The sequence below is a fragment of the Maribacter confluentis genome (assembly GCF_030505015.1).
GTDB classification, from domain to species: Bacteria; Bacteroidota; Bacteroidia; order Flavobacteriales; family Flavobacteriaceae; genus Maribacter; species Maribacter sedimenticola.
In genome coordinates, this window is the sequence record NZ_JAUKUC010000001.1 from 2,595,218 (window position 1) to 3,517,963 (window position 922,746).

At 37.3% G+C, this 922,746-nt stretch carries 799 protein-coding genes, 10 tRNA genes, 1 other RNA gene, 5 pseudogenes and 1 CRISPR repeat array (2 of these 816 only partly in view); of the genes and pseudogenes, 464 read left to right on the plus strand and 351 right to left on the minus strand.

From position 1 onward, the window contains the following. From Q2T41_RS11320 to serS, 18 genes are all read right to left on the minus strand, one after another. Positions 1 to 433, minus strand: the 5' portion of a protein-coding gene (locus tag Q2T41_RS11320; RefSeq protein WP_089258921.1) for a DUF6428 family protein. Its footprint begins 56 nt before the window's first position; only the first 433 of its 489 coding nucleotides appear in the window; it begins with the start codon at positions 431 to 433; the stop codon falls past the left edge of the window. A gap of 15 nt (positions 434 to 448) precedes the next feature. Continuing rightward, the gene (locus Q2T41_RS11325; protein ID WP_304436182.1) at positions 449 to 772 is read right to left on the minus strand and encodes an ArsR/SmtB family transcription factor; all 324 of its coding nucleotides are present in this window, start codon (positions 770 to 772) and stop codon (positions 449 to 451) included. 80 nt (positions 773 to 852) lie between these two features. Next, positions 853 to 1,299 carry an NINE protein gene (locus tag Q2T41_RS11330; protein WP_089258925.1) on the minus strand — a complete coding sequence of 149 codons (447 nt, stop codon included), beginning with the start codon at positions 1,297 to 1,299 and terminating at the stop codon, positions 853 to 855. 50 nt (positions 1,300 to 1,349) lie between these two features. Beyond that, entirely contained in the window at positions 1,350 to 1,736 is a 387-nt protein-coding gene (locus Q2T41_RS11335; protein ID WP_304436183.1) for a VOC family protein, read from the minus strand. Positions 1,737 to 1,748: 12 nt separating this feature from the next. Next, positions 1,749 to 2,213, minus strand: coding sequence for a DUF1801 domain-containing protein (locus Q2T41_RS11340; protein ID WP_304436184.1), 465 nt, complete (start codon positions 2,211 to 2,213; stop codon positions 1,749 to 1,751). Between the two features lie 72 nt (positions 2,214 to 2,285). Then, positions 2,286 to 3,227: a 2-hydroxyacid dehydrogenase gene (locus tag Q2T41_RS11345; protein WP_304436185.1), complete on the minus strand. Its 942-nt coding sequence runs from the start codon at positions 3,225 to 3,227 to the stop codon at positions 2,286 to 2,288. A gap of 12 nt (positions 3,228 to 3,239) precedes the next feature. Beyond that, positions 3,240 to 3,605 (minus strand): cupin domain-containing protein, encoded by a 366-nt coding sequence (locus Q2T41_RS11350; protein WP_304436186.1) that lies wholly within the window; start codon positions 3,603 to 3,605, stop codon positions 3,240 to 3,242. A gap of 58 nt (positions 3,606 to 3,663) precedes the next feature. Then, positions 3,664 to 5,016, minus strand: coding sequence for a magnesium transporter (mgtE, locus tag Q2T41_RS11355; RefSeq protein ID WP_304436187.1), 1,353 nt, complete (start codon positions 5,014 to 5,016; stop codon positions 3,664 to 3,666). Continuing rightward, positions 5,003 to 5,869 (minus strand): 16S rRNA (adenine(1518)-N(6)/adenine(1519)-N(6))-dimethyltransferase RsmA, encoded by an 867-nt coding sequence (rsmA, locus tag Q2T41_RS11360; protein WP_304436188.1) that lies wholly within the window; start codon positions 5,867 to 5,869, stop codon positions 5,003 to 5,005. Before rsmA ends, mgtE begins: the two co-directional genes overlap by 14 nt. 20 nt (positions 5,870 to 5,889) lie before the next feature. Beyond that, complete coding sequence (locus tag Q2T41_RS20790; RefSeq protein ID WP_367186859.1) at positions 5,890 to 6,558, minus strand: DUF4286 family protein; 669 nt, start codon at positions 6,556 to 6,558, stop codon at positions 5,890 to 5,892. Between the two features lie 51 nt (positions 6,559 to 6,609). Further along, positions 6,610 to 8,394: a tetratricopeptide repeat protein gene (locus tag Q2T41_RS11375; protein ID WP_304436189.1), complete on the minus strand. Its 1,785-nt coding sequence runs from the start codon at positions 8,392 to 8,394 to the stop codon at positions 6,610 to 6,612. A 70-nt stretch (positions 8,395 to 8,464) separates the two neighbouring features. Continuing rightward, positions 8,465 to 9,100: a DUF1801 domain-containing protein gene (locus tag Q2T41_RS11380; RefSeq protein WP_304436190.1), complete on the minus strand. Its 636-nt coding sequence runs from the start codon at positions 9,098 to 9,100 to the stop codon at positions 8,465 to 8,467. 20 nt (positions 9,101 to 9,120) lie between these two features. Beyond that, positions 9,121 to 9,666 carry a pyridoxamine 5'-phosphate oxidase family protein gene (locus tag Q2T41_RS11385; protein WP_089258945.1) on the minus strand — a complete coding sequence of 182 codons (546 nt, stop codon included), beginning with the start codon at positions 9,664 to 9,666 and terminating at the stop codon, positions 9,121 to 9,123. A gap of 107 nt (positions 9,667 to 9,773) precedes the next feature. Then, positions 9,774 to 10,349 (minus strand): DUF6515 family protein, encoded by a 576-nt coding sequence (locus tag Q2T41_RS11390; protein WP_304436191.1) that lies wholly within the window; start codon positions 10,347 to 10,349, stop codon positions 9,774 to 9,776. 164 nt (positions 10,350 to 10,513) lie between these two features. After that, entirely contained in the window at positions 10,514 to 11,401 is an 888-nt protein-coding gene (locus Q2T41_RS11395; protein ID WP_304436192.1) for a VOC family protein, read from the minus strand. A 100-nt stretch (positions 11,402 to 11,501) separates the two neighbouring features. Beyond that, positions 11,502 to 11,921: a DoxX family protein gene (locus Q2T41_RS11400; RefSeq protein WP_304436193.1), complete on the minus strand. Its 420-nt coding sequence runs from the start codon at positions 11,919 to 11,921 to the stop codon at positions 11,502 to 11,504. A gap of 89 nt (positions 11,922 to 12,010) precedes the next feature. Next, complete coding sequence (locus tag Q2T41_RS11405; protein WP_179213121.1) at positions 12,011 to 12,529, minus strand: Crp/Fnr family transcriptional regulator; 519 nt, start codon at positions 12,527 to 12,529, stop codon at positions 12,011 to 12,013. 169 nt (positions 12,530 to 12,698) lie between these two features. Then, on the minus strand, positions 12,699 to 13,970 hold the full coding sequence (serS, locus tag Q2T41_RS11410; protein ID WP_304436194.1) for a serine--tRNA ligase: 1,272 nt from the start codon (positions 13,968 to 13,970) through the stop codon (positions 12,699 to 12,701). Positions 13,971 to 14,049: 79 nt separating this feature from the next. On the opposite strand from serS, the gene Q2T41_RS11415 reads away from it, so the two are divergent. After that, positions 14,050 to 14,433, plus strand: coding sequence for a VOC family protein (locus Q2T41_RS11415; RefSeq protein WP_089258957.1), 384 nt, complete (start codon positions 14,050 to 14,052; stop codon positions 14,431 to 14,433). A gap of 10 nt (positions 14,434 to 14,443) precedes the next feature. Here the strand turns inward: Q2T41_RS11415 and Q2T41_RS11420 are convergent, their stop codons facing one another. Then, positions 14,444 to 15,823 carry an HTTM domain-containing protein gene (locus Q2T41_RS11420; protein ID WP_367186860.1) on the minus strand — a complete coding sequence of 460 codons (1,380 nt, stop codon included), beginning with the start codon at positions 15,821 to 15,823 and terminating at the stop codon, positions 14,444 to 14,446. Beyond that, positions 15,762 to 16,688 carry a bifunctional riboflavin kinase/FAD synthetase gene (locus Q2T41_RS11425; RefSeq protein ID WP_304436195.1) on the minus strand — a complete coding sequence of 309 codons (927 nt, stop codon included), beginning with the start codon at positions 16,686 to 16,688 and terminating at the stop codon, positions 15,762 to 15,764. The genes Q2T41_RS11420 and Q2T41_RS11425 overlap by 62 nt, the downstream gene beginning before the upstream one ends. A 53-nt stretch (positions 16,689 to 16,741) precedes the next feature. Between Q2T41_RS11425 and Q2T41_RS11430 the strand changes: the two genes are divergently transcribed. Both Q2T41_RS11430 and Q2T41_RS11435 read left to right on the plus strand, forming a co-directional pair. Next, entirely contained in the window at positions 16,742 to 20,509 is a 3,768-nt protein-coding gene (locus tag Q2T41_RS11430; protein ID WP_304436196.1) for a reprolysin-like metallopeptidase, read from the plus strand. Further along, entirely contained in the window at positions 20,506 to 21,192 is a 687-nt protein-coding gene (locus tag Q2T41_RS11435; protein WP_304436197.1) for a fibronectin type III domain-containing protein, read from the plus strand. The genes Q2T41_RS11430 and Q2T41_RS11435 overlap by 4 nt, the downstream gene beginning before the upstream one ends. Here the strand turns inward: Q2T41_RS11435 and pth are convergent, their stop codons facing one another. The 3 genes from pth to Q2T41_RS11450 all read right to left on the minus strand — a co-directional run bounded on the left by pth (position 21,193) and on the right by Q2T41_RS11450 (position 23,556). After that, complete coding sequence (gene pth / locus Q2T41_RS11440; protein ID WP_304436198.1) at positions 21,193 to 21,822, minus strand: aminoacyl-tRNA hydrolase; 630 nt, start codon at positions 21,820 to 21,822, stop codon at positions 21,193 to 21,195. Between the two features lie 84 nt (positions 21,823 to 21,906). Then, on the minus strand, positions 21,907 to 22,539 hold the full coding sequence (locus Q2T41_RS11445; RefSeq protein WP_089258969.1) for a 50S ribosomal protein L25/general stress protein Ctc: 633 nt from the start codon (positions 22,537 to 22,539) through the stop codon (positions 21,907 to 21,909). A gap of 75 nt (positions 22,540 to 22,614) precedes the next feature. Then, complete coding sequence (locus Q2T41_RS11450) at positions 22,615 to 23,556, minus strand: ribose-phosphate pyrophosphokinase (protein ID WP_089258971.1); 942 nt, start codon at positions 23,554 to 23,556, stop codon at positions 22,615 to 22,617. A gap of 189 nt (positions 23,557 to 23,745) precedes the next feature. Here Q2T41_RS11450 and Q2T41_RS11455 point away from each other — a divergent pair. The 6 genes from Q2T41_RS11455 (at position 23,746) to Q2T41_RS11480 (ending at position 33,116) form a co-directional block, all read left to right on the plus strand. Beyond that, positions 23,746 to 23,825, plus strand: a tRNA-Leu gene (locus Q2T41_RS11455). Between the two features lie 348 nt (positions 23,826 to 24,173). Then, entirely contained in the window at positions 24,174 to 28,433 is a 4,260-nt protein-coding gene (gene cas9, locus Q2T41_RS11460) for a type II CRISPR RNA-guided endonuclease Cas9 (RefSeq protein ID WP_304436199.1), read from the plus strand. A 3-nt stretch (positions 28,434 to 28,436) separates the two neighbouring features. Beyond that, positions 28,437 to 29,330, plus strand: coding sequence for a type II CRISPR-associated endonuclease Cas1 (gene cas1 / locus Q2T41_RS11465; protein ID WP_304436200.1), 894 nt, complete (start codon positions 28,437 to 28,439; stop codon positions 29,328 to 29,330). A gap of 38 nt (positions 29,331 to 29,368) precedes the next feature. After that, entirely contained in the window at positions 29,369 to 29,716 is a 348-nt protein-coding gene (gene cas2 / locus Q2T41_RS11470) for a CRISPR-associated endonuclease Cas2 (RefSeq protein WP_304437436.1), read from the plus strand. Positions 29,717 to 29,825: 109 nt separating this feature from the next. Then, a CRISPR array of direct repeats spans positions 29,826 to 31,921; the repeat unit is 46 nt; unit sequence ACTGTGAATCCTCAATAAAATTAAAGAACTGAAAGCAATTCACAAC. Positions 31,922 to 31,994: 73 nt separating this feature from the next. Next, on the plus strand, positions 31,995 to 32,135 hold the full coding sequence (locus tag Q2T41_RS11475; protein ID WP_304436201.1) for a hypothetical protein: 141 nt from the start codon (positions 31,995 to 31,997) through the stop codon (positions 32,133 to 32,135). Positions 32,136 to 32,747: 612 nt separating this feature from the next. After that, the gene (locus Q2T41_RS11480) at positions 32,748 to 33,116 is read left to right on the plus strand and encodes a bacteriocin immunity protein (protein WP_304436202.1); all 369 of its coding nucleotides are present in this window, start codon (positions 32,748 to 32,750) and stop codon (positions 33,114 to 33,116) included. A gap of 231 nt (positions 33,117 to 33,347) precedes the next feature. On the opposite strand, the gene Q2T41_RS11485 is transcribed toward Q2T41_RS11480, so the two are convergent. From Q2T41_RS11485 to Q2T41_RS11515, 7 genes are all read right to left on the minus strand, one after another. Next, positions 33,348 to 34,640, minus strand: a complete 1,293-nt coding sequence (locus tag Q2T41_RS11485; RefSeq protein ID WP_304436203.1) for a DUF3987 domain-containing protein — start codon at positions 34,638 to 34,640, stop codon at positions 33,348 to 33,350. After that, positions 34,622 to 35,032: a hypothetical protein gene (locus Q2T41_RS11490; RefSeq protein WP_304436204.1), complete on the minus strand. Its 411-nt coding sequence runs from the start codon at positions 35,030 to 35,032 to the stop codon at positions 34,622 to 34,624. The genes Q2T41_RS11485 and Q2T41_RS11490 overlap by 19 nt, the downstream gene beginning before the upstream one ends. 162 nt (positions 35,033 to 35,194) lie before the next feature. Continuing rightward, a complete protein-coding gene (locus tag Q2T41_RS11495) occupies positions 35,195 to 35,476 on the minus strand; it encodes a helix-turn-helix domain-containing protein (protein ID WP_304436205.1) in 282 nt (93 codons plus the stop codon). 79 nt (positions 35,477 to 35,555) lie between these two features. Further along, positions 35,556 to 36,665, minus strand: a complete 1,110-nt coding sequence (locus Q2T41_RS11500; RefSeq protein WP_304436206.1) for a hypothetical protein — start codon at positions 36,663 to 36,665, stop codon at positions 35,556 to 35,558. A gap of 13 nt (positions 36,666 to 36,678) precedes the next feature. After that, positions 36,679 to 37,947, minus strand: a complete 1,269-nt coding sequence (locus Q2T41_RS11505; protein WP_304436207.1) for a site-specific integrase — start codon at positions 37,945 to 37,947, stop codon at positions 36,679 to 36,681. Between the two features lie 427 nt (positions 37,948 to 38,374). Continuing rightward, the gene (locus Q2T41_RS11510; protein ID WP_367186861.1) at positions 38,375 to 39,472 is read right to left on the minus strand and encodes a sialidase family protein; all 1,098 of its coding nucleotides are present in this window, start codon (positions 39,470 to 39,472) and stop codon (positions 38,375 to 38,377) included. Between the two features lie 11 nt (positions 39,473 to 39,483). Next, positions 39,484 to 40,902, minus strand: coding sequence for an alpha-L-fucosidase (locus tag Q2T41_RS11515; protein WP_304436209.1), 1,419 nt, complete (start codon positions 40,900 to 40,902; stop codon positions 39,484 to 39,486). 450 nt (positions 40,903 to 41,352) lie between these two features. Between Q2T41_RS11515 and Q2T41_RS11520 the strand changes: the two genes are divergently transcribed. The 4 genes from Q2T41_RS11520 to Q2T41_RS11535 all read left to right on the plus strand — a co-directional run bounded on the left by Q2T41_RS11520 (position 41,353) and on the right by Q2T41_RS11535 (position 45,527). Beyond that, positions 41,353 to 42,711: a Gfo/Idh/MocA family protein gene (locus Q2T41_RS11520; protein ID WP_304436210.1), complete on the plus strand. Its 1,359-nt coding sequence runs from the start codon at positions 41,353 to 41,355 to the stop codon at positions 42,709 to 42,711. Positions 42,712 to 42,723: 12 nt separating this feature from the next. After that, positions 42,724 to 43,800, plus strand: a complete 1,077-nt coding sequence (locus tag Q2T41_RS11525) for a DUF6807 domain-containing protein (protein WP_304436211.1) — start codon at positions 42,724 to 42,726, stop codon at positions 43,798 to 43,800. Between the two features lie 5 nt (positions 43,801 to 43,805). Next, on the plus strand, positions 43,806 to 44,411 hold the full coding sequence (locus tag Q2T41_RS11530; RefSeq protein WP_304436212.1) for a 3-keto-disaccharide hydrolase: 606 nt from the start codon (positions 43,806 to 43,808) through the stop codon (positions 44,409 to 44,411). 78 nt (positions 44,412 to 44,489) lie between these two features. After that, positions 44,490 to 45,527 carry a substrate-binding domain-containing protein gene (locus tag Q2T41_RS11535; protein WP_304436213.1) on the plus strand — a complete coding sequence of 346 codons (1,038 nt, stop codon included), beginning with the start codon at positions 44,490 to 44,492 and terminating at the stop codon, positions 45,525 to 45,527. A gap of 78 nt (positions 45,528 to 45,605) precedes the next feature. Here the strand turns inward: Q2T41_RS11535 and Q2T41_RS11540 are convergent, their stop codons facing one another. The 5 genes from Q2T41_RS11540 to Q2T41_RS11560 all read right to left on the minus strand — a co-directional run bounded on the left by Q2T41_RS11540 (position 45,606) and on the right by Q2T41_RS11560 (position 54,467). Next, on the minus strand, positions 45,606 to 47,264 hold the full coding sequence (locus Q2T41_RS11540; protein ID WP_304436214.1) for a RagB/SusD family nutrient uptake outer membrane protein: 1,659 nt from the start codon (positions 47,262 to 47,264) through the stop codon (positions 45,606 to 45,608). A 42-nt stretch (positions 47,265 to 47,306) separates the two neighbouring features. Continuing rightward, on the minus strand, positions 47,307 to 50,381 hold the full coding sequence (locus tag Q2T41_RS11545; RefSeq protein ID WP_304436215.1) for a SusC/RagA family TonB-linked outer membrane protein: 3,075 nt from the start codon (positions 50,379 to 50,381) through the stop codon (positions 47,307 to 47,309). 384 nt (positions 50,382 to 50,765) lie between these two features. Then, entirely contained in the window at positions 50,766 to 51,659 is an 894-nt protein-coding gene (locus tag Q2T41_RS11550; protein WP_304436216.1) for a hypothetical protein, read from the minus strand. 185 nt (positions 51,660 to 51,844) lie between these two features. Continuing rightward, positions 51,845 to 52,480 (minus strand): response regulator, encoded by a 636-nt coding sequence (locus Q2T41_RS11555; RefSeq protein ID WP_304436217.1) that lies wholly within the window; start codon positions 52,478 to 52,480, stop codon positions 51,845 to 51,847. Continuing rightward, on the minus strand, positions 52,470 to 54,467 hold the full coding sequence (locus tag Q2T41_RS11560; RefSeq protein WP_304436218.1) for a sensor histidine kinase: 1,998 nt from the start codon (positions 54,465 to 54,467) through the stop codon (positions 52,470 to 52,472). Before Q2T41_RS11560 ends, Q2T41_RS11555 begins: the two co-directional genes overlap by 11 nt. A 181-nt stretch (positions 54,468 to 54,648) precedes the next feature. On the opposite strand from Q2T41_RS11560, the gene Q2T41_RS11565 reads away from it, so the two are divergent. The 6 genes from Q2T41_RS11565 (at position 54,649) to Q2T41_RS11590 (ending at position 65,691) form a co-directional block, all read left to right on the plus strand. Further along, complete coding sequence (locus Q2T41_RS11565) at positions 54,649 to 55,071, plus strand: hypothetical protein (RefSeq protein WP_304436219.1); 423 nt, start codon at positions 54,649 to 54,651, stop codon at positions 55,069 to 55,071. A 6-nt stretch (positions 55,072 to 55,077) separates the two neighbouring features. Beyond that, positions 55,078 to 59,016: a M4 family metallopeptidase gene (locus Q2T41_RS11570; protein ID WP_304436220.1), complete on the plus strand. Its 3,939-nt coding sequence runs from the start codon at positions 55,078 to 55,080 to the stop codon at positions 59,014 to 59,016. Continuing rightward, complete coding sequence (locus Q2T41_RS11575) at positions 59,013 to 59,723, plus strand: hypothetical protein (protein ID WP_304436221.1); 711 nt, start codon at positions 59,013 to 59,015, stop codon at positions 59,721 to 59,723. Before Q2T41_RS11570 ends, Q2T41_RS11575 begins: the two co-directional genes overlap by 4 nt. A 166-nt stretch (positions 59,724 to 59,889) precedes the next feature. Continuing rightward, positions 59,890 to 61,023 (plus strand): PQQ-binding-like beta-propeller repeat protein, encoded by a 1,134-nt coding sequence (locus Q2T41_RS11580; RefSeq protein WP_304436222.1) that lies wholly within the window; start codon positions 59,890 to 59,892, stop codon positions 61,021 to 61,023. Between the two features lie 171 nt (positions 61,024 to 61,194). After that, entirely contained in the window at positions 61,195 to 62,409 is a 1,215-nt protein-coding gene (gene dinB / locus Q2T41_RS11585) for a DNA polymerase IV (protein ID WP_304436223.1), read from the plus strand. A gap of 246 nt (positions 62,410 to 62,655) precedes the next feature. Then, positions 62,656 to 65,691 (plus strand): DNA polymerase III subunit alpha, encoded by a 3,036-nt coding sequence (locus Q2T41_RS11590; protein WP_304436224.1) that lies wholly within the window; start codon positions 62,656 to 62,658, stop codon positions 65,689 to 65,691. Positions 65,692 to 65,758: 67 nt separating this feature from the next. Here Q2T41_RS11590 and Q2T41_RS11595 read toward each other — a convergent pair whose 3' ends face one another. The 7 genes from Q2T41_RS11595 to Q2T41_RS11625 all read right to left on the minus strand — a co-directional run bounded on the left by Q2T41_RS11595 (position 65,759) and on the right by Q2T41_RS11625 (position 75,244). Continuing rightward, complete coding sequence (locus Q2T41_RS11595; protein WP_027065147.1) at positions 65,759 to 65,896, minus strand: hypothetical protein; 138 nt, start codon at positions 65,894 to 65,896, stop codon at positions 65,759 to 65,761. A 124-nt stretch (positions 65,897 to 66,020) separates the two neighbouring features. Next, positions 66,021 to 67,652: a carboxylesterase/lipase family protein gene (locus tag Q2T41_RS11600; RefSeq protein WP_304436225.1), complete on the minus strand. Its 1,632-nt coding sequence runs from the start codon at positions 67,650 to 67,652 to the stop codon at positions 66,021 to 66,023. A gap of 177 nt (positions 67,653 to 67,829) precedes the next feature. Then, positions 67,830 to 69,248 (minus strand): purine-cytosine permease family protein, encoded by a 1,419-nt coding sequence (locus Q2T41_RS11605; protein WP_304436226.1) that lies wholly within the window; start codon positions 69,246 to 69,248, stop codon positions 67,830 to 67,832. Between the two features lie 14 nt (positions 69,249 to 69,262). Beyond that, entirely contained in the window at positions 69,263 to 70,414 is a 1,152-nt protein-coding gene (locus Q2T41_RS11610) for an alpha-hydroxy acid oxidase (RefSeq protein ID WP_304436227.1), read from the minus strand. Between the two features lie 9 nt (positions 70,415 to 70,423). Further along, positions 70,424 to 71,794 carry an FGGY-family carbohydrate kinase gene (locus Q2T41_RS11615; RefSeq protein ID WP_304436228.1) on the minus strand — a complete coding sequence of 457 codons (1,371 nt, stop codon included), beginning with the start codon at positions 71,792 to 71,794 and terminating at the stop codon, positions 70,424 to 70,426. 3 nt (positions 71,795 to 71,797) lie between these two features. Then, the gene (locus tag Q2T41_RS11620; RefSeq protein ID WP_304436229.1) at positions 71,798 to 73,078 is read right to left on the minus strand and encodes a sugar isomerase; all 1,281 of its coding nucleotides are present in this window, start codon (positions 73,076 to 73,078) and stop codon (positions 71,798 to 71,800) included. Between the two features lie 69 nt (positions 73,079 to 73,147). Continuing rightward, positions 73,148 to 75,244 (minus strand): bifunctional aldolase/short-chain dehydrogenase, encoded by a 2,097-nt coding sequence (locus Q2T41_RS11625; protein WP_304436230.1) that lies wholly within the window; start codon positions 75,242 to 75,244, stop codon positions 73,148 to 73,150. A gap of 199 nt (positions 75,245 to 75,443) precedes the next feature. On the opposite strand from Q2T41_RS11625, the gene Q2T41_RS11630 reads away from it, so the two are divergent. The 4 genes from Q2T41_RS11630 (at position 75,444) to Q2T41_RS11645 (ending at position 82,278) form a co-directional block, all read left to right on the plus strand. Beyond that, positions 75,444 to 76,490: a GntR family transcriptional regulator gene (locus tag Q2T41_RS11630; RefSeq protein WP_089259035.1), complete on the plus strand. Its 1,047-nt coding sequence runs from the start codon at positions 75,444 to 75,446 to the stop codon at positions 76,488 to 76,490. Positions 76,491 to 76,573: 83 nt separating this feature from the next. Further along, positions 76,574 to 77,896 (plus strand): rhamnogalacturonan acetylesterase, encoded by a 1,323-nt coding sequence (locus Q2T41_RS11635; RefSeq protein ID WP_304436231.1) that lies wholly within the window; start codon positions 76,574 to 76,576, stop codon positions 77,894 to 77,896. A 12-nt stretch (positions 77,897 to 77,908) separates the two neighbouring features. After that, positions 77,909 to 80,764 carry a glycoside hydrolase family 2 TIM barrel-domain containing protein gene (locus Q2T41_RS11640; protein WP_304436232.1) on the plus strand — a complete coding sequence of 952 codons (2,856 nt, stop codon included), beginning with the start codon at positions 77,909 to 77,911 and terminating at the stop codon, positions 80,762 to 80,764. 2 nt (positions 80,765 to 80,766) lie between these two features. Next, complete coding sequence (locus Q2T41_RS11645; protein ID WP_304436233.1) at positions 80,767 to 82,278, plus strand: rhamnogalacturonan acetylesterase; 1,512 nt, start codon at positions 80,767 to 80,769, stop codon at positions 82,276 to 82,278. A 4-nt stretch (positions 82,279 to 82,282) separates the two neighbouring features. Here Q2T41_RS11645 and Q2T41_RS11650 read toward each other — a convergent pair whose 3' ends face one another. The 14 genes from Q2T41_RS11650 to Q2T41_RS11715 all read right to left on the minus strand — a co-directional run bounded on the left by Q2T41_RS11650 (position 82,283) and on the right by Q2T41_RS11715 (position 108,178). Beyond that, entirely contained in the window at positions 82,283 to 84,724 is a 2,442-nt protein-coding gene (locus tag Q2T41_RS11650) for a glycosyl hydrolase 115 family protein (protein WP_304436234.1), read from the minus strand. Positions 84,725 to 84,731: 7 nt separating this feature from the next. Then, positions 84,732 to 86,876 carry a hypothetical protein gene (locus Q2T41_RS11655; protein ID WP_304436235.1) on the minus strand — a complete coding sequence of 715 codons (2,145 nt, stop codon included), beginning with the start codon at positions 86,874 to 86,876 and terminating at the stop codon, positions 84,732 to 84,734. A 21-nt stretch (positions 86,877 to 86,897) separates the two neighbouring features. Beyond that, positions 86,898 to 88,379 (minus strand): glycoside hydrolase family 28 protein, encoded by a 1,482-nt coding sequence (locus tag Q2T41_RS11660; RefSeq protein WP_304436236.1) that lies wholly within the window; start codon positions 88,377 to 88,379, stop codon positions 86,898 to 86,900. Between the two features lie 37 nt (positions 88,380 to 88,416). Continuing rightward, positions 88,417 to 88,731, minus strand: coding sequence for an L-rhamnose mutarotase (gene rhaM, locus Q2T41_RS11665; protein WP_304436237.1), 315 nt, complete (start codon positions 88,729 to 88,731; stop codon positions 88,417 to 88,419). Positions 88,732 to 88,735: 4 nt separating this feature from the next. Continuing rightward, positions 88,736 to 90,091 carry a sulfatase-like hydrolase/transferase gene (locus Q2T41_RS11670; protein WP_304436238.1) on the minus strand — a complete coding sequence of 452 codons (1,356 nt, stop codon included), beginning with the start codon at positions 90,089 to 90,091 and terminating at the stop codon, positions 88,736 to 88,738. Positions 90,092 to 90,094: 3 nt separating this feature from the next. Beyond that, positions 90,095 to 91,450, minus strand: coding sequence for a glycoside hydrolase family 88/105 protein (locus tag Q2T41_RS11675; protein WP_304436239.1), 1,356 nt, complete (start codon positions 91,448 to 91,450; stop codon positions 90,095 to 90,097). A gap of 19 nt (positions 91,451 to 91,469) precedes the next feature. Beyond that, positions 91,470 to 92,747: a DUF4861 domain-containing protein gene (locus tag Q2T41_RS11680; protein WP_304436240.1), complete on the minus strand. Its 1,278-nt coding sequence runs from the start codon at positions 92,745 to 92,747 to the stop codon at positions 91,470 to 91,472. A 12-nt stretch (positions 92,748 to 92,759) separates the two neighbouring features. Then, a complete protein-coding gene (locus Q2T41_RS11685) occupies positions 92,760 to 94,019 on the minus strand; it encodes a TolB family protein (protein WP_304437437.1) in 1,260 nt (419 codons plus the stop codon). Between the two features lie 95 nt (positions 94,020 to 94,114). Then, complete coding sequence (locus Q2T41_RS11690; RefSeq protein ID WP_304436241.1) at positions 94,115 to 95,692, minus strand: RagB/SusD family nutrient uptake outer membrane protein; 1,578 nt, start codon at positions 95,690 to 95,692, stop codon at positions 94,115 to 94,117. A gap of 32 nt (positions 95,693 to 95,724) precedes the next feature. Beyond that, complete coding sequence (locus tag Q2T41_RS11695; protein WP_304436242.1) at positions 95,725 to 98,709, minus strand: SusC/RagA family TonB-linked outer membrane protein; 2,985 nt, start codon at positions 98,707 to 98,709, stop codon at positions 95,725 to 95,727. Positions 98,710 to 98,953: 244 nt separating this feature from the next. Beyond that, positions 98,954 to 100,897: a RagB/SusD family nutrient uptake outer membrane protein gene (locus tag Q2T41_RS11700; RefSeq protein ID WP_304436243.1), complete on the minus strand. Its 1,944-nt coding sequence runs from the start codon at positions 100,895 to 100,897 to the stop codon at positions 98,954 to 98,956. A gap of 34 nt (positions 100,898 to 100,931) precedes the next feature. Next, positions 100,932 to 104,045: a SusC/RagA family TonB-linked outer membrane protein gene (locus tag Q2T41_RS11705; RefSeq protein ID WP_304436244.1), complete on the minus strand. Its 3,114-nt coding sequence runs from the start codon at positions 104,043 to 104,045 to the stop codon at positions 100,932 to 100,934. Positions 104,046 to 104,295: 250 nt separating this feature from the next. Continuing rightward, positions 104,296 to 106,722: a glycoside hydrolase family 31 protein gene (locus Q2T41_RS11710; RefSeq protein WP_304436245.1), complete on the minus strand. Its 2,427-nt coding sequence runs from the start codon at positions 106,720 to 106,722 to the stop codon at positions 104,296 to 104,298. 82 nt (positions 106,723 to 106,804) lie between these two features. Beyond that, the gene (locus Q2T41_RS11715) at positions 106,805 to 108,178 is read right to left on the minus strand and encodes a glycoside hydrolase family 28 protein (protein ID WP_304436246.1); all 1,374 of its coding nucleotides are present in this window, start codon (positions 108,176 to 108,178) and stop codon (positions 106,805 to 106,807) included. 172 nt (positions 108,179 to 108,350) lie between these two features. On the opposite strand from Q2T41_RS11715, the gene Q2T41_RS11720 reads away from it, so the two are divergent. The 5 genes from Q2T41_RS11720 (at position 108,351) to Q2T41_RS11740 (ending at position 118,903) form a co-directional block, all read left to right on the plus strand. Continuing rightward, positions 108,351 to 111,173 (plus strand): glycosyl hydrolase, encoded by a 2,823-nt coding sequence (locus Q2T41_RS11720; protein WP_304436247.1) that lies wholly within the window; start codon positions 108,351 to 108,353, stop codon positions 111,171 to 111,173. A 10-nt stretch (positions 111,174 to 111,183) separates the two neighbouring features. After that, complete coding sequence (locus tag Q2T41_RS11725) at positions 111,184 to 112,308, plus strand: glycoside hydrolase family 88/105 protein (protein WP_304436248.1); 1,125 nt, start codon at positions 111,184 to 111,186, stop codon at positions 112,306 to 112,308. A 24-nt stretch (positions 112,309 to 112,332) separates the two neighbouring features. Next, positions 112,333 to 114,114, plus strand: coding sequence for a prolyl oligopeptidase family serine peptidase (locus Q2T41_RS11730; protein ID WP_304436249.1), 1,782 nt, complete (start codon positions 112,333 to 112,335; stop codon positions 114,112 to 114,114). Positions 114,115 to 114,182: 68 nt separating this feature from the next. Continuing rightward, entirely contained in the window at positions 114,183 to 117,821 is a 3,639-nt protein-coding gene (locus tag Q2T41_RS11735; RefSeq protein ID WP_304436250.1) for a family 78 glycoside hydrolase catalytic domain, read from the plus strand. 50 nt (positions 117,822 to 117,871) lie between these two features. Further along, positions 117,872 to 118,903 carry a nucleoside hydrolase gene (locus Q2T41_RS11740; RefSeq protein WP_304436251.1) on the plus strand — a complete coding sequence of 344 codons (1,032 nt, stop codon included), beginning with the start codon at positions 117,872 to 117,874 and terminating at the stop codon, positions 118,901 to 118,903. On the opposite strand, the gene Q2T41_RS11745 is transcribed toward Q2T41_RS11740, so the two are convergent. Continuing rightward, positions 118,900 to 119,880 (minus strand): Gfo/Idh/MocA family protein, encoded by a 981-nt coding sequence (locus Q2T41_RS11745; RefSeq protein ID WP_304436252.1) that lies wholly within the window; start codon positions 119,878 to 119,880, stop codon positions 118,900 to 118,902. The genes Q2T41_RS11740 and Q2T41_RS11745 overlap by 4 nt on opposite strands. Before the next feature lie 115 nt (positions 119,881 to 119,995). Here Q2T41_RS11745 and Q2T41_RS11750 point away from each other — a divergent pair, with 115 nt between their 5' ends. Continuing rightward, the gene (locus Q2T41_RS11750; RefSeq protein ID WP_304436253.1) at positions 119,996 to 120,865 is read left to right on the plus strand and encodes a DUF808 domain-containing protein; all 870 of its coding nucleotides are present in this window, start codon (positions 119,996 to 119,998) and stop codon (positions 120,863 to 120,865) included. A 59-nt stretch (positions 120,866 to 120,924) separates the two neighbouring features. Here the strand turns inward: Q2T41_RS11750 and Q2T41_RS11755 are convergent, their stop codons facing one another. Then, positions 120,925 to 121,653, minus strand: a complete 729-nt coding sequence (locus Q2T41_RS11755) for a hypothetical protein (protein WP_304436254.1) — start codon at positions 121,651 to 121,653, stop codon at positions 120,925 to 120,927. A gap of 376 nt (positions 121,654 to 122,029) precedes the next feature. Here Q2T41_RS11755 and Q2T41_RS11760 point away from each other — a divergent pair, with 376 nt between their 5' ends. The 3 genes from Q2T41_RS11760 (at position 122,030) to Q2T41_RS11770 (ending at position 124,882) form a co-directional block, all read left to right on the plus strand. Then, on the plus strand, positions 122,030 to 122,206 hold the full coding sequence (locus Q2T41_RS11760) for a hypothetical protein (RefSeq protein WP_304436255.1): 177 nt from the start codon (positions 122,030 to 122,032) through the stop codon (positions 122,204 to 122,206). Between the two features lie 68 nt (positions 122,207 to 122,274). Continuing rightward, entirely contained in the window at positions 122,275 to 124,203 is a 1,929-nt protein-coding gene (locus Q2T41_RS11765; protein WP_304436256.1) for a tetratricopeptide repeat-containing sensor histidine kinase, read from the plus strand. Then, positions 124,151 to 124,882, plus strand: a complete 732-nt coding sequence (locus tag Q2T41_RS11770; RefSeq protein WP_304436257.1) for a DNA-binding response regulator — start codon at positions 124,151 to 124,153, stop codon at positions 124,880 to 124,882. The genes Q2T41_RS11765 and Q2T41_RS11770 overlap by 53 nt, the downstream gene beginning before the upstream one ends. A 28-nt stretch (positions 124,883 to 124,910) precedes the next feature. Here Q2T41_RS11770 and Q2T41_RS11775 read toward each other — a convergent pair whose 3' ends face one another. The 6 genes from Q2T41_RS11775 to Q2T41_RS11800 form a co-directional block, all read right to left on the minus strand. Then, entirely contained in the window at positions 124,911 to 125,726 is an 816-nt protein-coding gene (locus Q2T41_RS11775; RefSeq protein WP_304436258.1) for an endonuclease/exonuclease/phosphatase family protein, read from the minus strand. Positions 125,727 to 125,883: 157 nt separating this feature from the next. Then, positions 125,884 to 125,957: transfer RNA gene (locus tag Q2T41_RS11780), tRNA-Asp, on the minus strand. Between the two features lie 72 nt (positions 125,958 to 126,029). Next, the gene (locus Q2T41_RS11785) at positions 126,030 to 126,959 is read right to left on the minus strand and encodes a DUF58 domain-containing protein (protein WP_304436259.1); all 930 of its coding nucleotides are present in this window, start codon (positions 126,957 to 126,959) and stop codon (positions 126,030 to 126,032) included. A gap of 123 nt (positions 126,960 to 127,082) precedes the next feature. After that, positions 127,083 to 127,400: a thioredoxin gene (trxA, locus tag Q2T41_RS11790; protein ID WP_089259085.1), complete on the minus strand. Its 318-nt coding sequence runs from the start codon at positions 127,398 to 127,400 to the stop codon at positions 127,083 to 127,085. 179 nt (positions 127,401 to 127,579) lie between these two features. Next, positions 127,580 to 132,016: a DNA polymerase III subunit alpha gene (gene dnaE / locus Q2T41_RS11795; RefSeq protein ID WP_304436260.1), complete on the minus strand. Its 4,437-nt coding sequence runs from the start codon at positions 132,014 to 132,016 to the stop codon at positions 127,580 to 127,582. Positions 132,017 to 132,155: 139 nt separating this feature from the next. After that, positions 132,156 to 132,287: a hypothetical protein gene (locus Q2T41_RS11800; RefSeq protein ID WP_304436261.1), complete on the minus strand. Its 132-nt coding sequence runs from the start codon at positions 132,285 to 132,287 to the stop codon at positions 132,156 to 132,158. 68 nt (positions 132,288 to 132,355) lie between these two features. Here Q2T41_RS11800 and Q2T41_RS11805 point away from each other — a divergent pair, with 68 nt between their 5' ends. From Q2T41_RS11805 to Q2T41_RS11825, 5 genes are all read left to right on the plus strand, one after another. Next, positions 132,356 to 132,931, plus strand: a complete 576-nt coding sequence (locus tag Q2T41_RS11805) for a 30S ribosomal protein S16 (RefSeq protein ID WP_304436262.1) — start codon at positions 132,356 to 132,358, stop codon at positions 132,929 to 132,931. A 13-nt stretch (positions 132,932 to 132,944) separates the two neighbouring features. Continuing rightward, complete coding sequence (gene rimM / locus Q2T41_RS11810) at positions 132,945 to 133,472, plus strand: ribosome maturation factor RimM (protein ID WP_304436263.1); 528 nt, start codon at positions 132,945 to 132,947, stop codon at positions 133,470 to 133,472. A 115-nt stretch (positions 133,473 to 133,587) separates the two neighbouring features. Beyond that, positions 133,588 to 135,018, plus strand: coding sequence for a sulfatase family protein (locus tag Q2T41_RS11815; protein ID WP_304436264.1), 1,431 nt, complete (start codon positions 133,588 to 133,590; stop codon positions 135,016 to 135,018). Further along, positions 135,015 to 135,728 carry a tRNA1(Val) (adenine(37)-N6)-methyltransferase gene (locus Q2T41_RS11820; RefSeq protein WP_304436265.1) on the plus strand — a complete coding sequence of 238 codons (714 nt, stop codon included), beginning with the start codon at positions 135,015 to 135,017 and terminating at the stop codon, positions 135,726 to 135,728. Before Q2T41_RS11815 ends, Q2T41_RS11820 begins: the two co-directional genes overlap by 4 nt. A gap of 55 nt (positions 135,729 to 135,783) precedes the next feature. Beyond that, positions 135,784 to 136,962, plus strand: a complete 1,179-nt coding sequence (locus tag Q2T41_RS11825) for an acyl-CoA dehydrogenase family protein (protein WP_304436266.1) — start codon at positions 135,784 to 135,786, stop codon at positions 136,960 to 136,962. A gap of 139 nt (positions 136,963 to 137,101) precedes the next feature. Here the strand turns inward: Q2T41_RS11825 and Q2T41_RS11830 are convergent, their stop codons facing one another. The 7 genes from Q2T41_RS11830 to Q2T41_RS11860 form a co-directional block, all read right to left on the minus strand. Beyond that, the gene (locus Q2T41_RS11830) at positions 137,102 to 138,448 is read right to left on the minus strand and encodes a GH1 family beta-glucosidase (protein ID WP_304436267.1); all 1,347 of its coding nucleotides are present in this window, start codon (positions 138,446 to 138,448) and stop codon (positions 137,102 to 137,104) included. Between the two features lie 23 nt (positions 138,449 to 138,471). After that, positions 138,472 to 139,470, minus strand: a complete 999-nt coding sequence (locus tag Q2T41_RS11835) for a glycosyltransferase family protein (protein ID WP_304436268.1) — start codon at positions 139,468 to 139,470, stop codon at positions 138,472 to 138,474. Next, the gene (locus tag Q2T41_RS11840) at positions 139,467 to 140,330 is read right to left on the minus strand and encodes a UDP-2,3-diacylglucosamine diphosphatase (protein WP_304436269.1); all 864 of its coding nucleotides are present in this window, start codon (positions 140,328 to 140,330) and stop codon (positions 139,467 to 139,469) included. Before Q2T41_RS11840 ends, Q2T41_RS11835 begins: the two co-directional genes overlap by 4 nt. Next, positions 140,327 to 140,452, minus strand: coding sequence for a hypothetical protein (locus Q2T41_RS11845; protein ID WP_304436270.1), 126 nt, complete (start codon positions 140,450 to 140,452; stop codon positions 140,327 to 140,329). The genes Q2T41_RS11840 and Q2T41_RS11845 overlap by 4 nt, the downstream gene beginning before the upstream one ends. A 117-nt stretch (positions 140,453 to 140,569) precedes the next feature. Next, positions 140,570 to 142,867 (minus strand): FdhF/YdeP family oxidoreductase, encoded by a 2,298-nt coding sequence (locus tag Q2T41_RS11850; RefSeq protein WP_304436271.1) that lies wholly within the window; start codon positions 142,865 to 142,867, stop codon positions 140,570 to 140,572. Positions 142,868 to 142,957: 90 nt separating this feature from the next. Next, positions 142,958 to 143,323: a DUF7009 family protein gene (locus Q2T41_RS11855; RefSeq protein WP_304436272.1), complete on the minus strand. Its 366-nt coding sequence runs from the start codon at positions 143,321 to 143,323 to the stop codon at positions 142,958 to 142,960. Positions 143,324 to 143,591: 268 nt separating this feature from the next. Continuing rightward, complete coding sequence (locus Q2T41_RS11860; RefSeq protein ID WP_304436273.1) at positions 143,592 to 144,470, minus strand: nucleotidyltransferase family protein; 879 nt, start codon at positions 144,468 to 144,470, stop codon at positions 143,592 to 143,594. Positions 144,471 to 144,614: 144 nt separating this feature from the next. Here Q2T41_RS11860 and Q2T41_RS11865 point away from each other — a divergent pair, with 144 nt between their 5' ends. After that, positions 144,615 to 145,967, plus strand: coding sequence for a Gfo/Idh/MocA family protein (locus Q2T41_RS11865; RefSeq protein ID WP_304436274.1), 1,353 nt, complete (start codon positions 144,615 to 144,617; stop codon positions 145,965 to 145,967). A gap of 6 nt (positions 145,968 to 145,973) precedes the next feature. Here Q2T41_RS11865 and Q2T41_RS11870 read toward each other — a convergent pair whose 3' ends face one another. The 4 genes from Q2T41_RS11870 to Q2T41_RS11885 all read right to left on the minus strand — a co-directional run bounded on the left by Q2T41_RS11870 (position 145,974) and on the right by Q2T41_RS11885 (position 151,989). Next, entirely contained in the window at positions 145,974 to 147,167 is a 1,194-nt protein-coding gene (locus Q2T41_RS11870) for an AEC family transporter (RefSeq protein ID WP_143815160.1), read from the minus strand. 126 nt (positions 147,168 to 147,293) lie between these two features. After that, a complete protein-coding gene (locus tag Q2T41_RS11875; protein ID WP_304436275.1) occupies positions 147,294 to 148,484 on the minus strand; it encodes a pyridoxal phosphate-dependent aminotransferase in 1,191 nt (396 codons plus the stop codon). 28 nt (positions 148,485 to 148,512) lie between these two features. After that, entirely contained in the window at positions 148,513 to 149,010 is a 498-nt protein-coding gene (locus tag Q2T41_RS11880; protein ID WP_143815161.1) for a hypothetical protein, read from the minus strand. A gap of 33 nt (positions 149,011 to 149,043) precedes the next feature. Beyond that, positions 149,044 to 151,989: a TonB-dependent receptor gene (locus Q2T41_RS11885; protein WP_304436276.1), complete on the minus strand. Its 2,946-nt coding sequence runs from the start codon at positions 151,987 to 151,989 to the stop codon at positions 149,044 to 149,046. A gap of 507 nt (positions 151,990 to 152,496) precedes the next feature. Between Q2T41_RS11885 and Q2T41_RS11890 the strand changes: the two genes are divergently transcribed. After that, a complete protein-coding gene (locus Q2T41_RS11890) occupies positions 152,497 to 152,967 on the plus strand; it encodes an Lrp/AsnC family transcriptional regulator (RefSeq protein WP_089259127.1) in 471 nt (156 codons plus the stop codon). Here Q2T41_RS11890 and Q2T41_RS11895 read toward each other — a convergent pair. Next, on the minus strand, positions 152,964 to 154,352 hold the full coding sequence (locus tag Q2T41_RS11895; RefSeq protein ID WP_304436277.1) for a Gfo/Idh/MocA family protein: 1,389 nt from the start codon (positions 154,350 to 154,352) through the stop codon (positions 152,964 to 152,966). The two genes, Q2T41_RS11890 and Q2T41_RS11895, sit on opposite strands and share 4 nt — an antisense overlap. Before the next feature lie 212 nt (positions 154,353 to 154,564). Here Q2T41_RS11895 and Q2T41_RS11900 point away from each other — a divergent pair, with 212 nt between their 5' ends. Continuing rightward, complete coding sequence (locus tag Q2T41_RS11900; RefSeq protein WP_089259133.1) at positions 154,565 to 155,023, plus strand: COG2426 family protein; 459 nt, start codon at positions 154,565 to 154,567, stop codon at positions 155,021 to 155,023. Positions 155,024 to 155,125: 102 nt separating this feature from the next. Beyond that, on the plus strand, positions 155,126 to 155,479 hold the full coding sequence (locus tag Q2T41_RS11905) for a pyruvate kinase (RefSeq protein WP_304436278.1): 354 nt from the start codon (positions 155,126 to 155,128) through the stop codon (positions 155,477 to 155,479). A 177-nt stretch (positions 155,480 to 155,656) separates the two neighbouring features. On the opposite strand, the gene hutG is transcribed toward Q2T41_RS11905, so the two are convergent. From hutG to hutH, 4 genes are all read right to left on the minus strand, one after another. Further along, the gene (gene hutG, locus Q2T41_RS11910; RefSeq protein ID WP_304436279.1) at positions 155,657 to 156,616 is read right to left on the minus strand and encodes a formimidoylglutamase; all 960 of its coding nucleotides are present in this window, start codon (positions 156,614 to 156,616) and stop codon (positions 155,657 to 155,659) included. Positions 156,617 to 156,816: 200 nt separating this feature from the next. Next, the gene (gene hutU, locus Q2T41_RS11915) at positions 156,817 to 158,817 is read right to left on the minus strand and encodes a urocanate hydratase (protein ID WP_304436280.1); all 2,001 of its coding nucleotides are present in this window, start codon (positions 158,815 to 158,817) and stop codon (positions 156,817 to 156,819) included. Positions 158,818 to 158,904: 87 nt separating this feature from the next. Continuing rightward, on the minus strand, positions 158,905 to 160,176 hold the full coding sequence (gene hutI / locus Q2T41_RS11920) for an imidazolonepropionase (protein ID WP_304436281.1): 1,272 nt from the start codon (positions 160,174 to 160,176) through the stop codon (positions 158,905 to 158,907). Then, positions 160,157 to 161,731, minus strand: a complete 1,575-nt coding sequence (gene hutH / locus Q2T41_RS11925; protein ID WP_304436282.1) for a histidine ammonia-lyase — start codon at positions 161,729 to 161,731, stop codon at positions 160,157 to 160,159. The genes hutI and hutH overlap by 20 nt, the downstream gene beginning before the upstream one ends. A gap of 84 nt (positions 161,732 to 161,815) precedes the next feature. Here hutH and Q2T41_RS11930 point away from each other — a divergent pair, with 84 nt between their 5' ends. Together Q2T41_RS11930 and Q2T41_RS11935 are read left to right on the plus strand one after the other, a co-directional pair. Then, the gene (locus tag Q2T41_RS11930; RefSeq protein WP_304436283.1) at positions 161,816 to 162,703 is read left to right on the plus strand and encodes a LysR family transcriptional regulator; all 888 of its coding nucleotides are present in this window, start codon (positions 161,816 to 161,818) and stop codon (positions 162,701 to 162,703) included. Positions 162,704 to 162,792: 89 nt separating this feature from the next. After that, complete coding sequence (locus tag Q2T41_RS11935) at positions 162,793 to 163,350, plus strand: nitroreductase family protein (RefSeq protein ID WP_304436284.1); 558 nt, start codon at positions 162,793 to 162,795, stop codon at positions 163,348 to 163,350. 2 nt (positions 163,351 to 163,352) lie between these two features. Here the strand turns inward: Q2T41_RS11935 and Q2T41_RS11940 are convergent, their stop codons facing one another. Continuing rightward, the gene (locus Q2T41_RS11940) at positions 163,353 to 163,868 is read right to left on the minus strand and encodes a DUF456 domain-containing protein (RefSeq protein WP_304436285.1); all 516 of its coding nucleotides are present in this window, start codon (positions 163,866 to 163,868) and stop codon (positions 163,353 to 163,355) included. Between the two features lie 147 nt (positions 163,869 to 164,015). Between Q2T41_RS11940 and Q2T41_RS11945 the strand changes: the two genes are divergently transcribed. Genes Q2T41_RS11945 through hemW form a run of 7 tightly spaced genes read left to right on the plus strand, consistent with a single transcriptional unit; the run spans position 164,016 to position 170,032 of the window. After that, the gene (locus tag Q2T41_RS11945) at positions 164,016 to 164,399 is read left to right on the plus strand and encodes a BlaI/MecI/CopY family transcriptional regulator (RefSeq protein ID WP_304436286.1); all 384 of its coding nucleotides are present in this window, start codon (positions 164,016 to 164,018) and stop codon (positions 164,397 to 164,399) included. A 19-nt stretch (positions 164,400 to 164,418) separates the two neighbouring features. After that, the gene (locus Q2T41_RS11950; RefSeq protein ID WP_304436287.1) at positions 164,419 to 166,251 is read left to right on the plus strand and encodes a TonB family protein; all 1,833 of its coding nucleotides are present in this window, start codon (positions 164,419 to 164,421) and stop codon (positions 166,249 to 166,251) included. Then, positions 166,252 to 167,391 carry a tetratricopeptide repeat protein gene (locus Q2T41_RS11955; protein WP_304436288.1) on the plus strand — a complete coding sequence of 380 codons (1,140 nt, stop codon included), beginning with the start codon at positions 166,252 to 166,254 and terminating at the stop codon, positions 167,389 to 167,391. A 41-nt stretch (positions 167,392 to 167,432) separates the two neighbouring features. Further along, on the plus strand, positions 167,433 to 167,909 hold the full coding sequence (locus Q2T41_RS11960; protein WP_304436289.1) for a hypothetical protein: 477 nt from the start codon (positions 167,433 to 167,435) through the stop codon (positions 167,907 to 167,909). A gap of 5 nt (positions 167,910 to 167,914) precedes the next feature. Further along, positions 167,915 to 168,472, plus strand: coding sequence for a crossover junction endodeoxyribonuclease RuvC (ruvC, locus tag Q2T41_RS11965; protein WP_089259158.1), 558 nt, complete (start codon positions 167,915 to 167,917; stop codon positions 168,470 to 168,472). A 30-nt stretch (positions 168,473 to 168,502) separates the two neighbouring features. Then, entirely contained in the window at positions 168,503 to 168,862 is a 360-nt protein-coding gene (locus Q2T41_RS11970) for a four helix bundle protein (protein ID WP_089259160.1), read from the plus strand. A gap of 36 nt (positions 168,863 to 168,898) precedes the next feature. After that, complete coding sequence (hemW, locus tag Q2T41_RS11975; RefSeq protein WP_304436290.1) at positions 168,899 to 170,032, plus strand: radical SAM family heme chaperone HemW; 1,134 nt, start codon at positions 168,899 to 168,901, stop codon at positions 170,030 to 170,032. Between the two features lie 12 nt (positions 170,033 to 170,044). On the opposite strand, the gene Q2T41_RS11980 is transcribed toward hemW, so the two are convergent. Next, complete coding sequence (locus tag Q2T41_RS11980) at positions 170,045 to 170,233, minus strand: hypothetical protein (RefSeq protein WP_304436291.1); 189 nt, start codon at positions 170,231 to 170,233, stop codon at positions 170,045 to 170,047. Here Q2T41_RS11980 and Q2T41_RS11985 point away from each other — a divergent pair. The 10 genes from Q2T41_RS11985 to Q2T41_RS12030 all read left to right on the plus strand — a co-directional run bounded on the left by Q2T41_RS11985 (position 170,224) and on the right by Q2T41_RS12030 (position 177,637). After that, complete coding sequence (locus Q2T41_RS11985; RefSeq protein ID WP_304436292.1) at positions 170,224 to 170,970, plus strand: cyclase family protein; 747 nt, start codon at positions 170,224 to 170,226, stop codon at positions 170,968 to 170,970. The genes Q2T41_RS11980 and Q2T41_RS11985 overlap by 10 nt on opposite strands. Before the next feature lie 2 nt (positions 170,971 to 170,972). Continuing rightward, positions 170,973 to 171,332: a DUF4260 domain-containing protein gene (locus Q2T41_RS11990; RefSeq protein ID WP_089259168.1), complete on the plus strand. Its 360-nt coding sequence runs from the start codon at positions 170,973 to 170,975 to the stop codon at positions 171,330 to 171,332. Further along, complete coding sequence (locus Q2T41_RS11995) at positions 171,325 to 171,945, plus strand: DUF4230 domain-containing protein (protein WP_144804405.1); 621 nt, start codon at positions 171,325 to 171,327, stop codon at positions 171,943 to 171,945. The genes Q2T41_RS11990 and Q2T41_RS11995 overlap by 8 nt, the downstream gene beginning before the upstream one ends. A 23-nt stretch (positions 171,946 to 171,968) precedes the next feature. Continuing rightward, positions 171,969 to 172,364 (plus strand): Dabb family protein, encoded by a 396-nt coding sequence (locus Q2T41_RS12000; protein WP_089259172.1) that lies wholly within the window; start codon positions 171,969 to 171,971, stop codon positions 172,362 to 172,364. A gap of 12 nt (positions 172,365 to 172,376) precedes the next feature. Next, on the plus strand, positions 172,377 to 172,925 hold the full coding sequence (locus Q2T41_RS12005; protein WP_304436293.1) for a GNAT family N-acetyltransferase: 549 nt from the start codon (positions 172,377 to 172,379) through the stop codon (positions 172,923 to 172,925). A gap of 160 nt (positions 172,926 to 173,085) precedes the next feature. After that, positions 173,086 to 173,439, plus strand: a complete 354-nt coding sequence (locus tag Q2T41_RS12010) for an MmcQ/YjbR family DNA-binding protein (protein WP_144804409.1) — start codon at positions 173,086 to 173,088, stop codon at positions 173,437 to 173,439. Positions 173,440 to 173,561: 122 nt separating this feature from the next. Further along, on the plus strand, positions 173,562 to 174,176 hold the full coding sequence (locus Q2T41_RS12015; RefSeq protein WP_304436294.1) for an ExbD/TolR family protein: 615 nt from the start codon (positions 173,562 to 173,564) through the stop codon (positions 174,174 to 174,176). Positions 174,177 to 174,180: 4 nt separating this feature from the next. Next, a complete protein-coding gene (locus Q2T41_RS12020; protein WP_304436295.1) occupies positions 174,181 to 174,681 on the plus strand; it encodes an ExbD/TolR family protein in 501 nt (166 codons plus the stop codon). 127 nt (positions 174,682 to 174,808) lie between these two features. Next, positions 174,809 to 176,581, plus strand: a complete 1,773-nt coding sequence (locus tag Q2T41_RS12025; RefSeq protein ID WP_304436296.1) for a MutS-related protein — start codon at positions 174,809 to 174,811, stop codon at positions 176,579 to 176,581. Between the two features lie 54 nt (positions 176,582 to 176,635). After that, positions 176,636 to 177,637 carry a metal-dependent hydrolase gene (locus Q2T41_RS12030; protein WP_304436297.1) on the plus strand — a complete coding sequence of 334 codons (1,002 nt, stop codon included), beginning with the start codon at positions 176,636 to 176,638 and terminating at the stop codon, positions 177,635 to 177,637. A gap of 4 nt (positions 177,638 to 177,641) precedes the next feature. Here the strand turns inward: Q2T41_RS12030 and tamL are convergent, their stop codons facing one another. The 5 genes from tamL to Q2T41_RS12055 all read right to left on the minus strand — a co-directional run bounded on the left by tamL (position 177,642) and on the right by Q2T41_RS12055 (position 189,704). Continuing rightward, positions 177,642 to 179,960 (minus strand): translocation and assembly module lipoprotein TamL, encoded by a 2,319-nt coding sequence (gene tamL, locus Q2T41_RS12035; RefSeq protein WP_367186863.1) that lies wholly within the window; start codon positions 179,958 to 179,960, stop codon positions 177,642 to 177,644. 9 nt (positions 179,961 to 179,969) lie between these two features. Continuing rightward, positions 179,970 to 184,955 (minus strand): translocation/assembly module TamB domain-containing protein, encoded by a 4,986-nt coding sequence (locus Q2T41_RS12040; protein WP_304436298.1) that lies wholly within the window; start codon positions 184,953 to 184,955, stop codon positions 179,970 to 179,972. Positions 184,956 to 185,533: 578 nt separating this feature from the next. Continuing rightward, positions 185,534 to 186,637, minus strand: coding sequence for a DUF4407 domain-containing protein (locus tag Q2T41_RS12045; RefSeq protein WP_304436299.1), 1,104 nt, complete (start codon positions 186,635 to 186,637; stop codon positions 185,534 to 185,536). Positions 186,638 to 186,837: 200 nt separating this feature from the next. Further along, the gene (locus Q2T41_RS12050) at positions 186,838 to 189,336 is read right to left on the minus strand and encodes a M56 family metallopeptidase (protein ID WP_304436300.1); all 2,499 of its coding nucleotides are present in this window, start codon (positions 189,334 to 189,336) and stop codon (positions 186,838 to 186,840) included. Between the two features lie 2 nt (positions 189,337 to 189,338). After that, positions 189,339 to 189,704 carry a BlaI/MecI/CopY family transcriptional regulator gene (locus tag Q2T41_RS12055; protein WP_089259194.1) on the minus strand — a complete coding sequence of 122 codons (366 nt, stop codon included), beginning with the start codon at positions 189,702 to 189,704 and terminating at the stop codon, positions 189,339 to 189,341. Between the two features lie 215 nt (positions 189,705 to 189,919). Between Q2T41_RS12055 and Q2T41_RS12060 the strand changes: the two genes are divergently transcribed. Further along, a complete protein-coding gene (locus tag Q2T41_RS12060) occupies positions 189,920 to 190,498 on the plus strand; it encodes a PhnA domain-containing protein (RefSeq protein ID WP_089259196.1) in 579 nt (192 codons plus the stop codon). A gap of 145 nt (positions 190,499 to 190,643) precedes the next feature. Here Q2T41_RS12060 and Q2T41_RS12065 read toward each other — a convergent pair whose 3' ends face one another. After that, positions 190,644 to 192,032, minus strand: coding sequence for a dipeptidase (locus Q2T41_RS12065; protein WP_304436301.1), 1,389 nt, complete (start codon positions 192,030 to 192,032; stop codon positions 190,644 to 190,646). A 116-nt stretch (positions 192,033 to 192,148) separates the two neighbouring features. On the opposite strand from Q2T41_RS12065, the gene Q2T41_RS12070 reads away from it, so the two are divergent. Further along, a tRNA-Leu gene (locus tag Q2T41_RS12070) sits at positions 192,149 to 192,230 on the plus strand. A 321-nt stretch (positions 192,231 to 192,551) separates the two neighbouring features. Here Q2T41_RS12070 and Q2T41_RS12075 read toward each other — a convergent pair. The 11 genes from Q2T41_RS12075 to Q2T41_RS12125 form a co-directional block, all read right to left on the minus strand. After that, the gene (locus Q2T41_RS12075) at positions 192,552 to 193,664 is read right to left on the minus strand and encodes an adenylate/guanylate cyclase domain-containing protein (protein WP_304436302.1); all 1,113 of its coding nucleotides are present in this window, start codon (positions 193,662 to 193,664) and stop codon (positions 192,552 to 192,554) included. Positions 193,665 to 193,764: 100 nt separating this feature from the next. Continuing rightward, positions 193,765 to 194,532, minus strand: coding sequence for a DUF6090 family protein (locus Q2T41_RS12080; protein ID WP_304436303.1), 768 nt, complete (start codon positions 194,530 to 194,532; stop codon positions 193,765 to 193,767). A 202-nt stretch (positions 194,533 to 194,734) separates the two neighbouring features. Then, on the minus strand, positions 194,735 to 195,595 hold the full coding sequence (locus tag Q2T41_RS12085) for a universal stress protein (RefSeq protein WP_304436304.1): 861 nt from the start codon (positions 195,593 to 195,595) through the stop codon (positions 194,735 to 194,737). Between the two features lie 94 nt (positions 195,596 to 195,689). Continuing rightward, entirely contained in the window at positions 195,690 to 196,109 is a 420-nt protein-coding gene (locus Q2T41_RS12090) for a GreA/GreB family elongation factor (RefSeq protein ID WP_089259205.1), read from the minus strand. 161 nt (positions 196,110 to 196,270) lie between these two features. Then, on the minus strand, positions 196,271 to 197,563 hold the full coding sequence (locus Q2T41_RS12095) for a Glu/Leu/Phe/Val family dehydrogenase (RefSeq protein WP_304436305.1): 1,293 nt from the start codon (positions 197,561 to 197,563) through the stop codon (positions 196,271 to 196,273). A gap of 34 nt (positions 197,564 to 197,597) precedes the next feature. Continuing rightward, positions 197,598 to 197,762 carry a hypothetical protein gene (locus Q2T41_RS12100; protein ID WP_304436306.1) on the minus strand — a complete coding sequence of 55 codons (165 nt, stop codon included), beginning with the start codon at positions 197,760 to 197,762 and terminating at the stop codon, positions 197,598 to 197,600. A 101-nt stretch (positions 197,763 to 197,863) separates the two neighbouring features. Next, entirely contained in the window at positions 197,864 to 198,226 is a 363-nt protein-coding gene (locus Q2T41_RS12105; protein WP_304436307.1) for a hypothetical protein, read from the minus strand. Further along, on the minus strand, positions 198,223 to 198,705 hold the full coding sequence (locus Q2T41_RS12110) for a GreA/GreB family elongation factor (protein ID WP_304436308.1): 483 nt from the start codon (positions 198,703 to 198,705) through the stop codon (positions 198,223 to 198,225). The genes Q2T41_RS12105 and Q2T41_RS12110 overlap by 4 nt, the downstream gene beginning before the upstream one ends. Before the next feature lie 172 nt (positions 198,706 to 198,877). Then, positions 198,878 to 200,203: a sigma-54-dependent transcriptional regulator gene (locus Q2T41_RS12115; RefSeq protein WP_304436309.1), complete on the minus strand. Its 1,326-nt coding sequence runs from the start codon at positions 200,201 to 200,203 to the stop codon at positions 198,878 to 198,880. Further along, a complete protein-coding gene (locus Q2T41_RS12120; RefSeq protein ID WP_089259215.1) occupies positions 200,203 to 201,294 on the minus strand; it encodes a sensor histidine kinase in 1,092 nt (363 codons plus the stop codon). The genes Q2T41_RS12115 and Q2T41_RS12120 overlap by 1 nt, the downstream gene beginning before the upstream one ends. A gap of 114 nt (positions 201,295 to 201,408) precedes the next feature. Continuing rightward, a complete protein-coding gene (locus tag Q2T41_RS12125) occupies positions 201,409 to 203,787 on the minus strand; it encodes a TonB-dependent receptor domain-containing protein (RefSeq protein WP_304436310.1) in 2,379 nt (792 codons plus the stop codon). A gap of 198 nt (positions 203,788 to 203,985) precedes the next feature. On the opposite strand from Q2T41_RS12125, the gene Q2T41_RS12130 reads away from it, so the two are divergent. Together Q2T41_RS12130 and Q2T41_RS12135 are read left to right on the plus strand one after the other, a co-directional pair. After that, on the plus strand, positions 203,986 to 204,993 hold the full coding sequence (locus Q2T41_RS12130; RefSeq protein WP_304436311.1) for a sensor histidine kinase: 1,008 nt from the start codon (positions 203,986 to 203,988) through the stop codon (positions 204,991 to 204,993). After that, complete coding sequence (locus Q2T41_RS12135; protein WP_304436312.1) at positions 204,990 to 205,697, plus strand: LytR/AlgR family response regulator transcription factor; 708 nt, start codon at positions 204,990 to 204,992, stop codon at positions 205,695 to 205,697. The genes Q2T41_RS12130 and Q2T41_RS12135 overlap by 4 nt, the downstream gene beginning before the upstream one ends. A 12-nt stretch (positions 205,698 to 205,709) precedes the next feature. Here the strand turns inward: Q2T41_RS12135 and Q2T41_RS12140 are convergent, their stop codons facing one another. Then, complete coding sequence (locus Q2T41_RS12140) at positions 205,710 to 207,134, minus strand: DUF1593 domain-containing protein (RefSeq protein ID WP_304436313.1); 1,425 nt, start codon at positions 207,132 to 207,134, stop codon at positions 205,710 to 205,712. A gap of 298 nt (positions 207,135 to 207,432) precedes the next feature. Between Q2T41_RS12140 and Q2T41_RS12145 the strand changes: the two genes are divergently transcribed. The 7 genes and pseudogenes from Q2T41_RS12145 to Q2T41_RS12180 all read left to right on the plus strand — a co-directional run bounded on the left by Q2T41_RS12145 (position 207,433) and on the right by Q2T41_RS12180 (position 215,738). After that, complete coding sequence (locus tag Q2T41_RS12145) at positions 207,433 to 210,198, plus strand: helix-turn-helix and ligand-binding sensor domain-containing protein (RefSeq protein ID WP_304436314.1); 2,766 nt, start codon at positions 207,433 to 207,435, stop codon at positions 210,196 to 210,198. A 296-nt stretch (positions 210,199 to 210,494) separates the two neighbouring features. Beyond that, on the plus strand, positions 210,495 to 212,588 hold the full coding sequence (locus Q2T41_RS12150) for a family 16 glycosylhydrolase (RefSeq protein WP_304436315.1): 2,094 nt from the start codon (positions 210,495 to 210,497) through the stop codon (positions 212,586 to 212,588). A 416-nt stretch (positions 212,589 to 213,004) separates the two neighbouring features. Beyond that, positions 213,005 to 214,035 (plus strand): annotated as a pseudogene (locus tag Q2T41_RS20795) (DUF1593 domain-containing protein). Positions 214,036 to 214,098: 63 nt separating this feature from the next. Beyond that, positions 214,099 to 214,296, plus strand: a pseudogene (locus Q2T41_RS20800) (hypothetical protein); the annotation flags it as partial. Positions 214,297 to 214,394: 98 nt separating this feature from the next. Further along, positions 214,395 to 215,162, plus strand: a complete 768-nt coding sequence (locus tag Q2T41_RS12170; protein WP_304436319.1) for a DeoR/GlpR family DNA-binding transcription regulator — start codon at positions 214,395 to 214,397, stop codon at positions 215,160 to 215,162. A gap of 26 nt (positions 215,163 to 215,188) precedes the next feature. Continuing rightward, a complete protein-coding gene (locus tag Q2T41_RS12175; protein ID WP_304436320.1) occupies positions 215,189 to 215,641 on the plus strand; it encodes a hypothetical protein in 453 nt (150 codons plus the stop codon). Then, positions 215,610 to 215,738, plus strand: a complete 129-nt coding sequence (locus tag Q2T41_RS12180) for a hypothetical protein (protein WP_304436321.1) — start codon at positions 215,610 to 215,612, stop codon at positions 215,736 to 215,738. The genes Q2T41_RS12175 and Q2T41_RS12180 overlap by 32 nt, the downstream gene beginning before the upstream one ends. Before the next feature lie 505 nt (positions 215,739 to 216,243). On the opposite strand, the gene Q2T41_RS12185 is transcribed toward Q2T41_RS12180, so the two are convergent. The 3 genes from Q2T41_RS12185 to Q2T41_RS12195 all read right to left on the minus strand — a co-directional run bounded on the left by Q2T41_RS12185 (position 216,244) and on the right by Q2T41_RS12195 (position 218,149). Then, positions 216,244 to 216,417 carry a hypothetical protein gene (locus Q2T41_RS12185; RefSeq protein ID WP_304436322.1) on the minus strand — a complete coding sequence of 58 codons (174 nt, stop codon included), beginning with the start codon at positions 216,415 to 216,417 and terminating at the stop codon, positions 216,244 to 216,246. Positions 216,418 to 216,591: 174 nt separating this feature from the next. After that, a complete protein-coding gene (locus Q2T41_RS12190; RefSeq protein ID WP_261375075.1) occupies positions 216,592 to 216,720 on the minus strand; it encodes a hypothetical protein in 129 nt (42 codons plus the stop codon). A 166-nt stretch (positions 216,721 to 216,886) separates the two neighbouring features. Beyond that, positions 216,887 to 218,149 (minus strand): 3-deoxy-D-manno-octulosonic acid transferase, encoded by a 1,263-nt coding sequence (locus tag Q2T41_RS12195; protein WP_304436323.1) that lies wholly within the window; start codon positions 218,147 to 218,149, stop codon positions 216,887 to 216,889. 90 nt (positions 218,150 to 218,239) lie between these two features. On the opposite strand from Q2T41_RS12195, the gene Q2T41_RS12200 reads away from it, so the two are divergent. The 4 genes from Q2T41_RS12200 to Q2T41_RS12215 all read left to right on the plus strand — a co-directional run bounded on the left by Q2T41_RS12200 (position 218,240) and on the right by Q2T41_RS12215 (position 222,180). Then, the gene (locus Q2T41_RS12200) at positions 218,240 to 219,394 is read left to right on the plus strand and encodes a DegT/DnrJ/EryC1/StrS family aminotransferase (RefSeq protein WP_304436324.1); all 1,155 of its coding nucleotides are present in this window, start codon (positions 218,240 to 218,242) and stop codon (positions 219,392 to 219,394) included. Positions 219,395 to 219,437: 43 nt separating this feature from the next. Then, the gene (gene galE, locus Q2T41_RS12205) at positions 219,438 to 220,454 is read left to right on the plus strand and encodes a UDP-glucose 4-epimerase GalE (protein WP_304436325.1); all 1,017 of its coding nucleotides are present in this window, start codon (positions 219,438 to 219,440) and stop codon (positions 220,452 to 220,454) included. A gap of 76 nt (positions 220,455 to 220,530) precedes the next feature. Next, on the plus strand, positions 220,531 to 221,802 hold the full coding sequence (locus tag Q2T41_RS12210) for a metal-dependent hydrolase family protein (protein WP_304436326.1): 1,272 nt from the start codon (positions 220,531 to 220,533) through the stop codon (positions 221,800 to 221,802). A gap of 24 nt (positions 221,803 to 221,826) precedes the next feature. Next, positions 221,827 to 222,180: a hypothetical protein gene (locus tag Q2T41_RS12215; protein WP_304436327.1), complete on the plus strand. Its 354-nt coding sequence runs from the start codon at positions 221,827 to 221,829 to the stop codon at positions 222,178 to 222,180. A gap of 31 nt (positions 222,181 to 222,211) precedes the next feature. On the opposite strand, the gene Q2T41_RS12220 is transcribed toward Q2T41_RS12215, so the two are convergent. After that, positions 222,212 to 223,315, minus strand: coding sequence for an acyltransferase family protein (locus Q2T41_RS12220; RefSeq protein WP_304436328.1), 1,104 nt, complete (start codon positions 223,313 to 223,315; stop codon positions 222,212 to 222,214). 46 nt (positions 223,316 to 223,361) lie between these two features. Continuing rightward, complete coding sequence (locus Q2T41_RS12225) at positions 223,362 to 223,877, minus strand: alpha-ketoglutarate decarboxylase (RefSeq protein ID WP_304436329.1); 516 nt, start codon at positions 223,875 to 223,877, stop codon at positions 223,362 to 223,364. A 116-nt stretch (positions 223,878 to 223,993) separates the two neighbouring features. Between Q2T41_RS12225 and Q2T41_RS12230 the strand changes: the two genes are divergently transcribed. Both Q2T41_RS12230 and odhB read left to right on the plus strand, forming a co-directional pair. Further along, positions 223,994 to 226,789 (plus strand): 2-oxoglutarate dehydrogenase E1 component, encoded by a 2,796-nt coding sequence (locus Q2T41_RS12230; RefSeq protein ID WP_304436330.1) that lies wholly within the window; start codon positions 223,994 to 223,996, stop codon positions 226,787 to 226,789. A gap of 27 nt (positions 226,790 to 226,816) precedes the next feature. After that, positions 226,817 to 228,042 (plus strand): annotated as a pseudogene (gene odhB / locus Q2T41_RS12235) (2-oxoglutarate dehydrogenase complex dihydrolipoyllysine-residue succinyltransferase). Positions 228,043 to 228,088: 46 nt separating this feature from the next. Here odhB and Q2T41_RS12240 read toward each other — a convergent pair. Further along, positions 228,089 to 228,538: a retropepsin-like aspartic protease family protein gene (locus Q2T41_RS12240; protein ID WP_304436331.1), complete on the minus strand. Its 450-nt coding sequence runs from the start codon at positions 228,536 to 228,538 to the stop codon at positions 228,089 to 228,091. Between the two features lie 38 nt (positions 228,539 to 228,576). Between Q2T41_RS12240 and Q2T41_RS12245 the strand changes: the two genes are divergently transcribed. The 8 genes from Q2T41_RS12245 (at position 228,577) to Q2T41_RS12280 (ending at position 233,722) form a co-directional block, all read left to right on the plus strand. After that, a complete protein-coding gene (locus Q2T41_RS12245) occupies positions 228,577 to 229,344 on the plus strand; it encodes a TatD family hydrolase (RefSeq protein ID WP_304436332.1) in 768 nt (255 codons plus the stop codon). An 18-nt stretch (positions 229,345 to 229,362) separates the two neighbouring features. After that, positions 229,363 to 230,394 (plus strand): asparaginase, encoded by a 1,032-nt coding sequence (locus tag Q2T41_RS12250; RefSeq protein WP_304436333.1) that lies wholly within the window; start codon positions 229,363 to 229,365, stop codon positions 230,392 to 230,394. 71 nt (positions 230,395 to 230,465) lie between these two features. Further along, positions 230,466 to 230,553: transfer RNA gene (locus tag Q2T41_RS12255), tRNA-Ser, on the plus strand. Between the two features lie 77 nt (positions 230,554 to 230,630). Next, on the plus strand, positions 230,631 to 231,377 hold the full coding sequence (locus Q2T41_RS12260; protein WP_089259264.1) for a MotA/TolQ/ExbB proton channel family protein: 747 nt from the start codon (positions 230,631 to 230,633) through the stop codon (positions 231,375 to 231,377). A gap of 25 nt (positions 231,378 to 231,402) precedes the next feature. Next, on the plus strand, positions 231,403 to 231,834 hold the full coding sequence (locus tag Q2T41_RS12265) for a hypothetical protein (protein ID WP_089259266.1): 432 nt from the start codon (positions 231,403 to 231,405) through the stop codon (positions 231,832 to 231,834). An 11-nt stretch (positions 231,835 to 231,845) separates the two neighbouring features. Then, positions 231,846 to 232,469 carry an ExbD/TolR family protein gene (locus tag Q2T41_RS12270; protein WP_089259268.1) on the plus strand — a complete coding sequence of 208 codons (624 nt, stop codon included), beginning with the start codon at positions 231,846 to 231,848 and terminating at the stop codon, positions 232,467 to 232,469. A gap of 21 nt (positions 232,470 to 232,490) precedes the next feature. Then, positions 232,491 to 232,973, plus strand: a complete 483-nt coding sequence (locus Q2T41_RS12275; RefSeq protein ID WP_089259270.1) for an ExbD/TolR family protein — start codon at positions 232,491 to 232,493, stop codon at positions 232,971 to 232,973. A 74-nt stretch (positions 232,974 to 233,047) separates the two neighbouring features. After that, complete coding sequence (locus Q2T41_RS12280; protein ID WP_304436334.1) at positions 233,048 to 233,722, plus strand: porin family protein; 675 nt, start codon at positions 233,048 to 233,050, stop codon at positions 233,720 to 233,722. On the opposite strand, the gene Q2T41_RS12285 is transcribed toward Q2T41_RS12280, so the two are convergent. From Q2T41_RS12285 to pyrH, 6 genes are all read right to left on the minus strand, one after another. Beyond that, positions 233,717 to 234,322, minus strand: a complete 606-nt coding sequence (locus tag Q2T41_RS12285) for a hypothetical protein (RefSeq protein ID WP_304436335.1) — start codon at positions 234,320 to 234,322, stop codon at positions 233,717 to 233,719. The two genes, Q2T41_RS12280 and Q2T41_RS12285, sit on opposite strands and share 6 nt — an antisense overlap. Then, a complete protein-coding gene (gene rpoN, locus Q2T41_RS12290) occupies positions 234,322 to 235,779 on the minus strand; it encodes an RNA polymerase factor sigma-54 (RefSeq protein ID WP_304436336.1) in 1,458 nt (485 codons plus the stop codon). Before rpoN ends, Q2T41_RS12285 begins: the two co-directional genes overlap by 1 nt. Positions 235,780 to 235,816: 37 nt before the next feature. Continuing rightward, entirely contained in the window at positions 235,817 to 237,250 is a 1,434-nt protein-coding gene (asnS, locus tag Q2T41_RS12295) for an asparagine--tRNA ligase (RefSeq protein ID WP_304436337.1), read from the minus strand. 103 nt (positions 237,251 to 237,353) lie between these two features. Further along, positions 237,354 to 239,735 (minus strand): efflux RND transporter permease subunit, encoded by a 2,382-nt coding sequence (locus Q2T41_RS12300; protein ID WP_144804489.1) that lies wholly within the window; start codon positions 239,733 to 239,735, stop codon positions 237,354 to 237,356. 130 nt (positions 239,736 to 239,865) lie between these two features. Continuing rightward, a complete protein-coding gene (gene frr, locus Q2T41_RS12305; protein WP_089259282.1) occupies positions 239,866 to 240,420 on the minus strand; it encodes a ribosome recycling factor in 555 nt (184 codons plus the stop codon). Positions 240,421 to 240,464: 44 nt separating this feature from the next. Further along, positions 240,465 to 241,172, minus strand: a complete 708-nt coding sequence (gene pyrH, locus Q2T41_RS12310) for a UMP kinase (RefSeq protein WP_304436338.1) — start codon at positions 241,170 to 241,172, stop codon at positions 240,465 to 240,467. A gap of 156 nt (positions 241,173 to 241,328) precedes the next feature. Between pyrH and Q2T41_RS12315 the strand changes: the two genes are divergently transcribed. Continuing rightward, a complete protein-coding gene (locus tag Q2T41_RS12315; RefSeq protein WP_304436339.1) occupies positions 241,329 to 243,209 on the plus strand; it encodes a M61 family metallopeptidase in 1,881 nt (626 codons plus the stop codon). A gap of 93 nt (positions 243,210 to 243,302) precedes the next feature. On the opposite strand, the gene tsf is transcribed toward Q2T41_RS12315, so the two are convergent. From tsf to rplM, 4 genes are all read right to left on the minus strand, one after another. Then, positions 243,303 to 244,127 carry a translation elongation factor Ts gene (gene tsf / locus Q2T41_RS12320; protein WP_304436340.1) on the minus strand — a complete coding sequence of 275 codons (825 nt, stop codon included), beginning with the start codon at positions 244,125 to 244,127 and terminating at the stop codon, positions 243,303 to 243,305. Between the two features lie 69 nt (positions 244,128 to 244,196). Beyond that, positions 244,197 to 245,336 (minus strand): 30S ribosomal protein S2, encoded by a 1,140-nt coding sequence (gene rpsB, locus Q2T41_RS12325; protein ID WP_304436341.1) that lies wholly within the window; start codon positions 245,334 to 245,336, stop codon positions 244,197 to 244,199. Positions 245,337 to 245,575: 239 nt separating this feature from the next. Next, positions 245,576 to 245,962, minus strand: coding sequence for a 30S ribosomal protein S9 (gene rpsI, locus Q2T41_RS12330; RefSeq protein WP_089259292.1), 387 nt, complete (start codon positions 245,960 to 245,962; stop codon positions 245,576 to 245,578). Position 245,963: 1 nt separating this feature from the next. Then, positions 245,964 to 246,419 carry a 50S ribosomal protein L13 gene (gene rplM, locus Q2T41_RS12335; RefSeq protein ID WP_089259294.1) on the minus strand — a complete coding sequence of 152 codons (456 nt, stop codon included), beginning with the start codon at positions 246,417 to 246,419 and terminating at the stop codon, positions 245,964 to 245,966. Positions 246,420 to 246,646: 227 nt separating this feature from the next. On the opposite strand from rplM, the gene Q2T41_RS12340 reads away from it, so the two are divergent. The 4 genes from Q2T41_RS12340 to Q2T41_RS12355 all read left to right on the plus strand — a co-directional run bounded on the left by Q2T41_RS12340 (position 246,647) and on the right by Q2T41_RS12355 (position 253,553). Next, on the plus strand, positions 246,647 to 249,277 hold the full coding sequence (locus Q2T41_RS12340; RefSeq protein WP_304436342.1) for a DUF5916 domain-containing protein: 2,631 nt from the start codon (positions 246,647 to 246,649) through the stop codon (positions 249,275 to 249,277). Between the two features lie 86 nt (positions 249,278 to 249,363). Next, a complete protein-coding gene (locus Q2T41_RS12345; protein WP_304436343.1) occupies positions 249,364 to 249,870 on the plus strand; it encodes a lipocalin family protein in 507 nt (168 codons plus the stop codon). A gap of 159 nt (positions 249,871 to 250,029) precedes the next feature. Next, positions 250,030 to 251,118: a DUF4249 domain-containing protein gene (locus Q2T41_RS12350; protein ID WP_304436344.1), complete on the plus strand. Its 1,089-nt coding sequence runs from the start codon at positions 250,030 to 250,032 to the stop codon at positions 251,116 to 251,118. Beyond that, entirely contained in the window at positions 251,106 to 253,553 is a 2,448-nt protein-coding gene (locus Q2T41_RS12355) for a TonB-dependent receptor (protein WP_304436345.1), read from the plus strand. Before Q2T41_RS12350 ends, Q2T41_RS12355 begins: the two co-directional genes overlap by 13 nt. A 7-nt stretch (positions 253,554 to 253,560) precedes the next feature. On the opposite strand, the gene Q2T41_RS12360 is transcribed toward Q2T41_RS12355, so the two are convergent. The 5 genes from Q2T41_RS12360 to Q2T41_RS12380 all read right to left on the minus strand — a co-directional run bounded on the left by Q2T41_RS12360 (position 253,561) and on the right by Q2T41_RS12380 (position 262,673). Then, entirely contained in the window at positions 253,561 to 253,872 is a 312-nt protein-coding gene (locus tag Q2T41_RS12360) for a T9SS type A sorting domain-containing protein (protein ID WP_089259304.1), read from the minus strand. Between the two features lie 93 nt (positions 253,873 to 253,965). Further along, on the minus strand, positions 253,966 to 254,643 hold the full coding sequence (locus Q2T41_RS12365) for a hypothetical protein (RefSeq protein ID WP_304436346.1): 678 nt from the start codon (positions 254,641 to 254,643) through the stop codon (positions 253,966 to 253,968). Next, positions 254,640 to 258,665, minus strand: a complete 4,026-nt coding sequence (locus Q2T41_RS12370; protein WP_304436347.1) for a leucine-rich repeat domain-containing protein — start codon at positions 258,663 to 258,665, stop codon at positions 254,640 to 254,642. The genes Q2T41_RS12365 and Q2T41_RS12370 overlap by 4 nt, the downstream gene beginning before the upstream one ends. 125 nt (positions 258,666 to 258,790) lie before the next feature. After that, positions 258,791 to 261,625, minus strand: a complete 2,835-nt coding sequence (polA, locus tag Q2T41_RS12375) for a DNA polymerase I (RefSeq protein ID WP_304436348.1) — start codon at positions 261,623 to 261,625, stop codon at positions 258,791 to 258,793. Positions 261,626 to 261,686: 61 nt separating this feature from the next. Beyond that, entirely contained in the window at positions 261,687 to 262,673 is a 987-nt protein-coding gene (locus Q2T41_RS12380) for an isoaspartyl peptidase/L-asparaginase family protein (RefSeq protein WP_089259312.1), read from the minus strand. 41 nt (positions 262,674 to 262,714) lie between these two features. On the opposite strand from Q2T41_RS12380, the gene Q2T41_RS12385 reads away from it, so the two are divergent. The 3 genes from Q2T41_RS12385 (at position 262,715) to Q2T41_RS12395 (ending at position 265,114) form a co-directional block, all read left to right on the plus strand. Continuing rightward, complete coding sequence (locus Q2T41_RS12385) at positions 262,715 to 263,437, plus strand: copper homeostasis protein CutC (RefSeq protein ID WP_304436349.1); 723 nt, start codon at positions 262,715 to 262,717, stop codon at positions 263,435 to 263,437. Between the two features lie 58 nt (positions 263,438 to 263,495). Next, positions 263,496 to 264,725 (plus strand): metallophosphoesterase, encoded by a 1,230-nt coding sequence (locus Q2T41_RS12390; protein ID WP_304436350.1) that lies wholly within the window; start codon positions 263,496 to 263,498, stop codon positions 264,723 to 264,725. Positions 264,726 to 264,817: 92 nt separating this feature from the next. Further along, the gene (locus Q2T41_RS12395; protein ID WP_089259318.1) at positions 264,818 to 265,114 is read left to right on the plus strand and encodes a thioredoxin family protein; all 297 of its coding nucleotides are present in this window, start codon (positions 264,818 to 264,820) and stop codon (positions 265,112 to 265,114) included. Between the two features lie 58 nt (positions 265,115 to 265,172). On the opposite strand, the gene Q2T41_RS12400 is transcribed toward Q2T41_RS12395, so the two are convergent. Beyond that, the gene (locus Q2T41_RS12400; RefSeq protein ID WP_304436351.1) at positions 265,173 to 268,523 is read right to left on the minus strand and encodes a glycosyltransferase family 117 protein; all 3,351 of its coding nucleotides are present in this window, start codon (positions 268,521 to 268,523) and stop codon (positions 265,173 to 265,175) included. Between the two features lie 168 nt (positions 268,524 to 268,691). On the opposite strand from Q2T41_RS12400, the gene Q2T41_RS12405 reads away from it, so the two are divergent. Together Q2T41_RS12405 and Q2T41_RS12410 are read left to right on the plus strand one after the other, a co-directional pair. After that, positions 268,692 to 268,762 (plus strand) — tRNA-Gln (locus Q2T41_RS12405). Positions 268,763 to 268,960: 198 nt separating this feature from the next. Continuing rightward, entirely contained in the window at positions 268,961 to 269,293 is a 333-nt protein-coding gene (locus Q2T41_RS12410; RefSeq protein WP_304436352.1) for a hypothetical protein, read from the plus strand. 15 nt (positions 269,294 to 269,308) lie between these two features. Here Q2T41_RS12410 and Q2T41_RS12415 read toward each other — a convergent pair whose 3' ends face one another. Further along, positions 269,309 to 270,670: a cation:proton antiporter domain-containing protein gene (locus tag Q2T41_RS12415; RefSeq protein WP_304436353.1), complete on the minus strand. Its 1,362-nt coding sequence runs from the start codon at positions 270,668 to 270,670 to the stop codon at positions 269,309 to 269,311. Between the two features lie 85 nt (positions 270,671 to 270,755). Here Q2T41_RS12415 and Q2T41_RS12420 point away from each other — a divergent pair, with 85 nt between their 5' ends. The 5 genes from Q2T41_RS12420 (at position 270,756) to infB (ending at position 275,737) form a co-directional block, all read left to right on the plus strand. Next, positions 270,756 to 270,884 carry a hypothetical protein gene (locus Q2T41_RS12420; protein WP_304436354.1) on the plus strand — a complete coding sequence of 43 codons (129 nt, stop codon included), beginning with the start codon at positions 270,756 to 270,758 and terminating at the stop codon, positions 270,882 to 270,884. A gap of 17 nt (positions 270,885 to 270,901) precedes the next feature. Continuing rightward, complete coding sequence (locus Q2T41_RS12425; protein WP_304436355.1) at positions 270,902 to 271,066, plus strand: hypothetical protein; 165 nt, start codon at positions 270,902 to 270,904, stop codon at positions 271,064 to 271,066. A 114-nt stretch (positions 271,067 to 271,180) separates the two neighbouring features. Further along, positions 271,181 to 271,642, plus strand: a complete 462-nt coding sequence (rimP, locus tag Q2T41_RS12430) for a ribosome assembly cofactor RimP (protein WP_304437439.1) — start codon at positions 271,181 to 271,183, stop codon at positions 271,640 to 271,642. Positions 271,643 to 271,654: 12 nt separating this feature from the next. Next, positions 271,655 to 272,887, plus strand: coding sequence for a transcription termination factor NusA (gene nusA, locus Q2T41_RS12435; RefSeq protein WP_089259328.1), 1,233 nt, complete (start codon positions 271,655 to 271,657; stop codon positions 272,885 to 272,887). Between the two features lie 42 nt (positions 272,888 to 272,929). Then, entirely contained in the window at positions 272,930 to 275,737 is a 2,808-nt protein-coding gene (infB, locus tag Q2T41_RS12440) for a translation initiation factor IF-2 (RefSeq protein ID WP_304436356.1), read from the plus strand. Between the two features lie 45 nt (positions 275,738 to 275,782). On the opposite strand, the gene Q2T41_RS12445 is transcribed toward infB, so the two are convergent. Further along, the gene (locus Q2T41_RS12445; protein WP_304436357.1) at positions 275,783 to 276,154 is read right to left on the minus strand and encodes an SPOR domain-containing protein; all 372 of its coding nucleotides are present in this window, start codon (positions 276,152 to 276,154) and stop codon (positions 275,783 to 275,785) included. Between the two features lie 232 nt (positions 276,155 to 276,386). On the opposite strand from Q2T41_RS12445, the gene Q2T41_RS12450 reads away from it, so the two are divergent. The 9 genes and pseudogenes from Q2T41_RS12450 (at position 276,387) to Q2T41_RS12490 (ending at position 289,099) form a co-directional block, all read left to right on the plus strand. Continuing rightward, positions 276,387 to 277,748, plus strand: coding sequence for a c-type cytochrome (locus Q2T41_RS12450; protein ID WP_304436358.1), 1,362 nt, complete (start codon positions 276,387 to 276,389; stop codon positions 277,746 to 277,748). Between the two features lie 35 nt (positions 277,749 to 277,783). Then, positions 277,784 to 280,900: a TAT-variant-translocated molybdopterin oxidoreductase gene (locus tag Q2T41_RS12455; protein ID WP_304436359.1), complete on the plus strand. Its 3,117-nt coding sequence runs from the start codon at positions 277,784 to 277,786 to the stop codon at positions 280,898 to 280,900. A 34-nt stretch (positions 280,901 to 280,934) separates the two neighbouring features. After that, positions 280,935 to 282,680, plus strand: coding sequence for a helix-hairpin-helix domain-containing protein (locus Q2T41_RS12460; protein ID WP_089259333.1), 1,746 nt, complete (start codon positions 280,935 to 280,937; stop codon positions 282,678 to 282,680). Positions 282,681 to 282,682: 2 nt separating this feature from the next. Beyond that, positions 282,683 to 283,213 carry a DUF3341 domain-containing protein gene (locus Q2T41_RS12465; protein WP_089259334.1) on the plus strand — a complete coding sequence of 177 codons (531 nt, stop codon included), beginning with the start codon at positions 282,683 to 282,685 and terminating at the stop codon, positions 283,211 to 283,213. Between the two features lie 2 nt (positions 283,214 to 283,215). After that, positions 283,216 to 283,776 carry a c-type cytochrome gene (locus Q2T41_RS12470; protein WP_304436360.1) on the plus strand — a complete coding sequence of 187 codons (561 nt, stop codon included), beginning with the start codon at positions 283,216 to 283,218 and terminating at the stop codon, positions 283,774 to 283,776. A 15-nt stretch (positions 283,777 to 283,791) separates the two neighbouring features. Next, positions 283,792 to 285,126, plus strand: coding sequence for a quinol:cytochrome C oxidoreductase (locus Q2T41_RS12475; RefSeq protein WP_304436361.1), 1,335 nt, complete (start codon positions 283,792 to 283,794; stop codon positions 285,124 to 285,126). Positions 285,127 to 285,158: 32 nt separating this feature from the next. Beyond that, positions 285,159 to 286,258, plus strand: a pseudogene (locus Q2T41_RS12480) (cytochrome c oxidase subunit II). A 66-nt stretch (positions 286,259 to 286,324) separates the two neighbouring features. After that, positions 286,325 to 288,148 carry a cytochrome c oxidase subunit I gene (locus tag Q2T41_RS12485; protein ID WP_304436362.1) on the plus strand — a complete coding sequence of 608 codons (1,824 nt, stop codon included), beginning with the start codon at positions 286,325 to 286,327 and terminating at the stop codon, positions 288,146 to 288,148. 126 nt (positions 288,149 to 288,274) lie between these two features. After that, positions 288,275 to 289,099: a GIN domain-containing protein gene (locus Q2T41_RS12490; protein ID WP_304436363.1), complete on the plus strand. Its 825-nt coding sequence runs from the start codon at positions 288,275 to 288,277 to the stop codon at positions 289,097 to 289,099. A 41-nt stretch (positions 289,100 to 289,140) separates the two neighbouring features. Here Q2T41_RS12490 and Q2T41_RS12495 read toward each other — a convergent pair whose 3' ends face one another. The 5 genes from Q2T41_RS12495 to Q2T41_RS12515 form a co-directional block, all read right to left on the minus strand. After that, positions 289,141 to 291,804 (minus strand): TonB-dependent receptor, encoded by a 2,664-nt coding sequence (locus tag Q2T41_RS12495; protein ID WP_304436364.1) that lies wholly within the window; start codon positions 291,802 to 291,804, stop codon positions 289,141 to 289,143. Positions 291,805 to 291,839: 35 nt separating this feature from the next. Beyond that, the gene (locus tag Q2T41_RS12500; RefSeq protein WP_304436365.1) at positions 291,840 to 292,535 is read right to left on the minus strand and encodes a GLPGLI family protein; all 696 of its coding nucleotides are present in this window, start codon (positions 292,533 to 292,535) and stop codon (positions 291,840 to 291,842) included. Between the two features lie 177 nt (positions 292,536 to 292,712). Then, positions 292,713 to 293,459: a GLPGLI family protein gene (locus tag Q2T41_RS12505; protein ID WP_304436366.1), complete on the minus strand. Its 747-nt coding sequence runs from the start codon at positions 293,457 to 293,459 to the stop codon at positions 292,713 to 292,715. A gap of 102 nt (positions 293,460 to 293,561) precedes the next feature. After that, positions 293,562 to 294,875, minus strand: coding sequence for an acyl-CoA dehydrogenase family protein (locus tag Q2T41_RS12510; protein ID WP_304436367.1), 1,314 nt, complete (start codon positions 294,873 to 294,875; stop codon positions 293,562 to 293,564). Next, positions 294,851 to 295,825 carry an acyl-CoA dehydrogenase family protein gene (locus Q2T41_RS12515; protein WP_304436368.1) on the minus strand — a complete coding sequence of 325 codons (975 nt, stop codon included), beginning with the start codon at positions 295,823 to 295,825 and terminating at the stop codon, positions 294,851 to 294,853. Before Q2T41_RS12515 ends, Q2T41_RS12510 begins: the two co-directional genes overlap by 25 nt. A 131-nt stretch (positions 295,826 to 295,956) precedes the next feature. Here Q2T41_RS12515 and ruvB point away from each other — a divergent pair, with 131 nt between their 5' ends. The 27 genes from ruvB to tsaB all read left to right on the plus strand — a co-directional run bounded on the left by ruvB (position 295,957) and on the right by tsaB (position 328,874). Further along, on the plus strand, positions 295,957 to 296,979 hold the full coding sequence (gene ruvB / locus Q2T41_RS12520) for a Holliday junction branch migration DNA helicase RuvB (protein WP_089259340.1): 1,023 nt from the start codon (positions 295,957 to 295,959) through the stop codon (positions 296,977 to 296,979). Positions 296,980 to 296,981: 2 nt separating this feature from the next. Next, a complete protein-coding gene (gene queG / locus Q2T41_RS12525; RefSeq protein WP_304437440.1) occupies positions 296,982 to 297,911 on the plus strand; it encodes a tRNA epoxyqueuosine(34) reductase QueG in 930 nt (309 codons plus the stop codon). A gap of 224 nt (positions 297,912 to 298,135) precedes the next feature. Then, entirely contained in the window at positions 298,136 to 299,590 is a 1,455-nt protein-coding gene (gtfA, locus tag Q2T41_RS12530; protein ID WP_304436369.1) for a sucrose phosphorylase, read from the plus strand. A gap of 133 nt (positions 299,591 to 299,723) precedes the next feature. Then, positions 299,724 to 301,043 (plus strand): MFS transporter, encoded by a 1,320-nt coding sequence (locus tag Q2T41_RS12535; RefSeq protein ID WP_089259342.1) that lies wholly within the window; start codon positions 299,724 to 299,726, stop codon positions 301,041 to 301,043. Positions 301,044 to 301,160: 117 nt separating this feature from the next. Continuing rightward, the gene (locus Q2T41_RS12540) at positions 301,161 to 303,455 is read left to right on the plus strand and encodes an NADP-dependent malic enzyme (RefSeq protein ID WP_304436370.1); all 2,295 of its coding nucleotides are present in this window, start codon (positions 301,161 to 301,163) and stop codon (positions 303,453 to 303,455) included. 59 nt (positions 303,456 to 303,514) lie between these two features. Beyond that, positions 303,515 to 304,096: a Holliday junction branch migration protein RuvA gene (ruvA, locus tag Q2T41_RS12545; protein WP_089259343.1), complete on the plus strand. Its 582-nt coding sequence runs from the start codon at positions 303,515 to 303,517 to the stop codon at positions 304,094 to 304,096. A 51-nt stretch (positions 304,097 to 304,147) separates the two neighbouring features. After that, complete coding sequence (sov, locus tag Q2T41_RS12550) at positions 304,148 to 311,278, plus strand: T9SS outer membrane translocon Sov/SprA (protein ID WP_304437441.1); 7,131 nt, start codon at positions 304,148 to 304,150, stop codon at positions 311,276 to 311,278. 126 nt (positions 311,279 to 311,404) lie between these two features. Further along, a complete protein-coding gene (gcvH, locus tag Q2T41_RS12555; RefSeq protein WP_304436371.1) occupies positions 311,405 to 311,785 on the plus strand; it encodes a glycine cleavage system protein GcvH in 381 nt (126 codons plus the stop codon). Beyond that, positions 311,751 to 312,170, plus strand: coding sequence for a VanZ family protein (locus Q2T41_RS12560; RefSeq protein ID WP_304436372.1), 420 nt, complete (start codon positions 311,751 to 311,753; stop codon positions 312,168 to 312,170). The genes gcvH and Q2T41_RS12560 overlap by 35 nt, the downstream gene beginning before the upstream one ends. Positions 312,171 to 312,232: 62 nt before the next feature. Beyond that, complete coding sequence (locus tag Q2T41_RS12565; protein ID WP_304436373.1) at positions 312,233 to 312,937, plus strand: energy transducer TonB; 705 nt, start codon at positions 312,233 to 312,235, stop codon at positions 312,935 to 312,937. Positions 312,938 to 313,193: 256 nt separating this feature from the next. Further along, positions 313,194 to 314,096, plus strand: coding sequence for a heme o synthase (cyoE, locus tag Q2T41_RS12570; RefSeq protein WP_304437442.1), 903 nt, complete (start codon positions 313,194 to 313,196; stop codon positions 314,094 to 314,096). A 1-nt stretch (position 314,097) separates the two neighbouring features. Next, the gene (locus Q2T41_RS12575) at positions 314,098 to 314,679 is read left to right on the plus strand and encodes a cytochrome c oxidase subunit 3 (RefSeq protein WP_089259348.1); all 582 of its coding nucleotides are present in this window, start codon (positions 314,098 to 314,100) and stop codon (positions 314,677 to 314,679) included. 95 nt (positions 314,680 to 314,774) lie between these two features. After that, positions 314,775 to 315,749: a cytochrome c oxidase subunit 3 gene (locus Q2T41_RS12580; protein WP_144804553.1), complete on the plus strand. Its 975-nt coding sequence runs from the start codon at positions 314,775 to 314,777 to the stop codon at positions 315,747 to 315,749. A 53-nt stretch (positions 315,750 to 315,802) separates the two neighbouring features. Then, on the plus strand, positions 315,803 to 316,186 hold the full coding sequence (locus Q2T41_RS12585) for a cytochrome C oxidase subunit IV family protein (RefSeq protein ID WP_089259350.1): 384 nt from the start codon (positions 315,803 to 315,805) through the stop codon (positions 316,184 to 316,186). 123 nt (positions 316,187 to 316,309) lie between these two features. Beyond that, a complete protein-coding gene (locus tag Q2T41_RS12590) occupies positions 316,310 to 316,942 on the plus strand; it encodes a hypothetical protein (protein WP_089259351.1) in 633 nt (210 codons plus the stop codon). Next, entirely contained in the window at positions 316,942 to 317,673 is a 732-nt protein-coding gene (locus Q2T41_RS12595) for an SCO family protein (protein ID WP_304436374.1), read from the plus strand. The genes Q2T41_RS12590 and Q2T41_RS12595 overlap by 1 nt, the downstream gene beginning before the upstream one ends. Positions 317,674 to 317,683: 10 nt before the next feature. Further along, positions 317,684 to 318,217 carry a DUF420 domain-containing protein gene (locus Q2T41_RS12600; RefSeq protein WP_304436375.1) on the plus strand — a complete coding sequence of 178 codons (534 nt, stop codon included), beginning with the start codon at positions 317,684 to 317,686 and terminating at the stop codon, positions 318,215 to 318,217. Continuing rightward, positions 318,207 to 318,428 carry a hypothetical protein gene (locus Q2T41_RS12605; protein WP_144804559.1) on the plus strand — a complete coding sequence of 74 codons (222 nt, stop codon included), beginning with the start codon at positions 318,207 to 318,209 and terminating at the stop codon, positions 318,426 to 318,428. The genes Q2T41_RS12600 and Q2T41_RS12605 overlap by 11 nt, the downstream gene beginning before the upstream one ends. A 108-nt stretch (positions 318,429 to 318,536) precedes the next feature. Beyond that, complete coding sequence (locus Q2T41_RS12610) at positions 318,537 to 319,784, plus strand: ABC transporter permease (protein ID WP_304436376.1); 1,248 nt, start codon at positions 318,537 to 318,539, stop codon at positions 319,782 to 319,784. 56 nt (positions 319,785 to 319,840) lie between these two features. Beyond that, positions 319,841 to 321,097 carry an ABC transporter permease gene (locus Q2T41_RS12615; protein WP_304437443.1) on the plus strand — a complete coding sequence of 419 codons (1,257 nt, stop codon included), beginning with the start codon at positions 319,841 to 319,843 and terminating at the stop codon, positions 321,095 to 321,097. 31 nt (positions 321,098 to 321,128) lie between these two features. After that, a complete protein-coding gene (locus Q2T41_RS12620; RefSeq protein WP_144804564.1) occupies positions 321,129 to 322,247 on the plus strand; it encodes an efflux RND transporter periplasmic adaptor subunit in 1,119 nt (372 codons plus the stop codon). 93 nt (positions 322,248 to 322,340) lie between these two features. Next, positions 322,341 to 323,042, plus strand: a complete 702-nt coding sequence (locus tag Q2T41_RS12625) for an ABC transporter ATP-binding protein (protein WP_089259358.1) — start codon at positions 322,341 to 322,343, stop codon at positions 323,040 to 323,042. Next, positions 323,035 to 324,264, plus strand: a complete 1,230-nt coding sequence (locus Q2T41_RS12630) for an ABC transporter permease (RefSeq protein WP_089259359.1) — start codon at positions 323,035 to 323,037, stop codon at positions 324,262 to 324,264. The genes Q2T41_RS12625 and Q2T41_RS12630 overlap by 8 nt, the downstream gene beginning before the upstream one ends. Before the next feature lies 1 nt (position 324,265). Beyond that, positions 324,266 to 325,522 carry an ABC transporter permease gene (locus Q2T41_RS12635; protein ID WP_304436377.1) on the plus strand — a complete coding sequence of 419 codons (1,257 nt, stop codon included), beginning with the start codon at positions 324,266 to 324,268 and terminating at the stop codon, positions 325,520 to 325,522. Positions 325,523 to 325,565: 43 nt separating this feature from the next. Continuing rightward, positions 325,566 to 326,687 carry an efflux RND transporter periplasmic adaptor subunit gene (locus tag Q2T41_RS12640; RefSeq protein WP_304436378.1) on the plus strand — a complete coding sequence of 374 codons (1,122 nt, stop codon included), beginning with the start codon at positions 325,566 to 325,568 and terminating at the stop codon, positions 326,685 to 326,687. Between the two features lie 70 nt (positions 326,688 to 326,757). Beyond that, positions 326,758 to 328,107: a TolC family protein gene (locus tag Q2T41_RS12645; protein WP_304436379.1), complete on the plus strand. Its 1,350-nt coding sequence runs from the start codon at positions 326,758 to 326,760 to the stop codon at positions 328,105 to 328,107. An 80-nt stretch (positions 328,108 to 328,187) separates the two neighbouring features. Beyond that, a complete protein-coding gene (gene tsaB, locus Q2T41_RS12650; RefSeq protein WP_304436380.1) occupies positions 328,188 to 328,874 on the plus strand; it encodes a tRNA (adenosine(37)-N6)-threonylcarbamoyltransferase complex dimerization subunit type 1 TsaB in 687 nt (228 codons plus the stop codon). Between the two features lie 9 nt (positions 328,875 to 328,883). On the opposite strand, the gene Q2T41_RS12655 is transcribed toward tsaB, so the two are convergent. From Q2T41_RS12655 to Q2T41_RS12675, 5 genes are all read right to left on the minus strand, one after another. Beyond that, positions 328,884 to 329,573 carry a hypothetical protein gene (locus Q2T41_RS12655; RefSeq protein WP_304436381.1) on the minus strand — a complete coding sequence of 230 codons (690 nt, stop codon included), beginning with the start codon at positions 329,571 to 329,573 and terminating at the stop codon, positions 328,884 to 328,886. Positions 329,574 to 329,668: 95 nt separating this feature from the next. Beyond that, positions 329,669 to 330,493 carry a mechanosensitive ion channel family protein gene (locus Q2T41_RS12660; protein ID WP_304436382.1) on the minus strand — a complete coding sequence of 275 codons (825 nt, stop codon included), beginning with the start codon at positions 330,491 to 330,493 and terminating at the stop codon, positions 329,669 to 329,671. Between the two features lie 86 nt (positions 330,494 to 330,579). Further along, the gene (locus Q2T41_RS12665; protein WP_304436383.1) at positions 330,580 to 332,616 is read right to left on the minus strand and encodes a thioredoxin domain-containing protein; all 2,037 of its coding nucleotides are present in this window, start codon (positions 332,614 to 332,616) and stop codon (positions 330,580 to 330,582) included. 74 nt (positions 332,617 to 332,690) lie between these two features. Beyond that, positions 332,691 to 332,891, minus strand: coding sequence for a dodecin family protein (locus tag Q2T41_RS12670; RefSeq protein ID WP_089259367.1), 201 nt, complete (start codon positions 332,889 to 332,891; stop codon positions 332,691 to 332,693). Positions 332,892 to 332,963: 72 nt separating this feature from the next. Next, entirely contained in the window at positions 332,964 to 333,872 is a 909-nt protein-coding gene (locus Q2T41_RS12675; RefSeq protein WP_304436384.1) for a NifU family protein, read from the minus strand. Positions 333,873 to 333,995: 123 nt separating this feature from the next. On the opposite strand from Q2T41_RS12675, the gene Q2T41_RS12680 reads away from it, so the two are divergent. Beyond that, positions 333,996 to 335,018, plus strand: a complete 1,023-nt coding sequence (locus Q2T41_RS12680; RefSeq protein ID WP_089259369.1) for a PorP/SprF family type IX secretion system membrane protein — start codon at positions 333,996 to 333,998, stop codon at positions 335,016 to 335,018. A 41-nt stretch (positions 335,019 to 335,059) separates the two neighbouring features. Here Q2T41_RS12680 and Q2T41_RS12685 read toward each other — a convergent pair whose 3' ends face one another. Beyond that, entirely contained in the window at positions 335,060 to 336,235 is a 1,176-nt protein-coding gene (locus Q2T41_RS12685) for a vWA domain-containing protein (protein WP_304436385.1), read from the minus strand. Positions 336,236 to 336,439: 204 nt separating this feature from the next. Here Q2T41_RS12685 and Q2T41_RS12690 point away from each other — a divergent pair, with 204 nt between their 5' ends. The 7 genes from Q2T41_RS12690 (at position 336,440) to Q2T41_RS12720 (ending at position 349,043) form a co-directional block, all read left to right on the plus strand. Further along, a complete protein-coding gene (locus Q2T41_RS12690; RefSeq protein WP_304436386.1) occupies positions 336,440 to 338,626 on the plus strand; it encodes a histidine kinase in 2,187 nt (728 codons plus the stop codon). Then, positions 338,626 to 339,357, plus strand: coding sequence for a LytR/AlgR family response regulator transcription factor (locus Q2T41_RS12695; protein WP_304436387.1), 732 nt, complete (start codon positions 338,626 to 338,628; stop codon positions 339,355 to 339,357). The genes Q2T41_RS12690 and Q2T41_RS12695 overlap by 1 nt, the downstream gene beginning before the upstream one ends. Before the next feature lie 15 nt (positions 339,358 to 339,372). Further along, on the plus strand, positions 339,373 to 339,882 hold the full coding sequence (locus Q2T41_RS12700; protein WP_304436388.1) for a gamma carbonic anhydrase family protein: 510 nt from the start codon (positions 339,373 to 339,375) through the stop codon (positions 339,880 to 339,882). A 75-nt stretch (positions 339,883 to 339,957) separates the two neighbouring features. Then, complete coding sequence (gene fabD, locus Q2T41_RS12705; protein WP_304436389.1) at positions 339,958 to 340,851, plus strand: ACP S-malonyltransferase; 894 nt, start codon at positions 339,958 to 339,960, stop codon at positions 340,849 to 340,851. Positions 340,852 to 341,005: 154 nt separating this feature from the next. Then, positions 341,006 to 346,123, plus strand: a complete 5,118-nt coding sequence (locus Q2T41_RS12710; RefSeq protein WP_304436390.1) for a Calx-beta domain-containing protein — start codon at positions 341,006 to 341,008, stop codon at positions 346,121 to 346,123. An 8-nt stretch (positions 346,124 to 346,131) separates the two neighbouring features. Continuing rightward, a complete protein-coding gene (locus Q2T41_RS12715) occupies positions 346,132 to 347,112 on the plus strand; it encodes a PorP/SprF family type IX secretion system membrane protein (RefSeq protein ID WP_304436391.1) in 981 nt (326 codons plus the stop codon). Between the two features lie 11 nt (positions 347,113 to 347,123). Continuing rightward, positions 347,124 to 349,043, plus strand: coding sequence for an OmpA family protein (locus tag Q2T41_RS12720; protein ID WP_304436392.1), 1,920 nt, complete (start codon positions 347,124 to 347,126; stop codon positions 349,041 to 349,043). 12 nt (positions 349,044 to 349,055) lie between these two features. Here the strand turns inward: Q2T41_RS12720 and Q2T41_RS12725 are convergent, their stop codons facing one another. Beyond that, positions 349,056 to 350,312 carry an NRAMP family divalent metal transporter gene (locus Q2T41_RS12725; protein WP_304436393.1) on the minus strand — a complete coding sequence of 419 codons (1,257 nt, stop codon included), beginning with the start codon at positions 350,310 to 350,312 and terminating at the stop codon, positions 349,056 to 349,058. Positions 350,313 to 350,371: 59 nt separating this feature from the next. Continuing rightward, positions 350,372 to 351,007, minus strand: a complete 636-nt coding sequence (locus Q2T41_RS12730) for a SanA/YdcF family protein (protein WP_304436394.1) — start codon at positions 351,005 to 351,007, stop codon at positions 350,372 to 350,374. A gap of 137 nt (positions 351,008 to 351,144) precedes the next feature. Between Q2T41_RS12730 and Q2T41_RS12735 the strand changes: the two genes are divergently transcribed. The 4 genes from Q2T41_RS12735 to Q2T41_RS12750 all read left to right on the plus strand — a co-directional run bounded on the left by Q2T41_RS12735 (position 351,145) and on the right by Q2T41_RS12750 (position 352,926). Further along, positions 351,145 to 351,384: a hypothetical protein gene (locus tag Q2T41_RS12735; protein WP_304436395.1), complete on the plus strand. Its 240-nt coding sequence runs from the start codon at positions 351,145 to 351,147 to the stop codon at positions 351,382 to 351,384. 222 nt (positions 351,385 to 351,606) lie between these two features. Next, positions 351,607 to 352,023: a hypothetical protein gene (locus tag Q2T41_RS12740; RefSeq protein ID WP_304436396.1), complete on the plus strand. Its 417-nt coding sequence runs from the start codon at positions 351,607 to 351,609 to the stop codon at positions 352,021 to 352,023. A gap of 13 nt (positions 352,024 to 352,036) precedes the next feature. Beyond that, positions 352,037 to 352,453: a helix-turn-helix domain-containing protein gene (locus tag Q2T41_RS12745; protein WP_304436397.1), complete on the plus strand. Its 417-nt coding sequence runs from the start codon at positions 352,037 to 352,039 to the stop codon at positions 352,451 to 352,453. Then, the gene (locus Q2T41_RS12750; RefSeq protein ID WP_304436398.1) at positions 352,450 to 352,926 is read left to right on the plus strand and encodes a hypothetical protein; all 477 of its coding nucleotides are present in this window, start codon (positions 352,450 to 352,452) and stop codon (positions 352,924 to 352,926) included. The genes Q2T41_RS12745 and Q2T41_RS12750 overlap by 4 nt, the downstream gene beginning before the upstream one ends. 203 nt (positions 352,927 to 353,129) lie before the next feature. Here the strand turns inward: Q2T41_RS12750 and Q2T41_RS12755 are convergent. The 3 genes from Q2T41_RS12755 to mutS form a co-directional block, all read right to left on the minus strand. After that, a tRNA-Leu gene (locus Q2T41_RS12755) sits at positions 353,130 to 353,213 on the minus strand. A 44-nt stretch (positions 353,214 to 353,257) separates the two neighbouring features. Further along, positions 353,258 to 353,329 (minus strand) — tRNA-Gly (locus Q2T41_RS12760). A 97-nt stretch (positions 353,330 to 353,426) separates the two neighbouring features. Further along, positions 353,427 to 356,009, minus strand: a complete 2,583-nt coding sequence (gene mutS / locus Q2T41_RS12765) for a DNA mismatch repair protein MutS (RefSeq protein ID WP_304437444.1) — start codon at positions 356,007 to 356,009, stop codon at positions 353,427 to 353,429. A 161-nt stretch (positions 356,010 to 356,170) separates the two neighbouring features. Here mutS and Q2T41_RS12770 point away from each other — a divergent pair, with 161 nt between their 5' ends. Next, the gene (locus tag Q2T41_RS12770; RefSeq protein ID WP_304436399.1) at positions 356,171 to 356,701 is read left to right on the plus strand and encodes an RNA methyltransferase; all 531 of its coding nucleotides are present in this window, start codon (positions 356,171 to 356,173) and stop codon (positions 356,699 to 356,701) included. A gap of 117 nt (positions 356,702 to 356,818) precedes the next feature. Here Q2T41_RS12770 and folK read toward each other — a convergent pair whose 3' ends face one another. After that, the gene (gene folK, locus Q2T41_RS12775) at positions 356,819 to 357,991 is read right to left on the minus strand and encodes a 2-amino-4-hydroxy-6-hydroxymethyldihydropteridine diphosphokinase (RefSeq protein WP_304436400.1); all 1,173 of its coding nucleotides are present in this window, start codon (positions 357,989 to 357,991) and stop codon (positions 356,819 to 356,821) included. 45 nt (positions 357,992 to 358,036) lie between these two features. On the opposite strand from folK, the gene sppA reads away from it, so the two are divergent. From sppA to Q2T41_RS12790, 3 genes are read left to right on the plus strand one after another with little or no spacing between them, the layout of a single operon-like run. After that, the gene (sppA, locus tag Q2T41_RS12780; RefSeq protein ID WP_304436401.1) at positions 358,037 to 359,797 is read left to right on the plus strand and encodes a signal peptide peptidase SppA; all 1,761 of its coding nucleotides are present in this window, start codon (positions 358,037 to 358,039) and stop codon (positions 359,795 to 359,797) included. A gap of 3 nt (positions 359,798 to 359,800) precedes the next feature. After that, positions 359,801 to 360,511, plus strand: coding sequence for a queuosine precursor transporter (locus tag Q2T41_RS12785; RefSeq protein ID WP_144804596.1), 711 nt, complete (start codon positions 359,801 to 359,803; stop codon positions 360,509 to 360,511). 37 nt (positions 360,512 to 360,548) lie between these two features. Beyond that, a complete protein-coding gene (locus Q2T41_RS12790) occupies positions 360,549 to 363,284 on the plus strand; it encodes an AsmA-like C-terminal region-containing protein (protein WP_304436402.1) in 2,736 nt (911 codons plus the stop codon). Here Q2T41_RS12790 and Q2T41_RS12795 read toward each other — a convergent pair. After that, on the minus strand, positions 363,277 to 364,071 hold the full coding sequence (locus tag Q2T41_RS12795) for a DUF2797 domain-containing protein (protein WP_304436403.1): 795 nt from the start codon (positions 364,069 to 364,071) through the stop codon (positions 363,277 to 363,279). The two genes, Q2T41_RS12790 and Q2T41_RS12795, sit on opposite strands and share 8 nt — an antisense overlap. A gap of 78 nt (positions 364,072 to 364,149) precedes the next feature. Between Q2T41_RS12795 and Q2T41_RS12800 the strand changes: the two genes are divergently transcribed. Continuing rightward, entirely contained in the window at positions 364,150 to 365,664 is a 1,515-nt protein-coding gene (locus Q2T41_RS12800; protein WP_304436404.1) for a GH3 auxin-responsive promoter family protein, read from the plus strand. 187 nt (positions 365,665 to 365,851) lie between these two features. Beyond that, on the plus strand, positions 365,852 to 366,469 hold the full coding sequence (locus Q2T41_RS12805) for a dienelactone hydrolase family protein (RefSeq protein WP_367186867.1): 618 nt from the start codon (positions 365,852 to 365,854) through the stop codon (positions 366,467 to 366,469). Between the two features lie 70 nt (positions 366,470 to 366,539). On the opposite strand, the gene clpX is transcribed toward Q2T41_RS12805, so the two are convergent. The 6 genes from clpX to Q2T41_RS12835 all read right to left on the minus strand — a co-directional run bounded on the left by clpX (position 366,540) and on the right by Q2T41_RS12835 (position 371,953). Continuing rightward, entirely contained in the window at positions 366,540 to 367,775 is a 1,236-nt protein-coding gene (clpX, locus tag Q2T41_RS12810) for an ATP-dependent Clp protease ATP-binding subunit ClpX (protein WP_304436405.1), read from the minus strand. An 88-nt stretch (positions 367,776 to 367,863) separates the two neighbouring features. Beyond that, positions 367,864 to 368,544 carry an ATP-dependent Clp endopeptidase proteolytic subunit ClpP gene (clpP, locus tag Q2T41_RS12815; RefSeq protein ID WP_089259387.1) on the minus strand — a complete coding sequence of 227 codons (681 nt, stop codon included), beginning with the start codon at positions 368,542 to 368,544 and terminating at the stop codon, positions 367,864 to 367,866. An 87-nt stretch (positions 368,545 to 368,631) separates the two neighbouring features. Beyond that, positions 368,632 to 369,954 (minus strand): trigger factor, encoded by a 1,323-nt coding sequence (gene tig, locus Q2T41_RS12820; RefSeq protein ID WP_304436406.1) that lies wholly within the window; start codon positions 369,952 to 369,954, stop codon positions 368,632 to 368,634. Between the two features lie 100 nt (positions 369,955 to 370,054). Further along, positions 370,055 to 370,402: a phage holin family protein gene (locus tag Q2T41_RS12825; RefSeq protein ID WP_089259389.1), complete on the minus strand. Its 348-nt coding sequence runs from the start codon at positions 370,400 to 370,402 to the stop codon at positions 370,055 to 370,057. A 64-nt stretch (positions 370,403 to 370,466) separates the two neighbouring features. Next, positions 370,467 to 371,243 (minus strand): alpha/beta fold hydrolase, encoded by a 777-nt coding sequence (locus tag Q2T41_RS12830; RefSeq protein WP_304436407.1) that lies wholly within the window; start codon positions 371,241 to 371,243, stop codon positions 370,467 to 370,469. Continuing rightward, the gene (locus Q2T41_RS12835; protein WP_089259391.1) at positions 371,240 to 371,953 is read right to left on the minus strand and encodes a pyridoxine 5'-phosphate synthase; all 714 of its coding nucleotides are present in this window, start codon (positions 371,951 to 371,953) and stop codon (positions 371,240 to 371,242) included. The genes Q2T41_RS12830 and Q2T41_RS12835 overlap by 4 nt, the downstream gene beginning before the upstream one ends. 92 nt (positions 371,954 to 372,045) lie before the next feature. Between Q2T41_RS12835 and Q2T41_RS12840 the strand changes: the two genes are divergently transcribed. The 7 genes from Q2T41_RS12840 to Q2T41_RS12870 all read left to right on the plus strand — a co-directional run bounded on the left by Q2T41_RS12840 (position 372,046) and on the right by Q2T41_RS12870 (position 379,254). After that, positions 372,046 to 372,702, plus strand: a complete 657-nt coding sequence (locus Q2T41_RS12840) for a CBS domain-containing protein (protein ID WP_304436408.1) — start codon at positions 372,046 to 372,048, stop codon at positions 372,700 to 372,702. 1 nt (position 372,703) lies between these two features. Beyond that, a complete protein-coding gene (locus tag Q2T41_RS12845; RefSeq protein WP_304436409.1) occupies positions 372,704 to 373,585 on the plus strand; it encodes an NAD kinase in 882 nt (293 codons plus the stop codon). A 112-nt stretch (positions 373,586 to 373,697) separates the two neighbouring features. Further along, the gene (gene porG, locus Q2T41_RS12850; protein WP_304436410.1) at positions 373,698 to 374,384 is read left to right on the plus strand and encodes a type IX secretion system protein PorG; all 687 of its coding nucleotides are present in this window, start codon (positions 373,698 to 373,700) and stop codon (positions 374,382 to 374,384) included. Between the two features lie 6 nt (positions 374,385 to 374,390). Continuing rightward, positions 374,391 to 375,131 carry an undecaprenyl pyrophosphate synthase gene (gene uppS / locus Q2T41_RS12855; protein WP_089259761.1) on the plus strand — a complete coding sequence of 247 codons (741 nt, stop codon included), beginning with the start codon at positions 374,391 to 374,393 and terminating at the stop codon, positions 375,129 to 375,131. Between the two features lie 4 nt (positions 375,132 to 375,135). After that, a complete protein-coding gene (locus Q2T41_RS12860) occupies positions 375,136 to 377,754 on the plus strand; it encodes a BamA/OMP85 family outer membrane protein (RefSeq protein ID WP_304437446.1) in 2,619 nt (872 codons plus the stop codon). A gap of 103 nt (positions 377,755 to 377,857) precedes the next feature. Further along, a complete protein-coding gene (locus Q2T41_RS12865; protein ID WP_304436411.1) occupies positions 377,858 to 378,691 on the plus strand; it encodes an OmpH/Skp family outer membrane protein in 834 nt (277 codons plus the stop codon). Between the two features lie 53 nt (positions 378,692 to 378,744). Beyond that, positions 378,745 to 379,254, plus strand: a complete 510-nt coding sequence (locus tag Q2T41_RS12870) for an OmpH/Skp family outer membrane protein (protein ID WP_089259397.1) — start codon at positions 378,745 to 378,747, stop codon at positions 379,252 to 379,254. 50 nt (positions 379,255 to 379,304) lie between these two features. On the opposite strand, the gene Q2T41_RS12875 is transcribed toward Q2T41_RS12870, so the two are convergent. The 4 genes from Q2T41_RS12875 to gcvP form a co-directional block, all read right to left on the minus strand. Then, positions 379,305 to 380,159, minus strand: coding sequence for a glycosyltransferase family 2 protein (locus tag Q2T41_RS12875; RefSeq protein WP_304436412.1), 855 nt, complete (start codon positions 380,157 to 380,159; stop codon positions 379,305 to 379,307). An 11-nt stretch (positions 380,160 to 380,170) separates the two neighbouring features. Next, entirely contained in the window at positions 380,171 to 380,695 is a 525-nt protein-coding gene (locus Q2T41_RS12880) for a class I SAM-dependent methyltransferase (RefSeq protein ID WP_304436413.1), read from the minus strand. A 1-nt stretch (position 380,696) separates the two neighbouring features. Further along, the gene (locus Q2T41_RS12885; protein WP_089259399.1) at positions 380,697 to 381,755 is read right to left on the minus strand and encodes a 3-oxoacyl-ACP synthase III family protein; all 1,059 of its coding nucleotides are present in this window, start codon (positions 381,753 to 381,755) and stop codon (positions 380,697 to 380,699) included. A gap of 163 nt (positions 381,756 to 381,918) precedes the next feature. Next, positions 381,919 to 384,771, minus strand: a complete 2,853-nt coding sequence (gene gcvP / locus Q2T41_RS12890; RefSeq protein WP_304436414.1) for an aminomethyl-transferring glycine dehydrogenase — start codon at positions 384,769 to 384,771, stop codon at positions 381,919 to 381,921. 129 nt (positions 384,772 to 384,900) lie between these two features. Between gcvP and Q2T41_RS12895 the strand changes: the two genes are divergently transcribed. Beyond that, the gene (locus Q2T41_RS12895; protein WP_304436415.1) at positions 384,901 to 385,734 is read left to right on the plus strand and encodes a UbiA prenyltransferase family protein; all 834 of its coding nucleotides are present in this window, start codon (positions 384,901 to 384,903) and stop codon (positions 385,732 to 385,734) included. Here the strand turns inward: Q2T41_RS12895 and Q2T41_RS12900 are convergent. Both Q2T41_RS12900 and Q2T41_RS12905 read right to left on the minus strand, forming a co-directional pair. After that, positions 385,721 to 385,951 (minus strand): hypothetical protein, encoded by a 231-nt coding sequence (locus tag Q2T41_RS12900; RefSeq protein ID WP_367186869.1) that lies wholly within the window; start codon positions 385,949 to 385,951, stop codon positions 385,721 to 385,723. The two genes, Q2T41_RS12895 and Q2T41_RS12900, sit on opposite strands and share 14 nt — an antisense overlap. Positions 385,952 to 385,953: 2 nt before the next feature. Further along, positions 385,954 to 386,508, minus strand: a complete 555-nt coding sequence (locus Q2T41_RS12905) for a sigma-70 family RNA polymerase sigma factor (protein ID WP_089259402.1) — start codon at positions 386,506 to 386,508, stop codon at positions 385,954 to 385,956. Between the two features lie 72 nt (positions 386,509 to 386,580). Between Q2T41_RS12905 and Q2T41_RS12910 the strand changes: the two genes are divergently transcribed. Next, positions 386,581 to 386,937 (plus strand): rhodanese-like domain-containing protein, encoded by a 357-nt coding sequence (locus Q2T41_RS12910; RefSeq protein WP_304436416.1) that lies wholly within the window; start codon positions 386,581 to 386,583, stop codon positions 386,935 to 386,937. Positions 386,938 to 387,045: 108 nt separating this feature from the next. Here Q2T41_RS12910 and Q2T41_RS12915 read toward each other — a convergent pair whose 3' ends face one another. The 5 genes from Q2T41_RS12915 to Q2T41_RS12935 all read right to left on the minus strand — a co-directional run bounded on the left by Q2T41_RS12915 (position 387,046) and on the right by Q2T41_RS12935 (position 394,735). Continuing rightward, positions 387,046 to 387,462, minus strand: a complete 417-nt coding sequence (locus tag Q2T41_RS12915) for a response regulator (protein ID WP_304436417.1) — start codon at positions 387,460 to 387,462, stop codon at positions 387,046 to 387,048. A 10-nt stretch (positions 387,463 to 387,472) separates the two neighbouring features. Further along, the gene (locus Q2T41_RS12920; protein ID WP_304436418.1) at positions 387,473 to 390,856 is read right to left on the minus strand and encodes a PAS domain-containing protein; all 3,384 of its coding nucleotides are present in this window, start codon (positions 390,854 to 390,856) and stop codon (positions 387,473 to 387,475) included. Between the two features lie 159 nt (positions 390,857 to 391,015). After that, positions 391,016 to 393,037, minus strand: coding sequence for a M3 family metallopeptidase (locus Q2T41_RS12925; RefSeq protein ID WP_304436419.1), 2,022 nt, complete (start codon positions 393,035 to 393,037; stop codon positions 391,016 to 391,018). 49 nt (positions 393,038 to 393,086) lie between these two features. Further along, entirely contained in the window at positions 393,087 to 393,575 is a 489-nt protein-coding gene (gene purE, locus Q2T41_RS12930) for a 5-(carboxyamino)imidazole ribonucleotide mutase (RefSeq protein WP_304436420.1), read from the minus strand. A gap of 5 nt (positions 393,576 to 393,580) precedes the next feature. Continuing rightward, the gene (locus Q2T41_RS12935; protein WP_304436421.1) at positions 393,581 to 394,735 is read right to left on the minus strand and encodes a 5-(carboxyamino)imidazole ribonucleotide synthase; all 1,155 of its coding nucleotides are present in this window, start codon (positions 394,733 to 394,735) and stop codon (positions 393,581 to 393,583) included. 135 nt (positions 394,736 to 394,870) lie between these two features. On the opposite strand from Q2T41_RS12935, the gene Q2T41_RS12940 reads away from it, so the two are divergent. From Q2T41_RS12940 to Q2T41_RS12955, 4 genes are all read left to right on the plus strand, one after another. Continuing rightward, entirely contained in the window at positions 394,871 to 395,980 is a 1,110-nt protein-coding gene (locus Q2T41_RS12940) for an adenylate kinase (RefSeq protein ID WP_089259411.1), read from the plus strand. A gap of 57 nt (positions 395,981 to 396,037) precedes the next feature. Then, entirely contained in the window at positions 396,038 to 397,039 is a 1,002-nt protein-coding gene (gene obgE / locus Q2T41_RS12945; protein WP_089259412.1) for a GTPase ObgE, read from the plus strand. 11 nt (positions 397,040 to 397,050) lie between these two features. Continuing rightward, positions 397,051 to 397,761: an ion transporter gene (locus Q2T41_RS12950; protein WP_304436422.1), complete on the plus strand. Its 711-nt coding sequence runs from the start codon at positions 397,051 to 397,053 to the stop codon at positions 397,759 to 397,761. 118 nt (positions 397,762 to 397,879) lie between these two features. Beyond that, complete coding sequence (locus Q2T41_RS12955; RefSeq protein ID WP_304436423.1) at positions 397,880 to 398,398, plus strand: DUF4136 domain-containing protein; 519 nt, start codon at positions 397,880 to 397,882, stop codon at positions 398,396 to 398,398. A gap of 609 nt (positions 398,399 to 399,007) precedes the next feature. Here the strand turns inward: Q2T41_RS12955 and Q2T41_RS12960 are convergent. From Q2T41_RS12960 to Q2T41_RS13000, 9 genes are all read right to left on the minus strand, one after another. Further along, positions 399,008 to 405,061, minus strand: a complete 6,054-nt coding sequence (locus Q2T41_RS12960; RefSeq protein ID WP_304436424.1) for an alpha-2-macroglobulin family protein — start codon at positions 405,059 to 405,061, stop codon at positions 399,008 to 399,010. A gap of 150 nt (positions 405,062 to 405,211) precedes the next feature. Then, the gene (locus tag Q2T41_RS12965) at positions 405,212 to 406,249 is read right to left on the minus strand and encodes an adenosine deaminase (protein WP_304436425.1); all 1,038 of its coding nucleotides are present in this window, start codon (positions 406,247 to 406,249) and stop codon (positions 405,212 to 405,214) included. 190 nt (positions 406,250 to 406,439) lie between these two features. Next, entirely contained in the window at positions 406,440 to 407,390 is a 951-nt protein-coding gene (locus Q2T41_RS12970) for an NAD(P)-dependent alcohol dehydrogenase (RefSeq protein WP_304436426.1), read from the minus strand. 96 nt (positions 407,391 to 407,486) lie between these two features. Continuing rightward, on the minus strand, positions 407,487 to 407,723 hold the full coding sequence (locus tag Q2T41_RS12975; RefSeq protein WP_304436427.1) for a hypothetical protein: 237 nt from the start codon (positions 407,721 to 407,723) through the stop codon (positions 407,487 to 407,489). A 237-nt stretch (positions 407,724 to 407,960) separates the two neighbouring features. Next, entirely contained in the window at positions 407,961 to 408,746 is a 786-nt protein-coding gene (locus Q2T41_RS12980; protein ID WP_304436428.1) for an SDR family oxidoreductase, read from the minus strand. A gap of 72 nt (positions 408,747 to 408,818) precedes the next feature. Beyond that, the gene (locus Q2T41_RS12985) at positions 408,819 to 409,136 is read right to left on the minus strand and encodes a cupin domain-containing protein (RefSeq protein ID WP_304436429.1); all 318 of its coding nucleotides are present in this window, start codon (positions 409,134 to 409,136) and stop codon (positions 408,819 to 408,821) included. 98 nt (positions 409,137 to 409,234) lie between these two features. Continuing rightward, positions 409,235 to 411,445: an OmpA family protein gene (locus Q2T41_RS12990; RefSeq protein ID WP_304436430.1), complete on the minus strand. Its 2,211-nt coding sequence runs from the start codon at positions 411,443 to 411,445 to the stop codon at positions 409,235 to 409,237. After that, positions 411,420 to 412,370 (minus strand): PorP/SprF family type IX secretion system membrane protein, encoded by a 951-nt coding sequence (locus Q2T41_RS12995; RefSeq protein ID WP_304436431.1) that lies wholly within the window; start codon positions 412,368 to 412,370, stop codon positions 411,420 to 411,422. The genes Q2T41_RS12990 and Q2T41_RS12995 overlap by 26 nt, the downstream gene beginning before the upstream one ends. Before the next feature lie 3 nt (positions 412,371 to 412,373). Then, positions 412,374 to 415,229 (minus strand): gliding motility-associated C-terminal domain-containing protein, encoded by a 2,856-nt coding sequence (locus tag Q2T41_RS13000; RefSeq protein ID WP_304436432.1) that lies wholly within the window; start codon positions 415,227 to 415,229, stop codon positions 412,374 to 412,376. 253 nt (positions 415,230 to 415,482) lie between these two features. Here Q2T41_RS13000 and Q2T41_RS13005 point away from each other — a divergent pair, with 253 nt between their 5' ends. Continuing rightward, positions 415,483 to 416,838 (plus strand): UDP-N-acetylmuramate--L-alanine ligase, encoded by a 1,356-nt coding sequence (locus tag Q2T41_RS13005; protein ID WP_304436433.1) that lies wholly within the window; start codon positions 415,483 to 415,485, stop codon positions 416,836 to 416,838. A 136-nt stretch (positions 416,839 to 416,974) separates the two neighbouring features. Here the strand turns inward: Q2T41_RS13005 and Q2T41_RS13010 are convergent, their stop codons facing one another. Continuing rightward, positions 416,975 to 417,418: a DUF1569 domain-containing protein gene (locus tag Q2T41_RS13010; protein WP_304436434.1), complete on the minus strand. Its 444-nt coding sequence runs from the start codon at positions 417,416 to 417,418 to the stop codon at positions 416,975 to 416,977. A gap of 62 nt (positions 417,419 to 417,480) precedes the next feature. Here Q2T41_RS13010 and radC point away from each other — a divergent pair, with 62 nt between their 5' ends. The 6 genes from radC (at position 417,481) to Q2T41_RS13040 (ending at position 423,183) form a co-directional block, all read left to right on the plus strand. Beyond that, the gene (gene radC, locus Q2T41_RS13015) at positions 417,481 to 418,179 is read left to right on the plus strand and encodes a RadC family protein (protein WP_144804669.1); all 699 of its coding nucleotides are present in this window, start codon (positions 417,481 to 417,483) and stop codon (positions 418,177 to 418,179) included. Next, on the plus strand, positions 418,180 to 419,481 hold the full coding sequence (locus Q2T41_RS13020) for a polysaccharide deacetylase family protein (RefSeq protein ID WP_304436435.1): 1,302 nt from the start codon (positions 418,180 to 418,182) through the stop codon (positions 419,479 to 419,481). Beyond that, the gene (locus Q2T41_RS13025) at positions 419,468 to 420,157 is read left to right on the plus strand and encodes a YjjG family noncanonical pyrimidine nucleotidase (RefSeq protein WP_304436436.1); all 690 of its coding nucleotides are present in this window, start codon (positions 419,468 to 419,470) and stop codon (positions 420,155 to 420,157) included. The genes Q2T41_RS13020 and Q2T41_RS13025 overlap by 14 nt, the downstream gene beginning before the upstream one ends. Before the next feature lie 50 nt (positions 420,158 to 420,207). Next, on the plus strand, positions 420,208 to 420,753 hold the full coding sequence (locus tag Q2T41_RS13030; RefSeq protein ID WP_304436437.1) for a hypothetical protein: 546 nt from the start codon (positions 420,208 to 420,210) through the stop codon (positions 420,751 to 420,753). Beyond that, positions 420,750 to 422,195, plus strand: a complete 1,446-nt coding sequence (locus tag Q2T41_RS13035; RefSeq protein ID WP_304436438.1) for a DUF5723 family protein — start codon at positions 420,750 to 420,752, stop codon at positions 422,193 to 422,195. Before Q2T41_RS13030 ends, Q2T41_RS13035 begins: the two co-directional genes overlap by 4 nt. A 76-nt stretch (positions 422,196 to 422,271) precedes the next feature. After that, complete coding sequence (locus tag Q2T41_RS13040; RefSeq protein WP_304436439.1) at positions 422,272 to 423,183, plus strand: hypothetical protein; 912 nt, start codon at positions 422,272 to 422,274, stop codon at positions 423,181 to 423,183. Here Q2T41_RS13040 and Q2T41_RS13045 read toward each other — a convergent pair. Beyond that, complete coding sequence (locus tag Q2T41_RS13045) at positions 423,180 to 424,457, minus strand: replication-associated recombination protein A (RefSeq protein WP_304436440.1); 1,278 nt, start codon at positions 424,455 to 424,457, stop codon at positions 423,180 to 423,182. The genes Q2T41_RS13040 and Q2T41_RS13045 overlap by 4 nt on opposite strands. Before the next feature lie 134 nt (positions 424,458 to 424,591). On the opposite strand from Q2T41_RS13045, the gene Q2T41_RS13050 reads away from it, so the two are divergent. Beyond that, entirely contained in the window at positions 424,592 to 425,326 is a 735-nt protein-coding gene (locus tag Q2T41_RS13050) for a rhomboid family intramembrane serine protease (protein ID WP_304436441.1), read from the plus strand. 22 nt (positions 425,327 to 425,348) lie between these two features. Here Q2T41_RS13050 and rlmB read toward each other — a convergent pair whose 3' ends face one another. The 7 genes from rlmB to Q2T41_RS13085 all read right to left on the minus strand — a co-directional run bounded on the left by rlmB (position 425,349) and on the right by Q2T41_RS13085 (position 437,786). Beyond that, complete coding sequence (rlmB, locus tag Q2T41_RS13055) at positions 425,349 to 426,083, minus strand: 23S rRNA (guanosine(2251)-2'-O)-methyltransferase RlmB (protein ID WP_089259436.1); 735 nt, start codon at positions 426,081 to 426,083, stop codon at positions 425,349 to 425,351. A 68-nt stretch (positions 426,084 to 426,151) separates the two neighbouring features. Further along, complete coding sequence (locus tag Q2T41_RS13060; protein ID WP_304436442.1) at positions 426,152 to 426,892, minus strand: hypothetical protein; 741 nt, start codon at positions 426,890 to 426,892, stop codon at positions 426,152 to 426,154. A 57-nt stretch (positions 426,893 to 426,949) separates the two neighbouring features. Further along, positions 426,950 to 430,285: a VCBS repeat-containing protein gene (locus tag Q2T41_RS13065; RefSeq protein ID WP_304436443.1), complete on the minus strand. Its 3,336-nt coding sequence runs from the start codon at positions 430,283 to 430,285 to the stop codon at positions 426,950 to 426,952. 75 nt (positions 430,286 to 430,360) lie between these two features. Then, positions 430,361 to 431,644, minus strand: a complete 1,284-nt coding sequence (locus Q2T41_RS13070) for an aryl-sulfate sulfotransferase (RefSeq protein ID WP_304436444.1) — start codon at positions 431,642 to 431,644, stop codon at positions 430,361 to 430,363. Between the two features lie 286 nt (positions 431,645 to 431,930). After that, a complete protein-coding gene (locus Q2T41_RS13075) occupies positions 431,931 to 432,872 on the minus strand; it encodes a hypothetical protein (protein WP_304436445.1) in 942 nt (313 codons plus the stop codon). Between the two features lie 18 nt (positions 432,873 to 432,890). Then, positions 432,891 to 434,537: a SusD/RagB family nutrient-binding outer membrane lipoprotein gene (locus tag Q2T41_RS13080; RefSeq protein WP_304436446.1), complete on the minus strand. Its 1,647-nt coding sequence runs from the start codon at positions 434,535 to 434,537 to the stop codon at positions 432,891 to 432,893. A gap of 24 nt (positions 434,538 to 434,561) precedes the next feature. Next, the gene (locus Q2T41_RS13085) at positions 434,562 to 437,786 is read right to left on the minus strand and encodes a SusC/RagA family TonB-linked outer membrane protein (RefSeq protein WP_304436447.1); all 3,225 of its coding nucleotides are present in this window, start codon (positions 437,784 to 437,786) and stop codon (positions 434,562 to 434,564) included. A gap of 402 nt (positions 437,787 to 438,188) precedes the next feature. Between Q2T41_RS13085 and rpsL the strand changes: the two genes are divergently transcribed. From rpsL to Q2T41_RS13290, 41 genes are all read left to right on the plus strand, one after another. Further along, complete coding sequence (rpsL, locus tag Q2T41_RS13090) at positions 438,189 to 438,563, plus strand: 30S ribosomal protein S12 (RefSeq protein ID WP_036152127.1); 375 nt, start codon at positions 438,189 to 438,191, stop codon at positions 438,561 to 438,563. A 23-nt stretch (positions 438,564 to 438,586) separates the two neighbouring features. Beyond that, a complete protein-coding gene (gene rpsG, locus Q2T41_RS13095) occupies positions 438,587 to 439,063 on the plus strand; it encodes a 30S ribosomal protein S7 (protein WP_089259442.1) in 477 nt (158 codons plus the stop codon). A gap of 6 nt (positions 439,064 to 439,069) precedes the next feature. Then, positions 439,070 to 441,202 carry an elongation factor G gene (fusA, locus tag Q2T41_RS13100; protein WP_089259443.1) on the plus strand — a complete coding sequence of 711 codons (2,133 nt, stop codon included), beginning with the start codon at positions 439,070 to 439,072 and terminating at the stop codon, positions 441,200 to 441,202. Between the two features lie 9 nt (positions 441,203 to 441,211). After that, positions 441,212 to 441,517 carry a 30S ribosomal protein S10 gene (gene rpsJ / locus Q2T41_RS13105; protein ID WP_007094989.1) on the plus strand — a complete coding sequence of 102 codons (306 nt, stop codon included), beginning with the start codon at positions 441,212 to 441,214 and terminating at the stop codon, positions 441,515 to 441,517. 142 nt (positions 441,518 to 441,659) lie between these two features. Further along, positions 441,660 to 442,277 (plus strand): 50S ribosomal protein L3, encoded by a 618-nt coding sequence (gene rplC, locus Q2T41_RS13110; protein ID WP_089259444.1) that lies wholly within the window; start codon positions 441,660 to 441,662, stop codon positions 442,275 to 442,277. Between the two features lie 5 nt (positions 442,278 to 442,282). Next, a complete protein-coding gene (rplD, locus tag Q2T41_RS13115) occupies positions 442,283 to 442,915 on the plus strand; it encodes a 50S ribosomal protein L4 (protein ID WP_089259445.1) in 633 nt (210 codons plus the stop codon). A gap of 4 nt (positions 442,916 to 442,919) precedes the next feature. Beyond that, a complete protein-coding gene (gene rplW / locus Q2T41_RS13120; RefSeq protein WP_089259446.1) occupies positions 442,920 to 443,210 on the plus strand; it encodes a 50S ribosomal protein L23 in 291 nt (96 codons plus the stop codon). A gap of 9 nt (positions 443,211 to 443,219) precedes the next feature. Beyond that, a complete protein-coding gene (gene rplB, locus Q2T41_RS13125; protein ID WP_144804694.1) occupies positions 443,220 to 444,044 on the plus strand; it encodes a 50S ribosomal protein L2 in 825 nt (274 codons plus the stop codon). A gap of 14 nt (positions 444,045 to 444,058) precedes the next feature. Further along, positions 444,059 to 444,337, plus strand: coding sequence for a 30S ribosomal protein S19 (rpsS, locus tag Q2T41_RS13130; RefSeq protein WP_089259448.1), 279 nt, complete (start codon positions 444,059 to 444,061; stop codon positions 444,335 to 444,337). A gap of 3 nt (positions 444,338 to 444,340) precedes the next feature. Beyond that, positions 444,341 to 444,748 (plus strand): 50S ribosomal protein L22, encoded by a 408-nt coding sequence (gene rplV / locus Q2T41_RS13135; protein ID WP_089259449.1) that lies wholly within the window; start codon positions 444,341 to 444,343, stop codon positions 444,746 to 444,748. A 1-nt stretch (position 444,749) separates the two neighbouring features. Beyond that, positions 444,750 to 445,469: a 30S ribosomal protein S3 gene (rpsC, locus tag Q2T41_RS13140; RefSeq protein ID WP_089259450.1), complete on the plus strand. Its 720-nt coding sequence runs from the start codon at positions 444,750 to 444,752 to the stop codon at positions 445,467 to 445,469. Between the two features lie 20 nt (positions 445,470 to 445,489). Next, positions 445,490 to 445,918, plus strand: coding sequence for a 50S ribosomal protein L16 (rplP, locus tag Q2T41_RS13145; RefSeq protein ID WP_089259451.1), 429 nt, complete (start codon positions 445,490 to 445,492; stop codon positions 445,916 to 445,918). A 12-nt stretch (positions 445,919 to 445,930) separates the two neighbouring features. Next, a complete protein-coding gene (gene rpmC, locus Q2T41_RS13150) occupies positions 445,931 to 446,122 on the plus strand; it encodes a 50S ribosomal protein L29 (RefSeq protein ID WP_089259452.1) in 192 nt (63 codons plus the stop codon). Positions 446,123 to 446,135: 13 nt separating this feature from the next. Then, positions 446,136 to 446,393 carry a 30S ribosomal protein S17 gene (gene rpsQ / locus Q2T41_RS13155; protein WP_058104316.1) on the plus strand — a complete coding sequence of 86 codons (258 nt, stop codon included), beginning with the start codon at positions 446,136 to 446,138 and terminating at the stop codon, positions 446,391 to 446,393. Positions 446,394 to 446,396: 3 nt separating this feature from the next. Then, positions 446,397 to 446,765, plus strand: coding sequence for a 50S ribosomal protein L14 (rplN, locus tag Q2T41_RS13160; protein ID WP_027064819.1), 369 nt, complete (start codon positions 446,397 to 446,399; stop codon positions 446,763 to 446,765). Positions 446,766 to 446,778: 13 nt separating this feature from the next. Next, entirely contained in the window at positions 446,779 to 447,093 is a 315-nt protein-coding gene (gene rplX / locus Q2T41_RS13165) for a 50S ribosomal protein L24 (RefSeq protein WP_089259453.1), read from the plus strand. Positions 447,094 to 447,095: 2 nt separating this feature from the next. Beyond that, positions 447,096 to 447,647 carry a 50S ribosomal protein L5 gene (rplE, locus tag Q2T41_RS13170; protein ID WP_089259454.1) on the plus strand — a complete coding sequence of 184 codons (552 nt, stop codon included), beginning with the start codon at positions 447,096 to 447,098 and terminating at the stop codon, positions 447,645 to 447,647. Between the two features lies 1 nt (position 447,648). Continuing rightward, positions 447,649 to 447,918, plus strand: coding sequence for a 30S ribosomal protein S14 (rpsN, locus tag Q2T41_RS13175; protein ID WP_089259455.1), 270 nt, complete (start codon positions 447,649 to 447,651; stop codon positions 447,916 to 447,918). 65 nt (positions 447,919 to 447,983) lie between these two features. Further along, the gene (gene rpsH, locus Q2T41_RS13180) at positions 447,984 to 448,382 is read left to right on the plus strand and encodes a 30S ribosomal protein S8 (RefSeq protein ID WP_089259456.1); all 399 of its coding nucleotides are present in this window, start codon (positions 447,984 to 447,986) and stop codon (positions 448,380 to 448,382) included. 19 nt (positions 448,383 to 448,401) lie between these two features. Continuing rightward, entirely contained in the window at positions 448,402 to 448,944 is a 543-nt protein-coding gene (gene rplF / locus Q2T41_RS13185; RefSeq protein ID WP_089259457.1) for a 50S ribosomal protein L6, read from the plus strand. Positions 448,945 to 448,956: 12 nt separating this feature from the next. Further along, complete coding sequence (rplR, locus tag Q2T41_RS13190) at positions 448,957 to 449,313, plus strand: 50S ribosomal protein L18 (RefSeq protein WP_089259458.1); 357 nt, start codon at positions 448,957 to 448,959, stop codon at positions 449,311 to 449,313. Positions 449,314 to 449,322: 9 nt separating this feature from the next. Next, complete coding sequence (rpsE, locus tag Q2T41_RS13195) at positions 449,323 to 449,847, plus strand: 30S ribosomal protein S5 (protein ID WP_089259459.1); 525 nt, start codon at positions 449,323 to 449,325, stop codon at positions 449,845 to 449,847. 10 nt (positions 449,848 to 449,857) lie between these two features. Continuing rightward, a complete protein-coding gene (gene rpmD, locus Q2T41_RS13200; protein WP_089259460.1) occupies positions 449,858 to 450,037 on the plus strand; it encodes a 50S ribosomal protein L30 in 180 nt (59 codons plus the stop codon). A gap of 12 nt (positions 450,038 to 450,049) precedes the next feature. After that, positions 450,050 to 450,502, plus strand: coding sequence for a 50S ribosomal protein L15 (rplO, locus tag Q2T41_RS13205; protein ID WP_089259461.1), 453 nt, complete (start codon positions 450,050 to 450,052; stop codon positions 450,500 to 450,502). A gap of 14 nt (positions 450,503 to 450,516) precedes the next feature. Continuing rightward, positions 450,517 to 451,860 carry a preprotein translocase subunit SecY gene (gene secY, locus Q2T41_RS13210; protein WP_089259462.1) on the plus strand — a complete coding sequence of 448 codons (1,344 nt, stop codon included), beginning with the start codon at positions 450,517 to 450,519 and terminating at the stop codon, positions 451,858 to 451,860. A 3-nt stretch (positions 451,861 to 451,863) separates the two neighbouring features. Continuing rightward, on the plus strand, positions 451,864 to 452,079 hold the full coding sequence (gene infA, locus Q2T41_RS13215; RefSeq protein WP_013305172.1) for a translation initiation factor IF-1: 216 nt from the start codon (positions 451,864 to 451,866) through the stop codon (positions 452,077 to 452,079). Between the two features lie 8 nt (positions 452,080 to 452,087). After that, on the plus strand, positions 452,088 to 452,204 hold the full coding sequence (gene ykgO, locus Q2T41_RS13220; RefSeq protein WP_013305171.1) for a type B 50S ribosomal protein L36: 117 nt from the start codon (positions 452,088 to 452,090) through the stop codon (positions 452,202 to 452,204). A gap of 2 nt (positions 452,205 to 452,206) precedes the next feature. Continuing rightward, positions 452,207 to 452,581 (plus strand): 30S ribosomal protein S13, encoded by a 375-nt coding sequence (gene rpsM / locus Q2T41_RS13225; RefSeq protein ID WP_089259463.1) that lies wholly within the window; start codon positions 452,207 to 452,209, stop codon positions 452,579 to 452,581. 9 nt (positions 452,582 to 452,590) lie between these two features. After that, a complete protein-coding gene (rpsK, locus tag Q2T41_RS13230; RefSeq protein ID WP_036152169.1) occupies positions 452,591 to 452,983 on the plus strand; it encodes a 30S ribosomal protein S11 in 393 nt (130 codons plus the stop codon). An 85-nt stretch (positions 452,984 to 453,068) separates the two neighbouring features. Then, positions 453,069 to 453,674, plus strand: coding sequence for a 30S ribosomal protein S4 (rpsD, locus tag Q2T41_RS13235; protein WP_089259464.1), 606 nt, complete (start codon positions 453,069 to 453,071; stop codon positions 453,672 to 453,674). A 17-nt stretch (positions 453,675 to 453,691) separates the two neighbouring features. Then, positions 453,692 to 454,684: a DNA-directed RNA polymerase subunit alpha gene (locus Q2T41_RS13240; RefSeq protein ID WP_089259465.1), complete on the plus strand. Its 993-nt coding sequence runs from the start codon at positions 453,692 to 453,694 to the stop codon at positions 454,682 to 454,684. Between the two features lie 59 nt (positions 454,685 to 454,743). Next, positions 454,744 to 455,298: a 50S ribosomal protein L17 gene (gene rplQ, locus Q2T41_RS13245; RefSeq protein ID WP_304436448.1), complete on the plus strand. Its 555-nt coding sequence runs from the start codon at positions 454,744 to 454,746 to the stop codon at positions 455,296 to 455,298. A 92-nt stretch (positions 455,299 to 455,390) separates the two neighbouring features. Beyond that, the gene (gene carA / locus Q2T41_RS13250) at positions 455,391 to 456,518 is read left to right on the plus strand and encodes a glutamine-hydrolyzing carbamoyl-phosphate synthase small subunit (RefSeq protein ID WP_304436449.1); all 1,128 of its coding nucleotides are present in this window, start codon (positions 455,391 to 455,393) and stop codon (positions 456,516 to 456,518) included. 104 nt (positions 456,519 to 456,622) lie between these two features. Further along, on the plus strand, positions 456,623 to 457,915 hold the full coding sequence (eno, locus tag Q2T41_RS13255) for a phosphopyruvate hydratase (protein WP_144804697.1): 1,293 nt from the start codon (positions 456,623 to 456,625) through the stop codon (positions 457,913 to 457,915). A gap of 120 nt (positions 457,916 to 458,035) precedes the next feature. Further along, the gene (locus Q2T41_RS13260) at positions 458,036 to 459,571 is read left to right on the plus strand and encodes a glycogen synthase (RefSeq protein WP_304436450.1); all 1,536 of its coding nucleotides are present in this window, start codon (positions 458,036 to 458,038) and stop codon (positions 459,569 to 459,571) included. Between the two features lie 115 nt (positions 459,572 to 459,686). Then, complete coding sequence (locus tag Q2T41_RS13265) at positions 459,687 to 460,973, plus strand: citrate synthase (RefSeq protein ID WP_304436451.1); 1,287 nt, start codon at positions 459,687 to 459,689, stop codon at positions 460,971 to 460,973. 94 nt (positions 460,974 to 461,067) lie between these two features. Next, complete coding sequence (locus Q2T41_RS13270) at positions 461,068 to 461,982, plus strand: dimethylarginine dimethylaminohydrolase family protein (protein ID WP_304436452.1); 915 nt, start codon at positions 461,068 to 461,070, stop codon at positions 461,980 to 461,982. Between the two features lie 38 nt (positions 461,983 to 462,020). Continuing rightward, entirely contained in the window at positions 462,021 to 462,956 is a 936-nt protein-coding gene (ctlX, locus tag Q2T41_RS13275; protein WP_304436453.1) for a citrulline utilization hydrolase CtlX, read from the plus strand. A 95-nt stretch (positions 462,957 to 463,051) separates the two neighbouring features. Next, a complete protein-coding gene (locus Q2T41_RS13280) occupies positions 463,052 to 463,663 on the plus strand; it encodes a hypothetical protein (RefSeq protein WP_304436454.1) in 612 nt (203 codons plus the stop codon). Positions 463,664 to 463,671: 8 nt separating this feature from the next. Next, positions 463,672 to 464,166 (plus strand): (2Fe-2S)-binding protein, encoded by a 495-nt coding sequence (locus tag Q2T41_RS13285; protein ID WP_304436455.1) that lies wholly within the window; start codon positions 463,672 to 463,674, stop codon positions 464,164 to 464,166. Then, positions 464,166 to 466,340 carry a xanthine dehydrogenase family protein molybdopterin-binding subunit gene (locus Q2T41_RS13290; protein ID WP_304436456.1) on the plus strand — a complete coding sequence of 725 codons (2,175 nt, stop codon included), beginning with the start codon at positions 464,166 to 464,168 and terminating at the stop codon, positions 466,338 to 466,340. The genes Q2T41_RS13285 and Q2T41_RS13290 overlap by 1 nt, the downstream gene beginning before the upstream one ends. 19 nt (positions 466,341 to 466,359) lie before the next feature. Here the strand turns inward: Q2T41_RS13290 and Q2T41_RS13295 are convergent, their stop codons facing one another. The 3 genes from Q2T41_RS13295 to Q2T41_RS13305 are packed head-to-tail and all read right to left on the minus strand — an operon-like array spanning position 466,360 to position 468,723. Then, positions 466,360 to 467,784 carry an SDR family oxidoreductase gene (locus tag Q2T41_RS13295; protein ID WP_304436457.1) on the minus strand — a complete coding sequence of 475 codons (1,425 nt, stop codon included), beginning with the start codon at positions 467,782 to 467,784 and terminating at the stop codon, positions 466,360 to 466,362. After that, positions 467,781 to 468,296, minus strand: coding sequence for a DUF1648 domain-containing protein (locus Q2T41_RS13300; RefSeq protein WP_304436458.1), 516 nt, complete (start codon positions 468,294 to 468,296; stop codon positions 467,781 to 467,783). Before Q2T41_RS13300 ends, Q2T41_RS13295 begins: the two co-directional genes overlap by 4 nt. A 1-nt stretch (position 468,297) precedes the next feature. Further along, the gene (locus Q2T41_RS13305; RefSeq protein ID WP_089259478.1) at positions 468,298 to 468,723 is read right to left on the minus strand and encodes a hypothetical protein; all 426 of its coding nucleotides are present in this window, start codon (positions 468,721 to 468,723) and stop codon (positions 468,298 to 468,300) included. A gap of 116 nt (positions 468,724 to 468,839) precedes the next feature. On the opposite strand from Q2T41_RS13305, the gene argS reads away from it, so the two are divergent. After that, positions 468,840 to 470,621, plus strand: a complete 1,782-nt coding sequence (gene argS, locus Q2T41_RS13310; RefSeq protein WP_304436459.1) for an arginine--tRNA ligase — start codon at positions 468,840 to 468,842, stop codon at positions 470,619 to 470,621. A 2-nt stretch (positions 470,622 to 470,623) separates the two neighbouring features. Here the strand turns inward: argS and Q2T41_RS13315 are convergent, their stop codons facing one another. The 3 genes from Q2T41_RS13315 to Q2T41_RS13325 all read right to left on the minus strand — a co-directional run bounded on the left by Q2T41_RS13315 (position 470,624) and on the right by Q2T41_RS13325 (position 474,697). Further along, a complete protein-coding gene (locus Q2T41_RS13315; protein WP_304436460.1) occupies positions 470,624 to 473,161 on the minus strand; it encodes a TonB-dependent receptor in 2,538 nt (845 codons plus the stop codon). Continuing rightward, positions 473,121 to 474,032 (minus strand): FecR family protein, encoded by a 912-nt coding sequence (locus Q2T41_RS13320; RefSeq protein ID WP_304436461.1) that lies wholly within the window; start codon positions 474,030 to 474,032, stop codon positions 473,121 to 473,123. Before Q2T41_RS13320 ends, Q2T41_RS13315 begins: the two co-directional genes overlap by 41 nt. 152 nt (positions 474,033 to 474,184) lie before the next feature. Continuing rightward, positions 474,185 to 474,697 carry an RNA polymerase sigma factor gene (locus Q2T41_RS13325; RefSeq protein WP_089259482.1) on the minus strand — a complete coding sequence of 171 codons (513 nt, stop codon included), beginning with the start codon at positions 474,695 to 474,697 and terminating at the stop codon, positions 474,185 to 474,187. Between the two features lie 106 nt (positions 474,698 to 474,803). Here Q2T41_RS13325 and Q2T41_RS13330 point away from each other — a divergent pair, with 106 nt between their 5' ends. The 3 genes from Q2T41_RS13330 to Q2T41_RS13340 all read left to right on the plus strand — a co-directional run bounded on the left by Q2T41_RS13330 (position 474,804) and on the right by Q2T41_RS13340 (position 479,063). Beyond that, positions 474,804 to 476,576, plus strand: coding sequence for a hypothetical protein (locus tag Q2T41_RS13330; RefSeq protein WP_304436462.1), 1,773 nt, complete (start codon positions 474,804 to 474,806; stop codon positions 476,574 to 476,576). A gap of 233 nt (positions 476,577 to 476,809) precedes the next feature. Further along, entirely contained in the window at positions 476,810 to 478,147 is a 1,338-nt protein-coding gene (gene ffh, locus Q2T41_RS13335) for a signal recognition particle protein (RefSeq protein ID WP_089259483.1), read from the plus strand. 31 nt (positions 478,148 to 478,178) lie between these two features. Then, on the plus strand, positions 478,179 to 479,063 hold the full coding sequence (locus Q2T41_RS13340; protein ID WP_089259484.1) for a bifunctional 5,10-methylenetetrahydrofolate dehydrogenase/5,10-methenyltetrahydrofolate cyclohydrolase: 885 nt from the start codon (positions 478,179 to 478,181) through the stop codon (positions 479,061 to 479,063). Between the two features lie 88 nt (positions 479,064 to 479,151). Here Q2T41_RS13340 and Q2T41_RS13345 read toward each other — a convergent pair whose 3' ends face one another. Further along, positions 479,152 to 479,298, minus strand: a complete 147-nt coding sequence (locus Q2T41_RS13345; RefSeq protein ID WP_304436463.1) for a hypothetical protein — start codon at positions 479,296 to 479,298, stop codon at positions 479,152 to 479,154. 291 nt (positions 479,299 to 479,589) lie between these two features. On the opposite strand from Q2T41_RS13345, the gene Q2T41_RS13350 reads away from it, so the two are divergent. Beyond that, a complete protein-coding gene (locus Q2T41_RS13350) occupies positions 479,590 to 481,320 on the plus strand; it encodes an alpha/beta hydrolase (protein ID WP_304436464.1) in 1,731 nt (576 codons plus the stop codon). A 39-nt stretch (positions 481,321 to 481,359) separates the two neighbouring features. Then, positions 481,360 to 482,331 (plus strand): aldo/keto reductase, encoded by a 972-nt coding sequence (locus tag Q2T41_RS13355; RefSeq protein WP_304436465.1) that lies wholly within the window; start codon positions 481,360 to 481,362, stop codon positions 482,329 to 482,331. A gap of 80 nt (positions 482,332 to 482,411) precedes the next feature. Here Q2T41_RS13355 and Q2T41_RS13360 read toward each other — a convergent pair whose 3' ends face one another. From Q2T41_RS13360 to Q2T41_RS13380, 5 genes are all read right to left on the minus strand, one after another. Continuing rightward, positions 482,412 to 482,837: a VOC family protein gene (locus Q2T41_RS13360; protein WP_304436466.1), complete on the minus strand. Its 426-nt coding sequence runs from the start codon at positions 482,835 to 482,837 to the stop codon at positions 482,412 to 482,414. Between the two features lie 2 nt (positions 482,838 to 482,839). After that, a complete protein-coding gene (locus Q2T41_RS13365) occupies positions 482,840 to 483,091 on the minus strand; it encodes a DUF7218 family protein (RefSeq protein WP_304436467.1) in 252 nt (83 codons plus the stop codon). A 58-nt stretch (positions 483,092 to 483,149) separates the two neighbouring features. Next, the gene (locus Q2T41_RS13370) at positions 483,150 to 483,989 is read right to left on the minus strand and encodes an alpha/beta fold hydrolase (protein WP_304436468.1); all 840 of its coding nucleotides are present in this window, start codon (positions 483,987 to 483,989) and stop codon (positions 483,150 to 483,152) included. A 67-nt stretch (positions 483,990 to 484,056) separates the two neighbouring features. Continuing rightward, the gene (locus tag Q2T41_RS13375) at positions 484,057 to 484,611 is read right to left on the minus strand and encodes a hypothetical protein (RefSeq protein ID WP_304436469.1); all 555 of its coding nucleotides are present in this window, start codon (positions 484,609 to 484,611) and stop codon (positions 484,057 to 484,059) included. A 5-nt stretch (positions 484,612 to 484,616) separates the two neighbouring features. Further along, positions 484,617 to 486,122, minus strand: coding sequence for a helicase HerA-like domain-containing protein (locus tag Q2T41_RS13380; protein WP_304436470.1), 1,506 nt, complete (start codon positions 486,120 to 486,122; stop codon positions 484,617 to 484,619). A 171-nt stretch (positions 486,123 to 486,293) separates the two neighbouring features. On the opposite strand from Q2T41_RS13380, the gene Q2T41_RS13385 reads away from it, so the two are divergent. Then, positions 486,294 to 486,926 carry a 7-carboxy-7-deazaguanine synthase QueE gene (locus Q2T41_RS13385; RefSeq protein ID WP_089259493.1) on the plus strand — a complete coding sequence of 211 codons (633 nt, stop codon included), beginning with the start codon at positions 486,294 to 486,296 and terminating at the stop codon, positions 486,924 to 486,926. Between the two features lie 43 nt (positions 486,927 to 486,969). Here Q2T41_RS13385 and Q2T41_RS13390 read toward each other — a convergent pair whose 3' ends face one another. Together Q2T41_RS13390 and Q2T41_RS13395 are read right to left on the minus strand one after the other, a co-directional pair. Then, entirely contained in the window at positions 486,970 to 487,884 is a 915-nt protein-coding gene (locus Q2T41_RS13390; RefSeq protein WP_304436471.1) for a hypothetical protein, read from the minus strand. A 42-nt stretch (positions 487,885 to 487,926) separates the two neighbouring features. Further along, positions 487,927 to 488,682, minus strand: a complete 756-nt coding sequence (locus tag Q2T41_RS13395; protein ID WP_304436472.1) for a class I SAM-dependent methyltransferase — start codon at positions 488,680 to 488,682, stop codon at positions 487,927 to 487,929. 33 nt (positions 488,683 to 488,715) lie between these two features. Between Q2T41_RS13395 and Q2T41_RS13400 the strand changes: the two genes are divergently transcribed. Further along, positions 488,716 to 489,207, plus strand: a complete 492-nt coding sequence (locus tag Q2T41_RS13400; RefSeq protein ID WP_304436473.1) for a YkgJ family cysteine cluster protein — start codon at positions 488,716 to 488,718, stop codon at positions 489,205 to 489,207. Positions 489,208 to 489,367: 160 nt separating this feature from the next. Next, a complete protein-coding gene (locus tag Q2T41_RS13405; protein ID WP_089259497.1) occupies positions 489,368 to 490,240 on the plus strand; it encodes a sterol desaturase family protein in 873 nt (290 codons plus the stop codon). On the opposite strand, the gene Q2T41_RS13410 is transcribed toward Q2T41_RS13405, so the two are convergent. Then, complete coding sequence (locus Q2T41_RS13410; protein ID WP_304437448.1) at positions 490,229 to 491,464, minus strand: exo-beta-N-acetylmuramidase NamZ family protein; 1,236 nt, start codon at positions 491,462 to 491,464, stop codon at positions 490,229 to 490,231. The two genes, Q2T41_RS13405 and Q2T41_RS13410, sit on opposite strands and share 12 nt — an antisense overlap. 3 nt (positions 491,465 to 491,467) lie before the next feature. On the opposite strand from Q2T41_RS13410, the gene Q2T41_RS13415 reads away from it, so the two are divergent. From Q2T41_RS13415 to Q2T41_RS13450, 8 genes are all read left to right on the plus strand, one after another. Next, the gene (locus Q2T41_RS13415; protein ID WP_089259498.1) at positions 491,468 to 492,709 is read left to right on the plus strand and encodes an ABC transporter permease; all 1,242 of its coding nucleotides are present in this window, start codon (positions 491,468 to 491,470) and stop codon (positions 492,707 to 492,709) included. A gap of 75 nt (positions 492,710 to 492,784) precedes the next feature. After that, positions 492,785 to 494,083 (plus strand): M20/M25/M40 family metallo-hydrolase, encoded by a 1,299-nt coding sequence (locus tag Q2T41_RS13420; protein WP_304436474.1) that lies wholly within the window; start codon positions 492,785 to 492,787, stop codon positions 494,081 to 494,083. Next, positions 494,073 to 494,858: an aldose epimerase family protein gene (locus tag Q2T41_RS13425; protein ID WP_304436475.1), complete on the plus strand. Its 786-nt coding sequence runs from the start codon at positions 494,073 to 494,075 to the stop codon at positions 494,856 to 494,858. Before Q2T41_RS13420 ends, Q2T41_RS13425 begins: the two co-directional genes overlap by 11 nt. Before the next feature lie 28 nt (positions 494,859 to 494,886). After that, on the plus strand, positions 494,887 to 495,660 hold the full coding sequence (locus Q2T41_RS13430; protein ID WP_304436476.1) for an SOS response-associated peptidase: 774 nt from the start codon (positions 494,887 to 494,889) through the stop codon (positions 495,658 to 495,660). 2 nt (positions 495,661 to 495,662) lie between these two features. Further along, positions 495,663 to 496,010 carry a TfoX/Sxy family protein gene (locus Q2T41_RS13435; RefSeq protein ID WP_304436477.1) on the plus strand — a complete coding sequence of 116 codons (348 nt, stop codon included), beginning with the start codon at positions 495,663 to 495,665 and terminating at the stop codon, positions 496,008 to 496,010. Positions 496,011 to 496,053: 43 nt separating this feature from the next. Next, positions 496,054 to 497,796, plus strand: coding sequence for a SulP family inorganic anion transporter (locus Q2T41_RS13440; protein WP_304436478.1), 1,743 nt, complete (start codon positions 496,054 to 496,056; stop codon positions 497,794 to 497,796). Between the two features lie 53 nt (positions 497,797 to 497,849). Continuing rightward, positions 497,850 to 499,256, plus strand: a complete 1,407-nt coding sequence (locus Q2T41_RS13445) for an MBL fold metallo-hydrolase (protein ID WP_304436479.1) — start codon at positions 497,850 to 497,852, stop codon at positions 499,254 to 499,256. A 125-nt stretch (positions 499,257 to 499,381) separates the two neighbouring features. Continuing rightward, positions 499,382 to 499,531, plus strand: a complete 150-nt coding sequence (locus tag Q2T41_RS13450) for a hypothetical protein (protein WP_304436480.1) — start codon at positions 499,382 to 499,384, stop codon at positions 499,529 to 499,531. A gap of 118 nt (positions 499,532 to 499,649) precedes the next feature. Here Q2T41_RS13450 and Q2T41_RS13455 read toward each other — a convergent pair whose 3' ends face one another. Beyond that, a complete protein-coding gene (locus Q2T41_RS13455; RefSeq protein ID WP_304436481.1) occupies positions 499,650 to 501,017 on the minus strand; it encodes an exonuclease domain-containing protein in 1,368 nt (455 codons plus the stop codon). A gap of 538 nt (positions 501,018 to 501,555) precedes the next feature. Between Q2T41_RS13455 and Q2T41_RS13460 the strand changes: the two genes are divergently transcribed. From Q2T41_RS13460 to Q2T41_RS13515, 12 genes are all read left to right on the plus strand, one after another. Then, a complete protein-coding gene (locus tag Q2T41_RS13460) occupies positions 501,556 to 502,683 on the plus strand; it encodes an MraY family glycosyltransferase (protein ID WP_304436482.1) in 1,128 nt (375 codons plus the stop codon). 59 nt (positions 502,684 to 502,742) lie between these two features. Next, complete coding sequence (locus tag Q2T41_RS13465) at positions 502,743 to 502,937, plus strand: hypothetical protein (protein WP_304436483.1); 195 nt, start codon at positions 502,743 to 502,745, stop codon at positions 502,935 to 502,937. A 151-nt stretch (positions 502,938 to 503,088) separates the two neighbouring features. Next, entirely contained in the window at positions 503,089 to 504,534 is a 1,446-nt protein-coding gene (locus Q2T41_RS13470) for an O-antigen translocase (RefSeq protein WP_304436484.1), read from the plus strand. Between the two features lie 61 nt (positions 504,535 to 504,595). After that, the gene (locus Q2T41_RS13475; protein WP_304436485.1) at positions 504,596 to 505,792 is read left to right on the plus strand and encodes an O-antigen ligase family protein; all 1,197 of its coding nucleotides are present in this window, start codon (positions 504,596 to 504,598) and stop codon (positions 505,790 to 505,792) included. Further along, positions 505,785 to 506,846: a glycosyltransferase family 4 protein gene (locus tag Q2T41_RS13480; RefSeq protein ID WP_304436486.1), complete on the plus strand. Its 1,062-nt coding sequence runs from the start codon at positions 505,785 to 505,787 to the stop codon at positions 506,844 to 506,846. Before Q2T41_RS13475 ends, Q2T41_RS13480 begins: the two co-directional genes overlap by 8 nt. A 304-nt stretch (positions 506,847 to 507,150) precedes the next feature. Then, on the plus strand, positions 507,151 to 508,335 hold the full coding sequence (locus tag Q2T41_RS13485) for a delta-aminolevulinic acid dehydratase (RefSeq protein WP_304436487.1): 1,185 nt from the start codon (positions 507,151 to 507,153) through the stop codon (positions 508,333 to 508,335). Beyond that, positions 508,336 to 509,037: a WecB/TagA/CpsF family glycosyltransferase gene (locus tag Q2T41_RS13490; RefSeq protein ID WP_304436488.1), complete on the plus strand. Its 702-nt coding sequence runs from the start codon at positions 508,336 to 508,338 to the stop codon at positions 509,035 to 509,037. 67 nt (positions 509,038 to 509,104) lie between these two features. Next, positions 509,105 to 510,082: a GNAT family N-acetyltransferase gene (locus tag Q2T41_RS13495; protein WP_304436489.1), complete on the plus strand. Its 978-nt coding sequence runs from the start codon at positions 509,105 to 509,107 to the stop codon at positions 510,080 to 510,082. 14 nt (positions 510,083 to 510,096) lie between these two features. Then, a complete protein-coding gene (locus Q2T41_RS13500) occupies positions 510,097 to 510,948 on the plus strand; it encodes a polysaccharide deacetylase family protein (protein ID WP_304436490.1) in 852 nt (283 codons plus the stop codon). A gap of 6 nt (positions 510,949 to 510,954) precedes the next feature. Next, complete coding sequence (gene wecB, locus Q2T41_RS13505) at positions 510,955 to 512,052, plus strand: non-hydrolyzing UDP-N-acetylglucosamine 2-epimerase (protein WP_304436491.1); 1,098 nt, start codon at positions 510,955 to 510,957, stop codon at positions 512,050 to 512,052. 134 nt (positions 512,053 to 512,186) lie between these two features. Then, positions 512,187 to 514,559 carry a GumC family protein gene (locus Q2T41_RS13510; protein WP_304436492.1) on the plus strand — a complete coding sequence of 791 codons (2,373 nt, stop codon included), beginning with the start codon at positions 512,187 to 512,189 and terminating at the stop codon, positions 514,557 to 514,559. Positions 514,560 to 514,607: 48 nt separating this feature from the next. Beyond that, positions 514,608 to 516,212, plus strand: coding sequence for a glucosamine inositolphosphorylceramide transferase family protein (locus Q2T41_RS13515; RefSeq protein ID WP_304436493.1), 1,605 nt, complete (start codon positions 514,608 to 514,610; stop codon positions 516,210 to 516,212). Between the two features lie 42 nt (positions 516,213 to 516,254). Here Q2T41_RS13515 and Q2T41_RS13520 read toward each other — a convergent pair whose 3' ends face one another. The 4 genes from Q2T41_RS13520 to Q2T41_RS13535 all read right to left on the minus strand — a co-directional run bounded on the left by Q2T41_RS13520 (position 516,255) and on the right by Q2T41_RS13535 (position 518,835). Beyond that, positions 516,255 to 517,223, minus strand: coding sequence for a polysaccharide lyase family protein (locus Q2T41_RS13520; protein WP_304436494.1), 969 nt, complete (start codon positions 517,221 to 517,223; stop codon positions 516,255 to 516,257). Between the two features lie 91 nt (positions 517,224 to 517,314). Further along, on the minus strand, positions 517,315 to 517,971 hold the full coding sequence (locus Q2T41_RS13525; RefSeq protein WP_304436495.1) for a polysaccharide lyase family protein: 657 nt from the start codon (positions 517,969 to 517,971) through the stop codon (positions 517,315 to 517,317). Positions 517,972 to 518,174: 203 nt separating this feature from the next. After that, the gene (locus Q2T41_RS13530; protein ID WP_304436496.1) at positions 518,175 to 518,336 is read right to left on the minus strand and encodes a hypothetical protein; all 162 of its coding nucleotides are present in this window, start codon (positions 518,334 to 518,336) and stop codon (positions 518,175 to 518,177) included. A gap of 322 nt (positions 518,337 to 518,658) precedes the next feature. Further along, the gene (locus Q2T41_RS13535; RefSeq protein ID WP_179213130.1) at positions 518,659 to 518,835 is read right to left on the minus strand and encodes a hypothetical protein; all 177 of its coding nucleotides are present in this window, start codon (positions 518,833 to 518,835) and stop codon (positions 518,659 to 518,661) included. Positions 518,836 to 519,096: 261 nt separating this feature from the next. Between Q2T41_RS13535 and Q2T41_RS13540 the strand changes: the two genes are divergently transcribed. Genes Q2T41_RS13540 through Q2T41_RS13555 form a run of 4 tightly spaced genes read left to right on the plus strand, consistent with a single transcriptional unit; the run spans position 519,097 to position 523,108 of the window. Next, a complete protein-coding gene (locus tag Q2T41_RS13540; protein WP_304436497.1) occupies positions 519,097 to 519,831 on the plus strand; it encodes a hypothetical protein in 735 nt (244 codons plus the stop codon). Continuing rightward, a complete protein-coding gene (locus tag Q2T41_RS13545; protein ID WP_304436498.1) occupies positions 519,831 to 521,684 on the plus strand; it encodes a sensor histidine kinase in 1,854 nt (617 codons plus the stop codon). The genes Q2T41_RS13540 and Q2T41_RS13545 overlap by 1 nt, the downstream gene beginning before the upstream one ends. Then, positions 521,681 to 522,304, plus strand: a complete 624-nt coding sequence (locus Q2T41_RS13550) for a response regulator (RefSeq protein WP_144804783.1) — start codon at positions 521,681 to 521,683, stop codon at positions 522,302 to 522,304. The genes Q2T41_RS13545 and Q2T41_RS13550 overlap by 4 nt, the downstream gene beginning before the upstream one ends. Positions 522,305 to 522,313: 9 nt before the next feature. After that, the gene (locus tag Q2T41_RS13555; RefSeq protein ID WP_304436499.1) at positions 522,314 to 523,108 is read left to right on the plus strand and encodes a hypothetical protein; all 795 of its coding nucleotides are present in this window, start codon (positions 522,314 to 522,316) and stop codon (positions 523,106 to 523,108) included. A 259-nt stretch (positions 523,109 to 523,367) separates the two neighbouring features. Here Q2T41_RS13555 and Q2T41_RS13560 read toward each other — a convergent pair whose 3' ends face one another. Beyond that, on the minus strand, positions 523,368 to 523,598 hold the full coding sequence (locus Q2T41_RS13560) for a hypothetical protein (protein WP_089259522.1): 231 nt from the start codon (positions 523,596 to 523,598) through the stop codon (positions 523,368 to 523,370). A gap of 244 nt (positions 523,599 to 523,842) precedes the next feature. Here Q2T41_RS13560 and Q2T41_RS13565 point away from each other — a divergent pair, with 244 nt between their 5' ends. The 19 genes from Q2T41_RS13565 (at position 523,843) to Q2T41_RS13655 (ending at position 551,147) form a co-directional block, all read left to right on the plus strand. After that, on the plus strand, positions 523,843 to 525,624 hold the full coding sequence (locus tag Q2T41_RS13565; RefSeq protein ID WP_304436500.1) for an alkaline phosphatase: 1,782 nt from the start codon (positions 523,843 to 523,845) through the stop codon (positions 525,622 to 525,624). 290 nt (positions 525,625 to 525,914) lie between these two features. After that, positions 525,915 to 528,887, plus strand: a complete 2,973-nt coding sequence (locus Q2T41_RS13570) for a SusC/RagA family TonB-linked outer membrane protein (RefSeq protein ID WP_304436501.1) — start codon at positions 525,915 to 525,917, stop codon at positions 528,885 to 528,887. Between the two features lie 12 nt (positions 528,888 to 528,899). Continuing rightward, positions 528,900 to 530,657 (plus strand): RagB/SusD family nutrient uptake outer membrane protein, encoded by a 1,758-nt coding sequence (locus Q2T41_RS13575; protein WP_304436502.1) that lies wholly within the window; start codon positions 528,900 to 528,902, stop codon positions 530,655 to 530,657. A 72-nt stretch (positions 530,658 to 530,729) separates the two neighbouring features. Continuing rightward, positions 530,730 to 531,860 (plus strand): alkaline phosphatase, encoded by a 1,131-nt coding sequence (locus Q2T41_RS13580; protein ID WP_304436503.1) that lies wholly within the window; start codon positions 530,730 to 530,732, stop codon positions 531,858 to 531,860. A gap of 63 nt (positions 531,861 to 531,923) precedes the next feature. Continuing rightward, positions 531,924 to 533,753, plus strand: coding sequence for a metallophosphoesterase (locus Q2T41_RS13585; RefSeq protein WP_304436504.1), 1,830 nt, complete (start codon positions 531,924 to 531,926; stop codon positions 533,751 to 533,753). 422 nt (positions 533,754 to 534,175) lie between these two features. Beyond that, a complete protein-coding gene (locus tag Q2T41_RS13590) occupies positions 534,176 to 535,219 on the plus strand; it encodes an MraY family glycosyltransferase (RefSeq protein ID WP_304436505.1) in 1,044 nt (347 codons plus the stop codon). A gap of 90 nt (positions 535,220 to 535,309) precedes the next feature. After that, positions 535,310 to 536,557, plus strand: a complete 1,248-nt coding sequence (locus Q2T41_RS13595; protein WP_304436506.1) for a lipopolysaccharide biosynthesis protein — start codon at positions 535,310 to 535,312, stop codon at positions 536,555 to 536,557. 88 nt (positions 536,558 to 536,645) lie between these two features. Continuing rightward, entirely contained in the window at positions 536,646 to 537,806 is a 1,161-nt protein-coding gene (locus Q2T41_RS13600; protein ID WP_304436507.1) for an O-antigen ligase family protein, read from the plus strand. Positions 537,807 to 537,814: 8 nt separating this feature from the next. Beyond that, positions 537,815 to 538,723 carry a glycosyltransferase gene (locus Q2T41_RS13605; RefSeq protein ID WP_304436508.1) on the plus strand — a complete coding sequence of 303 codons (909 nt, stop codon included), beginning with the start codon at positions 537,815 to 537,817 and terminating at the stop codon, positions 538,721 to 538,723. Continuing rightward, the gene (locus tag Q2T41_RS13610; RefSeq protein WP_304436509.1) at positions 538,720 to 539,826 is read left to right on the plus strand and encodes a glycosyltransferase; all 1,107 of its coding nucleotides are present in this window, start codon (positions 538,720 to 538,722) and stop codon (positions 539,824 to 539,826) included. The genes Q2T41_RS13605 and Q2T41_RS13610 overlap by 4 nt, the downstream gene beginning before the upstream one ends. 32 nt (positions 539,827 to 539,858) lie before the next feature. Continuing rightward, positions 539,859 to 540,980, plus strand: coding sequence for a glycosyltransferase (locus tag Q2T41_RS13615; protein WP_304436510.1), 1,122 nt, complete (start codon positions 539,859 to 539,861; stop codon positions 540,978 to 540,980). 91 nt (positions 540,981 to 541,071) lie between these two features. After that, complete coding sequence (locus Q2T41_RS13620; protein WP_304436511.1) at positions 541,072 to 541,839, plus strand: WecB/TagA/CpsF family glycosyltransferase; 768 nt, start codon at positions 541,072 to 541,074, stop codon at positions 541,837 to 541,839. Between the two features lie 2 nt (positions 541,840 to 541,841). Further along, complete coding sequence (locus tag Q2T41_RS13625; protein WP_304436512.1) at positions 541,842 to 542,861, plus strand: Gfo/Idh/MocA family protein; 1,020 nt, start codon at positions 541,842 to 541,844, stop codon at positions 542,859 to 542,861. Continuing rightward, on the plus strand, positions 542,858 to 543,715 hold the full coding sequence (locus Q2T41_RS13630; RefSeq protein ID WP_304436513.1) for a hypothetical protein: 858 nt from the start codon (positions 542,858 to 542,860) through the stop codon (positions 543,713 to 543,715). Before Q2T41_RS13625 ends, Q2T41_RS13630 begins: the two co-directional genes overlap by 4 nt. Before the next feature lie 81 nt (positions 543,716 to 543,796). Beyond that, positions 543,797 to 546,112, plus strand: a complete 2,316-nt coding sequence (locus Q2T41_RS13635) for a GumC family protein (RefSeq protein ID WP_304436514.1) — start codon at positions 543,797 to 543,799, stop codon at positions 546,110 to 546,112. Positions 546,113 to 546,166: 54 nt separating this feature from the next. Then, complete coding sequence (locus Q2T41_RS13640; RefSeq protein WP_304436515.1) at positions 546,167 to 547,732, plus strand: phage tail-like protein; 1,566 nt, start codon at positions 546,167 to 546,169, stop codon at positions 547,730 to 547,732. Between the two features lie 287 nt (positions 547,733 to 548,019). Next, positions 548,020 to 549,318 carry a DUF5690 family protein gene (locus Q2T41_RS13645; RefSeq protein ID WP_304436516.1) on the plus strand — a complete coding sequence of 433 codons (1,299 nt, stop codon included), beginning with the start codon at positions 548,020 to 548,022 and terminating at the stop codon, positions 549,316 to 549,318. Then, the gene (locus Q2T41_RS13650; RefSeq protein WP_304436517.1) at positions 549,305 to 550,462 is read left to right on the plus strand and encodes a TIGR03364 family FAD-dependent oxidoreductase; all 1,158 of its coding nucleotides are present in this window, start codon (positions 549,305 to 549,307) and stop codon (positions 550,460 to 550,462) included. Before Q2T41_RS13645 ends, Q2T41_RS13650 begins: the two co-directional genes overlap by 14 nt. Before the next feature lies 1 nt (position 550,463). Further along, positions 550,464 to 551,147, plus strand: coding sequence for a phosphonatase-like hydrolase (locus tag Q2T41_RS13655; protein ID WP_304436518.1), 684 nt, complete (start codon positions 550,464 to 550,466; stop codon positions 551,145 to 551,147). Between the two features lie 65 nt (positions 551,148 to 551,212). On the opposite strand, the gene Q2T41_RS13660 is transcribed toward Q2T41_RS13655, so the two are convergent. Next, positions 551,213 to 551,779, minus strand: a complete 567-nt coding sequence (locus Q2T41_RS13660) for a helix-turn-helix domain-containing protein (protein ID WP_304437449.1) — start codon at positions 551,777 to 551,779, stop codon at positions 551,213 to 551,215. Between the two features lie 258 nt (positions 551,780 to 552,037). Between Q2T41_RS13660 and Q2T41_RS13665 the strand changes: the two genes are divergently transcribed. The 7 genes from Q2T41_RS13665 to Q2T41_RS13695 are packed head-to-tail and all read left to right on the plus strand — an operon-like array spanning position 552,038 to position 563,759. Continuing rightward, positions 552,038 to 555,217 carry a SusC/RagA family TonB-linked outer membrane protein gene (locus Q2T41_RS13665; protein WP_304436519.1) on the plus strand — a complete coding sequence of 1,060 codons (3,180 nt, stop codon included), beginning with the start codon at positions 552,038 to 552,040 and terminating at the stop codon, positions 555,215 to 555,217. A gap of 30 nt (positions 555,218 to 555,247) precedes the next feature. Beyond that, entirely contained in the window at positions 555,248 to 556,801 is a 1,554-nt protein-coding gene (locus Q2T41_RS13670) for a SusD/RagB family nutrient-binding outer membrane lipoprotein (protein ID WP_304436520.1), read from the plus strand. Further along, a complete protein-coding gene (locus Q2T41_RS13675; RefSeq protein WP_304436521.1) occupies positions 556,791 to 558,455 on the plus strand; it encodes an alkaline phosphatase family protein in 1,665 nt (554 codons plus the stop codon). Before Q2T41_RS13670 ends, Q2T41_RS13675 begins: the two co-directional genes overlap by 11 nt. 1 nt (position 558,456) lies before the next feature. Next, the gene (locus tag Q2T41_RS13680) at positions 558,457 to 559,734 is read left to right on the plus strand and encodes a ComEC/Rec2 family competence protein (RefSeq protein ID WP_304436522.1); all 1,278 of its coding nucleotides are present in this window, start codon (positions 558,457 to 558,459) and stop codon (positions 559,732 to 559,734) included. Continuing rightward, on the plus strand, positions 559,721 to 561,073 hold the full coding sequence (gene pbfA, locus Q2T41_RS13685; protein WP_304436523.1) for a (R)-1-hydroxy-2-aminoethylphosphonate ammonia-lyase: 1,353 nt from the start codon (positions 559,721 to 559,723) through the stop codon (positions 561,071 to 561,073). Before Q2T41_RS13680 ends, pbfA begins: the two co-directional genes overlap by 14 nt. Before the next feature lie 6 nt (positions 561,074 to 561,079). Then, a complete protein-coding gene (locus Q2T41_RS13690) occupies positions 561,080 to 562,666 on the plus strand; it encodes a fibronectin type III domain-containing protein (protein ID WP_304436524.1) in 1,587 nt (528 codons plus the stop codon). Positions 562,667 to 562,670: 4 nt separating this feature from the next. Next, entirely contained in the window at positions 562,671 to 563,759 is a 1,089-nt protein-coding gene (locus Q2T41_RS13695) for an alkaline phosphatase family protein (protein ID WP_304436525.1), read from the plus strand. Between the two features lie 77 nt (positions 563,760 to 563,836). Here the strand turns inward: Q2T41_RS13695 and Q2T41_RS13700 are convergent, their stop codons facing one another. Genes Q2T41_RS13700 through Q2T41_RS13715 form a run of 4 tightly spaced genes read right to left on the minus strand, consistent with a single transcriptional unit; the run spans position 563,837 to position 570,413 of the window. Further along, on the minus strand, positions 563,837 to 565,231 hold the full coding sequence (locus tag Q2T41_RS13700) for a c-type cytochrome domain-containing protein (protein ID WP_304436526.1): 1,395 nt from the start codon (positions 565,229 to 565,231) through the stop codon (positions 563,837 to 563,839). 12 nt (positions 565,232 to 565,243) lie between these two features. Next, on the minus strand, positions 565,244 to 566,128 hold the full coding sequence (locus tag Q2T41_RS13705; RefSeq protein ID WP_304436527.1) for a sugar phosphate isomerase/epimerase family protein: 885 nt from the start codon (positions 566,126 to 566,128) through the stop codon (positions 565,244 to 565,246). Positions 566,129 to 566,142: 14 nt separating this feature from the next. After that, positions 566,143 to 567,660 carry a DUF1501 domain-containing protein gene (locus Q2T41_RS13710; RefSeq protein ID WP_304436528.1) on the minus strand — a complete coding sequence of 506 codons (1,518 nt, stop codon included), beginning with the start codon at positions 567,658 to 567,660 and terminating at the stop codon, positions 566,143 to 566,145. 23 nt (positions 567,661 to 567,683) lie between these two features. Next, positions 567,684 to 570,413 (minus strand): PSD1 and planctomycete cytochrome C domain-containing protein, encoded by a 2,730-nt coding sequence (locus Q2T41_RS13715; RefSeq protein ID WP_304436529.1) that lies wholly within the window; start codon positions 570,411 to 570,413, stop codon positions 567,684 to 567,686. A gap of 436 nt (positions 570,414 to 570,849) precedes the next feature. Here Q2T41_RS13715 and Q2T41_RS13720 point away from each other — a divergent pair, with 436 nt between their 5' ends. Continuing rightward, positions 570,850 to 571,266, plus strand: coding sequence for a response regulator (locus Q2T41_RS13720; RefSeq protein WP_304436530.1), 417 nt, complete (start codon positions 570,850 to 570,852; stop codon positions 571,264 to 571,266). Positions 571,267 to 572,186: 920 nt separating this feature from the next. On the opposite strand, the gene Q2T41_RS13725 is transcribed toward Q2T41_RS13720, so the two are convergent. Continuing rightward, positions 572,187 to 572,549, minus strand: coding sequence for a winged helix-turn-helix transcriptional regulator (locus Q2T41_RS13725; RefSeq protein ID WP_304436531.1), 363 nt, complete (start codon positions 572,547 to 572,549; stop codon positions 572,187 to 572,189). Between the two features lie 133 nt (positions 572,550 to 572,682). Between Q2T41_RS13725 and Q2T41_RS13730 the strand changes: the two genes are divergently transcribed. From Q2T41_RS13730 to Q2T41_RS13770, 9 genes are all read left to right on the plus strand, one after another. Next, the gene (locus tag Q2T41_RS13730; protein ID WP_304436532.1) at positions 572,683 to 573,576 is read left to right on the plus strand and encodes an SDR family oxidoreductase; all 894 of its coding nucleotides are present in this window, start codon (positions 572,683 to 572,685) and stop codon (positions 573,574 to 573,576) included. 31 nt (positions 573,577 to 573,607) lie between these two features. After that, on the plus strand, positions 573,608 to 574,237 hold the full coding sequence (locus tag Q2T41_RS13735; protein WP_304436533.1) for a DUF2911 domain-containing protein: 630 nt from the start codon (positions 573,608 to 573,610) through the stop codon (positions 574,235 to 574,237). Positions 574,238 to 574,338: 101 nt separating this feature from the next. After that, the gene (locus Q2T41_RS13740; protein ID WP_304436534.1) at positions 574,339 to 575,535 is read left to right on the plus strand and encodes a DUF3500 domain-containing protein; all 1,197 of its coding nucleotides are present in this window, start codon (positions 574,339 to 574,341) and stop codon (positions 575,533 to 575,535) included. A gap of 405 nt (positions 575,536 to 575,940) precedes the next feature. Then, on the plus strand, positions 575,941 to 576,084 hold the full coding sequence (locus Q2T41_RS13745) for a hypothetical protein (RefSeq protein WP_304436535.1): 144 nt from the start codon (positions 575,941 to 575,943) through the stop codon (positions 576,082 to 576,084). A 133-nt stretch (positions 576,085 to 576,217) separates the two neighbouring features. After that, the gene (locus tag Q2T41_RS13750; protein ID WP_304436536.1) at positions 576,218 to 576,907 is read left to right on the plus strand and encodes a dioxygenase family protein; all 690 of its coding nucleotides are present in this window, start codon (positions 576,218 to 576,220) and stop codon (positions 576,905 to 576,907) included. Positions 576,908 to 577,449: 542 nt separating this feature from the next. After that, positions 577,450 to 577,914: a (2Fe-2S)-binding protein gene (locus tag Q2T41_RS13755; RefSeq protein WP_304436537.1), complete on the plus strand. Its 465-nt coding sequence runs from the start codon at positions 577,450 to 577,452 to the stop codon at positions 577,912 to 577,914. A gap of 47 nt (positions 577,915 to 577,961) precedes the next feature. Beyond that, entirely contained in the window at positions 577,962 to 580,196 is a 2,235-nt protein-coding gene (locus Q2T41_RS13760) for a xanthine dehydrogenase family protein molybdopterin-binding subunit (RefSeq protein ID WP_304436538.1), read from the plus strand. A 55-nt stretch (positions 580,197 to 580,251) separates the two neighbouring features. Further along, positions 580,252 to 580,461, plus strand: coding sequence for a hypothetical protein (locus tag Q2T41_RS13765; RefSeq protein WP_304436539.1), 210 nt, complete (start codon positions 580,252 to 580,254; stop codon positions 580,459 to 580,461). Positions 580,462 to 580,473: 12 nt separating this feature from the next. Continuing rightward, the gene (locus tag Q2T41_RS13770; RefSeq protein WP_304436540.1) at positions 580,474 to 582,630 is read left to right on the plus strand and encodes a pyrroloquinoline quinone-dependent dehydrogenase; all 2,157 of its coding nucleotides are present in this window, start codon (positions 580,474 to 580,476) and stop codon (positions 582,628 to 582,630) included. A 34-nt stretch (positions 582,631 to 582,664) separates the two neighbouring features. Here Q2T41_RS13770 and Q2T41_RS13775 read toward each other — a convergent pair whose 3' ends face one another. The 3 genes from Q2T41_RS13775 to ssrA form a co-directional block, all read right to left on the minus strand. After that, entirely contained in the window at positions 582,665 to 583,375 is a 711-nt protein-coding gene (locus Q2T41_RS13775) for a LytR/AlgR family response regulator transcription factor (RefSeq protein WP_304436541.1), read from the minus strand. Between the two features lie 2 nt (positions 583,376 to 583,377). Beyond that, positions 583,378 to 584,415 carry a sensor histidine kinase gene (locus tag Q2T41_RS13780; RefSeq protein WP_304437450.1) on the minus strand — a complete coding sequence of 346 codons (1,038 nt, stop codon included), beginning with the start codon at positions 584,413 to 584,415 and terminating at the stop codon, positions 583,378 to 583,380. A 1,344-nt stretch (positions 584,416 to 585,759) separates the two neighbouring features. Beyond that, positions 585,760 to 586,159, minus strand: a transfer-messenger RNA (tmRNA) gene (gene ssrA / locus Q2T41_RS13785). A gap of 282 nt (positions 586,160 to 586,441) precedes the next feature. Here ssrA and Q2T41_RS13790 point away from each other — a divergent pair. Beyond that, positions 586,442 to 587,647 carry an NAD(P)-dependent oxidoreductase gene (locus Q2T41_RS13790; protein WP_304436542.1) on the plus strand — a complete coding sequence of 402 codons (1,206 nt, stop codon included), beginning with the start codon at positions 586,442 to 586,444 and terminating at the stop codon, positions 587,645 to 587,647. A gap of 9 nt (positions 587,648 to 587,656) precedes the next feature. On the opposite strand, the gene Q2T41_RS13795 is transcribed toward Q2T41_RS13790, so the two are convergent. The 6 genes from Q2T41_RS13795 to Q2T41_RS13820 form a co-directional block, all read right to left on the minus strand. After that, positions 587,657 to 588,772: an Sb-PDE family phosphodiesterase gene (locus Q2T41_RS13795; protein ID WP_304436543.1), complete on the minus strand. Its 1,116-nt coding sequence runs from the start codon at positions 588,770 to 588,772 to the stop codon at positions 587,657 to 587,659. A gap of 79 nt (positions 588,773 to 588,851) precedes the next feature. Further along, a complete protein-coding gene (locus Q2T41_RS13800; RefSeq protein WP_304436544.1) occupies positions 588,852 to 590,411 on the minus strand; it encodes a PepSY-associated TM helix domain-containing protein in 1,560 nt (519 codons plus the stop codon). Continuing rightward, positions 590,411 to 590,710, minus strand: a complete 300-nt coding sequence (locus tag Q2T41_RS13805) for a hypothetical protein (protein WP_058103723.1) — start codon at positions 590,708 to 590,710, stop codon at positions 590,411 to 590,413. Before Q2T41_RS13805 ends, Q2T41_RS13800 begins: the two co-directional genes overlap by 1 nt. A gap of 1 nt (position 590,711) precedes the next feature. Next, on the minus strand, positions 590,712 to 591,044 hold the full coding sequence (locus Q2T41_RS13810) for a hypothetical protein (RefSeq protein WP_071341448.1): 333 nt from the start codon (positions 591,042 to 591,044) through the stop codon (positions 590,712 to 590,714). Between the two features lie 9 nt (positions 591,045 to 591,053). Beyond that, entirely contained in the window at positions 591,054 to 591,773 is a 720-nt protein-coding gene (locus Q2T41_RS13815) for a DUF4198 domain-containing protein (protein WP_304436545.1), read from the minus strand. Positions 591,774 to 591,858: 85 nt separating this feature from the next. After that, complete coding sequence (locus Q2T41_RS13820; protein ID WP_304436546.1) at positions 591,859 to 594,192, minus strand: TonB-dependent siderophore receptor; 2,334 nt, start codon at positions 594,190 to 594,192, stop codon at positions 591,859 to 591,861. A gap of 80 nt (positions 594,193 to 594,272) precedes the next feature. Here Q2T41_RS13820 and Q2T41_RS13825 point away from each other — a divergent pair, with 80 nt between their 5' ends. Then, a complete protein-coding gene (locus Q2T41_RS13825; RefSeq protein ID WP_304436547.1) occupies positions 594,273 to 595,262 on the plus strand; it encodes a helix-turn-helix domain-containing protein in 990 nt (329 codons plus the stop codon). Positions 595,263 to 595,288: 26 nt separating this feature from the next. Here Q2T41_RS13825 and Q2T41_RS13830 read toward each other — a convergent pair whose 3' ends face one another. Further along, complete coding sequence (locus Q2T41_RS13830) at positions 595,289 to 596,194, minus strand: phospholipase A (protein ID WP_304436548.1); 906 nt, start codon at positions 596,192 to 596,194, stop codon at positions 595,289 to 595,291. Positions 596,195 to 596,281: 87 nt separating this feature from the next. Between Q2T41_RS13830 and Q2T41_RS13835 the strand changes: the two genes are divergently transcribed. Then, on the plus strand, positions 596,282 to 596,662 hold the full coding sequence (locus Q2T41_RS13835) for a DUF1801 domain-containing protein (protein ID WP_304436549.1): 381 nt from the start codon (positions 596,282 to 596,284) through the stop codon (positions 596,660 to 596,662). Here Q2T41_RS13835 and kdsA read toward each other — a convergent pair. Continuing rightward, a complete protein-coding gene (kdsA, locus tag Q2T41_RS13840) occupies positions 596,659 to 597,477 on the minus strand; it encodes a 3-deoxy-8-phosphooctulonate synthase (RefSeq protein WP_304436550.1) in 819 nt (272 codons plus the stop codon). The genes Q2T41_RS13835 and kdsA overlap by 4 nt on opposite strands. A 76-nt stretch (positions 597,478 to 597,553) precedes the next feature. Between kdsA and Q2T41_RS13845 the strand changes: the two genes are divergently transcribed. The 5 genes from Q2T41_RS13845 to Q2T41_RS13865 all read left to right on the plus strand — a co-directional run bounded on the left by Q2T41_RS13845 (position 597,554) and on the right by Q2T41_RS13865 (position 602,639). Next, the gene (locus Q2T41_RS13845; RefSeq protein WP_304436551.1) at positions 597,554 to 598,135 is read left to right on the plus strand and encodes a hypothetical protein; all 582 of its coding nucleotides are present in this window, start codon (positions 597,554 to 597,556) and stop codon (positions 598,133 to 598,135) included. A gap of 49 nt (positions 598,136 to 598,184) precedes the next feature. Continuing rightward, complete coding sequence (locus tag Q2T41_RS13850; RefSeq protein WP_144804883.1) at positions 598,185 to 598,727, plus strand: hypothetical protein; 543 nt, start codon at positions 598,185 to 598,187, stop codon at positions 598,725 to 598,727. A 108-nt stretch (positions 598,728 to 598,835) separates the two neighbouring features. Then, entirely contained in the window at positions 598,836 to 600,635 is a 1,800-nt protein-coding gene (gene typA / locus Q2T41_RS13855; RefSeq protein ID WP_304437451.1) for a translational GTPase TypA, read from the plus strand. Between the two features lie 281 nt (positions 600,636 to 600,916). Next, complete coding sequence (locus Q2T41_RS13860; protein WP_304436552.1) at positions 600,917 to 601,705, plus strand: SDR family NAD(P)-dependent oxidoreductase; 789 nt, start codon at positions 600,917 to 600,919, stop codon at positions 601,703 to 601,705. A gap of 34 nt (positions 601,706 to 601,739) precedes the next feature. Continuing rightward, positions 601,740 to 602,639, plus strand: coding sequence for a DUF6503 family protein (locus Q2T41_RS13865; protein WP_304436553.1), 900 nt, complete (start codon positions 601,740 to 601,742; stop codon positions 602,637 to 602,639). 64 nt (positions 602,640 to 602,703) lie between these two features. On the opposite strand, the gene ppgK is transcribed toward Q2T41_RS13865, so the two are convergent. Both ppgK and Q2T41_RS13875 read right to left on the minus strand, forming a co-directional pair. Next, positions 602,704 to 603,444, minus strand: coding sequence for a polyphosphate--glucose phosphotransferase (gene ppgK / locus Q2T41_RS13870; protein WP_089259542.1), 741 nt, complete (start codon positions 603,442 to 603,444; stop codon positions 602,704 to 602,706). 134 nt (positions 603,445 to 603,578) lie between these two features. Next, positions 603,579 to 603,887 carry a hypothetical protein gene (locus Q2T41_RS13875; RefSeq protein WP_304436554.1) on the minus strand — a complete coding sequence of 103 codons (309 nt, stop codon included), beginning with the start codon at positions 603,885 to 603,887 and terminating at the stop codon, positions 603,579 to 603,581. A 254-nt stretch (positions 603,888 to 604,141) separates the two neighbouring features. On the opposite strand from Q2T41_RS13875, the gene Q2T41_RS13880 reads away from it, so the two are divergent. Beyond that, positions 604,142 to 607,069, plus strand: a complete 2,928-nt coding sequence (locus Q2T41_RS13880; RefSeq protein WP_304436555.1) for a PEP/pyruvate-binding domain-containing protein — start codon at positions 604,142 to 604,144, stop codon at positions 607,067 to 607,069. Then, complete coding sequence (locus Q2T41_RS13885; protein ID WP_304436556.1) at positions 607,069 to 608,331, plus strand: serine hydrolase; 1,263 nt, start codon at positions 607,069 to 607,071, stop codon at positions 608,329 to 608,331. Before Q2T41_RS13880 ends, Q2T41_RS13885 begins: the two co-directional genes overlap by 1 nt. A 122-nt stretch (positions 608,332 to 608,453) precedes the next feature. Here the strand turns inward: Q2T41_RS13885 and Q2T41_RS13890 are convergent, their stop codons facing one another. Further along, positions 608,454 to 609,800, minus strand: coding sequence for a Gfo/Idh/MocA family protein (locus Q2T41_RS13890; RefSeq protein ID WP_304436557.1), 1,347 nt, complete (start codon positions 609,798 to 609,800; stop codon positions 608,454 to 608,456). Positions 609,801 to 609,829: 29 nt separating this feature from the next. Next, positions 609,830 to 610,804, minus strand: coding sequence for a formylglycine-generating enzyme family protein (locus tag Q2T41_RS13895; protein WP_304436558.1), 975 nt, complete (start codon positions 610,802 to 610,804; stop codon positions 609,830 to 609,832). Positions 610,805 to 611,168: 364 nt separating this feature from the next. Between Q2T41_RS13895 and Q2T41_RS13900 the strand changes: the two genes are divergently transcribed. The 3 genes from Q2T41_RS13900 to Q2T41_RS13910 all read left to right on the plus strand — a co-directional run bounded on the left by Q2T41_RS13900 (position 611,169) and on the right by Q2T41_RS13910 (position 615,307). After that, positions 611,169 to 613,796, plus strand: a complete 2,628-nt coding sequence (locus Q2T41_RS13900) for an MGH1-like glycoside hydrolase domain-containing protein (RefSeq protein ID WP_304436559.1) — start codon at positions 611,169 to 611,171, stop codon at positions 613,794 to 613,796. Between the two features lie 78 nt (positions 613,797 to 613,874). Beyond that, complete coding sequence (locus Q2T41_RS13905; protein ID WP_304436560.1) at positions 613,875 to 614,687, plus strand: helix-turn-helix domain-containing protein; 813 nt, start codon at positions 613,875 to 613,877, stop codon at positions 614,685 to 614,687. 74 nt (positions 614,688 to 614,761) lie between these two features. Beyond that, a complete protein-coding gene (locus Q2T41_RS13910; RefSeq protein ID WP_304436561.1) occupies positions 614,762 to 615,307 on the plus strand; it encodes a cupin domain-containing protein in 546 nt (181 codons plus the stop codon). A 15-nt stretch (positions 615,308 to 615,322) separates the two neighbouring features. Here the strand turns inward: Q2T41_RS13910 and Q2T41_RS13915 are convergent, their stop codons facing one another. Both Q2T41_RS13915 and Q2T41_RS13920 read right to left on the minus strand, forming a co-directional pair. Further along, on the minus strand, positions 615,323 to 618,139 hold the full coding sequence (locus Q2T41_RS13915) for an Npt1/Npt2 family nucleotide transporter (RefSeq protein ID WP_304436562.1): 2,817 nt from the start codon (positions 618,137 to 618,139) through the stop codon (positions 615,323 to 615,325). A gap of 28 nt (positions 618,140 to 618,167) precedes the next feature. Further along, entirely contained in the window at positions 618,168 to 619,073 is a 906-nt protein-coding gene (locus tag Q2T41_RS13920; protein ID WP_304436563.1) for a serine hydrolase, read from the minus strand. A 267-nt stretch (positions 619,074 to 619,340) separates the two neighbouring features. On the opposite strand from Q2T41_RS13920, the gene Q2T41_RS13925 reads away from it, so the two are divergent. Genes Q2T41_RS13925 through Q2T41_RS13935 form a run of 3 tightly spaced genes read left to right on the plus strand, consistent with a single transcriptional unit; the run spans position 619,341 to position 622,548 of the window. Beyond that, positions 619,341 to 620,402: a pyridoxal-phosphate dependent enzyme gene (locus Q2T41_RS13925; protein ID WP_144804907.1), complete on the plus strand. Its 1,062-nt coding sequence runs from the start codon at positions 619,341 to 619,343 to the stop codon at positions 620,400 to 620,402. An 8-nt stretch (positions 620,403 to 620,410) separates the two neighbouring features. Beyond that, the gene (locus Q2T41_RS13930; RefSeq protein ID WP_304436564.1) at positions 620,411 to 621,484 is read left to right on the plus strand and encodes an N-acetyltransferase DgcN family protein; all 1,074 of its coding nucleotides are present in this window, start codon (positions 620,411 to 620,413) and stop codon (positions 621,482 to 621,484) included. After that, the gene (locus tag Q2T41_RS13935; protein WP_304436565.1) at positions 621,481 to 622,548 is read left to right on the plus strand and encodes a mandelate racemase/muconate lactonizing enzyme family protein; all 1,068 of its coding nucleotides are present in this window, start codon (positions 621,481 to 621,483) and stop codon (positions 622,546 to 622,548) included. Before Q2T41_RS13930 ends, Q2T41_RS13935 begins: the two co-directional genes overlap by 4 nt. A gap of 41 nt (positions 622,549 to 622,589) precedes the next feature. Here the strand turns inward: Q2T41_RS13935 and Q2T41_RS13940 are convergent, their stop codons facing one another. From Q2T41_RS13940 to Q2T41_RS13950, 4 genes are all read right to left on the minus strand, one after another. Continuing rightward, complete coding sequence (locus tag Q2T41_RS13940; protein ID WP_304436566.1) at positions 622,590 to 623,399, minus strand: amidohydrolase family protein; 810 nt, start codon at positions 623,397 to 623,399, stop codon at positions 622,590 to 622,592. 33 nt (positions 623,400 to 623,432) lie between these two features. Next, positions 623,433 to 624,017 carry a HEPN domain-containing protein gene (locus tag Q2T41_RS20805; protein ID WP_367186876.1) on the minus strand — a complete coding sequence of 195 codons (585 nt, stop codon included), beginning with the start codon at positions 624,015 to 624,017 and terminating at the stop codon, positions 623,433 to 623,435. A gap of 384 nt (positions 624,018 to 624,401) precedes the next feature. After that, positions 624,402 to 624,743, minus strand: a complete 342-nt coding sequence (locus tag Q2T41_RS20810; protein ID WP_367186877.1) for an ApeA N-terminal domain 1-containing protein — start codon at positions 624,741 to 624,743, stop codon at positions 624,402 to 624,404. A gap of 40 nt (positions 624,744 to 624,783) precedes the next feature. Continuing rightward, on the minus strand, positions 624,784 to 625,467 hold the full coding sequence (locus Q2T41_RS13950) for a cell division ATP-binding protein FtsE (protein ID WP_089259555.1): 684 nt from the start codon (positions 625,465 to 625,467) through the stop codon (positions 624,784 to 624,786). A 156-nt stretch (positions 625,468 to 625,623) separates the two neighbouring features. Between Q2T41_RS13950 and Q2T41_RS13955 the strand changes: the two genes are divergently transcribed. The 4 genes from Q2T41_RS13955 to Q2T41_RS13970 all read left to right on the plus strand — a co-directional run bounded on the left by Q2T41_RS13955 (position 625,624) and on the right by Q2T41_RS13970 (position 633,806). After that, positions 625,624 to 628,641 (plus strand): tetratricopeptide repeat protein, encoded by a 3,018-nt coding sequence (locus Q2T41_RS13955; protein WP_304436567.1) that lies wholly within the window; start codon positions 625,624 to 625,626, stop codon positions 628,639 to 628,641. 5 nt (positions 628,642 to 628,646) lie between these two features. Beyond that, positions 628,647 to 630,428, plus strand: a complete 1,782-nt coding sequence (locus Q2T41_RS13960; RefSeq protein ID WP_304436568.1) for a TonB-dependent receptor — start codon at positions 628,647 to 628,649, stop codon at positions 630,426 to 630,428. 159 nt (positions 630,429 to 630,587) lie between these two features. Then, complete coding sequence (locus Q2T41_RS13965) at positions 630,588 to 632,594, plus strand: NHL repeat-containing protein (RefSeq protein WP_304436569.1); 2,007 nt, start codon at positions 630,588 to 630,590, stop codon at positions 632,592 to 632,594. A gap of 135 nt (positions 632,595 to 632,729) precedes the next feature. Further along, positions 632,730 to 633,806 (plus strand): OmpA family protein, encoded by a 1,077-nt coding sequence (locus tag Q2T41_RS13970; RefSeq protein WP_304436570.1) that lies wholly within the window; start codon positions 632,730 to 632,732, stop codon positions 633,804 to 633,806. Here Q2T41_RS13970 and Q2T41_RS13975 read toward each other — a convergent pair whose 3' ends face one another. Beyond that, positions 633,807 to 634,589, minus strand: a complete 783-nt coding sequence (locus Q2T41_RS13975; RefSeq protein ID WP_304436571.1) for an NIPSNAP family protein — start codon at positions 634,587 to 634,589, stop codon at positions 633,807 to 633,809. A gap of 161 nt (positions 634,590 to 634,750) precedes the next feature. Here Q2T41_RS13975 and Q2T41_RS13980 point away from each other — a divergent pair, with 161 nt between their 5' ends. The 7 genes from Q2T41_RS13980 (at position 634,751) to Q2T41_RS14010 (ending at position 641,837) form a co-directional block, all read left to right on the plus strand. Next, positions 634,751 to 636,058 (plus strand): MFS transporter, encoded by a 1,308-nt coding sequence (locus tag Q2T41_RS13980; RefSeq protein ID WP_304436572.1) that lies wholly within the window; start codon positions 634,751 to 634,753, stop codon positions 636,056 to 636,058. Between the two features lie 188 nt (positions 636,059 to 636,246). Continuing rightward, positions 636,247 to 636,726: a hypothetical protein gene (locus Q2T41_RS13985; RefSeq protein WP_304436573.1), complete on the plus strand. Its 480-nt coding sequence runs from the start codon at positions 636,247 to 636,249 to the stop codon at positions 636,724 to 636,726. A gap of 9 nt (positions 636,727 to 636,735) precedes the next feature. Continuing rightward, on the plus strand, positions 636,736 to 638,235 hold the full coding sequence (locus Q2T41_RS13990; RefSeq protein ID WP_304436574.1) for a sensor histidine kinase: 1,500 nt from the start codon (positions 636,736 to 636,738) through the stop codon (positions 638,233 to 638,235). Between the two features lie 5 nt (positions 638,236 to 638,240). Next, positions 638,241 to 638,666 carry a response regulator gene (locus Q2T41_RS13995; RefSeq protein ID WP_304436575.1) on the plus strand — a complete coding sequence of 142 codons (426 nt, stop codon included), beginning with the start codon at positions 638,241 to 638,243 and terminating at the stop codon, positions 638,664 to 638,666. Between the two features lie 140 nt (positions 638,667 to 638,806). Then, positions 638,807 to 639,568: an NYN domain-containing protein gene (locus Q2T41_RS14000; protein WP_304436576.1), complete on the plus strand. Its 762-nt coding sequence runs from the start codon at positions 638,807 to 638,809 to the stop codon at positions 639,566 to 639,568. An 86-nt stretch (positions 639,569 to 639,654) separates the two neighbouring features. Beyond that, positions 639,655 to 640,107: a hypothetical protein gene (locus tag Q2T41_RS14005; RefSeq protein ID WP_304436577.1), complete on the plus strand. Its 453-nt coding sequence runs from the start codon at positions 639,655 to 639,657 to the stop codon at positions 640,105 to 640,107. A 98-nt stretch (positions 640,108 to 640,205) separates the two neighbouring features. Next, on the plus strand, positions 640,206 to 641,837 hold the full coding sequence (locus tag Q2T41_RS14010; protein WP_304436578.1) for an amidohydrolase: 1,632 nt from the start codon (positions 640,206 to 640,208) through the stop codon (positions 641,835 to 641,837). A gap of 61 nt (positions 641,838 to 641,898) precedes the next feature. On the opposite strand, the gene Q2T41_RS14015 is transcribed toward Q2T41_RS14010, so the two are convergent. Next, entirely contained in the window at positions 641,899 to 642,438 is a 540-nt protein-coding gene (locus Q2T41_RS14015) for a DUF2911 domain-containing protein (RefSeq protein ID WP_304436579.1), read from the minus strand. Between the two features lie 241 nt (positions 642,439 to 642,679). Here Q2T41_RS14015 and asnB point away from each other — a divergent pair, with 241 nt between their 5' ends. After that, entirely contained in the window at positions 642,680 to 644,344 is a 1,665-nt protein-coding gene (asnB, locus tag Q2T41_RS14020) for an asparagine synthase B (protein WP_089259566.1), read from the plus strand. Between the two features lie 73 nt (positions 644,345 to 644,417). On the opposite strand, the gene Q2T41_RS14025 is transcribed toward asnB, so the two are convergent. Next, positions 644,418 to 644,603 (minus strand): CsbD family protein, encoded by a 186-nt coding sequence (locus tag Q2T41_RS14025; RefSeq protein WP_089259567.1) that lies wholly within the window; start codon positions 644,601 to 644,603, stop codon positions 644,418 to 644,420. A 408-nt stretch (positions 644,604 to 645,011) separates the two neighbouring features. On the opposite strand from Q2T41_RS14025, the gene gyrB reads away from it, so the two are divergent. Together gyrB and Q2T41_RS14035 are read left to right on the plus strand one after the other, a co-directional pair. After that, positions 645,012 to 646,952, plus strand: a complete 1,941-nt coding sequence (gene gyrB / locus Q2T41_RS14030; RefSeq protein ID WP_089259568.1) for a DNA topoisomerase (ATP-hydrolyzing) subunit B — start codon at positions 645,012 to 645,014, stop codon at positions 646,950 to 646,952. Between the two features lie 71 nt (positions 646,953 to 647,023). Next, a complete protein-coding gene (locus Q2T41_RS14035; protein WP_304436580.1) occupies positions 647,024 to 648,040 on the plus strand; it encodes a DUF6588 family protein in 1,017 nt (338 codons plus the stop codon). A gap of 198 nt (positions 648,041 to 648,238) precedes the next feature. Here Q2T41_RS14035 and Q2T41_RS14040 read toward each other — a convergent pair whose 3' ends face one another. Then, positions 648,239 to 648,619, minus strand: a complete 381-nt coding sequence (locus tag Q2T41_RS14040) for a hypothetical protein (protein WP_304436581.1) — start codon at positions 648,617 to 648,619, stop codon at positions 648,239 to 648,241. Positions 648,620 to 648,911: 292 nt separating this feature from the next. On the opposite strand from Q2T41_RS14040, the gene mdh reads away from it, so the two are divergent. The 3 genes from mdh (at position 648,912) to secDF (ending at position 653,677) form a co-directional block, all read left to right on the plus strand. After that, positions 648,912 to 649,838: a malate dehydrogenase gene (mdh, locus tag Q2T41_RS14045; protein WP_089259571.1), complete on the plus strand. Its 927-nt coding sequence runs from the start codon at positions 648,912 to 648,914 to the stop codon at positions 649,836 to 649,838. Between the two features lie 133 nt (positions 649,839 to 649,971). Continuing rightward, positions 649,972 to 650,589: a hypothetical protein gene (locus tag Q2T41_RS14050; RefSeq protein WP_304436582.1), complete on the plus strand. Its 618-nt coding sequence runs from the start codon at positions 649,972 to 649,974 to the stop codon at positions 650,587 to 650,589. Between the two features lie 109 nt (positions 650,590 to 650,698). Beyond that, the gene (secDF, locus tag Q2T41_RS14055) at positions 650,699 to 653,677 is read left to right on the plus strand and encodes a protein translocase subunit SecDF (protein WP_304436583.1); all 2,979 of its coding nucleotides are present in this window, start codon (positions 650,699 to 650,701) and stop codon (positions 653,675 to 653,677) included. A 52-nt stretch (positions 653,678 to 653,729) separates the two neighbouring features. On the opposite strand, the gene Q2T41_RS14060 is transcribed toward secDF, so the two are convergent. The 7 genes from Q2T41_RS14060 to exaC all read right to left on the minus strand — a co-directional run bounded on the left by Q2T41_RS14060 (position 653,730) and on the right by exaC (position 659,306). After that, a complete protein-coding gene (locus Q2T41_RS14060; protein ID WP_304436584.1) occupies positions 653,730 to 654,962 on the minus strand; it encodes an ATP-binding cassette domain-containing protein in 1,233 nt (410 codons plus the stop codon). A 1-nt stretch (position 654,963) separates the two neighbouring features. After that, complete coding sequence (locus Q2T41_RS14065) at positions 654,964 to 655,548, minus strand: GNAT family N-acetyltransferase (RefSeq protein WP_367186878.1); 585 nt, start codon at positions 655,546 to 655,548, stop codon at positions 654,964 to 654,966. Then, on the minus strand, positions 655,517 to 656,011 hold the full coding sequence (locus tag Q2T41_RS14070) for a DUF192 domain-containing protein (protein WP_089259575.1): 495 nt from the start codon (positions 656,009 to 656,011) through the stop codon (positions 655,517 to 655,519). The genes Q2T41_RS14065 and Q2T41_RS14070 overlap by 32 nt, the downstream gene beginning before the upstream one ends. After that, entirely contained in the window at positions 656,012 to 656,974 is a 963-nt protein-coding gene (lgt, locus tag Q2T41_RS14075) for a prolipoprotein diacylglyceryl transferase (protein WP_304436585.1), read from the minus strand. It lies immediately after the preceding gene. A gap of 88 nt (positions 656,975 to 657,062) precedes the next feature. Beyond that, positions 657,063 to 657,290 carry a membrane protein insertion efficiency factor YidD gene (gene yidD, locus Q2T41_RS14080; RefSeq protein ID WP_089259774.1) on the minus strand — a complete coding sequence of 76 codons (228 nt, stop codon included), beginning with the start codon at positions 657,288 to 657,290 and terminating at the stop codon, positions 657,063 to 657,065. Positions 657,291 to 657,396: 106 nt separating this feature from the next. Next, positions 657,397 to 657,771 (minus strand): DUF779 domain-containing protein, encoded by a 375-nt coding sequence (locus Q2T41_RS14085; RefSeq protein WP_304436586.1) that lies wholly within the window; start codon positions 657,769 to 657,771, stop codon positions 657,397 to 657,399. Positions 657,772 to 657,782: 11 nt separating this feature from the next. Beyond that, a complete protein-coding gene (exaC, locus tag Q2T41_RS14090) occupies positions 657,783 to 659,306 on the minus strand; it encodes an acetaldehyde dehydrogenase ExaC (RefSeq protein ID WP_089259578.1) in 1,524 nt (507 codons plus the stop codon). 189 nt (positions 659,307 to 659,495) lie between these two features. On the opposite strand from exaC, the gene Q2T41_RS14095 reads away from it, so the two are divergent. Further along, positions 659,496 to 660,419, plus strand: a complete 924-nt coding sequence (locus Q2T41_RS14095) for an AraC family transcriptional regulator (protein WP_304436587.1) — start codon at positions 659,496 to 659,498, stop codon at positions 660,417 to 660,419. Here Q2T41_RS14095 and cysS read toward each other — a convergent pair whose 3' ends face one another. Further along, positions 660,420 to 661,898 carry a cysteine--tRNA ligase gene (gene cysS, locus Q2T41_RS14100; RefSeq protein WP_304436588.1) on the minus strand — a complete coding sequence of 493 codons (1,479 nt, stop codon included), beginning with the start codon at positions 661,896 to 661,898 and terminating at the stop codon, positions 660,420 to 660,422. It lies immediately after the preceding gene. A gap of 424 nt (positions 661,899 to 662,322) precedes the next feature. Here cysS and Q2T41_RS14105 point away from each other — a divergent pair, with 424 nt between their 5' ends. Together Q2T41_RS14105 and Q2T41_RS14110 are read left to right on the plus strand one after the other, a co-directional pair. Beyond that, positions 662,323 to 664,080: a T9SS type B sorting domain-containing protein gene (locus Q2T41_RS14105; protein ID WP_304436589.1), complete on the plus strand. Its 1,758-nt coding sequence runs from the start codon at positions 662,323 to 662,325 to the stop codon at positions 664,078 to 664,080. 124 nt (positions 664,081 to 664,204) lie between these two features. Then, positions 664,205 to 665,650 carry a T9SS type B sorting domain-containing protein gene (locus Q2T41_RS14110; RefSeq protein ID WP_089259581.1) on the plus strand — a complete coding sequence of 482 codons (1,446 nt, stop codon included), beginning with the start codon at positions 664,205 to 664,207 and terminating at the stop codon, positions 665,648 to 665,650. Positions 665,651 to 665,709: 59 nt separating this feature from the next. On the opposite strand, the gene Q2T41_RS14115 is transcribed toward Q2T41_RS14110, so the two are convergent. Together Q2T41_RS14115 and Q2T41_RS14120 are read right to left on the minus strand one after the other, a co-directional pair. Then, positions 665,710 to 667,215 (minus strand): OmpP1/FadL family transporter, encoded by a 1,506-nt coding sequence (locus Q2T41_RS14115; RefSeq protein ID WP_304436590.1) that lies wholly within the window; start codon positions 667,213 to 667,215, stop codon positions 665,710 to 665,712. Positions 667,216 to 667,246: 31 nt separating this feature from the next. After that, a complete protein-coding gene (locus Q2T41_RS14120; RefSeq protein ID WP_304436591.1) occupies positions 667,247 to 668,491 on the minus strand; it encodes a hypothetical protein in 1,245 nt (414 codons plus the stop codon). Between the two features lie 96 nt (positions 668,492 to 668,587). Here Q2T41_RS14120 and proS point away from each other — a divergent pair, with 96 nt between their 5' ends. The 4 genes from proS to rpsT all read left to right on the plus strand — a co-directional run bounded on the left by proS (position 668,588) and on the right by rpsT (position 670,651). Next, positions 668,588 to 670,063: a proline--tRNA ligase gene (gene proS, locus Q2T41_RS14125; protein WP_089259584.1), complete on the plus strand. Its 1,476-nt coding sequence runs from the start codon at positions 668,588 to 668,590 to the stop codon at positions 670,061 to 670,063. A gap of 78 nt (positions 670,064 to 670,141) precedes the next feature. Then, positions 670,142 to 670,213 (plus strand) — tRNA-Glu (locus tag Q2T41_RS14130). 59 nt (positions 670,214 to 670,272) lie between these two features. After that, a tRNA-Glu gene (locus Q2T41_RS14135) sits at positions 670,273 to 670,344 on the plus strand. 55 nt (positions 670,345 to 670,399) lie between these two features. Further along, positions 670,400 to 670,651 carry a 30S ribosomal protein S20 gene (gene rpsT, locus Q2T41_RS14140; protein WP_089259585.1) on the plus strand — a complete coding sequence of 84 codons (252 nt, stop codon included), beginning with the start codon at positions 670,400 to 670,402 and terminating at the stop codon, positions 670,649 to 670,651. A 109-nt stretch (positions 670,652 to 670,760) separates the two neighbouring features. Here rpsT and Q2T41_RS14145 read toward each other — a convergent pair whose 3' ends face one another. From Q2T41_RS14145 to rho, 4 genes are all read right to left on the minus strand, one after another. Then, a complete protein-coding gene (locus Q2T41_RS14145) occupies positions 670,761 to 671,444 on the minus strand; it encodes a hypothetical protein (RefSeq protein ID WP_304436592.1) in 684 nt (227 codons plus the stop codon). 41 nt (positions 671,445 to 671,485) lie between these two features. Next, positions 671,486 to 672,160 (minus strand): hypothetical protein, encoded by a 675-nt coding sequence (locus Q2T41_RS14150; protein ID WP_089259587.1) that lies wholly within the window; start codon positions 672,158 to 672,160, stop codon positions 671,486 to 671,488. A 21-nt stretch (positions 672,161 to 672,181) separates the two neighbouring features. After that, positions 672,182 to 672,847, minus strand: coding sequence for a hypothetical protein (locus Q2T41_RS14155; protein ID WP_304436593.1), 666 nt, complete (start codon positions 672,845 to 672,847; stop codon positions 672,182 to 672,184). Between the two features lie 187 nt (positions 672,848 to 673,034). Then, positions 673,035 to 674,675 carry a transcription termination factor Rho gene (gene rho, locus Q2T41_RS14160; RefSeq protein ID WP_089259589.1) on the minus strand — a complete coding sequence of 547 codons (1,641 nt, stop codon included), beginning with the start codon at positions 674,673 to 674,675 and terminating at the stop codon, positions 673,035 to 673,037. Between the two features lie 194 nt (positions 674,676 to 674,869). On the opposite strand from rho, the gene Q2T41_RS14165 reads away from it, so the two are divergent. After that, positions 674,870 to 675,280 (plus strand): DUF4293 domain-containing protein, encoded by a 411-nt coding sequence (locus tag Q2T41_RS14165; protein ID WP_144804973.1) that lies wholly within the window; start codon positions 674,870 to 674,872, stop codon positions 675,278 to 675,280. A 113-nt stretch (positions 675,281 to 675,393) separates the two neighbouring features. Here the strand turns inward: Q2T41_RS14165 and Q2T41_RS14170 are convergent, their stop codons facing one another. Then, positions 675,394 to 675,888, minus strand: a complete 495-nt coding sequence (locus Q2T41_RS14170) for a metallophosphoesterase family protein (protein WP_089259776.1) — start codon at positions 675,886 to 675,888, stop codon at positions 675,394 to 675,396. A gap of 125 nt (positions 675,889 to 676,013) precedes the next feature. Here Q2T41_RS14170 and truA point away from each other — a divergent pair, with 125 nt between their 5' ends. Both truA and Q2T41_RS14180 read left to right on the plus strand, forming a co-directional pair. Then, positions 676,014 to 676,763: a tRNA pseudouridine(38-40) synthase TruA gene (gene truA, locus Q2T41_RS14175; protein WP_304436594.1), complete on the plus strand. Its 750-nt coding sequence runs from the start codon at positions 676,014 to 676,016 to the stop codon at positions 676,761 to 676,763. Beyond that, a complete protein-coding gene (locus Q2T41_RS14180; RefSeq protein ID WP_089259592.1) occupies positions 676,756 to 678,522 on the plus strand; it encodes an ABC transporter ATP-binding protein in 1,767 nt (588 codons plus the stop codon). Before truA ends, Q2T41_RS14180 begins: the two co-directional genes overlap by 8 nt. A gap of 36 nt (positions 678,523 to 678,558) precedes the next feature. Here the strand turns inward: Q2T41_RS14180 and Q2T41_RS14185 are convergent, their stop codons facing one another. Both Q2T41_RS14185 and folP read right to left on the minus strand, forming a co-directional pair. Beyond that, on the minus strand, positions 678,559 to 679,344 hold the full coding sequence (locus tag Q2T41_RS14185; RefSeq protein WP_089259777.1) for a diadenylate cyclase: 786 nt from the start codon (positions 679,342 to 679,344) through the stop codon (positions 678,559 to 678,561). 54 nt (positions 679,345 to 679,398) lie between these two features. After that, positions 679,399 to 680,223, minus strand: coding sequence for a dihydropteroate synthase (gene folP / locus Q2T41_RS14190; RefSeq protein ID WP_304436595.1), 825 nt, complete (start codon positions 680,221 to 680,223; stop codon positions 679,399 to 679,401). A gap of 102 nt (positions 680,224 to 680,325) precedes the next feature. Between folP and Q2T41_RS14195 the strand changes: the two genes are divergently transcribed. From Q2T41_RS14195 to Q2T41_RS14215, 5 genes are read left to right on the plus strand one after another with little or no spacing between them, the layout of a single operon-like run. Continuing rightward, complete coding sequence (locus tag Q2T41_RS14195; RefSeq protein WP_304436596.1) at positions 680,326 to 680,868, plus strand: DUF1599 domain-containing protein; 543 nt, start codon at positions 680,326 to 680,328, stop codon at positions 680,866 to 680,868. Positions 680,869 to 680,878: 10 nt separating this feature from the next. Then, positions 680,879 to 681,976: a BT_3928 family protein gene (locus Q2T41_RS14200; protein WP_304436597.1), complete on the plus strand. Its 1,098-nt coding sequence runs from the start codon at positions 680,879 to 680,881 to the stop codon at positions 681,974 to 681,976. A gap of 38 nt (positions 681,977 to 682,014) precedes the next feature. Further along, the gene (tpiA, locus tag Q2T41_RS14205; RefSeq protein WP_089259596.1) at positions 682,015 to 682,764 is read left to right on the plus strand and encodes a triose-phosphate isomerase; all 750 of its coding nucleotides are present in this window, start codon (positions 682,015 to 682,017) and stop codon (positions 682,762 to 682,764) included. A gap of 24 nt (positions 682,765 to 682,788) precedes the next feature. Beyond that, a complete protein-coding gene (prmA, locus tag Q2T41_RS14210; protein WP_304437453.1) occupies positions 682,789 to 683,631 on the plus strand; it encodes a 50S ribosomal protein L11 methyltransferase in 843 nt (280 codons plus the stop codon). Positions 683,632 to 683,651: 20 nt separating this feature from the next. After that, complete coding sequence (locus Q2T41_RS14215) at positions 683,652 to 683,927, plus strand: ATP-dependent Clp protease adaptor ClpS (protein ID WP_089259598.1); 276 nt, start codon at positions 683,652 to 683,654, stop codon at positions 683,925 to 683,927. A gap of 118 nt (positions 683,928 to 684,045) precedes the next feature. On the opposite strand, the gene Q2T41_RS14220 is transcribed toward Q2T41_RS14215, so the two are convergent. Next, entirely contained in the window at positions 684,046 to 684,267 is a 222-nt protein-coding gene (locus tag Q2T41_RS14220; RefSeq protein WP_089259778.1) for a hypothetical protein, read from the minus strand. A 355-nt stretch (positions 684,268 to 684,622) separates the two neighbouring features. Between Q2T41_RS14220 and kduI the strand changes: the two genes are divergently transcribed. The 10 genes from kduI (at position 684,623) to Q2T41_RS14270 (ending at position 695,304) form a co-directional block, all read left to right on the plus strand. After that, positions 684,623 to 685,459, plus strand: coding sequence for a 5-dehydro-4-deoxy-D-glucuronate isomerase (kduI, locus tag Q2T41_RS14225; protein ID WP_089259599.1), 837 nt, complete (start codon positions 684,623 to 684,625; stop codon positions 685,457 to 685,459). Between the two features lie 2 nt (positions 685,460 to 685,461). Continuing rightward, positions 685,462 to 686,247: a gluconate 5-dehydrogenase gene (locus tag Q2T41_RS14230; RefSeq protein ID WP_304436598.1), complete on the plus strand. Its 786-nt coding sequence runs from the start codon at positions 685,462 to 685,464 to the stop codon at positions 686,245 to 686,247. Beyond that, entirely contained in the window at positions 686,247 to 687,665 is a 1,419-nt protein-coding gene (gene uxaC, locus Q2T41_RS14235) for a glucuronate isomerase (RefSeq protein WP_304436599.1), read from the plus strand. Before Q2T41_RS14230 ends, uxaC (Q2T41_RS14235) begins: the two co-directional genes overlap by 1 nt. Positions 687,666 to 687,688: 23 nt before the next feature. Further along, on the plus strand, positions 687,689 to 688,729 hold the full coding sequence (locus tag Q2T41_RS14240; protein WP_304436600.1) for a PfkB family carbohydrate kinase: 1,041 nt from the start codon (positions 687,689 to 687,691) through the stop codon (positions 688,727 to 688,729). 71 nt (positions 688,730 to 688,800) lie between these two features. Beyond that, positions 688,801 to 689,472: a bifunctional 4-hydroxy-2-oxoglutarate aldolase/2-dehydro-3-deoxy-phosphogluconate aldolase gene (locus tag Q2T41_RS14245; protein WP_304436601.1), complete on the plus strand. Its 672-nt coding sequence runs from the start codon at positions 688,801 to 688,803 to the stop codon at positions 689,470 to 689,472. A gap of 1 nt (position 689,473) precedes the next feature. Then, positions 689,474 to 690,454, plus strand: a complete 981-nt coding sequence (locus Q2T41_RS14250) for a TRAP transporter substrate-binding protein (protein ID WP_304436602.1) — start codon at positions 689,474 to 689,476, stop codon at positions 690,452 to 690,454. A 4-nt stretch (positions 690,455 to 690,458) separates the two neighbouring features. Continuing rightward, positions 690,459 to 690,917 (plus strand): TRAP transporter small permease, encoded by a 459-nt coding sequence (locus Q2T41_RS14255; RefSeq protein ID WP_304436603.1) that lies wholly within the window; start codon positions 690,459 to 690,461, stop codon positions 690,915 to 690,917. After that, positions 690,917 to 692,212 (plus strand): TRAP transporter large permease, encoded by a 1,296-nt coding sequence (locus Q2T41_RS14260; protein WP_089259780.1) that lies wholly within the window; start codon positions 690,917 to 690,919, stop codon positions 692,210 to 692,212. The genes Q2T41_RS14255 and Q2T41_RS14260 overlap by 1 nt, the downstream gene beginning before the upstream one ends. A gap of 24 nt (positions 692,213 to 692,236) precedes the next feature. Continuing rightward, positions 692,237 to 693,667 carry a tagaturonate reductase gene (locus Q2T41_RS14265; protein WP_304436604.1) on the plus strand — a complete coding sequence of 477 codons (1,431 nt, stop codon included), beginning with the start codon at positions 692,237 to 692,239 and terminating at the stop codon, positions 693,665 to 693,667. A gap of 20 nt (positions 693,668 to 693,687) precedes the next feature. Continuing rightward, positions 693,688 to 695,304: a UxaA family hydrolase gene (locus tag Q2T41_RS14270; protein WP_304436605.1), complete on the plus strand. Its 1,617-nt coding sequence runs from the start codon at positions 693,688 to 693,690 to the stop codon at positions 695,302 to 695,304. Positions 695,305 to 695,319: 15 nt separating this feature from the next. Here Q2T41_RS14270 and Q2T41_RS14275 read toward each other — a convergent pair whose 3' ends face one another. Next, positions 695,320 to 696,342 (minus strand): LacI family DNA-binding transcriptional regulator, encoded by a 1,023-nt coding sequence (locus Q2T41_RS14275; protein WP_304436606.1) that lies wholly within the window; start codon positions 696,340 to 696,342, stop codon positions 695,320 to 695,322. Between the two features lie 667 nt (positions 696,343 to 697,009). Between Q2T41_RS14275 and Q2T41_RS14280 the strand changes: the two genes are divergently transcribed. Next, complete coding sequence (locus tag Q2T41_RS14280; protein WP_304436607.1) at positions 697,010 to 697,219, plus strand: hypothetical protein; 210 nt, start codon at positions 697,010 to 697,012, stop codon at positions 697,217 to 697,219. Positions 697,220 to 697,622: 403 nt separating this feature from the next. Here Q2T41_RS14280 and Q2T41_RS20815 read toward each other — a convergent pair whose 3' ends face one another. The 3 genes from Q2T41_RS20815 to Q2T41_RS14295 form a co-directional block, all read right to left on the minus strand. After that, on the minus strand, positions 697,623 to 697,748 hold the full coding sequence (locus Q2T41_RS20815; RefSeq protein WP_367186882.1) for a hypothetical protein: 126 nt from the start codon (positions 697,746 to 697,748) through the stop codon (positions 697,623 to 697,625). A 215-nt stretch (positions 697,749 to 697,963) separates the two neighbouring features. Continuing rightward, the gene (locus Q2T41_RS14290; protein WP_367186883.1) at positions 697,964 to 699,385 is read right to left on the minus strand and encodes a glycoside hydrolase family 28 protein; all 1,422 of its coding nucleotides are present in this window, start codon (positions 699,383 to 699,385) and stop codon (positions 697,964 to 697,966) included. Between the two features lie 18 nt (positions 699,386 to 699,403). Beyond that, positions 699,404 to 700,864 (minus strand): pectinesterase family protein, encoded by a 1,461-nt coding sequence (locus tag Q2T41_RS14295; protein ID WP_304436608.1) that lies wholly within the window; start codon positions 700,862 to 700,864, stop codon positions 699,404 to 699,406. Between the two features lie 1,377 nt (positions 700,865 to 702,241). Here Q2T41_RS14295 and Q2T41_RS14300 point away from each other — a divergent pair. From Q2T41_RS14300 to Q2T41_RS14320, 5 genes are all read left to right on the plus strand, one after another. Further along, positions 702,242 to 705,361, plus strand: coding sequence for a SusC/RagA family TonB-linked outer membrane protein (locus Q2T41_RS14300; protein ID WP_304436609.1), 3,120 nt, complete (start codon positions 702,242 to 702,244; stop codon positions 705,359 to 705,361). 11 nt (positions 705,362 to 705,372) lie between these two features. After that, positions 705,373 to 707,028 carry a RagB/SusD family nutrient uptake outer membrane protein gene (locus tag Q2T41_RS14305; protein WP_304436610.1) on the plus strand — a complete coding sequence of 552 codons (1,656 nt, stop codon included), beginning with the start codon at positions 705,373 to 705,375 and terminating at the stop codon, positions 707,026 to 707,028. 147 nt (positions 707,029 to 707,175) lie between these two features. Further along, the gene (locus Q2T41_RS14310; RefSeq protein WP_304436611.1) at positions 707,176 to 708,165 is read left to right on the plus strand and encodes a DUF4861 family protein; all 990 of its coding nucleotides are present in this window, start codon (positions 707,176 to 707,178) and stop codon (positions 708,163 to 708,165) included. A gap of 194 nt (positions 708,166 to 708,359) precedes the next feature. Then, positions 708,360 to 709,592 (plus strand): glycoside hydrolase family 88/105 protein, encoded by a 1,233-nt coding sequence (locus tag Q2T41_RS14315; RefSeq protein ID WP_304436612.1) that lies wholly within the window; start codon positions 708,360 to 708,362, stop codon positions 709,590 to 709,592. Positions 709,593 to 709,613: 21 nt separating this feature from the next. Then, positions 709,614 to 710,858 (plus strand): glycoside hydrolase family 88/105 protein, encoded by a 1,245-nt coding sequence (locus Q2T41_RS14320; protein WP_304436613.1) that lies wholly within the window; start codon positions 709,614 to 709,616, stop codon positions 710,856 to 710,858. Positions 710,859 to 710,876: 18 nt separating this feature from the next. Here the strand turns inward: Q2T41_RS14320 and Q2T41_RS14325 are convergent, their stop codons facing one another. Then, positions 710,877 to 711,017, minus strand: a complete 141-nt coding sequence (locus tag Q2T41_RS14325; RefSeq protein ID WP_304436614.1) for a hypothetical protein — start codon at positions 711,015 to 711,017, stop codon at positions 710,877 to 710,879. Positions 711,018 to 711,045: 28 nt separating this feature from the next. On the opposite strand from Q2T41_RS14325, the gene Q2T41_RS14330 reads away from it, so the two are divergent. From Q2T41_RS14330 to Q2T41_RS14350, 5 genes are all read left to right on the plus strand, one after another. Next, positions 711,046 to 712,089, plus strand: a complete 1,044-nt coding sequence (locus Q2T41_RS14330) for a Gfo/Idh/MocA family oxidoreductase (protein ID WP_304436615.1) — start codon at positions 711,046 to 711,048, stop codon at positions 712,087 to 712,089. A gap of 55 nt (positions 712,090 to 712,144) precedes the next feature. After that, the gene (pelA, locus tag Q2T41_RS14335) at positions 712,145 to 714,136 is read left to right on the plus strand and encodes a pectate lyase (RefSeq protein WP_304436616.1); all 1,992 of its coding nucleotides are present in this window, start codon (positions 712,145 to 712,147) and stop codon (positions 714,134 to 714,136) included. 56 nt (positions 714,137 to 714,192) lie between these two features. Further along, positions 714,193 to 714,987 carry a cupin domain-containing protein gene (locus Q2T41_RS14340; protein WP_304436617.1) on the plus strand — a complete coding sequence of 265 codons (795 nt, stop codon included), beginning with the start codon at positions 714,193 to 714,195 and terminating at the stop codon, positions 714,985 to 714,987. A 21-nt stretch (positions 714,988 to 715,008) separates the two neighbouring features. Next, on the plus strand, positions 715,009 to 715,746 hold the full coding sequence (locus Q2T41_RS14345) for a rhamnogalacturonan acetylesterase (protein ID WP_304436618.1): 738 nt from the start codon (positions 715,009 to 715,011) through the stop codon (positions 715,744 to 715,746). Between the two features lie 104 nt (positions 715,747 to 715,850). Then, the gene (locus Q2T41_RS14350) at positions 715,851 to 716,837 is read left to right on the plus strand and encodes an alpha/beta hydrolase fold domain-containing protein (protein WP_304436619.1); all 987 of its coding nucleotides are present in this window, start codon (positions 715,851 to 715,853) and stop codon (positions 716,835 to 716,837) included. Here the strand turns inward: Q2T41_RS14350 and Q2T41_RS14355 are convergent. Next, a complete protein-coding gene (locus tag Q2T41_RS14355) occupies positions 716,834 to 717,526 on the minus strand; it encodes an NUDIX hydrolase (RefSeq protein WP_304436620.1) in 693 nt (230 codons plus the stop codon). The two genes, Q2T41_RS14350 and Q2T41_RS14355, sit on opposite strands and share 4 nt — an antisense overlap. Positions 717,527 to 717,731: 205 nt before the next feature. Between Q2T41_RS14355 and Q2T41_RS14360 the strand changes: the two genes are divergently transcribed. From Q2T41_RS14360 to Q2T41_RS14390, 7 genes are all read left to right on the plus strand, one after another. Beyond that, positions 717,732 to 719,903 carry a glycoside hydrolase family 43 protein gene (locus Q2T41_RS14360; protein WP_495660025.1) on the plus strand — a complete coding sequence of 724 codons (2,172 nt, stop codon included), beginning with the start codon at positions 717,732 to 717,734 and terminating at the stop codon, positions 719,901 to 719,903. Between the two features lie 183 nt (positions 719,904 to 720,086). Then, positions 720,087 to 721,760: a ribulokinase gene (locus tag Q2T41_RS14365; RefSeq protein ID WP_304436622.1), complete on the plus strand. Its 1,674-nt coding sequence runs from the start codon at positions 720,087 to 720,089 to the stop codon at positions 721,758 to 721,760. 4 nt (positions 721,761 to 721,764) lie between these two features. After that, on the plus strand, positions 721,765 to 722,466 hold the full coding sequence (locus Q2T41_RS14370; protein ID WP_304436623.1) for an L-ribulose-5-phosphate 4-epimerase: 702 nt from the start codon (positions 721,765 to 721,767) through the stop codon (positions 722,464 to 722,466). Positions 722,467 to 722,490: 24 nt separating this feature from the next. Beyond that, entirely contained in the window at positions 722,491 to 723,990 is a 1,500-nt protein-coding gene (gene araA, locus Q2T41_RS14375) for an L-arabinose isomerase (protein ID WP_304436624.1), read from the plus strand. 13 nt (positions 723,991 to 724,003) lie between these two features. Continuing rightward, positions 724,004 to 725,191, plus strand: a complete 1,188-nt coding sequence (locus tag Q2T41_RS14380; RefSeq protein WP_304436625.1) for an aldose epimerase family protein — start codon at positions 724,004 to 724,006, stop codon at positions 725,189 to 725,191. 8 nt (positions 725,192 to 725,199) lie between these two features. Next, complete coding sequence (locus Q2T41_RS14385) at positions 725,200 to 726,819, plus strand: sodium:solute symporter (protein ID WP_304436626.1); 1,620 nt, start codon at positions 725,200 to 725,202, stop codon at positions 726,817 to 726,819. A 155-nt stretch (positions 726,820 to 726,974) separates the two neighbouring features. Further along, positions 726,975 to 727,793 carry an SDR family oxidoreductase gene (locus Q2T41_RS14390; protein ID WP_304436627.1) on the plus strand — a complete coding sequence of 273 codons (819 nt, stop codon included), beginning with the start codon at positions 726,975 to 726,977 and terminating at the stop codon, positions 727,791 to 727,793. A 53-nt stretch (positions 727,794 to 727,846) separates the two neighbouring features. On the opposite strand, the gene Q2T41_RS14395 is transcribed toward Q2T41_RS14390, so the two are convergent. Beyond that, positions 727,847 to 728,383: a lipid-binding SYLF domain-containing protein gene (locus Q2T41_RS14395; protein WP_304436628.1), complete on the minus strand. Its 537-nt coding sequence runs from the start codon at positions 728,381 to 728,383 to the stop codon at positions 727,847 to 727,849. Between the two features lie 267 nt (positions 728,384 to 728,650). Between Q2T41_RS14395 and Q2T41_RS14400 the strand changes: the two genes are divergently transcribed. Continuing rightward, positions 728,651 to 728,839 (plus strand): hypothetical protein, encoded by a 189-nt coding sequence (locus Q2T41_RS14400; protein ID WP_304436629.1) that lies wholly within the window; start codon positions 728,651 to 728,653, stop codon positions 728,837 to 728,839. A 64-nt stretch (positions 728,840 to 728,903) separates the two neighbouring features. Here Q2T41_RS14400 and Q2T41_RS14405 read toward each other — a convergent pair whose 3' ends face one another. The 8 genes from Q2T41_RS14405 to Q2T41_RS14440 all read right to left on the minus strand — a co-directional run bounded on the left by Q2T41_RS14405 (position 728,904) and on the right by Q2T41_RS14440 (position 735,075). Continuing rightward, entirely contained in the window at positions 728,904 to 729,737 is an 834-nt protein-coding gene (locus tag Q2T41_RS14405) for a DMT family transporter (RefSeq protein ID WP_304436630.1), read from the minus strand. 133 nt (positions 729,738 to 729,870) lie between these two features. Further along, a complete protein-coding gene (locus Q2T41_RS14410) occupies positions 729,871 to 730,131 on the minus strand; it encodes an ATP-binding protein (RefSeq protein ID WP_304437455.1) in 261 nt (86 codons plus the stop codon). A gap of 225 nt (positions 730,132 to 730,356) precedes the next feature. Next, a complete protein-coding gene (locus Q2T41_RS14415) occupies positions 730,357 to 730,491 on the minus strand; it encodes a hypothetical protein (RefSeq protein WP_304436631.1) in 135 nt (44 codons plus the stop codon). A gap of 68 nt (positions 730,492 to 730,559) precedes the next feature. Then, positions 730,560 to 730,754 (minus strand): hypothetical protein, encoded by a 195-nt coding sequence (locus tag Q2T41_RS14420; RefSeq protein ID WP_304436632.1) that lies wholly within the window; start codon positions 730,752 to 730,754, stop codon positions 730,560 to 730,562. A 228-nt stretch (positions 730,755 to 730,982) separates the two neighbouring features. Next, positions 730,983 to 731,204, minus strand: a complete 222-nt coding sequence (locus Q2T41_RS14425; protein WP_304436633.1) for a tetratricopeptide repeat protein — start codon at positions 731,202 to 731,204, stop codon at positions 730,983 to 730,985. 454 nt (positions 731,205 to 731,658) lie between these two features. Next, on the minus strand, positions 731,659 to 733,056 hold the full coding sequence (gene uxaC / locus Q2T41_RS14430; RefSeq protein WP_304436634.1) for a glucuronate isomerase: 1,398 nt from the start codon (positions 733,054 to 733,056) through the stop codon (positions 731,659 to 731,661). Between the two features lie 63 nt (positions 733,057 to 733,119). Next, on the minus strand, positions 733,120 to 734,049 hold the full coding sequence (locus Q2T41_RS14435) for a ThuA domain-containing protein (protein ID WP_304436635.1): 930 nt from the start codon (positions 734,047 to 734,049) through the stop codon (positions 733,120 to 733,122). Between the two features lie 9 nt (positions 734,050 to 734,058). Then, positions 734,059 to 735,075, minus strand: coding sequence for a LacI family DNA-binding transcriptional regulator (locus Q2T41_RS14440; RefSeq protein WP_304436636.1), 1,017 nt, complete (start codon positions 735,073 to 735,075; stop codon positions 734,059 to 734,061). A 178-nt stretch (positions 735,076 to 735,253) separates the two neighbouring features. Here Q2T41_RS14440 and Q2T41_RS14445 point away from each other — a divergent pair, with 178 nt between their 5' ends. The 10 genes from Q2T41_RS14445 to Q2T41_RS14490 all read left to right on the plus strand — a co-directional run bounded on the left by Q2T41_RS14445 (position 735,254) and on the right by Q2T41_RS14490 (position 746,880). Beyond that, positions 735,254 to 735,427 carry a hypothetical protein gene (locus tag Q2T41_RS14445; RefSeq protein ID WP_304436637.1) on the plus strand — a complete coding sequence of 58 codons (174 nt, stop codon included), beginning with the start codon at positions 735,254 to 735,256 and terminating at the stop codon, positions 735,425 to 735,427. A gap of 134 nt (positions 735,428 to 735,561) precedes the next feature. Continuing rightward, on the plus strand, positions 735,562 to 736,779 hold the full coding sequence (locus Q2T41_RS14450) for a DUF6807 domain-containing protein (RefSeq protein ID WP_304436638.1): 1,218 nt from the start codon (positions 735,562 to 735,564) through the stop codon (positions 736,777 to 736,779). A gap of 14 nt (positions 736,780 to 736,793) precedes the next feature. Next, a complete protein-coding gene (locus Q2T41_RS14455; RefSeq protein ID WP_304436639.1) occupies positions 736,794 to 738,170 on the plus strand; it encodes a Gfo/Idh/MocA family oxidoreductase in 1,377 nt (458 codons plus the stop codon). A 136-nt stretch (positions 738,171 to 738,306) separates the two neighbouring features. Continuing rightward, complete coding sequence (locus Q2T41_RS14460) at positions 738,307 to 739,698, plus strand: putative oxidoreductase C-terminal domain-containing protein (protein ID WP_304436640.1); 1,392 nt, start codon at positions 738,307 to 738,309, stop codon at positions 739,696 to 739,698. Next, complete coding sequence (locus tag Q2T41_RS14465; RefSeq protein WP_304436641.1) at positions 739,699 to 740,517, plus strand: SDR family oxidoreductase; 819 nt, start codon at positions 739,699 to 739,701, stop codon at positions 740,515 to 740,517. It begins immediately after the preceding gene. A 67-nt stretch (positions 740,518 to 740,584) separates the two neighbouring features. After that, on the plus strand, positions 740,585 to 741,799 hold the full coding sequence (gene uxuA / locus Q2T41_RS14470) for a mannonate dehydratase (RefSeq protein ID WP_304436642.1): 1,215 nt from the start codon (positions 740,585 to 740,587) through the stop codon (positions 741,797 to 741,799). A gap of 9 nt (positions 741,800 to 741,808) precedes the next feature. Further along, a complete protein-coding gene (locus tag Q2T41_RS14475; RefSeq protein ID WP_304436643.1) occupies positions 741,809 to 742,819 on the plus strand; it encodes a TRAP transporter substrate-binding protein in 1,011 nt (336 codons plus the stop codon). Then, positions 742,819 to 743,292 carry a TRAP transporter small permease gene (locus Q2T41_RS14480; RefSeq protein WP_304436644.1) on the plus strand — a complete coding sequence of 158 codons (474 nt, stop codon included), beginning with the start codon at positions 742,819 to 742,821 and terminating at the stop codon, positions 743,290 to 743,292. The genes Q2T41_RS14475 and Q2T41_RS14480 overlap by 1 nt, the downstream gene beginning before the upstream one ends. Continuing rightward, the gene (locus Q2T41_RS14485) at positions 743,293 to 744,603 is read left to right on the plus strand and encodes a TRAP transporter large permease (RefSeq protein ID WP_304436645.1); all 1,311 of its coding nucleotides are present in this window, start codon (positions 743,293 to 743,295) and stop codon (positions 744,601 to 744,603) included. It begins immediately after the preceding gene. 81 nt (positions 744,604 to 744,684) lie between these two features. Next, positions 744,685 to 746,880, plus strand: a complete 2,196-nt coding sequence (locus Q2T41_RS14490) for a DUF7133 domain-containing protein (RefSeq protein ID WP_304437456.1) — start codon at positions 744,685 to 744,687, stop codon at positions 746,878 to 746,880. Between the two features lie 329 nt (positions 746,881 to 747,209). Here Q2T41_RS14490 and Q2T41_RS14495 read toward each other — a convergent pair whose 3' ends face one another. The 10 genes from Q2T41_RS14495 to Q2T41_RS14540 all read right to left on the minus strand — a co-directional run bounded on the left by Q2T41_RS14495 (position 747,210) and on the right by Q2T41_RS14540 (position 756,692). Further along, positions 747,210 to 748,217: a 2-hydroxyacid dehydrogenase gene (locus tag Q2T41_RS14495; protein ID WP_304436646.1), complete on the minus strand. Its 1,008-nt coding sequence runs from the start codon at positions 748,215 to 748,217 to the stop codon at positions 747,210 to 747,212. Between the two features lie 137 nt (positions 748,218 to 748,354). Continuing rightward, positions 748,355 to 748,798 carry a hypothetical protein gene (locus Q2T41_RS14500; protein WP_304436647.1) on the minus strand — a complete coding sequence of 148 codons (444 nt, stop codon included), beginning with the start codon at positions 748,796 to 748,798 and terminating at the stop codon, positions 748,355 to 748,357. An 88-nt stretch (positions 748,799 to 748,886) separates the two neighbouring features. Continuing rightward, positions 748,887 to 749,306: a hypothetical protein gene (locus Q2T41_RS14505; RefSeq protein WP_304436648.1), complete on the minus strand. Its 420-nt coding sequence runs from the start codon at positions 749,304 to 749,306 to the stop codon at positions 748,887 to 748,889. 108 nt (positions 749,307 to 749,414) lie between these two features. Next, the gene (locus Q2T41_RS14510) at positions 749,415 to 750,263 is read right to left on the minus strand and encodes a restriction endonuclease (RefSeq protein ID WP_304436649.1); all 849 of its coding nucleotides are present in this window, start codon (positions 750,261 to 750,263) and stop codon (positions 749,415 to 749,417) included. A 156-nt stretch (positions 750,264 to 750,419) separates the two neighbouring features. Then, entirely contained in the window at positions 750,420 to 751,259 is an 840-nt protein-coding gene (locus Q2T41_RS14515) for a universal stress protein (protein WP_304436650.1), read from the minus strand. Between the two features lie 62 nt (positions 751,260 to 751,321). Continuing rightward, positions 751,322 to 752,170: a universal stress protein gene (locus Q2T41_RS14520; RefSeq protein WP_304436651.1), complete on the minus strand. Its 849-nt coding sequence runs from the start codon at positions 752,168 to 752,170 to the stop codon at positions 751,322 to 751,324. 10 nt (positions 752,171 to 752,180) lie between these two features. Then, complete coding sequence (locus Q2T41_RS14525; RefSeq protein WP_304436652.1) at positions 752,181 to 753,017, minus strand: universal stress protein; 837 nt, start codon at positions 753,015 to 753,017, stop codon at positions 752,181 to 752,183. Positions 753,018 to 753,656: 639 nt separating this feature from the next. Next, positions 753,657 to 754,628 carry an ROK family protein gene (locus Q2T41_RS14530; protein ID WP_304436653.1) on the minus strand — a complete coding sequence of 324 codons (972 nt, stop codon included), beginning with the start codon at positions 754,626 to 754,628 and terminating at the stop codon, positions 753,657 to 753,659. Between the two features lie 85 nt (positions 754,629 to 754,713). Further along, the gene (locus Q2T41_RS14535; RefSeq protein WP_304436654.1) at positions 754,714 to 755,604 is read right to left on the minus strand and encodes a universal stress protein; all 891 of its coding nucleotides are present in this window, start codon (positions 755,602 to 755,604) and stop codon (positions 754,714 to 754,716) included. 236 nt (positions 755,605 to 755,840) lie between these two features. Next, positions 755,841 to 756,692, minus strand: a complete 852-nt coding sequence (locus tag Q2T41_RS14540; protein ID WP_304436655.1) for a universal stress protein — start codon at positions 756,690 to 756,692, stop codon at positions 755,841 to 755,843. 127 nt (positions 756,693 to 756,819) lie between these two features. On the opposite strand from Q2T41_RS14540, the gene Q2T41_RS14545 reads away from it, so the two are divergent. Next, positions 756,820 to 757,221: a hypothetical protein gene (locus tag Q2T41_RS14545; RefSeq protein ID WP_304436656.1), complete on the plus strand. Its 402-nt coding sequence runs from the start codon at positions 756,820 to 756,822 to the stop codon at positions 757,219 to 757,221. Between the two features lie 42 nt (positions 757,222 to 757,263). Here Q2T41_RS14545 and Q2T41_RS14550 read toward each other — a convergent pair whose 3' ends face one another. Beyond that, positions 757,264 to 758,097: a universal stress protein gene (locus Q2T41_RS14550; RefSeq protein ID WP_304436657.1), complete on the minus strand. Its 834-nt coding sequence runs from the start codon at positions 758,095 to 758,097 to the stop codon at positions 757,264 to 757,266. 1 nt (position 758,098) lies between these two features. Continuing rightward, complete coding sequence (locus Q2T41_RS14555) at positions 758,099 to 758,410, minus strand: HPF/RaiA family ribosome-associated protein (protein WP_304436658.1); 312 nt, start codon at positions 758,408 to 758,410, stop codon at positions 758,099 to 758,101. Between the two features lie 121 nt (positions 758,411 to 758,531). On the opposite strand from Q2T41_RS14555, the gene Q2T41_RS14560 reads away from it, so the two are divergent. Beyond that, positions 758,532 to 758,984, plus strand: a complete 453-nt coding sequence (locus Q2T41_RS14560) for a DUF2267 domain-containing protein (RefSeq protein WP_304436659.1) — start codon at positions 758,532 to 758,534, stop codon at positions 758,982 to 758,984. Between the two features lie 171 nt (positions 758,985 to 759,155). Here Q2T41_RS14560 and Q2T41_RS14565 read toward each other — a convergent pair whose 3' ends face one another. Beyond that, complete coding sequence (locus tag Q2T41_RS14565) at positions 759,156 to 759,746, minus strand: hypothetical protein (protein WP_304436660.1); 591 nt, start codon at positions 759,744 to 759,746, stop codon at positions 759,156 to 759,158. A gap of 218 nt (positions 759,747 to 759,964) precedes the next feature. Here Q2T41_RS14565 and Q2T41_RS14570 point away from each other — a divergent pair, with 218 nt between their 5' ends. Further along, positions 759,965 to 760,603, plus strand: a complete 639-nt coding sequence (locus tag Q2T41_RS14570) for a WG repeat-containing protein (protein WP_304436661.1) — start codon at positions 759,965 to 759,967, stop codon at positions 760,601 to 760,603. A 112-nt stretch (positions 760,604 to 760,715) separates the two neighbouring features. Next, positions 760,716 to 761,387 carry an FMN-binding protein gene (locus tag Q2T41_RS14575; protein WP_304436662.1) on the plus strand — a complete coding sequence of 224 codons (672 nt, stop codon included), beginning with the start codon at positions 760,716 to 760,718 and terminating at the stop codon, positions 761,385 to 761,387. Positions 761,388 to 761,496: 109 nt separating this feature from the next. Here the strand turns inward: Q2T41_RS14575 and Q2T41_RS14580 are convergent, their stop codons facing one another. The 6 genes from Q2T41_RS14580 to Q2T41_RS14605 all read right to left on the minus strand — a co-directional run bounded on the left by Q2T41_RS14580 (position 761,497) and on the right by Q2T41_RS14605 (position 765,843). After that, entirely contained in the window at positions 761,497 to 761,775 is a 279-nt protein-coding gene (locus tag Q2T41_RS14580; protein WP_304436663.1) for a zinc ribbon domain-containing protein, read from the minus strand. 82 nt (positions 761,776 to 761,857) lie between these two features. Then, the gene (locus Q2T41_RS14585) at positions 761,858 to 762,502 is read right to left on the minus strand and encodes a hypothetical protein (RefSeq protein ID WP_304436664.1); all 645 of its coding nucleotides are present in this window, start codon (positions 762,500 to 762,502) and stop codon (positions 761,858 to 761,860) included. Then, complete coding sequence (locus Q2T41_RS14590; protein WP_304436665.1) at positions 762,493 to 764,205, minus strand: adenosylcobalamin-dependent ribonucleoside-diphosphate reductase; 1,713 nt, start codon at positions 764,203 to 764,205, stop codon at positions 762,493 to 762,495. The genes Q2T41_RS14585 and Q2T41_RS14590 overlap by 10 nt, the downstream gene beginning before the upstream one ends. Further along, positions 764,202 to 764,597 carry a DUF302 domain-containing protein gene (locus Q2T41_RS14595; RefSeq protein ID WP_304437457.1) on the minus strand — a complete coding sequence of 132 codons (396 nt, stop codon included), beginning with the start codon at positions 764,595 to 764,597 and terminating at the stop codon, positions 764,202 to 764,204. The genes Q2T41_RS14590 and Q2T41_RS14595 overlap by 4 nt, the downstream gene beginning before the upstream one ends. Positions 764,598 to 764,623: 26 nt before the next feature. After that, positions 764,624 to 765,589, minus strand: a complete 966-nt coding sequence (locus tag Q2T41_RS14600; RefSeq protein WP_304436666.1) for a 1-phosphofructokinase family hexose kinase — start codon at positions 765,587 to 765,589, stop codon at positions 764,624 to 764,626. 104 nt (positions 765,590 to 765,693) lie between these two features. Beyond that, positions 765,694 to 765,843, minus strand: coding sequence for a hypothetical protein (locus tag Q2T41_RS14605; RefSeq protein WP_304436667.1), 150 nt, complete (start codon positions 765,841 to 765,843; stop codon positions 765,694 to 765,696). A gap of 229 nt (positions 765,844 to 766,072) precedes the next feature. On the opposite strand from Q2T41_RS14605, the gene Q2T41_RS14610 reads away from it, so the two are divergent. From Q2T41_RS14610 to Q2T41_RS14630, 5 genes are all read left to right on the plus strand, one after another. Continuing rightward, complete coding sequence (locus Q2T41_RS14610; protein ID WP_304436668.1) at positions 766,073 to 766,468, plus strand: CBS domain-containing protein; 396 nt, start codon at positions 766,073 to 766,075, stop codon at positions 766,466 to 766,468. 314 nt (positions 766,469 to 766,782) lie between these two features. Further along, entirely contained in the window at positions 766,783 to 768,204 is a 1,422-nt protein-coding gene (locus Q2T41_RS14615) for an MBL fold metallo-hydrolase (protein WP_304436669.1), read from the plus strand. A 15-nt stretch (positions 768,205 to 768,219) separates the two neighbouring features. After that, positions 768,220 to 769,467, plus strand: a complete 1,248-nt coding sequence (locus Q2T41_RS14620; protein ID WP_304436670.1) for an NAD(P)/FAD-dependent oxidoreductase — start codon at positions 768,220 to 768,222, stop codon at positions 769,465 to 769,467. Positions 769,468 to 769,686: 219 nt separating this feature from the next. Beyond that, positions 769,687 to 770,322 carry a DUF6799 domain-containing protein gene (locus tag Q2T41_RS14625; protein WP_304436671.1) on the plus strand — a complete coding sequence of 212 codons (636 nt, stop codon included), beginning with the start codon at positions 769,687 to 769,689 and terminating at the stop codon, positions 770,320 to 770,322. A 31-nt stretch (positions 770,323 to 770,353) separates the two neighbouring features. After that, positions 770,354 to 771,256, plus strand: a complete 903-nt coding sequence (locus Q2T41_RS14630) for a hypothetical protein (protein ID WP_304436672.1) — start codon at positions 770,354 to 770,356, stop codon at positions 771,254 to 771,256. A gap of 159 nt (positions 771,257 to 771,415) precedes the next feature. On the opposite strand, the gene Q2T41_RS14635 is transcribed toward Q2T41_RS14630, so the two are convergent. Together Q2T41_RS14635 and Q2T41_RS14640 are read right to left on the minus strand one after the other, a co-directional pair. Next, positions 771,416 to 772,633 (minus strand): metallophosphoesterase, encoded by a 1,218-nt coding sequence (locus Q2T41_RS14635; protein WP_304436673.1) that lies wholly within the window; start codon positions 772,631 to 772,633, stop codon positions 771,416 to 771,418. 11 nt (positions 772,634 to 772,644) lie between these two features. Then, a complete protein-coding gene (locus tag Q2T41_RS14640) occupies positions 772,645 to 773,244 on the minus strand; it encodes a CDP-alcohol phosphatidyltransferase family protein (RefSeq protein WP_304436674.1) in 600 nt (199 codons plus the stop codon). A gap of 332 nt (positions 773,245 to 773,576) precedes the next feature. Between Q2T41_RS14640 and Q2T41_RS14645 the strand changes: the two genes are divergently transcribed. The 6 genes from Q2T41_RS14645 to Q2T41_RS14670 all read left to right on the plus strand — a co-directional run bounded on the left by Q2T41_RS14645 (position 773,577) and on the right by Q2T41_RS14670 (position 782,567). Then, positions 773,577 to 774,041 (plus strand): Hsp20/alpha crystallin family protein, encoded by a 465-nt coding sequence (locus tag Q2T41_RS14645; protein WP_304436675.1) that lies wholly within the window; start codon positions 773,577 to 773,579, stop codon positions 774,039 to 774,041. Between the two features lie 136 nt (positions 774,042 to 774,177). After that, a complete protein-coding gene (locus Q2T41_RS14650; RefSeq protein WP_304436676.1) occupies positions 774,178 to 776,820 on the plus strand; it encodes a cation-translocating P-type ATPase in 2,643 nt (880 codons plus the stop codon). 541 nt (positions 776,821 to 777,361) lie between these two features. After that, positions 777,362 to 780,514: a PAS domain S-box protein gene (locus Q2T41_RS14655; RefSeq protein ID WP_304436677.1), complete on the plus strand. Its 3,153-nt coding sequence runs from the start codon at positions 777,362 to 777,364 to the stop codon at positions 780,512 to 780,514. Continuing rightward, complete coding sequence (locus Q2T41_RS14660) at positions 780,486 to 781,553, plus strand: response regulator (protein WP_304436678.1); 1,068 nt, start codon at positions 780,486 to 780,488, stop codon at positions 781,551 to 781,553. Before Q2T41_RS14655 ends, Q2T41_RS14660 begins: the two co-directional genes overlap by 29 nt. Before the next feature lie 121 nt (positions 781,554 to 781,674). Continuing rightward, entirely contained in the window at positions 781,675 to 782,169 is a 495-nt protein-coding gene (locus tag Q2T41_RS14665; protein ID WP_304436679.1) for a hypothetical protein, read from the plus strand. A 254-nt stretch (positions 782,170 to 782,423) separates the two neighbouring features. After that, the gene (locus Q2T41_RS14670) at positions 782,424 to 782,567 is read left to right on the plus strand and encodes a hypothetical protein (RefSeq protein ID WP_304436681.1); all 144 of its coding nucleotides are present in this window, start codon (positions 782,424 to 782,426) and stop codon (positions 782,565 to 782,567) included. Between the two features lie 112 nt (positions 782,568 to 782,679). Here the strand turns inward: Q2T41_RS14670 and Q2T41_RS14675 are convergent, their stop codons facing one another. Beyond that, positions 782,680 to 783,348: a BON domain-containing protein gene (locus tag Q2T41_RS14675; protein ID WP_304436682.1), complete on the minus strand. Its 669-nt coding sequence runs from the start codon at positions 783,346 to 783,348 to the stop codon at positions 782,680 to 782,682. Between the two features lie 175 nt (positions 783,349 to 783,523). Here Q2T41_RS14675 and Q2T41_RS14680 point away from each other — a divergent pair, with 175 nt between their 5' ends. Continuing rightward, positions 783,524 to 783,925: a hypothetical protein gene (locus Q2T41_RS14680; RefSeq protein WP_304436683.1), complete on the plus strand. Its 402-nt coding sequence runs from the start codon at positions 783,524 to 783,526 to the stop codon at positions 783,923 to 783,925. An 18-nt stretch (positions 783,926 to 783,943) separates the two neighbouring features. Continuing rightward, a complete protein-coding gene (locus Q2T41_RS14685; RefSeq protein ID WP_304436684.1) occupies positions 783,944 to 784,300 on the plus strand; it encodes a hypothetical protein in 357 nt (118 codons plus the stop codon). A gap of 427 nt (positions 784,301 to 784,727) precedes the next feature. Here the strand turns inward: Q2T41_RS14685 and Q2T41_RS14690 are convergent, their stop codons facing one another. From Q2T41_RS14690 to ppsA, 3 genes are all read right to left on the minus strand, one after another. Next, positions 784,728 to 785,396, minus strand: coding sequence for a BON domain-containing protein (locus Q2T41_RS14690; protein WP_304436685.1), 669 nt, complete (start codon positions 785,394 to 785,396; stop codon positions 784,728 to 784,730). Positions 785,397 to 785,839: 443 nt separating this feature from the next. Then, positions 785,840 to 786,868, minus strand: coding sequence for a 1-phosphofructokinase family hexose kinase (locus Q2T41_RS14695; protein ID WP_304436686.1), 1,029 nt, complete (start codon positions 786,866 to 786,868; stop codon positions 785,840 to 785,842). Beyond that, on the minus strand, positions 786,804 to 789,200 hold the full coding sequence (gene ppsA, locus Q2T41_RS14700; protein WP_304436687.1) for a phosphoenolpyruvate synthase: 2,397 nt from the start codon (positions 789,198 to 789,200) through the stop codon (positions 786,804 to 786,806). Before ppsA ends, Q2T41_RS14695 begins: the two co-directional genes overlap by 65 nt. A gap of 422 nt (positions 789,201 to 789,622) precedes the next feature. Here ppsA and Q2T41_RS14705 point away from each other — a divergent pair, with 422 nt between their 5' ends. The 3 genes from Q2T41_RS14705 to Q2T41_RS14715 all read left to right on the plus strand — a co-directional run bounded on the left by Q2T41_RS14705 (position 789,623) and on the right by Q2T41_RS14715 (position 790,968). Next, positions 789,623 to 790,132: a nicotinate-nucleotide adenylyltransferase gene (locus Q2T41_RS14705; protein ID WP_304436688.1), complete on the plus strand. Its 510-nt coding sequence runs from the start codon at positions 789,623 to 789,625 to the stop codon at positions 790,130 to 790,132. A 34-nt stretch (positions 790,133 to 790,166) separates the two neighbouring features. After that, the gene (locus tag Q2T41_RS14710) at positions 790,167 to 790,382 is read left to right on the plus strand and encodes a dodecin family protein (RefSeq protein WP_304436689.1); all 216 of its coding nucleotides are present in this window, start codon (positions 790,167 to 790,169) and stop codon (positions 790,380 to 790,382) included. A gap of 106 nt (positions 790,383 to 790,488) precedes the next feature. Then, positions 790,489 to 790,968 carry an archease gene (locus tag Q2T41_RS14715; RefSeq protein ID WP_304436690.1) on the plus strand — a complete coding sequence of 160 codons (480 nt, stop codon included), beginning with the start codon at positions 790,489 to 790,491 and terminating at the stop codon, positions 790,966 to 790,968. A gap of 297 nt (positions 790,969 to 791,265) precedes the next feature. Here Q2T41_RS14715 and Q2T41_RS14720 read toward each other — a convergent pair whose 3' ends face one another. The 4 genes from Q2T41_RS14720 to Q2T41_RS14735 form a co-directional block, all read right to left on the minus strand. Further along, positions 791,266 to 792,444 carry a bactofilin family protein gene (locus tag Q2T41_RS14720; protein ID WP_304436691.1) on the minus strand — a complete coding sequence of 393 codons (1,179 nt, stop codon included), beginning with the start codon at positions 792,442 to 792,444 and terminating at the stop codon, positions 791,266 to 791,268. Between the two features lie 263 nt (positions 792,445 to 792,707). After that, a complete protein-coding gene (locus Q2T41_RS14725; RefSeq protein ID WP_304436692.1) occupies positions 792,708 to 792,953 on the minus strand; it encodes a hypothetical protein in 246 nt (81 codons plus the stop codon). Between the two features lie 41 nt (positions 792,954 to 792,994). Beyond that, complete coding sequence (locus Q2T41_RS14730; protein ID WP_304436693.1) at positions 792,995 to 793,135, minus strand: hypothetical protein; 141 nt, start codon at positions 793,133 to 793,135, stop codon at positions 792,995 to 792,997. A gap of 43 nt (positions 793,136 to 793,178) precedes the next feature. Beyond that, on the minus strand, positions 793,179 to 793,568 hold the full coding sequence (locus Q2T41_RS14735) for a hypothetical protein (RefSeq protein ID WP_304436694.1): 390 nt from the start codon (positions 793,566 to 793,568) through the stop codon (positions 793,179 to 793,181). 20 nt (positions 793,569 to 793,588) lie between these two features. Here Q2T41_RS14735 and Q2T41_RS14740 point away from each other — a divergent pair, with 20 nt between their 5' ends. After that, positions 793,589 to 793,735 carry a hypothetical protein gene (locus Q2T41_RS14740; protein WP_304436695.1) on the plus strand — a complete coding sequence of 49 codons (147 nt, stop codon included), beginning with the start codon at positions 793,589 to 793,591 and terminating at the stop codon, positions 793,733 to 793,735. A 631-nt stretch (positions 793,736 to 794,366) separates the two neighbouring features. Here Q2T41_RS14740 and Q2T41_RS14745 read toward each other — a convergent pair. Continuing rightward, the gene (locus Q2T41_RS14745) at positions 794,367 to 794,576 is read right to left on the minus strand and encodes a hypothetical protein (protein ID WP_304436696.1); all 210 of its coding nucleotides are present in this window, start codon (positions 794,574 to 794,576) and stop codon (positions 794,367 to 794,369) included. Between the two features lie 124 nt (positions 794,577 to 794,700). On the opposite strand from Q2T41_RS14745, the gene Q2T41_RS14750 reads away from it, so the two are divergent. The 3 genes from Q2T41_RS14750 (at position 794,701) to Q2T41_RS14760 (ending at position 796,729) form a co-directional block, all read left to right on the plus strand. Beyond that, the gene (locus tag Q2T41_RS14750) at positions 794,701 to 795,564 is read left to right on the plus strand and encodes a universal stress protein (protein WP_304436697.1); all 864 of its coding nucleotides are present in this window, start codon (positions 794,701 to 794,703) and stop codon (positions 795,562 to 795,564) included. Positions 795,565 to 795,587: 23 nt separating this feature from the next. Beyond that, entirely contained in the window at positions 795,588 to 795,881 is a 294-nt protein-coding gene (locus Q2T41_RS14755) for a hypothetical protein (protein WP_304436698.1), read from the plus strand. Positions 795,882 to 796,048: 167 nt separating this feature from the next. After that, a complete protein-coding gene (locus tag Q2T41_RS14760) occupies positions 796,049 to 796,729 on the plus strand; it encodes a BRO-N domain-containing protein (RefSeq protein WP_304436699.1) in 681 nt (226 codons plus the stop codon). Between the two features lie 334 nt (positions 796,730 to 797,063). Here the strand turns inward: Q2T41_RS14760 and Q2T41_RS14765 are convergent, their stop codons facing one another. Then, positions 797,064 to 797,909 (minus strand): universal stress protein, encoded by an 846-nt coding sequence (locus Q2T41_RS14765; RefSeq protein ID WP_304436700.1) that lies wholly within the window; start codon positions 797,907 to 797,909, stop codon positions 797,064 to 797,066. A 156-nt stretch (positions 797,910 to 798,065) separates the two neighbouring features. On the opposite strand from Q2T41_RS14765, the gene Q2T41_RS14770 reads away from it, so the two are divergent. From Q2T41_RS14770 to Q2T41_RS14785, 4 genes are all read left to right on the plus strand, one after another. After that, positions 798,066 to 798,515, plus strand: coding sequence for a hypothetical protein (locus Q2T41_RS14770; RefSeq protein ID WP_304436701.1), 450 nt, complete (start codon positions 798,066 to 798,068; stop codon positions 798,513 to 798,515). 200 nt (positions 798,516 to 798,715) lie between these two features. Then, positions 798,716 to 799,222 carry a hypothetical protein gene (locus tag Q2T41_RS14775; RefSeq protein ID WP_304436702.1) on the plus strand — a complete coding sequence of 169 codons (507 nt, stop codon included), beginning with the start codon at positions 798,716 to 798,718 and terminating at the stop codon, positions 799,220 to 799,222. 32 nt (positions 799,223 to 799,254) lie between these two features. Continuing rightward, on the plus strand, positions 799,255 to 799,380 hold the full coding sequence (locus tag Q2T41_RS14780; protein WP_304436703.1) for a hypothetical protein: 126 nt from the start codon (positions 799,255 to 799,257) through the stop codon (positions 799,378 to 799,380). Between the two features lie 92 nt (positions 799,381 to 799,472). Continuing rightward, a complete protein-coding gene (locus Q2T41_RS14785; protein ID WP_304436704.1) occupies positions 799,473 to 800,168 on the plus strand; it encodes a hypothetical protein in 696 nt (231 codons plus the stop codon). A gap of 254 nt (positions 800,169 to 800,422) precedes the next feature. Here the strand turns inward: Q2T41_RS14785 and Q2T41_RS14790 are convergent, their stop codons facing one another. The 3 genes from Q2T41_RS14790 to ftsH all read right to left on the minus strand — a co-directional run bounded on the left by Q2T41_RS14790 (position 800,423) and on the right by ftsH (position 803,126). Next, complete coding sequence (locus Q2T41_RS14790; protein ID WP_304436705.1) at positions 800,423 to 800,569, minus strand: hypothetical protein; 147 nt, start codon at positions 800,567 to 800,569, stop codon at positions 800,423 to 800,425. 139 nt (positions 800,570 to 800,708) lie between these two features. Beyond that, entirely contained in the window at positions 800,709 to 801,101 is a 393-nt protein-coding gene (locus tag Q2T41_RS14795) for a hypothetical protein (protein ID WP_304436706.1), read from the minus strand. Between the two features lie 51 nt (positions 801,102 to 801,152). After that, entirely contained in the window at positions 801,153 to 803,126 is a 1,974-nt protein-coding gene (gene ftsH, locus Q2T41_RS14800) for an ATP-dependent zinc metalloprotease FtsH (RefSeq protein WP_304436707.1), read from the minus strand. A gap of 130 nt (positions 803,127 to 803,256) precedes the next feature. On the opposite strand from ftsH, the gene Q2T41_RS14805 reads away from it, so the two are divergent. Together Q2T41_RS14805 and Q2T41_RS14810 are read left to right on the plus strand one after the other, a co-directional pair. Then, positions 803,257 to 803,664 carry a hypothetical protein gene (locus Q2T41_RS14805; protein ID WP_304436708.1) on the plus strand — a complete coding sequence of 136 codons (408 nt, stop codon included), beginning with the start codon at positions 803,257 to 803,259 and terminating at the stop codon, positions 803,662 to 803,664. Between the two features lie 11 nt (positions 803,665 to 803,675). Continuing rightward, the gene (locus Q2T41_RS14810; RefSeq protein ID WP_304436709.1) at positions 803,676 to 804,158 is read left to right on the plus strand and encodes a hypothetical protein; all 483 of its coding nucleotides are present in this window, start codon (positions 803,676 to 803,678) and stop codon (positions 804,156 to 804,158) included. 39 nt (positions 804,159 to 804,197) lie between these two features. Here Q2T41_RS14810 and Q2T41_RS14815 read toward each other — a convergent pair whose 3' ends face one another. Beyond that, entirely contained in the window at positions 804,198 to 805,004 is an 807-nt protein-coding gene (locus Q2T41_RS14815; protein WP_304436710.1) for a universal stress protein, read from the minus strand. A gap of 187 nt (positions 805,005 to 805,191) precedes the next feature. Between Q2T41_RS14815 and Q2T41_RS14820 the strand changes: the two genes are divergently transcribed. The 3 genes and pseudogenes from Q2T41_RS14820 to Q2T41_RS14830 all read left to right on the plus strand — a co-directional run. Beyond that, positions 805,192 to 805,557 carry a VOC family protein gene (locus tag Q2T41_RS14820; protein ID WP_304436711.1) on the plus strand — a complete coding sequence of 122 codons (366 nt, stop codon included), beginning with the start codon at positions 805,192 to 805,194 and terminating at the stop codon, positions 805,555 to 805,557. A gap of 157 nt (positions 805,558 to 805,714) precedes the next feature. Beyond that, on the plus strand, positions 805,715 to 806,410 hold the full coding sequence (locus Q2T41_RS14825; RefSeq protein WP_304436712.1) for a hypothetical protein: 696 nt from the start codon (positions 805,715 to 805,717) through the stop codon (positions 806,408 to 806,410). Between the two features lie 146 nt (positions 806,411 to 806,556). Next, positions 806,557 to 807,561: pseudogene (locus tag Q2T41_RS14830) on the plus strand (AI-2E family transporter); the annotation flags it as partial. 21 nt (positions 807,562 to 807,582) lie between these two features. On the opposite strand, the gene Q2T41_RS14835 reads toward Q2T41_RS14830, so the two are convergent. Together Q2T41_RS14835 and Q2T41_RS14840 are read right to left on the minus strand one after the other, a co-directional pair. Next, entirely contained in the window at positions 807,583 to 808,248 is a 666-nt protein-coding gene (locus tag Q2T41_RS14835) for a hypothetical protein (protein ID WP_304436713.1), read from the minus strand. A gap of 851 nt (positions 808,249 to 809,099) precedes the next feature. Next, positions 809,100 to 810,146: a S1C family serine protease gene (locus Q2T41_RS14840; RefSeq protein WP_304436714.1), complete on the minus strand. Its 1,047-nt coding sequence runs from the start codon at positions 810,144 to 810,146 to the stop codon at positions 809,100 to 809,102. A gap of 310 nt (positions 810,147 to 810,456) precedes the next feature. Here Q2T41_RS14840 and Q2T41_RS14845 point away from each other — a divergent pair, with 310 nt between their 5' ends. The 4 genes from Q2T41_RS14845 (at position 810,457) to Q2T41_RS14860 (ending at position 813,784) form a co-directional block, all read left to right on the plus strand. Beyond that, positions 810,457 to 810,861, plus strand: coding sequence for a response regulator (locus Q2T41_RS14845; RefSeq protein ID WP_304436715.1), 405 nt, complete (start codon positions 810,457 to 810,459; stop codon positions 810,859 to 810,861). Positions 810,862 to 810,978: 117 nt separating this feature from the next. Further along, positions 810,979 to 812,151, plus strand: coding sequence for a baeRF7 domain-containing protein (locus Q2T41_RS14850; RefSeq protein ID WP_304436716.1), 1,173 nt, complete (start codon positions 810,979 to 810,981; stop codon positions 812,149 to 812,151). A gap of 116 nt (positions 812,152 to 812,267) precedes the next feature. After that, positions 812,268 to 812,960: a LytR/AlgR family response regulator transcription factor gene (locus Q2T41_RS14855; RefSeq protein ID WP_304436717.1), complete on the plus strand. Its 693-nt coding sequence runs from the start codon at positions 812,268 to 812,270 to the stop codon at positions 812,958 to 812,960. A 185-nt stretch (positions 812,961 to 813,145) separates the two neighbouring features. After that, complete coding sequence (locus Q2T41_RS14860) at positions 813,146 to 813,784, plus strand: class I SAM-dependent methyltransferase (protein WP_304436718.1); 639 nt, start codon at positions 813,146 to 813,148, stop codon at positions 813,782 to 813,784. Between the two features lie 51 nt (positions 813,785 to 813,835). On the opposite strand, the gene Q2T41_RS14865 is transcribed toward Q2T41_RS14860, so the two are convergent. From Q2T41_RS14865 to Q2T41_RS14890, 6 genes are all read right to left on the minus strand, one after another. Next, positions 813,836 to 814,477: a phosphoribosyltransferase gene (locus tag Q2T41_RS14865; RefSeq protein WP_304436719.1), complete on the minus strand. Its 642-nt coding sequence runs from the start codon at positions 814,475 to 814,477 to the stop codon at positions 813,836 to 813,838. 17 nt (positions 814,478 to 814,494) lie between these two features. Further along, positions 814,495 to 815,136 (minus strand): dienelactone hydrolase family protein, encoded by a 642-nt coding sequence (locus Q2T41_RS14870; RefSeq protein WP_304436720.1) that lies wholly within the window; start codon positions 815,134 to 815,136, stop codon positions 814,495 to 814,497. Positions 815,137 to 815,440: 304 nt separating this feature from the next. Then, positions 815,441 to 816,409, minus strand: a complete 969-nt coding sequence (locus Q2T41_RS14875) for an MlaD family protein (protein WP_304436721.1) — start codon at positions 816,407 to 816,409, stop codon at positions 815,441 to 815,443. Between the two features lie 4 nt (positions 816,410 to 816,413). Continuing rightward, positions 816,414 to 817,211, minus strand: coding sequence for an ABC transporter ATP-binding protein (locus tag Q2T41_RS14880; RefSeq protein ID WP_304436722.1), 798 nt, complete (start codon positions 817,209 to 817,211; stop codon positions 816,414 to 816,416). A gap of 1 nt (position 817,212) precedes the next feature. Further along, complete coding sequence (locus tag Q2T41_RS14885) at positions 817,213 to 818,016, minus strand: MlaE family ABC transporter permease (RefSeq protein ID WP_304437458.1); 804 nt, start codon at positions 818,014 to 818,016, stop codon at positions 817,213 to 817,215. A 182-nt stretch (positions 818,017 to 818,198) separates the two neighbouring features. Continuing rightward, positions 818,199 to 818,272, minus strand: a tRNA-Arg gene (locus Q2T41_RS14890). Between the two features lie 75 nt (positions 818,273 to 818,347). On the opposite strand from Q2T41_RS14890, the gene Q2T41_RS14895 reads away from it, so the two are divergent. Next, on the plus strand, positions 818,348 to 818,860 hold the full coding sequence (locus Q2T41_RS14895; protein ID WP_304436723.1) for an adenine phosphoribosyltransferase: 513 nt from the start codon (positions 818,348 to 818,350) through the stop codon (positions 818,858 to 818,860). Here Q2T41_RS14895 and Q2T41_RS14900 read toward each other — a convergent pair. The 3 genes from Q2T41_RS14900 to Q2T41_RS14910 all read right to left on the minus strand — a co-directional run bounded on the left by Q2T41_RS14900 (position 818,857) and on the right by Q2T41_RS14910 (position 821,345). Then, positions 818,857 to 819,009, minus strand: coding sequence for an SsrA-binding protein (locus Q2T41_RS14900; protein WP_304436724.1), 153 nt, complete (start codon positions 819,007 to 819,009; stop codon positions 818,857 to 818,859). The genes Q2T41_RS14895 and Q2T41_RS14900 overlap by 4 nt on opposite strands. A 506-nt stretch (positions 819,010 to 819,515) precedes the next feature. Next, a complete protein-coding gene (locus Q2T41_RS14905; protein ID WP_304436725.1) occupies positions 819,516 to 820,985 on the minus strand; it encodes a M56 family metallopeptidase in 1,470 nt (489 codons plus the stop codon). Next, complete coding sequence (locus Q2T41_RS14910) at positions 820,986 to 821,345, minus strand: BlaI/MecI/CopY family transcriptional regulator (RefSeq protein WP_304436726.1); 360 nt, start codon at positions 821,343 to 821,345, stop codon at positions 820,986 to 820,988. It lies immediately after the preceding gene. A gap of 150 nt (positions 821,346 to 821,495) precedes the next feature. Here Q2T41_RS14910 and Q2T41_RS14915 point away from each other — a divergent pair, with 150 nt between their 5' ends. Beyond that, positions 821,496 to 822,434, plus strand: a complete 939-nt coding sequence (locus tag Q2T41_RS14915) for a calcium/sodium antiporter (protein WP_304436727.1) — start codon at positions 821,496 to 821,498, stop codon at positions 822,432 to 822,434. Between the two features lie 75 nt (positions 822,435 to 822,509). Here the strand turns inward: Q2T41_RS14915 and Q2T41_RS14920 are convergent, their stop codons facing one another. Beyond that, positions 822,510 to 823,526, minus strand: a complete 1,017-nt coding sequence (locus tag Q2T41_RS14920; RefSeq protein WP_089259656.1) for a glutamine synthetase beta-grasp domain-containing protein — start codon at positions 823,524 to 823,526, stop codon at positions 822,510 to 822,512. 192 nt (positions 823,527 to 823,718) lie between these two features. Here Q2T41_RS14920 and Q2T41_RS14925 point away from each other — a divergent pair, with 192 nt between their 5' ends. The 6 genes from Q2T41_RS14925 (at position 823,719) to pyrF (ending at position 830,759) form a co-directional block, all read left to right on the plus strand. Next, entirely contained in the window at positions 823,719 to 825,905 is a 2,187-nt protein-coding gene (locus Q2T41_RS14925) for a glutamine synthetase III family protein (protein ID WP_304436728.1), read from the plus strand. A gap of 89 nt (positions 825,906 to 825,994) precedes the next feature. Beyond that, positions 825,995 to 827,173, plus strand: a complete 1,179-nt coding sequence (locus Q2T41_RS14930; protein ID WP_304437459.1) for an AIR synthase related protein — start codon at positions 825,995 to 825,997, stop codon at positions 827,171 to 827,173. Between the two features lie 51 nt (positions 827,174 to 827,224). Beyond that, positions 827,225 to 827,668 carry a Rieske 2Fe-2S domain-containing protein gene (locus Q2T41_RS14935; protein WP_089259657.1) on the plus strand — a complete coding sequence of 148 codons (444 nt, stop codon included), beginning with the start codon at positions 827,225 to 827,227 and terminating at the stop codon, positions 827,666 to 827,668. A gap of 84 nt (positions 827,669 to 827,752) precedes the next feature. Then, the gene (locus Q2T41_RS14940; RefSeq protein ID WP_304436729.1) at positions 827,753 to 828,739 is read left to right on the plus strand and encodes an FAD:protein FMN transferase; all 987 of its coding nucleotides are present in this window, start codon (positions 827,753 to 827,755) and stop codon (positions 828,737 to 828,739) included. A gap of 109 nt (positions 828,740 to 828,848) precedes the next feature. Further along, the gene (gene prfA / locus Q2T41_RS14945) at positions 828,849 to 829,925 is read left to right on the plus strand and encodes a peptide chain release factor 1 (RefSeq protein ID WP_304436730.1); all 1,077 of its coding nucleotides are present in this window, start codon (positions 828,849 to 828,851) and stop codon (positions 829,923 to 829,925) included. A gap of 3 nt (positions 829,926 to 829,928) precedes the next feature. Next, positions 829,929 to 830,759: an orotidine-5'-phosphate decarboxylase gene (gene pyrF / locus Q2T41_RS14950; protein ID WP_304436731.1), complete on the plus strand. Its 831-nt coding sequence runs from the start codon at positions 829,929 to 829,931 to the stop codon at positions 830,757 to 830,759. On the opposite strand, the gene Q2T41_RS14955 is transcribed toward pyrF, so the two are convergent. Next, positions 830,742 to 830,933: a hypothetical protein gene (locus Q2T41_RS14955; RefSeq protein ID WP_304436732.1), complete on the minus strand. Its 192-nt coding sequence runs from the start codon at positions 830,931 to 830,933 to the stop codon at positions 830,742 to 830,744. The two genes, pyrF and Q2T41_RS14955, sit on opposite strands and share 18 nt — an antisense overlap. 223 nt (positions 830,934 to 831,156) lie before the next feature. On the opposite strand from Q2T41_RS14955, the gene Q2T41_RS14960 reads away from it, so the two are divergent. Then, a complete protein-coding gene (locus Q2T41_RS14960; RefSeq protein ID WP_304436733.1) occupies positions 831,157 to 831,933 on the plus strand; it encodes an alpha/beta fold hydrolase in 777 nt (258 codons plus the stop codon). Between the two features lie 89 nt (positions 831,934 to 832,022). On the opposite strand, the gene Q2T41_RS14965 is transcribed toward Q2T41_RS14960, so the two are convergent. The 6 genes from Q2T41_RS14965 to Q2T41_RS14990 form a co-directional block, all read right to left on the minus strand. Beyond that, positions 832,023 to 833,453, minus strand: a complete 1,431-nt coding sequence (locus Q2T41_RS14965) for a SusD/RagB family nutrient-binding outer membrane lipoprotein (protein WP_304436734.1) — start codon at positions 833,451 to 833,453, stop codon at positions 832,023 to 832,025. Positions 833,454 to 833,464: 11 nt separating this feature from the next. Next, complete coding sequence (locus Q2T41_RS14970; protein WP_304436735.1) at positions 833,465 to 836,659, minus strand: SusC/RagA family TonB-linked outer membrane protein; 3,195 nt, start codon at positions 836,657 to 836,659, stop codon at positions 833,465 to 833,467. 346 nt (positions 836,660 to 837,005) lie between these two features. Then, the gene (locus tag Q2T41_RS14975) at positions 837,006 to 838,484 is read right to left on the minus strand and encodes a helix-turn-helix domain-containing protein (RefSeq protein ID WP_304436736.1); all 1,479 of its coding nucleotides are present in this window, start codon (positions 838,482 to 838,484) and stop codon (positions 837,006 to 837,008) included. Between the two features lie 266 nt (positions 838,485 to 838,750). Continuing rightward, a complete protein-coding gene (locus tag Q2T41_RS14980; protein ID WP_379920844.1) occupies positions 838,751 to 839,461 on the minus strand; it encodes a DUF4197 domain-containing protein in 711 nt (236 codons plus the stop codon). 27 nt (positions 839,462 to 839,488) lie between these two features. After that, entirely contained in the window at positions 839,489 to 840,340 is an 852-nt protein-coding gene (gene purU / locus Q2T41_RS14985) for a formyltetrahydrofolate deformylase (protein ID WP_304436737.1), read from the minus strand. A gap of 86 nt (positions 840,341 to 840,426) precedes the next feature. Beyond that, entirely contained in the window at positions 840,427 to 840,912 is a 486-nt protein-coding gene (locus Q2T41_RS14990) for a hypothetical protein (protein ID WP_304436738.1), read from the minus strand. Between the two features lie 21 nt (positions 840,913 to 840,933). On the opposite strand from Q2T41_RS14990, the gene Q2T41_RS14995 reads away from it, so the two are divergent. Together Q2T41_RS14995 and Q2T41_RS15000 are read left to right on the plus strand one after the other, a co-directional pair. Next, on the plus strand, positions 840,934 to 841,383 hold the full coding sequence (locus Q2T41_RS14995) for an Lrp/AsnC family transcriptional regulator (RefSeq protein WP_144805094.1): 450 nt from the start codon (positions 840,934 to 840,936) through the stop codon (positions 841,381 to 841,383). 106 nt (positions 841,384 to 841,489) lie between these two features. Then, entirely contained in the window at positions 841,490 to 842,902 is a 1,413-nt protein-coding gene (locus Q2T41_RS15000) for an alpha/beta hydrolase (protein ID WP_304436739.1), read from the plus strand. Here Q2T41_RS15000 and Q2T41_RS15005 read toward each other — a convergent pair. Further along, positions 842,889 to 843,629, minus strand: a complete 741-nt coding sequence (locus Q2T41_RS15005; RefSeq protein ID WP_304436740.1) for a DJ-1/PfpI family protein — start codon at positions 843,627 to 843,629, stop codon at positions 842,889 to 842,891. The genes Q2T41_RS15000 and Q2T41_RS15005 overlap by 14 nt on opposite strands. An 87-nt stretch (positions 843,630 to 843,716) precedes the next feature. Here Q2T41_RS15005 and Q2T41_RS15010 point away from each other — a divergent pair, with 87 nt between their 5' ends. After that, entirely contained in the window at positions 843,717 to 844,361 is a 645-nt protein-coding gene (locus tag Q2T41_RS15010) for a DUF1684 domain-containing protein (protein ID WP_304436741.1), read from the plus strand. 83 nt (positions 844,362 to 844,444) lie between these two features. Here the strand turns inward: Q2T41_RS15010 and Q2T41_RS15015 are convergent, their stop codons facing one another. From Q2T41_RS15015 to Q2T41_RS15035, 5 genes are all read right to left on the minus strand, one after another. Continuing rightward, on the minus strand, positions 844,445 to 845,518 hold the full coding sequence (locus tag Q2T41_RS15015) for an outer membrane beta-barrel protein (RefSeq protein WP_304436742.1): 1,074 nt from the start codon (positions 845,516 to 845,518) through the stop codon (positions 844,445 to 844,447). A 103-nt stretch (positions 845,519 to 845,621) separates the two neighbouring features. Further along, on the minus strand, positions 845,622 to 846,866 hold the full coding sequence (locus Q2T41_RS15020; RefSeq protein ID WP_304436743.1) for an ammonium transporter: 1,245 nt from the start codon (positions 846,864 to 846,866) through the stop codon (positions 845,622 to 845,624). Between the two features lie 30 nt (positions 846,867 to 846,896). Beyond that, on the minus strand, positions 846,897 to 847,235 hold the full coding sequence (locus Q2T41_RS15025; protein WP_089259673.1) for a P-II family nitrogen regulator: 339 nt from the start codon (positions 847,233 to 847,235) through the stop codon (positions 846,897 to 846,899). A gap of 292 nt (positions 847,236 to 847,527) precedes the next feature. Next, complete coding sequence (gene crcB, locus Q2T41_RS15030) at positions 847,528 to 847,899, minus strand: fluoride efflux transporter CrcB (RefSeq protein WP_304436744.1); 372 nt, start codon at positions 847,897 to 847,899, stop codon at positions 847,528 to 847,530. 19 nt (positions 847,900 to 847,918) lie between these two features. Next, entirely contained in the window at positions 847,919 to 848,098 is a 180-nt protein-coding gene (locus tag Q2T41_RS15035; protein WP_089259675.1) for a hypothetical protein, read from the minus strand. 351 nt (positions 848,099 to 848,449) lie between these two features. Here Q2T41_RS15035 and Q2T41_RS15045 point away from each other — a divergent pair, with 351 nt between their 5' ends. After that, the gene (locus tag Q2T41_RS15045; RefSeq protein ID WP_304436745.1) at positions 848,450 to 848,836 is read left to right on the plus strand and encodes a nucleoside triphosphate pyrophosphohydrolase family protein; all 387 of its coding nucleotides are present in this window, start codon (positions 848,450 to 848,452) and stop codon (positions 848,834 to 848,836) included. A gap of 23 nt (positions 848,837 to 848,859) precedes the next feature. Here Q2T41_RS15045 and Q2T41_RS15050 read toward each other — a convergent pair whose 3' ends face one another. Continuing rightward, positions 848,860 to 849,930: a branched-chain amino acid aminotransferase gene (locus Q2T41_RS15050; protein ID WP_304436746.1), complete on the minus strand. Its 1,071-nt coding sequence runs from the start codon at positions 849,928 to 849,930 to the stop codon at positions 848,860 to 848,862. A gap of 108 nt (positions 849,931 to 850,038) precedes the next feature. On the opposite strand from Q2T41_RS15050, the gene Q2T41_RS15055 reads away from it, so the two are divergent. From Q2T41_RS15055 to Q2T41_RS15100, 10 genes are all read left to right on the plus strand, one after another. Next, positions 850,039 to 850,536, plus strand: coding sequence for a DUF4920 domain-containing protein (locus tag Q2T41_RS15055; RefSeq protein WP_304436747.1), 498 nt, complete (start codon positions 850,039 to 850,041; stop codon positions 850,534 to 850,536). A 1-nt stretch (position 850,537) separates the two neighbouring features. Continuing rightward, on the plus strand, positions 850,538 to 851,200 hold the full coding sequence (mnmC2, locus tag Q2T41_RS15060; RefSeq protein ID WP_304436748.1) for a tRNA (5-methylaminomethyl-2-thiouridine)(34)-methyltransferase MnmC2: 663 nt from the start codon (positions 850,538 to 850,540) through the stop codon (positions 851,198 to 851,200). A 122-nt stretch (positions 851,201 to 851,322) separates the two neighbouring features. Next, on the plus strand, positions 851,323 to 852,285 hold the full coding sequence (locus tag Q2T41_RS15065) for a TIGR01777 family oxidoreductase (RefSeq protein ID WP_304436749.1): 963 nt from the start codon (positions 851,323 to 851,325) through the stop codon (positions 852,283 to 852,285). A gap of 142 nt (positions 852,286 to 852,427) precedes the next feature. Beyond that, the gene (locus Q2T41_RS15070; RefSeq protein WP_304436750.1) at positions 852,428 to 852,991 is read left to right on the plus strand and encodes a nucleotide exchange factor GrpE; all 564 of its coding nucleotides are present in this window, start codon (positions 852,428 to 852,430) and stop codon (positions 852,989 to 852,991) included. Positions 852,992 to 853,000: 9 nt separating this feature from the next. Continuing rightward, the gene (gene dnaJ / locus Q2T41_RS15075; RefSeq protein WP_089259683.1) at positions 853,001 to 854,113 is read left to right on the plus strand and encodes a molecular chaperone DnaJ; all 1,113 of its coding nucleotides are present in this window, start codon (positions 853,001 to 853,003) and stop codon (positions 854,111 to 854,113) included. Between the two features lie 234 nt (positions 854,114 to 854,347). Then, positions 854,348 to 855,286: an ABC transporter ATP-binding protein gene (locus Q2T41_RS15080; protein ID WP_144805122.1), complete on the plus strand. Its 939-nt coding sequence runs from the start codon at positions 854,348 to 854,350 to the stop codon at positions 855,284 to 855,286. Beyond that, the gene (locus Q2T41_RS15085) at positions 855,279 to 856,619 is read left to right on the plus strand and encodes an ABC transporter permease (RefSeq protein WP_304436751.1); all 1,341 of its coding nucleotides are present in this window, start codon (positions 855,279 to 855,281) and stop codon (positions 856,617 to 856,619) included. Before Q2T41_RS15080 ends, Q2T41_RS15085 begins: the two co-directional genes overlap by 8 nt. Further along, complete coding sequence (locus Q2T41_RS15090) at positions 856,601 to 857,521, plus strand: mechanosensitive ion channel family protein (protein WP_304436752.1); 921 nt, start codon at positions 856,601 to 856,603, stop codon at positions 857,519 to 857,521. The genes Q2T41_RS15085 and Q2T41_RS15090 overlap by 19 nt, the downstream gene beginning before the upstream one ends. Then, positions 857,481 to 858,413, plus strand: coding sequence for a DUF6268 family outer membrane beta-barrel protein (locus tag Q2T41_RS15095; protein ID WP_304436753.1), 933 nt, complete (start codon positions 857,481 to 857,483; stop codon positions 858,411 to 858,413). The genes Q2T41_RS15090 and Q2T41_RS15095 overlap by 41 nt, the downstream gene beginning before the upstream one ends. A gap of 12 nt (positions 858,414 to 858,425) precedes the next feature. Then, complete coding sequence (locus Q2T41_RS15100) at positions 858,426 to 859,589, plus strand: sigma-54-dependent transcriptional regulator (protein ID WP_089259687.1); 1,164 nt, start codon at positions 858,426 to 858,428, stop codon at positions 859,587 to 859,589. 2 nt (positions 859,590 to 859,591) lie between these two features. On the opposite strand, the gene Q2T41_RS15105 is transcribed toward Q2T41_RS15100, so the two are convergent. Further along, the gene (locus tag Q2T41_RS15105) at positions 859,592 to 860,299 is read right to left on the minus strand and encodes a hypothetical protein (RefSeq protein WP_304436754.1); all 708 of its coding nucleotides are present in this window, start codon (positions 860,297 to 860,299) and stop codon (positions 859,592 to 859,594) included. 176 nt (positions 860,300 to 860,475) lie between these two features. On the opposite strand from Q2T41_RS15105, the gene Q2T41_RS15110 reads away from it, so the two are divergent. Beyond that, the gene (locus tag Q2T41_RS15110) at positions 860,476 to 861,357 is read left to right on the plus strand and encodes a PPK2 family polyphosphate kinase (protein ID WP_089259689.1); all 882 of its coding nucleotides are present in this window, start codon (positions 860,476 to 860,478) and stop codon (positions 861,355 to 861,357) included. After that, positions 861,329 to 862,735 carry a M28 family peptidase gene (locus Q2T41_RS15115; RefSeq protein ID WP_304436755.1) on the plus strand — a complete coding sequence of 469 codons (1,407 nt, stop codon included), beginning with the start codon at positions 861,329 to 861,331 and terminating at the stop codon, positions 862,733 to 862,735. The genes Q2T41_RS15110 and Q2T41_RS15115 overlap by 29 nt, the downstream gene beginning before the upstream one ends. A 48-nt stretch (positions 862,736 to 862,783) precedes the next feature. Here the strand turns inward: Q2T41_RS15115 and Q2T41_RS15120 are convergent, their stop codons facing one another. Further along, the gene (locus Q2T41_RS15120; protein ID WP_304436756.1) at positions 862,784 to 863,926 is read right to left on the minus strand and encodes an acyltransferase family protein; all 1,143 of its coding nucleotides are present in this window, start codon (positions 863,924 to 863,926) and stop codon (positions 862,784 to 862,786) included. A gap of 192 nt (positions 863,927 to 864,118) precedes the next feature. On the opposite strand from Q2T41_RS15120, the gene Q2T41_RS15125 reads away from it, so the two are divergent. Next, entirely contained in the window at positions 864,119 to 865,051 is a 933-nt protein-coding gene (locus Q2T41_RS15125) for a peptidylprolyl isomerase (RefSeq protein ID WP_304436757.1), read from the plus strand. Between the two features lie 337 nt (positions 865,052 to 865,388). On the opposite strand, the gene Q2T41_RS15130 is transcribed toward Q2T41_RS15125, so the two are convergent. Beyond that, positions 865,389 to 865,583 carry a cold-shock protein gene (locus Q2T41_RS15130; RefSeq protein ID WP_027064347.1) on the minus strand — a complete coding sequence of 65 codons (195 nt, stop codon included), beginning with the start codon at positions 865,581 to 865,583 and terminating at the stop codon, positions 865,389 to 865,391. 129 nt (positions 865,584 to 865,712) lie between these two features. Then, on the minus strand, positions 865,713 to 866,351 hold the full coding sequence (locus tag Q2T41_RS15135) for a peroxiredoxin (protein ID WP_304436758.1): 639 nt from the start codon (positions 866,349 to 866,351) through the stop codon (positions 865,713 to 865,715). Positions 866,352 to 866,457: 106 nt separating this feature from the next. Here Q2T41_RS15135 and Q2T41_RS15140 point away from each other — a divergent pair, with 106 nt between their 5' ends. Continuing rightward, positions 866,458 to 867,000 (plus strand): YfiT family bacillithiol transferase, encoded by a 543-nt coding sequence (locus tag Q2T41_RS15140; RefSeq protein WP_304436759.1) that lies wholly within the window; start codon positions 866,458 to 866,460, stop codon positions 866,998 to 867,000. On the opposite strand, the gene Q2T41_RS15145 is transcribed toward Q2T41_RS15140, so the two are convergent. Both Q2T41_RS15145 and Q2T41_RS15150 read right to left on the minus strand, forming a co-directional pair. Beyond that, a complete protein-coding gene (locus Q2T41_RS15145) occupies positions 866,997 to 867,521 on the minus strand; it encodes a GNAT family N-acetyltransferase (protein ID WP_304436760.1) in 525 nt (174 codons plus the stop codon). The genes Q2T41_RS15140 and Q2T41_RS15145 overlap by 4 nt on opposite strands. 14 nt (positions 867,522 to 867,535) lie before the next feature. After that, a complete protein-coding gene (locus tag Q2T41_RS15150) occupies positions 867,536 to 868,099 on the minus strand; it encodes a thioredoxin family protein (RefSeq protein ID WP_304436761.1) in 564 nt (187 codons plus the stop codon). 89 nt (positions 868,100 to 868,188) lie between these two features. Between Q2T41_RS15150 and Q2T41_RS15155 the strand changes: the two genes are divergently transcribed. From Q2T41_RS15155 to Q2T41_RS15170, 4 genes are read left to right on the plus strand one after another with little or no spacing between them, the layout of a single operon-like run. Beyond that, the gene (locus tag Q2T41_RS15155) at positions 868,189 to 868,491 is read left to right on the plus strand and encodes a phosphoribosylpyrophosphate synthetase (protein WP_089259697.1); all 303 of its coding nucleotides are present in this window, start codon (positions 868,189 to 868,191) and stop codon (positions 868,489 to 868,491) included. Continuing rightward, positions 868,491 to 868,829 (plus strand): tRNA-binding protein, encoded by a 339-nt coding sequence (locus tag Q2T41_RS15160; protein WP_304436762.1) that lies wholly within the window; start codon positions 868,491 to 868,493, stop codon positions 868,827 to 868,829. Before Q2T41_RS15155 ends, Q2T41_RS15160 begins: the two co-directional genes overlap by 1 nt. 3 nt (positions 868,830 to 868,832) lie before the next feature. Continuing rightward, positions 868,833 to 869,753: a bile acid:sodium symporter family protein gene (locus Q2T41_RS15165; protein ID WP_304436763.1), complete on the plus strand. Its 921-nt coding sequence runs from the start codon at positions 868,833 to 868,835 to the stop codon at positions 869,751 to 869,753. After that, entirely contained in the window at positions 869,750 to 870,805 is a 1,056-nt protein-coding gene (locus Q2T41_RS15170; protein ID WP_304436764.1) for a lysophospholipid acyltransferase family protein, read from the plus strand. Before Q2T41_RS15165 ends, Q2T41_RS15170 begins: the two co-directional genes overlap by 4 nt. A 70-nt stretch (positions 870,806 to 870,875) precedes the next feature. Here Q2T41_RS15170 and Q2T41_RS15175 read toward each other — a convergent pair whose 3' ends face one another. Next, a complete protein-coding gene (locus tag Q2T41_RS15175) occupies positions 870,876 to 871,259 on the minus strand; it encodes a PUR family DNA/RNA-binding protein (protein WP_089259701.1) in 384 nt (127 codons plus the stop codon). 65 nt (positions 871,260 to 871,324) lie between these two features. Further along, complete coding sequence (locus Q2T41_RS15180) at positions 871,325 to 873,076, minus strand: ABC transporter ATP-binding protein (protein ID WP_304436765.1); 1,752 nt, start codon at positions 873,074 to 873,076, stop codon at positions 871,325 to 871,327. Positions 873,077 to 873,244: 168 nt separating this feature from the next. Here Q2T41_RS15180 and nusB point away from each other — a divergent pair, with 168 nt between their 5' ends. From nusB to Q2T41_RS15200, 4 genes are all read left to right on the plus strand, one after another. Next, complete coding sequence (gene nusB, locus Q2T41_RS15185; protein WP_089259703.1) at positions 873,245 to 874,189, plus strand: transcription antitermination factor NusB; 945 nt, start codon at positions 873,245 to 873,247, stop codon at positions 874,187 to 874,189. 43 nt (positions 874,190 to 874,232) lie between these two features. Further along, positions 874,233 to 874,703 carry a DUF1573 domain-containing protein gene (locus Q2T41_RS15190; RefSeq protein WP_304436766.1) on the plus strand — a complete coding sequence of 157 codons (471 nt, stop codon included), beginning with the start codon at positions 874,233 to 874,235 and terminating at the stop codon, positions 874,701 to 874,703. A gap of 24 nt (positions 874,704 to 874,727) precedes the next feature. Then, a complete protein-coding gene (yajC, locus tag Q2T41_RS15195) occupies positions 874,728 to 875,012 on the plus strand; it encodes a preprotein translocase subunit YajC (RefSeq protein WP_304436767.1) in 285 nt (94 codons plus the stop codon). Between the two features lie 94 nt (positions 875,013 to 875,106). After that, on the plus strand, positions 875,107 to 876,456 hold the full coding sequence (locus tag Q2T41_RS15200; protein WP_304436768.1) for a Gfo/Idh/MocA family protein: 1,350 nt from the start codon (positions 875,107 to 875,109) through the stop codon (positions 876,454 to 876,456). 14 nt (positions 876,457 to 876,470) lie between these two features. Here Q2T41_RS15200 and Q2T41_RS15205 read toward each other — a convergent pair whose 3' ends face one another. Together Q2T41_RS15205 and pepT are read right to left on the minus strand one after the other, a co-directional pair. After that, entirely contained in the window at positions 876,471 to 877,067 is a 597-nt protein-coding gene (locus Q2T41_RS15205; protein ID WP_304436769.1) for a YdeI/OmpD-associated family protein, read from the minus strand. 2 nt (positions 877,068 to 877,069) lie between these two features. Further along, positions 877,070 to 878,293 (minus strand): peptidase T, encoded by a 1,224-nt coding sequence (pepT, locus tag Q2T41_RS15210; RefSeq protein WP_304436770.1) that lies wholly within the window; start codon positions 878,291 to 878,293, stop codon positions 877,070 to 877,072. 72 nt (positions 878,294 to 878,365) lie between these two features. On the opposite strand from pepT, the gene Q2T41_RS15215 reads away from it, so the two are divergent. Both Q2T41_RS15215 and Q2T41_RS15220 read left to right on the plus strand, forming a co-directional pair. Beyond that, positions 878,366 to 878,812: a hypothetical protein gene (locus Q2T41_RS15215; RefSeq protein WP_304436771.1), complete on the plus strand. Its 447-nt coding sequence runs from the start codon at positions 878,366 to 878,368 to the stop codon at positions 878,810 to 878,812. A gap of 62 nt (positions 878,813 to 878,874) precedes the next feature. Next, positions 878,875 to 879,912 (plus strand): quinone-dependent dihydroorotate dehydrogenase, encoded by a 1,038-nt coding sequence (locus Q2T41_RS15220; RefSeq protein ID WP_304436772.1) that lies wholly within the window; start codon positions 878,875 to 878,877, stop codon positions 879,910 to 879,912. Between the two features lie 82 nt (positions 879,913 to 879,994). On the opposite strand, the gene Q2T41_RS15225 is transcribed toward Q2T41_RS15220, so the two are convergent. Next, a complete protein-coding gene (locus Q2T41_RS15225) occupies positions 879,995 to 880,312 on the minus strand; it encodes a Dabb family protein (protein WP_304437460.1) in 318 nt (105 codons plus the stop codon). A 176-nt stretch (positions 880,313 to 880,488) separates the two neighbouring features. Here Q2T41_RS15225 and Q2T41_RS15230 point away from each other — a divergent pair, with 176 nt between their 5' ends. The 7 genes from Q2T41_RS15230 (at position 880,489) to guaB (ending at position 890,078) form a co-directional block, all read left to right on the plus strand. Further along, on the plus strand, positions 880,489 to 881,109 hold the full coding sequence (locus Q2T41_RS15230; RefSeq protein ID WP_304436773.1) for a LysE family translocator: 621 nt from the start codon (positions 880,489 to 880,491) through the stop codon (positions 881,107 to 881,109). 52 nt (positions 881,110 to 881,161) lie between these two features. Then, entirely contained in the window at positions 881,162 to 882,031 is an 870-nt protein-coding gene (locus Q2T41_RS15235; protein ID WP_304436774.1) for a hydroxymethylglutaryl-CoA lyase, read from the plus strand. Between the two features lie 134 nt (positions 882,032 to 882,165). Beyond that, positions 882,166 to 883,416 carry a DUF4856 domain-containing protein gene (locus tag Q2T41_RS15240; protein ID WP_304436775.1) on the plus strand — a complete coding sequence of 417 codons (1,251 nt, stop codon included), beginning with the start codon at positions 882,166 to 882,168 and terminating at the stop codon, positions 883,414 to 883,416. Positions 883,417 to 883,512: 96 nt separating this feature from the next. Beyond that, positions 883,513 to 884,643: an imelysin family protein gene (locus tag Q2T41_RS15245; RefSeq protein ID WP_304436776.1), complete on the plus strand. Its 1,131-nt coding sequence runs from the start codon at positions 883,513 to 883,515 to the stop codon at positions 884,641 to 884,643. Beyond that, positions 884,643 to 886,010 (plus strand): HTTM domain-containing protein, encoded by a 1,368-nt coding sequence (locus Q2T41_RS15250; protein WP_304436777.1) that lies wholly within the window; start codon positions 884,643 to 884,645, stop codon positions 886,008 to 886,010. Before Q2T41_RS15245 ends, Q2T41_RS15250 begins: the two co-directional genes overlap by 1 nt. After that, entirely contained in the window at positions 885,991 to 888,462 is a 2,472-nt protein-coding gene (locus Q2T41_RS15255) for a TonB-dependent receptor domain-containing protein (protein WP_304436778.1), read from the plus strand. Before Q2T41_RS15250 ends, Q2T41_RS15255 begins: the two co-directional genes overlap by 20 nt. 143 nt (positions 888,463 to 888,605) lie before the next feature. Continuing rightward, entirely contained in the window at positions 888,606 to 890,078 is a 1,473-nt protein-coding gene (guaB, locus tag Q2T41_RS15260; protein ID WP_304436779.1) for an IMP dehydrogenase, read from the plus strand. A 71-nt stretch (positions 890,079 to 890,149) separates the two neighbouring features. On the opposite strand, the gene Q2T41_RS15265 is transcribed toward guaB, so the two are convergent. Together Q2T41_RS15265 and lysA are read right to left on the minus strand one after the other, a co-directional pair. Further along, the gene (locus Q2T41_RS15265; RefSeq protein WP_304436780.1) at positions 890,150 to 890,686 is read right to left on the minus strand and encodes a thioredoxin family protein; all 537 of its coding nucleotides are present in this window, start codon (positions 890,684 to 890,686) and stop codon (positions 890,150 to 890,152) included. A 56-nt stretch (positions 890,687 to 890,742) separates the two neighbouring features. Next, entirely contained in the window at positions 890,743 to 891,981 is a 1,239-nt protein-coding gene (gene lysA, locus Q2T41_RS15270) for a diaminopimelate decarboxylase (RefSeq protein ID WP_089259716.1), read from the minus strand. Between the two features lie 98 nt (positions 891,982 to 892,079). On the opposite strand from lysA, the gene Q2T41_RS15275 reads away from it, so the two are divergent. From Q2T41_RS15275 to Q2T41_RS15285, 3 genes are all read left to right on the plus strand, one after another. Next, entirely contained in the window at positions 892,080 to 892,769 is a 690-nt protein-coding gene (locus Q2T41_RS15275) for an LON peptidase substrate-binding domain-containing protein (RefSeq protein WP_304436781.1), read from the plus strand. A gap of 150 nt (positions 892,770 to 892,919) precedes the next feature. After that, on the plus strand, positions 892,920 to 894,116 hold the full coding sequence (sucC, locus tag Q2T41_RS15280) for an ADP-forming succinate--CoA ligase subunit beta (protein WP_304436782.1): 1,197 nt from the start codon (positions 892,920 to 892,922) through the stop codon (positions 894,114 to 894,116). 378 nt (positions 894,117 to 894,494) lie between these two features. Continuing rightward, positions 894,495 to 894,830, plus strand: a complete 336-nt coding sequence (locus tag Q2T41_RS15285; protein ID WP_089259719.1) for a hypothetical protein — start codon at positions 894,495 to 894,497, stop codon at positions 894,828 to 894,830. Positions 894,831 to 894,873: 43 nt separating this feature from the next. On the opposite strand, the gene Q2T41_RS15290 is transcribed toward Q2T41_RS15285, so the two are convergent. Further along, on the minus strand, positions 894,874 to 895,251 hold the full coding sequence (locus Q2T41_RS15290) for a DUF1456 family protein (protein ID WP_089259720.1): 378 nt from the start codon (positions 895,249 to 895,251) through the stop codon (positions 894,874 to 894,876). A gap of 323 nt (positions 895,252 to 895,574) precedes the next feature. Here Q2T41_RS15290 and Q2T41_RS15295 point away from each other — a divergent pair, with 323 nt between their 5' ends. The 6 genes from Q2T41_RS15295 to Q2T41_RS15320 all read left to right on the plus strand — a co-directional run bounded on the left by Q2T41_RS15295 (position 895,575) and on the right by Q2T41_RS15320 (position 904,338). Next, positions 895,575 to 896,054, plus strand: a complete 480-nt coding sequence (locus Q2T41_RS15295; protein WP_304436783.1) for a CAP domain-containing protein — start codon at positions 895,575 to 895,577, stop codon at positions 896,052 to 896,054. Between the two features lie 341 nt (positions 896,055 to 896,395). After that, positions 896,396 to 896,875 (plus strand): CAP domain-containing protein, encoded by a 480-nt coding sequence (locus Q2T41_RS15300; RefSeq protein WP_304436784.1) that lies wholly within the window; start codon positions 896,396 to 896,398, stop codon positions 896,873 to 896,875. Between the two features lie 260 nt (positions 896,876 to 897,135). Continuing rightward, positions 897,136 to 900,807, plus strand: a complete 3,672-nt coding sequence (locus tag Q2T41_RS15305) for an Ig-like domain-containing protein (protein WP_304436785.1) — start codon at positions 897,136 to 897,138, stop codon at positions 900,805 to 900,807. Positions 900,808 to 900,852: 45 nt separating this feature from the next. Further along, a complete protein-coding gene (locus Q2T41_RS15310; protein ID WP_304436786.1) occupies positions 900,853 to 901,776 on the plus strand; it encodes a PorP/SprF family type IX secretion system membrane protein in 924 nt (307 codons plus the stop codon). 10 nt (positions 901,777 to 901,786) lie between these two features. Continuing rightward, positions 901,787 to 903,730 (plus strand): OmpA family protein, encoded by a 1,944-nt coding sequence (locus Q2T41_RS15315; RefSeq protein WP_304436787.1) that lies wholly within the window; start codon positions 901,787 to 901,789, stop codon positions 903,728 to 903,730. 206 nt (positions 903,731 to 903,936) lie between these two features. Further along, positions 903,937 to 904,338, plus strand: a complete 402-nt coding sequence (locus Q2T41_RS15320; RefSeq protein ID WP_304436788.1) for a TerB family tellurite resistance protein — start codon at positions 903,937 to 903,939, stop codon at positions 904,336 to 904,338. Here the strand turns inward: Q2T41_RS15320 and Q2T41_RS15325 are convergent. Continuing rightward, complete coding sequence (locus tag Q2T41_RS15325; protein ID WP_304436789.1) at positions 904,335 to 905,603, minus strand: DUF2254 domain-containing protein; 1,269 nt, start codon at positions 905,601 to 905,603, stop codon at positions 904,335 to 904,337. The two genes, Q2T41_RS15320 and Q2T41_RS15325, sit on opposite strands and share 4 nt — an antisense overlap. Before the next feature lie 209 nt (positions 905,604 to 905,812). On the opposite strand from Q2T41_RS15325, the gene Q2T41_RS15330 reads away from it, so the two are divergent. Beyond that, positions 905,813 to 906,238: an Hsp20/alpha crystallin family protein gene (locus tag Q2T41_RS15330; protein ID WP_144805179.1), complete on the plus strand. Its 426-nt coding sequence runs from the start codon at positions 905,813 to 905,815 to the stop codon at positions 906,236 to 906,238. Positions 906,239 to 906,307: 69 nt separating this feature from the next. Here Q2T41_RS15330 and Q2T41_RS15335 read toward each other — a convergent pair whose 3' ends face one another. From Q2T41_RS15335 to Q2T41_RS15365, 7 genes are all read right to left on the minus strand, one after another. Then, a complete protein-coding gene (locus Q2T41_RS15335; protein ID WP_304436790.1) occupies positions 906,308 to 907,834 on the minus strand; it encodes a M20/M25/M40 family metallo-hydrolase in 1,527 nt (508 codons plus the stop codon). A gap of 133 nt (positions 907,835 to 907,967) precedes the next feature. Next, on the minus strand, positions 907,968 to 909,959 hold the full coding sequence (gene uvrB, locus Q2T41_RS15340; protein ID WP_089262192.1) for an excinuclease ABC subunit UvrB: 1,992 nt from the start codon (positions 909,957 to 909,959) through the stop codon (positions 907,968 to 907,970). 159 nt (positions 909,960 to 910,118) lie between these two features. Next, a complete protein-coding gene (locus Q2T41_RS15345) occupies positions 910,119 to 911,588 on the minus strand; it encodes a T9SS type B sorting domain-containing protein (RefSeq protein WP_304436791.1) in 1,470 nt (489 codons plus the stop codon). Between the two features lie 15 nt (positions 911,589 to 911,603). Then, complete coding sequence (locus Q2T41_RS15350) at positions 911,604 to 913,037, minus strand: T9SS type B sorting domain-containing protein (RefSeq protein ID WP_304436792.1); 1,434 nt, start codon at positions 913,035 to 913,037, stop codon at positions 911,604 to 911,606. Positions 913,038 to 913,041: 4 nt separating this feature from the next. Next, a complete protein-coding gene (locus Q2T41_RS15355) occupies positions 913,042 to 914,808 on the minus strand; it encodes a T9SS type B sorting domain-containing protein (protein WP_304436793.1) in 1,767 nt (588 codons plus the stop codon). A 95-nt stretch (positions 914,809 to 914,903) separates the two neighbouring features. Further along, positions 914,904 to 915,737: an ABC transporter permease gene (locus Q2T41_RS15360; RefSeq protein ID WP_304436794.1), complete on the minus strand. Its 834-nt coding sequence runs from the start codon at positions 915,735 to 915,737 to the stop codon at positions 914,904 to 914,906. A 10-nt stretch (positions 915,738 to 915,747) separates the two neighbouring features. Continuing rightward, positions 915,748 to 916,650: an ABC transporter ATP-binding protein gene (locus Q2T41_RS15365; protein WP_304436795.1), complete on the minus strand. Its 903-nt coding sequence runs from the start codon at positions 916,648 to 916,650 to the stop codon at positions 915,748 to 915,750. Between the two features lie 91 nt (positions 916,651 to 916,741). Between Q2T41_RS15365 and Q2T41_RS15370 the strand changes: the two genes are divergently transcribed. Then, a complete protein-coding gene (locus tag Q2T41_RS15370; protein WP_089262182.1) occupies positions 916,742 to 917,824 on the plus strand; it encodes a hypothetical protein in 1,083 nt (360 codons plus the stop codon). 80 nt (positions 917,825 to 917,904) lie between these two features. Here Q2T41_RS15370 and Q2T41_RS15375 read toward each other — a convergent pair whose 3' ends face one another. The 6 genes in view from Q2T41_RS15375 to Q2T41_RS15400 are tightly spaced (at most 60 nt apart) and all read right to left on the minus strand, a layout consistent with a single transcriptional unit that may run on beyond the window. Continuing rightward, positions 917,905 to 918,963 (minus strand): nucleoid-associated protein, encoded by a 1,059-nt coding sequence (locus tag Q2T41_RS15375; RefSeq protein ID WP_304436796.1) that lies wholly within the window; start codon positions 918,961 to 918,963, stop codon positions 917,905 to 917,907. A 60-nt stretch (positions 918,964 to 919,023) separates the two neighbouring features. Then, on the minus strand, positions 919,024 to 919,521 hold the full coding sequence (locus tag Q2T41_RS15380; protein ID WP_304436797.1) for an IS1096 element passenger TnpR family protein: 498 nt from the start codon (positions 919,519 to 919,521) through the stop codon (positions 919,024 to 919,026). Further along, a complete protein-coding gene (locus tag Q2T41_RS15385) occupies positions 919,511 to 920,581 on the minus strand; it encodes a COX15/CtaA family protein (protein ID WP_304436798.1) in 1,071 nt (356 codons plus the stop codon). Before Q2T41_RS15385 ends, Q2T41_RS15380 begins: the two co-directional genes overlap by 11 nt. Before the next feature lies 1 nt (position 920,582). Beyond that, on the minus strand, positions 920,583 to 922,007 hold the full coding sequence (locus Q2T41_RS15390; RefSeq protein ID WP_304436799.1) for a CCA tRNA nucleotidyltransferase: 1,425 nt from the start codon (positions 922,005 to 922,007) through the stop codon (positions 920,583 to 920,585). Positions 922,008 to 922,011: 4 nt separating this feature from the next. Then, on the minus strand, positions 922,012 to 922,572 hold the full coding sequence (locus tag Q2T41_RS15395; protein WP_304436800.1) for an L-threonylcarbamoyladenylate synthase: 561 nt from the start codon (positions 922,570 to 922,572) through the stop codon (positions 922,012 to 922,014). A gap of 13 nt (positions 922,573 to 922,585) precedes the next feature. Next, positions 922,586 to 922,746: the end of a hypothetical protein gene (locus Q2T41_RS15400; protein WP_304436801.1), read on the minus strand. The gene runs 670 nt beyond the window's last position; 161 of the gene's 831 nt are visible here — the last part of the coding sequence; its start codon lies off the right edge, out of view; its stop codon occupies positions 922,586 to 922,588.

Sequence of the window (922,746 nt, forward strand, 5' to 3'; positions counted from 1 at the left end):
CTGGAACTCCACAAGTTTCTTTTGCCTTACAGTCTGTCTTTTCTACACCCAAATGTACAATTAAACTGTCTTCCTTGATTTGGTGTGACAATACATATAATTGGGCCGTATGAAAAGTAGCATTGCTATATTCAAATTTGACCTCTACCTCTTTTTCCATAGGCTTTATTTTATCAACCTTGTTCAAAATACCCAAGGCTTTGTATGCGGACATATATTCTCTTTTTCCTAGTTCTGATGGACTTTCCCATAATTGAATTATGGTTTCTTTCCATGCATCTGTACCCGCACCACAATCCACAGATTCAATACTGATATTTTTGACCTCAGTAATGTGATAATTTGTTCCTACCAAAGCGCCTGGTTTATATTCAAAAACTAAGGCTTTATTTGAATTTTGCTTTAAAAGATTTAAAAATTCCGATGTTTTCATGTTAAATGATTTTTATTAGCAACAATTGTTTTTAGTGGTATTAAAAAAGGAATTGACCAAAGATTGGATTTCTGCCCAACGTGCTAGATCAATACAGTAGCATACTTTTTTACCCTCAATTTCCCCTTTGATCAGATCAATGCTTTTTAATTCTTTAAGGTGTTGGGATATTGTTGGTTGGGCCAAGCCGATTTCATCTACAATATCATTGCAGATGCAAGACTCTTGTTGGCTTATATATTGTAATATGGCAATTCTAGCGGGATTGGATAGAACCTTGAAAACTATAGCCAGTTCGTTCTGTTTTGTATTGAAAATTTGCGTTTTGGTTACTCCCATTGTAATATTTATATATTGCAATATTACGATAATAAATGGTATAAAAAAAGCCGAGCTGTATTTTACTCGGCTTTATATGGTTAGAACCAAGGTTTTCTACCAACTTGGTAGGTGTTATAAAACTCTTCGTCTGATTTTGTCAAGTAGATAATTCCTTCAATTAGGCCAATTACCGATGGTATCCATATAAATAATAGTCCAATTGCTAGACAGGATAATACCCATGCAGCAATAGAAACACCTAATAAGATGAAACCTTCTTTTTGATATCCTAATATAAATTTATGGACCCCTAACGAACCTAGTAGTATTGCTAGGATTCCTGCTAAAACCTTCTTGTTTTCGCCCCCGGCACCGCTAAAGGCTTCTTTGGCACCTGCCGTAAATTCATCAGCGGTTCTTTTTGCATTTTCACTAAACTCGTTTGCCGTTTCTTTGGCTTCATTTGAAAAATCCTTTGCAGATTCTTTGGCGTTGTCAAAAGCATCCTCTGCTTTATCTCCGAAGTCTTTATTGTTTTCTGACATGGTTATAATTGTTGGTTATTACTGTTATAAATGTAAAGAAATATTAATGATTACAAAAATGCTGTATCAATTGGTTCCCAGAGCTCTAATTTATTACCGTCCGGGTCTAATATCCAACCAAATTTACCATACTCATATTCCTCAATTTTACCCACAACAGTAACCCCTTCAGACTTTAATACCTCAAGTAATTCCACTAAATTTTCTACCCTAAAGTTCATCATAAAGCTAGATTTACTGGGTGAAAAATAGGTAGTATCCTTTGGCATAGGGCTCCACTGTGTGGAACAATCGTTTCCTTCCTTGTCCTTCCACCAGAACGTGCAACCAAATTGGTCCGTATTTAATCCTAAATGAGTGTTATACCAGTCCTTGATTTTATTTGGGTCATTGGTCTTATAAAAAAAGCCACCTAAGCCGGTTACTCTATTCTTCATAGTATGTACTTTTTAGTTATTGTTATTTTTTATATGCTGTTCATATATCTCAATCCATGATTTGGCACTCATTTTTGTACATAACTCCCCTATAAGTTGGTAAGGAATGTCGTCTATTTTTTTAAAGCGGATGCAACTCTTACCCATATCCAGTTTTTGAGCCGTGTGCTTTGGGTATTCTTGGACGAACCAAGACATTAAACCATTGTCCGCATATATACCGGAGTGATATAGGGCTATATAATTCTTCTGTGACGCCAAATTAATAAAAGATAAGGGTAATGCTGGATTAACATGATAACCTGATGGGTAGACAGCGTGGGGAACCACATAACCTAACATGCCGTAACTAAGCTGTTCTTCAAAAGTAGTGGGTAAATTTTTACGTATGGTAGCCCGCAGTTGTTCAATTACCTTTTTGCGTTCCACTGGAAGTTGATTTATATAATCTTCTGGTGTACTTGCGGAAAATTTCATGGTTAGTGCATTTAAATCAAAAGTAATATTTGCTAGCCATAGTAAGTTATGAAAATTAATTGATGGATATGCTTAGCAAAATTTATTTTTAATTTTATCCACGACAGTCTGTGCAAGTTTTATTTTGCTTTCAACGGTCCAACCTGCTACGTGGGGAGATAATATTACATTATCGGCTTTGATCAGATATTCAAATGCATCTGGTAATTGGTCATCCGTAAACATATGTTCAAAAGATGCTTTTTCGTATTCCAGAACATCTAGACCGGCGCCTAATATTTTTCCGGACTTTAAAGCCGCTACCAAGTCTTGGGTATCAATGCATTTTCCCCTAGCGGTATTAATGATCCAAAAGGATTTTTTAAATTTCTCTATAAATTCTGTACGGAACATGCCAATGGTATCTTCGGTTTGTGGTACATGAAGACTAATGACATCTACACGATCTTGGAATTCCATTATGCCTACTTGCCTTGCATGTTCATCTTCTACGCCACCCTTTATATCATAACATATGACTTCCTCAACATCAAAACCTTTTAGTTTTTTAGCAAAGGCCTTGCCCATATTGCCATAGCCGATAATACCTACAACTTTTCCTTCCAATTCTAACCCTCTATTACCTTCCCGGTCCCATTTTCCGCTTCTTACTTCATGGTCCGCTTTGTTCAGTTTATTGAAAAGTGATAGTAACATACCTAGCGCATGTTCCCCCACTGCATTTCTATTGCCTTCTGGTGCAGCGGCCAAAAAAACGCCCAAGGATTTTGCAAACTGTGTGTCTATATTCTCTAGTCCTGCCCCAAGTCTACCAATAAATTTTAGATTTTTGGCCTTATCCAAAAAATCCGCGTCAATGGAAAACCTGCTTCTAATTATAATTCCGTCGTAATGGGATACCCTTTTTGCTATCTCTTCTTTCGTGGAAGTATAATCCTCATGGTTCTCAAAGCCAAGTTCAGAAAATTGTTCTATAATTAATGGGTGGTTTATATCTACGTGCAATACTTTCATGTTCTCTGGGAATTATATTTTGGGGTAGTTCGTTTTGGATATTTCATTTGTTGTTGCGCCTGTATGCTGCGTGCTTATTTTTTCAAATAAGAGCACATGTACAATTTCGCCGTTTTTGGTCATTGGGCAATGTTCCGTTCCTTTTGGCACAATAATGACCTCACCTTCCTCTACAACTTCTGTACGGTCGCGAAACTGCATGTACAAAGTTCCTTTTTGTACATGAAAGAGTTCATCCTCGTATTCATGGGCATGCCAGACAAATTCTCCTTTTACTTTTGCCAATAATACGTGCATATCATCAACAATACCTATTTGGTGGGGATGCCAAAATGAATCTACATGTTTAAACTTATCGTTAAGATTAATTTTTTTCATTTGTCAACCAATATTGTATTTCTACGACTTACATCCTTCTAAGCCTCTTTGTCAAATACTAAATTCCAAGAATAAGTTTGGCAATGGAGAAGTAGATTAAAATACCGAATATATCATTGCTCGTAGTAATAAAAGGCCCCGTAGCAATTGCAGGGTCTATGCCACGTTTGTCCAAAAACAACGGAACAAAGGTTCCTATAAAGCCCGCAACGACAATTACCGCAATCAGGGAAATAGAAATGGCCAATGATGTGGGGAAATCCCCTTTCCATATCCAGGTAAAAATCAATAATAAACACGAAAGAATAAAACCGTTCAATAAAGCCAATAACATTTCTTTGATCAACCGATCACTTATACTGCCCTTAATGTCATCGTTGGCCAAGCCCTGTACGATAATTGCGCTAGACTGTACACCTACATTACCGGCCATTGCCGCTATGAGCGGGGTAAATAAAAACAAGACGGTGTATTCACGAAACATTTCCTCAAAACCACCCATAATGACAGCTGCCGCAGCACCCCCAAACAAACCTAAAATTAACCATGGCAATCGTGCCCTGGTAAGTTCCCAAATACTTGCATCTGCCTCTACACCTTGAGATATACCGGCGGCCAATTGATAATCTCGCTCAGCCTCTTCCTTTATTACGTCTACAATATCATCAATGGTAATACGGCCTACTAATCTTCCTATCTCATCTACTACCGGTATGGCTTCAAGGTCATATTTGCTCATAATACGAGCTACTTCCTCTGGGTCTTCGTTTACGTTTACAGAATCTACATTTTTGATGAACACATCCTTGATATGTGTCTTTGTGGAAGTGGTCAACAAATCCTTTAAGGATAATCTACCCTTTAACTTATCTTCATCATCAACCACATAAATGGAATGTACACGGGTAACATTTTCTGCTTGGGCCCTCATCTCCTTAACGCAAGTAAGCACATTCCAATTCTCATTTACTTTTACGAGCTCTTTTGCCATGAGTCCGCCTGCAGAATTTTCAGCATATCGCAAAAGGTCTACAATATCCTTGGCATGTTCCCGGTCTTCTATTTTAGAGATTACTTCCTGGACCTGTTCTTTTGGAAGTTCACCAATAATATCTGCAGCATCATCTGTGTCAAGTTCACCAAGTTCACTGGCAATTTCCTTAGAAGATAGGTTTCGTAGAATAGCTTCTCGGACATCTTCATCCAGCTCGGTAAGAATATCGGAAGTTTTATCACTATCCAATAACTTGATCAAATAGGTAGCCTCATCATCATCCAATTCATTAATGATTTCGGCAATATCAGCATAATGAACGTCTATAAATAGCGTATTTAATTCAGCATCATTTCTGTTTTCAATGAGCTGTTCTATATTATGTACAAGTTCTTCTGTTAGTTTAAAGGGTGTCATCTGCTATCTTCTTCGTCAAGGCTATAAAATCTACGACCGATAGTTGTTCTGGTCGTTGGTCAAATATAGTATCTTCTTTGAGATTATCTGAAAGTGTAAAGGTTTTTAAACTATTGCGCAAGGTCTTTCTACGCTGGTTAAAAGCGGTTTTGACTACTCTTTTGAATAATTGTTCGTCGCAAGGAAGTTGGTAATTGGTTTTTCTTACCATACGTAAAACTCCGGACTGCACTTTTGGAGGGGGGTCAAACACCTCTGGTGGTACCGTAAAAAGATATTCCGTATCATAATATGCTTGTGCCAATACAGAGAGTATGCCATAAGTTTTGCTGCCTTCCTGTGCGCAAATACGTTCTGCCACTTCTTTTTGGAACATTCCTGAAAATTCAGGGACCAGGTCACGATGTTCCAACATTTTAAAAACTATTTGGGTAGATATATTGTAAGGGAAGTTTCCTGTAATTCCAAAAGGTTGGTTGTTGAACAGTTCGTTAAGGTCATAATTTAAGAAATCTGCCTCTATTACTTTAAAGGAACCCTTGCCCTGCAATACGGCAAAATGTTCCATTGGAAACGTTTCATTTAGATATCTGATAGATTCCGCATCCAAATCCATGGCAACAAGATCAATATCCCTGTCCAATAGATATTTGGTCAAAACCCCTGTACCCGGACCAATTTCAATTACGTTTCTGTACTCCTTTTGTAAAAGGGTGTCTGCAATTGACTTTGCAATTGCCTCATCTATTAAAAAATGTTGGCCTAAATGTTTTTTTGCTTTTACGGGACCTTTATCGTGGTGCTTTTTTGGAGCATACCTGTCATTCTTGTTTTTTTTTCTTTTTGTCCCCATATTATGCGTTTAAATGCTCCTTATTTGGAAATATATACCCATGCATTTCTGCCAGAGCCAAGTTCTATCTGTATGCGCTTGTACGCCTCACCCTCATATTCGTCAGCTTTTTGTAATTCTTGGTGGGTCAATGTATATACTTGTCCTTTGATATTATCTTTGACATTACCGGTATGTTGCAGGGTTGGATATAGTCCGGCTACTTTTTTTTCAGAAACTACATATTGTGCAAGTTCATCCTCAAAACCTGTTAACGCCCTTGAGAAAACGCCTAGTTGTATATCCTGTTCCTGTAGCGTACCATAGGTGAACAATAAATGAGTGGCCGTGGCCCGTTGCACAAAATATTCATCTACGACTTCCAATTCTGTTTTGAAAGAAACCAGTTTCCCCGCAAACTTCTTTTCTATTTGTGCTATCAAGCGCGGAGCATCTTCATTATAATACCTTTCTAAGGTGGCTTTATCCTTAACGGAATATTGAATGGAGTAGGTTTCTCCGCCCATATCTTCCTCTACCAAAACTTTGGTGAACTTTGCACTTAGAAATTTTCCTGTGGACAATACTTCCGGTATATGAACCTGCTTCATCCATTGCAACCATTCTGTATGGTAAGCTTCTTCTATATTGGTAGTAATATTATAAATAAACATGTTGGCGTACAGGTTGAGATTTAACAATTTTGACAACTGCAAAGTTAAATTAAGTAGTTGCCATTTTTAGACTAATTCTGTAAACTTTTAGTTAATGGCGTCTCCCCTGAGAATTCTAAAATTCTTTCTGGCTTGAGGAAAGTAGTAACTATCTTGGTAGTTGTAGATGATTTGCTCATAATGTTCCCTGGCCTTTATATTGTCCTTGAACTCTTTTCTATAAAGTTCGGCCAAGGCAAAATGCGCATCGTCAGCCAATATTCCCTTATTATAGAAGGTGATAATTTTTTGATAGTTGAACTGCGCCTCCTCATATTTTTTTTGCGTTTCCAGTAACTGAGCTTGTTTAAACAAAGCATCGTCCTCAATTTTTTCACCTTTGTGGTTTTCAAGGATGTCATTCAAGGCCGTAATAGCTTCCGTTGTTTTGTTTTGATAGGCAAGAAAATCTGCCCGCGCATATTTTTTCAAGGCGGTCTGGGTAGAGTCTTCCAAGGAATTGTCGGAAATTAACAGACTTAACTGCATGGCATCATTGGCAATTAACTGGGATGTTGAGCCGCGTAGTACTTTTAATTGGGTAAGGGCCCAGTCAAAATCTCCTTTATAGAAGCTGGTTTGAGCTACTTTATATCTGGCATCCTGCCCTAAAACATCATTTTTTAATTTTTGTTGAATTTGGGAAAAATAGATCAGTGCTTCATTAAATTTTTTATCGAATACCAATATGTCTCCCAATGCTAATTTTATATAGGCGGTACCCCTGGTGTTCAAAGGAAGGTCTAAACTATTTTTCAATAGGGTTTCCGCTGGTTTGGGGTCGTTTTTTTTAAAGGTCAGAAATTTTGCATAGGCTACCTGAAGTTGCAGTGTCTGCGGTCTGTAGCCATATTTATCTATTAGGGTTTCGTATGTATTTTGAACATTGTCAAGATTGACCTTAGAATCATTCAACGCTATGTCTATAAGATGTAATTCTGCGTTCAGTTGTGTAACCTCGTCATTGGTATTGTCAATGATAAACTCAAAGATATCTTTTGCTACATCAAAACCCTGTTCTTCCAAAGCCTGTTCTCCCAAACCTTCCATTCTCATGGTTGAATTACCATCAATACGTTTGTAAATTGCTTTTTCCTGTCTAAACGCACTACCAAACTGTTTTTGTTGAACAAATAACCAACTCAGCAACTCGTTCCAAAGAATATTCGGATTTTTTTGAGCCCTTTCCAAGAGTACTTTTTTAAAGGAAATATTGTTGGGGTCCTCTGCATTCTCAGATATAAAATCATCAATACTTCTAAGGATATTTGATTTGGATGTTTTGCCTTCACTTACCAAATTCAAATAGGCATTGTACATATTCTCTATTTTGCCCTGTTCACCATAAATACGTGCCAATTGATAATTGTAATCCAAACCCGGGTTTAATTGCATGGCTTTTTTAAAAGCCTCTATGGCCAAGTCCAATAAGCTGTAGTTTTGAAACCGCAATCCTATGGCGTAACCATAATTAGGATTCTTTTGTATAATATTAAGTGCCTTGTCATAGTAAATGGTTGCCTCTTTCCCTAATTCTTGCAAGGCATAGTTGTAGCCCAGATCAACTAAAAGCGTGGGATAGGGATTTCTCTCATTCAACCTATTCCTTAGGAAATCACCGGCATCTATATAACGCTCTAATTGTTGGTAGCAAGAAACCAGATCCTGTGCGTACTCTGTTCTACGTGGATTTTTCTCTACCAATTTTTCATAGAATACGACCGCCTTTTCAAAATCACCATCGGCAAAATATTGTTTTGCCAAAAAATCATCTTGGGACCATGCCATGCCCATCATGGCGAAAAAGGCTATGAAAAAAAATATTTTTCGCATATTCAAAGATACATAGAATGTACAAAGTTCAATTTATAAGGCTGATGACAACTAAACAAACCTATTAATTTTAAAGTTGTTTGTGGGAACCATCACAATTTGGCATTCGTTTGGAAAGACCGCAGGTACAATCGTTTAATCCTTTTCCATTTAGTATTCGCTGTGTGTTTTTGGAAATTCTATTGCTGCGGGTATTGGATTGTTTAGGTTGTGAAAAATGTAATAAATAACCTTTTTGGCGCCCAGGGGTAAGGCTGTTGAACGCAGTTTCCAAATTGGGGTCTTCGGAAAATTTTTGGGTAAGTTCCTTGGGAACGGGATAGTCCGTCACTTTCTTCACCTGAACCTTTTTTCCAGATTCCTCATTTTGTGCGGCTTCCAGGATATAATCCTTGATCGTTTGCCGTAACGTTTGTATTTCTCCAACATCTGTAAATCTGATTTGGCGACCAGATTGTGTATGTTGGGTTTGTTGAATCAAGAGATTGTAAGGATCTTTAAGAAGTGCCCCTTTATAAAACAAGATGGCACAATATTCTTTAAATCCATGCAGTAGTACAATGTTCTTGTTTTTATAAGTATAACAAGGATGTTTCCATTTAAACGCTTCCGTTAGGCCACACTCAAGAATTATTGCTCTTAGCTCCCTGAGCTCTGATTGCCACTTATTTATACCATCTAGATAATCATCTACCTCTTTAATCATGTGTTTAGGGGGGTATTACATTAATCGGACATTATATTAGTTTCAAAACCGTCAATACTTTGGGTGTTTTTATTTTTCCAATACGCTTCAATATTTTTGCTTCCTTGTTTGCTTGCCCAATCATTTAATGTAGTTCGTTCTTCTTTATAATCCATGTAGGGTACAGCAAATCCGCATGAAGTCTGTACAAGTTCTACATGCATTTCAATTATTTGCCTGGCCCCAATGTTTTTTGGAAAGAGTTTTTCGTATTTCATAAACTGATTATCCCGTTTATGATAAATCTCTGCTTTTCCATAAAGGCGTAGTATCATAGGTTTTCCTTCAAAAGCGCAGAACATGATGGTCATTCTTTTATTCTTAAGTAAATGGGCGGCAGTTTCATTTCCACTACCGGTCAAGTTTAGCCATACAATGGTATTGGCATCTATAACCCTAAATGAATCTGTTCCTTTTGGAGATACATTTACGCTACCTGTAGCGGCAGCCGTACCTACAAAGAATATTTTTTGTTGCTCAATGAACTGTTGTAGTTGAGGCGTAATACTGTCCAGTTGCTTGCCCATAGGTATTGTTAATTTCTAAGAAGTTACATGAAGTAAATAACCAAGGTAATAAAAACGGCTTTAATCCAAAATGAACTAAAGCCGTTATTAACTGAATGAATGTAGGTTTATTGATCCACAAAACCAACCACCTCATAGGCCCTAGTTCCATTTATTTGGATAGCTTCATAAAGTACATTTGAAAATTCATAATATGTATACCCATCTATTTCCACACGTTCGTAGCCATCTGGCAACTCTTGGATTACCGTTCCTATTTCTGGATCAACAACTTCATATTGATCATTAATTGGGGCATAAAAAACACCATTGGCCCAATAATAGGTTCTAGACGGTCTATTTATTCTAATAAAGCCAGCTGGCAACGTTTGTATTCTAAAGCCAACTTTTGGGGCTATTACAATATATCTTCCAGCAGAATAGGTGTAAAATCTATTTCCCGAATAGTAATAATTGTTGCCCCTGTGTACAATTGTTGTTCTTTTGGGTAACGTTCTAACCGCTACAATCTTTTTTTTAGGTTTTTTATATACTACACGGCTACTTGGTATACGTGGATTATCTTTTTTGATAATTACGGTCTTACCGGTTCGTCTTGAATTTTGCGCATATGTCTTTTCTGAAAACGAAACCAGCATAATGAGCGCTAAAATAATTGGAATACTATTTAATGTTGTTTTCATAATACATGGTTTTATAATGCTTGTATGACCATGTTTTTTCTAGATGGTTTAATTTTTAAGTAAACTTTAATAGGTTTGGCAAGATTCTATAAGTAATGTCTAGCAGGTTAAAATCACCATGCTTTATAGATGTCATAATTCTTCCGGAACAATTACCCCGTACATTAATTAATACCAATACATATTTTGTTGCCGGTAGGATCAACGACCCAATAGCCGTTGATGGTTTTTTCATACCAGTTTATACTGTGTAATGCTTGCTCTAATTTTTCTTTAGCTGTATAATATAGTTGAAAATGGTTTAAGCCGGCATTTTCACTGGGAGCCAATGGTCTGTTGCTCCCGTGCCAAGAATTTAGGGCTATCCTATGTTGGTAATCTGCACCATCCCCTAAATCCGCAAACATGTATTGGGGTAAATTGTTGGCTTCGGTATAGCCTAATTTTTTGTAAAACCCATTGGATTTTTGAACATTGTTGGCATATAAATGAATATGTCCAATATAGGTGTCAGAAGCAATAAATCTATGAAGGTCATTGACTTGCAATGCGGACATTACTTCATCTAGATTTAATCTTTCCGATGCTGATCGTATTACGCCATCTGTACCCTCCATCCAAATTCCACCTTCGCTGATCACTCCTTTTAAGCGTTCTGGGGTTTCTAAGGTAAATTCTATGATAATTCCATCCGGGTCTTCTAGATAGATGGATTTAGATGCGGTATGGTCGGTAGGGGAGTACGGATATTTTTTAATGTTCAGTCTATGTACCATACTTGCAAATTCAGCTTCATTGGGTGCATGAACCGCAAAATGATATAAACCGCTGTACCCTTTTTGAAATGGAAATTTGGCCTTTTCATGAACTACGACCAATGTTCTTTTCTCCGTACCAAATTCAGCAATATTCTTGTTGGTCCCCCTAAGTTGCATACCTACTATTTCTGTCCAAAAATAGGTAGACCTTTCAAGGTCAATATTGTTGATATGTACCGGGCTAAAAGTAGCAAGTTTATTTTTTGGGTTGCCTCCGCCGTTAGTTCTCTGCATTGAATTGGTCAATTAAAATTTACATCCATATATTAAAATCAATGCACCGAAAATTTTTATAAGTCCATTTCCGATGCATCATTTACAATATTCAATGATATTATTGTTGGTGTGCCTTAGGCAAAATGAGTGCTTTTTTACTTCTGCCCCAAGCAATAAAAAGTGCAATGCCCATAATGATTATATTCATGCCAATTGCTGAAAATTCTCCTCTTGAAGCATGAAAAATTGCGGCCAAGATTATAACCGCGGCAAGACCTAGTGCCGCCCATACGGTCAAGTAAGGTTTAAAACGAAAAATGGATGGAATTAATAAACCCAATCCGCCCAACAATTCGCTAATACCTATAAAGCGCACCAGCGCTTGCGGTGTTGAGGTTACCCATGGTAATGATTCCGCAAGTGCCTCAATAGGTTGTGAAGCTTTCATAAGTCCTGCCATAATAAACATTACGGCCAATAATCCTTGTGCAATCCATAATATTATATGCATTGCTTTGTTCTTTTTTTGGTCTGTCATTTCTTTACGTATTTATAAAATTACTATGTAGCAAAGTTGTACTACTATGCGCAAATGAAAAATAAGATACCTTAAGAAATTACTATAGGTTATTTATGTGCAATCTTACGACGAATATCACTCAGATATTCCGGTGTAACACCTATATATGAGGCAATTAATTTTAGCGGTAGGCGCTGAACTAAAGTGGGGTAGGTTTCGGTAAAATCAATATATCGCTGTTCAGCAGTTGCGCTTAATAAACCTATGATACGTTTGTTCGATGCTATTAAATTATTCCTGAACTTAATTGCCATTTCGGTGATATCTTCCTCGTCAAAATTTGTAATGTCCGAATATTCCGATCTGGATAGCACAAAAATCTCTGATTCTTCTATGGCCTCTATTCCTACTTGGGAGGGAACTTGATTGGTAAAACTATCCAAATCCGTAATTAGCCAATCTTCTGGCGCAAATTGCATGATATGTTCTTTGCCGGAACTATCAATGGCATAACTTTTAAGACATCCACTTTTAACAAAATAGCCATATTTGGCAATTTCTCCTTGCTTTAAAAGGATTTGTCCTTTTTCAACGGTTTCAAGGTTATTTAAATCTATACTCTTCACGCTGTGTATTTAGGATACCAAATTGACCGTAATAAATACATTAACATATGGGTTAAAAGTGAAAACCATATCTCACTGAATATAACAAGAATGGAAAAAATATTCCAGCATCACCTAATAAATGCTTTCTAAAGATACTAAATGATATATGGTATGAACGGTAGTTACCCTAGTCTATCATGTCAAAACCGCAATACGGTACCAAAACTTCTGGAATTTTAATTCCTTCTGGAGTCTGATAATTTTCTAGGATACCTGCCAATACGCGTGGTAGGGCCAAAGAACTACCGTTTAAAGTATGGGCCAGCTGACTTTTTCCGTTTTCATCCTTAAATCTTAACTTGAGCCTATTGGCTTGGTACGTTTCAAAATTGGATACAGAACTTATTTCCAACCAACGGTCCTGCGCGGTGGAGAACACTTCAAAATCAAAGGTCAATGCAGAGGTGAAACCAAGGTCCCCTCCACATAGGCGAAGAATTCTATACGGTAGTTTCAACGCTCTCAGTATACCCTTTACGTGTTCAACCATACCATCCAAAGCCTTATATGAATTGGTGGGATGTTCTACACGTACAATTTCAACCTTATCAAATTGATGTAGTCTGTTCAGGCCCCTAACATGTGCCCCATAACTACCTGCTTCTCTTCTAAAACAAGGGGTATAGCCCGTGTAAGTGATTGGGAAATCATCTTGGTTTAAGATGACGTCCCTAAAAATATTGGTAACGGGCACCTCTGCCGTAGGAATCAAATATAGGTCATCTGCCGTTACATGGTACATTTGACCTTCCTTGTCCGGTAACTGTCCTGTACCATAACCGGAAAGCTCGTTCACTAAATGTGGTACCTGTATTTCTGTATAACCGGCTTCAGTATTCTTGTCCAAAAAATAGGCGATCAAAGCACGTTGCAATCGTGCGCCTTTTCCTTTGTATACCGGAAAACCCGCTCCTGCTATTTTTACCCCTAGTTCAAAATCAATAATGTCATATTTCTTTGCCAATTCCCAATGTGGCAAGGCAGTGGTATCCAATACGGGAATGTCTCCTTCTTTAAATACTTCTTCATTGTCCTCTTCACTTGACCCCTTGCGCACAGATGTATGCGGGGTATTAGGAATTTGATATAATAAACTTTGTAATTCATCTGCCGCTAGGCTCAATTCTTCTCCCAATTGTTTGGACTCTTCCTTTAATTTACCCGTACGCTCCTTTAATGCATTTGCTTCTTGAGCCTTACCGGTCTTGTACAGAACACCTATTTCTTTGGAAATTTTGTTGGATTCTGCCAATACATTATCCAATTTCGTTTGTGCCGTACGTCTTTTTTCATCAAGTTGAAGCAGATTGTCCAACATTGGTCTGGCGTCAATATTCCTCTTTTCCAAGGCAAGGATAATTTCATCTTTATTATCCCTTATGGTCTGTAATTGTAACATTTTAGGCTGTATTTGAGTGCAAATTTACGTTAATCTTCTATTTAAATTGGATACTTTTAATCTCTAAACTTTCATTACTATGATTTTTGAACACTTCGCAATAAATGTAAAGGATATTAACGGGGTTGTTGATTGGTATTGCAGCCATTTGGGACTGACAATAGATAATCAGCAAAAGGAAGCTCCGTTTATGACGTTCCTGGCAGATAGTACCGGTAGGGTAGTGGTTGAGTTCTACACTCGGGAAGATGAATTGGCAGAGGATTTTAGCAATAGGCATCCCTTGACATTTCACGTGGCTTTTGTTTCCGGGAACGCAGAGGAAGATAAACAACGTTTGCTGCTTGCCGGAGCAAGCTTTTTTGAAGAGGTCTTTAAGGATGACGGTAGCCATTTGGTCATGTTGCGCGATCCTTGGGGTTTGCCGCTTCAGCTTTGTCAGCGTACGGTCAAGTTTCCTTGATCTGGTTTAATTATGGGTTGGATGGAAGAATCCAAGTGTGATGCTTAAAGGGTTTCCAGCGCTCCTTGGCCAAATTGGTCTTGGGGTCTATAAATGGTTTATAGGGCTTACCGTTTATACGTATTTCCGAATTTTTTAAAAATACGGCAACGTCTTTATTATCCTTCTTGAAATCGTTTTTGATATACTGGGCAAATTGCCAAGCAAAATCCGGATATGAATAAACCTTGCGCTGTTGTGCCTTGGTCAGGTAATTTTTTGGGTCAATGTGGTATACCTCATTGGTGTGCTCGTCTATGGCCATAAAATTGCCTTTTCCAGTGCGGCTCCTCAGCATCATCCTCCAGCTCATACGATGTCCTTCTTCCGTCCACAATACATCATCCTCAATAATATAATGTCTTACCGGTAACAGTACTTGGAACAGAAAATATAGGCCCGCGACTATTAATAGGCCGTTTCTGTAATTTGGAGAGGATAAAACGGTTGGTACGTAGGGTGTTTTGGATTTAAAAAATATAGACCTTATGGTTTCTGGGTCAAAAAAGAATACACTGAACGCCAAGGCCAAGTAAGGAAAAATACCTATCTGGAAAACAATAGAATTAAATAAGTGAAAAAAGATGGATAATATAAAGGCTATTTTTCTAGTTTTTTTATAAAGTAAGGCGGGGATGATCAGAAGGTCAAATACAATTCCTGCTATGCCTATAATTTTGTGCACCCACAATTGTTGTAGCAATTCACCAACTAATAGATAATCTTTCCTTGGCTGCATCAATACCTTGATCATACTAAAATCTAGCCAGTCGCCATACATTTTTGCAACGGAAGCATAGGTGTATACAATAAGCAACTGTAAAGCAATAAACCATTTAACATAAGCGAACATTGAATTGGCTTCAAGAGTTGGATTCAATTTTACATCCACGGATTTACTTCTATGCGCTGGAAAAAAACACATGAGTAAAGAAATAAGGATAAGCAAATAATAATGGTTGTTGTAAGCTGTTTTTTGCATTAGATAAGTGGCAGACCACATAAAGGTAAAAGCAATCATGCTTATCCTGTATTTTAGCCCTAGAGCAATACAAATGCCCAAAAAGCCCATAATGGTAAAATAATAGTACATGCCATTTCCCGGTATGGGGTGTAACCATTCAAAATCTATAAAGGGAAAAAAATGGGTGGGGTCTATTAAATTTCTTTTTACCCATCCAGTAGCAATGGCCCCAAAACTTTCCAATGAAATAAGGATTCCAAAAAAAATACGGAAGATGATCAAGGGGCTATTATCCATACGTTGAAACAATACCCTGTTCAGCATATTATTTCCTAATAAGTTGTATGGAACGTTCTTTGTCCTTTGCCAATTGTAACTTAAGGGCATTTACAGATTCAAACTTATGTTCGTCCCTTAAACGGGCCAAAATATCCACTTGAATTATTTTATCGTAGAGATCGGCATTGAAATCGAAAAAATTAATTTCTATGGACTTTGATGTGCCATTTACGGTAGGGTTGTATCCAATGTTCATCATGCCATAGACCGTTTTTCCCATTAAGGTGCTCTTAACGGTATATGCTCCGTTTTTTGGTATAAGTTTATAATTTTCCGCAATCGTAAGATTTGCTGTGGGAAAACCCAATTGTCTTCCAATACCTTTTCCCTTGGAGATCGTGCCGGTCAGCATATACTCATATCCTAAGTAATTGTTGGCCGTGGTAATATCGCCTTCTTCCAACGCTTTACGTATTTTGGTAGAGCTCACGGAAACATCATCTATTTCTTGCGCAGGTATTTCATCTACCGTAAAATCCAGAGCATTGCCAAATGCTATCAAATCGGTAATGTTGGCCGTTCTGTTTCTGCCAAATCTGTGGTCATAACCAATAATGACTCTCTTTGTGTTCAAGATATTTACCAATATATCCCGTACAAATTCCGTAGCGGTAAGTCTAGAGAAATCCTTGGTAAACGGATGAATGATCAACACATCAAGACCCAAACGCTCCAAGATCATTATTTTTTCATCTATGGTGTTCAAAAGTTTGATATCCGCATCTTTTTGTAAAACCATTCTTGGATGTGGGAAAAAAGTGAGTACGGACGATTTTAATTCCGTAGTCTTGGCATGGTTTATGATTTTATCCAGTATTTTACGATGACCAATATGTACCCCGTCAAATGTACCAATGGTAATGACCGTGGGATGTTTTTCATGATATGTGGAAATGTTGCGAACTGTAATCACCTATGATAGAAAATAAAAAGACTTATATTTGATTCTGAGATAAAAGCCCCCTGATGGTTGCAAAATTACGCCTAGTTTTTTCAATTACCATAGTATTTCTTTCCTTTTCCGGGGTAGCTCAAAGTACATACTGGGAAAAAACCGAATTATCTACGGCCAACAAACAGATTTCCAAGCAACGACTGCAGGTGGAAAAAGGTAAGGCATTTGTCTTGAACAAAACACTGTTCACCCAAGCCTTAATGTCCAATAAAAAGTCCAATGTCATCTATTTTCCAGATGAACAGGGCAATCAAATTCCCTTTCGTGTAGAAGAGATACCCTTGTTCTCAAAGACCTTGGCCCAAAAATATCCATCCATTAAATCTTATAAGGGTACTGCTATAGACCGTGCCGGCTTGCAGGTACGTTTTAGCGTGTCACCAAAAGGTGTTCAGAGCATGTTCAATAAAGTAGGCGAAGAGGAATCCCTGTTTATGCAGCAGACCAAGGACGATACGTATATTTTGTACCGAAGGACGGAGCAGAGCAAAAGTGATCTACAGTTTATTTGTAAAACAATGCCTACGGTTATGGATTATGCCCAGAATTTGACGGCTAAATTGGTAGATGACCAAACATTGACTACATTTAGGGTCGCTATTTCCGCGTCTGGGGAATACACTCAATTTCATGGGGGTACCAAAGCAGATGCATTGGCCGCAATCAATGCTACCCTTACCAGGGTCAATGGTGTTTTTGAGCGTGATCTGGCCATATCCTTACAATTGATAGACAATACGGATGATGTAATCTATACCGACCCTGAAAATGATCCTTATACCGGTAGTTTAAGTTCCCAGGTACAAAGTACGTTGACCAATGTTATAGGAGATTTAAATTATGACATTGGACATTTGTTCAATCAACAGGAAAACACTTTGGACGGTAATTCCGGTTTTATTGGAGCTGTATGTAAGAACGGGAGAAAGGGTAGTGCGTACTCTACACTGTCATCACCGACCGGTGATGCCTTCGATATTGATTTGGTCGCTCATGAAATGGGCCATCAATTTGGGGCAAACCATTCGTTCTCTCATATTTCGGAAGGTACAAATGTACAGGTAGAACCGGCAAGTGGTACAACTATTATGGGCTATGCGGGTATTACGGGAAATAACAATGTAGCCAGTAATAGCAATGATTATTTTCATTATGTCAGTATAACGCAAATTAGGGATTATTTGCGAACGGTTTCCTGTGGGCAAACCCAGTCTATTGCCAATGTGCCCCCTTCTTTATCTCCCTTACAGGATTACAACATACCAAAGGGTACGGCCTTTGTTTTGAATGGGGAGGCAACTGACCCGGATACTTTGGATGTGTTGAGTTATACTTGGGAGCAAATAGACAATGGGGTTGTTACCCAAGCTACTTTTGGACCTAATAATCCAGCAGGGGCCAATTTTAGGTCATTGCCGCCTAGTATTTTGCCGAGACGGTATTTTCCAAACCTTAACCGAGTACTGAGCGGCCAGCTTACACAGGTCTTGCCCAGTAGGGGAGATGCCTGGGAGACGGTATCCAATATTGGTAGGTCCTTAAATTTTTCCTTGACCGTGCGTGACAATGCTTTAAATGGTGGGCAGAGTGTTTCTGATGAAATGAGTATAACGGTAATTAATGATGCCGGCCCTTTTGCGGTCACTTCGCTAAATACAGAAGAATCTTTGGTGGCAGGATCTATACAGGTCATTACGTGGGATGTCGCCGATACCAATATTGCACCTGTAGCGGCAGAGACCGTTTCTATCTATTTGTCCACCAATGGCGGACTTACCTACCCGACCATATTGGCCGAAAATGTACTGAACGATGGTAGTCAAAGGATCATAGTACCTAGTATAGATACGGATAGCGGTAGAATTATGGTCAAAGCGGACGGAAATGTTTTTTTTGCTGTTAATGGTACCGATTTTTCCATAACCCCTTCCGAAATTGTGTTGGATTTTAACGAGGTTGAATTTGATGTCTGTAAGCCACAGGATCTCAACGTACCTTTTACCTATGAAACCTATTTGGGATTTAACGAGGAAAGCACGTTTAGTACGCCCTCCCTGCCAGATGGCCTAAACGCAACTTTTACACCCGCTACAGCAACTGATACTGATACTTCTGTATTATTGGATTTTGAGGGTATTTCAACGCTGGCCGAAGGTATTTATCCTATAGAAATTGTTGCAAGTTCGGCAACGGTCACAAAAAATATTACCTTGTTGTTAAGGGTTTATGACGATACTTTTGAATTGGTAAATTTAGTTGCACCCGTAGACGGTTTGGAAAATGCGTCCATAGATACGGAATTGCAGTGGGAGAATCAAGTAGGCAGCACCTTGTACGATATCGAAATTTCAACCAATACCAATTTTACCGCTATTGTTGAAACGGCAACCGTAGCCTCTAATTCCTATAAACCGGTATTATTGGACAATAACAGTCAATATTTTTGGCGTGTTAGACCCAAAAATGATTGCGGGGAAGGAGTTTTTAGTGCGCCGTTCAGTTTTACGACCATACAATTTAACTGTACCACTAAAGAAGCCACTGCGGGCTTGCCCATTGCTATTTCCAGTAGCGGAACTCCCGTAATAAGCTCTAAAATAATTTTTTATGAAGATTTGCCTATTGCGGATATCAATGTCATTCTTGATATTGAACATACTTTTTTGGCAGATTTGGTAATTACCCTTACCTCACCTGAAGGTACCGAGGTTACGTTGGTTTCCAGTTCATGTGGTGAGGCGCGGAATATTATAGCCACTTTTGATGATGATGCGCCCAGTTTTGTCTGTAGTCCGGAGCCAGGTATTAGCGGTACCGTAAGCCCATTGGGGAGTTTAAGCTCCTTTAATGGCGAGTCCCTTTTAGGGGAATGGATCTTGGAGGTTCGCGATAACGCTCCTTCTGATGGTGGTAAATTGAATATCTTTTTACTTGAAGTCTGTGTGGAAGGTGATTTTAGGCCGGATAATGATCAGGACGGCGTCTTTGACGATGGAGACGATTTATGTTTGGATACACCATTGGGCCAAGAGGTAAATGCATCGGGTTGTCCAGTATATCGTTTTCCTAGTGAAAACTTTACGGTTAGGATAGATAGCGAAACGTGCAGTGACAATAATGATGGCTCAATTACCATTATTCCCAAGTTATCCTTGGATTATCAAGCAACTGTTTCCGGAAATGGTGTAGAACTTGTTCAAAATTTTTCCAACACCTTTAACTTGGCCAATTTGGCATCCGGCACGTACTCGGTATGTGTTGTAGGTACGGATGGGATTATTACTTATGAGGAATATTGCGTAGAGGTTCAAATTACGGAGCCTGCGCCGCTCAATGTAACATCTAAACTGGCTTTGGATGGCAGTCAGATCACTTTTTCCTTGCTGGGTTCATCCTTATATACCATTACGCATAACAATGAAATTTTAATGACCAATGAACCTACCGTAACATTAAGTTTAAAAAAAGGTCTCAATACTTTTAAGGTGACTACCAATTTGGCCTGTCAAGGTACTTATGAGGAAGAATTGGTTTTCAGTGAGCAGGCAATTGTCTTTCCAAACCCTGTGATCGATAGCATTAATATTTATTTTGGGGCCGAACAGGAACAAGTTTTTCTACAGGTTTTTAGTGCGGATGGTAGGTTGATATCAAGTGATACCTTTGTTCCACAATTAAACAGGATAGAATTTGACTGTAGTGCGTTTTCCATAGGAATCTATTATATAAAATATGTAGGGGCTACCGCCAAAGGAACCTTAAAAATAATTAAGCAATGAAGCGCGCCATATTCATAATTCTATGTTTGATGCTCTCCTTTACCGGATGCAAGAAAAAACGAAGTCCACAACCACCTGAAGCGGTGTTGTTATTATTTCCGGAGCAAAATTCCGAATGTACGACCGGGGTAAGTTTAGGAGAGGAAAAAAGTCAGGTGGAATTTAATTGGAGCGCTGCAGATAATACGGAAACCTATGAGCTAAGGGTCACCAATACAGAGACCGGTACGGTACAGACCATAATATCCGCAAATACATCCGCCACGCTGCCCCTGGAAAAAGGTAAACAGTATTCATGGTTGGTCCGTTCAAAGAATAGTCAAGTAGAACAGACCGTATCTAGTGAAATCTGGCATTTTTATAATGCAGGTTCCAATACTACATTTGCTCCTTTTCCAGCTACGATAGTTAGTCCGGCTTCATCTGAAAATGTATTTAAGGACCTTAACAATGAAGTGGTCCTCTCATGGTCGGCATCCGATCTGGATAACGATATCGTAAACTATGAGGTGTATTTTTCCGTGGAAACTCCGCCAACGGATTTAATTCGTTCCTTACAACCTTCCGTAAACAGTATAAAAGTTTCTGTAGCTTCGGACACGGTCTACTATTGGAGTGTGGTCGTTATTGATGCTGAAGGAAACAAGTCCAATTCCGGTATATATAATTTTAAGGTGCTGTAATCAAGTATTGTTGTATTGGTTCATGGTACGGGCAATACCGCTAAGGACAAATGCACTGACTACCTCTGCAGATCTGGAGAGGCGTTCCGAAATTAGATCACGTTCTTCTTCGTTCCATTGTCCCAAAACATAATCTACCTGTCTACCCTTGCCAAAATTGGCACCGACCCCAAACCTGAACCGGTTGTAGCCATGGGTCTGTAAATGTTGTTGAATATCTTTTAATCCGTTATGGCCGCCATCACTGCCCTTGGTCTTTATACGTATGGTTCCAAAAGGCAAGTTAATGTCATCGGTTATGACCAATAGGTTGCTCTGGGGAATATTTTCCTTGTCCATCCAATATTTTAATGCCTTTCCACTACGGTTCATATAGGTAGAGGGTTTTAGACATATAACCGTTCTTCCTTTGATCTTGAACGTACCTATATCTCCAAGTTTGGCGGTTTCAAAAGTAAATTCCTGGGCCTTTGCCAGTTCATCTAATATCTTAAAACCGATATTATGTCGGGTTTCGGCATATTCATCTCCAATATTGCCAAGACCTACAATCAAAAATTTTTTCATTGGGTCCTCTTCTTTATATACACTTGAGCGCTTGTTAAAAAGTCCTTTTAAAAAATGGAACATTTAAACTTTATTTTAGGGTCAAAAATACAAAAGCATCTCAATACGGATATCGAGATGCCTTTTTGTAATTTTTGAAATAAGAAGTTATTCTTGGGTAGCTTCTTCAGTTGCCGCTTCGGCGCCTTCAGCTCCTTCTTCTCCTTCTTCATCTTCATCATCCGTAACAATTGCGGTACGTGCAGTTTTAACTTGTACAACAACTTGGTTATCTGGATGTAAGATCGTGAAATCATCATTCAATAATGATGATACAGATATATTTTGACCGATTTTTAATTTTGAAATATCGATATCAAAGAAATCCGGTAATTTGTCCGGTAGGGCCTTAATGGCAAGTTTACGTTTTCTGAACAATAAACGTCCACCGTTACGTACACCTGGAGAGTTACCTACTAAACGTACAGGAATATCCATAGTAACCACTTTATCATCAAATAATTGATAAAAATCAATGTGTATGATCTTATCGGTTACAGGATGAAACTGTATATCCTGCATTACAGCTTTTAGAGAAGCTCCACCATCCAATTCAATTGCAACTGTGTGTGCATTTGGAGTGTAAACCAAGTCTCTGAACGCTAGTTCATCCGCTGAAAAATGTAATGGTTTATCCCCTCCGTATACCACGCAAGGAACCTTTCCAGCATTACGTAGGGCCTTCGTTGCCTTTTTGCCCACGCTTTCTCTTTCTGATCCTTTAATTGTAATTGACTTCATTATATGTATTAAAAATTAATATTAATAGTTTGACCTCTAATTTCATGTTAGCACCATTGCCATAATGGTTGGTTGCTACATTAAAAATTTTGAGGATATAGAATTATTGTTGTGCACCTTGTCCATAACATCCGCAAATAGTTCGGCACAGGATAATACCCTAACTTTATTACTTTTTATTTCTATTGGTATGGAATCTGTTATGATCAATTCCGTTAATTGCGATTTTTCAATTTTTTCATAGGCGTTGCCGGATAACAAACCATGTGTGGTAATGGCCCTAACACTTACTGCACCACGTTCCATCATTAGGTCTGCGGCCTTGGTCAACGTACCGGCGGTATCAACCATATCATCTACAAGTACCACATTTTTACCCTGAACATCCCCAATAAGTTCCATATGTGAAATTACATTGGCTTTGGCCCGTTGCTTATAACAGACAACAACGTCACTATCCAATGCTTTGGAATAGGCATAGGCCCTTTTTGAACCTCCCATATCCGGAGAGGCCAAAGTTAAATTGTCCAATCCTAGATTTCTTAAATAAGGTAAGAAAAGGGTAGACGCAAAAAGATGGTCAACAGGTTTTTCAAAAAAGCCCTGTATCTGATCTGCATGGAGGTCCATGGTAATAATTCTTGTAGCCCCTGCGGTCTCTAACATTTTAGCCACCAATTTAGCGGCAATAGGTACTCTGGGTTTGTCCTTTCTATCCTGTCTTGCCCAACCAAAATAAGGCATAACTGCTGTAATATGACGTGCAGAAGCCCGTTTGGCGGCATCTATCATTAGCAACATCTCCATTAAATTTTCCGGACCCGGGTGTGTGGAGCCTATAATGAAAATACGCGTACCTCGTATAGATTCCTCAAAAGAAGGCTGAAATTCACCATCGCTGTAGCGTGAAAAAGAGACTTTGCCCAATGTGGTGCCATAAGCTTTGGCTATCTTTTCACCTAGTGCCGTACTTTGCGTACAAGCAAATATTTTTGGTTCCGGAACTTGATATGGCATATCTTTTCTTCTTATTTACCTCAGCAGCAGATTCAATCCTACGGAAGACCCTGTTTTTTAAGGAGGTGCAAATTTAAAAATTAAAATTGGTTGCAGCTGTATAAATGTTTGAAATTTTTAGTGGTAGAAAGAAAAAAATTTTTTAATTTCGCAGTCCTATTTAAAAATATCGTTTATTACGGTGTTTATGCTCGAGTGGCGGAACTGGTAGACGCGCTGGATTCAAAATCCAGTTCTTCGGAGTGTGGGTTCGATTCCCACCTCGAGTACGGAATAAATCCCTAATGATTTGTAAATCAAATTGTTAGGGATTTTTATTTGTGTTAAATGCCGATATTTTGCCGAAAAAATATTGATTTTTTTCTTGTATCACCTTGATTTTGAAATTGTATCTAGATTAATGCTAAAAAAAATGCCCCGAATTGGAAGTCGAGGTTGTTTTAGCGTACCATAAGGTTCTTTCTTTACGGGAATCTGTAATACTTCTTAATATTAATAGTTTATTTTCATAACATAAAAGAAAAATCCCACGGAGTACGCAGGATTTAAGATTTTTCTTCGGCTTATAGCCTTATTGTGAATAGCTTTCAGATTATAAAGATAAATAAAAAATATAAATGAGCAACTTAACTTTAGGAATTGACCTTGGTACTAACTCTATTGGATGGGCGATAAGAGATATTACAGCTAATGACAATCAAATAATTAATAAAGGAGTTTTAATTTTTGATAAGGGTGTTGGAGAAGAAAAGGGAATTGAATTTCCTAAAGTAAAAAAGCGAACTGAAAGTAGGGGTAAGCGTAGAAACTACCAAGCTGAAAAATATAGAAAATGGGAGTTGCTAGAGTTTTTAATAGAACAACAAATGTGTCCCTTAACTATTAATGAATTAAATAGCTGGAGAAAATACACAAAAAAAGAAGGACGAAAATATCCGCAAACCGAAGCATTTATCAATTGGTTGCGTTTTGATTTTAATGGCGATGGAAAACCCGATTTTCATTTGTTTGGCGGTGACAAGCATGAAAGTTATTATTTGTTTCGAGCAAAAGCGGTTAGTGAAGAAGAAAAGGATAGCAAGGTCTTTAATAATAATCCAGAAATTCTAGGGCGTGTATTTTATCAACTTGTGCAAAGACGTGGCTTTAAAGGTAGAGACGAAGAAGAAGCTAAAACTATGCTCAAAGGCTCAAAAGATGGTACAACCAAAGGGAGGGATGCTATTGCAGATTATATTGAGCAATACAAAAGTTTAGGAGCAGCTTTATTTCATTATCAAAAAGAAAAATCCACCCATTCAGAAAAAATTAGAATTCGGCAACGTTATAACCTGCGCAAAGATTATGAAAACGAGCTTAAATTAATTTGTAAAACTCAAAATCTCAACAACGACTTTTACTCAAAATTACATAAAGCCATTATTTGGCAGCGACCACTACGCACACAAAAAGGTTTGGTAGGTCTCTGTACGTATGAGAAAAACAAACGAAGAGCACCTGTAAGTCACCCGTTGTATGAAGAATATCGCACTTGGGTTTTTATCAATAATTTAAAAATACAAGCACCTGAAGGTTGGGAACAGAGTACATATTTAAATGAAATAATCTACCCTATATTTTACAACTCGGGTAGCGATTTTAGCTTAAGTACCATCTTAAAACAACTGAATAAAGACGGGGCAATTATTAATTCTGGTTATTCTAATCGAGACAAAACAAAAGTGCTTTCCGCCAAATTGCTTAAAAATTTTGAAGACCTTTTTGGTGATAACTGGAAAAACGAGCTGGGTTGGGAGGATGCCTTTGTAAGGGAGAAACAACCCAAAAAGAAAACAGTAACCAACTACAATTTTGAAGATGTTTGGCATATACTAAACACCTTTGATAGTGAAGAAAAGCTAAAGGATTTTGCATTAGAAAAATTAAAGCTCAATGAAGAAAAAGCTATTAAATTTTCTAAAATTAAACTACAGCAAGGTTATGCCACATTAAGTCTTTCTGCCATAAAAAAGATACTTCCTTACCTTAAAAAAGGGTTTATATATTCAAAAGCTGTTTATATGGCAAATATTCAAAAAGTATTAGGAACACACGAAGTTTCTACTGGATTTATAAACCATTTTGCTAATGAGATTGATAACATATACCAAGAAATATCAACTAAAAGAAAACTCAATAATGTTTTAAATGGAATATTCAAATACGAACTAGTATCGGAGGGAGATTATCATTTAGGCGAAAATGAAGATTTAGATGCCTCGGACCATAGTTTAATAAAACAAAAATTGATTGATGAACTCGGCGAAAAGACTTGGGAAGAAACAAACACAGAGGAACAAGCAAGCTATTTAGATTATATAACAAAAGAATATAAGTCTTTCTTGCAGAAACCTTTTCAGGCTAAAAAAGGCGCATTTATTGAGCAGCCCCGTATTCATCAGCATATTTTTAATTACATACAAGAGCACTATCAAGTACCTAATGAAAAAATAAAATTTTTATGGCATCCATCTGAACAAGAAAAATATCCCAATGCATCAATTTACGAGAAGGTAGAACTAAAAAACAAAACGGTTTATATCAATGAAAATGAAGTGGAAACCTTTTTGAAAAAGAACCCAAGTGCAGAGCTTGAAGGAATTTCACTCAAATTGTTAGAAAGCCCAGAACCCATAAGCAAAGGTTTCAAAAACCCAATGGCTTTAAAAACGCTTCATAAGTTAAAGCATTTATTAAATTATTTATTACAAACCAATCAAATAGATGCGCATACAAGAATAGTGGTTGAAATAGCAAGGGAACTAAACAACGCAAATTATCGAATTGCACTAGAAAGGTGGCAAAACCAACGAGAACGCGAGAATAATACCTATAAAAAAACCATTGAAGAAATAAATAAAGAATCTGGCACTACTTACAACCCCGAAGATAAAAACTTAATAAGAAAAATACGTCTATGGCAAGAACAGGGTAAAAAGTGCTTGTATACTGGCGATACTATTAATAAAAGTGACCTGCTCAATGGAGAACATTTTGATATTGAGCACACCATTCCTGCAAGTATAAGTTTTGATAATGAGCTAAAAAACCTAACCCTAGCAAACAAAGATTATAACGCTAATGTAAAAGGCAAAAAATACCCTACACAGTTAGATAATTACACTACAGATGGTGTATTTAGCGGTAGAACAATACAACCCATTATTAAAAATATTGAAGCCATTTTTGGCAAACGAACACTTGAAAAGAAAACCGTAAAAAAACGTGGCAAAAAGGAAGAAGTTACCGTAGTTAAGTGGAGTAAGATTACAGAATTAGAAAAGCAAATAGATGAATACGTTAAAAAAACAAGCTACGCCAGTACCAAAGAAATAAAGGACGCATTTATTCAAAAACGTCATCAATTAAAGTTTGACCTAGACTATTTAAAACAAAAATTACAAACCTTTACAGTCGAAGAGTATAAGGCCAAGTGGCGCAATAGTCAATTACGAGATACGCAAATTATGACTAAGTATGCCGTTCCTTACCTCAAAACGGTGTTCAATAAAGTTGAAGTTCAAAAAGGAAATGTTGTAAATATCTTCAAAGAAGTATATCGTGTAAAAGTAGTAAGCAATAGAAAAGACCGTTCTAAGCACAGTCATCACGCAATAGACGGTGCTATCCTTACCTTAATACCAAAACCAGCATATCGCGATGAAATCATTAAAAAATATCAATTAGAAAAAGATAACCGTACAGGGAAAACCTATCACGAACAACCGCAAAATTGGGAAGATTTTTCACCAAGCTTTATAATAAATATTGAAAAAGAAACCCTTATCAACAATTTAAAAGACTACAGAGCGCTCACACCAACTTTTAAAAAGGTTAGAAAACGCGGTAAAATAGATTATGATGATAATGGAAATGTAAAATGGGCAAAAGGCGATGCCATACGAGGTCAGTTACACGGCGAATCTCTTTATGGAGCTATAAAGCAACCCAAGCGCGATGATTCGGGTAAAATCATTTTCGATGAGAATAAAAAAATGCAACTTGAAGACGAGGTAAGACTTGTAATAAGAAAACCACTTTTGTATGCCAAAGATGCGGCTAGCCCAGGGTTTAAAAAGCTAGATGACATAGAAAAAGTTATTGTAGACCAAGCACTTTTTCAGATAATAAAAAAACAGGTAGAGGATGTTGGCAGTTTAAAGGATGCTTTAGAAAAAGGCATATATATGCTTAACAAAAAAGGAGGAAAAGTAAATAGAATAAGGCATATTAGATGTTTTGATAGATTAAAACACGCAACGGCGGTTCAGCCTCATCAACATACTTTTGTTTCAGATAAAGAATACAAACAAACAACCTACGCACAAAACGGTGAAAATGTTTACTGCTTGTTTTACAAAGGAAATGTAAAGGGGAAAGAAGAACGGGCTATAAGCATAATAGGAATTTTTGACTTAGCAAAACTTGACATTCAAAATGAAAGGGAGTTTTTTGAAATTCCACATTTTAATTCGGTTGTTAAGAAAAGGGTACAGCTACCCTTATATGCAGTTTTAAAAGCTGGACAAAAAGCAATTTTTTATAAAGAAAGTTTAGAAGAACTTACTGAGTTGACCAGAGAGGAATTATCACAGAGAATGTATAAAATGTACCAGTTTGAAGCCGATTCAAATAAGATAAAATTCAAAAATCACTTGATTTCTGGTTCAAATACTGATATAGTGAAATCTTTACCAAAAGGCTATAAAGAGGCTGCATTGTATGGCACATATGAAAATCAACCTCTAATGAGATTAACATCGGGCAACTGGAATTTTGCTATTGAAGGTAAAGACTTTGAAATGAAACTGGATGGAACCATAATATGGAAGTTTTAAGTTATGATTAAACGAACCTTGTTTTTCGGAAATCCCGCCTATTTGAGCACTAAAAACGAACAATTGGCAATCAATTTTCCTGAAGAGAATAAGGGTGAGGTAACTATCCCTATTGAAGATTTGGGCTATGTGGTGCTAGAAAACCAGCAGATTACCGTTACCAATGGCTTGTTAATGAAACTGGTGCAGAACAAAACGGCGGTCATTACCTGTGACCAACAGCATTTGCCCAATGGATTTTTACAACCCTTGGTGGGGCATACGGAACAAACGGAGCGCATGCGCCATCAACTGAATGCCAGTGTGCCCTTAAAAAAGCAGTTATGGCAGCAAACGGTCATGGCAAAAATAGAGAACCAGGGCAATCATTTGCTGCAACGGGGCAAAAATGCCCTAAAATTAAGACGGTGGGCAAAAGACGTTAAAAGTGGTGATGGGGAAAACCATGAGGCCTATGCCGCGGCATACTATTTTCAGCACCTTTTTGATATAGAAAATTTTAGCCGCAACCAAAAGGGTATTGCGCCCAATAACTTGCTCAACTATGGCTACGCCATACTTAGGGCGGTTACCGCTAGGGCATTGTGTAGTAGTGGGCTATTACCCGCTGTGGGCATTTTTCATAGAAACAAGTACAATGCCTTTTGTTTGGCAGATGATATTATGGAGCCTTATCGCCCTTATGTGGATCTTTTGGTCTATGATATTGTAGAGACCGGTTGTCCCATTGAGGAACTTACTACGCATTTAAAAAAGGAATTATTGGGCATACCTGCCATTGATGTCATTATAGACCGTAAGCAAAGCCCTTTAATGAACGCCATGAGCCGTACCACCAATAGTTTGTACGAGTGTTTTGAGGGCAGTAGTAGAAAATTGTTGTTCCCTCAGTTGTAGTTGTTACAGCGGTGGTTTACAGCAAAAGGTAGAGTATGATGAACCAAAATAGATTTGAACGGCTTAACCAATACAGGTGTATGTGGGTACTAGTATTTTTTGATCTGCCAACGGAAACCATAATGGAACGCAAACATGCCGCTAGGTTCAGAAAAGATTTATTGAACGACGGGTTTACCATGTTTCAGTTTAGTATCTATATGCGGTTTTGTCCTAGCCGAGAAAATGCCTATGTGCATATAAAACGTACAAAAAATGCATTGCCCAAAAAAGGCAAGGTGGGTATCATGCAAATAACCGATAAGCAATTTGGTATGATCGAGCTGTTTCATGGCAGAAAGGAACAACCGCCCGACACCCCAAGCCAACAACTGGAACTATTCTGAATTAAAAAAAAGGATTATCAACCAGTATTCGGTATACATTTAAGGTGCTTATTTTATAATCCTAAAAAAGGGGTTAAATAACAGTATACCAACTTTTTACAGCTGGTATACTGTGAATCCTCAATAAAATTAAAGAACTGAAAGCAATTCACAACGTATGACTCGTTTTTATATATGTCCGATAAACTGTGAATCCTCAATAAAATTAAAGAACTGAAAGCAATTCACAACGGTGTACAGTCACTTTGTAGGCGATATGCAACTGTGAATCCTCAATAAAATTAAAGAACTGAAAGCAATTCACAACCTTTGGATACGGTAGACAAACATCTTTATGACTGTGAATCCTCAATAAAATTAAAGAACTGAAAGCAATTCACAACATGGAGATTACGTTAAACAATAGAAAATGAACTGTGAATCCTCAATAAAATTAAAGAACTGAAAGCAATTCACAACCTTTGAATTGGTTGCGCTTGCAGGTGGCGGACTGTGAATCCTCAATAAAATTAAAGAACTGAAAGCAATTCACAACTACAAAAGGTTGGTTAGTTAGGTTTGGTTTACTGTGAATCCTCAATAAAATTAAAGAACTGAAAGCAATTCACAACTGGTAGTTCTTTGTTATACGCAATGGATAGACTGTGAATCCTCAATAAAATTAAAGAACTGAAAGCAATTCACAACCCGCATATAAGGCTACATCATCCGTATCATACTGTGAATCCTCAATAAAATTAAAGAACTGAAAGCAATTCACAACTGGGTAGGTTTTTGGACAACATACAAAAATACTGTGAATCCTCAATAAAATTAAAGAACTGAAAGCAATTCACAACTACTATGGAGTATGTGATTATAATTCTTAACTGTGAATCCTCAATAAAATTAAAGAACTGAAAGCAATTCACAACTGGTAAGGTTGGATATGGTAGCATCTACCTACTGTGAATCCTCAATAAAATTAAAGAACTGAAAGCAATTCACAACTAGAAAAGGTAAGCGAGATTAAAAGCGATAACTGTGAATCCTCAATAAAATTAAAGAACTGAAAGCAATTCACAACTACAACTTTCCAACTATGTTAAACCCGTGGACTGTGAATCCTCAATAAAATTAAAGAACTGAAAGCAATTCACAACTGTAGGTCTAGTGCCTTTAAATGGTGATAGACTGTGAATCCTCAATAAAATTAAAGAACTGAAAGCAATTCACAACTATACCGGTTCGCGGTCTTGGTAATCTGGAACTGTGAATCCTCAATAAAATTAAAGAACTGAAAGCAATTCACAACTGTTGGGTGCCGCACTTATTCCAAATAAAAACTGTGAATCCTCAATAAAATTAAAGAACTGAAAGCAATTCACAACGAACCCGCAATCTCTTCCGTGACAGGGAAGACTGTGAATCCTCAATAAAATTAAAGAACTGAAAGCAATTCACAACTGAGTACCAGGAGCGTGTGTTCACAAACCAACTGTGAATCCTCAATAAAATTAAAGAACTGCAAGCAATTCACAACCTGTTAAAGGGCAGCGTTTTTTTGTAGTTGACTGTGAATCCTCAATAAAATTAAAGAACTGAAAGCAATTCACAACTAGCTTATTACCAAAATGGAACAACACCTGACTGTGAATCCTCAATAAAATTAAAGAACTGAAAGCAATTCACAACGATGCGTTAAGTGTTACCCTCACAAACGCCACTGTGAATCCTCAATAAAATTAAAGAACTGAAAGCAATTCACAACCAGGAAAGTGGCTGTGTTTTTTTAGCTTGGACTGTGAATCCTCAATAAAATTAAAGAACTGAAAGCAATTCACAACAGTGGTGGATCAGATGTTTGGGTAGATGCAACTGTGAATCCTCAATAAAATTAAAGAACTGAAAGCAATTCACAACCAGTAATACCAATAGATTCGATATTGCAACACTGTGAATCCTCAATAAAATTAAAGAACTGAAAGCAATTCACAACTTTGATTTGGTTGGTTCAACAAATGCCCCTACTGTGAATCCTCAATAAAATTAAAGAACTGAAAGCAATTCACAACGGCTCCATGTAGTTGGTACTCCCTAATGTACTGTGAATCCTCAATAAAATTAAAGAACTGAATGCAATTCACAACTATCCTGCCATTTGTATATGTTTATTTTAAACTGTGAATCCTCAATAAAATTAAAGAACTGATAGCAATTACCCTCAACAAATTCGAATTACCCGATTGCCTACCCGAAACGGCCATAGTGTTACCCTGAACAAATTCGACTTGCCCGATTGCTTACCCTAAGCGGCCATGGTGTTACCCTGAACAATATTGGACCTGGCCGATTGCTTACCCTAAACGGCCATGGTGTTACCCTGAAGAAATTTGACTTACCCGATTGCCTACCCGAAACGGCCATAGTGTTACCCTGAACAATTTTCGACTTACCCGATTGCCTACCATAAAGGGCCATGGTGTTACCCTGAACAAAATTTAACCTACCCGATCGGCTACCCTAATCGGCCATCGTATTACCCTGAGCAATATTCGACTTACCCGATTACCTACCCGAAACGGCCATAGTGTTACCCTGAACAAATTTGACTAACCCGATTGCCTACCCTAAACGGCCATAGTGTTGCCCTGAACAAATTTGACTTACCCGATTGCCTACCCTAAAGAGCCATGGTGTTACCCTAAACAATATTAGCCGTGTTACCCTGAATAATATTCGATTTACCCGATTGCTTACCCTAAGAGCCATAGTGTTACCCTGAGCAATATTCGACTTACCCGATTACCTACCCGAAACGGCAATAGTGTTACCCTAAACAAATTTGACTTACCCGATTGCCTAACCTAAACGGCCATAGTGTTACCCTGAAAAATATTTAACCTACCCGAAACGACCAATGAATTATCCAATTATTAATAATATATAATTGAGTTATATTAAAGCCGCATAGATTAGAGTAATTCTATTTTTTTGAAAAAGACTGTTAACTTCTAGACTTGGACTTTTATAATCTTTTTAAAATGCAAAAATGCAGCCATTTAACCTCTATAAGACAAATGCTAAAAGAAATATTATTATTTTGTTTTTGAAAAAATTAAGATACCCAAAAATTTTATTGACTTTATGTATTCCTACGGTTATGGCTAATAATCAAAAAAAATTAAGTAGAAAGGAACTAATTGAATTAGGAAATAAAATAATCAATTGTGAAGGTACAGAGGACGAACTTGATGAAATGATTGATTTATTTAATAGTAATGTACCCCATCCAAATGGTGCAAATTTATTTTATTATCCAGAAAAATATAACTCAAAAAAAAATGATATTTCTAAATACAACCCTACTGTTGAAGAAGTAGTTGACAAAGCATTAAGTTATAAACCAATAAAGTTTTAAAGCTCAAGGAATGATGGAAGCTAGTAAAAAATTAGATATGAATCTTTGGCAAATCTTTAGTTGAATTTTTTTCTTCTTTTTTTTGTGAAAATGAGTAACCTTGGATATCAATTTCTAATATTAAGGAAATGTTGGTATTTGCAAAGGATAATTCAATTAAGGAAACCGGAAACTAGAAACTTATATAGGATTTAGCATTAAGTATAGTAAATAAAAGGAATGCGGTGATTTTTAGAGTTGGTTTCCAGTTTCCAGTTTCTTTTCCATGTCCGTTAAATATTTATTCCAAATTTTGGAAACTTGTCCTTTTGAGAGACCCGTAATAGCAATAATATCTTTTTGTGATGCACCGTTATTAATAGCTTGTTTAAATAGCTCATTTCTAAACGTTTTTTCATCAATAGCGTTTACGCTTGAAGAGGTAATCATTTTGAAATTCGAAAAATAAAATTCATTGGCACAAATTGCTAAATCTATTGTTTCAATGGTTATAGGATTTTGGAAGCCACTTTCAGAAGAGTGTACCATAAGGTGTAATACCACTACTAATTTATAAATATTGATTTGCATTTTAGAGTTGTATTCTTTTAGAACATATGGTAAGTTTTGTTGCTTTATTATTAAATTTTGTACATATTCATGCAGCATTTCTTCAGCACCATCGTTTAATATCAACGATAGGGATGTTTTATCATCCTCAATCGCTTTACGGTAGTGTAGTAGGTTCTCAAGGCTGTTCCGATAGTTAGCTAGGGTTTCACTTGACAATTTTGACTTAGATAGCTTATTATTTGTAGTAAGTCTTAGCGTAAATAGTATTCTATCAATAAAACCACTTTCCAAATTTCCATGAGCAAAAAGCTTAGGAAGCAACTGCGTTTGTATTGAGCCCAGTATCGTTGGAAACGATTCTTTCATTCTATAACTGTCAGTCGTTTTTCTCGAAATATCAATATGTTGATTGGTAAAACCTTGTAGTAAAAAGGTGTTCCATTGTGAACCTTCGCTGTTGCTTTTATTGGATATTTTATCAATTAAAGAAACAAGTTCATCTACAAATACCCCTAATGAATATGGGTTTTTAAAATGCGCAAACATTGCCGCTTCTATAGTGGAATTTTGTACTAATAACTGTTTCCTGTCAACATTGTCTTCTTCTGTAGTTAGCGGTGATTGATTTTCTTTCTTTTGGTTTTCAAATGCCTCATAAGCTTTATGGTCACTTGAGTTTAAAGCCTCTGTGGCTAAGCTCATCGCCGGTGATTTGCTATCTCCTCGACTGCCTATTAAGGCTAAATATAAATTGCCATAATTTGTGTAGCCACCCGACTTTAAGTTAAACGCAAGCCCTGCAGCGTTGCTAAAGGCAAATAGCATGGAGCTTAACAAGTATTCTTTTGGTATTCTTTTATAAATAAATGCCTGCTCTATAAATTCCGTATGTTCTTTTGGCAACTTGTCAATAACTCTATGTAGTTGTTTAAGAGCGGTTTCCTTTTCCTTTTTTAGTTTATTCTGCTGCATTCTAATATTTCTTTGATGGATAATTTTAATCCGTGTTCAACTTCACTAATGCTCCATGGGTTGCCCATGAAGATTTCGTGATTACCGCTTAGTCTGAGTGACTTTTCTAATTTCAAGAGGATTTTATCTCTTTCTAACTTACTAAGCATTTGAGGGTGCTTATTATTTGGGTATCCAACTGAATCTAATAAGTCAGCTCTCAACCTGTCATTCATACTAGCTGTCAATTGCTCTACCCCAACTTGAAAAGGTTGGCTAATTATATGATGAAGCTCTCTGTGCGGTATAGCATTATCGATATTGACATTGTATTTATTCAAAAGTTTTTCTAAAGTATAGGTATATAGATTTGCAAGAGGAAGATTGTTATTTATAACTTGGTCTAATTGCATGATGATTGGGTTTTAGCATTAATAGATTTTAACAGTAATCTTTTGAACTCTATATTTTTTATTAGGTAGTTTAAGCCAACGCAAAGTTTAATAGGGTAGGAGTGCCTATTTTCTGGCGGTGAGTAGTTGTACTCAAGGGTTAGTGGTTTCATGAGGATTTGCTTAAAATTGATTCATCTTTTTCAGAGCCAATAAAACCTCACTTTTTTTGTACCTAACTTTTGTTCCAATACGATACGCTGGTATTATATTGTCCTTGGTATACTTCCATAAGGTGACAAGGGAAATAGAGAGCATTTCTGCAGTTTCTTCTCTTGTAAGTAAAGTTTCATTTGTATGTAAACTATCACTATGTTTTAAAAAAATGTTTTCAACTTTGTCGACAACTCTATCGATTAAGATATTTGATTCAATATTTTCTATTGAAAGGATTTGTTTGGTCATGACCTTAAAATTTATACGTTTATAAGGCCGAAATTAATTTGGAGAGGTTGTTTTGAAATTGTTGAGTATGCTCAGAGTACTACTCAATGGATTTAATTAGAGTCATTATTTGAGACTGTTTTTTTAAAATTTTATTTCGAATTTCTTGAGTTTTGTTGTTGTATTCAATTTCTTTATGGGAAAGTAGTAGGTTGTTCTTGTCATTGGTTTTTTTTATAAACCTCCGGTTATACTCGCTTATTTTTTTTCTTAAATTGGTTAAATGAGTTCCAGAAATTGAATGTAAGAGTCTAGCCCATTCAGAATGATTATTTTCTAATTCTGAATAATCATCAACATTCATATTTATAATTTTTTCTAAAGCATCAATTTGTTCTAATTCATTTTGATTTTGACCAGCTGTAATTAGGTTTAAGAATTGAAGCTTCTTTTTAAGATTGAAGGAATCAAAATCATGAAATAAATTTCTTAAACACTCAATGTAAATTACTTGCTCTAATGGCGGCATTTTTGAAATTATTTTTCCTTTATTAGGCTCTTTTAGGTGTTTTAATATTTCTTTTAAAAGCGGAATGAATCTATATGCTTTTTCAAAATCTATCCATTGTTGAATGTCTATTCCCAAAAAAGGATATTCGGAAAAGTGAATAATGGGGTTTTCTATATTATCTAGTGATGGGGCGAGTGTGGGGTTGATTAACTTATTGAGTCTATGGCGATTTCTTTCATTATAAAACCAAATTACTTCAAAACGATGATTGAACCTGTTAGCGCCATAGCTCAAATTATAATACTCTCTACCGAAATCTTCTTTTTTTAAGTTATGGCAGAAAATAATATTATCTTCTACTAATTCTATGACCCTATCAATGTTTCCAGTGTCATTTGTATCAACTATTTGCTTGAATAATTCTTTAGCATTGCCCTCGACTAGAGGTTTGACCTCTGTATGAAATATATAATTTGATGCTTCTGTCCTATATTCTTTACTTCTAATTTTAATATTATACTTGGATTCAAATTCTTTACGGGTATAGTTCTGCGTATAATCCGGATCATAATTCGATATTGCCCATTTTAACTTATCTAGGGAATAATTTTCTTTTCCTCGATTAATTTCTAATTGTAAATTATTTAATAATTCAGATAGCTTAGAATTTAATTGAGTTTTAGGTGAAATTTTAGACATGCTAGATATATGATTAATTAAGTTTGGAACTTTCGGTTTTCCAATGGTCACTTATCATTTTGATATGCTCATCTTGGCTAGCCTTGATATACGAATTGAACTGCTTTATGCTCCTATGCCCAGTAGCTTTCATTATGATAGATGGGGTAAATCCTGCTAGATAAAGATTGGTGGCTAACGACCTTCTGCATACATGAGATTTTATAAGTTCGTGCTTAGGGAATAGCCCCTCTTCTTTTCTGTTACCACCCTCCTTAATTTTAGAACCGAAGGTGAGTTCATCAATTTTCACTTTTTCACAAACCTCTTTTATGTAGAGGTTGAATTTTTGGTCTGATATTTTTGACGGTAATTCGCCGTTCCTTTTGTCAAGAATAGCTTCAAACTGTGGGTGTATTGGTATGGTTAGGTTTTGATTAGTTTTTGTTGTAGTTATATTGATTACGTTTCCAATTATATTTTCCTTGCTAATTCGAAGAAAGTCAGAAATTCTTAGCCCGGTTCTCAAACCAATAATAAACAAATCACGAGCATTGTCCAGTCTTGGTGATTTACTAAAATCGTGATTGAATATTCTATCGATTTCAGATTCATTTAGGTAAACTTCATGCGTTTCATTTTTCGGTGCAATGAAATTAGGACTTTTATACTGCGGGTTAACAGAGTAGCCTTCAAATTCAATTTCTCTGCAAAATGTTTTTATACGTGAAATTAATGCGCCTATAGAATTATTGTTTAAATTTTCAATATCCCTACAATAAGTGATGAACTTCTTATGAAATTTTAAATCAATATCTTCAAAACGATATTTATAATTTTGATGCTCTTCGAATGCTTTAAGCTTTTTTAACGCTGATTTGTAATTGGTAATTGATCTTGGTTTGATTTGCTTCCCTCTGTAGAGTCTAGTACTGGCATTGTCAACAAATCTTTGAGCCCACGGTACTAAATAGGCTTTATACTCCTCGTTTTCGTTTACTCTACCAAAATAGGTAGCTACATTTTCTTTCAACCAAGTTTTTGAAATGTGATTTTTACCGTTGTAGTCTTTGTTATAGCTGTCAAAAATATAAGTTTCTAACTTTGTAAGTTCAGAGTTAATGAAATCAATATTTGTAGTTGTTGCTTTGAGCTTTAATCTTTGTTTGCTGCTAGACCAATCTGATTTTAACGTACTGAATCCAGTTCGTGTTTTTTGGTCAATTCTATTGCTATCCCAAAACCTAACATAAATACTTAGATATTTCTTTTTTCCGTCTACTATGAAATATTTTAAATTCAAGCGCTAATTTTTTTGCCGATATTTTGCCGAAAAATACTTAATTATTATTAATTCGCTTTAATTTTCCTGAATTTTATTATTTATCGAATAATGGATGACACCCTAATTTTATTGGTGTTAACGCAGTATTGCTAGGTTAAGTTTGGCATGTGGATTAACTACGGTTATTACCGCCTCGAGTACAGATTAAAACCTCAACTATCTATTTCTTAGATTTTTGAGGTTTTTTTAATAATACCTATAAGAATAAATGAAGGTATCGCATTCTGCAACGTCATTAGCCATATTGTAGGTCAATTTTTCTAATTTTTATAGTGTATACTACACTTTTTTATCCCAAATCATTCCATAACTGAGCATCCAATAATGATTATAATGGTTTTATAAAGTGAACATCCTAATTATACTTTTAGGCCATTGCGTGTGTTTAATTTTCAAGTTTCAATTTCAAATATTTTATTCTTTCTCTATTGTAAGTATATGTAATATGAACAAAGCCATTTTTATCTTGTATGATTGCCGGGTAGCTAAATTCACCTTCTTTTTCATTTTCTAATTGTAAAACATCTTTCCAATGTACTCCGTCGATACTGTAGGCTAAATTCAATTTTTGTCTACCGTCAGACCAATCTTTTCCACTTAAAGTGGGGTTATAGACTAAAAGGAAATTACCATTATTTAGGGTTATGGCGTCTATACCACTATTAGGATTTTTGACTTCACTAGCAATTGCCTTAGACCAACTTTTACCAAAATCAGAACTAATACTTTCCATAATAACGTTTTTATTGCTTCTTAATAAAACCTTCAAAATATTATTTGGTAGTTGTATTACAGAAGGTTGAATTAATTTAACATCAGAATCAGAAGGTATTTCTGAACGTTTCCAGGTGTAGCCATCATCTTTAGATATTTCTATATGGGCTTTCCAAACTTCTCCATTGTCAGTTTCCATACTAGATGGCGATATAATTATTTCATCATTTATTTGAATAGGCTTGTTTTTGATTGGTCCTAAAATAGAATCTGGTAATCTTTGTGCATTAGACCAGTGAATTCCATTATCTGTTGAGGTTTTATACATTCCCCACCAAGTAGAAGGCGATGGGCGCATTTTGTAATATACGAAAAGTACACCTTTGTTATTTTCAAATAAAACGGGGTTCCATGTTGGGTAACTGAGGCTGTCATTTTGAAAACCATCTGCTATTTTTACGGGCGTTGACCAGGTATTATTTTTTAGGTAACTCGTATAAATACTTACATCAGGATGTCTCTCGTGTGTACCCGCAAACCATGATGCCATTAATTTGCCATTTTTTAAAGCTACAATTGTGGGGGCATGACATTGTAAAAATGGTGCTTTCTCAAATATAAATTCATCTGTTAATAATTGAATTTGAGGAAGTTCAGGTAGTTGGGAATTTTGCTGTGCGTATACTATTGAGGAGAATAATCCCAATAGTAAACAAAGGATTGAAAAGTATTTCTGTGTTAAATTAGACGTATTTACAGATTTAGTCAAAGTTTTAGTTTTTACTTGTTAAATGAAAATGCTAGCGCAGGTATGGTTTTTGATCTTAAGCTTTTTGGGAGCGAAACTTGAACCATACCATTTTTAAGCCTCCAATCTAATTTTTCTCCTGTTTCTAATAAGGTGATTTTAGACCCTTGTTTAGGAATATTTTTACCCCATGAAATTTGATTGGGTAATGCTTTGCCCTCTTTTAAAGGAATAAGTGCGAAATGTGTGTTTTCTTTTGTGGTGAAAAAGTTTTTGCCATCAGTATAGCTATCGGTTGTTTTAGTGCCATAAATAGCATCACCATTTTTAGAAAGCCATTCACCAATCGCTTCTAGTTTATTTACTGCTTCTAATGGGAGTAATCCGTCAGATTGCGGGCCTACACCAAGTAGCATATTGCCGCCTTTTGCGACAATTTCGATAAGAGAATGAATAACTTTAGTTGCAGACTTATAGTTGTCATTGGGTACGTAGCCCCATGCATTCCCTAAAGTAATACAACTTTCCCATGGGTTGTCTAATTTTGTTTCTGGAATTGAACGCTCAGGAGTTTGATAATTTTCATAAGGACCGTGTACGGTTCTGTCCGCAAAAATGATCCCGGGTTGTGCTTTACGGGCCATTTCCGCAATTTTTGGCATATTAATGTGTTGGTCCCATTCTGGTATTGGAGCGCCCCAGGCACGTACTTCATCGTTAACGGTTTCTCGTGGTCTTACCCACCCGCCATCTAGCCAAAGAATATCAATTTCACCATAATCGGTAACCAATTCATTTATTTGATTGTATGCAAAATCTTGAAAACGTTCCCATCGTTCTGGGTACTTTCTAATATCGTAATTTGGGTTGCGGTCTGGTGTAGCATATTTATCCCACCAGAAATCTTGTGAGTGCCAATCTGGTTTAGAGTAATAGGCGCCAATCATAAAATCTTTATTTCTGAAAGCATCGAACACATGTTTGGCGACATTTGCTTTTGGATGATTTTTAAATGGACCATTGGTGATTTTGTAATCTGTTTGTTGTGTGTCAAACATATTAAACCCGTCATGATGTTTGGTTGTAAAAACCACATATTTCATCCCTGCACTATCAGCGGCATCTGCCCAACTATCTGGATCAAAATTCACAGGATTAAAAACAGAACTCAAGTTCCAATACCATTTCTTATAATCGTTATAGGACATGCCTTCCGGTCTTTCCAGCCAAGCTTCTGAACATAACTGCCAGGACTCAATTATCCCCGGAACCGAGTAAACGCCCCAATGAATCAGCATACCAAATTTTTGATTTCCCCATTCCTTTAATTTCTGTTGTACCAAAGGGTCTGTTGGCGCTTCATAAATTGTTGATTTGCCATGAATATTGTCCACTTGGGAAAATGAAACCTGAACGAGTAGAAAAAGTAGGGGGAAAAAGATGCGCTTCATTGAATTATTTGTTTGGAATGTTGATTTGTAAAGATAGCTTATCAGCCAAAAACAAAGAAGCCTACATTAATATTGACCGGTAAAAATGGAGGGCATTGAATTTAAGTGGCGGGTTATTAGTAGCATAGCTTGATCACTATAATTGTAAAAATATATTGCATATCAATTTGCAGACCAATAACATTTAACAGCATTCGTTGCATAAAATATTATAATCAATGTAAATAATAATTATATTCGTAACCGTTAACGTTAACGTAAATAGTAAATCATATTTTTATATTGTCCAAAATATGAATTTATTAATTATATGATAATTGTGTGTATTGAGATATCATTGCCTTGGAACAATTGCACACCTGTTATTTCCAAGCAAAAAAGTTAATGCTAACCAATGAATAGATTTCAACCAAAACGTAATAATCAACAGAACATGTAAACTTTAATACAATGGAAAATAAAAGAAGGAATTTTATAAAGAAAACAGCCCTTGCATCCAGTGGTGTTTTTTTAGGTGCCAATGCAATGAGTGCTAGTAGTTATAGAAAGATTATTGGATCAAATGATAGGGTTAGAATAGGAATTGTTGGATTCTCAAATAGGGCTAAAAATGCCTTGATACCTGCTTTTAATGGCCATAGTAAAGCACAAAATTTTGAAATCGTTGGGGTGTCCGATATTTGGAACAGACGTAGGGACGAAGGAGTGGCCTATATCAATGAAATTACGGGTAATAAAATAAAGCAATGGCGCAATAATGAGGAAATGTATGCGGAGAATAAAATTGATGCAACCATCATTTCAACGGCAGACTTTCAACATGCCTTGCATACGGTACAGGCCGCCAATGCCAAAAAAGATGTGTATTGTGAAAAGCCCTTTGCGGAAACCATGGCCGATGCCAGAATTGGTATGAAAGCGGTAAAGGATTCAGGTATCGTTTTCCAAATAGGAAGTCAGCGAAGAAGTGGGGCCAATTACCATGCGGCCAATGACTTTATAAAGTCAGGAAAATTTGGCGATATCGTCATGGTAGAAATGACATGGAACGTTAACCAACCAGGCCGTTGGAGGTTGCCAAAACTTACAAGGGAGATACGACAATCTGATACCGATTGGAAAAGATATCAAATGAATAGACCTGAAGCGGCTTGGGACCCGAGAAAATATTTGGAGTATAGATTATTTTGGCCGTATTCATCCGGTATACCCGGTCAATGGATGTCGCATCAAATAGATACCGTACATTGGTTTTCTGGTTTAGACCACCCTAGAAGTGTTGCGGCTAACGGTGGTATCTACCTTTGGAAAGATGGTCGTAAAAATTTTGATACCATGTCCGCGGTTTTTGATTATGGACCTACAGATGATCTAGAATCCGGTTTTCAAGTCACTTATTCCTCCAGGTTTACAAATTCTGCCGGGGGTACAAAGGAAATCTACTATTCTAACGCTGGAGAATTGAACCTAGATACCAATAAAGTCAGCGACAATGGAGGTTTGGAAGAAAAATATGCCAGTGCCATGAATATGGAACCAAATAAACTAGAAGGTTTTAACCTCAGTGACAATGCCCCAAAGGTGGTAACCTCTGCAAATACCGGGGCGGACAACATGACCTCTATGCACATGTTAAATTGGATGGAATGTGTGAGAAGTCGTAAAGCTACCAACGAGCCAATTGAGGCAGGTTATAATCATTCCATTGCCAATATCATGACCACGGCAGCTTTAAGGACTGGATTAAAGGCAACTTTTGACGAGAAAACCCAAAATGTATTGGCTGGCGGAGAAATATTTCAATATTAAAAATTACCCTATATGTATAGAATAAAATATAGTGTTCTTTTATTCACCCTTGTTGTATTGTCCTCTTGCAAGGAGCAACAAAATAAAGGAACTTCTGAAAATATTAGCGACAAAGTAAATGTGCAAGACCCAGTAGTGACTTTTGAACATGACAAGGCGGCCAAAAAAGTAAAGGTAAGTTTAGACGGTACTCTTTTTACAAACTATATCTATGACGGTAAAACCCCTAAGCCCATATTATATCCTGTATTGACCCTAAGCGGAAAAACGTTGACCAGAGGTTTTCCTTTTGAACCAAGACCTGGTGAGCGTATTGACCATCCCCATCATGCGGGTTTATGGTTTAATTATGGAGATGTAAACGGTTTGGATTTTTGGAACAATTCCTATGCCATTCCAGATGCTGAAAAAGATAAATATGGCGGCATTGTCCATGATGAATTTTTGGAGATGGATGAAGACAAAGGGGTACTCAAGGTCAAGGCCTTTTGGCAAACTTCTACGAATGAAAATCTTTTGGAGGAAACCACCCAATTGACCTTTGCTCAAGTTGGTAATACAAGAATAATTGATCGTAACACCACTTTAAAGGCTTTAAAGGATATTGCTTTCAATGACAATAAGGAAGGAATGATAGGTATTAGGGTGGCCAGGGAAATGGAAATGCCAACGGATAAACCTGCTGAGTTTACAGATGCTGATGGCAATATAACCAAGGTTAAGGTTTTAAATAATGACGGAGTAGAGGGCAATTACATATCAAGTTCAGGTCTAACGGGGAATAAGGTTTGGGGTACCCGAAACGAGTGGGTGAAATTGGAAAGTAAACTAGAAAATGAACAGGTTTCCATAACCATAATTGATCATGAAGATAATGTAGGGTTTCCTACGTATTGGCATGCCCGCGATTATGGGTTGTTTGCTGCAAACCCGTTAGGTCAAGCCGTTTTTTCAGATGGTAAGGAATCCTTGAACTTTAAATTGAAAGAAGGGGAAAGTACTACTTTTAAGTACCGTATCCTTATACATAATGGATCAGCGTTAACGCCAGAAGAAATAACCAAATTGTTTACGGATTTTAATCAATAAAGGTCATGAAAGTTATTGTGCAAATTTTACTCCTTGTTCTTTTCGTACTTCCTGTGAACGGACAAACAGGGGATAATGCTTGGAAACCTATTTTTGATGGTAATGACCTTGAACAATGGCGCGTTCCAAAAAAGAATATTTGGTGGTCTATAGATAATAGAACCTTATGGGCCAAGAGCGATCCAGATAAAATTGGCTCTATTTTGTGGACCAAAAAATCATATACCGATTTTATGGTTCAAATGGATTTTAAATTTGGTGAGGGTGTAGTGGATACCGGTATATATATGAGAGGTGATAACCCTAGAAACGTGCAGGTGCAAATTGGTATATCTGGATCTTTGAAAAAGGATATGACAGCGTCGCCTTACGTGCCCACTTTAGGTTATCCGGTAGAAGCCTCTGGTGTTGATGCCCTGTTAGACCACAAGGGATGGAATACCATTAGGGCAATGACCATTGGCAATACCTATATTGTTTGGCTAAATGGGGTAGAGGTCATGAACTATGAGCTGGAAAAAGCCAATTTAAAAGGACCTATAGGATTACAGCTGCATCCGGGCAACGAAATGACCGTGCAGTTCAGGAATATTATGGTAAATGAACTTTAACCCATACAATTTGTGGAATAAATTTTCACGAAACCATATTGGGTAGTACCTTATCGCAGATAATTTAAAGGTTGAAATTTGAGTATAGGTATTAAGCAGATAGCGGAATTGGCCAATGTTTCAATTGGCACGGTTGACCGTGTGCTGCATAAACGAGGTGGGGTGTCCAAAGAAACAGAACTTAGGATACTAAAGATTATTGAGGAAAACGGCTATCAGAAAAATACAGTAGCAAGTAGGTTAAAGCTCGCTTCTGTAAACAAGATAAAATTTGCTATATTATTACCAGAATCAACATCGACCTCAAATTATTGGGAACTGCCAAAATTGGGCATTGCAAATGCCTTGGATGAACTAAAGGAATTTGGCGTGCGTGGCGATCATTATCAATTTGCAGGTTCATCATCATCTTCATTTAGAAAAGGATGTAGTCAAATTGTATTAAAGAACTATGATGCGGTCATAACGGTACCTTTTTTTGAAAAAGAATGTAACATGTTTTTGGAAGCCTCTAAAAAAAGAAAATTGAAAGTCGTTTTTTTAGATACCGAAATACCATTAAAATATCCTTCTAATTTCATAAGACAAAATTCCCATAAGGCAGGTATGGTAGCCGGCAGATTGCTACATGGGCTGGTAGGGGATAAAGGAAAATATTTCATTGTAAATACGTATAACGATGTGGGTATACAGGTTAACAATAAACAACGTGAGGACGGTTTTAGGTCCTTTTTTAAATCGTTGAAAAAGGATGTTATGATCAAGACAGTAAACCATCCTTTGAACGAAGCATTGGAAATTACGGAAGAAATGCTTTCTTGGTTTAAAGGAGATAGCCCAAAAGGAATTTTCGTTACCAATTCAAGGGCACATTTAATTCCTGAAATTTTATCGGAGTATAGCGTTAGCAATACCTCATTATTGGGTTTTGATCTAAACGATAAAAATTTGAAGTACCTAAAAAATGGAAAAATTGATTTTTTGATCAATCAACAGCCTAAATACCAAGGTTATGCGGCCATAAAGAATTTATTCAATTCCTTGACCAAGCAAGATAGTGCAGACCTTGATCTTGATATTCCCGTAGAGATATTTGTAAGGGAGCATTTTATGTAATAGTTGCTCATAAAAAAATCCTCCTAAAACTATTTGGTTAAAGGAGGATTAAACTAAAACTAACTCAAACTAACAATATTATTGTGGATAGCCCGGGTTTTGCGGGTAGCCACCCAACGCCCTATCTATTTGATTTTGGGGTATTGGTCTTACTGTGTGGTAATCTTGTATGTTGGGAGATGCTTGCGGGTTGTACAACCTTGTTCGTTCTACCAATTTGCCCGTTCTGGTCAAATCTGGCCAACGATGGCCTTCGCCTACTAATTCTCTAGCCCTTTCATCAAGTAAAAAATCCAAATCCACATCTGCCGGGGCAATCTGTGAGGCCGCTTCTTGGCCTGGAACCGCCGCCCTTAATCTAATTACATTGATGTCGTCCGCCGCACCTGAAGGATTGTTTTGCTGTAGCTTGGCTTCAGCTCGCAACAAATAGGCATCTGCCAATCTCATTAAGATAAAATCTCGTTGGCCGTTTACTTTTTGCCTATCTGGTCTAGTTGGATCTATCCATTTGTTCATGGATGGAAAAAGACGTTCGTTATATTCATCATTGCTATAGACCAAGTAAGGTACTTCATTCTGTCTTGATTGTGGCCAATCTACATCTTTGCCGGGTCCTGGAATATAAATGGCCGTATCGCCAATTGCCAAGGCCGCCCTTGCAGGTTCTTCTCCTACGGCATCCGTAGCGGGTTCTTCTTTGTTGGCATACCATACATGCTTAAATGAAGCGTCATATCTTGTATCTACGGACCTGTCCCAAAGGGTCAGCATAAAATCCGTAGGCCGGTGACGTTTCCATGGCCTACCGTTTGCAATATCCCTTGTCATTCCTCTTCTTACATCATATTCATGTAGAAAATAAAGGTGCCATCTATGTCCAAATGGGTCGACATCACTATCTACTTGAGATTTTGAATTTGGAACTACAAAAACCATTTCGCTGTTTTCTTGATTATCTATATCCCATAAATCCGCAAAGTTGGGAAGTAGGGAAAAGTTGTAATTGTTAATAACATTGCTGAACAAGGTTTCTGCCCTTGACGCGTCAGAAGTTTCCGCAAATCCTTGATAGCTTCTCGTTAATAGTGCCTTACCCAATAAAAATTCTGCTGCAGGCTTAGTGGCCCTACCATAATCAGATTGCTCATCGGGTAAATTGGCTATGGCATATTCTAGATCGGGTATAATTGCTTGCGCATAAATTTCTGATTGTGAGGTTTTGTTGGCCTCTACTTCTACGCCTTCCGTTTCCTCTAAGCTAAGGTGGGCGTCACCAAATGTGGTCACGATATTAAAATAAAAATAGGCCCTTAAAAAACGTACTTCTGCCAATCTCAACGTTTTTTTGGCTTCATCCATTTCAACATCCGCGGCACGGTTAACAATTGCATTTGCTTGGTTGATTCCTTTATACCAGTTGTCCCATGAATCGGTAATATAACTTTCCGCACCATTAAGTCCGCCATCGTAAAAATTAAAGACTTTATGTCCACCATCCGCCCCATTGGTCCAAATATCTGTTCCAAAGGTTAACATGGCCGCACTAATTTCCTGTCCATAAAAGGGTTTAAAAGTGGAATAGGTTGCTCTAACACCATCTTCTAGGCCACTTTCGGTAGTATAATAAGAGGCAGCTGAAACGTCGGTTACCAGCTCCTCTTCAATAAATTTATCACATGACTTTGTTGTAAAAGCCAGTGCTAAAACTAAGAGTATATAAATTTTTCTGTTCATAATATTTAAATTATTCTATTTAAACTAACAATTTTTTTATGGTTAAAAGGTTGCCTTTAAGGATAATGACCATTGTTTTGTACTAGGTACAACACCACTGTTCAAATCTGTAGAATCTTCTGAAATTTCAGGATCATAGGTATCGTAATCACTTGCAAACCAAAGATTCTGTCCAGATACTGACAAACGTAATTTTTCCATACTCAGTTTTTCAACTATTGAATCTGGTAAATTATAGCCTAACGATATATTCCTTAGCTTAATGAAACTACCATCAAAATAGCGTAACGTTGAACCGTTCCTTGGACTTTCTTGATTTTCATTAGGTCTTGGATAGGCGTTAGTAGGATTGTCAATAGTCCAATAATCTACATCTAGGTTGTTGTATCTACCAAACAAGGCGTTGTTGCTTCCATGAAAATTAGATTGCACAGTGTGGCCTTGTCTAAAGACAAAGAAAATTCCCAAATCAAATCCTTTGTAGGAAAATTTGTTGTTAAAGCCACCATACCAATCTGGTACACCATTACCAATTATTTTTCTGTCATCTGGCGTAATAACTCCATCACCATTTAAATCGTTCAGTTTAATCTCACCCGGGACCTTATTGTCAGCAGCCAAAGCGGCAGCCTCTTCATTGGCTTGCCAAATACCTATTTTTTCATAATCATAGAATACTCTTATGGGCTGACCTATAAACCATCCGTTACCTACATCATCCAGTGGATTTCCATCCGCATCCGTTAAGGCAAGTTCCGTTATTTCTTCATTATAGGTAGATAGATTTAAATCTACGTCCCAATTAAACCCATCATCTGGGTTATCAATGATACCACCGCTAATAGAGAATTCAAATCCTGTAGTTCTTGTACTTCCTACATTCTGTAAAACATTCTCGTAACCAGAGGTAGATGGCAGACTTCTTTCCAATAATAGGTCTACGGTATTGGTTCTAAACCAATCAAAAGAACCTACCAAACGATTATTGAAGAACCCATAATCCAAACCAATATCCAACGTTTTTGAAACCTCCCAGGTCAAATCCTCGTTGGGGATTTCGTTTAGGCCAAATCCTAACGCGGGTGATTCTCCAAAGGCATATACTGAACTTGCCAACCTACCTGCAGTTTGGTATGGCAGTACGGAAGTGTTGCCTACTTCACCATAAGATGCCCTTAACTTCATTTCCGAAACCTGTGTCTCCATTAAAAAATCTTCTTGGTCTAAACGCCATCCTGCAGATACACCCGGAAAGTATTTCCATTGGTTGCCAGGGGCCAATCTAGACGAGCCATCCGCACGTAAGGATGCTTGAAACAAATATTTGCTGTCAAAATCATAATTGATCCTTCCCATAAAAGAAGCTAGGGCCCATTCCGTCAATCCGGATTCTAATACCCCACCTTGGGTTGCAGAACCTAGGTTATAAAATGATTGTGATTCATAGGGTATACCAGTTACATTACCGTCATTATATTCAACCCTAGATTTCTGTATACTCTGTAAAAGGGTAACCTTTAAATTTTGTCTATCCGTTAACGCCGTATTATAGGTCAATAAATTTTCTAGGGTATAACCAAGGTCGTTAACATTCAATATACGTGCTCTACCAGGTCCTCCACGGTTGGTGTTGGTTAAACTTCCTGCAAATGTTCCTCTTCTTCCTATTCTAATATCAGGACCAAAAGTAGTGGTCCATTTAATACCTTCAGCAATATTGATATCCAAATAAATGGGAGCAAATATTCTTGTTTGCTGCCTTTCATCTATAAAAGCTCCTTCTACTAGTTCATTTAAAGGATTTGTACGGATACCATCATTAGTGGGAAGAAATTTTAAATCACCATTTTCATCATATGGAACCCCTAAGGGGTTATTGGCCAAGGCTTCACCTAAAGTTGCATTAGAACCCCAATTTTGTTCCGTTCTGGCGACAAGGAACGATGCACCGATCTTAAATGTATCGTTGATCTTATGGTCCACGTTCAAACGCCCGGAAAAGCGTTCAAAATCTTGGTTGGATATAATTCCCTGCTCTTTAAAATAACCTATTGATGTACTGAACGTGGTATTTTCCGAACCTCCGCTTACACCTATTTGATGATTGGTCTGATACCCATTACCGGTAACCAAATCCTGGTAATCCGTTGAGCGACCTTGTGCCAATGATTCTAATTCAATTGGGTCTAAAAATACTTCAGTATCCGCAGGTATGGCTCCGTTCCAGCCAATACGTCTGGACTCTCTTTTTAAATCTGCAAACTCCGCACCGTTCATCATATCCACTAATCTTGTGGCAGAGGTTGTACCGTATCTACTGCTATAGGTAATTTTGGTTTTTCCAACCTTACCACGGTTGGTAGAAACCAATATAACACCATTTGCACCCCTGGAACCGTAAACGGCCGTTGCTGCAGCATCTTTAAGTACTTGCATGGAGGCAATATCATCTGGATTGATATCCGCCATAGAATTTGGTCCGTCAATTAAAGGAATACCGTCAACTACATACAACGGATCGTTAGATGCGCTTATCGAACGTCTACCACGAATCCTAACCGTTGGGTTCTGTCCGGGTCTTCCACCTGTGGACTGTACATCAACACCGGCTATTTGCCCTTTGATGGCATCTATACTACTGGATACCTGTACAATACTTAATTGTTCGGCACTTACGGTCTCAATAGCACCGGTTACCTCACCTTTCTTTTGGGTACCGTATCCTACCAAAACCACTTCATCCAACAAAGAAGCGTCCGGTTCCAGAGTTACATTAATAGTAGTTCTGCCGTTGACCGCAACTTCGTTTTTACCATAGCCTACATAGCTGAATACCAATGTACTGTTAGATGGGGCACTTATACTGTAATTCCCGTCAAAATCCGCTACAGATCCCATAGTAGTGCCTTTGACAACGACACTTGCACCTGCTAGAGGTATGCCGTTTTCATCCAGTATCTGACCCGTAACGGTTGTTTGGACATCTTCGACTATTATTGATTTAGATGAATGATCTGAATTTCCCAAAATTGGGCCTACTGCTAAAATGCCAAGTACGGCAGATAACAGTAAACTCTTTGTTTTCCGACTTAATTTTTTAATGTGTTTTTTTTTCATTTGTTAAGTGTAATTAGGTAGTTAATTAAAGTTGATTTTTGAGCTATAATTATAAATTAAATAGGAGGTGTTCTTAATTAATCTTTTTAGTACATGGAACCAGTAATATTGTAAGTTTTTAATTTATTGAATATTCGTTAACGTACACGGATTGTTAAAAAATGTTAATTAAATGTAATAAAATTATTTATATAAAAAATAAAATATGTAATAATAGTGCCAAAATATTGCTATTTCATTAAATAATAAACATTAAATTATGGTATTGTTAAAGTAAATATTAAAAAATTAAAGAAATAGAGGTAAGTTTAAAAAGTGTTTGCAATCTTAAAAATACCTTTTAATATTAAGTAAAAGTAGCAATGACTATAAGAGGAATTTATACTATTTTACACTGATCAAAACCGCTTCACAGCTTTGTAGGTCTGAGTTTAGAATTATGTTTTCAGCCTTTTTTCCGTCTGAAATTTCTAATGAAACCGTATTAGGTGGAGAACTACCTAAATTATGGGCATAGAGAAATAAATCGTTAGGTTTGTCTGGGTTCAGTTTTATATTGAACGCTTGTTTAAAATAGGTGAGATAATATTTTGAAACAACAGATACACCATTGAGATAAATGGATACAATATCCCCGTCTTGCCTACCATGATCCCAAATTTTGACAATAATATTTTCAGAATCGAATTCAAATTTTTTGGTATACGAAATTTTTCTACCTTCAAAACTTTCTCGTAAAATCGGTTCTTTTTTAATTTGTGGTGCAGGTTCCGGGGTAATATTCACTAAGGTTTCCGTATTGCTGCTATTTTTTTTGTTTTTTACTTTCTTTACGGGAACAGGGTTGGCGTTTGCCAATTGTTGTTTTTTCTTTCTTTCATCAGATGCCGCATTGGTAATGGTGAAGAACGGTGTAACCTTTTTTGCAATTTTGAATTTATTATCAGGAAAGAGTTCTATGGCTACTACTTGATATCTATTGCCTGAACCAATATTCTTTGCCAATTCTATTCCTTCTTCAAACCCATCATTTTTAAAGGTTCCCAATTCTTGTACGACCATTTCATTGCGTACCAGAAAAAAACGAATTGTTTTACTCGTATCAATATGTACTGTGTTCCATTCTAAAGCAACTTTATTTGGTATGTTCCATACTGTATTGGAATTGGGTTGGGTAAGATTTATTACAGCTGTAGCATTATCTATATTGTCTTGCCCATATGAAATTGCTGTTAACAGGCTTAAAAGATATAAAAATAAAAAATGGGTTTGACGCATATATAAAGTCTTATTTCAAAGATAATATTTAACTTTAACATGAAATTTATCAGAATTATTTACCAGTTTTTGAATTATAGCTATAAGAATAGGAATTGCATAATTTAACTTTCAACGAAAACTAATTAATAAGTGTGGGTTGAAATAGGTGCTCTTGATTTATGGCCGTAGCCCTATTTAAATATCTAAATTAATTTTTTTTCAATGGCAACTTTAATTAAAGATGCAGCATTAGAGACTTTTAATTTTTGCATTAGATTACGCCTATGAGTCTCGACGGTTAATGGACTTATAAATAATTCTTCGGCAATTGTGTTAGTCGTTTTACCTTCTGAAATCAAAGCAAGAACGTGTTTTTCTCTACGCGTTAATTTTGGAGCGGCTTTCGTGTCTTGGGCAACAGAGTCTGCAAGTATTTTTTGAATTTCACTACCAAAATAAAACCGTCCTTGATGTACTTGGTTAATAGCTTCAACTAATTCATTGCTTGTAGCATTTTTTAAAAGGTAACCTTTTACTCCATTTTTAATCATTTGGTTAATGATGCTCGGTTCTGAATAGGTGCTTAATCCTAAAATTCCAATATTTGCCCTTTTATTCAGAATCATACCAACCATTTCAACGCCATTAATGTCGGGTAGGTTTACATCTAACAATATAATATCGCACGTGTCATTTTCTAAGAATGCGAGGGTATCATTTCCGTTGGTAAAATAATTTTTAATATGAATAGTAGTTTCGCCTGCTAAGAGAGTTTTTAAACCTTCTATAACCATTGGGTGATCATCTACAATTAGTACGTTGATAGCTTTAGGCTGCATCTATATTGATATGTACGTTAACGGTTGTGCCTTCATTTAATTCTGAATTGAAGTCTAAATTACCCTTTAGATAGGCTACTCTTGTCCTTAAATTTAATAATCCCATACCTGTCGTTGCTTCATCTGATATTTCTTTTATAAAGCCAATACCATTGTCCTCTACTGTAATATCTACATTATTTCCTTCACGCATATATTGTACCAACACTTCAGATGCCTTGGCATGCTTAACAGCATTGTTGATTAGTTCTTGAATAACCCTATACATTGTAACCTGTTGATTTAAATCAATTCCTATTTCATTGCCATAAAACTGTAATAATACTTTGGTTTCATTACCTGTCATGCTACTACAATAATCTTTTAAAGCAGCTTCTAGGCCAAATTTCACTAAAGTTTCTGGCATCATATTTCTGGCAATAGACCGTAGTTCGGTTAATGAATCGCTTAAATCTTTCATAACCTTCTGCAATTCTTGCTTTGGATATTTTATAGGTTCATCCTTATCTAATTTAGATAGGTTTAAACTTATTCCAGAAAGTCTGCCTCCAAGTCCGTCATGTAAATCGATTGCCAATCTTTTACGTTCTTTTTCTTGCCCTTCGATCATGGCCGAAAAGATTTTATTTTGCTGCTCTTGTTTTAGTAAGTTCATTTCCGATTCATGTAAATGTTCTTTTTTTCTTGCTTTTCTAAGACGTTGATTATAGATATAGTATCCACCAAATAGTAAAAATGCCAGGGCAGAAGCCAAACCTATTAACAGATATGTTTGTGATTTTTTCTTTTCATTTATAATGGTCAGTGCAAGAATCTTTTTTTCATTTTCAGCGGCATCATATTTTAGTTCAAGTTCTTTTATATTCTTAAGTGTTTCTGCAGTGCCTAAGCTATCATAAATATCAATGGCCATAACATAATCGGTATAGGCATTTTTATAATTTTCTTGGGCAGCTTCGTACTGTGAACGTTTATATAGGCCTTGAAAAATACTCGTTGGCTTTTTCTTTTCTTTTGCCATATTTATATATTCTGTCATATAGGTAACCGCGGCAGGGTAATCGTTATTTTTCTCACTTACCAAGGCATAGCGTTGCAAAAGTGTATAGAATTCTTGATGCATTTGCTGGTTCATAACAATCTCTTTGGCTTTGTCTAGAGAAGAAATTGCTTGGTCATAATTATCTAAACCTGAATGGTAAAGACCTTCTAAAGTGTAGTAAAGATGCCAATCTAATGCATTTGAATCAACATCCAGTAAAGTTTTAGCTTCATTTAAAAACGGACTCATTTGCTGAATAGAATCCATTGAATATAGTAGTTGAGATAACATAAGATCTGTGAAAATGGTCCTTTTTGGTGACGCTAATGTTTTATTGATTTGATTGCTTTTTGCAAAACTATTGTAGGCATCTGTGTTTTGCCCTAAATTCATATTAAGTATGCCAATATTTGTATACACATTAGTTAGAAAATCCATGTCGTTCAATTTTTGTGCAATAGGAATAACCTTATCGGTCATTTCCACCTCTTTTTGCACATCTCCTTTGTAACTATAATTTACAGCTTTAAAATAGTGACCACGTAACCATAATTTCAGATTGGTTCTGGAAGAATCTTTTTGTACAATTTGCTCAATAATAGACAGACCTTTATCTAGGTATTCATCTGCTTTTTTAAGGTCAAAATAGTCCATATATGCACCTCCAATAGAGAATAATGCGGCGGCCTCTCCTCTTTGGTATTTTATTTTTTGGCTTAACGATAAGGCTTCAAATGCTGTTTGGAAAGTTCCTACAGAATCAATTTTACTTAAAACCAACGAAAGTTCAGATAGTATGTTGACTTTGGATGTGTCTGTTTTTACTAGAATCAACTCATTACGTAAACTATCAATTTTTGAAGTATTCCCAAATTGAGAAGTCGCAACAAGTGGTAGTATAAAAAGTAATAATAAAATGCTATAATGAAACGAATTTGTACTCATAAGATAATCTTGAAACTACCAATATACATTTCTTTCAAATAGTATAAATACTTCAAAATCAATATACCTGAAAACCACTAGATAAAAATACGGTTAAGGTGGTATTTCCTATAATAATTAGTGGGTTTAACTTGTGACTATAAATAATACGCCAACCAAACAATATTTTTAAGTGATTGCTATGAAGCTAAAACAAACCATGATTATATTTCTTTTTATCACTCTTATTTCGTGTAAACCACAACATTTTACATTAGATAACCTTCCTGAAAAACAATTGATCTTTGGTAAAGGTGGCGGCATTACCGGTGCTACAGATACATATATTCTATTAGAAAATGGACAATTGTTCCACATGAATTCAATGACTGGAAAATCGGTGGAATTGGAGTCGATTCCTGAAAATAAATCTGAAGCGTTTTTTAATCAATTAAAAGGGTTGCAATTGGCCGAAATTGATTTCAATCATCCTGGTAATGTTTATTATTTTATTGAAGAAGTGGAATTGGATGACTCGTCAAAAATCGTTTGGGGAAGTTTTGAACATGGTGTAAATCCGTTATACAAAGATTTGTATGACAACTTAATGAACCTGTTGAATTAATCGAACATGAGAAGAACACTACGCGTATTTATAGTTTTAAGTTTTCTTTCTACAGCCAGGGTCATAGCCCAAGGTTCTTTTAATGAGAAAAGGCATGAGGATAAAGGAACGACTTCAAAGTCCATTCAACCAAAACCTTTTAATCTTCAACCATTAAAGTCAAATTTGAAAAAAGTACCAATAATCATAGGGAATAGAAATTTTCAAATGCCTTCTATATTTAATCCTGTGAAAACTGAACTCAAATTTAAACACTCTTCTATTAGAAGAAATAAAAATGCGTCATCAATATTCATAAAAAGCAAACCAACTGAAGATGCTAAGCATAGTATGATTCGTTCATCAGAGGTATCGATTGCCGCAACATACCTTTCTGAAATTGCACCTTTATTAAAAATTAACGATGGTCTTAATGAATTTCAACTAACTTCTGAAGTGACTGATGTTCTAGGACGAACACACTTTAAAATGCAACAGGTTTATAAGGGTGTTAAGGTATATGGCGCAGAGGTTATTGTGCATATGAATTCTAATAAGAATCATTTTGCGTTGAACGGCAGCCCAATAGCTACACCATTAGGGGCTAATGTAACACCAAAAATAGATAAAGACGTTGCACTTGTTCAGATAGAGTCAGATTTAGGGGTCTCTCTACGAAAGACCATCACTTCAAAAAAAGAGATGATTTCAGTTCCTAATCCGATTAGTGAGCTTGTGTTTTATCGTTCCAATGAAGAAATAGTTTTAACTCATCATATCACTGTTCATCCAAACTTAAAAGACCGATGGGAGTATTTTATTAATGCACAAACAGGAGCTATACTTCATAAATATTATAATACCTGTACTTTGCTACATGAGTTAAATACATACGAGCTTAATGAAAATAAAGCGATATTTCCGCCAACTACAGGTACTGGTTTGGATCTCAACGATGCATTTAGAGAAGTAAATACCTTCAATAACGATGGAGTAAATTATTTAATAGACATAACCAGACCTATGTATAGCCCAGGGCAGTCGCAAATGCCCGATAACCCGGTTGGTGGAATAATGACACTTGATTTAAGAAATGAAATTGTTGACGAGAATACCAATATATACCATGTGACCAATACAACCAATGCATGGAATAATCCAATTGCTATTTCGGCCCATTACAATGCAGGTATTGCGTATGATTATTTTAGAAACACCTTTAATAGAAATTCTATAAACGGTCAAGGTGGTACTATTTTCTCTTTAATAAATGTAGTTGATGATGATGGCGGGGGGTTAGACAATGCTTATTGGAACGGCACCTATATGTTTTATGGTAATGGAAGGGATGCATTTTCTCCTTTAGCCGGTAGTTTGGATGTGGGCGGTCATGAAATGTCACATGGTGTTATACAGAACACAGCCAATTTAGTTTACGAATATCAGTCGGGCGCCATAAACGAATCTTTTGCCGATATTTTCGGTACAATGATTGACCGTGAAGACTGGCAGTTAGGAGAAGATGTGGTGAGTACCCAATATTTTTCATCTGGCGCTTTGCGCGATATGTCGAACCCTAATAATGGAGGCAGTCAACTTGGTGATAGGGGGTGGCAACCTAAAGATATGACCGAGTATTATACGGGTAGTCAAGATAATGGTGGGGTACATATAAATAGTGGTATCGTAAATAAGGCATATTATTTATATGCCACTGAAATTGGAAAAGATAAGGCAGAACAAGTATATTACAGAACGCTGACAACTTATCTCACGGCAAACTCTCAATTTATAGATCTTAGATTAGGGGTAATTGAATCAGCCATTGATTTATATGGTGCCGATTCTCCAGAAATGCAAGCAGCAATAAATGCTTTTAATGACGTAGGTATTGAAGATGGTACTGCAACCGATACTGAAAATGAAATTCCGAAGGTGACTGGTTCAGAATTTATATTAAGTGTTGATATTAGAGAGGAAGACCCGAACACACTTTATATTTCAGATACCAATGGCGAAAACTATGTGCCGTTGACCACTACCAAAATATCAAAGAAGCCTAGTGTTGCAGATAATGGAAGTTTCGCTATTTATGTTACTGAAGATAATACTATAAACGCAGTATCCTTAGATCAGAACAATATAGAAGAATTTGTAATTTCAGATGAAGAAATATGGGCATCTGTTTCTTTGTCTAAAGATGGGACTAGACTTGCGGCGGTACGAAATGATATAGATGGTGTCATTTTTGTTTCTGATATCATTACTTCAGAAGCTAAGATTTTTGAACTATACAATCCAACAACTGCAGATGGTGTTACTACTGGAGAAATTTTGTATGCCGATGCATTAGAGTGGGATTACTCTGGTCAATATTTAATTTATGATGCCTTAAATAAATTGAATAACGCAAATGGATCCTCAATAGAATATTGGGACGTTGGTTCACTCAGGGCATGGAACAATCAGACAAATACTTTTGGGGATGGAAATATTCAGAAAATATTCACCAACTTACCAGAAGGCATAAGCATAGGCAACCCTTCTTTTGCAAAAACATCGGGAAATATATTGGCTTTTGATTTATTGAATCAGAATAATGATACCTACGAGGTCATAACCGCAAATATCGAAACTGGAGAAGTTAAAACAGTATATCAGAATAATAAAATAGGATATCCTAACTATTCAAAAAATGATGACAAACTTTTGTTTGATACCTATAATGATTCAGATGAGGATATTGCTATAATTAGTTTAGCTGCAGATAAGTTGACACCCCAGGGTTCGCCAAACGTATTGATACCTAATGGTATATGGGGAGTTTGGTATACAGTAGGTGAGCGCGAAACCGCGAGTAGTGAAAAAGAAATAACCGATTTTAGGTTTAATGTAACCAATCCTGCATCTGTAGGGATAATAAGCGGTGAAAATATTAATATATCGATACCTACTAATATTAATTCTCAGAGTCTTATAGCAACATTTGCTCATTCTCAAAAATCCCAAGTTTACATTGGTGAAGTACTACAACAAAGCGGTGTTAATACAAACGATTTTACAAATTCTATTGATTATATGGTGGTAGCGGAAGATGGTAGTACAAAAATATTTACAGTAACCTTAGGGGAAGATGTTTCTTCAAATTCTAATGATGAAGATAGTGACGGGGTTTTGAATAATGAGGACCAGTGCCCGAATACACCACCGAATACTGCTGTAAATACATCTGGCTGTGCAATTTTTTCTTTGCCTACAGATAATTTTAGAATTTTGTCTAAAGGAGAATCTTGTATAGATAGTAATAATGGTAGTATTACCATTAATGCCAATATGGATAATAGCTATATAGCTACAATAAGTGGTAATGGCGCAAATTCATCAATAAATTTTACTACTACAACTTCATTTAGCAATTTAGTTGGGGGAATATATACTATCTGTATAACGATACAGGGCGAGACAGGTTTTGAAAACTGTTTTGATGTTGTCGTTGATCAACCAGATAGATTATCCGTTTCCTCTAAAACCAATCTTACCACTAAATCGGCAACCTTTAATTTATCGGGTGGCTCTTTTTATACCATTAAAATAAATGATGAGGTTTTTAAAACTTCTGAACCTGAAATAACGGTATACTTAAAAAGTGAAGAAAATTATGTCACAATCAAAACGGATAAAGATTGCCAAGGGGTATTTGAAGAAGTTATTGATTTGTCCATAAAAAATAATATTTATCCTAATCCAGTGAGTACAGGTATGATTACGGTACAGCTACGAGAGCCATCTAAAACGGTAATGACCATGCAACTAAATACTTTAGATGGTCGAACTATATTGCTAAAAAAAGTAGAGCCTGGTACTACAATGGTTACGCTAGATGCAGAGATACTTCAAAATGGCATTTATGTACTATCTATAAGTGATCAGCAAAAAATAGAAACATTCAAAATTATTAAGCAATGAGAAACGTACTAAAAATAATCATGGTAATAATTTGCCTAGTTACAAATACGGCTTGCTCTGGTGGAAACGATAATCCTGATGATGAAAACCCAAATGAAAAGGGTGGTCTTGGGGGCGTTACTTTGATTTTTCCCGACAACAATTCTGAGTGTACCGAAGGTGTATCATTAAACGATGCTGAAAGTACAATAACCTTTATGTGGGAAGAAGGTACTAATGTAGATACTTATGAGGTTACTGTTCGTAATCTTATTACAAACAACATAAACACCGTTAACGCGAGTACCAATGAGAAGGCCATCAGTCTTACGAAAAATACCCCTTATGAGTGGTATGTAGTTTCTAAGGCTGCTGGTTCTAATCAATCTCCAAGTAGCGCTAAATGGCAATTTTATAATGCGGGTACAGGGGTAGAAAATTATGCTCCATTTCCTGCTGTTGCGGTGAGTCCTACAAGAGGCCAAACAATAAGTGTTTCGGGTACCATTACGTTAGAATGGGATGCTACTGATGTCGATAATGACCTTAATGATTTTGAAATATTTTTTGGTACATCTAATAACCCTACCGTAAGTATTGCCAATACAACTCAAAGAAGTACAACTACAAATACTAGCTCAGGACAAACATATTATTGGCGTGTAATTACAAAAGATCTAGCGGGTAATTCTTCTAGATCAGAGGTATTCGATTTTAAAGTACAATAAAACTATAGTGATGAAAAAATATATGAATTATGGCAGTATTTTTCTTTTGTTTATTATTACCATCTTTTTTGGAGGATGCACAAAAGATGACGCTGTAGAGCTTGATGAAAAGGGCGAGGTAATTAATCCAGAAGAGGGGCGGCAAATTGTTTCTGGCGACCCATCTTTGAATTCATTTCTAATAACATCAAAAGATGAGACAGTTTATACTGTTGACGCTGAAACGGGTGAATGGACTTCTATATATTCTTTTCCTGATTACACAGATCTAGAACTTGTAGCAGATTATAAGGATGATACTATTTATGTCACGACCGATGATAATTCGATAAATGCACTTAGCGTAACCAATAAAAGATTTCTCTGGGATACGCCCATGCTTGAATATGACTTTAGTAGCAATGGTGTTACACCCCCTATATGTATTGATGGGGTGTGTTATGCTTCTGGTGGTTCAGGTGTAGTGGTTGCGGTCAATCAAAATGACGGATTATTAAAATGGTATTATACAACTGATCCCGATGGTGAGTTAGATTATGTTTTAAATGAAAATGCCATACCTCTTGTATATGGTGATAAAGTTTTTGTTTTTTCAGAAGAAGGATTTGTAATTGATTTACCTGCATATATGCATGTGCTCGATAAAGAAACAGGTACTCTTTTGCGTAAAATAGAATTACCTTATGAAGTGACAGGTACACCATATTTTAAAGACAATGTATTATACCTGCCCGCTAAAAATCTTTATGCGTTAGATGCAGAAACTTTAGATGTTATTTGGACGTTTGAAGCAAATGGGGTGGGCACTCCCGCTGTTTCAAATGGGAAGTTGGTTGTAAATGCCATTCCTACTGGAGAACTTATTTCATCAGTGTTATATTGTATAGACCTTGCTTCAAATAGTGTTATTTGGCAGATAGATACTGGTACAGATACGTTGTGGAGTCCTTTAATTGTACAGAATGTTGTTTTTAGTAATTATGACAATGGATCAAGTTTTGCTTTCACTACAAGTGCTAGGCTTTTTGCATTAAACTTAGCGACAGGAGAACAATTGTGGTACAATAATGATGTCGTAATCGACCATAGTCCTGTGTTCGCTAATGGACGTTTATTTTTCCGTGGACATAATTTAGCAGGAGAAGGGGGTACTGATGAAAATGTGGGTTTATTAAGTATGGATGCAAATACAGGGAGGGTATTATGGTTAAATACCTTTTTTAGATATGGGTCAGCTCTAGTTCCTTTGGTCGTAGCTGAAAATGGAGTTTTTGGTCCTTCATATTATAGGGGTAATTAAAATCAAATTAGTTTGTTCAAAACCAAGTCATTTATATTACAAAAACAGGATTTTTTAGCTTTATTATTTTATAATGAATGTAAAATATTAAGATGTTAAATATTGGAAATAATCCTAATAATTGGAAATAATCCATAATTTAGCTATCCCGATTTTTTTAGAGGGATAGTTATGAGCAAGACCATACTTCACATAGATTTAGATACATTTTATGTGTCTGTAGAGCGACTCAATAACCGTGAGTTACAGAACAAACCTTTGCTGGTAGGTGGTACGGGAGACCGTGGTGTGGTTGCGGCATGTAGTTATGAAACCCGTGGTTATGGGGTGCATTCTGGTATGCCCATGAAAATGGCACGAGAACTTTGTCCGGAAGCTTTTGTGATTCGTGGTAACGCGGGCGAGTATAGCAAGCACTCAGATGTAGTGACGGAAATAATTAAAGAGTACGTGCCCGTATTCGAAAAATCGAGTATCGATGAGTTTTATGCAGACCTCTCCGGTATGGACCGTTTTTTTGGTTGCTACCAGTATGCTTCAGAAATGCGTAAGAAAATCATCAGGGAAACAGGGCTTCCTATTTCCTTTGGTCTATCGGCAAACAAGGTTGTTTCTAAAGTAGCAACAAATGAAGCTAAACCCAATAATCAGCTCAAAATTGATGAAGGGTTGGAGAAACCTTTTTTAGCGCCACTTTCTATAAAGAAAATTCCCATGGTAGGTGATAAAACCTATCAGACCTTGCGAAATTTGGGGTTACGACAAGTGCGAACAGTGCAGGAAATGCCTATGGAAGTCATGCAGCGTGTATTGGGAGCCAATGGCGGAGTCATTTGGAAAAGAGCCAACGGTATTGATAATACGCCCGTAATCCCGTTCTGCGAGCGTAAATCTATCTCAACCGAACGTACGTTTGACAAAGATACGATCGATGTCAATAGATTAAGGGGAATCCTCATCGCCATGACCGAAAATCTAGCCTACCAATTACGACGAGGCGAAAAGTTGACGGCCTGTATTTCGGTTAAAATTAGGTATTCAGATTTTAACACCTATTCGAAACAACTGCGCATTCCCTATACCAGTGCAGACCATATTTTGATTCCCAAGATTTTAGATCTGTTCAAGAATTTATATAACCGTAGGTTATTGGTAAGGCTGATAGGTATACGTTTTAGTCATTTGGTTACGGGTAATTACCAAATCAACCTGTTCGATGATACAGAAGAAATTTTAAGCCTTTACAACGCTATGGATGAAATTCGAAAACGCTATGGAGATAAGAGTGTGCTACGAGCATCGGGCATGGGAGCTAAGACGATTGGGAGAATGCATAATCCTTTTAATGGCCTGCCACCAGTGGTTTTGGCGCACCGGAAGTTTTAGTTATTGGTTGACGGTCGTCAGTTGTCTGTTGTTGGAGTTATTTGTCCGGTCAATCGTAGTCGAGGCCAGTTCACTGAGCGTAGCCGAAGTGAAATTTAATGGGAGAAATTAGATGTTGGAAAAGAGAATATAGAATATAGAATATAGAAAATAGAAAAGGGAAAAGGGAAAATAGAGAAGAGAAATAGTTAAGGGCGCTCTTGAGCTCAGCGCAAAAAACGAAAAACGAAAAACGAATAACGAATTTTGTATCTAAACTGCCATACATATTATAGCCTACGCTACGGGACTTTTTCGGAACTGGAGCTTTTGCAATTGGCAAAGGAGCATGGGGTTACACAATTGGCATTAACGGATATCAACAATACATCAGCTTGTTTAAATTTTGTACGTAAGGCCCCGGAGTATGATATACGGCCTATTTTAGGAATTGATTTTAGAAACGGAGTAGAGCCTTGTTTTGTTGGTATAGCTAAAAATAATGAGGGATTTCTGGAGCTCAACGACTTTTTATCGGAACACATTCATCAAGAAAAGAAAATTCCGGAAATAGCTCCGAAGTTTGAACATGTGTATGTTATTTATCCGTTTGAGAAAGTCCTTCAGAACGAAAAGAAAAGCTTTGATGAACATGAGTTTATAGGGGTTTCGGTAAATGAGTTGAAACGATTACGATTTTCTAAATTATTGCAACAACGGGAAAAGATTATTCTACTACAGCCCGTAACCTTTAGGAACAAGCGCGATTTTAATGCGCACCGTCTCTTGAGAGCCATTGCTAAAAATACCTTACTCAGTAAATTATCTGTAACCGAACAGGCGGATGAAGATGAAAAGATGTACGCAATTCCCAATTTGGCGGCACACTTTTCTGAACACAATTTTATTTTGGAGAATACACAAAAGTTAATGAATGCCTGTTCGATTCATTTTGATTTTTCCGCCGGTAGAAAGCCACAAAATTTAAGTACATACTTGGGCAGCAAAAAAGAGGATGAGGTCTTTCTTGAAAAATTATGTCAAGAAGGCCTGCCCTACAGGTATCCTGAGGTTGACAAAGCTGTACTAAACCGTTTGGAAAAGGAACTTTACTTAATTAAAAAAATGGGCTTTGTATCCTACTTTCTTATCAATTGGGATATTATTTCTTACGCCAGAAAACAAAAATTCTTTTATGTGGGAAGAGGAAGTGGTGCCAACAGTATTGTAGCCTACCTTCTTTTTATTACCGATGTAGATCCTATGGAGCTCGACCTCTATTTTGAACGATTTATTAATCTATATCGGGTGAATCCACCAGATTTTGATATTGATTTTTCACATAGAGATAGGCCCGTAATGACCGAGTATATTTTTAATCGATTCAAAAATGTAGCATTGTTGGGTACCTATGTTACTTTTCAGTCCCGCGGTGTTATACGTGAACTGGGCAAAGTGTTCGGTCTACCTAAAGATGAAATCGATTTGCTTTGCGATGGTGCTATTCAAGCGGGTCGTCTAGATAATATTTCGGCTTTAGTGCTTAAATACACGCAGTTGCTACACGGTATGCCCAATTACTTGAGCATACATGCGGGCGGAATTTTAATTACCGAGAAACCCATTCATTGGTTCTCGGCTACCAATATGCCTCCAAAAGGCTTCCCCACCACACAATTTGATATGGTGATTGCAGAAGATGTCGGACTCTATAAATTCGATATTCTCGCACAACGAGGACTCTCAAAAATAAAAGAGACCCTGGATATTTTGGAGCGCGACCGCCCTAAAGAATTCGCCAAATTCGATATTCATGATATAAAGGCGTTTAAAAAAGACCCTAAAATCAATAACATGGTTAAAATGGCGCAATGCATGGGCTGTTTTTACGTGGAATCTCCCGCTATGCGTATGTTATTGAAGAAGCTAGAAGTAGACACTTACTTGGGTCTGGTGGCGGCAAGTTCTATTATTCGCCCGGGTGTTTCTAAAAGCGGAATGATGCGAGAATATATTCTACGGCATCGTAACAAGGGCAGGGCAGAGGAGTTAGCGCACCCAGTAATGTTAGAAATTATGCCAGAAACTTATGGGGTTATGGTATACCAAGAAGATGTGATAAAAGTAGCCCATCATTTTGCAGATTTAGATTTGGGCGAAGCCGATGTTTTACGGCGGGGAATGAGTGGTAAGTTCCGATCACGAGAGGAGTTCCAAAAGGTACAGGACAAGTTTATGGACAACTGCCGTAAAAAAGGCTATGACGAAAAGCTCATTAATGAAGTGTGGGACCAAGTGGCAAGTTTTGCCGGTTATGCTTTTGCCAAGGGGCATTCGGCATCGTACGCGGTAGAAAGTTATCAGAGTTTATTTTTGCGTGCCTATTACCCGTTAGAATACATGGTAGCGGTGCTCAATAATGGTGGTGGATTTTACAAACCCGAATTCTATGTACATGAAGCCCGTATGTTGGGCGCTACCATTCATCCACCTTGTATCAATAATAGCAATGCGGATAACAAGATTTATGGTAAGCACCTGTATTTAGGCTTGGGTTATTTACGGGAATTGGAGCAGCGGGTAATGGAACGTATTCTAAAGGAGCGTACTCTAAATGGTTATTTTATGTCGTTAGAAGATTTTTTGGATAGGTTGATTATTTCCATTGAACAAATAAGTATTTTAATACGGATTGATGCCTTTAGGTTTACCGAAACCAATAAACATGAACTCCTTTGGAAAGCACATTTATTCTTGAATAAAACCAAGAAAATAGACCATCCAAAATTGTTTACGCCACGGCACCAACATTTTGAAATTCCATCATTGTATAGTACTAATTTAGAAGTAGCTTTTACGCAATTGGAGTTGTTGGGGTTTAGTTTGTGTAGCCCGTTTGAACTTTTGGCAACTCCACCTCTTCATACCACCGGTAGTAAGGACCTGGAATTATATCTAAATAAAAATATTGATATTTATGGATATTTGATTACGGTAAAACGCACGCGGACGCATACGGGTAAGGCAATGTTCTTTGCTACACTATTAGACCAGCAGGGTCAGGTTTTTGATACGGTCCTGTTTCCGCCAGAGGCCGCTAGATATATGTTTAGGGGAAGGGGTGTATACCGTTTTTATGGAAAGGTGGTAAGTGAATTCGGGTTTTTAAGTATTGAGGTCATTAAACTTCAAAAACAAGATTTTGTGCAAGACCCCAGGTATGCGGACATGAAAACCAGCGCCAAAGTTTTTGACCAAAAGAAGCTGAATAATCAAGAAGGGAAAATAGAAGTTAGAGAATAGAAAAGAGAGAAAGCTCTATTGCAACGCGCTAAGCACCCTGTAAAAAACCATCAACCAACAACTAATCTTAAAAAGCTTCTAATACATAACCGAATATCCAGTATAAAATTAGAAATACAAAAACGGTTCCTATGCACCCGCATTTTCCACCACCTATTTTCTTTGCGCCATACCACGCACCAATAATTTGAATCAGTTTTTTCATAAAGCCAATTTACGGGTTTTGATGGTTACTTTTAAAACAAAATGTAACTCAAAAAAAATTGGTTTTGGGATTATTATGGTTTACAATTCCCAAAACCAATGATTAAAATTCTAAAAAGTTTTTTTTATTTGTTTTTATAGGTATTGTCCAAAAATTCATAACGGGAATCGTTTTTGGCTTCTGTCAATTTACTTTCTGTATCAATTACCATAACAGGAGGGTTCTTGTCATTTGATTTTGCCGCTTCCCAGTTTGGTAATCCTTCACCATTAGGATTTCCGGTTTTAATGAAATTGGCAAAATAGGCCATCATTTCTTTAGAAACTTTAAAGTCATCTGCCGTCCAGGCATAATCATTCACCAAATGCAAGTTGCCCATACAATATTCAATTTCACAGGCATGTGGGGCACCAACAGCTTTTGGTGCGGGGGGAGTGTCAGCTTCTTTTTCCACTGTTCCACCGGCCAAGCCAGAAGCTAATGTTTTATCAACTAAGGGCGGCCTTAGTTTACTGTATAGATAACGATATACTGGCTGATTACTGTTCTTTCTATGAAGATCAAACCATTTCCACGTACTGTACGATATAAACCTATCAGAAGCTAATGCAGTTGCTGATAATTCTATTTCTTTTTCCGAACCATGAGGGTATAACTCCAGTACTTGCTTATATTTTTTTGGGTAAGCGACTTTTACTTTGCTTACATAATTCTCTTCTGTGTAAGGACCTTGTGTAAATGCCATTCCTGGAATTTCGGCTGAGTTCCAACCTAATAATAAAGGAACCATAGCTTGTTCTTTACTTTCAAAAATTTCGGGTAATGTTTTTGGTAAAAAATATCCATCTAAAACGGCAGGAAAGCCAAATCTTTTTGACTCATTGTATAATTCATATACTTCTCTAGTACTCAATTTTCGTAATTCAGCAAGAGAAGGGTACCCCGCATTTTTAGCAAACTCCATTCCAATATTTTCAGCATCTTTTAGGCTAACTGGTGCCATTGTAGGGTTGATTCCTGCGCCGCTTTCACCAATTGCACCTGCAATTAAGTTTTTAGAAAGTGGAGAAGCCATTTGCTGACTAGCACCAATTGATCCAGCAGATTCACCTGCAATAGTTACTTTACTTGGATCACCACCAAAAGCATTTATATTTTTATTTACCCATTTTAGTGCCGCATTTTGATCTAATAGACCATAATTGCCAGAAGCTTTATAAGAGGCTTCGGCACTTAACTCCGGATGAGCTAAAAAGCCGAATATATTTAGTCTATAGTTTGTGGTTACGACTACAATACCCTCTTTTGCCATACTTTCACCATCATAGCGAGGTTCAGATGCATCACCTGCTACATTGCCTCCACCAAAGAAGTATACCAACACAGGTAAATCTTTGGTATTGCGACCAGCAGGTGTCCATACATTTAGATATAGACAATCTTCACTAACTCCATTGGATCTAGATTTCATATCTCCAAAAACCATAGTTTGCATTGGGCGAGGACCGAAGGCTTTAGTCTCTTTAACTCCGCTCCAATTATCTAAAGGTTGCGGGGCTTTCCACCTCAGTTCACCTACAGGTGGTTTTGCAAATGGAATTCCGAAATAGCGTTGAATACCATTGTGGGTGTCATAATTACCTTCGATAATTCCGTTTTCAATTTTTACTTGAACAGGAAAGGAGTTGGTCTCTTGTGCTGAAGAATAACTGCTAGATAGAATCAGAGTGAATATTAAAATTTGAAAATTTTTCATTTGAATTGGTTTTCTATTGTCTCAATTTGTAACAATAATACATTTATTATTTTAAATATTTGATCATCTGTTAATTAAAATCATCAAAATAACTCAAATTCTTAATTCTTGTAAACGAAAAAGTGAATGATAACGCACGAGCTACCATTCACTTTTTAGCTAAGAAAAATTCTTAATTTAAGCCATCTTCTTCTGAGAATATTTACTGAGGATCAAGAATAAAACACCGCATAACAACCATGCAGGTAGAGTAACAAAAGATAGAAAAACATCGAACTGAACCGATATAAAATAGAATAGTCCGAAACTGATACCCCAAGCTAATAAAACCGATTTATTGAATTTCATATTTGCCAGTTCTGCATAGTTCTGAGCGATACCCGCTTGCTTATGGAAAAAATGTTCAAATACGATAACAGCACCAACAGGGGCCAATATAAATCCGTAGAGTGCAACAAAATCTAATAATTTCATTGCAAATGCAGGGAATAGCCCTGCAATAGTCGCAATAGAACCAGCTAAAATGGTTACCCAGAACGTAGATGCTTTTGGCATGATCGCTTGAAATGCGAGTCCGGCTCTATAAATGGTCGGGTTCGCGGTTGTCCATCCTGCCAACACAACGGCAATAATTCCGAAAACACCAATAGCATTATAGGCCAAAGGGCCTGGCGCTACATTGGGCGCTTGACCTTGTGCCAATAGGGCTTGTGCCTCTGGAGATTGAACATAGACCGCATATAATAATGCAGCAGCAATCCATGCCATATAATGACCTACATACATACCTGCAGCTGTTGTCCACCCAGAACTCGCTTTTTTTGCAAAACGAAAAACAGAAAGATCGGACATACCTATATGCATTGCAGCATTAGCAAACCAAGACCAAAAGAAAACATGCCAAAAGGTGTATTTAATCTGCCCAGGGAAGGGTTCTCCACCTTCTCCCCAAATATTCCAAAAATCTTTAAAACTTCCTACTCCCAATTGTTGTAATGCAATTACTCCACAGGCTACGAAAGCCAAAACAATTACGGGAGACATCCAATTTGCAGCTTTAGAAACCGTATCATAACCTTTAGAGGCTATTAATGAAATTATAGCGCCAATGCCAATTACAATAATAACCCACGTAGCACCATTAGGCATAGTATCCGTTAGCTTTGGCATTTCCATATCAAAAGGAATACCTACTGCAGTGGCAGAAACGGTAATCATGGCCCCGGCCAAAAAACAGAATAAGATTCCGTTGGCAAGGTTATACCCAACAACTAATTTTTTTCCACAGATTTTTTCCAATTGATAATATAAGGTCAACCTTCTTTTAACGGCTATTTCGGAAGTCAAAAATCGCCAGCTGATTACCGCCATGAGGTTTCCTAAAAGTAGACCGATTATTAAGTCAAAAGCACTTACCCCGGTGGTAAGGAACAACGGACCTATAACAAACTCGGTTCCAGCAGCATGCTCTCCTGCATACATGCCCAAAAAACTTTTCCAGCTTTTAAGGTTGGATTGGGGTACGGGTTCTCTTTCAAATTCGCCACCGGCCAATTTTTCAATTACTTCTTCTTCTTCTTGGTGATTTTGGCTCATGGTGGTGGTTGGTTTTAAGTGGTTATTAAATGTTTTGGTAAATCTTCTACGCGTTCACAGCATAATTGGTCCATTACCTGTTTAAACTGTGTTTTTAGCATGCTAATCGTGTGGTCTCCCCCTTTATTTCCTAAGGCTCCGGTTCCATAAACAAAAGAGCGGCCCATAAAAGTGAATTTTGCGCCACATGCCATGGCACGTGCGATGTCCGGACCGGAGCGTAATCCGCTGTCCATCATTATTTCTATTTGGTCACTATATTTAGCTGTGATTTCCTGTAATGAATTAATGGTAGATTGCGCAGCATCTAACTGTCTGCCACCATGGTTTGAAACGATAATTCCGTCAAATCCCATACGAATAGCATCTTGTGTGTCTTGTTCAGAGGCTACGCCTTTCAGAACTAATTTGCCTTTCCATCTATCACGTATCGGTTTTATTTTTTCTTCGTTCAATCTGCCGGAAAAAGTCTTGTCCATAAAAGCACCTAGTTGTTTTAGATTTAGACCTTCAGGGGTATAAGGTTTTAAGGTTTCAAAAGTGGGTTGGCCATATTTTAAGGTGTTGTATGCCCAATTTGGTTTTCCTAAAATTTGAAGAATATTCGAAACGGTCATTTTTGGGGGTAGTGCCAAGCCGTTTCTAAAATCTCGAGGACGATAACCAAAAGTGGGTACATCGCAAAGTAATACCAATACAGGGCAACCAGCTGCTTCAGCCCTGTCAATGATGCTATCTCTAATTGCGTCATCAACCGGGTTGTACAATTGAAACCAAGCATTACCTTCCGTAAGCTCACTTGCTTTTTCAATATCCATCGTAGTAACCGTACTAAGTATGAATGGGATATTATGGTTGTAGGCCGATTTTGCTAGAATTGCAGGTGTATTTGGCCACATTAAGCCTTGCAAACCTACGGGAGCTATGCCAAAAGGCGCATCGAACTCCATACCCAACACCTTTGTCTTTGTGGAGCTGGCACCTTGATTTCTTAAATAGCGTGGTTGTAATTGTACTTTACGTATTTCTGAGGTGTTTCTGGCAAGGCTAACATCTTCATTACAACCTCCATCTAAATATTCAAAAGCAAATTTTGGTATTCTACTTTTCGCTTTTATTCTTAAATCATCTACTGATGGATAATCCGAATTGAAACTATTCGCCATAACTCTTTCTTATTTTATAATGAACGGTACATGTTTTTTTAAACTGTAATTTTTCTTCAAGAACTTGGAATTCAACTTACTATCAGAAATAGCGATCGCTGCGCCCAATGCAGAGCCCAACGATGAATCTGTAGTGCGTAGTTCCATGTTTCTTAAATAATGGGATAGCAATTTAATGTAAACATCATTATCACTAAAACCGCCGTCAATATAAAGTTTTTCTATGGGTTCGTCACCTGCTGCAATCTTAATACTTTCAACTTGTAGCAAGACCAATTCTGTCATTAAGTGATGATAGGCATGTTCAAAATTATCATAGGGTATATTGGTTTTTTTTGGCATTTGTCTGGTTGTGAACCCTTTCCATTTAAAGATGGGGTCCATATCCTTTACAATTTCGAAATAGGTATCGTTATTAAATTTGACCGACTTGTGGTAATCTTCGCTAACACCAAAAAATTCAGCCATTTCTTTTACTTGTAACGTATACTCATTTCCTAAAAACAAGCGTGCAGATTTTACAGGTTTGCCATTGATCCGCATATAATTAATACAGTTTTTATCAATGTCTTCCTTAGTCAATAATTTTTCTGAAAACGGATTTAAAGCAATACTCCATGTACCTGTAGATACTAAAATAAATTTCTTTCTAATGCTTCTTACATACGGTAATAGTGCTGCAGAACTGTCGTGAATGCCTACACCAATTTTTATTCGTTTACCGTTGTAATTAAGATTGATACTCGTTTCTGTTGAAACGATAGGAGGTAAGATTTTGTGAAATTCTTCCGCATATACCCAATCGTGATAATCTTTCTTGGAAAAATCCCACAACGATGTATGGCAACCGATACTGGTGTATTCACTAATGGGGATACCCGTAAAAATATAGCTAATGTATTGTGGTAAGTGTAAGGAGTATTTAATCTTTTTAAAAACAGCAGGTTTGTTGTGTTTTAACCAATATAGCTGCATGCCAGAATTAAGCATACCATCATTAGACGAACCTGTTGTAACTGCTATTTTATCTGCAGGGCCATATTTTTCAAAAAAGGAATCTATCACTTTCTTATCTAAAGGCTTGGTGTAATTATATAAGGGAGTCACAACTTCTCCCTGTTCATCCAAATGAACCAAACTGGCCCCATAGGTAGAGAAGTTAATGGCCGTTATATTGTATTTTTCCGATTTTAATATCCTGTCAAACACATTTTTTAACCAATTTTGAAGCGATTTTAGATCTTCTGTAGGGTGACCGTCTTCATCAACAATAGTATCAAAAGTGGTATATTCCCTATACACTTCTTGATAATCGGCATCAAAAAGAAAGAACTTCTTATTGGTTTTACCTATATCGAATATGGCGGTTACTTTTTTCATGAACTATAAGCCTGTAGCTACAGAATTCATACCTCTTTCTTTTATCAAACCTTCTCTAATTCTTAAAGAACGATACGATTTTAATGGGTCTATGGCACCACCACTTAAAGCTCTTGCCTGGGCCACTAATGGGCGCACATCTGTTCTATAGGCATTTTGTAATATTTCTTGACAAAGCGTTACATCATTTCTTGATTGTGCCGCCTGTAATTCTTCTTGGTCTACCAAAAGTGCTTTTGCATATGCTTCTTGAATAGCTTCTAACGATTGTAATAAGTCTTCAAGTGGGTCTTTAATATTATGGCTGGCATCAATCATCCAAGCTAAATCAGGATTCTGAGGATTATTTTCCATACCATATACCAATTCATTAAAAATTAAGAACAAGGCATAAGGTTTTACACTACCTACCGTACTATCGTCATCCCCATATTTACTGTCGTTAAAATGAAAACCGCCTAGTTTTCCTTTTAGCATTAAGGTTGACACTATTTGTTCAATATTTGTATTGGGTAGGTGATGGCCTAAATCTACCAACGTATATGCCTTTTCACCGCACGCATTTGCCAGCATAAAAGAGGTGCCCCAATCTTGTATTACGGTACTATAAAAATTAGGCTCGTAAGGCTTGTATTCAATAAATATTTTCCAATCCTCTGGTAATGCCGAATATATACTTTTTAAACTGTTTTCAGTATGTGTTAAGGCCGATTGAAAATTGCGTTGACCAGCAAAATTGGCGCCATCTGCCAACCAGACCGTTAAGCTTTTTGATCCTAGTTTTTCACCTATTTTAATGACATCTATATTATGTTGAACGGCCTGTTCACGTACCGATGCATTTAAATTGGAGAGCGATCCGAACCTATAACTTTCCTTTGTATTTTTTTGATCTTGAAAGGTATTGGAGTTTACGGCATCGAAAACTAGATCATTGGCGTTTGCCAATTCTTTAATGGCATTATAGTCTTGAGGAATATCCCAAGGAATGTGAAGGGAAATTGCCCCTGCAGTTTTGGTAAGGGCATGTAGAACACCTACATCTTCAATTTTTTGTTCCAATGAAGCGGGCTCCCCAAAAAAACCGAACCTACCAAAACGGGTTCCACCGGCACCCAATGCCCAACTTGGAATAGCTACCTGAAAATTGGCCAACTTTCTAAGGATTGTATGTACATCCTTATCTTGTTTATCCAATTGTCCGGACAAAAAATTAAATTGATCGGTATGGTGCTGTTCTACCTTTTTGTTTTCCGTTAGAATTTGGTCTTTATTTAGTTGCATACAAAGTTGATTTAAAATAGACCTGTTGGCTTACTACACCAACAGGTCTGCACTCACTCACTCAATTTACTATCGTACAAATGCATTGGCCATACCGCCATCTACATTAATGATGTTTCCTGTGGACTTATCCAAAATGCCTACCAGTGCAAAAACACCATTGGCAATATCCGCAGGATATATGATTTCGTTCAATAAATTTCTTTTTGCATAATGTGCCGGTAGTTCCTCTACGGAGATACCATAGGCCTTTGCACGGCCTTCCGCCCAGTCTCCTTCCCAAATTTTACTGCCCACGATGACGCCGTCTGGGTTGACTACATTTACCCTGATCTTATCTGCTGCCAATTCTGCCGCTAATAAGCGCGACATATGTTGCTGGGCTGCCTTTGCTGTTCCGTAACCTACGTTATTTGGACCGGATACCAGTCCGTTTTTACTGGCAATATTTATAATGTCACCTCCCAAACCTTGTTTGCGTAAAATTGTGACTCCTTGTTTGGCTAATTCAAATTGTCCTTTAACCAATACATTTTGTAAAATATCCCAATCTGCATCGGTAGTTTCTGTCAACGGTTTTGAAATTGCCAAACCGGCACTATGTACTATAATATCAATACCACCGAATTCTAAACATGCTTTTTTATAAGCTTCGGTAATCGATTCGTTTTTTGTGACATCACATACCGCATAACTGGCTACATCACGTGCATAGGTGTCCACGGCTTCCTGTAATCTATCTTCCGCGATATCACTTAATACTACATTGGCGCCTTCCTCTGCCAATTTATCCGCAATGGCCTTCCCTATGCCACCACCTGCGCCTGTAATAAAGGCTACTCGCCTGGATAATGGTTTTTCTTTGGGCATTCGTTGTAGCTTGGCTTCTTCCAACAACCAATATTCTATATCAAAAGCTTCTTGCCTTGGCAATGATGTATATGCCGATATAGCTTCCGCACCACGCATTACATTAATCGCATTTATATAGAATTCATTGGCTACACGTGTAGTTTGCTTATTTTTTGCAAAACTGAACATACCCACACCAGGATAAATAATGATTACCGGATTGGCATCACGTATGGCTGGACTATTGGATTTTTTACACGTGTCGTAATAATCTTTGTATTCTTGTCTATATTTTTGGAACGATGGTTGCAGTTTTTTTAGAATAGCATCCGTATCGCTTAAATCTTCATCTGTTTTTAAATCCAATACCAATGGTTGTATCTTGGTACGTAGGAAATGGTCGGGACAAGAGGTGCCCATTGGTGCCAAACGTTCCAAATCATTGCTGTTAATGAATTCAAGCACAATGTCATTGTCGTTGAAATGACCGATCATTCTGGCTTCGGAAGAACATAAACCTCTAAGCATTGGCATAAGTTGTGATGCTTTTTCCAATCGTTCTTCTTTGGGTAGGCTTTGTAATTTTTGTCCACCGAAAACACTTCCTTTTTCCTTTATTTTTTTCTCGATATATTCCGAAGCCATTTCAATGACCTCTAAACTGTTTATGTAGGACTCATAAGAGGTGTCGCCCCATGTAAAAAGTCCATGGCTCCCTAAAACAATACCTCTAATACCCGGGTTGTCGTTTAAACATTTTTCCAATTGAAGCCCCAGGTCAAAACCAGGTCGTTGCCATGGTACCCAGCCCATGGTGTCTCCCCAAATTTCTTTGGTCACCTGTTCACTATCCTTGGCCGCGGCTACAGCAATCAAAGCATCTGGGTGTAAATGGTCTATATGCTTAAAAGGTAGTAACCCGTGTAAGGGCGTATCTATTGAAGGTGCTTTACTATTTAAATCATAAATACAATGGTTGAACAGGCCTACCATACGATCTTCGTCTTCTAGACCACCATATACGTTTTTTAAGTCGCGTAAACGCTCGGTATACAATCCTGCAATACCTGCCTTGGTCAAAGTGCCTATATCGCCACCAGAACCCTTGATCCACATTACCTCAACGTCTTCATTTGTCAAGGGGTCTTTTTCTATGGTTTTACAACTGGTGTTACCGCCACCGTAGTTGGTAATTCTTAAATCTGCCCCCAATATATTGGAGCGGTACAAAAACAGGGCAACTTGGTCATCACCAAATTGAGCGGCTTTTTTTTCATCCCAAAGGTAATTAACGTGTTTAAAGTTTTTTTGCATCTTGGATTGCTTAGTGTTATTATGATAATTTCAAAGATAGGAGAACAAGAATTTTTAGCTGTCCTGTAGTGTTATGGTAGTTTATACTAATTGATTACTATTTTTATGCTTTATTTAATAAAGCGTTAATAATGCCCTATTAGGTTTTTACCTAAATTATCCTACATCTTTTAATCTATTAATTTCCATAAACAATAGAATGGCCGAGCACTTGAATATAGTAATAAATGAATCTTCTAGAGTACCTAAATACAAGCAAATTGTAGAATCTATTATTGCGGATATTTCAAAAGGCAAATTAAAGATCGGTCATAAAATACCATCTATTAATGAATTGAGCGAGTATTGCGACCTTTCTAGGGATACCGTAGAAAAGGCTTACAGGGAATTAAAAAATAGAAAGGTCATTGTATCGGTCAAGGGTAAAGGGTTCTATACTGCCAAAACGGACCTGATTTCCAAAATCAATGTTTTCTTTTTAATCAATAAACCTAGCTCCTATAAAATGCGTATTTACAACTCGTTCGTTGATGGTATTGGGGTAGATGGACATGTAACCTTATCTATTTACCATTGTGATGAAACCCTGTTTGCATTGGAAATTCAAAAGAATTTAGGATCGTTTGACTATTATGTGATCATGACCCATTTTAAGAATGAGCGGTTAGAGCATGTTAGTTATACGGATAATACTTTAAAGGAATTGGAACGTATTCCAAAGGATAAATTAATTATACTGGATAATGATAAGCCCGAAATAAAGGGAAATTACGGCGCTATTTACCAAGATTTTCAACAGGATATTTATAGTGCCTTAAAAGAAGGTATAGAAAAGCTTAAGAAGTATGATAAGCTTATTCTGGTCTATCCTCAAAAATCTGTTTTTCCATATCCTAGAAGAATTTTAAGAGGGTTTGTCCAATTCTGTGGCGAGTACAATTTTGACCATGAAATTCTGGATGAAATCTATGAGGACATGGAGTTGAGCAGTAGGGATGTTTATATTACCATAGAGGAAATGGACCTTGTTAAATTGGTACAGCAAGTAAACGCAAAAGAATTGACCCTGGGCAAGGATATTGGTATTATTTCCTATAATGATACCCCGTTAAAAAGTTTGCTGGGCATTACAGTAATCAGTACGGATTTTAAGACCATGGGAGAGACTGCTGCCTATATGGTGCTAAAGAATAAAAAAGAAAAGGTAAAGAATGTATTTAAATATATTGAGCGGAATTCTGTATAGTGTTTAAGGTGGTATAAGCCTAAGCCGTATAGTACAGGATGGTATATCAATTAATCACTATTATTTTTAGAAAAAATAGACGATTGATTAGTTTACCTATAAATTCAATAAAACATATAGTAGCTTTCATAACCGTAGTAGTTTCATTTGTTGCGAATGGACAAACTAAAGATATCCCTACAAATTTTGTTTTTGGTACTCCTGTTTCAAATACAAAATATACCGTAGTGGATTCAAGCCAGCCCTATACAGAACAATTAGGTTATGGGTTTGATTTTTACACGTCCAAAAATGTGCAGTTTCATCATAACGGTTTCAGTATAGACAAGGCCCCGGTTTATTTTTCTGTCATGAAGCCGGAAGGAAATTATAAGGTCAAAATTGAATTTGAAGGGGCGGAGTCTGCAACTACTGTCATCTTAAAAGCAGAATCCAGAAGGTTAATGTTAGATACTATAATTGGCCCAAACACCACGTTTGCCAAATCTGTATTGATCAACGTAAGAACGCCAAAAATAATCGGTGGAGGTGAGATTACTCTAAAGGATAGGGAGTTGACCTATTTAAATTGGGACCTTAAATTAACCTTGGAATTTTTAGGAACTGCCAAGGTAAGAGCAATTCAGGTTACGCCAATACCAAAAATCACCAGTATTTTTTTAGCCGGTGACTCTACCGTTACCGACCAAGATTTAGAACCTTGGGCCTCTTGGGGGCAATTTATTACCCGCTATTTAACAGATAGCGTTGTAGTTTCTAACTATGCCTATTCCGGCGCTTCATTAAGCTCTTTTAAAGGGAGTCGTCGATTGGAAAAAATAGGCTCCTTGTTGAAGAAAGGTGATTATCTTTTGATAGAATTTGGACATAATGACCAGAAGCAGAAAGGGGAAAATGAAGGGCCATGGCTCAACTACACAAAGTTGTTAATGGAATTCGTTAATACAGCGCGGGCAAAAAGAGCAATCCCTGTTTTATTGACTCCTGTTCAACGCCGGTTTTTTGATAAGAACGGAAAGCTGAAATCAACACACGGCGAATACCCAGATGCAGTACGTTCAGTTGCCAAAAAGATGAACGTTCCTTTAATAGACCTTACAAAAATTACCACTACGCTTTATGAAAGTTGGGGTGATGATCGTTCTAGAAAAGCGTTTGTACAATATCCGGCAAATACATTTCCTGGGCAGAACACAGCCTTGGAAGACAATACCCATTTCAATGCATTTGGCGCTGATGAAATTGCGTTGTGCGTCATTCAAGAAATTAAAAGACAAGGCATACCATTAGAAGTGTTTTTAAAAAATACTATCCCTGCTTATAATCCTGCATTTCCAAATGATATTTCTCAATGGACCTTGCCACTTAGCAATCGATTTGAACCTACAAAACCAGACGGAAATTAATAGAAGTCAATAATGAAGAACAATTTTTTCCTATTCCTAAGTGCTCTTTTGAGCTTAATACTAGTGAACGCTCAAGAAACCGAAAAAATATATCTTTCTGGTGTTGATTTTGAACATCCTGTACAGTGGGACTTTATGGTTAACGGTGGTAGGAACAGTAATCAGTGGTCTACCATAAATGTGCCTTCGCATTGGGAATTTGAGGGTTTTGGAGAATACACCTACGGTAGATGGTACAAAGAATTAGACCAGGACGAACCCAGTAAGGAAGAAGGTTTTTACAAACATACGTTCATGGTGCCATCTTCCATGGAAGGAAAAAAGGTGACAATAGTTTTTGGTGGAGCCATGACCGATACCGAAGTAAAAATCAATGGTAAAAGTGCAGGGGAAATACACCAAGGTGGCTTCTATGAGTTTTCGTACGATATCACCCCTTTATTGAATTACGGGGAGGATAATCTGTTAGAAGTGCATGTGTCCAAACATTCTGCAAATGCTTCAGTAAATGCTGCCGAACGAAAGGCAGATTGGTGGTTGTTCGGAGGAATTTATCGCCCTGTGTGGTTATCGGTGACGCCAAAAACGCATATTGCCCATGTAGCCATTGATGCAAAAATGGATGGTACGGTCACATCAGAATTGACTGTAGAGAATTTTTCTCAAATGGGCAGTATGGAGGTCTTTTTGACCAAAGTAAACAGTACTGAAAAAATTGGGAGCGAAGTGTTTATCCTCAATCCAAAAAAATCATCTTTTAATCTCAAAACTACATTCAGCGATATTGCTCTATGGTCTCCTGAAACACCTAATTTATATGACCTTCATTTCAGTTTACAACAAAATGGAAAGACCGTTCATAATGTTACCAAAAGAATAGGGTTTAGAACCCTGGAATTCATTAAAAAAGACGGCATTTATGTAAATGGAAAAAAAATAATTATGAAGGGTATCAACAGGCATACCATTTGGCCAGAATCCGGTAGAAGTACCAGTAAACGTATTAGCATAATGGACGCTAACCTGTTGAAAGATATGAATATGAATGCGGTGCGTAATCACTATCCTCCAGACACCCATTTTTTAGAAGCCTGTGATTCTTTGGGGCTTTTTGTGTTAGATGAATTGGCAGGATGGCAAAACAGTTATGATACTGAAGTAGGTACAAAATTGGTTACCGAAATGGTGCAGAGAGACGTTAATCATCCATCGGTGCTTATTTGGGACCATGGCAATGAAGGCGGGTGGAATTATGAATTAGACCCATTATTTAAAGAATTAGACCCCCAAGATAGGATTGTAATACACCCGTGGTCAGATTTTGATGGTTGGGATACGCACCATTATCCCGCTTACCAAACTGGGGTACATCGATTTGTAAATGGGGAGAATGTATTTTTTCCCACTGAGTTCATGCACGGTACGTATGATAACGGACATGGCGCCGGACTAGAGGATTTTTGGAACCATTTTAAGGAGAGTCCACTTTTTGCTGGTGGATTCATGTGGGCTTTTAGCGATGCCGCTGTGTTGAGAAGCGATTGGAAAGGACAAGAGCACGTGTATGACTCGAAAGGTTCATTGGCACCCGACGGAATTTTAGGTCCGCATCGTGAAAAGGAGGGTAGTTTTTTTACGGTTAAAGAAGTTTGGGCTCCCATTCAATTTGCTCCTGTAAAAATCACCAAAAAGTTCAACGGTACTTTCTATGTCACCAACGATTATATGTATTTAAATTTAAACTCAACTTCATTAAAATACCGCGTTGTACAAGCAGCGAAAAATGTTTTTTACTCAAAAAGTTTGACTAATATTATTGAGAGCGGTACACTTAAGGCTCCAGATTTAGAGCCTAAAGAAACCGGTAAGTTAATGATGCCTATTTCTAATAGTTTTTTTGAAGGTGATTGGCTTGAGATTACGGCGCACGACCAGTATAATAGAGAAATTTATACATGGTCATGGCCTATACATGATGCTCCTTACTATGCCCAAAAATTCTTGTCCGCTACAAATGAAAAGGCTGTGGCGAAGGTCATGAAATCTGGAAATGAAATAATATTAACAGGTGGCGGCGTAACCATGAAATTGGATACAGAAAGCGGAAAAATTAAAAGTGTATCGAATAAGAAAGAAAAAATACCTTTTAATAACGGTCCAGAGCCTATAGGGATGAAAGCAGGTGTAAAAAGTGTAGATACGTATACCGATGGGCAAAATGCCGTTTGTTTAGTGAATTATACCGGAGGCATCCACTCCGTAAAATGGACCATGTACCCAGATGGTCGCTTGCATATGGAGATGATAGCGCTCAAAAACGCAGGAAGAAACAGTGGTTTTGATGGTGCCTTTGTAGACGATAATATTAGCGCATTTGGTATTTCGTTCAATTTTCCGGAAGATGGAGTAGAGGGCATTAAATGGTTGGGAAGAGGACCTTACCGTGTATGGAAAAATAGGATAAAGGGAACCACTTATGGACTTTGGGAAAAGGAATATAACAATACCATTACAGGTGAAAGTTTTGAAAATATGATCTATCCGGAATTTAAAGGCTATCATGCCAATTTGTACTCCGCTGCTTTAAAGGCTAATAACCATGGTTTTAAGGTGTTCAGTGAATCTGAAAAGGTTTTTCTTCGTTTATTCACACCAGTTGAACCTAAAAATGGGTTTAAGGGCAGTCACCCGCAACCGGAATTTCCTTCTGGCGATATTTCCTTTTTATATGAAATACCGGCCATGCGCTCTTTTAAACCTTTAGAACATCATGGGCCACATAGTCAGCCGGTCAGTATCCGCATTAAAAGTGGCGATGAAGGCATACCCATGAACCTATGGTTCGATTTTAGACCTCAAACCAATTAATTATGCAAACGATTAAATCAGTTCTATTAGTTGTTTTTTATAGTCTACTATTAGTGCATTGTACCTCTTCAAGTAATGAGAAACCTACCGTTTATATGGTAGGAGATTCTACGGTTAAGAACGGACAAGGAGATGGTGCTGGCGGACTATGGGGGTGGGGAGATTTTATTGGCCAGTTTTTAGATAGTACAAAGGTGAATGTCGAAAACCATGCATTGGGGGGCACTAGCAGTAGAACGTTTCAAGATTTAGGACTTTGGGATTCGGTACACCGTAAACTGAACAAAGGAGATTATGTGTTGATTCAATTTGGGCATAATGATGATGGGCCAATAAATGATGATTTTAGGGCGCGTGGTACTATAAAAGGGATTGGTAATGAATCGGAAGAGATTGATAATATACTCACCGGCAAACATGAAATTGTACATTCCTATGGATGGTATATACAAAAAGTGGTAACAGAAGCGAAAGAGAAAGGTGCCATCCCTGTTGTATTGTCGCCTATTCCAAGAAATAAATGGAACGAAGGTAAAGTGCCTTTAAATAATGCCTCTTATGGTCTGTGGGCGAAACAGATAGCACAAGAAGAACAAGTGACCTTCATCGATTTGAATACGAAGATGGCCCAGAAAATGGATTCCATAGGTGAAACAGATATCACGGGAACTTATTTCTACGAACACGACCATACGCATACCAGTGCAAAAGGAGCGGTCATGGCAGCAGAAGTCATTATTGAAGCATTGAAGCAATCATCCAATTCTTTAGCTGATTTTATATTGGGAAAGCCTTTGGTCAAGTTGCCTAAAAAACGGAATTTATTTTTGGTGGGCGATTCTACTATGGCAGATAACGGTGATGAAAATGCCGTAGGCTGGGGTGTTCCTTTTCCTATTCATTTTGATACGACACGTATACATATAATCAATAAAGCAAGGGGAGGTAGCAGCTCAAGAACATTTATGTATGAAGGATTATGGGACAGTGTATTAAAACAAATGCAACCAAAGGATTTTGTATTGCTTCAATTTGGACATAATGATGCCGGAAATATTGCAAAGGCAAAATACAGAGGTTCCTTAAAGGGAATTGGAGATGAATTACAAGAAGTAGTTCGGCCTGATAGTACGTTGGAAACCGTTCATACTTTTGGCTGGTATATGAAAAAATATATACGGGATGCCAAAGCGAAAGGGGCTGTGCCTATTGTACTAAGTTTAACGGTGCGTAATGAATGGCCGAGTGGTATTGTTGAGCAACGGACGGATTCATATATAAAATGGGCACGGGAAGCTGCCAAGGTGGAAAACGCCATTTTCTTGGATATTAGTGATAGTTTAGCCGTTAAATATGGTGAATTGGGTAAAGAAAAAGTTAATGCATTTTTTCCAAAAGACCACACGCATACCGGGGCTAAGGGGGCGGCATTCAATGCAAGAATCATTGCCCAAAGCTTACGAAACTGTTCCACTTGTGGATTAAGGGAATTTATTTTGCCAATTAAGGATTAATCCCTTAATCCATAATAGGCAACTCATAAAAATGAGGGCTATCTGCAGGATATAGCGCTACCTGATCCAATACTATGCCTGTTTGATTTACGTAAACCTTAAGAGCTACCTTACCGGTCTTCCCTACTTGTACGGGTACCTTTACCACAGTACTGTTCCGCAATACATTTTCTTTCCATTGATCGCTTCTGCCTTTTGTGTTCAATGTTATGGGTGCTAGCCGTTCACCATCTATCTCTATACGTATTTCATGGTCAAACGTGTTGGAATGGGTTGGGAGGCATCTAAGTTCAAACAAATATGCACCAGCTTGTTCCACATCAAATTCATACTCAACCCATGGTTGTTCATTTTTAAAGAGGATGTTTGACAAAGGGAATAGGGTTATTGCTTGGGTACTGTACCCTAATCCCTCTATAGTTTTCCAATTGCCTTTAGAAGTCTTGAACCCGGATGCTTTTTTAGCTTCACCTTTAAAAGTGATATTAAAATTCCTTTTTGTATCTATGTTGGGCTTATGAGATTCTGGTGCAGCAAACACCGGTAAGTTCCTTGGTGCCATGGACATCATATGGTTCCATTTTCCACCTATTAGCTCTTTGTTATAATAAGCGGTAAGTTCTTCTATGGTGTTAAAAGCCTCTTCACTTTTTTTGATATAAGCTGCCTTGTCGGCCTCATTCTTCTCGGTCAATGCCAATTGTTGATAAAGAAACTTACGGTTCATTAATGCCGCTCCTTTTACCGGATATGCTACCAATTGAAACCAAGCCGCCAATTTCTCTTGTGGCAAAAGAGATTGTAGACTATCGGTTTTTTTATAGAGCATATCATATGCTGCTATTCTATCTTTTGAACGTTGGTTAGAAAAGTCGGTTATCCCGGTAGGGGTGGTAGGTTCGGTTTGGCTCCAACCCATATATTCTGGTTTGCGCAAAAATGCCAATCGGTAATATTCCTCCATGACCATGGCAATCTCATTTGCAATCTCAGTACCAAATTCACGATCGGACCATTGTATTAAATGTTCATGAATTGTAGATTCGTCAATTGAATTGATATCCCAGGCCAAGTCCAGAAAAAATTCCATTCCGTATTCTCCAGGTTTGATATCCCCAACATTGGCGATCCATATTTTTCTTGCACCGTTAGCATAGGCCCTACTCATTTCATACCAGATAAGTCCGGGTTGGGTTGTGCTCAGCCAAAGATAATCGTGGGGTCTGCCCCAATAGCTTAAATGGTAGTATACACCGCTTCCGCCAATTCGTTTTTGCTCTTTTTCATTGCTCAATCTGCGTATATATCCATAATTATCATCGGTCCACATTAACGTAATATCCTCCGGCACCTCTAGTCCTTCGTTATAGATATCCAGGACTTCTTTATAGGGGATGAAAACTTGAGGAATCTGGGTTATTGGTTTTTCCAAAGTGTTGGATAGCATTGTGCGCTGCGTAGTCATAATGGTATCCACAAAAGCCATTCCCTCGGCCAGACTTGATATGCCTTCCATACCGCTGTCATGAATACCGCGCATACCCAAGGTCATAATGGTATTGACGTTTTTCTCTTTTATTTCAGCAATTCGATATTGCCAGTATTCGTTGATGCGTTTTTTGTTGGTACTGTAATCGTACTTGCCGAAATCATGGTCCCATTCAGAAACATTATTACGCATCATAGGTTCTGCATGAGAGGTGCCAATGACCATATGGTATTTTTCGGCCATGCCCGCATTACCTTCGACCGTAAAAAATCCTTGCGTGCAAGGGTGCATGGCAGGCCAAATTGTATTTGCTTTTAGGCGCAATAGCAATTGAAAAATCTTTTCATAAGTTTTTGGACCAATATCACCGGTCTCGGTATCAAAGGTTTTGGCCGCCCAAGGTTGTAAGCCCCAATCTTCATCGTTTAAAAATATACCCCGGTATTGAACGGAGGGCGATTGAACAATACCTTTTTCAGGTAGTTCTAGTTGTAATTTTTCTTTTTTTAGTGGGACAACATCTGCCCACCATTGCCAAGGTGAAACCCCAAGTTGTTCTGCCAATTCAAAAATGCCATATACGGTTCCGCGAACATCACTACCTGTAATGACGATATTTTGTTGGGTATTCTGGATGCTAAAAGCCTCCGATTTTCCTAGTAAGGAATTATTGGATGTAGTAAGGGTTGTTAACAGCCCGTCTTTGGCTTCACCTATATAAATACCGGTTTCCTTTTGGGTCTTCGTTTTAATAACATTGGGCTTAGCGCCAGTAATACGTTCTATGTCTTTTGAAAGTTCTTCCGCAGCCCAGAATATTAGCGGGTCGCAATTAGAATCCACATAAATGGATGTTGCTTGGGTTTCATCGGCAATTAAAAAACCTTTTGTAACTATTTGTTTTGTACAGGATACAAATTGAATCGATAGTATTAGTATGAGAAAACGCTGTGTCATATGTTTATTAGGGCATTTTTTTCAATCCTTCCCATTTCACGTTCCAAGTGCCATCTTTTGGAAAACCAGGGTTGTTAATTGTGTTTCCGTCAAAACCGGCACACATCATGGCCACAGCTGCAAGATAACCTCCATTGCCGGGTAAGTAAAGTGTTAATCTAGGAGTTTGGTAATTATGGCCGCTAGGCAAATAGGTATTTGTAATCTCATCCCTAAAAAGTGCTTTTATTGCATCATCTGGCCTGTTTAATCTGGTGGCGGTCATGGCTTCAAGTGGAAAATCCCACCCCCAGGTATGGTCCCAATTCCAAACCTTGTCCACGATATCGAAAGTACGGTTCATTGTGGGGATATCCACATAATCGTTCTGTGGAAGAAAACTCATGGCCCCTAAAGCGGCCGGGTGGTCAATGGTATGTTTGCTTGTTGGGGAGTATGAATTAGGGACACTCTCCGCTGCTAAATAAACACCGTCTTGTTGTGCCATTGGCGATATTTTATCGATGACTTTTTGCCATTTTGGATTTGTGTCCATTCCCAATCTTTTTTTCCATTCCTGTGCCCGTTCCAAGGCCCATTTCCAATATGAAAGTTCTAATGGGGGATTGTAAGTTTCCATTTTGTCAAAACATTCTTGTGCGGGTATGACTCCTTTACCCAAAATGTACCTGTCGTTTTCAGGATCATAATTAGCATAGGATGACATGAAATCTGCAGTCTCAAAAATGAGCTTTTGATATTTTTTTAAATTTTCTTCCGTAGGATTGTCCCTATAGATGAGTTCGGAAAGGTAAATGACATGTGGCTGTTGCCATATAAGGAAGGATCCCACATTTGATGATGTTTCGCCACCTTCATTATCGGTCATTTTTTGCCATCGTACTCCTTCATACCCTTGGCGTTGTGCCAATTTTTTTGCGCCTTCAAAAGCTGTAAAATACCAGCCGATACTTTGTTCCAAATAACCGGTACGCCCCCAAAGCGGATAATGGGCGGTATGCCACCAATACATTTCCATATGAGGTTTTCCAAACCAGCTATTATAGGTTAGTCCGGTTTCCTGAATTGGATAGTTACCGGCACATTGCGACCGCGTTAAGTATTGGGAAAGTACCACCCTGCGCTCAAGTTCAAATGCTCGCTCATCGGTACATTCGGAAAAATCTACCGCACCACCGGACAACCAAAAATCTTTCCACATGTTGCTGCTGTTAGCCCTTACCGTAGTGAAATTATAAATTTGCTGTTTTGGCTTATTTTCACTGAACGTAACGGTAGCTTCAAAAGATGTTGAGGTTGATGGTGAAATACTGTAATAGTGGTCTTCTATTTTAGTAATATTGCTTTTGTTGGATAGTTTTGCCGAAACGAAATACCGGTCATTATCCAACGTACGGGAAAAAAGAAATTCGTTGCCCGGTTTGTTTTCAACTGTGGTAGTATGTTTTTTATGCGTTGTATAATTAGTGCCCTTATCTGAAAACTCACCTGTAGGGTAGGGGAATCTGAATTTTAAGCGGATTCTTTGTTGTGCTAGGAGGGGAGATTCAATTTTTACCGAAATAGCATCCGTTTCAGCATCTGCATAGGTAAGCACTTTTATGGGTGAACCTTCAACCTCAAAATTACTTTCTATTTGGCCGGTCCAAAGATTGAGCGTTTGGTCAATCTTTTTTAAATCGGTAGGGAGCGCCTCTGAACCATCTTTCTTTATAATGATCAACCCTACATTTCCTAATTGTAGACGATGCGGATTGGACCTGAAATAATCCGATGCGGTATTGTTTCGTTCATTTTCACGGTCTTGAATGGCATATAGGGCATTTGGGTTGCCATTAAAATCATAGGCCTTTAATGCTTCTTCAAATTTAAAACCACCTTCATTGGGCGAGATATGCCAGCCCCATTCCGATTGGGTTCCTAAGGGAACTCCATTTTGATAATGTTCGGGAAAACTTTGAAGTCCGGTAGCGTCTACGGTAAAAGAAAACTTTCCGTTACCTACGTTTAACGAACCTAAGGTATCTATGGATTGTATGTTCACATTATGTCTTGTCACCAATGCATGTCGGTCTATTTTATCTTGACATAAACTCTTTTGAGGCCATTGTAATGTGAAAATCAGTAATGCTATAAAAAGGAAATTTTTCATTTTCTACAGTTTTTAATGCGATTATTTATTGGAAGAATACGTAGATGCGGGGAAAATAACCCCGGGTGAATTCTCTATGGTTAAAGGCAAGCCGTCCTCGGCATTTAGACTTACATTGGTCAAGCTCCAGTTTTTACTATATTGGATATCACCAGCCGTTTCTGCCTCTATGTGCACATTGTCCAATGTTATTTGTTCAACCGTTGAACTTTCCAAACCTTTTACGTTAATTGCTTTTTTAGCTCCTTTAACTTGAATGTTTCTTAGGGTAATATTTTTAAAGTGTGGAATGCCTTTTGATTCCGGTTCAACTTTATTGAGCATCTTTTTCCAATGAACGGGAATTTCTTCGGGGTCAAATTCTTCCGGTAATTTGGAATAACTGTAGGTTGGATTCCAATTCATGGAAACTTCCATAAATGTACGTACACTATCCATCTGTATATTTTCAAGATAAATATCTTCTACCGTTCCACCACGGGTAGTGGCCGATTTTATATTGAGTCCGTTTTTGGTTCCCAAACCCTTTATGTTCGATGCATAAACATGTCGAATACTCCCCGATGTTTCACTGCCCAAAGTCACCAATCCTGAACCTGCCCTGGCAATACAATCACGAATTACCACATATTCCGTAGGTCTGTTTACCCTTAAACCGTCCCAATCACGACCTGCTTTTAGGCAAAAATTATCATCGTTACAATCAATATCACAATTCTGCACCAAGATATATCTAGAGGAATCTATGTCAATACCATCTGTACTTGGCCCATGGCCACCAATATTGTTTCGTATGGTTAGGCCATCTACGGTAATATGTTCTGAATACAATACCTGAACGGTCCAAAAACCTGCTTTTTGAATGTTGAGGTCTTTTAGGAATACGTTTTTAGCATTGGATATTAAAAAAGTTCGTGGTCTTTTGGCATCATAATCTACGATCCAGCGCAAACCTCTAGGCTCATAGTCGTTTTTTCGAAGGTCCCAATAATAGTCCCAGAAGACTTTACCTGCGCCATTTACCAAGCCATCACCATCTATCAATACATTATTTTCATTACTAACATTTATTAATGCTGCTGGCCATTTCATTTCTACACCTGCAATACGGGTATCTATTTCCTTGTAATCGGCAATGTTTTGACTACCTCTGATTTCTACTCCTTTATCTATTCTAAAATGAACGCCTTCCTTAATAAAAATAGACCCGCTTAAATAAATACCTGGTTCAAAAACTACTGTTCCGCCACCATTTTTTACGCATTCCTCAATTGCTTTTTGAATGGCCTCGGTGGTCAACGCACTGCCATCATTTACCGCACCATATGCGTTTACGGAATATATTTTTGAATTAAATGTTAAAGGTGAAGCACCAACTTTAGAGACCCATGATGATGCTGAATTTTGGGAATTTTGGCTATCCTTTACTTCAGTATTCTTTTCTTTGCAAGAGAATGTGAGCCCCAATAGAGTTATATATAGTAGAATTGAATGTATTTTCATGACTTTGTTTTGGCTATCGGTAATTAATTGACTGGTCTTAATCCATATAAAAAACTTCGGTTAAATTTTTTGATAGTGGGGAGTTATCGACATTGGTCTCCATAATATCCGCCATGTACGCCCACCATTTTTTGACAATGGGATGCTTGGGAAGCAAAGCTTCGTCAAAATCGTCACTTAACTTTTGAAATGCGAATAGGGTAGAGGTTGCCTCATCTAAAAAAATTGAGTACTCCGAAATTCCCGTCTGTGAAAGAAGTTTTGAAAGCTCAGGCCAAATTTCATCATGTCTTTTTTTATATTCTTGCTCATTGCCTTTTATGAGTTTCATGGTGAATGCATTTCTTTTCATGGCATTATTGAATATCTAGGTTAACATTTTGGTCGTCTAATTGAAACTGGTCCTCTAGGCTTACTTTTAAACTGGAAAATAGGGATTCCTGTTCCTTTACTACATTATTGGTTTCTTCTGGATCCAACTCAATATTGTATAGCTCGTATTCGGTATCGGAAGTTAAATGTCTTGTTCTGATCAGCTTCCAAGGTTTTACTATAATACTTTCCTGTAGATGACCACGCACATAAATAGATGAGTTTAAAGTGTCTTTGCCTGTAAGTGTGGGCCAAATATTTCTTCCTTCTACTAAAGCCGGTATTTCATCAATACCTGCCAAGTCTAGTATAGTTGGCATCATATCTATGGCAGAAATATAGTTATTGGAAATGCCGGGCTTTAATTTGCCTTTCCAATATAGTACTGCGGGTACCCTAATAGCTCCTTCATAATTGGAAGTCTTCCAATCTTTTAAGGGTGTATTGCTGCCTAAAACGTCATTTGCGGCATGTCTACCCTTATATTGATTGCTTGGAAACCAACTTTCCATTGCCCCATTATCGCTCATAAATAGAATAATGGTATTTTCCGTTAGTCCTAAATCATCAAGTTTGTTCAGGACTTTGCCAATATTATTATCCATATGGGACATGGCCGCGGCAAAATCCCTTCTTGATGAATTTTTGATAGTATGAACATAAGGTTTTTTCCATGCTTCGGTTTCTTGTAGTGGAAAATGTGGAGCACTATAGGCCAATTGTACAAAAAAACTTTTGGTCGTATCTCTGTGTTTTGTAAGCCAATTGATGACTTCTGCCCCAATTAAGTCCGTGGCATGGCCTTCTTCAAAAATAAAAGTTCCGTTTTTATGCCAACTGGGATCTCCGTTTTTATATTCATGGGAATACTGGTCTATTTGCCCATGTAGAAATCCGTAGGAATAATCAAAACCATATTTTTTTGGTCCACTAGAGGGTTTTAATCCTAAATGCCATTTTCCTAATAATGCGGTTTGGTATTGATACTTTTTTAGTTGTTGGGGTAGGGTAACAATGCTGTCCGGTAGGCTTTTTTCGCTTCTATTGCTTATGGGCGCTACAATACCTATTCGACTGGCTGGGCGACCCGTTAAAAAACTTGCCCTAGATGGTGAACAGGTAGGGTTCACGTAAAAACGATTTAATTGAATTCCTTCTTTTGCAAGTACATCGATATTTGGCGTAAATATTTCTGCGCCATTATATCCAACATCATTCCAACCTGCGTCATCTGCTATAATGACCAAAATGTTGGGAGTAGTAGCTTTAACTACTTCCTTTTTTTCGTCATTACAACTCAGAAAGAGGGTTAGGGTTAGCAACAGGATATATCGACACATCTATTACTCTACTTTTAGCTGTAAGGAACTATCGTTAATTTCAAATGTATTTGTTTTTATAAGCTTGATAACTTCTGAACCAGCAAGCAATACCGGTCCGTAACCATGGGCGGCGAATACATTGATCGGTCTATGATAATAAAACGCAGGGTCAAAGCCCATACCGGTTCCCACGCAAGTACCTTCTACCTGACCTTTTTCATTGACCTTAGTGGCAACCGCATTCCATCCTAAGATTACCACTGGTGAAAAGGCCATTTTATCTATATAGCCGTTATTGATTGCCTTGGCTATTGAATATGTATATATGGCCGTTGCCGAGGTTTCTAAATAGCTATCGTTACGGTCAATTAATTGATGCCAGAAACCGGTGCCATCTTGGTACTGAACCAACCCTTTAATATGCGCCTGTAATTGCTTTAAGACATCTTGATAGCCTTCATGATCCTTAGGTAATACATCTAATAATTCTACCAGTGTCATTACGGCCCAACCATTGGCTCGTGCCCATCTATATTCAGGATGAACGTCCATAGTCTCTACCCAACCATGCATATACAATCCTTTTTCCTCATTGAACATTCTTTTGGAAAATTGGCGAACCTGTTTTACGGCATCATCATAATATTTGTTATCCCCTGTCAATTTTCCCATCTGTGCCAAAGCTGGTACGCTCATGAACAGATCGTCCAACCATAAGGTATTTGCCTGGGGTCTGTTCCTTGCCAAAGTACCATCTGGAAAACGAAATTGTTTGTTACTGATATAGTCAATGAAATTATCTATTAATGGTTGTAATTCTGCATTTAGACCTGCTCTCTTAGCCTTTATCATAGCGGCACAAATGGCACCCGCATCATCTAATGCATGAGGCTGCAATGATTGTATTATTGGCGAAGGATAATCTTTATCCTTCTTATATTTTTCCAAGTAAAACGGGGCTATATCAGCAATTAATTTCAGTCTTTTATTGGTGTAGTCGGCATATTTAGGGTCTCCCGTTGCTTCCGTAATTTGAGTCATACCTGCATAGGTAACGCCCCATTCATAACTGGTCAACCTAAAGGCCCCTGGTTCAAAAATGCTATTCTGATTTAATTTTTTAAAATCGGTTATTTCCTTTTTGGTCGTTGCATCAATTAATTTAGCAGCAGTCGCAGTTTCAAGATAATTATATACACGATCCAGTGTTACCACAATTTCATCAATGGATTTTACGCCATATGGTGTAGGATAATCTGGTTGTAGTAGATGCAACGGTGTCGTTACATCATTGGCTGGTTCTTGTGCTAAAATCATATTCAAGAATAGGAAACTAAATATGAGGGTAATTTTAAAGGGTGAACGAGTATTTTTCATGTTGATCAAGTTGTTTTGGTTAAAGTGTGATTTTAATGTTGACAGAAAGTTGGTCTGTCATATCTAGAACATAGTTGATGAACTCATTTCTATCTACAAATTTTTCATCACTTAGCTCCCAACCGGCTATAGCAAAGTATTTTACCGGTTCATTGTCCTTAATATCCAATATGGCCAAATAAGAGTTCGATAAATTACCGGTTTTTGGAGCCTCCATATAGCCCAAATACTTTTCTTTAGGAAGTATTATGGCCATACCTAGCCACCATTCCTTATCGTAAGATTGCTTATCATGGGTCAATAGGATGACATATTTGTTATTATTCTTTATAACTTCCAAAGGCATATCATTATGAATATTTACCAAACCAACAACTAAATTTTCATCACCTGTAAGACCGTTTATCGTTACCGTGTTTTGATAGCCATACATACCTGGCCAAATAGAAGTGGTTTCCTTAACATCATAATTGCCGTTGGCAGTATTCCAATTTGTATACTTATACTGTAATGTGGTATTTACCGGACCTTCATGTAGAATTTTGAATTTGGTTTCTTCAATATTGTTCACCGTGTCGTTTACGGTAACCCCTAATCTCATTAAGGTGCTATCTTTTATAAGGCCAAATCCGCCAAGGCCCAATGAATTGCCTACGGCCAAAATATCCCTGCCCCAGTCTTCCATGGTATGGTAATTGTCTTCAACTGCACCGTCTGTAGAGATGCCAACATTTTCCGGGGAAATTGCAGTGGTCTTTTTACCAAAAAGGTCTTTCGCGTTTCTTCCATCCAAATAATGCCTAAAGCCTACTTTGTCATTTTCCCATGATGGTCCGTCCGTTTGATACTGTTGGTAACCAATGCTCAATGGTAATTCATTGGCCAACATGGTTTCACGCGTTTTAGGTTTTACAGGAGCATCTTTGGATGCACGCTTGCCAAACCTGGCACTTGTGCGTTGGGGATATTTTGGCACTTGTTTGGACCATGCAATTGTAATGGTCTTTGTTTCTTCTGGGGCAAAGTCCATCACAAAAAATAACTCGTCCCATGCTGCATCGTTATCCGTAGCATTGACTTGAGAAGCAATGGTGTCTGTTCCGGATATGACAATAGGATGTATTGCCGTACTATCAATTACCGTTAACTGTGTTCTTTTAATGGAGATAGGTTTATCTACCAATTTAATTTTAGAGCTGTTGGTAAGTTGTATTTCTTGGTTTTTTACTTGGGGACTTGTACAAGAAGAGCCAAATAGAAAACTGGACAAGACTAGACTGTAAATTGTTTTTTTCATAAATAAATGGTTTTACTTAGGATGTACAGGCACGATCATAATATCGTTTTTGGTCAATAGACTTGAATTGAAAAGTATCCATTTTCCATCAGGACTTATAGATTGATGCATATGAGCCTCGCTAGAAAATGGACTTTTGCTTAATAAACGATGACCCGTGGTCAACAAGGTCGTATCTTTTGGGTTATCTGCATTAATTCGATATAGTTTACCATCAAACGTATCACCAGCAATCCATTTTCCATCTGGTGTGGCATTACAATGCCAATAACCACCATCACCGGTTTGCCCATGAAATTTCAATTCGTTTGTTCTTAAGTTCCATGAATAGATGCCCGTTTGGTTTTCTTGTAACCGGTCTAAATGTCCCATTAAATGAAAAAGTACTTTATCCGGACCCATAAAAACCTCGTGGGTGACCCAGTCATTTTTACGTTCCTCATAAAGCGGTCTGTTCGTTACCTTACCATTTTTATCTATAGAAAGATACCACATTCGTTGTGGAGAATCACCTCTGGTTTCCCAGCAATACATAAGTTCTCCCTCAACAAAGGGATTGGCTTGTAAGTGCCCCACCCAAAAAGGAACCTCTTTTAACTTTACCGTTTTTCCAGTTATGAAATCTACTTTATATATGGCGTATAACGATTCATTGATTTTGGAGGAAAAGTAAGCTGCTTTTTCACTGGCGTCAAGACCTAAGCCAGAAGGTTTAATGTTTTTTGGTACGGTCGCCAAAAGTGTTTCATAATCTTCTGAACTCTTGACATTACCGGTTTCACTATCATTCAATAGTTGTTCAATATCTATTTCAATTAGATTGTTTCCTTTAAATTGATAGGCAACATTTTTGTGCCATCCTAGATGAAAGTCCCTACCGTTTTTACCCGTGGTAATCTGTGTAATGGTAAAATCATTGGTAGAGATAGCATAATATTGACTGTCGTAGTTATCTTTTTTTGAAGTTCTATTAGAAGTGAAAACAATATACTTTCCATCTGCAGTCCATTGCGGATGCGTTTGGTACATTTTTGAATTACCATGTCTTGAAGTAGTAAGTGCATTTACGGTAACTCCTGTAACCTTGTCTTTAAAGGTATAGTTTTCAGAAAGGAAACGTTGCCCGAATATATCATCACCTGCTATATCAAATGTATTGTATACGTTGGCAAGGTGGGTATAATCTTTACCATCAATATTCTGTGCTTGGACATTTTGAAAAAATATAAGGCTCAAAATAAGGATCAGAATTTGGTCAACGGTCTTTTTCATACTATTCAAGATAAAATTTTAAATTGAAAAAAAGACCCTGCAACTGTAAAACAGGGCCTTTTAAAACTAACTGCAACAAAGTCATTAGTTGCTCTTTAATAACCAGGGTTTTGCCCTAGTTTATTGTTCGATTCCAATGCGGTTTTTGGAATAGGATAAATGGTTCTAAACGGCTCTGATACTTCTTTAAATTCCCACGCATCTCCAAATTTTCCAAATCTGATCAAATCCCTTCTTCTGGACATTTCAAATGCAAGCTCCCTACCTCTTTCATCCAATATGTCGTCTAGGGTAACCGCATCTAAAGGTTCAGCATTACTACGCTCACGAATTTCGTTTACGAGTGGTAAGGCGGCGGCAAAATCATTGCTTCTTGCCAATGCCTCCGCTTTGATCAATAATATATCGGCATATCTTATAAAGGCAATATCATTGCCTGCATTACCTCCATTAGTATTTGGGTCCAAGCCCCATTTTATCCACTTAATTCCTGCGTTCATAGGTTGTAATCTAATTCCGGTTGCAGGTATAATGTTGTAAGGAACAGGTCCCTCAGAAGATTTACCTGGAACGTATAATGTAGAATTGTTATCAGGAACCACACGCTCAACCATTACTATCTCTCCTGTGGTAGGGTCTACCAAATCACCATAACCGATAAACATGTCTTTTCTAACATCTCCGTCTTCATAAAGAGCGAGTACCGATGGTCTAGTGCCAAACCCATTTTGCGGTGTATACGGTAAGCCGAACAGCCCACCTTGAATACCAGGTAATACTTTTTGTACCAAAGGATGACCAATTCCACCGGCAATGTCCGGAGAATATACAGCACCGAAAATAAATTCATCGTTATTACTATTATCAAACTTAAAATTGTCAAAATATTCTGGTAACAATCTGTAAGCGTTTGAGTTGATCACCAAATCTGCATATTCGATAGCTTTATCATTTTGGGCAGTTCCTGTATATACCTCTGCATTTAAATAAATTGTCGCCAGCATAGCTTGGGCAGCTTCTTTGGTAAATCGTCCAAAATAAGCATCACCTGCTTCTGCTTTTGCAGGTAAGTCCTCAGCGGCCGCTATAAACTCTGAGGTTACAAAATCAAAAACTTCTGCCCTTCTGTTTTGCTCGGGCAAGTTCAATGCATCAACTTTTGGTAAGGTAAAGATGGGAACATTACCAAATAAATCCATCAAGAAGAAATAGGCATAGGCCCTTAAAGCTCTAAGTTCAGCAATGGGACCCGCAATTTCTTCAGGAGACAAAGCAGAACCTTCCAAGGATGCTATTAAGGCATTTGTTTGGCCTACGGTCTTAAAATAGGAATCCCAAGTACCCCCTACATATGCGTGGTCTTCTTGCCATTTATGTTCCATTAATTCGCTAAAATTAGCACCGCCCCACCAGCCTTGTATTTTTTCATGTACGACTACTTGATCAGCAGGTAATTCCAGACATCTATATTCTACGCCCATACCTGTTGTGGCGGCAAAGTTTCTATATACACCCGAAAGCGATGAAAGAACTTGAGATTCGTTCGAATAAAATGTTTCTGGGGTATAAATGGAATATACATCTTCTTCTAGACTACAACCTGATGTTCCTATGATGAGCATACCCATAACTGTCAGTTGTATGAATCGATAAAAGTTTGTTGATTTTTTCATGATTTTTTTATTAATGTTTTTATAGACCATCCTTAAAAAGTTATACTCGTTCCAATCTGAAATATTCTTGGTCTTGGGTATACCAAATAATCTATACCAATAGATCTTGTTCTTACTTCTGGGTCAAAACCTGTATAACCGGTGATGACAAATAAGTTACGTCCGGATAAATAAATCTTTGCCTTTTTAATAAAGCCTACGTTATCTGTATTAAAATTGTAACCTACCGTTAAATTATCTAAGCGTAAATAACTACCATCTTCTATCCATTGAGATGAATATTGGGCGGTCTGTGCCCTGCTAGAACCTGTGTCCAATGCTGAACGCAAAACGTTTACACCTGGGGTTTGACTTACATAAGAGAATTCAGCTGCCGTATTGTTATAAATATCATTACCAACAACACCCCTAAAATTAATGGAGACATCAATGTTTTTATATTTGAACGTATTGTTGAATCCATAGGTCCAATCTGGGTTTGCATCCCCAATTACGACTTCGTCTGCGCCATCTTCCCCATCTACATCTAAATAGGTTTCTAGACCATCTGCATCATACCCCGTAAATTGCCTTCCGTAAAACGTATTTAACGGTAGGCCGGGTTTAATTATTTGTGTAAGTGCATTGTTACCAACAACCCCGGATCCACTTGAAGTTCTTATTTCATCTCTTTGAAAATTATCATTGGACAAACTTAGAACCTCATTCTTGTTGGTTGAAAAATTGACGTTGGATGTCCAGCTAAAGTTATCGTTGGTTATGATATCTCCGGTAACATTAATTTCCAACCCTTTGTTCTCAACTTCACCTACGTTGGCCCATTGTGTATTGACCACGGAAGGCGCGGCAGTTGAAAATTGCAATAGTAAATCGTCGGTGTTTTTGATGTAATAATCAACAGAACCATACAGACGTTGGTCAAAAAAACCAAAGTCCGCCCCAAAATTCATTTGGCTGGTCTGTTCCCATTTTAAATCCTGGTTTTGAAAATTAGTGGGCAAAACACTAGGTATGGCCTGACCGCCAAAAACATATATGGCAGACCCTGCTATTGATAATTGTTCCCTATAAAGGTTATTCGGTATTTCTTGGTTACCCGTTATACCATAACCTACCCTAAGTTTTAAATTGCTGAACTTGGAATTTTGCATGAAATCCTCATCGGTAACATTCCAAGCAAGAGCACCTGAAGGAAATGTTCCCCATTTGTTATTATCACCAAATCTACTAGACCCATCACGCCTTAACGTAAAGGTTAACAGATACCTATCCTTTAATTTATAATTAAGCCTACCGTAATAAGATGATAAACGGTTGGCATCTTTGAACGATGTGTTAGATTGAATGGTTCCCGACTGAATTAAGTTCCATTCAGTAGCATCGGACACAAAATTATTGGCGGATGTAAATGTATTTTGGGTTTCGAATCTTTGAAAGGAATACCCTGCCAACAAACTTAAATAACTGTCATCGGATATTTGCTTGTCAAACGTAAGATTGGTCTCGGCCAAAATATTTCGATTGGTGTATTTGCTTATCGATGCCGTACCTCCTTGGCCTTCACCTGCGGGATGTGTAGAAGGAATATTCGTAAACCTACTTACATCTTCATTTGAGTATCCTAAATTGGTTGAAATTTTAAATCCTTCAAGAATTGTGAATGCCGCATTCATGTTACCTAAGAGTAATGAACTGTCACTTTCATCACTTACTTGAGTCCATGAAACCGGATTAATACGTAGCGCTCCTATTTGATAGAAACTACCATCTTCGTTATATACCGGTAGTGTTGGTGCCCAACGTAGTGCATCTTTAAGTAAGTTGCCACCTTCATCTGCTATATTGGAGTTTACTGCGGCCCTGGTTTCGTCTAATTTGGCATAGGTTAAATTTACCCCAATATTAAGTCTGTCATCTAGCGTAGTATGGTTACCGTTAATACGTGCCGTGTATTTTTTAAGGCCGGAAGAAAGTAGTGTTCCTTCTTGATTATTATAACCTAATGAAGCTGTAAAATTGGTAGTCCTTGACCCACCGGCAAAGGATAAATTGTGATTTTGTGTAACTGCAGATCTAAATACTTCTTTTTGCCAATTTGTATTTACGCCTTCATCTGAAAAGGGTAGGTCATTACTATTTGCGTAAGCTCTATACTCATCTGCATTTAAAAATGGCAATAATTCAGGTACATAGGCTATTCCCGTATAAGAATCGTACTGTAAAAATTCTCCGTATTGCCCCTTGTTTTTAGTAGTAATAACGATAACACCATTGGCACCACGCGAACCGTAAATGGCTGTTGCAGAGGCATCCTTTAATACATCTATACTGGCAATGTCCGCCGGGTTGATCAAGCTTAATGGATTTATAGCTTCTTCGGATAGCGGAGAAGATCCTGAGGTTACAGTCCTAACGCTATTATTGGCGCTTCCAAATTGTAGCGGTACCCCATCAATAACATATAAAGGTTCATTACCTGCGGATATTGAACTTGTACCACGTATTCTTACCGTAGACGAAGCGCCTGGCTGTCCACTGCTCTGTACAATGTTAACACCTGCAATCTTTCCTTGTAATAATTGTTCTGGTGCAACTGGCAGGGCCTGAACAAAGCTTTCTGCTTTTAACGAAGCTACGGCACCGGTAACATCCTTTCTTTTTTGGCTTCCGTATCCTATGACTACGATTTCATCTAATTGTTGGGTGTCTTCGCTAATAACTACATCAATATTATTTCTGCCATCTACCTGTTCCTCCAAGGTTTGAAATCCTATATAGGAAAATACCAAAACCGCATTCTCCGTAGTTGTGGTTATTGAATATTTCCCATCAAAATCTGTACTGGTACCATTTGAGGTTCCTTTTTCCACCACATTTACACCTGGGACTGTTTGGCCGTTGGTATCGGTAACTGTGCCGCTCAATAGTTGTTCTTGGGCAGAAACCGTTACCGTCAATACCATAAAGGCGAATAGTAATAGTTTTTTAAAAAGTTGAGTGTTCTCTTTTTGTTTCATAATTAAAGGTTGATTTTGTAATCGATTGCATTTCTGGTGTTCTAAATTATTGATTACAATTAGGGTTGGCATCCTGTACTTGCCTGAGAATTTACCAGTTTGCCCATTTTATTTAAATTATATTCTGAAAATCATACATCTTGCTAGTAATTATTAGTAAATGTTTAAAAAAAATCACAAAAAAAGCACTGTTATATGAACAGTGCTTCCTTACTAAAACTAACTCAAACAACTCAAATTTTTTCTAATAACCCGGATTTTGCATGGCTTGTTTTTCATCTGCTGTCAAGGTTCTGCCTTCGGTATATATACCGTCCAAGAATGTTTGGGGTATAGGTCTTAATATATGATGGTCCTTAATATTTGGAGCAGCTTCAGGGTTAAACGCAATAGTTCTTTCAACCAAGGTCAATGTTCTGCTCAAATCTTCCCATCGGTGCCATTCCCCACAAAGTTCCCTTGTACGTTCATTTAATACTAGGTTCAACATACGGTCATATTCACCACTAATACCTAATTTGTTGAAAATTGCTTCATCTTCCGCTGGTAAATTATTGATATCCGTAATGGTAAGGTCAGTGGCATCCGTAGTTACAGGAATATTATTGGATTCATAGTATGAATTTTCCTTTATGTATGAATTATCCTCTACCGGTTGGCTGAATTCGGATGTTGGGTATGCCTCGGCACCATCGGTATAAAATGCCCTGTCCTCACCATTTTTATAAGCGCCCCTATTTCTTACGGTATTGATATAATCTAGACCTTCACCATAAGCGCCCATTCTTATTTTTGCCTCTGCGGCCATTAGATAGGTTTCTGCCGATCTGGCTAAGATCTCATCACGTAAGCCCCTATTATCATTTATGGAACTTCTTGATGAATCAAAATGCTTGGATAAAGAAGGAAATCTAGGGTTAGGCAATAAACCAACACCATCTTCCGCATAGGCAACATATACATGGGGTATGGTCTTGCCATTGTATAGTATGTCTGGATTATTATTGTTTATCGTAAGGTCAAAACGGTCATCATCTGGTGTATTCATAATATACATTATTCCCAAGTCCTCTCCTGCGGTATACTCCACGCCATCAAAAACACCACCTCTGTTTACCCTGTGTTTGGTTCTAAAGGTTTTCCAGAACCGCGAATCGTTAACATGATCAAAAACATCATACGTAAAATAGGTGGCGGCCAGTCGACTATAGGGCCTCATACCTGTTAAATCTCTTTTCATCATGGGTAGATCATCATACCTTGCGGTAAACGGAACGGTGCTAAAATTAGAAGTTGCCAATGACCTATCCCTACTAAATTGTGCGGAAAGTATTAGTTCAGGTAAAAACTCATTGGGACCGTCCGGTTCCGTATAGTCCCATAATTCTTGATAATTGGCAGCTAACGGATGGTTGGCGATTACTTCATCGGACAATCTTACAACAGCCTGTAGATCCGCCGTTTTTGTTTCTCCGTTCCAAGAATCATTGATTTCGCTTGCTCTGGTTAAATAAGCCTTTGCCAAATAATGTGCTGCGGCATCTTTACTGATCTGTGCCGGAAAAACGACGGCATTGTCCAGTAGTTCATAAGCCTTGGTGAAATCCTCTATTACCTGTGCAAGTACTTCTTCTGCAGATGCCCTTGTAAATTCAAGTTCCACTGTGGTACTTACGGTTAACTTTAGTGGTACCCCGCCATACTGTCTTACTAATTTTAAATAATTATAGGCCCTTAGGAAATGAGCCTCGCCCAATGCCGTTTTCTTGACTGCTGGGTTATCTGAGTCTATGGCGTTTATAGACTCGATCAATTGGTTGGTCATGGCTATACCAGCATAAAAGTTATCCCATGGCTCCTCAGCTTGTGTACGTGTGGTGATGACTACAGAGTTGAACCTGCTGTCATAATTGTTCCACGGACTATTGGTGTCATCCCCGCCAACATGAAACTCGTCGGTTCCATAATTGGTGGTGGCAAATTGCTGTTCTGAAGGAAATGTCGATGCCAAAACCTTATAGGTTGCCCCTGTTGCCAAGGAAAGAATACCTTCTTCCGTTTCAAAAAATTCGTTGCTTCTCTGTGTGGTCAGTTCTTCTTCCAAAAAATCGTCACTACAAGAACTAAGGTACCCTACTAGCAGTAATGCGGTACATATGTTAACAATGTGTTTTTTATAATTTTTCATGTGTTGTTTATTTTTTATTAGTCAAGCTGAATTTTTAAAATTCTATATTCATCCCTACGGTGAAACCTCTATTGGATGCAGAGTTACCCAATGAATAACCTGCAGCATTATTGTCCGGTCTTGTAACATCTAGATCGATCCAATCAACTTTTGAGAAAATAAAACCTGGATTTTGGGCCTGTACATAAAAACGTAGTTTGGATAGTCCAATATCACTCGTAATTTTTTGTGGTAAATTATATCCTAAGGATACGTTTCTTACTTTAATAAAAGAACCGCTTCTATAACCTAACGTGCCAAAATAAGTGTCCCCAAAACCTGCTGAATAGATTGGTTTCTGATATTCAGAATCTGTATTGTTAGGTGTGTAATAATCTACTTTTCTAGAATTATATCTACCTACCAAACCTTCACCACCAGTATTATAGGTATAACCAAAACGTCCAAATAGGAAGAACGAAAGCTCTAGGTCTTTATATTTAAAGGTATTTGTAAGGCCTAATATATATTTTGGAATAGTATTGCCTATGATTACCCTATCATTGTTTGCATCAATTACATAATCGCCATTTTGATCTACCGGACGGGCATTACCAGGTGAAAAGGTATGTCCGTTTGCATTGAACAATGCAATTTCCGCAGCATCTGATTCTTGCCAGATCCCATTAGATGCATAACCATAGATTACGCCCAATGATTCTCCAATAAACCAATTATTATTGATGTCGTCTTCCTTGCCGTTGGCCAGTTCAACAATTTCATTTTCCTGCCAAGATGCACTGATATCCGTAGACCATTGAAAATCCTCTGTTCTAACATTTACCGTGTTCAGGGTCAAATCTATACCGTTGCTTTTTGTTTCCCCAACATTGGCAAATGTATTGATATACCCAGTAATTGATGGAATTGATTTTCTAAGCAATAGGTCCGTAGTATTGGAGGTATAGTAATCCATGCTTCCAGATACTCTGCCTGTAAAAAAGGAAAAGTCCAATCCATAATTGTATTGTGTGGTTTTTTCCCAGCCTAATTCTTGATTGGCAAGTGTTTCATCTAATTGTACGCCAGAAACAGCTGTTGATCCTACAGGATAGAATAGGGGAAGTAGTCCTCCTTTTGTGGAGTATGCGTCTATAGCGGCATTACCCGTAACACCTACACCTGCCCTAAGTTTTAGCTGATCGATCCAGTTAGAGTCGGCAAGAAATTTTTCCTGATCTATACTCCAACCTAAGGCAGCACTTGGGAAGAAAGCACCTTTGTTTCCTTCGGCCAACTGAGAAGCACCGTCATACCTTCCAGATACGGTCAGTAAATATTTATTATCGAAACCATAGTTTAAACGGGCCATATATGACAGCAATTGCCTTTCGGTTAAATCAGAATCATAACTTGAGAGTGCAACGTTATCGGCACTAAGAGCGTTCCATTTTTGACTCGCAAAAGGGATATTGTCCGCTGCCATAAAATTGGACTCTTCAATGAATTGGGTCTGACTTTGTAAAAGTGTTGCACCAAGGTCATGTTTTCCAAATGTCCTGTTATAGAGCAAAAGGTTGTCCAAGGTATAGGATAATCGTTGTCTCTTACGTAAAGCGGCATAACTGGACCCTGTTCTTATGACCGATTGACCATCTAGATAGCTGCCATTTCTATACGTTTCTATGTCCGGACCAAAGTTTGTCCTGAATTTAAGTCCTTCCCAGGCAGAACCAAATGCTCCAAAATCCAATTGGGCATAAAAGCTTGCAAAGGCCCTTAAGGTTACCCGTTGATCCTGTGAATAATCTACCTCATTAATAATGGTCTTTACCGCAATGTCCCCACCTGGGAATTCAATTCTATTGCCTTCACTATCATAAGGGAGCGTATATTGAAAAATAGACCTTGCACTTTGGTAAAGCCCGCTCTGGGCCGATACACCTACGTTACCTGAAGTAGATTGTCCATATTCCTGCGTACTGTAGGAGGTATTTATATTTCCTCCAAATGTAAACCAATCCGTAGGTGTCAACTCAACGCTAACATTGGCATTGTAACGCTCGTAACTTTGGCCCACTACACTACCGGTGTTATTGATATACCCAAACGAACCGTATGCCTTCATTTTTTCAGAACCGCCACTGGCACTTAGGGTATGTTGATTTGTAAACCCTGTTCGGGTTACAAAATCGGTAAAATCTGTCGTGATTAATTTAGTACCGTCCCAGGTGCCACCTTCCCAGCCTCTTAAAATATTGTTGAATGCCGTATCATCCCCAGAAAAAATGGCCTCGTCATTTGCAATAGTGGGTTGGTCCCCTCTAGGGAAAGTGTCAGGGTTTTCATAATATTTGGCCCATCTTCTATATTCCACAAATTCACCAGCGTTAAACTGTGTTGCTGCTTCGTTTAGGGTCTGGGTTGTTATTGCCGTATTATAGCTCAAGGTAAACCGGCCTGATTTTCCTCTTTTAGTAGTTACGATTACAACACCGTTTGCACCACGTGAACCATAAATGGCCGTTGCGGATGCATCTTTTAAAATATCTATAGATTCAATATCCGTAGGATTTATATTATCTATTCCACCGGATATAAGCGGAATACCGTCCAATACATAAAGAGGAGCGTTAGATGCGGAAAGCGATCGTTGTCCCCTAATGGTAATACTTCCTATACTACCTGGTCGTTCATTGGATGAAATATCAACACCTGCGGCCTTTCCCTGCATAGCCTCTATGGCATTGTTTACAGGCCTTGAATTAATATCTTCAGAGGATACACTAACTATTGATCCCGTAACATCTGATTTTTTAGTGGTTCCATACCCTACAACGACAACCTCGTCCAGAAGGGCACTATCTTCTTCCATAGAAATGTTATAAGTAGAATTTGTACCTATTAAAAGTTCCATGGGCTTATATCCAATAGAGCTGAACACCAATGTTTGGCCTGCCGATGCGTCAATGGAATATTCTCCGTCAAAATTTGCACTGGTACCTGTATTGGTCCCTTTTATAACAATATTTACACCTGGTAGTGGAATACCGGAATTATCGGTAATTACGCCCGATATTGTTTTTTCTTGGGCACTTATACCCAACGAGATTAAGAAAAAACATAAGAATAATGTTTTTTTGAATTTGAGTCGATTTAAGTTTTTCATAGGTTGTTAGATTATTTTGTGTAATCGATTGTACAATATAAGATCATGAAGTTATATATTAAAATAATGTGTACTGTCCTGTACTTACCTGAAAAAATTGTAAAAATGAAAATTAAAACAATTACGTATTGTCATATTCGTAAAAGGGCTCTGAAATCTTCTTTCTAAAGCGACCTTTTAGATCAACACATAAAAATTCAGGTATTTGACCTATTTATGACTATAAAAGTAATTGCATAAAAAAAGGATGCTATTTTACAATTTTAACATCTTGAACTGTATGGGCGGAAACCGCTATCTGTAATACACCATTGGTATAATTCAATTGAGAAATATCAATGCTTTTATTGTTTATGGCGATACTTGATGGTTTTTTGGGTAAATGCACTACTAAAGTATAGGTGATAATACTAGAAAGATAGTAACCTTTTGGTTGTTGAATTTTAATATGTACAGATTCTTCAGATTCTTCAGTCTCTATAATTGTAGTCGCAAAGTCGCCACTTGTATAATTTAATGATTTACCATCATCTGCATATAATGTAAAAGAACTTTTTCCTTTAGGGTATAGGTGTAGGTCTATGTTGGTAATCTCTTTTTCACCTATATAGTTTTGGGATTCTTGCATGGGTATAATGGCTCCTCCTTTTATAAAAATCGGAATTTGGTCCAACGGGCAAAGAACACTTATATGTTGTTTTCCTTGAAACACTTCTTTGGTCCAATAATTTATCCATTCGCCTTCTGGTAGATAAACAACTCTGGTTTTTGCGCCTTTATCAACTACAGGGCATACCAACATACTTTCACCCAATAGATACTGGTCTGTGATTTCATACGTATTGGCGTCATCTTGATTGTCTATAACCAAAGCTCGCATTAATGGTTTTCCTGTATTGTAGTTTTGGTATGCCGTGCAGTATAAGTACGGAATTAATTGGTAACGAAATTCATCATAGAATTTGAATATTCGAGTAGCTTCTTCGCCGTAATTCCAAGGCTCTTTATAATTTGGATGCTCCATGCCAAATAAATGCGCAATCGGACTCAATAATCCAAATTGGGTCCAGCGAATGTATAGCTCGGGGTCGGCAACATGTTCAAATCCTCCCATGCAATGTGCCCAATTACCTACGCCAGATAATCCTATGTTTAATCCTGCTTTGATTACAGGCTCAAAATATTGCCATTCGCTTGGCCAATCTCCCGCAAAAATAAAGGGATAGCGTTGTATACCGGCATACCCTTCTCGTGTGTGGTTCATTCCACGAATATTATTATACTCTTGAAATTTCTCAAAAGGTGCTTTAGCATATGCCAACGGAAAAAGGTTATGTAATGACTTGATCTCTTCTCCTTGCGGACCAACTTTGTCACTTTCATTCGCTTTATGTCCAAAGGCACTGCCTTCATCTGTTTTTAAGAACATGGCACCTTGGTCGGCCACATTTTTCACCCCTTCTTTCCACCACCAATCCACTGATTTTTTATCAAAGAAATTGACAAATTCACCTTCTCCATTTTCTTCGGGATATACATATCCACCTTTTTGTGCCTTATCCAGCAATCTATAGGTTTTACCATTGTCAAAACGTGGGCGTAAATGAAGTCCTACGGCATTTAAGTTCAACGCATATAAACTATCGAACATGGCCTTAGGGTTTTTAAAGGTTTCTCTCCATTCAAAAGTAGTAGCGCCCTTGCCACCATTTTCGCCAAAGAACCTCCAAGTGGAATCTAAGTGCAGCACATCTAAAGGAATACCTAATGACCTGAATTTTTTGGCAAGATCAATTACGTATTGTGTTGAGGTTTCCGCTTCATGTCCCCATGTGCCTCCGCTATAGGTGCCAACATGTAGACCTAGGGCGAATTTTGGTAATAGAGGAGATTTTCCGGTAATGTTGGTATAGGTGTCAAGCAAGGTTGAAAAATCAGGACCATACATTACATAGTAATCCAATTCACCCCCTTCGGCATTGAAAGAAAAGGTATCATTTGAGCTATGCCCCATATCCCAATTGGTTGGGTGGGCGTTATGCAAGAATACCCCATAGCCTGCAGTACTCATGAAAAAAGGTACTGGTGAGTAGTTTGCTTCAAGCGGATTGTATGCCCCAATAATGTGCGGAAGCCCTTGACCTCTGCCTACATTCAAACGTAGTTTTTTACCGCGTCGGTCAAGAAAATCCATGCGTTCCCCAAAACCAAAAAAGTGCTCATCAGGTTGTAGGTTGAAAGTTGTACCAATTTCTTTATTAGATTCATAAGTGCTACCTGTTTTAGTAGTATTTTTTTCCTGTAAAAGCGCATTTCCATTGTAGTCATATATTGCTATTGAAAAGGGGTTCTTATTAATTTTCAATTGAATTTTATCTGTTGAAAAACGAATCTCATTTACAGTTTCCTTTTTGCTATAGGCAACGTTTGGCCAGGTGTATTTGGTAACCATCCAGGGTTCGTTTTCCTCAAATTTACCGTTCCAGCTTGTTCTCAATCGTATGATTGACGGAGTACAAAGCTCTATTTGTAGTAGAGATGATGTCGACTTTATTTGAATTATATTCTCTTTTTCTATAACTACCATTTCATAATTCCCCATGGTTTTGATTTCTTGTCCGTAAAGCTGAAGTGAAGAAATAAGAATAAATAGAATGATGTATTTATATGTTTTCATGGTTCATTTTTTTAATGGGAGTGTTCGTTATAATAGTTGTGGAACCTTATTCGAATTCTTAAAATATTTAAGTTTTCATAAATTATTTGCTCAACTCTTTAAAATTCAACACATTTTCATGAATATGCTTTTGCTCTAAAATTGAATCAACAACTACGTTATCTAGATTAACATTTTTAATAGGTAATTCTGTTTGCCCTATGATTTTTGATAAGTACCTTGCTTTTGAAGTCGTAATTTTGGTCAAATAGATATTTTCTATAGGTGTTAGTTTACGTTCAATAGTAGGTACTAAATCTCGCCATTGGTATAAAACGTCGGTTTCAATGCCTAATACCCCTTTCTCTATAGTTTTTGAGGTAATATTTTCCACATAAATATTTTTTACATAACCACCTCTTCGCTCATTAGTCTTTATAAAAACTAGATGAAACATTTTTGCGTTGGCCTCTACTGTGCAGTTTTCAACCCACACATTTTCAATACCACCAGATAGCTCACTGCCAATTGCTAATAATTGGTGACCATTTATCATGGTGCAGTTACGCATTACGATGTTTTTTGAAGGTGTATTTAGTTTCCAGGCATCTTGGTTTCTGCCCGATTTTACTGCAATTGCATCATCACCTTGGTCAAAAACACAATTTTCAATTAAAATATTTTGACTCATTTCGGGGTCTACGCCATCATTATTATGTCCCTTGGCAAATACGTTAACATTTCTAATGACCACATCTTTTGATAGGTAAGGATGTATGGTCCAAAATGGACTATTTTCTATCGATACACCTTCTAGTAAAATATGCTCGCTACGGTTAAACTGAATAAATTGCGGGCGAAAGTGTGCCGAATCATTTACCATTTGACGTTCTTCAACCGGTTTGTTGTATGATGCCATTGTATAGAGTCTTTTTAAACTCTCCATATGTGGCTTTGGCCTAGCAAACCATTTTTTCCAAATTTCCATTTTGGCTTTTAGCTTGCCTTCTCCGGTGATAGCAATATTTTTACATTTATAGGCATAAATTAGCGGGGAATAATTATAACACTCCATTCCTTCCCAAGTAGTATGTACTGCTGGTAGATAGTCCTCAGGATTCTCTGAAAATAATAGAATTGCGCCTTTTTTTAGATGTAGGTTTACATTGCTTTTAAAATGTATCTTTTTGGTTACCCATTCACCTTCAGGTATTATAACCGTGCCGCCACCAATTTTATTAGCTTCATGTATAGCTTTTTCTATAGCAATTGAATTTTTCTCTTTGTCATCAGTAATAGCACCAAAATCTGTAATGATAAATGTAGGGGCCAATTTAAAATCAGGAATTATTATCGGAGGCATTTTAAACGGTGCATCTACTTGTATTTTCTCGTTTAAGAGCGTATACTTTTCCTTTTTGCATGAAATATTTACAATGGTTAAAAAGGTTAAAAGAAAAAAGATAGGGTGTTTCATGAGTGCCAATATATAGAAGATCACAACAAAGAATTAATAAATTAAAATTGGGTAATGTTGTGGTGTGTCGATAAATATAATTGTTGTTTTTTCAATGACTACCCTGTACTATGCTGTTCAGCCTCATGTAATATTCATAAAAACACTATTGACAGCATAGCACAGGATGGTCATGTTTGTGAATGATGTTATTTTAGGGGCTATGGAATTTTCGCTTATAAGAATTAAGAAAATTGTTAGTAATTGTTGCTGTTTGTTGTTGTGTGCAACTGCAGTTTTACATGGGCAAAATCAGCATAAAAATGGTCCTAGTAATGCAAAGGAAAGTCGTGTGTTTACTGAAAACATTGACAGTAAAATACCTACAAATACTACAAAACCTTGGACCCGCTGGTGGTGGATGGGTAGTGCAGTTGATGAACAGAATATTAAAGCCTCATTGATCTCGTTTTCCAAAGTAGGCTTGGGTGGTGTAGAAATTACGCCAATTTATGGGGTAGAAGGGGAAGATGCTAATAATGTTCCCTTTTTATCTGAACAGTGGTTGGCGCTGTTGGATTACACCATTAAAACAGCTGATAGTTTAGGCCTGCAGGTAGATATGAATCTGGGAACGGGTTGGCCCTACGGCGGACCGCAAATAGATTTGGAGCATGCAGCAACACGATTGGTTGTAGATAGTGTTCAACTAAAGAAAGGGCAACGCTTTACAGGTAATCTAACTCCGCAAAATGTAAAGGATACCCTTGGTGCCAAAATAGCCGTAGTTATGGCTTTTGGCAAAGATGGTAGTGTTGTTGATTTAACATCCAACCTACAGAACAATAGTTTAAAATGGAAAGCCAAAAAAACCGATTATACGTTGTATACCGTCTTTACCGGTAAAACAGGGCAAAAGGTAAAACGTGCTGCGCCAGGCGGAGAAGGGTATACGGTAGACCATTATTCCAACAAGGCATTTGAACAATATGTAACCCGATTTAATGCGGCGCTTAAAAGCAATGGTAAAGGGTTAAGGGCTATTTTTAATGATAGTTATGAGGTTTACGGAACAGATTTCACCCCTGATTTTTTTGAACAATTTGAGCGGCTTAGAGGATATGATTTAAAACCGCATTTGCAAGAATTATTCGCTACCTCTGATACTGAAATGGCGAATAGAATTAAGAGTGACTACCGTGAAACCTTATCAGATTTGTTATTGACCGAGTTTGATGAACCTTGGACGGAATGGGCAAACCAACATGGGTATACATCTAGATTACAGGCGCATGGGTCACCGGGTAATCTAATTGATTATTATGCTTCGGCAGATATACCTGAATGTGAGACTTTTGGTTCTATGCCCTATGATATAAAAGGTTTTAGGAGGGAGAAAGAAGATATTAGGGAAGGTGATGCAGATCCGGTAATGCTGAAATTTTCTTCTTCTGCCGCCCACATTGCAGGTAAACCTTTGGTGTCATCAGAGACATTTACATGGTTGCGAGATCATTTTAAAACAGCGCTTTCGCAAACAAAACCAGAGGCAGAAGATTTGTTGCTGAATGGTGTTAACCATATCTTTTTACATGGTTCAACCTACTCGCCCAAAAGGGCGGTTTGGCCAGGTTGGAAGTTTTATGCGTCGGTAAATTTTAATGAAAACAATACCATTTGGGAAGATGCCCCGGCATTGTTCTCCTATATTGAGAATTGCCAGAAATTGTTGCAATCGGGCAAGCCGGACAATGAAATATTACTCTATTGGCCTATTCATGATGTATGGGACGATTATTTAAAGGGTCAACGCTTTTTTCAGTTTAAAATCCACTCGTTGGATGAATGGCTGCACGGCACCAAATTTTACGGTCTTGCAACAGATTTGGCACAACAAGGGTATGCGACCGACTTTATATCCGACCGATTCATTGAAGACCTATCCTATGAAAATGGTTCATTGCAAACCCAAGGGGTGGCCTATAAAAGTTTGGTGGTGCCAGATGCCGATAAAATGCCATTGGCTACATTCAAGAAGCTGGTAGAACTTAAAAAACAGGGAGCTCAAATAATTTTTCAAGGGCTACCGGAGTCCGTGCCTGGCTTTGCTGAATACATGGAAAAGAATAACGCCTTGTCACAGTTAAAGACTGAGAATACATTAGTGCTGCAACCGCAAAATTCAATTGGTAAGGCCTTACGGGATAAGGGCCTGTATCCAGAAACGATTGTTGAAACCGGACTCAAATTTATCCGCAGAGACCTCAATGGGGAAAAAATCTACTATTTGGTGAACCATACGGCAAATGCTATAAGCGGAACATTTACTATACAAACAGAAGCTGAAAAAGTAATTCTTTATGACCCATTGTCTCAAAAGGAAGGCGTGGGAATAAGCGAAATTCAAAATGGTACAACCTTAGTGAAGTTACATATTCCTTCTGGCGGTTCACTCTTTTTAAAAACCGCCCAATCATCTAGCAAGGAATCTTGGGAGTATTTAAAAGAATCAGAAACATCGCATGTATTAAATGCTGAATGGAAGATTGATTTTATAAAAGGCGGTCCGTCATTACCTGAATCAGCAACTTTAAATGAGCTGAACTCATGGACGGAATTAGGGGAGGATGCTTCTTATTTTTCAGGAACGGCACGATATGAAACCACATTTGAAAATCCTGATGCTACTATAGAAAATTGGAAGCTACGCTTTAACGAAGTTCGAGAAAGTGCTAAAATTTGGTTAAACGACATGTATGTAGGTACGCTTTGGGCAAATCCTTTTGAGTTGGAGTTATCAAATTTAAAATCGGGCAAAAACACATTGCGAGTAGAAGTTACCAACTTGCCCGCAAACAGAATCCGAGCTAAGGAACTACGGGGAGAAGAATGGAAGATTTTCAAGGAAATTAATATGGTGAATAAAGATTATCAAAAATTTGATGCTACAATTTGGAGCCCTACACCATCAGGATTACTAGGAGAGGTTTCCATTATACCATTAATCAAAAACTAACACAAAATATATGAAGTGCAATAAATTGATACTTATTTTGGGAGTATACCTTTTTCAGGGTATGCTGAACGCCCAAGAAATAAACAGGGATTCCGTCTTAAAGAACATGCAACTTGCCAATAATTATTTTATGGAGAAATGGCAAGATGTGGGTAAAACCATAATCACCAATAAGGAACGGCCCAGTAATATTTGGACCCGTGGGGTGTATTACGAGGGGTTAATGGCCTTGCATGAAATTTATCCTAAAGAGGAGTATTACAACTATGCCTATGACTGGGCGGAGTTTCATAAGTGGAGTTTTAGATATGGTACCGCAAACAGAAACGCAGATGATTACTGCGCTGCCCAAACTTATATAGACCTTTACAATTTGGAGCCTGACCCAAAGAAATTAAAGAATACAAAGGCAACGATAAATATGTTGCTGAACACGCCACAATTAGATGATTGGTCATGGATAGATGCCATACAAATGGGAATGCCCGTTTTTGCTAAATTAGGCGTGTTGCAGAATGATGACCGATACTTTGAAAAAATGTATGAGATGTACATGTTTACCAGAAATAGTCATGGTGATAATGGGTTGTATAATCCTAAAGACGGACTCTGGTGGCGCGATGCTGATTTTGACCCACCCTATACCGAACCTAATGGAGAAGATTGCTATTGGAGCCGTGGTAACGGTTGGGTAATTGGGGCATTGGCCAAAGTGTTAACGATTATTCCAGAAGATGCACCGCACCGCCAGCAATATGTAGATGACCTTGTAGCCATGTCAGAAGCACTGGTTCCCATTCAACGTAAAGATGGTTTTTGGAACGTTAGTCTGCACGACCCAAAACATTATGGTGGTAAGGAATTATCCGGTACGGCATTATTTGTTTACGCAATGGCCTACGGTGTAAATAATGGCATTTTAAGTAGAGAAAAATATAGACCCGTAATTGAAAAGGGATGGAATGCCATGGTAAAGGATGGTCTGCATGATAACGGATTTTTAGGTTTCGTGCAATCTACGGGTAAAGAACCAAAAGACGGACAACCACTTTCCTATACCAAAATACCTGATTTTGAAGATTACGGATTAGGATGTTTTCTGCTAGCAGGCAGTGAAGTCTACAAAATGAAGTAAATTCAGATTCAAATCCGACCAAACATGAATTTTAAAAGTTTTTTACTAGTAGTTTGCTTTACCACTTTAGGCTTTTCACAGCAAAAGGAAATTACCTTATGGCCAGACGGGGTTCCTGGAAGTATTCAAAGTGATACCTATGAAGAATCAGCAACTTATGATGAATTAGAAGTTGTGCGGGGCGTATCTAAAGTATCACAACCGACCCTTACACCGTTTTTGGCCGATGCTTCTATTGCCAATGGTAGCGCGGTAATAATTTGCCCGGGTGGTGGGTATACGCATTTGGCGATAAACAAAGAAGGGTATAAAGTTGCAAAATGGTTAAATACGCTCGGTATTTCTGCCTTTGTGCTAAAATATAGAATGCCTACGGATGAAACCATGACCGACAAAACTGTAGGTCCGCTACAAGATGCACAAGAAGCAATGCGCATGGTCCGTAAAAATGCAAAACGCTATAATATTGATGCCAGTAAAATTGGAATTTTAGGTTTTTCTGCTGGCGGACATTTAGCAAGTACACTATCCACCCATTTTAATGATAAGGTTTATGAGCACGATGCATCAATCAGTGCACGACCAGATTTTTCTGTATTGGTTTATCCGGTAATATCAATGAAAGAAGGTGTTACCCATGAAGGTTCTAAAAGAAGTTTATTAGGTAATAATCCATCCGAAGAACTACTTAAAAAATATTCAAATGCACTTCAAGTAACATCTAATACACCGCCTACTTTTTTGGTGCATGCAAGCGATGACACTGCTGTACCGGTAGAGAATAGCTTAGAATATTACGATTCGCTTAAAAAGCATAAGGTATCTGCCGAATTACATATGTATGAAAATGGCGGACATGGTTTTGGACTAGGGGTTTCAGGCACCAATGCAAACTGGCCAAACGATTTAAAACAGTGGTTTTTAGCGCATGATTTGGTAAAGAAAGATGAGGTATACATCTTTTCTTATTTTGTAGGCAATGGAGAAGACGGTTTACATTTTGCCTATAGTGAAGATGGGTACTCATGGGAAAGTCTTCGCAACGGAGCATCTTATTTGACACCTAGTGTTGGTAAAGATAAGCTAATGCGCGACCCTTGTATCATTAAAGGTGGCGATGGTAAATATCATATGGTCTGGACCGTTAGTTGGACGGATAAAGGCATTGGTTATGCCACGTCTAATGATTTGGTGAATTGGTCAACTCAGCAGTTTATTCCTGTAATGGGAAAAATGGCAGGTACCCGAAATACTTGGGCGCCAGAGATTACGTATGATGATGCAAGAGGCGTATATATGATTTATTGGGCGAGTACTATTGAAGGTAAATATCCTGAAACCAAGAGCAAAAAAGAGAATGGGTATAACCACCGGATGTATTATACCACTACCAAAGATTTTAAAACCTTTACCGATACAAAAGTGTTATATGAGCCAGGCTTCAATGTCATTGATTCATCTATTTATAAATGGGACGATAAATTTATCATGTTCCTAAAAGATGAAACCGTTGAGCCAGAGCAAAAAAATATTAAAATGGCGTTTAGCGATAATCTGGAAGGACCTTATTCGCAAGCAAGCAACCCTATTAGTGGAGACTATTGGGCAGAAGGGCCAACGGCCATTCGTATAGATGGTAAATGGATCGTTTATTTCGATAAATATAAGAATCATGCCTATGGGGCAGTTGCTTCTAGCGATTTAAAAAACTGGGAAGATATTTCTGACCAGGTTTCATTTCCTGTAGGATTACGGCATGGTACTGTATTTAAAGCACCAAGATCACTATTGCCAGGATTGAAATAATGAAATAGTAGACCCAATTGTGGTTAAAGTTGAATGCCGTATAAATTTAAACAAAACAAAGTATAGTTATGAAAAGTGAAAGTATAGACCAGGTAAAAGTTATCACCTTATTGGTTTTATTACTAGCATGTAATTTGGGTCTATCACAAACACCGGTGACTGCACTTACCGTAGAATATTTGGAGACTCCTTTAGGAATAGATGTTGTGGCCCCTCGTTTCGGTTGGCAAATGGAAAGCGATGCAAACAAAAAAGGACAGGCGCAAACCGCTTATCAACTTACCGTATTTGATGAAGCCAATACACTTGTTTGGAATTCTGGTAAAGTCGAAAATGGAAATTCTTTAAACGTTGTGTATGATGGAGAGAATTTAAATCCTAAAACACGTTATAGTTGGGAAGTGAAAGTTTGGGACGAGGAAAGAAAACTTAGCGCAAAAAAATCGTGGTTTGAAACTGGCTTAATGGATGCCGACCCAAATTCTAAGCAATGGAACGGAGCTCAATGGATCGGTGGTACAGATGATGATTTAGTGCTATACTCCCAATATTTATCGGTGTTCAATTTAGCATATTCACTTCAGTTAGATAAAGTATCGAAAAGTACGAAAGCATCTTTTGTGTTTGGGGCCAATGATACGCGGTTAATGAATAGCGATAAGAATATACAAGGCGTAAAGAACGCAAAAGATGAAAGTTATATACGGTTTGAGTTGGATATCTCAGATGTTGATGGCACTGTCAATGGTTTAGGTAAATTCAATGTGTATAGGGTTGGGTATGCTGTTGACGATACTGATCAAAAACCTTTTCGTTCTTATGAAATTCCTTCAAGTCAAATCAACAATACTAATAAGTATGATCCACATACATTTTTGGCCAAATGTAATTTTGGACTGTTCGAGATTTTTATGAACGGAACATCAGCAGAGCATAAAATTTCAGGAAACGACGATGCTATGCCGCCGCCAAGAGGTAAGGTTGGTTTTAATTTAAACCCTGTGGGTAAAGGAAATGATTATATCAGTTTTCCAATGGTAGCAGATATTGGTTTTTATGCAGCGGCTGGTCAAAAGGCAACTTTTTCAAATGTACAGGTCAAAAATTTTCGAGAACCATCTAATGTGCTTTTTAATGAAGAATTAGATGCTGAATCTTATGATGGAATTTTTGCTAAAAAGGGCTTAGCAAGCCAAAGTTTAAAGGTTTCCGATAGTGGTTATGAAATTAAGGCTACCGACCAACCTGTTCTCATTGTTGCAGATCCAAGCCAAAATGCTTCACCCATGTTACGTACTGCATTCATATCTGATGACAAACAAATTGCTAAAGCCAGAATTTATGCCTCTGCACGCGGTATTTATGAATTGTATATAAATGGCAAGCGGGTAGGAGATGATTATTTTAACCCTGGACTAACACAGTACAACAAAACTCAAATGTACCAGACCTACGATGTAACCCATTTACTAACCGCTGGTCAACATAATGTTTTTGGGGCATTATTGGGCGAAGGTTGGTGGAGTGGAAATATTACCTATAGTGGTGAGAATTGGAATTATTTCGGTGATCGTCAATCATTATTGGCGCAACTTGTAATTACGTATAATGATGGTACTGAGCAGGTGATAAAAACAAAAGATACGGATTGGAAATTATTTACCGAGGGCCCAATTCGTTACGGTAGTTTCTTTCAAGGTGAAGTGTATGATGCCACCAAAGAAGAAGAAATTGAAGGTTGGTCGACTGCTGATTTTGATGATGAAAATTGGAAATCGGCTGTAGAAGTTCCATTAACGGGTAATACCTATCAATCTGCTGATTTTGATTATAAAGAATTGAAACTGATTGCTCAGATAGGGGAGAATGCCAGTATCGTAAAAGAGCTGACCCCAGTAAATGTGCAAGAGGTAAGACCTGGAGTTTTTGTATATGACATGAATCAGAATATGGTAGGGTTCCCTAAAATACAGCTACCGCCAGGACAAGCAGGTGATACCATTACCCTTAGGTATGCAGAGGTTAAATACCCCGATTTATCAGAATACCAGAAAAATACCGGAATGGTCATGTTAGAAAACATTAGAGCAGCACTTACACAGGACATTTATATAAGAAAAGGTGGTGAAGAAACCATTCAACCTCGGTTTACTTTTCATGGGTATAGATATTTAGAAATTACAGGAATTGAGAAGGCACTTCCGTTGAACGATGTGAAAGGTTTAGTGGTTAGTTCTATTAAGGAAATTGCTTCAAAGTATGCATCTTCGAACAAATTGGTGAATAAGTTATGGGAAAATATAACTTGGTCATTAAGGGGTAATTTTCTTTCCATACCAACCGATACACCGGCTAGAAATGAGCGAATGGGTTGGAGTGGCGATATCAATGTTTTTTCAGAGGCCTCGACCTATTTGGCCAATGTAGCCCCATTTTTGGATCGCCACATGTTGGCAATGCGCGATGTACAGCGAGAAGACGGACGTTTTACCGATGTTGCTCCGGTAGGTGGCGGATTTGGAGGAACGCTCTGGGGAAGTGCTGGTATTATAGTCGCTTGGGAAGTATACCTACAATATGGAGATTTGGTATTACTTGATCAACATTATGATGCTATGAAACGGTATGTAGAATTTTTGAATTCAAAAATAGATAGCAAAACAGGTGTAATAAACGAAGGGCCATTAGGCGATTGGTTGAGCCCAGAAGGATATAAAAATGAAGACACCATGTTTTGGACGGTCTATCATTTACGCGATTTGGAAATAATGGTCGAAGTCGCACACCTATTGAACAAACCTACCGATGTTGAAATTTTTAAAAATCAGTATGAGGAAAGAAAGAAATTCTTAAATGCTACTTATTTTGATGAAACTACCGGAAAAACAGTGCATTTAGGAAATCAATCTATGCGTTTTGGTCCCCCATTACCACCCGAGATGACGAAAAAAGAAGGAGATTTGGTAGATACCCAAGCTTCCTATGCGATTCCGTTAAATTTTAATGTGCTAAATAATAAGAATAAAGAAATGGCCATCACCAATTTAGTGACTACTATTCAACGTACTAATAAAGATGAACTTGGTGCCGAGCGACCTCAATATTCTTTAATGACCGGTTTTATAGGAACAGCATCCCTTAACCATGCCCTTTCTGAAAATGGGGAACATGAGGTGGCCTATAAATTATTGCAACAGACTTCGTACCCTTCATGGTTGTATTCCGTAAAAAATGGGGCAACAACTATTTGGGAGCGATTGAATTCGTATACCGTTGAAAATGGATTTGGAGGTAATAATAGTATGAATTCTTTTAATCATTACTCTTTTGGCGCCGTTGCAGCATGGATGTATAATTATTCTTTAGGTATTCAACGTGATCCCAACCATCCTGCATTTAAACATTTTGTGCTACAACCTATACCAGACCCTACTAAAGAAATGAAATTTGCAAAAGGGCATTACGATAGTATGTATGGTCGAATTACAAGTGAATGGCAATGGGGCGATAAAGAATGGATTTATAAAGTTGTTATTCCTGCAAATACTTCGGCAACGTTAAAACTAGGGGCAAAGGCAGTAAATCAAATTACTATAGATGGTAAGAAAATTAAAAAGGCCAAAGGGGTTACATTAGTAAATGAAGATGGCCAAGACTTAATTTTAGAATTGGTGTCGGGCAATTATAAAATTCATATTTCAGAATAATTCAGACCGGAAATTAGGGGTCAATTGTGTTAATTTATTAAATTGTGTTTATGAGATGTTCAAAATTTTTAATGCTTTTCGTTTTTATAAATATAGCCTTTGGTAATTGTTGGGCTCAAGAGGAACTTTCAGAATTAAATTCGATGGTTAAACCGCGTATGCGGGTAATTATCGATAATGATTTGGGTGGTGACCCAGATGGGCTTTTTCAGTTGGCCCATCATTTATTATCCCCATCGGTAGAAATACGAGGTATTGTTGCTTCCCATTTATATGAACGAGGTTTTGGTGGGCCGGGCACTTCTGAGTATGCGAAAGAGAAGGCGTTAGAAATTCTAAAGATTTTAAAGCTGAATAACTCAATACCGGTCTACACTGATAAAAGTAAAAGCATGACAGATGTTAATACACCGATAGACAGTGATGCCGTACAGGCAATTATTAAAGAGGCTATGCGAACAGATACCGATTTGCCCCTTTATGTAGTGTGTGGTGGTGGATTAACCAATATTGCAAGCGCTTATTTGTTAGCGCCGAAAATTGCCGATAAAATTACCCTAGTTTGGATCGGTGGTCCTGAATATACGGATATTGCCATACCACCACCAGGTTATACCACATTAGAATACAATTTGGGAATTGATATTAAAGCAGCTCAGGTCATTTTCAATACTTCTAACATAGAGCTATGGCAAGTGCCTAGAAATGTGTATAGACAGCCTATTATGTCATATTCAGAATTAATAACCAAAGTAAAAAGCGAGGGAGAATTGGGCGATTATCTGTACAATACGATGCGAACCGTATTTACTACATTAAAAGAATATAAAGTAAATATTGGAGAAACATATATAATGGGTGATAACCCGCTAGTGCTTTTAACGGCCCTGCAATCCTCTTTTGAGCCAGATCCCTCATCTAGCAGCTATATTGTAAAACAAGCCCCTATAATTAATGAATCTGGGGTTTACGAAACGAATCTAAAGGGGCGAAACATAAGGGTCTATAATACTATAGATAATCGACTTTTATTTCAAGATTTTTATGCCAAGTTAGCGTTGTTCGCTGTGGATAAAAATTAAATGCAGCGTCCACTTAACTTCTCCAAAATATACATAACCAATAAACCATCTTCAGCAGGGCAGGGGTTTTCTCCTTTGTTAAGAAAATAGTCTACCGCAGCCTTTATCATAGGTTCTTGCACATGTTTTGGGTTATCAAAAGTGAAGGTTTTAATTCCATTTTCAGTAGTAAGGAATACGCTGTTTCCAAAAAAGGAAAATTTGATAGTTCCTTCTGTGCCATAAATGATGCATTCGTCCTTTTTGCTTTTTTCGGCTACATTAAAATTCCATACACCTCTAAATTGAACCCCACTTTCAAAAGATAGGATTCCATTTACAACTTCTTCAACTTTAGAAGTGTTTTTTGGGTGTTTAGTAAACCCGGTAGCCGCTGCAATAGGTCCGAAATAATGAATCATTAAATCGATTTGATGTGGAGCCAGATCATAGAAATATCCACCTCCGGAAACCTCGGGATTTAATCGCCAGTTTTCTTGTGAGGCTGCAACCAGATCAGCTACTTTTGGTTGTAATATTTGGATGTCTACATGGGTGATGTTTCCAATGACTTTTTTGTCTAAAAGTTCCTTTACCTTTAAAAATGCAGGCAATTTTCTACGATAGTGCGCAACGGTAAGTTTGCCGCTACTTTTGGTAACAGCATCGCAAATTTGTTTTGCCTCAACACCATCTAGAGCCATCGGTTTTTCCAGGTATACTAGTTTGCCGGCATCTAACGCTTTTAGGGCATATTCCAAATGGGTGGAGGGCGGTGTGGCAATGTACACGGCATCAATTTTTTCATTGTTCAGAATATCATCGGCATCATTGCTAAAGTTGGGAACATTATGCCTTTGGGCAAAATCTTTAGCTTTTGCTTCATCTCGTCGCATTACCACAACTAAATTTGAATGTTCAATGCGCTGAAAAGCCGGACCACTTTTTATTTCTGCAACATCTCCACATCCAATAATCCCCCAATTAATAGATTTCATAATGAGTTTATTATAACTTTCTTAAAACTACAAAATAACCTTGAGTTACTATTTGTGCCAATAGGATTCTTCTAATTGGACCCATTAAATTAATTTTGATCAAAATTTAAGAATAATGGCTTCAGGTTTTTTTGCAATTTTAGATGATGTAGCGGCACTGCTAGACGATGTTGCGACAATGAGTAAAGTCGCTACCAAAAAAACGGCGGGCATCTTAGGGGATGACCTGGCCGTAAATGCTGAAAAGGCATCCGGTTTCGTGTCCAGTAGGGAAATCCCGGTTCTTTGGGCCATTACCAAAGGCTCGCTATTGAATAAAATTATTATTCTGCCCATTGCGTTTTTGTTAAGTGCATTTTTACCATGGGCCGTTACCGTAATTTTAATTCTTGGTGGCGTGTATTTGGCCTATGAAGGCGCGGAAAAAATATATGAGTTTTTCGTTCCCCATGAACATGCCACCAACTCAATGGAGACAAAGACCATGACCAAGGCGGAAATTTTGGAAATGGAAAAGACAAAAATAAAATCTGCTATAGTTACTGATTTTATTCTGTCCATAGAAATTGTAATTATTGCATTGGGAGCCGTTATCCAAGAACCGCTGGTTACCCAAATAGCGGTAGTTTCTTTTGTGGCCCTATTGGCTACCGTTGGTGTTTATGGAATAGTGGCGTTAATCGTAAGAATGGATGAGTTTGGAATACGATTGATGAATATAAACAAGGAAGATAATAGTACATCAGATAAGATAGGTCGTTTCTTTGTCAATGCATTGCCCAAAGTTATTAAGGCCTTGTCCGTAATTGGTACGATAGCACTATTATTGGTGTCTGGAGGTATTTTTGTACACAATATAGATTTCTTCCATCACTTATTGCCCAATATACCCGGTATAATAGTGGAGTTTGGTGTTGGTTTATTAATAGGGTTTTTGGCACTTCTTATTTTTAATGGGGTAAAGGCTTTATTTGTCAAAAAATAGTTGGGTATGTCTATCGGATTTTCTTTCGTGGCGGTCCTAGGGATTGTCCCGTCATAAGTTTATGGAACAAATGAGCTTGCCTTATCTACGTGAAGGGGTACGTAGGTCTGTATGATATAGGGGGTAATTTTACGCAACGTTTCTCCCGTTACGGGGTGCAGGCCTGGTGAGGTAAAATATTCTATCTCGCCATTTTTTCTTTTTGAGTACCAGATTAAGGGCATATCGTTTTCATTAAAGAAATTGTAAGATTGGGAAACCTTTACTTTTTTAAAGCTGGTCAGCTTTACCTTATCTAATGGGATAATAGGTGTACCATAGTTAGATAATTGACCATGCTCACAGGTTACGGCTACGTAGACTGAGTCTGCCCATGTCATGCATGAGGGACTTACAGACTTTATATGTCGTTGGTTCACTATCCAATTTTGATATCCAAACATTAAAAGAACCATGCCAAATGCAATACTTATGGTAATGATAAATCGCCTTTTATTACGTACGGTAACCGGAAGTTCCTTTGCTAGTGGAGGTACAATTTGTACATAGTCCTTAAAATTTTCATATCCTAGGTATTTGCAAAAGAGATCAATGCTATCTGCATTTGGTTTTCCATACTTTGTCTTTTTGTTCAAGTACCTATCATATGCTCTTTCCAGTGTTCTGGAACTTAAGTCTGTCTCATTGCTTATATGGTTCGATAAAGCAAATTTTGAATGTTTTGGATGCTCATTTTTGGCTTTTTTGAACACCTCGTATACAATTTCCCCAATAATTTTTTCATTCATTGCTCCAATAATAAAGAATTTAAATAGAAATTTTTAAAAAGACACCTTATAAACCCTTGTTTCTAATGGTGTCGATAATATGTCGAAAACAAGTCGGTGCCTTGTCTGTAGCCGTAAGTTCTTCATCCCCTTACTTTGTTCCCAAGAATGATAGCCGCTATGCATTGCTAACATAGCATTTCTAGAACGTCATTCTTACGGAAATCCGTAATACGGTCATAATTCGGTCAAATTGGAAAGTAGCCGGGTCCTATCGTATTTGATTTCCACTTTCCACAAAATACACGGAGTACTCCTATACCCTTAGGATTGGTATCAATGAATTTGGGATAACCCCAAACGGCCATTCCTATGTCAAATTTTAATGTAAATAATTATGAAAAAAATTAGCATAGCCTTAATGGCCATAGTATGTAGTTTTTTGCTTTACTCGTGTACTACAGATTCGGTTGCGGAAATAGAAGGTTTGTACAATACCCAATCTACGGAAGGGGATGATGGTGATCCACCGCCACCGCCACCACCGCCACCGCCAGGTGCAAATGATGAGTAATCGTTATTAATTCATTAAATTGGGCCTTACATTGGTATGGCCCAATTTTTAGTTAAAATACACTGCATTTGAAAAGAATTTTACTTTTGATACTACTAGGTATTTGGTCCTGTTCACCTACTGTAGAAGAAGGTTTTTCCAATAATTGGCAAAGTGAGGTAAATAGGTTATACAAGGCTTCCCTGAACAAAGAACTTTCGTTGACCGAACAAATGCAACAGATCAATAAGGCGTTTTCTTTGGTTGATATTGATAAGGCTGAATCCTACTCCAAAATTCTCTATCAAAAGAATAGGCTGCACTTAATGTCACAAGAAATAGATAGCCTTAAGTATTACCACGAACTTCTGTTGACACATGCCTTACAGCAAGAAGATTTTGCAATCCTGGGATCCCAATACTATGTAATGGCCTATTATTATGACCAAATTGCCCATCTTACAGATAGTGCCTTTGTCAATTATAACCGTTCTAAAAGTTACTATCAAAAGGTAAATGATAGTGCTTGGGTGGCTAAGAACCTATTGCATATGGGAATCATTCAAAAAAATAAAAATGATTTTTTTGGCAGTAAGGAAAGCTTGACGGAAGCCATTGAATACATAAACCCTACAATGGATAGCAATACACTTGCCAGCTGTTATAACCTATTGGCCACCAACCACAGAAAATTGCTCAATTATAACGATGCTATTGATTATTATGAAAAGGCCATTTCAGTAAGTAACGTGACAATAGACCAGCTAATTTTTACAAATAACAAGGCCGTAGTATACACAGATGCTGACCAGAACGAAAAGGCGGTTTCATTGTTGAACTCCTTGGTCAAAGATAGTATCCTTGCACAGCATAAAGAAGTGTACGCACGGGTACTTGATAATTTGGCATATGCAAAGTGGCGTATGGGAAGTAAGGTAAACGAGCAACATTTTTTAGAACCATTGCGTATTAGGTCCCAAATTAAAGATAATAGGGGCAAAATGGCCAGCTTTACCCATTTGGGAGAATTTTATAGTGGCATTGATAAAAATAGGGCAAGGGCCTTGTTTGATTCCGTAATACAATTATCCAAAAAACTAAAGACGCCAAGGGCGGAAAAAGAAGCATTGGCCAATATAATGGATTTGGCCCCAAACAATTTGGAGGTACGTAACCGGTATGTGTTTTTGCAGGACAGTTTATATGAGCAGGAACTTAAGGTTAAAACCCAATTTGCAAAATTTAAGTATGATGATAGGGTTACCCAGGCAAGCAATCTAAGATTGGAAAAGGAGAATGCAGAACAACGTCTGCGTGCCGCACAACAGGAAAAACAAAAAATAGTAGTACTCTCTATTGGTGGTGTAATTTTATTATTGGCCCTTTTTGGTATCTATTATTATGGGCAGCGCTCCAGAAAACTGGTACAGGAAAACAAAACTGCCAAATTGGAGGCTACCTATGCAACGGAGGCCGAGCTGTCCAAAAAGCTGCATGATGAGTTTGGTGGAAAGCTTAATCATGCCATGCTGTTATTACAGGATACCGATAATCATAATGAAGTAATGGATATTGTAGATGCCCTGTACAACCAGAGCAGGGATATTTCTAGGGAAATAAACGATGTGGATACCGGTATTCATTTTAAGGAAGTTTTATTTGGAATGATGGGCAATTACTGTAAGAATACCAAATTGATCATTACTGGGAGCAATGAGGTAGATTGGTCCAAAATTTCAACGCTTTCCAAAAAAACGCTGTATAAAGTGTTACAGGAACTTATGATCAATATGCACAAGCATAGCAAGGCTACATTGGTTTCCGTTTCATTTGAAAAAATGGGCAAAAAATTACAAATAGACTATGCGGACAATGGCGTAGGAGCCCCAAAAGAGGCCTTTCATGTAAAAAATGGACTATGGAATACGGAAAAGCGTATTCATGCCATTGATGGAACTATTATTTTTGATTCTGAAGAAGGGCGTGGCTTTGAAGCGCGACTGGTATTACCGAATTAAAAACAATGTAATGATGTTCAATAAAATACTGATTGCCGAAGATTTTCAAGATACCAATAAAGGGATTGTCAATGCACTGCAATCTAGATTGGAAATTGAAAATATTCAAGAGGAATTATATTGCGATAAGGCTTTTAACAGGTTTAAATTGGCTTATGATGGTGGTATACCCTTTAAATTGCTGATAACCGACTTGACCTTTAAGGAAAGCCATGTGGAACGTAGATTAACATCTGGCATGGAATTAATTGCGGCGGTACGGGCCGTGGACGAAAGTATAAAGGTAATCGTGAATTCCATGATAGATAATCCAGCGGAAATAAATAGGTTGTTCAAAGACCTTAAAATAAATGGTTATGTCTGCAAAGGGCGTAATAGTTTAAATGAATTGGTCTATGCCATACAGGAAGTTTATCAAAATAGAACCTATGTTTCTCCTCAACTAAACCTCAATACGGCCAGCAGTGTTTTTGAGATGGATAGGTATGACCTTATTATACTCAAGGATTTGGCAAATGGCTATACCAAAAGGGAAATTTCAGCCAGATTGAAACAGCAACAAATATCACCCAATAGCGAAAGTACGATAGACAAAAAAGTAAGTAAACTTTTTGATGAATTTGGTGCCAAGAACACGCACCATCTTATCGCAAAATTAATCAAGCAAGGGAAACTGTAGCATATCGATTAAATCATATTTGAATATTTTATTGAGCAATTTTAAACTTCAAGTACACAGGCAGATGGTCAGAAAGTTTACGTGCGCGCTCCAAATTTTCACATGTACGAACAAAATCAATGACCCCACTTTCTGTTTTAACAAGACTCGTGGAATGGAAAATATTATCTATAGGATGATTGCGGTATTCAAACTCATTACAAACTCTTTTCAAAGTTGTCTTTTCATTGGTTACGGCAGGGTTAAAACCTAAGGATTTTAAATCAGTGAAAATTTTGTGTGATTCGTTTACGTTGAAATCTCCAGCAATGATCATGTTAAAAGCTGTATTGATGGATAAATATTGGGTCATTGCCATAATCTCGGCTTCAGGGTTTTTATGATGTGGCCTGGAGTGAAAGTTTAAAAGGGTTAGTTTTTGGCCAACTACATAAAAGTCCAATAAAAAAGGTTCCCTGTCCACCGTCGTTTCCAATTCTTTGATAAGTTTTCCTCGGTTCTTGATTTTAATATGTTTGGTTTTCCAGATAAAGGCATAGCGCTCAGTAGTATTTTTAGGAATTTTAGTGGGGTTACTAATGACATAGTCCCACTGCGCCCCTTTACGGTTCAACAGGTCCGCCAACTTTGCTACCGCTTGGGCACCGCCATAACCAGAAACCACTTCTTGTAAGGCTACGATATCGGCATCTCTAACCAGTTCCGCAATTTGCTCCAACTCCTCACTATTTTTTGTGTTTCCAAAATCCTGAATGTTCCATGATATTAAGTGAATTTCCTTTTGTTGAGAAAAGGTAAATAATGTAAAAAGTAAGTAAAGGGATAAAAATAATGTTTTACGCACAGCATTGGTTTTGGTTGAGTGCAAAGCTATGTAAAGTGATGTAATTGAAATTACGTATTTCTGTATTTAAAGTACGGTTTGGTCCTTTAGTTTAAGTGCAGATGGTAAGCAACTACCCATAAACGAAAAAAGCTCTCAATTTCTTGAGAGCTTTTTGCGGTCTGGACGGGACTCGAACCCGCGACCCCCTGCGTGACAGGCAGGTATTCTAACCAACTGAACTACCAGACCGTGGCGTTTAGCGAGTGCAAATATATGTTGTTTATTGTATTGCGCAAACATTTTATGAAAATATTTTTCATGCTATAGAAATTTATTTCGCTCTACCAAGAAGGTGTTCAGTACGGTAGAGAAATCACTTTGTACATCCACATCCACATATTTTATTTTGTATTGTGCGCATTTGGTCTTAATATCAGTGATATAGCTGTTGATTTTTTTATGGTATGCATCCTTTATATTGTCCGCATAGAGGTCCAAATGTTCTCCGGTCTCAACATCTATAAAGCGCTTTGGGGTGTTTTCAAAATCAAAAAATATTTCATGTTTTTTATCCATAGGATGAAAAAGGACTACATCATGCTTGTTGTACTTTAAATGCCTTAGTGCTTCAAACAGGGCATCATCATCTTTTTCCGTTTGGAACATATCCGTAAACAAAAAAATGAGGCTTCTTCGTTTTATATTCTCTGCTATTTGATGCAGGTAGGTATAGGTTTTCGTTTCCTTTGGGGCTGCTGTGGCATTGCCTATAGTGTTCAGTTGGGCCAGCAACATTTGAAAATGGCGCTCACTACCCTTTTCCGGAGCATAGTAGCTATAGGTGTCCGCATAAACACTTAGGCCTACGGCATCTCGCTGTCTTTTTAATACGTTCATAAGCGCTGCAATGGCCACAACACTAAACCCAATCTTATTAAGCGACCCAAGCTGTAAACGATCAACTTTAGGATAGTACATTGAGGCAGAACTGTCCAGGATCATATGACACCTAAGATTGGTCTCCTCCTCATAGCGCTTGGTATAAAGCTTATCTGTTTTTGCAAAAAGTTTCCAATCTATATGTTTGGTGCTCTCCCCATTATTATAGATTTTATGCTCGGCAAACTCTGCCGAAAACCCATGGAACGGACTTCTGTGTATACCACTTATAAAGCCTTCTACCACTTGGTTGGCCAATAGTTCCAGATTGGGGAACAAGGAAGACTTGTTTAATTCTGATTGTACGTTCACGGGAATAAAGATACTAAAGACGGTACAACTTCACGTTTTCCTTTATGCCGAAAATTGAATAAAATAAAAAAGAGCCTACAATTGTGGGCTCTTTTTTATTTTTTGATCTATAAGGTTTAAAGACTACAAAAGTGCATCAATTGCATCTGTATATACTTTTTTTGGAGATACGCCTACTTGTCTACTAACGATCTCACCGCCTTTAAATACCAATACCGTTGGTATGTTACGTACACCGTACTTTGCGGCAAACTCTTGGTTGGCATCTACATCTACCTTACCTACAACAGCTTTTCCTTCATATTCACTACTAACTTCGTCAATAATAGGACCTACCATTCTACAAGGACCACACCATGCTGCCCAAAAATCCACTACTACCGGTTTATCGCTTTTTAAAACTACCTCGTCAAAAGTAGCATCTGTTATTTCTAATGCCATGTTATATGCTTTTATTGATTATGCAAATTTAGTCAATTATTTAACTGATTCCTTACGGATGAACAATTCGTTTTACCTATTAAGGTATCAAGCTAATTTATTTGGCTTTTACGTTATTTTGGCCTTTAATTTTTCTTGTTTTTTACATTTAAAGAACATTGAGCCCTTTATTTATGATTTTAATTTAATTTATAATGCACCCCGCTACTGTCCAAGCTATGCAGAAGCTCACTTGAAATCTGCACTTTTTGTTTTCGGCTAATTAAATTTACCTTGATTTTTTCTTCCATTTCATACACGACAAAATTAATAGGATGCTCCCCTTTATGGTTGACCAAGGTATCTTTAAGCTCCAAGACCTTTTCCTCTTGCAATTCTGCAATATTCAATTTAATGGTAAGTTTGCGGGCATAGGTCTCCATGACCTCCTGTAACATCATAAAACTGTTGAATTGCATTCTGGGATCGCCCTTTTTACCGGTTTCCTTGTTGGTCCATCCTTCTCTCACAAATAATTTGACGTAGGCAAAAGAATTGATCATTAGAAAATGCCTGAATTTAAGGTACTCTTCGCCAAAAATCCTGAATTCAAAAGAATCCATATAATCTTCCATTGTAAACGCCGCCCATCCTTTACCGTTTTTGGATACCCTGTGCTGTACATCCGTAATTACCCCTGCAAAAGTAAGTTCTCTATTCACATAGGAGGGCAGGTCACTGGCACATGCAATATTGGCATTGCAGAATGCCTTTATTTCAGTCTTGAAATCATCTAGCGGGTGACCGGATATATAAATGCCCACTACCTCTTTTTCCCTCCGTAATTTTTCCATAGTGCCCCATTCCTCGCATGGTGGCACAGTAGGTTCTGGTATTTGTACTTCACTAGCATCGCCAAATAAACTTACTTGCGCGGAATTTTCGTTTTCCTGAAATTTTGCACCGTATTTAATGACCTTTTCCAAGAAGGTAATACCGTCACCATCATCATGAAAATATTGCGCCCTATGGGTGGTTCCAAAAGAATCGAACCCCCCTGCGACCGCTAAATTTTCAAATGCTTTTTTGTTTGCGGCGCGGAGGTCTATACGCTTGGTAAGGTCAAATACGGACTTGTACGGCCCATCCTTTTCTCGGTTCTTGACAATGGTCTCTACCGCGCCACGCCCAACTCCTTTTACGGCACCCATACCAAAACGAACTGCACCGGCATCGTTCACCGCAAATTTGTAATAGGATTCATTGACATCCGGTCCAAGAACGTCCAAGCCCATACGTTTACATTCTTCCATAAAGAACGTTACCTGCTTAATGTCGTTCATGTTGTTGCTCAATACCGCGGCCATATATTCGGCAGGGTAGTGGGCCTTGCAGTAGGCAGTCTGGTAGGCAATCCATGCATAACAGGTGGAATGCGATTTGTTGAAGGCATAGGCGGCAAATGCTTCCCAGTCTTTCCAAATTTTCTCCAGTTTGTCCACCGCATGTCCTTTAGCGGAAGCCTGTTCAATGAACTTGGGCTTCATCTTATCTAGTACGTGCTTTTGCTTTTTACCCATAGCCTTACGCAGAACATCGGCCTCACCTTTGGTGAAGTCGGCCAATTTTTGCGAAAGGAGCATTACTTGCTCTTGGTAGACCGTAATTCCATAGGTCTCCGCAAGATATTCCTCACAGGCGTCCAAATCGTAGACAATTTCTTCGGTACCGTGTTTACGGGCAATGAAACTGGGTATATATTCCATTGGGCCCGGGCGGTACAGGGCGTTCATGGCAATTAGATCGGCAAAGACCGTAGGCTTTAACGAACGCATGTGCTTTTGCATTCCGGGGGATTCATATTGGAAAACCCCAACCGTTTCCCCACGTTGAAAGAGCTCGTACGTTTTTTCGTCGTCCAACGGAAAATTCTCGGGGTCTAGCTCAATACCATGTTTCGCCTTTACGATTTTAACGGTATCCTTGATCAAGGTCAAGGTCTTTAATCCCAGGAAATCCATCTTTAATAATCCTGCGCTCTCAACAACTGAGTTATCGAACTGGGTACAGTACATGTCAGAATCCTTGGCAAGTGCCACAGGTACGAACTTGGTAATGTCATCTGGCGTAATAATCACCCCACATGCATGAATACCGGTATTGCGTACGGAACCTTCTAGAATATAGGCTTGGTTTAGGGTTTCGGATTCTAATCCGTCCCCATCGGAAATGTTAAGAAGTTCATTTATCTTTTCAAGTTCTTCACTGTTGAACTTGCTCCGTAACACTTTTTCATCGACCCCAATGATCTTTTTTAATTTGGACATGTTGGGAATCAACTTTGCCATACGGTCCGCATCCCCTAAAGGTAAATCCAATGCCCTGGCCGTATCCCTTATAGAGGATTTGGCGGCCATGGTACCATAGGTGATAATCTGTGCCACCTGGTTGGAGCCATATTTGTCAATAACATAGTCCATAACGCGGCTACGGCCCTCATCATCAAAGTCTATATCAATATCGGGCATACTTACACGATCCGGATTCAGGAAACGCTCAAAAAGTAGGTCGTACTTGATAGGGTCTAAATTCGTAATCCATAAACAATATGCAACGGCGGAACCTGCTGCCGATCCACGACCCGGACCAACAGATACGTCCATACTACGTGCGGCCCTAATGAAATCCTCAACGATCAAAAAGTAACCCGGGTACCCCGTTTTTTCAATTACCTTAAGCTCAAAATCAAGTCTTTCGTCAATCTCTGGGGTAATTTCGCCATACCTTTTTTTGGCCCCTTCATAAGTAATGTGGCGCAGGTATTTGTTTTCGCCACGTTTACCGCCATCCAGTTTATCCTCCTCGAACTGAAATTCCTCTGGGATATCAAAAGCTGGCAACAATACATCCCGCGCCAAGGTAAAGGTCTCTACCTTGTCCACAATTTCTTGGATATTGATGATAGCCTCAGGAATATCCTTGAACAGCTCTTTCATTTCATCCGAAGACTTGAAATAATATTCTTGATTGGCCAAGCCATACCTGTAGCCACGTCCACGGCCTATTGGGGTAGTCTGTTTTTCACCATCCTTTACACATAATAGAATATCATGTGCATGCGCATTTTCCTTTGCGGCATAGTAGGTGTTGTTCGTAGCAACCAATTTTACATTGTGCTTCTTGGAAAATTGGATCAGCACTTGATTAACCCGATCTTCATCTTCCTGACCGTGGCGCATGATCTCTATATAAAGGTCATCGCCAAATGTTTCTTTCCACCATAGTAAGGCTTCTTCCGCTTGGTTTTCACCAACGTTCAAAATTTTACTGGGAACCTCACCGTATAGGTTGCCGGTCAATACAATTACATCTTCCTTATATTGTTCTACTATTTTCTTGTCGATTCGTGGCACGTAATATTTACCGTCCACAAAGGCAATGGAAGACATTTTTGCCAAATTAAGATATCCCTTCTTGCTCTTGGCAAGCATGACGATCTGGTAGCCATTGTCTTTTTGCGATTTGTTGGTATGGTCTTCGCACACCTGAAACTCACAACCTATGATCGGGGTAATTTCCAGTTCCGGTTCCGGTAATTCGTTCAAGGGTTCCTGACCTTCTACCAGTGTTCCGTTTTGGGTAGCTTCATATCTTTTTAGATTAGCCTCGTTTCTCGTTACCACCCCTTTATTATGGTTGATCACACCGTTCACAAAATGGAAGGCCCCCATCATATTGGCATGATCGGTCATGGCCACTGCAGGCATTTTTGCTTTTGCCGTATTTGCGATCAAATCTGGGATACTGGTGGTAGATTGTAATATTGAAAATTGGGTGTGGTTGTGCAAGTGTGCAAAATTGGCCGACTCTAATGTTGCCAGATTTTCCTTGATTTCTTCTTGGGAAACCCCACCTGTATCCTTTTCCCAAAGTGCATCGGCTATTTTTTTTGATGCTTTTTTTAGGTTGATGTGCTTAAGGCCTATAAGTTGTATTTCTTGTGGATTGGCCTCGTTGAAATTCTTGAAATAGTCTGGCTGAACATCTAGTTGCTCGGTAGTATATTGATGCTTTCGGATAAGTTCCAAAAAGCAACGTGTAGTCGCTTCAACATCGGCGGTAGCATTATGCGCTTCGCCAAATGGTTCGCCAAATAAATTCTGGTGCAGTTCCGTAAGCGTTGGTAGTTTGAATTTACCACCACGACCGCCGGGAATCTGACAAAGCTGTGCAGTATGCTCCGTACAGGTGTCCAAAACCGGAAGCTCCTGTAAAGGGTTTTCAACCCCCATACGGTGAAACTCCGCTCCCATAATATTTACATCAAAGCCAACATTTTGTCCAACGATAAACTTTGTTTTGGACATGGCAATATTGAACTTCTCCAACACTTCTGCCAAGGAGACACCTTGCTGTTCCGCCAGCTCGGTAGAAATACCGTGTATTTGCTCCGCATCATAGGGAATATTGAAACCGTCCGGGCGTACCAAATAATCTTGATGTTCAATGCAATTTCCCATTTCGTCATGCAACTGCCAAGCTATCTGTATACAACGCGGCCAATTGTCAGTATCGGTAATAGGGGCATTCCAGTTTTTGGGAAGACCGGTGGTTTCAGTGTCAAAAATAAGGTACATAGCTAATTTTATGTGTGTTCAATAGGTCGGTCAGCAGACCTAAAAAGAGCCCATAAAATTACAAAAAAGGAGGTGTTGGTAAAAGTTGAGTTACTAGTAGTTATTAACGGTTGCAATTTTATGTGAAGGGCAACGCTTTTTAAGATTGATGGTTATGTACTGCAGTATTTAAGGAGTTTTGTGTCAAGATGATTAAATTACCTGCATATACTGTTGCCAATTCCGTAAATTCAATTATATTTGCACCCGCTTTTAGATGGGCACTGCTCATTGAGGGCGAACGAGTTAAAAAACTAGAATTAATAATCAAGGGTCGGGCACCCTACAAATTAATGTGATATGCCAGTAAAAATTAGATTACAGAGACACGGTAAAAAAGGTAAACCATTCTATTGGGTAGTTGCTGCAGATGCAAGAGCTAAAAGAGATGGTAAATTTTTGGAAAAATTAGGAATCTATAATCCTAACACTAATCCTGCAACTATTGAGCTTAATGTTGATAATTCTGTTAAGTGGTTGCAAAACGGTGCACAACCTACAGATACGGCTAGGGCCATCCTTTCTTATAAAGGTGTACTTTTAAAGAACCATTTGTTGGGCGGTGTTCGTAAAGGGGCATTGACCGAAGAGCAGGCAGAAGAAAAATTCAATGCTTGGGTTACTGAAAAGGAGCAAGCAATTGCCGATAAAGTTGGTGGTTTGGACAAAGCTAAGCAAGAAGAACGTGCTAAGGCATTGGCTGCTGAGAAGGAAGTAAACGAGAAGCGTGCTGCAGAAGCTGCCGCTGCCGCTTTGCCAGAAACACCAGAAGGTGAGAATGCAGAGGAAGAAGTAGAAGCTTTAGAAGCTGCAGGCGAGCCAGAGCAAGCTGTTGAAACTCCAGAAGCTCCTGCAGAGGAAGAGGATAAAGCATAAATTTTAAGAAACGATGCGCAAGGAAGATTGTTTCTACCTAGGTAATATCGTTTCAAAATATAGTTTCAAAGGGGAGGTGCTGGTAAAACTGGACACTGACGATCCCGAGATTTACGAAAATATGGAATCAGTATTCGTTTCTTTAGGAAACAATCTGGTTCCATTTTTTATTAAAAAATGTCGGCTTCATAAATCAAACTTGCTCCGTATTGATTTTGAAGAAGTAAAATCAGAATCAGATGCGGACCGTATCATGAAATGCGGCCTTTATCTACCGTTGACCCAATTGCCAAAGCTTACCGGCAATAAATTTTACTACCATGAGGTCATAGGGTTTACCGTAATGGATAAGGCTCATGGGGATATAGGTATTATCCAAAGTGTAAACGATACTACGGCACAGGCATTGTTTGAAGTGCTCAAGGATGGTAAGCAGTTATTGATTCCTGTTAACGATGACATTATTATCAACGTAGACCGTGAGCATAAAACTATAGAAGTAACTACACCGGAAGGTTTGGTAGAGCTGTACCTATCCTAAACTTTAATTTTAATCCCACTTAGGTTTTTATTGAATTTTATACAGTTTTTTAAGAAAATTATAATTTTTAGAAGTTATACTTGCTATATTTTAATATTATTTATCAATTTAGAAAATGAAGATAATTTTAAAATATACAGTGTTATTAATGCTATGCATTGTACAGAACATTTATGGGCAAAAAGTTGCACAGCAACGTAACGTACCCAATGTCATCCTAATTTTTACGGATGACCAAGGTTATAACGACGTAGGTATATTTGGTGCTACGGACATTGCAACTCCCCATTTGGACCAAATGGCTAGGGATGGTGCCAGGCTTAAAAGTTTTTATGCAGCGCAGGCCGTATGTTCTGCTTCAAGAGCCGCAATTTTAACGGGTTGTTACCCTAATAGAATAGGAATTCACAATGCCTTTATGCCCAATAGTAAAAAGGGACTGAACACCCAGGAAACTACCTTGGCGGAAATGTTCAAGGCCAAAGGATATGCAACCGCTATTTTTGGAAAATGGCATTTGGGAGACCAACAACAATTTATGCCCAATAACCACGGGTTTGATGAATATTTTGGTATACCCTATTCTAACGATATGTGGCCTTTACACCCGCAACAGGGCCCTATTTTTGACTTTGGGCCCTTACCGCTATATGAAAATACCACCGTATTAAAAACATTGACGGATCAGACCGATTTAACTACCCAGATTACGGAGCGCAGTGTAGATTTTATTCACCGTAATGCGGACAATCCGTTTTTCCTTTACGTGCCGCACCCACAGCCTCATGTTCCACTCTTTGTCTCGGATAAGTTTAAAGGAAAATCGGGTAGGGGATTATATGGTGATGTAATAATGGAAATTGACTGGTCCGTAGGTGAAATTCTAAAGGCCGTGGAAGAAAATGGACTTACTAAAAATACCCTAATTATTTTTACATCGGATAACGGTCCTTGGTTGGCTTATGGAAATCATTCAGGAAGCGCATTTCCTTTTAGGGAAGGTAAGGGTACCGCATGGGAAGGTGGGCAAAGGGAACCGTTCATCATTAAATATCCTGGATACATTAAAGCCGGTACAACCATTGACGCTCCGGTCATGGCCATTGATATATTGCCCACACTAGCGGAAATTTGTCAAGCAGATTTGCCCAATACCGTTATTGATGGTCGCAGTGCTTGGCCTTTGCTAACAGGTATAACCAATGAGAGTCCGCAGAAAGCGTATTTCTTTTATTATCGGGTCAATGAATTGTTCGGTGTCAGATATGGAAAATGGAAATTATATTTTCCGCATACCTATAGGACAATGAATGGTCAAAAAGCGGGTAAGGATGGTTTGCCCGGTGAGTACAAAATGGTAGATTTGAAGGAAATTGAACTGTATGATCTGGAGTCCGATGCGTCTGAACTAAAAAATGTAGCCTCGGAATATCCCAAAGTAGTGACCAAAATAAAGGAATTGGCAGATCATATGCGTTCAAGGCTAGGAGATTCTCTTTTGGGTATGGAAGGCACCGAAACAAGGAAAGCAAGAGAAGTAAAATGAACAAACCATTTAAGTTTAAACAGTTTACGGTACATCAAGACCGTTGCGCCATGAAAATAGGAACCGACGGGGTCTTACTTGGGGCTTGGACCAAAGTTGAACATCAACATGAATCTATTCTTGATATTGGCGCAGGTACCGGAATTATAGCATTGATGTTGGCCCAACGTAGCAATGCAGAGGTTATAGATGCCATAGAAATAGATCCAGAAGCGTATGAACAATGTGTTGATAATTTTGAACGGTCACCTTGGGGCGATCGTCTTTATTGTTACCATGCGGGGTTAGACGAGTTCATTGATGAAATTGATGATGAATATGAAATTATCGTCTGCAATCCTCCTTTTTATATTGAAAATGTTACCTCTGGAAACCTTCAAAGAGACCAAGCTAGGCAAAATGGATATCTTCCTTTTGATATTTTGTTGGCAGGGGTACAGTCACTTTTGGCCAATAATGGTACGTTTACCACTATTATTCCCATTAAGGAAGAAGAAGCGTTTGTACGTTTAGCGGCTACTTTTGGATTACATCCCAAACAATGCCTACATGTAAAAGGAAATGCCAATGCACCGATCAAACGTAGCTTGTTGGCATTTGTCAAACAGAAACACCAATGTACCGTTCAAGAACTCATTATTGAGACGGAGCGGCATCGATATACGGAAGACTACATAGCGCTCACTCAAGCATTTTATTTAAAAATGTAACTTTATACTTGTGTAATGTTATATTTTTTGATTTACCTTTATTAAAAGATTTGTTATGAGACCCGATTTGTTTGAAGCGCCCGATTATTACAATTTGGACGACCTTTTTTCCCAAGAACATTTATTAGTACGTGATGCCGCCCGCCAATGGGTCAAAAGGGATGTTTCTCCAATTATTGAAGAATATGCTCAAAAAGCGGAATTTCCTAAACAGATAATTAGTGGCTTGGCAGAAATTGGGGCATTTGGACCTTATATTCCTGAAGAGTATGGTGGGGCCGGTTTGGATCAGATCAGTTACGGACTTATTATGCAGGAAATTGAAAGGGGAGATAGTGGGGTGCGCTCCACGGCTTCCGTGCAGTCGTCTTTGGTCATGTACCCTATTTATACGTATGGAACAGAGGCGCAACGCAAAAAATACCTACCTAAATTGGCCGCCGGTGAATGGATGGGGTCTTTTGGGTTAACGGAGCCAAACCATGGTTCCAATCCAAGTGGTATGGAAACCAAGTTTAAGGATATGGGTGACCACTACCTTCTTAACGGTGCCAAACTGTGGATTTCCAATTCTCCTTTTTGTGATATAGCTGTCGTCTGGGCAAAAAATGAGGAGGGTAGGATCCATGGCTTGATCGTGGAACGTGGCATGGAAGGTTTTACCACCCCGGAAACACATAACAAATGGTCATTAAGGGCATCGGCGACCGGGGAGCTGATATTTGATAACGTTAAAGTACCCAAAGAAAACTTATTGCCCAATAAAACAGGGTTAGGCGCACCTTTAGGTTGTTTGGATTCCGCCAGATTCGGTATTGCATGGGGAGCCATTGGTGCTGCAATGGATTGTTATGATACCGCTTTGCATTATGCCAAAGAGCGTATTCAATTTGGAAAACCAATAGCGGCAACCCAATTGCAACAAAAGAAATTGGCCGAAATGATTACTGAAATTACGAAAGCACAATTATTGGCGTTCCGTTTAGGACAACTTAAAAATGAGGGTAGGGCAACTACCGCACAAATTTCAATGGCCAAAAGGAACAATGTGGAAATGGCAATAAAAATTGCCCGCGAGGCAAGACAGGTCCTTGGAGGCATGGGTATTACAGGGGAATATAGTATTATGCGACACATGATGAACTTGGAAAGTGTCATTACCTATGAAGGTACCCATGATATTCATTTATTGATTACGGGTGCAGATATTACCGGTATGCCCGCTTTTAAATAATATAACTTTATGGTTTCATTGTCATAACTTATTTTTTTAATGGCATTTATACCTTGCATGAACACAGGTTAAGATGTGTTCATGTTAATGAAATAGTTAAGGGTCAATGGAAACATTGGCCCTTTTGTTTACAAGTATGTTATTGTTCTAAAAATTGTGCAAACCACTTGCCGGATGCTTTAATTGTTCTTCTTAAACTTTTAAAATCAATATGAACCAGGCCAAATCTTGCATGATACCCTTCTGCCCATTCAAAATTATCGGTCAAGGTCCAAATAAAATAACCATGCACGTTCAAGCCGTTATGTTGGGCTTTATGCACTTGCAGGATATGGTCCTGTAAAAATTGCAGTCGTTGTTGGTCGTCCACATTTCCGTTCTTTACAACATCCTTAAACGCTGCGCCATTTTCTGTAATAAAGATTTTTTTTATTTGGGAATACGCACTGAATTTTTCTATGATATGGAAAATACTTGGCGGGTACACCTCCCAATCCATTAATGTAGTTTTTACGTTCCGTTTGCTGGCCTTTACGATTTTGGCATGTAGATAAGGAACAAAAAAACTATGTTTTACCTTTTCCCGGGTATAGTTCTGTAGCCCTATAAAGTCAAAATTGAACTTGCAATCGTCCATGTCGTTAGGTTGTATGAAGGGGCGTAAACGATTTAATACCGGGGCATCACTTATTGGATAGCCCAATCCCAATGCGGGTTCTATGAATAATCGGTTCAATAATGCATCGGCCTTGACTGCGGCATGCCGGTCTCTTTTAGTATTTCTGTAAGCTGATATTTGTGAACAGGAAAAAGTGGTGCCTATTAGGGCATTGGGCACTAACCTTTTTAAAATTTTTGCACCTATTGCTTGGCAGAGTACGGCATGGTGCACTGCAGGAAGAAAATTTTTCAATCCTTTTTTTCCAGGAGCATGTACGCCCAAAAAATATCCCGCACCGGTAAAGACCATTGGTTCGTTCAATACCATCCAATGTTTTACCTGATCGCCAAAGGCCATTGCACATACTGTCGTAAATTCCGTAAACCAATCTATTATTTTCCTATTGGTCCATCCGCCCTTATCCTCAAGTGCTTGGGGTAAATCCCAATGATATAGGGTTACCCAAGGTTCTATACCATGTTCTAAGCAACATGCTATCACCTTTTTATAGAATACAAGCCCTTGTTCGTTTACCGTGCCAATTCCATTAGGTAAGATACGTGTCCATGAAATTGAGAACCTAAAATTTTTGATGTTCATAGATTTCATCAAAAGGATATCTTCTTCATACCGGTGATAAAAATCACAGGCAATATCTGCTTGGTCACCATTACGTATAGTATTTTCTTTTTTGGTAAAGATGTCCCAAATAGAGGGTCCTTTTCCATGGCCCAAACTTTCTCCCTCGATTTGAAATGCGGCAGTGGACACCCCCCAAACAAAGTCTTTACCAAAATGGGAAGCGCTCAATGTTGACTTTGCCATGTGCTATAAACTTGTACCTGAATTTAATGTGATCTGTAGGATGCTTCCAATATTTGCGTAATCATCTGGTCAGTAATATCAGGATAGTTAACGGAAACGATATCATCGGTATCCAACCAATTTTGCAACTTAATTAGATGCTTGTTCTTTAAGGATTTTATGACGGATACTCCCATTTTTGCAAGGGCGGCGGCATTACATTGTTGTTCATATTGTCCTTTCATTGGTATGACCAATAGTTTTTTTTGCATAAACAAACTTTCTGCGGGAGTCTCAAAGCCTGCACCACATACAATTCCTTTACTGGAGGCCATGCTCGCTACAAAATCAGTGTTGGTAATGGGTCTAATATGTATATGGTCGTTGATATGTTCTTTTTTGTTATGCTTGGAAAAAACCTGCCATTTTACACCTTTGAATTTTGATAGGAACTGCAGTAGCTTTTCATCGCTATAAGATGGTAGATATACGGTATAGTGTTCTTTTTTGCTTATAGTGGCCTGTCTCACACCTTGTCTTATAATTGGGGTGTATATATTTGGTTCGTATGATTGAAAATGTAACCCATATTGGCGGGTTGTAGGGGCGTAATTTTGTAGAATCCATTTTCCAAATGGGTCTTTTTTCTTTGGTTTTGGTGCCTTGGTACATAGTACTGCTGCTTGATGGCTAAAGCTGTAACACGGTAATTGTTTTATCTTGCACGCCCATGCCGTTACCGGTTCAAAATCGTTTATGACCAAATCATAGTCTTCAACCGGTATACTTTTTATTTCTTTTTGTAATCGTAGTGAATTGGCCCTGTAATAGGTTTTCCACATATCTACACCACCTTTTTTGCCAAAAATAAAGCTTAGCCCCTTTAATTGATAAGAAATAGGATAAGGTAAGGGAACATCTGCTTGAATGCCACTGACCAATATATCTAAGGTAAGCCCATGTTTTAGTAGTGCGGGTATGACATCTCGGGCCCTGCTTAAATGTCCGTTTCCTGTTCCTTGTATTGCGTATAATACTTTCATTTTATGGACTGTGCCAACCCATTTATCTTAAATTCTGTTAGTAATTGCTCAAAAAGCTCCCCTTTTTCCAAAAGATGGTTTTCATCTAATGGTTCATCTTTTTGATTGTCCATAGTTATATCCTCCAGATAGGAATATAGGCTCCAAACTCCTTTGTGATATTCCAGGGCGGTTAAATTCTCTATCCAATCGCCAGAATTTAAATAAGTTACCTTACCCTTTTCCGTTTTAATTTTTTTTATTTCCGGTTGGTGTATATGCCCGCAAACCACATAATCATATCCATTTTCAATGGCAATATCTGCTGCAATACGTTCAAAGTCATTAATGAATTTCACGGCAGACTTTACCCCGTTCTTAATTTTTTTGGACATGGAAATAGGGCCTTTACCTATTTTTTTTCCAATAAAATTTATGGCCCTGTTCAACAGAATTAGAAAATCATACCCTTTGGCGCCCAATTTTGCCAACCACTTGCTATGTTGCATGGTTACGTCAAAGACATCTCCATGAAAGATCCAGGCCTTTTTACCGTGTAAGGGTAGTACTAGTTTATTGCTAATGCTTAAGGAACCTAAATGGCTACCGGCAAATTTGCGTAATAGTTCATCATGGTTGCCGGTTACGTAATGAACTGGTATTCCCTTGGCAATCCATTCCATAATTACCTTAATGACCTTCATATGTGATTTTGGCCAATAGCGTTTGCTAAATTGCCAGATATCTATGATATCGCCATTGAGTATAACTTCTTTGGGCTTAATGGATTTTAAATATTTTAATAGTTCCTTGGCGTGACATCCATAGGTTCCTAAATGAATATCCGATAGGACCACTATATCTACAGGTCTTTTTTTCATAGATGTAATGCAGCTTCCCTTTTCTTGAAAAACCTGTTCTTTATGTGTAATGAAGAGCCTTTTAGCACTAGGTGCATAATTAGCAAGGCAATGGAAAACAATACTAGTTTAATAGATTTCATATACTGAAATTTATAAATGTAAAGTTTCAATATTTGATTCAATACAGCCGTTACCCGTAACTTATATTTTAGTTACCGCAGTGTTAAACAAAGTCTTGTTTAAGATAGATTGATTAACTATTTCTTTACCAACCGTACTTTTATGGATTTGCTAATAGGCGTTTTGCTTCGTAATGCAAAATGATTAAATGGCACTAAAACGTTGGTCTCCGGAAAATAGGAAGCTAAATTGCCAGAAGGAATAGTATAAGGTATAACTTTAAACTTGTGTGCCGTTCGCACGGTTTGGTCATAGGTACTTGTAATATCCACTACGTCCAATTTTTTAAGGCCAACCGCCTTCATGTCTTCCGGATTCATGAAAATGACCCTACGTGCATTGTATACACCACGGTAACGATCGTTCAATCCATAAATGGTGGTATTGAACTGGTCATGTGAACGTATGGTCATAAGCATGTATTCATCTTTCTGCAAAGTATGTTCCGGTAAGCTGTTGATCGTTATTTGTGCCTTGCCGTTGGGCAACATGCTAAAATCCAGATTTCGAACATTATTGGGTAAGTAATAACCTGCACCCTGGGAGCGCTCCTCGGTATTTTCAAACCCCTTTGCAACCTGATCGATCTGCGAACGTATCAATTCATAATCCGCACCCAAGGCTTTCCAGTCCATAGGGTGGTTATCCCCAAAATACGCCCTACCTATATTGGCTATAATCTCTGGTTCGCTCATCACTTTATCAGAGGCCGGTTTTAAAATTCCCTTACTCTGTTTAACCCTTCCCATGCTGTTTTCCACAGTAAAATGGCGAGGTTTACCATCTTTCATATCTTTTTCTGACCGGCCAATGGTGGGGAGGATCAAGGCGGTTTTGCCCGTTACCAAATGGGTCCTGTTCAATTTGGTGCTAATTTGTACGGTAAGGTCACAGTTTTGAATACCTTTTGCCGTGTATTCCGTATCCGATGCGGCCATCAGAAAATTACCGCCCAGGCACATAAAAATTTTGGCCTTACCATCATACATGGCTTTCATTGAGCCAACGACATCTACGCCTTCATGGTCCGGTGGAGTAAAGCCCAAATAATTCTTAATACGCTCGTTGAGCCCTTTATCTACAAAATGTTGGATACCCACACTACGGTCCCCTTGAACATTGCTATGCCCGCGTACGGGACAGGTACCCGTATTAGGTTTGCCAATGGCGCCCTTGAGCAACAATAAGTTTACGAACTCCCGTATATTTTCCACACCGTTTTTATGTTGTGTTAGACCCATAGCCCAACAGACAATTATTTTGGATTTATTGGCCAATAAAGCTACGGTCTTATCTATACTGTCTTCAGAAACACCGGTCTGTTCAAGGAGCTCTTTGTCTTTGTATCGTGCCAAATCTTTAAGTAAGGCATCATACCCTTGGGTATAGGTTGTTATAAATTCATGGTCGAATACATTGCCCGATATTTGGTCCAAAGCAATTAATTTTTTTAAAATAAGCTTGACCAAGGGGATGTCCTGGTTGATGTTGACGGGCAAATGAATATCTGCCATATCCTCACCGCCGCCTATCCAACCATTAATATTCTGTGGGTTCTTAAAATTCACCAAACCCGATTCCTCAAGCGGATTTATACTGATTACCTTTCCTCCATTCTGTTTGCATTTTTCAAGGGCGGAAAGCATTCTGGGGTGGTTGGTACCTGGATTTTGTCCGGCTATTAAAATTACTTCCGCTTCATATAGATCTTCCAATGTCGTAGAACCTTTACCAATACCCAAAGTTTCCCCCAATGCTACTCCGCTGCTCTCGTGACACATATTGGAACAATCCGGTAAATTATTTGTGCCTAAGGCCCTTGCAAACATACCATAAAGAAAAGCGGCCTCATTACTGGAACGTCCAGAGGTGTAAAATATGGCCTCGTCAGGATGGTCCAATTTTTTAAGCTCCGAGGCAATTAACTGAAATGCGTCGTTCCAAGTAATGGGCTCATAATGTACACTGCCCGGTTTTAAAACCAAAGGTTCTACCAGGCGCCCACATTTATTGAGCTCATAATCCGATAACAACGATAATTCTTCTACGGAATTTTTTTTGAAAAAATTGGCGTCTACATGATTGGTAGTAGCTTCATCACCAAGTGCTTTAGCCCCATTTTCACAATATTCGGCAATCGGTGAAGGATGCTCGGGATCAGGCCATGCACAACTTGGACAATCAAAACCATCTTTTTGGTTCATACGTAACAAAGATCTCATGGAACGTAACACTCCCATTTCCTTGAACGTATGTTTAAGTGCTTCACGAACCCCCAAATAGCCTGCGGCATGGTCAACAGGTTCTTTTAATTCTATATCCAAAAAATCTTCTGACCCTCTAAAAGATACATTTCTTTGCGCTTTTGACTCCATGGTATAAACTTATCAATTGTATGGCTAATCTATAGGCTCATTTCTGTTAAATAGTACGTTTATCCATTTAATGCCATCGTCAAAAATGTCCTATGTAAGTTTAGGATTTGGATAATTATCCGATTGGTCCTCTATAGTGTTGTCCAAGCAGGTAAAGTCCTTTTCCAGTAAAAGATATAGGGATTGACCTTTTGTAGTTTCTATTGTATGGTCATAAGTTATAATATCATTGCTATACCATTCTTTTCCTATGGAACTTGGCATCTTTAGCACAATACAGTTATTGTTAAAACTGGTATGTAGGTTATGTATCTTATTATCTAGCACCACACCGTACTTAAACTCTGTTTCCCCAAAATTGGTACTATCGTATATTTCACCATGTTCGGATAATGTCCTGACTTCAGTTTGGGTCAACCTAAACCTAACGGAATTGCCTTTAATACGAATCTTCATAGCTGCTATTTGAGTTCACAACAAAAATAGGCCATCTGACAACAAATACTAAGGGGCATACATCAATTTGTTTCTAATTCTTACGATATCCGGTAAGTTTACTATGTAATTAAAAACGAAATAAATTTTTTTCATTTTCATATAGTGTTCTCGTAAAAGAGTCCGATCCTTTAGGGTTGGACTCTTTTTAGTTACCACTTGTTTCAAAAAAAAAATCCCCGGGACTAATCTATATTAGCTCCGGGGATTTTTAATTTAATAGGTAACCTTAGTTCCAGATAGGGGCAGGGTATTTGCCCAAATCGGATTTTTCCTTTAAACTGTACATTGCTTTTTCTTTGTCACTGGCATAGGTTACGCCAAACCAATCTCCACCAGAAGGAATACATTTTACCTCAATTTCATTGGCTTGAAGCATTTCTTGAATCATTAACGGTATGTACAGCTCGCTGTTGGCTATACGGTCCTCATCTTTTAAGAACAATCTAAATTCTGACTCGATCTTATCAAAAATAGAAGGCCTGCAAACCCAAAAGTTCATACTTGCCTGTTCATCACCGGTAAATTCCAATTGGGTGTCCTCATCTATTACTTTATCCTCTTTTTGCACCAATTTCAATCGTTCCTGTACCGATTTCAAATTATCGCCGTCAACTTCACATACACCTCTTGAAACGGACCCATGTTCTGATAAGGTGTCCTTAAGGGTGTAACCTAAAAGTGCATAGGCATCTGTATTGGAACTCATGAATTCCGCAGCTTTCCTATAGGCTGCCTGACCATAAAAATCATCGGCATTGATGACTACAAAAGGTCCATTGATGACATTTCTTGCCGTCCATACTGCATGGGCAGTTCCCCATGGTTTTTTACGTTCTCCCGTAAAGGTTACTCCGTCCGGTAAATCTGTAAGTTCCTGTGCCAGCACATTAAGTTGTATTTTTTTTGGCAACCTTGCAGAAAGGTGCTCTTCCAAGAAGGATACATTTTCTTTTTTGGTGATGACCACAATTTGATCAAAGTTATTTTGAATGGCATCAAATATGGCGAACTCCATTAAAAATTCACCATTTGGGCCTAAATCATCAAATTGTTTAAGTTTTCCATATCTACTACCGCTACCGGCAGCCATTAAAAGTAATGTCATGATTTTCTGTGTTTATAGGTCAAAAATAGGAAATGCCTTTAAATTGAAGGGATGAATTTAGATGTATCACCGTTAAATTTGATGATTCGTTAATGTGGGTCCGCAAGTTTTCCTAATTTAAGTGCTCCAAAATGGAATTTTATAATGGCATCAAGAAGAACGTTTATCAAGAATACATCTATGGTCAGTATAGGGTTAATGGCCGTACCCGGATTTGCACGACAAAGGTTTAGTGCTGCAGATAAATTAAATGTAGGTTTAATCGGAGTCGGACTTCGGGGAACCAATCATTTAGAAAATTTATTATTACGTAAAGATGTTAATGTTACAGCAATTTGTGATGTTGATAATGCTAGAATTTCTATAGCCAAAAAACTTATTTCAGAAGCTGGCGGTAAATCACCAAAAGTATTTGGGGCCAACGATAATGATTATAAAAATCTTTTGGCACTTGATGACATAGATGCCGTAATCATTGCCACACCTTGGTTGTGGCATACGCGTATGACCGTAGATGCCATGGAAGCCGGTAAATATGCCGGGGTTGAGGTGTCCGCTTCCAATACGTTGGAGGAATGTTGGGATTTGGTCAATACCCATGAACGTACGGGCACACATATGATGATCTTGGAAAATGTTAACTATAGAAGGGATATTCTTGCTGTTCTACAAATGGTAAAGCAAAATGTTTTTGGGGAATTGGTCCATTTTAGATGTGGATACCAACATGATCTACGCCATGTAAAATTCAATGACGGTAAAACGGCCTATGGTAAAGGTGTGGAATTTGGAGATAAAGGTATTTCAGAATCTAAATGGCGTACCGCACATTCCGTTAAGAGAAATGCAGATGTATACCCAACCCATGGTCTTGGTCCAATTGCGGTTATGGCAGATATAAACAGGGGTAACAGGTTTGTATCCATGACGTCGCACGCAACCAAAGGCATAGGGTTGCATAATTATATTGTTGAGCATGGCGGGGAACAACACCCCAACGCAAAAATTAAATTTAAACAAGGAGACGTAATTACATCTACTATTAACACCGCCAATGGCGAAACCATCATCATTACGCATGATTGTAACCTGCCAAGACCATATTCCTTGGGGTTTAGGGTACAGGGTGCAAACGGATTGTGGGAGGTAGACGGTAGCAGAATGTATATTAATGGAAAATCCGAACCCCATTCATGGGACGATGCCAAGCCATGGCTTGAAAAATATGACCATCCATTATGGAAGAAATATGGGGGTTATGCCCTAGATGCCGGCCATGGGGGTATGGATTTCTTTGTAATCAATGCTTTTATTGAATCCGCCAAACAACAAATAGCACCTCCTTTAGACGCGTATGATGCCGCGGCCTGGAGTGCGGTTACCCCATTATCTGAAGTTTCCATAGCCAATAATGGCGAACCACAGGATTTTCCCGATTTTACAAGGGGACTATGGATGAACAGGGAACCGTATGAATGGATGAAAGAAACTTATTAAAGGCTTTTAGCTTGCGGCAGCCTCATTGATTCTTTCTTCCTTAGGTATTGTATGTTCTTCTTTAGCTATGGTCAGCGTTGTGCGTTTTTTTTTAAGTCTAGGTGTTAGTTTACGTTCCCGCTCCATCATAAAACTCTTAGATTTAAATATGTCCGGTGCATACGTGATAGCCAAAATGGCGGACCCTAAACCGAGCAATATCATAGGGTTGATGAAGAATTCGTTAAAGGAGAATATTCCAATGATCAATAACGTAGAAAAAGGTAGTGAGCACGCAAGGATGTTCAAACCAAAATTGACATCAAAGGTAGGTTCCGTTTGCTTGTCCTTTTCCTCTAAGGATTGTATGGCGTTCATGTGGGCAAAAGGCCAAAAACTACATGAACTTTGAGGGAAGACCACCAATAGCAATATCATGGCCGGTGTTAGTGACGGGATGGCGTAGGCAAACAAACCGCTTAAAAAGAAGGCCAGTCCTGCCCTGCGCAATAACATGGAGAGTATAAGTTTAAATTCACCGGAATTGATCCTCACCGCCATACCAATAAACAATAGGACCAATGGGGTCATTAAGTCCTTAATGCTTAGTACGGTGTTCTGTAGAAATCCGGGCAACGCCGTTAAATTTAGTCCAAACCCCAATAATATAAGTCCAATGACCATAACCATGTTTATAGGTTCATTGATCAATGAAATCATTAGGCCCTTTAATTTACTCTTGGAGGATTCCTGTTTATTGTTTATTGCCCTTTTTCTATACCAATGCATAGCGAGCATATATAACAGGATAAGTACAAATATTTTATTTCCTACATCTGCAAGTGCCGCTAAAGCCAATGTATCATCCCCTAAATAGGCCACTATAAAAGGAAAACAGGATAAACCAGGTGCCGTTGACGGTAAAAGCATCATTAAGGTTCTTTTTTTGCTATGTTCCTTCTTGTGTAAGGAAACGGTCAGAAAATACTTAGAGGCCAGTAACATCAATAGGTTAAATGTTAGGGCCATTAAAGGAAAGACCAACAAGGTACCCTTTAATTCTATTTTTAAAAGTGCTACAAAGATAGTGGCCGGTAATGCCACACTAAGGATAAGTACTTTTATTCCTTTTAAATCTTGCTTAGCCACTTTCTTTTGCAAGAATACACCCAGGGAAATTATTAAAAGGAGCTCAAGTGTTTTTTGTAATGCAAAATTCATGATGATATAACGTTATATTGTATGGTGGTTTGGTTGGCTATGGTTTAGAATAGTCCGTAGGAGTTGGATTAAAGATTGTTGTATCAAGGCAATATCCGTTCACCCAACTCCTGGACTAATTCAAACTTAAACTAGCACCTTTTCAAGGGCAGCGGTGAACAACTTCATTTCATCCATAGTACCCATGCTTACCCTGCACCAGTTTTTACCATAGATTTCAAAAGCTCTTACGCCAACACCTTCTGCAGTCATTTTTTCCAAGAACGGCTTTCCGTCCATTTCAATGGGAAAAATGATAAAGCTTGTAGAGGAGGGAACATATTCAAACCCAAGACGGTCAAGATTTTCATATACATATGCTCTGCATTCCTTGTTTAATTTTCGTGATTTCTCCTTAAAGGCAACATCATCCATACTTGCCATAGCGGCGTAGACAGATGGTAAGGATATTCCCATTCCACCACGTGTTATCTTTTGGATGATTCCTAATGTTTCGGGTTGGGCAACCACGTAGCCAACCCTTAGTCCTGCCATTCCCTGAATTTTGGAAAAGGTGCGCGCTATAATTACGTTTTTGCCTTCATTTATAAGTGATACCATACTTTTTTTGGCACTATCGTCCAAAAAGCCCAAATAGGCCTCATCTACGAAAATGGGTGTTTTCTCCGATACTCTTGAGCAAAAGTCAACCAGTTCCGCATGGTCTGTCATACTGCCGGTAGGGTTGTTGGGGTTGCATATGTAAACCAATTTGGTTTCATCATCTACCGCCGCCTCCATGGCCGCTAAGTCATGGGACCAATCCTTTTTTAATGGAATGGGTTTCCATGTGGCGCCTGTGGCCTGAGCAACCTTTATGAGCGACATATATGCCGGGTCTGCGGAAACAATATTGCCGCCATTCTGAAAGAAAACCATGGCAGTCTTTTCCAAAAGATCAGATGATCCAGGGCCCATCATAATATTTTCTTGCTTAACGCCTTCTTCCGCAGCGATCTTATCCATTAATTGGTATAGTTCCTTCCATGCATACCTGTTACCTTTTGGGGCATATTCCTGCATGGCTTTGACAGCCATTGGGGAAGGTCCGTAAGGATTTTCATTCGCATTTAATTTTGCCGCCAATTCAACGGGTTGTGTAGGGGCATAAGGCAAATACTCCTTAAAGAACGGGGTGTACGGTAGGTTACCTTTTGCATCCAAAGCAATAGGTTCAGCGGGGAAGGCCCCATAGGTCAAATAGGGTGCAGCCATTGCTCCGGCCGCAGTTAGAATGCCTTTTTTAAGCCATTCTCGTCTGTCTACGTTTGTTTTCATTGTGTGCTATATTTAAGTTTAATATTCTTTAATTAGATTCTACGGGGTCAGCATTAATGCCTAAGTTTCCGCTTGCGACAACAGTATCGTCAGTTGTACTTAAATAAATATTGATATGACTGTCCATTGCTGTTATGTTATCGTAAAATGTGGTATCCGTAATCACATAGAATTTACTGGTATCCAGCTCTCCGGTATTACCGGACACATTGTCCAAGGCAAGCATTGTAGCAGCGCCAGATCCGGCCGCACCATTCATGATCAGTGCAGGGTGTAATAATCCGGGAACGGTATTGTAAAGGGATACTTGCACCAGGGTTTGGTCCAATGTATTTTTCCAAAATACGATTCTACCGTAAACATTGGAGCCTGCAGGGTCTGCTGCATCAATGGTATAGGCCGTGTAGGTCGTTAGTTTACCTCCGCCTTCTGCAGTGGTTAGGATAGGGTCTAATCTTTCTTGTTCGCAAGAGCATAGGCTCACTGCCCATACCAGGATTAATATATGTCTTATATATGTTTTCATAATTGTCTTCTTCTTAAACGGGTTAGCCATGTATTATAAAGTGAACGTTAATCTACCAAAGTAATAGGCGCCAGATGAGCCTTGTTGATAGTTGGAATACAAGTTGAAAGTTCTTAGTTCATATCTTATGATTTCAGGATATTCATTAAAGATGTTATTACCACCAACGGTTAAACTGAATTTATCCGAAATCTTATATGTCACCCCTAGGTCTACAGTAAATTCTGGAGTAAAAAATTGGTCTGCATACCCTGTAGTGCCATCTAATAGGGTTCTGGTTCTACTATCCCTGGTCTGTACGGATCCGTAACGGGTTCCCCTAACCATGGTGGAAAATTTACCAATGGAATAATTTAAGGTCCCAATTAATTTACTACTGGGTGTGCCGGTTTCAAATTGTCCAATAAGCCCTCTGTTTACATAATTATCCGCCAATTCCTCATCGGTCAAATTCGTATTTAAATCAGGAAGGTTAATCTTTTCAAATTTATTCTCCCTAAATGTTCCGGAAAGTATAACCCCTAACTGGCCATCCCCGATCCTGGTATTGTAATTAACTACGGCTTCAACACCTTTTGTGCTAATATCACCACCATTAATTCTAAAACTTGCCAAGCCGCTACCAATAATGGGTTCCAAAACCGGTGTGGTACCTGAATTAAATTCCCCCGTCTCAAATATCCTGTCGAAAATATCTATTTTGTAGGCATCCAGCGTAAAATCAAGTTTGCCAATTTTGGTCGTAAACCCTAAGCTAAAGTTTCTTGAACGTTCTTGCTGTAATTGTCCAATACCCAAGGCATTTGCGGCAGAACTGCTGTTTTGATATAATGTTCCGTCAAAAGGTACCAGGTTTACGAAAAACGTATAACTGTGCGAATAGTTTAATTCCTGTAACGATGGCGCCCTAAAACCACTACTATATGATCCCCTTATCGCAAAATTTTCTCCAATGGAATATCTACCGGCAATTTTGCTAGTGACTACATTTCCAAAATCAGAATAATTTTCTAACCGTAATGCTCCAGAAATAAGGAAATCATCCGTTACATCCAATTCAAGATCGGCATATGCCGCCATTACGGACCTAAAGCTATTACTTTCGTTTTCTGGCGCAAAACCTCTAAAACACTGACAGTTTAACGCATAATTCTTTACCAGTTCCTGGCTTACCCCTGCGTAGGGGAGAACCACCGGTGCTCCCGTTCCATCTACGATCGGCGCTCCGTTTAAATCCTCCAACGGAAAACCATCTGGACCGATCAATGCCTGATTGTCCTCTGTTGCGGTTATAACGCCTGCACTGCCGGCTGTCCAGCTTTCTTCCTGCCCGGCCTCAATGGAATAATTTTCAACTCGCAATTCACCCCCAAAGGCAACGTTCAAGCCAGAAAGAATATCTTCATAGTAATTGGTAAAATCCAAGTTAAGGGAGTTTTGAAGGAAACTATGTGTTCCCAAATTCATTTCTGTTGGGGAACTTTCGCCAATACTGGCGTTCCAAGTATTGAACATGCCATATTTGGCGGAGTTAGTTCCAAAGGTGTTGCTTAGGTCAAATTCATAATCTCCCAACTCACCTGTAATACCGGTAGCCAATGACAAATTATATTGATCGGTATAGATTTGAGGTCTAAATCCGTTTGGAAAAAGTGCAAAACTGGTCCTGTCCGCTTGTGCGGCCCTTCTGTAAAAACAACTGTAGGCATCTGAATATTGATAACCGAAATCACCAAAAGCATAAAAATCAGTACTATCCGTCAATGGGGTTTCCAAATTAAATCCAAAACCCATCAACGTTTTTGCAGGTAACCCGGAGTAAGTGGATACATCTACCTGTTCTATGCCCCTGGCGGCCATTAAGCCTTCTACGGTCGTCAAGGAACTTATTAAACCTGCATCACCACTACCTTGTGCAGCGATCAATTCTGGGTTGGTGATGATAGGATTTCCGTTTACATCGGTTGTACCATTGGTCAGGTAAAGATCACTGTACAAGGGTGCCCTGTCAATTTCCAATACCGTAGGCCTGATCGTTCTTTCGGACTGACTTAATAATACCGAAGCGTTGAAGTATCCGCCATTTTCAAATCCAACGCCATAGTTGCCATCAAATTGAAAATTGTAACCGTCCCAATCCCCAGACGATCTGTTCAATGCTTTTTCGGCATCGGTCAGGTCAGAATCCCCAAAGTCTGGAGTGGCATTAGGGTAAGCGCCACCTGTAAGGGTGCCCGTAAATTCCCCGGTCCCTTTTTTGAGTACCACGTTGACCACACCTGCAATGGCGTCAGAACCATATTGTGCAGATGCACCATCGCGCAATATCTCTATTCTATCTATTCCTATAGAAGGTATAAATTTCATGTCCACAGCATTAGAAGGTGTTCCCGTTTGCGATGCAGCAAGAATTGCGGAGGTGTGTCTTCTTTTACCATTTACCAACACCAACATCTGGTTTGGGGCCAACCCTCTTAAACTTGGAGGGCTAACAAATGAGGATAGGTCGCCTCCCCCACTGGTATATGCGGTAAAGGAGGGTGCCGAGGCAGCTAGCATTTGTGACAGATCCTGTTGAGGCATATTTATGGCATCTTTTTTAATATTTATTACGTCTACTGGAACGGGTGTATTCAGTTTGGTCCTGGCGGCACCCCTGGTACCCAGTATTATTGTTTCCGTTAGTTGCTCCGCAGCTTCTTTGAGTGTTACGTTCATTGTTGTTTTTCCATTAACGGGCACTTCAAGTTTTGCATAGCCTATAAAGGAATAAAGCAAGGTTGCATTTGCAGTGGCCGTAATGGTGTATTGCCCATCAAAATCAGTAATGACACCGGTGGTTGTGCCTTTTACCATTACGTTTACCCCGGGCAAGGGTCCTTGCGCATCTGATACGCTACCAGATATTGATAATTCCTGCCCATGGGCTACATGCATTACATGTAGCATAAAAAAGGAAAGTATTAGAATTTTCTTCATAATCGAACGAGTTTAGTGGTTTCTCAATAGTTGCCATAAACACCAATGAGTCATCATAAGTATATGAATGCCTTGAGGGAATATGGTATTCGTAAAATGAAAAGTTCCGGATACTTTTTCTTTGCAATATGCCCTGGTTAAATTGACAGATTGACTTAGACAATATTATAGATTGTTGAAGAATAATAAAAATGGACTACTTCTATAAGGTGTTGTTTATTAGTTATTTACTTAATGTAAGGTTGATTAAAATTCAGTTTTTTAAAAATTATCTGTCTATTTTTTAGCTTTTAATCATTTTACATTGTCGTTTTAGAAGAATATGGATAAATGCTTAAAAGGCTGCTTTTTATGAGATCGATAATTTGATTAATTCATTATTAATAAAACGCTATTAATCAACCTTTTTATTATCATATTATCACATAAATTTCCATTACTATAAATTAAATTTGTTAAAAAAGGATAAAAGCTTACAATAGTTTAATTATTTTTTAAATGAAATAGATGAGAAATAAGTTAGATCAGGTAGATTTTAATATTTTAAATATACTGGCGGATAATGCACAGACAGCTTATACTGATGTTGCCAAACAATTAACTATTTCTCCAGGAACTGTACATATGCGCATGAGGAAAATGCGTGATATGGGACTTATTACCGGTGCCACCCTTACTTTGGATTATGCCAAAATGGGATGGAAAATGACTATTTTTTTAGGAATCTTTTTAAGTGAGATAAGTCTATTTAAAAGTGTTATGAAAAAATTGAACGATATTGAAGAGGTCGTTAAAATACATCATGTAACCGGCAAATATGATATTTTTATTAAAATGCACGCGCGAGACAGTAACCACTATAAGCAAGTATACCAAGATGAAATTTTAAGTGTAGCCGGTATACGTGGAATAGAATCCTTTATTTCCATCGAGGAAAAGGTGGAACGCCATATACAGTTCATTGAACTGCCTTCTTAAATAAGCTTCATGTTTTCCGGATCCCAGTTTACCGGTTGTCTTTTATAATAACTTTCGTTTGCCAATAATGCGGCACCTGCGGCCCTAAGGCCAAATTTTGGGTCTTGTATTGTTTTGCCGCCCGTTCTTATACTGGTAAAAAAATTATTAAAATGGTCATAGTGGGCCCCTTTGTAATCATTGGGTGCTTGCCATGTTGTTTTTCCGGTCGTTAATTGTGACTTTCGGTCGTTTTCCTGTGCAGCGTATTCTTTTTGTATGTTTTTTTGCATTTCTTCCGTAAAGGATATCATGGAATACCCACTGGGAACCAAATTTAGTTTAGATCTATTCACGGTAACGGAATTCTGTCCTATTTCCATTTCACCTTCGGTCCCTATTAATTTGAATCCGCCACCGCCGCCACTACCAGCAATAAAATTTATACGAAATGCTGCATTAAAGGGAGAATGGGTGTTGGTTTTGGGGTAATCATATAAAGTAATCGATACATCTGGTACGTTTCTGCCATCTTTCCAATATCTGAGTCCGCCCGTGGCCAAGGCCCTACTGGGTCCATTTGAGCTAATGACGTAATTAAGTGTAGAAAATGCATGAACGAACAAATCTCCAGCAACTCCCGTACCGTATTCTTTGTAATTTCTCCACCTAAAAAAACGAGTAGGTTCAAATGGTACTTTGGGGGCTTTGCCTAAAAAAGTATCAAAGTCTATAGTTTTAGGGTCTGCATCTGTAGGAATGGGGTATTGCCATGCGCCTTCCGCAGAGTACCTATCATTGTACATGTCCAACATTACGATATCCCCAATGGCACCATCTTCATAAAGTTCCTTTGCTTTTTCATTTCCTAATGATGACATTCCCTGACTACCGATCTGGCATATTTTACCAGATAGCTTTTGCGCCTTTATTATTTCCTGGCCTTCATTAAAATTTTGAACCATTGGTTTTTCACAATATACATGTTTGCCTGCTTTCAGGGCAGCTACGGCAATGGTTTGGTGCCAATGGTCCGGTGTTGCTATAAGTACGGCATCAATATCTTTTAATTCCAAAAGCTCCCTGTAATCCCTAGTAACAAAAAGGTGGTCGCCCCAAAGTTCCTTTGCTCGCTCCAATCTGCCGGTATATAGATCACATACGGCAACAAGTTTAACCCCATCAACTTTTAGTGCAGATTGGGTGTCGTATATTCCTTGTATTCCAGACCCGATCAGTGCAATGTTTATATGGTCATTTGCACTATATACCGTATTGCCATAGCTTCTTTTCAGTGCAATTATTTCGTTATTGGATGCAGTTAAAATATACGGGGAAGTGCCCAATACAGCTGAAGTTAGCGTGGCACGTTTTATAAAGGATCTTCTAGAATTTTTTTTAGTCATAGTTGAAATTGATATTCATTAAGCCATTGATTAAAAATAGGGTTTTTATGGATAGGAACAGTAGCTAGCGGTGATAGCCTTACCGGTAAAGCACTGCTTTTACGTACAGCAATCTTTTTGACTTTTGAACCATTTAGTTTAATTATTTGTGATTTAAATAAGACATTCTTAGTGTAGAACAACGTAATTTTGCAGTCGCTTAAAATAGAACAATGTTTAAGGATTTAATCATAGCGGCACTCTGGAGCATTTCACCATTAGGGGAGGCCAAGGTAGGTATACCTTACGGTCTGCTTAATGGAGTGAACATATATTTAGTATTGGTCGTATGTTTTTTGGCCAACGTAATGGTATTTCCGATCATGATGTATTTTCTAAATACCATCAATAAATCATTGCTGAGATGGCATTTTTATAAAAAAAACGCACTTTTTGTAGCTAGAAGGGCCAAAACCGGTTCTGGAGATCAAATTAAGAAATATGGCTTTTATGGTTTAATATTTTTTGTAATGTTGCCTATACCCGGCACCGGTGTCTATGCCGGTAGTATTGCGAGCTACTTATTTAAAATAGAACGGAAAAAGGCCTTTTTGGCCAACACCATTGGTATTTTTCTATCCTCTGTAATTGTTTGGGTTACTACCTTGTTGACGATGAAAGGAATGGCTTAATATTTTTTATAAGGATTTAGCCATCTAATTTGTGGATAACTAAAGACGGTTTTCATTTCATTTGGCAATTTCCCCTTTTATTTTTGCCCCTTTTTAAATGCTATGGATATCCTGAAAATTGGTGATAAACTTTATAATGTAGAGCAAAATGGTTTTGACGATTTTGCCAGATATTCCTTTTCAGAAGTAGTTAGTCTAACCGAGACTCTGGCCGTTCTAAAAAATGGTGTTCGCCTGATCAATAGACCTAAACAGTCCTATATTATGGAAGATGTGGGCTACTCCGTGTCGCGTAAAAAAGGTACGCACTGGCATATTGTTTCCTTAAAGGCCATTAGAAATGCACAAATTGAAAATGAGAAAATTAAAATTTTTGATTGGTTTGCTGCCAAACAATTTACGTTAGAGGAAAAACGAAAAATCTATGAGATGTTCCATGCTAAAAAAAGTAAGTAGGGTTACCTTTTTAAAATGAAGAGGTAAGAATTTAAATGGGCATACAATTATTGAAAAACCTTTATTATCTTTACAGCGTTGTGTTGTGCCTCAGACAACAATTGAGGCAATTGTGTTTATCGGTTTTGACCGGTATTACCCAATGAAAGGCTTTCCATAATGGGAGGCTTTTTTTGTTTAGGCCAGTTTATGAATAGCATAATGAATCAATGATGCGGCCAATTTAGCGGTTTGATCATCTATATCATAATTAGGGTTAAGCTCTACCACATCCAGGGCCATTAATTTTTCCGACTCTATAATTAATTTTAAACTTTTAAGTACAATGTCAGGTGAAAACCCCATGGGAGATGCTGCACTTACCCCAGGGGCATAAGCAGACGAAAAACCATCCAGATCAATGGTAGTATACAGGTAGTCCACATCTTCTATAAACTGTATCAAACGGAGTTCCACATGTTCTGCATGTGTCATACAAAAATATTTGCGCTGAAGGTAAAAGGCCTGGTTTGCTTCGGCAAAATCATAGAGATCTTTTGTATTGGCATCTTTTCTTACCCCTAGGGCCAGATATTTAAATGGTGTGCCCTGTACCCTATGCTCCATGGCCAGTTGGTAAAATGGAGTGCCTGAATTGTTACCATCCGTATTGGGTCTTAAATCAAAATGTGCATCAAAATTGATAATGCCAATGGTCTTGTTTTTTGGAAGATGCTGCAACAAGCCGTGATAGTGGCCATAGGCAAGATCATGACTACCGCCTAGTATAATCGGAATAGTATTCTTGTCCAAGAACATCTTTACGGTATTGGATAACTGTTTTTGTAAGTTTTCCAATTCCTGACCATTACATTCTAGGTTGCCAAAATCCAACAATTTGGTTTCTTGAGTTAGGTGATTGGGCATTTTACCCAATTGTTTTCTAATAGAATCCGGACCAAATTTGGCACCAACCCTACCTTGGTTTCTGCGTACGCCTTCATCACTACTATAGCCTAATAAAGCAAAGGTCTTATGAGAGTTGAATGGAAATTTGGATGTAATGTTGGAGAGTTCCACTTTTTCATTCAAGTATAATTGATGGCCAGACGACCTGCCTATCCAGTTTTCTTTTTTTGGAAGTTTATAGTTTGACATATTTTCCTGAATAATTTAAATCAGTTTTACGAACTATAAAATCTCGACTGTGCCAAAGTTTTTGGCACAGGGGGGAACGAGAAGATTTTAATCATATACTACTATAACGTAAATGTAGTAAAAATCTTACATTTTTAAGATTGTTTGTTATTTATGTATTTGTAATTATTTGTTTTTTAGAGCATTAATAAACCTAAAATTTAAAATAAATTTTCTAAAAGTTCCTTATGTACCAAGTTAGGCAAAGTTATTTTAAGCGTAGGGGTTCTTGCCATTTCTCGTTGTATGGCAAAAATAGCCTCATCGTTTCTGGCCCAACTGCGCCTTGATATACCATTGTTGACATCAAAGAACAACATATTGTTTAGTTTACGTTCCGCATCGACCGATCCGTCAAGCACCAATCCAAAACCACCGTTCATAACTTCTCCCCAGCCAACGCCACCTCCATTGTGAATAGAGACCCATGTAGCACCTCTAAAACTATCTCCTATTACGTTGTGGATAGACATGTCCGCGGTAAACCTACTACCATCATAAATATTACTGGTTTCCCTATACGGCGAATCAGTACCGCTTACATCATGATGATCCCTTCCTAAAATTACGGGTGCGGACAACTCCCCATTGGCAATGGCAGTATTAAATGCCAATGCAATTTTGGCCCTTCCTTCGGCATCAGCATAAAGTATACGTGCTTGGGAACCAACTACTAGTTGATTTTGTTCCGCTTCCTGTATCCATTTAATATTGTCCTGTAGTTGTTGTTGAATTTCCTTTGGAGCCGTTTCCTTAATTTCTTGCATAACACTTAACGCAATGGCATCGGTCTTTTGAAGATCGTGCAAATTTCCAGAGGCACAGACCCACCGGAACGGACCAAAACCATAATCAAAGCACATAGGGCCAAGAATATCCTGAACGTATGATGGATATTTGAAATCAATCTTGTTTTCGGCCATTACATTGGCACCTGCGCGTGATGCTTCCAATAGAAAAGCATTGCCGTAATCAAAGAAATATGTGCCCTTTGCTGCATGAAGGTTTATAGCGTCCGCATGTCTGCGCAAGGATTGCCGTACTTTTTCCTTGAATAATTGGGGGTTTGTGCCCATCATGTCGTTTGCTTCCGTAAACGTTAGTCCAACGGGGTAATAGCCGCCTGCCCAAGGATTGTGTAGCGATGTTTGATCAGATCCTAGATGAACGTACATGTTTTCCGAGTAAAAGCGTTCCCATACCTCTACTACATTCCCAATATATGCCAAGGATACCACTTCCATTTGCTGGACCGCCTTATGAGTGCGGTTTACAAGAATGTCCAAATCATCAATTAGCTCATCTACCCAACCTTGTTCATATCTTTTGGTGGCTGCTACCGGATTCACTTCTGCGCAAATGGTAATGCATCCGGCTATGTTGCCCGCTTTTGGTTGTGCACCGCTCATACCCCCTAATCCAGCGGTAAGAAATATTTTTCCTTTTGGAGATTCATCGGCCTTTAATACTTTTCTAAATGCATTCATGACCGTAATTGCCGTGCCATGGACAATTCCCTGCGGACCAATATACATAAAGGAACCCGCTGTCATTTGTCCGTATTGTGTTACGCCCAATGCATTGAACTTTTCCCAATCATCTGGTTGGGAATAATTGGGAACCATCATACCATTTGTAACTACTACCCTTGGTGCATCCTTGGATGAAGGAAATAGGCCCATTGGGTGACCGGAATACATGTGCAAGGTTTGTTCATTGGTCATTTCTGACAGGTATTGCATGGTCAGTAGGTATTGCGCCCAATTTTGAAAAACGGCTCCATTGCCCCCGTAGGTAATCAGTTCTTGGGGATGTTGTGCCACGGCGGGGTCCAGATTATTCTGTATCATCAACATTATGGCCGCTGCTTTTGATGTTTTAGCGGGATACTCTTCTATAGAACGCGCATACATCTTATAGTCAGGTTGAAAACGGTACATATAAATACGGCCATACGTTTTAAGTTCTTTGGCAAATTCCGGCGCCAAAGTAGAATGCCATTTGGATGGAAAATAACGGAGTGCATTTCTGATTGCCAATCGTTTTTCTTCAACCGTTAAAATATCCTTTCGTTTGGGCGGATGGCTGAGATGCAATGAACGGTCCTTTTTTGCAGGGAGATCATTAGGTATGCCCATTTGTATGTGTTCTCTAAAATCCATTCCTTATATTTTTTCCACGTATGTATTAAAACGTGCAGTATTAAATGATAAAATTGCTAATATGTACTAGTTTATAATAGCTGTAGGCTAATTATGTTTGTCATAAACCAGCGAGCCGTTTTTCCAAACCATGCAGGGTTTAAAATTGCCTTGGTTATATAAAATGTCTTGATAATTGCTTGTATGGAATACAGCTAAATCTGCCAAACCACCTTCTTTTAATATACCTCTATCGGTAAGGTTTAAAGCTGCTGCGGCTCTAAAAGTAATACCGGCAAGAACTTCTGTATTGGTCAGTTTTTCAAAAGTTCCTAAAATACTGGCCTGGGTAAGTAAATCGCCCATGGGGGCAGAACCAGGATTATGGTCGCTTGCAATGGCCAAAGCACCACCGGCATCAAGAATTTTTCGTGCAGGGGCAAAAGCGCACCCTAAACCTATTGAAGCTCCTGGTAATGCGGTAGCTATAGTAGTACTGTTGGCAAGATGGTGCACTTCTTTATCCGTACTTGCTTCTAAGTGGTCTGCACTTATTGCATGGAAATCTATGGCGACCTTGCTTCCGCTTGTGGTAAACTGGTCCGCATGTACGGTAATATCAAAACCCATCTGCTTTGCAGTTTCAAAATAGGGTTGTACCTGTACTGGGCTAAAGGCACTTTGCTCTATAAAGGCATCAATACGATTGGCGAGTTGTTCTTTTAGAAGTACTGGAAAAAGTTTCTTGCTCATCTCATTAAGATATTCTACTTCCGTACCTTTATAATCCTTGGGTAACATATGCGCTGCTAAGCATGTAGGTACCAAATCTGCCAATGCATCATTATTAGCGATTTTTATAGCCCTTAACATTTTTAATTCTTCATTTACCGTTAGACCATAACCACTTTTAACTTCAATGGTAGTCGTACCATTTTTTAAATGACGGTTGGCCAATTTTAAGGTACTCTTTACCAATTGTTCTTGGGTGGATTTTCTTGTTTGGGTCACAGTGTCCCAAATACCCCCGCCAGATTTTGCAATCTCTAGATATGAACTGCCTGCATTGCGCATAGCATAGTCATTGGCGCGCGAACCCCCAAAACAAATGTGGGTATGGCAATCTATAAAACCTGGTACACATACATGGTTACCTTTTAAATGGTGAATATGGGCATGGATATATTTTGCCTTAAGCGATTCAAAAGTTCCGATCGCTATAATACGTTCGTTTTTTAATACAATGCCACCATCTGCAATGATGGACAATTGACTATCGTTCAATGCACCTTTCAACGGTAGTCCCGTCATTGGTATAATTTGTTTAAAAGGACCTATCAGTGTTATTTTTTCCATAGCATCAATATACTTCGAATTCATTTGAATATTTTGTCGTTAATGAAATGCCATGTTCTTTTTGAACACGTTCCACTACTTTTAATATGGTTTTGTTACGGATCATTTGAATGCCTTTTTCAATGTCATTGGCAAAAACACGGTCCTTACAGGCAAATGGCACTTGATCACGTACAGCATTGTGCACTTCGTCCAGAAATATTCCAGATTTTAAAGGTTTTCTAAATTCAAAGGCTTGTGCCGCGGTGAGTAATTCAATGGCGAGAATTTTCTCTACATTACCAAGTACCTGTAATGCCTTTCTACCGCCTATGGAACCCATGCTCACATGATCTTCTTGGCCCAATGAAGTGGGTATACTGTCCGCACTGGATGGAAAGCACAATCCTTTATTCTCACTTGCTAATGCTGCTGTGGTATACTGCAAAATCATGTAACCGGAATTTATACCCGTATCTTTCATTAGTAATTTAGGTACTCCAGGGTTGTTACCTTCCAAAGCTAAATAAATGCGCCTATCTGAAATATTGCCAATTTCAGATGCAGCTAGGCAGGCATAGTCCAAGGCCATTGCCAAGGGCTGGCCGTGAAAATTACCTCCGCTTATGGTCAGTTCCTTATTTATAATGACCGGGTTGTCCGTAACGGAATTCAATTCAACTTCTACCAGTTCCTTTAAGTGCAGCCATGTGTTACGTGATGCACCATGTACTTGGGGAATACACCTAATGGAGTAGGGGTCCTGTACTTTTTCACAATCAATATGATCTTCCATGATTTCAGAACCTTTCAATAATTTTTTTACCCTTTTGGCAACATGGATATTTCCTTTAAACGGACGAAGGGCATGAAGCTCGTTGTAAAAAGGTTTAACCGAACCTTGGAGTCCTTCTATCATCATGGCTCCAATTATATCGGCCTGCGCGAGCAAGGCATGAAATTTTGCCACAACCTTAACGGCGTGCGCCGCTATAAATTGGGTACCGTTAATCAACGCCAATCCTTCTTTTGGGCCTAGGGCAATAGGTTTTAACCCGGTTTTTTTGAACAAGATTTCAGAGGTAATGATTTCATTGTTATAGGAAACTTTACCTAACCCAATTAAAGGTAGAAACAAATGGGACAAAGGCGCTAAATCTCCCGATGCACCCACAGAACCTTGGGACGGTACAACCGGTATGGCATTGTTTTCTATATGCCAAATAATTCGCTCCAAGGTGTTCAATGCTATACCGGAATATCCTTTGGCCAACGACTGTGCTTTTAAGATGAGCATAAGTTTTGCGATGTCTTTCTCAATAGGCTTGCCTACCCCAACACTATGGCTTTGAAGAATGTTGGATTGTAATACACTGGTTTCAGATTTGGATATTTTAGTGGTACACAATGGTCCAAAACCGGTATTGATGCCATAGACTGGATGTCCTTTGTCTACAATTTGCTGGACGATGTCCCAGCTTTCGCTGATTTTTTTGACAGCTTCATCCGTAATGATCAATGAGGTGTTTCCTTTGGCAATGGATAAAGCCTTTCCTACGGTCAACCAATCTTCTCCCAATTTAAATATCTGTTCGCTCATAGTTTTGACGTCTCAAGATTTAATTTAAAATTAATACCTATTTTTAATAATCGGTAATATCAATTTTATCATCAATTCATTACTATGGGTAATCAAATAGAGCTACGTCATCTCACATATTTTCTGGCGGTGGCACAAGAGTTACATTTTAGAAAAGCGGCGGAAAAATTGTTTATTTCCCAGCCGGGATTAAGTAGGCAGATCAAGCAAATGGAGGAAATATTAGAGACCCAACTCTTTGAGCGTAACAAGAAAAAAGTTTCCTTGACCCCTGCCGGGCATTACTTAAAGAAGGAGGTTATCTTTATATTTAATTATTTGGAAAAAGTTGAACGTCAATTAAAATTAGTTGGCGATGGCAATAGTGGCGAGCTGCGAATAGGTTTTTTAGGTTCTGCCATGCAAGAGGTCATACCCAAACTATTACTAAAGATCAAAGAGGTCTATCCAAATGTAAAATCATCATTGGAAGAGCTGACCAATACGGCACAAGTGGATGCCGTGCTCAACGATCGGCTTGATATGGGATTTGTGCGCCTATCTCGTGTACCGAATACCTTGAGGATGGAAACGGTGTTCAAGGATACTTTTTCTTTGGTATTGCCTGAACGTTATCCAATGATTACAAGGGAATTTGAAGGTATGCACCAATTTAGCAATGATGAGTTTATACTTTTTAGTCAAGCGTATAGCCCTTTATATTATGACACCATCATGAGTATTTGTCAAGATGCAGGTTTTGTACCTAAAGTTTCGCATAAATCCGTTCATGCGCATACCATTTTTAAGTTGGTAGAGAATCATATGGGAATTGCCATTGTACCTACTGCGCTACAAAACGGTTTTCAAATGCGGGTAAAGTTCATTGAGTTAAAGAATATACCCCAACGTGCAGAGTTGTCCGTTATCTGGAAAAAGGAACATACAAATCCTGTTTTAAAAAATTGTATGGAATTATTGATCGGTAAATAGGCGTTGTGAGCGTCAAGGCTGCTCATTTTAATATTTGTCTAACAGTTGGTTTATTGCCTATGCCTTAATTTTACCTATAAATTATAACAATGATATTTGATCTAATAAAAAAAAGACGCTCTATTTTTCCAGTACAATATAATGATACACCAATTGCAAAGGCAGATATTGAAAAGGTGTTGGAGTCCGCCAATTGGGCCCCTAACCATAAGTGTACGGAACCATGGCGATTTAAGGTCATTCAGGGAGAGGCAAAAGCACGTTTGGGGACATTTATGTCAAAGAAATACCAAGAATTGGACCCCAAGCCAAAAGCAATTAAAATAAGAAAGTTGCAGGAAAATCCACAACGTGCCAGTGCCATAATCGCCATTTGTATGCAAAGGGACCTAAAAGAGTCCTTGCCGGAATGGGAGGAGGTTGCTGCAGTAGCCATGGCCGTACAGAATATGTGGTTACTATGTACAGAAATGGGTATAGGCTCTTATTGGTCTTCACCGGGACTCATAAAATACATGGATGAGTTTTTTACCTTGAACGAAGGCGAAAAATGTTTAGGCTTTTTTTATATGGGCAATTTTGATGGAGAATTACCAGAAGGAAAACGTAATTCCATTACCTTAAAAACCAAGTGGATCGATCATTGATATTAATTGAAATACGGAAACAAAGCCTCTTTATGCTCCCAAGCCCGTGATATAAATAGGCCCAAGTAGACTATGGCGACCAGAAATTTTATAAAGGTACCGGTCAAAAAACCTAAAAATGAACCAAAGGCCGCTTTCGTAGCGGTTTTTTTATCCGCCTTGTTCAATAATTCGCCTACTAGTGCCCCAATAAATGGCCATATAATAATACCAAAGGGTCCCAGTATTGGAAATATGAGGGCTACCACCAGGCCTATAGTGGTGCCGATTACCCCCGCTTTAGTACCTCCAAATTTTTTGGTGCCCATGGCAGGGATGATATAATCCAGCGCAAAAACAATTAATGCAATGGCCAAGGTTATACCTAAGAATGTCCAGTTCATGGAAATTGCTTTGGTCATATAAAGCAGTAACAAACCAATCCAACTAATTGGTGGACCCGGTAAAACGGGTAAAAAACTGCCAAGGATACCTATAAGCATAAAGATAAACCCCAGAACTAATAAAACTATATCCATTTAAATTCTATTCATTGTTATCCATAAGACTAAGATAAGTCTCAATTGTTACATGGAGTTTCTACTATCTTCAATTTTTTTAACTAAAAAATTAGTTTAAACTAAAACTTTAGTTATATTTGAAGAACAAACTAAAAATTTAGTTGAATGAAACAGTTGACAAAAGCAGAAGAAGAGGTCATGCAAATCTTATGGCAATTGGGAAAAGGTAACGTAGCTTCCATTATAGAAAAATTACCGGAACCCAAGCCCGCTTATAATACAATTTCTACCATTGTGCGTATTTTGGAAAGCAAGGGTTTTGTAGACCATGAACAAGCAGGTAGGGGGCATATCTATTTTCCCTTGGTCAAGAAAACGGACTATAGCAACCAATCTATTACCCAATTGGTAGATAACTATTTTCAAGGTTCCTTTAAGAGTATGGTATCTTTCTTTATGAAGAAGAATGATATGAGCCTAACAGAACTGGAAGCTGTTATGAAAGAGATTCAAAAAACGGAAGATCCCATTAACAAAAAGTCCAAATAATTTCTAACACAACCATCATATGTTACAATTTGTTCTAGAATGTATTGCTTTTCAATTGCTGTTTTTGGTGATTTATGACTTCTTTCTAAAGCGGGAAACCTTTTTTCAATGGAACCGGGTATACCTTTTGGCAACATTTATACTTTCCTTGGTATTACCGTGGGTGAAAATAGAAGCATTTAAGCAACAGGTGCCACAAAACCTTGTAATGTATCCAGAACTATGGTGGAACTTTCAAAAACTGGAAATAACGGCTACCGCTATAGACGAGCCATTTTTTAATATTACCTGGCAAGAGGGCCTTTTATATGGAGGAATGTTGGTAGCTTTTGTGTTGTTTCTGCTGAAATTAGGGCAACTGCATCTCTTGAAAAAGCATGGTAAAAAGATAAAATATCCGGAATTCACTCAAATTATCATTAGTAATAGTACCATGGCTTTTTCATTTTTTAAATCCATTTTTTTGGGCGATAAGGTAGTGGCTAAAAAACATGATACCATTATTGCACATGAATTGGTCCATATAAGACAAGGCCATACGTGGGATCTTTTATTTTTTGAACTCATGCGAATCATTGCATGGTTTAATCCTTTGGTTTACGTATACCAAAACAGAACGGCAGAGCTTCACGAATTTATTGCCGATGCCCAAGTTAGTAAAGAGCAACAGCCCGCTCATTATCAACAGTTGCTGGCTCAGGTATTTGAAACGGAACATATATCATTCATCAATCAATTTTTTACAAAATCATTAATCAAAAAACGAATAGTCATGTTACAAAAATCAAAATCAAAAGATGTATTTAAGTTGAAGTATTTATTATTGATTCCTTTAGTATTGGGTATGTTAATTTATACCAGTTGTGAAAGTGAATCTACGACAAGCGAGGTGAAAAATCAAGAACTATCCTTAAATGACGAAGCACTGATTGAAGATATTAAATCTGAAATTAAGCAAGCAAAAATCCAATATGGTGAAAATTGGTTTATTGAAATGCCTAATATATTTGGAGACAACCAACATAAAGATTTTTACATTCAAACCAAAAAAGAATATTTTAGAAGTAGTTTGAGTTTCATTTATTACATGTCTGATTTGATGCAGAAGTATCCTGGTAAATTGAAAATTGATCCAGCATCTATGGTTTATCCATCAGAAGAGGAATATACCAATTATGTAAAAAGAGAAAAGGCATTTCAAATTCTTGATGAAAATCTTAGAATATCTGTAAGCGATAAAGATATGTCCATTCATCTAATAGAAAAAGACGATAAAAATTTAGGGCCGGGTGATTGGATTACGGTAGAAGATGTAAAGGATTTGACCGGAACTGAAATAAAAAAGGTCAATAAAGCTCTTGATTTGATTAAGGGTACACCTAGAAATGTCGTAATTAAAGATGAGCAGTATTCATTTTTAATATTAAATAAAATACGCCAACCACTGGATTTAAATTTTTTAGAAGAATCTAGTAAGAATTCTACCGGTAAAAGTGAGCAAACCGAAACTATTTCTTTTGCTTCGATAGATCAAGTCCCAATTTTTCCAGGATGTGAAAATGCTTCGGATAAGCGAGGCTGTTTTAATGATAAAATTCAACTTCATATCAGCAAAAATTTCAGGTATCCAATTGAAGCTCAAGAGGCAGGTTTACAGGGCAGGGTAAGTGTTATGTTCATGATTACTAAAGAGGGGGCAATAGAAAATATTCGTTTAAGGGGGCCTGATAAATTATTGGAAGATGAGGTAGAGCGTATTATAAAACGATTACCTAATATGACCCCCGGTAAGCATCAAGGAAATACGGTAAATGTTCCTTTTTCTATTCCTGTAACCTTTAAATTAAAATAGGTGAAAGCCGTAGCATTATTATTTGTTGGTATACATATGGTAGTTTACGGTGCCCAAACGCCGGTAAATGCCACTGCAGATAGTCTGTATATGTTAGGTGATTACACCAAAGCCATTAACGAATATGCCAAGATAGAAGGCGGTGTTGCGGGGCTTCAAATTGCAAGAAGCTACAATGCCATTGGTAATTATGAAAAAGCTATTATTCAATATGAAAGTCTTACTTCAGCAAATTCAACCAACCAGTTGGCCCTGTTTGAACTTGGTAAGCTTCTTCTAAAAACAAATGAACATACCAAAGCTACAAAGGTCTTTATGCAACTTGTTGGCCTTAATGCTGTAAATCCAGAATATCAATATTACCTAGGTGAAGCTAAAAGAAAGGATGATAATGTAGCTGCGAGTATTAAGCATTATAAAAAAGCAATTGCTATCGATGAAACTCATTTAAGAAGTCTGTTTCAACTTGCAAAATATTATACCATCAAGCAAGAGCGGGACAAAGCGCTTGATTACATTGAAAGGGGTTTGGATCTTTATGCAAATGATGTTTCTTTGATTAATCTTAAAGCTTTGGTATTATATAATGACTATCAGTATAAAAACGCTATACCTTGGTTTAAGAACGTTTTGGAGCTGGGGGAAACCAAGGATTATGTGTATGAAAAGTTGGCCGATAGTTATTATCATAATTGGGAATTTATAAAGGCCAAAGACACCTATAAAATTTTATTAGGTCGCGATGATAAAAATTCCCAAACCTATTTTGGATTGGCAAAGGTCTATGAAAAGGAGAAAAAACTAGACAGTGCAAAGTTGTTCATTAATAAAGCAATGGATGTTCAAAAACCAATTTTTGCACAAGGATATAGTGCATTAGCTGAAATTGCAAGACAACAAGATGATATTAATGTAGCCTTTTCCTATTATAAAATGGCTTATAAAGAAAATTATCAAGATGCACGTATTTTCTATAACGTATGTACTACATACGATAATTCTGGAGCAGAACCTGAAAAGAAATTGGCCTACTATGAAAAATTCTTAAAGGAGTTTCCAAACGAACACCCCTTTTATTATGAAACTGTAAAAAAACGAATCAAGGAACTAAAGGAACAAATCCATTTTTCCAAAGATTAAACTCCCTAAAAAATCGTAATTTTCCCTTTAGAATAGGAGTGATGAAACGATATTTGCCCTTCTTGATAATTACTTTTTTAGGTTCTTGCACCTTCTTTGAATCCAAAGAAAAGAGAACCCAAGAGCTTATTAATGAAGAATTGGGACAAATAGACTGGAACACGGTAGATTCCTATCCTTTTTTCTATACCTGTGACGAATCTGCTTCTAAAGCAGAACAAAAAATATGCTTTGAGGAAACATTGATTTCCCATTTTCAGGAAACCTTAAATGATTTTGAATTTACCTTGACCGACGCGGAAAGTGAAACGGTAAATGTAATTTTCGTGATAGATACCTTGGGTGAAATTAAAGTTGTTGATATTGAAAAAGATGCATCTGTACTGGATCAAATGCCAGAATTTGATGGTATTATTACGCAAAGCTTAAAGAATCTTCCTAAACTTGCACCCGCTTTAAAACAAGCAAAACCGGTAAATTCCAAATACCGTATTCCGGTAAAATTAAATACAAATTAAGCATTTTGGCTAACGAAAAAATAATATTGGGAATTGACCCGGGAACAACGATTATGGGTTTTGGACTCATAAAAGTCGTAAATAAAAAAATGGAGTTTCTTCAAATGAACGAACTGCTGCTTCAAAAGTACAATGACCCCTACACCAAACTTAAGCTTATTTTTGAACGTACCATTGAACTTATAGACACTTATCATCCAGATGAAATTGCTATAGAGGCGCCCTTCTTTGGCAAGAACGTACAATCTATGCTGAAATTGGGCCGTGCACAAGGTGTAGCCATGGCTGCAGGCCTTTCACGTCAAATACCTATTACGGAATACCTTCCTAAAAAGATTAAAATGGCCATTACCGGTAACGGAAACGCCAGTAAGGAACAGGTCGCTAAAATGTTACAAAGCATGTTAAACCTGAAATCTCTTCCCAAAAACCTGGATAGTACAGATGGACTGGCCGCCGCAGTATGCCATTTTTATAATGAAGGCCGGGTCGAGATCGGTAAAAGTTATACCGGTTGGGATGCTTTTGTAAAGCAGAATGAGAAAAGGGTGAAAAGAAATTGACAATTAGCAATAAACACTAATTAATTAGCAATGAATAATGAAAACCCTCTTTTAAGTAAATCTTATGATTTCGCTTTACAAATTATTAAACTAAATCAGAAGCTAGTGAATAATAAGGAATATGTTTTATCTAAACAACTTTTAAGAGCTGGAACATCCATAGGTGCAAATATTGCTGAGGCTAATGGAGCAATTTCAAAAAAAGATTTTTCTGCGAAAATTTCAATTGCCTATAAAGAAAGTTTAGAAACCAAATATTGGCTAAATCTTTTAAGAGATTCGGAATATATTGAATTAACAATCGCGAACAGATTACTTGAAAGGGCAGATGAACTTTCCAAAATAATGTTTGCAATACTTAAATCAACAAGGATTAAAAAACCAGAGTAATTGTTAACTGTTTATTGCTAATTGCTAATTGATCATATGAGCGGAATCTACATTCACATCCCATTTTGTAAGCAAGCGTGTCATTATTGTGATTTTCATTTTTCTACCTCAATGGGAAAAAAGGAGGCTATGGTAAAAGCATTAGCAAAGGAAGTGGAAATGCGAAAAAATGAGTTCTTGGCTGAAACGGTAGAGACTATTTATTTTGGAGGAGGTACCCCATCCGTTCTACAGACCGATGAAATAGAGCACATATTGAATGCGGTGCGTACGAATTATAATGTTATAGATAATCCTGAAATTACTTTAGAAGCCAATCCCGATGATTTATCCGAAGAAAAAATTCTACAATTGGCAGAAAGTTCAATAAACCGGTTAAGTATAGGGATTCAATCGTTTTTCGAGGAAGATTTAAAATTGATGAATAGGGCACATAGTGCCAATGAGGCGGAGAAATGTCTAAAATTAGCAACCGAGTATTTCGATAATATTTCAATCGATTTAATTTACGGTATGCCCAATATGAACGTTGTACGTTGGAAAGAAAATATAGATAAAGCCCTTCAATATGATATTCCGCATATATCTAGTTACGCGTTGACGGTAGAACATAAAACTGCACTTGCCAAATTTGTTGACCAAGGCATGGTAACACCCGCAAGTGATGAAGAAACGCAAGAACATTTTAACCTTTTGAGCGAAACGCTTGTAGAGGCTGGCTATGACTGCTATGAAATTTCCAATTTTGGTAAACCAGGGTATTACTCAAAGAATAATTCCGCCTATTGGCAGCAGAAAAAATATATTGGCATTGGTCCGTCCGCACATTCATTTGATGGTGTACGCAGGGGGTGGAACATCAATAACAACCCTAAGTATATTAAAGCGATCAACACCGGTATTTTGCCTATAGAAATAGAAGTCCTTTCTACTACTGATAAATACAATGAGTATATCATGACCGGACTACGAACCATTTGGGGGGTATCGCTACATAGAATTGCAACTGAATTTGGAGAAAAATATAAAGAATATGCGTTGTTGCAAGCGGAGAAATATATAGCAGAGCACTTGCTGTTTTTTGACGGAGAAGTCTTAAAAACAACTAAAAAGGGTATGTTTTTGGCAGACGGTATTGCATCGCACCTGTTTATGGTCAATTTAAAATAGGTTGTTCTTACCCTAAATTCCATTATATAGATAAAAACCGATTAGAAAATCTTCCCATAAACCATTTGGGGAATAGAAGATTTTCAAATTAGGGCCATCTTCAGCCTTTGTTATCGGAAACAGGTTAAAATGTTGTAATTTTCTGCATTGAATCAACCAGCTATAATCAACGATCACCGGTCCATTTGAAAATGAAAGCAATAATTCATCATAACCATAAGGAATACCAAATTGACCTTTCTGAACCGTTAGATATCTCCATTGCAATTTCCGGCAATGATAAGAACGTAAATGCCTGGTATGTAGGACCTCCAAAAATAGCACCACATGTAGATGGCAACTTTGTAGGGGCCATAGTAAGTGGGTCTTCTACTAATTTTTTTGACATTAGTTTTAATCCGCATGCCCATGGTACCCATACGGAATGTATTGGTCATATTTCCAAGGAACACCAGTCTATAAATCAGCATGTACATCAATTCTTTCATTTTGCAGAATTGATTACAATTACACCGCAAGAAAAAAATGGGGATTTGGTCATCACTAGACAACAAGTAGTAGAGTCCATGAATGCCAACCGGCCCCAAGCGTTGATCATACGTACATTGCCCAATAGTAGTGACAAGCTATACCGAAAATACTCACATACCAATCCACCTTATATCTTAGAGAATGCCATGGAATATATACGGGATTCAGGAGTGGAACATCTATTAATAGACCTACCTTCTGTAGATAAGGAAAAAGATGATGGAAATCTTTTGGCACACAAAGCTTTTTGGAATTATAACGGGAAAATACGAATGGGGGCAACCATAACGGAGTTTGTCTATGTAGAAGATGCCATTAAGGATGGTCCCTACTTTTTAAACCTTCAAATAGCCCCTTTTGAAAATGACGCAAGTCCCAGTAGACCGGTAATGTATAAAATTTTATAATTATGAAAAACCTATTAAAGCTTGAAGAAGTAACACTTATGGTACTGGGCATATTTATGTTTGGTCTGTTAGGGTATTCATGGTGGTGGCTGCCGGCCTTGATTTTGGTTCCGGATGTTTCTATGGTTGGTTATCTCTTTGGTTCCAAAGTAGGAGCGGTATGCTATAATATTGCGCACCATAGGGGCGTAGCGGTACTTTTATATTTTGTAGGTATCTATTTTATGTTGCCCATTGTGCAATTAATAGGAACAATTCTTTTCATCCATACGGCCATGGATCGTATCTTTGGGTACGGACTTAAATATGAAAAAGGATTTAAGTTTACCCACTTGGGTGAAATAGGAAACACAAATGGATAATATATTCGATACATTTTTAGGTTTAATATTAGGAGCCATTGGTACGTATTGGGTCTTTACCTTTTTTAGGGGAAAGAAATCCAAGGAGATTACAACGCATCAATCTACGGTATTGTTGGAAAAAATGAAAAGTGTATGTAAGCTCATTTCCATTGAAGGTGATTTTGCGGAAATCTATAAGTATGAAAATGTAAAGGATTTCATGAGCTTGGTCAGTAGTAAGAAAAAGGCCTTGGTCGTCATTAAGGCTAAGGCACATATAGGGTATGACCTGAATAAATTAATGATGCACGCAGACGAAGAAAGAAAGTTGATCGTTTTGGATAATTTTCCGCAACCAGAAGTGTTGAGCATAGAGCCTGAACTGGAATTTTATGATATTAAGAGCGGGTTTTTCAATTTTTTTGTACCGGAAGATTTGACGAGGTTGAACGCTGAAGCCAAAACCCATATCCGTGAGAAAATTCCAGAAAGTGGACTTATGGAAAGTGCACGTAAAGAGGCACTGCAAACAGTACTGATCATGGAAAAAATTGTTGAGACCATAGGGTGGAAATTAGATTATACCGCACTAAAGATTCCACAACGGCAAATAGAAAAGTTAGAACAGTAACCATAACCTAATATTATTTAAAAATGAAAAACATAATTTGTATTCTTGCAATAACCTTAATGACCAATTTTAGTTTTGGTCAAAATGAAAATGAAATGACAACTTTTGACTCCAATTTTACGCACACGGTATTTTTCTGGCTGAAAAATCCGGACAATGCCGCTGACCGCACTGCATTTGAAACTTCTTTAAAGAAATTTTTGGACAACTCCGGTTATGCCAAGACCAAATTTATTGGTACTCCTCCAAAAGCAAGTAGAGATGTTGTAGATGGTTCCTTTACCTATTCCTTAATTGTAACTTTTGAATCAGATGAGGCTCAGCAAGCTTACCAGGATGAAGCACCTCATAAATTGTTCATAGAGGAATCTAGCGACCTGTGGTCCAAGGTAATCGTCTACGATTCTAAGGGTATTTAAAATTAATTTGTGGTGGTTTATAGAAATGCCGTTAATACAGATGCAAGGGCTATCGCAAATTTACATGCCTTAAGTTGGCAAAAACATTATAGGCAATCTTTTAGTGCGCATTTTTTAGATGTTGAGGTTTTTGACGAACGAATAAGGGTTTGGCAGAAAAGATTTCAAAATCCTAAAAATACACAGCATATTCTTTTGGCAGAAGAAAAGGACCGTCTATTGGGGTTTATTTGTTCCTATTTTGATGAACACCCGGTGTACGGCACGTACTTGGATAATTTGCATGTAGACAGTCAGGAAAAAGGTAAGGGCATTGGCACACAATTAATGTGCAAACTAGCAGAAGAAATCCTAATCGGAAAATATAGTCATGGATTTTACCTTTGGGTATTGACCACGAACAAACCGGCAATTTCATTTTATGAACGATTAGGAGGTAAGGCAATGGATACCGTCAAGTCAGATGATATAGGAGATACTATCTTTTACAAGACAAGATATGTTTGGAGCAATATGCAGGATTTCTTGAATTTAGCAAGGTCAAAAACAACGACTAACTAGACATTATTGATCCATTTTTTGTTTAATGAAATAAAAGTTAGGATTATATAAAAGGTTTAAGGAAAGAAGTACAACGTACATGGTACAATGTATCTTTCACTAAGCACAATGAACATTCTTTACTGGGCACTAAATACTAACCTTTATATACTAAATTGCAATGAACATTGAAGAATTTAGGGAGTACTGCTTAGCTAAAAAAGGAGTAACAGAGGGCTTTCCGTTTGATGAAAAAACTTTGGTATTTAAAGTAATGGGCAAAATGTTCGCGGTATGTGGTCTTGAGCGCATACCCTCACAGGTTAATCTCAAGTGCGACCCAGATAGGGCCATTGAACTTCGTGAGACACATGACGGTATTATTGAAGCTTGGCACATGAGTAAAAAACATTGGAACACTGTGTATCTAGAAAGCTTGCCGCCAAATTTTATCAAGGAACTTATTGATGATTCCTATCACTTGGTAGTCGCCAAGTTTACCAAGAAGTTAAAGGCTGCTTTGGATGCACTTTAAACAATCTTGAATATTTCATTTGTAAAGCCCATTTACTCACTCAAATGGGGTGTTCGCTCATTGTTGTTTTCATTCGCTATTTAAATTATAGTACTTAATAGTGCAAGTAAAATGCACTATTTATGAATAACCATAGATTACCTCAAGAAGTTAACGCTGGCTCAATGGCGGATATCGCATTTTTATTGTTGATATTTTTTTTGGTCACCACTACCATAGAAAATGATGAAGGCTTAAATCGATTAATGCCTCCGGAAAATAAGGATATCATAGATATTAAGCAGCGGAACATTTTTAAAATCGTCATTAATGACAGTAATCAAATATTGGCAGAAGATGATATAATTGACCTTGAAGATCTTAAAGGCCAAGTAATCTCTTTTATTGATAATGGAGGGCTATCTGCAGATCATGATGAATTTTGTACGTATTGTAAAGGAGACCGCTTGGAGGATTCTTCAGAAAACCCTTCAAAGGCAATTATATCAATCAAGTCATCAAGAAATACTAGTTATCCTGTTTATGTAGCCGTCCAAAATGAGGTTGTTGCGGCATACAACCATTTAAGAAATAGGGAAAGTTTAAGAATGTTCGGCATTTCTTTCGAAGCAATACATAGAGAATATTTCAGCGAGGAAATAAAAAACGATAAGAAAGAAATACTAAAGGACCGTCTTGAAATCATTAGGGAACTCTTTCCCCAAAAAATTCTAGAACCAGAATCCATAAATAATTAAGATTATGATCAAATTTAAAAAGAACATAAACAGAACGCTTCCGCCCGTGTCCACGGCATCCTTACCTGATATTGTTTTTATTCTGCTATTTTTCTTTATGACGGTAACCGTAATGAAAAACCAAAACCTTTTGGTAGCCAATACATTGCCAAAAGCCACCGAATCTGAAAAGTTACATAAGAAGGATCGTGTCATAGAAATATATGTAGGTAAGCCTACCAATGATGGGAACAATAGTTTAGGGAGTGAACCAAGGATTCAAATGGAGGACAGATTTATTTCCTTAGATGAGGTTGAGGATTATGCCCTACAGGCATTGGTAAAAATGCCAGAACATTTAAGGGGTGTGGCAACAGTTTCCCTTAAGGCCGATGTGGGTGTTAAAATGGGTATTATAGAGGATATAAAGAAAAAACTAAGGTCTATAAATCTGCTTAAAATAAATTATACGACTTATCAAGGAAATGTTTTTGATAATTTGGATCATCGTCAATTAACCAATTGACACTATATTTTTACATTGAATATTTTATTTGTTTCAAATTCCTATTATAGCTTTATATGCGTTGTAAAAGAGCTACTGCTATCAATTTCTAAGAGTATCTTTGCATACTTAAAACGTTAGTGGCACAATGAAGAATTTATTGGAGTTATATACCCAGAGAGTAGCGGATTTTGAAAAACAGGTGGCAGTATACAACCAAAAACTACAGGGTTTAAGTACATTGCGGTTGTTGGTTTTTCTTTTTACCGCAGTAGCTGTTTATTTTGCCTCTGTAAACGCTAAATATGTCATTGGAACATTATTGATTGGCATTCCCTTGTTTTTGTACCTCGTTACCAAACATGCCAATGTTAAAAGCATGAAAGCAAAGGCCCAGGAGCTCGTTGACATTAACCTTCTGGAACTTCAGGTCTTAGAAGGTAATTATACCAAACTTTCTACAGGTGCAGAGTTTAAACAAAGTGCACATTTTTATAGCCAAGATATTGACCTTTTTGGAGAAGGTTCATTTTACCAGATCAGCAATAGAACCAACCTTTTGGAAGGGAGCAAAAAGCTTGCGGACATTTATATGGAAAATGCTATTGAGGGTATTGAAGAAAAGCAAGAGGCCATAAAAGAAATAGGGCATATGATAGATTGGCGCCAAGAATTCTCGGCCATGGCATCACTAACCAAAACAGAGACTTCTACACAGACCATAGTCCAATGGCTGGCAAATTATGTTCCTTTTGTGCCTAAGGCAATGCTATATATACCATTGGTGTTTTCCGTGTTGTCCATTACCGTTTTCTTGGCCTACTTTTTTGATTTTATAAAAGAATCGCTTTTAATCTTGTGGTGGGCTTTGGGGATGATCATTGTAGGGTTGTTTACAAAAAAGGTTATGAAATTGGGCCAAGATGCCACTAAATTGAAATCTACGTTTGATCAGTACAATCAATTGTTGGCCATGATTGAACGCACCACTTTTACATCAACCTTATTGAAGGATAGGCAAGCTAAAATTATTAGTAAGGGTGAAAAAAACTCTAAAGTGCTTAAAAAGTTTGCTACACTCTTAGGTAATTTGGATCGTAACAATAATCTCTTGTATATTCTAATTGCAAACGGATTATTTCTGCGCTCCTTGGTAGATTGCCTAGCTATTGAGAAATGGATTGCTGCACACGGCCAGGAAGTTCATAATTGGTTTGAGACCATAACCTTTTTTGATGCTTATAGCAGTTTAGGGAACTATGCGTTTAATCATACTTCGTTTACCTACCCTACTATTACAAATTCTAAGGAAGTGTTACGTTCCAAACAGGCAGGACATCCATTATTAGATCCAACTAAAAGTGTGTTGAACGATATTTCCATTGATAGGGGAGAATTTTTTATCATCACTGGGGCGAACATGGCCGGGAAAAGTACCTTTTTAAGAACGGTTTCCCTACAAATTATGATGGCAAATGTGGGACTTCCGGTCTGTGCGGGAGCAGTGAACTATTCCCCTATAAAATTAATTACGAGTATGCGTACCACAGATTCCCTGACCGATGACGAGTCCTATTTTTTTTCAGAATTAAAACGCCTGCGCTATATTGTTGATGAAATACAAACAGACCGTTATTTTATTGTTTTGGACGAGATATTAAAAGGTACCAATAGTACCGATAAAGCCTTGGGTTCAAGAAAATTCGTAGAGCGTTTGGTTAAGAGTAAATCTACGGGTATAATTGCTACACATGATTTGAGCCTTTGTGAAGTGGCCATAGCATATCCTACCGTGAAAAATCATTATTTTGATGCCGAAATCATCAATAACGAACTTCACTTTGATTATACCTTTAAAGATGGTATCTGCCAAAATATGAACGCCTCCTTTCTTTTAAAGAAATTGGGTATTGTAGAATGATAATTACACGGTTTATTTTCTTTACGAACAGATTATGACAATTTTAATGGTACTATGGATTCGTTAACGCAAATTGTTCTAGGAGCGGCCGTAGGCGAAGCTGTGTTAGGGAAAAAGGTAGGAAATAAGGCCATGTTATACGGGGCCATTGCAGGGACTATTCCAGATTTGGATGTTGTGGCCCGTTATATTTTTGATACCGTTACTGCCACGGAAATTCACAGGGGGTTTACCCACTCCATATTCTTTTCAGTTCTGTTTGCACCTATATTGGGATGGTTGGTATGGAGGTTGAATAGGAAGGAAGAGGCTACATGGAAAGACTGGTCATGGTTGATGTTCTGGGGTTTGTTTACCCATCCTATCTTAGACGCCTTTACCACATGGGGTACCCAATTGTTCTGGCCCTTATCTACGCGTCTTGCCTTTCAAAGTATTTTTGTAATTGACCCTTTATATACAGTACCGTTTTTAATATGTTTGGTATTGATAGTTTTTAAAAAAAGGACATCGGCAAAACGTAAGAGATTGGTTCGCCTAGGGTTGATCATTAGTAGTTCATATTTGGCACTAACCTTACTTTTAAAAGGATTTGCATATCAGAAATTTGAGGAGGCGTTAACCTTAAATGGTATAGCATATACAGCAATGAATACTAGACCGGCACCATTTAATACCTTACTTTGGATGGCAAATATTGAAACCGAAGATGCTTATTTAATGGCGGATTATTCTTTTTTTGATAGGCAATCCATATCATTTAAAGCGTATCCTAAAAATCATAATTTATTGGGTAATTTGGTTACAGATGATAAGGTTAAACGGTTAATAGCAATAACGGAAGGGTGGTATACAGTAACGAAAAAGGAAGGAAAATTATATATTAACGATCTACGGTTTGGATTAATCAGTATGGATACGACCGAAGATCAATTTGCCTTCAGTTATCAACTTAATGAGACCACAGATGGACTTACCGTAAAGGAGATGCCAAAAAATAGGAAGGATGCTACACGTTTAATGGCTTTCTTGTGGCAACGAATTATGGGAAACTGATTGTTTAAAAAGGGTAACCTATGGCAAAATTCAATGTCATATTGTTATCCAGATCGCTAAAAAATGGTGTATTCCAGCGGTTGTCCTTAGGCAAGTAAGGAACGCGCAAGGGCGAGGCCAAATCTAACCTGATCACAAAATTTTGAATGTCCAAACGCATGCCAAAACCAACCCCTACGGCAACTTCTGTCAACCAGTCTTTTTCAAATTTTCCATCGGTAAACAGGGTTTGTGAGAATGTACTGTTCTGTTGGTCATCCTCAAGCTCAGAATAATCTCCCGTTAACCACACATTTCCCGCATCAATGAAAAATGCGCCTTTTAAGTAGGAGAGTAGGGGAAATCTATATTCCACATTGGCTTCCAGTTTTAAATTCCCGGAGCGATCAAAATAGTCCGTGGAGGAATTTTCTGTTTCAGCATTGAAATTTCCTGGACCTAACGAGCGTATATTGAATGCACGCACACTATAGGGGCCGCCGGAAAAAAACTGTTTTACAAACGGCATGGTTTCACTATTGCCGTAAGGAACGCCCCAACCGGCATACAGTCGTGATACCAGGGTGCGTTCTTTTTGCCATCTCATATAAAAACGTAGATCTGTATCTACTTTAGCGTACTGCGCAAATTCCGCCCCAAAAATTGTATTTGAACTACTGATCAAACTAAAAAGATTTCCTGCCAGATCTATATTGGTAGAAAAATACAAGGGATATTCCTTTCCAATATCAGATACTTCATCATAGGTAAACCCGTACATGAGTCCGGCAATAAAGCGTTGGTCAAAACTTCTTCTTAAGAACGGATTATCATCCAGAATGGTCTGAAATTCATCAGTGACATTTGAGAGTCTTGAGTAATTTATGCTTACCGGGTCCAATTGATGAAAGACATATTGATTTTCTTTCCAGGTATAACCAAAAGATGAATTGACGGAGCTTAGCGTAAACAGTTGACTACGTTGTAGGAAGTCCAGCCCCAATGAGATCTTAGTTTTGGGTACCGCATATTTAAATCGTTTTGGGGAGAAAGGAATGGATCTTGGGATGATCAGATCTGCCTTTATGCCCGCAGCAATACTACTAAGACTGGAATTGTCTCCGCTGGACAATTGGGCCTCATACGATAAATTTGTGGACAGGCTTAAAGTTTCCCCACCGTTGAAAAGATTTCTGTTATGATAGGTCAATACCAGCCCAGGTCCTGTAAATCCGTTAGATTTTGATACTGCTTGTAACTCTGCCCGTATGGACCGTTTTGTCAATGGTGCCAAATATATGTCCGCGGCCAAGGAACCCCCATCACCATCGGTAGCGGTAGTGTCCATTTCCGTGTATTGAATATTTACAAATTTGTAGCTGCCCAGGGCAGAAAGTCGGTTACTTGTAAGTTTGGAACTATTGGCATCATATAAATCACCTTCATTGAACAGAATATAGGATTCCAATAAGTCGGGTTTAAAATATAGCTCGCTTTGTACAAAGTCAATACCGGCTACCTGAGTGGTATTTTGGGCCGATAATGGTAACGTATCCCCTTCAATGGAATAATTAGGATATACCGTAATAGAATCAATGGTATATGGAATGGCCGCCCTTGAGGGTACGTCTTTTTTAAGCCTGAGAAACAGGTCAAATTTTCTGTTCTTATATTGATTGGTATCGGCTTCAAATATCAATAAATCTTCTTGGCTATTGTAATATCCTTTTTGTTTAAGGCCATTGTTAAGACGTGCCCTTTCTGCCTTTAACAAGTTAAGGTCAAAACGGTCTCCTTTAGATAGGACCGTTTCCGGCAACATTTGTTCTATTTCCTTATAAATGGGTAATGAATCTGTTTCTAACGTATAGTTTTCCAAGACATAGGGGTCTGGCAATACAGCGGAATAATCGACCGAGGCAAATTTACCCTCTATATGTGTTTCAGAATCGGTACGGCTATAAAAAAAGCCATTGTTATCCAATCTGTTTAGAATCAATTCTTCTACACGTTCTGGATATACACTTGAAAAATAAACAGGTTCTTCCCCAAAGGATTTGTTCAGAAATCTATATATAAACCCTGGTTTTTTACGTTGAGCCTTATAATGAAAGAACAATGCCGGTTTCATTCCTAAAAATGTGGTATTGGGATTGGGTTCTATAAGATTGTACAGTTCGGTTCTTACTTCCTTGAGGTCTTTTATATTGCCGCCGGTCTCCAGATCTAATTGTGCGCCGGTGTATAACTGTTCCCCTTCCGGAATAAATTTTTCTATGCCACAGGAAGCTAAGAGCAATATTGCTAAAGCATTTAGTAATTTATATGTGGGTAATTTTTTCAATATGATACCTTAATTTTTAACATTTTTATTCGTTGTATCCTTTTTTGACTTATCATCTTTTTTTAAAGGGCTGAACAATTGACTGAACTTGTTAAACTCACGGTCAAAAATAAACGCAACCCCCGTTACAATGAGCTGTCCGTCAATAATATTTTGATATTCTTGCCTTCTAAAGCCCTTAAGTCTATAGGTTCCTTCTTCGCTTAACAGATATTCCAATGTAACGTTACCAATAATAGGTGTGGCCGTATCAGAAGAAGCCGCGCTACCTTCTACATCTACGGCACTACCGGCGGTTACAATTAACCTATCGTCAAATAATTTTTTGCTGGCATTGATATTGAGTTGAGTACGGTTTTGTGCACTACCTGTCTCATAATCTTGGAAACTGTCAAGATCAAACCCAAGTTCAAATCCTGTATTGCCCAATAATTTATTGGAAATACTATTAAGCTCACTGGAAAGCACCTTGTTTACATTGTTTCTGGCAATGGTTATTGCACCGCCATTGCTACCATCACTACCTGTTGTAGGGTAAAAACGATTTAGGGCCAAAAGTGAAAAAACTTGCTTGTTCAGTTCCGATTCTTGCTCGTTCAATTGCTGAATACGACCATACACTGCACCTCCAAAATTGCCCTGCGCCTTTTCTGGCATATCCAGACCAAAGGAAAGTTCGGGTTCTATAAGTTGTCCATCAATATTCAAGTAGACCAGAAATGGTGCAGATTGTTGGTATTTGCTTGATACTCCTGTATCCTGACCATAACTTATGGCCGACATTAACGGTGCTGCGGAGGTTTCAATTTCATATATTGCCGTAACGTCCATTTTGGCATCATATGGGTCACCGCTCCATACGATGCTGCTGCCTTGTTGTAATTGAAATTCCCTGCTTACCAAGTTATACAGGCTGGTGCGGTAGAAACCGGAATTTAATTCCAACCTGCCCGATAATCGTATATCTTGGTTTGGGTCAATATTTAATTTAAGGGTGGCATCACCGGACGCCTGTAGTTTATCTTGGGTTTTTTCATCCAAAACTATAGTAAAGGTAGCTTCATTGCCTATTTCCAATGTGGTGCTTATATCCATTCCGGCAAAAAAGGAACTTGCCGCTTCACCATCATTTCTTGTTAAAATTGCATCGGGATTTTCCCTGTTTACAAATATGACCACCCCGTCACGTTCTTGAATATCCAATTGGTTCTGTGGAACTACGTAGGTAAGGTCCGTAATATCCCTTATACGTACCTTGCCGTTAATGACCGGCATTTCTAGATTTCCGGTAACATTTACATCGGCCTTAATGCTTGCAATGCCATATACAAGTTCGTTATCTCCTTTTTTGGAGTCAAGTATCCTAAATCTTTCGGTTTTGAGGTTCAAGTCAAAACCGGGATTAAGCAGGTTTTTGGTGAGCACCTTACCGTTTAGGGACAGTGCGCCTTCATTGGCATCTGTTAAAGTAAAATTATTAAAGCTAATATTGTCCTGATCTAGGTTCAAGGACTGGTCGTTAATCTGTAATGCGGTATTGTATGCGGCCAAGTTTAATCCAAATTCGTGAAAATTTAATGAACCGGAATATTTTGGTTCTGATAGCGTACCCCCAACAAGCATGTTACCACTAAGGTAGCCTTTGGGGTTTGAAAGAAATTCCTTTGAAAAGCCTTGTATAACATCGGATTCCAATCTTTTAATATCCAATTTAAGATTTAGGTCGGCCGTTTGTTCCCTTGCCGTATAGTCACCCGTTAATTTTAGTTCTGCGCCACCATCCGTTAAGGCCATATTAAAGTCATATTGCGACAAGGATTTGGAAGACGCATCCAGCGTTAAAGTACCTAGCGGATTTTGCAGCACCTGAAAATCCATTATATTGATATCCGCAACAAGACCAGAAGCGGCATAAGGGTTCATGATCATAAAATCACCCTCTATCTTGCCTTTTGCCAATGCTTCATCTGGATTAAAGAGACTCAAAAAAGTCTGTAACTGGAAATTTTGGAACAAAATCCCAATATGTTCCTTTTCTACGTTAGGAATAGCGTTGGTAACCTCTAGTTTTTGGCCATTTCTATTCAATATTATATTTTGAAATTGGGTATGGTTCTCCGCAAGCATTATCCTATTGTCTTCAGGAATCTCCCATGGTTTTTTGTTCAGGACCAAGTCGGTAGGGTCAATACGTAACGTTAAGGTATCTTTTTTAAATATCACGGCAGAAGCAATATGCATTACCAGAACCGAATCATTTTTGGACACAAAGTCCAATAACAGTTCCTTGTTTTTTAAGCTTCCTTCAACATAGGTCTGTTTTAAATGTATGGGTTCATACAATAAATCTGCAATGCCGGCAGAAAATTTAAGGTTTAGGGAATCTCCTTTTACATAGGCGTTTAAACTATCTAAGGAACTACCCGCATAGGACAAGTGCGGAATGTTGGCCTGTGCCGAAATAAGTTGTTTTCTGGAATTAAAACCGGCATCTATGTTCAAGGAGTCCAATTCTTGTATTCCGTTTAAAAACACTTTGGACAAAATTGGGGTGGGTATTACCGCCAGGTTTAGTTTTGCCTCGATAGAATCTTCTGCAGTATAGGCCGTTGAATCCTGTGAGAAATAATGTTCCAACTGCTTTTTCAGTGCTGTTGTAATACGATTGGGAGATGCATTGGAGGAAAGTGCTCCGTTTATAAATCCACTTTTAACGGAGACATCGGTAATAGTATCCTCTATATGCCCCTGCAGGTAAATGGTCGCTACTTGATATTGTTCATTGTCCGCAATGGCTATACCGTTATCTATGGTCGTATTGAAATTGAAGTTAGCAGGTATGCCGCTATAGTCCCCATTAATATTGGCTGCAATTTTAATATTGTTCCTTGTAAGCCCCAATTCCTGTAGGTCCGCGCCAATAATTGTTGAAGAAAAGGAAACTTGTTGCCGTTCCGTTGCCAACTTTAAAACAGATGTAATGTCCATATTTAAGTTTGGGTCTTTTATTTTGGCGGAAAGGGTACCATTGCCATTTTTCATGTCGCCATTTATTCCGATATTTTCATATGAATAGCCGCTAAATTGAAATTGGGAAACCGTACCCTTAACTTCGGCATTTATATTGGATAGTTCCGAACCCGAACCTTTTGCACTTAGGGTCACTGATAGTTTGCCCAATTGTTCGTTCTTTAATAGTTGATTGAGTTGTAAACTATCTATTGCTACATTACCGTTAAAACGTAGCATATTGCCAAAATTAATTTTAGCGCTTACATGTGCCGACCCTTCCGGAATAGTGAGGTCCAAATTGGGATTTATCCAATTTATACCACCGGACAAGCTTCCTGTAACAAGTAAAGTATGGGGAATTGAAATACCTGTTTCTTTGGACGATATAAATTTATTTAAATCCTTGTCAGTACTCTTTATGGTAATTTCGTTCAAATTGTAATGTAATGAATCTGGTACTGTCAGGTTGCTCACGGAACCAGATGCCATAAGGTTGGTGTGTGGTCCCCAGCGTAGGTCCGTCATAAAAGAATCTACCTTTTTTAAATTGCCTTGGGCAGTGAACGAACCTATAATGGGTTGCGCGGACAATGAATCTATGTATGGATTTTGAGCAAGTGCGGGTGCAAAGTGTTTTACATCATCCAGTTCTAAAATAAGGTCGGATATTGTGGCGGAGAGCACACTGTTCCGCGGATTTTTAAAAACTTTTGCCAAGGACTCAAATTGAACGTTCATTGTGGCATTTGCCGAACTCTGGTTCAATTGTAGGTTCATGTTACTTAACTCGGCAATTGTGTCCGTCAACCCGGCTTTAAATGCCAACTGGTCTAAACGTATACCACTTGGTTCATATAATGAGAATTGTTCAACCTCTAAATTAAATTGCTCTTTTTTATATTTAAAATCCGAGCCCTTAAAATTTAGACGTTGAATTTCAAATGCATTTGGGTCAAAACTGTTAGTGCGCCTTGGTGTATTGTTTAAATTATAGGAGAAGGTATTTTGTTTAAGGTCAATGCTCTGCACGCCTAAAATAATGGCAGGCCATTGAAAACCGTCCTCAATACTCTCTAATGATTGATTATTTTGTGCTGTAGTGATATCTAGTTGTACTTGAGATTCATAAAGTACTACATTGTTGCTTTCATATTGGCTGTTGGCAACATTTGCCAGCATATCCGTAAGGGTAAGTGTTCCTAAAGCAATTTGTGCTTTAAGGCCATCGGGGATGGACGAATAGTTTATGTTTACATTCTTTACATTGAAATCATTGGCCTTAATATGGGGTAGGGTTGTGCTTGTTGTATCGTTCGTTTCTGGAAAGGGTTGTGATTGTAAATAGGTGACCTGGGTGTTATCCAACGAAAAATCATCCAACGAAAAAATCATTTCCTCTAAATTAAATTCGGAAATATCAACAAATAACCTACCCAATGCCAATTTAATTTCCGTACCTAAATACACGTCGTTATAAGTTAGGTTCCAATTGGTTAGGATTGCATCTCCTATGGAAATTTCCATAGGGGTAGAGGTTGTGGTTTTAGTACTATCTATAGGAGTTGCAAAGGCATCTATTAAAAATGAAAAGTTGTATGCCTCTGTATTTTTTTCTCTTTTTATACGGGCAACCACTCCGCTGGAAAGTATATTATCTATAGAAAGTTGGTTGTTGAACAGGATTGGGGAAATAGGTACATTGGCCTCCAAGGAAGAGGAATATAATAAAGTATCTCCCTTGATGTCTTCCAAGTAAATGCCTTCTGCCTGTACATTTCCGGAAAAGGTAAGGTATAGCTTATCAACTTTAACCTTAGTGTTCGTTTTCCCAGATACGTAATCGGTAATTTTTGAAACGATTAGATTTTGTGCCCAAGGTGTTCTTATGACCAATACCAGAATAAAAAATAAAACCAATAGGCCGAGTAAAATTTTCCCGAAGCGTTTTAAATAGGTAAGGATTTTATTTTTTGATTTGGTCATATGGGAAACGATTAAACGCTAATCTTCTATTGTTGGCCTTCATGGACCGTTATCCTAGCTGTACCATAAAACCGGTTGTTATAATCAATAACAGAATTATGATGATGATAAGGTTGTAAAAACGTCGCTTCTTTTTCTTCTCTTCTTTAAGTGATGACATAAGGTTGACAAAGTTAAGACACACGCCATATAAATTTAACTTATTTGAATTTAAGATTGTCTACATGGCTAATTGAATCGTTTTTTTGCTATCGTACAATACGGTCCACAAATTCGTCGACACTTATTGACAATTTATCTATAGTAATTTTGGTTTCGGCTTGCAATGGGATTTTGGTCTGAGAAAGCAGATTACTTTTGGAGTGTAATTTGAAACTAACACATAACTAGGATACATAATTAAAGCAACGAATATGAAAAGAAGTTTAGGATATTTTGAAACAACGGCTCAAGAAAATGTATATGAAATTTCTAATATTCAGGTGACCAACACCGAATTAATTTTAGAAACGATTATTAGTTAATTAAGGTAGTTCCCCCAAATCCTTAAAAGGGCCAATAGCAATATTGGTCTTTTTTCATTTTAAACCTTTTACTTGGGTGTCGTGAAAACTATTGGCCTGTAAGCGGAGCAATTCTTCCGCCTTTTTCTTTTTGTAGCCGTAAAGTTCTTCTTCTCCCTTTAAGTCCTCATAAATTTTTTGATTGATTTCCCCATCTGTAGCAAGAATTAATTTTCGTTGTTCCAATTTTTGGGTCACCCAGGTAGCAAGTATACTTTCCTGTTCCTCCAGTTTTATATCATATTCACCCTTAGGGGCCAATAGTTTGGCAATGATCGGGGAAGTTTCAATGGCCAGGAATAGTAAGAAAATAAAGAAGGATGGCAACCAGGGTAGCTCGTTCAAAGCTGTAATCCTTGCCATTAATCCGTCAAAACCATCAATGATGGGTTGGCTGTCTAGAACGACTTCCGCATACTCCGTGTCCAAAGCGGTAATCTGTGTTTCTAAACCGGTTATTTTCTCTGCGTTTGTTTCTTTAAGAGCATTTAATTCGGCCAAGGCGGCATCATGTTTTTCGCGCTTTTCCGCATATACAGGTCCTTTTCCCAAAAGCTTGGTGCCGGCCGTACCTTCTGCTTCGTTGATGTAAATGTCGTAAAGTGCATTTGTTTGGGCCTCTTTGGTAGCTATTTCTGTTTTTAATGCAGAAATTTCTTGATTTAGTCCTTCAATTTTAGGGGTGTATTGTAATGCCAATTGTTCTTTGTTGGCCAAGGTCATTTCATTTTTTTGTTCCAATAACACCTGATTGATTTCCTTTTCAAAAATTTTCATCTCCAATGGCTTTGAAATAACTACAGCAATGATAATGGCAAGGATAATACGTGGTACGGCCTGTAAAAATTCTTGGCTAAACGTATTTCTCTTCTTTATTGTGCTTACAATATAACGGTCTAGGTTAAAAATCAGAAGCCCCCAAATTAGACCAAAGAATATGGCGGTGTACACATTGTCAAATACCGTATAAAGGGCGTAGCTACTGGCAATGAATGCCATTACTGCGGTAAAGAATACGGTTGCGCCAATACCGGCGTATTTATTTTGTTCGCCTTTGGAACAGGTTTGTAAAAGTTCGGCATCTGCCCCGGAACAAAGGATGAAAAATTGCTGTATCATGATGATTGATTTGTTTTTGATTGATGAACGTCTATAATGGGTGAACGTAACTATTTTGTTTTTGGTACGCAAAAAGCCCTCGTAAAGAGGGCTTTAACATATGTTTGACGTTATAACTATTCTATTGTTACAAGTTTCAATTAGTTTTAACTTATGGTAACTTGTTTTTTTACACAGGAAATAAGGTGACTTGAACTTTTTTAAACTTTTTTTACAACCTTCCCATCTTCCAGTTTGTACATTTTGGCACTAGGTGGGGGAGGTAATATTTTTGGAACAGATTGTTTTTCATTTTCAGATAAATCCATATAAGCTTGAAACATGGCCTGTTGAATTTTATTAAATTCTGTTTGTTCAAGTTTGGACAATGCTAAATAACCTACTGGGTAATCTATGTTATTTACTTTAATGTAGTTCAATAATTTATTTCTTTCCTTAATATAAGTGTTGACATTTTTATTAGTTGAAGCTTCTTGACCGATACTAATTAGAATAGGGTCTTTGGTTATTTTAATAACCTGCTCACCATTTTTGGTACGCGAATCTATATTCAATTCTTTGTTGTTCTTCATAAGATCTATGGCTTTGTCCGAGGAGATATTGTCTCCTTCATACATAAACGTGGCGCCCTTTTTAGCCATTTCAACCACAAAATCCAAAGGAGATTTAGGAGCTGGTGGGGGCGGTGGAAGCGGGATATTACCTTTTTCCTCTTTTAAAACTTTTGGGGCCTTAGGTTCTTCTGGAGCCTCAGGTGCTGGTGGTGGCTCTGGAAAATCTGGAAAAGGCTGTGCTGACTCTTTTTGTTTGTCAGACATGATGCCATAGATATAGGTCATTTGGTCTACATCTGATTTTAGAATTCTAACGTTGCCATTTTTCCCTAACATTTTATTGTATTTTTTTGCCAATGCATTGTATTGGGATACTTGTTTGGTAGAGGCATTTTTTTGCTGGTTAAAGCTTGAGGGGTCGTTATTTCCTAAGATGTCAATAGTTGCAACGCCATAATCCGATAGGATTTCTTCAACTTTTTTTATAATACCCTTTGGTGATTTTGGGGTAATTACGATATACGAGCTTATGGTCTTTTTTCTTTCCTCTATAGCAATATTAGTGTTGTACCGTGCTAGAAAGTTAGATAGATTCTTAAGTTCAACATTATAGCCGTTAACCAATAATGCCCCTTTTTCATTGATATTTATCGTAATTTCCTTAGTGGACTTTTCCTGTCCATGCTTTGGTAAGCATTCTGGAAAAGGTAGGGCCTGTGCTTTCTGCTCCGCACTTAGACTGCGGTATATGGTTTCTAGTACCTTCAAGTCTTTTAAAGGAATAATTCTTTTTTCAATTGGTATGGCATTATATTTTTTGGCTAAGGTGTTGTAATGGGCAATCTCATTTGTTTGCAAGACAATATTATCCGCTTGGAGTATTATAGTCTCTGGCGTAATGTCTATATGTTCTTTATAATCTTCCTCATTCATTTTATATTCTGAGGTGCAAAATTTTATATGCTTAATATTCGCTTTTTTAATTTCCATGATTATGGAAAGCATAAATTCAGATTCTAATGTATCTTCCGTTAATCCTTCAACCCTTACATTTTCAAGTGTAATATTAGGTTGAATTTCTTTTTCTATTGCTACCGCCAAATCTTCTAAAAGAACGGGATTGTTATGGATTAAAATTTCTGCATTCTTTTTAATATATAGCGCAATGATGTGTTCTTTTTCCTTGGTATAATTAAGTTTTAAGGCATTCACATTTTCTGGCTCTTTTTTAATGCCACCTAATAGTGTTTGTTGTTCTTTAGGAGAACCCTCTTTTTGAATTTCAAGTATTTCTTTCTCACTAAAGCCTAGAAGCAAAATGGCTGCTATTGGAAGAATAAGAAAGCTTTTAACTAGGGACACTTTTCTTGATGTTTCTTTTTTCATGACTGTAAATCGTTTTTTGATTGATGAATAATTGATGGCATTTGCCAATTGTGGTTCAGCGGCATTTGATGAGAATGCCAATAATATTTTTTGATAATCGCTTTTTTCTAGTCCGTTGTTCAATACGGCACTATCCGCTAAAAATTCGTGGTTTAATTTTATTGATTTTTTAAATAGATAGATAAGTGGGTTAAACCAGCATATTATTTGCAGTATTTCCAATACCAAAATATCAATGCTGTGTTTTTGTTTTGCATGTGTTTCTTCATGTAATAAAACTGCGGGCGGTATTTCATTTGCTTCAAATTTCTGTTTGTTCAAAAAGATATAATTGAAAAAGGTATGGGGTACAATTTGTAGGGATAATAGAACTTTTATAATGCTATTTGTCTGCTGCTTGGGATTGTTCTGTATTGTTTTTTTAATCTGATAGAGATTCTTGAAAAATTTAAGGCTAAAGAATAACGCGCCTAGAACATATATAATAAGTAGGGACCAATAGGTATAGTCTATAGATGCTGTACTAGGTGCGTGGTAAGTTTCTAAACTATAATCCTCTGTTGGTGTAAAGGAATTGGAAATGGGTTCTATGTAGATTACCTCAGTAAAAACAATGGCCGGTATTACAAAGCTACAGGCTATTGCGGCCAATAGGAAATAGCGTTTAAAGAAATGCATGCTTTCCTTTTCCAAAAATAGTTTGTAAAAGGCCAGAAATATGGCCATGCAGGCAGCGGATTTTATTAAGAAGGCTATCATGGCTACTTTTTTAGAATTTCACTATCTATTAATTTTTTCAATTCTTCCAATTCTTCTTTGCTTAAATTGGTTTCTTGGGTAAAAAACGACGCAAACTGACTAGCGCTATCGTTAAAAAAATTTTTGATCAGGCCGTTGACATGCTTAGAAAAGTAATCTTTTTTCTTTACCAAAGGAAAATATTCCCTGCTTCTGCCATGCGTGGTATAATCAATAAATTTTTTATCCGCCATTCTTTTTAAAAGGGTGGCTATGGTCGTTGTTGCCGGTTTGGGCTCTGGGTATGCATCCAGCAAATCTTTCATAAATGCTTTTTTCTGTTTCCAGAGGATATTCATCAATTCTTCTTCTGATTTTGACAACTGCATTTTCTACAAGTTTAGAATGTGTTCTACAAACATAGAATAAATATTTTAATTCTACAAATGTAGAGTCATTTTTTTTGCCTTAGGGATAGCAGTGGAAAGCCCGTATTTGCCATTAGGCAAAGCGTACTTGCAACGTATAGCCCGGCCCCAATTCTTTGGGGAAAGGTCCTAACACCCCATGAAAAAGATGTAAGTTTGCTATAAAACAATCAATAATGAGTGTATTATCTGATCTAGAGGCGCGTAGCGGTACAACATGTGAACTTTGCACGGGTACGCAAAATTTAGAAATTTTTGAAGTGGAACCGGTTTCTATAAGTGGTGTTGATTCCAGTATCCTGGCATGTGAGACATGCCGTACCCAAATTGAAGATCCGGAGCAAATGGACCCTAACCACTGGCGTTGTCTAAATGATAGTATGTGGAGCCAATATGATTCTGTAAAGGTGGTTGCATGGCGTATGCTGTCTAGATTAAAATCTGAAGGATGGCCAAAGGACCTTTTGGATATGATGTATTTGGAACCTGAGGTTTTGGAATGGGCAAAGGCCACGGGAGAAGGTATTGCAGAGGCCGATAAAATTATTCATAGGGACGTAAACGGGGTTGTATTACAAAACGGCGATAGTGTTGTTTTGATTAAAGACCTTAAAATTAAAGGTTCTAGCCAAGTTGCCAAACAAGGAACCGCAGTACGAAGAATTTCGTTGGACCGTGAAAATGCGGAATATATAGAAGGTAAGGTTGGGCCTACATTGACCGTTATCATTACCAAGTATGTAAAGAAAATTTAATAGCTGGTAAGTTAGGACTCCTATCTTATAATTACTACAAATTTTATATAACGCCTATGTGCGTAAAAAAAGCAATCTGTAAATTAGATTCACTAAGCTTACAGATTGCTTTGTCGTTAAAAACCGTATTGCAAAGATGTTTTTATTACTTGCTCATCTCCGTAAAGTACTGATAGAAATATGGTATGGTCTCTATACCCTTAAAATAGTTCCATACCCCAAAATGTTCGTTAGGGGAATGGATGGCATCACTGTCTAGGCCAAAGCCCATAAGGATTGTTTTGCTGCCAAGTTCTTTCTCGAACAGGGAAACTATAGGAATACTGCCGCCACTTCGTTGGGGTATAGGGGTTTTTCCAAATGTTGTTTCATACGCCTTTGATGCGGCTTGGTATGCAATGGTGTCTATTGGGGTTACATATCCTTGTCCGCCATGATGAGGTTTAACCTTTACGGTAACTCCCTTTGGTGCAATGGCCTCAAAATGTGTTTTGAACAACTCAGTGATTTCTTTCCAATCTTGGTTGGGAACCAAGCGCATGGATATTTTGGCATAAGCCTTACTTGCAATTACAGTTTTAGCTCCTTCACCAATATAGCCTCCCCAGATACCATTGACATCCAATGTGGGTCGTATAGCATTGCGTTCGTTTGTAGTATATCCTTTTTCGCCATAAACACTATCAATGTCCAGCGCATTTTTATAGGAATCCAAATTAAAGGGAGCCTTGGCCATTGCGGCCCTTTCATCAAAGGATAGTTCTTCTACCTTATCATAAAAACCGGGTATGGTTATATGATTGTTATCATCATGCAAACTGGCTATCATTTTAGCAAGTATATTGATGGGGTTGGCCACCGCACCGCCATAAAGACCGGAATGTAAATCTCTGTTTGGACCGGTAACTTCTACCTCAACATAGCTTAAGCCCCTTAGTCCGGTAGTTATGGAAGGAATGTCGTTAGCAATCATACCCGTATCAGAAATCAAGATGACATCGTTGGACAATTTCTCTTTATTTTCAGCTACATAAATACCAAGGTTGTTACTGCCCACTTCTTCCTCGCCTTCGATCATAAATTTGACATTGCAGGGCAATTGACCGGTCTTTACCATTAGTTCCAATGCTTTTACGTGCATGTACATTTGCCCTTTATCATCACAGGCTCCCCTTGCATAAATGGCACCTTCTGGGTGGGTATCGGTTTTTTTGATTACAGGCTCAAACGGTGGGGAATGCCATAAATCTATAGGGTCTGCCGGTTGTACATCGTAATGCCCGTATACCAAGACTGTCGGTAAATCTGGGTTTATGATTTTTTCACCGTATACAATAGGGTAACCGGCGGTTTCATGTATTTCCACTACATCACAGCCCGCTTCCTGTAAACTTAATTTTACGGATTCTGCAGTATCGATGACATCTTGGGAAAAGGCGGGATCCGCACTAACCGACGGAATTTTAAGTAGTTCTATAAGCTCATTTAAAAATCGGTCCTTGTTTTCCGATAGATAATTCTTTACGTTTTGCATGTTCTGTTTTATATGACTTTTTATAAATGTACAAAAAGCGCAATTTTTAAATGGTAAAATTTAGAGAATTGAATTTTTGGCTTATATTTGCAGCCCGATAATAATCGGATAATGATGCAGGCGTGGTGGAATTGGTAGACACGCTAGACTTAGGATCTAGTGCCGCAAGGTGTGAGAGTTCGAGTCTCTCCGCCTGTACAACGAGAAAGCCTTTCAGAAATGAAAGGTTTTTTTTATGGAATAAAATGAAGTTTTGTTTATTATTAGGAGAGGCGAGAAGCCTGTCCTGAGAGGAGCCGAAGGGAGTCTCTCCGCCTGTACAACGAGAAAGCCTTTCAGAAATGAAAGGCTTTTTTTATGGAATATCCTTAGGCTTTATGGAAACAGCTATGTATAAAAGGCATGATGTAACGGTAAATTTTGATGGAAGTAACGAGGTGAAAAGCTAATTAAAGAAGTTATAATTACATGCAAGTACAGATTAATTTCTAAACTTTTTTTGTGTAAATGCCATAAAATCTATTGCACACGTTCATATTCTAATTGTTTGATCGTAAATAGTGGTTTACTTTCTTCCTTGCCCTTTAATACGACCGTACCCATAGGTTCAATTACATACTTATTTTTTGATAATGTTGGGGTTACAATATCCTGGGATACCAATAGGTCTACGTTCATTTCGTTACAGAGGCCTTGTATTCGTGAAGTAGTATTGAGCACATCTCCCGTAAAAATGATTTCTTTCCTTAAGGCACCTATTTCTCCCGTGGTTACCGTTCCTGCATGTAGCCCAGCTTTGAATGTAGGTACAATGCCAAAATTAGATTGGTACCACTTTGTTTTTTTTAGTAAGTCTTTTTTCATGGTAAAAAAACAAGCTATGGCATTGGTGAGCTGTTCCTCGTTGTCATATTTCCAGGAAATTACAATTTCGTCTCCTATGTATTGATAGATTTCTCCCGAAAAACGAACGATAGCATCTGAGAAGTCATTGTAATATGCCTTTAGAAGTTCAAAATATTTAATGTGTCCCATCTGCTCCGCAATGGTCGTGGAGGATTTCATATCAGTAAACATAAAGATGCGTTTTTCCTCAATTGGGCGGTGATATTTTCCCGTAAAGAAATTCATTAAGACGCCATGGCCAATATTTTCACTAATCTCAAAATAAAGCAGGCTGACAAATAAACTAAAGGAAATGGACACCATGGTGCTGGCAAATTCAATGCTTGAAATAAAGTTGACAAATTTGGTCCAAATTACTGCGCTAAAAAGAGAGGTTTCAGATTCTATTGCCGCAGCAATTGGAAAAGTGATTAAAATGACCAACAGTAAGAACAAGGTGTAGAACACTAATTTATAAATGATTTTTTTTGAGAAGTTCTTTTTATTGAACAACTTGTCCAACCACAGCACTTCTATTGCCCCCACCAGAAGACTAACAACAATAAGCGCAAAATTTGCAAATATGAATACTTCTGTGGTAATGCTTATAGCACTGGAAGGATTTAAGTTTGTATTTAGGGTAACCGCTTCTTGAGTAAAAAGATTTATCCACCCTAAGATCAACCATATAATTGCAAATGGTATAATTCTTTGAATATTCCTTTTGGTTTTTGGGGCTATTGGCATGGATGCATTTTTAAATAAGGATTATAATGTTTTAAACAATAACAAAATTTTGTTTTAATCGCGATTATAGGCAAGCTCTACCAACCTGAAGGCATGGGCCCTATTGCAGTTCTTGGTCCAAAAGTTTTAAAATTTCATCAATTTCATTTACAAGGGGAACATAATGGGAGGTTTCAGTACTTATACCGGTCAAAATAAATGAAAGTGCATTATTTTCAAATTCTTTTGATTTTAGGAGTTCAAGATTACTATATCTTTTGTTGGACAGCGGTAAGCCAATTGTTTCAACAGTAATATTGGCATGGTCAAGAATGGTACGCAAACTGGCCTGGTCGCTTCTTAGCATATCACGAACGTTTTCCCTTTGCTTGCGCAGGTCAGCCTCCTGTATCTTTATATTATCTATCATTGAATTCCAAGAGGTGAGGTATAACCTGAGTGCAGTACTGGAAATATCCTTTAAGCTACCGGAATTCATCATTTCGTTCAACAATGAATTATTGGGATTGTAAGCTATTTCAAAAGCAAAGGCTTCAAACAAAAGTTGTGAAAGTTCCTGTTCATTTGGTTGGTCATTTTCATTGTCCAACATATTTAAAATGGCCTTGGCACTTTCATAATTACGTTTATTAACCTCAATAAGGGTATGTAATTTATTTTTGTTGGCCATGAACTCATTTTTTAGGCCCACAAGGTATACATGTTCTTTTTCCCTTAAAATATGCTCTTGGTTTGCATTATCAATACTTAAGGCTATTAAAATTCCAATAACCACTAATATTATTTCACCTAGGGCATATAAGAGGTAATTGCCCAATTTTTTTTCGACAATAAGGGAATGTCTAATTTTTCGAAAGAATTTAAGCATTATGAAAATTTATAGGTCCGTATAAATTTATCAGCTTTTTTTAATTCGTACTATTTTTTAGTGCATAGATGTATGTTTTTCAGTGAATTGGGGTTACATAAATAACCGTTAATTGCTAAAGATGTACTAGAAGGAATAAAATAATCTTTATAATAGATAAGAAAGCCCTATTCATAGTGATAAGAATAATGCAGAATAGCACTTATTTTTTAAGTACACCCCCGTGCAATGCCAATACCGGCACATCATTAAAATACCCTAATTTGGTTAATGTTCGCTTTCCAAACCCTAAGCGTTCCCAAAAGGAAGGTTTTTTGTCTATATAACTGATCATATTGGTGTGCTTGATCTCTACAAAACAACTTAATGCCGTGGACATGGCTACATTGTGAACGACATTGGCGCAGTAATTGACCCCTTTTAAATGTTTATAAAGTCGTTTCTGGTTTCTTCTTTGCCACAATGTCATATCACTTTGATCAGTAAGGCTAAGAATTTGGATATGGGCATTGTGCAATTGAGCCATTTCTACCAAATATTTTATTTCCTTGGACTTGAAATTTGTTTTAAAGTTTGTGGTCAGGACAATTTCCTTGGGCATTTTGAAACGTACATTTTCGGGAACTACCAAAACCGGACATTGGCGAATATGTTCAATGACAGATAATGTATTTTTACCATAGGCCCGTGTATTTTCATTGTTACACCCTTTTGCACCCATGACGACCATATGAATTTTCATTTGTGCTACGATATCCTTTATGGCATTTAGAAATAACGCCGAACGCGATAGCATATGAAACCTATGCTTTCTATTATTGTTCTCAAAGGTCAATTTTGCCATAATATCGCCCAACCCTTGGTTGGAACGTAATTCTGAATATTTATTGAAAGCTTCATCCGGATCCAGTAAAGTGATATTATCAAGTCCATGGGCCTCTTTTGCGTACGTGTTCAGAATATAAAAATCACATTCTTGATTTTTATACAATTGAATAGCATATTGTATGGCATTCCATGAATTTTTAGAAAAATCTGTAGGCAATAATAGCTTCTTTACCATGGTGCTGAATTAAGGTGTTAATTGTACAATGCCAATTGGTTTACTGTTATCCATTGGTTTCAAAATTTATGGTTATTACTCTATTCATTAAATGTTATAAAACACTATCAATGTTGACATGTCTTTGTTTTTGTTCTACCTTTTGTATGGTCAATTTTTGCTCTCCAGAAGGAAATTCCCATGTAATGGTATCGCCTTCTGCGTAGCCGATGACCGCGGAACCCATAGGCGTTAAAAAGGATATTTTATTGTTCTTAACATCACTTTCATTTGGGGTCACCAATGTAAATGTGGTTTGCCAGCCATTTTCGGAGTCTATGGTAATCTTGGTGTTGAACCTAATTACGTCCGTAGGCATTTTAAAATCATCTACAATTTGCGCATGTTCCAACTCGCCCATTAATTTTTTCATGGAATAGGCAAGGGTCCTGTCCTTGTAAAACTCAGATAGGTTCATGAACCGTTTTAAGAGCATGTATTCTTTCTTTTCAATGATGAGGTTATTGTATTTCATTACTTAAATTTTTAATCAGTACGATTTGCATGGCCGGTATGAACTAAAAAGGGGCGGTACAACCCAAATGTTTGAATGACCACCCCCGTTCAGCCCTTCCTCAGAGGAAGGTATAACCACCAAAGTTATATCTTAGTTTCTTCATCTGGTGTAGCACTCCTTTATGGAAAAATGCCCCTTTGCGTATAGGCTTCTTCAAGACGTTCTATGGCAATTATAAAAGCGGCCGTACGCATGTCCACATCTCTTTCTATAGATGTCAGCATTACTTTTGTGAACGATTCCTTTAATTTTTTTTCAAGTTTTTGCATTACTTCATCCAACTGCCATATTTCTCCGTTCCTGTTTTGTAACCACTCAAAATAACTACCTATGACTCCGCCAGAATTGCAAAGAATGTCCGGTATGATCTCAATACCCTTTTTCAATAGTATTTTTTCGGCTTCTACATCCGTAGGACCGTTTGCACCTTCCGCAATGAGCCTAGCCTTAATATAAGGTGCATTTTTGGCCGTGATTTGGTTACCTAGTGCCGCGGGAATAATAATATCACAATCTAGTCCAAAGAATTCCGTATTATCTATCTTTTCGGCACCGTTATAGCCTAAAATGCTTCCTTTGTTTGCCTTGGAATAAGCTAAGAGCGATTCTACTGAAATTCCGTTTTCGTTGATAATACTACCATAGGCATCCTGAACCGCAATCAGTTTTGCTCCTTCCTCTTCCAAGAAGTGAGCTGTCCAATAGCCTACATTTCCAAAACCTTGAACAATGTATTTTTTATTTTTTAAGTCAATATTTTTACTTTCCGCCCAGAATTTAATGGTCAGGAACACGCCAAATCCTGTTGCACGGTCCCTACCTTCGGAACCTCCGGCACCTACCGGTTTGCCTGTTACCACATGCATGTTCTTTGAACGCTCATTAGGTGATTTGGTAGACATGTATGTATCCAAGATCCAGGCCATGGTCTGTGAACTTGTATTGACATCTGGCGCGGGTATGTCCAATTCGGGCCCAATATTGTCACCAAGTGCATATGTAAACCTTCTTGTAATGCGTTCCAATTCTGCTATGGAATATTTGTTGGGATCTAACTGTATGCCTCCTTTGGCACCACCATATGGTAAGCCTGCCAAGGATGTTTTCCAGGTCATCCACATGGCCAACGCCCTTGCGGCATCAATATCTACCGTAGGGTGGTAACGTAGTCCACCTTTATAGGGTCCCAATGAATTGTTATGCTGTACCCTATATCCTGTAAACACCTCTACCTCCCCATTATCCATTCTAACCGGAAAATGCACAACTAGTTCATTATTGGTTACTTCCAATATTTTTCTAATATTGGGATTTAGACCTATAATGTCCGCAGCATTATCAAACTGGCGCATGACATTATCAAGCATGCCCTGTTTCAATACCTTTTTATTTTTATGTGTTTTTGTAATCATGTATCTCTATTAACTCTTGTTCACTTGTTAAACTTTACATGGTGTATTTATCACCATCCATATTTTTATCGCTCAACAATTTGTCAAAACGATATAGGTAATCGCAACAACAGTGAATGTTGTTTTTATTTTTGGTTAAACAGCAGAACGTTACATGACTGCATGTAAGGCAAATGCTTCTCTTTAATATTTCTTTCATGACCTGATTTACATATTGGAAATAAAAATCTGCCCGACTTACATTTTTTGAACAAAACTGATTTTTGCAAGCCAGGCAGATAGGTCAACTAGCTAAATGTATTATTTGGATACAAGCTCTCCAGAGGCCAATGCTTCTGAATAATTTGCCGTAACCGTTGGATGGGTACGGAAAAAACGTGTACCGTCTGTACGCTTCATCTTTATTTGGATATTACCGTCTTTTGTCTCTTTGACCTCGGTTACCACTACTGTATTTCCTTCCACAGTTTTGTAATTGGCAATACCGCCTTTTTTAATAATAAAATTTGCCCTTGGAAAATCTATATGTTGATATTTATGGGCTTTGGGCGTGCCAATTTCGTAGACATCACCAACCTTTACTGAATTTTGAACATTATCATTGTTCGTCTGTGCCGTTAACATACTTGCTGAAAACAGCGCTGTTATTACATATTTAATCATAGCTCTGAATTTTGGGTTAATAAATTGATTTTATGTTTTGCTAATGCTTCGTTGATTGTTCTCTCCGTTATAATTACCTTAAAATGTTGGTTACATTGTGTTACCTTCTTAATTGTCAAAGTTTTTACATTACTTGGAAGTCCGTATGTTATAATATCCCCTTCCGATAAACCAATGATAGAAGCCCCTAAAGTGCTTTGTACGGAAATCTTGTCATTTTCCAAGTTATTTTCATAAGGTGGTACCAATTGAAATGTTTGGTTCCAGCCAGATTCATAACTCAAATTGACATAGGAATACATTCTTATGATATCTTCCGGCATATCCTCTAAATCATATATCAATGCCGTTGCCATACGTTCCTTTAAATTGTCCAATGCATCTTTATGGGCGTAATCTTCTACATATGGGGTCAGTTGCTGATACCGTTGTATCATCACGAAATCTTTTTTTTCCAATACTAAACTTCCGTATTTCATAACCCCTTTTATTGATTTATCTAAAAGAGGCAATAGCTATGCCTTGGAATATTAAAGATGTGTTAACGTTTGTAACTAACTAAAAAACAGGTGTTTAATAATTTTTTAATTATGAAGTGAATTGGAGAAGTGGGGAATATTTACCCGGTCGGGGAAATATGCACCATTACTATTATTTTAATTTTTCACGGAGGGTCTTGCGATCTATCTGTAAAATTTCGGCAGCTTTTGTTTTATTGCCATCAACGTGGGCCAGTACTTTTTTGGCATACTCTTTTTCCATTTCCTTAAGGGGAAGAAATTCGGTATCGGGAAAATCTATTTGAAATTTTAAATGGTCAGGTAGGTCTTTTGCCTTTATTATACCATCGCTCATAATTACGGCCCGCTGAATTAAGTTTTCCAGCTCCCTTATATTTCCGGGCCAATGATATCGTTGTAATATCTGTAAGGCATCAGGAGATATGCCCATTAACCTATCCTTGTATTCAATTCCATATTTTTGGACGAATTTTTCTACCAATAACGGTATGTCCTGCTTACGGTCCCTTAAGGGCGGTACTTTTATTTCCACAACGGTTAACCGATAATAGAGGTCTTCCCTAAATTCATTTTGGGCTATGGCCTCTTGAAGGTTACTGTTGGTTGCCGCTATGATTCGTATATCTACTTTTTCTACTTTACGAGAACCTATTTTTGTAATTTCTTTTTCTTGAATGGCCCTTAATAGTTTGGTCTGTACGGAGAGTGGTGCCGTACCAATTTCATCCAGAAAAAGTGTACCCCCTTCTGCTGCCTGAAAAAATCCATTTCGGTTTTCATTGGCTCCGGTGAAAGCTCCTTTTATATAACCAAAAAGCTCCGCTTCCAATAAATTTTCCGGTATGGCCCCGCAATTGACCGGTATAAATGATGCCCTGGAAAATGTTCCTGAATAATGAATGGCCCTAGCAACCAGCTCTTTACCGGTGCCGCTTTCTCCATTTATCAAAACGGTTGCCTTGTTATCTTTTACCCGGTCAATGATATCCGTTATTTTTTGAAAGGCGGGGGAAGAGCCTATCATTTCTGCATACCCCTTGCCCTTATGTGGAATGGTCAATGCTTTAGGGGCATCTTTTCTAATTTTGCCCTTTAATGATTTGTCTACGGCCTGTTTTAGTTCATCCTTGGTAAAAGGCTTGGTAAGATAATCCGTAGCACCGGATTTAAAAACTTCTAGGGCGCCGTTTACGGATGGGTAGCCGGTAATGACCAATTTTGGAATATCTGGATAATGCTCGTCTGCAAACCGTACCAATTGTAAACCGTCAACTTCTGGCATCTGGATATCGGTTATCAAAAGGTCTATAAATGTATCTTTTAAGATATAGAGCGCCTGTTTAACGGATACCGCCTTAAATATGTGATAGTCCATAGACTGTAAATGCCGTTGTAACAACTCTAGAATATCTAAGTCATCATCTACAAGCAATATATTTTCTTTGCGCAGTGCCATTATGGTAATTTAGGAAAAGATATGGTAAATATAGTGCCTTGGGGATGGTTCTTGCCATGCGTTATGGTACCCTTATGACTACTAATGATGCCATGTACGACACTTAGTCCCAATCCTGAACCCTCACCAAGGGGCTTTGTGGTAAAAAATGGTTCAAAAACCTTGTCCTCGTTTTCCAAAGCAATTCCCGAACCTTCATCGGTAATACGGAGGGTTATATACTTTGTTCCTTTTTTTAGGTTAATTTCAATTTTACCTCCTTTTGGTGAGAAATAAATTGCGTTCATGATCAAATTAAACAGTACTTGGGTCAACTGTACATTATCTGCACGTAATGCAATGTCCTGATGACTGAAGGATTTGACCAATTGAATGTTTTTTGTCCGTATAGAGGGGCCCAATAAGTTCAATACATCCTCTATTAAAGGAATAACTTGTATTACGTTCATTTGCTGTGGCATTTCACAAGCAAAAAACATTAATTTTTTGACCACTTCACGGCTAAAAATAGCATTGTCCACAATTTTATTAAGATCGCGCAAAGCGTCGGTATCGGTAATACGTTCCTTTAAAAGTTCCGTAAACCCTAGAATATTGGCCAACGGCGTATTGATCTCATGGGCTATACCAGCGGTGATCTCCCCTAAAATATGTAGTCTATCCGCCCTTTCAACCTGTCTTTTTATAGCGGCCTCACTATCATGTACTTGTTTTCGTTCCAATAGATTGCCTACGGCCAAAGCTACATTCTCAAGCAGTTTTTCCTCTTCCACCAAAAAATCGGTCTGTTTATATTTTTTCTTTGGATACCCCACTTTAATAAAACCGGAGACTTCGTTGAATACCCTAATATTAGATTTAAGGTATACCATTTCATTATGGTATCCATCTGTCTTAATATCATAATCGCCACTTTGCAACAACACTTCGGTATCATCTTCAAACTGCCATGCCTTTTTCAAACAAAATGTAATCGCCTCTAACGAAGTGTGCAACTGACTGTAGTCTGAATTTACTATGATGGAAGTTACTTCGTATAGGCAAGTAAGTTCCTTAATACGCTCCTTAAGTTTTGCTTCTGTGCTTACCATTTCAATCCTAATAGAAGTAGTGAAGTTCCTAAATATTTCTATAGAATTAAAATTTTAAGTCAAAATTGGCACTTACCTAGGAATATAATTACAACCTATGATTATAAGCATTCTTTAAAAATGTTTCTGACCGGAAAATTCCATTGCCTCACCTTTGCCAAAGCCAAAACTAACACCAAAGGTTATAAAACGACCTTGCTGGCTAAAATCCCTCAAATAAAAGCCAGGTTGGTTGGTAATGCTTTCTCTTATACGGGAAGCAAATACATCTCTAACGCTAAGGCTCAAAATGGCCTTTCCCTTAAAAATCTTTTTGCGCGCCCCAAAATCCATAAATAGATTGTCCGCAATTTCCTGTTGCAACGTTCTATAGCCAGATTGGTACTGGCCTATAAATTCCAAATCAAAGTCTGCCGGTAACTTTACTTTATTGGTCAATCTGGTAGACCATTGGTCGCCTTTAAAATCAAACGAATTGCCTTCAAAGTCACCATCTCTTTTAAAACTACTGTAATTAAAGTCATTGGTAAAGGAAAGCCAGTTGGTAGGTATGTATTTTGCATTGAACTCAATTCCTGTTGTATTGTTAATACCAATATTCTCCGGCCTGGAAATACTTACATTGTCCTCAAACGCTACAATACGTTCTACAACATCTTCCGTATGCCTATAAAAGACACCAAAGTTCATAGAAACCTTACCAATTTTATAAATACTTGTAATCTCATAACTATCGGTAAATTCTGGCTGTAAATTAGGATTTCCGGTGCGTATGCTAAAATTGTTGCGAATATTGAAAAACGGATTCAAATCCCACATTCTAGGTCTAAATATCCGCTTTGAATACCCTGCCTGTAATGATAGGTTGTCACTGAATTTATAGGAGGTATGGCCACTGGGAAATAAATTATTATAGTTCTGGTCATTGCTTTCGTTGGTATTCCTTAATAGGGTAGCAAGGTCGGTATCCTCAAATCTAAGCCCTAATTTAAGCCCCCAAGCATCACTTTCATAAGCCGTAGTGGCATATATGCCCAATACTTTTTGTGTCCATTCAAAAACATTGGTCAAATCTGGATTTTCAATAAATCCTGTACCGTCAAAATCACTAATGGCAAAATCATTTTCAACATCGTTTATTTGGTACTGTGCCCCAGTTTCAAGGGTGTATTTTTCTGCCCAAGGGTGTGTGTAGTCTGCCTTAAACGTATAATCCGCTTGACTAAAATCCGTACGGGATCGTTGTTGCATATCATCACCGGCACCAAAAACAATGGTATTGATGAAATCTGATGACTGGTCTTTGGCAAAAAGGTTTCCTGTGGCACTCAAAAGTAATGATTGCTCCTCATTGCCCTCAAAGTCTTTTTTGTATTGGAGCTCATAGGAGTATTTTGGGTTGGTGGCCGTTGTAAGTTCGTTACGGTTAAATGCATCCGTGCGCTCATTAGAGGTGTCAAAAGTACTGAACAAGGCATCTGAAGTTTCTTTTTCCCATTCATAAGCAAAATTTCCGGATAACGTAATTACGTTCAAATCATTGATATGATAGTCGGTGCCTAGGATGAGATTGAAAAAGGTTTCATTTTTATCGCTTTCCCCATTACTGGTAATATATGTGTTGTCCGATAAATTGCGGTTTTCTGTTTCATTATCGCTTGGGAAGGTTCTTCGGCCAAATCCCATTTGGCTAAATAGGTTAAATTTTTCTGTGCGCCTATTTAAACTTAAACCTATACTGTGATTATTGGGAACTCCCGTATTTAAAGTAACTGCGCCGTTTAAACCTTTTTTTTCCTCTTTTTTCAATACTATGTTTATAATGCCCGAAGTACCTTCCGCATCATATTTCGCGGACGGATTCGTAATCACCTCTATGCGCTCTATCATATCTGCTGTCAATGTCCCCAAGGCGTTGCCCTGTTCATTGGCAATTACCGAAGGTTTGCCGTTGATCAGCATTTGTACTCCTTGACTGCCCCGTAAACTAATTTGTCCTTCAATGTTCACATTAACGGAGGGGACATTGTTCAATACTTCTAACGCGCTTGCGCCAGTACTGCTCAAATCTGCTCCTACATTGAAAATTCTTTTGTCTAACTTAAATGTGGTCTGTGATACCTCTCCTTCTACGACGACTTCATCTAATTGTTGTGAATCTTCTGCCAAGGTCACCGTTCCCAAATCTATTTTTGCATTATTTATTTGTGGATTGTCATATTGCTTTGTGGTAAAACCAATAAAACTTACTTCAATGTAAAAATTTTGAGCATCGGTTTCCAGAATAAAGCTCCCATCCTCTAAAGTGGTGGTTCCTACTATTGGTTTCTGATCTTTGGGATTACCTACTAGCACCGTTGCGAATTCAATTGGTCCGCCACCATTTTCCTCAATGACCTTACCCGTTATGGTCGTTGTAACTTCCTGTGCAAAGGTGAGCGGACTTCCAATAATGAAACCTAGAATTATAATTATTAAAACTTGTTTACGCATAATTTGAGTTGATTTTAATCAAAGTTGGTGTAAAGATTACATTAATGAAATTAATTTTCTGCAAACGACCTAGGTTATAGTGCAAACGACATTTTTAATTATTGGTGTTTACCTTGCTAATACTGTCGATGGCGGTTTTATTAACGGTTATTTTACGTAATTGGGTATTTTTAATACATGGGGCCAAAATTTTCATTTTTGAACAGTATTTCAAAGGAAGTTATATTTCAATTGGTACTACATATCGTATTGTTCTTATTTTTTTCTTTTGATAAGAACCAACCGGAAATACCCGCATTTAACATCTTTGCCTTTTTAAATTATGCATTGGGCGCTTTACTTATCAATTATATATTGTTGCCCCGTTTTTTTTATACTAAAAAATATCTTTTGTTCTTTATATTGGTAATGCTTGTCATAGCTGTTATAATAATGGTGGAGGAGTTGGTGTTGGAGCGTATTTTTTATCCATTTTCAAGAGGTCAACATTTTCCCGGTATCGTTTATAGTTTGCTAGACGTTATGCCCGTTATCCTTATTCTGGCAGGTTTTAAGTTTGCCTGGGATGCCTCTAAAAAACAATTGGAGGTTGAAGAACTGCGAACATCCGTTGTTCAAAGTGAACTCCTGTTTTTAAAGTCCCAGATCAACCCACATTTTTTGTTCAATAATTTAAACAATCTTTATTCGTACGCCATTGAACAGTCCCCAAAAACTCCTTCTATTATTTTGGAGCTTTCATCTGTATTGCGTTATATGCTGTATGATTGCAAAGAGAATTACGTAGGCCTTCAAAAGGAAATAGCCCACCTTAAAAATTTTACAAAGCTTAATGAAATGCAGATAGAGGAAAGGGGTAAGGTTTCCTTTAGCATGCACGGCAATACAACAGAGTATGTCATTGCGCCTTTAATACTATCGGTCTTTATAGAAAATGCCTTTAAACATAGTACCGCTAGTCAATCTGACAATATTTTTATCGACATTAACATAGATATTAATGAAAATGGCATGTTGAATTTTGAATGTAGAAATTCCTTTTTGTCACTGGCGAATACGGAAAATCTATCTAGCGGAATAGGATTGAAAAATGTAAAAAAACGGTTAGAGTTGCTTTATTCCAATGCGCACGATCTACATATCCAAAATGAGCAGGATGTTTATTACGTACATTTGAAGTTACAGCTAACAAGGGCAAAATTATGATCAATTGTATTATTATTGAAGATCAACCACCGGCACAGCGTGTGCTAAAAAAGTACATTGCCGATTTTGGAAACATGGAGTTAAAAGGCACATTTGCAGATGGGCTGCAGGCATTGGAATTTTTAAAGCGTACAGCTATTGATTTAATTTTTTTGGACATACACTTGCCTAAAATTTCTGGAATTGAATTTCTAAAGGTGCTTAAGCATAGACCCAATATTATCTTGACTACCGCATTTGCGGACTATGCCCTTGAAAGTTATGAATATGATGTAGTAGATTATCTTTTAAAACCATTTTCCTTTGAACGATTTGTGCAAGCAGTTTCCAAAGTGCCTACAAAGAATAATACCCAAATGGCAAATTCTTTAAAAGATAAGGAAGAACACGCTTTGGAACATATATTTATCAAATCCGGTTATGAACATATAAAGGTTGATGTGTATGACATTGAATATATTCAGTCCGATGCCGATTATACCGAAATAATTACCAAAACACGCAAATATTTATCCCAAGAACCCTTACGGTATTGGGAAGAGTTTTTGGGCGCGAATAGATTTGTACGTATCCACAAATCCTATATCATCAATATGGCCAAAATTCACAAGATCAATGGCAACCAAGTTTTTCTAAAGGGCGGCGTTCATTTACCTCTTGGGCGGGCGTATAAGGAGGGTTTTATGGCACTTGTCCTGCAGTAATTGTATTTCCGACTATTTGGGTAGTACAGTAACCTTTACACGCTTATATCTGCTTAGAGATGGCGAACCCTTGTCAGAAACCTTAACGATAAAATGCAGGGTTTCTTTTTTTGACACTTCTGGCGCGGTCAAGTTTACTAAATGTACATTATTGGCCCCCATGTTTATCACCTTTTTATAGGAGCTAATCTCAGGATACTGGAACCATAAAAAGCTTAAATTATCACCATCTGGATCGGTAGAATCAAAAGCATCCAACATAAAGCCCTCGCCGGATTTTACGGTTAGCTCGTCAGGATGGGTCAATATTACGGTCGGTGGATGGTTGGCTTCTTCAAAGCTCATTATGGACCAATCCATACGGGCTGCAAAGTCATTTTGAAAATCATCCCTCCAGCGCCATAAAGTTTCCTTATAACCTGTAAATGTTATTGTGTCCGGTCGTACCGATCTACCGTAATCCTTGGGGACATGCGGCGTGTAGCTATCAATGGCATTGGTCCAAATTGGTCTGGTTTCTGGCGCTATGGTTACAATTGATCCTCCTTCTTTGGTCTTTGAAAAATCTGGCTTGTACAATTCATAGCGACCTCCCCAGCCACCAAGTTCCGGATGTTCGGCAATATTAAGTCCATTGGGTATCAAGGAAAGGAATGCCGGGGTGTCTCCTTCAACGCCCCAGGCAACATCAGGATAAATGGTGCCCAACGGTCCATGGTTTTGTTGAATGTTATCGGCAAGCCATTTGTTGCTAATTGTGGTGTTATCAATACCTTTTATATAGGCATTAATTCCTGTCCAGGTTGCTTGGCTATATTCATCACCCGGACTAACGATATAGAATAAATCCGGAAAATTGTTCCGAATCCAAATACCGCTGTCATCTTGATCGGATATCGTATACACCCTTAATTTTGAAATAAGCCGCTTTGCCTCTTTGGCACTTTTAGTGTTCTTGATTTTGTGTAAGGATTGGGCTAAGGTGTTAACGCCTCCCCAAACGGAAATCCATAATGGACGGTCATCTTTTTCCTCCAGAATTTTAATGATCCAATCAGAACCTTCAGAGTCCATACCCGGTCCTACGCCGGTCATACCATATTTTGGTAAGCCATTTTTTACTAGAGCGTTCAAGGTGGATGCGGTTGGATAATTTTTATCATGGTTTAGTAGGTTTAGGTGTACTTCATCATACGCTTTAATAATTTTCCTTAAAGATTCCGGATTTATTTTATGCTGTAGCCAACAAGATGTAGTCGCTACCATACCCTTAATATCAATTTCATTGGTATATAGGAACAGACGAACAAAAGACTGTGTGTCATCTGGATCTGCCTCAATATCCGAAAGGATAATTACACGTTCCTTTGGAAGCGACTGACCAATGCCAAAGTTTGTAAAATTAATAATGGCAAAAAATAGGAGTATCTGTTTCATAAGTTGATTCTAAAGGTGACGCCTTTATTGGTTGTGGGTAATGTGTCTTACCGTAATCCTCAAATATAGTAAAACAAAGTAAATGAAAATAATCGTAAATAATAACAACTCATTGGTTTCTATTTATCCGGTTAGTTTATTGTATCCAATTTAAAATCAAGTCTGTAATTCCCGTCATTATTTTGACTAAAAATCATTAAAGGTTGGTCTGGTTATAAAAATCTTATATTTAAGTCTCACTAAACAATGTAGTCCCCTACAAATGGTATTAAAACCTATATTTTGGTTTCTCCTATATATGGCAATATGGGGCGTTAAGTCGCAAGACCTGCCGCCAATTCAAAACTATGCACCTTTAACCTATGCAGCAGGTAATCAAAATTGGGGCGTATCACAGGGCCAGGATAAGAGTATTTATATTGCGAACAATAGCGGGCTGTTAATGTATAATGGAACGAAATGGGTATTATATCCATCCCCAAACGGCACCCCTTTAAAATCCGTAAGGGTTATTGGTGACCGTATTTATACGGGTTGTTATATGGAATTTGGATATTGGACAAGAGATGCATTAGGTCAACTGGAGTATGTTTCCATTTCTTCAAAATTGACCCAGCCTATAGAAGAGGATGAGCATTTCTGGACCATTACACAATTTAATGATTGGGTACTGTTCCGTTCCTTGGACCGCATCTATAGTTATCACATTAAAAATGGTACTATTGATATTATAAATGCCAAAACGACTAGGGCAACATTATTTGAAGTCGATAGAAGAATTTATTTTCAAAGCATTGGAAAAGGACTATTTACCGTGGAAAATGGCAGGTCTGTTTTGGTGTCCGATGATGATATTTTAAAAAATGATATTGTAATTGGTGCATTTTCGTTTCAACAAGCAATTTTATTGATTACGGAGCAACATGGGTGTTATTTGCTCAGGGGCAATAAGTTGGAAAAATGGGCAACGGCCAATGATTCTTTATTACCTAACATAAAAGTTTATAGTACTTTAAAATTGCACGATGGTTCTATTGTTTTGGGTACCATTTCAAAAGGACTATTTATTATCGATAAGCGGGGTATAGTTACCGCGCATATAGACCAGGAACAAGGTATTCATAACAATACTGTTTTGTCCATGTACCAAGATATGGACAAAAATTTATGGTTAGGACTGGACAATGGACTTAGTGTAATTAATCTTGAAACGCCATTTAGGGAATATGTAGACCATGTGGGCGAGTTGGGTGTGGTTTATACGGCAATTTTATATAAGGATGTTCTTTACTTGGGCACTAACCAGGGGTTGTTTTACAGGTCCAATACGGATAAATTTAAACGTATTGAAGGTACACAGGGCCAAGTTTGGTTGTTGAAGAATATTGACGGCACCTTGTTTTGTGGGCATCATACCGGAACGTTCGTTGTGAGGGAGAATACGGTTGAGAAAATTTCCGATTACCCTGGTACATGGGATATTCATCCTATGCCCGGTACTGAGAATTTATTGTTGCAGGGAAATTATGAAGGTTTAAGTGTTTTGAAAAAAGTAGGCAATGATTGGACTTTTGAAAATGTAATTGATGGATTTGAAAGTTCAAGTAGGTTTTTTGAATTCGTAGATGACCATCAAGTATTGGTAAACCATGATTACAAAGGTATTTTTGATGTTAGGTTGAATTCAGATTACACTAAGGTTTTGTCCGTAAAGCAAAAAGATTCTAAAGGTACGGGGTCTAGTTTGGTAGCCTATCATGATGATTTAATTTATACTACTGTCAATGGGGTTTTTAAGTACGACAAGAACGGCAATGAATTTCTTAGGGATACAGTTTTGAACAGCAAATTTTTTGAAAATGACGATGCTATTATTGGCGTACTTAAACCAACGGATAATAACGAAAGGTTATGGGGTTTTTCCAATGATAATATCATTAATGTATCTCCCGGTATAATGAACGGCAGTCCGGAACAGGTTAAAATACCCATTCCAAAATTTTTCAGAAACGGTATGGGAGTTGTGGGTTTTGAATCTATTGTGGGTCTAGGTGACCAAACCTATTTAATAGGTACTTCAAATGGTTATGTTACCCTTAATTTGGATAAAGTTTTGCCAAAATCATATTCAGTCTCAGTAACTTCGATTTCCAAGGAATTTTATGATGCGCCTAGTATTCATATACCTATAAAGGATAATACGCTATTTGATTATACCGAGAACAACCTGAAATTTCAATACAATGTTCCTGAATACGACAAATTTACCGAGGTTTATTACCAATATAAATTAGATGGATTATATACGGATTGGAGTAGCTGGTCAACGGTACCGGAAGTCTCTTTTAAAAATTTACCATTTGGGAACTACACCTTACAGATAAGGGCTAAAGTTGGTAATGCACTTGTAGATAATGTCGCTACGTATAATTTTAAAATTGAAAGACCTTGGTATCTTTCAATTTATGTAATAATTATATATGTATTATTGGGTCTACTCCTTTTAATAGTGGTTCATAAGCTATATAAAAGCTTTTACAAAAAACAACAAGAACAAATTTTAAAAGCGAACAAAAAACGGTTAAAGAGAAAAAAGTTAAAGGCGCAAAAGAAAATTATTCAAATTAAAAACGAACAGCTGCAAGATTTGATAGAAAGCAAAAATAGGGAGTTGGCTATTTCTACTATGAGTATTATCAAGAAAAATGAATTTCTAAATGCAATTAAGGATAAATTAAAGGATGGTCCGGTAAATGCACAGATTAAATCGGTAATAAAAACAATAGACCGGAATATAAACAATGAGGATGATTGGAAATTCTTTGAAAATGCATTTAATAATGCGGATAAGGATTTTCTAAAAAAAATTAAAAGCCTTCATCCTGAACTGTCCTCAAATGACTTACGTCTTTGTGCCTATTTGCGTTTAAATTTATCTTCTAAGGAAATTGCTCCGTTATTAAATATATCGCTTAGAAGTGTAGAGGTAAAAAGATATCGTCTTCGCAAAAAAATGAATTTGTTACATGAAGAAGGACTCACCGATTATATAATGAGTTTATAATTCCACATCAAAAGCAAAATTCACCACAACATTACCACAACAACTGTTTTAAAACTTCTCATAATTTATATGGCAATATTCCTTGTTTTGTGTATTTTATTGATGATTTTATTTATTTGACCGTTATATTTTGAGATGTATGTTTTTTGTAGGGGTAAATTTTTAGGATTTCATAAATATGACTATTAATTTGCAGTTGAAACTATTATAAATATGACCTATACCGGAAATGTTTTCATTATTGGTCTAATGGTAGTTTAAATAGTACTTATTAACTCCAAAAAACAAATTAGATTATGAAAAACTTAATGTACATGTTTGTGGCATTACTTATGGTGTTCGTCAGTTGTGAGGACGACGATAGCTTTGATCCTGGACCGCTTTCTAACCTTGCGGTAACATCTCAAGTAAGTGATGATGGCTCAGGAATTGTCACTTTTAAACCAACCGCTACCGGTGCTAAATCATATACCTATGATTTTGGTGATGGTACCACTGGAGAGTCCTTAACTGGATATATCTCTAAAACATATTCTACTACTGGTGAAAATACCTATACCGTAACTGTTACGGTTATTGGATTTGATGGTTCTACCCTAACGGAAACCTTACAGGTTACGGTGGATGTACCTGCTATGAATTCAGATTTGGTCAATTTAATAACAGACGGAAGTTCCAAAACTTGGTTTCTTGCTGCTGCGCAGCCCGGCCATTTGGGCTTGGGTCCGGCTAGGGAAGGAATTGATGGTGATTGGTGGTATCCTAAATGGTATTCTGCCCAAGCATTTGAGAAGTGTGGAAGTGAAATATCAGATTGTTTTTGTGATGACGAATTGACGTTTACCGTTAATAGTAGTGGTGAGGTAACTTATGTTTTGGATAATAAAGGTCAAACATTCTTCAATGTTGGTCATAAAGCTGTTGTTGGTGGAACCGCAGATGAGGATTACTGTTATGATTTTGATACTAGTGGGGAAAAAGAAGTGACTTTTTCTGCGGTTGAGGGCAATGTGCCAGAGGCCGAAACAACTGGAATGCAAATGGAATTTTCCGATGGTGGTTTTATGAGTTATTATGTAGGTTCTTCAACGTATGAAATTTTATCGCTCAGCGAAGATTTGCTTTATGTTAGAACATATGATTCTATGAATCCTGACCTTGCATGGTATATTCGTTTTACGGCTGCTCCTTCAACAGGTGGGGAAGAAGAGAGCTTAGAGACTATATATACCAATTTGGTCTGGTCAGACGAATTTGATACGGATGGAGCTCCGGATCCGGCTAATTGGACGTTCGACCTCGGTGCAGGTGGCTGGGGAAATGGCGAGGCACAGGAATATACGGATAGTCCTGAAAATGTAATTGTCGAAGATGGTGTGTTAAAGATTACCGCACGTGGCACCGGTAGTGGTGGTGGTGTTCAATATTATTATGATGATGTTACCTTGGTCGCGGCCGGTGGGTCTACTTCAGTGGTGCAGGATTTTGAAGGTGCAGCGCCAGTCTTCACGGATTTTGGTGGGGCGGCAACAGCTGTCATAGAAAACCCTGATGCCTCTGGCGAAAATACATCTGTAACGGTAGCTGAATCCACAAAGAATAATGGAGCCGAAGTATGGGCAGGTTCGTTTTTTGATGTGGATGCTGCTTTAGATCTTAGTACATATACAAATATGGAAATAAAGACTTGGTCTCCGGCAGTTGGGGCAGTGGTTAGATTAAAACTGGAAAACCAGGCCAATGCCCAAGAATTTTATGAGGTAGATGCAACAACATCTGTAGTAGAAAGTTGGGAGACACTGTCTTTTGATCTAAGTGCTGCTCCGGCCTTTACATATGATAGGGTGGTATTGTTTTTTGATTTTGGTGAAAGTCCAACTGGTAATGCTGCGTACACCTCTGCAAGGATTAAATCTGAAAACTTGTTTGAGTTTACGTATGGTAGGGTTGAAATTAGGGCAAAACTGCCTTCTGCCGGCGGTACGTGGCCAGCTTTATGGGCTCTAGGAGCTAATTTTGATGAAGTAGGTTGGCCAGCATGTGGTGAAATTGATATTATGGAACACGTAGGTAATAATAGCAATACCATTAGTAGTGCTTTGCATTATCCTGGAAACTTTGGAGGTACTGCCGTAGTGGGGGCTACTTCTGTTCCTACTGCTACTACGGAATTTCATAATTATACCGTAGAATGGACGCCAGATAGTATAAAGTTTGTTGTAGACGGGGAAATGGTTCATAATAGCCTGGTGAATTCTGATACTACACCGTTTAATAGCGATTTCTTTTTAATTATGAACATTGCTGTGGGCGGCACACTTGGTGGGGCAATAGACCCTGCTTTTACAGAAGATACTATGGAAGTGGATTATGTTAGGGTCTACCAATAGTTAGCACTAATTTTAATAATTAAGCCATTGAATTTAATTCAATGGCTTTTTTTGTATTTGATATCGATTGAACTGTGTAATGCCATCTTATCAATTTAATTTAAATATTGGTATTAAACACTTTTGTAGAATAGATTAATAAAATCAAGGAATAAAAATAAAAAGAAAAAAAACGAAAAAAATAGTAAACAATATTGGTATTTTTTAATATTTTCGTTTGTCCGTCATCACTATTAAGACAGTAATTAGATTGTCAAAGATGATTTAACGTAATTATTATGAGACATCTTCGCTTTGGTTTCTTTGTTTGTTTAAGCATGCTGTCACCGTTTGTAACGGTTATGAAAGCCCAGTCCGGTACAGATAGGCAAAGGGTGTTGGTGCTTACCGATATTGAGAATGAACCGGATGATGCCATGTCTTTGGTAAGGTTTTTAACGTATGCCAATCAATGGGATGTTGAGGGATTAGTGGCAACAACCTCCGTACATCAAAAAAATGAAATTGCAACATGGCGTATTTATGAAATCTTGGATGCGTATGCAAAGGTTAGGAAAAATCTATTGCTACATGAACCTGACTATCCAGAAGTAGATTATTTGAGGTCGGTCGTAAAGGAAGGTCGTGCGGATTATGGAATGAATGCCGTAGGTGAAGGGATGGATTCTGAAGGTTCAGAATGGATTATTAATGTGGTGGATAAGGATGATGAGCGCCCTGTGTGGATCCAGGTATGGGGAGGGTCCAATTGTTTGGCTCAGGCATTATGGAAGGTAAAGCATACACGTACGGAAGCGGAACTAAATAAATTTGTTTCTAAAATCAGGGTCTACACCATATCCGATCAAGATGATAGTGGGCCATGGCTTCGAAAAACATTTCCAGATTTATTCTATATCGCTAGTCCTGGTTTTCATGCTTATGGGGGGTATCACCATGCTACATGGACCGGTATAAGTGGAGATAAATTTCATGGGCGGTTTGCCGGTGCGGATTTTGAAATCGTAGATAATCCTTGGCTGGACCGGCATGTACGAAGTAAAGGTCCCCTAGGGGCGGAATATCCCCATATGGATTATCTAATGGAGGGCGATCCCCCAGTTTTATGTATTTGATAAACAATGGTCTTGGAAATCCCGATCACCCAAATTGGGGAAGTTGGGGTGGTCGGTACGAGTTGTATCGCCCTAGAACAGAAAAATGGTTTTTGGAACCAGAAACCAGGCCTTTATGGAACAATGCGCAGGATGAGGTTGAAGGTAACGACGGTAGTTGGCATACCAATAATAAAGCGACTATTTGGCGTTGGAGAGAAGCTTATCAAAATGATTTTGTTGCCAGAATGGATTGGACCATAAAACCTTATGAACAGGCAAATCATCCCCCAGTGGTAAAAGTGAGCAATAAAAAAATGATTACCGCTAAGGTGGGGGACCGTATAGATTGAAATGCGGAAAACTCTACTGATCCAGATGGTGATACATTATCGTTCAAGTGGTTCTATTATGGTGAGCCTGGCACTTTTACCAAATCTTCTGGAAGAACGGCTATACCGGTTAACATAGAAAATGACCATAGCGCCAAAGCTTATTTGGTCGTTCCAAAAGGTGCCCGGTTGGGAACAATGCATGTCATTTTAGAAGTTACGGATCAAGGAAGTCCTGCCCTTACAAGATATGAGCGTGTAATTATTAATGTAGAATCATAATCGTCAAAGTTAAAAAGTAAAAATAATCCTATTGCAAAATGCGGAATCTAAGCAGGTAAGTTTGTTTATATTTATGAAAATTTACTATTTATAAAAATATGGCATACTTACCGAATAAAAGAAGGGAGAAGATTATTGAGTTCTTAAATGAAGATGGTTCCGCAAAAGTAGTGGACCTCGCTAAATTGTTTAAAGTGACCGAGGTGACCATCCGCCAAGATCTGGAAAAGTTAGAGGCTCAGGGTTTGATTATTAGAGAGCATGGTGGTGCTTTTTTAAAGAATATGGGGGACCAGGTTCGCAATTTCTCCTTGGTCAACCAAGAGAACATGGAATTGAAAGAGATCATTGCGCAAAAGTGTTTGGAATTCATTGAGCCTGGTGATACCATTATTTTGGATTCCGGTAGTACTACAACGGAAATAGCAAAAAAACTTGTAGGCTATAAAAACCTAACAGTCATTACAAATGCATTAAATATAGCAATGATGTTGGGAACGGAGCCGGATATTGAAGTAATTATGACCGGAGGGGAATTTAAGCCGCCAACGTTGTCCTTAACAGGCCAGAAAGCGGCAGATTTTTTCAAGGGATTAAATGTGCAGAAGCTGTTTTTGGCCACGGCAGGAATTTCATTGAAAGCAGGGCTGACCTACCCGAACATCAGTGATTTAGTTGTAAAAAAGGCCATGATAGATGCCGCGGATATAACGTATTTGGTTGCAGATAGCACTAAAATAGGTAAAAGTGCCCTTGCTAGTTTAGGTGCACTATCCTTGATAGACTTTATTATTACCGACTCGGGAATGGAGGATAAGGGCAAGGAAGTGTTTAAGGATAATGAAATTGAAGTGATTTTGGCCTAATTGCCTTGGTTATAAACAAATTATAAATGAATAGTAAATCATCAATGTTAAGTATTGGCATAATTATCGGTAATCGTGATTTCTTCCCGGATAGTTTAGTGGAAAAAGCACGTGTGGAAATCATAGAGGTATTTTCAAAATTAAATTTAAAACCTATTTTATTGGATAGTACCGACACCAAACTTGGCGGTGTAGAAACATTCAAGCAAGCTCAAAAATGTACTGAGCTTTTTAAAAAACATGCCAATGAGATTGTTGGGGTATTAGTACTGCTGCCAATTTTTACAGATGAAAAAGGTGTTGCAGATACGCTTAAACTATCAAATTTGAATGTTCCTGTTCTAATACAGGCATACCCAGATGAACTTACTAAAATGAATGTTGTTAACACTAAGAGAACTTCGGGTAGATGGAGGTATTACGGCCAATGGTTTTTTAATGCAATTTTTGGCAAATGTACTGCAAAGACCGGTTACTAATATTGTAATTTCCGATGTTTCTGCAAGGGGTGCGGCCCTGATCGCCGGTATGGGTGCGGAATACTGGAAAGAAATTAGTGATCTACCTAAAGCTTAATTTTAATGCTTTAAAAAATACGAGCCTACAATATTGAACAAAGACATGGTGTCTGCGTATAAAACTTGGCAAAGATTATTAATTAACAAGAAAGAATAGTGGTCATATCTTGCTATTTCATAGTGACTATAGTTTGTTCAAATAAATGCTTTTAATCTTATTAAAAAGTGAAATTATTTCTTAATTTCATGTTAATTGGTGTATTTTTGGGTAAAATAGCACATAAACTGGATAAATATATTGATTTATAAAAAATATATGTTTTAAACCTTTGTCATGTATAATTGCTAAGAATTTAAAACATGAAAAATATAAAATTTTATCCAACGGTTTGGCAAACAATTCCTTTCTCCTTAGATATGTTAGATATTTGGAAGAAAAAAACCAAGAAGAAAGCAAAAGTAAAGAATTAGGTCAATGACCATAAAATAACAAAATGAAAAAGCCCCTGTTAAGGGGCTTTTTTAATGTAATTTTTTTAACAATATGGGCTATGTGTTAAAAGTTAAACAATCCCTATAAGGGCTAAAAAAGATCCTACCGCAACTACCGCCAAAAATGCGTTCATTGCAATAATGAGAATGGATAGATAAGTATCTACCCCCGTTTTAAATGATAAATCGTTCATAACATTACCTACTTTAAAGTTATATATCTTAAAGTTAGCCGATATTTCCAAATTTAATCGTGTAAATGTTGTAAAGTCCTACAAATTAGATGTAAAGCCTTACTTTATTGTGGTGAGATGAAATCTATATGGTACATAAACGGAGATACGTAGCATTATATCGAACTTTTGACCGAAGCTCTTAAATTTTAGCTGGGTAGATTATCGTAATAATGGCTAAATTTTTTAAATCCATCCAAACCAGTCTGCCAATCCTGCAAGGGGTATTGCAATTAAAATACCTATCAGGCAGGCAATCATCAATTTTAAAAATCCATTTAGCATTTTAACTCCTGCTGTAATTTCTTTTTCCATGATCATAATTCTATATTTCTGTACTCAAGATATGAATTATGGGCTAAGTTGCTGTGGAATAAGTGGATAAATCGACCAAAGTTGAAAATTATCTTTGTAAAGTAGTATTATGCAAAAAGCATCCATAGGTTGATCTATATATTTTTCATCGACCTATTTTTAAAGATTATCCTTCCGTTTTAAAAACATTATTTAGAAGTAAGGGATGTATTGTTGCCATAATTTTATCGGTAGCTCCGCTTTCCTGATGAATGAATTTTTTATTAATTGATCCTGTATTCTTGCGTAGGTCAATATCTTCAAAAAAACGATCTACGTTGAATTTAAAATCTTTAAAAGTGTGTACGGGGAGAACTCCTTTAGCCGCAACTAAATTTTCAGCTTCAATAAATCCTTTATAATGAGGCCCAATGAGGACCGGTATGCCAAAAACCGCAGGTTCCAATGTATTGTGTAATCCTGTGGCGAAGCCTCCGCCCACATATGCAATGTCCGCATAACTGTATATTTTGGTAAGTAATCCTATGGTATCTATAATAAGGACATCATAGTCTTGTATTTGCGCGTCTTTAAGTTCTGAATAACAAATTGTAGGTTTCAGTATGGCCCTTTTAATTGAATCTATATGGGAAGCTTTAACGGTATGTGGGGCAATAATGAATTTTATGGGCAATTTACTTTGGTTGATATAGGCGGTGACGAGTTCTTCATCTTCTGGCCACGTACTGCCACCTACGAAACAAAATTTGCCCTTTGTAAAGGTATCCATGAAAGTCAAATTATTGTTGCGTTTTAGTATTTTCATAACCCTGTCAAATCTTGTGTCTCCAGTTATACTAACATTGTTATGGCCAATTGAATACAATAAGGTTTTTGAATCTGTGTTCTGAACAAAGAAATGCGTAAAATTAGCAAGTGCTTTTCGCATAAACGATCCGTACTTTTTAAAATAGATCTGCTCTTTTTTAAACAGTGCGGAAACTAAAATGGTAGGTATATTCTGTTTGTTCAACATCCTTAGATAATTGGGCCAAATTTCATATTTGATAAAAATGGCCAACTCCGGATTCACCGCTTTAATAAATTCTGAGGCGTTATGTTTGGTATCTATTGGTAAATAGCAAATGACGTCAGCAACGTTACTGTTTTTTTTGACTTCATAACCAGAAGGGGAAAAAAAACTAAGAACCAATTTATGTAAAGGAAAATCCTTTTTTAATTGCTCTATGATTGGTAACCCTTGTTCAAATTCTCCCAATGATGCCGCATGTATCCAAATAGTACGATCGTTCTTGGCGATGTTATTTCTTAGTAGCGTTATACTTTTTTTACGACCGTTTACAAAAAGTGCAAGTTTGGCACTAAAGGGTGCTGCCAGTGCCAATAGACCGGTAGCGATAATGCCGATAAGATTGTAGAGAAAGGACAAACTGTTACTTTTGCGCTAAATTACGTTTCTTTCGATAAAATTAGTGTCGGCCGTTTCGTATTTTTGTAAGACTTCACGTAATTCCATAGAATGAAAAAGATACAAATGGTAGACCTTAACGGGCAATACCAAGAAATTAAGGAGCAGGTAAATACAGCCATTGCTGAAATTTTGGAAACCTCTGCATTTATCAACGGCCCAGAAGTTCATGCGTTTCAAAAAGAACTTGAAGATTATTTAAATGTAAAACATGTCATTCCATGTGCCAATGGTACGGATGCTCTTCAGATTGCTATGATGGGTCTGGGATTAAAGCCCGGTGACGAGGTCATTACAGCAGATTTTACATTTGCCGCCACTGTAGAGGTCATTGCACTTTTGCAGTTAACGCCTGTTTTGGTTGATGTTTATCCAGATACTTTTAATATTAATGTTGAGGCTATTGAGAAGGCCATAACTCCTAAAACAAAGGCAATTGTACCTGTTCATTTATTTGGTCAATGTGCCAATATGGATGCTATAATGGCTTTAGCCAAAAAGCATAATTTATATGTAATTGAAGATAATGCACAAGCAATAGGGGCAAAGTACTATGCCAGTGACGGCACTAAATATATGGCTGGTGGCATAGGGCACGTAGGCGCCACCTCTTTTTTTCCTTCCAAAAACTTGGGTTGTTACGGGGATGGTGGTGCTATTTTCACTAATGATGATGATTTGGCACACATAATTAGGGGTGTTGTAAATCATGGTATGTATGAAAGATATCATCATGATGTGGTAGGGGTCAATTCTAGGTTAGATGCTATCCAAGCTGCTGTATTACGCGCAAAATTACCCAGGTTAAATGGTTATTGCGAATCAAGAAGAAATGCGGCACGTGCCTATTCAAAGGCATTTGAAGGTCAAAAACATATTATTACGCCAAAAACGGTTACCCATTGTGAAGGTATTTGTGACATCTGTGAATGTCATGTATTCCATCAATATACCTTACGTATTACGAATGGTAGGCGAGATGCTCTGGTTCAATATTTAAACAAGAACAATATACCTTGTGGTGTCTATTACCCTATTCCCCTACACAGACAAAAGGCATATGCAGATGAGCGTTATAAGGAAGAGGATTTTCCGGTAACCAATCAATTGGTTACGGAAGTCATTTCCTTACCAATGCACACAGAATTGGATAGTGAGCAGATTAACCATATTACGGATATGGTTATCGGGTTTGTTAACGAATAGCAATCAGGTTTCTTACTTTTGAACAACGCAGAAATAGAATTAAATGAAAATATTAGTTACAGGTGGATTAGGTTTTATTGGTTCTCATACCGTTGTTGAGCTTCAGGAAAAAGGGTTTGAGGTGGTCATTATCGATGATTGCTCCAATTCTGATGAACAAGTTTTAAACGGCATTACGACCATTACAGGTAAGAGGCCGGAATTTGAAAAGATTGACCTAAAGGAGAAGGATAAAGTAGAGGATTTCTTTAAAAGACATCAAGATGTAGCAGGTGTTATACATTTTGCGGCGTCCAAAGCGGTTGGTGAAAGTGTTGAAAAACCGCTATTATATTATGAGAACAACATAGGTACGTTGGTCTATATTTTAAAGGAACTGTGCAAGAAGAACAAGGCTAGCTTTATCTTTAGTTCATCCTGCACGGTTTATGGACAGGCCGATAAAATGCCAATTACGGAAGACGCACCGGTAAAGGTCGCAGAATCCCCATACGGCAATACCAAGCAAATGGGCGAGGAAATTATAGCGGACACCTGTAAGGTAACCCCTGGACTAAATGCCATTGCCCTAAGATATTTTAATCCTATGGGTGCACACCCTAGTGCTGAAATTGGAGAATTGCCAAAAGGTGTTCCACAAAATTTGGTGCCCTTTATCACGCAAACAGGTATTGGACTAAGGGACCAACTCGCTGTTTTTGGTGATGATTACCCTACCAAGGACGGTACATGTATAAGAGATTATATTTATGTGGTCGACCTGGCAAAAGCGCATGTGGTAGCCCTGGAGCGTTTATTGGATGGAAAAAATGCTGATAATTACGAAGTGTTCAACGTGGGCACGGGTACAGGGAGTTCAGTCTTAGAGGCTATACAAAGTTTTGAGCGTGTATCCGGAAAAAAATTAAATTATAAAGTAGTTGATAGGCGACCTGGCGATATTACCACTGCATATGCGGATACTACAAAGGCAAATGAGATTTTAGGTTGGAAATCTGAATATACTTTGGATGAGGCCATGAAATCTGCATGGGTATGGGAACAGAAGATAAGAGACTGAATTTAATGGATTTTGCACTAAAAATAAGGGGAAATATAGCTATATTTCCCCTTATTTAATTTATATCTCGCTGCATATGAAAACTATTTTTACATTTTTATCATTATTGACTTTTGCATTGATCAATGCCCAGGATACCTATTTACAATGTGGAAAAATCGTGGATATTGAATCTGGCAAGGTACTGTCGGAAAAGACAATTATTGTATCGGGAAACAAAATTAAGGGAATAGAAAATGGATTTGTTACGGGGTCATCCTCAGATGAACTTATTGACTTAAAGGATAAAACCATATTACCAGGTTTTATTGATATGCATGTACATATTGAGAGCGAGTCCAGCCCTTCGCGCTATTTGGAAAGATTTACCAAGAACGAGGCAGATGTTGCTTTTCAATCTACTGTCTATGCAAAAAGAACTTTAATGGCCGGATTTACTACCGTTAGGGATTTAGGTGGATCAGGGGTAAATATCTCATTAAGGGATGCCATAAATAAAGGAATAGTCGTAGGACCAAGAATATTTACTGCCGGCAAGTCCTTGGCAACTACAGGGGGTCATGCAGATCCTACCAATGGTACGCGTAAGGATTTAATGGGTGATCCAGGGCCAAACGAGGGGGTCGTTAATTCTCCCGAAGATGGAAGGAAAGCGGTTAGACAGCGCTATAAGGATGGTGCGGATGTAATTAAAATCACTGCAACTGGCGGGGTATTAAGTGTGGCAAAAAATGGACAGAATCCACAATTTACCCTTGAGGAAATTAAGGCGATTACAGAAACTGCAAAGGACTATGGTATGCTTACCGCTGCTCACGCCCATGGAGATGAAGGTATGCAAAGGGCAATAAAAGGAGGTATAAAAACCATTGAGCACGGCACCTTAATGTCTGAGGAGACCATGGGCTTAATGGTGGAATATGATGCTTATATGGTACCAACATTATCCGCTGGAAAGGAGGCTGCTAGATTGGCTGAAATTCCAAACTATCTGCCGCCCGTAGTAGCCAAGAAAGCTTTGGAAATAGGTCCTAAATTAGAAGCGACATTTGCCAAAGCTTATAAGAAGGGGGTTAATATTGCTTTTGGTACGGATTCCGGAGTATCGCCACATGGAGAAAACGCAAAGGAATTTATATATATGGTCAAAGCAGGTATGCCAATTATAGAATCGTTAAGGTCTGCAACCATCACCAACGCCAAACTGTTAGGAGAAAGTAAATTAGGTTTGATAAAGGAAGGTTTTATTGCGGATATTATAGCGGTCAATGCTAATCCAATAGAAAATGTGGAAACCTTGACCAATGTAATATTTGTTATGAAAGAGGGTGTAATCTATAAACAATAGCCGCCAAGCTATAGATTGTTTTTAATGAGAATTAATGTAAATAATAGCACAGAATTATTGCAATTGACCAAAGAGCAAAAATTGCAAGGGCAATTACAAAAACAAATTAAAAAGGATTTTATCTTGGCCAATGTTCCTTTACAAATATCATCTGATGTTGAATTAAAGGCGTATGTTTCCATTATAATGGAAAAAGTATACGTTTTGTTAATGGAGCGTTTTCCAGATTATCTTAATTTGTTGTATGTCATAGACGTTCCGGAACGCGATTTTAAGCATATAAAAATTACAGATCCGGTTGAGGTTGCCGCCCAAGTCACCTTTTTGATTCTAAAACGGGAATACCAAAAGGTTTGGTATAAGAATACTTATCAATAGATTATACCTTAATATATAGTATTTAAGCTTCCTAAACTTTAATGTAAATTCCTTTTTTGTCCATTATATATCCTATCAACCAACAGGTCAACATAATCCATAAAGCAAATAATAACGAGCCAAAATAATTGCCGGCAATTGAGATAAAGATATTATCGGCTATCCAATTATAGGCCGTAGTACCAGTAGTTTTTATTTCTGCCAAAGAAATTATAAAGAGTTCGGACAAAAGATAGATGAACAGCGTATTTCTTCCAAACACTTCAAAAAAGTAGGTCCATTTGCCCGGTTTTGACATATCCAATAAATACATTAGGATAGCGATAATGACAAGGTCTATACCACATGTTAGCAATACAAAGGAGCTTGACCAAAGTTTTTTGTTGAATGGTATTATTTGGTGCCAAGAAAATCCTGCTACAATCAACAGTGCCGCTATCATAAGAAGTTTGGCTACCGTTTCAAAATGCTGTCCTTTATTTTGAATGAATTTCCCTGTTAGGTATCCTGCAATAACGTTTACAACGGCAGGCAAGGTGCTTAACAATCCTTCAGGGTCAAAAGCCACCCCTCCGTTGCCGTGATACATATGGCTAGGGCCAATAAGCAATTTGTCCAGTTTTAATACGGCATTGCCCGTCAATGTCAAATCGCCAAATACCACCAGTATTACATTATATATTATGAGCGAGGCGAAGCTGAAGATAACTACCGTTCTTGTCTTGAAATAATGTATTAGCACGGCAGCAATTAAATAACATAAAGCAATACGTTGTAACACTCCAAAAATTCTGGTTTCGGATATTGGTTTTAAATGTCCGTCTTCAAAAAAAGGAAACCAATACATTAGAAAGCCTAAAAGAAATATAATAGCAAAGCGTTTAAAAATTTTCTTTAGAAATGCCGCATTTCCCATGGTTTGGTATTTTTTCATGCTAAAGCTCATAGCATTTCCCACAACGAATAAAAAGGTTGGGAAAACTAGGTCGGTAAGGGTAAATCCGTTCCATACGGCATGTTTTAAAATCCCAAAACTGGTATCCCCATTTCCGGGGGAGTTTACTATGATCATTAGGGCTACATCCATACCCCTAAATACGTCTAGGGAAAGATACCTATTTTTTAATGTGTTCATTTTGGTTGGTTTGGTTGGTTTGGTTGGTGTTGAAAGGTAAATAAAATTAAAAGTATACTCGAACAAATGGCATCAATGCGTTTGCATATATACTTTTTTGTTCGTTGAACAAAAGGTCATAACGTAGGCCAACAGTAATATTACGTGTACTGTAACCGGCGCCTATGAAAAATGCGGGAAGCCAATAATTATCGGATATACTGTTTGTAGAAGTGGCAATGGTACGGTTTATGCGTAATTGTTCGTATTCAGTGGACAATTGTAATTGAGGAATTGGGTTGTAAAGAGATAGCATGCTACCCCCATAAGCCAAGAACTTGTTGTCGTTGAATTTGGAATAGTTGAAATTTAAACTTGTACCAGCGGCCAATTGGTCGGTGAACTGGTAAATTGCACTTGGGGAAATTGATCCATTAAAGCCATTGTTAGTGAAACCTAGTCCTATTCCGCCTCCAAACCTTACATGGTTCCAAAAATCGGAGTTTTTAACGGAATTTTGGCTGTTACAAAAGTTGTAAAAAAGAAGAATTATTCCCGTAAACATTAATTTTGACACCCTCATTAACAGATTTTGTTTTAAAGTTCAACTTTTTTCAATAATACATAACATTCTTCCGTTAGATATCGTAAATGTTGTATTTTTGTTCAAATTTATTCTAAATATACAGAAAGTAATTCATGGATAAATATTCCTTTTTGAATACCGCCCATACCTCTTTTTTTTCAGAGTTATATGATAAGTATTTAGTGAATCCAGATAGTGTTGAGCCAAGTTGGAGGGCCTTTTTTCAAGGTTTTGATTTTGGAATGGAAACCTCTTTGGATGAACTAAGTTTTGATGAAAATCGAACCACTGTTATGGTCAATGGGGCCAAGAGTGAAATGCCGCAATCCTTGCAGAAAGAATTCCAGGTCATTCGTTTGATCGATGGGTACAGGGGTAGAGGGCACCTCTTTACCAAAACAAATCCGGTGAGGGAAAGAAGGCATTACGAGCCTTCTTTGGACATAAAGAATTTTGGTCTGGAAAGCTCTGATTTGGAAACTGTATTTAATGCAGGTGACATTATCGGGATAGGGCCAAGTCCTTTAAAGGAAATCATAAGGCATTTGCAAAGCATCTATTGTGATGCCATTGGGGTGGAGTATATGTTCATTAGAAACCCTGAAAGGGTCAAGTGGATACAGGATTGGATAAATGTTAATGATAACCATCCGGATTTTGGTCCTGAAAGAAAAAAACACATCCTAAAGAAATTAAACCAGGCCATATCATTTGAAACCTTTTTACACACCAAGTATGTAGGGCAAAAACGATTTTCCCTAGAAGGGAACGAATCATTGATTCCTGGCTTGGACGTAATTGTGGAACGTGCTGCGGAAATGGGAGTGGAACAGTTTGTTATGGGTATGGCACACCGTGGTAGGTTAAATGTACTTACCAATATTTTCGGTAAATCCGCTAAGGATATCTTTAGTGAATTTGACGGTAAGGATTATGAGCAAGAAATTTTTGATGGGGATGTAAAATACCATTTAGGGTGGACATCTGACCGAAAATCTGATAACGGAAATAAGATAAAAATGAATATTGCGCCAAACCCATCCCATTTGGAAACGGTTGGTGCGGTCGTTGAAGGTATAGCAAGGGCAAAGCAAGATGCGGACTATAAGGACAACTTTTCAAAGGTATTGCCTATTGTCGTTCATGGTGATGCCGCTATTGCTGGACAAGGTCTAATTTATGAATTGGTGCAAATGGCAGGCCTGGATGGGTATAAGACCGGTGGTACAATTCATATTGTTGTAAACAACCAGATCGGATTTACCACTAACTATTTGGATGCAAGAACATCTACCTATTGTACGGATGTAGCTAAAGTTACCCTAAGTCCCGTACTTCATGTAAATTCTGATGATGCAGAGGCTGTGGTACATGCATCACTTTTTGCATTGGAATATAGAATGCGTTTTGCAAGTGATGTATTTATAGATTTGTTAGGGTATAGAAAATATGGACATAATGAAGGGGACGAACCCAGATTTACCCAGCCAAAATTATATAAGGCCATTGCAAAGCATAAGAATCCTAGGGATATCTATGCGGAACGCTTGATCAAAGAAGGTATTATTGATGATACCTATGTGGCGCAGTTAGAGAAACAGTATAAGGATTCTTTGGAGGAAAAACTTGAAGACTCCAGAAAAGAGGATAAAACTGTGATCACTCCTTTTATGGCAGACGAGTGGAAAGGATTTGAAAGCGTACGTGAGTGGGAAATGATGGATGCGGTAGATACAACCTTCAATAAAGAAAAGCTTACAAAGATTGCCAAAGTAATTACCGAACTGCCCAAGGGCAAGAAGTTCTTGCGCAAAGTGGAGAAATTGGTCAAGTATAGATACAATATGTATTTTAAAAACGATAATCTTGATTGGGCCATGGGAGAGCTTTTAGCTTATGGCACTTTATTAGAGGAAGGTTTTGGGGTACGTATTTCCGGACAGGATGTTGAGCGTGGTACGTTTTCCCATCGTCATGCGGTAATGAAGGTAGAGGAAAGCGAAGAAGAGGTTATTCTGTTGAACCATTTATCTGAACAACAAGCAAGGTTCCAAATTTACAATTCGCTATTATCGGAATATGGAGTTGTAGGTTTTGATTATGGCTATGCTATGGCAAGTCCTAATACGCTAACGATTTGGGAAGCCCAGTTTGGTGATTTTAGTAATGGTGCCCAAATCATGATCGATCAATATATTTCTGCTGCGGAAGATAAATGGAAACTTCAAAACGGATTGGTAATGTTGTTGCCCCATGGTTATGAAGGTCAAGGAGCAGAACATTCATCCGCAAGGATGGAACGGTACCTGCAATTATGTGCCAAGGATAATATGTATATCGCAGATGTGACAACACCGGCACAAATGTTCCATATACTCCGCAGACAAATGAAGGCCAATTTTAGAAAACCGTTGATTATTTTTACGCCAAAAAGTTTGCTTAGGCATCCTAAGGCAGTTTCTAAAATTTCAGATTTGACCGATGGGGGATTCAAAGAAGTTATAGACGATGATGCTGTTGAGGTCAAAAAAGTCAAAAGTCTTGTGTTCTGTACTGGTAAATTTTATTACGATCTTCTTGCGGAAAAGGAGAAGTTGGAGCGTGCAGATGTTGCTTTGGTCAGGGTTGAACAATTGTTTCCGTTGCCAGACGAACAAATGAAAGAAATAATAGCCAAATACAAGCATGTGGATGATTTGGTTTGGGCTCAGGAAGAACCTAGGAACATGGGCGCTTGGAGCCATTTACTAATGCATTTTAGTGATGTGCAGAAATTTAGGGTTGCATCTAGGCGTTTTTATGCGGCGCCTGCTGCAGGTAGTGCTGTAAGGTCTAAAATGCGCCATCAACAAGTAATAGATTATGTTTTTGACAAGTCAAAAAATAATATGTTCAAACCAAAAAAATAAAATATAACATATCAAATTATAGAAAGAATGATTCTAGAAATGAAGGTCCCTTCCCCGGAGAGTCTATCACAGAGGTAGAAATAGCGGAATGGTTAGTTGAAGATGGGGATTACGTAGAAAAAGATCAGGCAATCGCTGAAGTAGATTCGGACAAAGCTACTTTGGAATTACCAGCGGAAGCCAGTGGGGTGATTACCTTAAAAGCAGAAGTTGGCGATGCTGTTGAAGTAGGCGCTATTGTTTGTTTGATCGATACGGGGGCGGAAAAACCAGAAGGCTCGGATGAAAAGTCCAATGAAGCCACTGAAAAAGAAACAGCTCCAGTTCAAAAAGAGGCTGAAAAAGCCCCGCAGCCAGTACAGGCTAAAGAAACATATGCTTCTGGAGTAGCTTCCCCCGCGGCCAAAAAAATATTGGACGAAAAAGGAGTGGATAGCGCAACGGTAAAAGGAAGTGGTCGTGATGGTAGGATCACCAAGGAGGATGCGGTAAACGCCGTTCCTTCAATGGGTACACCAACCGGTGGAAATAGGGGGGAGACTCGTTCCAAGTTATCTATGCTACGAAGAAAGGTAGCAGAAAGACTGGTATCCGCAAAGAACGAAACGGCTATGTTGACCACATTCAATGAAGTGGATATGAGCGCCATTTTTGAACTTCGTGATCAGTATAAAGTAGATTTTAAAAACAAGCATGGGGTTGGTTTAGGATTTATGTCATTCTTTACCAAGGCAGTTGTAAGGGCACTAGAAATGTATCCTGCGGTAAATTCCATGATAGATGGCAAAGAAATGATTTCTTATGATTTCTGTGATATCAGTATAGCGGTATCCGGTCCAAAAGGACTTATGGTTCCCGTTATCAGAAATGCTGAAAATTTGACGTTCAGGGGAATAGAGTCAGAGGTTAAACGTTTGGCAATTAGAGCCCGTGAAGGGGAGATAACCGTAGATGAAATGACTGGTGGAACTTTTACCATTACCAATGGTGGGGTATTTGGTTCTATGCTATCTACGCCTATCATAAATCCTCCACAAAGTGCCATATTGGGTATGCACAATATTGTGGAGCGTCCTATAGCAAGGGAGGGGGCTATTGCAATAGCTCCAATTATGTACGTAGCATTGTCCTATGACCATAGAATTATTGACGGCAAGGAGTCTGTAGGATTCTTGGTAGCGGTTAAGGAGGCATTGGAAAATCCTACGGAGCTGCTTATGGACAACAATGTAAAAAAAGCCTTGGAAATGTAAATTTTCAAAAATTATAGATACATATGTAAAAAGCGTTGGGCAGGTCTCAACGCTTTTTTGCATTTAAGTACAAACGTTTTTTACCATAATCAATAATTGCATTGGATTTTTTGAGGATGTCCGCACCTATAATTCCGTTTACAGGTTCGGCATTATGAGCAGTCAGTGCTTCATTGACATGTTTAAGGTCAAATAGGACAATTTTAAGTTTTTTATATTCCCAGGATCCTATGTGGACCGTATTTTTTTTGGAAACCAAGGTGTCCATATTGGTGGCTCCCGCACCGGCCGCCTTAATTTTTGATTCTTTTGAAATTAATCCAAAATCATCTATTTGATCTATGCCGATACATGTGTTCGATGCCCCGGTATCTAAAATAAATCTACCCGTAATATCATTGATTTTGGCATTTAACTCAAAATGGTTGGTGGCCGTAAGGGTTAACGGTATGCAAACGTATTTTTTTTTATTAAGAAAGTCCTTGAGACTGCTCATATATAATTTTTTGTCAAAGATAATTCTATTTTTGCGCTATGATAATAACTGATACGCATACCCATTTATATAGCGAGGCTTTTGACGATGATAGAGAAGAGGTTATAAGAAATGCTATTGATCAGGGGGTAAAACGTTTTTTTATCCCTGCAATTGATTCTACTTATACTGAACGTATGTTGTCCTTGAAAGAGTTGTTTCCGGACCATATTTATCTCATGACAGGCTTACATCCTACACATGTTAAAGAGAATTACATGGACGAACTTTTACACGTAAAAGAATTATTGTCCCGGCATCAATATTATGCCATTGGTGAAATTGGAATTGATCTGTATTGGGAAAAAAAATATTTAAAAGAGCAGCAAGAGGCTTTTAAGTATCAAATTAAATTGGCAAAAGAACATCAATTACCAATTGTAATACATTGTCGTGATGCTTTTGATGAAGTGTTTGAACTTTTGGAAGAGGAAAAAGGAAACGATCTAAGGGGTATTTTTCATTGTTTTACCGGTACTTTTGATCAGGCGGAAAAGGCAATTTCATATAATATGAAATTAGGTATTGGCGGGGTGGTAACTTTTAAGAATGGCAAAATAGACCAATTTTTGGATAAAATTGATTTAAAACATCTTGTCTTGGAGACCGATGCACCTTATCTGGCACCTACACCTTATCGTGGTAAGCGCAATGAAAGTGCTTATATTGTCAACGTTTTGGATAAGTTGGCCGATCTGCATAACATATCGGGTGAAGAACTGGCAATGATAACAACTAATAATTCCAAAGCGGTATTTGGTATTTAAAACTAAACGAAGGTTAATTTGAGTTCAAAAAAAAGTAGAATTTTATTGATCTATACCGGTGGAACCATTGGTATGATGAAAGATTATGTCTCTGGGGCACTTAAGGCGTTCGATTTTTCCCAATTGCTGAAAAGTATACCTGAATTAAATCAATTGGATTGTACCATAGCCAGCCTTTCCTTTGAATATCCTATAGATTCATCTAACATGAATCCGGACCACTGGGTAGCAATTGCAGAAATTATTGGTTCAAATTATGGGGAGTATGATGGTTTTGTAGTCCTGCATGGCAGTGATACCATGAGTTATACGGCATCTGCACTTAGTTTTTTATTGGAAAATTTGTCAAAACCGGTGATTTTGACCGGATCGCAGTTGCCCATTGGTGACTTAAGGACAGATGCAAAGGAGAACTTGATTACTGCCATTCAAATAGCAGCTTTACAGGAAAAAGGTAAATCCGTAATACAAGAAGTAGGACTATATTTTGAATACAAATTATATAGGGGCAATAGAACTACAAAAATAAATGCTGAACATTTTCAGGCATTTGCATCGTTAAACTATCCGCATCTTATAGAAAGTGGTGTGCATTTATCCATTTTTCATGAATACTTATTGCCTAAGAAAAAAAATGCGGTATTAAAAGTGCATAATGCCATGGATGATAACGTCGCCATTTTAAAACTTTTCCCGGGAATCAACAAAAATATTGTAGAAGCAGTGTTGGGAGCAAAAGATTTAAAGGCCCTGATATTGGAAACTTATGGTTCTGGGAACGCCCCTATGGAAGATTGGTTTCTTGAAAAGTTAAAATTTGCAATAAAAAATGGTATCCATATCATAAATGTAACACAGTGTTCAGGGGGTGCGGTATTGATGGGTCATTATGAGACAAGTTCAAAGTTAAAGAAAATGCAAGTTATTAATGGTAAGGATATTACAACAGAAGCAGCAATTGCAAAAGCAATGTATCTTTTAGGTTCTGGGGTATCCAATGAATTGTTTAAAACAGTTTTTGAAACTTCGTTGCGTGGAGAAATGCTTTAAAATTAACATAGCTTTAATTTCTTAAACTAATAATTTTTTTGTTATTTGCCCACCCTTAAAAAAGGTATCATAGAGAGGTGGCCGAGTGGTCGAAGGCGCACGCCTGGAAAGTGTGTATACCCCAAAAGGGTATCGAGGGTTCGAATCCCTTCCTCTCTGCTAGTAAGTTTTACTTTTTTTATATTGTTTTTTTTTTATCTTTAACCCTATTAACTAACTAATTTAAGTTTGAAAAAATGAAAAAATTATTTCCAAGCCTGGCAGTTGCTGGGGCATTTGTATCAGGTACAAATATTGTAAGTGCAAAAGTAGCAGCGGTAGCATTGCTAGTTCAAGAAGGAGCAGAGGCTGAAAAAGGATTTACTCAGGTTTTGAAAGAAATGTTCATAACAGGTGGTGCCGGTTTTATGGGTATCGTTCTTTTGTGTTTGATCCTTGGCTTGGCTGTTGCAATCGAGAGAATCATTTACTTGAACATGGCAAGTACCAATTCTACAAAACTAAAACAACAAGTTGAGGATGCATTGGCATCAGGTGGTGTTGAAGCTGCAAAGGAAGTTTGTAGAAATACAAAAGGACCAGTTGCTTCTATCTACTATCAAGGTTTGGACAGAGCTGGTGAAAGCGTAGAGTCAGCTGAAAAAGCTGTAGTTGCTTACGGTGGTGTGCAAATGGGTCAGTTAGAGAAAAACGTTTCTTGGTTGTCCTTGTTCATCGCTATTGCTCCAATGCTTGGTTTCATGGGTACGGTAATCGGTATGATTCAAGCCTTCCAGAAGATTGCGGCTGTAGGTAACTTAAGTGCATCTCTTATTGCAGGTGATATCCAAGTGGCGTTATTAACAACAGTATTCGGTCTTATTACGGCTATTATACTTCAGATTTTCTATAACTATATTATCGCTAAAATAGACAGCATCGTAAATGATATGGAAGACTCTTCGATTACATTGATCGATATGTTGGTAGATCACAAAAAATAAGTAACACTTTTAATACCTAAAAATTATGCAAAAAATTATTAAAATAGCATTAATTGCTATAGGTGTATTAAGTGCTGTGCTGTGGTATTTACTACCAAGTTCGGATATGCCGGCAGCTGAAGCTGCTCAGAGCGGTGCAATGAACACAATGTTTATCATTACTTATTTATTACTTGGTATTGCCGTAGTAGTGAGTTTGGTATTTACATTGAAAAATTTATTTTCCAATCCTCAAGGTCTTAAAAAGACATTGTTCGTAGTAGGAGGCTTTCTATTAGTAGTAGGGGTATCCTATGTATTGGCAAGCGGTACTGACGTTGATCCGGAGTATTTGGAAATGTCGGACGAAAGTACGGTTAAGAAAATAGGAATGGGTCTAAATGTATTTTTCATCTTGACTATAATCGCTATACTTTCTTTGGTTATACCGGCGATCAAAAATATGTTTAGTAAATAAAAATAATAACTATGGCTAGAAGAGCAGGAGCACCAGAGGTTAGTGCAGGTTCAATGGCGGATATAGCGTTCCTTTTATTAATCTTCTTCTTGGTTACAACGACCATTGAGACAGATGCAGGATTGGATCGTATGCTTCCACCAATGGAGCCGCCGACAGAAGAACCACCAATTATTAAGCAAAAAAATATCTTTACGGTAAACATTAACCGTAACGGGCAGTTGTTGGTTGAGGATGAAATTCTTTCCATTAACGATTTGCGAGCGAAGGCAATAGAGTTTTTAGATAATGGTGGGGCACCTTCGGGAAGTCCAGATTATTGTAGCTATTGTAAGGGTAAACGTAATCCTGAATCTTCGGATAACCCTACTAAGGCGATCATATCGTTGAAGAACGATCGTGAAACTAAGTACAGTACCTATATCACCGTTCAAAATGAATTGGTTGGGGCTTACAATGACCTTAGGAATAGAGAGGCCAAAAGGTTGTACGGTACGGATTATGTAGCCATGGAGGCAGAATATCTAAATCCGGAAACTACTGATGACAAAAAAGAGGAGTTAAAGGAAAAAGTGACCCGTATTCAAGGGCTGTTCCCTCAAAAATTGTCAGAAGCCGAAACTTCAACAGAATAATTAATATTTAAAAGTAACACTATGTCAAAATTTGCAAAGAAAAAAGATGGAGAGGTACCTGCGGTATCAACAGCTTCCTTACCTGACATTGTATTTATGCTTTTATTCTTCTTTATGACGGTAACCGTTATGAAGGATAGTTCTTTGAAAGTTGAAAACGTACTTCCTAATGCAAGTGAAGTAAAGAAATTGGAGAAAAAAGATCGTGTTATTTATATTTATGTTGGGAAACCGACTAAAGAATACGAAAAAACATTTGGTACGGAACCAAAGATTCAATTGAACGACAAGTTTTCAAGTCCTTCTGAAGTTGGAGATTATATTTTGATGGAAAGAGCTAAAAAGCCTCAAGAACTTCAAAATGTATTGACAACGGCTTTAAAGGTTGATAAGAACGCCAATATGGGAATCATTTCCGATATTAAACAGGAATTAAGAAAAGTAAATGCTTTGAAGGTAAATTATACAACTTACGAAGGCGATGCTTTTAATAATCTACAATAGTTAGTTAGTAATATACAAATTGTCAAAACGCTTCAAAGTTATTTGAAGCGTTTTTTATTTGATTAACTTTACATATGCGATATATAGTACTATTGGCCATATTGCTGACCACGGGTATTGTCAAAGCACAACTGACCGAGGACAATGCAAATAAAACACGTTATTTTGAGGATCAGTTCTATCTGGGTCTTTCCTATAATTTTCTCGTAAACCATCCGGAAGGGTCTAATCAACGAAATCTTTCCTATGGCTTACAGGGCGGTATTATAAAAGATATACCATTAAATGGCTCGGGAACCAAGGCTATTGGTGTTGGTGTAGGTCTTGCGCTTAATAGTTATTATTCTAATTTGGTAGCTGAGGAGATTCAAGATGAAATCGTATATCGGCTCGATGATGATATTACTAGGAGTAAGCTGGAAACCCATTTAGTTGAATTCCCCTTAGAGTTTAGATGGAGAAATTCTACAGCAGACGATTATAAGTTTTGGAGAATTTATACCGGTATTAAAGCTGCCTATTTAATTGGGGCCCGTTCAAAATTTGTGGACGACGATATCAAAGAAGGTTTCTACAATACGGATCTTGAAAGATTTCAATATGGTCTTACCTTAAGTTTTGGTTACAATACCTTTAATTTCCATGCCTATTATGCCTTGTCAGACCTTTTTAATGGCACTGCTACGGTTAATGGAGAGGTGCTTAAATATACCCCTTTAAGGGTTGGACTTATATTTTATATTCTATAGCCAGTAACGTACTGTTAGTAGTTGGGATAGAATTCCGATAAAAAGTGCGGTAACGACTTCTAGTCTGGTGTGAGCTCCTAAATAAAGGCGGGCGGTAATCACGCTTCCTGTGAGCAGTACAAAAATGCTTATGGCGATGATGAGATTAATCTCAAAATGGATACTTAAATTAATTAGATACATAAGTAATCCACTTACCCCAATGACATGAAGACTTGTTTTAATCTTAAAAAATAACATTAACAGGCTTGCCATTGCCGCACCTAATAACCCCGTAAAGTAAAAATAGAGTTCCGTAATATAATTATTTGGAATTACCTTATATAATATTAGTAGGAGTATGGAAATGTGAATGTACAAGGGGTATTTTCGTTCTGCTATATTTTCTAAAAACAAGGTATTAACCACGCCAAGATTCTTCAAAATTAGAAAGGTGACAATCGGGATTATGACCGTTAAGATGAAAATGGGTAAAATACTGGCACTTTGTACTTCAACAGGGGTGTATTTTGGTGTAATTAGGAAATAGGCTATTGTACCGCCTATGGGTATGAATAATGGATGTAAAATATAGGAAATAAGGTTGGAGAAAACTTTCATTAAATTTCCTTTCTCATTCGCGCCACTGGTATATTAAGCTGTTCCCTATATTTTGCTACCGTTCTCCTAGCTATAGGGTAACCTTTCTCTTTTAGGATGGCCGCTAATTTATCATCTGTCAATGGTTTTTTCTTAGTCTCGTTCTGTATAACCATTTCCAGTATTTTTTTGATTTCCTTGGTAGATACATCTTCACCTTGTTCGTTTTTCATTGATTCGGAAAAATATTCCTTGATCAATTTAGTGCCATAAGGCGTATCTACATATTTACTATTGGCAACCCTGGAAACCGTTGAAACATCCATTCCTATTTCATCTGCAATATCTTTTAAGATCATAGGGCGCAAATTGCGTTCGTCCCCGGTCAAAAAATATTCGCTTTGGTAGTGCATAATTGCGTTCATGGTAATGAACAAAGTTTGTTGGCGTTGACGTATAGCATCTATAAACCACTTGGCAGCATCTAATTTTTGCTTAATGAACATTACCGTATCTTTTTGTGATTTGGATTTATCCTTTGCCTCCTTGTACCCTTTAAGCATATTACTATACTCTTTGGATACATGCAATTCTGGTGCATTGCGTCCATTTAAGGTCAGTTCTAGCTCACCATCTACTATTCTAATGGCAAAATCTGGAACTACATGTTCTATGATTCTATTGTTGCCCGAATAGGAGCCACCTGGTTTTGGATTTAGGCGTTCAATTTCACTTATGGCTTCCTTGAGCTCATCTTCGCTAATGTTGTGTTTTTGAATTAATTTTTGATAATGTTTTTTTGTAAAATGTTCAAAAGACCTTTTTAAAATTGCCGTTGCAAGTTCAATGCTGGGGGTAACCTCTTTACGCTCTAATTGAATGATCAAACATTCTTCCAAAGAACGGGCTCCTACACCAGGTGGATCTAACTCTTGAACTATGCCCAAAATCCGAGTTATGGTCTCCTCGTCCGTATATACGTTTTGTGTAAAGGCCAGGTCATCCATTATGTCCGCAATAGGTCTTCTTATATAACCGCTTTCATCTACACTTCCAATAAGAAATTCTGCGATGGTCCATTCTTCATCATTAAGATAAACCGTGTTCAGTTGGTTCAATAAATGTTGATTGAAGGATGTACCCGCGGCATAGGGAACGCTTTTTTCCTCATCATCAGAACTATAATTATTTGCTTTGGTACGATAATCCGGTATTTCATCATCACTCAGGTAATCATCTATATTGATGTCTTCCGTGTTAATGGTTTCGCTATCGGAATCTTGGTCGTAATTATCCTCAAACTCATCGTTAAGCGGATCTGATTCTTCTTTGCCTGTTTCTAACGCCGGGTTTTCCTCAATTTCTTGCATCAAACGTTGTTCAAATGCCTGTGTAGGTAATTGAATAAGCTTCATCAGCTGTATCTGCTGAGGCGATAGCTTTTGTGATAATTTAAACTGTAGGTGTTGTTTTAGCATTACTTTTTTCTAGACATGTAAAAGTAACGAAATCAACTTAGAATTCTGCATTCTGGGGTGTTCTTGGGAACGGAATTACATCTCTGATATTTCCCATACCTGTTGCAAAAAGTACTAAGCGCTCAAAACCAAGACCAAAACCACTATGCTCCGCGGTTCCAAATTTTCTCAGGTCCAAATACCACCAAAGTTCTTTTTCATCAATACCCAAATCCTTGATTTTTTGTTTAAGGATATCTAACCGCTCTTCTCGTTGTGATCCACCTACTATTTCCCCAATACCGGGAAAAAGAATATCCATGGCCCTAACAGTCTTGCCATCTTCGTTCAAGCGCATATAAAAGGCTTTTATTTTAGCAGGGTAATCAAATAGGATTACAGGGCATTTAAAATGCTTTTCCACTAAAAACCTTTCATGTTCACTTTGGAGATCGGTACCCCATTCTTTAATTGGGTATTTAAACTGTTTCTTTTTATTGGGCTTGCAATTTTTTAAAATTTCAATTGCTTCTGTATAACTTACGCGCTTAAAGTTATTATCAACTACAAATTTCAATTTTTCAATAAGTGGCATGTCACTGCGCTGCGCTTGGGGCTTGGATTTTTCCTCGTCAAACAATCGTTTTTCAAGAAACTCCAAATCCTCTTGGCAATGCGTAAGGGTGTAGGTAATTACATTTTTAATAAAATCTTCAGCTAGGTCCATATTGGCATCCAAATCAAAAAAGGCCATTTCTGGTTCTATCATCCAAAATTCTGCCAAATGTCTGGAAGTATTAGAATTTTCCGCCCTGAACGTTGGTCCAAAAGTATATACCTTGCCTAGGGCCATGGCATAAGCTTCTGCTTCCAATTGTCCTGAAACGGTCAAGTTGGTCTCTTTTCCAAAAAAGTCTTCCTTATAATTTACGGAGCCATCCTCGTTCAAAGGAGGATTTTTTTCATCTAATGTGGTCACCCTGAACATTTCGCCGGCACCTTCTGCATCGGAACCTGTAATAATAGGGGCATGAAAGTAGTTGAAACCGTTTTCCCTAAAATAGTTATGTATAGCAAAAGATAGGGTAGACCTTACCCTCATAATGGCTGCAAATGTATTGGTCCTTATCCTTAAGTGGGCTTTTTCCCTTAAAAATTCCAAGGAGTGCTTTTTTGGTTGAATGGGATATTCTTCTGGGTCAGCTATACCCAACACTTCTAAATTACTTACTTGTATCTCAACACTCTGGCCCCTACCTTGACTTTCTACCAAGGTACCGGTAATTTTTAAAGCCGCTCCCGTATTTACTTTTTTCAATACGTCTTCATCGAACTTTTCAAAATCTACCACACATTGAATGGTGTTTAATGTAGACCCATCGTTTAGAGCAATGAACCTATTACTTCTAAAGGTTCTTACCCATCCTTTTATGGTGATTTCCTGTAATAAATCCTTACTGGACAAAAGTTCTTTTATTGTTGCTGAACGCATGCTGAATGAATTGGTTATTAAAACGTCAAAGATATGATTTTGTAAAAAAATAAATTGTCATGAGCCCATTTAAAAGGAGGTATTATCTTGATCTATCCGCAGATTATTTTTCCTCTTTGGGCAAAATGTCTATTTGGGGTTTTTTAAGGGTCTGTTTGTTCGCAATACTTTTTTCCAAGGATAACAATAATGAAGGCAATAATATTAAATTGGCCAACATTGCCAATAGTAAGGTTGCGGAGACCAATGATCCCAATGCTACCGTACCCCCAAAATTAGAAATTACAAATACCGAAAAGCCAAAGAACAATACAATTGAGGTGTAGAACATACTTACACCTGTTTCCCTCAGGGCATTGTAGACAGATTTTTCAATTCGCCACTTGTTGGCGGTCAGTTCTTGTCTGTACTTGGCCAGAAAATGTATGGTGTCATCTACAGAAATACCAAAAGCTATGCTAAAAACCAATATGGTAGAGGGTTTAATGGGAACGCCTACAAACCCCATGATTCCTGCAGTAATGACCAAAGGCAATAAATTTGGTATCAATGAAATAATGATCATTCTAAATGAGCGAAACAAATAGGCCATAAAAAGTGCAATTAGTCCAATAGCGAGCGCAAGGGACATAATTAAATTTTTTACCAAATACTTGGTTCCTTTTAAAAACAATAGAGCGCTACCGGTCATGTATACATTATACCGCTCTGATGGAAAGATTTTGGTGATGTTCTCTAACAGTCTTTCTTCTATCTGTTCCATTCTGCTTGTAGTAACATCGCGCATAAAAGTCGTAATCCTTGCGGTCTGTCCGGTACTATCCACAAAAGTGTCCAAAAGGTCGCTATTGTCCGTTGACTTTCGGGCTACATCCATTATAAAGGTATTTTCCTGACTTGTGGGAAGTTGGTAATATTTTGGTATGCCGTTATAAAATGCTTGTTTGGAGTATTTTACCAAATTAACGACTGAAACCGGTGATGAGAGTTCTGGAATTTCATCGATGACCTCACTTAATTGATTCATGCGCTTAAGTGTTACCGGTTTTAAGACGCCCTTTGGAGTTTTTGTGTCCACTACTATTTCTACCGGCATTATACCTTTAAACTCTTTTTCAAAAAAACGGATATCATGAAAGAATTCGGCATTTTTTGGCATGTCTTCAATAGGACTTCCAGAAATTTTAATTTGATATATTCCAATAATGCTAAGTACTAAAAGGGCTATGGAAACAATATAGACGGTTATTCTTCTGTGTCTTACTATACGCTCCATCCAGCTTACAAATGCATCTATCCACTTTTTGTTCAAATGCTTAAGATGTTTTGTCTTGGGAAGGGACATAAAACTGTATACAATTGGAATAATCAATAAGGATAGTATAAAAATTCCGATAATATTGATCGATGCTACAATGCCAAATTCTTTTAGAAGCTTGCTATCCGTAATAATAAATGTAGCAAAACCGGATGCAGTGGTAATGTTCGTCATTAACGTTGCATTGCCAATTTTGGATATAACCCTTTGTAATGACAATGCCTGATTACCGTGTTTCTTTACTTCTTGTTGATATTTGTTGATTAAAAATATACAGTTTGGAATTCCTATGACAATAATCAATGGAGGAATAAGTGCTGTTAAAACGGTAATTTCATACTGTAAAAGGCCTAAAAGTCCAAATGCCCACATTACCCCAATAATCACCACGCACATAGAGATGAACGTAGCTCTAATACTTCTAAAAAAGAAGAAAAATATCAGTGAGGTTACCCCAAGGGCGGCTAAAATAAATTTTCCAATTTCATCAATGATGTTTTGTGAGTTCATAGTACGTACATACGGCATTCCCGATATATGAACATCCAAGCCGGTCTCTTTTTCAAAATTTTTGACGACCGTATTCAAGTCTTGTAAAATGAAATCCTTCCTCACCGTGGTATTGACGATATCTTTGTCTAGATATACAATGGTGCGTAATGTGCGACTTTCCTTATTGAAAATTAGATTTTCGTAAAATGGTAGATTTTGAAAAAGATGATCGGTAATACTGTCTATCTGTTTTTGCGAAGTCAACTCTCCAGAAATTAATGGCCGCATTTTAAACTCCTGTTTCTCATTGTCCTTAATGAGTTCTTGGAGATTGTCCGTAGATACCACGAATTCAACCTCCGGAAACGCACCCAATTGTTTGCTCAGTTTGTTCCATCTATTGAAATTTTCCACAGAAAAAAGGGCGCTATCACGTATGGCAAAAACCACCGCATTGCCTTCTTCCCCAAATTTCTTTAAAAATTCTTGGTATTGTTGATTTACAGGATGGTCATCTGGTAAAAGATTGGTCTGCGAACTGGAGAATCGCATATGTTGCCATTGCATGGCCATGAAAATTGTAAATCCGGTAATTAGCAATAAGATTAAAATCCTATTACGAAGAATAATGTTTGCCGTTTTTGGCCAAAATCCTTTAGTAAGTTTAGCTACCATAACTGTTTTTGCAGGTGCCAAAGGTAACCAATAGGTACATTTGTTCCTAAACAGAAAAGTTTAAAATTATTACAAAACAAGAAAGCTACCTTAAGAAGGTAGCTTTGGTAATCTTATTGTGATAAGAATTTTAAACTTTCATGATCTCTGCTTCTTTTTTAAGTAAGAAATCATCTATCTTTTTTGTAAAAGCATCGGTTAGGTCTTGAACGTCTGCTGTGGCATTTTTCTGAAAATCTTCTGAAATATCCAAATCCTTTATCTCCTTATTGGCATCTTGTCTTGCACTACGCACCCCCACTTTAGCATGTTCCGCTTCTGCTTTGGCTTGTTTTGTTAATTGAATTCTGCGTTCTTCCGTTAATGGCGGTACATTAATTATGATCATATCGCCATTGTTCATAGGATTAAACCCTAAATTGGAATTCATGATTGCTTTTTCAATTTCTTGTAGCATTCCCTTCTCCCATGGTTGGACTGATATTGTACGGCCATCCGGTGTATTGATATTGGCAACCTGGGCCAAAGGTGTCTGTGATCCATAGTAATCCACCAAAACGGAGGATAACATTGCCGGACTGGCCTTACCTGCACGAATTTTTAAAAATTCACGTTCAAGATGCGCTATAGCGGCAGCCATACTTTCTTTTGTTGCGTCTAAAACAAATTGTACTTCTTCGTTCATAAAATAAAAATATTACTTTCGCTAAACATAAACTATACCAAAAATTAAATGTTTACGGTAGTGCCAATGGTCTGTCCGTCAACTATTTTTAATAAGTTTCCTTTTTTGTTCATATCAAATACTACAATAGGCAGTTCATTTTCTTGGCTTAAGGTAAAGGCAGTGGTGTCCATTACCTTTAACCCCTTGGTCAAGACATCTTGAAAGGAAATAGAATCGAATTTTGTTGCATTCTTATCTTTTTCAGGATCTGCGGTATAGATACCATCTACGCGAGTCCCCTTAAGAATCACATCGGCCTCTATTTCAATGGCCCTTAATACTGCAGCGGAATCTGTAGTAAAGTACGGGTTTCCGGTTCCACCACCAAATATAACAACCCTGCCTTTTTCCAAATGTCTCATTGCCCTTCTTCTAATAAAAGGCTCGGCAACCTCATTAATTTTTATGGCAGACTGTAACCTAGTCTGTACACCACACATTTCCAATGCACTTTGTAGGGCAAGTCCGTTAATAACTGTAGCCAGCATTCCCATATGGTCTCCCTGTACACGGTCCATTCCGGTAGCTGCCCCGGTAAGGCCCCTAAAAATATTACCGCCACCAATCACAATGGCTACCTCAATACCTTTGTCTACCACTTGTTTGATTTCTTCCGCATATTCGTTAAGACGGTTAGCGTCTATGCCATATTGTTTTTCACCCATTAAGGCTTCGCCGCTTAACTTTAGAAGAATTCTTTTGTAGTGCATTTTAAATTTTTATTTGACATCAAAAATAATGAAAATATTTATTGGGTGCGGTCAATAATTTATACAACAAGGTCAATAATTAGTGATGTTGGGTGTTCACCATTATTTCTATCTTTAGCGTCGTTTAAATAAAAGCTTATCTAACAATAGATTACTATGAAAAAAATAATTTTAATTGGGCTTATGGCCCTGTTGCTTAATGCATGTGGTGCTGGTAAGGGAGCGGTATCTAACAACCCCAATTCAATAATTACGGCCATAGACTTGGTCAATGTAGTAGATGACCGAGTTAAAGTGATTTTGGATCCGGATAAATTTACACTGCCGGATGTTGTTTTTAAAATGCCCAAAACTGTTCCCGGAACATATAGTACGGATAATTATGGTCAGTATATTACGGATTTGGAAGCCTTGGATTATGATGGGAAAACATTGGTTGTAGAGCAACTAGATGACAATTCATGGGGTATTGCCAATGGAACTAGGTTAGATAAAATACAGTATTGGGTAAATGACACGTATGATTCTGAAAATGATGTGGAAGATGCTGTATTTTCCCCTGCAGGTACCAATATAGCAGTGGGTAAAAATTATGTTCTAAATCTACATGGTTTTGTTGGTTATTTTGATGGTTTTAAAGAGAAACCATATCATATTTTAATCCAAAAGCCTACCGGTTTGTCTGCTACAACATCATTGCCAATAGCTCTGGATAATAAATCTGATATGTCTTTGGATACATTTATAGCTAGTAGGTATTTTGAGGTGATAGACAATCCGATTATGTACGCTAAGCCTAACACCGAAAGTTTTGAAATAAATGGTATTAAGGTAACTTTAAGCCTATACTCGCCTAATGGAGTATATAAAGCAGCAGATTTAAGGGATAGAATGGTTGCCATGATGGGGGCACAAAAGAAATTTTTAGGTGATGTGGATGCAACCAAGGAGTATAATATTCTGTTGTATTTGTCCGATATCAATGTACCGGATGCCCATGGTTTTGGAGCATTGGAACATCATACTTCTACAGTTGTGGTCTTGCCTGAAGCTATGCCAAAAGATAGGTTGGAGCAAGCTATGGTAGATGTTGTCTCCCATGAATTTTTTCATATTGTAACTCCATTGAGCGTACATTCTAAAGAGATTCAATTCTTTGATTTTAATGCACCTAAAATGTCACAGCATTTATGGATGTATGAGGGAACAACCGAATATTTTGCCAATCTATTTCAAATTCAGCAAGGATTGATAAATGAAGATGAGTTTTATGATAGAATGTTAGCTAAAATAGACAATTCCAAGTTTTATGATGATGAAATGTCCTTTACGGTCATGAGTAGGAATATATTAAACGAACCCTACGAGGCTAACTATGCCAATGTATATGAGAAAGGTGCCTTGATCAATATGTGCCTAGACCTATTGTTACGTGAAAAAAGTAAGGGTGAAAAAGGTGTATTATGGTTAATGAAGGAACTTTCTAAGAAATATGGGGTTGACAAGCCTTTTAATGATGATGATTTGTTCAGGGAAATTATTGCAATGACCTATCCTGAGGTTGGTGTGTTTTTAAATACCCATGTCATTGGTTCTACCCCTATAGATTATACTGAATTTTTAAACAAGGTAGGTCTTGACATTATGGACGAGCAACAGCAAACAAGTTATTTTTTTGACGGTCAGGTCCCATATATAGATGTGGATGTACAAAATGATAGTGTGGTATTTATAAGGGAGGGCATTCAACTTAATTCTTTTTTTAACGACTTGAAATTACAAGGTGGCGATATTTTAAAGACAATAGATGACCAGGAAGTATCCGTAGAAGCATTGCGTCCAATTATACAGGACAGTTTTAGTTGGTCTGCCGAACGTCCTATAAGAATAGTTGTGGATAGGGAAGGTGAGATGGTCCCTGTAGAGGGTATGGTAGGTACTCCCTATAAAATGGTTAAGAAAGTAGTTTCTCAAGATAATGCCGGACCAGAAAAAATTGCACTAAGAAATGCTTGGCTAAAGGGAATAAATGAATAAGACGTAGGTAGTAAACATTCTAATGATAGTGCATAAAAAAACCGTCTACTTTTTAAAGTAAGACGGTTTTTTATTGAGTTAGTTAAATTGTAGTTATCCCAATGCAACTCTTTTAAATCCTACCACCTCTAAATTGGCGTCAACAGATTTAACGTATTGGGCAACGCTTTGCTTGCTGTCTTTAATAAAATCTTGGTTTACCAAGGTGTTGTCCTTAAAGAACCTTTTTATTTTTCCTTTGGCAATGTTATCAAGCATTGCTTCTGGCTTTCCTTCTTGACGTAATTGATCTTTTGCAATTTCAATTTCCTTGTCAATAACCGTTTGGTCAACACCATTTTCGTTTAATGCTACAGGGTTCATTGCTGCTGCTTGCATAGAAACATCCTTTGCAACTTCTTCAGCACCTGTAACGGCTGCAGATAGACCTGTTAAAACTGCAATTTTATTTCCTGCATGTATATAAGAACCAACAAAAGGAGCGCTTAAGGTTTCAAAACCACCTATCTCTATTTTTTCACCAATAACACCAGTTTGCTCAGTTAGTTTTTCTTGAACGGTCATGCCTTTGTAATCAGCGGCCAAGAACGCTTCTTTAGAATCAAAGTTGATTGCCAATTCTGCCAATTCAGTAGCCAATGTTACAAAAGTTTCGTTTTTAGCAACGAAATCGGTCTCACAGTTAAGGGAAATAATAACACCACTTGTGTTATCATCGTTCACTTTAGCGATCGCTGCACCTTCAGAAGAATCCCTGTCAGCTCTTTTAGCTGCTACTTTTTGACCTTTTTTACGAAGAATTTCAATTGCACTTTCAAAATCGCCATCGGCTTCAACCAATGCCTTTTTGCAATCCATCATTCCTGCACCAGTAGTTTTTCTTAATCTATTAACTTCTGCAGCTGTAATCTTTGCCATTTTTTTAACTTTTAGTGTACCCGTTTTAATGGGCTATTCTTAAATTTATTTATATCAAAAAAGAAAATGTTATTCTACACCACCTTTGGTGTTGTCCTGCCACTCCTTAAGCTCGTCCCATTTCCCTTCGGCAGCCATTTTAGCTTGCTTTGGCCATGATGTAGGATCTAAATGAGCCATTCTAGAGCTAGCCTCGGTCAAGATTTCCTTAATCTTATCGGCATTACCTTTAGAAAGGTCGGCAAAGGTGGCTATACCTGCAGCAACTAGGGCTTCTGCAGCTTTAGGGCCAATTCCTTCAACCTTGGTTAAGTCATCAGCTTCAGTTTTTGCATCTTTGGCAACTGCTTCTTGGGTAGCTTCTACGTCTACCTCAACATTAGGTACCTTAGCTACAACAGGAGCTGGTTTTGTATCAACTTTTGCAGGAGTAGGTTCAGGAGTATCTACAGCTTCTTTCTTCTTAGGTGCTTTCTCTTTTTTGCTTTCTGATTTTCCTTCGGCGGCTTCTGCTTTTTCGGACTTACGTGCTGCAAGACCTTCTGCAATAGCGTTGGTAACCTCTGTCATGATGATGTCAATAGATTTTGAAGCATCGTCATTGGAAGGGATCAAATAATCAACATCTCTAGGGTCACAGTTGGTATCTACCATGGCGAAGATAGGAATGTTCAATTTTTGCGCTTCCTTAACGGCAATATGCTCTCTCATGGTATCAACAATGAAAAGTGCACCAGGTAAACGCGTCATTTCTGATATGGAACCTAAGTTCTTTTCCAATTTAGCGCGTAAACGATCTACCTGTAATCTTTCCTTTTTGGATAGTGTAAGGAACGTACCATCTTTTTTCATTCTATCGATAGAAGCCATTTTTTTAACGGCTTTACGAATAGTAACAAAATTGGTCAACATACCACCTGGCCATCTTTCAGTAATGTATGGCATGTTTACGTTGGCCGCTTTTTCTGCAACAATATCCTTTGCTTGTTTTTTGGTAGCTACAAAAAGAATTTTTCTTCCAGATGCTGCAATTTTGCTAAGAGCCTCATTGGTCTCATCTAATTTTGCAACTGTTTTGTAAAGATTGATTACGTGAATACCGTTACGCTCCATGTAGATGTAAGGAGCCATGTTTGGATTCCACTTTCTGGTTAGGTGGCCAAAATGCACACCCGCTTCTAATAATTGTTTTACTTCGACTCTCGCCATTTTTAAATTTAGTTTACGTTCTTATGAATTAGCAATGGTAAAGTGGTATCCGCAAATTGCAAAAGCCTTCACCATTTAGATGCTAAACTAATTTACCTTTAACCACAAATTGGGCTAGAGGATTTTTAATTGTCCTAAACGGACTTTCAATGAACTTGTTAATATTCTGGAATATCCAGTATGAAATAAAATATAAAATAGGCACCCAAAAAGGGTGCCCTGTACTCTTGAGTCTCGAATTAACGTTTCGAGAATTGGAATTTCTTACGTGCTTTCTTCTGACCGAATTTCTTACGTTCAACCATTCTTGGGTCTCTCGTCAACAAACCTTCCGGCTTCAAAATGCTTCTGTTTTCGGCATCTATTTCACACATTGCTCTTGAAAGTGCTAGACGGATAGCTTCTGCCTGACCAGTAATACCACCACCGTAAACATTGACCTTAACATCGTAAGTATCCAAACTTTCTGTTAATGTAAATGGTTGCTTTACCTTGTACTGTAATGTAGCAGTTGGGAAGTATACACTTAAATCTTTATTGTTAATGGTAATGTCGCCATTTCCATCAGAAAGATAAACTCTCGCTACAGCGGTCTTTCTACGACCAATTTTATGAATTACTTCCATCTTATTTAATATCTTTTAAATTAACAACAGTAGGCTTTTGAGCTTCTTGACCATGCTCCGTACCTGCATAAACCTTTAGGTTTCTAAAAAGGTCGGCACCTAATCTGTTCTTGGGCAACATACCTTTTATAGCTTTTTCAAGAATACCTTCTGGATTTTTTTCCAAAAGTTGTTTAACCGATGTGGTACGTTGACCACCTGGGTAACCTGTATATCTTAAGTAAACCTTGCTGGACCACTTGTTTCCTGAAAGAGCAATTTTCTCTGCATTGATAATTACAACATTATCACCACAATCTACGTGCGGAGTAAAACTTGGCTTATGCTTTCCTCTCAACAAATAGGCAACTTTAGAAGCAACACGCCCTAATGTTTCTCCTTCGGCATCTACCAATAACCACTCTTTGTTTACAGTTGTTCTGTTGGCCGAAACGGTCTTATAACTTAATGTATCCACTACTGCTATTTTTAACTATTATTATAATCAATCCCGTCAAACGGGCTGCAAATCTACAACTATTAACTTGAATTGCAAATACTTGTTTCTATATTTTTTCTTTTTTATTTCATTTTCAACTTCTTTCAGGATACATACTGTTAAACTTGGTCAATTTTAATGATCTACTGTAACAGTATTTCAATTTTATCGTCACTTATATACATCAATCAAAGACCAACCATTTAATGAATTTCAAAGTTCTTGCTAATTTTGTATTTTTGTGCATCTTTTCAATTGCATTTAGTCAAAAGGATAGTGTTAGGGTGATAAGGGAGTATACTACGGCCCCATTACCGATCAATGAACATATTGCCATAGATGGTGTTTTATCGGATACAGGTTGGGAACATGTTCCGTGGGACGGCAATTTTACGGTATATGAGCCCAACAACGGCCAACGGCCACGTCAACTTACACAATTTAAGATTACCTACGATGCAAAATATTTGTATGTAGCCTTTAAATGTTTAGACAGTGTGCCATCAAATATTGAAAAGCGACTTGCCAGAAGGGATAATTTCTCCGGAGATTGGATAGAGATAAACATTGATAGTTACCATGATAAGCGAACCGGCTTTTCGTTCAATGTTTCTGCGGCTGGTGTAAAGGGTGATGAGTTCATATCACAGAACGGGGATAATTGGGATGCTAGCTGGAACCCTATTTGGTATACCGCGACCCAGATAGGTGAAATTGGCTGGACCGCAGAAATGAAAATTCCCTTTAGTCAATTAAAATTTGGTACTGCAAAAGAACAGGTTTGGGGATTGCAATTACATAGAAGATTGTTCCGGGACGAGGAGCGTTCAATTTGGCAATCCATACCATTGGAGTCTCCTGGATGGGTCAGCGAATTTGGGATCCTAAAAGGGTTAAAAAACATACAACCACAAAAACAACTAGAAATTCAGCCCTTTTTGGTAAATCAATATGATAGCTATCCCAAACAAGAGGGCAATCCGTTTAAAGATGGGCATGATTATGTTTTAAATGCAGGTTTGGATGCCAAAATTGGTATTACCAATGACCTTACGTTAGATTTAACCGTAAATCCGGATTTTGGCCAAGTAGATGCCGACCCAGGTGCAATTGCATTGGATGGGTTTCAGATATTCTTTGAAGAACGGCGTCCTTTTTTCATAGAGAATAAAAATATATTCGATTATGAATTTGCCGATGGTAATGACAACGTGTTCTATAGTAGACGAATAGGTAGAAGTCCTCAGAAATCTGTGAACGCTGTAGCCGGCGAGTATGTTGACCTGCCCATTAATTCCACTATTCTGGGCGCAGCCAAGTTTTCCGGTAAAACAAAAGATGGTTGGTCCTTGGGATTAATGGAAAGTGTTACCGGTAAAATGTTTGCGGAGGTCGGTAGTTTTGACGGGGAAATACGCTCAGAACTAGTAGAGCCATTGACCAACTATTTGGTGGCTAGGGTGCAAAAGGATTTTAATGAAAGAAACTCTTTTGTGGGAGGCATATTTACCGCTACAAATAGAAACCTGACCTCTGAACTGGAATTTTTGCGCAAGGCTGCGTACACTGGTGGGTTGGATTTTAGGCATAGCTGGAAAAATAGAAATTATTATTTGGAAGGTAATTTTGTTGGGAGTCATGTAGTGGGCAGTGAAACCGCAATTGCGAATACTCAACGTAGCATTACACATTTATTTCAGCGTGTTGATGCAAGCCATGTAAATGTTGATTCCAACAGGACGTCTTTAACGGGGACGGGGGGTAAACTGGAAATTGGCAAAACCGGGGGAGGAAGTTGGCGTTATAATGGTGGTTTGGTATGGCGATCGCCAGAATTGGAACTGAATGATATAGGTTTTTTAAGACAGGCAGATGAAATTAAACAAACGGCCCAAATTAGAAAGTTGTTCCTTAAGCCCACCAATTTTTATAGAAGGGCGCAAATAGGTCTTGAGCAATATACCACTTATGATTTTGAGGGTAATTACAATAGAATTCAATATGAGATGCAAGGGTTCATCAATTATAAGAACAATTGGTGGACAGAAATAGGGGCGGCCCATAAACCTAGAATTTTTTCCAACACCGTTTTAAGGGGCGGCCCAAGGTGGAGATGGTCAGAAGAGAATTTTGCCTATTTGTTCTTTGGTTCGGATAACAGAAAAAAGTTCAATTTTACGTTGGGTTATGTCAACAGTCAAGCTGCACAAAATAATTTTTCTCTAGAACGGTATGTGCTTCGTTTTTACTATCAACCTTTTGATGCCTTTAGCCTCTCCGTATCTTCGGAGTATGAGGAAAATCCAAACAGGACCCAATATGTAACGGAGACCAGTATCAATGGTCTGCCCAGATATATTACTGGAAATATTGACCAGCGAACATTTAGTACCTCCATCCGGTTTAATTATAGTATTAACCCAAACTTATCAATTCAGTATTACGGACAACCCTTTATATCCAGAGGTATATATACAGATTTCAATTATGTAGCCAATTCATTGGCAAAAAATATTAATGAACGGGTCACCTTATTTAATCAAGACCAACTTACTAGTACAGAAACGGGTAATTCTTATAGTATAGATGAAAATTTGGACGGAACGGTAGATTATGAAATTGCGAATCCAGATTTTTCTTTTGTACAATTTAGGTCCAATCTGGTGGTTAGATGGGAATATGTACCTGGTAGCGAAATTTTTCTGGTCTGGTCCCAAGGTGTTGCAGGTTTGGCAAACCCTTATGATACTTTAGGAAGTAATTTGGATGGTCAAATTTTTGGAGAAAAAAAGGACAACACTTTTTTGATAAAAGCTACTTACCGTTTCATCCTTTAAATTTTAATTAGGTTCAGTTAATTTTTGTGATGAAATAATAAGTCTATAATTTCGTTCTAAGAGACTGTTAACCAAACCTAATAATTATGTACAGGAATTTTTTAATGCTACTAGGATGTGCCTTGGTGTTCATCTCATGCAGCTCAGATAAAAACGATAAAGCTGTAGAAGAGGAATTATCGCTTAATACTTTAGTAGGAACTTGGAACGCAACGGAACTTAGGATAGACAATAATACCGCAAGTGATGATGCTAAATTGGCAAAAGGTATTTTGGACCTTTTAACAGATAAGGAGTGTTATGTAGTGACATTAAAATTCAATGAAGATTTAACGGCATCTGCAAGAAACGCAGCCAGTTATGTGGAGTTAGACTTTACATCATCTAGTTTTGATGTACCCTGTCCTACGCAATATGATGAGGAATCTACAACCTATTCTTTTGAAAACGGAGTTGTAACTACTACGGATAGTAATGGAGAAGTTTTAATGATAGATGTTTCAATTAGTGGTGATGTCATGACCGTAGATGCTACAGATCTTGATATCCCTAATTTTACAGATAGTGGTGAGCTAATTTTTGTACGACAGTAATTACTATTTTTTTGTCAGAAAATACAGGTCTTTGCATTAATTTGTGAAGGCCTTTCTTTTTTGTAACAAGTTGTTATTATTCGGTTTATCTTTAAGCGTATTCATTACACTTATGATAATTTGAATAAAGTCATGGCCAAAAAAATCTTTCTACTCGTTTTGTCAGTATTACTGTTCAATTGTATTGACCCGGTTGAACCTGAATTTGAGTTTAAAGAAGGACTGGTGTTTATAGAAGGTATTGCCACCACGGTTAAAGGGGGCTCTTTTGTGATAATCAATAAATCTACCATTGAATTTGGAATAAATAAGACGAAGTTTGAAAAAGGTGCTAGCGTTTCATTCATAAATTCCGTTTCTGGCGAAGTGGTCAATTTGACCGAAGTGGAAGGGGCCTATGTGCCATCTGTAGAATTTAAGGCCAATATTGGTGAGCAATGGCAATTACAGGTAACTTTGTTGGACGGTACCCAATACCATTCCCAACCGGAGCGTATACTACAACCCGTGCCCATTACTAATATAAAGGCTACTTATGACCCTGAACTACAATTTAATGATGGTACAAATTCTTTTGAGCCCGGCCATACAATTTCATTGACGTTCAACGATCCAATTGAAAATGAGAATTATTACTATTGGACATTTAAATCTTTTGAAAAACTGGTGGTTTGCCAAACTTGTTTTGACGGTATTTACAGAAATGAAACCTGTCAGCAAACCGATGTTGCCACCCCAGATTATTTTAACTATTTGTGTGATCAAGAATGTTGGCTTATACGTCTGCCGGAGAGCATTTCTATTTTTGACGATAAATTTTCCAATGGTAAAACGACCACAGATTTGGAGGTTGCAAAAATTCCCTTATATACAAAAAACAATATTTTAGTAGAAATCCAGCAGTTGTCGTTGACCCCAGATGCCTATGAGTATTATAAGGTATTAAAGGATTTGGTCGATAATAATAGTGGTTTTAATGCACCGCCACCGGCAGCTCTGATCGGTAATATGTACAACCCCAATGATACGGATGATTTTGTGTTTGGAAGGTTTACCGCTGCGGCAACGACATCAGCAGATATTTTTATTGAACGTGGAGATATTCCTGAAAAGGAGTTAGATCCTCAGAGAACCTTGAGTATTGAGCCCACATTTCAATCTCCATATCCTCCACCGGCGACTACACAGGCTGCTTGTAACGAAGAACGATTTAGAACCGCAATAAAACCTGCAGCATGGACAAATTAAATCACAAAACGGTATATGGTAAGCATACCCATATCATTATGTTTTTAGCATTTATTATGACCGTATTTTTTTCTGGTACACTTTCCGCCCAAGAATTTTTGTTAGGGGTAGAGGTTTATGAAAAGTCCACTAACCAGCCTTTAGAAAGTGCGGAGATAACCATACAACCCTGCGCTTGTGGTGGTATTACCAATAATAATGGTCTTTTTACCATACGGCTTAAAGCCAATACCTATGAGCTTACCGTAAACTACATTGGTTTTAAAAGTAGACGTACCATTGTTGACCTAAATTCCAATAATACGATAAAGCTGTATCTTGAAGAGGAAGAGGAACAACTGTCCGAGGTAATTGTGCGTGCAAAAAGAATCAATGATAACTTGGAACTTCCACAAATGGGAGCCCTGCAATTGCAAACACAGGAGCTTAAAAAAATGCCTTCTGGTCTGGGCGAGGCAGATGTACTCAGAAGTATGACCCTTTTGGCCGGGGTAAACAACGCAGGGGAAATAAGTAATGGACTGTCCGTTAGGGGAGGAGCCTTGGACCAAAATCTGTTATTGTATGATAATGCCCCTGTTTTTAATCCAACTCATTTATTTGGACTTTTTTCTGTTTTTACACCAGATGTAATTTCTAGTGTAGATTTATATAGGGCCAATATTCCTGCGCGCTATGGTGGTAGAATAACATCTGTATTGGATATAAAAGTAAAGAATCCGTATGTGGATAAATTTAAATTAAGCGGGGGTATAGGTATTGTTTCAAGCAGGTTAAATATAGAAACTCCATTAATAAAGGATAAACTCATGATTGCCATTGGGGGTAGGGCCGGACTTACGGATTTTCTACTGCCCCTCTTTTCTGAACGTTTAAAAAATACCAAGGCAAATTTCTATGACAGTACCTTAAAATTATTATATCTACCAACCAATAATGACCAGATTACATTTACAGGTTTTTATAGCAAAGATTATTATCAGTTGGATTTGATCACTAAAATTCAAAATATCAACGCCAAGAACAATCAATATGATTTTAGGACATTGAACGGCACATTGAACTGGAGGCATTCCTTTAATGAAAAAAGTAATCTTAGAACCTATTTGGTCATGAGCAATTATGCGCCCAAAACCATTTTTCCGGAAGTTGATAATCCCAACAACATCGAGTTCTCTTCTCAGATTGTGTATCAAAGTTTGGCTTCTGAATTTTCAAAGGAAATCAACCAAGATGCTTCGTACTATTTAGGTATCCAAGCCAATAAATATGAAATTAGTCCGGGGGAACTAAGTCCCGGTAACGGTAATAGTGTAGACCCGGTTATATTGGCCAAGGAAAACAGTTATGAGTTTGCAACCTATGCCAATATGAACTATAATCCTACAGATGCCGTAGCAATCTCTGCCGGGTTGCGTTTTAGTCATTATGTGTTGGTAGGTCCTTACAGACAGGCTGTTCTGGATGATAATACGGGATTGTTGCTTGCGGTCAACGAGTTTGAAAAAGGTGCTGGCGTAAAGACGTACAACGGTTTGGAACCAAGATTGGGTGCCAATATAAAATTGAACCAATCAACATCTATCAAGGCTAGTTATGCACGCTCCAAGCAATATCTTCAAAATGTGTACAATAGTACAACGCCTTTACCTACTTCTAGATGGAAAACCTCCGACCCTAATATTCTACCGCAATTGAGTGATACCTATGGTCTTGGTATTTATAAGAACATCTCAAATAATGAAATAGAACTTGGTTTAGAAGGCTATTACCGGTCATCTGAAAATAATTTGACCTTTAAACCTGGAGCGGATTTCTTTTTAGAAGAATTTCTTGAACGTGATATTATACAGGGAGAAGGAAAAGCGTATGGGGTAGAGTTCAGTATTAAAAAATCTACAGGAAAGGTTAACGGTTGGTTTAATTATACGTGGTCAAAAAGTTTATTAAGGTCCAATAATGAAAAACTTGGAGATAGGATCAACAATAATAATTGGTTCGTTTCGGATTTTGATAGGCCCCATGTCATCAATTCAACGGTTAACTTTGAGGGGGATAGATACAACACTTGGAGTTTTAATTTTACCGGACAGACCGGAAGGCCCTATACCGTTGCCAACAGTGTTTTTAAATTGGAAAATTTGGATGTACCCATTTTTATTGAACGCAACAATGCACGTCTAAGACCTTACCATAGATTGGATTTTTCTTGGAATGTTAAATATAGTAAAAAGTTGAACAAAAGATGGGTTGGCGATTGGACGTTTACCATTTACAACGTGTATAGCAGAAGAAATCCGTTCAATAACTACTATGCGCAACGACAAGATGGTGTAGATACGGATGTGTTTCTTGGTAGTCCTTTAGGTTCCTATGAACTTTCCATTTTAAATAGCCCATTATTTTCATTGACCTATAATTTCGTGTTTCAGTAAGGCTACATTATTGTTTGTAAAATTTACGCTGAATGGTTTGTTGATCCGATCGGATAATGATTAGGTAAATTCCATTTTCAAGATTGAATATGGGTATGTTCAATGCATTGTTTTTAACTCTCCATTGGTGAGAAATAACTTGATTTCCATAAACATCTGTTATACTAATATGTGCAGTAGGGGTATTTACAAGCCCTATGACATTGACCACATTGGTAGCCGGATTCGGGAAAATCTTCACATCATCCCTACTATTTTGTGCCTGCGTATTAAGGCAGAATAGAACGGTTAAGTATATGAAGATGATATAGTGTTTCATTAAAATAGCGCACCCAATTTGACGGGTACGCTATATTTTAACGTTTTTAAAAGTTGGTTTCGTCTAGTATTGAGAAATATTTAACATTGCTTATTAAAAGCTAAATGTCAATTCATTGGTTGACGTATTACCGTTACTATCTTTTGAGATAACTTTTGCAATATAAACTTCGCCGTTTGTATAGGTGAAATTCGTTGTTGTCAATGTTGTATCCTCTAGCAGGACTTCTTGGTTTTGTGTTGTTCCTATAGATACGTCATAACTGGTAAGGTCATCATCTAGATCTTCGGCAATCCAAGAAATGGCCACTGTTGAATTTCCTTGGTCCTCTACCTCTATGACTGCCGGAAATGGAGCGTAGCTTTCGGTCACCGTACCTTGTGAATAAAAGTTCCAAGAATCGCTTTTTAAGGTTTTTGAATTTAATTTGGCAGTTATCTGCCAAGTAAATTGGGTGCCTTTAGGTAAACTTATTACTACTGATGTTCCGTTTACCGTTCTAGTATCCGTAGTATTCGTTTCTTGGTTTATTAATTCTAGGTCATAAGAGGTTGCGTTGGCAGATGCGGTCCAAAGGAACTCAATATCTATGCCTCCTTCTGCATTTTCCTCACCTTCCGTACAGATAAGATTATTGTCTGGGAAGGTTAATGCAAAAGCACCTAATTCTTTTTCCGCTTCTTCTTTTGGTGGGGTAGGACTGTTAGAATCCTTGCCACCACAAGAAACCAATATGGCCATTGCTAGAATTAATTGTATAGCTATTTTCATTTTTTTACAAATTTTAAGTTGATTTCTTTTTCATTCTCTAAAATGGTCAACATATAAACACCTGGGTCAAGGTTAGATATATCCATTGAAAATATTCCATTGCTTATAACGCTAGTTGTATGCACGGCGGTTACTCCGTTTAGATTGGCAATTAAAACTTGAGCGTTGTTCATCGTGTCAAGACCTTCTACTCTTAATGTTTCTGCAACAGGATTAGGGGATAGTATTGCCTTGTTTATGATGAGGTGCTCACTAAACGTACCTTGGCAAATTTTATCGGTTTCTATTGAAATGTGGTTAATTCCCTTATCCAACGGAAATGAAAGCTCTTGGTTGGATAAGTCGTTAAATTGGTAGGTATACAATTTATTATTGACCAAAACTTCATAATTTTTGCTCCCTGATACGATAATCCTTGCTTTCTGTGCATGATAATCTATCACGGTTTTTCCTGTTGTAAAATCTTCCGGCACACCTACGGTCACCGAAAAACATTGTTCAAAAGCTGGATATTCCGGTATACTTACGCATACTGAATATATGCCGGCCGTTAGGTCTGACTGTATTAAATCTTCACTGCTGTCAAAGTTAGTGTATGTCGTGTTCAACGAATCTCCAATGAACTTTACGGTATAATTATAGTCCTGACTAAAGTTAACCGTTATTTCTCCATTAGCGGTATTGGGACAACTTGTACTGGTAACCTTTATTTGTATACCATTATTGGGAATATTGGGTAATGAACTTTCACTTGACGTGCACCCAACTGAATTTACAGTGGCGTTCATTGGTGTATTGGGGCATTGATCAACAGCGTTGTTTACACCATCGTTATCATCGTCCAATTGGCTCTGTGCACATCCGTTACTATTGACCGTTTCTCCTGCAGGTGTATTTGGGCATACATCATCCGCATCAAATACCCCGTCTTCATCTTCATCTGTATCTGTTTGCGTTACTGGGCAACCGTTATTATCTACAAAAGAACCCTGTGGGGTGTTTGGACAAGTATCATTATCGTTAAATACGCCATCGTTGTCATCATCCAATTGACTTTGTGAACACCCGTTGGAATTAACGGTTTCCCCGGCTGGTGTATTTGGACATTGGTCAATTGTATTCTCAACGCCATCATTGTCATCATCGGTACTGGCAATGTTTGCTCTAAGTACCATATTATCCAATAAGATGTGATCTTGTGGTTGATCGGATACCGCCCTAATATTTAAATCTACGATTTCATTTGATTCTGCGGTATAATATACTTTGAATGTTCGCCATCCGTCATCAAAAGGATCTGTGGTTACTTTATGCACACTTTCGGCAAATATGCCTCGGGATAATTCAAATTGTAATATATTGAAGCTGCCCTGTATTACTTTATAATCAATTGATATTTCATATTCTACACCTTTGTATAATTGAATATCGTTTTGGAAAATTGAAGAAGCGTTAGATCCGTTATCGCCCGTCGTCAATTCTAGACTATATTCTAAATTATCACTTATATCTTCATTTTTGTTCCATGAACTTGCAGGTATCAAATTAATTCCCCATTTAGCCAAATTACTACCTCCGCCAATTGACCAATCTTCAAAGCTGGGGTCTTCTATTATATTGGAATTGTCTATTGCAACTTCGCAGCCATTATCATCTACGGCCAATGCGTTGGGAGATGTGTTTGGACATTGGTCAATGGCATCTGTAACCCCATCATTATCTTCGTCTGGTGGAGTTTCACCAAGTACGCGCATATAGTCTACTACAATTATACTTTGTGGGGCAGATGTGGCTCTGAATTCTAATTCAAAAACATAGTCCTCATCTTCGGTATCCGTAGTAAAGTCGTACAAATAGGTATGCCATTCTCCATCTGTATTTAATGAGAGCGATTCTGAAATATATTGTGTTGCATAATTTCCGTTATCCTTTAATATCCAAAGTGTGGCCGTTATAGATTCACCTGTACCTACATAAACTTTATAATCAAAAGCGAACGTATGTGCCTTGTTTTTCTGTAATGAGACCTTGCTTACATTTCTAGTGCTTAACTCGGTTCTTTCAGATATACTTGTGCTTAGATCTAGTCGTAATGCATAACGACCTTCCGTTGCATGATAGAAATTGGCTTGGGAAAAAGATGTAGCATTCACTATTGACCAATTGTCAGGAGCATTTGGAGTTCCCGACCAGTTTTCAAAACTAAAATTTTGCAGATAGTTGGTTTGGTTAGGAGGAATAATTATACATCCTTTTTCATCAACTGGTTCACCTACCGGAGTATTTCTACATACATCAAGATTATTGGTCACGCCATCATTATCATCATCTAACTGACTGGAAGAACAACCTGTAAAATTCACTGATTCTCCAGGGGGCGTATTAGGACATTCGTCGTTGCTATCTGCAATACCATCATTGTCGGTATCTATAATGCTGGCTCCGTCTACCGTTAGTAGAATAGGGTTTTTATTTAATATTAGTTCCGGTAAAGCGGAATTTGAAATTAAACAATCATAAGATCCTATGTCTGCAGAGGAAACGCTTGTTATGGTAAATGTGGAACTGGTAGCACCATCAATATCTTCTCCATCTTTACGCCATTGGTAATTATTATTGGAATCTGTTGTGGCGGTAACCGAAATGGTAAAGACATCCCCTGTTTCCGTGTCAATGGTTGCAGGTTCATCTATATTTAGTTGAGGATAGTAAATTGCATTGGCCTGATTGCCCAGCGTATTGAACAAATCTTCAAATATGAAATTGTTGTTCGTAAATGATAAAACTTGAATATTGTCCTTAGAAAAAATAGGGATATTACCATTAAGTTTATTTGAGCTAAAGCTGAGTGAAGTCAAATTGTTTAACTGGGACAGACTTACAGGAATAGTACCCTCTAAAAGGTTTTTGTATAAGTTTAGGTCAGCCATGTTGGTAAGATTGCCTAATACTTCTGGAATATTACCTGATAATTGATTATCATGTAAATGTAGCTTGGTCAAATTGCTTAAATTACCTAATTGTACAGGAATTGTTCCTGTGAGATTATTACCACTTAAGAGAATTTCTACCAAATTTGTCAACTGTCCTATTTCTGAAGGTATACCACTTTCCAAGTTGTTGGTTCTAAGATTAAGTCTGGTCAAGTTACTTAGTTGTCCTAGACTATTTGGTATTGTGCCGGTAAGACTATTTTGACCCATTTCTAGGCTTTCTAGTAATGATAAATTGCCTAAAGTTGAAGGTATAGGACCTGACAGCTTATTAATGGATAAATACAAAATTTTTAGATTTACCAATTGACCAAAAGTATCGGGTATATTTCCTGTTAAATCGTTCCAACCTAAGTTTAGCTCCGTAAGGTTGGTTAACAGACCTAAATCAGAAGGGATGTTACCTGTAAAGTCATTGTTTATTAGGTTTAATCTTTTTAAATTACTTAACTGTCCTAATTGTGCTGGAATGTTACCGGTTAATTTGTTACTGTCCATTAACAACAGCTCTAGATTTGAAAGGTTGCCAAGCGTTGTTGGTAGTTCTCCTGTGAGTTCATTACTGGATAACCATAGTTCCTTAAGAGCGGTCATTTGCCCAATCTCATTTGGAATAGTCCCGCTGATACCTGTAGCAAAAAGGTTTAAAATTTCAAGTTTTTTAAGATTCTGAAATGTACTGGGGATTGAACCGTTAAGAATATTTGGTATATAGCCGATATAAAAGTTTCTGTGTAGTTCTAAACTCTGTAATTCAGATAAATTCCCTAGTTCATCCGGTAAGGTGCCTACCAAACCATTGGACTGAATAAGAATGTTCGTGACTCTTCCGTTTGCGTCTGTTGTGACACCATACCAAGAATCGGTAGGGGCACTTAAATCCCAAGAGATAGTCCAATTATCTCCATCTGTTGAATTGTAAAAGGCTATTAACGCCTCTCGGTCAGAAGCAGCTGTGCCTTGGGATGAAAGTTGAAAGCTAAACAGGATAAATACTGCAAAAAGCAGTTTAGTGTAGTTTTTAGACATAGGTTTTGTTGTAGGTTATCTAACCGTAATATAACTATCATAATTATATTATAGTATTAATAATCGATATACTACAACATTTCATTCTTACAAATTTTAAGTCGATATTTTAGTTTTTAAGCTAACTAGTGCGCAACCAGCCAGTTATCACCAACACCTACTTCTACATCCAGCGGAACGGCAATTTTATAGGCATTTTCCATTTCAGCCTTGATCAGGTGCTTTAATTCATCCAATTCGGTTTTATAAACATCAAATACCAATTCATCATGTACTTGCAAAAGCATTTTAGTCTTGAACTTCTTTTCCTCCAGCTTTTTATGAATGTTGATCATAGCAATTTTAATTATGTCGGCAGCACTACCTTGAATAGGGGCATTTACCGCGTTTCTTTCCGCTGCGCCCCTTACCATGGCATTGCTGCCATTTATATCCTTTAGGTATCTCCTTCTGCCCAAAATGGTTTGCACGTAGCCATTTTCACGGGCAAAATCAACTTGCTCGCTCATATAGTTCCGTAGTTTTGGATATGTTTTATAATAGGTGTCTATAAGTTCTTTTGCCTCTGATCTGGATAAGTTGGTCTGGTTACTTAATCCAAAGGCCGATACACCATATATAATACCAAAATTAACCGTTTTGGCATTGCTTCTTTGTTCCCTGGTCACCTCTTCCAAGGGAACCCCAAATACCTTTGAAGCAGTAGAGGCGTGAATGTCCTCGCCATTTTTAAAGGCTTCGATCATTGTGGTTTCTTCGCTAAGTGCCGCAATGATCCGTAGTTCTATTTGTGAGTAATCTGCTGCTAATAATGTATAGTTCTCGTCTCTTGGAACAAAAGCTTTTCGTACTTGACGTCCCCGCTCCGTTCTAATAGGAATGTTCTGTAAATTGGGATTGTTACTGCTTAAACGTCCTGTAGCTGCCACGGTTTGCATGTAATCTGTATGTACACGACCCGTAGAGGGTTCTACCTGTTCGGGCAATGCATCTACATAGGTACTTTTAAGTTTTGCAAGCCCCCTATAGTCCAATACATTTTGTATGATCTCATGGTCTTTTGCCAAATAGGACAATACATCTTCTGCAGTTGAATATTGACCTGTCTTGGTTTTTTTAGGTTTGTCAACCAATTTCAGTTTGTCAAAAAGAATTTCGCCCAATTGTTTGGGTGATCCAATATTGAACTCTTCACCGGCCACTTCATATATTTTTGCCTCAAGTGTGGCAATATCGTCGTTTAAATCTTGGGAAAGTGAGTTTAAAAACTCCTTGTCCAAATTAATGCCTTCAAGTTCCATATCCGCTAATACGCGTAATAAAGGTATTTCTATATCATTGAACAGTTTTTCCGTATTGGCCTCTTTTAATTCTGGTCTAAATTGTTGTGCTAGTTGATAGGTGATGTCCGCATCCTCTACGGCATATTCCGTTTGTTTCTCTAACGGTACATCTCGCATATTCAACTGATTCTTACCTTTTTTTCCAATTAGTTCCGTTATGGAGATGGGAGTGTAATTAAGATAAGTTTCAGATAATACATCCATATTATGACGCATATCCGGATTAATGAGGTAATGGGCCAGCATCGTATCAAATAGCGGTCCTTTCACGTCAATATTATATTTGTCCAATACCTTAATGTCATATTTAAGGTTTTGGCCAATTTTCTCAATAGTTTCAGATTCAAAGAACGGGCGTAATTCCTCTAGCAGTTTCTGGGTTTCGTCCTTATTATCGGGAAATGGGATATAAAACCCTTTGGTTGCCTCCCACGAAAAAGCAATACCTACCAATTCTGCCGTGATAGGGTTAAGGCCCGTAGTTTCGGTATCAAAGCATACCGAGGGTTGTTTCATTAAATTTTGTAAAAATAATTTCATCGCCATACCCGGTAGTACACTTTGGTAGGCATGGGCCACATCCGCTATAGTTTTTCTACTGGAATAATCCTTGACAGTGGCTCCTGCATCTGCAGCATTGCCAAACAAGGAAAACTGACCGGAACCCGCATCTTGCAGTTCTTTCTTGGCCGTAGGTGTGCTAGAAACCTGTGTAACCTGCTCTTGGGTGTCCGTTGCAAATATTTTCAAAAACTGATCTTTAAGTCTTCTAAATTCTAGTTGTTCAAAAATTTCCTGCACCTTTTCAAAATCCGGCACGGAAAGCTCATAGTCAGATGCGTTGAAAGTAACATCACAATCTATACAAATGGTTGCCAGTTTTTTGGATAAAATACCTAATTCCTTATTGGCCTCAATCTTCTCTTTCATCTTTCCCTTTAGCTGATCGGTATTGGCCAAAAGATTCTCAATACTGCCAAATTGGGCAATGAATTTTTTTGCAGTCTTATCGCCAACACCTGGCAAGCCCGGGATATTGTCACTGGCATCGCCCATCATGCCCAAATAATCTATAACCTGTTCCGGACGCTCTACACCAAAACGTTTTTGAACTTCAGGAATTCCCCAGATTTCAATACCGTTACCCATACGTGCCGGGCGATACATAAAAATGTTTTCTGAGACCAATTGTCCAAAATCCTTATCAGGAGTAACCATAAAAACCTTATAGTCCTCTTTTTCCGCCTGTTTTGACAATGTGCCAATGATATCATCTGCTTCCCAGCCTTCCAATACTACACTAGGTATGTGCATTGCCTTTAAAATATCTTGAATATAAGGTATGGCCAAACGAATGGCGTCCGGTGTTTCGTCCCTATTTGCTTTATATGCTTCAAACATTTCCGTACGTTCCACACTACCGCCTTTGTCAAAGCATACGGCCAAATGGTCTGGCTTTTCCCTTCTGATCACATCAAACAAAGAATTCATAAAACCCATGATTGCGGAGGTGTCCATACCTTGAGAATTTATTCTTGGATTCTTTATAAGGGCGTAGTAACCACGAAATATCAATGCATATGCATCCAGTAAAAACAGTCTTTTTTGATCGGCCATGTGAGTATATTGTTTGTGTAGGGATTAAAAGTACAAATTGAAATGGAATTCATTTTAAGTCTTACCCGTTAAGGTAACTCTGTGAGGGATTGTTGACATGACCGTCTTTGGTGTATGTTCTGTACGTGAACCCCGGGTGAATACAATATGCACCTGTTTCTCCTTGCTTGTTTATGGCTATAAACCCAATTTGAAAATCTTGTTTGTCCTTGTTTTTGGCAATGATGCGTTTAACACCTTCCTCACAAGCCTCTTGAGGGGTTTTTCCCTGCCGCATGAGTTCAACGATAAGAAAGCTGCCTACGGTCCTGACCACTTCTTCACCTACCCCAGTCGCAGTTGCCCCGCCAACCTCATTGTCAATGAACAGTCCCGCTCCAATGATAGGGGAGTCACCAACCCTACCGGCCATTTTATAGGCCATACCGCTCGTAGTACATGCGCCAGCAATATCACCTTTAGCATCAATTGCCAGCATACCTATGGTATCGTGGTTTTCAATGTTGATAATTGGTTTATATTCAGAAGTTTTCTTCCATTCAAGCCAGTCTTGTCTTGCTTTCTCAGTAAGTAGATTGGTCTTTTCAAAACCTTGCTCGTATGCAAATTGTTCCGCTCCTTTGCCGGCCAACATAACATGTGGGGTTTCTTCCATTACCTTTCTTGCCACGGAAATGGGATTGGCAATATTTTGCATGGCCAATACGGCACCGCAATTCCCGTCCTTGTCCATAATACATGCATCTAAAGTAACCCTTCCGTCACGATCGGGACGACCGCCATTACCTACGGTATTGTTGTTGAGGTCATTCTCCTCTACCATAACGCCTTGGTGAACAGCATCTAACGAACTGCCGCCTTCCTGTAATACCTCCCAAGCCTTGGCCGTTGCATTTCCAAAATCCCAGGTACATATGGCTATAGGAACAGTTGGGGCCTTACTTGGTAGGTTAACGGCCGTTTCCTCCTTGCAAGAGGCTAAAATTGGTGCAGATATGATACCTGCCGCTATTGTGCTGGAATTTCTTATGAACTTTCTTCTTTTCATGGTTTGGGTTCTTTACTTTTAGAGGCCTTAAATATAAGAATATGCTAGTAGAAGTTTGTGCAAATTCCTTGGAATCTGCCTTGATTGCGGAACGTGCTGGGGCAGACCGAATTGAACTTTGTTCAGAGCTTGCTGTAGGCGGATTGACACCTTCCTATGGATTGTTGAAAATGGTCAAGGAGCGGGTTTCCATTCCCGTTCATGTGTTGATACGTCCAAGAAGTGGCAATTTTTCATATACAGATGATGAACTCAATATTATGGTGACCGATATTAACTTGTGTGTTGAACTGGGGTTTTCTGGAATTGTCTCAGGGGTATTGCATCAAAATTTTAAGGTAGATGTTGAACGAACAAAAATATTGAAACAGGCTGCCGGTCATTTGAAATTTACCTTTCATAGAGCTTTTGACTGGGTGGAAAACCCTATAGAGGCAATTAGGCAATTGGAAGAATTGGAAATGGATTACGTGTTGACTTCAGGGCAGCAAAATTCTGCACCTAAAGGTCTACAGTTGTTATGCGATTTACAAAAACATAGTTCATATATTGATATTATGCCCGGTTCAGGTGTCAATGCAGGTAATGTAAGCTTGTTCAAGGACCTAGGTTTTAAAGCCGTACACTTATCCGGAACCGCAATGGAAAAAAAACTGGATAAAATTGCCCCTATAACCATGAATTCCAAATCTTTTTTAAGTGATGACCATGTGGCCGTGACCCAATTTAAAAATGTTCATGAAGTGGTGACCAAGGTTAAATAAAATTGAAATGAGCACGTATACCACTGTGATACGGATATCTTTGTAAAAAATAGAATTTATGGCACGATGGGTTATTTTTACCATATTATATGTAGCACTTAGCTTTTATGTACTGCAGGCCTTAAAAACAGTAACTAAGCAATCATGGTGGTCCTACCTGTATATTGCCATTTCTTTGGTGGTCATGGCCAATTTTATTTATCAATTTACGGTTGGTGAGGAAACAGGACGTGTCTTAAGTATTTCCAAGAGTTATGCATTTGGTTTGTTATTGACAGTGTTGACCTTCAATATTATTACCATATTATTTTTGTTTTCTGAGGATCTTTTCAGAATCTCTACCGGAATATATCAACGATTTTTTGGTGCAGGAAAGGAATTTGGACTTCCGGCACGCAGACGTTTCTTGAGCTTATTGGCTTTGGGCGTAGCCTCTATTCCCTTTGGAGCATTATTATATGGTATGTATAAGGGTAAATATAATTTTAAGGTATTGCGGTACACGTTGGAGTTTGATGATCTGCCGGAAAGTTTTGATGGCTATCAAATTACCCAAATATCTGATATTCATAGTGGTAGTTTTGATAATAGAAAGATGATCGAGTATGGTGTTGATCTCATCAATAAACAGAAAAGTGATGTGCTTTTGTTTACGGGGGATATGGTCAATAATATGACTTCTGAAATGTTGCCCTGGGCTGATCTCTTTGGTACATTAAAAGCAAAAGATGGTAAGTTTTCTGTATTGGGCAACCATGATTACGGGGATTACATTCCATGGGAAACGGAGGAGCTCAAAAGCAAAAATTTGGAAGATCTTAAAGAATTGCAGCGAAACATGGGTTTTGACCTTTTGTTAAACGAGCATCGTTATTTGCAAAAAGGGGAAGATAAAATTGCGTTGATAGGTGTAGAAAATTGGGGAAAGGGCGGTTTTAAGAAAGCAGGGGACCTTAAAAAGGCTTCTGCAGCAATAGATAAGGATGATTTTAAAATATTGATGAGTCATGATCCTTCGCATTGGGAGATGGAAGTCATCAATGACCCTTATCATTATCATCTTACCCTTAGCGGACATACCCATGGAATGCAATTTGGTATAGAAATACCAGGATGGGTAAAATGGAGCCCAGTAAAATGGCGTTACCCATATTGGGCAGGAATTTATAAGGAATTGGGTCAGTTCATAAACGTAAATAGGGGATTTGGATTCTTGGGCTACCCAGGAAGGGTTGGTATTTGGCCAGAAATTACCGTTATAACTTTACGAAAAAAGGCATTAACATGATTTTAACCCTTTTAAAGTCATACAAATAAGAAGTCAAGGATAATTTTTTAACAATTTTTATTACATTTGGCTAACATAGAAAAGCAATTTATATGTCCAAATTTGGAGAGCTTATAGATTTAAAAATACCGGTACTACTCGATTTTTATGCCGAGTGGAACGAGCAGTCTACATCTATGCACCCTGTGCTTAGAGATGTAGCGGCAGCTTTAGGGGATAAAGGCAAGGTGATCAAGATCGATGTGGATAAAAATAAGGAACTTTCCCAAGCCTTGCGCGTTAAAGGATTGCCTACATTAATGATCTATAAAAAAGGGGAAATGGTCTGGCGCCAAAGCGGTGAACAAGATGCCAATACCCTTATAGGTATTCTTAAGGAATACGTTTAGGAAGTTACTTACCAGTGTTAAAATGATACGATAAAGCTTTGGACCATGCCCAAAGCTTTTATTGTTGTATGCTTAGATTGACCGTGTCCTCCAACATATCTGTTTTGGTGTTATCCGGAACTATGGTGTCCGATATGGGAAGAGTGTCCGTCATATCAGGATCTCCTTGAATACTTTCCTCCAAAAGTTCCATACTATCCTCGTCCTTGTAGAAATGCTGAAACTTATCAATGTATTCGTTAAAGATCAAGGTTTCTTTTTCAGCTAAGTCTTCCGTATCGTTCTGTATGATAATATCTATGTTTCTTCTGTAGGCTTCCATATCCGCGATAATATCATCAATGTTGCTATATTGTTCATCTACATTGGTATAGGCATAATATTCTAGCCTTTCTTGATATTTTTTCTTTAAGACCTCAAAGAGTTCATACCCTTTTTTGCTTTCGCCCACCTTATAATAACCATCTATAAATGGTTCTATTAATGTATAGTAGCCAAACTTGTCCACAGGCATATTCTGTAAGGAGATTTCAATGATTTCCTTAGCCTTGTCCATTTTGTTTTCCTTTATCAATGCTTCCATTAATCGTGCTAAATTGCCTCTAAATGAAACACTCTGAATACGGGTTTGTGTATCATGATAAATATCTCCTCCGGCATTGCCCCATTCCCATTTCTTGACAATGTCGTACATAAGATCAGTATCTATCCGTCCCAGTTCAAAAGCATTTGGACGTTCTGTGCGGATTGGAACTAATTTATAGGCAAGACCATCTAGTTGTAGGTAGTCCTTCATCCAAAGGTATTCTGCATCATCAAAACTACCCCCGGAAAAATAGAGCGGGCGTTTCCAATCATTGTTCGCAAGAATATCGAGCATCATCATGCTTTTTTTGGTAATGGCGCCAGGAAGGTCAATATCTATATAGTCTACGATTAAATCTGCATCTTTTTCCTTGACAAGACCTGAGTTCAACACATTCTGTTTGTTCACTGGAACCCTTATTTTATTGGTAGGATAGTAAACCATATTTTGGGTATCTTCAGAATATTGACTTAAATCAGCACCATTTTGTTCAAACAAATACTTAAGTTTTGTACGTGGCTTATCACTATCGATCCAATTAATAAAGTCTTTGATCGGCCACCTGTTTTCCGTAATACCTTGATGATATAGGACATCTCTTGAGCCTGTTCTATATTTCTCGTGTGAAATCTGAGTAGGGATTGGGTCACTTTCATAGGCTTTTTTCTTCATTTGGTCCACATACCAATCCGTTTCAAATAAACTGGTGCACACTATGCGTACATCTGTCCTATAATTTTCAATTTCCTGGGCGTACCAAATAGGAAAAGTATCATTGTCCCCTATGGTGAAAAGAATGGCCCCAACATCTTCCTGACACGAATCTAGATAGGCTTTAGCGGTACTGTTGGCGGTAAATCTATTAGATCGGTCATGATCGTCCCAATTTTGGACGGCCATTACGGTTGGTACGGCAAGTAGGCTTACAATAACTATGGCAGGTGCTAGTATTTTTGGGGTTACCCAATCTTTGAAACCATCATACAGACCGTAAACCCCGATCCCGATCCACAACGCAAAAACATAAAATGAACCTACCAACGAATAATCTCTTTCCCTAGGTTGAAATATTCCTGGATTGGTATAGAACTGAATAGCCAACCCGGTAAAAAGAAAGAAGATCATAAGGACCCAAAATTGTTTTTTATCCTTGGAAACTTGGAAGACAATACCAATGATTCCTAAAAGCAATGGTAGAAAAAAATAGGTGTTTCTGCCAGGATTATTTTTAATATCACTAGGTAAATTATCTTGACTTCCCAGTCTTAGACTGTCTATAAAATTAATACCGCTTAACCAATTTCCGTTTTCATTATAACGACCTTGAACATCATTTTGTTTACCAACAAAGTTCCACATAAAGTAACGTAGATACATGTAATTGAACTGAAATTCTATCATGTATTCAATATTCTCCCATAGTGTTGGGGGCTGTACCTCAATGTATTCGTCAAATCTTTTAAGAAAACTAATGTATTGATCTGCTCCAATTTCCCCATTGGCAAATCCGGTCTTAACCTGTTCTGCCGCTTGCCGTAATTCTTGACTGGACTGGGTTACCCTAAAATCCAAAGCGCCAAAGTAACGCATATAGTTCTCCGCATTCTGAGGGCTCCACATTCTGGGCAACAACCCTTGGTGGTCAGGATTTGGGCCCTGAACAGCGTTCTTGTATTTGTTTACTATAATATATTTGCCCAGCGCATAATCCTTTTCATACTTGGGTTTGCCATCTTGGTCTTCCCCTGGTGGGGCAAACATATCTGAATAGTATGATCCGTAAACGGGACTATCTACCCCAGGATACTGTTCCCTATTATAATAGGCTAATAATGCCCTGGCATCTTCCGGATTGTTTTCGTTGATCACCACGTTGGCATTTGCACGGATAGGCAACATTAGCCAAGATGAAAACCCAAGAAATAAGAACATAAGGCACAATACAATGGTATTAGCCGTTCTATAATTGTTCTTTCTGGTATAATTCAACCCAAAATAAAAGGCGGCAATGAACAATAAACCTATTATAATCGATCCCGAATTAAAGGGCAATCCAATACTGTTGATAAAGAATACTTCTCCCCAACCAAATAGTTTCAAGACATAGGTCAGCGAAAATTTATAAACAAGCATTAAAATGGCAATGACTACAATATTGGCGATCAAAAAATTCTTAACAGTCGTTTTTTTGTATGTTTTAAAGTAATATAGCAAGCCAATGGAGGGAATGGCCAAAAAGCCCATAAACTGAATTCCAAATGTTAGGCCAACAACAAATGATATTAAAACAATCCATCTATTGCCGCGAGAATCATCCAGATTATCCGTCCATTTTAAACCAAGCCATAATAACAAGGCCATAATGAAACTTGCCATGGCATATACTTCCGTCTCTACGGCATTGAACCAAAAACTATCTGAAAAGGTAAAGGCCAAAGAACCAACTATGGCACTCCCAAACACGGCAATAGCCTTACTGTTGGTAAAAGGGCCATCCTTATCGATCAACTTTCTGGTAATATTAGTTATAGTCCAGAACATGAACAAAATGGTAAAGGCACTGGAAACACCGGAAACCAAATTTACCATCATGGCCACTTTGCTAGGTTCAATGGCAAACATTGCAAAAAATGCGCCGATCATTTGTAATAAAGGTGCTCCTGGTGGATGTCCTACTTGAAGTTTTGCCGCTGTGGCAATATATTCCCCGGCATCCCAAAAACTATTGGTGGGCTCAACAGTAATATAATATGTAATTAGGGCAATGAAAAACACGGACCATCCTAATATGATGTCCCACTTATGATAGTTCTTTGAAAACATGAAACTTGGGTTAAACCTAAGTGGCGAATTTACTAATTAATATAGACAACTATAAACAATTTTTATAAACCTTTAACAGGGGTGTAATCAGATGTTTTTAATTTTTACCATAAAAAATGTTTGGTGAAACGAAACTTTGTTTTAAATTTGCAGCCTCTTAGAAGGTATTGGCCCATGGTGTAATGGTAACACTCCGGTTTTTGGTACCGTCATTCAAGGTTCGAGTCCTTGTGGGCCAACTAAGAAGTGTTTAAACCCGTTATCCAAATTGGATTACGGGTTTTTCTTTATGGTGCGGTAATTAATAAAATTTAGGAAGCTGTTTAAATATGTAAGTATTTTTGTACATTTAAACTGATAAGGTTACAAATTCATCGGAAAAGAAACTATTTCAATCACCGTATTTGTTAACTTAGCACCCTAAATTACTTGACCTTATGAACCTTTCCCCAAAAGTTTTAAAAATTATAATCGTTGTAATTATTGCTAGTTTTGGTATTGGAATTTACCTTCAAGATCTAAAGCATGAAGAGAGTACCACACATGCCTGGAAGGCCAACAGGTATAATTTGGATCGGTTCAACAAAATAATGGAGTATAATAGTAAGATGAACGCTACCAATTGGAAAGTGTTTAGGGACAGTATTGATCAACAGTTAGATACCCTTATGATTTTACGATTTAGAAAGGAAGTGGATAGTTTAGGGGAAGCAGAACTACAGGCGCTTAATGAAAGACAGGAAGTTCAGGCTTCTTATTTGTCTGAATAATACTTTTGATAGGTATTATTCTAGCTTCCCGCTTTTATTTCCCATATCTTTTCTTGTAGTGGAATCTATGATTTGTTCACCAGGTCCTTTTTCGGAAATTTCCTTTTTATTTTCCATTTGATTTTCGCGGATAATATCCTCGGTAAGATTGCGGTCTACTATTTCTTCATCAATTTCATCTAATAAAGTCCCAATTTTTTGTTTGTCCTTTATCATGGCCCATGTCATAATCAAACTTGTGGCAATAATCACAAAGAGTAGTATGCCAGATTCAAAACCATCTACTTGTGCTTCTGAGGGTATGGCATAGAACAATAGAACGGTAATTAATCCCCTGGGTGCTATAAATAATTGAGGCAGGATGTCTTTTCTTATAAACACAAATAACAACAGATATCTAATTCCATAAATAGAAATTATGATCAATAAACTTACAAAAGCAACGTTTAAACTTAATAGGGAAGAAAGTACAATGGTGACTCCAAAGATGACAAAAAAGAATGTGCGGATCACAAAAGCGGTCTCTAAGGTTATAATATGCAGTTCGTGATATATCTGCTTCATTCGCTCAGATTCGAGAAAAATTTTGGTTTTGCCAGGGAAAAATAATTTCACGTTTTTAACGATAAGTCCAAAGACCAAAATGATGATCAAAGAGGACAAATGCATTTTTTTGCCAATAGCATACAAGAGAAGCAAAACAGCTATAAGTAAAAAAAGTTTGGCCTGACTTTGAATTCGCTGAAATATTAGGATAATAGCATAACTGGCAACTAAAGCAATAACAATGGTCAGTGCTAAATTCCATGCAAAACCAACGGCCCCTTGATCTTCGGTAGGATTCAGTTTGCCGGTTAAAAAGTAAAACATCATTATTCCTATAATATCGGAAAAAGTACTTTCGTAGATATGAAACTCTTTTTTCTTTTCATTAAGCCCGCCTACACTAGGGATAATGATTGCACTGGAAAGAATAGATAAAGGAGTTGCATAAAGCCAGGCAGATTGCATGGTCATATTAGGGATAAATTGATGTAAAATCAAAGCGGCAACATAGGCAGAAGCTATAAGGCCTAATACCGCAATGACCATTGATTTGAGAATGGGCCAGAATTTCTCCCGTTTGAGTTCTAGTTCCAATGCCGCCTCCAGGACGATCATGATCAATCCTATTGTTCCCAATATCTTTAAACTGCCAATAAAATCCGGGACCGAGCCAAACAAAAATTGTAGGCTTAGGTTTAAAATTATCCCAAGAAGAATTAGCAGTAATACGGAAGGTATATTTGTTTTCTTGCTGATTATATTAAACCAAAAAGATGCAATGACTATGATGGATGCTGTAATAATAAAATCGTAAGTGGTTAGTGTTTCCATAGGTAATAATGTAGGTTAAAGGTAAAGATTTAAGGGGAATGTTAAATTTTGACTTATTGAAAATAAACATGTAGCGGGTTTGCAAATGAGCGCCCTTGGTAATTCATTGGCAATGGCAACACAAATGAAAGGGTCTGGGGATTTAAGCGAGTTACAGTTAAAAGAGGCCGCGGACGCCATGATGATTTTATATAATGATTATAAAGTAGATTAGGAAGAAAGGAATTTAAGATGGGTGAGGTGTTGTATTGGGCGCCCAATGTAGCGGTAAAGAATAATTCCTTAATAGAAATAGATACAAAAGAGGCAATTGGGGGGTATTCTATAGTTCTGCAAGGATTAGATCAAAATGGTAATCCTTTGCGGTTAGAGAAAACGATTGAAATTATTGAATGATTGTGATTGAAAATTAGGACATTAATCCTAAAAAATATTATATTTGCAGTGCTGAAAGGATATAAAGGTATTCATGAGGGGACAATTAGTCCCCTCTTTTATTACTTATTATTTATGCTAAAGGAAAAAGTAAAGGAGTTATTGGAACTAGGTCTAAAGGAAGACCCTTCATTGTTTTTAATAGATTTTACAATGGGGGCCGATAATAGTATACATGTGGTTATTGATGGGGATCATGGTGTTACGGTAAGTGATTGTATAAAGATCAGCCGCGCCATTGAGCATAACCTAGATCGTGACGAGCATGATTTTTCCCTAGAGGTGGCATCGGCAGGAGCGGCTTCGCCATTGGTGATGCCTCGCCAATATTTAAAAAATATTGGAAGAAAACTTGAAGTAAGAACCAATGATGATAAATTTGAGGCTAATTTAACTGCCGTTAATGAAAATTCTATAGTTTTAGAGTGGAAGGCTAGAGAACCTAAGCCAATAGGAAAAGGAAAGGTTACCGTTCAAAAAAAAGAAGAAGTAAATTTTTCAGATATTATTAAAGCAAAAGTTGTATTAAAATTTTAATTGTAATTACCAATGGAAAATATTGCGTTAATTGAATCTTTCTCAGAGTTTAAGGACGATAAGTTCATAGACAGGGTAACACTAATGGCCATTTTGGAAGATGTTTTTAGAAATGCGCTAAAAAAGAAATTTGGTTCAGATGATAACTTTGATATCATTATTAACCCAGATAAAGGAGATTTGGAAATTTGGCGTAACCGTGTTGTGGTAAACGATGGTGAGGTTGAAGAGCCCAATGAGGAAATTTCCTTGTCAGAAGCTCGTAAGATAGAGCCGGATTTTGAAGTTGGTGAGGATGTTTCAGAAGAGGTTAAATTAATTGACTTGGGAAGAAGGGCTATTTTGGCATTAAGGCAAAACCTAATTTCTAAGATTCATGAGCATGACAATACTACCATATATAAGCACTTTAAAGATTTGGAAGGTGAAATATATACGGCAGAAGTACATCATATTCGCCATAAGGCTATAATTTTGTTGGATGACGAAGGCAATGAAATCGTTCTTCCAAAAGATAGGCAGATACCATCGGATTTTTTCCGTAAAGGTGATAATGTTAGGGGTATTATTGAAAGTGTTGAACTTAAAGGCGCAAAGCCTACCATTATCATGTCAAGAAGTTCTCCCAAATTCTTGGAGCAGTTGTTTTTCCAAGAGATACCCGAAGTATTTGACGGTTTGATCACGGTTAAAAAGGCGGTTCGTATACCAGGGGAAAAAGCTAAGGTGGCAGTAGATTCCTATGATGACCGTATTGACCCTGTTGGTGCTTGTGTAGGAATGAAAGGATCTAGGATTCATGGTATTGTCCGTGAACTGGGGAACGAAAATATAGATGTAATCAACTGGACGGCAAACCCACAATTGTTGGTTACCAGGGCTTTGAGCCCAGCTAGAGTGTCTTCTGTAAAGTTGAACGAGGAAAAAAAGACCGCTCAGGTTTACCTTAAACCAGAAGAAGTTTCCAAAGCTATTGGTAGGGGAGGACATAATATTAGATTGGCAGGTCAGTTGACAGGTTATGAGATAGATGTTTTCCGTGAAGGAGTTGAGGAAGATGTGGAATTGACCGAGTTTTCAGATGAAATCGATGCTTGGATCATAGAGGAATTCAAGAAGATAGGTATGGATACCGCACGTAGCGTTTTAGAACAAGATGTTAGTGATTTGGTAAAGCGTACTGATCTTGAGGAGGAAACAATTGTTGAAGTTGTTCGCATCCTAAAAGAAGAATTAGAAGATTAGCTATATATTAGCACTTAAATAAAAGAACGGGAATCAGTATTTATGGCAGACAATGCGAAAATAAGGCTTAATAAAGTTCTTCGTGAACTTAATATTTCCTTGGATAGGGCAGTGGACTTTCTAAACGGAAAAGGACATGATGTGGAAGCTAGGCCTACCACTAAAATTTCTGATGATGTTTATCAAGTTTTGCTTGACGAGTTCCAGACGGACAAGAGTAAAAAAGTTGCATCTAAGGAAGTAGGAGAGGAAAAGCGGAAAGAGAAAGAGGCAATTAGGGTACAACTGGAAAAGGAACAAGATGATCGTCGCTTGGCCCGTGAGCGTAGAAATGCCGAATCAGAAGAGTCGACCTTGGTAGGAAAAGTTGAACTTGCCGGGCCAAAGATGGTCGGTAAGATTGATCTGAATCCTAAAAAGAAGAAAGAAGAGCCTGCTAAGGATGTTCCAAAAACCGAAGCAAAGGCCGAAGTTAAGCCTGAAGCAAAAGAAGAGGTTCAAAAAACTGAAAAGGTTGAGGTAGAAAAGCCAATAGAAGCTCCTGTAGCCAAAAAAGAAGAGGTCAAAAAAGACGAACCGAAGGCAGAAACGCCTAAGGTAAGTGAATCCAAGAAGGAAGAAAAAGCTGAAACTGCAAGTGAAGCTAAGGATAAGGGAACGGCAGAGCCGGAAGCTCCCGTTACCATAGAGACCCAATATCAAAAATTATCAGGTCCTAAAATTGCTGGCGCTAAAATCGATTTAAGTAAATTCGAAAAGCCCAAAAAGAAACCAGCGGATAAGAAACCTGCAGATAAATCTACCGATCGTAAGAAGAGGCGTAGAAGAATCGTTACAAAAAATACATCTGGACCGGGTGGAGGTCAATCAAGACCCTCCAATACTACTGGGGATCGTAAAGGTAGAGGTAGATTTGCCCCAACCGCCAAAGTGGAGCCTACGGAAGAAGATGTTCAAAAGCAAGTACGTGAAACCTTGGAGAAGCTGCAAGGCAAGTCCAAAAAAGGTAAAGGTGCTAAATATAGAAGAAGTAAAAGAGATCAGCACCGTGAGCAAACGGAAAAGGATCTTGAAAAACAAGAATTAGAGAATAAGGTACTTAAGGTTACCGAGTTTGTTACGGCTACGGAAGTTGCTACAATGATGGGGGTTTCTACAACAGAAATTATTTCTGCCTGTATGTCCTTAGGTATTATGGTGACCATGAACCAGCGTTTAGATGCGGAAACGTTATCTATCGTAGCAGAGGAATTTGGATATGAAGTAGATTTTGTAACCGCAGATATAGAAGAAAGTATTGTTGAGGAGCCAGATGCTCCTGAGGATTTGAAGCCTAGGGCTCCGATCGTGACCGTAATGGGGCACGTGGATCACGGAAAAACCTCTCTTCTGGATTATATTAGAAAGGAAAACGTAATTGCGGGTGAAAGTGGAGGTATTACCCAGCACATTGGTGCATACGGGGTTACTTTGGAAAATAGGGAGCGTATTGCATTCTTGGATACACCTGGTCACGAGGCGTTTACCGCAATGCGTGCAAGGGGAGCACAAGTAACGGATATCGCTATAATCGTAATTGCAGCTGATGACGATATAATGCCGCAGACTAAGGAGGCCATAAGCCATGCGCAAGCAGCTGGCGTACCTATTGTTTTTGCAATTAATAAAATCGATAGACCAACCGCAAACCCTGATAAGATCAAGGAAGGCTTGGCACAAATGAATTTATTGGTAGAAGATTGGGGCGGTAAAATTCAATCGCATGATATTTCTGCCAAGACAGGTCTAGGGGTCAAGGAATTATTGGAAAAAGTATTGTTGGAGGCTGAAATATTGGAGCTGAAGGCAAATCCTGATAAACTGGCCAGTGGAACAGTCGTTGAGGCTTACCTGGATAAAGGTAAGGGGTATGTATCAACGGTCTTGGTACAGGCAGGAACCCTTAAAATAGGGGATTATGTACTAGCCGGTACCACCAGTGGTAAAATTAAGGCCATGCAAGATGAGCGTGGTAATGCGGTAACGGAAGTTGGTCCTTCTAGGCCAATATCCATTCTTGGTCTAGATGGAGCATCGCAGGCCGGTGATAAGTTCTATGTACTGGAAGATGAACGTGAAGCAAAACAAATTGCATCTCGTAGATCACAGTTACAAAGGGAGCAATCCGTTAGAACGCAACGTCATATAACACTAGATGAAATTGGTAGAAGAATTGCATTAGGTGAATTTAAGGAACTTAATATTATCCTTAAAGGTGATGTGGACGGTTCGGTTGAAGCACTTACAGATTCGTTCCAAAAGTTATCTACGGATGAAATCCAAGTTAATATCATTCATAAGGCGGTAGGGCCAATTACGGAATCTGATGTACTTCTTGCATCTGCATCAGACGCGGTCATAATAGGATTTAATGTAAGGCCAATGGGTAATGCCAAGGCCATTGCAGAGAAAGAGGAAATAGATATCCGTATGTATTCCATTATTTATGCGGCAATCAATGACCTTAAGGATGCAATGGAAGGCATGTTGTCCCCGGAAATGAAAGAAGAGATAACCGGTACGGCAGAAATTAGGGAAACATTCAAGATTTCCAAAATTGGAACCATTGCAGGTTGTATGGTAACCAGTGGTAAGATATTTAGAAATTCCAATATTCGTTTAATACGTGATGGCGTGGTAATTTATACCGGAACATTAGCATCGTTGAAAAGATTCAAGGATGATGTTAGGGAAGTTTCCAAAGGCTATGACTGTGGACTTCAGATCAAGAACTACAATGATATAGTAGAAGGAGATATAGTAGAAGCGTTCCAAGAGGTAGCTGTTAAAAAGAAACTGAAATCAAAATAAGTAAAACTACATGTTTATGTGTAGTTTGGATAAAAAAAAATCGACCTATTTGGTCGATTTTTTTGGTTTTAAAAGCATGGCGTCCGGATACTTTATCCGTACTTCATTAAATTTTCGTTCCGCATCCAATTTAGATGTAAATCGGCCTACCCGTACTCTATAAGTTGGTGAGTCAAAATCTATTTTAGAAACTAATTCTGGAAAATCTTCCTCTACATTTGCCTTTATTTTTTGGGCCTTTGCATAATCCCCAAAACCCACTTGAATTCTATAATATTCGTTATGGCTCAACGAAGATTTGTAAATTTCCAACAATTGGTCAATTTTCTCGTCTTGTTGAATGTTTACCTTGGCACCTTGTGAATAGCCAAATTGAGCTAAACCTGCCAAAAGTACTATAGTATAAAGTGTTTTCATAACCTATTAAATCATTTTATTTTGAATAGACACAAAAGTAATTTATTAAGGATCAAACAAATAAATCAAAGGTTATTTAGAATATTTCTAAATTGTAAATTATAAATACATTAACATTTTGCAAATAAAGTCTATGTCGTATTTTTGTCACCGATTTAGGCATTTGATGGATGTTAACAGGTTTCATCTATGACCAAAATCATGCCAAGATTCCGATAGAAATATTCGATATATGAAAAAGGTTCCATACCGAAATCAGTTTTCTAAAATTTTAGGACTTACCCTAATAGCTTTTTTGTTTTATACTGTTCCTGCTACCGCGCAAGATGATGCTTCTGGTGAAGTTGCCGCGGCAGATGCTGGAGATGCTAAAAAAGGCAAGGCGTTGTTCAACCAGAATTGTGCCGCTTGCCATGCATTAAACCGTAAAATGACTGGTCCTGCCTTGGCCAATGTAGAGGCAAGGCTGAGTGAAGAAGAAGGGCTGGATAAAGAGTGGTTGTACTCTTGGATAAAAAATAGTCCGGGAATGATAAAATCCGGAGACCCTTATGCCAATAAGGTCTATGCGGAATTTAACCAAGCGGCAATGACTGCTTTTCCTACGTTGACCAATGAGGATATTGATAATATACTGGCCTATACTGCCGCACCTCCTCCTTCAGCACCTGCCGCCGCGGCTGGGGCAAGTGATGGGGCTTCTGGTACAGCTACTCAGGCTGGAGGAGTGTCCAATGAAATTATATTGGGTGCATTAGTACTGGTTTTCGGGTTATTGGTTGTGATGTTATTGTTGGTGAACAAGACCTTGCAAAGAATTGCCCAAGCCAATGGGGTAATCGTTGAAAAGGAAAAAGCGGAGAAAGGTTTGCCATTATGGAAGGCTTTTGCCAAAAACCAATTTTTGGTATTGGTGACCGCAATATTATTGTTGTTGGGGAGTGCATATTTTGCTTATGGTTGGATGATGCAAGTTGGTGTTGATCAGGGGTATGCTCCAATTCAACCTATACATTACTCGCATAAAATACATGCAGGTGACAATAAAATAGAGTGTAAATATTGCCACTCTTCCGCTAGGGTGTCAAAACATTCCGGTATTCCTTCCTTGAATGTATGTATGAATTGTCATAAATCTATTTATGAATATACGGGCAATCCAGAAGGACCTTCGCAAGAAGATTTGGAAAACGGCTACACGAACGAGTTTTATACCGGGGAAATAAAGAAATTGTATAAGGCTGTTGGTTGGGATGAAACTAACCAAAAATACACTGGTGAGAGCCAGCCTGTAGAGTGGGTGCGCATACACAACTTGCCAGATTTTGCATACTTCAACCACTCTCAACATGTTTCTGTTGCCGGGGTAGAATGTCAAACTTGTCACGGACCGGTTGAGGAAATGGAAATTATGTATCAATATTCTTCGTTGACAATGGGTTGGTGTATTGATTGTCATAGAGAGACCAATGTAAAGGTCGAAGGAAACGAATACTATGAGAAAATCCATGCTGAACTTTCCAAGAAATATGGGGTTGATAATTTAACGGCTGCACAGTTGGGCGGTCTGGAATGTGGAAAGTGTCACTATTAATAATAATTTAAAGAAGCTAATTACAGATAATACGTATGGCATCAAACAAAAAATATTGGAAAAACGAAGCGGAGTTAAATCCTGATGATTCCATTGTTGAGGCGCTTAAACAGAACGAGTTTGTAGAGCAGATTCCGGTTGATGAATTCTTGGGCGATAAGGAAACTTTAGCTACAACGAATACAAACCGTAGGGATTTCTTGAAATATGTCGGTTTTAGTACAGCTGCAGCTTCATTGGCTGCATGTGAGGGTCCGGTTACGAAATCAATACCTTACGTTGTTCTTCCGGAGAACATTGTTCCTGGTGTGGCAAATTATTATGCTACCACTATTGCCAATGGTTTTGACTTTGCAAGTATTTTGATAAAAACTCGTGAAGGTAGACCCATTAAGGTGGAGAATAATACCTTGGCCAAGGTTGGTGGTGCTGCAAATGCAAGAATACAGGCATCTGTACTTTCTTTATATGACAGTACAAGATTGCAAGGGCCAATGGCAAATGGGGAAGCTGTAGAATGGAATGTGCTAACGGCAACATTAAAATCCAAATTGGGAGCTTTAAATGGTTCTTCAAAGAAGATTGCTTTGCTGACGCAAACATATGCTAGTCCTTCAACTGATCGACTTATTGCTGAGTTACAGGCTTCTAATGGGAATATTGAGCATATAGTATATGATGCAATATCTGAAGATGCTGCATTGACCGCTTTTGAGGCTAGATACGGAGAACGTGCTTTGGCTGATTATGACTTTGAAAAAGCGGAATTGATTGTTTCTTTTGGTGCTGATTTCATTGCGGATTGGCAAGGTGGAGGATATGATGCAGGTTATTCTAGAGGGCGTGTACCCAAAAAGGGTAAAATGTCTCGTCACGTGCAATTAGAGGCCAATATGTCCTTGACGGGTGCAAATGCGGATAAGCGTATTCCTTTGAAACCAAGTGCTCAAAAAATTGTTCTTGCCAAATTGTATGGTAAGTTGAACGGTACCAATGTTGGAGGCAATACATCTGAATATGATGCTGCCGTAGATAGTCTGGCTACGGAAATTAAAAAAGCGGGTTCCAATGCTGTTGTGGTTACAGGTTTGGATGATGTTAATGCCCAGGCTGTAGTACTGGCAATAAATGAAATGTTGAGTAGTAAAGCTTTTGATGCTACTGCTCCAAAATACATAAGGCAAGGTAGTGTTAAGGCCTTGAATTCTTTGATTTCCGATATGAAATCCGGTAGGGTCGGAGCATTGATTATGGATGGTATAAATCCATTATATTCACTGCCTAATGCTGCGGATTTTAAAGAAGGTTTAGAGAAAGTTGATCTTTCCGTTATGTTTACTTCCAATTGGAACGAAACCGCGGAGGCCGTACAATATGTTGCTGCATCTAACCATTACTTGGAGTCTTGGGGTGATATAGAAATTAAAAAAGGTCATTTTAGTTTAATGCAACCTACTATTAAGGAATTGTTTGATACCAAGCAATTTCAATCGGTTCTATTAGAGCTATTAGGTAGTGAGCAAACCTATTACGAGTATATTAAGGAAACATGGTCCTTGTCTATTTTAAATGGTGCTAACTGGAACCAAGCGTTACAAGATGGTATTTTCATTGGAAATGGTGAGGTTACCGACAATGATGAGTCTCAATCTAATACATTGATCGGTGGTAATGCCGTTGTTTCCAATACATCTTCAATTTCTACCGCCGTACGTAGTCTTGCAAATACTACCGGTGACGGTATGGAGCTTACATTGTATTCAAAAGTAGGTATGGGTGATGGCCAGCAGGCAAGTAATCCTTGGTTGCAAGAGTTTCCTGATCCAATTACAAGGGTGTCTTGGGATAATTATGTTACAATTTCAAAAGCTGATGCCGTTGAGTTGGGCGTAGAAAATGTAAATGTTGCTAATGGCGGAATGGATGGTAACTATGTTAAGCTTACCGTTAATGGCGTTAGTTTGGATAAGGTCCCTGTGGTCGTTCAGCCAGGGCAGGCTAAGGGTACGGTAGGTCTTTCTTTTGGTTATGGTAAAACTGTAGGTTTAAAAGAGGAAATGAAGACCGGTGTCAACGCCTTTGCGCTATATGACGGCTTTAATGCACATCAAACCGTTAGTGTGGAGAAAGTAGCCGGTAATCATGAGTTTGCCTGTATTCAATTGCATAAAACCCTTATGGGTAGAGGGGATATTATAAAGGAAACTACCTTAGAAATATTCAATACCAAAGATCATGCGGAATGGAACGAAGTTCCTGTGGTTTCTTTAGACCACCAAGAGGTTCCTGCAACGTCAGTAGATCTTTGGGACAGCTTTGACCGTACTATTGGCCACCATTTTAATATGTCAATAGATTTGAATGCATGTACCGGTTGTGGATCTTGTGTTATTGCATGTCATGCAGAGAATAATGTACCTGTTGTTGGTAAAGCTGAAGTAAGAAAGTCAAGGGATATGCACTGGTTGCGTATTGATAGGTATTATTCCTCTGAAGAAACATTTGAGCAGGATAATATCAAAAAGGACGAATTTGATGGCTTAAGTGGTGAAAAAGGTTCGTTGGGTGGTTTTGGTGAATTGGAAGATCCTTCCGCTAATCCTCAGGTTGCTTTTCAACCTGTAATGTGTCAACATTGTAACCATGCTCCATGTGAGACAGTATGTCCCGTGGCGGCAACATCACACGGTAGACAAGGTCAGAATCAAATGGCATATAACAGATGTGTGGGTACAAGATATTGTGCAAACAACTGTCCTTATAAAGTGCGAAGGTTCAACTGGTTCCTTTACAATAACAATGATGAGTTCGACTTCCATATGAACAATGATTTGGGTAAAATGGTATTGAACCCAGATGTAAACGTTCGATCTAGAGGTGTTATCGAGAAATGTTCAATGTGTATTCAGAAAACACAAAAAACAATTTTGGATGCCAAGAGAGATGGTCGTGTAATCAAGGATGGAGAATTTCAAACAGCCTGTTCTTCCGCATGTAGTAATGGTGCTATAGTATTCGGTGACATTAACGACAAGGAAAGTAAAGTGGCGGAATTGAAAGAAAGTGACCGTATGTACCACTTACTGGAGCATATAGGTACCCAGCCAAACGTTTTCTATCATGTTAAGGTTAGAAATACCAACGAAGCATAAAAAAAATACTAGAAAGTAATTATAACAAAAGTCTATGGCGTCGCATTACGAAGCTCCTATACGAAAACCCCTAGTAATTGGAAACAAAGGCTACCACGATGTAACAGTGGATATTGCTGCTCCCGTAGAGGGAAGAGCAAATAAGCATTGGTGGATAGTATTCTCTATTGCCCTAGTGGCATTTTTGTGGGGAGTAGGTTGTATAATTTATACGGTCTCTACCGGTATCGGTACATGGGGACTTAACAAAACGGTAAACTGGGCTTGGGATATCACCAACTTCGTATGGTGGGTTGGTATTGGTCATGCCGGAACCCTAATTTCTGCGGTACTGTTGTTGTTCCGTCAAAAATGGAGAATGGCCATTAACCGTTCTGCAGAGGCAATGACGATTTTCTCGGTAGTACAAGCAGGTTTGTTCCCAATTATTCACATGGGTCGCCCTTGGTTGGCTTACTGGGTACTTCCAATTCCAAACCAATTTGGATCTCTTTGGGTAAACTTTAACTCCCCTTTACTTTGGGACGTTTTTGCGATCTCGACTTATTTATCCGTGTCATTGGTTTTCTGGTGGACAGGTTTACTTCCAGATTTTGCAATGATACGTGATAGGGCTGTTTTGCCTTTTCAGAAGAAAATATATAGTCTATTAAGTTTTGGATGGAGCGGTCGTGCAAAAGATTGGCAACGATTTGAAGAGGTTTCATTGGTCTTGGCCGGTCTAGCAACTCCTCTGGTATTATCCGTACATACTATTGTATCATTTGACTTTGCTACATCTGTAATACCTGGTTGGCATACCACGATTTTCCCGCCTTACTTTGTTGCGGGTGCGATTTTCTCTGGGTTTGCAATGGTAAATACCTTGTTGATTATAATGAGGAAAGTATGTCATTTGGAAAATTACATAACTATTCAGCATATAGAATTAATGAATATCGTAATCATGTTAACCGGTTCTATTGTAGGTTGTGCCTATATTACCGAGTTGTTCATGGCGTGGTATTCTGGTGTGGAATATGAGCAATATGCATTCTTGAACAGGGCAACAGGACCTTATTGGTGGGCGTATTGGTCAATGATGACTTGTAACGTATTCTCTCCGCAGTTCATGTGGTTTAAAAAATTAAGAACCAGTATTATGTTCTCATTCTTCATATCTATTGTAGTTAACATAGGTATGTGGTTCGAAAGGTTCGTAATAATTGTAACATCATTACATAGGGATTATTTGCCATCTTCATGGACAATGTTCTCTCCAACGTTTGTGGATATCGGTATATTCATTGGTACCATAGGGTTCTTCTTTGTATTGTTCTTGTTATATTCTAGAACCTTCCCTGTAATTGCACAGGCAGAAGTAAAGTCTATCCTGAAATCGTCTGGGGAAAAGTATAAAACCTTAAGGGATGCGGGGAAACCGTTATATACGATTACACCTATGAAGAGAGAGATAGAAGAGCCAATTACGGATAATGTTCTTATGGGCGAGGTGGTACCGGCTGTTGGGGATAAGGTCGGGGTTTCTGATCTATTAAGTGCGGTAGGTACGTTTGATGCAACCAGGGAGCAGCCAGATGATCTTAAAAAAGTGAAAGGTATTGGTCCGCAAATGGAAGCCACTTTAAACGAAATAGGAATATATACGTTTGCTCAAGTAGCTAGAATGACCGAACGTGAGTACGATCTATTGGACTCTATTACAGGATCTTTCCCAGGAAGGGCACAACGTGATGATTGGGCAGGACAAGCAGCAATTTTATTAAATAACAAAAGATAAATATGGCATCTAAAGTTATACATGCTTTTTACGACGATGATGATGTTTTAATGCATGCCGTTAAGAAGGTTAAGGCAGCCAAACATCATATTGAAGAGGTATATTGTCCTTTTCCGGTACACGGACTGGATAAAGCAATGGGCTTGGCGCCTACAAGAATAGCTATCACTTCCTTTTTATACGGATGTGTAGGTTTAACGGTTGCCGTTCTTATGATGAATTATATCATGATAGAAGACTGGCCTCAAGATATTGGAGGTAAACCTAGTTTTAGCTATATAGAGAACATGCCGGCTTTTGTGCCTATTATGTTTGAATTAACGGTGTTTTTTGCAGCACACTTAATGGTAATCACGTTTTATCTAAGAAGTAGATTGTGGCCTTTTAAGGAAGCGGAAAACCCAGATGTTAGAACTACGGATGATCACTTTCTAATGGAAATTGAAATCCATGATAATGAGCAAGAACTAAAAGATTTATTGATGCAGACCGGTGCTGTTGAAATCAATATATCAGAAAAAAACAGTCATTAAATATGAACAGTTTTAAGAGTGTAATATTAGTATTGGCGTTGGTCATATTGGCAACTTCTTGTCATGATAAAAGTGTTAGGAATTACCAGTATATGCCCAATATGTATGAATCTGTAGGATATGAAACCTATGGAGAGGCAGATTTTTTACCAAATCAAGCGGAAGCTTTGGTGCCACCTGCAAACACGGTAAACCGTGGATGGTTGCCATATGAGATTGAGAATTCACCAGAGGGTAAGGAGTTGGCTAGATTACAGTCCAGCCCATTAGATTCCTTAAATACGGATGAAAACCTGGCTAAAGGTGATCAATTATATACCATTTATTGTGCTATCTGTCATGGAGATAAGGGTGACGGACAAGGTACTTTGGTAAAAAGAGAGAAAATATTGGGTGTTCCTAGTTATGCAGATCCAGTAAGAAACGTTACCGTTGGTACTACCTATTATACAATTCATTATGGATTGAACTCAATGGGGTCATATGCTTCTCAAATGAATACTGAGGAAATGTGGCAAGTATCTGAATATGTAATGCAATTGAAACAAGATTTAACCAAATAATAGGTAAACAATACTATGTATACGTTTTCAAATAGACTTAAAATAGCTTCCATTATTCTAATGATCGTTGGTGCGTTAGGAATTGTTGGGGGATTCGTAATGGCTCCCGGAAGTATCGAAGAGGCGAAAGAAATGGTAGCAAGTCATGATGACGGTCATGGGGACTCCCATGCTGTGGAAGCTTCCCATGGCGGTACAACTAATGAACATGCTGTTGCAGAAGGTCATGGTGAAGAACATGATGCTTCACATGACCAGCATTTATTGGATCAATTAAAAAATAGACCTTGGGCGGCGTTATATGTTGCTGCATTCTTTTTCATGATGATATCATTAGGTGTATTGGCATTTTATGCTATACAGCGTGCAGCTCAAGCAGGTTGGTCTCCATTGTTATTTAGAGTAATGGAAGGTATTACCGCATACTTGGTTCCTGGTGGAATTATTGTATTCGTAATTTTATTATTATCTGTTCTTCATATGAATCATCTATTCATATGGATGGACGCTGATATAGTTGCACACGATGCGTTATTACAAGGTAAATCTGGATATTTAAATCCTACTTTCTTTTTGATTAGAGCAGCTATATTTTTAGCGGGTTGGATTGGTTATAGAGAATATTCTAGAAAATTATCGTTAGCTCAAGATCAATCTGATGACAATTCCAATTTCAAGTTAAATTTTAGAATATCTGCCGCTTTCTTGGTGTTTTATTTGATTTCCGAATCAATTATGTCCTGGGATTGGATAATGAGCGTTGAGCCACATTGGTTCAGTACATTGTTTGGGTGGTATATATTTGCAAGTATGTTCGTATCAGGTATTACGGTCATTGCCATGGTTACCATCTATTTAAAGTCCAAAGGTCTTTTGCCAGATGTAAATGACAGCCATATCCATGATTTGGCAAAATTTATGTTCGGTATCAGTGTATTTTGGACGTATTTATGGTTTTCACAATTTATGTTGATTTGGTATTCCAATATTCCAGAAGAGGTAACTTACTACGTAACCCGTATTTCGGATTATAAATTGCCATTTTTTGGTATGATCGCTATGAACTTTTTGTTTCCTGTTCTATTATTGATGAACAGTGATTATAAAAGAATAAGTTGGTTCGTAGTTCTAACTGGTATTGTAATTTTGGGTGGACATTATATGGATATTTTTAATGCCATTATGCCTTCAACCGTTGGTGATCAATGGTTTATTGGAATTCCAGAAATTGGATCTGTTCTGTTCTTTGCCGGATTGTTTATTTTTTGGGTGTTCAGGGCTTTGGCCACTGCGCCTTTACAACCAAAACGAAACCCTTTTATTGAGGAAAGTAAGCACTTTCATTATTAATAGATAAGTAAAGTATAATATTTATATACACAATGACGACATTATTGACTTTAGCTGTTCTTGTACTTGTAGCGATTGCCATTTGGCAGTTGACTAAGATATTTGAATTATCACAGCTCAAAACTGCACAAACTCAAATTGCTACGGATAGCGACAATAAGAATAATGGCTACATGTTATTCGGCTTTTTGATTTTCATTTATGGAATAACAATATTTAGCTTCTGGAAGTATAGTAAGTTTTTATTGCCAGAGGCGGCTTCTGCTCATGGTGAAGAGTATGATTATTTAATGCTTGTATCCTTCATTATTATTTTTATCGTACAGACCATTACCCAAGCCCTATTACACTATTTTGGCTATAAGTACAGAGGGCGAGAAGGTCAAAAGGCTTTGTTTTATGCGGATAACGATCGGTTAGAGTTTATTTGGACTATTATTCCGGTAATTGTTTTGGCAGGTTTAATTCTTTGGGGATTATATACTTGGACATCAATTATGGATGTCAATGATGAGGATGACCCTCTGATCGTTGAGCTTTACGCCCAACAATTTAATTGGACGGCTAGATATGGTGGGGCCGACAATGTTCTTGGTGGTGCCAACGTAAGGATGATCGATATTGATAAGGCTAACGTTTTAGGATTGGACGAAAGTGATACCTACGCACATGACGATGTTATCGTTAAGGAACTTCATTTACCAGTTGGTAGAAAGGTTAACTTTAAAATGCGTTCACAAGATGTATTGCATTCAGCTTATATGCCACATTTTAGAGCTCAAATGAACTGTGTGCCGGTATGATTACCGAGTTCTCATTTACACCTATCTATACAACGGAAGAAATGAGGGTTAATCCTGAGGTAATGTCCAAGGTGAAGAGAACCAACAAGATTAGGGCAGAAAAGTCTGCCGGTGGCGAGGAAACTTTAGACCCATGGCAATTTGATTATGTATTGCTTTGTAATAAGATTTGTGGTAAATCCCATTACAATATGCAAATGAAGATTATTGTAGAGACGGAAGAGGAATATAATGCATGGATGGAGAGTCAGTCCACTTTTGCCGAAACGGTAATGAAAGACGATACCAATCCTGCATTTAATGTAGTAGAAACGGCATCGGTAGATTAAAGGTTATCCCTTTGTCTATAATAATTAAGCTATAATAAGAAAATTAATAAAACTAAGATTACGATTATGTCAGCAACAGCACATGTAGATGGTCACGTACACGAAGATCACGGACATCATCATAAAGAAACTTTTGTAACAAAGTACATCTTTAGTATGGATCACAAGATGATCGCAAAACAGTACCTTATTACTGGGGTCCTTATCATGGGCTTTATTGGTATTGCCATGTCCTTGATGTTTAGAATGCAATTGGCTTGGCCTGGTGAGTCATTTCCAATTTTTGAGGCACTTTTAGGTAAGTGGGCTCCAGAAGGAGTTATGGATGCAGATGTTTATTTGGCTTTGGTGACAATGCATGGTACCATAATGGTATTCTTTGTACTTACCGCTGGTTTAAGTGGTACGTTCAGTAATTTGTTGATACCCTTACAGATTGGAGCTAGGGATATGGCTTCAGGGTTCTTGAACATGGTATCGTTCTGGCTGTTCTTCGTTTCATGTGTAATCATGGTAATATCTTTATTCGTTGAAGCAGGACCTGCAGCTGCAGGGTGGACAATTTATCCGCCTTTAAGTGCCTTGCCGTCCGCACAGGCCGGTTCTGGGTTAGGTATGACACTTTGGTTGTCCTCAATGGCCATATTTATTGCATCTTCATTATTGGGGTCATTAAATTATATCGTTACGGTTATTAATTTGAGGACTAAAGGAATGTCAATGACCAGACTTCCATTGACCATTTGGGCATTTTTTGTAACAGCAATAATTGGTGTAATTTCTTTCCCAGTGTTATTGTCAGCAGCTTTATTGCTGATTATGGATAGAGGTTTTGGAACTTCATTTTTCCTTTCGGATATATTTATACAAGGAGAAGTATTACATTATCAAGGTGGATCACCGGTTTTGTTTGAGCATTTATTCTGGTTCCTGGGTCACCCAGAGGTATACATCGTTTTATTACCTGCCTTGGGTATCACCTCAGAAGTAATGTCCACAAATGCGCGTAAGCCTATTTTTGGGTATCGTGCCATGGTTGCTTCTATACTTGCTATTGCATTCCTTTCGACCATCGTATGGGGTCACCACATGTTTATTTCAGGTATGAATCCGTTTTTAGGTTCTGTATTTACCTTTACGACATTGTTGATTGCGATACCATCTGCAGTAAAGTCGTTTAATTATATCACTACGTTATGGAAAGGTAACCTTCAAATGAACCCTGCCATGTTATTTTCCATTGGCTTGGTGTCAACTTTTATTACCGGAGGTCTTACAGGAATTATACTTGGAGACAGTACTTTGGATATCAACGTACATGATACGTACTTTGTAGTGGCTCACTTCCATTTGGTGATGGGTATTTCTGCGCTATACGGTTTGTTTGCGGGTGTTTACCATTGGTTCCCTAAAATGTTTGAAGGTAGGTTAATGAACAAGAACTTGGGTTATGTTCACTTTTGGGTAACCGCTATTTGTGCGTACGGTGTATTTTTTCCAATGCACTTTGTAGGTATGGCAGGTGTGCCAAGAAGGTACTACGAGAATACAGCTTTCCCAATGTTTGATGAATTGGCCGATATACAAGTATTAATGACCGTGTTTGCTATTACGGCGGGTGCAGCGCAACTTGTCTTCGTAGGTAATTTTATCTACAGTATGTTCTATGGTAAAATTGGACCTAAGAACCCATGGAAATCCAATACATTGGAGTGGACAGCGGAACAGAAGCATGTACATGGTAACTGGGATGGACCAATTCCTGAAGTACACAGATGGGCCTATGATTATAGTAAGGTAGATGAAAATGGTGAATATATTTTGCCTGGGCAAGATTACGTTCCTCAGCATATACCTCTTCAACAAGATGAGGAAGAATTAAATCATTAAAAAAACATGATTGAATAAAAAGCCCAACTAATCTTAGTTGGGCTTTTTTCTATTTAAGATTTTGCCAAGTAATTTTTTGGTTACATAAAATTCAATATCTTCCCTTATAAATAAACACAATTGATTATGAAAAAGGTAGTGGTTTTGTTGGTACTCCTAGTTGGGGTACAAATTTTTGCACAAAGAAAACCCAAAATAAAAGGAAATAAGAACGTCATTGAATTACGTGAGGACTTACCATCTTACACAGCAATAGAGTTGGTAGATGATTTGGATATTGTACTCCAAAAATCATCACAAGAAGGATATTCCTTGGAAATTGATGATAATTTAGTGGACGTTTTAAAGTTTGATGTTGATAATGGGGTGTTGAAAATCTCTTCTTTCTATAATATTACTTCCAAAAAGAAATTGGAGATCACAGTATTTTTTAGTGAGTTATCCGCTGTGAAAATGCTAAATGGAAAAATAAGTATGAAAGACGTAATATCAACAGATGAGCTTCATGTCCTTACTTCGGGTACATCTAGGTTAGAATTAAATGCAACGGCAGATGTGGTAGATATTACAATGGAGGAAATTAGTTCCGGTGATTTTAATATAGCGAGTGATTCCTTGAACCTTACCTTAAAAGACCGTATTGATGTTAAATTGTACACCACAGGTGTAAATAATGCCCTATACATGTATAAAAATGCTTCTGCCAAGATAGAGGGAACGGCAGACGTGTTAAATGCAAAACTATACGGAAATAGTTCATTGAAGGCCTCTGATTTACAAGCAGGTGAAGTTCACTTATCAACCGAAGATTCTCCAGATGCACAAATACGTGCATTGAACACTTTTAAACTGAGTGCAAAAGGTTCCTCTAAAACCAAACTTTACGGTGATGCCAAAATTGATATTATAGATTTTTTAGATACTTCTAAATTGGAAAAGGAAAGAAACTAATTTGTGTATCAATCAAATAAATTATAATGCGGGAGATAGTCTTAATATTTAAAATTTATCGTTAATAATATAAGTCTATCAAATAATGATTCAGCTATTATTGTTGTAGAAAAGTCATTATTACTCACATTGCCTATAAAACTTTGATTGAGTAAATTTCTGCCCTCTAAAGTATATGAAATTGTTTTTTTCTTATTTTCCAGTAATATAGAACTATTTAGTGTTAAGGTATTGTTACTTCCATTATCTAGATTTGGAACCGTGTAGTTTAAATTATTTACAATCCTTAGATTAGATTTGGGAACATAGGTTACATTAAATTTATTAATGATTCCTTGGTTACTAAATCCTTCATCAACAAAGTTTGAAAAATCTGTTTTTGTATAGGTTAGGTTATTTCCAAATAGAAATTTTCCAATAAAGGAGGTACCAATAGCTAAATGTGTATTGAGGGATTCCATGGTATTAAAACGCAATTCCGAATCATTTACAATATTCACATAATTAGAATTATTGTAACTGGAGTTAAAGCGAATAGTGGAGCGTAATGGATTTATATACTTACTAAAATTAAAACTCCAAATTCTATCTACTGAACTATTGTTGAACCCAATGTTCGTAATAACATTTACATAGCTATTGATAGTATTTGTTATGAGATAGGTATTGTTGTTTTTATTGTATCTAAACCCTAAACTAAGATTGGTATCTTTTATTAAATTATTATAGTTGTAATATATACTGGCCGAACTTGAACGAAGGTTTTCAAAGTTGAGTTCATTCGTTACTAGTCTTCTATTTGAACGTAAAATGAAATTGGTATAGAGGTTTTCTTCATTAGGAATCTCGTTCAAATATTCCAAACGGGTTGAAATACTATTTCTTTTATCGAAATGGTAATTAAATCTCACGTAGGCGTCCATCAGTCCTTTTGAATTATTATGATTTCTTGATAATGTGGCATCGTTATAATTGTAGGTAAATAACTTTAATTTTATACTTGGTCTAAAACTAAAATTTGAAAGTTTTAAAAAATATTCAGCGGAAATTTCCGGAACCAACACCTCATAATCTATATCGTTTTCAAATGCGGTATTTCCTTCCGTATTGGATAACGTGCTCCTCAAGGTATTTTTAAAATAGGTAGTTTTAAGTTTTAAATTGAACTTGTCATTTTCGCTAATTTTTTGGTAATAATTACTGATCAATCGCACTTGCTGTTTTCTAGAGAATGAGCTTTGATTATTACTTTCTCCCAAAATGGGAGAGTAGGTGTTAAAATCTATTCCAGAAAAAAGGGTTAGATATTCTGGTTTTTCACTGTATGCCATAAGACCTTCTAATTTTAATGCTTTTGTGTCGTCAATTCTTAGCGTATATGTAGAATTATTGGAAACGAACACATCATTGAAAATAGTGTTTTCGCCTTGTTGCTGTTCATTACGTATACCTAATAATTGTCTTTCATTCCTAAGTTTGGAAAATTTAATAGTAGTGGTCCAAGATTTTGATGAAGAAGCAAATTTTTGAAAATAAATACTTGAATTAAAGTAGTTAGGTTTAATTAAATTACTATTTCTTTCCTCTATCCGTATGGTGTCATTCTCACCATTTCCAATTAAAGTGAGTTGACTCCTTTGTTCAAGAGATCGATCAGCAAGGGCATCAATATTAAGGCGTAGGGTTTCGGTGTCCGATATTTTTGGTAATAGGTTTATACTACCAAAATATTCATTGTTTGAAATACTATTGTTTTCTGGGAATAAATTAGAATTGTCCCCTACGTAGCTAGGGGCATCCAACCCATTGGAGTGTTGCTCCCGTAGTTTATCTATAAATTCGGTAGCGTCAAAATTTGAATTTTCCAAATCATTACCGATGGAATTAAACGAAGCAATGCCAAATGCTTTCAACGGTTTGGAAACAGTAATGACAGTTGTATTTAGAGAAAATCTATTTCCATTGGCATAAGAAGCTTCTGCATCTCCAGAAAGTGATACGCCTTTTCCAAACTTTAAATTTAATGCGACGATATCATTTTCGCTTAAACCTTGCAACAAGGAATTCTCTTCAAAATTTTCAATGGCTTCAATACCTTTAATATGGCTTGCATTGATTCTTTTTGTGCCTACCGTATAGTTGCCATTGAATAAATTGTCTCCATCAAGAAGTACATTGCTAACATTTTTACCCTTAAATTGTAATCTGCCTCTACTATCAATGACTACTCCAGGTAGCTTTTGTAGAATTTCTTCTACCACACGTTCCGTACCATCCGTTAATTTTTCCAAATTAAAGATAGTAGTATCATTTTTTACGATGACTCTAGGTGCCGCCCTAATTTCAACTTCTTCAAGTTCCTCAACCCTATTTTTCAGTTTAAAATTTTCAATAATTTTAAGAGCGTTTTTATCAATGACAATCTTTTTGGTCAAGGTTTCATGAACTAAGGATGAAGTTACTAGAAGAAGACTTTTTCTATTGGTTTGATGTATTATTTTAAATCTCCCAAAATCATCTGTAATGGCGAATGCAACAATCAGACTTAAGCTATCATTTGTTTTTAATAAGACATCTATATTGGGTATTGGCTCATTAAGGTCATTTGTAACCGTACCTGATACCATAATTTCCTTTTGTCCTAAGGCAATACTTAAAAACAATGAAAAAAATGTGATGGTAAGATAATTCCTTAATTTCACCATATTTGTAAAACCAAATTATTGGAGGGTCATTGACCTTAATTTCCTTCAACGATAACTTCCATTCTTAGGTCGGGACTTACCTTTGGTATCCCCATGGTCATAGAACTGGAGCTTCCTATGGATTGTATTTGACTACCAACTTTATTCTTATGCTTTTCCCAGGATTGTTTATATTTTTCAACAAAAGTTTCCCAAGTAATTGTTTCGTTACCTTCTGTAAAAGGATAGGCAATAGGCCCGTTAAAATTTTTAATGGCTATACTTTTGGCTTCTATAGCTATTTTATTATCATCTGTGTATAGGGCCAGTACTACACCGGGCAAGCCATTAAATTTTAAGGGGGCGGCCCTAAAAGGAATTTTAGAATTAAAATAAGCAATATAATTACGCCCCCTAAAGGAAGTAGTAGCCTCTTGACATAATTGATCTAATATGGTTTTTGTTTGGCCCGTTAGGTGCCAATTAAACTTAGGGAGTGATTCCTTTACAAGGTGTTCTAATGCGTCTAATTTTTCTTGGGAAGTAATAGAATCCTTGGTTTTATAATAGGAGTGATAAAAGGATTTAGGACTTGCCTCAATTTCACCATACTTCTTGAGCATTATTGTTCTTGTGATAGTTGATAAGGACTCGTTATTGTTGCTGACTAATTCTAAAAGTCTTATTTCAGGATAGTAATCTTTAAAAAAATAATCATATTCGATATGAAGGACCTTGTTTTGTCCTAACAAAGAAAGGGTTTGAAAGCTAATAAAAAAAATTAAAAATATATGTTTCATAATTTAAAAATAATATAACAAACCCTTCATTCTATTAAAAAACCCAAAACAATGAAAAAAATGTGATGGTAATATAATTTCTTAATTTCACCATATTTGTAAAACCAAATTATTGGAGGGTCATTGACCTTAATTTCCTTCAACGATAATTTCCATTCTTAGGCCGGGACTTACCTTTGGTATCCCCATGGTCATAGTACTGGAGCTTCCTATGGATTGTATTTGACTACCAACTTTGTTCTTGTGCTTTTCCCAGGATTGTTTATATTTTTCTACAAAAATTTCCCAAGTAATTGTTTCGCTACCTTCTGTAAAAGGATAGGCAATAGGCCCGTTAAAATTTTTAATGGCTATACTTTTGGCGTCTATGGCTATTTTATTATCATCTGTGTATAGGGCCAGTACTACACCGGGAAGGCCATCAAATTTTAAGGGGGCGGCCCTAAAAGGAATTTTAGAGCTGAAATAGGCAATATAGTTGCGCCCCCTAAAGGAAGTAGTGGCCTCTTGACATAATTGATCTAATATGGTTTTTGTTCGGCCCGTTAGTTGCCAATTAAATTGTGGAGATGGCTCTTTTATAAAATACTCTTTGGCCTGTACTTCTATATCTTTGGAAATTATTGAATCACGTGTTTTGAAAATAGATTCATATGTAGTTTTAGGACTTGCTTCAATTGCCCCATACGCCCTGTACATTATTGTTTTTGTGATAGTTGATAAGGACTCTTTGTTGTTGCTGGCTAAATCTAAGTGCCTAATTTCGGGGAAGTAATCTTTAAAAAAATAATCATATTCAATGTGTAATATTTTATTTTGAGCATGATGGAATATTGGCATTAATAAAACTAGTAGGGTTATTACAGGATATTTCATAAAGAGTGTTGGAAAATAAAGGAATAAAACATTACAATTATTTTTAATGCCTTAGTTAATTTATTTAAACTTTTGTATAAAATCGAGTTAGTACTTGTATAGCTAATTAGCTATAGGCGCCGTTAAACAATGCTCAGGTATACCAAAACCATCTACCAGTTCATTTAAGTGGGGTCTCAATTCCGTACATAGCCTTTCTACCCGTTGTCTAATGGCTTTACTTTTGTTGCTTCCTAAATACCCCTGTTCCAGATACCAAGAGGCATCGTTTCGTATTTCGTTTAAGGCATACAACGTTCCTAACTTTTCAAATAGGGGCTTATAAGCTGAATCCTCAAGATGGGTATTATGTGCTATAAATGATTTATAGGCCAATTCTACACTATATGCTTTTCCAAGCTTCATTAAATGGGTCTGTACTTTTAGAAAGGCTTGATATGAAGGCATGCCTTTTTTTATATAACTGCGAATTCTCATGGCCAAAGTGTAGGTTAGTCTTCGTGTCCTATGCTCAAAAGCATGGACATGAAATTTAGGATTATATAAATGATCCTTGTCTACCTTATTGGTGTATAACGGATTTATAGTGGCAAGTTTATCGCTTAACTGACTACTTAAAATTTTAAGGACGGATGAAAAGCCTGCACTGTTAAATTCTGCTTTAAAGTCGGACAATACGCCCTTGGCCGCTAATTGCAGCAATACATTGTTGTCGCCTTCAAAAGTGGTAAATATGTCCACATCGCCTTTTAAGTCGGCAATTCTATTTTCCAAAAGATACCCCTTTCCTCCACAAGCTTCCCTGCATTCCTGGATGGTATCATTGGCATACCATGTTATAATGGATTTTAACCCTGCCACTTGTGTTTCAACTTGTCTTTTATCCTCTTGGCTATCGTCACAATAAAGCGCCATCATATGGTCAAGGGTTACATGGTATACGTAGGCACTTGCCACAAGAGGGGTCAATCGTAATTGATGTGATGGGTAATCCATTAATAGATCTTCCTGTACTTTGACGCTATCGTTAAACTGTCTACGTTTTAACGCATGTTTTATGGCCACGGTCAGCGCAAATTTTGCACCGCCCAAGCCAGCTCTAGCAACGCAAATTCGGCCACCGACCAAGGTGCCCAACATGGTAAAAAAGCGTTTGTTGGGATTTTTAATTTCGGAGTAATAGCTGCCATTGGCCAGTATGGTACCATATTTATTTAAAAGGTTGACCTTTGGTACGGAGACTTGGTTAAACCAAATCTTACCATTGTCAACCCCGTTTAGACCTAACTTATAACCATTGTCCTCTACACGAATGCCTGGTAAAAGTTCATGTTTTTCATTTCTTAATGGAACCAAAATGGCATGGACGCCTTCATTTTTTCCATCTACGATCAATTGGGCAAAAACCGATGCCATTTTTGAGTGGAGTGCATTACCAATATATTCCTTATTATCATTTTTTCCCGGGTATGTATGATGAAGGTTTCGGTAGCTTTGTCATAGGTAGCTGTAGTTTTAATGCCCCGCACATTTGATCCATGTCCTGTTTCTGTCATGGCAAAGCAGCCTAATAGTTCCGCTTTTCCGGTTTTGGTTAAATACTTGTCATGGTGTTTTTTGGTTCCCAACTTTTGTATGCTCCCCCCAAATAATCCAAATTGTACACCGAACTTAATGGTTAAACTTCCGTCCACATACATCATGTTTTCAAATATCGTTGCGTAGCCCTCCATATTATCCGTACCACCATAGGCTTTGGGGTAGGCCATTGCACCATATCCTTTATCTGCTAAAAACTGTACTTGGTTCAATACATGATCTCTAAAAGTTTCTTTGTCCCGATGTATTTCCCAATCAAATAAAGGGTCCTTTAAAACCGATCTAAACTGATCAATGACTTCGGCATGTTTTCCTTTTAATATCCGGTCTATTTTGGTAGCATCATATTGGGAAAGATTTTTACTGACATCGATCTGTACCTCAAATAGATGGTTGTAATGGTTGGGCTGTATTCCCAGGTTGATTTCTATATGCTTAATTTGTTCGTTGAAATCAATATCCTTAAAATAATGCGCCGTTATTTTTTGACTTAATACGGTTAATGGATATGTTTCATGTTCCACTAATTTAATACCGCTTTTGGTTATAAGTTGTTTCCATGATTTAAACAAGGAATCTTTTGGTGGGTTGGTTACATCTAACCATTTATATAATTGCTTTTTATCGGCTGAATTCAAAGAATCATCATTGGCTATTGCCTTTTCTACCACGTTGATTTCTGAGGCGGACAAAAGGTCATCTGACCAAATAATATAAAAAACCGGGATGTATTGTAAAATTTCTGCAGTGTATTGTTTTGTAGTCATAAGTTGAATTTACAAATTTTATGTACATTTTCTGATAGTTTTTTCGGCTTCCTTTATGGATTCTTAAAAAGCTGATGATGGGGACAACTATCTTATCAAGTTAAAGGCTGTTTGTCTATCTTTGTTAGGTTATGAATGAGCATTTAGACCCGTCTTCGGAAAATTTCTCCAATGAAGAGTTGGACATAGAAAGAGCGTTAAGGCCCGTAAATTTTGATGACTTTACAGGTCAGGAACAGGTTCTTGAAAATTTAAAAGTTTTTGTGGAAGCGGCAAATAGAAGGGGAGAGGCCTTGGACCATACTCTTTTTCACGGTCCACCAGGTCTTGGTAAGACAACCTTGGCCAATATTTTGGCCAATGAATTAGGTGTTGGGATTAAAATTACCTCTGGGCCTGTTTTGGACAAACCTGGGGACTTGGCCGGACTTTTGACCAATTTAGATGAGAGAGATGTATTGTTTATTGATGAAATACATCGTCTAAGTCCTATCGTAGAAGAATATTTGTATTCCGCCATGGAGGATTTTAGGATTGATATCATGATAGAGACCGGGCCAAATGCACGTTCGGTACAAATTAATTTAAATCCTTTTACCTTAATCGGTGCAACCACACGATCAGGACTGCTGACCGCACCAATGCGTGCCAGGTTCGGTATACAAAGCAGGTTACAATATTATTCCACGGAACTGCTCTCAACAATAGTTGAACGTAGCGCGGAAATATTACGCGTACCAATATCCCATGAAGCTGCTATTGAAATAGCGGGTAGAAGTAGGGGAACGCCTAGAATATGTAATGCGTTGTTAAGAAGGGTAAGGGATTTTGCGGAGATAAAAGGCAATGGTACTATAGATATGGAGATTTCCAAATTTGGCCTTAAAGCTTTAAACGTAGACGCCCATGGGTTAGACGAAATGGATAATAAGATACTGCTTACCATTATAGATAAGTTTAAAGGTGGGCCCGTAGGGATAACCACATTGGCCACGGCAGTTTCTGAAAGTGCGGAAACCATAGAAGAGGTGTATGAGCCTTTTCTAATACAACAAGGATTTATTATGCGTACCCCACGCGGACGTGAAGTTACTGAATTGGCCTATAGGCACCTTGGAAGAATAAAAGGAGGTATACAACCAGGTTTATTTTGAGCATAGATAAAGTAAGCAAATGGACAAAAAGTATTAAAACCGAAGCCAAACGCCTCGGTTTTTTATCATGTGGTATATCGAAGGCTGGTTTTTTGGAAGAAGAAGCGCCAAGACTTGAGAAGTGGTTGAAAAAAAATATGCACGGACAAATGTCATACATGGAAAACCATTTTGACAAGCGGTTGGACCCCACATTATTGGTAGAAGGTTCAAAAAGTGTCATCTCTTTATTGCTCAATTATTATCCAGAGGAAACCCAAACTAATGACACCTATAAAATATCCAAATACGCATATGGTCAAGATTATCATCATGTAATCAAAACAAAACTAAGAGCGTTGCAACAATTTATTACCAATGAAATTGGCGAGGTTCATGGTAGGGCCTTTGTAGACTCTGCTCCGGTTTTGGATAAAGCTTGGGCAGCTAAAAGCGGTTTGGGCTGGATCGGAAAGAACGGTAACCTACTTACACAGCAGGTTGGCTCCTTTTATTTCATAGCAGAACTAATCGTTGACTTGGAGCTGGAGTATGACCAGGCCGTTACCGATCATTGTGGTACTTGTACCGCTTGTTTGGATGCTTGCCCTACACAGGCAATTGTAGCCCCTTATGTTGTGGACGGCAGCAAATGTATTTCCTATTTCACCATTGAACTGAAAAATGAACTACCCAAAGAGGTAAAGGGTTCTTTTGACGATTGGGCTTTTGGTTGTGATGTATGCCAAGATGTTTGTCCGTGGAATCGGTTTTCCAAACCCCATAATGAGCCATTGTTCAACCCTCATCCAGATCTATTGGCTATGACAAAAAATGACTGGGAAGAAATTACCGAGGATGTCTTCAAAAAAGTGTTTAAAAAATCGGCTGTCAAGCGAACTAAATTTAATGGACTTCAGCGTAATATTGACTTTCTAAAAAGTTCAGAATAATCTTTTTTTTGCAAAAGGTTTTATGGGTGAAATTTAATCTTCTGCATAGTGGAATTCTAAAGTTTTTATTTTTTTATCCAACGCAAACGTTTGAAATTTGTTTACTGGTCCGTATTGGTAAAACCGGCTTATTTTTTAAGGTTTTAAGTACTATATTGGGTTTTGATTAGTGAAAAACACCCTGTTTAAAAGCACTAATTCAATATCAATTATAATCATTCCCAATGAATAATAAAGTACAATTAATTACCTATGTGGATAGGCTAGGATGTGAGAATATTAATGGCTTAGATCTGTTGTTGCAAAATCAGTTAAAAGGATTGTTTGGAGGTGTACATTTGCTTCCATTTTATTATCCAATTGATGGGGAAGATGCGGGTTTTGACCCTATTGATCACAAGCAAATAGATGAGCGTTTAGGGAATTGGAACAACCTTAAGGAACTTAGTGGATCGGTAGATGTAATGGCTGACCTGATCGTAAACCATATGTCCGCAAAGTCATCTGAATTTCAAGATTTTTTAAAACATGGGGAGGATTCCGAATACGCTGAGCTTTTTTTAACCTTCGACAAGGTTTTTCCTAAAGGAGCTACAGAGCAAGACCTTTTGGCAATTTATAGACCTAGGCCGGGTTACCCATTTTCCAAAATGAAAATGGCCAATGGAGAGGAACGTATAATTTGGACAACGTTTACCACCAATCAAATAGATATTGATGTGTATTCTTCAAAAGGGATGGCCTATTTGGATGGGATTTTAAACGAGTTTCAAAAAGCTGGGGTTAATATGATCAGGCTAGATGCTGCCGGTTATGCCATAAAGAAAGCTGGTACTAGTTCGTTTATGATCGATGAGACCTTTACATTTATTGATGAGCTTACCGTAAAAGCCAAAAACCTGGGAATAGCCGTTCTTGTTGAAATTCATTCTTTTTACAAAACCCAAATTGAAATAGCCAAAAAAGTAGATTTTGTATATGATTTTGCATTGCCGGTCCTAGTTTTGGATACCCTGTTTAATGCCAATGCCCAAAATTTAAAAAATTGGTTGGAGATAAGTCCAAGAAACGCAATAACGGTACTTGATACACATGACGGTATTGGTATTATAGATGTGGCATCGGAAAATGGGGAAAAAGGATTGATAGATGACAATACCTTAGACGATATTGTAGAGCGTATGCACACCAATAGTGGAAATACCAGTAGAAAGGCTACAGGCGCTGCGGCTTCCAATCTAGACTTATACCAAGTAAATTGTACTTACTTTGAAGCGCTGGGCAAAGACCAAAGAGCTTATTTTGCGGCTAGAGCCATTCAGTTTTTTGTGCCTGGGATACCTCAAGTGTATTATGTAGGACTTTTTTCTGGAGAAAATGATATGGAACTCTTGACCAAAACTAATGTAGGTAGAGATATTAATAGGCACTATTATGATATTCAAGAAATAGATGCCCATATAAAAACTCCTTTCTTTAAAAAATTCGAAAAATTAATGCGTTTAAGAAATAGTCATGTAGCTTTTAACGGTACTTTTAATATACTGCCAACGGAGCCTACTATTTTGAATATAAGGTGGGAAAAGGATAATGATTGGGTTGCACTGTACATAAACCTGACAACGCTAGATCTAAAGATTACCTATACAGAAGGTCAAAAAGAGGTTGAACTTTTATAAAAGCAATCAAGGGGTATAAACTATAACGTTATCGTTGTAATATCTTTGAAATTCTTGTGTACATATATCGTTGCTGTTTATTTAAAATGCTATATTGTTTGACCTTAGTGGATAGGAATAATATTGAAGTATTATGAATTTTAGTAAACCGAGTTTAAGTTTTTGGCAGATATTTAATATGAATGTTGGGTTTTTAGGAATCCAATACAGTTTTGGTCTTCAGCAGACGGCAATAAACCCTATATTCTTATACTTAGGTGCACCAGAGGAAATGTTACCTATTTTGAACATTGCCGGCCCGGTTACAGGTTTGGTAATTCAACCAATAATTGGCGCTATGTCAGACAAAACTTGGTCTGAACGTTGGGGGCGCCGTAAACCATATTTTCTAATTGGGGCCATTTTAGGTAGTTTGTGCCTATTTGCATTTCCTACCAGTCCGGTTTTATGGTTTGCCGTAGGACTCTTGTGGATTTTGGATGTAGGTAATAATATGGCCATGGAACCATATAGGGCTTTTGTAGGTGATAAATTGCCAGAAAAACAATTAAGTCTAGGGTATCAAATGCAAAGCCTGTTCGTTGGTGCGGGTATTTTATTGGCAAATGGATCTATTGTACTTTTTCAATACCTATTCGGTGGGGATTCTGTTGAAGCGGCAGGGACCATCCCCACATGGTTGTATTACTCGTTCTATATTGGAGCCATCTTATCCATCACCACTATCCTTTGGTCGGTACTAAAAACTCCGGAAATTCCACCAACCACAGAAGAGCTTGCGGAAATAAACGAAGCCAAGGGCAAATCAATTTTGGAAAGAATTGCTTTGCCGTTCAAGGAAATTTCCCAATCTATAAAGAAAATGCCAAAATTCATGTGGAAATTGGGTGCGGTTTACCTTTTTCAATGGTATGCTCTTTTTATCTATTGGCAGTATACTACTCCGTTGTTTAAATTGACCATGGGGTACAGCACTGGAGAAGCGGCATCGCAGTCTGCACAGATGAGTTTAACTTATAATATAGTAACTATGGTCGTAGCCTTGGCCTTGGTACCTTTAACCTTAAAATATGGTGGTAAAAAAGTTTATGCGCTCAGTTTGGTAGGTACGGCCATTGCATTATTTTCAATTCCGTTTATTCAAGATCCAACTTTGGTGCTGGTCCCCATGGTCTTATTTGGTATAGGTTGGGCGGCCATGATGGGAATTCCTTATACTATGGTATCTAAAGTGGTGCCCCAAGAAAGGCGTGGGGTGTATATGGGAATTTTAAATATGATGATCGTTATTCCTATGGGAATTGAAACTTTGACCTTTGGCCCCATTTATAAATATTTGTTGGGTAACAATGCAATTAATGCCATGTTGTTTGCTGGTGCTTTCTTTGTTCTTGCTGCAATTTTTGCTATGCGGTTAAATGTGAAAAACAAAAAAGAAGCCGTGGATATTTAAATATTCCACTCTTTTATACTCCCTTTGATATCGTAGCTTTATTCTTAATATAAAACTGCGTTCTTTTCTCGCTCTTTTAAAGAATACCTTTAAATTTGACGAATAAAATTATAGAACATGAGCAAGGAAAAGCAAAGAAGGGAAGCGCTTATTTACCATGCAAAGCCACAGCCTGGTAAAATCAAAATAGTTCCAACAAAACCATACAGTACTCAAAGAGACCTTGCTTTGGCCTATTCGCCAGGTGTGGCTGAACCTTGCTTGGAAATCGCAAAGGATAAGGAAAATGTATATAAATATACTTCTAAAGGAAATCTGGTAGCTATTATTTCTAATGGCACTGCCGTATTGGGATTGGGTAATATTGGTCCTGAGGCATCCAAACCTGTAATGGAAGGTAAAGGATTGCTGTTTAAAATCTTTGCCGATATAGACGGTATAGATATTGAAGTGGATACCGAGGATGTAGATAAATTTATAGAAACGGTTAAAATGATCGCACCAACGTTTGGTGGTATCAATTTAGAGGATATAAAGGCGCCTGAAGCTTTTGAGATCGAGCGTCGTTTAAAAGAGGAATTGGATATCCCCGTTATGCATGACGATCAACATGGTACTGCAATTATTTCGGCAGCAGCGTTGTTGAATGCATTGGAGCTTGCCCATAAGAAAATGGAGGATGTACGTATAGTAATCAGTGGTGCCGGCGCCGCAGCGGTATCGTGTACAAAATTATACAAGGCTTTTGGTGCAAGGGCTGAGAATATTGTAATGCTAGATAGTAAGGGGGTCATTCGTAAGGATGCAGAAAACTTGGCTGAAAGTAAAAAGGAATTTGCTACGGATAGAAAAATAGATACTCTAGAAGAAGCAATGGTAAATGCAGATGTGTTCGTAGGATTGTCCATCGCAAATATCGTATCCCCGGAAATGTTAAATAGCATGGCGGATAATCCAATTGTATTCGCAATGGCCAACCCTGATCCGGAAATTGACTATAATCTCGCCATTGATACCCGCAAGGATATCATAATGGCCACAGGTAGGTCGGATCATCCTAACCAAGTCAACAATGTATTAGGTTTCCCTTTCATATTTAGGGGAGCGTTAGATGTAAGGGCAACTGCTATAAACGAAGCTATGAAAATGGCAGCCGTTAAAGCCTTGGCAGACCTTACCAAACAGCCGGTGCCGGAACAGGTCAATATTGCCTACGGGGAAACCAGGTTGGCGTTTGGAAAGGAATATATAATTCCAAAACCGTTTGATCAACGATTAATATATGAGATACCTCCTGCCGTTGCAAAGGCAGCTATGGAAAGTGGTGTAGCCAAAGCACCTATACAGGACTGGGACAAGTACCGTGAAGAGTTAATGTTGCGTTCAGGTAATGACAATAAGGTCGTGCGGTTACTTCATGGTAGGGCACGAACCAACGCTAAGAAAATCGTTTTTGCGGAAGCCGATCACTTAGATGTATTGAAGGCGGCCCAAATTGTACATGAAGAAGGTATAGCAACACCTATTCTATTGGGTAGAAAGGAAATTATCCTTGAATTGAAAAAAGAATTGGAGTTCGATGCCGATCTAGATATCATTGACCCAATGTCAGAGGAGTTTGATGAGCGCCATATTAGATATGCTACCAAATATTGGGAAAGCCGTAAACGTAGTGGTGTAACTTTTTACAGTGCCAAAATAAAAATGCGTGAACGCAACTATTTTGGGGCAATGATGGTCTTGGAAGGAGATGCGGACGGTATGATATCTGGTTATTCAAGGGCCTATCCAACGGTAGTAAAACCAATTTTAGAAGTTATAGGTAGGGCAACAGGGGTCAAAAAAGTGGCTACCGTAAATATTATGATTACGGAAAGGGGTCCATTGTTCTTGGCGGATACATCCATCAATATTGAGCCTAATGCTGAAGAACTTGCGGATATTGCCCAAATGACGGCTAATGTAGCGACAACCTTTGGTTTTGACCCGGTATTGGCCATGTTAAGTTATGCCAACTTTGGTTCATCTGTTCACCCTAATGCAAGAAAGGTGAAGGAAGCTGTGCATATTTTACATGAAACATGCCCTAATTTGGTAGTGGACGGTGAAATTCAAACAGATTTTGCATTGAACAAGGAACTACATGAAAGTAAATTCCCATTTTCAAAATTGGCCGGTAGAAAGGTGAATACGTTAATTTTCCCGAATTTGGACTCCGCTAACATTACGTATAAGTTACTTAAGGAACTTAATGGTGCAGACTCCATTGGTCCAATTATGGTTGGCTTGCGCAAAGCGGTCCATATCATGCAACTTGGGGCAAGTGTAGATGAAATAGTAAATATGGCCGCTGTTGCCGTAATAGACGCCCAAGAAAGGGTAAAACGTAAAAAGGCAAAGGAAGCCAAATAAGAAAACCATACTATAGGGAAATGATTACGGTTTCATTTCCCTAATTAATATTAAGTTGTATGATACATCATTTAAAAGGTAGGTTAATTGAAAAGAACCCAACACATGTTATTGTGGAGTGTGGTGGCGTTGGTTATTTTGTGAATATTTCATTGAATACCTTTTCAAAATTACCTGAAGATGAAAGTATTTCAATTTTTACCCACCTTCAAGTAAAGGAAGATTCCCACACCCTTTATGGTTTTGTAGAAAAATCCGAACGTGAAATTTTTAGGTTGTTGATTTCGGTTTCCGGCATTGGATCAAGCATCGCAAGAACTATGTTGTCATCGCTTTCACCACTGCAAATTAGGGATGCCATTGCCAATGGCGATGTAGCCACAATTCAATCCATAAAAGGAATCGGTGCCAAAACCGCACAGCGTGTAATTTTGGATCTTAGGGACAAGGTATTAAAAGTCTATGATATTGACGAAGTTTCGCTCAATGCAAACAATACAAATAAAGATGAAGCGTTATCTGCTTTAGAAGTTCTAGGCTTCGCACGTAAACAGGCAGAAAGGGTTGTCGATAAAGTGCTTGGTCAAGATGCTTCTAAAAGCGTAGAGGAAATTATTAAGCTCGCGCTCAAAAATTTGTAATTAGTTTAAAAATAAGGGGCGATTAAAAATCTTAAAACTTCTTTTAAGTATATCTTTTTATTCTTTGCGTTTTTTGGAAGCATAACCATTGCTTTTGGTCAAGAAACGGAAGAGCAGGAGATAGATTCTGTAAAAACAGGATTTGATCTAGGTCGGATCTTAATTGAGAATCCAGATAGTATTGTATCCAAATATATTTATGATCCTAAACTTGATCGTTATATTTATAATGAAAGTGTTGGCGATTTTAATATTGGCTACCCTATTATTCTGACACCGGAACAATATTTTGCCCTTATTGAAAAAGAAGGTATTAAATCTTACTTCAAGGAAAAGTCAGATGCCTATTCCGGTAAAAAAGCAGGAAGTGAAGAGGCACGTAAAAACTTGTTGCCCAATTTTTATGTAAACAATAATTTCTTTACGTCCATCTTTGGAGGTAATACCATAGAAATTATTCCGCAGGGTTCCGTTGCAATGGATCTTGGGGTCATTTGGCAGAAAAACGATAATCCTTCTTTATCCCCACGAAATAGAACCAACCTATCGTTTGATTTTGACCAGCGTATTAGCCTTAGTATGTTGGGTAAAATTGGTGAACGGCTACAGGTTAATGCCAACTATGATACGGAAGCTACGTTTGATTTCCAGAACATCGTAAAATTGGATTATACGCCAACAGAAGATGATATTATCCAATCCATTGAGGTCGGTAATGTAAATATGCCTTTAAACAGTTCGTTAATACAGGGAGCGCAAAGTCTATTTGGTGTAAAAACAAAATTACAGTTCGGTAAAACTTCGGTTACCGCCGTGTTTTCAGAGCAACGTTCACAAAACAATACCGTAGTTGCCCAAGGGGGCGGTACATTGAACGAGTTTTCATTAACGGCGCTGGACTATGATGAGAACAGGCACTTTTTCCTGGCTCATTATTTTAGGGACAATTACGATCGTGCACTGGAAACATATCCGTACATACAAAGTCAAGTACAGATTACACGTATAGAAGTTTGGGTCACGAATAGAAGCCAACAAACGCTTAATGTACGTAATGTCGTTGCCATTCAGGATTTAGGTGAGGCGGAAGCTGGGAATACCAGAATTGCACAGAATGGCGGTGGTGGCGGTTTTTTTGACGGTAGTTTAAATGTTAGGCCGCGAAACAGTGCTAATGATTATGATCCGGCACTGATCAGTAGTGGTGGCGGTGCATTGAATGAAAATATTAGGGAGATTGCAACCGTGGAGAGTGGTTTTGATATTCCCGGATATTCCGTTAACCAAGGTTTTGACTATGCCATTTTAGAGAACGCTAGAAAGTTGGAACAGGGTAGGGATTTTGAATTTAATTCACAATTGGGATATATTTCATTGAACCAACGTCTAAGTAACGATGAAGTTTTAGGAGTTGCCTTTCAATATACCTATCAGGGAGAAGTCTACCAAGTAGGGGAATTTGCCAATGGCGGACTAGAAGCCACTACCATATCTCAAGGTGCTAATCCTATTATCGAAAATAATACCTTGATCTTAAAGTTGCTAAAAAGTAATATTACCAATATCAGCGATCCTATTTGGGATTTAATGATGAAGAATATTTATGCTACGGGCGCTTTTCGTTTAAGTGAGGAAGATTTTAAATTGAATATTCTTTATTCCGACCCAACACCAAGGAATTACATAACTCCAGTAGAAGAAGGGCCAGGGTCAGGTTGGCCAGAGGGTCTTGAGGAACGTATTTTGTTAAGTGTATTTAATTTGGATAGGTTAAATGTCTATAACGATATACAGCCTGGAGGGGACGGTTTTTTTGATTTTGTACCGGGACAGACCATAGATATTCAAGGTGGCCGTATCATATTTACCAAAGTAGAGCCGTTTGGTGAATTTTTATTCCAAGAATTGGAAAACGGAAACAGTGCTAGTTATGGGGATGAAACTTCTTATAATGCCAACCAAGGGAAATACGTATTCAAGGATATGTATGAATTGACCAAGGCGGCGGCACTTCAGGATCCGGAAAAGAATAAATTTTTATTAAAAGGTAAATACAAATCAGAAGGTAGTAACGGTATTCCTATAGGGGCATTTAATGTGCCTAGGGGTTCTGTTCGTGTTACCGCAGGTGGTAGACAATTGCAGGAAGGTATTGATTATACCGTTAACTATCAGGCGGGTACGGTACAAATATTAGATCCTAGTTTAGAGGCTTCCAATGTTCCAATTAATATTTCCGTAGAAAACAATGCTGTTTTTGGTCAACAGACTAGGCGTTTTACCGGGGTAAATGTGGAACATCAATTTACGGACAAGTTTGTATTGGGGGCAACGCTGTTGAACTTGAACGAGAGACCTTTGACCCAAAAGTCCAATTTTGGTGTTGAGCCTGTAAACAATACGATCTTTGGTCTAAACGGAAACTTTTCTACCGAAGTACCCTGGTTGACCCGTATGGTGAATAAACTCCCCAATATAGATACTGATGTGCCTTCTAACGTGTCTATTCGTGCAGAAATGGCCATGTTGAAGCCTAATTCTCCAAAGAATGCAAATTTTGAAGGGGAGACCACCACATATTTGGATGATTTTGAAGGGGCGCAAGCTTTAATAGATATACGTGCCTCCTTAGGTTGGACAATTTCCAGTACACCGTTGGAGTTTGGCAACGGCGGTCAGCTTTATGGCACTTCTCCTGAAGACGCAGATAATTTACTGAACGGATACGGCAGGGCCAAATTGGCTTGGTACACCATTGATCCTATTTTCTATACCAATCAAAGACCATCAGGGATCAGTGATGACGATATTTCCATTAACCCAACACGTAGGGTATTTATAGATGAGGTTTTTCCACAAACCGATGTAGCCCAAGGACAAACACAGGTACAGGGAACATTGGATATGGTTTATTATCCAGCTACCAAGGGACCCTATAACAACAACCCAAGTTTTGAATCTGAATTACCTACCGATAAATGGGGGGGTATGATGCGTGCATTGAGCAGTACGGATTTTGAACAAAGTAATGTGGAATTTGTCCAATTCTGGGTAATGGACCCATATGTTGATGGTATCTCTACCGGTTCTGGTGAATTGGTCATCAACCTTGGTAATATTTCTGAGGATATATTACGGGATGGTAAAAAACAATACGAAAACGGTTTGCCCGGTGTAGATAGCAATGATTTTGTTGCACCTACTGCATGGGGAGAAGTACCGGCAACACAATCTTTGGTCTATGCCTTTGATGCCAGTGAACAAAACCGAAATTTACAGGATATTGGTTATGACGGATTGAACGATATTAATGAAGCCGACATCTTTACCAACAATGGGGGCGATGATCCTGCTTTGGACAATTATCGGTATTATTTAAACAGGGAAGGAAGTATTTTGGAACGTTATGTAGATTTCAACAGTCCGGATGGTAACTCACCTGTAGAGGTAACCAATACCAATAGGGGGTCTACCACCTTACCGGATGTTGAGGACATTGATCGTGACCTTACCATGAATACGGTTAATAGTTATTATGAATACCGTATTCCTATAAAACCCAATACCACGATCAATGATAAATATGTTACCGACATAAGGGAAGGAACAGCTTCTGGAAATAGAATACCTAATGGCGATGAGGTAAGTTATCGTTGGATTCAATATAAAATTCCGTTAAGTGATTTTACGGATGCCGTTGGCGGAATTACGGATTTTAGATCCATTAGTTTTATGAGGATGTATATGACCGGGTTTAATTCTCCAACCGTATTACGTTTTGCGACATTGGACCTGGTGAGGGGAGACTGGCGTACTTACACTAAAACATTACAAGATCCGGATATTGACAACAATCCTGCAGATGATGGAACTTCATTAGATGTAAATACGGTAAACATAGAAGAAAATAGCAATAGAAGCCCTATTCCTTATGTTCTGCCACCGGGCGTTGTCAGGGAGCAATTGAATAATAATAACACGATCATTCGTCAAAATGAGCAATCTCTCTCTTTACTTGTTGAAAATCTAGAGGCACAGGATGCCCGTGGTGTATTTAAGAATCTAAATATAGATATACGCCAGTATGAGCAATTGAAAATGTTCATGCATGCTGAAAAAATTGTGGATAGTGATTATGCGGATACCAGTACCCCATTGGTAGGGTTTCTCCGCATTGGTACGGATTTCTCACAGAACTATTACCAAATGGAGCTTCCGTTACAGTTTACTCCTTTTGGTTCAGTTTCCGATACGGAGATTTGGCCGGAAATCAATGAACTGACCGTTGCGCTTAGTGATTTGAACAAGGTAAAATCTTTATGGATTACAGGCGGAGAATTAAATGAAATGCGATTTTTTGAAATCGAAAACGGGGAAGTTGTTCCCGTTGATGAATTTGATGTGCGTACACCGGGTAAGGTACGTATTGGAATTAAAGGTAACCCTTCCCTAGGTAGTATAAGGAGTATTATGGTGGGGGTTAAAAATCAGGATATTTTACCGGCCAGGGGTGAGGTTTGGTTCAATGAATTACGTCTTGCAGGACTGGACAATAATGGCGGTTGGGCAGCTGTGGCTTCCGTAGATGCCAATATAGCGGATTTTGCCAATATCAGTGCAACGGGCAGTACCAGTACATCCGGTTTTGGTAGTATAGACCAAATGCCCAATGAACGTGCTCGGGAAGATGCTATATCGTATGATGTTGTCACCAATGTTAATGTAGGGCAATTGCTTCCAAAAAAATGGGGCATACAAATTCCATTCAATTACGGCATTTCAGAACAGGTAATTACACCGGAGTTTGATCCCGTTTATGATGATTTAAAGCTTGATGATCTAATAGATGCGGCACCAGATCAAGAAACCGCAGATGAAATACGGGAACAAGCAGAGGATTATACAAAAAGAACAAGTATTAATGTTATAGGTCTAAGAAAAGATCGGGGGGATGAGGCAGATGCCAATTTTTACGACATAGAAAACTTTACATTCAACTATAGCTATAATGAAACCGATCATCGCGATTTTGAGATTGCGCAGTTGCGTGACCAGAGCGTCAATACCGGTTTTGTTTATAACCATAGTTTTGAACCTGTGGAGGTCGCGCCTTTTGCCAAAAAGGATTCATTGTTTACAGGTAAGTACTTACAATGGTTAAAAGATTTGAACCTTAACTTATTGCCATCTACTATCGGCGTCAACTCAAATATTAACAGGCAGTTCAATGCGCAACGTTTTAGGGATGTTAGGGAAGAAGGTGTGGATAGGTTGGAACTTCCAGAATTACAACAACGTAATTACTTATTTAATTGGCAATATGCCATAAATTATAATTTGACCAAATCGTTAAGATTGAATTTAACGGGATCTAATAATAATATCATTAGAAATTACTTTAATGAAAATGAACCGGAAGATTCGTTCAATAGAATAGACAATACCCTAGGTCTTTGGGATGGTTTCTTTGATGTAGGGGAGCCCAACAGGCATTCTCAGCAGATGCAACTAAATTATGAGGTGCCATTTGCCAAGATTCCGGCTTTGGACTTCATAAATACCCAATATACCTATACCAGTAATTTTGATTGGCAGCGAGGCGGGGATGCGGTCAGGCAGGTAGTAGGTTCGGATATCAACACCGTCCAAAATGCTAATACACACACCATAACTTCTTCGCTAACATTGCAGAAGTTTTATGATATGATCGGGTTAAAGAAACGTTCTGCGCCAAAAGCCGCTGCTGCCGGACCAATTAGAAGGGACAAAGCGGGTGTGCCTGCTGAAGATCAAGAAAAAATTAAAGGTAAAACCAGTGATTTTTTCAATACCGTAGTAGATGTCGTTACCATGGTAAAGCGATTAAACTTGAACTATAGTGAAAACAATGGTACAGTGCTACCTGGCTATACCCAATCTGTGGGGTTCATAGGTACCGCAAGGCCTAGTGTAGGGTTTATTTTTGGTAGTCAGGCAGACGTTAGGTTTGAAGCGGCTAGAAATGGCTGGTTAACTGCGTTTCCTGAGTTTAACGAACAATTTGTACAGCGAACGAACAAGCAATTGAATATTACGGCTACCGCCCAGCCCACTAGGGATATTACAATAGATCTTGTGGCAGATAGACAGTATTCCAATAGCTATCAGGAGAATTTCAATGTAGAAGATCAAGAGTATAAGGTTCAATTGGGCAATACCTATGGCAGTTTTAGTATTTCTACTATGATGATAGGTACGGCCTTTGGAAGGAGCGATGAATTTGATTCTGCTAATTTTGAGCAGTTCAAGGAAAATAGGCTTACCATAGCCAATAGGTTGGCATTGGAGAATAATATACCCTTAAATACCAATGGCGAATTTCCTGAAGGCTATGGAAAAACACAGCAAAATGTTCTGTTGCCCGCATTTTTTGCGGCCTACACGGGTCAAGATGCCGGTCGTGTTAATTTAGATACGTTTAGGGATATACCAATTCCAAATTGGAGCATTAAGTATACCGGATTAATGAAGAACAAATGGTTTAAGAAGAAGTTCAAACGATTTTCATTGAGCCATGGGTATCGCTCCGCATATAGCATTAATTCTTTTCAAACCAATTTGGAGAAGGAGCAACTACGCAAAAATAGAATTGCCGATCCTAGTATAGCACTTACAGATCCAGAGACCGGAAACATATTGCCAGATTTAATATTGAACAATGTATTCCTTACGGATCAGTTTAACCCATTGGCACGTGTAGATTTTGAAATGAAGAATTCTATTAGCGTATTGGCTGAGGTTAGAACGGATAGGGCCATGTCGCTAAGTTTTGATAACAATTTAATGACAGAGATAAACGGTAAGGAATATACCGTAGGTTTAGGTTACCGCTTTAAGGATGTAAAATTGGTGACCAATATTGGAGGCACTAAAACTAGGTTAAAAGGAGACCTAAACCTAAAGGCAGATGTTACGCTTAGGGATAATATTACCATCATAAGAAATTTGGATATCGACAATAATCAGATTACTTCAGGACAAAATTTAATGTCGTTAAAGTTTACCGCAGACTATGCCCTTAGCAAACAATTGAATGCCTTGTTCTTTTATGACCATTCATTTTCACAGTTTGCGGTTTCAACAGCATTCCCGCAAACGACAATAAATACAGGGTTTACCATACGTTACAATTTTGGTAATTAGTAATTTGGGGACTAAATTATAGGGGTGGGTAATGCTAATTTTTCTAAGAGATATTAGCTTAATTTATTTTTTGATAACCTTGGCATAAAACTTTACATTTGCCGAAGTAAAAAATTAAATCATATAATGAACATACCAGCTGAATTAAAATATACAAAGGATCATGAGTGGGTAAAAATCGATGGTGATATTGCTACTGTTGGCATTACCGATTTTGCGCAAGGGGAACTAGGAGATATTGTATACGTGGAAGTAGATACATTAGATGAGACCTTAGATCGCGAAGCTATCTTTGGAACCGTAGAGGCCGTCAAAACCGTATCTGATCTCTTTTCGCCATTATCTGGAGAAATCGTAGAGTTTAACGAGTCTTTGGAAGACGAGCCGGAGCAAGTAAATACCGATCCTTATGGTGCAGGATGGATGGTGAAAATCAAACTTTCCGATTCAAGTGAGATTGACGATTTATTAAGTGCAGAAGCCTATAAAGAAATTATTGGTGCCTAAAGCCTTTGTTTATAAATTTTTGTTCATAAGCTGGATGATGTTCGTAACATTTTTCAGCTTATTTTCTTTTTCGGATGTAGATACCTCAACGTTCAATATTCCACATTTGGATAAAGCCATCCATTTTACATTTTATTCGGTAATGGTCATCATTTCATTCTTGGCCAAAACCAATGGTGGTGTTGTTAAGTTAGCTTCCTTTAAAGGGGTGATATACATTATGTTATTTGCAATATTGTACGGCATAGTTATTGAGGTATTTCAGCATATGGCAACAACGGATAGACATGGCGATATACTGGATGCATTGGCTAATTCATGCGGGGCCATCGTAGGAATGTTCTTCATACGGACGCGGTTTTTTACAAAGCCATCGTTAAAATGAAAATATTAGTTGCATTTTTATGGAATAATTAGTTAAATTAGCAATCACTAAATTGAATATATATGGAACCTAAAAAGAATCCTAAAGCGGATTTAACGAAGAACAGCAGCCTATACTTTGTTATTGGATTGTTCGCGGTAATGCTATTTACTTATGTAGCGTTTGAGTGGAAAACCTATGATGAGGTCAATGACTATGATATTTCTATGAACGTAGATGATTTATTGGATGAAGAGGTTCCAATGACAGAACAAATCAAAACTCCACCACCGCCACCACCACCGGCAGCGCCTGAAATTATAGAGGTTGTCGAAGATGAGGAAGAAGTTGAGGAAACGGTAATTGAATCTACTGAAACTAGTCAAGAGGAAGAGATTGTTGAGGTTGAAGACGTTGTCGTCGATGAAATCGAAGAAGACGTAGATGTTCCTTTCGCGGTTATTGAAGATGTACCTGTATTTCCTGGTTGTGAAAATGAAAGTGACAAAAGAGCTTGTTTCAATACCATGATTCAAAAGCATATCGGTAAAAACTTCCGATATCCTGAAATTGCCCAAGAAATGGGTGTACAAGGTAGGGTTAGTGTAATGTTCGTTATCCAAAAAGATGGAACTATCGGTAACGTTAGAATGCGTGGACCGGACAAAAACTTGGAACAGGAAGCTGCTAGAATTATCAACAAGCTTCCAAGAATGACACCTGGTAAGCAAAGGGGTAGAGCTGTACGTGTACCTTTTAGTATTCCGATAAATTTTAAATTACAATAGTAGAAGTTACTATTCCTAATGATATAAAAATCCCGAGTGTAGTACTCGGGATTTTTTTTTGTGCTAAGCATATATGTTTTTTCTGCTCCTATCTTTATTGTCATTTGATAAATTTGGCCTTGATGTCGTAATTTCTATTCATGTTGTTTAACTGTGAATAACTATACTTTGTTTTAAGCCGTATAGTATTAAAAAAGGGGTTATGGTTGCAGAAATATCTCTTGGGGGTTATCTTTGTAGATCTATTAATCAAATTATGAAAACGGCTGTGGGTTCGGCGAAAAATAATGTGCTAGCATTAATGTTTGCCGATTTTAAGGAAATTACCAAAGCTAGGTTAGCTATAAGTGTCGTTTTCTCTTCTATTGCAGGATATTTTTTAGGTGCGTACGAAATTCAATGGGTTCAATTATTGTTATTGGCCTTTGGTGGCTATTGTATGGTCGGGGCAAGTAATGCCTATAACCAGGTTATTGAAAAAGATTTGGATGTATTGATGAAACGCACTAGGAACAGACCTGTTCCTGCCGGTAGAATGTCGGCGAATACAGCATTGGCCATTGCAGTAGTCCTGACATTGTTAGGAGTGGTGACCCTCTATTTATTAAACCCCAAAACAGCTATGTTCGGGGCAATTTCAATCTTTCTATATACTAGTGTCTATACTCCTTTAAAGACCATTACCCCACTTGCGGTATTTGTAGGTGCCATACCTGGGGCCATACCCTTTATGTTGGGTTGGGTAGCGGCAACCAATGAATTTGGTATAGAGCCGGGAACACTTTTCATGATACAGTTTTTTTGGCAGTTTCCTCACTTTTGGGCTTTAGGATGGATGTTGGATGAGGATTATAAAAGTGGAGGATTTAAAATGCTGCCAACAGGAAAAAAGGATGCGGCTACGGTATTACAGATTATTATGTATACCATATGGATGATGGTCATTTCTGTTATTCCTGTTTTTGGTATTACGGGTAGATTGCACCTGTCTATTGCGGCGGCGGTTTTAGTATTTGTCATGGGTGCGGTAATGCTAGGGTTTGCATTTAAATTGTATAGACAAAGGGATAATGCCTCCGCAAGAAAATTAATGTTGGCAAGCGTTAGTTATATAACGTTAATGCAAATTGTATATGTAATCGATAAATTTTCAGCTTAATATGGATTTAACACAGGGTACACCGGAAGATAAAAATGCAAGGGCAAAAAAGATGATGCTTTGGTTTGGGATCGTAAGTATGATCATGAGTTTTGCTGGATGGACAAGTGCCTATATCGTAAGTAGGTCTAGGGATGATTGGGCCAGTGATGTTGATTTGCCCCAAGCATTTTTCTATAGTACCATCGTAATAATTTTAAGTAGTATCTCCTATTTTCTTGCAAAAAAATCTGTAAAGGAGGGTCAAGGAGATAGATCTAAGCTATGGTTGTGGATTACATTAGGGCTGGGCATAGTTTTTATAGTATTGCAATTTCAAGGCTTTTCGCAATTAGTGGCTAACGGGTACTATTTTACAGGTCCTACTAGTAGTATTAAAATGTCATTTGTTTTTTTAATTGCCATGGTTCATATCCTGCATTTAGTTGCCGGTATCATATCCTTATTGGTAGTTATATACAATCATAGTAAGGGCAGGTATACTTCAACTAATTATTTAGGGTTGTCATTAGGCGCAACTTTTTGGCATTTTCTAGATTTCCTATGGCTCTATTTAGTGCTATTTATGACCTTTGTAAAATAAAAAGTGGTTCAATTTAAGTTTTGGGCAAATTGCTCTTTTATATAGTTCAAAAAAATGTAAATTTGCTAAAGTTTTATTAAAACGATAATTAGTATATGAATTCTACGGTGACAACGGCAGAGGAAACAAACGTTTGGGGTGGTGGTAACCAGCCATTGGGAGCAAGCTACGGTAAATTAATGATGTGGTTTTTCCTGGTATCGGATGCTTTAACATTTTCAGGCTTTTTGGCGGCCTATGGTTTTTCAAGATTTAAATTTATTGAAACATGGCCCATTGCGGACGAGGTATTTACCCACGTTCCTTTTTTTCATGGTAACTATCCTATGATATATGTTGCCTTTATGACCTTTATTTTGATTATGTCGTCCGTTACTATGGTGTTGGCTGTGGATGCTGGTCATAAAATGAAAAAGAATGCCGTAATCTGGTATATGTTCGCTACAATTATTGGTGGTGCTATTTTCGTTGGTTCGCAAGCATGGGAATGGGGAACGTTTATAAAGGGTGATCACGGCGCGTTAGAGACCAAAGGCGGTAGAATTTTACAGTTCGTAAAGGCTGATAGTGGCGAACGTGCTGCATTAAGGGATTTTGCAGTGACTATTCCTGGTGAAAGGGTGGCACATGAAAGAAAGAACGGTATTTGGTTTTTTGATGAAGGCGAACTTCCAACCTACTCCTTAAACGAGGTGATAGAAGGTTTTAAAGCTGATCCAAATATTTTGATAAGAACTGAGTTGATCAATGAGGAAGGGGAAAAAACCCTTTTGGACAGAGAGGCGTCATTAGCCAAATTGGCAGATGCTACTATGGTCGTAGAAGGAGCCAACCTTATAAGAAATGAATATGGTAGCAGACTTTTTGCGGATTTCTTCTTCTTTATAACTGGTTTTCACGGTTTTCACGTATTTTCTGGTGTGGTGATCAATATCATTATATTCTTTAATGTTATTTTGGGTACCTACGAGAGAAGGGGGCACTATGAAATGGTTGAAAAAATTGGTCTATACTGGCACTTTGTAGATTTGGTATGGGTATTTGTATTTACCTTTTTCTACTTGGTTTAATTTAAGACAGGGCAATAGTTCTACGATAGATATATTTAAAAGATTGTATTAAAATGGCACACGGGCATAAATTGGAAATTTTTAGGGGACTTGTTAAGTTTAAGTCCAATACACAAAAGATTTGGGGAGTTTTAGCGTTTCTAACGTTAATAACTGCAGTAGAGGTTGTTTTAGGTATTATAAAGCCAGTATCCTTAACAGATACCTACTTTTTGGGAATGAAGTTAATTAACTGGATATTTATTATTCTAACCTTGGTAAAGGCTTACTATATTGCATGGGATTTTATGCACCTAAGAGATGAAAAAGCATCGCTTAGAAGAGCAATTGTCTGGACTCCTATTTTCTTGATTATTTATCTGGTCTTTATATTGCTGGTAGAAGCGGATTATATTTATAATGTTTATAAAGACGGCTTTGTTAGTTGGAATTTCTAAGGTATTATTAACAGAATTAAAAGACGGTCTTAATGCCGTCTTTTTTATTTTTGTATAGTTTCTTTTTTAAGCTGATTTTGGCAGGTACGGCAATGGATTTTATGCTAAATGCATTTATTTAATATGAAGAAGACCTTTATACTTGTTGTTTTATTTGTGCTTCCTATAGTAGCATACCTATTTTTTGCCAGTGGTGTAAATAATTTTGGCAGATTGCCTGTGCTTACTGAAAATATCAGGGAATTGAATGTTGTGGACAGTGAGGTCAAATTTAAGGACCATATCACCATATTAGGTTTTTTGGGTTCCAGTGTAGATAATAGAAAAGGAAATGCCTTCAACTTAAATCAGAAAATATATAAACGCTTTCACGAGTTTAAGGATTTTCAATTTGTAATGATGCTACCATATGGTGCGGAAGAAAAATCCAAAGAACTTAAAGAAGAACTTGCAACTTTGGCAGATGTAGAAAAATGGCATTTTGTATTTGACAGTCCCGAAAAAATCAAAGCGGTTTTTGAAAGTCTACAAACGGATATTTCATTAGGTGAAGATTTGGGTTCCCCTTATGTATTTGTCATAGATAAGGACTTGGCACTTCGTGGGCGTACGGATGATGAGGATGATGGTACCAAGTACGGTTTTAATTCTAGCTTGGTGTCGGATCTGAACAATAAAATGGTAGATGATGTCAAAATTGTATTGGCAGAATATAGACTGGCACTGAAAAAGAATAACGCAGAAAGAACCAAGTAATGAATAAGAAATATACATATGTATGGGTGTCATTGATTGTTCTTATTTTTGGAATTATCGTCATACCTCGTATTGTAGATAGAATGTCTACCGGCACTGTTGTTCAGAATGATAGGCTAAACGGTGTTATTTCAAAACAAACGGATGATTTAGGTTATATCTTGCTAAATGGAAAGAAACGTAAAGTACCTTCTTTTTCTTTTGTAAACCAAGATAGTGTTGTTGTTACGGATAGGGATTATTTGGGCAAGGTGTACGTTGTGGATTTTTTCTTTACAAGATGTCCAAGTATATGTCCTGTAATGACCACAAACCTTGTTAGTTTAGAGAACACCTTCAAAGAAAACAATGAGTTTGGTATTGCATCATTTTCTATTACACCAAAGTTTGATACCCCATCGGTTTTGAGGCAATATGCCCAAAAATATAACATTAATACCGAGGTCTGGAATTTGCTGACTGGGGATAAAGAAGCCATTTATGATTTGGCCAATGGTGGGTTCAATATTTTTGCGGCGGAAATGCCTGAGGTTCCTGGCGGGTTTGAGCATTCCGGTCTGTTTGCATTGGTTGACAAAGAGGGATATCTTCGTTCTAGGAAGGATGAATTTGGTAATCCTATTGTCTATTACAGAGGGGCAATCCTGGAACAGGAAAAAACCAATGATCATGGCGAGACAGAGGAAATAGGTATTTTAAGGACCGATATTAAAAAATTGTTACAAGAATAAACAAAAATGTATGCAAGGGAAAGTTTCAGATGAACGGAATTTTAATAGGATGATTACGGTAGTTTCCATAGTAATTCCTGTTGTGGTAGCCTTACTTTTTGGAATTAAAATACCTAATGTGGCCCCATTATCTTTTTTGCCACCTATTTATGCAGCTATAAATGGTTTAACGGCCGTTTTATTATTGGTTGCGGTATGGGCCATAAAAAATGGTAATCAAAAATTACATCAAAATTTAATGACCGTCAATATTGTGTTATCGTTACTTTTTTTGGTGATGTATATTGCATACCATATGACTTCAGATTCCACTCCATTTGGTGGTGATGGCTTAATTTCATATGTATATTACTTTATTCTCATAACCCATATCATACTTTCCATAGCATTGATTCCTTTAGTGTTGAGAACTTATGCAAAAGCTTATCTTAAAAAGTTTGAGGAACATAGGTCCTTGGCCAGATATACGTTTCCTGTTTGGTTGTATGTTGCAGTAACAGGGGTCGTAGTTTATTTAATGATATCTCCTTATTATGCGTACTAAAAAAATTATACTACTTATAATCATAGCCTTTGTATGTTTTCCTATAGATATGGATGCGCAATGTGCAATGTGTAGGGCGGTTTTGGAAAGCGAGTCTACTGGTAAGGCTGCGGAAGGTATCAATAACGGCATTGTTTATTTAATGGCGGTACCCTATGTATTGGTCGGTGGTCTGTTCTATTTCATCTATCGAAAAATGCGTACAACCTAATATGCAAATATTTTTTACCATTTAAGTGTAACAAACTTTAAATTGATTAGTCTTATAGTTGTGCAATAGCAATATTGCGCACATCAATCAATCAAACTAATCAATCATATGTTCGATCTAGAACGTTGGCAGGAAATTTTCGATACTATTCGCAAGAATAAACTGCGCACTTTCCTAACGGGTCTTTCCGTAGCTTCCGGAATCTTTATTTTGGTCATCTTATTGGGGTTTGGGCAAGGTATGCAAAATGGTATCGCCAAGGAGTTTGAACAAGATGCGGCTACCAGTGTTTGGGTGTGGCCGGGAGTTACTACAAAGGAATATAAGGGTATGAATCCTGGTAGGCGAATACAATTGCGCAATGAAAACTATGATTTTGCGGCTGTATTGCTGGCTGACAAAATTGAACATAAATCACCTCGACTATTTGTTAGAAATTCCTTTGTCAACTACGGTAAGGAATCATTGGCGTACAATGTACAAGGGGTAAGTGCCCAATTTCAGTTCATTGAGAATGAGTTTATGTCACAAGGTCGGTTTCTTAACCAGCAAGATGTAGACTTAAAATCAAAGGTTGCCATTATCAGCAATAAAATAAAGCGGGAGGTTTTTAAGGACATTGAAAGCCCTATTGGTGAAATCCTTGATGTATCCGGTATTTCTTTTAAGATTGTTGGGGTTTATGGAGATATTGGAGGAGAGCGGGAAGAGGACCGCATCTATATTCCTATAAGCACGGCACAGCAAGTTTTCAATGGGGCGGACTATATTAATAACTTGGCCTATACATTACCTCCAGCCAAGGATTTTGAGACTGCCGTGGTACAATCCATTCAATTTAAAAATGCAATAAAATCTTATCTACAACAGGCGCATACCGTTGCTCCGGATGATACCAGTGCAATACAGGTCTATAATCCTATGGAAGAGGCAAAACGTTTTTATTCCCTTATGGGGGGCATTAAGTTTTTCTTTTGGTTTGTAGGTGTCTGTACCATTATTGCGGGTATTGTGGGGGTGAGCAATATTATGCTTATAGTAGTTAAGGAAAGAACTAGGGAAATAGGCATACGAAAGGCATTGGGGGCCAAACCATGGTCCATAGTCGGTATGATATTGCATGAGGCTATTTTTATAACGGCAATAGCTGGTTTCTCTGGTCTTATTCTTAGTATGGGGCTATTGGAACTTGTAGGTCCCCATATAGAAGTTGACTATATACTCAATCCTTCCGTAGATTTTAATGTTGCATTGACTACGGTAATCGTATTGGTTGTGGCAGGTGCCATTGCAGGTTTTTTTCCTGCTTGGCGAGCGGCCAGAATCCATGTGATTGAAGCATTGCGTGATGAGTAGTATGTTAAACGCCACTGTTTGTGGTTGGATTAGTATTGGAATTAAATAAAGTAAACATGTTTAACCGAGACCGTTGGAAGGAAATTATGGAAGTCTTGTCAGGCAACGTCTTTAGAACGCTGGCAACCTCTTTTGGTGTGGGTTGGGGTGTATTTATCCTAATTATTTTATTGGCGGCCGGTAAAGGGTTGGAGAACGGTATACGGGCAGATTTTGGGGATATTGCCACCAATACGATGTTTATGTGGTCACGAAGTACCACAATGCCCTATAAAGGGTTGCCTAAAGGAAGACAATTTCAGTTTAAGGTAGAAGATGTTCAAGCTATTAGGGATAATGTGCCAAACTTACGTTTTATTTCCCCTCGTAATCAGTTAGGAGGTTTTGGTGGCGGAAATAATGTGGTAAGGGGACTTAAAATAGGGGCCTTTAATATCTATGGGGACTATCCGGAAATTATTCGCCAAGAACCCATGACCATCACATCGGGCAGATTTATTAACCAGAACGATATTGAGGACAAAAGAAAAATAGCGGTAATAGGGGACGGCGTACAAAACGAGCTTTACGATAAAGGTGAACAGGTTCTGGGAACCTATATTAAAATTCAGGGGGTCAACTTTATGGTCGTAGGTACTTATCAAAAAAAGAGCGAGGGTGGAGGTGAAGAAGGGCAAAAGGAAATTTTTGTACCGTTTACGGCTTTTTCCCAAGCCTTTAATATGGGGAATAATGTGGGTTGGATGGCCATAACAGCTCAAGATGGTAGCTCTATTAGTGATTTAAAGGAGAAAATTGTGAGTGTAGTCAAAGAAAAAAGGCGGGTACATCCAGATGATAAACGTGCTGTAGGCTATTTTGATCTCTATGAACAATTTAATAGGGTTGAGAGCCTTTTTGGGGCACTGCGGTGGGTGGCTTATTTTGTTGGAGTACTAGTCCTATTATCCGGAATTATAGGGGTGAGCAACATCATGTTGATCGTAATCAAAGAACGCACCAAGGAAATTGGTATCCGTAGGGCATTGGGAGAAGCACCTTGGTCTATTAAAAAACAGATATTGATGGAATCTATTTTCTTGACCATTATTTCCGGTATGATAGGTATTGTATTTGGCGCATCATTTATATATGGCGTGAATGCACTTTTAGATTCGGTCGGTCCCGTAGATATGTTCATAAATCCGAGTGTAAGCCTTGGGGTGGTGCTAAGTGCATTGATCATCTTGGTCTTTTCAGGATTGCTTGCAGGCTTTATACCTGCCCAAAGCGCTATAAAAATTAGGCCTATAGAGGCATTAAGAACAGAATAATTACATTGATAAAATTATAACCGATCAAAAAATGAAAAAATCAGCAACTATTGTCATTCTTTTAATTATTGTTTTGGCCTTTGGTGGGTCTATGTATTATTTGTATCAAAAAAATGCTGAGGACCCGGTTGTTTATCAGACAGAAGAACCGTCCAAGCAGACGATTATAAGAAAAACAATGGCTACCGGTAGTATTTTACCTCTAGAGGAAGTATTGATCAAACCTAATATTTCTGGGGTGATAGATGAAATATTTGTAGAGGGCGGGGATTATGTACAGTCCGGTGATTTGTTATGTACCATAAAGGTAGTGCCCAATTTAAGTGCATTGAACGATGCAAGAAACAATATTGATGAAGCCAAGATAAATTTGGATGATCAAGCAAGAAATTTGGCCCGGCAAAAAAGCCTGTTTGAGAAAGGTGTAATATCAAAGGTGGATTTAGAGAGAGCAGAAGTAACCTATAATCAGGCAAAGCAATCGTTCGCTGCCGCAAATAAGCGCTTTGATATTGTTAAGACCGGTACAACTGCCGGGTACGGTAATGCCGCAAATACGCAAATAAGGGCCACGGTAAGTGGTATGGTACTGGAAGTACCTGTGGAAGTGGGCAACCAGGTTATAGAAAGCAACAATTTTAACGAGGGCACTACTATTGCGGCTATTGCGGATGTGGACAAAATGATATTTGAAGGAAAGGTCGATGAATCCGAAGTAGGCAAGATTAAGGAAAATCTACCTTTGGAAATTACGGTTGGTGCCATTGAGGACAAAGTTTTTGATGCGGTTCTTGATTATATAGCCCCAAAGGGCAATGAAGAGAACGGCGCCATACAATTTGAAATTAAAGGGACCCTTAAAAAGCAGGATAGTGTATTCATTAGGGCCGGACTTAGCGCTAATGCCTCTATTATCCTTGCACGAGCGGACAGTGTTTTGGCCGTAAAGGAGGCATTGGTCCAATTTGACGACAAAACCAAAAAACCATTTGTGGAAATTGCTACCGGTGACCAGAAATTTGAGCGTAAGGATATTGAACTGGGCATAAGCGACGGTATTTACGTGCAAATAAATTCAGGTATCAAAGAAGGTGATAAAATTAAGGTTTGGAACGAGGTCAAGCCAGATGAATTTGCCCAAAATCAATAAATTAAAAAAAATCCAAGAATTGATGTAACAATCTTAATCTCACATAGTCTAACCTAAAGACAATGCTTAGGATTGTTCAAAACCATAACCAACATGATTCAAATTAAAGATCTTCACAAGTCCTATAAAATGGGCAAAAACTCGCTTCACGTTTTAAAAGGTATAAATTTTAACGTTGAGGAAGGTGAATTGGTAGCTATAATGGGTTCCTCCGGTTCCGGGAAATCTACGTTACTCAATATACTGGGTATGTTGGATAGTTCAGATACCGGGGAATATATTTTGGATAATGTACCTATTAAAAACTTGAATGAAACCAAGGCAGCACGCTATAGGAACAAGTTTTTAGGTTTTGTTTTTCAGTCCTTTAATTTAATTAATTATAAAAGTGCGGCGGAGAATGTAGCGCTGCCCCTGTACTACCAAAAGGTACCAAGAAAGGAACGCCAAGAAAAAGCATTGAAATATTTGGAACAAGTTGGACTAAAGGAATGGGCCTCACATTTACCCAGTGAGCTTTCCGGAGGACAAAAACAACGTGTTGCCATTGCTAGGGCATTGGCTGCAGAACCAAAGGTATTGCTTGCGGATGAGCCTACAGGAGCTTTGGATAGTAAGACCTCCTATGAGGTAATGGACCTTATCCAGAAAATTAACGATCAGGGAAATACTATTTTAATAGTTACGCATGAACCGGATATTGCAGATATGTGTAAACGTATAGTGCATTTAAAGGATGGTGTGATTATAGAGGATAAAAAAATTGAACAGGTAAGGGCAGAACAATATGTTTGATCGCGATATTTGGCAGGAAATTTATCATAGTATCAGCAATAATAAGCTACGTACATTTTTAACGGGATTTTCCGTAGGATGGGGTATTTTTATTTTAGTGATGCTGCTTGCTAGCGTTAATGGAATGCAGAACGGTTTTACCATGCAGTTCAGTGATGATGCCACTAATTCAATTTTTGTACGTACCGGTACTACATCTATGGCATATGGTGGTTTTGAGGCCGGTAGAAGAATACAGCTTACAAATGACGATATAGAATATATTAAACGCAGTTTTCCAAACGACATTGAATATATTAGCCCAAGGGTATATCAAAGTACTTCTGCTCGTTATAGAAGTGAAACCGGTAGCTATAATATACAGGCAGTTTATCCAGATCATCAAGCTATAGAGAAAACGATCGTAAATAAGGGAAGGTACATCAATACCAATGATTTGCTCAATGCCTCTAAAGTAGCGGTTATTGGAAGAAAGGTAGAGGAAGACCTATTTAAGGGAGAAGATGCTATAGGTAAATTTGTTGAGTTTAATGGCTTGCCGTTTAGGGTCATAGGTACTTTTACTGATGATGGCGACGATAATGCGGAGCGTGGAATATATGCTCCAACAAGTACTTTTCAAAAAATGTATGGGCAGACAGATCATATAGACCAGATTTCCTTAACCTATAACCCTACTTATGACCTAACCAAAGCATTGGAATTTTCTGAACGATTGGAAAGTGTATTTAAGCGCAGATTTAAGATTGCACCACAAGATCAGGCCGGATTGCGAATTTTTAATTATGCCGAAGTTTTTGAGGATATCAGCAATTTTACCGGAGGTCTTGATATTGCCGTAATTATTGTAGGTCTATTGATTTTGCTTTCGGGTATTGTGGGTATAGGCAATATAATGGTATTCATCATTAAGGAACGTACCAAGGAAATTGGAGTAAGGAAAGCCTTGGGTGCAGAACCTTGGTCTATTATAAAATTAGTGTTGTTTGAGTCTGTCTTTATAACCGCTTTGTCCGGTTTTATTGGGTTGGGAATTGCTACCGCATTACTGGCCGCAGTGGGCCCCAATATTCAATCTGGTGCATTTGCAAACCCGTCGGTAAGTATGTCCATTGTAGTCACGGCAACAATAATATTAGTGGTAGCAGGTGTCTTGGCGGGACTTATACCGGCTATGAAAGCAGCAAAGGTTAAACCAATTGTAGCGTTAAGCGATAAATAATATGTGGATTCTAGATAAAGATTTATGGTCGGAAATTTTTGCCACTTTGGGCAAGAATCTTTTTCGCACTTTTTTAACCATGCTGGGTGTAATTATCGCCATGATTATTTTGGTTTTGCTTTTAGGAGGGGCAAATGGTATGAGCAACGGATTCCAGAAAATATTTGCCGGTACGGCTTCCAACAGTCTTTTTATATGGAGCCAAAGTACTTCTGAACCTTATAAAGGTTTTGAAAGAGGTCGTAGAATTCAATTTAAATTAGAGGATGCAACCATACTCAAGGAGCAGATAGAGGAAATAGAAGTGTTGGCTCCAAGAATTGAATTAGGAAGCCACAGGGGTATAGTAACCGTGTATAGAAATGGGTTGACCAGTGGTTCATCCGTGTATGGTGATTATCCCAATATTGATGATATCATGAAGAAGAAACTTGTGGAAGGCAGGTTTTTGAACGAAAATGATATGGAAGATTTTAAAAAGGTGTGCGTTATAGGTGAGGAAACCTATAAACTTCTTTTTGATAAAGGGGAAAATGCTATTGGTGAGGATGTCAGGATAAACGGGGTGTTCTTTAATATCGTTGGTATTTACAAGCCCAACCAGAATATCAATATTGATGGTGAAAATTCGGTATATATTCCTTTTTCCACATTTCAAAAAGCATTTGGATCAGGAGATAGAATGGGTTGGATGGCAATTTCGGTAAAACCAGATGTAAAGGTACCTGTAGTAGAAAGTCAGATCAAACGATTGTTAAAAAACAAGTATGATATCAATCCAATAGATGAAAGGGCAATTGGAAGCTTTGACCTGTCTGAGGTCTTTAATAACGTAACATCGTTTACAACGGTATTGCAGGGAGTGTCATTCTTTGTAGGTATACTAACACTTCTTGCCGGGGTTATTGCGATCAGTAATATTCTTTTGATTACGGTAAAGGAACGTACAAAGGAAATTGGCATACGCCGCGCCTTGGGGGCGACCCCTAGAGTCGTAAAAAGACAGATTGTTTTGGAGTCTATAGTAATAACCGTGTTTGCAGGATTTGTAGGCTTTGCCATAGCTGTTGGGTTTTTAGCGATAGCCAATAATATGATAGGGGAAAATAGTGATATGCCCTTTTATAATCTTATAATCAGTATACCGCAGTTTATAGTATCATTCGTCTTAATGGTAGGTCTAAGTGTTTTAATAGGATTGATTCCGGCCAATAGGGCAATTAGAATAAAACCGATAGATGCATTGCGGGAAGAATAACAAACCAGAGAATAGAAAATAAATAACAATCAAATAGTTGAGCATGAACAAGTATGTAAAGTACGGATTACTAGGAGTGGCGGTAATAGGGATATTGGCTGCAGTGGTCTATTTTTTAAAGAAAAATAGTACTCCTCTAAAGACATATGAAACGGAGCAAGTTGCAAAAAGGGATATTGTAAACAAGGTTGTGGTTACCGGTAAGGTTATTCCAGAAGATGAAATAGAGATCAAGCCCCAAATTTCCGGAATTATTGAAAAAGTATACTTGGAAGAAGGAGCTCAGGTAAAAGCGGGAGATTTGATCGCTACCATTAAGGTGGTGCCCAATGAACAATCCTTAAACCAAGCAAAAGGACGTGTAAACAATGCCAAAATTGCACTGGGGAATACCAAGGTTGAATATGAAAGAAACAAAACTTTGTTTGATAAGGGTGTTATCTCCAGCCAAGATTTCAATGCACTTAAATTAACCTATGATCAAGCGGTGCAGGAACTGGAAAATGCACAGGCAGACTACCAGATAATCCGGGTGGGATCCGCAGGAGGCTCATCCAGCGCCAATACGAATATTAGGGCTACGGTAACGGGTACATTATTGGAAATTCCTGTTGAAGTAGGTGATCAGGTCATTGAAAGTAACAATTTTAACGATGGTACTACTATAGCCACCATTGCGGATATGTCCAAAATGATATTTGAAGGAGAAGTAGACGAGGCAGAAGTAGGAAAGTTAAAAGTTGGTATGCCGTTGGAAATTAGTATGGGGGCGTTACAGGATGAAACGTTCAAGGCAAAATTAAAGTTTATTGCTCCTAAGGGGGTAGAGGAAGAAGGTGCCGTACAGTTTAAGATAGAAGGAGATTTGGTGGTTACGGACAGTACCAATGTTAGGGCGGGCTATAGCGCTAATGCAGCTATAGTTCTGGAAGAAAAGAAAGATGTGCTTTCTATTAAAGAAGCATTGCTGCAGTTTGATAAGGAAACCAATACACCTTACGTGGAAGTTGAAACCGGCGAAAATGAATTTGAAAAGAGAGAATTGGTGTTAGGGGTCAGTGATGGTATCGATGTAGAGATCATTTCCGGTATTGATGAGAATGCCAAGATTAAAATTTGGAACAAGTTAGATGCCAAGAGTGTTGACAATGGTGCTAACCAATAAGTAAATAATCAATCAAATCAAAAAACGAAACCTGTAGCCAAACTTAGGTTCGGTTCAAAAAAGAAAACAAATGAAAGTAAAAATAACAGGACTACTATTATTGTTTTCTGTTGTGGTAGTTACGGCCCAACAGAAAAAATGGACCTTGGAAGAATGTATTTTGTATGCAGAAGAGAATAATATAAGTATTGCGCAATCTGAACTTGATTTTGAAGAAGCAAAGATCGGTGAGTCTGATGCCTTTGGGAATTTTTTGCCCAACGCAAATGCCAGTGTTACAACTTCTGCCAATACCGGTCTGTCTTTTGATCCTACTACGCAAGAACCGGTAACTACAACAATATTAACGGCCAACGGTGGTTTAAGTTCTAATGTGAATTTATTTAATGGGTTAAGAAATATCAATAGGTTAAGAAGAGCAAAAATGAATTCCTTGGCCAATCAATATCGTTTGGATGACCTCAAGGACGATATACGTTTAAATGTCGCTTTTGCGTATTTAAATATTATTTCTGCAAAAGAAACCTTGGTTACCCAAAAAGCACAATATGCCGTTACTGAACAAGATTTAAAAAGAACTTCCGAACTTGTGGATGCAGGTGTTCTGCCCAAAGGAGATTTGTTGGAAATTGAAGCAACGGCAGCAGGTCAAGAACAGCAAATCGTTCTTACGGAGAACCAAGTAATTATCGCAAAAATAAGTTTAGCCCAATTATTGCAAATTACAGATTATGATAATTTTGATATAGCGGAAATCGATATAGATGTTCCACAATCAGAAATTCTTATACAAACCCCTAAGGAGATTTTTGCAAAAGCTTTATCTTTTAGAAATGATATAAAATTTTCAGAAAGTAATGTGGCTCTTGCTGAACAAGATTTAAAAATATCCAAAGGCGCTTTATTGCCAACACTTGTAGGTTTCTTTAATTATAACACTAGGTATTCCGATCAAGAACGTTTTAATAATATTACTGGGCTTTTAGAGAGAGAAAGCTTCTCAAACCAGTTGTGGCAGAATGATGGTATTTCTTATGGAGTACAGCTAAATGTTCCAATTTTTAATCGTTTTGAAAATAAAAACAATATTAAGCGTGCAGAAATAAATATTTTACGCTCTCAATTACAATTAGAGGAGAATAAATTGCAATTGGAGACCGATGTCAACCAAGCCTATGTTGATGTAAAAAGTTTTGCCAAAGCTTACGAAGCAGCTGAAAAAACGTTAGAGGCTAGGAGATTGGCCTATGACTACTCAAAGGAAAGGTATGATGTTGGACTAATGAACGCATTTGTTTTTAGCCAAGCACAATCTAGAGTGGATAATGCAGAAGCAGATGTAATAAGAACCAAATACGATTATATTTTTAGAATAAAAGTTCTTGAGTTCTATTTTGGGATACCACTTTCCTTAAACTAATATAATCACATAATTTAAAGGCCTGTAACATTTACGTGTTACAGGCTTTTTCATTTTATAGGATGTAATACCTTTGCAATATGGGCTTAATATTAAATTTAGAGACATCTTCTACCAATTGTTCCGTTTGTGTCGCTAAAGACGGAATAATCCTTGCGATTAGAGAATTAAATTCAGCTAACTATTCGCACGCGGAGAAATTGCATGTATTTATTGAGGAAGTAATTGAGGAAGCCACTATTAAAATGGATGATATTGAGGCTATAGCGGTCAGTAAGGGCCCAGGTTCTTATACGGGACTTCGAATAGGAGTTTCGGCGGCAAAAGGGCTGTGTTATGCTCTAGGTATACCTTTGATTTCTATTTCTACATTGAAAAGCATGGCATCACAAATAGTGGATATTGAAAATAATGCGGTTGTAGTTCCGGTATTGGATGCTAGGCGGATGGAAGTATATTCCGCAGTTTTTGATCACCAAATGAACCAAGTACGAGATACAAAAGCTGAAATAATCGATGAACATTCTTTTCAAGGATTTTTAGGAGACGCAACAGTTCATTTCGTAGGTAGTGGAGCGGAAAAAATAAGAGGTGTTTTGAATACAGGTACAGTTATTTTCCACACACATATAGTTCCTTCTTCCAAAGAAATGGCCTTACTTTCCTTTGATAAGTTCAAAGAACAGAAATTTGAGGATGTAGCTTATTTTGAACCTTATTATTTAAAGGATTTTGTGTTGCAGACTAAAAAAGTATCGAAAACCTAGTTATTTGGACTAAAGCATTGTATTACCATTGTCCAAAGTGTTATAATAGTTCAATAACCTGATGATATCTTCCTGTATCCTTAGGTTTAGATCGTTCTGTTTAATGTATTTTTTTAAATTATCGCTATTGCCGTCCAACAATTTTAAAACAGATTTTTTGTTCAATTTTATTTCTATTGCTGGATAATCACCTTGCTGTATATAATATAAGGAGACGTCCATATACTTTGCAGGTTTATATACATCATATCCATTCTCAGGGTTTTCAGCTTGTAAGAATATTTTCTTTGGTTTTAATAATAGCCGCGTATAACCTTCATTTAAGGGATTAAAATACCCTGCTTTTATTTGACCCATGCTCTTGTAATTCCTCACCATATACATGGTACCATCAATATTGGCTATTATATTTTCCCTTCTTAACAATCTACGTACGGAACCATTTTCGTTTTTTATTTCTATGGCATCTTGGTATGCGTTGTACCTCATTAACCCATCATTTTTATAGTTTCCGTTAATAATGGTGGTTCCTTTCTTGAACAGCTCGTTTACATAGGGAGTACCTTCTATGGGCACTTCATAATAGGACATGCCCATTTGTGCCGTGGTCATTAGTCCACTAGATGTTCCAATAGGTTGTACACTTTGCGAAAGAACAATCTGTGTCATCAAAAACAGGAAAGAAAATAATTTGTACATGGCGTCTAATTTTATTAAATATACAAATTAAAGCATTGATTTACAATAGTATACAAAAAAAACCTCCAAAAGGAGGTTCTTAAATGTTTTTAGAATTAACTCTTTAGTCGAGTCACCACACGTTGTGGGAACGGTATTTCAATTCCTGCAGCATCAAATCTATATTTTATTTCTTCCAGTACATAAAAGTGTGCCGCCCAAAAATCTGGGTTGTTTGCCCAAAAACGTAAGGTTAGGTTTACCGAGCTATCAGCTAGTTCACCAACGTAAACTTCTGGGGCTGGTTCTTTAAGGATGGTATCGCGTTCATTAACTATAGCCAGCAGAATTTCCTTTGCCTGTTTTATATTTGAACCATAACCTATACCAACATCAATTTTATCTCTTCTGGTGTCTAATGCATTATAATTGATAATCGTATTATTTGATAATTGACCATTTGGTATCACAGCAATTTGATTACCAAAGGTGCTCACTTTAGTCGTAAAAATTGAAATTTCCCTTACTGTTCCATCTACACCTTGAGCAGAAATAAAATCACCTATTCTAAATGGTTTAAACAATAATATAAGAACGCCTCCGGCAAAGTTGGCCAAAGAACCCTGTAGGGCCAAACCAATTGCCAGTCCGGCAGAGGCAAGAATGGCTACCAAAGACGTGGTCTGTACACCTAGTTGGGTAATTACCAAAACAAACAGAATTATTTTAAGGGCTATACTGATAAAACTCTGTAAAAAAGTTTCCAAGGCAAGGTCATAATCCTTTCTAAGAAAAAACTTGCGTACCATTTTATTGATGAACCTAATAATATACGTTCCTAAAACCAATAAAATAATGGCGATTATAACATTAGGCAATACGGCCCACATCCATTCTAGTGCTTTGTCCGCATGCTCTTGAAGATTCATGATCTTGTCCATAACTACATTTAAAATTTTAATTTTTATAAAAGTTTACCAGGGAATTCAAGTTTATCTATATGGAAAGTAGACCAATTTCAGGGAAATTATGTAAGTAGGTTCAATGCATCCTCTACACGTTCTACCGGTAAATGACAGGTGCCGTTGTGGCACACATATATCATTGTTTTATCTTCAACATATCGATTTTTAAACAGTGGAAATTCACTGGTTTTTACATCTGAAGCAGCAAAGATAGTATTTGGTAAATAGCTCTTTTGCATTTTTTTGCAAATGCGTTCATAATTTTCACCTATAACGACCACTTCATAGAATTTTTCGTTCATCAATGAGGAAACATGAAGCCAATTGGCATGATTTTGTGGATTTTCCAATATAGTCGTATGCATGGTACCCATCATTTGTTCCAGTCGATTTTGGTAACTTTCTTCTGGGTAGTACTTGGACAACTTTAACAGATTTAGGGCCATAATGGAATTGGAGGACGGAATAACGTTATCTGCAACTTCAATGGTATTTCTGATTAATGATTCCCCATTTATTGCCGTAAAATAAAATAATCCTGTTTTTGGATCTGTAAAATTTTCGATCACAATTTTGGTGAGCTCCACACTTTTATCCATCCAGAATAAATTAAAAGTGGCCTCATAAAGTCCTAAAAATCCTTCTATTACGGCGGCATAATCTTCTAGGAAGCCAGAAATTGTACTTTTACCATTTTTATGGTTGCGATATAATATACCGTTGGGCTTGAGCATTTGGTTTACAATAAAATTACCGTTGTTGACGGCAAGGTCCAAGATATCGGAATTTCCTAAATAGTTATAGGCATCCGTTAAACCCTTTAAAGCCAAGCCGTTCCAGCTGGTCAGTATTTTATCATCCAATCTGGGTTTGGCCCTTAGTTGGCGTTGGGTCTTTAACAGCGTTAAATTTTTTGATATTTTTTCAACTACTTCATTTGTATTAAGATTATGTTTTTCTGCAATTGATGCTTCCTCATCATCCCGGATCAATACATAATTGTCATCTTCCCAATAGCCATAGGAATTGATATTGAAATAATCACTAAAAAGAGTGAAGTCCTCCTGAAGCAACTTTTTTAATTCCGCTTCTGTCCAAACATAATAAGCTCCTTCTTCCAATGTACCTTTGGGGTTAAGGCTGTCAGCATCCAAAGAGGAATAAAACCCATGGTTTTCGTCAAGTAGTTCTTCCTTGAGGAAATTAATACATTGAAGGGCTACATTTTTAAAAAGTGCATTAGAATCCGCGGCAAAAGCTTTTGAATATAAACTGATCAATAATCCATTGTCATAGAGCATTTTTTCAAAATGGGGTACATGCCACTTGGTATCTACTGCATACCTGGAGAAACCACCTCCTACATGGTCAAAAATACCGCCCCAGGCCATTCTGGTCAATGTGGTCGCAACATATTCCTTTACCATTTGGTCCTGTTGGGTTTGACCATAGTGCAAGAGGAAATTGATATTTACGGGCATCATAAATTTTGGAGCACGTTTATACCCTCCTAAATAAGTATCAAAATAGGCGGACCAAGTAGTAACAACTTCTGCTAAGGTTGTAGCTGAAATATTTTGCACGGAGCTTTCTGCAGAGATCGAATTAATTTCCTTAAGGCCCTCGTGCATATTGGTGGCATACCCTATTATTTTATTTGGCTCATTTTCATATAGTTGTTGTAATTGGTTCAATACCTGGATCCATTGGTCTTTCTTTACGAAGGTGGCTCCCCAAAAAGGTCTTCCGTCCGGCAAGGCCAAAATATTAAGTGGCCAACCACCACTACCGGTCATCATTTGCAATGCATCCATGTATATATGGTCTATGTCGGGTCTTTCTTCCCTGTCTACCTTTATATTGATGAAATTTTTATTCATGGTCATTGCCACATCCTCATCTTCAAAACATTCATGTTCCATAACATGGCACCAATGACATGCGGCATAACCAATACTGATCAAGATCAATTTATTTTCATTCTTGGCCTTGAGCAATGCTTTTTGGCTCCAGGCTACCCAATTTACTGGGTTATGCGCATGTTGCAATAAATATGGGCTGCTTTCATGAATGAGATCGTTGGTATATGTTGCTTGCATAATTACTATGTTTAGGGTACAGTTTTGAACAAAAAAAAGCGCCTTTTGGCGCTTTTCTATACAATCTGTTAATATTACTTGACTTCAAAAGTTATTTTAACATTTACCCGGTAGTTTTTGATTTTACCATCTTCTACCGTGGCGCTTTGCTCGTTAATATAAACGGATTTAATATTTTTTACTGATTTTGCTGCTTCTTCTACAGCTTTTTTTGCTGCATCTTCCCAGCCATTATCAGAATTTGCCAATATTTCAATTACTTTTAAAACTGCCATGTTATTCTATTTTTAGGTTCATTACAAGTTACAAAAAAAGCTTGTTACAAATTAATTCTATGCGCTGAATCTTTAACCGTTTAGCGCAACTACCTCATTGACCTTGTCGCCCATCATATTCTTGAGCATGGTCTCTATACCATTTTTTAAAGTAAATGTAGATGAAGGACAACCGCTACATGCGCCCTGTAGAATAACATTTACCGTTTTGGTTTCCGTGTCATAGGACTTGAACATAATATTTCCACCGTCACTAGCTACAGCAGGCTTGACATATTCTTCTAGAATATCTACAATTTCCTGTGATGTTTCATCCAGGTCCATGGTTGGTTGGGTAGTTACCGTTTCTGAAACCTGGGTAGGATTGTTAGATTTTGCAGTGTCCTCCACAATCTCCTTGCCGTCGGCTATAAAGTTTCTTATTAATTCTCTAAGTTCTATGGTAATATCATCCCATTCCGCAACTTCAAATTTAGAAACAGATACATAATTTTCGTCAATGAAGACTTGCTTGACAAATGGAAATTGGAACAAGGCCGTTGCCAATTTAGAATCTCTTGCCTCATCTATATTCTTAAATTCAAAAGCGGCACCTACGATTTTTTTGCTGGCCACAAACTTCATAGTGGAAGGATTTGGCGTTACCTCGGCATATACCGTAACAGGAATAGGCTTGTCCATATCTTCTTCTATAACGATGGGTTCACCCGCGTTTAGGTATTCTACCAATTGCTGTGCAACCTCATCCTTGACATCTTCCCATTGAACAATGTCAAACCTTTCCAACCCAATAAAATCCCCAGAAATATATACCGTCTTTATAAAGGGCAGATAAAATAATTGCTGTGCCAGTGGTGAATTTTTGGCTTCGTCAATATTTTTATATTCGTAGTTTTTTCGGTGTACTAATAAATGATTAGTTTCGAATTTTAATATGTTAGGGTTATTTGTTTTGACAACCGTAATTGAATACTCTTTCATTGCTGATTTAATTTATGCAAAAATACGAAGGAAATCTTAGTTTAAGTACACATAATAATGTTATGGTTAACCCGTTATACACTTTATAATATTAGAACTAATTTTTAGTTTCAACGCCCCAAGATGAGATACAACTTAGTATTGTTTTTATTGTTGCTTTTAGTAGGTTCCCAATCCAAAGCTCAAGAAGGTATACCCGTATATTTTGATTATTTATCTGATAATTACTATTTGGTTTTTCCGTCCATGGCGGGAATTACACAAGGTGGTAAAATTAGGGCTACCGCAAGAAAACAATGGTTTGATGTAGAAGATGCCCCAAGTTTACAAACTATAAATGGCCATTTTAGACTGGGGGATTCGCCAAGTGGAATAGGGGCTATTATTTTTAACGATGCCAATGGCTATCATTCACAAACGGGATTAAAATTGACCTATGCCCATCATTTAAGAATGGGCGGTAGTGATATGCGAGTATTGAACCAATTGTCATTTGGTTTAAGCGCTACCATTTTACAAAGTAGTTTGGATGAAACGGAATTTAGGTCTGCCCAGCCCGATCCAGCCGTAGCAGGAATTAAATTAAGTGCCTCTTATTCTAATGTGGATATTGGTATTTCATACAACTTTCAGGAATTTTATACGCATTTTGCAGTGACCAACGCCCTTACGGGTAGTAAGAGAAATGTGTATTATAGGGATAGGCAGGACAATCCCGATCAATTGGTTATTGATAATATTAGAAGGTATCTAATTTCAACTGGCTACGTGTTCGGTAAAAATGAATGGCAAGTAGAACCTTCCATACTTTTTCAATTGACTGAATTTACCAAGGAAAAAAATATTGATATTAATGCCAAGGTATATAGGGATGTAGATTTTGGCCGTATCTGGGGAGGACTATCCTACAGAAGAAGTTTTGATGGTGCACAATTTCAAGATAGCGGTTCTTTTGGAGAACAACGATTGCAATTGGTAACGCCTATTGTAGGAGCCAATATCAAGAATTTTATGGTGTCCTATAATTACTCCTATCAAATGGGTAGCATCCGTTTTGACAATGGTGGTTTTCACCAGATTACCTTAGGGTACGACTTTGGGCAAACCGAACGTAAATATGACTGTTATTGTCCCGCTGCAAATTAAAAGAGCCCATTAGTTGGTATATGGGCCCTTTGATATAATGTTTAATCCCAACTATAGTTTTTTGATGCAGCTTGTTTTTTAAGTGCCTGGATCATTACATTTTCCAATTCCCCCGTATTGTTCTCTGTCTGATGTTTAGCGATATAAGCTGTGCGTTTGGTATTGTAATCCAAAATTTGTTCTTGAATTTTTTCGCGTTCCTCTTTTTTGGCCATTACATACGCTTTAATTTCCGTCTTGCTTTTTTGTTGCAGTTCCTTTGGAAGGTCTTTTGTTTCTAAGTCCTCTATATTAAATGCATCATCATCATAGGCATCTACCAAATCCCAGTTTTTATTATTGTAAAGCCTGGAGCTTTTGCTCACGGCCCTTTTCACGGCTACGGCTTCTTCCATTTCATAGGCATTGTAGTCCTGTTCCTTTTGTGAGGACATTTTTTGTTGCCCTAAAGCACCATACGAAATATAGGTAGTGTTTAGCTTGGAATTTAGTTCTATAATTATTTCGTCATACGGAGTATCTATATGTACTACTTCCTTATTATGGTCAATGGCCATATATTCCCCGCCGGTCATTGTAGCTCCATTTTTCCAAAAGGTATGAATACCTTGTTCATAGTTTCCACAAAAAATGGTGTTTACGACAACATCTTTTTCCTTGGCATTGCCCAAAGCCGTTCTATAGTCATATCTTCCTTGGTCAAAAGGTTCGTTACCGGCAATAAAGATCAAGCGCAAATGGTCTGGATTATTTTTCCAAGGTAATTGTTGCAATGAAGTTTGTATGACTTTGCCGCAATATTCTTCTCCACCGTTGGTGGTCAATGAAAATAGTTTTTCGGAAATTTCATCGAGGTCACTGCTAAAATCCAATACTTGTTGCACGTAACCTTCACTTGCGGAAAGGTTGTCATTGCCATATTGGTAAAGCGCAATTTGTAAATTGGGTCTTGTGCCATTTCCGCATTTAGCCGAGCTGAACTCGTTTACAATATCCCATAATTGTGATTTTGCCTGGTTTATGAGTCCGTCCATACTATTGCTGGTATCTAACAATAGTGCAATTTGTACCGTATTGTCCCTAGATGGCTCTGTAGCTTGTAGGCTATGGGACAATAAGGTAACTGTGTTGCCTTGTTTTTTTTCATTGCAGGCAAACGCTGTTGTTAGTGTTAAAAATAAAAATGCCGTAGTTGAAATTTTATTAAATTTTTTCATGATCGATGTATTATAAATTCTGGACCAAACTAAAGCGAAACTTTTTTTTAAAATAACCTTAATGAGGCAACGTAACCTTTGGCTTAGTCAACGGTACGGTCTGGTTTTTTAATGGGTAAAAAGGTAGTGTTTACTAAGTGGAGCGTGCATTATGCTATTTTTTAGTACCATAAAAATCAGCTAAGTTTACAGCAATCATTGGACATGAAAAAAATTGTTGTTTTCATATTGTTAATTATTGTGGCATCAGGTACGGCATTCTGCCAAGCTCAACAAACGCCCAAAACTTTTACACTCAACGGTAAGGTCGAGGTAAAGGAAACCGGTAAGCCTATACCGGGAGTGTCTGTTTCCACAAATTTGGGCGATTACGTACTTACCAACGGTTTAGGGGAATTTAAGATCAAGGTGCGCATAGGGGATGAACTTGTGGTAGAGGCCGTAGATATGGAAACGGTGCGATATAGAATTAAGGGTGACGATGATGTGTTGGTACAAGTAGAGGACTATACCTTGTCAAGGTCTGCCAATACCAAAAGTGTAACGCAAAGACATGAAACCTTATTGGATTCTGCAGAACGTTACAAGGATAAGGATATTGAGAAAAGTATCGATTTTGTTGCCCAATCCATTTCTATCCTTGGCAAACGGGGTCAAAAGAAAGAATTGGCTAGATCGTTATCTAAACTGGGCGAAATTTATCAGTACCATAAACAAATAGATTTGGCCATTGATAATTACGAAGATGCACTGGAGGCCAACAAAACGATCAAGACTTCGCTTTTATTGGCCAAGGTTTATAATATGTCCTCTAGATTCAATGAGTCCATAATATTGTTAGACCCTTTAATGGCACTAAAAACTATGGTGCCCTATCAACGGGTAACCTTATATGAATTAATGGGGGATGCCAAAAAAGGGAACGGTGAAGTACTCCAGGCCATTGAATTTTATAAGGAAGGTTTGCTTATTGCCGAAAAGAACCAGATTACCCCAAAGTTAATTGACTTAAACTCCAAGATAGCAGAGGCATATTCACGTGAAAACAAAATTATAGAGGCAGAAGCCTACTTTGACAATTCGCTGCAGTTGGCAGAGGCATCTGCGCCATTAAGGGCACTGCAGGAGAATGAAAAGGTGGCCGATTTTTATAACGAAAAAAGCAGGTTCAACGAGGAAATAAATATGCGGAAGAGAAGCTTGCAGGATATTAAAAAACTGAATACGCCCAAATTGGGTATTTCAAAATTGGACCAAGCGGATACCATTACTTCACAGCGTATTAATTATAAGATTGCCAATGCATACATAGCACAGGATAGGTATAACGAAGCCATTCCGTTCCTGAAAAAAAGTATTATTGAGGCAGATACGGAAGATGATCTCGTAGTCCAGAAAGATGCGACTAGAAAACTTTCTGAAGTTTATAAGGAAAAAGGGGACTACACCAAGGCCTTGGATACCTACCAGTCCTATGTGGCATTGGTAGATACGCTTTATATCAGAAAGGAACAGGAAATATCCAGGGCCAACCGTATTAACAGGGATATTGCCAATGCCCAAAGTAGGTTGGTAGGACTTGAAAACGAAAGGGAGCTTTCCCAGAGCAAGTATGACCTGGCGCTTACCGAACAGCAATTGGTGGAAGAAAGTTACAAAAGACAGCAATGGGTCATTTATTCCTTGATTTTTGGCTTGTTGTTGACCGTGCTGGCAGCTTTCTTTTTTTATAGAAGCAATCAGCAACAAAAATTAACGAACAACTTATTGGCCTTAAAATCACTAAGGTCTCAAATGAACCCACATTTTATTTTCAATGCACTCAACTCGGTCAATAATTTTATCTCCAAAAGCGATGAGCGCAGTGCCAATAGATACTTAAGTGAGTTTTCTACCCTCATGCGTTCCGTCCTTGAAAACTCTGAAGAGGACTTTATACCCTTGGCCAAGGAATTGGAACAGTTAGAATTGTATATAAAGCTTGAACATTCACGGTTTAAGGATAAATTTGATTATGAGATTGTGGTGGACGATGAGGTCCCTGTAAATAACTATCAAATACCGCCTATGTTATTGCAGCCCTATATTGAGAATGCCATTTGGCACGGTTTAAGGTACAGGGAAACCAAAGGGCTACTTTATGTATCGGTCAAGGTAGAAAACATTAATTCTGTGGCCATTTGCATTACCGATAATGGAATAGGCCGTAAAAAATCGGCATCCATAAAAACACAAAATCAAAAGAAACAAAAATCCAAGGGCATGGGGATTATACAGAAACGTGTTGCCATTTTGAACGATATGTACTCGGACAAGGTGTCTATCAATATTTCTGATTTAGAGACCGATGGATCGGGAACCAAGGTGTTGTTCATATTAAAAAAAGAATAATGGAATTAAGAGCGATCATAGTAGAGGACGAAGCCAATAGTAGGGAAATTATAAGAAACTATATTTCCAAATATTGCACAAATGTTGTGTTGGTCGGCGAAGCGGCCTCCATTAAAGAGGCTATGGTGCTCATTGAGAACCATATGCTGGATTTGGTGTTTTTAGATGTGGAAATGCCGTTTGGCAATGCGTTTGATCTCTTGGACCAATTGCCCGATGGAACATTTGAAACCGTATTTGTCACCGCCTATGATCAATATGCCAAAGATGCCTTGAACCATCATGCGGCGTATTACTTGACCAAACCTATAAATATTGATGAGTTGATCAATGCTGTTGATTATGTAGCAACGGTACGTGCCAAGGAACTTGCCTTGGAAGGTGAGGTCCTTAGTTCCAAATCTAAAGGCGTTACCGGTAAGTTAACGCTGCCCCAGCAAGATGGTTTTCAGATTTTGAATATTCCGGAAATACTATATTGTAAGGCAGACGACAATTATACCGAGATTTATTTGGTGAACACCAAGATATTGGTAAGCAAAACATTAAAATATTTTGAAGATGCATTGGCGGATTTTCCTTTTGCCAGGGTACATAAATCTTACTTGGTCAATGTAAATGAAGTGGTAAAATATAGAAAAGGAAAAGGTGGTAGTGTGGTTATGTCCAATGGCAAGGAATTGTTGGTCTCGGCATCCAAAAAGAAGGATTTTTTAGCGTTTTTTAATTAAATAGATTCAATTTACATGATCAAGGAAGTAAGAGGGAAAAGTCCATCAATAGGAGCGGATTGTTTTATAGCGGAAAATGCTACCATTGTAGGTGAAGTTACTATGGGCAACCAATGCAGCGTATGGTTCAATGCCGTTTTAAGGGGCGATGTCCATTTTATTAAAATGGGTAACAAGGTCAATGTTCAGGATGGTGCGGTAATACATTGTACCTATCAAAAATCACCTACTACCATAGGTAACAACGTATCTATTGGCCATAATGCCATAGTGCACGGTTGTACGATTCACGATAATGTGTTGGTGGGTATGGGTAGCATTATTATGGACGATTGTGTCGTGGAAAGTAATAGTATAATTGCTGCAGGCGCCGTTTTGACCAAAGGTACCCACGTGCCTTCCGGAACCGTTTTTGCGGGTATGCCGGCAAAAAAGATTAAGGATATCAGTCCAGAATTGAGCCAGGGTGAAATCAATAGAATTGCAGAGGCATATATCATGTATTCCGGATGGTTTAAGGAATAGGGTTATAAGCTCGTTCAATTACGATATTGGGGTCTGTCTAAAATCCGTATTTTTGCCGCACCTAAACTAAAAGTTATGAACGCATATGTTTTTCCTGGGCAAGGTGCCCAATTTGTTGGAATGGGATTGGATCTCTATGAAAAATACCCAATTGCCAAAGAACTCTTTTTACAGGCAAATGAAATATTGGGCTTTGACATTACAGATGTAATGTTCAATGGTACGGCAGAAGGTTTAAAGGAAACCAAGGTTACCCAACCTGCCATATTTCTACATTCGGTAATATTGAGCAAGGTTATGGGAAATGCGTTTAAACCAGATATGGTCGCAGGCCATTCATTGGGTGAATTTTCGGCATTGGTGGCCAATAATACGTTAAGTTTTGAAGACGGATTAAAACTGGTATCGCAACGTGCTTTGGCCATGCAAAAGGCTTGTGAGCTTAAACCTTCCACTATGGCGGCCGTATTGGGTCTGGATGATAATGTCGTTGAAAAAATTTGTGAGGAAACCACTGGGGTAGTGGTAGCTGCAAATTATAACTGCCCGGGACAATTGGTTATTTCAGGAGAGGTAGCTGCCGTTGAACTGGCTTGCGAAAAATTAAAGGAAGCAGGTGCAAGACGCGCCTTGATGTTACCTGTTGGCGGAGCTTTTCACTCGCCTTTAATGGAGCCGGCACGGGAAGAATTGGCAGCAGCCATTGAAAATACTCAGTTTGCAGTGCCTAGTTGTCCTATTTATCAAAATGTACCTACTACAGCGGTAAATGATGCCACGGAAATCAAGAAAAATTTAATGTTGCAGCTTACCGCCCCGGTAAAATGGACGCAAAGTGTACAGCAAATGGTCAAGGATGGCGCTAGCTTGTTTACGGAAATAGGTCCGGGCAAGGTGTTACAGGGGCTGATCAGAAAAATTGAGCCCAGTGCACAAACGCAGTCCCCATCCCTGGATATGGAAGCTTAAAAGCGGCTATAATACCGTTCAACCCAAAAATCCTTTTTTCAACTGTTTGTGAGGGGTTTACCTTGATTTTTTTGTAATATTGAGGCCCTTATTTTTTGGCGAAGATCTAGAACAATCTTCGTGAATCTATGGGATATTAATAAACGCTATGAAAATGAATAAGCTTAATTGGCATAGGTATAAAAGCATAATCACTAAACTTTTTTGTTTTGGAATGTTGTTGGGATCATCTTTGATGTATGGTCAAAGAGCAACCATTAGTGTGGACAGAAACGGAAGTGAAACCGCGGGCCCAACTAGTACCGGCCGATTTTTAGTTCAGCTAAACAGTCTCTTTCCACCGGCTAATATTGAACGAACTATTAATTACGATGTAGATGAATTATTGACTACGGCAACAGAAGGAGGTGTGGACAGAAATGACCTTTCTGGTGAATTAGTATTGCCTGCAGGTGAAATTTCAGGATATATTATTGTTGATGGGATTAACGATGATGCTTTGGTTGAAGGTGAGGAAACATTAAGCGTGTTTTTGTTGCCAGGTGATGATTATACCATAAATGCTGGTGCAGCGAGTAATTCCGCCACCATGATTATAGAGGATAATGACTTTGCCACGGTCACTGTTAGTAATACAAGTGCTGAGGAAGGTACTAATTTAGTGTTTAATCTCGTGGCCGATACCAGGGTCGAAGTTGATTATACGGTAACCGTTAATTTTTCTGGTGGAACCGCTACTCCCGGTTCAGGAACGCTTCAAGACCCTGAAGATTACAGTGCCGGTGAACGAACGGTTACATTTGCCGTTGGTCAAGTTTCAAAACAATTGGCGGTAACCACTTTAAACGACAGCAATATTGAGGCGGATGAAACTTTTGAAATTACATTGACAAGTGTTGACAATAGTAATATCATTCTAGGACCAAACGCAGAAGGTACTATTTTAAACGATGATTTTATAGAGGTGTCAGTTGATCCTGTACGGCCTACAGTAAATGAAGATGAATCAGGTCAAGATGGTCGGTTTAGGATAAATCTTAGTGAAGAAAACAATACGGGAGATGACCTTACGGTAAGTTACACTATTTCAGGTAATGCAACCCCAGATGATGATTACGTAGCCCTAAGTGGTACCCTTATAATTGAGGATGGAAGGTCTTTTAGGGATATAGATGTTGAAGCTATTGACGACGTATTGGTAGAAGGGAACGAAACCGTAATATTGACCATTACGGGTATAGATGCAGGACCAAGTACTACGGCTTTTGAAATTGGTGCGGTCGATTCTGGTATTGTGACTATTATAGATGATGATATTCCTGGGGTTAACGTTAGCCCGATCAGTGGAGATACCAGTGAAGATTTGGATACGGCAAGTTTTATCGTAACCTTGAATACCCAGCCTAGCGCACCTGTAACCATAGCGTTATCCAGTTCGGATGCTACGGAAGGTACGGTTCCGGCTACTGTCACTGTTCCTGTAGCTAGTTGGGATACAGGGGTTCCTGTAACGGTGACCGGAGTAGATGATGATGTGGCAGATGGTGATATTACCTATACCATCAACACGGGGAATGTTACATCTACGGATTCCAACTATAATGGTCTAACAGGTGCAGATGTAGCCAATGTTACGGTTGTAAACAATGATAATGATACTATTGGGATTAATATAGGTGCCATTAGTGGTAACACCTCTGAGGATGGTGCAACGGCTACTTTTTTGGTCACCTTGGATTCCCAACCTACGGCTCCCGTTACTATTGCTTTGAGCAGTAGTGATGAAACAGAAGGTACGGTTCAGGCCAATGTTGTAATGAACGCTACCAATTGGCAAACCGGGGCAACGGTTACCATTACCGGTGTTGACGATTCTGCCGTAGACGGTGATGTGGAATATACGATTGTTACGGGGAATGTTACATCAACGGATCTTAGTTATAATGGGTTGGATGGTGATGACGTTGACGATGTTACGGTAATCAACGATGATGATGATGCTTTTGAGGCCAGTGTACAGTCCACAACGGCTTCTGCCAATGAAAATCCGGTTTCCAATGGTGTTTTTACTATAGACCTGGGTGCGGTTAACCAAACAGGTAGCCCCATTACGGTTAATTATACCATGACCGGTACCGCTACACAAGGTTTAGATTATAGTAATTTAAGTGGTTCGGTATCCATCGCCAATAATCAACGTACGGCAACGGTAACCATTACACCTATCAATGATAGTGCTATTGAAAATAACGAGACGGTAATTCTAACATTGGCAGCAGGTACAGGATATACTATTGCAGCCCAAAACAGTGCTACTGTCATTATTATCAGTGATGATGCCAACATAGCTCGCATCACGGCTTCCGATGCTACGGCCGCGGAAAGTAACGGTGCTCTGGCCACGGGAGAATTTACCATCAACCTTAACTCGCCCAACAATACAGGAAGTGCCATAACGGTAAATTATACCATAAGCGGTACTGCTACAAATGGTGTGGATTATTCTGAAATAAATACGAATGCGGTGGTGATTCCTAATGGACAGCAATCCGCCGTACTTACCATTACCCCGATCAATGATCAGTTGCAGGAAGGCTCTGAAAATGTGGTCATTACCCTTGCCACTGGCACAGGTTATGTGTTGGGGGCAGCCGCAACTCGTTCCGCTACCGTAGTCATAGAGGATAACGACCAAGCTTCTTTGTCCATATCCAATGCAACGGTAAATGAAGATGTTGCTTCTGGTGAATTATTGTTCAATGTAGTACTTAATCTTGCCGTCGTGGGCGGAACTACGGTTACCTATTCTTTTGAGGATGATACGGCTATTGGCGGGGGTACCGATTATGACGGTGTCAATGGAAGCTTGACATTTACCGGTACGGCAAACGAAACGTTGCAAATTGTAGTCCCGATCATCAATGACGAACTTTTGGAAGAAACGGAAACGTTTACCGTGCAATTGGGAGTACCAACCAATAATGTGCAAAGAACCAATGGTGGCACGGCCATAGGTACGATCAATGATGATGATAATTGTGTGGCCGCACCAATTTTGGATCCTTCGGTATCTATGATCTATTGTGTGGAAGATGGAAGTGACGATGGCTTTATTGCCAATTTATATGACTATACACAATCTGAGGCTCCTGCAGGAACGGTATTAACATGGAGTAGGGTATCGGACCCCTTGAATACAGATTCCCATTTATCGCCAACAGAGGCGCAAAACATAGATACACAAGCATCATACTATGGTTTCTTTTATGATGCGACAAACAATTGTGCAAGTGGTACCATAGAGGTACAGATTGTAGAAAATACCATTCCACAATTTGTCAATGTTGCAGGTAACGAGCGTTGTGGTCCCGGTACGCTTTTGTTAAGTGCGGAACCTAGTGAGGGAGCATCCGTAAATTGGTATGATGCCATTGATGCCGATACGCCTATTGCATTTGGTCAAACGTTTACCACACCAAGGTTAAGCGCTACAAGGTCATATTATGTAGAGGCAACCGAAAATGGTTGTACCACGGCTCGGCAAGAAGTAGTTGCCCGTGTAGGGGTACAGGCTACTACGGGAACGGCACAAAATGCTTCTATCTGTAGTTTGGCCACAAACGGTCTTACAACGTTAGATCTGGATAGTACATTAACGGATGCAGATGCCGGTGTATGGGTTTTCCTTTCGGGACCTGAGGATAATGTAGTGATCAACTCTACCAATGTGGTCAATTTTGAAGGATTGACTTCCGGAGACTATATCTTTAGATTTACGACAACAAATTCAACGGCACCATGTACAAATCCTTCCGTAGATGTGACCATCAACGTTAGTGATTGTGAGAGCGATAATGATAATGACGGACTTTTAGGCGGTGAAGAGGTTGGTCTGGGTACGGATTCCAATAATCCGGATACGGATGGGGACGGTATCAATGATGGTGAAGAAGTAGGGCCGGATATCAATAATCCCTTAGATGAAGATAATGATGGTATAATCGATGCATTGGATTCCAATATTTTGGATACGGACAATGACGGGGTTAACGACCAACAGGATCCGGCAAACAATAATCCATGTATTCCCAATAGATTTAATGGTAGTTGTGATACGGACGGTGATGGTATTTCCGATTTGGACGAACAGACCAACGGTTCTGATCCGGACGATCCTTGTGATCCGGTCGAATCTCCCGACTGCGATGACCCCATTGATTTAGAAGTATTGAAGACGGTTGACAACCCAGATGCCTTGGTAGGTGATACCATAACCTTTACAATTTTGGTGACCAATTTATCCAATAGGACCGCAAGGGCCATAGTTGTCGGTGATCTTTTAGAACTTGGTTTTGATTTTGTTTCCTCCACTTCTGCCGATTATGATGAAATAACGGGGAATTGGAATATTGCTGAGTTAGAGGCAGGCCTCTCTGTTGAGCTGTCCATTACCGTTGTTGTTGCGGAGCAGGGACCTTATACAAATACGGCTACCTTGCTGGAATCCATACCAACGGACAATAATCCGGCCAATGATGAGGCAACCGTAATCTTGAATACGGAGGCTCCTGAAGGTGTGGATTTAAAAATTGAGAAAGAAGCGCGCCCGGATAAGGCACTGGTAGGCGATGTGGTAGAGTTTATTATCAGGGTAACCAATATTTCCGAATCGGATGTGGTTACGAATATTGTGGTCAACGATTTGATTTTGGCTGAAAACGGATTTGAATTCGTATCGGCAGAATCTGATTTTAATGGTGTCTATGATGAAACAACAGGTAATTGGAGTATTCCGTCATTGAACAGGGAAGAAACCGCACGCTTGATTATTAGCGCCAGAGTTCCTCAAATAGGTATTTTCACCAATACGGCCAATATTGTCTCATCGTTTCCAAGAGATGGCAATACGTTGAACAATGAAGCTACGGTTGAGGTAGAGGTCATCAATAAGACGGAAGCAGAGCCTGGCTTCCTATTTAACCAGTTCTCGCCCAATGGTAATAATCAAAATGAGATATTACGTATTAATCGTACGTTGACAGACCCGGAAACAGGTGTGCAAACAGAAGTAAATCTGCAGTACAAAATCAAGATTTATGACCGCTATGGAAACTTGGTATTTGAAACTGAAAAAATAAATGATTTGGATGTTTGGGACGGTACCTATAAGGGTAAGGAAGTACCAAAAGGAACCTATTTTTATATTATGAATTATAGCATTAACAATGAACCCGCAGTTATTGACAAGGGTTGGATACAGCTTATCAGATAAAATACATTATGGATTATAACTTAAATACACAGGGTTATACAATTGCACTGGTTCTATTTTGTCTTTTAGGCTTTAATGCATATTCACAAAAAGAACCGCAGTATACGCAGTATATGTATAATATTGGCAGTTTTAACCCGGCTTACGTGGGTACTGTTGAATCTCCGGAATTATCCGCACTATATAGGGCACAATGGATAGATATACCCGGTGCGCCCAGAACGTTTCGTTTTGGGGCCAATTTGCCTTTTCAGAATGAGAAGGTAGGATTGGGGTTGAACGTAGTAAGTGACCAATTGGGACCAATGTCCCAGACCTATGCGGATATTTCATACTCATACCAGATTATGGTCAGTGATGAAACCAAGCTTTCTTTTGGTATAGACGCGGGTGGAAGTTTCTTAAATGTAGATTTTTCCAAAGGTACTTTTGAAAATCCAGGAGAGAATTTAAACGAGGAAATGCTCAACAAATTCTACCCCACAGTAGGTGCGGGTGCATTTTTATATTCAGATGATTGGTACTTGGGCGCATCTGTGCCCAACTTTTTAACGGAAGGTGTGTATAATGATGATGTTGCCGCAATTGTTGAGGATAAGATTCAGTTTAATTTTATAGGAGGATATGTGTTCAATATTTCGGATAACCTAAAATTTAAACCAGCCTTTTTGGTAAACTCTATACAAGGATCTCCGGTAAACGTAAATTTATCCACGAATTTTTTAATTTCCGATGTAGTTACGGCGGGTGCTTCTTACCGCCTGGATAACGCCTTTAGTGGCCTTGCAGGGTTTCAGGTTTCCAATTCATTGTTCGTAGGATATTCATATGATTATAATACCAATTTATTAGGGGAATTCAATAATGGCTCTCATGAGGTAATCCTGAAATTTTACATTGGTAGAAGCGGTCCTGCCAAAAATAGTGGTGACAAGGATAAAAATGCAAAGGGCAAACCTAAACAAATTGATTCACCTCGATTCTTTTAAAGCGAACGAAAATGAACTATAAACTATATCTTACTATTTTATTTTTCCTTCCATTTTCGCTATTGGGACAGCAAAAAAAATCCAAAGCGGATGATTTGTTCTATGCCTATCAATATGAAAAAGCAATTGCGGAATATAAGAGTGAAATGGCCAAAAGGTCGCTAAGCAATGTGCAATTGTTGAACTTGGCAGATGCATATTTTCAAACAGGTAAGTTTGACGATGCTTCCAAACTATACCTGGATGTCAATAAGAATGACACCATAATGACTGTCAATCAATTTAATAAATTATTACAGAGCCTAAGTAAAAATTCTGAACGGGAACGGGTTAAAACTTTTTTAAGGTCAAAAGCGGATAAGTTATCTCCGGAACTTCTTGAAAATGCAGAATTTAATTACAGCCTTTTGGAAATTGCCACTGACAATAGCAATACGGTAATTGAAGGCATAGGTGCCAATAGTGCCCAAGGAGATTTTTCACCAACATTCTATAAAGATGGGTTGTTGTTCTCCAGTAGTAGGCTTCAAAAATCAAAGAGTGTTTATGAACCCTCTGGAGAATCCTATTTAGATATCTATTATGGCAAGTTAAGTACTGATGGGGAATTAGTGGATGTTAGGGTTTTCGATAAAATTCCAGATTCCAGATTTCATAAATCAACGCCATATTATTCGGAAAAATATGCATCGTTCTATTACATTCTTTCCAATACTGAAAACGATGAGCTTGCTTATGATGAAAATGGAAAAAATGCATTGGCCATAGGTATTTTAACGGACAGTGGAAAATTCAGGTTTTTATTGAAAGACCTTAGTACATCTTTTTATTATCCGTTTTTGGACGATACAACTGGTCGTCTTTATTTTGCTGCTAATTTTGATGATAGTTACGGTGGTACGGATTTGTATTATGTGTATACCAACAATGGCCAAATTGTTTCTGCACCTAAAAATCTTGGCCCCCGTATCAATTCTCCGGGTAATGAGATATCGCCCTATATCCATAACGGAAGCCTTTATTTTTCATCGGATATTTTTTATGGCTATGGTGGTATGGATATCTATAAATCCAATATGTTGGAAGGTGATGCATTTACGATACCTGTCAACCTAGGAAACGGAATAAATACGGTAGCGGATGATTTTGGTTTTATCATTAAAGAAGGTGCCGATAATAATTCATTGACTGGTTATTTTTCATCAAATAGGAATGAGGGAAAAGGTGGTGATGATCTTTATAGGTTTAGTTTAAAAAATACCCCTGGGCTTAAAACCTTCACCCTTAAAGGTAAGGTAGTGAACCTTACCAACAAGGTAGGATTGGACAAGGTGAGTATAAAATTGTTAGACCGTGAGGGTGAAGTCCTAAAGGAAACGTTTTCAACGGTAGATGGGGATTATAGAATTGAGGTGCCATGGTCAAGTCAGATTACGGTACAGACTTCCAAGGACGGCTATTCTCAATTGTCTACGACCTACTCGGAAGATGGTATGGAAGATCTTCAAAACAAATCTTTTAATATGGGACTAGTAAAACTAGAGGATTTGCTGACCAATAAAGAGGATAAAACCATATTAAAATTGGATAAATTCTATTTTGATGAAGGGAAATCTACCATGAACGCTCAAGTAGAAACCGAGCTTAACAAAGTGGTGGATGCCGTTATGCATTTTCCAAGTTTAAGAATGGTAATTGAAAACCACACGGACAGTAGGGGAAGTAGCGCTTACAATAAAAAACTATCTACGGATAGGGCTAATACCATTAAAAATTATTTGCTTCAAAAAGGTGTAAGTCCAAATAATATTGTAGATGTAGTTGGTTTTGGAGAGGAAAAAATAAAGAACAACTGTACCAATGGAGCATATTGTCTAGATTTTCTTCACAAGCAAAATGAACGTACTTTAATCGTTGTGGTAGATAAATAAGGGTATGTTGTCCTAAAAGATTACAATGTAAAAGTAGTACAAGGAGAAGCAGGACAAAAAGACGATGCCCATATAGGTCAAAAGCCTTAGATTTTTGTTCGGTCTTAAGTTTGGAGCTACCTCACTACTGGTCACGTTCTTTAAATTCATATAGCCTATGATAGGGGCGACTACAAATGAAACAAAAGTAGCCAAGGCTACAAGGTTCCCCATGTTGGCACTAAAGGCAGTAATGACCACAAAATTGATTACTGCCAATAAGATGACGCCAATAGAGAAATATAACTTGTTATTCTTGTCCTTGACCGTACTTTTTTCTTTTAATAAGGTAATAATGTCCAAACTTACCCTAGAAATGGCATCGTGTGCCGTCATGCATGTACTGAACATGGTCGCAAATGCAGATATTGCAATGAATATATAGGCCCAGGAACCTATATGTTCAGTAAATAAAAGTACTATTTGATCAGCAAAACTAACAGCATTGTCACTCAATTGCGTATTAGTGCCATATAAGGTAAACCAACCTATAATCATAAAAAATAGGGCTAGGATAGCCGTAATTCCATAACCAACATTAAATTCCTGTAATGATTCCTTTAAACTTGGCTTTGGTTGATTCTTCCATTTTTCAATACTCCAAAGACTTACCCAACTAGAAGCTTCTACCGTGGTAGGCATCCAACCCATTAATCCTATTAAAAACAAAACACCTACCTCATTGAATATAGGTGTAGGCTTAAAATTGGATACATGGGGCACAGGCCCCTGCAACAGCACTAATATTGTGGTAATGACCAGGGCTACGAATAGAATACTGACCACAAATTTTAAACTAATTTCCAAAAATTTATATTTACCGAAAATGAGCAACGCACTGATAATAATAAAAAGCCAAAGTGCTACTGTAGCTACAGAGCTTTGACCTATATCAAAGAGATTAATGAACAATCCTGCGGTAACCGTATACAGTGCTGCTAAGATTGTAAAAGTGGTCAGCAAGGTTATCCCTGCATAAAACCATAAATATCCCTTACCCCTGTTTAAATACCCCTCAATCAATGTTTTATTGGTAACACTGGTATAACGGACACCAAATTCAAAAAAAGGATACTTTAGAATATTGGCCAGGATAATAGGAATGGCCATCAACCAACCATATTGCGCACCTGCCTTTGTGGATAATACCAGATGTGAGGTGCCAATGGCCATACTGGCAAATAATAACCCTGGACCTAGATTTCTAAGCAGTTTTCCTGTTCTGGACACGAGATGTAGTTTTGGTTGGTGTCCATAAATGTAAACTTTTTAATTGAAGCTGTAAAGACCTATTTTATTTCTATGGGCTCGCCATAAAATTTGGGCTGTGTATTTAAAAGCGCATCTATGAACACCTTTACCCTAGCTAAATATTCCCTAACCTGCACTTTGATTCCTTGTGATGTAGAAAGGTCTTTTGCGTTAAAACCAATTGCATCCAAACCTTTTTGTTGGGCAATATATATGGCACGTTCGTTATGAAATTGCTGGGATATTACCGTTACCTTTTCCAATCCGAAAATAAATTTTGCGCGAACCATGGAATCCAATGTTCTGAAACCGGCATAATCCAGAAAAATCACCTTTTCGGGTATGCCTGCTTTGATCAGGTCTTTTTTAATAGTGTCCGGTTCATTATAATAAATAGTTCCATTATCCCCGCTAACCAATACAAATTTAATTTTATTGGCCTGGTATAGGGCAACCGTGGCATTTATTCTATGTGTGTAATAGGGATTTGGAGAACCATCCGTTAATCTGCTGGATGTACCAAGAATTAAACCTACCCTATTGGTAGGAATTTGTTGGATATCAAAGAATGTTTTGTCTTCGGTAGTGCTGGTAATAATGGCATTGCAACAAATTATCACGAGTAATAACGCAATTAACAATGCTCCGGAAATCTTTAAAATTGTTTTTAGCATCTACTCCTATTCTTGATTAAAGATAATATTACCTATTAACTTTAGGAGCTCAATCTTTAATATAAAATGATACTAAATAAAAAACCCTTGAAAATCAAAAGATAAACAAGGGTTTTTGTACTCGAGGCGGGACTTGAATGAGTGGCATATACGACTTCAACATATTATCAAACCATGACAAATACGATACCGTTTTTACCAAAGGTCAATTCGTTGATAGCGTTAAAGAGGGTAGAATAACCTATGTTCTTTATTCATTATCATATTTTTGGGTCGAGGTAATGTATGACACACCAACTAATAAAATTTTGGAAATAGGTAGTTTTGTGAGTAGTAAGACCTTAGATAGATATAATAATGTCCCAGATAGAATCTAATTATTTTTTCAATCAATTATTCAAAATTTGATTTAAGATCACTTGACATTTTATTCTATGATTATAATAAATAATAGTTAACCTCGTTTTAAGCTATAGGTTAATTAATGATTATAATTTTCTTAAATAGTATATTTTTTTAACTAGATTTGCTTAGATTTGGACAAAGTACAATAATTTAGGGCTTTGGAAAATTAAGTATTATTAACCTAAAGCTCAATTTTGGATAGAAAAATTGAAAAAATTAATACCGATAAGCTAAAGGAGAGTATTCCTGAACTAAGAAATTCTAGTGTTGAAATTTATATTGATGCAGAAAATTCAAAGGATAAAAGGGAGATAGAAAAGCAATTAGGTTTTGCTGGTAGAAGTCGAATAAACACAATATTTGGTTGTATTTTAAGATGTGATTATATTAATTCGATTTATAAGAGAGAAGCGAAAGGTGTAGCTGCAATAAAAATCAAAGGAGGCAAATCAAAAAATCAAAATATTAGAATTTACTGTAAAGAAATTTTCGCCAATGGCAAAAAGGTCGTGTTGATTACGTCTTTTGTAAAAAAAGTCCAAAAAAATGTTGATAGTCAGCAAATACAGAATATTATAAGTAAAATACAGTCATTAGAATATAAATTCTAAAATTAACTAAACCATGATTGAAAAAGGTCACGAATCTCCAATAAGTGATTTATTAGGTTTTGAAGACGAACATGAAAAATTCGAATTTCAAAAGGAAGTCCTTTCTTTGAAATTTGTCAAAGTAATGGAACAATTTCTAGACCAAACAGATTTAAGTAGAAAAGAATTGGCAAGTCAAATGCAATGTTCGCAAAGTTATATTTCACAGGTTTTTAATGCTACAAAATTCGTTAATATGGATTTTCTTGTGAAATTTCAAAACGCAATTGGGTTACCTTTTAGTGTCAAACTTGGAGATTATAATGATAACCAAATGGATATTATTTATAATAAAAGATATGATGAACTAGCAAACAAGAAGGATTACCGTTCATTTTATCCGTCGGCTACAATTAAAAGTAATGATAAAGAAGAGCTTTTAGAGGGATGAAAATAAAAAATTCGGAACTACAAATTAAAAAATTCAATTTACTTGGAATTAATATACTGTCATATTCAGGTGACAATGAAAACATACAAGATTTTAATCCAACCAATAGTAATTTTGAGTTAGACTTTGACTTCTTTTTAAATAGTGACAATGATAATTTGTTTAAAATTATGGTCAGACTTGATAATTTGCATAATCAAGAAAATGAAGGTAGGGGATATGGTATTGAGTTACTAGGAGAATTCAAATTTGCTTTTGATGAAAATATAGATATTTCATCTGAAAAAAAAGATAAATTAATGAGTCAATCGGCATTGCCAATGGCATTAAGTCATTTAAGAAGCATTATTGCGACAACAACAAGTAATTTTCATTATGGGCCTTATTATCTTCCTTCAATTGATTTAAATGACCTCTATAGAAAGAAGCAAAAAGAGATTGAAGTTGAATTATCAAAAGAAGTTGATCGATAGTTCTAATAGACGGTTACGAAAGTTTTAAATTCATAAAAAAAAAGGCAATCATTTTGGTTGTCTTTTTTTATTTAAGTGTACTTGAACCTATGTTTAACAAATAAAAATACCCATAATTCGTCCCATGCGTACAGATAAGCATACAAAAAATATATTTCCAATCAAAAAACCCTTGAAAATCAAAAGATTAACAAGGGTTTTTGTACTCGAGGCGGGACTTGAACCCGCACGCCCCAAAGAGCACAGGATTTTAAGTCCGGCGTGTCTACCAATTCCACCACTCGAGCCAATCTGGTAGTAATTAAAAAATGCCGTGAAACGGCATCTTTTGAGCGAAAAACGGGATTCGAACCCGCGACCTCCACCTTGGCAAGGTGATGCTCTACCCCTGAGCTACTTTCGCAATTTTAATGAACGTACATCTCCTAAAAGATGCGGGTGCAAATTTAATACAATTCTGCAAAAACCAAAGTAATTTTAAGCAAAAGAAATAAAAAATATTACGAAGTGGCTTTCTTGTTCTTTGTGAGCAATCGTTTAATCTCGTTCAATTTCATTAATGCCTCTACAGGAGTAAGCGTATCTATGTCTAAATGAGTGATTTCCTCTTTGATTTCTTCCAACAAGGGGTCATCAAGGTTAAAAAAGCTGAGCTGCATTTCATCAGAAGTATTTTTTAATTGCTCGCCCATTTCGCCATTTGCATGTGAACTTTCCAACTTCTTTAAAATTTTATTGGCCTTTTGAATAACTTGTTGTGGCATTCCGGCCATTTTTGCTACGTGTATACCAAAACTGTGTTCACTGCCTCCCGGCACCAATTTTCTAAGGAACAATACAGTATCCTTTAATTCTTTAATGGCTACATTAAAGTTTTTAATACGAGGAAAAGTGTTGGTCATTTCATTGAGTTCGTGATAATGTGTAGCAAACATGGTCTTTGCCCTTGCAGGATGTTCATGAAGGTATTCTGAAATGGCCCAGGCTATGGAAATACCGTCATATGTACTTGTTCCCCTACCTATTTCATCCAGTAGGACCAAGCTTCGTTCGGAGAGGTTGTTCAGGATAGATGCCGTTTCGTTCATTTCTACCATAAAAGTAGATTCTCCCATAGAAATATTGTCACTTGCCCCAACACGTGTAAATATTTTATCTACCACACCAATTTGCGCATTTTCCGCAGGTACAAAGCTCCCCATCTGTGCCAAAAGTACAATGAGCGCCGTTTGTCTTAATAAAGCGGATTTACCACTCATATTAGGGCCTGTAATCATAATAAATTGCTGGTTGGAACGGTCTAAAAACAAATCGTTTGCTATATATTGTTCGCCTAAAGGAAGTTGTTTTTCAATTACCGGATGGCGGCCATTGGTAATTTTTAAATCCATTGAATCGTTAAGTTCAGGACAATTATAGGCATTTTCCTTTGCTAACTGGGCAAAGCCGCAAAGGCAATCTAAATGTGCTATGAGTTGGGCATTGTTTTGTACGGGTGTAATGTATTCTTGCATCCAGACCACCAATTGGGAAAACAGCTGTTGTTCCAAGCTTAATATGCGGTCTTCAGCACCTAAGATTTTTGCTTCATATTCCTTTAATTCCTCTGTAATATAACGTTCTGCATTGACTAAGGTCTGCTTACGGGTCCAAGTCTCCGGTACTTTGTCCTTGTGTGTATTTCTTACCTCAATGTAATATCCAAAAACATTATTAGACGCGATTTTTAAAGATGTAATACCTGTGGCGGCAGTTTCCCGTTCAAGCATACTTTTTAAATAATTTTTACCTGAGGTAGCCAAATTCCTGAGTTCATCCAATTCTTCGGAAAACCCAGGTGCTATGGTGCTGCCTTTTAATAGATTGGCCGGAGCATCTTCGCTGAGCATTTCCTTAATCTTTGCCCTTAATAGATCACAGGATTGAATTTTATCTCCGGTAAGTGCCAATGCTTCGTTTTTGGATGCCGTGGCCAACTGTTTTATGGGTATTAATGCCTCAAGGGAATTTTTTAATTGTACCACCTCCTTTGGACATACCTTTCCCGTAGCAACTTTTGATATGAGACGCTCAAGGTCTCCCATCTGTTTTATGTGGTGTTGAAACCTTTCTAAAGTGGTTTCATCATTATGCAAATAAGAAACAATTTGCTGCCTTCTTTTAATTTTGTCCAGATTTTTTAAGGGTAGGGCCAACCATCTTTTGATCATACGCCCACCCATTGGGGAAATTGTTTTGTCTATTACATCCAAAAGCGTAACAGCATTGATGTTGGAGGAATGGTACAATTCTAGATTTTTGATCGTAAACCTGTCCATCCAAATATAATCGTCCTCTGCTATACGTTGTAATTTGGTTATGTGCTGTAATTGACGGTGTTGCGTTTCTCCCAAATAGTGCAGAATGACCCCGGCGGCAATAGTACCACATACCAAATGGTCTACACCAAAACCTTTTAACGTCTTGGTCTTAAAATGGGCAGTCAGATTTTCAAGGGCATAATCTTCTTGAAAAACCCAATCTTCCAAATAGAACAAATGGTGATTCTGGCCAAAGACTTCTGTAAATTCTTTTTTATGGGCCTTGGAAATCAGGATTTCGTTAGGTGAAAAATTTTGGAGTAGTTTATCTATCTGTTCTTCACCGCCTTCTGCCGTTAAAAATTCACCTGTAGAGATATCTAAAAAAGAAATACCAATTTTTTTTCTTCCAAAGTGTACGGCACAAAGAAAATTATTTGTTTTAGCGTGTAGAATATCATCATTCATGGCCACCCCCGGTGTTACCAATTCCGTTACACCTCTTTTTACAATGGTTTTGGTCTGCTTTGGGTCTTCCAGCTGGTCACAAATTGCTACGCGTTGGCCAGCTTTAACCAATTTGGGTAAATAGGTGTTAAGGGAGTGGTGCGGAAACCCGGCTAGCTCTGTACGTTCACTGCCATTGTTTCTATTGGTAAGGATAATGCCCAGTATTTGTGAGGCCTTTACGGCATCCTCGCCAAAAGTCTCATAAAAATCACCTACCCGAAATAGTAAAAGCGCATCAGGATATTTAGTCTTGATGGTGTTATACTGCTTCATTAAAGGGGTTACCTTTTTTGTCTGTTTTTTATCCGCCACGTTATCTTTATCTCTTAATTTTGCACCTTCACGAAAGTATGATTTTATCAATGGATTTTAAATGATTGTTGATATTTGAGGATAAGTTTATCCCAACAGATCACTTAATTTATACAAGGAAAATGCGAAAACTTAGAAATGACGAGTTGGAAAGAAAAAATGTGGAAGATTTTAAGCTTGCCGGCAAAACACCTATTATCATTGTCCTGGATAATATTAGGAGCCTTAACAATATAGGCTCCGTATTTAGGACAGCAGATGCCTTTCTTATTGAAAAGATTTATTTATGCGGAATTACCGCTCAACCTCCCCATAAGGATATTCACAAAACGGCCTTGGGGGCTACAGATAGTGTTGAATGGGAGTATGTTGAGGATACAAAGGAATTAGTCAGAAAATTAAAAATGGAGAACTGTCATGTAATTGCCGTTGAACAAGCTGAAAACAGCACCTTATTACAAACTTTTCTCCCTTCTACTGATAAAAAACAAGTGTTGATTTTTGGTAATGAGGTAAAAGGAGTGGCCCAGGAAGTGGTATCCTTAAGTGATGAGGTATTGGAAATTCCTCAGTTTGGTACCAAACATTCCTTAAACGTGGCTGTAAGTGTAGGTGTTGTCGTGTGGGACTGTTGGAGTAAATTAAATGCATAAAAAAACCTGGTCAATGACCAGGTTTTTTGAGTATAGTTTGAGTTAGTTAGTTGCTCTTATGCTCATGCAATAAAGCAAATCCTTTTCATTTACGCAAGAAATTGACCAATAAATATCTTAACGTACCGTAGAAAGGGCAAAGTTTTCTATTTGCATCAAGATGTTTTCGTAATCTTCTTTTCTGCTTACAAAATCCAATTCGCTAACATCTATAACTAGTTGATTTTCTTTGGGATAGGTCTTTAAAAAATCAAAATACCCCCTATTGATGCGCTCCAGATAGGACATCTCAATATTTTGCTCATAATCCCTACCCCTCTGTTTGATCTGTTTCATTAAACGTGCGGTGGTCTGGTATAGATAAACGTAAATCCTGGGTTTTTTTACCTCTTTGTACATAAAGTTGAATACTTTTCTATAAAGTTCAAATTCGTTTTGCTGTAGGGTCACTTTTGCAAAAATTAAGGATTTGTATATGTCATAGTCACTGACCATAAAGCTTTTAAAAAGGTCTAACTGGTTGGTGTCTTCCGTAAATTGTTGGTAGCGATCGGCCAAAAAAGACATTTCCAGCGGAAAGGCGTACCGTGCTTGATCCTCATAAAAATTAGGCAAAAACGGATTTTCAGCAAATCGTTCTAAAATTAACTTTGCATTGAAATCTTCTGAAATATTTGTGGCCAGGGTAGTTTTACCTGCGCCTATGTTCCCTTCTATGGCAATATATTCCAAACTGGAAAAGAAGGTGTGCCGGTTGGTAAATGGTTTTTTATGGAATTTAACAATTGGGTTTTTGTCCTTGCATTCCATTAAAAGATTTCTGGTATCCTTGTTGAGCAATGGGTGGTAAAACTGTGGGGTAATATCGGCCAAAGGTTTTAGAATAAATCTTCGCTCCTGCATTTTAGGATGTGGTACGGTAAGTTGGGCCGTTTGTATGACCTCTTTTTCGTAATAGATGATGTCAATATCCAATGTTCTACTTTGGTAGCCGTCCCCTTCTTTTCTTAAACGGCCAAAGTAATTTTCAATATTTAAAAGAACCTGTAATAGATCAGTTGGGGATAGGGTGGTCTGTATCTCTACGCATGCATTTAAAAAATCCTCTCCTTCAAAGCCCCATGCCGGAGTCTCGTACAAGGAAGAAACCTGTCTAATTTCACCTGCCTGTCTACCAATTTCAAAAATAGCCTTTTGTATCAGGATATCTCGCTGTCCTAAATTACTTCCTAATGATAAAAATGCAGATTTATATACTCCCATAATGTCAGGACAAAATAAAGAAAACATATTCACATTAGTTATCTTTGAAGTGGATTTAAAATTAAGATTTGCATGAATTTTTTGAGAAATTTTTTGGCTTCCATTCTAGGCTCATTGTTTGCTTTTGGAATTTTGTTCGTAATGTTCCTGATTTTCATTAGTCTGGTAGGTGCAAGTGAGGATGAGGCGTCTGTAAAGAAAAATTCTGTTTTGGAACTTCAGTTACAACGTCCAATTTCAGATTATACAGGAATTAATGAGGTAGATCCATTTGCGGGTATTTTTGAACAGTCCCAAGGTTTGGATGAAATCATTCATGCTATAGAGGTTGCTAAGAACGATGAACGTATTAAGGGGATCAGCATCAATAACAATTTTATTATAGCTGGCCTGGCCCAGACACAGGCCATACGTAAATCACTTGAAGATTTTAAATCTGCCGGTAAATTTATTTATGCCTATGCCGACTTTTATATGCAGCGAGATTATTATTTGGCTAGTGTTGCAGATTCGGTTTTTATTAATCCGGTAGGGGTATTGGATTTTAAGGGACTATCTACGGAAGTTCTTTATTATAAGGATTTGCAGGAAAAATCCGGAATAAAAATGGAGGTTATAAGACACGGAAAATATAAAAGTGCGGTTGAGCCTTATTTGGAAAATTCCATGAGTGAGGATAATAGGACCCAATTGTCAGAATTGTTGCATTCCTTGTGGAATTCTATGGTAACCGATATATCTAGAAATCGGTCTATAACGGAAAGTGACCTGAATATAATTGCGGATACCTTGGGGGGTAGAACTCCGGAATATGCAATAAAATCTGGCTTGATAGATGATATTCTTTTCTATGATGAATATGAAGGTAAATTATCAAATGCACTGGGGTTAACTACCAATAAGGATATTAATTACAGTACTTTGGACGAATATGTCAAATATTCGAACAAAAAAATACTAAAGAAAGGTGACGATAAGATTGCAATAGTATTTGCTCAAGGAGAAATATTTTATGATGAAGGCGGTCCGGATATCATTGGGCAAGGCATTATAAACGAGGCAATCATAAAAGCGCGTGAGGACAAAAAGGTAAAGGCAGTCGTCCTTAGGGTAAATTCACCGGGAGGCAGTGCCTTGACATCAGATATTATTTGGAGGGAAGTAGCCCTTACCAAAGAGGTAAAGCCCGTGGTGGTTTCCATGGGTAACGTAGCGGCTTCTGGCGGTTATTATATTGCTGCGGGAGCTGACAGGATTTTTGCCGAGCCTACCACCATTACCGGGTCTATAGGTGTTTTTGGGACCATTCCCAATTTGACGGAATTGGCTGGGGATATCGGTATAAACGCAGAACAGGTAGGTACCAATGCCAATGCTATAGACTACTCACTTTTTGAGCCAATGAAGGAAAGTTTTAAAAATCGGGTTCAGGAGAGTATTGAAGATACGTACCAAACATTTCTTGAACGGGTGTCCCAAGGAAGAAACCTGACCATGGCACAAGTAGATAGCGTGGCGCAGGGCAGGGTGTGGAGTGGAACCGAAGCCGTGGAAGTAGGCTTGGTAGATGAGCTGGGTAATTTGGACGATGCCATTAAAGCCGCTGCGGAAATTGCAGGATTGGAAAGTTATGGTATTAGAAAATTCCCTAAGTATAAAAGTGGCTTTGAGCGTTTTATGGAAGACTTGGAAGGGGCTAGCGTTCAATTTAAGGAGACATTGATCAAAAAAGAAATAGGGGATGAGGCATTTATGATTTTAAAGGAGTTGCAATCTTTTAAAGAACGAAAGGGAATACAGGCAAGAATGCCTTTTGCATTAGATATCAAGTAAACGATGACAATTAGGGATAAGAGACTGGCACAACGTATATACTTGTATCTTGGGGCATTGTTCATCACTTCTTTAGTGGTCTCCAACCTCATATTTCAAAAGTTTTTTTATTGGAACCCTTTTGGTAACCTGACGGTTTTTGGAGTTTCCTTATTTGAAGTATCCGTTGGTATATTGCCATACCCCATTACTTTTTTGATAACCGATCTCATATCCGAAATTTATGGCCGTAAAATGGCAAACCAAATTGTGACCGCCGGTATCTTTGCTTCTTTTTTTTCAATGGGGATTATAATTGTTGCCGATATTGCACCTGCAATACCTTCGTCCCCAATTGACGACCAAACGTTTACAAAGGTATTTGCCCTGTCGCCAATAGCTGTCTTGGCATCTATGATCGCTTATTTATTGGCCCAATATGTAGATGTGGCGATATATCATTTTTGGAAGAAACTTACTCAAGGAAAATATTTATGGTTAAGAAATAATTTCTCGACCTTTTTATCGCAATTTCTAGATACGTTTACCGTTGTTGGTTTATTATGTGTCTTTAAGGTGTTACCGTGGGATTTATTCTTTGGTTTGGTGGTCAGTGGATTCATTTTTAAGATTTTTATAGCATTTATTGACACCCCTTTTCTTTATTTCTTCGTATATATAATGAGGAAACGTTTTAATCTAAAACCAAATGAGGAATTAGACTTGGATTTTTAAAAGACCTTTGGTCATTATAAAAAGAAGTATACAAATTATGGGTAGGAAAATAGTAAAGATTGTTGGTGTCATAGTAGTATTGATTATTGCGGTTTTAATTGCCGCTCCGTTTTTTTTGGAGGCTAAAATTGGTGATATTGTCAAGAATAATGTCAATAAGAACGTGAATGCCACATTAAACTTTGCCGATGCGGATTTAAGCTTGATCAGTAGCTTTCCAAATGCAGAAGTAAGCTTTAAGGATGTGGTATTGATCAATAAGGCACCCTTTGAAGGAGACACCTTGTTTACGGCAAAAGATCTTGGTTTGACCATGGGCATTATGCAATTGTTCAAAAGTACAGGTGAGCCAATTGCCATTAATAATTTTAATGTAGATGGCGCATATTTAAATATTGTGGTTGATAAGGATGAGAATGCCAATTATGATATTGCAATGCCATCTGAGAGTACGACAGTTGAGGAATCTGGCGCTACTGAAGGTTTTTCTTTTGATCTTCAGGCCTATGATATTACAAACTCACGCATATATTATACCGATCAAGCTGCTGGTATAGCTTTTAAAATGGATGATGTGCAGCATAATGGAACTGGAGATTTGTCCTTGGCTACTTCAGAATTGGATACGCATACCAACGCTTTGGTTTCCCTTGAAATGGATAGCGTAAATTATTTGAACAGAAATAAGGTTCAGCTGGATGCCCTTATTGGTATAGACCTGAATGAGAATACCTATACTTTTTTGAAAAATGAAGCTTTGGTCAATCAACTTCCCTTGGTGTTCAATGGTTTTATAAAGGTTAATGAAACCAATCAAGAAGTAGACTTGACTTTTAAGACGCCTTCGTCAGATTTTAAAAACTTTTTAGGAGTCATACCGGAAACCTATTCCAAGAATATAGAGACTGTAACCACCACTGGTGAATTTGAGGTGAACGGTAATTTTAAAGGAATAGTGGATGAGGAACATATTCCAAAATTCAATATTGTTATAAAATCGGATAATGCCTCTTTTAAATATCCAGATTTGCCCAAGGCCGTTCGTAATGTATTTCTGGATGTGAAATTGAACAATACAACAGGTATAGCGGAAGATACGTATGTAGAAATCAATAAGGCCTCTTTTATGATAGATGAGGATAGGTTTAACCTAACTTCCACAATCAGTGAACTTATGGGGAATACCAAGGTCAAGGCGCACGTAGACGGGTCAATGAATTTGGCAAATATTTCTCAAGCTTATCCTGTTCCTGCAACCTATGATCTAAAAGGTTATTTAAAGGCCGATATTACTACGGCTTTTGATATGGCATCCGTTGAGAACAAACAATATGATAAAACCAATACTAATGGTAATTTAAGTGTCGATAATTTTGAATACAACTCAGATGAACTTGCAAATGCCGTTAAGTTCAGTACGGCACGGTTAACGTTTAACCCAAAAACCGTTACGCTAAATAGTTTAAACGGTACCACCGGCAAAACTGATTTTGATATTACGGGAACCATAAATAATCTTCTGGGATTTATGTTCAACGATGAAAATGTGGAAGGGAATTTTAATTTAAAGTCCAACACCTTTGCCTTGAATGATTTCATGGTTTCTGATGAAGAATCGTCAAGTTCAACGACCCAAAACAATTCCACAGAAGGACAAAATGCTACGGCGGACAAAATCAAGATTCCATCATTTTTGGATGCAACGATCAATGCCAGTGCCAAGCAGGTACTATATGATGATATTGTCTTGAACAATGTAAACGGCGTCCTGGTCATAAAGGATGAAACGGCAAAACTGAACAATATGTCTTCTGGTCTTTTTGGGGGTAAAATGGCTTTTAACGGGGAGGTCTCCACAAAACAGGAAGTTCCAACATTTGCCATGAAGTTAGACTTGGAGCAGTTGGGTATTCAAGAAGCGTTTAGCTCATTGGACCTATTTAAATCCTTGGCGCCAATAGCACAAATTTTAAAAGGAAAATTAAGTTCGGATATTTCATTGTCCGGTAATTTAACAGATGATCTATTGCCAAATTTACTGTCTTTGACAGGAGAGCTTTTTGCAGACATCGCTACTGATGAAATTGATACGGAATCTGCACCTTTGCTCACCGCTTTGGTGGGTAAGTTGAATTTTATTGATTTGGACCAACTAAATTTAAAGGACTTAAAGACATCCTTAAGTTTTAAGGATGGTGTTGTAAACGTTAAACCTTTTACGGTAAATTATAAGGATGTTGCCATAAATGTAGACGGTAACCATACATTTGACAAGAAGTTAAATTATAAGGCTACTTTGCAGGTGCCTGCCAAATATTTAGGTGCGGAAGTTACTAAGATGATCGCAAAAATAAACGATCCTTCCCTACAGGATGTTACTATTCCTGTTACCGCTAATATCGGTGGGGTGTATAACAGTCCACAGGTTTCTACCGATTTAACTTCAGGGGTGAAGCAATTAACATCCAAATTAATTGAAATAGAAAAGCAAAGGTTGATTAATAAAGGTACGGATAAAGCAAAAGATTTAATAGGTGGTATATTAAACGGGAATCAACAAAAAACAGATTCAGTAAGTAAGGATACGGTTTCTAGCGAGCAAAAGGCTAAGGATATCATTGGTGGCATACTGACTTCGCAAAAGCCAAAAGATTCCACTGCGGTTAAGAAAGACTCAATATCTACAAAAAGTGGTAATGAGGCTATAAAGGAAAAGGCAAAAGATGTATTGGGCGGCTTGTTTGGAAAAAAGAAGAAGGATACCGTTAATTAACGGTGATACCTACATAAAACCCTTCGCTGCCCCTAACATTGAATACCGTATTATCCTCGAACATTAGGTATTGTCCCTTAATCCCTTTTAATGTTCCGGTATAAGATGGTGTTTTAGCTAAATTTAAGCTCTTAACCTTAGTAGGGTATTGTAACACCGGAAACTCCAATTGGGTTTCTTCACGACCTGCCAAATAATAGGGCAAAGCCTCTTGGGGAATGTGTGGTCTTAATTTCTCGCGCCATTCCACCAGGTTCTCGTCTACAACAAGATTGGTCAACATAGTGCGCCAATTAGTCTTGTCCCCAACGTAATCCTTTAAGGCCACTTCGGTAATACCTGCTAAATATCTGTTGGGCACTTCTACAATTTCAATGGCTTCGTGTGCACCTTGATCTATCCATCTCGTAGGTATTTGTCCTTTTCTAGTAACACCTACTTTAACGTTGCTACTGTTGGCCAAATAAACAATGTGTGGCTGTAATTGAATTCTTTTTTCATATTCAAGGTCCCGATCTTCCTTATCAAGGTGAGCGGTACTGAGTTCTGGTCTCATTATCCAATCTCCTGCTGAGGGTATCTCAAAAAAACAAGTCCTACAAAAACCTTGTCTGTAAATGGGCCTGTCATTTCCGCAATTTAAGCATTGGTGCTTTATGAAGGTTATGGTCAACTGTTTATCAAGTACTTGGTTTACATTTAGAAAATCGGTTTCAAACACCATATAATATTGAATGGGATGTCCAATTTCTGTTTGCATTTTTTTTAGTACTCCTTCGTATTGCATGTTTATTTGCTTAATGTATGGTCAATTTGAAAATGATGCTTTTATACGCTACTTTTAGCAATACAAAGATACCTATAAATGCCAATAACTTTATTTAATTCCATTGCCTCTTGGCTATTGAAGAAGCGCTATCACCAAATAGAACTTTTTTTAAAATATCCGGAAGAAGTCCAGGAAGAAGTTCTGTTACAGCTGCTTGAATTTGCCGAGGATACTGAAATAGGGAGAACTTATGATTTTGAATCTATTACATCATACGGTACGTTCAAGGAAAGGGTGCCCATTGTTTCCTATGAAGAAATTGAGCCTATTATAGAACGCACAAGAAAAGGGGAGCAAAACCTATTTTGGCCTACTAAAGTAAAGCTATTTGCAAAAAGTAGCGGTACTACCAATGCCAAAAGTAAATTTATACCCGTTAGTGGCGAGGCGCTTGAGGATTGCCATTACAAATCTAGTAAGGACTTGTTATGTCTCTACCTGAACAACAATGAAAATTCCCAATTGTTTACAGGTAAAAGTTTGCGCCTTGGAGGAAGTAAGGAGTTGTACGAGGACAATGGGTCGTTCTTTGGTGACCTTTCCGCTATTTTAATAGACAATATGCCCTTATGGGCAGAATACAGCAGTACGCCAAGCAATAAAGTGTCTTTAATGAGTGAGTGGGAAAGTAAGCTTTTGGCCATTATTCATGAAAGCGTACAGGAAAATGTAACTAGTTTGGCAGGGGTTCCTTCTTGGATGCTTGTTTTGTTGAATAAAGTATTACAGGAAACCGGTAAGGAAAACCTTTTTCAGGTTTGGGAACATCTAGAAGTTTATTTTCATGGAGGGGTCAATTTTAGTCCTTATAAGGAACAGTATAAAAACATACTACCAAAAAGTGACTTTAATTATTATGAGATATATAATGCCTCTGAAGGATTTTTTGCCATTCAGGATAGAAACAATGCGGATGATCTTTTGTTGATGTTGGATTATGGTATCTTCTATGAGTTCATATCTATGCAAACCTATGGTTCGTCACAAGAAGATGTGGTTCCAATATGGGAAGTTGAATTAGGTGTAAATTATGCTATTGTCATTACTACTAATTCAGGTCTATGGCGTTATAAAATAGGGGATACGGTTAGATTTACCTCTAAAAGTCCATACCGTATAAAAGTTACCGGTAGAACCAAACATCATATTAATGTCTTTGGGGAAGAGCTTATCATTGAAAATGCAGAGGAAGCACTTAAACTTGTTTGCCAAAAAACAAGAGCTGAAATTAAGGACTATACAGCTGGACCGGTATTTATGGTCAATAAGGAAAAAGGTACCCATGAATGGATCATTGAATTCAGAACCATGCCCAATGATATGGACATATTCATTAGAGTTTTAGATGAGTCCTTAAAGTCATTGAACTCTGATTATGAAGCAAAGAGATATAACAACATTACTTTAAACATGCCTATTGTTCACGTGGCGCGAAAAAATCTCTTTTATGATTGGCTTAAGGCCAATGATAAATTAGGTGGTCAGCATAAGATTCCACGTTTATCCAATAAGCGGGATTATATTGAGGAACTTTTGCAATTAAACCTCTAATTTGCTCTATACATACCAATTATTAACCTATTTGCAACATTCTTGTAAATTGGAAATAAAGTTGAATTAACTTTGTATTGGATATGTAAAAGAGTTCAAATAGTTTAACTACAGCTTTTTCATTTTTCCCGTCCTAAACAGGAACTACACCGATAATTTTAGCGGGTAAACAATTAAATGATCAAATGTGAAGTTAATTACACAACTTGCTGTAGGAAAACTTAACCAAACAATAAATACTATTATTATGGCAGAAAAATTAGTGATCGTTTCAGACATGTGGGGTTCTAAAAAAGGACTGTGGATTACTTCATACCTTGGCTATCTCCAACAATATTTTGATATTACTTTTTATGACAGCCAGCAATTGGCTAATATAGATTTGGTAGTTCAGTCAGAAGAGAATATACATAATGCATTCGTTAACGGAGGTATAGATACCGCTGTTTCCCACTTATTAAAAAAGGAGAAAGAACCTTGTTATTATTTGGCATTCAGTACAGGTGGAACCATTGTATGGGAAGCTGCAAAAAGAGGTTTACCGGTTAAATCACTATACAACGTTTCTGCAACAAGAATTCGCTTAAAGAATGAACGACCAGATGTGCCGTTTCATTTACTCTATGGCAATAATGATGAATTTAAGCCTAGTGAAGATTGGGCCAATAGGCTGGGTATTGATATGGAAATACTGCCTAACTACGGTCATACGTTATATACTGATGAAAAGATTATACAAAAAGTATGTCTGGACCTCTTACAGGAAGTAACTCAAATTACTCCACAGGTAAAAAAAGTGGTTTGAAATATTTAAAGTAAATCAACAAAAAAAGCGAGGACCATTGTCCTCGCTTTTTTATATAATTTATCTGGGTTTAAGATACCGCTTTTAATTTTTTAACGGTGTCATAGGATAATTTCTCTTCTGCGTAAGGTTTGGTAACCTTAAATTTTTTCTCCTCTGTACTGGGCATTTCAAACATGGCATCCGTGAAAATGGCTTCACATAAAGAACGTAGTCCCCTTGCGCCTAATTTATATTCAATAGCCTTGTCCACAATATAATCCAATGCTTGGTCTGTAATGGTAAACGTTATATCATCCATTGCAAAAAGCTTTTCATATTGCTTTATGATAGCGTTCTTTGGTTCTGTCAAAATTGCTCTCAATGTTTTTTTATCCAAAGGATTCATATGGGTAAGTACCGGTAGTCTACCAATAATTTCAGGAATTAGTCCAAACTCTTTAAGGTCCTTTGGTATAATGTATTGAAGCATATTGGTGGTGTCCAAAAAGTTATCTGCTTTTGAGGCACTATAACCTACTGCTTGCATATTAAGCCTTTTGGTTATGGCACGCTCAATTCCATCAAATGCACCACCGGCAATAAATAGAATATTCTCCGTATTTACTTCAATGAACTTTTGGTCAGGATGCTTTCTACCTCCTTTAGGGGGAACGTTAACTGTTGTTCCTTCCAATAATTTTAATAGACCTTGTTGTACGCCTTCCCCGGAAACATCCCTGGTGATGGAAGGGTTATCGCCTTTACGGGCTATCTTATCAATTTCGTCAATAAAAACAATGCCTCTTTCCGCTTTTTCAAGATTATAATCCGCAGCTTGCAGAAGTCTTGTCAGAATACTTTCTACATCTTCTCCTACATAACCAGCTTCCGTTAATACGGTAGCATCTACAATGGCTAAAGGTACATTAAGCAATTTGGAAATGGTTTTGGCCATTAAAGTCTTACCTGTTCCGGTTTGCCCGACCATGATAATATTACTTTTCTGGATTTCAATATCATCCTTTTTGGATGGGGGTTGTAACAGCCTCTTGTAATGATTGTAAACGGCAACAGACATTACTTTTTTTGTGCGCTCCTGACCTATAATGAACGTATCAAGAAACTCTTTGATTTCTTGTGGTTTTTTCAACACCAGTTCAGAAGAAAGATCATTGCTTTTGGTCTGCTTTGATTCTTCGGCAACTATACCATGTGCCTGCTCAATGCATCGGTCACAAATATGTGCATCCAGACCGGCGATCAATAAATTTGTTTCTGGCTTTTTTCTGCCGCAAAACGAACATTCTAAATTTTCCTTTGCCATTATCTATCTTCTCTTTGCTATACCTTTAAACGAACCAAATTCGCTTTTGGTTTAAAATCAATTACTTATTTCAATACTTTCGTCGGATTTACTCCTTATCCCTTACTAAAATTTCATCGATCATACCATATTTTAAGGCTTCATCTGCCTTCATCCAATAATCACGATCACTATCCTCACGGACTTTTTCAATGTCCTTGCCAGAATGCTCGGAAATAATTTGGTACAATTCATCCTTGAGCTTCAATATTTCCCTTGCGGTAATTTCAATATCACTGGCTTGGCCTTGCGCGCCACCCATTGGCTGGTGTATCATGACCCTAGAATGTTTTAGACCGCTACGTTTTCCCTTTTCGCCTGCACATAAAAGTACGGCGCCCATAGATGCGGCCATACCGGTACAGATAGTGGCTACGTCTGGACTAATGAATTGCATGGTATCATAGATGCCCAAACCTGCATATACACTTCCTCCAGGCGAGTTGATGTAAATCTGAATATCTTTTTTTGCGTCAACACTGGCCAAAAACAGTAGTTGGGCCTGTACAATATTTGCTACTTGGTCATTAATACCGGTTCCAAGGAATATGATGCGGTCCATCATTAAACGTGAATAAACGTCCATTGCAATAACGTTCATTGATCTTTCCTCAATAATGTTGGGCGTCATGTTCGTAGGATACATGCTACTCATTATGGCATCATAATAAGTACTGCTTATCCCTTGGTCCTTTATAGCGAAATTCTTGAATTCTTTTCCGTAATCCATAAATGATATATCTGTTTTTTAGAGTAAAAAAAGGTGCCGAAAATTTCATTTCCGGCACCGTAAAGATACTTAATTTATTGTTTGAATTTATCCGTAAACTTCTTTCACAAAGTTTTCGTAAGTAACCTCTTTAACTTTAAGGTTTGCTTTTTCCTTATATAAATTCAATAATTTTTGACTCATTAATTGTTCAGAGAGTCTTTTGACTTCTTCCTGATTTCCAAGAACACGCGCAGCTATACTGTCCAATTCTTCCTCTTTAGGGTCCAATTGACCAAACTGAGCCATTTGCTGACGTATAAATCCTTTAGAAAACTCCTTTAATTCATCGAATTGGACTTGCAAATCGTAATCACGGATAATTTTACCTTCTATCAATTGGTAACGCAATCCTTTTTCAGATTTTTCATATTCCTCGGTAGCTTGCTCCTCCGTTAACGGCTCTTCACCGGTCATTTGTATCCACTTGGTCAAGAAACCTGTAGGTAGTTCAAATTTGGTATTCTCAATGAAATATTCCGTTACGTCGTTCAATAATTTTTGATCAGCTTGTTGTTCAAATTGTTTTTCTGAATCTTCTTTGATTCGTTCTTTCAATTCTTTTTCTGATTTTACCTTATCTGGACCAAAAAGTTTATCGAACAATTCTTGGTTCAACTCTGCAGCTTCACGTTCGTTGATTTCCGTAATCTTGAAAGTTACTTCAATATCTAGCTTTTCAGCTCTTTGCTTATCAATACCTAATACACTTGCTAAGGTGTGATCTTCCTTGAACAACCCTTTTGTCTTTAAAGTCACCTCATCTCCAACTTTTTTTCCAACCAAAGCATCAACTGCTTTTTTACTTTTAAGCTGATCTACCTCTAGCATAGCAGTAGTATTGATCTCTTCTTCTTCATTGGTTACGGAACCGCTTACCTCATCTTTTTTGCTGACCACATCTTTGCTTACAAGTTTGCCATACTGCTTTTGTATACGCTCAACTTGTTCGTCGATCATTTTTTTGTCGGCAACAATTTTATATTGGGTTATCGCTTTTTTGGTCTTTAAAGGAACTTCAAAGCTGGGTGCAAGTCCTAGTTCAAATTCAAAGGCCAATTCTTCTTGGTCCCAATCAAAATTATCCTGTTGTTTTGGAAGCGGATTACCAAGAACATCCAATTTTTCCTCGGTAAGGTATTTATTAAGGTTGTCTTGCAACAATTTATTCACTTCATCAACCAAAACGGCTTTGCCATATTGTTTTTTAATTAGGCCCATAGGTACTTGGCCTTTTCTAAAACCTGGTATATTGGCCTGCTTTTTATAGTCCTTTAATATGGTATCTACCTTGTCTTGGTAATCATCTTTTGTGATAGCAACTTTAACTACTGCGTTTAAATCGTCTATCTGCTCTTTAGTAATATTCATTCCTTAATATCTATTTGCATGTGTAAAATGGGATGCAAAAATACTACATTTTGTAAACTCAACCAATTTTTTAAAGTATTGAATTTCAAAAGAAAAGCAACTATGCGTTGTCTTCTTTGAGCAGTGTAAAAAAGATAGATTGTAAAAAGGAAAGTAAAAGGCTAAAAATCAAAGCCCACCATATATTACCTACGGCAAAACCGTCTATTAATTTATCTGCCAGTAAAATAATAATTGCGTTTATGATGAGTAGGAACAACCCTAGGGTAAGTATGGTTACGGGCAAGGTCAAAACCACTAGTATAGGTTTAACCAAAATATTCAATAAACTTAAGACGACCGCTACTATAACGGCAGTCATAAAAGTATCTACGGATACATTTGGTAGAACATGGGCTAAAATAAGTACTGCCAAAGCGCTTAAAAGTATTCTTAATATTAATTTCATAATGTTCTTGATTGTATGGGTAAAACTTCTATCCGTAATATAATAAAACTAATGTCAATACCTGTTACTCTTTATTAAAAAACACCAATGACTTGTTTAGGAATTGTGTTGGGTTTTCCGCATGTAGCCAATGACCTGCATTTTCTATGGTGTCTATTGTAGCCATAGGAAAATGCTGTTGAATTATTTCCGTGTCGGTATTGGTTACGTACTCAGACCGATCACCTCTCAAGAAAAGAGTTGGACCGTTGAAACTATCGGTGCTATTGATGTTGTCTCCAATTTCCTCCATTTTTTCACTTAGTACGGCCAAATTAAATTTAAAGCACAATTTTTTAGTATCATCCCTATCCAAGTTTTTTAGTAGGAATTGCCTAATACCTGGATTGGAAATATGTTTTTTTAATTGGTCATCTGCATCTCTTCTGGATTTTAAATTTGTGGTGTCTATGGCATTTAATGCATTAATAATATCTTGATGATGTGGCGGGTAAAATTTTGGCGCAATATCTGCCACTATTAATTTTTCCATGCGTTCTGGGTGAGAGCATGCAAATTGCATAGCTGTTTTACCACCCATGGAGTGACCAATTATATTGGTTTTATCAATGTTGTGGTGGTTGAGGTAATTTAGTAGGTCGTTAGATAGGATATCATAGTTGAAATCTGGTGAATGAAAACTTTTGCCATGGTTCCGCTGGTCTATTAAATGAACATGGAATCCATTTTCCGCAAAAGAATTTCCCAGTGTTTTCCAATTGTCAAGCATTCCTAAAAATCCATGAAGGATACATAACGGACTGCCTTCACCTAAAATCACCGAGTTTAAAAGTTGTGTCATTTAAGTCTATGTAAATACATGTTAACTACATTTTCCAATCCAAGATATAACGCTTCGCAAATAAGGGCATGTCCTATGGAAACTTCTTTAAGGTTTGGAATATTTTTGGCAAAATATTCAATATTGTCAAGGCTTAGGTCATGGCCCGCGTTAATTTCAACTCCCAATTCATTGGCTCGTTTAGCGGCAATGATAAAGGGTTCAATTGCTTTCTCCTTATTTTTTACAAATAAATCAGCATAACTTTCGGTGTAAAGCTCAATACGGTCCGTACCTGTAATTTTAGCTCCTTCAACCATTTTTGGGTCCGGGTCAACAAAGATAGATGTACGTATACCTGCCTTTTTAAAAGTACTGATGACGTCCGTTAAAAAATCTTTATACTTTATAGTGTTCCAACCTGCATTTGAGGTTATTGCGTCCACAGAGTCTGGTACCAAGGTTACCTGTTCTGGCTTTATGTCCAGCACAAGGTCAATAAATTTTGTGATAGGGTTGCCTTCTATATTGAATTCTGTTGTGACCAATTGTTTTAAGTCCCTTGCGTCCTGATACTTGATGTGGCGTTCATCCGGTCTTGGATGTATGGTAATGCCTTGGGCACCAAAATCCTCCAAGTCTCTTGCAACCTTTAGTAAATCAGGAACATTGCCTCCCCGTGCATTCCTGAGCGTTGCTATCTTGTTCACATTAACGCTAAGTTTTGTCATTATATCGTATTTAACTTTTAGGAGCCTCAAAAATACGAATAAGGCACGCCTTTTGATATTATTAATTGTTATTTTGCGTTATATATAAGCCTATGCATATTCAAGAACATATTATTACCAACATTCCCGTATTCGAGATAAAGGACACTTTTGAAAAGGTGCTGGAGTTTTTTCAGGACACTACCTATTCACATGTTGCTATTGTAGAAGACGGTAGGTTTTTAGGTGTATTTTCTGAAAACGATACTGCGGCATTGCTCCCTAGTACAAAAATAGAACAGTTCAGGTATGAATTGGAAGGGTTTTTTGTACGTAGGGACACCAATTGGTTAGACGTGTTGGAAAGTTTTGCAAGAAATGAAGCTAACCTTTTACCTATTTTAAGCGAGAAGGAAGAAGTGTTGGGATATTATGATCTAAGCGATATAGTTACCGTTTTTATTGATACCCCATTTTTTACAGACCCGGGTAGTATATTAGTGGTGGCAACAGGGATCAATGATTATTCGTTTAGTGAGATAGCGCAAATCGTAGAAAGTAACAATGCCAAGTTGATCGGCGGTTTTATAACCGATACCCAGAACGATGTTATTCAGGTAACGTTAAAGATTACTACCAATAACTACAACAAAGTAGTACAAACATTTAGAAGATATAATTACCATATATTATTTGGAAATAGTGACGACCAGTTTTTGGAAGATCTTAAAGATCGATCGGACTATTTGGATAAATATTTAAATGTCTAGTATGAAAGTAGCCATTTATGGTCAAACCTATCAAGATAATGCAATAGAATATCTAATTGAATTATTGGATGAACTAGAGCAAGTAGGTGCCGTTGTCGCTATAGAAGAAGACTTTTATGAATTATATAAAGATCGTGGGGCCTCAAAAGGGTATTCCACTTTTACCATAGATCATGGCCTAGACGCAACTTTTGATATGTTCGTAAGTTTTGGTGGTGATGGTACCATCCTTAGGGCTACGACATTTGTTCGTGATTTAGGCATTCCTATAGTAGGTGTAAATACAGGGAGGTTGGGATTTTTATCCACCTTTAAGAAGGAAGATGTCAGGAAAGTGGTCCAAGAGTTTAAGCAAGGTGCCTATACCGTTGTAGAACGTAGTTTGGTGCAATTGAATACCCAAAAATTGGATCAGGAATTTGGAAACCTTAATTTTGCGCTCAACGAAATTACAGTTAGTAGAAAAGATACTACCTCTATGATTACCGTAGAGACTTTTTTAAATAATGAATATCTAACATCTTATTGGGCAGATGGACTAATTATCTCGACTCCAACAGGTTCAACAGGGTACTCATTAAGTTGTGGCGGGCCGGTCATAGTGCCTACTGCAAAATCCTTGGTGCTCACCCCAATTGCACCGCATAACCTAAATGCCAGACCATTGGTGATTTCAGATGATACGGTTATACGACTTAAGGTTTCTGGCAGGGAGGAAAACCATTTGGTGTCTTTGGATTCCAGAATTGCCTCTTTGGAGAACGGTGAGGAAATCACTATTACCAAGGCTTCCTTTACAATTAAAATGATAGAATATACTTCAGAAAGTTTTTTGAAAACACTTAGGAACAAGTTGCTTTGGGGTGAGGATAGAAGAAATTGAACTTGGTTTAAAACAATAAATGACCTCAAACGCTGTTTATCCATTGAGAACAATTTTTTGTTCAGGAATCTAGGTAAAACAGGTTCCGGGCATCAACTGCAAATATTATTTTATGCGTTATATAGCGTTATTAATGCTACTATTTTCAATGAGTGGCCTGCATTCCCAAACTTATGAAGTGGGTGTTTTTGCTGGTGGCGCAAATACGATTGGAGATGTTGGAAGAACCAACTATATATTGCCATCCGATATTGCCCTTGGAGGGGTTTTTAAATGGAACAAAAGTAAACGTTATGCATGGCGGGCCAGTTTAATGTACGGCCAGTTCACCGCAGACGATAACAAATCTAGTTCTACGGCCAGACAACAACGTGGCTATGTAGTGGACAACCATATTTTGGAGGGTTCCGTTGGTTTGGAATTCAATTTTGTAGATTACAACCTTCATAAATTGGGTCCGGCATTTACTCCCTATCTATACACAGGGGTAACCTATTTCAGGTATGACTATGAGTATTTTAATGGAGGTGTTTTACAGGAAATTAACCAAAAAGATGGTAGTTTTGCCGTGCCAGTTACGGCGGGTATTAAGTATCGTATCAATCAGTTTCTTATTTTTGGGGCAGAAATAGGTGCTAGGTATACCTTTACGGACAACTTGGATGCCAGTAATCCACAAGGTTCCAATTATGAGGAATTTCAATTTGGAAACATTTTTAGTGATGACTGGTATGTTTTTTCTGGATTGACATTGACCTATACTTTTGGCAGAAAGCCTTGTATGGATTGTTTTGAGTAAATGAACATGAGCAATATAAACGAGATTGATAAATTAAACGTTCCTAAACATTTGGCCATAATCATGGATGGTAATGGCAGGTGGGCCAAGGAGCGTGGAAAGCTCAGGGTTTTTGGTCATGAACATGGCGTAAAGACCGTAAGGATAGTTGTCGAGGAATGCGCCCAATTGGGTATAGATTTTTTAACCCTATATACTTTTTCAACAGAGAATTGGAATCGACCAAAGGTTGAAGTGCAGACACTTATGCGCTTATTGGTGTCATCCTTAAAGAAAGAACTTAAGTCTTTTAACAAAAATAATATCCGTTTAAATACAATTGGGAATATAGAGGCCCTGCCGGTAAAAGCCTATAAGGAATTGATCGAAGTAATGGATCAAACTAAGCAAAATACAGGCATGACCCTTACCTTGGCACTTAGCTATGGTGCTCGGGAAGAGCTACAGTCTGCGGTTAAAGCCATCAGTACCAAAGTTAAAAATAATATAATTTCAATTGAAAATATTGACGAAACCATTATAAATAACCATCTTTACACGCACAATTTACCAGACGTAGACTTGCTTATCCGTACTAGTGGAGAACATCGGATCAGCAATTTTTTATTATGGCAAATTGCATATGCCGAGTTATACTTTATTGATGTATTTTGGCCAGATTTTAGAGAACACCATTTGGTGGAGGCTATTAAAAATTACCAGAACAGAGAACGAAGATTTGGAAAAACTAGCGAACAACTCACTTAAAGATATGACCAGGTTCATATCCTTGAACCACATTTTATCCACCCTTTTATTTTTAATTTCCTTAACTACCTTAGCCCAGGAGACTTCTTATGAAGACGGCAAAAGTTATATACTAGGGGGATTGGAAGTTACCGGGCTGGAAAGTTATAACGAGCAGACGGTAAAGACTTATACCGGACTTAGGGTAGGGCAACCCATTACCTTGCCCGGGGAACAGATTAGTGAGGTCATTAAAAAATTATGGGGACTGGAGCTGTTCAGTGAAATTGAGTTTTATATTACAAATATAGAGGACAACAATGTTTTTTTGGAGCTTAATATCATTGAGCGCCCTACACTTACCAATGTTACGTTTTATGGGGTCAAAAAAGGGAAGGTAGAAGGGTTGATCAAGGATACCGATCTTAAGAAAGGTAAAAAGATAACGGAAAGTCTTATTTCCAATTCCAAAAACTATATCACCAATAAATATAAAAAACAAGGGTATTTAAATGCGCAGGTTAATATAGCGACAGCCAAGGATACTTCTGAGACCAACGCCCAGAGCATGGTTGTTAACGTAAAAAAGGGGGATAAGGTTAAAATACGGGAAATTGTATTTGAAGGTAACGATGAGCTAAAGGATAAAAAATTACGAAAGGCTTTAAAAAATACCAAAGAGAAAAAATTTGGTCGGTTTTGGAAAAAATCAAAATACATTCAAGAAGACTATAAGGAAGATTTGGGATTATTGGTCGATAAATTTGCCGAAAACGGTTTCCGTGATGCCAGGGTAATATCGGATAGTGTGGTCAAGATAGATGAAAATAACATTGACTTGCATATAAAGGTTGAAGAAGGGGATAAGTACTATTTTGGTGATATTGATTTTGTTGGGAATACCGTTTATACCGATCGCCAATTAAATCAGGTTTTAGGAATTAAAAAGGGTGATACCTATAATGGGGTATTACTTAGGGAGCGTATAGCGGACAATTCCAAACCAGATCCATCAGATGTTACCAGTTTGTATCAAAATAACGGTTATCTTTTTTCTACTATCAATCCGGTAGAAATTTCAGCGGCCAATGATACCATTGATTTTGAAATTAGGATTATAGAAGGTAAGGAGACGTTTCTTAACCACGTAACGGTAAGCGGTAACGATAAGACCAACGACCATGTTATATATAGGGAATTGCGTACCCGTCCAGGACAAAAATATAATAAGTCGGACATTATTAGAAGTATCAGGGAGCTGGGTCAACTTGGATTTTTTGATGCAGAACAAATTACACCAGATGTATTGAACGCCAACCCTAATGACGGTACCGTAGACCTTGCTTGGAGCTTGGTAGAGTCTGGGTCCAGTCAGATAGAACTGCAAGGTGGTTATGGCGGCGGTGGCTTTATAGGTACATTGGGACTATCTTTTAGTAATTTCTCTATCCAAAATTTGTTTAAGGGAGAAAAGTATAAACCTGTACCAATGGGTGATGGGCAAACGTTTGCCCTAAGATTACAGGCAAGTAGAACGTTTAGGGTCTATAGTCTTAATTTTTCTGAGCCTTGGTTGGGAGGTAAAAAACCAGTACGTTTTAATTTAAGTGTGTCCAGAACGCAACAATTTGCTGCATCTTATGGCGGTACCAATGGTATTACAGTGAATAAAGATCAGCAATTTTCCATTACAGGGGTTACGGCCGGTTTGGCAAAACGTGTTCAATGGCCAGATGATTTCTTTACTATTTCCCATTCTTTGGGATACCAGCTTTATGATTTTAGAAATTATAATATAGGCCTCTTCAATTTTGGTAATGGTAAAGCAAATTCCTTGGCATATACATTCGGAATTTCTAGAAATTCACAAGGACCTAGCCGTATTTTTCCGACCTCAGGATCTACATTTGAGCTAACAGGTAAATTTACCCCTCCCTATTCATTGTTCAGTGATAAGGATTTTAAAGCGCTAAAGGAACGCTCTGAAGAGTTAACCGAATTGAAGGCGGAAAGAAGAAGCCTTGGGCAGACGTTAACTGCTAGTGAAGTCAAAGAATTGGAAAATTCCGATCAAGAACGTTTTAGGCTTTTGGAATATTATAAGATAAAGTTTAAGGGAGATTGGTACACGACCTTGGTAGATAAGTTGGTTCTAAGATCAAATGCCGAGTTCGGATTTTTAGGAAGTTACAACAGCGATATTGGCGATGTTCCTTTTGAGCGTTTCTTTGTTGGTGGTGATGGTCTAGGTAACTTTACTTTAGATGGTAGGGACGTAGTACAACTAAGAGGATATGATAACCAAGCCCTAACCCCGGTAGATCCAATTACGGGTGAGCAGGATGGAGGTTTGATCTACAATAAATTTTCATTGGAATTACGTTATCCATTAACTTTAAAACCATCGGCGTCTATCTACGGACTTGCATTTTTAGAGGGAGGTAACTCTTTCAACAATTTTCAGGAGTTTAATCCGTTTCAATTAAAACGATCGGCCGGCGTGGGGCTGCGGATCTTTATGCCGGCATTTGGTTTGCTGGGTATAGATTTTGGTTACGGATTTGATGAGGATCTTAGGCCACAATCGGCAGGACAAGGGCCTAGCGGTTGGCAAACTCACTTCATAATTGGTCAACAGTTTTAATTTTTACGACAATATTAAATATCTTGCGCAGGCTAATCCTTTCATTTTAAAAGATTTAGTAGTTTTGGCACGATATTTTCTATAAGATTAAACGATATCAATGATGAGTACAAGAACAAACATCTTTTTTCTGGTAACGGTCATGTTCATGACCACAGTAGGATTGGCACAACGTGGCGTTAGGATAGCCTATGTGGATATGGAATATATCCTTGAAAACGTAGAGGAATACCGTGATGCTACAGAGCAGTTAGAGACTAAGGTACAACGCTGGAAGGTAGATGTTGAACAGAAGCAAAGCGTTGTTGAGCAAATGAAAAAAGATTTAATGGCGGAGAAGGTATTGCTAACTCCTGAGTTGATCGCTGAACGAGAGGAAGAGATTCAGATTTTGGAAAGGGAAATGATCGAGTACCAACAAGATCGTTTTGGGCCGCAAGGAGATTTGGTTTTACAAAAACGTAGGTTAATACAACCTATACAGGACCAAGTGTTCAATGAGGTACAAAAAATTGGGGCAAATAAAAAGTATGATTTTATTTTTGATAAATCTGCGGATGTCGTAATGTTGTATTCTGAAAAAAGACATGATATTAGCGATATTGTCTTGAGGGGAATAGCACGGACCAGAAAAGTAAGTGCTCCCGCCAAAAAAGCGAACGATCGGTTAGACGCTTTTGAAGATGAGGATGTAGTAGGGGAAGAAGAAATTAGCGAAGCGTTGCAAGAACGTTTGGACAAAGCTAACGAGGCTGCTGAGGTAAGGGAAAAGACTGCGGCAGATACAAGGGCAGAGCAGTTGAAATTACGTGAGGAGCGTAAGAAAGCATATGAGGAGCGAAGAAAAAAATTACTGGAAGAGCGTGAAGCTAAAAAACAGGAAAAACTGAAAGAAAGAAATAGAGATACCGAAAAAGATGATAACGGTACTATTTAAATAGGTTTATTAACCATAAAATTAACACTCAAATTAGATTTAAATTAGAACTCATGAAACAAGTAAAACAAATAGTAGTAGCCTTATTGTTGTTCGTAGCAACGACAAGTTTCGTAAATGCACAAAGTAAAGTTGCGCATATTGATGTTACTCAATTATTATCGGCAATGCCAGAAATGAAAGCTGCCGAAGCAGAATTAAAAAAATTACAGGAAACCTATAATGCAGATATTCAAGCCTCAATGACAGAATTGCGTAATAAATTTACACAATACCAAAATGAAGCGGCCTCTAAGTCAAAAGAGGAAAATGACAAGAGAGCTATAGAATTGCAAGGTTTTGAAAAAAATATTGGTGAAGCCCAACAAGCTGCACAACAGGAATTTCAAAAGAAACAAGCAGAATTGTTCGCTCCTATTTCAGAAAAGGCAAAAGCGGCAATAGAGCAAGTAGCGGCTGCCCAAGGTTTTGATTATGTAATCGATGCGCAAGCCGGTGGTGGTTTGATCGTGGCAAAAGGGAAAGATCTTCTTCCAGATGTTAAAAAACAATTAGGTTTCTAAATAGAAACCATGATAATAAGGAAAAAGCCATCTAAATTAGATGGCTTTTTTTATACTCCTATTTTTCTTTTGATATTTGTCCAGCGTAAGTTTCTGATAAACTTACCTTCTTCTTCTGTGACCATATAATTATTGTTGTTTCTACTGGCATTTATGTAGCCGGCCATATTATTCCAGAATGATTTAATGGAATTGTTTTTTATGGCCATTTTCAAAGAAGCAATAGTTGTGATTATAAATCCATAACGCATGCTGTACATTGCTTTTCCCTGTAACCTTTTGGCTCTGGCGTTATATGCCTTTCCTGTAGGTCTTAAATGCTTTACCTTAAGTTCATCATCGGTATGCATTTTAAAGCCGTTATATTGCGCTAATAATTCGTCTACGGTATCCCAGCCCATGGCATTTTTTAAGCCTCCTATTGCCTTGAAACACTCTTTGGAATATGCTTTTATGGCACCTCTAACGTGGTCTTTGTTCATAGGATGGTTAAGTACCCATTCTCCAGAACCTTGCTTTTCGTAAATAAAGCCACCGCATATTCCTATTTGGGAGTCGTTTTTAAAATGATTGCTGATGTTTTCAAAATAATTTGTGGGTAAAATGATATCCGCATCCAATTTAACGATGAACTCATAAGCGTCATCCAAAATGGCCAGACCTTTTTTAAACGCATTGATCACTTTACTTCCGGGCATATGCTCCGAAGAAGAAACAATATTCAATTTATAGAAAAATGAATGCTCTTGTACAAAACGATCAATTACAGTTTCCGAATTATCTGTAGAATTGTCATTGACCAGTATAACTTTTTTAGGAGATAATGTTTGGAGGGCTACAGCGGTCAGCGTCTGCTCTAAATAGGCATCTTCATTGTGAATGGGTATTACGATATAGTAGTCCATTTGAAAAAAATCTAGTGTTTACGGGTAGCGTAAACAATATAATATCTGGGGGTAAAATACCGCAGTAATGGCCTTATTCCAAGTTTTTTAACCGGATTGGTCCATTTTTGGGAATCTTGAATTTCCCATCCAGCTTTTTCTAACAACCAATCAAACTGCCAATCTTCAAATTCATGGTAGTGCCTGTCCCATTTATCCGTTTTGCTTCTATAAGCGGGCGCAAACCATAGCTTTAATGGAATACTGGCAACAAGTTTATTTGCTTTTATGTGAGATAATACCGGTAATGGTGATAATAGGTGTTCAAAAATTTCAAAAGCGGTAATTACATTAACTTCAGGGTTGAGTACAGCGGAGTAGTCAACATCCAAATCCTCACCTTTAGTATTATTCACGGTATAGCCATTATCTTGCATAATTTGTGAAAACGGATTTACCACGCCTAAATCCAATATTGTTTCACTTGTGTCAATGTGTTTTTGTAAAAATTGCAGCGTATGTCTAAATCGTTTATTGGGAAAGCTTTTTTCGTACATTTTAAATTCTGTATACCATTGCATTGACGTTCATGCCTGCGCCAACACTTGCAAAGATAACAACATCTCCTTTGGTAATACCGTGATTTTCCAATTTACCGTTTTTAACCATATCAAATAATGTAGGTATGGTGGCTACGGAACTGTTTCCGAGCTTTGATATGCTCATGGGCATAATATCTTCCGGCATTTGCTTACCGTATATTTTATAAAAACGTTTTAAGATGGCTTCGTCCATTTTTTCGTTTGCTTGATGAATGAATACTTTTTTTACCTCATCTATTGATATATTGCTTTTATCCAAGCATTCTGCCATGGCTTTAGGAACATGGGTCACGGCAAATTCATAAATTTTTCTACCGTACATTTTTATATAGTTGGCAGAATCATTGATTTCTTTGTTATATGTAGTGCCAAAAAATAAATAGTTGGCCTCATCAATGGCAAAAGTGGCAGATTCATGAGCCAATATTTCTCCACTGTTTTCTTTTCTTTCTATAATGGCCGCACCTGCACCATCTGAATAGATCATACTATCACGATCATAATCATCAACTACCCTTGATAAGGTTTCTGCGCCGATTACCAAACACTTATTGGCTATTCCACTTTTAATAAACGCATTTGCTTGAATCATCCCTTCTAACCAGCCTGGGCAACCAAACAAAAGGTCATAGGCAACACATTTTGGATTATTGATTTCCAACTGATGCTTTACCCGTGTAGCCAAACTTGGTAATGTATCGCCTTGTTTCTGACCATATGCAATGTCGCCAAAATTGTGGGCCACAATTATGTAATCTAGGGTTTCCTTATCAATTTGGGCGTCTTCAATAGCCTTTTCTGCCGCAAAATAGGCAAGATTAGAAGCAGTATATTTTTTATCCGCATACTTTCTTTCCTCAATCCCTGTTATGGCCTTAAATTTTTCAATAATGACCGTATTTTCATGATTAAACGTTGTACCGTCCAAATTTAAAAATTGGTGATCGCTGAAATCTGAATTTTTAATGGTTTGGGATGGTATATAACTACCTGTACCGGTTATTGCTATGCTCATTGTGCTCTATTGGTTTATTAAGAAATTTAATCATCTGGATTTAATTATTTTATGCATGCATAATAAATATTACGATGTCCATTTGCCAATTTTCTAGTATACATACAAGAAAAAAGCCTCTTCAATTTTTTGAAAAGGCTTTGTAAAGTACTGAAAACATTACTTATTCTATATCTGCATAGGCCTCGATCGGGGCGCAAGTACAGATTAAATTACGATCTCCATAGGCATCATCAACTCTTCTAACTGCTGGCCAAAATTTATTTTCCTTTATATATGGCAAAGGAAAAGCGGCTTTTTGTCGTGAGTATGGAAAAGGCCATTCATCCCCAGTGGTCATATCTAAAGTATGCGGGGCGTTCTTTAGCACATTGTCAGGTTGCTCTTGGGAACTTTCGTCAATCTCTGCCCTTATCAATATCATGGCATCGCAAAATCTATCCAGTTCTTCAAGATTTTCACTTTCGGTAGGCTCTATCATTACGGTACCGGCAACGGGGAAAGAAACTGTTGGAGCGTGGAAGCCATAATCCATTAGTCTTTTGGCAATATCGGTAACTTCTATGCCGTTTTGTTTAAAGGGTCTGCAATCAATGATCATTTCATGGGCGGCCCTGCCTTTTTCCCCGGTATATAGCACATCGAACTTTCCACTTAGACGTTGTTTGATATAGTTTGCGTTTAAGATAGCAATCTTTGTAGAATGTGTCAACCCTTCTTCGCCCAGCATTTTAATATAGGCATATGATATTAGGCAAGCCAGAGAACTGCCCCAAGGTGCAGCAGATATGGCAGTAATGGCATTTTCGCCACCGGTGGCTATTACGGGATTTCCTGGTAAGAACGGTACCAATTGTGGGGCAACGCATATTGGACCTACTCCTGGACCACCTCCACCGTGTGGTATGGCAAAGGTTTTGTGTAAATTTAAGTGACATACATCTGCACCGATCATACCCGGATTGGTCAATCCTACCTGTGCATTCATATTGGCACCGTCCATATAAACTTGACCTCCATAATCATGTATTAATTTGGTAATTTGCTTTATGGAGGATTCAAAAACACCATGGGTAGATGGATAAGTTACCATCAATGCGGCCAATTTGTCTGAATGTAGCTTGGCTTTTTCTTCTAGGTCCGCCACATCAATATTCCCTTTTTCATCGGTTTTGGTGACAATTACCTTCATTCCTGCCATGACCGCAGAAGCAGGATTAGTTCCATGGGCAGAGGAGGGTATAAGACAAATGTTTCGATCGGAGTCTCCTCTAGATTCATGATATGCCCTTATGGCCATTAAACCTGCATACTCTCCCTGAGCTCCGGAATTGGGTTGTAGGGAAGTGTCCGCAAACCCTGTTATTATAGAGAGGTCCTTTGCTAATTCCTTCAATACAATTTGGTATCCTTCAGCTTGTTCAACAGGTACAAACGGATGAATATTTCCCCAATGCGTCATGCTTAACGGTAGCATTTCCGTGGCTGCGTTCAACTTCATGGTGCAGCTTCCCAAAGAAATCATACTATGATTCAAAGCAAGGTCCTTACGTTCCAATTTCTTTATGTAGCGCATTAATTCCGTTTCTGAATGGTACGAATTAAAAACCTTATTTTCCATGAAACTACTGGTACGCTGTAAATGATTGGGAATATTGGTTTCCGTTTTCAATTGTATAACCTCAATTTTATTTTTTCCCAATGCTTCCGAGAAAATGGAAAGAATTTGATTAATATCCTTTATGGAAGTTGCCTCATTTACAGCTATTGAAATGGTTTCGTTGTCCACATATAAGAAATTGACCTCATGTTTCTCAGCAATGGGACGCACTAAATTGGAGTTGATCTTTACGGTTATGGTATCAAAAAACGCCGTGTTCATTTGATAGAGGCCTAACCTTTCCAAGGCGTCTGTCAAGGTTACTGCTGTGGCATGTACTTTATTCGCAATATACTTTAATCCTTTAGGACCATGATATACCCCGTACATACCAGCCATTACGGCCAAAAGTACTTGTGCGGTACATATATTGGATGTAGCCTTGTCTCTCTTAATATGCTGTTCCCTTGTTTGTAGGGCCATGCGCAGTGCAGGTTTGCCATCCGTGTCCTTGGTAACTCCAATAATACGTCCTGGTATACTTCTCTTATAGGCTTCCTTGGTTGCAAAATAGGCTGCATGTGGACCTCCATACCCTAATGGAATACCAAACCGTTGGGTAGTGCCGACAACAACATCTACGCCAAATTCACCCGGAGGAGTAAGCGCTACTAGGCTCAGAATATCTGCAGCCACGGCTACCTTAATATCATTGGCTTTGGCCTTGGAAACAAAATCCGAATAATCATAGACCTGACCATATTTGCCGGGATATTGCAATAAGGCACCATAATAGTCACTATCAAAACTGAACTCCTCATGATTACCGACCACCAATTCAATTCCTAAAGGTGTAGAACGCGTTTTTAATAAAGAAAGGGTCTGGGGCAAGATTTCTTCAGAAACAAAGAATTTTAGGACTTCGTTCTTTTTTTGTTCCCTACTACGTACATCATATAGCATGGTCATTGCTTCCGCGGCAGCAGTACTTTCATCCAAAAGTGATGCGTTTGCCAGTTCCATCCCCGTTAAATCCGTAACAATGGTTTGGAAATTTAACAATGCTTCTAATCTGCCTTGGGCAATCTCTGCCTGATAAGGGGTATATGCCGTATACCAACCTGGGTTTTCAAGAATATTTCTTTTGATGACGGACGGTGTAAGACTTTCATGGTAGCCCAAACCAATATAGGTGCGAAAAACCTTGTTCTTTTTGGATAAGGCCTCTATATGCGCCAAATATCTATGCTCGCTTAACGGTTCATCTAAAATTAAGGGTTTTTTAAGACTGATATCCTCGGGTATCGTTTCATAAATTAGCTGTTCCAAATTATCGACACCTACGGTGTCAAGCATGTGTTTTAAATTTTCTTCCCTTATGCCGATATGGCGCAGTGCAAACACGTCAGTCTTCATAGATAGTTTTGTTATATATGATACAAAATTACCAAATAAATATGGGTAATTTGACTGCTATGGAGTGCTATACAAGTAAAGTTTTTAACCAAAACTTAAGGTTATAAACACTTTAGCTACTTTTGTTCAATGGCTTGGTTCAAGAGAGTTTTTGATTTTTATCTAGATGCTAGTATTCATGTGGCATTTGCGGTATTGAGCCTTATGTATATTACGGCCCTAACGGTAAACATAAACGTTGACTTTCACCTATATTGTTTTGTATTTTTTGGGACTATTGGTTGTTATAATTTTGTGAAATATGGAGTTGAGGCCCATAAATATATCCTTGTAGCAAACAGATACCACAAGAACATCCAATTTTTTAGCATTATCTGTACGCTTATTGCAATTTACCATTCCCTTTTTTTATCGAAACAGGTTTTTATGGGGTTGCTTGTTTTGGGCGGGATTACGGCTCTTTACGCCTTGCCCGTTTTGCCCAGGCATAGAAACTTCAGAAGTCTAAGTGGATTTAAGATCTTAATAGTTGCTTTGGTGTGGGCCGGTACCACCGTCATATTGCCTGTTTATTCCGAAACTTCACAAATAGATTATGATATTCAACTTGAAACCGTACAGCGTTTTTTGTTGGTGTTGGTACTTTTGGTACCCTTTGAGATTAGGGATTTAAAATATGATCATTCAGATTTGAAAACGCTGCCACAACGTTTAGGTGTAGTAGGTGCAAGAAGAATTGGTTATGTATGGGTTTTACTTTTTTATACAATTACATTTCTTAAGTCCAATGTTGAGCCAACTTTGATTATTTCCAATACGGTTTTTGGGCTATTGTTGCTATTGGCTTTATATAGGAGCAAAAAAAATCAGTCCAAATATTATGCATCATTTTGGGTAGAGGCCTTGCCCATAATTTGGTGGACTATAGTAGTACTTTTAAATAAGACCACTAATTCTTTGTAGGTAACGATTCTTTCATTTTACGTTTATCCTCTTCGGACAAAGCTACTAAATTGGCTTTATTGCAAAGCGTGGTCAACTTTTTGTTTTGCTTACTATGCTTAGTACAGGCCTTGCACATTAGAATATGAAACCTTAACGTAATGGTTTCCCAAAATGAAGCCTCTTTATATTGAGCCTTATTGCAAATGCACGCTGCCTTTTCACATGAAATCATCATAATTAAAACCAATTTTGATTTAAACAACCCATCAAACCAGTTCTGGCCCTATGTATCATTACCCATAAGTTAGACGCATTTATACCCAATGCATTACATATATCTTCCGTTTCCATACCTTCTATTGTTTTCATGGTAAAAACTTGTGCTTGTTTTTTAGGTAGTTTGGCTATACATTTTTGAATGGCCAGTCCTAATTCCTCGTTTTCCAGCGCATCGTTTTCAAAATTGCTATTGGGGTCGGCTATGCGCTCTTCAAGCCAATCTCCTTCGGCATCGGTCTGTGCGCTGTAGTTCATTCTCACCTCGGCCTTACCTTTTTTGGAATTTATCTTACGGTAATGGTCTATGACCTTACGTTTTAAAATGGCAATGAGCCAGGTGCGTTCTGCCGCATCACCCTTAAAATTCTTAGCGGACTTTAAACCCGCTATAAAGGTTTCCTGTACCAAATCTTTGGCAATTTCAGCATCATTTACCCTAGCAACGGCGTAATTGTATAAATAATCCGCGTAAAGATCTACCCAAGTGTCCGGATGAAGTTGATGTGTTTCCATTTTTTCTATTGCCTATCAAAAATAGAGTAATTTTAGGGATTATGATTATTTTTGAACTCAATCCTATCTCTTATGAAGAAAATTGTATTTGTATTGTTATTGGTCATAGGTCAAGTAAGTTATGGTCAAATAACTTCCCAGCCAATAGCTGATTTTACCTTTTCCAATGCGGAAAATGTACTTTTGCTGGACGTAAGAACCCCTCAGGAATATAAGGATGGTCATATTAACGGGGCAATCAATATTGATTGGTTTTCAAAAGATTTTAATGAAAAGGTCAAAAACATTGATAAGAATAAAACCATTTATGTGTATTGTAAAAAAGGGGGTAGGAGCCTAAAGTCTCAAGAACGTTTGGCTTCCTTAGGTTTTACAAATGTAATCAACCTTGAAGGCGGCTTTGATGATTGGCATAATCACCAACGTTGAATAATAAAATTTTGTTTAATTCCGGCCCTTAACATTAAAATTGGTCAAGGAAATTCCATGGCCATCTCAGAGCAATATATCAATTAAAAAAGATGGTAGTTTAATTGATTATAATTTACCGTCTTCCTCCAATTGCGCAAGGATATTCTTTAATTGGGTCTCCCTAATAGGCTTTATGATATAATCTGAAATCTGACTTATTTTCTTTGCGCGCTCAATATCAACTTCATCTACAGAGGAGGAAACCATATAGATAATTATCTTTTTTCCTACTTTAGGATGGATTTTCACATATTCTTCCATAAACTGGAAACCGTCCATCACGGGCATATTTATATCAAGAAAGATGATATCTGGCAATTCTTTCTCGTTGCTGAGATTGTCCAACATAAAATCCATAGCTTCTAAACCATCTTTAAAAGCTATTATTTTTTTAACCGAATTAAATGCCTTTAATGTAGCTGCCATTGTAAATTGGTATATTTCATCATCATCTACTATACAAATGTTAATGTTTTCATTCATGAGTTGTGAGTTAGTTTAATGTTACGGTAAAAGTTGAACCTACATTTACTTCACTTTGTGCGGAAATGCTTCCGCCCATAGCTTCAACCTGTGCCTTCGTTAAAAACAGACCAATTCCTTTGGCATCTGGATGTCTGTGGAATACTTTGTTCAAACCGAACAATTTATCTCCATGTTGCTTTAAGTCTATACCTATTCCGTTGTCCTTAAACGATAGGTATACGCTGCCGTTAATCTCCTTGGACTCTATCTCAATTTCAGGCACACGGTCTTTGGATTTATATTTCATGGCATTCCCTATCAAGTTAAGAAAAATACTTTCTAAATATATCTGATTGTACATTATTTTAGGAACATCGTTAAAATCAGATTTAATTACCGCTTTGGTCTGCATAATCTCTGCAGCCAAAATTTCCTTAGTTTTCTTCAGCGTTTCCTCAAAACTTAATTTTTGTATGGCGCTGGTGGCTTCATGCTTAACTTTTAAAGATTCAACCAAGGTATCTAGTGTTGAGGTAAGATGGTCTATTACAATTTCAAATTTCTGAAAAAGTTCTTCCTTTAAATTTTTATAAAAAGGGTCTTTATAAAGTCCTAAAAGGGCATTTAAGTTACTAACAGGTGACCTTAAATTGTGAGAGGTTATGTGATTGAACTCTGCTAGTTGTTTGTTTGTAGCTGTTAATTCTATGGTAGAATTCTTAAGCTTTTTGTTTGCTTCTAAAATTTTTTGTTCCGCTTTCTTTTGTTCGGTTATATCTTGGCAAGAGCCTATCAGTTCTATTACTTCACCAAAAGAATTTGTTTTAACCTCTCCTATAACTTCTAAACTTCTAATGGCTCCATCATTGCGTTTTATACGGTGTGTAAACTTTTTAAATACTTTGGTATTAACAATATTATTAATGGTTTTATTAATATATTCAACATCTTCTGGGTGAATATGTGTTACATAGTGGTCAAAATTAACTTTGAACCCAATTTTATAGCCAAAAATTCTGTATAAATTGGCTGACCAATTTAATTCACCATTAATAATATTCCATTTCCAAGACCCTATGTTAGATAATTCTTCTGCTAATTGTAACATTCTATTTTTTTCTAAAATAACTTGGTCATTTCGCAATCTAGCAGTTACATCTTGTATGGTACCCATAAAGTAATTAACGTTTCCACTATTATCTAAAATAGCTTCTCCTATAGTTTCTAAATGTTTAATGGTACCATCATCTAAAATAATTCTATTTACGAATTTGGAAATAGATTTATTTTTTAAGAATTCTAAGGATAATTCATAAACCCGTTCCTTGTCTTCAGGGTGTATGCGTTTCTCACGTAGCTCTCTAGTTATTTCTATGCCTACTTCAAAACCATAAATTCTATATAAATTATCCGACCATTTAAATTCGTCGGTCTTTGGGTTCCACTGCCACGAACCAATCATTGACATGCGCTCTGCATTATTTAATTGCCTGTTTCTTTCCAGTGTTTCTTTTTCTTTTTTTCTATTTATGGTAATATCTTGGCTAGTGCCCATCATACCTATAATATCACCACCATTGTTAAAAAGTAATTTTCCTGTTATTTCTACAATCTTAATTTCACCTTTCCTAGTTTTTATTCGGTAAGAATGTTTTTTAAAGATTTTTGTTTGTATAATCTCATTTCTTATCTTTTCTACATATGCTCTGTCTTCTTCGTGTACTAACTCTAGCGCTGTTGTAAAATCTACGTTTTCATCTTCGTCTACATCAAATATTCGATATAAATTTGTAGACCATTCTATTTGATTGGTAATAAAACTTAATTTCCAATGTCCAAGATTTGCTATTTCTTCAGCAAAATTTAACATTTGGTTTTTTTGCTCTATCTCTTGTTCTCTTTTTTGACTTTCAGTAACATCTTGGCATGTTCCTAGGATTTCAACAATGTCTCCATTAGAATTGGTGACAACTTTACCTACACAATTAATAGTTTTTATTGTACCGTCTTTTAATTGTATTCTGTAGGTAGAATCATGGAATTTTTTATCTCTTATAATTAATTCAGTATTCTTAGAAATGTAGTTTTTATCTGCTTCATGAACATAACTTGAAAAAGTTTCTGGGCCTAGAGGTACAGATTTTTCATGACCATACATGGTATATAAATTATCTGACCATATTATTTCGTTAGTAACACAATTCCATTGCCAGTAACCAATCTTTGCTAATTTTTCAGCAAAATTCAATTGCTGATTTTTTTTCAACAATGTTTGTTCTCTTTCTTTGTTTTCTGTGATATCTAAACAAGTGCCTAATAACTCTAAATTGTTGCCATAGGTATCAGCGCTTACTTCGCCAATTATTTGAATAGTTTTTATTTCTCCTTTATGGGTTATTATTCTGTGGGTAAAATTGTAAAAGTTTAAATCTGAAATAGATGCATCCACCTTTTCTTTTACATAGTTTTGGTCTTCTGGATGTATAAAATTAAAATAGGTTTCAAAACTTAATTCCTCGTCTTTTGGTTGCCCAAACATTGTGTAAAGATTATCGGACCAGTAAACAGCATTTGTTTTTGGTTTCCATCTCCAGTAACCAATAGAGGTAAGTTGTTCTGCACATTGTAATAATTGGTTCCTGTCTTTTAATTTCTGTTCTATTGATAATTGACTCGTAATATCCTGGCATGTACCAATAATCTCTATAACCTCTCCTTTACGATTACAGATAACCTCACCAATTAACTGTACCGTTTTAACGGTGTTACTTTTTAATAATATGCGATGAGAAAACTCTAGTAATTTTTTAGTTGAAAAAGCAGATTCTATATGGTTGGTAACATATGATTTATCATCAGGATGTACATAATCCATGTAGGTGTCAAAGGTTATTTTTTCACCTTTTTTGTGTTCAAAAATTTCATATAGATTATCGGACCAAGTATCTATATTGTTTAGAATGTCTCTACGCCAATAACCAATTTTAACGACATGTTCGGAAAGGTTTAAATGAAGATCTTTATGCCTTAATTCTGTTTCAAATTCCTTACGCTGTGTAATGTCCTTTATTGATCCGTATATTTTTACACATTTACCATCTTTAAAAACAGGCTTGCCAAAAACCCATAAATGTCGTTTGTTTCCTTTAGATGTTACTATTTCATGTTCTAGAGTAAAAGATTCTCCTTTTTCTAATGCATTAATATGTGCGGCTTTAATATATTCTTTTTTTTCTTCTTCTTTAATGAACGAAAAAACATTTTCTAGCGTTGGTTCAAACTCGTCAGAAACTTCGTGTAATTGTTTAATGACATCATTCCAATAGATTTTTTGTTTATCAACATCAAACTGAAAAACACCAATATTAGCCATTCTATTGGAATGTTCAAGTAATTCTATGGTTTGAGCCATACCTAATTCATTTTTAGTCATACACATTTTGGCCTTTTATTAATGAATAAGGAAAAACTAAAAGATAAGCTAATAGAAAGAAAAAAGGTATTCATCCTGTGCGTATTATGCTACAAGATATAAATTAAATTTTTGATATGGAATAGGTTGTGATTTTCTTTATTTTAGCAGCCCAGCCCTTTCCAGCAAAGCCTCGACCTTTGGTTCTGCTCCCCTAAATCTTTTGTAAAGTACCATGGGATTTTCGGTTCCTCCTTGAGAAAGAACGTGGTCCTTGAATTTGGTAGCTACTACTTTATTGAAAATACCTTTTTCCTTAAAATATGCAAACGCATCTGCATCTAACACTTCTGCCCATTTATAACTATAGTACCCTGATGAATAACCACCTTGAAATATATGTGAGAACGCCGTGCTCATACAGGTTTCCTGAGTTTCAGGGTATAAGTTGGTATTTTTGAACGCCTCATCCTCATGCTTTTTAACATTGGAAATTTGGGTAGGGTCCCCACCGTGCCAAGACATGTCCAATAAACCAAAACTTAATTGACGTAGAGTCTGCATTCCTTCTTGAAACATGGCGGATTCCTTTATTTTTTCAACCAGTTCCATAGGTATGGTTTCCCCAGTTTCATAGTGCTTTGCGAACAATTCCAGCGCTTCTTTTTCATAGCACCAGTTTTCTAAAACTTGGCTAGGCAATTCTACAAAATCCCAAAATACCGAGGTGCCGGAAAGGCTTGGGTAGGTAGTGTTCGCCAACATACCATGAAGCCCATGGCCAAACTCATGAAATAAAGTGGTAACCTCGTTGAAGGTTAGTAATGATGGTTTGCTCTTTGTAGAAGGGGTAAAGTTACAGACATTGGAGATGTGCGGCCTTACATTTTCTCCATTGCGTTTCCATTGTGATTTAAACGAGGTCATCCAAGCTCCCCCTCTTTTGCCTGCCCTGGGATGAAAATCCGCATAGAACAAGGAAATAAAGTTATTGTTTGCATCAAAGACCTTATACGTTTTTACTTCATTATGGTATCTGTCTACATCTTCTACTTCCTTAAACTGCAGGTCAAATAATTTTTCGGCAACTTTGAAAACACCGTTTATGACATTTTCCAGTTTAAAGTAGGGTTTTAATTTTTCATCGTCTAAATTGAACAACTCCTGCTTTAATTTTTCCGAATAATAACTGCCATCCCATTTTTCCAGGCGGTCAATAGCATCCATTTTTTTGGCAAACTCTTGTAATTGCATGAATTCGCGCTCTGCCGCAGGTTTCGCTTTGTCCAAGAGTTCGTTTAAAAATTCATGTACCTTTTCAGGCGTTTCTGCCATACGCTCCTCCAAAACAAAATGAGCGTGTGTTTTATACCCTAGCAGGTTGGCCCTTTCAAAACGTAATTTTGCTATTTCAAGGACATTTTCTTGATTGTCCAATTCATCGTTATGAAATCCTTTACTGCCAAAAGCCAATGAAAGCTTTTTGCGTAATTCCCGGTTTTTGGCATATTTCATAAACGGTATATAGCTAGGGTAATCCAAAGTGATCATCCAACCATCTTTTTTTCCTTTTGAAATTGCCAATTGTGCAGCTGCTTCTTTTTCGCCTTCGGGTAATCCTTCTACATCAGCTTCATTCGTTAGATGTAACTGATATTTGTTGGTCTCCGCTAAAACGTTTTCACCAAAAGTCAATTTTAACTTCGCCAATTTTGCATCTATTTCTCTTAAACGTTTCTTTTTGTCTTCAGATAAATTGGCTCCGTTTCTGCTAAAACTTTTATATTTTTTATCTAAAAGTGTATGTTGTTCTACAGTTAGGTCCAAATTTTCTTTTTGGTCATAGACCGCCTTAACCCTTTTGAACAAAGCTTTGTTCAAAGTAATGTCATTGCCAAATTCAGATAATAACGGGGAGATTTCTTGAGCTATTTTCTGGATTTCCTCATTGGTTTCCGCGGAATTAAGATTGAAGAAAACACTAGAAATACGGTCTAATTGCTGACCGGCAAACTCAAGGGCCTCTATCGTATTTTCAAAAGTAGGGGTATCCGTATTTTCGGTAATAGCATCTATTTCCGCTCTTGTATCTTCAATAGATTGTAGAAAGGCAGGCTTAAAATGTTCATTTTTAATCTGAGAAAACGGGGCGGTATCAAATGGAGATAATAATGGATTCATTTACTAAAATTGAAAATTGGTTTTGAGTTTTGGAATTTCTTATTGAGTGTTATTTACCGTTAACTTCCTTAGCACCGTCAATAACTTTTTGCTTTAGTCCTTTCTTGTACAATATAATCTTGTCCAATACACATTTATCTGCACTACCAATAATCTGTGCCGCTAAAATACCTGCGTTTTTAGCACCATTTAGTGCTACGGTGGCCACCGGTACTCCGCCCGGCATTTGAAGTATGGATAATATGGAGTCCCAACCATCAATAGAATTGCTACTTTTTACCGGAACCCCAATTACGGGTAATGGCGACATTGATGCGACCATACCGGGTAAGTGCGCGGCACCACCGGCACCGGCAATAATAACGGAGTAACCATTAATATGTGCGTTTTTACTGAAATCGAATAATTTTTCCGGTGTTCTATGGGCGGAAACGATATCTACATCTACATCTATGTCAAAACCTTTTAAAATGTCTATGGCTTCCTGCATTACGGGCATATCGCTGGTGCTGCCCATTACTACGGCTACTTTACTCATGTTGTTTATTTTGAGATCACTTGAATTGTTTCCTTTACTTTTTCCGCTATGGACCTGGCCTTTTGGAGATCACTGTTCACTATGGTTACATGGCCCATTTTTCTAAAGGGCCTTGTTTGTGCTTTGCCATAAATATGTGGGGTAACTCCCTCCATCCTCAATATAGTTTCCATATTCTTATATACCACGTTTCCTGTATGACCTTCTGCACCTACCAAGTTCACCATTACTCCTGCAACCTTACTGTCCGTATTCCCTAACGGTAGGCCTAAGATACTACGAATATGTTGTTCAAATTGGTTGGTATAGCTAGCCTCAATACTGTAGTGTCCGCTATTATGGGGTCTAGGGGCTACTTCGTTAACTAGGACATTATCTTCCTTGGTTTGGAACATTTCAACGGCCAGTAGTCCTGTAAGTCCTATTTTATCCGCTACTTTCAATGCTAATGCCCGTGCCTTTGCGGCTACTTTATCATCTATACGTGCCGGGCAAATGACATATTCTACCTGATTGGCTTCTGGATGAAACTCCATCTCCACCACTGGGTAAGTCTTTATTTCACCTAAGGCATTTCTTGAAACGATTACCGCCAACTCATTTTTGAACGGGACCATAGTTTCTGCAATACATTCTCCCTTGGGTAAATCCTTTAAGTCCTCAATGCTTCTTACGACCTTTACTCCTTGTCCGTCATATCCAAACTGAGCAACTTTCCATACAAAAGGAAATTGTAAGGCGCCATTTTCAATACTGTCCTCAATTTCGCTCAAATAGGCAAACCGTTGAAAATCTGCCGTAGGTATTCCGTTATCAACATAAAACAGTTTTTGTTTTGCCTTATTTTGAATTATGCGCAAGGCCCTTGGTTGTGGATACACTTTTTTGCCCTCGTCCTCTAACTGTTCTAAGGCATCAAGGTTCACGTTCTCTATTTCTATGGTTAGTATATCTACATCCTTTCCAAAATTGTATACCGTATCATAATCCAAAAGGCTTCCTTGCACAAATTCATTGCAGGACATTCTGCAAGGTGCATCTGCCGAGGCATCCAAAACTTTGGTATAGATATCCCATTTACGGGTCTCATAAAGCATCATCTTGCCTAATTGGCCTCCGCCTAAAATTCCAAGTTTAAAATCTGAAGAGAAGTAATCCATATAAATATTGCTTTTAGGAATTTAAAAACGCCTTAAGTGGCACAAAAATACGGTTAAATCTTAGAAACCAATTCCTTTCTATTTAAAAACACAGGCCAATACCTTATCTTTGCCAACCTTGATAATTTAAGAAAATTGATACAGCTTCACGACAAGTTTTTTACGCCGTACCTGAACGAAACGGAAATACAACAGGCCGTAGCGTCTGTTGCCGAAAAGATTGCGGCAGATTATAAGGACGAGACTCCTATATTTGTTGGGGTCTTAAACGGGTCGTTCATGTTTGTGTCAGATTTTCTAAAGGCATACCAGCACCCTTGTGAAGTATCCTTTGTAAAATTAAGCTCTTACCAAGGCTTGACCTCAACCGGAATTGTAGAAACCCTTTTGGACCTTCCTGCTAATCTTGAGGGTCGTAGCGTTATTATTTTAGAGGATATTATAGATACGGGACGTACGCTTCAGCAATTGGTTCATCTTTTTTCAAAAACCAATGTAAAAGAGTTTAAGATAGCAAGTCTTTTTTATAAACCGGATGTATATAAGGGCGAGTATACCATAGATTATTTTGGATTGGCCATACCTGACAATTTTATTGTGGGTTATGGACTTGATTACAATGAACTTGGAAGAAATTTAAAAGAAGTATACCAACTAAACCAGAAACATATGATCAATCTTGTACTCTTTGGAAAGCCAGGTGCGGGTAAAGGTACCCAGGCAGAATTCTTAAAAGAGAAGTACAATCTAAAACATATTTCTACGGGAGATGTCTTTAGATATAATATTAAAAATGGAACTGAACTGGGCACCTTGGCCAAGTCCTACATTGATAAAGGAGAATTGGTGCCGGATGAGGTTACCATTAAAATGTTGCAGGAAGAAGTAGAGAAGAATTCCCAGGCAGACGGATTTATATTTGACGGTTTTCCAAGGACTGCTGCGCAGGCAGAGGCTTTGGACAATTTTTTGGAATCCAAGGATATGGCCATCAATGCCACAATTGCCTTGGAAGCCAATGATGAAGTATTGATAGAACGTTTGTTGGAACGCGGTAAAGTAAGTGGTCGTAGCGATGACCAGGATGTTTCCAAGATCAGAAACCGTTTTGATGAATACAATATCAAAACAACCCCGGTAAAGGAATTTTATGAAGCACAGGGCAAGTTTTACAGTGTAAACGGCATAGGGACTATTGCGGAGATTACCGAGCGTCTTACCAAAGTAATCGAAGAGATAAAATAACATTATTCCATTGGTGCCCCATCAAGGCACCAAAAGGAGTGAACAGCACTAAAATCAATGACCGAAGGTAATTTTGTAGATTATGTAAAAGTAGGTTTGGCCTCTGGTAAAGGGGGCAAGGGGTCAGTACATCTACACCGTGAAAAATTTATTACCAAAGGCGGACCTGATGGAGGTGACGGTGGACGTGGAGGCCATGTGATCATACGGGGCAACCAAAATTTGTGGACCCTTGTTAATTTTAAGTTCAAGAAGCATTTTAAGGCGGGTCATGGTGAGCATGGTAGTAAAAGCCGAAGCACCGGAGCAGACGGCGAGGATGTGTATTTGGATGTGCCTTTGGGTACGGTGGTCAAGGATTTTGAGACCAAAGAAGTCCTTTTTGAAATTACGGAACACGGCGAGGAAAAAATTATTTTAAAAGGTGGCATGGGCGGCCGAGGAAATTGGCATTTTAGAAGTTCAACCAACCAAACACCTAGATATGCCCAGCCAGGTGAGGATGGACAAGAAGGAGATTTTTTATTGGAGTTGAAAATACTTGCGGATGTAGGCTTGGTAGGTTTTCCCAATGCCGGGAAATCTACATTATTGTCGGTTATAACTTCGGCTAAACCTAAGATTGCAGATTACGAGTTTACAACTTTAAAGCCTAACCTGGGTATTGTGGAATATAGGGATTTTAAGAGTTTTGTCATGGCCGATATTCCCGGTATTATAGAAGGTGCTGCAGAAGGTAAAGGTCTGGGCCATTACTTTTTAAGGCATATAGAACGCAATGCAACTTTGCTTTTCCTTATACCGGCAGATAGCAATGATATAAGTAAGGAATATGAAATCCTGTTAGATGAATTAAGACGTTACAATCCAGAATTGTTGGACAAGGAACGATTAATCTGTATTTCTAAATGTGATATGCTTGATGAGGAACTCATGGGGGAAATGAAGGCTGAACTCGATAATGAGTTTGGTAACACTCCGTTTATGTTTATCTCTTCTGTGGCCCAAATAGGAATTGTTGAATTAAAAGACAAACTTTGGGCAATGCTTAACGATTAAGAATCTTTAAAATGAAACAGTATTTAAAAAATATTGTTGAAATTAACGATAACAAAAAAAGTAGGGTATTTGCTTATTGCATACAAGCATTAATATTTATTTCAATAGTGTCGTTTTCCTTTGAAACGGTTCCTGACCTTAAACCTTTTACCAGAAATGTGCTTCGGGCCATAGAAATATTTTGCGTAGTCGTTTTTTCCATTGAGTATCTATTGCGGATTTATGTGGCTGATCATAAGGGAAAGTTTATTTTCAGTTTTTATGGCATCATAGATTTTTTGGCAATACTGCCGTTTTACCTTTCGCTTGGTATTGACCTAAGGTCGTTAAGGGCATTGCGTTTCCTTAGGCTTTTTCGTATTCTTAAATTAATGAGGTACAATAGGGCCATTAGACATTTTACAAAAGCTATTTCCATGGCAAAGGAGGAAATACTATTGTTCTTGATCGTTACCTTGATCTTAATTTATTTTTCTGCCGTTGGAATTTATTATTTTGAACATGAAGTGCAACCAGAAAATTTCTCATCTATATTTGATAGTCTTTGGTGGGCAATAATAACGCTTACTACCGTTGGTTACGGGGATGTTTACCCTATAACCGCAGGGGGCAAGGTATTTACCTTTTTTATCCTCATGATCGGTTTGGGTATTGTTGCCATTCCAACGGGTATTATCTCATCTGCACTTACAAAGTCTGTGGACAAAAAAGAAACCGAATAAATATTACGGCCCCTTATTTCGTATTTGGGGTAAAATTTTAATAGTCCCTTAATCGAATAGCGACTTAAAAATCAATTTCACGCATATATTTTCTGTAATTTTAAGAAATTGCAACGGTATGAGAACTTTACTTTTTAGTACATTATTACTCCTTTTTGCCTCTTGTGGGTCTATAAAGGTCAACTATGATTATGATGGACAAACGGATTTTACTTCCTATTCCACCTATAACTATTTTGGGGATATGGAGACCGGTCTTAGTCAATTGGATGAAAAAAGATTAATGGATGCTTTGGATGCCACACTGGGTGAAAAAGGATATATGTTTGCCGAAGAGCCAGATGTTCTTATTAATATAAAAAGCACTGTTTTTAGTACCCAACAAGGCAATAATGTTGGGGTAGGTTTAGGTGGTGGTGGAGGTCGCGTTGGTGGCGGGGTTTCTATAGGTATACCTGTTGGCGGTCCAAAAATGACCAGAGAACTTCAAATAGACTTTGTTGATGCCAATAAGGATATGCTAATTTGGCAAGCTATTAGCGAAAGCCCTTTTCGTGAAGGCGATACACCCGTAGAAAAGTCTGAGAAATTACAGTTAGTTGTGGACAAAATTTTTAGCAAGTACCCGCCAGAATAAAATTATTTAACACGAACAACATAGGTGGCAATAGGTTCATAATCCACAGAATTTTTCGTTGCATGGTGTGCTCTCAGGCCAATGGTCATATTACGCTTCATAATTTGTGGTTTTATAATTGTTCCCCTGATCTATTATATTACCAAAGCACTCGAAACTAACAATGAGTAAAGCTGCACTTTGAGTGAGTTTGTAAGCTTATTACTTGTCATATCTTAAAATTAAATGGCTCGTTACATTCCGGTAGTTGAGAATATAGTATTCTAAAACGTTTTTATATCGTTTATTAAAAACAATGCGTAAAAAAGACACTATTTACTTCGACTTTAAAATCTAACTCATAAAATGAAAATTTTATCTTTTTACTGTAGGTTTGATAGCATTATCCAGCTATAATGAGGAGACCATAACTACTGAAGTAGTTTAAAAAAACTCCAAGTTATATACCGGCAAAAATGGATACTCCCCAAAATCGTAAATCTGATTTATATTCTATTGTAAATAGAATTTGGATGAGTTTACAGAATTACCCGATGATCGAAGAAGCTTTTTATCCCATAAAAAAAAGGCACTATTTGTAGTGCCTTTTTTTGTTATAAAATTATGTGATTATTCCACTTGTACACGAATACCCTCACTATGGCTTTTGAACTCAGGGGCGTACATGCTTTCAATAGTGGTTATGCCATTACTAAAGTTACCTGCGTTGTTTACGCGTACATCATATTCAAAAACAAAGTTGCCTTTTGGTAGGTAATCAAAGAAAAAGTTAGTGCTGGCATCCTTGGTACTTTCATAATAACCAAGTCCGTCTTGCCATTTATAACTGGAGAGTACATTTACCGGTTCAAAACCGGCAGCTCTCATATCTTTCATATGAACAAATTCCATTGGCCTGTCAGATGACAATTCTATTCTTATGCGAACCAAGTCCCCAACCTTTAGCAAAGTATCGTCCTTTACTTCTGAAATGACCTCGCCCGTAGGGGTGTTTTTCTTTAAGAAGATTTTTTTCTTTAAAGCAAGTGGAGTGTTTGCACCTGTAATGTTGTCCAAATCCTCAAAATATTGCCAGTACAAAGCTCCCCAAGCAATTCCCTTACCTTTTTTATTTATCTGGACCTCACCCATTTTTGGGCTAATTTCGTTACCGTTCCATGATGTTTTGAAATATCCGGTACCGGCTTCTATTTTAACATCTTCCAATGTTGAAGGATTAATGGGATCGCCGCCAATTTCAACATCAACCGCTTCGGAAATGGATAACCAATCATTGCCTTTAAGCAATAGGGCGTATATAGCTTCTGTAGTGGCCTTGGTAGTGCTCCATTGGTTGGTCTGTTTGTGTTTAAGCAACCAAATTTTAAGATTGTCCAAAACTTCTGCATCCGTGGGCGTTACCTCAGAAAAAGCTTCGATCAGTAATGCTTGTGTCTCAATGGGGGCTTGGTACCAAAACCAAGAACTGGTATTATTCTTCCAGTACATTCCTAAATCATCTCTAACAATACTATTCTCTTTTAAAGCGCTCAATATTTTAACTGCTGTTTTGGTATCGCCCATACGGTGCAGGGCCAATGCCAACATGCCTTGAGCATATAACCCTTTTTTCTGCCAATATTGTTGTGCTTGTGTTACATAGTAGGTTCTTATTTTTTCTACTTTTTGAGAAGTTGCCACATCCGGGAAAAAGCTTCTCATATATAAGTAATGAACCTGGTATATACTTAAATGATCATCATTGATATTTGAGGAATTTCTAAGCATTCTCTCATGTTCCTTTACAAATTCCGTATCAAGATATTCTAGTGCATTTATGATTATCCTATTGTTATTTGTTTTATTAAGCGCACTGATGTTCAAATGCTTTAATTGTCCAAAACCGGTAAGAATATGTTGTGTTATATAACGGTTGTCCGGACCACCTTTAAACCAGGCCCAGGCGCCATTGGAATTTTGGTTTTGGGTTAGTTTTCTTAATGCGATGCCTTCTTCGTTTTTCATCTTATTTAAATTGAACAAAAGGCCTATCCGTTTTTTTTGTTCCTTTTCTGATTGTGCATCACGCAACCATGGGGTTTCCTGAATAAGCAATGATTTTAACTCTTGGTTTTTTTCAAGATTACTCATCAAAATATCTTCATTTGCCCATTGATCGAATACATCGCGAATTCTAGGGTTACTGATTGCAATATGGCTTGCCAAAGTATTTGCATAAAATCTGGAGAAAATCTGTTCATTGCAATCAAAAGGGTACTCCATTAAATAGGGTAGGGCCTGTATAGCATACCATGCAGGATTGGAGGTCATCTCCAAAGTCAGCTTGTGGTGTTTTAGTGTTGTAGATTGGTCTGTGTTCTTTAATTTGTTCAGGGTAAAAGTTTTAGATTGGTTGCCTCTTATCCACATTGGTAACGTTTCAGTCACTAAAGTTCTATTGGAAAGAACGGGCAACATATTTTGTTCCCCATCTGAAAATTCACCGGTTTGTGCAATTATTTTATACTGAACGGATTGTACCCCTTCTGGAATCTTTAACTGCCATGACACTTGGGTGTTGTTAAGTGAATCTACCCGAAACGATATGTCCTGATTGGATTCTGATAGCACATCCATAGAAATATCCGTGTTGGTTAATGCATTAGTTAACGCCAACGTTGCTTTCCCAGAAAGCTTTTTCGTAGTTAGATTGGCAATCTTTGTACTGATAGTTATTATGTCTCCTTCCCTTAAAAACCGTGGGGCATTGGGAACGACCATTAATTCTTTTTGGGTAACTGTTGATAATTTGACAATGTTACTTTGTAAATCTGCTGTATGTGCAAGCAATTGTACATTCCATTTTGTCAATGCTTCTGGGGAATTAAAGCTAAAGGTTACATGCCCGTCCTTATCTGTGCGAAGTTCTGGGAAAAAGAATGCGGTTTCCTGTAAATTTTTGCGAATAGCAACCTGTTGTGGTTGTACCGTATTCTGAGTACTTTCCGTACTATTTTCTGCTGTCGCCTCACTCTCTCCTTGTATTGTATTTACACTGTCGGGAATACCACTTCCGGTAATAATTACCTCATCTAATTTAGCATTGGAATCCTCAAGGCTTGAAACCATTGGGGCAGACTTTTGCGCATGCACTTTTCTACTTTCATAGAAACCATAATTGGTTCTGTTTAAATTAAACCCAAACCAATTGAGTTCATCAAAAATTAAGGATGAGTAGCTAATATTAGGGTAAATGAGATAGTTTTTAAAACTACCCGTTGCAAAACTGTTTTGGGCATTTAATCTAATCCTTGAAAAATATGTGGGACGATTAAACGGATTAAAACTCCAATTATGGGTTGTAAATTGGTCAAGAGAGTTGTCGTACATGCTTGCCAAAAGTTCTGCGGCAACTTTATCACCTTTGTTTCCCTTTATTTTGAACGACCACGTTTCATCCGTGCCGGGAGCAAGTTTATCCCTAAAGGTCAAGGTTTCTATTTGTAAATCTGTGTTTGGGTATGGTACTGGTATAATTAAACTTTCCGCATGAAATGAATTTTTATAGGCGTATCTATAATGCACTGCAAAACCACCCAAGTCTTTTTTTGTTACGGGTAGTGTTAATGTCTTTGATGTACTTAGGTTGATCAGCATTGAGTCCACAATTTCATGATCTTTTTCAATATAAACCATTACATCAAGTTCGTTGGCATTCGTTAAAAATGTAATTTTAGCCTTTTCGCCAATGGCGTACTTCGGTTGATCAGTTTTAACCTGAAACAATTGGTTATCCGCCAATTTGTTGTCATTATCGGTAAGGGTCAATTGTGCTATATCTTTTACGGGCTGTCCAAACTTATCCTTCGTTTCCAGTTCCATTACATAATTGCCCGACCGCCATTTCTTTAATTTATCCAGGGTTATGGTAGTTGTGTTCGCAGTATTGAAATTGGTTTTCCATACCATTTTTTCTTTTTCCCATTGAGCAGGGTCGTCTTCATTTTTGTAAGCATCATACGGATATAGTTCCTTAAACTCCTGTTCCGTAAACCCACTATAATCAGGGGCTGGCCATGGTCTGGAACGTAATACATTGGTAGGTGCTTGTAATTTATAAAGTTTAATGGTACCGGTAGACGAAACTGGCATGCCATTTAAATTGGTGCTCTTAATACTGAACTTGGCATCTTTAGTTTCCTTATCCAATACCTTAGGAAGCAAGAGCTGTACATTTAATACATGATAACCTACCTTGACAGTTGTAATAGCGCTTCGGGTTTCACCGTTAATATCCGTTACATCGGCAGTGATTTCATAGTTAAATATGGGAAGGTCTTCCTTATTCATGCTTTCATCGGGCAAAGCCTTAAAATGTATGGTATAATTACCATTATCGTCCGTTATGGTCTCGCCCTGTACTATTTCCTGTGGAGTATTTTGGATTTGAGGCCTACGCCAGTAATACCAAACGGGTAGGTCAACAATTCTTTTGACACGGTATACGACCTTTGCATTGGTAATGGCGCTGCCCGCATAAGCCATGGCCTTACCTGTTACGGTTATACTATCGTTTACTTTATAACTGTCGCTGATCGGTTTAAAGTCCGTTTCAAATTTTGGTCGTTTGTACTCTTCAACGGAAAATGGATGGTAGCCATTAATTTCAATATCGTCCGAATAAATTTGTAGCGCATACCTTCCCGTAAGTCCATCATTGGGTAATACAAACTCACCGGAAAAAGAGCCATAGTCATTGGTAACCATCATTTGGCTTGATATCATTTGGCCATTGGCGTTAAAAAGTGCAATTTCTAGGGTAGTGTCCGTAATAGTACTTGAATGTCCATTGCTTTGCTGTACCGCGATTCCTTTAAAATATATGGGTTGCCCAGGCCTGTATATACTTCTATCGGTAAATAAAAAGCATGTGTTGGTTTCGGACTCATTGGTGTCATTATAACTTCTGCCTAAATAATAATTGTCAAAGTAGGCTGTTTCATTACTCTTTGTAACGGTTATATTGATATTGCCCCAAGTATCCTTATCTTTTTTTATTGTTATGTTTCCTAAATCATTGGTGGTAAAGGTTTCGATTTTTTGGGGTGCATTATAATTTTTTCTGTAATGAAAGGTAACGGTTGCCCCGGCAATGGGTCTGCCGTTATTGCGGTCCAGAACATGATAGGTTTGGTGTGTATTGGTTTGTGTTTCGTTTACCGCAAAATCCGTTACCTGTAGTACTTCATAACTGTAAGCAGATGCTTTTGAATCTTTAGGCTGTAGAAGAACTATGTATTGACCATTGTTCAATGCTGGTATTGAAATTTCAGTACTATGGGTCTGGTGGTCATTTTCCGTGGTCAACGCGGCATTCCATGATTGCGCTATTGGTAACGTTGAAATCAGTGCTAATTTTTCGTCCTGATTATATAGCTCATTCAATTTTTCCAACGCTGTTCTTGAAATAGAATGTGCCGTCAATTCAATATGTTCAAGGTTTTTATAGGTTGCCAATAGTCTACCCACCGTGTTGTTTGGAATATATTTTTCATACGTAACATGTACGAATGGAGTGGTAATTTCATTTTTTAGGGCGATAGATTTTTCTGCAGCCCTATTATTTGGAAATTTGGCAATAATCTCATCACAAATTTTTACGGCTTCCTTTAATTTCCATTGGTGTTCACTGGCAGACCGTGGATTGTACAGTCCTCCTATTTCCTTGTATCGTTCGGCAATTTCATAGAGGTACAAACCTGCATAAGGACTTTTACGTATTCCGTCAGCCGTATTTTTTAAAACATCTATCAAAATTTCATCCTTTTTGAAAAAAGTAGCATGTTTGTGGGTGTACAATAGACGCTCAATATCTACTAAGGTCAGGGGCGCCAGATCAGGATTGCCAAAGTGAAAGGCCGTTAACTGACGGTAAATTTCCAACGCTTTAGACTGCAGTGAAACCGATTTTTCGGTATCAATTTCCATTGTACTAAATGTATATGCATCACATAACATTTCAGCGGTATTGATTTTAAAAACTTCTAACGGTTTTTGAATACTGTTTTCACTTGTGGTGTAAAAGGATAATGCCGTATGGGCCAACAAATCAAAAAGCGTAGGCCTGAACGTGCTAGAATTTTTTTCCTCTTCCAATATCGTGCTAAACGTTGCAATGAGTGTAGCCTGTAAATCTGCAGGATCCGCCAGGGAAGCTTGAAAATTATGGTCTATTTCCTGAAAAAGTGTGTGCAAGTCCCACGTTCTGAAATCTACCGTATCCACTTTTTGTGCTGTAGTAGTACGATTATAAAATCTATGCCTGTTCGCTTGAAAGTATTGCCAATAAATGTTAGCCAGATAACTATGGAGAATATTTTTGACGACACCATTAGAATCATCGATCTCCATTTTAAAATCATTGACAATACTTAACTCGGCATCTTCCTTTAAGGTTAGCCCATACCTGGATTTATGCAGTAGGGCCTTTATAATTTGTGTTTTATTGTCTTCCTGTTTTGCTTTTTTGGAAATGGACTCTACAAGTTCAAGTGCGGATTTGGTCAAATTGTCGTCCTGCAATTTTTCTACTTGCTCCCATAGGGTTGTATAGTCATCATTTTGCTGTGCATTGCCCATTTGGGCAAACAAAAAAATACCGAGAATGATATGTAGTCTTTTCATATATGTAAAATTACAATACAAAACTGTGCCAAATTTATTATTCAATCAATCTAAAATTAGTAAAAGGTATTTTTGGGTTAGTAAGCAGTTCTTTAAAACTGACCACTATTGTTTTAGGGCTGTTGGCAGTTCATAAATCGTTAAAAGTACTTAGCGTAATTGTGTAGTTGAATAGGTTTCAAAATATTCCTTAACCTGTTCTATGTGCTTTTCTTTGGCTTCTTGATCTAGCCAACTTGCTTTAAAGCCGTTGATCGCCAACTGTTTTAATTGGGTTGTGGATAAATTCAATGCCTTAGCGGTCTCATAGTAGTTCTCATTCATATATCCTCCAAAATATGCGGGATCATCTGAATGTATGGTTGCCAAAATTCCCTTATCCAACATTTTGGCTATGGGATGGTCTTCTAATTTTTGAACAACCTTTAGTTCTAAATTGCTTAAAGGACATAGCGTTAAAGGAATTTGTTCCTTTACCAAGCGTTTTACTAATATTTCATCATCCACACAACGATTACCATGATCAATACGGATAACCTCTAAGAGGTCCAATGCTTCATAGATATACTCTTTTGGTCCTTCCTCGCCAGCATGGGCCACCAATTTGTATCCTTGTGCTGCCGATGCTTTGAAAACATTGATAAACTTACTTGGGGGATTGCCCAACTCCGAAGAATCCAGGCCTACACCATCTATCCATTCCTTAAATGGCAAGGATTCTTCCAATGTTTTAAAAGCGGCCTCTTCGCTTAAATGTCTTAGGTAGGACATAATCAGTTTAAATGTAATGCCATATTCCTGTTCACCTTTTTTTAGGGCTCTATAGATTCCATTAATTACCATTGAAAACGGAACACCTCTTTCTGTATGCGTTTGCGGGTCAAAAAATACTTCTACATGAACAACATTTTGTTGATGTACTTTTTTTAAATATTCATAGGTTAATTCAAAAAAATCTTGCTCATGGAGCAAGACTTGGGCACCTAGATAATACAAGTCTAAAAACTCCTGTAGGTTATTGAACTTATATGCTTTTTTTAAATCTTCAACAGATTTATATGCCAATTCAATATTGTTTCTCCTTGCAATCTTGAACATAAGATCCGCTTCCAAGCTTCCTTCAATATGTAAATGTAGTTCTGTTTTAGGAATACCTTGTATTAGTTCTTTCAGGTGAGATGGGTTCATGGGCATATTAATCTTTATTGTCCTTAACAGTAAATTGGAACGGTTTATAAATTTACATATCTAATGTCAATTATACCGCCCCTGGATTTTTTAATTAAGGGGTAATACATTGTATACGATCCAAGTGATATTTGCCAGTTCCATGTTTTGATTACAAAGGTAAAACCGACTGCGATGTAAATGTCACACGTTAGTGTTCCCAAGTAATGGCCAATTTACCACGGGTTCGTTTTTTTTCCAGTATATGTATGGCCTTTGGAATTTCCAGGTAACTAAATTCTTGTGCTATATGCACATCAATTTTTTTGTCGGCTAAAAGTTGTGCCAGGGTTTCCAAATCTTTCTTATTTGGCATAGCTGTAAATTGGGCCAAAGGATATTTGCTGAACGCTTTTCTAAGAAGTAGCGATATCATTTTGTTCATGGTGGTAAAACCTACAATGACACCTCTTTTACCTAAACGCTTATAGTCCGTATGTCTAAAATTGCCATGTGCATCGATTACTAAATCATAGACCTTGTTGTGAAATTGTATATTTTCTTTGTCATAGGCAATGACGTCATCTGCACCAAGTTTCTTTACAAATGTTTTATTTTTATCCGAACAGATTGCCGTTACCTTTGCGCCATAAGCTTTTGCGACCTGGACAGCAAAATGGCCTACACCACCTGAAGCTCCGTTAATGAGCACCGTTTCAGATTTTTTCAAATTTCCATGGGTAAACAGTGCCTGTAATGCCGTGGTCCCTGCCATTGGTAAGCAAGCCATTTTTAGTACGTTCATTGTATTGTGAAAGGGGGCACACTTATTTTCAGGAATTGTAACATATTCAGCAAAAGCACCACCTAGGGTACGTTCTCCAAAAACCATATCGCCTACTTGAAAAGTTGTTACTTGGGAACCAATTTTGGTGACTTCACCGGCAAAATCCGCTCCAAGGACCTTATTTTTGGGTTTGATCAGCCCAAATGCTAGACGTGTTAAATAGGGTTTTCCTCTTAATATATGCCAGTCTGCAGGGTTTAGGGAATTCGCCTTTATGTTAACAAGTAGTTCAGTGGCATTAGGTTCAGGTGTTGATATATCCTTTAATTCAAGAATTTCCGGGCCGCCATATTTTAGTTTTACGTAAGCTTTCATAAGGGGTATTTGCTGTTTTTATATTTGTAGGCATTTACCCTAATCCGTTACGGTTTTATAGCGGTAGTTTATTCATTATCAATACATACTACCATGTTATGTCTGAATAATATAAGAATTCATCTCCCATTTCAACACTGAGCATGGGGTCAAAATTGTATTTTTTAACTTCGGCCACATTATATCTAAGGCCGGCTTTTTGACATAGGAAAATAAGTTTATAAAATTGACCTTGACAATGGTGCCAAATTCCATATCGTCTTTGGTATGCCAGCTAAAGAAGCAGCGTCCGGGATAATTGTTAATGTAGGCAATGGGGTCTGCATTTCCCATTCTCATCCATTTGAAAAGATACATGGTTCGGATCGTAAAGGCATAAATATACTAGTTTCCCTTGTCATTTTTACCCGATTAAACACGTTCCCATTCTTCAATAATATAATACCTGCTATTATAAAATTGCCTTTACATTATTTTAGTTTTTTTCAGTTGGTTTTTAGGTGTGGGTTTTAATGGTGCACAAACTACTATGGATTTCCAATAAACATGGAGGTAGTTTCCTGAATGCAATTATATGGATTTTAAAAGTCCGCCATCTATGGGGATGTTGGTTCCAGTAATATAAGCGGCATTATCAGAAGCTAAAAAAGCTGCCAAATATCCATATTCAATGGGGTCACCTATACGTTGTAACGGTACTTTGGATTCCATATCTTTCCTTACCTGACTTTGTGCAATACCTATTTTTTCCGCTTTTTTTGCATTTAACTGAGCTATACGGTCGGTATCAAAATAACCGGTCAGCACATTGTTCACCGTTATTTGATATTTGCCCACATCCGTGGCCAATGATTTTGCCCAGGTTACTACAGCTGCACGTATTGTATTGGACAGGGCCAAATAAGATAAAGGTTCTTTAACCGATACGGATGCCACATTAATGATACGGCCCCAATTTTTTGCAATCATTTGCTGCAGTGCCAATTCTGTGGTAAAGACCACGGTTTTAAAAAGTAGATCAAAAGCCTCTTGGTAATCCGAAACATTTTTTTCAAGCGCAGAACCTGCTGAAGGGCCTTGGGTATTGTTTACCAGAATATCGACGGAATTATGTTCAAAATAGTTGCTGATGCTGTTTTGAAAACCATTAAAATCATTGAAATCTACCACCAAAAACTGATGTTTCTGCCCTGTCTCCTTTGGTAGGGCTTCAACAATATCACGTAGCTTATCTTCACTATGTGACATTAATGTGACGCTGGCACCACTTGCTGCCAATTGCTGGGCAATGGCCTTACCTATACCACCACTACTGCCACCTACCAATGCTTTTTTATTTTGTAAGGAAATGTTCATGTTCTACGTTATGTTTTTCTATTACATTACTGCCTTTTTACCTTATAAAATAGGGATATAAAACTTAAAAAATCATCTGTATTCTTCACGTGTGGGACTAAAAACATCCAATAATTTACAGTCTGTCAATGCTTTGCCGCTATGTTTTTGATGAGGTGCAATGATAACGATATCCCCTGGACCGTAAACTTTGGTGTCACCATCCAGCGTAAATTCAAAATCACCCTCCATTACATGCATGATCTGTTCGTTCATATGGGCGTGTTCCGGTACTATCGCATCTTTTTTTACTTCCCAAAATGCAATACTCATATGTTGGGAATGTACCAATTTGCCATGGTAACCGGGCATAATTTCTTTAGAAGGAATATTGGAAAGATTTAAGCTCATATGTTGTTTTTTACCAGACTAAGATAAATCAAATGAATGCAAAAGAAAAGCCCCTTTAGTTATTCCAAAGAGACTTTTCTTTTTTGAAACAGCGTTCCTTATGGGTTCTTGCTGTCATAATCCCAACCAATTACCACAAATTCGCATCTACGGTTCCATTCATGATCTTCTTCGGTACAATCTTGCTCAGTGGCGCATTTTACAATAGGCTTAGATTCACCATACCCTTTTGATACGATCCTACCGGATTCAATCCCGTTCTTTACCAAGAATTCCTTTGCGGAATCTGCACGTTTTTGAGAAAGTTCCTTATTGTATTTACCATTGCCCCTAATATCGGTATGAGTCCCTATTTCAATGATCATACCCGGATTATTCTTCATTACATCTATAACTGTTTTTAAACGCTCCCTAGATTCCCTTCTTAAGTACCACAGGCTATAATCAAAATGGATTTCCTCGGTTTTTATTATGGTGCGGTCGGTTTCCTTGAACAAGGCGGTTTCACTGGCTAAGGCATTCTCTATTTTTTTGGCAACTGCTTGTTCAGCCCTAACTTTCTCTTGAAGGCGTTCTTTTTCTTTACGTTCTTTTTCTTCAACGGTACGCTGTGCCAGTAATTGTTTTGCCTTTTTTTCTTCTTCCAGTTTTTTTATGGCCAAAGCTTCTGCCCGTGCTTTTTCTTCCGCTAGCTTTTTTTGCTTTGCTATGGCTTGGGTCTTTTCACGTTCGGTAATAGAATATAAATCCATGGACGCGTCTTTTGTAGCGCTACGTACTTTATCGGTAATTACGATTCTCATATTTGATTCATATCCTGCTTTTTCAGCTTTTAGGGTATATGCGGTCTCACAGTCTGCATCTAAAGAAAAAGCTCCATCTTCTTTTGTGGTAACGGTCATGATATGGTTGTTTGCGTTGTCCAGATATAGGACATTGACACCTGCTAGGGGCAGGGTGGTGGTGCGGTCAGTTATAGTTCCGGTGATATATTGCTTGCAATTTTCTATGGTAAGTTCTTTGGTAACGGTAAATTTATAGATGTCATCACTTCCTTTACCCGTTGGCCTATTGGAAGCAAAATACCCTGTTTTGCCATCGTTGTTCAGCACATAGGAAAAATCATCATAACCACTGTTAACAGGTAAGCCCAAATTATCCGGATGCTGCCATACTCCATTGTCACTTTTGGAAATAAAGACATCCAAAAGACCGAAACCTGGGTGTCCGTTAGAAGAAAAATACAATGCTCCATCAGAGGATATAAAAGGAAATTGTTCTTTCTTATCGGTGTTGATCAAAGCACCTAAATTTATGGGAGCACCATAGGAATCGTCTGATTGTATGGTGACCTCATAAATATCGAACGAACCAAAACCACCCGGTCTATCCGATGAAAAATAGAGTTTAGTGCCATCTGTGCTTAGGGTAGGATGCTCATTGGAATATTCATCACTATTAAAGGGCAGTTCCGTTATATGCTTCCATTCATCGTTTTCCAACGTGGCACGGTATATTTTAAGGTTGGATATCTTACGGTCATCTGTCTTGCGTTTCCCGTTTATAGAATTGTTACGGGTAAAATAAAGGGTTTTTCTATCTGATGAAAGTGTAAAAGTCCCCTCGTGTAATGGCGTATTTACTTGGCCGGGAAGTTCACTGCTTAAACTATCTCCCAACATTTGTTTTTCCAATGGATGGGTATAAATATCAAGGTATTGTTGATTGTTCCACCGGTAAGTTTTGGATTTCGAATTTTTATGTGCGGCGGTATACCAAATTTCGTTTCCAATTGGCATGGCCCCAAATTCTGATGTGTCCGTATTCAGTGCACTGTTTTCAATTGTATATCGTTCACCTATAGCTTTTACATTATCAAGATATGTAGAAGATTGCCTTAATTGTAGCAATTTATCTGTCTGTCTTTCTTTTGAATAATAATCACCTAGCACTTTTTCTGCTTCCTTATATTCCCCTATAGCTTTTAAAGATTGGTTCAATCTAAAGATATACTCTTCATTGACGGTCTCCCCATAATTGGAAATAAGGTAGCGGTACCAACGGGCGGATGCATTTAAATTGAACGTGTGGTAATAAGAATCTGCCAAGTTCTTGATCAATACGCTGCTTTTATTCTTTGGCAACGCCGCTTCATAAAGGGGTATGGCATCTGTATAATATGCTTTTTCAAAAAGGTCATTGGCCCGATCTACCTCATGTTGGCCCCAAATTGTTCCATAGGTTCCCAGTATTGTGATAATGAGTATTATAGTCTTTTTCATTTTAGTAGAATCTAGGAGATTTGTCATAGCCCTTTTTAAGTCCCCAAAGGTCTAAGTTGAACAGTAGGAAAATTTCATGGGATCCATTATTGAACGACCCAAGGTTAGAAAGAGTGTAGTCATAAGCGTATCCAATGCGAAAAGCGGGCAATACTGCAATATTGAACATGGCACTGACAGAATCATCCAATCGATAAGATACCCCGCCCTCAAACCTATTGTTAACCAATGCGTTTATAGAAAGGTCTGCCGTAATTGGTGCCCCCTGTACCATTTTGGTCATTATAGAGGGTTTTATTTTTAAGTCTGAATATATGTTGAACACATAGCCTGCCATACCAAAAAAATGAATGGCCTCTGCACCAATACGGGTAATGCCATCCCTGTTTTCCAAATGTTTTGAGGTCAATAGATTGGGTATGGATACACCTGCATAGAACTTGTCCCTGGTATAAAATGCGCCGATACCAATATTTGGAAACGTATTATTTAAATTTTCATCAAATGCCGGGTCATCTTGTACCTCTGGCAATCTAAAACCATTAAAATTGGTCTGAAATGTTGTGACTCCTCCTTTAAGGCCTAGGCTTATATTACTTTGTTCATTAAGTTTTAGTATGTATGCAAAATCTATATAGATATTATTTTCTTTTAATGAGCCGTCTCCAATATCGTCGGATATTATTGAGGCGCCCATCTCAATTTTTTCTGAAAATGGGGTATGGGCAAAGAGGGTTAGGGTCTTTGGTCCACCTACGGCATTTTGCCATTGGGTTCTATACAACGTCCCAAAATTTAACATGCCCGGCTCGTTGGTGGTATATGCGGGGTTGACCACATTCATATTATACATGTATTGGGTGTACTGTGGGTCTTGTTGTGCCTGAACTTTACAAAGGAAAATTAGCATAGCTATGCAAACAATCCTTAAGTTTTGTAGTGTGTTTTGCATTGCTTATCTGTTTAAATATAATCTTCCTTGGACGGGTTCAAAGTTATCCTTGTTGTAATTGATGATATAGAAATAAATACCATTTGGTGCAATGGAAGAACCATTACTACCATCCCATGCGGGATTGTTTTTATCGCCCTTAAATAATGTTGTACCATATCGGTTAAGGATTTCAATGGTATAGTCGGGAAAAATGGTTTCAATGTTGGGAACAAAAAAGGTATCGTTTCGATTATCCGCATTGGGAGAAAACCCGTCCGGAATGAAAAAATCATAATCTTCCGGATCACATGCGCTTAAATCTACATTTACCGGAACACGGGATTCAGAAGAACAACCAGTTACTGGGTCCCTATTTTCGGCATAATAGACAGTGTCCGTTTGTAATGGGGTGTCATTGTCTAGTGCAGTACCACCTGTTTCCGTAAGAAACCAAAAAACGTCATTTTCCATTTCATTTTCCAGGGCGCTAAGATCTTGCACCGTAGGATTGTCCAATCCACATGCCGTTAGCTCGGTGTCAGATAAATTGGATGGCGCCACGGTTATGATTGTTGGCGTTATTGCCAATCGTTGGCTGCTGGTACAGTTTTGTTCATTTAGGATTGCGGCATAATAGGTTTGTCCATCTACCAAGGTTGTGGTTGAATCCAATAAAGTGCCGCTTATATCCGCATTGAACCATATAATGGAACTACCTGCTGGCCTATCTATGGCAATCAAGGATAATGTAGGGTTATCCTCTGCACAAAAGATGGGGGCGGAATTGTTCGTAGTTGGTCCTGAAGGATCGCTTAAAATTGTCAATACATGTATACGGTCAGAACCTTCGCAATTATTTGCGGGATCGGTGTTGGATATATAATAATCTTCCCCGTTTTCCAGTAAGGTCGTTATAGGAAGTATATCGGTATCCGTTGCGGTGGCATAAAATAAAAGTGCTCCATTGGAAGTGACCTCTATATCCATTAAGGTAGGTCCATCGGGGTAGTCAACCGTACAGAATATCTGTTCTTCGGCTGCTAGAGGAGCTTCTGGTATACCGCCTCTTGAGAAGTTTTCCTGTTCTTCAAAATCATACACTAGACGGCATGGGGTCGTATCATTTTGGGTACTTCGAACACTTGCCGTATAATTTCCTATGGGCAATGCATCCACATCTATTTGATAGTCTGCCGTACCGCCCGTAAAATTAATGGTATTGGTCGTCAATATGGTATTGGAATCCATTTCCATAACCTCATAAGTTATGGTATAGGAACCATCACTTAAAACAGGTGCATCTATAATGACATCTATTTGTGTTGCGTCACAATTATTATCTATTTGTAAGTCCAATTGTATAGGGCTAGGAACGGGAATTACAGTAAAATTAGCAGTTAGCGGACAGTTGGTAGAATAACTATCCGTTATTGTTAAGTCTATATCATAATCGCCCTCGGCAGCAAAATTTGTATTCGGAATTGTTAAAGATGCAGAACCATTGGTAAACGTTAAAGGCGCATTGGATATCACTATAGGGTCGCCCGTAGGTAAATTTAAGGTGTAATCCGTACTATACGCACCGTTGGCAAAATTGCCATCCTCGTCCAAAATATTGGTAAAGGTTACCGTTGCATCGTTATTCACACAAATATCTTGTACGGAAACACTTGAATCCGCAGCCAAAAACGTGGTGGGCGGCACTAAAATAGTAGGGCATATGTCCCGCAAAGGCGAAACGCTCTCAATTCCTAGAACGCTAAGCGTTAAAATTCTATTTACAGGTACCAAATCCGGATCTACCATAAAACTACCGCTACCGTTGGTCAATGTCGTAGGGGCTTCTTCTAGCCTACCATCTACGGAATACGTTAATATAAACGAACCATTATGAAAGATTGTGTCGTCATAGGTTAATTCAACAATATAGTCCGAACCAAAACATACACTTTCTGTAGTAATCTCTCCGTCCAAAACAGGTAATATATTAATGTTGACTACAGAAGACTGTTCTTCACAAACCGGGTGACTGGGGAAAACAGTATATGTAAATGAATAGGTGCCATATCCAAAATTATCGTTCAGTTCCTGAACATTTATAACAGAATCATTTAAATCACTGAGTTGGTTCGTGCCATTTTCCGACCATGTACCGTTGGGGTCTTCACCAACTAATCTACTGTTCAAATCAAGATTGGTATAGCCAGACAGATCTTCATTGGTACAAAAGGTAAGGCTATTGGGTAATCCTGAGTTGGCGGCTGGATGAACTTCCAAAATAACGGTAGATGTACGACTGGCACAACTACTTACCTCGGGTACCGTATAAGTAAATATATAAATACCCGGACCAGCGGCCTGCGCATTGAAAATATTGTTCTCCAATTGATTGGTTGCTGTACTGGGGTCTTCCGCCCAAAGGCCATTAAAATCTTGTACTTTACCATCAATATTACTGCCCAAGAATCCATGCAGGTTAACGTTGGAGTCATCACTACAGGCATTGGCACTGCCATCTATATTATCCTCCCCTGGATAGCCTCCAAGATTAATGGTCACCACGGCAGATTGATTACATGCGGTATTGGTATAAGTAAACCTATGAATACCATAATTATTGATACGCCATAAATCTACAATGCCAGTAGCCTGGTTTAGTGCTACAAAATTTGCGGGGTTGGTAGTAGACCAAGTACCACCAGTTGTTGGGGTTCCGCCCAATTGGGCAAAAAGGTCAAAGTTTCTATTGCCTACATCGGCATCTTTGGTACACACATCAATAGTTGTACTTGTGCCGGCGCATTGTCCATAAACAAAATTGTAGGAGCTAAGGACTAATAGCAGTATAATTAAAAACCTTAATTTTAAAATATTCATTTAAGGGGAATTGGTTGGTTGGATGTAATTGTCCGGATTTAAAGGTATTTCGGAAAGACAGGGTGATAAAAAATATGTTGTCAGTTATCAAATTTGTAGGGTGAATACTACTAAACTTGATTGTTAAATCTGTTTGGTACATGTATTTGGTCGATCAATTATTGACTTTTATATAGATATAGAGAAAATGTAGGTATTGCCAACAATGCGGTTTTTGGGTACATTGGCTATCTTTGACAACTAAAATTAAATAATGCGCATACATTTTATAGCTATAGGGGGGAGTGCAATGCACAATTTAGCACTTGCCTTGTCTCATAAGGGATACCAGGTAACAGGTAGTGATGACGTTATATTTGAACCATCAAGGTCCAGATTGCAGGCAAAGGGTTTGTTGCCATTGGAATTTGGTTGGTTTCCAAATAAGATAGATGCCGGCCTGGATGCTATTGTATTGGGTATGCATTCCAAGGAAGATAATCCAGAATTGTTAAAGGCACAGCAGTTAGGTCTTACCATCTACTCCTATCCGGAATTTTTATATGAACAGTCCAAAAATAAAACGCGCGTAGTTATAGGTGGTAGCCATGGCAAGACCACTATTACTTCCATGATATTGCACGTGCTTAATTTTCATGATATAGAAGTGGATTATATGGTTGGGGCACAGTTGGACGGATTTGAAAGAATGGTGCATTTAACGGAGCATAATGATTTTATAATTTTGGAAGGGGATGAATATTTATCTTCGCCAATAGACAGAAGGCCCAAGTTTCATTTATACCAACCTAATATTGCGCTTTTAAGCGGTATAGCTTGGGACCATATCAATGTCTTCCCCACATTTGAAAATTATGTGGAGCAGTTCAGGATATTTGTGGACAGTATCGTTAAAGGAGGCTCAATAACCTACAATGAAGAGGATGTTAACGTAAAAGCAGTAGTAGAGGCTTCTGAAAATGCAATTCGTAAATTGCCCTATAGCACGCCAGATTATTCTGTAGAACATGGAGAAACCTTGTTGGAAACTTCTGAAGGCCCTATGCCCATAGAAGTATTTGGCAGACATAATCTAAGCAATTTGGCAGGTGCCAAATGGATATGCCAAAACATGGGTGTGGACGAGGATGATTTCTATGAAGCCATTGCAACATTTAAAGGAGCGTCCAAACGTTTGGAAAAAATAGCGGAAGGCTCGTCCAGTATTGCATACAAGGATTTTGCACATTCACCCAGTAAGGTAGCGGCTACCACTAAAGCGGTCAAAGAACAATATCCTGATAGAAAATTGATTGCATGCTTGGAACTACATACTTATAGCAGCTTTAATCCGGAATTTTTAAAGGAATACAAAGGTGCCCTAGATTACGCAGATGAAGCCGTAATTTTCTTTTTACCGGAATCCGTGGCCATTAAAAAATTAAAAGCGGTTACCCCGGAACAAATAATGGAAGCCTTTCAACGTAATGATTTAAGAATATTTACCGATGCCAAATCATTCCATAAGTTTTTGGAGACCGGTTCGTATAAAAATACAACCTTACTGTTAATGAGCTCCGGCAATTATGGTGGTTTTGATTTAGAAAGATTACAGGATTTAATGGTTTAGGGTGTGCTGAATATTTTAAAGCATAAGACTGAACTTGTTTGAAATATTAAATTCAGTACTAATGAAAATCGGGAATTATTAAGCTTGCCGATAACTTATTTTAGTTTTTCAGCAATCACGACCCAACGAACTATTACTATAAACCAAATTGTTTTAAATGGTGGTCTAGGTGCTTATACTCCAACTGTCCCCATTGTTCCTTTGTAAATTCTCCGAATGCAGGATGTGGATACCATCTATCTCGACTTTTGGTTGCGTGAAAATCATCTATTAATTGATGTAGTATTCTATATTCTTCATCAAAATTTTTCTCCTCTTTGGCTTTTAACTGTGGTGCGGTAGGCAGACCTTTTCGCCAAGGTTTGTCATTGTACAATGATTTTTTAAAAAAGGTTTTTACGAACCAATTACCTTTAGAGGTGTTGGGACGGTTTTCTACGGCCAGTTTTAACGGATATTGACAATGCCAGCACATTTGTGCAACGGACATTTTACCCCATTGCCGATCAGTATCCTCCTTTAGGTTGTTCAATCGGGACTTAATGTCTTTGTAGCCATCTTCGCTTAAAAGTGATTTCATGGTTGCTTCTTTAATTGATGTTTAAATTTAGGATAAAATAATTAGTTCTGTATCTTTAGCCTATGCCGGATAAATCTACTTCCTTTTCCATTAAAAATTGGTCCGATGATGATAAACCACGTGAAAAACTGGTGCAGAAGGGGCGTTCCGTATTGTCCGATGCAGAGTTGATCGCTATTTTAATAGGTTCTGGCAGTAGGTCAGAAAGTGCTGTTGAACTTTCTAAACGTATCTTGGCATCGGTAGGCAATAATCTCAATGAACTCGGTAGGCTCACCATAAAGCAGTTAATGGAATTCAAAGGTATTGGAGAAGCAAAGGCCGTAACCATTGCTGCCGCATTGGAAATGGGAAGAAGGCGCAGGGGAGAAGATTCTTTGAAAGTCGATAAAATAGGAAGCAGCCAAGACGTATATCATTTGTTACAGCCCATAATGGGAGAGTTGGAGCATGAGGAATTCTGGATTCTGTTCCTAAATAACAGCAATAAAGTTTTACACAAGGCCCAAATGAGCAAAGGTGGTATAACCGGGACCTTGGTAGATGTACGCCTAGTAATGAAACAAGCTTTGGAACTGGGTGCCGTTGCAATTATTTTGGCCCATAACCATCCATCAGGTACATTGCGGCCCAGTGGGGCAGATAAGCAAATTACCCAAAAAATAAAATTGGCAAGTGAAACTTTGGATGTAAAGGTCTTGGATCATTTGATCATTACCCAGAAAAGTTATTTTAGCTTTGCAGATGAAAAATTGCTTTAAATGTTATTGATCTATACCCATAAGATAACACCCCGACTTACCTATATCATGAGGCATATCTTTGTGAATATGTTGGGTATAGAACTTGAATTTACCACCAAAGTAGAAGAATTTATAAAGCATACGGGCCCAAAGATTACATATACCAAACAACCTCTGCAAAATGAGTTTTTTATTCGTAGTAATGAATTGTTATTTGAACAGGGCATAAATGATGTGCAGATAAGTGTGGGGGATTGGGAAGGTATACCGTGCTTCTTTTCCAATGGGGAGCGTAGTAACATTCCTTTTGATATTTTTGCGGCAAGCTTTTTTCTACTGGCCAGATATGAGGAATATCTGCCCCACGTTAAGGATATTCATGGTAGATTTTCACCAAAGGATAGTATTGCTTACCAAAATGACTTTTTGCAAAAACCTGTAGTAGATTTATGGGCCTATAAACTATTGGATGCTCTTAAGGAACGTTTTGATGACCTTGAATATAGGAACAGGTCTTATGATTATATATCCGTTATAGATGTAGCCACATCACATTGCTACGCCAATAGGGGAATTGCCCGTGGTTTGGCTGGCTTGATCATGGATTTGGGAACCTTAAAATTCAAGCGGGTCTATGAACGTGTGGCCGTTCGTTTCAATAGACTAAAGGACCCCTATGATAATTTTGCGGCTTTGATCGCCATGCATAAAAAATACGGTGTAAAATGTAATTTCTTTTTTCAGTTCGCGGATTATTCCAAATATGACAAGAATGTATCAACCAATAGCATAAAATTCAAATCGCTCATTAAATATGTTGCAGATTATGTTCCTGTCTCCCTGGCTGCCTCCTATAGTTCTTTTTCTAACCTAGAACTATTGAAAAAGGAAAAATCTAATTTAGAGGAGGTCATCAATAGGCCGGTCAATAATTCTAAAATGCGCTATAATAGGGTAGATGTACCCGAAACCTATAGAAACTTGATCGCGGCAGAATTTACGGATGACTATACCATGGGCTATACTTTTGAGCTGGGTTTCCGTGCAGGTACATGTTCACCCTTTCAATTTTATGATATTCCTTTAGAGGTAAAACAACCTATAAAAGTGCACCCCTTTGCTATTCATGATTATGCCTTGTCAAAAATAAAAAAAGACAATGGAGTACTACAGCAAATTCAAAGAATACAGAAAGATGTAAAGGATGTACAAGGTACGTTAATCGCCATGTTTACCAATGAATTATTGGGTAACAAGGATGAAAGAAACTGGTTGAGGCTCTACGAAGAAATCATAAAAGAACAATATGTTCAAGAATAAGGTGACCGATATTTTTTTTGACCTGGATCATACCCTTTGGGATTTTGATAGGAATTCCGCCTATACATTTCAAAAAATTTTTATTGAACAACACATTAATGTTGATCTGTCCCAATTTTTGGAAGTTTATGTGCCTTCCAATTTAAGGTTTTGGAAAATGTACAGGGAAGAAAGGATTACCAAATCAGAATTGCGATATCAACGGCTAAAAACGGTTTTTGATACCCTTTCCTATAGCATATCTGATGAGGTCATACATGTATTGTCCCAAGAATATATTGCCCATTTATCATCTTTTAACCATCTGTTCCCTAATACTATAGAAATTTTGGATTACCTAAAACCTAAATATAGGTTGCATATCATTACCAATGGTTTTCAGGAAATACAGGAAAAAAAATTAATGGGCGCCGGTATTCATGGTTATTTTGAGCACATTATAGATTCAGAAATGGCAGGGGTAAAAAAACCTAATCCAATAATTTTTAACCTGGCCTTGCATAGGGCAGGGGTAGCACCGGATAAATCCTTAATGATAGGCGATAATCTAGAAGCGGATATCCTAGGGGCAAAAGCGGTTGGACTACATGCGGTGCATTTTAATGCGCACCGCGAAGATAGACATGATGAAGCTCCTATAATTTACAATCTACAAGAAATAAAATCCATTTTATAGAGTTACTAATATAAGAGGTGTCAGCCTCTTTGCCAATAATTCTAAAGATAATGAAAGGGGTTTGTAACTTAATAATGGTATTCTTTGCTCTTGCATTGATGTTCTCATGTACGGACAAGCAGGATTTTAACCAAATAGACGATCTGGAGATTACGCCAACTTATGAGACCAGTGTTTTTTATGTAAAGGCCCAAGAGAGTATCATTAACCGTATTAAAGGAGTTAGTTTTTTTTCACAGGATTTTAATTTTGATGCCTTTGCAGAACCATTTTTTGCAAACAGGGTGCTATCTGGGGTTTTGACCTATGAGCTTGAAAATACTACTAGTAAACCTATTGAAATTATTCTTGAGTTTTTGGACGAGAACGAAAATATACTTGATACCGAAATTTTCAGAACCGATGCAGCACCTACATCCACCTTAATTAGGGATGTAGCCTATGGACCAACGGGTAAAAACCTTGAAATTATAAGAAATACTTCAAAAATAAGATTGAACGCTACTAATCTTGGCGACAACACTAGTGCATCAAGCTTGCCGGATCCGGCAATTATTCTACGTTCCAGCGCAAAATTTACGTTAGAGGTAAGATGAGTTTATCCCGTTTATTGTCCATAATCTTCATCATGTTTACCTTGGGAGCACGTGCCCAGAACAAACAGATTCTTTATGATTTCAATGAAATACCGCAGTCGTTGAATCTGAACCCGGGTATGGAAACTGATTTTAAATGGTTTGCAGGAATTCCATTTTTGTCTGGTATATCAGGATATGCAGGCTCCAACAATATCTCGGTAAACGATATTTTTGCCGATGATGGTTTGGATATCAATTTAAAAATAAGGGAAAGGGCCTTAAATGTGCTGACTCCTAAAGATGAATTTAGTTCAACGATTCAACTGGAATATATTAATGGCGGATTTAAATCTGCTGACCCTACAATCTTTTATTCTTTTGGGGGCTACTTGGAGCTTGACAATATTACATATTGGCCACAGGATTATGCCAGCTTGCTTTTTGACGGTAATGCGGACCAATTGGATAGAGAATATGATTTAAGCGATTTAAAATCTAGAGGATCAATGGTCAATGTCATGCATTTTGGCATCAATAAACGAATGGACAGGAATTTGACTTTAGGGGTCAGGGCAAAGTTATATTCTGGTATTGTAGATTATAGAACTTCTACAAACAAAGGATATTTTAGGAACACCATTGGACAGAATAATAGAATTGCAACAACGTTAAGTGCGGATTTAATGTTGCGCACATCTGGAATAGAAGCTTTTGATCAAGCTGCCGATGATGATGCCGTAAGTAGTGAGTTTATTAAAAGGGCATTTCTAGGAGGTGATTTAGGTCTTGGACTGGATGTAGGGTTTACCTATCACCTATCCGAAAGGACCACACTAACAGGTAGTATTTTGGATTTAGGTTTTATGCACCATTCCAACAGCGCTAAAACGTACAGTTTGGAAGGTAGGGCCACCGTAGAAGGTATACAGATAGATATTCTGGAAGATTTTGCCAACCTGAATACGGATTTCTGGCAGAATTTGGTAGATGAGATAGAAGCTGCAATACCTTTTAATACAGATACCAAAAGTTACATTAGTTTTAGGCCCACAAAATTGTACGGATCAATACGTAATGATTTCGGTGAACCAGTTGGTAGTACCGGTGGGCGGTTAGATTGTAATTGTACCGTAGGCTCCTCAGGTGGAGGTGAGTTGCGTATGGCATACCGAAATTCTATAGGGGCGCAAATTTATATGATCAATAGACCACGAGGCCCACAAGTTGCATTAACCGGGTTCTATACGCGTAGAATTGGTAATAGTATAGCTTTAAAGGCAACTTATACAGCAGATAAATTCACCTATACCAATGTTGGTTTGGGGTTGAACATTCAGGCAGGCCCCGTTAATTTATATGCTATGGCAGATAATTTACTTTCCTATCGGAATTTAGCTGCAAGCCATTATGCCTCATTTCAATTTGGTATGAATATTATATCATGGGGAGCTAAAAAGTAAGAGGTCTTCTTTCTTTAAATTATTTTTTTGGCACGCTTTTTTCATATCTTACCATGAATTAAAAATCCAATACATTTTGAAAACAATTTTTGCGCTACTATTTACATGTCTAGGTTTATCTGCTTACGCTCAAACTAGCTTGAACGACTATAAATATGTCGTTGTACCCAAAAAATTTGAAGCTTTTAAGAAGGTAAACGAATACCAAACAAGTACATTGGTTAAATATCTATTTAACGGAAAAGGATTTAATGTCGTTTATGATGATGCTTTGCCTTTGGATTTAAGAGCGAATAGATGTTTAGGACTGATGGCAGATTTGCTTGACGATAGTTCTATGTTTACCACCAAAGTAATGGTATCACTAACAGATTGTAATGGGGTAGAAGTCTATAAAACAATGCAGGGCATGAGTAAGGAAAAGGAATATAAAACATCTTACTTTGAAGCAATACGGGAAGCTATGCGTTCTTTCAATGGTGTGGACTATACTTATACCGGTGAGGATGTAAATAATGAAAGTATAACAGTAAGTTTTAAGAACGATGTTAAAACAGTTCAGGAACCTAATACCAAAGATGTTGAGGTAGCCAAAAAAACGCAGGAGATTGTTAAAGCTAAAGAACCTGTAAAATCCGTAACGGTCAAGGAAGAGGCTACGGAAGATACCCAACTTTATAAGAACAATGAACCGGTGACCTCTACCATTACCAAGGTAGAAAAAGAAAAGCCGGCATTTAAAAAATTACAGCCTAACCTATCTAAAATTAAGGATATATTATACGCCCAAACTACTGAGAATGGATATCAGTTGGTAGATAGTACACCAAAGATTAGAATGCAATTGTTAAAAAGTTCTGCCGATAATGTGTTTATGGCCAAAACCGATGATAAAAACGGAATGGTATACCAAAAAGACGGCAAATGGATTTTTGAGTATTATGATAACAATACTTTAATTCAAGAAGAACTGGAAATCAAGTTTTAAAACTCATATTTATCCGTCCATCTATTCTTTAGGAAATCACTCAAAGCTTTTTCCCTTTGGTTATTTCCTGGCTTGTAAAACGTAGTACCCATTAGCTCATCAGGTAAAAACTCCGATTCTACAAAATTATTTTGATAGTCATGGGCATACTTGTATTCCTGCCCGTAACCTAAATCTTTCATTAGTTTAGTAGGGGCATTGCGCAATGGTAACGGTACTGATAAATTACCGGTTTGCTTTACCGTTTGTTGTGCTTTGCCAATGGCCATATAACTGGCGTTGCTTTTCGCTGAGGTGGCTAAATAGATTGCGCATTGGCTCAATACAATTCGTGCTTCCGGATACCCAATGGCAGAAACGGCCTGGAATGTGGTATTGGCTATTACCAATGCTGTAGGATTTGCCAACCCAATATCTTCAGAAGCGGAAATAAGCATTCTACGGGCTATAAACTTAACGTCCTCACCGCCTTCTATCATTCTGGCCAACCAATATACGGCACCATTTGGATCACTACCGCGTATAGATTTTATAAATGCCGAGATTATGTCATAATGTTGTTCTCCTGTTTTGTCATAGAGCACAGTATTTTTTTGGACTTTTGAAAGTACTAGTTCATCCGTAATGACAATGGCATCGCTATCTTCCGAATTTACGACAAGTTCAAAAATATTAAGTAATTTTCTGCCATCACCTCCGGATAGTCTTAGTAACGCCTCCGTTTCCTTTAGTTCTATTTGCTTAGACTTTAAGAAACTATCCTTGTCCATGGCCCTTCTGATCAGGTTTTCTAAATCATCCTTACCAAAGGCATTTAAAATATAGACTTGACAACGGGACAATAGCGCAGGAATTACCTCAAAACTAGGATTTTCGGTAGTTGCTCCAATTAAGGTGACCCAACCTTTCTCAACGGCACCCAATAAAGAATCTTGTTGTGATTTGCTGAACCTATGTATCTCATCTATAAATAAAATGGGATTTTTAGCGGTAAATAGGCCACCCGCCTGTTTTGCTTTTTCAATAACTTCCCTAATGTCCTTTACGCCACTATTAATAGCACTTAGGATATAAAATGGTCTTTGGCTTTCTTGTGCAATGATGTTGGCGAGCGTTGTTTTGCCCGTTCCTGGTGGCCCCCATAAAATAAGTGAAGGAATAATTCCTTTTTTTATTTGATGGGTAAGCGAGCCTTGTTCACCTACCAAATGATGTTGGCTAATATATTCGTCCAATGTTTTTGGACGTACGCGTTCAGCTAAAGGTTCGTTCATAATACAAAAGTATGATAAACTTAAAAGATTGGATAATTCTAATGTACCAATCCTTGATTTTAAAAAATAATGACAATTTGACCAGTTTGTTTAAATTGGATACATAATTGCGTTTTTCAAGAAAATTCAGGACTATGTCAGATTCAGGACATTTTAAATTCTCTAAGACCAATGTAATCGTACCCTTAATGGGTATGATTTTGATTTGGCTTGTGTATTGGGTAGAACTTCAAATGGGCATTAATCTAAATGAATACGGAATAATGCCAAGAACGTTATCAGGACTTAAAGGGGTATTGTTCAGCCCTATTATTCATGGTTCATTAGAACATTTATATAACAATACCATTCCATTGGGAATATTGTTGATGGCCTTATTCTATTTCTATAGGGATTTAGCTTGGCGAATGCTACTTTATGGAGTTTTGTTATCTGGTTTTTTGACTTGGTGTATCGGTAGGACCTCCTATCATATCGGCGCAAGCGGACTTATTTATGTTTTGGCCAGTTTTATTTTTTTTAAAGGGGTTTTTAGCGCTTATTTTAGATTAATAGCCCTTTCCTTAATCGTTGTTTTCATATATGGAAGTTTGTTATGGTATATTTTTCCGGTCAAAGAAGGTATTTCTTGGGAAGGCCATTTAGCGGGATTCATAACAGGTCTGTTATTGGCCGTTATCTTTAAAGTGAAAATTCCCGTACAACATAAGTATGATTGGGAAAGTGAAGATTATAATGAAGATGACGATAATTTTTTAAAACATTTTGATGAGAACGGCAATTTCATTGAGTATATGGAAAAAGAGGAATCCTTAGGCGATGATACAATTGTTCAATATCATTTTAATCCTTCTAAAAAAGACGAATGATACCAATAAGTTAGGTGGGTCGTTAGAGCCTTTGCCGTACTGCTTCATATAGAAATACTGCACAGGCCACCGAAACGTTTAAGGATTCAATTTCTCCAAGTAAAGGTAATTTTGCACAATAATCTGACGCTTTCAATATAGAGGGGGAAATACCACGGTCTTCTGCACCCATTACAATGGCAATGGACTCCTTAAAGGAAATGTCGTAGACGGATTCCTTGGTCTTTTCCGTTGCGGAGACAATTTTAATTCCACAAGCCTGCAAATAGAAAACAGCATCCTTTAAATGGTCAACTTTTGCAATAGGTACTTTATACGCTGCGCCTGCAGATGTTTTTATAGTATCTGCCGTTACTGGTGCAGCTCCTTTTTTCTGTACGATAATACCGTCTACACCTGTACATTCCGCAGTTCGTATTATAGCGCCAAAATTACGTACATCAGAAAGTTGGTCCAATAATAAAAATAGGGACGGACCATCCTTTTGATCGGCCTTTTCCACTAATTCCTCTAAAGTAAAGAACGAAATAGGGGAGATGTTGGCCACTGCACCTTGATGGTTATTTTTGGTCAACCGGTTTAATTTTTCTACCGGCACGTAGACCATATTGATTTCATTTCTTCGCAAAAGGCTTTCCAATTCCTTCATAAGCTCACCCTTTAAGCCTTTTTGGAGAAATACCTTGTCTATCTCCTCGTTTGAATTAACGGCCTCTATAATGGCTCTTAAGCCATAAATTTGCGTAGTCTTTACCATGGGGCAAAAGTAAATAAAAAACCGCCCAACTATTGTTGGGCGGTCGTAAATCTTACTATTAAATATGCTTAACTGTTCAAGTAATCAAAAACCTTGATCAAATCCGCTTCATTTTTAATATTCAATTCATTTTCTTTTAAGTATTGTTTCAATTCAGACTTTTCATTGCCGTCCATAAGTTTTATTAAATGGCTGTTTTTTAATTTGATTTCATCCATTCGGTTTACACCCTCTTTTTGAAAATAATACTCTGTAAATTGTGTAAATCTACTTGGTACCGCCTTCACAAAAGAATTAGGAGCAGGTTTCCCTTCTGTGAATTTTACGTAATTTCTTTTGTACAAATCATAAGTTTTACCATCTATAATCGTGGTAAGGTAACCGTTTAAGGTTTTTTTCTTAGATGTAGTAAAGGTTTTGAAGCTCATTTTTTTACCACCGGTGATAATACTAATTTTCTTATCCCTGGCAAGACTTTGAATGGTTGCTTCCTCAATATTAGCTTTCTTAATTTCAATTTCTTCATTCAAGGCATTATATCTATAAAAAATATTGCCCATATTTTCATCACCATAATACATTGTGGTTGGCAAAAAAGTATCGGTGATATACGGCGAACCCTGATAATCAGAATACATATTTTCATTCTTTTTATTCCGTTCGCTAATAGGCCCCATTAAATCATATATGGCTCCTGATGCACCTTCGCCACCACCAGCGGACATATTTGTAGAAGCTTGACCAGCATATTGACCAAATCCTGAAGTTAACGTTCCAACGAATAAGAACAGGCAAAATAATTTTCTCATAATAATATCTTTAGCCTAAACATAATAAAATTATGTTAATAGACAGGGTTTTAAAAGTTAATTTGGTGTGAAATTGTATGTATACATCTCATTATTATTATTTGTGCAAATTATAAGTGGTTTATTTTCATATTCAGTAATAATCATATCCTTTAAATTGTCAGTAAAATACAGGCCTGCCTCTTCATAGGGCATTGGGTCATACCCATCTTTTTGATTGGATATGAGCACCAGTCCGGATATAGCATCTAGTCTAGGGGTTTCTACTTCGGTTTCAAAAATATTACCAGCTACGATACAATCTTCAAAGCCATCATTGTTCAAATCTATGAATACGCTGCTGAGTATGGGAAATTGTTGTGCTTCAATTGGTAATGCGGTTGTTTGGAATTTTCCTTCTCCTTGGTTAATAAGTAATAGTGATTGAAAATTTGTAACTTCTTTTGAATAGGAATTTTCTAGGTTTTCTCCATAAATATCCTCTAATGATGCATTCGCGAAAGAAGAATAGCTTTTAAATTTATTTTTGATAAATGGCATTTGTTGAGAAGAACATTCCCTACCACGCACGGGGACATATTTACCTTTATATTCTTTGCTCAAAACAACATCATTGGTGCCATTATTATCAAAATCGTTGGAGTATATTTTAAATGGTTTTTTAGTATTTGCCTTAAATTTTAAGTTAAGTCCAACATTGCCTACAACATAATCTTTTAAGCCATCGTTATTAATATCAGTTTCTTGAATGGAAAACCACCAACCTTGTTCTAATAACGGGCTTATTTTATCTAAAGTAAAAGTTCCGTTTTCGTTTCTAAAAAAACCAATACCCGTCCATTCCCCAACTGCTATAAAGTCTTGCCAACCATCATTGTTATAGTCGGTACTGATTATACTGTTTATAATTCCAAAATCCTCTAGCTGGGGAGCAATATCCTTGGTGACATCTTTTAGTACCCCATCTATGTTTTCATATAATGTGGAAGAGGAATGCTGTGGGTATTTTTTGGGTATAGACCTGTTGCCAACCAATATATCCATATCCCCATCTTTATCATAATCAATAATCTCTACGCTCTTACCGTTTTTAGCAAAGGCTACCAATGCAGGGTCTTTAGATTTTGTAAACTCACCTTTGCCATTGTTCAAGTAAATTCTATCTTGATATAAAGATGAATTTTCTTGGAACTCATTACCACCACTTACTACATAAATATCAAGATCATTATCATTATCCATGTCAAAGATTATGGACTCCATATCTTCAAATGATTTATCTTTCTGAAATATTAAAGGAACACTCTTTCTATACCCTCTATTTGTCTGATAGTAAATGCAAGCCGGTTGATTGGATGAACCGCCAATAAATATATCGGTTAAACCATCCGCATTTAAATCTCCTAGAGATACGAATGGTCCAAAAGTGGATTGTTTATAGGGAAGTAATATTTCTGATGCAAAATCATCATATTCATTTTCAATGTGGGTGTAATCAAGACCTAAAGTTTTTGATTTTAACTCATTAAAAATGGGAGGAGTACTTAATTCATTAACGGATTTCTCTGTTGCATTGTTAATATCCAATTGTACTGTACTATTTGCATCAATATTATAAAGTGTTTCCCTTTTTCCATTCAACCAAGTGATAGATAAGGTGTCTATTTGAGTATTGTCTCCAAGTCCAAAATGTATGCCATTTTCCTGTGAAGACATGTATCCTCTAACCCTTTTTAATTCTGCAAACTGTGCCTTGCCATTATATCTGATCTCTACCTTACAAAAAGGCTCCGAAGTATCACCTATGGGGATTATTTTTAAATAATTTCCTTTACCCTTTTCTATAGTTGTGTTTTTGTAAAGAAATGCCTCTTCATCCATATTATTGACAATCAAATCTAAATCACCATCATTATCCAAATCGGCTTGAGCAACTCCATTACTGAAAGAATAGTCATTTAGGCCCCATTGATCCGCCTCTTCTGTAAAGGATAGATTGCCTTCATTTGTATAAAGAATATTGGAGAGTTTTTCGGAAGGCATAGAGGCATAAAGTTGCTCCTTTATTTCATATGGTACGTTTCCGCCATATTTTCTTTTAGCAGCGTATACCTTGTTTTGCAAATCATTATCCAGTGCATATTTTCTATATCCGTTACTTATATAGATATCATTATCCTGATCATTGTCAAAATCTGACATTAATACGGACCAGCTCCAATCTGTATTGGCAGTCTCTGTCAATTGTGCTATATTATTATACTTATTATTGCCTAAGTTTAGCTGTAATGAATTAAACATATATTGGTAATGAAAACCAGCTGTATTCACCAGATAATTGAACCTTTGTGGATTCATGGAGGCCATTAACGTTTTTGACCTTATGTGATCGCTGGATGACATATCCAATGTAAAAATATCTTGTTTGGAATCAGCGTTGATATCTGCAATATCTATGCCCATACCATAATAGGATATATGCTGAGTATATTCTTTTATGGATTCTTTAAAAGTACCATCATGTTGGTTTATGTACAAGGCATCCGGTATATAGTAATCACTAGTCAAATACATATCTAGCCAACCGTCTTTGTTTATATCACTTATGCAAAGTCCTAATCCAAATATGGGATTTTCTATTCCTGCGCTTTGGGTTATGTCAACAAATTTTCCGTTGTCATTTTCATATAAATGAGAACTATTAAAATATTTTATTTCATCGTTCTTATTTATGAGCTTATAAAAATTTACGGGATCAACACCATAAATTTCATTTTCGTTCATGACAATACAATCCAAATCACCATCTTGGTCAAAATCAAAAAATGCTGTTTGTGTGGATATGCCCATATCAGCTAAACCATAATCTTCTGCTTTATCTGTAAATGTCAAGTCTTTATTGTTGATGAGTAAAACATTTTTCCTGTTTACTCGTTCATTTGGACCTCCCTGTGATATATAAATATCTTTATAGCCATCATTATTAATGTCTACGAATGTGATACCATTGCTCCAGTGTTTTGTGTCATTGATTCCGGAAGAAGCGGAAATATCCTTGAATTCAAGATTGCCTTTGTTCAAAAAAAGTTTGTTGGGGACTTGGTTACCGCAGAAAAAGACATCAAGCAATCCATCATTGTTTAAATCTTCTACACCTACACCGGCACCGTTATAAAAGTAATCGAAACTAAAAAGATTTTCTAGTGTTTCTAGGTTTTCGGTGATGTTATTGGAGAAGTTTAATTTACTTTGGCTGCTCGGGATTTTTTCAAAAATTGGTGATTTTTCTTGTTTAATAGTTTTTTTGTCCACGTTTTTTGTGGATGGGGTAGATTCTTTTTCTGAATTACAAGAGATAATTAAGATAAAGAATATGTATATTATTTTTTTCATGAATTATCGTTGATGGGTAATATTAGATATTACGTATAATTGTAAACTGTAATTTTGTGCTATTAATTATGGGTTCTATAAACCTAATAGTTTTATCTCGGGGGCTTGCTGTAAGTAGGGGTAGCCTCTCCAATAAAAACCTGGTGCGCTATATTTCCAGACAACCTCTTGCTCCCTGGTTACTTCCCAAAAACCAAAATCACCTTCGGTAATTAGAATATTGCCATTTTCAAGTAATACGGCACCCGATACTTTCCCTGAATATAAATTCGGGTCTGTAAAACTCCAAGTAATGGTTGGTTCATTGTCAGTATTAGCTTCTAAATTGAAATTTTCCGGTAATTGTAGTTCGTAAACTGTTGATTGTTTGATATCATTACCATTAGAAAATATCAAAAGTTTACCCAAGTGTTCACCTTTGAGCAAGTTAGGAAAATGATTATTTTGAAAAAGCCTAGTGCCTTCCGTATTACCGTATGCTTCTGGATTACCAAAACGATAAATTAAATCTCCACCTTTATTGTAATTTCCACCTTTATGACCGGAAGCTTCATCAGTAGAAGTGCTATGATCTATTACCCACACTTCTGAAAATGAATTTACACTTAAATAAATAACATCTTTATTTTCGTCATATGCTATGGCATTAGCGTGCATTATATCTCCTTTAACTTCTGGCAATAATGATTCTTGTGTGCTATAATTAATATCTATTAAATGAGGATTTTGATTTATAATACCGTAATTATTCTTTGAATCATCAAATTCTTGTACTAGGTGATCCATTGAATGCCACTCCCAAACAATAGAGCTAGAGGTAGGGTTAATTTCTATAATTGATTCTGGATATATATTTTCTGAAAGCATAAAGCCCTCTTCTTTTGCCTGTAACGAATCCATAATTGACCAAACCATGGCTATGATATTGCCATTGGGCAGCATTTCTACATCATGATGTGTTTCGCCATTTTCTGTTGAATAGATATATTCCCAAGATGGAGTGTTATCTGGTTCAATGATTTGAATTTTACCTCCTTTACCTCCTAATGGTATTTTTGGTTCGTCTGATTCAAGTGAAGCCAGCAATTTTCCATTGGTCATTAAAAAAACATCATTTCCAATATTATTTGTCAGATTCCATTCATGGAGAAGTTTAGCTTTCTTATTCATGATATAAACCCGGTTGGCACTTGCATCATTTACTAATATGTAGTTAGAGTCAATTTTAGTTTCATTAAAAATTTCAACAGTTCCGATTGGTATGAAATCTTCATCTATGTTTAAATCCTCCTCAACTTCTGGTAATGTAGGGTTGTTTATGTCAAAAGCTATTTCATCTGCGTTAGTGCAGGAGTACACTCCATATATTAAGCTTAAGCAAATTAGGAGACAATAGTTTATTTGTTTTTTTCTCAAAATCAAGAATTTTAGTACTTAAGGTAAGATTTATTAATTGTACATAGGATATTCCTACTTAAATAATTTAAAGCTCTTGTATACTCATTACTTCAAATTGGTTGTAAATTTTAAGGTGGGTAACAATCTATTTTAATTGAAAAGTTATTTTGAAAATAAATTTTAAAAATAAAGCCACCCCAATATAGAGGTGGCTTTTTATCATAACGGTAATATTAATTTACCAATATTAATCCTTACAAAAATCTATTGTAATAGGACCTGCATCAGCACTTTGATAGCCACCAACAATGTTTCCGTTAGGTGTAACGATTTCAAATCCTATTTCGCCATATTCATCTCCAGGGAAATACCAATCTGCGGTTAAAGTACCTTCAGGTATTGTAATTGTTCCTACACCTGCTGATCCATCGTTTGGAACACAATCAGTTCCTCCAAGGAACGTTCCGGCCGCTCCTGCATATGGAGAACAAAGTCCTACCTCTAATACTGTTCCGTCGTCTAGGGTTACGGTAATACCATCACCACCTAAACCTGTGGATGTTTGCCAACCGTCACCATAAGAATCTGTCATGTTAATGGTCCATACACCAGGTGTTGGTGCTTTTGGAGGACAAACAACTGTAGCAGAATATAAAAATGGAGAGGAAAAATACGATCCTGTCAACGTACCGGAATTCTGTGCGAATGAAAAGGATCTTCCATCATTTAATATTAAAGCAAACCTAATTCTAAATTGGTCACTTCCATCTATATCACTTGCAGTAATACCGGTTACTCCAAGAAGTTCTCCTAATGTAGCGGAAAAACTATATGTAGGTAATCCTCTATCGCCAACTCCAAATTCAGAAGAAGGAATAGTTGTTAACAAGGATTCTGCTACATCGCCAGGACCATTGCTTGGATCGGCGTCCAAAAAGCTTACATATACTTCTAAAGCATCAACCAACGTACCGTCTGCCTCGCTTTGAATTTCTAAATCAACAGAAAATTCACCAGTATCAACACCAATAGGTAATTCGTCAGATTTAACCTCTATAGTTCTCAAAATTGCTCCTCTCGTAGTGTTGGCTACAACATCATCTACTACAGCATCTCCTTCATCGCAAGATGTGAACATCAGCGAAGTGAGCATACATGCTGCAAAAACTTTATAATTTATTTTCATCATTTTAAGTTTTTTAATTAATTAATTCGCTGGTGGAAATGCAGGGCTAGCTGGATTTGTATCCCAGAATACCTGAGTAGTTAGCGACGTTCTTTGTGTTAAATTTGGATTGGTAACTACCTCGTTTTGTGGAAGTAATAATGTTCTTGGGAATGCTCCCGGATCTGGCTCCCAGTTAGGAAGAACAGTAGTTGGGAATCCTGTCTTTCTATAGTAGTTCCAAGATTCTCCGCCTCCGCCATATAAAGCAATCCAGTATTGCTCAGCAAAAACATTTTCTTTGTCGTCACCTGTAGCTGCGTTGTATTCAGCTACAATCCCTTCAATATAATCAGAAACTTCATCTGCTGTAGGCTCAAAAGATTTGTCAGCTGTTCCGTCCAATGCTCCGAATGTTTGAACTTTAGCAATGGATTTAGTCATACCAGCTTCCATAAATGTTCCTCTTTCGGCATCTGTAGCAGCCATCTCGGCTCTCCAAAAATCAACCCATGAAGCTAATAGCATTGGTTCTATACCGGCACCACCGCCACCAACTCCTAAACCAACTTCACCAAAGCTATTGTCGTCAAAACGACCTCCTGCTGGATATACACCAGAAGCAGTTCTTGTAAATCCATCTGGAGGAGTACCTTCATCATTACCATGAGATCGTCCCCAATATCCATTGTCAACACTACAGTACGTATATCCACCATCTATATAATGCTGTGGAGGAACCACTAATGAACAAGCCAATGTTTCTTCATTTGGATCAACTGGATCACCATTTATATCAAGTGCACCTGGTGTTCCGTCAACTTGTCTGTAAAAATAGTAGCGAATCCTTGGATCATCTTTCAACAACATGGTTTCCATTGTCCAATTTGAACGATATAAATTTGCACCACTTGGAGTATAATCATTGGCATAGTCAGGATGACGTGTGTCTGGCTGTAACTGATTGGTGCCATAGGTAAACTGCAAGTCGTCTTCATTACTGCTGATATAATTGTTTCCAGCTATAATACTATTAAAAGCAGATACATTACCAGTGGTTTTGTAAGCTTTTAGTTTTATGGTATTAATTACTTTAATCCATTGAGAAGAATCCCCATCATAGTAAAAATCCGTAGCACCTTGTGTAGCAGGATTTGTGTTCAATAATGCCTGTGCTTCATCTAACAAACTTAGCGCTACGGCATAAATTGTTTCTCCATCATCTAATTTTGGAGCAGGAAACTCAACAGGATTCAAAGCTTCTGTATAAGCTGCATTACCAATCATATCAACTAATATGACCAAACTATGTGCTTGTGCTATTTTTCCTAGTGCAACGTGAAAATCATAATTGATATCCGAATCTGCATTTATTCTTTCAATTTCTTGAAGATTCGCAAAAATGTTGCTGTAGGTTGTAGACCAAATGCCATTCATGGTTGCACCTTGATAGTTATTGAAATAATCTCTACCTCCCATGAATTGGATTCTGGTTAATGCACCGCCAATAGCGTTAAATGTACTAACGTTGTTTCTATAACCTAACTGTATGGTGTTAAGTAATAGATTAGGATCTCCCTGTGTAAGAATATTAGGGTTTTCTGTAAGATTCAATTCAGTGGTATCACAGGAGTTTAGAAAACTACCTGATATAAATACCACCAATATGTATTTAATTATTTTTTTCATGATATATCTTGTTTTTAGCAATTTTTAAAAGGTCATCTTTACGCTCATACCATATCTTCTGGTACTTGGACCATTCAAGAAGTCAAATCCTCTACCATTACCTACACCAACACCTGCTACGTTAGGGTCAAAATTTGCACCGTCAGGAGTATTATAGGCATCATACCAAAGGTTAAATCCTTGTACGGTAAATGTTAAGCTTCCAAAAGGTGTTTTTTCCAAAAATCTTTTTGGTAAGGAGTACCCTAAAGAAACTTCTTGCAAACGAATAACGGATGCATCATAAATTTTAGCTTCAGCAGGTCCGAACAACAAATTACTAAAGTAATACGTGGAGTTGTTGATCTGAACATCATTAGGTTGTCCTGTAGTTTGATTTACTCCAGGTAAGATATAAGTGTTTAACCTATCTTCTGTTTCAACGATCAAACCTCTACCAAGCAATGTTGCTATAGTACTGGACATGATGTCACCACCTTTAATATGGTTAATTTGAAATCCAAGACTCCAGTTCTTATAGGATAAGGAATTTATAAAGTTCATTGTGTAATCTGGTACGGCATCACCAATAATTGGAACATTACCATCTAGATCAGATTCCGTAATTACATAGTTACCAGCTGCATTTGTCAACAAATCCCCATTTTCATTTCTAGCGAACGCAGTACCAACAATACTACCTAAAGACTCACCTTTAATTGCGGCATTACCACCAATGAATAAGGCTGAGTTACCAGTATAAATGATGATATCCTGTTCTTGCTCTTCAACAATTTCTTTATTGGCAAAGAAATTTACACTAGATTTCCAGCTAAATCCATCAGGATTTCTGAAGAAATCAATTCCTAAATCTGCTTCATAACCCTTGTTACTGATTTGTCCAATGTTACTTTGAGTAAACTGGAATCCTGTAGAAGGTGATAACGGTTCCGTAACTATAAGGTCATCTGTTCTTCTATCATAATAAGTAGCGTCCAATGAGACACGATTGTTGAAGAATTTACTTTCAAAACCTACTTCAAATTCTTTTAACAATTCAGGCTTTAAATTAGGATTGGCTTTAAATGAACTAATACTGTTTAAGGTTACGGGTCCAAATGCTCCACCAGACTGTTGTGTATTTTGGTCAACACCACTTACCGTTGGGTAATTTTCTGGGAAGTTTGCAGATGTTCCGTAACTAGCTCTTAATTTAAGATAATTCAATCCTCCTTCTGATCTTAATCCTGAAAAAGCAGCGGTAGGTAAGAAGGATAAACTAGCACCAGGATAGGTAAGACTTCTGTTCTCCGTAATTAGGTTGGAAACCCAATCCGTACGACTACTTAAGTTAAGGAATAACATGTTGTCATAATCAATACTAACATCTCCAAAGACACCAACAATGTTTCTTTTTCTAGAAAATTGAATCGGTAATTGATTTTCGTAATTGAAATGTCTCCTAACACCAAATACTATTTGTCCTGAACTTGCGACACCTTGTCTGTCGTATTCATCTGAACGAGCATTGGCACCAACGTTAAAAGTTAATCCTATCTTATCGGATATATCATAATTACCGTTTAAGCTAAATGTATGGTCCCAAATAGTATTATTGTTGTCAAATGTATTTAAGAATCCAAAAATATCGAAATCAAATTCTACACCTCCTTTGTCAGAAAACTGAGTGTTTCTTTCGTTGTAGAAATCAAGACCGGTTCTCCATGTAGTCCCAAGATTCTCATTTATTTCATAAGACAATGATGTGTTAAAGTAGAATCTATTTGTTAACTGATTGAATTTAATGTGTTCAGTTACCCAGCGTGGATTGATAATGTCGTTACCGTTTCTATAGTAAACACTACCACCTGTTACAGGGTTTTCATATGGCAGACCCATTAAATCCACGTTTCTTGGTGTAAATAATACAGCACCATAAACCGAGTTGGAACTAATACCACCGTTACCCCTACTTGCAGATACGGGTGGAGTATCATAATCTGTTCTTGAATAGTTCATAGTTCCTGCAATGGTGAATTTGTTGCTTAATTTTGAACGCCCACCAACAGAAAAATTTATACGTCTTAATTGGTTACCTGGTGTAAAACCAACATCGTTTAAATGTCCTAAGTTGGCATTATACGTTGTATTGCCATCTTGTGAACCGCCAGAAAAGTTAACAGAGGTATTGGTCACATGGCCAGGAGCAAAAAATTCCTCTACGGAATCATAAGGTCTCCAGTCATAACGTGCTCCTTGTAATTCAGGGAATGCTTCTCTTGTACCTGCAATTGCTGTAGTTGAATAAGGATGCTCCAAAGTTCCATTTTCATCAATGGCAGCTTGAGCTCCCCATCCAGCTGTTCCTTCTCTATCGAAACTAGGTCCCCAGTTACTGAAGAACCATCCAAATGCTTGATCAAAACCACCACCATATTTAGTTTGGTATTCTGGTAAGGATGCATATTCATTAGTAAAGTAGGATGTATTTACAGAAATCTCGTTCTTTTTAACACCACCCGTATTAGCTGCTGCTTTGGTCGTAACAAGTATTACACCATTTTTACCAAGTGTACCATATAAAGTAGTTGCCGCTAAACCTTTAAGTACTTCAATGTTGGCAATATTGTTAGGGTCAATATCCAAGAAACGTGATGATCCGGTATTTCCAGAAAGGAAATCTCCACCACTGTTGGTGTCATTACTGAAAGGAACACCATCTACAATAAATAAAGCTTGGTTACTTCCACTAAATGAACTTAAACCTCTAATTGTCACACTCGTTGCAGAACCGGACATACCACCACCTGAAGTAATGTTAACACCAGCGGCTTTACCGGCAAGTACACGCGCAACGTCACCTTCAGCTCTAGATTCCAAAGCTTCTTGACCAACTGAACTTGTGGCGTAACCTAAGGCCTTCTTTTCGCGTTTAATACCTTGTGCAGTTACCACAACCTCTTCAAGAGCTTGAGCATCTTCCTGCATTGCAACATTAACCGTGTCTCCTGCACCTACAGTTTGGCGAACAGCTTTTTGTCCAATGTAGGTAAATAGTAAAGTTTGTCCTTGTGAGGCACTGATGGAATAATTTCCATCGAAATCGGTCTGGGTACCGTTAGTGGTGCCCTCGACTACAATGTTTACCCCAGGCAAAGGAAGCCCTTCTTGATCAGTAACCGTACCGGAAACTGTTTTTTGCTGTGCGAACGAAAGATGCACAACTAACGCCAAAAGTAGCGTTAACAATCCTTTTAGTTTTGTTCTCATTTTTAAATTATTTGAATTAGCTAGCGGCAAACTTCACAATAAACTGTTAATAATGCAAGTGAATTTTAATAAAACTTTAAGGAAACTCATAAAATTATTAGTTACAGATAAAACACCGCGCATATTTTAAGTTATATAATTTTACCCCTTAAATTTTGAGAATATGCTAATTTCATAGAGAATACGACGTTATAATATGTTGGAATTTGATTAAGTTATCAAGAAATTTTCATCTAAAAATTTAACGAACCGAGCAGATAAATTTTAATACTAATAAAGGGTTGAAAATCAAATAGTAAAAAAAATATAAAAATAATTTGTTCAGGGTTTGAATTATTCTGAAATATCACTACATTTGCCGACCCTTAAAGTAGGGGTAATTTTTATACATTATATTATAGTATGCCAACAATATCACAATTAGTACGAATAGGAAGAGAAACGATTACTAAGAAGAGTAAATCGGCTGCTTTGGATTCGTGTCCTCAGAGAAGAGGTGTTTGTACACGTGTTTATACTACAACACCAAAGAAACCAAATTCAGCTATGCGTAAAGTAGCAAGGGTAAGGTTAACCAATGGTAAAGAAGTAAACGCTTACATTCCCGGTGAAGGACATAATCTACAAGAGCACTCGATAGTATTAGTAAGAGGCGGAAGAGTTAAAGATTTACCAGGGGTAAGGTATCATATTGTACGTGGGGCATTGGACACAGCAGGTGTGGCCGGTAGAACACAGCGTAGATCAAAATATGGTGCTAAGAGACCTAAGAAGTAATTAAACTTGTTTAAAAGGAAGTAATGAGAAAAAGACAGGCAAAGAAAAGACCACTTTTACCGGATCCAAGGTTTAACGACCAATTGGTTACGCGTTTCGTCAATATGATGATGTGGGATGGTAAGAAATCAGTTGCTTTTAGTGTTTTTTACGATGCAATAGACATCGTTGATGCTAAAAAGACAGATGATGAGAAAACAGCTTTGGAATTATGGAAAGATGCATTGAGCAATGTTATGCCGCATGTTGAGGTTCGTAGTAGAAGGGTTGGTGGGGCAACATTCCAGATCCCAATGCAGATTAGACCGGATAGAAAAATATCTACCGCTATGAAGTGGTTGATCAGTTATGCAAGAAAGCGCAATGAAAAAGGAATGTCCCAAAAATTGGCAGGTGAAATTTTAGCTGCGGCCAAAGAAGAAGGTGCTGCCGTTAAGAAAAGGGTCGATACTCACAAAATGGCAGAGGCAAACAAAGCATTCTCTCACTTTAGATTCTAATATATAATGGCAAGAGATTTAAAATACACTAGAAATATTGGAATTGCCGCGCATATTGATGCCGGTAAGACTACGACTACTGAACGTATACTTTTTTATACAGGGGTAAGTCATAAAATTGGAGAGGTTCATGATGGTGCTGCCACTATGGACTGGATGGAGCAAGAACAGGAAAGAGGTATTACCATTACTTCTGCGGCTACAACTTGTACATGGAAATTTCCTTTGGAGAATGCAAAGGAATTGGAAGAGACAAAAGATTATCATTTTAATATAATCGATACACCGGGACACGTTGATTTTACCGTTGAGGTAAACCGTTCCTTGCGTGTTTTGGATGGTTTGGTGTTTTTGTTCAGTGCGGTTGATGGTGTTGAGCCTCAATCCGAAACAAACTGGAGATTGGCAGATAATTACAAGGTGCCAAGAATTGGTTTTGTAAACAAAATGGACCGTCAGGGATCTAATTTCCTAATGGTTTGCAAGCAAGTTAAGGAAATGTTGGGTTCTAATGCAGTTCCTATTGTTTTGCCTATTGGTGATGAAGCTGATTTCAAAGGTATAGTTGATTTGGCCAAGAACAGAGCTATTGTTTGGCATGATGACAACTTTGGTTCTACTTTCGATGTTATCGATATACCTGAAGATATGAAAGCTGAGGTTAAGGAGTATAGAGCTGCCTTGATTGAAGCTGTTGCAGAATATGATGAGGAGTTGATGGAGAAGTTCTTTGAGGACGAAGATTCCATTACCGAAGAAGAAGTGCATGCTGCATTAAGAGCTGCTGTTATGGATCGTGCGATCATTCCTATGATCTGTGGTTCTTCATTTAAAAATAAAGGTGTTCAGTTTTTATTGGATGCTGTTTGTAGGTATTTACCTTCTCCTATAGATAAGGACGCAATTGAAGGAACAAATCCTGAAACTGGGCAAGTAGAGAAGCGTAAACCAAATGTTAAGGAGCCATTTGCAGCCTTGGCATTTAAAATTGCTACCGATCCATTTGTTGGAAGATTGGCATTCTTTAGAACATATTCTGGTCGTTTGGATGCTGGTTCATACATTTTAAACAATCGTTCGGGTAAGAAAGAGCGTATTTCTCGAATATATCAGATGCACTCCAATAAGCAAAATGCGATCGATTTTATTGAAGCAGGTGATATTGGTGCAGCGGTAGGTTTTAAGGATATCAAGACAGGGGATACAATGTCTGATGAGAAACACCCAATCGTTTTGGAAAGTATGAACTTCCCAGAGCCGGTTATTGGTATTGCTGTAGAACCTAAGACCAAGGCAGATGTTGATAAGTTGGGTATGGCTTTGGCTAAATTGGCTGAAGAAGATCCAACATTCCAGGTTAAGACAGATGAGGCTTCGGGACAGACTATTATTTCCGGTATGGGCGAGCTTCACTTGGATATTATCGTTGATCGACTAAGAAGGGAATTTAAGGTTGAGGTTAGCCAAGGTGAGCCTCAGGTAGAATATAAGGAAGCATTGACTAAAACAGCGTCTCACAGAGAGGTTTACAAGAAACAATCTGGTGGTCGTGGTAAGTTTGGTGATATTGTTTTTGAAATGGGTCCTGCTGATGAGGATTTTGAAGGAGAAGGTCTTCAGTTTGTCGATGAGATTAAAGGAGGACGTATTCCTAAGGAATTTATTCCTGCTGTTGAAAAAGGATTTGTTGCTGCTATGCAGAACGGACCTTTGGCAGGTTATGAGATGGATACCATGAAAGTTGTTCTTAAAGATGGTTCTTTCCACCCTGTGGATTCAGATGCACTTTCTTTCGAACTTGCTGCAAAAATGGGTTACAAGGCTGCAGGTAAAGCTGCCGGTGCTGTGATCATGGAGCCTATCATGAAACTTGAAGTTATTACTCCGGAAGAGAATATGGGTGATATCGTGGGTGACTTGAATAGAAGAAGAGGTACTATTGGCGATATGAGCGATAGGGCAGGTGCTAAAGTTGTTAAAGGTACTGTTCCATTATCTGAAATGTTCGGTTATGTTACTTCATTGAGAACATTGTCTTCAGGTCGTGCAACTTCAACAATGGAATTTTCACACTATGCAGAAACTCCTTCCAATATATCGGAAGAAGTGATAAAAGCAGCAAAAGGAATAACAGCATAAATTTAGGACATGAGTCAAAAAATTAGAATAAAACTAAAATCCTACGATCACAATTTAGTGGATAAATCCGCTGAAAAGATTGTAAAGACGGTAAAGACAACCGGTGCTGTTGTTACAGGGCCAATTCCTTTGCCAACACATAAAAAGATATTTACGGTATTGCGTTCACCGCACGTAAATAAAAAATCAAGAGAACAGTTTCAGTTAAGTTCTTATAAAAGATTACTTGATATCTATAGCTCTTCATCTAAAACTATTGATGCACTTATGAAGCTTGAGCTTCCTAGTGGTGTAGAAGTAGAGATCAAGGTGTAAGTAATTAACCTGTCTTGTTATGATAGGTGACATGTCCTAAGCTGCGGGCGAGGGAAAAACGGAAAAAAATAATTTAGGGTTAAATTATTTTGACCCTATTTTTTTGAATAGTATTTAATAGTAATAATTAATATAAATAAGTATGTCTGGGTTAATAGGAAAGAAAGTAGGCATGACCAGTATTTTTGACGAGAATGGGAAGAATATTCCATGTACCGTTATACAAGCTGGACCATGTGTAGTTACCCAAGTCAGAACCGAAGAGGTTGACGGGTATAGTGCCCTTCAGCTTGGTTTCGATGACAAGGCAGAAAGTCGTGCTAATAAGGCTCAATCGGGTCATTTTAAAAAGGCAGGTGCTTCTCCTAAGAAAAAAGTCGTTGAATTCCGAGATTTTGAAGGTGAGTTTAAATTAGGGGACACTGTTGGTGTGGATGTTTTCGTTGAAGGCGAATTTGTCGATGTTGTAGGTACTTCTAAAGGTAAAGGATTTCAAGGTGTAGTTAAGCGTCATGGTTTTGGTGGTGTGGGTCAAGCAACCCATGGTCAGCATAATAGACTTAGAGCTCCTGGTTCAATTGGTGCCGCTTCATATCCGGCAAGAGTATTTAAGGGTATGAAAATGGCCGGTAGAATGGGGTCTGACCGTGTTACGGTTCAAAACCTTAGGGTTTTAAAAGTAGTTCCAGAAAAGAATCTTTTAGTAGTAAAAGGTTGTGTTCCTGGCCATAAGAACGCTTATGTAACGATACAAAGGTAGAGGTAATGAAAATAGCAGTTTTAGATATTAAAGGAAAAGACACAGGCAGAAAGGCAAACCTTTCTGATGATGTTTTCGCTATAGAGCCTAATGAGCATGCGGTCTATTTGGATGTTAAGCAATATTTGGCACATCAAAGACAAGGTACGCATAAAGCAAAGGAAAGAGCTGAAATAGCAGGTAGTACTAGAAAGATAAAGAAGCAAAAAGGTACAGGTACGGCAAGAGCCGGTAGTATTAAGTCGCCTATCTTTAGAGGTGGTGGTAGAATATTTGGCCCTAGACCTAAGGATTATACCCAAAAATTGAACAAAAACCTTAAGCGTTTGGCAAGAAAATCTGCCTTGACATTAAAGTCAAAGGATAATGCCATAATCGTGGTCGAGGATTTCGATTTTGATACACCTAGAACTAAGGATTTTGTCGAGGTTTTAAAGACTTTAGGTATTGAAAACAAAAAGTCTTTGATTGTGTTGGGTGATTCAAATAAAGGTGTATATTTGTCTTCGCGTAATTTCAAAGGGTCTGAAGTTATAACTAACTCAGAATTAAGCACTTACAAAATACTTAATGCAAATAGTGTAGTGTTGTTGGAGAGCTCTCTAGAAGGAATCGAATCGAATTTAAATAAACAATAATATCATGAGTGTGTTGATAAAACCAATTATAACGGAGAAAATGACTGCTGATAGCGAGTTGAACAATCGTTATGGTTTCGTAGTTAACCCTAAGGCAAATAAATTGCAGATAAAGGATGCAATTGAAGCTACTTATGGTGTTTCGGTTAAAAAGGTGCGTACTATGAATTACGGACCCACCAGAAAATCCAGATATACAAAAACTGGGGTGCAGCATGGTAAAACAAATGCCGTTAAGAAGGCAATAGTTGATGTTGTGGAAGGTGATATTATTGATTTTTACAGTAATCTATAAAGACAAGAAATGTCAGTTAGAAAATTAAAACCAATCACTCCTGGACAGCGTTTTAGAGTAGTAAACGGATTTGACGCCATTACTGCTGATAAGCCGGAGAAAAGCTTGCTTGCTCCGTTAAAAAAGTCCGGAGGTAGAAACAGTCAAGGAAAGATGACCATGCGCCAAAAAGGTGGAGGTCATAAGAGAAGGTATCGTGTAATTGATTTTAAAAGGGATAAGCAAGATGTGCTTGCGACCGTAAAATCTATTGAGTACGATCCAAACAGAACGGCATTTATTGCTCTTTTAGAGTATGCTGATGGTGAAAAACGATATGTGATCGCACAGAACGGTTTACAGGTTGATCAGAAAGTTTCTTCGGGTGCTTCTGTGGCACCAGAAATTGGAAATGCAATGCCTTTGAGTGAAGTTCCTTTAGGTACGATCATTTCGTGTATTGAATTAAGACCTGGACAAGGAGCTGTTATGGCTAGAAGTGCTGGAACCTTTGCTCAGTTAATGGCGAAGGACGGTAAGTTTGTAACGGTTAAAATGCCTTCTGGTGAAACTAGATTGGTTCTTTCTGGTTGTTTTGCGACAATTGGGGCGGTTTCAAACTCTGATCATCAATTGCTTGTTTCCGGTAAGGCCGGTAGAAGTAGATGGTTGGGTAGAAGACCAAGGACTAGACCAGTAGCTATGAACCCTGTAGATCATCCAATGGGTGGTGGTGAAGGTAGAGCTTCAGGTGGACATCCAAGATCTAGAAACGGTATTCCTGCAAAAGGATTTAGAACCCGTTCTAAGACTAAGAGCACCAATAAGTATATAATAGAACGTAGAAAGAAATAAAAAAGTAGAAAGAAATGGCACGTTCACTAAAAAAAGGACCATACGTTCACTATAGTTTGGAGAAAAAAATCCAACAAAGTGCAGCATCCGGTAAAAAATCGGTAATCAAAACTTGGTCAAGGGCATCTATGATCACTCCAGATTTTGTTGGAATGACAATAGCTGTGCACAACGGAAAACAATTTGTACCTGTTTTTGTGACTGAAAACATGGTTGGACATAAACTTGGGGAATTTTCACCTACTAGATCTTTTAGAGGTCACGTTGGTGCAAAAAACAAAGGAAAAAAGTAAGCTATGGGAGTTCGTAAAAAACAAATGGCCGAAAGAATCAAGGCTGAAAAAAAGAAGGTAGCTTTCGCGAAGTTGAACAATTGTCCAACTTCACCTAGAAAGATGCGTTTAGTTGCTGATTTAATTAGAGGTGCTAAAGTTGAAAATGCCTTAGCTATATTAAGATTTAACCCAAAAGAGGCTTCTAGAAAACTAGAAAAATTGTTGTTGTCCGCTTTGGCCAACTGGCAGGCTAAAAATGAAGATGCAAACCTTGAGGATGCTGATTTGGTCGTTGCCGAGATAAGAGTTGATAGCGGTGCAATGTTAAAGAGATTGCGTCCAGCTCCACAGGGTAGGGCACATAGAATTAGAAAACGTTCAAACCATGTTACTTTGGTTTTAGGGTCTAAAAATATAACAGAAAACTAGAATGGGACAGAAAACAAATCCAATAGGAAATCGTCTAGGAATCATCAGAGGTTGGGAATCTAACTGGTATGGTGGAAACGATTATGGGGATAAATTGGCGGAAGATGATAAAATACGTAAGTATATCCACGCCAGGCTTTCTAAAGCTAGTGTTTCTAGAGTAATTATAGAGCGTACCCTTAAACTGATTACTGTAACGGTGACCACGGCACGTCCTGGAATAATCATCGGTAAAGGAGGTCAGGAAGTTGATAAGCTGAAAGAAGAGTTGAAAAAAATCACCAATAAGGAGGTTCAGATCAACATCTTTGAAATTAAAAGACCAGAATTGGATGCTAATTTGGTTGCGGCAAGTGTTGCCCGTCAAATAGAAAGTAGAATTTCCTTTAGAAGAGCAATCAAGATGGCTATTGCAGCTGCAATGAGAATGAATGCCGAAGGTATCAAAATTCAAATCTCAGGTAGGTTGAACGGAGCGGAAATGGCACGTTCAGAATCATATAAGGATGGTAGAATTCCATTATCCACATTTAGAGCAGATATTGATTATGCTTTACAAGAAGCCCAGACCACATATGGTAAACTTGGAATTAAAGTTTGGATCATGAAGGGCGAGGTTTACGGTAAAAGAGAGTTGTCACCTTTAGTAGGAATGCAAAAAGGAGATTCCTCTAAAGGAGGTAAACAAGAAGGTGGTAGAAAACAACGTCGTAGAAAGTAATTTTTTAAAGAACTAAAGTAATGTTACAACCGAAAAGAACGAAGTTCCGTAAAATGCAGAAAGGCCGTATGAAAGGCCTTGCTGGTAGAGGACACCAACTTTCAAATGGTATGTTCGGTATAAAGAATGTTGATGATGCAGCATTCTTGACTTCACGCCAAATTGAGGCTGCCCGTATTGCTGCAACAAGATATATGAAAAGGGAAGGTCAGTTATGGATTAAAATATTTCCAGACAAGCCTATAACCAAAAAGCCTCTAGAGGTGCGTATGGGTAAAGGTAAAGGTGCTCCTGAATATTTTGTAGCCGTAGTAAAACCGGGTAGAATTATGTTCGAAGTAGCTGGAGTTCCTATGGAAGTAGCAAAAGAAGCTTTAAGACTAGCGGCACAGAAGCTTCCTGTTAAAACAAAATTTATTGTAGCTCGAGATTACGAGGGCGGAAATTAAACGTAAGGAACAATGAAAAAACAAGAGATCAAAGAATTGTCTGTCGAAGGACTTACGGAGAAATTGGCCGAGTATAGAAAGCAGCATGAAGAATTGAAAATGGCACATTTTGTAACTCCGTTAGAAAATCCATTACAGATTAGAAAAGTAAGGAGAACGGTAGCAAGATTGGCCACTGAATTAACTAATAGGGAAAACCAATAATTGGTTCGGCTTTATGGAAAAAAGAAACTTAAGAAAAGAAAGAGTAGGAGTTGTCACTAGTAATAAGATGGAAAAGTCCATTGTTATTTCGGAGGTGAAAAGAGTAAAGCATCCTATGTACGGTAAATTCGTTTTGAAGACAAAGAAATATGTTGCACATGACGAAAAGAACGATTGCAATATTGGTGATACTGTAAAGATCATGGAAACGCGTCCTATGAGTAAAACCAAATGTTGGAGATTAGTAGAAATCTTAGAAAGAGCTAAATAAGTTATGTTACAGCAAGAATCTAGATTAAAGGTAGCGGATAACACCGGAGCGAAGGAAGTATTGACTATTCGTGTTCTTGGTGGTACCAAAAGAAGATATGCATCCATTGGTGATAAAATTGTTGTTACCGTTAAGGAGGCCACACCAAATGGAGGTATCAAGAAAGGAGCGGTATCAACTGCTGTTGTCGTGCGTACCAAGAAAGAGGTGAGAAGACCAGATGGGTCGTATATCAGATTTGACGATAACGCTTGTGTTTTATTGAATCCTGCCGGAGAGATGAGGGGAACCCGTGTTTTCGGACCCGTTGCAAGGGAGCTTAGGGACAAGCAATTTATGAAGATTGTATCATTGGCCCCAGAGGTATTATAATATAACGGACAAGATGAAAAAGTTGAAAATAAAAACAGGAGACACCGTAAGAATTATCGCTGGTGACCATAAAGGTACCGAAGGTAAGGTTATGCGTGTAAATCTTGAAAAAAATAAGGCCATCGTAGAAGGTGCAAATATGGTTTCCAAACATGAGAAACCTAGTGCAAAGAACCCTCAGGGTGGTATTGTAAAAAAAGAAGCTTTAATCCATATTTCAAACCTTGCTTTGATCGACGGTAAATCTGGAGATACTACAAGGGTAGGTTATGAAATGAGGGATGGTAAAAAAGTTAGGGTTTCCAAAAAATCCAAAGAAGTAATTTAGTTATGGCATACGTTACAAGATTAAAGAAAGAGTATAAGGAGCGAATTATAGCTGCCCTTACCGAAGAATTTGGTTACAGTAATGTAATGCAGGTTCCTAAGTTGGAAAAAATAGTAATGAGCAGAGGAATAGGTGCTGCCGTTGCTGATAAAAAGCTTATTGATCATGCAATTGATGAAATGACGATGATCACTGGTCAAAAAGCTGTTGCTACATTATCTAAAAAAGATGTTGCTGCCTTTAAATTAAGAAAAGGTATGCCTATTGGTGCAAAGGTAACCCTTAGAGGTGAGCGTATGTACGAATTCTTAGATCGTTTAGTAACATCTGCATTACCAAGGGTACGTGATTTTCAAGGAATCAAGGCTACTGGTTTTGATGGTCGTGGAAATTATAACTTGGGTATAACCGAACAGATTATTTTCCCGGAAATCAATATTGATAAAATCAATAGAATTAACGGAATGGATATTACTTTTGTGACCTCTGCAAATACTGACAAGGAAGCAAAATCATTATTAACAGAATTAGGTTTACCTTTTAAAAAGAATTAGTATGGCTAAGGAATCAATGAAAGCCCGTGAAAGAAAAAGGGAAAGAACTGTAGCAATTTACGCTGAAAAAAGAAAGGCTCTAAAGGAAGCTGGAGACTATGAAGGTTTGCAAAGACTTCCTAAAAATGCTTCTCCAGTACGTTTGCACAATAGATGTAAGCTTACCGGAAGACCTAAGGGTTATATGAGAACTTTTGGAATTTCTAGGGTAATGTTCAGGGAAATGGCAAATGCCGGTTTAATTCCGGGTGTTAAAAAAGCCAGCTGGTAAAAAAGAATTATTAATGGTTTCAGGTTTAACGTAAAAGTTAAAAACCGTCACCGAATTATATATACATGGTAACAGATACTATAGCAGATTACCTAACGAGAGTTAGAAACGCAAGTAGAGCAGGTCATAGAATTGTTGAAATTCCTGCTTCTAATTTAAAAAAGGAGATAACAAAAATATTGTTCGATCAAGGATATATTTTAAGTTATAAGTTTGAAGAGAACAAGGTTCAGGGCACTATTAAAATTGCTTTGAAATATGACAAGTTTACAAAAGAGCCTGTTATCAAGAAAATACAGCGTATAAGTAAGCCGGGTCTTAGAAAATATGCGGGTAGCGACGATTTGCCACGTGTATTGAACGGTTTGGGTATCGCTATTGTTTCTACATCCCATGGTGTAATGACAAGTAAGCAAGCAAAGGCGGAAAAAGTTGGTGGTGAAGTTTTATGCTACGTTTATTAATTGATAAAAGAATTAGAAAATGTCTAGAATAGGTAATAATCCAATCGCGATTCCAGAAGGAGTTACAATTGAAATCAATGAAAATATCATTTCCGTAAAAGGAAAGTTAGGAGAGTTGACTCAAGAGTTCTCTGGTGTATCGGTTAAAGTGGAAGATGGTCAGGCTTGGGTAACAAGACCTTCAGATTCTAAGGAGCATAAAGCAAAACACGGTTTATATAGGTCACTTATACTCAACATGGTTGAGGGCGTTTCAAAAGGTTGGACCAAAGAATTGGAGTTAGTAGGTGTAGGTTACAGGGCTAGTAACCAAGGTCAAAAATTAGATTTGGCTCTAGGGTTTTCCCATAATATAGTATTTGACTTGGCCCCAGAGGTTAAGGTCGAAACTGTTTCTGAAAAAGGAAAGAACCCAATAGTTAAATTGACCTCTCATGACAAACAATTGGTTGGTCATATAGCAGCTAAGATAAGATCATTCCGTAGACCTGAACCGTACAAAGGAAAAGGTATTAAGTTTGTTGGTGAAATATTAAGAAGAAAAGCTGGTAAGTCAGCTTAATATAAGTGTATTATGGGATTATCAAAAACACAAAGAAAAAATAGAATCCGCCGTAGAATCCGTAAGGTTTCTACCGGAACTGCAGCTAGACCTAGGTTATCTGTATTCCGTAGTAATAGCGAGATTTATGCACAAGTTATAGACGACGTTAAAGGAGTTACTTTAGTATCTGCTTCCTCAAGAGATAAGGATATTGCAAAAGTAAAAGGTAACAAAACAGAGATTGCCGCACTAGTTGGTAAAACAATTGCCGAGAAATCTGTAAAGGCGGGTCTTGATAAGGTAGCCTTTGATAGAGGTGGAAATTTGTATCATGGTAGAGTTAAGTCTTTGGCCGAAGGTGCAAGAGAAGCAGGATTAAAATTCTAATAAACTAGTATGTTCCAAAAATATAAAAACGTAGAAACGGTTAAACCTGGCGGTTTAGATTTAAAAGATAAATTAGTTGGCATCCAACGTGTTACCAAGGTAACTAAAGGTGGTAGGGCATTTGGTTTTTCTGCTATAGTTGTCGTTGGTGACGAAAATGGTGTTGTAGGTCACGGTTTAGGTAAGTCTAAAGAAGTTGCAACTGCAATAGCAAAAGCAATTGAGGACGGTAAAAAGAACTTGATTAGAATTCCTTTGAACAACGGTACATTACCACATGAGCAAAAAGGTAAATTTGGTGGAGCAAGAGTTTACATCCAGCCAGCTTCTCATGGTACGGGTGTTATTGCCGGTGGTGCAGTGAGATCAGTTTTAGAAGCTGTTGGTGTACATGATGTTTTGTCCAAATCACAAGGTTCTTCAAATCCACACAATGTTGTAAAAGCAACTTTTGACGCTTTATTGCAACTTAGGGATGCAAAGACCATAGCAAGTCAAAGAGGTGTTTCTTTAGAAAAAGTATTTAAAGGCTAAGAGTAGAATTATGGCAAAGATTAAAGTTACACAGGTAAAAAGTGGAATCAAGAAACCTCAAAATCAGAAAAGAACTCTTGAGGCCCTTGGTTTAAAAAGAATTGGTCAAGTTGTAGAACATGATGATACGGCCAACATTCTTGGAATGATAAATAAAGTTAAACATTTAGTTTCCGTTGAGGGAGCTTAAAGATAGAATATAATGGGTTTACATAATCTACAGCCTGCAGAAGGTTCAGTTAATAGGGACGGTAAACGTCTTGGAAGAGGACAAGGGTCAGGAAAAGGTGGAACTGCTGCAAGAGGACATAAAGGAGCAAAATCAAGATCTGGTTATTCTAAGAAAATTGGTTTTGAAGGTGGTCAAATGCCATTGCAACGTCGTGTTCCTAAATTTGGATTTACAAATATCAACCGTAAGAACTATAAAGGTATCAATATTGAGAAGTTACAGGAACTTGTTGATAACAAAGTAATTTCAAAAGAGGTTTCTTTGGATATTTTGGTTGAAAACGGAGTAGTAGGTAAAAACGACTTAGTTAAAATTTTAGGTAACGGTGAATTGAAATCCCCCCTAAAAATTACGGTACATAAATTTACCGCTTCTGCTAAGGCAGCTATTGAAGCAGCTGGTGGTGAAGCAATAAGTTTGTAAGCATAAACGAGAGCATGAAGAATTTTATTGATACAATATCCAATATTTGGAAGATAGAAGAGCTAAGAAATAGAATACTTATTACCTTGGGTCTTTTATTGGTGTACCGTTTTGGTTGCCAAATTGTTCTTCCAGGTATAGATTCTACGCAGTTGGGTGGTTTGACCGATGGAACCGATCAAGGTATCTTTGGTCTATTAAACGCATTTACAGGAGGGGCTTTTGCCAATGCTTCTGTTTTTGCATTAGGTATTATGCCTTACATCTCTGCTTCAATTGTGGTGCAATTAATGGGTATTGCTATACCATATCTTCAAAAACTTCAAAAAGAGGGTGAAAGCGGTCGTAAAACTATTAACCAAATTACTAGATGGTTGACTATTGGTATTTGTATAGTTCAAGCTCCTGCCTATCTCTACGGTTTGGAAGCCTTTGGTGTTAGGGACAGTGCTTTTATCTTAGGAAAAGGGTTGGATTTTATGATACCCGCAGTAATCATTTTGGTTACAGGTACCGTTTTTGCTATGTGGTTAGGAGAAAAAATTACAGATAAGGGTATTGGTAATGGTATTTCATTGTTGATCATGATCGGTATTATTGCAACCATGCCACAATCCTTTGTTCAGGAATTTATTTCAAGGACCGTTGATAATAATGGCGGTCTAATGTTTATTCTGATTGAAGTTATTATTTGGTTCCTTGTTATTTTGGCATGTATATTATTGGTAATGGCTACTCGTCAAATACCGGTTCAGTATGCCAGGAGAACTGCGTCTGGTGGTTATGAGAAAAACATCATGGGATCAAGACAGTATATTCCATTAAAATTAAATGCATCTGGAGTAATGCCTATAATCTTTGCACAGGCTATTATGTTCGTTCCCGGAATGATAGGTGGCGCGTTTGATGATACTTCATTTGGGCAGTGGATGCAAGTTCAGTTTAGTGATATATTTGGTTTGGCATATAATATTTTATTTGCCTTGTTGATTATCATCTTTACCTATTTCTACACGGCCATTACGGTTCCTACCAATAAAATGGCAGATGACCTTAAAAGAAGTGGTGGTTTTATACCAGGAATACGTCCTGGGAAAGAAACAGGAGATTTTTTAGATAAGATTATGTCATTAATAACGTTACCTGGATCAATTTTCTTAGCTTTGCTCGCAATTTTGCCGGCCGTTGTCGTAAAGTTGATGGATGTTCAGGCTGGATGGGCCTTATTTTATGGAGGTACATCTTTATTGATTATGGTTGGTGTGGCTATTGATACTGTGCAACAGGTGAATTCATATCTGTTGAATAGACATTATGACGGCCTAATGAAAACCGGTAAAAATAGAAAAGTAGCATAATTTATGGCTAAACAGGCAGCAATAGAACAAGATGGATCTATCATTGAAGCATTGTCAAATGCAATGTTTAGGGTAGAGTTGGAGAATGGACATGTAGTAACAGCGCATATTTCAGGTAAGATGCGTATGCATTATATAAAATTATTACCTGGCGATAAGGTTAAATTGGAAATGAGTCCATACGATCTTACTAAAGCAAGAATTACATATAGATACTAAGATACAAGATGAAAGTAAGAGCATCAGTTAAAAAGAGAAGTGCCGACTGCAAGATTGTTCGCAGAAAAGGCAGGTTGTACGTAATCAACAAAAAGAATCCTAGATTTAAACAAAGACAAGGGTAATTATGGCAAGAATCGCAGGTATTGATATACCAAAACAGAAGAGAGGCGTTATCGCCTTAACCTACATTTTTGGAATTGGAAGAAGTAGAGCTCAAGAAATTTTGAGTAAAGCCCAGGTTAGTGAAGATACAAAGGTTTCTGATTGGAACGATGATGAAATAGGACGTATTAGGGAAGCTGTATCTGGTTACGTAATCGAAGGAGAGTTGCGTTCCGAAACCCAATTGAACATTAAGAGATTGATGGATATTGGTTGTTATAGAGGAATTCGTCACAGGTCTGGTTTACCTTTAAGAGGTCAACGTACCAAGAATAATTCTAGGACTAGAAAAGGAAAGCGTAAAACAGTTGCTAACAAGAAAAAAGCAACTAAATAATAAGTAGGTATGGCAAAGGCAAATACTAAAGTTACCAAGAAACGTAAAGTAATTGTTGATTCTGTAGGGGAGGCGCATATAAGTGCATCCTTTAACAACATCATCATTTCTTTAACAAATAAAAAAGGAGATGTAATTTCTTGGTCATCTGCTGGTAAATTAGGGTTTAGAGGTTCTAAGAAGAATACACCTTATGCTGCTCAGGTTGCAGCTGAAGACTGTTCAAAAGTTGCTCATGAAGCAGGTTTAAGAAAAGTTAAGGTTTATGTAAAAGGACCTGGTAATGGTAGGGAGTCTGCCATTAGATCATTGCACAATGCTGGAATTGAAGTAACCGAGATTATCGATGTTACTCCAATGCCGCACAATGGTTGTAGACCTCCAAAAAGAAGAAGAGTTTAATCAATTATATATTTCATCGAAAGTGTAGTTACGATTATCGAAGGATAAGCCTTAATTCATAATCTCACTTTCAAATTAAAGGAAAATGGCAAGATATACAGGACCAAAGTCAAAGATCGCACGTAAATTCGGCGAAGCAATTTTTGGAGACGATAAGTCTTTCGAAAAGAAAAATTACCCTCCGGGACAACACGGGAACAACAGACGTAGAGGAAAAAAATCTGAGTACTCTATTCAGTTAATGGAAAAGCAAAAAGCTAAATATACCTATGGTATTTTAGAAAAGCAATTTAGAAACCTGTTTCAAACTGCAAAGAGAAAAGAAGGTGTTGCTGGTGAAATCTTATTACAATTGTGTGAATCACGTTTAGATAATGTGGTTTATAGAATGGGAATATCACCTACAAGAAGTGGAGCTAGACAGTTAGTATCACACAGACATATCACGGTAAACGGAGAAGTAGTGAATATTCCTTCATATTCCCTTAAAGCCGGAGATGTTGTAGGGGTAAGGGAGAAATCAAAATCATTACAAAGCATACAGGATTCATTGACTGCGAATAGCGCTGTTTATGAGTGGATTTCTTGGAACAGCGAAAAGAAGGAAGGTACTTATGTATCTATACCTGAAAGAATGCAGATTCCAGAAAACATCAAAGAACAATTAATCGTGGAGTTATACTCTAAATAAACAATACCGATCCAATTATGGCATTATTTAATTTTCAGAAACCCGATAAAGTAATAATGATCGATTCCTCAGATTTCGAAGGGAAGTTCGAATTTCGCCCTTTGGAACCTGGTTATGGATTAACTGTTGGGAATGCGTTAAGACGTGTGTTGCTTTCTTCTTTGGAAGGTTACGCCATTACGTCTGTAAGGATAGATAAGGTAGAGCATGAGTTCTCGGTTATCTCTGGCGTTGTAGAAGATGTTACTGAAATTATATTGAACTTGAAACAAGTGCGTTTCAAGAAACAAATAGAGGATTCTGAAGCAGAAGTGGTTTCTATTTCCGTTAGTGGAAAAAATCAGTTGACTGCAGGGGATTTCCAGAAGTTTATTTCAGGATATCAAGTTTTAAATCCAGATTTAGTAATATGTAATATGGATGCCAAAGTAAGCATCAATATGGAAATTACTATTGAAAAAGGTAGGGGATATGTACCTGCAGAAGAAAATAAGAAGTCTGGCGCACCATTAGGGACAATAGCTGTAGATTCTATTTTTACACCGATAAAGAATGTAAAGTATAGTATTGAAAACTTTCGTGTAGAGCAAAAAACAGATTACGAAAAATTAGTTTTTGAAATCTCTTCTGATGGTTCTATTCACCCAAAGGATGCTTTGACCGAAGCTGCAAAAGTTCTTATTCATCATTTCATGTTGTTCTCTGATGAGCGTATTACGCTTGAGGCAGATGAAATTGCCCAAACTGAGACATATGATGAAGAATCATTGCATATGCGTCAGTTGCTTAAAACAAAATTGGTAGACATGGACCTATCCGTACGTGCCCTTAATTGTTTAAAGGCGGCAGAAGTAGATACTTTAGGTGATTTAGTATCATTTAATAAGAACGACCTGATGAAATTTAGGAACTTCGGTAAAAAATCCCTTACGGAACTTGAGGAGCTTGTAATTAACAAAGGACTTAGTTTTGGAATGGATCTTTCAAAATATAAATTAGATAAAGATTAATTAATCATATTTTGCTCCTCGATCTATCGAGTTTGGTAGCAAGATGATAAAACAATAACATGAGACACGGTAAAAAAGTAAATCACTTAGGCAGAAAAACTGCACACAGAAAGGCAATGTTGGCCAATATGGCTTGTTCTTTAATTGAGCACAAAAGAATCAATACTACGGTTGCCAAGGCAAAAGCCTTAAAACAATTTGTAGAACCTTTGATTACGAAGTCTAAGGCAGGGAACAATGTAAGTGCTGAGAAGGGTACTCACAACAGACGTATCGTCTTTAAAAACTTACGTGATAAAAATGCTGTTACGGAATTGTTCAGTGTAGTTTCTGAAAAAGTAGCTGACAGACCAGGTGGTTATACTAGAATTATTAAATTGGGTAACCGTTTAGGTGATAACGCCGATATGGCCATGATAGAATTGGTTGATTTCAACGAATTGTATAATGCCGGTAAGCCTAAGAAAAAATCTACAAGAAGAAGTAGAAGGTCTGGTGGTAACAATGCTGAGGCTGCTACTGAAGTGAAAGAAACCAAAGTAGTGCAAGAAGCACAACCGGAAACAGAATCTCAAACGGATAACGAGGTAAAGGCAGATGATTCTAAGGAATAAATTGTCAATAAATATTTATAATGAAAAGGATAAGCTTTCTAGCTTATCCTTTTTTTTATGTTTTTTTGTAAATGAATAAATAATAGCACAAAATGAAATATCAAGCAAAAAGAAAAGCTTTAATATTACTTTCGGATGGTACCATATTCCATGGAAAGTCTGTAGGGGATAAAGAGGGTACAGCTTTTGGTGAAGTTTGTTTTAATACTGGTATGACCGGGTACCAGGAAATTTTTACGGACCCGTCCTATTTTGGTCAGATCATGGTGACCACAAATGCCCATATTGGTAATTATGGGGTTAATAAAGATGAAATAGAATCAGACTCCATCAAAATAGCGGGTTTAGTATGTAGGAATTTCAGCTATGATTATTCTAGGGCTCTAGCAGATAATAGTTTGCAAGGATTTTTGGATGCCAACGGATTATTTGCGATTTCTGATGTGGATACCAGGGCTCTAGTGAGCTATATACGTGACAATGGCGCAATGAATGCTGTTATATCCACTGAAGTGGACAATATAGATGACCTTAAAAAACGATTGGCAGAAGTACCTAGTATGGAAGGTTTGGAGCTTGCTTCTAAAGTATCTACCAAAGAACCATATTTTGTAGGTAATGATAATGCTTCCATAAAGATTGCCGCTTTGGATATTGGAATTAAAAAGAATATTCTTAGAAATTTGGTTAAGCGTGACGCTTACGTAAAGGTGTTTCCGTACAATGCCACCTTTGAAGAAATGGAGGCCTGGAACCCAGATGCTTATTTTATATCAAACGGTCCTGGTGATCCAGAACCTTTGAGCGATGCCATTGCGGCTGCCAAAAAAATGATACAAACGGATAAACCTGTTTTTGGAATCTGTTTGGGGCACCAAATTTTGGCATTGGTAAATGGAGTATCAACCTACAAGATGCACAATGGCCATAGGGGAATAAATCATCCGGTTTTAAACCTGTTAAACGGCAAGGGTGAAATTACTTCGCAGAACCACGGATTTGCAATTAACCGTGAGGAAACTGAAGCAAATGACAGTTTGGAAATTACACATGTACACCTTAACGACAAGACGGTTGCAGGTATTAGAATGAAAAATAAAGATGTTTTTTCTGTTCAATATCACCCAGAGGCGAGTCCAGGCCCACATGATGCGGACTATCTTTTTGATGATTTTTTCGGTTTAATTGAGAAAAGTATAAAACATAACGAAATTGTTTAAATTATTGTTATTTAATGGACAAATGTAGAGTGCAAATAAACTCGGGAGTACCTTGGTTTTGTATCTTTGTCCTTTAAATGATCAACTAATAAAAAATAAATTAAATGAGTATCATATTAAGTGTTCACGCAAGACAAATTTTAGATTCTAGGGGTAACCCAACCGTTGAAGTAGATGTAATTACTGAAAACGGTGTAATGGGTAGGGCCGCAGTTCCTTCTGGTGCATCTACCGGTGAGCATGAGGCTGTTGAACTTCGTGATGGAGGCAAGGATTTCATGGGTAAAGGAGTTTTAAAGGCAGTTGATAATGTAAATAATGTTATTGCCGAAGAGATTTTGGGTATGTCTGTATTTGATCAAAATCTCTTAGATCAAACCATGATCGATCTTGACGGTACACCAAATAAATCTAAACTAGGGGCCAATGCCATTTTAGGTGTTTCTTTAGCTGCGGCTAAGGCAGCTGCAAATGAACTTGGTCTATCTTTATATAGGTATGTGGGTGGCGTTAGTGCCAACACATTGCCTGTTCCTATGATGAATATTATCAATGGCGGTTCTCATTCAGACGCTCCTATTGCTTTTCAAGAATTCATGGTAATGCCCGTAAAGGCAAAAAGCTTTTCGCATGCAATGCAAATGGGAACCGAGATTTTCCATCATTTGAAAAAAGTATTGCACGATCGTGGACTTAGTACAGCAGTAGGTGATGAAGGTGGTTTTGCGCCGAACCTAGCTGGAGGTACTGAGGATGCATTGGATACCATTGCCAAAGCTGTAAAGAATGCTGGCTATACTTTAGGGGATGATGTAATGATCGCTTTAGATTGTGCCGCTGCAGAGTTTTATGTAGATGGTAAATATGATTACACCAAATTTGAGGGTGATAAAGGTGTTGTTAGAACTTCTGAGGAACAAGCACAATACTTAGCAGATTTAAGTGCTAAATACCCTATTATCTCTATTGAGGATGGTATGGATGAAAATGATTGGGATGGATGGAAATCATTGACCGATAAAATTGGGGACAAAGTTCAATTGGTAGGTGATGACTTGTTTGTGACCAATGTGGAACGTTTGTCAACAGGTATTGAAAAAGGAATTGCCAATTCAATTTTGATCAAGGTTAACCAAATTGGAACGCTTACCGAAACAATAGCAGCCGTAAATATGGCTAAAAATGCAGGGTATACTTCAGTAATGTCCCATAGATCGGGAGAGACGGAAGATAACACAATTGCTGACCTAGCTGTTGCTTTGAATACAGGCCAGATTAAAACCGGATCGGCATCTAGATCAGACCGTATGGCCAAGTACAATCAATTGCTTCGTATTGAAGAGGAATTGGGTAGTACAGCTTATTATCCACAAGAAAAAGCATTCAAGGTCAACTAGATTTTGTGCCATAATTTATATAAAAAGCCTCTCCTATTTTGGAAAGGCTTTTTTTTTGTCTTACTCCTAAACTTTAACTACCTTTTGTAAAAAATACATTTAAAATCTTGTAAGTAACATATGAACAACTTTCTTTTCGTTTCAGCAGAAAATGATGCCATTCCAGATTGCAAAGCCGGTGGTATGGGTGATGTGGTTAGAGATGTGCCAAGGGAAATTTCGAAACGGGATGATAGAGTCCATGTCGTTGTACCTTCCTATTCCAGATTGCATAAGAACGGAATCTTTAAAACCAATCTTCATTTTCAACTTAGGGGCGTACCATATACCGCGGAGCTATATGAGGTAATACCAAAAAAGGTTGATAAAAATATTACACATTATGTAATACACCATCCAGAGATTATAGAAGGGGGTATTGCTCATATTTATCATGATGACCCTACAGAACCTTTTTATAACGATTTTATAAAGTTCATTATATTCTGTACGGCTACTGCAGAAGCTATAAAAGTGGGAGCCTTTGGAGAGTTGGATATTGTACATATGCATGATTGGCATTCGGCCGCTCTGTTGTTCATTAAAAAATACCATCCCCAATATCAAGATTTAAAAAAGATGCGCTATGTATATACCATACATAATTTGGCCATACAGGGTATAAGACCATTTTATGATAATTATGCATCGGTTCATAACTGGTTTCCAGAAGTGCAATTAAATCATAAGGAGCTGATGGATTTACGTTATCAGGATTGTATAAACCTTATGGCCGTAGGCATTAGGCTGGCAGATGCAGTGCATACCGTATCCCCATCATATAAAGAAGATGTACTCTTGCCAAGCAGAAGACCGGAATTTATTGGTGGTGAAAGTTTGGAGAACGACTTGCAGATAGCTGACAATGAAGGAAGATTGTTCGGGATATTAAATGCTAGTAACTATAATAATATTAGGAAGGCGGAAAAAGGGTTTCTTTATAGAAATACGGTGAAAGCTCTTTTTAGATGGTTGCAAGATACGTCCAAGAAATATAAAGCGGATTTTTTAGCGCACACAGGTGAGAAAATAATGCAATATGTAGGCAATAGGCCTAAATTCATAGTCTCAAGTGTTGCTCGGTTGACGGAACAAAAATTTTATTTTCTTATGCGCTCTCCAGAAGCCTTTGAAAAAATGCTGGTACGCTTAGGGGAAGTTGACGGTATCTTTATGCTGTTAGGTACCGGAGACCCAGATTATGAAGAGTTTTTTCGCGACATGAGTTATAAACATCAGAATTTTATATTCACCAATGGTCAATCAGAAGATTTAATTGACTCTATGTATTTGGAAACTGATCTTTACTTTATGCCAAGTCTATTTGAGCCTTGTGGAATTAGTCAAATGTTGGCCATGCGCAATGGAAATCCTTGCTTGGTTCACCATACAGGAGGTTTAAAGGACACTGTGGAGCATATGAAGACCGGCTTTGCTTTTGATGGTGCTACGTATGAACAGCAAATTGAAAATATGGTGTTGCGTTTTGATGAAGCTATCTCCTTATGGCAACACGATAAACCCAAATGGAAAAAGATACAGGCCAATGCCAAAAAGGCTCGTTTTACTTGGGAAAAGTCTTTGGACGAATATTACAAATCATTATATATGTTGTGAGTAATGTAGTTAAAAGATCTTATTGTTAATTTTACCCCAAACAGAATATTGAAATTGTTAAAACAATCCTGTTTTGTTAACTTTACGGGGAGTATATAAAACGTAAAATTTAAAAATGTCAGATAAAGCTACTTTAGAATATAATGGTGAAAAATATGAGTTTCCAGTAATTAAGGGAACTGAAAATGAACTTGCGATTGATATTAAATCTTTGCGTTCAGTTACCAAAGGAATTATAACTATAGATCCAGGTTATAAAAATACGGGATCATGTGAGAGTGCCATTACTTTTTTGGACGGTGAAAAAGGAATTTTAAGATATAGAGGGTATTCTATAGAAGAGTTGGCAGAAAAAGCCGATTTTTTAGAGGTAGCGTATTTATTGATTTTTGGAAATTTACCGAACAAAGAAGAGCTGGCTAAATTTCATAAGGATATAAAGGATGAGTCTCATGTAGATGAAGAAATGAAAAAGATTTTGGACGGTTTTCCAAAGTCTGCACACCCAATGGGAGTGTTGTCTTCTTTGACAAGTGCTTTGATTGCATTTAACCCATCCACTGTTGATGTAAGTTCAGATCAGGATATGTACCATGCCATAGTACGTATTTTGGCTAAATTTCCAGTTCTTGTTGCTTGGACATTACGCAAGAAAAAAGGACTTCCTCTAGATTATGGTGATGACAGTTTGGGCTATGTAGAAAACATACATAAAATGATGTTCAAACGTCCTAATCAAGAATATAAAAAGAACAAGGTCGTTATAGAAGCTTTGGATAAGTTGTTGATTTTACATGCCGATCACGAACAAAACTGTTCTACCAGTACTGTGCGTATTGTTGGTTCTTCCCATGCAGGACTGTTCGCATCCTTATCAGCAGGTATATCTGCACTTTGGGGACCATTGCACGGTGGTGCAAACCAAGCGGTTTTGGAGATGCTTGAAGCAATTGAGGCAGATGGTGGCGATACTAAAAAGTATATGGCCAAGGCTAAGGACAAGTCCGATCCATTTAGGTTAATGGGCTTTGGGCATAGGGTTTACAAGAATTTTGATCCCCGCGCAAAAATCATTAAAAAAGCCGCAGATGAAGTGTTGGCAGATTTGGGTATTGACGATCCTATATTGGAAATTGCAAAGGGCTTGGAAAAAGAAGCATTGGAGGATAAATATTTTGTGGATAGAAAATTGTACCCTAATGTAGATTTCTATTCAGGTATTATATATAGGGCTTTAGGAATACCAACAGAAATGTTTACGGTAATGTTTGCCTTGGGTAGATTACCAGGTTGGATTTCCCAATGGAGGGAAATGCGCTTAAAAGGAGAACCTATTGGTAGACCAAGACAAGTTTATATTGGTGAAAATCTAAGGTCTTTTGTCGAACTGGATAAAAGGTAGATTGCTACCGTTAATAAAAAAACAAAAAGCTCTTTTAAAGTATAAAGGAGCTTTTTTTTGTGCTAATTTTTAATCAGTATCTAAAATTGAAAGCATGTTACAATTACAGGTAAAAGATGAAATTTCAAAGTTAAAGGCCGTTGTTTTGGGAACCGCAAAAAGTTCAGGGCCCGTGCCCAGACCAGAAGATGCATATGACCCTAAATCCTTGGAGCATATATTGGCGGGCACTTATCCCAAAGAGGATGATATGATCTTTGAAATGGAAGCATTTAAAGCCGTATTTGAGAAATATGGCGTACAAGTATTCCGCCCAGAGGTTTTGGAGGACTGCAATCAAATATTTACCCGTGATATTGCATTTGTTATTGAAGATAAATTGATTATAGCAAATATCTTACCTGATAGGGAGAAAGAGGTAGAGGCCATTTTACATGTACTCGATAAAATAGAGGATAGTAATATTTTGCATCCCCCTGAAGAAGTGCATGTAGAAGGTGGTGATGTAATGCCCTGGAACGAATATATTTTTGTAGGTACCTATACAGCTCCCGATTACCCGGATTATATTACGGCTAGAACAAATAAGGCAGCTGTAGATTATTTAAAAGCCCAGTTTCCTAAGAAAACCGTCAAATCTTTTGAACTGAGAAAGTCTAACACCAATTCTCAAGAAAACGCATTACATCTAGACTGCTGTTTTCAGCCTTTAGGCAAGGGTAAGGCTATTTTACATAGAAACGGGTTCTTGGTAGAGGAGGAATACCAATGGTTGGTTGCCTTTTTTGGTAAGGAGAATATATTTGAGATCAATGCTCATGAAATGTACCGTATGTTCAGTAATGTATTTTCAATATCCCCAGATGTAATTGTTTCTGAAAAAAGTTTTACCAGGCTTAATACTTGGTTACGTCAACAAGGATTTACCGTAGAGGAAATTCCCTATGCTGAAATTTCCAAACAGGAAGGTTTATTGCGCTGTAGTACGCTGCCGCTCATTAGAGAATAGTTTTAATTTATAAACGAATAATTATATTTTTCCCCATTATGCAGATTACCAATAATATACTCATGATTCGTCCGGTATCGTTCAGAATGAACGAACAAACCGCTGTCAATAATTATTTTATGGAAGATATTGACATGAAGAATCAGGCTATTAATATAAAAGCCCAAGAAGAATTTGATGTTTTTGTTTCCACATTGAAGGGTAAGGGAGTCAATGTAATCGTTGTGAACGATACCTATGAACCTGATACTCCGGACAGCATCTTTCCCAATAACTGGATTTCATTTCATGCCAACGGTACAGTAGGGGTATACCCAATGTATGCAGAGAATAGGAGAAATGAGCGCAGAGAGGATATTTTGGAAATTCTGGAGGAAAAAGGATTTATAATCACAGAGGTCATCGATTATACCTCAGCAGAGGAAGAAGGTATATTTTTGGAGGGTACCGGAAGTATATTGTTGGACAGGGTCAATAAAAAAGCATACTGTGCCCTTTCGGAGCGGGCAGATGATGAGCTTTTTATAGAGTTTTGTGAGGATTTTGATTGTTTTCCTGTAATTTTTACAGCCAACCAGTCTGTAGACGGTAAGCGTTTACCTATTTACCATACCAACGTTATGATGGCATTGGCAGAAGATTTCGCTATTATATGCTCGGATACGATCGATGATAAAAAGGAACGTAAAAATGTTCTTGACCACCTGAAGAAAGACGGTAGGGAGATCATAACTATTACAGAACAACAGATGCACCATTTTGCAGGGAATATGTTACAGGTATTGGGAGCTGATGATAAACGGTATATGGTAATGAGTTCCGCCGCTTATACTAGTTTAACTAAGGAGCAGATTACCAAGATAGAAAAGCATTGTAGTATTTTACATAGTTCATTGTCTACAATAGAAACTTGTGGTGGTGGCAGTGCCCGTTGTATGATGGCAGAAGTGTTCTTGCCCAAGGGTACGGTGTAGATCATAATTTTGTTGAGTCAGTTTATTGTTTAATGTCTTTTGCTTTTACTATCTTCATAAGATATCGTTCCTAAAATTGAACGTAACTGCATGTTATGAATGTAAGGTTTTTGTATCCAGTCGTTGTGTTGGCCTTGTTAGGTATATTGTTCTCTTTGGCCAATACTCCAAATATGGTAACTTATACACTGCCTGTTTCACAACATGATATTGCCCAGACGGAATCTTCCTCATTCACTGTAATGATGGACGTACTTACCCACCAACGCTGTATGAACTGTCATCCCAACGATGATATTCCCAAACAAGGAGATGACCGGCACCCCCATTATTTTGGTATGGCAAGAGGAATTAATGATAAAGGTTTTCAAGCTACAAACTGCCATACATGCCATCAATCTGTAAATAATAAAAATTCTGGTGTACCTGGAGCGCCGCACTGGGCATTGGCTCCGGCTTCTATGGGTTGGGAGGGACTTACTAGGACCGAAATAGCTGGGCGATTATTGAATAGGGAAACCAACGGTAATAAAAGTCATGAAGAGCTTATTGAACACATGACGAAAGATGAACTGGTATTATGGGCCTGGGATCCAGGGGTGAATGCAAATGGTGTGCAACGAACATTGCCACCAGTTTCCAAAGAAGATTTTAAAAAAGCCGTTGAAGATTGGTTTGCAAACGGAGCGGTGATTCCTACTAAATAGTTTATGCTATGAAAATATCCTTTATTATTAACGGCATGTCCAAGATAATAGATGTTGAAGATGAGAATACTCCTCTTTTATATATTATTAGGGATGTACTGGATCTAAAAGGTACTAAGTTTGGTTGCGGTAAAGCAGCTTGCGGAGCGTGTACCTTACATGTAAACAATGAGGCCATACGGTCTTGTTCCTATCCCGTCAAATTTGCAGAAGGAAAAGAAATCATAACTATAGAAGGTTTAGGCAATAGGGTCAAGCCACACCCGGTTCAACAGGCTTGGATAGAAGAGATCGTACCACAGTGCGGCTATTGCCAACCTGGATTCATTATGGCCACTGCCGCATTGTTAAATAAAGTGCCAAGACCTACGAATAAAGATATTGATAACAATATCATCAATATTTGTAGATGTGGAACCTATTATCGTATGCGCAAGGCTATACATAGGGCAGCAGAACTTTCAGCGGAAAGCGGTTCCACCTCATTTAAAATTACAGATTGATGGCAACCAATAAAAATTCGAATAAAGGGGTGTCCAGACGTAAATTCTTGGTTAAGGGAGGATTGGGAACTTTAGGAGTCCTTGCTGTAGGTACCTATCTATTCAGGAATTCTATACGCAGAGGAATTTTAGGTAAGGTAAATTCATTGGAAATGCCTTATACGGACAATAGCGATAAACCTATGATATGGTTTGAAATCACATCGGATAATTTTATACGCTTGCATTCCCCAAAAATGGAAATGGGACAGGGAACATTTACGGGAATAGCGCAAATGGCTGCAGATGAACTTTCTGTTGCAATGCATAGGATAAAGGTGGTACATGCGTCATCCTCTACAGGAAATGTAGATAGTTTTGCTACAGGTGGCAGTACTTCCATTTCCGGTTTGTGGCAACCACTCAGGGAACTTTCTGCCATGTTGCGTACTATGCTTTTAAAAGAGGCTTCCCATAAGCTGAACTTGGATATAGACCAATTGATTATAGAGGATGGGACGATTATAGGGAAAGGTAAACAGCTAACCTTTGCGCAGGTGGCAGATGGGGTTGATGAATGGGTTGTGCCAGATTCACCTGTTCTAAAAGATATTAAGGATTATAAATATGTGGGTAAGCCCGTACCCAGGATAGATTTGGAAGACAAGGTATTTGGTGACCCTATTTTTGGGATGGATGCGCAAATGCCTAACATGTTGTATGGGGCAGTAGTGAGATCTTCAAAAATTGGGTCGGTATTTGTAAGTGCAGATTCCACAACGGCAGAAAAAATGCCTGGCGTGGTAAAAATTATACATGAAGCGGATTTTGTAGCAGTCGTGGCAAATTCCATGATAGAAGCCGAGAATGCAAAAAATGCCATAGAGGTAATTTGGGAAAGTTATGACAATTTAAATACAAAAGATATAGTAGAGATCATGACCGTAGGTAATGGGTCCTCTACCATCATCCAAAAGAAAGGCAAAGCATTAAAAGAGAAAGATAATCCTTTAACAATGGAATTTAGAACCCCAATAGGGGCACATGCACAGATAGAACCTAATGGGGTTGTAGCATTTGTTAAAGATGGAAAAGCAATAATAAAAATATCAACACAGGTTGTCGGACTCACAAGAAAGGAAGTGGCCCAACGGTTAGATTTAGATGTGGAACAAGTAATTGTGGAGCCAACTTATTTGGGCGGAGGTTTTGGTCGTAGGTTGCATACACCTCATGCGGTACAGGCGGCCTTAATGTCAGAAGCAGTTGGTAGACCCGTTAAATATTTCTTTAGTAGAAAGGAAGAATTTCAACATGATATGTTTCGCCCTCCTACACATCATGTTATTTCTGGCAATTTTAATGAAGAAGGATTATTGAATGTCCTGGAACATGAATTTGTAAGTGGGGACGTTGGTAACGATTCGGCTTTAATACCAGGATTTCTTCCTCCTATCATTGGAGCCGACATTGGTGCTATACGTGGTGGTTTTATCCAGTATACGGGTATTCCCAATTTTAGGTCCGTTTATTGGCATGTAGATTTACCATTTGCTACAAGTTGGTGGCGAAGTTTGGGATTATTGGCCAATACTTTTGCCATGGAAAGTTTTATGGACGAAATGGCGATTAAGGCGCAAATGAATGCCGTTGAATTCAGGCTTCGTCAAATCGCCGATGATCCCATAGGTATTCGTCTTAAAAATGTAATTAATACGGTAACGGATAAAGCAAAATATTCGGAAAATATTGTTGAAGGCCGTGCTATGGGCCTAGCAGCATCCATTGATGCCAATACGCCATGCGCCCAAATAGCTGAGGTTAGTATTGTGGATCATGAAATTGTTGTTCATAAAGTTACGGTAGCCATGGATCCCGGTTTGGCAGTAAACCCAGATCAAATACGTGCGCAGTGCGAAGGCTGCGTCATCATGGGTATAAGCGCAGTGCTCTATGAACAAATGTTTGTTGAAAATGGGGAACTTGCCCCAACTATATATGGACCATATAAAATGGCATTGATGAAAAATGCGCCAAAGGAAATAGATGTTGTGCTGCTACAGGGAAAAGATACTCCGGGAGCCGTAGGGGAACCCCCATTGGGCCCTATTGGTGCGGCAATTGCAAATGCTGTAAGAAGATTAACGGGAGAACGGTTAACGCAGTTGCCCTTAAAATTACCTAAGCATATTTAGGTTTTACCTTTCATAGGTATTATTGTTTAGCAATATTTTTGATCATACCACCAAATATAAAATAATGAAATGGTACTATACTGTACCAATACAGCCTGCCTCTTAAACCTCTAGGCCTAAATGTTGCGGTTTGGTGCAAAACATTATTTTCATCAATTTTAAATTCTAGCCACGCTTCCCCAGGCAGTTTCATTTCTGCGAACAGTAATAATCTTTTCGATTTTTTTTCAGCCAGCAATACACGCCAAAAATCAAGGGAGTCTCCTGCAAAAATTTTATTTGGATGTGTACGTCCCCGCCGTAACCCTACACCACCAAATAATTTGTCCATAAAGCCTCTTATTTTCCAGAGCCAATTTCCATAATACCATCCGGTTTCCCCACCAATGCTCCAAATACGTTCCAATACAATATCAGGATTTTTTACCTTAATCTTCTTATGGTCTTTTAGTACACCGTACTTTGGTACTTGAATATGTTTCTCTAAATTTTCTAAAAAACGGCCACTGATCATACTATCCTTCCAACTGCTTACCACTAAATTTTGCTCTATTTTTTTAAAGGCCAGATCAATTGCCTCTTTATAGGTGTGGGGCTGTATGTTAAGTAAATCTTGAAGCCTAGTATCTTTGGCCACAACTTCTATTTTCATACTATCTACTAGGTTGAGCGCTAATTTATATGACGTTGAAGTCACAAAATACAGCCAATAGGATGAAAGTTTTGGAGTCATTACCGGTACGGTCCAAATCCAGTTTTTAAAGCCTCTTACCTCTGCGTATTTATGCAGCATTTCTTTATAAGTCAACACATTGGGTCCTGCAATATCAAATGAATCGTTATAGGTTTTTTCATTGCCTAAAACTTCGGTAAGAAAGGTAATGACATCTCGTATGGCTATTGGTTGGGTTTTGGTCAATACCCATTTAGGCGTAATCATTACAGGTAATTTCTCACATAAGTCCCTAATAATTTCAAAAGATGAACTTCCGGATCCAACTATGATTCCTGCTCTTAATACAGTTAAATTATAATTGCCCTGATAAAGAATATCCTCTACATTTTTTCTGGATTGTAAATGCTTGGATAGGTTTTTATCATTGACAATTCCGCTTAAATACACTACTTGGTTAATATTTGTTTGGGATACAAGTTTGTTGAAATTATTGGCGGTCTTGGCCTCCATATTGTCAAAATCTTGGGTAGAAGAACTCATGGAGTGTATTAAGAAGTATGCTGCATCTATATCCTTTGGTATGCTATTTTCTTTGGGTTCTTCTAAAAAATCTATTTCTACGATTTCAATTTGATCCTTGATTTCCTTATCTACGGATAACCTGGCCTCATCACGTACGGCACAAACAATTTGGTGCCCCATCTCCAGAAGTTGGGGCAATAATCGCATTCCTATATAACCATTGGCACCGGTGAGCAGTATTTTCATTCTTTTGGTATTTTATACATTTTAAATACATAGTAAAATGGCAAAACGGTAATACATGCTACTATAAACAAGGTAAGGCTAGATAACTTAAAACCTAAGTTTAGGTTATGGTCCAATATGATGGTTTCTAAAATTATAGGTATTAACATTATCGCTATGAGCAAGTTTAATTGCACCAACATGTGTATGGACAATCTATACAATTGCGGTGCATTTTTTGCAGTTACCTGTATTGGGTAGTTCATGTTCCAAGGTTTAGTCTTTTTTAAGACCAAGTATAGTATGGTGTGGACGATCAAGGTCAATATAGGTAGCGCCCATATTGTTTGTTTATTTCCATAACCATCTGCTTCACCTTTATAGTTAAAATGGATAGGAACTATATCATTTAAATTATTATAAAATGCGGCAACTAATAAAAAATTCAACACTACAATAATCCATCCGAAGACAATAAGCTTTTGTTGCTGTTTAGTAAGGGGTATGTTTATTTTAGGTGGCGTTGAGCACATTTTACAAATCTTCTATTGAAGTTGGGGCATTATCGGCTTTATAGCCTAATAATTTTTTAAAGAATTTCTGAACGGCTTTTGTATCTGATTCTACTTTTATAAAGTATTGATCCCTGTATATGGAATAGACAGATGCATCACCTTTGTAAATAGTTAATTTGTAATAAGGAATAATTAGGGCATACGTTTCCAGTAAGGACCTAAAACCAACTATAATGCCCTTGGGCCTCATTTCTATATTGCAAGTATCCCTATTATTGTCTAAAATCAATAAATTTCTAATTTCTAAGCTTGTCTCCGTAATATAAAGTTTTGGAGAGCCAATACCGCCCATTGCCCAACGTTCTTTTAAAGTAAATGGCTTTCCAAGTTCCGACTCAATTTTTTTGGTTACCGCTTTATTGTTGTAAGATACGTTAAGAAGCATAGGGTATATATTGCACTGTTTTTATTAAAGTTAATCAAATGCCTAATGAATGCCATAACTGTTTACCCTAAAAGCCCAAAAAATGATTAGTTTTGCAGCCTTAATTAAACGTTTTGATGAATATTCAAGAGGTACTGTCACAGAAAGTTAAAGAAGCCGTACAATCTATTTTTGATAAGGAATTGCCAAATGTGGAATTTCAACCTACGCGAAAAGATTTTGAAGGGGATATCACTGTTGTGGTTTTTCCAATGCTACGTGTGGTAAAGGGTAATCCTGTACAGATAGGGGAACAGATTGGAACTTATTTAAAGGATCAGGTCAATGAAGTGGCTAATTTTAACGTGATCAAAGGGTTTTTAAATATTGTTATCAACGATAGTTTTTACTTGGATTTTTTTAATTCCATAAAAAACATTGAACAATACGGGTATGTAAAAAAATCCGATGATGCCGTAATGGTAGAATACTCATCTCCCAATACAAATAAACCTTTGCATTTGGGGCATATTCGTAACAATTTGTTAGGGTACTCCGTTTCTGAAATATTGAAAGCTTCCGGTAAAAAAGTTTACAAAACCCAAATAATCAATGATCGAGGTATTCATATTTGTAAAAGTATGGTGGCCTGGAAAAGATTTGGAAATGGCGAAACACCAGAATCTACCGGATTAAAGGGTGATAAACTGGTAGGTAATTATTATGTGGCTTTTGACAAGGCTTATAAAGATCAAATAGCGCAATTGGCAGCAAATGGTACTGACCAAAAAGTTGCTGAAAAAGATGCTCCTATTATGTTGGAAGCGCAAGAGATGCTGTTGAAATGGGAAGCTGGGGACCCGGATACCGTTCAATTATGGAAAACCATGAATGGTTGGGTATATAAAGGTTTTGAGGTAACCTACAAGAATCTTGGGGTTGATTTTGATACCCTTTACTATGAAAGCGATACCTACCTTTTAGGTAAGGATGTGGTTGCAGACGGACTTAAAAAAGGGGTTTTCTTTAAAAAGGAAGATGGTAGTGTTTGGATCGATTTGACCGAAGACGGTTTGGATGAGAAAATTGTTTTACGTTCAGATGGTACTGCGGTGTATATGACCCAAGATATTGGTACCGCCATACAACGGGTAAAAGACCACCCAGATGTAAACGGTATGGTATATACCGTTGGTAATGAGCAAGACTATCATTTTAAGGTATTGTTCCTAATATTACAGAAGCTTGGTTTTTCATGGTCCAATAAATTACATCATCTCAGTTATGGAATGGTAGATTTACCTAGCGGTAAAATGAAAAGTAGGGAGGGTACGGTCGTAGATGCGGATGATCTTATGGCAGATATGACCCAAACCGCGGCCACTATTTCCGAAGAACTAGGTAAGTTGGAAGATTATAGCAAAGAAGAAAAACTGGCACTTTATAAAATGATCGGATTGGGAGCTTTAAAATATTACATTTTAAAGGTAGATCCTAAAAAACGAATTTTGTTTGATCCAGAAGAGTCTGTGGATTTTCAAGGGAATACGGGTCCTTTTATTCAATATACATATGCCAGGATCCAATCCATTTTAAGGAAGGCCGCAAGTATGGAAATACAGAGTAATGTTCATGCGGCGGTCACTGAATTACATAGTAAGGAAAAAGAGCTTATAAAACAGCTACAGTTATTTCCAGAAACTATACAATTGGCAGCTGAAAATTACAGTCCGGCATTGATTGCCAATTATACCTATGATTTGGTAAAGGAATTTAATTCATTTTATCAGCAGGTTTCTATTCTTGGCGAAGAAAATGAAGCTAAGAAGATATTGCGTATACAACTGTCCAAAAAGGTTGCAGAGGTTATTCAAGATGCATTTAAATTATTGGGGGTTGAGGTCCCGGAGCGCATGTAGGCCTAAAACCGTAATCTAAAACTGGCATTTGGAGTAAGGCCCAAGGATAATCGTTCTATTGTTTCTATAGAATTATCTTCACCTAATCTATAAAACGTATTCAATGTATTTTTTCTATTGGTGATATTCAATATAGAAGCACCAAACGTTCCTTTAATGGTTTTGCCTAAAACAAACGTATAATTTGCAGATGCATCTGCCCTAATATATTCCGGCAATCTACTCCTGTTGGGTTCTTCGTAATTGATTTCTCTAGGGAAAACTGTGTTGTCGATAGGGTCGTCGGCATCTGGTCGGGTAAATGGTTTTCCGGATTTATAATTTAAACCCAAACCTAGTTTAAAGTGGCCTATGGTATAATTTCCGGCAAGGGTTATTGCGTGTCTTACATCTAGGTTGTTAGGGAATTTAGATGGTGTAAGGCTATTGAATAGATAATCATTTTTATTGAACGTATAACTAAGCCATAGACTATAGTCGTTATTTTTCTTGTTGATTAAAAATTCAGCACCTTTGACCGCATAAGAGCCAATTTCACCATTAAACTGATTTTGATTTTGAAAACCTTGGGTAAAAACATTTATACCGTTGACCTCTTTGTAAAATCCGTCAATACCTATGTATAATTTATCCGTGTCATAATTAACGCCTATAGAACCTTGTTTGCTTTTGGTAATGGGTAAGGTATTTCCATCAGAAAGTATCCATCGTCTTTTTTCAATCCCCAAAAAATTCTGTTCTAAATCTATAATCTGATTGGTTACCTGGCTTTTAAATTCGCCCATTGCTTCGGTCTTGAAATTGGGGAGTAGTTCATAGGTAATATTTAACCTGGGCTCCAGAATATATTCCTTAAAGGTGTTCAGGTTTTCAAAATAATTGAGTCGCCCTCCTATGCGCCCATAAAATTTGGAATCTTCAGATGTAAATTGAAGCTCGCTGAACAAAGCATGTTTACGTATTACCCCTTTTATATTACTGGCAAAGGGTGGCTGGTTAATATTTGTTCTATTCTCTATACCTGTTTCCGTAAGTTCGTACCCATTGATCCAATCCAAATTTTTGCGCACTGCGTATTTGGTAATCAATTTTACACTGGATTCCTTGACCAAATTATTCTGTTGTAATCTTTGACTTTCATTATTTGAAATTGTCAGAGCATCCAGACCATATTGGGTATAATAGAATTGAAGGTCCGTAGTAAAATTACTTAACCAATTGCTTTGTAATCTTGTGCCTAATGAAATGTTATCCTGATTTAAGTTACTACCATTAACAGCGTTACTGTCACTGGTTTCAAAATAACTAAGGTTGTTGCTCATATTGATCATGCTGAGCTGAACTTTGTGGTCCTGGTCTATCTCATATAATACTTTTGCCGTAAAGTCATAAAAATAGAAATCACTTTCATTATCCACTTGGCTATCTTGAAATGCTTTTTCTGAAAATACGGTATAGGTGGGGGTGCTCAAAAAATCCGTATAGGACCTGCGTGCGGAAATTTGTATTCCTAAACGTTCATTAATTGGGATATTGCCAAAAAGATCCCCGGATATTAAATTGAAGCCTGTCCCACCATTGGTATAGATGGGCAATTGGTCAGAGGTACGTAAGTCCATAGTGCCGCTTAGACCATCTCCATAAATGGAGGACGTGCCGTTCTTTATAATGCTGACCTTATCCGTAACATAAGGGTTAAATGCTGAGATCAATCCAAAAAAATGTCCGGTCTGGTACATTTTAATATGGTCCCAAAGAACAAGATTTTGATCATTTGTACCTCCCCTAATGTTAATATCCGAAACGGTTTCATCTACACTCTTTATGCCTGGAAGGGCTTGTACTGTCTGTAATATATCAGGTTCGCTTATACCAGGCAAAATTCCAAATTTGGATAGATTAAGTTCAAAACTTGCATCGCTAAGTTTGTTCAGACCGGTGGTCAAAAATTGGGAAACTACGACCTCTTCCAATTCTTGATAGCTAAGTGCCATGGCTATTTTATGACACATAGCAGTATTTATAAGTTTTTCCACTTCTATGAATTGTGGCTTAAAACCTAAATGCTTTACGAGTACGAGCGCAGTTCTTGGAACATTATTCATATAAAACCTTCCTGTAGTATCGGTAATACCGGTTAGTGATGTACCCAAAACTTCAACGGTTGCACCTGGTATGGTATTTTGCTCAAAATTATCTAGTACAAAGCCACAAATAGATACCGTGGAAACCTTTGTCAAGCTATAATATCTGTCACTTAACTTTGTGATAACGATATCCGTATTTTGCTGAATATGGTCTAACTTGGATGTTAATGATTGTAAATCTAATGGCTTAACATAGACATTTTCCAAAGCATTGTCCGCAAAGGAAAACTTTATGTCATGTTCCTGCTCCAAAGTCGTGAGATAATCCGAAAGGAGTATAGCGTCTTTTGCTACTTGCTGCCCCAAAGCAATTACGCTAAAGCACAGTAGTACAAGGCAAATAAGAATATGTTTATGGTGCTTTTTCTTCATAGAACAGCACTTGGTTTCCATCTAATTTAAATTTTATCTGTAATGGAACACTAATGCTTTTAAGGGCGAGCTCAAGATCGTCGTTATTGAAGGAACCGGTAAATAGTTGTTCTTTATCAATACCGCTATAGGTAACCTTAATGTTATATTGTCGCTGTAACTCATCCATTACATAATGCAAAGGTATGCTTCTGAATGAACTTTCGTTGGATAACCAAGATGGTTTGCCGTTTACGGCTACTTTGTAAGTAGAACTTTTGCCATTTATTGCCAACAATGAATTGCCCGCGGGTAATTTTGTTTCTTTTCCGTTAATGGTTACACTTACCATTCCTTCATAACAGGCCACTTCAAAATAATCTTTTCTGTTTTCAACATTAAACTGGGTTCCAAGAACGGAGACAGTTCCGTGTGTGGTTGCTACGTTAAATTTTTTGCCTTTTGCTACTTTAAAATATGCCTCTCCCTCAAGTTCAATATTTCTCTTGTCGTCCCATTTCTTTTCATTATAGGCCAGTTCTGAGTCCGCATTAAGAATAACTTCAGATGTATCCGGTAGGGTTATGGTCTTATTTTCGGCATATGATGTAGTAATCGTTTTGTTTAACGTATTCAAGTAGAAAAAAGAAGCTACTAACAATACGGTAATGGCAGCGGCTATGCGCAGGAAGGGTTTATAAGGGGCAAGGGTAAATACTTTAGGTGACTCCTTAGCCTTATTTTGTTCAAGAGAATTATAGGCCGTATCCATATCAAAGGCCGGTGCTTCTAAATTTGAGGCGACATCCTTTATTTTTTTGTATGTGGCATAGGCTTCAGACTGTTTGAATTCTGCCATTTCCGCTTCGGTCAATTCATTGTTGAGCCATTTAGCCAAGTAATTTTCTTGCATGTTTGTAGCTTTGTTTTAGTATAACAACCAAGTTTTTAAAAACCCTACTTTTTGTTTTTAGTATTTGGTAAAAGGTATCAACCAATAATGTTGCTGAATGGTATGTAATGTATCTAACCTCTAACCTCTAACCTCTAACCTCTAATTTCTAATTATATTCCATCTATCTGCTCCCTTAAACTTTTCAGTGCCAAATGCATTCTTTTTTCAATCGCTTTTACACTTACATTTTCAATTGCCGCAATCTCCGCATATTTTTTTCCGTCTATCCTGTTAAGTAAAAATGTGGTACGTTGGTTTTCCGGTAATGCGTTTAGGGCATTGTCCAATTTTTGCTTGAACTCTGTTTCCTCCATGATAAATTCCGGAGATTCATTGGTTGTTCCTAAGGAAGGTGGGGCATACTTTAAACGTACCTTTTCTGCTTTAATAACATTAAGGTACAGGTTATTGGCAATGGTATATACATACGATTTTGCTTTGTCCGGTGCTACCTTTGCACAATTCTCCCATAGTTTAACAAAAGCTTCCTGTACGGCATCATTGGCTTTTTCCTCGTTCCCGAATTTATAATAAATATAATTGAATACGGTTTTTGACGTTTCATTAAAAACGCTTCGATAAACCGCCTCTTCACATACATTTTGTGGTTGTTCTGTTTTCAACAGGGTTTCTTTTTGTCAAAGATATTTTAAAAAAAATAAAAAAGTAGGTAGGGTTTTTATCAAGTTAATTGTTTTAGGGTTGTAATAACAATAATACCAAATCATTATGAAAAAGTTTTTTAGTTATACCATGTATATTGGTCTTTTGGCCATGGCATTGAACCTAACGTCATGTCAAGATGAATTTGAGGAGATTAATAACGGTGAAGAGCCACAGGCTATAGAGGCCAATTCTTCTACTGCAGATTTAATACAGCGCACAAGTTCCAATGATGGATCTTCAGACAATATAGTGGATGGGACCAGTTGCTTTCAAATAAAATTCCCATATACGGTAGAGGTGAACGGATTAACGCTTACCATGGAATCTAAGGATGATCTAGAAACTATTGAGGAAATTTTTGATAGTATAGATGATGACGAAAATATTTTGGATATCATCTTTCCTATTACGGTAACGGCTGGGGATTTTACGGAAATTACGGTTAATGGCCTACAGGATTTACGGGAATTGGCGGCAGAATGTAAAGAAGGTGGGGAAGATGACGATATTGAGTGTATTGACTTTGTATACCCTATGACCTTATACACCTTTAATGTTAATTTGGAGCAGACGAGCACGGTTCAGGTAGAAAGCGATCGTGAACTTAGATTGTTCTTTAAAGACTTGGGGAGCGACTCTTTAGTAAGTTTTGACTTTCCAATAACGCTAAAATTATATGATGATACCACAATAGAGGTTGCTAACCATAGAGAATTGGCAAGTGCCATTGAAAATGCCAAGGATGATTGTGACGAAGATGATGATGATGATTACAATGATGATGATTTTAATGATGACGAATTTAAGGAAACATTGGTTGAGTGTGTATGGTTCATTACTGAATTTAAAAGGGACAATATGGATCAAACACCGCAATTTGTCAATTACATTTTAAACTTTAAGGAAGACGGAACAGTCGTTACCGGATTCAGGGGAGCTACTACGGTACAAGGAACTTGGAGTACCGCTGTAGGTGAAGATGGAGCTCAACTTACCATGGACTTTGATGCCAGTACGGATTTTAATTTGGAATGGAATGTGTATGATATGGGTGATGACAAGATCAAATTATACAATGGGGAAGGTAATCGTATTGTTATGAAACAATTTTGTGCAGAGGATTTACCGGTAATTACCATTGATAGTATTCGTGAAACCCTGCGCGATTGTACCTGGGCCATTAAAAGGGTCAAGAACAATGGGGAACATGTAAACAGGCTTCTTGGTAGTGAATTTGAATTTCAGGCAAACGGTGTCATTACCTTATCTAATGAAACCACGGTATCAGAAGGAACATGGGAAATTACTACTAATGCACAGGGTAGATTTGTCGTAGCCATTAATATGGGTCAAGAAGGAGCCGTTAGTTTTGAATGGTTGTTGACCGATCTCAAGGATAGGATTATAAAGTTTAATGTTGAAGAGACTTTCTATGAATTGGTCATTGTTAAAAGCTGTGAGGTAGATGAAGAAGAGGAAGAGGATATTACCTACATAAAGGATGTTTTCAGTGATACCCAATGGGATATTGCATTGTTTTCGGAAAATGAGGACGAGTCAACGGAACTTTATATGAACGATACCCTATATTTTAACGCAGATGGAAGTTTAGAAGTACGTAACCCTAATGAAGTGGTACTTAGTACAGGTAGATGGTTTGCCTATAGAAATGCCTTTAGCGGTAAATTGGAAATGATTATTTCCTTTGTTCCCGGTAGTAATTACTTGGCTTTGGCCAATGATTATCAGATCATGGAGGTAACCGAGACAAGAATTGAACTCAAGCACGAAAACGAAATTGAAGGTTACGACCATTTGGTCTTGGAAAGAGAATAACAGTAAAGCATCCAAAAATATACCGTCAACAGTAAAGAGTTGGGCCTCGTTGACGGTATTGATGGAGGTTTTTTGTTAGGGAATATATGAAAATGTAATCCCTTTTTTGCCCCACAAGCAATGTTAGAGCATCTATTTTATATAGATGCTCTTTTGTTTTGTAGATTTTGGTACACTTGCTGCGAAATTAGCAGGGACTTTGTTAAATTTGTAGCCCCTTTAAATAGAAAAGAATGTTCGATAATTTAAGCGATAAGCTAGATAAAGCCTTACATGTACTAAAAGGACATGGTCAGATTACGGAAATCAATGTTGCGGAGACCACCAAGGAAGTACGCCGTGCCTTATTGGATGCAGATGTCAACTTTAAGATTGCCAAAGAATTTACCAACAGGGTAAAGGAAAAGGCTTTAGGGCAGGATGTACTTACCACCTTGCAGCCTGGGCAGTTAATGGTGAAGATCGTTAAGGATGAGCTTACCCAATTAATGGGGGGCGAATCTGAGGGAATAAATTTATCAGGCAAGCCATCGGTCATCTTAATGTCCGGTCTACAAGGGTCGGGTAAGACCACATTTTCTGGTAAACTGGCCAATTTTTTAAAGACAAAAAAATCCAAGAACCCGTTATTGGTAGCCTGTGATGTTTATCGTCCTGCGGCAATAGACCAATTACATGTTGTAGGGGAACAAATAGGTGTGCCCGTTTATTCCGATCGAGACAATACCGATCCGGTCGCTATTGCGCAGGCAGGTATTGCCAAGGCGAAACAAGATGGCCACAATGTAGTTATCATAGATACCGCAGGTCGTCTGGCGGTAGATGATAAGATGATGGAGGAAATATCCAATATCCATAAAGCCATACAGCCTCAAGAAACCTTGTTCGTCGTAGATTCCATGACAGGGCAAGATGCGGTAAATACAGCAAAAGCTTTTAACGATATCCTTAATTTTGATGGTGTTATCCTAACAAAACTAGATGGTGATACCCGTGGTGGTGCCGCAATTTCCATTAAATCCGTAGTGGATAAGCCGATCAAATTTATTGGTACGGGAGAGAAAATGGAAGCCATAGATATATTCTACCCATCGCGTATGGCAGACCGTATCTTGGGAATGGGTGATGTAATATCACTTGTTGAAAGGGCACAGGAGCAATTTGATGAGGAAGAGGCCAGAAAGATTCAAAAGAAAATTGCAAAAAATAAATTCGGTTTTGACGATTTCCTGAGCCAGATTCAGCAAATCAAGAAAATGGGTAACATGAAGGATCTTATGGGAATGATTCCCGGAGCTGGCAAAGCCTTAAAAGGTTTGGATATCGATGATGATGCCTTTAAGCATATAGAGGCCATTATCTATTCCATGACACCGGACGAACGCTCAAATCCATCAAAACTGAATGCAAGCAGGAAAAAGCGAATTGCCAAAGGTGCCGGTAGAGAAGTTCAGGAAATCAACCAGCTGCTAAAGCAATTTGATCAAATGAGCAAGATGATGAAAATGATGCAAGGTGGCGGCGGTAAAAAGATGATGCAGATGATGGGCGCCATGAAAGGAATGAGATAAAAAACGAATAGGACAACTAAAATAAGTGGATATGGAATTATTGGATGGTAAAAAAGTATCCAATCAAATTAAGGAGGAAATAAAGGCAGAGGTTGCCAAAATGAAGGAAAGAGGAGAAAAAGTCCCTCATTTGGCAGCAATAATTGTGGGTAGTGATGGTGCCAGTTTAACCTATGTAGGTAGTAAGGTGCGTTCTTGCGAGCGTGTAGGTTTTGAATCTACCCTAATTCAAATGCCCAGTACAACCTCTGAACAGGAGTTGTTGAGAAAAATCAAGGAGCTGAACGAAGATGATAATATTGACGGATTTATCGTACAGTTGCCATTACCGGAACAAATAGATACCCAAAAGGTGATATTGGCCGTACACCCAGATAAGGATGTAGATGGTTTTCACCCCACCAATTTTGGTAAAATGGCACTGGATATGAGTACCTTCATACCGGCTACCCCATTTGGAATTTTGGAATTATTGGAGCGTTATAAGGTAGATACCAAAGGTAAACATACCGTGGTCATTGGGCGTAGCCATATAGTGGGTAGGCCAATGAGTATTTTAATGGGTAGAAAGGGCTGGCCGGGCAACTCAACCGTAACGCTAACCCATAGCCATACAAAAAACATCACCCAAATTATATCACAGGCAGATATCGTAATTTCTGCATTGGGTGTTCCTAAATTTTTAAAAGCTGAGATGGTAAAGGATGATGCCGTGGTCATTGACGTAGGTATTACCCGTGTGCCTGATGAAACCAAGGAAAAAGGATATTACATAACAGGCGATGTGGATTTTGAAAATGTAAGTAAAAAGGCATCGTTTATAACTCCGGTTCCGGGTGGGGTAGGTCCTATGACCATTGCAATGTTGTTAAAGAATACATTATTGGCAAGGGAAAGGCATAGAAGTAGAGACTGATCATACTGATCCTATGAAAACCCAACACTTTAAGTTGGGTTTTTTTATACCCCATTTATTCTTAGGTTATTAGAATAATAGAAAGATATTATATAGCGCTATTTTTTTGTATGCTGTTGGTTGCCGTACTGTCATTGGGAATGATATAATCAATATCATTGCTGTCGTCATAGTCACAACTGCCAATTAAGGAAATGATACTTATGACCATAATGGCAAATAAATTTTTTTTCATAGTAGGGGTTTTTATGGTTATAACGGTATAATCGCACATAAATACATAACGTTTAATTTATGGATATGGTATGGTAAATCCGGTATATGGTGAACCGTTATTTAAGAAATTTCTAGGTTGAGAGTAAGAGAGCATTTTTAAATAAACCTTAGGACGGTAAATTATTATGAAACTAAAACACTTTTTTAATATGTTTTCCCGGTTAAGTTTAAGTAGCACAAAAAATCTTTTTGATATGAACATGATTGGGGTCTAGGTATTATCTTTAAGAAACCAATCCAGAGAGCCATCATGAAAAAATTTGTAATTGCTATAATACTGCTAAATATTGTTTTCACTAGTTGTGAAAAGGTGGTAAAGCCCATTTATAATATCAACGTAACCTTAGATGAAACGGTAAGTGCATCAAAAAAAGACGGTAGGTTACTACTTATGTTATCTACAGACGATAGTGATGAGCCCCGTTTTCAGATTAATGACGGATTAAATACGCAACTCATATTTGGTGTTAATGTCAATGATTGGGAACCGGGCACACCCATTTCATTTGATGCCAGTGTTTTTGGCTATCCCTATGAAAGTTTAAAGGATGTACCACCAGGGGAATATAATGTACAAGCACTATTACATGTCTATGAAACTTTTAACCTTTCTAGTGGACATACCGTGAAACTTCCAATGGATAATGGCGAAGGCCAACAATGGCAAAGGTCTCCGGGCAATTTATATAGTAAACCGTTTAAGGTAAGGGTGGCAACCAATGGTTTTGAAAACGTATCGGTTACCTTGGATCAAGTTATTCCGCCCATAGAGGAGCCAACAGATACTAAGTGGATAAAACATATAAAGGTTAAATCAGAAAAACTGTCCGCCTTTTGGGGCCGTGATATTTATCTTGGTGCACATGTTTTGCTTCCCAAAGGTTTTGCTGAGCATCCTGAAGCCAAGTATCCGTTAATGGTCTTCCATGGTCACTTTCCCTCGGATTTTGGAGGTTTCAGGACCACCCCTCCAGACCCCAACCTTACACCTGAATATTCAGAACGGTTTAATTTGGAAGGATATAATATAATTCAACAACAAGAGGCTTATGATTTTTACAAGCGATGGAACGCGCCCGATTTCCCTCGTTTCATAATTATAGAAATTCAACATCCAACACCGTATTATGACGATTCTTATGCCGTAAATTCTGCCAGTCAAGGTCCTTACGGTGACGCTATTACCTATGAGCTAATTCCTGAAATTGAAAAACAGTTTAGGGGAATAGGCGAGGGGTGGTCTCGTTTTTTATATGGCGGTTCTACCGGTGGTTGGGAAGCATTGGCAGTACAGGTAAAATACCCGGAAGAATATAACGGATGTTTTGCGGCTTGTCCTGATCCCATAGATTTTAGGGCCTATACGTTAACCAATATCTATGAGGATAAAAATGCCTATTATTATCCAAGTAGGCACAAACAACTGGAAGTGCCTGCCCATCGTAACTATTTAGGGCAAATACAATCTACCCTGCGCCAAGGAAATCATTTGGAACTGGTATTGGGGGACAAATCTAGGTCGGGACAACAATGGGATATATGGGAAGCTACATATTCTCCCCAAGGAGATGATGGATACCCGGTAAGGATTTGGGATAAGATGACCGGAGATATAGACCATGAAGTAGCGGAATACTGGAAGGAGAATTATGATCTTAGGCATATCTTGCAACGAGATTGGGGTAAACTAGGGGATAATTTAAAAGGTAAGATTCATATCTACTGCGGGGATATGGATAATTATTATTTGAACAATGCCGTATATCTTATGGAAGACTTTCTGGAAAGTACCACGGATCCATATTATGAAGGAGAAGTGCTATATGGCGACCGAGCGGAACATTGTTGGAGCGGAGACCCGGAACAGCCCAATGCCATTTCCAGACTTCGTTACAATAGTATGTACGTACCAAAGATCATGGAGCGTATTGAAAAAAGTGCTCCTAAAGATGCTGATTTAACGAGTTGGAGGTATGAATAATATAGTTTATTTAAATTTTAACAGTAATAAAAGTGCACAATGAAATATAGAAGATTCGGAAGAACAGATTGGCAAGTTAGTGAAGTAGGATATGGAATGTGGGGCATGGCAGGTTGGACGGCCAGTGATGATGAACAATCTGCTAAATCATTGGATTTGGCAGTTGAAAAAGGGGTCAATTTTTTTGATACGGCATGGGGCTATGGTGAAGGACATAGTGAAGAATTACTGGGGGAATTGGTTAAGAGACATCCCTCAAAAAAAATCTATACGGCCAGTAAAATTCCACCGAAGAACTTTCAATGGCCAGCAAAACCTGAATATGCTTTTGAAGATTCTTATCCTACCGAGCATATTATGGAATACACCCATAAAACGTTGAGGAATTTGAACTTGGAGCAAATAGACTTAATGCAGTTTCATACTTGGGACGATGTTTGGAGCAATAGGGAAGAATGGCAACGCGCTATAGAAGATTTAAAAACTTCTGGTAAAGTAGCGGCAATGGGTATAAGTATGAACCGTTGGGAGCCGGAAAATGGAATTAAAGCTTTAAAAACAGGATTGTTGGATGCCGTTCAGGTCATCTATAATATATTTGACCAAGCACCAGTAGATGTTCTTTTTCCGCTTTGTAAGGAATTGGATATCGCTACAATAGCCCGTGTGCCTTTTGATGAAGGAACATTGACAGGGAACATTACAAAAGAAACAACTTTTCCGGAAGGTGACTGGCGCGGTACCTATTTTGTCCCTGAGAATTTAATTTCTTCAGTAGAGCATGCCAATGCTTTACGACCATTAATCCCTGAGGGAATGACCATGGCTGAAATGGCGCTTCGTTTTATATTGATGAATGATAATGTGGGTACTACCATACCCGGTATGCGTAAACAACGTAATGTCTTAGCTAATACTGCAACAAGTGATGGAAAAGGTTTGCCAAAAGAACTATATGAAGAACTGAAAAAGCATCGTTGGGACAGAGTACCTACTTCTTGGTCTCAGTAGAGACCATAAATAATACATGGCAATTAAAAACACCCCCATTAATTTTAATCAATAGGGGTGTTTCTTATTCTTGGCTCTTGTTATTTGGCAAATAATTGCCCCATATCTTTAAAAGCTTTGAACTCTAAAGCATTTCCGGCAGGGTCATAAAAAAACATGGTAGCCTGTTCGCCTACTTTACCTTCAAAACGCACATAAGGCTCAATGACGAATTGTACACCTTTGGATTTTAGCTCTTCCGAAAAGCGCTGAAAAGTATCCCAAGGTAAAACTACTCCGTAATGCGGTACGGGTACATCATGACCGTCAACGGGGTTGTGGTGTACGGTTTCGGTTTCAGATTTAGGCTTGTAGTGTATCACCAATTGATGTCCGAATAAATTGAAATCTACCCAATGGTCGCTACTACGGCCTTCTTCGCAATTCAATATTTCTCGGTAAAAAGTTCTGCATTCCGCTAGGTTGTGTACGGGTATCGCAATATGAAATGGTGTAATGTTTTGCATAGTTAGTTATTTCTTAATGCTGAAATTAATTCTTTTTTGTTCATTTTTGAACGTCCTTCAATACCAATTTTTTTGGCTTGTTCGTAAAGCTCGTCTTTTGTTCTGTCTTCATAACTAGATGCACTACCACCCTTTTTGCCCGCATTTTCAGTATTGGCTATTCTAGCTGCTTTTTGTTTGCTATAGCCTTTTTCTACTAATGCCTCGTATTGCTCTTCATTTTTAATTTGGGGAATATTATTTGATTTTGCCATTTTTTATTTTAAAAATAAATAATTAATGGTCTGTGAACGTGCTGTATACAATTAGAAATTACTCTGCTAAAAAGGATATAATTTTATCGTTGACCTCATCTTGATGCATAGAATGTCCAAAGCCTTCCGTACTATACAGTTCGCTGCCGTTCCAATGTTTATGAACGGCAACAGAAGCATGGTAGGGCGCTATTTCATCTAGTCTATCATGAAAGACCAATCCTTTTTTGGTATTTCGTTTTACAAATTTTGGACTAGAAAAATCTTCTGGGGTAAATCCAAATTGGTCATTGATATACACTTCCAATGTTTTGGTGACCTTTGTGCTTAGCCCTAATAGTTTTTTATAGTGATCGAGAATTTCATGGAGTTCTGATGGCGAACCAATGGTAACCATTTTTTCAACATGGTCATTTGGGTTGTTGGCCTCATTATATAATATGGTCATGCCACCCATAGAATGGCCTATGAGCACTTTAGGGGTATAAACGGACAACATCTCCTTTAAAGTGGCTGCATAAAGGGGTACATGTAAAATGGTGCCTGATGAATACCCGTGCGCAGGGGCGTCAAATGCAATAATGTTATAATTTTCTGCCTGTAGTTTTTCAATCAACTTATGCCATCGCCAACTATTGCTTTCCCAACCATGTACCAAAAGAACGGTTTCATTTTTGCCAGACCAATGGTATACCTGTATGTTGTGTTCATTAATAAATAGCACATCTAATTTAGCTTTATCCAAAAAAGCTTGCTGTTTGGGAAGTACACGGCCTTTTCTTACTGTTGCAAATACGGTAAATGCCTGTTGGGCCACTTTTTTTGGAACAAACCATACCAAGAGATTAAAGTAGAGACCGTAGAGTTTTGGAATAAGTTTTTTAAATAGAACGGGCACCTGTTGTAATTTTATTAATTGATGGAAATTGGGGAAATGGGTTTTAGGACATGCTGAAAAAGGTATATTAGTCCCAACCGATCATCATGTATTTTATTTTTGCGTTATCCGGTATTTGTACTTCTTCTATATTGCTATTGGCATTATACCGTAAACTTTCCGGTAGTTCTTTTTTATCTATCGTAAAATAAAGATCACTGTCCTTTAATAATACCACCACATTATTAAGTGAGGTGATAATTTTCTTAATAGCGTATTCCTCCTTTATATCCTTAAAGGTGCTTAATTTGGAAATCCCTTTCTCTGTTATGTACCTTTCATCATTAATTTGAACATTTTGTATGGTCGCAATACTATCGGTATTTGGAGTAAGGGTGAGTAACAGCGGGCCCCCTCTTTCATAAATTTTAATTTTACTGGCCCCGTTGCCAAAATTTAGCTTTACCGTATCCTTAACTACAGAGTCCTTTTCAAAAATCAATTCTATATCCCTTGCTAAACTTTGTTTGGAGAGCAGGCCTACCTGATCTCCTGAAATTTGAAAATCTTTAGATTGTTCATCCTGACAGTTAAAGAGCAAAAAACTGCCTGCTAAAAAGAATAAAATATGTAATGATCTCATAATTGCTAACGCATCACTTTTTTTAACACCCCAAGTACGCCCCTAATAAAAGTTGCACTTGTCAATACTTTTATGATAGGATTTTGTCTGGTACTTTGTCTTGTGGATGTTCTTCTTGGTTTAGGTTTGTTTTTTTCTTTTTCGGCCAATTTTTCGGCTTCGTCTATTTTTTCGTTCAGGATTTCATAGGCGCTCTCACGGTCAATTATTTCATTGTATTTGTTGACCAAGGACGATTTATCGATAACATTGGACAATTCCTTATCCGTCAACACATCCATGCGGCTCATGGGTGCGCGCAATAGGGTAGCGGCAAGTGGGGTTGGTCTCCCTTTTTCGTCCAGTGCCGAAATCAACGCCTCGCCAATTCCTAAGGAAGTAAGCACTTCTTTGGTGTCGTAATATTCGGATTCCGGGTAATTTTCCGCCGTCATTTTAATGGCTTTCCTATCCCTGGCCGTAAACGCCCTTAGCGCATGCTGAACCTTAAGGCCTAGCTGTGCCAATACATCATTAGGAACATCCGTTGGGTTTTGGGTAACAAAATATAGTCCAATTCCTTTTGAACGTATGAGCTTTACTATACTTTCAATTTGGTCCAATAACGCTTTTGAGGCTTCCTTGAATATAAGGTGCGCCTCATCTATGAACAAAATCAGTTCCGGTTGGTCACTATCGCCCTGCTCTGGAAAGGTGGAATAGATTTCCGCCAATAAGCTTAGCATAAACGTAGAGAACAATTTAGGCCTATCCTGTATATCCGTTAGGCGTAAGATGTTTATATAGCCTTGGCCTTTTTCATTTACACGTGTCAAATCCATTACATCAAAGGATTTCTCCCCAAAAAACAGTTCTGCTCCCTGTTGTTCCAATTCTATGATCTTTCTTAAAATGGCCCCGGTAGAGCTGGTCGAGATTCTTCCATATTCCTTGGTAAATTCTGCCTTACCGGCCCCTGTTGCATATTGTAGGACTTTTTTAAAATCCTTAAGGTCCAGCAAGGGCATTTTTTGATCGTCGCAGTATTTGAATACCACTGCCACAATACCTTCTTGCGTTTCTGAAAGGTCAAGGATGCGCGATAATAGCACCGGTCCAAACTCTGAAACGGTGGCCCTGAGTTTTACACCATCCTGCTCTGATAATGATAGGATTTCTACCGGGAAACTATTTGCCTCAAAAGGAATGCCTATTTTGGCATGGCGCTCATCTATTTTGGGATGTCCCGGACTAGGTTGTGCCAATCCACTTAAATCTCCTTTTAAATCCATTAACATGACCGGAATTCCTTTTTGTGAAAGGTTTTCTGCAAGTACTTGTAACGTTTTGGTTTTTCCAGTACCGGTGGCACCTGCTATAAGGCCATGTCTGTTCAATGTTTTTAACGGAATTTTCACCAAAGCATCCGTAACGGCCTCTCCATTCTGCATAGCGGCTCCCATTACAATATAATCGCCTTTGGTGGTATAACCTTTTTTAATATGTTCAAAAAAATCTTCGGTACCGGCCATTTTATTTAATTTTCGATAAAAATAGTGGATTTTTAAGCAATCCAAAAGATAAGGACTGCCTTAATACTACTTAGTTTTCAACAGAAAGCGGTTGGTTTCTAGTTAGAATGCAATGCATTTGTACGGTATAAACCGTTGAGAATTTTAGTAACTATACCGTATCTTTGCCAGATGAAAAATGTGGAGGTACTTGAGAAAGTGAACAAAGGCGTGTATTTACCCTTAATGGAAGAATTTTATACCATACAGGGAGAAGGTTTTTACAAGGGAACGGCCGCCTATTTCATTAGGGTTGGAGGATGTGATGTTGGATGCCATTGGTGCGATGTAAAGGAAAGTTGGAACGCAGAAACGCATCCACCTACGGATATTGAGCATATTGTTGCCAATGCAGCCACATATTCAGATACTATTGTGGTTACCGGTGGTGAACCGTTGATGTGGAATATGGAACCTTTGACCACGGCTCTTAAGAATAAAGGACTTAAAACCCATATTGAAACTTCTGGAGCCTATACCTTGACCGGTAATTGGGACTGGATCTGTCTTTCGCCTAAAAAGAACAAACTTCCGGAAGGTGTTATATATGACAAGGCCCATGAACTAAAGGTCATTGTCTATAACAAACATGACTTAATCTTTGCAGAGGAGCAAGCCGCCAAAACCAATGCGGATTGTATTCTATACCTGCAACCAGAATGGAGCGTAAGGGATAAAGTTGTGCCAATGATCGTGGATTACGTCATGAAGAACCCAAAATGGAAGGTATCCCTACAAACCCACAAATATTTAAATATTCCGTAACGTACTACAGTTTAATCTAATTTTTTGAATGTAATAGGTGGTATCAACGACCACCATTGGCCCTAATATCCAAAATACATTCAGGATCAAGGGCTACACTTGCAACACCTTTTGCAGTTTGTTTTTCCAACAAGCGCAGAACGCTTTCGCCAGACAATATGCAGCCAGATGTTACACCATCCTCATAAGCTGTCTTAGCCGACATTTTTTGGGATTTCCCTAAAACCGAATTACTGCCAAATTGTAATTCTGCTCGCATTAAACATCCATCTTGATTGCAATGTTTATCGCCCACTAATTCTCCATCCTCATTCTCGGATTCTGACTCATGATCATTGACCATATCCGTACCTAAATTTACCAAACCGAAAAGATGTCCAAATTCATGGTTCAACGTAGCTGTCTCTACATCCTCATTATTTATGGAAGAGCTTCTGGCAGCTAATTTTCTTACCGTAATTTCATGAATGATCATGGAAGTGTTCCGGTACACCGCTCCCAACGTTACAAGTCCGCCCTCCAAGTCATCACCTTCCGCAGGGGAATCGGCAAAATAAATATAAATTGCCAAGGTACTGCCCGTATTAAAAGCGGTTCTGTTCTTGGTTTCCAACTCTACTATTTCCTGTAAGGTCAGCTCATCTTCAACAGGACTTGGTAATTCGTTATAAATAATCTCTATATCTTCCTTAAAGGTATATTGGCGCAAATAATCTGTGAACTGGGCCATAGCCGTAGCAGTTGGTCTAAAACCTTCTACATAGCCAATTTCTATTAATAATTTATCATAAGTGCTGTTAGAGAGTATGTCATTGGCAGAGTCTCCCGTAGCCAAAAGATTAGCCTCTTTGTTCACTGAAGGGGTCGGTGTTTCCTCCTCTGTTGTCGTACTACTTTTTGAGCATGATACCGCAAAGGCTAAAACAAAAAGCAGGAATAAATTCTTTAATGTGCTCATAATATAAATATCTAGTAGCATAACGAAAAAATAAGGCGCCTATTATTGCATTGGTGTCAATCTTGCCAAATAGTCGTAATGTTCGCCCTCCATTACGAGTTCACAATGTAAATTATTGAAATTTGCCGCACGTTGCAGGGTGTTATAATCTACGTATAACCACGGAAAAGGTTCACTTTTTTCCTTTTTGTAGCGCATGGTAAAATTTACCTCGCCATAATAATCCGTAGTATCCGGAATCCAATAGCCACCATCTTCATCATTCTCGAGCATATAGATGATATCGCTGGAATCCAATAGAATTTGTCCGCCATCATTTAAGAGGGTAGTCAGTTTATGAAAAAATGGCGCTAAGCCTTTTAATGTTCCTGCGATACCTACACCGTTCATTAAAATTAAAATAGTATCAAACTTGTGTCCTTCATAGGATAGCAAATCTGTATGAACCGTTTTTTTAAGCCCTCTGGATGCACAGACTTTTATAGCGCCTTCTGAAGTGTCCAGGCCTATAACGTTTAGTTTTTTTTCTTGTAGATGCAAACTATGGCTACCCGCACCACAACCAACATCCAAAACCTTGCCTTTGCATAAGTTTAAAGCCTTTTGCTCAATTTTGGGCATTTCTTTAAAACTTCTGAACATGTAAGGTAGAGGCAGAACATCTTCCTCTTCAAGGGAGGAACATGTAATAATATCTTCAACGTAATTGCCGTGTTGGTAATCTAAGAGCGCCGTACCTAAAATATCCTTGTTCAAAATAATAGTATATCTAAATGCAAAAGTCTCGCTTTTTGGCACTACTTTCCTAGTTTTGAAGAATTAATTTTAGACATGGAGGAGGTTTTACGACAATTACCAAAAAAGGCAAAGGAAAAACATAATGAGAATAAAAAGTTCTTTTCCAAGCTGCGGAAAAAAGCACCAAAGGATTTGGACTATACCATGCAAGAACTTCATGAAAAAGAGTTTGAGCGAACAGATTGTTTAACCTGCGCCAATTGTTGCAAAACTACAGGTCCACTTTTTACCAACGCAGATGTGGAGCGCATTTCCAAAACGTTTAGGATGAAACCCCAAAAATTCATAGATGCCTATTTACGGATCGATGAGGAAAACGATTATGTTTTGCAACAAGTACCCTGTACGTTTTTAGGCCAAGATAATCTATGTTCCATATATGATGTGCGGCCAAAGGCATGTCGCGAGTTTCCGCATACGGACCGAAAGAAATTTCAGCAAATAAGTCATCTTACCCTAAAGAATGTGGCTATTTGCCCTGCCGCGTTCAATATAGTAGAGGAGATGAAAAAACGAATAAAGTAATATGCATCAATTTAAGCAATCAATGATAAATCAAGTGGGTTAATGTACTATTAACGATAAATTTTAAGGTGGCTTCAATTAAAAAGTTTCTAGGTTAATCCTAATACCATCAACCATTGATGAAAGAACATCCCACCCAACTTTTTATTATATTTAGAACATGGAACAACTCATTTCTTATTTTGAAACCATACCTGCCGTACATAGGTCATTGATTTTAGTTGGTGGTATTACGTTCTTTTGGATCCTAGAAGGTATTGTGCCGTTATTCAACGGCAGTTATAATAAATGGAAACATTCCTTGCCCAATTTCTTCTTTACCTTGACGACTATCGTGGTGAATTTTCCATTGGCATTTTTACTTTTAAAAACATCGGATTGGGCGGTAGCCAATGACTTTGGTATCATTAACTGGTTGCCAGATATGCCTTTATGGGCCTATGTTTTTTTTGGGGTTGCTCTGTTAGACTTGATAGGTGCCTACACGGCACATTTGGTGGAGCACAGGGTTAAACCGCTGTGGATGGTTCATTTGGTACATCATACCGATCACAATGTAGATACGACTACGGCCAATAGGCATCATCCTTTAGAAAGCTTAATACGGTATATGTTTACCTTGATCGGAGTTTTTATTGTGGGTGCGCCCATTGGTATCATCATGTTATACCAAAGTCTATCTGTAGTATTGTCACAATTTAATCATGCCAATATTAAATTACCAAAAGGTGTTGACAAAGCAATTAGTTGGGTATTGATCTCACCGGATATGCATAAAGTACATCACCATTATGTACTACCTTACACGGATAGTAACTATGGTAATATATTTTCTTGGTGGGACCGTCTGTTCGGTACATACATGCATTTAGATCGCGAAAAAATTATTTACGGTGTAGATACTTTCCCAGATGAGGTTGCTAACGGTGAAATAAGTTCGTTGTTGAAATATCCTTTTGTTGGCTATAGAAAACCAACAACAAATGGTAGTAGCCTGGAGGAAATAGCAAATGAACAGCCTTTAATAAAGTAAATATTTCGCCCTAATTTTTTTGAACTTTTCAATATCCGCTTTCCATGTCGCTTTTATTTCGGCATTGGTAGCCCCTGCTTCAATCTGCTTTTGCAGTCTATCATTGCCGACGTGTTTAGTGAATCCGTCGGTAAGGAAGAATTTACTTTTGTCCACGGTATTGGTATAGGCATCTATAATATATTCCATAGTCACCTCATTCATGCGTTCGGTTTTGGATAGGTCCTTGCCATAACATAGTTTGCCCTCTTCTTTTGGATATTTTGATCCAAAATTTGGTTTTGGGGTATAGGTGAAATCATACACGTTCTTATCCAGAAAAGATGCGCCGTATCGTTGAAATTGAAATTCGGTACCACGACCGGCATTTATATTTGTGCCTTCTAACATTCCTAAACTTGGGTATAGGGTAATAGATGTGTCATTTGGTAAATTTGGGGAAGGTCTAATGGGCAAATTGTAAAAACGGTCATGTGTCCAATTTTCTAATGGGATTACGGTAAGGTCTACCTTTTTGTCTCCCTCTAGCCACATTTCCTCATTGATCATATTGGCATATTCCCCAATGGTCATTCCGTACACTAAGGGTATTTGGGTCATGCCCAGAAAAGAGGTGTGTTCCGCTTCCATGGTTGGTCCGTCTACATAATGTCCGTTAGGGTTTGGGCGGTCCAATACCAATACGGGAATTCCTTTTTCAGCGCAGGCTTCCATGACCAGTTGCAGGGTAGCTATATAGGTGTAAAAACGCACACCTACATCTTGTATATCGAACAATACCAGATCTAAACCATCTAATTGATCTTGGCTTGGCTTTCTATTTTTTCCATGCAAGGATATTAATTCTAGTCCAGTTTTGGTGTCCTTGCTATTGTTTACATATTCCCCTGCATCAAAATTGCCTCTAAAACCATGTTCGGGAGAAAAAACGTGCTTGATCGCTACATCTAACGAAAGTAGACTGTCTACCAAATGGGTATACCCACCTGGCTTAAAAATAACACTGGTCAGGTTAGCGACAACAGCAATTTTCTTTCCCTTTAAAAGTGGCGCATAGGCTTCCATACGGTTAGCGGCTACGACTATTTCTTTTTCTACCTGTTTTATTTGTGGCTTAGATGCGCGTTGTGTGTTTTCGGTTACTGTATGGGCATTGTTTCCGCATGTGCCCAATACCAAAAACCATAATAAAACTGTACTTTTGAAATTGGATAAAAATAACATCATTTGAATCTAGAATATTTTATTGCCAAACGGCTTATAAAGGGTAAGGAGCATAAAATTAGTATATCTGCGCCGATAATAAAAATAGCTATTGCCGCAATTGCTATTGGTGTTATCATGATGTTGATCGCCATAGCTACAGGGTTGGGGCTTAAAGAAAAGATCAGGGAAAAGGTTACGGCGTTCAACGGCCATGTACAGATCTATAATTACGATAATAATAACTCTGAGGTTTCCGTAGTTCCCGTTAGCATAGAACAGGATTTTTATCCCGAGTTTAAAACGGTAGACGGTATTGTGCACATACAGGCGGTGGCTACCAAAGCCGGGATAATCAGGACCGAAGAAACTTTTGAGGGTATAATTGCCAAAGGTGTTGGCAACGATTATAATTGGGCTCCGTTCAATGAATTTTTAATTGAGGGAACGCTTCCAGATTATTCCGGGGAATTAAATGCTGATGTTTTAATATCCAAAATAATGGCCAATCGCCTTAATTTAAAAGTAGGCGATTCTTTTTTTACTTTTTTTTTAAGGGATGATACTACGGATAAAATTCCTAACCAGCGCAAGTTTACCATAACGGGAATTTATGATAGTGGTTTTGAGGAAATAGACGGACTCTACATCTTTACGGATATACGGCATATTCAACGCATGAACAAATGGACCGATACGGAAGTAGGTAACTTTGAAGTCTTTCTGAACAGTTTTGACGATATTGACCAGAAAAGCAATGATATTTACGGACAAACACTTTCTAATCTAGATACCAGGACAATCAAGGACAAATACCATAAGATTTTTGAATGGATCGGACTGTTCGATTTTAATATTGCACTTATCATTGGAATAATGATAATAGTAGGGGGAATTAACATGATTACTGCCCTGTTGGTGCTTATCCTGGAAAGAACACCAATGATAGGTGTCTTAAAGGCTTTGGGCATGCCCAATTGGGATATACGAAAAGTCTTTTTGTACAATGCCGCCTATTTAATAGGAATAGGGTTATTCTACGGAAACCTTATTGGCCTTGGGGTAATTTTTATCCAGGAACAATTTAAGGTTTTCAAGTTTCCAAACCCTAAAGAGTATTATGTGGAATATATTCCGGTAAGTATAGATCTGCCTATTATAGTGTTATTGAATATAGGTGTGTTATTGTTATGTTTGTTAATGTTGCTCATACCTTCTTATATAATCACGAAGATTACCCCCGTTAAAGCTATTAGGTTCGAATAGTTTTTGCTTTACAACACAAGATAATTGTATGCATATTCTACCTCTTTTTGGTACATTTGAAATAAAACGGACCATATGTGCAAAAAGATTTTCCTTAGCCTTGTTTCTTCATTTTTCCTGTTGGGACTACATGCCCAAAAATTAACAAAGAATGAAAAAAGGATTGTAAAATCCGTTGAACGCCATAATGTCGAGGCAATTTCATTTCTAGAGAAGGTCGTAAATATCAATAGCGGAACTTTAAACCTTACAGGTGTTGAAACGGTAGGTAAGGAGTTTGCCACTGCCTTTACTGAAATAGGATTTGAAAGTACTTGGATTCCCATGCCGGAAGAGATGAACAGGGCAGGGCATTTATTTGCTGAAATAAAGGGAACAAAAGGTAAAAAATTACTATTGATAGGTCATTTGGATACGGTGTTTGAAGAAGATAGTCCATTTCAACGGTTTAAGATGGTAAACGATTCCATTGCCCATGCACCGGGAGGTAATGATATGAAAGGTGGTAATGTAATTGTATTATATGCCTTAAAGGCATTGCAGGAAAACGGACTGTTGGACAATGCTCAGATTATTGTTGCATTCACTGGTGATGAAGAGAGTACAGGTAGCCCATTGGAAAAAAGTAGGCACGATTTAATTGACGCGGCAAAAAGAAGTGATATAGCGTTAGGGTTTGAGACATCTACTGGGTTTAACTATGCTACCGTAGCACGTAGAGGTTCCTCAGGTTGGAAAGTTGAGGTAGAAGGTAAAAGAGCACATTCTTCAGGTATTTTTAGCGAGGATACCGGTGCGGGCGCTATTTTTGAAATGTCTCGCATACTGAACGGTTTTTATACTGAAGTAAAGGGCGAAGATTTATTGACCTTTAATCCGGGAACCTTGCTAGGAGGTACTTTTGTTGAGTTCGATGAAATGACCAGTAAGGGGACGGTTTTTGGAAAGACCAACGTGGTAGCACAAAGAGCAGAGGTTAGGGGTGGACTTCGTTTTATTTCCGAAGAGCAAAAACAACGTGCACGTGATAAGATGAAAGCAGTGGTTGCCAACAATTTACCCCATACCACTGCAAAAATCTCCTTTAAGGACAGCTATCCGGCCATGCAGCCTACTGAGGGCAATACTGATTTGTTGAAAAAGTTGAATGCCGTTAGTTTGGATTTGGGACAAGGTGAAGTTCTGGCCTATGATCCAGGAAAACGTGGTGCGGCAGATACATCTTTTGTGGCAGAATATGTAGATTGCCTGGATGGTTTGGGTACCATGGGAAATGGTGCACATACCCCACAGGAAACCGTAAACCTAAACACGATCGAAGCACTTACAAAAAGAACCGCACTTTTAATTTATAGATTGGTACATGAGCAATAAGATCACACTTAAGTCCGCAGGGCAAAGCGTAAGGATAGAAGAAGGGGAGTTGGTAGGGTTCCAGGTTTCCGGACATGAATTTATGCACCAAAAAGGTAACCCCGGTTGGCGTAACGTAGATACGGAAATGTTTCCGATCATTGGACCTACTGCCGAGGCGGATTTTAGGGTGCACACCCCAAAAAGTACTGCGGTACAGGACCAACATGGCCTGTTGCGCGAAATGACATATACGTTGTTGGAACATAACATTACCCAAGCCGTTTATCATAAAACATATAGGGCAAACACCCAAGTGGTCAATTCTAAATATCCAAAAAAATCGACGGAGGAAATCTTGAGCTGGCCTTATGATTTTGAATTTAAAAAATCTTTTGAGCTAACTGAAAATGGTTTGGAAATTGTGTTCACCATCTCTGGGGAAGAAGGCATGCCTTTTATGTTAGGGTATCATCCTGCATTTATGTTGCATACCCAAACCGCCCTTATCACCACGGAGAACAATGAATATTCCATAGAGGAAGTATTGCAGGTGGGCAGTAGGGCCTTACATGTACCCAACGTTAATAGTATTACCTTACATGATGACCGTAGTTTGCAAGTGCTTACAGAGGGTTTTAGCCATTTTATGTTATGGACAGAGGTGCCCAACATGGTTTGTATTGAACCCATAACTTTTTACCCCTATGCCGTGGCACAACAAAATTTAGATGAAGGTTTTATGGTGCTTAATCAAGATATGGCTCAATTTAAGATATTGTTAAAGCCCTTATAAATTGCTTTAGGAAATTAATTGACCAGTTATGTGCTATGACATTAAAACAAGTTTAGAAGCGCAGTTAAAACGCGCAATGCGAAATAGTGATCTAAAGGCCATTGAGGAAATCGTGGAGAAGTTGGCTCCTTTAACGGATCTTCCCGTTTACCATGCATCTGGTTTTTCCCATCCAGAAGTATTGATATATACCAATGAAGACCCATTTTATCCAATTATAGCGACCTGGGGGCTTATTCCGCATTGGGTCTCAAGTGAGGAACAAAAGCAAAAACTTTGGAACAGTACCCTGAACGCTAGGGTAGAAACTATTTTTGAAAAACCTGCCTTTAGGGATGCTGCAGTTGAGAAAAGAGGAATACTTTATATAGACGGGTTTTATGAACATCATCATTTTGGAAAACAAACCTATCCTTACTTTATTCAACAAAAAAACGAAGAACCTTTAGCACTTGCCACGCTATGGTCGGTATGGAAAAATCCAACCACGGGAGGAACCATTACCTCATTTTCCATTGTCACGACCTCAGGTAATGAACTTTTGGCAAAAATCCATAATAATCCAAAATTGGAAGAACCCCGCATGCCATTGCTGTTAACAGAAGAAGCGGAAACGTTATGGTTGTCAGATAACCATACTGTGGAACATGATATAAAGACTATAGTTGAACAAATCAATACTGTTCCGTTAAAAGCTTATACCGTGGGTAAGTTACGCGGTAAAAGTTATTTGGGAAATGTGCCGGAAGTAGTGGAGGAAAAAACCTATCTGGAACTGGAACCGTTAAAACTAAATCTTTAAAAATGGCTTATAACGAACATCTGGCGGAGCGCGTAAGGCAACGCTTAAAGGGCAAAGCCGTGGTAGAGGAGAAAAAAATGATGGGCGGGTTAACTTTTATGTGCAACGGAAAAATGTGTTTGGGTGTTCTAATAGACAAAAAATCCAATGAAGATCGTTTGATGGTTAGGGTAGGTAAATTAAATTATGAGGAACTGTTACAACAATCGGATAGTATGCCGATGGATTTTACCGGAAAACCCTTGCGTGGGTTCCTGTTCATTACACCCAATGGTTTTGATATGGAATCCCACTTGGATTATTGGGTGATAAAGGCGTTGGAATTCAATGTGCTTTTAAGCGAACAGTAGCTAAGCATTGTTACAAGCCCAATGAAATGATTAAATTTACCGCGTGAGCAAAATATTGCCTTTTTTGGAATGGGTGTCCACCTATAAAAAATCTTTTCTACTACGCGATCTGTTGGCCGGACTTACCGTGGGCATTGTTTTGGTGCCACAGGGTATGGCCTATGCTATGATTGCGGGCTTACCCCCCGTACATGGTTTATATGCATCATTGTTTCCGGTATTGGTTTATGTCTTTTTGGGTACTTCTAGAAGAATAGCGGTTGGTCCCGTAGCAATGGATTCCTTATTGGTGGCCGTTGGTCTGGGGGCATTGACCATAACGGGAGTGGAGGACTATATTAAAATGGTGGTAATATTGGCTTTCATGGTGGGTGTTATCCAGTTTCTTTTAGGCATTTTGAGAATGGGCTTTTTGGTCAATTTTTTATCCAAACCGGTAATAAGCGGATTTACATCCGCAGCGGCAATCATTATTATTTTAAGCCAACTCAAACATCTACTCGGTATTGTTATGCCCGGCGGTAACAAAGTTTATCAATCTGCCATTAACTTACTTTTTCATTTAGATGAAATAAATTATGTGGACCTCGGTATTGGGCTAATCGGGATCGTACTATTGGTCGCATTTAAAAAGTGGAACAGGAATATTCCTGGTATTCTTATCATAGTTGTATTGGGTATGGTTGGAGTATTTCTTTTTAAGTTGGATAATTTTGGTATTCAATTGGTGGGTAACGTGCCTGACGGACTTCCTGCATTACAATTACCATCATTGAATTTAGAGGATTTTAAAAGGTTGTGGCCTATTGCCGTTGCGCTTGCCTTGGTGGGCTATTTGGAAGCAATTTCAATTGGTAAGGCCTTGGAGGATAAAAGTGGTATAGAGACTATAAAGGCTAATCAGGAATTAATAGCATTGGGGACGGCAAATGTTGTAGGATCCCTATTTCAGGGATATCCTGTAACGGCCAGTTTTTCCCGTTCGGCCATAAACTTTGATGCCGGTGCCAAAACAAATTTGGCCGGTTTGTTCAGTGTAATCCTAGTTGTACTGACCTTGTTGTTTTTAACACCTTTATTTCAATATCTGCCCAATGCGGTATTGGCAAGTATTATAATGGTATCGGTCGTAAAATTAATAGATTTTAAATACTGTAAATATTTATGGGTCAATAGAAAAGATGAATTTGTGGTGTTATTGGTAACCTTTTTTCTCACTTTGTTCATGGGCATTGCAGAAGGTATTTTAATAGGAGTATTATGTTCCTTGCTGTTAATGGTTTATAGAACTTCTAAACCGCATTTTGTGGAAATTGGTAATATTGGCAACTCGGATTATTATAAGAACGTTATAAGATTTGCCGATGAGGTGGTAGTGCGCAATGACCTTCTAATTGTTAGGTTCGATTCCCAATTATATTTTGGTAATTCGGCTTATTTTAAGAAACAGTTATTAAAGCATATAAGGGCCAAAGGTCCCGGACTTAAAGGAATCATATTAAACGCCGAATCCATTAATTATATAGATGCCACCGCAGCAGATATGTTGACCAGGCTTATTCATGATATACGGGAAAGCGGTAAACAATTTTATATAGCTGGCGCAATTGGCCCCACAAGGGATATTATCTTTAATACGGGTATTATTAAGGAATTACAACGGGAATTTTTGTTCGTAAAGACCAAAGAAGCAGTAGATTTTTTCGATAATCCCAATGAAATATCATTATTGGCGGCCAAAGTTGCCTATGAGAACAGTAAAATGGCTAAATTAAAAAAGAATTGAAGTTAGCTTTAATTTTAAGATAGATAGATTAGTAATTGAAATTTTAAGTGCAAATGAATATTGAACAAATTTATACGGGATGTTTGGCTCAAGGAGCATATTACATAGAAAGCAATGGGGAAGTTGCCATAATTGATCCATTACGTGAGGTTGCTCCCTATATTGAACGTGCAAAAAACGACAATGCCACGATCAAGTATATTTTTGAAACCCATTTTCATGCAGATTTTGTAAGTGGCCATGTTACCCTTTCCAAAGAAACAGGGGCCCCTATAATTTACGGTCCTACCGCACAAACTTCATTTGATGCAATTATAGCCAAGGATGGACAAGAATTTACTTTAGGAAAATTGACCATTAAAGTATTGCATACGCCCGGACATACTATGGAAAGTACTACTTATTTATTAAAAGACGAGCATGGAAGGGACCATGCTATCTTTTCTGGGGATACCTTATTTTTAGGGGATGTGGGTAGACCGGACCTGGCCCAAAAATCTGCCGATATGACGCAGGAACAATTAGCAGGTACCTTGTTTGAAAGTTTACGTACTAAAATTATGCCTTTGGCAGACGATGTTATCGTGTATCCTGCCCATGGTGCCGGATCGGCCTGTGGCAAGAATATGATGAAGGAAACCGTAGATACCTTGGGCAACCAAAAAAAGATGAACTATGCGCTTAGGGCAGATATGACCAAGGAAGAGTTTATTAAAGAGGTCACTGACGGACTCTTACCGCCTCCCAAATATTTTCCGATTAATGTAAAAATGAACAAGGAGGGGTATGAGGACATAGAAACGGTGTTGGACCGAGGAACCCGTGCACTCACTCCTGAAAAATTTGAGCGTCTGGCCAATGAGACAGAAGCTTTGGTGTTAGATGTTAGACATCAAGATGAATATGTAAAGAACCATATTCCACGTTCCATATTTATTGGGTTAAACGGTGACTTTGCTCCTTGGGTAGGAGGTTTGATCGCCGATACCAAACAACCTCTATTGTTGATAATCCCTGAAGGTTTGGAAGAAGAGGCTATTACCAGGTTGTCCAGGGTAGGTTTTGATGCTGCCATTGGTTACCTAAAAGGGGGAATGGCAGCGTGGATAGCTTCGGGTAAGGAAACGGATTCTATAGTATCTATATCCGCACATGAGGCAAAACAAAAAATTGAAGAACGGATAGCGGTTTTCGATGTTAGAAAAATTGGTGAATTTAAGAGCGAACATATTTTAAATGCGGAGCATACCCCGCTAAGCGAACTCAACAAATATTTAGCTAAATTTCCAGAAAACGATGACTTTTTGGTGCATTGCGCAGGCGGGTATAGGTCGGTAATAGCCTCTTCCATATTGAAAAGTAGAGGTATTCATAATCTTATAGATATCAAGGGCGGATTTGGGGCATTGAAGAAGGAAGGTGTAGCAACTACGGACTATGTATGTCCTTCAACATTATAAATGATTTCTATAGAGCTATAGTATTTTGCTTCATATAAGCGGTAATTGTATAGCTTTAATATGTAAATTTAAAAAGCAAACGTATAAAAGAGATGCTAAAAAAATTTATTTCACGAATAGGTATAATGAACACTATCATGCTATTGGTCGTATTATCAATAATTGTGGTTTCTGAATATCTTTTTATGTCCGGTAAAAAACTTGATGCAATTTTTGTTGCGTTTTGGGCACCTACAATCCTTGGATTTATGAATTACCTAAAGTTTAAAAAGTAGTGGAGTTCGTTTTAGCTTACTCAATTTTTGTAGCTGTAATCTTTATGGTATGGTTGGTATTCGTTATAAAAATGTATAATAAAATGAACGAGTAGTACCGCCAACTTTACCACAAATATTAAGGTAGCGCATAAACACTGCTCGGGTTTTTTCTTAGGTAACTTTCCACAATACGCTGGGTTTCCAAAGTATTTTTTTGCGGGGTTATATAGAACTCAATATCCGCCACATCCTGTATCTGGATATCCTTTGATACATACCCGTAACCGGCATAATTATTCTCACGGATCAATACAAAGGCATTTTCATCCATATGCCTTCCATTGGTTTTTATCAGTAATGTAGATTGTATGTCCTTAAGACTTTTTAAAGCTTCAAGAACCCTTTCATTGTATTGTTTTACCAATGAGACATCAGAACAAATACCTATGCACTGTTTTAATTTGTAATGGGAGCATATAGCAATATTTTCCTGTAAATGACAATATTTAGGGCATAGGTCGAACATACCGCATAAAGCCTCTAAATACTGTCTGGCCTCTGTAGGGCTATAACAAACCGCCAAAGCATTGGGTGTCATTTTTATCTTATTAAATGCCAAGTGGATAATTCCGTTACGGTCCTCATAACTAAATATTCCATATTGCTGTACGGTTCTTTTTTGGGCCCTGTTGTATTTTGGATAATGCTTTTTTATTTCTGCGGATTCCTTCAATAAAGCAATGAGCTCATTGCCCGTTTCCTCAAAATCTAATGATGTTGTTTCTGCACAGAGTCTTATTTCCTTGGTTTTTTTATCATAAAAATGCCCAAGTACCCTTTTTTTGATATTGATGGCCTTACCAACGTAGATAATTTTCCCCTTCATATCCTTAAAGTAATAGACTCCGGGGGTCTTTGGTAATTTATCATATTCCGCTTTTGGTAAACCCGGTGGTAAAGTGGCCTCTTGTGATTTTGAATTTAAAAATTGTTTAAACACCGTTTCCGCACCTTGAGTCCTTAACAATTTATGAAATAACAGTACGGTGGCATGGGCATCTCCTCTGGCCCTGTGCCTATCGGTTAACGGAATACCCAGTGAAGCCGTGAGTTTTCCTAGACTATAGGAATGATAACCTGGCAATAATTTTCGGGAAAGACGAACGGTACATAGTTTCTTTCTGGAATAATCCAACCCCAATTGTTTAAATTCGTTTTTAATGACATTGTAGTCGAAATTAACGCTATGGGCAACAAAAATGGTGTCTTTTGTAATGGCCTCAATTTGTGGTACAATTTCTTCCAATAAAGGTGCATTTCTCACCATATTATCATCAATACCGGTTAATCCTGTAATGAATTGGGGTATTTCACATTGCGGATTTACCAAAGAGGTAAACTCGTCAACAACTTCATGACCATCATACTTAAAAATGGAAATCTCGGTTATTTTATTTCCTTTTACACCATTTCCGGTGGTCTCTATGTCTATTATGGTATACAAAAGATGTACTAAAATTTTGGGTAGATAAAGTTAGTTGATTTATAGGTACAAAACTTACATGAAACTATGTTGCGGTCAAAAACGGGAATCATTTTATAGAAAATTACAATCTCGGTCCAAACAATCAAGACCTTATTTAAGTTATAGTAAAAATTAATTTAGGATAGATAAACTCCATGTTCAAGGCATTGCAATGCCTTTAAATTTCTTACTGTATTGTGTATTTATAGATGAAAAACCGTTTTACAAAACAAGGACATTTTCTTTTGAACCCACGGTTGGTTAGTTTATAAGCGGTGTTGTTCAACGATTAGCCAAATGAGAATGGGGATTGTGTTAAACAACGATTTTGCTTGCATCCTACCGATGTAAATCTAAGTTGTGAAAATTACCTTGCTATTTTAGCCTTAAATAAGTTGTAAGATTTATTTGGACACGATTATTTTTTGAGTATTAATTGTTCGTGTTGCAAACAACATGAACGCATTTGCTTCAGATCTTTATTAATTAAGATCTGTGTCAAGAAAATTTAATTTGAATGGATTCGATCCAAGAACTATTTTTGAGTTTACCTTTTTTAATGGTCATATCAGCTTTAATTGCGTATGTAATGGCTACTAGGTTTAACTTATATCCAGTTATCATTTATGTATCTAAGACCAAGGGATTAATGGATGTTCCCGAAGAAAGACGGGTGCATACTTCACAGGTTCCCAATCTTGGTGGCATGGGGTTGTTCATTACATTTTCCTTGACCTTACTTTTGTTTGTACCGTTCCTGAACAATACTGTTGAGGATTTAAGTAATTTACTTTCATTGTTGGCCGCTACAATTATATTATTGTTTTTGGGTATTAAGGATGATTTGGTATTTATGACCGCTAAAAAGAAATTGGTCATTCAACTTATAGCGGTATCCATGGTGTGTATTCTTCAAAATGTAAGGATATCTAATTTTCATGGTTTATTGGGCATAGCGGAATTGCCCTATATTATTTCTGTAGGCTTTACCATATTTGTCTTTGTCTTGGTAATCAATGCTATAAATCTCATTGATGGTATCGATGGCTTGGCTTCTTCCATAGGAATTTTGGCCAGTTTAAGTTTTGGTATTGCATTTTATATGGCAGAAAATTATTTAATGACGATAATGTCTGCAGTATTGATAGGTTCCTTAATGGGCTTTTTGAAATATAATCTATCTTCGGACAGGAAAATTTTTATGGGTGATTGTGGATCGCTTATTGTTGGTTTCTTATTGGCCTACCAAGGTATTGGATTTCTAAATATAGATCCAGAACTGGTTTTTGAGTATAATTCTGAAAACTCATCCATTTTACTTTTGGCCATTTTATCATACCCGTTGTTTGATTTATTGCGTGTATTTATTGTAAGGATTGCCCAAAAGAAAAGTCCGTTCGATGCGGATAGTAATCATATTCACCATAGACTTTTACGTTTGGGGCTAAATCATAAGCAGGCAACAATGTTTTTAGTGGTCAGTAACCTGACCTTGATCTTAATAACGTATTTTACTATTAACTTGCCAATTAATATGAGTTTAATAGTCGTAGTTTGTTTTGGTTGTTTATTATATCTATTACCTTTTTTAAGTGTCTTTGAGGAATTTAAGGAAGAGGAACCAGAGGAAATAACCCCGGTATAAGCGGTAGGGTTATTGAAGATAAAAATGACGATGCAAAAATCATTTCATTTAAGGATAGATTGGCTAAAAAGGAATCCAACGGCCACGATCATAAATTGGATACAATACAAATAGAACCAGAACATCCAACTACAAATACAAAGACCATTGACAGCAATGAGAAGTTCAAATTCTATACCAATGAGGAAAAAGTACTTGTGAACCCAATAGAAGCTGAAATTCAATTGGACCCTAATAAGTTAAATACAAAATAAGGTTTTTTCCCTTTACATTCTTTAAACAAACGGTAGTATCAAATTACCGGATTTAGGGGTTATTTTCAAAATACTATAATCTTATCCAAGAAATTAGTTCAATACCTTACAAGTGAGCCAGAGCGGTAGTAAAAATAGCTATAGACAGATAATGAAAGCTACCTCCATCTTTGGTGGGGTACAGGTCATTAATATTCTTATCTCTATTGGACGATCTAAGATACTGGCTATATTATTGGGCCCTACAGGTATAGGTATTCTTGGATTGATCATGTCTACCACTAAACTAATAAGTTCCTTGACCAATTTTGGTTTGGGTATAAGTGCCGTAAAGGAAATAGCCATTGCTTTTGAACTGGGGGATGAAAAACAGCTTTCCAAAACGTTAATCATCGTTAAGAGATGGATTTGGTTTACCGGACTTTTTGGTGGAATCTTGACCTTGGTATTATCCCCTTGGTTAAGTGAACTATCTTTTGGGAACAAAGATTATACCATTGCCTTCGTTTGGCTTTCAATTACATTGTTATTAAATCAATTAACTAGTGGAAGTTTTGTGTTCCTTCAAGGATTGCGCAAACTCAAATATTTGGCGAAGGCCAATGTTATAGGAGCAGCTTTGGGCCTTTTGGTTTCTGTACCCATTTATTATTATTTAGGGGTTAAAGGTATTGTACCCGCCATGATATGTACCTCTATCCTAGGTTTTGCGGTCGCATTTTATTTTACCAAAAAAATTAAAACAGAAAAAGTTCCTGTTTCCGTAAAGGAAACTAAAGAAAAAGGGAAGAATATGCTTGTTATGGGCTTTACGCTAAGTATCAGCGGAATCATGGTTCTCGGCGTATCGTACATAATAAGGATATTTATCAATAATAACGGTGGGGTTGAAGATGTTGGTTTGTTCAATGCCGGTATTGCAATTATATCTACATATGTAGGTTTACTGTTTACCGCTATGGAAACGGATTATTTTCCCAGATTGTCTGCAGTGGTTCATGATAATGAAAAGGCCATTACATTAATTAACCAACAAGCAGAAATTGCAATGTTGATTCTAGCACCGGTTCTCATAGTATTTTTGGTATTCGTTGAACTTATTATTACCATTTTATATTCTTCAGAGTTTATCCCGGTCAAGGAAATGATATATTGGGCAGCACTTGGTATGTTCTTTAAGGTAGCCGCATGGGTAGTAGCATTTTTCTTTATTGCAAAAGGAGCCAGTAAATTATTTTTCTGGAATGAGTTGATAACCAATTCCTATACATTGGCCTTAAATCTTATTGGCTATTATTACTGGGGCTTAACAGGGTTAGGTCTCTCTTATATGGCTTCCTATTTTATTTATTTGATACAGATATATACAATTACCGGAAAAATTTATGGCTTTAAATTTTCTTTCTCGATCATTAAAATTTTCGCCATTCAATTTTCATTGGCTATAGGATGTTTGTTGACGGCCAAATTATGTTCTTCTCCATATAATTATGTAATTGGTATTCTATTTATACTTATTTCCATGTATTATTCGTTTAAGGAACTAGACAAAAGATTAAATCTTAAAGATCTATTGGGAAAATATTTTAAAAAATGAATATGGTAAGTGTTTATAACGATTGTAAAAATTTAATTTTTAGCAGCAAATAAACGTTTTGATGAAAAAAATCAAAATACTATATCCATACCTTATTCTGTTCTTTTTGATTTTCATGGGACCGGTTAAAGTGGGCCCTATTACATTTTCCCAAGTATGGAAAATTCCTTTATTTGTCTTTCTTTTTTGGCAAGTACTGATCAAAGGTAATGATAAAAAGCTTGGCTTTATTAAATGGTCTTACGCACGGGCTACCAAGAATATCGTTACCGCCAATTTTTCCATCAGTTATTTTTACGGTATTGTTGATTTCATAAGGTATATGATGTTTCCCTTAATGTTCGAGTACGCCTACAGGCATATTAAGAATATTAGAAAGTTGGATAAACTTTTACTGGGTTTTGCGCAATTTGTTATTATATCGGGCATACCTTTTACATTAGGACTATTGGAGAGTAAGGCTAAGGATGTTTTAAGTTTTAAGGATTTTGACAGCTACTCCGGTATGTTTCAAAATTCGCACGGTGCGGCAATTACCACCACAACGGCAGTTTTGATATTATTGGCATATATCAAATCCAAATCAACCTTAATCCGATTTCCAAAATTGAATTATGCCCTATTGGCCTATGGTATTTATTTAATATATCTTACTTATATCCGTACCGGCTACCTCATGTTCGTAATTGGACTCATTTTCTTGTTCCTTCCTAAAAAATTGACTTTAAAGCAAGTACTGTCCGGTTTAGGTATCCTTATACTGGTTGGTGTAGGGTTCTATATCCTTCTTGAGAGTAATGAGGCCTTTTACAATAGAATTTTCGACATTAGGAACGGTAAGCAAACAGCTGCCGGGTCTGGTAGGTTGCTCTTTTGGATGGCTTCTGTTGAGCTTTGGTACAATGGTAATATTTTCGAAATGATTTTTGGACATGGTTTTTTTGACCTGATCATGCATATGTACCAAGAAACGGGACTACCTGTATATGCGCATAATGAGTTTTTTACACAATTGGGCCAGAATGGGCTTTTAGGTATAATCTTTTTTATCGGATATTTAATTTCCTTGTTCAAGTTCATCCTAAAAAGAAAGACCTTGCCGTCATATAGACTGGCAATGGCCATTTTTTTCCTTTATGGCTCGTTAATGATGACCCAAGGGGGCATGTGGTTTGAGTTGGACATTTTTATGGTACTGGTTTTTGTAAAGCTGGAGTTTGAAAATGTATTAAGAAAAAGAATGTTTAGGAATGCTTAAGAATATTACGGTAACCGTACCCAAATTAACATTGCCAGGAGGCGTAAGTGCGTTTTGGAACGCGTTGTTCCCAGAGTTTAAGGCTCATGAACACGTTACGTTCACACCCTTGGAAATAGGAGGGCATGGTAAGAATATTTTTGGACCTTTAATTGATATATGGCATTTAAAGAAAGCTACCGACAAGCCTACTGATTTGTTAATTCTAAACCCATCCTTAGGAAGTCGAAGTTTTTTTAGGGATGCTTTTTTTGCAAAGTACCTTCTTCGAAAAAACATACCTTTTGTATTGTTTTTCCATGGCTGGAATTTGGATTTTGAAAAGCGGATTGATGAAAAATATATTTCGTTTTTTCAAAAAAGCCTGGGCAAAGCAAAAAAAATATTTGTGTTGTCAGAGGATTTTAAAAGTAAACTCTTGGCATGGGGGTATAAGGGTGAAGTAGTCGTTTCAACCACAATGGTCAACAGAAGCTTGTTTACCAATGTTGCTGTACAAGAGCAGGAGATTACCAAAAGTTCTGATTTCAGTATTCTATTTCTATCTAGACTTATCAAAGAAAAGGGTATTTATGAAACCATTGCCGCATTTGAAAAACTGCAGGGAAAACATAAAAATATTGAATTGATCATTGCTGGGAGTGGTAATGAATTGGAACCCATTGGCAAGCTTGTAGCCAATAATGATCAAATAGTACTAACCGGCCATGTAGAGGGGCAGAAGAAAATTACGCTCTACCAAAATTGCGATGTATATTGTTTGCCCAGCTATAGCGAGGGTTTGCCTACGTCTGTTTTAGAAGCTATGGCTTTTGGTAAACCTGTTATCACTACTCCGGTAGGCGGGTTAAAAAGTTTTTTTAAGGACGGTACAATGGGGTATTCTGTACGTCCTGAACAAGCCATTGACATAGAGGAAAAAATAGCCATGTTAATGGATCATCCTGAATTAAGTAAGGAAATGGGTAATTTTAATTACAATTTTGCCCATGAACACCTTTTGAGCGATAAGGTTGCTCAGAAAATTCTTCAAGAATTAACACCTTTTCTATAATTCTTCATTATTCAAGTTACCCTTGTATTTATAATATTATTACAATTGAGGGATTAAGGACGTTACCATGTAATCAAGTTTTTAATAAAGCCATTAATCGTGTTTAATGTTATGTTTATAGAGTCCAATATTCTTTAACCCCTTATTCTATGGGACTTTATGCTCCTTTAATGTAAGTCTTCGAATCTTAATGTAGTTAATCGGCTTTCTTTAGGTGATTAATGATGTCACCATAATTTAGCGTTAAGACTTCAGCTAAGAGAATATTGTAGGATATGTTCTTGGCATCGTTACAAAGAGGTATATGTCAAAGATTATACATTCATTTTTAAATTTAAAAGCGTATTGCGAGGCTGAGCAATACAAAGGCTGGGATCCTTATGATGGACTTAATTCCAAAATATTTAATGCGTTGCCATTAAAAAAATGGAACGTAGCCAGATTGGTATGGATTCAAGGTTTTAAAAGGTCTCCCATTAATTTTAGAAAATTATTGTTCGTACCCAAACAGTACAACTCAAAAGGTTTGGCCTTGTTCCTTTCCGGATATTGTAATTTGTACCATATAGCGGAGAAAGGCGATACTACTTTTGGTGATAAGGCAGCTATCAAGCAATCTATTATTACGCTTGCCGATTTGTTGGTGAAGCGCAGTGACAAGAAGTATAGTGGTGCATGTTGGGGCTATAATTTTGATTGGCAGGCCAGGCTGATTTTTTTATTTCCAAAAGAAACGCCCACTATTGTTGCAACTTCGTTTTGTGTAGATGCCCTATTAAAGGCTTATGAAGTAACGAATGATGACCGTTATTTAAACTGTGCCAAATCTGCGGCCAATTTTGTGACCAATGATTTGAACAGGACGACCATAGAAAAAGGATTTTTATTTTCTTATTCCCCCCTAAAGGGAAATGATACCGTAATAAACGCCAGTTTGTTGGGTGCCAAGATTCTAAGTCAGGTGTATGCCTACACAAAAGAAGATCACCTGAAAGAACTTGCAAAAACTACCATTGAAGCTTGTTGTGAGCTTCAAAAGGAGGATGGTTCATGGGTTTATGGTCTTATGCCGGTTCAAAGTTGGATAGATAGTTTTCATACCGGTTATAATCTAGATGCTATACAGACGTATCAGGATATTACAGGAGACGAATCTTTTTCCAAGCATCTAGAATTGGGTCTGGACTATTATCTGCATACTTTTTTTATGCCAGGTGGTACTCCTAAATATTACCATAATGTTATATACCCTATAGATATTCACTGTCCTGGACAATTGTTTGTCACTTTGGCCAAAACTAAAACCTTTTCCAAAAATGAGGAATTGGCCCAAAAAGTCATGCAGTGGACTATTGAGCACATGCAAGATGATAAAGGGTATTTCTATTACCAGTTAAAGAAAGGAATCAGTTCCAAAATTTCCTATATGCGTTGGAGCAATGCTTTTATGTTCAATGCAATGTCCAACTATTTAAAAGAAGTTAGCTAAATGAAATCGGAAAAAGTAAGCGGTGTACAAATATATATACCAGAGTCAAGAACCAAATTAATGGAGTTTGCATTTGCGAACAAGAAAATACTTGTGGCCGTAAATGGAGAAAAAATTCAACATGCAAGTGAGCAGACCAGAGAAATAATCAATAGAAATGTTGGGTATTCTGATGGTATTGGTGCAGTTTGGGCCTTGCATAAAAAAGGACACCATGAGGCCATTAAGATTCCTGGGTGTGAACTTTGGTTGGATATTATCAATGCATACCAAACGGAGAAATCGTTTTACCTCATTGGTGGCAAGGAAGAAGTCATTCAAAAAGCGGTTTCGCAATTGCGGGAAGAATTTCCTGCCATCAATATTGTTGGTTTCAGAAATGGATATTTAACGGCCAAGGATGACGAAGAGAATTTGATCAATGATATAGGCGCCAAAAAACCAGATGTTGTTTTCGTGGCCATGGGGTCTCCAAAACAAGAACTTTTAATGGAAAAATTGTATCTACGGCATGCCGCGGTGTACCAAGGACTGGGAGGTAGTTTTGACCTTTATATAGGGAACACGCATAGAGCCCCTAAATGGTGGTTGGACAATAACCTTGAGGGAATATATAGAACATTGATGGAGCCAAGGAAAAGAATCATGAGAGATATAAAATTATTGCCCTATTTCTACAATCTGGTACTGAACAAGCTTTAGAGAGCCAATTGTACATGTAGCCATAATACCCCTGATCTTAAAATAACTTAACTATAAATTAAACAAAATGTTATCTACCCTAGTGTGTGCCAATGATGATGAATGGAATGATTTTCTTGAAAAGGAAAATAACCATCAGATGGTTACCATTGCCCATAATCCGTGTTTGGGAAAAATATTGTCCAATACTTTTGGATATTCCTCTACCAACTATTTCATAAAGGATAGGGAACAAACCATTGGTGTAATGCCTATAGTCAATGTTGGTAAAAAGATGGTATCCATGCCTCATTTTTCATATGGAGGCCCATTAGTACAAACTTCATATGCAAACAATGTAAATATATCCTCTCTAATAAACGCCCCTAGTTTTGAAATACGAAGTTTTGAAAAACTTTCTGAGCATTATATCGATAAAAAAATCAGCTGTATTCTAAAATTGCAGGATACGGAAGATGAAATGTTCATGACCATTAAAGCGAAATTGAGACAGAAAATCAGGAAGACCCTTAAAATAAATTTTGATGTAAAATCTGGGGGAATAGAGCTATTGAATGATTTTTACACCATATTTTCCCAACGCATGCTCAAATTTGGTTCACCTCCTTTGGGTAAGCAATTTTTTAGGAATTTACTACAGCAATACACGTATGGCGATGTGCAAATTACCGTTATCTATGACGGGGTTAAAGCAATCTCGGCGGGTTTTTCCCTTTCTTATTTAGGCTTTAACGAATTGTGTTGGTCAGGAACTGATGAGACATATAATAAGCAAAATGTAAATGCACTCATGTTTTGGGAAATGATCAAAACCTCCATTGCAAAGGAGCACCGCTATTTCTCTTTTGGAAGGTCTACAATAGATAGTTCCCAACATGAATTTAAAAAGCTTTGGAACCCTATGGAGCTCCCTATCTATTACAATCTATCGGAGGAGCCAAAGACATCATTGAGAGATTTTGAGTTCTTGACTAAAATCTGGAAATACCAACCACTACGAACTTCACAGATATTAGGGCATTATGTCTCTAAATATGTGTACTAAAATCTGTAGAAGTAATGAAAATTCTAACTTTTGACATAGAGGAGTGGTTCCATATTTTGAATAACCCATCTACCAAATCAGAAAAGGAGTGGGTAAATTATGAGTCTCGCATCCACAAGAATATGGAAACCATTTTTGAAATTTTGGACGTAAGCAAGGCTTCCGCTTCATTTTTCGTTGTAGGGTGGATAGCGGAAAAATATCCAGAGGTGGTAAGGATGATTTCTGATAGGGGGTATGAAATTGGTAGTCACACCCATATGCATCAACTGGTATATGAACAAGACCGCCCAACCTTTTATAATGATGTGGAACGATCGATCAAAACTATAGAGGATTGTATTGGGAAAAAGGTAGAGCTGTTCCGTGCGCCAGGGTTTTCCATATCACATAATAATAAATGGGCTTTTGAGGTATTACATGAATTAGGTATTACCACAGATTCATCCGTTTTCCCTATAGGGCATGCGCATGGCGGACTTAAGTGTTTTCCTAGTGCCAAACCATCCCTTATAGAGTACAATGGTGTAACCTTAAAGGAATTTCCAATAAATATCCAATCTATTGTAGGTAAGTCCATGGTTTTTTCTGGTGGCGGGTACTTTAGGTTGTTACCATACAATTTTATTAAAAAAGCGACGCTCAAGTCAGATTATATAATGAGTTATTTTCATCCAAGGGACTTTGATTATAAGCAACCCTTGATCCAGGATTTATCTTCAATAAGACGGTTTAAGTCTTATGTAGGTTTAAAATCATGTAAGCCTAAACTTGAAAAATGGCTAAACGATTTTCAGTTTATGGATATTTCCACAGCCAATGATAAAATAGATTGGAACCAAAAAAAAGTTGCTGTTTTAGATTAAAAAAATATGAGAAAAATTACACTTATTGCAGGTGCACGACCAAATTTTATGAAAATTGCACCAATTATCCATGCCATTCAAAACGCTCAGGACAATGGTAATGATATTTCCTATAGGCTTGTACATACCGGCCAGCATTACGACAAAAAAATGTCCGGTGATTTTTTTGAACAGCTTAATATTCCCGATCCAGATGTTAACCTAGGGGCTGGTGGTGGTTCCCAATCTGAACAGACGGCTAGTATCATGATCGGTTTTGAAAAAGAGTTGATCGCTAACCCGGCTGATCTTGTAATTGTTGTAGGCGATGTTACATCTACGATGGCCTGTGCCATTGTGGCGCAAAAGCTTCATATTAAGGTAGCTCATGTTGAGGGGGGTATTCGATCTAATGATTGGACAATGCCAGAGGAAATCAATAGGTTGGTTACAGATGCCATTACCAATTATTTCTTTACCACTTCTGAAATTGCAAATGAAAATTTACGTAATAGCGGGGTAAAGGAGGAGCAAATATTTTATGTAGGCAATACTATGATAGATACATTGCTAAAGCAACGGTCAAGGTTTGCCAAGCCAGATATTTGGGATCAATTAGGTCTAAAGGAAAAGGAATATATGGTCATGACTTTGCACAGACCTGCAAACGTGGATCAAGAGGCACAGATAAAATCGTTGATGGATGAAATAATTGTACATAGCAAAGATGTACCATTGGTTTTTCCCGTTCATCCGCGTACGGCCAAAATATTGAACAACCTGAAAATTTCACATCCAAGATTGCATATGGTGGAACCTTTGGGCTATCTGGAATTTAATTACCTGGTAGAAAGAAGTAAGGCCGTAATCACGGATTCTGGTGGTATAACGGAAGAAACTACGGTAATGGGTATTCCATGTATGACACTTCGTGATAATACCGAAAGACCGGAAACCATTACAGAAGGTACCAATGAACTTTTAGGAACCGATCCAAAGGCCATTCAACCTGCTATGGAGAAACTTTTTAAAGGGGAATGGAAAACGGGTGGTATCCCAAAATTATGGGACGGTAAAACAGCAGGTCGTATCGTCGATATAATATTGGATTTCAAAGAATTATAATTTCTTGAACCTTAGTGATTTGTAATATTGTACCGCTTTTTAGGTTAAAACTCGATAAAAAAATACTAAACCATACCAAAAATTAGTTTGGTTGTGTACGGGTTAGGTATTGTTGAATAATATTGACTTTAATTATGAACGAAAAAACATACGTCTTAGATTTTGAAGAGGACAAGGAATCATATGACATAAAAGAGGCAATTGCCAAATATGTACGTTTTTGGCCTTGGTTCTTGGGGATGGTACTATTGTTTTGTGCCATTGCCTTTGCGTATATGAAATATGCTCCTGTAATCTATAAGACAGAGGCAAAAATCAAGATTTTGGAAGACGCCATGAAAACAAGTGTTGTCAAGGATGTCATTTCCATTGCTAGTGCAAACCCCAATAATAGGTTATTGGATATACAAAATCAGATTAAGGTAATTCAGTCGTACCGTCTGTTGCATAATGTGGTAGATGAGCTTCATTTGGATATTGAATACCAGCAGTTGAACAATCTACTCTACAAGCAAATATGGGAGCCGCCATTTACGGTCAGAAAGAACATCTCAGAGGACAAGATCAACGAACCTTTAAAATTTGAGGTAAAGTTGACCGAAACCGGCTTTGATATTGTGGATGAAGAAGGTACGCAATACAATGTTCCTTATAACGAAGCCAATACCTCTGTTTATTATCTGCCCTTTAAAATTGAATTGGCAGAAAGTATCACTAATGTAAAGAATTACAGAAATGATTCGTTCAAGGTAATAATAGACTCAAAGAGAAAAACGACCCTAAAATTGGCCAAAAAACTGACCATTACTACAGAAGCCAATAGTGAGGTCCTTAATCTTTCTTTGCTGGGCGAGAGTAAACAACGTTCAGAACAGGTTTTAAACTCTATAATCAACAATTTTAACCAAGACGGAATTTTGGATAGGCAATTGGTATCCAGAAGGACGTTGGAAGTAATTGAAAAACGATTTGTTTACCTGTCCCAAGAACTTGATTCTATTGAAGCGGGTAAGCAAAATTTAAAGCAAGAGCAGAATATATCGTTCATTCAATCAGACGCCGGAGCAAATCTACAGCGTAAGACAGAAGCGGAAAGTGAGGCGCTTAAACTAGAAACTCAGGTTTCATTGTCCAATTTATTGAAGAAAACGGTAGCCAATGAGGCGGAATATAATCTACTTCCTGCAGATATTGGACTTGCCAATAGCGGATTGAACGCTATGGTGTCCAATTATAACAATATGGCCAGGGAACGTCAAAAGTTAATTACATCGGTTGGTTCTAACCACCCTACCTTGGTTAAATTGTCCAAGCAGTTAGAGTTGAGCAAACTTAATATATTAAGCAGTGTAAACAATTATGAGGCCCAATTGGCGCTGTCATTGCGTAAAACAAATCAGGAAAAAAACTCTGCCGGGTATCGATTTTCACGATTACCGGAAACGGAAAGAATGCTAAGGTCTATTGAAAGACAGCAGAGCATCAAAGAGAACTTATACCTATTGTTATTGCAAAAACGTGAAGAGGCCACAATTGATTATGCGTCTACCGCACCTACCATTAAGGTTATTGAATACGGTCTAACGAACTTGGATCCATTATGGCCTAAACCTACCGTGGTATTCCCGGTAAGTATATTATTGGGGCTTTTATTGCCGTTCCTGGTCTTCTATATCCGTTTTTCTACGGATAACAATATTCACGACCGTTCAGAGATTGAGCAGTTAAATCCAGAAATTCCCGTAGTTGCGGAAATTCCATTTTTTGAAAAGGATAAAAAGTTCATCGATGTCAATGATCGGTCCGTTCTTGCGGAGTCGTTCAGGATACTTGGTGCCAATGTTACCCATTTGTTATCGCCGGAAGAAACAGATGAAACCGGTAAGGTTATTTTTGTGACTTCCGCGGTTAAGGGAGAAGGTAAAACCTTATTGGCACTTAATCTGTCCCTTGCCTATGCCAGTATTGGTAAACGCGTTTTATTGGTGGGTGGGGATTTAAGAAACCCAACCTTGCATACCTATTTGGGTCTGGATAAGAATAGCCAAGGCCTTGCCGATTATCTGGCGGGTAAAATAAAGGACTTTGAGCCCCATACGTTTGAGGGCTTTAAGGCAAATCCCGATCATAAAATATTTTTGAGCGGGGCTGTACCTTCTAACGTTCCGGTACTGTTGTCCGGTAAGAACTTTGAACAGTTCTTGGAAGAGGCCAAAAAAGAATATGATTATGTCATTATGGATACGGCCCCTACCATGTTGGTGACGGACACCCTATTGATTGCAAAACATGCCGATATTACCTTGTTTGCCGTACGTGCCGGGGTAACGGATAAAAATGTAATGAAGTTTTCAAAGGAGCTCAACAAGAGCAAAAAAGTCAAAAATATGGTCTACGTAATGAATGCCGTAGGACAAGTGCATGCCGGTAAATTAAATTATGGGTATGGATATGGATATGAGATGGAACAGTCGGAGAAATCCAAAAAATGGTTTAAAAAAGCGTAAACCTAAATTTGTGGTACTTTACAGGCTAATCATCTTATAATCGATGCAATGAAAATAGCAATTCTTGTCAATAGCTTAAATCAGCTTAGCAATTGGCAGTATAGGGTCATTGAAGGAATTTGCAACGACCCGGATATGGAGCCGGAAATACTATTGGCCAATGGCCCATTCTTCAATTGGAGATTGGGCCATACCGGTAACGTCAATGCTCATGCTCAGAAGATTGGTGGAGTGTCCGGTTTATTGCTAAGAACGCAGTACGCTATTGAAAATAAATTGTTGTTCAACCCTCCCCAAGCAAATTATACATCAAATTCTTTTCCGTTTTTGAACGATTTAAAAGTTGGTGTACTTGGAACGGATGAACCCGGACCCATGGACCTTTTATTGAATTTGGATAGCGTTCCTGTTTCAGATGCATTGCTAAAAACTTCAACATACGGGCTCTGGGAACTATTGTTCAAGGAAAGTTCGTTGGTAGATGATGGCCCCGTTGGTTTTTGGGAAGTGGTAAAGAAAAAACCGGTCGTTACGGCAACATTGGTCAATTTTAAAGCGAACCTTCAAGCATATGCCATTGTAGATCAAGCACATTTTAATAGGCATTGGTCAATGACAGAAACGGCTACCATTGTTTCTGAAGGTAGCGTGTCCTTACTGTTTAAATGCCTAGATAGGTTAAAGAACAATACCCTTCAACTTACGGAGTTTTCCATGCCGGTGAAGACCAACACAAGTTACCCCACGTTATTTTCTACCTTAAAGTATATGGGGAAATTTTATGGCGGTTTTGTGAACAAGCTGTATGAAAAATCAATGGCAAAACTTGTAAGCAGGCGGTATGAGTGTTGGACGGTCTTTACAGGTAACGAGGGTTTTTTTCAGGATATTACGTCCTCTGCAATGGCGTTGCCCATGCCCGATAATGAATTTTGGGCAGACCCCTTTCTTTTTCACCATAAGGGAACCGATTATCTATTTTTTGAAAATTATTCCTATAGCACCAAAAAAGGAAAAGTTAGCTGTGGTGTTTTAAAAGATAATCAATTGACCCAGATTGTGGATATACTGGATACGGGATACCATTTGTCCTTTCCCTTTATATTCGAGCAAGATGGAGAGATTTTCTTAATGCCCGAGGGTAGCGAGAACAAAACTTTGGAAATATATAAGGCCGTGGATTTTCCGTTACAATGGGAACCCTATACGACAGCTTTTGAAGGGGAAGCAGTGGGCGATGCTTTTTTCCATACCGATCAGGATCAACAGCAGTGGTTATTTTTAAACAAACAGGCTGCGCCAACATCTCCCATGAATAGTGAACTGTTTATCTATAAAGTTGATGGCGTTAAGCTCAATACCTTAATTCCCCATCAACAAAATCCGGTTCTCATAGATGCTAGTGTAGCAAGAAATGGAGGGGCGATCTTTATGCATGAAGGGGAATACTATAGGCCTTCACAACGAAATACGGATGGAGTGTATGGTAGGGCGTTGAATATCAACAAAATTGAAAAATTAACGCTGGAGGAATATAGGGAAACTACGGTACAGGTTATTGAGCCTGATTTTGAGCATAATTTAATGGGGCTGCACCATCTGCATGAATGCAACGGTAAATTTGTTTTTGATGCTGCCTACCGTTACAAATAGGGATATTCATCAATAAGATTTTGAAAGGTAATCCGTAGGCGATTACTCAGGTACACCGTCCCAGATCTCTACATCATCTACCCATTGGTACATGGGGTAATTGCTTCCATACACTTGGGTCAACATAATAAAATCCAAATTGTCATTGTTATAGGTGGTAACTCCATGATGTTCGCCAATAAGTTGGCCGTTCACTTTCATTGACGCATAACCATCATCCCCATTGCTCCATTTTATATGGTATTCTACTTTGAACCATTCGCCTAAGATCAGGGGTATTTGCGTGTTTCTTAATTGCCATATGGGGTTTTGCGGACTTACATCACCTTGTAACATCCAATAGGGGTTGCCGCGTATATCGGTAGCCATGAATGCGATCATCCTAAAGCCATTGGAGTAACTGGCATAATTGGCTGTCTTATATTCCCAAATGGCGCGCCATTTATCGATCCCTTGTACGGAACTTGCATCGGTCTTCATCCAATAGGCAATATATAATTCATCTGGGTTTTCCTGAATATCGTTTATTTGATAGGGCGCCTGGGTTACTTGTACATCATAATTCACCCGTTGGAACAAAGTGGTCGTCTCATTACCGTTTGGTCCGGTAATCACTTCTAGAGCATTGTCTATGGCGGCACCATTGTCATCATTGATGTTGTGTATTCCACTGGGCTCGCTGGCGTTGGCAGATCCTAAAATTGTTGGTGGCCAATAATAGCCGGTCTCGGTGTCCTTACCTACAATATATTGATAATCATACCTGGTCTCGGTCAAACTTACGCCTTCAAATCCGGATTTAAAGAGCAGATTTGCTTCACGTCCAGGAGCGGTAGGTGGTGGCGTGCCGTTTTGGTCCACGTCAATTTCTACTTCGGTCTCTGTTTCGGCTTCTGTTTCGGTCTCTGGAAAGGATGTTGAACCAATATTGTCCTTTCCACATGCACATAATAGTAATAGGATCAAGGGGGTCATAAGTGGTAGGTAGGTTAATTTTTGTAATGATTTCATTGGGGTATCACTTAATTGCTTCTATATCATATACGTAACATTGTCATAAAAAGTTTGTACCGGTGATTACAACCATTTTAGTTCTCTTTGTTTAGGGTTGCCCGTCCCAGATTTCAATATCGTCTACCCATTGGTACATGGGGTAATTATTTCCATAGACCTGCGTAACCATAATAAAATCTAAATTATCGGATTTTGAGGTCGTTGGGCCATGATGTTCACCAATTAACTGTCCGTTGATTTTCATAGAGGCATAACCGTCATTGCCATCGCTCCATTTTAAATAATATTCTGCCTTGAACCATTCTCCGGTAATTAATGGAATATCATAATTTTCTATACGCCATACCGGTTGGCGTGGTCCTATATCTCCTTGAAATTGCCAATAGGGTGTGCCTTTAATATCGGTGGCCATAAAGGCGATCATTCTAAAACCATCTTTATAAGAAGCATAGTTTTTTGTTTTGTATTCCCAAATGGCACGCCAAATATCTTTCCCTTTTAAGGAAATATCATCTGTTTTCATCCAATAGCAGATATAAAGCTCTTTGGGGTTCTCTTTTATATTGTTGATTTGATATGGGGTCTGTGTAACTTGTACATCATAGTTTACCCGTTGAAAAAGTGTGGTGGTTTCGTTGCCGTGCGGTCCTTTTACTTTTTCCAGATAATTGTCTATTGCGGGACCGCCACCATCATTGACCGTATGTATACCACTGGGTTCCTTATCTTTTTCAGAAGAGCCCAAAATTGTAGGTGGCCAGGAAAAACCGGTCTCGGTATCGGTACCCGTTATATATTGGTAGTCGTATTTATTTTCTGAAAGTTGAACACCTTCAAAACCGGAACTGAAAAGTAGTTTGGCGGTTGGTAGACCGTTTACACGTGTAGGTGACGTTGTATCCGGTACGGAGTGTTGCTCTTCTACCTTATGGGTAGAGGTAAGCCGGGCTATTTTTTTTTTACGGTGCCTTCCAATGGGTCGTTGACCACATGCACGTTAAAGGAGGCGTTTTCTACTGACCCGTGTATAAGGTCATTGCTAGTGGCATTGCGCACAACGTATTCAGAAACAAGATCGTAGTCTTTACCACAAGAGGCTAAACATAACATGGATAGTAAAATGACTAGGGGGACGAAAAAGGTTTTGGAAAAAATAGACTTCATGTAACGGTAATAAAATTATTTCGTTGCTTTTTTAACGCATTCCGAAAATATTTAAACTATATCCATTAACGATGAAAAGTTCAATTTATTCGATGAAATGCATAATAAAAGTTATTAACGTTAATTGTTAATAAAAAATATACCCTCTCGATGAACGTATTTATTTAATTTATTTCATCCATTTTACACTAAATAAACCAAGCCCTTCATTTTCGCTGCAGTTCAATTTCCCCCGAATACGAATTGCAATGTCCATGAAGGGCTTGGTCTAAAATTTACTTAATAGATGGGTAAGATTTTTAGTGGTCATTGAATTATGGCGTTGGTGCAAACGTATTATTACCAATAGTTCGGCCTCGGTCAGCTCATAGGCGGTCTTAATGGATTTTATCTTTCGCTCTCCCAGTGCTGCCAAAAACTGTAATTCTTTCTGTTTTGTGTTCATGTTCTCAATTTAATGAACCGCCCTTTTGTGGGAAGGGCGGATTGCATTTAACTAACAGCCAACTAACTCAACGTAATTTATATAGGATCAAAACTATGTAGTGGCAACGTATTGAACAATACCCAGTTATGGGTATATTTAAAGTGTAATGGAGCAAGTAAAGATGATTTCAACATTAATGGATAATATACCTTGTATTAGGTATAGTATCACCATCTAAAAATCTTCATTTTTGAATGAGTAACCATAAAAACCAAACTAATGAAAACGATTACAAAAGTTACCCTGCTCAGTTCCCTTGCCCTATTCTTTTTAACGCCTTTATTCCTAACGGCACAAACGGACACTATGGGTGACGGAATCATGGTAGTACGAAAGATAGCCGGAAACCCAATGGAAGCCTACAGCTCTACCTTGGATCTAAACGATAACCGTAAGCAGCTGATTATGGCAGGACAGAACTATCAGACCAATTATGGTATTTATGCTTCCATAGAAATTGGGGATTCCTCCTTAGGGGAAAATTATAAGACCTTTAAAAGTGTGGAGTTTGAAATTGTGAACTACAAGCCTACCTATTTTATTGGTATAGATTCTATTGTTGTGGCACCTAATAATATGAAAGATGGATTGACTTTTTTGATCTACACCAAAGCTATGTCAGATAATGTGTCGTATTCCCTAAATAACGAACAGCTAAAAAATCTGCATTTTGAAAATGGAGGGTACATCCATTCCAAGCGAATTTTAAATCCTATGTTCCCTAGGTTTGATGCTGCTGGTAAACCTATTTTGATGAACGATGGTAGGCTAGATGCCTTACCTGACAATGGAAAAGCTTTTGATTTTGAATTTTTCTATAAAGATGGGAGGCATGTGGTACGAAAGGAAGATTATGATAAAGAAGTGATTTCTGACCAAAAGTATAAAGGAGAACAAGTTTTTAATATGCCTGGAAAAAGGTGTTGGGCAAGTTTCAATAAGATTATTTTTTAATGAATAAAACGGTTCTCTATCTGCTTCTTATTGCATTTTCTAATCTTTGGTCAAACAATCCAAAATTAGATCAGTTATTTAATGCTACCAAAAATCAGGACTTCCCTGCCGCGTATAATTTAGCCTTAAATATAGAAGATGAAAGTATGGAAAACCATCTTATCACTTTAATTGATTTAATGTCATCTAAGAGGACCAATTCTAAATCTTTATATGCCTTTGAAAAGACGAATAACGAATCACTTAATTTCATCAAATATTTAATTGAAGGTTACAGTAATAGTTATGCATTAAAACAGGATAATTTACAAGCATTTAAAAGTTTTTCAAATGCTATAAAACTTGCTGATAAAATTGGAGACAAAGTTTTTGTTAAAGCTGCGCTTATTGGTATTTTAGACTTGTTTGCTTCTGAAATATTTATAGGGAGCAAGCAATACTTACCGTATTTAGAACGGTTCATAGCTATTAAATCAGATGTTACGGATGAAATTTTAAGTATTCGCTATGGATTAATTTTTTTGAGTAAAGGAGACGATAATCTTAATGATATTGATATTCAATATTACTCATATAATGATAAGTTAGATTCCATTTTTGGGACATTACCTAATTCGAATAATCTTTTCCCTTTGTTTTATTTAGAAAAAGGGATTTATTACAAGATTGAAGAAAATTTTGAAAAGGCTGAAGATTTTTTGTTAAAGGCAGATAGTACCTCAGTAACTTTAAAATACAATGATGCTTTCAGGAATAAGATTGCGTGGCAATTAGCACATGTAAATTTGCTGAATGATCATTTAGTTGAAGCGAAAAGATTTTTGGAAATCTCTAAAAGGGATTCAATTAAATTAAAAGATGATTTCTATAACGACCGTCTAGCCTCGGCCATCTTCCAAAAAGAAGGCAACTATGATTCTGCGTATCACTACTTACGAAAATCGGTAGATATTGAGTATGAGCTGGGCTATAAGAACAATACCTTGGAGTCCTCCATTTTAACCGTACAAAACCAGACCGATAAATTAAAACTGGATAAGTTGGAATTGGAGACTTCCAATGCCAAAATTAGAAATTGGACCATATTTCTGGGCATGTTGCTGGTCTTAGGTACTGTCATTGGTGTATTGGTAAATAAGAATGCCATACGAAAACAACTGTTGGCAGAGCAAGAAAAAACACTTGGGCAGCAAAAAGTATCCAATATTCTAAAGGAACAAGAGCTTGCCACCATAGATGCCATGATTGAAGGTCAAGAAAAAGAGCGGCAACGGGTAGCCAATGAGCTTCATGACGATCTGGGTGGCTTAATGGCGGCGGTAAAATTGCAGTTTAATTCACTTGAAGCGTCGGACAAACAAGGTAATAAGGAGACATTTGCCAAAACAGAAACATTAATTGATGAGGCCTACGGTAAAATTAGAGCTATTGCCCACGCCAAAAATTCGGGATTAATAGCCAAACAAGGGTTATTGCCGGCCGTAAAGCAAATGGCGGAAAAAGTTTCCGTGGCCAGTGGTATCGGTATCTTGGTGCATGATCATGGGTTGGACACCCGCCTGGAAAACAGTATGGAGCTCACACTGTTCCGTATCGTTCAAGAATTGATGACCAATGTAATCAAACATGCGGAAGCTACTGAAATGAATATCCATATTACCAACCATGGCGATACCTTGAATATTTTAGCAGAGGATAACGGTAAAGGAATGCCGTTGGATAAAACGGCTAACTATGGTAATGGTATGGGATTAAAAAGTATAGATAAGCGTATACATTATTTGCATGGTTCCATGAACATAGAATCGGAAATAGGAAAAGGAACCGTAATCATTTTAGACATACCCATATGATCAGATTGGCTATTGCAGAAGACCACCAAGCCCTTATTGACGGTTTGGAACTCTTACTTAAATATGAAGAGGACATTAGTATTGTAGGTGCCGTAAACGATGGTGAGGCATTACTGGATTTGGTGCGCTTAAAACAGCCCAATGTGGTCATAACCGATATTCGTATGCCCAAAATGGATGGTATACAGGCTACGGCCATCATTAAAAAGGAATTTCCCCATATCAAAATTTTGGCGTTTACCATGTTTGATCAGGATGATGCGGTTGCACAAATGATAGATGCCGGTGCCAACGGTTATATTTTAAAGAATACGGCGTTAAAAGAAGTGTTAAAAGCTATTTTAACCGTGGCCGGCGGACAACACTATTATGACCCTAATATTAATGTTACGGACCCAAAAAGTACATCGGCAAAATCGGGCAAAGGGGTATTGACGGTAAGGCAGAAAGAAATCCTAAAACTTATAGGCCAAGGTAAAACATCACGTGAAATCAGTGAAGAGTTGTTTATAGGCACGCACACCGTAGATACACATAGGAAGAATATGGCCCGTATTTTAGGCTTAAAGGGCAAAGGGGAACTGTTGCGGTATGCCGTGGAAAAGAAGTATAAATTCTAATTTCAGTATATGTTTAAAGTTTGTATTGTAAAGTATTTCTTTAGTATTGTATTCTTACTTTCTATGGTTTCCAACGCACAGGAAAACTTTTACACGGTGAAAGGAAATAGTGTCTCAAAACAGGAATTCCATGATATTGCCCATAGCTTGGAATTTGTCCGTGAGGATTTAAATGACCAAAATGCCCTTTCCTTTGGTTTTGCTCAATTGGCCACCAACTTAATTCCGTTATTGGTTGATGGCGCAAGCAAATTATTTTATAATCCGGATAATTTTAATAAGGAATATTTTGGGGAGTTTAGCTTTTTTGACCCAAGCGGCCGTTTTAATGCATTGGACCCCAAGAGTGTCCTTGTTTTTGAGCAAACCGGTAAGAATGCATCCGGTAAACAAATTTTGCTTACACAATTTAAGTTTGATTTGGGTGCGGTAGAAAATGTGGATGATTATCACTATTTAGGCTTAAAAGCTTATGAGCTTAACTACTCCTGGGCCAAATTGAGCTCAAGTAAGAATAGGATCAATTATGTATTGGAAATTGCTTTTTTTTATTTTGATGGTCAGGACCGTCCCCAGGAATTTTATTTAAATCCTATTGTATTGAATGACGCCAGTATTCCCAGCAGTGCTACCATTTCCCCTATTAATTATCAAGTAATTCCTAAAATGAAGGTGCTTAAAAATGTCCGTATCCATATTAGGGAGATCAATGCCAAGAAAGAAAATTGGGACAATTACCTGGAGCTATATAAAAGTAACCAACGTAATATCGCTAATTTCCTGATAAAGGCATTACCGGATTAATCCTTTGGCAAGGTCAAATGGGTACATTTTTGGGAGGAAGTAAGGAAATTGATCCAAAACAGGGAACTTAAAGTTTCCTTCACATTCACTTAAACTACAAACTAATAAATGAGTGCATATTTGCAATGAGTTTGAATTAGTTTGAGTAAGTTGAGTAACCGATGCATTGTTCTTATTGTGTCGGTTATTTTTTTTGATAGACACCATGTTCTGAAACATAGGGTACATCATATGGAATGTAACAAGTAAATAAGGGGTGCTAGAGATGTACCTTGATCTCGTTCGTTTTAAAAATTTGAACGCGTAACAGGTTTTGAAAAATTTGAACGATCCTTGGCTGATGTTCTTCTGGAATACGACCGCCAATAATCCAATTTTTTTGGATTTTCTTGGTGCTTTCCTGATGAAACTCCGTCATGAGGCATTCTAATGCTTCCTGTCTTGTTTCATCGTTCATTTTACTGAACATTAATTTTATATTTTCGGTCATGGTCGGTATTGGTCGTGGTCAAAAGTAAATAAAAAAGACTTTCATCAGTTGAAATTTTAACAATAGATATTAACGATTTCTGTTGTTGATAAATTTTCTGTTGGGTGGATATACTAAAATAGAAAAGCACATTATGGTCCACTTTAAATGATGTAAATTTTACATTTATAAATTGGTCATTTTATATTTAACGCTTAGGTTTACCATTCTGCTTAGTAAAGGGAGTGCACAGAAATTAGATGTTATGAAATTGAATTTTTTACGGTCTATTGGTTTTTTTATTTCGGCCTGTATGGTCGGTTTTGCCCAAGGCCCCAAAGTACATTCACATAATGATTATAAACAACCGTTACCTTTTTACGGAGCTTTTGCGGCAGATGTACAATCCTTGGAAGTAGATGTGTTTTTAGTTGAAGGTGTCCTTATGGTAGCCCATGAGTTGGGCGAAGTGACCGCGACCGCCACATTGGAACGGTTGTATCTGCAACCGCTAAAGGAAATGGTAGAAAGGGGTATGCTCGCTGATCGGACATTACAGGTTTTGATCGATATAAAGACCGATGCCATGTCTACCTTAAATGCTTTGGTGAGCAGCTTACGGAACTATCCTATGATTACGGACCATGAACATATTACCTTGGTCGTTTCCGGAAATAGGCCTCCTTTGGCAACGTATGTGGACTACCCTGAATTTATTTTGTTCGACTACCAGAGTACGGTTCCTGTTACCAATGCTGCGGTTATGGAAAAAATAGCTATGGTCAGTTTAAGTTTCAGGCAGTTTTCGGAATGGAACGGTAAGGGGCGTTTAACGGCAGCGGACCTGAACAAGGTGAGCGGGGTCATCGCCAAGGCGCACGCAATGAACAAACCGTTCAGGTTTTGGGCAACCCCAGATTCAAAGACCGCTTGGAAAGCCTTTACGGACCTAGGGGTAGATGTCATTAATACGGATATGCCCTATGAATGTGTGTCCTATGTACGTAGTCTGAACAATAGTGTAGTGCGTAATACGGTATTTTCCGAGGTATACACACCGTCGTATTCTACCGATGCTATTGATAAGGCGCCAAAAAATGTCATTCTTTTAATAGGTGATGGTAACGGACTTACCCAAATATCCTCGGCTACTTTAGCCAATGGGGGAGCTTTGACCCTGACCCAGCTAAAACAAATAGGTTTTTTGACGACCCGCTCCGCAGATGATTTTACTACGGATTCTGCCGCTGCGGGAACGGCTATCTCCACGGGCCAAAAAACGAACAATAGGGCCATAGGAACGGACAAGGACGGAAACCCTATACCTAACCTCACCGAAATTCTTGTTGATAAGGGCTTTGCTACCGGAGTAATTTCTACCGATGGCATTACCGGTGCCACTCCCTCCTCATTTTATGGCCACCGCACCGATCGTGATATGGAGGAAGGTTTGGCGCAAGATTTAAAGGCGAGTAAGTTGCACCTGTTTATCGCACAGAGATCAGATGAGGTGAAGGCTATCGAAACGTCGGGTTTTCAAATGATAAATACCATTGAGGCACTTGGTGGTAGCACTTATGATAAGGTGGGTGCGTGGATGGATTATTCAGCGAATACCCCTTTGCCCCAACATGTGGAAAAATTGGCAACGGCTACAAGGAATGGCATTGCCTTTCTGCAGCATAAGAACACCCCTTTCTTTTTAATGGCAGAGGGGGCTAAGATTGATAGTTATGGGCATGTTAACGATATTGGCGGAGTTATTGCCGAGAGTATTTCGTTTGATAAGGCAATTACCGAGGCCATAAAGTTTGCGGATAAGGACAAGAACACCTTGGTCATCATTACTGCCGACCATGAAACAGGCGGATTGACCATTCCTCAGGGTAATATGGACAGGCATGAGGTGGAAGCTGATTTTACTACCCATGACCATACCGCAACGATGGTTCCTATTTTTGCCTATGGCCCCATGTCGCACGAATTTCAGGGCGTTTATGCCAATAATGAGGTATTTCACAAGATATTAAAAGTATTGGGTCTATAGTGCTAGGTATTACGGGTTCCGCTTTAAAACTTCACGTGACAAAGTAAATTTAATTTGGCCTTTAAATAGGATTATTTATATCATCTACATTGTTGTAAGTGTATATTTAACATTTTATTAATATTGGCTATCTTGTTATACAATTTCCTAAAGTAAGGGTCATTTTAAGTTAATAACATATCATGGCACCCGGCCTATTTTTGCTGCTTGAAAATGTCACCCTAAAATAGGGGATGTCGTAAACCAACACATATTTTAATATTTAAACAATTTTTCTTAAACCAAACTGTATGAAAAAATTAAAGTTTTTAATGCATTTGTGGGTATTGGGCTTTGCGACCATGGTATGGGCGCAAGACAATATTACAGGTGTGGTAACAGATGAGTTCGGGCAACCCTTGCCAGGTTCTACCGTTCAGATTAAAGGTACCGGTACGGGTACTACAACAGATTTTGATGGCAATTATACCATTGGCGCCGGTGTCAATGATATACTCTTGTTTTCCTATTTAGGGTATTCCACACAAGAGGTTGCCGTAGATGGCCGTAACGTCATCAATGTTTCCTTAAAGGAAGATGCTACCCAATTGGATGATGTAGTGGTAGTAGGTTATGGTACCCAAAAACGTTCGGACGTAACGGGATCCATATCATCCGTTAAGAGTGAAAATTTCAATAAGGGGGTAGTGGCCAACCCTGGACAGCTCCTGCAAGGTAAGATTGCCGGTGTCAACGTTACATCCGTTAGCGGTGAGCCGGGATCATCACAGAATATCGTAATTCGTGGTATTGGTAGTTTTAGGTCAGGTACATCGCCCTTGTTCGTCATTGATGGTTTCGTGATCGATAATACATCCACCGGTACCGCATCCAACCCGCTAAACTTTATCAATCCACAGGATATTGCTTCCATGGATGTCTTAAAGGATGCCTCTGCAGCTGCAATTTATGGGGCACGTGCCGCCAATGGTGTTATCGTGATCACTACAAAGAAAGGGGCCAGTGGCAAAACGGAAATGAATGCTTCCGTTTCTACGGCGTTCTCTACCTTGGCCAATGAAATAGATGTATTTTCCGCAGATGAATTCAGGAGACAGGTGCCGACCGTTGGCGGTACATTACTGGACGGTGGTGCCAATACGGATTGGCAAGATGAATTGACCAAGACCGGCATCACAAAAAATGTCAACTTTTCCATGAGCGGGGGCAATGCCAATGCTACCTATTTTGCTTCGGTAGGAGTAGATGACCAACAAGGTATTTTTGAGAACAGCTCCCTAAAAAGGTATTCCGGTCGCTTGAACATGAACCAAAAGGCATTGGACGGCAGGCTTAACGTTGCATTTAACCTTACGGCGTCAAGAACCTTGAACAATAGACCGGATGCTGGTGCGATCGTTACGGATATGTTGGAACTGAACCCCACCTTGCCGGTATATACCAACGGTGAGCCTACCGTAGTACTGGACGACAACCGTCTAAACCCGATCATCCGTAGCCAGTTGTATGAAGATGAAACCAACAGCAATAGGATTTTGGCCAATATTTCCCCATCCTTTGAAATTGTGGAAGGGCTTACCTATAAACTTAACCTTGGGGTAGATTATTCATCTACCAACCGTGATCAGCAAATGGCGCCCTATGCATTATTGGAAGATTTAAACCAAGGGTATTTAAATACCTGGATCACCACCAACCAGAATACCATTGTGGACAACACCCTTACCTATACTTTTGAAAAGGGCGACCATAGTGCTACTTTATTGGCGGGCCACTCGTACCAAGAGGTATTCGTTCAGCAAAAAAGATTTGAACTGGAAAGTTTTGCGGACAATGATATCGATCCTAGGTACCAGGATCAAATAAGTAGTCAGGAGTATCCTACCAACTTGTTTTCCTTAGGGGAAAAGAATGAGCTGCAATCCTTCTTTGGTAGGTTAAACTATGGGTATAAGGACAAATATTTATTGACGGCTACCATGAGGGCGGACGGGTCATCAAAATTTGGCGCCAACAATAAATACGGATATTTTCCTTCCGTTGCCTTGGGTTGGAACATAAGCAAGGAAAGCTTTTTGTCGGAAAGCACCGTGGTCAATAATCTTAAGCTGCGTGCCAGTTGGGGACAGACCGGAAACCAGGAAGGTATAGATAACAAAGTATCGTTGGCCAGCTACGTGGACAGCAAGGCGGACAACGACACGTACCCCTTGGATGATGGTGCCGTAACCTTGGACGGTTATCCGTTTGGAACCGTACCCGCACGTACCGCCAACCCTAATCTTAAATGGGAAGTGGCTACACAGACCAATATTGGGGTAGATTTTGGACTGTTCAACAATAGGTTAACGGGTACCGTAGATTATTTTAATAAAGTAACTACGGATGTGGTCATGTTCGCCAATAGGGTAGACCCTATTCAACCTACCGAGAAAATATGGACCAACTTGGACAATCTGGAAATCCATAATAACGGGTTGGAAGTCGCTTTGGATTATAGAAGTGTGTTCAGCGAGGATTTCTCTATGAATATTGGCGGTAATATTTCCTTTATAAAAAATGAGGTAACGGATTCTCCTTTTGCCATTATCACCACGGGTGCTGCGCAAGGTGCGGGCCAAACGGGTGCAACCATAAACGGGTACTTGAACGGGGAAGCCGTAGGTACGTTTTATATGAAGGAGTTCCTGGGTATTGGCGATGACGGCCTTAACCAATATAGGGATACCAATGGTGACGGGGAGATACTGGATGATGACCGTATTGCCGCGGGTAGTGCCTTACCGGACATGCTTTATGCCTTCTATATAAAGTTTGACTATAAAAATTTAGATCTGGGCCTTAATTTCAACGGGGTATCCGGAAACAAGATCTATAACCATACCGCCATGTCCTCGTTCTCTAGGGGGCAATTGAGCAGGAACCTGAACACAACGGATTTTGCCGTGCAGTATCCCAACGAGGACAACAGCAATTCCAATGAGGTCTCTACACGATACTTGGAAGACGGTAGTTTCTTACGATTGAACAATGCCACTTTGGGCTATAACTTAAAAGGGGAGCGTATAGGCTTGGATGATTATGTAAATACCATACGTTTTACGCTGACCGGTCAAAATTTATTCTTGATCACGGACTACTCCGGTTATAATCCGGAAGTGAACACGGGCGCACAGATAGATGGTGTGCAGACCTTCGGTATCGACAGATATACCTATCCATCCTCCAGAACCCTATTGTTCGGTGTTAATGTATCCTTTTAAAAAAGCTATAAAATGAAAAATAAACTTATTATAACATCCTTGTTCCTTACTTCATTATTGAATTGGAACTGTACGGATCTAGAAGAAGAATTGTTGGACGAAACCCTTACCGGTGCCCAGGCAGAGGTCATAAGTGGAGCAATAGCCCCTGCTTACGGCCAAGTATCCTGGACCTGGAGGCATACCAATTATTACGGATTGACCCTTATTCCATCAGATGAGGCCATATTACCCTACCGTGGTGGTTCGGATTGGTTTGATGGTGGAAAGTTCCTAGCGGCGCACAGCCATAATATGACCCCTACCAATGACTTGGTGGCCAGTGGGTGGAACGAGCTTACCAAGAATATATCAAGGACCTTGTCCGCCATTGAGGTATTGACCCCGCTTGCGGAGGAAGGGGATACCGTGGCGGCTGATGCCTTGTATGAAATGAAGGCCTTAAGGGCGTACCTGAATATGTTGTTGTTAGATGGTTGGGGCCTTGTGCTTCAAAAGGAATCTGCAGAGGAGTTATCTGTCGTGTTACGTTCACAGGAAGCCATTGACTATATTGAGGGCGAATTGCTTTCGGTCGTGGATGTGATCAATACCGATAAAGGTCCGGGCAGAATGACCCAAGCGGCCGTATGGGGACTTTTGGCACGATTGAACCTGAATGCAGCGGTATACCGTGATCCGGCAGGCACCCCTAATTTTACACAGGAAGATATGGATCGGGTAATTACCTATACCGATAATATCATCAATTCGGGTAATTTCTCCTTGTCCGAAGAATATTTTGAACTGTTCAATGATGACAACCACACCAATCCTGAATTGATTTTTGCCCTTGACCAGCGTGGCGTTTTGGAAAGGGAGCATATGCGTTGGGCGTACTGGCCAATTGCGGGGGCCATGTTCCCAAGACCGGAACACCCTAGGGCAGATGGTACGGACGGACCGGCAATTACGTCGGATTTTTACCAGACTTGGGTCGATGCCTATGGCGATGTAGATCCTGCAGAGGCCGATGCCCGTTTCTATCAACGAAACACCATAGTTCCGGAAGCACAGTTGGCAGATTTGGCCGGGCGTGAACCGCTATTGGAAACGGAAACCGAGAACAGCTACTTCTGCGTAGAGGATGTGGCCTTTGAAATGGACAGGGGAATTTTAAGAGGCATTCAATGGGGTCCTAGAAAGGATGAGGAAGGGCAGTTCCTTACCTGTGATGACGGTACCATAAAGATTTTACCGGTAAGGCAGACCAAGGGCAATAGTCCGGCCAGGGATGTGGGCTATGTGGACCATACCTTGGAAATTGACTTTAGCAATGAAGGTTCCCTGCACAATACGGGTTACAGACCGTCCAAATATCAATTTAGCCGTACTTCGCCAAACGGTAACAGTAACAGTAGTGTGGATATCGTTTTAATGCGACTGGCGGAAATTTATTTAATGCGTGCTGAGGCCAAGTTAAGAAACGGCGATAATGCCGGTGCCTTGGCAGATGTAAATACGGTAAGGACATCAAGGACCGCCCGCCCTGCGCAGACGCCTGCGGCTTTAACGGCCATGGATTTAGAAGTGTTATACCGTGAACGTGGGTTTGAACTGTATTGGGAAGGTTTTAGAAGGACGGACCAAATTCGTTTTGGAACCTATGAAGATACTTGGACGGACAAAACGGATGCCGATCCTAACCACAGATTGTTCCCAATTCCACAGAGCGCTGTTGATGGGGCTTCTGGTATAGAAGGCTTCCTGGTACAGAATCCAGGGTACTAAAAAGTAGAGTATAAATAATGAATACGGCAAGCAGTCAATGCTTGTCGTATTTTGTTTTAATGAAAAATAGCAATGCGTAAATTTATTTTAGTGGGTAGTGTGGTGCAACTGCTTTGGTCATGTACGTCACCATCCAAGGTCGTAGACCAACAAAAGCTTCAACAAGAAGTTAAAGAAAATCAGCCGGTGAACGTTATTTTAATGATCGGTGACGGTATGGGGGTTCCACAGATATCCACTGCCTTTTATTTTAACGATCAGCAGTCCAATTTTGAGCGTTTTAAACATATCGGTTTTCATAAATCATCGTCAACCAGTCATTGGATCACGGATTCGGCTGCCGGGGCAACCGCTTTTTCAATTGGTGAAAAAACGTACAAACGGGCCATAGGGGTAGACAGGGATTCCCTTCCCAAAGAAACCATATTGGAACGCCTTCAAAAAGAGGGCTATAAAACGGGACTCATCAGTCTAACATCTATTACGCACGCTACACCGGCCAGTTTTTATGCCCATGTAAAGGACCGTGACCTACATGAGGATATTGCCAAACAATTGTTATCCGGGAATATCGATTTTATTGCTGGCGGAGGTAAAAAATTCTTCAATAAACGTCAAGACGGGGAAGATCTGTTCAAGGCGTTCTTGGACCGTGATTACCATTTGGATACCTTGTCCTTAGCTAACGTGCAACGCTCAAAAAGAAATGCATTTATTATTGCGGATGACGGTTTGCCTTCTAAGATAGAAGGTAGGGGTCATTTTTTAAAGGAGGCTACCGATCGGGCACTGGACTATTTTACAGCGGGGAATGAACCTTTCTTTATGATGATAGAGGGCTCCTATATTGATTGGGGAGGTCATGCGGAAAATGATCGGATGGTGATCGAGGAGGTCAATGATTTTGATATGACCTTAGGGGTTGTGCTGGACTATGTGGAGAAGCACCCTAATACCCTATTGGTCGTTACTGCTGACCATGAAACTGGCGGCGTAAGTGTGGGTAAATTCTATGAAACGGATGAGGAAACGGGCAAAAAGGTAGAGGTGCCTCAAAAAGTTGGCGTGTACTTTAATACCGACCAACATTCTGGAGAGCTCATTCCGGTTTTTGCCAAAGGTAAAGGGGCGGAAAATTTTCAGGGAATCTATGAAAATAGCGAGATTTACCATCATATTATGAAAGTCCTGCAGGGCATGTAAACGTTACATTTAAAATCGAAGTCCTGGAAAACGGGCAGGACTGCTTAAACATTGAAGAATAAAATGCTGATACGAACATCATTGTCCCTCATGGTATTGTCCTTGTTCTTGGGATGTACTTCTAAGCCAGATGGCACGGCAATTAAGATAGCCTTTATGGCCGATGTGCATTTTTCAGATGTATATCCGGTTACCGATGCACTTACCGAGGAAATGGCCACCACGACCATGAACGGACAAAAAACATTGATCAGGACCATGGAGGCCCAATTGCATTCCACACGATTGTTCAATGAAAATTATTTTGCCTTTATAGCGGCATTGGACGATGCCGTATCCAGGGGCGTAAAACTCATTGCCCTACCCGGGGATTTTAGTGATGACGGTCAGCCCTTGCATATTAAGGGGCTTAAAACCATTATGGACCGGTACGCACGGGAACATGGGGTTTCCTTTTTTGTCATCAACGGCAATCATGACCCAACCCGTCCTTTTGGAAAGGAAGGTGGGGAATCGGATTTTTTGGGGAAGGATGGCACATCACGGCCCTTGATCAGTACCTTGGAAATTAGGAAACCTTCCGTAAAGGAATTTCAGGGAATGGTGTTGGCAGATATCAAAGAGTGGGGCTATGAAGATATTGTGACAGAGCTGCGCGATTTCGGCTTTTTTCCCAAAAAGGAATACCTGTTTTGGTCTACCCCCTTTGCGGAGTATTTCTATGGGGACTATCGGTATTCTTTGGCACAAACGGCTTCGGAACTAAAAAATCGCACCTATGTATTTGGGGAAGCGGCCATTCCCATGCCAGATGTCAGTTATGTGGTAGAACCGGTAAACGGACTTTGGCTTTTGGCCCTGGATGCCAGTGTGTACCTTCCCAAAGAAGACGGACAAGGTTTTCATGGCGCCGGTATTGGCTATAACGAGGTTATTAAATACAAAAGGCACCTGATTGACTGGACGGAAAAAGTAATGCAGGATGCCCAGCGCTTAGGCAAAACGGTCATTGCCTTTAGCCATTATCCCATGGTCGACTTTAATGACGGGGCCTCTGCGGAAATAAAGGCATTGTTTGGGGAATCTTCCTTTCAGGCACATAGGATTCCGTCGGAGCAGGTGGGGAACACCTTTGCCAATATAGGGCTCAAGGTGCATGTGGGCGGTCATATGCATGTGAACGATACGGGAATCATTACCACCCCTCAAGGCAATACCTTGACCAATATACAAACACCCTCCCTGGCGGCCTATGCCCCCGGGTATAAACTTATTACGGTAACCGGTAACCAAGAGATGAGGGTAGAGACCATTCGTATGGATGAGGTGCCGGGGTTCAATACATTTTTTGAGCTGTACCAAAAGGAACATGAATTTTTACGAACCCATTTTCCCGAAATGGTATGGAACAAGGACATTCTATCGACTACCTCATATGCTGAGTTTACAAAGGCCCATTTAGAGGGACTAGTCTCCATGCGCTTCTTGCAGGAAGATTGGCCTACCTCCCTAAAAGAACAAATTTTGGATCATAACCTTTGGCAAATCCTGCAACGTGCGGCGGGGATATCTGATACGGATATGGTGACCAAGGAGGAAAAATTGGCCATGACCAAGCTGCAGGAACTCATGGCACACCACGAACTTACCACGGCGCAACTGACCCAATGGACGGGGCTTAATCTTATCACCGATTTCTACCGGATAAAGAATGCGGACCAATTGGCGCTAAGGGATATTCCCACACCGCGACTAAAAGTCTATGCACTGTTGCGGCAAGTACTCCATGAAAATACCTCGGATTCATCATTGACGGAACTGCAACGGTTCATGCAAATTTTTGATAAGCAATTACATGGGGAACCTGCGGTAGATTTTTGGGTGGGATTTTGATTAAATCAGTAGTTAAGCAAACGTAAAACTTGAACAAAATTTTATTAGCTATTCATTAAAATTATTTGTCAAATTCTAATAATTACAGTTAATATAATTTAAAAAAAACAATGTAATTTAAGTTTATCCTGATAAGTGTGTATTTCATCGAATTCTACCAATAAAGATTGTCTTCAGACGAACAATTTGACAAATTAAAGGATACTTTTGTGGTAGAACACTAGTAATAACCAAACTAAATTTAATCGCGCTTAAGTGATGTTTCTTTGTATAACACAAACTTTAGGCAGTGGCTCTATTTTGTTGGACATTCTATTGTTCTAAGACGTACTAATTACAATAGAAAAATACCAAGTATGCTCAGTGATTTATTTCAAAACATTTATTTCATTGTATTTTTTTCCTTAATTTTTTCTTTACTAGTGTCTTTGCGTATATATCCGGTCATTATATACTTGGCACACAAGAAAAAATTGATGGATGAGCCGGTGCACCGCAGTGGCCATGTAGAAAAAACCCCAACTTTGGGTGGCGTAGGTATGTTCATTACCTTTTCCTTGGCAATCATTATTATGGGTATTTTTACTGACCTGGGTCAAACGGATTTAGTAAAGCTGTTATCCATTTTAGGAGGAACCATAATTTTACTTTTTTTAGGTATTAAGGATGATTTAATTGAACTTTCTCCTCAAAAAAAATTCTCTGGACAAATATTTTCTTCCGCTTTGGTGGTTTTGGGTACCGATGTCAGGATAGAAAGCTTTTATGGCATTTTTGGGATAGGAGATTTACATTATGCTGTTTCCGTCATTTTTACCATGGTTGTCTTTATTTTTATAATTAATGCATTTAATCTAATAGACGGTATTGATGGTTTGGCGGCCTCAATTGCCATAATTGTAAATACTTCTTTTGGAGTGTATTTTGCCATGAACGGCGAATACTTGCATGTATTGGTAAGCTTTAGCCTTATTGGCGTATTGATTGGGTTTTTGAAATATAACTTGTCACGGGTACGAAAAATGTTCATGGGAGACTCCGGATCTATGTTTTTAGGCTTTCTATTGGCATACCAGGCTATTGGCTTTTTAAGTGTAAACCAATTGCCACAGACTGAGTTTAGTGTATCTAATGCGCCAATTATGGTATTGGCAATTTTGGCCTATCCTATTTTGGATGCGCTACGGGTATGTATTTTAAGAATGGCCAAAGGACATAGTCCCTTCAAGGCCGATCGTAACCATATTCACCATAAATTATTGGATAGCGGTTTTTCGCATGTAAAGTCCACTTTGATTATTGCGCTGTGTAATATCTTCGTTATACAGATGGCCTTTGTGTTAAGTGACTTATATTTAACATTACAGTTTTATATAATTAGTGTAGTATTACCTTTAATCTGTCTTTTTCCTTTTTTGTTAGTACATAAAAACGGTAAAATACGTATTGAGATTCCTAAACTTTAAATTACGATAATTGTATCAAAATAATTTAGTTGGTTTAAATTAGATATTGAAGTTTAGTCAATTTTAAAACATTTTAAATATGCAGAAAAAGTGAACAAATTGTTGGGGATGCTAACCAAAAAGAAGGATGAGTTGCCTAGGTTTATTAGCGTTGTGCTAGATCAAGGTCTTATGAGCGTGATTACACTATTGACAACAATTATCCTTGTTAGAACTTACAATCAATATGATTATGCAGAGCTTGTTTTACTTTTTTCAATTGCCTTATTCGTATTAGGATTTCAAAGTGCCATAATTTCTAAACCTTATGCTATAAGTCTAAATGACTTTAGTTTAAATGAAGACAAAGGATATTTTCATTTTAACTTATTTTTAAAGTTTGTTTTTACATTTTTACTGTGTTTTGTATTTCCACTATTCTATTACTTTTCATTTGAAAAATGGAATATTAAAAAGTTTGCTTTTTTTCTAATTTATTTAATTGCTCACTCTTCTTATTTTTTTGTTCGTGAAACTTTGTTAAGCGAAAGAAAAACAAAACAAAACTTAATTTATGGATTGTTTTGTTTTATTGGTTTGGCTGTACTATTAGCATTAATTTATTTTCTTAAACTAAGGGAAATAACTTTTTTTTTAGGTGCTGCCTCATTTATCTATTTGGCAATTACAGTAGTATATCTAGTTAGTGAAATATCCAAGCATACAGTGGTTTGGAAACAATATATTAATTACTGGAATGTAAATTGGAAAATTGGTAAATGGTTACTTGGCGGTAATTTTTTATTTCATTTGAGTTCAAATATATATCCATGGTTCTTATTGTATCTTTCCACAAAAGATAATATCGCTGTATTCGCAGTTCTCATGAGCGTTGCAGGTTTAATAAATCCGATTTTAACAGCTCTTTCCTCTTATTTATTACCTATTTTCGTTAGAACAAATGATAATTTTAAAAAAGTACGGGCACTAACAAAAAGGTGGCAAATTGTTTTTGGGATTATGGCACTTGCATTAGTAATTATCGGTACGGTATTAGGTCAGAATATTATATCATTATTATACGGTGAGAAATACAATAACTTGGGATTGTTAATTATATATCCTTTTATTTATCAAGCTATAAACATTATTTTTCAACCAAATAAAATTGCATTGAATGCTGTTAAAAGAACTGATGTTGGATTTTTTATTCTTATTCCAAGAAGTATAATTGCCGTTGTTTTAGGATATTTTCTAATAAAAAATTATGGATTACATGGTGTGTTCTATACTATGATAATAGAGAATTTTATTTATCAATGTATATACTACTTTATTTACCGACGAATATTCGCTTAATTCTTTTGAAATGTTAAAGAGTCATGATTTTTTTTCATATCAGAATTTGGTAAAAGTTTTTGTATTTAGCTTTATTACGTTGGTTGTTATGAATTCAATAAAATATTTTTCTATTGTAGAAATGATTGGGACATATGGTAAATTAGGAATCGTATTGATTTCAATTTTAGTTTTTGCTCCCTTTGTAAATCGAATTGGATTCCGCTTTACACTTAGAAATGTTTGGGCTTATTGGCTTATCTATCTATTGCTGATATTTTTTTCAATTCTATATGTTTTTAGTTATAATGAAGTTGGAAATCTAGTATATAATATTACGCTTGTATTTTATTTATTTTTTTATTTTTTCATGATTAATGTCTTGTGGGGCATTAATTTTATTAAACAAAAAGTAGAATCATTCGAAATAACTAAGGTTGAGATTTTTAAAGTCTTTCGTAACGCTTTATTTTGGAATTTAATTTTTTGGTTTTTAATAGCGTTAATTAACAACTACAATTTTGATGATGATTTTGGGGACTTTGGTGGTTTTTTTCAAGATAAAATCCATTTTGGGTTATTTGCTACAACAGGTTTTTTGGTCTGCTTTTATATGCGCTATAATGATATTGAAAGAGATGATTCAAAATTTAATTTAATCCAAATTTTAATCTATTCTGTATTTGCTTTTTATACTTCTAGAAATGCCATTTTAATTGTTTCCGTAGCTGTTCTATATTATTTTATAATCTATAATGCTAAAAATTACCTGTATGCTATAATATTGTCTATTATACCATTTTTCCTCTTTTATTTTGATGAAATTTTTTATGGAATATCTACTGAGCGTTTAAACGGCTTATCTTCAGGTAGATTGGAAATTTGGCGAATTACATTAATCGAACTTTTTGAAAAAGGAATATTTTTTGGAAATGGCTTATTTAATATTAACAATTTAGTTCTGGAAAAAAATATCGGTACAGGGTTTCATTATTTAGATACTTTAGAGTTTTTGTATTTTCATTCGTCTTGGGTAGAATTATTAGCAGGCGGAGGGGTTGTTGTTATGCTACTATTCCTCTGGATAATTATAAAATCTTGGATGTATTTTTCTAGAATTGAAAAGACAGTGGTATTTGCTATTCTCTTGGGTAGTACTGTAGAAAGTTATTTAACTCAACCTTTTATGTTGATATCTATATTATTCTATTTTGTTTTGATTATGAATAATTCTCAAATGAGAGTAATAAAAGTAAATACAACTGATTAAACAATTAAATGGAAAAAACTAAAGTCAAAAAGGCTCAAATTTGTTTGTTTGTTTTTAATCGTTTGGCAGAAACAAAGAAAACAGTAGAAGCTTTACAAAGTAACTTTTTAGCAGAAGAATATCATCTTAATATCTTTTCGGATGGACCGAGATCTCTTCAAGATCAAAAAAAAATCCAAGAGGTTAGAGACTACGTTAACTTAATAGAAGGTTTTAAATCAATTAAGGTTCTTGAATCTGACGAAAATAAAGGGCTTGCCAAATCAATTATAGATGGGGTAAGTCAAGTTTTAAAATTGAGCGATTGTGTTATAGTATTGGAAGACGATTTAGTTACATCTCCTAATTTTTTGGATTTTATGGAACAGGCGTTATCATACTATGAAGATGATAAAAATGTAATCTCTATATCAGGTTTTACTTTTAATATGCCAAGTTTACCAGGGGAAAAAGATTATTATTTTGGATACAGGGCATCATCATGGGGCTGGGCTGTTTGGAAAGACAGATGGAATTCTATTGATTGGGAGATATCGGATTATAAGGCATTTATAAAGAATAAAGAAGAAAAAAAACGATTTAAGAAAGGTGGGTCAGACTTGGTACGTATGCTAAGAAATCAAATGAATGGAAAAATTGATTCTTGGGCAATACGTTTTTGTTATAATCAATTTAAGAGTGACTTAAAAACGGTATTTCCAACAATTTCCAAAGTATCAAATATTGGTTTTGGAGAAGATGCAACACATACTACTGGTGCCACCCGGTTTAGGACAAAATTAGATGTTGGGAACAAAAGAAATTTTCATTTTGATAAATTTTCTAAAATGGATAAAAATTTGGTTAAGGAGTTTTCCCATTTTTTTTCATCAAGGACTATAATTTTAGATAAACTAATAAGCTTCATAAGAAAATGAAGAAAATTTTATTCATTCTACATGTACCACCACCAGTACACGGCTCTTCAATAGTTGGGAAGTTTATAAAAGAAAATAAAAGAATTAATTCTGAGTTTGCTACATCATATGTAAACTTAGGTACTTCTAATAGTATTGACGAAATAGGTAAAGGAGGTTTTAGAAAAATTTTACTTTATACAAAGATTCTAATTTCTATTCTAAAACAATTAATATTCAATAGACCTGATTTGGTTTACTTGGCCATTACGGCAAAAGGCATTGCTTTTTATAAAGATTTTATTGTAGTTTTTTTAATAAAATTATTTAGGGTGAATTTGGTGTTGCATTTTCACAATAAAGGTGTTTCAAATTATCAACATAAGTTTATTGACCATTTACTATACAAACTAACTTTTAAAAATACATCAGTCATATTGCTGTCTGAACATTTGTATTACGATGTTAAAAAATATGTAGAACCAGAAAATGTTTACTATTGCCCCAATGGTATTCCTAATATGAAGGTTTTTCATCATACACCAAAAGATGAGCAAAACTTTGAGGTAATTCACCTTTTGTTTTTGTCTAATTTAATTAAATCAAAAGGTGTTTTCACAGTATTAGAGGCTTGTAAATTATTAAAAGCAAAAGGTCTAAAATTTGATTGTACCTTCATTGGTGGGGAAGGTGATATTGATAAAAGTAATTTTAACAAGGAATTGATAAGGTTAGGAATAGAGGATATAGTTAAATACGAGGGAAAAAAATATGGAGAGGAAAAGGAGCAGGCTTTTTCCAAAGCAGATATATTTGTATTTCCAACGTTTTATCATAATGAATGTTTCCCATTGGTATTATTAGAAGCTATGCAATATTCTTTGCCAATTATATCAACTTTTGAAGGCGGTATTCCATCAATCGTTTTAGATAATGAGAATGGTTATTTAGTAAATAAAAATGATATAAATTCTTTAATTGTAAATCTTAGTAAGTTGATTTTAAATTCAACAATTAGATTGGAATTTGGTAAAAAGGGTAGAGAGCTTTATGAAGAAAAATATACTTTAAAAATTTTTGAAGACAATTTAACTGAAATTCTAAAGAAAAATTTAAGTTTTTAAAAACCTTTTTTTTGTTAGGTATACTGTTTAATATGAAAAAAAAGATTTTAATTTTTCATCCTGCTTTAGTTCCGTACCGGGTAGATTTTTTTAATAGTCTACATGTTTCATTTTATTCCCACTTTTTCTTTATTTACCAAAATGCCATAACTCAAAATTTTAACCAAGATGATTTAAGAAGTAGCTGTAAGTTTGCCTGTCAATATTTAGATACAGGATTTGAAATTTTAGGTAAAACATTTAGAAAAGGGGTTGTCTCAAAAATTAAAGAAGTAAAACCTGATATTGTAATATGCAGTGAATATGGTCCAATTACCATTTTACTTTTGCTATATGCACGTTTTATGAATAAGTCATTTAAACTTTATACAATTAGTGATGACAGTGTTGACGGTGCAGCAAATAGAAGAGGCTTAAGAGCTTTGGTTAGAAATCTGGTATCAAAGAATATTGATGGTGTAATTTTTAACAGTGATGAAGTTTTTAACTGGCATAATAAAAATATATCAAATAAAATTAAGCCTTTAATTTTGCCAATTATTCACAAAGATGAGCTTTTAAGGACTAGAATGATTGATAGTATTTCTATAGCTAACATTAATATTAATAAACATAAACTTCTTGGAAAAAAAATAATATTATTTGTTGGTAGATTAGAAAAAGTCAAGAATGTAGATTTCTTGATCAAAAGTTATTTGGACATAAATTATAAAAATACAGTTTTAGTAATTGTAGGTGAGGGGAGTCAACAATTGGTATTAAAGAAAATGGCCCAAAGGAAAATTATTACAGGGGACATTATATTTACCGGTAGATTGGAAGGTAAGGAACTATATAGTTGGTACCTTTTGGCAAATATCTTTGTGTTGCCCAGTATATATGAGCCTTATGGTGCTGTGGTAAATGAAGCTTTACTTGCAGGTTGTATTGTGCTATGTTCCAAGAAGGCGGGCGCCTCTAGCCTTATTACGCGGAGTAATGGTAGTTTGTTTAATCCTACTGAGGAGGAAGAATTAATGATTAAAATGAATGAAAACCTTGAAAATTGTCAACCTTTAAATGAAGAAATCAAAGCGCTTAGAGATAGCAAAATGCCATTTACATTTGATGATAAGATCAATAAATTAACAAACAATTTTTTAAATGATATTTAGTCTTTTTTATTATGCAACATAGCTATTTGGAATAATATGTTTTATTGGTTGATTTAATAATTTAATTTAAAAAAAGTTTATAAAAATTTTAATGGAGTATATAGAAAATGATTTTGAACCTAGGTTGGTAAGTGGAATTCCTGTACATTCTTACCCTAAAGAGGTTTTTCTATCTTATTTGAGAGATAGTATTGGGAGTGATAGAAAAAAAAGACATATTTGCATCACTAATACAGAATCCATGTATTATGCCAAACGATTGCCTGATTTTAAAAATTACATTAAGACCTCCACGTTTTCATTATGTGATGGTATTGGGTCAGTAATTGCAGGCAAATTTCAAGGACAAAAAATAGAAAGGTTCAATGGGCCAGATTTTATGCTTGCCTGCTGTGATTATGGTCAGGAATATGGATGGCGTCATTTTTTTTATGGTGGTAGAGAAGGGGTTGCGGAACAATTGGTGGATAATTTGATGCAAAAGTATCCTAAAATGCAAGTTGCCGGAACTTTTTGTCCTCCTTTCAGAAGAATGAGTAATGAGGAAAAAAGTAATATGCTGACTGAAGTTAAAAATTCCAATGCCGATATTATTTGGGTAGGTTTAGGATTGCTAAAACAAGAAAATTGGATAGCGGAAAATAAAGAATTGTTGAACATACCTTGGTCAGTTGGTGTAGGTGCCGCTTTTGATTTTTATGCAGGAACTGCAAAAAGAGCGCCATTACCATTTAGAAAGCTAGGTTTTGAATGGTTATATAGGCTTATTTTAGAGCCAAGAATGTTTAAAAGAAATGTAAATAGTTATCAGTTTATGTTCAGTGCTATAGGGGACGGAATTAAAAATTTAGGAAAATAAAAATGAAAAAAATTGCTTTAATAGGTATCGGCAAAATGGGAATGAGCCATTTAGCTATAGCTAATCAAACGGCCAATATAAAAGTAGAAGCTATATGTGATACCTCTAAACCTTTATTACGGGTAATTGAGAAAAACACAAAATTTAAATGTTATAGTGATTACAAAAAAATGATCGCTAAAGAGGATTTGGATGCGGTCATGATACTAGTGCCAAATAGTTATCATTTTGAAATAGCTAAGGAGTGTATAGAAAAAGGATTGCATATTTTTATTGAAAAGCCTTTAACTCTAAGTTATTCTGAAAGTTTAAAAATAATTGAATTGGCATCTAAGCATAATGTAAAAGGTCAAGTTGGTTATGTTAATAGATTTAACCCAATATTTCAAAAAGTAAAAAAACTTCTGGATGCGGGTGTTTTAGGAGATGTTACTAGTTATGTAAATAAAATGACTGGTGGTGTAATATTGAAGGAAAATAGTAAAGGTTGGAGAAATGATTATTCTAAAGGTGGTGGATGCCTATTTGATTATGGCCCGCACTGTTTAGATTTATCTAACTATTTTTTTGGTACAGATGTAACCGTATCATCTGCCGAATTGAAAAAAATATTTTCCACAAATGTTGATGATTTAGTTTATACTACTTTAATTCATAATAACTCAATTATTGGATTTAATTACATTAATTGGTCTGACAGCTCAGTTAGAAAAGCCACTAATACCATTGAAATTATGGGAACAAAAGGTAAAATAACTGCAGGAAAACAAGAATTAAGTATTTTTCTAAATGAAGAGAATACAGAATTATCCTTGGTTAAAGGATGGAACCAACTCTTTGTCACTGATGAAAATATGGACGTACCATATTATTTAAGAGGAGAGGACTTTACTCGGCAATTAATAAATTTTTCAGAATTGATAAATGGAGAAATTGAAAAATCTATATCATCTTTATATGATGCAAGTATTACCGATAAATTAATGGAAGATATAATGAATTTGAATAGTGAATTAAGATGATGGATAAAGTAATTTTTGGAGACAATCAATTTTTTGGCGTTAATCATATGTCAGAACAAACGTCAATAAAACAAGCACAGAGATTTAGAACTGCAGACGATATTTATAGAACCTTAGAGTATGTAAATGATATTGGTATAAAAAGTTTCATGTTTACTACGCATAACCAACTTGAGCCGGTTTTTGAAAAAATGAAAAAAAACCCAAAGTTTGATGATTTTAAACTTTACCCAAGTATGCCATATGCCCATAAATATGCTGCGGCATTAGTAGATTTGGGTCCTTTTGAGATGTTAAGTAAATTTACTCCTGGAAATAAGTTTTTATCCGGATTGAAAGGAGTTGGTTCACTTGTATCTGCAAATCCAATACCCATTATGCAATTGTTAGTAGATTCAGAAATGAAATTACTCAAGGGTATGAACGTTCAAGGTATATTCTTGCTCAATATTGTTACAGATTTGCTCATTGGGCTTGGAATGCATGATATTTTGAATGAATTTGTAAAATATGCTAAAGAAAAATATAATGTGAAAGCTGGTTTTTTTACAATGAATCATGTAAAACTTCATGATGTTTTAGTTAATGAATTAAAAATGGAAGAACCAATTATTATTAGTAATATTAATAAAATTGGATTCCGTATGAACCCGAACAAGTTTGAGGTTGAAAAAGCTTTAGCCCAAGAGAATAGTTATAACATTGCCATGTCATTTTTGGCTTCTGGTGCAATTAAACCTAAACTTGCAAGTGAATACGTAGGTTCTTTGAAAGGTGTAAATTCGGTATTATTCGGAGCTTCAACTCCTAATCATATTTTAGAAACAAAAGAATTACTAGAGGCGGTATTGTAAATTACATCACTTGCACTTTAGAGTTAAGTGTTACAATTAAACTTAAATTTGATTTGCAATAAGGTCTAATAATTAGTGTAAATGAAAGAATCACGTTATATTCTTGATAATCAAGTGGAACCGTTTAAGATAAAAGAAATTATCTTGAATTACATTCGTTATTGGCGGTGGTTCATTATTTCAATCGCTTCATTTTTAATTATTGGATTTTTATATATACGGTACACACCGTTAATCTATAAGAGTACAGCTAAAATAAAGGTGATAGACGATGCTAAAGAATTGGACATAACATCAGATCCTTTAGCGGCTCTGTCTGGTAAATCAACATTAAATGTTGAAAATGAAATAGAAATACTTAAATCTTTTCGATTATTACAGCAAGTTGTTGATTTGCTAAATCTAGACATTTCTTATTATGAGGTGGGTAATGTTAAAACAAGTAGAATTTATAAAGCTCCATTTGAAATTAAGAAGCTTTTTCCGGTTGATAGTTTAAAGGAAAATGTTGTTTTTAAATTATCTTTTGAAACATCACCACCGGTTATTTCGGATACAGATGGTAATATTCAAAATTTAGATTCTATTGTAACTATATTTAATTCATCAAAGTATCCAGTTGAAATAAGGTTGAATAATCTTTCAGCTCTTGAAAAATTTAAAAGTAAAACCTTTGAAGCCCGTGTTAGTAATAAAAAAGAATCTGTTCTTAATTTATCAAAACTTTTAAATATTGTACTTGCCAATGATAAAAGTGATATTCTGGCTTTATCCTATAAAAGCGAAAGCCCTGAATTATCGGAAGCAATATTAAATGGTATTATTTCAAAGTTTAATCAAGATGGTATATTAGATAGACAACAAGTTTTTAAAAGGACCTTAGAATTTATTGATGAACGTTTCTTGTATTTAGCATCAGAATTAGACTCCATTGAAGGTGGAAAGGAAGATTTTAAAAGGAAAAATAACTTATCTTATATAGAGTCAGATGCGGAAGTTTCTATAGAAAGAAAGGCAGAGACAGAAGATGAAGTAGCTAAATTACAAACACAAATTTCCTTAGCTTCTGTATTAAAAAAGACCGTAATTAATCAATCAGAGTATGCATTACTCCCTGTAAATATTGGTTTAGATAACCCAAGCTTGACTTCATCTGTAAACAATTATAATCAAATGGCTTTAGATCGCGAACGTTTATCGGTCACGGTTGGTGAAAGTCATCCAACATTGGTTACATTGTCTAGTCAATTAGAAAGGGCGAAAGTAAACATTATTAAAACAGTTAATGTTTATGAAGGTCAATTGAGGACTGCTTTAGAACGATTAAATCAAAAACGAAGTAGTGCAAGTTCAATTTTTTCAAGCTTACCTGAAAAAGAAAAAATGCTTCGATCTATTGAACGACAGCAAAGTATCAAAGAAAATTTATTTTTGTTATTGTTACAAAAACGAGAAGAAGCAGCTATAAATTTTGCGGTAACTTCACCTTCAATTAAAATTGTGGATTTTGCATTAACAGAAATTCAACCAATTTCTCCAAAAAAAACTTTAATCTACCCAGCTTGTTTATTATTAGGATTAATACTTCCATTCGGTTTTTTATTTATAAAATTCGCATTAGATAATACAATAAAAACTAAGGATGATTTAAGGAGAATTTGTCAGGAAATACCGGTTATTGGTGAGATTCCTCATCTGGAAACATCCACGGAATTCATTGATACTTTTGATCGATCTGTCAATGCTGAATCTTTTAGAATCTTAATAACTAATATTAACTACATATTACCCAAAGCTCAAAAAGAAAAATGCAAGGTGATTTACGTTACTTCTACAGTTGCAGGTGAAGGTAAAACTCAAATTGCAATAAATTTATCTTTATCTTATTCTAGTTTCAATAAGAAAGTATTGTTATTAGGTGCAGATTTAAGAAATCCACAATTACATAATTATTTTAAAACAAATAAAAATATAATTGGACTATCTGATTATTTGAGTAATTTGGAGGTTAATATTGATGAATGTATTGAAAATGGTTTTGGAGCCAATAGTTATCATAATATTTGTTTTAGTGGTAGTGTACCACCTAATTCGGCTCAATTATTGTCAGATGAACGTTTTGCTACGTTTATGTCCCAAATTAAATCAAAATTTGATTATATTATAGTTGACACTGCTCCTACAATGTTAGTTGCAGATACTCTAGTTATTTCGGATTATGCAGATGTAACACTATTTGTAACGCGTTCCCAATTCACTGATAAAAGTTTATTGGAGTATTCGAAGGAATATTATTTAAATAATAAGCTTAGAAATATGGCTTATGTGTTGAATGATGTAGAGTTCAATAAAAAATACCGATATAAATATGGAAATAAATATAATTATGGCGTTTAAAAAATAAGATTTGGAATAATACATTTATTCCAAAAATATAGTATTTATGTTCTAATGAAATTTCAAGCTGGTTCCCCCCTTAAGCATTTTTTAGTATTTATTTTATTAAGTATTAACTATGGTTTTGGTCAAATAAAAATTGGTGAAAATCCTGAAAACTTACATTCAACATCCTTATTAGAGTTAGAAAGTATTTCGAGGGTATTCGTGATTAACCGGATGGATAATGATCAAATGAGGTCGTTAAAACCGTTAGAAGGTGCAGTTGTTTATAACACAGATGAAAAGTGTTTACATTATTATGATGGCAGTAAGTGGAATAACATTTGTGCTTATGTTGAAAATACCGGTTTATCAATTATAGATAACGGTGATGGCAGCTTTACGGTAAATAATGGTAATGAAGCTTTACTTACATTTAACGGGGCAGATGAGACGATTTCAACACTAGTACTAAATTCTGATGACACCTTTACTTATACCAACGAGGCAGGCGAAAGGAGTGTTATAGATTTAAAAACATCGCATTCTCCAATTTTGACTAGTTTAATCGATAATAATAATGGTACGCTAACTTATTTTGATGAACTAAATAATCAAACAATAATAGATTTAAAAAATCCGCAATCTACAATTGCTTCCACCTTAATTAATAATAATAACAGTACATACACCTATACAGATGAATTAGGCAATGAGACAATTATAGATGTTGGTAGTATGCTGCCGGATGTGGTATCCACATTAGTTGATAATGGTGATGGTACGTATACTTATACTGATGAAGAAAATAATGAAACTATAATTAATGTTGAAAATGGAATTTCTTCTCAAGTTTCAACATTAGTAGATAATAGGGATGGTACGTATACCTATAGGGATGAACAAGGTAATTTAACGACTTTTTTTATTGGTAATAGTAATGGTCGTCACTTTGGGGAATCTGGATCTATTTTTTTCGCGAATGAAACTACAGGTGATCCCTCGGAAGATAATGAGAATTTATTTTGGGATAATGTCAATAAAAGACTTGGCATTGGTATTTCTAGTCCTAGAAATACTTTACATGTCAATGGAATTTTGAGGACTAATAGAACAAACAGTGGCGGTGGTACGGAAGCATTTCCTGGCTATCATTTCAGTCCTGCATTTAATACAGGATTATTTTGGCCACAAAATGATGGTATCGGCTTTTCAGTCGCCGGTAGGGAAATAATGCGGATTAGTAATAATACGAGAGTTGGAATTAATGTTCAAGCTCCACAAGCAACGCTTCATGTAGGTGGAGATTTAATAGTAGATGGTACAATAACCACTAGTAGGGGCACATACAAATCACCTGATAAATCTAATGAAATACGGGTTTTGGATAAAGTTAAAGAAGCCATTACATTATCTGATAAAACTTTAATAATAAAATCTACCGTCAAGCAAATGGTATTACCTACGGCTTGGATTGATAATCGCGGTCATATTTTCATATTTAAGAATTTAAATGATATTTCAATTCCTATAAATCTAAATTATATAGATAATAAAGGGGACAATTCAAATGAATTTCCAAATAATTCAGTTATTTGGTTGCAAAGTGATGGTAGCGATTGGCAACAAATTAATTGAGATTCTAAATAATAGATTCAAATTTTAAGATCTTTTCTTCGAAAAGATTGTAAAGGAATTTTATTTAATGTAATCTAAAAATTGGATGTGTTCTGTTAAATAACTATGTAGTTGAAAAGAATTGTTTATAGCTATTTGATAGTTGCGGTAGTTTTGATTTGCACTTTCATAATTACGAATTTACCATTTTCAGGCTTTTTTATAACTATCTCATAACATTAAAATAGTTACTAATAGTAAATATTTTAAGAATATTGTGCTTATAATTTACTATTAGTAAAAAATAAGTGCTTAGTATACCTAAATTAAATACGAAAGTGGTGTTGAATGGAGCCTTGGCATCGTTCGGCCTTTACTTTTGTATGTATGCTTTTAGAAAGCCTTTTTCAGTAGCTACATTCCATGGTCAAATGTTGTTTGGTATCGACTACAAAATTTTGCTCATTTTGGCTCAGGTAGTAGGGTATATGCTTTCTAAATTTATTGGTATTCGGGTGGTTTCTGCATTACAGGTACAACATAGGGTGGCCTATTTAACGGGCATGATCTTATTTGCAGAATTAACGCTGGTACTATTTGGTCTGCTGCCAAGTCCATATAATTTCATACTTTTTTTTCTTAACGGACTTTCCTTGGGTATGATTTGGGGCATTACGTTTTCTTTTTTGGAGGGTAGAAAAATGACCGAGATATTGAGCATTGTTCTATGTTCTAGTTTTATAGTGTCTAGCGGTGCCGTAAAATCTGTTGGTCTGTGGTTAATGAGCACCTATGCAATTTCCGAATTTTGGATGCCTGCGGTTACGGGAGCCCTGTTTCTTCTGCCGTTTTTCATTTGCCTGTATTTTTTAAACAAATTGCCTCCACCAACAGCCGAGGATATTAAACTCAGAAAGAAAAGAAAACCAATGTGTGCAACGGATCGTAAACAGGTCTTTAGAAAGTTTTCTTTTCCGATTATAATTTTAGTGGTCTTTTATACTGCGCTTACCGCGTTACGGGATTTTAGGGATAATTTTTCTAGAGAATTATGGGACAGTGTGGGGTATGCCGGTGATGCTTCTATTTATACATTATCTGAACTTCCAATAGCATTTTTGGTGTTACTCGTATTGGGGTTGTTCGGGTTGATAAAAAATAACTTTAGGGCTTTTATGGGGTTTCATTTCTTGTTGATACTGGCAAGTGTGCTGGTAGGGGTTTCTACCTTTTTATTTCAACAAGGCGCCCTTCAGCCTGTGTATTGGATGGTGTGTATCGGTTTTGGACTTTATGCCTGCTATGTGCCGTTCAATTGTATCTTTTTTGATCGGATGATCGCTACTTTTTCTATTAAAGGTAATGCTGGTTACCTTATTTATATTGCAGATTCCTTTGGTTACTTGGGTAGTATGGCGGTACTACTTTATAAAAATTTTGGAAGTCCAAATAGTTCTTGGCTACAGTTTTTCATGGGTGCTACCTACTGTATTGCCTTTTTGGGTGTAGGTGTTTCTATTGTATCCATGTTCTATTTTCAAAGGAAATACAAGCAAAATAATTCTAGTATCCATTTTAAAATCCCCATGGTTAATGGCAGATATTGAGTATGATTTAGTTGTAGTTGGTGGTGGTGTGTTAGGTACTTTTCATGCCTATCATGCCATGAAGAAAGGGTTAAAAGTAGCTTTGCTCGAAAAAGATGCTATGCCCAAAGGGGCTACAGTTCGCAATTTTGGACAGGTGGTACCCTCTGGTATGAATACCAAATGGCAACAATACGGTCGTAAAAGCTTAAGGATATATAAGAAGATCCATGCTAAATTTGATATTTCGGTACGGCAAGAAGGATCTATTTATTTGGCTTCTAATGATGATGAGATTCAGCTAATTGAAGAGTTGAAGGAAATTAACCGAGCCAATGATTACACTTCTATTCTTTTTACAAAGACGGAATGTCTTAGAAAATACCCAGGATTAAATGAGCGGTACGTAAAAGCTGGCTTATTCTTTCCTGAGGAAATTACGGTAGAACCTCGAACCATGATCGGTCGTGTACATAAATATTTAAAGAAAAAAGGGGTAAGCATTTTTTATAAGGCTAAGGTAATTGAATGCAATGCGCTTAAAAATGAAGTAAGCACTCAATTGGCAAACGGTAGAATGTTGATGTCTGCAAAGGTAATTATCTGTAATGGTAGCGATTTTAAAACGTTGTATCCAGAACTATTTTCCACTAGTGATTTAGAGGTTTCTAAGTTACAAATGATGAAAACCAAATCACAAGGCGATTTTAAAATTAGCGGATCTATTTTAACGGGACTTTCCATTAGAAGATATGAGGCTTTTGCTGAGTGTCCGTCTTATTTAAAGATCAAATCCAAAGAACCAATGGATAGTCTTGAGAAAAAATGGGGAGTACACATTCTATTTAAACAAGCTATGGATGGTGGGGTTATTCTTGGGGATTCTCATGAATATGCAGATGCGGACAATATTGATGATCTCGGGTTCGACTTAAATATGGATATTGATGATTTAATGCTAACCAGGGCCAAAGAAATTTTTAGCCTGCCCACCTATGAAATTGAACAGCGTTGGTTTGGCATGTATTCTCAATGTAAGAATTCTGATATTTATGAGCGCACCATAGATAGGAATATTCATATTGTTACCGGTATTGGGGGTAAGGGAATGACCGGTAGTGCAGGTTTTTCAAAACAGAACATTCAACAAATTTTTAATATTTAGCATGCATACAATTAAATTGGCCGTATTTGATATGGCAGGTACTGTTGTCAATGAAGACAATGTAGTATATAAGACTTTACAAAAGGCGATCAATGAGAGAGGTTTTCAATTGACCTTGGATTTTGTGCTAGAACACGGTGCCGGTAAAGAAAAACATCAAGCAATAAAAGATATTATTATAGCAGACATCGGTAGTGTTGATGCAGAAATGGCAGCTTCCATTTTTGAAGATTTTAAGGTGTTGCTTAATGAAGCATACCATAAGCTAGACGTAGGTAGTTATGAAGGGGTAGAACAGATGTTACTGTCATTAAAAGAAAATGGCATTAAAGTAGCTTTGAATACAGGGTACGATAGTAAAACCGCCCAGTTATTATTAAATAAAATGAATTGGACCAAAGGCAAGCAGTATGATGTTTTAGTAACGGCAGATGATGTGGTTCTTGGTAGGCCTAATCCAGATATGATCGTGGAGGCAATGATGAAACTTAACGTTCATGATGAAGAACTGGTGCTAAAAGCTGGTGATTCCATAATCGATATTGAAGAGGGTAAAAATGCAAATTGTGGGGTTACGATCGGGGTGACCACTGGCGCACATACCAGACATCAGTTATTAAGTGCAAACCCAACCCATGTTCTTGATAGCTTAACCGAATTAAGGCAGCTGCTATTACTATCTTAAAAAGTAAAATAAAATAAAAAAAAGCCACTGATCGTGGCTTTTTTTTATTTACATGTTCTGGTTGGCTATATGAAAAAGTAAAGTACCAACATAGTTGCCGTATTGTTGCTCCTGTTTTCTGGGACATGGGCAATTCTACCATCAAAGAAAATAGAATCCCCTACTTTTATAAGTACTTCTTCTTCGTCAATAATGTAGTAACATTCTCCCGAGAGCATGTATTTGAATTCGTAGGCATCGGTTTTTACCTTGTCTCTTTTAGAGTTGGGGTGTACGTGTAATAATACGGCTTCAAAACCTAGGCTATTAAGCTGTTTGCCAAAAATAAGCGAATAAGAAAATCCGATAGCATCGTCTTCTTTTTCAATAAAGGTATTATCCTCTTTTCTAGAAACAATAAAATTGGCTCCGTTAGATTGTGGTAGTCCGCTAAAAAAATCGGTCACTTCAATATCCAAGGAACTTATAATTTTTAATAGTACGGGTAATGAGGGAATTGTTCTACCATTTTCTATTCTAGAAATAAGTCCTGCTGTTACTCCGGCGCGCATGGCAATTTCACTAATAGTCAAATTCCCGTTTTTACGAATTTCTTTGATCCGTTTGCCAATTCCAATAAGGTAATCATCCATTGATAAGTGTTCTCCTACAAACATAATGAAAAATAAAATGTATTGTTTTTTGGTAGGTGCTACAGCTGTAATCAGCCATGGTGCAGGGACTTAACATAAAACTTACATTTTGCATATTTGTAAATAATGTTTAACTAACCTTAAGCTAACTTTAGCCTTGTAATAGTTGCAATTGCTTAATGTGTAATAGGCTTGTCATTGAATTTTCATTTAGATATTTGCTAAACTAACAAACCAAAGTTTACAAATACGAACAAAATGAAAAAAACATTATTAATTGCAATGCTTGTGTTTTTAGCAAGTTTTGTAGCACATGCCCAAACGGTATTTACGGGTAAGGTGTTAGACGAAAACCAAGTTCCTTTACCTGGTGCTACTGTAATAGTGAAAGGAACAACGAACGGGGTGGCCACAGATTTTGATGGCAACTTCAGTATTGAACTGAACGGTTCAAATGACATTTTAGTGGTGTCCTATATTGGGTATATTGCTCAGGAGTATAATACAGCGAATAAAATTACGGGCACCATAAATTTACAGCCCGATTCTCAACAACTAGATGAGGTTGTAGTTACCGCATTGGGAATAGAAAGAGAGAAAAAATCTTTGGGTTACGCCTCTCAAGAATTGGATAATGACGAGGTTGTTCAGGCACGGGAGCCAAACTTATTGAACAGTATGTCCGGTAAGGTGGCCGGTTTACAAATTACCAACAGCCCAACCGGATTGGGTGGCTCGGCAAGGGTTTCTATTCGTGGTGATGCTTCTCTGAACATTAATGGTAACTCGCCATTGTTCATTGTAGATGGTACTCCTATCAGTAATGAAATTGTTGGTTCTAGTGGATCAGGTACGCAGAGTGTAGATTATGGTAATGGTGCAGCTGAAATCAATCCGCAAGATATAGAATCGATCAACGTACTAAAAGGACCGGCTGCAGCAGCGCTTTATGGATCAAGAGCGGCAAACGGTGCTATTATCATAACAACTAAAAAAGGGAAATCCCAAAGTAGTAAGCTTGGTGTTTCTTTTAATACGGGCATTACCGTAGAAAATGTATTAATGCTGCCAGACTGGCAAAATGAGTACGGACAAGGGAACAACCAACAGTTTTCTTTTGTAGATGGTAGTGGTTCCGGTATTGCCGATGGTGTTGATGAAAGTTGGGGTCCAAGATTGGATACCGGACTTATGATTGCACAATTTGACTCGCCAAGAACAGATGGAACCAGAGGTGGTGACACCTCGGTGAGTAATGCCGATATTATTCCTACACCATGGGTGTCTCAACCTGATAATACAAAAGATTTCTTTGAAACTGGTATTACAAAAACCAATAGTATTGCCATTTCTAAAAGTGGTGAAATGGGAAACATGAGATTGTCGTTTCAGAACTTGGATCAAGAAGGTACATTGCCCAATACTGATCTCAATAGGAATACCTTAAGTTTTTCCGGAACCATGAATGTATCGGATAAAGTAAAGGTAAATGCCAATCTTAATTATGTAAAGACAGATAGTGACAATAGACCTGCAGTAGGTTACGGTACGGAAAGTATCATGTACCTGTTCATTTGGTACGGGCGCCAATTGAATACCAATAACCTTAGAGATTATTGGCAACCTGGTCTAGAGGGTATACAGCAGTTTAACTACAACTACAACTACCACGATAACCCTTATTTTACTATGTATGAGAATACCAATGCGCAAGATAAGGATCGTATGTTCGGTAATGTTAGCCTTACTTATGATATTAGCGAAAACTGGAAGTTGTTGCTTCGTAGCGGTCGTGATTTCTATAGAGATTTTAGGGTTCGTAAAAGAGCGTTCAGTACGCAGCGTTTTCCTTTTGGGACATACCAAGAAGATAATATTTTCTTTGAAGAAAGTAATTCTGATTTCTTGCTGAGTTATAATAAAACCTTTGGGGAAAAATTTAATTTAAATATTTCCGCAGGTGGAAACCAATTACGTCAAAAGCAAGACTTTACAAAAAGTGTAGCTCCACAGTTGATCAATCCTGGGGTGTATTCATTTAACAATAGTAGACAGGCGGTGCAAGTGAGCTCTAACAACAGTGAAAAGCGCATCAATAGTTTATACGGTTATGCCAGATTTGGCTATGACAATGTATTGTTTATGGACATTACAGGAAGAAACGACTGGTCTAGTACATTGCCAGAAGGTAATAATTCATATTTCTATCCGTCGGTTACATTAAGTGCCATTGCCAGTGATATGTTCAATATGCCAGACTGGGTAACGTTTGCCAAGGTAAGGGCTGCTTATGCTGAGGTAGGTAATGATACCGATGCGTATAGATTGCGTAGTTTTTACCAAAATGAGACTCAATTTGATAGTTCTACCCCTATACTGACAGAATCTTCACTGATACCAAATTCAAATTTGAAACCAGAGATAACCGGCTCTTATGAATTTGGTCTGGATCTGCGTTTTCTACAAAGTAGAATTAATTTGGATATGACCTATTATGATAGTGCTACCAAAAACCAGATCATAAATATTAGTACGGATATTGCCAGTGGTTATAGCAGTCAGTTGATCAATGCGGGCGAGGTACGTAACTACGGTTTTGAAGCTATCGCCAACTTTGTTCCGGTACTTACAGATAACTTTAAATGGAGCTCTACATTCAACTTTGCTACCAACAAAAGTGAAGTGACCGATTTAGGAGATGATATCCAGTTCACCTTAACTTCAGCGAACGGGGCATATATTCAAGCCCGTGAAGGAGGTTCTATCAGTGCTATTTATGGTAGAGGTTTTCAAAGGGTAGAAGATGAGGATAGCGAGTATTTTGGTCAAATGATCATTAATAACCAAGGTATTCCGGAACGAACAGATGATTTGGTATACCAAGGCGATTATGCCCCAGATTTTACTTTGGGCATGCAAAATACGTTCAAATATAAGAATGTTGACCTAGGATTCTTGATCGATACCAGACAAGGGGGTATCGTAGTATCTAGGACTAAGACCATTGGTAGTACTTCTGGTCAACTGCAGGAAACATTGGAAGGTAGAGAAACGGGTATCGTAGCTGAAGGTGTAGTAAATACCGGTACTGCAGAAAGTCCTAATTATGTGCCAAATACCGTAAATGTGGATGCTAGAACATTCAACAACAGATATTATGAAAGGGATAATGTAGAAGCCGCAAAGTATGATGCCTCTTATACCAAACTTAGAGAGGTTTCTTTAGGATATTCTTTTCCGCAAAAAATGATCGATCAATTACCGATCACCAATGCTAGAATTTCTGTAACTGGTAGAAACCTGATTCTATGGACGGACAATCCTCATTTCGACCCTGAAACGGTTGGGGTATCGGGTGGTACGCTACAACCGGGTATTGAAAATATGTCTTACCCAAGTTCACGTTCGTTTACCTTCAATTTACAGGTTAATTTCTAAGAGTAGAAGAAACTATTAATTAAAGAAATCATGAAAAAAACATTATTAATTATATGTGCTTTGGTATTGGCGGTAAGCTGTACCGAAGATTTTGAAACGATCAATATAAACCCTAACTATCCTGCTTCTGCAGAGCCGGGATTATTGTTGCCGGGCGTACAAAGAGAGATGGCCTATAATTGGGGCGATCAAGGTTGGGAAGAAGGTTTTACCGTAGTACAATATGGGGCAAGACTTCAGTTTACCAGTGGTGATACCTATAACTGGTCTCCTTCCGGTGATCCTTATGATAACGCATATGCATCTCTAAGAGATGTAGAAAATATTATTAGGGATACCGAAGCTAACGAAGATGCACAGAATTATTACGGCGTCGCCTTGGTGATGAAATCATGGATCTATTCTTATGTTACCGATGCTTACGGAGATGTGCCTTACTCTGAAGCTACCATGGGTATTGAGAATGGTAATGTTACTCCTGCTTTTGATGCTCAAAGTGCTATATATGCCGGTATGTTGGCAGATTTAGAAACTGCAAACACGGTTTTGACCGATGCCGATAATATTTCAGGTGATATTTTTTATGACGGCGATATTGAAAAATGGAGAAAATTTGCCAATTCGTTAAGATTGCGTTTGCTAATGCGTATCAGTGATGTGGATAATGCAACTGCCGTTGCGGGAATGATCCAGATTACGAGTAACCCTTCTGCGTATCCTATTTTTGAGAGTAATGAGGATATGACCGTAGTGACATGGAATTCAGATAACCCACAGCCAAAATATGACACACGCAGTGGTAGTTTTGATGAGGTTCGTTTAAGTCAAACCTTAGAAACTCGCTTAAAGGATTTGAACGATAATAGATTGTATGTTTTCGCACAGCCGACCACAGCTTCTGAAAAGGGAATTTTCTCTGAAAATTTTGATGATTATGTAGGTATGCCCAATGGGTTGGATGATGAAGCGGCATTAGGATATAGTCCCTCTGGAAACCCAGATGAGTCCGGCTCTAATTTCATTTCCAGATTGGGTATTTTGTTGGGCTGTAGAGCATGTAACCCAGAGCAGGCATCTGCTACCGCTTCACAGACCATTATTATGAGCTACTCTGAACTACAGTTCATTTTGGCAGAGGCTGCGGAAAGAGGATTCATTTCTACAGGTGATGCGACTACGTACTATGAAAACGGAATTAGAGCTTCTTTTGAGTATTACACAGAAAGAGTTGCCGCCGGAGGATGGTCTGATATTGCCAATGCTATGCAAGCAACGGACATTGATGGCTATGTAGCGCAAAATGCCGTAGCTCTTTCGGGCGATACCGATGACAACTTGGCTAAAATCGCACTTCAAAAATGGATTTCTCTTTTCTATACCGGATTTGAAGGATGGTCAGATTGGAGAAGAACGGGAATGCCAGAAGTAATTCCAGGTCCAGATGCTGTTAACGATGGTATGGTTCCGGTACGTTTTCAATATCCAAATTCTGTGAAATCTACCAATAGCGAAAACTACAATGCCGCTGTACAAAGTATGGGTGCCGATGATATTAATACCAAACTTTGGTGGGATGTTGATTAAGCAAAAGGTTAAAAAGTACACATCAATTATAACACTGACCATAGGGATGACCTCCCTATGGTCTTGTGATTATGACAAGTTGGATAAAATGGGTTCTGAAACCACCCATGTTGTGGTGATCGGTTTTGATGGGTTGAGTCCGGACGGACTCCAAAATGCTGATACGCCTACTTTTGATACCATGATAGAAGAGGGTGCTTCAACCATGCACGCAAGGGCAGTTTTGCCCACAAGTTCAAGTACCAATTGGGCTTCTATGATTATGGGTGCCGGACCGGAACAACACGGTATTACATCCAATGCTTGGGAGAAGGATAATTTAGTTTTACCCGCAGTTACACAGAGCGAACCTTTCTTGTTTCCCAGTATTTTTCATTTGATTCGTGAGCAAAGAACATCGGAAAAAATTGGAGCAATTTATCATTGGGGAGGTTTTGGACGGTTATTTGAGAAGAATGCGGTAGACTTTGATGAAAATCCTGCTACCGAGGAAAAAACGGCTGTGAACGCCAGTAGCTATATCAAAGTAGAAAAACCCTTATTTACGTTTGTCCACTTTGATCATATTGATCACGCCGGTCATGAGTTTGGGCACGGTACAAAAGAGTATTACCATGCGGTTGAAAAGGCAGATTCATTATTGGCGGAAATTATGAAGGCCATTACAAAATCTGGTATGGCAGATAATACTATGGTAGTCATTAGTTCTGATCATGGCGGTAAGGGCAAAGGGCATGGTGGCGAATCTATGGAAGAAATTGAAATACCTTTTATTCTTTGGGGCAAGGGTATAAAAAAAGATTATAGGATAAAATATCCGGTATACCAATATGACAATGCTGCAACTGTTGCATACGCCCTTCAAATTAAAACACCACGTGCATGGATCGGTAGACCTGTACTTGAGGCTTTTGAGGGTGAAAATGTGGAAGATGATTACCCTACTTTGGTACAGTTGAAAAAACCAAGATTAAATAGACCGGCAAAAGGTTATGCAGCAGATGGGGGCTTGTTCAATGAGGAGGCCCAGTTAGTATTGGAGAACCCAAATGCCTACGGTGAAATTAGGTATACGCTAAATGGTGCAATGCCAACGAAAGAATCCAACACCTTTAAACGGTCCATAGTTCTAAAAGAAAATACGGTGGTAAAGAGTGCCATATTTGTTGCTGATAAGTTGAGCAGTGGGGTTTCCGAAGCATTTTTTAGGATAAAACCAGCATCGCTTAAAGCTCCTGTTTCTTATGAGGTTTTTCATTTGAACGACCTTTCCTTTATTCCATCAATAGGGAATAGAAAACCGGATGCTAGGGGAACCGTTTTTGAATTTTCATCGGAAGAAGTTCGTCAGCATATACAAGCAAACACATTGTTCAGGTTTAAGAGTATGCTCAAAATTGAACATGAAGGCAGTTACAATTTTGCAGTAAGATCAGATGATGGTAGTAAACTGTTCATAGATGGTCACTTGGTTGTCGATAATGACGGGGACCATGGCGTAAGAACAAAAACAGGAAGTATTGAAATGGACAAAGGTAGTCACACCGTTGAGGTGCTTTGGTTCAATGGCGGTGGTGACGGTTGGTTAGATGTGTATGTGAAAAGTGGTGAAATACCCAATCAGATTTTGTCGACCAATCTTTTAAGAAATTAAAATGAAAATATATCAACACCTCTTAGTTGTACAGGTTCTTTTGGTGTCCACATTTTGTTATTCTCAGGATGTCGATAAACAATTATCCAACTGGGAAGAGGGAATGATGGATATTCACCATATAAATACAGGTAGGGGAGATGCCGCTTTTGCCATTTTACCGGACGGTACTACTTTATTGATCGATGCTGGCGATATGTCTGAGACTCACCCGAGAACCTTGTCAGCAAGGAATGCCCCTAGAATGCCAAATACCAATAAAACAGCACCAGAGTGGATCGTTGATTACATGCATCAGTTTTTTCCGAAAGGATATAAAAAACAACTAAATTATGCGCTGATCACACACTATCATGATGATCATTTTGGTGAACTGGATAGTTTAAGGTTAAAAGCCGCAAATGGTGATTATAGGCTCACCGGAATTACCGAAATAGGCAATAAGTTTCCTATACATAAAGTGTTGGATAGAGGCTTTACATACCCCATTAATTTGCGTAACCCCGAGATTCAAAATCAAGAAAGATTTCAAAATGATGCCTATGGTATGGTACCGACGCTTAAGAACTATTGGAAGTTTCTAGCGGATGAACAAACTAGAAATGGTTTGGTACACGAGCATTTGATACCAGGGCAAAATAACCAGATCGTTTTGGTGAACAAAGTAAAAAAGTATCACAATTTTAATATTCGCAATATTGCCGTAAACGGAACAGTTTGGACGGGGGTGGGTAATGACACCTTGCCTCTTTTCTCAAAAGGGGAATACCCGGGTGAGAATAATTTGAGTACCTGTATTAAAATTAGCTATGGTAAGTTCGATTATTTTACCGGGGGCGATATAAGTGGAGTAAATGGTATAGGTGCTACCGATGATAATTCAGTAGAATCTCATATTGCACCCGTTATTGGAGCGGTAGATGTGGCAACCTTAAATCATCATGGCAATCGAGACTCGCAGAATGATGTCTACGTGCGTACGTTGAGACCAAGGGTATGGATTCAACAAAATTGGTCATCAGACCATCCGGGAGATGAAGTATTGAGGCGAATTACATCCAAAGAACTATACCCAGGAGAACGTGACGTATTTTCTAACGTCATGTTACAGGCAAATAAAGATGTTATTGGCGGTAGATTAAATCAATACAAAAGTCAAAATGGTCATATAGTGCTACGCGTATATCCTAATGGAAATAACTACTCCATTTTTGTACTTGATGACACCACTGACAAAAGAGAAATAACCGCAGAATTCGGACCGTATGAAGCAAGATAAATTACAGAATAAACGTACCGAAGGAGATATAAATAACACCCATGCCAGAAATGAATGGATTGATGGTATTACCGATGTAAAGACTTTAAGGTTATTGGAAAAAGATGCCCGTTACTTTTTTCATCAAGCTTTGTCTTCGCCCTGTTTAGATGTACTTGGTAATTGTAGCGGTCCACATATAGAGAATATATCCGGTAAGCGATATTTAGATTTTCATGGTAACAATGTGCATCAACTGGGGTTCTCACATCCTAAATTGGTACAGCGCTTAACGGAGCAGTTACAGGTGCTGTCTTTTTCTACCAGGAGATATACGAATGAACCTGCTATAAGATTTGCGGAGAAGCTGGCTTCATTGCTTCCATCGGATTTAAATAGGGTTTTAATGACTCCAAACGGGAGTTCGGCGGTAGGAATTGCTTTAAAATTGGCACGCGCCGTTACCGGTAAATTTAAAGTGGTATCGTTTTGGGACTCTTTTCATGGCGCATCGTTAGATGCTGTCAGTGTTGGTGGAGAAGCTGTTTTTAGGGAATATATGGGACCAATGATGCCAGGAGTAGAAAGAATACCTCCACCTGTGATCTATAGGGGTATTTTTGAAGGTAATGAAGCTAAATGCTTGGAATATTTGGAATATGTATTTGCAAAAGAGGGTGATATAGGTGCTTTTATCGCAGAGACGGTTCGCAATACGGACGTTCAATTGCCTTCGGTAACATTTTGGAAAGCGGCTCGTGCATTATGCGATAAGTATGGGGTTGTTCTTATTTTAGATGAAATACCCATTGCTTTGGGCAGAACCGGAAAAATGTTCGCTTTTGAACATTACGGTATAGAACCAGATATTCTTTGCTTGGGCAAAGGATTGGGCGGTGGTATTTTTCCACAGGCCTGTATGGTTACCAGAGATAGGTATAATACATTCCCGGACATTTCATTGGGGCATTATACCCATGAAAAAAGTCCCTTAGGTGCCATGGCGGCATTGACGACCTTAGAAATTATAGAAGAGGAAAAAATACTGCATAAGGTTGCGGGAGACTCTTTGACAATGTGTACTTCAATGACCATTTTAAAGGAAAAGTACGAACTTATAGGCGATATACGTGGTCGTGGATTACTATGGGGCGTTGAGTTGGTAACCAATAGGGAGACGAAGGAGAAAGCAGTGGAAAAAGCTGAAAAGGTTATGTACAATTGCCTTAAGAATGGTCTGAGTTTTAAGGTGTCCGCAGGTAATGTGCTTCAATTGGCTCCAGCGTTGACCATTACTAGAACTGAATTAAAGAATGCAATACAAATTTTAGAACATGCGCTAAATAGCGTTAGTAATTAATGACATATGAAACTATTGAATTTTACTTTTTTGGCAACCTATTTTTGTGGTGTTGCCTTATATGCCCAAGAGACATCGGTATTTGTGGTTAAGCCTTATTTGCAAGATGCGAACCCTACCGAAATTACGGTTATGTGGGAGACTTCTTTGGGAGAAGAAAGCGTGGTTGAGTTTGGTACGTCACCTAAGTTGGGTAAAAAAGCGGTAGGTGGTGCTGAGGATATCAACTTTGGTCCATCTCGTATTCATGAGGTGAAACTAACGGGACTAAAAAGATTTACTACCTATTATTATCGTGTGAAAACAGATAAGTTGGTCTCAGATATTTATCAGTTTAAGACACCTCCATTTGCAAGTGATAATGAGTCGTTCAATTTTTTGGCTATGAGCGATATGCAAATTGATCACCAAAATCCGGATAAGTTCAATGAAATTGTAAACAAAGGTATACTGCCCTTCTTGAAGTCGGAATATGGTAACAACGTGCCAGATGATTTGGCAATGGTTTTAATACCAGGAGATTTGGTGGAGAACGGTGCAAAGTACGAACAGTGGCAAAACGACTTTTTTAAGCCTGCGCAAAACCTTTTTTCAGAAGTGCCTGTGTATCCTGTACTGGGTAATCATGAAAGAAACGCAAACTATTATTTTAAATATTTTAGTTTGCCTAAAAATGGTACACCCGCATATGCAGAGCATTGGTGGTACAAAGATTATGGCAATACCAGAATTATCGGTCTTAATTCAAATGAAGGATACCGTGATAGTCGTGAGCAATTTGCTTGGCTGAAATCATTGCTTGAAGAGACGGCTAAGAATGGGGAAATAGATTTTGTGTTCGCACAATTGCACCATCCGCACAAATCTGAATTATGGATTCCCGGTGAAGAAGAATCTTCAGGAAAGGTGGTAAAAATGTTAGAGGAATTTACCACCAAAACCGGTAAGCCTAGTTTGCATTTTTTTGGACATACCCATGGCTATTCTAGAGGGCAGTCTAAGGATCATAAACATCTTTGGATCAATGTGGCATCCGCAGGTGGCGCTATTGATAATTGGGGTGAGTTTGAGGGTAGGGACTATGATGAATTCAGTGTTACCCAAGATGAATACGGCTTTGTTATGGTAGAGGTTGATGGTAATCATAAGAATCCAAAATTCACCATCAAAAGAATCAGTAGGGGAAATGAAGAGTTGTATAGGGACAATGAAAAAACAGATGAAATTGTCATTTATGCCAACTCACATCAACCGGATACTCCAATAGCTATTGCATTTAATGGTACAGTGGAATATACTGGCGGATTGTTAAAGGCGCAACCTTTTAAAAGTTCCTTTAAAGATGCCTATCATGCGGCATCACATTGGCAAATATCCACAACAGAGGATTTTGATACATTGGTTCTGGATAGTTGGAAACAATCTGAAAATTGGTATTACGGAGAAAACAGGCAAAAAAACGATAACTTAACCGATGAACCCACTAAAAGATTAAAACCGAATACCAAATATTATTGGCGAGTACGCTATAGGGACCAACATTTAAATTGGAGCGATTGGTCAAAAACACAATCATTTAAAACGAATAATTAATTTGATGATGAAAATACGAACGAGAATACTATTGGTTGCCGTGCTATTTATGTGGGTAGGGGCAACAGCTCAAATGGATAAGACCGCTAATGTATTTTTAATTACGTTAGATGGTGTACGTTGGCAAGATGTATACCAAGGTTTAGATACGGCATTGGTGCAGAGTAATTATACAGAAGACAAAGATCTGTTGAATAAAATGTTTTCAGGTAGTTCACCTGAAGAAAGTAGGGAGAAAATCATGCCTTTTTTTTGGAATACCATTGCCAAAGATGGTCAATTGTACGGCAATAGGACGAAAGGCAGTAAAGTTGATCTCACTAATAAAATGTTATTTTCCTATCCTGGGTATAATGAGATTTTAACAGGTAAGGCAGATGATGCCCATATTGATAGTAACGACAAAAACTACAATAAGAATGTAACGGTTTTAGAATTGGCAAATAAACAAGAGAAATATACAGGAAAGGTTGCTGCCTTTGCCAGTTGGGACGTCTTTCCGTTTATCATTAATGACAAAAGAAGTGGGGTGCCCGTAAATGCCGGGTATATGAACGCTAAGGGAGCTTTAAGCGAACGGGAGCAATTCTTAAATGAAATGCAACGCCAAGCCCCGGTTATATGGGAAAGTGTGCGGTTAGATGTTTTTACCCACCATTTTGCCAAGGAGTATGTAAAAAAGAATCATCCCAAACTGGTGTATATAGCATATGGGGAAACCGATGATTTTGCACACGGCGGACTATTTGATTTGTACATGAAAGCCCTACATAACACCGATGCCCTAATCGCGGATTTATGGCAATACGTACAGCAAGACGACTTTTATAAGGACAATACCTATTTTATAATTACCACGGACCACGGCAGGGGAGAAGGTGTACGTGAACATGCAAAATGGACCGACCATGGCAAAGAAGTACAAGGTGCGGAACATACATGGTTGGCCATATTGGGACCTAAGGTAAAACAAGTGGGGGAAACCGATAATGTACAGCTGTTCACCAACCAAATTGCACCTACTATTAGTGAACTATTACATTTAGAAAGGGACACAAAAATGATTACCGCAAAGCCGCTATTTCTGGAATAAATAAGAGTTTACAATATACAGCTCGAATTTCCGAGTCTGTAATGTGGCGGTCTTAAACCCACAGAAACCTTTCAACCTTAATACACAATACTATCCGATGCGATGACCGGTAGCGTATAATTGCCATACTCCACGGCCGTTTTTCCATTGTTCAAATACTCAGTACCTGTTTTATGATGCTCAGGATTGAACAAAACTACTTTTTCCAAAGCCTTAAATTCAGTGAGGACGGAAAGATATTCCTCCTTAAAATTGGTGTAGGAAAGGTTGATGCTTTTTAAATATTGAAGTGATTTAAATTGTTCCAGCTGGCTCCCGGTTAGTTGGGTATGATCTAATTGAACCCGTGTAAGGTTGGGCAACTTGGCAAGCGCTGTACATATGTCATCGGTTATTTGGGTGCCGCCAAGGTCCAATAGGGCAATTTGAGGTGCTATGGCATTTAAATAAGGAGCATCGGCATTGGTAAACGTGGGTAAGTTAAGTGCCGATACTTTTAGGTAATTCGTTCCCTCACTGATCGGGGCCACGTGCAATCCAAAATTCTTTACATAGTGGATACTGTCCGTAGCGGCAGCGGCTATTTCGGTTGGGGGATAGTCCATTACCTCGGATTTCGGGAAATAAGGTGCAAAAAGCGATTTGGGTAATTTCAGTTCCCCTATGGTCGTAGTGAACGGATGTCCTTTCGCAATCCACGTTTCTACCAATTTAATGGCTTCCTTGCTCGGTTGACGTTTGCCATCGGGCGGCATGTGCCGGTCATTGGATTTGGGCAGTTCCATCCGTAGAAAAAGGTCGCTCTCCCCTGGATGATGTGCCGTCAGTACCGGTCCGTTTTCCCCACTGGTAAGGATGCCTTCCTCAGAATGCAATAACAACTCCCCCTTTGCCTTTTTAGGGTTGTGGCAGCTTACACAGTTATTGTTGAGAATAGGGGCAATAACATCGGTATAGAACACCGCAGATTCCCAATCCGTTTCCGAAAGTATAATTTCCTTTTCCTCAAAGACCGTATATCCCAAGGCCGCTTTAAGGGTATTGGGCAATGGCTCTACCAAATAGTCCTCCCCGTGGGTAATGTTGCCGCCCTGGTGACCGGTAAAGGATATCAGCACAAAAAGTAATCCCGAGATAACCAAAACGGGAATTTTTTGAAGCATAGCGGCAAATGAAACTGTGGCTAACCTGGCCCACAGTATAAAACAGCACAGGGCGGTAGCAATCCCGGACCATAAATGGATCTCAACGGAATTGAACGAATGGCCTTCGCCCAGATATTGTAGATATCCGGTAATACAGGCCAATACGGCCACATACGCTCCCCAAAGGTAAATGAGGGATATGACCTTGGTAAATTCTTTCTTTTTGCGTTCTACAAGCTGCAAGAGCAATCCAGCAATGATAAAACCAATGGGCAAATGCACGACAAGGGGGTGCAGTCTTCCTAAAAGTTGTTTTAAAATATCCATGCGTATAAAGGGCTATTCAATGGTTAACCGTTCTTTGATCACCTTCACCATATACAGATTGGCTTTCCACTGGTCCGCAACGGGTACTTGGGTATAGGGCAAAGTAGGCATATAGCCGGCAGGGCCAAATTCTGTGGTTAGGGTAAAGGTATCGTGAGTTTTCCAATGGTGGCGAATAACTTTTTCCCAAATATCCAAATGCCTGTCCACGGCCTTTTTCCATTCCGGTGCTTCGGGGTCGTTGACCTGCGGTCCTTCGGCATGTCCCACCCGTGCATGCAAGTGCCCTGTACGCGGAATAATTTGGGAAAGGGCTTGCTCCTGCCGTTCCAATAACGATTCGTGTACCACCATCCAATGGCTGATATCCAAATTTAAGCGTAAATCGGGAATTCGGTCCAAATAGGTTTGGGTGTCGGGCAGGTTAAAACTAAAGCGACCCCTATGGGTTTCATGATAAATGGGAATGTTATGTTCCTTGGCAATGGCGTTGGCAACCGCTATGAAGGCCTTGTTCTGCTCAAAGGTAAAAAAGTCGCTTCCCGTATGGCAGTTGATATACGCAGGGGACCAGGTCACCAATTTTTTTAAATGTTCGCCATAGGCACGCAAACTTTCCTTAAAAGGGACGTTCTTGTTGGTACCGTTTAAAAAGGCAACCTGCAGGTCATGACGCTGTAAGGCGGCTGTTAATTGTTCCTCATCTTCCTTGGTGCTTGGAAACCAAATTTCAATACCGTCATAACCGGCGGATTTTGTTTTTTCGCAAAACGCATCCCATGAGACCGTGCGTCCCCAATCCGTTTGAAAAAACTGTATCGATTTTGTTGATTGTCCCCAAAGGGCGTTGACGGACAATAAGATTGTAACCAGTAAAAACGTTCGTAATGCTACCATAGGGTTAGTTTTCTTTAGGCCAATATTTCTCTAATGATTTCCCCTTCCACATCGGTCAACCTAAACGGCCTACCTTGAAAATCATAGGTAAACTGTTCATGGTCAAGGCCCAGTAAATGTAAAATGGTGGCATGTACATCATGTACGGACACCCTGCCAACTACCCCGGCAAACCCAATACTGTCCGTTGTTCCGTGAGAGGTACCTTTTTTAATGCCCCCACCGGCGATCCACATGGTAAATGCATCACCATGGTGGTCACGTCCTTTAAAGCCCATGGTCTTTCCTTCCCTGTTCTCCTGCATTGGGGTTCTGCCAAACTCTCCTCCCCAGACCACTAGGGTATCCTCCAGGAGGCCGCGCTGCTTTAAATCTAGCAAAAGGGCGGTCATGGGTCGGTCTATTTCGCGGCATTTATTCTTTAACCCCAAATCCACGGCGGTGCTCGGGTCCGTACCATGGGCATCCCATCCCCAATCGAACAACTGTACGAAGCGAACGCCGTCCTCTACCAATTTACGCGCCAACAGACAGTTATTGGCAAAGGATTCCTTACCCGGCTCTACGCCGTACATTTCCTTGATATGGACCGGTTCTTTATTGATATTCATGACCTCCGGAACCGCTATCTGCATGCGGTAGGCCATTTCATAATGATTGATGCGGGCCAATATTTCCGGGTCGGCATATTTGGCATATTCCTTTTTATTGATTTCGTTTATAGCCTTGATGGTATTCTTTTTTAGGTCCCTTGAAATACCCTCAGGGTCTTCTATGTAGAGTACAGGGTCTCCTTTAGAGCGACATTGGACCCCTTGGTAAACCGAAGGCAAAAAGCCGCTGCCCCAAACACTTTTTCCGGCACTGGGGGCCTTACCGCCCGAGGTGAGGACTACAAAACCGGGTAGGTTCTGGTTTTCGGAACCAAGACCGTACGTTACCCACGAGCCTATGCTGGGCCTGCCCAAACGCGGACTGCCGGTATGCATGAACAATTGTGCGGGACCGTGGTTGAACTGATCGGTATGTACCGCTTTTAAAAAGGCCACTTCATCTACTACCTTTTTAAAATGGGGCAGGTTGTCCGATACCCAATTCCCCGATTTCCCTTCCTGTTTGAACTTTGCTTGCGGTCCCAAAAGTTTGGGCGTACCACGAATAAAAGCGAATTTTTTGCCTTCAAGAAAGGATTGCGGACAGGCTTGATCGTTCAATTTGGCCAGTTCCGGTTTATAATCGAACATTTCCAATTGGGAGGGTGCCCCGGCCATATGCAGGTAAATGACATTTTTCACCTTTGGGGAAAATGGTGGGGGAAGGGTCGCCAAAGGGTTGAGGTCACGCTCGGTAAACCCGTTCTGTGTGCCTGCCCATGCTTGTTGGGGCCGTAGCGGGTCGCATCCCATAAAAATGGAGCCCAAGGCCAATCCGCCCATTCCCGTGGCACATTGTTTTATAAAATGTCTACGGGTCTTTGCGGCTACCTCCCGTTGTAATTTTTCTGCTATAAGTCGTTCTACATTACTTTTCATGCGCGTACATTTTGATGTAGGGCTTAGGCCTTGGTTAAAAATTCATCCAAATTCATAATGGCATTTGCCACCACGGTCAATGCGGCAAGTTTTGGGTCCGGTTGTTCCTCAAGACCCATAAAAATCGTGTTTTTGCCAGCGGTTAAAGTAAATTCCTCCAATGCCTGTTCATAAAGTGCTATCAATATCCGTAGGCGTTCCTCTTCTATAGGTGCACGTGTGGCTTTCTCATATGCTTTGGAAATACCGGTTTCCACGTTTTCATGCTGCATAGATTGGGCAAACGCATAAGCCGCCTCAACAAAAACGGGGTCGTTTAGGGTTACCAAGGCCTGTAAAGGGGTATTGGTTACGGTTCTCCTAATGGTACATACCTCCCTACTACCGGCATCAAAAGTGATAAAGGACGGATAGGGGCTGGTACGTTTTAGATAGGTATATACGGCACGCCTATACTTGTCCTCACCCTTACTTTCTACCCATGATTCGTTACTGTAAACGGATTGCCATACGCCATCCGGCTGGGGTGGCATAACGCCGGGGCCGTACATTTTATCGCTCAATAATCCGGATACCGCCAATGCCTGGTCCCTGATCTGTTCCGCCGTAAGACGTACCCTTGGTCCCCGGGCATAAAGGGTATTGTACGGATCCTTTTGATATAAGGCCGGGGTTGCGACAGAACTTTGCCTGTAGGTGCCGGACAATACCATTTCCTTGATCATGGCCTTCATGCCCCAATCATGTTCATGCATAAACCTAAGCGCCAGCCAGTCTAACAATGCTGGGTGACTTGGTGGGTCGCTCTGGGTACCCATGTCCTCTAGGGACGATACGATACCCCTTCCAAAAAGCTGATGCCAAACCCTGTTCACCGTGGTGCGTGCCGTGAGCGGATTTTCGGTGCTTACCAACCATTTGGAAAGACCCAGCCTGTTCCTTGGCCATGCATCGTCAAAAGGATTGAGTATGTGTGGAGTGCCCGGTTCTACGGTATCGGTCAACATTAACCAATTGCCACGTTCAAAAACTTGGGTGGTCCTGGCCATATGTTCCTTGTTCTCGATCATAATTGGCAACGTAGGCGTTTTCAAATTCAATACATTTAAAAACGCATTGCTTATTTTTTCATAACCCGGCTTGTTCTTTCCGGGAAGGTCCTTAATAAAGGCAAGCCACGTAATATGACTGGTAGATACCTGTGGAGCAATGGAGTTGTTGTCCGCCTCAAAATATAGGTCCACCATGTGGTGTATGGGTTTAAATCGTATTTTTTCAATGGTATTGCCCATGGTATTGCCCACTTTAAAGCGGGATAGGATCGCACCGTTGGCATCCTGTTCCCTAATGGTAATGGTGGTGCCTTCCGTAAATCCCCTATAGTACAGGTATACCGAAGAGGCTCCTTGTGTATCTATATTTTTCATAACACAGGAACCATTGTCCCAAAGGGCCAAATATTTGGTGTCGGCGAGTTCGCCGTTCACGAAATCAGTGGCGTTATGGGCCAGGTATTTGGGTTCCATAAAGGTCAGGAAATCGGCATATTTGTGGGCTTCTTCTCGAGAGCCATACGTTTGTACCCAATGTACGATTTCCTCTTTTTGTCGCTCTTGCGCATCGGTATAGAAACGAATTGTGGGACTCTCATCTGGTGTGTCCTCATCCCTGGTATTATTGAAAAACGCCATGGCCTTGTAGTACTCCTCATGTTTAAAGGGGTCATAGGTATGACTATGGCACTGAACACATTCCATGGTCGTGCTCTGCCAAACAGAAAATGTGGTATTGACCCGGTCCAGAACGGAAGCTACCCTGAACTCTTCATCCTCGGTACCGCCTTCATCATTGTTCATGGTATTTCTGTGAAACGCGGTTGCTATCAACTGATCAACGGAGGGTTCCGGTAATAGATCTCCGGCCAATTGTTCCGTCGTAAACTGATCAAAGGGCATGTCATTGTTTAAGGCTTTGATGACCCAATCCCTGTAGCGCCACATGCTCCTTCCCTTATCTTTTTCATATCCCTTAGTATCCGCATAACGCGCCAGATCTAGCCACCAACTGGCCCATTTTTCTCCAAAACTTTGTTGCGCCAATAGTAGGTCCACCGCTTCTTCATACGTAGTCTTTCCAGATACAAATGCATTGAACAGTACATCTGACGGAGGTAGGCCCGTAAGGTCAAGGGCCAATCGCCTAATCAATACATGGGGTTCGGCAGGTGGGTTGGGCATTAGGGTGTCCGAGCTCATTTTGGCCAGAATAAACCGATCAATATCATTTTGTAGAAAATGGTCTTCACTAAAATTGACCATTGCAGCCTCTTCGGTCAGGGCAGGGACTTCCACTTTTTCCGGTAAGGTATATGCCCAATGTTCACCCCATTCCGCACCTTGATCCACCCATTGGGTCAGTAGTTCAATTTCCTCCTTGGTCAACGGAGGTTTTTCATAGGGCATGCGCAATTCCGGGTCCTTGGACTTTAATCGTTTTATAAATTCGCTTCCACTGGCATCTCCAGGTATAATGGCAGATTTACCAGAGGCTGTAGCCGCAAAAGCATCTTCCTTAAAAAGTAGGCTGAAATCACCGCTCTTTTTTACGCCACCATGGCAGGTAATGCACTTATTGTTTAGAATGGGTTTTATCTGGCTACTAAAATCTATTTTCTTTGAACTGCTATTGCAGGAAAATAAGAGAGGAGCCAGGGTCGTAAAGAGGTATTTAAATAGCTTTTGTCTAGGGCGCATTGCTATTGGGAAAATTATTTAAAATATAGACTTAGATTACTTTTGACTGCGAATTAAATACGCAATCTTAATATTAAGAATTTTTAATTAATTGTAAGTGTGTAGTACACAATTAATTAAAAAGGAATGAAATTTTAACAAATGAAAATAATTTCGTGTTGACCATTTACTATATGCTAATGTTATTCATTTGCTACAATTATATTTTCAATAAGGTAATTATACGTTAAAATTCATGGCTATTATTTACAATGATTTAGGTATGAATTAGTTACCTTTTTTTGAATTATGTAAAATTTACAACGTTGTAGTGAATTTTGGTAATGAATTAATTTTTTAATACACATATATAGTATATATTGTCGAGTATTTGTAAGTTTTATATTGTTAATTTTTTAACAAATAAATTATATGTAATCAAAAAAATGTGTGCGCTATGAAAATTAAAACGGTTTGTATCATTGATGATGATCCTATTTGTGTGTATGGAACTAAAATTTTATTGAACCATAATAACTATTTTGGTTCTGATATTATGGTGTTTGAGGACGGTTATGAAGCTTTGATAAACCTTACATCTCTTGCGGAAAAAGGGGAATGCATGCCCGATGTCATTTTTTTAGATTTAAATATGCCAATTATGAACGGCTGGAATTTTTTGGATGAATTTGAAAAATTAGCCTTGGAAGTTAAACCCCAAGTTTTCATTGTTAGTTCCTATATAGGCGCCGATGAAATTTTACGAAGTAAAAAATATAGTACCGTACGGGATTTTATTTCAAAACCTTTACTGGCCGATACATTAATTAAAATTTATAATAATTTAAGTACCAATTCCTCCATTGCCAGTTAGAAATTATAGTAGGCGCGGTTGCAAGTAGTAGCGCTGGCGTGAGACTCCCGTAGTCATAAAGAAAAACTACCCTCAAGGTGGTTTTCTTTGTGGAGCCGTAGGGTATAGAATTTTTCTCTTTAACGCCTATGTATAGGGATTTTGAGAGCTTATAGTTTTTATACTCACCGAATAGGTGACTTTTTAACAACCCAACCAGATTTTTCGCTGTAAATAATTAAAAATTGAGGCCAGAATTGCTTTTACCCCTATTAAACTAATGATGCATTCCGGCACTAAAAATTATATGAGTTAACGGTAATTGTTTGTGACATTTAACATTCATCATCTTTTTATTTTAAAGGAAGTTGCAGAAATTAATCAAACTGCACTTAAATAGATTACTCATCTCTGCCTAGTAGAACGTTAGGGTTATAATATTTTGAATTTTTACAAACAGTTTGAGTTCCGTAAAAAGGACAACTAAAGTAACCAATAAAAGAGACCATGAACAGGACCTCCACTAAAAAGATATTTTACATTTTAGAAATGGTACGAAAAAATGGCCGATTTGCAGAACTTTCTCATTTCTATAAAACAATATAATTATTCCGTCCAAATCAGAGCAACGCAAATGTTTTATCCGAACGCAAAGTTTTTTTCGGTGCCCTTTATGGAAATTGCGAAGTAATGTATTCCAGTCTACTTCGTAGGTTACGGCCATAAAATTTGGCATATAAAGATATATCCATGAAAAATTTATGATAAAATGTTTGGCGCACTCGGCAAGCACAAGTGCCGTCAATAGGTAATCCTATAGTAAACAATAAAGAAACAGAATTATGAAAAATAAATGATTCAACTCCAATAAATCGATGGTTTCACTGAATTGTATCTCTGTATATGTTTCACGCTGACCAGCGCATCCGACGCGACCATTTTTATATGCTCATTCTTGATTGTTTAATGCCTTCCATATTTTCATTGGCCCACGCTACAATGTTCTGGATATGTGGTAATAGACTTTTTCCTCTTTCCGTAAGGTTATATTCTACCTTTGGCGGTATTTGCGGGTAAATAGTGCGATTAACCAAATCATCTGCTTCTAGTTTCTTTAATGTTACCGTCAACATTTTTTGGGAAATCGTTCCTATGGCATTTTGTAATTCGTTAAAACGTAAAACCTTAGATTCCCCTAAAATCAGAATTATCAAGGTAGACCACTTATCGCCAAATCTATCGAGCACGTTGCGAACAGGACAATTATCGGCGTCAATATATTTTTTTAAATTTTCTTTACCCATAATGTATTGATTATCAGTATTAATTACCTCAAAGTAAGTAACAAACCGGTTTGAAAGTTCTTGTTTTATGCAAAGTTACTTAATATCTTTGACTTACCAAAAGTAAGTAACACTCTGTAATAAACTATTAAGGATGGGATGGATTAAAAAAACAATGATAACTGGAGCCACAGGTGGTTTAGGCAGTAGCGTATTGAAATCCTTGCTTGAAACAACCGATGCAAGCAACATAGGGGTTTTGATACGGCAGGATAAAAGCGATAGCATTAAGAACTATCAAAGTAAGGGTCTCGATGTTCGAATCGGTGATTATGAAGACTTAGATAGTCTAAACAACGCCTTTCGCGATATCAAGGTGCTCTACTTTGTGTCGGGCAGTGACATTGCCAATCGAATGGCACAGCACAAAAATGTAGTTGAAGCGGCCAAGAAAGCAGGAATAGAACATATCGTATATACCAGTACGGTAAGAAAGGACGAACGTAATAGCGCTCCCTTACACGTGGTCGTTGATGCACATCGGCAGACAGAAAATTGGATCAAGGGTTCTGGCATTGATTATACGATATTACGACATAATCTCTATGCCGAGGTAATTCCTATGTTCATTGGGGATAAAAATCAATTGCTGCAAACCAAATCAGTCTATTTGCCTTGTGGAAACGGACAGGTCGCATTTGCACCAAGAAAGGATCTGGCCCAAGCGGCAGCGATAATACTATCGGATCCAAAATCCTATACGAATCGCACACTGGAGTTAAATGGTAGTGAAAAAATCGGTTTTTCGGATGTCGCTAAAATGCTTTCCGAGATAACCCAAGAGCCCATTCAGTATATATCGCCCGGTATAGCTGAATTCAATGGTCAAATGAAAAAAGTGGGTGTTCCAGAACCTATCATTGGCATGTTAAGCATGTTCGGTGAAGCTATATCCAATGGCGAATTTGATCAACAAACAAACGACTTGGAAACTATTTTAGGAAGAAGGACGCAAAGTTTGAAGGACTTTTTAACCGAAGTTTATTGAAACCCGTACAATTTAATTTAAACCATAAAAAATGAAAAAACTACTCTTAATCACATGTGCGATCTTCTCAATGCAATTGGCCCAAGGTCGAATTATTGAGATACCCATTGACAATCAGTCAATGATTATTGATAACGATATATGCAAAATAGAAAAGTCCAAAATGTCCAATTTTTTAGACTTTTTTTGTGTCAAAAACCCTGCTTTTCAACAGGCAAAAAGTCCAAAAGATTCCGTTTCAGGAAAAATTGGTCAGGCAAGCGTTTCAATACATTATAGCAGTCCGAGCGTACGAGGCCGAAAAATTTGGGGCGAATTAGTGCCTTATGGAAAGGTATGGCGCGCAGGTGCCAATGAGGCCACCCTATTTAAAACGGATAAGGACCTCACTATTGACGGTAAAAAATTACCAGCAGGTTCCTATAGTCTGTATGCCATTCCCTCAGAAGGCGATTGGCAAGTTATTTTTAATTCGGAAATTGGGCAGTGGGGCATAAAGAGAGGTGGTGAAACTACGAGAAAAGTCGAAAATGATGTGCTCATCGCCAAAACAATGGCAAGAAAAACCCCCAACAATATAGAAAATCTTACCTATGAGATAACCAAAGATGGTTTTTTACTAAAATGGGAGAATCTCGAAGTTCCTATATCAGTTAAATAAAAAAGCCCACAAATAAAATTTTGATTCGTTTGTCTTTTACTCCGTTAGTTTGTTTCTGGGGAATTGACCATCAAAGATCGAAAAATAATGAGAACCCAAAAATGAAAATAACAATTTCTATTTTACCCGTTTCATTGCTCCTTATTGCATGCATGCAGTATAATACGGCAACTTGCCAAAGTAGATTGGAAGCTATCAAAGAACGATTTGCAAAAGCAGAGGAAGACAATCTGGATCAACATTATATTGGCGTCGTTACCGAGCAAGGAAAAGAAGAAGGTCTTTTCCCAATAAAGGCCACAGGCATAACCACCGAACCCATAAAAATAGCTGGGGAACGGTTTTTGAACTCGCTAACCAAAGAACAATTGGCAAAAACTCAATTTGAAATCCAAGATAAAGAGTGGCAAAAGTGGGCGAATATAGATAACGGCCTATACCGGAGACAGGGGGTCAGTATAAAGGAAATGACAAAAGCACAAAGGAAGTTGGCATTTCAGCTCATGCAAAAGGCACTCAGTGCAAAAGGACTGCAATTGACAAAGGACATCATGAAGACTGATCAGACATTGAGAGAGCTTAATGATGGCGACCCAAGATATGATGAAGAACTTTATTACTTCACGGTAATGGGCAAGCCATCAATGACCGACCCATGGGGGTGGCAAATTGACGGACACCATTTAGCCATAAATTATTTCATCCTAGGCGACCAAGTCGTAATGACTCCGGTTTTTATGGGAGGTGAACCTATTGTCACTACTACGGGCAAATATGCAGGAAACACCCTGTTTCAGGACGAACAGAATGTTGGGCTAAAATTTATGCAGTCCCTTTCGACAGATCAACAAAAACGTGCCTCATTATCCGAAGAAAAAAGACGAAACGATATACAGGCGGAAGCCTTCTCCGATAATAAAATTTTAGAGTATCAGGGCCTACGTGCAGCAGAAATGACAGAGGATCAAAAAGAACAGCTTTTGGATTTGATAAATCAATATATATCCAATATGGAAGAAGGTCATGCCAAAATTAAAATGGATGATGTGATGGCACACTTGGATAATACGTGGTTTGCCTGGGTCGGAAAGACCGATAAGGATGCAGTTTTCTATTATCGGATCCACAGTCCGGTTGTACTGATAGAATTTGATCATCAGGGGCCCGTTGGAATACAAGGCCAAGGTCGGGATGCAACAAGAAATCATATTCATACCATGGTCAGAACCCCGAACGGAAATGATTATGGCAAAGATCTGCTGCGTCAGCATTTAAAGGAAAGTCATAATCACGATTAAATATGGTTAATGCTAAAAATGAAGAGGATAAAATATTCATTTAAAAAATAGAAATCCAATAAACATTTAAAAATGAAAAAATCACTTTTTCACTACTAGTACTATTTCTATCGCATTCATGTTTTAAGAAAACAACAACGCAAGATGAAAGTCGCATTAAACAATTAATAGAAGATTATAAAGTCTCGATAAACAAGACCGACACGATTTTAGGTGCCAAAGTTTGGGCAGATGTACCAGAAGTTTCTTTCATACACCCAAGAGGCCACGAAAAAGGCTGGCAGGGCGTAAAAGATAATTTCTATGGAATGTTTAGGGAGAGTTTTAAAACAAGGGATTTAAAAAGTTCGGACGAAACTATCACTATTTATGACGATGTGGCTTGGGTAGAATTTTATTGGGTGTATGATGCTACGTTTTTCGGACGGAACAGCAATGCAGACCAGAGGAAGGGAAACGCAAATCCTAAAAAAAATAAATGATGAATGGAGAATCGTTCGCGTACATTATTCAGGAATGCCAAAGACTGGAGATAAAGAGAGGTTTTAAGGTCATTCCATAAAACCATTTTTTTAGAGCACCTCAGGTCGGATAGTTAAACCTTTTACCATTTTGCTCATCTTATTATTATATTTAAGACAACTTCGGAAACTTGGAGAGCGACTTTATCTAATTAATAAAAATGAAGCGAAAGGATTTTTTAACAAAGGTAATTATTGGTCTTGGTGGTATTGCAGGGCTGGCAACTATATTAGGTTCTCGTTCTAAAGATGATGGAGGTATGATTTCTGAAGATTGCGCCCTTTCACCCAAGGAAACTAAAGGTCCGTTTCCCAATAAAACACCTTCGGAATATGTTCGTGAAAACATTATTGGCGATAGAAAGGGAATCGCGCTTCGTATAAATTTGCGCATTTTGGACAAGAATAAAAATTGCAGACCCATGAGCAATGCCCTGGTGGATGTTTGGCATTGCGACAGCCATGGAAAGTATTCGGAATACGGGAATAATTGGTTACAATCGGAAGATTTGACCAAGGCCCATTTTCTTCGTGGTAGGCATACCAGCGATGCGGATGGTAAAGTATCCTTTATCAGCATTTTTCCTGGGTATTATCCGGGAAGGGCGCCACATATTCATTTGGAAGTTCTTAATGGCGAGAAAAAATCATTATTGGTAACGCAGATTGCCTTTCCTGAAGACATTTGCGATACAGTTTATTCGACAGAAAGTTATAAGGGGTCTAATTATGTTTCCAATGCACGAGACGGTATTTTCCGTGATAGCCTCGATGATAATATGGTCGATTCAATTACTGGAAACATAAAAGAGGGTTATACGCTTCTCAAAACTATAATGGTGAAGGCCTAAAGGAATCTAAACGGAACAGACTTGTAGAATCCTTCAGCGTTATTTGGACTTTTTGTGGCTGGAATCATGATGGACTATGCCATCAGTGGTATTGTGGTTCAGCAGTATGGGATCAAGTTATATTACAGGTCAAGCACCTAGTGTAAATGGAGGTATTCCTGCACAATAGGTAGTGTTGTTCAGTTAACTAGATTAAACGTGAAAAAATGGCACTAAAGATGTTCTTATTTTACGCCTAAAACTTAAAATAGACCTTTTTTTACAAACTCTACAGGCTCTAAAAAATGTTCGTTTTTTGGAGCTTTTTCTTTTTCTAACCTTAGTTCTATTAACCGACCATATTTAGAAACATGTTTTTTATAATATCCTTTAAATAATTGAAAAACATAGTATTCAGTACATTTATACCTTTCTAAAATTCTAACTTTTTCATCGCAAACTTTTCTTGATCCGTCGCATTTTTTCATTGAAATGGAGCATGTGGAGTATATTTAAGATTAGATAAATTCTTGATTTTTTATTTAAATGTAAATATTCTGATTATGGCTATATTCAACTTAAACATCAATGGTAAAAATCATGAGTTGGACATTGACCCATCTACCCCGATCCTTTGGGTACTAAGGGACCACTTGAACATGGTGGGCACAAAATATGGTTGTGGTATAGCACAATGTGGCGCCTGTACCATTCATCTTGGCGAAAATGCCGTTCGCTCATGTCAATTACCGGTGTCGGCCGTTGGTGAGCAAAAGATTACCACCATTGAAGGGTTGTCTGAAAATGGAGACCATCCAGTACAACAGGCTTGGCTCGAAGTGGATGTGCCGCAATGTGGCTATTGCCAAGCAGGGCAGATTATGAATGCATCCGCTTTCTTAAAACGGAATCCGACGCCTTCAGATACGGATATCGAAATGGCCATGAACGGGAATATTTGCCGCTGTGGTACCTATACACGAATTAAAAAGGCAATTAAGATAGCGTCCCAGAAGAAGAATTTATAATTTTCAATAGATTAGTTCTAAGTTCTGAATATAAAAGCAAGTAAACGATGAGTACTGTAAAAACTAAAATAGGAAGACGTTCTTTTTTAAAGAATTCCGCTTTGGCAGGAGGCGGTATGATGCTTAGCTTCAGTTGGTTGGCATCTTGTAAAATGACTCCCGAAGAAGTAAACAGTCTTCCTAAGGAATGGTTTAAGATCAACGGATATTTGAAAATCGGCGATAACGGCCAAGTAACCATTATGTCCCCAAATCCAGAAGGGGGTCAGAATGTTAAAACATCTATGCCCATGATAGTTGCCGAGGAGTTAGATGTTGATTGGGAGCGCGTTATAGTAGAACAGGCTCCCCTGGATACCGATTCCTTTTCCTTTCAGTTTTTGGGCGGTAGCCAGGCCATTAGGCGTGGTTGGACAGGGTTAAGAATGGCAGGGGCCTCTGCCAGACAAATGCTGAGAGCCGCTGCGGCAAGCGCATGGAATGTTCCGGTTGAGGAAATAACCACCAAATCCGGGGTGCTGTATCATTCCGGTAGTAATAAATCTGCTGCATACGAGGAAATGGCCTCCGCCGCTTCTACATTGGCCGTTCCAGAGGAAGTTGAACTAAAAGCTATTGAAGATTTTGGAATTATCGGGACTTCGAGAAAGAATGTTGACGGAAAAAAAATCGTTACGGGAAAGCCACTTTTCAGTATTGACACCTACGAAGAAGGCATGTTAACTTCCATGATTGTTCATCCCCCTGCATTTGGCATGAAGTTAAAGTCTTTTGATGACACGGTGGCGAGGGCAATGCCTGGAATACATGATATATTTACCCTTAAGGTTTTAGAGGATGAATATGAAAGACAACATTTTGATACCTGTACCTTTCTAGAGGTAATTGCGGTTGTTGGCAATACCACTTGGGAAGTATTAAATGCCAAAAAGGCACTACAAGTAGAATGGGAGCCATTTGAAACCTATACAGAGCAAAGACAACCCTTTCGAGGTCCAAAGCAGACACTCACTATTCCTGCAGGATTGGAAAATACCGAGGAACATAGGGCTAAGATGATGGAAATGCTTTCTGAAAAACCCCAAACCGTACGAAGGGATGGAAATCCGGAACAGGCATTCCAGAACGCGGAAAAAATTATAGAACGCACGTATACCGCACCATTCTTGGTTCATAATTGTATGGAACCGATGAACTTTTTTGCGAATGTCACGGATACCAAAGCGGATTTGAAAGGTCCGTTACAAAAGCCCGAGCTAACAGAACATGCAATTTCTGAAAGATTGGGCCTCCCGATCGAAAATATAGATATCCAAATGACCCGTTTGGGTGGTGGATATGGAAGAAGGTCCTATGCCCATTGGTTAATTGAAGTGGCCCTTATTTCACAAAAAATGAAAGCCCCTGTAAAACTGGTTTATAGTCGGGAAGATGATATGACCGGTGGCATCTATCGGTCCACTTATCAAGTAAAGTACAGAGCCGCCCTGAACAAGGAAAATGAATTGACGGCAGTACATGTTAATGCTGGCGGAATACCGGAGAGTCCATTATATGCCGATAGGTTTCCTGCGGGCGCTGTGGAAAACTATATCGCTGAAAGTTGGGAAGTTAATTCTAATATTACCATAGGTTCTTTTAGGGCTCCCCGTTCCAATTTTATGGCCAGTGCCGAGCAGTCCTTTTTGGATGAAGTTGCCGAAGAAGCTGGGAAGGACCCAATTGAGTTTAGGTTAGAACTTTTGGAAAAGGCCCGTACAAATCCGGTCGGGGAAAGAAACGATTATGACCCTGAAAGATATGCAGGAGTTTTAAGGATGGTAAGGGATAAATCTAACTGGGGAAAGGTTCCTGATGGAATGTCAAGAGGTGTCTCCGCCTATTTTTGTCATAATTCCTATGCCGCCCAAGTTTTGGATATGAAATGGGAAAATAACCAACCCATTATTGATAAAGTCACCTGTGCCATTGATTGTGGCATTGTTGTAAATCCTGATGCTGCCAAAAATTTATGTGAAGGGGGAATTGTAGATGGTATTGGTAATGCATTATATGGGGAGCAGACCTTTAGGGACGGAGTGCCAGGGAAAAGTAATTTTGATACCTACCGAATGATACGTATGAGTGAGGCTCCCAAGGAAATAGCGGTTCATTTTGTAGAAAGCGACATTGACCCTACTGGATTGGGAGAACCAACTTTCCCCCCAATTTTCGCTGCATTGGCGAATGCCATGTATAAGGCAACAGGGAAGCGCCACTATGACCAGCCGTATTTAAGTTAAATAATTAACAATTAATTACATTAATAAAATCAGGGATAAATCTATATACTAACTAATGAAAGTACTACGAACACTTATTCAATTTAGTGCAATAGCGTCATTCATTTTTGTACTACCCATACAAGCCCAAAAAAAGCCTATGGTTATTCAGGACCCTGAAGTTGGTATTAAAGTAAATACACATTTCCCTTTTTCGGACTTGAATAGTTTGGAAGTTGCAGACCTCATGTCTTCGTGGTTAAGTGAAAAAGGATTTGATAATTAAAATTACTGGAAAATGAAAATAGAAAATCGATCTGAAATTCTTAAAAGATGCCTTTTTAGTGCTATTGCTATGTTATTTGTCTTTAGTTGTAAAAAACAGGATTCCTTAAGTGTAAATACATGGACCACTTATAAAGCAGATGCCAAAGCATCTAGTTATTCTTCACTAAATCAAATAAACGTTGCCAATGTAAACCAATTAAAGAATGTGTGGACCTTTCATGCGAATGATGTAAAAGAAGGTGAAGAACCTGCTGCATCTAGCCAGGCGAATCCTATTATTGTAGATGGGGTCATGTATGCCAACTCGAGAAATCAAACGGTGTACGCCATCAATGCCAAGACCGGGGAACAGATTTGGGCACATAAATCATTGGGGGAAGGAGAACCGGTAGCCGCAAGTAGAGGGGTTACCTATTGGAGTGAAGGTGATGACAAAAGGATTCTCTATTCAGCGGGCAATTATTTATTGGCCATAAATGCCGAAACAGGAGAGCCGGTTGCATCATTTGGTGAAAACGGAAAAGTAAATTTGAACATCGGTGTTAGGGACAATCCAGAAGAAATTTCCGTGACCCTAACCACCCCGGGAAGTATCTTTAAAAATCTAATTATAATCGGATCAAGGTTACCCGACTTTTATGGTGCGCCTCCAGGATATGTTCGTGCCTATAATGTTAAAACCGGTGAGTTGGCTTGGACATTTCATACCATACCACACCCTGGAGAACCGGGTTATGAAACTTGGCCACCAGATGCATACAAGTTTGCCGGTGGTGTAAACTGTTGGGCAGGTATGAGCATTGACGAGGAAAGAGGAACGGTTTTTTTGGCCTTGGGCTCTCCATCTTACGATTTTTACGGAGCAGACCGGATTGGAGCTAATCTTTATGGCAATTGTGTTCTGGCCCTGGATGCTTCCACAGGAAATTATAAATGGCACTACCAAACCGTACATCATGATATATGGGATTATGATTTACCTTGCCCTCCAAATTTGGTAACATTCAACCATGATGGTAAAGAAATTGATGCGGTGGCACAAGCTACCAAACATGGTTTCATTTTTGTATTGGACAGGGAAACTGGCGAACCTATCTTTCCTGTAGAGGAGCGTAAAGTACCAGCTTCTAATTTACCCGGTGAAGTGGCTTATGAAACACAACCTTTTCCTTTGAAACCAGCTCCTTTTGCGCGGCAATCGATGACAGGGGATGACTTGAACCATTATTCCGATGCCGATTATGATTCCATTTTAAAAACATTTAGGTCGGTGCGCTACGAAGGTCTTTTTACACCACCAGACTTAAAAGGAAACATTTCCTTGCCCGCGACCAGGGGAGGAGCAAACTGGGGCGGTCTTGCCTTTGACCCCAATACCGATTACTTATACATTCGCGGCAATAATCTTCCTGAAATTCAAACCATAGTAGATGCCGACAAACATTTTGCTACCCTAAACAATACCCGATATGAATTGGGTAGGGTTACCTATGAAAAGCATTGTGTGGCTTGTCATGGTGCGGAGAAACAAGGTATGATGTCAGATGTTCCTTCATTGATAGGTTTAAAGGAAAGGATGCCTGAAAATGAAACCCTTCAAAAAATACAGCATGGTGGAGGGAAAATGCCCGGCTATAAAGGTGTGATTACGGCACAAGAAGAGAGAGGGCTATTGGCATTTTTATACGACATCCGTGATAACGCTACAGAGGAAACAAATTCAGAAAGTGAGGTTGAAAAACCTACCAGGTATATGAACATCACCCCTTATAGAACCTGGAGTGACCCCAGTGGAAACCCTGCCTTGAAAACGCCTTGGAATACCCTGAACGCATTAAATCTGAATACGGGAGAATACGAATGGCAAATACCCCTGGGAAATGATGAAAAGTTACAGGAAGAAGGCGGACCGGATACCGGTTTATTGGCACGTTCAGGTCCGATGGTAACTGCGGGAGGACTTGTTTTCATAAGTGGAGCGGCGGATAAAAAACTTTGGGCTATTGACAAGAAAACAGGAAAATTGGTTTGGGAAACCACTTTGCCAGCGGCAAACAATGCCAACGTTTGTTCCTATGCCATTGATGGCAAACAGTACATTGCACTATCAGTAGGGGGCACGGAAGAAAATCCTTCTGGTTCCATTATGGCTTTTGCACTGCAGTAACCAAGACCTTAAAAATGATGCTATTTTAAACAGTTTATTGGCCTTTGTTAAATATTTTTTCTACATACTCCTTATAAGAACCGCTTATTGGGAGTTCTTTTTTTCCAATGAACAGACTGTTTTTCCTGATGGAGGTAATACTTGGAATCGCAACGGAATAGGAACGATGTATCCTGATGAATTTTTCCTTGGGAAGTTCGTGTTCAAGTTCTTTGAACGTGGTACGTAAGACTTGTGGATGTGACGTATCCTTTAAAAAGAACTTGATATAATCCCCATAACCTTCCATCCAAAGAATATCCTCAAATTTAATCTTGATCTTACCATAACCCGAACCGATATAAAAATGTTCTAGGGTATTGATTTTAGCAAGGCTGGCCTTGGCCGCTGTGAGTTCCATCATATTTTTGGCACGACTACACGCCTTATGGAACCGTTCTAAAGTTACAGGCTTTACAAGGTAGTCCACTACCTCAAGGTCATAGCTTTCCAAGGCATATTGTTTGTAGGCAGTCACAAAGATCACCAAAGGTTTCTTATACAGATTGGCGATAAACTCCAATCCCGATTCCCCGGGCATTTGGATATCTATAAAGATAAGGTCAACCGGTTTTTTCGCAATGGTTTCCATGGCATCCTCCGCAATTTCAAATCTGCCGATCAGGTTCAAGAAAGAAACCTTGCTGATATTGTCTACAAGTAGGTCAAGGGCCCATGGTTCATCGTCAATGGCTATGCAGTTCATAATTATTCCAAAATCAATTTAAGCTTGGCCTCGTACAAAGGGGAGGTTTTGTTGAATTCCAATTGATACCTTTCTCCATATAAAAGTTCCAATCTCCTTCTGACATTGGAGAGCCCAATTCCCGAAACGGTATCCTTTGAGATATCGTTTTCCAAAAACTTGTTCCGTACCTCAAAGAATAACTCACTTTCGTTGGTTTTTAGGGAAATTTCGATAACGGGTTCCTTAATATTACCTGTGCCGTGTTTAAACGCATTTTCTACAAATGGTATCAATAGCATAGGCTCTATAAGATACCATTCCTGATCTAGGTTTGCTATAAAGGTTATTTTTACCCTTTTTCCAAACCTGGTCCTTTGCAAATCAATATAATCCTCTAAATAGTTCACCTCCGATTTTAGCGGTACTTTGGCATCATTTGTTTCGTAAAGCATATATTGTAGCAAGGACGATAGTTTTAAAACGGTTGGCTCTAACTCCTTGCTTTTAAAACGTATCTGTGAAACAACGGTATTCAACACATTGAATAAGAAATGTGGGCTTATCTGTGAACGCAGAAAGGAAAGTTCCGTCTCCAAGTTTTCATTTTTTAATTCCTGTGCTGTTCGTTCGCTTTTTAGTCGGTCCTGTAGGGTTTTAAAAGCGATGCTTGCGAAGACCGTAAAAAATAAGGGAGGAGAATTCACAACAAACGAATTATAAAAAATGTACTCAATGTCGGTAACTATTAAATGAAAGAAGATACCCCTAATGCCGATAACTACAAAAAACAGCACAATTTGTGCGCAGATAAAAAGTAGGATTCTTTTAGCGTAGAGTAGTTTCGGAATTAGGATTTCTGTATTGACATAGAACAATAGTATCCAGAATACCTTTGTAATTAAGTTTAAATAAGAAAATTGAATGTCATGAATAGTAATTTCTTGGACTTCTTCTGTTTGGCGAGTAAAAATTATGGGCAGAAGGAACAAAATAGCCCAACCTACAATATGCCACCCTATGTTGCGGTATTTAGGATTAATAGTATTTAAAAGTGTCACCAAGTTCAACGTTATCGGTTAATTATCACCAATCCATTTACAAAAGCACAAATGCAAATGGCAGTCTATGAAGTTAGGTCTTTGTGGGCAATTCACATAAAATTTGCGATGGATTCCAAATAGTACGAGATTAATACGTTATAGCAGTGACGTAATCTCATTTAGTTAAATAGGTTTAACATTTGTTTTATTAAACCAACCTATTTTGTGACAATACAATTAAACTATTTTTCAGATGACTAGCTTTTTGCCTTTTTAACTGCCTTCATTTTATTTATAATTTAGTTTTTAATTGTTGATAACTCAAAATTCTTCCATTTTTTACAATAATCAAATGGTATTATTTAAATCGTTTTAAAACCAAATAGAATCATCCAAATTTTATTTGGTTCGATTTGTATTGATTTAGCATAAGTAATTGTTTATCAATTTTTTGTGAATAATAATAAGTACAAGATTAAGGTTTAGCACCTTCCTTCAATTACCTTTTTCAAAAGAATTCTACAAAGGAAACAAAAGCGCTTTTGTTTATTTAATAATCTTAAAAAGAAACAAATGAACACTATTTTAATCTTTGAACGACTTGATCGTTTGGAAAGGCTATTTACTATTTCAAAGCCAAATTATGATTGCAGGCTTTGGTTAATTTTAAAAAGTACTCGAACCCTTTAATGAACCTTAAATTGACATCACAAACAGGAACATCGTCCTTCCGGTACTAGGTTTTTAAGAACTCTTTCAGATGCTTTTTAGTGTTGTGATATCTCTTCCAAATACCAAGGGCAAATTCAACCCCGACCAAAGTTTCCATCTGCAGGTTTTTTTACTCAAAGAGATGTTCCAGCATTTTAATTTTTTCTCCTTTGCCTACGTAAAGGTTTTTTATTTCCGAAGAATTACAGGGTCTACCTTCGTCAATTTGTCGAATATGAATCTTATTTGTTTTTTTCTGACAGCATCTAAATACAATTCGTTTGCTTCGAGGTTCGTTCCGCACATTTTTCCCGTCTTATTAGCCCATTAACTGTCAAACACAGGTATATTGGTACTTTTAGATATTTTTCAAAATGTTTTCCTTGAGGTAAAATAACTGTGTGAAAGAATGGCTCATTTTAAATATATTTTTTACAGAAATAAAGGTACAAAAAAGGAAAATATCATTTTTATAAGTAACATCAAATCAGTTAATGACAAAGAAACCGGTGAGTGTTTTTTTATAATAAAGTACTTACCGAATAGGTCACATAAAATATGGTTTAAAAACGATTCAATTGATGCCTTAAAAGATAGAAACCCCTAATAATCATATGATTAAGGGGTTTTTTAATAATTTTGGTACTATTCTAGTGGAGCCGGAGGGAGTCGAACCCTCGTCCAAACAAGTAATCGCAATGCTTTCTACATACTTAGTTTCTGATTGATTTTCGACATGCACCTGACCAGAAACCGCCTAATACATGCTTATCTTCTTAAGATTTTGGTGATACCGCCAAAGTGAGCAGGTATCCTTGTGTTGACTTTTCTGGTGCTCCTATAAGAACCGCCGTCAACAAGGGCTGTTCAGGAACATCTCGCTTCCCTACCTTGTAGGGACGAGGCCAATCTTACTATAATTCAGATTAAGCGGCAAGAGCGTAATTATTTTCGCCAATTAAAAGTGTGAAAAATGAGATTAACGAGCTGTTTCCCAGCGCTCGGTATGCTTACATTCCAACTAGTCTCGCTGTCAAAACCGGTCGGCCCCAATATGTTAATGAACTTTATTGCACCAATGCCAGGGCGTTTCCCTTTTTTCAAAAGGGTCGGGCTTTCGGCAGTACATGATACTTGCCTCTATCCCTAACGCACACCGTTTTAGATCCATAGTCCTTGGCATTTCATCTCTCTACAACTAAAAAGCTGATGAAGGATTTCCTGCGGGCAGCAAAGCTAACAAAAGTTTACGAACCCTTATAATTTTTATAGCTACATAAGAACATATGTATCTAATTGCATAATTTAGTGCAATATTTATACCAAACCCCATATGAAGTTCGGAATCATAAGAGAACGTAAAAATCCGCCGGATAAACGCGTGGTACTGTCCCCAAAAGCATGTCAAAAAGTCCTGAATAAATTTCCACAGGCCCAAATTTTGGTAGAACCTTCTCCCATACGTGCCTATCCAGATGAATCATACAAGAAACTAGGTTTAGCGGTAACGGACAACATGCAGGAATGTGATGTCCTATTGGGTGTAAAGGAAGTGCCTATAGCCGCCCTAATTCCCGGAAAAAAGTATTTCTTCTTTTCCCATACCATTAAAAAGCAGCCCTATAACAGAAAATTGTTACGGGCCCTTTTGGAGAAGAATATAGAAATGTATGACCATGAGGTCATTACCAATACACAGGAGCAACGGGTGGTTGCATTTGGCAGATATGCCGGTATCGTAGGGGCGTATAATGGATTTAGGGCATACGGACTAAAATATGGGACGTTTAAATTGCCAAAGGCCAATGATTTAGAAGACCAAGCCGCATTAATTGCGGAGCTTAAAAAAATTCAGCTGCCCAATATCAAGGTTTTGTTGACCGGCAGGGGAAGGGTAGGCAATGGTGCCCGTGAAATGTTGGACGGTATGGGTATGCGCAGGGTGAATGTTACGGAATATTTGGAAAATGATTTTAATGAACCCGTATATTGCCAAATAGATGCCGGGGAATATAATAAACGAAAGGATGGCGTGCGGGGCAATAAGGCCAACTTCTTTGCCCATCCAGAAGATTATAAATCCAATTTTTTCCGTTTTGCCAAGGTGACCGATTTTTATGTTGCCGGTCATTTCTACGGACAGGGAGCCCCATATTTATTTACTAGGGAAGATGCCAAACATCCTGATTTCAAAATCAAGGTCGTGGCAGATGTAAGTTGTGATATTGATGGCCCTGTGGCAACCACTATTAGACCTTCTACGATTGCAGAACCCATTTATGGGTATGACCCGATATCTGAAACCGAGGTGGATTTTAAAAATCAAGAGGCCATTGCAGTGATGGCAGTTGATAATCTACCCTGTGAACTTCCGCGAGATGCCAGCGAAGGGTTTGGTGAGGCCTTTATCAAAAATGTCATCCCAGCATTCTTTAATGGTGACAAGGATGGGGTATTGCAACGGGCACGCATGACGCAGAACGGTAAACTTACGGAGCGTTATGCCTATTTACAGGACTACGTGGACGGTAAGGAATAGAATTACTGTCTATTCCGGGATGATCTCCCAAGAGATTATTGGTGATGTTCTGGGAGCTACAAAAGTGCCTATTGCTTTTAAGGACAAGGTTAGTCTAGGTAGTCTCTGTAACGTTTTTACCTGTAAGGTAAACGTGCCAAAAGCGGGAATTTCAAATATCGGAGAACTGCTGTAGAAAGAAAAGTCCATTGCATTTTCAAATAAAAGGGAATTACTGGTGGTATTTTCCAATACAATCTGTACGATTTCAGTGTCTTCATGATAGATGGCCTCTTTCACCTTGATACTTGCTTTTAAAAGGGGAACCAAAAACTCTTCCTTACCCACCATTAGTCCGTTATATACAGCAACGGTTCTACCTGCAAATAGAGCTTCTTGCATACTGGACAAACTTTTCTCCTTTGCAAAAACCAAGGTAATGGGCCTATGGTTACCTTTTTCGGTATAGTCCCAATCTATGAGTCCGTGTATGTCACTGGTACCCATAATGGTTAAATTATATTCAAGGGCCAGCGCCAATGATTCTTGGGCGTAGTCCACGGCATTGATGACCTCAATACCATGTAGTTCACCATTCTCAATGCGTTTTTTCTGAAATTCGCTCAGAATTGGATTTCCCTGCGGGGATTGGTTGTGCCAAGCAGGGTGGTTCCAAAATACAAAAGCATCCTGTTTATTGGCTTCCTTAAAGGCATCTTCGGCTTTCTCCTTTAAAATTGGATTTGCATCGGTAATGAACACGGCATTGTTATGCCCCATGGGTGCGCTGCGGGTTATTTCCGAACCGTGAACGATTATAAGATCATGTTCCTTCGCTTCTTTTATCGCAATATTGTAAGACCTATTTCTGTCAAGATGCGGAATATCTGTTGAATGTGGTTGGTATTCCAAGTGTTCCGTTAAAGAAATTGCATCTAGATTGTCCCTAAGTGCTTCCATAACCCTAATATTGGGCCAGACATAACCATCGGAAAATACGGTATGGATATGTAAATCGGTCTTTAAGCTTTTATAACCCGGTATATCCGGAAAGGAAAGCGGGCGCAAATTTTGGTGGGTATGTTCTTGAGCAGAAATAATTAAACTGGTAAGCAAAATGCATAGAGTAACTACACTTGTTCTCATAGGTTGGTACTTTTTTCAAATGTATGAAATTGCATGGAAACCGCTGTAAAGTAAGTAAGTTCTGTACTTTAACGAATAGTTATTTCATTGTTTTTTCTAGTTGAAAAGCTTTCATTTTATAAAAAATAAGTAAACCAGTAATGCTAATTACCATCCAAAAGACATCGATAAACAGAATTTGGTCATAACCTTTTGCATAGCTCGTCCATAACCAATTGCCAGTGCAAAAACCATTTACAATAGGAATGGTCAGTCCAATTAAACTGCCTGAAAGTAAGGTGTATTTGTTGGTGAAATAATTGTCTTTTTTAAAAACAAAGAAAATGGTAATTAGCAGCCATCCTATAAAATAAAATTGATACAATAATCCCATGCCCGCAGGATTAATGACCTGCACCAAAATAAATGATAAGGCCGTTATTGGGTATAGGCTTAGGCAAATCGCCAAATAATACCGTACTACGGTTTCGTTAAACTTTCTTTTTTTAAGAGGTATGTTCTTTTTGTTTCTAGCGGTTAACCATATAAGAACACCGCTAAGTATTACAAAACATCCTATTAAACCAAGTATAAAAGAGATAATGCGTAAGCCATATCCCCCATAATCCCCATAATGCAACCTATAAAATATACCCTTAACGGCATCTAGGTACTGTATTTTTTTTGTGGGGTCTTTTACACTATGAACACTATCATCGGCTACTTTAAAAATAGTGTAACCATAACCGTTTATTTTGTCCTTAAAATCCAAGTTGCCACTTACCGATACGTGCATGCCTGTATCACCGTAGTTGAAGATATGTACTTCGTTTACTTTAAAATTGGTCCATTGATCTTTGACTTTGTTTACGTATTTGTTGATACTAACCGGACGGGTCAGTGGAGTATTCTGAAATTCAAATTCCGGATGAGCATATTCTAGGTCCTCATATAGCTTTTTGTCATCACCATCATATAATGCCAATACAGTAGGCGCAACCAATAGTACTTTTAACATAAAGAACGTTCCGGTTACGGCATAAACGAATTGAAAAGGGAAACCTATTACGCCCAAAGCTGTATGGGCATCTGTCCACACGGTTTTTAATTTGGTCATTGGTCTAAATACGTAGAAATTGGAAATGATCTTATCCCAATGTACTATAATGCCGGTTAACAGCGCAAACAGAAAAAAGAATGCTACAAAACCAGATAAATAATACCCAAAAGGGTGGGGTAGTTGTGCAAAAAAGTGCAGTCTATACAAGAACTCCCCCAATGTATATGAGCTTACATAGTCTGTAGTAGTTGCATCTTTGGTATTCAAATAATAAAATGAGCCTGCGGCATCCTCTTTGGTTAGCAAAGTATCTTTGGAGCTGCCTAAATTCACCCCAATATTCTGTTCGTTGTAATAGTGCCTTAATTCAATATCCCTTCCATACAGGTTTTTCTCTGTTGACATGTGTTGAAAGGTCTCATCAAAGTTCAACTGTATTTCATCAGGAATTTCTACGGTATGCCCACGTTCCCAATTGGCAATTTCATCTCTAAAAAATGAAAATGAACCTGTGAAGAAAATAACGTAAAGTGCTACACTGATCACGATACCACTAACAGTGTGTAAATGAAATAGAATGTTATAAGTTCTTTTGTTCATTATAGAATTGGATTTAAAGCTTTGCCGTAAAACATGATAATTGCCAAAATGATGGATGTAAGCAGGTAAATACCCCATATTTTCCAGCCGTTTTTTGCTAAAAACGCTACAATCATTAAAACTGCCCACAGAATAAGTGCGCTATAGGTACTGGTTATGATTACGGTCACATGATCAAACCAACTGGCAACTGCCAAATGAAAAAGTACAGATACTATAAAACCGCCAAGAAGAGCTGCGGTAATTTTTGAGAAACGTGGCCAGAAAGACGGATTCAGATATTTTGAATTAGCGGGCATATCAGAGAAGTGAAAATTCGATCAAGAATATGAATAGAACGGTTGGTATTAAGGTTTTGTAAGTAATTAGGTGTAAGGGCTGTAACAAGATTACAAGACTTGCAATGGTCATTAAAATGACCGAAAAAGTAAAAATACCTGAACCCCAACCAAAATGGTATATGGTTAGGGAACAGGCAAATAGTAGCAAGACATAACCTAAAGAATTTGCTACTTTACTTTTCTTTTGACACCAGTTTTCAATATGTAAGTGTACTGGCACTTTTTGTCTTTTTGTTGTGGCGTAACCCAAATAAAAACCAGTAAAACAAAGTATTAGAATTGCGGTGATCATTGCTACAGGTTATTTTGAAATACAATAGGTAGCACAGTGCCATATAAATTCATATTCCTTACCATTGAATGTGCCGGGAACACGTTCTTCAAAAGTGGTTTCCATAGTATATTTGGTGTTCCAGGGCAAAGAGAAGCTTACTTCTCCATTTTCATCTGTTTCTATGGTTTTGCTCCATAGGTCAGATACATATAGTTTAAATTCATTTTTAGCTAAGGGTTTACCTTTAAATAGTACTTGTAGTGTAATTTGATTATCGGTGCCGGGTAGTTCTTTGATAACGATACCATCTTGGTTCAAAGTTTTAGTAGCTGTGGCTTGGTCGCCCACTTGAACTTTTGCGGTCGATTGATAGTGTGTTTTAAAAATACCGAAATCCCATTCTGTATAATCTAGCACTTCTATATCATCATTGTTTAGGGCAACGGTATATGTGCCATTTGTATTTGGGGTAAAATGGGCAACATAATATTCTTCCTTGGAAGAAATTTTCAGTGCTGTTTTTTTACCGTTAGGATGTATAAGCCATAACGTAAACTTTGAAACGGATGGGTAGTTTTCACCTTTTACTTTTTCAATAACCCCATAAGTGTATTCTCCAAAGTATACACGTACCTCTTGTTCTTTGTTTAGACTGCCGGTACGGTCCGTTTCAAGCCATAAATAATGGGCGAACATGGGCGATATGGAAAATAGTAGTAAAGTAAGTGTAATAAATATTCTTTTCATGTTTATTTTTTTAAGGCTACACCCCCGGTAAAACCGAGGGGATAACCAATTTGAACTAACTCAACAAAAAATTGTATGCTATTCTTTAAAAATTATAGGTTACGGTAACTCTACCATTAATACCGGGTTCTGATTGCCAGTATAAATAAGCAGCGTAATTAGATCCTGAATAGAGGTATTCATCTAGTAAGTTGTTCACGTTGAGCTGTACCCTAAGTTTGTCGTTGCTCCATGACAAGGCTCCGTCTAACCTAAAATAATCCGGTAATTGAGATTCATTGTCCGCTCCCCAAGACCAGGTAGAACGGTCTATTTGATATTGATACCCCAATGAGCCACCAAAACCGTGAAGTTTGGATTCTTCAGAGAATTTATAATTAAGCCAGCCGTTGGTAATGTGTTTTGCATGACCGGCTACACGTTGACCAATATTTTCTGGGTCGGTATCTTCCGTAATTTCAACGTTGGTATTAGCGTAGTTGAGTATAACATTCAACTCTGGGGTTACCTCGCCCTGCAGGTCAAACTCAATACCTTTAGATTGTATTTCACCTAACTGTATAGAGAAATTAGGATTTTCTGGATCGGTGACCAATACGTTTTCTTTGGTAATCTGGTAAGCACCCAAGGATGTTCTTAACCTTCCGTTGAAAAAACTCTTTTTAAGACCTCCTTCAATATCGTTTGCATCAACGGGATCAAATGCTTCCCCGGTGAAGCTTACGCCATTTTGACCAATGAAAGAGCGGTCATATAGACCATAGGCACTTAGTGTAGGTAGTATATCCACACTTAAACCTATACGTGGCGTAATTTTAGAATCTGTTTCATCTTTACCTCTTGTGAACAGGTGGGTGTATCTTCCTGCAAGGGTTAATCTTGCTTTATTGTTGAAGAAACCTATTTCATCTTGCAGATATACAGAGCGATTAATTCCCCCATAATTGTAAATATTGTCTCTGTATTGTACCGGGGTGGATTTGTCAAAAATAGGAAGTTCGGTATTTCCGTAAACAGGGTTGTAGATATTGAAGGGTTGATCAACATCCGTTAAACCGAATTGATTAAAATCTGCCCAATATTCTTTTTGGCTATAATCAAACCCTCCCAGTATATTGTGATTTATACCACCTGTATGGAATGCTCCGGTAATATAACTTTGAAAATATTTTCCAACGGATAAGGCATCCCAATTGCTAATGTACCTTACGGCATCTCCATTTTCCTCTAAAGACCAGACCCAAGTAGAATTTCCTACTTGATCATAGCGTAAAGAACCAAATTTTGTTTCCCAGCTCCAATCTTTATTAAAGTCGTGTTTTATGGTTCCAAAGAATGTTACTTCTTGAATGTCTGATGCTGGATAGTTGGTATCGGTAAATTTAAAATCTCTATCTAAACTACCGTAGCCATCATCATTAGGGGCAAAAACATAAGCGGCACCCATATAACTTTCTGCCTGTTGTACATTTAATTCTGCCGTTACAGCTGTTTTTAGGGAAAGCTTGTAGGTTAGGGCAGGGGCAAAGCCATAACGCTCAGCGTCTTCATTGCCTCTATGGCTGTCTGCTGTTTGGTACATGGCATTAAAACGGTACAATAACTTTCCGTTTTCTGTTGCCTTGCCGCCAAGGTCTAAAGTAGCTCGGTAATTGTCAAAACTACCGGCCATCAATGAAACTTGACGAATAGTTCTTTCCGTAGGTTTTTTGGTTACTACATTATAAAATCCGCCTGGTTCACCGGCAGACATCATAAAACCTGCAGGACCTTTTACAAATTCTATTTGGTCGACAAAGGCCATGTCCTCTGATAATGGACCCCAGGTGTCCTGTACATTGAAACCGTTTCTAAATGCAGGTAATCTAAATCCTCTCATATTCACCCTGGCAAAATTCCCCCAGTGCTCTAACATGGTTACACCAGATACGTTTCTGATCACCCCATCCATAATACTCGTAGCCTGCTGATCTTGCAATAGTTCACTACTGATAATTTGAATGTTTTGGGGTAGTTTAGCAACTTCTGTTTTTAAACGTAAGGAGGAGGAGGGTGTTTTAACCGCATATTTGTTATGATGGCCTTTTACCACCACTTCATTTAATTGTTCACTTTTCTCCGGTAACGATACATTCGGTATTTCTGTTATTCTATTGGCAACTATGTTTACCTCTACCTGTTTGGTATCATGCCCCATGATGGAGAATGTTAGGGTGTAAGCGCCAGGTGCCAGATCGGTTATCTCAAATCTACCTTTGGCATCTGTCGTAGTACCCAAGCTACTATGTGAAATAGTAATGTTCACATTTGAAAGTGGTTTATTATTTTGATCAATTACCGACCCTGAGATTCCTGCTGACTGTGCAAAAGTGCTCAATGTGCCTATGAACAAGATCAGTATAGTGTAAAGATTCTTCATTTAATATTTGTTATTTTTAATTAGTCTAAATAAATTTGAAGCGAATTTATGACCTTGTCGTGGATTAGAAATGACGTGAAATGATAAAAAAAAGACGCAGTTTTACAGATGAACAGATTGTAGATTTATCTGAGACCAATAAAATGTCGTATAGTGAAATTGCCGATTGTATTGAGGTTAAGGAGAACAATGATATTGACCATAAGGTATACCGTATAAAAGATTCATTTGGGCAAGGCAGTATAGATGTAATACAAATTGAAGATGTTTGTATATCTGCAATGCATTTTAGGTTACAGAAAGATATTATCTTAAAACAACAGCTAACTATAGATTTTGTGCAGCTTACTTTTTTAATTGAGGGTGAACGGGTAATATCTGTTGCAGGCTGTGAAGATATTTTTTTAGGTAGCGGTGATTCTTACATGGCAAATATTAAATCTTTTCATGGCACATCTAAGATTGCAGGGAACAAAACTTATAAGGAAATTAAAGTAAGGTTGTCTAATGCGTTCTTAACAAAACATGGCTTTTTCAATGATCTTAAATTAAAAGAACTTATAGATGATAATTTGGTGGTACCCATTTCTAATGAGATGATGGTAATCCTTGAATCTTTTGATACGCTTAGTTTAGAAGGTACGGCAAGACTAATTTATTTGAAGGCTAAGGTTTTTGAAATGTTGGCCATTCAAGTTTCCAATTATAAGAAAGAACATTATAAGAACAACTCGGTTCAAAATAGTCACAGGGTAAAGAAACTTTTAAGTGTCAAAAAAAAGATCAGTGATAATTTAGCCATTAATTATTCGGTGGCTACATTATCTAAAGAAGTGGGTATGAATAAAACCTTGCTGAACAGGGAATTCTTGCGGGTTTTTGGACAAACCGTTCATGAATATAGTATCAATAAAAAGATAGAAAAGGCTAAATTACTTCTGGTGAACACTGATTTGCCTATTTATGAAATTGCGGAGCAAATAGGTTATAAAAATGCAACCCATTTTTCTGCAGCCTTTAAACGTCAAGAAGGTACTACGCCCAAAAAATTTAAAACCAGTATTCAGTAACCGGCAATTGTGTAATGGCTAGATTACTAGTTTATTAAAGAGACGCCTATACCAAAAGTGGTCTGTCTATGATTGTAGTCGATCAACGTTTCCCCGAAACCATCAAAAACCTGTAGGTGTCCGTTAAAATTCTCGAATATGGGGAACGACCAGGTGAATTGTAAACTGCCCCTACTTTTATCGCCTATATTCAAGGAATGTCTGGCAATTGCCCTAAACCGCTGTCTACCCAGGTCATAAACGATATTGGCCTCACCACGGCCAATAAAATTGGAAATATTCTCGTTATCATCGATTTTGCTGCCTAACCGTATCCATGGTTTTAACATTACTTGCCAATTATTGTGTTCAAAAGCGGCATGAAAAGCGATACGGTTCCAGCTTCTGGATATAGGGTCTGACTGCCCATTGGATTCGTGGATGATGGATGCACCGATCATTTTAGCGTCCAACCCAAGAAATTTAAAGGATACCGGAAAATTGGCGATCAATTCCGGCTGATAGTTCAGCTCCCTGAACGGCCTTGAGCGTTCCGTATTATATATCTGCCAATAGGCGGTCTGTGAATAGCCCATCCAAAGGTCCATACGACCATCAAACATTTTATGAAAAATCTTGGTTTTTAAACTTACTTGAAACTTGGATTCCGATGTGTTTAGGCTAACAGGGGCGTCTAGCGTTTTGGTGGAGTTTTCCGCTACTGGATACCTATTGGTATCCGTAGAATATTTTACGGCCGTTAAATAAATAGGTTTGTAAGACGTAATGATAAATGTGCCACGATGGTGCTCATCGTCCAATTCCCAAAGTTCGCTTAAACTTTTACTGTTGTTGAAATACCATTTTATATCATCATTGTCTTGGGAAAAAGAACGGTAAGGGGTTGTAAATGTGAGGATTATAATTATTATAAAGACTATTTTGTTAGACATTCTTCAAGTTTAAAAACGGTAAAATTATATATTTGAGACTTAAATCATCTAGGTAAAGATGTTATTATGAACTTCTTAACGTAATCTATGAACCCGGCAGAGCTTTATATTTTTAACCAACCAGAACCATACAGGGGTATATTAATGCATTTGCAAATGAAGATCGAGCAGACCTTGCCCAATGTTGAATTAAAATATAAATGGAATATTCCCTGTTTTTATATAGGAAAATCACCTATCTGTTATTTGAACGCGTCGCATAAACATAAATTTGTGGATATAGCTTTTTGGAATTCTGCACACCTTACCAAACATTTAAACGTACTAGTTTCCGAAAAGCGAAAAGTAGTACGTTCATTACGTTATAGTTCTTTGGAAGAGATTAATGACAATATCTTGACCGATGTACTCCAAGACGCGTATTCCGTGCGTAAAAACGGTTTTTATAAACGTGCTGATTTGGATTAAAATTGGTTGACTACCGCTTTCAAAGCCACTAAATCTGTCAATAGTTTTTTCATTAAGGCTAGATCCAACATATTGGCACCATCACTCTTGGCATTGGCACAGTCAAAATGTGTTTCTATAAAAAGTCCGTCTACACCTGCTGCAATACCAGCTCTGGCCAAAGTACCTATTAATGCAGGCCTGCCTCCCGTCACCCCGGAAGATTGATTGGGCTGTTGTAAGGAATGCGTTACATCCAATACTACAGGGGCAAATTGCTTCATGGTGGGTACGCCCCTAAAATCCACGATCATATCTTGATAGCCGAACATGGTACCCCGATCGGTTATGATCGCTTGTTCGTTACCGGTCTCCGTAACCTTGTTTACGGCATGTTTCATACTTTCCGGACTCATAAATTGCCCTTTTTTAATGTTCACCGTTTTTCCTGTTTCGGCTGCAGCAACGACAAGGTCGGTTTGGCGTGCCAAAAATGCCGGTATTTGTAGAACATCTACATATTCGGCAGCCATTGCGGCATCCTGTTCCGTATGTATATCGGTCACCGTAGGTACCTCAAAGGTTTCAGAAACCTTGCGTAAAATTTTTAAAGCTTTTTCATCACCTATCCCAGTAAACGAATCCAATCTACTACGATTGGCTTTTTTAAAGCTGCCCTTAAAGACATAAGGAATCTGTAGGGTATTGGTCAGGGTTACCATATGTTCCGCAATACGCATTGCCATTTCTTCGCCTTCAATGGCACAAGGGCCGGCAAGAAGAAAGAAATTTTGACTATCCGTATACTTTATTTGGGGAATCTTGTTCAAGTCCATATCATAAATTTTATATAAAGATAGTACTAATCCATATCATAGTTTTTAGATTTAAAGGCAACTTAAATCCTGGGACATGAAAAAATTAGGTATGGTAATCATTATATTATGGGGTGTAGGGGTACATTCCCAAATAAACGGGGTTACGGAAAAAGGAACGGGAATCATTCATCTGGAACGGCATCAATTTAAATTGGATCTGTTCAGTCCGGGGTTGAGCTATGAGCTGGGACTCTTTAGAAATCAAAGTGTGTCTACGGCACTTGGTTTGGGTATGGCCACTTATGAACCTGGTTATGTAATAGGACTTGCCTTGAACAATAGATACCGCTATTATCATAATTTTAATAGAAGGGTAAATAAAAACAAAAATGTAAGCGGTAATTCTGGAAACTATATTGCAGCGGCCCAGGCAATTTTCTTTTCGCAAGCCAGGCTTACTACCAATATTACCGGACCAGATGATTTTAATCTGGGATTTTATGGCATGGTGTACGGCATTCAACGTACGTATCCAAAAGGTTTTAATTTTAATGCAGAACTTGGGGCAGGTTATTATAGAGGTGATGGGGTGGCAAGTGGCTACGGTCCTTTGATCGGTTTTACGTTAGGCTGGGTACCTACAAAAAGAACATCAAGAAAACCGGTTTTTGATTAAAGTGGTCCAATTATTGTTATATGTCCACATAAATTAACCGATCCAACCAATGAAACAACTTTTCTTTTTACCCGTACTGTTATTGTCAATTTTTTATGCCAACGCCCAAACCAATAGATTGGTAGAAGAAGGCATTTTCAAGGTAAATGCCTTATTGCCAGGAGCATCCTATGAAGTAGGGGTAGGCAATAAATCTACCATAAACATGGAAGCAATTATAGGGTTTGCCCTAAGGGGTGCAACCAATACGGAGACCCAATTTGGAATTTATCCGGGTTTTGCGGCAGATTTTAGAAACTATATCAATTTTGAAAGACGTTTGCGAAAAAGAAAGAATATATCCGGTAATTCTGGTAATTACATATCTTTTTTGAACCAATTCCAGTTTGGAACCCCATTGATCGGGAATTTGGAATATGCTTCTGATTACTATTACAATGCAGCATTGGTATATGGTTTACAGCGTACGTATAAAAAAGGGTTCTATTTTAGTTTGGCCTTTGGCCCGGGTATTTTTATCAATGAATTTGACAAGGTTACGGGTATTTTGGTAGACGCCCGATTGGGCTGGGTCATAGGTGGTAGAAAATAACTACAATCTATTGATAGAACCTGCTCAAAATCAATAAGATAAAAATAACATAAGATTAAGTGTAGCTATTAAAATTTGAAGTATCTTTGCACGCTTAAAATAGACCTTATGTCCACTACAAAGAATATTGCGATCATTGCGCACGTTGACCACGGTAAGACCACCTTGGTAGACAAAATAATGTACCACTGTAGCTTGTTTCGTGAAAACGAGAACACAGGTGATTTAATTTTGGATAATAACGATTTGGAAAGAGAACGTGGTATTACCATTACTTCCAAGAACGTTTCCGTTATTTATAAGGATACTAAAATAAATATAATCGATACTCCCGGTCACGCCGATTTTGGTGGTGAGGTTGAGCGTGTATTGAATATGGCAGATGGGGTATTGTTATTGGTAGATGCTTTTGAGGGACCCATGCCACAAACGCGTTTTGTACTGCAAAAAGCAATTGACCTAGGTTTAAAGCCTTGCTTGGTAATCAATAAGGTAGATAAGGAAAACTGTACTCCAGAGGAGGTTCATGAAAAGGTGTTCGACCTTATGTTTGAACTTGGTGCGGAAGAATGGCAGTTAGACTTTCCTACAGTCTACGGTTCTGCAAAGAACAATTGGATGAGCGAGGATTGGAAAAATCAAACTGAAAACATAGAACCTTTATTGGATATGGTCATTGAGCATATCCCAACTTTTGAGCCTAAGGAAGGTAATACACAAATGTTGATTACCTCGTTGGATTTCTCTTCATTTACCGGTAGAATCGCTATTGGTAGGTTACAAAGAGGAACATTGAAAGAAGGTCAACCTATTTCCTTAGTAAAAAGAGATGGTAGTATCGTTAAATCAAAAATTAAGGAACTATACGTATTTGAAGGTTTAGGACGTAAAAAAGTACAAGAAGTAGAAACTGGTGATATCTGTGCCTTGGTTGGGGTTGAAGGTTTTGAAATTGGTGACACCGTTGCCGATTTGGAAAATCCGGAAGCATTGAAAACTATCGCAATAGATGAGCCAACAATGAGTATGCTTTTTACCATTAACGATAGTCCGTTCTTTGGACAGGATGGTAAATTTGTGACTTCTAGACATATTAAAGATCGTTTGGCCAAGGAATTGGAGAAAAACTTGGCATTACGTGTCAACGAAACCGATAGTGCGGATAAATTCCTGGTTTTTGGCCGTGGGGTTTTGCACCTTTCCGTGTTAATAGAAACTATGCGTCGTGAAGGTTATGAATTGCAGATCGGACAACCACAGGTAATTATCAAGGAAATAGATGGTGTTAAATGTGAGCCTATTGAGCATTTGACCATTGACTTACCAGAAGAAGTTTCCGGTAGAGCAGTAGAGATGGTATCCATCCGTAAAGGGGAAATGACTAAAATGGAGGCAAAAGGTGACCGTATGTTGTGTGAATTTGAAATTCCATCTCGTGGTATCATCGGCCTACGTAACCAATTATTGACCGCAACGGCTGGTGAAGCCATTATGGCACACCGTTTCTTGGAGTATCAACCTATGAAAGGAGAAATTCCACAACGCCAGAACGGTTCTTTGGTTTCCATGGAAAAAGGGAAAGCTATTCCTTACTCCATAGATAAATTGCAAGACCGTGGTAAGTTCTTCGTAGATCCGGGTGAGGATATTTATGAAGGCCAGGTAATTGGTGAAAACTCTCGTGGAGATGATATGACCGTGAACATTACCAAGACCAAAAAGTTATCCAACGTGCGTTCTTCTGGGGCAGATGATAAGGCCAAGATTGTTCCTGCAATTAAATTCTCACTGGAAGAAGCATTGGAATACATCCAAAAAGATGAGTATGTAGAAGTAACGCCAAAGTTCTTACGTCTACGTAAAATTTATTTAACAGAGAATGAGCGTAAACGTAACAAGATTGCGTAACGCGTCTCTTTTAAAATAAAGGATATTTTACAAATAAATTGAAGCCACCTGAACGGGTGGCTTTTTTATGCACTATAAACATAAGTATTTATCTTGAATATCCCCATTTACAACGGCTAAGGTATAGGCCATAATAACTGTTTGATCAAGAAAAACGCAAAAAATTAAGATAGATTTTCTTACTTTCCTAATAATCCGTGCATCCTTCAAATTTCTTCGCTTCTACACGGAAATTTATCTAATTTAAAGTGAAAATTAAACTCAACTCAAACTAAGGAATTATGCAACTAGAAGGTAAAAATGTACTTATTACCGGTGGTACACGGGGTATCGGTAAAAGTATGGTACGTGAACTCGTAAACGGAGGGGTTAGTAAAATAGCGGTAATTGCCCGTGACAGGGATAATCTTAAGCAGTTGTCCCAAGAATTTGAAGACGTAAAGTTTTTGAAGATTGCCGGTGATGTGGCCAATATAGAGGTATTACGGGAAACTGCCGCGCGTATTGAAGATAAATGGGGCCATTTGGATATCCTGATCAATAATGCGGGAATTGTTTCTGCAGGACCATTGGAAGACATACCTGACGAGGACATTTATGATCAGGTGGCTATAAACTATACCTCCATACTTTTACTCACCAAATATTGTATTCCCTTATTAAAATCTGCGGAGGAAGCCGCTATTTTGAATATTTCTTCCGGATTGGGGTTAATTGGAATGCCCTTTTATTCGGTTTATGCAAGCACCAAGGCCGCAGTGCGTCAATTTTCAGACGCTATGAGGCGGGAACTTGCGCCATTCAATATTAGTGTTACCTGTTCTTTTCCTACGGCTACGAATACAGATATGATGCAAAAGTTCAAGGATCGTGAGATGGATTCTCCGGAGCTTGTGGCCAAGCGTTCCCTGGAAGGAATGTTAAATAAAGAGATCCAAGTAATTTTTGGAGGAGAGGAGCGACTGAAAGAAAATCGCTTGAATTTTGAGGACCCGGCTGCGCTTGACGAGGTCGTGGCACAGAATTACGAGCAAAGAAAAACAGCCAGTTTAGATCATAAAGCCGTGTAATCTTAATTGGTAACTAATCTACCGGCACCCAACTATGAAAATAAGTTACCCAATAATGCTATTTGCAGTATGTTCCTTTTTTGTTTCTTGTAAGGAAACAACGAAGCCAAATACAGAAGAACCCAAAACTGAAGTCCAGAAAGAAAAAACTATTTCAATTCCTAAGGCATGGGTATCCGCTAGGGTGGCCAAAGCAAAGCAGCAATTGGCTACAACAGAAGCCGGTAAGGTAATTTGGAACGCTATGGAGGCACATGGCGGTTTGGATACTTGGTATGCCAACGGACCCATTTCATTCCGTTTTAATTATCAACCCCAGGACGGTAAGACCGTTAGGGATAGTTACCAAACTGTGGATACATGGAGTAACCGTGCGGTACATACCAGCACAACGGATTCTACGGCACGTTTTGGGTGGACAGGTGAAAAGGCTTGGGTAAAGGCCAAGGATAGCACCGCCTTTGCCTATGACACCAAATTCTGGGCTTTGACGCCATTGTACTTTATAGGTCATCCTTTTATTCTGAATGGGGAAGGGGTAAATCTTGAACTATTGAAACCAGAGACTTTTAAAGGCGTGGAATATCATGTGGTCAAGGTGACTTTTGATGCGGGAATCGGTGATGCGCCAGATGATTATTATATCTTATATATAGGTAAGGATTCCAATAAGGTGGCCGTTATGAGGTACATTGTTTCTTATCCTGAATATTTTAAGGACGGTGGTCACGCCCCTGAAAAATTTACGGAATTTATTGGCGAACAAGAAGTGGACGGAATAATTTTACCGGGTGGGTTTAAAACCTATTGGACCACGGAAGTAGGCAAACCAGGTACGTACATCACAAAAATTGATTTCTCTGATGTTTCCTTTGAGTCTGATTTACCCATCAATTTTTTTGATGTGCCTGTAGATGCCAAGATCTTAAATTAAAAAAGCGGCCCATAAAAAAAATCCCAAAGATAGCTTTGGGATTTTTTTATGGGTTTATGATACATTATACTTTATGCAAGGCGGCAACGGCAGCGCCAATAATTCCTGCATGGTTTTGTAATTTGGCGGGAATTACCTTGGTCTCTATTTTGATCTGCGATTTAAATTGGTCAAAATCCTTGGACGCCCCACCTCCCAAAATAATAAGGTCAGGGGAAACAATCAATTCAACGTACTCTAAAAAAGTGTTGAATCTCTTGCCCCATTTTTTATAGGAAAGTCCTTCTTTGTCCTTGGCGGAACCAGCTGCCCATTTTTCTATTTTCTCATATTTTTTATAGGGAATCTGTCCCAATTCAAAATTAGGGATTAATCTACCGTCCAGAAAAGCACCGCTTCCCAGTCCTGTACCTATAGTGATCATGATGACCAAGCCTTTTTTGTTCTTTCCGGTACCATAGTTCATGGTGGCATAACCTGCGGCATCGGCATCGTTGAGTACGGTAAAATCCAATCCGGTTTTCTTTTCCAAAACTTTTTCCACGTTTACGCCCAACCAGCTAGGGTCTAGATTGCCAGTTGCCTTGCAGACCCCGTTTTTGATGATGGTAGGGAAGCCGCAACCAACTTTTCCTTTATGGTCAAAGTGCGTAACAATTTCCGCAATAACATCGGTCATTGCTTCGGGGGTTCTGGGTTTTGGCGTAGGAATTCGATAGCGTTCAGAAATCATTTTTCCTGTTTTTGCATCTACCAATGCGCCTTTAATTCCTGATCCTCCTACATCAATACCTAGTAAAGTCATCTTAAAATTTGTTATTGAAATACAAAGAAACGAAAAAGATTCGGCTCTTTGAAGTTGCTTTTTTAATGCGATTATAGTATGGCCCCGTTAACACATGGGCATAAAAAAAAGGACCTTAGGTCCTTTTAATTAAATTATTGAGGCATCATCAGCGTCACGATCGTACTTACCTGAATCTCCTCGTCATCTTCGTCCATTTCGGTATCTACCGTAAACGTTAGGATAAACTGTTTGCCAACATACATAGGATCGGTAAGATCATATTTTTGGCTTGCTTCTTTTGAAATGTTGCTGAACTCAACCCTATACCCTTCATTATCCGTGAATACGTACATTTCATCCTCATAGCCAACAAAAGTTGCGTCCATTTTTTCGGCATCTTGGCTATATGCACTGGTTAAGGAAGTTAAGGTTAAAAACAGTACCGTTAAAAGTGATTTCATTTTTTTATACGTTTAGTTATTGATTTTTTTGTTGATTTTCACACCGTTTTTATAAGGTTGAAATGTCGATACAAATGAAATCTAAATATTTGAATAACGATTTTTTTTATCATTTTATTATGAATCTTTTTTCTAAGGCTTAAAGAACTGTATTTCAGTACGCTATTATTGTTATTGTTGCAAATAATTTTATGAATACGAGCCCAAATAGTATTTTTTGATACTACCTTTGGTGTCGAAACAAAAACCAACATTTGAAAAAGATTTTTTTACTTCGCTTTTATCTACTACTGTTTGCCATCTGCTTGGTGAATGTCCATTCTGTTTATGCTCAATCTGCAATTAACCCTAATAGGATAAATGAGATGGTAGCACGGTTTAAAAATGATGTACGCGGTCCATATAAGGATATACGTTGGTTTTGTGCGGACGGCAGCATAAGGCAGCCCAAAGATCCGTGTCCTGAACCTATTGGCCCCGGCCAACAACATGCCCGTTATAAGGATGAAGTGGTTTCCTTAGGGAAAAGCAACCATATTTTTTTAGGGCAGATCTTGGCATATACCACAAATGAGGAACTGTTGGATGTGACCCATAACCATTCGCGACTAAAACAATACCAGTTAGATAGATACCTGCGGTTGATAGATAACGGTTGGATAAATCAAAAAGGTCAGTATTATAGAGGGGCGCTACAAGTAGAGGATGAGGAAGCACGCGGAATCTCTTTTTACAAATGGCTATTGGTCAAGGAAGAACTTCTTGAACGGGAATTTTATTTTATACGGCAAACCTTAAAGGATGTACCGCATAATGGCGATGATAATATAGCGCAACAAATGCGGAGTGAATCCAAAGTTGTTTCAGACCAATACACGCCATTTATGGATTTACGCACCAAAATTCATAGCCAGCCAGAAGTTTCGGATATCCAAAAAGTGATTGAATTTAAAAATAAGCATCAACAGGTATTGACCGTAGACCTTACCAAGAAAATAAATGCGCTGGTAGTAACCATGCAGACTTTTTTTAAACCGTTAGATATACAGGCCTTGCTTGATAGTTCCAACTTGGTACAGGGCACCGCGCTTGGTGATAAGGTACTTGCATTTTCAAAAGGACTTGATGTCAATAAAACGCCGTCTTATTTGGTAAACGAAACAGCACAACTTCTTTTTGAGATAAGGGAAGGGCTCTTGTTGGAAAAACGGCCTTTAGCAAGATTGCAATTGCTGGATATTTCCTTAAAGCTAGAAGAGCTTTTGTTCAAGAATGCATCTTTGTGGGAACCAACTACCGTTGCCGGGCAACTTGAAAAAATATGTGCCCTGACCACGGCCTCCGTTGGAGCTGGCTATCTTGAACTTTGGGAATGGGAACAGATTTCAGGCGCCTTGAGCCAATATGGACAGGAAAAATTGAGTTTGGCAGAATTGACCACCATATTGGAAACTGCTAGGGCGGCTGTGGAATGGAGTGCCGCTATGGTCAAGGCAAACTATCAGGATATCATTGATGTATATACCACATTTGAACCTAAGGCGTATGCCTTTATAGATGATCGTATAAGGGGTTCCATAGCGCTACATTTGGGTGAAAGTGTGGGAGAATTGGGAAATTTCATCGCCAAAGAGTCTGCACTGACCAATAAGGTAATGGATATTGCCAACCAAAGTACGTTCAGGGGACTAAACCCCGGCTATGCATTTGGGGAACTGGTGGTAGTGGACGGTTCATCTGAGGACATTGAAGTTTCTTCCGATAAAATATATATTTTCCAGCGTTCCCCGTCAGACTTAAAACCAGTGGCGGGTATTGCCACCGTGGCTGAGGGGAATATGGTTTCTCACGTACAATTATTGGCCAGAAACCTTGGAATACCAAATGCCGCCCTTTCTGATGGCAATCTTCAAAGTTTAAAAAAATATGATGGGGATAGGGTATTCTATGCCGTATCCAATAAAGGAAATGTTATCCTTAAGCCCGAAAGTGAAATGACCGCGGAAGAGCGCGCGCTTTTTGTGAAAAAAGAACGTAATACCGATAAAATAGAAGTACCTATAGAAAAAATACAATTAAAAAATACAGAAGTCTTGAATATGCGTAATGTAGATGCCAGTGACTCTGGTGCATTGTGTGGACCTAAAGCGGCCAATTTAGGGCAGTTAAAGAAAATGTTTCCCGATCAAGTGGTAGAAGGATTGGTAATTCCGTTTGGAATTTTCAGGGACCATATGGACCAACGGATGCCTGGACAGAGTGTTTCCTATTGGGAGTTTTTAAATGCAATGTTCGCCGAAGCTGAACGCATGAGAAACACTGCAGTACCAGAGCCAGAGGTAGAGAATTACCAATTGCTCCAATTGGAGACTTTGCGCAATGCTATTAAGCAAATGCCGTTAAAGGAGGATTTTATGGTCCAATTGGACAAATCCTTTAAACAGGTGCTGGGTGCCGATTTTGGAGACATCCCCGTGTTTTTGCGCAGTGATACGAACATGGAGGATTTAAAGGAATTTACGGGTGCCGGCTTAAATCTTACATTGTTCAATGTATTGGACAAGCAAAAGATCTTAAATGGTATTAAAGAGGTGTGGGCATCACCCTATACGGAGCGTAGTTTTAAATGGCGTCAAAAATATCTGTTGAACCCAGAGAACGTTTTTCCTTCCATATTGGTCATACCCAGTGTGGATGTGGATTATTCCGGAGTTTTGATAACCAAAGGAATTAATTCCGGAAATGAAGAGGACCTTACCATAGCTTTTAGTAGGGGCGCGGGCGGTGCCGTAGATGGTCAATCTGCGGAAACGTATACCGTTTATGCCAATGAAGGTTATAGGTTGCTGGCACCGGCACGGGAACCCTTGTACAATACGTTGCCCATAACAGGGGGTACCGCGAAAAAGGTGGCTACCTTTCAGACAAGGGTCGTCAATGAAATAAATATAAGGGAAATAAAAAATTTGGCCAAAACGATCCGTATGGCCTTAGCGGATGAGACCAATTCCGATTATGATGGGGCGTATGATGTTGAACTCGGATTTAAGGATGATAAGTTATGGTTGTTTCAAATACGTCCTTTTGTAGAAAATAAAAAAGCATTAAGTTCAGGGTATCTGGAATCCATTACCCCCAAAATAAATACCGGTAAAGAAATTCCCTTAAGCACAAAATTATAATGAAAAAAGTATTAATAGTATTGGTAGTCGTCTTAACGGCTTCTGCATTTGCACCTTATACATATTATCCAATAGACGGTTACGAACGTACAGGTATCAAACGCTTAAAACGCTTAGAACTGATTAAGAGTGGTGAAATTAAGGACGCCACGACATTACCTAACGGAGCCTTAAAATCATACAGCGAGATTCAACTGAATCTCCTGGATAGAAAGGAAGATAGCGCTATGGCATTGATGCAGATTGATGCAGATTTTCAGAAAGAAATCATTGCACTGTTCCGTGGTTTGGACAAGAGTTATTCGTTGACCGTTTTAGATATATCCGATTCTCAACAAATCCGCTATGCGGAACGCAACGAAACTGCAGGATATCAACCAGGTAGCGTAGGTAAATTGGCCGTTCTTAACGGACTTTTTACTCAGTTGGCCAAAATATATCCGGATTCATTTGAATTGAGAACCGAACTTTTAAAGAATAAATCGGTTAAAGCGGGTGTATGGGGATTAACGGATGAACATACCATTCCTATCTATAATATTGAAAAAAACACATTGGTTAAACGCCAAGTTATTGCCAGTGATGTTTTTACGCTTTATGAATGGGCGGATCATATGTTGTCCGTTAGTAATAACGGTGCTGCAAGCATTGTCTGGAGAGAAGTATTGTTGATGGCCGCTTTTGGTGAACAATATCCTGATTTAACACAAGAAGAAGCTGATACTTATTTTAAGGAAACCCCTAAGAAGGAACTGACGGATTTAGGAAACGATGTGGTTAATTTACCCTTACGAGATTTAGGCATTACTGCAGATGAATGGCGTTTAGGGAGCTTTTTTACACGTGGGGCAAACACCTATGTCGGTGATAAAGGGGGCAGTATAGGATCACCACAAGGGTTGATGAAATTTTTGGTACAGTTAGAGCAAGGAAAGGTTGTGGATGAAGTGTCTAGTTTGGAAATGAAACGGTTAATGTACATGACCGATAGAAGAATACGTTATGCACAAGCACCTGCCTTAAAGGAAGCTGCGGTGTACTTTAAATCAGGTTCACTTTACAAATGTGATCGTAGCAAAGGAGAGGCATGTGGAAAATACATGGGTAACGTTACCAATTATATGAATTCCGTTATTATAGTGGAGCATCCTAATAATTGCAGGTATATGGTGGTGCTAATGACCAATGTTTTGCGTAAAAATTCTGCTAGTGACCATATGTATTTGGCCGGAAATATTGATAAGATTATTCAAAAAGGGTAATAGTTCTATCTTTAAAAAAGGCGTTTTTATGGAATATAATCCTTTAATTAAGTCTTAGTAGTGGAACATTATTTTAATCGATGTTTCCACTATAAGACTTTTAATACATAACGCTTTCTTATCTAACTCAATACATCCGTAACACCCGGAGTAGGTATGGGGTAATTGCCATCAGCATTTGGTACACTTGGTGGCATAGCGTCCCAAGTAAGCTCATTGGGCATAATTTGTTTTTGTGATGCCATGGCATCTTCCCATGTAATTACTTTTCCAGAATAGGTTGCCATACGGCCCATAATAGCGGTCAAAGTACTTTTTGCTCCATTTTCCGTATCGCTGATGACCTCCTTGTTTCGGATAGAAGCGAATAATCGGTCGTGCTCTACTTGATAAGGATTTGGGTCGTTTCTATTGCGGTAGTCGAACATTTTTTCTCCATTTAAACCTACAATGGTTGCGGCACCGGCATCTCTCATTTCAATACTGCCTTTTGTGCCTTGAAAATTCTCGCCGACTTTGGACCATGTACCTGGTTGGTGACGACATTGACTGGCTATTACAGCTCCGCTGGGGTAGGTGAATTCAACGAAATGATGATCAAATATTTCACCATGGTCCTTTCCTGTCCGTACCAATCTACCTCCCATTCCTTGGGCAGAAATTGGGTATTCACCAATAAACCAGTTTGCTACATCTATATTATGGATGTGTTGTTCTAAAATATGGTCACCGCACAACCAATTAAAGTAATACCAGTTCCGCATTTGATATTCCAGTTCCGATTGGCCTTCTTGCCGGGGTCTTACCCAAACCCCGGCACTGTTCCAATACACTTGCCCAGAAACTATTTTGCCCACCTCACCTTGCTTAATCTTTTCGGCTATGGCCAGATAATTATTCTGGTAATGGCGCTGTAGGCCAACAACAACGTTTAATTTTTTATCCTTGGCAATCTTGGCTACTTCCAATACTTTACGGATGCCGGGAGCATCTACTGCGCAAGGTTTTTCCATGAATACATGCTTTCCAGCGTTTATGGCATATTCAAAATGATAGGGCCTAAAACCCGGTGGAGTAGCAAGAATTATGACATCGGCTTGGTCTATGGCCTTTTTATAGGCATCAAAACCTACAAATTTATGGGCATCCTTTACGTTCACTTTATTTGTGCTCTCAAATTCTTTCTGTAGGTTACCCAAACTTTTATCCAATTGGTCTTGAAAAGCATCGGCCATGGCCACTAATTCTATATTGTCATCGGCCTTTAATGCTTGGTTGGCGGCTCCAGTACCGCGCCCTCCACAACCTATTACGGCCAATTTTAATTTTTTATCATTAAATACATTTGCCATTACAGGGATATCTAATCCTGGTAATAATAATCCGGCGCCTGCAAGTGCGGTGTTTTTGCAAAATCCTCGTCTTGAATTTTCGGTACGTTTTGTGTTGTCATTTTTTGAGTTGATCATGATTTTTTTGGTTTTAGGTTTGGTAGGGGCTATTCACCCCAATATTTATGTATCTCGTTTTCATTGGGTATGTTAGGGTCCCTTACGACCCTAAAGCCCACAAAGGGTGCATCTGTATTCCACCATTTACTTTTTGGAAATTGTGGGTCCCTCATTTTCCAATTTTCCGTAGACCCTAACCGTGCTGCACTTCGTATGTATTCGGCATCATCATAATATGAACCACCACGTACCGTATTAGGATATGAAGTAGCCAACTGTTCCCTAGGAGATTGGGTATGTGCCACCCTTTTTGAATACGCCTCTGGTACATAGTGGTCCAAGGTCCACTCTGCAACATTTCCGTGCATATCGTACAATCCCCAAGCATTGGGTAATTTTTGTCCTACAGGATGATAAGTATCGTTGCTATTTTCATAATACCAGGCATAATCTTTTAATGAATTGGGGTCATCACCAAAATAATAGGCCGTACGGGTTCCGGCACGGGCACTATATTCCCACTCCGCTTCAGTAGGTAATCTATAAAAATGACCGGTTTTGGCAGATAGCCATTTACAGAATTGTGATGCGGCATAATGCGTTACGTTACCCACGGGTAAACCCTTTCCCGTCCCCATACCTAAGCTCATATCTACATAAGGAACGGTGGCCCCGGCAATGGCGTCCATGGCCAATTTCAAGTCATTAGCCTTATTATTTTGCACGACAGAATCAATGGTTCTGTTAACGAACAGATTATAGATTTCCCAGGTTATTTCGTACTTTGATATGTAGAATGCGGATAAGCTTACTTCATGTACAGGACCTTCATCCTTACTTCTATTATGTTCTAATGCCGGACTTCCCATTAAAAAATTCCCTGCAGGTATACCGGTCATTTCCAACTGTAATTGAGAGCCGTCTATGGGTTGAACATAATCACTTAATCTATCGCCCTGTGCGTTTAAAGTATTGAACCCTACAATAAAAAGCAGGCTTAAGAGCTGGTTGGTATTTTTCATCCTTAAATATATGATTTTTTAAATCATGAAACTGTTAATGGTTTATGGCTGTCCGAGCCCAGCAATTTTCTTAATAATGGTCTATGTATGTTTGGTATATCTAAGAATTAAAGCTGTGCTTCAAGTTCATAAGAATTATTGATTTTATTTTTTAAAGTTGATGATTTTTAGCACATTTTTTGACGATTAGGCAATACTGTTCAAATGCGGGTGTAGTTTGACATTTAATTGGAGCTACATGTAGTATTTTTGTTTCTATTTTTTAAGATTATCATAAATTGTCCAACTTTTTAAGATTCTATATCGTAAGTGGTTATGGAGTCTAGATTGGAATTTTTAATAGTTAGTAATACATATATATCATATGGCCTATAAAAATGCAGAAGAGGAACGGTTAGCCGTAGAAGATAATTATAAGAACTGGAAAAGATGGGGGCCTTACCTTGCTGAAAGGCAATGGGGTACCGTAAGGGAGGATTATAGCGTTAATGGAAATGCGTGGGATTTTGTAACACATGACAAGGCGCGTAGCAATGCTTACAGGTGGGGAGAAGAAGGAATTGGCGGTTATTGTGATTCTAGGGAAATTCTATGTTTGGCACCTGCATTCTGGAACGGTAAGGACCCAATATTAAAAGAACGCTTATTTGGTTTGACCAATAATGAAGGTAATCATGGGGAAGATGTAAAAGAGCTTTATTTTCACCAGGTATCTACCCCCACACATTCGTACTCCAAGTATTTATATAAATACCCGCACAAAAAATTTCCATATGTAGAGTTGTTAAAGAAAAACAGGGAACGTGGTAGGGAAGACGCAGAATATGAAATTTTGGATACCAAAGCGTTTGCCAATAACACCTATTTTGATTGTTATATAGAATATGCCAAAGCAGATGTTGGGGATATTTTAATGAAGGTAACCGTGGTAAACAGGGGGCCAAGAGCGGCAAGTATTCATGTATTGCCCCATCTTTGGTTTAGGAATTTTTGGAAGCATAATGACCGTTTTGAACGTCCGGAGATGAAGTCAATTTCTGGTACGGCCGTACAATCCAGAAGTACCAGAAATGGCAGGTATTATTTTTATCATGAGAACGGTAAGCAACTGTTCTGTGAGAATGAGACCAATAATGAGCGCATTTACAGTGTTCCCAATGAGGTGGATTATGTAAAGGACGGTATTAATAACCATGTGGTAAATGGTAAGGCTACCGTTAACCCCAATAATAAAGGGTCTAAATTTGCGGTATGGCACGAGTTAAAATTAAGATCTGGGGAAGAAAAATCAATTAAGGTTCGTTTGAGCAAAAAGAAAAATGACGATCCATTTGGTGATTTTGATGCGATATTTACAAAAAGAATAACCGAGTGCGAAGAATTTTATGCCGATATTCTTAAAAAAGAACTGCCGGCGGATCAGCAAGAAATTGCCAAGAAGGCATTTTCCGGATTATTATGGACCAAACAATTCTACTATTATGATGTATTCAAGTGGTTATTTGGCGGTGCCGGTGAGGCTAAACCTTACCGTACGGATACACGAAACAGCAGCTGGGAACATCTCACGAACAGACATGTAATTTCAATGCCCGATAAGTGGGAGTATCCTTGGTATGCGGCATGGGACCTTGCCTTTCATATGGCCTCTTTTGTAGAGATAGACCCATATTTTGCCAAAGAGCAATTATTGTTGGTATTGCGTGAGAACTACATGCATCCTAATGGACAGATCCCTGCTTATGAGTGGAATTTTAGTGATGTAAATCCACCTGTTCATTCTTGGGCGGTATGGACGGTTTATGATAAGGATAAAAAGCGTACCGGTAAAGGAGATACGTTATTCTTGGAAAAAGCCTATCAAAAACTATTGGTCAACTTTACCTGGTGGGTAAACCAAAAGGATAAAAGTGGAACCAATCTTTTTGAAGGCGGATTTCTTGGACTGGACAATATTGGAGTGTTTGATCGCAACCATATGCCAGACGGTATAACCCGTATGCAACAGGCAGACGCTACTAGCTGGATGGCCATGTTCACCCTTAACATGTTAAGAATGACGTTGGAGCTGGCCAAGACCAACCCTATCTATGAAGATAGTGTGGCCAAATTCTTCAAGCATTTCTTGAATATAGCATGGGCAATGCACCATATAGGCAAGAAAGATATTTCATTATGGGATGATGAGGATAATTTTTATTACGATGTCGTAGAAATGTCCAACGGTACAACAGATCGGTTAAAAGTTAGGTCTTTGGTAGGGATTATACCACTGTTTGCTGTAGAAATCATCCATAAAGATTTATTTGAAGAACTCAAACATTTTAAAGTTAGGGCGGCAGAAATTGTAAGGACTAGACCAGATTTGGCTTCCCTGGTATCCAATATTGAAGAATATAACCAGGACGGAAATTACCTGTTCTCCATCATGCGTGGCTTTAGACTGGAAAAGCTTTTGTATAGAATGTTGGATGAAAATGAATTTTTATCAGAATTTGGTATTCGCTCGTTGTCCAAGTATCATGAAAAGCATCCGTATGTTTTTCAACATAATGGACATCACCAAATTCAATATGAGTCAGGGGAAAGCCGTTCCAACATGTTTGGAGGTAATTCCAATTGGCGTGGTCCTATTTGGTTACCTTTAAATTATATGATCGTACAATCATTAAGAAAGTATTATTCGTTCTATGGTGAGCAATATGTTTACGAATTTCCAACAGGTTCCGGTGTAAAGATGAACTTGAATGAAATAGCGAACGAAATCTCCAAAAGATTGATCAAGTTATTTCAGCGCAATGCGGATGGAAAGTTCCAATACCATTCTGATGACCGCCAGCATCTATTCACAAAAAATGAACATTTTAAAAACCAGCATTTTTTCTATGAGTTTTTTGATGGAGATTCCGGTAAAGGTTTGGGAGCATCGCACCAAACGGGGTGGACAGCTTTAATTGCTAATTTGATTATGGAATTGGAGGAGAATTCTTAAGTTTTTTTAAAATTTAAATGTTGTATCTTAGGTACATCGGGCAATTAACGGCCAGTACAATTAACCAACATTTTATTGATGGAAAACGATACCATAACCATATCGAAAATAGTCAAAAATGTTTCCCAAAAATATAACGAAGGCTATTATACCGTCTGCTGGGTCAAAGATGAGATCAAGGGACTGGAAATTGATGGGGTCCTTTATCCTAACATGTCCAATTCCATATTCTTTTTGGACAAAAAAGTAAATTGGAAACTGTATATCAAAGATGGCAATTCTAATTCGGGCTATATCCTTAACCTGGCGGATGAGGTGCTATCCCACCCGTTACTTAGTAAACTGCATATTAGTCAGATAAGGATGTTCAATACCAGTACGGTACCCTTACTTAAATTAAGTCCGGGAATTGAAAAACGAACTCAGGCCATCTTGGAAATGATAGATGAGCTCTTGGGTTCACATCTAAATAATAAGGAAGATGCATTGATATCACTTTTAAATACCTTTTTCGTTTATTGTGATGGGCAATGTAATATAAAGACGATTGTAGATAAAAACCATACCAAGGCCAATATTGTATATGCTTTTAAACAAATGGTGGATCAACATTTGGCAAAATCGCACGAGGTATCTTTTTATGCTTCCTTATTGAACATTTCCACCAGATACTTAAATGAGTGCGTTCAGGAAGTTTTGAACGTAAGTTCCAAGAATATCATAATTGAACAATTATTGATCCGTTCCAGACATGCCTTAAAATTCACGAATAAAACCATTAAGGAAATTGGATATGAACTGGGTTTTTCTACACCGGATTATTTTAGTTATTTCTTTAAAACCCAAACAGGAGTTAGTCCATCTGAACTAAGAAAGAGCGTTACTTCCTAAATTCTAGGGTTATACCGTGATTTTCACATTTATCCCATAACGTTTTATGGTTAATTTGGTTGAAAATTATATTCATGGACAGAAAAAAATTTATACAACAGTCAGGTAATGGGGTGGTTTTCACTTTATTGTCAGGGGTTATGTTCGGTCAAAAAAAAGGTATGGCGGTCAACTTACCCAAGATGAATGATCCCAAAGTAATTAGGGATGCGGATGGCGATGTGTTCAATGTGATCGGGGATATACAGACCCATAAGTTATTGGGTGCAGAAACCGGGAATCAAATTTTTGAATGGGTGGACAATGTGGAACCCGGGGTAGGTATACCTCCGCATATACATACCAAGGAAGATGAAATTTTTAGGGTGGTAAAGGGTGAGGTTGAAATTACCGTAGGTGGCAAGAGCGAAGTGCTTAAGGCCGGTGATATTGCTTTTGCACCAAAAAATATACCCCATACATGGAAGGTAGTAGGTACGGAAAAAGCAAAAATGATAACTTCCGCACTGCCCGCTGGAATAGAACTTATGTTTCAAGAATTAGCAGCATTACCGCCAGGACCTCCAAATTTTGAAAAACTGGCCGAAATTTGTGGCAAACAGGGTATACGCTTCGTGTAATCCTGTAAAAAATGCTTACGGTTTTTGTGGAGATAACGAGGTAAACGCATTTAAGGCAAAACTTCTGATCTTTGGGTCCGGGTCATTAAGTTGACCTTCAACCATGGGCAGGAACTTAGGTTCTTTCTGTTGGGCTATGAGGTACAGAACGGCCAACTTAATCTTTAGGTCATTGCCCTGTAACAATAATTTAAAGCATTCCAATTCCGTTGGAATCTTATGCTTTATTTTTTGCAACTCCTCTTCGGACGATATATCCATGGCGCTTTCCTCTATTATAGGAAGCAATTTGCGCTTTAGCTCTCCGGTCAGCAAATTGTCCAAGAATTCTATTGCGTTTTGTTGGGCTTCTTGCTTTTGGCTCAGTAGCCCTTCATAGGCAATGGCGACATCCTTTTGTTGGTACCTTAGGCCCAAGAGTTTAAAAATGCGTTCCAGTCCTGTATCCAAACGGCGTTCCAAAAGTTCCAAAAGACTGGTACGGGCATCTCTCTCTGCATCAGTGATTTCCTTTTTGGATTTTGTTCTATTGCGATAGGAAATAATTATTTGGGTATGCATGGCAGATAAGGTTTGATGGTGCAATTTACATTCGTCAAATATTACGGAAACCACTTTATACCTATTAAATTTTAAATACGGATGACTGGCCCGTATGGCACTCAAGGCCCGTACCACTTCTAAGCGTACCGTTAAATCATTATCCGTCAATATACCCAGCAATTGATGGACGGATTCCTTGGAATGGAACGATTGTATTGCCGCTGGTATAAAACGCAGAACCTCCAAGGGCTGTTTGCGTTCTTGAACCTGTTTGCCCAGAAGGGGAATAATACTAGGACCAAAAAGTTTAAACGCTTCCATGACCGTTGCCCTATACTTTTTTTGGATCAGAAAAGGTATGATAAGTTGCACCAAAAACGAATCTGTTGCCGTGCCAATAGCTTTTATGGTCGTGCGTACTACATGCTCACTGTCATCGTACAGGTACGTACCCAATGTGTTGTAAAATAGGGGTAAATTGGCAATGCCTAAAATTTCAATTACCGCCTCTTTATAGCTATCATCCCTATCATTTATTTTGTCGATAGCCTTGGAAATGCGGTCAACCAAACCATAACGCTGTTTAAGGGAATAATTATTTTTGGCCGCCCTTGCTAGACAATAAAGCGCCGCCATGGCTATTCGTTCATTGGAATGTTCCAAATAGGCATCGAACACAAACGATTTGTCCTTGTGGGCAAAGCTAAGGATATAGGCCAAGGTTGCAATAGTGAGTTCACGATCATCAATAAGCAACAGTTCGGAAACCTTGGCGGTCATTGTTTTGGAATTTAAAAAGTATAGGTTTTGAATAGCGGATAATTTAACCTTATTGCTTGGGTGTCCTAACAACTGTTCCACATCTGCGGCAAAACGCTTGTCATTGATTTCCATGAGTTTGTCCAACATGAACAGAATTTGAGCTTCTGTACCGTTCGCAAATACCGTTCGCATTCCCGAGACAACGGAAACTTTGGTGGTTGAAATCTTTTTGGTCTTTTTTGAGGAGTCCGTAAGCATTTCCAAATTGGACCTGAAGGTCTTGTAATACTCTATACGTACCTTGTAAATAAAGTACAGCCAAAGGCATACCAGTGCAATGATGAGTGCCCCGATATAGATTGAAGGTAGGTCCAGCCCACGGACTACAAATATCAAGAGGCATCCGGCAATACCTGTGGCCAAACTATCAACGACAACATCTATGAACGACTTGGTCCTATTTTTTAAATCGAAAGGCAGGGGTAGTGTCAGTAATTCTGAAGCGCTTTTATGAATGGACTGTTTTAGGACTCCATCCATCGCCTTGATGACCACAACGGCAGAAAGTTCGGGAAGCATTAAAAACAACATGCTTCCGCCAAAAATGCCCAATGGTAATAATAGTAAGGAAAAGCCAACGCCCCAAATACCTACGATCCTATGTGTAAAAAAAAGTTGAATGACCAAGGACAGCAGGTTGAAGGTAGAAAACCAAAATGCAAAAAATGCGGTCAATTCGTCTGCGTCCGTAAAGGCTGTGGAAGCAAATTCACTAAAGAGGTAATCTACCAATTTGGCCACCACTACACTTACCGCTACAATGCAAGCTATATAGGTAAGGTGTTTTGATTTAAGAATAAGCCGTAAGGGTGCTTCACTAATATTAGAGGCAGTTTTGTGTTTTTTGATGCTACCGTTCTTTTTTACCCGTATATGCCAGATTTTACGTAATAGGGGAATACAGAAAAAAAGGAGTAGGGACGCTACGAACATGAGGTTTTCATTGCCAATGAGCGGAGCTAGAATAGAGGTAAGGTAACCCCCAAAAATACCACCGATGATGGCACCTGAACCTATAAAGCCAAACAACCTTTTAGCTTCCCTGATATTGAATACCAAGTTGGCCAATACCCAAAATTGGGAAGCGGACAGAACGGCATATATGGCCACCCAGATATAGAAAAAATAGAGTAATATACCGCTAACCACATTTAATGACAATAGTATTCCCAACCCTATCAAGATGATTATGGAACTGATCAGGGTGGTCTCAATGACCTTTTTTAAGGGAAATTTGGATACTGCCCTAGAATAGAAATAGGATGTTGCCACGGCCGTAACGGCCACTAAAAGAAAGGCGAACGGTAATTGTTCAATACCCAATTCAGACAGGAACAGGGCATTAACGGTGGGTTTAATGATCAGTAATACGGCAATGACCAAAAAAATGTAGGCGAGCATCCAAAGTGAAACCTTGAACTCGCCTTCACGTACATCGAATATTTTTTTGATCAGTCTTTCTACCATGCAGAAAAGGGGTTCTTTGTTCCAAGTCCTAAAGTACAGGCTTTTTCAACACCTTTTCAATAGGTTTTACCAAATCCCTTATAATTTGTTCCCCATTGGCGTCATCTATCAACGCTACCAATATGTATCTTCTGTTATTGTCTTCTCCCCAAACCAATATGGAATCTGAGTGGTAGGTTCTCCATGAACCTGATTTTCTGAACAAACGGGCATTGGGTGCGATCTGGTCCAGGGTATTTACAAATTTATGGTGCAGTTCCGGATCTTCCATAATATCCAACATTTGTTTGGACCTTTTACGGTTTACCAATTTACCATTGGCTAAAAGATAATAGTACCTGCATACCTGGGTAACCGATGCCGCATGGCTTAAATTTTTTAGGGGTTCACGATTGGTGTCCCCGCCACTTCCATAACGTTTTCCAACCCATAGTCCGCCACCTTTTTGCTCATCGTAAAAGGCATATTTAGGATCTGTCATCACCGCTTCCAATTTTTCATAACCTACGCGATCGATCATACGGGTAGAAGCCGCATTGTCAGATTTACTGATCATTAAGCGCATATCCTTTTTAATTTCCGCAGTTTCCTTTAATTCCCCTTTTTCAATAGCATCCATAGAGGCCAATAGTATGGCAATCTTGGGAAGGCTTGCCGCATACATCATATGGTTGCCGTTAACGCGGGCAAAACGAACTTTTTCCGGATTACTTAGATCAACCAAACCAACCGCCATTTTCTTTTGTATAATAAGGTCGTTCCATTCTGGATGCGAGGTAAGTTCATCCCTTAAATTGGTCTGCAATGAGCTATCCAATAATTTTTGCAAGGGCCTGATCTTGGAATTGTCCATACGAAGAGGTAACTCATCTTGGGCATACAATAACGCGCTGGACAAAAGGGTAAAAAGAAAAATTAACGAGGTTGATTTCATTGATTTGTTGCCTATTTTAAAAAAGTAGTCAAAATTAGCTAAAGCGATTATTGTGCTACTGTTAAAATTTGAATTAATTGAGAACAGGTTTCACTTAATAAAATCGCCTATTGGCAAGTGTCACCATAAATATTGATGTTAATTTTTAAATTTATTTCCATTATTGGAGTACCTATGCAATCTTAAATTATGGTATTTTAATATTATTATTCTAAAGGGGTAATCAAATTAATTACCTTATCTTAAAAAAAGAATTGTTATATAGGTATGAATCTTAAAGACGGTGTAAAAACTGCTGAAAATAAAGTGTCCGCAGAGGCACGTAGGCTCAGTGATATGGTCAAGGATACTCGTAAATCCTTGGTAGACCGTTTGGAATGTTTTGAGGATATAATAAGTTTAGAGGTAGGTGATACAGGGCTTCACCGTGCAAAAACCTTGGAACGGGAGTTTGATGTACGCCAATTGTACCTAAAGTATGAAGGAGATAATCCTACCGGAACGCAAAAAGATCGCATAGCCTTTGCTCAGTTATACGATGCGTTGAGAAGGGAGTTTACTATTGTAAGTTTGGCTACTTGTGGCAATTATGGCGTTGCTATGGCCCTGGCTTCTGATTTGGCGGGCATTGCTTGTAAAATATACATTCCGGAGAGTTACCATACGGACCGTGTAATGGAAATGGAGGCCTTGGGTGCAGAAATAATTCGTATACCGGGAAGTTATGAGGATGTGGTAACGGAAAGTTCTAGGTTGGCGATAGAGAATGGTTGGTATGACGCCAATCCCGGAGGAGCCAATACCCCATTACAAATATCGGCCTATGCGCAGATTGCCCAAGAGATTTTTGAGGATTTGGGCGATGCACCTAAGTACTGCGCCATACCGGTATCCAACGGAACCTTGTTCGCCGGAGTTTATAGGGGCTTTGTAAATTTGTATAAACGAGGCAAGACATCACGAATACCAAAAATGATCGCTGCATCATCGTCCCATAAAAATCCTATTGTTGAATCCTATCTTCAGGGCTTGCGCCATTGTAAAGATTTAAATCCCACGGTTATCAAGGAGACCAAATACAATGAACCTTTGATCAATTGGCATAGTTTTGACGGGGAGGAGGCGCTTTATGCATTATGGGAATCTGAAGGAGAGGCATTCAATATCAGTGACAAAAAATTAAGGGAAATGACTTCCCTATTATATAAAAAGGAAGGGTTCAGAATTTTACCTGCATCCACTGCGGGGTTGATCGGTCTTCTGGAACTGGATGAAAAAATGAATTTTGAGCCTGACCGTTTTGTGGCCGTGCTCACCGCAAAAAATTAATACAAGAGATGAAAAAAGTGATAGATGGTAAGGCTCTGGTGTACTGTGAAGGTGCCTTTAATACGCCCAATGGAAAAACTGCACATGGTTTGGTCCGTTTTACGGAGCGCTACGAGATAGTTGGAGTCCTAGACGAAAAATATGCGGGTAGGGATGCCGGTGATGTATTGGACGGTAGACCTAACGGAATACCCGTTTTTAATGACATTGAAACGGCCATTTCAACACTCGGCGCAACCAATCAGTTGCCTAGTTATTTGGTCATTGGCCTTGCGCCAGATGGAGGCCGATTGCCTCTAGTGGCCAAATCTACGATCAAGGCAGCATTGCAACAGGGTTGGAACGTAGATAGCGGACTACATGATTTTTTGACCAATGATCCGGAATTGGTGGCTTTGGCCAACGAGAAAAAAGTTACGATCAGGGATATCAGAAAAACGCCGGATCGCGATAAACTCCATTTTTTTACCGGGGATATCGAAAAAGTGGAATGTTTAAAATTAGCGGTATTGGGTACCGATTCTGCTTTAGGCAAACGGACCACAGCTTGGATTTTGGTTCATGCATTCCGTAAGGCGGGCAAAAAGGCCGAAATGATCGGAACGGGACAAACCGGCTGGATGCAAGGTGCAAAATACAGTATGGTCATGGATAGCTGTATCAATGATTTTGTTTCTGGCGAGATAGAACATGCCGTGGTGAGTGCCTACAAGAATGAGAATCCGGATGTTATTGTAATTGAAGGCCAAGGTAGTCTTATGAACCCGGCGTATCCAGGTGGTTTTGAAATTCTGGCCGCAGGAAGACCGGATTATGTCATTCTGCAACATGCGCCCAAACGTTTGGAATATGACGGTTTTCCCGGATATAAAATGCATTCGCTAGAAGAACAGATTAATGCAATACAGGTAATTTCAGGTAAGGAAGTCATTGCCATTACCGTGAATCATGAAGGAATGGAAAAAAGTGAAATCTTGGACGTTTGCAAGGCAATTACCCTAGAGACCAAATTGCCGGCCTATGATGTGTTGGAGTATGGGGCAGAAGACCTGATTGCACTTTTAATGACCAAACTTAAATGAGAATAACCCATATTTCATATGAGCGTTTGGACCTTAAACTTTCCGATCCTTATACCATTGCGTACGAGACTATTGATCGCACCAGTAATTTTATCCTGAAAATTGAAACCGATGGTAAAATTGTTGGGTATGGTTGTGCCGCTCCCGATCCTGTGGTTACCAATGAATCTCCGGCAGAGGTTACCCATGCCATTAAAAACATCATTATTCCCTATTTGATAGGGAAAGACCCGTTTACTTATGCTTTGTTGTTGTTGGAGTTAAAACAGTTATTGGGCAAACGTTCTTCTGCCTTGGCCATGGTAGACCTGGCATTGTTTGATATAATGTCCAAAAAGGCAGAAGTACCTTTGTATAAATTTTTGGGAGGATACCGTAACCACATTGCCACAAGCATTACCATTGGTATAATGGGGGTAAAAGAAACCTTGGCCTATGCGGGTACATTTATTGAGCAGGGTTTTACGATTTTGAAAATTAAAGGCGGTACCGATCTTGAAGAGGATATTGCTAAAATGCGGATGCTACATGAAAAATACCCGGATATAGCTTTACGATTTGATGGTAACCAAGGTTATTCCGTTAAGGAATCGGTAGATTTTGTCAAAGCGACCGCAGCGATCGGGATTGAAATTTTTGAACAACCTACCAAAGTGGAATCAGAGGAACGATTGGGCGAAGTTACCGATCAAGTTAGTATACCCGTTATGGCAGATGAAAGCCTAAAAACATTGACAGATGCCTTTCGTTTGGCACAGAACGAACGTGTGGATATGGTCAATATCAAACTTCAAAAAGTTGGGGGTATCTGGGTAGGAATGCATATTAATTCCGTGGCAAAGGCGGCCAAGCTAGATGCCATGGTTGGTTGTATAGACGAGTGCGGATTAGGTATAGCTGCAGGATTGCATTTTGCCTTATCAAGGCCTAACATAGTATATGCAGATTTAGATGGGCACTTAGATATTATTGACGACCCGTACCATTCTATTTTTAGATTGGAAAAGGGGATTCTCTACCCTACTGAAAAATATGGATTGGGATTTTCAGAGGCTAGTTTGTAATACCTGAAATTTGGGTATTCCTAGGTGTTTTGGGATTGTATCTACAGTTGACTAATATCAATTTTAAAAAGTTCAGCAGCATTTTTCCAAAGAATGAGTTCTTTCTTCTCGTTTGATAAATCAAGTTGATCCATGAATTTTAGATACGATTTCATATTCGAAATAGGCCAATCGGTACCATAAAGTAGGTATTTAGGGTCGCCAGCATAAGTAATCATTTCTTCGATTTCCTTTTTCATGTAGCGTTCAAACTTATCTGAGAAATCACCCAAAACCAATCCGGATATATCTGCGTAGACATTTTTGTTTTTATAAACGACTTCCATACAATCCTTGATCCACGGATTACCCACATGGCAAATCACGATTTTTAACTCTGGATAGTCAACAGCTAAATCATCTATATGAATAGGGTGGGAGTATTTTATTTTTCCGGTAGGCGCATAAGTGTCACCAGAATGAAACATTACTGGTACGTCATATTCAATCGCCATTTCATACATTAATTTAAAACGAATATCATTCGGGTAAAATGGCTCGTAACCTGGGTAGAATTTTAAACCTTTAATGAATCCTTTTTCAAGGTAATCGCTAATCTCAATTACATCTCTGTGGTTGTAATGCAAATAACTAATGCCCGATACCACACCCAAATTATTATACCCTTTTATAGCCTCTACAACCTGTTTGGTACTTGGTCTATGTTCATTGACTTTATATGACGTGAGTACTAAAGAGTAATCAATGCTATTATCCTTCATGTTTTGCGAAAGCTTGTCTAAACTTTCGTTTAAAGACACCACTCTATCTTCATGATAGTTGTTGATATGGGTATGTACGTCTATAATCATTTGTTGTTATATTTATAAAGGATTTTTAAAAGTTTAATCTTCAAAACGCATTCTGTCATTAGATTGATATAAACTATTGATTCTTTCACCTGTTTCAATCAGTAATTTTTCAATCAATTTATTTTTTATCCCTAAGATTCTATAAACATTTATTTTAACAACAGTTTCAATAAAAAAAGAGGCATATAGCATATCGAATTCTTCAAAAATATTTTTACTATTTCCTCTGTGTACAAGATAGTTTCTAGTTTTTACGATTTTCGATATGTAATTTTTCACATTTTGATTTTCAGGAAGTAGATGTGAAAAATCAGCTTCATAATTAGTTAATCTATTCCGAAAGTTAGGTTCATTTATATGTGCTAAGTTATTTTCTATCAATTTCCTCAAATCATTATTTTCAATTGATTTTAATATATTTTCCTTAATAGATTTGAATTCAGACTTATCGAATAGTTTGTAATTATTGAATCTTCTATGTAATGTTTCAATCGCAAAACAATTATTTAGAAAATAATTTTCATGACTTAATTGAGTATTGATTGTTTTTTCTAAAATTAATTCTATGCTTGTGTGTAAGTCCTTTTTGTCAAACCAATTATGGATGATTTCGTTCAATTCTAATTTAATATCCTCAAACGTAATTTTTGGATTTATATAGGATGGAGATCCTAACGAATTACTACCTGCCCAAAAAAGGGTGATGCCTAACTCCTCTTTTCTATTGAAAGTTGTGTCATCAATTTTAGTATCTCTATTGGATAAAATAAAAAATATTTTTTTTAATTCTTTTATTAAATGGAGGTAATCCCAAACATTAATATCTTTATTTAAAGAGCTGATTTTTAAACTAATATTTTCTTTGAAATTGATTTCATTAAATTCTCTCTTTAAACTTATATTGTGGGAGGGAAAAATTTCTATTGTATAATTATCTGATTTATAAATGGTGATTCTCTTAACCTTTTTAATTGATAAATCTTTTCCAGTAAAGTTTATAGACTAAATTTTGGTCCAATCAAGTAAACCTGACATCTTTATATTTACATTGTCGAAATAAATAGACTCGGGCTTATGAATATGTCCACCCTTAAATAAGTATTCTACATTATACTTCTTGATTATTCCGCCTGCACCACTGGACCTTGCTGTGTTTTGACAATTTACTAAGGTGATTTTTCCAATTCCATTGAAAATACCAATAATTGTTTTTATGTTATTGAAATTGCGTTCTGTTGAAGGAAACTCTATTTCTATAATATCTTGTGATATTGAAAGTCTAACAGAATCAATAAAATCGACTTTATTATAAGGCGAAACTATTTTTCCAATATAATTCTCCATTCACGTTCTATTTAGGTCATAATGAGCTAACATTTTTAAATTATACCGCCCGCTGTACCACCTCAAACACCTTATTGGCATCACATTTAATCGTCTTTGCCGGGTATTTAAGAATTAGGGCATAATCATGCGTTGCCATAAGAATGGTCCTACCAGATTTATTGATTTCCTGTAAAACTTTCATGACCTCTACACTGGTTTGTGGATCCAAGTTTCCGGTAGGTTCATCGGCAATGATTAATTCTGGGTCATTTAATAAAGCACGTGCTATGGCAATTCGTTGTTGCTCACCACCAGAAAGTTCATGCGGAAATTTAAAGCCCTTTGTCTTCATGCCCACTTTTTCAAGCACGTTCAATACCTGGGTGTCCATTTTGGCCTTGTCCGTCCATCCGGTCGCCTTTAGGACAAACAACATATTTTGATTAATGTTCCGGTCTGGTAAAAGTTTAAAATCTTGAAAAACAATTCCCAATTTTCTTCGTAAAAACGGAATATCCTTTTCCTTTAAGGTCTTTAGATCGAACTCCACAATATGGCCTTCCCCTTTTTGCAACGGTAGATCGCCGTACAAGGTTTTCATAAAGCTACTTTTGCCACTTCCGGTTTTACCGATCAGGTATACAAACTCTCCTTTTTCTATTTTTAAACTTACTTCGCTCAATACCAAACTCTCCTTTTGAAATATAGAGGCATCCTTAAGTTCTAAAACAATCTCTCCCATAGTGCTAATGTTGATATAAAAGTAATAAGTATCTATTGATTATAATGAACCCTTTTTCAAATTCTTTTCTTTTGCAGGGGTATTACACATACTTAGGAACAATTTTTGCCGTTATCACATGTGATAACCGGTATATTTAAATAGTAACAGAACACTATGTTTAAAAAAATCACCGCTTTCTTTCCAATGGTGTTGGGTTTGGTTGCTTTGACCACTGCCCAAGAGACTAAAATTTACACGCACGAACAGAAAGCTTTTCAAGACGCCTTAGCGCTTTACAACAACGAACAGTACCAAGCGGCACAGACCATTTTCAATAAGGTCAAAGTGTCCACAAAAGATGAGGAGACCGCTGCCAATAGTGCCTACTATGCAGCCAATGCGGCAGTGCGGTTAAATCAAATTGGTGCAGATAGATTAATGGAGGATTTTGTTGAAAAATATCCTACCTCTACTAAACGGAATTCCGCTTTTGCCGATGTGGCCGAATACTATTTTCAAACGGGAAAGTATCCGTATGCCTTAAAATGGTACGATAAGGTGGACCAAGGTTCATTATCACGTGGAGAAATGGACAAGTTCAATTTCAACTACGGATATTCCCTGTTTTCATCACGCAAGACAAAACAGGCCGAAAAATACCTTGAAAAAGTCACCACATCACCTGTTTATGGTTCGCAGGCCAAATATTACCTAGGCTATATCTCATATCAGGAAGATGATTATGAAACGGCCAATGAACGTTTTGACCAAATTACCGATCAAAACGTATTGGAGGAAAAACTGAGCTACTATCAGGCAGATATGAATTTTAAGCTCGGTAAATTTGAGGAAGCCATTGCCTTGGCCAAAAAACAATTGCCGAAATCTGACAGAAAGGAAGTTTCTGAACTCAACAAGATCATTGGTGAAAGTTATTTTAACCTTGATCAGTATGAAAACGCCATTCCCTATTTAAAGGAATATAACGGCAAAGGGGGTAAATGGAGCAATACGGACTATTACTATCTTGGATATGCCTATTACAAAGGTGGGGACTATGCAAATGCCATTGCCCAATTCAATAAAATTATAGGCGGTACCAACAGCGTGGCTCAAAATGCATACTACCATTTGGCGGAATGTTATTTGAAACTGGATAAAAAACAGGAAGCATTGAATGCTTTTAGAAATGCTTCGCAAATGGACTATAGTGCAGAGATTCAGAAAGATGCATTTTTGAATTATGCACGTTTAAGTTATGAAGTGGGTAATGCTTACGAGGCGGTACCTGCGGTAATAACAAATTATTTGAAAACCTATCCTAATGATGAGCATCAACAAGAAATGCAAACTTTGCTTGTAGATTCTTACATCACCTCAAAAAACTTTGCGGGCGCAATGCAATTATTGGAGGAGAACAGAAATTATGCCAGTAAGACCGTTTACCAAAAAGTGGCATATTACAGGGGTATTGAACTGTATATGGAGGGCGATTATATGGCAGCTTCGGAAAGTTTTGGCAAATCACTTGCAAGTGCGGAAGATATGCTGTTCAAGGCAAGGGCAAATTATTGGAAGGCCGAAGCCGATTATAACAGCAATAAATTTGATGAAGCGGCAAAGGGTTTTATGGCCTTCAAGAACAATCCATCCGCAAAAAACACCGAAATGTACAAGGATATTGACTATAATTTGGCCTATGCCTTTTTTAAGCAAAAGGAGTATCCTAATGCCATTACCTATTTTGGGTCATTTGTAAAAAACAGGGATGTAGAGGTAGAAAAATTGCACGACGGGTTTTTAAGGTTGGGAGATAGCTACTATGCTACCAGTAAATATTGGCCGGCAATAGAAACTTATAACAAGGCCCTGGAACTGACCGGACCGGAGAAAGATTATGCTGCTTACCAAAAAGCCATGAGCTACGGTTATGTTGACCGTAGTGCCAGTAAAATTGAAAGCTTAGAAATGTTCGTGGCACAATATCCACGTTCCAGTTTTAAGGACGATGCGCTTTTTGAACTGGGAAACACCTATGTTGCCCAAGGTAAGGAAAGTGACGGATTGGAAGCTTACGATCGATTGATCAAGGAATATAAGGGTAGCTCATTAGTGCCACAAGCCTTGATGAGGCAAGGTTTGGTGAATTACAATGCCAACCGCAACGATGCCGCATTGGTAAAGTTTAAAACGGTTGTTCGTGATTTTCCAAAAACGCAAGAGGCTATACAGGCAGTGGCTACCGCAAAATTGGTCTACGTAGATCTGGGCAGGGTAGAAGAGTATGCAGAATGGGTTCGCGGTCTTGATTTTGTTGAAGTGACCGATGCCGAGCTGGACAATGCAACCTTTGATGCCGCACAAAAACAAAATTTGGACAGAAATATAGATGCGGCCATACGTGGGTATACCAATTATATTCAACAATTTCCAAATGGTCTACATGCGCTTGATGCCAACTTTAGTTTGGCCCAACTCTACTTTGGTAAAGGAGAAAAAGATAAGGCACTTCCTTACTATAAATATGTAGCGGACCGTAGTACTAGTGAGTATGCCGAACAAGCCTTGACAAGGGTCTGTGAGGTATATATTGGTAAGGATGATTATGCAACCGCAATGCCGTATTTGCTAAAATTGGAAAACCAGGCCAACATTCAACAAAACAGGACTTTTGCCCGTTCCAATTTAATGAAAGGCTATTATGGACAGCGCAACTATGAAAAAACATTGGAATATGCAGATAAAGTATTGGCCACTTCAAATATTGATAACCGTATTAAGAGTGATGCGCAAATTATGATCGCACGTTCCGCCATAGCTACCAATGACGAGACAAAGGCCAAAGCTGCATATGCAGAAGTATTAAAGATTGCATCTGGAACCACTGCCGCAGAGGCATTGTATTATGATGCCTATTTTGAGCATAAAGAAGGATTGTATGAAAATTCTAACATTGCCGTACAAAAATTGGCAAAGGACTACGCTACCTATAAGGAATGGGGCGGTAAAGGTTTGGTTTTAATGGCCAAAAACTACTATGCCCTTAAAGATGCCTACCAGGCTACCTATATTTTGGAAAGTGTCATAAACAATTTTGGACAGTATCCGGAAATCGTGGAAGACGCCAGAGCGGAGTTGGCAATCATTAAATCTAAAGAGTCCCAAAGTAATTCATCGGTTAATCCTAATTAAACATCATGTACACCAGTAAAAGAACACCTATGTACAATAACTATATTATTGCCTTAATTTTTCTGTCCCTTGGCATGCAAATTGGTTTTGCCCAAGATGATAAGGACAATGATTTGGGCACGGAGACAGTAACGGTTACCAAAGCATATACGCCAACCGTGTCAGACGCATTTAAAATTAAATCGGTTCCCAATTTGAACGATTCTATCGTTTTGCAAAAGAAACCCATTACCTATAGTATTTTTTCGGTACCTGTAGCATCTACCTTTACACCTTCAAAAGGAACGGCATCTACCGTAGAAAAACTACCACCACCACAGTTATATAATTCTTATGCCTCTTTTGGAGCAGGTAACTATGGCAATGTGTTAGGTGAGTTTTACACAAGTAGGACCATTAATAGGGATGAGAATTTTGATATAGGTTTTAATCACCTATCATCTCGCGGTGGAATTAAAGATGTGGAATTGAAAGATACCTTCTACGATACAAGATTGGATGCATCATATGCAAAACGTGACCGTGATTTGGATTGGGGAGCGGCTATTGGTCTGCAACATCAATTGTATAATTGGTACGGAATTCCTGAAGGGGAATTTAGCGAAAGTGAGCTGAGCGGTATAGATGAAACACAAAACTATTTTATGGGTGAAGCAGGTGCCCATATAAATGTAGAGGACGCTTATTTCAAGAGAGCGGATATAAAGTACCGTAGGTTTTTTGATGCGTTAAGTTCAGGAGAAAATAGGGCGATTTTGACGACTGGTTTTGAATTCCCCATGAATGAAGAGGCTTTTGGCGTTAAGCTTAAAGTTGATTATGTTGGGGGTTCTTTTGCTAACGATGGCTATGCCCCTGCCGTTAATTCTTCACCAATTGACTATAGTAATTTACAGGCAGGTATCAATCCGTCATTAAAAATGCTCCGTGATGATTTGTCTTTAAATCTTGGTATAAATGTGGTTTACGGAATGGATTTAGAAAACAGCGAAAGCAACTTTTATATCTATCCAGCGGTAACGACATCATACAGATTATTAGATGAATCTGTTATTGCCTATGGTGGTGTAACCGGAGAATTAAGGCAAAACTCGTATTATGATTTTGTGGAAGCCAATCCGTTTGTGTCACCAACATTGCTTGTAGCGCCTACCGATAGTCAATATAATGCCTATGTTGGATTTAAAGGGCAGCTGTTACCTAATTTAAGTTATAATATTAAAGGATCGTATGCGGCAGAAAATAGAAAACCGCTATTTATATTAAACCCACAAGAAGATTCTAGAAGTGATGATAACGGATATTTTTTAGGGAATTCCTTCAGGGTGTTTTATGACGATATAAAAACGCTTGGAATCTTTGGGGAACTAAATGTAGATGTGAACCGTAATTTTACCTTAGGTGTCAATGCCGAGGTGTATGACTATACCACGGAAACGGGTAACCCCGCTTGGAACTTACCTAATTTAAAAGCCTCATTATTCATGGATTATCAAATTGGCGAACAATGGTTTATGGGGGCCAATCTGTTTTATGTTGGTGAAAGAGAAGATTTTGCAAGCGATACAAATTCTGGTGCGGCCATTCCACAACCAGGTATAGATACCCCAATTACATTAGAAGGGTATTTTGATGCCAATGCACATGTAGGCTATAGATTTAACGACCACCTTTCATTTTTTGTAAAAGGGGCCAACCTATCAAACAATCAGTATCAGCGTTGGGCCAATTTTCAGGTCCAAGGTATTCAAGTGCTTGGAGGAGCTACTTATAAGTTCGATTTTTAGGACAAATTCCAAACATTTCAAAACCGCTAAACCGTATGGTCTCCATCTAAGTTTAGCGGTTTTTTCTTTAATAAATATTTAACAATTGGATTAAAACCTTGGTTGCGTATTCTCGTAGGTAGGGGTGCCCTACTATTAATTAATATAATCCAATTAAGTATGAAAAGATCATTTTATTTATGTGCAATGTTAATTACATTGTTATTTGTTGCATCATGCAGTGATGATGATAATATGGAAATTCCAACCGCGGAAACTTGTGAAGACGGCGTTATGAACAGTGATGAGACCGGTGTGGATTGTGGAGGTTCTTTATGTGTACCTTGTGAGGACGGTATGACCGTTTTAGGTCGTAGAACAGACCTTTTTGTTACCAATAACCAAAATGGTAATATTTCTAAATTCAGTATTACAGGAGATTCGTTGGTTACCTTGGTCACTACCACTACAGCTGCAGAAGGTATCTATTATGACGCATCTTCGGATATTGTTGTACAGGCATCAAGGTCCGCTTTGTTATTGGAAGCTTTTTCAGAAGTATCTACGCTTATGGACGGTACAGTCGTAGCACCAAGTGGTACGGGTAGTGCAGATCTGGAAAGCCCAAGGGAAATGGCAGTTAATGGTTCTACTTACGTAGTGGCAGATAATGGTTCCAATAGATTTTTTGTTTATGAAATGAACGGTACAGGATTTTCCTTAACGAACACTGTTGAGGTACCATTTCCGGTATGGGGTATTGTCTTTAAAGGAGATGACCTATATGCCGTAGTGGATACAACAGGAGATTTGGCCGTATTCTATAACTTTCTTTCAAATGCTACGGATGGTATAGTTAGACCATCGAAAAGAGTTACAATTGAAGGTATTGTAAGAACGCATGGTATTGTGTACGATGGGTCTGATGATGTTATGGTCTTGACCGATATTGGTGATGCTGCAAATACTATAGATGATGGTGGATTTCATGTCATTACCGATTTTTCTTCCAAATTTGATGCACTTTCAGATGGGGAATTGCTACCGGTAGGAATGCAGGTACGTGTTGCCGGACCATCTACTTTAATGGGTAATCCAATTGACGTTGCTTATGATTCAGAAACTGATGCAGTGTATATTTCAGAAATTGGTAATGGAAAAGTTTTAGGTTATACAGATATAGGCTCCGGTGGTAATCTAACCCCTTCTTTCAATAAGGATTTACCGTCCGCATCCTCTATCTATTTTAGTAGTGATGAAACTGATGGTAATACCGGCGATTCTACTACTGCTAGGTCAACTAGCTTATATGTAACAAGTACTGCAAATGGTAATGTTAGTGTCTATAATGCCAACGGAATGTTGACTAAGACAGTAGTTACAGGTTCGGATTCTTCTGAAGGTATTTATTACAACGCCATGAACGATGCTATTATACAAGCATCAAGGTCAGGAATGGCTTTGGAATATTATGGAAGTTTTGCTGCGGTTACAGATTTAGCAAATTTAGTTGCTGATTTTACGGGTGGTTCAGATGTAGAGAGCCCAAGGGAGATTGCCGTTTTTGGTAATAAGGTAGTTGTTTCCAGTAATACTGAAAACAAGTTTTATGTATACGAGTATAATGGTTCAAGCTTTAATTTGTTGAATACGTTCGATGCAGGTTTCAATACTTGGGGCATAACCTTTATGGGGAACACTTTATTGGCTGTAGTGGATTCTACGAGTGATCTGGCGGTCTATGAAGACTTTTGGGCTACGAATACTACAGACGGGGCCATTACACCTACTAAACGAATTACTGTTGATGGTATAGTTAGAACACATGGTGTCGATTATAGTGAAGCTGATGATGTATTGGTAATGACGGATATAGGGGATGCTGCTGATGCCAATACCGACGGTGGTTTTCAGGTAACCCAAGATTTTTCAACTAAATTGGGTGCTATTGAAAATGGAGGTGCACTGGCACTTTCTGAGCAGACAAGGGTAGCAGGTTCATTGACACAGATGGGTAATCCTATAGATGTGGCCTATGATCATAATACAAAAACGGTGTTCATTGCCGAAATTGGTAATGGTAAGGTTCTCGGATTTTCAGATGCCTTGAATGCAAATGGTAATATTGCGCCAGCGGTCAGTAATGACCTTGCTTCTGCTGCATCGTTATATCTGTACAATAACTAAAAGGTTTTTGGTTAGGTTTTGGATTGTTGAAAATGCCTTTTCCATATTTGGGAAGGCATTTTTTTGTTTTAGGTATAGAAAACTTTCCTATGGACACTTTTTACTACTTTAGGGTGCAATACCGACCCAATGTTGTTGAACACACTAAATAAGATAATAGTTCTACTCTTGTTATTTGGCAGTACTTCTGTTCTTGGCCAGAACGTAGTGGTAAATCCAAGTTTTGAAAAATTTGTTCAATGCCCGGTCAAGCTTGGAAACCTAGCTCAAGATGTTAGCGATTGGAATATGCCTACCCTTGGTTCTACTGATTATTTTAATGGCTGTAGTACCGCAATAGGGACACCTAAAAATTTTAACGGTCAACAGTCCGCAGATTTTGGGAAGGGCTATGTAGGGTTTTATATGTTTGCCCCGGATAATTATAGGGAATATATTCAGGGCAAGCTGTTTTCTACCTTGGATAAGGGCAGACGTTATACGGTTACGTTTTACATTAGTCTGGCAGAACGGTCAGATTTTGCAGTGAAGCAATTTGGTATACGTTTTTCTGAATTTCCGGTGTCCATAGAGACCTCAAAAGTGCTATCAAATATGCATTTTTCAAAAGTAGAAGGGGATACTTCCAATAAACTGGAAATTAAGTATTCCAAATTTTTTGCGGATGAGGTTGAATGGGTAAAGCTTTCAAAGGAATTCGTTGCTAATGGAACAGAAAACTTTATCATCATCGGTAATTTTTACAACGATCGGAGAACACAAAAATATCAGACCAAAAGAAAATTGACCAAGGGGTCTTATTATTATCTTGATATGGTTTCGGTCACACCCATCGATAGCTTGGACCAGTCCACTCCCAATTATGAATTGGATAGTGTTCATGTTTTCAAGGATGTTCATTTCAATTTTAATAAAAGCACCTTTAAAACCGAGTATCAGCAAGAAATGAATGGTATTGTGCAGTATTTAAAAAACAATCCTACTTTTAAAATCACCATCACCGGCCATACAGATTCCATTGGAACAGAGATATTCAATAAGGAATTGTCCCTATTGAGGGCAAAAGAGGTAGGTCGCTTCTTAACCGTAAATGGAATTCAAGGAGATAGAATTCATATTAAGGGTCATGGTAGTGCTAAACCCATAGCTTCTAATAAAACAAAAGCCGGTAGATTGCTCAACCGGCGTGTAGAATTTATTTTGGAAAATTAATTAATAATCAGAATATGGTGTTGGGTACAACAAATCTTTATCTAATTTGTTCATATTGTTCTGGTATTTTTTCATGGATGAAATTTCTTTCCACTTGGGTGAATCGCTAAAATTTTTCCACAAGGCATTTCGTTTGTTCATATCCGAAAATGTGGTCATATACATAAGATTGGGCATGCGGTCACCAGAAATTACTTCTGCATAAAAAACGGCATTAAAGCCCAAACTTTCAAAAAGTTCAATCTCTCCACCTTCATTGAACATATGTACCTTGTTCTTGTACAGGGCTTCAGTAGGAGATTCGTAACTTCTTAGTTCATAGACTCTGTCCTTCCTTGGGCCTTCAATGGTAGTAGGTCTCATTTTGGGCATATCAGGGAAAGCACGCATTAACACGGAATTAATGCGCTCGTAGGGTGGATTGTCAAAATCAGCATTAATATAATCTGCACCTTGGGTTAAATGGGCTTTGTCCAATGCCAACAATTTCTCGATGCTTTCAAATTCGGCAAGTGATTTATAAGGTATTAAAATGTATATTTTATTGCTAGGTATAAACTTGTCGTTATGCATTTTAAATACACCTATGTGGGGTATACCCATTCTTTTTAAAGCAGGTAGGTACGCCTTTTCCAAATAGTGGTCCATACGTTGTTCTTGATCCTCGTTTTTTATGGTATAGGTTTTAAGTTCGTAGAACTCCCTTTCCTGTGCGTATCCTTGATTGGAACACGCCATAATAATGATTGTTGTTAATAGTAAGAATGATTTCCAAGTATTCATAGTTGAAATTTATGTTGTTAGGTTTAGAAAGTTAGGTATAAAATCTTAGACCTTACATTTACCTTTTTTAAAATTTTTATAACGATTTTCTCAAGTTTCCTTGGGCCGTTAATTTTATGGGCTAGTGGCTATGGTGTATTTTTACTGTCAGTAACCAGCATATGTTTAACCACCTGTTTCAAAAGCAACTAATAGATCCCTCCAAAAGTCCCGTTTTTTATGGGTATGTTATTCTAGTAATAGGGACTATTGGTATTTATTGCAGTATACCCGGGCAGACTATTGGTGTTTCTGTTTTTACCGATCCGGTTAAAGATGCCTTGGGCCTATCTAGAAATCAGTTTAGTAATGCATATATGATAGGGACCATTGTTAGCTCTTTGGTGATTGGTAGGGCAGGAGTATGGTTTGATGTTTATGGGGCGCGCTATGTAGCCTTTTTTGCGGCACTTGCTTTAGGGTTGACCCTATTTTTATGCTCATGGTCAGCGTCCATGAGTACGTATATTAAGGAGTTGTTATCCGTTGATACCTGGGTTGTGCCGTTTGTATTAATGACTATATTATTTTTTATGTTACGCTTTGCCGGTCAAGGTGTATTGACAATGGCATCCAGGAATGTAATAATGATCTGGTTCGATAAAAATAGAGGTAAGGTCAATTCTTTTAGTAGCGTTGCCCTTTCTTTTGGTTTTTCGTCTTCACCCTTATGGATCAATGGTTTGATCGAAGGTTATGGATGGTCGCAAACTTGGCAGTTTTTGGCCTTAGGATTATTGTTCTTTAGCATTTTGATATTCCTTTTTTATAAAATATCACCAGAAAAGCACGGTTTGCTGCCCGATGGTGTCAATCATTTAAATACGCAAGAGCAACGGAAAACTACCGTACCCAAACAATTTACGTTAGAGGAAGCCAAAAAAGAGCGTGCCTTTTGGATGTACGGACTTACCTTGGCCTTTAATAGTTTTTTTATCACGGGTCTTACTTTTCATATTGTTTCCATTTTTACCTTACAGGGATTTGTAAAGGAAGATGCCATTGCAATTTTCTTGCCCGGCTCTGTTGTAGCGGTAACCGTTTCTACTTTGTTTAACTTTTTAAGTGATTATCTGCCCTTAAAATTATACCTCTATTTAATGTTATTGGGAGGTATTTTGGCCTCATTGGGGTTTTTATTGTTATCTACTCCGGTTGGTGTACCTATGCTAATTGCTGGCTTTGGCACACTTGGTGGTTTTTTTGCGGTATTGAATGCAGTAGCATGGCCTCGTTTCTTTGGTAGGACACATTTAGGGAGTATAACAGGTAAAATTATGAGTTTTTTAATATTGGCAAGTGCATTGGCGCCGAGCGTGTTCAGTTTTTGTCTTTCTACTTTTGGCTCTTACAAAATGGTCGGCTTTTTAGGATTGGCCTTTTTGCTCTTTCTGGCCATTGGCTCAATAAAGGCTAATAATCCTCAATAACTTTTTGTTTAAAGCATTCTTCTAATTATTGAATCCTATAGGCATAATAGGAATTGTTTTAATGCATATAGACCTTGAACAGTTAGGGTATTACAACATCTTTTGTACTATATTAGTATTTTGTTGTAGGAAAAGGTGAGCGCAATAGAATTGATCCAATTTTTAGTTAAAATTTTAAAAGGTTGAATATGAATGAAATTATAACTTTTTTGCAGCAACTTTTTGACACATCTGATTGGCCGCCAAGATGGGTGTGTGGTAAATGGAGCGATTTTCATGGATGGCTGTACGTAGGTAGTGATGTAGCCATTTGGTTGGCTTACTTTATTATTCCTGTCGTAATAATTTGGTTTGTCCAAAAAAGACCCAAAGTGCCTTTTTTACCTGTTTTTTGGCTTTTTGCCGCTTTTATAATTTTATGTGGCGCCACTCATATTCTAGATGCAATAATCTTCTGGTGGCCAGCATATAGGTTAAGTGCTTTGGTACGGTTCTTAACGGCAATAATAAGTTTTGCGACCGTATTTGCTTTGATCCGTGATTTGCCCAAATTGTTGGATGCGAAAGCACCAAATTCGGAAGATGATTTTGAAAATTCAAGATTAAGATTGGAATTGGAAGAAAAGGATGCTGAAATATCTCAGTTGAAAAAACAACTGAAAATATAGGTTTCCTTTATGGCCAATCAAAAATCAACGCCTTTATATGTTAAGAATGCCATATTGTTTTCAATTGCGTTCTTAATTGCGGCAATAATTTACATTATAGATATTAATGTACCTTCCAGCATTGCTATAGGGGCCATTTATAGTTTGGTTATATTATACAGTTGGATACTTCCCACAAAAAACATATCTATTTATATAGGAATATTATGTACTATATTGATAATTCTTGGTATGACGGAAAAATCAGCGTCCTTACCACAAGGAAGTCTAGAAGGGTTCAATACGTTCATAGCCATAATCGTAGTTTGGGTATGTGTTACCTTGGTATCGGCGGCAAAAAGTGGTTATGCAGGTTTGGAAAAGGTATTATCACTTCTGGAAAAGAAGGTGTTTGAACGGACCAAGGCATTGTTAAAGAGCCAGAAGGAACTAGAGATCAGTGAACGTATCTATAGCTCCTTATATGAAAACTCCAATGAGATGCTGGCTAGTATTAAAAATAATAATGAGGTAATTCGTTGTAACGAAACCCTTGCAAATAAATTAGGGTATTCCAAAGATGAAATTTTAGGAAGGTCCATAGAGTTTTTACATGATGAAAATAGTTTAGCCAACTTAAGGAATTCCCTTAAGGGATATAACGAGGGTAAGAGTATCAAAAATGCGGAACTTCAATTAAAAACTAATTCAGGTAAGGCCATAGATGTAATTTTAAATGTCTCCTCATCAAAGAACAATGATGGTACCATAGCCTTTAAGCGATTTAGTTGGACAGATATTACTGAACTCAAGAGAATTGAAAATGAACGGATTGCCTATGCGGAAAAGCTTGAGGCTAAAAACAAGGAACTGGAACAGTTTGCATTCATAGCTTCACATGACCTACAGGAACCCTTACGTACGGTCACCAGTTTTTCTGAGCTGCTATCAAATGAATATAGAACTCAATTTGACGAGACAGGAAAGGATAGCTTAAATTTTATTTTGGAAGCTACCGGAAGAATGCAGAATTTGGTCAAGGCATTGTTGGATTATAGCAGAATTGGAAAAGATGCAGAAATGCAACAGGTTAATTTTATAGAAATAATAGAAAATCTAAAAAAAGACTTAAGTTTAAAAATAACTGAAACCAATACACTCATAGAATATGATGTTGTGGATGTTGCGGTAATGGGATATAAAGATGAGGTACGCCAACTTTTTCTAAACCTTATTTTGAATGCCATAAAGTTTGGTAAAAAAGAAGTGAGTCCTATTATAAAGATAAGCTCCCTTAAAAAACAAAATGAAATACAGTTTTGTATAGCGGATAACGGTATTGGTATTTCCAAGGAACATCAACATAAAATTTTTAAAATATTCAAAAGATTGCACTCACGAAATGAATATGATGGAACGGGTATAGGCCTGGCCCATTGCCAAAAGATTATTGACTTGCATGGAGGCAAAATTTGGGTAGAATCTTCCTTGGGAAAAGGAAGTAAATTTTTCTTTACACTTAAAACATAACCATTATGATACCTTTAAAAAAGAAATTAAGTTGCATTTTGCTCATAGATGATGACCATGCCACCAACTATATTCATAAACGCGTAATCAACAAGGCAGAGATTACCGAGAAGATTGTTGATTTGGAAAGTGGTTATGATGCCTTAAAGTATTTGGAGCAAACGGATTTTGTAGCATATCCAAGACCAGATATTATATTTCTTGACATTAACATGCCTGGCATGGATGGGTGGGAATTTTTGGAAGGCTATGAGAATTTAAGTGTTGAGCAAAGAAGTAAGATAGTATTGGTAATGCTTACCACATCCTTAAACCCAGATGATAAAAATAAATCAGACTCCATTTCAACGATTGACGGATTTAAAAATAAACCGTTGACCCATGAAATTCTTCAGGATGTTATAGATGAATACTTTGCGGATCATAAATAAATTAGACTAAAGTTTTAAATCATGGAGTACGTATGTCCCAACATCGCTTATTAGCCAATGGCGGCATGTTAAATTAAGAATCAATTTTATAACGTTATTTATTACAGGGTAAACCGCTTATCTTTACATAAAACAACCTTATGGATTTAAATTTGGCAGTATTGATAGATGGTGATAATATACCATCTGCATATGTAAAGGAAATGATGGAGGAAATTGCCAAATATGGTAATCCAACCATAAAAAGGATTTATGGGGATTGGACCAATCCGCGTTTGGGAAAATGGAAAAACGTGCTACTTGAAAATGCAATTACCCCGATCCAGCAATATGGATATACCCAAGGTAAGAACGCAACGGATTCGGCCATGATTATAGATGCCATGGATATTTTGTATTCAGGTAAGGTCAATGGTTTTTGTATTGTTAGTAGTGATAGTGATTTTACCCGTTTGGCAACAAGGTTGAGAGAGGCCGGTATGCAGGTATTTGGTATTGGCGAGCGTAAAACGCCTAATCCTTTTATTGTTGCTTGTGACAAGTTTATTTATATAGAAATATTGAAGAGTAGAACAGAGGAAGAGTCTATAGATACCAAAAACGAAACTCCGGCTACTAAAAATACCGTAGATAAGATTACGCCAAAAGCACTACGTTTTATAGCAACCACCATAGATGATGTCGCTGACGATGATGGGTGGGCCTTTTTAGGAGATGTAGGTAGTTTGCTGCAAAAAAAGCAACCCAATTTTGACTCTAGAAACTATGGTTTTCAAAAGTTGACCCCATTAATCAACTCCATTCCCAATTTTGAAATTGAACGCAGGGAAGATTCTAAAGGACGTAAAAAACTTATTTACGTAAAGATTAAGGAAAAAAAAGCCCCTAAGTCTAAAAAATAACCGCTCCTAACATCCGTAAAGCGCCTTATAAAGCAATTGGCACATAAAATATTATGTTAAAACATACGTTTTAAGAACATAATTGAATGTTGAATCCAATGCTTATATCGCACACTGTAATTAAAATTATCATTTTTCTTCAAGTTATACTTCTTGCTCCATCTGTAATGAATGATAGTTTAAATTTAAAAAACGAAGATAAAATTGTAGCTGCCGGCAAGCATTCACCGGACAGTGCTTTGGGAGTTTGGCGCTTTTCATTTGGTAACGAAAATATCAGTGAAGTATATAAGGACGGCGTATTGTTCGTAACCAAACAAAATGGTAACTATGATGTTGCCATGAAATTCAAAAATGGGGTTTTAACTGGTCAAGATGTTGAAATCAATGAGAACGCCATCAAATTTAATGTCAATATTGATGGGCTTGAACGAGTTTCATTTGTACTTCTTTTGGATGGCAATCGTATATTTGGGGAAAGTTATTCTGCAAAAGGCGCTAGCAAGATTTATGGTAAACGCCAAGTACCTGTGCGTTAAAGATTTAAATCTTTTTTAAAATTTCCTTAGTTTTCAATATTATTTTGACATCTTTAAATGATGTTAACTATATTGTTGTTCAACTAAACTTCCCAATTTTGAAAAAACTTATTCTTCTTCTTCTTCTATTCGTTGTGATATCCGGATGTGAACATTTTAAAGAGAAGGTAGACCTTATCATCGTAAATGCCAATGTGTATTTGGTTGATGAAAATTTTGGTAAAGCCCAAGCCTTTGCGGTTCATGATGGTAAATTTTTGGCTGTGGGCACCAATGATGAAATTAGGGATATATATACCTCTGATCAACTGATCGATGCGGATGGCAGAACAATTACACCGGGACTTATTGATGCGCATTGCCATTTTTATGGTTTAGGGCTAAACCAGCAGGTGGTGGATCTAGTGGGGACCACAAGTTTTGATGAAGTATTACAAAAAGTCAGGGCATTCCATAACGCAAATCCTAAATCATTTTTAAGGGGCAGGGGATGGGACCAAAATGATTGGGAGGAAAAGGAATTTCCTACCAAAGCGGAATTGGATACCATTTTTCCCGATATACCTGTTGTTTTGGAACGGGTAGATGGTCATGCCTATTTGGTAAACCAAAAAGCGTTGGACATGGCCGGTATAGACTGGAGTACAAAGGTAGATGGAGGGGAAATTCAAAAAAAATGGAAAGATGGCTTTTCCGGTATTACCGGAGTTCTTATTGATAATCCTATGTTGCTTATAGATAGTATTATGCCTTTGCCGACCAAACAGGAAAAAATAAAAGCATTAAAGGATGCCGAAAGAATTTGTTTGAATCATGGACTCACTACGGTAAACGATGCCGGTATAGATAGGGAAACAATAGAATTGATCGATAGTTTACAACAGGCCGGTGATTTGTCCATCAGAATATATGCCATGGTTAGCAATAACAAGGAAGATGTTGATTATTTTATCAATAAAGGACCTGTAAAGACCGATCTGTTGAACGTACGTTCCGTAAAAGTCTACGGAGATGGAGCTTTGGGTTCTAGGGGTGCGGCATTAAAACAACCTTATAGCGATTTGCCGGCACACTATGGTGCTATGGTAACCTCTGTAGAGGAATTAAATCGTTTGGCCAATAAATTGGCAATTTCAGAATACCAAATGAATACCCATGCTATTGGTGATTCAGCAAATATTGCGGTTTTACGGGCCTATAAAAAAGTATTGGAAGGAACTACCGACAGAAGATGGAAAATAGAACATGCCCAAGTGTTGGAAACAACGGATTTTGACCTTTTTAAAGAAGGTATAATTCCTTCGGTACAGCCAACACATGCTACGAGCGATATGTATTGGGTAGAAGACAGATTGGACGATCGTGTTAAAGGTGCCTATGCCTATAAGACCCTTTTGAATAAGGCGGGCATGGTTGCCTTAGGGACTGATTTCCCTGTAGAGGATGTGAGTCCGTTTTTGACCTTTTACGCAGCAGTAGGTAGAAGGGATACCAGTGGTTACCCAGAAGATGGTTTTCATATGGAAGAAGCGTTGACCAGGGAAGAAGCTTTAAAGGGCATGACCATCTGGGCGGCATACTCCAATTTTGAAGAGAACGAAAAGGGAAGTATTGAGCCCGGTAAATTTGCGGACTTTGTCATTTATAGTGAAGATTTAATGACGGCCCCATTAGAAAATATACCCAATATTCGTGCGGAGCAGACTTTCGTAAACGGTATAGTACGTTAAAGAAATAAAAACCCCGGTTAAAACTTTAACCGGGGTTTCTAAATAGTATGGATAATTTACTTTAAAGCATAATAGGTACGGCTACCCTGGTTTTATCCCAACCCATTACCATATGGGCACCACCTTCAACCTCTTTAAAGGCAATTGAAAATTCCTCTATTGAAGAGGTGTCGCTACCATTTGGAACTTTAATACGGGCAACATCTGCACTTTCATCATAAAAATAAGAACCCCATTGATTTAATTTTTTGTTTAAAATTACGGTCCATTCCTTTTCACCTGGCATGGTGAACAAGGCGTAAGTCCCGGCTTTAATGTCCTTTCCGCCAAAGTTTACATCCTTATAAAATGTAATTTCAGGGGCTTCATTGGCACCGGTTCTCCATACTTTATTGGCAGGAGCAAGTTCTGCCATAGAACGGCCTTTTAATTGTGGTCTACTGTAAATAATACGTACAGCTTTATCCGCTATTTTGTAATCAGTAGGAAAAGCGGCCATGTCCATAGGACTTTTGTCCATTCCTGAAAAATCTTGCGCCGTAGCTACCGTTGTTAGTAGAAGCGCAAACATTGAAGTTGCTAGTAAAGTTAGTTTTTTCATAATTCTATTTGTTTTAAGTGGCCCAAAATTAAGGAGATTCCACTAGTATGAATAGTAAAAGGAGGTTAAATTTTTATTATTACAATATTGAATGAAGTGGCAAGTTTTTTGTAAGCTTTTATTTTAATCATAAGTAAAAATAGAATTTATTGTTTTAAATTGTAAGTATATATGTCATATCTGTTTGTTATGTGAAAGTATAAATAGATATTTGTATTCGAAATGTTATAATAATCAGATTATGTGTGGAATAGTATGTGCATTTGATGTTAAGGAAAGTACTGAAGTACTTAGGCCTCAACTATTGGAAATGTCAAAGAAAATAAGACATAGAGGTCCGGATTGGAGTGGAATCTATGCAGATGATAAGGCAATATTGGCGCATGAGCGTTTAGCCATTGTAGATCCGGCTTCGGGTAAGCAACCATTATTGAGTCCAAACGGTAAATTGATACTGGCCGCAAATGGCGAAATTTATAACCATAGGGAATTACGTAAGCAATTTGAAGGTACCTATGATTTTAAGACCGAGTCTGATTGTGAGGTTATTTTGGCTCTGTATCAGGAAAAGGGTGTCGATTTTATTGATGAAATGAACGGTATTTTTGGATTTACCATTTATGATGCCGAAAAAGATGAATATTTCGTTGCCCGTGATCATATGGGGATTATTCCTTTGTACATGGGTTGGGACAAGAACGGTACGTTTTATGTTGCCTCTGAGTTAAAAGCCCTAGAAGGTACATGTACAAAAATAGAACTTTTTCCTCCGGGACATTATTTACATAGTTCTGACGGGGAATTAAAAAGATGGTATAAAAGGGATTGGATGGAGTATGATGCGGTTAAGGAAAACGAAACCAGCATTCAAAAAATAAAAGAAGCCCTTGAAGCTGCGGTACACAGGCAATTAATGTCAGATGTTCCCTATGGTGTATTGTTGTCAGGAGGTCTTGATTCTTCCGTTACTTCGGCCATTGCCAAGAAATATGCTCAAAAGCGTGTAGAAAGTGGAGATACAACAGATGCTTGGTATCCACAATTGCATTCATTTTCCGTAGGTTTAGAAGGTTCGCCAGATTTGGCTGCTGCCCAAAAGGTTGCGGACCATATTGGTACCGTACACCATGAGATAAAGTTTACCATACAAGAAGGGTTAGATGCCATTAAAGATGTGGTATACAACTTGGAAACATATGATATTACCACCATACGTGCTTCTACACCAATGTACTTAATGGCGCGTGTCATTAAATCTATGGGTATAAAAATGGTATTGTCCGGTGAAGGTGCAGATGAATTGTTTGGGGGTTACCTATACTTTCATAAAGCACCCAACGCACAGGAGTTTCATGAAGAAACTGTACGTAAGTTAAGCAAATTGCATATGTACGACTGTTTAAGGGCCAACAAATCCTTGGCGTCTTGGGGTATTGAAGGTAGGGTGCCGTTCTTGGACAAAGAATTTATGGATGTGGCCATGAGCATTAATCCACAGGATAAAATGATCAATGGGGAACGTATGGAGAAATGGGTGGTACGTAAAGCCTTTGAAGATATGCTGCCGGAAAGTGTGGCATGGAGACAAAAGGAACAATTCTCAGACGGAGTAGGGTATAGTTGGATTGATACGCTGAAAGAAGTGGTAAACCAAGAGGTGAGCGATGAGCAATTGGCCAATGCCAAATTCAGGTTTCCATTACAAACGCCTACATCAAAAGAGGAGTTTTATTACCGTTCAATTTTTGAAGAGCATTTTCCATCGGATGCAGCGGCACTTTGTGTTCCTCAGGAAGCTTCCGTGGCTTGTAGTACCCAAATTGCTTTAGAATGGGATGAGGCATTTAAAAATATGAACGATCCATCTGGAAGGGCGGTCGCTAATGTACATACAGATGCGTACTAATAAATTAATGATTAGCTGATAAAAAAAGCCCGGCCAATATATTTGGACGGGCTTTTAATTTAATCCTACCACATTATAGGGCATCTATAAAATTCTTTAATTTTTCTTTAGATTCCCCTGTTTTTTCCTGTATTCTACCAAGTAACTCATCTGATTTTCCTTCGGCATAGGTAAGATCATCATCCGTAAGGTTGCCATACTTTTGTTTTAGCTTACCTTTTGCAATGTTCCATTTTCCTTTAAATTGTTCTTCATTCATGATAACTTGTTTTATGATTATAATACTAAGTTACAGGCTATATGTAAAGTAAATCTTAAAAAAACACAATAGAAACGGATACCGTTTAAATTGTAATCAATACAGTCATTTCTTAGGATTGAATGTTAATTTTTAAGCATTTGCTTAACATATTGCTACACTAGAATATATTTCTTTTAGGTATGCTTTCTATTTCTATATAAGGTGAGCCAGAAGTCCAGTATTGCCATTAATGGTGTATATGGGAGTGTTCAGATACATATGGGCGGGTAATACGTTGTAATTGTTAATTTTCCACAATTATTGTTGATAACTTACCAATGCCCAATGGTCAGAAACACTATATTCTATGGGGTATTGCGTATATTTGTAAGATTGCAAAATTTGAAGTAAAACAACCTTAATTTTATGAGCGAAGAAGCAAATAAGAAAAATTATTCGGCGGATAGTATTCAAGCCTTGGAAGGTATGGAGCATGTACGTATGCGTCCATCCATGTATATTGGTGATGTTGGGGTACGGGGATTGCACCATTTGGTCTATGAAGTAGTGGATAACTCCATTGATGAGGCAATGGGCGGTCATTGTGATACAATCAGCGTTATCATCAACGAGGACAATTCTATCACCACCAAGGATAACGGTAGGGGTATACCTGTGGATTTGCACAAAAAAGAGGGTGTTTCCGCATTACAGGTCGTAATGACCAAAATTGGTGCCGGAGGTAAGTTCGATAAAGATTCATATAAAGTTTCCGGTGGACTTCACGGGGTTGGGGTATCTTGTGTAAACGCACTGTCTGATCATTTGTCTGCAACGGTATATAGGGACGGCGTAATCTGGCAGCAGGAATATTCAAGGGGTAAAGCCTTATATCCCGTAAAACGAATTGGAGAGACTACGGAAAGGGGTACGGAGGTAACCTTTCATCCAGACGATACCATTTTTACACAGACCATAGAATATAGTTATGAAACTTTGGCGAACAGAATGCGTGAGCTTTCGTTCTTGAACAAAGGGGTAACCATTAGTATTACCGATAAGCGTCAAAAAGATGAAAAGGGCGAGTATGTAAATGAAACGTTCTTTTCTAATGAAGGGCTTAAGGAATTTGTCAAATTTTTGGACGGTAATAGAGAATCATTGATACAAGGGGTAATAGCCATGGAAGGGGAAAAAAACGATATTCCCGTTGAAGTAGCTATGATCTATAATACTAGTTATACGGAAAACCTTCATTCCTACGTAAACAATATAAATACCCATGAAGGGGGAACGCATTTATCCGGTTTTAGAAGGGGGCTGACGTCTACCCTTAAAAAATATGCCGATGCTTCAGGTATGCTGGATAAATTGAAATTTGAGATCCAAGGGGATGATTTTCGCGAAGGATTAACGGCCATTGTTTCCGTAAAGGTTTCTGAGCCTCAATTTGAAGGACAGACCAAAACAAAATTAGGTAACCGTGAAGTATCTGCAGCGGTAAGCCAAGCAGTGTCAGAGATGTTGACGGATTATTTGGAGGAGCACCCAGATGATGCAAAAACCATTGTACAGAAAGTGATCCTTGCGGCACAAGCTAGGCATGCGGCTTCCAAAGCGCGTGAAATGGTTCAGCGCAAGAATGTTATGAGCGGTGGTGGACTGCCGGGTAAACTGTCGGATTGTTCTGAGCAAGACCCTGAAAAATGTGAGATATTCCTAGTTGAGGGAGATTCTGCGGGGGGTACCGCCAAAATGGGCCGTGACCGTAATTTCCAGGCCATTCTTCCTTTACGAGGTAAAATATTGAATGTTGAAAAAGCTATGCAACATAAAGTATTTGAAAATGAGGAAATTAAAAATATGTATACCGCTCTGGGTGTAACCATTGGTACGGAAGATGACAGCAAGGCTTTAAATTTGGATAAGTTAAGGTATCATAAAGTAGTTATCATGTGTGATGCCGATGTGGATGGTAGCCATATTGAAACCTTGATTTTAACGTTCTTCTTTAGATATATGAGAGAACTCATAGAAAGTGGACATGTATATATTGCAACACCGCCTTTATATTTGGTAAAGAAAGGTCAAAAGAAGCAATATGCATGGAGTGATAAGGAACGTGATGCCATAGCGGATAGTTACAGTGGTGGTGTAAGCATACAGCGATACAAAGGTCTTGGGGAAATGAACGCGGAGCAATTATGGGATACGACCATGAATCCTGAATTCAGGACCTTACGTCAAATTCAAATTGATAATGCTACAGAAACCGATCGTGTCTTTTCAATGCTTATGGGAGATGAAGTTCCTCCAAGGAGAGAATTTATTGAGAAGAATGCAGTATATGCAAACATTGACACATAGAAAATACCAGTTACACAACAAAAACCTGCGCTTAAAACGCAGGTTTTTTATTTTTAGCTAAAATTATAAAAATGAAGAAGTTACTTACAGTTTTATGTTTATGTACATCATTGGGCCTCATGGCGCAAACAGATTTTAACGATGTATTTGCAGCAGGTGTTGAAGATGCGGAGCAGTTTACCACGGACTATATGGAACCCCTTTCCGAAAGTGTGGTCTATAGTTTGGCCACAGGTTGGTACAATACTGCAGATGCAAAGCCTTTGGGTGGGTTTGAGATTTCAATTATTGGTAATATAACCGGATTTAAAAATAAGACCGATAAGAAAACCTTTATCCTTGATCCCAACGATTATCAGAATCTGGATTTTGTAGAGAACCCTGGTACGGCTAGAGCGGTTTCTACGGCTTTGGGAGATATAACAGGTACAAGGGTATATGTAGAAGGTGAAGTAGCTGGCTTTACCACAAGAAAAGAGTTTACACTACCATCCGGACTTTCCGGTGAAGGGGTGGATTTTGTGCCATCTGGCTATATTCAAGCAAGTGTAGGCTTAATCAAAGGAATGGAAATAAAGGCACGTTTTCTGCCCAAAATGGAATATGAAGATGCCTCTGTAGGTTTAGTAGGTATTGGTTTACAGCATGATTTTACCAAATTGTTACCTGCGGATAAGATATTGCCCGTAGCAATTTCTGCGGTAATTGGGTATACCAATATTTCCGGGGATTATAATTTGGAAAACGTTAATATTGCGGAAGGTGAAAACCAGCGTATAGAATCCAACATCAATAGTTGGAATTTTAGTGCGGTAGTATCCACAAAACTCCCTATAATAAATTTTTATGGTGGCTTAGGATACGTTTCGGGAAAATCTGTTACAGACGTTTTGGGTACTTATAGGGTTACGGAAGGTCCCTTGACTTCAGAGGAATTTATTGACCCATTCTCCATAACTAAAAAAGTAAGTGGTGTAACCGGTACCGTAGGTACAAAACTTAAACTGGGCTTTTTTAGGCTTAATGCGGAATATAATTTAGGAGAATTCAATACTGCTACCTTGGGTATAAATTTTGGTTTTAGATAATGAATGCCAAAAGACCAAAATAAGGTTTTGTTATACATTGATAAAAAATCCTTAAAGAGCATTCTTTAAGGATTTTTTGTGGAGTTTTACAGAGAATCTGATACTGTTTGTTGTCATGCTGCCAAAATTAGGGTAAAATAAAAAAGCCTGCCTAGATTGCTCCAGACAGACTTTTTCCCATGGCCCTGTTAAAATCGTTCATTCCCTAACGGCCAACGTACTTCCCTCGTTACTTTCAAGGTAAGTAGTGCCATCATCGGCTTGTACTATGGTAATGATATGGGTTGGTTTACCGTCAAGGCCCCTATATTCTATAGTATAGGTGTTTCCTTGTCTGGACCAGTTAAAATCGGTTTTTAAGGAAATGGTAGTACCGTTAATTTCATGGTATCTACCTAAATAGACATCATTGAATATCCATTCTTTACGGATCGTTTGTTTAGATGAATTTTCTGCGGGTACAATTTTGGATTGCGACCATATTCCAATAATGGGATCGTTGTTCTGTTCTATCCTAGAACAGTTGGCCAAAAATATGACGGCACAAATAGCCACCAAAGAGAGGAACTTTTTAGTCATAAGTAGGTTAATTTATGTTGGATTTGGGATCCACAATTATTAACGCAATGCTTTTTGCGTTATTACTAAAATTCGATGTACTGCATCAATTTTCCGATTTCTTCGTTAAAGCGTCTTTTTTTTTAACAACATGTGCATTTAATCGATGTTTTTACAACCCCTATTCTAGAATTTAATAAGGCGTTCCCGACCGAAATTCGTCAATAAATACCTATTTTTGAGCTGATAAAATCAATATATTAAGATGGGTAGTTTCCATTTAATAAATACTAATTCATAAAAATAGACATACATGAAAGTTACAGTAGTTGGTGCAGGCGCAGTAGGTGCTAGTTGTGCGGAATACATTGCTATCAAGGATTTTGCCTCTGAAGTGGTTATTTTGGACATTAAGGAAGGATATGCTGAAGGAAAAGCGATGGATTTGATGCAAACTGCATCGTTAATGGGTTTTGACACCAAAATTACGGGCAGTACAAATGATTATGCAAAAACTGCAGATAGTCATATCGCAGTAATTACTTCCGGTATTCCAAGAAAACCGGGTATGACAAGGGAAGAGTTGATAGGGATAAACGCAGGTATCGTAAAAACGGTATCCAGTAACTTGTTACAGCATTCACCAAATGTAATTATTATAGTAGTCAGTAACCCAATGGATACTATGACCTATTTGGTACATAAAACCACCGGTCTTCCAAAAAACAGGATAATTGGTATGGGCGGTGCCTTGGACAGTGCTAGATTTAAGTATAGATTGGCAGAGGCAATGGAAGCTCCAATATCTGATATTGATGGTATGGTCATAGGTGGCCATAGTGATACCGGTATGGTACCGTTGACCTCACACGCCACAAGAAATAGTATTAGGGTCTCTGAATTTTTATCGGAGGAGAGATTACAGCAGGTTGCGGAAGATACCAAAGTTGGTGGTGCAACCTTGACCAAATTGTTAGGTACAAGTGCATGGTACGCGCCAGGAGCTGCAGTATCATCTATGGTACAGGCCATTGCATGTGACCAGAAAAAAATGTTCCCATGTTCCTCTTTGTTGGAAGGTGAGTATGGCCTAAACGATATCTGTATTGGTGTACCGGTGATCTTAGGTAAGGACGGTATTGAAAAAATAGTTGATATTCCTTTAAGCGATGCCGAGAAAGCTAAAATGCAGGAGAGTGCCGCAGGTGTTACAAAAACCAATGGGCTTTTAGAGTTATAACCCTAATAACCTTACTATACGTAAAACCCCCATATTAGAACTATGGGGGTTTTCTATTATAAGTGAATAGCCACCAGGTATTTATTGTATGAAATAAACTACCTAGTATAATCTTTCTTTTTATATTTGCCGCATGAATGCAAAATGGTGCGTAAGTACTTTAATCATTATACTGGCCGTTTTAGGGCTAAGTCAAGGGCATACCAAAGCTTCTAATCAGCAAATTTCATTACAATTTACAGATGTAGAACTAGCTTCGGATACCGCTCATGACGAAGTTGTGGCAACTATCACCAGAAAGTTGAACGTTCTGGGTGTTGAAGCTATTGAAATTATAGAGAATGACGGAACACAAGTAAGTATCCGTTATTATAGTGATATGGATGCCCCAAGCGTTAAAGCGTTTCTTACGCAAGAAAACTTAGGGGATTCTTCTAGTGGCGATAGGTTGCCAATAGACTTTCCAAAGGAAAAAATTCCTGAGGAGTATAAACTTGTAGTATCTGACCTTCATCAACAAGGTGATACCGTAGTAGTTTTAAACGGTAATCTAGTACCTGTACAAAAGCAGGAGATTACTGACCTTTTTAATCCTGTAGTATTAAATTTCAACGCACAAATTGTTTTAGAGCAAGGGATCGTTGAACATACAGCGTATAAAATCAATAAAGATATTGCTATTGCAATTGATCAAACTTTCCAAAATATTCCAGAGGTAAGGGCAGGACCTTACAATAATGCCAACAGTTAGTAATAGTACGTGTACTTACACGGAGCGTATCTACTTTTCGTTAAAGTATGATGGCCCAATTTTAAAAAATTTCAGAACCTTAATCAATACACTTAAATAAATAATTAAAATGCAAAATAAAGGACTTATAAAGCTATTTGCTTTATTATTCGGGTTAGTGAGTATTTACCAGCTATCCTACACATTTGTGACCAGCAAGGTAGAAAAAGAATCTACGGTGTTTGCTGCTAGTCAAGTTCCTGAATCAGAGGAAGATTATATAACCAAAAGAGAACAAGTGGCCATGCGTTATTTGGATTCAATTGGTGATAATTCCGTTTTAGGATATACCTCCTATAATGAAGCCAAAAAGAAAGAACTAAATAAAGGTCTTGACCTTAAAGGTGGAATTAATGTAACCTTACAAATTTCCGTAAAGGATATCTTGAAAGGCTTGGCCAATAATACAAAGAACCCTGTATTCAACAAAGCTTTGGCAGATGCTGATTTAGCGGCCAAAAATAGTGATGATACTTATTTGGATTTGTTCTTTGAAGCATTCGATAATATTAAGGGAGATACCAAATTGGCATCGCCCGATATTTTTGCGACCAAAAGTTTGGTAGATGCCAACGAGGTGAACACCAAAATGTCAGATGATGAGGTGAAGCCGATCATCAGAACTAAAATAGATGAATCCATAGTATCTGCATTTGAGGTATTAAGAGAGCGTATTGATGGTTTTGGGGTAACACAACCTAATATTCAGAGAGAAGGAAATTCTGGTCGTATTCTGGTAGAATTACCTGGAGCTAGGGATATTGCCCGTGCACAGGAATTATTGTCGAGTACAGCCCAATTAGAGTTCTGGGAAACTCACAAACAAAGCAATCCAAGCTTTAGTACCTTTTTGATTCAGGCGAATGAGAAGCTAAAGGAAATTGTGGATGTAGAGCGTCCGGAGCCGGTAAAGGAAGAAACGGAGCTTGACTCTTTATTATCGGACGTTTCTGCGGATTCATTGGATTTGGCCACACAGGTTAATCCTTTGTACGAGTTGTTGATTCCTGCCAATCCAGGAAGCAACGCCATGTTCCGTGCGGCAATTAAGGATACGGCCACAATAGGTTCGTATTTAAGAATGCCGGAAATTAGAAGATTGTTACCTGCTGATATTCAATTTACAAAGTTCTTATGGCAACGACCTGCAACAAAAGATGCTGAGGTTATTGATTTGTATGCTTTAAAAAGCAATAGGGAAGGTACTCCTAGAATGAGTGGAGATGTTGTAAGCGATGCTAGGGCCGAGTTTGATCAATTCAATGATCCTGTCGTTACCATGAACATGAACTCTGCAGGTTCAAAATTATGGCAGAAATTAACGAGTGATGCCAATATTAACCAAACGGGTATTGCCGTAGTGTTGGATAACAAGGTGTATACCGCTCCAGGCTGTTCGGTTGTTGGTGGTATTACAGGTGGTAGAACGGAAATTTCTGGAAATTTCACTATTAACGAGACCAAGGATATTGCCAATGTACTTAGGGCCGGTAAACTTCCTGCACGTGCAGAAATCATCCAATCGGAAATTGTTGGTCCATCATTGGGGCAAGAGGCAATAGACAGTGGATTTATGTCTTTCCTAATTGCCATGGCTATCGTTTTATTATGGATGATCGCTTACTATGGTAAAGCAGGTGCATTTGCGGATATAGCATTGTTATTGAACATCTTATTGATCTTTGGGGTGTTGACCAGCTTGAACGCCGTATTGACATTACCTGGTATTGCAGGTATCGTATTGACCATAGGTATGTCCGTGGATGCCAACGTTCTTATTTTTGAACGTATCAAGGAAGAATTGGCAAAAGGAAAAGGGAAGAGTCAGGCAGTTGCTGACGGATTTGGAAATGCGCTTTCTTCTATTCTGGATGCCAACATAACAACAGGCCTTACCGCAATTATACTGTTCATATTTGGTTCTGGACCAATTAAAGGTTTTGCAACTACATTATTGATAGGTATTATTACATCTTTATTTACGGCCATATTTATAACACGTTTATTGGTAGATTGGTATTTGGAAGGTAAAGGTAGAAGCCTTGATTTTTCCACAAGTCTAACCAAGAACCTGTTTAAGAATATCAATATAGATTTCTTGATCAAAAGAAAGATTGCTTATGTAATTTCCGCTATTCTTGTTGCCGTAGGATTGTTTTCACTATTCTTTGGCCCGGGATTACAGCAAGGTGTTGACTTTGTGGGCGGGCGTTCGTATACCGTTCGTTTTGAGCAACCGGTGAACCCTTCTGAAATTGCATCGGAACTTAATACCGTATTTGGTAGCGGAACCAATGTAAAGACTTATGGTGAATCTAACCAAGTAAAGATTACTACTCCTTATAAAGTAGATGTGGAAGGTATTGAAGTAGATACTGAAATTCAGGATAAATTATATACTTCACTTCAAAAATACCTGCCAGATGGCTTTGACAAGGATGCTTTTGTCCTTGGAGGTGTAGATGAGGATGCAATAGGTATTTTACAATCTGTAAAGGTTGGGCCAACAATTGCAGATGATATTAAGAACAATGCATTTTTAGCCATTTTAGGTTCTCTTGCCGTAGTGTTCCTTTATATCTTATTAAGGTTTAGAAGGTGGCAATTCTCTTTAGGAGCGGTAGTAGCCGTTTTCCATGATGTATTGATCGTATTAGGTGTGTTCTCCATATTTGGTAAATTGATGCCTTTTAATATGGAAATTGACCAAGCTTTTATCGCGGCGATTCTAACGGTAATTGGTTACTCCTTGAACGATACCGTGGTTGTGTTTGACCGTATTCGTGAAACCTTGGCGGAACGCGGCTGGAAAGGTGGTTCCAATATTAATTTTGCGATCAATACTACATTAAGTAGAACATTGAATACGTCCTTGACCACCTTAGTGGTGTTATTGGCCATTTTTATTTTCGGTGGTGAATCGTTAAGAGGATTTATGTTCGCAATGATCGTAGGTGTTATAGTAGGTACATATTCTTCCGTATTTATTGCAACTCCTGTAATGTTCGATGCTTTGAGCAAAAAAATTACATCAGGAAAGGAAAAATAGAATTTTAGAATTTTAAGAAAAAATCGCTATCCCAAAAGGATAGCGATTTTTTTTATGTCTTGCTTATAAGTCCTTTTGAACCGTCATTGGAGTAGGATAGGCTAAATATATCTTTTGGCTCTAAAAATGGCTCTTTCCTGTGGGAAACAAAAATGATCGCAGTTGTAGTCTCTTCTGCAATTTTATTGACAAGTTCAACCAGCAGTGTGGCAGAAACATCGTCCATACCAGCGGTAGGTTCGTCCAATATTAACAAAGGTGGGTGTTTTACCATTGCGCGTGCAGTCATGACCAATCGTTGTTTTCCCGTGGATAGTTTATTGAAATGAATATCTTTTTCTTCAAAAAGATCTAATAAGTACAACCATTCCCTTACAACCCGTTTCTGGGACTCTGTAGGAATAGTATATAGGCCTACAGAATCTGTTAATCCGGATATGAGCATATATTCAATAGTATGCCTTCCACTAAATTTATTGGTCATAGCGGGGGAGTAGTATCCAATTTTTTCTTTAATGTCCCAAACACTTTCACCGCTTCCCTTTTTAGTGCCGAATAAATAGATGTCTTGTCCATAAGCTTTAGGGTTGTCTCCTGTTATCATGGAAAGTAGGGTACTTTTACCACTGCCATTTGGTCCCGTCAATTGCCAAAAATCCCCCGGATTAATAGTCCAATTGATATTCTTTAAGATTGGCCTATTTCCGTAATTGATCGTTACATCCTTAAATTTTACCAATGCATTGTTACATGGTATGGGAATCTTTAGTGGTTTTGGAATGCGGTCACTACTAAATGTATTTCTTATGCTGGTACGTAAGGCTTCAGGAGATGTTATTTCAGAGAACAATGACCCTTCTAATTTACCAAATTTGTTCATGAATGATAAGGTATCCGCTGTACGGCTCGCAATTTGTACGAAAGCAATGGAAATGGAGTTTTTAAGAAGTATATGTTGTAATTCTTTTTGAAAACCTATATCCAAATTATCAAAAGGATTGTCCAAAATTATGTAATCAGGTTTTTGCTGTAACAAGTAATGCAACAACGCTTTTTTTTGTTCACCACTGGACATGGTTTCCAAGCTTTGACTTTGAGTACTTATAATTTTCCGGTCATGCCTATCTTCTTCATCAATTAATTTTTCTAGTGTAAATGATGAATATATGCATCCTGTTTTGCCTTGAAATTCTCTTAGTTCCTTGGGTAGGGAACCCTTATTGAAAAGCTTGAAAAAATCTTTTTTATTAGAATTATTATTGATGTATATAACCCAATGATTCATTTTATTTACGAATTCTAAAAATATTGACCGGATTTTTTTTATAAGTTGTACTGCCGTCTATGGACATGCCTATTTTAAGGGCCGTTCGCTGGGAAGGTAGGTTATTGACCTGTATAATTGAAATTAAGCTTTCTGCCCAGTTGTTTTGGAAGGCTACGTTCTTACAAGCGCTTGCGGCTTCAAAAGCATATCCTTGACGCCAATATTTGGGCAAAATTGAATATCCAATTTCCAATTCTTCTTGGTGATCTATATTTTGGATTAGTAGACCGGCTAGGCCAATTAACATATTTGATTCTTTGTGTATAAGGGCGTTCATACCACCTGCACCACTGTCATACCGTTCAAAAATTCTATTAAATTGCTCTTGACAAGCTTGAATTGGATCTTTGGGTAAGCCGCTCCAAAATTGACTACTTAATGGCTCTTTATGAAAAGGAAGCCATTCTTGAAAATGGGTCTGAGTGACTTTTTTGATCAATAACCGATCGGTTTCCTCATTCGTAAGTAGATAATTAGGCTTTATATTGTGCTGTTGTAGAGACAAATTATAATTATTTACGACTATAACTAATACTATCCCCAATTGAAATATTCAATACTTCAGCTAATCCTCCGTTAATTTCAAGTACATATTTTACGGGAACTATTGAGGAAAGTCCATCTTCATTTAACGGTTGTGCATTTTCCTGCATACTGGCAAGGTTCAAATCTTCATCTATATACAATATGTCCAAAGGAAACTCCGTATTCTTCATGTAAAATGAGTGCATAGCTTCCGTGGGAAAAATAAATAGCATGGCCTGATCGTTCTCCATGCCCTTTCTATACATTAATCCTGTTTGTGTTTCATATGAACTTTCGGCGAATTCTATGTTGAATGACGCCTTAATTGAATCTGTGGTACCATGATAAATAAAAAGATCACCTTCATGCGTAAAACTGACTGATGGAGTGGAGATACTTTTTTTTACTTCTTTCTTACAGGAGCATACTGCCAATAACATGGCAAATATCATCAGAAGCCGTATAAATTTAGAACCGTACATCTATGCGGTTTTTGTTTTCTTGAACATAAAGAACAGACCTATGAAAATAAAAGGAATGCTAAGCCATTGTCCTGTAGAGAGTACCCCAAGACTTTCTTCAAAGCCACCCTGGCTTTTCTTTACGAACTCCACAAAAAAGCGCACCGTCCATAATAAAACAAAAAATAATCCAAAAAGATAACCTGGCTTGTTCTTTTTATCCGTTTTCCAATATAAAAAATAGAGTAGAATAAAGATCAGTAAGTAACAAACCGCTTCATACAATTGCGCAGGATGGCGATATGGAATTTCCGCTAGATATTGAGAAAATTGAGGGTTGTTCTCAATGGCCGCATAGGCGGCATTTACTGATTTTTCTTGGGTAATGCCCAATGCTTTTGATGGATGTAGGTCATCTGAATCCCTTATAAATTTTGTAGCGAAAATAAAATTTTCATCTACAACCTTACCATTTATTTCAGAATTGAAAAAATTTCCAAGTCGCACACAAAAACAACCAATAGCAACAGGTATTACCATTCTATCAAATATCCAAAGCATACTAAATTCTTTATGCTTTCTTGTATATAGATAAGTACCTATAATAATACCAAGGGTGGCCCCATGACTGGCCAATCCTGTAAATCCTGTAAATTCATAACCATTGATCAAGCCAAACAACAGACTGCCGTTTTCACTCTCCCGTATTGGTAGTAGAATTTCAAGTAAATGGTTGGAATAATATGGCCAATCGTAAAAAAACACATGACCCAGTCGAGCACCCAACATAGTACCAAGAACGGTATAGATAAAGAGTGAATCTAACTGTTCTACCGATTTTTTTTCATTGGTAAATATCTTTTTCATTATGAACCAGCCCAAAGCAAATGCCGTTATCCATAATAAATTATAATACTTGATCTGTATAAATCCTATATTGAAAAGGGTTTCATTTGGATTCCAGGTAATTCCTAAGAAATGCATGTGTTGTATTTTGTTTGGCTAAGATAATAAATAGCCAACAGACAAATTAAGTTTTGGAATAGAGATATGGGTAATTAAAATTTCCTTTTTAAGGAACTGGATCATATCCTTTACCACCCCAAGGGTTACAGCTAAAAATTCGTTTTGTTGCCAACCATCCACCTTTAAAAAGGCCATGTTTCTTTAAGGCTTCCAAAGTATATTGAGAACACGTTGGCGAGTACCTACATGTGGCAGGTGTGTAGGGCGATATGGCTATTTGATAAAAGCGGATCAACCATACAAATGGGGCTATTACTATTTTTTTAAACGTAATTTTCAAGACTGTGTATTATAGTAGCAAAGCTACCACAAAAGAAACAATTAAAAATGAACAAGTCCGGATACTCACCATCCGGACTTGTTAACTATAATAACCGCAATTAAACCCCTAATCGTATATCCTCTAAATTTTTGGATTCTTCTTCGGTAAACAATCTGGATTTGATTAAAAACCTGACACCTAACGATATTTCCAATGAAAAACTAGCGCCTCTTCCTGGGGTAACATCAACGGTCAATTGGGTATGTTTCCAATATTCAAACTGATCTTTTGACATATGAAAATCGCAATTTTCAATATTCCCCAACCAAACATCATTATCATCCAGCATTAAGTCGCCTTTGGTAAAGCACATGGGCGAAGAACCATCACAACAGCCCCCGCTTTGATGAAACATAAGTTCACCATGGCGCTCCTTTAATTGTTGGATTATGTGTGCCGCTTTTTCCGTTACCAATACGCGTTTAGTTTTCATGTTTATTCCGGTTAAAAGAATCCCATAGGCTTTTTGTCATAGGAAATGAGCATATTTTTGGTCTGACGGTAATGTGCCAACATCATTTTATGGTTTTCCCGGCCAATTCCCGATTTTTTATATCCCCCAAACGGAGCATGTGCAGGATAAAGGTGATAACAATTTACCCAAACCCTACCGGCTTTTATGGCCCTTGAAATTTGATAGGCCTGGTGGGTGTCCCGTGTCCAAACACCGGCACCTAATCCATATAAGGTATCGTTGGCAATGGCTATGGCTTCCGCTTCGTCTTTAAAAGTGGTTACACAAAGGACCGGACCAAAAATCTCTTCCTGAAAAACACGCATTTTGTTATTGCCCTTTAAAATAGTAGGTTGTATATAGAAACCGCCCTCCAGTCCTTCGTTATAGGCTTGGCCACCACCGGTAAGCACTTCGCAACCTTCTTCTTTACCAATATTGATGTAACTTAAAATCTTTTCAAATTGATCGTTGGATGCCTGAGCTCCCATCATGGTGGAAGGATCTAAAGGATGGCCCATTTTTATGGCCTTGGTACGTTCCAAAACACGTTCAATGAATTTGTCATAAATGCTTTCTTGTACCAACATTCTTGATGGGCATGTGCAAACTTCGCCTTGGTTCAAGGCAAACATGTTGGCACCTTCCAAACACTTGTCAAAAAAGGCATCATCCGCATCCATAATGCTTTCAAAGAAAATATTTGGGGATTTGCCACCGAGTTCCAAGGTAACTGGCGTAATATTTTTAGAGGCGTACTGCATGATCAATTGCCCTGTGGTAGTTTCTCCGGTAAAGGCAATTTTATCTATTCTTGGACTAGAAGCCAAAGGCTTGCCCGCTTCTGCACCAAAGCCATTAACAATGTTCAAAACCCCGTCCGGTAAAATACCTTCTATCAATTCCATTAGAATTAAAATACCTACAGGGGTCTGTTCGGCAGGTTTTAAGACCACGCAGTTTCCGGCTGCCAATGCAGGTGCCAGTTTCCAAGTGGCCATTAATAATGGAAAATTCCAAGGAATTATTTGTCCTACTACGCCAAGAGGCTCGGTTACGTTCAATGCAACGGTATTGGCATCCAGTTCGCTAACGGAACCTTCTTCTGCTCTGATGACACCGGCAAAATATCTAAAATGGTCAATGGCCAAAGGAAGATCGGCCGCTCTTGTTTCACGTATAGCCTTGCCATTGTCCCAAGTTTCTGCCCTGGCCAAAACCTCTAGGTTCTGCTCCATTTTGTCCGCAATCTTTAATAGCATATTACTTCGTTCAGTTGCAGAAGAGGTATTCCAAGAAGGAGCTGCCTGCCAAGCCGCATCTATAGCTTTTTCAATGTCTTCTGCCGTGGAACGCGGTATTTTGGTAAAGGACTTACCGTCTACTGGTGAAGTGTTATCAAAATATTCACCTTTGGTAGGGGCTGTCCACTTTCCACCAATATAGTTTTCATACTGATTCTTGAATTTAGGTTTTTGTAGTACGTCTTTTGCTACGGTTGCTGTTGTGCTCATAATACATGTTTTAAGTTAATATTTGTTGAAATAAGTATAATGTCATCCTATTACAGCTTAAATGTACTCTTCATCTTATCCATTAATCTGACGCATTCTATGAATAATGTGAACTATTCTATCATTTATTGTTAATATCTCTTTTTTACCTATAATATTTTGTAAATTTCTTAATGTAAATATAAGGGTATGATACAGTTATCTGATGAATTTTTAAAACAAAGACGTCTAGAGACCTTGGTCGAAAACCAAACCTCTTTTACAATGAACAATGCTGCCATGCATGTTTTTGAAACCCATGAACAAGCAAGTAGTGTGCTATTGCAATTTGAACAGCCGGTTCTGGCCAGTATGATACAGGGTAAAAAAATAATGCACCTACGCGATTACGAAGGTTTTGATTTTTTACCAGGAGAATCCTTGGTCCTACCGGCCAATGAACGTATGTGTATAGATTTCCCTGAGGCTATGTCCAAAAATCCTACGCGTTGTCTTGCCATGGCAATTTCTGAGGGTAAAATCAATAAGGTATTGCAATTCATGAACGAGAACATGCCCAAGGATAACAAGGAGGAGTGGGGCCTTATGGATTACAATTTTCATTTTGTGAACGATCGCGGAATCTTTCAGATCATTCAACGGTTGCTGTTTCTTTTTTCCGAAGATCACCCTTCCAAGGATTATTTTGTGGATAATATGCTTCGTGAACTGATTATTAGAATTTTACAGACCAATGAACGCAAAATTTATAGCAATGCAACATTGTCGCTAAAAAAGGAAAGCCGGCTAACGGAGGTCATACGTTATATCAGAAACAATGTGCATAAACCCCTCTCTATAGATGAACTCAGTAAAATGGCCTGTATGAGCCCTTCTCATTTTTATCGTTTGTTTAAAACGGAGCTGGGTGTGTCCCCTGTGGAATTTATTAATAACGAACGGATAAAATTGGCCGTAGGTTTATTACAGGATCCCAACAGAAGCATTAAAGGAGTTTATTTGGATTGTGGATTTGAAAGCAGATCTTATTTTAATAGGGTATTTAAAAATAGACAACATATTGCTCCCAAGGAATACCAAGATAAAATTCAAAAAGCCAAATTTTTGGATTAGTTATAAACTGTACGTAGTACCGTCTTTTCCATCCTTAAGCTGTATGCCCAAAGCGGACAATTGGTCACGAATTTTATCAGAAGTTGCAAAATCCTTGTTCTCACGCGCTTCTTTACGTAATTGTATGAGTAATTCTACGACTCCGCCCAGTTTTTCGGAATCCGCATCTGAACTACTTTTATTTTCCAATCCTAAAACATCAAATGTAAATGCATATAAGGTTTGTTCCAATTCTTCCTTGTCTTCTTTTGTAATGGTTTCATTACCTTCTTTAATCAAATTAATATGTTTTACGGCATCGAACAATTTGGCAATTAATATAGGCGTATTAAAATCATCGTTCATGGCTGCATAACAGGAAGATTTCCATTCGGCCACATTAAAATTACTGCTGCTTGCTACTGGAAGGAATTTTAAGGAATTGATGGCCTCCATTAATTTATTGAACCCTTTTTCAGAAGCTAAAAGTGCATCATTACTAATGTCCAAAATACTTGTATAATGAGCTTGCATCATAAAAAAGCGTACCATAGAAGGGGAAAAAGCCTTACTTAGAATGTCATTTTCACCAGAAAATATTTCACCAGGAAGAATACTGTTTCCTGTAGATTTGGCCATTTTCCTACCATTTAGGGTAAGCATGTTGGTGTGTAGCCAATAATTTACTGGAGATTTACCATTACTTGCCTCTGCTTGGGCTATTTCACATTCATGGTGCGGAAATTTCAAATCCATTCCTCCGCCATGAATGTCAAAGGTCTCCCCCAAATATTTAGTGCTCATTGCCGTACATTCCAGATGCCATCCGGGGAAACCATCTCCCCAAGGTGATGGCCATCTCATTATATGTTGCGGTTCCGCTTTTTTCCATAGGGCAAAATCCTGCGGATTGCGTTTATCGTCCTGAGCGGTAAGGTCACGCGTATTGGCGATCATATCCTCCAACTTTCTACCGCTTAGCTTGCCATATTCATGATCAGTGTTAAACTTGGCGACATCAAAATAAACGGACCCATTCGTCTCATAGGCATATCCTTTGTTAAGGATATCCTTTATAATCTCTATTTGTTCTATGATATGGCCGGTAGCTGTAGGCTCAATACTAGGGGGTAAAAAATTAAACTTTTCCAAAATATTATGAAAATCCACCGTATAGCGCTGTACTACTTCCATAGGCTCAAGTTTCTCCAACCTGGCCTTTTTAGCAATTTTGTCTTCACCATCCTCAGCATCATCTACAAGGTGACCGGCATCAGTTATGTTGCGGACATACCGTACTTTATATCCAAGATGTTTAAAGTACCTAAAAATCATATCAAATGACATAAAGGTTCTGCAATTTCCCAAATGCACATTGCTGTAAACTGTAGGGCCGCATACATACATGCCTATATGTCCTTTATTGATCGGAGTGAAAATTTCTTTTTTTCCAGTAAGTGAATTGTGAACCTTAATTTCTTGATTTTCGTACAACTGCATGAAATTATGTGCGTTTAAAATGAGTGTTAAGAGTTTTTGTAAAATTTATCCATACCAGATTATCGCCGATAGTTTTGAACGCATTGCTGTTATTTGTAAAATATGCCATGGTAAAGCGATATGAATTAACGATATAGGACACCTTTTTGTACGTTCATATACTTTGTGACATTTATTACCAATAGGTTAAAACCCTGTTTTTTAATGTTGACAATTGATTTGGGCAACTTGACCATTCGTACTTTTTGTTCCCGCTCAATTCAAGCCGTAAAGATATACAATAAGTGTCACTTTATAACTAAATAGGGGGATTACACAACAATAATTGGTGACAAAGCAAGCTAGGGGTTACTTTTAAAAACCAAATCTATTTTGCCTTATGACCCAGCGTGGTTTAGCCATTCTTTTCCTCAGTTTATTTGGTATGTTAACTTGTTTCTCTCAAGTTGCTCCAGATTGTATCAATGCTATACCTATTTGTTACAATACTCCGATCAATGCCGGGACCAATGGTTATGGTATAGATGATTTCAATGGGGCCTCCGTTTCAGGTTGTTTTACACAAGCATCAGGGACAATAGAAACCAATTCCGCATGGTACCGCTTTAGAACAGGGGAATCTGGTCAATTAGGCTTTAATATTGGACATGACTCCAACGAAGATTGGGATTTTGCTTTGTATAATACTACAGATTGTAATGATTTAGGTGAGCCTGTAAGATGTAATTATTTCGATAATTCGGACAATAGAGATTTTATTGGAGTGGGGGTAGACCCCACAGGTGCGGATAATATACAATATGAAGATTGGTTAGAGGTTGAACCCGGACAGGATTATTATTTATTGATCAATAATTATAGCAATAATAATTCTGGATTTTCCATTCAATTTTCGGGAAGCATTTTTGTGGAATTTCCTAATAGTGCATTAGATTGTGATATCATTGATAATTTATTGGGGCCACCGATTATAGCGTGCGATAACGAGAACGTAGTACTTGATGCAACTACGGATAATGCATTGGGTTATGAGTGGTATATAGATTTGGGAACAGGTTATCAGCGTATACCAAATGAAAATGGGGCACAACTTTCCGTGGCGGTTTCTGCAATGTACAGAGTACTTGTAATAAGGCCTCTGGGCAATAATTTGATTAGCGAGACTCAAGTAGCTTACGCGCCTTCGCCCGTTACATATGAGGTTGCGGATAGTACGGCCTGTCTTGATGGTACGGCCATTGATTTAACATTAAAGGACGAGGAAGCGTTGGGGGACCAAAGTACTTTTGAATTTCGTGTTACTTACTATTCTTCTGTTGAGGATGCCATTGATGGTATTGATCCATTGCCTAAAAGCTATGTGCCTTCTGAATTAACGGAAACCATATATGTAAGAACCACATCTTTGGAAAACGGTAATTGTTTTGATGTTTCGGAATCTTTTGAAATTAATAGTGTGGCATTGCCGGAACTTGATTTTCCTACAAGAATATACGAATGCGGTGAGGCTCCTGTTGCTACAATTGGGGAAGAAACGCCAGATCCAAATTATACGTATGAATGGAGTACGGGTGAAACTTCATCTATGATAACTGTGGATCAGAGTGGGGTTTATACCTTATCCGTTACCAATGCGGCGAACGCATTACAATGTGTAACGGTTAAATCTATAGAGGTTGTTTTCTCCAAACCTCCAGTTATTACTGATATTAGTATTGAATATGAGGACGATTTGGCAAATACGGTAAGGGTATATGTAGAGACCGACGGAAATCTTGCCTATCAATTGGATGGTGAGGAACCACAGGAAAGTGCCACTTTTAATGACCTTTTTCCAGGAGAGCATACCATAACGGTAATTGATTTGAACGGATGCGGTAGCGATTCCAAAAAAATAGTGGTCCTGGGATTTCCAAAGTTCTTTACCCCTAATGCGGATGGAGTAAATGATACATGGCATGTAGCCGGACTGGATATTTTGGACAATCCTATTATCAGCATCTATGATCGATATGGAAAATTACTGCATCAACTGCATAAAAATTCAAATGGTTGGGACGGCTCTTTTAATGGTGTACTATTGCCTGAATCCGATTACTGGTTTAAATTATTCTACACAGATTCGCTTGGCCAAACTACCCATGCGGCTTATATCAACAACCATTTTACATTAAAGCGCTAACCCTCTAAATTTACTACTAAAGGTGTATTTTATCGATTAAAGGTCATATTATTCGATGTAGAATACTAAATAATGGCATGTGTAGTTATTATATACGTTACGTAGATTAATAGCCACACTATTTATGAGAACATTCATAGGTTCTATATTTTGTTTACTTTTTTTTGTAACACATGTAGCTGCCCAAAATTCTGCAGATTGTAGAACTGCCATTCCTGTGTGTGCAGATCAACCCATAATGGGTATAGCGGAAGGCACGGGAGATGTTGATGATTTTGACCCGGAAATTATACGTCAAACAGGTTGTTTGGAAAAAGGTAGTCTTACTTCTGCCAATATTGAACATAATACTTCTTGGTTTGTGTTTAGGGCAGGAACGGGAGGGCAAGTAGGCTTTGATATAGAAGCTTTGCCTACCAATGGAAGTGGTACCCCTACTGCAGAATGGGATTTTGCCGTATTTGGTCCGGATGTAGATTGTGGGGATATAAGCAGTGGTACTGCAGAACCTATTCGTTGTAATTATGAGGTCAATGATACACGTTTTACCGGTTTAGGGGTAAATCCTGAAAATGGCCAGGAGGGAGAACCTTCATTGACAGGTAGTCAAAATACATATGATGAGTATCTAGATGTACAGCCGGGAGAGATCTACTACATATTGATCAATAATTTTGCTGATAATTTTACCGGTGATCCGGAACCTTTTATGCTAACGTTTACCGGAAGCTCCGTTAATGCTAACCAAGATACCGCATTGGATTGTACGTTACGCGATGAATTTTTAGGATTGGACATTGTAGCATGCGAAGGGGATGATGACATTACCCTTAGCGCATTAAATTCCCCTGCTGGTGCAGCTATCCAAAATGTGGAATGGTCCGTAGATTATGAAGATGACGGTATAGTGGATGATGTTCTCATGGGTTCCGGTGAATTTCAGGCGGAGCTGGTGGTGGTGAGTCCAAATTCAGGGCGTTATTTCGCCACGGTATATGCAGACCCTTCCTCAGGCGGACCATCCTCATATAGTGATGACAGTGGTGTGCTTATAACGTTTTTTGGCACACCCATATTAGATAGGGTAGAAATCTTGGATACCAATTTATCCATAGAACCGGATCAAAACAATATAGAATTTATAGTTACTGGAAACGGGGATTATGAATTTGCTATAAATAATGGGGAATTTCAGGATGAGGCCATATTTTTGAACGTGCCACCAGGCCTTAACACCGTTATTATCAATGATAAAAATGGCTGTGGCATTACGGAACCTTTGGAATTTTTAATTGTAGGCTATCCTAAATTTTTCACTCCCAATGGGGATGGTGTCAATGATGATTGGAATATTAAAGGAATTGAAACCTTGACAAACCCGGTAGTATTTGTTTTTGACCGGTATGGAAAGTTGTTAAAGCAACTAGGTGCTGACGGGGGTTGGGACGGAACTTTTAATGGTAGGCCCATGCCTGCTACGGATTATTGGTTTAGGTTTGAATTTGGAGAAACAGATGATGGCCTTCTCGTCGCCAAAACCAGGAAAACCCATTTTACGTTAAAAAGATAAATAATAAAGGGTCGTCATAATTGACGACCCTTTATTATTTAATATACCCTTAAAGAAAATTAAAAATTAATGGTATAACTTAATGTTGCATTGGTGTTAATCCTGTCTATGTTTGCGGGGGTAGTTAATCCGGCATCGAAAAAGCGCTCGTCTACATCTTGCTGAGAACGACTTAAGGCAAAGTCCAATCTACTACCTCCAAAATTATAACCTACACCACCAGAAATTGCATTTAAATCACCTACGGTATTGCCATTGGTGTACGGACTTTGTTCAAATCTATATCCCGCACGTAAGCTAACCTGTTCTATACGATACTCACCACCTAACCTAAATGTGGAAACTGTACCCAATTCATTAGAAATTTGGTCGTTTACGGTCTGAAAACTTGGGTCATTGGCAGGACGAAGCTCAGTATTGGAAAAATCCTGAAAACCATAATCAAAACTCAATAATCCATTTTTAGCAAAAACCATGGCCAAACTACCGGTTAACTTGCTAGGGGTTTTAACGGTATATGTTTCAAACACATTAATTATATTGAAATTGATAAAATTGATATCAGAATCTGCTAGATCGGAATTTATTCGTTGCGAAAAATCTTCGTTTAAACGATACCAAGTAGGAGATTGATAACTTGCTCCCATTCGTAAGTAATCATTTAGTTTTGCTATGGCACCTAGGCTAAATGAAAAACCGTTTCCTTCGGTATTTAAATAATTGTCAAAAGTTGTATTTTGAATTTCCGAATTACCATCATAACCACTTTCTGTAAACTGATCATATTTAGTATATAGAATATTGTGAAAGTTCAAAGAAGCTCCCATGTAAATATTTTCTTTAAACTGAGACCCCATGTTCAACGTAAATTTACTGTTGTATCCTGTAGTTCTTCTAATAAAATCTTGATTAACTGAGCTATATGATGTATTACTAACGTAATCTGTATTGGCGTCATCGTCTACCAATGGGTCCAAAATACCTCCATAATAACCTAAAAAAGCTTGTTGGTCCCTAAATCCTTGTCTGGCACCTATATCGAGATAGGCCTCTTCCAAAAATTCACCATCCTGCAAAAGAATTGAGCCGAAAGGGGTGCCCTGTGCATAACTTAAAAAGTAATTATCAATACCTTGGGTCGTATTGCCTGATGCCCTAAATTCATTATCAAAATTATTGACCACATCATAATTAAAGGCCAATGAAAATTTTTGCCAGTCAGAATTTTGATCGGTACTTCTAAATACGAACGTTCCCCCAATTTGATTTAATTCCAAATTATTGGTTTTCGTACCAATAGTTGTACCAAAATAGTTGGTTTCATTATCGACATTATAGGAAGAACCTGAAATGGTAAACAAACTATTATTGAATACGGCGGAACCGGCAGGGTTAATATTCAATGCGGATAAATCGCCGCCAAGTGCTCCAAAGGCTCCACCCATAGCTTGAAATCTAGCTGTGCCCTGAAGATTTTCATTGCTATAGCGCAAGGCTTCAATAATATTTTGTGCATTACCAACTGCGCATAACAATATGGTTATGAAAGTGATATATCTTTTCATACAATCTTTTTAAATTTAAGGATACGTGTATTTAATTTCTTCTTCCGCCACTTCTGCTGGAAGATGAAGAACCTGAAGAACGAGAGCTACTACCACTTGAACTTCTCATGGATCCGGAACTTCTTGAACTGCTGCCACTTGAACTTCTCATTGTACCAGAACTTCTTGAACTGCTATTTCCTGAACTACGAAACGTACTATTGGTAGACCTGCCTGTAGAGTAACTGTTTCCGCTACTTCTGTAGGACGATGTTTTTGGGGTAGCTATTCTACTACTGGACCTAGTTGTGCCATTATAATATCTGCTACTTGTATTTGTATTTCTTGAGGAACTATACCTTGGTACGGCCCTTGTACTTCTACTGGTCCTATATGCCCTATTTTGGTCCACACCTACGGTTCTCCTAGTAGTGGTAGTTCCTGAATACGTTCTTGAACTACGTGTATTGGCAGAATTACGGGCGGTAGCGGTCCTTGAAGTTGTGGTCCTATATCTGGGGGAATCCCCTCTGGTATTCACGTTAGACCTACCTCTTAAGGCAGTTGCGCTATTAGTATTGTTCGATCTAGTATAATTACCCCTCCTTGTATTATTATAGGCATAACTTCTGTTTACAAATCTGTTATTGCGGTTATAATACCTATTTCCATATCCATATCCATAATTATAATAAGGATAGTTCCAGCCAAAACCAAAACCGGCATAGCCAAAACCAAAACCGCGATAACCGAAACCGCCATAATTCCAAGTATTCCAACGGTTCCATCCCCATGGACTATACCATCCATAGCCATAATAAGGTCCATAACCGTAATTCCATCCCCAAAGTGGACTTGCCCAACCAAAGCCGGCCACACCCCAATTGTTCCATCCGTTATCATAAAAATTTATGCTAACACTAGTGGCGTTATCTCCCCAACCTCCATAACCTTGATAGTCATTTTCAGTTGAATAATAATCCGTTAATTGCCCATCTTCTATATTTAGGGTATCCGTATTGGATGAATAGGAATCAATATCTGTAAAAATCTCACTATCCAATATTTCATCGTATTGGGATGCTTTTTCCCCAAAATAAGCACTATAGGTGTTTTCTTCCTGATTTTGAGTCTGAGCTGGTCTTTTTTCTACCATTCTAGGAGCATTATCAGAATAAATGCCATCATTGTCATAATAAGAGGCCTGTTCATACGATCCGCATGAAGCTGCTACGATGGCCATGGTTAGCAGCATTGTTAAGTTGCGAATTTTGTTGTGGGGTATTGAATATATCATCGGATCAAAATTATATTGTTGAACATATTAAAAATAACTAGTTTTACCCAATTATTATATTATAATATTCACAAAATTTGTGCCAAACTCCAGATAATGAGTAAAAATTTGACTAAGAGAAGTGAGGATTATTCCAAATGGTATAACGAATTAGTAGTTAAGGCAGACCTTGCCGAAAACTCCGGCGTTAGGGGGTGTATGGTAATAAAACCATACGGTTATGGTATTTGGGAAAAAATGCAAGCAGGCTTGGATAAAATGTTTAAGGAGACAGGTCATGAAAATGCTTATTTTCCTTTGTTCATTCCTAAATCCTATTTTAGTAGGGAAGCTAGCCATGTGGAAGGTTTTGCTAAAGAATGTGCGGTAGTTACCCATTATAGGCTTAAAAATGCGGATGATGGAAGTGGTGTTGTCGTAGATCCTGAAGCAAAATTAGAGGAGGAGTTGATCGTAAGACCAACATCTGAAACCATTATTTGGGATACTTATAGAAAATGGATTCAAAGCTATAGGGATTTGCCGTTGTTAATAAATCAGTGGGCAAATGTTGTGCGTTGGGAAATGCGAACCAGGTTGTTTCTTAGAACATCAGAGTTTTTATGGCAAGAGGGGCATACTGCACATGCTACGGAGCAAGAGGCTATTGCCGAAGCCGAACAGATGATGAACGTATATGCGGATTTTGCCGAGAACCATATGGCCGTTCCCGTTATTAAGGGGACGAAGACAGAAAGTGAACGTTTTGCAGGAGCCTTGGAAACATATTGCATAGAGGCTTTAATGCAAGACGGCAAGGCTTTACAGGCGGGAACATCACATTTTTTAGGTCAAAATTTTGCAAAGGCCTTTGACGTTAAGTTTGCGACCAAAGAAGGTGGTAAAGAATATGTTTGGGCTACCTCTTGGGGGGTGTCCACTAGATTAATGGGGGCTTTGATCATGACGCATAGCGATGATAACGGCTTGGTAATTCCTCCAAAATTGGCCCCGATACAAGTTGTGATCGTTCCAATTTATAAAGGTCTTGACCAACTTGACCTAATTTCCGAAAAAGTTATGCCTTTGGTTAAGGAGTTGAGGGCAAAAGGAATTTCGGTTAAATTTGATAATAGGGATACCCATAAACCTGGGTTTAAATTCAACGAATATGAATTAAGAGGTGTACCGGTAAGATTAGCGGTAGGACCAAGAGATCTTGAAAATGGTACATTTGAGGTGGCACGTAGAGATACCTTGGAGAAAGAAACGGTAATGGCGGTAGATGTTGTGGATAAAATAGTGTTCTTGCTTGATGATATACAGAAAAACCTTTATCAAAAAGCACTGGATTTTCGCACTGGGCACATTACAAAAGTTGATTCTTACGATGAGTTTAAAAAAGTTTTAAAAGAAAAAGGTGGTTTCATTTCTGCCCATTGGGACGGTACCAAGGAAACCGAGGAACGTGTCAAAAATGAAACAAAAGCCACTATTAGGTGTATTCCAATTGATGCCGTTGCTGAGGATGGGGTATGTATGGTAAGCGGCAAACCATCTAATAAAAGGGTGTTATTTGCTAAAGCATATTAATTTTTTTAAAAAATAATATTCAGGTGTTGTGATAGTAAAAAATATTTGTATTTTTGCATCCGCAATTGCACAAAGTATGGTCCGTTCGTCTAGGGGTTAGGACGCCAGGTTTTCATCCTGGTAACAGGGGTTCGATTCCCCTACGGACTACTAAGCATTTTTGGATTTAGTTCTTTAATTGCTATTTTTAAGTTCAAGTTTAAGATTATGGTCCGTTCGTCTAGGGGTTAGGACGCCAGGTTTTCATCCTGGTAACAGGGGTTCGATTCCCCTACGGACTACTAAAAAAACATTTTCAGGATTTTAATAAATCCTATAAACAAATTAAGAGATAAAATGGCAAATCACAAGTCAGCGTTAAAGAGAATCAGAAGAAACGAAGCAGTACGTTTACGTAACAAATATCAGCACAAGACAATGCGTAACGCATTGAGAAAATTACGTGCAGAGGAGGATAAAAAGGCTGCTGAAACCTTGTTTCCTACTGTTGTTGGTATGATCGATCGTTTGGCTAAGCGTAATATTATCCATGATAATAAGGCGGCCAACTTAAAAAGTAAACTAGCTAAGCATGTAGCTGCTTTATAATACCGTATTTTAATAGTATAAAAAGCCTTCCTTTTTTAGGAAGGCTTTTTTTATTTACAACCATTATAATAATGTGCGGTTAGCGTTGGTAACCTATATAAAGTTAATTCTACCAACCGTACCTGGGTGTGACTCTTTTCATGGATATAAAACCTATGATGAAGCAAGTATACATTGCCGCAATAGAAGCGTAATGCAAATTGGTTAGACCAAGTTGAATATATATGTCATATTTAAACGAAAGTAGATACATGGTTATAGGATAGCAGCTGTAGAAGATTAGTAATCCTGTACTTACCCAAAAGAGTAGTGTAGTATAACGTTGTGTTCTTGGAATCTTGGAATTTAATTCCATCAAATAAGTTAGTGCCCCAAATATAAGTAGTAACGACCCAATAATAATTGCCAAAGCTTGTGGTTCTGTATAAAAATCTTGTATCCATAAATTAATAATACAGGCAAGTAAAAATGCCATACCTCCATATTTGATTATTTTTTTATGTACAGTATTTGTGGATAGTTTGTAGTAGATGTACAGAAAATAAAGATAGAAGATGATATCAAATATGTTGAAAATTGGCGTATTGTAGTTATAGTATTCTTTTTTGTATATAATTTGAATATCATCAATATCACGAATGATCATACCAAATAATTCTGTTAACAAAGTGTAGGTGAAAAGTATAGGTAAATACTTTAGTATGGAATTGTAATAGTGTTTATATGTGCCAATGGACAATACTAAGGCCAGTGCATAAAAAAGGATAAAGTAATTATTTATAAGGTATTCCAATATCTTTTAGCGCTAGGGTAACTATGATTATTTATTAATGATTATCTAAATGCCAATTTTCTGCTTTTTAAAAAACCGAAAATGAATAAAGTGTACATTATAACTATTAATACATTTAGTAAGGAGCGCAAATCATATTTAACCCAAATCTCATATTGAGTGTAGCCTATGACGTATATAACTGGAAAAATGGAATAAAATATGAATAGGGCCAAGCTAACCCAGAACATAAGGTTATGTGCTTGGTAAATATCTTCATCCAATTCCTTTTTGTCCTTAAAATATAAGACTATGCAAATGACCAATAACCATGAACTAATGGCCAATGCATAATATAAATTGGTCTCTAGCGGATTTTGAAAAAAGGTGCTGACAATGTATGCAATCAAAAAAATAAAGAAGAATGAAAATATATACTTTTTATAACGCTTGTTATGTATGAGCTGCCAATAGACTCGATAAAAAAATGCAAAGAAAATTAAGGCGTATATATTATAAATTACATCGTTGAAATTACTGTATTGCACATTTTGAAAGAAGGAAATTTCATCATAGGTACGTACCAAATAGCCTAATACTTCATTAAAGAAAGTATAGGCAATAATAATTGGAAAGTATTTTAAAACAGTATCGTAATATTTTCTATATGAAGCTAGCGACACAAATAATGTTATCGCATATACCAGCATATAATAATTATCCTTAATGAAAGACATATGTGATATGCATAAGCTAAATTAGAAATCTGTTTTTGGCGGCGGACCACCTTGGCCAAAATTTAAAGCTAAACTTTTACTGTCCTGTAAATTTGAGTTTAAGGTAAAGGTGGGCATTATACCTGCATGGGCTTTTTGTGTTTGGCCTATATGTACACCAATTCCGTCTGTGCTAGAATCTTTCCAATCCTTTATCAATTCTGCCTTGCCGTTACTTCCAATAAAAAATCCATAATTAATCCCGCCCTTATCCAAGGTTGGAACCATAAAAATTGAGTTCTGTCTTTTGTGGATTACTTTTTTGCCATTAGGAAATTTATCGGAGTTGGGGTAGTTGGCAAAATATAATCTTAATTTAGTTACTTTATTAACTCCCGCATCTTTCGCTTCTTGATCTATGTATGCTATGTATTGCTTAATAGTCTCATAATCGAAATCCACAAATCTTCCGGCTGTAAAGTCTTCATCTTGTTCTCTTTGTTGCTCGTATGGTTCAATAAGTGTTACTCTGTGTTTTGTATAATTGTCATAAATGACATTTGCCTCATCCAAAGAAATGATATTGGCGGGAGCCTCTACTACTGGAGGAACTGGTTTTTCTTTTTTTGGTTCTTGGTTGCAACTTACTATACTTAATATTAATAATGAACATAACATTAGTGTAGCAATGGAATTTGGTCTTTTCATTTTCCGGGAATTAAGGTTATTAATGAGAAAATTGTTAAAAGACTGGGGGAGGGTTCTTTTATTATTATGTTAAAGATATAAAAAAATAGTAGTGATAACGATTTGCCAGGGGTCAAGTATGTGTTATTTAAAGAATAAAAAAAGCCCGATTTCATTTGAAATCGGGCTTTTTGTTAATTTTTATCAATTACTGATTCATGGTCATAAGGAACTCTTCATTGTTCTTGGTTTGTTTAAAACGCTGTTCAATAAACTCCATTGCCTCTACCGGATTCATATCTGCAAGGTATTTACGCATTATCCACATACGTTGCAAAGTATTTTCATCCAGTAACATATCATCTCTTCGTGTACTTGATGAGGTAAGGTCAATAGCAGGGAAGATTCTTCTATTGGCAATTTTACGATCCAATTGAAGTTCCATGTTGCCGGTACCTTTAAACTCCTCAAAGATTACCTCGTCCATTTTTGAACCGGTCTCTGTTAATGCCGTAGCAATGATCGAAAGTGATCCGCCTCCCTCAATATTACGTGCTGCACCAAAGAATCGTTTAGGTTTGTGCAACGCATTGGCATCCACACCACCACTTAATACCTTACCTGACGCTGGCTGCACCGTGTTATAAGCTCTGGCCAAACGTGTTATGGAATCAAGAAGGATAACTACATCATGACCGCACTCTACCAATCGCTTGGCTTTTTCCAATACAATATTGGCAACGCGTACATGTTCTGTAGGTTCCTTGTCAAACGTAGAGGCGACTACTTCCCCACGAACATTACGTTGCATGTCCGTAACCTCTTCAGGACGTTCATCGATCAATAATATTATCTGGTAAACTTCTGGGTGATTGGCGGCGATACCATTGGCTATATCCTTTAATAGCATGGTCTTACCAGATTTTGGTTGCGACACGATCATACCTCTCTGCCCTTTTCCAATTGGAGAGAACAAATCTATAATCCTTGTGGATATGGTACTTTGGCGCTCTGCTAAATTAAATTTCTCTTGTGGAAATAAAGGGGTCAAATGCTCAAAGGACACACGGTCACGAACTATTTGGGGATCAATACCATTGATTTTGTTGACCTTTATCAATGGAAAATATTTTTCACCTTCTTTTGGAGGCCTTACATTGCCCAATACCGTATCCCCTGTTTTTAATCCAAAAAGTCTTATCTGTGACTGGGAAACATAAATATCATCGGGTGAAGAAAGGTAATTGTAATCAGAGGAACGTAAAAATCCGTAGCCGTCCTGCATAATATCCAAAACACCTTCACTAGCTATTATAGAATCAAATTCGTATTCTGGCTCTTTATATCTATTCTTAAGGTCTTTGTCAAAATTGCTTTTGTCGTGTTGAACCCTAGGATTTGGTTTTTTGTTCTGGTTGTTTTGAGAAGAATTTTTCTGATAATCCTTTTTGTTATTGCTTGAATTGGAAGCTTTAGGTCGTGGTCTGGGCCTAGGCTTTGGAGTTTCCGTACTTTCCTTGGAACTCTTTTCCGCAATATCCTCGCTCTTGGTGGATTCTTCTCTTGTGTTGGTATTAGATTCTTTGGTTGCATCTTTTGAAACACGTGGTCTTGGCCTTGGTTTTGGCTTGGACTTAGGTTTTTCTTCAGATGATGGGCTGTCTTCTTTTGTTTCTGTCTTAGCGGGAGCTATTGCCGCGGCGACTTTGGGGTTGGCAGCTTGTAAGTCCAGAATCTGGTAGACTAAATCTAATTTTTTTAAAGTTTTGAATTTTGGAACTTTAAGTCCTTTAGCTATTTCCTGAAGCTCAGGTAGCTTTTTTGATTTTAAATCTGAAATCTCAAACATTAAATAGTCGAATAAATTATAAGTAATTTGTATTGTAAGAAGTATATTATATTAAGGGTAATCTCAAGGAATGTTTTCCTTCTTGGTAGGCGTTATAACATGATAACGAAGCAATATTACAAATTATTTTGAATAAAAGAGTCATAAATTTTGAAAAGACCTGTATTTTTGCACTGTAATGTGGTAATAAATTTATGATTCAGAGAATACAGAGTGTTTTTTTATTAATTGTCGCCATTCTTACAGGTGTATTGCCTTTTTTTCTAAATCTTTGGGTAGATATAGATGGCACAGAGGTTTTCGCCAATAATGATATGATTATTTCCATAGCTTTCTATGCCGGTGCCGTTTTGGCGATATGGTCTTTAGTAAGTTTTAAAAATAGAAAAAATCAGTTTGTTATTAACAGGCTGAACATGATATTGAACGTTATTTTATTAGGATTTTTTGTTTACCGATCACTAAACTTATCCGGAGAAGCTTCGGTTTCTGAGAAGGGTATTGGGATGCTGATTCCAGTATTTTCTATCGTTTTTTTAGCTCTTGCAAATAGGGCCATAAAGAAGGATGAAGATCTTGTAAAATCTGTTGATCGTTTGCGTTAAACCTAACATCTTAGTAGTATTAGTGCGTAAAACCCGGGGTAGTTTCCGGGTTTTTTATTTTATTGAACTAATCATTGGTCACAAAACATTTTGTTGATTTTGTGCATTTAAGATTAGCGTTTGCCTAATTCTATAATTTCTAAATCCTTAATTTCTTCCTTGTCTATAATAAAACGTAGCATGGTACGTACCTGATGAAATCCGTGTTTGCCACATGCGCCAGGATTCATATGTAATGTACCTAATTTTTTATCCCACATGACCTTGAGTATATGAGAATGGCCGCTTATAAATAGTTTTGGCGGATTTTCTTTTATAATATCACGGGTCCTCATATTGTATTTAGGCGGGTAACCTCCAATATGGGTAATCCATACATCAACATTCTCACAAAAAAACCTATTGTTCTCAGGAAATTCTTTTTGGATGATATGATCATCAATATTTCCGTGAACTGCCCTTAAAGGCTTTATATTTCTAATGGCGTCCGTAACCTTTAGTGACCCAATATCGCCTGCATGCCAAACCTCGTCCGCCCATTGAGCATGTTTAAGAATGGCTTGGTCCATATAGGAATGGGTGTCCGAAAGCAATAAAATTTTGGTCATTACAATTATTATTGAGAGGTTCATGGTATTTTATACACACGGCCAAATATAAAGGAGTTGTTCAAGGGTGTTATAAAACGTATCCTTTTTAATACCTTTGCGAAATACAAAATTACCACATCCTTTTGAGATTTTTCATTCAATTTTCATACTTTGGAAAAGCATATCACGGCTGGCAAAATCAACCCAATGCCATAACGGTGCAAGAAGTTCTTGAAAAGTCCATGGCAACCATATTAAATCAGCCAATTGCTCTTACGGGAGCGGGTAGGACAGATGCCGGTGTCCATGCCAAGGAAATGTATGCCCATTTTGATATTGAAGAATTAAAGCACATACCTGATTTTATTTTTAGATTAAATTCTCTGCTACCGGAAGATATTGCCGTAAAACAAATATTACGAGTTAATGATGATGCCCATGCGCGGTTCAACGCCCGGTCCAGAACCTACGAATATCAAATCACAAAAACTAAGAATCCATTTTTCAGCGATACGGCCCATTTTGTAAGAAAGGATTTAGATGTAAGTAAAATGAACAAGGCAGCCTCGTTATTGATCGGTAAAAAGGATTTTGAATGCTTTTCTAAATCCAATACTGATGTATTTACGAATATTTGCGACCTTACACTCGCCAATTGGAAGCAGGATCAAGACCATCTTATCTTTACCATAACGGCAGACCGATTTTTACGTAATATGGTACGCGCAATTGTAGGAACATTGATCAATGTGGGTGTTGGTAAATATGATCCGGACTATGTTAATACCATATTAAAAAGTAAGGATAGGTCCATGGCCGGGGTTTCTGTACCCGCAAAAGGATTATATTTGACCTCTATTGTATACCCCAATACTATTTTAAAGAATGGATAAGGATTCTGGCAAAGCATTTGACACTCGTCTTTTTAAACGCTTAATGGCCTATACCCAACCGTACAAGATTACGTTTTATGGGGTTGCCCTTGCGGCCATTTTATTATCTGGATTTGCGGTGCTTACCCCTTTGATCGTCAAGAAAATTATTGATGATGCCATTAAACAGGGCAACGAGCAAATGTTACTCTATTTAATCATTGCCATGTTGGCAGTATTGATAGGACAGGTCATTAGTCAGTTAGCCTTTAATTATTATGCCAATTGGTTGGGGGAATCTGTTATTAAAGATGTGCGTATAGACCTTTTTAAAAAAATGCTTGGTTTTAAAATGAAGTATTTTGACAATTCTTCATTGGGCGTTTTGGTGACCAGGGCGGTGGCAGATATGCAACGTATTGGCGAAATTTTCAGTCAAGGTTTTTTTGTTATTGTGGCCGATCTATTAAAAATGGCGGTGGCGGCGGTGGTAATGATTATCATTAATTGGAAACTGTCTCTCATTGTATTTTCATTACTGCCCATTATTCTATATGCAACCAGATTGTTCCAAAAAGCAATGAAGGTTGCCTTTACCGAAGTTAGGGCAGAAGTATCCAACTTGAACTCTTTTGTTCAGGAACGTATAACGGGCATGAAGATAGTGCAGTTGTTTACTAGGGAAAAAATAGAAAGTGATAAGTTTAGGCAAATCAATGAAAAACATAAAAAGGCGTGGTTAAAGACGGTATGGTACAATTCTATTTTCTTTCCCATTGCTGAAATTGTCTCTTCCATTACCGTTGGCTTGATCGTTTGGTATGGCGGTTTGCAAAATGTGGCGAATATATCTACGGATATTGCAGGTACGGTATTTGCATTTATTATGCTCATAGATTTATTGTTTAGGCCATTACGACAAATAGCGGATAAATTTAACACCTTACAAATGGGTATGGTGGCCGCAAATAGGGTGTTTAAAATTTTGGATACGGATAGCCATATACAGGATTTGGGTACAATTGAAAGGGAACAGGTAAAAGGTGACATTAAATTTGATAACGTTAGTTTTGGGTATTTGGAGGATGAAGAAGTACTGCACGGAATTTCATTTGAGGTAAAGGCCGGGGAAACCATTGCCATTGTAGGGGCTACTGGAGCCGGTAAGAGTACGATCATCAATTTATTGAACCGTTTTTATGAAATTAATTCCGGTACCATTGCTATTGATGGTATTGATATTAAGGATTACAACCTTGCATCATTACGTTCCCACATTGCAATTGTATTGCAAGATGTCTTTTTGTTTGCGGATACCATTGCCAATAATATTTCCTTGAAAAACCCTGCCATAAGTGTGTCGGATATTGAAATGGCCGCCAAAGCTATTGGTGTAGATGAGTTTATTTCCAGTTTACCGGGCGGATATCAATATAATGTAAAAGAAAGGGGAACAATGCTTTCAAGTGGACAGCGTCAGTTGATCGCTTTTTTACGTGCTTATGTAAGTAATCCCAGTATCTTGATTTTGGATGAAGCCACATCTTCCGTAGATACCTACAGCGAGCAGTTGATTCAATTGGCTACCGATAAAATTACAGAAGGTAGAACTTCCATTGTAATAGCACACCGTTTGGCCACCATTAAAAAAGCGGACAAGATCATTGTTATGGATGCAGGTAATATCGTAGAAACGGGAACCCATAAGGAACTCCTTAAAAAGAAGGGGTATTACAGTAATCTATATGAAGCACAATTTTTAGCGGAGGAAGTGGCGTAGAATTATAGGATATTAATTATAGAACAGGCTAGTTCCTTAAATTAAATCCTGTTTAAGCATGGTACCCAACTGGGTGATGGAATCATAGGTTACAAATTCACCATTTTTTATATAGGAAATCAATCCGGTCTCCTCACTGACTACCAAGCACAGGGCATCGGTTTTTTCACTAATACCCACGGCGGCCCTATGTCGTAATCCAAAGCGTAGGGGAATATTGCGTTCATTGGAAACAGGTAATATAACTCTAGTGGCCACAACAAAATTACCGGAAATTACAGCAGCACCATCATGTAACGTACTGTTCTTGTAAAAAATACTTTCCAAAATGGGCTGATTGATTTCTATATTCATACGATCTCCCGTAGATTTTATAAATTCAAGGGAATTGCTACGTTCAATAACTATTATTGCGCCGGTTTTGGAACTTGCCATTTTTTCGCAAGCTTTAAGTATGGAGTCTACATCGGTATCGGTAGATATACCTTCTTGTTTTAGAAACTTAAAATGTTTTACAAAATTTCTTTTATTGGCAAAATTGGTGGAACCGATCATCAATAAAAATTTTCTTATTTCTTGTTGAAATACTATGATCAAGGCAATTAACCCTACCTGCATGAAGGCGCCAACCATACTGCTGATCATCTGCATATCCAATAATTCCGTCAGTTTCCAGAAAGCCCAGACAATTACAATTCCTATAAAAATGTTGATGGCCACGGAGCCTCTAACCAGCTTGTAGATATAATAGAGTAGCACGGCAACAAAAATGATGTCCAGGACATCGGTAATCTTAAAGTCAATAAAATTTAAAAAATCCAATCCGTACCGTTTTAGTAAAATTAAGAAAATAGATTGCAAGAATTTAATATAAACTTAGGCATTTAATTGTTCATATAACTTTATACATTCCCAAGCTTCCCTAACATCATGTACCCGTAAGATATTGGCACCCTTTTGCAGACATACCATATGTAGTGCAGTAGTACCGTTCAATGCATTATCTGGCTGGGTCTGTAATGTTTTGTAGATCATTGATTTTCTGCTTATACCTGCTAAAATGGGTCTGTCCGTCATCTGTAATAGTTCCATTTGCTTTAAAAGATCAAAATTTTGTAACCTATTTTTGGCGAAACCAAAACCTGGATCAATGATGACATCTTTAATACCTAATGATTTTGCTACACCTAGACGTTCGGAAAAGAAAACAAGCATCTCTTTTAACAGGTCCCTATAGTCTGTCTGTTGTTGCATATTTTGAGGAGTTCCCCGCATATGCATCATAATGTAGGGTATATTTAAGCGAGCCACCGTTTTTAGCATATTGTTATCCTGCATTCCTGCGGAGATATCATTGATCATAGCCGCACCATGGTCAATACAAGTTTTTGCTATAGTACTTCTAAACGTATCTACGGATATCAAGGTATCTGGAAATTTATGTAAGATCAAATCTATGATCGGGACTATGCGTTGCATTTCTGTTACTTCATCTACTTCTGCGGCTCCAGGTCTTGTGCTATAGGCGCCAACATCTATAAAGGTTGCTCCGTCGGTGAGCATTTTTTCAACTTGGTTTAAAATACTATGCTGATCTTGGTATTTTCCGCCATCAAAAAAAGAATCTGGGGTTACGTTCAATATACCCATTATCCTAGGTTGTTCCAGCGAAATTATATTACCCTTGCAATTTATCGTCATATCAATATTTAATAGGAATTTGTGGCATTTTCCAAGTTTAAACCATCAATCTTGATGGTTACAAATATTTAAGCGAAATTTACACAAATTAGATAGAAATACATGCTAGACACGGCAAAGGAATACGATGAGGTAATTCAGGTTTGTATGAATCTGTACCAGAAAAAGATGTCAGATTATGGTAGTGCATGGCGAATTTTAAGATTGCCGTCCTTAACTGATCAAATCTTCATAAAAGCACAACGTATACGAAGCCTTCAAGAAAATGACGTCCGTAAGGTAGATGAAGGTGAGCGATCAGAATTTATCGGGATTATCAATTATGCGGTAATGGCACTCATTCAGTTAGAGCTAGGGGTTGCGGACCAGCCAGATTTGGATACGGAAAAAGCGGTTGCTTTATATTCTAAACATATTCAGATTACTAAGGAACTCATGTTGAACAAAAATCATGATTACGGAGAGGCTTGGAGAGACATGCGGGTGAGTTCATTAACGGACCTCATTCTGCAAAAACTGTTACGCGTAAAACAGATTGAGGACAATAAGGGAGAAACCCTGGTAAGTGAGGGCATTGATGCCAACTATCAGGATATGATCAACTATGCAGTATTTGCACTTATTCACTTAGGATTGGAAAAATAAAACAAGGACAATGAAATATTTGGTAGGAGTTGTACGCATATTTGTTGGTATTTTATTTATCATCAGTGGATTTATTAAATTGAACGATCCCGTTGGTTTTTCATTTAAATTGGAAGAATATTTTAGCCAAGGCGTTCTCGACCTGCCTTTTCTAATGCCTTTTGCACTGGCTATATCCATAGCCGTGGTCGTAATAGAGGTCATGGTGGGTGTAATGTTAATTCTTGGTTATAAACGCAAGTTTACGCTATGGACATTATTGGCCATGATCGTTTTCTTTACGTTCCTTACTTTTTATTCGGCCTATTTTAATAAGGTGACGGATTGTGGTTGCTTTGGCGATGCCATAAAACTGACGCCATGGGAGTCGTTTACAAAAGATGTGGTGTTACTGGTTTTAATACTGATCATTTATGCCGAAAGAAAATACATCACCCCATTGGTAAATACAAAAACTACATCAACGGTAATGGTTGCGGCCCTTATAGCTTGTGTAGGATATGTATATTATGTGTTGAATCATTTACCTGTAATTGACTTTAGGCCTTATGAAATTGGTAAGAACATAGAAGAAGGAATGTCCGTTCCGGAAGATGCCCCCAAGGCATTGTTTGAGTATAGATGGAAATTTAATGTTAACGGAAAGGAAGAAATTCATATTTCCAATGGAGACTACCCTACCGTTGATGGTGAGTTTATAAGTGTTGAAACAGAGGAAATTCAAGCAGGTTACGAACCTCCCGTACATGATTTTACAATTGAGCAAGATGGGGAGGATTTTGCGGGCACTTTACTTCAAGAACCTAAATTGGTTATGGTGATAGCCTATGATTTAAGAAAATCCAACCTAACGGTTTTTAACGATGTAAAAAAGGTTATGGACAAAGCTTTAAATTCCGGATATAAAGTTATAGGGATGTCTGCTTCGGGACCTGATCAAACCAATATTTTGGTTAAGGAATTTAATTTGGGCTTCGACTTTTATTTTACGGACGAGACTACTCTAAAAACAATTGTGAGGTCTAACCCGGGTGTATTGGTATTGGAGAAAGGCACCATTATGCAAAAGGTTCATTACAACGATTTGGAACAGTTAAAATTCAATTGACGATATAAAGCGAATTAATATAATTAGAAATAATAAAAATGAGAGCAAAAATAGTAGCTGGAAACTGGAAAATGAATAAAAATTTAGCGGAAACGGAAGCCCTTTTGGCAGAATTGTCCGCTAAATTACCTGATACCAATGCAGAAGTTATGGTAGCACCTACTTATGTAAATCTATCAAGTGCCGTCCGTGCTCTTGACGGTTCTAAGATAGAAGCTATTGCACAGAATATGCATTATGCGGAAAGCGGTGCGTTTACTGGGGAAATTTCAGCAGATATGTTATTGAATATAGGTGTGGATACTGTAATTATAGGCCATTCTGAAAGAAGGGCATATTTTATGGAGAGCGATGAAATATTGAGAAAGAAAGTAATAACCGCACTGCAAAAGGGAATGCGGGTTATGTTCTGTTTTGGTGAAGAATTGGAGGATCGTAAATCGGGCAATCATTTTAAATTGGTAGAAAGCCAGTTAAAAAACGTTCTATTTAATTTAGAGCCTTCTGCTTGGACAAATATTATCTTGGCCTACGAGCCAGTTTGGGCCATAGGCACAGGAGAAACCGCTTCTCCTGAACAGGCGCAGGAAATGCATGCTTTTATCCGTAAGACCATAGCAGAGGCCTTTGATAGCACCATAGCTACAAATGTCACTATTTTGTACGGAGGTAGTGTTAAACCGGGTAATGCCGAGGAAATATTCTCTAAGCCAGATGTTGACGGTGGTCTAATTGGTGGCGCTTCATTGGTGGCCGATGATTTTGTGGCCATCATCAACGCAATTTAATTGGAAAATTCGCTACATGTAGGCATGAGCAACAATATGATATATATAGAGTACCGTTTTACGGTGCAACCTCCAGAACCAGCTTCAGATATTCTTATCGCCCAATTGGGTGAAGCTGGTTTTGAGAGTTTTGTAGAAGAGGAAGACGCAATTTTGGCCTATATCCAAAAGGAAGATTGGTCTATGGATATTTTGAACGATATCGACATTCTTTCCAATCCAAATTTTGAAATCGATTATGCGTTCAAGGAAATAGAGCAGGAAAATTGGAACGCTACCTGGGAACAGAATTTTCAGCCAATTGTAGTTGATGATAGATGTATGATAAGGGCTCCTTTTCATGAAACTATGAGCGGGGTAGAATATGATATCGTTATAGAACCAAAAATGAGTTTTGGTACCGGGCATCATGAAACTACCCACATGATGTTACAGCATATACTTCAATTGAATTTGGAAGGTAAAGTTGTTTTGGATATGGGAAGTGGAACAGGTGTTCTGGCAATTTTAGCGGCCTTAAGGGGCGCTGCTCATGTTGATGCCGTAGATATTGATAATTGGTGTTATGTAAATGCAAAGGAAAACGTAGCGCGTAATCAAATAGATAACGTCCAGGTGTACGAAGGTGATGTCTCGTTAGTTTCCGGAAAATCTTACGACTTAATAATCGCAAATATTAATAGAAATATTTTGTTGGCAGACATACCGGCATATTCCAAGGCTTTGAATAAGGATGGTATTTTACTCTTAAGTGGATTTTATACCGAAGATTTGGATATGATTACGGAAAAATGTAAAATTAATTCGTTAAAATTTGTAAAAAATATTGAACGGAATAATTGGGTTGCAGCAAAATATGTAAATTAGACTGTATTAATTTTATTGAGATGAGCATAAAAGAAGAAATTTCCGAAGAACTACTTTTAGAAGAAGAAACGGTTCAGCAAAATGAAATCGTTCTTTTTAATGATGAGGTCAATACTTTTGATCATGTAATCAATACTCTGATTTCTGTATGTGAGCATTCACCGGAACAAGCGGAGCAATGTTCATTAATAGTTCATTATAAAGGAAAATGTACCGTAAAAACTGGCGAGTTTGAAGAATTAAAGCCACAATGTTCAAGATTGTTACAAGCGGGACTAAGTGCGGAAATTGTTTAGATCGTATATGTAAAAAGCTTTTTACATATTCCCAAAATAGGTTTGCGAATACTATATAATTTAAAAGACCCCTTTAGATGAAGGGGTCTTTTAAATTAAAATAGATAATGAATTTAAATTATACCAAAGGCACACCATTCAATCTCTTCTCAATCTTTTTCTTTTTAACGGTAACTTCTTTCATGACCTCCATTAAATTAGGGTCCTTAGTTTCCTTATATATTTCATTAATACTTAAAATAAGTGATTTTGCCTCTCTTGACGCTTCTACTCGGTCACTAGTAGACATATTACTCATTTTCCGACCTATAAACTCTTGAGCTTTTTCAAGTAACTCCATTTGCTGCTTTTTTTTCAAAGTTAACATAATATTCAAATTACGCAATTCTTTGTCAATTGTATATACTTATAGGGCAATTAGATAATAGTATTTGTGAACAATTTAACTAAAATGAGGCTAAATAAATTACAAATGACCTAATTCCAAGATTTTTTAAATTTCTCCCAAGCTTTTTTTGTTTCATTTTTATTGTTTTTTGTGCGTAGACCAGTATTTTTAGTAATATGTAACTATAAATTAAATTATAGTTAGAATCAAGCATAATTTTTAAGATTAAATATATTTTTAAGATTAAATAGTTGTCGATTCTTTAAAATCCATTATATTCGTGTAATCGATTGCATAAAATAATAATATGACTAATTATGAATTTAGATATGCTGCTCATCCTGTTGATAGTAGAGCATATGGTACAGATGAACTAAGAAAGGAATTTCTAATACCAAAACTATTTGTAAAGGATAGTGTACAACTTACGTATTCCATGTATGATAGATATATTGTAGGTGGCGTTATGCCGGTAAATACATCTGTGAAGTTAGAAACGATACCTTATTTAAAATCTGAGAATTTTTTAGATCGTAGGGAACTTGGCGTGGTCAATGTGGGTGGAAAAGGCAAAATTACGGTCGATGGCACATCTTACGAACTTTCCAAAAAAGAAGCGTTATATGTGGGTCAAGGTGCCAAGGATGTCATCTTCGAAGCTGTAGATGGAGAACAACCTCTATTTTATATCAATTCCGCTCCTGCACATAAAAGTTTTCCTACCAAAAAAGTTGGGGCAAACGAGGCAGAAGTTATCCAGTTGGGAGATGAGAAATATGCAAATAAGCGAATATTGAACAAATTGATCGTAAATAGTATTGTGCAAACTTGCCAATTACAGATGGGACTTACCGAACTTTTGCCGGGCAATGTTTGGAACACGATGCCTGCGCATACGCACAATAGAAGAATGGAAGCATATTTCTATTTTGATGTGGAAGAAGGCCAGACCGTTTGTCATTTCATGGGAGAACCACAGCACACTAGGCATATATTTATGGAAAGTAACCAAGCGGTGCTTTCTCCGGAATGGTCCATTCACTCTGGCTCTGGTACCTGTGCATATTCCTTTGTATGGGGTATGGCCGGAGAAAATTTGGATTATGGGGATATGGATGTCTGTGCGCCTAACGAATTAAGATAATAATGAATATGTTTGATCTAACGGGAAAACGTGCGTTGATTACAGGAGGTACCCATGGTTTGGGTATGGCAATGGCGGAAGGACTTGCCAATGCCGGTGCGGAACTGGTCATTACGGGGACCACGCCCGCCAAAATGAATGATGCGCTGTTGGCATATAAAGAAAAGGGATATAAGGCCTCTGGCTATATATTTGATATTACAGATGATAAATTGGCAGCTAAAAAAGTAGAGGAAATAGTTGCCGAAGGTGGTGAGATCGATATTTTGGTGAACAATGCGGGTATTATAAAACGTGAACTTGCCACTACTATGCCAGTTGACGATTTTAGACGTGTAATTGAGGTTGACCTCGTAGGGGCATTTATAATGTCGCAATTGATCGGGAACAGGATGATCAATAACGGAGGGGGAAAAATCATCAATATCTGTTCCATGATGAGCGAGTTGGGGAGAAATAGTGTGTCCGCGTATGCGGCCGCCAAAGGAGGATTAAAAATGCTGACCCGCAATCTTGCCACGGAATGGGCCAAACATAATGTTCAGGTAAACGGTATTGGACCGGGTTATTTTGCAACATCGCAAACAGCCCCTATTCGGGTTGATGGGCATCCTTTCAATGAATTTATTATTAATAGAACTCCTGCCGCAAGATGGGGAGACCCACAGGATTTAGCGGGAACGGCAGTTTTTCTGGCTTCAAAGTCAAGTGATTTTGTGAACGGACAAATTATATATGTTGACGGTGGTATTTTGGCCACCATTGGTAAACCATCAAATGAAAATTAATGAGTACTTCGGCTTCAGTCAACACTACGTTTATCAATGATGATTTTCTTTTGGAAAATAAATTTTCTCAAAGACTTTATCATGAGTTTGCGGCTCCTATGCCAATCATAGATTATCATTGCCATTTACCCCCCAATGAAATAGCATCCAACAGAAGTTTTGAAAACCTTACCAAAATTTGGATCAATGGTGATCATTACAAATGGCGTGCTATGAGGACTTTCGGTATAGATGAAAAATATATTACCGGAAACGCACCGGATAAGGAAAAATTTATACAGTGGGCCAAAACGGTTCCCTATACCTTAAGAAACCCTTTGTATCACTGGACTCATTTGGAATTGCAAAGGTACTTTGATATCAACACGCTCCTAAATCCAAATACGGCAAACGCTATTTATGATGAGGCTACTGTCAAACTTCAAACTAAGGCATTTACATGCCAAAACCTGATCAATAAAATGAATGTTGAGGTCATTTGTACTACAGAAGACCCCATTGATAGTTTGGACCATCATGTACAGATTGCCAACAGCAATTTTGACGTTAAGGTAAGTACGGCCTTTAGGCCGGATAAGGCCATTTTGATAACCACAGGTACTTATTTGGAATATCTAGATAAATTATCGGGCGTGAGCGGCGTTTCCATAGATTCCTTTAAGTCGCTTTGTGATGCATTGAGCTTACGTTTGGATTATTTTGATCAGTATGGCTGCAAGTTGTCCGATCATGGCTTAAGCTATGTTCCCTATCGTGAATTTACGGAAACGGAAATTGAATCAATATTTCAAAAGAGAAGAAATAAAAAGGAGTTGAGCCTAGAGGATGATGAAAAGTTCCAAACCGCTATTTTACTGTTCTTGTGCAAGCAGTACCATCAGCGCAATTGGATTCAACAGTTTCATTTAGGAGCCTTAAGGAACAACAATGCTAGAATGAACCGTATTCTAGGTCCTGATACAGGTTGGGATTCCATTGGGGATTATGCGCAGGCAGCCACTTTGTCCAAGTTTTTAAATAGATTAGATGCCAGTGATCACCTTGCAAAGACAATTTTATACAATTTAAACCCAGCCGATAATGAAGTGTTGGCCACAATGATCGGTAATTTCAATGACGGTAAGGTAAAAGGAAAAATGCAATTTGGATCAGGTTGGTGGTTTTTGGATCAAAAGGATGGAATGACCAAGCAGATAAACGCCCTTTCAAACATGGGACTGATTAGCTGTTTCATTGGTATGCTCACAGATTCCAGAAGCTTTTTGTCCTATCCTAGGCATGAATATTTTAGAAGGGTATTATGCAACCTTTTTGGTCAGGAAATGCAAAACGGCGAACTGCCAAAGGATTTTGACCTGGTTGGGGGTATCGTGCAGGATATATGTTATAACAACGCAAAAGAATATTTCAATTTTTAAATCAAATTACAATTCAATAAATAATGAAAAAAGTAGTCACTTTTGGTGAAATCATGCTTAGATTATCACCTCCTGGATTTTTAAGATTTTCTCAAGCCAATGAGTTCGATGTAGTATATGGCGGAGGTGAATCCAATGTTGCCGTATCATTGGCAAATTATGGGGTTCCCGTAGATTTTGTGACCCGTTTGCCTAAAAATGATATTGGTGAATGTGCTTTAATGGAAATGCGCAAAAGAGGAGTGGGCACTAGTAAAATTGTCTTTGGCGGAGACCGTTTGGGGATATACTTCTTGGAAACAGGTGCAGTAAGCCGTGGTAGTAAAGTGGTCTATGACCGTGCACATTCCGCAATTGCGGAAATAGAATCCGGTATGATTGATTGGGATGATGTTTTTGACGGTGTGGAATGGTTTCACTGGACAGGGATTACACCGGCAATTTCCCAAGGGGCGGCAGATGTTTGCCTAGAAGCGGTCAAGGCGGCAGCAAAAAAAGAAATTACCATATCAACAGACTTGAACTACCGGGCCAAATTATGGAAGTATGGTGGCGATCGCGAAAAGATAATGACAGAACTTACTTCCTATTGTGATATCATTTTAGGAAATGAGGAAGATGCCGAAAAACATTTTGGTATCCACCCAGAAGGGCTGGACGTTCATAAGGATGGTGCAGATGTAAAGGCAGAAGCTTTTTTATCGGTATGTAAGCAAATGATGAAAAAATTTCCGAAAGCAAAGAAAGTAATTACCACACTTAGAGGTTCAATATCTGCTTCTCATAATACATGGGCAGGAGTACTTTGGGATGGTGAAAAAATGTACGAAACGCGTCAGTACCAAATTACTGATATTGTGGATAGAGTAGGAGGCGGAGATTCGTTTATGGGCGGATTGATCTATGGCTTGCTTAAGTATCCAGAAGACGATCAAAACGCTTTGGATTTTGCGGTTGCGGCATCATGTTTAAAACATACCATCAAAGGAGATGCAAATTTATCCACCATAGAGGAAGTAGAAAAATTAATGGGTGGAGATGCCTCTGGTAGGGTAGCTCGTTAAGAAAAAATAACAAATATTGGTCGGTACTAGATGTACAGGTAGCGGCCAATTTTAAAGTACAGAAAAATAAGATGGCACAATATTCAAGATTGGAAGTTGCGGCGGTAATGAAGGAAACCGGTATGGTACCCTTATTTTACCATCCGGACATAGAGCTAGGAAAAAAAGTTATGAAAGCATGCTATGATGGCGGGGCTAGATTGATGGAGTTTACGGCAAGGGGCGATTTCGCTTTTGAAGTATTTTTAGAATTGAACAAGTTTGCGGTTAAAGAATTGCCTGGTATGATAATGGGCGTTGGTTCTATAACCGATGCCGCCGCCGCAAGTTTTTATATGCAGATGGGCGCAAATTTCATAGTAACCCCTTCCTTACGTGAAGATATTGCCATTGCATGTAATAGAAGAAAGGTATTATGGTCACCAGGATGTGGCTCTTTGGCAGAGATCAATAGAGCGGAAGAATTAGGATGCGAAATCATTAAACTGTTTCCGGGCTCTACCTATGGACCGGGATTTGTAAAGGCAATTAAAGGACCACAACCTTGGACCAGTGTTATGCCAACAGGTGGCGTAAGCACAGAGGAAAGTAACCTTAAGGGTTGGTTTGATGCCGGTGTAACCTGTGTTGGTATGGGTTCCCAATTGATCAGTAAGGATGTGCTTGCCAATAAGGATTATGCAGGTCTAGAGATAAAAGTGGCAGATGCTATGGCACTTATTAAAAAGATCAGATCAAATTAATATGATGACACGCAAAAGTATTTTAACCCTATTACTATGTACCATAACCTTTTTTGGATGTGGTGTGGATAATGAAACAAAAACAATCCGTCTAGGGCATGGATTAGACGTAAGTCACTCTGTCCATAAGGCCATGGTAAAAATGGGGGAAGATTTACTGGAGCGTTCTGGAGGTAGGCTTAAATTGGAGATCTATCCCAGCCAACAGCTAGGTACGGAGCGGGAATGTTTGGAACTATTACAAATTGGTAGTCTGGACATGACAAAAGTATCCGTAGGTGTACTTGAAAATTTTGCGCCTAAAACCAGGGTTCTAGGTCTACCGTTTTTGTTTAGAGATAGACAACATTCTTTTAATGTCCTAGACGGACCTATTGGTCAAATGTTATTGAACGAAGGTGAAAAATACTGGCTAAAGGGCTTAGGTTATTATGATGCCGGTAGTCGTAGTTTCTATACGATGAACAAACCTATAGAAAAACCTGCAGACCTTGAAGGGGAGAAAATAAGGGTTATGGAAAGTGTTACTGCCGTAAATATGGTTAAGGCCCTAGGTGGATCGCCTACACCAATTTCTTGGGGAGAGTTATATACTTCCTTACAACAGGGGGTTGTGGACGGTGCCGAGAATAATCCGCCAAGTTTTTATCTCTCCCGTCATTATGAAGTCTGTAAATATTATTCCTTGGATGAGCATACGGTGCTGCCAGATGTTTTACTCATAGGCACCTATGTTTGGAACAAGTTGTCACAACAAGAACAAATGTGGTTAAGTCAAGCGGTGAAAGAGTCCGTAAAGTATCAACGTATTCTTTGGGCAGAAGCAGAGGCAGAGGCATTGCGCGAGGTGCAGAAGGCAGGTGTTGTAGTCAGTAGACCGAATAAAACCTTGTTTGCCGAAAAAGTACAGGGCATCTATGAAAGTTACAAGGATGACGCAGAAATATACCCTTTGATCAAAAAAATTCAAGAAACCCAATAAAGTAATGAGACGTAAAATAGATGCTGTTTTAAGCAAAACATTGATCGTAATTATGGCCGTAATGGTCATTAACGTATTATGGCAGGTGTTTACAAGGTACGTAACCGGTAACCCTAGTTCCTTTACCGATGAATTAGCCAGATATTTAATGATATGGATCGGTGTTTTAGGAGCCGCATATGTTTCCGGCAGAAATTTACATGTGGCCATAGACATTTTGCCCATGCGCCAAAATAAAAGAACACAAAAAAAACTAAAGACCATTGTAACCATTCTGGTTATTCTATTTGTCTTTTTTGCATTTGTAATAGGGGGGTCTAGATTGGTATATATATCCTATGTTTTAGGACAGCAATCCCCAGCGTTACAGGTACCCTTGGCTTTGGTTTATATTATTATTCCTATAAGTGGATTGTTGATCATGTATTACAAAATTTCTGATTTAAATACTAAAGAATTATGATGGAGCAAATTCCTATACTCGTATTGGTCATAAGTTTTGTTTGCCTGCTGGCTATTGGTACACCGGTTGCATGGAGCATTGCCATTTCTTCATTATTGACTATGTTGGTAAGTATACCGGCAATGCCTGCTTTTACCACTGTATCTCAGCGTATGGCCACAGGTCTGGATAGTTTTGCGCTTTTGGCCATTCCGTTCTTTATATTATCGGGAGAGCTTATGAACAAGGGCGGTATTGCAAACCGGCTTATAGCATTTGCCAAAACGTTGGTGGGGTCATTGCCGGGCGGACTGGCACTTATCAATGTCATTGCGGCCATGTTAATGGGCGCCATAGCTGGATCGGCAATGGCTTCCGCTTCCGCAATGGGAAGTATCTTAGGCCCTGAAATGGAAAAGGAAGGTTATTCCAAAGAATTTGGCGCCGCGGTAAATATTACATCGGCCACAACGGGATTGATTATTCCACCAAGTAATGTGCTTATCGTATATTCCCTGGCCAGTGGAGGGGCATCTATTGCAGCCTTGTTCTTGGCAGGATATATTCCCGGTATCATGACCGGATTATTTTTGATGATCGTTGCGGCGTTTTGGGCAAAAAAGAAAAAGTATAAAATCGGGAAACGGAGTTCGTTAAAGGAAGTAAGCAAAACCTTTATCGATGCAATGCCCAGTTTATTTATGCTCGTAGTGGTAATTGGCGGTATAGTTACCGGAATTTTTACGGCTACGGAAGCTTCGGCAATTGCAGTGTTGTACAGCTTGATACTCGGTTTTGTATATAAGGAAATCGATTTTAAGAACCTTCCGCAAATTCTACTGGATTCCTCCGCAACCACAGCAATTGTAATGTTATTGATAGGATCTTCTATGTGTATGTCATGGGCATTGTCCTATGAGAACATACCCCAGGACATTAGTAGTGGACTATTAAGCTTAAGTGATAACAAAATCGTAATTCTATTGATTATCAATCTATTGTTATTATTTGTAGGTATTTTCATGGATATGACACCGGCTGTCCTCATTTTTACCCCCATCTTTTTACCTGTGGTAACCAAATTAGGACTTGATCCCGTACATTTTGGAATCATTATGGTCCTAAATCTTTGTATAGGTCTTTGTACTCCCCCCGTGGGATCGGTGCTCTTTGTTGGGGTCGGGGTGGCCAAAACCACCATAGAAAAAGTATTTAAACCATTGTTGCCGCTATTTATAGCTATGATCGTTGCATTGTTCTTGGTAACCTATATACCTCAATTGAGTTTATGGTTGCCTAGCCTATTCGATCTTTAAGAATCATCTATCTGAAATAAAATCATGCAGAAACTAAATAGAAAAAATGCAGGGGAACCCTCTACTTTACCTATAAAGATTGTCCAATTTGGGGAGGGTAACTTCCTTAGGGCTTTTGTAGAATACGCGTTCCAAACGTTGAACAAGAAAACCGGATTTAATGCAGGTATTGCCGTAGTACAGCCTATTGATAAGGGAATGGTGAAAATGTTGAACGATCAAGATGGACTGTATACCTTATTTACAAAAGGAATTAAGGACGGTAAGGAAATAGAGGAAAAGGAATTGATCACCAATATTGTTAAAGGTATTGATCCATATAAGGATTTTGCCTCATTTTTAGATTTGGCCAAGGAAGAAGAATTGCAATTCATAGTTTCCAATACCACAGAGGCCGGTATAGCGTATGTAGAAAAGGATACGATGCATATGACCCCTCCAAATTCATTTCCGGCAAAATTGACCAGATTATTATATGAACGTTTTACATATTTTGATGGTGCGGAAGAAAAGGGATTAACGATCATACCGTGTGAACTGATCAATCATAATTCAGATACCCTAAAACAGATTATTCTGGACTACATTTCATTATGGAATTTATCCGATGATTTTAAATATTGGTTGCTAAAAAGTTGTTCGTTCCACAATACTTTGGTAGATCGGATAGTACCCGGGTATCCTCGCAATCAAATTGAAGATTATAATAAGCAATTGGACTATTTGGATAATTTGATTGTTAGCGCCGAGACTTTTTTCTTATGGGTTATTGAAGGGGATGAGTTATTAAGACAAAAACTTCCCTTTCATAAAACAGATTTGGATGTTAAAATCGTAGAGGATATGCAACCGTTTAGAACTCGAAAAGTTCGTATCTTAAATGGCGCACATACTGCTATGGTTCCTTTTTCACTGCTGTATGGCAATGAAACCGTAAAAGAAACCGTAGATGAAGATTTCACAGGACCGTTTATAAGATCATTGGTCTTTGAGGAAATCATTCCTACCTTGGACATGGAACATGAAGAGTTGGAAACATTTGCCAACGCAGTTTTTGACCGTTTCAGGAATCCGTTCGTGGTACACCAATTGTCCAGTATAGCCCTAAATTCCGTTTCCAAGTTTAAGGTAAGGGTATTGCCAAGCTTGTTGGAGTACGTACAGCGTAAAGGTAAACTACCAATGCGTACAGTTTTTGCTTTTGCTTGCTTGATCCGCTTTTATAAAGGAGCATACAATGGTAAACAACTGCCGATCAATGATGATCGGGAAATTGTTGCGGAAATGTTAAGTATTTGGCAGTTTGATAACGTTAGGAGCGTGGCTAAACAGGTTTTGGCAAAACAATCATATTGGGGCAAGGATTTGAATACGGTACAAGGATTAACGGATGCGGTTGCCAAATCATTGGAAATGATAGAGAAATATGGAATTAAAGAAGGTTTTCAAAAATAGGTTAGTCTAAAAAAATCTCCATGCAGAAAAAATTGATTAAAGTTCAAGAGGAAGATAATGTGGCAGTAGCCCTGGTAGACTTGGTGCAAGGTGACCGTGTACAGTTTAATGGGGAGGAAATCATACTATTGTCCAATACTAAAGCTAAACATAAAATAGCTATAACCGATCTAGAGAAGAACAGTCAAATTATTATGTATGGGGTACTGGTAGGAAAAGCATTATATCCTATAAAAAAGGGCGATGTTCTTACCACTGAAAATATAGTTCACCAGAGTGATGTTGTAACCCAAAGGACCAAGAGGATTACATGGAAAGCGCCAGATATATCAAAATGGAAAGATAGAACCTTTATGGGCTATCATAGACCAGACGGGCAAGTAGGTACACAAAATGTGTGGTTATTCTTTCCATTGGTTTTCTGTGAAAATAGAAATATTGAGGTGCTCAAAGAGGTTTTTGAAAAGGAACTTTCTATGGGCAGGGAACGTAAACAAAGACAATTACTACGTAACCTCATCAACGGAAAAGATGCTGATTTCAACGATGGAAAAACGGAAACCGGTACCGAAACCTTTGATAATGTTACTGTTAAGTTTATTACCCATCAAGGGGGTTGTGGGGGCATACGCCAAGATTCACAAACATTGGCCAAACTTTTAGCGGGTTACGTAAAAAATCCCAATGTTGCCGGTGCAACCGTATTGAGCCTTGGTTGTCAAAATTTGCAAATCGATTTACTAAAGAATGCATTAAAAGATATCGACCCCAATTTAGATAAACCTGTTCTAATTTATGAGCAGCAGCAAATGGGTACGGTAGATGAGATGCTGAATACCACTATTAAAGATTCTTTTGCAGGTATAAAAGCAGCTAATGCCATTCAAAGAAAACCAGCCTCAATTTCAAAATTGAAAATGGGATTGGAATGTGGAGGTTCTGATGGTTTTTCAGGAATTTCCGCCAATCCTGCCCTAGGTTATGCTTCTGATATTCTTGCGGCTGTTGGTGGATCACCAATTCTTTCTGAATTTCCTGAACTATGTGGAGTGGAGCAGGAGTTGGTGAATAGATGCGTAAACCATGATGATGCAAAACGTTTTATGCATCTCATGAAAGCTTATGAAGCCTCTGCAGAAGCGGCCGGTTCTGGTTTTGATATGAACCCTTCACCAGGGAATATTAAGGACGGCTTGATAACCGATGCCATGAAATCCGCGGGCGCGGCCAAAAAGGGGGGTACATCGCCCATTGTGTCCATATTGGATTATGGGGAATATGTTACCAAACCTGGGTTAAACTTGTTATGTACACCAGGTAACGATGTGGAAAGTACAACCGGTATGGTTGGTTCAGGAGCAAATATTGTCGTGTTTACTACAGGTCTGGGTACACCTACGGGAAATCCTATTGCGCCGGTACTTAAAGTTTCCTCAAATACAATACTAGCAGAGCGTATGCCGGATATTATCGATATAGATACGGGCGCTGTCATCCGAGGTGAAAAATCCATTCAGGAAATGGGTGAGGAAATTTTGGAATTTGTAATCAATGTGGCAAGTGGTACCATAGAGGCAAAGGCGGACCTATTGGGACAAGATGATTTTATACCATGGAAAAGAGGCGTTTCATTATAAGCCTATACCATAGGTTTAGCTTTTTCTACTAGAAGATTTTCTAACTACCAATTTTATGGGAAGCACCACTTTTTTGTGGATTTTGATGGACTGATCGTTATCCATTTGTTCCAAAAATACTTTTGCAGCCATTCTACCCATTTCAACCGGAGACTGATCTACGGAACTAATGGATGGGTTCATGAATTGGGTAAAAGGTTCATTACTAAAACCAACCACGCAGAAATCTTCAGGAATTTTAATTGATAGGTCCTGTAAATATTTAACCGCACCCAATAATCCGTTATCCGTGGAGGAGAAGATAGCATCTGGAGGTTCAGGTAATTTCATTAAGGCCTTTGCCGCTTCCATACCAGCCTCAATATCACTTTTCAATGGTATGATGTACTCAGGTTTAAATTCTAAACCGTTTTCTAATAACGCATTTTTATAGCCTTGTAACCGATTTTTATAAAGTTCAAGTCCATTACTCACATAAAAGTGAGCAATTTTTTTGCACCCTTGATCAATTAAATGCTTGGTAGCATCGAAGCCCCCTTGATAATCGTCAATAGTTACGGAACTAATATCAGGTATGTTGGGTTTTCGATCAAAAAATATGAAGGGTGTAGATTTTTTTAACACGCTATCTAACTTTTCTTTTTCTTCACTGGTATACGATGTTGATAATAAAATTCCATCTACTTGTGCGTTCAATAGATTTTGAATTATTTTCAGCTCTCTATCTTTATCTTCATGAGTCTGAGAGATAATTACATGATATCCTTTAGGATATAATTCATCTTCAATGCCCCTTATGACAGATGAAAAGAAGTTTCTGTTAATGTAAGGGACAACCACACCCACATTTTTACTCTTCCCACTTTTTAGTGCCAATGCCAGACGATTTTGCTTATAGTTCATTTTGGCCGCCGTTGCAAGCACCAACTCTCTTGTGTTCTTACTGATTCTAGGGTTGTTGTTTAAGGCCCTGGATACAGTAGCGGCAGTGATATTTAGCTTCTTGGCAATATCGTAAATAGTGGTTTTCTTGGTCATTCTTTTCAGGGGTGGATAAATAATCCAAATTTGATATAAAAATTGTCGTTCAAAAGTATGGCCATGTATTTATGGATACTATTGAAAGGACATTTTATTTCGCTAAGATATTTAAATATCAAGTATTGAATCAGGTTTATGGTGGTTACTTATATTGTTTGCAAAAGTTTTGTATAAAATCTATAAAACAATAACGTGTATTCATATTTTTAAATAGTAAAGCCATTGTTATTGCATTTATTTTCAAATTGAAAATACATAGGTTAAAATAAGAAATTAAATTTTTAAGGCTCGTCTAGTCCTCGTTTTTAGTTCGTTATACTGTTCAAATAGACTTCTAATATGGTATAACCTTTTGTATTGACAAAATTTCTATCTAAAACTTCACCGTGTATAGTAACCTTAATTCTCTCTTTTGTTCTTTCTTGTTATATCAACAATTTACTGAGAATCAAACTTAAGATGTGTATCTATAATTCCCGTTTTGACTGATAAGGTCTGTGATAGTATGTTTTTATATAGGATACCTCTTAAAAGTTGGTTATATCTACCAAAACTTCTTCCACAATTCGGGAGTCTATACCATCATGTTCGCGTAACAATGCCCTTGTATTTCTAATACTAAGGCAAAAGCTTTATTAACGGTATTGAATGGACATTGCAGGTCATGAACGATATAGTTTTATCAAAGGAATATGCTCATCTTCGTCTTAGGGCGGTATATACCGTTCTAATTATCATTGCTAACTTTTATAATGCCTTCCATAAAAATTTAGTAACATACCATTTTCCAAAGTCAGATATTTCCTTCCTCATGGACGGGTTGGCAATTCTAGGTGATATTTATCCGGGTTGTGTTAACGGTCCCGGTTTCTAACTGTTGGCCACTAAATTAAATGTAGAGGTGAAAAATTTTGGATTATCCCCTTATTTATTTTCTCCACCGTAGGTACTTTTTTAACCCCAATTTTAAACTATATTATTTCTAAAATCGGTAAACCTTAATTCTCAGATGCATTCTTGTATTTCTACTTGCATGGTGGGCAATTAGGTTATGATGGTATGAACGATAATTGGAACCCCAAATACCTCCAAGGCCATATGCACCTTAAATACGGTTGGAATTGTATATACTTTCAAAAATAATACTCCTATGTACGGTAATACTATCACATTGATAGATAAACAAGGTATCATCTACGCTCCAACTGGAGGAAATTTGGTCAGGGATTATGTGCTAGGTATATCTATTTGAAATGGTATCTGATTCGTCATGGGATTCATTTCCCAACATAACCCTTGGGTGCTAGCATTGGCAATGCATGATTGACTAGCGCCCAATTAATCATATCTTTTGAATGTAGAATTGGTAGGCCGGGAGCTGCATTAAAACTCGGTGAGGTCATAAAATAATCGTTTCCATCGCGGATTACGTCCGGGTCTGAATAATCTGCATATAGTAACGATTTTTAAACGTGCCATCTCCATTATCTGCTATCCAAGTACTTGATATATTGGGCTCATTGCTTTGTGCACAGCAAAAGATTGTGAGAACAGTGATATTAAATGCGCTAAAAAATTTAATTTAATTTTAATTATAAAATGTTGGTCTAAATATTTACTAATATGCTGTACGGTTAATGGAACTATTGGTAAACTGTATCGGTTCTGAATTTTCAACAGAAAGTGGTGTCTTGGCATTTTTAATATGCACATTAGTAAAGGTGACGTTCTTTACAGGATTTTCTCTCCTACCTTTTATTAGTACCCCATATTCACCACCATTTTCGACTTCAATATCTTCTAAATGAATATTTTTTATCGATGGACTAAAATCACCTTCTTGATTGGCATAAATACCGTAATAGGTATTAATGCGCAACACGGCTTCCTTAACTTGCCCAACCTTAATATTTCTTACAAAAACATTTTCTACGAACCCTCCACGTAGGGTATTCGTTTTTATACGGATGGCCCTATCTAAATTAGGACTGTCCATACTACAATTTCTTACGAATACATTTCTAACGCCAGCAGAAATTTCGCTACCCATGACCACACCACCATGGCCATCTTTCATCATACAATTTTCAACTACAATATTTTCACTGGGGATATTTACGCGCCTACCGTCATTATTTCTTCCGGATTTAATGGCAATGCAATCGTCACCGGTATCAAAGGTGCAATTGACGATATGTACATTTTTAGAGTATTCTGGGTCGCATCCATCATTATTTGGTCCATGACTACGAACAGTTACACCATTTACAGTTACTGAATTAGATTTTATAGGGTGTATAACCCAAAAAGGTGCGTTTGTAAATGTCACTCCTTGTATCAAAACATTTTCACATTCAAAAGGTTCTAAAAAAGTGGGGCGTAACTGATGGCCCTCACCAAATATTCTTTCTGCTACCGGTGTACGTTCTTCGTTCATTTTACGTAATGCAGGTAAGTTATGGTCATCACGTTGTTGAGGGGTACCTTCTAAATGGCCATATTTATTATTGCCGCACCAGGGCCACCAATTTTCATTGTCTGCCTGTCCGTCAAATGTACCTTTACCGGTAATAGCAATATTCTTTTGTTTATAGGCATATATCAATGGGGAATAATTCATTAATTCTACACCTTCATACGATGTATGGACCATAGGTAAATATGCTTTTTGGTCCGTACTGAACAGTACGGTAGCCCCTTCGTTTAAATGAAGGTTAACATTGCTTTTTAAGTGAATTGGTCCAGTAAGAAAGGCGCCGGCCGGTACTATGACCTTGCCGCCTCCAGAATTGGAGCATTCAGCTATAGCTTTTATAAACGCTTGGGTGTTATCGGTTTTACCATCCGCAAGTGCTCCAAAATCCATTATGTTGAATTCTTTATCCGGAAATTGTGGAATTTGAATATTTTTAATAATTGAATCTGCCTGTGCAAAAACGTCTGCTTTTTCAGTTGTTTTGGGTTGTTCTTTACAAGAGAAAGAAAGTAGACTACATATTAATGCAATTGTAATTGTTGAAAGTATTCGCATTTTTTTCATAGGTATTCATTTAATTGATTAGCCAATTATCATGGCCTTTAAGACATGTTGTTTTGAATATGTTATAAGATCACTTTCCTGTAGTTCTTTTGTCCAACTAACACTTGTTTTAATAGCTTTAGTACCAGTGGTATTAAATTCAGCATAAAAAGTAGTTGGCTCTGCCTTTGGCTTGTTCCAATTATACCATCCTTCTGTTTTTATTAGGTCATCCATTTTGCAATTTAACCATACCGTTTTTGCAAATGGTCTCAAAGGTCTACCTAGGTAAACCGTATTTTGCTCAGCATGGACGGTATTACTATTGACATCCGAATCACCTAAAATATATTCGGAATTCAATTGGCGGAAATAATATGCAGTGAAATTACCCTTGTTATTACCTTGGTTTATCTGTGCAAACCGGGTATTGAGGTTGAGGTTTAATTTTGTACCTAACTTTTGATCCAGCTTAAACGGTAAGTTGGTTCGCTTATAAAATGAGCGTATTTGGTTTCCTTCTAGATCATTATGGTTTGCAGATAATAAATATTTAGTGTTTTTATTCCTACTAATAAAATTTACACTGTTGTTTTGTGTGAATGCGCCATTATAAAGCTCTTTAGTGAAATCCTTACTGGGAACACTCTTATAATTGTCAATACCAACCGTATTACTACTCTCAAAATCTTCAATGGACCAAAGCCTTTCCCATGCATTCATATATTGGGAACCTATAGCATCTGCATAAGCCCAATTATAGGCGATGTAATCATAACCGTTCATTATAGGTATGTACTCAAGAATATTACTGAACAGCGTGTAGCCCTCATAAGAAACCTTTGTTTGTCCTGCTTTACCGCTTTTGGTGGTCACGGTAATGATCCCATTGGCACCCCTAGCTCCGTAAATGGCAGTAGGTGCAGCATCCTTTAGAAGATCAATACTCTGTATTTGGCTACTAGAAATATTACTAATATTGTTTACCTGAAACCCGTCCACAATATAAAGTAGAACGTTGCTCTGTAATACGGAACCACTTTCACGAACACGTATTTTAACGTCTTCACTAGGCCTACCGTACAGTGTGGTTATGTTAACACCGGTAAGCTTACCCTGTAGTACTTGGTCCACATTGGTAACCGGTACCGCAGCAATCTCACCACCTGAAAAGGATGCCAGCGATTCCATAAGTTCACGCTTGGCAGAGGTGCCATACCCCATTACCACTATTTCATCCAGCAGACCTACATCTTTTTTCATATTTATGTCAATGGTTGAGGTTTGGCCTAATTTAACTTCATTCATTTTGTAACCAAGAAAACTGAATTCCAATGTTTCGCCTACGTGGGCTGATATACAATAATTACCACCAAAATCTGTTGATGTTCTAAATGTAGTATTCTTTTTTACAACGGATACTCCCGCAAGAGGAAAGCCATATTCGTATGCAACCGTACCTGTAACCACCTTGTCTTGGGCATGTAAAGTAATGTCCATACAGAAGCATGTAAGTAAAAGCAGCAAATTTTTAAAAATGTATGTCCATACAATGTGCTTTTTGATTAATAGTTGATGTAATCGATTACTTTTTTTAAGGTTCTTAAGAATAATTCTAAATTTTGTTTAAATAATTTATTGAAGTAGACTTTTTTAATGATTATAACTTTTTGCCTATTGCTAAATCAGTAAAATTGTTTCTAATCTAAGTTCTATGACAGAATTAATGTGATTAAAACAATTTTATAAAATTCTTAGAAGGGAATAATATAATTCACCTACTATTTTGTAAATAAAATGAAAATTTTCATAAAAATTAATAAACAAACTTATTAATTTCATAATGCTTTTAAATTTAACATAGAACTAGTTGTGTGCCAATAAAAACAATTTTTAGGGAGTATATTAAATTTAGGATAATCTTATTTTGTAAATGTATATATAATTTAAAACTATTAAAATTGATTTTAGTGTAAATAAATACGTATTTATTGTTTTTTTTATAAAAGTTTTTTTATAAAACTTCTCTATATGTAGTTTCTCATTATATATAATTTTATGACTCATTTAAGTAGACATCTATTTTAAGTTTGATTATATAATCGATTACATTTTGTTGAGCAAATTCTAAAAGTTAGCTCTAATTTTAATTAATTTAAGCGGTATTTTGTTTATTTAATAACTTAAAATAGTTTTATATCTTCTAAAACGAAAATTTTAATAAATAAAAATAGTAATACTTAAAGGCATGGAAGTACTTTATGTTTGTATTTTTTAATATTGGGTTTACTTCTTCTTATATCCAATAACATATTGTATTACAGGACTTTGTCATTAAAAATTGATTAAAAATGGTCATTGTACTTGTTCCTAATTTGTTTTAATCCCTTTTAATATATGCTATTATAGGATATTGTGAATATATCAAATTAAGCAACTAAAATCGATAACTAAATAAATTAACGGATGCTTTATTGTTAAAAATTGAATTTTTAATATAAAATTTTTGTTAAAATATTTTTTATTTGCTATAATTGCGTAATCGATTACACTATTAATGTAATTTTTATACATTATGAGAATGAACTTTTACAATGCACTAAGTATATCCCAGCATAAACTAAATGCTATGTCTTTGATAATGGTTTCTTGTAAGAATGCAATAAAAATTAACAATAGGTTTTGGAGAGAAATAAATTTTTATCGGGTAAAACGACTTATGCTACCTACTTGATTTTGCTTTTAATATTGACGGGTGACATTACCTAAAGGAGCGGATTGAATTAGGGAGCTTTTACTTTAAACTATGTATATAAAGGAAATAAAAATGAACTCAATTACAAATTAACTTAATCATTCACTCACTTAATTACTATTATGAAACAACAAATTACAAAAGTAAAAGTCAATTTTCGGCTTTTTACGGGAGTATTGCTATGTACCCTTTTAATGGGTAATAATGCATTTTCCCAACAAGGAACTACCGTAAGCGGTATAGTTACCGATACGGCAACCGAAGAACCTTTGCCGGGGGTAAATGTGGTTGAAAAAGGTACCTCAAATGGTACGGTCACAGATTTTGATGGAAATTTTTCCATTACATTAACAACAGATAATGCAGTATTGGTTGTTAGTTATATTGGTTTTGCTGCAAATGAGGTTCCCGTTAACAACCGTACGCAACTAAATGTTACTTTAGAAGAAGATGCTCAAGCTTTGGATGAAGTGGTCGTTGTTGGTTACGGATCTGTAAAAAAAGCTGATTTGACCGGATCTGTCACTAGTGTATCCAATGAGCAAATCACACAAAGAAACGTTAATAACCCTTTGGAAGGAATTCAAGGTAATTTACCCGGTGTTGTAATTACCAACAGCACGGGTCGTATTGGAGATGGTTTTGATATCAATATAAGGGGTAACAACTCATTTAGTGGCGATGCACAACCTTTGTTTGTAGTAGATGGGGTGCCCACAGATGGTATTGATTTTTTAAATCCACAAGATATAGAGCGTATAGATGTATTAAAAGATGCTTCTTCAGCGGCTATATATGGGTCTAGAGGTGCTAATGGTGTGGTAATCGTGACTACAAAAGGAGGTGCAACCGCAAAAGGCGGGGTTTCGGTTTCTTTTGAAAGTTCTTATGGGGTAGTTCGCAGAGCTAGATTTCCAGACTTTATGGATGGTCAAGAATGGTGGGCGTACCATCAAACAGCTTACTTGAACCAAAACGATCCTTTAGGAGATACACCAGAAAATAATTTTGCCTTAGCTGGTAATAATAGTCCTGAATTAATTAAACGTGCTAATGCCGGATTTAATTTCGATTGGGCAGATGCCGTTTACCGTGATGGGAGTATTCAAAATAATTATGTAGCCGTTAATGGACGCGCAAATAATGGTTTAGCGTATAATCTAGCTATAGGTCTACAATCAGATGAAGGTTTGTTGCAAAATGAGGCATTGGACAAATACACGTTTAAGGCAGGTGCAACACATAATATTAATGATAAATTCTCTATTGGAGCTAATTTGACCCTATCACATGAAGTAAACGATTTAGGTAGTGATCAAGCGGCAAGAGATGCTGTAAGGTTAAGTCCGTTGGCTTCTCCTTGGGCTATTGATGCAGATGGAAATCAATTGGTAGGTGAGTTATTCTTTCAGCCTGGTAAATTAACATATCCAAATGGTGATTGGGCATTCAACAAAACAAGTACCTTGAATCCATTGGTTGAAATTGCCAATTCCAAACAACAGGTAAGAAGATGGAGAACCTTGGCCAATTTATTTGCGGAATACAAAGCATTGGATTGGTTGTCTTTTAAGACAACATTCTCCGCAGGTTTATTGAATAGACGCATTGGCGAGGCGTATGGAGCGGAATCCTATGTTGGTCAATCTAATGGCGGTACCAATACGGCAAGCTTGGACAAGTTGGAAAATTTTAATTATACATGGGATAATCAGTTCAACATAAACAAGACCTTTAACGAGGACCACACCATAGGCTTTTTAGGATTGCAAAGTTTTTACAGCAATAGAACGGAAGAATCTTATGCATTCTCTAGTGGACAACCCTTTGAAACGTTATGGTATAATTTAGGTTCTGGACCTCAGGCAACTTTTAATTTGAGTTCAGCTTACAGAAAAAACACCTTAATGTCCTACGCCGGACGTTTAAATTATGCATTTAAGAACAAGTATTTATTAACGGCCTCAATTAGATGGGATGGGTCTTCCGTATTATCTGAGGGTAATAAATGGGAGAATTTCCCTTCGGTAGCTTTGGCTTGGAAGATTACGGAAGAAGACTTTTTTAACGACGATAGTTTTATAAATAATTTAAAGCTTAGGGCTAGTATTGGGTATACGGGTAATGATAACGTAAGTCCATACTCTACCTTAAACTCCGTAGATAGTCAGACATATTATGATTTTAATGGGTCCGCAGCTAATGGTTTTGTTGCCGATGAATTGGCCAATAGGTTCTTGACATGGGAACGAACAAGAGAATTAAACTTTGGACTTGATTTCGGCTTTTTCAGAAACAGGGTGTTTGGTAGTGTAGATGTGTATGATAGGCTATCGGATGGTTTAATTGTCGAGCAAAATTTACCAATTGAAACTGGGGCAGGAAGTATAAACAACAATGTTGGGTCTCTAAGCAATAAAGGGGTAGAGGTTTCTTTGGTTACAAGAAATATACAAACGGAAAAAGTTACTTGGGAAACTAATTTCACCTTCAGTAAGAACACGAATGCACTTGAGTCCGTATATGGCCAAAGTGAGCAAGATGATCCAGGAAATGGGTTCTTTATAGGTGAAGCTTTAAGACCTCACTATAATTATGTGTTTGACGGTGTTTGGCAGGCCAGTGAGGCTGCAGAGGCTGCTTCTTACGGTATGAAAGAAGGTGAGGCTAGACCTAAGGATATAAATAATGATGGTGTTTTTGATCCAGATGACGATAGGGTGGTTCTTGGATCAAACCAACCGGACTGGATCGGTGGTATTACTTCAAATTTAACGGTAGGTAATTTTGATTTTACCGTCTCTGCTATAGCGCTTCAAGGTGTTTTGGTCAGAAGTGATTTTCTTAATGATAGCTTTGGAGATCCTAATGATAGGGGTCGTAATCACTTGGACTGGGATAGTTATTATGTTCCTGAAAACGGTGCCGGACTTCCTGTACAAACTTCCAATGAGATTCCTAGGCCACGTGGTCAAGGTCAATTTTGGGGAACGGATTTCGGATTTTACAGAGATGCTTCTTTCGTGAAAATCAAGAATATTTCTTTAGGCTATTCGTTTGGGCAAAAAGTTCTTGACGATCTAAACATCAAAGGATTTAGAATCTACGCTAACGTATTAAACCCATTTGTCTTTGCCAATAAGGATTTTGAAGGATGGGACCCAGAATGGGCAGATGCTGATCAGAATGTAGCTAGACCAAGCTCCATTACATATCAATTAGGTTTAAGTTTAAAGCTATAAAATAAAAGAAGATGAAAAAAATATATATTTTAGGAATAATAATGGCTGCATTTGTTTCTTGCAGCGACTTTATAGAAGAGGAAAACCTTTCCGGTGAATCCGCAGACTCCTTCTATGTAACTCCAGACGGTTTTAATTCTTTAATAAATGCCAATTATGAAAAATTAAGGGATATTTATGGTGATTCTCCTTTCTTATTTGAAGGCGGAACAGATTTAATTTCTAAGGGTAGGGGGCAAGGCCCATTGGGTTTGACCGAGTATAGGGATCTAAACTCTACCTCTGACGGTGTGGCAGATTTATATAACGAATGTTATGCTGCTATTCAATTAGCAAATAGGGCTATTTATTATGCTGAGCTTACCGAGCAAACTGCAGAACTTCCAGTATTGGTTAGTGAGGTTAAATTTTTAAGAGCGCTTTCTTACTTCCTATTGGTACAAACTTATGGTGGGGTTGCTATTACGGATTATATAGATAGTCCGGTTTTAGAATATGATAGGAATACTGCAGAAGAAGTTTATATACAGATAATATCAGATTTAGAGGATGCTATAGCTGGTGCCAGTGATGGTGCATATTTTGGCAGGGTAAACAAAAGAGCGGCAAAAAACTTATTGGCCAAAGTTTACTTGACAAGAGGTTACGAACCTTTTGGATCGCAAAATGATTTTACAACTGCAGCTGCCTTGGCCGATGAAGTTATTGGTGGTGAAGCACTTAATTTACCTTTTAGTGAAGTTTTTAGACCTGGTAATGATTTAAATGAAGAGGTTATTTTTTCCGTGCAGTTTGATGCTGCTTCTATAAGTGCGGATCCCGATGGATTGGGAAGTAGACAATATGCATATTTTGGATCATATTTAGGTGGTTCGGAAGTGCAAGGACAAGCTCCGGCTCGTGATTACTCATCTTCACCTACAGATTTTGCAATTAGCTTATTTACGGAAGATGATGCAAGATGGGAAGGCACGTTTATGACAGAAATTTTTTATATAGATACTGATGATTATACAGGGCCTTCTTACTTTACGTATTATAGAGTTCCAGAAGAAGAGCATAACTCATTGACTGTGATAGAATTTTACGAACCGCAATGGTTTACACCAGAGGATAAAGCAAATTATTTGGCCACCAAAAATCTTGCGCCAAGTTTTAAATATCATAACTATGGTGAGTATTCTTCAGAGTGGACAGATACGGTATCCTTGGATTATGAGGTAATTTGTGTCAAGAAATTTGATGACCCCTCACCAACAACTGCGTTTGGTGGTAGATCAAGCACAAGGGATATTATATTATCAAGATTGGCCGAAACGTATTTGGTAGCTGCAGAAGCATACCTTCAAGCCGGTCAGGCTAGTACCGGTTTATTAAGGCTTAATGCAGTAAGAAATAGGGCGGGTGTAGCAGATGCTACCATTGGTGAATTTGATATCGATTATATATTGGATGAACGCGCTCGAGAACTTTTTGGCGAATATCATAGGTGGTTTGATCTAAAGCGAACAGGAAAATTAGTTGAACGAACCTCTTTATACAATAATCAAGTTAATGAGAGTGATTTTAATGGTGCTGGTGCGCTGAAAATTTTGAGGCCAATTCCCCAGCAAGCATTGGATTTAAATCAAAATAATGATTTTCCACAAAACCCGGCATATAATTAATCTATTTACTAGTGAGGAAAAAGCATATTAGAGTTAGTTTTTTGAGTTAGTTGAATTGGGATTTAATGAAAGTAATTTCATTAAGTCCCTTTTTGTTTATACTCATTTAAAGTTGTTTAAATTTAACAGAACAAAATAGTGTACCATATGAAAACAGTTAAAAGTTTAAGTGTTGTGTTTTTTACAGCTCTACTAGTATTCAGTTCTTGTAAGCAAGAAGAAAAAAAGAAAGCGCCAGAAGCAGAAATTGTTGCTGAGGAAGCTGTACGGAAAACCTACGCAGAAATATCAATCAAGGAAGGCGGAGAATGGAAGGGTAAAAAATATGAAGGTGAAAATTTCACTTTCAAGAACGTGGAGTTTCTAAGAGCGCCGGATAGTTTGACCGATCATTCATATTATATACGCTATGAAGGCCCGGGGTGGGAAAGTAATAAAGTTGGATATAGGTTATATCTGGATTGGAGAAACGCAATTGACATTTTCGGTAAGAAGGTAGATACAATGGTTTTGTCTAAAGTAGGATTGGATAATTATGACTCCTATCATGAAGATAGCCCATGGGGACTAGATATTTTAAAGGCAGGCCAATCATTAGGTATTGGTTCATATGGCCGTTTTGATGGCAAAAAGACTGTTGTACATTTTAAAGAAGTGGATTCTACAACGGCCCAAATACATAATGGGGATAATGAATCTGGTGTTACCATAAATTATTATGGATGGACCGCCCTTGGGAAAAAGATCAATTTAACATCGCAGTTAATGATCAAGGCAGATTCACGCTTAACAAAAGCCAGTTTAACCACTTCCGTAGCAGGAGAGGGATTTAGTACGGGAATTGTTAAGTTCAATGGTATAGAATTAATACAAAAAGAAGGGGCTAACGGTTGGGGCTATATTGCTACCTACGGTGAGCAGACCTTGGTTCCAGATAATTTGGGAATGGTCATTTTTTATCGCACGGATGAAGTGGAAAAAATTACGGAATCTGAATTTGATCACCTACTGGTCTTTAAACCTACCGCATCAACAATTACATATTATTTTGGGGGTGCTTGGGAAAAGGAAAAGAATGGTATACAGTCTAAGGAAGAGTTTGTAGCTTATATAGATAAGGAATTGGCAGCATTGTAAATTCTAATTATATACAGAATCTTTTTATGATGTGCTATAAGGTGTTGGTCTATATCACAAAGCGCTATTTTAAATATTGGGATAACATAATGTACTGAGAAATCCTTTTTATCCTCTTTAATAAAATAAACACTATACGCTTCTATTTTGGATTATCATTATATATAGAAATCAATAATAAAAATGAACAGAAAATGAATGTAAGGTTTAGAAGGGTTAACCAAATCTTTTTGGCAATTATGCTGTGTCTAATGATAAGTAGTTGTAAAAATGAAAAAAAGTCGGACAATAGTAACGCTATTGCTACTAACGAGCAATTTTCCGATAGCTTGCCGTGGTCACAACGCCTTGCAAACTCAATAATGAAAAGGCATCCAAAGGCATGGAAGACAGAAAATGATAGTTTGCCAAAATGGAACTATAAAATAGGATTGCTCCTAACTTCTTTTGAGCGTCTTTTTGAACAAACCGGGGAAGACAAATATTTTGACTATATACAGGATTTTGGGGAAACGTTAATAGATTCCTCGGGCATTATTCATGGATATACCAAAGACTCCTACAATATTGATAATATCAATGCAGGTAAAATACTGTTTAAGTTATATAAAACAACAAATGATCAAAGGTATTTGCAGGCTATGAAAACATTGCGCAGCCAATTGGAGGATCACCCTAGAACATCGTCCAATGGTTTATGGCATAAAAAAATCTACCCCAATCAAATGTGGTTAGACGGTCTATATATGGGGGCACCTTTTTATGCACAGTATAATACTACTTTTGAGGATGGAGACAGATTGGACGATATTGCCCATCAATTTGAGTTGATATGGAAACAAACCTTGGATGAGGAAACCGGACTACTATTCCATGCTTGGGATGAAAGTAAACAAATGGACTGGGCCAACAAAAAGGATGGTAAAAGTCCAAATTTTTGGTCTAGATCAATGGGGTGGTACTTAATGGCTTTGGTAGATGTCTTGGATTTCTATCCGGAAAACCATCCCAAAAGAAGTGTTTTGATAAATTACTTAAATCAACTTTCTCAGAGTTTACTCGCCTTTCAACACCCAACCGGTTTATGGTATCAAGTAACCGATAAGGGAGAAATGGAAGGGAATTACCTAGAAGCTTCTGGCTCGGAAATGTTCTGTTATGCTTTTGCCAAAGGTAATGAAAAGGGATATCTGCCTGTAAAATTTAAATCAATCGCCCATAAAACGTTTGATGGACTATTATCAGAAGTGGTAGAGGTAGAGGCAGATGGTGAGGTTCATATTAATAACATTTGTAAAAGTGCCGGCTTAGGTGGAAATCCATATAGGGACGGAAGCTTTGAGTATTATATAAGTGAGCCAATAGTTACGGATAATCTGCATGGCACCGGTCCTTTTATTCTGGCGGCATTAGCATTAAATAGATAGTAATTCATTTCTACAGCAATTATGAAAAAAAATCATTTCAATTTTAGGGTCACTTCACTTTTGTTGTGTGCCATGTTGTTACTAAACTGTAAGACAGAAAAGAAAGAAAATGCCAATGACAAGGAAGCCACGGAAGAAATGGTAGTTCCGGAAAATTCCAAATGGTCAGAAAAAATGGCACTTTCGGAAATTCACAGGTTTCCGGATCCAACATTACTGGATTTTCAAAAGGAATCTAGATGGAGCTATACTAACGGTTTGGTGTTACAGGCCATAGAACGTGTCTATGAACAAACGGGTAATCAAAAACTATATGATTATGTGTATGATTACGCCAATAGAATGATCAAGGAAGATGGTACCATTGTAACTTATGACCTTACTTCCTATAATTTGGATATGATCAAATCCGGTGATGCCATTTTCTGGTTACAGGAAAAAAATCCGGAACCAAGATTTAAAATGGCCATGGATACCCTTCATAAACAATTAGAAGGACAACCTACTACTTCTGAAGGCGGATATTGGCATAAAAAAAGATATCCATACCAAATGTGGTTGGACGGTCTGTTCATGGCAGAACCATTCCATGCAAAATATGCTTTAAAATATTTAGAGGAAGATGAGGTCAATAAGGTAATTGACCATATTGTTTTACAGTTTGACCTTATTGAAAAACACAGTAGAGACCCCAAAACCGGATTATATTTTCATGGATGGGACGAAAGCAAAGAACAACGATGGGCCAATAAGGAAACCGGGTTATCGCAGCATTTTTGGTCGCGCGGAATGGGCTGGTACGGTATGGCAATGGTAGATATATTAGATTACTTGCCAGAAGAACACCCGGGGCGAGAACGTATCATTAATTATTTAAAACAATACGCGGAAGCAATTGTTCAATATCAGGATCAAGGGGGTACGTGGTGGCAAGTACTTGATCTTCCTGACCGCAAAGGTAATTACCTGGAGGCAACGGGGTCTTGTATGTTCACCTATGTTTTGGCCAAAGGAGCCAATAAGGGATATATCTCATCTGATTACCTGGTCAATGCAAAAAAAGGGTTTGATGGTATTTTAGAGCAATTTGTCACGGTAGAGGATAACGGGGTCATTAATTTGAACAAATGTTGTGGAGTAGCAGGTTTAGGTGGAGATCCGTATCGGGATGGTTCGTTTGATTATTATGTCAACGAGATTATTCGTTCAAACGATCCCAAAGGTACAGGACCTTTTATGTTTGCGGCATTGGAATTGGATAGGTAAAATATTCGTGTTCAAACATTATGAAAAGAGAATAGCCAACAAAATGATCATTGGTATTTGAAAATGAATTAAATACTGCATTTTGTTGGTAACGATGAGGATGACCAACACATTCCTGATCGTAAAATTCATCTCATGGAGATAGGATTTATTGTACATTTATTAAGAAGTAACCAAAAAACCAACAATGAAACCAATTAATGTAGCGCTATGTTCATTTGGTATGAGCGGTTATGTTTTTCATGCCCCTTTTGCCGCTAAAAACCCTAACCTTAACCTTTATGCGGTTTGGGAACGAATCAAAAATGAGGCAGTCAAAAAATATCCTGATATTATCACCTTTAGAACGTTGGATGAGCTTTTGGCGGACAATAAGGTAGAGTTGGTGATCGTGAATACGCCAAGTGTTACACATTATGAATATGCCAAAAAAGCCTTGGAGGCATTTAAGCATGTCATTGTAGAAAAACCATTTGTAGCAAGTACGGAGCAGGCAAATGAGCTAATTGCATTGGCGAAAAAAAACGATCTAAAACTATCTGTTTTTCATAATAGAAGATATGACAGTGACTTTAAAACCGTACAAAAGGTTTTGGAAAACAATTCCCTTGGGCAACTGGTAGAGGCACACATTCATTATGATCGCTACCACCCTGGTTTAAGCCCTAAAGCTCACAAAGAGGTAGATACGCCAGCCGTTGGCGGACTATATGATTTGGGGTCGCATTTAATAGACCAGGCTCTTCATTTATTTGGCAAGCCAAATGCGGTTTTTGCAGATCTGGAGGTATTTAGGCCAGGGGCCAAAGTGGTGGATTATTTTGATGTTAGGTTGTTTTATGACACATTTAGGGTAACCCTAAAATCAAGCCTATTCGTTAAGGAGGTCACTACGGGCTTTACTCTTCACGGTACAAAAGGTTCCTTTGTAAAATCTAGGGCAGACGTACAGGAAGCGGCACTGCAGCGTGGTGAAATACCAGGGGGTGAAGGGTATGGCATAGAACCGGAGAATGAAATGGGACTCTTACATGCTGAAATTGATGGTTATGAAAACCGAATTAAGGTGCCCACTTTGGCAGGTAACTATATGCAGTATTTTGATGGAGTAGTGGATGCAATACGAAATGATAAAACCTTGCCGGTAACCGGTGAAGAAGCGGCCCTTGTTATTGAAGTGATAGAGGCCTGCCTTGCAAGCAATAAGGAAAAAAGGGTGATTGCCCTTTAACTATCAATGTTCAAACATTAAAAAGGAACATCAAATTTTCATTTATTTAATAATTATGGTCAGGAATATAGTACTCTTTATGCTCATATTAATTGCAGGTACAACTGTTCATGGTCAGGTTTTAGATCATTCGTGGGGCGAACTGGTAAATTCAAACGAACCAAATCTATACGCATCTCCAGAGATATTAGAAGTGGCGGATAATGTATTGTTGCTTCAGAAAGAGATTGGCGGTTGGCCAAAAAATAAACAGCCCCAAAATATTACGGCAAAGGAAAAGGTACAACTGCACATTGATAAAAATGACAATGTTGGCGCTACTATTGATAACGGCGCTACTACTTTAGAAATGATATTTCTGGCCAAAGTATATGCGCATCATAACCATGAAAGATATAGAATAGCTTTTATTAAAGGATTGGAATACTTGATACAGGCCCAGTACGAGAATGGTGGTTGGCCACAATTTTATCCGCTTAGAAAAGGGTATTATACCCATATAACATATAATGATGATGCCATGGTCAATGTTATGAACTTGCTAAGGGATATCTATGAGACCCAAAAATATGATCACTTAAATATATCGGCTGCACTTAAAAATGCAGCAAAAAATGCGTTTGACAAGGGCGTACAGTGCATTTTAAAAACCCAGTACAAACAAAATGGGGTTTTGACGGCATGGTGTGCACAACATGATGTGGAGACTTATGCACCCGCTAAAGCTAGGGCATATGAACTACCCTCGTTAAGCGGTAAGGAATCTGCAAAAATTGTGTTGTTATTAATGTCCATTAAAAATCCTTCTGAAGAAATTATCAATTCTGTTACGGCTGCCAGTAATTGGTTTAAAAAAGCTCAGATTACCGATACACGTGTAGAAAGAATATATAATAGTGATGGTAAAGTGATCGATAAGAAAGTTATTGCAGAACACAATGTTAAACCTATTTGGGGCCGATTTATGAATTTAGATGATAATAGGGCATTCTTTTGTGATCGGGACGGAATTAAAAAATATTCGTTATCAGAAATAGGCGATGAACGAAGAAATGGGTACCGTTGGTACACGGATGAACCTCAGGAAGTGTTGGATGAATTTTCTCAATGGCAGAAAAATGTCACTATCAAAAGGACTAAGGTAAACAAGATTGATATTTATAATATGACCGTTGCAAAAGATGGTTCGGGCGATTTTTTTGATTTGCAATCCGCCATAAATGCCGCTAAAGGTTTTCCTGATAAATCGGTTACAATACTGCTCAAGAATGGCATATATAATGAAAAGGTTAAGGTATATGAATGGAATACCAATATGCGTATAATTGGTGAAAGCACGGAAAATACCATTATTACCTTTGATGACCATTTCAATAAAATAAATCTAGGAAGGAACAGTACGTTCCACACCCCAACGTTTTCAATAGAAGGAAACGATTTTTACCTCACGAACGTTACCTTAAAAAATACCGCAGGCGAAGTGGGCCAAGCCATTGCCCTAGCTGTACATGCAAACAGGGTAAAAATTGAAAATTGTAGGATCATGGGTAATCAGGACACGGTCTATGTTACAGGTGAGGGCTATGTACAATATTTTAAAAATTGCTATATTGAAGGAACTACGGATTTTATTTTTGGACAGGCAACCGCATTTTTTGAGGACTGTATAATTCATAGTAAAAAAAACTCCTATATAACGGCGGCATCAACACCCAAAGGTATTGCTTACGGTTTTGTATTTAAGAACTGTAGATTGACCGCCCCTAAGGAGGTAACGCAGGTATATTTAGGGCGCCCTTGGCGAACCCATGCAAAAACCGTGTTTTTAAATTGTGAAATGGGGAGCCATATTGTTCCTAAAGGATGGGACAATTGGTCCAATAAAGAAGCGGAAGAACAATCCTTTTATGCGGAATATAATAATACAGGACCAGGATATATACCTAAGCAACGGGTAGAATGGTCATATCAATTAGGGCCAAATATGATTAAGGAATATGAAAGAAAAACCATTCTAGGTAATTCCTTGTGGTTTCAGATAGATTGATGTGGTGTTCAAGTAATGGTAGAATTCAACAAGTAAAAATATAAAGCACTTAATATATGAAAACTAAACTTGTATTATTGTTTGCATTGGTATTGCTATCGTTCACCGTGAATTTAAAACCTAATGTTATGGATGGTTTACAACCTGTTAAATCTGGAGTATATAAATGGAAGGACCACCCGGTGAAAAAGGGTGAAATGAGGGAGTCCAGAAAAATATTGGAAGGTACTGGGTCGCATCTACAATATTTTAGAATACATGCCACTACGCAATATCCCGGTGCAAAACCAAATCCTCCCCATGCAAACGAGGCAAAGGAAGAATGTATTATTGTTAAGGAAGGTACCATGAAGGTGACTATTGAGGGGCAATCACAAATTCTAGGTCCTGGTGGTGTTATTTTATTGATGCCACAGCAAATGCACAGTATTGAGAATATTGGGGATACCAATCTTACCTATTATGTAATGCAATATCAATCTAAAAAAAATATGAATATTCAAAGGGGTATTGCTAATGGTGGGTCGTTAATGCTTAATAAAGATTCGTTGGTTTTCAACAAAAGTGAACGAGGTGGTGGTATTCCTTATTTTGATAGGGCCACGGCTATGTGCGAACGTTTTGAAATGCACATTACCCAATTGGACCAGAAAGGACCCAGCCATAAGCCACATGCGCATGAGGAAACCGAAATTATCCTTATCCTATCCGGAAAAACGGAAATGACCATAGATGGTAAAGAGTATAAGGCAGGGGAAGGCGATTTTTATTTGGCTAATTCTCAACAACAACACGGTATAAGAAATGCCACTGAGAGTCCCTGTGCTTATTTTGCCTTTAAATGGAATTAATAGTCTAGAATTGATTGCATCATGCGTATACCATTCCTTGTTTTTTTTATACTCCTGTCCTTTACTGGTAAAGCACAGGTAACGACCATATATTGTATTGGCGATTCTACTATGGCGGATAAGGTAAACCCGTTAGAAAATCCTGAACATGGTTGGGCCCAAGTGCTGCCGGAATTTTTCAATGAATATATCCAGGTGGCTAACAGGGCCGTAAATGGGCGTAGTAGCAAGAGTTTTATTTCTGAAGGTAGATGGGATGCCGTCTCAAAAAACCTATTTCCAGGGGATTATGTCTTTATTCAGTTTGGTCATAATGATCAAAAATTCAAGGATTCAACAAGATATACCAATCCGCATACTACGTATAGGGCCAATTTAAAACGCTTTGTGCTGGAGACAAGGGAAAAGGGGGCATATCCCATATTGTTCTCATCCATTGTCAGAAGAAATTTCAATGAATTTGGGACTTTGGTAGATACCCATGGTCTGTACCCTATGGAGGTACGGTTGCTGGCACGGGAGATGAACGTTCCTTTTGTGGATTTGCAATATCTAACGGAACGTTTGGAAACAAGTTATGGGGTTGAAGGTTCAAAATCATTGCATTTACATTTTCAAAAAGGGGAACACCCTTTTTATCCCAATGGTAAAATAGATAATACACATCTATCTAAAAAAGGGGCAATGGAGGTTGCCGGCTTGGCCATTGCAGAAATAAAATCATTAGGTTTGCCCTTAAGTAAATTTATTAAGCATTGAACAAGTTAGGTGCGTTTACAAAATGAGCCTTTAAAAACCCTACTTTTGATAAGAATTTATACAGTTCCAACCCAACAACCAATTTTGAAAAAGTTCTATTATACATGAGATTAAATAAAAAAATCCTTTTTCTTTTATCTGTTTTTGCATTTTTTTCTAATGGCTTAATTGCGCAAAACCTTGAAGGGGTAACCGGTGTACGTGATACATCCTATACTACGGCATCTGCCTTTGCAAAAGATGTAAAAAAATATCCGCACATAAAGATTATCAAGGAATTTAATTTCGAAACGGTAATCAGAAAAGAAGATATTACCTATTGTACGTTAGGGAGCAGGGCGTTAAAGCTAGATGTCTTTGAACCTAAGAACAGCACTGGTACGCTTAGACCGGCCGTAATTATAATACATGGTGGCGGGTGGCGTTCTGGTAGCAGGATGCAACATTATCCGTTAGCTGAGCAATTGGCCAATAAAGGGTATGTTAGTATAACTCCAGAGTATAGATTATCTACTGAAGCTCTTTTTCCATCTGCGGTATATGACCTTAAGGCAGTAGTGCGATGGGTCCGTAAAAATGCAAATACCTATCAAATTGATCCTGAGAAAATAGTAGTAAGCGGTTTTTCGGCAGGAGGGGAATTGGCAGCTTTTATTGGAACGACCGCCAATAAACTATTATTTGAAAACGATGCCTGTAATACCGGAATTTCCTCTCATGTGAATGCCATTATAGATTTGGACGGAACCTTGTCATTTGTACATCAGGAGAGTGGTGAAGGTGACGATAGTAAGCGTACATCTGCGGCAACACATTGGTTTGGATACAGTAAGGCGGAGAACCCTATTTTGTGGAAACAAGCTTCACCATTGACATACGTGAACGAAAAAACCCCGCCAACACTTTTCATAAATAGCGCTGTAGCGCGCATGCATGCGGGAAGAGAGGACTATATCAATATATTACGGAATAACAGTATTTATTCTGAAGTTATATCTTTTGAGACGGCACCCCATTCCTTTGTGCTTTACAGCCCTTGGTTTGAACCTACTGTAAAGGGAATAGATAATTTTCTTAAAACGATATTTTAGATTTTAAAATTAAAGCCGTCCTCAACCTTTCTTTTATATTTTTCTTGGTCGAACTGGAAAAGGTATGCGCCTTTTTTAGACGAGCTCATATCCTTCTCGTCCAACTTTATCAAAATATCAAAAGAGTTGAATTTATTAATGAAGTTACGTTTGTCCAATTTGGTATCCAGTATGGCTTCATATAATTTTTGCAATTGGCGCATGGTGAATTTTTCCGGTAAAAGTTCAAACCCTATTGGTTTGCTCAATGCTCTTCTACGTAATCTGGCTATGGCCTTTTCTACCATCCTGTTATGGTCAAAAATAAGTTTAGGTGCCTCTTTTAAACTAAACCATTGAATTGGGTTTTGTTTTATAAGCTCCTCGTCATGTGTGGCAATATCTATTAAGGCGTAATAGGCTACGGATATGGTTCTTTCCGCCGGATCTCTATCTACTTTGGAAAAAGAATAAACTTGTTCCATGTATATATTGTTCAATCCTGTAAGATGGTGTAATATTCTTATTGCAGATTGGTCAAGATTTTCTTCCTTGGTAAGAAAGCCGCCTATTAAGGACCATTTTCCTTTTTCCGGTTCAAAATCTCGTTTAACTAGTAATATTTTTAATTCTTCTTTATCAAATCCGAAGATGATACAATCTACCGCAAGTAGAACCTTATCCTCTGTACTATAATTACTTAAAACCATTTAAAATATTTTGCGAGGGCAATTTAGTAAGTTTAGATGTAAATAATTCAATTTTTGTTAAAATTGGGTAATATCCTATATAATTCAATATAAATTTTGAACTCTTTATTACTATAATGTGCTTGAATGTATTTTTTCTTGCACATGTAAAATTACTTCGTTTTATTTACATGTGTAAAACAAACACTTATTAACTATAATCCAAATTGCAAAAGTTTATAGACTTAAGGTTGATACTTACCATTACCCTAGTGGCAATGTTTTAAATTCATGTAATCAACTAGTAGAGACCGAAAAAACTAGCGCATATTTGTTCGCTTATTTTGTAGGTAATGGGCCCGGCGAAGAATCCATAAGATATGCCATTAGTGAGGATGGTTACAATTATAGGGCATTGAACAATAACGAACCCATTGTGGATAATGCCCAAATAAGTGCCACAGGCGGTGTACGCGATCCACATGTTATCAGGTCCCATGACGGCAAAATGTTCTATATGGTCGTCACAGACTTATATGTGCCGGAAATGGGATGGAAAAATTATGCCATGACCTTAATGAAATCAACAGATTTAATTCATTGGACCTCATCAAATATCAATATTCCCGAAACTTTTCCGGACACGTTTGGAGAAGTATATAGAGTTTGGGCACCACAGACCATATATGATGAAAAGGAACAAAAATACATGGTCTATTTTTCAATGAAGCAAGGCAATGAACCAGATAAGATCTATTACACTTATGCAAATGAAGATTTTACGGGTTTTGAATCTGTGCCTAAACAACTGTATTTTCCACCTGCCAATAGTAATAACAAGGCATGTATAGATGGAGTTATTATTTATCATAATGGCAAATACCATCTGTTCCATAAGGCAGAGGATGGTAATCCCGGTATAAAATTGGCTATTTCTAATAAATTGACAGAGGGTTATGAGTTGGTCAGCAATGACCGTGTAGACCTAGAGAAAGATCCAGTGGAAGGCAGTGGTATTTTTAAGTTGAACGATACTGGAGAGTATATTTTAATGTATGATCTTTATACCAAAGAGGGGTACCAATTTACCAAGAGTAAGGACCTTAAAAATTTTGAAGTTATTGATGAGGAAATCAGTATGGATTTTCATCCTCGGCATGGTTCCGTTCTTCCTATTACGGCCAATGAACTTAAAACCTTGGTTGCGGCATTCTCTTCATTTGAGAAACCGTTATTCAACTTAGGGTCCAATGATATAATCTCTCAAAATGTAGCGGTATACCAGCAAGGTAAGGAAATCAGGTTACCCGTTACGGAAACGACCGACCTTAACTCTTTTGACCCACAATTTTCAACGTTTACGGGGTCAACTATTACCCCATCTGGTCCACAGGATTTCAGGAATGGTCCAGTAGAATATATTATGAAGGTAGAAGGTAAGGGTGAACACTCCTACCAAGTAATGGTATCCAAGGATCACAATCCTGCAATTAAGGGGTATTATGCGGATCCAGAAGTGCTCTATTCCAACAAAACGAAAAAATATTATATATATCCTACATCAGATGGTTTTAATAATTGGTCGGGTACTTACTTTAAAACTTTTTCCTCTACAAATTTGGTGGACTGGACTGATGAGGGCATTATTCTAGATCTAAAGAAAGATGTGTCATGGGCAGATCGCAATGCATGGGCGCCGTGTATTATAGAACGAAAAGAAGGGGATGAATATAAATATTATTATTACTTTACTGCTGCCCAAAAAATTGGTGTCGCCGTATCAGATGATCCTACAGGTCCCTTTATTGATAATGGAAAACCACTTATCGATGCAAAGCCCGAAGGGATTACGAACGGACAGGAAATTGACCCGGATGTTTTTAATGACCCAAAAAGTGGGAAAACCTATTTATACTGGGGCAACATGTATATGGCGGTTGCAGAATTGAACGATGACATGGTTTCTCTTAAAAACAATACCTTAAAAGTGATTACACCTGATCAGACATATAGAGAAGGAACAGAGGTATTTTACCGTGAGGGCACTTATTATTTTATGTGGAGTGAAGATGATACCAGAAGTCCCAATTATAAAGTGCGATACGCCATTTCAAAGAGCCCAACCGGACCATTGGAAATTCCTGAGAATAATATTGTTATTGAGGCGGACAAAGAATTAGAAATTTTAGCTACTGGTCATAATTCCGTTCTTCAAGTTCCCAGTAATGATGATTGGTATTTAGTGTATCATAGATTTACGCACCCAAAAGGCAAAGACATGGGTAGGGCTGCCGGTTTTCATAGGGAGGTGTCCATAGACAAACTTACTTTTGATAACAATGGGCACATTAATCAAGTAAAGCCAACATTAAAGGGTGTTATGCCACTTTTGGACTAAGCCTTGAAATTATTTTTGGCTATATTGATATAGTCTTACATGGTTAATGATCAATGTAGCAATACTTTATATATTGTTTTGGAAGAAAATTCTTCTTAAATAAAAAAATAAATATTTAAGTGTTATCTTGACACTTATAAAATGTATTCCTTATATTTACCCAGATAAAACTGTACGTATTTAATGAAAGGTTATGTAATAGGCTTGGATTATGGTTCGGATTCCGTTAGGGCCGTACTTATCGATTCAAGTAACGGAGAGGAGATTGCCTCTAAGGTCCATTGGTACAAAAGATGGGCAGAACAGCAATATTGCAACCCATCGATCAATCAATTTAGGCAGCATCCTTTAGATCATATAGAAGGATTGGAAATCACTATAAAAGCCGTTGTTTCCCAAAGTAAGGTGAATCCAAGTGATGTAAAAGGAATTTGTATCGATACCACTGGATCTTCACCTGTTCCGGTGACAAAAGATGGTACTCCGTTAGCCTTAGTCGATGGTTTCACTGAAAACCCTAATGCGATGATGGTACTTTGGAAAGACCATACCGCTATTACGGAAGCAGAACGCATAAATGAACTTGGTGCCACATGGGGCGGCGAGGACTTTACAAAATACGTTGGTGGTATTTATTCATCAGAATGGTTTTGGGCTAAAATTGCGCATGTGGTCAAGGAAGATAAGGGGGTTGAAAACCATGCCTATACCTGGATGGAACACTGTGATCTCATGACCTATTTGCTAATTGAGGACAAGGATTTGACCACGTTCAAACGCAGTAGGTGTGCCGCAGGACATAAAGCCATGTGGCATGAAAGCTGGGGCGGACTTCCCCCTAAAGAATTTTTGGAACAATTAGACCATTATTTGGCTGATTTGAGAGATCGCCTATATAATGAAACGTTTACCTCTGATCAGGTTGCAGGCCAATTAAGTAAAGAATGGGCAGATAAACTTGGTTTAACAACAGATACGATTATCGCAGTGGGCACGTTTGATGCACATTCCGGAGCTGTTGGTGCTAAAATCAATGAACACGCCCTTGTTCGCGTTATGGGTACATCCACCTGTGATATCATGGTGGCTACGGACAAGGATATAGACGGTAAAACTATAAAAGGTATTTGTGGTCAGGTCAATGGTTCGGTCATACCGGGATTAGTAGGATTAGAAGCCGGCCAGTCCGCTTTTGGCGATTTACTGGCTTGGTTTAAAAATGTATTGGATTGGCCAATTGATAATCTGGTAATGACATCTAATATTTTATCGGAACAGCAGAAAGCTGATTTGAAAAATGAAATTGAAAATGACTTCATTAGAAAATTATCCGACGCGGCCGAAGCTATTCCATTATCTGAAAGTATACCAACAGCATTAGATTGGATAAACGGAAGAAGAACGCCAGATGCAGACCAAAATCTTAAAAGTGCAATTTCAAATTTATCGTTAGGGAGTAAGGCGCCACATATATTTAAGGCATTGGTAAACGCCATTTGTTTTGGTTCCAAAAAAATTGCCGACCGATTTAAAGAAGAAGGAGTTCAAATAGATTCGGTCATCGGAATTGGTGGGGTTGCCAGAAAATCATCCTATATTATGCAAACCCTAGCAAATGTCATGAATATGCCTATAAAAGTAGCTGCCTCCGATCAAGCACCTGCTTTGGGTGCCGCTATTTATGCAGCGGTTGCATCGGGTATCTATTCAAATGTGGTAGAAGCAAGTGCTCATATGGGGAGTGCTTTTGAAGCGGAATATTATCCAAAAGAGGATACCATTGATGCCTTTGGTAATTTGATGGATTCGTATACTGAACTGGGAGAATTCATTGAATCATCCATTAAAAAAAAGTAGCATTATGAGTTCAAAATACAAAGCGTTAAAAGAGGAATGTTTTGAAGCAAATATTGAGCTTAATGATTTAGGCTTAGTTATTTACACTTTTGGTAATGTTAGTGCTGTTGATAGAAATAATGGTGTTTTTGCAATTAAGCCGAGCGGAGTACCGTACGAAAAATTAAGACCGGAAGATATTGTAATCCTAGATTATGAGAATACTATTGTAGAGGGGGGTATGAGACCTTCATCGGATACCAAGACCCATGCTTATTTATATAAAAATTGGAAACATATTGGTGGTATAGCCCATACGCATGCCACATATTCGGTTGCTTGGGCACAGGCACAACAAGATATTCCCATATTCGGTACCACACATGCGGATCATTTAACCGTTGATATACCTTGTGCAGAACCTATGAACGACCAGCTTATAGCGGGCAATTATGAACATAATACAGGTATACAGATTATAGATTGTTTTAAGGAAAGAAATCTATCGCCCAACGAGGTAGAAATGATTCTTATTGGAAACCATGGTCCGTTTGCATGGGGAACATCCGCGGCCAAAGCGGTATATAATAGCAAGGTATTGGAAACTGTTGCGCAAATGGCCTACCTGACCCTTCAAATCAATCCTAACGCACCTCGCCTTAAAGAGGCATTGATCAAAAAACACTACGAACGTAAACACGGTAAAAATGCCTATTACGGTCAATAACTATAACACTTTATAAAAATTATTATGCTTAACAAGGAAATATGGTTTGTTACGGGCAGCCAAGATTTATATGGGGAAGATACGCTTAGACAAGTAGCTGAAGACTCCCAACAAATTGTGGAAGGCTTTAATGCTTCGGGCAAAATACCGGTAAAAATTATTTATAAACCAACGGTAAAATCTCCAATGGAGATAACGGATATCTGTCTTAAGGCAAGTTCCACTAAAAATTGTATCGGTATCATAACTTGGATGCATACCTTTTCCCCGGCGAAAATGTGGATCAAAGGTTTAAGCGTATTGAATAAGCCCTTATGCCATTTGCATACACAGTTCAATGCTGAAGTACCATGGGAAACCATAGATATGGACTTTATGAACCTGAACCAATCCGCTCATGGTGACCGTGAGTTTGGCCATATGATGACCCGTATGCGCAAGAATAGAAAGATTATTGTTGGGCATTGGCAAGAAGATAGAATACAAAAGAAATTGGGCAATTGGGCACGTGTAGCCATGGGATGGGATGAGTTTCAAAACCTGAACGTTGCGCGTATTGGTGATAATATGAGAGAGGTTTCCGTGACCGATGGTGACAAGGTCGAAGCACAGTTACGTTTTGGTTTTTCTGTCAATGGCTATGATTCTTCTGATGTAGTTAAACATATGAATACACTTACCCAAGATGAGGTAGATGCTTTAGTGAAAGTATATGAAGAGAGTTATGAGTTAAGTGATAAATTAAAAGCGGGAGGAACTCAAAGACAATCATTAATCGATGCCGCCAAAATAGAATTGGGCCTTCGTAAATTTTTGGATGAAGGTGGCTTTAAAGCGTTTACAGATACCTTTGAAAATCTTGGGGAGCTAAAGCAATTACCAGGTATTGCTACGCAACGTCTCATGGCAGATGGTTATGGTTTTGGTGGAGAAGGGGATTGGAAAACATCGGCATTGCTAAGGGCCTTGAAAGTAATGGCCAGCGGTTTGGTGGGCGGTACTTCTTTTATGGAAGACTATACGTATCATTTTACTCCAGAAAAGGCATATGTCATGGGTTCCCATATGTTGGAAATTTGTCCATCTATCGCAGATGCCAAACCCTCTTGCGAAATACATCCGTTGGGAATAGGAGGTAAGGAAGACCCCGTTCGTTTGGTGTTTAATTCCCCTGCCGGTCCGGCCATTAATGTTTCCTTGGTAGATTTAGGTAACAGGTTCCGTCTTGTGGTCAATGAAGTTGATGCTGTGGAACCCATGGGGAAATTGCCTAATTTGCCTGTGGCAAGGGTATTATGGGATGCAAATCCAAATCTGGAAATTGCAGCAACGGCATGGATACTTGCTGGTGGGGCCCATCATACAGTTTATAGCCAGGCTTTGACCACGGAATTTATGGAGGATTTTGCAGATATGGCAGGGATAGAATTAGTGGTGATAGATAAAAACACAACAATTAGAGAATTTAAAAATCAACTTAATGCCAATGAGGTATATTATCATTTATTTAAAAACAACCTATGACAAACCATATATTATGAGACCAATTATTAAAATAAGTTATTTATTCGTGCTGATTAGCATAATTGTGTGTAACGTTAACTGTAAAGAAAAAACAATGAAGACCGATCATAAAAATGACGATGAAACAACGTCGAATCCTGTTACCATTTCTAAGGCAGATTATGGTGTTACAAAAATTGGTGATGAAGTAGAGGAATATACGCTCTCCAATAAAGAGGGTATTGAAGTTGCTATCATTACCTATGGCGGCCGTATTACTTCCATAAAAGCTGCGGATAAGGAAGGCCGTAAGGAGAATGTGGTCTTGGGTTTCGACAATTTGGCTCAATATGAAGAGAACAATCCCTTTTTTGGGGCCTTGATCGGGCGTTATGGCAACCGTATTGCAAAAGGCAAGTTTAGTCTCAATGATACCGAATATACGTTGGCCAAAAATAATGGCGAGAATAATTTGCATGGAGGACTGGTAGGTTTTGACAAAGTGGTGTGGACAGTGGAAGGTACCCAGGTCAATGAGTCTTCAGCTTCCGTGAAACTTAGTTATTTGAGCAAGGATATGGAAGAAGGCTTTCCGGGGAATTTAAATACAACGGTTACCTATACGTTAAATGCTGACAATAGTTTGGATGTGTTGTATGAAGCCACCACGGACAAGACGACCATAGTAAACCTTACACAGCATTCTTATTTTAATCTTTCGGGCGATTTTTCACAGCTTATTCTTGATCATGAAGTAGAGATAGATGCCGATCAATTTGTACCTGTGGATGGGTCGCTGATCCCAACAGGGAAATTGGCATCTGTAGAAGGAACGCCTTTTGATTTTAGAACGGCCAAATTGGTTAGTGAGGGTATCAATGCAGAAAACGAACAAATTGCCCTGGGTGGTGGTTATGACCATTGTTGGGCATTGAATAGTGTGGATAAAGGGTATCGTTCCGTAGCAACTGCGCACCATCCGGAAACCGGGAGAACCATAGAAGTGTTAACCGACCAACCGGGAATGCAGTTTTACTCGGGTAACTTTCTGGACGGAACATTGCCAAGCCCAGATGGGGGTACCTATGCCAAAAGAAGCGGTTTCTGTTTAGAGACACAGCACTATCCAGATTCGCCCAATCAACCTAACTTTCCTTCCGTAACCTTAACACCGGACGATAAATATAAAACCAAGACCACTTTTAAATTTTATACTAAATAACCATTACCATGCAACAATTAGACAATTTTGACTGGATCAGTATATCCCTATACTTTCTGTTACTCGTTGGGGTAGCGGTATGGGTCATCAGAAAAAAGGAAAACAATACCGAAGATTATTTTCTGGCCGGTAGAAATGTGGGCTGGTTTGTGGTCGGTGCCTCAATCTTTGCATCCAATATTGGATCTGAACATGTTGTAGGCCTGGCCGGCACCGGAGCAAGTAATAAGTTACCCTTATTGATTTATGAGATTCACGCGTGGGTAGTTTTAATGTTGGGCTGGATATTTCTCCCTTTCTATGCACGAAGCGGCGTATTTACCATGCCTGAATTTTTGGAAAAACGTTTTGACGCCCGATCAAGATGGGTTTTGTCCATATTTTCCATTGTTGCCTATGTGCTGACCAAAATATCCGTAACCATTTATGCTGGTGGGGTAGTAGTTTCCGCTTTGTTGGGAATAGATTTTTGGACCGGTGCTATTGCCACAGTGGTCCTTACCGGTGTCTATACCGTTTTAGGAGGTATGAGAGCCGTGGTCTATACAGAGACATTACAGGCCATTTTATTGGTCGTGGGTGCCGCAGTATTGACATTCATAGGCTTGGATAAAGTTGGTGGATGGGGTAGTATGGTAGACACCTTGGGGCCGGAATATTTTAATATGTGGAGACCTGCAACCGATCCAGATTTTCCTTGGCCATCATTGTTCATTACCAGTACAATTGTAGGTATTTGGTATTGGTGTACGGACCAATATATCGTGCAAAGAACATTAACGGCAAAAAACATTAAAGAAGGCCGTAGGGGAACCATTTTTGGCGCATTGTTAAAACTTTTGCCCGTGTTCCTGTTCTTGATTCCTGGAGTGATCGCCTTAACTTTAAAAATGCGTGGGGAATTGCATTGGGAAAGTGCAGATGAAGCCTTTCCTGTATTAATGAGTAATTTGTTGCCATCTGGATTACGTGGGCTGGTAGCAGCCGGACTTTTGGCAGCTTTAATGAGTTCCCTGGCTTCTGTTTTTAATTCATGTTCTACCTTGTTTACGGTAGACGTATACAAAAAGTTACGGCCCAATGCACCGGAAAAAAAGTTGGTAAGAACAGGCCAGATTGCAACGGTATTTGTTGTGATCATTGGAATCATCTGGATACCTATCATGGCCAATATATCCGGCGTACTTTATGAATATTTACAAAGTGTACAATCCTATATTGCACCTCCTATTACTGCAGTATTTTTATTAGGGATATTCTATAAGAGAATCAATGCTACCGGTGCTTTTTCTACACTGGTAATGGGTATTGTGGTCGCCTTTTGTAGAATTGCGCTTGAGTTGGTCAAAGGCAGTTTGGATCCAGATGGAATCTTGTTCTATCTAGGGGATATGAATTTCCTAAGCTTTGGGGCATGGTTCTTTTTGTTCTGTTTAATATTTATGGTTGTGGTTAGTCTTTTGACCGAAGTTCCTGATAAGGAACAAATTGTTAACCTCACTTTTGGTACGATAACCGAGGAGGAAAAGAATAAGAACAAAAGCAGTTATAATTGGGTAGACATTACCGTTTCCATTATCATTGTCCTTATCGTAATAGGTATTATGATATTCTTTAACGGGAAATAATTTTTTCCTATAAATTTCTAGATTGACAGTAACCCGTAAAAGGTGGTTACTGTCAATTTTTTTTTGTCAGCCTACAACGTGTGCTACAAATTTTTGTATTTGGGACAAATAATCAACTTAATAGGGTATACCTTTAATAGATAAAATGTAGACTCATGCAAAAACCAAATAAAAGATTAGAGGGGCAAACCTGTATCGTCACCGGATCTAGTGATGGTATTGGAGAAGCGGTAGCCAAGGCTATGGCCCAAGAAGGAGCAAATATCGTAATCAATTACCATAGCAGTAGGGAAGAAGCGGAAGAAGTCGCTCACTGGATTACCCAAAATAGCTTGTCCGGTAACGCTATAGTAATAAAATGCGATGTCAGTAAAGAAGAAGAGGTGCAATCAATGTTCAAGAAAACAATAGCCGAATATGGAACGGTTGATGTCTGTGTGGCAAATGCCGGTCTGCAGTTAGACCATCCGCTGCATGAAATGCCGTTAAAGGATTGGCAACGCGTTATTGATGTGAATCTAACGGGTCAGTTTCTCTGTGCCAAGGAAGCCATTATTGAATTTAAAAGAAGGGGAATGCGTCCGGAAATTTCGAAATCGCTAGGTAAAATTATTCATATGAGTTCGGTACATGAGGTTATACCTTGGGCCGGTCATGCTAATTACGCAGCTTCTAAGGGAGGTTTGGTCATGTTGATGCAAACTATCTGCCAGGAATACGGACCGGATAAAATCAGATGCAATTCTATAGCACCGGGAGCTATTAAAACGGATATCAATAAAGATGTTTGGAATACCAAGGAAGGTAGGGAGGGCATGCTAAAATTAATACCCTACAAACAAATTGGTGTACCGGACGATATTGGAAGTGTTGCCAGCTGGTTGGCCTCTGATGAATCTGAATATATCAATGGGACTACCATTTTCGTAGATGGTGGTATGACCTGTTACCCAGGCTTTACCGCAAACGGATAATAAAAAAAGCCGCCCAATTGGACGGCTTTACATCAAATGATAAAAAATCGAAATTACTTCATTATAGGAGTAAAATCAAACTTTTGTCCACCAACTGAAGCATCGGCCATTAAACCAGCTTTAGGTAGGGCAAAAACGGCAACACCATCTTTATACTTTGCATTTACGGCTACACCGGACTTTAGGGCAACGGCAGACGCTTCTGCAGAAAATTCAAAATCCCCTTCCTTAAATTCTGCCAAGTCTTCAGCAGTTTCAAAAAAGATGACTTCTGTAATAGCTTGTCCACCTGCTTGTAAACCAACACTTAATTTTTTCAAATCTGCCATTCCTATAATGTCTCCATTCTCATAAACCACACCATTTCCAGAGGCTCCACCAATAATAAGGCCTCCTTTACCTACATTAGGAAAAATGACATACCCTGCGGAACTGGTAAAAAAATGATCTAGGCCTACTTCCATGGTCATTAGCTTGTCCTTGGCATCATTGGCGTCTGCGATGATTTTTTGGTCCTTATCATTTTGGGCATGTAAACCAATAGCCAAAAATAATAATAGACTACTTATTATTGTTTTTAATGTTTTCATGTGTTCTATCTTTTATAATTATACATTCATTTTACAGATTCAAAAGTATAGCCAGTTTCACGCATTTATTGACGTTTTTCGAACGTTATTTAATGGTATTCATTAGAAGTTTTTTCAACTGTTAAATCTCTTATAACATTAACATTTTACTTAACATTATTTTAAAACGTATGCTCAAATAATCAGAATTGGTAAAAACCGATTTTCTTAAAAATTTGTTAATTAAAATTAAAATTTCTAAATTACTTACACAAATAAGAACGTATTATGTGCAATAAGGAGAGATGTATTGATTCCAAAATGATAGCCAATGGTATAGTATTGATGGCAATTATATTGACTGCATTATTTTATTATAATAATGCTGCGGAAATTGAACAAGAAGTTACTGAAGTAATTTTCTCTTCTTTAAATGATGGCAATAATAGTTTAGCCGAACAGGGATATAGGAAATAATAGATTAAATACTGACCATTTACCCTTAACTACCGATGATTTATTATTGGTAGTTTTTTTGTTCTCAGGTTTTCCTGCCGACAATAACATTGGCCACCAAGGCCGTAACGATCATAAGTATTCCTACACAACTCCATAAGGTATAGACATCGCCAAACCAAGTTACACCGATCAAAATGGTAAAAATGACTTCAATATATTTTAATGGGGCTACCATATTGGTCTTTGCAATTTGGAAAGCTTTGGTCATGAATACTTGCCCAAAAAACCCAAATAGTCCTAAGCTCAACAAGCGTATCCAATCCAACCCTATTGGTAAAATCCAATCATTTATAGAAAGTAATCCCCCTACTACGGTTGCAATGAACATGAAGTAGTTTACAATTACCAATGGGTGGTCACTATTTCCAATTTTACGTATTAAAACATACACCAAACCACTAAATACCGAGGCCGATAAAACCAATATTAGGCCTGTAGAATTTAATTCCTTATCAAAACCTTTCAAAACCAAAACACCGCCAAAGGCAAGTAAAAACAAGAACCATTGTACATTTTTTAATTTCTCCCCTAAAAGAAAAACAGCGATTATAGCTGCATATATTGGGGCCATGTACCGTAAAGAAACCGCAGTCCCAGCAGGTAGATACTGTAATGACATAAAAAAGAGGCTCATAGCGGTAAGACCGGCTAACGCTCTCATAACCATTAATTTTCGTTTATTTCCCAAGATGGGGATTCCCATTACCAAAATGTAGGAAGTGCCTAATACCAATGAGCCTACCGCTCTAAAAAAAACAATTTCAAAAGTTGGGAAATTACTTAGATACTTTACGAACGAATTCATTAAACTAAATGAAAAAGTACTAATGACCATGTAAAATATTGCTTTCCTCAAACCTTGTATTTAATATGATAGAATTACTGCTTGAGGGCAAAACTATATTTAAAAGGCTTACAAAACGGTTGTTTTTTTGTGTTGTTTACAACTTTCGGGAATTTATGTACGGGTAATCACGATATTAAACGTTCTAAACCATATAGAATATTAAGCTATTCGCAATTTGGGAAATTGCCTTTGGTGCCGTAAAATAGAAGCAGCTACCTTCATTAAGGGTGCTCTCTACCCAGATTTTGCCCTTATTGTTCTCAATCATTTCTTTACATAACACTAGACCAAGTCCTGTACCTTTTTCATTGTTGGTGCCATATGTGGTAAAGGTTTCATCTTTTTTTAATAATTTATTCCCGGCTTCTTTGGATAACCCTATTCTGGTTTCCTTTACATAAATTTCCCAGTACCTTTCCTTTTCTTTTTAATATAAATATTATGATCAGGGCTGCCATTACCTCCAAAAGTGTACCTTAAAAGTAATATTATTGACGGGTTACTATTTGTTCGTTTTCAACAAGATAGCGTTACTTTACCTTTTTAAATTTAAGAAAGGATTTTAGTGTTTTTAGATCTTTTTCGTTTTTGTTATCATTAATGGTATCCGATACTTTTTTAAGTTGCTCTAAATAGTCCAGGGCACCTGTTGTATTACTGTTTTATTAATATCATAGAGTAATTGTAAATTTTGTTGTTGGTTATCCAGAATATTTAATTGCTCTGCAATTGCCAAGGAATTTTCTGCATATGCTTTCGCCAATGAATAATTTTTGAGTCCTATATAAGCTTTGGAAATATCTGTGTACCAAGGAATCTTGCAATGTCATCCTAAATTTTTTCACTTTTCATATACCATTGAAGAGCCTCATTATATTTTTTTTGTTTTAAGTATATGTCCGTTTTTAATTCGTAGGCAAAAGTGAGCCATTCCATAAAGTTTAATTTTTCAAGAATGGTAATGCCTTCGTTTACACTTTTAGTAGCATTGTTTAAATAATTTATCTCAATATATGATGCAGTCAAATCTGCAAGGGATATGGCAGCAATTTTGTCGTCATTCCCCTGTTTATTGGTTTCTGTGGCTTTTATTAAAAAGAAGATAGATTGCTCATAATCTTCCTGTACACTGTATAAATGTGATGTGTTTACATAAAATGTGCTGAGCCAAGTATTGTTTTTTGAGGTTTTTGCCAGTGCAATTCCTTCTAGGTATTCATTGAGGGCTTTGGCATATTCATCTTTGTTTTCGTATTATATGGCCAAAAAGTTTTTTGACCTAAATGCTAGTTCTAAATCTTGGGAATGCTCTGCCATTTCCTTAGCGGTATGGAATTTGGCAATGGCATTATCTTGTTCTCCTATCTCAGAATAACAGCTACCTAAATTTATTAAACCTTGTATTTCCTCAGATTTATAACCTATTGATTTACTTAACTTAATTGATGAACTGGATATCATTAAAAGGCTATCCAAATTATAATAACTTAATTTTCTACCATACGTATATAACAGATTAATATACGCGGTATCTTTTTGGTAAATCTTAAGTTTTTGATATGCCTGTATTTGCTAATATAAACTATCCTTTTCTGAGGTTTGCGCCGGTAAATTGCCGATAGGGATAATATAAAACAGCAACAATAGGACAACTAAATGGGGGCGATACCAAATTATAGTATGGAACATCTTGTGATGATTCGTTTTTAAAATTGGTCCCAAGTAAAAAATTGAAGGGATTTGCTTAATTATTGTTGTTGAACAGCACATTATTGTAGGTAAAAACCTATAATGTTTATGGAGTATTTGTCAAATATGTCTTTGCTGGGGGATTTTTGGATAAAAACGCTACATTACAATTAAGATATATTGTACGCAATTTCCTTTTATGGCTATTCCTTAAACTTTCATGTTATAAAAATATACTTTATTAAAGTTCAAAATATTCTTTTGCATTATTGTAGCAAATATCTTGAACCATGCTCCCTATCCATTCCATATCATTAGGGAGTTCCCCATTTTCTATTTCTGTGCCGAATAGATTACAAAGAATTCTTCTAAAATATTCGTGACGGGGAAATGAAAGAAAGCTTCTGGAGTCCGTCAGCATACCAATGAAACAACTAATAAGTCCAATATTTGATAGGGCATTTATCTGCTTTGTCATGCCATCTTTTTGATCCAAAAACCACCATCCGGAACCAAATTGTACCTTACCCCTTAAGGAGCCATCATTAAAATTACCGATCATACTGGCAAACACTTCATTATCCCTTGGGTTGAGGTTGTAGATAATAGTTTTGCATAATTGGTCCTTCCCATCCAATTGGTTTAAGTAGTTGGACAAATGTTCCGCCTGTAGCCAGTCACCTATGGAGTCCCACCCCGTATTTGGTCCCAATTGGTTGAGCATACGGGTATTATTATTACGTAATGCCCCTAAATGAAATTGTTGTACCCAGCCCAATTCATGATAGGTTTTGGAGAGGAACATAAGCACAGCGCTTTTAAAGATATGTATCTCATCTTCGGTAATAGTTTTACCGTCCAGTTTCTTTTTTAAAACGGAATTGACTTGGTTTTCACTAAATTCCGATGCATACATATGAGACAGTCCATGATCGGCAATCCTACATCCGTGTTCATGAAAATAGCGTATTCTTTTACGTAAGGCCTCCCGCAGGGTATCTAAGGAGTTAATGGCTACACCTGAAACATCTGATAGTTTTATAATGTACCCATTAAATGATGGAGCATCTATATGTATGGCATTATCTGGTCTAAAGGCTGTGCTGACCTTGGTTTTAAATGTGCTTTTTGCAATGACTTTATGGTTGTCCAGACTATCTGTTGGATCTTCTGTTGTGCACAAAAATTCCACATTCATGGTATTTAGAAGCCCTTGGGTGTTATAATTGGCTTCTTTTAATTGTTCATTGGCGCTTTTATAAATACTATGTGCACTCTTTGGGGTAAGTAATTCATCTATTCCAAAGTATCGCTGTAGTTCCAAATGGGTCCAATGGTATAGTGGATTTCTCATGGTATAGGGTACCGTTTGTGCCCATTTCAAGAATTTTTCTTCGTCAGAAGCATTACCGGTAATATAATCTTCCTTAATGCCCAACGTTCTCATTGCACGCCATTTATAATGGTCACCGTCTATCCAAACATTGGTGAGGTTATCAAACTGATAATTATTGGCAATTAACTCTGGCGGTAAGTGGTTATGGTAATCTATAATGGGCATTTTACACGCATAATCGTGATATAATTCTTGAGAAAATTTATTTTCAAGTAAAAAATTACTGTTTAGGAAATTGCTCATGGTCTTTCAATTATTTGGTTTGGAATTATTATATAAATCCTGTTTTAAAGGATTGCTAATATTTTAGTTTGGCCGTTGCATGGGGCTATCGTCCGCCTTTAAATCCCCGGTTACATATTGTAACCCATCCATTAAGAACTGTAACAGTTCCGGATGCTCCAAACTTTGTGCGTTGTGCGATAGTGAAGAATAAAAGACCCTTCCCTTACCATATCGTTTGATCCAAGCCACATAGTTTATATTATTTGATGGCTCGTGTTTAACGTCTTCTATTGTATCCACTTCAAAATATAATAAAGGTCTAAAATTATAGTTGAAATAGGAATTTTTAAAAAAATAGGGTTCATCCATATGTATAAAACCATTTCCCTGAAAGGCTTTTACCAAAGGGTGCTTGCTGTCTACTTCCTTAATATGCATTTGTTGCTGTTTTGGATGATAATCAAAACTTCCACCTGTCATATCACTAAATTTCTTGGAATTGTTTTGTACCACTATTGCACCATGTAATATCATGAGACCGCCCCCTTTTTTTACATAGTCCATTAAATTCTGCTCATAGGTTTTTGCTTTGTTTACTATATCCTCTTCAGAGAGAGAAGTATAGTTTTTTAACAGGTCGTAGAACAAATCTCTTTTAGGACCGGTGGGATTGGAATTGTTGAGTACAACGGCATCATATTTCTTTAAATTTTTTTTATCAAAATTATCAATATCAAAACCTACATGTATTTGAAAGGCATCCGTTTTTTTACCAAATAGCTTAAGCATCTCTATATTATGCGGAATGGTCCAATGATCAAATCCCGTGGCTTTGGAAAAGACGAGAACCTTCCTTTTATTGGTAGGTTTAACGGTAGGCGAGGGAATAAGTCCTTCTAGTTGTGCCAACCAATTATCGGTAATTTTTATAGGTTCTAGACTTTGTGCAAACAAAAAGGAATGGCCTATTAATAAACAAAATAGGAGAGCAAGTATATGTGTTGTTTTCATTGGTTTTTATTAATTGGATGATGATTCTCTTATTATAAGTTGATGACGTAATAGAATGGTATTGGTAGACTGTAAATTTATGGAACCTTTTAAGTGGGCAATAATACTTTCACCTGCCAAAACTCCCATTTTGTGCCCCGGATAATTAATTGTAGTGAGATTTGGACTTATTATTTCAGAAACGGGGTCATTATTGAACCCTACTACTTTTATATCCTGTGGTACTCGTATACCCGCTTTTTTTAATTCTTTTATGCAATTGGCGGCATAATTGTCACTGGCTACAAAAATACCATCTATTTTTTTTGGAGAACCCGTAATGATTTTAATTACAGATTGTATGTTTTTGGGGTCTAGGTCGGTTTCTATTAATGTATAATCGTTTATTTCCAATTGATGTTCCAACAATGCATTTTTAAAACCTTTATACCGATCCTCATATAGTTTTCTTTTAAGATTCCCGCTTATATGCAGCAAATTGGCACAACCTTGTTCAATAAGATGTTTTCCGGCTTCATAGCCTGCAGAAAGGTTGTCTATTAAAATTTTAGGACAATGGGGCAGGTCAATAACCCTATCAAAGAATAATATGGGAATTTTATGTGTTATAAAATGCTCAAAATGTTTGTAATCCTTAGAATCATTGGCTAGAGATATCAATAATGCATCAACACCACTATCAAGTAAAGTCCTTGTATTGATCTTTTCTTTTTCTTCGGACTCCAAGGACTGGCTAATAATCAAATTATAACCTACCTCATTGGCGACCTGCTCTATACCGGCTAGCACGGTGGACATAAAATAAGAATTTAATCGTGGTACAATGACCCCAATGGTATTGGATTTTTGATTGCTAAGATTGGCAGCGAACTTATTGGTTCTATAACCCACTTCTTCCGCTTTTTCAAGAATGCGCTTTTTGGTGGCATCACTGATGGAATGATGGTCGTTTAAACTTCTACTTACTGTTGCGGGCGACACATTTAGCATCTGTGCCAAATCGTAAATAGTAATCTTTCTGGACATTTGGTGGTGTTTAACGCAATAATATTACGCAAGTTTTTTAATTATTGCATGAAATTTAAGATTTTAATAAAATTTAGTATATAAGATTAAATTATTACCGATATAAACATCTTAAAAATATTGATAATTTATATTTTTAACAAAATGTTTATGCAATCGGTTGCATAATTAAAATCGATTGTATAGATTTATCCATAAAACCGATAAACTTAATGATCATATTATTAACAATAGTCCATTTTATGTTGAAACCGGTATGAAACCTCATTTTAATCTTGGACCTATTCCGGAGGATGAGATTGAAGGAAACCGTGGTGCAATTTGGATAGTTAAAGTTGTAGCTTATTCCTGATAATTATTAATGACGGAAATATGTTATGTTGCTTAATATTAATGAATTACATGAGGTATATGTAGTTTGTTGTTTTTTTATAATACTTTTAAGTGAGTTGGTTTTTTAATAAACGTTATCCAAATTTGTTAATTATGAAGAACATATTTTTAATTGTATTTGTTGTATTTCTGATTTCTTGTCAGCAAAATAAAAAAGAATATAATTTTCATTTTCAAGAGGGTAGTGGCTTATTGATTAATGCACCTGTATCCTTGGAGCTGGAAGAACTTAAAGATGAAAATATAAGCCTATTGAATGGGAAGGATATTATTCCCTTTGATTTGGATACTGTAGCAAATAAGATTTGGTTCATACATCAAAATAACCATACAGATGAGTATCAAGTACTGGTAAATAATGAACCTGTACCTACCACTCAAAAATTTTTAGCGGTAAAAAAAGAGGGCAATTTAATGTTGCAAAATAACAATAATGCACTGGTAGCTTACCGTTACGGTATGCACTACCCACCAAAGGGAGTAGATACCATATTTAAAAAATCAGGATTTATACATCCTATCATTACACCAAAAGGAGATACATTGACCAGGATAAACCCTCCAGATCACTGGCATCATTATGGGGTTTGGGGACCATGGACACATACCCGCATAGATACCATGCGAGTAGATTTTTGGAACCTAGGGGATGGCCAAGGTACTGTACTGTTCAAAGAGTTTAATGAAATTTCCAATGGTGCTGTTTCAACAGGTTTTAATGCGGTACAGGAACATATAGATTACAAAACACAAACAGAACCACAGGTTGCATTAAATGAAAATCTTCAAATAAGATTATGGGACCTTGGTAGGGACGATCGTTATATGTTGGACTATACCTCTTCTTTTTCCACCCCCTTGGCAGACGGAATTCTTTTTGAAGCGTATAGATATGGAGGTGGACTAGGTATGCGTTTTACTGAAAGGTGGCATAAGGACAATTGTAAAGTGTTGACTTCAGAAGGTGAAGACCGTCTGACTGCCGATGGTACTAATGCCAAATGGGCCATAGTTACCGGGGAATCCAGTGATGGTAAGGGTACCAATGGTATATTGTTTTTAAGCAACCCAAATAATAGAATGCATCCAGAACCTATGCGTGTATGGCCAATTGATGGTAATGGAGGTAGGGGAGATATGTTTTTTGAATTCTGTCCGATACGTCACGTAGAATGGCAAATTCTACCTAACAAGGAATATGAATTAAAATACAGAATGATTGTGTTCGATGGTGAACTCTCCGAAGAGGAAGCAGAGGCCTATTGGCAATCATTTGCAAATCCATTAGAACTAAAACCAATCGCAAACTAAAAAGATATACACAGATGCAAAGAAGAAATTTTATAAAAAAATCATCATTGGGTACTGCGGCTGCAGTAGCATTTCCTACCATAGTACCATCTTCGGTTTTCGGTAAAAATGCTCCAAGTAACAAAATAAGTATTGGCCAGATAGGATGCGGGAGAATTGCACGTGACCATGATATTCATGATACCATAAGGTTTGACAATGCACGTTATGTGGCTGTTTGCGATCTGGATAGTAAACGTATGAACGACGCCAAGGTCTTGGTAGATGGTTACTATAAGCAAAAGACCGGTAAGGACAAGTATATGGATACCAAGATGTACGGGGATTACCGTGAAATGTTATTGAATAAGGATATTGATGCCGTAGTCATCAGTACCCCCGATCATTGGCATTCGCAACCCGCTATGGAAGCCGCTATTGCCGGTAAGGATATCTATCTTCAGAAACCAACTTCTTTAACTGTAAAAGAAGGACAACAGTTACGTAAAGCCGTGCAGGATAATAATGTAATCTTACAGGTGGGTACCCAACAACGTGCCATGCCACAATTTAGGGTAGCGGCAGAATTGGTAAGAAATGGTAGGATCGGAAAAATACATACCGTAAAAATTGGTTTACCCGGTGATCCCGCTGGTCCGGAAGCACCAGAAATGCCCGTGCCCAGTAATCTAAATTATGATATGTGGTTGGGGTCTACCCCAGAAGTTCCCTATACCGAGATTGGGGTGCATCCGCAAGATGGCTATAGTAGACCGGGATGGTTAAGGCATCGTAATTACGGAGCAGGTATGATAACCGGTTGGGGCCAACATCATTACGATTCTGCCGCATGGGGTATGAATACTGAATTGTCAGGACCTATATCTGTAGAAAGTTTGGCAGAGTTTCCAAAGTCCGGCCTATGGAACGTACATGGGGATTTCTTTGTAAAACATGAATATGATAATGGTATTACGGTATATACCAGTGGGGGTTATACTAACGGAATTCAGTATATTGGAGATGACGGATGGATTTTTGTATCCAGAGGAAATTATACGGCTTCTGCTACCGATCCGGTAGACAAGGAGAAAAGTGCCAAGGCCCTGAATGCATCGGACCCTAAAATATTGGATTCCGTAATTGGGGAAAATGAAATTCATTTAGAAAAGATAGATGACCAACATGGTAATTGGTTAGAATGTATCATAACACGTAAAGCACCCATATCTCCTATAGATAAAGGACATAAAGCATGTACGGTTTGTCTTATTAGCGATATTGCCATGCAGTTTTCGCGTAAGTTAATTTGGGACCCGGAAAACGAGTGGTTCATTAATGACCCTGAGGCTAACGCCATGTTAGAAAGGGCACAGCGCAAACCCTACGGAACCAATTATATAAAAGCTTAAAAAAAGTGAAAGCTCCTTCGCTTATAAATGATGAAGGTGTTTTTTTTAATGCACAGTGCGTTAGAAATGAGTCTTCTAGAAAATAATAAGGATATGACCACCGGTAGTGGTCATATTTTTTAGTAAAATGTAACTAATGAAAACAACGTTAAAATTTAAAATGATCGTGGCGCCTGCACTTTTTCTTTGCCTTTCATGTGCACAGGAAAAAAAACAAGTGGAAACTACCAATGGGAAAGAACAGTTGGTTAAGTTGATGACATTAGATCCAGGACATTTTCATGCGGCACTTGTTCAAAAGACCATGTATCCCCAGGTAGATTCTACCATTCATGTATTTGCACCTAAAGGACCAGAGGTAGATGATTTTTTAAATAAGATAGCTCAATATAATACAAGGGCAGATGACCCAACGGCATGGAAGGTAAATACGTATTTGCAAGATGATTATTTGCATAAAATGATTACGGATAAGCCTGGCAACGTTATGGTGGTTGCGGGTAAAAATTCAAAAAAAATAGATTATATCCTTGCAGCGGTAAAAGCGGGCTTAAACGTATATGCAGATAAGCCATTGGTCATTAATCCTGATGGTTTTGCTAAGCTTAAAGAAGCGTTTAGGATTGCGGAGGAAAAAGGTGTTTTGATCTATGATATCATGACGGAACGTTTTGAGTCTACGACTATGATGCAAAAAAAAATATCTATGCTGCCGGATATATTTGGTGAACTGATCAATGGCAGTGCCGAAGAACCGGCCATAAGCAAAGAGAGTGTTCATCACTTTTATAAATTTGTATCAGGCAAACCGTTAGTTAGACCGGCATGGTTTTTTGATGTTAATGAAGAGGGCGAGGGTATTGTGGACGTTACCACACATTTGGTAGATTTGGTGCAATGGGAAGCTTTTCCGGATCAGATTATAGATTCATCCCAAATAGAAATGGTCCATGCACGTAGATGGCCAACAGTTCTTTCGTTACAGGAATTTCAAGATGTTACGGGTCTGGATACCTATCCCAAATATCTTGAAAAAGATATTGCAAAAGATGGCTTAAATGTTTTTAGCAACGGTGAAATAACCTACAAGATAAATGGTAAGTTCGCAAAGGTTTCCGTAATTTGGAATTATATGGCTCCAGAAGGTACCGGAGATACACATTACAGTATTATGCGGGGCACAAAATCAAACCTGATTATCAAACAAGGAAATGAAGAAAATTTCAAGCCCGTGCTTTATGTGGAATCTAAATTGGGAGACAATTTTGAGAAATCCCTTAACTTGGCAATTGAAAATGAGATAGGAGAACAATTTCCGGGTACTACCTTGGAAAAAATAAAGGAAGGAAAATGGAAAATTGGTATTCCCGATCAATATAAGATTGGTCATGAAGCCCATTTTGCGCAAGTAACATCAAATTATTTAAAGTATTTGGAACTTGGCGAGCTGCCCAAGTGGGAGGTTCCCAATATGTTGACCAAATATTATACCACCATAGCCGCATATAAGAAAGCAAAAGAAAATTAAATGAACGATTTACTGTCTTTAAAAAACAAAAATTACGCCTTATCAGGAGGTACGGGTACCTTAGGGGGCTCTATTGCAGAATATTTAATTAGAAATGGTGCCCATGTATTGTTACTTGGAAGGTCCCTGGAAAAATTGCAGGCCAAACAATCCGAACTAAATGATATTGTTGCCAAAAGCACATCTATTTTTAAGGTTGATGTCATGGATGAAAAAGAGCTTTTACAATTAAAGGATGGCATTAAAAAGGAGTTTAAACATTTGGACGGACTTGTAAATTTAGCAGGGGGCAATATTCCCGGTGCTACGTTAAAACCGGAACAGACCATTAGGGATATTACCATGGGAGATACCCGTAAGGTGGTAGATATCAACCTTTTTGGTACCGTAATCCCAACCGTAATATTAAGTGAATTAATGGAGGAACAAGGTTACGGCTCTATCGTAAATATTTCTTCAATGGCAGCTAAACAAAGCATTTCCAGAGTGTTAGGTTATTCTATGGCTAAAGGCGCTATAGATATATTTACCAAATGGATGGCTAACGAGCTGGCTTCAAAACATGGGGATAAGTTAAGGGTAAATGCCATAGCTCCCGGTTTCTTTATAGGCAACCAAAATAGAAGGTTGTTGACCAACGAGGACGGGTCTTATACGGAACGTGGCAATAGTATTATTAAAAATACACCTATGGGTCGTTTTGGTGATGCTTCCGAACTCAACGGTATGGTGCATTATCTACTGAGTGATGCCTCTAGTTTTGTTACTGGTAGCATATTCGATGTAGATGGTGGATTTAGTTCTTTCTCGGGTGTGTAATCCATTACATTTAATAACTAGTTTACTATATTTAAATCTTGTTAAAGCATTTTAATCATACACAATTGTGTTGCTCATATTAATTATGGAATACTTAAAAAAAACATTTCGTTGGTTTGGACCTGAATTTGGTGTAGAACTGGCAGATATACGTCAATTAGGTGTAGAAGGTATTGTGGCGGCATGCCAACATGTACCTGTTGGGGAGGTTTGGCCCGTGGAGACCATTACCGCACTTAAAAATGAAATTGAAGCCCATAATATGGAATGGACTGTAGTTGAGAGCGTCAATATCCACACTGCTATTAAATACGGTTTGCCAGAAAGAGATCGGTATATCTCCAATTATATTAAAACACTTAAAAACTTGGCAGAAAACGGTATTTATGACGTGTGCTATAACTTTATGCAGTTAATAGATTGGACACGCACAGACCTGGACTATATTTTGCCTACAGGAGCATCTGCATTACGGTACAGTCCAATTTCGGCAGCTGCGTTCGACCTATTTATCCTTAAGCGTGAAAATGCGAAGGAAACTTACCCTGAGAAAGCTTATCAAGAGGCAAAATCATATTTTGAGGGACTTTCCGCTGATGGTAAAAAGAAATTGGAAGAATCTATATTGGCGGGAATGCCAGGTTCTAGAAAATTGATCGCGTTAGATGAATTTAAGGCCAACCATGCCACAGTCTTGAAAATTAGTAAGACCCAACTTCAGGAGAATCTATCTTATTTTTTAAATGCCATCATTCCAGAAGCGGAAAAAATTGGTGTTCGTATGGCGGTACATCCAGATGACCCTCCGTTTTCCGTTTTTGGTGTGCCAAGAATTGTATCCAATTACGACGAAATTAAATTTTTGTTGGAATGTTGTCCTTCGCCAAGTAACGGATTAACTTTTTGTTCTGGTTCCTTAGGAGCATCTGCAGATAATGATCTGGTAAAAATCGTAGAGGATTTTGGAGACAAGATTCATTTTATACATTTAAGAAATGTGGCCAGGTCAGAAGATGGCAGTTTTTATGAAGCTGAACATTTGGGGGGGTCCGTACCAATAGATAAGGTAATGAAAGCCATAGTTGAACAACAGCGGAAAAGGGAGAATAATGGTAGTGGTGTGGTAAGGATACCTATGAGACCAGATCATGGCCATGTATTGCTAGATGATAAGAAAAGACAAAATGAATTTTATTCCGGGTATTCCTTAATAGGAAGGGCAATGGGCTTGGCACAATTATCGGGATTGGAAAAGGGTGTAAGGTTAGGCCTTAACATTTAAAAATAGTTCATGATAGCAGGAAGGAAGATATGTAGTTGGTTATTGAAGGGTAAACATGTTATAGGAGCACTTTTATGTTGTGTGTTCCTTTTTAATTCCTGTGTTATTGATTCCGATAAGAAAATACTTTTTTTTGCCCATTCTTTACCTACAACACATCCGGTACATAAGGGAATTGTTGCCATGAAAGAATCCGTTGAGAAAAAATCTAACGGTAATTTGGAGGTGAAGATATTTCCGGATGGCCAATTAGGTACGGAGCGAGAGGTGTTGGAATTATTGCAGATCGGAAGTATAGCAATGACCAAGGTTAGTGCGGCATCCATGTCTAATTTTGCGCCAGCGTACCAAGTTACCAGTATACCCTACTTGTTTAGGGACAGGGAACATCTATTTAAGGTGTTGGAAGGCGAGGTTGGCAAGGAATTATTGGAAAGTAGTTCTGCATATCTTTTAAGGGGACTTTGTTTTTATGATGCTGGTGCCAGAAGTTTTTATGCTAAAAAGAAACCGGTAAAAACCCCTCAGGATTTGGACGGTATGAAGATAAGGACCATGAACGACGAAATGTCGGTCAATATGGTCAATACCTTGGGAGGATCGGCAACGCCAATGGCTTACGGTGAACTGTACACGGCCCTACAACAAAATGTAGTGGACGGTGCGGAGAACAATATACCTTCATTTGTAACCTCAAACCATTATGAAGTATGTAAATATTATACGTTCGATGAGCACACGATGGTCCCGGACGTGGTGGTTATAGGTACCAAATTTTGGAATACACTAAGTAGTGAAGAACAACAATGGTTACAAGATGCGGCCAATGAAAGTGTAATAAAACAAAAGCAATATTGGCAAGAGACGGTTGCAGAGAATATGGAGGTGTTAAAGAAAGCCAATGTGGAATTCCTATATCCTGATAAGACCAAATTTTCGGCAAAGGCATCTGGTGTTATGGAAAAAATGATGCAGGATAAAAAGATGAAAACGGTAATTGAAAAAATCTTGGCCCAATAATGCAAAAAATATATACTATCCTTAACTCCTGTATTGAATATCTGCTTGTAACCATATTTGGCCTTTTGGTCATTGATGTTGTTTGGCAGGTAGTATCCCGTTATGTTATAGGACAATCAAGTTCATTTACGGAAGAATTTGCAAGATTTTCCTTAATCTGGCTTACGGTTTTGGGAGCTGCCTATATTAACGGACAAAAAGAAGGACATTTGTCCATGGATTTTTTACTATCCAAATTATCCGGCGAAAAAAGAAAGAGAAGACAAAAAGTTATCCAAATCTGTATGGCGATTTTTGCGCTCGTTATTATGGTAATTGGTGGGGGTAATCTTGTGTACACAACCTTGAGCTTAGGGCAAACATCATCTGCCCTACATGTACCTTTAGGTTATGTCTATGCCATTGTACCCGTGTGCGGTATAATCATAATTTTCTTTTCTTTCTACAATATTAAAAAACAAAATTTTTTATAGATGAGCATTGAACTTATAAGTGTATTGGTATTGTTCATAAGCTTTGCGGCGTTATTGGCCTATGGTGTTCCCGTAGCATATTCCATAGGTATATCTACCATGCTGGTATTATTGATCAATATTTCATTTTTGCCATCTGTTACTACAGCAAGCCAACGTATGACCACGGGAATAGATAATTTTGCGCTTCTTGCCATACCGTTTTTTATTTTGGCCGGTGAACTGATGAACACGGGCGGCGTGGCCAAAAGACTTATTGATTTTGCAAAATCATTAATTGGGAGCCTACCCGGCGGTTTGGCCTACGTAAATATCATTTCTGCCATGCTGTTCGGTGCCATATCCGGATCGGCCATTGCGGCCGCCTCTGCCATAGGAAGTACCCTTACCGATAAAATGGAGAGTGAAGGTTACCCAAGGGAATTCAGCGCAGCTGTAAATATCAGTTCATCTACTACGGGATTGTTGATACCCCCTAGTAATGTCCTCATAATATTTGCCTTGGCCAGTGGTGGTACTGCCTCAGTTGCTGCATTGTTCATAGCGGGCTATATTCCCGGAATATTAGTAGGATTGGCCATTATGCTCATGGTCTATATTTACGCAAAACGAAAAGGCTTGCCCAAAGCGAATAGGGTTGGTTTTAAGCAATTGTTTGTAGATTTTAAGAACGCATTCCTAAGCCTAACCTTATTGTTTATTGTGGTAGGGGGTATAGTTATCGGTATTTTTACCGCTACGGAAGCTGCGGCCATAGCGGTGGTATATGCGGCGATGCTAGGTTTTTGGAATAAGGAATTAAATGTTGGCGATTTTAAATCCATATTGCTGAAAAGTGCACGGACAACTGCCATTGTTATGTTTCTTATAGCCACTTCTATGGCTATGTCCTGGTTATTCTCTTTTGAGGGTATACCGCAAATGTTGACCAGCTTACTGGTAGATTCCGTAAGTAATCCTATCGCGGTATTCTTACTGATCAATCTAATTTTATTAATAGTAGGCACGTTTATGGATATGACACCTGCGGTTCTTATTTTCACCCCAATTTTTTTACCCGTGGCTATGGCCTTGGGTATGCATCCTGTACAATTTGGTATGGTCATTGTTCTTAATCTTTGTATAGGGGTATGTACGCCGCCTGTAGGGACTTTGCTCTTTGTGGGTAGTGGTGTGGCCAAAGTACCGGTAGCAAAAGTAATTAAACCACTTATCCCGCTATTGATAGCAATGGTGGTAGTATTGATGCTGATCACATATTTTCCATCAATTTCCCTTTGGCTGCCAAGGGCCTTTGATCTTATTGATTAATAAACCTTACACTTTAATTTTATCTTAAATATTTAATAGTACATGCGCATTTCTTTTTTCCCTCTAACCATTTTTTGTTTGGTGATACTTTCTTGTAAAGATAACTTCTCGGAAACCGAAGTTCCTTTAGACCATTACAAACTTGAAGCGGGTTTTGAGCTTGAAGTAGTGGCCGCAGAACCTTTACTTAAGGCTCCCGTAGCAATGGATTTTGATGCCAAAGGTAGAATATGGGTAGCGCAGATGCCAGGCTATATGAGCGATATGCAGGGCTCCGAGGAAGATGAGCCTATAGGGAGCATTCGTATTCTAGAAGATTTGGATGAGGACGGTATTGCGGACCATTCCAAAATATTTATGGATAGTATTGTAATGCCAAGGGCTTTGGCCCATGTATATGGTGGCTTATTGTATGCGGTTCCGCCTAATTTATGGTTTGTGGAAATTAAAGATGACAAACCGGTAAATAAAGTATTGGTAGACTCTATCTATGCGGTAGAGGGTAACCCAGAACATCAACCCAACGCTTTGGAATTGAATATTGATAATTGGATCTATAATGCCAAATCTAACTTTAGATACCGCAGGCATAAAGGAAAATGGCTTAAGGAACCTACCACTTTTAGGGGGCAATGGGGTATGACCCATGATAATTTTGGAAGACTGTATTATAATGATAATTCAAGAATTTTATTGGGGGACTATGTGTTGCCCAATACCTTGATCAACAATGCATATTTTACACCAAAAGCCAGTGTGGATAAACTGCTGACCACTGATCAACGTGTATATCCTGTGCATGCTACATCGGTTAACCGGGGTTACGCCAAGGGAGTTTTAAATGCGGATAGTATTTTGGTAAATGCCACGGCGGCCTGTAGTCCTTTGGTTTATAGGGGAGGGTCCTTTCCCAAGGATTATGAGGAAAACGTTTTTGTTTGTATTCCTGAAGGTAATCTGATCAAACGTACGCTACTTAATTTTAAAGGCGATTCCGTAATTGCAAAACATGCATGGGAGAACAAGGAATTTTTGACATCTACGGATGAAGGCTTCCGTCCGGTAAGCCTAAAAAATGGTCCAGATGGTAGTATGTATGTCGTAGATATGCATAGGGGTATGATTGGGCACCATGCATATTTAAGTCCATATTTAAAGGAGAAGACCAAAACAACACGTATAGATACTATAGTTGATTTTGGACGCATCTTGAAAATAAAACATCAAAACGATGAAACAACCTTAATTACAGATTTTAATACGTTGAGCGCTACTGAATTGGTCTCACTTTTAACCCATAAAAATGGGTATATCAGAGATCGGGCACAACATTACCTAATATACAAGGAGCTTACCCAAGTGACCGATGAGGTCAAGGATTTGGCAATCAATTCTAAGGATCGGTTAGGTCAACTTCATGCCTTATATGTATTAGAAGGGTGGAGTGCACTTTCCTTTGATATATTGACCAATGTAATGGAGAATGCGCATACAGATGTAGCTGCGCATGCCTTAGTTCTTTCCAAAAAATATGTTTCAGCAGAATATATTGATAGTGCCGCGGCCATTTTTAAATCTATTGGTTCTCGAAAGAATATTACCTTGGATGTTTATTTGGGCAATGCCTTGGGCCCATGGATGACGTTAGAAGAGGATAAATTTAAACCCATATTTTTAGAGGTATTGAAAAGGAGACAGGATAATGCTACGGTTACCGAGGCTTTGTTAAGTGGACTTACCAATATAGATTCTTTGATGTATGCCAATATAATGGCTAGTGGGGAGTTGAGGGAATCGGCATTTGCTCATAAACTTGGTAAAAGTTTGGAAAATAAAAGAAACGGTAAACTGAACGCTGTCTATACCCGGAAAACAATTAATGAGGATAATAGGACCAGCGGGGCAAAAATGTTCTATCAAATATGTGCATCGTGCCATGGTGCCAACGGTCAAGGTATTGAGGGTTTAGCACCGCCGTTAATGGGTTCGGAACATGTTGAAAATGTAGAGCGATTGGCGTTGATCATCCTTCATGGGCTAGAAGGTCCGGTTCATGTAAAGGGGGAAGAATATAACCTAAACTTGGCAATGCCCGGTCTAATTAGAAATGAAAACATTACGGATAAGGATATCGCAGATATTATATCCTATGTGTCGAACGCATTTTCTGATGAACCTAAAAGTCTACAACGAAAACGAATAGGTGAATTAAGGGAAGTAAAATCCAAGACGGGAATGGAGTTTACGGAAGAGGAATTGAAAGCCTTGGATGATTAGACAAAAAATTACAATGTAACAGGATATTAGTCAAGGCTATTATAGTGCTTTTTTTGTGTAGTAGTGACTTTGACAGGATTCAAACCTATTGTTGACAACGCTTGAATACAGAGGGTTCTGCGAAATTCTATTTTTTCAGTTGTCGATTTGTTATCGATAATTATTATTAAAAAGTTAAATGACTAATGTCTTACATTGAATATAAAGAATCTAAAATAGAAATTTGTAGTTCTTGACTATATTTATCTTCATTTTTAATTCTAACATTACATTTTATTATTCCTAAGTATCCAACACCACAGCTAAAAAATGAGTTATAGTAGAGATTGTTATGAATTAATTAATTCCATGCCTAATTCATGTTTGCTAATATTGCCTTGAGACCAATTGTGTAAATTTTCAAAAGTTATGTCGGCAATATTTTTTAAAGCTTCTTTAGTTATAAAAGCTTGGTGGGGTGTTAGCAGCACATTGGGGTAGGTTAACAATTTCCATAAACGTTTATCCTTAATACCATTTTTAGAATGGTCGTTAAAGAAAACACCTTGTTCTTTTTCATAAACATCAGTTGCATATCCTGCAATACGTTTTGCTTCTAAGGCTTCTATTAATGCATTGGTGTCCACAAGTTCACCTCTGGCAGTATTTACTAGAATTACATCATTCTTCATTTGTAAAAGTCTTTCCATATTAATGAAATGATAGTTTTCATAATTCATTGGTATGTGAAGACTAATAATATCAGAATCATGACATAGAACATCTAAATGGGTATAAGTCACATTACAAAGCTCTATAAGGTCGTGGTCCGGGACAAGGTCGTATGCAAGAATTTTGCATCCAAAACCGTTCATGATTTTTGCCATAATACTGCCAATTCTTCCAGTACCAATGATGCCTACAGTTTTACCATGTAAATTATATCCCATTAAAGCATTTTGAGAGAAATTATAATTATGAACTTGATTATCTGCCAAAACTATTTTTCTATTCAGTGCCAATAAAATGGCGGTAGCATGTTCGGCAATAGCATGGGGAGAATAGTCTGCGGCATTGGCAACATGAAATCCTAAACGCTTTGCAGTTTTTAGATTGAGGTTGTTGTGTCCACTTGAGCGTAAGGTAATATAGCGTACACCAATACTCCATAATTTTTCAAGTACTATGGCTGATGCATCGTCTCCTGAAAAAATGGAAATTGCTTTATAGCCAATGGCATTTAATGCTGTTTCACTGTTTAATGCATTTTTTGTATAGGTAACCTCAAAACGATTGTTATTAGCTTTTTTTAGAAAAGGAATTTCAAATTCTTTTGCACTATATACCAGTAGTTTCATATTTCTTTTAAATTTAATTATGAGCTGATTTCTTCTTGATAGTAGAAATAGTTTGAATTAAAGACCTCATTTATAAATTGATTGTTAAATGAAGTACTAGTATTTTCAAAACTACACTTCACTTAAAAAAGTTTGAGCTATTCATTGTTGTTTGACGGTTTTGTTATTTTCATAATCGATGTTAATTTTGCAAAACCTCTTTCTTTTACCGTTCTATAATCCAACATATATTGGTTCATACTCATAAATAATTCTTTATGGGTCTTCTTATAGCCATGTTCCATTTCTAACTGATTTACGCCGTCAACCAGAATTTTTAATTGGTTCATATGTTTTTTTACCTGTGAGATTAAGCTATGCAACATAATCTCATTTTCATTAATTGCGTTTTTAAAATCCTCTAATTGATTTAGTTGGTTTTTGCTGATTTTTTTTGTTGAAAAAGTTTGAATTAGATTGAGTAGAAATTGGTGCTCATCTTTAATGAATAATAGTTGTGATAGCCAATCTTTAGAATGCTCGTTAATTTCATCGGCACTAAACCATTCTGTATAATTAAATTTTTCATTCTTGACTTTCATCCTATATCTTTTAATTGATATTTAACGAAGTTATAAGAACCGGTTTTTGAAATAAATGATTTAGATCAGGTAATACACAAAATAGTATCTAAGGATTATGTTTGATTAATATGGTACCAGTATAATTAAAAATTTCAGATTTTAGAATTTGAAAATTCTCGATACAATCGCTCAAATTAGATTTGAGTTGATTATGGGCTTGATAGTAATATTGATTGTTATTGTTTTCAGGAACATCAAACATTTCTCCTAAAGAATTTTCATGTACAGATATAGAATTTCGAATCGTTTTTAAATCATATTTGAGTTCTTCTATCTTTCTTTTATAATCTTCTAAACGCTCAAAAAGATTTGGAGTATTAGAATTAAAAGCAGAACTGTTCAGTAAACGTTCCAAAAAAAGAATTTCATCACCTATTACTTGAAATTGAGTTTTCCACTGCTGAATTTTCCAATGCAGCTCTTTTAATTTTTCGTTTTGCTTTGATGTAATCTCTTGCTTTGCCATTGCATACCTTTGTTTTTTAACAAACTACAACCCAATAAATTCGCGTACAATGATATAAATCAGATGCTGTACAATATCAGTATAATGACCTAGTTATTTAAATGAATTCTATTGTTTCATGGAACAAAGTTGATTGACATCATCTAATATTCTTTCTTTTCTTGAAGTGGAAATACCAAGGTGGTCTAAAAAGAATTTGTCTTTCCAAAGCTGTCTGTATAAAACTATATCTCTACTTAGTAAAAACTGCTTTTCTCTATTAGTTAATAATGTCGAAGTGGTTACGGGATATAAACCCAATTTGTCTATTCTATCTTTCAGACCATTTTTATGCGGATAATCCCAACTTAATAAATATAGTTCGGCACACTTGCCATATTCTATGGCATGTTCGGTAAAACGTGTGTTAGTTACAACCCACCCTTTATTCAACTTGCTATTTTTTGATTTTTTATTCCATAACGTTTGAACGTCTTTAAACCTTGAGTGTATATATAGAGGTGTTTCTACAGGGCATTTAAAACCTTCTTCGCTATAAAATTTACATTCAATAATTGTTGTTTCTCCGTTTTTATTTGCAACCACATCTATTTCATGTGTTATGCAAATACCTTCCATAATTTCGTCACATTTAGTAGAGTAATCAGAATATTTAAGTAATGTACTAACAAAACGCCCAAAAGGAAAACCGGTTAAACCAAGTTCATATATGGCCTTTTTTAATTTGTATCTAGATGCAAATACAGATTTTTTATTTTTTAATAAGGCAAATGCCCTATTGTAGATTTCATTAGTAGTTATGCCATTATAAATTTCTCCACCAACCTTACCTACAATTTCTTCAATGATTACATAATCTGCACCACTATGTTTTAAGGAATTTCGGAGTTTGTCCAAAGAAAATTTCACTTGTATTCCTGAAGATTTTATGACGTCAAATTCTACTTTATTTCCCATTTTTTTAATTTCATCTACTTCTTAAGCAAAAAGTACCCGCCGACTAAGCCTTATTATGGTTTATGCTATCTTTCTTTTTCTGAAAATTTAGTTTTATAGGATGATATGCTTTATTATGAGCTTTATTTTATATTCCTATTAAATTTCTAAATCGCTTTAGTGCAATGCCAAAATAGGTATGGTAGCCTTATATCCAATTTCTTTGACTAATGGTTTAGAAAATATATTATTAAAGAATACGTGTTTTTTATTTATAAAGGCGATCATATCGCTATTTCTACTTTCTACAAATGTTGTAATACCATCTGCTACATTTTTTTTGGATAGCGTATGAAAACTATAACTTACATCACTTAAAATTGCTTCAAGTAATTTCTGATTATTTATTTGTTTTTCATTCAATTCAGAATTTTTAGCGATATATAAAATCTTAATACTAACGTTGTGTAGTTTAGAGATTTCAATTAAGTATTTTAATTCCTTACGTTTGAATACAGACATATAATCTGTTGGAAATACGATTTCTTTTAATGAGGAAAAACGAATAGTTTCAGGAATAGCCAAAACGGGGCATTCCCTTATTTTTTCCATAGTTTGTACAGTATTGGTTCCAAAAATGACACCGGTGGCACCAGTAGTACCTTGAGTACCCATGACCACCAAATCAATATCTTTTTCTGCAATCGTTTGACTTAAGGCTTCAGATAAAAAGTTATAAGTAGAAATAGTGTGATACACATGTTTAGAATTGTCATGATGTAATTCTAATATATCTAACAGTTTAATAAATTCTTCTTCTGAATTTTTCTTTGCAGCTTCATATTGACCACTACCAGGTTCAGGAATATATAGATTATCAGTATTGTAACTATATAGCCTGAAAACGTTTAAAAAGTAAAACTCACATTTAATCTCTTTATAAAGATTAAGCGCATACCTAATTGCGTTAAGCGCATTTTTAGAAAAATCGGTAGGTATTAAAATTCTTTTGTCCATTGCTTATTTTTTAAGGGTTTCATAAAATTATTTTTTAATGAATGGTTTTATTATTATTCTAATCAGTCTCGTGATGGTAGTATTAAAAAAGGAGTTTTAGCATACAAACTAACATCTTTTATCACTGGTTCATGAGTTAATTTTTCGAAAATGTTATGAGGGCGGTTAACCATTGCGTACAGGTCAATATTTAGTTTTTCGATAAATTCATGAATAACTATTGCCTTATCGCCGAATAATTGCCTCCAATAAAAAGTATGGTCAATATCCTTCAAACAGATATCTAATAATTTTCTGTTTGACTCTTGTTGAGTATTTAATATTTCTTCTTCTGTAATATGCAATACCCTAATCTGTGCACTTGTAATTGAGGCTATTGATAACAATGGTTCTATCGTATTTTTTGTACAACCATTTTTGAAATCTGTAATGAAAGCAATTTCTTTCGGTTCTTTGTATTCCATTTCCCCTGGAATGGCAAGTATGGGGCATTCGTTAATTTTGTTGGCAACTTGTATAGTATTGCTGCCAAAGAAAACATCAGCAGATTCATTAAGACCTTTATTGCCCATTACAATTAGATCAAAATGGTTTGTATCAAGGGTATTTAAAATGATTTTTGTTAGAATTCCTTTTTTTGATAGGGTATGAAACTGATGTTGCGGGTTTTCATTGTCCAAAACAATTTTATGCATTGTGCTGGTTAAATTTTCTTCAGATTCTATTTGTAATTTTTTTAAAAGCTTTTTACCAACCAGTAATTTCGTTTTTTTTCGTAGTAAAGGTGTCAGTTCATTAAACACATTTAGTAGATAGAAATTACATGGTTCTGATGCCAATAATTTTGTAACATAGAAAAGTGCACAGTATGCGTTATTAGAAAAATCTGTGGCAACCAGTATATTTTTCATAATCATATAATTAATTTTGTGGGAGTACCATAAAGGGAACATTAATATGTAATCCTATTTTTTTTATTATTGGTTCAATAAATAATCGCTCTAAAAATGTGTGTTTGTTCTTGACCATTACAAGTAGGTTTATTTTATACTTAACCTGAAATGCATTAATTGCCTCTATTATACCATTGTCGGGTAATTCATGTGACAATGCATATTTCCCTAGTATTGTTTCAAGCATTACTTTGTTCTTTTGCTGAACTTCAGTGAGGTCATACCCTGTTCGTACATGCATTACGTTTATTCTTGATTTGTGTTGGGTGGTTATTGCCAACAAACTTTTCATATTTTCTTTTTTATATTCAATTTCATAATCAGTAGGAAACAATATTTCTAAAGGAGCTTCATATTCAAAATTTGGCGGAACGGCAATTACGGGGCAATTTGCTTTTTTAATTACGTGAACCGTATGTGTGCCAAATAAAATATCATTGGCACCGGTAACACCTTTTGTTCCCATTATTATAACATCAATATTTTCCGCGGTCACGGTTTCTAAAACTTCACTTATAAGTGTGTTAAAAGCAGAATGAACAATAAAAGTATGGTTAGGGTTTTGATATTGATGTTCTAGTAAATCTTTTAATTTTTCTAATTGTGTCATGCTATTTTCTTGAAAAACATCACCTAAACCAATTTGACCAGGACTACCAATAATGTATTCTGTTTGATAAATAGGTGGAGTGTAGGTATGAAGTAAATAGAAGGTCACTTTAATATTTTTATAAATATTTAATGCATAATGAATTGCTTCAATTGAATTTTGTGAGAAATCAGTTGGTAAAAGAATTCGTGACATGTCTATATAATTTATAATTAGACATAAAATTAGAATAGAGGTATTTCTTTGACCATGATTTTGGTCAGTTCAAATACATTTGTAATTAATCATTTAAATAAAAAGAACAAACACCCTTATAATTATAGTGCTTATTACATTGGAAATGCAAACACCTTATGTTTAATTTACTGTTTAGGGTTTGTTTATAATAAATGTACTATATGAACATATTCTAATTAATTAAATAGACTTTCAGCAGCGTGAAAAATGATTTTTAGGTGGATATTCTACTCTTGAATTACCAAAAACGAATAGTAGTATGGCAACTATTTTTTACAGCTTTAGTTCTAATCAGAATACGGTGTATAATATTTAAGTTTTTTGCGGCCGTTACAAATATATCCAATGCAACTTTCAACAAAATATTGAACGGCTATTTCTTTTTTTTGCTTTTAGAATATGAAATGAATAGGAAATTTTTTAAACATATTCCTTTGGAAATTAAGTAAAATGAATACTTATCTTTATTATTTTTTTACTTCATAAATAAGTGCATTCCATGCATTTTCAGAGAAATCTGTTGGTATCAGTATGTTTTTTATAGAGTGCAGTTATTTATATCTGGATGTAATTGAATCATTCATTTTATTATCATTATTATGCATGAGTCAAATGGTCTAATTCTAACCATGCTAGAGCTGCTGGTCCTAAAACTGCTTCTTCACTGGTTGCATTCGATAATAGTACCTCGATTTTACCTTTATATGCATTAAAAAGACGTTTTTGCATATGTCTTATTATCGGCTTTAGAAGAATATCGCCAGCTTTGCTCAACCCTCCAGACAATATAAAAGCCTCTGGGTCTAAATGGGCAACGGTATCGGCCATTTTGCTTCCTAGAATTTCACCCGTTTTTTCAAAAGCTGTCAATGCAATTACATCTCCCTTTAGTGCAGCATCGGAAATATCCGTTCCCGTCATTTCCTCAAAATTTATTTTTCTTAAAGGTGAATCTTCACACCTATCTGCCATTAATTCAAAAACGGTTCTTTTAATACCGGTTACCGATGCATACGTTTCTAAACAACCTTGTAATCCACAATTACACATCCTTCCGGCAGGGTCAACATTTACGTGGCCTATTTCACCTGCAGTACCATGTTCTCCAATCAATAGTTTACCGTTTACAATAATTCCGCTTCCAAGACCCGTACCTAATGTTAGCGCTACAAAATTTTTCATTCCTTTTGCAGTTCCATAAAGCATTTCTCCAAGAGCCGCTGCATTTGCATCATTAGCTAACGAAACTGGTAGATCGAATGTTTGCTCAATAATTTTTTTTATAGGTGTAATACCTCCCCATTTTAAGTTTGGTGGATTTTCTATTTGCCCCGTGTACGAATTGGCATTTGGGGCCCCAACACCTATAGAAAGTATGTGTATAACATCAATCCATTTAATTATCAATGTATCTACTTCTAATTTTAATTTATCCATAAAATTTGAGAACTGATGTTGAGCATCGGTCTTAAATACAATTTTATCCAAAACCTTACCTTCTCTATTTACAAGACCTACCTTGGTAAGTGTTCCACCTATATCAATGCTCAATACTACCTCTTGTGACATTTTATTATGATTAAGGTTTTATGATTCTTTTCTATCGTTATATTCAGTGAGACCCATTAGTTTTTATATGTTTATATTTTAAAAGTTATACCGTTACAGAATTTCTTTCTTTATCTATTTTTTTAACGGGTACTTGCTGACTTTCGGGTATTGTCATAAAAGGAACTGCAATATGTAACCCTATCGCGTCTACATTTGATTTTTCTCTAAGCCTTTCCAAAAAAGAATGTTTTCTATTCATCATTACCAATAGATCAGGTTTGTTTTCTTCAATATATTCATGAATTGCTTGTGGCATTAATTTTCCTCTTTCCTCAACAAAACTTGGCTCAAGCTTTTTGAAATAATCGGCAAGAACTTTTTTATTCATCTTCTGTTCATCGTTCAAATCATACTCTTCTTTAATATGTAATATGGTTAATTGAGCTTTAAGCGTATTTGCAAGTGTATATAAGATGTGTAAATTTTTCTTTTGATATGATTGTCTATAATCCGTTGGGAAAACAATAGATTTTATTTCTTTAAACTCATAGCCAGAAGGCACGGTCAATACGGGAATTGTAGATTTTCTCATTATATGTATCGTATTTGTCCCCAGAAAAATTTCTTTTGCACCGGTTGCGCCTTGTGTACCCATAACTATAAAATCAAATTTTTTAGTCTCGGTAAGTTCTTTGATCTCGTTTGTGAGAGTATTAAAGGCTGATATGGTTTTAAAGGTATGTTTGGTGTTATTATATTTTAGTTTTATATCTATAAGTATTTTATCTAGACCTGCCTGAGCAATATTGACACCCTTGTCAGGAACAGCGCTAAAAGTTGGCCCGCCAATTATATAATCTATTCGGTAGAAAATAGGGGTATAGGTATGAAGAATTTGAAATTCACATTTCTCATCTTTAAAAAAATCTAGGGCATAGCAAATTGCGTTCCACGAGTTATTGGAGAAATCGGTAGGCAAGAGAATTTTTTTCATAGCTGTGTATTTAAATATTATCTTGTTAGGTTCTGCATGACCAAAAATGGAACTTGGCACGCTCCCATTTGTACAGTTCAAGTGTATATTTTATGGCATGCATTGCAACAGCAGAATAATGGGTCGGAACTAAAACTTTGGTCATATTTTTTTAATGATTAGTTAAAAATATTTCTCTCATAACTTCATTGCAATGACATAGGTCATTAGAAATATGTGAGAAAATATAATTTGTTTTACCCTTGAAGCGATAGAAGTGGAATGCTCGTTTCAAAACTCACTTCTTCTACCGTGGTATCGAAAAATAATTTTTGTAATAGATTATAATCTTTTGAAATCATTATGATCAAATCTGCATTTAGGCTTTTTGAGAATGATTGAATTCCATGTTCTATCTTTTTAGACACTATCCTGTGAAAGCTGACATTATTCGGTATTTTTAAAGAGAGACGCTTTGCAAATTGTTTTTGAAGTACTTCTATCTTTCTTGAAAGCGGAATATTTGATTTGGTAACATATAATAAATTAATATGTGCATTGTTAGAAGTTATATATTTTGAAATTTTTAGTAAAGTGGCATCATCATATGTAATCATAAAATCAATTGGTAATACTACTTGTTCAAAGACCTTGAATTTTGTATTGTCTGGAACTACGAGTGCATCACATTCTACATTTGTAATTACATCGCCAGAACGGCTACCAATGAAAAACTCTTTAATTTCAGAAGCGCCTTTGGTACCCATTATGATGAGCTCTATATTCTTTTCTTCAATATGTCGTTGAACAGAAGATAAAAAATAGCCTTGTTCGCAAATTGATGTAAAATGATGATGTTCTTTTTTTGAGGATACTGCCATTATAAACTTTTCTAAGTTTTTTAATTTTTTATTTATGGCTTTCGGCTCTAATTCAACTAGAATATTTGTGCCAAACTTATAAATAGGCTTTTCTGTAAATTTTGAACCATCAATGTTGACGTAAAGTAAATAGAACTGGCAAGGAGTTTCTTTAAGAAAATCAAGTGCATAACGTATGGCATTTTTTGAATTCTTTGAAAAATCTGTAGGAATCAAAATTTTTTTCATAGTTCTTACTTTTTCATTTCATTCCATGAAAAATACTTATGATAATAGGTAATAACAATGATTTTAATCATTGATGTTTTAGCTAGTACATTTTATTTTTAAAATTTTCAACTATAATTTACTGCAAATGGAAAATAGGTATCAAATTAAGAATGAGCTTTATAAAAACTTAGGCAAATTGTTTTACGCGGTTGCTATCTGTGATGGAAGTGTTTATTTAAAAGAATGGGATAAAGTTGAAGAAATGGTAAGAAAGTATTGGCGTAAGGTCGATGAATTTAAAGATAGTAAAGGTGCTGATTTAGCAAATCAAATTGAAATTGTTTTCGATTGGCTTTTAGAATATGAAAAAACTAGCGATGAATGTTTTGAAGAATTTAGAGAATTCTATGAAAAAAATCCACAGGTCTTTACTAAAAAAATCAAATCATTGATTAAGAAAACCACTAAAGCAATTGCCAATTCGTTGTTGAAGAAGAATAAATCGGAAAAAAAGATTTTAAATAGAATCGATGTGTTATTAAAATAGAATGTGGGTATAACGATTATTTAACTTGGTATTGCTCAACAGCTACTTAGATTTCAAAGTTAATACAGGCAAATTGGCATGGTTGGCTATATCTTCTCCAATGCTTCTACTACCTAAAAGAAAATGGGCAAAAGGTTTTCTACCTCTTGTTGGTATGGCCAGAATATCGAAATTACCTTTTTTGGAATAGTTTATTAGTCCGTGCTCTACACTATAATCATTGTAGATAGTAACTTCTTGTTCACTAGTATTTGACTTATAAAAGAATTTTGATAGTCGTTCTGCAATTTCACTAGTACTGTTAAAATCATAATATGGCGTATTAATATAGATTAAATCTAAATTTGCAGAAAAACTAGCCGCAAACTCCCTTACATTTTTATAGGCTAAAATGGAACTTTCTTTGAAGTCGCATGCGAATAATATGTTTTCAACTTTAAAATTGGAATTTGGTGTTTTAATTACAAGAACAGGTACTTCTGATGATCTTACTACTTTTTCAGTGTTGGATCCAACAAATACATCGCCTAGACCACTGGTTCCATGGGAGCCCATTACAATAAGGTTAATATTCTGCTCTTGGGCCACGGTATTCAACTCTTTAAAATCTTTATAATTTTGAATAATTTCTCTGACTTTTATATGTTTTAGATAGGTTTGATTCAAAAAAGGCTTAAAACGTTTTCTGGCAAGGTCCATGTAATACTTTGCTTCTTCAGATTCTTGGGCTTCATCTTTTGCAAGAACTGCTTCAGAAATGCCCATCATATGCAGTACAATGATTTCTGCCTGTAATTGTTTAGCGATTTTAGCTGCAATACGTAATGCATATTCAGAATGTTTTGAGAAATCTACAGGGACTAATATTTTTTTCATGTTAAATGGCTTTTTTACTTTGTTCAAATTTCTCTTTGCGTTTTCTTAATTGGCGTTCTAGATCTCTTACTGTATTGGCGGCAGATTTTTCAAAATTGTTTTCGTTAGATTTTGCAAAAATTCTTGGACCTGGTGCACTTAATTGAATTTCACAGATTTTATCATTGCCATCTGTACTATTTCCTAGTTTAAAAAAAACTTCTGCTCGAATGATAAACGGATATTTGTGCTGAAGTTTTTGAAGATTACGGGTTACTATTTCACTTAATGAGTTGCTTTCAGGCATATGAATGTATTGGAAATTGACGGTCATAGATTTATTTTTTGGTTATCTTCAAAAATATTAAGACTGTTCTTTTCTTAAAATGACCTGTGTCATTTCATTACCTAACTAAAATTTTAAAATTTATGTTTCATTATAAAAACATACTATCATGGCACTTAACTTTAATAAATATGCAACAGAGGGTATTACTTTTTTAAAGGACTATTCCAAAGAAATGAATATGGCAAATGACCCTGATAAAGCAGGAAGAATTTTTACGGCAATTATGCACGCACTTAGAGACATTATTCCAATAGAGGAGTCATTACAGTTTATATCTCAATTACCCATGTTTCTTAAGGCGGTCTACGTTAATGGTTGGGCAATTAAGAAGAATAGGCCCAAAATCAAAAATATGGCAGAGTTCTTAGATTTGGTTCGGTCACATGATTACCCGGCTGCAGCTAATGACTTTGAATATAACGATGAGATAGCAGAACGCTATGTAGACACAACTTTTATATATCTTAGAAAATATATTTCATTGGGTGAAATGGAAGATTTGCGAGATAGTTTACCCAAAGATTTAAAAAGTATGATATATTTGAACATGATGTTTTAAAAAATAACATTATTTACAAGGAATAGTAAGTTTATGTAAATAATAAGGTAGTTTATTGTTAATCGGTATATTATAAAATTAGATTTGTCTATTATTTACCATTCCTTGCCAATCATCCATAATTCATTTTAAAATTAAATTGATATTATTTTTTAGAAATGGCTCGGGCATTTATTTTATAATACCTTCTTTTTCCAGTTGAAGAATTATTCTTTTAACGTAATCTTCAATAGTTGAAGTTATGTTATTTGGATCAACAATATCAAATGTACCTACCCAAACTAATGATTTGTCATCAATGCTCTTTATATCATAAATAGAAGTTTCTATATGAAATATTTTGTAGTTTGAGTAGTACTCAGGTGTGTAGTATACATTTTGAAAACGATAATAGTATCGACCAAAACGATACCACTCATAGCCAAAAGTATAATAACCAGAGTTATAATCTTGTTTGTCATCTATACCTACTACTGCGGTAATTGCAATAGCGTCAAATCCCTTGTTCAATAACTCTTTTTTAAGGGCATCAATTTCTGATTCAGTTTTTTTTGAATCGGTAAATGTCAAGCTGATTTCTTTACTACTTTCAATCGCATTTATACCTCTAAGATAAAGGGCATTTTTCATTTTCTCCTCAAAAATTTTACGAGCCGTAAAGTTATTCGTCATACCAATAATCAACATTTTTTCGGGTTTAAAGACCGTAAGTCCCTTGTTTTTCCAACTATCAATAAACCTTGTTGAAGAGCAAGAGGTCAATAGAACAACCAGTATTATATAGCCTGCTGTTTTCATCCTTTTAGTTTGAAATTTGTACATAAAACTAGTTTGTTAACTAGCATATTAAAATGATGTAAGTCATCCTATACTCAATTACATTGGTACAATTGAAGATAAAAACGATGTTAACATGACCAGCATCATTTTTAAATGCTCTGTGGCGGAATACTTTTATTAAATCATAAAAACCAATTATCATGAAATATTTTATAGTAACAATTTTTATAGTAGTGTTTTTCATACCGGCTACGATAAGCGCACAAGATTTAAGGCATATTGATGAAATTGCGCCTTTTAGTGAAGGTTTTGCAGCTATAAGAAGAGGAGAACAGTGGGGCTTTATAAATGAAAAGGGAGATTTGGTAATACCTTTTAGGGATGATATTTATTGGGATAAAAATGCGGATACATCTAAATTAGATTTATCAGGTATACGTTATCCTATGTTTATAGAAGGTAGATGCTTAATAAGTAAAACTGTAGAGGACGGTATTACCGTTGTTGGTTTCATCGATACAGATGGAAAAGTTGTTATAGAGCCACAATTTTTAAATATTTATCCATTTAAAGATGGTTACAGCACAGGTGTCTTATTTGATAAGGCATATAAGGGTGAGAATGAGTTTAAACTAAAGATTTATGATTTAAAATTCTTTGATGTATTGGTGGATACCTCTGGTCATATTGAAGAATATTTTGAAAGACGACATAATATTCAAATGGCCAAAAGAAGATATAAATTACCACCAATTATGGCAAAGCGTTTAGTAGGTGACTTGGTAGCTTTACATATTGAAGGTGATGGCTGGGAAATTCGTAAAATAGAATACAAGTAATGTAAAACCAGCCTAATTATAATGCGATATAATTATTTTTTGTCTTCTAATGACAATGCTCTATATATAAAATTGCTGTGTTTTATTTTTTCCTAATTAAAAGCTTCACGAAATGAGAACTAAAATAATTATGCTTCTGCTTGGCTTTCTCTTGCTTAACTGTAAAGATCGATCACCTGCTATAAAAGAAATAGACAATACTGGTGTAACACAAGAAAAAGCAATTACGCCTGTTCCTTCCGTAATTACTGATTTGGGCAAATTTATCGGTATTACTTTTTCAGACTCCTTAACAGTTGATGATGTTTTTAATTTTAAAAAGATAGATTTAAATAATGTTGTTGTCAGTATTGATATGACACAATCGGTACTACTTTATAAGAAAATGACTAAGCGAGAAAAGGCAAGCTCTTTTCCAATCTTTGAAGTTAAGAATACTAGCAATGTAATTTTGCTTGTACAAGGTCTAGGATTTGGTGGTCCAATCTGGGCGATAGTTTCATTGGATACAAATACATTGGAAATTAAAAATATAGCATTTGACCATTTTGCAGAAAGCGATGGGTATGGGGCAGCAATGACTCATTCTACTTTTGAAGATGAATTTATAGGTTCAGTTATAAATTTAGAAGATGATACGTTTATGATGCAAAAAAACTTGGATAGTAGAATTGATGACGGTGTAATTATTGATGGAATATCTGGAGCTACCATGACCAGTGCTGCAGCAATTCAAATGGTCAACAAAGGATTGATGCAGTATAAAGAATACCTAAGACCTTAGAAGTTATAAAATAGAAGAGTAATTGAAACTATAAATTATAGGTTATCTTTTTTTATTATTTTTCACCTAATAGATGTAAAAGATAAAAAATAGTGCCGTTATATTTTCACTATTCCATAGGTTTTTGACCTTTCCACCTTCTCAGAGTGGGTAGGGTATTATGTGCCATAATGGTAGCATCTTCTTTTCGCATTCCTCTTTTTTCTGCAAATGCGATATTTTGTTCTATTTTCTGTTCAAGTGTAATACCGTGGTCCACAAATTTTCCTTTTACAAAACAGAATCGGCAGTAGTCGGTGTTTACGGTACTATCTTTATTGGTGCCAAAATCTATTAAGTGATGCATGGGCATTCCACAACTTTGACAAATATTGATTGATGGATTCATTTCTTTGATTTATAATTCTCACGCTAACTACCAATAAATTAGTTTTATTAACTAGCTTATTAAATGATATTGGTCAGGCTGATTATTTTTTTCGTAAAACAAATGATGCGAATAATCCTAACCCATCAAAAGCTGGATTAGTTGGATGATTGTAGCCAAGCCCATTAGACAAATGAAATCTGTTTATACCTAAAACTATTTGTTGGTTTTCCTTAATAGGTATGGCTAAACCTACACCTGGTCTTGCTGTAAAATTAAGTTTGGTACCCTGGTAAGGAAATATTTTAAACGTATAAAGTATACCACCGCCCACATCAATTAACAACTTTATTTTTCCCAAATGTAAAGGATACCACCTTAGTAGAAAAGAAGTGCCTAGTCCAAAGTTTTCTTGTCTAATTTTTAGTAAATTTTCATCTGATCTTATTACTTGAAAACCATTGGTTGTTGAGAGGTCTAAAAAACTAAAAACTGTCAAATTTTTTAATAGCATTGAACCGTAACCGGCCCTTAGAGAATAACATTCTAAAGAAGAATCAAAACCAGATACGTGCTCGAAACCTAATGAGAAAATTTTTCCTCCCTTTTTATAAAATTCACTGCTGTAATTATGTTGAGCATTTGTTACATATAAGGATATAAGAAAAGTGATTATAAAAATAAATTGTTTCGGTATTTTTTGAAAAGTATCACGTTCGTTCTTGGGTATAGATTTATTTAATTGCATATATCTTCCTTATTATATCCGCATAGTTGTAAAATTTGATTATTTCTGCTACCGTTACGGTAAATTGTAATTCCTTTCAATTTATACTTCCAAGCAGTTTTGTAGATTTCAGATACTTCTTCAAACGTGGTAGTATTCGGTAAGTTTATCGTTTTTGATACAGCATTATCGGTATATCTTTGAAAAGCTCTTTGATGTAATAAATGATACTTCCATGAAATTTCCAGACTTGTTTTAAAAAGGTTTTTTAGGTGTGTTGGTATATTTTTTACATGTTGAATACTACCCTTTTCTATAATTTCAGAACGCAGTTGTTCTGACCATAACCCCAAAGATTTCATTTTGTCAACGAATGTTGCATTTATCTCCATTTGGGTGGTATTCTCAAGTATACCAGTTCTTTTATATGCCAAAGCATAAAGCGGTTCAATTGCGTAAGAGGTGTCTGCTATTATTGAGATACTACCTGTTGGGGCTATACTATTGCACGTGGCATTGCGCAAAAGCATATGAGGGGCAAAACTACTTTGTTTCCAAGAAGGAAAGCAGCCTCTTTTCTTTGCTAACAATTGTGAGGCATTATAACTTTTTTCATGAATAAACTTCATTACAGTTTCGGCAAGTTCTACTGCTTTATTAGAAGCATATGGTATCTCGAGCATAATCAAAAGTTCTGCCCAACCCATAACGCCCAACCCTATTTTTCTATTAGCGAGCGTTATTTCTTGAATCTGTGATAATACAAAGTAATTACAACTTATGACGTTGTCTAAAATCCGAATAGCAGTGGTAATGGTTCTTTCAAGCTTTTTCCAATCTATTTCAATATTGGTTGAATTCTGTACTACCATTTTTTTTAAGTTGATAGAGCCAAGATTGCAACTCTCGTAATTGAATAACGGTACTTCTCCACAGGGGTTGGTACTTTGTATTTCACCAAGTTTATTTAGTGGATTGTTTTGATTAATCGTATCTAAAAAAATAAGTCCTGGATCGCCTGTCTTTAAAGCTTGTTCTATTATTGAGTCCCAGAGTTTTTTGGCACTCAAGGTTTTTGAAACCTTATTTGTGCGTGGGTTTACCAATTGCCAATCTATGTCATTTTCAAGGGCGTACATAAAATCATTGGTTATACCTACTGAAATATTGAAGTTCTGTAAGCTTTTAAAATCAGATTTAGAGGATATAAATTCTTCAATATCAGAATGGTTTATATTTAAGATGCCCATATTTGCGCCACGTCGTTTACCTGCTTGTTTAACATATTCGGTTGCAGTATCATATATTTTCATAAAAGAAACAGGACCGGCGGAAGAGCCTTCAGATGAAGATATAAAATCATCTTTCGGTCTAATTTTTGAAAAATTATAGCCTGTACCACCACCATTATGATGAATTAATGCAGCATTTTTAAGAGTGGTGAATATGGCATTAAGATTATCTTCAACTGGGAGTACAAAACAAGCGCTTAGCTGACCATTTGGTAAACCTGCGTTCATAAGTGTAGGACTATTAGGTAGAAATTCAAGATTACGCATTACCTTATAGAATCGATCAAACCATAAATCTTTGTTCTCATTTTCAACACTCGCTATATGTCGAGCAACTCTTTCAAAAAGATCAGTAGGTGTTTCGGTTACATCTGTGTTGCGTAAATAACGAGCTTTTAGTATCTGTCTAGCATTTGAACTTAGATTTATCATACAGAAATATTCTCTATTACTTTCTTGAGTTTTTCGCGTACGGTTTCGGCTATTCTTATTAATGCTTCGTTATCTACGGCTTTCATGGACGCCGCTGGGTCTACTGCGGCAATCTCTATAAAGTTCTTCTCCTTTTCTTGTAAAATAACATTGCAGGGTAGCATGGTTCCAATTTTGTCTTCTGCCTTTAATGCCTCATATGCCAAAGAAGGGTTACAAGCACCTAATATTTGGTAATTATGGAAGTCTACATCTAATTTCTTTTTAAGAGTAGCTTTCATATCTATTTCATTAAGTACACCAAAACCTTCCTTTTGTAGTGCTTCTTTGGTTTTTAGTAGTGCATTGGCAAATGTTGAATTCTTTAGTTGCGTTAAAAAATAATAATCCATAATATGATATTTCAAATGTTTTGTTGTTAAGCATTTACGCTCAAGTCATTCTTTATAGTAGTATTAGACATGATCCATGAATTTAATTCTTCCACATCATTTTTTTTGCACAGCTGTGTACCTTCTGTCATTGTAGCGGCTGTGCCACAGGCTACACCGAATTTAACCACTTCGGTAAAAGGTTTGCCTTGTGCCAGGGCATAGACCATACCTGCAACCATACTATCTCCTGCACCAATGGTACTTTTTTGATGCACTATAGGGGCCGCAATATATTCGACTTCTTCATTGGTGACCATAATAGCACCTTGCGAGCCTAATGAGATTACCAATATCTCACAAGTATTATTTCTAATAAATTCTTTGGCGACCTCTTCTACATCTAAAAAAGAAATACTCTTTACGCCGCAAAGCGTTGCCAGTTCCCCTAAATTGGGCTTTAATAAATAAGTGCCTGCTTGCGCACCATTTATAAGCGCTTCACCTGAGGTGTCAAGAATAAATTTTGCTTTTTCATTTTGGGCTATTTTTGAGACTTGGGCAAAATAATCTTTTGGCATTCCTGGGCAAAGACTACCGCTGGCTATCAAAAAATCACCAGGTGCTATTATCGACTCTACTTGTCGTAATGAATTTTTCCATTCGTATTCGTTCACAAAAGGACCGGGCATGCCAAATCTAAACTGTTGGTTGTTCGTTGTATCTGTTACTGATAGATTTTCACGCAACCAACCTGCAATTGGTATTACCTGTTGTTCAATCTCTAAATCAACAAGTAATTCATGCATTTGGGTTCCTGTTGGTCCACCTGCCATATACATACAGAACGATGTACCTCCAAGTTCGTTTATAACACGAGAAATATTAATGCCACCACCACCAGCTTCAAAAACCGGTGCGGCACAGCGAAGTTTACTATTCGGCTTTATACCTGCCACTGTAGTACTTTTATCAATGGCGGGATTGACGGTAAGGGTAATTATCTTTTTCATCTTTAGTCCTTTTTATTGCTATGATAGAACCAAATGTAATAGTTAGATAAAATTTTGCAAATGACTAAAGTCATTGTTAAACAAATGCTTACAAAATAAATTCATTAAAATTCTTTATATGAATGGGTTCTTGGAATTAGGTAAGATTTTGTATAAAAATTAAGATACATTGGACGTTCGCCTTGTTGCTCATATGGATTGGGTTGGTAGAGTTTGTAAATAGTGGCAACCTTGAAAAAGTAATTATAAGTCAAGGTTTAATTTTGGTCCTTATGGCCTTTGTAGTGCTCCATGAACTAGGTCATACCTTTATGTCCAAGAGCGCTTTTATCTTTTAAATTAAGTCGTGTAGAAGCTACGAATATTGCTTCGGGTATTGCACAGGGGTTGGCCATTTTATTTTTTATTGTTGGGTTATTGTTTAATCCGTTTTTAGTATTGATTGCTTTTTTTATTTTTTTCGGGGCCTACGGTGCAAATCTAATGGTAAAGCAGTATTCTATTTTAGAGGGGCATACTGCAAAAGAAGCTACACTGAACAATATTACTTTATTGAATTTGACTACAAAACTCGAAGAGGTCATAGAACTGGTTTTAACTAGTTCTGAAAAGGATTTTGTGGTTTTCGATAATCAACAAGTAGAAGGTGTACTATATCAGAAAAAAAATATAGAAAATGCACAGTCAAGATCTCTTTTAGTGGGCGATATTCTAGATAAGTCAGTTGGTTTTATTGACGCAGACACCCCAATTACCGAGGTTTTGGAACGTATGCAAAAAGAAAAGAATAATTTCTTTCCGGTTACCGAAAATGGTGAAATCATTGGTGCTATAGACAGGTCTAATATTAGCGAGCTTATTCTATTAAAAAGTACTTAAAATTAATAGATTACTTCAGATTATAGTTTTCGTCTTCTTTCTATTATTTAGATTTTGGGTTAGTGTAATTCGAAAATTCCAATACTTATTGCATCTATTAATCGTGTTAAGAAACCTCTTCTAAATGCATCTCTATGATAATTTTTACAACGGAAGACTAGAATTTTCAACCACACCATTTTTCTTGATTTTAGTATTACTGACGCAGGTCATTTCGTTTTAAAGTACTGTTTTTCAGCTTTGTATTCTAGAATATTTTAGTGTTTACAAGTTTTTTAAACTCTATTTAAGGTTAACTAAAACTACTAAAAATCATGAAAGTAGAACAAATATATACAGGCTGTTTGGCGCAAGGTGCATATTATATAGAAAGTAACGGCGAAGCTGCAATTATAGACCCATTACGTGAAATTGAACCATATATAAAATTGGCAAAAGAGCGCAACGCAAAAATTAAATATGTTTTTGAAACCCACTTTCACGCAGATTTTGTTTCAGGTCATATTGATTTGGCAAAGAAAACAGGTGCAGATATCGTTTATGGCCCAACAAGTATGAAAACTACCTATAATATTATTGTTGGTAAAGATGGGGAAGAATTTAAATTGGGTAATTCAAAAATTAGATTAATACATACTCCTGGTCATACTATGGAGAGTAGTTGTTATTTGTTAATTGATGAAAACGGCAAAGAAACATCTCTTTTTACCGGAGACACGTTGTTCATTGGTGATGTTGGTAGACCAGATTTAGCGCAAAAAGTCATAGCTGAGCTGACCCAAGAAAAATTGGCAGGGCACTTGTACGATTCGTTACGTACTAAAATTATGCCCTTACCAGATGATATAATCGTATATCCTGGCCATGGTGCCGGAAGTGCTTGTGGTAAAATGATGAGCAATGAAACTACCGATACATTAGGTCATCAAAAAAAGACCAATTATGCGTTAAGAGAAGATATGAGCAAAGAAGATTTTATTGATGCCATTCTCACTGGTTTAACACCTCCCCCAGGTTATTTTCCTCAGAATGTGATGTTGAATATACAGGGGTACGAAAGTATTGATGAAGTTGTCGAAAAAGGGACTAAACCATTAAAAGTCAATGAATTTAAATCATTATTAAAAGATGAATCAGCAATTGTTATAGATACTAGAGAAGCTCAGGTTTTTGCCAAAGAATATATTCCAGATTCTTACAATATAGGTATTGACGGAAGTTTTGCCAATTGGGTAGGAACAACTATTGTAGATGTTAAAAAGCCAATATTGATAGTTGCCGAAAAGGGTAGGGAAGAAGAGGTGGTTACTCGCTTGGCTCGAATAGGTTTTGATAACACCTTAGGATATTTAAAAGGCGGTATTAATGCTTGGAAAAAAGCCGGTAAAAAAATAGAGACCATACCAACTATAGAGGTGAAAGCACTTGCACATAAAATGATAGATGCCGATTTAAATATATTAGATGTACGTAGAGCAAGTGAATACAATAGTGAACATATTGAGGGAGCCATTAATGCTCCACTTGACTATTTAAATGATAGTATGACCAAAATAAATAAGAACAAAACATACTATGTTCATTGTCGAAGCGGATATCGTTCAATGGTTTTTGTGTCAATTCTAAAATCATTGGGGTATACTAATTTAATAGATGTTAAAGGCGGCCTAAAAGCAATAAAGGAGTTGGGAAAATTTAAACTATCCGATTATCATGAACCAACTACCATGCTTTAATTAAAATCAAACAAAATGAAATCAAGGTATCAAATATTGATTATAGGGGGAGGTACGGCAGGTTTAATGACCGCAAGCAGTTTATTACGTAAAAACCCTAAGTTGCAGGTAGGTATTATAGAACCATGTGAAGATCATTGGTACCAACCCGCCTGGACTTTGGTGGGCGCAGGCACTTATGATTATAATAATACTAAAAGACCAATGGCAAAAGTTATTCCGACCAATGCAGATTGGATTAAAGACAGTGTCAACTCTATTGATCCAGAGAACAATAGCCTTGGATTAAAATCTAACCGAAAATTGGTTTATGAATATTTAATTGTTGCACCCGGTCTTAAACTAGATACCAGTTTAGTAGAAGGTTTATCAGAGGCTATTGATAAAGGGGTAGTATGTAGTAACTATACCAACCCCAACCATACGTGGCAAGTTATTAAAAACTTTAAAGGTGGTACAGCATTGTTTACACAACCACCTAAGCCTTACAAATGTGGTGGCGCACCTCAAAAGATTATGTACTTGGCCGATGATCATTTTAAAAAAATGGGTGTTAAGAAAAAGACTAAAGTTGTTTTTGCAACCTCCGGCGATGCTATATTTTCGGTTCCTGAAATAGCTAAAACTTTAATGAAAGTAATAGATGAAAAAGGTATACATATTAAATTTTCATACGAATTAAAAAAAATAGAAAGTAAGAAACAAATTGCTTGGTTTTTGGTAAGTCCGCAATCTAAAGAGCATAATCCAATAACGCTAGATAGTTTAAAAGAGAATGGTTTAGTAGGTATAAAATACAACATGTTACATCTTGTACCACCAAATACGGCTCCAGATTTTATAATAAATTCACCACTTGCAGATTCTTCTGGATGGATGGATGTTAATCAATATTCCTTACAGCATACTAAGTATAAGAATATTTTTGGTTTAGGCGATGTAACCAATGTGCCTACATCTAAAACCGGTGCAGCAATACGTAAACAGGCCCCGGTCGTGGTAAAAAATATGTTGTCGTTGATAGGTAACGGTAAATTAAGCTCTAAAAAATATGATGGGTATTCTTCATGCCCCTTTGTTACAGGTTATGGCAAAATGGTATTGGCTGAATTTGATTATACCAAGAAATTTACACCAGATCCTAAGCTAAAACGAATGCTCATTAAAGATTCTTCAAAAGAACATTGGCGACTTTGGATTCTTAAAAAATATATACTTCCATATCTATATTGGCACAAAATGCTCAAAGGAAAAGAGGTATAGCTATGTTGTTTCTAAACTCAAATATCATTTTTTTAGGTACGGATACACAGTTTTATCAAGCAAATTATAAACTGTAAAAAACAGTCATATTTTTCTATTTAACTGGTTTAATGACTTGAGTCATTTCGATGATTTGTTAGATAAAATACATTTGTTAAAGGAATTTAATTTATTAAAGCTATAACAATGAAAAATTTATCCTTATTACTATTATTTACAATGTTGGGAACAAGTATAACTATTGCCCAAGATCAAGTACAAGATCGTGATCAAGACCGGCTCATGATGGTAGATGGCGATGTACTTCAAATTCGCGATCGTGATCAAATTCGTTTGCAAGAACCTATCATTTTAAATGATGGTACAGTGGTCAACTCAGACGGTTCGTATGTGACTAAAGACCGCAAGAGATTAGTTTTAAAAGATGGTGAATGCTTAGATAATGATGGTATCAAGTATAGAAATGAATACCAATATAGATATAAAGTTAAGCGAGAAAATACGGGGTTAAATCAAGATCAAATTAACGAACGTAATCAAAATAGATATCAAATAATGAAGATTGATGGTGAAACCTATCAAATTAGAAACAAGGAGCAAAATCGAATTCAAAATCAAGTAAATCTTGGTGACGGTATCATAGTAAACCCAGATGGATCTTATCAAAATGAAAAGCGGGAACAATTGCGTCTTAAAGAAGGGGAATGTTTGAATATGAACGGTGCCATGTTCAAAAATCTTTATCAACATCGTAAAATGATGGTTCAAAAAAATAAGATGATTAATAGAAATACAATTAAATCTGGCGTAAAAAAGCCTATTACCAAAAAGAAGGGTAAAAAATCGGGTCAATAAAGACATTTTAATACACCAATACTAATTTATCATGAACGTTAAAATTCTCTCTTTTTTGTTGATTTATGGTTTGCCCATAATTTTAATAGCTCAGAATAATAGAGAATTAGCTAAAGAAATTTCTAACGATATTGAATCTTATTTTTTAATGGATATTAGCTATATTAATGATGCTGTATTTATGGGAAGGAGAGATTCAATAGCGGCACCGTATATATATCCTTCTATAGGTTATTATAATGCATCGGGCATATTTGTTGATATTTCAGCATCATATTTAGTTGGGTCAGAGGACAATAGAGTTGACCTATTTATGCCCAGTTTAGGATATGATTTTAGCGACCTTCAATTAAGTGGAAGAATTTCTGGTACCGCGTATTTTTTTAATAAAGAAAGTTATAATGTAAAATCTGCGGTGCTTGCCAATGTTTCGGGCTTTTTGAGTTATAATCTGAAAATACTTGAAGCAACTCTTATGACCAATATCTTTTTCAATGATGGCGGCACGTCTGATTTTTTTGTTGGGTTAATGGTCAACCGTATATTTTACACCAATGACCGTAATTTTTTAGTAAATCCTACAATAAGCCTTTATGCGGGATCTCAGAACTTTTATGAGGTGTATTATAAAACAAGTAGGTTGGGTAATCGTAGAGGCTCTGGTCAAGGTTTGGGAGCAACAAATTTAAATTCTGCAACTACGGTTGAAATCTCAGAAGCGACTAAATTCAATATTTTAAATTTAGAACTTAGCCTTCCATTACAATATTATCATAAGCAATTCATTTTTTCATTGAATCCAATTTTAGCAATACCTCAAAGTAGTGCAACTATTACAACCGAAGATTCAGTTATTTCTGAAGATTTAGAAAGCACATTCTATTTTACTGCGGGTATTAGTTATTGGCTTGATATGGCTAAAAGAAAGCCTTAAAACCTTTTTTATAGAAATTTCTCAGCATGAAATTGAGTATGGCTTGAATCAGATAAGATTGTGAAACATTATTTTTGAAATTTGGATTTTTAAGTTTCGAACTAGTAATAGAATTTTTTACTGTATAATCATTCTCGTCAAAAAAGATGGTACGTACTATCACTTTTTATATAATTCGATAAGGGTTATTTCGGGTCTCATACCCAACCTACCAGGAAAACCCATCCATCCCAATCCACGAGTTACATATAGATACTGATTATTTTCTTTGTACAAACCTGCCCAATGTTTGTATTTATACTTTATAGGGCTCCATTTTTTTGTTCTAAAGTTGATTCCTGCTTGCATACCATGTGTATGTCCTGATAGTGTTAAGTCGATACTGGTATGGTGGGCAACTTCTTCTGACCAATGGGTAGGGTCATGAGAAAGAAGTATTTTGAAGTTAGCACCATCTACGTTTTTCATTGCCTTTTGCAAATCACCATATTTTTTAAATTCTGGATTCCCCCAGTTTTCAACACCAATAATAGCCAAAGAGGTATTAGCTTTTTCTAATAATTTTGCTTCGTTTCGTAAAAGTGTAAAGTCTGTTTTTATATAAAATTCTTGTATTTCATTAAAATTTCTTCGCTTTTCTTCTGGCGTTGCCCATTGACTATAATCACCATAATCGTGATTTCCTAGCACTGCAAATTTTCCATCTTTAGCCTTTAATTTTTTTAATACCGTGTGCCACCCTCTAAGTTCCCAAGAAAAATTATTTACTAAATCTCCTGTAAAGACAATTAAATCAGGATTGAGTTCATTTATCTTTTTAATGGCACGTTCTAAAATATGATACTTGTAATTAAAACTACCTAAGTGAAGGTCAGATATGTGAACGATACGAATACCGTTAAACTGCTGAGGTAAGGTTTCTAATTTTAAATTTATATGATGAACCTTAAAACGGTAAACAGCACTAAAAATGGCATAAAGAATTATGAAGAATGGTAAAAACCCTGAAAGAAGACCTATAACAGGTATAACAATTAATGATGCTTCTTGTGAAAACATAAAATTAGAATAGTAGAGTAGACTAATAACAATTACGAAAATAAGTTTGGGGATAAATGAAGATACCGTTAAACCATATAATTTTGATATAATTAATTGTTGACGTTCTGGTGCAACTATTTCTAGTTTTATTTTGAGAAGTAGAATTGAGGTAATTAAACCAATGGTGAAAACCCAGAAAAGAATATATATTAAATTTTTTAAAATTTCAGATTCAATTGGTCTTGTAATTGAAAGTAACCAGTAGAAAGCAGAAATATCAATACCTAATATCGCTAAACATAAAAGAACAATAGAAAATAAAGAATAGGATCGCATATTATGGTTTATTATTTAGGTGTTTTTATGTCTTTTAATCTTCTTTCATCGTTTAAAGCGTAAAGAAAACTTTTTACATCTGCCACCCAAGTATCGTACATAAAAATGAGGGTAATTTCTTCAATGGTTTCCAAAAGTCCGATAACGATCATACAATAGAATAACCAGTAAACAGGACCAAAGAATAAAAACCAGATAATAAATACTGCCTGTACAACAGCGGATATTTTCGCTAAATAAGTGTGAAACGCGGTAGCCTTGCCATATTTTACGAATGCAATAGCCATTTGAAGTAAATAAGGTATAAGAGCTATTGATATCAAAACCACATTCTCTTTAATGAAGTTAACTTCAAAGACTAACAGGCCAATTAGACCCATAATAAAGGTTAATTGATCTCCTATCGAATCTAATTGCGAACCTCTCTCGCTCGTAATTTTTAGTTTTCTGGCTAAATACCCATCAATAGCATCGGTACTATAACTTATTAGAAGAAACCATGTAAATAGTTTTCTTTCACTGTACCATAAAAGGATTATTAAAATAGGTATTGCAGCTACCCTATAAAATGAAAACCAGTCTGCAATATTAAAATTTTTAAAAGTCCACATAAGTGTTTTTTAACTATTAATTTCTTGTTGTCAAATTTGATTAAAAATGTATAAATGAACCTAAAACTATAAGACTTAAGAGGTTTTGTAAATGATATTTATCATGGAGGTAATTGTTGTAAGCTATAATGAACTTTAAGATTTACTTATCTATTATAGTAAGGTTAGGTGTTAACTAAATCCATGCAATAAATTATTTTCTATTGATTATGAGATAGGATTTAAAAAGAAACTGTAAAAAAATTTCTTGACTGACCTACATCATTTTGAACGCTTAAAGCTGAGTGTATTTTTGGTATATAAATTAATGTATAACCTTAAAATAAATTAATATGTCACTAGTAAAATTTAAAAGAAGACCTTTCGGGAATTTGATTACACAAGATTTTTTTGACATGGACGATTTTTTTGATAATCGCCAATGGGTAAGAAATATGATACCAGATAGTTTTTGGAACGGCAAGAGATCAGAGCCTGCTTTAAACATTAAAGAAACCGATAATAATTTTGAAATTGAACTTGCTGCACCAGGCTTTAGCAAAAAAGATTTTGAGGTTACCATTGATGATGGGTGCTTGAATATTAAGGCTGAAAAGTCGACTTCAGAAGAAGAAACAGATGATAATTACACACGTAGAGAGTTTAGTTACAACGCTTTTGAGCGGTCACTACAGCTACCCGATAGTGTAAAACAAGAAGCTATTAAAGCAAAGTACAATGATGGTATTTTAAGCTTTAACCTAGCTAAAAAAGAAGAAGCGAAAAAAGTACCGCCTAAAAAAGTGCTTATTGCTTAGAAAACTGTCTTAAAGAAAATTTTAAACCCACAATAAATACCCTTCAAACCTGCACTATTTAACTTATAAAGTTGGTAGAAAAGGTTTAAAGGGTATTATAATTTATAGCTTAATGATTTCATTTTAAAATTAATTAATGGTCCAAAATCCGTTTGCTCTGTCTATTGAAAAGTTGGTAACTATTTTAGAAAGCAATGTTCAATCTGGACTTGAAGAACAACAGGTTCAAAATTTATTGAACAAATATGGTTCAAACCAAATACCAAAAGATGCACCAAAAAAAAGGTGGCGTATTCTAGTAGGTCAGTTTTTAAACCCAATTCTATATATTCTAATAGCTGCAGCTATATTAGCCTTCATTTTTAGTGATGTTTTAGAGGGTATTGCTATACTTGTCGTTATAATTATCTCTGCCGGTATTGGTTTTTTTATGGAACTAAGGGCTATACGATCTTTAGAAGCACTTCGTAAAATGGGTCAATCTAAAATACATGCTATTAGATCAAGTAAAAGCGTTCATATAAAGGGATTGGAAATAGTACCAGGTGATATTATTTTATTGCGAACAGGTGACATTGTCCCTGCAGATGCACGTCTAATAACCGTAGATAATTTATTGGTCAAAGAATCTGTTTTAACCGGCGAGAGCATACCAATCCGCAAAGTGGTTAAGGTACTGAAAGGAAATTCGCCAATTACCGATCAATACAATATGGTCTTTAGGGGTACCATGGTAACTTCTGGGTATGGAAAGGCAATTGTTACCTCTACGGCAAAATTTACTCAATTAGGTCATATACAACAGCTTGGAATTGAGGCATCAGAAGAACATACTCCATTAGAGAAAAAGCTGAATCATTTAAGCAAATGGCTCATTTGGCTAACTCTATTTTTTGCATTGTTGGTTGTTGGTGCAGGTTATATTAGGGGAAAAGATATTCTGTTAATGGTGGAAACCGGTGTTGCATTAGCTGTAGCGGCAATACCGGAAGGTTTGCCTATTGTTGCTACTATAGCCTTGGCCCAAGGTATGTTAAGATTATCAAAAAAGCAGGTTATTATCAAAAAAATGGAAGCTGTACAAACCCTTGGAGCTACAGATATTATCTGTACGGATAAAACTGGTACCCTAACAGAAGATCGTATGAAAGTACATACCGTTCTTTTTGGCGACAAATCTTTGGATGATGTATTTATTAAAAATGATTCAATGGCAATAAAAGAACAGCCTATTTTTAAAAATATAATTTTGGCTAGTATTCTGTGTAATAATGAAAATTTGGACACTGCAATTGATGGTCAAGTCGACTCAATAGAACGGGCTTTACTAGAATTTGTAGAATATTTAGGCTACAACCCTGTTGCTATCAAGAATGATTATCCAGAACACTTGGAATTACCTTTTGATGCGACCAGAAAATTTATGGCAACAGCACATAAAAATGGTAAGATTATTAGAGTATACGCAAAAGGAGCATTTGAAGCTCTTATACCTCATTGCGATTATATAATGGATGAAAAAGAAATTACACCTTTTAAAACGAAAACTGAATGGCATACTAAAGTGAATACTCTTGCCGACCATGGTCTACGTACTTTGGCCTTTGCCTTTAAAGAAATGAATGAGCTACCGACCTTAAAGACTATAGTTGACCGATTAGTATTTTTAGGAGTAATCGGTTTTCTTGATCCGGCCCGAAGCGACGTTATGGCGACTATCGATGTTTATAAAAAAGCAGGTATAAAAGTGGTTATGGTTACTGGTGACCACCCTGGTACCTCAAAAAAAATTGCGGAGGAAATTGGCTTGTTAAAAAGGGATGCTGATCCAGATGAGGTATTAATAGCCCAAAATCTTAAATTCATAGAGAATATAGATCCAACATTATTTGAAAAAATTTCTAAAGCTTCGGTCTTTGCCCGTGTTTCGCCAAAGCAGAAATTAGATCTTGTTAAATTCTACCAAAAAAACAACCATATTGTAGGTATGATCGGTGATGGTATCAACGATGTTCCGGCGTTAAAAAAAGCTGATATTGGAATAGCAATGGGCATACGAGGTACAGAGGCAGCCCGTGAGGCAGCAGATGTAATTTTAAAAAATGATAAGTTTACAGCTATAGAAATGGCTATAAAACAAGGTAGGGTAATCTTTGAAAATATTAGGCAGTTTGTGATTTATCTTCTTTCATGTAATCTGGCAGAGATTCTCTCTGTTGGTATAGCGGCATTTTCCAATTTACCATCACCTTTGCTACCAATGCAAATTTTGTTTCTCAATTTAATAACCGATGTTTTCCCCGCATTGGCGCTAGGTCTTGGTAAAGGAGAAAATGACATAATGGAAAGAGCACCAAAAGACCCCAAGGCACCTATTATCAGTAAAAAGGACTGGAATTCAATTATTTTATTTGGAACATGTATAAGTGCAGCAGTTTTAAGTATGGTTATGTATGCCCATTTTGTGTTGAATTTATCAGAAAATATCATAAATAACATGGCTTTTTACACTTTGGTATTGGCACAATTGTTCAATGTTTTCAATTTACCACGCCAGACCGCATCTTTTTGGATCAATGAAGTCACTACTAATATTTGGGTTTGGGGTGCAATTGCGATATCGCTATTTTTAACATTTGCAATAACTCTTATTTCCCCAATTGCTAATGTACTCTCTTTAGAAACTATTTCAATTTATCAATTGTTTTTAATAATCATTTCTGCCATGGGGTCATTAGTATTGGCACAGATTATAAAGCGGTCTATCAAGCTATTTTAAAAATTAGGTGTAAAAATTGAAATTTGATGAAGGGAAATTGGTCATTCTTTACATTTTAAGTATCTATATTATACAAATGCCTTTCCAAAAAAAATCAGAACTTCTTTCAAAACATCAATTGTTTTTAACTATTTAAAAACATGATCATTATCATTTGAGATTATAGCAATGACCAATATCATTTTTATAATTATGTATGAATAATACATTTATAGAAAAGCGGGTGGTGTTTTAAAGTTTCATGATAGCAAAAGAAACATTAATTGTCAACAATAGGTAATATGTATTTCGTTTCACAAAAAATGCCAAGTATTTCACCGCAGAATTTGTTGGTATGTATAATACCCTGCAAACCCAATATTGATGCTGGTTACAAATGCCTTGATTTTGGTGAAAGGGAATATAGATGACTATAATAACCTAAGCCTTTATATTCAATTTTATATGTTTTTTATACTTAAAATCTACTGTTTAAATTAATAGATGCCAATTATGAATTTGTTAGTATTGAAGAAACACAAGGAATATGTTTTAAACCTAAATGACAGAACTAAAAAAACATACTAATAAGAAGCTAGAGGTTAGTGACGCTGCCTTGTACCAAGCTGTATTTGATTCTTCAATGGCAGGTTTGTTCGTTATTGATAGTAGTGGTTCTATTTTGAAGGTTAATGATCAAGCAGTACAAATGTTCGGTCACCCAAAGAGCGCTTTAATTTCAGAAAAATTGGATATTATCTTTTTGAACGATAATTATAAAACCATTCAATTATTAATGAAAAATTCTACCTCTGAGCATGTTCAGCTCATGGGTCTGCATACAAGTGGGAAAAAATATGAAATAGATCTTAGATTAGTAAAAACTAGTGCAGAAGGACAAACGGTTTTCGTCATTTTCTGCAAAAAAGTCGATATTTCGGTTTTTGAAAGTGATAGAAAACTCCGTTACCTCATTGCTAATGTGCCAGGCATTGTTTTTAGGTGTACAACCGATCAAAATTTTTCTATAGAGTTTATAAGCAATGCATGTGAAACAATTACTGGTTATTTGCCGAAGCAATTTTATGATACTGGAAATTTAAAATGGTTATCACTAGTTCATATAGCAGATAAAGCTTTTGTAAAAGAGAAAAGAAGAGAAGCTATATCAGAAAAAAAAACATACCAGATATCTTACCGAATTTTAACATCAACCAATAAAATTAAATGGGTTTCAGAAACAGTCTCTTGTGTTCATGACCGATCAGGGAAAATAGGGTTTTTAGAAGGATTTATTGAGGATGTTACTGAACGTACAGAAGCGAAAATATTATTGACCAAAGAAAAACAACTGCTTTGGAAATATTTAGACACTGCAGCTTCTGTGTTTTTAGTCATAAATAAAGATCATACTATTGAAATGGTCAATAGAAAAGGGTGTGAGGTTCTGGGATATAGTGCCAAAGAATTAGAAGGTAAGAATTGGTTTGACATATGTATTCCAAAAGAAAAGAGAAATGAACTAACTCATTTTTTTGATGATTTAATTAATGGAGAACAAGAAGTACCCGGAATTAAAGAAAACTGGGTATTAACTAAAGGTAATAGAAAGAAGTTCATTCGTTGGCAAAATGCATTGTCTAAAGATGATAATGGAGAGGTAACGGGTATGATTTCTTCAGGTATTGATGTTACTGAAAAAGTGCTAGCAGAAAAAAGACTGCATTCCAGTATGGAAAAGAACAGGGCTATTCTAAAGGTGATTCCCGATGTAATGACAGTACACGATGAAAAGGGTAGTGTTTTAGAAATACATATACCAGCCGATGTAAATACAATACTATCAAAAGAAGGTATTGAAGGTAAAGATTTAGATCAACTTCTTCCATTAACGATTGCAAAAAGGCTTAAAAAAGCTATAACTAGCGTATTGCAGAATAAAATAATGCGAATATTAGAAATTCAAGTTCCCATAAAGCATAGAATAGTTGATTTTGAATGCAGGCTTGTACCCTTGAACAATAATCAAGTTCTGACTATAGCGCGAAATATTTCTAAAACCAAAGAAATTCAAAAAACTTTACGTTTAAGAAATAAGGCTTTAAATGCTGCTGGAAATGGAATTGTAATTGTAGACGCCCAGAAATCCAACTTACCTATAATCTATTGTAATAATGCTTTTACTGAAATTACTGGTTATAATAGAGAAGAGGTTATAGGCATAAATTGTAATTTTCTCCAGAACGATGATGGAGATCAAGATGCTATTTCTACTATGGGAAATGCTATTAAAAATGGGGAAGCTTGCAGGGTGCTTATAAGAAACTATCGAAAAAATGGTGTAATGTTTTGGAATGACTTGAGCATAACTCCACTTTTTAATGAAAATAAAAATCTAACTCATTTTATAGGAGTTCAAAATGACGTTACAGAAATTCAAAGAGATAAACATCAATTAGAACAATACGCAAATATACTTGAAGAAAAAGTTGCGGACCGTACTAAGGAGATAGAATCTACGGTGCAAAAATTAGTAGAGAACAATCTTATTCTTGAAGATCAAATTTACGAAACCAAACTTGCAGAGAGAAAAGCACAAAGAAGTCAAGCTCAACTAATTGCAATAACTGAAAATTTTCCGAATGGGTTTATTGCTGTGTTCAATTCTAATTTTGAACTCGTATTTATAGAAGGTGAAGAATTGAAGCGGATGAAATTAAAAAAATCGAAATTTGAAGGCAAGAAGGTGGATCATTTTTCAGTTTTTACAGAAATACAGATAAATGCGATCAAGCGTAAAATTTCGACTACTTTTTCTGGTAAAAGTCTTTCTTTTGAAGTTACGTTCGGCGGACTGATATATGCTGTTAATACCACTCCATTAAAGTCTGATAATGGACTAGTGGTATGGGCTCTTTTTGTTTATAATAATATAACCCAACAAAAGAAAGTTCAGGAGAAATTAACTAAAGCTTTAAAAGATGAGCAAGAACTTAACGAATTGAAATCACGTTTTATCTCAATTGCTTCGCATGAGTTTAGAACCCCTTTAAGTGCCATTTTATCTTCTGCAATTTTAATTGGAAAGCAAAACAGACCAGGTCTGGAAAATAAACGCCAAAAACATGTTACAAGAATAAGAACCCATGTAAAACGTTTAGTTGTTATTTTGAACGACTTTTTATCCTTAAGCAGGCTTGAAGAAGGTAGAGTGGTAGCAAAACCTAAGTTTTTTGAATTAATTAAATTTTGTAAATCGCTTATTGATGATATGGAATCTGCGAAAAAGGATGAACAAAGCATACGTTTTATTCATAATGATGCAGAAATAATGGCTTTTTTGGATCCAAACTTATTAACTCATATTTTAACTAATCTACTCTCAAATTCACTAAAATATTCAGATGAAGGCAAAGTAGTTGTATTAGAAATAAAAAGAGAAAATAAAATAATTGAATTCAATATTATCGATAATGGAATTGGGATTAAAGAAAATGAGCAAAACAGATTATTCGATCGTTTCTTTCGTGCAGATAACGCTACTTACATTCAAGGTACCGGTCTAGGACTCTATATTGTAAAACAATATGTTGAGTTAATGGGAGGTACTGTAAGTTTTAAAAGTGAATATGGTATCGGTAGTACTTTTACCGTGCAACTTAACCTTAACTATAACCTAGATCAATATGAAAAAGATTTTATTAATAGAAGATAATGATGATGTACGTGAAAACACTGCAGATATTTTAGAACTTGCCAATTACGACGTTATTACTGCCGAAAATGGTGAAATAGGTATTCAAAAAGCTAAAGAATTTTCGCCAGATTTGGTAATATGTGATATCATGATGCCACAAATGGATGGCTTTCAGGTCTTACAAAATTTTGAAAAAGATATGTCAATGGTCAGTATTCCCTTTATTTTTCTTACCGCTAAAACAGAAAGGGAAGATATACGTACAGGTATGAACCTTGGTGCTGATGATTATTTAACCAAACCTTTCGAGGAGAATGAATTGTTAGGGGTAATTGCATGCCGGTTAAATAAACATGACAATCTAAAAAAGGAAATTGTAAGAAATTTGAAGGGTATCAATACTTTTATCGAAGAGGTTTCTGAGTTTGAAGATATGGAGGGCCTATCTAAAAACCATATGCTTAAATCTTATGAAAAAAAGGAGATTATCTTTTGGGAAGGTGATAACGCCCATTCATTATTTTTTATTGAAAGTGGTAACGTAAAAACATATAAGGGAACTGAGGCCGGTAAAGAATTGGTAACGGGACTATACGGGCCAGGTGACTTTATAGGTCAGTTGTCACTTTTACATGCGGCAGGTACTTATGTAGAAAATGCCGTTATTTTAGAAGATGCACAAATTTGTGCCATTCCAAAAGTAGATTTTTTAAAATTGTTATATGGCAACCCTTCGGTCTCACAAAAGTTCATCGCTATGGTGTCCAATAATTTAATCAATGTACAATCTCATTTGGTAGACATGGCCTTTGCACCTGTAAGGCAGCGTGCGGCAAAAGCATTGTTAGAGTTGTATGAGAAAGGACTAATAAAAGACAAACCCAATGGAGGTATGTCAATACCTCGTGAAGATTTTGCAGGTATGATAGGTACGGCGACTGAAACAGCCATTCGTACACTTTCAGATTTTAAAGATGAGGGCTTAATAACAACTGATAGTGGTAGAAGAATTATTATTCTGAATAAAGAAGAATTATTAAATATTGCAGATTTTTAATTTTGAAATAAATTTGATAAAAGATATAACTGATTTTAGTCATTCTATAAAGTACAGCTATAGCTTAAATTAGAAATTTCGGAAAGTGTTTTAATACAATTAGAACCAACCTTTCTAAGTTATGAAATCAATACGTTTCAAACAGCAGCAACAAATTTTTAGAATTAAAAGTTATCAAAAACTTTGGCAATTAAAGCCGGTAATTCATCAATTGAATATGCTTACTGCTAATAGTTTACAACTTTCTGTTCTTGGTAAACTAAACCAAAACTTAGTTTTGAAAAGTAGTCAGAATGAACAGGTTAAAACGGAGTTAAATCAAAACTTAAAAAGTATTTTTGGAGTTAAAACTGATTTTGCAACTTTCAACAATCCAGAAATTGGTACTATTTTTATAACCGGTACCATAGTTTACCATTTTTTACAAGAAATGTACGGAAGCAAACAATTGGGAGAATTCCCTTCTGGACCTTACGGTATACTCAGAGGACTTGGATTTACAGAGAAAATAGCATCTAGCTGTATACAAGATTTATATAACAACTATTTTCTGCTAATTTTAAAGTCTTATGAAGAAGAATTGAAGTTTGTAGATGAGTTGCTTCAAAAAAATTAATCTATTCTATATACTCCCTTTGCTATAGATTCTTCGAATTTTAAATAAGGACAAAAAAAAACAGGAAACCAAAGTCTCCTGTTTTCCCGCAATACTTTTGAATTTATGTATGTTTTCAACCAAACTTGTACGCCATCTTATTTCTAAAATGATTTATAAATAGATTTGAACAATCACAAATTTTCTGGCATTGCTATGGTCATCTTTTCCTTACGGAAATGAAAACCAATATCAATTATTTAAAAGAAACCGAGGTGCCGAAGTACCTCGGTTTCCTAGAAGATGTTCTTCAACCCAATCGCCACTTCATGATCCTACTTAAATATATTGCTATAACCGTTCGAGATACAATTAGTATTGAAAGAGTGTTCGTAACCTCTTCTTTTCTTAGATTCTAGGCTATTAATAAAAAGCTAAATCTGTATGATTTTCAATGAACGTTTAATTATACAGCTAAAATACAATGTTGTGTCGTTGTTTAAAATGACCTAGGTCAGTTTCTCTATTTTTTTAAACAAATTCAGGATATGTTTGTACTACTATTTCATTTTGTACATTTCTTACTCCGGCGGCTTTATATGCCGTTTTTTCAATTAATTCTCTTTCTTTTATAGAATGCACCCTTCCCTTTAACTGTACGGTGTCACCATCAACTTGAACTCGTATGCCTTTTGCCATTATACTGGTATTAAGTTCCAAGGCTTTGGTAATTTGATCTTCAATATTATCTGCTTTTAATAAAGGTGTTATTTCTATGTTATTGACGACACCTTTTACACCCAATAGATTTTGAACCGTATGTTTAGCAGCTTCACGTTGGTGAGACCAAGTTACTTCTCCTGATAAATAGATATACCCGTCTTCAACAAAAATTTCCACTTTTTCGCTAGGTATAGTTGCATTCCATTCAAGGGCATTTACTGCTGCTTTTGCAATTTCTTTATCGGTTTTAGCATATTCGTCACCATATTTTACTTCAATATCCTCGGCAACAGCTTTTACACCTTTAACGCGTTTAGCAACCTTATTGGCTAAAGCTTTTTTAAAATATTCGTTGACTACACCACTTAATGTTACAATACCATTTTCTACAATTACCCCAATTTGAGTTTCGTCAATATTAGGTTCAAAAACAAGTTCGTCTAAGATGTCTTGTTTTATTTGTGCATCTGTTTTCATAAAGTTCTATTTTGAATAAAAATACGGTCTACTATTTATTTGTAAAATGATGTGAATCAGTAATGCATATTGTTCTCTTTCAGTTTATAAGTCGATAATTGACACTGATCTAGATCATTTTGTGGTTGTGAACAAATTTCAATTTTTGGGGTAATAATTTCTAAATAATATGAAAATGGAAACAACAAAAACTAATACAAAAGCTGCATTATTACTGCTAGGAGCAAGCCTAGAATTGCTTCACCAAGAAAGTATGGAATGGTTAGACACTGTTGCCTTCTGGAAAGATGAAACAAAATTCTTCGCCAATCTTTTAAAAAATAAAAAGACTACGGGTTCTGAATATGCTAAAATGCTAGAAAACTTAGATAAAATTCATGAGAACCTATTTAATTATTTAGAAGAAGATATTTTACTTCATGAAAAGTTATTATCTCGTTTACATAAAGGCGAAAAAGGATTGTCTGATTGGGATTATCGTGAAAAGCATAGAAGTTTGGGAGAGCGAATGAATTTGTTTACCACCGATTTTAGGGAATTTAAAAAAATGGTTTTCGGCTATGTAAAGAAACTTTGAACATTAAAAACAATTGCTATGGAAATGACCATCTTTATTAAAGAATTTCGACAGGTAGATAGTATTGCCAGATTCATGGACTTTTACCATAGCTTGCAGATGAACTATTTGGCAAGTGATTTGTTAGAACAAGGTTTATCTCCAAAACAGATTACAGACGCGGTAATAAAAGCAATTAATATTGGTAAGGTCTCCGGGTTAATGATGAAAGAGCATTTTAAACCTGTTTTTAGTGGTTTTAACAACAAGATAATCATCGATTGTAAACTATCTCACTTGGCATATGGTCTTGTTTTGTTAAATGCTGATGTAGAACTCAATGTTGTGGGCAATTTTCAGATAACTGTTTTAAGGTCTTATATTAATAGTTCTTAGTGCTTTTAAAATCAAAATGGTTTACAATGGTAGGTAGCATCTGGCGATATATAAACTCTCCTTCAACTAACTTACAGCCTTAATTTAACTTGAAATCAGCTACAAACTTTTAGATTAGAGAGTTATCATATATACATACAGCACATTGTATTCTTCAATACACTTAAAAATTCTTTTAGATGAATGTTAACATTGATTATTATTAGGAGCGTAGTTACGCTATGTAGCATTGTTAAAAAATCTATTTTTTATATTTTCATTTAGCTCAATACATTTTTGGGCTACAATGTCTTTAAGTTTGGAGTCATTTTAGTCCATGTTTTACTAAAACTTTTAACAATATAATTCTACTTGCAAAATCTTAAAACCCTCGCTTAACTAGTAAACGAAGGTTTTAAATGGTTTGTGAAGTGTGCATTAAATAATATTATACGTAAGAAGGATAGTATTGTATTTTAAGCTTGTTAACCACATCAAGTACCCCTGGAGCTCTGAAGGCAGCTTTTTCGGCTTCTTCTTTTTCTTTAATAGAATGCACTTTTCCACTTAAGGTAACAGTACTGCCATCTGCTGTTACAACAATGCTTTTGGCATCTATACGAGCAGATCTCTCAAAGGCTTCCTCTATAGTATCTTTTACTAAAATCGGTTTAACTGTTTGTTTTAGCTTTATGTTATTGGAAACGCCTCTTACACCTACTAAATTTTTAATTGCATTTGTTGCTGAATTTTTTTGGTACGCCCATTTCGCTTCTCCTGTTAAGTATACCCAACCATTTTCAACTTTAACGATAACTGTATTGTCCGGTACTGATGAATCCCATTCTAATGCTTTTACCACTGCTTTGGCGATATCAGTATCAGATTTGTCAATACTTGATGGATATTTAACCATAATGTCTTCTGCTACTGCCTTAACGCCACTTACACGCTTGGCCGCTTTTTCCGCTGCAATTTTCTTTGTATAGCTATCTACTTCTCCGCTTAAAGTGACGACACCTTCATCTACGGCGACACCAATTTTTGTTTCATCTATACTTGGTTCCCATGATAATTCGTTTTGAACATCCAATTTAATTTTTGAATCTGTTTTCATCTTTATATTATTTAAAGGTTTCTAAACTCTTTTTAACTTGTATATCTAAAATTAAGAGTTACTTGTTTTTTCATTTTTTTTAGATTTAGGTTCTACTTATAGAAGCAAATGTATATTGATGAATAACTGTTTAAAATGATGTATATCAGTATATTATATTTTAACAAATGATTGTGTTTTCTTATAGAGAGACGATTTGAATTTAATTCAAGATTATATTTTATTTCCTTACCAATTTTGCTAAAAAGGTATTGTTTCAATACTTGTTTTAACTCATGTCAGTTTCTTATTTAGAACATTTTATGTTTGTAGATGACGATCAATATGGAACTATCTCTCAGCTTTTAGCTGTAAATCAGGGTAAACAAATAGATATAATTGAGTTGCATATCATTTTGTTCGTTACTTTCCTATTTTAAGTACTTTCATTAAAAAATCAAACTCTAAATTTTCACATTTCGTCGTAACCATTTAAAAATGAGCTCTACATCCTTAAGTTGACAAAGTTTAGTTCCTCTTTTAAGTGTGGCTGCTGCGCCACAAGCAATACCATATTCGGTCATAACTTTGGCATTTTTACCTGCTTGTGCTTTTATGAGCATACCAGCTAACATGCTGTCGCCAGCACCGATAGTATTTTTTTCATCAACAATAGGTGCAGCTATGTATTGAAATAGATTTGATGTGACCAATAAGGCACCACGCTTTCCTAATGATACCACCATAATTTCGCAAGCATGAGTGGACATAAATTTTTTTGTTGCTTCTTTCAATGATTTTGTTGATAGGGTCTGTTCATTATAAAGACTTGCAAGCTCATTAAGGTTGGGCTTAAATAAATACATTTCAGATGTTATGGCATGTGGTAAAGCTCTACCCTTTGTATCTACTACAAACTTTGCTTTCTTTCGCTTTACGATGTCACCAACTAGTTTATAATAATTATCGGGAATACCCGCTGTCAACTTTCCGCTAGCAACTAAAAAATCATTTTCATTTAATAAGCTTTCGATTTTGTCCAAACTATTTTGCCATTCATGCTTCTGTACAAATGGACCCGGTAGACCAAAACGATATTGTAAATCAGTATTTAAATCATGCACAGAAAGATTTTCTCGGGTAATATCTTTTATATCTATTATACATTGGTCAATAGAATCCTTTGATAATAATTCTTGAAGATGATTGCCAGTTCTACCTCCTGACAGGTATAGTGCAGTTGATTCGCCACCCAAATTTTTAATGGCACGAGAAACATTAATACCACCGCCACCAGAATAATATATAGGTTCGGTACAATTTAATTTTTGATTGGGAATTAAGCTCGATATTGTGGTACTTTTATCAATGACAGGATTTACGGTAAGAGTTAGTATACGGCTCAAAAGAGTGATTTTAAATGAATGTTTAGTCGCTAATCTCAGTAACCTTCTTAGTGGTATGTTTTTGCTCTGCCTTGTTAATGTTTTCAATGCCTTGAAGTAAAGCATCTGGATTAAAGGAAATACTATCTATGCCTTCATCGACCAAGAATTGTGCAAATTCAGGAAAATCACTTGGCGCCTGTCCGCATAACCCAATTTTTGTATGGGTTGATTTTGCGCTTTGTATAGCCATTGAAATCATTTTTTTGGTAGCTACATCATTTTCATCAAATAGCTTTCCCATTATTTCAGAGTCTCTATCTATACCTAAGGTTAGTTGGGTAAGGTCATTAGAACCAATTGAAAACCCATCGAATATTTCAGCAAATTCTTTTGCGAGAATAACATTGCTCGGTATTTCTATCATAGTATAGATTTTTAAATTATTATCCTTTCTTTTAAGCCCATTTTCAGCCATTACAGTAACCACTTTTTTTCCTTCTTCTATAGTTCTGCAAAATGGTATCATAACCTTTAAATTGGTTAAACCCATGTCTTCACGTACTTTTTTAATTGCGGCGCATTCTAGCGCAAATCCGTCTTTATATAGCTCATTATAATACCTGGCCGCCCCTCTAAAACCTAACATCGGATTTTCTTCGTGGGGTTCAAAATCGGCACCTCCTATTAAGTTTGCATATTCATTGGTCTTAAAATCGCTTAAACGTACAATGACCTCTTTTGGGTAAAAAGCTGCAGCAATGGTAGCAATACCTTGAGAGAGCTGGTCAATGAAATATGCAGGTTTGTCTGCATAGTTTTTAGTTAATTTTTCAATTTCTTTTCGAGTGCCCGCATTTTTGATCTGGTTGAATTTCACCAATGCCATTGGGTGTACTTTAACTTTATGGGTAATTATGAACTCCATTCTAAGTAGCCCTACACCGTCATTTGGATAGTGAGAAAGGTTGAAGGCATTTTCTGGGTCTGCAAGAATTAATTTAGCCTCGGTAAGTGGCATCTTTATGCCGGAAAAATCTATTTCTCTCTCTTTAAAAGATAAGTTTCCTTTATAGACATATCCTGTTCTTCCTTGTGCACAAGACAACGTTATAGTTTCGTTATTTAAAATTTGTTCGGTTGCATTGCCACACCCTACTATTGCCGGTACGCCCAATTCACGAGCTACTATGGCCGCATGGCTAGTTCTACCACCTTTATTGGTGATAATTCCGCCTACTTTTTTAAGCAATGGATCCCAATCTGGAGTTATAGTGTCGGTTATTATAATCGTATCCTTAGTTAAACTTGGCGCTTCGTTCGGTGACTTTAAAATAATAGCTTTGCCCACTTTAATTTTTGACCCAATAGCATTACCCTGGGTATAAATTTCGCCTTTTTCCAGTATTTGATATTCAACATGAATTTGTTTGTCTTTGTTTTGATGAACGGTTTCTGGTCGTGCTTGGGTAATAAAAAGTTTATTTGAAATTCCGTCTTTTGCCCATTCAATGTCCATAGGTTTTTTGTAATGCTGTTCGATCAACAACGCCCAATTGCCCAAGGTGATAATCTCATCATCTGATAATACATAGGTTTCCTGTTTTTCTTTTTGTGTAGATACATTTAGGGTGGTCGCCTTTTCGGCCTCGTCGGCATAAACCATGGTTAGTTTTTTATCCCCTAATTTTTTTTGTACGATCGGATACTTTTTTTTCGACAAACTAGGCTTGAATACATAATACTCATCTGGATTTATTGTTCCTTGAACAATGTTCTCGCCCAGACCCCAAACACCGGAAAGTAAGATTATATTCTCGAAACCTGATTCTGGTTCAATAGTAAACCCAACTCCAGAACAACCTTTGTCTGAACGGACCATTAATTGTACCCCAACAGAAAGGGCTATGTCTTTATGTATAAAGCCTTTGTCTTCTCGATATTTAATAGCTCTATCTGTATACAATGAAGCAAAGCATTTTTTTACTGCTTGTAGCAATGGATCCTTCCCTTTAATATTTAAAAAAGTATCATGTTGACCTGCAAAACTGGCATCTGGCAAGTCTTCTGCGGTAGCGCTACTTCTAACGGCTACGGCCATATTAGTATCACCGCATAAATCGTTGTAGGCCTTTAAGATAGATTCTGTTAATGCTTTTGAAAATTCACTTTTAAGAATTAGGTTTCTTGCACGGTCTCCTATTAGTGCCAAATTGGAATATTCTAATCGATCAAGGCCAGATATGATATTTTCCAAAGCCTCTTGAATATTATTTTCTTTTAAAAATTTCCAATAAGCAGAAGATGTGGTTGCAAAACCATTGGGTATACCTACACCTTTTGAAGTTAATTGATTGTACATTTCTCCAAGCGAAGCATTTTTTCCGCCTACTGAAGAAATATCGATAATCCCGATATGTGAAAATTTTTTAATAAGCATTGGGCAATGGTTTTAATGTGAAACCAAAATTATCTTAAGGAGGTTTAATTTGGTATGATGTAGGTCATTACCATATGCATGCTTTTCTCTTTTTCAGAAAATTTTGTTGACAAATTTCAGTAAGGGTATAGTTAAACTATAAATGTATACTGTAATTGAGAATAAGAAGGTCGATTACCTCTTATTTAATTTTTTTTCAAAACCAAAATTCAATAGCTATTCTTAAATCTATTTTTTGTGGGGATTACACCTCATGGTATTCATATTAACTCCAACCAATGGCGGTAAGCTAATTTATTTCAATTTTCTTAACTGATCCACATCATTGTAATCATTGACATACCTAGATAAATTAGCCCATAATATCTTATGAAAAATAAAATAAACACAAACATTTAAGTATTAACTAAAAATTAAAAATCATGAAAAAAGTATTATTAGGTTTATTAGCAATTGGATTCACAGGTCAAATTTATGCCCAGATAATTAAAACAGAAGAACTTTCTGAAGTAACTGTTTTTGCCACCAATTATAAGTATTTAAGCGATATGAATACCAAAAAAGAAGTGTCTATACCTGTTGAATTATTACAACGTAAGGTAGCGGCTTTCGATGTAAAAGAGTCAGAGTTTTACCAAGATGATTATGATTTATATCAAATCAATTTTTTTATACCCGAAGGAACTATTTTGGCCGCATATGACGCGGATGGAAAATTAGTACGAACTGCAGAACGATTTAAAAATGTCAATTTACCCAAAGCAGTGAGAGAATCTGTATATGAGCGTTTTCCTGGGTGGACAATTACAAAAGATATTTATTTGGTCAATTATCAAGAAGCCAAAGGCGCAAATAAGAAGTACAAATTGAAATTAGAAAATGGTGAAAAAGTTGTAAGGGTAAAGGTAGATGAAATGGGAAATTTCCTTTAAAATATATAAAGTATTAATTTAAAAAATAGAAATTATGTCAGTATTAAAGGTCATTGAACTTATGGGAAACTCAAACGAAAGCTTTGAGAATGCAGTTGAAAATGTTATCTCGCAAGCCTCAAAAACGGTTAATAATATTAAATCCGTCTACATACAAGACATGCAGGTAACGGTAGATAACAACCAAATTGTTCAATATAGGGTAACTACAAAAGTTACCTTCGAAATTTCAATGCAAGAAGCATTTTAATTAATTATATAGAGCGTTGTTATAAACATGTAGGATGTTATCTCATGTTTATAACAACCTCTCATTTATTTATCAATAGGAAAAATTATGTACAAAAAAATATGTTATGGAACCTCAAGTAGTATCAAAGAAGCCCCGTCGTCATTTTAGAAAGAATATAAGTAGTTTGGAAAGCTTGAAACCTAAAATAGGGATTAAGGTAGAAGCTAGTAGTTTACAGGCGTTATTTAAAAAAAGTTTAAAGAATATGGCGAACACCTTAAAAAGCAAAATTTATGATTCAACAAGACATACAGATTGTATAATGCATGTAGAGGTTGAAGCATTAAACAGTAAAAACTTACTTAAGAAATTTTTAAATCAAGTATTAGAATTGACCCACGAGCATCATACTATTTTTTGTACAATGTATATAGAAGAGCTTACAGAGAATAAAATCAATGCACAATTGTTTGGTAATTGGTTTGATGTATTTGATAATAAATTAAAATCTATTCCAGAAAATGGCATTGTTTTAATTAATGATAAAGAATCATTACACCCTTTTAATAGCTCAATTGTTTTTAATTATGAGAGTGAACTGTAGTCTTTAAGTGCTATGAAAATTATGAGAAGCTTCAGGTTACTGTTGATAACCAATTTAAAGTCTCTAATTGTTGCACTAAAAATTAATCACCATATCATTGACGGCAATTACGTTTAGACCGGTCATATAATTTATCCAAACTTCTTTTTACCTAGTTTAATACATACATAATTTCGATGTTTTTATTACATAGGGTTAATATATGTTGATTCTCCATAATTATTGTTTTGAGCATTAGGAATTAATGCTTTTTCACACACCTATTCTCGAAACTAAAAAATGAGAATAGTTCAATTTTTATTCAAATTTTGGCGCTTTCTTTTTTTGAAATAAGGTATACACGATAAGTCCATAACCAATTGCTATAACAATGAATGCCAACAAGGGCCCTAAGAAAGGTATGAAGGTCATTAAACGAATTGCTGCAGCTATGCCCAAAGTTATAAATGCCTTGGTCCACATACCCCAATTTTTAGACCCTTTAGTTTCAAAGAAGTAGGTACATAACAATGCGGTAACCAAATGGCCAAATAGTAAACTGAACAAGTAAAAACCACCTAAAAACATAGCAATAGGAATACCGATGATTATTAAGAATAGAAATAATATGACAAGGGGTATGCCAAATATATAAATGGCACCATAGCCTAAATTTCGTAAAATATTTGTGTCTAAATTGGCAGAGATCGTATGGAGATAATTACCGAATGCCCAATTTATAATTAATATAACCAAGAATGCTGATAAGAGATAGAAAATCCAAAATCCAAGGGCGGCAATACCAAAACTTTTCATTGTAAAATCTTTTTGGTCACCTTTAAGCGATTCATCAAAACTGGCGTTTACACCATCCAGTGAATTTTTAAAATCTAAACTACCTTCTTCAGACCAATAATTGACATTGTTGTTGAAGATGGCATTTTTACCAATGGTTATTGACTCTGCTGCAAGTTTAGAAGTTCCATTAATTATTCCGTCTATATAAATTTTTTCAGCATTTATCTCGGCTTCTTTTTCAACAGTTCCGTTTATTTTTATTTCTCCGGAGTGCGATTTTATATTTCCTAAAATTTGGCCGTTCATTTCAATATCACCCGAAAAATTAATCAGATTACCATGAATGATTGCGTTTTCGGTAATTAGAACTTCACCACCAGCTATTATGATGTCATCGCCTACTTCGGCATCAATAGTCAATTTTCCTCCTGCTGCCCTAATATCATCCTTAATAAAACCTATGACCATGATTTCGCCACCAGCAATAATTAGATCTTGTTGAACAGTATCTTTTACCGTAATCTTACTGCCAGCCAATACCAGATCTCCATCTATAATTGCATTGACATCTATATTTTCCCCGGCCATGTAGAAATCATCTTTTTGATGTTCGGTGATGTTGATGTCTCTATTCTTTGCTTGCTGACCATATGCCGTGATTGAAATGAGTAGCGTTGAAAAAAGTAGTAATGTTTTCATAATGATTGCTTTAAACTGTTTGTTCAAGCTTAAAGGATATAAATTCTAACTTAGTATGAAATGATCTGTATCAGCCATCTCTATTTCAAAATTTAAATGGTAGATTTTTCTACTTTTTGACCTCTTTTAAAAAAGTTCGAGTTGAATGCCTTTACGTAAATGCTATAAAACAACCAAGGTTGATTTGCAAAAAAGCAAACGATAAAATCTAGGGTCAGCGGTAACAATGCAGAAATAGTGGTAGATCATGCTGTTGTTTTCTTTTAAATGGTATAGACTTTAGTTGAACAGGGGTTGTGCAGAAGGCTGAACAGCTTTAAATTAATTGCTGTAAAAAATGTCCAGCCACCAACGATTAATATTATTATTGTATCTGTTACAGAATCAAGTTCAAACATAAAACCGTCACCATTGCCAATACCAGTTAAACTTGAATTTATTACGGTTAATATTAGTATTGCAGGAATTACAATTTCAATAGCAGGTATGGCAATGATGTAAGCAAGCAATATTATCCCGCTAAGACCAAACTAAAGGCAAACGGATTTACCTAATCAATAAAATATTCAGCATAGCTTAATTCACTTATATAGATGTTATCTGTTAACCAAGTAATATTGCCTGCCGGAAAGGTAAAAACAATATCACGCCAAAGAATATAAATTGTTCTATCTATTAAAGACGTATACAATGTCTTTAATATTTGAGGAGGTTTATAAGGAGGTAATTCTAAGCTAAGAGGATATCTGGCTACTTAAAATAGATTTGCTTAAACCCTTTGGTACTAAAAGACTGTAAACATTACCTAATATAGCAATACTAACTACCGCTCCTACAGATGCCAATCCTGCCCAATGATACGGAACCAAACCAACGATAAATATTGTTGCTGTTAATATTTGAGTTGGCCACATGCCATTACATAACGAAAAGGTACTGGTAATAATGGATATTAATTGCTCTCCAGGACTATGAATAATCCTTGTTGCGACCACCCTGGCAGCATTACAGCCAAGCCTCATGCTTAATTTTTTAGGCTTGTTTGCCATATATTCCAGCTTTTCTAAAAAAGAGCTATCCAGGGCACGTAACCAAGATCTTAATAATATAAACTTAAAGGTCAAAAGCGACTAGTTGGGCATACATGGTAGACGTTTCATCTTACAAATGTGTAATTCTGGCAATACCTCCCTTTTTCAGTAAACTTAATGATTGCCCATGGTATGTTGTTAACTCTCCCGATAATAGTTGGTATAGGGTCGCCACGTGGATTAAAAACGGGGTTGCCTAAAGTTACGGCCAAAAGATCGACTTCTTATAATGACAATAGGTGTTCTTGAGAGTCTTCCCCATGGTGCTATTCTACATTACAAATTACAGTTTCATCAGCCAGGTCCTTTTTTTATAAATAATGTATTCTTATTCTTTTAAGGGCGTTGGGTTCGTTAGCCATAGTTAGCCTAATTTGAACTTCTTTTATTACTATTAGACCTATAGATTGTAACTGTACTATAATTTTGGCAGCTTTATTTGTTTTTAGATTTATTTTGCCCGAAATGATAGGTAAACCACAACTTTTAGGTTTGTACTCACAATCAAAAATAAATTATGCGCATTATCTTGTAACTTGCGTTTTATGCACTGTGAACTCTTTGCCCACAATGGAATAAGCCTTATTCTAGGCCAAAGTACCCATGCCAATAGCACCAGAATATAATTCTAATTAATAGTGCAGTTATAGGTTTTAACACAAGTACCATGAGTTTGATTTTGGTTTTGATTGCTATAATTTGGGCTTAATGACGACAAGGCATATGAACCGAATATTAAATTTAGAAAGAACTAGAAAAGGATGAAATAATTAAATCAGTGCAATTACAAATTTGTTAACTAGAAAATGGTATTCTATTAAAAGTTTAAACTTAATTTTTATGGGTTTCTAAATAATGTTTCAATAATTGTTTTAAACTCTCTAAATACTCTTGCATAATTACTTGATCAATATGTGGATGGTCATTTGAAGGTATCGTTATCGGGTTTTCATCTAGAAACCGATAAAGCTCGGGGTAGCTGGTTTCTATAGTGTTGATAAGCTGAGTAATTTCTTCGAGTACATTGCTTAAGTCGTTCATAGTCAATATTGTTGAAATGAAAATATAAATATATTCCGAGATTTAATTAAAGCACATGACAGAGGTCATTTGATAGAATATTGTATGATAATAATTTTGTTTTCATACCATAAAGACACGCAAATTGAAAACAATAGTATACGCCACCGATTATTCAAAGAATTCTGTTGAAGCTTTGAAATATGCTCATTACTTAAATACAAAACTAGGTACTCGTTTAGTAATATTACATGTGTTTGATTATCCTACGGTCTTAGGTTCTAAGTCACTTTCAGAACCTTTTCCGAATTTAGAAAAGGATAATTTTAGAATGCACCATGAAAAATTGAAGAAATTTTGCACGGAACATTTAGGCAATGATTGGAATTCATTTAATATTCAATTAGCGATAAAAGAAAATAAATCTGTAATACAAGGTATTTTCTCAAGTGCTGCCGAATGGCATGCAGATTTAATTTTAGTCGGTATGAAAGGTGGTAGTGGTATTCGTGAAATAATAGTTGGAAGCACTGCCAAACAACTTATTGAAGAAGCACCGTGTCCAGTATTGACAGTACCTACTATTGTTGGTTATAGACAGATTGAAACAATTGTTTATGCTACAGATTATGAAGAAGAAGATATTCATACTATCAAGAAACTTGTTGAGATTGCCAAACCTTTGCAAGCAAAAATACATGTAACACATATTTCTACCCAAAATGAATACAAAGGGGATATGCAGATGGAGTGGTTCAAAGATGCACTTAAAGAAAAAGTTAGCTATAAGGATATAATCTTTAAACTGATATTATCAGATGATATTTTTGATGCACTTCGCATTTATTTAGGTGATGTTAGTGCAGATATGGTAGTTATGCTTGAAAGAGAAAAGAAAGGTTTAAGAAAAAAATGGTTTCATAAAGACCTTGTTAAAAAGATGGAATCATATGGTAAAATTCCCTTATTAAGTTTTAACGAATATAATCATCAAACGCTCTATTATTAATTGAATCGTTTAAATAATTACTTATGTCTAGACGAATATTTAGATTAATTATAGCATTTGCCGTACTAATGGCAATTTATTTGGTCACTTTAAAAGACGACCACTCTAATGTCTTTTTAATAGTAGCATCAAGTATCACTTTTTTAATATTTAGTTTAGGAATTCACGGACTTATAGCACATTCTATTAGACCCGATACAAAAGGGAATATTATTGTTTACCCTATATTAATGTGGTCACTTTGGGCTATTCTTTTTTTACTTTTTATTTTTTTTATTATACCTGTGTATTGTCCTGATTTTTTATTGGATCTATAGGTATTAAACATCTCCGCCTTATACCACCGCAGTGGTATGAATTCTATTACATATTTCAGGAATTTTTAAAATAGAAGATGTTGAAATTGGCATAGTTTCTACTGATTTGCATCATGGTAGCGCTGTAATATTGAACGTAACTAAGTGGGGTACATATAAAATATGTTATGTTAGATAATAGTTTACAGCAAGATGAACTAAATAACTTTCAACAACTGGCGTCTGTGGAAATTGAAAATCAAATTTGGTTTATAGCCGATGATGTTACTCAAATGTTGGCCATTAACGATCTAGTTAAGGTGTTAGAAATTTTAGATGAAGATGAACGAAATTTCACCGTAATTTATAGGGATGGTAGCTTGAAATCAATGAACTTAATTTCTGAAAGTGGGTTGTACGCGTTGATTTTAAGAAGTGATACCCAAAATACGCTTAAATGTATAAAATGGATAACCAACCATATATTACCCTTACTTAGAATTCAAGGATATTATACCACAAAACGTCTAGAAATACCAAACTTTGTTATTCGTTTTAACGATAATTGGAATAGGGTAGATAAGGGATATTTTTCTGTGTTGAGCGAATTGTTTATTCGTTTATATGGTCGATTTGAACACGAAGGTTATACCCTGCCAAGTAGGGCGTTGAATGGTAAAGAAGTGCGACCAGATATTAGTGTAATCAATTATTTTGACGAATACCTTAAAGAAAAGCATCCCGAAAAAAGAAACAATTATAAAATTTATAAACATCGACTGCCCAATGGTAGGGAAATAGAAGCTAGACAATTTAAATTACTTGCTTCCTGTATAAATAGGTATTGCCTTTATGGGTTTTACTCATAACGATTCGTAAAAAAAAAATTAGACGTTGATGGTTCGCTCGTGTATTTATCAAAACGTAACAATTTGCAATTGGCCACTGCAGAATCGGTAGCTAGGAGTGTCCTTAAAATGATCGAAAAAAGGAAAATAGAATAACCCTGATCGGTTTGGGCTATTTGCCAATTTTACTTTACGTTATCTTCCTGTATTCAGTACTTGGTTATCATGGCTAAATCGAGAAAAAATAATAAAGCAGAATACATTGATTGCTGGAGTAAAAGAAGACGAAATAACTCAGTTAAATAACCAATATCAAGAAATTATTACTGGAGTAGGAGGTAAGGTAAAGACAATTTTAAAGTCCTCCAATATTAAAACTGATCAAAGGTACAGTGCTACTCTTTGCCATTTGTTTTACCTTGTCTAATTGAAAGTGTTTTTCATAAAAAGTAGAATTTTTTCTCTCTAACATAGCTAAAATATCAGCGCTGTTATTTTCAAGGTACCATAGCAAGTCTTCCAAAATATTTTCTGAAAAAATTAGGTCAAATTCTATTTTAGCATAGTTTACTTTTGCTCTTACGTTTTCTTTAAACCATTCCATTTTGGCCTCTATTTCGTATTTCTTTCCTGTAGTTATATGTACAACCCTAATTTGTGCATCAAATTTTTTAGCAATCTTCGCCAATTTATTAATAGCAAAAACATCTGCGGACTCAAAATCTGTCGCATAAATCATTTTATTTAACTGTGTGTTTTCATCTCGTTGAGGTACGATCATTAATGTACAAGGAGATTTTTTTAGAAGTGAAATAGCTGTGTTTCCCAATAGAAATTCTTTAACGGCGTTTGTTCCCTTTGCTCCAACACAGATTAGGTCTACACTAAATTTAATGGCTTTTTCCAAAATACTGTTGGTAACCGAATTTTCTTCATCAACAACAAAATTTATATTTTGGTTCTTAACCGGTTCGTCTATATGTTGTGCAAAAAAGTCTTTTAACATCTTGCGATTTTTTACATAATGTTTTTTTTCTTTTTTCAAGTAGGTTAAAGTTACGGTACTGGCAAGTGTTATAGGTATTTCAAAAACGTGCATGATAATTAATTTAGCATTGAATTTTTTAGCTAAAATATGTGCAAACTTTAATGCCAAAACAGAATTTTCTGAATAATCGGTAGCGTATAGGATAGTCTTCATGACAATAGTTTTTTGTTTGTAGTTATGAAACTAAGCTTGTCGCTTTTTAAAAAAAATGATGAAGGTCATAACCGGTTTTTTATAGTAATGATTTAGATCATTTGTTTAAGGGTGATACTCTTATAGATTTACATTACAGGGATAAAATTGTTGATTATGAAGAATTTAAATTATAGTAATGATTTAAAGTTTTTAGATAATGGCCCATGGGACGAGCTTTATGTATTGACCAATCACTGGGTTTCAGATCTTGAGTTTTATAGGGATGATCTTAAGTTTTTAAATCATCTAATAGACAAATATTTCATTTGGCTTACAAAGCCAGAAAACTTACAAATGATTAAAGAGTTAAAAACAGGCTTACAAGAAACTAATACTATGGTTCATGATTTACTTGAGAAAGTAGGTAAGCATAGAAATAGGTTAGGTCTTTTAGTGGAAGATCCCAATAGAAAAGATGCAGGTGTAATAGTCATGGAGCATGAACATTTGGAAGAGGAAATAATCAGCTTTGTTTCATTTTTTAGATTAAACAGAAATGAGACTTTTAAACTAACCGAATATATAATGGATAGCGAAGAACTTTCAACAATTATTAGAGGTTAGGTATTTTTCTTATAAACCAGTAGTTATGCACTCTTTTCTGAAACTAGCGATTTACCATTAGCATACGGTAAAATTTTATTTGTCCTTAAAGTGTTCAGATCTTATTTGAGCTTTCCATTTTAATTTAGCAAATTAAAATTGTAAAGACCTAAAGGTGTAGAAGACCTTATTAAAATAAACATTAATCTAAAAACTAAAATATGAAACGTTTTAAAAAAATTCTATTTCGAATTTTAGCTGTAATGGTTGTTTTCTTTTTATTCCTTGTTTGGTACCAATATAAATATTCTATGGATATTGTGGCCCCTTACACCGTTAATTCACCAACCTTGGATAAGAAATTATTGATTGCCACCCAAGGAAGTGATTTTAAGGATAAAGTGACTAGTGGTATTATTGATCATTATAACAATGATTCGGTCTATATTAAGGTCGTCGACGTTGAATCTTTGAACGTTATAGATCCAAATGATTTTAATGCGCTGGTTATAATACATACCTGGGAAAATTGGAAACCACCAGTAAGTGTGCAATCTTTCATTGAAAAGTATGGAAATGAAAACAATAACATTGTCGTATTCACCACATCTGGAGATGGTGATTATACCATGAAAGATGTAGATGCTATTGCCGGCGAATCTAAATTAGATGATGCGCCGCTATATATCAAGAAAATACTTGATCGTTTGAAAATGTTACTATTGTGAATTTTAAAAGAAACATGAAAAATTCAGTGATCATGAAACCTAAAAGAATTAGACCAGATACTATTACATTTGATAAGTTATTATTGGTTATTCTAATAGTTTTACTGGTCATAGATTTTATCATTGGAGTTTTTGTATTATTTGATGCAATGAAGTAGTCATTACAAACTGATTTTTATCATTTTAATAATTTGTAATACTCCTTAGTTTTAAATTATTCGTATCAACGTTTTAACTTTAAAATCGATAAATGAAAAAGGGGTTAAATTATAGTCTGGGTATCATTTTTGTAATAATGATTTTAGGTTCTTGTCAGCCTTCAGTAGTATTTGGCGATCCACAACCGGCTACCGTTGATCCTCTTATAAAAATTCCTGATATTTATAGGGGTATTTACTGGTGCAATGTAGACAGTGCTACTTTATACGTGGATGATAAAGCTTTTGTAAGGCGTAAGGAGTTTTTGATTAAAACAACACTGCAAGAAATAGAGATAGACCCTGATTTGGATTTGGTAAATGAGCAACTACATGTTAATGATTGGGAAGGTTACTTTCCCGTTACTAAAAAAGGCGATACCATAACTTCTCAAATAATACTACGCGATACTATTTTTGCAATAAGTGATAAACAGCTTGTAAAAACCTTTAGAGGTCACCTTGTTTTAAATTTTAAATTGAACAATGATACTTGGGAAGTTTTAGTTGTTTCTCAAAGAAGAGATGAATTATTGACCATCTCTAAAGCAGAAATACCAGAAGATCTAGCAAAATTAGATGCTATTACAAAGGTTGGTTTACTAAATGGACCAGATAGAGTGCGTACTCAAATTTACTTAAAACCTACCGCCAAAGAGTTTGAACGAATTTATAATGAAGGGTTGCTCTTTTCTAAATCATGCACTGAGTACAAAAGAATTTTTCCTTTAAAAGAGATTATTGATTAATATAATACTAACCTATTCCAAATCAGTAAATGAATAATTTTATATATTATTAGTTTCTTTAAACATATGAGAGTATTACAATAACGGTGGATTTCTTTCTGGTTATTGTACTTTAAACGAACAGCCCTTATTTAAGGCGCTCACATATTCAAATACTAACACCTAGGAGTTCTACATATCTTTTTACAATACTTAAACCCAAACCTGTTCCTTGAAAGTCTTTAGGCCACTAGCCGACGTACCCATGCCAACAATTAAAAATTGTTACCTAAATTTTCATTAATACTCTTTTTTAACGGAGCATTTGTTTTACTAATCTTTGGAATGATTGCATTTTTCTTGGCCATAATCTCTTTAACTATACCTTTATTGAAGGTTACCAAATATAAGCAAAAGCACATACTTGATTCAATTTTGGTTACTTACAAGGTATATGTAAAAAGCGAAATGTTTAATGATAAAAATCATTTATCAAAAGTATAAATAGGTCAATTTTAAATTTCTGATTAACCTATTTATTACAAGGTTAACAGTCTTCTATTACATATATTTTGAAAGAAATTTAAAAAATTCTTTTTTCAGATCAGCATAGATTTGTCGTTGGGTTTCCATCTGATTTCTAAATTCTATATGTTTTTTTGTTAGCAAAGTGTCCATTGATTCTTGACTTGTTTTTGACTGACCTGCAATACGGGTTTCATGCTTTTCTATAGTTTCTTGAAGTTTATCGATTATGCCTTCATGAAGCATAAATTCATTTTGGTAATGTTCTAACTGGGCCAAAACTTCCTTTTTTGTCCAACGTTTAATTAATTCGCTTAATCTATTCTTGAAAGATTTTAACTCATCTTCCCAAAAAGCAAGTTCACTATGCCATTGTTTGTGTTCAAAATGTAAATCTTCATTGCTTAGTACTTCGTTTATTGTTTTCATATCATTAGTAATTAAATTAGTTTTCTAGTTCGTTTGTTGATTTTAATATTTTTATAATTCTTTTTGATATTGTTGTTTTGCAACTAATTCTTTTAATTCTCGTTTGCCAAGCAAATGTTCCAAACTATCTTTTTCTACTACTTCTTGTTCTAATAAGAGTTGGGCTAGTTTTTCAAGTTTATCTCTATGCTTTACTAATAGGTTTTTTGTTCTCTCGTAGGCGGTAATAATTAATGCTTGTACTTCTTTATCTATAAGTTTCGCCATTTCTTCACTATATGGTTTGGTTAACATTTGTTCATTTTGACCTTTAGAATCGTAAAAACTAATGGGTCCTATTTCTTTATCCAAACCATAATAGGCAACCATTGCATAGGCTTGCTTGGTTACTTTTTCTAGATCGTCTAAAGCACCTGTAGATATTTCGTCAAAAATGATTTCTTCTGCAACTCGCCCGCCCAACGATGCACAAATTTGATCCATGAATTGTGCTTTGGTTACTATTTGGCGCTCTTCGGGTAAATACCATGCAGCGCCTAAAGATTTTCCTCGTGGTATTATAGAAACCTTAAACAAAGAATCTACATGCTTTAAATACCAACTAGCAACGGCATGACCTGCTTCGTGATAGGCTACTATTTCTTTTTCTTTGGCCGAAATAATCTTGCTTTTTCGCTCTAATCCTCCAATTACACGATCTCTAGCTTCCATAAAATCTGCATGTTCTACTTCCTTTTTGTTCTTTCTGGCTGCAATTAAGGCTGCTTCATTGCAGATATTGGCAATATCAGCACCAGAAAAACCAGGGCTCAGTTTGGCAAGTAATGAACTATCAACATTTTTTGATAGTTTTAAAGGGCGTAGATGTACACCAAAAATTTCTTCTCGTTCTTCTTTTGTTGGTAGTTCCAAATAAATATGGCGATCAAAGCGGCCGGGTCGTAAAAGTGCCTTGTCTAAAACATCGGGGCGATTAGTTGCCGCCAATACGATAACTCCAGTGTTTTTTCCAAAACCATCAAGTTCTGTAAGCAATTGATTTAAGGTACTTTCTCTTTCGTCATTTGCTTGAAAGGCATTTATTTTTCCACGAGAACGGCCAACGGCATCAATTTCGTCGATAAAAACAATGCTTGGGGCTTTTTCCTTTGCCTTTTTAAACAGGTCGCGAACACGTGAAGCACCGACCCCTACGAACATTTCTACAAACTCAGAACCAGAAATGGAGAAAAAAGGCACCTGAGCTTCACCTGCCACTGCTTTGGCCATTAATGTTTTTCCTGTTCCAGGAGGGCCAACTAGCATTACCCCTTTTGGAATTTTAGCACCCAGCTTGGTATACCTTTCTGGGTTCTTTAGAAAATCTACCACCTCCATAACTTCGGCTTTAGCCTCTTTAAGACCGGCTATGTCATTAAAGGTAAAACTACTTTTGGTGTCTTTCTCTGTTAACTTGGCAGTAGATTTTCCAAAGTTAAATAATGTTCCTCCTGTAGGACTTCCACTTCCTAGTCTTCTTAGTAGATAAATCCAGAAAAATATAATGAAGACAAGTGGCAATAACCATGCTAGTATATTTGTCCAAGAAGTTTGGCTTTTATATTGTACATCTATAAGCTCTTCTTTAGAAAAATCTTGCTGGGCCTTTTGTAATTTGCCTTCAAAAGTTTCTACAGACCCTATGTACATTCTAAAGTGCGGACCTATTTTATTATTAAAAAATCCATCTGTAACCCATTTATATTTTTCTTTTTCAAAAAGCTCTGGTTTAATGTAAATATCTGCAACCTCTTTATTGATGACCACAATCTTAGCTACATCATGTTCTGCCAAAATTTCTTGCTCAAATGTTGACCATCCTATTTCTCTAGTTTTATTGGTGCTTGAGGCCGTTATATAAAAAACGATCATTAGTATAAACAATATGATGAAGAACCAGCTATAGCCATAGTCACCATATGGTGCTTTCGTATTTCTATTTATGAAATGTTGATTCTTATCTTCTGTATTATTCGAATTTTTCATTCCTTATTGAATATTGCTCTCTAACTTATTATAGGCTCAAAACTATTTCAATAGAATTGGTCATAAAATGATTCAGGTCATTTACAACCTCTGCATATTCGGCTTCTTTTGTTGTATAAAATTCAAAGTGATGGATAGCAACCAAGAGAACAAATCATTGATGATATTTATAATCTTCTTGATCTTACTATTCTTGGCCAGTTGTGGCCCCGTGGTATTATCAACTAGAATAGGAGAGCCACCACCGCCGTGGTTCTATCCAAATAGATTGGAGGTTGTTAGGTATGTATATTTTCCTGAATACAGTTTTTATTACGATCTCACTGCCAGAACTTATATTTATTTAGATGGTGGTGTTTGGGTTAGGCGCAATGTACTTCCGGTTAGATACCGAAATATCAATTTAAACAGAGCTAGGTATGAGCGTATTCGCAATTATAATGACGATAATATTCGTAGTTATCATCAAGAAAATAATGCAAATAGGGGTAGGAGTAATAGAACTGCGTCGCGTTCAAATACAAGAAGAAATCTATAAACATGTAAAACATGAAGACTCAATTAATTTTAATACTAGTATTACTGTTTACTGCGTGTAAGGGTCAAGAAAAAGAACCAATAACCAATGAAATAGAAAAAGATTCGGTTGACGCAACTAAACCTAAACGTTCGTGGAATGTTAATAGGGAATATGATGAACAGGGCAATTTAATTAGATATGATTCGGTATACTCTTATTCATATACTAATATTAAAGGTGATTCTATTAAAGTAAATTTAGATAGCATAATGGGCTCTTTTAAATCTTACTTTAAAGAAAATACACCTTTTGAATGGGAAAATGATTTCTCATTTTTTCCAAAGAACGATTCTCTTTTTATGCGAGATTTTTTTAGGGACGATTATTTCTTTGATCGCTGGGAAAGACAACCTATAGAAATGGAAGAAATGATGAGAAGAATGGACTCTACAAGAAATGCATTCTTAAAAAGATTTCATCCAGGACTCATAGAATCTAAAGAAAAAGATTGATCAGACTTAATGTTTAGAATTATGGCAATCATTAAAAAATTATTTTGATACAGGCATTATCATTAAAGGTACTTTTGTCTTAAAAGTCATATTTCGAATAATTGGTTCGCGTATCAACTTTTTGAAAAAACTGTGTTTAGTTTTGAGAAAAACGACCATGCCAATATTTTTATAGTCTTTTTCCAAATCTTTTAAGGTTGCAGTAACAGAACTCTTTTTCTTGACCTTTATAAAACTATGCTTGGTATTCTTTAAATATAAATCAAGTAGTTCTTTGTTTGATTCTTGTTCGTTTTCAAGTTTCTTTTTAGAATTAATGTATACAATGTTTATTATAGAGCCCCATAGCGAAGCTATTTTTATAATTGGGGACAATTCTTCAGGTTTGAACCTATGTTTATAATCATTTGCAAAAAGAATGTCATCGGGTATATCATAATCATATTCTCCAGGTACGGCAATAATTGTACTGCTGTTGATATATTTTATTACACTGGTGGTCACACTGCCCAAGAATACATCTTGTACGGCAGAAAAACCTGTGGTCCCCATAAAAATGAATTGAATATCTTTTTCAAAAATTACTCTTTCTATTGCACCTAGAGCTGTATCAGATACCAGAATAGTTTCAAAAGTATGTTTGGCACTTTTTGTAGCTTCTAGTCTTTTATGCAACGTATCTAATTCAATACTTGCATCAAATTTTGTTCCTGTTTCAGATGGTACAAGGTAATATGCATGTAATAGGTAAAAAGTGCATGGCTCACGTTCAAAAAGATAAATGGCATAATCAATGGCATTTTGGGAGTTTTTCGAAAAATCTGTAGGTAGTAATATACTGTGCATGGCCTTCATTTTTTTAAAAGTAACTAGGTCATTTATGTAAAACCATGATTTTGATCAGTTGGTTCTTTAAAACATGGTACTTATTACATTAAAATAGAAGTGAAATGATTTTCATCATTTTAAAAAAAGAAGGTATTCGTCAATTTTATATTCAGTTATAAAAATAGTGTAAACTAAAACTTATAGAATGGCTTCAATAATACATTTTAATATTTCTGCAGAAGACGTGCTAAGGGCCAAAAATTTTTATGAAAAGCTATTTGGTTGGAAAATAGAAAAGTTTCCGAAAGGACCAAAGGAATATTATCTAATTGAAACCCTAGCTAAGACCGGAGAAAAAGGAGTAGGAGGCGGTATTGCTAAAGGACAAAAAACAGAACAACAAATCACCCATTTTATCGAGGTTGATTCAATTGATGAAGCTATTGCAAAAGTTAAGGAATTAGGAGGTGAAATCGTTGATTCAAAATCTGTGATTGCCAATAGAGGATTCTTAGCGAGGTGTAAGGATACCGAGGGAAATATTTTTGGTTTAATGGAAATGGTGAATTAAATGCCCATTTGCCTAAAATAATATGTTGGCTATGGTTAATGATTACTATAGTATTATACTGACCCAAGTCATTTTCAACCTTTATTATTAGGTGTAGTTTTAAAAGAATAGAAACAATCTACAATTAGATAAAATAATTTTATAAGACTTTATTAATATGGCAAAGACCAAAGATTTAAACAGTGAAAAACTAGAATATGACTTTAAACAATTTTATCAAAAATTGGGAGATTTTAATTATGAAATAAAAGAATTTATTCATGGTAGCTTAAAGGCTTCAGAAAACCAAGGTCTTCTTGATAAAGGCTATTATAAAGCTGACGAAATTCTTGATGAAATCTATGTAGAGATTTACGAAAATTATTCTTTAATTACTGATATATCTGAATTTCAACGATTACTTTTTAGAGCAGGAATCAATAAACTGGAAGCGATAAGATCTCAAGAAGTACCAGATGATATTTCCTATCATTCCCTATTGAAGGCTGAATTAAAAGCTTTAAATGAAAAATTCACTACTGACGGTGATGGCGACCGCATAATGCTCGAAGAATTAGAGGACATTTCATACCTACAAAATAAAGGTTGGTCGGAAAACATTTTCTTATATGAACCATTAGAAAGGCAGTTGGTAAATAAATTAGGGCTAGAGGAAGCCGCTTTACTTTCTGATGAGAAAAGAAAGTTACTTTGGGTGTTGTATTCAACCATTCCAGAAAAGAGTAAAACCGTGGTAGAATTGCTGGTTTTTGGTAATCAGAATTTAAAAACTATAGCTAATATATTAGAAGTGCCTCAAGATTTTGTAGATAGAATTATATTCAAAGTCAAAGAGAGATTTAGGTTGGTATAATTTTCTAAACCGTTTTGACCTATGCAAAAATATACACTCAATATAGCTAATACTTTTTATTTTTTAGTTTCCATTACCCTATGCGTTTGGATCTTAATTGCGGCCAAGGTCATTATTATACCTTTAGCTTTTAGTTTTTTTTTGCCCTTATGTTAAAGCCTATTGTAACTTATTTTGAGTTTAAATTCAATAATAGGATTTTAGCAATACTTACTTCTTATATTTTAGCTGTCGCACCCATGTTTGTTCTAATTTTTTTCTTTTTCAATCAAACAAGAATTTTATTTAGTAAACTACCATCTGTACAGGATAGATTTGCTGAAATGATGATCGTGTTTTCTAAATCGTTCGACCAAAAATTCAATCTAGAGGCAGATACTACCGCTAGTTGGATTTCAGAAAATGTTTTAGCTGTTTCAGATTTTTCAATTGATATTATTAGAGGAAGTCTGCAATCTACAACAACGGTATTGGCGCACTTGGTACTCATTGTAGTTATAACTTATTTTATGCTTCTCTACAGTACTGCATTCAAAAACTTTCTGTTGGCACAATCTAATTATGAGAATAGAAATAGGCTTGATCAACTATTCAAGAATGTGCAATATTTAGCAAAACGATATATGCTAGGTCAAGGTTTGATCATATTAATTCTAGGACTATTAATTGGTAGCGGACTTTGGTTAATAGGTGTTCCCTATCCATTTTTTTGGGGATTTTTAGCCGGTTTTCTTGAAATCATCCCCTATATAGGTACTTCTATTGGGGGAGTTTTACCCGTAGTTTATGTATTAATGATTACAGATAATTTTTGGCAGCCATTTGCGGTCATTGCACTATATCTTGTAGTGCAACAATTAGAAGGTAATCTTATATCTCCCAATGTTATGGGAGCCAGTGTTAGAATTAACCCTTTATTCGTAATCTTAGGACTTTTTATAGGGGGTGTTCTATGGGGTATTGCCGGTATGATTTTGGCTTTGCCCATATTAGCGATGTCAAAAGAAATATTTAGAACGTATAATATGTTTAAACCATTAAGTTATCTTATGGAAGATGGTTTGTTACGTAAAAAAGATATTTTTTTAGAACAATTTGATGAAGAAAAATATAGGTTATTCAACCTTTTTTTCGAAAAGAGGAAAGACTAAAATAATATCGATAAAATCAATTTAATATTTTTTATTTTGAGTATCATCGGGATGTCTTATTTTTTGGTACAAAGTCAAGTCTAGGGCAATGAACCATACGATAAATAGAATAAAGGTAATTTTTTGCACAAAGGGCAGTATATGTATGGTAATACCCGTTTCATAAATATAATAATTGCAAAGAAAGATAATAATGCAAACTACACCTAATAGAAAGAGCTTTACATAGCTTGTCCTATATAATTCTATACAGCATGTGACAAAGGCCACCAACCCAAATATACCTGCTATGCGAACAACAATGTCATGATAGCCAAGCACTAAAAATAAAATTGAAAATAAGGATAGATATCCTGAACCACCCATCAATTTTTGAATGTTATTATTTGTTGTGAATAATTTAGGTAGTAATGACCAAATAAAAAGTATACCGGTACATAAAAAGCATAATGCTACAATTGCATATAACCTGGCTTCATTCTGCTTACCATTAATGGCATTGATATCTAATAGGTCACAAAGGTAATTGTGCCAAAAACTAAAACCATTTATATCTGGTTCTAACCATGATCCTCCGGGATAATGTTTGGCCGCAATAACATAGAAAATAATAAATAATATAATATTTAATAATGATAAAAATGATAGAAGAAGCCCATAAGTCTTTAATACTAGCTTAGTCTTCATTGAGCTGGAATTTATATTTGATTCTAAAATAAAAACAGGAGACCTATGGTCTCCTGTTTCCTTTGAAGTGTTCGTTTTATTCTTTGTGTTACATCTATCCTTAAGTCATCTTATTGCTAAAATGATATAGGGGCGATTTCGACAACTAATAATTCGAACACTTTCCGGTATTTATTACCTTACGATAATAATACCTTTTCTTAATAGGTTTTTAAAAAGGACCGGAATTCTGAAATATCCGGTCCTTTATTTGATATTGCAATTTTATAATTTTGAACGCAGAACAAGTAACTATGTACCAACTACATATATAACTTGTAATTCTTGAAAAAGAAGTATTTGCAATACCATGATATGACTGCTAAGGCATTACTGCTTAGAAGCCTTTTTTATATTTACATTTTAAAGAAAAAACAGGAAGCCAAAACTTCCTGTTTCTCATAAAGAATAGAATTTGTTGTTGCCTTAAATCAATCTTTTAATCAACCTATTGCTAAGTTGATATGAAAATTAATATAGATTACTACAGCCTCCTTTTCTTTACTATGATCTGTACTATCTTACGATAATCCAATCAATACCTTATAATTATATAAGAAACCAAGTCATCGCAATGACTTGGTTTCTAAGAAGTCGGTATTTTTTCAAATTACACTTATACTGATTCTTTTTTATATTTTTACTAAACATATGAAGAATTCAAATGGTCTTTTGAATTTGAAATACTTTCTTCTTTTTGAATTGAATCTTGGTTCCTAAGAACAAGATTCAAATAGCTATTTATTTCAAAGAACTTAGATTAATTATAGTGCTAAAATAATACGAACATTATCTTTTTAAAATGACCTAGATCAGTTTGATGAAAATTTTTCAGTTTTCGGAATTATAAATGCTAAATTCATGATTTTGCCTTTTCTTAAGATTTTAGCTTTCAAGGTGTCGCCATATTGCAGGTTATGTATGATAGACCATGCTTTGGCCATGTTTTTCTCATTTGTTAATGGTACGTCGTTAAAAGATAGTAAAACATCACCACCAACCGCTAAATTATCACCATCAATCTGTAGGTGATAATACGATTCTTTTAAGCCTAAGTTATCTCCTAATGATTGTGGGGCTACTTTTTGTACCATTACTCCGGCAATTTGTGGTAAATTCAATATTTCTGCTAAAGATCCGGTAATGAAATAAGCCTCAATACCTGTCCAAAGTGGTCTTTCATCACAAAGTAGTTCTTTTGCAATGTTTGAAGTAGCTGCAAAAGATATCCCTTGAAAACCTTCAGAATGGCTTATAATAAAGCTAGCAATACCTATTACCTCTCCTTTCATATTAAATAATGGTCCGCCAGAACTACCCTCGTTTACGGCGGCATCGGTTTGTAAGAAATCTGTTTTTATAAAGCCGCTTGATACTTGTGTGGGAGAATACTTACCACTAACATAACCAACGGACAAAGATTGCCCTAGACCAAATGGTGAACCAATTACAAAGACTTGGTCTCCTATTTTAACTTTATCCGAATCTGCCAAAGTAACAATTGAAAGTGGAGTATTTTTTGATTCGGTCAATTTAATTAATGCTACATCGGCAGTAGGGTATGAGTAAAGCACTTTCGCAGGTACTTCTTCTCCATCTGAAAAAACGACTTTAATAATGGTAGCATTTTGAACAATATGTGCAGCAGTCATTATATCACCATCATTTGAGATGACAAAGCCTGATCCAAGGCCTTCTATGGAAATCAGGGTTTTCATTTTTCCATGGCTATATATTTCTGGTTGCCATGTTCTAATGAGAACAACAGATGCATTGGCCTCTTCATACAATTTGCTTATACTTTGAGATGTAATGTGTGTAGTGTAAAAACTGAAAAGTAAAATGGCAATGATTTTCATGGCTATATGTTGTAATTAAATACTTTAGTTTTTAATATTTAATACCTATTTCTGGAATTTGAAGAACGGCTCTAATCTTAAGAAATCAAGGATATTAAAGTTGAAGATAAAAGAAACTGACGGTAAACTAAGATTAGTGATTTAGGTGTGAAATGATTTAAGTCATACAGTTTTTTACAGAATCTCTTTCCTTAATGTATCATTTAATATTATTGAATTACATAGGAACATTTAACAAGTAGCGATTTAAACGTGAAATTATTTCTTACCAAGATTGTAGTTTTTTTTGTATCTTTTTTATCCCATAAGCTTGAACTTAATTGGTTATACCATGATCAGTATCCTTATAATTGAAGATGATAATGATATACGGGAAAATACTTCTGAACTTTTAGAACTGGAAGGCTACGCTACGCTAACAGCTGCTAATGGAAAAATCGGCCTGGAAAAGATTAAATCTAATATGCCAGATTTGATTTTATGTGACCTTCGTATGCCCGAAATGGATGGATTTACCGTATTAAGTCATCTTGGTAAATATCCTGATTTAAAAAGAATCCCATTTGTTTTTTTTAGTGCTAAATCTGAAAAATTAGATATTAAGACCGGCATAGAAGCTGGAGCAGACGGCTATTTGGTAAAGCCTTTTGAGTTTAAAGATTTGTTGAGTATAATTGAAAAATGCCTTTATAAAATTAAACGTTCTTCATCATAATAAGTTAGATTTTTCTGCTATTTCATCCTTTAAGTTTATTCAGTTTTTCTTTATACCTGATTCAAATCATTTAGCTATTTTGCTGCAATCTGTATTTTGGTAGAAAATAGATAGAACATGTATACTGCAGAAAAACTACCATTGTTAAAAACTACATTTGAATCTTTAATGGCAAAAAAGATATTTCATTGTGTGTCCATTTATATATCAATGGATAAAAAGGGGATGCAACAAAATCTTCATTTGGCCCAAGCTAAATTGAAAAATTGTTTAAAAGAGGTTAGCTCAGTATTGTTGCAATATCAGTTACACCAAAGTGATGTAGAAGATTATCTTGAACCAATTAGTCAATTATTAGATAGAGTAGATTTATGGAGAAATCCATCTAAAGGACTGGCAATTTTCTTAGATCCTGAAACAGGATTGCAGTATTTTAAAATACCAATTTCATTTGAAACACAAACATATGTAGCTAATCATTTTTATCTAAAACCACTATTTCCAATTTATATTAATGATGGTACGTATTACTTACTTGAAATTAGTAGAGATTATGTTAAACTCTACAAAGCATCAAGATATCATTTTGAGGATCTATTTGTTGAAGATTTTGCGCCAAAGCGTTTAGAAGAAGCTGTTGGGTTTGATTATAGACCAAAAATGTTACAATTTAGAAGTGGACAGAATGTAGGTGGCGCAGGGGTGTTTCATGGTCATGGAGAAGGAAAGGATGATGATAAAAAAGAGCTGGTGAAATTTTTTAGGGCTTTGGATAAAGGGCTTAAGAAGGCCATTGAAAACCAAAATGCACCATTATTGTTAGCTTGTACAGACTATTTGTATAGTATTTATAAAGAGACAAGTACCTATAAAAATGTTTATGATGGGCATTTGGGTGGAGATCCAGAATTTAAGGTGAAGACTTCATTGCATCAAGATTCTTGGAATTTGATAGAACCCCATTTTACAAAAATAGAATCTGAAATGATCCTGAAGTTTAAAGAATTATATCATACCCAAAAAACCTCATATGAAATAGGCGATATACTTAGTGCTGCCTTAAATGGTACAGTAGATACCCTATTCATTGAAAACGATACTGATATTTTTGGCACGTTCGATATAACATCCAATAAGGTGCGCATTGATGAGTCAAAAGAAATCAGTAACACTTCATTAACGAATTTGGCAGCTTTAGAAACCCTTAAAAAAGGGGGTAAGGTGTTTTTTTTACCTACCGAAGATATGCCTGTAGAAAATAGTAACCTTAATGCAATTTTTAGGTATTGACCCTTTTCTAAAAGCATTTGTTTAAGTATTGCCAAAAAACCATACAAGTTGAATTATTATCAATAAAATGATTTTTTTGGTTAACTATTAGATTTAAAAAACTAACCACGAAAGATATGAAGCTAAGATGTTTAGTATTGGACAAATCCATTATACAGCAAAAGATAATTGAGAAAATGATAAATAGCCATCCGAACCTGGTATTGGTCGGCATGTGTAGTAATGCGTCAGAAGCCAATTATCAAATAACGAAGAACAAAATAGACTTAATGTTTTTAGATGTTGATTTGCCAATACTCTCTGGATTTGATTTTTTAGAATCATTAGAAAATCCACCGAAAACAATATTGACTTCTAATAATTCTGAATATGCTGTGAAGGCCTTTGAATATAATATTTCTTATTACTTGTTATTACCTATTACATCAATGAGTTTTAATATTGCTGTTAGAAAGGTTTTAAAGGAACATATTATATTAAATCAGAAGAATGTAGAGGAAGAATTCGTTCTCGTAAAAAGTGATTTCAAGAAGATAAAAGTAGTATTACGTGATATTAAATGGGTAAAAGCAATAGGCGACTATATAAAAATAGTTACCGAAAAACAAAATATTATTGTTCAATTTACCATGAAGGGATTTGAAAAAATGTTGCCGGAAGATAAATTTCTAAGGATACATAAATCGTATATCGTAAATCTTAAAAGTATTGAGCAGTTTAGTTGTAAAGACGTTGAAATCAATGGTAAATCATTGCCATTAAGTAAGAGTAAAAAAGATTTGCTTTCTGATAAATTGATGATCGTTTAATATTCAATAGGTTTTTTATCATTCACTCTCATCGTTTTGACTTTACCAAGTTTAACCTAGTTGGTGATAGTATAGAATTATTAATTACCACATTTTCGGTATAATAAATTGTACTGTTCGTGACCCAAGTCATTTTAAAAACAATTTATTCTATCGATTTTTAAGGTAACCTTAAAATAAAGATAATGCTACAAACGAAAATATTTGACCAAAATGTTGAAGCTTATGAGCAATGGTACAAAAACTATCCTGAAGTATTTGAATCAGAGCTCTTAGCTATAAAGGAACAATTACAGAAATTACCTGAAAATCTTCATGGTATCGAAGTGGGCTTGGGGACAGGTAGGTTTTCTGTGCCTTTGGGTATAAAAGAAGGTATAGAGCCTGCTAAGGAAATGGCAGCATTGGCCGTTAAAAGAGGTATTTCGGTAGTAGACGGTTATGCCGAACAGTTACCATTCGGTGACTTAAAATTCAATTTCGTGCTTTTTGTTACAATTTGTTATTTAGATAATATAAAACACGCCTTTGCTGAAGCATATAGGGTTCTTAAACCAAAAGGAGCAATTATAGTCGGTTTTTTGGATAGGGAAAGAAGTGTAGCTCAACAATATTTTGAAAGACGTCATAGAAGTACTTTTTTTGCAAATGCAAATTTTTATACTGTCAACAGAATAAAGACCTTATTAAATGAAGCAGGTTTCAAAAATTTGGAATTCAACCAAACACTATTTGGAAATTTAGATGAAATTAAAGATGTTCAAATACCCAAAGAAGGTTTTGAAGAAGGATCCTTTATAGTGGTAAAAGCCACTAAAAAATAGCAAATTGTATAAAAATCAAGATGATTAAATTATTCAATTTAAAATATTCATTCAAATACCTGATACTTTTTTAGATTTGAAAGAATCTAATATTTGAATGGCTTTTTGATCGGTTACCTCTTCAAAGTTTTTGTAAAATTGCCCTACGGCCCTAAAATTATTGGGTTGTAATATACAAATGACTTCTTCTACATGTTCTAACTTACTTATTTTATAGATTGCAGATGGAGGAGCTACGGGTATTGCTACAACAATTTTAGTAGGTCGTTGTTTTTGAACCAGCGCTATAGTCGCTAATAGGGTATTTCCGGTGGCAATACCGTCATCAACAATTATTACCGTTTTATTCTTTAATTTTTTAGGAGAGCAATTTTTATAATATTGTTTGTGTCGCTCTTTTAGTGTTCTACGTATACGTTCGGTCTCTCTTTTAATATAATTATTATCTAAAACATTAGAATTTGAAAGAATTATACTTTCAAGGCTAACTGCGCCAATCGCATATTCTTTATTATTTGGATGACCTATTTTTTTTGTCAGTACCACGTCTAATGGCGCATTTAAAAAGGTAGCAACAGATGCTCCAATTGGTAAGCCACCTCTTGGTATTGCCAATACAATTACGTCATCATCTTTGTATTTGGCTAACAGTGTTGCTAATTGATTTCCTGCATCATTTCTATCTTTAAACATTGTTTTGTTTTTTAATTTTACAAATACATAGCAAACCAACTAGCAGATATTTGTGCCACTTCAATTAATTTGCCTGGTTCTTCGAATAAGTGACTTGCATTGGGTATTATTTCTAGTTTTTTTTGGCATTGTAATTTCTGATAAGCTTTTTCATTAAGTTGAATTACAACATCATCATCGCCGCCCACTATAAATAATGTGGCAGCGGTTACCTTATTAATGTCGTTTAAAGCAAGGTCTGGTCGCCCCCCTCTTGAAACTACCGCTTTAATTGTTTTTTCATAAAATGCAGCGGCCCTTAATGCCGAGGCAGCACCTGTACTTGCTCCAAAATATCCAAGTGATAAGTTTTTTGTTTCTTTTTGTTGTTGAACCCATTGCGTTACGTCAATTAGGCGTAGAGTCAGTAAATCTATATCAAATCTATTTTTGTAAACACTATCTTCATCTTCTGTCAATAAATCAAAAAGTAAGGTAGCCAAGTCATTTTTTTGTAATATTTCAGCAACATAGTTGTTGCGTGGACTTAGATGGCTACTTCCGCTACCATGGGAAAAAATGACCAAACCAATAGCATTTTTAGGTATACCTAAGTTGCCTTTTAATATAACTCCGTCTATCTGTATATTGACAGTTTTACGTTTGTAATCATTTTCCATTTTGTAGATCTTTCACAAAGATTTAAATGTAATGGAAGGACAGAATTTACAAATGACCCAAGTCATTTATATAATTTTTTGGTAAGTTAATTTTCATGGTCAAAATAGCTAGTTCTATAATTTTATGTATCTAAAAATTTAAACCAATATACTATGTTCAGTTTATCTCAACAGCAATAGATTGAGATAAGAAAGGTATACTGTATATTGAAAGCGGGACTTAGATTTTCATTAGTTTTTTTTAGCACTTAAATATCTTAAAAATTCATGCACATTTTAGACACGACTTGAGTTTAAAATTTTGTCAGTTTTTTTCTTGTTTCTCTAATTTTCTAAAGTAGCCTCGGGTTAAAAAATTATGTTTTAGTGCTTCCATGTTTTCGTTAAATCTTTCTGTGCCCTGTTCTATGTTTTCCATGCTTTTCTCAAGTTTGTTCACAAATAAAGAGTCTTTTGCCAGATAAGAAATAGCGCCTTGTCCATCATTGATTTCAGAAATGGCAAGGTTTAAGTTTTTAGACATTTCATCAATTTCAATAGTGGTAGTTTCTAGATTTTGAATTACGTTTTTTATTTTTTCGCCAGAAATGGTATCGTTAAATAATATGTCAGCAACACTTTCCTTAAAATTTAATTGCTTTACAATATCGTTTAAATGGGCAATAGTTGAATTTGCTTTGTAACTGGTATTTTTTAAATTGACCATTGTTTTATGCAAGTCGTTAGCCATTATGGTATCATTGAGTAACCTGCCTAAAGTTCCTTGCCCATTTGTTAAAGTTTTTGAGATTTTCAACAAATCGTTAGTCAGTAAAGCGGCATTTTCATTGGTAATACTCAAAGTACTCATCATATCTTTGGTGCCTATTTTGTTAGAAGATAATAGTTCATCTCCTGGACTTATTAAGGAAGAAGTACCTAAACCAGGAATAATATTGATTAACATGCTGCCAACCAATCCATTTGTACCAATACTGGCAATGGCATTTTTTTTGATATGTTGACGCATATTATCTTGTATTACCATACGAACTTGTATGGTAGTATCGTTGATCATTTCTATGCCATTTACTGTGCCGACATTAATGCCTGAAAATCGAACGTTATTCCCATTTTGTAGTCCGGTAGCATTTTTAAATACAGCTGTAATTTCAAATGTTTTACTGAACATATTCTGTCTATTTCCAATTAGGTATGCTGCAAATAGAAGAAGTATGGTGCCTAAAACAACAAAAATACCCAACCTCAAATTTTCTAATTTTGTTTTTGCCATAATTTTATTTTTTAAAGAATGCTTCTACTTTTGGGTCTGTTGATTTTGATAATTCTGAATAGGTGCCTTCGGCATAGTTAATTCCATCTACTAATAAAACCATTCTTTCAGAAATTACTCTAGCACAGTCCACATCATGAGTAATAATTAAGGAACTTGTTCCGTACTTTTTTTGAATATTTCTCATTAGCTCAATTATTTCTTTTGCCGTTATTGGATCTAAACCACTGGTGGGCTCATCATAAAGGATAATCTTTGGTTTCAGTATTAATGTTCGTGCTAGTGCTACACGTCTTTTCATACCACCAGAAAGTTCATTTGGCATTAAATCCATGGTATGTGCCAAACCAACATTTTCTAAGGCTTCCAAAACAAGGGGAGTCGTATCTTTTACACTACCCAATTTGTCTCTGTGTCGTCGCATCGGAAATTCTAAATTTTCGCGAACGGTCATAGAATCATACAAGGCACTGCCCTGAAAAAGAAAACCAATATCCGAGCGTAATTCGTCTAAGGTTTGTCGATCTAATGTCGATATTTCTTTACCCATAACTTCTATAAAGCCGCTGTCAGGAGCCATTAATCCTACCAGACATTTGATCATAACTGATTTTCCTGAACCCGATTTTCCCATAACAACTAGATTTTCACCTTCGTAAAGCACTAAGTTGAATCCATTTAAAACATGGTTGTCACCAAAACTCTTGGTAACGTTTTTTATGCGAATGACTGTATTCCGTTTCAAATGGTCTATAAACTTATGGAGCTCTTTTTTTTTTATTTTCTGAGTATCTTTATTCATATCATAATTCATAGAATATATCTGAAACAAATACTGCAATAAAATCAACTATAAATAATAATAAAGATGCCATGACTACGGCCGTGTTTGCGGCTATACCGACCCCCACTGTTCCTTTTTTACAATTATAGCCCTTATAACAGCCGACCAGACCAATGACAAAACCAAAAAAGAATGATTTTACTGTTGCAGGAATTAAATCTCCAAAGCTAAGTGCATCAAAAACTGTATTAAAATAAAGTTGAAAGGAAACTTGACCTTTCAGATTCTCTACAAGCGCCGAACCTAATAATGCGATTAAATCTCCAAATACTACTAAAATCGGAATCATTAGTGTTGTAGCTAGAATTCGCGTTACTACTAAATACTTAAAAGGGTTGGTGCCTGAAACTTCCATTGCATCTATCTGTTCTGTTACCCTCATGGAACCTAATTCGGCACCTATACCCGATGCAATTCTACCAGCGCAAATTAGGGCGGTTATTACAGGACCTATTTCCCTTACTATAGAAATACCTACCATATTTGGCATCATTGATACTGCGCCAAACTGAATCATTGTAGGTCTAGACTGCAATGTAAGGACCAAACCTATAATAAAACCGGTCATACCTACCAGCATTAAAGACCGGTTACCCATTTGATAACATTGGCGTAGTAATTCTTTAAATTCGAAAGGCACAGAGAAAAGTTCTTTAAAAAAACGTCGTGCGAAAAAAGACAGTTCCCCAATTTGTATAAAAAACTGTTTAATTCGCTCAAGTATTTTAGATATTTCAAATATGGAGGGTATACTCTCTGCCATACCCAAATTTAAAAGGAAACTGTAATTCTTAAAATGATTAATGTCATGGCCAATATTTAAGAATTGTTATGTTAAAAAAATTGGACCTAAAGTGTAGTTATGACAAATATTTTTAACTCTTAAGACGAATTTAAAATCAAAAAACCCTACAAATTATAAAATTTGTAGGGTTCTGTTACTTGTGACCTCGACAGGATTCAAACCTGTAACCTTCTGAGCCGTAATCAGATGCGCTATTCAGTTGCGCCACGAGGCCATTTTTTATTTCCCTTAACGGGGTGCAAATATATTTCTTTTTACATTTACCACAAAATTAAGAACAGGTTATTAAATGGAATTAAGAAGCTTAATTAGAGATATTCACAATTTTCCTAAAGAAGGGGTAGTATTTAAAGATATAACCATGTTGTTGCAGAACCCAGATGCGCTAAAAAAAACGACCGTGGCATTGTTGAATTTATTAGAAGGTAAGGATATTGATAAGGTTGTTGGTATGGAAAGTAGGGGGTTTATCTTTGGTCCATTGCTTGCAGATAAACTTAATGCAGGTTTTGTACCTATTCGTAAGCCAGGTAAGTTGCCTTCTGAGACAATTAGCGAGACCTATGAACTTGAATACGGAACGGATACGCTTGAAATTCATTTAGACGCTATACAGAAAGGTGATCGTGTTTTGATCCATGATGACGTTCTTGCTACTGGAGGTACTGCCATGGCTGCTTGTAAATTAGTAGAGAAATTAGGTGGTGTAATTGTACAATGCAATTTCTTGATAGAACTTAATTTTTTAAACGGGAAGGAGAAAATCAACGAGTATTCCGTACAATCTTTAATAACGTATTAATCTAGAGCGTTGGTGGTAACAAAATATCGCCAGCCAATTATTGCCAATTGCATTTTTGAGGCCTTGGAAAGATCTAAACGCTTACTGGTATAAGATGGCAATAGTATTTTGTTCAATTTTGCCAATACCTTGAATGTTGCTTTTTTCAACTTAACGGATTTTTTCAAAAATACATAAAATAAAGCTTGTTTTTATAGCTCTGTATTTATGTATATTACGCTTGGTGTAGTACTACCAAAATCCAAATGTTGATACGATATTTAGTATCAAAATGATTAAAAATTTTATGATTGCTATCATACGTATAGAGAATAAAATTTAATAGTTCTGTTATGGTTCTTCTAAGGTATTATAGTGTTGTTTTTGTAACAAGTTAATCTTGTTAAAATAATACATTTGGCTACTAAGTTGTAAGTATAAACGCAAAAAGGATTGCAAATAAAAACAAACGCTCTATGAATTCATTTCATTTATTAAATGAATAGTTAGATATACTTATCTTTTGTAATAATTGTAGTGGTGATTTTGTAATGTATAGCAGAATGTAGGTAAATTATTCCCGTAAAATGCTACTAAGTGGCTTTTTCATCTTTAAAATGAAAAATCCGGAGGAGATTATCCACCGGACTGTTTATATAATACACTGGTTATGTAATTAATTCTTGGTGGTTATTTCAATAACTCCGTTCTGTGCACTTTTTCCAAATTTTGTAATGGCCGCTTCACCTTTAATGACATTCATTGTGGCAATATTTGATGGGTTTATTGACTTCAATATATCATGGTCACTTTTCTTACCATCAATATAAATGAGCGGCTGTTTATCATTTTCTATATAGAGAAATGTATTGCCTTCTTCTTCCATGATTTCAATATCATGATCGCTATCTGACTTTGACGTAATTTTTAATTTTTTGCTGGGGCTGGTCCTTACTTGGATCATTTTATGTTCAGCTTTTCCATTTCTAATGGATATGCGGTTTGTACTAAGGTCTATACTTATATATGTTGGATCTATAGTGTCATTGTCCGCTACAGAATTAAATGAACTGCTTGCCTCACCATTTTTTTTATTTCCTCCGGTAACTTGTAAAGAAATATTTTTAATAAAACCTTCTTCGTTACGGACAACTGTATATGAAAAATCAAACTTTTCTTTCTGTAGTTCTTTTTTAATTTTCAAAAGCTCATCATCTGTCGTATGCTTATCGATTAGGACTTCAATAGTATTTAATGGTTTGGTCAAGACTTTGGAATCGGAAATTGCATATACCTCTTTCGTATTAAAACTTATCAGAAAAAATGCTAGAAGCGGAACAATGATTAAACTTTTTAATGCGTTTAATTGATGTGATTGTTTTTGATTGATCATAACTATTCGTTTTTTGATTAATGAATTAAAAAATGGATTTACAATTGATAATCTATAATTGCTACATGCCTGTTGCAACAATATATATTGATAGGCTTTTTTATTAAACTTTATTTGAGTGTTTTCTGTATCTGCCAAATATTCCAGATTCTGTTTTAAGGCCATTCTGTATAACCATACAAAGGGATTAAACCATTGTAATGCCAATATAAGTTCCATAATCAGGATGTCTATGGAGTGATACTGCTTGGCATGTACTTCTTCATGGGCCACGATTGCAGCTAATTCTTCTGGATTATGTTTAGACGGATTGTAAACAATGGTTTTAAAAAAGGAAAAAGGAAGTACATTTTTGTTTGTCCTTAGGTGTATGGTGTTTTGAGCGTATACTATTTGCCCGTCTTTTAAAATCTTTCGCAAATGTATTAGTTGTGCAAATAGCCTGGCCAGGAAGAATAGTGCTCCTACAGTGTAAAGGATCGTTAATATCAACGTGGTATTCAAAAACCCTTCTAGTGGGTATTTAATCAGTTCTGTAATATTAGTGGTTTCTTGTTGAATTGTGTATACAGGAACCGTTACGTTTTTTGTTATATAAAACGTTGGCAATAATACAGAGATAATCAGGCCGGACAACAAAAAATGCCTATTAAAACGAAATAGAGTTTCATTTTTCAATAGTATATAATAACTACCATAGAAAAGGAATAATAATACACCAGATTTTAGAATATAAAAACAAATTGCTTCCATTTAATTTTCCTTTTCAATTAAGTTTATGATTTCCTTCAGTTCTTTGACCGAAATTTTTTCTTCCTTGGCAAAAAAGGAAACTAGATTTTTATATGAATTGTCAAAATAGCTTACCATATCTTCGTTTACATGGGCTTTGTAATAGTTCTCTTTAGAAATGATAGGATAGTATTGGTGGGTTTTACCATAAGCGATAAAATCCACAAAGCCTTTTTCCTCTAAATTTCTTACAATGGTAGAAAGCGTATTGTAATGGGGTTTGTTATCCGTAATTTCCGCCATTATTTCCTTGACAAACCCTTTTTTTAGGAACCAAAGAATTTTCATGATCTCTTCTTCCTTGTTGGTCAATTTTTCCATAATCCTATTCTTAGGAGTGCTAATATAAACTGTTTTTATAGTTATAAAACTATTTTTATAGTTATTTAACTAAAATTTTAGTTTTTTAATATTCGGGTTTATGTCATCAGCAACAATTTTGTTCTGTTATATTTGTCAAAAACCGGATATATGTTAAATCTATTTTTTATCGTGGCGGGACTAACCTTACTAATTGCAGGCGGTAATTGGTTGTTAAAAGCGGCGGTTGATCTTTCCTTAAAATTAAATATCCCAAAAATTGTCATAGGAATGACGGTGGTTTCGTTTGCAACATCGGCTCCTGAGCTTATTGTTAGTATCAATGCCGCCCTGGACGGATTTCCAGATTTGGCCTTGGGGAATGTGGTAGGGTCTAATATTGCCAATTTAGGCCTTGTATTGGCAATTACCATTTTATTGAGCCCAATAGATGTTAGTAAAAGTTTTTATACAACAGATTGGCCGGTGATGATGCTTGCTTCTATCCTGTTTTTCTTCTTTATTTATTTTGATGCGGTGTTAGTGCAGTATGAGGGTATAGTAATGGTGGTATTTCTATTTTTATTCTTGGTATATCTGCTACGCTTTCAAAAGCCTGCCGTGATTGATGAAGAGGACGAACCGGACGTCATGATGCCGACCTATAAAACAGTATTGTTTCTTGGTTTGGGGGGTAGTGCCCTTTGGGGCGGTTCTGAACTGTTGATCAATGGCGCAGTGGGTATGGCCACTATATTTGGCGTTAGTGAGCGTATTATAGCAATAACAATAGTTTCGGTAGGTACTAGTATTCCAGAATTGGCAGCATCAATAATCGCAATAATAAAAAAAGAAAAAGCAATTTCCTTGGGGAATTTAATTGGCTCCAACATTTTTAATCTATTGGCCGTATTAGGTATTACTTCTATCATTACACCAATAACCGTTATGGACGAGGGTCTCTTAACAAATGATATCTTTTGGATGCTCGGCATTTCTTTTCTTATCCTGCCATTGGTCTTTATTCCAAAAGGATTAAGACTAGGTTGGAGAGATGGTCTAATACTATTTATAATATATCTGACCTTTATATATGTAACAATAGGATAATCTTTAAAATCTACTAAAAAAAATGCCTTGGAATAGTCCAAGGCATTTTTAGTATAAAAAATAATTAATGTAGTATTAAATTTTGGCAGATTTAACCGTTTTAACGATTCTACCTGCAATTTTGTATGGGTCACCGTTAGAAGCTGGTCTTCTGTCTTCCAACCATCCTTTCCATCCGCTTTCAACGGTTGCAATAGGAATACGGATAGATGCTCCCCTGTCAGATATACCGTAGCTGAAATCGGTAATTGCTGCAGTTTCATGAAGTCCGGTCAAACGTTGGTCGTTAAATTCACCATAAACGGATATGTGTTCTTTTACTACAGGTCTAAACGCCTCACATATTTTCTCATAAGTTGCTTTGTCCCCACATGTTCTCAATGTAGAGTTAGAGAAGTTTGCGTGCATACCAGAACCGTTCCAGTCCATATCCTTACCTAATGGTTTTGGGTGGTACTCTATATAGTATCCATAAGATTCGGTTAACCTATCCAATAAGTAACGGGCTACCCATAATTCATCACCTGCCAATTTTGCGCCTTTTGCAAATAATTGAAATTCCCATTGACCACAAGCAACCTCTTGGTTAATACCTTCAAAGTTAAGTCCGGCAGCTATACAAAGATCGGCGTGCTCCTCTACAATGTGTCTTCCGTGCGTGTTCTTTCCACCAACAGAGCAGTAGTACATACCCTGTGGAGCAGGATATCCGCCTCTTGGGAAACCTAAAGGCAATTCTGTTGAAGTGTCCATGATAAAATATTCCTGTTCAAAACCGAACCAGAAATCGTTGTCCTCATCTTCAATAGTAGCTCTTCCATTAGATTCGTGCGGAGTACCATCGGCATTAAGAACTTCTGTCATCACCAAATACCCATCTTTTCTAGCTGGGTCCGGGAAAATTGCAACAGGCTTAAGCAAACAGTCAGAAGAACCACCTTCAGCTTGACGAGTTGAACTTCCGTCAAAAGACCACATTGGACAGTCTTCTAATTTACCACCAAAGTCATTAACCACTTTGGTCTTGCTTCTCATGTTTTGGGTTGGAAAATATCCATCTAACCAGATGTATTCTAATTTTGTTTTGCTCATAATTGTGATCGTTATAATTTTTTAAAATAAAAGACAAACAAAAATATGTTTTTTATCATTTCCCACACATTTTTAAGGGGGTTAATCTTTAAAAATTAAATAAACTGTTTTATACCCCCATAATTTATCGGGTATTTTGTCATATTTATATTTTAAGAACGTAATTTTGCCATATTAATAATGTATTTACGTATGAAATCATCAAGATTTGCCGCAATAGCCAATAGCCAGCAGAGAAATAGTATAGCAATTGAAGAGAAAGGTAGACGATCGGAATTGTTTGGGGTCAATGTGTTCAATGAACATAAAATGCTCCAATATTTGACTAAGGATGCGCTGGAAAGTTTAAAGGATGCCATGGTTTCCGGTTCTAAGATCGACCGTAAAATAGCCGATCAAGTGGCAGAGGCTATTAAGGGTTGGGCAATATCTATGGGTGCTACGCATTATACCCATTGGTTTCAACCCTTAACTGGTTCTACGGCAGAAAAACATGATGCTTTTTTTGATTTAATGCCAGATGGCACCGCATTGGAAAAATTTGGTGGCGGGCAGTTGGTACAGCAAGAACCGGATGCGTCCAGTTTTCCAAGTGGCGGTATAAGAAATACTTTTGAAGCCAGGGGATATACGGCATGGGACCCTTCGTCACCAGCGTTCATTTATGGCACTACACTTTGTATACCTACTATTTTCGTTTCATATACGGGAGAGGCCTTGGATAATAAAGCTCCGCTATTGCGGGCTTTGAGTGCCGTTGATGAAGCTGCCACAGCTGTAGCCAAATATTTTGATAAGAACGTGACCAAGGTGAATGCCACCCTAGGCTGGGAACAGGAATATTTTTTAATTGACAAGGCGCTTGCGCATTCTAGGCCGGATATTATTATGACGGGCAGAACGTTGGTTGGTGAAACTCCTGCTAAGGGCCAACAGCTAGACGACCATTATTTTGGTGTTATTCCCGGGCGGGTGCTCAGCTTTATGAGTGATCTTGAAAAAGAGTGCACCAAATTGGGTATCCCCGTTAAGACCAGGCATAATGAAGTTGCACCAAATCAGTTTGAATTGGCACCTGTTTTTGAGGAGGCCAATCTTGCCATAGACCACAATCTTTTATTGATGGACGTTATGGATAAAATTGCGGATAAGCATCAATTTACCGTTCTGTTCCACGAAAAACCATTTGCAGGAATCAATGGTTCAGGAAAACATAACAACTGGTCCTTGGCAACGGATACGGGTGTAAATCTATTGAGTCCGGGGTCTACACCAATGAAGAACCTACAATTTTTGACCTTTTTCATCAATACGATAAAAGCGGTAGATACCTATGAAGAGCTTTTGCGTTCCTCAATTGCATCTGCCAGTAATGATTATCGTTTGGGGGCCAATGAAGCACCGCCGGCCATATTTTCAATTTTTGTAGGCAAACAGTTAAGTAGTGTGCTAGATGAATTGGAGGGAGTGTCCAAAGGTAAATTGTCACCAGAGGAAAAAACGGAATTAAAGCTTAATGTAGTAGGTAAGATTCCAGAGATTTTAATGGACAATACAGATCGCAACCGTACTTCTCCATTTGCTTTTACAGGCAATAAGTTTGAAATGCGCGGGGTGGGCTCCAAAACCAATTGTGCCAAACCAATGACAATTTTGAATACCATTGTGGCCAAACAATTAAAGGACTTTAAAAAAGAGGTCGATTCGCTTATCGATAAAAAATCATTAAAGAAAGATGAGGCCGTTTTCAATATTTTAAGGGAGTACATTAAAACATCAAAGAGAATTCGTTTTGACGGTGATGGGTATAGCCAAGACTGGGAAAACGAGGCCAAAAGAAGAAAACTTAGTAATAACCGAAATACACCGGAAGCACTTGAGATTCTAACTTCCAGGGAAAGTCTAAGTCTGTTTGAGTCTATGAAAGTTATGAGCGAGGTTGAAGTTCGTGCAAGGCAAGAGGTAGATTTGGAAAATTATATAATGCATACCCAGATAGAAGGTAGGGTCTATAATGAACTGGTATACGGGTTTATAATTCCTGCGGCAATAGCTTACCAGAATACCTTAATTAAAAACGTGTCCGGCCTAAAGGAAATTTATGGTGCGGCACACAAAAAATTCTCTGAGGGACAATTGACCATGATAGAGGAAATTGCGGAACATGTGGTCAGCTTAAAGAATATGGTAGATGCCATGGCAGATGCACGTAAAAAGGCAAACGCATTAAAGGATACCAAGAAAAAGGCACAGGCTTACTGCAACAATGTTAAGCCCTATTTTTCAGATATAAGGTTGCATAGCGATAAGTTGGAAAAATTAATGGATAATCAATTATGGCCCTTGACAAAATATAGGGAGTTGTTGAATCTTAAATAAATTGGCCTAACCAACATATTGTATAATATTAAATGAGATTAGAGGCAACAATTTTAATGTTTCCCTTATTTTTGCCACAAAATAAGAATATGTCCACATCAAGCAGTGAAAGATATCAGCAACGGGGTGTTTCTGCCTCCAAGGAAGATGTACACAACGCAATCAAAAATATAGACAAGGGTCTTTTTCCAAAAGCTTTTTGCAAAATAGTACCGGATTACCTTACGGGAGATGACGATTATTGCTTGGTCATGCATGCAGATGGTGCGGGTACCAAATCATCCTTAGCCTATATGTACTGGAAAGAGACCGGTGATATATCAGTGTGGAAAGGTATAGCCCAAGATGCGCTTATCATGAATATAGATGACCTAATTTGTGTAGGTGCTACGGACAATATTATGTTGTCATCCACTATAGGAAGAAACAAGAACAAGATACCTGGAGAGGTATTGTCCGCTATTATTAATGGTACCGAAGAACTGATCAAGGATTTAGGTGAATTTGGTATTACCATTCATTCAACAGGTGGTGAAACTGCGGATGTTGGTGACTTGGTACGAACCATTATCGTGGACTCTACCGTTACGGCCAGAATAAAGAGAAGTGATGTCATAGACAATGCAAATATTAAGGCAGGCGATGTTATCGTTGGTCTGGCCTCTTTTGGCAAGGCCAATTATGAAAAGGAATATAACGGAGGTATGGGGAGTAACGGACTAACATCTGCCCGGCATGATGTGTTCGCCAATTATTTGGCAGAGAAATTTCCGGAAAGTTTTGATGCCGAAGTACCTAGTGATCTAGTCTATAGTGGTACGGTAAAACTAACGGATGAGGTAAAGGATTCCCCGTTAGATGCAGGTAAACTGGTACTTTCCCCAACACGAACCTATGCACCAATAGTCAAGAAAATACTCTCCAACTATGATGCTAAGGATATTCATGGTATGGTTCATTGTAGTGGTGGAGCACAAACCAAAATACTTCATTTCATAGATGAGCTGCATATAATAAAAGACAATTTATTTGAGGTGCCGCCCCTGTTCAAACTTATTCAGGAGCAATCCGGTACAGATTGGAAAGAAATGTACAAAGTATTCAATTGTGGGCATAGATTGGAGTTTTATGTACCTGAAACTATTGCAGACGATCTTATCCAGATTTCTAATGATTTTGGGGTAGACGCGCAGATTATCGGTAGGGTAGAGCCATCAGATTCCAAAAAATTGACCATTTCCGGTAGTAATGGAACCTTTGTGTATTAGTACATACGATTAGGCCAAAAATATCGTTCTATAGTATAAACCTATTTTGCTATGGAACGAAAACAATTTTTAAGAACCTTAGGGGCAGGGGCAGCCTTTGCCATAACTTTTCCTTGTTTGGGCAGTTGTTCCAAAGACAGCGAAACGGAAGGAAACATCGTAACCCCACCTACCAATATTGATTTTACTATTGACCTAAATTCTTCGGAAGGCCAAAAATTGGCCAATAACGGTGATTTTATTCTCAAAGATCTTGTGGTCGTAGTTAAAAATTTAGAAGGTAATTTTGTAGCGGCAACACAAATTTGTAGTCATGAACAATATGACCAAGTGCGTTTTGTAAATAAGGACGGAGGCATTTTTTATTGTGACGTTCATGGTTCTGAATTTAGTCAAAACGGTACACCGTTGAATACCATACCCAACAGTACTTCCAAAGCATTGAAAATATACAATACCTCATTAGAAGGCTCATTGTTACGCGTGTTCGAGTAAGGGTATATCGTAAAAAAATCTATAAAATAATTCAACTTAAATCTATATTTACAATTAAATCATAGTCCGTAATAGAGCTTGCTAGTGAAGAATCTTCCCCCCATTATCTTCTTTTTTATGACTTTCTTTGTTTTTGGTCAAGGGGAGCAGTTCATCACCGTAAAAAAATCTTTTACTGCAATGGGCAGTGATTTTGATATTACTGTTGTCTCATTGGAAGAGGAGCTGGGCTATATTTATATTCAAGAAGCTTTTGCTGAAATTCAAAGAATAGAAAAGTTGATTTCCTCTTGGGACCCTAATTCCGAAACTTCAAAGATCAACGCCAATGCCGGGATCAGGCCAGTTGCCGTAAGTTGGGAGCTCTTTAAATTAATAGAGCGTGCTATACAAATTTCCGAACTTACCAATGGGGCTTTTGATATTTCATATACCGCACTTGAAAATCTATGGAAGTTTGATGGTTCCATGACGCAAATGCCATCAAAATTGGCTATTAAAGAGGCGGCACTAAAGACCGGCTATAAAAATATTCAACTTAATAGTAAAGACCAAACCGTTTACCTTGCAAAAAAGGGTATGCGAATTTCTTTTGGGGGCATTGGTAAGGGATATGCTGCGGATAAGGCCAAGGCTCTTTTGGTTTCCAAACAGGTGCAAGGCGGTATTATAAATGTTGGTGGGGATATTACTACTTGGGGAACAAAGGCTACCGGAGAAAAATGGTTGATAGGAATTTTAAATCCAGAAGGGCAGGAAGGATTGTTTTCTTGGCTACCTATTTTGGAATCTTCCGTTGCAACTTCTGGCGGTAATGCAGATTTTATGGTAGTGAACGGTAAAAAATATGCCCATGTCCTGGACCCAAGGACCGGATATCCTTCCGCAGGCATTCAAAGCGTTTCCGTATTTGCCAAAAGCGCGGAGCTATCAGATGCTTTGGCAACCTCTATCTTTGTTATGGGTGTCAATGCAGGGTTGGCATTGATCAATCAGTTGGGAGATACGGAAGTAATTATTGTAGATGAACATGATAAAATGTACAAGAGTAACGGCATCATTTTAAATTGACCCACTTTATTCTATCTTTTTTTTTAATTTATTTTAATGCTTAGCCTGTACAACCCTTTAGGGCATCTGCAAAATTATCGTAAATTCGCAGCACAAGTGAAGTAAGATTATGATAGAAAAATTAAATATTGTTAAGCAACGTTTTGATGAGGTTTCCGACCTTATCATACAGCCCGATATCATTACGGACCAAGAGCGTTATGTAAAGCTTACCAAGGAATATAAGGATCTTAAAGATCTAATGGAAAAGCGTAAGGAATATCTTGAGCTTACCAATAATATTTCAGAAGCAGAGGAAATTATTGCCGATGGCAGCGATCAAGAGATGCTGGAAATGGCCAAAATACAGATGGAAGAGGCCAAGGGCGCTTTGCCAAAATTAGAGGAGGAAATAAAATTAATGTTGATTCCAAAAGATCCGGAGGACGCCAAAGATGTGGTCGTAGAAATCCGGGCCGGAACCGGTGGTGACGAGGCTAGTATTTTTGCAGGAGATTTATTTCGTATGTACACCAAATATTGTGAGTCCAAAGGCTGGAAAACCAATGTTATTGACCTTAGTGAAGGTACCAGTGGAGGTTTCAAGGAAATACAGTTTGAGGTAAATGGTACGGATGTATATGGTACGTTAAAATTTGAAGCCGGTGTACACCGTGTACAACGCGTGCCACAGACAGAAACCCAGGGTAGGGTACATACAAGTGCCGCAACGGTCATGGTCTTGCCCGAGGCAGAGGACTTTGACGTTCAAATAGACCCCAAGGACGTTCGTATAGATTTTTTCTGTTCATCAGGTCCTGGTGGGCAATCTGTAAACACTACATATTCCGCGGTGAGGCTAACGCACATCCCTACCGGATTGGTGGCACAGTGCCAAGATCAAAAATCGCAGCATAAGAACAAGGACAAGGCCTTTAAGGTACTGCGCTCCAGGTTGTATGATATGGAATTGGCCAAAAAACAGGAAGAGGACGCCGCAAAACGTAATAGCCAAGTAAGTAGTGGTGACCGTAGTGCCAAGATAAGAACCTATAATTATCCCCAGGGTAGGGTTACGGACCACCGTATTGGTCTTACATTGTATGATTTGTCCAATATAATAGATGGGGACATTCAAAAAATAATAGACGAATTGAGTTTAGTTGAGAATACAGAGAAATTGAGAGAGGCCTCTGAGATTTTTTAAAGTATGACTACCCAAGAACTTATTGCCCAAATTCATAAGAAGCAATCTTTTTTATGCATTGGCCTGGATACGGATTTGGACAAGATTCCAAAATTTCTATTAAAAGAGGAAGATCCCATTTTTACGTTCAATAAAGCAATTATAGATGCTACGCACCATCTTTGTGTAGCATATAAACCAAATATTGCTTTTTATGAGGCATACGGTGTAGAAGGGTGGTCCTCACTTAGAAAAACAATAGAATATCTTAATGAGAACTATCCGGAGATTTTTACCATTGCCGATGCTAAGCGTGGTGATATAGGCAATACGTCTACCAGATATGCAAAAGCCTTTTTTGAAGATCTTAATTTTGATAGTATTACCATAGCTCCTTACATGGGTAAGGATTCTGTAGAACCATTTCTTGCTTTTGAGAATAAGCATACTATCCTATTGGCTCTGACATCCAATGAGGGGGCATTTGATTTCCAAACCAAAAAAATAGGGGATACGGAACTGTATAAGGAAGTGCTGTCTATCTCAACAACGTATAAAGGATCTGAAAATTTAATGTACGTCGTTGGTGCTACCAAGGCAGCATATTTTAAGGAAATTAGAAAAATTGTGCCCAATAGTTTTTTACTGGTGCCAGGGGTTGGTGCACAAGGGGGCAACTTGCATGATGTATGCGCACATGGTATGACAAAGGATGTTGGACTTTTGATTAATTCTTCGCGCGGAATAATTTACGCTTCTGGAGAACAAAATTTTGCAGAAGCGGCCCAGCAAAAAGCATGCGAATTGCAAATTGCCATGAAGAAGGAACTTGATGGCTTACACCAAGTTTTCTAACGTCCTTTTTATCTTTTGTGCCTTTTGCTCAAAAAATTCTCCCAATTGGGTATTGGTTGGCATTTTTGAAGCCTTTTCTAAAAAGTTTTGATATTGATACTCCAATAAGGTTATGATGTCGGCTTCGGCTGCAATAGGTTTTACGGTTCCTACTTTACAATATTGCTTTTCCATAATACTATACGTTAGTTCTTTGCAAATATACGATCAGAATGGCCTTTTGGATGTCGACTCTAGGGGTCATACAACTAATTATCAGGTTATTTGTCTTTTTTTTAACATGAACACGTTCAAAAATTTAAAAATGACAGTAAAACAGCTAATTATTTATGATGCTGGGTACATTTTAAAAAGTTAATTATATATTGCCTTAACGATATCTTAATCCGTCTAAATTTTGCTTCACCATATAACGTATGTTCATTCATCTTCTCCTGTTTGGGTAACGTTTGTCCATGGTGCCGGAGGCAGTTCATCAATTTGGTATAAACAGATTCGTGAATTTAAAAAACATTTTAATATTTTATTATTGGATTTAAGAGGGCATGGCAATTCCAAACCCGACTTAAAAAGTGTTTTTGATGATAAATACACCTTTGATGTCATTACCAATGATATCGTTGAGGTCATCAATTTTCAAAATATTCAAAAATCGCATTTTGTGGGGATTTCCCTTGGAACTATTTTAATAAGGAACCTTGCGGAAAAATATCCTGAACGCGTTGCCAGTATGGTTTTGGGCGGGGCAATTATGAAATTGAACCTAAGGTCGCAGATTCTAATGAAATTGGGGGTCATTTTTAAATCCGTTGTTCCTTATCTATGGTTATATAAGTTTTTTGCCTTTGTAATAATGCCCAATAAGAATCATAAGGAATCACGTTTATTGTTTGTTAGGGAGGCCAAAAAATTATATCAAAAAGAATTTATCCGCTGGTTTAGGCTTACTTCGGAAATTAATCCACTATTGCGTTTTTTTAGGACTGTAGATATACAAATACCTACCTTATATATTATGGGTGAAGAAGATTATTTGTTTCTGCCCAGTGTTAAAAAAATAGTCCGTAGCCATCAAAAATCAGATCTTTTGGTAGTTGAAAATTGCGGTCATGTGGTAAATGTGGAACAACCACATTTTTTTAATGAACAAGTGGTCCGTTATTTAAAGGGGTAGTTGACCCGCATATTTTTCAATCTTATTTCTAAAAAAGAAAAGACCGGTTTGCACCGGTCTTAACAATCAACTTAATTATAAATGAACTACTAATTAACGTCCCAGAATAATGGAGTTGTCAATTGGTCACCACCAATTGCACTTGAAGCGGCGTCATAATTTTCACCGTTTACCGCAGATTCTTTCACTGGATAGATCATCCTTAAAGGAACTTCTTGTTGAGTTTGGTTAGATAAAACCAATTCTGGCCAATCTAGCCTACGGTACTCTGTCCAGGCTTCAAAACCTCTGTTGAACAACGCAATCCACTTTTGCGTACCTATTTTTTGTTTATAATCACCTGTAGCGGTAGCATAGGCAACTTCTGGTTGTGCCAAATAGGTATCTATTTCATCTTGTGTACCACCATAATAGGCAATAGATGCAGCAATACCGTCATTGTAATATGCTTCCGCATCTCCAGAAATGAAACCTCTTTCAACGGCTTCTGCCTGAAAAAAGGCAACTTCAGCATAATCCATAATAGATCCTGGATAAGTTGGATCACCAACGATATCAAAATTTAAATGGGTAAAGTTGGCGTATGAATTATTTCCACCAATTGGTCCACCAATGTACGGGTCCTTGTTATCCGCGAAATAATCATCTAAACGAGGGTCGTTTAGAGCAACCAACATATCTAAAGATGTTTTACCTGCAATGTAATCCTCTCTTCTGTTTTCAGTTTCAAAAAGATTGTAAATAGGGTTGTTGTTCGCTGTAGGCGATGATTCATACCTAATGACGGTATTGTCATCGTTAGAAGTGAATACGCCGGCTTCTACAGCTTCTTTGACGGTTGTACTTGCCAATGTAGGATTTACATCGGCTATACGCATACCCAATCTCAATTTTACGGAATTGGCCAATTTTCTCCAGGCGGTTACATCACCGGAATAAAATATGTCATTAGAGCCAAAAGATTCCCCACCGTTGGCCAATGCTGCTTGTGCAGCGGATATTCTAGAGATTAAATCCGTATAGATGGTGGCTGCATCATCATATTTTGGAAATAGGTTGTTAATGTCCGCAGCTTCGCTATAAGGTACATCACCGTTCAAATCTACAAGGTGTTGAAACGTATAGACTTTAATAGTTTCAATAATGGCCAATTGATTGCCTCTGGTAACGGCATCTAAAATCTCATCTTCCTCTATCAATGCCTGAGCGGAATTAAGATCATTGATCACATTGTTATAATATGTAGTCCAATAGGCCTGTGAAGGATCTCTACCAATAATTAAGTAGTTAGACTCATCAATATAGGTGGCCTGTGCCCAATGTTGCGCCCAAAGTCTAAATACGTTGGAACCGCTTATCGTTGTGATCCTATCTGCCAAATTCTTTTCTGCATTGGCCACTAATGTTTGTGGTGGGACTGCAGTTGGTAATTTGGGGTCGTTATTATAATCTGTAATATCTTCTGTGCAACTAGACAACAATATGCCTGCGGTTGCTAAAATTAAATATATATTCTTCATCGTTCTCTTGTTTAAAATTCCAATTTAATGTTAAAACCATATTCCTTAACCGAAGGATAAGCCCCAATCTGGAATCCTTGTAAATTACCTGCTCCAAAGCTTTGTTCTGGATCTGCATATGGAAGGTCCTTACTAATGATCCAAAGGTTCCTACCTACCGCTGTGAAAGAAACGGCCGTAAATGGAAGGGCGTCAACAAATTTCTTAGGTAATGTATAGCCTAAAGTAACCTCCCTTAATTTTACATATGAGGCATCATAAACAAATTGTGCATCCGGTGCGTTACCATATCGTCCATAAGGGTTTTCGTAAGTTGTAAAATCTGCCCTTACCGTATTTGGAGAACCATCTGCCTGCACCCCTGGTAATATTACACCACCAGAAGTATTGTCATTGGTTACAGGGTCTCTTAACGGATTGCCCAAATCATTTAAGCCAGCTGTAACATCATAGATACCTGTAGCCATACCAAAATAGGTGTCACCACTAAATACGCTGCCACCTTCCTGAATATCGATCAAGAAACTTAAACTTACATCCTTGTATTTAAATGTGTTGGTAAGACCTGCTTTCCAATCTGGGTTGATATCTCCCAAAATTTCTTGGTTAGACTCTGTTTTGGCGTACTGGCCATCTTCGGTAATTACTTTTTCGCCATTTAGGTAAACATAATCGGTTCCCTTAAGTGTTCCGTAGGCTTCACCTTTAGCAGCGTTTAAACTTACCCCAAAAAAGCTATTGACCAAGATGTTCTGTGAATCTTGGAACAAGTTCAACACTTCACTCTTATAGGTAGAAAAGTTGATATCCGTTCTCCAAGAAAAATTTGGTAACTCAATTGCCGTAAAATACAATTGGGTCTCTATACCTTTGTTCGATACTTCGGCCGAGTTTACTACTGTATTCGTAAAACCTGTTGAAGGTGTAATCTCTACAGGTATAATGGCATCACTGGTAATCTGCTCGTAAAGTGATAGGTCAAAACCTATTCTTCTGTTCCAGAAATTCATCTCCAGACCCAATTCCTTACTAGACGTACGTTCTTCTTTAAGATTAGGGTTGTTAGATGTGCCGGGGTTAGAATATAAAGTAGCACCGCCAAATCCTGCAATAGGATTAAACGTATTTAGAAGTTGGTATGAAGTTGCACCGTTACCTACTTCTGCATAGCCGGCTCTTAGCTTACCAAATGAGATTGCGTTACTGTCAAAAAGATTGGAGAACACAAAACTTGCGGAAACCGCAGGATAATAAAAAGAGTTTTGTCCTTCTGGTAAAGTTGAGAAAGTATCGTTTCTCAAAGAACCTTCTAAAAACAACATGTTGTCGTAATCTATACTTGCATTTGCAAATACACCAAATACCCTAACATCTGCGTCATATTCTGAACTGGCATCAAAAACTATTGGGTTAATCGAGTTTGAAAGAGCATAAATTCCTTCCAGATTTAAACCACCATTTGTAGTTGCCGTTACATAATTGTTCTTGGTCTGTCTGTAGTTGGTACCCACAACTCCTGAAATACCAAATTTATCAGAGATATCTCCATTGAAATTTAAAAAGAAATCATAATTGTATTCAGAGAAATTGATATTCTTTCTAGAATACTCAGGCGTATCTATACTTCCTATATTGTTTCTTTCTTCCCTTAATTCCGCATATGTATCTACAGTAGCCCTACCAAAGATTTCTAACCATGGCAAAACATCATATGATATACTACCGTAACCAAATAGCCTGTTACGCTCATCGGTATTATAATTTTCATAACGGGTAAAATATGGGTTGTCCCAATACTTTGGGCCTAAACTAGATGGGCCGGATGGGTTCCATGTTATATTTTGTCCAGTAGCAAAGTATGCATCTCGTTGATCTTTTAAATCTGTACTATTGGCCCACCACTGTCTAAAATTGGTCATGATGTTTTCAGCATCATATCCTGTACCGTACCTTCCAAGTCCAGAACTTTTGGTGTAAGTTGCCTTACCGGTTACGGTAACCTTTTCATTAAGGTCCATTGTCCCGACCAAATCAACATTATGTCTTCCTATTTCACTATTTGGTAAAATTCCTGTTTGATCTAAACGGGTGTAGCTCATTCTTAAGCTACCAGTTTCAAAACCTTGGCTTACTGCTATGTTCTGTGAGCTTGTTACGCTGTTCTGAAAGATATACTCAGGACCGTTTTTCGCCGCGATCCAAGGGCTTTTTTGTAAATAAGTGTCTAATTGTGGATAGTAAGAATCCCATTGATATAACATTAGGTTGGGATCAAAACGTAATCCAAAAGAGCCATCTTCACCGGTTGGTGGCGTAATGTCCTCTATGCCGTCACCATCAACATCGATAGAGTCAATGTAACCAGCACCGTAAAACGGACCGTAACCTTGACCATACTCTTGTTGAAAAATTGGAAATGTATCCTTGTCATATTTTCCAATATTTACGGAACTGGTAATAGATACCCCAAGTCCACTTCCTCTTTTTCCTTTTTTGGTATTGATGATAATAACACCGTTTGCAGCCCTAGAACCATATAGTGCCGTTGCCGCAGAACCTTTAAGTACGTTAATGCTTTCTATATCATCTGGGTTGATATCACTTGCAGCATTACCATAATCATAGCCGTCACCACCCTCTGCTTGGGATGTAGAGTTGTTCGTATCGTTGTTCAACGGAACACCATCTACTACAAATAGTGCTTGGTTGTTTCCGGTAATAGAAGAATAACCCCTTATTACAACGTTTGCAGATCCACCAAGGGTTGAACTTTTCTTAATATCCAAACCGGCAATTTTACCGGATAAGGAGTTTACGAAGTTTTGGTCCTTTGCGGTATTTACCTGGTCTCCTTGAATTTCCTGGGTGGCATAACCTAATGATTTCTTTTCCCTTGAAATACCCAATGCCGTTACAACTACTTCATCTAGCGCTTGGGCATCTTCCTCTAAAACTACATTGATTACGGACGGCGAACCTACTTCCTTAGTTACGGTCTTTTGACCTAAGTAACTATACCTTAAACTTTGACCAGTAGATGCATTGATGCTGTAATTACCGTCAAAATCTGTTTGTACACCATTAGTTGTACCAATAATTAAAACCGAAACTCCAGGTAATGGGAGTCCGCCTTGATCTGTTACCGTACCTGTTATCGTCTTTTCCTGCGCAAAACCAATGTGCGCTACCAAAGTGAATACAAGCATTAAAAAACATCTTGTTTTAGTTCTCATAAAATTAATTTGAGTGTTAGTAAATAAGTAAGCTTTATAAATAGTTGTATAAAGAGCCGGCCCTTTATTCTATATGATAGCTAACTCAATAAAATGAAAATCAAAAACTATAATTTTTTTGACCTTGACCGACTCTATAAACCAACGGCAAAAATATGAAGGGAAGGAGAGTAGAAGGGTTGAAGCCGACCTAGGTTAATAGTAAACCGATTTAAATTAACGTTAACCTATTGCGTAATAAATTGATTTTCAGCAGAAAGTATATTGCGAAGCGCAATTGTGAAAATTTTAAAGGTTTTGAGGAAATCTTAAGAATGTACTAGCTATTCCATGTTTTGGCCATGTAATCTTTTGGGGTCATATCCAGCCTTTTTTTAAACGCTTTGTAGAAGGAGACTTTATTGTTAAAACCGCTCTCGTAAATGAGATCTACCACCTGTATTTCTCCTTTGGATTCAATGATACTTACTGCTTCCTTAATCCTGTAATCATTGATAAGCTCATAAAAATTTTTATTCAATTCTTGGTTTATAACTTGTGAAAGACTGTAACGATCAACATTCATGTTTTTTGCAAGTTTGGCAAGGGTCAATGTATTATCCAAGTAAATTTTATCCTTCTCAAGCAAATCTTCAAGTTGAGATTTTAGTTGATGGCTCATTGTGGTCGTTAATCCGGAATTCTTGTATTTATCCTTTGTAGGTTGGTCGGCATAGGTTGCGGTTATCAATTCTGTGATTACTTCTGGCTGGATCAACAGTAATATGGCAAGAATGGAAATAAAGAGTATAAAATAGACCGCTATAAAGTATTTTGAGATGTAATCAAAAGCATAAATATGCTCAAATCCTGCTCTTGTAACTAAAAACAAAATCAAGATCAACATAAATACCATTAATGTTTTAATCCAATTTTTGGAATTTTTCTGCATTACGGTTTTATGGTATTTAAAAATGTTAAATATTAAAATTAGATAGATGAGTAAATGCACGGTCTTAATCCAATTATCGTTGATTATAAAACTAATACTATCCAAAAAAGCATTTTCAGGCGCATGTGTGCGTACATTAAAATTTCCCAAGATTACAAGGCTAATAAGCACAATTATGAATGGAATATAATGTAAAATGACCGTAGTATTGGTAACCCTAAGATCAATAAATTTGCTTTTTACATAAAAATATAAGGAAGGTGCCCATAGAAAAAACAATACCCTGTAAATAGCTACTGTAGGTGAATATTCAAAAAAATCTTGCCAAAATAATACCAGTTCTAAAAGCGCAAAGGAAATTGTCATCACGAAAATGCCCAGAAATATATTGCTTTTATTGTTCTTGTACTTTTTAAACAAAATTAGAGCGGTTATAATGCCCGTAAATGCAACAATGATAAATATAAGGTTGAGCAAGTGTACCTGTATGGTGTGCTTATAGTTGTTTGCAAGTAAGGTCTTTTCAGGTGCTTGGACCTGTAGGTTTAGATCTAAACTATTTTCATTATCGTCCATGGCAATACTGCATAGGATTAAATATTTTTCTAGCTCTTCCTTGTCCGTGAAATTTAAAGATCTTGCTTTTATGAAAAAATCATATGCAGCGTTAAAACGTTCATTTTCATACATGCAAATGGCTAATTCAAAATAATCATTTGCCGTACCATTTTTTATTTCTTTTTTTTCCAAAGAGGATAACATTAAGTTACAGTCCTCATTGGTATTGCCATTATGCCCTTGTGAAAAAACAAGCAATGGTAATAAAGAGAATACGTAAATAAAAAAGGCAAAAATGAATTTTAGCACTGTAGATACTATTTCTTAATAATTATTAATTATAAAATGAATTGATTAGGAAGTATTTCAACTTTCGCAAAAGTTGAATAAAAATCAAAATTAGAACATTTAAATAGATAAAAAACAAAAAACCGGTGCTCCCACCGGTTTTTTAACTAACTAACTCAAAAAATAACTAACTCAAATAGAAATTTTGTATTTGTTCAAATATTGCTCTTATAACTTTTTAACGTATAACTTTTAATGTTATTGTTTTGAATGTTAAATATTTAAAATTAGTCCTGTAAAGCAAATACTTTCCTTAAAATATCCGTGGTACGTGATGATAAATTGGTTCTAATCTCCTTTTCTTCCACTTCTATCATTTTATATACTCCATTTAATGCTTCTTGGGTAACGTAATCCGTTAAATCTGGATTTACATTATTAGTAAGTGGAATAGCATTGTATTTTGAAATGAGAGAATTCCATACCTTATCAGCATTTACTTTTTTAAACGAAGCATCAATAACAGGTTTAAATTTATCATAGAGTGCTGTATTAGTTCTGTTTTCCAAATACGTAGTGGCGGCATTGTCCGCTCCCAATAAAATATTTTTGGCATCGGTAAAGGTCATTTCCTTAACGGCATTTACAAAAATCGGTGTTGCTTCGGAAACGGCATCTTCAGCAGCTCTGTTGAGAACCTTTAAACCTTCATCCGCAAGATTTCCCAACCCTATATCACGCAATGTTTTATCTACTTTTTGTAATTCTTCCGGCAATAATATCTTAACGAGTTCATTTTTGTAAAAGCCGTCTTGTGCCGTTAATTTACTCACCTGTTGTTCAATACCTTGGTCCAATGCTTCCTTTAATCCGTTTGCAATTACTTCATTGCTTAAAACGGTATTTGTTGATCCTGGCATTTGGTTGACTACTTGTTGCAACTCATTACAAGAAGCCATGAACATTACCAAAATAAGTATGCTTATCTTTTTAATCATAACTGAAAGTTAAAGGTTCTAAATAGCTTACGAGAAAATGACGGTTTTATTGTTATACACCATTGTTTTTCGTGCAATATGTAATTTTACTCCTCTGGAGAGAACAATTTTTTCCAAATCTCTACCCTTTGTAATAAAATCTTCTATGGAGTGGGAGTGTGTTACCGTAGTAACATCTTGCTCAATGATCGGGCCGGCATCTAATTCTTCGGTGACGTAATGACTTGTGGCGCCTATAATTTTAACTCCCCTTTTAAATGCTGCATGGTAAGGTTTGGCACCGGCAAAGGCAGGTAAAAAAGAGTGATGGATATTTATGATCTTATTTGGAAATTTGCTGATTAGCTTTTCGCTAACAATCTGCATGTATCTGGCCAGTACAATAAAATCTATATTATATTTTTGAAGAAGTTCTAATTGTTGCTGTTCTGCTTGAACCCTAATTTCCTTATTGAACGGTATATGATAAAACGGAATTTCAAATTGATCGGCAATATATCTTAAATCATTATGATTACTTAAAATAAAAGGTATTTCTACCGCCAGTTCCCCAGAACGATATCTGCTTAACAAATCATATAAACAATGATTGTATTTTGAAACGAATATTGCCATATTGGGCAATTTTTCGTCTGTGTGCAAACTCCATTTCATTTTATATTTAGAGGCTAGTTCCTCTTGAAATAAAGTTTTAAATTTCTCAAGATCTAAAAAATGGGTGTCAAATTCAATGACTGTTCGCATAAAAAACACATCGGCATTTTTGTCTACATGTTGGTCCAGATAAACAATGTTACCTTGATTTTTATGGATAAATCCTGTAACGGTACTAATGATGCCAGATTGATCGGGGCAATGTACTAAAATGGTAGTTTTCAATGGAAATCTAAATTAGCTTCCAAAAATAGTCCATAATTCTTAAAATTGTTGGAAAAAAGGAGAATTTACCAGGATGAGTTCAGCATTTACAAATGCTCAATTCTCCATTTTTTATAGGATTTTCTAAAACTTTTAATCTCCGCACGTAATAGGTTTATGTATTCCGTTTCCTTAACCCCATGCTTTTCCAGACCTAAACAGTAAGAATTTATATTTCTTATTATAATATTTATAAAGGAGATATGCTCCAAACGTTCATTGGTACAGTTAGAATGTTCTACCTGTGCAATTTTTTGAGGTATCAATATTGCATCGGTTAATATGGAATTGGCTATGATGTCCCTTAGGCTTTTGGATTCATATAATCTTACAAGATCTTTGTTGAAAGTAACGTAAGACGCTATTTCCCTGCTCATTGTGCAAAGCTCCAATGCCTTTCTGTAAATCGGTAAGTTTTTAAGACTACGATATGCCATGCTGTGGGGTAATATTAGTATATATAAAATTACATCAGTTATCTCATAATTTTCTATGGAAAGCAAACGCTTTTTGTAAATTTGCTTTAGATACATAATTTTTAAACGATAAAACTTTTGAATCCAAAGATAGATGAGTTAAACTGGAAAATCCTGAAACAGTTACAGCGAAATGCCAGGGAATCTTTTGCCAACATAGGTAGGGCCATTGGTCTTACCGCGCCTGCAGTTGCGGAGCGTGTTAAGAAAATGGAGGACCTGGGAATAATAATGGGTTATAAAGCAACCGTTTCACATGCCTTGACAGGACATCAACTTAAAGCAATCATTACTCTACGGGCATTTATGGGTAAATTGAAACCGTTTTTGGCCATTGTAGGCACTCTTGAAGAAGTAATAAATTGTTATAGGATTACCGGCAATGAAAATATTGTTATGGAAGTTGTTTTAAAGGATCAATTTCATTTAGAGAAATTTATTGACCAGCTCATACAATACGGTGAAACAAGAACGCACATAGTTTTGTCTCAAGTAATATCCAACGCTCCCATGCATAAAATTAAATAATGGAATACCTGTTAATCAACATTTTAAAATGGAATCAAAAATGATATCTTTAATAAACGATAACCAAAATTAAAAATTTGGCTAGATTTTTGATGATGAATTAAAGATGAAAAAAATACTACTCTACACTTTATTACTATCTGCAACCCTTGTCTTTTCGCAAGATTTTAAATTGGTTAAAGGAGCAATTACAGAAAATTTGTTGGTTAATGATTCTATAGGAGAAACTATGGCTATTTATACTCCATCTAATTTTAGTCTAGATAAATCTTGGCCCGTAATTTTTGTGACGGATATGGGGGGCAATGCCAAATCATCAATTTCTATGCTGGTAAATTCGGCTGAAAAGGAAGGGTATGTGTTGGCAAGTTCCTATAGTCTAAACGATAGTCTTTCATTGAGCGAAAATGTTTTGATTGCAAATAGAATGTTGAATGCCATTGTCACCTCCTTGCCTATTACCAATAATAGAATGTATACGGCAGGTTTTGAAAGTGGAGCAAAATTCGCCTCTATTTTACCCACCTTTATTCCGGATATTAACGGAGTTATTTCTGTTGGGGCCACATTGGGCAGTATTGATATATTGAACGTAAGACAGAAATTTCAGTTTATTGGTGTGGTAAATAGATCTGATTATAACTTTCCGGATATGCTTGAAGAGCGTAAAGTTTTAGATAAGTTGAAGTTTCCAAATCAACTATTTGTATTTGACGGGGAGAAACATTTACCGGACGGTAATACCTTGGCTATGGCAATGAGAATGTTGACGCTGAGCAGTATGGCAAAAGAACATATTGTTAAAGACAGTACGCTGATTGTTGATACTTATAATGAACTTTTGGTGAAGGCTAACACCTTTTTTACAAATGATCAACCTATTTTGGCCAGTTACCTAATTTCTGATATTGAAAGGGTTTTAGCCCCTTTAATAACAATGGATTCGTTAAAGACAACTAAAAAATCCTTGCGTAGAAGTACTTCTTATAAAAAGGCAATTAGAACACTGAACAATATAATTTTAAAAGAAGATTTTGCTAAGGGGGATTATAGCTACTATTTAGAGGAAGATATTATAACCTATAATTACGCTAATTTGGGATGGTGGAACTATCAAATGAAAGAGTTGGACAAATTGGATAAGAGCAGCCAACTTTTTGAAAGACAGTCATCAAGTAGATTAAGGGGATTTATAAATGCCTTAATTGCTGACAATGTAGATTGCGTAGCATCTGCGGAAAAAGTTGATATGGATGCCTTGAATTTATTATATATGATCAAGACCATAACGGCTCCAAAAGAATATGAATCCTATTTAAAGGTCATAACTATAAGTGCAGGTATGGAAGATTTTGGAACGGCCCTTTTCTATTTAGAGGAACTTTTAAAAAATGGATATACCGATAAGGCTAAACTATATACCTTGGAAAATTCTGCCTTATTACGAATTACCCCAGAGTTTAATGAGTTAATAGAGAAATATTTAACGAATGCCCGTTATGATATTATTCCACAATAAGGTGTGGAACTTGACCTAGGTCCCATTCTATGACCAATCCTTTGGCTAAGGATTTAGCAATTTCTTCTCCGTATAAATATTGGCAGAGGTACAATGCGGCTTCAAAGCTTTTGGCCCCTCCGGCAGAGGTAATATATTTGCCGTCATGGACAAATAAAACACTATCCTGAACTTTTAAATTGGGAAACATTTTTCTGTAAGATTCAATATCGCTTGGAAATGTTGTAGAGGTTACTTCATCTAAGATTCCTGTTTTGGCCAACGGAAAGGCACCATCACAATGACTGGTGACAAAAAGTGCGTTCTTATCTATTTTTTTTATAAAGTTAAGAAGCGTGGTGTCATTTAAATCAGAATCCATATGGTGTTCTGCACTAGGGACTACCAAAATATCTATTTTAGGTAAAGTATCCTTGGTATAGTCAAAGTCTGGCAGGATGCTAACCCCTTCAAAAGTTGTAATGGGGTCTAAGGTGTTAGCAACGGTAAAAGTATTCATAACCCTAATATTTTTTCTGAATTTGGTATGTTGAAAAATATCAAAAGGGGCAGTGAATTCTGTATTATATGTGCCATTCATAATGAGAAAGGCAACATTGTACCCATCTGGGTCCATAGTGGGTCCTTTGGTCTGTTCCAAGGCGGTACTTGCTGTAACTTTTTTTTCTGAACAGCTTAGCATAGTAGCCAGTAAAATGGTCAAATAAGTAAAGTGTGCAATTCTCATTGTTTCTAGCATTTTGGGGTAAAGTACAACTATAATCAAAATCTTAAAATGAATTAATTGTATTTTTGAAGATTAAATTAAATAGCAATGAAGCATTTTTTTACTTTTCTGATAATTGCAGTTTTATGTTCATGTAGACAAGAAAAAAAATACCACGATGAACAAATGGTGGTAGTGGAATCTGTACAGTCAGACAAGTTGATGGACATATTAAAATTTCAACAAAAATTGAATGCAGAATTCAAAGATCCGGATACGTCTCCTTTACCGGATAGATTTAGGGCAGATTTTGAAACATTGGATTTTTTTGAAGCTGATACCACCTTTGTAATAGAGGCCGATTTTATTAGAACTCCAGAAGCATTACCATTCTCAATGCCTACTACCACTGATCGTATTTCTACGGAAGTATTATATGGTATTGCCAAATTTAATCTAAAAGGAAAAGTGTATGAATTGGAAGTGTACCAGACCCCTGAGTTAATTGCCCAAGAAAAATATAAAGATTACTTATTTCTTCCCTTTACCGATGCTACAAATGGTAAGGAAACATATGGTGGCGGCAGATATCTAGACCTAAGAATTCCTAAAGGAAATAAAATTGTTCTGGATTTTAACAAAGCGTATAATCCGTATTGTGCCTATAACAAAAAATATTCCTGTCCTTTGGTGCCATCTGTTAACCATTTGGATGTGGCTATAACGGTAGGGGTAAAGGCCTTTGAACATTAATGATGTCAAATAAAAAACCCGACATATTAATGTCGGGTTTTACAACTTAAACTATAAAATCAATCAATTACTTAATCTTGCTTTTAGAACGAGTAGATAGCTGCTAGTACAAAAGATGATAAGCTTTTTTGTGGGCTTAAATCACTGTCAGCAAAGTAAAATGAATCATCAGAAGCAGAATCTAATCTTAATTCTGGTTTAATAGTTAAATTATCAACTGAATAACTGCCGGTTAATGTAACTGCAAATACGCTTGATTCTTCAACACCAGTTCCTATTGCTCCAAATTCGCCATCAAGCTCAGTAAAGTATTCGCCTCTAAGGCCAATAGTAAAGTCTTCAGAAGTAGCTAATTGTGGGTATAAGGCAACACCTGCAAATCCTGCAGCATCATCGCCACCGTCAAAATATGCAGCGTTCAAACCTAAAAAGAAATCATCAGATAAGTCAAATCCCCCTGTATAATCAATTTCAAAAGCACCATTGTCAGCTAAAAAGTTTAAATATTGCCCACTATATCCAAGTTGAGCACCATACGCATATTTACCATCTAAATTTAATTCCGTAACATCCGTACGGTTCATAACTGCCAACATTAAGCTAAAATCATCTGACAATGCAAAATCAGCTTTTAAACCAGTATGTGAAAATGGTCCGTAAGAGAACAAATAAGAAGTACTATAGTTAAAATTTGCAGTTGGTGAAATTACCTCATATCCTAAAAAGGTATTAAAATTACCAAAAGTTAATGTTACATCGTCGCTAACATTCCAGTACGCATATAATTGATTAACTATATTACCGGTGGCTGAATAGATAGGTGAAGCAAAAATAGCATCCGTTCCTCTAGGACCAAAAACCAAATCAGCTACAAAACCTACTTTATCTCCTTCGTAACCGGCAACAACGTTGGCCATACCTAATGCAAATCCTGGTAAATTAGCGAATGAAGATCCTGGTGCTGCATTTGGCACACCACCCGGTGCAGAGTTGTCACCATTTAAATTTGCTCTGTAGTAGGCATCAATAGATCCACTTAATGTAAAACTTGGAGTTGATTCTTCATCTTCCTGGGCAACTACTCCTGCAGCTGCAAAAAGCATAAGACCTGTTGCAAAAATATTTTTTACGTATTTTGTATTGATAATCGTTTTCATAAGTTTTTGATTTAATCCTCTATTGAGGATGAATTAATTTTGAGAAATTTTTTTATTGAAAAGGTTATGTAACGGAGCGTTCTGCAAAACGCTCCGTATTTTTTTAGTGTTGGTTCATTCTAAAGTCTGCATAAGCATCCATACCGTGCTCATGAATATCAAGCCCTTCAACTTCTTCTTCTTTAGCAACCCTTAAACCTATTGTCGCTTTTAGGACACCTAGTATTATTCCGGAAGTAACTATGCAGAAACCACCTACGATCAATACTCCATATAATTGGGTCATGAACTGTGCACCACTGGCCATACTGCCAAAAATACCAACGGCCAATGTACCCCATATACCACAGATTAAGTGTACGGCAACGGCACCTACAGGGTCATCCAATTTAAGTTTATCTACCAATGCTACACCAAGTACAATGATTATACCGGCTAAAAGACCAATAATCACAGCTTCGTTAGGAGACATTAGATCTGCTCCGGCAGTAATACCTACCAAACCACCAAGGATACCGTTCAAGAACATGGTCAAATCTAAATTCTTATATAATATGGTAGAAGTGATCATTGCGCCAAATCCACCTGCAGCTGCAGCCAAACTTGTAGTAACCAGAACCAATGAAGTTAATTCTGGGTCTGCGGACAATACGGAACCACCGTTAAATCCAAACCATCCTAACCATAATATTAATACACCGGCAGTGGCCAATGGAATATTATGTCCAGGGATTGCATTAGGCTTGCCATCCTTACCAAATTTTCCAATTCTGGAACCTAATAGGAATATGGCTACCAATGCGGCCCAACCACCAACAGAGTGTACCAATGTAGATCCGGCAAAATCATAGAATCCCCAAGAATCCAAGAATCCGCCACCCCATTTCCAAGCACCTACTATAGGATATACTAGACCTACATAGATTACCGTGAAAATCATGAAAGAACCTATTTTAATTCGTTCGGCAACAGCACCGGAAACAATTGTTGCCGCCGTAGCTGCGAACATTCCTTGAAAAAGGAAATCTGTCCACCACGTGTAACCACCATCTGCATAATCTGGAGTCATGCCTCCTTCTGGTGCAGAAATTCCAAAGCTGTCCATGCTGAACTTTAAAATTCCCATGTCCCCATCTTCAAAACCGGGGTACATTAAGTTAAATCCAAATGCGTAGTAAAGAAGCAAACCACCCGTTATGATGAAAATGTTCTTAAACAAAATATTAATTGTGTTCTTTTGTCTGGTCAATCCAATTTCTAAGAAGGCAAACCCGGTGTGCATGAAGAATACCAATGCGGTAGCCAACATCATCCATACGTTGTTTGCTGTAAATAATCCTGCGTCCATCTTTTTTTATTTTTAGTTAGTGTTTTCGTTTTAGTTGATTCCTGCCAATCCTTTTTCCTTAGTTCTAATTCGGTAAGCTTCTAGTACTTCGGATACAAATATTTTACCATCACCTACATTACCGGAGTAAGCAGATTCTAAAATGGAATTCACCGTTTTTTCTAAAAAGTCATCCGATACTACAATAGATAAGTACCTACGCTGTATATCTGTAGTACTATACGAAATACCACGGTATACATGACCTTGCTTTTCATTTCCGACCCCTGTTACGTCCCAGTAACTGAAGAAGTTAACCTCTATTTGATGTAATGCCTCCTTGACATCGTCAAATTTTGATTTTCTGATAATTGCCTCGATTTTTTTCATTTGACTAAGTTTTTAATATTGCCAAATATATGTTAAATTGAAGTATACCCTAATTTTTTATGGGGGTGTTTAGTGATTTTTATCAGTATCGCAATTTATACCCCTATATTTTTAGGGTATGTCTATTTGAAGTGATTTATTTTACGGATAGTGGTTTTGAAGTTATTCTTAAAAGGGACTTTTTTAAATTATTTGTCAGAATTTTAGCAAATAACCTGACGATTGTGCATTAAAACACGATTTTGCTAAAAAAAATTCAAAAAAATAAAAATAGTTGGTTCTAATGTTATTTTTATAACATCTTGCTAATGTAAATTCCTAAAGAAATGGCCAAAATGCCAATTGCTACACTTAACCCCATGTAAAGTGAGGCATATAAAAAAGAAGATTCCTTGAATAATAAATTGCCTTCAAGGGCAAACGTGGAAAAAGTTGTAAATCCACCGCAAAATCCTGTAGCTAATAATAAAGTTTGGTTTTGGGTAAGATAATTCTGTTTTAAGGAAAGGCCGATCAATAGGCCAATTAGAAGACAGCCAATAATATTGACCAAAAAAGTACCTAAATAAAAATTGGAGTAATAAGGGTTTAGTGTTTTAGAAATATAGTAGCGTATAATACTACCAAATCCTCCCCCTAAAAAAACTAACAAGAATTGTTTCATACCTCATAAAGGTAAAAAACTATACTGCTTTCTTATAGCTAGTGGTCAATAAATCTAAAGGATAGATTACAGAAACAGGTTCGTTGGATAATTTTTTGGTAGATGTCTTGGATTTTTGAGAAACACTCAATAGACTAACTACTACCATTGCCAAATTAATACCTATTAAAATTAGAAAGATTGTAAGAAATGTCATCATAATTAATTGCCCTTATGTATGAATAACGCAAAATTACATTATTTGTTATACTAACGGTGTAAAAAGCGTTTTTCTGTTGTAAGAAGGCTAATTTTTGTGGTGTAAGTAAAATATTAACTAATCGTTAAGTAAATATTTAGTACAAAGCAGTGATATTATGAATAGTGCAAAGAAAATCCCAATCCATTTTACGCCCTTGAAATTTTTTTGATGATGTTTGCGGTCTTTTTTATATGATAAGATGATAATAATGGCAAAAACTACTGCGAAAGCGATTGCAAAAACAATTTGTCCCGTGCTGAACATATTCCCTATTTTTACACAAAGCTAATAGAAAACCACTGAATATAAATGAAAAATAAACTTAAAGCGGTCAAAGAATTCCATAACTCGTTCGGCTTGGGTGTTTCTGAGAAAATGCGTGCAAATTTAGGAGATGCTAAAAACATGTTACGCTACAATTTAATGGATGAGGAGAATAAAGAGTATCTGGAAGCCGCCCAGAGCAATGATCTTGTTGAAGTTGCAGATGCACTTGGTGATATGTTGTATATACTATGCGGTACCATCTTGGAACACGGTATGCAATATAAAATTGAAGAAGTTTTCAATGAAATACAACGAAGTAATATGAGTAAATTGGGTGAGGACGGCAATCCTATTTATAGGGAAGATGGTAAGGTTTTAAAAGGGCCTGATTATTTTAGTCCGGATATTGCTACAATACTTAAAAAATAAAAAGGGGCCATTTGGCCCCTTTTTTAATTTTCTACTTTATAGCGCCATCCAAATTTGTCTTCACTTTTATTATATTGTATGTCGGTTATTATTTTCTTTAATCGAGCACCATAACTTTGTTGTAGTTCTGGTAATTCGTAATCCGTATCTCTGTAGCCAAAACCGGATATTGGAGAAATAACCGCAGCCGTACCTGCACCGAACATTTCTTTTAAGGAGCCATCTTTTGCTGCTTCTACAACTTCCTTTACGGATATTTTCCTAACCTCTGTTTTAATACCTTGATCCTTGGCTATTTCCAAAATACTCTTACGTGTAATTCCATCTAGAATTCGATCACTTGTAGGGGCGGTCATTAGTGTGTCATTTATTCTAATGAAAATATTCATTGCACCAGCTTCTTCAATAAATTCGTGATTGGTGTCATCTGTCCAAATTACTTGATTGTAACCTTTGTCTATGGCAAGTTGGGTAGGATAAAACTGTCCGGCATAATTACCTCCTGCTTTTGCATAGCCAACACCACCATTGGCGGACCTGGAATATTTTTCCTCAATTAATACCTTTACCTTCCCTGAAAAATAGGAGCCGGAAGGTGCACAGGCAATTATAAACTTATATTCACTGGCCGGTGAGGCATGAAATCCGTTTCCGGAAGCGAACATAAATGGCCTTATATATAATGAGCTACCTTCTTGTGTGGGTATAAAGGCCTTGTCCAAATTTAATAAAGTAATTAAACCCTCCATAAAATATTCTTGCGGAATTGCAGGAATACACATTCTTTCTGCGGAAATGTTCAGGCGTTTAAAATTATCCAGTGGCCTGAACAAAAATACATCCCCGTTATCGTCCTTATAAGCTTTCATACCCTCAAATATGGATTGTCCATAATGAAAGATTTTAGAGGATGGGTCTAAAGTAATTGGTTGATATGGAACAATGGCAGGAGTTTCCCAGACACCATTTTTGTAGGTACAGACCAGCATGTGGTCCGTGAATACGGAACCAAAAGCCAGATTATCAAAATCAACTTGGTCAATTTTTGAATTTTTTACCTTTTCTACAATGATGTTTTTAGTTTCAATGCTCATAAAATACGTAACTTTAGTTGAATAAAATTAAACAAATATCGCTATTGGTCCTTCTTTTTTAGATTAAAATTGACCAGATTTGCAGGGAATTTATCATTTTTAAGATTTATGAAAGGATTTAACATTTTACTTGTAATATTATTTGGGATATTTTCTTGTCAAGCCCAGCAACAAAAGCAGCTCCGTTTGTCTGGTAACAATGAAAATGTTACATTTCTAGGGGATTCCTTTGAACTTAAGGACATTAAATCTTCTGAGGAGATGATGTCATTATATAAAGGTATGGCTGTTGCGGATACGTTGAACATAACCATTAAATCTAAAGTCAATGAGGTCTGTAAGGTAAAGGGTTGTTGGATGATCATTGAGCTTCCGCAGGGAGAGCAGGCTATGGTTCGCTTTAAGGATTATGGTTTTTTTATGCCGAATGATATTGTAGATAAGTCCGTAGTGATGAACGGTTTAGCCTTCGTTGAGGAAATGAGCGTTGATGATCAAAGACATTATGCAAAAGATGCAGGTAAGGGTGAAGCTGAAATTGCAGCAATCGTAGCTCCTAAAAGAACATATAGTTTTGAAGCTTCTGGAGTAGTTATTCCCAATTGATTTGAAAAGGGAAATTATTACTACGGCAGATGGTTCAAAAACCATACAGATAAAAGAATGGAACGAACAGTACCATTCTAAACACGGAGCTATTCAAGAAGCCTATCATGTTTTTATCCACTTCGGATTGCACCTCTTTAAAAATTGTGATCTTAATATTTTGGAAATAGGTTTTGGCACAGGTTTAAATGCCTTGATTACCCTCATGGAGGCAGAACACCAAAACCTTAGTATTGACTATACCGGTGTTGAGGCTTATCCGGTCTCAAAGGAAGAGGTGGGACAATTGAATTATCTAAAGGAACTGAACGCACTATCCTTTACCAAAATGTTTAATGAGATGCATGCTTCCCGGTGGGAAGATATTATACCCATTTCCCCAAAATTCAATCTTAAAAAGCAGCAAAAGGATTTTAAGGATATAAAGGACATTGCGCAATATGACCTTGTGTATTTTGATGCTTTTGGCGCTCGTGTTCAACCTGAATTATGGACCGTTGATATTTTTGAAATAATGTTCAAGGCTATTAAGCAAGGGGGCTATCTGGTTACTTATGCAGCAAAGGGTAGCGTAAGAAGAGCTATGTTAGAAGTTGGTTTTTTAGTTGAAAGACTACCTGGTCCACCAGGTAAAAGAGAAATGTTGAGGGCTAAAAAACCATAAATTTTAAGAATAACCAATCTACTTTATTTTCAATCATTTGAAAAGGCCAGTGCATTGAACAACAATGTTAAATCCAAATTAAATAGCATATAAAGAAGCATCAAAAGGAATACCTTTATGATATGAAAGTATTGATAACAGGTGCAACGGGTTTGGTCGGTAGCGAGTTGGTGTCTCAATGCCATGAAAAAGGATATGATGTAAATTACCTTACTACGAATAGGAATAAAATCATTTCTAAATCTAACTACCAAGGTTTTTATTGGAACCCTGAAAAGGATGAAATAGACAAAGATTGCTTACAGGGCGTATCCGTTATCATTAATTTGGCAGGTGCAAGCATTTCTAAACGATGGACCTCCAAATACAAAAAGATTATTTTGGACAGTCGCGTAAATTCATTGGAGCTGTTAAAAAAGACGCTGAAAAATACTTTTGACCACAAGGTTACTTCGCTTGTATCGGCCTCCGCAATAGGGGTGTATCCAAATTCATTAAGTAATTACTATAGTGAGGATGAACAAAAAGTAGATGATAGTTTTCTGGGCCGTGTAGTAGAGGTTTGGGAAGAAAAGGCTGATGAATTCAAACAATTGGGACTTACTGTTGCCAAGGTAAGGATTGGTTTGGTTATGTCCAATAAAGGAGGTGCATTGCCGCAAATGGCAAAACCTGTCAAGTATTTTGTAGGTGCCGCCTTTGGAAGTGGAGAGCAATGGCAGTCATGGATACATATCGCTGATTTGGCCAGAATTTTTGTACATGTTGCACAATATGAATTAGAGGGCGTTTTTAACGGTGTGGCACCAAACCCTGTCACCAATACAAAGCTGGTAAAGGAAATCGCCAAAAATTTGGAAAGACCTTTGGTGTTGCCCAATATACCTAAATTTATAATGTATACGGTGTTGGGAGAGATGGCCTATTTGCTTTTTGCCAGTCAGCGTATTAGTAGTAAGAAAATAGAAGAAGAAGGCTATGTTTTTCAATATGCCAATATCTGTCATGCACTTGCGGATATCTTTAAAAACGATTCGGAATGTGTCGATTCAAAAACTAATATGACAAAAGAGTTTGTGTCCTGATTACCTAATGTGATTAATTTCTATAGTATGAATCCGCTTTTTGGCGGATTTTTTTTTAAACTTTTGTGACATTTTGACATTTTTAAAGAATTGGCAGTACTTTTGCCTGCTTTTAAACGGCTATTTAAATATTAGGAAAAATATGAGTGATAAAGAAAACACTTTAGATGATGAATTCTTGGAAAATGAGATTCAAGAAGATGATATAAATGAGCAAGAAGCAACACTTGGAGATGTGGAAAATGTTGAGGAGCTTACAGAAGAAGAGGTACTAAGGGAAGATTTGGCTAAAGAAAAGGATAAATTTTTAAGGTTGTTCGCGGAATTTGAAAACTACAAAAAACGTACTTCAAAAGAGCGAATGGATTTGTTCAAAACTGCCGGTCAAGAAGTAATTGTGTCGTTATTACCTGTATTGGACGATTTTGACAGGGCAATGAAAGAATTGGCAAAATCTAATGATGAAGAGATGTTCAAAGGTATTGAGCTGATCAATGTAAAACTTAGGGAAACATTAAAATCCAAAGGATTACAAATGCTTGAGGTAAATACGGGTGATGTTTTTGATGCTGAAATACATGAGGCAATTACACAGATACCTGCACCGGACGAAAAAATGAAAGGTAAGATCATTGATGTCATCGAAAAAGGTTTTTCATTGGGTGACCGTATTATTAGACATCCAAAAGTTGTAGTAGGAAATTAAAAAATTGGCATGAAGGAAGATTATTATGAGGTATTGGGCATTAGTAAGAGTGCTTCTGCCGCTGAAATAAAAAAAGCATACCGTAAAAAAGCGCTGCAATACCACCCGGATAAAAACCCAGGTGATAGTGAGGCAGAGGAAATGTTCAAAAAGTCTGCCGAGGCTTATGAGGTTTTGAGCGATCCGGACAAAAAAGCACGTTATGATCAATTTGGACATCGCGCCTTTGAAGGTGGCGGCGGTTTTGGCGGCGGAGGTATGAATATGGATGATATCTTCAGTCAGTTTGGTGATATCTTCGGTGGCTTTGGTGGCGGTGGCTTTAGCGGTTTTGGCGGCGGTGGTGGTCAACGCAGGACCAAGGGTAGTAATCTGCGCATTAGGGTAACCCTTAGTTTGGAAGAAGTTGCCAATGGTGTAGAGAAAAAGGTAAAGGTTAGAAGAAAGGTTCAGGCAGAAGGTGTAACCTATAAAACATGTAGTACATGTGGTGGTAGGGGACAAGTGACCAAAATACAGAATACCATCTTGGGGAGAATGCAGACCGCAGCGGTTTGTAGTGCATGTGGCGGTAGTGGTCAAATTTTGGACAGTAAACCAAATGATGCGGATGCCCAAGGACTTAAGGTTACGGAAGAGACAGTTTCCATAAACATACCTGCCGGTGTTGAGGATGGTATGCAGCTTAAAGTACCCAATAAAGGTAATGATGCACCGGGCAATGGTGTGCCTGGAGATTTATTGGTGGCTATTGAGACCCAGGAGCATAGTACCTTAAAGCGTGAAGGAGACAATCTTCATTATGATCTTTATGTGAGTATTTCAGAGGCAGTACTGGGAACTTCAAAGGAAATAGATGCCGTTGGCGGTAAAGTACGCATTAAGTTAGAACCTGGTATACAGTCCGGAAAAATCTTGAGATTACGAGGTAAGGGTATTACTAGCCTGAACGGTTATGGTTCTGGAGATTTGTTAGTACACGTAAATGTATGGACGCCAAAAGAATTGAATAAGGAACAACGTGAGTTTTTTGAAAAAATGAACGGCAACGATAATTTTGAGCCTAGACCGGAGAAATCTGACAAATCTTTTTTTGAAAAAGTTAAAGATATGTTCTCTTAGGTATTTTAGATTGTTTTTAAATAAAAAACGTATATTTGAGATAATATTGGGCAACCAATATTAATTTTCTTTTTCATAGCAATTTTTTTCCCATCCTTGATTTATTGAGGGTGGGTTTTGCTTTTTATAAGGTTGCTGTTTATCAATTATTTAGCATAAAATATTTGACTATAAAGGATTCATAAAGGATATAGCTAGTCAAAACAATTCAATATCTTTGAACAAATTGCTTACATGAACAACATTTTGGTAGCTACTAATGTCACAAAACGCTATGGTGACCATTTAGCTTTAAAAGACGTTTCCCTAGATATTCCAAAAAACAGTATTTATGGATTGCTTGGCCCTAATGGTGCCGGTAAGACTACCCTAATACGTATCATTAATCAAATAACCTATCCTGATCAAGGGTCGGTTTTTTTTGATGGGGAACCTTTAAAACCGGAACATATTGCACAAATAGGATATTTGCCAGAGGAAAGAGGTCTATATAAGAGTATGAAAGTTGGGGAGCAAGCCCTATATCTTGCACAGTTAAAAGGTTTGTCCAAGGCTGAAGCAAAAAAACGATTGAAATTCTGGTTTGAAAAATTGGAAATTGGTGATTGGTGGAATAAAAAGATACAGGAGCTATCCAAAGGTATGGCCCAAAAAATACAATTTGTTGTAACTGTTCTCCATGAACCTAAATTATTAATATTTGATGAACCATTTAGCGGATTTGACCCTATCAATGCCAATATAATCAAAGAACAAATTTTGGCATTAAAGGAAAATGGGACCTCCATAATATTTTCTACACACCGTATGGAATCTGTGGAAGAGTTGTGCGAGTATATAGCATTGATTCATAAATCAGAAAAAATTCTGGATGGTAAATTGTCAGAAATCAAAAAAGCCTATAAGAACAATATTTTTAAGATAGGATTGGAGAGCACGGGTGCCAATGGTTTGTTAGAGGACCTACAACAAAAATACAAAGTCTTGACCCATGAATATGACAGTAAAGAGAGCCAATTGAATATTTCCGTTCAATTACCCTCTAATGATTCTAGGGAAATTTTAAATTATTTAGGTCAAAAGGCCAATGTAAATGGTTTTGTAGAAACCATTCCATCGGCTAATGATATATTTATTCAGACCATCCAAAAAAGAAATTTATCCCATGAATAAATTGCCGCTGATAATTAAAAGAGAGTATTTGGCAAAGGTTAGGAACAAGTCTTTCGTAATCATGACATTTTTAAGTCCAATTTTAATGGTGGGCATGATTTTGTTGATTACCTATCTAACCCAGTTGAACGACAATGAGAAAAGAATAATTGCGGTCTTGAACGAAAGTGGGTATTTTGCTAATGAATTTGTAGCCACTGAAGCTACTTCCTATGTTAATTTTAGGGATATTTCTTTGGCTCAGGCAAAAGATTCTACGCTAAGCTTGGGATATTATGGATTGGTATATTTACCGGAAGAACCCAATTTGGAGCGTGTGGCGCAACGTGCATTTTTTTATAGCAAGGATGCGCCAAACGCATCGATACTAGAAAAATTGGAAAATGTGATCACCAGTAGATTACGACAGGAGCGTTTAAGAGAACTGGGTCTCTCCCCAAAAGAATATGCAGAAATGGATCGTAGCTATAACCTTAACATAGAGACGTTTGATGGGCTGCAGAATATTAAGGGAATCAATGAGATTAAAGCGGTAATAGGTGGCGCATTCGGTTATTTAATAATGATGTTCATCATTATCTATGGAGGATTTGTAATGCGTAGTGTCATAGAAGAAAAGACCAGCCGTATTATTGAAGTCATTATATCATCCGTAAAGCCTTTTCATCTAATGATGGGTAAAATTATTGGAACCTCGTTGGCGGGTATTACCCAATTTGGTATTTGGATCGTTTCCGGTGTAATTTTGTTGTTCATTGGCTTGGCTATTTTTGACATTGATCCTTCTGCCTTGACAAAAGGGGGTATGCCACAGACCATGGGCAATGGTACAGGTATGGATGTAGATAGCGTTACCCAAAATATTCAACTATATGCCCAGGAAATTTTTGAGATTCCTATCTTGGCCATGTTGATTTTCTTTATCATCTATTTTGTACTGGGATATTTAATATACAGTTCTATTTATGCGGCTATAGGGGCAGCAGTAGATAATGAAACGGATACCCAACAATTTATATTCCCGGTAATTTTGCCGTTAATGCTGGCTATTTACGTAGGTTTCTTTTCCGTATTTAGCAATCCTAACGGTCCAATTGCGGTAGCCTTTTCCCTTTTTCCGTTGACCTCCCCAATTGTAATGCTCATGCGTTTGCCATGGGGTATTGGTGAAGGCGGCGTGCCTGTTTGGCAATTGATTAGTTCTATCTTAATATTAATAGCTACATTTATTGGTATAGTGTGGGTCGCAGCTAAAATATATAGGGTTGGTATCCTTATGTACGGCAAAAAGCCTAGTTATAAAGATTTGTTCAAATGGCTCAAATATTCTTAATGATACAAGAAGGTACCGAAAAAATAAAGGATATCATTGAAGATGATGTCTGGGGTACCATAAAGAAATTTCTTGAACTTGGTTATCAATTTGGCGAAGGGGAAAAATCCATACATATTACGGTGGGACTTCTACTTTTGTTAACCATTGCCTTTTTACTTACTAGTACCGTATTACAGGGTATAAGAAGATTTTTTACCAGGAATATGGAAACAGATGACAAACTTAAGTTCATCAGTATTTTTAAGTTCATTAAGTACTTGGTATATGTTGTGGTCATCTTATTCACCATGAGCGCCGCAGGTATTAATATTACTATATTAATTACTGCATCCGCTGCATTGTTCGTAGGTCTAGGTTTGGCTTTACAGGAAATTTTTCAGGATATTATCGGAGGAATTTTCATTATCGTTGATAAATCGCTCAGAGTGGGGGATATTATAGAAATAGATAATAAGGTAGGTAAGGTTTTTGAAATAAAATTAAGGACTACAAGGGCAGTAACCAGGGATGACAAGGTCATTATTATTCCTAACCATAAGTTTATAAGTGATATTGTCTACAACTATACCCAAAATCATAAAACTACCAGAGAATCTATACAAATAGGTGTAGCATACGGAAGTGATGTAGAGCTGGTAACACGGTTATTGCTAGAGGTCATAAAATCACATCGAAATGTGTTAAAGAGTCCCAAGCCTTTTGTGATTTTTGAAGATTTTGGTGATTCTGCATTGATCTTTGTTCTTAATTTTTATATCACCGATAGTTTTTCGGTACCGCGGATTAAAAGTGAATTAAGATATAAAATTGATGCCGAATTTAGAAAGCATAAGGTAACGATACCTTTTCCCCAAAGGGATGTTCATATTTATCAACAAGGTACTTTACGGAATGAGTAGCAGTATAAATGCTTGTAACAAGCTCTTGGCAAGATTATTTTTTTCCATTATCATGTTTTTTACGTTCTATACGTTTGGCCAAACACCAGATGTTTTTAGAATAGAGTATATGTTGATGCCGGACAATAGTGCCAATGTAGAAACTTCACGTATTAAACTGGTGCTGAACGTACCTTTGGCAGTTCGTGGCAAGAAAGATTATGTCGTTCTGGGGGCGGAATATAATCGGTACAATTTTGAAGTTCCGGACAATTTATTCCCTAATGCGGATGATATCAATAAATTTCATGTTGTGGATGTCAATTTGGCCTATATGTATAAGCTTAGTGAAAATTGGCGTTTGGTGGGTGTGGTTACACCAAGATGGTCCTCTAATTTTGTGGAAGAATTACAACAAGAGGATTTTAATGTCAACGTAACGGCCGGGGCGTATAAAAACATCAAGGATGTAGAGAAGCCTTATATACTGGTAATGGGCCTTTCCTATAATGGAACTTCGCCAATAGATGTGCCCTTACCCTTTTTATATTTTGAAAAACGATTTCATAAAAATTGGTCCTATGTATTGGGAGCACCAAAATCCGGGATGAAGTATTTTACTAAAAAGGGACACTTTTTTCAGACCGAGCTTTTTTTGGACGGGTATTATGTAAACATTCAGAACAATATTTTGCTTCCAGGAAATAATTTGTCAACAGATGTATCATCTACGGCATTATTATTGACCCTAGGATATCAATATAAGATAACGAAAGATATGTCCGTTTACCTTATAGGAGGTCATTCCTTATTTCAGAACGGGGTATTACGTGATCAGGAAAGGAATGATATATTTACATTAAATGATGAAGCGGGGCTTTATTTTAGAACTGGCTTTAGAATTGGAATTTAAAAAAATAACAGTATGTCAAAAATTTTGGTAATTGAAGATGAAGCGGCAATTAGAAGGGTATTGGTAAAAATCCTTAGTGAAGAAAACGATGCCTATTCCGTTGAAGAAGCGGAGGATGGCCTCAAAGGAATAGAAACGATTAAGAGCAATGATTATGATTTGGTGCTATGTGATATAAAAATGCCCAAGATGGATGGTGTTGAGGTACTTGAAGCGGCCAGAAAAATAAAACCTGAGATTCCGTTTATTATGATTTCTGGTCATGGTGATCTTGACACCGCTGTAAATACCATGCGTTTAGGAGCGTTTGATTACATATCCAAACCGCCAGATCTAAATAGGTTGTTGACTACGGTAAGAAATGCTTTGGATAGAAAGGTATTGGTGGTAGAAAATAAAAAATTAAAGAAAAAGGTCAGCAAGAATTATGAAATGATCGGGGAGAGTAATGAAATCAGTACGATCAAGGGTATGATAGAGAAAGTTGCCCCTACAGATGCCCGGGTATTGATTACCGGGTCTAACGGAACGGGTAAAGAGCTGGTGGCCCATTGGATCCATGAAAAAAGTGGAAGAAGTAGCGCGGCGTTTATAGAGGTAAATTGCGCGGCCATTCCGTCGGAACTTATTGAAAGTGAGCTTTTTGGTCATGTTAAAGGGGCGTTCACCTCTGCTGTAAAGGATCGTGCGGGTAAGTTTGAAGCCGCTAACAAGGGGACAATATTTTTAGACGAAATAGGGGATATGAGCCTTTCTGCCCAAGCAAAAGTTTTAAGGGCCTTACAGGAAAGTAAAATCTCTAGGGTTGGTACGGATAAGGATATTAAAGTGGATGTTAGGGTTATTGCAGCTACCAACAAAGACTTAAAAAAGGAAATAGAAGAAGGTAATTTTAGAGAGGATCTTTACCATAGATTAGCGGTTATCTTAATACAAGTTCCAAGTTTAAATGATAGAAGGGACGATATTCCTTTACTGATCGAACACTTTTCAAAGAAAATCTGTGAAGAGCAGGGTATGGCAACCAAAACATTTTCAGACGGGGCGGTCAAACTTTTAAAAGCCTATGATTGGACTGGAAATATAAGAGAACTTAGAAATGTAGTGGAACGCTTAATTATCCTTGGTGGACAAAATGTGTCAGAGGATGATGTAAAACTATTTGCCAGTAAGTAAGATTATTTACTCTGTGCAATTTTGGCACAATTACCCAATTTGTTCAATGCTTGTTGGGTAATTTCTTTTGTCCTTAAATTATAGTATTTACTACCATCGGACAAATTTGTTTTTAAAAGCTGTTGTTCGCACTCGTCAAATATTCTTTTGGCAAAAACATAAGCTTCCTTACAATCAACGGTTTCAACAACTTTATTCAACGATAATCTGTATTTTTCCAGAGACTGATCAATCTTTTCGGTTAGGCTTGAGGGTTCCTTTACTATCGTAGGAATATTGTGTTCTGTTGGTTTTACATTAGTATTCATGGCCAAAAGATCATTGGCATAAATGCTGTTATGGGTATTATGCTCAGCAAGTACGACCATGGTGTCTTCAGTAATTGATAAAGATTTTTTTAAGAAATTTTGTGTACCGATTAATGTGGTAGATTTTGTGGCAGCTATTAAATTCTCTAGATTTTCTTCCATTTTTTCCCTTGCAAGGGTGCATCCACATTGATCCAATTGCATTTTAGATTTCTCAAGTGCATTAAGGGCCTTATAGGAATAGAATCTAGCTTTGTTTATATCCTCGGTTTGTAATGCTTCAACAATACGTGCTTTGGCAAAAGCCATGTTGGAATTTGCATACTCGCAATCTAAATTTGAGCTAAAGGAAGACAGTAATAATATGCAGGAGGTGCAGAATATATAGGCATATTTCTTCATTGGTAGGTTTTAGGATTGTAAAATTTGGGACTTTACAGCTTTAAATTTAAAAATTGTGGTGGCTAATTTCTATTATTTTCGATACAATACCCATGTAATACGATTAACGGATCCTCTGTACAAAGTCATGTGCAATAAGATTTGGTATCTATGAGATTTAAACTTTATATTTCGGTATGGATAAAATAACAATAGATACATATAGGGCCAATGCCGATTTTAAGTTGGCGAAGGCCCCAACTTTTGAAGATTTTGGTAAAACGGATAAAGAACTGAAAAAAGAACTGGCTGTTATACGAAGGGAGTTAGGTGAATTTCAGGACACCATTTACGCCCATGACAAGTATAGCATCTTGGTTTGTCTACAAGGCATGGATACAGCCGGAAAGGATAGTTTGATCCGTGAAGTTTTTAAGGACTTTAATGTCAGTGGAGTAGAAGTGCATAGTTTTAAAGTGCCTACGGAATTGGAACTGAGCCATAATTATCTTTGGAGACATTATATAGCCTTGCCCGCTAAGGGTAAATTTGGGGTCTTTAATAGAACACATTATGAAAATGTTTTGGTGACTAGGGTTCATCCTGAATATATCTTAAACGAACATATACCGGGTATTCACTCCGTGGAGGACATTGACCAGAAATTCTGGGACAAAAGATTTGAACAAATCAATGATTTTGAACGGCACTTGGCGGAGAACGGAACATTGATCTATAAGTTCTTTTTAAATCTATCCAAAGAAGAACAACGCCAACGATTATTGCGCAGGCTTGCCGTTAAGGATAAGCATTGGAAATTTTCTCCGGGAGACCTAAAGGAAAGAAAGTTGTGGTCCGTTTATCAAAAATGTTACGAGGAGGCTATTTCAAGAACTACAAAAGAGCATGCTCCTTGGTTTTCCATACCCGCAGATAATAAAAAGGCGGCAAGGGTAATTGTAGCGTCTATCCTATTAAAATCGTTAAAAAAATATAAAGATATTAAGGAGCCTATGTTAAGCGACAAAATTATGGCTAATTTAGATTCCTATGAAGAACAACTACAACGTGAGGGTTAAGCTTTTCTGTTTATTGGTTTTTATTTATGCAGGTAGTTCCATTGCACAGCAAAGCGATCAGGAACAAATTAAGGCTTTTTATGATACGGCTTTGATCAATGGAACCGGTTACAACTGGTTGAATTACATTTCCAATCAAATAGGTGGCAGGTTGTCCGGGTCTGTGCAGGCCCAACAGGCAGTTGATTATACCAAGTCGCAATTAGATTCCCTTGGGCTGGACAATGTATGGCTGCAGCCTGTAATGGTCCCAAAATGGGTTAGGGGTACCCCTGAATTTGCATATTACGAAACCACTCCCGGTATGACCACCAATGTTGCCATATGTGCTCTTGGAGGGTCTGTGGCCACACCACCAAAAGGATTAAAGGCCAAAATAGTTGAAGTAACCGGTATTGAAGGTCTGGAACGGCTTGGTAAAAAAGGTATAGAGGGCAAAATCGTGTTTTTCAATAAAGCTATGGATCCTACCTCCGTTAATACTTTTGATGCTTATTCCAATTGTGTGGATCAACGTTACGCAGGGGCCATGGAAGCTTCCAAGTATGGGGCAGTAGGGGTAATTGTCCGTTCTATGAATTTGCGTTTAGATGACTTTCCCCATACCGGTTCAATGGGGTATGGTGACCAACCGGTAAATGAAAGAATTCCCGCAGCGGCCATCAGTACCAATGGTGCGGAGCTATTAAGTACATCGTTAAAATTAAATCCGGACATTAATTTTTATTTCAAACAAAATTGTAAACAGTTTCAAGACGTTGAGTCGTATAACGTTATAGGGGAAATAACCGGCAGTACATTACCTAATGAGGTTATTGTCATAGGCGGACATTTAGATTCTTGGGATCTGGGAGACGGTTCCCATGATGATGGTGCTGGGTGCGTTCAAAGTATGGAAGTACTTAATCTTTTTAAGAAAACCGGATATAGGCCAAAACGCACAATCAGGGTCGTTCTTTTTATGAACGAAGAAAACGGATTACGGGGTGGTATCAAATATGCAGAATGGGCAAGTACAGGCAAGGAGCATCATATTTTTGCACTTGAAAGTGATTCTGGTGGTTTTACACCTAGAGGATTTACCATTGATGGATCGGACAATGCGGTTCAACACATAGAGGCATGGAAGACCTTGTTTAAACCTTACCTTGTTCACTATTTTGAAAAAGGTTTTGGAGGTGCCGATATTGGACCGCTAAAAAAAATAACGAACAAGAAGATAGTCTTGGCAGGTCTACGGCCAGATTCACAGCGTTACTTTGATTATCACCATGCAGAAAATGATACCTTTGAACAAGTGAACAAGCGAGAACTACAATTGGGTGCCGCCACTATGACCAGTTTAATATATTTGATAGATAAATATGGTATAGACTAAAATTTAGGGTAAAGTTGTCTTTACCTTAAGTTGTATAGGAAATCCAATTTATTTATCGGAAAGTTTACCCGGAATATTTTCAATTTCCGATTTTGGTAAAGAGTCAGATTTCCATGTAATGCCCAATACATAATCAATTACCTTTCCAAGATACTTTTCCATGAAATTGGACAAAGGACCAGCTATATATCTTACGATCAAAAAGGATACGGCAATCATTAAGGTTATGGTGCCTACCAATATCACATACTTGTTCATGTAATCCATAAGGTTGTTAAAGATGATATACCCTATACGTTGGTGCAATAAGTATAATGGGTAAGTCATTATGCCCAAATATAGAAAGTAAGGTTTGTTCATCCATTTTAAACCTCCTAGGATGACTAATAACATAATACCATAAGCACCGAACATTACAGCAACTATTAAAGCTTCAGAGAACGTTTCGTTATAAATGACCATAGCCATTTTGGCATATATCAATCGGTGAAAACAGGATAATGCAAAACATACAGCTAGGGCAATGCCATTCTTGAGATTTACTTTTTTGGTTTTATAGATATCCGCCATCAACATACCGGCAATGAATGCAGGCGACCATTGAAACATAAGAAAGAGGTTAAGTACCTTAAAAACCAATAAGTTCTGTACTAGTGGATAAATAACGGTTAACACTAACCATATATAGGCAATTGTTGCAATTTTCACTTGTTTATACCTGTAAAGGATTAAATATCCAAGTGCCAGTGCATAGAACCTTAATTCTACGGACATGGTCCAATACGCCCCATCTAGGCGTTCTATATCGAAGAAATCCTGTAAAAGGGTTAAATTGAAAAGAAATTGTCCAAATGTTACCGTAAACCTAGGGGCTCCATAAAATACGGTGACCAGATAAGTAATTAGGGCACAAAGCCAGTATACAGAAAACAGGCGTACTACGCGAGATTTAAAAAAATAGGTAACCGATTTGTTGGCGACCGATAATGCAATTACAAAACCACTTATTATGAAAAATAGGTCAATGAACACGGCACAATACTTTACCCATTCCCCTGCAAGCTCCAGAAAGCTCAAATTCGTTAGGTTGTCCGCTTTAAACCCCCTATATAAATAATGCACTAACATTATGCCAACTGCGGCAACAAATCGTAATAAATCAATTTGGTAAATACGTTGTTTTACAGCCATACTAAGATGATGCGTTTTGTATAAGAAAACAAACAACGCTATATTTTGAACAATAATTTATTCTTCTCGACAGAAGTATAAATAAATTGGTTCATCTTCTTTTTAATAGGATATTATAATTGGGTTTGGTTCAGCTCAAATTCACGAACGGTAAAATTTCTTTACCTTTGTCCGATATTAAAAATCAGTATAATGGAAGATGGAATTTATGCCAAGTTCAATACGAGCAAAGGCGAGATATTAGTAAAATTAACACATGAAAAGACTCCTGGAACAGTGGGTAATTTTGTGGCCTTGGCTGAAGGTAAAATGGAAAATAGTGCAAAAAGCGAAGGCGAACCATTTTATAATGGTTTAAAATTTCATAGGGTAATCCCAGATTTTATGATTCAGGGTGGATGTCCTTTAGGTCGTGGTACGGGAGATGCCGGTTATAAGTTCGATGATGAATTTCACCCGGACCTTAAACATGACGCCCCAGGTGTATTGTCCATGGCAAATTCTGGCCCCGGCACAAATGGAAGCCAGTTTTTTATTACACATGGGCCAACCCCTTGGTTAGATAATAAACATACCGTATTTGGAGCTGTAGCCAGCGGTCAGGAAGTCGTGGATGCCATTGCTCAAGATGATAAGATAGATTCTTTGGAAATTGTAAGGATTGGGGAAGAAGCCGAAAGATGGGATGCGTTAAAAGCGTTCAAAGACTTCAATGCTGAAGGTGAGGCACGTTTGGTAGCGGAAAAGGCAAAGCAAAAAGCAGAACTTGATAAAGTTTCTGCCGGTTTTGATTCTACAGCTTCTGGATTACGTTATAAGATGATTCAAAAAGGAGATGGGGCAAAAGCGGAAAAAGGGAAACAGGTTTCCGTACATTATGAAGGTTCCCTATTGAACGGACAGGTTTTTGACTCTTCTTACAAACGTAATTCTCCCATAGATTTTCAGTTGGGAATTGGTCAAGTTATACCGGGATGGGACGAAGGTATTGCCTTATTGCAAGTTGGTGATAAAGCACGTTTTGTTATACCATCCGATCTGGCTTATGGCGCTGCAGGCGCAGGTGGGGTAATTCCACCGAATGCTACTTTGATTTTTGACGTTGAATTGATGAAAGTAGGATAAGCTTAAATACATCTAATAAAATCAACACCTATGTCTAAAGATATAGGTGTTTTTTTATGTGTAGTATTCTAGTAAAGAATGCGCAATAAAAAAGGAATAGGCTTATTTTTTCCTAGTAGCAAAACTTCCTAAGATCAATGCTACGTTGACAATCAATAATACCAATAGTACGGTTAAAAATATATTCATAGTTAATTATTTAAGTTTGGGGAACTACGGTTGTTTATTGGTAGATGCGTAAGGCAAGTAATGGTTGCGTAAAAAAGTATTTTTTTTAATAAAAAAAACCCGATTCCATAGAATCGGGTTTCATACTATAAAAAAGTTAAATCGTTACCTAGTCAATTACCTTCACATTAACGGCGTTTAATCCTTTTTTACCTTGTTGTAGTTCAAATTCCACAACATCACCTTCTCGAACTTCATCGATTAAGCCAGAAATGTGTACAAAATGATCTTCGTTTGAACCATCTTCAGTGATAAATCCGTAACCTTTGGAATCATTGAAGAATTTTACTGTTCCTTTACTCATAATAGAAAAATTAAATATTAATTAAAGGGCAAATATAGTATTTAATTATTTAATAAGTAATATTCTTACACGTTATCTTAAGGTTAAACAAATGTGCTTAACTAATTGACTATGAACCGTTTTTTGAGTTTAAGCGGTAGGATCTGGAGTCATCCTTAGATATGGTTTAACTTCCGTTACTCCTTTGGAAAATAATTCCTTTGCATCTGCAGTTGAAATTGCAGGACTCACTACAACATCTTTACCGTTTTCCCAATTGGCCGGTGTTGCAACTTTATGATATGCAGTAAGTTGCAAGGAATCAATCACTCTTAAAAGCTCATAAAAATTTCTTCCTGTAGAAGCAGGATAGGTCAAGGTAAGTTTTACCGTTTTGTCAGGAGCAATAATAAATACTGAGCGTACGGTCAAATTATTGTCCGCATTTGGGTGGATCATATCATACAGGTCAGAAACCTTTTTGTCTTCATCTGCTATGATCGGAAAATTAACGACCGTATTTTGTACTTCATTAATATCCTTTATCCATTCTGCATGGGAAGCCGCACCATCTACACTAAGCGCCAACATTTTAACATTACGCTTGTCAAACTCATCCTTGAATTTAGATGCCGTTCCCAATTCAGTGGTGCAAACCGGGGTAAAATCTGCCGGGTGAGAAAATAATATCCCCCAACTATCTCCTAAATAGTCATAAAGATTAATGGTTCCCATTGAACTATCTGCTGTAAAATCGGGTGCTTTGTCCCCTAATCGTATTGTTGCCATTGTACTTTTTTTTAAATAATGTTTTATCCTATAAAGTTACTAGATTATTAAGGGGGCACTTTAGATTTTTGGTTAAAAGTCTATTAAAATTTTTTACATTTAGCTAATGGAAGAGTTAGAAAAATTAAAGTATCCTATAGGGCATTTTGAGTGTCCAAAAGAAATATCCAAGGAAGATATTGATAGGTGGATTTCCGTGTTGGATAATTTACCGAAAAATTTACATGAACTGGTCAAGGATTTAAACGAGCAACAATTGGATACTCCTTACCGAGACGGCGGCTGGACGGTTAGACAGGTAATTCATCACCTTGCGGATAGCCATCATCATAGTTACACCCGGTTTAAGTGGGCCTTAACAGAAAACAGACCGCTGATCAAGGCCTATGAAGAAAAGGATTGGAGTAATTTAACTGATGCCAAAAGTGCGCCTATAGCCCTTTCATTGAACTATTTAACCGCTATACACGCTAAACTGGTGTATATGTTGACCCATATTTCTTCTTTGGATTATCAGAAAAGTTATATTCATCCAGATGGGAACATGAATGTTTCCGTCGCTGAGAATTTAGGAAAATATGCTTGGCATAGCAATCACCACTATGCACATATCAAAAATCTAATAGATAGGAAAAAGTGGATAGATTAAATTTCCTTTGATAATACAAACATTGGTCTTTCTTCTTCTATAACAATATCAAAAGGTACTTTGGTAGTTCCTACGATAATAAAATCCTGAGCTAAATAGAAATTTAATGCCTTACCTTTTTGCATGGCTTCCAAAAAGATGACTTTTTTTGATTTGTTTTTGCCCATTGCTTCTACGAATTGTAAAGCCGCCTTTCCTATGCCTTGACCGGTATATTCTTGGGTAATATATATTTTATCCAAAAAAAGGGTCTCGGTAGTCTTATAGTGAGCAAAGTTTTTATTATTTGTAAGTTTTAAAATACCAATTGGCAGGGTATGTTTCACTATTAAATACAATTTGGTGTTCTTGTCCTTTTCCTCATTATATAATACTTCTGCGGTAAAGCTGTTTTTAATATATGTGTAGGTATCTCCATTGGGCCAAAGATGTTTATAATGTTGATTGTAGGCCAATGTGCCTACTTTAATATAATCATCATATAGGGACGGTGTAAGTGGCTGAAAATGTAGGTTGCCCATAGTCTATTCGTAAACTAGATTTCAGGTTTCCATTTAATGCCGCAACCTATACTCGGTTTTTGCTTAGGATCAATCTCTTTACCGGATAATAAATTGTCCATTGCACTCCTCAGGTCCTTTCCGGTTAACGGTATATCGTTACCCGGTCTGGAACCATCTAGTTGACCACGGTATACCAACTTTAATCCTTTGTCAAAAAGATAAAAATCTGGAGTACAGGCGGCATCATAATCTTTGGCAACGGACTGATCTTCGTCATATAAATAGGGGAACGTATAGTTTTCGGCTTTTGCCTTTATTCTCATATAATTAGGGGCATCTTCAGGATATTTCTCTATATCATTGCTGGAAATGGCAATAAATGCAATACCCTTTTCTTGATAGTCCTTTGCCAATATAGTTATTTCCGGGTTCACATGAATTACAAAAGGGCAATGATTGCATATAAACATAATTACCGTACCCTTTGGACCGGTCAATGTATGAAGGTTCATGGTTTTTTGGCTTACGGTATCCAATAAGCTAAATTCTGGTGCTATGGTTCCCAAAGCCAACATGTTACTCTCTGTTCTTGCCATACAAACTAAAATTTAATCGTACTAAGTTAAGAAATTATTGAGGCTTGCTTTTACTTTACGGTATTCATACATTCTAAAACACATATATTATGGAAAAATCATATATTTCACTGTCCGTCGCTATTAAAGCATTGCAAGAAGAGGGTTATACAGAAGATTTTAATCTTTGTGATGCCGGTGTAGAGAATAAAAGTAAAAAAAGTGTGCATGCCGCCACAGATTTGGAAGTTGTTAAATTCTATCGTTTTGAGGGAATGACCAATCCAGATGACAATACTATTCTTTATGTTATAGAGACCAGTAAAGGGGAAAAAGGATTATTGGTTGATGCCTATGGTGCATATTCCGGTAATGTTCCTAAAGATCTTATTGAAAAACTTAGGCTTACATAATGCAAGAAACCATTACCTGGAACGATTTTAGTAAAATTGATATGAGAGTGGGTACCATTCTCTCCGTAGATGAATTTCCGGAAGCTAGAAATCCTTCTTATAAAATCACCATTGAGTTTGGCGATGAAATAGGCATTAGGAAATCTTCTGCCCAGATTACCTTAAAGTATAATAGAGAAGAGCTTATTGGTATGCAGGTCATTGCCGTTATTAATTTTCCTAAAAAACAAATTGCCAATTTTATGAGTGAATGTCTTATATTAGGAGCTGTAGACAATTCATCCGTAATATTGTTGCAACCGCAAATGAAGGTGCCCAACGGATTGAAAATTTCCTAATATTTGACAAATAACCTTTTAGATAACGTTCATATCAATTTTGATTCTGAATCATTGTGGGTCATGAATATGGTTTTGGGTCTAGTCATGTTCGGTGTGGCGCTAGAAATTTCAATCAAGGATTTTAAACCTTTGTGGACAAGACCTAAAGCAATTTTGATAGGTCTGTGCAGTCAATTTATTCTGTTGCCAGCCTTGACTTTTCTTTTTGTAATTATTATAGAACCATTACCTAGTATTGCATTGGGCATGTTTATGGTGGCCGCCTGCCCTGGGGGCAATATCTCTAATTTTATTTCCTATCTCTCAAAAGCAAATACTGCCTTGTCCATTAGCCTTACTGCAATTGCTACCTTATTGGCAATTGCCATGACGCCTATAAATTTTCATTTTTGGTCATCTTTTTACGGTCTCGGAGCAAACCTTATTAAAGAAATTTCTATATCACCATATGAAATGATCAAACTGGTATCTCTTTTATTGGGTCTTCCGTTGGTACTTGGTATGTTTATTAATTACAAAAAACCGTCACTTGCCCTTGCTATGGCAAAAAAACTGAAAATAGTATCCTTGGTTTTTTTTGTGAGCTTGGTTTTCATAGCATTATATAAAAACCGCATAATTTTTTTGGATTATATCTACTATGTATTTTGGGTCGTTGTATTACATAATTTAATTGCTTTCTCAACAGGATACGGAATAGCAAAACTATTTCGGTTGCCCGCGGAGAGTAGAAGGTCCATTACCATTGAAACAGGTATTCAGAATTCTGGTTTAGGTTTACTTTTGATTTTTACATTTTTTGATGGACTTGGGGGTATGGCATTATTAGCAGCATTTTGGGGAATTTGGCATATTGTATCTGGTTTGATCTTGGCCTCAATCTGGAATAATAAAGTAATCGTAAAAAATACTATAGCTTGAACGAATTTATGTATTCTGTGGTTAAATTTATTATTAAGACAGGTTTATATGGATTTTATAAACGGATTGAAATTAAGGGCTTAAAGCATGTGCCTACTAAAAAGCCGGTAATGTTTTTGCCCAATCATCAAAGTGCTCTGATGGATGTTCTTCTCATTGCTACGGATTGTAATCGTAAACCTTATTTTTTGACCCGTGCAGATGTGTTTAAGGGTAGATTTCTAAAACGAATTTTTACTTATTTTCAAATGATGCCCATATACCGGATACGAGATGGCAGAAATTCCTTATCCAATAACAATAAAATATTTAATGCCTGTGCAAAAGTTTTGGGTAACGGAAATGCGTTGGTTATTTTTCCAGAGGCAAATCATAATCTTCGTAGAAGGGTTAGACCTTTAAGTAAAGGATTTACTAGAATAATCATTAGGAGCCTGGAACTGTATCCAAATTTGGATATTCAATTGGTACCAGTGGGACTAAACTATAAAAATGCTACCCATTTTCCAGATCGGGTTTCGGTCCATTACGGCAAACCAATTTCGGCAAAACTTTTTTTTGACCCCAATGATTATGCCCAAACAAGTAAGGCAATAAAGGAACAAGTTACAACTGCCCTTCAAAAACTGACTACCCATATTGAAGACGATGACAATTATGAAAGTCTTGTTGGTAGATTGGAATATGAAGGAATAGATTTTACGGATCCCATTGCTACAAATAATTGGGTGAAAACGTATAGTTCATCAGGCATTTCTAATCGTAGTAGTAATTCTTCTTCGGAAAATAGGGGTAAAGGCTCATTTAGGTTTTTCTTGTATTTGTTGAATCTACCTGTTTATTTACTTTGGAAATATTGGATGAAACCAAAAGTACCGGAAGCGGAATTTATGGGAACGTTCAAATTTGCATTTGGACTTTTGGGGTACCCTGTTTATCTGTGCCTCCTGTTTTTGATATTGGTAAATATGGTAAGTGTCAAAATGGCTATATTCATTCTGGCCATACAGGTTGTTGTTTCCTTATGTTTAACAAAATATGTGCTCAGGTAGTTTTAAAAATATACCAAAATGAAAACGACCCTGAAAAGGGTCGTTGAACAATATAGATTATTAAATTGTATTAAATATCTTCAAAACTAACATCGGTAAAACTAGAGGTGCTGCTTTGTGACTTTTCAACTTCTGGCTCTGCCTCAGTATCTTCCTTCTTGAAATCTTTCTGATGTCTTTCCGAAATAACTTCAGAACCTTTTTCATTAATAATGAAATCCATCATTTCTTCCACATTTTCCCTGAAAGCTTCAAAATCTTCTTTGTAAAGGTAGATTTTATGTTTTTTATAATGGAATGAACCATCATCATGTGTAAACTTCTTGCTTTCCGTTATCGTAAGGTAGTAATCGCCCGCCTTGGTACTTCTTACATCAAAAAAATAAGTCCGTCTGCCTGCGCGTAATACTTTGGAGTGAATTTCTTCCTGGTCTGATAAATCTCTTTCGCTCATTTCTTATGTTTAGTGTCATTATACTATCAAAAATGGAAAAAAAAACGCTATCCGACAACAATTTTCTAATTTTCTTTCTCGGACAGCTGTTTGGTATATAGTTCTTTATAATAGCCATCCGTTACGTTCAATTCATCATGCGTGCCCTGCTGAATAAGCCTGCCGTCTTCCAATACCAATATTTTGTCGGCATTTTTGGCAGATGAAACCCTATGACTTACAATCAAGGTAGTCTTATTCTTAGAGGCCTTTTTTAAATTGTTTAAAATTTCTTCCTCGGTCTCCGTATCTACCGCGGAAAGGCAATCATCGAACAAATAAATTTGCGGTTTTTTAATAAGGGCCCTTGCAATGGATACCCGTTGTTTTTGTCCACCGCTTAATGTAATTCCCCTTTCTCCTAGAACCGTATCATATTTTTTGGAAAAGCCCATGATGTTTTCATGGACTACGGCATCCTTGGCAATAGCTATAATTTCTTCTTCAGTGGCATTTTCCTTCCCAAATTTAATGTTGTTCCTTATGCTGTCCGAAAATAAAAATGCATCTTGGGGTACCGCTCCAATAGATTCCCTTAAGTCCGTTAGGTCAATATGTTTTATAGGTTCATCATCAATTAATATTTCTCCGGAAGTGGTATCGTACAACCGTGCAACTAAATCCAATATGGTAGATTTTCCGGAACCTGTTTTTCCAATAATTGCGGTGGTCTCTCCTGTATTGATGGTGAAGGAAAGGTCTGTTAAAGCCGTTATGTTGGTGTCCTCATAGGTAAAGCCTACATTTTTAAACTCTATTTTACCTTTTATATCGTGTTTATGGGTAGGGGTATTGTCCAATTCAGAAGTCTCCCTTAAAAATTCATTGATTCTTTCTTGACTTGCCGCAGCTCTTTGCACAATGGATGTCAGCCAGCCAACAATGGCAACGGGCCATGTCAGCATGTTTACGTATAAAATAAATTCTGCGATCAAACCAACACTTATTTCGCCCGCCAAATATTGTTTGCCACCAATATAGATGACAAGGATATTACTTATACCGATCAACAAGATCATAAGGGGAAAAAACCAAGCATTTACTTTTGCCAAGCTAATGCTCTTGTTCTTGCCTTCATTGGCAAGGCGGGTCAAATCTTCATTGGTCTGTGGCTCCAGGGCATATGCCTTAATGACGGAAACTCCTGAAAACACTTCTTGCGTAAAAGTCGATAAAGTAGATAGGTATTGTTGTACAATGGTACTTCGTTTATGGATGACCTTACTGATCTGGTAGATTAAAACGGATAAAATGGGTAATGGCAAAAGTGTATATGCCGCCAAAGTGGGGGCCTTAATGAACATTAATGGTATTAAAAAGGCAAAGAGCGTTAAGGTCTGTATGCCGTACATGATAGCCGGACCCGCATACATACGGACTTCATTGACATCTTCACTGATCCTGTTCATTAAATCGCCCGTTCTGTTCTTCTTATAAAAATTAAGACTCAGTTTTTGGTAGTGATCAAAGATTTCATTTTTTAGGTCGTATTCAATATACCTGGAAATATTGATGATCGTTTGCCGCATTAAGAAAGTAAAGAAGCCAGATAGCAATGCCGCTCCCACAATAATAAGGATAAATTGTAAGAGCAGATCTTGGGCTTCTGTTTTTGCGATCTCCGCGTTTAAAAAACGCTCTACAACAGATATACTCTTATTTACGTAGGAAGGCATGATCAGTTGGAAAAGCCGGGCTACAATAGTAATTATGATTCCTAGAACGAGTTTAAGCCAATATTTTTTAAAGTATTTATTAAGATGCTTAAGTTCTTTCATAGGATTTGTAAAAAAGAAAAATATAAATATTTGGTCAAAGATAGTTTTTTGCCCTAAAACCTAATGTTATAAATTACCTAAGATAAATGCAATTGCTATTGTGACCCTTTAAATAGATACTTACCTTTGCAGCGTTAATGAATAACCTAATTAAATAAGTTCTTTAAAATGCTTACAAGAAGGCACATTAGGGTCAAGGTAATGCAGAGCATTTACGCCCTAATTCAATCCAAGGATGATTCCTTGCAAAAACAAGAGAAGTTTTTAAAAGTAAGCATAGAGAATACCTATACGCTCTATTTACTATGGTTAGGTCTTTTTGTAGAATTACAGAAGAGAGCTGCCGATCAGATTTCCCTTTCCGCTAATAAATATATCAGCGAAAAAAATGTATATCCCAATCCTAAAAAATTTATGCAGAACAAATTGTTACTGCAAATTGCCGACAATAAGATGTTGGAAGAGGAAATTGCCCATAGAAAGTTAGATAATTGGTATTTGAACGAGGAATATGTAAAGTTGATTTATAAAGCTATCCTGGATAGTGAGGTATATCAGGAATATATGTCCATACCTAGTAGTGACTATGCATCGGACAAAGAATTTATTATGACATTGTTCAAGACCATTATTGCTCCCAACGAAAAAATATATGATTATTTCGAGGACGATAAATTAACATGGGTAGACGATATTCCTATAGTAAACACTTTTGTCTTAAAGCACTTAAAGAAAACCAAAGAATCTCATTCAGAATCTTTTTTTCTACCAAGTTTGTTGAAGGATGATGAGGATATGCAGTTTGCCTTACAACTCCTTTCCAGAACGCTTTTAAAGAATGCCGAGCTTGAAAAGGAGATAGAGGGCAAGACCCCAAACTGGGACAAGGATAGGATAGCTGAGGTTGATAGTATATTGTTAAGAATGGCAATTTGTGAACTGTTGCATTTTCCTTCCATACCGGAGCGGGTTACTATAAACGAATATCTGGAAATTGCTAAAGAATATTCTACGCCTAAGAGCAGTATATTCATTAACGGTATTCTGGACAAGCTTACCAAAGAGTATAAAACAGCAGGAAAACTCAATAAAATGGGCAGAGGGCTGTTATAAAAATATTTTATAATTTTACACTAAATCGATAAATCTAAAAAGTATGAAAAAAATAGTTTTAATTGTTGGTCTTGTATCAATGGTAGCTTTTACTTCTTGTAAGGAAAATGCTTCAAGTAAGATTAAAAGTGATAATGTAGCAGAGGCGGCAGAAAGGGATGAAGCTGCCAAAGCCGTGCCGGTTATGTCATTTGAAAAGGCAGAGCATGATTTCGGTACCATTGAGCAGGGAACACCACAAGAAACGGTTTTTAAGTTTACGAATACGGGTAATGCTCCCTTGATCATCACCGATGCAAAAAGTAGCTGTGGATGTACCGTACCCAATCCTCCAAAAGATCCAATTGCACCAGGTGAGTCTGGGGAGTTAAAGATAAATTTTAACGGATCGGGACAAAACCAGGTAACAAAAACAATTACGGTTACGGCCAATACGGAAAAAGGATCGGAACTTTTAAGAATCAAAGCTTTTGTAAATCCAAAAGGGGCAGCTCCATTAGGACCTGTTAAATAATTATAATTTTATATATACCAAATAATGGGTGAATTAGGACAGTTTCTTCCAATGATCTTAATCTTTGTGGTCGCATATTTTTTTATGATCAGACCTCAAATGAAAAGACAGAAGGATGAAAAGAAATTTTCGGCAGAAATAAAACGTGGTGATCGTGTAATCACCAAAAGTGGACTGCACGGGAAAGTGGTAGATTTAAATGATAAAGATTTTTCTTGTGTATTGGAAACCATGGCAGGAAAATTAAAATTTGACCGATCTGCAATATCTATGGAGATGAGCAAAAAACTGAATGCTCCTGAAAAATAAGAACATTTTTAAATGTATTAAAAACACTAATGGTAACATTGGTGTTTTTTATTGCTCCTAAAATCCTATATTTAATGGCATTAAAATCAACGACATGTTACAAAATAGAAGAAGTTTTATACGAAAAAGTACTGTAGGATTTATGGCTACGGGGGCATCATTCATGTTTCCAATGGAGTTGTTGTCAATGATCAGAAAAAAAGTAGGGCCAAACGATACTATACATGTAGGATTAATAGGTTGTAAAGGTATGGGCTTTTCAGACCTTTCTTCTTTTTTGAAAATGAGCGAAATAAATGTAGTGGCACTTTGCGATGTTGATGAAAATGTATTAAAATCCAGAACGGCAGATTTACAAAAGGCAGGGATAAAAAAGCCAAAATGGTATAAGGATTACAGAGCCTTATTGGATAATAAGGATATTGATGTGGTTATTATAGGTACACCTGATCACTGGCACTGCCTACAATTAATAGATTCCCTACAGGCAGGCAAGGATGTATATTGCGAAAAACCCATAGCCAATTCCATACAAGAGGCAGATAGTATGTTGCACGGTGTAAAAAGCAGTGACCGTATAGTGCAAATTGGGCAATGGCAGCGAAGCCAGCCACATTTTGTAGATGCTATTAAATTTGTACATTCCGGAGCTTTGGGAGAAATCAGGTTGGCCAAAGCGTGGGCCTATCAAGGTTGGATGAAGCCCGTACCAGTAGTTGCGGATTCTTCCGCTCCTGATGGTGTTGATTATAACATGTGGTTGGGTCCAGCACCTATTATTCCGTTCAATGCCAACAGATTCCATTTTAATTTTAGATGGTTTTGGGATTATGCAGGCGGATTAATGACCGATTGGGGAGTGCACCTAATGGATTATGCCTTATATGGCATGAAAGCTGGCTATCCAAAATCGGTAATGGCGTTAGGAGGTAAATTTGCCTATCCCAATGACGCATCAGAAACTCCGGATACCTTACAAACAGTTTATGAATATGAGGGTTTTTCCATACTATGGGAACATGCCACCGGTATTGACGGTGGAAATTATGGTAGAAATCACGGTATTGCATTTATAGGTAACAACGGCACCTTGGTATTGGATAGAGGGGGTTGGGAAGTTATTCAAGAAAAAGAATTTCAAGGATGGGGAAAGGAAGGTATTCCTAAGATGGAAGCTGTTTCCTATGATAATAATGGGGTTAGCGGATTGGACCTACATACTAAAAATTTTATTGAAGCGGTGAAAAAAAGGGACAGTTCCATATTAAGGGCGCCATTACAAGTCGGTTATGATGCGGCGGTAGTTTCTCACATGGGTAACGTAGCTTACAAGACCGGCAATAGAATCTATTGGGATAAGGAACAAAGGCAATTTACTGATGCCGCGGCCAATGAATATCTCAAGGCCAATTATAAAAATGGTTATAAAGTTCCCTTTTCGTAGGGTAGTTCAACGTCTTATCGGTATTTGTCATTTAGTCCTTTACCTTCTAAAGTTAGCGGTATAGATTTTTCAAGTCTGGACAATTTGGTTTTTTCCTGTTTGGCAGTGGCAATATATTCGGCATATTCCTTTTGCTTATATGGGCTTAAGGTATAATATGCTTTTTTTAAATCGGTGTTCTTACCCAAGGCGGCTAATAAATGGGAAGGAATTATAAGTGGAGTAGGTGTTTTTTTTTCAGGAACCATTTGCAGTCCTTTTTTTTGATTTTCTATTGCTTCCAATACATAGGATTTTACGGTCTGGAAATCTATATCTTCAACGGAGTGGAATTTCCAGTGCCGCATGGCCTTTGTTTTTCCTTCTTGGGCATTTTCCAATACCTTATTGGGGTCGCTAAGATATACCCCATTAAAAAACCAGACTCCAAAGTGGGCATTGAACTTGCATATGGCTACAATATTTTTGTTGTCTAACGTATAAGTGGGGAAATTCCATTTATACGTTTCTTGTAGGCCTGTTTCTAATATCAATGCCCTTAACTCATTGACCCCTATATTAAATCGATGATCTTCAGTGTAAAATTTATGTAGTAGTTCCTGCTTGTCCATTATTATCTATTTGCGGTCAGTTCACAGATTCTAACGATTACTTCTACGGCCTTTTGCATACTTTCTACAGGTACGTATTCATATTTACCATGAAAATTATGTCCTCCGGCAAAAATATTGGGACAGGGCAGGCCCATAAAACTAAGTTGGGAACCGTCCGTGCCTCCGCGTATAGGTTTTATGATGGGCTTAATACCAATGTCTTCCATAGCTCTCTGGGCAATTTCTACAATATGGAACACAGGTTCCACTTTTTCTTTCATATTAAAATATTGGTCTTTGATCTCTAAGGTTATACAATCGTCATATGCTTGATTATACTTTTTTACAATTGCCCGTATAAGTTCTTTTCTCCGAAGAAAATGGTCCATATCATGATCTCTAATAATCATTTCAATAGTGGCATTTTCAATTTCACCATTTACGGTATGAACATGAAAAAATCCTTCCCTTCCGGTAGTTTCCTCCGGGATTTCGTGTCTGGGAAGATCTTCAATAATTTTATTGGCAATGATCACCGCATTGACCATTTTACCCTTGGCATAGCCCGGATGAACACTTTTACCCGAGATGGAAATAGTTGCACTTGCCGCATTGAAATTTTCATATTCCAATTCCCCTAATTGGCTACCGTCCATGGTATAGGCCCATTGGGCACCAAATTTTTCCACATCGAATTTATGGGCGCCTCTTCCAATTTCTTCATCTGGCGTAAAAGCTATTCTAATGGTACCATGTTTAATTTCCGGATTGTGTATTAAGTGTTCCATTGCGGTTACAATCTCCGTGATACCAGCTTTGTCATCTGCGCCCAATAGGGTAGTGCCATCCGTAGTTATAATCGTCTGACCTATATATTGCAATAGATCATCAAAATAAGAAGAGGAAAGTATAATGTTTTTTTCTTTGTTCAGTATAATATCATGTCCATTGTAATTTTCGATTATTTGAGGACGCACGTTCATACCTGAAAAATCTGGCGATGTATCAAAATGGGCAATAAATCCTATTGTAGGTACCTCGTGTTCCACGTTGGCCGGTAATGTGGCCATTATATATGCGTTCTCATCTATGGTGACATCATGTAGACCAATACTACGCAGTTCATCCACTAATTTATGGGCTAAAATCCATTGTTTTTCTGTACTTGGGGTAGATTCTGATGTAGGGTCGCTCTGGGTGTCAATAGTGACATAACTGATAAAGCGGTCAATAATATGTTGCATAGTAAAATGGTTTTATCAAAAATAGGGTTATAAATTGTAATTTAGTAAACCTAAGTTTCTATACTATATACAATGCGGCGAACAGGTTTTTTTAGTTTACTATGGTTATGTCTCAATGTTTCCTATATATGTGCTCAAGCAGATTGTGTATTGGGCGTGGGGGTAACCAATGACACGGTAATTTCAAATGTCTTTCAATTGAATGAAGCACAAAAACAACAACTGCTAAATTTTGGTGCCGAGGTAAAATATAGGAATGGGCTGCTTAATACTGAATTACGGAACATTAAAGAGCGACATCCACAAAGTACGGTAACGGAATTGCGAAATTTGGCAGAAAAGTATAAGGAGGTCATGGACAGTATGGCAAGGGTGCAAACCATGTTGGACAAAAGAATGTTGGCCCTATTCAACCCTAAGCAATATCAGTTATACCAATCGCTTTGCAAAGAAGCATCGCGCTCTCCTTTTTTAGTGGAGCCAAAGGTATATTCAGATAGTCTTTACCATAAAAACTGATGCTGAATTGCAATAGAATTTCAATTACACTTTTGTATTTTTGTAGCACCTAAAATAATTCAATGTACAGGCTTCTCATTAGACCTATTCTGTTTCTGTTAGACCCGGAAAAAGTTCATTATTTAAGTTTTTCAAGCATAAAGTTTCTGTCCAGAATAGGATTGTCCGGACTTATAAGGTCAATGTTCTTGGTTCAGGACAAGCGTTTGGAACGTGAACTTTTTGGATTAAAATTTAAGAATCCTGTTGGTCTAGCTGCAGGTTTCGATAAAAATGCGGTTCTCTACAACGAGCTTTCAAATTTTGGATTCGGTTTTATAGAAATAGGTACGCTTACCCCTAAGCCGCAAGCAGGCAATCCAAAAAAAAGACTGTTTCGACTAAAAGCCGATAAGGCAATTATTAACCGTATGGGCTTTAATAATCTAGGGGTTTTTGAAGCAGTGGAGAATTTAAAAAAGGAACATAATGTACTTATAGGCGGTAATATCGGTAAAAATAAAGTTACCCCTAACAATGAGGCCATTAAAGATTACCTAATTTGTTTTGATGCCCTTTTTGATTATGTGGATTATTTTGTGGTCAATGTCAGTTCACCTAATACCCCAGGGTTAAGGGAGTTGCAGGATAAGGAACCGCTTACCGCTTTATTGAACGAACTTCAATTAGAGAATGTAAAGCTTAGTAATAGAAAGAATACGGAGCGTAAACCTATTTTGCTGAAAATTGCGCCAGATCTTACGGATAGTCAATTATATGATATTATTGATATTGTAAGCCTTACAAGTATAGATGGGGTAATTGCTACCAATACCACTATTTCAAGGGATAACTTAAAGTCCCATGCCTTATTGGTCGAGGAAAAAGGTGGATTGAGTGGTGCTCCTTTAAAAGATAGAAGTACAGAAGTTATACGTTTCCTTGCGGAAAAAAGCAACAAGGCATTTCCTATTATTGGTGTAGGGGGTATTCATTCTGCACAGGATGCCATAGAAAAACTAGAGGCTGGTGCAGATTTAATACAATTATGGACAGGTTTTGTGTATGAAGGTCCTGCACTTATCAAAGAAATAAACCAGAAACTTCTGAAAAAGTCTTAGCTAGTTAAATTAACTCTGATTCTTAAAATAAAGCAGCCTTTAGATATATAAAACCTAAAGGCTTTCGTAATTTTTAATGCATTTATTTGGTCCAATAATCAATGACAAGTACATCTTCTAAGTGTGGGCTCAAAACCGCCCCAAATGCTTTGTGGTCTGGATGGGGTAAATAAATGGCGCGATCTTCTTCACTTTTAAAGGTAAGGAAAAATGCATGGGTAAATCCTTTGTCCAGACCTTCTGGGCTATTGTTTGTTCCCCATTCATAACCTTGTATTTGTTCAATTTTAGATGGTAGGGCACTAAAAGCCGCTTCAACTTTATCTATTTGTTCCGTGGTAGTCCCTTGCTTAAATTTAAAAAGAACTACATGTCTTAAAAGACTATCGGTCTTGGTCATAATTTTTTCATTTAATTTTTGAGGTGTTGTGGCATGGGCATTAGCTATAAATGCCAACCCTGCCAGAAATACTACTATTTTAATTTTCATGGTTTTATTAATTTTAAACAAGATATTAAAAATAGGACGAATTAAACCATATTCGTAATTTTCAATATTAACTAAATGCTATACAATTGAATTACGAGGTTTTACTGGCATTTTCAATGGCCACGTTTTTTCTGTCCCTGTCCCCGGGCCCTGATAATATTTTTGTGTTGATTCAAAGTATGGGTAATGGCAAAAAATACGGACTGGCCGTTGTTGCAGGACTTATGACAGGTTGTTTAGTGCATACAACACTTTTGGCTTTAGGGGTTTCGGTTCTAATAAAGAACAATTTTGTAATTTTTAATATGATCCGGTTCTTTGGTGCCACATATTTAATTTATTTGGCATTAATGGTCTATAAAAGCGATGATAGGATTCAGATAACAAAAACTTCGGTTAATTCAAAAAGCTATTTGGCGCTCTATAAACAAGGTTTTATAATGAATGTTTTAAACCCCAAGGTCACTATTTTTTTTCTAGCCTTTTTTCCTGGATTTCTTTTTTCGGAAACATTGAGCACAGCGTTTCAATTCTACATCCTAGGTTTTTTGTTCATTTTTATATCTTCCATGGTTTTTGGCGGTATCGCATTATTGTCGGGTCAAGTGTCAACCTTTTTGACAGCAAATGAGCGTACTGGCTACATATTAAAATGGGTGCAGATCGTAGTATTTGTTGGTATCGCCATTTATTTACTTTTTAGTTAGTAATTAGAAGAAATTACCCAACTTACTTATTTAGAGTTCGTATTTTTACATCATGTCAAATACCAAGGTCAAGATCATTGAATGTCCACGTGATGCCATGCAAGGTATCAAGGATTTTATACCTACCCCACAAAAGGTGAGGTATTTACAATCTTTACTAGGTTGTGGTTTTGATACGTTAGATTTTGGGAGCTTTGTTTCGCCAAAGGCAATACCGCAAATGGTAGACACTGCAGAGGTTTTGTCTAAATTGGATTTGTCGAAAACCAAATCTAAGTTACTTTCCATAGTGGCAAATGTTCGTGGAGCCGAAGATGCCGTTTCCCATCCTGAAATTGATTATTTGGGATTTCCGTTTTCCATTTCGGAAAATTTTCAAATGCGCAATACACATAAGACCATAGCGGAGTCCGTAGAGACATTACAGGAAATATTTAATCTTGCTGATGCAGCCAATAAAGAAGTGGTCACTTATATTTCCATGGGATTTGGAAATCCTTATGGCGATCCATGGAATGTTGATATTGTGGGTGAGTGGACAGAGAAATTGGCCAAAATGGGAGCACGGATTTTATCGCTTTCCGATACGGTAGGATCTTCGGATCCAGAAACTATTTCTTATTTGTTTTCCAACTTAATCCCTAAATACCCAAATATTGAGTTTGGTGCGCACTTGCATACCACACCCACAAAATGGCATGAAAAAGTTGCCGCGGCATATGAATCTGGCTGTAAAAGGTTTGATGGTGCTATCCAAGGTTTTGGTGGTTGTCCTATGGCCAAAGACGATTTAACCGGTAACATGCCTACGGAGAAAATGTTATCGTATTTTACCTCTCAAAAAGTTGCTACCGGCGTTAATGCCATGACTTTTGAAGCGGCATATAACAAAGCTACCGAGCTTTTTTCCCAATATCACTAATTACTTGCTGTATTTCTTCTGGCTACATTATTAAAAAGTTAAATTAATTTAGATTTAATATAGATAAGGTTGTGTAATGTTAAAACATGTTATAGTTTTGCGCATTATTTAAAATAAGTCTTAATAAAAGAGAAATGAAAAAGAACCTATTATTGTTATCATCTATTGCTAGTTTATTATTTATTTCATGTAGTTCCGATGATGACGGATTAGAATTGTCAGAATGTGTTGATGGTGATTGTGACCCTATTGAATCTACAATAGATAATCCAGATTCTTATACATTTACAAGGGATAATGAAAGTACGGTTAGCTTTGGTGGTCAGACTACGAGATTAAAAATGGGTGACGAAATTTTGAGCGCATTTACAGATGTAACTTCAACTTCCGAGCAAATATTAAGTATGTATGCCCATGAAGAAGGCGCTAACGATTTTGAAGATGCAGATTTAAATGCATCTGATAAAAGTGTAAGAAGTAAAACAGCTGCCTCTGTAGATTTCTTTGCAACTAATGCTACCGATCAAGCTGTGATCAGAGCGGATTTTGATGGTTGGATCTCTGCTCAAGTAGATGAGGTATTCCCAAACTGGGAAGTTGCTGCAGCAGCAGGTACGGCAGGGCAAATAGCAGACGGTTCTTCTACTAGATACATTAATGCGCAAGGGTTGGAATATAACCAAGCTTTTAATAAAGGTTTAATTGGAGCGCTTACCATAGATCAAGTTGTAAATAACTACTTAAGTACTGCCGTGTTGGATGAAGGTGATAACGTTGCTGATAATGATGCTAATGTAGTAGTTGAAGGTGAAGTCTATACCAATATGGAACATAAGTGGGATGAGGCTTACGGTTACGTGTATGGTTTAAATGCAGATGCTGCAAACCCTAATGATGACTTAGGTGCAGATAGTTTTTTAAATAAATATATTGGGAGAGTAGAAGGAGATGACGATTTTGCGGGCATTGCCGATGAAATTTTTCAAGCATTTAAATTAGGTAGGGCTGCAATTGTTGCTAAGCAATATGATGTTAGAGATGCACAAGCCGAAATAATTAGGGAGAAACTTTCTGAAGTTATCGGTATTAGAGCCGTGTACTATTTACAGCAAGGTAAAAATAGTTTAGATCAAGAAACACCTGATTATGGTGGAGCTTTTCATGATTTATCTGAAGGTTACGGTTTTGTATACAGCCTACAGTTTACAAGAAAACCCAATTCTACGGAACCTTATTTTACAAAAGAAGAAGTTGATGCGTTTCTTGTAGATTTAATGGATGACGGAGAAAACGGACTTTGGGATGTGGAAGCAACTACATTAGATGCTATTTCTGCTGATATTGCGGCTAAGTTTAATTTTACCTTAGAGCAGGCTGCAGAATAATTTGGTCTAAAGTCGATAAAAAAAGCAATTCAATCTTATTTAGAATGAATTGCTTTTTTTATTTTTGCATTTAATTAGAATAAATAAAAATAACAGATGAAAAAGATTATTGGGATTCTTTGTGTTCTGACCTTAGTATGGGCATGTTCCAATGATAGTGAAACCGATGATAACGTAATTGTTGATCCGGTAGAGGAGGTTTCTTTTGAGCGCAGTACAATGTTGGTCAATTGGGCAGATAATATTATTATCCCTTCATATCAAGCTTTTACTGCGGATATGGATGATTTATTGAATACATTCAATACGTTTAAAGCAGATGCCAATGAAGGTAATTTAATTGCTTTGCGTGCTTCATGGTTGAACGCTTATAAAGCTTGGCAACATGTTGAGTTGTTTGAAATTGGTCCGGCCGAAACGGTTGGTTTTCAATTAAACATGAATATATATCCAACGGATAATGAGAAGATTGATGGATTTATTGTCAATGGAAGTTATGACTTGTCCTTATCCTCTAACAGAAGCGCTAAAGGATTCCCTGCTTTAGATTACTTATTGAACGGCTTGGGTGATACCGATACGGATATACTTGCTTTCTATAATGGAGACAACAAAGAGGCTTACCTACAATATACCGAAGATGTCTTGATGGATATGCAGTCTTTGACAGAAACTGTGGTATCTGATTGGACAAATGGTTACAGAGATACATTTGTTGCCAATGACGGAGCATCATCTACAGCATCTGTTGATCGTATGGTAAACGACTATATTTTTTATTACGAGAAGTATTTAAGAGCTGGTAAAATGGGAATTCCTTTAGGAGTTTTTTCCGGTAGTACCTTACCTAGAAATGTTGAGGCTTATTATGAAGCTACTATTTCTAACGATTTGTTTTTAGAAGGTTTATCTGCTGTTCAAGACTTTTTTAACGGTAATCATTTTAATTCAAGTACTCAAGGTGAAAGTTTGGCATCTTATCTAGATGCATTGAATACCTTAAAAAATGGAGAGGATTTGTCTACTTTGATCAATGATCAATTTAATACGGCAAAAAATATGGTGCTTGATCTTTCTGCGTTTAGAGCTGAAATTGAGAACAGCAATCCGCCAACCTCCATGTTATTGGCTTATGATGAAGTTCAAAAGGCCGTACCTATGTTAAAGGTAGATATGGTTTCAGCAATGAGTATTAGTATTGATTTTGTTGATGCCGATGGTGATTAATGGAATCGCTAATAGCTAAATATATAAAAGCTCCTATAGAGACCGCCCCTTTGGCGGTCTTTCGTATTTTATTTGGTCTGATGATGCTTTTTAGTATTGTTAGGTTTTGGAGTTATGGCTGGATCGATAAACTTTATATTAAACCACAATTCTTCTTTTCTTATTACGGGTTTGAATGGGTAAAACCATTAGGTGTTTATACCTACCTTATTTTTGTGATTTGTGGCTTGGCGGCAGTTTTGGTAGCTCTTGGTTATCGCTATAAATTAAGTATTATCATTTTCTTTTTGAGCTTTACGTATATAGAGCTAATGGATAAAACAACATACTTAAACCATTATTACTTTATTAGTATTCTGAGCTTCTTAATGATATTTTTGCCAGCTAACGCAAACTATTCCCTAGATGCTTATTTAAACCCCAAAAAGTGCTTTCAATATGTTCCCAGCTGGACAGTTAATAGTATTAAGTTGCTTTTAGGTATTGTTTATTTCTACGCCGGACTGGCGAAATTAAATTCAGATTGGTTGTTAAACGCTATGCCCTTAAAAATCTGGTTGCCCGCCAAGTTCGATACTCCTTTTATCGGAAGTTTTTTGGGAGAAGAATGGGTGCAATTTTTATTTAGCTGGTCTGGGGCAATTTACGATTTATCTATCCCTTTTTTACTGCTATATAAGAGAACAAGACCATATGCATTTGTAATGGTGGTCATTTTTCACGTACTAACTAGGGTCTTGTTCCCTATTGGTATGTTCCCATATGTTATGATCGTTTCTGCTTTAATATTTTTTGATGCAAAAGTCCATCTTAAGATATTGAGGCTTTTATTTAAAGTATTCAAAATAAACGGTGCTAGATTTAATAATCAAACAGTTTTTAATGAGCGGTCATCATTTAAGCTTAGGTTGAAGCATATGGTAGTTGTTCTATTTTTTATGCTACAACTGGCCATACCTTTTAGGTATCTATTTTATCCCGGAGAATTATTTTGGACAGAAGAAGGCTACCGTTTTTCGTGGCGTGTTATGCTAATGGAAAAATCTGGCTACGCCCAATTTAAAATTGTGGACCAAGAATCTGGACGGTGGTTTTATGTGGATAACACTGATTTTATAACTCCGTTTCAAGAAAAACAAATGGCATTTCAGCCAGATTTTATATTGGAATACGCGCATTTTCTAAAAAACCATTTTGAGAAAGATGGCTATAAGAATGTGCAGGTATTCGTAAATTGCCAAGTTAGTCTCAATGGGAGGTTAAGTACAGAGTTTATTGATCCTACCATAGATTTGGCAAAACAAAAAGAGTCTTTTTTACATAAGCATTGGATAACACCATTTAAAGATGAAATTAAAGGAATTTAGTTATTTACTTTTATTATTAGTATCATTTCCGGTATTTGGTCAACTCACTATTTCTGGTCAAGTAACAGATATAGAAGGGAACCCTGTTCCAGATGCCGAAATGTATATCAAAGAATTAGAACGCTTGGAAATCACCAATAATGAAGGTGCGTTTTTAATAGAGAACTTAACGGCAGGAATCTATACTATTGTAGTTTTCGCTTACGAGTTTGAAATTATAGAACAAGATGTAACTATCAATGGCAATACCGAATTCAACCCTGTCATGAATCCTTTGAAGGTCCAGAACTTATCAGAGGTGGTAATAACCCAAAAACGCCAAGAAATTTTTGCCCTAAAACAGTTGAAGAAAGTAGATGGTACTGCCATATACGCCGGTAAAAAAAATGAGGTTGTTTTATTAGACGGTATTACGGGTAATTTGGCGGCCAATAATCCCAGACAAATTTATAGTCAAGTCGTAGGTTTAAATATATACGATAATGGAGATGCAGGCTTACAACTTAATATTGGTGGTAGAGGTCTTGATCCCAATAGAACGGCAAATTTTAATACAAGACAGAACGGCTATGATATTAGCGCAGATGTTTTAGGGTACCCAGAAAGTTATTATACACCACCGGCAGAAGCTTTAGAAGAAATTCAAGTGGTTAGGGGGGCAGCTTCTTTACAGTATGGAACGCAATTTGGCGGCTTGGTCAATTTTAAATTTAAGCAGCCAAATTCCAGTAAGAAAATAGAGTGGACCAGTAGACAGACTTTGGGGTCTTACAATTTAAAAACATCGTTTAATAGCTTAAGTGGTACAGTTGGTAAGTTCAGTTATTACACCTATTTCAATTATAAGGAGGGAAATAGTTTTAGACCAAATTCAGATTATAACAGTAGAAATTATTTTGCACATGTGGGCTATCAATTTTCGGACAAAACAAAGGTAACTGTAGAAACCACTTTTTTAAATTATTTGGCCAAACAGCCTGGCGGTCTTACAGATGCTCAATTTATTGAGGATCCAACGTTTAGTAATAGGGAAAGAAACTGGTTTGATGTAGATTGGAAATTATTTTCAGTCCGTCTAGATCATAAATTCACTTCAAAAACGGATTTTAGTTTAAATGTTTTTGGATTGGATGCTTCTAGAAGTGCACTTGGTTTTCGAACGAACAGAGTATCACAACCAGATGACCCTGAGGAGCCAAGGGAATTATTGATCGATAATTTTCAAAACTGGGGTGCAGAGGCAAGATTATTAACACGATATAAGTTAGGTGATACTGAATCTGCATTATTGATCGGGTCAAAAATCTATAGGACGGACAATGATCAAAGGCAAGGTCCGGGGACATCGGCGGCGAATGCAGATTTTAATTTTGCAGATGATGAGTTTCCCAATTATGAAAGACAATCTCAATTTAATTTTCCCAATTCTAATTTGGCTTTTTTTGGAGAAAATATCTTTAATATAAGTCCTAAATTAACTTTAACACCTGGTTTTAGGTTAGAGCATATTAAAACGGAAAGTATTGGTAGTTATAAGAATATTGTACTTGATTTGGCTGGTAATCCACTCTTAAATGAGGAAGTGGAAGATAATAGGGAATTTGATAGAACTTTCTTGTTATTAGGATTGGGTGCTACTTATAAATTGAATTCTAGTGTTGAGTTCTACGGCAATTTTTCTCAAAACTATAGGTCGGTAACATTTAGTGATATCAGGGTGGTCAACCCTTCTTTTCAAGTAGATGAAAATATCTCTGATGAAGATGGCTTTACGGCAGATATAGGTTTTCGTGGCAGACATAAAAATGTACTGTCTTATGACGTAAGTGCGTTCAGCTTGTTGTATGATAATAGATTAGGTGAGATTTTAAAAAGTGAAACACAAACCAATGCCTTGGGAGAAGAAGTAGAAACGGGTAGTATAGTTCGGTTCAGGGGTAATATTGGTACCGCTTTTATGTATGGTTTGGAAAGTTTTGCCAATTGGAGCGTAAAAGAAACTTTCTTTTCGGCTAGTGATAAGTTAAAACTGAATTATTTCATGAATTTGGCCTTGACCAATTCTGAGTATCTGTCTTCGGAAGAAACCAATGTAGAAGGTAACAAAGTGGAATTTATACCAGATGTAAATTTAAAGACCGGTCTTAATTTTGGCTATGGCAATATATTGGGTAGTTTACAATATACGTATTTGTCAAGTCAGTTTACAGATGCTACCAATGCTTTGCAAGATGTTAACGACAATCAACGTGGTATAGAAGGGGAAATTCCGGCGTATGATATTTTGGATTTTTCATTATCATATGTCTTTAAAAATTGGAAGTTGGAAACCGGTATAAATAATGTTTTGGACAATAGTTATTTTACCAGAAGGGCAACTGGTTATCCGGGTCCGGGTATCATACCTTCAGAGCCTAGAACCTTTTATGCAACCTTACAATTTAAGCTATAATTCAATTAATGATTGACATGGGTCATCCATTTTTTATCGGACTAAAAGAGGCTCTGAATATGAAGTGATTGTTAAGGTATTGAGTAAGATAGATATCCCAACTTTATTCACTATATTTGCACGCAATTAAATCCTTAATTGCTATGCAAGCCCACCAAAACAAAATTCTAGGAGAAGGTCTAACATACGATGACGTATTATTAGTACCTGCTTATTCTGAAGTGCTTCCAAGAGAAGTAAGTATTCAGACAAAATTTACTCAAAACATTACGATCAATGTACCTATCATCTCTGCTGCGATGGATACGGTTACCGAATCTAGAATGGCAATTGCCATGGCTCAAGAAGGTGGTATTGGTGTTTTGCACAAGAATATGACTATTGAGCAACAAGCCATGAAGGTAAGAAAGGTTAAAAGAGCTGAGAGCGGTATGATCTTGGATCCTGTTACCTTGCCATTAGATTCTACGGTGAAAGATGCCAAGGCAAGTATGAAAGAGTTCAGCATAGGTGGTATTCCCATTGTGGATGCAGATGGAAAACTTTTGGGTATTGTTACCAATAGAGATTTACGTTTCGAAAAAAATAACGACAGACCAATTTCTGAGGTTATGACTTCAAAGAATTTGGTTACCGCAGATGAGGGCACCTCTTTATCCGAAGCGGAAGATATTTTGCAACAACATAAAATTGAAAAGTTACCCGTAGTATCAAAAGATAATACCCTTTTAGGGTTAATTACTTTTAGGGATATTACAAAGTTGACTCAAAAACCAATCGCCAATAAAGATCAATATGGGCGTTTACGTGTAGCTGCGGCATTAGGAGTTACTGGCGATGCTGTTGATAGGGCAGAAGCTTTGGTAAATGCAGGTGTAGATGCGGTCATTATAGATACGGCACACGGTCATACCAAGGGGGTGGTTGAAGTATTGAAAGCGGTAAAGAAGAAGTTTCCAAAGTTAGATGTTATTGTAGGTAATATAGCAACAGGTGAGGCTGCCAAGTATTTGGTTGAAGCCGGTGCAGATGCCGTAAAGGTAGGTATAGGACCAGGTTCTATTTGTACTACTAGGGTAGTTGCAGGTGTTGGTTTTCCTCAATTTTCTGCGGTATTAGAAGTATCTGCCGCTATTAAAGGTTCTGGAGTTCCGGTCATTGCTGACGGTGGTATTCGTTATACGGGTGATATTCCAAAGGCTATTGCGGCCGGTGCGGATACGGTGATGCTAGGATCGCTTTTAGCAGGTACCAAAGAATCCCCGGGTGAAACTATTATCTATGAAGGTAGAAAATTCAAGTCTTACCGTGGTATGGGTTCTGTTGAAGCTATGAAACAAGGTAGTAAAGATCGATACTTTCAAGATGTGGAAGATGATATCAAAAAATTGGTGCCGGAAGGTATTGTTGGGCGTGTACCTTATAAAGGAGAGCTTTATGAAAGTATACATCAATTTGTTGGCGGATTACGTGCGGGTATGGGGTACTGTGGTGCAAAAGACATAGCAACATTACAAGACACGGGTAGATTCGTAAAAATTACGGCTAGTGGTATTAATGAAAGCCACCCACACGATGTAACCATTACTAAAGAGAGTCCTAACTATAGTAGATAGGGATTTACAAGAAATAAAAGCAAAAAAAAAGAGGTCATATAGACCTCTTTTTTTATTATATCAATTATTTATTATTTCCCGGGTTTTCCCGCATAAGTGTTCCAATCCTTTTCCAAGTAAATGTCGTCACCAAAATAACGGGCAATGTTCAAAAATGGTTTTGGTTTTTGATATCCTGGTACCGGTGAAAGCATATTCAGTTCCTCATCTAAAAATATAGTGGTTGGGTAACTTAATCTACCTTGCATCAAAGTGGCTGCAAATTCGTGATATCCCTTTCTGCCGGACGGTACAAATTTATAGGTCTTTCCTTTATAGACTATGGGCTCTTTTCCTTCTCCGTCAAGTTTTACCATATAGTAGTTTTCAGACATATATGCGGCAACTTCAGGATTTTGAAAGGTATCCTTGTCCATCTTCTTACACCATCCGCACCAATCCGTATACACATCAATAAATACTTTTTTAGGATTTTCAACGGTTGCGCTCAAATTTGCGGCCTCATCCCAAGTCAGCCATTTGACTTCTTGGGCAAAACCTTGTAATGTACCTAATAAGAAAGCAAGGCCTAAAATTATATTGGTAGAGGAAAAGAAAGGTCGTTTCATAATTTTTTAATGGTTAGTCCAACAACTATACCAAAACTAACGTTTTTTCCTTTCCTTTATTTTACTTTTTCAACTTCTTTTACGGCAAATAAGTCCTTAATGTCCACTTGGTTGCGTATTAAATCATCAAAAGTTTCCCTTTCCCTAATAAGAATAGCTTTGCCCTTATGCCAAAGTACCTCTGGTGGTCTAAACCTTGAGTTGTAGTTACTTGCCATTGTAAAACAATAGGCCCCAGCATTTTTAAAGCAAAGAATATCTCCTTCGGTAATTTCATTTATTCTTTTATTGCTTGCAAAAGTATCCGTCTCACAGATATATCCTACAACGGAATAATACCGCTCCCTACCTTTTGGATTGGAGATGTTTTTAATGGTGTGCGTTGCACCGTACAACATAGGACGAATTAAATGATTGAATCCAGAATCTATACTGGCAAAAACGGTAGATGTCGTTTGCTTTACAACATTTACTTTCGCCAAGAATAGACCGGCCTCACTAACTAAAAATTTACCAGGCTCAAACGCCAATGTAAGGTCCTTTCCGTATTCCTTGCAGAATTCATTAAATCTACTTCCTAATTTTTTGCCTAATTCCTCAACATTGGTTTCAATATCGCCTTCTTTATAAGGTACCTTAAAACCACTACCAAAATCTATAAACTCAAGATTCTTGAAATTACGGGCCGTATCAAATAATATTTCAGATGCATATAAAAACACATCGATATCCAAAATATCGCTTCCGGTATGCATGTGTATACCATTAATATTCATTTTTGTCAATTCAACAATACGCAATAAATGAGGAATTTGGTGAATGCTAATTCCAAATTTAGAGTCTATATGGCCTACTGATATATTTGAATTTCCACCTGCCATTACATGTGGGTTGATCCTTATACAAACAGGTACATTTGGATGTTTACTACCAAACTGCTCCAATATGGAAAGGTTATCTATATTGATGCGAACACCAAGTTTTGATGCCTCTTCTATTTCTTCCAAAGAAACCCCGTTAGGTGTAAAAATGATCGATTCGGGTTTAAATCCGGCCATTAACCCTAATTGTACCTCTTGTATGGAAACAGTATCCAGACCACTGCCCAGACTATTCATTAATTTTAATATTGTAATATTGGACAACGCCTTGGCCGCATAATTCAGTTTTAATTTCTTTACCGATCCAAAAGCTTTTGTCAATCTATTAAATTGAGACACTATTTTACCCGAGTCATAAACATATACCGGATCACCGTAGGTTTTTGCTATTTGCAATAAATCCTCGTTATTCATACGATCATTTTTTTACGAATTTAGTTTTCTAAATGGAATGTGGCAAAAAAAATAACAGAAAAATGATTAAAATAACAAATTGTGTTATTTAAAACAATTTGATATTTCTTTTGTTTTGCCACAAGGCAAATACCTTTGTATTTTTATATAATGAAATTACCTTTATTTCCTTTACAGTCTATATTCTTTCCGGGGAGACCGTGCCATTACATATTTTTGAAGAGCGATATAAACAATTGATCAATGACTGCCGTGATGAGGCAATAACATTTGGAATTCCTGTATACATCAATAATAAAATGGAATACGGTGTTGAGGTACAGCTTGTGGAAGTGGTTACCACTTATGATAGCGGAGAGATGGATGTAGTGTGCGTGGCAAGGCAAGTTTTTAAGTTGTTGGACTTTGACCTTAAAATGTCCGGTAAATTATATGCTGGGGGAATCGTTAAGTTGATCGATTATGATTATGAAGCCAGTGCGGAAAAGAAAAAAACTGTTTTAGAAGGTATTCAACAGTTATATGCTATGATGGAAGTTCCTTTTAAGGAAATCAAGGTCAATGAATTCAATAGTTTTACCTTGGCACATAAAATAGGTCTATCCTTTGAACAGGAATATCAATTGTTGCAAATACCGAATGAAAATGACCGTTTAAATTTTATCAGTCTACATTTGACCTCTATGATAACAGTACTAGGACAAGTGGAACGTACCAAAAAAATTATAGAGCTCAATGGTCATTTTAAAAATTTTGACCCATTGGATTTTAAAAATATAGATATATAGGGTTAATTTTAGGTGTAATTTGTGGTATTTGGCTATGCATATAGGACATGAACCATTATTTTTTTACAGAATATCCAATTAATCACCCGTATTTTTAGATTATAACCTCCTGTTTCCTATTTTTGTCAAACAATTAAAATCACCATATATATGAACCTTCACGAATATCAAGGAAAAGAGATATTAGCAAGTTTTGGGGTGCGCATCCAAAGAGGAATAGTTGCCCATAATGCAAAAGAGGCCGTTGATGCCGCCAAGCAATTGACCGCAGAAACCGGAACAGGATGGCATGTTATTAAAGCTCAAGTTCACGCAGGTGGTCGTGGAAAAGGGGGTGGTGTTAAATTGGCCAAGAACCTTAAGGAAGTAGAGGAAATTTCAAATCAGATCATTGGTATGAATTTGGTAACCCCGCAAACTTCTGCCGAGGGTAAAAAAGTTCATCAGGTATTGATAGCCGAGGATGTGTATTATCCAGGAGATAGTGAAACTAACGAATTTTATATGTCGGTGCTACTTAACAGGGCTACCGGTAAAAATATGATCATGTATTCTACTGAAGGTGGAATGGATATAGAAGAGGTTGCAGAGAATACACCACATTTGATTTTTATAGAAGAGATAGACCCTGCAACGGGGTTACTAGGGTTTCAGGCAAGAAAGATAGCTTTTAACCTTGGACTTTCCGGTACTGCTTTTAAAGAGATGACAAAGTTTGTAGCTGCATTGTATAAAGCATATGTAGAAAGTGATTCAAGTATGTTTGAGATCAATCCTGTTCTTAAAACATCTGATGATTTGATTATGGCGGTAGATGCTAAGGTTTCTATTGATGATAATGCACTTTACCGCAGGAAGCAATATGCTGAAATGCGCGATTTAAGGGAAGAGAACCCTATTGAAGTAGAAGCAAGGGAAGTAGGTCTTAATTATGTAGACCTTGATGGTAACGTAGGTTGTATGGTGAACGGTGCCGGTCTTGCAATGGCAACAATGGATTTAATTAAAATGGCCGGTGGTGAGCCTGCAAACTTTTTGGACGTAGGCGGTACCGCAGATGCCAAAAGAGTGGAGGAGGCTTTCAGGATTATCTTAAAAGATCCAAACGTAAAAGCAATATTAATCAATATATTTGGAGGTATAGTACGTTGCGACCGTGTAGCCCAAGGTGTAGTAGATGCTTACAAGAATATGGGAGATGCCATGAAAGTGCCAATTATTGTAAGGTTACAGGGAACCAATGCAGAATTGGCCAAAGAGATTATTGATAATTCTGGCCTAGCTGTTCATTCTGCCGTACAATTCCAAGAAGCTGCGGATAAGGTTAAGGAAGTATTAGCTGAATAAAATTACCTGATTTTAGTTTATATTGAAAAAGGCCATCAATTAGATGGTCTTTTTTTTTGTCCAAAATTTTTGAATATCCTTATTCAGTTCCTTTTATTCAATACCATTATATACAGCAAATGTGAAATTGACGTTAAATTCAATTTTATTTAAATATTAGGAATTCATGAATTATGAGGGTTTAAATTAGTATTTCCCCAATATTTACGGATGTAATTTGAGTTTAAGTAAAAAGTTGAAACAGATTTGAAATTTTAAAAAATTGTTAAAATGATTTTTTGCCGTAACAAACTAAATGTATTATCGTCTTTATAATATAACATCATCAATCAATTATTAATCATTCTTTGGATATTCCAGGGAAAAAAACAAAAAGTCATGAGAAAATTAAGTTTAGTAGTAGTAGCAGCAGTTTTATTCGCAACAGGTAATGTAATGGCAAACGATAACACGGATATCGGTCCTGCCAAAAGTCTTTCTTCACAGATTTCAGTGATGTTGGCCAACAACAATTTTTCGGAAATTGATTCTGACCTAACTGCCCAAGTTCGTTTTACATTAAACAGCGAAGGCGAAATCGTCGTATTGTCCGTAGATAGTCAATATGAAAGAATGGAGCGATTTGTGAAAAATAGCTTGAATTACAAAAAAGTAGATTTGAGCAAAGTTGAAGAAGGTAAAATTTACACTATACCAGTTCGTATAAAGGCGTAAACCACCTATTTAAGAAGCTAAAATCCTGAAACAAGACAACGTTTCAGGATTTTTTTTTGTTTTTATACTTTACTTGGTCAATGCTTTTGTCCACCTTTTTAAGTTGCTTTGTTTTAAAATCTTCCCTTGTATTGAATTTCTTTACGGGCTTGTTGGTTGATGAGGACATTGCCAATAAAACCTCTCCCGGTATCTTTGGATTTTCTTTAGTGCCCCTTAAGTGGATTACCAGGCCATTTAAAAAATTGCGCAGCACTTGGTCTCCACATTCCATATAGTTAGGATGATCTTCTTTTCTGAAAAAAGCCCCAAGTTCACTTTTTGAAATTTTGAAATCTACTAATTGAAGAATTTCTACAATATCATCGTCCCTAAATTTTAATGCAACTCTTAATTTTTTAAAAATATCATTGTTGGTCATACTTTGAAGATTTAGTTGTGCAAGGTATTATAAATTTATGTACTCTTAAATTACCATAGTAAGTTATTCAACTTTTAAAGAAACAAAAGTCATTTTTGACGTTCATTTTAACTCTGTGCATTTATAATACCTACTTCTTACTTTGAAACCCGATTAACTACCAATAAATCCGATTAGCAATTTTAAGTATGAACGTTTAATACTACACTATCTATAAGAATTTACTTCTTATCGACACTTATTGTCCGTTGCACGAAGTTTCACTAAACCTACTTTATACCGAACCTAACTTTGCGGTGTAATTAATGATAAAGCAAGTTAAAATGAAATTTCCAATACTGTTCTTAATGTTGATATTAGTGATGACCAGCTCATGTAGTAAAGAAGAGCTTGTTGATGAGCCAATCAATTCCACGGCGTTGATCGTTTCCAATAGCGAAATGGAACTCGAGATATTTGAACTAGTTAACGATTACAGGATAGAATTGGGACTTTCTTCCTTATCCTATGACACCCGTGCCCAAGCCTATACTACGGAACACAATCTATACATGATTTCAAAGGAAGAGATAAGCCATGATAATTTTGCTCAAAGATCATCTGCGCTTTCTGAGGAATTCAACGCGGTCAAGGTATCTGAAAACGTAGGGAGGAACTTTGCCACTGCGCAAGGTGTCTTTGAAGCTTGGTTGAATAGCCCAAGCCACCTTAAGAATATAGAGGGCGATTTTGATGCCACGGCCATCTCTGCCTATGCAGATGCAAACGGTATGATTTACTTTACGCAAGTTTTCATTAAATAATACGCTATTTTATTAGTATGATTTCTGTCCCGTTTTATTTTAGGCCTTTGGGACTTTTAAAATGCTTATTTTCTTTTACTACATCCTTTATGGCGTTATACAGAATATCGTCTTTAATAATTTCTACTATATTTCATCTACGAAAATAATACGCCTAACTTCTACAGCAGATTAACGGTCAAAAAATCCGATTAACTTTTTATATGTTGACGGTTAAATACTACAGTATCCATAGGAATTAACCTCTTAGCGACACTTAATGTCCATTGCACGAAGTTTCTCCAAACAAGCTTTATATCACACCTAACTTTACAGTGTAATTAATGATAAAGCAAGTTAAAATGAAATTTCCAATACTGTTCTTAATGTTGATATTAGTGATGACCAGCTCATGTAGTAAGGAAGAGCTTGTTGATGAGCAGATCAATTCCACAGCGTTGATCGTTTCCAATAGCGAAATGGAATTGGAGATATTTGAACTAGTTAACGATTACAGGATAGAATTGGGACTTTCTTCCTTATCCTATGACACCCGTGCCCAAGCCTATACTACGGAACACAATTTATACATGATTTCAAAGGAAGAGATAAGCCATGATAATTTTGCTCAAAGATCATCTGCGCTTTCTGAGGAATTCAACGCGGTCAAGGTATCTGAAAACGTAGGGAGGAACTTTGCCACTGCGCAAGGTGTCTTTGAAGCTTGGTTGAATAGCCCAAGCCACCTTAAGAATATAGAGGGCGATTTTGATGCCACGGCCATCTCTGTCTATGCAGATGCAAACGGTATGATTTATTTTACACAAGTCTTTATTAAATAAGATTATACCTTTTTTTACTTTGTCCCATTTTAAAGCTTAATGTAGATTTCTGATTTTTAAAGCTTTATATTGAGTTTTAGTTAATCATAGTGCAATTAATTAGTAAAATTCGTAATATTTTGATGTGAAGTGTATTTTGTCGATATTGTTATACACTTTATCGACGTTTATCTTCAGGATATCGTAAAGACAATTCGAAATAAAATCAAATAAATATCTCCACGTTATATTTGTAAGAAAATTCTTATAAATATAGCGATATGGAAAAAAATTACCCAAATAGTTTTCTACTGATCCTTGCACTAATCAGCATGTTGATAGGTGCGGAAGTTGCCTTTGGACAACAACAGTTTGCCCAGACCATCAGTAGTGAATCTCAAGTTGATTTCTCGAACAGGGCAATTGATGATGACCTTTCTACACACGCCACCATCAGAGCCAATTCTGGCCTAGTCCTAGGTTTAGGAGCCTATTCTGGACACCTGGAACTGGAGTATGCCAACGAGATTCCGGCGCTACAGACCAGTTATGTACGTTTAGATACCGAAGATGAACTACTGCCATTCTTGTTAGGGGGAAACTTGGGCGGGCTGTTGGCCGATGTTGTTGGGGTTGTAATTTTGGGAAATCAGGAATTTAGCGTTGAGGTTAAAAACGACAACACCGTAATTCTAACCAATGATTCCGCTTTAAGTAGTGCTTTTACCACAGATCAAATGCGGGTTGTTACTAATGAAAACGGCGAATACTTTTTGTCCATTTCACCTATTTCAGCCTATAATAGAATTCGTTTTACCAATAGAACAGGTTCCTTAGCTGGGCTGGGTTCTGAAAAATCCCTGGATGTTTTTGGCGCTTTTATGGATAACACAACCTTAGGCAATTGTTTAAACGCTGCCTATACTTCTTTTGATGGTACGGGTATAACCTTGGATCTTCTACAGCTTAGTGGGGCAGGGGTAAGTAATCCGGAACTGGCAATAGATGACACTAGCGACACCTATGCTGAGATGGGATTTGGAATTGTGGGCGTTGCTGCCTCACTATCTCAAACTTTTTATTTTGATACGGTTTCAAATGCGGATGATGTATTCTATATCACCTTGGGTGTTGATCCCTCATTATTACAAGTTGGTTTATTGAACAATATTGAGATAAGGGCAAATAATGGATCTTCAGCCGCAGTTTTTCAGGAAGATGCCAATAATTTACTTAATCTAGACCTTCTGGGGCTATTGGCAGAAAATGGCAGGGTAGATGTTCCAATTGCTCCAGGTGTTCCTATAGATAGGTTGACCTTGGAATTAAGTTCTTTAGTGGGTATTGGTTTAGATCAACGTATTCGTATCTATGATATTAGAAAGGCGCCGGCTGAACCAACATTGGATACCAACATGACCAATACTACTATTTGCGCAGGTACAGATGCCAATTTAGTAGCCTTGGCCTCAGATGAACTTAACGAGGAACTGGTTTGGTTCAGTGAAGATGGGGCGCAACTGCAAGTTCTTGATTCCGGAGAACCTTTTGTACCAACAAATTTATCGGAGACAACTACATATTTTGTTGCAGCACGTGATAAAGGTTGTACGGATTTATCATCATTGTTAGAAGTGGTGGTTAATGTTGTTTCGGTTCCTACTGCAGATGATATTAATGTAGAAATTACCAATGACGGTATTTGCGAAATAGGTACGTTGACCTTAACGCCTACCAGTACTATTGCGGGTGCGTTCAAATGGTTTTTAGACGCAGGAGCGTCAAATGAAATAACCAATGGGGAAGTGGTCAATGGTGTTACATATACCATAGGTTCTAATGGAATACTTGATATTACTGGCTTACAGGAAAACTTTGATACGTTCAGCGTTTATGCCCGCTTAATTGAAGAAAGTGCCTTTTGTGAAAATGCCCCGGGAGATTTAAGGGAGGTAACTGTTACCGCAACCGAAACAGGTTTGGAAGCCAGTCTTTTGCTCAATACGGTCGACTTTATTTCCGAACTTTTAAACTTATCCAGCGCAAACGATATAACAATTGATTCCCAAGAAATCTCTATTTGTTCGGGTACAAGTGTGGATATTTTGGCCACATTGGAGAATAATGTTGATTTGGAAATTAGATGGTACGATGCCTTGACAGGGGGTAACCTCTTGGACACCGTAGAATCCGGTGCGTCGTTCGATACCGGTATACTTAATGCGGACACCACATTTTACGTGGCAGTGGGTAGAATAGGCTGTTTGCTGGAAACCGCAAAGGCAACCATCAATATCAATGTATTGGATAGACCTACCGCAGACGATATTAATGTATTCGGTGCAGATGGCCCGATATGTAGCTCCAGTGACGTGGTTCTTGTTCCGTCTAGTGCAATAAGTGGTTCGTATCAGTGGTATTTTGATGAAAATAAAACCAACCCTATTGTCGATGGTTTGGTAGTAGGCAATGTTTCCTATGCCGTTTCAGATTCCGGTACATTGACCATTAGTGGTTTGAGCGATATCAACTCCCCTTATAATTTTTATGTAGGATTGGAGCGTGCGGTTGCTGGCTGTGATAATGAAAATGGTGAACCAAAGGAAGTGGCCGTAACATTAATGGATTCTAACTTTACGGCAGTACCCACCTTGGAAACGGTCATAAGTTTACAGGATGTATACGACATCAATACAGAAAATTCCGGTATTGAATTAGAAGGTTCGGTTACTGGGGATGTGGCTCAAGGAGATGAGTTGACCTTGCAAGTGAACGGCACTGAATACATAGGTACATTAGACCAAAATTTGGAATATAGTGTAGCGGTAAATGGCTTGGATGTTCTTTTGGATGCGGACCAAGAAGTAGAATTGACCATATCATCAGGAGGTTGTAATTCTTCATACCAATTACCCTTACCAATTCCAGAATTGCCACTGGGCAATGTAGTACAAGTATTTTGTGCTTCGGACAATCCTACCTTATTGGATTTGGAATTGTCCTTGGTAGATGGCGTATTGTTCAATGCATTGGTAGGAGGTAGGGTATTGGGTATGGATACCCCATTGGTAGATGGCCAAGTATATTATATGGGATTATTGAATATTCCTATATCCGTCTATGCAAGAATAGGGATTGCGGTATCGATTATTACGGTAGATGCACCAACTACAACAAATGATGCTCAGACTTTTTGTGAGAATACAAATCCGGTAATTGGTGACTTAGAAGTGGATCAGGACAACGTTGTTTTCTATGATAGTCCTGAAAACGGTACTATGCTCGATCCAACGGATCCTCTTGTAAGTGGGGATTACTACGTATCAAGTATAGAGAATGGCTGTGAAAGCGAAGACAGGCTTCAAATTAATGCAACTGTTTTTGAGGACACTTCCATAGTATTGAACGGTGAGCTTATAGATGCATGTATGGAGCGTTCATATACCTATACCACAGTAAGCGGTCAGGAAAATTATATATGGGCCGTAAATGGCGGAACGATTACCGATGGGGGAGCCGCAACGGATGATTATGTAACCGTAACATGGACCAGCTTGGAGAATACATCTATACAAGTATCCTTTACAAGCGCTAAGGGTTGTGCGGAAAATACTTCCATGACACAGGAAATTGCTACCAAGAGTTGTGGTGAGGTACTAGGAGCGGAATTTTGTCTTGAGGTATTCAATGAATTTTCACCAAACGCAGATGGATACAACGATTTTTTTGAGATTGAATGTATAACGGACTATGCCAATACCCTACAGATCTATAACAGGAACGGGAACTTGGTCTTTGAGACCCAAGATTACCAAAATAATTGGGATGGTATAGCCAATGTTAATGGAGTAATTGGAGCTGGGGAACATTTACCGGCCGGTACTTATTATTATGTAGTGAACATACCTGAACTAAACCGTGATTTGGTTGGTTGGTTGCAACTTGCCAGGTAATCTTGAACACATTTAAATATCTCAAAACCAAAAACGATTAATCACATGAAGAATTATATAACGATTATAGCATCTTTTGCCTGCTTGTTGTTCCTGACGACCACAGTGGTCAGAGGGCAGCAACGGCCACAATACACTCAATATATGTACAATACCCAAACCTTGAACCCCGGTTATACGGGTACTCAAGGTAAATTGGCCGCAAGCTTACTCTATAGGTCACAGTGGGTGGGTATAGATGGTTCACCGGAAACCCAAAGCTTTTCTGCCCATGGACTGGTCAAGGATAGGATTGGTGTTGGATTGACCGTTCTGAACGATAATTTGGGAGCGTCTAACAACGTGGAGGTCAATGCAAATTTTGCCTACCACATTAAAACCGGGGAGACGACCACTTTGTCATTTGGATTAAACGCCGGGTTGGATTTTTTCAATATAGATTATTCCAAAGGAAATTTTTCCAATGAATTAGATCCCGTATTTCAAGAAAATCTTAGTGAGACTAGGCCTATTGTTGGGGCGGGGGCATTTTATTTTGGTTCTAAATGGTATGTAGGCATATCAAGCAATAACTTGCTTAACTCCCGTATTTATAAAGATGATGATAACACGGTAACGGAAAGAAAGAGTCAGTATTTCCTAATGTCCGGTTATGTGTTTGATATCAGTGAATCCGTTAAGTTTAAACCTGCCATATTGGCCAAAATAGTTTCCGGGGCGCCTTTGTCCGTAGATGTTTCCGCCAATTTTCTTTTGCGTGAACGTCTAAGTCTAGGTTTGGCCTATAGGTATGATGATGCCATTAGTGCTTTGGCGGGATTCCATATTACCGATAATTTCTTTTTGGGCTATGCGTATGATTATTCGGTCACTGGCCTGGAAAACTATAACGATGGTTCTCATGAAATTATACTAACCTACAATCTAGACGGCTTGAAAAAAAGGGCATTGTCACCAAGATTCTTTTAATCCTATAATTATGAAAATAAAATTACGATATATATATATCATGTTGTGCGCATGTATGGTAATGCAGGGTCAGACCAAAGAATCCCGTGCTGATGAATTTTTTAAGAACTTTAAATTCAATAAGGCTATTGAGCTTTATGCGGAAATTGCCAATAAGGACAAGCGTATAGATGACCACGTACTTCAAAATTTGGCAGATAGTTATTTTAATATAGGTGACTATACCAATGCGGAAAAATGGTACTCCAAACTATATGTGCAAAAAGGAAATGAAATAGGGGAGAACAATATTATTAAACTTGTTCAATGTTTAAAGGCCAGCCATAATCAAGAAAGGGCAGATGAGGTACTGCTTGACTATTATAAAGATGAAGGTCGGTTGCAAATGATATTGGCGCAACGTCAACATTTGGATAGTTTACTGTTGACCGATGCAAGATTTCAAATGGATACTTTAGGTTTCAATAGTCCAAAATCTGATTTTTCGCCCGCTTTTTATAGGGATGGTTCCATTGTGTTTTCCAGTACCCGTGATTCTATAACCGCTGGGGGCAAAATTTATCCTTGGAACAATCAGCCTTATTTAGATCTTTTTATGACCGTTCCGCAAGACCCTGGTTTTGTTCCTGAAAAATTCGCGGCCAATAGAATGTCAGATTTTCATGATGCATCTGTTACCGTAACCAAAGATATGAGCCGTATTTACTTAACCCGTAACTATTATAAAAAGGGTAAGTTACAGGCCAATAATGATGGGCTATCCAATATGCAGATCGTTATGGGTAATTTGTATAACGGGGATATAGAAGATATACAATCCCTCTCTATCAACGATAAGGATTATTCATGTGGGCATCCGGCCTTAAGTTCCAATGGAAAAAAATTATACTTTACCTCTAACATGCCTGGGGGTTATGGCGGGTCAGATATTTATGTGGTGTCCTTGGATAGCGATGGTACCGTGGTGTCTCCTCCAAAAAACTTGGGACCTGCTATCAATACCAAGGGTAGGGAGATGTTTCCGTATGTAGTGAACGATGTGTTGTACTTTTCTTCTGACGGGCACTATGGTTTAGGCGGATTGGATGTGTTTAAGTCAAAGATCATCCCTAAGGATGAATACTCCTTACCGGTGAATATGGGCAAACCTTTTAATAGTAATATGGATGATTTCTCCTTGATCATAAATGAGGATTTTGATAGTGGTTATTTTGCTTCTAATAGAATGGGCGGTGTTGGTGATGATGACATATATGCATTTAAAAAAATTGATCCTAGCCATTGCCTAGTCTATTCCGGTCAGGTGTTGAATAAAATTACCAATGAACCTGTACCTTTTGCCAATATTGAAGTAAAGAATCCTACTGACGGACTTATAGAAATTCTGTTGACCGATGAACGTGGTTTTTATGAAATAGAACTCCCCTGTAATCGGGATAATAAAATGGTATTTTTTAAGGAAAGATTCTCAAAGCAACAGGTGTCTGTCATAACTACAGATAAGCCACAACCACCATCTACCGATAATCTGGTATACTTAACACCTTATGATGATATCATAGAAAAAGATGGGGCCGTTGAGAAAATAAAGGTAGATCCCATTTACTTTGACTATGACAAATCTACCATAACGGCAAGGGCTGAGATAGAATTGAAAAAGGTGCTATTTGCCATGCAGCAATTTCCTGATATAAGAATTAAGATAGAATCGCATACAGACTCCCGTGGATCGGACAGTTATAACCTGCGTTTATCTGATGATAGGGCAAAATCTACCAGGCAATATTTAATTGCCCAAGGAATTGCCCAATACAGGATATTGAGTGCTACAGGCTACGGGGAGACCATGTTGATCAATGAATGCAGTAATGGTGTTAAATGTTCAGAACAGGAGCACTTGGTAAATAGAAGATCAGATTTTATTGTATTGAAAGAGAATATCGTAAGCAAATAGGGAGTGCGGTGAATGTAATATCGGTCATGAAGTACAACCCATGGCCGGTATTATTATTTTTTGAGTTAATTTTTTGGTCGCAATAAAGAATTAATGAACTACCCTTTATATGTTTTTATGGTTTTCCAATGTTCAAGATTTAACGTGTTTTTGAAATATAGTATTCAATTTTTAGTTATTATTATGAAAATCAAGTAATTGCGATTATGCCAACAGAAAAAGAGAAGCTAAGTATATTATCGGAAATGATCGAGTTTGCAAAGGTGGACAATGAAATAAGGAGGATGGAATATGATTTTTTATTTATGGTGGCGCAACGGTTAAATATTACCAAAGAAACCTTTGATCGTTTGTTCAAGGAAAGGGTAGAGCATATTCTTCCTAAATCCCAAGCGGAACGTATAATTCAATTTCATCGCTTGGTTTTGTTGATGAATGTGGATCATCAACAAGATATTACCGAGGTTAAAAAATTACATGATATTGGCTTAAAAATGGGATTACCCCCGGGTGCAATTCAACAAGTGCTGATGATTATGCATCAATATCCCAATAAAATAGTTCCGCCAGATGTTTTGATTACTATATTTAAATCGCACTATAACTAGGACCAACTAATAAAGTCCGCATCCATTTTACTTAGGTCCCTTTCATTCTTAATGCCTTTCTCGGCATCTTTTGTCAATTGTTCTATTTCTAGCTCAATAATTTTATGATGGGAATCGTTAGCAGAAAAATTGGCTAGCGTCCGTAGCATTTGCATTAATTTGCGTACTACCGTAATATCATGTTTACAATACAGGCGGTATGTGGCCATTACGTTATATAATATTTCTGAGAACTTGGCACATTTTATCTTTACCCAATTATTACCATCATCACTTGTGATAAACTCAAATTCCCATTTTTTAGTAAGCTCAAGGAAAAGGGAAGTTAAATAATCGATCGTGTTCAAGGCGGTTCCTGGATCGTTTATACCAGGAGACATAGCCTTAATGCCAATTTCCGATAATTGCCTAAAACCATATACATAATTATCTCCTGCCAGTTCTTCGTTGCTAAAAAGCAAGGTATTGGTAATCGCATCCAAGGCATCCTCATCAAGGTTGTTTTTAGTGTAAAAGGCTTTTGTGCCATCTAATATATATTGACCCTTGAACAAATGTATGTAGATTTTTGTATCGTATTTTTTGCAAAGTTCCAACAGGTCATCGTTCAGAATTCCGTAAAAATATCCGGTTTTGTATATTTTATGGCCAGTCCAAGTATGGGTATCGGGAAATTCATTGCTTTGATTTTTTTGTGTTTTGAGCATACTTTCCAATGCAGATTTTGTCCTTGCATGAATATTGGTAAGTATGTTTCCTACTTGTATTGATTGTGAAATATGATGGATAAAATATATGAATGATGCCAAACAAAGGACAGCGAGAATAATTCCCAGCAATACTGAAAATCCGGGTGTTTGGTATTCATTTTCTTTAGGCTCCAAAGAGATAAGGATAAAAATGTTATAAAGGATGGTCGCAATATATTGCCCTAGAACTATTTGGTTTGTTTGATTTGATATTATGCCTGGTAAAACCCGAGGTGAAAAATTACTGGATGCCTGGCTCAACAATAACATAACCATAGAAAAGCTAAAGACCGTTAATGATATGAGCCCCGCTATTAATGTGCTTAGTATTGTTTTGGCCGTATCTGTATCATCTATGACCAAACTAGGTGCAACGTTCATTAAATAGTCAGAAATCCCCAACTTTTCAACATATATCATGGCAAAGGCCATTACTAATCCGGCCAATGAAATAATAGTAGGGAAAAAGGCTATTTTACTTCGAATCTTAAAAAGAAGGTTGGAAAGTTTGTCCATATAAATTAATAAAAGGTAAAACTAGTGAAGCTTGTTGCAGTAAAATAACTCTTTCCAAGAAATTAGAAGCTCATAATTAACAAATACATGTCAAAGTGTCTACCGTATCAAGGCAATATGTGTCAAAATGTCATAAAAAATGCTCTGGTATGTGCTTTGCTTATAACCTATTGTTTAATAAAAGGAATATTAATTTAAAATATACAATAATGAGTTTAGTAAAAAGAAATGATGTTTTGTTTCCTGCATTAATGAATGAAATTTTTAGACCAGATTGGTTTGGTGGAACACAGAATGTAAGAACGGCAATGCCTGCTGTTAATATCAAGGAAAATGAAGATAATTTTGAATTGGAGCTTTTTGTGCCCGGTAGGGACAAAAAAGATTTTACGGTAGAATTAGATGATTCTATTCTAACCATATCTTCTGAAATTAAGGAAGAAAAGAATGAATCGAATGAAAATTATACAAGAAGGGAATTTACTATTTCCTCTTTTAAAAGATCGTTTACTCTTCCTGAAACTGTAGCTACGGATAAGGTTGATGCTACATATGAGGGTGGTATCTTAAAATTTAACCTTCCTAAAAAGGAAGAGGCTTTACCGAAACCAAAACGAATGATCGAGTTAAAATAAGGTGTGCCTTATAATTTAGGTTGGTTAGTGTTTAGTTGAAAGGTGCTTTGAGCAATCAAAGCACTTTTTTTATGGAAGGGGTTGGGTAAGAATAGCTAGGCAGGTCCAGATACCTTCTTTGTAGTTTCCTATTCTTAGGTTTTCATTTGGCCCATGAATGTTATTGTCCGGGTTTGGAATCCTAACGGAAACAGCAGGGATGTTCAAAGTGGTGATAAAGGGTGCAATAGGCTGTGATCCGCCAGTTGTTCTCATGTTGATTATCCGATCACCAAAAATCCTTGTAAGGGCCTTATTTAAAAATGTGCCTATAGGTGAATCTATATCTGTCCTAAATGGTTTGGAGCCTATTCTGTAATTGAAGGATGCCAGTTTTTTAAATTGTGCGCGTTCTTCGTTTGTGGGCAAGGAATCTACCAAATGATATCCTTTTGATAAAATATGGCTCTTAAGAAGAGCAAGCTGTCTTTCTGCAGGTGTTTCCGGTACAAGTCTTATGTCAATTTCAATATGTACATCTTCCGGAATAATGGTACGTACTTCCTTTCCTGTCCACCCAGCTCTTAGGCCCCTAATGTTCAGTGAAGGGTATTGTAAGGCTTCTTGATAGGTGGAGCCAACTTTTTCTGGAGTGGCTATACCCAGTCTGTTGTTTAGACTTATATTGTTTTCAGGCACAGATGAAAGTGATTTTTTTTCCTTTTCCATTAAATGTACACCCTTATAAAAGTCTTTTATCAAAACACGTCCGTTTTCATCCTTAAAGCTGCTGATCAATCTTGCGGCTTCAAATACAGGATTTGGAGCATAGTTGCCGTATTGACCACTGTGCAAAGCGTAATTTGGTCCAAATACCTTAATGCTTGCCGTAACAATTCCCCGAGCACCATACGTTAATGTAGGTAAATTGGAAAGGTGTCTTGTGCCATCCATAATTAGGAGCATGTCTGATTGTAATAGTTCCTTATGTTCATTAACGGCGTATGGTAAATCCGGCGAACCTAATTCCTCCTGAAAATCCATAATGACCTTAATATCGTATTCAGGGTTTATGTCTTGTTCCTTAAGAATTTGTAAAGCGGTAATCAAGGCCATGGCCGGACCTTTGGAGTCTGATGCGGAACGTGCAAAAATTCTGTAATCATCTTTTATGAATTTATGCGCTTTTTCAAAATTCAACGTATTCCACTCTCCATTTTTAAATTCTTTGATTGTAGGTTCAAAAGGGTTACTTTGGGACCACTCTTTAGGGTCTACAGGTTGACCATCTATCTGCAAATAGAAGAGAATTGATTTTGTGTTTTTGGTGGATTTTTTCTCGGCGAAGAGTAGGGGTGCACCTGGCGATTTTATAATCCTGGTTTCAAAATTTAAAGCGGTAAAAACACTATCGCACCAATGTAAATTTGTCTGTATCTGTTCCGGAAAATTTCCATTGTTTTGTAGTCTCAAAAAATGGTGTAAATTAGTAATCGCTACGTAGAATTTTTGACTGGTAAGCGATTTTATTCGGTCATTTTCAAGGGTCTGGCCATTACAATAAAACACATTGAAATAGCTGAGTGCCATACCGCAAATTATAACCCATTTTTTCATATTTTATCTGTAAATAAGTGTTTTAGTCTTGTCTAAAAAATCACATTAATTAATTGTTTACCAGTTTGTTGAATAGTATTATATAAAGTTTTTAATTGTAATTTTAAAATTTTGGATTTTTATTGTTTTTTTTCTAATCATCTTGGTTTTGTAATGCTTTTATCTCATCCCTTAACTTTGCCGCTTGCATAAAATCAAGTTCTTTTGCGGCTTTTTCCATTGCCTTTCTTTTGTCCTTGATCATCTTCTCCACTTGCTCTTTTGTCATATAATTCAGGTCTGGTTCTGCAGCACGTAATTCCTCTTTGATAAAGTGATATGTAGAGACGGAATTTTTGGATAATACATTGTCCAAACTTTTGTTCAGGGCAGTTGGGGTTTGGTTATTTTCGGTGTTATATTTTATTTGTTTTTCCCTTCTGTAATTTGTCTCATCAATTGTTTTTTGCATACTTTGGGTTATCGTATCCGCATACATTATTGCCTTACCGTTCAAGTGCCTTGCGGCTCTACCAACCGTCTGTGTCAATGATCGGTTACTGCGTAGAAAACCCTCCTTGTCCGCATCCAAAATAGCCACCAAAGAAACCTCTGGAAGATCCAAACCTTCACGTAAAAGATTGACCCCGATCAGTACATCAAAAATACCTTTTCTAAGATCTTGCATAATCTCTACCCGTTCCAGGGTATCAACATCACTATGGATATACCTACACCTAACATTGATCCGGTCTAAGTACTTTGCCAATTCCTCGGCCATTCTTTTGGTCAATGTTGTAACCAAGGTACGTTCATCCTTTTCTACCCGTTGTTGAATTTCCTCTACCAAATCATCAATTTGATTTAAACTGGGCCTGATCTCAATTATCGGGTCCAATAATCCAGTGGGTCTGATCACCTGTTCCACATATACACCTTGACTTAATTGAAGTTCATAGTCCGCAGGTGTTGCACTCACAAATAAGACTTGGTTTTGTAGTGCTTCAAATTCCTCAAATTTTAAAGGTCTGTTATCCATTGCCGCGGGTAGCCTAAATCCATATTCAACCAAATTCACCTTTCTTGATCGGTCTCCCCCGTACATAGCATGTACCTGTGGTATAGTAACATGGCTTTCATCGATTACCATTAGATAATCGTCCGGGAAGTAGTCCAGTAAACAGAAAGGCCTTGTGCCGGGCTCCCTGCCATCTAAATATCTTGAATAGTTCTCAATTCCTGAACAATATCCCAGTTCACGAATCATTTCTAGGTCAAAATTAGTACGTTCTTCCAACCTTTTGGCCTCAAGTGGTTTTGCTATGTCCTTAAAGTATGCTATTTGTTTTACCAGGTCGTCCTGTATTTGATGAATGGCATTCTGCAATACATCCTTGGAAGTAACGAACATGTTGGCCGGATATATGGTAAGTGAGTCATATACTTCCAAAATATTATTGTTGAACGGGTCAAACGCTTCAATTTCTTCAATCTCATCGCCAAAAAAATGAATTCTGAACGCGTGGTCCGCATAGCTTGGGAATACATCTACCACATCGCCCTTTACCCTAAAATTACCATTTTTAAAATCTGCCATGGTCCTGGAATAAAGAGACTGTACCAATAGGTGCATAAGTTTGGTCCTAGCAATGACTTGGTCTTTTTTTATTGAGATCACATTTTTTTGAAATTCTACTGGGTTACCAATACCATATAGGCAAGATACTGAGGCAATCACAATAACGTCACGCCTTCCTGAAAGTAGTGATGAGGTGGTACTAAGTCGTAATTTTTCAATATCCTCATTGATGGAAAGATCCTTTTCTATGTAAACACCGCTTGTAGGTATAAAGGCTTCTGGTTGATAATAGTCGTAATATGACACAAAATACTCTACCGCATTATCTGGGAAAAATTGTTTAAATTCAGAATATAATTGTGCCGCCAATGTCTTATTATGGGCCAATATCAACGTAGGTTTTTGAACTTGCTCGATTACATTGGCCACGGTAAATGTCTTTCCGGAACCAGTAACCCCTAATAACGTCTGAAATTTTTCTTCCTCATTAAGGCCTTTTACCAATTGTTGAATGGCATTGGGTTGATCACCTGTAGGTTTAAATTCTGATACTACTTTAAATTTCATGTATGTAAGTGCTCTTTTAAATGGGGCGTTGCGCCTTTATCCAATTATCTATTCTTGTACTATGGTATTGAGTGGTATTTGGGGTATGGTAAAACCAATCCTTTAGTTAAAAATACAAAAGTCAAGAACTATAATAGACGTATTATTAAAGGATTTCTTTCAACGCTTTAAGGAAAAATGTCCTAAAATATCTTGCCGATTGATAAATGTGGCCTTAAACCAGTAGTCCGTCTCCGGTAGGGGGGTGTTGTTAAAATGACCATCCCATCCTTTGCCGTTAGGGTTAATTTGATGTATAAAATTCCCATACCGATCATAAATAAAAATGAGGTCTATGACAGATTCAAAATTTTCTGGGGGCTGTATAAACTGCCAGAAGTCGTTTATACCGTCACCATTTGGCGTAAAAAAGGATGGAAAATCTTTGGCGTCAATATCCCTATCCACTGTTCTTTGGGTAATGCCGCAACCGTTTTTATCCCGCACATATGCCGTATGTTGGCCGTACGGAATCCCGGTAAATATTGGGGAGTCTTGGTAGGGGCCATCACTATCGTCCAATGCGTATTCATATTGCCCCCCTCCTGTAGCAACTATGGTAATATCCTTGCTATTTGTGAAGTTTAAAACATCGATTTTTATAATGGTAGCTGGTTCTGAGGATACTACATCAAAAAGTTTGGAATTGGAGCATTCAATTGTTCCATTTTCCGTTTCAATTACGTTAAAGGCTTCTAGCCGATATCGGCCAGGGCCTAAAATATCAACATTTCTTGATTGGCTCAACAAGGTCTCTTCACTACCACTATTGGTTTTGTACCATCTAAATCCGTCCGCAAGGTCATTGGTCATAATTCTATATGGTAGTTCGTCACTACATATACCTACCGTATTGGGCAGTTCAATTTGTGGGGCAGGGTATATAAATGTTCCGGTAACATCATCTATATAGGGGTCACAGATATATAGATCCATACTAGTGGTAAAAACTTCCTCTATGCAGCCCGTAGGTGCACCATGTTCATTATAGGGAGTTACCGTAACATAAATATTTGCATTTTGTGGTAAATCATTTGGGGGATCGTAGCTTAGTGTATTTTTCATGTCCATGGCATTAACGATATCCGTACCATTTGGTTCCGTACCTATGGATAAAATGTAACCTGTTGCCGTGGGTGCGTATGCCCATTCAATATCCGTTATAATAGTTACACTGGCTGCATTATTATCCGGTGTCACCAAAATGGAGCAATCTGGCGGGGTGGTTACGGGTATTGTGGTAAACGAGATTTCCTGACAGCCAATAGGAGGTCCGTCATATGGAACAAGACTTAAAGTGGCGTATAACAGACTGTTGGCAGGTAAACCCACTGGCGGTGTATAGAACGTATTCGTTCCTATTGGTTTTGCATTGAGGATATCCTTTCCTTGGGGAGTGGTACCTATGGACAATATATAACCATTGTATCCTATAACTTGAGGCCATGTAAATGTAGCATTTACGGCAATGTCCGTGTCGCCATTTAAAGGAAAGGTAAACTCTGGGCAATCATTTTGTGCAACAACTAAGGCGTACATAAATAACAAAGCCAATGAACTTGTACAACGGAACCATTTTTTTAAGTTCATTTGAATTTGTCTAGGTTAACGTTTTAGGCTAAAATGTCCCTTAATCATTTTGTTGGAGAACATTTGGGCCTTAAACCAATAATCAGCCTCGGGTGCATCCTTACCATTAAAAGTACCGTCCCATCCATTTGATTGTGGATTTACCTGTGCCAATAAGTTGCCATACCTATCGAAAATATGAATATATTCAATGTTAGGGTCCTTTTTGCGCTTCTCCTCTGTTATGTTCCAATAATCATTAATGTTATCTCCATTGGGCGTAAAAAATGCCGGGAAATCCTTCGGTTCCAATTTCTCTTCCACGGGTCGCTTACTTATGCCACACCCTAGTTTATCCCGAACATATACAATACGGTCTCCAGGGGCAATACCTATAAAAACAGGGCTATCCTGAAATCCAAATTCAGCACTTTCCAATGAATATTCAACGGGGGTTGGACTTTTTGCCACGACTTCTATCCGGTATTGATCGGCATCCCTTGAAATTATAACATTTTCAATTACCGGTATGTCCGAATTGACAACTTCGAATATTTTACTGACCGGACATTCTATAGTGGCTCCAAATTCAGATACGGTATTGAACAATTCCAACCTGTAGAACCCTACTTCGTTATATTCCATACTTGCCGTATTGGATATGACTTGTTCAGTGCCATTTTCATTTATTTTATACCATCTGTATCCCCTTGCGATATCATTGGCCTTGTAAATAGCACTTGGAGCGGATGTACAGAATGGTATCCTGTCCGGTATGGAAATAGAAGGAAAGTCATTGGAATTGCATTGAACGGTGGGCACCCCCGTAGTAAAGGATTCTTCCGTACAGTTGAGCGCCATACCGTACTCATTAAGAGGAACGACCCTAACATATATGGTCTGATCTAAGGCAAAATTTTGGTCTGCCCTGTAAAAAAGAGTGTTTCCGGTTTCGTGGTTTTCGATAATGTTATAATTACCTGGGCTTTCACCAATTGATATGCTGTAGTTGGTGGCTCCATAGGCATAGTTCCATTTAATATTCGTATCTACCCTAACTTCAGATTCGCCATTTAATGGAGAGGCCAATGTGGTACAATTTGGAGGTTCGGAAATAGATGCGGTATCAAAAACTTTTAAGGGGCATACCTTGATAGGGGCATCGGGCAAAAAAAGACTAATGGTTACGTAGATACGTGTATTGGCGGGTAAGCCTATTTCCGGCTGATAATAATTATTCAGTCCAGATGACCTTCTATTGATAATTTCACCTCCGCCAGGGGTTGTTCCCAAAGAAACCAAATACCCAATAATTCCGTCTACTTCTGTCCAGGTAATCAGGTTGTCCAAAGGTACATTGATGTCACCATCCAAAGGGGAAGTCATTGTAGGGCATTCTTGGGCCAAGCTAAGCGACATATTGAGGCCAAACCCTATGTAAATAATAAACAAAATGTATTTTTTGTTCATAATATTACCTTTTCAATGAAAAATGGCCTTTGAATATTTTGTTGGAGAACATTTGGGCCTTAAACCAATAATCTGCTTCAGGCAATTGTTTGCCATTATATGAACCGTCCCAACCATTGGAGTCGGAGTTAAAGATAAAGATCAGATTGCCATACTTATCAAAAATATGAACAGTAGCAATCTTGTCATTATCTAATTCTAATACGGGTAGATAGTTCCACAAATCATTGATTCCATCACCATTTGGTGTAAAAAATTCAGGAAATCCATTGATTGTAGGGTCATATTCCAATATTCTAGATGATGTACCGCATCCATTTTTATCGCGTACATACACAATGTGTGTCTCTAATGACTGTCCGCTGAATAAATTTATATCTTGATAAGGTCCCTGCTCATTATCCAAACTATATTCATAATCTCCCACGTTATCGGTCATTATTTCATAGCTTAAAGAATTGGCTTGTTGGGTTACCACCACATCCTTGATGGTTGGTTGGACAGAAATTTCTACTTCAAAATAGGTAGTTGTGGCGCATTCAAACGTATTATTGGCATCATTAATAATATTGAAGGCCTCCAAGGCATAGTTGCCCTCTTCTAGGATTACAATTTCTTTGGTCGTGCTTAACAAGGTCTCCCTTCCATTCTCTTCCACTTTGTACCATCTATAACCATCTGCATTTATTGGTGCAGTAATGGTATTATTGGAGGTATTACTGCAGAGCGCAATTTTTTCAGGAAGGGTAAATTCTGGATTAAGTACGGTCAGTTCCCCTGAAACCATATCATAATAGGGGCCACATCCAATTAAAGTGGAAAAGGTTTCTTGTAGGCAACCAAGGGCATCACCTGCTTGATTAAATGGAGTAATGGTTACGAAGAAAGTTCGGTTGGGTTCAAAATCAATAATTACGGTAGACGTTTTGTAAAATATTGCATTGTCTAAAATATTACTGTCAAAAGGAGAAGTGCCAATAGTTATCCTATAGCCGGTAGCATTTTCAACAGGGGTCCATTCCAGAAACGGGCTGAGGGGTACATTGGTCTCTCCGTCCAAAGGAGTAATCAAACTGGAACAATTGGGTAGTTGTGCTTCTGGCGCCGTTATAAAGTTGAACGCGGTGCAATTTATTGTTGTTCCCAACCTGTTGTAGGGTAAAATTGTTATGTAAAGGGTCGTTTCCGCCGGAAAATCATTGACCGGGTTATAGGTCAAGGCATTTGCAACATCCAGATTGTCTATAATTTCCCTGCCATTCATTGTAGTACCAATGCTTATTCTGTATCCGGTAGCGTTTGGTGAAGCCGCCCATATAATATTCGTTGCAGGGTTGACGTTGTTTGCGTTATTTAAAGGCAACTGAAGGCTGGTGCACTGTGGAATTTCGGTTAATGGGGCAGTTGTAAATCTTTGCGTTTCGCACACTACGGTAGGCCTATTAAAGAAAAAGAGCGATATGGTTACGTATACCTCTGTATTTTCAGGAAGTCCCAAAGGCGGCGTATAGGTAGTGGATGCTCCAACATTTTTTTTGTTTAAGAGATCTGTTCCGCCAGGGGTGGTACCAATGGATAGTATATAACCCGGAACCCCGGTTATTGGTTCCCAATTGATTGTAGTATTGACATCTACCTGGGTAGCTCCATCCAATGGACTTAACAATTTAGGACATTCTTGGGCAATACATAAGGAGCTCATACATAACATCAGGAAAAATAAGGGCATAGCCAATATTCTGGATAGTTCCAAGTCCTGTTTTGTTTTCATAGCGTGCTCGTAATTACTACAATATACTATAAAAAGAAAATTATGTCTTTACAATTCTGTTTAAATAAGTCTTAAGGTCGATATAGGAACTGAAATTAAAGGTCACGCTTTTTAAGTAGGCCATAGGATAAATACACAAACAATGCCGTCCATACCAGTACAATGAGTACTTCATACCAGTAGGTGTTATAATTCAGGGCAACCTCGGTACCTATTTGGTGGGCTACGGATTGCACAGCGCCCAATCTGGAGAACGGCTCTTTTATAAGATTGAACATTGATTGTAGCGGAAAGAAATTCATAATGATATCCGTGGTTTCTTCATCAAAAAATTTCCAACGTAGAATTCCCCTAAAAATACCTTCAAAAACTTGCCATAAAATCAAGAAGCCCAAGGCAAACGCGGAACGCTTTACCAAAATGCCCAAGAAGAGGCAGAATGAGAAAAAGCCCATGAGTTTAATGAAGAAAATGGGAAGAAATTTTAAATCTGTAACTATGATTACAAACTCATTGTAATCACTATATACCAAGCCCAATATTAAGGATACTACAAATACGAATATTGTGGATATCAGTGAAAATGAAATTACGGTCAAAAATTTGGACAGGATAAATTCTTTTTTGGACAGGCCGTCTATCAAATTCTGTTTTATGGTCTTATTGCTGTATTCGTTAGACATCATACTCACAATAACAATTGCTAAAAACAATTTAAAAAAAGCGGTTATGAAGGTATTGAAATGCCATATATAGGGAAAGTTGAAAATACCTTGGTCCGCCAAATGAAACTGTACGGGACCTATATCAAATTTTATGGCCGCAAACAGCGCAATGGAAGTCAATAGGGCAAAATAGGAAATGATCAGTACCTTGCTGGCCCTGTTGTTCCATAATTTTATAAATTCTATTTGTAGTAAACGTATCATTGGTTGTGTATTAGGCGGTTGCATTTTTGGTTAGTTGTAAAAACTGCTCTTCCAAACTTTCTTTTCTCTTGACAAGGTGAGATACCACAATGCCGTTTTCAAATAGTAATTTGTTCAATGTCTGTGCATCCAACTCTGCGGTTAGAAATGCTGTTATCAATCCGTTGAAGTGTTTAACCTCCCCAAAATTAGAATTGGATTCTAAATATGCGGTCAATGCGTCCATGTTGGTCGTCCTTAATTCAAAGAAGCCAAAACTGGCCTGAAGACTGTCTACCCTACCAGAATATAATTTTACACCCTTTCTTAGTATGATAACATGACTGCAGACTTTTTCCACTTCGTCCAATAGATGGGAGGCTAAAAGTATGGTAGTGCCTTGGGCGGCTATGGTTTTTATAATTTCCCTAATTTGATGAATACCCTGTGGGTCCAAACCGTTGGTTGGTTCGTCCAATATTAGTATCTCCGGGTCATTAAGTAGGGCAGAGGCTATGGCCAAACGTTGCTTCATTCCTAAGGAAAAAGTTTTGAACTTACTGTCTTTCCTGTCCAAAAGGCCAACCAGATCTAATTTCTCCTCGATTTTGTCTTCTTTTACTTCCTTTATTTTACATACCAGTCTAAGGTTCTGTACCGCGGTCATATAGGGATAAAAGTTGGGTCGTTCTATAATGGCACCTACTTTTTTCAGGGCATTGTGAGTTGACAATGCGCCATTGAACCAGGCAAATTCGCCACTGGTTCTATTCACTACATTTAAAACAATGCCCAATGTGGTGGATTTTCCGCTACCGTTAGGGCCTAGAATACCATAAACGTTACCTTTCTCAATGGTGAACGATAAATCTTTAACGGCTGTAAGCGACCCAAATTTTTTGGTGAGGTTGTGTACGGTCAGTATAGAATTCAAAATAGGTTGATGTTTTTTGATTGATATACCTAGTTGACGAAGAAAGCCTAACTTTGTTACAAGTTATACCTTAGTAATTTATATCAATAGTATGTCAGAAGAACGTTTAATGTCTAAAAAGAAACCGGCATATCCCGTTAGTGAGGCCCTGGATGGCTATTTGGAACATTATAGCAGAAAAACGGAAATTCCTATCTTTTACGAAGACCTTCTTCGTTTTTCCGGTTCTGTAGTAGTATATGACAATGAGGATGAGGATACATTATGGATCAGGGTATATTATTCTGAATATGATCGAAAGGAAATAGATGATTCCCTTAAAAAAGTCTATTCCATTTTACATTCCGATGGTAGTAATAACATTAATCAATACCTCAATGTAGATGCAGTCGATTTTTGCACTTTTGGTAATTCTAAACCGTTCCGGATAAAAATCAGGAATATTTTGAACGACAATTTCACCTATTTCTATATTAAAAAGACAGATGCTTCCCGTATCTATGGGTTGGAGCTAGAACATATGCTATCTCCCTATAACCTTAACTTTTTAGTATATAAGGATACATTGATAGAGGAACATATTGCAGGCATTCCCGGAGATGAGTTTATAAAAACAATGCTACCCAAATGTACAGAGCCAGAAAAGGCCCAATTGGCCAAGGAGTTCGTAAAATTTAACGAACGGTGCATGATAAGGCTGTTGGGAGATATGCGGTCATACAATTACGTTATTGTACCAACCCATGATTTTGATCATGTAGTATACAAAATACGGGCAATAGACTTTGATCAACAATGCTTTGAAGGAAAGCTAAAAATATATAGACCACAGTTCTTTAAGGAGAACTATAAAATGGTAGAGTTGGTCAGGAACAAATTAACGAGGGATTCCGTAGATCAATATAAACTGGAAGAACGTTCCATGGTGGCCAAACGTATCTTAAGTTCAGGGAACAGAATAAAGAAACTTAGGGCCATATGTAAAACAGATGTAATATCTACCGATCAAAATATTAAGATGTTGCGAGACCAAATAGAGGAACTGACCATGGATATGGATTTTAAGAACTGTACCACTATGGGCGAAGTATTGGATTTGGCACTCAATTTTGTGAGAAGAAATTATGAGGATGTTAGTTTAAAACAGATAATGGAGAACAACATCAAGATATGACCTTGAATTCTAAAAAACAATAAAGACCGCTATACAATAATATATTGAATAGCGGTCTTTATTTGAGTAAAGGCACCAATTTAACTTTTCTGTTCTTTGTTGAAATACACCAAATAATAATACATTTGTCTTTCTTCATCCCATCCTTTTTCAACGAATTTCTCTGCAGATTCAGGATTGATAAAATCCAATTTAATTTGAATATTGGTATCTAAATTAATGACATTCTTGATTTTTTTACGGGCATCTGAAACTGCTTTGTTGGCAATGTCAAAATTAGAAACATCCTCTATACTGTATTTAGGACCTTTTTCCGTTTTATAGTGCTTAAATTCCGGAATCAGTTCCGGATTTTCCATGACCTCGTTCAGGAAAGAGGATTCTTCAAAAGAATCATTTTTTGCAAAATGGTTAACCGCACGGTTCATGAACAACACTTCTTGTTGTTTGTCCTCTGCGGGAAGGACCACATCCTTGGCAAAATTTTGGCAGAACTTAAGGTAGTTTTTGGTCTTGAAATTGTCATCGGCCAAAGGGTATACACCCAAAAAGTTCTCTATCCAATATTTAGTATCGTATTTGTTACTGTCCACTGACAATACTTTATAACCTTCTTCCTTATCGACATTAAAAATTAAGCAACCCTTATCCAATTTATTGATATTGATGCCTTGTTGTATAATGATATCCAAATTGGAATCTTTTTCCTCAAACTGAATAAAATCATGTTTAAGCTCACTTTTGAAAATACCCAACGCATCTACTTTTTTGTTGTCCAAAAGCAAACCGGTAAGATAAGCTACATAAACCTCTCCGCTCTTGATATGGGGGTGGTTGGATTGTTCAAAAAGTAAGGAGGCTATTTTTTTGGAATTTATGTGCGCAGTTGAAGGATCGGCAAAAATTGCACTTGAAATCTTATGAAGCTCATTGAACTCCACATCTACCTCATTGGCCAGTTTATAATAGTTTTCTTCCTTTTCACGAAAAGGCTTAAAGAAATATTCCTTTAATAAACCAGTGGTTTCATCATTAAGTCTAAAAGGCTCCTCAGATAAGAAAATGCCCTCATTTTTATTTTTATTACCAACTCTATGAATAGAAATACTTTCAATTTGGGTTGCATATAAGTTGATCATATATTGTATTTGTTTATAGGGTTGTTCTGCTTTTAAAACTTGTGAAAGTTGTACAAGTTCCTAGTTCCAATTTTCATCGAAATCAAGGTCGTCATAACTATCGAAGGTATCATCAAAATCAAAGGCACTTTCATCTGCCTCAAATTTTTTTTCTGGTGGTGTTTCGGGCAATTCGCCAAAGGAAAACAATACATTGGGATAGGCCCTACCGTCTTCTTTTTCTTCAATATCGGCCAATTCAACAAAAAATGTCCACATGTTCATAAAATCATAGACATAGATCAATTTTGGACTCTTTTCTGTCATGATATCCTCTAAAAAGGTTTCGTTCATCAACCTTACATTAGATCCAGATTCGCTCATGTCAAAAAGTGCTATTTCCTCGTCTTGTCTCCAATCTTCGTCACAGGTATAAAAAGAAGCCATTTCATTGCCCAGAAATCCAAACGCCTGTGTAATGGCGTTATGAAAATCTTCTAATGAATTATGCGATTCTATTTCCAAATCTCGGAAAATATCGTCATCAGCATCTAAAATTATACGAATTTTATAAATCATACTGTTTTTTTTGTGGGAGGGCAAAGTTACGAAGTTTTGGAGTTTTTCTAGGCATCAATGCATCTAAAACAATGTAAAACTGCACCCCAAAGAGAATGGACGCAATGACCAGATGAAGCGGCTGACTGGTAACCGGAAAATTAAGATAATTCATTGCCATACCGGTAAGGACCTCAACGCATAACAAGAAAAGTACCCAGTATATTTTAATATGGCCCAAGTTCAATTTAGTGATCCTATAGGCCAAATAAATATTGGTGGCGATTACCAAAATGGAAAAAGATCGGTGTATGTAAAACAAAAGTTCCGGATTCTTTAACCAGGAACTTTTGGCATCATACCCAAAAATATCTATTTGCCCATCAACAAATTGTCTTACTTGTGTACCCATTATAATTTGAACAAGGGTAATGCCCAATGCAAACAAGCATAGATATAGGGTGTTGTTATCGTAGTAAATATGCTTGTTTTCGGTATTGGCCAAATATATAATATAGAGTAACAAAGCTACAATGACCAGGGCCATAAACATATGTACCGTAATCTTCACCGGTTCTAGAACGGAGTATACCACCGTAGCACCCAACCATGCTTGAAAGGCCATACCAAAGACAACCAACCAAGCAAATATTGGAATACGTTTTTTCTTTTTCCAATATTTTACGGATGCTATGGCCAAAATTAATGTGGCCAGGCCTGCAACCGCTCCTATCAATCTATTTATATATTCTATCCAAGTATGCCAAGGATTAAATTCTGCATAATCATGTTTGGTGTACAATTCCCAATGGTTTGGATTGAACGTTTTTTGTGTAGTAAAGGATTCTTTCGCAACCTGTAAAGTTTCGCGCCAAATGATTACCTGACCTTTTTCAAAGAATTTATTTGGTTTCCATTGTAATTCCTCAACTTCTGTTGGCGGTATGTAAAAACCAAAACATTTTGGCCAATCTGGACAACCCATGCCGCTACCGGTCATTCTAACCACTGCACCGGCCACAATTACTAGATAAACTAAGATTAAAGATATCTTTGCAATTCTTCTAAACGTAATGACCATACTACTTTGAAATTTCTAGTCCTAATTCTTTACCCTTAAGATACATAAACTTTTTGGCCGCTTCATATTCATTTAAAATTTCTCCTTCCAAAATAGCTTCTTTGATTGCTTCCTTGATGATGCCAATTTCCTTTGAGGGTTTTAAGGAAAAAGTTGCCATGATTTCTTCTCCACTTATTGGTGGCTGAAAGTTTCTTACGTGATCTCTAGCTTCTACTTCTTCAATTTTTTGGCGTACGACCTTAAAATTTTGTCTGTATTTACGTTGTTTTTTTGGGTTCTTGGTGGTTATATCCGCCTCACATAGTGTCATTAAATCCTCTACATGTTCACCGGCGTCAAAAATAAGCCTGCGCACGGCAGAATCCGTAACATAATCTTCTGATAGTACAATTGGTCTTGAGCTCATCAGGACCATTTTTTGAACAAATTTCATTTTATCGTTCAAGGGCATCCTTAGGCGCTTAAATAATTTGTAAACCATTTTGGAACCCACATACTCATGCCCGTGAAATGTCCAACCAATTTTTTTATGGAACCTTTTGGTTGGTGCCTTTCCTATGTCATGCAATAGGGCGGCCCATCGTAACCATAGATTATCCGTAGCCTGAGCTATATTATCGACGACCTCTAATGTGTGCCAAAAATTATCTTTGTGCTTTTGACCCTCAATTTCTTCTATACCCTGTAATGCCGTTAGTTCAGGCAAAATATAGGGTAACAGCCCTGTTTCATGTAACAGTGACAATCCTACTGAAGGTTTTGGACAAAGCATGATTTTATGGAGCTCGTCCAATATACGTTCATTGGATACTATTTTAATTCGTTCCTTATGTTCAGTGATCGCCTGTAATGAGGGCAAGGCAATCTGAAAATTTAATTGTGTGGCAAACCTTATGGCCCTCATCATGCGCAACGGGTCATCAGAATAGGTTATGCCAGGTGCTAAAGGCGTTTTTATGATCTTGTTCCCTAAATCCTCCATTCCGTTAAATGGATCGACAAGGAATCCGTAATTACCTTTGTTCAAAGAGAGGGCCAATGCGTTTATGGTAAAGTCGCGCCTTTTTTGATCGTCCTGCAAAGTCCCATCCTCTACTATTGGCTTTCTGCTATCTCGTTGATAGCTTTCTTTTCTGGCCCCAACAAATTCCAGTTCAATGCCCTCACTTTTTATCATGGCCGTTCCAAAATTTTTGAACACTGAGACCTGTGGATTGCCGTTCAGTTTTGAAGCTACTTTTTCAGCAAGTTTAATACCGCTACCAATGGCCACGACATCAATATCTTTTGAAATGTCCCTGTCTAAAAAATAATCCCTGACAAAACCGCCAATAACATAGCAATCTACCGCAAGTTCCTCTGCGGCTTGGGATATAGTTTGAAAAATAGGGTTTTTTAAAGCATCTATATAGCTCTCTTGCATGTCTTTATTCTCGAATGATCTTCACGGTATTATCATTAGATAATCTAATGATCGATGATGAGGAACTATTCTGTTTCTCTCTATGCAAATTTACCACATAGTCCACACCTTTTAAAATGGCATCCTCTATATTTTGGAAACTTTTTGGTGTGGGGCGACCCGAAATATTGGCCGAGGTAGACACGATAGGTCTTTTAAATTTCCCAATAAGATATTGGCAGAATTTATCCGTTGCAACGCGTATGGCCAATGTATTGTCCGGTGCAATGAGGTTTTTGGCGACCCCACGCGGTCTATCATAAATAATAGTTGTCGGTTTGGTGGCCAAATCAATAATATCATAGGCAAGTTCAGGAACTTTTTCAACATGTTTTTCCAACATGGCATCATTGCCTACCAAACATATTAATGCCTTACTGTCATCACGTTCTTTTAAGGCATATACTTTCTTTACGGCTTCCGCATTGGTAGCATCACAACCAATACCCCAAACGGTATCAGTTGGGTAAAGGATAAGTCCACCGTTTTCCAAAACTTCTATGCATTTGTTGATTTCCTCTGTCATTGTAAATTGTAGATTAAAGAAATATTTCTGGTTCTATATTGAAATGCTGGGTCAGTGCCAGCCATTGTACCCTGTTTTTATCCTCGCCAATATTTAATCTTTTAAGCGATTGTTTTTGTGACCCCATAATAGGTATGGGAGCTTTTGTCCTATTTTCGGCCAATTTGGCCTGCG

Coding starts and splice junctions, on each gene's coding strand:
- Q2T41_RS11890 (WP_089259127.1), top strand. CDS start 152,497: ATGAGAAATAAGTTAGATCAGGTAGATTTTAATATTTTAAATATACTG.
- Q2T41_RS14680 (WP_304436683.1), top strand. CDS start 783,524: ATGGAAACAACAAAAACTAATACAAAAGCTGCATTATTACTGCTAGGA.
- Q2T41_RS12920 (WP_304436418.1), bottom strand. CDS start 390,856: ATGGCTCAAACCATAGAATTACTTGAACATTCCAATAGAATGGCTAAT.
- mdh (WP_089259571.1), top strand. CDS start 648,912: ATGAAAGTTACAGTAGTTGGTGCAGGCGCAGTAGGTGCTAGTTGTGCG.
- Q2T41_RS15250 (WP_304436777.1), top strand. CDS start 884,643: ATGGAATCGCTAATAGCTAAATATATAAAAGCTCCTATAGAGACCGCC.
- Q2T41_RS15015 (WP_304436742.1), bottom strand. CDS start 845,518: ATGAAAACGATTATCAATACAAAATACGTAAAAAATATTTTTGCAACA.
- Q2T41_RS14765 (WP_304436700.1), bottom strand. CDS start 797,909: ATGAAGACTATCCTATACGCTACCGATTATTCAGAAAATTCTGTTTTG.
- Q2T41_RS13550 (WP_144804783.1), top strand. CDS start 521,681: ATGATCAGATTGGCTATTGCAGAAGACCACCAAGCCCTTATTGACGGT.
- Q2T41_RS15300 (WP_304436784.1), top strand. CDS start 896,396: ATGAAATTTCCAATACTGTTCTTAATGTTGATATTAGTGATGACCAGC.
- Q2T41_RS15175 (WP_089259701.1), bottom strand. CDS start 871,259: ATGAGCGAAAGAGATTTATCAGACCAGGAAGAAATTCACTCCAAAGTA.
- Q2T41_RS12485 (WP_304436362.1), top strand. CDS start 286,325: ATGTCAGCAACAGCACATGTAGATGGTCACGTACACGAAGATCACGGA.
- Q2T41_RS13315 (WP_304436460.1), bottom strand. CDS start 473,161: ATGGAAACCAAGTGCTGTTCTATGAAGAAAAAGCACCATAAACATATT.
- rplV (WP_089259449.1), top strand. CDS start 444,341: ATGGGAGTTCGTAAAAAACAAATGGCCGAAAGAATCAAGGCTGAAAAA.
- Q2T41_RS12080 (WP_304436303.1), bottom strand. CDS start 194,532: ATGCTTAAATTCTTTCGAAAAATTAGACATTCCCTTATTGTCGAAAAA.
- rpsE (WP_089259459.1), top strand. CDS start 449,323: ATGTTCCAAAAATATAAAAACGTAGAAACGGTTAAACCTGGCGGTTTA.
- rplW (WP_089259446.1), top strand. CDS start 442,920: ATGAGTGTGTTGATAAAACCAATTATAACGGAGAAAATGACTGCTGAT.
- Q2T41_RS13035 (WP_304436438.1), top strand. CDS start 420,750: ATGAGTTTATCCCGTTTATTGTCCATAATCTTCATCATGTTTACCTTG.
- Q2T41_RS11710 (WP_304436245.1), bottom strand. CDS start 106,722: ATGAAAACATATAAATACATCATTCTATTTATTCTTATTTCTTCACTT.
- Q2T41_RS14265 (WP_304436604.1), top strand. CDS start 692,237: ATGCAGAAACTAAATAGAAAAAATGCAGGGGAACCCTCTACTTTACCT.
- Q2T41_RS11850 (WP_304436271.1), bottom strand. CDS start 142,867: ATGGAGTCAAAAGCGCAAAGAAATGTATCTTTTAGAGGGTCAGAAGAT.
- Q2T41_RS11400 (WP_304436193.1), bottom strand. CDS start 11,921: ATGACAGACCAAAAAAAGAACAAAGCAATGCATATAATATTATGGATT.
- Q2T41_RS15240 (WP_304436775.1), top strand. CDS start 882,166: ATGAAAAAGAACCTATTATTGTTATCATCTATTGCTAGTTTATTATTT.
- Q2T41_RS11610 (WP_304436227.1), bottom strand. CDS start 70,414: ATGGCGAATAGTTTCAATTCGGATTATCCATCAGTAGATGATTTAAGA.
- Q2T41_RS12460 (WP_089259333.1), top strand. CDS start 280,935: ATGGCGTCGCATTACGAAGCTCCTATACGAAAACCCCTAGTAATTGGA.
- proS (WP_089259584.1), top strand. CDS start 668,588: ATGAGTAAAAATTTGACTAAGAGAAGTGAGGATTATTCCAAATGGTAT.
- kduI (WP_089259599.1), top strand. CDS start 684,623: ATGACTAATTATGAATTTAGATATGCTGCTCATCCTGTTGATAGTAGA.
- Q2T41_RS14280 (WP_304436607.1), top strand. CDS start 697,010: ATGAACGATATAGTTTTATCAAAGGAATATGCTCATCTTCGTCTTAGG.
- Q2T41_RS13755 (WP_304436537.1), top strand. CDS start 577,450: ATGGCTATATTCAACTTAAACATCAATGGTAAAAATCATGAGTTGGAC.
- Q2T41_RS11750 (WP_304436253.1), top strand. CDS start 119,996: ATGGCTTCAGGTTTTTTTGCAATTTTAGATGATGTAGCGGCACTGCTA.
- crcB (WP_304436744.1), bottom strand. CDS start 847,899: ATGAAACAATTCTTGTTAGTTTTTTTAGGGGGAGGATTTGGTAGTATT.
- Q2T41_RS13965 (WP_304436569.1), top strand. CDS start 630,588: ATGAAAAGATCATTTTATTTATGTGCAATGTTAATTACATTGTTATTT.
- Q2T41_RS14785 (WP_304436704.1), top strand. CDS start 799,473: ATGAAAAAGGGGTTAAATTATAGTCTGGGTATCATTTTTGTAATAATG.
- Q2T41_RS12535 (WP_089259342.1), top strand. CDS start 299,724: ATGAATTTTAGTAAACCGAGTTTAAGTTTTTGGCAGATATTTAATATG.
- Q2T41_RS13815 (WP_304436545.1), bottom strand. CDS start 591,773: ATGAAAAGAATATTTATTACACTTACTTTACTACTATTTTCCATATCG.
- Q2T41_RS13625 (WP_304436512.1), top strand. CDS start 541,842: ATGAAAAAAATTGCTTTAATAGGTATCGGCAAAATGGGAATGAGCCAT.
- Q2T41_RS13470 (WP_304436484.1), top strand. CDS start 503,089: ATGAAAGCTACCTCCATCTTTGGTGGGGTACAGGTCATTAATATTCTT.
- infA (WP_013305172.1), top strand. CDS start 451,864: ATGGCTAAACAGGCAGCAATAGAACAAGATGGATCTATCATTGAAGCA.
- Q2T41_RS14955 (WP_304436732.1), bottom strand. CDS start 830,933: ATGGAAAAGCAATATTGTAAAGTAGGAACCGTAAAACCTATTGCAGCC.
- Q2T41_RS15225 (WP_304437460.1), bottom strand. CDS start 880,312: ATGACCAAGACCGATAGTCTTTTAAGACATGTAGTTCTTTTTAAATTT.
- Q2T41_RS12410 (WP_304436352.1), top strand. CDS start 268,961: ATGAACCTTTCCCCAAAAGTTTTAAAAATTATAATCGTTGTAATTATT.
- Q2T41_RS13045 (WP_304436440.1), bottom strand. CDS start 424,457: ATGAACGAACCTTTAGCTGAACGCGTACGTCCAAAAACATTGGACGAA.
- purE (WP_304436420.1), bottom strand. CDS start 393,575: ATGAGTAAAGTAGCCGTAGTAATGGGCAGCACCAGCGATATGCCCGTA.
- Q2T41_RS14435 (WP_304436635.1), bottom strand. CDS start 734,049: ATGAAAACAACACATATACTTGCTCTCCTATTTTGTTTATTAATAGGC.
- Q2T41_RS13830 (WP_304436548.1), bottom strand. CDS start 596,194: ATGTCTAACAAAATAGTCTTTATAATAATTATAATCCTCACATTTACA.
- Q2T41_RS12640 (WP_304436378.1), top strand. CDS start 325,566: ATGAACAAGTATGTAAAGTACGGATTACTAGGAGTGGCGGTAATAGGG.
- Q2T41_RS12145 (WP_304436314.1), top strand. CDS start 207,433: ATGGCAATATGGGGCGTTAAGTCGCAAGACCTGCCGCCAATTCAAAAC.
- Q2T41_RS12625 (WP_089259358.1), top strand. CDS start 322,341: ATGATTCAAATTAAAGATCTTCACAAGTCCTATAAAATGGGCAAAAAC.
- rpsB (WP_304436341.1), bottom strand. CDS start 245,336: ATGGCGAGAGTCGAAGTAAAACAATTATTAGAAGCGGGTGTGCATTTT.
- Q2T41_RS14895 (WP_304436723.1), top strand. CDS start 818,348: ATGGAATTAAGAAGCTTAATTAGAGATATTCACAATTTTCCTAAAGAA.
- rplN (WP_027064819.1), top strand. CDS start 446,397: ATGTTACAGCAAGAATCTAGATTAAAGGTAGCGGATAACACCGGAGCG.
- Q2T41_RS20810 (WP_367186877.1), bottom strand. CDS start 624,743: ATGGAGAATTATATTGGAAAAATAGTTTCGCCTTATAATAAAGTCGAT.
- Q2T41_RS15305 (WP_304436785.1), top strand. CDS start 897,136: ATGGAAAAAAATTACCCAAATAGTTTTCTACTGATCCTTGCACTAATC.
- rplP (WP_089259451.1), top strand. CDS start 445,490: ATGTTACAACCGAAAAGAACGAAGTTCCGTAAAATGCAGAAAGGCCGT.
- Q2T41_RS13930 (WP_304436564.1), top strand. CDS start 620,411: ATGAAAAAAGTGATAGATGGTAAGGCTCTGGTGTACTGTGAAGGTGCC.
- mgtE (WP_304436187.1), bottom strand. CDS start 5,016: ATGACACCCTTTAAACTAACAGAAGAACTTGTACATAATATAGAACAG.
- Q2T41_RS13770 (WP_304436540.1), top strand. CDS start 580,474: ATGAAAATAGAAAATCGATCTGAAATTCTTAAAAGATGCCTTTTTAGT.
- Q2T41_RS14200 (WP_304436597.1), top strand. CDS start 680,879: ATGAAATATTTGGTAGGAGTTGTACGCATATTTGTTGGTATTTTATTT.
- nusA (WP_089259328.1), top strand. CDS start 271,655: ATGGAAAATATTGCGTTAATTGAATCTTTCTCAGAGTTTAAGGACGAT.
- Q2T41_RS12020 (WP_304436295.1), top strand. CDS start 174,181: ATGATCAAATTTAAAAAGAACATAAACAGAACGCTTCCGCCCGTGTCC.
- Q2T41_RS12510 (WP_304436367.1), bottom strand. CDS start 294,875: ATGGCATCGGTTTTTGCCCAATTGATCGTAGATGGAAAAAATGAAGGC.
- Q2T41_RS12710 (WP_304436390.1), top strand. CDS start 341,006: ATGAATAAGCTTAATTGGCATAGGTATAAAAGCATAATCACTAAACTT.
- Q2T41_RS12275 (WP_089259270.1), top strand. CDS start 232,491: ATGTCAAAATTTGCAAAGAAAAAAGATGGAGAGGTACCTGCGGTATCA.
- Q2T41_RS14930 (WP_304437459.1), top strand. CDS start 825,995: ATGTCCACATCAAGCAGTGAAAGATATCAGCAACGGGGTGTTTCTGCC.
- Q2T41_RS13020 (WP_304436435.1), top strand. CDS start 418,180: ATGTTATTGATCTATACCCATAAGATAACACCCCGACTTACCTATATC.
- Q2T41_RS14275 (WP_304436606.1), bottom strand. CDS start 696,342: ATGACCAAGAAAACCACTATTTACGATATTGCCAAGAAGCTAAATATC.
- Q2T41_RS11420 (WP_367186860.1), bottom strand. CDS start 15,823: ATGCCCTTAAGTTACAATTGGCAAAGGACAAAGAACGTTCCATACAAC.
- Q2T41_RS14780 (WP_304436703.1), top strand. CDS start 799,255: ATGAAACCTAAAAGAATTAGACCAGATACTATTACATTTGATAAGTTA.
- Q2T41_RS12540 (WP_304436370.1), top strand. CDS start 301,161: ATGAGCAAGGAAAAGCAAAGAAGGGAAGCGCTTATTTACCATGCAAAG.
- Q2T41_RS13400 (WP_304436473.1), top strand. CDS start 488,716: ATGGAGGAGGTTTTACGACAATTACCAAAAAAGGCAAAGGAAAAACAT.
- fusA (WP_089259443.1), top strand. CDS start 439,070: ATGGCAAGAGATTTAAAATACACTAGAAATATTGGAATTGCCGCGCAT.
- Q2T41_RS13025 (WP_304436436.1), top strand. CDS start 419,468: ATGTTCAAGAATAAGGTGACCGATATTTTTTTTGACCTGGATCATACC.
- Q2T41_RS15360 (WP_304436794.1), bottom strand. CDS start 915,737: ATGATACGTTTACTACAAATAGAATTTATAAAATTATGGAACAACAGG.
- Q2T41_RS12575 (WP_089259348.1), top strand. CDS start 314,098: ATGGATTTAACACAGGGTACACCGGAAGATAAAAATGCAAGGGCAAAA.
- rpsI (WP_089259292.1), bottom strand. CDS start 245,962: ATGGAAGTAATTCATAAAATTGGTCGTAGAAAGACCGCTGTAGCGAGA.
- secDF (WP_304436583.1), top strand. CDS start 650,699: ATGCAAAATAAAGGACTTATAAAGCTATTTGCTTTATTATTCGGGTTA.
- ykgO (WP_013305171.1), top strand. CDS start 452,088: ATGAAAGTAAGAGCATCAGTTAAAAAGAGAAGTGCCGACTGCAAGATT.
- Q2T41_RS13745 (WP_304436535.1), top strand. CDS start 575,941: ATGATGCTACGTTTTTCGGACGGAACAGCAATGCAGACCAGAGGAAGG.
- Q2T41_RS14910 (WP_304436726.1), bottom strand. CDS start 821,345: ATGGAAAAATTGACCAACAAGGAAGAAGAGATCATGAAAATTCTTTGG.
- Q2T41_RS14025 (WP_089259567.1), bottom strand. CDS start 644,603: ATGAATGAAGAACAATTTAAAGGAAAATGGAACATTGCAAAAGGTAAG.
- Q2T41_RS14155 (WP_304436593.1), bottom strand. CDS start 672,847: ATGAAAAGACCAAATTCCATTGCTACACTAATGTTATGTTCATTATTA.
- cysS (WP_304436588.1), bottom strand. CDS start 661,898: ATGCAGTTGTACGAAAATCAAGAAATTAAGGTTCACAATTCACTTACT.
- Q2T41_RS15065 (WP_304436749.1), top strand. CDS start 851,323: ATGAAAGTATTGATAACAGGTGCAACGGGTTTGGTCGGTAGCGAGTTG.
- Q2T41_RS14840 (WP_304436714.1), bottom strand. CDS start 810,146: ATGAAAATCATTGCCATTTTACTTTTCAGTTTTTACACTACACACATT.
- rpmC (WP_089259452.1), top strand. CDS start 445,931: ATGAAAAAACAAGAGATCAAAGAATTGTCTGTCGAAGGACTTACGGAG.
- Q2T41_RS14475 (WP_304436643.1), top strand. CDS start 741,809: ATGATAGCAGGAAGGAAGATATGTAGTTGGTTATTGAAGGGTAAACAT.
- argS (WP_304436459.1), top strand. CDS start 468,840: ATGAATATTCAAGAGGTACTGTCACAGAAAGTTAAAGAAGCCGTACAA.
- Q2T41_RS15295 (WP_304436783.1), top strand. CDS start 895,575: ATGAAATTTCCAATACTGTTCTTAATGTTGATATTAGTGATGACCAGC.
- Q2T41_RS11600 (WP_304436225.1), bottom strand. CDS start 67,652: ATGAAAAATTTTCAAATTTTAATATTCACTCTGATTCTATCTAGCAGT.
- Q2T41_RS14790 (WP_304436705.1), bottom strand. CDS start 800,569: ATGTGCTTTTGCTTATATTTGGTAACCTTCAATAAAGGTATAGTTAAA.
- gcvP (WP_304436414.1), bottom strand. CDS start 384,771: ATGAAGACTGACGTGTTTGCACTGCGCCATATCGGCATAAGGGAAGAA.
- rplF (WP_089259457.1), top strand. CDS start 448,402: ATGTCTAGAATAGGTAATAATCCAATCGCGATTCCAGAAGGAGTTACA.
- Q2T41_RS11755 (WP_304436254.1), bottom strand. CDS start 121,653: ATGAATGAAAAAATTATTGGGGAAATTGTATACGAGGTGTTCAAAAAA.
- Q2T41_RS14560 (WP_304436659.1), top strand. CDS start 758,532: ATGGCACTTAACTTTAATAAATATGCAACAGAGGGTATTACTTTTTTA.
- Q2T41_RS11820 (WP_304436265.1), top strand. CDS start 135,015: ATGAACAAACCATTTAAGTTTAAACAGTTTACGGTACATCAAGACCGT.
- prmA (WP_304437453.1), top strand. CDS start 682,789: ATGAGCAACAATATGATATATATAGAGTACCGTTTTACGGTGCAACCT.
- Q2T41_RS12610 (WP_304436376.1), top strand. CDS start 318,537: ATGTTCGATCTAGAACGTTGGCAGGAAATTTTCGATACTATTCGCAAG.
- Q2T41_RS13660 (WP_304437449.1), bottom strand. CDS start 551,779: ATGGATGATTACCTTATTGGAATTGGCAAACGGATCAAAGAAATTCGT.
- Q2T41_RS14925 (WP_304436728.1), top strand. CDS start 823,719: ATGAAATCATCAAGATTTGCCGCAATAGCCAATAGCCAGCAGAGAAAT.
- Q2T41_RS13530 (WP_304436496.1), bottom strand. CDS start 518,336: ATGTTATGTTTAGCCTCTTGTGGTAAAGACTACGATCTTGTTTCTGAA.
- Q2T41_RS20815 (WP_367186882.1), bottom strand. CDS start 697,748: ATGACCTCACCGAGTTTTAATGCAGCTCCCGGCCTACCAATTCTACAT.
- Q2T41_RS14835 (WP_304436713.1), bottom strand. CDS start 808,248: ATGAAGACTAAGCTAGTATTAAAGACTTATGGGCTTCTTCTATCATTT.
- Q2T41_RS14630 (WP_304436672.1), top strand. CDS start 770,354: ATGAACGTTAAAATTCTCTCTTTTTTGTTGATTTATGGTTTGCCCATA.
- radC (WP_144804669.1), top strand. CDS start 417,481: ATGCCGGATAAATCTACTTCCTTTTCCATTAAAAATTGGTCCGATGAT.
- Q2T41_RS11485 (WP_304436203.1), bottom strand. CDS start 34,640: ATGCAGCAGAATAAACTAAAAAAGGAAAAGGAAACCGCTCTTAAACAA.
- Q2T41_RS15090 (WP_304436752.1), top strand. CDS start 856,601: ATGGCTCAAATATTCTTAATGATACAAGAAGGTACCGAAAAAATAAAG.
- Q2T41_RS13485 (WP_304436487.1), top strand. CDS start 507,151: ATGTCAAAGATTATACATTCATTTTTAAATTTAAAAGCGTATTGCGAG.
- Q2T41_RS14965 (WP_304436734.1), bottom strand. CDS start 833,453: ATGAAGAATATATATTTAATTTTAGCAACCGCAGGCATATTGTTGTCT.
- Q2T41_RS12825 (WP_089259389.1), bottom strand. CDS start 370,402: ATGAAATTAATATTAAGAATACTTTTAAGCGCTTTGGCAGTACTTATT.
- Q2T41_RS13425 (WP_304436475.1), top strand. CDS start 494,073: ATGAGCAATAAGATCACACTTAAGTCCGCAGGGCAAAGCGTAAGGATA.
- Q2T41_RS13260 (WP_304436450.1), top strand. CDS start 458,036: ATGAACAACTTTCTTTTCGTTTCAGCAGAAAATGATGCCATTCCAGAT.
- Q2T41_RS15000 (WP_304436739.1), top strand. CDS start 841,490: ATGAAAAAAATACTACTCTACACTTTATTACTATCTGCAACCCTTGTC.
- Q2T41_RS12670 (WP_089259367.1), bottom strand. CDS start 332,891: ATGGCAGTTTTAAAAGTAATTGAAATATTGGCAAATTCTGATAATGGC.
- ppsA (WP_304436687.1), bottom strand. CDS start 789,200: ATGCTTATTAAAAAATTTTCACATATCGGGATTATCGATATTTCTTCA.
- rpsM (WP_089259463.1), top strand. CDS start 452,207: ATGGCAAGAATCGCAGGTATTGATATACCAAAACAGAAGAGAGGCGTT.
- Q2T41_RS11700 (WP_304436243.1), bottom strand. CDS start 100,897: ATGAAAAATTATAAAAAACACATTGTTAACATATGTACCGCATTACTG.
- Q2T41_RS14580 (WP_304436663.1), bottom strand. CDS start 761,775: ATGAATCCATCAATCAATATTTGTCAAAGTTGTGGAATGCCCATGCAT.
- rpsG (WP_089259442.1), top strand. CDS start 438,587: ATGAGAAAAAGACAGGCAAAGAAAAGACCACTTTTACCGGATCCAAGG.
- Q2T41_RS14915 (WP_304436727.1), top strand. CDS start 821,496: ATGTTAAATCTATTTTTTATCGTGGCGGGACTAACCTTACTAATTGCA.
- Q2T41_RS12620 (WP_144804564.1), top strand. CDS start 321,129: ATGAAAAAATCAGCAACTATTGTCATTCTTTTAATTATTGTTTTGGCC.
- Q2T41_RS12970 (WP_304436426.1), bottom strand. CDS start 407,390: ATGAAAGCTTACGTAAAACTAAAATATGGCGGCCCGGAAATTCTTGAA.
- Q2T41_RS13540 (WP_304436497.1), top strand. CDS start 519,097: ATGAAAACGATTACAAAAGTTACCCTGCTCAGTTCCCTTGCCCTATTC.
- Q2T41_RS11695 (WP_304436242.1), bottom strand. CDS start 98,709: ATGAAACAAAAAGAGAACACTCAACTTTTTAAAAAACTATTACTATTC.
- Q2T41_RS11430 (WP_304436196.1), top strand. CDS start 16,742: ATGGTTGCAAAATTACGCCTAGTTTTTTCAATTACCATAGTATTTCTT.
- folP (WP_304436595.1), bottom strand. CDS start 680,223: ATGACGATAAATTGCAAGGGTAATATAATTTCGCTGGAACAACCTAGG.
- Q2T41_RS11715 (WP_304436246.1), bottom strand. CDS start 108,178: ATGAAACACCCTATCTTTTTTCTTTTAACCTTTTTAACCATTGTAAAT.
- Q2T41_RS13910 (WP_304436561.1), top strand. CDS start 614,762: ATGGACAGAAAAAAATTTATACAACAGTCAGGTAATGGGGTGGTTTTC.
- Q2T41_RS11625 (WP_304436230.1), bottom strand. CDS start 75,244: ATGCAAAAAAACTTTAAACACGTTAATTACCTTTGGGATGAAAAAAAA.
- Q2T41_RS14365 (WP_304436622.1), top strand. CDS start 720,087: ATGAAAGGTTATGTAATAGGCTTGGATTATGGTTCGGATTCCGTTAGG.
- Q2T41_RS13515 (WP_304436493.1), top strand. CDS start 514,608: ATGAAAATAGCAATTCTTGTCAATAGCTTAAATCAGCTTAGCAATTGG.
- Q2T41_RS14550 (WP_304436657.1), bottom strand. CDS start 758,097: ATGAAAAAAATATTAGTCCCTGTAGATTTCTCAAAACATTCTGAATAT.
- Q2T41_RS15050 (WP_304436746.1), bottom strand. CDS start 849,930: ATGAGCATTGAAACTAAAAACATCATTGTAGAAAAGGTAAAAAATTCA.
- Q2T41_RS14180 (WP_089259592.1), top strand. CDS start 676,756: ATGGATAAGGATTCTGGCAAAGCATTTGACACTCGTCTTTTTAAACGC.
- Q2T41_RS11450 (WP_089258971.1), bottom strand. CDS start 23,556: ATGCCATATCAAGTTCCGGAACCAAAAATATTTGCTTGTACGCAAAGT.
- Q2T41_RS13360 (WP_304436466.1), bottom strand. CDS start 482,837: ATGCAAAACATTACACCATTTCATATTGCGATACCCGTACACAACCTA.
- rpsS (WP_089259448.1), top strand. CDS start 444,059: ATGGCACGTTCACTAAAAAAAGGACCATACGTTCACTATAGTTTGGAG.
- gtfA (WP_304436369.1), top strand. CDS start 298,136: ATGAATAATAAAGTACAATTAATTACCTATGTGGATAGGCTAGGATGT.
- Q2T41_RS12580 (WP_144804553.1), top strand. CDS start 314,775: ATGAATTCTACGGTGACAACGGCAGAGGAAACAAACGTTTGGGGTGGT.
- Q2T41_RS13845 (WP_304436551.1), top strand. CDS start 597,554: ATGAAAAAATTAGGTATGGTAATCATTATATTATGGGGTGTAGGGGTA.
- Q2T41_RS15125 (WP_304436757.1), top strand. CDS start 864,119: ATGGAAGATGGAATTTATGCCAAGTTCAATACGAGCAAAGGCGAGATA.
- Q2T41_RS15200 (WP_304436768.1), top strand. CDS start 875,107: ATGTTACAAAATAGAAGAAGTTTTATACGAAAAAGTACTGTAGGATTT.
- araA (WP_304436624.1), top strand. CDS start 722,491: ATGCTTAACAAGGAAATATGGTTTGTTACGGGCAGCCAAGATTTATAT.
- Q2T41_RS13885 (WP_304436556.1), top strand. CDS start 607,069: ATGAAAAAAGTATTAATAGTATTGGTAGTCGTCTTAACGGCTTCTGCA.
- Q2T41_RS12905 (WP_089259402.1), bottom strand. CDS start 386,508: ATGGAAACACATCAACTTCATCCGGACACTTGGGTAGATCTTTACGCG.
- Q2T41_RS14525 (WP_304436652.1), bottom strand. CDS start 753,017: ATGTCACGAATTCTTTTACCAACTGATTTCTCACAAAATTCAATTGAA.
- Q2T41_RS11825 (WP_304436266.1), top strand. CDS start 135,784: ATGAGACCCGATTTGTTTGAAGCGCCCGATTATTACAATTTGGACGAC.
- Q2T41_RS12140 (WP_304436313.1), bottom strand. CDS start 207,134: ATGAAACAGATACTCCTATTTTTTGCCATTATTAATTTTACAAACTTT.
- Q2T41_RS14535 (WP_304436654.1), bottom strand. CDS start 755,604: ATGAAAAAAATTCTCTTGCCTACCGATTTCTCCAATAACTCGTGGAAC.
- Q2T41_RS11815 (WP_304436264.1), top strand. CDS start 133,588: ATGAAGATAATTTTAAAATATACAGTGTTATTAATGCTATGCATTGTA.
- Q2T41_RS13800 (WP_304436544.1), bottom strand. CDS start 590,411: ATGAACAAAAGAACTTATAACATTCTATTTCATTTACACACTGTTAGT.
- Q2T41_RS13375 (WP_304436469.1), bottom strand. CDS start 484,611: ATGAGATCATTACATATTTTATTCTTTTTAGCAGGCAGTTTTTTGCTC.
- Q2T41_RS13990 (WP_304436574.1), top strand. CDS start 636,736: ATGGCCAATCAAAAATCAACGCCTTTATATGTTAAGAATGCCATATTG.
- Q2T41_RS13030 (WP_304436437.1), top strand. CDS start 420,208: ATGAAAGGGGTTTGTAACTTAATAATGGTATTCTTTGCTCTTGCATTG.
- Q2T41_RS11880 (WP_143815161.1), bottom strand. CDS start 149,010: ATGAAAACATATATAAGACATATATTAATCCTGGTATGGGCAGTGAGC.
- Q2T41_RS15255 (WP_304436778.1), top strand. CDS start 885,991: ATGAAATTAAAGGAATTTAGTTATTTACTTTTATTATTAGTATCATTT.
- Q2T41_RS12680 (WP_089259369.1), top strand. CDS start 333,996: ATGAGATACAACTTAGTATTGTTTTTATTGTTGCTTTTAGTAGGTTCC.
- Q2T41_RS11990 (WP_089259168.1), top strand. CDS start 170,973: ATGAAAAACCTATTAAAGCTTGAAGAAGTAACACTTATGGTACTGGGC.
- Q2T41_RS13495 (WP_304436489.1), top strand. CDS start 509,105: ATGTTATCTACCCTAGTGTGTGCCAATGATGATGAATGGAATGATTTT.
- Q2T41_RS14115 (WP_304436590.1), bottom strand. CDS start 667,215: ATGAAAAGATATATCACTTTCATAACCATATTGTTATGCGCAGTTGGT.
- Q2T41_RS15190 (WP_304436766.1), top strand. CDS start 874,233: ATGAAAAAAATAGTTTTAATTGTTGGTCTTGTATCAATGGTAGCTTTT.
- Q2T41_RS12125 (WP_304436310.1), bottom strand. CDS start 203,787: ATGCGTAAACAAGTTTTAATAATTATAATTCTAGGTTTCATTATTGGA.
- Q2T41_RS12800 (WP_304436404.1), top strand. CDS start 364,150: ATGCCAATAACTTTATTTAATTCCATTGCCTCTTGGCTATTGAAGAAG.
- Q2T41_RS12345 (WP_304436343.1), top strand. CDS start 249,364: ATGTACAGGAATTTTTTAATGCTACTAGGATGTGCCTTGGTGTTCATC.
- nusB (WP_089259703.1), top strand. CDS start 873,245: ATGCTTACAAGAAGGCACATTAGGGTCAAGGTAATGCAGAGCATTTAC.
- Q2T41_RS14390 (WP_304436627.1), top strand. CDS start 726,975: ATGCAAAAACCAAATAAAAGATTAGAGGGGCAAACCTGTATCGTCACC.
- Q2T41_RS14370 (WP_304436623.1), top strand. CDS start 721,765: ATGAGTTCAAAATACAAAGCGTTAAAAGAGGAATGTTTTGAAGCAAAT.
- Q2T41_RS14860 (WP_304436718.1), top strand. CDS start 813,146: ATGCTACAAACGAAAATATTTGACCAAAATGTTGAAGCTTATGAGCAA.
- Q2T41_RS11390 (WP_304436191.1), bottom strand. CDS start 10,349: ATGAAAACAACATTAAATAGTATTCCAATTATTTTAGCGCTCATTATG.
- Q2T41_RS14105 (WP_304436589.1), top strand. CDS start 662,323: ATGTTAACTTGTTTCTCTCAAGTTGCTCCAGATTGTATCAATGCTATA.
- Q2T41_RS13405 (WP_089259497.1), top strand. CDS start 489,368: ATGGAACAACTCATTTCTTATTTTGAAACCATACCTGCCGTACATAGG.
- Q2T41_RS15335 (WP_304436790.1), bottom strand. CDS start 907,834: ATGAAAAAATGGGTTATAATTTGCGGTATGGCACTCAGCTATTTCAAT.
- Q2T41_RS11905 (WP_304436278.1), top strand. CDS start 155,126: ATGGATATCCTGAAAATTGGTGATAAACTTTATAATGTAGAGCAAAAT.
- Q2T41_RS15105 (WP_304436754.1), bottom strand. CDS start 860,299: ATGAAGAAATATGCCTATATATTCTGCACCTCCTGCATATTATTACTG.
- fabD (WP_304436389.1), top strand. CDS start 339,958: ATGAACGCATATGTTTTTCCTGGGCAAGGTGCCCAATTTGTTGGAATG.
- rsmA (WP_304436188.1), bottom strand. CDS start 5,869: ATGGGGACAAAAAGAAAAAAAAACAAGAATGACAGGTATGCTCCAAAA.
- Q2T41_RS14555 (WP_304436658.1), bottom strand. CDS start 758,410: ATGACCGTCAATTTCCAATACATTCATATGCCTGAAAGCAACTCATTA.
- Q2T41_RS14815 (WP_304436710.1), bottom strand. CDS start 805,004: ATGCACAGTATATTACTACCTACAGATTTTTCGAAAAACTCCCAAAAT.
- Q2T41_RS14510 (WP_304436649.1), bottom strand. CDS start 750,263: ATGGGAAATAAAGTAGAATTTGACGTCATAAAATCTTCAGGAATACAA.
- Q2T41_RS11800 (WP_304436261.1), bottom strand. CDS start 132,287: ATGAGCAGTGCCCATCTAAAAGCGGGTGCAAATATAATTGAATTTACG.
- Q2T41_RS12505 (WP_304436366.1), bottom strand. CDS start 293,459: ATGAAATATCCTGTAATAACCCTACTAGTTTTATTAATGCCAATATTC.
- Q2T41_RS12700 (WP_304436388.1), top strand. CDS start 339,373: ATGATCAAGGAAGTAAGAGGGAAAAGTCCATCAATAGGAGCGGATTGT.
- Q2T41_RS14005 (WP_304436577.1), top strand. CDS start 639,655: ATGTTGAATCCAATGCTTATATCGCACACTGTAATTAAAATTATCATT.
- Q2T41_RS13690 (WP_304436524.1), top strand. CDS start 561,080: ATGAAACTATTGAATTTTACTTTTTTGGCAACCTATTTTTGTGGTGTT.
- Q2T41_RS13445 (WP_304436479.1), top strand. CDS start 497,850: ATGAATATTGAACAAATTTATACGGGATGTTTGGCTCAAGGAGCATAT.
- Q2T41_RS15100 (WP_089259687.1), top strand. CDS start 858,426: ATGTCAAAAATTTTGGTAATTGAAGATGAAGCGGCAATTAGAAGGGTA.
- uvrB (WP_089262192.1), bottom strand. CDS start 909,959: ATGAAATTTAAAGTAGTATCAGAATTTAAACCTACAGGTGATCAACCC.
- Q2T41_RS12845 (WP_304436409.1), top strand. CDS start 372,704: ATGAAAGTAGCCATTTATGGTCAAACCTATCAAGATAATGCAATAGAA.
- Q2T41_RS15355 (WP_304436793.1), bottom strand. CDS start 914,808: ATGAAAACAAAACAGGACTTGGAACTATCCAGAATATTGGCTATGCCC.
- Q2T41_RS13565 (WP_304436500.1), top strand. CDS start 523,843: ATGAAATTGAATTTTTTACGGTCTATTGGTTTTTTTATTTCGGCCTGT.
- Q2T41_RS13860 (WP_304436552.1), top strand. CDS start 600,917: ATGCAACTAGAAGGTAAAAATGTACTTATTACCGGTGGTACACGGGGT.
- Q2T41_RS14635 (WP_304436673.1), bottom strand. CDS start 772,633: ATGCGATCCTATTCTTTATTTTCTATTGTTCTTTTATGTTTAGCGATA.
- Q2T41_RS12075 (WP_304436302.1), bottom strand. CDS start 193,664: ATGCCAATAGCCCCAAAAACCAAAAGGAATATTCAAAGAATTATACCA.
- sucC (WP_304436782.1), top strand. CDS start 892,920: ATGAACCTTCACGAATATCAAGGAAAAGAGATATTAGCAAGTTTTGGG.
- Q2T41_RS13635 (WP_304436514.1), top strand. CDS start 543,797: ATGAAAGAATCACGTTATATTCTTGATAATCAAGTGGAACCGTTTAAG.
- Q2T41_RS13850 (WP_144804883.1), top strand. CDS start 598,185: ATGAAACAACTTTTCTTTTTACCCGTACTGTTATTGTCAATTTTTTAT.
- Q2T41_RS12955 (WP_304436423.1), top strand. CDS start 397,880: ATGAGAACTTTACTTTTTAGTACATTATTACTCCTTTTTGCCTCTTGT.
- Q2T41_RS12895 (WP_304436415.1), top strand. CDS start 384,901: ATGGCTTGGTTCAAGAGAGTTTTTGATTTTTATCTAGATGCTAGTATT.
- Q2T41_RS12260 (WP_089259264.1), top strand. CDS start 230,631: ATGAAAAAATTATTTCCAAGCCTGGCAGTTGCTGGGGCATTTGTATCA.
- Q2T41_RS12150 (WP_304436315.1), top strand. CDS start 210,495: ATGAAAAACTTAATGTACATGTTTGTGGCATTACTTATGGTGTTCGTC.
- Q2T41_RS11660 (WP_304436236.1), bottom strand. CDS start 88,379: ATGAAAATACATTCAATTCTACTATATATAACTCTATTGGGGCTCACA.
- Q2T41_RS11525 (WP_304436211.1), top strand. CDS start 42,724: ATGTATAGAATAAAATATAGTGTTCTTTTATTCACCCTTGTTGTATTG.
- Q2T41_RS14545 (WP_304436656.1), top strand. CDS start 756,820: ATGGAAAATAGGTATCAAATTAAGAATGAGCTTTATAAAAACTTAGGC.
- Q2T41_RS11655 (WP_304436235.1), bottom strand. CDS start 86,876: ATGAAAAATTTCCTTTTTATAGCATTACTGATTTTCACATTACAATGG.
- Q2T41_RS11730 (WP_304436249.1), top strand. CDS start 112,333: ATGAATTTTAAAAGTTTTTTACTAGTAGTTTGCTTTACCACTTTAGGC.
- rho (WP_089259589.1), bottom strand. CDS start 674,675: ATGTTTGAGATTTCAGATTTAAAATCAAAAAAGCTACCTGAGCTTCAG.
- Q2T41_RS12175 (WP_304436320.1), top strand. CDS start 215,189: ATGAATAGTAAATCATCAATGTTAAGTATTGGCATAATTATCGGTAAT.
- rplB (WP_144804694.1), top strand. CDS start 443,220: ATGTCAGTTAGAAAATTAAAACCAATCACTCCTGGACAGCGTTTTAGA.
- Q2T41_RS14715 (WP_304436690.1), top strand. CDS start 790,489: ATGGAACCTCAAGTAGTATCAAAGAAGCCCCGTCGTCATTTTAGAAAG.
- Q2T41_RS12685 (WP_304436385.1), bottom strand. CDS start 336,235: ATGAAAAAATTTAATAAAATTTCAACTACGGCATTTTTATTTTTAACA.
- Q2T41_RS14870 (WP_304436720.1), bottom strand. CDS start 815,136: ATGGAAAATGATTACAAACGTAAAACTGTCAATATACAGATAGACGGA.
- cas1 (WP_304436200.1), top strand. CDS start 28,437: ATGATTAAACGAACCTTGTTTTTCGGAAATCCCGCCTATTTGAGCACT.
- Q2T41_RS13075 (WP_304436445.1), bottom strand. CDS start 432,872: ATGATGAAAATAAATTATAAAGTTTTTGCAGCATGTATGCTCACTTCG.
- Q2T41_RS11490 (WP_304436204.1), bottom strand. CDS start 35,032: ATGCAATTAGACCAAGTTATAAATAACAATCTTCCTCTTGCAAATCTA.
- Q2T41_RS11720 (WP_304436247.1), top strand. CDS start 108,351: ATGTTTGTGAATGATGTTATTTTAGGGGCTATGGAATTTTCGCTTATA.
- Q2T41_RS13365 (WP_304436467.1), bottom strand. CDS start 483,091: ATGGCAAAATCAAATAATATTCCCCAAATTAAAAATGAAGAGCAATAC.
- Q2T41_RS11645 (WP_304436233.1), top strand. CDS start 80,767: ATGCAAACGATTAAATCAGTTCTATTAGTTGTTTTTTATAGTCTACTA.
- Q2T41_RS13490 (WP_304436488.1), top strand. CDS start 508,336: ATGAAATCGGAAAAAGTAAGCGGTGTACAAATATATATACCAGAGTCA.
- Q2T41_RS13805 (WP_058103723.1), bottom strand. CDS start 590,710: ATGCCCGCTAATTCAAAATATCTGAATCCGTCTTTCTGGCCACGTTTC.
- Q2T41_RS13905 (WP_304436560.1), top strand. CDS start 613,875: ATGGAAAACGATACCATAACCATATCGAAAATAGTCAAAAATGTTTCC.
- tig (WP_304436406.1), bottom strand. CDS start 369,954: ATGAATATTACTAAAGAGCAGATAGACGATTTAAACGCAGTAGTTAAA.
- rplC (WP_089259444.1), top strand. CDS start 441,660: ATGTCTGGGTTAATAGGAAAGAAAGTAGGCATGACCAGTATTTTTGAC.
- Q2T41_RS12230 (WP_304436330.1), top strand. CDS start 223,994: ATGGATAAATATTCCTTTTTGAATACCGCCCATACCTCTTTTTTTTCA.
- Q2T41_RS13270 (WP_304436452.1), top strand. CDS start 461,068: ATGTTACAATTACAGGTAAAAGATGAAATTTCAAAGTTAAAGGCCGTT.
- Q2T41_RS15155 (WP_089259697.1), top strand. CDS start 868,189: ATGGAAAAATCATATATTTCACTGTCCGTCGCTATTAAAGCATTGCAA.
- Q2T41_RS13460 (WP_304436482.1), top strand. CDS start 501,556: ATGGATTCGATCCAAGAACTATTTTTGAGTTTACCTTTTTTAATGGTC.
- wecB (WP_304436491.1), top strand. CDS start 510,955: ATGAGAAAAATTACACTTATTGCAGGTGCACGACCAAATTTTATGAAA.
- Q2T41_RS11995 (WP_144804405.1), top strand. CDS start 171,325: ATGGATAATATATTCGATACATTTTTAGGTTTAATATTAGGAGCCATT.
- Q2T41_RS12490 (WP_304436363.1), top strand. CDS start 288,275: ATGAAAAAGGTAGTGGTTTTGTTGGTACTCCTAGTTGGGGTACAAATT.
- Q2T41_RS14350 (WP_304436619.1), top strand. CDS start 715,851: ATGAGATTAAATAAAAAAATCCTTTTTCTTTTATCTGTTTTTGCATTT.
- Q2T41_RS11865 (WP_304436274.1), top strand. CDS start 144,615: ATGGCATCAAGAAGAACGTTTATCAAGAATACATCTATGGTCAGTATA.
- Q2T41_RS12365 (WP_304436346.1), bottom strand. CDS start 254,643: ATGAAAATAGCTATACAATTAATTCTAGCAATGGCCATATTGGTTTCT.
- Q2T41_RS14795 (WP_304436706.1), bottom strand. CDS start 801,101: ATGAAAACAATAAACGAAGTACTAAGCAATGAAGATTTACATTTTGAA.
- Q2T41_RS12390 (WP_304436350.1), top strand. CDS start 263,496: ATGGCACGATGGGTTATTTTTACCATATTATATGTAGCACTTAGCTTT.
- Q2T41_RS12420 (WP_304436354.1), top strand. CDS start 270,756: ATGAGCGCCCTTGGTAATTCATTGGCAATGGCAACACAAATGAAAGGG.
- Q2T41_RS11885 (WP_304436276.1), bottom strand. CDS start 151,989: ATGAAGAAAATTCTAATACTTTCCTTTTTTATGCTACATGTAATGCAT.
- Q2T41_RS12565 (WP_304436373.1), top strand. CDS start 312,233: ATGGAACCTAAAAAGAATCCTAAAGCGGATTTAACGAAGAACAGCAGC.
- Q2T41_RS13240 (WP_089259465.1), top strand. CDS start 453,692: ATGGCATTATTTAATTTTCAGAAACCCGATAAAGTAATAATGATCGAT.
- rimM (WP_304436263.1), top strand. CDS start 132,945: ATGCGCAAGGAAGATTGTTTCTACCTAGGTAATATCGTTTCAAAATAT.
- Q2T41_RS14810 (WP_304436709.1), top strand. CDS start 803,676: ATGAAGACTCAATTAATTTTAATACTAGTATTACTGTTTACTGCGTGT.
- Q2T41_RS12790 (WP_304436402.1), top strand. CDS start 360,549: ATGGGTAGGAAAATAGTAAAGATTGTTGGTGTCATAGTAGTATTGATT.
- Q2T41_RS14120 (WP_304436591.1), bottom strand. CDS start 668,491: ATGATATATTCAATACCCCACAACAAAATTCGCAACTTAACAATGCTG.
- Q2T41_RS11615 (WP_304436228.1), bottom strand. CDS start 71,794: ATGAAAAAAGTAACCGCCATATTCGATATAGGTAAAACCAATAAGAAG.
- Q2T41_RS12515 (WP_304436368.1), bottom strand. CDS start 295,825: ATGACTACAAAACAATACACTGCAGAAATTTTACAATACATCCCGGTT.
- Q2T41_RS14465 (WP_304436641.1), top strand. CDS start 739,699: ATGAACGATTTACTGTCTTTAAAAAACAAAAATTACGCCTTATCAGGA.
- Q2T41_RS14745 (WP_304436696.1), bottom strand. CDS start 794,576: ATGAACGACTTAAGCAATGTACTCGAAGAAATTACTCAGCTTATCAAC.
- Q2T41_RS11335 (WP_304436183.1), bottom strand. CDS start 1,736: ATGAAGAATAGAGTAACCGGCTTAGGTGGCTTTTTTTATAAGACCAAT.
- Q2T41_RS14340 (WP_304436617.1), top strand. CDS start 714,193: ATGAAAACTAAACTTGTATTATTGTTTGCATTGGTATTGCTATCGTTC.
- Q2T41_RS15120 (WP_304436756.1), bottom strand. CDS start 863,926: ATGGCTGTAAAACAACGTATTTACCAAATTGATTTATTACGATTTGTT.
- Q2T41_RS14215 (WP_089259598.1), top strand. CDS start 683,652: ATGAGCATAAAAGAAGAAATTTCCGAAGAACTACTTTTAGAAGAAGAA.
- Q2T41_RS11835 (WP_304436268.1), bottom strand. CDS start 139,470: ATGAAAGTATTATACGCAATACAAGGAACAGGAAACGGACATTTAAGC.
- Q2T41_RS14720 (WP_304436691.1), bottom strand. CDS start 792,444: ATGAAAACATTACTACTTTTTTCAACGCTACTCATTTCAATCACGGCA.
- rimP (WP_304437439.1), top strand. CDS start 271,181: ATGCTAAAGGAAAAAGTAAAGGAGTTATTGGAACTAGGTCTAAAGGAA.
- Q2T41_RS13545 (WP_304436498.1), top strand. CDS start 519,831: ATGAATAAAACGGTTCTCTATCTGCTTCTTATTGCATTTTCTAATCTT.
- Q2T41_RS12450 (WP_304436358.1), top strand. CDS start 276,387: ATGAAAAAGGTTCCATACCGAAATCAGTTTTCTAAAATTTTAGGACTT.
- Q2T41_RS12270 (WP_089259268.1), top strand. CDS start 231,846: ATGGCTAGAAGAGCAGGAGCACCAGAGGTTAGTGCAGGTTCAATGGCG.
- Q2T41_RS12050 (WP_304436300.1), bottom strand. CDS start 189,336: ATGATAGCCTTCTTAATAAAATCCGCTGCCTGCATGGCCATATTTCTG.
- gyrB (WP_089259568.1), top strand. CDS start 645,012: ATGAGCGAAGAAGCAAATAAGAAAAATTATTCGGCGGATAGTATTCAA.
- Q2T41_RS14495 (WP_304436646.1), bottom strand. CDS start 748,217: ATGAAACTACTGGTATATAGTGCAAAAGAATTTGAAATTCCTTTTCTA.
- Q2T41_RS14320 (WP_304436613.1), top strand. CDS start 709,614: ATGAAAAAAAATCATTTCAATTTTAGGGTCACTTCACTTTTGTTGTGT.
- Q2T41_RS13520 (WP_304436494.1), bottom strand. CDS start 517,223: ATGAAATCATTACAAAAATTAACCTACCTACCACTTATGACCCCCTTG.
- hutH (WP_304436282.1), bottom strand. CDS start 161,731: ATGAGCGAACAGATATTTAAATTGGGAGAAGATTGGTTGACCGTAGGA.
- Q2T41_RS14480 (WP_304436644.1), top strand. CDS start 742,819: ATGCAAAAAATATATACTATCCTTAACTCCTGTATTGAATATCTGCTT.
- Q2T41_RS14775 (WP_304436702.1), top strand. CDS start 798,716: ATGAAACGTTTTAAAAAAATTCTATTTCGAATTTTAGCTGTAATGGTT.
- hutI (WP_304436281.1), bottom strand. CDS start 160,176: ATGAATTCGAAGTATATTGATGCTATGGAAAAAATAACACTGATAGGT.
- Q2T41_RS14440 (WP_304436636.1), bottom strand. CDS start 735,075: ATGTCCAGAAAGATTACTATTTACGATTTGGCACAGATGCTAAATGTG.
- Q2T41_RS14570 (WP_304436661.1), top strand. CDS start 759,965: ATGAAATATTTTATAGTAACAATTTTTATAGTAGTGTTTTTCATACCG.
- Q2T41_RS14355 (WP_304436620.1), bottom strand. CDS start 717,526: ATGGTTTTAAGTAATTATAGTACAGAGGATAAGGTTCTACTTGCGGTA.
- Q2T41_RS11595 (WP_027065147.1), bottom strand. CDS start 65,896: ATGAAAAAACTGATTCAAATTATTGGTGCGTGGTATGGCGCAAAGAAA.
- Q2T41_RS12400 (WP_304436351.1), bottom strand. CDS start 268,523: ATGTTTTCAAAGAACTATCATAAGTGGGACATCATATTAGGATGGTCC.
- Q2T41_RS13060 (WP_304436442.1), bottom strand. CDS start 426,892: ATGAGAAAATTATTTTGCCTGTTCTTATTCGTTGGAACGTTAACTTCA.
- Q2T41_RS13050 (WP_304436441.1), top strand. CDS start 424,592: ATGTCAGATTCAGGACATTTTAAATTCTCTAAGACCAATGTAATCGTA.
- Q2T41_RS13710 (WP_304436528.1), bottom strand. CDS start 567,660: ATGAAAAGTAATGTAGAACGACTTATAGCAGAAAAATTACAACGGGAG.
- Q2T41_RS15110 (WP_089259689.1), top strand. CDS start 860,476: ATGGATAAAATAACAATAGATACATATAGGGCCAATGCCGATTTTAAG.
- Q2T41_RS14385 (WP_304436626.1), top strand. CDS start 725,200: ATGCAACAATTAGACAATTTTGACTGGATCAGTATATCCCTATACTTT.
- Q2T41_RS12950 (WP_304436422.1), top strand. CDS start 397,051: ATGAAACAGTATTTAAAAAATATTGTTGAAATTAACGATAACAAAAAA.
- Q2T41_RS12280 (WP_304436334.1), top strand. CDS start 233,048: ATGCGATATATAGTACTATTGGCCATATTGCTGACCACGGGTATTGTC.
- Q2T41_RS12315 (WP_304436339.1), top strand. CDS start 241,329: ATGAAAAAAATAATTTTAATTGGGCTTATGGCCCTGTTGCTTAATGCA.
- Q2T41_RS14645 (WP_304436675.1), top strand. CDS start 773,577: ATGTCACTAGTAAAATTTAAAAGAAGACCTTTCGGGAATTTGATTACA.
- Q2T41_RS13390 (WP_304436471.1), bottom strand. CDS start 487,884: ATGAGCACATTAAAGAATTTATTCCTGCTTTTTGTTTTAGCCTTTGCG.
- Q2T41_RS14820 (WP_304436711.1), top strand. CDS start 805,192: ATGGCTTCAATAATACATTTTAATATTTCTGCAGAAGACGTGCTAAGG.
- Q2T41_RS13890 (WP_304436557.1), bottom strand. CDS start 609,800: ATGATCAACTCAAAAAATGACAACACAAAACGTACCGAAAATTCAAGA.
- Q2T41_RS15235 (WP_304436774.1), top strand. CDS start 881,162: ATGTCAAATACCAAGGTCAAGATCATTGAATGTCCACGTGATGCCATG.
- Q2T41_RS13700 (WP_304436526.1), bottom strand. CDS start 565,231: ATGGATATTTTAAAACAACTTTTAGGAAGACTGCACCCCCTTGTCGTG.
- hutG (WP_304436279.1), bottom strand. CDS start 156,616: ATGTCAAACTATAAACTTCCAAAAAAAGAAAACTGGATAGGCAGGTCG.
- Q2T41_RS13665 (WP_304436519.1), top strand. CDS start 552,038: ATGAAAAAAACATTATTAATTGCAATGCTTGTGTTTTTAGCAAGTTTT.
- cas9 (WP_304436199.1), top strand. CDS start 24,174: ATGAGCAACTTAACTTTAGGAATTGACCTTGGTACTAACTCTATTGGA.
- rplD (WP_089259445.1), top strand. CDS start 442,283: ATGAAAATAGCAGTTTTAGATATTAAAGGAAAAGACACAGGCAGAAAG.
- rpsD (WP_089259464.1), top strand. CDS start 453,069: ATGGCAAGATATACAGGACCAAAGTCAAAGATCGCACGTAAATTCGGC.
- Q2T41_RS14595 (WP_304437457.1), bottom strand. CDS start 764,597: ATGGATTATTATTTTTTAACGCAACTAAAGAATTCAACATTTGCCAAT.
- Q2T41_RS15320 (WP_304436788.1), top strand. CDS start 903,937: ATGCCAACAGAAAAAGAGAAGCTAAGTATATTATCGGAAATGATCGAG.
- Q2T41_RS12730 (WP_304436394.1), bottom strand. CDS start 351,007: ATGCTAAAAACAATTTTAAAGATTTCCGGAGCATTGTTAATTGCGTTA.
- Q2T41_RS12355 (WP_304436345.1), top strand. CDS start 251,106: ATGGACAAATTAAATCACAAAACGGTATATGGTAAGCATACCCATATC.
- Q2T41_RS13985 (WP_304436573.1), top strand. CDS start 636,247: ATGAATGAAATTATAACTTTTTTGCAGCAACTTTTTGACACATCTGAT.
- Q2T41_RS13560 (WP_089259522.1), bottom strand. CDS start 523,598: ATGACCGAAAATATAAAATTAATGTTCAGTAAAATGAACGATGAAACA.
- Q2T41_RS13300 (WP_304436458.1), bottom strand. CDS start 468,296: ATGTGCTCAACGCCACCTAAAATAAACATACCCCTTACTAAACAGCAA.
- Q2T41_RS11840 (WP_304436269.1), bottom strand. CDS start 140,330: ATGAAAAAAAGACCTGTAGATATAGTGGTCCTATCGGATATTCATTTA.
- Q2T41_RS14970 (WP_304436735.1), bottom strand. CDS start 836,659: ATGCTTGTATTCACTTTGGTAGCGCACATTGGTTTTGCGCAGGAAAAG.
- Q2T41_RS11385 (WP_089258945.1), bottom strand. CDS start 9,666: ATGGGCAAGCAACTGGACAGTATTACGCCTCAACTACAACAGTTCATT.
- Q2T41_RS15380 (WP_304436797.1), bottom strand. CDS start 919,521: ATGATTTATAAAATTCGTATAATTTTAGATGCTGATGACGATATTTTC.
- Q2T41_RS11760 (WP_304436255.1), top strand. CDS start 122,030: ATGAAAAAAATTAGCATAGCCTTAATGGCCATAGTATGTAGTTTTTTG.
- Q2T41_RS12115 (WP_304436309.1), bottom strand. CDS start 200,203: ATGGCACTGCGCAAAGAAAATATATTGCTTGTAGATGATGACTTAGAT.
- Q2T41_RS14305 (WP_304436610.1), top strand. CDS start 705,373: ATGAAAAAAATATATATTTTAGGAATAATAATGGCTGCATTTGTTTCT.
- Q2T41_RS11970 (WP_089259160.1), top strand. CDS start 168,503: ATGAATAATGAAAACCCTCTTTTAAGTAAATCTTATGATTTCGCTTTA.
- Q2T41_RS11575 (WP_304436221.1), top strand. CDS start 59,013: ATGAGAAACGTACTAAAAATAATCATGGTAATAATTTGCCTAGTTACA.
- Q2T41_RS11855 (WP_304436272.1), bottom strand. CDS start 143,323: ATGAAGATTCGTATTAAAGGCAATTCCGTTAGGTTTAGGTTGACCCAA.
- Q2T41_RS15395 (WP_304436800.1), bottom strand. CDS start 922,572: ATGACAGAGGAAATCAACAAATGCATAGAAGTTTTGGAAAACGGTGGA.
- Q2T41_RS12925 (WP_304436419.1), bottom strand. CDS start 393,037: ATGAATCCATTATTATCTCCATTTGATACCGCCCCGTTTTCTCAGATT.
- Q2T41_RS12055 (WP_089259194.1), bottom strand. CDS start 189,704: ATGCAGTTGTCAAAATCAGAAGAAGAATTGATGAATATCCTCTGGAAA.
- Q2T41_RS12095 (WP_304436305.1), bottom strand. CDS start 197,563: ATGATTACAAAAACACATAAAAATAAAAAGGTATTGAAACAGGGCATG.
- Q2T41_RS12590 (WP_089259351.1), top strand. CDS start 316,310: ATGAAGAAGACCTTTATACTTGTTGTTTTATTTGTGCTTCCTATAGTA.
- Q2T41_RS11445 (WP_089258969.1), bottom strand. CDS start 22,539: ATGAAGTCAATTACAATTAAAGGATCAGAAAGAGAAAGCGTGGGCAAA.
- Q2T41_RS13620 (WP_304436511.1), top strand. CDS start 541,072: ATGGAGTATATAGAAAATGATTTTGAACCTAGGTTGGTAAGTGGAATT.
- Q2T41_RS13650 (WP_304436517.1), top strand. CDS start 549,305: ATGGCAGATATTGAGTATGATTTAGTTGTAGTTGGTGGTGGTGTGTTA.
- Q2T41_RS14295 (WP_304436608.1), bottom strand. CDS start 700,864: ATGGACATTACTTTACATGCCCAAGACAAGGTGGTTACAGGTACGGTT.
- Q2T41_RS15005 (WP_304436740.1), bottom strand. CDS start 843,629: ATGAGAATTGCACACTTTACTTATTTGACCATTTTACTGGCTACTATG.
- uxaC (WP_304436634.1), bottom strand. CDS start 733,056: ATGAGCAATTTCCTAAACAGTAATTTTTTACTTGAAAATAAATTTTCT.
- Q2T41_RS13980 (WP_304436572.1), top strand. CDS start 634,751: ATGTTTAACCACCTGTTTCAAAAGCAACTAATAGATCCCTCCAAAAGT.
- Q2T41_RS11680 (WP_304436240.1), bottom strand. CDS start 92,747: ATGAAAAAAACAATTTACAGTCTAGTCTTGTCCAGTTTTCTATTTGGC.
- Q2T41_RS12100 (WP_304436306.1), bottom strand. CDS start 197,762: ATGAAAGAAATATTAAAGAGAAGCATTTGCCTTACATGCAGTCATGTA.
- Q2T41_RS13740 (WP_304436534.1), top strand. CDS start 574,339: ATGAAAATAACAATTTCTATTTTACCCGTTTCATTGCTCCTTATTGCA.
- Q2T41_RS15130 (WP_027064347.1), bottom strand. CDS start 865,583: ATGAGTAAAGGAACAGTAAAATTCTTCAATGATTCCAAAGGTTACGGA.
- Q2T41_RS13670 (WP_304436520.1), top strand. CDS start 555,248: ATGAAAAAAACATTATTAATTATATGTGCTTTGGTATTGGCGGTAAGC.
- Q2T41_RS14520 (WP_304436651.1), bottom strand. CDS start 752,170: ATGAAAAATATACTGGTTGCCACAGATTTTTCTAATAACGCATACTGT.
- eno (WP_144804697.1), top strand. CDS start 456,623: ATGAGTATCATATTAAGTGTTCACGCAAGACAAATTTTAGATTCTAGG.
- Q2T41_RS11550 (WP_304436216.1), bottom strand. CDS start 51,659: ATGCGTCAAACCCATTTTTTATTTTTATATCTTTTAAGCCTGTTAACA.
- Q2T41_RS11690 (WP_304436241.1), bottom strand. CDS start 95,692: ATGAAAAAATCAACAAACTTTTATCGATTCATACAACTGACAGTTATG.
- Q2T41_RS14600 (WP_304436666.1), bottom strand. CDS start 765,589: ATGAAAAAGATAATTACCCTTACCGTCAATCCCGCCATTGATAAAAGT.
- Q2T41_RS12360 (WP_089259304.1), bottom strand. CDS start 253,872: ATGAAACACTATATCATCTTCATATACTTAACCGTTCTATTCTGCCTT.
- Q2T41_RS13420 (WP_304436474.1), top strand. CDS start 492,785: ATGTGCAAAAAGATTTTCCTTAGCCTTGTTTCTTCATTTTTCCTGTTG.
- Q2T41_RS11940 (WP_304436285.1), bottom strand. CDS start 163,868: ATGGATATAGTTTTATTAGTTCTGGGGTTTATCTTTATGCTTATAGGT.
- Q2T41_RS14855 (WP_304436717.1), top strand. CDS start 812,268: ATGAAGCTAAGATGTTTAGTATTGGACAAATCCATTATACAGCAAAAG.
- Q2T41_RS15265 (WP_304436780.1), bottom strand. CDS start 890,686: ATGAAACGACCTTTCTTTTCCTCTACCAATATAATTTTAGGCCTTGCT.
- hutU (WP_304436280.1), bottom strand. CDS start 158,817: ATGGATTTTAGAGAACACATACAAATGGGCATACCTAATGATCTCCCT.
- Q2T41_RS11570 (WP_304436220.1), top strand. CDS start 55,078: ATGAGAAGAACACTACGCGTATTTATAGTTTTAAGTTTTCTTTCTACA.
- Q2T41_RS12245 (WP_304436332.1), top strand. CDS start 228,577: ATGATAATAACTGATACGCATACCCATTTATATAGCGAGGCTTTTGAC.
- Q2T41_RS15085 (WP_304436751.1), top strand. CDS start 855,279: ATGAATAAATTGCCGCTGATAATTAAAAGAGAGTATTTGGCAAAGGTT.
- Q2T41_RS14150 (WP_089259587.1), bottom strand. CDS start 672,160: ATGTCTTTCATTAAGGATAATTATTATATGCTGGTATATGCGATAACA.
- Q2T41_RS15345 (WP_304436791.1), bottom strand. CDS start 911,588: ATGAACTTAAAAAAATGGTTCCGTTGTACAAGTTCATTGGCTTTGTTA.
- Q2T41_RS13960 (WP_304436568.1), top strand. CDS start 628,647: ATGTACACCAGTAAAAGAACACCTATGTACAATAACTATATTATTGCC.
- Q2T41_RS14255 (WP_304436603.1), top strand. CDS start 690,459: ATGAGACGTAAAATAGATGCTGTTTTAAGCAAAACATTGATCGTAATT.
- Q2T41_RS12785 (WP_144804596.1), top strand. CDS start 359,801: ATGACAATTAGGGATAAGAGACTGGCACAACGTATATACTTGTATCTT.
- cas2 (WP_304437436.1), top strand. CDS start 29,369: ATGAACCAAAATAGATTTGAACGGCTTAACCAATACAGGTGTATGTGG.
- Q2T41_RS14625 (WP_304436671.1), top strand. CDS start 769,687: ATGTTGGGAACAAGTATAACTATTGCCCAAGATCAAGTACAAGATCGT.
- Q2T41_RS13875 (WP_304436554.1), bottom strand. CDS start 603,887: ATGAAATCACTTTTAACGGTACTGTTTTTAACCTTAACTTCCTTAACC.
- Q2T41_RS12285 (WP_304436335.1), bottom strand. CDS start 234,322: ATGAAAGTTTTCTCCAACCTTATTTCCTATATTTTACATCCATTATTC.
- Q2T41_RS12655 (WP_304436381.1), bottom strand. CDS start 329,573: ATGTACAAATTATTTTCTTTCCTGTTTTTGATGACACAGATTGTTCTT.
- Q2T41_RS13900 (WP_304436559.1), top strand. CDS start 611,169: ATGGCCTATAAAAATGCAGAAGAGGAACGGTTAGCCGTAGAAGATAAT.
- hemW (WP_304436290.1), top strand. CDS start 168,899: ATGAGCGGAATCTACATTCACATCCCATTTTGTAAGCAAGCGTGTCAT.
- Q2T41_RS12875 (WP_304436412.1), bottom strand. CDS start 380,159: ATGGACTACTATATCGTAATACCCATTCACAATGAAGATGCCTATTTA.
- Q2T41_RS13940 (WP_304436566.1), bottom strand. CDS start 623,399: ATGATTATAGACGTACATACCCATATCAACAACTATCATGAAGATAGA.
- Q2T41_RS12965 (WP_304436425.1), bottom strand. CDS start 406,249: ATGAACCCATCTCACCTGAAAGAACTAATACAAGGTATTCCTAAAACA.
- Q2T41_RS12025 (WP_304436296.1), top strand. CDS start 174,809: ATGAAGAATTTATTGGAGTTATATACCCAGAGAGTAGCGGATTTTGAA.
- porG (WP_304436410.1), top strand. CDS start 373,698: ATGCGTTATATAGCGTTATTAATGCTACTATTTTCAATGAGTGGCCTG.
- Q2T41_RS14070 (WP_089259575.1), bottom strand. CDS start 656,011: ATGTACGGTTCTAAATTTATACGGCTTCTGATGATATTTGCCATGTTA.
- rpsC (WP_089259450.1), top strand. CDS start 444,750: ATGGGACAGAAAACAAATCCAATAGGAAATCGTCTAGGAATCATCAGA.
- Q2T41_RS12090 (WP_089259205.1), bottom strand. CDS start 196,109: ATGAAATACAATAACCTCATCATTGAAAAGAAAGAATACATGCTCTTA.
- Q2T41_RS13295 (WP_304436457.1), bottom strand. CDS start 467,784: ATGAAAATACTGCTCACCGGTGCCAATGGTTATATAGGAATGCGATTA.
- Q2T41_RS14640 (WP_304436674.1), bottom strand. CDS start 773,244: ATGTGGACTTTTAAAAATTTTAATATTGCAGACTGGTTTTCATTTTAT.
- Q2T41_RS13810 (WP_071341448.1), bottom strand. CDS start 591,044: ATGATCACCGCAATTCTAATACTTTGTTTTACTGGTTTTTATTTGGGT.
- Q2T41_RS14755 (WP_304436698.1), top strand. CDS start 795,588: ATGTCTAGACGAATATTTAGATTAATTATAGCATTTGCCGTACTAATG.
- Q2T41_RS13975 (WP_304436571.1), bottom strand. CDS start 634,589: ATGAATACTTGGAAATCATTCTTACTATTAACAACAATCATTATTATG.
- Q2T41_RS13480 (WP_304436486.1), top strand. CDS start 505,785: ATGCTTAAGAATATTACGGTAACCGTACCCAAATTAACATTGCCAGGA.
- Q2T41_RS14270 (WP_304436605.1), top strand. CDS start 693,688: ATGCAGAAAAAATTGATTAAAGTTCAAGAGGAAGATAATGTGGCAGTA.
- Q2T41_RS14880 (WP_304436722.1), bottom strand. CDS start 817,211: ATGAATAAAGATACTCAGAAAATAAAAAAAAAAGAGCTCCATAAGTTT.
- Q2T41_RS13340 (WP_089259484.1), top strand. CDS start 478,179: ATGGAATTATTGGATGGTAAAAAAGTATCCAATCAAATTAAGGAGGAA.
- Q2T41_RS13630 (WP_304436513.1), top strand. CDS start 542,858: ATGATGGATAAAGTAATTTTTGGAGACAATCAATTTTTTGGCGTTAAT.
- Q2T41_RS12645 (WP_304436379.1), top strand. CDS start 326,758: ATGAAAGTAAAAATAACAGGACTACTATTATTGTTTTCTGTTGTGGTA.
- Q2T41_RS11605 (WP_304436226.1), bottom strand. CDS start 69,248: ATGAGCCAAAATCACCAAGAAGAAGAAGAAGTAATTGAAAAATTGGCC.
- Q2T41_RS13725 (WP_304436531.1), bottom strand. CDS start 572,549: ATGGGTAAAGAAAATTTAAAAAAATATATTGACGCCGATAATTGTCCT.
- Q2T41_RS12595 (WP_304436374.1), top strand. CDS start 316,942: ATGAATAAGAAATATACATATGTATGGGTGTCATTGATTGTTCTTATT.
- Q2T41_RS12830 (WP_304436407.1), bottom strand. CDS start 371,243: ATGACACAACTTTTAAACTCGGTGATTTTAGGTGAAGGCAGTCCGTTA.
- Q2T41_RS14455 (WP_304436639.1), top strand. CDS start 736,794: ATGCAAAGAAGAAATTTTATAAAAAAATCATCATTGGGTACTGCGGCT.
- Q2T41_RS12010 (WP_144804409.1), top strand. CDS start 173,086: ATGAACATTGAAGAATTTAGGGAGTACTGCTTAGCTAAAAAAGGAGTA.
- Q2T41_RS13005 (WP_304436433.1), top strand. CDS start 415,483: ATGCGCATACATTTTATAGCTATAGGGGGGAGTGCAATGCACAATTTA.
- Q2T41_RS12225 (WP_304436329.1), bottom strand. CDS start 223,877: ATGAGGGTGTCAAAATTAATGTTTACGGGAATAATTCTTCTTTTTTAC.
- Q2T41_RS14395 (WP_304436628.1), bottom strand. CDS start 728,383: ATGAAAACATTAAAAACAATAATAAGTAGTCTATTATTATTTTTGGCT.
- dinB (WP_304436223.1), top strand. CDS start 61,195: ATGAGCAAGACCATACTTCACATAGATTTAGATACATTTTATGTGTCT.
- ftsH (WP_304436707.1), bottom strand. CDS start 803,126: ATGAAAAATTCGAATAATACAGAAGATAAGAATCAACATTTCATAAAT.
- Q2T41_RS11330 (WP_089258925.1), bottom strand. CDS start 1,299: ATGTCAGAAAACAATAAAGACTTCGGAGATAAAGCAGAGGATGCTTTT.
- Q2T41_RS14655 (WP_304436677.1), top strand. CDS start 777,362: ATGACAGAACTAAAAAAACATACTAATAAGAAGCTAGAGGTTAGTGAC.
- Q2T41_RS14575 (WP_304436662.1), top strand. CDS start 760,716: ATGAGAACTAAAATAATTATGCTTCTGCTTGGCTTTCTCTTGCTTAAC.
- Q2T41_RS12860 (WP_304437446.1), top strand. CDS start 375,136: ATGACCAGGTTCATATCCTTGAACCACATTTTATCCACCCTTTTATTT.
- Q2T41_RS11560 (WP_304436218.1), bottom strand. CDS start 54,467: ATGAGTACAAATTCGTTTCATTATAGCATTTTATTATTACTTTTTATA.
- ctlX (WP_304436453.1), top strand. CDS start 462,021: ATGCAGATTACCAATAATATACTCATGATTCGTCCGGTATCGTTCAGA.
- Q2T41_RS12300 (WP_144804489.1), bottom strand. CDS start 239,735: ATGGTAGCTAAACTTACTAAAGGATTTTGGCCAAAAACGGCAAACATT.
- Q2T41_RS15010 (WP_304436741.1), top strand. CDS start 843,717: ATGAAGCATTTTTTTACTTTTCTGATAATTGCAGTTTTATGTTCATGT.
- rplQ (WP_304436448.1), top strand. CDS start 454,744: ATGAGACACGGTAAAAAAGTAAATCACTTAGGCAGAAAAACTGCACAC.
- Q2T41_RS15140 (WP_304436759.1), top strand. CDS start 866,458: ATGGAAGAGTTAGAAAAATTAAAGTATCCTATAGGGCATTTTGAGTGT.
- Q2T41_RS15310 (WP_304436786.1), top strand. CDS start 900,853: ATGAAGAATTATATAACGATTATAGCATCTTTTGCCTGCTTGTTGTTC.
- Q2T41_RS13950 (WP_089259555.1), bottom strand. CDS start 625,467: ATGGGAGAGATTGTTTTAGAACTTAAGGATGCCTCTATATTTCAAAAG.
- Q2T41_RS11900 (WP_089259133.1), top strand. CDS start 154,565: ATGTTTAAGGATTTAATCATAGCGGCACTCTGGAGCATTTCACCATTA.
- Q2T41_RS15385 (WP_304436798.1), bottom strand. CDS start 920,581: ATGGTCATTACGTTTAGAAGAATTGCAAAGATATCTTTAATCTTAGTT.
- Q2T41_RS12040 (WP_304436298.1), bottom strand. CDS start 184,955: ATGACCAAATCAAAAAATAAAATCCTTACCTATTTAAAACGCTTCGGG.
- Q2T41_RS13820 (WP_304436546.1), bottom strand. CDS start 594,192: ATGAAGAATCTTTACACTATACTGATCTTGTTCATAGGCACATTGAGC.
- infB (WP_304436356.1), top strand. CDS start 272,930: ATGGCAGACAATGCGAAAATAAGGCTTAATAAAGTTCTTCGTGAACTT.
- Q2T41_RS11705 (WP_304436244.1), bottom strand. CDS start 104,045: ATGAAAAACTTAAATCGACTCAAATTCAAAAAAACATTATTCTTATGT.
- typA (WP_304437451.1), top strand. CDS start 598,836: ATGTCCACTACAAAGAATATTGCGATCATTGCGCACGTTGACCACGGT.
- Q2T41_RS12910 (WP_304436416.1), top strand. CDS start 386,581: ATGAAGAAAATTGTATTTGTATTGTTATTGGTCATAGGTCAAGTAAGT.
- Q2T41_RS14610 (WP_304436668.1), top strand. CDS start 766,073: ATGGTAAAGCAGTATTCTATTTTAGAGGGGCATACTGCAAAAGAAGCT.
- Q2T41_RS13330 (WP_304436462.1), top strand. CDS start 474,804: ATGAAAAAGTTTTTTAGTTATACCATGTATATTGGTCTTTTGGCCATG.
- ppgK (WP_089259542.1), bottom strand. CDS start 603,444: ATGACTTTACTAGGTATTGATGTAGGAGGATCAGGAATTAAAGGCGCA.
- tsaB (WP_304436380.1), top strand. CDS start 328,188: ATGGGCTTAATATTAAATTTAGAGACATCTTCTACCAATTGTTCCGTT.
- Q2T41_RS13790 (WP_304436542.1), top strand. CDS start 586,442: ATGAAGTTCGGAATCATAAGAGAACGTAAAAATCCGCCGGATAAACGC.
- Q2T41_RS12380 (WP_089259312.1), bottom strand. CDS start 262,673: ATGAAAAGAAGAAAGTTCATAAGAAATTCCAGCACAATAGCGGCAGGT.
- Q2T41_RS12015 (WP_304436294.1), top strand. CDS start 173,562: ATGAATAACCATAGATTACCTCAAGAAGTTAACGCTGGCTCAATGGCG.
- rpoN (WP_304436336.1), bottom strand. CDS start 235,779: ATGCTAAAACAACACCTACAGTTTAAATTATCACAAAAGCTATCGCCT.
- Q2T41_RS12000 (WP_089259172.1), top strand. CDS start 171,969: ATGAAAAACATAATTTGTATTCTTGCAATAACCTTAATGACCAATTTT.
- Q2T41_RS14060 (WP_304436584.1), bottom strand. CDS start 654,962: ATGAATCATTGGGTTATATACATCAATAATAATTCTAATAAAAAAGAT.
- Q2T41_RS13380 (WP_304436470.1), bottom strand. CDS start 486,122: ATGGCCGGTACCGAAGATTTTTTTGAACATATTAAAAAAGGTTATACC.
- Q2T41_RS14240 (WP_304436600.1), top strand. CDS start 687,689: ATGAAAAAAGTAGTCACTTTTGGTGAAATCATGCTTAGATTATCACCT.
- Q2T41_RS14825 (WP_304436712.1), top strand. CDS start 805,715: ATGGCAAAGACCAAAGATTTAAACAGTGAAAAACTAGAATATGACTTT.
- Q2T41_RS13600 (WP_304436507.1), top strand. CDS start 536,646: ATGAATTCAATAAAATATTTTTCTATTGTAGAAATGATTGGGACATAT.
- Q2T41_RS14905 (WP_304436725.1), bottom strand. CDS start 820,985: ATGGAAGCAATTTGTTTTTATATTCTAAAATCTGGTGTATTATTATTC.
- rlmB (WP_089259436.1), bottom strand. CDS start 426,083: ATGGTAAAGACTACGCAAATTTATGGCTTAAGAGCCATTATAGAGGCC.
- clpP (WP_089259387.1), bottom strand. CDS start 368,544: ATGGATTACGGAAAAGAATTCAAGAATTTCGCTATAAAGGACCAAGGG.
- pyrH (WP_304436338.1), bottom strand. CDS start 241,172: ATGCACTACAAAAGAATTCTTCTAAAGTTAAGCGGCGAAGCCTTAATG.
- Q2T41_RS15330 (WP_144805179.1), top strand. CDS start 905,813: ATGAGTTTAGTAAAAAGAAATGATGTTTTGTTTCCTGCATTAATGAAT.
- Q2T41_RS12265 (WP_089259266.1), top strand. CDS start 231,403: ATGCAAAAAATTATTAAAATAGCATTAATTGCTATAGGTGTATTAAGT.
- Q2T41_RS12340 (WP_304436342.1), top strand. CDS start 246,647: ATGAATTTCAAAGTTCTTGCTAATTTTGTATTTTTGTGCATCTTTTCA.
- Q2T41_RS14325 (WP_304436614.1), bottom strand. CDS start 711,017: ATGTACAATAAATCCTATCTCCATGAGATGAATTTTACGATCAGGAAT.
- Q2T41_RS13000 (WP_304436432.1), bottom strand. CDS start 415,229: ATGAATATTTTAAAATTAAGGTTTTTAATTATACTGCTATTAGTCCTT.
- polA (WP_304436348.1), bottom strand. CDS start 261,625: ATGGCCGATCAAAAAAGACTGTTTTTACTGGATGCATATGCATTGATA.
- Q2T41_RS14590 (WP_304436665.1), bottom strand. CDS start 764,205: ATGATAAATCTAAGTTCAAATGCTAGACAGATACTAAAAGCTCGTTAT.
- Q2T41_RS11945 (WP_304436286.1), top strand. CDS start 164,016: ATGAAACAGTTGACAAAAGCAGAAGAAGAGGTCATGCAAATCTTATGG.
- Q2T41_RS13305 (WP_089259478.1), bottom strand. CDS start 468,723: ATGCTTCTTAACGTATCTTACAACAATAAAGCGGTAACCAAAAAAATT.
- Q2T41_RS14935 (WP_089259657.1), top strand. CDS start 827,225: ATGGAACGAAAACAATTTTTAAGAACCTTAGGGGCAGGGGCAGCCTTT.
- Q2T41_RS12445 (WP_304436357.1), bottom strand. CDS start 276,154: ATGAAAACACTTTATACTATAGTACTTTTGGCAGGTTTAGCTCAATTT.
- Q2T41_RS15055 (WP_304436747.1), top strand. CDS start 850,039: ATGAAAGGATTTAACATTTTACTTGTAATATTATTTGGGATATTTTCT.
- Q2T41_RS15245 (WP_304436776.1), top strand. CDS start 883,513: ATGAAAAAGATTATTGGGATTCTTTGTGTTCTGACCTTAGTATGGGCA.
- galE (WP_304436325.1), top strand. CDS start 219,438: ATGAAAATATTAGTTACAGGTGGATTAGGTTTTATTGGTTCTCATACC.
- secY (WP_089259462.1), top strand. CDS start 450,517: ATGAAGAATTTTATTGATACAATATCCAATATTTGGAAGATAGAAGAG.
- Q2T41_RS12665 (WP_304436383.1), bottom strand. CDS start 332,616: ATGCAAGCAACATATACCAACGATCTCATTCATGAAAGCAGCCCATAT.
- Q2T41_RS13705 (WP_304436527.1), bottom strand. CDS start 566,128: ATGGTAGCATTACGAACGTTTTTACTGGTTACAATCTTATTGTCCGTC.
- Q2T41_RS12415 (WP_304436353.1), bottom strand. CDS start 270,670: ATGGAAACACTAACCACTTACGATTTTATTATTACAGCATCCATCATA.
- Q2T41_RS15390 (WP_304436799.1), bottom strand. CDS start 922,007: ATGCAAGAGAGCTATATAGATGCTTTAAAAAACCCTATTTTTCAAACT.
- Q2T41_RS13500 (WP_304436490.1), top strand. CDS start 510,097: ATGAAAATTCTAACTTTTGACATAGAGGAGTGGTTCCATATTTTGAAT.
- Q2T41_RS13675 (WP_304436521.1), top strand. CDS start 556,791: ATGTTGATTAAGCAAAAGGTTAAAAAGTACACATCAATTATAACACTG.
- Q2T41_RS14665 (WP_304436679.1), top strand. CDS start 781,675: ATGAAATCAATACGTTTCAAACAGCAGCAACAAATTTTTAGAATTAAA.
- Q2T41_RS15070 (WP_304436750.1), top strand. CDS start 852,428: ATGAGTGATAAAGAAAACACTTTAGATGATGAATTCTTGGAAAATGAG.
- ffh (WP_089259483.1), top strand. CDS start 476,810: ATGTTCGATAATTTAAGCGATAAGCTAGATAAAGCCTTACATGTACTA.
- Q2T41_RS11950 (WP_304436287.1), top strand. CDS start 164,419: ATGTTACAATTTGTTCTAGAATGTATTGCTTTTCAATTGCTGTTTTTG.
- Q2T41_RS13720 (WP_304436530.1), top strand. CDS start 570,850: ATGAAAATTAAAACGGTTTGTATCATTGATGATGATCCTATTTGTGTG.
- Q2T41_RS11745 (WP_304436252.1), bottom strand. CDS start 119,880: ATGAAATCTATTAATTGGGGGATTATTGGATGTGGAGATGTTGCAGAA.
- Q2T41_RS11540 (WP_304436214.1), bottom strand. CDS start 47,264: ATGAACAGAAAAATTTATATACTCTTAGTTTTAGCACTGGCTTTTACA.
- Q2T41_RS12985 (WP_304436429.1), bottom strand. CDS start 409,136: ATGAGCTTAAATCTTTCCAATATTCCTTCTAAAGAAATTATGCCCGGT.
- obgE (WP_089259412.1), top strand. CDS start 396,038: ATGACCGAAGGTAATTTTGTAGATTATGTAAAAGTAGGTTTGGCCTCT.
- Q2T41_RS11640 (WP_304436232.1), top strand. CDS start 77,909: ATGAAGAACAATTTTTTCCTATTCCTAAGTGCTCTTTTGAGCTTAATA.
- Q2T41_RS12980 (WP_304436428.1), bottom strand. CDS start 408,746: ATGAACATTTCCTTACAAAATAAAAAAGCATTGGTAGGTGGCAGTAGT.
- Q2T41_RS12455 (WP_304436359.1), top strand. CDS start 277,784: ATGGCATCAAACAAAAAATATTGGAAAAACGAAGCGGAGTTAAATCCT.
- exaC (WP_089259578.1), bottom strand. CDS start 659,306: ATGAGCACAACAGCAACCGTAGCAAAAGACGTACTACAAAAACCTAAA.
- Q2T41_RS13290 (WP_304436456.1), top strand. CDS start 464,166: ATGGCAACCAATAAAAATTCGAATAAAGGGGTGTCCAGACGTAAATTC.
- Q2T41_RS13915 (WP_304436562.1), bottom strand. CDS start 618,139: ATGGTAGAAAGACTGATCAAAAAAATATTCGATGTACGTGAAGGCGAG.
- Q2T41_RS12370 (WP_304436347.1), bottom strand. CDS start 258,665: ATGTCTAAAAACTACACTAAACTGCTTTTTGCAGTATTTATCCTGTTT.
- Q2T41_RS15025 (WP_089259673.1), bottom strand. CDS start 847,235: ATGAAAAAAATCGAGGCAATTATCAGAAAATCAAAATTTGACGATGTC.
- Q2T41_RS11895 (WP_304436277.1), bottom strand. CDS start 154,352: ATGACTAAAAAAAATTCTAGAAGATCCTTTATAAAACGTGCCACGCTA.
- cyoE (WP_304437442.1), top strand. CDS start 313,194: ATGAAAACGGCTGTGGGTTCGGCGAAAAATAATGTGCTAGCATTAATG.
- Q2T41_RS11875 (WP_304436275.1), bottom strand. CDS start 148,484: ATGAAAACAAACGTAGACAGACGAGAATGGCTTAAAAAAGGCATTCTA.
- pelA (WP_304436616.1), top strand. CDS start 712,145: ATGGTCAGGAATATAGTACTCTTTATGCTCATATTAATTGCAGGTACA.
- Q2T41_RS12065 (WP_304436301.1), bottom strand. CDS start 192,032: ATGCAAAACGTAAAGAATTATCTATCGGAAAACAAGGACCGATTTTTA.
- Q2T41_RS13995 (WP_304436575.1), top strand. CDS start 638,241: ATGATACCTTTAAAAAAGAAATTAAGTTGCATTTTGCTCATAGATGAT.
- Q2T41_RS11520 (WP_304436210.1), top strand. CDS start 41,353: ATGGAAAATAAAAGAAGGAATTTTATAAAGAAAACAGCCCTTGCATCC.
- Q2T41_RS11620 (WP_304436229.1), bottom strand. CDS start 73,078: ATGCAACTAAATAAAGACCAAATTCTAACGGAAAACAAAAAGGTAGAA.
- Q2T41_RS13575 (WP_304436502.1), top strand. CDS start 528,900: ATGAAAAATAAACTTATTATAACATCCTTGTTCCTTACTTCATTATTG.
- Q2T41_RS15080 (WP_144805122.1), top strand. CDS start 854,348: ATGAACAACATTTTGGTAGCTACTAATGTCACAAAACGCTATGGTGAC.
- Q2T41_RS14690 (WP_304436685.1), bottom strand. CDS start 785,396: ATGAAAACAGATTCAAAAATTAAATTGGATGTTCAAAACGAATTATCA.
- mutS (WP_304437444.1), bottom strand. CDS start 356,009: ATGAAGCAGTATAACACCATCAAGACTAAATATCCTGATGCGCTTTTA.
- Q2T41_RS11530 (WP_304436212.1), top strand. CDS start 43,806: ATGAAAGTTATTGTGCAAATTTTACTCCTTGTTCTTTTCGTACTTCCT.
- Q2T41_RS14850 (WP_304436716.1), top strand. CDS start 810,979: ATGTATACTGCAGAAAAACTACCATTGTTAAAAACTACATTTGAATCT.
- Q2T41_RS13925 (WP_144804907.1), top strand. CDS start 619,341: ATGAATCTTAAAGACGGTGTAAAAACTGCTGAAAATAAAGTGTCCGCA.
- Q2T41_RS11930 (WP_304436283.1), top strand. CDS start 161,816: ATGGGTAATCAAATAGAGCTACGTCATCTCACATATTTTCTGGCGGTG.
- Q2T41_RS14660 (WP_304436678.1), top strand. CDS start 780,486: ATGAAAAAGATTTTATTAATAGAAGATAATGATGATGTACGTGAAAAC.
- Q2T41_RS14650 (WP_304436676.1), top strand. CDS start 774,178: ATGGTCCAAAATCCGTTTGCTCTGTCTATTGAAAAGTTGGTAACTATT.
- Q2T41_RS14920 (WP_089259656.1), bottom strand. CDS start 823,526: ATGAGCAAAACAAAATTAGAATACATCTGGTTAGATGGATATTTTCCA.
- Q2T41_RS13895 (WP_304436558.1), bottom strand. CDS start 610,804: ATGAAAAATACCAACCAGCTCTTAAGCCTGCTTTTTATTGTAGGGTTC.
- rpsJ (WP_007094989.1), top strand. CDS start 441,212: ATGAGTCAAAAAATTAGAATAAAACTAAAATCCTACGATCACAATTTA.
- Q2T41_RS11735 (WP_304436250.1), top strand. CDS start 114,183: ATGAAAAGTGAAAGTATAGACCAGGTAAAAGTTATCACCTTATTGGTT.
- Q2T41_RS13385 (WP_089259493.1), top strand. CDS start 486,294: ATGAAAAATGTGGAGGTACTTGAGAAAGTGAACAAAGGCGTGTATTTA.
- Q2T41_RS11685 (WP_304437437.1), bottom strand. CDS start 94,019: ATGAAAAAGACCGTTGACCAAATTCTGATCCTTATTTTGAGCCTTATA.
- Q2T41_RS14040 (WP_304436581.1), bottom strand. CDS start 648,619: ATGACTAAAAAGTTCCTCTCTTTGGTGGCTATTTGTGCCGTCATATTT.
- Q2T41_RS12190 (WP_261375075.1), bottom strand. CDS start 216,720: ATGGAAAAAGAAATTACAGCAGGAGTTAAAATGCTAAATGGATTTTTA.
- Q2T41_RS13935 (WP_304436565.1), top strand. CDS start 621,481: ATGAGAATAACCCATATTTCATATGAGCGTTTGGACCTTAAACTTTCC.
- Q2T41_RS13655 (WP_304436518.1), top strand. CDS start 550,464: ATGCATACAATTAAATTGGCCGTATTTGATATGGCAGGTACTGTTGTC.
- rpsH (WP_089259456.1), top strand. CDS start 447,984: ATGGTAACAGATACTATAGCAGATTACCTAACGAGAGTTAGAAACGCA.
- Q2T41_RS15180 (WP_304436765.1), bottom strand. CDS start 873,076: ATGAAAGAACTTAAGCATCTTAATAAATACTTTAAAAAATATTGGCTT.
- Q2T41_RS12635 (WP_304436377.1), top strand. CDS start 324,266: ATGTGGATTCTAGATAAAGATTTATGGTCGGAAATTTTTGCCACTTTG.
- Q2T41_RS13695 (WP_304436525.1), top strand. CDS start 562,671: ATGATGAAAATACGAACGAGAATACTATTGGTTGCCGTGCTATTTATG.
- Q2T41_RS12865 (WP_304436411.1), top strand. CDS start 377,858: ATGAGTACAAGAACAAACATCTTTTTTCTGGTAACGGTCATGTTCATG.
- Q2T41_RS11345 (WP_304436185.1), bottom strand. CDS start 3,227: ATGAAAGTATTGCACGTAGATATAAACCACCCATTAATTATAGAACAA.
- Q2T41_RS14290 (WP_367186883.1), bottom strand. CDS start 699,385: ATGAAAAAAATGCGAATACTTTCAACAATTACAATTGCATTAATATGT.
- rpmD (WP_089259460.1), top strand. CDS start 449,858: ATGGCAAAGATTAAAGTTACACAGGTAAAAAGTGGAATCAAGAAACCT.
- Q2T41_RS11675 (WP_304436239.1), bottom strand. CDS start 91,450: ATGAAAAATACTCGTTCACCCTTTAAAATTACCCTCATATTTAGTTTC.
- Q2T41_RS15375 (WP_304436796.1), bottom strand. CDS start 918,963: ATGATCAACTTATATGCAACCCAAATTGAAAGTATTTCTATTCATAGA.
- Q2T41_RS13835 (WP_304436549.1), top strand. CDS start 596,282: ATGAACCCGGCAGAGCTTTATATTTTTAACCAACCAGAACCATACAGG.
- Q2T41_RS11805 (WP_304436262.1), top strand. CDS start 132,356: ATGCCAGTAAAAATTAGATTACAGAGACACGGTAAAAAAGGTAAACCA.
- Q2T41_RS12220 (WP_304436328.1), bottom strand. CDS start 223,315: ATGAACACATTAAAAAATAGGTATCTTTCCCTAGACGTATTTAGGGGT.
- Q2T41_RS11860 (WP_304436273.1), bottom strand. CDS start 144,470: ATGACATTACTTTTAATGGCTGCCGGTAGCGGTAGTAGATATGGAAAA.
- sppA (WP_304436401.1), top strand. CDS start 358,037: ATGAATTTTTTGAGAAATTTTTTGGCTTCCATTCTAGGCTCATTGTTT.
- yajC (WP_304436767.1), top strand. CDS start 874,728: ATGGGTGAATTAGGACAGTTTCTTCCAATGATCTTAATCTTTGTGGTC.
- Q2T41_RS12495 (WP_304436364.1), bottom strand. CDS start 291,804: ATGGTGAAATTAAGGAATTATCTTACCATCACATTTTTTTCATTGTTT.
- Q2T41_RS11500 (WP_304436206.1), bottom strand. CDS start 36,665: ATGTCTAAAATTTCACCTAAAACTCAATTAAATTCTAAGCTATCTGAA.
- Q2T41_RS15220 (WP_304436772.1), top strand. CDS start 878,875: ATGTACAGGCTTCTCATTAGACCTATTCTGTTTCTGTTAGACCCGGAA.
- Q2T41_RS14230 (WP_304436598.1), top strand. CDS start 685,462: ATGAATATGTTTGATCTAACGGGAAAACGTGCGTTGATTACAGGAGGT.
- Q2T41_RS11340 (WP_304436184.1), bottom strand. CDS start 2,213: ATGAAATTTTCCGCAAGTACACCAGAAGATTATATAAATCAACTTCCA.
- Q2T41_RS13750 (WP_304436536.1), top strand. CDS start 576,218: ATGAAGCGAAAGGATTTTTTAACAAAGGTAATTATTGGTCTTGGTGGT.
- Q2T41_RS15205 (WP_304436769.1), bottom strand. CDS start 877,067: ATGGACAAGCAGGAACTACTACATAAATTTTACACTGAAGATCATCGA.
- Q2T41_RS13555 (WP_304436499.1), top strand. CDS start 522,314: ATGTTTAAAGTTTGTATTGTAAAGTATTTCTTTAGTATTGTATTCTTA.
- Q2T41_RS14875 (WP_304436721.1), bottom strand. CDS start 816,409: ATGGCAAAAACAAAATTAGAAAATTTGAGGTTGGGTATTTTTGTTGTT.
- Q2T41_RS15160 (WP_304436762.1), top strand. CDS start 868,491: ATGCAAGAAACCATTACCTGGAACGATTTTAGTAAAATTGATATGAGA.
- Q2T41_RS14460 (WP_304436640.1), top strand. CDS start 738,307: ATGAAAACAACGTTAAAATTTAAAATGATCGTGGCGCCTGCACTTTTT.
- rpsN (WP_089259455.1), top strand. CDS start 447,649: ATGGCTAAGGAATCAATGAAAGCCCGTGAAAGAAAAAGGGAAAGAACT.
- Q2T41_RS12745 (WP_304436397.1), top strand. CDS start 352,037: ATGATTGAAAAAGGTCACGAATCTCCAATAAGTGATTTATTAGGTTTT.
- rpsQ (WP_058104316.1), top strand. CDS start 446,136: ATGGAAAAAAGAAACTTAAGAAAAGAAAGAGTAGGAGTTGTCACTAGT.
- Q2T41_RS14310 (WP_304436611.1), top strand. CDS start 707,176: ATGAAAACAGTTAAAAGTTTAAGTGTTGTGTTTTTTACAGCTCTACTA.
- Q2T41_RS14330 (WP_304436615.1), top strand. CDS start 711,046: ATGAAACCAATTAATGTAGCGCTATGTTCATTTGGTATGAGCGGTTAT.
- Q2T41_RS14885 (WP_304437458.1), bottom strand. CDS start 818,016: ATGGCAGAGAGTATACCCTCCATATTTGAAATATCTAAAATACTTGAG.
- asnS (WP_304436337.1), bottom strand. CDS start 237,250: ATGCGTTCAGCAACAATAAAAGAACTTTTGTCCAGTAAGGATTTATTA.
- Q2T41_RS12915 (WP_304436417.1), bottom strand. CDS start 387,462: ATGAATGAAAACATTAACATTTGTATAGTAGATGATGATGAAATATAC.
- Q2T41_RS11870 (WP_143815160.1), bottom strand. CDS start 147,167: ATGAATTTTGCATTACAAAAAACACTTGAGCTCCTTTTAATAATTTCC.
- Q2T41_RS13615 (WP_304436510.1), top strand. CDS start 539,859: ATGAAAAAAAAGATTTTAATTTTTCATCCTGCTTTAGTTCCGTACCGG.
- Q2T41_RS13430 (WP_304436476.1), top strand. CDS start 494,887: ATGTGCTATGACATTAAAACAAGTTTAGAAGCGCAGTTAAAACGCGCA.
- folK (WP_304436400.1), bottom strand. CDS start 357,991: ATGTTTTCTTTATTTTGTCCTGACATTATGGGAGTATATAAATCTGCA.
- Q2T41_RS11670 (WP_304436238.1), bottom strand. CDS start 90,091: ATGTGTCGATATATCCTGTTGCTAACCCTAACCCTCTTTCTGAGTTGT.
- Q2T41_RS13350 (WP_304436464.1), top strand. CDS start 479,590: ATGAAAAAATTTGTAATTGCTATAATACTGCTAAATATTGTTTTCACT.
- Q2T41_RS14505 (WP_304436648.1), bottom strand. CDS start 749,306: ATGGCAAAGCAAGAGATTACATCAAAGCAAAACGAAAAATTAAAAGAG.
- Q2T41_RS12750 (WP_304436398.1), top strand. CDS start 352,450: ATGAAAATAAAAAATTCGGAACTACAAATTAAAAAATTCAATTTACTT.
- Q2T41_RS12840 (WP_304436408.1), top strand. CDS start 372,046: ATGCATATTCAAGAACATATTATTACCAACATTCCCGTATTCGAGATA.
- Q2T41_RS14740 (WP_304436695.1), top strand. CDS start 793,589: ATGGTAGACGTTTCATCTTACAAATGTGTAATTCTGGCAATACCTCCC.
- Q2T41_RS11325 (WP_304436182.1), bottom strand. CDS start 772: ATGGGAGTAACCAAAACGCAAATTTTCAATACAAAACAGAACGAACTG.
- lgt (WP_304436585.1), bottom strand. CDS start 656,974: ATGCATTTCTTAGGAATTACCTGGAATCCAAATGAAACCCTTTTCAAT.
- Q2T41_RS14000 (WP_304436576.1), top strand. CDS start 638,807: ATGGATTTAAATTTGGCAGTATTGATAGATGGTGATAATATACCATCT.
- Q2T41_RS14345 (WP_304436618.1), top strand. CDS start 715,009: ATGCGTATACCATTCCTTGTTTTTTTTATACTCCTGTCCTTTACTGGT.
- serS (WP_304436194.1), bottom strand. CDS start 13,970: ATGTTACAATTACAGACCATAAGGGATAATAAAGATGAAATTATCCTT.
- Q2T41_RS13795 (WP_304436543.1), bottom strand. CDS start 588,772: ATGAGAACAAGTGTAGTTACTCTATGCATTTTGCTTACCAGTTTAATT.
- uxaC (WP_304436599.1), top strand. CDS start 686,247: ATGAGTACTTCGGCTTCAGTCAACACTACGTTTATCAATGATGATTTT.
- rhaM (WP_304436237.1), bottom strand. CDS start 88,731: ATGAAAAGAAATGCATTCACCATGAAACTCATAAAAGGCAATGAGCAA.
- Q2T41_RS15145 (WP_304436760.1), bottom strand. CDS start 867,521: ATGGGCAACCTACATTTTCAGCCACTTACACCGTCCCTATATGATGAT.
- Q2T41_RS12900 (WP_367186869.1), bottom strand. CDS start 385,951: ATGATGATTTCATGTGAAAAGGCAGCGTGCATTTGCAATAAGGCTCAA.
- Q2T41_RS12475 (WP_304436361.1), top strand. CDS start 283,792: ATGTATACGTTTTCAAATAGACTTAAAATAGCTTCCATTATTCTAATG.
- rplO (WP_089259461.1), top strand. CDS start 450,050: ATGGGTTTACATAATCTACAGCCTGCAGAAGGTTCAGTTAATAGGGAC.
- Q2T41_RS14300 (WP_304436609.1), top strand. CDS start 702,242: ATGAAACAACAAATTACAAAAGTAAAAGTCAATTTTCGGCTTTTTACG.
- Q2T41_RS14685 (WP_304436684.1), top strand. CDS start 783,944: ATGGAAATGACCATCTTTATTAAAGAATTTCGACAGGTAGATAGTATT.
- Q2T41_RS14245 (WP_304436601.1), top strand. CDS start 688,801: ATGGCACAATATTCAAGATTGGAAGTTGCGGCGGTAATGAAGGAAACC.
- Q2T41_RS14260 (WP_089259780.1), top strand. CDS start 690,917: ATGGAGCAAATTCCTATACTCGTATTGGTCATAAGTTTTGTTTGCCTG.
- Q2T41_RS15325 (WP_304436789.1), bottom strand. CDS start 905,603: ATGGACAAACTTTCCAACCTTCTTTTTAAGATTCGAAGTAAAATAGCC.
- Q2T41_RS11960 (WP_304436289.1), top strand. CDS start 167,433: ATGAAACGATATTTGCCCTTCTTGATAATTACTTTTTTAGGTTCTTGC.
- Q2T41_RS11935 (WP_304436284.1), top strand. CDS start 162,793: ATGATATTTGATCTAATAAAAAAAAGACGCTCTATTTTTCCAGTACAA.
- Q2T41_RS12960 (WP_304436424.1), bottom strand. CDS start 405,061: ATGAAAAGACTACATATCATTCTCGGTATTTTTTTGTTTGCCCAAATG.
- Q2T41_RS14770 (WP_304436701.1), top strand. CDS start 798,066: ATGAAGAATTTAAATTATAGTAATGATTTAAAGTTTTTAGATAATGGC.
- Q2T41_RS11480 (WP_304436202.1), top strand. CDS start 32,748: ATGCAGCCATTTAACCTCTATAAGACAAATGCTAAAAGAAATATTATT.
- Q2T41_RS12835 (WP_089259391.1), bottom strand. CDS start 371,953: ATGACAAAACTTAGCGTTAATGTGAACAAGATAGCAACGCTCAGGAAT.
- Q2T41_RS12085 (WP_304436304.1), bottom strand. CDS start 195,595: ATGGTAAAGAAGCTATTATTGCCTACAGATTTTTCTAAAAATTCATGG.
- pth (WP_304436198.1), bottom strand. CDS start 21,822: ATGTTCCATTTTTTAAAAGGACTTTTTAACAAGCGCTCAAGTGTATAT.
- Q2T41_RS14675 (WP_304436682.1), bottom strand. CDS start 783,348: ATGAAAACAGATGCACAAATAAAACAAGACATCTTAGACGAACTTGTT.
- Q2T41_RS13085 (WP_304436447.1), bottom strand. CDS start 437,786: ATGAGAACAAAACTAAAAGGATTGTTAACGCTACTTTTGGCGTTAGTT.
- Q2T41_RS12135 (WP_304436312.1), top strand. CDS start 204,990: ATGATCAATTGTATTATTATTGAAGATCAACCACCGGCACAGCGTGTG.
- Q2T41_RS14990 (WP_304436738.1), bottom strand. CDS start 840,912: ATGTATCTAAAGCAAATTTACAAAAAGCGTTTGCTTTCCATAGAAAAT.
- Q2T41_RS13065 (WP_304436443.1), bottom strand. CDS start 430,285: ATGAAAAAAATAATATACATATTCTTTATCTTAATTATCTCTTGTAAT.
- Q2T41_RS12630 (WP_089259359.1), top strand. CDS start 323,035: ATGTTTGATCGCGATATTTGGCAGGAAATTTATCATAGTATCAGCAAT.
- Q2T41_RS14400 (WP_304436629.1), top strand. CDS start 728,651: ATGTGCAATAAGGAGAGATGTATTGATTCCAAAATGATAGCCAATGGT.
- dnaJ (WP_089259683.1), top strand. CDS start 853,001: ATGAAGGAAGATTATTATGAGGTATTGGGCATTAGTAAGAGTGCTTCT.
- Q2T41_RS14095 (WP_304436587.1), top strand. CDS start 659,496: ATGATACAGTTATCTGATGAATTTTTAAAACAAAGACGTCTAGAGACC.
- Q2T41_RS11395 (WP_304436192.1), bottom strand. CDS start 11,401: ATGCAGAGAACTAACGGCGGAGGCAACCCAAAAAATAAACTTGCTACT.
- carA (WP_304436449.1), top strand. CDS start 455,391: ATGAAATATCAAGCAAAAAGAAAAGCTTTAATATTACTTTCGGATGGT.
- Q2T41_RS14620 (WP_304436670.1), top strand. CDS start 768,220: ATGAAATCAAGGTATCAAATATTGATTATAGGGGGAGGTACGGCAGGT.
- Q2T41_RS13280 (WP_304436454.1), top strand. CDS start 463,052: ATGAATGTAAGGTTTTTGTATCCAGTCGTTGTGTTGGCCTTGTTAGGT.
- Q2T41_RS14315 (WP_304436612.1), top strand. CDS start 708,360: ATGAATGTAAGGTTTAGAAGGGTTAACCAAATCTTTTTGGCAATTATG.
- tpiA (WP_089259596.1), top strand. CDS start 682,015: ATGAGAGCAAAAATAGTAGCTGGAAACTGGAAAATGAATAAAAATTTA.
- Q2T41_RS12110 (WP_304436308.1), bottom strand. CDS start 198,705: ATGAAATACGGAAGTTTAGTATTGGAAAAAAAAGATTTCGTGATGATA.
- Q2T41_RS14500 (WP_304436647.1), bottom strand. CDS start 748,798: ATGAAAGTCAAGAATGAAAAATTTAATTATACAGAATGGTTTAGTGCC.
- Q2T41_RS14165 (WP_144804973.1), top strand. CDS start 674,870: ATGATTCAGAGAATACAGAGTGTTTTTTTATTAATTGTCGCCATTCTT.
- Q2T41_RS11545 (WP_304436215.1), bottom strand. CDS start 50,381: ATGAAAAAAAAACACATTAAAAAATTAAGTCGGAAAACAAAGAGTTTA.
- rplE (WP_089259454.1), top strand. CDS start 447,096: ATGGCATACGTTACAAGATTAAAGAAAGAGTATAAGGAGCGAATTATA.
- Q2T41_RS14050 (WP_304436582.1), top strand. CDS start 649,972: ATGAATGCAAAATGGTGCGTAAGTACTTTAATCATTATACTGGCCGTT.
- Q2T41_RS13475 (WP_304436485.1), top strand. CDS start 504,596: ATGAAAAAAATCAAAATACTATATCCATACCTTATTCTGTTCTTTTTG.
- Q2T41_RS12240 (WP_304436331.1), bottom strand. CDS start 228,538: ATGAGCAGTCTCAAGGACTTTCTTAATAAAAAAAAATACGTTTGCATA.
- Q2T41_RS15350 (WP_304436792.1), bottom strand. CDS start 913,037: ATGAACAAAAAATACATTTTGTTTATTATTTACATAGGGTTTGGCCTC.
- Q2T41_RS12880 (WP_304436413.1), bottom strand. CDS start 380,695: ATGTACGAAAAAAGCTTTCCCAATAAACGATTTAGACATACGCTGCAA.
- Q2T41_RS12770 (WP_304436399.1), top strand. CDS start 356,171: ATGCGAAAACTTAGAAATGACGAGTTGGAAAGAAAAAATGTGGAAGAT.
- Q2T41_RS13010 (WP_304436434.1), bottom strand. CDS start 417,418: ATGAAATCACTTTTAAGCGAAGATGGCTACAAAGACATTAAGTCCCGA.
- Q2T41_RS14450 (WP_304436638.1), top strand. CDS start 735,562: ATGAAGAACATATTTTTAATTGTATTTGTTGTATTTCTGATTTCTTGT.
- Q2T41_RS12990 (WP_304436430.1), bottom strand. CDS start 411,445: ATGACAAATCTCCTAGATTCTACTAAAATGAAAAAGACTATAATACTC.
- Q2T41_RS12210 (WP_304436326.1), top strand. CDS start 220,531: ATGAAAACTATTTTTACATTTTTATCATTATTGACTTTTGCATTGATC.
- Q2T41_RS11415 (WP_089258957.1), top strand. CDS start 14,050: ATGATTTTTGAACACTTCGCAATAAATGTAAAGGATATTAACGGGGTT.
- Q2T41_RS14585 (WP_304436664.1), bottom strand. CDS start 762,502: ATGCAATTAAATAAATCTATACCCAAGAACGAACGTGATACTTTTCAA.
- asnB (WP_089259566.1), top strand. CDS start 642,680: ATGTGTGGAATAGTATGTGCATTTGATGTTAAGGAAAGTACTGAAGTA.
- ruvA (WP_089259343.1), top strand. CDS start 303,515: ATGATACATCATTTAAAAGGTAGGTTAATTGAAAAGAACCCAACACAT.
- Q2T41_RS14540 (WP_304436655.1), bottom strand. CDS start 756,692: ATGAAAAAAATTTTGATTCCTACAGATTTTTCAAAGAATTCAAAAAAT.
- Q2T41_RS11565 (WP_304436219.1), top strand. CDS start 54,649: ATGAAGCTAAAACAAACCATGATTATATTTCTTTTTATCACTCTTATT.
- Q2T41_RS13580 (WP_304436503.1), top strand. CDS start 530,730: ATGCGTAAATTTATTTTAGTGGGTAGTGTGGTGCAACTGCTTTGGTCA.
- Q2T41_RS12105 (WP_304436307.1), bottom strand. CDS start 198,226: ATGATTAAATATGTAATAACAGCGCTGTTTTCAGCAAGTATGTTAACG.
- Q2T41_RS12720 (WP_304436392.1), top strand. CDS start 347,124: ATGAACTATAAACTATATCTTACTATTTTATTTTTCCTTCCATTTTCG.
- Q2T41_RS11830 (WP_304436267.1), bottom strand. CDS start 138,448: ATGGCAAAGTCAACATTGAGCGCTTCCCATTTTGGTAAAGACTTTGTT.
- Q2T41_RS13825 (WP_304436547.1), top strand. CDS start 594,273: ATGATAAAAAAAAGACGCAGTTTTACAGATGAACAGATTGTAGATTTA.
- lysA (WP_089259716.1), bottom strand. CDS start 891,981: ATGAATAACGAGGATTTATTGCAAATAGCAAAAACCTACGGTGATCCG.
- Q2T41_RS13410 (WP_304437448.1), bottom strand. CDS start 491,464: ATGTTATTTTTATCCAATTTCAAAAGTACAGTTTTATTATGGTTTTTG.
- Q2T41_RS11375 (WP_304436189.1), bottom strand. CDS start 8,394: ATGCGAAAAATATTTTTTTTCATAGCCTTTTTCGCCATGATGGGCATG.
- Q2T41_RS12995 (WP_304436431.1), bottom strand. CDS start 412,370: ATGCAAAACACACTACAAAACTTAAGGATTGTTTGCATAGCTATGCTA.
- Q2T41_RS12935 (WP_304436421.1), bottom strand. CDS start 394,735: ATGGATTACTTCTCTTCAGATTTTAAACTTGGAATTTTAGGCGGAGGC.
- Q2T41_RS14805 (WP_304436708.1), top strand. CDS start 803,257: ATGGATAGCAACCAAGAGAACAAATCATTGATGATATTTATAATCTTC.
- Q2T41_RS12795 (WP_304436403.1), bottom strand. CDS start 364,071: ATGCAATACGAAGGAGTACTAAAAAAAATGCAAACAGAAATTGGACAT.
- Q2T41_RS11725 (WP_304436248.1), top strand. CDS start 111,184: ATGAAGTGCAATAAATTGATACTTATTTTGGGAGTATACCTTTTTCAG.
- Q2T41_RS12715 (WP_304436391.1), top strand. CDS start 346,132: ATGGATTATAACTTAAATACACAGGGTTATACAATTGCACTGGTTCTA.
- Q2T41_RS12120 (WP_089259215.1), bottom strand. CDS start 201,294: ATGGTAAGCACAGAAGCAAAACTTAAGGAGCGTATTAAGGAACTTACT.
- Q2T41_RS12470 (WP_304436360.1), top strand. CDS start 283,216: ATGAACAGTTTTAAGAGTGTAATATTAGTATTGGCGTTGGTCATATTG.
- rplX (WP_089259453.1), top strand. CDS start 446,779: ATGAAAAAGTTGAAAATAAAAACAGGAGACACCGTAAGAATTATCGCT.
- rplR (WP_089259458.1), top strand. CDS start 448,957: ATGGGATTATCAAAAACACAAAGAAAAAATAGAATCCGCCGTAGAATC.
- Q2T41_RS13265 (WP_304436451.1), top strand. CDS start 459,687: ATGTCAGATAAAGCTACTTTAGAATATAATGGTGAAAAATATGAGTTT.
- prfA (WP_304436730.1), top strand. CDS start 828,849: ATGATAGAAAAATTAAATATTGTTAAGCAACGTTTTGATGAGGTTTCC.
- Q2T41_RS11380 (WP_304436190.1), bottom strand. CDS start 9,100: ATGATTAAAGAGGTAGATGATTATCTAGATGGTATAAATAAGTGGCAA.
- Q2T41_RS13640 (WP_304436515.1), top strand. CDS start 546,167: ATGAAATTTCAAGCTGGTTCCCCCCTTAAGCATTTTTTAGTATTTATT.
- Q2T41_RS13345 (WP_304436463.1), bottom strand. CDS start 479,298: ATGAAAAAAAATTTATTTGCCATTATGGTCATAAGTATCATTTCCTTA.
- Q2T41_RS13920 (WP_304436563.1), bottom strand. CDS start 619,073: ATGAAATCAACCTCGTTAATTTTTCTTTTTACCCTTTTGTCCAGCGCG.
- Q2T41_RS14515 (WP_304436650.1), bottom strand. CDS start 751,259: ATGGACAAAAGAATTTTAATACCTACCGATTTTTCTAAAAATGCGCTT.
- tsf (WP_304436340.1), bottom strand. CDS start 244,127: ATGGCAAAGATTACAGCTGCAGAAGTTAATAGATTAAGAAAAACTACT.
- Q2T41_RS13730 (WP_304436532.1), top strand. CDS start 572,683: ATGGGATGGATTAAAAAAACAATGATAACTGGAGCCACAGGTGGTTTA.
- Q2T41_RS13610 (WP_304436509.1), top strand. CDS start 538,720: ATGAAGAAAATTTTATTCATTCTACATGTACCACCACCAGTACACGGC.
- Q2T41_RS12395 (WP_089259318.1), top strand. CDS start 264,818: ATGTCCAAATTTGGAGAGCTTATAGATTTAAAAATACCGGTACTACTC.
- Q2T41_RS12885 (WP_089259399.1), bottom strand. CDS start 381,755: ATGAGCATAGCAATAACCGGTACAGGTAGTTATATACCATCCCAAACC.
- guaB (WP_304436779.1), top strand. CDS start 888,606: ATGCAAGCCCACCAAAACAAAATTCTAGGAGAAGGTCTAACATACGAT.
- frr (WP_089259282.1), bottom strand. CDS start 240,420: ATGAACGAAGAAGTACAATTTGTTTTAGACGCAACAAAAGAAAGTATG.
- Q2T41_RS14220 (WP_089259778.1), bottom strand. CDS start 684,267: ATGGAGTTACTTGAAAAAGCTCAAGAGTTTATAGGTCGGAAAATGAGT.
- Q2T41_RS15045 (WP_304436745.1), top strand. CDS start 848,450: ATGAAAAATAAACTTAAAGCGGTCAAAGAATTCCATAACTCGTTCGGC.
- Q2T41_RS13765 (WP_304436539.1), top strand. CDS start 580,252: ATGAAAGTACTACGAACACTTATTCAATTTAGTGCAATAGCGTCATTC.
- Q2T41_RS12735 (WP_304436395.1), top strand. CDS start 351,145: ATGAGTGGCATATACGACTTCAACATATTATCAAACCATGACAAATAC.
- Q2T41_RS12675 (WP_304436384.1), bottom strand. CDS start 333,872: ATGAAAGAGTATTCAATTACGGTTGTCAAAACAAATAACCCTAACATA.
- Q2T41_RS14760 (WP_304436699.1), top strand. CDS start 796,049: ATGTTAGATAATAGTTTACAGCAAGATGAACTAAATAACTTTCAACAA.
- Q2T41_RS14110 (WP_089259581.1), top strand. CDS start 664,205: ATGAGAACATTCATAGGTTCTATATTTTGTTTACTTTTTTTTGTAACA.
- Q2T41_RS11740 (WP_304436251.1), top strand. CDS start 117,872: ATGAGATGTTCAAAATTTTTAATGCTTTTCGTTTTTATAAATATAGCC.
- Q2T41_RS12465 (WP_089259334.1), top strand. CDS start 282,683: ATGGCATCTAAAGTTATACATGCTTTTTACGACGATGATGATGTTTTA.
- trxA (WP_089259085.1), bottom strand. CDS start 127,400: ATGGCATTAGAAATAACAGATGCTACTTTTGACGAGGTAGTTTTAAAA.
- Q2T41_RS13865 (WP_304436553.1), top strand. CDS start 601,740: ATGAAAATAAGTTACCCAATAATGCTATTTGCAGTATGTTCCTTTTTT.
- Q2T41_RS12660 (WP_304436382.1), bottom strand. CDS start 330,493: ATGGACAAGATCATGAATCTTCAAGAGCATGCGGACAAAGCACTAGAA.
- Q2T41_RS12870 (WP_089259397.1), top strand. CDS start 378,745: ATGAAACAAGTAAAACAAATAGTAGTAGCCTTATTGTTGTTCGTAGCA.
- Q2T41_RS11350 (WP_304436186.1), bottom strand. CDS start 3,605: ATGAAAAAAATTAATCTTAACGATAAGTTTAAACATGTAGATTCATTT.
- Q2T41_RS14705 (WP_304436688.1), top strand. CDS start 789,623: ATGAAAAAAGTATTATTAGGTTTATTAGCAATTGGATTCACAGGTCAA.
- Q2T41_RS12215 (WP_304436327.1), top strand. CDS start 221,827: ATGAGAATTAATGTAAATAATAGCACAGAATTATTGCAATTGACCAAA.
- Q2T41_RS15290 (WP_089259720.1), bottom strand. CDS start 895,251: ATGACCAACAATGATATTTTTAAAAAATTAAGAGTTGCATTAAAATTT.
- Q2T41_RS13320 (WP_304436461.1), bottom strand. CDS start 474,032: ATGCAAGAAAATTACTTGGCTAAATGGCTCAACAATGAATTGACCGAA.
- Q2T41_RS13585 (WP_304436504.1), top strand. CDS start 531,924: ATGCTGATACGAACATCATTGTCCCTCATGGTATTGTCCTTGTTCTTG.
- Q2T41_RS15020 (WP_304436743.1), bottom strand. CDS start 846,866: ATGGACGCAGGATTATTTACAGCAAACAACGTATGGATGATGTTGGCT.
- Q2T41_RS14035 (WP_304436580.1), top strand. CDS start 647,024: ATGAAGAAGTTACTTACAGTTTTATGTTTATGTACATCATTGGGCCTC.
- uppS (WP_089259761.1), top strand. CDS start 374,391: ATGAGCAATATAAACGAGATTGATAAATTAAACGTTCCTAAACATTTG.
- rpsL (WP_036152127.1), top strand. CDS start 438,189: ATGCCAACAATATCACAATTAGTACGAATAGGAAGAGAAACGATTACT.
- Q2T41_RS13535 (WP_179213130.1), bottom strand. CDS start 518,835: ATGAACACAAAACAGAAAGAATTACAGTTTTTGGCAGCACTGGGAGAG.
- Q2T41_RS14015 (WP_304436579.1), bottom strand. CDS start 642,438: ATGAAAAAACTAACTTTACTAGCAACTTCAATGTTTGCGCTTCTACTA.
- Q2T41_RS14085 (WP_304436586.1), bottom strand. CDS start 657,771: ATGAAAACTAAACGCGTATTGGTAACGGAAAAAGCGGCACACATAATC.
- Q2T41_RS14195 (WP_304436596.1), top strand. CDS start 680,326: ATGCTAGACACGGCAAAGGAATACGATGAGGTAATTCAGGTTTGTATG.
- Q2T41_RS14485 (WP_304436645.1), top strand. CDS start 743,293: ATGAGCATTGAACTTATAAGTGTATTGGTATTGTTCATAAGCTTTGCG.
- Q2T41_RS14170 (WP_089259776.1), bottom strand. CDS start 675,888: ATGACCAAAATTTTATTGCTTTCGGACACCCATTCCTATATGGACCAA.
- Q2T41_RS14980 (WP_379920844.1), bottom strand. CDS start 839,461: ATGATTAAAAAGATAAGCATACTTATTTTGGTAATGTTCATGGCTTCT.
- rpsT (WP_089259585.1), top strand. CDS start 670,400: ATGGCAAATCACAAGTCAGCGTTAAAGAGAATCAGAAGAAACGAAGCA.
- pyrF (WP_304436731.1), top strand. CDS start 829,929: ATGACTACCCAAGAACTTATTGCCCAAATTCATAAGAAGCAATCTTTT.
- Q2T41_RS15095 (WP_304436753.1), top strand. CDS start 857,481: ATGTTCATATTTATCAACAAGGTACTTTACGGAATGAGTAGCAGTATA.
- Q2T41_RS13735 (WP_304436533.1), top strand. CDS start 573,608: ATGAAAAAACTACTCTTAATCACATGTGCGATCTTCTCAATGCAATTG.
- Q2T41_RS14865 (WP_304436719.1), bottom strand. CDS start 814,477: ATGTTTAAAGATAGAAATGATGCAGGAAATCAATTAGCAACACTGTTA.
- Q2T41_RS11515 (WP_304436209.1), bottom strand. CDS start 40,902: ATGAAGCGCATCTTTTTCCCCCTACTTTTTCTACTCGTTCAGGTTTCA.
- gcvH (WP_304436371.1), top strand. CDS start 311,405: ATGAACATACCAGCTGAATTAAAATATACAAAGGATCATGAGTGGGTA.
- Q2T41_RS13715 (WP_304436529.1), bottom strand. CDS start 570,413: ATGCGCCCTAGACAAAAGCTATTTAAATACCTCTTTACGACCCTGGCT.
- Q2T41_RS13450 (WP_304436480.1), top strand. CDS start 499,382: ATGAACACTATCATGCTATTGGTCGTATTATCAATAATTGTGGTTTCT.
- Q2T41_RS11985 (WP_304436292.1), top strand. CDS start 170,224: ATGAAAGCAATAATTCATCATAACCATAAGGAATACCAAATTGACCTT.
- Q2T41_RS12605 (WP_144804559.1), top strand. CDS start 318,207: ATGCGTACTAAAAAAATTATACTACTTATAATCATAGCCTTTGTATGT.
- Q2T41_RS11845 (WP_304436270.1), bottom strand. CDS start 140,452: ATGAAATCTATTAAACTAGTATTGTTTTCCATTGCCTTGCTAATTATG.
- Q2T41_RS14380 (WP_304436625.1), top strand. CDS start 724,004: ATGAGACCAATTATTAAAATAAGTTATTTATTCGTGCTGATTAGCATA.
- Q2T41_RS12615 (WP_304437443.1), top strand. CDS start 319,841: ATGTTTAACCGAGACCGTTGGAAGGAAATTATGGAAGTCTTGTCAGGC.
- Q2T41_RS12030 (WP_304436297.1), top strand. CDS start 176,636: ATGGATTCGTTAACGCAAATTGTTCTAGGAGCGGCCGTAGGCGAAGCT.
- Q2T41_RS12385 (WP_304436349.1), top strand. CDS start 262,715: ATGCTAGTAGAAGTTTGTGCAAATTCCTTGGAATCTGCCTTGATTGCG.
- Q2T41_RS15370 (WP_089262182.1), top strand. CDS start 916,742: ATGTCAGAAGAACGTTTAATGTCTAAAAAGAAACCGGCATATCCCGTT.
- Q2T41_RS13760 (WP_304436538.1), top strand. CDS start 577,962: ATGAGTACTGTAAAAACTAAAATAGGAAGACGTTCTTTTTTAAAGAAT.
- Q2T41_RS13435 (WP_304436477.1), top strand. CDS start 495,663: ATGGCTTATAACGAACATCTGGCGGAGCGCGTAAGGCAACGCTTAAAG.
- dnaE (WP_304436260.1), bottom strand. CDS start 132,016: ATGTACCTTATTTTTGACACTGAAACCACCGGTCTTCCCAAAAACTGG.
- Q2T41_RS13775 (WP_304436541.1), bottom strand. CDS start 583,375: ATGAACTGCATAGCCATTGACGATGAACCATGGGCCCTTGACCTACTT.
- ruvB (WP_089259340.1), top strand. CDS start 295,957: ATGAATGAGCATTTAGACCCGTCTTCGGAAAATTTCTCCAATGAAGAG.
- Q2T41_RS15115 (WP_304436755.1), top strand. CDS start 861,329: ATGAAGAACAACTACAACGTGAGGGTTAAGCTTTTCTGTTTATTGGTT.
- Q2T41_RS12170 (WP_304436319.1), top strand. CDS start 214,395: ATGGCATACTTACCGAATAAAAGAAGGGAGAAGATTATTGAGTTCTTA.
- Q2T41_RS11650 (WP_304436234.1), bottom strand. CDS start 84,724: ATGACACAGCGTTTTCTCATACTAATACTATCGATTCAATTTGTATCC.
- Q2T41_RS15150 (WP_304436761.1), bottom strand. CDS start 868,099: ATGGCAAGAACAGAGAGTAACATGTTGGCTTTGGGAACCATAGCACCA.
- Q2T41_RS15135 (WP_304436758.1), bottom strand. CDS start 866,351: ATGGCAACAATACGATTAGGGGACAAAGCACCCGATTTTACAGCAGAT.
- Q2T41_RS13355 (WP_304436465.1), top strand. CDS start 481,360: ATGAAATATAGAAGATTCGGAAGAACAGATTGGCAAGTTAGTGAAGTA.
- Q2T41_RS13605 (WP_304436508.1), top strand. CDS start 537,815: ATGGAAAAAACTAAAGTCAAAAAGGCTCAAATTTGTTTGTTTGTTTTT.
- Q2T41_RS12585 (WP_089259350.1), top strand. CDS start 315,803: ATGGCACACGGGCATAAATTGGAAATTTTTAGGGGACTTGTTAAGTTT.
- Q2T41_RS15315 (WP_304436787.1), top strand. CDS start 901,787: ATGAAAATAAAATTACGATATATATATATCATGTTGTGCGCATGTATG.
- Q2T41_RS12600 (WP_304436375.1), top strand. CDS start 317,684: ATGCAAGGGAAAGTTTCAGATGAACGGAATTTTAATAGGATGATTACG.
- Q2T41_RS14710 (WP_304436689.1), top strand. CDS start 790,167: ATGTCAGTATTAAAGGTCATTGAACTTATGGGAAACTCAAACGAAAGC.
- Q2T41_RS12975 (WP_304436427.1), bottom strand. CDS start 407,723: ATGGGAAATGCAGACCCCATTGCCTACATTAACAATTATCCCGGACGC.
- Q2T41_RS12045 (WP_304436299.1), bottom strand. CDS start 186,637: ATGATACAGCAATTTTTCATCCTTTGTTCCGGGGCAGATGCCGAACTT.
- Q2T41_RS12690 (WP_304436386.1), top strand. CDS start 336,440: ATGAAAAAAATTGTTGTTTTCATATTGTTAATTATTGTGGCATCAGGT.
- Q2T41_RS14530 (WP_304436653.1), bottom strand. CDS start 754,628: ATGTCACAAGAGGTAGTATTGAGCATTGATATAGGTGGAACACTTACC.
- rpsK (WP_036152169.1), top strand. CDS start 452,591: ATGGCAAAGGCAAATACTAAAGTTACCAAGAAACGTAAAGTAATTGTT.
- Q2T41_RS13570 (WP_304436501.1), top strand. CDS start 525,915: ATGAAAAAATTAAAGTTTTTAATGCATTTGTGGGTATTGGGCTTTGCG.
- Q2T41_RS15285 (WP_089259719.1), top strand. CDS start 894,495: ATGAGAAAATTAAGTTTAGTAGTAGTAGCAGCAGTTTTATTCGCAACA.
- Q2T41_RS15215 (WP_304436771.1), top strand. CDS start 878,366: ATGCGGCGAACAGGTTTTTTTAGTTTACTATGGTTATGTCTCAATGTT.
- Q2T41_RS13680 (WP_304436522.1), top strand. CDS start 558,457: ATGAAAATATATCAACACCTCTTAGTTGTACAGGTTCTTTTGGTGTCC.
- Q2T41_RS12200 (WP_304436324.1), top strand. CDS start 218,240: ATGAAAAAGATACAAATGGTAGACCTTAACGGGCAATACCAAGAAATT.
- Q2T41_RS11630 (WP_089259035.1), top strand. CDS start 75,444: ATGGCCGAGCACTTGAATATAGTAATAAATGAATCTTCTAGAGTACCT.
- pbfA (WP_304436523.1), top strand. CDS start 559,721: ATGAAGCAAGATAAATTACAGAATAAACGTACCGAAGGAGATATAAAT.
- Q2T41_RS13080 (WP_304436446.1), bottom strand. CDS start 434,537: ATGAAAAAAATAATTAAATACATATTGGTGGTATTTATATCAGGTAGT.
- Q2T41_RS13955 (WP_304436567.1), top strand. CDS start 625,624: ATGTTTAAAAAAATCACCGCTTTCTTTCCAATGGTGTTGGGTTTGGTT.
- Q2T41_RS11555 (WP_304436217.1), bottom strand. CDS start 52,480: ATGCAGCCTAAAGCTATCAACGTACTAATTGTAGATGATCACCCAATG.
- Q2T41_RS13285 (WP_304436455.1), top strand. CDS start 463,672: ATGAAAATATCCTTTATTATTAACGGCATGTCCAAGATAATAGATGTT.
- Q2T41_RS11435 (WP_304436197.1), top strand. CDS start 20,506: ATGAAGCGCGCCATATTCATAATTCTATGTTTGATGCTCTCCTTTACC.
- Q2T41_RS12060 (WP_089259196.1), top strand. CDS start 189,920: ATGAGTGTATTATCTGATCTAGAGGCGCGTAGCGGTACAACATGTGAA.
- Q2T41_RS14250 (WP_304436602.1), top strand. CDS start 689,474: ATGATGACACGCAAAAGTATTTTAACCCTATTACTATGTACCATAACC.
- clpX (WP_304436405.1), bottom strand. CDS start 367,775: ATGGCAAAGGAAAATTTAGAATGTTCGTTTTGCGGCAGAAAAAAGCCA.
- Q2T41_RS15035 (WP_089259675.1), bottom strand. CDS start 848,098: ATGATGACATTTCTTACAATCTTTCTAATTTTAATAGGTATTAATTTG.
- pepT (WP_304436770.1), bottom strand. CDS start 878,293: ATGCAACATATTATTGACCGCTTTATCAGTTATGTCACTATTGACACC.
- Q2T41_RS12425 (WP_304436355.1), top strand. CDS start 270,902: ATGGGTGAGGTGTTGTATTGGGCGCCCAATGTAGCGGTAAAGAATAAT.
- Q2T41_RS11495 (WP_304436205.1), bottom strand. CDS start 35,476: ATGACCAAACAAATCCTTTCAATAGAAAATATTGAATCAAATATCTTA.
- kdsA (WP_304436550.1), bottom strand. CDS start 597,477: ATGGACTTGAACAAGATTCCCCAAATAAAGTATACGGATAGTCAAAAT.
- Q2T41_RS14615 (WP_304436669.1), top strand. CDS start 766,783: ATGAAAGTAGAACAAATATATACAGGCTGTTTGGCGCAAGGTGCATAT.
- Q2T41_RS13510 (WP_304436492.1), top strand. CDS start 512,187: ATGAACGAAAAAACATACGTCTTAGATTTTGAAGAGGACAAGGAATCA.
- Q2T41_RS12695 (WP_304436387.1), top strand. CDS start 338,626: ATGGAATTAAGAGCGATCATAGTAGAGGACGAAGCCAATAGTAGGGAA.